This is a genomic window from Oceanirhabdus seepicola, from assembly GCF_023684385.1.
In the GTDB taxonomy this organism is placed as follows: domain Bacteria; phylum Bacillota; class Clostridia; order Clostridiales; family Clostridiaceae; genus Oceanirhabdus; species Oceanirhabdus seepicola.
This window is the reverse complement of the sequence record NZ_JAGSOJ010000001.1, coordinates 1-891,135: the sequence shown is the minus strand read 5'-3', so window position 1 is coordinate 891,135 and position 891,135 is coordinate 1. Positions and strand designations below refer to the sequence as shown.

Sequence of the window (891,135 nt, the reverse complement as noted above, 5' to 3'; positions counted from 1 at the left end):
GAGCAGTGAAAAAGAAATAATAGGCTTTACATTGGCAGAACAGACAGGGGCAGCTGATATAAAAAATGGAAATCATACAGTAGAAATAGAAGTAGATAACGGAAAAGACGTAACAAATCTAACACCAACTATTAGCGTATCAGATAAAGCTACAATAAATCCAGATAGTGGAGTAGCTCAGGACTTTAGTAATCCAGTGACCTATACAGTAACAGCTGAAGATGGAACAAACCAGGCGTGGGAAGTAACTGTGACAGAAGCAGCAGTATCAAGCAACAATACCAGCATAACATCAAGTTCATACACAATAAATATTACCAATAAAACAATAACAAATGTACCATACGGAACAAGTAAAAGTCATTTCCAAAACAATATAAGTAAAGGGCAGGGCCAGACATGAGATTATCTTGGAATAAGTGACCCTGTTGTAACAGGAAATAAATTAAAAGTAATAGCAGAGGATGGAACAATAGCCCTCTATAAAATAACAGTAAACAATAAACCAAGTAGTAGTGGTGGATCATCAAGACCTTCAAGCAGTAGTGGAGGATCATCAAGCCGTACTAATGATCCAGTAAATAATATAAGGACATCTGTTACTGATGATACCTATAAAGAAGATGATGAACTTTCGCCACTTGAAGTTAGGATATCAAGAACTAAAAATAAGGATGGGAAGATTAAAGACAAGGTTAAACTTACTAATAATGATCTAGGGGATATTAAAAATGGGTTAAAAAATGAACAAGTTCACTTTGCTGTACTTAATCTAGATGATGAGGATATAGATGAAGCAGATGAAACTGAAGTTCGTTTAACAAATAAATTTCTTAACCAATTGGGTAAGAATGAGATTGGTTTAAAAATCAAGACAGGTAAAATAAATATTGAAATTCCTACTGAAACTGTGGTTAATACTAAAGGTGAAGAGATTATTATAGATATTCGAGAAGCTGATAAAGATGAAGTTCAAGAGACTAATGAGTTAATTATCCAACTGGCTACAGGTGCTGAAGTAGTTACAAAACCTTTAGTAGTTGAAACAAATTATTCTGGGAGGACAGAATTGATCTTACCCCTTGAAGATATAGAAATACCCGAGAATGAAACAGAGCGTCAAGAATTTTTACAATCTTTAATGGTATTTGTACAGCACAGTGATGGTGAAAATAAACTTGAGCGTGGAGAATTACAATATGATAAAGACGGAAATATCACTGGAATATCTATTTGGGTTGATCGTTTTAGTACCTTCACACTAATTAAAAATCCAAATCTTTTAACTACTTTTGAGGGAAAAAAATCCAAATCTTCAAATGAAGTAATGGCTAATAAAATATGGAAAATTAGATTTAATAAAAGTATTGCAAGTAACGATATAGATAGAAAAATTATAGTGCTTGATCATGAAGGTAACATTTTCAATACTGTGATTGAAGTAATTGACAAGAGAGTTCGAGTTATCCCTTTATCTTACTATGATTGTGATGAAACTTATTATTTGATTATTTATGATAACGTATCTTCTTCTAAAGGTGAGACACTCTCAAATTCTATATGTATTGAATTCAGAATATCGGGAAACCCTTTACAATGATGATTTGGAATTTAGAGAACCTGTATAAGAATTTGATCAATATAGGTTAAATATAAAAGGGGATATTATGATAATGCTGAAGTGATTTCTAAATGGGGATGGGAGTTTCCATTTATACGGACATAACAGCAATAGTGGTGGTAAAGAAGGTAAAGTAGTTTTTGGTGAAAATGATAATTATGAAGTTTGCTTTAGAAATAGATGATGCTGTTATATTAGGACTAAATTAGAAAACCTTTTAAACACAAAGGGTTTCACTGATTTAGTCCATTTTTTATGCTCAAAAATTAATGTTGACAACTTCTGTCTAACCCCTCATAATTAAATTAGACAGAAGTTGTCTAAATTCATTGTGAGGAGTAATCGAATGCAAAACGAATTTAGTCATATAAATATAAGTAATGAAAAAGTAAAGCGTATAATTATTGCTGCTTTTGAAGTGTTCAGCAATAACGATTACGCGAAGGCCTCAACGAATATGATTGTTAAAAAAGCGGATATTCCAAGAGGCGTATTATACCACTATTTCAAGGATAAAGAAGAGCTATACAATTTTATATTCTATTATTCAGAAAAAATATTTAGTGAAAATCTGGAGAAAGAGATTGATTGGCAGGATACGGATTATTTAAGCAGGATTAAATCCACAGTAGTAGCAAAGGCAAACATTATGTCTGAATATCCTTTCATAACAGAGTTTTTAGCAAAGGTTTATAAAGAACTTCCTCCCGAAAAATATTCAAGTATGTTTAGAAAAGATAATATTCTTAAAGAGAAGGTACTCGGATATAATCTAGATTTTAGCTCCCTTAAAGAAGACGTTGATATCGAGATGTTCAAAAAGATTGTTTATTATGCTTTTGAAAGTGAGATTAAACATTTTATAGATGCCAATGGAATGGAGAACTTATCTCCTAAAATAAAAGAGATTATCCAGGCAATCGATAAGCAAATTGAATTTTTTAGAAAACATTTCTATAAATAAAAGGAGAACAGCTATGAATAAGAAAACATATGTATTTAGTACAAAAGAAACACCTAAGCTTACTGAGGTTGGTGGCAAGGCTTTAGCCTTAATCGAAACAACTAATGCAGGGTTTCCCGTTCCCGAGGGGATAGCACTGTCGGTATCGTTCTTTGATGAGTGGCTAAAAGACATAAAATCATCAAATGAGTGGAAGGCTCTACTTGACGACACTACAAAAGTAAACTGCGATCTAGTGAAAAGTAAGGTAGATATGACGAGGTAGCTATCAATGCATCATTTGGACTTGGTGAAGCGATTGTATCTGGTATAGTAACGCCAGATACGTATATAGTAGACAGCGGTGAACCCTCCCACCAGTTGCTCACGCAGAACTGGGGGCTTCTAGTATCATGTACTAGAATTTTTCCTGTTTCCTAGAACATCGCCATATAGGGCTTATGCGTTCTCCACAGGCTTGACTTTCCCTAGGACCTAGGGTAGTTACCGTTTTGCGGTATTCTAAGTTGCCTTAGATATTTTACGTGATGGAGGCTAAGCTTGGTTTTCGCTATATTCGTATACCCATCACAACCTTATATATCTAGTTATCAAAGAACATTTATACTTATAGTATATACATTTTTTGATGATTTTACACTTGTAAGCTATAGTATCTTCAGAAGGATATCGAACCCTTCTGAAAATAGTATTATCCATCACCCAATTATAGAAGATGGGCGACTTCCATACAATTACGGTTAAAAACGTAATAATGGAAAAACAAGTTAATGAAAAGAAAATAGCTGTGCTGTTGAAATCCGATGGTGGAATAGTAGAAAAAGCAAATAAGGATCCGAAAAAACAAGCACTTACAGATGATCAAATTTTTGAGCTTTCAAAGCTTATTAAAAATTGCGAGAAGCATTATGGTAAGCCAATGGACACCGAGTGGGCTTTCGAGGGTGGTAAACTATATCTTCTACAATCAAGACCTATAACCACACATCTGCCTCTCTTTTCCGAGCTTTTAACGGAGCCTGGTGCGGATAAACTGCTTTACCTTGATTCGATGGGTATGACTCAAGGAATTACTGATTCCTTAAGTGTTTTGGGAACAGAAATTTGGGCAGAAGTCATGGAAGCGATAAAAGGTGCGCTATTAATTACTTCAATTGATGGAACAATGCCTACCCTTCATGGAAGACAATACTTCAATCTTTCAAACCTACAAAAAGGTCTTGGAGAAAAAATAGTTGGTAGTATGACAAAAGACTATGATGCTAATGTAAAAAAAATACTTGCTGACTTGGATATGTCTGAGTACATGCCATCAGAATTGCCTGAAAGTCTCAAAGGAATTAAGGGAAACGTTGCGAAGATGTCCTTAAAGTTCTTACCACCTGTATTTAAAGTTATGTTTGGAGGACACGAGAAGCCAGCAGCAGATTATATAAATGCTTCTAATAGTGTGATGAATCGTGCTAACAATTTTAGTCCTGAAAATGACTTCAACAAGACAACGGATAAAGCCATTGAAGATATAGGTACAATAATGAACACAATTGGAATAATGCTCGCAGGTATGATTTCAATCAAAAAAATAAATAAGATGTTTAAAGGACATGATGTTGAAAATGAGATTACTGCACTTTCTATGGACTTAGATGGCAATCCAACCAGTGAAATGGGACATTTGATGTTTAAATTGGCATCATATGATGAACTTCAAAATACAAAAGACAGCAAAGATTTTGTAAAAAAAATAAATAAAAAGTCTTATTCTAATAAACTGCTAACGGACTATAATGAATTTATTGATAAATTTGGTGTTCGTGGATTTAAGGAAATTGATATTGCTTCTCCACGAGCTTATGAAGATATCGGTTCTATATACGACAGACTTAAGGAAATTAATATAGAGAGCAGTCAGATTTCCAATGTAAAACAAAAGAGAAAAGAAAGTTATGATAAACTTTATGCCATTGCCAAGGAAGGGAAGTTTGAAAAGAAATTTGTTAAACAGGCTGAAATTTATCAGGCAACATTCGGATATAGAGAGCATCCCAAATACGTTGTCGTATATGTTATTGCAAGATTACATGATCTTTGTTTGAAGATAGGTAAGCAATTCGTAAATCAAGGAAGACTAGAAAATGCTTATCAAATCTTTGATTTGCATAAAGATGAGATAACAAAGGCACAAAAAGATAAGAAGTTTGATTTGATGAAGCTTAGAGATAAAAACCTAGCACCATATAAAACTGTTGAGCATGTAAAGGATTGGCCATTAGTAATTGACTCTAGAGGTAAGATATTTAAGCCGAAGATGGAAATAAAAGATGGTGACTTAGTTGGGACTCCAATAGCAGTAGGTAAAATCAGAGGCAGAGCAAAAGTATTGCATTCTCCTTATGAAAAACCTCTTAATCCGGGTGAAATTCTAGTTACCACATCCACTGAACCATCTTGGACGCCTATATTTATTAATGCAGCAGGAGTAGTAATGGAAATCGGTGGTCCTCTTCAACATGGTGGGATCATTGCAAGAGAATATGGTATCCCGTGCGTTAGTGGACTTATGGGCATAATGGATATCGTAAAGGACGGAGACCTGCTTGAGGTAGACGGTACAAATGGTATCGTAAAAATCGTAGAGGAGGCGAAGTAAATATGTTATGTGATCTTCATATACACACATATTATTCAGATGGGATACTAACCCCATCTGATATAATTAACGAAGCAAAAGACAAGGGAATAGGTCTTATATCCGTTACAGACCATAATACAACGGAGAGCTATCCAGAAATAACCGAACTTTGCAGAAGGAACAATATTGATATCATACAAGGTGTTGAAATTGACTGTATGCTTGAAAACAAGCGAGTACATGTTTTAGCATACGGATTTGATTTAGAAAATGAAGATCTGCAGGATTTACTAAAAATCACGAAAAGGGAAACTGATGAAAATACAAAAAGTACTATTTACAACATGGCGAAGGATTATAATATCGACTTGGATGATTTTGAAGAGTTTTGCAGTAAGCCGCAGGAGTATTCTCATTTTGTAATTGAGTATTTGCTGAAAAAGGGTATTATAAAGACGATGCAGGAGCTTATTCCTATATACAAAAAATATGGAGAGGACGTTAGTAGCGTTAAACTTGAAGATATCTCTACAGTCATAAAAGTAGTTCGTGATGCAGGTGGCAAGGCTATATTAGCTCATCCACAGGATGTTTATAAGGAAGAAACCTTAGAATATCTAAAAAAGGCAAAAGATTTAGGTATTGACGGAGTTGAGTGTTATTGTCCTTGTAAAAACCAGCATTTGACACCTGAAATTGTGGATTTTGCCAAAGAAAACGATATGCTTATAACAGGCGGCTGCGATGCTCACGGAGGCATTTTATCAATAGTAGATGGTGTTGAGCTTTCAATTGGCGTTGTTGAGATCAATTTAGATGATTTGAATTTAGGTAGTATGGCGAAAAGTATATAGAGGTCTGTAACGCCAAATAGTTGTTTATCAGAAATAAAGAAAGAACCAATAATTAGACGCATTATTGGTTCTTAAGGATACTCTTTGTTGCTCATAAGGTGGATATACTAAAACAGGCTGAGAATACATTCAAACTTGTTTATCCAGATAAAGAAACATGTATATTTAATGGAGATAGTAAAGCGGTTAAAGGAGACATGGTATTTGCTAGTGTTCAGACTCTTTGGAAGAAGGAATATCTGAATGATGAGTATTTCTCAAAGGATCATTTTGACTATTTGGTTATAGATGGTGCTGTTATAATAGGACTAAATTAGAAAACCTTTTAAACACAAGGGTTTTGCTGATTTAGTCCATTTTTTATGCTTTAAAAAATATATTAGTAATTAATTTCATAAAATATGGTTTTAAAAATGATTAGCAACGTAGTAGGAATACGTCGCAAGGAGTCATTATAATCATTGAATTTACTCACTTTACGAGATTTTATAACGTTAATACAAGATGTAGAGTTTTCAGTTTATAGTGATACAACTGGAAAATTAGTTCAAAAAGGACTTACAGATATTGAGGGATACTTGAAGTTTTCTGACTTACCTTATTGTTATGTTATAATAGGTTATTGCGAGGGGAAACATTGACTATTTTAGATTTTGTTTACTAGCAAACAATAAATAGCTAATGTTTTCTCTTCTATTAAATACAAGATTTTAAAATATTTGATTTATATAATGAGGGGGATAATTTATGACAAATTCTCAAAGCAAAAAAGAATATTTACGTCGTATTTATAAAGTACAAGATTATATAGAAACTCATTTGTATGATTCACTTAATCTTCAAGAACTTGCAGTTGTTGCAGGTTTTTCAAAGTTTCATTTCCACAGAATTTTTAAAGGAATAGTGCAAGAACCTTTATCACAATACGTAAACCGTTTGAAGCTGGAGAGAGCTGTCTTCTTACTTATTCACCGTCCAGATATGACAGTTACTGATATTGCTTATCACTTTGGTTTTGCTGATTCAGCAGTTTTCTCTCGAACATTTAAAAATCATTATAAAGTAAGTCCAAATCACTATAGAAATCAATATAGCAAGAATCGCAAAGATCCTTATAAACTTTCTCAATATAATGAAGGTGTATCGAAAATTGAAGGCAAGAGTAAGGGTGAGTTGGTTCAAGGAAATGTTGAAATATTAATGGTTGATAACATAAACGTTGCTTATCTTAGGCACATTGGTACATATAAAGATTTAGCCATTACTTTTTCAGAAGTTTTGGAAAAACTATTTAAATATGCAAAGGATCAAAATCTTACCATATTCGAAAAAACAAAAGTATTAACTGTTTATCACGATAATCCTGAATTTGCAAAAGAAGATCAATTAAGGACTAGTCTTTGTATGACAATTGCTGATAACGTTGTTGTGGAAGAAAACAGTGACATTGGTAGTATGATGATACCTTCCGGGAAATATGCTGTGGGGCATTTTGATATTTTTCAAAAGGAATATAGTGGAGCTTGGGATTTTATGTACAGCGAATGGTTATCAAATAGTGGTTACCAACCACGTGATTCCTTTGCTTTTGAAGTCTACAATAATGACCCAAATACTCATCCTCAAAATAAGCATTTGGTTGATATCTACTTACCTATCGAACCTCTTTAATAACCAAATTCAACTTGCCTCTATTCTTGCTTTCAAGGGATTAAAGCACCCAACTTTATAGTTTGATACAAGTAATAAAATGAGGTGAATTTATGAAAGAAATAAAAATTCAAGGAGCACGAGTTCATAATCTGAAAAATTTAGATATCTCTATCCCAAAGAATAAGCTCGTAGTTGCAACAGGCGTTAGTGGTTCAGGTAAATCAAGTCTTGTGTTCGACATCATATTCGAAGAAGGGCGTAAACAATACCTTCAATCCTTAGGCATATTTGCTGGAATTGACAATGAAAACAAATTTGATAGTATTCAAGGGTTAGGTCCTGCCATAGCGGTTAAACAAAATATTATCCGCCAAAGTAATCCTCGTTCAACGGTAGGTTCAAAAACAAGTATTATTAATATGCTTGCATTACTCTATGCAGGTGAAGGACAAATAATCTGTTCCACTTGTGGGACACCATTGGATGATAATCTTATCTGTGCTAACTGCGGAAATGTAGAAGAACGTTTGGAACCAAGTTATTTCTCATATAACTCTTCAAGTGGAATGTGCATGAAGTGCTCCGGACGTGGATCATATTTTAAAATTAACATAGAAAAACTGATTCCAGACAATGATACAACTCTAAAACAAGTTTTTAATATGGTTAAAGTTACTCCCGGTTACATGAAACTACTGCAGAAAAAGTTTAAAGAGTATTTTTCAATGCCATTCTCTCAATTGCCAGAAGATGTGAAAAATGAAGTGGTTTATGGTTGTTATGAAAACGGAAAACGCAGCTATTCTTTGATAAGAATCTTTCAAAGACGTTATCAAAAGGGGGAAGATTTAAATGGTATTTATACTATGACTACTTGCTCTGACTGCCATGGATCTCGAGTTGGAGAAGAAGCACGCAGAGTACTTTTAAGTGGCAAGCATATTGGTGAACTTGGGAAAATGACCATTTCAGAAATACATAAGTTTCTTGAAGGATTATTAAAACAAGCTATATTAACTCAATTTGGGGAGAACTTGCTTAAAGATATACTAGTCAAGACGAAGCATTTAATAAAATCCCGCTTAGGTCATCTATCCTTATACAGAGAAATGTCAACTTTGAGCGGTGGAGAAATCCAAAGGCTATTTCTAAATGCCCATCTGGATTCAAAGATGGATTCATTAATCTACGTGCTTGACGAACCAACAGCAGGATTACATGAATCTGAAAAGAGCGATATTTTGAAATCCATTAATAAATTGAAGGAATTAGGTAACACAGTCATTGTGGTAGAGCATGATAAAAATACCATCAAAATGGCAGAGCATATTATTGATATTGGACCCAAAGCTGGTATACGTGGGGGGCAGGTAATATATCAGGGAGACTTGGAAGGTTTACTTCAATGTAAGGAAACAATCACAGGGCAGTATCTTTCAGGTAAGTTAACTATGCCAAGCAGAACAACACATCAAAGTATTATATATGATGAAGAAAGACCAAGGATTGTCATTCGGAATGCAAACACAAATAATCTTAAAGATGTGACTGTATCATTCCCTTTAAGAGCTATGGTGGGAATAGCTGGTAAGTCAGGAAGTGGGAAAAGTTCACTTATAGCAGATACGCTACTTCCTCTTATTAAAAGCTATTTTAATAACCAATTGGATAATGATAGAACAGATATTGAAGAAAATGAAATAGATAATGAAGATGAATCTGTAGTGGAAGAAACCGTTGCAGATAGACTAGAGGGTATGGAATATATTTCAGGATACGCAGAAATATCTCAAGCTCCAATTGGTAGAAATATGAATTCAAACCCTGTCTCTTATATTGGTATCTGGGATAAAATACGTATCCTGTTTGCTCATCAACTAGAAGCAATCGAACAAAAATTCACTGCAGGCCATTTTTCATTCAACTCCAAAGGTGCTTGTTCTAAATGTGGCGGCAGTGGTTATGAAAAAATATGGTTAGCAAGTAATTTAAGCATAGATAAAACATGTAGTGAGTGCCATGGGAAAAGATTTAATGATGAGGCTCTATCTATTAAATATAAGAATAAAAATATCCACGATATCCTTGAAATGAGTGTGTCTGAAGCGGTAGGTTTTTTCGAAGATAATATAAGTATAGTGTCAACCTTGAAAGTTCTTGAACAAATCGGCATGGGTTATATCAAACTAGGTCAACCTACCCCTACTTTAAGTGGTGGTGAATCCCAAAGGATTAAACTTGCCAAAGAGATTGGCAAAAGACGAAAAGGTAATATTCTTTATGTGCTGGATGAACCCACTACAGGTCTTAGTCTACATGATACCGCCAAACTTATTAAGTTATTGGATGAACTTATAGCAAAAGGAAATTCTGTCATTGTGGTTGAACATGATACAGAAGTTCTAAAAACCTGCGATTGGATTATTGAACTTGGTCCAGAAGGAGGCGAAAAAGGAGGATATATCATTGCAGAAGGTTCTCCCGGGACGCTGAAAAAAAACTCAAAATCTATAACAGGGAGGTATTTATAATGGAAAGAGACTACTGGCCAACTATTAAATGGCAAAATGCAGACCCCGTAGCAGTAGGAATGGACTCGAAAAAGCTCTCAGAGCTTGAACCTATTATAATGTCGCAATATAACAATATAAATGGGATAGTTGTTGTACGTCAAGGAAATATTGTCTTTGAAAGATATTATAATGGTTATGGTCCTAAGGATACCTTCCATGTAGCATCCGTGACAAAAAGTATTATATCTGCCCTAATTGGTATTGCAATAGACAAAGGATATATCAAAAGTGTTGATCAGAAGGTGCTGGATTTCTTCCCTGAATATGTTTCTAATCCTGCTGATATACAGAAAGGAGCAATAACCATACGTAATCTTCTCACAATGACTGCTCCATATCCCTTTAAGAACTGGCAGGAACCGCTAGACAGACTGTGTAGACAACCAGACTGGGTAAAATATACCCTTGACCAACTAGGGCAAAATGGAAAAATTGGCGCTTTTAAATATTCCACTGCAGGAGCTCACCTACTTTCTGCTATCATCGCTCGTGCCACAGGAAAATGCGCCCGAGAGTTTGCCAATGAGTGCTTATTTCAACCTATTGGCATGAGGGTAATTCTGGATTATGAAATGAAAGCATATGGATATGAAGATTTATTCGGGAAAAATGTAAAAGGGTGGGTCAAAGATCCCATTGGTAACTCCACAGGTGGATGGGGACTTACACTAACCCCTAGAGATATGGCACGATTTGGATTTCTATATGTGAATGGTGGCGTTTGGAATGGTAATCATATTATTTCTAAGTCATGGATTGATGAATCAACAGCAATGAACTCCAACAAATATGGTTACCTATGGTGGTTACAGGAAGAAGATGGAGTCTTTGCATATTCAGCGATAGGTGATGGCGGTAATATCATTTGCTGCATACCAGAAAAAGACTTGGTGGTAGCAATCGCATCTAAAATAATCACTAAACCTCGTGATAGATGGCAGCTTATTAAGAAGTGTATCCTTCCTTCTGTAATAGACTAAGTATATTTCCACTTTCATAAATTAAGTAAGTGTGAATTAAACGATTAAATTTGTTAGTTAAATTTTGATGAGAGGTACCAACCATATCAGCTATGTCTGATATGGTTATTTTTTTACACCTTAAGTGGGTTGATTCAAAATTTTATGCAAAAAGAAATCGCGTGGTGATTGTGACCCTGGTTCATGAAAAAGCAAATGGTAAATATAATAAGGCGTTTATTGATGATAAGTGGGGGAACATGTTACAATATGAAATATGTGTAAATTAGTATTAAGGTTTTTTAGAAGGGGTCATTATTTTTTTATACAAAACACTCTGTAGCCCATGATATATAAGTATTTAAATAATCAAACAGGGAGTCAAACTTGACACTACTTTAGACAAAAGGAGAACTTAATATGAAATATAAAAAGTATTGGGAATTTGAAAGTAAAATTACTACTCTTTATAACCAAAATAAATATAAAGAAGCCTTAAATTTATTAGAACATGCGTCAAAATATCTTCCTAAAAAGGAATTTGATAAATATTTTTTTGAAATAATGCTTTCAAAAGCTGAATTTTATTGTGCAGAAGGAATGTATGAAGAATCTATTGATGTATTATCACATCTAATTAATGAAGGATTTGCATGTGATAATGATATTTTTGACTTAATTGCTATGAAAAAAGATAACAGATATATGGAACTTAAGGGCAAAAACGAACTATTATTAACAAGTGCTAGTGAAAAGGCAGGATTTAAATATGCTGTACATTTACCTAGTAATTATATTGAAGGAAAGAAGTATCCATTATTTATTGCATTGCATGGTGATCCTGGAAATATAGGTGAGTTTAGTGAATACTGGAAACCGGATGAGTTTTTAAAAAGCGATTTTATTTTTGTATATGTTCAATCTTCACAGTTATACCATCATAATGGTTATGGTTGGTTAATAAATTCACTCATTTCTAGAAATGACATTAAGAAATGTTATAACTTAATACTAAACAATTATTCTATTGATGAAAAGTATGTAGTAGTTGGAGGGTTTTCTGGGGGAGCAATAACAGCTTTAGATATTACATTTGCCAATGTTATTCCTATAAAGGGGTTTATCGCCTTAGGTCCAGATATTCCAGAATCATTTACTAATGAGAATGTTAAGCTTGCTGCTGAAAGAGGTGTTAGGGGGATATTTATGGAAGGAGAAGTTTTAATACCATTGGAGGAGCAGGATGAAATGATTAAAGTATTTGAAGAAGTTAATCTACCCTATGAATTCTATGTTAATAAAGGAATAGGACATGCCATTCCATATGACCTACCTGATAAATTAAATAAAGCATTAAGTTTCATATGCAATTGTTAATTTTGATAATTCGGGTGGTGACTGTGACTTTGGTTCTAGGAGATTAAAATCACCTATTAAAAATAGATGATTTAAAAAATATTAAAGTCAATTAGGGGAAATGTTTGGCGACATAACCGTATTAACCTTAATAAAACTATCAATAACTAATTATACTGAATTTGGGAGATGAAAGCAATGATAGACAGCATAAAATATTATAAATTCGTTAAAGAACTTCAGAAATTAGCTGATGAACAGAATTTAAATCTAAAGATTACTCACATTGTTAAAGATGGGGAAGTAATAATAGTATTTAAGCGTGAATTTGAGAAGTTTGGTATGAGATATGAGAAAATTGATCACTTGACACATGATGATATTTTAGGGTGGGTTGACTCAAAGATGTTTGTAAGAAAAGAATTGGGGTGGCTTAAAACCGCAATGGATTCAATAAGAGAAGAAAGAGAAGCAAGAGAAGAAAAAGAAGAAAGAGAAAAGAGAGAAGGGTATGAAAAACCTCAATTATTTCCAGTTAAATAATTGTTGAGGAAGAAATTAAAATAACTTAAAAGGTGATAAATATGATAGAAGAGATAAAAGAAGTTTCTATAGAAAGTATATCCGAGAAGGGTATTGAGATAAATAATAGATGTTTTACTGGAGAGGATGGAGATGGTCATATCTTTATAGGGTCTTCGAATATATCAAGGTCTGCTTTTGTTGTATAGTGTCCTATAGATTATACAAATGATTCAAAAGTAATAGCGTAGATAGATGATATGATAGCTATTATGAAGTTTTATTTATATATTGATGACGTAATATTAATTTATTACATGAGTCTGTAATATAGTCTGTGTAAACCTCAAAATGGGTATACTTAAAAATAGTATTCATAGGAGGTACACAGACTATTATGGTTTTAAGAAAAGAACTTTTAAGAGAATTTATTAGTGCAAACAATCTAAAATCAGCTAAAGATATTCAAAGTGCATTGAAAGAGGTATTTTCAGGTACCCTTCAAGAGATGTTAGAAGCGGAGCTTGATGATCATTTAGGCTACACAAAGTATGATTATAAAAATAAGAATACTAGCAACAGTCGCAATGGTTATAGCTCAAAAAAAGTAATTTCAGATCTTGGTGAAATGGAATTGAGCGTACCAAGAGATAGAAACGGAGAATTTGAGCCGAAGGCTGTTAAGAAAAATCAGAATGACGTATCAAGCATAGAGGATAAGGTGCTAGGTATGTATGCTAAGGGGATGACTACTAGAGATATAAGTAAACATCTTGAGGATATATATGGAATAGACGCATCTCATACATTAATATCACGAATTACTGATAAGATACTTCCACATGCTCATGAGTGGCAAAACAGACCACTAGACGCGGTATATCCAATAATCTTCTTAGATGCTATACATTATAAAGTACGAAGTGATGGTAAGGTTATGAACAAAGCTGCTTATATAATAATTGGGATAGATATTCATGGTATGAAAGATGTACTGGGAATTTGGATTGGCAAAAATGAAAGTGCAAAATATTGGCTCACAGTCCTAACGGACTTAAAGAATAGAGGCGTAAGAGATATCTTTATAGCAGCAATTGACGGGCTTACTGGATTCAGTGATGCAATTAAAGCAATATATCCTGAAACAGAGATACAACGCTGTATTGTACATCAAATAAGAAACTCAACAAAATATGTTTCTTATAAACACAGAAAGGAATTCTGTGCTGATCTAAAATTAGTTTATAAAGCATCAACTGAAGAATCAGCGTTAATGGAGCTTGAAAAATTTAAAGACAAATGGAATGACCAATATTCAATTTCAATAAAATCATGGGAGAATAACTGGGAAGAGTTAGCTACATTCTTTAAATACCCTGAAGAAATACGTAAGATGATTTATACAACTAATGCAATGGAAAGCTACAACAGGCAGTTGAGAAAGGTTACGAAGAATAGAAGCATATTCCCGTCTGATGAAGGTTTATTTAAAATGTTGTACTTGGCAACAATAGATTCAACTAATAAATGGACTCAAAGTGTTAGGTGTTGGGCAACAATACTAGGGCAATTAGCAATACACTTTGAAGAAAGATTTGATATAAATGCAGTATAATTAAGCATGTCCTAAATAAGAGATTATAGGAATGACAACTTTTTTGAATTTAACTGTAATATTTTTTTATAAATGAGTAAAACTAGGAATGAGTTCAATTTATAACTTCTTCCTAGTTAAAATAAAGTATATTCATTTCTGAAATTTAATGAGCTTTACACAAAACTATTGCCACACTCTATTACATAATAATCTTTCGCGGCGTTTGCTGGTAATTTGCGTCTTTTTATATTGATATTTGTAAAAATATTGACTTAAAAGGTTAACTTTGATAATATCAGGTTACGAATTCTTTTAAATAATCAATTATTTTACTTAATTTGATTTTATTTAAAGATGTTGTAGACTTGTTTATATAGTTTTAATTTAATAATTTGCTCATATAATTCCCAAATATGGAGGGAAGTTTCTACTAGATAACCTTAAATTGTCTAACTATGAGTGGAATCCTACTTATGGTTATTTTAAATATTTATTTTTATTATCTAAAATAATGGACGATAAGGTTTTCATTTATAGTATGAAAACCTTATCGTCTTTTTTAATATTATGAGCATGAAATTTATAAAAAGATAAAAGGAGATAGAAAGATGTTTAATAAATTTAATACAAAGCCTCTTTGGGAGGTAAGTAAAACTTTATCAAGTGTAGCACAGGGATTTGAATCAGCTGATATGGTAATTACAAATTCAAAGCTTATAAATGTTTGTACAAGAGAAGTTATTGAAAATATAGATGTAGCAATTAGTTGTGGGAGAATTGCATTAGTAGGTGATGCAAAACATTGTATAGGAGAAAACACAGAAGTGATTGATGCAAAAGGTCAATATATTGCACCAGGTTTTTTAGATGGTCATATTCATGTTGAATCATCAATGTTAAGTGTAAGTGAATATGCTCGTTCAGTAGTTCCACATGGTACTGTTGGAATATATATGGATCCACATGAAATTTGTAATGTACTTGGATTGAATGGTGTACGCTATATGATTGAAGATGGGAAGGGTACTCCACTTAAAAATATGGTAACTACACCATCTTGTGTACCAGCAGTTCCCGGTTTTGAAGATACAGGAGCAGCTGTAGGACCAAAAGATGTTGCAGAAACAATGAAGTGGGATGAAGTAGTTGGTCTAGGAGAAATGATGAATTTTCCAGGTATACTTTATTCTACAGATCATGCTCATGGAGTGGTAGGAGAAACTTTAAAAGCTAATAACACAGTAACGGGACATTATTCTTTACCTGAAACAGGAAAAGGGTTAAATGGATATATTGCATCAGGTGTAAGATGTTGTCACGAATCTACAAGAGCTGAAGATGCCCTTGCTAAAATGCGTCTTGGAATGTATGCAATGTTTAGAGAGGGTTCTGCATGGCATGATTTAAAGGAAGTAAGTAAGTCAATTACAGAAAATAAAGTAGATAGTAGATTTGCTGTTTTAATATCTGATGATACTCATCCACATACATTGCTTAAAGATGGACATTTAGATCATATTATAAAACGTGCTATAGAAGAAGGGATAGACCCATTAACTGCAATTCAAATGGTAACAATAAACTGTGCACAATGTTTCCAAATGGATCATGAATTAGGTTCTATAACTCCAGGAAAATGCGCAGACATTGTATTTATAGAAGATTTAAAAAATGTAAAAATAACAAAAGTTATTATAGATGGAAATTTAGTTGCAAAGGATGGAGTGTTAACTACATCAATAGCTGAATATGCTTATCCTGAAGATGCTATGCATTCTATGCATATTAAAGATAAAATAACACCAGTTTCCTTTAATATTATGGCTGAGAATAAAAAAGAGGTAACTGCAAGGGTTATTGAAATCATACCTGAAAGAGTTGGTACATATGAGAGACATATTCAGCTTAAGGTTAAAGATGATAAAGTTCAATGTGACCCAAGTAAAGATGTTTTAAAAGCAGTTGTTTTTGAAAGACACCATGAAACTGGAACAGCAGGATATGGATTTGTTAAAGGATTTGGCATTAAAAGAGGGGCTATGGCTGCAACAGTTGCTCATGATGCTCACAATTTACTAGTTATAGGAACAAATGATGAGGATATGTCATTAGCTGCTAATACATTAATAGAATGTGGTGGAGGAATGGTAGCGGTACAAGATGGCAAAGTATTAGGTTTAGTTCCATTACCAATAGCAGGTCTTATGAGTAATAAGCCTTTAGAAGAAATGGCTGAAATGGTAGAAAAATTAGATAGTGCATGGAAACAAATCGGATGTGATATAGTTTCACCATTTATGACAATGGCACTTATTTCACTTGCTTGCCTACCAGAACTAAGATTAACCAATAGGGGATTGGTGGATTGTAATAAGTTTGAATTTGTATCACTGTTTGTGGAAGAATAATTATAGAAATTAATAAAATTTTAGTATATTAGAAATTTATTTGGAATACAAAGCCAAGCTCTCACATTGTGAGGGCTTTTTTATGCTGAAAAATTAGTATAATTTCTTGAAACACCCCTGATGTGAATATTTTTATATTTATGTAAAAACAAGCTAACGCAACCTTGTTATACTTTAAATATAAACACGTCTATGATGTATCTTTGATATATGTATATATTCTTGCCACTAACTCATGAATGAATTCACGAGTATGCGTGGCAATTTAATCAACATTCTACCCAAAGAACTCTGGATGGAAATTTATTCTACCTTGGGTTCATAATCCTTAATATGAGTAAACTCACTTGTTACCCCCACCCCATTGTTTATAATTCTACTTTTTATCAATAACATTTCATCTTCCTCTGTAATATCATCCATGCAATAAAACTCGTATCCTTCTTCTCTTAAATAATCAATGACTCTCTGCAAAACCTTTGCGCTTGTTTTCTTATATTTAGAATCGTGCATTAAAATTATGGCTGTATTCTTTCCTTTAACATTCTTTTTTATATTTCTAAAAATTAAATCTTGCGATACATACCTTTCTTGTGTGTCATCAGATGGTACATTCCAATCAATATATTTGAAATCATTATCTACAATAGCTTCTTTTATTTCTTTTAACATAGCTTTAGATTTTATACTTCCAAAAGAACCACCAGGCATCCTTACATATCTGCTTACATCTCCTTTAACATGCTTTTTAATAACCTCTTCGCATTTTTTTAAATCCTCAATATAATCATTTACGGATTTATAAATATCTTCATATTTATGACTGTAACTATGTATACATACGCTCATTTCATTGTTAACCAACTCTTCAATTATATGGGGATATTCTTCTGCTCTACTACCAATTATAAAAAAACTTCCTTTTACCTGATTTTTCTTCAACACCTTAATAATATCTAAAGTAACCTCAGGTGATGGACCATCATCAAAAGTCAAAAAAGCCTTCTTTTTTATATTTGATTTATATTCACTTAACTCTGGCTGTACTTCTTCACATTTAATACACTTTGTATTGACATTAAAAATCATAATAATTAATACACCTAGCATTAATAATACTTTAGAAAATTTCATCTTATATGTCCTCTCTTTTCTTAAGTCATATATTCTTAATATATCCTATTTATATTAAGTTAATTTATTTGTACCTGAACTTGTGAAGGTGCTTAAATAGTTATTATGAGTGATACTTGTATTCAAATGTGATGAATTTGATTATTTAATTATAGATGGTGCTGTTATATTAGGACTAAATTAGAAAATCTTTTAAACATGAGGGTTTTGCTGATTTAGTCCAATTTTTTTATGCTGAAAAATTAATATTAGCAATTAATTTCATAGGATGTGTTTAAAAATAGTGTTGGTAATATGATAATTTAAAGGGAATCTTCTATGTAGGTTTCTTTTCTGGTGTGATTTTGTTTTTAATTTTTTCTGTTTTCTTAATTCAAAGTGTTAATACACAAGGGTGGTTAACTGAAAAAATTACAAGCGATCCATTAAAAATTACTTCAGATGAGAAATATGAGTATCGAATTGATTTGATTAATGTATATCAAATCAATAGTCGTGCAAGACTGTATATAAGAAATGTCTCTACAGGCGAAGAAATGAATATCGCGATTGATATTCAAACAGATAAGATAGCGACTCTTATGATTAGTGAGGATATCGATTGGGTGATAATGGAACCATCTGGTGTGTCAGATCGTTATATTCTGTATACAACATAATACATTAAAATACCAAAAGAGAAATTTGAAATAGATATTGGAATAGGAACTTCGAGAAGATTAGAGTAGATAATTTTCTCGAATAATTTGATAAGTTTCCACAAGCGAGTCAATAATCCCTGTGGTTTCTTTTTTCACCAACTGTATGCATACGGTCATATGAAAAAAGGACATTTGGTAAGCAGTTACTAAACGTTTAAAGTGATGTACCGGAAAAGTAAAAAGCTAAGGAAAATTTTCAGCCGAATGGCAAGGTCTTGAAAATATTTATAGAAAATAAGATAGTGCATAGAAAATAGAGAATTTTATTAAAAAAAATTTAAGGCTATGTATGTGTTTAATTATAAAATATTTGGAGATGTTTATAAGTTAAAAAGAAGGGCGCTGGAAATGACGTTCCTTTTTTGTATAAATTCACTAATTTTTTTCGTTTTGATACTTGTTAAACGTAAATCAAATAAAAATACCTTACAATCCTTCTTAAAAAAATAAGTTATGTTTTAAATAATTATTAATTTTGAAAAATTATGATTAGAACTAAAGGAATTATAAGTATAAAATAAAAATATTAATACTACCTCAAATTAGCAATTGTAATATATTGTGCAATGTAGAGGGGGAATATTAAGCGATATTCATTAATTTGAGTTAACTTGGTTAAGATAAATTTAACACTTGATTAAATAAGTATGATAATGGCGATCTTTTACTTGGAGGAGCAAATATGAATGGAGAAGTTATTTCTGATAAACAAGGAGTTATACTTATTATGGCTTTTATAATAGGGGAGACCTCAATGGAAACGCTGGGATTACAAGCTGAACAAAATTTATGGATAGTCATTATTTTATCTATATCTATGGGGGTTCCTGTGATGCTTATATATGCTAGACTTCATTATTTATTTCCAAATAAAGATTTGTTTGATATTATTGAATTTTGCTTAGGTAAATTTATTGGGAAAGGAATTATGCTATTATTTATTTGGTATATGTATGATGTAACTAGTAATATTGTGAAAAATCTAAGTTGCTTCACAATCACAGTCACTTTGAATAATACTCCAATGCTTATACCAATAATAGTATATATGACATTATGTGCTGGGGTAGTATTAGCAGGCTTTGATGTAATAGTTCGTTGGACAGAGTTTTTTTACCTATATTTACTTTCTTCATAATAATTATGATAATATTAGCAATTCCTAAAATGAATTTTGATAATATTCTCCCTTTTTTATTTTTTGATAATAAAAAAGCAATTTTAATAGGTAGTTTTGCAACATTGTCATTCCCATTTGGAGAAACATTAGCATTTACTATGTTTTTTTCTTCTTTTAAAACAAAAAGATCTCCTTATAAAGTTTATATCTTAGGTTTATTGCTATCGGGAATTGTAGTATTTGCAGTTTCAGTAACTAATTTTTTAGTTTTAGGAGAACATACAGTTTCAGGAATATACTATACATCTTATGAGACTGCTAAATATATAGATATTTTTAAAAGATCAGAAATAATTATAGGTAGTGTATTAATACTAGGCGGCTTTATAAAAATTAGTATAACATTATCAGCGACATGTAAAGGTATTGCTAAAGTATTCAGATGTAAAGACTATAAGTGTATAGTAACACTCGTTGCCATATTAGTAATAGCTACATCCTATTTGACTTTTGATAGTATAATTGTTGCTAAAGAATTTGGTGCAGAAATATATCCCTATTATTCTTTTCTATTTTTTGTGATTTTGCCTATCATTATATTAATTGTCGCAGAAATTAAGAATAAACAATTAGTAAGTAATTTAAGTAAAAATGAATAAGGTGTGAGTGTATATGCAGAGAATTATTCTTAAATGTTTAAAAAAGTATAAAATTTTCTTGACAAATAACCAAATGTTAGTTAGAATTAAAAAAAACGATTTAAGGAGAGAAGAGGAATGAATATTTTATTAAACGGACAATTACAATTCTTTTTTAATAGTCAATTTATATAGGGTTTGTATGTTTGTTTAATTTGGAAGATATTTAAACGTAGATACAAACCCCAAGAGCAATCTTTAAGTTTTAGGGTTTGTATCTATGTTGGCTATTAATATGAGTTATTCATTCTTTATGATATATAACTATAAGCCGCATAGATTATCTATGCGGTATTTTTATGCTCATTTTTATCTATGTATATTGATGTGTATATTCAGCCGCATGGGAATCCATGGGGCTTTTATTTTTTTTATTTTGAAAGGAGAGAATTAGTATGGAGGCACTAACTGGTGTTGTAACACAAAGTTTAATTTTAGGAATTATGGTATTGGGGGTGTATATAAGCTATTCAATTTTAGATTTTCCTGATTTATCTGCAGACGGGAGTTTTGCACTTGGAGGAGCAATTATTGCAGTAACTTTAAAGAGTGGATTTTCACCTGTTCTGGGATGTATATTTGCTGTAATAGGAGGATTATTAGCTGGATTATTAACTGGAATATTGCATGTTAAATTAAAAATATCAAATTTACTTTCAGGGATTTTAGTAATGGGAATTTTATATTCTGTAAATTTAAGAATCATGGGAAGAGCAAATATTCCGCTATTTAATGAAAATCATTTATTTAAAATAGGTTTTTCACCGCTGATATTCTGTTTAGTAATTGCAATAACATTAAAGGTTTTACTGGATGTATTTTTACAAACAGGGTTAGGATATACTATCAAAGCTGTAGGAGATAATTCTCAAATGGTTCAATCTCTTGGTATAGAAATAGGTAAGATAAAGATTATAGGTCTTATGATAGCCAATGGATTAGTTAGCTTATCAGGAGGTATTATGGCTCAATATCAAGGCTTTTCAGATGTATCTATGGGTACTGGAACTTTAGTCCTGGGTATTGCTTCTATTATTATTGGAAAATCAATGTTAAGAAAATTATGTATTTTGAAAGAGACGAGCATAATTCTTGCGGGAACTATAATTTATCAATGTGTTGTATTTTTAGCCATCAATGCAGGTTTAAGTGCAACTGATTTAAAATTAATTACTTCTTTTGTCATCATAGTATTTTTAACTTTAGGCAATGTAAATATATCAATAAAAGAAAAAATATGTATAGGAAGGAGAAGGGCATATGCTGAAAATTAAAGAATTATCTAAAAGTTTTCCAAATCACTATGGGGAGGACAATATATTATTTAATAATCTTTGTTTAGAAGTACAGAAAGGTCAGTTTATCTGTATTATTGGGAGTAATGGTACAGGAAAATCCACTTTGTTAAATATTATTTCAGGACTTTTAAAAGAAAGCTCTGGTGAAATTAATTTAGAAGATATAAATTTAACCTCTTTACCAGAACATAAAAGAACGTCAATAATAAGTAGAGTCTTTCAGAATCCATCTTTAGGAACTTGTCCATCTATGACGGTTAGAGAGAATTTATCTCTAGCATTGAATAAAGGAAAGTTAATAAATTTTAAAAAATGTCTTCGTCATAAAAAAGAATCATTAGAAGACTTGTTAAAGGATATATCTTTGGATTTAAAAAAATTTTTAGATGTTAAAGTAAAATATCTATCTGGGGGACAAAGACAAGCGCTTTCGCTTATTATGGCATCTGTCGCTAATCCTAAAGTGCTGCTCTTGGACGAGCATACAGCAGCCTTAGACCCAAAAACATCTGACGAAATTATGGATTTGACAGAAAAAATTGTAAAGGAAAAAAATATTACAACATTAATGGTTACTCATAATTTAAGTCATGCACTCAAATATGGAAGTCGATTGATAATGCTCCATAAAGGAAGAATCATATTGGACTTAAATGAAGAAGAAAAAAAGCAGTTGACCATTGAAAATATATTAGAAAAATTTGAATATGCTGTTTAGTTATTAATGGTAAAACTTTAAAAAGAAAATTTAAAATCAAGAATTAACAGGGAGGAATAATTATGAATAGAACAAAATTATTAAAAAACATTACAGCGGGGATTCTTTTAGGAGCAGTTCTTTTATCAGGATGTGCTAAGAAGGATGAAGGGGAGAAGAAAATTAAAATTGGTGTAACACAAATTGTAGAATACAGTGCATTAGATGAAAATAGAGATGGATTTATTAAAGCTCTTGAGGATAATGGATATAAAGATGGGGAAAAGATAGAAATAGATTTCCAAAATGCTCAGGGAGATTTACCTACAGCACAAATGATTGCTAAAAATTTCGTATCTCAGAAAAAGGATTTAATTTTTGCAATTTCTACTCCTTCAGCTCAAGGAGCTTACAATGCAACTAAGGAAATACCAATATTGATTAGTGCAATAACAGATCCTGTTTCCGCTGGATTGGCAGAAGCTTTAGAAAAACCAAATACAAATGTATCAGGAACTTCTGATTATATACCGGTTAATAAACAATTGGACTTAATTAAACTTCTTGTACCAGAGGCTAAAAATATAGGGGTATTGTATAACACAAGTGAAGTAAATTCTCAGGTTCAAGTAGATGAATTAAAAGATCAATGTAAAAAATATGGTTATTCAGTTGTTGAAGTAGGGGTTAGCAGCACTAATGAAGTTAATAATGCAGTTACGAGCTTAGTAAATAAAATAGATGTATTATATGTGCCTACAGATCAACTAGTTGTATCTTCTATGCCAATTATTGTAGAGAAAACAATAGGAAATAAAATTCCAGTAATCGCATCAGAAAGTGGTTCTGTAGAATTAGGAGCACTAGCTACTCAGGGAATTAATTATTATAGATTAGGATATAAAACAGGAGAAATGGCTGTTAAAGTATTGCAAGGGGAAGATATTTCAAAAATGCCAATAGAAATATCAAATGAATTAGATATTATTCTTAATGAAGATACTTTAGAAGCTCTTTCTATAGAAAAACCACAGAATGATAATATTTCATATATAAAAACTAAACAAGCTAAATAGTAAATATAAACTACATTTCACGCTTTATAGCGTGTAATGCAGTTTTAGATAAGCTCCCCACAAGCACATCAGAGGTGCAAAAAATGTAGCAAGTAAATAATGTATTTGCATTATTTACTTGCTATAGTAAGTGAGGGCAAGCGAAACCGTCACAAACGCGCTTTTAGTCCGACATAGAATAGTATGAGAAATGGATTGGGTAAACACCTTAAGCCCTTAACACACGGTAGATTGTCAAACACTAACCAAGAAGGACGATTTGGACATATCTGACCGCAGTTAAGGAGATTGAGAAGGAGAAACACTAGGACATGCGTGGTCAAATAGCATAACACGTCTGACCAAGCCCCAGGATATGTCGGAGACGTCTGACCAAAACCAGCGGACAGGGATGACATAAACCATATGACACAGCTGTCCTATAAAGAAGAACCATATAACAAGAACCAATAACTAAAACCAACCAACCGACTAAGTAAAGAATGAGTGGTTAATAGAGTTATACCGGTAGTTTTAATGTCTTGTCTGCTGTATTCATCATTTCTTTTAATATTTCTTTTTCAAAAGAATCTAAGTGTCGTAAGTATTCTTTTCTAGCTTTAGTAATTTTTTTTCTATAATATTTTATTTTTTATAAGACACTAACCTCTATTTGTATTACAAAAGAGGGTAGTGTCTTTATTCATTATCTAAATTAAAATACTTTTATACTTTCGCAACAACTCGACACGGAATTCCAGTAAGACCTTTATAATTGAGTGGATAAGTATTTGCCTTAAATTGAATTGACTTTTCAACTCCGAGAAGTTTTTTCATATTACATAGGTTTTCAACAATAAAAACACCATGATTAGCACAATATTGATCGGTTTCAGTATGTTCAACATCACGTCTTACACCCGCGAAATCAATTCCAATTACTGAGACCTTCTTTTCAAGCAATTTAGCAATCAAAGATTTTGACAATTCAGGATGCTTAGCAAAGTATTCTTTAGTCCCATAATCATATTTTTCAATAAAATTAGAATAGAATCCAACAAACATACCTTCATTAACTAACTCCATATTGATATCATCTGCTTCGATTTCACGATCCGTTATCGCTGATACATTAAAAGCAATGGCATCTCTTTCTACATATTCTAGTGGAAATTCCTTATCCATAATATCGAAATGAGTTCCTAAGTGTCCATACGCCACTATCTTTTCATTTTTTTCTGCTTTCTCTTTTGTTTTAATATTAATAGGAAGCGTTAAATCTAATAACATCTAATCTCCTCCATTTAGGTTTATTTTTCAATAGCTTAAAGTCCCCTTAATCATATTTAAGTAATCATTCTTATTGGTTTTGTTTAATTTAATTTCATATCTATAAACAAAATGATATAAAATATAATCGACTTATAAGCATAGCTGATATTGTTTACAAGGAAATAATATCATAATATTGTTTCCTTGTAAACAATATTTTAAAAACTCAATCGAATTCTAGTTTTTCATATGTTATATTTGTTGTTTTTTGAACATTTGGTGACGGTACGAGTTTTTTATAATTCTTTCTATGAAACTTTTGGCAAACAGTAGGATTTCTGATATAGTATTTTTAGAATAGTGAAACTTTAACACATGAACAGAAGTTTTCACACGTATTTTGATATGGCAACGAAAAAACTTTAAAATGCAGGAGGTTATAATGGAGAATTACTTATTTGATTTAAAACAGACTTTTTTACATAACTCTGAGCAGTTTTATGAGAAATTTAGCAAGGAAACGTATGAGAATTTGACACTCACTGAAGTTCATTGTTTAGATAAAATAGAGAACAGTAATAAACCTAATGTTACAAATATTGCACTCGATATGAATATCACCAAAGGAGGCATCACAAAAATAAGTACAAAACTATTACGGAAAAAATATATTGTTAAGTACAATATTGAGGGGAATAGAAAAGAAGTCTATTTCAAACTTACAGACTCAGGTAAGAGAATCTTTGATAAACATGAAACCAGACACAAGAAATTGGAAGAAGATGAAAAAGATTTCTTAAAATCTTTTTCTAAAGAGGAGCAGCGAATAATTATTGAATTTTTTGAAAAGTATAATACATATGTTCTATCAAAAATAAAAGCCATTAAAGAATAAATCTCTAATAGTACCTAATTCACAATAAAAGATCTATATGCCGTAAGTAATAACCTTATATACTAATAAACTACAAATATTAATTAAGAGAACCTTGAAGCTACTTATTACGAATTACTATATTACCGTATATTAATGAATTTTACATAAAGGATAAAAAACAAAACACAACCACCCGAATCACTGATTTTAAAACGTTTATAGTTAGTATCTTTAAAGACTACACTACCCATATGGAGACAGTAGTAGGAATACAACGCAAAGATACCTAATAATCCTTGAATTCATGCACTTTACCAGCTTTTTTAACTTTAACACAAATAGTGATGATTTTAAGAATAAAGAGCAAATTAATGGTGTTAAGGTAAGAGTTGGTATTTGATAGGGTGTAAGGGGATATGTTATTTTAAATTTAATATAAAATAGAGAAAGATTATGAAGAAAGCTATGGATTGAGACTTCATGGTCTTTTGTATTTAGTAAATTGTATACTTTGAAATTGTTGTTGATTTTTATATGTTTATGAAAAATATTAATATATTGTAACATTATTGGGAATTAAGGAGGCGTACTCGAAAATTTGTATAATATTACGATGGGATGTTGTTTTAAAGAAAACAATTAAAAGGTAAAAATTTTAATTTCAGATAATTGTATAGTTATGTAATAAGGTTAATTATGTCTACAATAGAAATTAAAAAACTAAAGAATTAAAGAATTAATATAATCCAATAACGTATAGTTATAACAAAGCTTCAGCAATTTGCTGTAGCTCTTTTTCAGAATAATTAGCACAAGAAAGTTTGTTGGATAAGTTTTGATTAGTAGAGCCTAGCAACCTTTAGTTATTAAGGAAAACCTTGAAGATGAAGAAGCAATGCTTATTTTAACTAAAACCAATCTTATGCAGCGTTCTTTTAGTGATATGCTTTATTCAGAAAGATTACTGCATTAAACAGCATGATAAGGCACTAACTTCTCAAAGTAAAAGAACAGAAATTTAAAAGAGATAGAAAGTCTGCTAAAAGCTAATGAAATCAAGGGTGATGAAACTTCACGCCAAGTTGGCGGAAAGTTGATAAGTGCAGATGAAAAAGGGAAAACTTATAATCTTTCAGGTAGGTCTGTATCAAAATATTTAAGAATATGCAATCTTATAAAAGAATGAAAAAAAGATTAGATAAGTATTCCTGATGTGAGCTTGTTAATTTTGAGAAACTTTATTTTCAATACCCATAAGACCAAGAAGAAAGCCTTTGGCTTTGGTGAGGGCAAGCTTCCTATTGGTATAGCCAATAGTGTTTGAAGAGTGGGAATCCCCACGCCCCTTTATGAAAATCTTAATAAAGAGAAGGTAATGTATTAGAAAAAGAAAAAATTATTCATATGCTTACTGATAATAGGGGAATGGTAATATTTATTTGATAAGATAAAAAAGCTAATATATAGATGTCATGGGGGGAGTGACATTTTGTACTCTCCTTGAATTATACAGTTTAATTTTTATAGGTTATTGGAAGGTAAGTATTATATAGATTAAATATAAAGTATAGAGAATATTAAACTAATAGATTAGAATAAATTAATTAGAAAAAATGCAGATATCATTTTAATAATAACAAAAATCCGGACACCCCTTCACTTTTTCGGCTTAAGAAGTGAAGGGGATTTTTTATGACCTTTTCTTGATCTTTGAAAACTGAATATATTGTATAGCAGGAAAACTACCTTTGCTACTACAAATGGCAAGCAACGAAAGCACAGTATCATGACCATCTTAGATGAAATAAATAAGAAAGTTAAAAAAGAAGAATATTTTTTATCATGATATTGAGCAGTTATAAAAATAGTTGCTTTAATTTTTTTGAAAGGAGCGATTTTATGATTAGAGCATCTGATATAGAAGAAATGAAAAATATAGATATACGCAAAGTAGATCCAGCTACTTTAGTTGATATAAAAACGGTAAAAGTTAATACAGATTTATCAGTAGAGGAAAGAAAAAAAGATTTTATAAGACAAGTTAAAAATCCTTATTGTTTTAGATGTGGCAATATTGTTATTAAAATTAGTTTTGCAGATACAACAGCAACTTTAGAAGAAAGATTAGAAAAATATTTCAAAAGTTTATAGAAAAAATAGAAGGCAAAACTTAACAGATAAGCAGCAATTCTAACTGGACTCGTAGTTGATTTCATGCTAAGCTTTTATTGGACTAGAATCAGTGAAGCCTAATGTGTTTAAAGTTTTGCTAATACTTTAAACAATTAGGAGGCTTTACAAATGGATATTTTAAATGAAAAAAATTATAATGCTGCTATCTACGTTAGACTTTCAAGAGATGATGGAGATAAGGAAGAAAGTAACAGCATTTCAAATCAAAAAGAACTTATTCAAGAATACTTAAAAGCAAAGTCTGACATCAATATTTCTTCTATAAAAGTAGATGATGGATATAGTGGTGTTGACTTTAATCGTCCTGCTTTTTTAGAAATGATGGAGGATATTAAGGCAGGCAAGATAAACTGTGTTGTTGTAAAAGACCTTTCACGTTTTGGAAGAAACTATATTGAGTCAGGAAAATATATTGAAAAGATATTTCCTTTTCTTGGTGTGCGTTTCATAGCTATCAATGATAATTATGATAGTGAAGAAGGTTCAAATCTAACTGATAACATAATGATTCCCTTTAAAAATTTAATAAATGATTCATATTGCAGAGATTCTTCAATTAAAATCAGGAGTCAACTTGAAGTCAAGCGTAAAAAGGGAGATTTTATTGGCTCTTTTGCCGCTTACGGCTATAAGAAATCTGAGAATAATAAGAATAAACTTGAGATAGATGAATATGCAGCTTCTATTATACGTGATATTTTTAAGTGGAAACTCGAAGGAATGAGTCAGCAAGGAATTGCTAATAGATTAAATGATATCGGAATTTTATCCCCAATGGAATATAAACGTTCTCTAGGAAAAAGATACAAAACTGCCTTCAAAGTAAAACAGCAGGCACTATGGTCTGCCGTTGCGATTAGGCGTATCTTAACCAATGAGTTATATATAGGAGTATTAGAGCAAGGAAAAAGAACTACTCCAAACTATAAAATAAAAACAAGAGTTGAACGACCTAAAGAAGAATGGGTAAGAGTAGAAAATTCACACGAGCCAATTATATCAAAAGAACTGTTTACAACAGTAAATGGATTATTGCTTCATGACACTCGTATTGCCCCTAAAAAGAAAACAGTGTATCTTTTTTCAGGAATTATTGCATGTGGTGATTGTAAAGAGAACATGATCCGTAAGACAGTTCCTGCTAAGGGTAAAAAATATTACTACTATACCTGTTCAACTAATAGAAATGATAAAAATAGTTGTACTACCCACAATATAAGTGAAAAGGTATTTAAAGAAGCTATTTTAGCAGCCTTAAATGTTCATATACATAGTATTATTGATATTGAACATGTTCTTACTTATATAGATAATTTACCTTATAAGCAAGAAGAAATATTAAAACTAGATGTTCAAATTGTTAAAGCACAAGGAGAATTAGAAAAGTTTCAAAGATATAAACTGATATCATATGAACATTTTGTAGATAAAGAAATTACTAAAGAAGAATATCAAGATCATGTGAAAAGATACAATGCTAAAATTCAAAAGGCAGAAAAGCTTATATTAAATCGTAAACAAGAGATAGAGGATATTATAAGCAATAAGGCTGCAAGTAATTTATGGATTGAGCATTTTAAGCAGTATCAAAATATTGAAAAGCTTACTAGAAAAGTAGTTGTTTCATTATTTGAGAAAATTTATGTATATGAGAATGGAAAAATAGATATACATTTTAGACATCAAACAGAATATGAAAGTGCTATTCGCTTTATAGAAAGTGCAAAAAAATCAGAATCCTTTGATGCAAATGTTGCATTTAAGGAGGTAATTTAATTATGGCAAGAAAAAGTAAAAGACAGGCTGTTGTAGCTAAAAAAGAAAGAATATCTAAAAAGAAAATATTTAAAACAGCACTATATGTAAGACTTTCTATTGAGGATGTACGTGATAGAAAAGACAGCGATTCCATAGGAAATCAGACATACTTACTGAAACAATTTGTTGAAGAGAGACCATATTTAGAGATTTGCTCAATATATACAGATAATGGGCAAAAGGGAACTAATTTTGACCGTCCTGAATTTAATCGATTGATGAATGATGTTAGAGCTGGGAAAGTAAATTGTATAGTAGTGAAAGATCTTTCACGCTTTGGTAGAGATTATATTGAAACAGGAAACTATCTTGAGAAAATTTTTCCTTTTCTTGGGGTTCGTTTTATTTCCATCAATGATAATTATGACAGTTTTAATACTGAGAATATAAATGATGGTTTGATTATTTCTTTAAAGAATCTTTTAAATGATGTTTATACAAAGGATATATCTAAGAAAATCATATCTACCTTTAGAGAAAGACAGTCAAAGGGCGAATTTATAGGTGCTCATGTACCTTATGGATACAGTAAACCAGAGGATGGTAGCTATAAGCTTGGAGTTGATGAAGAAGCAGCTGTAGTTATTAATCAAATATACAAATGGAAAGTAGAAGGTCTTAGTGATACAGTAATCGCTAGGAGATTAAATGATATGGAAATAGCATCCCCAAGCAAATACAAGTATTTAAAAGGTGTATGGAAAAATGACCGTTACAATAATAGTATTTGGCAGCGCCAGGCAATTAAAACAATTACAGAAAATGAAGTGTACTTAGGACATAAGATTTATGGGAAAATACAGGCTTCTCTTTATGAAGGAAAGAGAAAATCAAGAGTGCCAAGGAGTGAATGGACAATTATTGAAAATGACCATGAACCCATAATAGACCAAGAAACTTTTGATATTGTTCATAATAAGAGAATGAAAGTTAATGAAGAGTTTTGTAAAAGGCTTGAAAAAAATAAGCACTTAGAAAAAAAAGAGAATATTTTTAAGAATATAGCTGTTTGTGGAGATTGCAAGAATAAGCTTATATACAAAAGACAGATTAAAAATACTAAAGTTTCATATTATTATCTGTGCTCTACTTACCATGATAATGGTGGATATAAATGTACAAAAAAATATATATCAGAAAAAGATATGATTGATGCAGTATATACTTCTATTGGCAGCATGATAAATATAGTTACATCTATAGACAATATTATAAGTAAAGCAAATTCTAGTATAAGATTTCAGGAGGAAAAAGATAATCTTGCAAATGAAATTAAAAAAGTGAAATCACAGATTGAAAGATGTATTTGTTTAAGTAGTTCTCTTTATGATGATTATCTTGACCAGCTTCTTACAGAACAAGAGTATTTATATGCTAAAAATAAATATGAAAAAGATAAAGATACATTAAAAGATAGGTTAGATGAATTACAGCTTCAAAAAAAGAAGTATGATGAAATTTATACCCATGAAAATAAGTGGATAACTGCCTTTAGAGTTTTCGAAGATGAAAAAGTATTAACAAAAGAAATTGTAACATCACTCATAGAAACCGTTGAATTGTATTCTGACAGAAGTATTAAGGTTAATTTTAAGTTTAGGGATGAATATGAGGAATTACTTAATTATATTAGTACTTTAGAAACAGAGGTAAAATCTAATGAGCAAGAATAGAATAGTTGCTATGTACATCAGGCTTTCTAATGAAGATACTGACATTTCAACAAACGATACAAAGTTTGAAAGTAACAGTGTAAGTAATCAACGAGATTTATTGATGGATTTTATAAGTCACCATGAGGATTTAGCTGATTGCAATATTTTGGAGTTCTGTGATGATGGATACAGTGGTACGAATTTTCACCGCCCAGCAGTTCAAAGTCTTTTAAGTAAAGTAAGACAGAGAGAAATTGACTGTATTGTGGTAAAAGATTTTTCAAGGTTAGGTAGAAGTTATTTGGAGCTTGGCGATTACTTAGAGCAAGTATTTCCTTTTTTAGGAGTTCGCTTTATATCAGTAAATGATGGATATGACAGTGCAAGAGATAAAGGGATGACTGCAGGTTTGGATATCGGATTGAAGAACCTAATCTATGATCTCTACAGTAAAGACTTATCCCAGAAAGTAAAGATAGCTAAAAGAGCCAAGATGAAAAAAGGAGAGTATATTGGTTCATTTGCTCCTTATGGATATCTTAAATCCAAAAATAAGAAAAATACAATTGTAGTTGATAAGGAAGCTGCTGTTATAGTTAAGCGAATTTATAAATTAGTTGTTCAAGGAAATAATATCAGTACAATTGCAAAAATGCTTAATGGGGAAGGTGTTCCGTCACCTGCAAGACATTTTCAAAATAATCATGATAATAAGAAGTGGAGAAAAGCAAAAGGAAATTTGCTTTGGAATTCTATGGCGATTTTAAAAATTCTCAGAGATGAAACATATACTGGCAAAACAGTTAATCATAAAAGAGAAATCCCTAATGTAAATAGTAGAAGCACAAGGGCAGTACCAAGAGAGGAATGGATTGTGGTTCCCAATACCCATGAAGCTATTATAAGTGAAGACCTTTATATACAAACACAAAAGATTATTGGTCAAGTAAAAAAACGCAAAGAACGAATATTTGATACTACCAGAGTTATTTATGGGAAAGTTAAGTGTGGTATATGTAAGAAAAGCCTCCAACGATCTCATACCAAGGTTATTTATTATCTATGTAGGAGTAATTATTATGATGAAAACTGTTCCTGCTTTAAGGGAAGAATTAAAGAGCAATTAATTATAGAAATACTATTAGAAACCATACGAAAGCAAGCTCAAATAGCGAATAAGTCAGAAGAACTTATTCTACAAATAAAACAAAAATCTGAGAATGAAATTCTTGAATTACTTCAATCCATAAGAAAGGCTCAGCAATATATTGAAAGGCTAAATGCTTTGAAAATAGAGGAGTATGAGAAATATTTAGATGGCAATATAACCAAAGATGACTACCTAAAACAGAAAGAGAAATACAATGGAGAAATTGAAGAAACAACCTTCCAGATTAGTAAAGTGGAAACAGAGTATGAACTTCAAAAACTAAAAAATAAAGAATCGGAAAATCAATTTGTTGAACACTTTAAAAATAAACACGAAATCAAAGAATTAAGCAGAGAGTTAGTAAATGAACTTGTTGATTCAATATATGTTTATAGTGAAAATGAGATTGAGATTGTTTGGAATTTTAGAGATGATTATAGTAGAGTAGTTGAGGTAATGCAGGGTAGTGATGAAATGTAAATTATATTAAGATAAAGCCGAGTGGTTCCGTGGAAGGAATCACTCGGCTTTATTTATACCCAAATTGTTTGCAAAGAATATCGAAAAGTATATTGAAAATGAATCTTATCTTACATTGAATAATGATAATTAGGTTGTACTGATGAAAACGGGGAAATATATCATTTACATAATGAAAGATATTATAATACGGTCAAAATAAAATAAGGTTGATAGTTAGTTAGAAGCCCAGGATTTCGTAAATACTTTTGATTAAATATAGGAAAATAATGTATAATATAGAAATGATAATTGATGCATAAAATATTTGTATGATGAAGCAAATATAAGTAATCTTTAAGAAAAAAATATAGTGAGATGAAATCTAAAACTATTTAAAGGAGAGAGCGATGAATAGTAGTTTACGTAAAGGTATTAGAGAATTTTTAAAAGTAAATGTTAGTAATGATGTTGATATTGAATATAAAATAATATCGGAAGAAGATAAGGATAATTACACACAAATGCTCATTAGTTACCACGGGTATGAAGGGGATATCATAAAAGCGTTCATGTTAGTGCCAAAAGGATTAGGTCCATTCCCAGCAGTTCTTGTACATCACCAACACAATAGTGAAAGATTTTATGGCAAGAGTGAAGTATGTGGAATTGTTGGTGACACTTATCAAGCATTTGGACCAGCACTTGCAAATGAAGGTATTATAGTTTTAGCACCCGATTCCATTTGTTTTGAAGATAGAAGGATAAATTATCTCAATTCTGGTGTTGTACCAAATGAGGAAATGGATTGGTTACAACATTATAATGAAATGTGCTATAGATTGTTAAAGGGTGAGACTTTACAGAAAAAGGTTTTAGAAGATGCATCGATAGGGATTTCATTATTAAGAAGTTGTTCATTGGTAGATAAAGATAATGTAGGTGTACTAGGGCATTCTTATGGTGGGAACACAGTGTTATTCCAAGGAGCTTTGGATTGCAGGATAAAATTTGCATGTTCAAGTGGTGCTGCATGTAGTTATAAAAACAGAATGTTGAATGGAACAGGGATAGAAATGGCTTCTGTAATTCCTGGATTTAACCAGAAATATGAAATAGAAGATTTAGTTAAATGTTTTGCTCCAAGGAAATTATTACTAGTATCTGCAACAGAAGATAAATATTCTAAAGACGCCGATATTATTTATAATAAGGTAATAGAGTTATTTGAAAAAATAGGAGCAAAGAATGCTCTTACACACAAAAGATATGAGGGTGGACATGCATTGAACAAAGAAAGGTTTCAAAAGATAATTGAATGGGTTGTATCACAATGCAATTGAAATGCTAGATGTATAGTTAATTAATTAAGTCACAACAAAAAGAGTACTGTGCATTATGAAAGAGAAAATATAGTTGTTGAATATTTATAAATAACGAATCTAAGGAACTCTTATTCCTTAATTTTATATATTATATCAAACATTATCTCTAACACAATCTAAAATAAATATAGCTCAGCTAACATTAGTTTTGATGTTTGTTGAACTATATTTATTTTAATGAATTAGAAAATTTTTTAGTTTTATCTTGACACAGGCTGATGAATTTCATCATGCTGTAGCAAATAATTATAAGAATATCATAGACTACTTCAATCCTAAGTTCATGCTGGGATTAACTGCTACACCAGATAGATTGGATAATAAAGATGTATATGCATTGTGTGATTATAATGTGGTATATGAGGTTGGGCTTAGAGAGGGGATAAACAAAGGATGGTTATGTCCTTTCAGATATTATGGTATCTATGGTAGTTCCACTGCAAGAATATTTTAATAGTTAAGATAAAATTTGAACTGAACGTGCCAGGTAGCAAGTAGGTTCTTTTTTAAAATAAGGGACTTAAATTTACGTTTAATTTGAACGTATCAAACATTTTGTCAGTTTTTATCCGGTTTTGTCGGAAGTGATGAAAGTTATCAGATAATAGTGTAGAATAAACTATATATATAGAGTTTTGGTTGAAGTTGATTGGATAATAGGAAATATAATTTACAACGGTTATGGTGATGGTAGTGATTAAATATAATTGTGAGGGACCAAATGGAAGGATGGAAATTAAAATCAGGAATGTATTCTAGATGTGACTTATGTGATGATGATATTTGGAAAATATTTAATTATATCTTATCTAATAAAACTACAAATGCTACTTCATATAAGTTTGGATTTCTAAAGGCTTTATTAGAAAGCTCATATGATGTTAATTTAAATGGAGAAATTAAGATTTCAGATATATTTATTAGATTTAGCAGAATATATTGGAATCTTATTGTTAAGCATGAGTTAACTCAATGTACTAAGATGATTAAAGGCGGAAGATCTAGTATAGGAAAAATATTTGACAAATACATTGACGATTATCCTGAGATAAGTACTGCTAATTATGATAAAATTCCGATTAATATAAAGGATAAGATGGAAAAAGAAGTTTTTAAAGAAGGGAAAAAATATGTGGTAGGTGCGTTATATGGAGATTCGGGGGGAGAGTTATATACTTTTTCTTTAAGAGAAAATTACTTAAAATTTAATCCTTCTGTATTAAGCTTTTTATATAAACACTCAATTACCCTATTAAAGATAAATAATTTATGTTGGATTGACTTTTTAGAAAAAGTTAATAAAAAAGATAATTGTTATGGAATTGCCGAAAAACTACATGATGCATCTAAGAGAAGCAGTTTAAGAATATATAAGGATTTTTTCTTTTTTCAGTTTAATAGATGTGAGACAAGTTGTTTTTATTGTGGAAATAAACTTAGTTATGAAAAGGTTCATATAGATCACTTCATTCCATGGTCTTTTATAAAGAATGATAGATTGTGGAATTTGGTAGCTTCATGTCCCAACTGCAACTTATCAAAAAATAATAGATTAGCAGATGAATATTACTTGGATAAAATTATTTATAGAGATAATAATCTAAAAAAAATAGATAATTATTTAGTTAATAAAGATTTTAGTTTGTATAGTGAAAAGAATTTTCGAAATTATTATACCTCAGCAGAATTTTGTGGATTTGATTTATGGAATTTTGTGAAAGCTAAAGGTATAGAGATAGAAGTTGATTTAATAAAAAAGTAGGTGAATGAATTGCAAAATGAAAATTGTTTAATTAATACATTAAAGAGACTTAGAACATCATCAAAAGAAGCAGTTGAGAATATTGATTCTTTTAGTAATTTTAAAGAGTACATGCATGTCGAAAGACCAGTACAGCATGAGTTTTGGAATTTAATAAAGAGTGCTCATAATTCCGATAAGCCTCAATTATTATTGGTTTGTGGTAGTGTTGGTGATGGTAAGTCGCACTTAATATCATATTTTAAAAATAAGAATCCAGAAATTTTATGTGATTTTAGTATTCATAATGACGCTACAGAAAGTTTAGATCCTGAGAAAACATCTATTGAAACACTGAATGAAGTTTTAGATGTTTATTCAGATGATAAATTATATGAAGGACATAAGGAAAAATTAATATTAGCAATTAATTTAGGTACCCTTACAAATTTTATTGATTCTGAATTTGGACACAGATTTACTAAACTTAAAGAATATATAACTAAAAAGAAAATACTACATGATAATATTGAGGAAAGTAAATTTGAACAGAATAGTTATTTTCAATATATTAACTTCAGTGATTATCATATGTACTCTTTAATGGAAGAAGGACCTACATCTCAATATATTAAAGATATAATTGGTAAAATAGCTAATAAAGATGATGAAAATCCGTTCTTTATGTCATATAGTAATAATTGTAGTAATTGTAGTTGTTCTTATAAATGTCCTATAAAAAATAACTATGATTTTATAGGGGATGAATTTGTACAGAAAAGAATTATAGATAAATTAATAGAAGTAATGATAAAAGAAAAAGTTATTATTTCAACTAGAGCATTACTTAACTTTATATACGATATTTTAGTTGATAATTGTTTTGAAAATTTAACTATTTCAAAACTTATTAAGAAAATTGAAAAGTTACCTTTTAAGGAGTATATAAAAAGCTTAACTGCAAATATATTATTTACTCATAAGGATACCTCTAATATTCTTGAAGCATTGGAGAATATAGATCCAGTTAACTATAGAAGTGAGAAAATGGATGCAGTAATTATTAAGTTAAACAACACTTCTAATTTAAGCAAAATTTTTGAGGAAAACCTTGATTCTACTGATTTACAGTATATGTTATCTTCCTTAAAAGATGAAACAATATTATATGAAAAGACTAAAACAAAAATAGATAAGGAAAATGTAAAAGAAGATGTTATAAAGATTTATTTAAGATTATATTCTTTTATGGCTAAAGATAGAAAAGAAATATTTGATGATGAAATTTATACAGAATATATGAGATATCTGTACTATTGGAATAAAGGTTCTAAAAGACAACTTAAGGGATTATTAACAGGTGTAAAAGATGCTATATATAAGTGGAATGGGCAAAATGATGAAGATAATGCAATTAATATGACTATTGGTAAAAATCAAGGTAAATTCAATACATACCAAAAGTTGGATATAGTTGGGGATATTGCGGATTATGAAGAAAAAGAAGAGCGAGAATTATTTAAGTTTATTACAAGACTTATTTTAAAATACAAGAAAAGTAAATCAGAAGAAACTAAAGTAATGGTTGATATAGATTATTTGCTATATAACTTGCTTTGTAAAGTTAGAAAAGGGTACAGACCGAATAGAAAAGATAAGAATAACTTTATTAATTTCGTGGATTTTATTGAAAAAATTCAGAGATTAGGTAGCCAGAAGGAAGAGGTATTATTTGAGCAGAAGATAGCCGGTGAAATTAAGAAGTATAGGCTATATTTAGATGACTATAATGAATATTGTTTTATGGAGAGATAGAATATGATGTATAAAATTGATTTAAAAGATGTGAGAAACAGTTATAAGTTTGTAGAAGCTGAAGATAATACAAAGAAAATAAATTCTTTGCAGCATAATACAGGTAATAAGATTTCCATATTACCGTATACAACACAATATAAAGCTAGATTTAAAGATCAAATTATTAATTTTAAAAATTGTATAGGACAATTTTCAAGAGGAATATCTAATAAAAAAGAAATTAAAGAAGCTATAAACGATGAATTTACAGATAAAATTATCGCAAAGATTGAAATTGATGAAAAAGATAAAAGTGTTTTTAAAAATATAATTAAAGAATTATTTTTTGATAAGGAAGATAATTTAGTCTTCTTTCATCCTAAAGTAATGAATTATATTCAAGCTAAGAATAGTAATAAAAAATTAGGTAAATTTTTATGTGATGTATTATGTAAGGAATATAGTGAAACTGAAGAACTTATAAAAAAAGCATATGATACTATTCCAGATAATATAATGCTAAAACTTATAGTAGAGAGTCTTCCAGATTCAAATGAAAGTAAAAGTAGAAAAGTGACATATGAAAATTTAGTTCCGTATGTATCTGATGTATTTATGGATGACCTAAAGTATATGCTAAAGAAACCTTCATTTTACAATAATAATATTGAAAAATTATTGAAGTTTTATTATATGTTTTATGTAATACAGCTTTCTTTAAACTTAAATAAAATGTTCGATGCGACAATAGAAAAGCCTATAGAAGTTTATTTTAATTTAGATTGGGAAAAAGCAAGTAAGGCAAGATTGAGTTATGAGAGTGGATGGAAACTAGTAGATGGCTCATTACAAACTTTATTTTCTCATGCAAATTGTTTAGAGCTTATAAATCATAATAATAGGGAGGAAGTTTGTAGCTATTTAGATATAAAAAATATTGTAAATAACATGAAGATAGAGGGATATGAAGAAAGTAAAAAATCTTTTCAAGAATTGTTAGATAACTATAAGAATTATGTTGGTGATGTTGATTTTAGTAGAATGAATTTTGAAAGAAAGTATGATGATGACATACTTAATATAATTTATGAGTTATATAAATCAATAAATTACCAGTTTATCAACTCAGGTAGAAAAGAGAGACAAAAGGACTACTGTACTTGGTTTGTAGAGTTCTGTAAAGTGAATTTTTTAAGACAAAGAGGAAGATTAGGATATACTCTTAATCTTACAGAAGAATATATCATATTTTTAACAAAGATAAGTTTAAAAGACAATGAAAAGATGAAATTAAAAGATTTATTTATTGAATATGAAAAAAGAGGAGTTTTCTTGGATAGAGACTCTAAAGCAAAGATATCTCAGTTATTCGAGAAGTTAAATATATTAGAGAAGAAGAGTGATAGTGGTGATGCACAATATGTTAAATCAGTTTTATAATTATTTAGCCAAAAAAGTTGTTAAGTATTTCAATGATGTAGAAGTTAAAAATGGAGATAAATTTGAGATTCAATTTGAAAAGGAAGATGAAGTAAAAGTTTTATATGAGGAACTTAAAAAAGTTTCTGAAGCACAAGAATTTAAATATAAAGCAGCTGAAAATGCAAGTGAATATGTAACATATAGTATAGTTGTTAATGGAATTAAGGTTATTATCTCAGCTACTATAAATAATATTAAGCCAGATTATTTAACGAGACTTCGTAATGAAGTTGGAGGAACAAATAGCGATTTATTTAAAAATACTGCAATATTATTTATTCATAATACTACATTAGATAGTATAGTTGGGGGGGCAAGAAGCTTCAATAAAGAGGGAATGCCATTCCATACTAGTTCCATTACAGAAGATATTAAAGAAAAAATCGAAAATAGTGATTTATCAATTGGTGATAAATATATAATTGAGTTTGATTTAAAAAAGAGAAGTGAGCAAATTTCAGAGGATAGTACTTCGGTATTACAGTATTCGGATTTATTGACTGTAATAAACAAAGGGGATATTAACAAAGATGAATTTAAAAACTTTGGAATCTTTTATGATAGTAAGCTTGATGAAATAAACAATAAAAAAGAAGCCTTTAATAGGTTAGAAGATAATGCAGATAACTATGCAAGAGTAGATAATATACACAAATATGGTGGAGATATAGATACTTTACTAGAAAAGTTTTTAGATGAAAATGGTGTTGAAAAGTTAAAAAAGGTTGAATGGGAAGAAGTTGAATATAAAGAAATCAAGCAATCTATTGAAAGTAAGAAAAAAGATAAAAAAATAGAGTATGTAGAGAGTAAATTGATTAGTTTGGATGCAGAAAACTTCTGGGAAAAAGAAGAAGGGAATACTGCAGCTAAAAAAAGAAAGAAAAATATAATTATATTTAATAAAGATAGAGAACAAAAAATAAGTTTAGAATTAAAGTTTGATGACAGAGTAAGTCAAAGATTTATAACGCTAGCTAAAAATCAGGAAGCTACAGCTAAAGCTAGTGGTAAAAAACTGATAGTTGAAATTGATCATGTACCAGGAAATGTTAGCTTTAATTCTATTAAATATAAGGATAAGGTAACATTTGAATTTAAGATTCTTGTATTGGATATTGATAGATCAGTATTTGATAATTCAGTGATAAAAACTAATTATAATTTAGTTGTGAAACCAAAAGAGAAATATTTAATGCTAAATACTGAGAGAAGAGAATTTGAATTCAATTTAGAAAAGGACTTTATAGAAAACAAGATTATAAGTGAAAATCAGAGTGAGATTATTATAGACTCTTTAGATAGTAAAATAAGAGTTATAAATGAAGTAGAACAGGATGAAAATACAGATTTAATTAAATTTAATTTAAATATATTAGATTTAGGAATTCCTCTTGCTATAAAGGATGAAGGAAATAGAGCTACAGTTATTACTGGGTTTAATGTCTGGACAAAGAAGAGGGAAGAAAAGGAAAGTTTTAAATATGATAATGGTAAACTTATTCAAGGTACAAGAGTTTATTTTACTAGAGATGAATTTAGAGAAAACCTTGAAAGAGAGCAGATCATTATAAATAGTGATTACTGTAGTTTCATTGAAAGAGATGGGGAGTTAATAGGAGAAGATATTGAAATAAATAATAATTTTAAAACTGCATATTTTCAATTGCTTGAATATTATAGAGTTAATAATTTGATACCAAGTTTAGCATATTATAATGAAGAATTAATTGTTTTAAGCAAAAACTATGTAGAGGCTTTTCTGGGCGCTGCTAATGAACTAAAAGAAGGGGAGTATGCAAAAAAACATCATAAAAACCTCTTAAGAGTTGGTGTTATAAAAAGAGAAGATGGAGATAAGGAAATGTTATTTTATCCTTTGAATCCAATTAATGTTATGTATCAAATCAGATTAACTGAAACAATTGAAAATGAAAAAATAAATGAACAACTAGCAAAAAAGCTTGATTCAATTTATCTTTTACCATATATATGTGGAGAGGATAAAAAGCTATATAAACCAATAGAACAACAACATTCACTAGAATGGAAATACTATATTAAGAATGATATCTTAAGATATAAAGGATCTAGAGAATTTGTTTCTAAATTGGTAAAAGAAAAAATAGATGAATTTATATATCATTTTAATTATTTATTTAATTTGACATCTGAAGCAGCTGTAAAAATTAACTTAATTAATACAGGTGATTGTAGAGAAATTCTTCAAGGTATAATAAATTACTATATTGATAAATTGAAGAAGACTAAACCGGATAACTTATTACCTATAGATGTTAATATTTATAGTAATGAAATAAGCAATGTATTCGAAGAATTATCATATTATAGTACTTCAGAAGAAATTGAACATAATTTAAAGATTGATTTAAGTAATAGAGCTTTAAGTAAAGATTACACAAAAGAAGATATTTTAAATATATGTATACAGAAGATACATTTTTATAAGAAAGATATTGAAGATGAGAAGTATGAATATAGTCATGTAACTTTCTATGAGATGGAGCAAAGTGTTGAAGAGAAAGATAGTAATATGAATGATATTATAACAGGGATATCATTAGATGGATTAATTTCAGGAGTACCATCTAAGTTCTTAGGTAACTCATATAGGACTGGGTTTGGTAATAGATATATGAAAAAAGGTGAAAGTAATATACTGCTGAAATTGGTCAACAAAATGAATGCTTTAGTAAAGGTTGCACAGACGGATTCACCATTTAGTGAAGAGGAGTGCAGAACAACAGCAATTTCTGATGAAAGTAGAGATAAGCTTGAAAAAATTTACGATTCAACACATTGGGTTACATTCATTGATCCAAAAGTTGATTTGAACTTCTTTAAGAATAGCAATACGTCTAGAGACTTATTGATAATACATTATAGTGATCAATATACATCTTCAAGTGGATATGATGCAATAACAGTAACTAGAAAATCAAAGCAGTATCAAGTAATAATAGATGAATTTCTTCAAGAAAAAAATATTGAGGTAAATGATAAAACTTCTGTAAACGTTATAAATTGTTTTAATGCAGTTAATGGTGATTGGTTATTAAGATTAATATCAAGCAATGGTCAATTTCCAAGAGAAAAATTAAGTATAATTTCAGCAATTAAGTTGAGTTTATCATATTTTTATCATAAAGACATTGTATGGCTACCTATATCTCTTGAGGAAATATTAAGAGTATCAAAAGGAGCTGGCTTAAGCAGTGTAGAAGGATTGTTCTCAGTATCAAACTTAAAGGGTGAAGGTCAATATTCAGATGATTTACTTCTTATAGGTATTGAAAAAATAGATGATGATATAAATGTTCATTATTATCCAGTAGAAGTTAAGATTGGTGAGAATAGACCTAATGTAATTAAAAAAGCTAAAAAGCAAGCTTACAAGACAAGAAATTATTTAGAGAAGCATTTAATTGATTTACAAGATGAAGAAGAGAACAGAAGATTCAGCAAGAAAATGTATAGAAATTTCATGATGCAACTTGCTGTAGTAAGTGCAGAAAAGCTTAAGCTATATGAGTTATGGCCTGAGCAAAATTGGGATATGATAATTGATTCAGAGGTAAGAACTAAATTATTAAATGATGATTATACAATAAGTACTGAGCTTGATCAATACATTGGACGTGGATCAATTATGTCTTTTAAGCAGGGAATAGCTTTTGATGATGAAGCTCAATTGATTGAAATTAACCAAGCTGAATTAGAAGAGGCATACAATGAGGAAGAGTTTAATAAAGGCAATGAGATATTAGAAATAACTTTCTCAGAAGATGCTGGGTATAGAAACATTGCTTCAGAGTTAGAATCATTAAAGGAAAAATTCGTAGAGAATCAAAGTGATTTTAAAGTAGAGAATTTATTATTCAGCAAGTATAAGAGATTAAATAAAGAAGATGAAACAGGTTCTGTAGAAGGAAATGAAGAAAAACCTACTACAAATATAAGTGAAGATAAAACTGGTTATCAAGGTGGTACTACAACTAAAGTAAAAAAAGACGAAGCAGCTATTTCGGAAGTAGATGAGCCGAAAGAACCTATGAAAGTATTATTTGGCCATGATGTGAAGCATGATAGAGAAATAAATTGGTATCCAACAGATACAAGTAAAACATTCCATACTAATACTGGAATAATTGGTACAATGGGTACTGGTAAAACTCAATTTACAAAATCACTAATTTATCAATTGCATAAAAATGATATATATAATGTAGATGGTAAAAAATTAGGGTTATTAATATTTGATTATAAGGGTGACTATATTGACGATCAATTTGTAAATGCTACAGATGCCAAGGTATATGATATTTTCCATTTACCATTTAATCCATTAGCTCTTGTTAAAGGGAAGAAGATTAAACCTTTACTCCCACTTCATACGGCTAATACTCTTAAGGAAACTATAGCTAATGCATTTAATTTAGGAGTTAAACAGCAAACATTATTAAGAGATGTAATAATGGAAGCATATGAGAGAAGAGGAATTCATAAAGCTAAAGTTCCTACATGGGATAAAACTCCTCCAACACTGGATGATGTATGTAGAATATATATGGATAGAGAAAAAGTACAAGAAGATAGTTTATATGCTGCACTTAAGAATTTAAGTGAATTTGAGATATTTGAACCAGACCCTACCAATACTATGTCATTGTTTGAATGTATAGATGGAGTTACTGTAATTAATTTATCAGGTTATGATGAAGGAATACAGAACCTAGTTGTAGCTATTACATTAGATATATTTTATACTCAAATGCTAGTAATAGGGGAAAGTAAAACAGAAGGTCAGTATAGACAGCTTACTAATTTAATTTTAGTTGATGAAGCTGATAACTTCTTAAGAAAGAATTTTGATAGTTTAAGAAAGATATTAAAAGAGGGAAGAATGTTTGGGGTTGGAACTATTCTTTCTACGCAACTTTTAAGTCATTTCTCTACAGGAGATAATGAATATGCTAGTTATATTCTTAGTTGGATTGTTCATAATGTTGCTGATTTGAGTAATAAAGATGTAAGGTTCATATTTAATACCAAGGCTAAGCAAGAAGAAGAGGTAATTTATAATAAGATTAAATCACTTGAGAAACACCACAGTTTGGTTAAGTTTGGAAATGAAGATAAACCGATTTATGTTAAAGATAAGGCGTTTTGGGAATTGATGAAGTAATGAAATGATTTGGATAAGCCTGGTAAAAATATTTAATTATTTACCAGGCTTATTAAAAATTTTATTTTTTATATAGTTTTATATGTTTATCAGTAAGTATAATTTTTCAATTAAGTAAAGTATAGATTATTTTAGTTGAATTTATTTATTGATACTAGAATTAATCTTAAAAAAAGTACGACAAATGTTAATTTAACAATACAAATATGGTGAATTTTATATAAGGATATTAATTTTAAATTAAATGGTAATAATATAAATTGTAAAATTACGTCAAAAGAAAGTAGTGATATTATGTCAATAATTTATCCTAAAAATCCTAAAATAGAAAATAAAGCTGAAAAAGAAGTATACAACAAATTATCTAACTTTTTAGAAGACAACTATATTACATATTATAACTATACAGTAACTGGAACTGAATTTGACTTTTGTGTACTAGAAAAGAATAAAGCTATATTTATTATAGAAGTTAAAGGTTGGGAAAGTGTACAAATAGTAAGTGTAGAAGATAATGAAACTATTAAGTACAGAGATAATTTAAATAATGTGAAAGAATGGGGCTCTCCATTTAAACAAGCTAACAGTTATAAATTTAATATGGTTAATTTATTAAAAGAGAAATTTAATAGGAATCCATTGGTATTAGGAATAGTATGTTATCCATTTATATCTTTAAAGCAGTATAAAGAGAAAAGATTAGATATTATATCTAAAGAGGAACTTACTATTTTGCAAGATGACTTATTAAATAAAGAGACATTATTGAATAAGCTAAATAAAGCTTTTGAGTTTATGAAGAATAATGTTAGAGCTGATGAGCTAGATGATAATTTAGTTCAGAATATAAGAAGATTATATGAAAGTGACGAGATGATAATGAATAGTATGCAAATGAGTACAACAAAATCAATTGAAAATATAGAGGAATTACTAAAACCTGCCCAAAATAAAAATGATCAATGTAGAGTAGCCTCTATTAGTGATAAAAGAGTATATTCAATAGTTAAGTATATTAAAGATGAAAAAAATGTTGATGAGCTAAAATGTATATTTGCAGATATAATTGATATATGGAAAAAAGGGACAAAAGTATATATAATATCTAACAATTACAATGTCCTTCAACATTTAAAGATGATGACACATAAAAAAACAGGGTACTTACAAAAGTATGATGATTTTAATATATTTAATGAATCTAAAGGGCTATATGAAGAGCGGATTTTTAATCTTAGTTTTATATACATATTGGATAATATAGAAGAAGAGTTTGAAATATTAGATGGTTTATTTAGTGAAGAGGAAAAAAAATATCTTGAAAGGGCTCATAATAGTGGTGGTTTCAATTTAGATCAGTACATTGTAGAGCATACTCCAATTAAAAAAGATGTTTGTGTTAGAGCAGGAGCAGGAAGCGGAAAAACATTTTCTATGGTAGGAAGAATAAGCTACCTAATATACAAACACAAATATACTATAGATGAATTAAGAGAAAAAATAATCTTAATAACATTTACAAATGAAGCTGCAGATAATATGAAAAAAAGACTTAAGAAACATTTTAAAAATTATTTCATATTAATAGGAGATAGATATAATTTTAGCATAATAGAAACTATAGAACAGATGAAAATATGTACAATACATTCCTTATGTAAGAAGATTATATCTAAGTATTCTTCATATTTAGGATTAGGAAAAGAAATAAGCATTAAACAAGGAAAGCATGAGAAAGATAAAATTATCAATGAAATTTTAAATAAGTATATAGATGAAATAGGTAGAAGTGTAATAGATGATAAATTAAGTATACCTATGTATGAACTAAAAAAATTATTAGGTAAATTATTAGATAAAATAGAACAAAAGAATATTGATCTTAGAGATGGATATGATTTTGGAAATCAGATTTATGATACAGATAAAGATATACATAGTCTAATAGTTAAAGTTGTTAAAGAAGCTCAAGAAAAATTGATAGAACTTAACAATGAAAGAAGTACACTAAGATTAAGTAATATGATAATAAAGATAAATGAATTGGTAAAGGAAGATAAGATAGAAAAATCTAGTTATGAATTAGATTACTTATTTGTAGATGAGTTTCAAGATACAGATAATATGCAAATAGATTTAATGAAAAAATTTCAAAAATTGTTTGGTTTCAAATTTTTTACAGTAGGAGATATAAAGCAATGTATTTATAGATTTAGGGGTGCTGAAGATCAGGCTTTTAATCATTTAATGAAGGATGATTCAGATAAGTGGAATAAGGAGAGACTTAGAAAAAACTATAGAACAGATAAGGATTTATTAGATAAATTTGATCCTATATTTTACAAAATGAGTCTGAATAGGACTTTAACATATACAAATGAAGATAAATTAATAGGTACGGTAAATATAAATTCAAGTGAGGATAAAGACTTTGAGAAAATTGATTTTGAAAATGAAAAGCAGTGGGAAGATGAACTAATAGAATGTGTTGAAAGAGAAAGAAAAATATTAAAGAAAGATGAAAAGATAGCATTATTAGTTAGAACAAATAATGATATTGAAAAAATAAAAGGTATATTTGATAGAAATAAAAAACCACTAGGAGTAGAAGGACAAGGGGATTTATATCAAATAAAACCTACTATTGATTTATATAAGTTGGTTTTAGCTTTAAAGCATAATCAAGACTCTAAATATTTATTTGGAATATATGATACATGTTATACTAGTAAGTCTATGCCAAAACATGATATATATTCGTTAGCTAGAGATAAAGAAAAGTTATATAAATATTTCTTGAAAAATTGTCCAATAGAAAAATGGGAAGAACACTTAAAAAATCTTAGACTTCAACCAATAATGAAGGTAATAAGGGAGCTAATAAATCAATGCCTTCCATGGGAGATATATAGCATTAGTGCTCTAGATCAAAATACTAAGATTAATATGCAAAATTACTATAAAAGAAATTTAGAAGTTCTTATTGAGATTATAATCAATAGTTTTAATGATGATTATTTAACCTTAAATAAGTTAGAAGAATTTTTAAAAATTATGATAGTTACAAAGGTAAATGCTGAAAGTAGAGAAAGCTTAAATATAGAAGAAGTATCAAATGATGTAATATGTACCACAGTTCACAAGTCTAAGGGATTAGAATATGATGTTGTAATAATGCCTATATGTTATAAAAATATAGAAAGCAAAGAGTTTAAAGGGAATATTCAAGAAGATAATAATGAGAGAAAAAAATCTGAAAGAGTAGAAGTAATTGTATGTGATAATAGAATAGGTTATAAAATAGAATTTCAATCTAATAATGAAAGTGAGCTTTCTATACGTAATGATATTTATAAAGATAACAGTAGGACAGAAAATATATATAAAATGAATGAAGAATGTAGAATACTATATGTTGCAATGACAAGGTCTATTAGAAAGTTTATATATTTTAACGATATTAGTAACACTAAGAAAAATAAAAGCTGGCAAAAGCTAATAGGGGGAGAACGTTAGAAATGAATAGAATTTTGACATATCCTGATCCGAGATGTATAGATAAAATGGATTATTGGGACGAAATAAAAAAATATCCGCATTTGTGTATATCTCAAACATTAGTACAAGGTTTATCACATAAGTATGGCAGAACTGAATTTAATGTTCTATGTACTGCTGATAGATTCCTAAAACAATTTTATAAAGAGTGGAAAGATGATAGTCAAAATGATATAGAACAGTATATTGATATGACCAATATAATTAGATCATTAGAAGATGATAAAATGAAAAAAACTTTTGATTTTAATAGAAAAGATATTTATGCGTCTCTTAAGTTTTTATTTGAAAGTGAGATTAAAGATGAGGATATTAATTTAGAAAATTTATCTAATGAAGAGAAAAAAGTACTAGATATTTATGAAAAATTGAAGAGTAATAATAGATGGAATAAGCTCAGTAGATTAAATGAAAAAGATGTAGAAAATATTAAAACATCATTAATGAATATACTGTTAGATGATATAAAAAAAGAGTTAGGTATCGATAAATGTGATAATAATATAAATGAAATTAAAAGCAAAGCTGATCAAAAGTTGAAGAAATTAAGTCAAAATGTTTCAATGAAAAAGAACAAGGCATTTGGAATTAAAAGAGATAACGATAAAGTATTATTGGATAGAATATTGCACTATAAGAATTTAATCCAAGATACAAATCTAAGCGCTATTGATTGTAGCAAAGTAGTTTTACATGGAGTTCATCAGTTTACACCTTTAATCTATAGGTTAATAAGAGATTTAAATAAATTAGATATAGAAGTAGTTTTTATGTTTAATTATTTACCAAAGTATAAACAGGTGTATAAAACATGGGATAAGGTTTATGAGTGGTGTAAAGAAGATAGAGAAGTATATGAATATGACACAGGCTATATATATAATAACTTAGGAAAAAACATTGGTGAAGTAATAGAAGGTAATTTTTTTAATTTGTCTGAATTAGATATAGAAATAACAGTATTTGATAACATAACTAGTTTTACTAATTATGTAGCAAAGAAGTATGATGAGGCAGCAAAAAAGTTAAATAACGATGGGAAGGGGCCTTCTAATATATTAGCCAATATGAATGAACAGTTTTATGCAGTAAGTGGAGAAAAGGCCAATAATTTATTGAAAGTATATTTTCCTGAGCAATTTGGTGAGAAACATTTTCTTTCTTACCCAATAGGACAATTTATATTAGGGTTGTACAATATGTGGGATAAGAAAGAAAATAAGATAATAGTTAATGAAACCAGCTTAAGAGAATGCTTAACTGTGAATTTATGGGATGAAAAAGGTTATTTAACCCCATTAGAGATATATGAGAAGGTAAAGTTATATTTTAGTGATTTGAAGACTTTAGACGAATATTTAGATAGGATAGATGTTCAAATTAAATATTTAGAAAGAATTGAAAAAGAGGAGAAGTATAAACCCTTTGGAAGATTTTCTTTTTATGGTATAAGCATAGAAGAGGCAAATTATTTTAAGACCATAATTTCGGATTTAAAATCAATAACTGAAACATTATTTGAAGAAAATGATGTTAATGTAGGTGAACATTATTCAAATTTAATTGAAATGATAAAGAAGCGTACAGAAGGAGTGAAATATTCAACAGAAGAAGAAGTAAACCTTGTAAATCAGATATATACAAAATTAAAAGGAACTAGTATAGAACAAGTATCTTCTATAGATAGTATAAAGGAAACATTACATTTTTATTTACAATCCAGTCAAAATGATGATTCTGCTAATTGGATTGTAAGGGATTTTGAGCAGATAGATGGTGGTGTATTATTAGCAGATGACACGGGAAAAGAATCTTGGGGGAAAGGAGCTGCATACTATCACTATGCAGAGTTGTCTGATAATAACTTTACAACGGTTTGTAATGATATTTTACCATGGCCTTTAAAAGAAACAACATTTAATAAGAATAATAAAACCATAGAAATAGTTATTAATAGTAAAAGAGAGTATGGAAATTTTCTCAAATACATGTTGTTCTATGGAACTTATTTTTTAGATAAAAGATTGAACATTAGTTATATAGAAGAAAATAATGATGAAAAAAATCAACCATATTTCATATTAGGTATGCTAGGAGTAAGTAAGTCAAAGTATTCAGTAACATCTCAAGATAATAGTATTAACTCAATTGAAGAGGACATTGCCCAGAAGTTATTAGATACAAGTTGTATAGATGAAGAAATTTTGAATTCATTTTTGTTCTGTCCTTTTAGATACTTATATGAGTATATTTTAGATGATAATCAACAGTTTAATAGTGAGTTCCATGCAAGTTATTATATAAAGTTAGTTGTTGCATTTAAGATAAGAGAACTAAATAGTAAGGGGGGGTTAAAAAAGAGTATTGAAGAACATGTTAAAGATTTTATAAAAGTATTTAAGTTGATGTTCCCTTTTTGGAAGGAATCCGACTTTATTGATATACAAAATGGCATAATTTCCATTTTAAATGGGTGGGTTAAAAATAGAGCTATAAATACTAATGACGAGGTGTATAGAGCGATTAGAGAAAAGTATATTCATGCAAAAATAGCAGGAGGTTCAGGGTGGTTTGAAAGATATCGTTACGGAGTCAATGATAAGCAATTCAATATAGATAAGCAAGAACTTATAAATTTCATAAAAATAAATGATGATAGTGTATATGAAATAGATAAAGATAGGTGTATGTACTGTAGTTATAGAGAAGAATGTGCAAGGGTATTTTTAGAGGAGGATATACATGGCTAAATTACTAACATTAGCAATGTCAGAAATGAGTCCAAAGAATAATAAATATAAAATAATTGCTTATTGGATAGAGCAGAATAAAATCATAAGTATAGATATAGATGAAGAGAATTTTAAGGATATAAATAAACACATTGTATGGGATATAGGCGCTGTTACTCAAGCAGAACAAGTTATAGCAAAAGATAACTTATTTGAGATAAATGGAGACATGATTTTATTAGAAAACTATAACAAAAGACAACTTAAAGAAATTTTAGATAGAGATTTAATTAAATTATCTGTATTTAAAAGAAATCAAAATATAAATTACTGTATTACAAAGGTAAAGTCTATATATGATATACGGAATTTATTTGATGAACGTGATTTATTTAGAAGTAAAGTTACAGTATATGATGGATCGGATGAAGAAAAGAATATAAAGATTAAGGATTATAGATGGATAAAATATTGGAATTATATATATGGGAAAGATATAGAAAAGAAAAGCAAAGAACAGTATGAGGAGTTATTTATAAATAAAGAAATTTATTTGATAATGTATAGATTTATAGACAATAAAAATCAAAAAAATTATTATAGTAGGAAAATAAGTTATAGGGGAGATAACTATTGGATAGCAGGAATTCATTATTTTTAGAAAGGAATAAGATTAATGAATGATAAATTAACAATTGGTAAAGATGATGTAAATAGAAAATATAGTGGAATAATTAGCTATCTTCAAAATAAGTATGAAAATAAATTAAGGACATATGAAGAAGAAAACATACTGATAGTAGAGTATGATAAAGAAAATTTTAGTTTAACTTTATTTAATATAATACCAGATAGCTTAGATAATATTTTAATAAGAGAGGAATTAAAGGTACAGGATAGTAGTATTTCAGGTATAGTATTAGATGTAATATTAGCGAATTGTATTCTTAAATATTTAAATGACAAATATGACAACAGAGAGCAATTAAATAAGCTGCTAATGTGTTTACATAAGAGTGATTTAAAAAGTATTTATAATATAAGGATTAAAGATGAAACAAATGATGATGTAAAAAAAAATATTAAATATATACTAAATAAATCAGAAAGTATAAGAAAAGAATTAATAGAAAAAGATAATATATACTGCGATATTTGCTTAGATAATATAAGTGAAAAAATAGACATAAGCAAATCGGATTACGATGACTTGATATTTAAACAAAATAATGTAGAAGATTATATAGAGGAAAACATAGATAGATTTGAAAAAATTAATAGTAATTTAATTGATAAAGTATTGTTATTTGGAGAAACTTTTAAGATACAGTACATAAGGAATATATTTTCACGCAAATACTCTTACATAAAAGAAAAAATCTCAGTGATTAAGTTGTATAATGATATTGTGAGTATAAAAACTAATACTATACAAGATGAGAAAGGTATAAAAATATTAAATATAAATCCTAAAGTTAAAGATAAATATGTATTTAATAATGTCTATTTTGTATATGAAGATATTAAAGCTAAGATTATTGACTATGGAAATGTATATTTAGAAAATAATCCTAGAGTATATGAGTTTAGGATTAAGTTTTCTTTAAAGCTGAGTATAGATGTAGAATTTATAGAAACCCAAAAAGGTAAATACGGTGAAGAAGTGCTTAAAAATCATATTTTTAAATTGTACAATCCGTGTTTTTATACAGGAGATGTTATACAAATTAAAATATACATGGATCAAGAAGGAATAATGAAATTTGACATAATAAATGTTGAAAATAATATCAATGTTTACTTTGAGATAGTCCAATAGATAAATGACATAAGATAATAATGCTTATGATTAATAGGGAGTGGGAGTATATGAGCAAATATAAAAAAGGTATGTATGTAAGATGTCCAATCGATTATGAAGATGACAGATATCCAAGAATGTTTGCAACAGGGCAAATAGATAGCGTAGATAATGATTTTAATATGGTTACAGTAGAGTTTCATAATATAGAAGGTGATATTAGTACAGAAATTATTTATAGCCATGTTCATTCGAAAAAAGAATATTTAATAAAAGAAATAAGAAGATGTTCAATAATGGAGAATAGTAAGATTGTATTAAGTGACTTCAATGGTGGAAGGATAGTATCTAAAAAAGGAAGAGAAGATGGATTATATACATACTATGTGGAGTTAGAGAATGGAAATATAGGTATGTACTCAGAAGAAGATATACTTGCTCATTTTACAAGAGGAGAAATATCTCCAGTTATACAAATGTTAGACTATGAATTTCACAATTCATTTTGGTATGAGAAGAGAAGTTTACCTAGTGAGTCTATGCATATAATAAATAACTTTGCTCATGGATTCAATACTCTAATAGGAGCAAGGGCATATCTTATGACTCATCAAATAGATACTATAATAAGGGCTATTTGCGAAGAACCATGTAGGTTTATGCTAGCTGATGAAGTTGGTTTAGGTAAAACTATAGAAGCTTGTGTAATAATGAACGGATTAAAGAAAAAGAAGCATAAGTTTAGAACTTTGATAATAGCTCCTAATTCATTATGTAGACAATGGCAAAATGAATTGGATTTAAAATTTTGGATAGAAGCTAAAATCATTGAAAATCCAATAGACTTAGAAAAAGAAGAGATTTTATTATTACCCTTAGAAGAAATAAGGAAATATAGTATTAAAGATATATTAAAGAAGAAATGGGATTTATGCATAGTAGACGAAACCCATAGATTAGTTAAGATGGATTCGGAGTATAAAATAATATTAGAAATAAGTAAAGAGATAACTAATATTTTGTTACTATCAGCAACACCTATACAGGAAAGAAAAGAAGAGTTTTTAAGTTTATTAAAGTTATTGAATCCTAAAAAATACGTAAACATGTCAGAAATAGACTTTAACAGTATATATAAGAAGAGTCAAAAAATCAAAAGTCATATAAGTTCTATGTATGGGGAATTAGATGATTTTGATGAAGAAGTAGCAGAGGATATCCTAGATGAGTTAGAAGAAGTTTCTGAAATATTAAATGACTCTATTGTTAATAAGTTAATTAAGGAAATAGATATAGATTCAGATGATAACGGGTTAGAAATTATAAAGATAGTGTTAGCGTATATATCAGAGAATTATCAAATAGAAAACAATATTATTAGACATAGAAGAGCTGAAATAAAAGATAAATTAGCAGAAAGAGCTTGCACTATAATAGATTATGATATGTCTGGTAGTGAGCTAAATTATTATGAAAGAGATACATATGAAGTTTTACTTAATTATATAGATGTTATTCAAAAAAATAATATAGGATATAATGTGGCAGAATATGTAAAGATATTATTATCATCTATGTTCAGTAGTCCATGGGCTCTAAAGGATGTAATCTCATATAGGATAAGTCTTATAGAAGAAAATAAGTATTCTAGTTTTAGAAATCTACAACAAAATACTGTTAATGCAATAAATAAGGTGCTGCCTTCAACAAAAGAGACAGAGAGCTTAATGGAAGTTCAAAGAGCATTGAGATTTTGGTGTAGAGCGGCTGAAGATGAATTCAATAAATTAGAAGAATTGTATAATGATCCAGACTTAATAAATGGAAGACTTATTAAGATGTTAGACTATATTGAAGAAGAGTATGATAATACAAAGTATGTTATATTTTCGTCTTGGACATCAACTGTAGAGAAAACAAAATCTTTACTAGAAGAAAAATATGGGAAAGATGCTGTGGCAGGTTTCTATTCTAATATGGATGAGGCTGATTTAGAGAAAAATGTATTTAAATTTCAAAGTAAAAAAGAATGTAGGTTTATGGTATGTGATGAGCTAGGAGGGGAAGGACGTAACTTCCAGATCGCAGATAAAATAATTCATGTTGATATACCATTTTCACCTATAACCCTTGAACAAAGAATTGGTAGATTAGATAGGATAGGTAGAAACAAAGATAATGAAGTTGAGTCAATAGTTATGTTATCCAATGATAACGTTGAGAGTGATTTATTTAATTTATGGGATGAAGGGTTAAATATATTTAGAGAGTCCCTAAGTGGCATGGAAATAGCATTAGAGGATATACAAAATCAAATAACAAATGCTTTAAGTAAAGATATAAATAATAGTGTAGGTGATATTTTAGAAAATATAAAATTAAACTCTGCGAACATGAAAAAATTAGTGAATAAGGAAAGACATTTTGATTTAGCAAGAAACTTAGATAGAGCGACAGAAGAAAAAATTAACAAGCTTATAGAAAAGTTTGATAGCAGTAATGGTGAGTTAATGGGAAGAACTATGAAAAACTGGGCTGTTGCTAGTGGGTTCCATGCAGATTATGAAAATGCAAATAATAATGATATAATTTTGTACAAGCCTCAAAATGTAGGTATAAAATCTCTAAAAAATACTTTATTTATGTTGCCAGATACAAGAGAAATTATAAAAAGAAACAAAAAAAATGCAGGAGTATTTAGAGGAACCTTTTCTAGAGAAACAGCAGTAAAAAATGAGGAATTAATTTTCTTTGCACCAGGTGAAACTATATTTGATTCCATCATGAGAAATTCTCAAGAAGGGTATAGAGGTAGATGTTGTGCTGTAAAGTTAGAGAGTAATGATATACAATGGACTGGATTTGTATTCAAGTGGAATGTTAAATTCAATATGGATGCTATTTTAGATAAGGATATAAATATATTAGAGGCAAATAAATCTCAAGGATACTTGCCATTAGAACAAATAACTACAATTGTAAAGGTAACAGGAAATGATGATATAGATGAAAATATAATAAAGGATATGAGATTATCTAATCATATCCATATAGGAAAAAGGCATGGAGAAACAGAACTAGTAAGAACATCAAAAGAACTTGATATGAGTAATTTAGAGTATTTTATGAGAAAATACCCAAAAGCTGAATGGAGATCTATTGTGAAAGAAAGCTTTGATAAAGCTGCCAATGAAGCAAAAAAGAAAGTTATTAGATCATTAGATATAAATAAAGTAAGGAAGGATTTTGAAAAAGTATTAAATGGAAAAATAGCTTCAAATATTTATTTTGAAAATAATAAGATAGAAATAGATAAGCAAGAAAAGCTTGAAAAGGTACTAAAAAGTGTAGAAGAGGGGATAAAAACCGCTAAGTTAGAGTTAGACTCAGTATTATATTTATGGTCAGAAAGGTAATGTTATGAATAAGAAAAAGTATTTAAATTTAGTTCAGGATATTTTAAATGGGGACATAAGTTATAGGTTATCAATTAAATCTGCAAATGAATTATTACAAGATGAAACAGAGTTATCTAAGTATAAATGCATCAAAAGATTTTGCAGAGCCTATTATGAATATCAATCAAGTAGAAAAGGCATAAAAGATCTACTTGTAAATTTAAGAGATGTAATATTAACATTAAAAAGTAGCTTTATTATAGGGGAAGGTCTATTAGAATATATAAAAAATACAGATATTCAAGAATTAGGTATGGAGTTAAATGAATCTTCTAATGGTGTAGAGTTAAATGCCACGAAAAATTTACCTGGTTGGTTTGAAAAAAATTCAAATTTTTATAATGTATTTGATTATAACTATTATAACAGTGATGAAGATACCATAGGAGATCCGTATTTATTCGATATGACAGGCTATATAAATTATAGTTGTAAAGCTCAAAAATTAATTGTAAGAGCAATAATGAATCAAATTGAGGGTACAACTATTTTAGGATGTATGCCAACAGGAGCAGGTAAGAGTTTAACTTTCCAAATGCCAGCTTATTATGATAAAAAGGGAACAACAATTGTTGTTGTTCCTACAGTTGCACTGGCTATGGATCAGAGTAAGAGTTCAAATAAATTTTATGAAAATAAGAAGTATAGACCGCAGGCTTATTATTCAGGAATTGATTTTAGTAAACGTAAAGAAATTTTTGGAGAGATAGAGAGAGGTGAATTACCTTTATTATTTATATCTCCTGAAGCACTCTTAAACAGTTCTTTTAATGAGGTTGTTATGAAGGCGGCACAGAAAGGTAAGATAAATAGATTAGTCATAGATGAAGCTCATATAATTACGGACTGGGGAGAGTTTTTTAGAACGGAATTTCAATTATTAGCCGTGTTTAGAAAAAAGTTAATGGAAGTTACTAAAAATAAATTAAAAACAGTAATGTTATCAGCCACATTAAGTGATAGAACTACTAATGTTTTGAAGTTTTTATTCTCTGAGGATAATAATTTCATAGAAATAAGAGCAGATAAATTAAGAGAAGAAATAGAGTATTATATCGTTAATAGTAACGGATATAATCAGAGGTTGGATAGATTAATGGAAATGATACCGTATATACCTAAGCCCTTCATAATATATGTTCCAACTATAAAAGATGCAAATGAAATAGAGGGAAGAATAGTAGATAAACAATATTATTCTATTGAAACCTTTACTAGTGAAACATCTAATGATAATAGGATAAAAATATTGAAAAGATGGGAGCTAGATGAAATAGATATAATTGTGGCTACATCAGCATTTGGTATGGGAGTAGATAAAAAGGAAGTACGAGCAGTTGTACATTGCTATGTTCCAGAGAATATAGATAGATTTTATCAAGAAGTTGGAAGATGTGGCAGAGATAAGTGTGGGGCAATAAGTATATCATTTACATCACCAAATGAAGATAAGAATATTATAACTTATCTAACTAGAAGTAAAGTATTATCTGTAGAAAAGATAGTAAGTAGATGGCAAGAGATAAAAAATGGATACCTACAAAGAGTTGATGGGAATAAATTTTGGGTATCTAGTGATATAACACCAGAATATTTGAGAGAAAAAGATACTATTACAGGTAAGTTAAATGAAAGTTGGAATGAGTATGTAATATTGTTTTTATACAGACATAGACTTCTTGATATTTTAGAAGTTAAGCAAGATGATAGAAAAAAAAGACATATTTTAATAGAAATCATAGATGATATTTTAAATGAAGAACAAAAACTTATAGACTATTTAGAACCTATAAGGAATAAAGAAAGAGAATCAGTAAACATTGAGATTTCTAACATAAATAGTTTATTAAGAGAAAAGAACCAATGTTGGTCAAGATACTTTAAAAAGGTATATGAGTATTCTGAAAGAAGTTGTTGTGGGTGCCCAGGATGTAGGCATAATAAGAATAATAAGCCTATAAAATATGATGGATATATTGAAATTGTAAAAGGAACTGAGTTACTAAATAAGTCTTTATATGGTGAAAGTTTTTTTGATCAGTTTAATGAATATATGTACCAGTATTCGGAAGATATATTAAATGAAGAGGGGATAAAATCTATATTTGATATAATTGAAGATAAAGAAGTATCCGCTATTATTATCCCTAATTATAGTACAGATAAATTCAAAGAAGTAATCAAAAAAGGAATTAGTATATATAGATACTTCAATGTATATACCTATGATGATTTTCTAGATTGTGATAATGAACAAAATATAGTAGGAAATATAGCTGTTATATATTGTGATAAGGATAGTGTTAATAATAAATTATATATTAAATTAAATAATAGAAGAAATAAAGGATATATAAATAAAGTAGTTCATATATCGAAAGAAGATATGGTTATAAGTAGTGAGAATAAAAGACTAATAGAATGTGTAAATACTTATACTGAGAGTATTTAGAAAGGAAGATTAAAGATATGCTTTTAGATGAAAAGATAAGAAAAGAAATAACCCCTAAAAGAGTATATTCAACCTTAAAGTTTATAGCTCAAGGTAGATTTACTGAAAAAAATATAATGAATATTATTCAACCTCCAGGATTATGTAATGGTAAGCAAGATGAGATAAAAAAAGTTTTAAAATATATTCAAGATACTAGGCTTGTTGTTGTTAATCAAGAAATATTTGAATTGAATTTTGATAAAAAGCATCTAAGAAGTGGAAATGAATTCAGAAAGTATTTTGCAAGTAGAGTTTTTGAAGGAAATGATAGTAATCTATTTTTTGATTTTACTTCTTGGTATTTATATAAAGGAAATGAACTATTAGTATACTCAACAATGGACGATGTAATATCTAATCAGAATAAATTTAAAGAGTTAAATAAAGAATTTGGACTAGCTTGGAGATTTTGGGCAACATTTATAGGAATAGGGTATATGCATGAATCACAATTTATACCTAATCCATATTTAAGAATAAAAGATGCTATAGAATGTGATGTGAATATAAAAAGAGGAAAAGAAATAAGAGTAAGTGATTTTATAAATTGGTGCTTGATGAAATGTCCAGAATTAAAAGAAAATATAAATGGTCATAATATATCATTTACTATGTCCTTTGCATTAAGAACACTACATGATATGGGAGTAATAAAGTTAAGCCTTACTCAAGATGCTACAGAAGTTTGGGACTTATATAGAATGGAATTACATGATATACCTGAGTGTATTTCAGAAATAATCATAAAGGAGAGTGAGTAATTTGGATAAAAGTATATTAAAAAGGCTAAATGAAGTAATTATAACTGATGCTACAATTGCACCTAAAGTAGAATTCCTAGCTACACACTTGCCTTTTAAAAAGTTAAAGTATACTAATAGTGGTGAGAACTACGATATAATAAGCGAGTACAATGAAAAGGACTTTTTTAATAAGTTTATATTAGACAATAGAGATAAGCATACTTTTCTTGTTGTAGAAGGAAAGAGTGGATCAGGAAAATCGCACTTTATAAAATGGATGAAATATATATATGAGAGTGAAATAGATAGTAATAGTGAAATATCTATAATGATTGAGAGATCAAAAAATACTTTACAAGGTGCAATAAAACAAATAGTTGAGCATAAGGATGTAAGAAGTTTATTAAATGAAATAGAGATTAAAAAGCTTTTAGAAGCTAATAGCAACTTAAGTAGTGAAAAGCTTAGCTATATGATAAACCTAGCCTTTGCTACAGAAATATTAAGTGAAGAAGATGAAGATTGTATATTAAAGTCTCGAGAGAGAAAGTTGCTGGCATCATTTATACAAGATCCGAATGTGCAAGAACAATTACTTTTCATTGAAAATGGACCTATTGAAAGGATTAAGAGTAAGCTTAAAAATGAAAATGTAAATGAAGTAAAAGAAATAGATATAACATTTAATGAAATGGATTTTGACTGTGAGTTTGGAAGCAATTTAGATAGAGAAATAAGTGAAAATGCAGCAAAGCATACTATAAAGTGTCATGAAAGATTAATAGAAAATGAGAAATTTAAATTAAATGCTATAGCTTATTTGAATTCAAAATTAGATACAGTAATTCAAAGCTGTATAAAGTTAAATTCACAGGATTTTTCTGAGATATTTTTAAATATTAGAAGAAAGCTTAAGTCACAAGGGAAAAATCTAACCTTATTTATAGAAGACTTAACTTCTTTCACAGGAATAGATAAAGCATTAGTAGAGACTTTAATAACAGAGCATGGCAATGATGATGGCCTTTGTAGAATATTATCTGTAGTTGGGGTTACAGAAGCATACTATAAGTCTCATTTCCCAAGTAATATAAAGTCTAGAATAACTGGAAGAGTTAAAATTGATGAGGAATCAATTTTCTCAAAAGATGAAGATATTTTAGATATAGCAGCTAGATACCTAAATGCAATATATATAGATAGAAAAAAATTAGAGATATGGGTTGAAAATGGGGCTAGTGATAGTGAGATTCCTATAGCTAATAGGTATATGGAGCATGAATGGAGTAACTATAGAATAGATAATAGAACTTTTACATTATTTCCTTTTAATGATCATGCATTAATATCATTATATAAAACATTAGAAGACAAAACCCCTAGAATGTTACTAAAAGAAATAATAAAGAAAATAATTCATGATTATATAAATGATGGTGATAATTTTCCTTATTCTGATAAGGTATTTAAAGGTGCATTTAAGGTTCCAATTTGGAATATGCCATTACATGAACAGATACTTCATAAAGAAGTTGAGGGAGAAGAGTTTGAACGTTTAAGTTGTTTTATGAGAGTATGGGGAAATGGTACTGCATACTCAAACAATGGAAATGGAAAAGAATTTTTATCAGGTGTTGAAAAGGAAGCATATGAGTTCTTTAGACTTCCTTTCATAAAAGGGGTTCCAATAGATAGTAGTAAAGCACCTGCAAATAAACCAATAGTAAAAAAGACAGAGAAAGAAGATACTAAAAAAGTAGAGAGAACTCTTAAAAATAATTTAGATAATAGGGTTAAAGAAAATTTAAGTTATACAAAATTAGATAAAGAACAGATGCCTATACCAAATACGGAAATGCCAAAGAAGAGAGATGAAAACAGAGAAAAATATAATAAGGCATTGGAGACTTTAAAAAATTGGTTTTATGACAAAGATGTTTTAATAGATCATAAGACTTATAGAGAAGATATATGTAGATTAATAAAAACTACTATAGATTGGGATATGGAAGACATATCAAGGTTAGTCATAGAATCAACCTTTGTATTAGGTAATCTTCATATAGAAGGACAAAATGTAAAAATAACAGAGGGGTATGTATTAAATAGAACTGAAGAAAACTACTATTTATTACAAGCTATATGTGCTTGGAGAAATTTAGGTAAAAAATCTTGGGGATTTGAAGAGGCACCAGGATACCTTATAAACGTAACAAATTGGGTTATGAAAAATAGAGATAAATTAAGTGAGTTTATAAATAAACAAGACATATCTTCAGAAATCAATATAAGTAGTTTTGAATTAGCTATATATAATGATTTTATGATGAATGTTATAAATGCAAATATATCCATAGAAGATAAGTTATCAATTATATATAGTAAAATATTTAGAACACAAGATAGATTAAATAGACGTAATATAGAAAAACTAGGTAAAATTAGTGAAGTCATAATGAAAGGTGAAAGTGATATAAATAATAATCATGAAATGTGTATAAGATATCACAACTGTATTTTAGGAACAGTTAATCCACAAATAACAGATAAGTTTTTTATAGATGCTAGCGAAGTACTTAAGGTTATAAAAAAGCATATGAATGGTAAATGGCAATTAAATAGTATAGATATTAAAGATATAGTTGCATCTACAAGCAATATGCATAAATCCTATAAAGTATATAAAGCTTTATTAGGAAATACCTTAAATATATCTATAGATAGTCTTATAAAAGAGATATCTGATAGGAATCAAGAAATTAAAAAGTTATTAGAGTTTAGTGAAGATGAAAGTAGTAAACAAAATATAGAACAGGTATTCAGTGATTTTATACATTTTTTAACAGTTAAAATGGAAAGTGTTAATGAAACTTATGGTATGGAGTTTAATAAGATAGTTGCTAAAAGTATAGATGGAAAGTATGCATTAAAATTATTATGTAATAATGAAAATATTATTAATAAATCTAACCTTGAAAAATTAGATTACATAGTTAAAAATAATATTAATAATACATCTGAACTATATGAATTAGTACGCTCTATGAATCGATATGTTGAGGAGAAGTATAATAAATATAGTAAATCAGCACAAGAGTTAGATGACGTAACTAACATAAAGAAAAAAGAAGAAGATAAACAAGATGAATATATCAATGAATTAAACGAGATTATTAAAGAACTTCAGGGAGGTGAATAGATTGCTATTAATTAAAAAGATAAATGAAACAGGTAAGCTTATCAATGCTAAAGAAGAGATAAGCGATATGAAACGAGAAATAACTACTTATGAATATACTAATAAATACCTAAAGAAGAACTTAGAGTTAATTAGACATTATAGAGATTCTGTAATAGGACTAAATAAGTTGGATAGCAACATATTCCCAAAAGAAGATATAAGTGAGTTAATATCTAAGATTGATGATATATTAAAGAAAAGACGAAGAGGGCATATATTAAGAGATCAAGATTTTAAATATATAGTTGCATGTATAGAAGGTAAATCAAATAAATTAAGAAATGAGTGGGTTATTTATGCTAATGAAAATACAAAAGAGATAATAAATAGTTTAAATTCATTATCAAATTTATTTGAGGATAAAAGAAAAGTTAATGAAATATTAACTAGACTTAATGGAATGAAAAATAGATGGCCAATAACGGATAATGATATTTTAGAGTTTAGGGAAGTTATTAAAGAAGGACAAAATATTATAGAGCAATTAAAATTAACTGAAGAAGTACAAATGTTTTTAAGAATGGTTGTTAATAGAACAGCAACTATAGAAGATCTTACTCCAGAAGTATTATCATGGATAAAAGATAATGGATTTGTGGAAAAATTGACTATTGGATTTAAATAAAAGGGGCTGTATTGAACAGCTCCTTTTACTTCTCAGATATTGTTAATATATATACTATTATTATTTTAATAATATATGAATATCATTCATATTGTTATGTTTACACAAACTTAATCTAACAAAACTACTACTAACATTACCATAACCAATCTCATTAATAACATAAGAAGGTTCTCCAATTCCACAAGCTGATCCAGCAGAAATAGCCAAGTCCTCACAACGCTCTTTTATAAACATTTCATTAACTATTCCGGGAATAATCATACCGATAAGACCTGGAATATGATTATTTGGGTCACCTAAGAATTCAACATTAGGATATTTAGCTTTTATCATTTCTTTTGCTTGAAGTTCAAGTTTTTCTAACTTTTCAATATTTTTAGCTAAATCTCTTTTAGCTATTTCGGCAGCTTTTCCGAAACCAACTATATTATGAACTGCATGTGTACCGGCTCTATAGAAGTTTTCTTGATATCCACCATGAATTAATGAAGTGATATCAACAGGAGTTCTTTTGGGTTTCCTCATATAAACAGCGCCGACTCCTTTAGGACCATATAATTTATGAGCAGAGAAACTTAAGTAATCGGCTGATATTTTATCAACATCAATAGTTAACTTTCCAAGAACTTGTGTTGCATCAGAATGAAAAGTTATATTACGTTGTTTTGCTAACTTTGAGAGTGTAGCTATATCATTTAATGATCCGATCTCGTTATTTCCCCATATTAAAGATATTAAAGAGGTATTATCTTTAATGGTAGATTCCAATGTATCAAGGGTAACCTGTCCATACTCATTCACATCAAGAAAATCCACCTCATAACCTCTATCAACTTGAGGTGTAATTATTTTACCCAGTCGTTTCTTTTCATTATTCATATAGATTTCGCCGTTTAAGAATCTGCATACTTGCAAAACTGACTTATGTTCTACTTTTGAAGTAATAATATGATTACCTGACTTTTCGTACATTTTCTTATAATCAGAAACTCCCTTTATTACAAAGTTATTGCTTTCAGAAGCTCCTGCTGTAAAGATTATTTCTTCTGATTTGGCATTTATAAGACTTGCTAACTTCTCTCGTGCTTCTTCAACAGCCCTTTTAGCATTTTTAGCAAGAGTATAATGGCTACTAGAAGGATTGCCATACTCATCTTGTAAGTATGGCAACATTGCTTCTAGTACTTCTGGATCAATTTTAGTTGTTGAGCTATTATCTAAATAAATCATAGATCACCATTTCCTTCTTTTAATAAAGATTTTATTAGACCCTCTAGGTTCTTTCCAGAAGAATACTTAAATTTATCAATTAGAAGTTTAGCCCCTCTATCAATATGTTTTTTTGTATACTCAGGAAAGTATTCATCATCTGTTAAATGTTTATTAGCATTTTGTTCCAACAAGCATCTATAGATTGTATCATATTGTCCAGTTATAGTTGAACGTTGTAATTCCAATCCATTCACATCACTTTTATAATCTTTTATATCTTCTTCACTTTGAATAGATAGAGCAATTGCAAGCTTGCTTAATGCAAAAGGTTTTAAATTTATGCTTGCACCTAACTCTTCAAATATATCTTTAGTCTGTTTTGATGTTTTTAATCTAAATCCCATGGCTACACCTCAAAAAAGTATCTATTACTAACTTTAGTTTTTCTTTCAACATCCATATATTGAAGCAAGTATTCATTAGCTACATGTTTATGGATAAGATCATAAGATTCTTTATCGATTTCCTTGTTAGTAGATAGAATGATAACTTGGTTACTTACCTTAGGTAAGAACTCAGTTGTAATACTGTTTCTATGACTTTCATCTATACGAGCATATGGTGTATCAATTATAAAAGGAACTTTAACATCAGAAGCTTTAATTAAAGCCCATATCAAGCATAGAATATAAATTTGTTTTTCTCCTTTAGAAAATTCATCAACATTTACTTTAGTATTAAGATTAATTAACTCAGATTGTTTAATATTAGATAATTTATTTGATAGCTCTTTCTTAGTATGAGCGTTATAGTAATCAGATAGACCCTCTATAAATTTATCTCCAAACTTTCTATCCATTTCATCATAACCAATAGTATTATATTTATTTGCAATTTCTAAAGTATTATAAAGTCTATTTATATATAATGTAATATTGAAATCAGAATCAATAATCACATTTTCAACATATTTACTTTTTCTTATTAGCTTACTGAAGATTTCCATATAATTATTTTCAATCTCTTTAAGTTTGTTGGATGTTAATTCAACTATAACACTTTCCAGTAAATCAGATACATCATCAGATAGCTGAAGATTATTATCTGATTGAAGAGCTGCTGTATACTCATTTTTAGCTCTTACTAGATGATAAGCCGCTTTCTGTTTTGCTTCTAAGAGTGATTCAATGGTTAGTTCACATTTTTGTTGTTCATAATCACATACTGATATTTCATTTGTAATTTTCTTAAGAGATTTAATGTATGTTTCTACAAGGTGATTATCAGCAGATGATGTTAGTTTCTTTTTTAGTTTCTCAATCTTAATAGAAAAATTGTTTATATCATTATATTTATCTTTATTTTCTTTTTTTAGTTCATTTTTTTTGTAAATGATATTGTTGGTTAATGATAATACATCTGCACTTTGGTCAGAGGATAATTTATGCAATTCTTTAAATGTGTTATATTGGGATTCTTCTCCAAACATATTAGATGTAATAGTTGATAGAATATCCACTGCAATTTCATCAGCATTTTTACCAGATTTAAGAATATCATTTTCAGATAAATAATCTTTAATTACATTTGAATCAAGTCTGTTTCGTACATTGTTATATAAATTGAATTTATCCTCTTTTTCTATTTGATCTCTAAGATCAACAAGTTTATCAGATAAGATTAAGAATGGTAGTGTATCATTACTAAAATCTTTGATTTCTTGATTTGTAATAGTACGAGATTCCTCAAGTTTATTTATTTGTGAAGTAATCTTACTACGTTCAGTTTCTAACATTCCACCTTCTTTTCTGAATTGAATATCTAGAGAATGTCTCTCTTCAGATAAATCCACAAGTTTTTCTTTAAGTTCAAAGATTTTCTTTTCTTCATCTTCTATTTTAAGTTCAATAGCACGTAATCCATCTAATTGTTCAGAATATTTTTTTTCTAAGTCTGATGTTTCAGTGTTAGAGCGTAATTTACTACGTTGAAATTGAAGTATTTGTTTTCTAAGAAGATCGATTGTATCATAATTACATAATTTCAATAAGGCTTCTTTCAGGTGTGTTTTAGCACCTCTTCCGATGAAAAAGTCAGATAATTCTTCACCATCAAAGAAGAAAAAGTCAAAGAGCATAGGAGGAAGAATTGATTTGAAATAGTTTTCAAAATAACTTAATTCTTCATTAGCTAATAAAGTACCATTTTTATATACTGAATATTCTTCGTTAATTTTCTTCTTTTCATAAGACCACAATCTTTTAATGTTGTAATTATTTATTGTATTACCTTCAGGCATTTCAATTTGAAGTTCAATAAAAGACTCTACCTTTGGATGTTTAAAAGCATTATTATTAATATTAGCTTTGATACGTGAGATATAATTAGAATTAAAACCTTGATAGCCATAGGTAGTTGGACCATAGAAACATAATTTAATAGCTTCAAAAATAGTTGATTTACCAGCGCCGTTTTCTCCACCAATCAAGATTACATTTTTATCACCATTAGGGGTAAAGTCAAAAGTGTATTCTTCTTCATACGACCTGAAGTTTTTTAATGTTAGTTTATTAATTATCATTTTCTATCCCCTCAATCACTTCTTTATGCAGATATTTTTGATTAAATGTCTTCTCAATGGAGTGTCTTAATTTGCTTTTGTTTGATTGATGTTTATTTTTTTCAGTCTCTATGAGGAGCTTATTTATTAGGTTTCTAGAAATATTAGCGTTATCACAAGCATTATAAATTGTACTCATAGCAATATTATCAAACATTGGTTTTTTATATTCATCCCAAGGGAGTTTTTCACCAAAAACTTCATTATATATGTCTACTAAAGATCGTTTACTTAAATCTGCCTCATCATCCCAAATCTTATCAATAGCCTTTAACTCTTCCATAGTGATAAGTTCATAATCCATATCACGTTGAATCTCTAATAATTCCTTTAAAATCGTCTTTCTAGCTTTAAAGTTGAAAGGACCATAGCCAAGTACATTTATATAAGGACCCTTTTCATCTTCAAGAACTTTACTCATATCTATTTGATGGTTATTGCTTTCTGATAAAGGAAGTAATTCTAAATATAATTTGTCTTTATTAGTCAATTCGCGAATATCAATATCTTTATTATTTAAGATGATAAACTCTTTACCATTATCACCTTGTTTAATTCTAGTTTCATCTATAATACCTTCTTCATTAACTGGTAGGTTTTTTAAATAAGCTTTCTTATAATAATGATTTCCATCACGTCTATATTGTTGTCTATATTCATGATTATTTCTAATCTTTAATATCCACGTTCTAAAATCTAATAAAGGAGCCAGCCAATCTTCACCATTATCTATAAATCCTGTTAGAGATTTATCTTCGTTAACAACGGTACAGATCCAGCAGCCAAATCTTGAGTTACCACATGAAGGTGTTTCAATTTTTCCTTCACTATCTTTAGTGATAGTAAATGGACATTCTCCACTTTCAGCTCCCATATAAAGTGCAAAAAGCTCATTATTATTTCCACCCCAAGGGGTTACTCCGTTGTTTGAAAGTAAAACACTCCAAACATCATCAGTCACTAGATCCACAATAGGATTATAAACATAAGTGTTAGTTAACGTGGCATGAGGTGTTAGTAAGTAACCATCAATTTCACGTTTATTGATACGGTTTCTTCTTGCTATACTTTCAGATTTCCTTACACCTAATAGAACAATAACTTCACCATTTTGAGCTACTTTATCTTGTATAAACTGATTAGAAGGTTGGATTTTTAGTTTTTCTGTACACCATCTGAATCTTATAGATGTAGGGGTAGGCAGCCCCTTTCCAATAATGTTTGCCCAGAATGAATTATCATATCTAGGATGAACCATATGAGTATATAATGGTATATTTTGTTCATGAGCTGATTTTCCAATTAACTCAGAAGCGTTTTTAAGATAGTCAATAATCATTGGGTTTTCGATTAAAGTATCTGAAGAAACAATGTGAACTTTTTTATGTCGTTTTTCAGCAGGTAAATTAAGAAGCATTTTGAATACAAGCTGAACAACCACTGTACTATCCTTACCTCCACTATATCCAATAATCCATTCTCTATCATCATGAAGGTATACACGTTCAATTTCTTTTATAACATCATCTATATTAAATTTTTCGTTTGTTGTCATTGCAATCCCTCACTTGTATTGAGAAGATTAATCATCTGACGTGATTTCAATAATAGTATTAATGTTTTTTAAATATCTAGGATCACCATTGATTTCCACTATAATTTTAGTTTTAGTATTATGGCCAAATATTAGATAATCTGCCGAAACACCAAATTCTATAGCAAGGCTTTTTATAATAGCCATATTTGGGTTAATTGTCTTACCAGTTTCTATTTTACTAAGCGATTGGCTAGAAACATTAATTCTTTTAGCAAGTGCATCAAGAGACCACTTGAGTTTACTATCATTGTTTAATCTATCTTCTCTTAAATTTTTGATTCTCTTTCCCAGAGAATTACACATATCAACAATCCTCCAACTTTAAATTATACCACAGTATGTATGTACAAGCTATAGAAGTCTACTATTAAGAATTGTTGACAATATTACTTTTTTTAGTATTATAAACTTAGGTTTATTAAATAGTCAAATAATTAAACTTAGGTTTATAAGAATAGCATTTCTTTAATTCTGAATTTTATGCGGCGAATGTGTGTTTGATTTAATTTTAACACTTATAGGGGAATAATAAAAGTAAAGAAGATAAGAACATTATTATTTAAAAAGTTAATATAAACTATAACTTTGATTTCAGCTTAATCCTATTGATAGTAGAAATATATTAAACACATTTATGAAGAGCGAATTCAATGCCCTTAAAGATGTATAGAACACAGAACCATTGCTGAGGAAATAATTAATAAGCTTATTGATATAAAAACAATTCTTATGGAAGAGAATATTCATTTTACATATAGGGCTAGGGATGAGATTGTATTCTATTGTATATATAGTGACGTTAATAATATCCTATCAAGAGATGAAGCAATGGATTTTTGCATAAAACAGAAGAGTTATCTAGGATTCATGGAAATATGGCAGATACCCTTAAGGTGCTTCTTGATATGTTCAATTATATTAATGGTGGTGATGATTTTAAAGCGATGGTGAATTCATAGCAAGTTCAGGAGTACCTCCTTCACTAAAACCCACGGGAGTGGTTACTAATTTGTGAACACAAATTGTTCTGCTATATAACTGCAGTGATGATCTAATGTTAAAAGAAGTATATGAAAAATTGAGAAATGTTTAATGATTAAAGTCTGGGTATTACTTCGGATTTGCTTTTTAATCTATTTTCAAAAGTTTAAAGGTATTACTAATATTAGTAAAGAAATATATATGATATGGTTATTGTGGGGGGGGGATAGATATGAGGTTTATTGAATATGCAGAAAGTCTCAATTTATTAGTGACTGAGCCGCCAATGTTGGAGAAACCAAAAGTTATTTCAGAACTAGAAAAGTATAATAGATATCATGAGGAGTATTCAAATATCGAGGTGCTTTCACATCATTCATTAGTAAATTCAAAAGATGGTAGTATTGATGATGAATTATATGTAATCAATAGTCAATATGCATTTATTTTTGAGGGTACAGATGAGATAAACTTTGAATATAAAATTATCGATGATATTTTAACAATAAATGTACTTTTTATAGGAAGTGGTTACTGTGTATTTACAATGCCATTTGTTTATTCATTAACTGAAAGGAGATCAGTTTATGAATTAAGTATTCTATTACAACAAGACATTGTAAATATATTATTTCTTTATCAATCAGAATATTATTTAGGTATTGAGTATAAATCAGAGTTAGTTTTACCAGAGGAGTTTAAAAACTACATAATAGAAGCTATAGATGAACTATATGATTATAATTGTGATGATGAGTACAATATTGCAACAAAAATCGAAAAAGAGGTAGTTAATATAGAAGAGCTACTAGAAAAAAATAAATGTAATGATAATGAATTTGAATATAACAAATATAATTGGGTTGATGTAAAAGAAATAGCAGAAAAAATATTCTATAATTATTCTTTTGAAATCAATTGGGCAGAAGATGCGTGGAATATATTTATGCATCAAGGTGTTGTAATATCTGACAAAATTACTAAAACAGATCATGATAATTATGAATATGGGGATATTTTATTATGGCTAATTGCAATGTATGATCTGTGCTTTGAATTTAAATATGTGATAGATCATGCATACTATGATGAGAGTGAGTTAATAGATCAAATATATAGTATAGATGAAGGGGAAAAATATATTGGTACGTATCTAATGGACGAAATTTATGAAGAGTTAAATGAGAGGTTAATTGAAGGAAATACACCAGAGTGTGAATTTTATGATAAAAAATCACAAAGTTTTAATCTTGGAAGTGATAGTTATAGTGGTGATACATCAATTGCATACGATGTATGTGTTAGAGAGGTAGAATATAGGCGTAAAATATTTAAAAACCAAATAATTAACTATTTTAACAATGATGCAAGAGAAATTTATAAATTTATGATAGGGGAGCATTGGGTTAAGTATTATTTCAATATGGAAGAGAAAAGAGAAAATATTGAAAATAAGTATGACAAAATAATAAAAGTAATTTCAGAAGGAAAGATTGCAAAATATAGTATTGGAACCGAAAGGTTTTTTGAGGTCTCAGATGAACATGAGGCTGAAGAAGATAGAGAAAGAGAATTAGAAGAGCTAGAGGAGAAGTATAATGCTAACATAGCATATGTAGAGACTTGTGCTGGGATTAATTGGGTGGTTGATGAAATGAGCTATAAAAAATAGATATTCGTGTTAGTAAAGATAAGATAGAGATTATTGAAGAAGCAATCAAAGTAGAGGAATTTGATATGATTAAATTAAAGGATTATGTTACGATCTCGATCTAATAAAAAACTAGACGAGAGGAAATATTATACATGAAAATAAATCATTATATTTTTCTAACCCAAGAAGGCTACACTTATCAACCTAATTCAGAATCCATAGAACCAGATATTAAAAACTCCAAGTAATAGGGATTGCAGCAGGAGAGAATTCATTTGAAGCTTTTAAAAATCTTTTAGAAGAAATAGAATATCTAAAAGAAACCAACTGTGATAATATATTTTCTTATAGACTATGGGATAATTACAAAGAAACTTATAATGAACAGAGTATTAAGGATTACATATCAAAAACAAATGATTAAGTTATAAATGGTTAGAGAGGAATAAACTCATGAACAACACAAGTCAAATATTAATTGAGATTGAAGAAAGAATTGGATCAGATAAAGAAGATAGTATTATTATTTATAAAGCATTGATGAAGATAGCTAATAATGATTTAAACTTAGTTGAAGAAATTATTAAGAAAGAAAAATGGTGTAATTATTATTTAGATACAAATAACTACTATGAATTATCCTGCGAGCTTGTAAATGATAATTGTCTTTGGGAAGATTGTAATGAAGATGACGAGTTCTATCAATTCCTATTAAAGGAAAGTGCAGAAGAGAAGCTACATCAGAGATTAAAAGTTGGAGGTTGGTTTATCTCTAATAGTATTGCAATATGTTTAGATGATGATATTGTAGAAGAATTACTTCCACAAGATTAATTTCTAATATGGCTGAAAAAATCCCAATATAGAGCTATAAGCAAACAAAAACTAACTAATCCACAAAAAAATAAACAAAACTACCTTATAATCTAGGTTATTATCCAATAATCTGATAAAATAATCAGGAGGTGGTACGATATGAAGAAAAAAATAAAAGTAGTAGGTGCAATAATAGAAAATACTAATAATGAGATACTATGCGCTCTAAGATCATTACAAATGCCAATGCCAAATCTATGGGAATTCCCAGGAGGAAAGGTAGAAGAAGGAGAAAATCTACAAGAAGCAATAAAAAGAGAAATAAATGAAGAATTAAGCTGCAGAGTAGAAGCTTTTGAGGTTTTTAACGATTACACACATGAATATGATAAATTTATAGTAAATTTAATAACGATTAAATGCAAAATAATAGAAGGAACGCCAGTAGCTAATGAACATGGGGCCTTAATTTGGTTAAAAAGAGATTATCTAAGCTCATTGAATTGGGCGCCAGCTGATGTCCCAGCAGTAGAAGAATTAATGAAAGAGATAAATATATAGAATTCATAGTTAAACTTTATTTATACATGCTCAAAATCGCAGTGTTTCTATGAGTTTTGAGTATGTATAAATTTAGTTAAACTGGAATCGATATAATTCTTAAATAATTGTAGGTGATTAATGAATGATTACTAAAAATAAACTTGAAGGTGTATCAAGTTTAGAAATTAAGACAATAGAAAAAAATAACATTAGTATAAAAGAAGAGTTATTAAAGTCCGCTGAGAAAGGGATAATTGATAATTCTATTGAGGGTAATTTAGCCTTAATGCCTAAACTATTAGTAAATGATTATAAACAAGGAAATAAGATTCTAAGCAATATTATTTCAGAGCTTGAAAGTTGTAGGGGCTTTATGATATCTGTTGCATTTATTACAAGTAGCGGCATAACTCCTTTGTTACAGACATTAAAGGATTTAGAGGATAAAGGCGTAAAAGGACAAATTTTAACTACGGATTATCTTAATTTTAGTGAGCCAAAAGCATTGAAGCGATTGTTGGAATTTTCAAATCTTGAAATTAAATTATATGATAAAGAAAGCTTTCATACAAAGGGGTATATTTTTCAGCATAGTGATTGTTATAAAATTATTGTTGGAAGTTCAAATCTCACACAAACAGCATTAACAAAAAATAAGGAATGGAATATAAAAGTATCTTCTTTAGAAGAAGGAGCATTAACAGAAGAGGTAATAGATGATTTTCAGTTAATGTGGCAAGAAGCCAATGAGTTAACTATAGAATGGATAGAAACTTATGAAAAAATATATTTCCAGCAAAGAGAATACACAAGAAAGAGCAAAGTACCATCAATTGTTCAGTACAAATTAAGACCAAATAAAATGCAAGTATCTGCTATCAAATCCCTAGATAACATAAGGGAAAAGGGAGAAGCAAAAGCATTATTAATTTCGGCAACGGGTACAGGGAAGACATACCTATCAGCATTTGATTTGAGAAATGTTAATCCACAAAAGGCTTTGTTTATTGTACATAGAGAGCAAATTGCAAAACAAGCTTTAGAAAGCTACAGAAATGTTTTTGGTGATACGAAAACTATGGGGATTCTTTCAGGTAATTATAAAGAAGTAGATAAAGAGTTTATATTTTCTACTGTGCAAACTTTATGTAAAGATGAAATTCTATCTAGTTTTGAAAATACAGAGTTCGATTACATTATAATAGATGAAGTGCATAAGGCGGGGGCAGTGAGTTATCAAAAGATAGTGAGTCACTTTAAACCTAAATTTTTATTAGGAATGACAGCTACACCAGAAAGAAATGATGATTTTAATATCTTTGAAATGTTTGATTATAACATTGCTTATGAAATAAGACTGCAGCAAGCTTTAGAAGAAGATTTGCTTTGTCCATTTCATTATTTTGGTATAGAAGATATATCTATTGATGGCAAGGGATTAGATGAAAATACAGATTTTAAATACTTAGTACAAGATCAAAGAGTAGAACATATAATTGAAAAAGCAAAATTCTATGGATACTGTGGAAACAGAGTAAAAGGGTTAATATTTTGTAGCAATAAAGAAGAGGCTAAGGAACTATCAAATAAATTCAATAATAGAGGATATAAAACCCTTGCATTAACAGGAGACAATAATCAAAAAGAACGTGAAAATGCAATAGAAAGATTAGAGCAAGAAGAAATAGAAAACTCTTTAGAATATATATTTACAGTTGACATTTTTAATGAGGGTGTTGATATACCCTGTGTAAATCAAGTAATTATGTTGAGAGCTACTAAGTCAGCTATAATATTTGTGCAGCAATTAGGAAGAGGACTTAGAAAGCATACTGATAAGGAATATATTGTTGTAATCGATTTTGTTGGAAACTATGATAGTAACTTTTTAATTCCTATAGCTCTTTCTGGTGACAGAACTTATAACAAAGATAATGTTAGAAAGTATGTTATGGAAGGAAATAGAGTAATTCCAGGTTGCTCTACTATTAATTTTGATAAAATTTCAAAAAAACGTATTTTTGAATCAATTGATAAGGTTAAATTTAATCAAGTTAGTTTCATTAAAGAAAATTACAAGAAACTTAAAGAAAAACTGGGTAAAATACCAAGTCTAAAAGACTTTGATACATATGAGTCCATAGATCCATTGAGAATTTTTGAAAATAATAGCTTAGGCTCTTATCATAAATTTTTACTTAAATATGAAAAAGAGTATAGTGTACACTTGGATAATACAGAAGAACTATTCATAGAATTTATATCTAAAAAACTTGCTTCAGGCAAAAGAATTCATGAATTACTTATGATAAAGCAGCTTATGGAATATGAGACTAACGCATTATCAAGGTTAAAGGCATCTTTAAAAGAAATTTATAATATAGACTTTAAAGAAAGTACAGCTATCTCAATTATAAATGTACTTACCAATGAGTTTCCTTCGGGAACAGGGAAGAAAACCTATGAAAAATGTATTTTTTTAGAGCAGGACAATGAGGACTATAAAATATCTAAGGTATTTAAAGAAAAACTACAAAATCAAAATTTTGCAAATGTTGTAAAAGAGGCTATAGACTTTGGTATAAGTAGATATGAAAAAGATTATAGTATTAGGTACATGGATACAAATTTTATGTTATATAAGAAGTACACTTATGAGGATGTATGCAGACTTTTAGAGTGGGAAAAGTGTGAAGTGGCAACAAATATAGGTGGATATAAATTTAATAAAAAAACCAAGACTTACCCAGTATTTATTAATTATGATAAAGCAGAAGATATCAGTTCTACTATAAAATATGAGGATAGATTCCTATCACCAGCACAAATAATAGCCATATCTAAATCAGGAAGAACAAAAAATTCACCAGACGTTGTGCAAGCATATAATGCTGAAAAAGACAATGTAGAAATGAGTTTATTTGTGAGAAAAAATAAGGATGACAAAGTATCAAAGGAGTTTTATTATCTTGGGAAAATAAATACTGTAGGTGAGCCTAAAGAATTTATTATGGAGAATACAAACAAAAGAGCTGTAGAAATCACATATAGATTGCATACACCTGTACGAGAAGATCTTTATAGATATATAGTTTAGGGTAGAGTATCATGGTATATTTACAAATAAGCACTAATCTTTGTGGGATGGGTGCTTTTTTTCTTAGCCATTAAATTGTATAGGAACACCGAGAAATTTTATCTTGAATACCTGAAATCAAGTTACAAGTTTATTTCCTTGATGTCTGAGAAACAAGAAATTTCCATATAAAAAAACAAGAGGGAAAAGATATAGAACTATGATATAACAAGAAGCTACTGAATTACGAGGTTTACTTGTGATTATTGTTAATTTATAGTATATTATTATAATTAAAAATAAAAATTAGAAGGAGCAATAATATGTTTGGGAAATTAGCAGCGGATGCATTGGGTATAAGTGATATAGGTATGATAATATCACCTAGTGATTATGAAAAAGTAGATTCAGACGATTATATATTTAGTGAAGATGGTGAGAAGATATATTTTTTGATTAAGTCTAAGAGTGATGAGTATTGTTTTACAAACTATGGATTAATACACTTAGATGGAAGTAGTGCTATAAGCAAGAAACGAATTTTAAACAGGTATGAATTTAAGTATGATAAAGTAAAAGAAGTAAGACTTGAAACTGCGGGTACTGTGGATTTAGATGTAGAAATTAAGTTTGTAATAGGTGAAAAGAATTTTTCTATAGATGTAAAAAAGAATCAAATTGATGAATTAAAGAAGTTATATAAAGCTCTGTATGGTATATATTTACTACAACAAGAGAATGAAAAAAAGATGAATATAGATTTAGCATCTATAGATGTAGCAACGAATTGTTTAGGTAAGGGTAGAGTAGAATGTGATGTTGTACAAGCTTTTAGTGGGATTTTTAATCAGGCGAGAGGGTATAGAGAAAAGGCATCAAGGAAGTATAATATAAGAGACTACAGTGAAGTATACGAGAAGTATATAGTATAATTAACAAACTTTAGCAAGTTTAGGGGTGCCTCCTTCACTAAAACCTTCGGGGGCGGTAACACCATAAAGTTTGGAAATCTAAGTAAAAGTCAGAGAAAAAATTGAAATGAACGGGAAAATGACTTTTGCGAATACTGCAGAGATGATGTTTCATACAAAGTAATAGATTCTAATTTGACAACTGAACTTAAGGCACTTCGAAATAAATAACAAGCCAGTTCAAACTTCTATTTTGCATAATCCTGCGTCTTTAGAACACGCACAGAGCCCTGCTATGCACGTATTCTAAATCCTTGTCTGATGCAAAATATAAGCTTTCCTTTGACTAGTTATTTATTTCGAAGTGCCTAAAGGAAAAATATACGGATATAAAAATTTATAGTAAAAAGATGTTTAAGCAATTAACAGTATAGTAGTATAAGCCTTTTAGAATAAATCTAGAGGGCTTTTTTTTGTTTGGGCTTGTGGGTGTGTTGAAGAGATACTTGGGAAATTAATATAACTACATGAAAGGAAAGAAAACAGGCTGATCCATTGAAGAGGTGAAAAAGATTAAAGAAAATATGGAAAGATAGCTAGATGATAAAATATTAGTAGTGAGCAAAAAAGAATACAATATCAAAAAACCATCATGAAAATTTTGATGGTTTTTCTTAAAAATCCACCCCGAACATATGTTTATAAAAACTGAGATATGTCAATACTATAAATAGCACATTAATTACATTCGGAGGAAATTAATATGGTGTATAGTATTGCAAAGTATTCTAATTTAGTAAAAGAAGATTCAGAAGAGGTATATGGGCAAGATTCTGTAGGTAAGCTTCAAGATACTAGTAGTTACTTGCAGATGGATAAGATAATGAAAAAATTATTTAGTATTCATAACAAGAAACCGATAATAGATTTTTTAAATGCAATATATAAAGACAATATAAGTTATGATGCTGAAATTAATTATAGAAACAAAGAATTTATAAATTTGCATAAATATAAAACGGTATACTATAGTCATTATGCTGATATGTACGTAAAAGTTGAGGATGGTCAAAATATTTATGAATATGAAATTGAATTTCAAACAGTACATGATGAAAAAATGGCTATAAGACTTTTCAGATATGGTTTTGAAAAAGCAGTTGAGAAGGCTGATTTTTCAAAACTAAATGAAATAATTACAATAAGACTACCAGAGCCTTTTCTTATAGTATTAGAAGAAGGTAAAGGTATCCCTGATGAAGTGAAATTAAAGTTGGAGATACCTAAGCAAGGTGAGTTTATTTACAAAAGTAAAGTGCTAAAATATTGGAGATATGATATAGAAATGCTGTATAATGAAAATATGTATCTATTGTATCCACTTCAAATTTTTAAGTTAAGAAAGAGTATGAAAGAAATTAGTAGAAGTAGAAAATCTCAAGAAGAAAAAAGAATTAAGATGGATAAAATACATAATCAAATGCTGAGAATGACAAGAGAAACATTGGTAGCTATGAGTAAGGCATACGATGAAGGTAAATTAGAATTAAATGATTTTGATACAATGAATACAATAATAGAGAATTTAATAAGCTATTTTAACGATAAATATACTAAATACATTAATATAGAGATGGAGGTAAAAGATATGGTCAAGAGTTTTTATGATCCTAAGGTAGAGGAGCGAGGAATACAAAAAGGGATAAAAAAAGGCATACAAAAAGAAAAAGAAGAGGCAAGACTAAAAGATGTTGAACTAGTAATAAAATTACTTACTAAAAAGTTTGGTGAGATAGATAGATATGTTAAAGATAAGATTAGTAAAGCTAGTTATGAAAATTTGAGTATAATTATTGAGAATATTTTAGATATAGAAAGTTTAGAAGAAGCCATGGGATATATAAGTGATAATAAGAAATAGAACATAAATTAATAAATTAAGCCATAAGCAAGTAGTAAAGTCGTTTATGGATTTTATTTTGATTGAACTTATTAAGATTAAAATATATAGTAGTATTAGATATAATAGTTGTTTTTAAAAATTAGCAGGAGGATAATTTATGAAATCTTACAAAATAAAAATTGAATTTATAGAATCAGATCCACTAATTTACAGAGAGGTTATCATGCCTGCTGGTGCTACATTTAATAGATTACATGATACAATTCAGACTGTAACTAATTTTTATAGTGGATACCCAAGAGATTATAATCATTTATTTGAGTTTAATTTAAGTAAAGAAAACTTAAAAATAACAAATGATAGCGAAACATACGATGAAAATAAGATAGTTAAAGCAAAATATAAAAAAGCAAAACTAGATAAGAAAAATGACCCTTTTGGAATTATAGCGAAGCATCTTAATACAACAATACGAAAACCTCAAAGTATAAAAATTGATAAATACATAGAGAAATACGGGAAGATTAATTATAGATATGATTATGGTGATGAATGGCGAATACTTATTACTTTAGAAGAGATTATTGAAGATTATTACTATGGATATCCAACGCTTATTGATGGTGCGGAAACAGCACCACCAGAAGATGTAGGTGGACTTGGGGGATATTATGAATTCCTTAAAGTTTATCATGATGAGAATCATCCAGACCATAAGAATATAAAAAAATGGGCTGAAGAGCAGCTGTATAGAGAATATGATAAAGAGTGGACTAACTTAATGTTAAAACACATAAAGTATAAAAAAACTGAGTGGGATAAAATTAATCAGCATGAATGATTCTAGAGAGCTGAAAGAGAGTAATGATGAAACAGAAAGGATAAATTAACATGCACTATAAAGAAGTAAAGGGAATTTTATCACCAAGAAATGGCATGAATATATATCGTGGTTGCACACATGGATGTATTTATTGTGACAGTAGGAGTAGGTGCTATAATATGAGTCATGATTTTGAAGACATAGAGGTTAAAAGCAATGCATTGATACTACTGGAAGAAGCACTTAAGAGAAAAAGAAAAAAATGTATGATTGGTACTGGTGCTATGAGTGATCCATATATACACCTAGAGGAACAGTTAATGCATACCAGAAAGGCTCTTGAGATAATAGATAAATACGGTTTTGGTCTTAGCATTCAGACTAAATCAAATCGTATTCTTAGGGACCTTGATTTACTGAAAAGTATAAATGAAAAAGCCAAATGTGTAGTACAGATGACACTAACAACTTATGATGAAGGCACATGTAAAATAATCGAACCTAATGTAAGTAGTACAAAAGAGCGTTTTGAAGTATTAAAGGTAATGAGAGATAATAAAATACCTACTGTGGTTTGGTTAGATCCTATTTTGCCCTTTATAAATGACACAGAAGAAAACCTAAGAGGCATTCTTGACTACTGTATTGAAGCTAAGGTATATGGGATTTTATGCTTTAATATGGGGTTAACCTTAAGAGCCGGAAACAGAGAATATTTTTATGCTAAGCTAGATAAGCATTTTCCAGGACTGAAGGAAAAATATCATAAAAAGTACGGATATAGCTATGAAATTATTAGTGACAATAACAAAGCCTTGATGGATATTTTCAAATATACTTGTAAGGAAAATGGTATTGTATTTAATGTTAATGAAATTTTTAAGTATATGCATACCTTTGAAGCTAAGGAGAAAGTGGAGCAGCTTAGCTTTTTTTAGAGTATAGTTGTTTGAAGTCGGCAGTTTAAACAGTAAGTATTGGAGATATGATAAGGATAAGATTAGCATATCAAGTTTTGAAAAATTGAGTGGTATTATTGAGAATATTTTAGATATAGAAAGTTTAGAAGAAACTAAGGGATATATTAATTATAATAATAAATAGAACATAAATTGATTTAATTGAAGCCATAAACCAAGTCGAATAACTTTGTTTATGGCTTTTATTTGTTGAAATACTGATGTAGGAGAAATAACTATAAAACTGAGCGTATAAATCAAAAAAATGTTTATTATCTGTTAGGGGAAATGCAATAAAAATATTTTTAAATTGCAACATTTAGAATATTAAGATATAATTATAATGTCGCATTTTGAATTATAATGTCATAAAATTAATACGGATGTCGTCAAAATTAATTATCTAAAAGAGATATCTATAGATATATAGGTCCTTAAGTGATGTATTTTCCTGGAAGGAATTCTGAGGAATTTATAACGACAACTTTTAAATGAGTAATTATAATTTAAGGTTATTAAAAAATAATGTTTATTTAATAAAATATTTTCGATATGAGGTGTGGTATATGAATTCAGAATCTAAATATAAAAATGAAATAACTAAAAACGTTAATCAAGCTAACAGCAAACCACTAAGTAATGTGGTTTTATTGAAAGCTATAATAGATAAGTTAAATATAGAAAAAGCAGTTAAAAAAATATTGAAGGAAAAAGGGTGTGAAAATAAGCTTAAAAATTTAGATAATGGTAAAGTTGCAGAGATATTATGTCTAAATAGATTAATCTCACCTAAACCTATGTATAATCTTGCAAAGTGGGTGGATGAAAAAACAACAATAGGTGATATTTATGAAATACTTGAAAATTCTTTGAATGATGATAGGATAAGTGAATTTCTTGATGTAATTAATCCTCATTTAGAAGATATATGGAATGAAATTATAAATACAGCTACAAAAAAATATAATTTATCATTTGATACTTTATTTAATAGTATAACTTCAAGCTATTTTGAAGGTGAATATACTAACTCAGAATTAATTACACAGGGTTATAGCAAAAATAAAAGATTCTATAAAAACCAGTTTGAATTAGGGGTTAATTGCAACATAGAGGGTATTCCTTTAAATTATTCCATATTCAAAGGGAATACTGCACATGAATCAACTGTAAAGGAAAACATGGAAATAGTTGCGAAGACTATAACTCAATTTAAAACTAAAAAAGATAAAGCTACTATTGTTGGAGATAGAGCAATGCTGAGTAATAAAATAATAATAGAATATAGTAATAGAAAATATGTAGGTTATTTAGGTGCATTAAAACTTACGAATGAGTTACGTGAGTTTATAAAAGAAATTGAAGATGTTAAATATGTTTTACTAAATACAAAAAGAGATAATAGAGTATATAAGGCTTATCGAACTTGTTACCAATTTATATATAAAAATAAAACCGTAAAAGACCATGTTCTAGTAGTTTTCAGTGAGTCAAAGGCTTTATCAGATAAGAAGTCAAGAGATAAATTTATAAAAAGCTATATCAAGTCAATTAAGGATTTAGAAATAAAGTTGAATAAAACAATATATAAAAAACTTGATAACATAGAAAAAAAGGTAAATAAATTGTCAAGGAATGTTAAAGGTGCTAATTATGTAGATGTTGCAATAACCAAAAATAGCGAAGGAAAGTTTGGATTAAAGTATTCTATTAATCAAAAGTTAATTGATGAAGATTCTAAATTAGATGGGAAATATATTATTGCAACAAATAATCATTCTTTAACAAATGAAGAGATTTTTGTAACATATAAGAATAGAAATGTATGTGAAAAAGATTCTAAATTAATTAAAGGACCATTGGAGCTGCCACCTATTTTTTTAAAACAAGATACTAGGATAGAGTCTCTAATATTTATTACAATGTTATCATTACTTTTGTACTCACTACTAAATCTTACTTTATCGGATAAATACACTAATAAAGCAATAGTGTAGCAATCTCCTTCATAAGTTCAGTCACAAGAAACCCAGGGTAGAATAAATCACCATTTGGAAATTTATTCTACCCTGGGTTTCTTGTGAGCTTGTTAATGATGATTGTCTTTGGGCAGATACTAGTGAAGATGATCAGTTCTATAAGTTTCTATTAAATGAAAGTGAGGAATATAGGCTTCATCAAAGGTTAAAACTTAGAGGGGGGATTTCCAATAGTATTGTTATATGCTTAGATGATGATATTATAGAAGTTATTAAATGATATTAGATAATAAAAAACCTCAAAAGGTTGAGGTTAATGAGGATTATGTGTATCAGGATCAGTGCTATATAATATTATAGGATTTTTTTTATGTATTGTTTTTTCTACTTTAGAATCAGTTTCTGCTAAAGTAACAGTGGAACATAGTATATTACCAAGTAAAGTAATTGAAAGTACAAAGCTAAATAGTTTTTTCATTTTAAATTGACCTCCTAATAAATAAGTAAATATTTACTTTTATAATAACATATGATAACATGAAAGTAAATATTTTCTTAATTATGAAATTGATTGTAACGGGAAGGGGAAAAAGAATGGATTTTACTATTATTACTCAAGGGCAAAGGGTTAGGGATATTAGAAAAAAGTTAAATCTTAAACAAGAAGATTTAAGTGGGGATATAATTACTAGAAATTTAATAAGTATGATTGAGACAGATAAAGCATCTTTGACACCTAAAGCTGCAGAGGTTATACATAATAACTTGAAGAGATTTATAAAGGAAAGAAAAATAGAGATAGATGTAAATATTGATGAGATATTTATAACAGAAGAGGATCAGGCAAAGAGAATTTATGAAGATTTTCTTAAGTATATCGATGATGTTGGGGTAGAAGCAGAAGAATTACTTGGTGAGATGATATCAATAATAAATAAGTATGAACTTAATTATATGAAGGTATATATTTATGGAGATTTAGGTAGAGCTTTTGGACTTAAACATGAAGTTAATTCAGCAGCTAATTATTACTTAATGGCAAATGAATTTGCAAAGATGTGTAATGTAGATAGTGAATATTATGGAAAATTGAAGGGGGCATTAACGCATTTTTTAAGTAGATTAGGAAAATATGAAGATGGTATACGGGAATGTAATAATCTTTCTAATGAAATACCTTATGAGCTAACAAAGGGAATTATATATAATAAGATTATAATGTTAAAAAAAATAGGGAAATATAATGAGGCATTGAAAGAAATTGATGGCTTCGAAAATGAATTCATATATAGGGAAAAAGAATTAGATTCTTATGATCTTCAAATAAATATACAAATAATAAAAGGTAACTGTTATAGAGAACAGGGATATCTCAATAAAGCTTTAAGGGTATACAGGGAAACTCTTGACGAAATTAAGGATAATGAAGAATGCTTTAAAAATAAGATGCTTGTCTTGAGTAACATAATGGAAGTAAGCACAATGCTAGAGGATGATTTTGATGAATATCTCAATAAGTTAGTTGAGGAAATAGGGAAAAACAAAGTAAAGTTTGAAAAGAATTATTTTGCTTCAGAAATATATAAATGGATGGCTAATTCATATGAGCATAAAAAAGAAAAAAATAATATGCAACTTGCATATGAATACACTCTCAAATCTTTAAAAATTGCAAAGAGACATAGAAATATGGATATAATTGATTATGACATTAATAAGCTTATTGAGTATATACCATATGTAAAAGAGTGTACAATAGAAGTGGTACAGAAGCATATCTTATCATTAGTACAGACTAGGATGATAAAATCAGATTCAAAGGTTATTTTAAGGTTGATAAACTTCCATATGGTAAATAATAATCAAAAGGAAGCAAAGAATATAATTGATTTTTGTAAGAGTCAAGTAAGTTAATATTAAAAGAAATCTTTAGCATAATGAACAAATTTTAAAAAAATCTAAATGATTAGAAATGTAAATTTAAAGCTATGAAAATACTGTTATGAGTGTATTTTCATAGCTTTAATTACTTTATAAATCATTCTTATCATTTCAATATATACAATATCTTTCGTTTGGTAAGTCTAGTGGTGTTATTAAGTATAGGGGGATAATATGAATTGAGGGTAGTAGGTTATTTTCTTAGAAGGAAAAATCTACTACCTTTACTTTGTCAAATTTTACCGTAGCAAGTTCATAAACGATATATAATAATAGAAAATAATGTATTATAATGTTATAATTACACTATATAACAAGAAATATTTAATTTGTAAGGAATGATGAAAATGTTTGAAGAAACAAACAACTACATATTTTCAACATATAAAAAAGAGTTTGTTAATGAATTTATTATTCAAATTATATCTACAGTAATAGCCGAAGGTATGAATATAGATTTAGAGCAAGAAGAAATTGTATCAAAATTCAAGAAAATAGTTCGTGATTTAAAAGCAGATGTTAATACTTATTTTGATGAGAATGATATAGCAGCATATTATTTTGGTTATTACAATGAGATACAAAAAGAAAGCGATGTTTTATTTGAATGGTATGGCCATAGAGAAAATATTTTTAATATAGTGAGTAAAAATATATGGAATTTGAGAGAAGAAACAGAGAATCCTTCTGTGAAAGTTTTGAAAAGTAAAATTGATGATTTTATAGAAAAAAATAATGAATTACAAAGAGCTATAGAAGAAGAAATAAAAAAGAATTTAAAACTAGAAGAAGAAGCTAGTAAGTTACAAGGGCGCTTAGAAGTAAGCAATAATAAATTAAAAGATGAGATTTTAAAAAATAATGAACTCAAAAATCAAAATGATAGCTTAAATAAAGAAAAAACAGAGTTACAAGAAGATATTTATAATATTAAATCTAAGCTTGAAAATGAAATGTTAAATAATAAAAATTTAAAGATAAAATTACATGAAAGCGAAGAAAAAGTTGAAGAATATTTAAAAATAAATAATTCATTACACTTAGACATAAAAAATCTTTCTACAGATAAAGATAAGCTTAATAATACTATTCAAAAGTACATAGAAGAAATCAAAAATATAAAACAAGAGAATATGACAATTGTAGAGAAAAATAAAAAGTTAATAGAGTGGAAAAATAAGTATGAAGCAAGTGATAGAGACCTATATGAAAAATATAGATTATTAAACCTACAAAATGAAGAATTGAAAAGTAAGATTAACTCTATTGAAGAGGGGTTATCTAAGGAAGAAAAACTTGATTTTGAGAAAAAGATTCAGTCTATTAATAGTGAAAATGAAAAATATAAAAAAGAGATTATAGAAAAAGATAAAAAATTAGATAAATTAAAGGAAAATATAAATGAAAAAGAAATGAAAGAAAAACAATATCTTGATTTAATAGAAAAAAATAAAGTTAAACAAGGTAAGGTAGAAGATAGAATAATACAATTAGATGATCACAATATTGAATTAGAAAAAGAAATAGAAAGACTACAAAGTGAAATTAAACAAATAAAAGAGAAAGAAAAAGAAATAACAGAAAAAGATATAGAGGAATTAAGTAAAGAATTAATGTATTTATATGATAAGTTTGAAGATGGTAATAATTTCATAGTAGATGAGGAGATAAGATCAGGAAAAGAAAAAGTTATTACTAAGTTGAATCAAATTTGTGATAATAATTTAGAGCGTAAAGAAGTTATAAGAACTTTATATATTGAGGTACTTATTAATACGTGCAAATATAGATTAAAAGAATTTTGGAAAAAAGAAGATTGTGAGTTATTAACTGAAATGTATACAGAAATTAAGAAAACTTTAGAGAGATTCTTAAAAAAGTTTGAGATTCAGTATATGTTTAAGAGCGAAGCAGAAGTTAATACAATTTTAAATGATGGAAATAAGAGGGACAAAGCTAAATATAAAGAACTTATAGATTTAATTTGCGAAAAATAAGAGGTGATTTTGTGATAAAAGCTGAAGACATATTTTTTTCTTTAGATAAGTTAAATGAAATTAAGTTTCCAGAGTCAAAGACTTATAATGTAATGTTGCTAAATAATAATCCTGTAAATAGTATACAAGACGTAGAATTGGAGATAAGCGATGTTGTTAGTGTGTTAGACAAGAATAAGGAAGAATTAGGAAGAATAATAGATGTTAATATTGTTAAAAAACTGAGTAATATAGATAATAGCAATACCATAAAGGTATTAGAAAAAGATAAGTTAAAAATATTTAAGATAACAAAGTTAATCAAAGAAGAGTACATAAATATTCAATGGGGAAAATTTGAAGATAAAAATAAAGATAGATTAATAGAGAATTTAAATAATAAACATAAAATACCTTTATTGAAAAATGGCAAAAAACATTATTGGTTACTGCCACATGATGGAGCTGTAGAAGTAAGTATTGAAAAAGATACAATAAAAGTATTAAGTGAAAGAAAATTAAATATGTCTAAGTTAGATGGCAAAACAAGTAGGGTTGAAATCTATATAATACATCTACAAAATATTATTTTTAACAAAGAAGTTGGAAAAGAAATTGATATTACTGAACATTTTAAAAAAGATATAAACACAAAATTTACAGAATTATGGATTAAGTATAACAATATAGAAAAAAAGCTTTTGAAAGAGAAAAGTGAAAATACAAAAAAAGTAAAAGTAAATGATTATAAGATTGAAGAGGGTAAGTTGAAAATAGAGACAAATTCTTTTCAAAAGGATGAAAACCTATTATCAGTTTGGGAAAAATGCATTGGGGATTCCTTAAAAGTTGCCTATAAAGATAATAATGATAAGGTAGTATCTTACTCTATAGGAGAATTATCAAAGGTTGATCATGATAACATTGAAATAGATATTGAATCTGATTTAGTTCTAAACAAAATGAAAAAGAATAGTTCTATTCTTATTAGCCAAATGGGGGACGAAATTAGGATAAATAGAAGAGATAGAGCTATGTTCAAGCTTAAAACAAGTCAAGCATCTATGAAAGGATTATCCAAGATACTAACAGGAGAGCATAAATACTCAGATAATAGAGGTAAATATAAGTTGAAAGATACTCTTGTGGGAAAGTTTTTACCTGAAGAGAATCAAAGAAAAGCTGTAGAAGGTGCTATAAATACTCCAGAGATATTTTTAATACAAGGGCCACCAGGTACAGGTAAAACTACAATAATAAGAAAAATTGTTAGTGAATTAACTAAAAACCGCGGAAAAGATAAGCTAAATAAGAATGATATACTTGTAACTGCATATCAGAATACTGCTGTAGATAATGTAATTGATAAATTAAATGATACAGGAGGTATTGCATATAGACATTTTGGAGCTAATATAGAGAGCAATAGTGCTTTATACAAAGAAATATCAAATGATATTATAAAAGGTGTAAGTGAGAACTTAGGTTCAGAAGATGAAGAAAAAAAGGTTATCATGAAGAGAATAATAGCAATATTAAGTAGGGTTGATAATTGTATAAGTATAAATGAAATCAATACTTATTTAAAAGAAGCTTTAGAAATATATAAGGAAAGCTTTTCTATTAGAGACGAAGTTGTTAATGAATTTGAAAAGATAATAGATTCTATAGAAAAAAAAGCATCAGAAGGTATTAAGAGTAATTATGATACAAGTATAATTAAAAATTATATAACAGATATAGATAAAGAAACAGATCTAATAGAGTGTTACGACAAATTATATGATTTACAGCAGGAAATAGACGATTACATGAAAGAGGTAGAAGAAAAACAAACTTTGAGAATATGCAGTGAAATCAAAGATATGATAGAAGATGCAGAAGAACTAATTGAAGAGGCACAGGAAAAAAAGTTTAGAAGTTATTTAAATGAACTTAGTAGAATTATAAGTGAAGCAAAAGAAATAAGGAAGAGTGAGTACGATACTGAAGAGATTAAGAATAGTATAAAAATCTTTAGGGTTACTCTAAAAGCTTACTTTAGTGAGAATATAAATAGTTCAAATGATAATAAAGAAAAAAAATATGAGATATTAGAAAATTGGATTTATGAATTAGAGAATAATCCCAATAAGTTGAGTTCTGTATTAAAAAAATATAGTGATATTTTAGCTACTACATGCCAAAAGGTTGGAAGTAAATCCTTCTATAACTTAAAAGCAATTGATACTTATGAATATGTTATAGTTGATGAGGCTGCAAGAGCAAACCCTTTAGACTTGCTTATTCCATTAGTTACTGGTAAAAAAGTATTACTAGTAGGAGACCATAAACAGTTACCTCATTTAATAGAACAGGATATTGAAAGTAGATTAAAAGATGATGAAAAAATAGATGAAGAGGTTTATGAAAAACACATAAAAGAAAGTTTATTTGGTCAATTGTTTGAGGACGTTCCTGAAGATAGAAAAGTAATGCTTAATACTCAATATAGAATGAGTAAGGAGATTGGAGATATTGTAAGCGAATTATTCTATGATAATAAATTAAATACTGGAACAGATGTTGTGAATGATACACCGTTATTCACTGGTAATTCTCTTGTTTCAATAGATGTAAAGGGCCAAGAAGATAAAGAAACAAACGAGAATGAAGTAGAAAAAATATGTAAAATATTAAAGGAGATTGATATTGAAGGACATTTTGATATAGGGATAATTACTTTCTATAAAAAACAGGCAAGTTTACTTCAAAATGAAATCAAGTCTTTAGGATTAGTAAACAATATCCCCGTAGTAAATACAGTAGACGCTTTTCAAGGAAAGGAAAATGATATAATCATTCTTTCTACAGTAAGAACAAAGGGACTTGGATTCACAACTAATAAAAATAGACTTAATGTTGCTATGTCAAGAGCAAAGAAACTTCTTGTATTTGTATCAGATATGGAAAATATGAAGAGAAATGAAATGTATAGCAAGATATTTTCTAAGAGTAAGGTGGTGAAATAATTATGAATGATATATTTTTATACGATAAACGATTTGAGTCAAATAGTACATTTTTACGCGTTCCAGTGTATATATATGAAATTTCTGTGGTGAAAAATAAATCAAGTATAGACTTTTTAGGAAAAACTATCTTTGAGTATCTAAAATCAGAAAATAAGATAGAAAAAGTAAAAGATATGTTTCTTGAGAAAAAATCAGAAAGAATAAAGAATATTGTAAATGAAATTAGGGTCTTTTTAGGTATTGGTAAAGAGTATGAATTTTTAGTTGAAAATGAATTAAAAGAAATTATAAGTAGTGTAGGAAAGAAAGATATTCATAAGTTAATGGAGTATAAAGACTATTATGTTTTCTTTAATAGAATGAGTGGAGATATAATACCAACTCTTGTAGATAAAGAAGTATTTGCAGATAAAATGATAGGGGGAGCGCCAGGTCTAAAAATTAAAATAAATGAAAATTATAAATTACCACCAAAGAAAGAGATAATAGAGAATGAAATTACTGCAATGATAAATAGTGCTAACAAAGAAAGAACAAAGGATGAGGATAATGAAGCTATATTTTTCTTTGGACAAGATGAATATGTAAATGAAATCGAGATAGACACTATAAAGAATATAAATTCGGCAGATAGCGCAAATTTATTAGTGTATGTAATTAGAGATAAGTTTGAAACGGATAAGATATCATATGAATGGCCACTAACTAATGGGAATTCAGTATATTTTGAAAGGGCGGTATTAGATAAAATTCAAGATAGTAGCAGTATAATGGACAAGCTAGTAGAAAGAGAAGCTAGAGCATTTCAAAATAGAGAAGAATCAGAGAAGATTAAAGAAATAACTAAAACTCAAAAATACATATCTGATAACTGCTGTAATATGAAAAAAAGTAAAGAAGTGAAAGATGCTGTAGCTACCATATTAAATAATTTTGAATCTGAAAAAGTAAAGGGAATAGAAGTAAGTATAATAACAGCAATGAATGATTTATTAAAAATATCATTAAAAAGATTATGTGAAGGAATAGGGCAATGTGATTTTACATTAACCAACAGGTCTTTAAGAAAAGCTTTAGCTATTGATAGACCAAATGTATTGAATAAAGAGATATTAAACTCTATACAAAATATAAATATATATTTAAAAAGAGGAGACAAACTCTTAGATGTAGTTGAAATAAAAAGTATACTTTCATATTACTTAATAATTTACTTTGCTGCTTATGATTTAGAAGATGATTATGCAATTAGATGTGTAAAGTTATTTGAAAATGATGAAGTGATACTTAAAACATGTGAAGATATAAGAAAGTATAGAAATAATACTATGCATAGATTAGATAATAACAATAGATATGAGAAGAAATACGACTTAAAGTTAATTAATGATAAAATAGAGACACTTAAAAAATGTTTTAATAATTTAACATATGTAATATCAGAGTTCGATAAAATAATTGGACAGGCAACTTAGGAGGAAAAAATGGAAAAAAGAGAAAACCTAAAAGATGCAGTTGAAGAAATTGATTCAAAAGAAATTGAAATGGATTTAGAAGAATTATTAGAAGAATCAATTGATGAGGATTATGAAGAGCTTATAAAAAAGGCTAGTAAATATGATGAAATAAAAGAAACTCAAAAGAAAATAGAAGCAACTAAAAAAGTAATGGGAATAAAAAATAAAAAATTCAAAGAAAAAGAAAAAGAGTTAGAAGAAAAAGTTGAGAAATTCAATAGAGAAAGAGAAGAATTTATTCAAAAGAATATAAATGAGAATGATAAAAAATTTGAAGAGATATTCCAAGTTGTAAATAAACAACAACAGGAATTCCAAGATAAGATAAGTGAGCTAAATAGAAAGTTAATAGAATCTAGTAGATATGAATCGGAGTATCTAGCGTTATTAAAAGAAAATGAACTTTTAAAAGAAGATAAACAAGAGAATACAAGAAGACTTATAGAGTTAAATGATAGAATCAAAGAACTAGAATACTTAGAGGATAAAATAGAAATTATAAAAGAAGTTGAATTATTAAGAGATAAAGTAGAAGACTTAGAAAAGGACAAAAATATATATGTACAAAAATCTAAGGATTTTGAAATTAAGTTCAATGAAGAAAAAAATAAGAATGAAGAAATATCTATGGAAAACTCAATTTTAAAAACAAAGATTACTAGATTAAAGGGAAGATTACAAGAGTTTGAAGAAATTGAGAAAAGAAAAGGAAATTCAGGAGATACTACAGCAAATACATTTAAAGAATATATAAACTCTGAAAAAGAAATTGTTAAAAGTACAAAGTTTCAACCATATTCAGGTGATTTTGAAACAGTTACAGGTTTCATTAAGTATGCTAGTGCTGCAAACTTTGAATATGATGAAAAAACAATAAGAGCATTTTTAGCATCAGTAAAAAGTTCAAAGTTTACTATATTAAAAGGATTTTCAGGAACAGGTAAATCTAGTTTGCCTAAGCTTTTTGCTAAATATTTAGGGGCTCACTGTGAGGTGATTCCAGTTCAAACAAACTGGAAAACTAAGAGTGATTTATTAGGTTTTTATAATCACTTTACAAACAGATTTATACCAACTAAATTTACTGAAACATTATTTAGAGCTAATGTTAACAAAGATAAAATATTTTTTGTAGTTTTAGATGAGATGAATCTATCAAGGGTTGAGTATTATTTTAGTGAATTTAACTCTAAATTATGGAGTGATAAAGATGATAGATTTATTGAATTGTTTGATGGTGTGAAGATTTATGATGAAGAGCTAAAAGATTACTTAGTTAGCGGAAACAAAATAGCAATACCAGATAATATTATATTTATAGGTACTATAAATGAGGATGATTCAGTATCACCTATTAGTGATAAAATCTATGACAGAGCGCAAGTAATAGATTTTATAACATTACCTCAATCAACTTCCGTAGGGGATATTGATAAAACAGAAACAAAAGATTATAGCTATACATATGAAAGGTTTATGCACAATAATAACTCAAACAACGGTGAGAGTTATATGTTAAAGTTCCAGCATATAAACAAATACATGAGGAATGAGTTTAATAAAAACTTAGCATTTAGATCAATGAAGCAAATAGGGGATTTTTGCAGTATATTTATTGGATCTTGTGATAAAAGAAAAGATATGAAGTCTAAAGAAATAGATGTAATAGATGCAATAGATATGCAATTAGTATCTAAATTTATTCCTAAAATAAAATATGCTTATAGTGGTGACTTTGAAAGTAAGCTAAAGAAATTCAGAGAGGAAATTGTTAACAGTACATTCAAAGGTGTAGATAATATAGATGATCTTCAAATATTTATTCAAATTGATATGCTACTAAAGGAGATTGAATACTAATGAAGATATTCATAAAAGATATTATCAAGAATAATGACTTTGAAGAATTCGAAAATAGTGGAAAATACGATATAACTAGATCCATAATTAAATTGGTATTAAATAAAGATATTAGTACACTAACAATAAATAATACTAGTGTGGATATAAATGAGATTATTAATGATGAATTTTATTTTGGTGGATTCATACTAAAGGAATGTAAGAAAATAAAAATACATGCTAAATATATAGATTACAGAAAAGATAAGGAAGTAGAAATATTAACAAATCATTTAAAAGGATGTAGTGAGGTTTTTGAAGAAAAATTAGAAAATCTATCATCAAATTATAATGATTTTATGCTTTACGGTATAAGCAATGATAATGATATGAAGGATTTTCTTTTTAATCAAGAAGAGTCAGAAGAATTGTTAGAAAAAGAACATGAAATTATAAAGTTGATAAAGTCAATATACATGCCTGTGGGAGAAATATCTAATCTCCCACATATTAGACTTATTGAGGATGAGGAAGTAGTGGACTCAAGAAATATTAGAAAAATAACATCAAGATCCATGCAGCATTTCGCTCAAAATCCTCAATGTTATAAAGAAAAATATATGAATCCAAAACCTATTAAGCTTCTAACAGAAACGTTCAAAGAAGATATAAACACTTATGAAAATCAGTTTATACTAAAAGCTACAAAGGATACTTTGAAGTTTGTTCTAAAAAGGCTAGAGATTTTTAGTGAATATAAAAATAAGCTTAACAATGATATAGGGGCATATGAACAAAAAGGGGAAACTACAACAGATATACATGAAGCTAAAGAATGTGAAAATAATATAAAAATACTTAAGGGAAAAATAGTACGTATAGATGAGTATATTAATTTTTACACAAAGGTTATTTCAAGCTTGAAGCTATCAAGTAGAAAGTTTAATCATGTTACATATAATAAAAAATTAAAATGTAGAATGACTCAAAAAATGTTGTATGATAAAAGATATTTGAAAGCCTTTAAAACATATGAAAAATTAAAAGAGTACTTTAAGGAGAAAAAGGATGAAAAGCCTTTTGTGAATCATTATTATAGTTATATGTTGTTTAATATGATTATTTTAGAGTGGATATTAGTTGGTAAATTACAGTTTTTTAGGAGTGAAGAGTTAGATTCAAGTGAAGGCCTTTTATTTAAGGCATCAGATAAAATTGAAATAAAGTATAGTTATGTAAATCCTAATTTTTCGGCTATTGTAAAAGCATATAGTTTTAAGTATGAAGGTGAAGAAAGAGGGGAAATTCAAGTAGAGTTAATCAATAATATAACAAATAACAAATCAAAAATGATATTTATACCATATATGTTTGATATACATGAGTTTACAAATAAAACTACAGAAGATATTTTACAGATTTATGATGATATTTTATGTAATAAAAAAGAAGAGGGATATGTTGTAGATAGCACATATATAATGCACAATATATCAATATCAAATATAAAAAGTATTGAAAAAAAGAGTTTAAATGATGAAGAGATAATAAATAATATTATATATTTCAGTAATGCTGGAAATTTTTATCTTAATGAAAAAGATTATAAGAAATACGGAAATTATAAAGCTGGGATGATACCATTTACCTTTGAAAATATTGCATTGTTAGAAAATAAAATTCAAAACATCATAGCTACACATAAATTGTTATTAAGCCATGAAGCTGAATGTCCGTTTTGCTCAGCACAAACTATAGAAAGTGATGGGGAAAAGCATCTGTGTAAAAGTTGTAAAAGAGAATGGGTTAAGCACTCCTGTAATAATCCAAATTGTGATGGCAATGTTGTAAAATTTTTATCAAGAGAGGATGCAGTTAATAGTAGTAAAAGTTCAAATGTTTTTGACTTATATAATAAATACGAAATAAAATCGAGGTTCTTAGGTGCTTGTTTTATAGAAGAAAAATTATATGATAACAATGGTGGGTTTTGTCCGAAATGTGGACATGGCTTTTGTAAAAATGAAAGCAATAGGGAAGCGTGCTTAAGATGTAAAGTGAGAGAGGTTGAGATAAATGAATAAATTAGTAGGAATGTTTTTAGAGCAAGGGGAAGTAGGTATAGGAATATGTGTGATTATTGGTGTTATAGCTCTTGCTTTTTTAAAAAATGCAAAAGAAGTAAATAGCTTTTATAAGAATGCAAGTAAGGATTTACAAAATTTAATAAATCAATTTAAAGAAAATAATGATATACCAGGAATAGAAGATGCAAAAAAAGCAACAGAGATAGTTATAAACAATACGTTTATAGATTATAAAAAAACTATAAAAAATGGTACAGAGTATGTAAACACACAGGTTTTAATCAATAAAAATTTTAATAAGGATATTGAGTCAAAAAATAAGAGAAACTCATATTTAAAAGCTGTAGTTATAGTAATTGGTCTATTAGGTACAATGATTGGCTTAGTTGGCGCTATTTCTTCTGTTAATGAACTATTAACGAATAAATCAGAATTAGAAACGGCTAAGAATTTCTTAATAGAAATGAAAGGGCCAATTGGGAATATGTCAGTGGCATTCTTTACTACTATAACAGGAATAGTGGCATCTATATTTATGAATTTTTTAGAGTTACGTGTATTTAAATTCAAATCAAGTAGAGAAAAATATATAGATGAAATGGAACACTTCTTAGACAACGAGGTTTATAGTAAGTTTGAAAAAAATAGAAATATGATAGTTGAGTTTAAAACAACTATGAAAGAATCAATGGAAAATATGACAAGCGAAATTACTAATACATTTAAAGAGGTAGTTAAGGACTTTAATAATAATATTAATATAGTAAGTAAAGACTTAACAGGTAGTGCAGAAATACTAGAGGATACTATTAATAAACTTGATAATAGTGTAAGTAACTTTAGCATACCAGTTCAGACATTTAAAGATAGTGTAAGTACGTTTGTAACAACTTATGAAAGCTTTGATAGTAAAGCAAATAAATTTGAAATGATACTAGACAACTTAAATGATAGATTAGATATGACACTTCAGAAATTTGTTGAAAATACTAAAGGATTCAATGAAGTTGGAAATAGCTTAAAGCAGAGTATTGAGAATGTAAAAGAGTCTTACAAAGATATTAAAATTATAATAGATGAAGTTAAAAATAGAGAGAATACTAAAAATCACTTCCTAGATGAACAAATAACAAAAGCTAGTGAGATGGGTAAGAAATTAGACGAAAGTATATTAGCATTTAGTAATAGCGTAACGGAAATTGGAAAGAATCTATCTAAAGAGGCTGGAGAGGTATTTAGTGAGTCAGTAAAAGAAAATACTGAAGTTATATTAGAAAATATAAACAGTAGAACAGAAACCCTATTTAAGTCTATGGATGAAACATTAGATAAGCTTAGAGATAATCAAGATGGATTTAGAAAAGCAGTAAATTCCATAATGAGTTTAATAGAGCAAACAAGAAATCTAGAGATGATAAATGAGTTAAATGATATAGCAAATAAAACTAAAGATATTAGTACCAATATAAGTACTTTTAATTTAAGTATTGATAATACTATTGATTCATTTAAGAAAGAGGTTAAAGAAGATTATATACCAGATATTAAATCCCAAGTAGTCTTAGCAAAAAATGAGATGAGTACAAAGATTAATGAAATATTGCAGAGTAACAATAAAGTTTCAATGGATATAGATGCATTTGTAAACTCTTTAAACAAAGAAAGTAATAGTAAAGAACACCAGAATGAAGCTGCTGCAGATAAAGAAAGTTAGGTGATAAAATATGAAATTTAGATCAAGGGTATATAAAGATGTAAATGAAGAAGAGCCAAATTTTTGGCCTTCTTTTGTTGATGTAATGACTGTAGTAGTTTTAGTGTTTTTCTTTATAATGGTTATGTCCTTTGTAAGAAGTAGTATTCAACAGCAGTATTTTGAAGATGCTTATGAAGCAATAGATAATATAGCGAAAGATAGAGAAAAAATATACAACGAAATCATAGATAAATTTAAAGGTACAGAGGCAGAAGGTAATATAGAAATAATTAATGGAACCCTTAGTGTAAAGTCAGAAACATTGTTTGATACTGGCAGTTATAAATTAAGTATCCAAGGAGTGAGTTTGGCAAAAACATTAGGAGATGTATTCTATGAATTACTACAAAATGAAGTATACAAAGATAAAATAGATAGTATAGAAGTTATAGGACATACTGATATGGTAGGAGATGGAGAGTATAATAGAACCTTATCAACAAATAGAGCTATTAGTTTTGTAAATACAATGGTGCCTAAGGAAAGTGAAATAGAAAATCAATTGGGTAAATTCATTAAGGCATCAGGAATGTCTAAGTTTGATCCAATAGTTGGAACTACTGAAACTCAAACAGAAGAACAAAAAACTCAAAACAGAAGAATTGAAATAAAAATAAACTTCAATAACAAAGATATTCAAGATGTATTAGACAGTTTCAATAAAAAGTAGGTGATATTTTGGAGTTAAAAGATTACAACGAATTAAAGGAAATTGTTTTTGAGAACTATGAAAAAACATATGATATAAGCAAAAATAAAATACAATACCTAGAAGCTCTTGGAGAGATTACACTTAAAAAAGAGTTAGAAGGAAGAAATTGGGGTAAAATCTATAGTGAAAAAGATAGAAGTTTTATAAAGAATGCTCTTTGTAATAATGGCTTTATTAATACTGATAACTTTGATTTTAATGGAGGTATACACAGCAAAGAATATACGTATATTGCAAGTGAAAACTTAAGAGTAAAAGAAACAATATATATAAAAAGTTATGATACAATATCAATAAAAAAAATAGAAACAAGCCATCCCTTTATTACATATGAATTGTTTGAAAAGATAGAGAAGAAACAATATGAGATAAAATATGAGATAAACGTTGCTATGGAAGAACTAGAAAAGGATGAAAAAATCTCTATTTTTATAATTACAGATAATGAAACCCTTGTTTATAATATAAATTTAAAGGTGAAAAAGGGTCAGTTATATGAGTATGATAATAATTTCATAAGAAATGATAAAGATCTTGTTAATATATACTTAAAAGATAAGGAAGCTATACATGGCGTATTTGAAGACCCAGAGTTTTATGAATGGTATATTAATAACGGTGTAAGTAAAGATAATATAAAACTCATGGAAAATATTATGGAACATAATAATACTAAAGTAAAAATTCAAGCTTTTTTTCAATATGTACTTAAAGATAATAAAGATATATTCAATATGAAGTTAGAAGTTGAACAATTAGTATATGATAAAATTAGAATCAAAAATACTGGAACAGGATATCTATATGGTGAAATAAGTTATACCAGTAAATCTGGAAGGAAAGAAATTTCATGGGAACAGAACGAAGAAATTCTTTTGAAGGATTTGGATAGGAGAAATGTAATTATAATATCGAATAATGGTACCTATCAATTTGAATTAAGTGAGTGGGAAGAAGATGTAACACAAGCATATGATTTAAAAGAAGAGTTAGGTTATGAAGATAATAATGAAGAAGTTGTAGAAAAAATTACCCAGGAAATACCACAAGATAATTGTGCAGAAGAGGATACATCTATAGATATTCCAGGTGAAGACAAGGTTTCAAAAAAAACAGAGAATCAACAAGTAAGTAAAGTAGACAATAAGCAAAACTTTAAAAAGATAGCTATTGTAATAATTATATGTATTATTTTGGGAATTGTGGTGATTAACTATGGAAAATAATCAATTGAAGTTTGAAAAAATATTTTTGAGTGGAGAGAATATAACTAACCCTTCAAAAAGCTTAGAACAGTTTTTAAAGAACATTAAAAGTGAAGAATTAACTAGCATTAATATATATAGGTTAAACCTCGAACAAATGAAGGTTCTTTTTTATTCGGATATATACAAAAGGTATAATGAGTTTGGATTAAAAATAAAGGATATAATTGAGTCTTCTCTAAAAAAAGAAATATTTTTCTATGAAAAGGATGTAGATTACTTAAAAAGCAAAAATCATAATTCTATCTATAAATTTAAGTTAATGAATATGTATAAAATTCAAATAGATGGATTACAACCCTCGGATAAAGTCATATTTTTATTTGATAATTATAATGAAAACATAGAAACTGTAAAAAAAGAAATAGATAATGGATATGTGGTATTACCAGAGGTTGTAAGTAATATTAAGGTTATAAGAAAAAATAAAATACTTAAACTAGATATATTTATTTGTGAAAAAATTGAATGTAATGAAGAGGCGTTTCATCCTGATAGTTGTACAGAATATATTAAAGAACTTAGATTAGAAACATCAAGTTCAAGAATACTGTTTTATAACTGGGTTAAAATTTTTATTAAGAGTAACCTAAAATTAAATGAAAACAATATAATTATTTATGATGATATACTGAGATATAAAAATTTATTTCATGAAGATGAAATTTTCTATATAAGAGAAAAAATAAAAGAGAATAAGGCAAATGTAGAAAAAGAAAGTATATCAAGATTAGAAAATACACTTGAGTCATTAACATCATATTCATTAGATTTAAGTGCGGATATAGAGAATTTGATTAAGAAAAAAGAATATGTAAAAGCTATTGGAAGATTGTATTCAGAAGAAAAAGAAGAAAGAAGTAAGCTAAAGGAATCATTATTTTTAAAATTGGTTCAGTTATATAGCAGAACTGTAAATGATGCTGATGAAAGAGATTTAAGATTAGGGATAATGTGTGAAGAGTTTATATGTAAATATGAGATAGTACCAGAGTGTATATATGATTACATAGAAGAATTTTATAGGAAGAATACTTTAAGAACAGATAATACTCAAAAGGCTATAGCAATAGTAGAAAGGTATTATAAAGATAATATAAAGGCAGGGAGATTTATATTATACAATCATATACATAATAACTTTTATAATTTCGAGTTTTTTGAGATATTGATTAAGAGATATAAAAGGTATGGTATAAAAGAAAAATTAGTTAATAGGGCTATAAATACATTAGTTAGAAATAAAAATACTGTTATAACACCACAAAAAGATGAATTTTTAGAAATTTTGTTAGAGGTTTATAAAAATAATAAAGATATATATATACTAGAGTATATTTTAATGTTTTCAAAAAGAGCAAATTTATCCGTAGATAAACAATTGTTTAAGGATTATATACATCACTATGAGAAGTATGAAATGATTAGTTTAAGATCTATGCAAATAGCGCAGCATGCATTTAAAATAGGGGTTCAAGGTATAGAAAAATATTTATTGGCTACTTTGCAGTATGAATATATAAATAGGGAAGATGCAGATGAATATTATTCAGGAATTAATAATAACTGGACAAGATTACAAGGTAGATTTGCTAAAATAGGTTATTCATCTAAAGTTAAAATAAGAAAAAATGGTGAAGAAAGAGAATATATAAAAAATATAATATCAAGAAACTTTATAAGAAAAAACTTTGAGATATTAGTTGATTTATATAATACTTTAAAAGATATACGAGCCAAAGAAATGATAGCGGAAACATGCATAGATAATAAAATGTTTTATGAAAGAATTTTATTAGATTATATAGAAAGTAATGGTAGTAGAAAAACAGAGGCGTATAAGTTAATTATTAGAAACAAGATTAAAAATCAAATTGATGAAGCCTTTAAATACTGTTTAGAATTATACGAAAATGTGGAAGCAAGTAAATTCGAAAAGGAATTTCAAGATGTTTTATTTTGGATAAGAGATGAGGATTTAGAAAAGACAATAATTTTAGTAAACATGATATTATCAAATAGTAAAATAAAGCATAATTTAATAACTAGATCTTTTAGAAGCATTATAAAATCTTGTGCTAAGTATTCAGTTGAAAATAATAAAACAGAAAAGGTAGCATATATTTTTCAAAAGTTATTAGAGATTAATGAAGTATATGCAGACAATGCAGAAAAAAGAGATACAAGTGAAATTATATTACACTATATTAAAATTATAGAGGATATAAAAAAAGAAGACTATAGTTTGATATTAGATTTTTATAGTAAGAGTGAGCACAAAGAAGAGATTATTAAAATACTAAGCTTAAAAAATATTAATGTAGAACTTGCAAAGTTACTTATAGATATGAAAATATTAAATGAGAACAATATTCTTAAGATAAAAGTTTGTGGATTTGTTGAGAAGAATATTGATTATTTTGTAAACGAGGAATACGAAGAAATAATTGAAGATATTATTAGTTTAAAGAAAAGTGATAAAGAGAAAATACTTGAGATAACAAGTAAAGTTAAGTTAAGTGACAAGGCTCAAAATAAAATACTTGATATTGTAGAAGATCAAATAGACAAAGATTTAAATTTTGTATTTAAACTTTTAAGAAATATTGAGCATTACAATAATAAGGCTAAGAGTATACTACAATTAAATAATGATAATAAATTGATAGGTAGATATGAGGTCGAAAGTATAGAGGAGTTCAAGTTAGGAGAAGTACGATTGACAAAGGATATTTTTAATAATAGCGAATATGCATTATTAGAAATGGACAATCCTTTAAGCCAGTTATTTAAAAACTCATATGAAAGTATCAATAAGACTGCACTAAAATCTAAACAGGGATGCTACATTATTAAAAGCTATAAAAAACTCACAGAATTAATCAAAGATAGTGATACTATAGAAAAGCTGAATATACTAAAAAATCTAAGTGTTTTCTTAAAAAACATTTTCACTTTTATTAAAATAAAAGAAGATACATCTTTAGAAGAAATAGTTATACTAGATGATGTACCGGTGCCTATTAATATATTGGATTCTACAATTGTAAGAGAACCTTATTTATTGGATACAGATTTGTTGAATATTATTGTGAGTTTAGGAAACAAATTATTTGAAGATAATAAGGCGGTACAGAAAAAGTTAATAGAACCTATAGAGAGCAAAATATCATATTCTGTAAACGAATTTATAAAGCAAATAGAATATTTAATTACTTCTAATAATCAAGAAGAAAAGTTAAGCATAGGTTCATTCATTGATAGCTATGCAATATTAAAGGAATCAAAAGATACAGTAAATCAGATGTGTTTAGAAATTGTTAAGAAAGATATTAGTAATGATGAAGCTTATTATATTGTACAAGAAAACTTACAAATGTTGATTGATAATCAAGAAGATAATAGCATTAAGGCAAAATTATTAAAGTATTTGATTGTTAATAGGATAAACAAGAATATGGAAGAAGAACATTATAAGCAATTATTAGAATTGGAAAATGAATTACATGAGCAATTAGTAAATGATAGGCAAAATTATTCAGTAATAAAAAGCTTTATAAAAGAATCAACATATATTGTTAGAAGTTAGATTTCGCTTGAATTATTCATAAAGGTAGCAAAGGAATGAATCTCACCTGTGAAATACAGCTGTAAAATGAGGCATAAGAAAAACGACAATACATTAGTAGAAAACCATCATGAAAAATCATGATGGTTTTCTACTAAATAAAAGATGTTACACCAAAACTAAAATCTCACCCAATTGATATAATAAAACAAGAAAAATTATCCAATCACAACTAGTGGTGAAAACATGAAACGAGGAATCTACGAAGAAGCAATAAGTCCTGTACTCAGTCAAGCAAGCTCATTCCTGGTGTGAAAAGCTGTGTCTGTTTATTTAACAATTGTATAGTATTAGGTATGTTTTAGTTTAAGGTTGTAGTCTAAAATCCCTTCCAACAAATAATTATTCATTTTTAAAATATCAATTTTAAAATCAGACCTATTAAATAAGAGCGCAACAGCGAAAAGATTTGCTTCATATTCAATTTTTTCAGATGACGAGTCACCTTTAAATTGATTAAGAATATTTTCTTTATGAAGCAAAGCGTGTCCAAGTTCATGAGCACAAAGTATCTTCTGAGAATTTATAGTATAGTGTTCATTTAGAACAATACTAGGATTTTCACTAACATGTAGAATGTATGCAGGGAAAATTTCGGGTTTTATTTTAGTGGTAGATATTTTTATCTTAAGGTTTTTACATAATTCTATAGGATCTTTAGTTCCGTATTTTATCTTTAGTGAATTTGCAAGTTGAATGATTTTATCTCCGGTCATAAACTCCTCCTAAATTCAAATAAAATTATTTTTTATATTTGTAACTTAATAACTTTAATTGATGTAATAAATCGTTTGCGAATTCTATTAGTTCATCTGAAGACATTTGTTTAATATCAAAACCACCATATCCCATAATAACAGGTTGTGAAAGAATGAATTTCATTGCTTCTTTTGCTGTGGTAAATGAATATTCGCTATTATTTGCATTATTATCAGATTCATTATTTGTATCTTTGGGATAATTATCTATTATAGTGCCTTGAAAATAATTTAAATCAAGGTTACAGATTTTTATTATATTTTCAAGAATATATTCAGGTGCAGATTTTCGACCAGATTCTATATCTCCTAAAAAACTCCTAGAAATTTTTAATTCATCAGCTAGATTTTGGCCTGTGTATCTAAAGCCAACCTCTTTGCTTTTTATAGAACGGGCTTCTTTTATTTTTAAACCTATTTCTTTTTTGCTTAACATAATAGACCTCCTTACACATATATATATTACGCCAATTACGCCTTTGAGTCAATAAAAAGACGTAAAAAGCAGAATTAGTAAGATATAGGCAGATATTCTGATTTTGTAGGCGTAAAAGGCGTAAAGTGCATTTGTAAACTAAGAGTAAAAGGCGTAAAGTGTTTTTGTAAGATGAAATTAGATATTTAATCTTTGATAGAAAGGCGGTAATAATATGTGTTGAAAAATTTTATATAACAGATTAGGCATGTGAAAATAATCAAGAACATTACATTTCTGAAATAGGAAAGGGGTAAAAATGATGATGAATTTTAAAGAGCAATTAGATGTGATTGCTGAAATTACAATTTTATGCTGTGGTGAAAATGAATATAATACCTTAAATAATATATTTGAGAATATTGATACTGTTTCGTTATTTAATCTGAAAGATTTTAATGAGATTGATGTGAAAGAAAAATCTAATAAAGAAGAAATAGTCCAAGCTGTTCGTAGTTCGGATATCTCATTTGTAACGATAACATCAGGAGAAGAACAATTAAAATTAGTTCATAATGCAATTCAAATGTGTAAGAATGAAAATGTACATACGGTTGGAGTAGGAATTAAGCCAGCGTTAATTGAAGATGTAGAAAAAAGAAAGTATTTCAATCATCAAATTAAATATCTTAAGAATCAGATTGATAATTTGATATTAATTGATAATGAAAAATTAATTAATGGAGATATAATTTTAGAAGAGTTAAAAGAATTATCTAATAAAGCTCTAGAAGATGTAGTTGGTGGAATTATTAATTTAATAACTTTACCTGGGATAGTGAATCTTGATACAACAGATGTAAAAGTCATTCTAAATGGAAATGCTTTATCATATGTAGGAATAGGAAATGCCATAGGAGACAATAGAGCTGCAAAAGCTGCAAAGGAAGCTCTTTCAAGTCCATTATTATGTGAGCCTATTCATAGAGCTAAAAGTATAATATTAAATATAACAGCAGGTATAGATCTTGGCCTTTTGGAAATAAATGAAATAGCAGAATTAGTTCAAGAAGCTGCAATGGAAGAGGCAAATATTATATTTGGAGCTGTAATAGACGAGAGTGTGGAAGGCGTGAAAGTGGTTATTATAACTTCTGGGTATGAGGATATAAGGAGATTGACAGTTGTGAAATAGATGAGGATAAATGTAAAGGAAAGCTATGAAAATGCTGCTATGAGGGTATTTTCATAGTTTTTCTTTTCAATAAAACCATTTGAAAGGTATTTGTGATTTTTAAATACGTCTGCAAAATAATACAAAATCAGACAAAGTAAGTATGTTATATTATACATAAAATATATAAATTACACTAAAAAATGTAGGTGAAAACTATGGAAGATACTATAAATGAATTTGTAAAAGAGGCACTTATAAGATCCACCACAGATTTGAGTGAGAATGCATCATTCGATGATATTGAAAAGTTTTTAAGTCAATATGATGGTTCACAAGCTCAAGGTGTGGTGAATAATGTTAAGGGCATTGCTCATGAATTAGAATATGAATACATTGAAAATAATGATGGAGATGATATAACAGCTGAACTTTTTGGGGAAACCAATCATCCAGGAAGTGATATTAGGTTGACCAATGAAATAACTGGTGAGGTTACAGAGGTACAATTAAAAGCTACAGGATCATCAGAATATGTTAGAGAACATATGGAAAAATATCCACATATAGATGTTATGGCAACTGATGAGGTAGCACAGGAACTGGGTATTGAAAGTACTGGGATAAGTAATGATACATTAGATTTCCAGGTTAAAAGTACTCTTGATGAGTTAGGACTTGAAGGGTTGGATGATGATTTACTTGAATATGTAGAACTTCAAAATCAGAGTGTGCAGAGCATGGTGAGTATACAGGATACTAGTACATTATTCGAAGAGTTTGGAGATATAATGCCAGATATATTAAGTGGTTTTGCAGCTGGAGGATACTTAGCGTTACTTGATATATTTAAGGACAAGCCAGAAAAACAGAAAAGAGTTATGAAAGCTGGAATTGCTACTGGTATAGTAGATGGTTTTATAGATTTTGGCGAGATGGGATTAGAAGAGGGATTTGATATAAATCCTATGTTGTTGGCATCCGTAGCTAGCTGGTTAGCTAAGGCAGCAAACAGTTCAGATAATAGATATATAGGAACAATCGGAAAAGGATTCAATTCAGTTGTGAATGTTGGATTACAAACACTTGAATATGGAAGTTATGTTGCATTAGGTGCAGAAGTAGTGGATTTGCTTACAGGATTAGAAGTGGTAAGTTTTTTAGGTGATGCATTAGATGGTCTTGATTTTTTAGATGTATTGGGTGATGGCGCTGAGGTGGTAGATTTTCTTGATGGAATAGCTTCATTAGGAGTTGGATTAATAGCATCTAAAGCGGTAAAATCAATATTTAAGAATATGAATGAAAAAGATAGAGTTAAAATGGAAAGTTTGTCAAAGCGGGTAACTTCCAAAAGAATATTTGAAAAATCTTTGAAATCAGGAATGGATGTTAATACATTAATAGGACCTTATATGGGGTTCAATAGTTAGGAGGGGATGTAGATGCCATTTTTAGGAGCTGCTATTAATCTTGTAAGAGGTGGAATAAAAAAAATAGATAATATTAATAAAATATCGAAATTAGAAGATGAATTAAATAAAAGTATATATGAGGGAATGTCTGAGGAAGAAAAAATAGATGCACGAATAAAGGTCTTACAAGTGAATTTAGAATTAGCTAAGATAAACAAAGATGGGCGAGAAAGGGAATCACATATAGAAAAGGAGATTATAAATCTTATGGATATGAAATTGAAGAAAAAGATGGATGAATTAAGAAAAAAAGAAGCAACTCAATTAGATGTAGCAAATGCTCTTATAACTATTCAAAAAAGTAATAATGAAGTAAAAGATTATTTAAGTGAAGTAGAATCAAATATAAGTAAACTATCAGAAGATAACTATAAGAAAGTACAGGATATGGGAAAAAAAATAAAAGAAGAAAATTATAATTCATTGAGAAATGTACATAAAGATATTAATCAAAAGGGAAATGAAAGAATAATTGAGATAAGCGAAAAAACAATAGATGAAGTTAAAAAACTTAGTAAGATAGTTCAAGAGAATGATACTATGGTGAAGATGAATAATAAATTAACTGGGGATATTAGTCAGAGCCAAAATAGTATAAAAGAGAAAATAGATATACTAAAGATTAATATTGAAAATGCTAATTCAATGAGTAAAAAAAATGATGAAAGAATCAATCAATTAAATCAAGTTGCGACTTTGTTGAGAGAGGATATTCAAAATAACAAAAGAGAAATACTAAATGTTAGGAATGATATTTCAATATTGGTAGACCGTGCAAATGAATCAAGGGATAATATAAATGTAAATAATAAAGCTATAAAAAAATTAAAAAGATATTTAATTGGATCAGTTTCTGCATTAGCAATAGGTATAATCGGGATAGCGATTTACTTTAGTTTACATTAAAGCTCATTATTTAAACTATGAAGATATGGTTAATGAAAATAAATTAATAATCTCTTGGATTTTGATAAATCACAAGAATTGATATATAAAGAAGAAATTTCAAAAATGGGGGGGACTAAATGTGAATGACTTACGAATTTATGAAATTACTAATATAGTAAACAAAAAAATAAATATGTCTTTACCAAAGGCGATTTGCAGCGAAACATTAAAGAAAAGACTTACAAGTTTCATTGAAGTTTGTGAGAAAGTTGAAAAGAAAGAAAATGGCAAAAGTATTTATAGTTTTGGAAATTTTAAAATCATAACAGATGAAGTTGAAAAAGTTATAGTAGATGTAAAAGGGAACATAAACAATAATAATATGAATATAAATCAAATTAAAAGGTTAATCCAAACTTATCTAAAACTAGGGTTAAACAAAAGTGGGGTTGATGAAAATGAAAAGATAATTGAATTTCCAACCCAAGAAGAAATAGAGCAAATGATTAAAGAGTTAAATTTCACTATAAACTTTAAGGTACTTGCTTCTACAATTACTTTAACAACACAACATGATGAGTTTTTTGTTGAGATAGATGAATATAAAAATAAGTTCTTAGTAGAACATGTAAATAAGCTGGAAAGATTAGATGTAAGAGATAGAAAAAAACATAAAATGCATACACACAAGCAAGATATTTACTTATCATTTAAGGAAATATTAGAAGATGTCAAAAATCATTGTAGATATTTTACTGATAATGAATACTATAAAGAACAAAACGAGAAAGTATTGTAGGGGGACTGTCACCACCCGAAATTAGTAGAAAATGATAGAATTAAAATACCACTCTAATAAATTAGGGTGGTATTTTTACTGAGAAGGTAGAATATTACATGATATGAAGAGAGAACGAATGTAAAAAATTGATGATGAAAATAGTACATGTAACTTGCTTTGCAGAACGTTTATTCTTATAAAACGAAGTCAATAATATAAACAAAGAGAACAAAAGTTCTTTTAATATAAATGAAAGAGGTAATGACAATGGAGAATAAACTAATGAACCCAATGGTAGATTTTGCTTTTAAAGAGTTGTTTGGATCGGATGAGAAGGAAAGTAAAATTATATTAAAAAGCTTAATTAATGCTATTATTAAACCACCAGAGGGGAAGGAAATAGTTGAAATAGTTCATCTTAATCCGTATAATAATAAGAAATACCAGGATGATAAACTTTCTATTATGGATTTAAAGGTTAGAAATCAAGATGATGAACTGTTTGATATAGAGGTCCAAATCAATGAGATGAATGATTTCAGAAAGAGATCATTATATTATTGGAGTCGTTTATATGGTGAGACTATATCTAATGCAGGTAAGTATATAAATTTGAAGAAATGTGTTGTTATTAGTTTATTGGATTTTAAGCTTTTCAAGGAGAATGATAATTATCATAATATATTTAAGGTTAGGCATGTGAAAATAAATAACAAGTCAAAGATTCGAAGTATATTTTGCAAAATACGAAGAGTTGGGTTCCGCTGATAGTGGTTCTCTCAGTGGGTTCCGAGGATGAAGTAGTTTGCAAAATAGACGAGTATACTGACTTGTTATTTATTTGAACTTGTCTTGAGGAAAAAGAGCAAGATTTTTTATTAGTTGATGATTTGGAAATACACTATATAGAATTGCCTAAATTTAAATTAGAGAATAAGGATGAAACAACTCTTGATAAATGGTTGAGATTTATAGAATATGCAGCAGAGAATAGGAATACTGAACTATTAGAAATGGCAGATAAAGAGGAGGTGTATAGATTGGCTACGAATAGGTTGAAGAAGTTAAGTGCAGATGAAATAAAGCAACAGGAATATTATGCAAGGGAGAAGGCCTGGTTAGATGCAAGGTCAACAGCTGCTTTCTTTGAGGAAAAAGAACGGAAAGCAGAGGAGCGAGGATTAAAAAGAGGAATTGAAAGAGGCATTGAAAGAGGAATTGAAAAAGGAATTGAAAAAGGGATTGAACAAGGAATTGAAAAAGGAAAAATTGAGGTTGCTAGAAAGTTGTTGGATATTCTAGATGATGAAATTATTTCGGTAAAGGTTGGTATTTCAATAGAGGAAGTAAAGAGATTGAGGGAAGAGTAAACTATTTGAAATATATAAGAGGAACTTCATGTGTTTTTTGAGGGTACATGGGGTTCTTTTATTAAATAAAATAATGTAAAAAGGATTCATGGGACTTCTAAAATCCCATGAATCCTTTTTAAGTTATCTGTACAAACTGTTTCTTTACTTAAAACAGTATATGAGCAATTGGTGCAACAATTATCAGTGTTAACAATGTTCTTTCAAACCATATAACCAGTATTTCTCCTATATTTATAGGAATATCAGTTGATAATATACATGGAATTGATGCTAATAAAAATAATATTAACGTGGTTTGTGTCATAGAACAAATAAAATATTAGGTAAAAATATGTATATGTGGTTGATTTATAATGAATATGTTATAATTTACATGATAATAGTAACTATAAAATGAAGTTATTTACACACTTGTTTTCTGGAAATGGAAGGGGACTAATGATGAATTCTAAAATTTATTATTCAAAAAATAAAAATACAAAAGAGGCGGTAAAAGAAATAATTGAAAAAATAGATCAAAGGGATATAAAATTAGTTATGTTTTTTGCTTCTACTACTTATGATTTTGAGTTTGTATCAAAAGAATTTAATAACAAATTTTCAGACTGTGAAGTGACAGGGACGACTACATCAGGAGAACTATGCAATACAGGATTTGGCGATAATGGATTATTAGCAATATCTATCGCTTCAAAGGAAATGAAAGTTAAAAGTATACTTATAGAAGATGGGGACAAACACCCTATTTTATATAAGGATAAAATATATGGAACTATGAAAGAGATAGGATTAAATCCAAGTTCATTAGATATATCTAATAAAGGATTTGGAATCGGATTATTTAATGGATTATTTAATATGGAAGAAAAGTTATTGTCAGTAATATACTCTGTTATCAAGGATTCTAGTTTTAAAATATTAGGTGGAACCGCTGGAGACGATTTGAAGTTTGAAAATACTTTAATCTCCTATAAAGGAAAAGTCATTAATAACGGATGTGTGATGACGTTTGTAAAAACTGATGCACCTTTTCATATTCAAAAAGAAAATATTTTTACTCAATCTGGAATAACAATGACAGCAACTAAGGTGGATGTTAGAAAGAGAATTATTTATGAGTTTAATGGTAGAGCTGCGGCAACTGAATATGCAAGAGTTTTAGGAATTCAAGAAAATAAGTTAGATAAGCACTTTACAATTAATCCTTTAGGAAGATTGATAGGAGATGAGGTTTTTATTGCAACTCCATTTCAAATCAATTCAGATAAATCAATTACTTTATACTCTCAAATACTTCCAAATGCTATAGTGGATGTTTTAGAGTTGAAAGACCCTGAAAAATGTCTTCATGAAACTTTATCCGAGGTAAAAGAGAAAATTCCTAACTTAAAGCTAGTAATAGCATTCAATTGTATCTTAAGAACGCTTTATTTTAAAGAGAAAAAAATCACAGGTAATTTAACAAATATATTTAATGAATATGTTCCTTCTTTATGCGGATTTACTTCATATGGAGAACAATTTGGAAAAATGCATGTGAATCAGACTCTTACAATATTAGCTTTAGGGGGAATTGAATAATGTTTAAAAAAATATTTAATAGAAGAAAAAATAAAGAAATAGTAGATGTAAAAGAGAATGGTGAAGAAGAGGGGAAAGTTGCCAGTTCACATAAAGAGATAAGAGCTGCTTCAAAGTATCTAGTTAAAATATTGAATGAATCTTTATATAACAATTCTAAAAATAATACTGAATTTAATCTAGAAATTTTAAGAATAGTAGAGGATTTAAATAGACAGATGGAAATGTTTGAGGAGCAGGATACTATGACTTCAAACATTATAAAGGATAATGAAGAAGTTTTGAAAGTTACTTTTAAAATAGAAGAAAGTATTAAAACCAGTGAAGATGTTATAGTACGTGGTAATGAGACGGTGGATGATTTAAAACAGGATATAATAGGTATTGCCAATAATATTAGTGATTTAAACAGCGATTTTGAAGAACTTAATAATAAAATATCTAGTATAAACAAGTTTACAGATATTATTAATCAGATTTCTTCTCAAACAAACTTGTTGGCATTAAATGCAAGTATAGAGGCTGCAAGAGCTGGGGATGCAGGAAGAGGATTTGCAGTAGTGGCAGAGGAAGTAAGAAAGTTAGCAGAAGAAACTGCAACAGCTTCTGTACAGATTGAGAATACTGTTAAAGATATAAATGTGGAAACTAATAATCTAACAAAACAGATGGAACAAAATGTGCTTAAAATGAATTCTTTAAATAAAGCTTCTGAAGAAACTTTTAAAGCTTTTGAAAATGTAAAGAAATCGAATGATGAAACTCTTAAGGAAATGAAGGATATTGAAACATTGATACATTCTAATTACTCTAAGTTGAATGTAATGATGGAATCTTTGAATAAGCTAAATAGTACCTCTGAAGAGAATGTGATAGAAATAAAAAAAGCAATAGATATTTCTAAGGAATCATCAATACATATTAATGATATGGTATCTTACATGATTCAATTAGAAGATATTATTGAAGATGTGTAGGGGGACTGTCTCTGCCCGAAATTAGTAGAAAATGATAGAATTAAAAAACCTCAATAAATTGAGGTTGAGTTTGTTGACAAAGTTATAATATATTGTTTTCATTCTGTTTTCTGTCTTAAGAGTGTCAGGCATTGAAAAAGACCAAGGTCAAGGAACAAGAGGCGCGAGCAGCGCAGTGTACAAATAGTACTCGAGCAGCACAGCGAGTCTTAGTGACAATGAAATTGGTCTTTTTCAATAGCCTGAACCTCAATTGAGGTTAAAAACCTGGATCAGAATCAGGATCAATAGAGCTATGTACTATAATGGAGTAACTTTTGGTTATTTTTTTTTCTACTTTAGAATCAGTTTCTGCCAAAGCAACTGTAGAGCATACAATATTACCAAGTAAAGCGATTGAAAGTACAAAACTAAATATTTTTTTCATTATAAATAGACCTCCTTAGAAATAAGTAAATATTTACTTTTATAATAACATATGGTAACATGAAAGTAAATATTTGTTTTTAAGGAATTAATTGAAATGGGAGGGGAGAAAAAGAATGGATTTTACTATTATTACTCAAGGGCAAAGGGTTAGGGATATTAGAAAGAAGCTAAATCTTAAACAAGAAGATTTAAGTGGTGATATAATTACTAGAAATTTAATAAGTATGATTGAGACAGATAAAGCGTCTTTGACACCTAAAGCTGCAGAGGTTATACATAATAACTTGAAGAGATTTATAAAAGAAAGAAAAATAGAGATAGATGTAAATATTGATGACATATTTATAACAGAAGAGGATCAGGCGAAGAAAATTTATGAAGATTTTCTTAAGTATATCGATGATGTTGGAGTAGAAGCAGAGGAATTACTTGGTGAGATGATATCAATAATAAATAAGTATGAACTTAATTATATGAAGGTATATATTTATGGTGATTTAGGTAGAGCATTTAGTCTAAAAGATGATATTAATTCAGCATATAAATATTTCTTGATGGCAAATGAGTTCGCAAAAATATGTGATGTAGAATCGGAATACTATGGTATGTTGATTATTGCATTAACGCATTGTTTCAATAGATTAGGGAAATATGAAGAGGGGATACGAGAATGTGAAAGTATTTCTAATAAAATCCCTCATAACCTTAAGAAGAGAATTACATATAATAAGATATTAATGTTAAAACGAATTGGAAGATATAATGATGCCTTGGAAGAAATCAGAGGGTTTGAAGATGTGTTCATTGATAGGAGAAAAGAAACTGCATGTTATGAGCATGAAATAAACATTGAAATGATAAAAGGAAACTGCTACAGAGAACAGGGGTATTTAAATAAGTCATTAAAATTATTCAAAGAATTGCATAAGAGTCTAAATAAAACTAAAGAAATGTTTGATAAAAGAATATTATGTCTCGGTAATATAATAGAAGTTAGTAGCTTATTGGAAAATGATTTCTATGAGTACAGAGATATGATGATTCAAGAGATTGAGAATAATAAGGCTGAGTTTGAAAAAAACTATCTAGCTTTTGAAGTATACAAGTTATTAGCGGATATATATGCTAATAACAAACAAGAGAATTCTCTAAAAGTAGCATATGGATATACTTTAAAATCTCTAGAAATTGCAGAGAAACATAAAAATATGGATATAATTGATTATAATCTTAATAAGCTTATTGAGTATATACCAAATGTGGAAGAGTGTACAATAGAAGTGGTACAGAAGTATATATTATCATTAGTACAGAGTAGGATGATAAAATTAGATTCAAAGGTTATTTTAAGATTGATAAATTTCCATATGGTAAATAATAATAAAAAGGAAGCAAAGAATATAATTGATTTTTGTAAGAGACAAGTATCGTAGGGGACTGTCACCACCCGAATTTAGTAGAAAATAGAAGAATAAAAACACCACTCTAAATTTAGGGTGGTGTTTTTGTCCAAGGAAAGAATATTGATTAAATCATTACGGAACAAGTAAAATTCTTTTTCATATATTGATTATATGGAAAGGATGGGGATTATGAATATATCTAATAAGAGAAAAATCGCAGATGCTGTTTTTGAGGGTGGAGGAGCAAAGGGGATAGGACTTATTGGAGCTTTAAAAGTAATGGAAGACCACGGATATACATGGAGAAATGTTGCGGGAAATTCAGCAGGAGCTATAATTGCTTCTCTTGTTGCAGCAGGATATACAGCAGAAGAGCTTAAAGAAGTATTTAATGAGAATAATTTTAAGGCTATGATAGATAAAGATTTTCAATCTACATTAATGATTAGTAAAGTAGGTAAATTAATATTTAAAAAAGGAATATATAAAGGAAAACATATAAAAGATTTCATTAATGAATTGTTACTTAATAAACTTAAAAGGAAATTGGGTAATAGAAAAAATGTAAAATTTGGAGATTTAGTTATCCCAGGTGAAGAAGGTAGCCTTTTATATAATTCCAAATATAAAAGAAAGTATAGGCTTCATATTATTGCAACTGATATAACAAGAGGTAAAATGCTTATATTACCTGAAGATATTCAAGAGTATGGAATTAACCCTGATGATTTAGATATAAGTTTGGCAGTAAGAATGAGTATAAGCCTACCCTTTTTCCTTCAACCTATAATTTTGAATAATAAGATTTCTCATGAAAAGTCTTTTATAGTTGATGGAGGGGTTTTAAGCAATTATCCTGTTTGGATTTTTGATGTAAATGGAGTGCCTCGTTATCCTACTATAGGATTTAAATTAGGAGGAAATAAGGAGGAAATAAGAAAACATAAAATCACCAATATATTTAACTTTGGAACATCAATTATTGAAACTATGCTTGAGGCACAGGATGATATTCATATATCGGAAATGAATTACTTAAGAACAATAAAAATTAATACTAGTAATGTAAAGACAACAGATTTAAATTTAACGAAAGAAAAGATAGATGGGTTATGTAAATCGGGAGAAAATGCTGCTAAAGAGTTTTTAAAAGGTATGGATGTTAATTATAGTAAACATAATGAATTAAGGAAAAAGAGAATAGACCCATCAATTACCAGTACGTAATAAAGCTTTGGAAAATTCCATTTAGAGTTGATGCTAAAAAAATTAAGATGCGGATTATTTCTATGTGCATCTTAATTTTTTTATTATTTATTAGGAAATATTAATTTGTTAAATATGATAGCTATAAAACAACCTACTAAAACATTTGAAATTCTGTATGATGCGGCAGTTACAGAGGGTAACGATACTATAGAAAAAGATAGTGCCATGTAAGTGGAGAATACATAGCATTCAGTTAGGTGTTTACAAGGAATATAAGAAATCATTAATAAAATGCTAAGTACTGTTAATATTGAAGATATAAATAAATTATTAACTAAAAAATAACATATTAAAAAGAGTATAACACCTATAATAGATCCTTTAATTCTCTTAAAAGCCCTAGAATTAATTTGATTATGAATAGGAGCTAAAGTATTGCAAGTAGCTAAAGATAACCAATACCACTTTGGGATATTTAAGTATTTCCAAAAAATAAAAGAAAAAGCTGTAGTAATAGATAACCTAAATGCAAACGTTGATGTAAGTAAATCTAAATTTAATCCATTTTTAAATTTTATATAATTGGATTTTAGACTTATAACAAAGTATTTTTTAAGTTTCATAACATCTGAACTCTTACTTTTGTGATTATTTGACCAAATAACTTCGTTAAATACATATCCTATAATTAACCCCAAAAAAGTAGATATTAAGTGCAAATTAAACATTTTCAAAGTTATACCAGTAACTTGAATAGTAATAAATAAACAATAATAAAATGAATATCCACTAATATTAGTTTCATCGGAAAATAAGCATACTATAACAAATGGAACTAATAGGTTTATTAAAAGTGATAAAACAAAGTTAATAGTTGCTAGATAACCTAAAAAAGTAACTAAAATAATATTTAAATAGATATAAGTAATTTTAGATAAGGAATTAACCTTTATATTTTTATTAGGTATTATAAAGTAAAGCAAAGTTATTAAGGCACCTATCAATGAAATGTTTATTCCAAATAGATACGAATTAAGACTTAATGACAATAAAAATATAAAGGAATATCTAAGTCCAAAGTTAAAATCAAGCTTATTAAACTGTAAGTTTAATGTATTATTGATAAATTCCATAATTAGCACTCCCAAACTCAATGTAAAATGAAAGTTGAATTTAAATTCAACTTATAGAGGTATTATACATACTAATTTATTCGAAGTCAATAAAAAGTGAATTTTGATTCAAGTTGTGAAAACTGTACTAAAAACTAAAATTGTATTAAAATTAGTATAAAGGAGTGAAAAGACTTGAGTAATATAAAAGAACCTATTCAAAAAAGAGCAATAGAAAAAAAGTTGAAACTGATAGAATCTGCGAAAAAAGTATTTAATGATAAAGGATATCATAATACATATATAAAAGACATAACTGGTGAAGCTGAAATTTCAATAGGTTTATTTTACAAATATTTTGAAGATAAGAATGATATTTATGTAGAAGTTGTAAAGTTACTAGTTGAAGAAGAGATGAAAGTAGTTATGGAGTTTAAGAATACAATAACTAAAGAAGATAATAAAAAAAAGGCAATAAGAACTTATATTGAAAATAAACTTGAAATGATTACATTTAAGAGAATTATTGAAGAATTCCAGATATTAATTCGAGAAAATGAAGCTATAAAAGATCCTTTTAATAAGGTTAAAAACGATTATTTAAATGTAATTAAAGATATTTTATTCGAAATTTGGGATAATGAAACAGATGCTGCAATACATGTTGGAGCTATGTTAATATGGCGAACAATATCCAGTAATAATATAGAGATAGCAAATATAAATAACTTAGACTTAAAAAAAGAATATATAGATAATTTAACTGATTTAATTTACAAATATATGAAGTTAGATTAAGGATAATATTGAAGGGGACTGTCACCACTCGAATTTAGTAGAAAATAGTAGAATTGAATTACCACTCTGAAAATTTAGAGTGGTATTATTATGCAAAAATATAAAGGAAAATTGAAAGAATTTGTATTGGGTTTTTAGTATTTACTGTTCGATATCAATAGGACAGATGATATAATGTTGTTAAACAATAATAGTTTTGTCAGTAGAGTGTTTTATATTGTAAAAATTGACTGTGGAACTGGTACATTGCAAAATTATTAATAGGGGGAGAGGAGTATTATTAATAAAAAAGTAAAATCACTATATTTTAGTGCTACTGATACAACAAAAAAGGTAATAACTAAAATAGCAGAGACACTAAGTGAAAATATAGATAATAAAAGGACTATAAATAATATTAACTTTACATTGCCAGAAGTTAGAAACAAACCAATATCATTTACAGAAGATGATGTAGTTATAGTAGGGGTTCCTGTTTATGCAGGAAGAGTACCTAATGTATTGCTAAAATATTTGAATAATATTAAGGGAAATGGAGCGATAGCAGTAGCTGTAGTAGTTTATGGAAATAGAAACTATGATGATGCATTAATAGAATTAAAAGATATTTTACAATCTAGAGATTTTAATGTTATTGCAGGGGGAGCATTTATAGGAGAACACTCATTTTCTAAAAAGCTAGCTCAAAATAGACCTGATGAAAAGGATATGAAAATAATAAAAGGTTTTACAGATAAAATATATGTGAAACTATCAACAGAAAATAACTATGATTCTGTTGTTGTAAATGGAAATAAACCTTATAGACAGTATTATAAGCCAATAAACAAATATGGCGTACCAGTAGATATTAGAAAGGTAGTACCAAAAACAAATAGTAATTGTAATGAATGTAAGTTATGCGTTAGTGTATGTCCTATGGGATCTATTACTAATGAAGATGTTTCCATAATAAGTGGAATCTGCATTAAATGTGGTGCATGCATTAAAAAATGTCCTAATAATGCAAAATATTATGATGATGAGGACTATTTAAATCATAAAGTTGAATTAGAAGAAGAATTTGATTATAGAAGAGAACCTGAAATGTTCATAGGCGAATAAGAGTATTGTAAATAAATGGCTGTGGACCTGGTTCGCAGACAAATATTGTAAAAGGGAGGTTAAGCATATTGATTATATTTATTATTAAGTATTTATTTCTTTTTATGACTGGTTCATTGATGGGCTGGGGATTAGAAGTTGTGTATAGAAAATACTTTGGCAAGGCTAGAAAGTGGATAAATCCAGGATTTTTATCAGGACCTTATTTACCGTTATATGGAACGGGGGTTTGTCTGTTATATATAGTTAGTGAACTAAATGTGCATCTGGGTATTAAAATCATTATGTTTACAATAATAACAACTGGCATAGAATATTTCACAGGATTGTTTTTCTTAAAATATTACAAAACACGTTTGTGGGATTATACAAAATTGAAATTTAATATTCAAGGATTGATAGCACCACTATATTCTGTGTTCTGGACGATTTTAGCATTGGTTTTCTATTTTGTTCTTTACCCGTATTTTTACAATAAAATTGAATTCTTATATGGAAACCTAGAGTTTTGTTTGTTTATTGGTATGTTTTATGGTGTTATATTAGTTGATGTGATTAACTCCTTTAATGTTGTATCAAGACTTAAGAAGTTTGCTGAATTGGCAGAAGAAAAGAATGTTGTTATAAACTATGAACAACTTAAGATTGATATCAAAGACAAGTTTGAAGAACTATCTGATCGAGTTGAAGAGTTTGAAACAGATTTTGAGAAAAGATTGAATCAAGGAATGCAAAGTTTAAAAGTAAAAAAAAGTCGTCCAAGGTTTTTGTTGCCGTTTAAAGGAGAATATGAACTAATGCAACGACTACATGAGCAGATTGAAAAACGTGTATCAAGGAAAAAAAAATAGGGGACTGTCACCACCCGAAATTAGGCGAGTAATTTGTGGACACTGTGGCAGTAGCTTTGGGAAATTGGATAAAGAAAAGACACTCTTTTCAGATTTAAGTTTAATAAAAAATCACTGAAGCCCATTGGGTTATCAGTGATTTTCTATATTTTACTATTACATTATATCTTCTAATGTCTGTTCATCAGGATTGAAGTTTATAAGTTTCTTGAAATCTTCTGATATTAATAAAGAAATCATTCCAAGTAAAGTTAACAATAAACTTGTTGAGATAACATATTTTATTGGTATAAACTCTGCTAGTACTCCTCCAAAAGCCATAGAGATTGGAGTTAGCCCCATAAGTAAGGTACTCATAAGGGCGGATACTTTTCCTCTCATATTTTGAGGTACTACAATTTGGGTAGTGGCACCTATATAAACATTTATTATTGCATTAGTAAAACCACCAACAAATAATAAACACAACATAAGAATATAAGGCATAAATGGGAAAGCAGCCATAACTAAAGGAAATAGTAAACCACATATTGAATACATAATATAGCGTTTTGAATATGGTACATCTATAGATGAAGCAAAGAGCATTCCTAAAACTGAGCCGATACTCAAAGCTGACATAGCAAAGCCGTATTTACCAGACCCTAAACCAGGAGTTTTTTGGAAAAAGGGAATAAGAAGTACAAATGCCATATTGGCAAAAAAGTTTAATCCACAGGCTGCAGTAACAAGTTTTTTTAAACCTTTAAAATTCCATATAAATCTAAAACCATCTTTAAATTCTCTCCAGAAATCATTCTCTACATTTTCTCTTTCAATTTTTGGCACATGAATAAACATTTCTGTAAAGGCTGAAAAAATATAAGATACTCCATTAACTAAAAACATTATTGGAGCATGGAGTATATTAAAAAGAATTCCTCCTAATGGATTAGCAATTAAACTTGAACCAGTATAAACAATATTCATTGCCGAATTTGCTTTAACAAGCTTAGATTTAGGTACAATATCAGGCATACTTGAACTTATACTTGGATTAAAAAATGCTGAACATGAACTAATGATAATTCCAGCTGCAAATACCATCCATATCTGTAAGTGACCCAACAAAGCGGCAGCAGCTACAAATAAAATTGCCACACCTCTTAAAAAATCCATCAAAACTATTAGTTTTTTCCTATCCCATCTGTCTACCAACACTCCTGCAAATGGAGAGATAACTATTCTAGGTATAGAAGATACAGCCACTAAAGTTCCCATAAGTGCAGTAGAACCAGTTTTTTGCATTATCCAAAAACCTAAAGCTATAGAATAAATTACATCCCCAAATGCTGAAACAAGTTGCCCCTGCCATAATAGAAAAAAGTTTTTATTCCAAAGTTTTGTAACTACATGTTCATTTTCTAATTGAAGTTCATCAAATTGAGAACTTTCAGCAGATAATGTTTCTGTTTTTTCCATTAACTTAACCCCCTCTTAAATTTCGTTTTTTTTCATTCCTCTTTTTAAATTATTGAAATATTCATTCAAAAAATACTTTTGCAATCAAATGACATAAAAAACTTAAATTGGTAATGTTTATTATAAAAGTATATTATATGGATGATAAATTTGTCAATTATAGAGATGCATATCATAGGTAATAATTTTAAGGTTAATAATTTAGATGTAGGGAATAATAATTTTTAAAGATAACTGTTTATAACTGTTTATTAATTATTAGTAAGGAAGAGCTATAAGTATATTACAAATTAGTAAGAAATCTTTATATATATAAAATAATAGTTATATTAACATTTTATCCGAAATGCCAATAACTTACAGTCGAAATGTATTGAAATTTGGCGAAATACATGATAAAATTTCAGTAATGTCTGAATTTTAAAAGTATTCCGTATCATGAAAGAAATTGTTAAAACTACTTGTGTGAAGTTTTCAACAATTCGAGTACATTTATACTCAGTAGAGATACATTTTGATATTATCATAGGGGGGAAAAGATAATGAAAAATTTATTGAAGCAATGGAATCAATTGAGTTTGGTTAAACGAATTATTATAGGTTTAATTGTCGGTATTATTTTAGCTCTTATTGCTCCAGAAGCAGCAAAACCAATCGCAATTTTTGGTTCTTTATTTGTAGGTGCTTTAAAAGCTGTTGCACCTATATTGGTATTCTTCTTAGTAATGGCTGCTATATCTCAACATAGAAGTGGTCATAAAACTAATATGAAATCAATCGTAGTCCTTTATCTTTTAGGAACTTTTTTAGCAGGACTTGTTGCTGTTGTGGCAAGTTTTATATTCCCAGTAGCATTAAAACTCGGAGAAGGTGTTGAAAGTATATCACCTCCAGGCGGAGTTGTTGAGGTATTAAAAGCATTACTTATGAATGTAGTTGACAACCCTGTGAACGCGCTTTCCAGAGCTAACTACATCGGTATTTTAGCTTGGGCATTACTTCTTGGGCTAGCATTAAAGAATGTGCCTGATACTACTAAAACAATGATTGGTAATTTTTCAGATGCATTATCTCAAGTTGTAAGATGGGTAATTAGCTTTGCGCCACTTGGTATCATGGGTCTAGTATTTGATACAATTGCTACTCAAGGTATTGGTTCTTTACTGAACTACGGACAATTACTTCTTGTATTACTTGGATGTATGTTGTTTATGGCACTTGTAGTAAACCCAATTATCACATTTATTGGTATTCGACAAAATCCATATCCGTTAGTATTTAAGTGTCTAAAAGATAGTGGTATTACAGCGTTCTTTACACGTAGTTCAGCTGCTAATATTCCAGTGAATATGACTTTATGTGAAGAATTAGGTTTAGATAAGGATAATTACTCAGTATCAATTCCACTTGGTGCCACTGTAAATATGGCTGGTGCAGCTATTACGATTTCTGTATTAACACTTGCAGCAGTACACACATTAGGGATTCAAGTAGATATCGGTACAGCATTAATCCTGAGCATACTTTCAGCTGTAAGTGCTTGTGGAGCTTCAGGAGTAGCAGGTGGTTCATTACTTCTAATTCCACTTGCATGTAGTTTATTTGGTATTCCGAATGATGTAGCAATGCAAGTTGTTGGTGTAGGTTTTGTTGTAGGGGTTATTCAAGACTCTGCTGAAACAGCACTTAACTCATCAACAGATGCGCTTTTCACTGCTGTTGCTGAGTTTACACAATGGAGAAAAGAAGGAAAAGAAATAATTATTACTAAGAAAAAATAACACAGTGTTTAGATATTTAACAAAGCCCTCTATTGTAGTTATAAACTACGATAGAGGGTTTGTTTTTGGTTGGGGTGACAATCCCTGTGGAAGATAACAATGGCACGTTTATGATAAAAATAAAAAAATAAAAAAGGTATTGAAAAATAATTTAAAAGTGATATACTAAACGTGGGTTAAAGATACACTATATTTATTAATTATAATATATATATATTAATAAATATTGTATTGGTATAAATTATACATATTAAAAGGATATATATTTAATAAAAGAGGTGCTTAATATGAGAAATGTTCTACAAAACGTTAAAAACGATGTTATTGAGTTAATTAACCAATCTGGGGTAAAACCTGAAGAGCTTATACATGAAATATCAAGTATGTATAAGGTTGAAAATACAACAGTAAATAATGAGTCATATTATGATAGCTTTATAGAATAATTTAAGTAAACTATACATATAAACAGATACCTAGATAAATCTTTTAAAGATTTACCTAGGTATCAAATATCAGATGAATGATGATTTTTTAGATCATATTTTTATTGGGGGCATTTACATATCATTCTCTACATGATAAAAGAAAATATATTTAACAATATTGGAACTAAAACTACTGTTAGGATTCCAGCTAGTCCTATAGAAACACCACTCATAGCCCCTTCTACTTCTCCCATTTCAATTGCTTTTGATGTTCCTACAGCATGAGCTGACGTACCTAATCCAATCCCTTTTGCAACTGGATGTGATATTTTTAGAATTTTAAATATTATTGGAGATATAACAGCACCACATATTCCTGTAAGTATAACTGCAATCACCGTAATACCAGATATTCCATTAATCGTGTCACTTAACGCTATTCCCATAGGTGTTGTTATAGATTTTGGAAGAAGAGATAATGCTAATTCTTCACTTATACCTGTAGCTTTTGAAAGCAGTATTACTGTTACAAAAGAGGTACATACTCCTATACTTATTCCAACCATAATTGGTACCATGTACTTTTTGAATTCTTTAATTTGTTTATAAAGAGGTACTGCTAAGATAACAGTTATTGGTGATAAAAAGAATTTTATCATATCCCCTCCTAATTCATATTTTTCAAGTGGAATATTAAAAGTAAGCATTATTCCTATAATCATGACCATAGCAACTAATAATGGATTAAATAAAGGAAATTTTGTTTTCTTACTCAAAATAATTCCAATTTCAAAACATATAACTGAAATTACAAGTCCAAAAATAGGTGTATCTAATATACTAAACATTTTTTCATATCCCTTCATCATTAAGTATTATTACAAAAACAACTTGTCTATTAGTTTCTTATTTCTTCGTAACCCTAATTTGCTTTTTTCCTATCATAAAATTAACTACAAGTCCGGTAACTCCCATAACAATAATTGTACTCAATATTATAACTATTGAAAGTGACAACCAGTTAACTTTAAGTATATCCATATAATTTAATAATGCAATTCCTGAAGGTATAAAAAAGAAGGCTATATTATTTAATAAAAATTCACTAGTTTCTTCAATGTGTTCAAGTTTTACTATATTGGTTAATAATAAAAAGAATAGAATTATCATACCAATTATGCTTCCTGGAATTGCAACTATATTGGATATTAAAGAACTAAAATATTCTCCTACAGCCCATATTATTAATATCAAAGATATTTGCTTAAAAATCTTCATTTTATCACCTCCTTCACAGCCTATATAATTTTATGCTTTTCTCAGATATTAGTCAATTAGCAACAATAAAAATAATTATATTTACAATGCAATCGCATATATTTATGAGAATAGTAAAATCCCATGCTAAAAAGCATGGGATTTTACTATTCTTACTCAAGGGCAAAGGGTTAGGGATATTAGGAAGAATAATTAAATAGTTTAGTTATAATTTTTTAGCTTATGTAATTACTTAGTTACAGCATAGTAATCCATTATTGATGTTACTTCAAATCCACAGGATTTATATAGATTTAAAGCATTGTTGTTTTTAATAACAACTTGAAGTTTGATTTCTTGTGCATTTCTTTCTTTAAGATTTTCAATGGAACTCATTAAAATTTCTCTACCATAACCGTTGCATCTATATTCTGGAAGCACTCCAAAACCATAGATTGCGCCAATCTCTTGATTAAGTTCTAGACCTATTTTACCAATAATCTTTGAATCTAATTCGGCAAGGAAAATAGTAAGTCCACTTTTTTCTTCATCTTCCGGTAATGTGATTTGTTCTTCAGCGAATTCCTCACCAGAGTAAATGGCATTCTGAATAGCTATTTCTCTTGCATCCTGATTGGTTGCTTTTCTCAAAGTAACTCTATTGGATAATTCTGTTTTATTTACTGTGTTTTTTAAGTACATTTCATACTCTGAAAAATCATAAGTTGCATCTGTTGTCTTTATAAATTCCTGACCAGATATGGAGTGATGATCACTTAGTAAAAGCATTCTATCACAGGAGCGCTTATTAAACTCTTCCTTAACTTTTTCATATAACTCTTTGAAGACACCGTTTCTTCTAAAATCAGGATGAACCATACCGTTGACTTCTATCTCTGACCCTCCAAATTGACAAATCCCCATATAACCAATAAGCAAATTGTCTTCATAAAACATAAATTCATTACACTCGTTTAGTATTTCTTGATTCCATTGTGCTCTACTAAGTTTATAATCTAATTCTAATTTAAGAGATGTCTTATCTTTTTTTAGACAAATGCTTTCTAAAAGGTTAATCTGATTATAATCCTTTTGTGTCAGATTCTCTTTCATTTTTATGCTTGTATTTGTTAAGTTTTTCAAATATTTTTCCCCACTTTACTATTTATTTTTAATTATATTGAGTTATTATTTGTTTTGCAAAAATTCACCTTTCTTTTTATAATAATTCTAGTAGGTGGATGGTCCTAATACTTTTTCTATGGTATCAAATGTGTCATGAGCAGTGCAACTTGTAACCTCTAGATAAGGCGTTTTTTTAAGAGCATCCTTATTATCTATTGAAGATTTTGTTAGGTTAAGTTTTTCTAGGTTAACTAAGTTTTCAATTCCATTTAAGGACTTGACTTTACAATTATATAACCTCAATTCTTCTAGAGAATTAAGACTTTTAATAAATGATAAATCTTCAATTGTTATATTGTCTAGCCAAAGTGTTTTTAAATTTGGAAAAGTTTCAGAATTAAGGTTATTATCAATTTTACACTTGTCCAATGATAGTATTTCTAAGGAATTTAATTTTTCTGCACTTGCCAAATTGCTTAGCTTAGAATGTCCAATAGATAAATAATCTAATTTTGTTAAATAAGATAATTCGCTGTAATCTTTAAGTGCAGTGGCATCATCTATAGATAGTACTTCTAAACTGTTCAAATTACTAATTCCATCTAAGTTTTTTAAAATCGAATTATTACGAGAAGAAATGTAGGTTATTTTTTTTATATTATCTGATGTTATTTTCTTATCATCTTTTTTTAGTTGTTTTTTTATAACTTTTTTCAAATCAGGGTCTTTTATAAAACCATTTTTATGTTCATAAAGATCCATAAATATACTTAAAGAAATTATCGTAAGTATAACTAAAATCTGTACAAACTTATTTTTAGATGTATCCTTAAGAATATTGTGAATTAAAATCAGTGATAAAGAAAAAACAAGAAATACATTTAGGCTTAAATAATAAATGTAGTTTAAATGAAGTATAAAGTATATAGAAACTGGAATAGCAAAAAGAAGTAACACTAATCTTTCGTATTTATAAATAATAAATCTTAAAATCACAAGAGTTGACCAAGATATGATTAATACTAAATTCCCATGTATTGTGAAATTAAAAAAGATTGATACCAGGATAAATATCAAGAAAATAAAATAACCCAATTTTGTCTTTTCAGAATAAAGATCTTTTTTTACAGAATAAACATCCTTTTTTATAAAATCACCTCGTTTATAAATTCAAATAGCTTATTGTATAATTATAACATTTATGTGATATTTTTAGAAGAAAGCTTTGTTTGTAAATTATTTATATGATTTGGGGAGTTAGAAGGTCTTTTATCAAGTTGAAATATGTTTTACAGTTGAGTTAGAGATGGTATAAAAATACATATTATAAAAAACATTGACTAGTTTTGTAAAAAAACATATAATTTAGTTACAAATGAATATAGGTAGGGGAGCTTGTGTAATCAGGCTGAGAATACATATAGATACGATGAAAACCCTTAGGCATATTTCATTATGCCTTAACCTGATCTGGATAATGCCAGCGTAGGGAAAAATTTTGCAGATACTTTATGCGTGTTACCCTTTTGGTGATACGTTTTTTTGTTTTCCCTCTAGTTATTTATTTGAATATGTCTTATTAAGATGAGGAGTTTCAAAATGAATTTAGCTAATAGTTTAGCCGTGATTTTAACATTAGTAGTTTTATTTGTAAGTTTCAAAACAATGAGGAAAACTGTATTTAATGCAAAGTCCCTTGCAAGAATTGGGGTTGTTGCAGCAATGACAATTGTACTTTATATGATAAAAATAATTCCATTTCCACAAGGAGGAGGATGTAGCTTGTTATCAATCCTTCCAATAATGATCCTTTCGGTGGTATTTGGTATGGAAGAAGGAATAATTTGTGCTATTGTTGTAGCATCGACTAAGATTATTATTCAACCACCATATTATTTAATGCAGTTGCCTTTAGATTATTTTGGAGCAATGATATCTGTTGCATTTACTCCTATGTTTGGAACGTTGAAAAAAAATAGATTAGTTGCAGGAGCAGGAATAGCTGTACTATTATCAACTTTCTTCAGTATATTATCAGGAGTTATTTTCTTTGGACAATACGCTCCAGAAGGTATGAATGTATGGGCTTATTCAATTATGTATAATTTTTTAGGCTATGGAGTAGAAGCTTTCTTGAGTGTTGTTGTACTAGCTATATTACCATTGAAGGTCTTTAGAAAAATAAATAATAAATCAAGAGTAGAGGTATAAAATGAGTTTTTCAAGAAAAATTTTAAATGATGAAAGAATTGTAAAGTTTCATGAATCTTATATGAAACATCCTTTTATACAGGGATTAAAAGATGGAACTTTGGATAGAGAAAAGTATAGGAATTATTTAATTCAAGATTCGCTGTATCTTAAGGAGTATGCAAAAGTTTATGCCAGTGCTTTTTTATTAGCAGAAACCATAGAAGATTTGCAATTTTTACATAGCTGTATAGGAGTTGTGGTAGCAGACGAAACAAATATGCATATAAAATATCTTAGAGATTATGATTTAGATATGTATATAGTAGATGATATGAAAGTAAAACCAGAAAATAGAGGTTACTTAGATTATATGCTAGGTTTCACAAAAGGTGGGGACATCAAAGAAATATTTGTATCCGCACTACCTTGTACATTAACTTATGAATATATAGGAAAAACTTTAAAGAAAGAATGTGGGGATGAATTGCAAAACAATTATTATGCTCCATGGATTGAAGCATATGCGGGAAAGGATTTTGAAGAATTTAGCGTGAATTCATGTAAACTTTTAGATAGAATCTGTGAAAATATTGATAAAGAAGAGCAAGAAAAGTTAATTAAAATATATCTAAAAGCCTGTGAGCATGAAATGAATTTTTGGAATATGAGTTATAAATAAAAAGAAGAAAGAACAGAGAATAAAGAAAAAAATATATATGACACGAAAAAGCAAATAGGAGATGAGTAGTAATATGTTTAAGAGTTTATTAGAAAATGTGAAATTAAATCCACCACTTGTACATAATATAACAAATTATGTAACTGTAAATGATTGTGCTAATATTGTTTTAGCTTCAGGAGGAGCACCTCTTATGGCGGATGATATTAATGAAGTAGAAGATATTGTATCTATTAGTAATGCTTTAAACATTAATATAGGCACACTTAACAAAAGGACAGTAGAATCTATGGTTAAGGCAGGAAAGAAAGCTAATGAACTAGGAATACCAGTGATTCTAGATCCAGTAGGGGTGGGAGCTTCAAAGTTAAGAAATGAAGCAATAAATATTCTAATTGATGAAATTGATTTCTCTGTTATTAAAGGTAATATGTCAGAGATAAAAGCTTTGTATACAAAGACAAAAAATACTGGTGGAGTGGACGTACAGGAAGAGGATGTTATTGATAACCAGAATATTGAAGAAGCTATTGAGTTTGTGAAAAAAGTTGCTAAAAGATTCAGTTGTGTTATTGCTGTTACGGGTGCTATAGATATAGTAACAGATGGTGAAAAGGTACGCTTAATACGTAATGGACATGAGATGATGTCAAGAATTACAGGAACAGGTTGTATGACAGGTAGTGTAATAGCTACATACTGTGGTTCTAATAAAAATGATGTTTTAAGTGCAACAGTAATGGCAATTACAGTAATGGGATTAGCAGGAGAAAAAGCCTATGAAAAGACAGTAGCAAAGGGTGAGGGAACTGGAAGTTTTAGAACTTACTTGATGGATAGTGTAAGTTTAATGGATTATGAAACACTGAAAGAAGGTGCTAAGGTTGAAATTAGATAATAAGTCATTACTTTTATATCTTGTTACAGATAGAAGTTGGTTAGGTGACCATAGTCTAGCTTCTCAAGTTGAGGAAAGCTTGATTAATGGGGTAACTTTTTTACAGTTGAGAGAAAAGAAATTAGATAATGAGAGTTTCTTGAAATTAGCTATAGAAATGAAAGAGTTAGCTCATTGCTATAATGTACCTTTTGTAATCAATGATAATCTAGATATTGCAATAAAAAGTGATTCTGATGGTGTTCATATAGGACAAGATGATATATCAATAGAAGAAGCTAGAAGAATTATAGGTAAAGATAAAATACTAGGAGTTTCGGTAGGAACTGTGGAGGAAGCGATACTTGCAGAAAAACTTGGAGCAGATTATTTAGGAGTGGGTGCAATGTTTTCCACTAATACAAAAGAAAATACTCGTGATATTTCCTTTGATACATTGAAAAATATTTGTGAATCAGTAAAAATACCAGTAGTTGGTATAGGCGGAATCAATAATGAGAATATACTGTCATTAGAAGGTAGTGGAATTAATGGAGTTGCAGTAATATCAGCAATTCTTGCTCAGAAAGATATCTCCAAATCTACTCGTGAACTAAAGGATATTTGCGAAAATATTTTTATATAGGGAAATCTTTGAAAAGAACAGAGAACAAAAAACAGAGAAAAAATTATTTAATGAAATTAGAGGTGTTGAAATGAAGAAAGTATTGACTATTGCGGGATCAGATTGTAGTGGTGGAGCGGGTATTCAAGCAGACTTAAAAACAATAACAGCCCATAAATGTTATGGAATGAGTGTTATAACTGCACTAACGGCTCAAAATACAACAGGTGTCTATGGTATAGAAGCTTGTTCAGTGGATTTTGTGAAAAATCAAATGGATTGTGTATTCACAGATATTTTCCCTGATGCTATAAAGATAGGTATGGTTGCATCAATTGAGATTATTGAAGCAATTTCAGAAAAGTTAAAAGAGTATAAACCGAAGAATATTGTTGTAGATCCTGTTATGGTAGCAACATCAGGTAGCAAACTTCTTAATGATGATGCTATAAATATGTTGTTAAATGAATTAATACCCTTATCAACAGTTATTACGCCTAATCTTTTTGAAGCAGAAATCCTTTGTGGATTTAAAATAAAGACAACAGAGGATATGGTGAAGGCAGCTAGGAAAATCGCTGAAAATTATGATGGACACATTTTAATCAAAGGTGGACATCTTGAAGATAACGCCAATGATTTATTGTTCTCTAAGGGTACAATCCATTGGTTTGAAGGGGAGAGAATTATAAACTCTAATACACATGGTACTGGATGCACTTTATCATCAGCTATAGCTAGTAACCTTGCTTTAGGTCACAATATTGAAGAAAGTATACGTAACAGCAAGGAATATATAACTGGAGCATTAAGAGCAAATTTAGACATTGGTAAAGGAAGCGGGCCATTAAATCATTGTTATAAAATCGTGTAAACATATAAAAACTCTTTCTTTGGATAGAAAGAGTTTTTTAATATTAATTATTCATTCATGGCATTTGACAATAACTAAAAAAACGAGTAATATAAAAATGAAAAATATCAATATACCTATTACTTGAAACGGTTTATGTTGATTAACAAGAGTACAAGCTATTCTAATTAACTGTATAGTTTTGGTATCTGTACTTAAAGATATTTAGAAGGAAGTGAATTTTATGTTTACAGATGATTATTCAGATATTGTTATAGAGCATTTTATGTGTCCAAGAAATGTAGGAATTATAAATAATCCTAATGGAGAAGGATCAAATGGAGATCCTCAGTGTGGTGACTACTTAGATATTTACATAAGAGTAGAAAATAATGTAATAGAGGATATTAGTTTTCTAGTGCAGGGATGTCCCGCATCTATCGCAACTAGTAGTATGGCAACAGAAATTGCAAAGGGAAAGACTTTAGAAGAAGCACTAAAAATTACTGAAGATGATATTATAGAAGCCTTAGGTGGACTCCCAGAAAATAAAAAGCATTGTTCTAACCTTGGTGTAAGAGCATTGAGAGATGCTATTGAGGACTATTATGAAAATTTAGGAAAGTAGTTATAAAAATTGTAAAATAACCATCATGAGAAATCATGATGGTTATTTTATCTTATTATGACAAAATTCCAGTAACTGTAGTTATACCTAAAAGTTCTTCTTTATATCTTTCTAAAGGAAGTAATTTTCCTAGTTCATTAGATTGACCTATTAATTCTTTCGTTTGGATTTTGATACCAATATTATTATAAATCTTTGTAATTGAATTATCATCCATATACATGGAATCAATGGTATTTAGAGTTCTATTTTCACTAGTACAATGAAAGTAAGTTCCGCAAAATTTACTATTAGGCAGTATGATTTCTTTTGTAATATCTATATTACAGGTTGTCTCACTAGCGTGAATAGCATTCATGTTAATACCAAAGAGGTCGATTAAGCGGTCGGCACATTTCTTTAAAGGAATAATATCTTTATGACAAATAAATAAAAAATTTCCTTTTAAATTTTTGGCTTCAACTTTGATTTTAACATCAGTTAGCACATCATAAGAACTTTCTGTAAATATGTAGGTTTTATTGACCTCTGTTTTATCTAGAAGGGACATACTAATAATTTCAATATCAGCTCCATTGAATAAAAAAACATTACCTTTATCCCAAAAATCTTTTAAAGTTTTAATTTTGCTACCTAAATAATCAAATTGTTCACAAAGAGATTGATTAAGAAAGTTCAGTTTATTTAATTCTGATTTATTTTTGATTAATAATCTATCTTCTCTACAGTTAATTATTCCATTTTCAATGGTACATTCATAGATGCAAGTTACGCACTTGCATTTTCCATTTACAATGCCCTTACTAGTAACGTTACATTCATATAGTGTAAGTTGTTCTCCGCAGTGAGGGCATATTAATAGGTGAACACAACTAAATGGAAAACCATAAATTTCTTTTTTTGTCTGGAGTTCAAGTTCATTGCTAAAAGTATCAATATACTCTATTCTCGTTTTAAGTTCTTTTATTTGACTGTGAAGTTCAGATTTTTTATCTTCTAAAATATTATTTATTAATTCTATCTCTATAGAATTCAATGTTTTTGAAAAACGCTTGTAAGTAATGATTTTGATTATTTCATTTATTGAAAAGCCCATTTGCTTGTATTTTATAATATATTCCATATCTTTTTCGCAGCTAGCATCATAATCATAATAAGAACCTTTTAATTTAGGATAAAGTAAATTCTTATCTGTATAATAGCGAATAGTTGTGATTTTTGTTTTGAACTTTTTTGCGAATTGGCTTATTTTCATTATGATCCTCCATTTCTTAAAAATTAATTATATCACAAACCATGTTGTTAACTACGTAGTTTATGAAAAAAATGTTGTAAATTGGCTATTGACATGTACTCTGGTGCATATAGTAAATTTATTGAAGAATAATTTAATAAATTAAAAGGAGACAGTTTAATGGAAAGTTATAAAAGTATCAGTAAAAATTTAATTCATCCTTGGGAAAAAAAAATGAGAGCTATGAATATAGTGATTTTTATTATAATAGTAACTAGCATTGTTGGGATAGGTTTTTACGCACTAATTAATATTGATAGTATTGACGAAGAAATTATACAGGTAGCAGCAGGTGCATTCGTAGTAATACCGATTGTAATCTTTGGTATGGGTAAACAATATGCTAAATCAAGAGCCACTTCTATACAAATCACTGAAAAACAATTTCCAGAAGTTTATCAGGTTATAAAGAACTTTTCAGATAAACTAGAGATGGGATATGTACCAGAGGCTTATGTAGTCCAAGCTGGTGGAGTAATAAATGCTTTTGCTACGGCATTTTTCTCAAGAAAATATATTTCAATTAATTCAGATATATTTGAACTGTGTTATTTAGAACACAAAGATTTAGATACATTAGCGTTTGTGATTGGGCACGAGCTAACACACCTAAAGAGAAAACATGCCACAATGGGAATGGTTATTGTGGAGATTTTTGCATCTATGATACCTATTTGGGGGTCAACTCAAAGTCGTGTAAAAGAGTATACTTGTGACCGTCATGCCGCTTGGTTGTGTCCTGAGGGAGTAGATGGATTAATAGTACTATCAGCTGGAAAACATCTTTATAAACAAGTTAATATTGATGAGTATCTTGAAACAAGTAAAAATTGCAAAGGGATTTTCTGTTGGGTACATAACTTAACAGCATCACATCCTATAATGCCAAAGCGTATTAAAGCAATTCAAAACCTAGATAAACCAGGAGAAGTATTATAAAATAGATTTTTATGTTTGTAAAAAGGAGGATAAATAATATGAAGATATTAAAAAAAATATTAATCGGTGGATTAATATTAGCAGTGGGTGCAGGTGGATTTCTATATTATAAGATTAAAGGATTTATGCCAGATGGACAAATCAAAGCTCAAGTTAAAAAACAGTATACAAATGAGGTTAAAACTTCTTGTAAAAAGACTTTAGATTTTTCACCATTTAAAGAAAGTATGGAAAAAATCAGTGAGGAAAGATTTAAAGAATTAGAGGAGTTAATATTACATAGTGATGTTACAAAGATTCAAGAAGGCTTTAAAAACAAAACTTATTCAGTAGAGGAAGTTACAGCTTTTTATCTTATAAGAATAGAAATGTATGATGAGAATAAATTAAATACTGTAATAGAATTAAATCCTGATGCTATAGAAATAGCTAAACAGTTAGATAAGCAATTAGATAATGGAAAAATTGATGGAAATCTTTTTGGTATACCAGTATTATTAAAAGATAATATTGGTACAGGAGATAAAATGCATAATACTGCAGGCGCAGCAGCTTTAGAAAATTCTAAATGTGATAGAGATGCTTTTATTGTTGGGAAAATAAGAAAAGCAAATGGTATTATTTTAGGAAAAGCGAATATGAGTGAATGGGCTAATTTTATGTCTAGTAATTCATCAAATGGATATTCTGCATTAGGTGGACAAACACATAATCCATATGGAAGTTTTGATGTAGGTGGTTCAAGCTCAGGTTCAGCAGCATCAGTAGCAGCTGGTTTAGCGCCAATTTCTATAGGTTCAGAAACAGCTGGTTCAATGATATATCCATCAAGCCAAAACTCAGTTGTTGGAATAAAGCCATCTTTAGGACTATTAAGTAGAGATAGAATAATACCTATAGCAGAAGCTCAAGATACAGCGGGAACAATAGGGAAAAACGTTAAAGATGCCGTTATTTTATTTAATGAATTAGTTGGATTTGATAGTAATGATATTGAAACAGAAAATGCTAAAGAGTTTGAGGGTGTTGATTATACTAAATTCTTAGATAAAGATGGATTAAAGGGAATGAAAATAGGTTTATTAGTAGATGACATGGTAGTTTCAAATTATAGAAAAGGCGATAAGGAAATCTTAGATAAAGCTGTTGAAGATTTAAAGAATCTAGGAGCTGAGGTTATAGAAGTAAAAGCAGGAGAGGAAGCTTTTGGAGTTAATTATATGAATGTACTTGTACACGGTTATAAGAATGATGTAAATCAGTATTTAAAGAATATAGGTTCAAAGGATATTAAAAATATAGAAGATATAATAAAATTTAATAAAGAAGATATGGAAAATAGAGCTCCATACAATCAAGCTTTAATAGAAATGGCACAAGAAAATAAATTTACAGAGGAAGAAATAAAGAAAGATATTGAAAATAATAGAAAAGTAGCTGGTGATGCTATAGACAAGGTGTTGAAAGATAATGATGTTGAAGTTTTATTAACATTAAGTAATTATTTTTCAGGTGTTTATGCACCAGCAGGGTATCCGGCGATTACAATTCCAACTGGATATAGAGAAGGTGGAGAACCTATAGGAATCACTTTAGTGGCATCAAAGTTTGAAGAGGGTAAATTAATAAAAGCAGCTTATTCATATGAGCAAGGAACAAAAAATAGGAAAGATCCGAAAATGATTATTGAATAGAACTCAGTATAAAATAACCATCATGATAAATCATGATGGTTATTTTATCTCAATATGATATGAATAATTCACCAGTTTGAGGAGGTAGATAAAATAATATCTGCTTCCTTATTTACTTTTTGAGAAAAACGGATGAAGGTCTGCCTCAATCCTAAGAGTGGATGGGGGCAGAAGCTAAGCCACGTGCATATATTATATTATGATAGATTTCACTAGGAGGAAAAAAGAGTTGAACAATTTAAAAGATGAGAAAAAATTAATTATTTATGAAAATGATAATGAAGAAATAAATGGAAATTATAAACCAATTAAATCTTACGAAATTGGACCATTAACACCACGGCAAACTAATCAAAAAGCATATAAAATCCGTGTAGATGCAGCTAGTTTTCAAAAAAACCTTCCATTACCAGATCACCCTTGTAATGGAGATGAAGACTTATATCCAAATAAAATTGGGAATTTTTCTAAGGTAATGCCCCACAATGAACTAGGTGAGGTTAATAAGGGGGGCTATAGTATATGGATTAGAGCTTTAACAACAGGAAATCCTGAAATGTTTGAAGATATCCCGTTAGGTGGGGTTAGAAAATTTGCTAATCCTCAGGGAGCTTATGCATTTGATTTGGAAGGACCAAATTCTCATCATTTAACTATGCCTGTAGCACCTACCTTTAGTAGTGCATGGGAGGCTAGTGAGATGGGTGAAGATTACTGGAGAGCATTAACTCGTGATATACCTTTTGCTGACTATGATACTAATACTCTTATTAGTGAAGCAGCTAGTGATATGTCCCAGTTTTCAGATTATCGTGGACCAAAAGAGGATGGAGAAGTTACTCCAGGAACAATATTTCGTGGTAATCTAGAGGGAGATTTGATAGGCCCTTATATTTCACAATTTTTGTGCTTGGATGTTCCATATGGATCAAAAACTCTTGTACAACATTACCGTACTGCATTACCTGGAAAAGACTATATGACTTCATATGATGAATGGTTAAATATTCAAAATGGAGGTGTTCCAAGTGAATTACCTGAATACGACCCTCAACCGCGATATATTCGTGATGGTAGAGATTTATCTGAATGGGTTCATGGAGATTTCACTTATCAAAGCATGCTAAATGCTTGCCTGATTTTATTAGGGTTTGGTAAGAAAGCAATGTGTTCAGAAAATCCTTATATATGTTCTAAAACACAAAATGGCTTTGTTACCTTTGGGTCAGCATATGTTTTAGATTTGATTGGAAAATCAGCGAGGATAGCACTAGAATCTGCTTGGTTCCAAAAATTCTTAGTTCACCGTCGATTACGACCAGAGGCATTTGGAGGATGTGTTCAGAATAACTTAACAGGGGCTACTAGTTATCCTATTAACTCAGAAATATTAAATTGTATGGCTGTTTCTAAAGTTTTCGAGAGATATGGAACGTACTTGTTGCCAATGGCTTATCCAGAAGGAAGTCCTACTCATCCTTCCTATCCAGCAGGGCACGCTGCTATTGCTGGAGCAGGTGTTACTATGATGAAAGCATTTTTTAATGAAGATTATATTATACCGCACCCACTTGTAGCTAGTGCTGATGGGTTATCTGTACTTCCTTATACAGGTACGCCCCTCACCGTTCTTGGTGAACTAAATAAGCTTGCTTCTAATCTTTCTCTTGGTCGAGATACTGCAGGTGTTCACTGGCGTTCAGATGGAATAGAAGGACTAAAAATAGGAGAAGCTGTTGCAATTGGAATTATTCATGACTTTATGAAAACCTATAACGAGAACTTTAAGGGTTTCTGTCTTACAAAGTTTGACGGAACTACAATAATAATTTAAAAGAGGTATGATGAAAGTAGGCATATAGCCTACTCAGGCTGTTGAAAAAGCCCAATCTCATCGTCACTAAGACTCGCTGTGCTGCTGCGCTGCTCGCTCATCTTGTTCCTTGACCTTGGGCTTTTTCAACGCCTGAAATTCTTAAGACAGAAAACAGAGTCAAAACAATATATTGTAACTTTGTAAAAAAACTCAGTAGGCATATAGCCTACTTTTAGTTATACCTTATTCTAGTGTCCAATCACTTCTTTAACAGAATCACTTTCAGCTAAAACAATCTTCATTAGAACTAGAGTTAATAATTCATCCTTTAAAGACCATTTATATAAATTACTTTGCTTTAGGATTTTCGGAATTATTTTTAGTTCAATATTTTTTGGTGAATATTCACTAAGTTTTAAAGTAACCAATTCTACGAAATCATCGTAATTATAGATTGTATATCTATCTATTTTAAGTTTTTCTGCAACAAATTCATATAAATTCAAAATTATTGTTGAATAGTCATCACTATCAGAAGACCCAAGCAGTCCGCCCACTTTAGGAAGAATATTTTCAAATAGCATTCTTCTATAGGATATCCCCTCAATACCAAAGAGTTTTCCTAAATTGATTACTAGACTTTCAGGAAAAGATAATAATCTATTCATTATATAATCTTCTTCAGGCAAGTTATTAAGATAATATTTTTTACCATGGAGGTTTTTAAATATTTTTAAGGTATCATAATAACCCATGTCTATATTCCTTCTGGCTGTTTCTTTTTTAAACTCTAATGAATTCCCTAGGGGTTCAGATGGAGTTATATATGTTATATCTAAGTCGTCTTTTTTTACACTTCTTTTAACACCAAATGCTCCAAGATCAACAGCTATTATTTTCTTATAGCCCTTTGATGCCATCAATTTAATTGGAAGATTATCGTGAAAGCATCCATCAAGATATTTTTTACCGTCAATTTCTTCAGATTTAAACACAGGTAAATTTGAAGATGCAATAAGATAGTCATGTAATCTTCCTTGGGGTATTTTATCTATGAAAACTTCTACCGGTTTCCGATCTGTAAGAGATACTGTTACTATTCCAAAGTCGATTTTAGAGGCTCTTAATTTATTTTCATCAATTTTAACCTTTAATACTTCTCTAAGGGGATCAATATTTAAACCACCTTCTTCTAAAACATTTCTCATATACTTTAAAATTGGATTAAATGACTTCATATCGATATCATTATTTACTAATTTTTCAAGAACCATTTCATTTCCTTTGATAGCAGTAGAGGGTTTTAGATTATACCATAAATCATAAGCTTCATCAAAAGCATCCAAAGCGATCATGGAACCATTTAAAGCACCAATTGAAGTGCCTGTAACAGCTTCTATTTCAATACCTAATTCTCTTAATGATTTCCAAACTCCTAATTGATAGCTGCCCTTTGCACCGCCACCTGCTAAAACTAACCCATACGCTTGATTTGTCATTTGTTACACACCTCATATTTATATTTTTAACAATAAATCATTGAAAAACCCTATTTAAAATATAAGTTAATACTAAACTATTTTTTTATATTAATCAATTAAAGGTATGAATGGGTTCATACAAATACGTCTATACAATATTAGCACTAAATAGTAAAATAATGTACATAACCATTTTGATCAATTATTGATAAGAATAAAGGAGATTATATATGGAAAAAGTAGCAGCAATGCACACATTAGTAAGAAAATATTGTATTGAGGAAATTGAGGATTTAAAAGACAAGTTAAATGAATGTTATAAAATTAATTCTGAAATTATAAAAGAAATTGGAGAAAAAGAATTTATAGAAAGTAAAGATCCTAAATTAGTAAAGTTAGTGTCTGAAACTATAAAAGCTAGATGTTTAGAAGATACAATAAATTATATTTTAATAGGTATAGAAGAAATTATACCAGAGGATTATAAATCAGTGGAAGAATTGAATACAAAAATAATTAAGACAATAGAGAGTAATGAAATTAAATCAAAATATTTTAAGTTTAATCGAAATTATACCAGAGAAGAAGAGAAAGGAATAATCAAGATTCTCAAGAATCAACTAATCAACTACATAGAAACTGTAGTAGAAAATCAATTAAATTCCGTAGAACCTATGTTTCACAGAAGAACTTTGAAGTTAGAGGAAATTGATAATATTGAAGAAAGAATAGATGTGAAATGGGAAATAGGACATTTCTGTGATCCTTTTACAGGTTCAGGTAGAGAGGATATTATCGTTTTTAACCAAGACTTTTTTTATGATGAAATTAGATTTAATAAAGTTAAAGAGGCTCTAAAGAAAATAGGAGAAGAAAGAATTTATGAGATTAGAATTGGTTGTGGAGTAAGCTGTGTAATGGATACTTCAGTTTTTACAATATTTAATCATCATTATTGCTGCTGTTCAGAAGGTTTTTGGTGTTCTGAAAAAATGGATTGGATAATTTATAAATCACATGAAGGAACAATAGCAATAGGTGGAGAAAAATTATTGGAAGAAGTTAAGGAGAATATTGAGAGTTGGAAAGAGGGGGTTTTTAGTTTTCCAGTGTAATGTATGTATTGGTGCTTGGTTCGTAACTATATTTTGTATATTTAAATAATGTCTAATATTGCGATGTTTCCTTGAAGGAAATCTCATATTGTTGCAGAATATACTAAATTATATGTTTTTGTAATTAAAGGTAATTTTAACCTTATAAATATTCTGAAAGGAAGAATAATTAATGATGAAAATCAAAGGGAAAGTAATTGCAGGACCTTTTTTTATGTTTATTTATATTTTAGTAATTTTAATGACTCAAGGAACAGGATTTCAAATTCCAGATAGTATAGGTGTTTTTTCTATTATTATAATAATTTCAATTTTTATAGGTGATTTATCTTCAGGGATAATTAGTTCAATTATTGCTGTAGGCTATCTTTTTTATTCATTTACTATTTCAAACAATAAAATATACTATCACTATAGAAGCTTTTTTAATATTTTAGAGGAAGCCATTATACTGTTCGGTGTAGTGTTAATAATTAGTCTTTTGAAACGTAACATCAGGCAAAAATCACAGGCGTTAATTGAGAGTGAAAACAAATTTAAAGAACTATTCAATAACGCCAATGATGCGATTTTTTTACATGGTTTAACCGAAGACGGTAAGTTAGATCATTTTATAGAGGTGAACGATGCTGCCTGTAAAAAGTTTGGATATACTAAGAAAGAGTTTAGTTCTATGACACCATATGATATTGTACCTAGAGAATTTTATGATAAAGAACTTTGTATATTAAAAAAAGATAAAGATAATAGTAACGTAACTTTGGAGTTCCCTTTTATAACTAAGGGTGGTATTGCTTTAAACATGGAAGTAAATGCACACGTCTTTTATTTAAATGGAGAAAAGGTTGTGAGTGCAACTGTAAGAGATATTACTAAGTGTAAGAAAAATGAAAAAAAGCTTAAAGAAAGTGAAGAGAGTTATCGTCAGCTTGTGAATTTTTTTCCAGATGCAATTTGTGTACATAAGAATGGTAAGATAATATTTGGTAATGATGGTGTATTAGACCTTTTCGGGGTGAAGAGTAAAGAAGAAATTTTAGGGAAATCAGTAATGGCTTTTATAAAAAAAGATTATCATGAAATGGTTAATAAGAGAATTCAAGATGTGAAGAGTGTTGGAGATACTGCACCACTAATGGAAGAAAAACTTATAGGGGTTGATGGAAGAGAAATAGATGTAGAGGTTAAAACCACTTGTATTATATATAAAGGTGAAAATGCAACTCTTGTAGCAGTCAGAGATATTACAGAAAGAAAGAAAGCAGAAGAGTTACAGAAGAAAGTTGAAATAAATAAGAAGATGCTAGATGAGGTTAAGAAATACGATAAAATCAAAACTGAGTTTTTTGCAAATATATCCCATGAATTGAGGACACCTTTAAATATCATTCTTGGAACAGTGCAAATACTTGATGTGTATAGAAGTAAAATGCCAAATATTGATGCTGATATAAAGTTAGAAAAACGTATAAATATAATGAGACAAAATTGTTTTAGATTAATAAGGCTAGTTAATAATCTAATTGACATTACAAAAATTGATGCAGGATATTATGATATATCAATGGGGAATCATAATATTGTTCATATAGTTGAAGAAATAACCTTGTCAGTGGCTCAATATATAGAAGATAAAGGGGTGATTCTGACTTTTGACACTGAGGTTGAAGAAAAAATAATGAGCTGTGACACTAACAAAATTGAAAGAATTATACTGAATCTACTTTCGAATGCAGTAAAGTTTACAAAACCAGGGGACAATATAATAGTAAATATTTATGATAAAGGAGATAATATAAGCATTTCAGTGAAGGATACTGGTATAGGCATACCTGAGAGTAAAATGAATATGATTTTTGAAAGATTCGCGCAGGTAGACAAGTCGTTAAATAGAAATCGTGAAGGAAGTGGTATAGGTCTTTCCATGGTTAAGGCGCTTGTTGAAATGCAAGGAGGAAGTATTACTTTAAAGAGTGAATATGGAGTAGGAAGTGAGTTTATTATTAATTTACCAGTTAGGATTATTGAAGAAAATGATGAGCGAGAATGGGCTAGAATAGATTTACCAGAAGCACTCATTGAAATGATAAATATTGAATTCTCAGACATCTATTCATAGATAAATAGATGTGTTATGAAGGTATACTATAAATATTCTTCAAAATTGACATTTAAGATTTTATTAGGTATATTATAGATGGACAATTTAATAAATCAATTATGAGTTTCTTTATTAAGTTATATAAGTTATATATGGAATTCAAAATTGATAGTAAACTTTGGGGAGCTGTTATCGGCTGAGAGGGATATTTATAATCCGACCCTTATAACCTGAACTAGGTAATGCTAGCGGAGGAAGTGTAAGTTGACGTATATAATATAGTATATTTTAAGTTTATTATAATACATATCGCAATTTATTGGTTATAAGCCCATTATTCTTTTAGGATAATGGGCTTTATTTATGGGATAGTATTCTATCCTATCTTATATATTTTGCATATTGATAAAGATTTGAGTAAAAATAATTAAGGAGGAAGAAATATGGCTAATATCAATGTAAGTCTTCAAGTTTTACCAGTAGTAGAGGATGCAAGAATTTATCCTGTAGTAGATAAGGTTATTGAATACATACAATCTACTGGGGTTAAATATGAGGTTGGTCCAATGGAAACAACAATGGAAGGTGACTTAGACGAACTGATGGAAATTGTAAAAGCTGTTCAAAATATTTGTGTTAAAGAAGGAGCAGAAAGAGTAGTTTCAATTGTAAAAATTGATTATAAACCTGAAGGTGTTACAATAAATGAAAAAACATATAAATATAAAAAATAAATTAATACCTATAGTATTTCAAATTTCTCTACTGATTATATGGCAGATTGTGGTGGATGGAAATATTGTAGAAAGATATATGCTTCCATCACCAAAAGATATACTTACAACTTTATTTGAAATACTTCCAACAATAAAGCAACATATTTATATTACTTTAAGAGAAGCTATGATTGGATTTTCTATTGCAATTGTACTAGCTTTAATATTGGCAATCCTTATGGATAGTATCAAAGTAATAAGAAAAGCTATTTATCCAATATTGGTAGTATCTCAAACTATTCCTATTATTGCACTAGCTCCATTGTTTGCAATGTGGTTTGGATATGGAACTTTACCAAAAGTTATAGTTGTAGTATTAGTTTGTTTTTTCCCTATAGTTATAAGCTTAATGGATGGACTAGATTCAGTAGATAAGGATATGGTAAATTTATTGAAGTCAATGGGTGCTAACAAATTACAGATATTTAGAGCTGTAAAATTTCCAGCATCTTTGGTTAATTTCTTTTCAGGACTTAGGATTGCAGCCACATATAGTATTATGGGTGCAGTAATAGGGGAATGGCTTGGAGGTTCAGAAGGTCTTGGAATTTATATGCTTAGAGTAAAAAAGGCATATGCATTAGATAAGGTCTTTGTTGTAATTTTAATTATTGTAGTTTTAAGCATGGCTTTGTTTGGGTTATTATTTATGATTCAATATTTACTGATGCCATGGGAAAGAAACACCGATATTGTACATAATGGAAAAAAGAAATCTGTGTAGTACACTCTACACTAGATATATGAAGGAGATAAAAAAATGAATAAAAAACTAATATCATTTTTAACAGTATTTATATTTACTGCGGTATTTTTTATGGGCTGTACTGATAAAAAGGATGTAAATAATAATAGTAAAGATAATGTAAAAAATGAGAGCAAGGAAACGAATGAAAAAGAGAGTAAAGAATTAAGAAAAGTTACTGTTATTTTAGATTGGCTTCCTAATACAAATCACACAGGGTTATATGTTGCTAAAGAGAATGGGTATTTTGAAGAGGAAGGTTTGGATGTAGAAATTATTCAACCAGCTGAAGGTGGAACATCAAGCCTTATCGCAGCAGGTAAGGGAGAATTTGGTGTAAGCTATCAAGAGGATATTACTTATGCAAGAACTGCAGAAAATCCTTTGCCTATTAAGGCTATAGCAGCTATTATCCAGCATAACACATCAGGATTTGCATCACCAGTTGAAAAAAATATAAAGACTCCTAAAGATTTTGAAGGTAAAGTATATGGAGGATGGGGTTCACCAACTGAGCCGGCTATACTTAAAGCACTTATGGAAAACGAAGGAGCAGATTTTTCAAAGCTTGATATTATAGATGTTGGAGCAGAAGACTTCTTTGCTGCAACTAAAAACAATATGGATTTTCAATGGATTTTTTATGGATGGACTGGAATTGAAGCAGAATTAAGAGGCGTTGAACTTAATTATATAGACTTAGGAAAAACTGATAAGAGATTAGATTATTATACACCTGTATTAATAGCTAGTGAAAAATTGTTAGCTGATGAACCGGAACTTGCAGATAAATTTTTAAAGGCTACAACAAAAGGATATGAATATTGTATTGAAAATCCAGAAGATAGTGCAAAAATATTCTTAAAGCATGCTCCAGAGAATAATGAAGAACTTGTTCTGAAAAGTCAAGAATACTTAGCAAAACAGTATAAAGCTGATGCAGAACATTGGGGCGAAATGAAAGAAGAAGTATGGAACAATTATACTGAGTTTCTTTATGAAAAGGGATTAATTGAGAAAAATATGGAGGGTAAAGAGGCATTTACTAATGAACACCTTCCTAAATAATGAAAAGTTAAAAGTAGAAAACATTAAGAAAAACTTTGGCGATACAGAGGTGCTTGAAAATGTATCGCTCAGTGTTAAAGAAAAGGAATTTGTAAGTATATTAGGTCCCAGTGGAAGTGGGAAAAGTACAATTTTCAATATAGTATCTGGTCTTTTAAAACCTGACTGTGGAACTATTAATATTGATGGTAAAGATTTCACAGGTAAAACGGGTAGAGTAAGCTACATGTATCAAAGGGATTTATTACTTCCTTGGAAAAAGATAATTGATAATGTGGCAATGCCTTTGGTTTTAAAAGGAGAGAAAAAGAAAAAAGCAAGAGAAGAGGTTAATAAATACTTTCATATATTTGGATTAGAAGGCTTTGAACATAAATATCCTTTCCAATTATCAGGAGGCATGAAACAAAGGGCTGCGCTCTTAAGAACATATATGTTTTCACAAGATATAATGCTTCTTGATGAACCTTTTGGAGCTTTAGATGCTATTACTAGAAGTAAGATGCAGCTTTGGCTTTTAGATATTATTAATGATTTAAATGCTTCAGTAGTATTTATTACTCATGATATTGAAGAAGCAATTTTCCTTTCAGATAGAATTTATATTTTATCAGATAAACCTGCAGTAATAAAGGAAGAAATAATTGTTGAGCTTCCAAAGAAAAGAAATAAAGATATTATTACTGATAAAAAATTTAATGAATTAAAGAAGTATATACTGGAAATTTTATAGAAAGAAGGGCTGCCTCAAAATGATTTATTAATTATTTTGAGTTTTAGCTCCTTTTTTATTATTTTAGAATAAGAAGGATAAGTTGTTAATTTTATGAAAATAATACTAAATTGATTGATTGTATTAAGAAATATATGGTAATATAATATTATTGTAAAAAATGAACTTTTTTACAATTAGAAAGTTATAAAATAGGAGGGTTAGTATGATTAGTAGAAATTTATCTGATTATTTAAAGGGATGTACGAACTATACAGAACTAAGAACTCAAAGAAATTTTAATCAAAGTATAGCTATGTTAAATGGTAATATTGTAAGAAACTCAAAGGATGAAAAAAGTGGGGTTAGTGCAAGAGTTCGATGCAATGGTTCTTGGGGATTTGCTTCTGCAACTAATATGGATGAAGAAACTATAAAAGCAGTAATAGAATCAGCTAATAATAATGCAAAATTATTAGGAAGTGAAATATCTAAAAATTCAGAAGATTTTTCTGTTTTTGAAGATTCGGTAAAAAGGGACCTTTCAACAAAGAAAACTAGAGCTACGCAAAGTGAAGTGATGGGATTCTTAAAAGAAGTTGATGAGTATATTCAGAAAAAGTACACTGATTTGAGCAGTAGAACAGTTGGTTTAAGCTCTCTAGATATGGAAAAGAATCTTATTACATCACAAGGAGCTACAGCATATACATTTACTCCAAGAAGCTTGATTTATATTGTAATGAACATAGAAAAAGATGGAGAAGTAACTGAGGTATCAGGTATAGTTGGTGGGTTTGGTCAATTTGAAGATAACTTTGAAAGTACTGAGAAGGTATTTGCAAAAATTGAGGAGACATATAATCATCTTAAGAAAAAGTGTGATGGGGTTTTTGCAGAAGCTGGACTTAAGGATTGTATTCTTGATGCAGATCTAGCTGGAATTCTTGCTCATGAAGCTATTGGACATACTACGGAGGCGGATTTAGTATTAGGCGGTTCTGTAGCTGGTGATTACTTAAATGAAAAAGTAGCAAGTGAACTTATAACATTAGTTGACTATGCAAATACTGCCTTAGGTAAACAATGTCCAGTTCCGATTTATATTGATGATGAAGGGGTAACAGCAAAGGATGTTACAATAATAGAAAATGGAATCTTAAAAGGATTTATGCACAATAGAGATTCTGCAAATCATTTTGGAGTTGAAGCTACTGGTAATGGTAGAGCATATCAATTTAATGATGAACCTCTAATAAGAATGAGAAATACAGCTATTCTACCAGGTAAAAGTAAGCTTGAGGATATGATTGCTTCTATAGAAGATGGATATTATTTAATTAAACCAAGCAATGGACAAGCGGATTCTACAAGTGAGTTTATGTTTGGAGTGACTTTAGGATATGAAATTAAAAATGGTAAACTTGGAAGAGCTATAAAGGATACTACAATAGCAGGTGTTGCATTTGATGTATTAAAGACAATAACAATGGTTTCAGATGATATGTCATGGTCAGCAGCAGGTATGTGTGGTAAGAAGCAGCCAATTCCAGTTGGAATGGGTGGACCAGCAATAAAATGCAAAATAAATATAGGAGGTAGATAATTATGAAGGGAAGAGAAATAACTAATTATTGCCTACAAGCTATCACAAATAAGGGGATAGACAAAGGGGAATGTGTATATACTGCTAGTGATAAATATGAGTTTAACATAAATCATGGAGAAATATCATTACTTAGAACAACAATGGATAGCTCATTAAATATAAAAGTTATCAATGATAAAAAAGTTGGAAGTATATCAATAAATAAAACTAATAAAGAAGCGATAGATGAGGCTATTGCCAATGCAATTGATCTAAGTAACTCATCTCAGCCTGATGAAGCAAATGATATAGCTCCAAATCAACAGTCAGAAGAGTTTAATGCTGGAAATAGTGAACCAGAATTAGAGAAAATGCTTGAGTTATCAAAGGGTTTAAGTGAAGCAGTAGCTAAAGAGTTCCCAAAAATAAAATTCGAGGAATCTATATTTGAGTTTACAGTATCAAAGCAATACTTTAGCAACACAAATGGAGTTGACTTTGTTACAAACAAAGGGCAGTATGGATTGAGCGTAATGTTTACTGCTAAAGATGGAAAGAAAACATCTTCATTCAATTATACAGGTATGTCTTTAAAGGAAATTGGAAAAGAACTTATAGAGCTTGGAACAATAAGAACTTTAATGGCTCAATCTGTTCAAGAATTAGATGCAAAACCACTTCCAGAAAAATTTGTTGGTGATATTATAATAACACCAGATTGTTTAGGTGCTTTTTTATATTATTACAATGCAATATTTTTAGGAGACGGATCACTTATAAGTGGAACTAGCAGATTAAAGGATAGTTTGAATGAAAAGGTTGCAAGTGAAAAGCTTACATTTAGCTCAAATCCTACTAGTGATGAGATTTCAAATGGTCATTTTGTAACAAGAGATGGATTCAAAGCAGAAGATTTTTCAATCATAGAAAAAGGGGTTTTAAAATCATTTGTTTTAGGATTATACGGTGCTAACAAGACCGGTAAAGAACGAGCTAAGAACTCAGGGGAGATTTTTGTAGTTGAACCAGGAGATAAAGCTTTTGAAGAAATGGTTAAAAATACTAAGAAGGGAATTCTTGTTGGAAGGTTCTCAGGGGGATACCCAAATAGTAATGGTGATTTTTCAGGTGTTGCTAAAAATAGTTTCTATATTGAAAATGGAGAAATAAAGCATGCTATAACTGAAACTATGATTTCAGGGAATTTATATGATTTATTCAATGATATAGTTGATATATCTAGTGAAAGAGTAAACTTTGGTGATTCTATATTGCCATGGATTCAATCTAAAGGAGTAACTATTTCAGGGAAAATTTAATCAGTACGTAAAGATGAAACTGTATATTAAAAATAAAAGCAATGCATTTCCTTTGATTTCAGAGGGGATGTATTGTTTTGTTTTATGGAAGCAGCGTATGAAGAGCTTCTTGAGTCTATGATGGTTGGTTACTTTTTACATTGGGAGGATATATTTATATGAAAAATTCAAAAATAGCAAAGAAGAGTGTAATAATTATATCTATTATATTTAATATTGTACTCTTAAATTTATATATAAATATGAAAGAAGAAAAGGAAAAACTATTAAAAAATAATGATTTTTTCTTGAGATATAGTGTTATAAATATTTCGGAAAGTACCAATAGGATATTGGATGATTTAAACAAAGAACTTGTTGAAAGTCAAAAGATATATTCTAATGAAAAAGAAGACCGTAGATTTGTAATGAAAAAACTTGAAGAAACTGAGAGTGAGTTATGGTCTATAAGTAGTGAAAGTGGTGAATGGAGAAGAGTAAATCCTAATTTTTCTATAGACTTGATGGAGCTATTTTTCTACTTAAATGAGTTTGAAGAATATTTTAAATGCCATTATGGTTCTGTAGATGAAAAGCATCTAGCTAATTTTGAAGAAATTACGAAAATTAATTTAGGAGTAACTTTCTCGATTTATGAAGAGAGCAAAGCATTACCTAAAAAACCTAGTAAGTATATAATAGATACTTTTGGAAAACTTGAATATAAATGTAAGGAAGCTATCGATGCAATAGAAGCGGATAAGAAAAGTAATAAGGAATATTAGCAAGTTTTAAGGGAGGAATATAAATTAATGAAAACTAATAAAATCAAAAGCATAGCGTTAATATGCAGTACAATTATTATTGCCAGTTCTATATTTTCATGAGCGAATAGTAAACAAGCTCAAAGCACAAATTTAGAATCTGAAGTTAATAAAAGTCAGCAAGAAGTAAAAGAAAGTATAAATAGGCAACTATCAGATGAACAATGGATTGAGGATATTGATTATTTTGCAACTGAGTTACCTAAAAAACATAAGAACTTATTTTTTAATATTACCAAAGATAATTTTGAAAAACAAATAGAAAATTTTAAAAAAGAAATACCATATTTAAATGATGATCAAATTAAGATTGGTTTTTATAAGATTGTTGCTTCTGTTGGTGATGCTCATACAAGCATTAGATATGGAGTTGGAAAGAAATTTCCACTGAAATTTTACTGGTTCGAAAAAAATATATACGTAACAAACACTAGTAAAAACTATGAAAATATTTTATATAACCAACTTGTAAGTATTAATGGAAAAAATATTGATGATGTTATTGAAGAAATTACCAAAATAATCTCACACGAGAATTCGCAATGGGTTAAAAGTAACTTACCCAGATATATAGGTTTGCCTGAAATATTACATGGATTAAATTTACTTGAAAATACTGAGAGTGCGATTTTCACTTTTAAAGATTGTGAAGGCAATTTAGTTAATATTGATATTAAATCGCAAGCTATGGAAGAAAACACTGAATGGGTAATAAATGATAATAAAGAGATGCCTTTATATAGAAAAAATTCAGATCAAAATTATTGGTACGAATATTTACATGATTCAAAAACATTGTATTTTAAGTATAATGTTTGCTATGAGATGGAGGATAAACCTATAGATGAGTTTAGAATAGAATTATTTGATGTACTTAATGAAAATCAAGCAGAAAAATTTGTTATAGATTTGCGCAATAATTTTGGAGGCGATGAACAGTATCTGAGAAGTTTCATTGATAGGATTTTTGTAGTAGAGAAGCAAATGAATGAGGCAGATAAATTATTCGTTATAATTGGTAGAGACACAATTTCTTCAGGTTTACAAGGAGCTATTTATGCTAAGAAAAATACAAATGCCACTTTAGTAGGGGAAGGTACTGGTGGCAAACCCAATCATTATGGTGAGACTAAAAGGTTTTCTTTAGAAAATTCTAACATAACAGTTGCTTATTCATCAAATTATTATAAACTGATTGAAGATGATCTGGATTCACTAAATCCAGATATTAATGTAGAAGTAACTATTAAAGATTATATGGAAAACAGAGATCCTGTACTTGAAAGAATACTAAATAAGACACCCTAGAGTTCTCAGCAGGGTGACAGGCACCTGTCGAAAACAAAAGTGGATAGACTTAAAAAGTGTAATGTGAGTGCTTTGCTAGGAAACCCTAAGATTAAAAAACTCCCTGCTCAAGCAGGGAGTTTAAACAACCAAAACATAATTTTTTTTTAAAAGTATTCTCAAATATTTCGTCTACTTTCTCAGTATCTTCTGATATAGCTAATATAATGTAGTTTCCTTTTGTTTTTAATAGGTGATTTTCAACCATTTCATAGTTCTTTGGAACATAGTTTTCAAACCTCATTAAATGGAATTGAGAGGAGTTTGTACCTTTCGTACAAACTGTGGTGATACAAGAATCGTAAAAAAACTTTAATATAAAACTATCCTTCCTGGTATAATCTATGATATAACCATTATTACAATATTATATGTCAAGTGATTCTGTACGCTATAACTATCTGTTAAATATAACGTAATTCATTTTTACTTGTCCATGTAAAATCAATTATTGCTCCTTCTATAGTGGTCTACAACATCCTGCCAATAAGCATACTCTTTATAGCTACGTTTATCAGATAAAATTGAACTGTATTTATCGTTTAAATATTCTCCAATATATGTTGTTGCTTTTTCAGCACCGAAAACATTCATATGGTCTCCCTTATCTCTGAAATCTCTTGAGAAATCAATATCGAAATTAATTTTTTTAACATTAAGGTCAATAAATGGTATATTGAAACCCTTTGATAAATCCTTAATGAAATTGTGTTTTGCATAATTCCATGAAGATGCACTAGGCAGTTCTAGAAAAACTATTTCAATATTATTCATTCTACATGTCTCAATAAAGTTTTTAAGTTGTCTTAGATTTCGCTTAGGTATAGGTAGAGGGTTTGCATTTTCATTACCCATGTAATTGACAGCCTGATATTTGTTAATCTGATTGGAATGAACAAAACCTTTAGTTATATCATATTTTTTAGTTCGATCAGGTATTGTATAAAAATCACTTAATCTAAGTTCTTTCCATCTTACATGAAACACAAAAGGAGCAAACAAAAAATTGGAATCATTAATAGCTTTATTTCTTTTTTCATAAAGGCAGTCAACTTCAAGGATAGCTACTTTTGGTGCCTGAGTCTTAAGTGTTTTCTTGAGCAAACAATTTATATCACCAATTGTCTGCAATGCAGTACCAGAAGTGTATGATGTATAACCATACTTCTTAAACAATTTTGCAGGTGCAAATCCAGAATAAATATCCGAATTTCCATATAGCATTACATCAATTGAATTCCTAGGCTCAGCAAGAAAACCCATACCTCTATAATAGGTTGTACCACCAGAATCATGAATTGATTTTGGAGAAAAAATAAGGCATAAATATACATACAAAATAGCTGTAACCAAAAAACAGCAAGAAACAGTTAAGATGATTTTTACTTTTTTCATTAGAAACCTCCATAAATAGGATCAGGTGGAACATAGCCTAACCCGTATGCACCGAAAATAACTACAATACAAAACATACAAAAGCAAATCCAGTATTTCTTATAAGATGAAAGAGCATCAAATTTGTTTTCTATATTAACCCCTTTTAACTTCATAACTGCAGAAAGCAATATTACTATAAATGAAAGGACAAAAATCATCAAATCTTTATGGTCTATAACGCTAAGAAGGTGAAACACTGCACCTTTTGAAAAAATAGAACCTATCATCTGACGAAAAACAAATAAGTTTTCTGCACGAAACATAAGCATCCCTATACCAACAAGTAAAAGCGTTTTTGTGATTCTAAATCCTTTGATAAGCCTATTTTCAGAATCTATATTATTCTTTATTAATACTTTATCTACAAAAGGTGAAATCAAATTAAATATAATCATAAGTACAAAATAGTAAAGTCCGTAAAGGATATATTTTGAACTAGCACCATGCCAAAGTCCAGTTAAAAACCAAACAAAAAACAAGGGAATTGTTATTGTTAATAAGTTAGCAAAAAAAGTTGGCAGATTCTTTACTAGGTTCATCAATACTCTGGAAGTTGAAATAGGGTAGAAAATGTAATCACGAAACCAACCTCCTAAAGAGATATGCCATCTACGCCAAAAATCTCCTACATTTAATGCCAAGAATGGCATTTCAAAATTCTTAGCCAGTCCAATACCAAATATTTTAGCCACCCCAGTTGCTACATCTATATATCCAGAGAATTCACCATACAATTGTATTGTATATGTAATCACGCCTAGAATAACCGTGAATCCACCATAAGATTCATGGTTTTTAAAGACCGCATCGGATATAATAGCAGCACGGTTTGCAACCATAAATATTTTGAACATTCCCCAAAACATACGCCCGATACCGTTATATAGGTTATTAATCTTAATCTGCTCTCCACTTGTCATCTGAGATATGAGAGAATCATATCTTCCAAAGGGTCCTTCGTGCATTTGTGGAAAAAAACTTATAAATAAAGCTATTTTTAAAATATTTTTCTCAGCTGGAAACTTACCTCTTAAAACATCAACTACATAACTAATTGACTGTAAAGTATAATAAGATATTCCAAGTGGCAGAGCAATTTTTATTACTGGAGCTGAAACAGTTATTCCTAACCAGCCAAGTATCCCCGTACTTGATGATGCAAAGAAATTAAAATACTTTAAAGTTAATAGAATCCCTATATTAATAATCACATATAATGCTAAAATAATTCGTTTTTTATTTTTAATTTTTGCCTTCAGTTGTTTTCTTTCTTTTTTTATAAGTCCTTCAAAATTGTATTTTTCAGGAATCTTATCTATTATTATCGCTGCAGAATATGATGTCAAAATAGTCACTATAAGAAATATTGTTCCAAATCCACAGAAAATCCCGTAGAATACAAGACTTGACCCTAGTAATATAATATAACGCTGTTTGTATGGACAAACAGCATAAATTATAGTAGTTACAATGGTAAAAATTATTAATAATATTAGAATAAAATATGCCATATCAATTATTCACCATCAAGGGATATTACTAGCTTATATATATTTTCTACTGAATTGAAATTTTCAGGTATAAGATGAATTGGTGTTATTTCAATTTCAAACTCATAGTTAAGCCTTGCTACAAGCCCTGCAATATTAAGTGATGTTAATATTTTACCGTCTACTAAATTAGTTGCCTTTTTGTAATCTACTCCTGGTATTATTTTTGAAAGAATCTCATATATTTTTTCCATTTTTATCTACTCCTTTTAATTTAAAATAATATTTTTTATTTGTTTTCTGTCTATCTTTCCATTTGGGTTTTTAGGGAAAATTTCAAAAGCTTTATAATCATGTGGCCGCATATATTCTGGTAGTGATTTTTCAGAGTTTAATTTAAGAACACTTGTAATCTGTTCATCACCTTCATAAGCTAATATTAACTTGTCATTTTTACTGTCATAAATACAAATAGTCAACTCTATTCCTTCTACCGCTCCGAAAGCCGCTTCTATCTCTCCTGTTTCAATACGATAGCCCATATGTTTTATCTGAAAATCTTTTCGACCTATATACTCAAACTCTCCATTTTCATTTTGTCTAACCAAGTCACCTGTTTTATAAACTATTTCTTGATAATCATTGTGTAAAGGATTTTGCACGAATGCCTCAGCAGTCTTTTCTTTATTATTGTAATATCCCTTAGCAATAAACGGCCCAGAAGCATAAAGTTCTCCCTCTAATCCTCTTGGTACTTCAGCTGCTTTTTCATCAAGGACAAACAAACGACAGTTACTGCAAGGTATGCCTATTGGTAAAGTCTGTGTTTCTAAAAACTCACGATTAACAATGTAATATGCACATATATCTGTGGTTTCTGTAGGCCCAAAAAGATTAGCATACAATAAATGTGGAAAATACTTTTTCCAATAATTAAGATATTTTACGGGCATAACCTCTCCAGCAAACAACACTTTTTCAAGATACTGAGGTTTACAATATTTAAACAAATCAAATTTGGTGACAATTCCTAGAGCTGTTGGAACCCAATAGATTGCATTTATCCTACGTTCATTCATAAATTCAACAAGCTTTACAGGGAATGTGAAAAACTCCTTAGGAATCATCTGGTATGCACTTCCTGTAAAAAATGATGCAAACATATCAGTAACTGACATACTAAAATAAAGAGGTGTCTGTGAACCGAATACAGTTTGTTCATCTATCTTAAAACATGTAATAAACCAATCAATATAACTGATAACATTCAAATGAGTAAGCAAAGCACCTTTTGGACTTCCTGTTGAACCTGATGTAAATATTGAATATGCAGGGTCAGTTGAAAGAATCTGAGAACGAACTTTTTCAAGCAACTCACTATTTATTTGGGTCTTCATAATTTTTTCAAAATCCATCTTATACAATTCTACTTCAAAACGATTAACAACCTCATGGAATTCTGATTCATAGATAACTGCTGCTGGTGAAAGAGTGTCCATTATTTTTGCGAGTCTTTCAAAAGGCGTATCACAGTCAAGAACTACATAAAAATTCCCGCTATACAAGACTCCTAACATAGCAGCAGTAACATTAATATTACGTTTCATAAGAATTGCAATAGGGTTTTTTATAAAACCAATTTCTGCAATTGTAGTACCTATTACTCTAGCCTTTTCTTGTAGAGCTTTATAGGTAATCTCAGAATCACTATCACCAACAGCAATATTTTGAGGATACAAGCTTACTGTTTTATCAAAAAAATCAAGTATTGTTTTATTCATCTGATTACTCCTTCATAAATTTGATCTATTATAGGAAATACATCATTATTCTCACTGCAAATAGATATGACAATTTTTTCAAAAATGTAACTATTAATATAATAATTATTTATTTTTTCATTTTCAGAAAAAATTGGTTTATTACCAGGAATATTCTCTATATCCTTTATTGGTGTTACATCAATTGTATTAATAGGATAATCTATTCCTCTTCCCATACATTTTATATAGCTCTCTTTTCTTGTCCATATCACGGTAAATGCAGTATTTCTATCTTTTGATGATTCAATATATTTTCGTTCTTTATGGGTAAAAAAATATTTTGCGATATTACTATTAAAATCTTGTACCTCTTCGCAATCAACACCAATACTGAATTGACGCTCAGCGGCGATAACAATATACTCCCCTGCGTAGGAACGACTTACTGAGATATCTGGATAATCCTTAAAGTAAGGTTTTTCTCCGATACCTCCGCTAAAATTCGAAACAGGAATACCAAAGCTGATGGCGGCAAATTGGGAAGCAGATTGTTCCACTGCCAAAAATCGTTCTTTTGTTAGTTTATCAGTAAAAAGTGCAACACGATCTTGTCTTTCTTTGGGGATTAAAGATATTTTTAATTGTTCTGCATAATTTACATCAATATCTTTTATTATTGCTAATGCTTTCACAATCTCACCTCCAAGCTTTGAACATAGTTTAACAGCTTAACATTAAAATTATCTCAAATCAACATTAAAATTTCTTAAATGTAACATTAAGATTTCTTAATGTTACATTTAAAACAAAGAAACAATATTAAATATTTCCACCTAACAGTTCTGCTCCATATGAAAAAAAGTTGAACTTTCCTATCATAAAAAAAAGATTGCTTCTTAAGCAATCTTTTCATATATATAATTTATTTACATACTTCAATGATATATTTTCCTATAATATCACTATTTACAATATAACTGCTATGGGTGTGATACTTAAAGATTTTTAATACACTATTTTTTATGTTTTCTTGAATTAAGCAAAGATGATTTTTTGTAATAACATCAAAACTTCCACCTGTTATATAAGTGGGTATTTTTATTTTTGAAAGGTCAGATATAGATATATCCGGTTCATTTAACATCATTCTAACTTTTTGAGATTTTTTAATGCCATACACTAACTTCATGAAAAGTCTTGCGTAAGTTTTTAACCCTTTGGGATTGATATTAGGACCGCTTACAATAAGCTTTGAAAATAAATCAGGATATTGTGATGCAAGCATAAGCCCTACAATTCCTCCATCACTAAAACCATAGTATACTGGACTTTTGATATTAAGCTGATTAATAAACTCATAAATATCATCAGCATGATCTTTATAATGCAGTTCCGATACCTTTGAGCTGTTACCATGTTCTCTAAAATCAATAGCATATACAGTGAAATATTCTTGAAGAAGTGAAACAGAACGATTAAAAATCTCGTGTGTTTCACCATTCCCATGAAGCATAATCAAAGGATTGCCAAAACCAATTCTTTGATAAAACAAAGTAACTTCGTTAATTTTTATAAACATATTCTTATTCCTTTTCTGTTAGTGGGAATGTAATTTCATATACTACAGAAAGCCCCTCCAACTTTTCTTGTAAAAGCTCAATTGTTCCCCTGTGGGCAGTTACAATTTTCTTAACTATAGCCATTCCAAGTCCAGAACCTTTAAGTTCACTGCGTGAAGAATCACCCATAGAAAATGGATTAAATATGATTTTCTTCAACTCATCAGTAATTCCAACACCATTGTCACCGATACGAATAATACAGTTATCCTCCTGTTTTTCTAGAACAAATGAAATAATTGTTCCTTTCTCATTATATTTTACAGTGTTTGAGATAATATTTTCAAACACACGCTTAATCTGAAATACGTCAAGCATACAGAAAATACCTTCATCTGGTATTTGTATATCAAGCTCAAACCCAAAAAATACTAGCTCGTTATACTTATCAATGAGATAGTTTCTTGAAAATTCACAGATATTTGTTTTTACAGTCTCTATTTTAAAATCTGGTCTTTCAAGCTTGCTGTATTCGCTAAATGTATTAATAAGCTCTGCAAGCGAATTAGACTTTTTGTATATGGTATTAAGATAATCACTACGTTCGTTGTCGTTTACTTTTTTATCAACAACGGCTTTTGCATAACCTTGAATAACAGTTATAGGTGTTTTTAAATCGTGAGAAATATCAGCTAGCATCTTTTGTTTTTCTTGTTCAGCCCCAACACGCTTTTTCTCTGTTTCGTGTAATTTTAAAGCCATATCATTGAAGTTATGACAAATTTCTTCGAATTCTCTTGGTCCTTTGTATTCAATAGTTTTATCAGTTTTACCTTTTGCAATGCTCTCTATTGCATTGCTTAAAAGCAAGAGAGGTTCTTTTACTTTTTTGTTAAGGCTGATAACAAAAAGTAATACTGCAACAATAAAGAAAATTATATATCCATATCCAATATATTTAATAATCTTCATAGAAGATTTAGAATCTGTAATGTTACGACAAAAAACCACATTATAGATTTTCCCACTGTTCCCTGTATAACTTAGCTTTGAAATGTTAAATTCATTTTGGTATCTGCCCGTTAAAAGGTTAAAGTCAAACTCTGAAAGTTTTTTTTCTATATTTGGAACATCTGAAAATAAAATGTTAAAATCACTATCAGCTATTGTATTTGATTTTATAGTATTATCGTCATTATCTACTGTTTCATATGCCACATTAATGTATTTATTATTATCTTGACCCACATATTCATTTATTGATATTGTAAGTCCAACTTCAGTATTTGGAATCAAATCTACTTGTTCCTTACTTAAATTAAAATATTCAGCGCCTTTACTTCTGTAAATTACATTGTTATTTTCATCAAAAACAGCAAAATAACCATCTTCTCCGAGTAATCGTTCTCTCTGAAAAGAATCATAATTACCCTTAACAAAAAGCTCTTTATTGTCCTTAATGGGAACAGAATAATCATTTGAGAAATGGGATAATACTACAGTGATACCGATAAGACACACACCAATAAGAACTGTTAAAACAATCACAGTAAATATGATAAAATTACGGACAATTATCCCAAAAAATCCGAATCTTTTTCTACTTATCTTCAATTTTATATCCCAGACCTTTCACAGTTTTTATATATTGATTTCCATTTTTATTAATTCCAATTTTTTCACGCAGGTGAGATATATGGACAGTTACAGAATTATCATCAGTTTCAAAATATTCGCCTTTTATATGCTCGCTTATCTGTACTTTGGAAAAGATTCGTTCAGGTACATTCATTAAGAGTGCGAGAATTTTAAATTCTGTAGCTGTTAATGGGATTTCTTTTTCCTGCTTAACCAGTCGGCAGTTGTTTGTGTCAAGGGTTAAATCCCCCAGACTCAAAACTCCACTGTCTCTTTCATTTCCACTTAATTTATAATGCCGTCTTAGAGCAGCATTTACCCTTGCAACAATTTCAAGAGGATTAAATGGCTTTGTGATGTAATCATCAGCACCGATATTAAGCCCTAAAATTTTGTCAATGTCCTCATTTTTGGCAGATAAAATTAGAACAGGCATATTATTGTTTTTTCTTATTTCACGTGTAAGTTCATAGCCATCCATTTTGGGCATCATAATATCAAGAATTGCAAGGTCAATCTTATTTTCTTTTATTAATGAAAGACCGTCAAGCCCATTATCTGCAATGAATACCTCGTATCCCTCAACCTCAAGATATAATTTTATTACTTTTGATATTTCAGAGTTGTCCTCAGCAACAAGAATTCTGTTATTCATACTATTCCCCTTTACATTTTCTATTTTAGATTCTAATAAATATTTTTATTTATTATAGCACATAGAATACACTATAGAAATATTATTATCATAGAATTATATCCTGTAAATGAGAATGCAACCTTCTAAAAAATTAATTACTCTAATTAAGCATTAAAAAGTTTGACATTAGCAAAATTCATCTGTTTTTAGTAAAGGTAAAGGGTTACCTGCTTTTTTCCAGAACTATTATGCTAATGGTGAATTAGTTAAACGTGGTGAACCAAGAAAAAATCAAATAATAAAAAAGCTCCCTGCATAGCAGAGAGCTTATAATGTACTGTTTTATTTTAAAGTATTCTCAAAGATTTCGTCTATTTTCTCAACATCTTCTGATATAGCTAATATAATGTAGTTTCCTTTTGTTTTTAAAAGGTGATTTTCAACCATTTCATAGTTCTTTACAACATAGTTTTCAAATGCTTGTAATTGAGTTTCCACACGCTTTTCTAGTGCAGCCGTTAAGTCAGGTATCTTTGATTCGTCTTTTGCTTTTAGGATAACTAACTCTCTAGCATCAAGATTTATCATAGCACATTTAATAATTCCTTCTTCAACATCTTCTGGATTAATACCATATCCTTCTATCATTGACTTAGAAAGCTCGTCCATTTCCTCGCTTGTTAAATCTAATTCCATTAATCCCTCTAAATCAAACTCTCCCTCAATAGCAGTTACAATATCCTTTACTGGGACATTAGGTACTTTAGCTTCTTCCTTTCCACATCCAACTAATGAAAAAACACATAAAAATGCTATAGCTAAGCTTAATATTCTTTTCATTTTAATTCCTCCTAAGTAAATTATTTTATAAAGATAAATCTTTTGTTTTGATTATCTCTAAATGATTACAATACTTATACGTAGAGATTTTTAAAAAGTTAGGGTATTTATAAAAAAAATTTATATATTCGATTTTAGGATAAAAATTATCCACAGTGAGAAAATAATATTGTGAAGTTTTTTTTGTTTTTAGATAGCGTAGTTCAATAATTACTGAAAAGGAGAAAACAAATGAAGAAGCAGTTTGTGAATGAATTAAAGGATAAAATGAATATTAAATCTTCTTTTATGATAGTTAAAAAGTTGGCAAGAGAAGAAGGAAATCTTATTGCTTACATAGGGGACAAGACTGGGGATGTTAAGGCAACCATCCCAGATGAAAGAAATTCTTTAGAAGTAGGAGATATAATATACATTAAAGGGAAAATGGATGGTAGTATTAAAGCACAACATTTTAAAAAAGAAGAAGAATATAATCTTGAAGACTATCTTCCATCAATTGGTAGACCTATAGAAGATATAATTGAAGAAATGAGAACTCTATCAGAGGAAGTATTTAAATGTGAGGAATGTAAAGCGTTAGATGAGTATTTCTTTAACAATAATGATTTCTTAGAGAAGTTTAAAAAAGGAATTGGAGGATTAAGACAGCATCATAATTATTTAGGGGGACTTGCTGAACATTCCTTAAATGCAATGTATATAGCAAAAACTCTTGCTGATAGATATGACTGTAGACATAAAGAAATTGCAGTTTTAGGAGCTAAACTTCACGACATTGGAAAGATTGAGGAGTATTTTACTAATGGGCCTTTTTCAGTTACGATGTTAGGTGAAATGGAAGGGCATATTGTAACTGGAAATGCAATGATAGAAGAGGCTTTTAGAGTAGGTGGAGACATCTATAGTGAAGATTTTAAAATGAGAATGAAAAGTTGTATACTTCAACATCATGGAAAGGTTGAATATGGATCGCCAAAGGTTCCAAAAACCGAAGAGGCATATATAGTCCACTTAGCTGATTATGTAGATGCAATAATGAATAAAATAGAACAGGTAAGAAACATAACTGAACCAGGTACATGGTCTGAGTATGATAGGCGCATAGGAACAAAATTATACATGTAAGTAGATTGTGAAATTAAAACCAGAAAAAGTCTAAATTAAAAGCTATCAAAGTGCTGTTAGGAGAGCATTTTATAGCTTTTTTTTGCAATCAAGTTATTTGGTTATAGAAAAAAACTATAGTTAAAGTTTCCTTTATATAAGTTTTCTATAGTAATAGAATTAGTCCATTTACTGTGCTATAATTTGCCATGCTGTAATAAATATTGAATATAATTACATATAAAGGAGACAAAATTATAATGAAGTTAAAAAAATTAATTAGTATACTTCTTATAGGTGGAATGGTATTTTCTTTAGCATCTTGTTCAAATACAGAGAAGAAAAAAAATAATCAGTCTACTATAAAAGAGCAAGAAGTTAAAAATGAATTAGAAGATAAGGTAGTTATTTATTCTACTCATGGAGAAGCAATGTTAGAATTAGTAGCTAGTGAATTTGAAAAGGAAACTGGAGTTAAAGTTGAATTTATCAACTTGAAAGGCGAATTAGCTGATAGAGTTCGTGCTGAGAAAGAGAATCCACAATCAGATGTTATGTTTGGAGGAGCTTCTTCATTATTCATGGATTTGAAGAAAGAAGATGCTTTTGAACCTTTTGAACCAACTTGGGGACCAAAATTGGACTCGTTATTTAAAGATAGTGAAAACTACTGGTTTGGAACTATTAAAACTCCAGTAATGATGTTCTATAATAAGGATGTTATATCTACTGAAGATGCGCCAAAGGACTGGGCAGACTTAGTTGATGAAAAGTATGAAAATCAATTTGTGTTTAGAAATGCTTTATCATCTTCAGCAAGAGCTATGTATTCAGCTCTATTGCAGCAATATGAAAAAAAAGGTGCATTAGAAGAGGGTTGGGAATATATGAAGGCTGTTGATAGAAATACAAAACAGTATTATGGCAGCGGGTCATTAATGATGCAAGCATTAGGTAGAAAAGAAGCGGGTATCAGCTTTGCACCTCTAAGTAATATTATTGATAATAAGGTGAAAAATAATATTCCTCTTGAAGTAATTGATGCTGAAAGTGGGTCACCAGTAATAACAGATGCAATTGCAGTTATTAAAAATGCACCACATCCAGAAGCTGCAAAGGCATTTGTAGAATTTGCAGGTAGTGAAAAAATTCAAAGTATGTTTGCAAATGAGTTTAATCGTATGCCAACTCATCCTGATGCAATTGCTAATTCACCAGAGTGGATGAAAGACATTACTTTCAAGGTAATGAATGTAGATTGGGCAGATATTGCTGCAAAGCAATCTCAGTGGATGCAAAAATGGGATACAGAAGTTAAAAATACAGAAAAAGATCCTAAATAGATGAAAAAGATAATAAAGGGTAGTGTACTATCAATTTTAGTATTATTTATTTTATATCCTGCACTTAAAACACTTATGGTCAGTGTTCAAACTGACCTAGGTGTTTCTTTTGCTAACTATAAGTATTTATTTGTAACAGAAGGGTATTTAACTGCTATGAAAAACACACTTCTGCTAGGATTTTTAACAGTAATTGTTTGTGGTGGTGTAGGCACTTTCCTAGCATTTTTTGTTCATTATTTTGATGCCCCTTATAAGAGGGTGTTGGATAAAATATTATTATTACCACTTGTAATGCCGGGATTAATTATAGTTTTTGCTTTTGTTCAACTCTATGGTGAAAGTGGTTTAGTGACTAAAACTTTGGAAATGACATTTAAGTTGAAGGAGCCTCTTTATCATTTTTCAGGCTTAAAAGGAATATTACTGGTACATGCATATACTCAATATGTTTACTTTTATATGAACGTATCTGTAGCAATAAAACAATTGGATCGTTCTGTTATTGAAGCAAGTAAGAATTTAGGGGCTTCTTCGTGGAAAATGTTTTATACAATTATAATACCTTTTATAACACCAGCTTTAATTGGGTCTAGTATACTTACCTTTATGACCGGTGTTGGCTCCTTTTCAGCACCAAGTATTATTGGTGGAGGCTTTAAAGTAATGACCACACAAATACTATTGGCAAAGGCTAATAGATATTTAGGATTAGCAGCTGCTCAAGTGGTGGTTCTTTCAATATTTGCAATGACTTATTTAGGTATTGCTCGATATTATGAAAGAAAAACTTCGCTTGTGACGTCTAGTAGAGGAACTAATATAGAACCAGTTAAGTTTAAGAACGGCATATTTAGAGGAATTATGTTTATTGTAGCTATTCTTCTGGTATTGATGATTATATTGCCAGTGCTGACAATTGTGCTGCTTTCTTTTGTAAAGCCTGGAACATGGATGATTGAGATATATCCGAAGGAGTTTGGGATCGATAACTATTTAAAGATTTTTTCGAAAACTCGTAGTTTTGCTCCTTTTGGAAACAGTCTAAAAATGGCTCTATTGGTATGCATAGCTACAGTGAGTGTAGCAATACCTGCTGCATATATAACTACAAAAACCAAATCCATAACAAAACCGATTATTGGATTTTTAGTTATGCTTCCTTTTGCCATGCCTTCAAGTGCAATTGCCATAAATATGATAAATGGATTCAGCAAATCTTTAGTTGGAGAATGGATTCTATTGCCTTTGGCATACTTTGTGAGCTTGTTACCATTGATGGTACGTTCTACAACTCTGTCATATGAACGGTTAAATGATGAATATAGTGATGCTTCAAAAAATTTAGGAGCAACAGGAACTCATACTTTTTTTAGAGTAGTATTGCCTTTAATCGCACCAGGTATTTGGGCTGGTCTATTATTAGTGTTTATTAGGAGTTTAGGGGAATATACAATTTCAGCATTTCTTTATACTGTTTCAAATAAGCCACTTTCAATTGCCATGGTAAATGGTATTTTTGAATATGAAATTGGCCTTGCAATGGCATATGGAAGCTTAGTGTTGTTATTGACTTTTGCAGGTGCAAGCTTAATAAGAAAATTGCAAACATTCATGGAATAAGGCATATTCTAATTTCAGAATATAAATATTACGAGGAGATTTGAAATGAAAATAGATAGTTATACGCATTCAGTAAAAATTGAAAATGAGGATTGTTTTGGTGTGACTGCTACAAGTGCTTTTGTAATGGATGGTGCATCGTCTCTTAGCGATTGTCATTTTACTCCCGCTTTAAATGATGTGGTATGGATGAGAAATTGGTGGCAAAATTATTTGCTAGAGCATTTGGATGATTTGGAAACACCCTTAATTAAACTGTTAGAGCAGGGTGTTAAAGATATTAATGAGGAATTTTCTGAGTATACTCCGGTTGAAAGTTTGTCAAAGTTGGAACAAGTATCTGCAAGCATCGCAATTGTTAGAAAAAATAAAAACTTCATGGAATGTTTTGTCCTAGGAGATGTTGAGATATCTCTGAAAAGAGAAGGTCAATCAGTAGAGGTGTTAACAGATGAAAGGATTAAACCCCTGGACCAAAAAGTAATCCAATTTATGTCTAAAAATACGAATCGATTAAATAAATGTGTATTTAAAGGATTTACAGAAGAGGAATTGGCACTATTAAAGAAAAATCGTATGAAGATGAATACTGAGAATGGATATTATATTTTGAGTCATGATGAAAGCGCAATTGCTAATGGCATTTATAAGAGATATCCCCTTGATTATTGGTCTAGCTGTCTATTAGCAAGTGATGGGGTAAGTATTTTGGACAAATATTATCCTCGTAGTGAATTAATGGAGTTAATGAGAACAAAAGGAGTCAAAAGTCTTATTGAAGTGTTGAGAGGATATGAGGGTGAAGATGAAAAAATGGTATCTTTAAGACGTTTAAAGGCTCATGATGATGCCACTGCAGTCTATATAGAGTATTGAATATGTCTAATTAGAACTGCCAGATTGAAGAGTTAAAATTGATTATTAAGAGGTGGTTAGAATAAATATTCAATTAAAAGAGATTAGCCATTATTATGGTGATCAAAAAGCTGTAAATAATGTTTCTTTGGAAATCAAAAAAGGCGAGCTTGTGGCTTTATTAGGTCCTTCAGGATGCGGTAAAACTACATTATTAAAACTAATTGCTGGATTAATGCCTCTTGAACAAGGTGAAATATATCTCAATGAAAATGAAATAAGTACTTGGTCAGTTCAAAAGAGAAATACGGCTATGGTATTTCAAAGCTATGCATTGTTTCCTCATATGACGGTAGAGCAAAACATTGAATACGGACTTAAGATGAGGAAATTGAACAAGGCTTTACGTGGCGAAAAGGTTTTGCAAATAATGGACAAGGTTCAGTTGTCTGATTATGGAAAAAGGAAGGTGCAAGAACTTAGTGGAGGACAGCAACAACGTGTCGCTCTTGCCAGAGCTTTAGTTGTAGAACCTGATGTACTGTTATTTGATGAACCTCTAAGTAATCTTGATGAAAAGTTAAGGCAGTCTATGAGAAAAGAAATTAGAAGTATTCAAAAAGAGCTTGGCATCACCAGCGTATATGTCACTCACGATCAAGAAGAAGCAATGGCTATTGCCGATCGAATTGTTATTATGAAAGATGGAGAAGTTCAGCAAATAGGAACTCCTAATGAGGTTTATGAGCGTCCGAAAAATAAATTTGTTGCTAGTTTTATGGGAAAATGCAACTTTTTTGAAGTTCAAGGGTGCACTAGAATGTGCCGGCCTGAAGAGATAGTTTTATCTCCTGATGGGAGTTTAGTTGGTCGTGTTGAATGGATTGAGTATTTAGGTAGCATTCAGCAAGTGACTTTTGCATGGGAAGGACAGTCTCTAATCTCAGAAAGTTTTACAAAACAAATGAAGCGTTATCCATTTGAAATAGGTGATATGATACGATTCGACTTCGAGTTTGGTGACAGGCACCTGTCGAATCTACAAGAATAATGAAAAGCTATCAAAGTGCTGGCATAAGAGCATTTTGGTAGCTTTTTATCTAGTAGCTGAATATTTATTGAAGATTTTATATAAGGAACATTAACTAAAGATCAAGAATTTTTTTTGATAATTTTTCCCATTCTCTATCTACATTTAGCTCATGAGCTGCCTTGTTAGAATTAATTCTATAGTGTTCTAAATTATTGGCTACCATCTTCACAGATTCTGCGAATGATGTTACCTCAAAATCTTTTGATACACATCCCACATTATAGTCCTCAACAATTCTTTTCATAGACTTCAATGGTGTTACCACAACCCCTAATCTTGCTTGTATGAATTGAAATAGTTTATTTGGCATAGCGTACTCATGATTAGGACATTCAGGTTTTATATGATAAATCCCAATATCATATTTTGACATTTCTAAAACAACAGTTTCAGATGGTATTGGATCTAAAATAAAAACTCTACCACTTAAGTCCTTTTGTATAATTCTATTTTTAAGAAATTCAAGATACTGTAATGAACTTGAAGAGTGACTTGTAATTAAATAAAAATAGAGCTTATAATTTTTAGGCAATAACTCCATCAAATCAATCATATTTTCTAATTTTCTTTCAGGACTAGCACCACCAGTATGGACTAACTTAATTTCTTCAGTATTTTTAATTTGGATAGGTATTTCTGCATATTTAGCTACATTCATTATAGACATAGTATTACTTAAGTTAAATTTCTCTTTATATAAATCAACACATTCTTCTGATACAGAAGTAATTAAATCACATTTATCAATGAAATTATTTAAAATCCACTTTCTTAACTCTCTTTTGAAGTCATCTTCATGATTATAGGAAGCAAAGTGAAGTTCATGCATATCCCCTATTAATCTAACTTTTTCATATTGTTTATTTAATTTCAAATATAAAGAATATGCATGTGGTAATATATAAATATCATTTGCAATTATAGCAATGGATTTATTTAAATCATTTCTTTCCTCTAATTCTTCTAATAATTGTTGTTTCATAACTTCAGCATATCCAATATAGTTTAAATAACATGAATTTGTATTTATCAATAAATATTTATTTAATACTTTTTCCACTATTTTTTCAATGAAGTTATGCTTTGACATGGTTCTGTTCAAAATTGTTGAATGAACTCTTCCGAAAACTGGATAACCTTCATATGGAATCGGAATAACATTTTTATCTAAAACTTCATTTAATCTATTTGAATTACTATTTCTACAACATAAGTAAACAGTAAATTTTTTAGCTAATTGGTTAACTTGATTTTGAATTCTTGAATCATTATCAATTACAGAATGTGTGAATACTATTACAGTAGTAATGGTCTTATCCATTTGTGCCTCCTATATACAAGCTATTTTGAAGTATCTAAAATAATCTTATTAACTTTATTTAAATAATACTTATTAATCCAATCGATTATATTGTTTTTCAAGCTCTTATTTTTTTGGGTTAATCTAAAAATATGTTTTCTTTTTACAATTCCAACTATGCACACTTCTTGATTATATGTTTTTTTTATATATTTACTTATTTCAACTATAAATGGAAGTGTAAAAATTCCATTTGCTATAAGAATTGAGCAATTTTCAGGATTAGCGTCTACAACATCCTTAATAATTTTATTCTGTGCTATTTTAAAATGAACATAATAATCTTGAAACACCATAGTTTTGTTTATACCATAAACTTTACCTACTGTTTTTTGTAAGAATAGGTTACCACCAAAAAACAATCTAACGAATTTGCTCATTTTTGCAAATTTAAAATTTTTTATATTATAAAATTTAACTAATTGATTAGAGTTATTAAGTTGATCGTAGTTATCAAATCTTGAAAAAATTACTTTTTTGAAGTCGTCATATTCTTCTAATACATCATGTAGCATTTCTGATTCTTCAAACTTTTCATCTGAAATTACAATAAGATTGTTCATCTATACTCCTCCTAAATAGCCCTATTTTTAATAGTATACCCATAACTTTTAAATAATTCCGTAGCTTATGAATATGTAACTTAAATTTATCGTATTAAAAAAATAGACTTACACAAATATCCAATATATAATATAAGAGTAATAAAATTCTAAATATTATAAAAATTAACTACATATTAAATAATTATAATATTTAAATCTAAATTTAAAGGGGGAAGATTATGTACAAGTTTCCGGAGAATTTATACACAGATGTAAGAATAGAAAATGTATTTGAATCTACAATCAATTATACAGATGGTATTCTTGATGAAAACAAAGTAAGAGAATATACGGGGGCATTTATAAGAATTTTTGATGGACAAAGGTGGTATTACAAATCTACTACAGATGTAGAGAACATTCAGGATAATATAGATGAATTAAGTAAAATGGCACAGGAAAATGAGAAAATTTTAGAAAATCTTATTGTTAGCAAGTTCCAAGTTAATGAAGATGAGATTCATCAATTTGAGGGATATGAAATCAACAGTGTAAGTCAAAATGACAAGTTAGCTTTAGTTGATGAATTAATACCATTAATCAAAGAAAAAGAAGAAGTTAAAAGTTGGCAAGTTAATTATGTAGATAAGAGAGTGGAAAAAGAATTTTACTCTAGTAAAGGAAGCTCAATAAAACATGATTATCAAGCTGCAGGAGTTATGATTGATTATGCTATTTCATGTGGAGAGAAGAAATTTGAAGATAGTTCAAGCGTTAATTCACATAAGTTTGAGGAACTTAAAGAATTAATAAATAAATTTGAAAAAGATTATAATGAATCAGTTGAATTTGTTAAAAAATCAAAGCCTGTTGAACCAAGGAAATATACAGTTGTTTTATCACCGCAAGTTACTGGGGTTTTCGCTCATGAAAGTTTCGGTCATAAAAGTGAGGCAGACTTTATGATTGGTGATGAAACAATGATGAAAGAATGGAAGATAGGAGCTGAAGTTGGAGCAGATATTCTTTCAATTGTTGATTATGGAGATAATTCTGTTACAGGATATGTACCTTACGATGATGAGGGAACTAAGACAGAAAAGACTTATTTAATTAAGAATGGAGTTCTAAGAGGAAGATTACATTCTTCATCAACTGCTGCAGATTTAAAAGAAGAATTAACAGGCAATGCAAGAGCGAAGGATTTTGAATTTGAGCCAATTGTTAGAATGACTAACACATATATTGAGCCAGGAAATAAAACTAAAGATGAACTAATTGGAGAAATAAAAGAAGGAGTTTATATTAAAGATTTTAAACACGGTTCAGGTATGAGTACCTTTACGATTGCACCTAAGAAAGCTTATATGATAAGAGATGGTAAGATAGCAGAACCTGTAAATGTTTCTGTTATATCAGGAAATGTTATGGAAACTTTATTTAAAATTGATGGAGTTTCAAGTGAATTAAAAATTACTGACAGCGTTTGGGGTGGATGTGGAAAAATGGAACAGTTTCCACTGGCAGTATCATTTGGTGGTCCATATGTAAGAGCAAGAGATATTCAAGTTCATTAAGGGAGAGGATATAAGTGATTAGGGAAAAATATACTAGAAGAGTAAAAGAAACTTCTATAAATATAGTTCAAAGCAGAATTGAATCAATAAGAGAAAAAGATATTACTAAGACAGGCTTTAGGGTATACAAGGAAGGAAAGATTGGGGTTGCTGGTGCATTAGGAAAATATGATGAGTCAGAAATGTTTAGTAAAGCTGAAAAATCTTTAAGTTTAAACATAGCTTATGAGAATGACCCATCATGCAATATGAATGAAAGTATGGAATTAAATTCAAATATACCAAAAGGAAAAGAGCTTATAAACGAGATAGAGTGTCTTTTAGAAGAGCTTAGGAAAAATGATGATTTTATTTTCAGTAATAAGATAAATGTTATTGAGGAAGAAGTGATATTAGAGAATAATGAGAACTTAAACCTAAAATATAAAACAAGATATATGTCTTGTGACATTGGAGTTAAAGAAAAAAGCTCTAAAAATATAATGGATTTATTCCTTCCATATGAGGGTAGAAATTTTAACAGAGATGAATTTATAAAGTATGCCAATAACTTATTAAATGCATATAGAAATAAAGTTGAACTTCCAGAAAATAATAAACTTCCAGTTGCATTTTTAAATGCGGATATGAGCATGTTTATTATGTTTTTGAGAGATTTACAGGGAAGAAAGTTTGCAAGTGGAGCATCTATTTTCTCAGAATTAATGAATGAAAAGAAATTTAGTAGCGATTTTACTTTGTATCAAACATCAAATCCAGAGGATGATATTAATTCTAAGTTCTTTGATGATGAAGGGGTTGTTAATAGTAATTATAGATATCATTTAATTGACAACGGGGTAATAAAAGCACCTTTCACTGATAAGACAGTAGCTAAAATGTATAATTTACCACTTACTGGAACAGGTGCTGGGGAATATGACGGTGTACCAGGATTAAAAGGTTGGCCTAACTTAATAGCTAAAAGTGGTGCAAAAACAGCAAAAGAACTTTTAAATGGGGAAATGGCTGTATTTGTCTTTATTGCTTCAGGTGGAGACTTTACTCCAGATGGTGGTTTTGGCACACCAGTTCAAGTTGCATTTTTATTTGATGGTGAGAAGTTTGTAGGAAGATTGCCTGAATTACAAATATCATCGCATGTATTTAATATGTTTGGAGAGGACTTTAGAGGCGTTTCCTGTGATAAAGTTATGTCTTCAATGAATATGAAATATATGATCATGGATATGGATGTTAAAAAGTTATAGAGTTAGCTAAATAAAAATAAGAGATTATCTCAAAATGAGTTTTAAATCATCTTGAGATTCTGCATCTTTAAAATTAGAATTAAATAAATTTTGAGAAGGTAGAGAATAGCTATATTTATTCTCTACCTTTTGTATACTCTAATTCGGTGGTATAATTTTCCTTGTAAAAACAAATATTAAAAAGAAAGAAGTGATAATAATAATTTATAAAGCAGATATCAATTTAAGAGAAAAATTATCCTCTATGTTTCAAAAATTCAACTGTACTCTAGTACGCTCATATCTACAAGGTCATATGGGAACAGCTTGGGTTGATGACCTTGAAAATCCTACAGTTGCACAAGTTATGGTGGGTTTCTTTGTGTTTTATGCTGGAGATATAAATTCAGAAGCAGCAGAAGAGTTATTATATAATCTGCCAGAACATAGTCTAGTAATTGTAAAGACTGATGAATGGAAAAAGTATATAGAAACTATCCATAAAGGTCGTATAGATAAATTTCAAAGATTTGAGTTTAAAAAGAATCCAGAACATTTAGACCGTAATCATTTACAAAAATTTTTATTAGCACTTCCACAAGGATATGAACTTAAAAGAATAGATGCCTCTTTGGCGGAAGAACCATCTTTGCATGAGGTTTCAGAAGATTTCACAAGTCAATTTGATTCAACAGAGGATTATTTAAATAGAGGAATTGGCTTCTGTATCTTAAGTCATGGACAAGTTGTTTGTGGAGCATCTTCATATAGTATTTATGATCAGGGATTAGAGATTGAAATTGGAACACATCCTGACCATAGAAGAAAAGGTCTAGCAACAATAGTAGCCTCTGCATTGATTTTAGAATGTCTTGATAGAGGAATATACCCTAGTTGGGATGCGGCTAATTCTGAATCCGTTGCTTTAGCTGAAAAGCTTGGATACATCATGGAAGAGCCATATGACACATATTATATTAATTATAAAAAATAAAAGGGAAGAATAACATATATGTAATAATTAAAGGAGATGATTTAATGAATTTAGAGTTTTATGAAAAATTACCTAAAAAACGTATGGCATCAGGAGCAATTTTCTTTAATGACAAAATGGAACTATTAGTTGTAAAGCCAACCTATATAGATGATTGGAGTATTCCTGGTGGCGTTATTGAATTAAATGAATCTCCTGCTGAGGGATGTAAAAGAGAACTTAAAGAGGAACTTTCTCTTGATATTAAGCTGAAAGATTTACTTGTAGTAGACTACTATAATGGGACTGAGACTTCTACTGAGTCATTAAATTTTATTTTCTATGCAGGTGTTTTAAATACTTCATCTATTAATGAAATAAAATTACCACCTGAGGAATTAGAGAATTATAAATTTATAAAAATACAGGAGATTGAACGATACCTAAGTGGTCGATTGTTAAGAAGAGTTAAACAAGCTCTTAGAGCATTGGATGAGAAGAAAACCTCGTATTTAGAAAATCAGGAAAACTTTTTTATTCTTTAGAAAATTGATATTTATTATATAGTCAAAAGATAAATTGTACTAAGGGATATAGGGAGGTAACTGTATGAAAAATATTTTATATAGGAAATTAACAGTGGAAGAATGTGAACGAATAAATGAAATGAATCCATCTCAATATATTGGGAAAGCGTGGAGACAAGTAAATGGAAAGCGCCAATTAGTTGAAATTAATTATCAAGATTTGGATTGGCCTAATGGATACGAAGAACATTATAGCAATTTGAAAGAAACTATTTTAAGTGGTGGTGTAGCTTATGGTGCTTTTGAAAGTAATGATAAACTATTAGGCTTTGCAAGTATAAATCGTAAGTTCTTTGGGAATGAGTTTAATTACGTTTTATTAGACCAACTTTTTATTACATTAGAACATAGGAATAGAGGTATAGGCAAAAAATTATTTATGCTTTGTGCAGATATAGCAAGAGAGTGGAATGCAGATAAAATTTATCTTTGTGCTGGGTCGGCTGAAGAAACAATTGCATTTTATTTTGCCATAGGCTGTAAAGAGGCTGTGGAAATTAATAAAGAGTTATATGAAAGTGATACGAGAGATTATCAATTAGAGTATTCACTATAAATATTAATGAAGGGAATCTAAGGTTCCCTTCATTAATAGTATATTACCAACGTTATTTTTTAACATAGCTTTATTTAACCGTGCCTCTTTTTATCAACTTTGGCTTGAACTTGATTACTTTTTCATGTATATCATTTTCATTAATAACATCAATTAATAATTTGCAGGATTCTTTACCTATATCATATATTGGCTGTCCAATGGTAGTAAGTTCAGGTTCTACAATTTGAGAAAGTTGAATGTTATCAAAACCAATTATACTAACATCTTCTGGTATTGTATATCCTTGACGTTTTAATACTTTCATCCCGCCCAAGGCCATAACATCATTACTATAAAAAATTGCATCAAAGTCTTTAATATTTTCTAATATCTCTTCTGTTGCTTTTTTTCCACCATCAATAGTGAAATCGCCTTCAAAGATTAAAGATTCATCATATATTTTATAGCTTTTCATTGCTTCCTTATATCCATCTAATCTTAAATTTGATATTTCAATTTCAGATGAACCTGAAACAAAGACTATTTTTCTTTTGTTTTCTTTATATAAATAGTCAATACCATCAATTATCCCTTCTTTATTTAAAGTATATACCCCATAACTATTTTCATATCCTTCAACATATCTATCCACTAGTACAAAAGGAACGCCATTATTATTGAGAATATCTATACTTTTAGTACTTTTTCCACCAGCAATAAAAATTACTCCATCAACAAGTTTACTTACTAAAAGTTGAATATATTTTTCTTCTTTCTCTATTTCATTATCAGAGTTGCAGAATATAACATTATATTCAAAAAAATTTGCAGCATCTTCAATAGCTCTTGCTATTTCAGAGAAGAATGGGTTTGTTATGTCTGGCACCATTATACCTATCGTTCCTGATTTTCTTGTGCTTAAACTTCTTGCTATGGAATTAGGTATATAATTTAATTCTTGAGTTATCTTGAATATTTTATCCTTAGTTGCACTGCTTATGTTACTATCTTTTTTATTTAATACCATTGAAACAGTTGTTTTTGATACGCCTGCCTTATTGGCTATATCCTGCATTGTTGCTTTTCTCATGCTTTCCTCCATGTTTAACAAATATAATGTATAAATGATCCATGTACTTATTATAATAAGAAATTATATAAAGAGCAATCTAGTAAAAAGCCAGATTACTCTTTATATATCTAAATGTATATAATAATTTAAAGGGGGAAAGGGATTACTTTTTAATAAGTTTTAAATCAACAGGAATATTATCTTCAATAGTTTCACCTTTTATAGTTTTAACAGCATTTTCAACAGCAAGTGAGCCCATTAAATCTGGCTGTTGAGCAACTGTAGCTTCCATTGTTCCATCTTCAACAGCTTTTACAGCATCAGCAGTTCCATCAAATCCGATAATTACCACATCTTTACCAGCAGATGATAGTGCTTGTAAAGCACCTAAAGCCATTTCATCATTATGAGCAAATACACCGTCAAATTCAGGTGTGGCTTGAATTATGTTTTCCATTACGTTTAAACCTTTTTGTCTATCAAAATCAGCTGGTTGACTAGAAACAACTTTTACATCATCTTTATCATCCACAACACTATGGAAACCAGCGCCTCTTTCTCTTGTAGCTGAAGCTCCAGGAATACCTTGTAGTTCAACTAAGTTTCCTTTTCCACCTAATAACTCTAACATATATTCTGCAGCTAATTTACCACCAGCAGTATTGTCAGAAGCAATATGAGATAATACTTCACCTGTGTTTGCTCCTCTATCTACAGTTATAACTGGAATATCACTATCATTTGCAACCATTATAGAATTACCAACAGCATCACTATCAGTTGGATTAATTAATAGTACTGCTACCCCTTGTTGAACTAAGTCTTCAACATTTGCTCTTTCTGTAGTTGCATCATCCTTTGAATCAAGAACAATTAAATCATATCCTAATTCGTCTGCTTTTTTCTGAGCGCCCTCTTTCATGCTTACAAAGAAAGGATTGTTTAAAGTAGAAAGAACCATTCCGATTTTTTGTGTGTCTTTAGCTTTTTCACCATTCCCACCATTTTCAGGTTTTGCACATCCTGCAAATAAACCTACAGCAAGAATCATTGAAACTGCTAAACATGAGAGTTTCTTAAGTTTTTTCATGGGTAATACACTCCTTATTAGAATTTTATTTTTTGTTTTTCTTATCAATTAATACTGCAATTAATATAACTGCACCTTTTACTATTGATTGATAAAAAGGATTAACATTCATTAAGTTTAGACCATTGTTTAAAACTCCAATTACTAATGCACCGATAATAGTTCCTGTTATAGAACCTTCACCACCTGAGAGACTAGTACCCCCAATTACTACAGCAGCAATTGCGTCAAGTTCATATCCACTTCCAGCAGTCGGACCAGCAGAACCAATTCTACTTGTAACTATTATTCCACTTAAAGCTGCCATCATACCAGAAATAACATATACTATTGATTTAATTTTAGTTGTGTTAATACCGGAAAGTCTTGCTGAATCTTCATTTCCACCTAAAGCATATACGTATCTTCCATATTTTGTTTGAGTTAATAAATACCATGCTCCTGAAAATGCAATTAAAGTTATGATTATTGGAAGGGGAATTCCAAAGAATCTTTTATTACCTATAACCATAAAAGATTTTCCTAATCCTGATATTGGGATACCATTTGTAAAGACATAAGTTACTCCTCTAAAGATTGTCATAGTTGCAAGAGTTGCAATAAAAGCCTGTAATTTTCCTTTTGAGATTATTATTCCGTTAATTGCGCCAATACATGCACCTATAATTAAAGCAGCTATTATAGATATAAAAACATTTCCTGTACTTTTCATAAGGAATGCGGCTACAGCACCTGAAATTGCTAATATGGAACCTACAGAAAGGTCTATTCCTCCTGTTAAAATTACAAAAGTCATACCAATTGCAATGGTTGCATTAACTGATACCTGAGTTAAAACGTTTCTAAGATTATTTACTGTTAAAAATCTTGGATTTATAATTGTAATCACAATACAAAGTATTACTAAGCCTATTAAGGATTTATATTTAGATAACATTTCTTTATAGTTGGCTTTCATTATTCTTCCTCCTCTAGTGATCTGCGTTTACAGCATACTTCATAATAAGCTCTTGAGTTGCATCTTCTCTTTTTACTTCACCAGTAATTTTTCCTTCACTCATTACTAAAATTCTATCGCTTATACCAAGTACTTCTTCTAAATCAGAAGAAATCATTATTATTGCTGTTCCTGCTTTTTTTAGTTCGTTTAAGATTTCATATATTTCTTTTTTTGCTCCAACATCAATACCTCTAGTGGGTTCATCTATAATAAGAACCTTTGGAGATAACATTATTAACTTAGCAAGTATAACTTTTTGTTGATTTCCACCACTAAGATTTTTTATCAATTGTTCTCCACTTGGAGTTTTTACAGAAAGTTTCTTAGAGAATATATCATAATCCTCAGATTCTAATTTTCTGTCAAGTTTTTTAGTTAAATTGTTTTCATATTTATTTAAGTTAGAAAGAGTCATGTTTTGTTTTACTGACATATTCAGTATTAAACTTTCTCCTTTTCTATCCTCGGAGAGATATGCAATTCCTTTGTTTAATGCCTGTTCAGGGGAGGATATATTAACTAACGTATTATCAATATATACATTTCCAGAATTTTTTTTATATTCACCAAATATAATTTTAGCTACTTCGGTTCTACCAGAGCCCATAAGGCCTGACATTCCTACGATTTCTCCAGCATTTACTTTTAAAGAGACATTTTCAACTCTGTTAGTTAGAGAGATATTATCAACTCTTAAAATTTCTTTGCCTACCTGAGGTTCAACATATGGATATTGTTCCTCAAGATTTCTTCCAACCATCATAGATATTAATTTATTTCTATCTATGTTACTTACGTTATCTTCTCCAACATAGCTTCCATCTCTTAAAACTGTTACTTTATCACACATTGTGAAGATTTCTTCTAGTCTATGAGAAATATAAATCATTGCAATATTTTGAGACTTTAATCTGTCAATTACTTCAAATAACTTACTAACTTCAACATCTGTTAAAGCAGTAGTTGGCTCATCCAGTATTAAGAGTTTTGCATTTTTGGAAATTGATTTTACAATCTCCACCATCTGTCTTTCTCCAACACTTAAATATCTAACTTCTATTTCAGGATCAATATCAGATCCGATTTCTTTTAGTAATTCTCTTGTTTCATCTATCATTTCCTTTTTATTTAATCTTCTTGTAAGTGGATTATATTTTTCGTTACCTAGGAATATATTTTCCCAAACTGTTAGGTTTGGAAGAACACTAAGCTCTTGATGGATTATTGATACTCCATTACTTTGAGCATCCTTTATATTTTTAAATTCTACATTATATCCATCAATAAGAATTACACCCATATCTCTTTTATAAACACCACTTAATATTTTCATAAGTGTGGATTTTCCAGCTCCATTTTCTCCTAAAAGAGCCATAACTTCACCAGAGTATGCTCTTAAATCAACCCCCTTAAGAGCTTTTACACCAGGGAATGATTTCACTATATTTTTCATTTCTAAAACTAAATGGGATTCATTTTTAATCATTATTTTCCCTCCTAAAATACAACTCCGGATTTCAAAATAATATTTGCATATGGAGTTTGTTCACCAGTTCTAACAACTGCTTTACATTTTTTTAGCTTATCTTTAAGTTCTTCATGAGAAATCAATGTTATAGTCACATCCCCGATTTCTTTTTTTATTTCTTCAAATGTATCATTGCTAACTTCTACAGTTTCATTAGCTATAAAAACTTCTTCGACTTCAAGTTCAAGTAAAATTGCTTTTAAAGTATCAATAAATCTTGGTAAATTTTTGATTAAAGCTAAGTCAATTCTTTGAGTTTCATCTGGAATAGGAAGACCACAGTCTCCTATTGCTAACATATCATTATGTCCCATTGTAGAAATTACATGTGATATATGATGATTTAATATTCCTATTTTTTTCATTATTATTCCTCCCCGTATTTATTAACTACTTCCTCTAAAGTCGGAAGAGAGATTTGAGCACCTTTTTTAGTAACTGCTATTGAAGAAACTTTATTACCAAAATTAATTGCTTTTCTTAGCACTTCATAATCTACATTTTTAACTTTACTTAGATTACTTGATACAGCTCCTATAAAGGAATCGCCAGCGGCAGTTGTATCAACAGCTGCTACTTTGTAAGCAGGAATTAATTCAGCATTTTCTTTAGTAATTAATGCTGCTCCTTTTTCTCCCAAAGTTATTATTACGTAATTTACACCTTTATCTATAAACTTACTTGCTGCTATCTTAGCACTCTCTAGATCTTTAACTTCTATATTAGTAAGTTCATAAGCTTCAGTTTCGTTAGGAACAATTATATCTGTAACATTTAAAAGTTCTTCAGAAATAGCGGTTGCAGGCGCTGGATTTAAAATAGTAATAATTCTATTTTCCTTTGCTATTTTAAAAGTCTCAATTGTTGTTTCCATTGGTGTTTCAAATTGTGAGATTACAATATCACAATTTTTAATTATTTCTTCTGCTTTCTTTACATGATTAGTGTTTATAGTCATGTTTGCACCTGAAATTACTGTAATCATATTATCAGCATTTTCATCAACAGTAATTATAGCTAATCCTGTAGGGTTTGATATATCTTTAAACACGTACTCTGTGTTAATACCATCTTTCTTTAAACAATCAAGTAGTATTTCACCATTATCATCTTCGCCGATTTGTGAAATCATATATACATCGCTTCCAAGACGTTTTGCTGCAACTGCTTGATTTGCTCCTTTTCCACCCGGGATCTTTTCCATATTGTTAACTAGAAGAGTTTCCCCCTTCTTAGGTAAATTCTTTACGTTTAATACCATATCCATATTCATGCTGCCTATTACGCAGATTTTATTCACTTTCATTTACCTCCCAATTATTATTGAGGTTAAGCAAGTTAACCGATTTACTAAACCGGTTTACTTAACCGGTTAAATAGATTATATCATCCTGTATATTTCGTGTCAATTAGATAAATTATGTAATTTTCCGACAATTGCTTATATTTAGCTTTGATTGTTTGAAAATTTTCATTATTATGCTTGATTTTGATGTTTATACATATGTTACTCAAAAAATGAATATTGATACATTAATTGAGTGTTTAACCTCTAAAAATTAAATTTAAGAATTTAGTAATGTTTGAATAAGGGGAGAGTGCTTCTAAAGAAAATTATAGCCATCAAGTGATATGTTCAAGTTACTTATTAATGGATAGATTGTAGGTTTCACAAAGATAAAATGGTATATCTTAATGTAAAATTCATGATTAAAAAAATGAAAAAATATTAATTTTATATGTAAATATGATGTATTATGTAATATAATGAATGTAAATGTAAATATATCCATAGAACAGTCTGAAAATATTTATTGATTAAAAGTATAAAATTCAAAAATATAATTACTATACAGAGGTGATAAATTGAGTACTTTGGAAGAAAAAAAGCATTCTAAATTTAAAAATAAATTTAAGGAAATTTTGAGCAAGTATTTGGAAAGTTTATTTGATGATAAAATCTCTATTAATTTAGAACTCATAACTAAAGAAGATATCAATGATGAAAGTAATCGAGAACTAATAAAATTTTTATGTAAAGAAGCTAAGGAATTAAATGAAAATCAACTTAATGAGATAGATTCAAAATATAGGAGATTTAATCATCAGGAAGATAAATTGGATATTAATTCTGTTGAATATTTGAACTTTTTTACACTAAAATCTTCACAGAAAAATATAGTAGGTTATCTTTCTATACAAGGATTAGAACAAAATACTATAGAAGTCTTTGAGCAATATGAAAAATGTTCTTTTCTAAAGTACGTTTTAGATAGACTTTTTGAAGAATGTAGATATATTGATGAAAAGATTTGTTATTTATGTGATGAAAAAATTTGTAACTTATGTGATGATATTATTCATAAAGAAAAAGATTACTTAAGAAGTTTAACTAAGGATTTTAGTCAAGAAATTTTTAAATCTATAGCTTCTTCAAAGAAGGGTATTAGTGATTTATTTGATAAATTAAATTATATTTCAGCCTTAAAATATGAAGGGGAAAGTGTTTCGGCTAAACTGCTTTTGATGAATAAAGATAAACATTCAGAAAATGTGAAATTTCACATACAATTTGATGAGGAAATTGAATTTGCAGATGAGCGAAAGATTAGAAAGATTTTAGAGACATCAGATGAAAATGTGTACTTAATAGGCGATCAAAATAATATTTATGGTTTAGGCACGCTTGAAAATATGAGTATAATAAAAAATGAAGAAAATAATATACTTGTAATTGACTTTTATGATAGATTTGAGTATAAGATAAAGCTAGGTAAGGTTGAAAGTAAGAGAATAACTGTAGATGGTAATAAACCATATGAACAAATAAATCTATATATGAAAGAAAGAAATATATTAAATGTAGTATATGGACAACCTATTTTAAGAGAAGGGGAATTTTCAAAAGAGGACCTGAGAGAAAAATTAGAAGAAGTTTTTGGTGATGTTGGGTATAGTAAAGATAAACTGTTGAAAATTATCAGTTATGCTAAGGAGCAAAAGCATGGAACTACTGTTGTTATTACTACATCAGAATTAGCTGAGATAGAGATAGAAAAATTAAAGAATCAATCTACAAAGATAAAGAAAAAATTTTTGATTGAAAAAGACGAAGATTTATCAAAAAAGATAATAGAGAGTATTACTAGCATAGATGGAGCCATAATTATAGATACAAAAGGTGTTTGTTATGGCATGGGAGTAATTTTAGATGGATTAGCAGTAGAAGAAAAAGGTAAATCTTCGAGAGGTGCAAGGTATAACTCAGCTATTAGATATGCAAATAAGGGTGATTTGAATGGGAAATGTTTAGTAGTTGTAATATCAGAAGACGGTATGATTGATATAATATATAAAGATGAAAGAGAAAGAGAAAAGAAGGTAAATAATTTAATAAATGAAATTAAGCAGTTATATGAAGGTAAAAAATATAGTGATGCATTAAAGATAGTTGAAGATGCCTTGAGTTTAGATAAAAAGAATGCGAAATTATATCATATTAAAGGAGCGATATACAGTAAAAATGGTCAAATTCAAGATGCAATAAAAAATTATACACAAGCAATAGAACTAAAACCAAATGCTGCAGCCATATATTATAATAGAGGAATATTAAATAAAAAGAATGATGAATATGACAAAGCAATAGAAGATTTTACTAAAGCAATAGAATTAAAACCAGATTATTCTAAAGCATATAATAATAGAGGTGTACTATATAGTGATAATGAAGAATATGATAAAGCATTAGAAGATTATACTAAAGCAATAGAACTAAAACCAGATTATTCTAAAGCATATAATAATAGAGGTATTCTATATGATGATAATGAAGAATATGACAAAGCATTAGAAGATTATAATAAAGCAATAGGTTTAAAACCAGATTATGCAGATGCGTATAATAATCGAGGTGTTACATATAAGCATAATAATGAATATGAGGAATCAGTAGAAAATTATATTAAAGCAATAAAATTAAATCCAAATTTTATATTGGCATATAAAAATTTGAATATTACTTATAAAAGATTAATAAAACTGTATCCTGAAAAAAATGAAAACCTAAGTAAAAAGATTCGTAAAAACGAGGAAATTATTAAGAGATTAGAAAAGGATGAAGAAATAAAAAAAATTTAAGATTATGTAAGATAAAAAGAATATTAAAACCTATCCTTAATTATAAAAGGATAGGTTTTAATTATGATGAAGACAAAATTGAGGAAGATTTTCAGAAAATTAAGTTTACTAAAATGATTATTAGGGAGAGGTATAGACTTTGTGAGTTGAACTAGTTCATCTAAATATGTATAATATAAAAATAAACAAGGAGAATAAAATGGAACATTTAAAAATATATCCAAGTAAAGCAAGATTAGTTTTATTAACTTTTTTAGGTATAATAATGACATCAGCATCAGGTTTTGTGATGTTGTTATTTACAAAGAAAGAAATTTCATTATCTATGCCAGGTGTGCTTGGAGGAATAATTGGATTCACAATAGTACTTTCTATAAGCTATTACAGAACAAGAAAAAATTTAGATAAAGCAGAAAAGTTTGTTAGTTTGAAAAAACAATTAAAATATCTCATTATATTTGTTTTTATAATGGGAAGTGGTTTAATTATAGATGAGAGTATTTACTTTTTTATAATTGGAGTTATAGGAACAGTATTCTTCGGATTTTGTACATGCTACTCTATTTATAGAATAATTAAGAATACTCCTTCATTGGAGATTACATCTAAAGGCATTTTTGATAATTCAAATTTGATGAGAATAGGGCAAGTTTCCTGGAATGAAATTAAAGATGTATTTACGTACATAGAGATAAATAACAAGATGTTAGCAATTGTTCCTTATAATATGGATGAAATAAGAAACAGACAGGGTAAAATCAAAAAACTATTTATTAGAAAACAAAAGTTTATTAGTGTTCCACAAAGCACATTATCCATAAGTGTAGCAGAACTTGAAGAGGAAATAAAATCAAGAATTACTTTGAATAATAATTAAGAAATATTATAATTGTGATATTTAAGGGAACCCAAAAATTGGGCTCTCTTAACTTAATGATGAATTTTTATTTGACATATTATTATGATGGGAATAAAAAATATTATCTTGGACAAACTAGTTTTAAAAGGAGTGCAATTCAATGTCTAAGGGGAAAATTGATTTAAATAAAGTAGAAGTTAATATAAGAACTAATGTATACGATAAGAGTAAATCTCAACCAAATCAAAGTGATAAAAAATCAAGAAAAAACCATTAACACATTAACCAAATTTTGGGTAGGTACCAGGTACGCAGCTAAATTTTGAAAAAAATTTCAAGAATAAAATATACAATTTTGGACAAACTAATTTTGTAATCTTGAAAGGAGTGTATTCTAATGGCTAGGGGTAAAATTCAAGAGCTAGATAAAAAAAAGACTAACATGAGAACTAAGCAAACTGATAATAGTGAAATTCAGCCAAAACAAAGTGATGTAAAATCACAAAGAAACGATAAGTAAGTTTTATTGCTGATTAAAAATCATTACTAAAAAAAATTATTTTAGGGAAGGTGTTAAAATGACAGATAATCGATACGGAACAAGGAAAACAAGTAACATTGATGTTGCAAGAGATGATATTCTTAAACCTCGAAGAAATGACAGAAATGAAAAGAATCCACCGAAATATAGAAATTCTAAAGTTGAGGAAATAGAAAATATAAAATAGAAATTTTAGTAGCGAGTAAAAAATACAATATTTAAAAGCTGTCATGAAAATCATGATGGCTTTTAAATATTGTATATAACTGATAAAGAGTTATGCGCTTTGGAAAATTATTTCACAGGTTGAAAAGAAGTAGAATAAAATATTTTATTTTATGTAGTAAATTGGTAACAATGGTGATATAATCTATTGTGTTGAATTGAATATTAGCTTTTCAGGTGCTTTTTATATTTGTATAAAGTATAAAGAATGAAAAGGGAAAACGGTTAAAATCCGTTGCAGCCCCCGCTACTGTAATTGATGATAGATAAAGTAGTTAAATCCACTGGCTTTGGCTGGGAAGGAAACTTTATTTAGGTGATTCATAAGTCAGGAGACCTGCCTGTAGTAAAAGCTCCATAAAGAAATCTTCGGTGGGAAGGGAAGTGGTACAATATTTAAAAATTATAAAATAGTTTTTAAATGTTACTATTATTATAAACCTAATTCCAACGAATGTTGGGATTTTTTTATTGTTTTAAAACATAATTGAAGAGGTGAAAAAAATGAAAAAATTAGTTTCAGTAGTATTAACAATTTTATTAGCAGTAACAGTTTTTACTGGATGCGGTAACAAGGTAAATAAAGAAGTAGCAGATAATGATAAAACATCTATTGAGAATAAAGAATCAGGTGATCAAAAAGAAACAAGCTCTGGGTTGTCATTTGATGTTCCTAAATACATAATTAGTGAAACCGAGGATTCAATAACTTATAAAGATCCTTTAGAAAATGAGGTGAATTTAAAAAAGAAGCCTGAAAGGGTAATTGTACTGCAAAACTCAATCTTAGATTTATGGTATTTAGCAGGTGGAGAAGCAATAGCTAGAGTTAAAGGGGAAACAAATGTGCCAGAAGAGGCAATGGATCTTGAAACAGTTGGAGGGGCATTTAGTCCTAGCCTTGAAAAGATATTATCATTAAAACCTGATTTAGTTATTTTAAGCTCAGTTACAAGCAAGCATAGAGAGTTAAAGGATGCACTTGAAGAGAATAATATACCAGCATTATTTATTAATGCAAACAATAAACCATATAAAAGCTTTAATGAAACTTTATATCTTTTCACTAGATTAACAGATAAGAAAGATATCTTTGATTCTAAAATTGCAGATATAAGAAATGAAATAGATTTAATTAAAGAGAAAGTTGAAGATGAGAAAAAGCCTAAGGTGGCAATTATTTTTAGCTCAACTCGTTCAGTGAGTACCGAATTACCATCATCTTTGACAGGGGAAATTCTAGAGATGCTTAATGGTGAAAACATAGTTAAAGAAACGAAAGTAGAAGGAGCAACTAAAGTTGATTTTAGTATTGAAAGAATAATAGAAAGAGACCCAGATATTATCTTTATTACAACAATGGGGGATTTAGAGAAAGTTAACAAAAGAATTAAAGAAGATATAGAAGGTAATGAAGCTTGGGGATCTTTGAGAGCAGTAAAAGAGGGGAAGGTGTATTATCTTCCAAAGGAATTATTCACATATAAACCTAATGAAAGATATCCAGAGGCTGTAGAATATATTGCTAAAATATTATACCCTGAGGTATTTAAGTAATGAAATTAGCCTTAGAAAATAATGAAGAGAAAATAGAGAGTTCATCGTGGGAAATATTAAAAAAGCAAAGAACATATAAAATGTGTATAATATTTTCACTTTTTGTACTTGCTCTTTTTTCAATACTACTAAGTGTAAGTTTAGGGCCATTAAAAATCCCATTAGGAGAAGTTATACAATGTATTTTTAAAAATCCAGAAGGAATTAATAAACAGATAATTTGGAATGTTAGATTACCTAGGACATTGATTGCCGCTGTGGTTGGAATGAGTTTAGCTGTTTCAGGAGCAATCCTTCAAGGGGTCATGAGAAACCCTCTTGCTTCTCCTAACATAATAGGAGTCTCTTCAGGTGCAGGACTTGCAGCTGTAATAATACTTGTTTTATTTCCAAACTATTATTATCTTGTTCCCCCTGTAGCTTTTATAGGAGCATTATCATCTACATTACTTATTTATGTTCTTGCATGGAAGGGCGGAATTAAACCTCTTAGAATGATATTAGCAGGGGTTGCAGTATCTTCTTTTTTAAGTGCAGGAATAAATGCTCTTATGATATTTTTTCCTGATAGAGTTCATGGAGTTATAACGTTTATGGTGGGTGGACTTGCTGCTAAAAGTTGGATTCATTTAAGAGTTATGTGGATTTACGCTGTAATAGGCGTATTATTAGCTTTTATTTTTTCAAACAAGATTAATATTTTAATGCTGGGAGATGAAATAGCAGTTAGTTTAGGATTAAAAGTAGAAAGGACAAGACTGATGTTTATTGCTATAGCATCCTTATTAGCTGCTAATGCAGTAAGTGTTGTGGGACTTTTAGGATTTGTGGGACTTATTGTACCTCATGTGGCTAGGATTATCATCGGTTCAGATTATAGATATCTTTTTCCTGCAAGTGCATTGATGGGGATATCATTATTAGTTCTTTGTGATACACTAGCAAGAACAATTATGGATCCAGTTGAAATACCAGTTGGGATAATAATGGCACTTATAGGGGCACCATTCTTCCTTTATTTGTTGAGAGGAGGACTTAATAATAATGTTAAAGGGTAATAATTTATCTTTAGCTTATGAGGATAACTTAATAATTGATGATATAGATTTTGAAATTGAAAAGGGTAAGATAATATCCTTAATAGGTACAAATGGATGTGGTAAGTCTACTCTTTTAAAGGCGTTATCAAGAAATTTAAAGCCTAAAAAAGGGGCAGTATATTTGGAAGGCAAAACTTTATCCAAAATAGATACAAAGATTCTAGCAAAGAGAATGTCAATTTTGCCTCAAATGCCATCGGCTCCAGATGATTTTACAACAAGAGATTTAGTTTCCTTAGGGAGATACCCTTATACAGGGATCACAGGCAAACTTTCTAAGAAAGATTTAGAAATAGTAGACTGGGCTATTGAAGAGACAAAAATCGGTGATCTTCAACATAGACACGTTATGACTCTTTCAGGTGGAGAAAGGCAAAGAGCGTGGATTGCTTTAGCCTTAGCGCAACAACCTGAGATATTAATGCTTGATGAGCCTACTACTTTTTTAGATATATGTTATCAATATGAGGTTTTAGAACTTGTTAAAAGATTAAATAAGGACCTTAATATAACGATAATAATGGTGCTGCATGATTTGAATCAGGCAGCTAGATATTCCCACGAGATTATTGTTTTAAAGGACAAAAAAATATATAAAAGGGGTAAGCCAGAGGAAATTATCAATGAGAGACTTTTAAGCGATGTTTTTAATTTAAAGGCTAGGGTTTTTTACGATGAAGAAAATGATTCCCCATACTTTTTACCTATTGGTATAAGATAAAAGATTTGAGTGAGTTATTAAAGATTTATAAGATGTAGAAATATAAAGCTATCAGGCTGTTGAAAAAGCTCAATCTCGGCGTCACTAAGACTCGCTGTGCTGCTCGAGTATCATTATTACTGTTTGACCCTGCTCGCTCATCTTGTTCCTTGACCTTGAGCTTTTTCAACGCCTGAAACTCTGAAGAATGAAAGCAGAGTAAAAACAATCTTTTGTGACTTTTCAACAAAAGCTATCCTTTAGCAGTAAAGGATAGCTTTATTTGTGGTGATATCAATTCTAATTATTGAGGATAAGGTTACAGGCACTACTCGAAAAAAATCGAATCATAAGTAAAAGAGAGACTCATCTAATCATGTTATTAGGGGAGTCTCTCTTTTACAAGGGGAGATATAATAGTAAAATCTAGAATACAGTAAGTTTAGTTATTAAGGGGAGATAGGTATACTAACTCATAAATATTAAGAATATACATATAGAGAAATTGGGAATATGAGAGGTAGCTAATGAAGCATATTTTAGAATTGAAGGATAAAATCCACAAGCAAAATATCAGAATTGACTATTGTCGTACTTTGTTTTTTATGACTCCTTTTATTGGGGATAAGATGTATTACCTAAGTAAAATTGAAGAAGAATTATTTAAAATGGATGAAGTACTTGAAGAATGTTCTAGATATTTTAATGAAATAAATTCCAACGAATCCAATGGAAGACAAGTTGAGAGAGAATTTACGAGAGAAGAATTAAAACAATATAATGGTGAGAATGGTAAACCTGCGTATACTGCAGTGAATGGTGTAGTTTATGATGTAACCTATGAACCACAATGGGGAGGAGGAACTCATTTTGGGGTGATTACAGGAGCGGATGTAACAGCGGAATTTAATCAATGTCATGGAGGAGAAAAAATATTAGAAAAGATGAAAGTAATAGGGAAACTGATAGATTGATAGAGTCTTGTCCTGTTATCAATACAAAAAATCGTATGGCAAGAACCATGATGGATATGGTGATGGAAAAAAAGAATAAAAAAATTAATCTTATTTGGTTAGAAACTTGTGGATGTTCAGGAAATATTATTTCATTATTAAATGCAAATAATCCAGATGTGGTTTATTTTTTAAAAGAAATGGTAAACTTGCGATACAGCAACAGTTTAATGGCAGCAGACGGGGAAATAGCCTATGAGCAGTTTTTAAAAATATTAGAAACAGAGTTTATATTAGTAGTTGAAGGAGCAATTTCAACAAAGGATCAGGGACTTTATAATGTGATTGCAAATTATAAGGGTAGTTATATAACCGGCATGGAGGCAGTAAAAAAAGCTGGAGAGAAAGCTAAATATATTTTAGCTGTGGGAACATGTGCCTCTTTTGGTGGTATTTCTGCTGCAAGTCCAAATGTTGCAGATTGCAAAGGTGTCAAAGCATTTCTAAATAAAGAAGTTATTCAACTGCCTGGGTGCCCAGGAAATCCTGATTGGATTATTGGAACTATTGCACATTTGATTCTTTCTGGTAAACCTGAGCTTGATGAAAAGGAAAGACCGGTTATATTCTATGGTGTTACTATTCATGATCATTGCCCTCGACGATCCTATTTTGATAAAAGAATTTTTGCTAAGAAATTGGGAGATGATGAATGTATGTTTCGACTTGGTTGTCGGGGACCAGTAACAAAGACGGATTGTCCGAATAGGAGATGGAATGATACGGATAATTGGCCGATTGGCGTAAATACTCCTTGTATTGGGTGTGCTCAAGAGGGATTTCCTGATAAAATGGAGCCGTTTATTCGTTATTAATGATTTGAGGGGAGAAATAAGTAATATGAGTAGGAAAATAACCATAAATCCAGTTACAAGGATTAGCGGTTTTTTAGAGATTGAAGTGGAAATTTTAAATAGGAAAATAGTAGATGCAAAAAGTAGTGGTATGCTTTTTAGGGGATTTGAAACAATGCTACAAGGTAGAGATCCTTTAGATGCTATTTATTTCACACAAAGAATTTGTGGTATTTGTTCCACTGCTCATAGTATGGCATCAAGTTTTGCTTTAGAAAATGCCTTAGATGTAGTACCAAATGAGAATGATAAAATGATTCGGGATTTTATCCATGGATGTGAGTTTATACAGAATCATATTCGACATATTTATCAATATACTTTTCCCGATTTTGTAAAAGGACCAGAACTACATCCTGTATACGTTGTATCTCATAATGATTTTCGGATTCCTGAAAAGTTGAATAAAAGAATTGCTCAGGACTATGTGTCGTCAATTAAGTATAGTAGGATGGCTCATGAAATGTTGGCAGAGTTAGGAGGGAAAGTTCCTCATAACCATGGCATTTTTGTTGGTGGAGCCACTGTGAATATGGATATCTCAAAATATATGAAAATAAAGTCTATTTTACAAGATATAAAAGAATTTGTGGTAAATACAATGATAGAAGATGTTGAGATTGTGGGGAAATATTATCCTGAATGTTTTAGTCAAGGGATAGGGTACAAAAATTTAATGAGTTATGGTTGTTTTGACACTTATAAAGAGTTAGAAAGAACCTATGTTTCTCCAAAGGTGTGGATTAATGAGGAGGAAGAGGGGTTTGAACCAGATAAGATTACAGAAAATATTCACTATTCATGGTATGAAGATGGGGAACCAAATCGTATGAAAAAAGATGGATACTCATGGATTAAAGCTCCTAGATATAAGGGAAAGCCTATGGAAGTAGGTCCTCTAGCCAGGATGTGGCTAGGTGGATATTATAGAAGAGGAATTTCCTTGATGGATAGAACAATAGCTAGAGCGTATGAAGCAAAAAGAATCATTGAAATCATGGAGTCATTGTTAGAAAGAATACATTTAGAGGGAAGCAAACAAAAAATCTATAACATTCCAGAAAAGGCAATAGGAAAAGGATTGGTTGACACCACAAGAGGGGCATTGGGACATTGGATTTCCATAGATAGTAAGAAACTTGGAAGGTATACAATCATCACACCATCAGGTTGGAACTTGTCTCCAAAGGATCAAAAGGGAATAAGAGGAACTTTAGAAAAAGCACTTATTGGAACGGAGATTGCTGATATAAATCATCCAGTTGAGATTGGAAGAATTGTACGATCCTTTGACCCTTGTGTATCTTGTGCAACGCATGTAAGAGGAGACTATAATTCAGTAGAGATGATAATTGGCTGATGAAGAAAAAATTATTTGCTATTGGAAATCCAATTATGATGGATGACGGAATTGGAATAGCTGTAGCGAAAGAGATACGAGATTGGCTAGTTCAAAGAAAAGTTGAAATTATTATTGGCGAAACAGATATGGACTATTGTATGAGTTTTATTGAGTATAATGATTTTATTTTAATCTTAGATGCTACTTATTTAAATAATCAGCCTGGATGTGTTACAACTTGTCCAATTCTCGAATTGAATGATGAGTATAAGAGTGGATATTCACAGCATGAAATGAGTTTGTTAAAAGGATTAACAATGTATGGAAAGAAGGTAAATGGTTACTTTATTGGAATAGAAATTGATAGTATACAATTCGGATGTGAGTTAAGTCATGTATTATGTATTCAATTTCATAGTATTTGTGAAAAAGTTAAAGCAGAAATTCAGAAAATATTAGATGAGTAAAATAGTTGTAGACTATGTAATAATATGATCTCAACTAAGGTTGGGATTATATATTTTAATATAAATTAGTTGCAAAGGAAACTATAAAATGATACAATAAAATTAGTTTCGAAAGAAACTAATTTTATGAGTAGAGGTGTTTTATGAATAAAGAATCACTTGGTAAATATATATCAGCTATATATAGAAACTCACAAAGTATTATTAATAAAAAACTAGAAGGGTATGATATTGGAAGTGGACAATATGATTTTCTATATGTTATTTCAACTAATGAGGGAATAAGTCAAAAGGAGTTAAGTAATATTTTAAAAATCGGTAAGGCAACAACAGCTAAAGCAGTTAAGAGTCTTATGAAAAGTGGATATGTAAAAAGAGAAAGAGATGAAAAAGATAAGAGATTTTATAAGTTATACTTAACTGAAAAGGGAAAAGAGATTGTTCCTAAAATAGAATCAAGTTTTAAATTTATGATTGGAGTTTTTTCAGAAGGTTTCTCAGATGAAGAATATGAAAATATTCTGCAATCTCTAAAAGAAATTTTAGATACTGTACACAGAGTAAATAATGAGTTGCACAATGAGTAAATACTCAATGACATAAAAAAATTAGGAGGGTTTATTATGAGAATTAATAGAAAATATGAAGGAATATTATTTGCATTTTTAATGGCTGCTGGGATGTCATGTTTAATATCACTAGTTATGACATTAATAAATGTTGGAATTAGTAGTGCATTATTTGGAATTTGGATTAAAGCTTGGGGCATTGGATTTATTGTTTCTTTACCTGTTTCAATATTTTATCCTCCAGTGATAAGAAAAGTAATTAAAAAGCTTACAATTTAATGATTTTATTAAGTTTATCCAAATGGAGTTCAAATTGAATTTATCTGAGAAATATCATATGGCTAACCCAAGTTAAACTTGGGTTAGCTTATTTATTACAACAGAGTAGTAATTGATTACATTACTACTCTGTTGTAATTTCTAACTTATATCAATCTTAGTTTTATCTCCATCTTTAAAAATTATCTCATCAGCTTTAGTGCATGCTATTAAGTCCTTTTCATTTTCAGAAATGAAGTTGATTAATTTTTTAGGAATTGAAATATGAAGAGCTTTTAATGGTTCTTTAAGAGATAAATTTCTTTCAGATTTATAAATAGAAGATTATTTAAGTGGTCGGTTGCTAAGAAGAGTTAAACAAGCTATTAAAGCATTGAATAAGAATAAAATTTTTTATTTAGAAAATCAGGAGAATTGCTTTTAAGTAGAGTTATGTATATTAATAATGAAAAATATATTTTGAATAAAAGAGGTATGGAATTAAGATTTAATATCCCAATTTCATACCTTTTCATGTGCCTAAAATGAATTTAATAATTTCTAGAATTTGTTCTATTTCAAGCTTTTCAATACTCCGAGTAAGTAATCCCATCCTCTATCTACTGAACTAATTTCTACCCATTCATTAGGTGTATGAACATCATGTAGATTAGGTCCAAATGAAATCATATCCATTCTTTCACCAAATTTACCACCAAAAAGACCACACTCTAATCCAGCATGTATTGCTGATATAAGAGGTTTATTTCCGTACATATCCTCATATACAGATACCATACGATCTCTTAGTTTAGAGTCTGCTTTATATTGCCAAGCTGGATAAGCAGATTGATATTCTACTGACGCACCAAGTAAATTGCAAAGTGCATCTCCTCTTTTAGCTATTTCCCATTTTCTACTCTCTAAAGAACTTCTTATAGCACTTACAAATGAGATTTTATTATCTTCTGAAATACATACACCTATGTTTGTTGAACTTTCAACTAGGCCAGCTATCTGCATGCTCATTGATTGAATACCATTTGGTATCATAAGAAGCATATCAATAATTTCATTACTACTTTCTTTTGTGAATGCATCCGTTACTTCTACATTTTCAAATGATACTTGAATACCACTATCAGATGCAGAAAGCTCTTTTTTAAATATCTCATGATATTCATTGATTATCTCTACAGCTTTGTCAAAGTTATTCTCGTTAACTACAACTGTGCAATCGCATTCTCTTGGGATTGCATTCATCTTAGAACCACCATTAATATTATGTATTCTAACTTCCATCTCTTTACGTAATTCATCGAGAATTCTACAAATAAGCTTATTAGAGTTTCCTCTCTCCTTATTTATATCCATTCCAGAGTGACCGCCTTTAAGGCCTCTTATTTCAATTTTGATACCTTTTCCCTGAACATTTTCTTTCTTTCCATCAAGTTCGATAACCTGTCTTACTCCACCAGCACAACTAACCAATAGTGTTCCTTCTTCTTCAGAATCAATATTAATAAGCATATTTCCTTTTATATTATCTGGATTCAATGCTAAGGCTCCATCCATTCCAGTCTCTTCTTCTGTTGTGAAAAGAAGCTCTATTTCTGGGTGTTCTGCAGTCTCTTCATCTAAGATGGCAAGACCGTAGGCTACAGCAATACCATTATCTGCTCCTAATGTTGTACCATCTGCTCTTAACTTATCCCCTTCAACAATAAACTTAATAGGATCTTTTTCAAAATCATGCTCAGTTCCTTTGTTTTTTTCACAAACCATATCCATATGACCTTGTATCACTACACCAGGAGAATTTTCATATCCCTTTGTTGCTGGCTTTTTTATTATCACATTTAAAGCATTATCCTGAATAACTTCAAGGCCTCTATCTTGTGCATATGTAACCAACCAATCTGAGATAGCTTTTTCATTGCCAGAACCTCTAGGTATCTCATTCATTTTTTTAAAAATTTCAAAGACTTTATAACTCTTAAGTGCTTTTAAATTTTCTAACATAGTTCACACCTCTATTAAATTTATTTTGTAACTATTATGCCACTACCCCATATGGATTTTCAAAAATATTTAATTACAACACATATACGAAAAAAAATAATAAAAGTTATCTTGAATGTAACTAAATTAATTTGAAATGTATGGCAATAGTATACATTATTTATTTAAACATAATTTATTATATTGTCAATAGTTGAATGAAATAGTTTTGAATTAATTTTGATATAATTAAAGTTTTAGAAAAATTACAATTTTTTAAGGAAAAAAGTTGTAGATATTTATCTGTGTATATAGTATACTTGGCTTTGCAAGATAAAAACACGAAGGTTTTTGTCGAATTTGTCATTATTATCAGTATTTTATACTAAGGAGGAATACATAATGGAAAAACAAAAGAAACTTTCCCACACTGCATACGGTGGATGCAAGGGTGAAGATTATGTACCGTTTGTCTCTTCTAAAACAGCAATGCCAGAGACAACTGTAATTTCATTAGCAATTGGTGTTTTATTCGCAATTATTTTTGCAGCTGCTAACACTTACCTTGGAATTAAGGTTGGATTAACTATAGCTGCAGGTATCCCAGGGGCAATTTTAGGGACAGGCTTATTAAAAGCTGTTTTTAGAAGAAATAATATTTTAGAAGCAAACATGATAGCTTCTATGGCTGCCATGGGTGAATCTATTTCAGGTGGTATTATATTCACATTACCAGCTATTATCCTATGGGGTATGAAATTAGACTTACAAACTATCGTAATTGTAACTTGTTTAGGTGGACTTTTAGGAGTATTCTTTGTAACTCCTCTAAGACAGTTCTTAATTGTAGAAGAACATGGTAAACTTTCTTATCCTGAAAGTATGGCTGCGGCTGAAGTGCTTGTTTCAGGTAGTGAAGGTGGAGATGGTTTCAAAACAGTTATGCTTGGTTTAATTGGTGGAGCTATGTACAAGATGTTAGCAGGTGGAATCAGATTAATAGCTGAAGAACCTGAATGGGTTATAAAGCCAATGCAAGGTACTATCTTTGGGTTTAATAACGTTGCATCTTTAATGGGTGTAGGATTTATCGTTGGACTAAGAGCATCAGTATATATGTTTGCTGGTTCATTATTAGCTTGGCTTGGAATTATACCTTTAATTAAATACGTAGGTTCAGGACTAGCAGTTCCATTATTCCCATCTACAAAGTTAATTTCAGAAATGAATGCATGGGAAATATGGAGTAAATATATTAGATATATTGGAGCAGGTGCTGTTGCAACAGGTGGATTCATTAGCCTTGCAAAATCTACTCCAACTATTATAAAATCATTTAAATCAGCTATGTCTGGTATCGGTGGAGGAGAAGCTGGTACTGCGGAAAGACATAATTTAGATGCACCTATTACTTGGGTAATTGCATCAGCTATTTTAGTTTTCGTATTAACTTTAGTATTACCTATTGCAAGCGTTAAAGTTGGAATTTTTGGGGCTATTATGATAATTGTTTTCTCATTCTTCTTCTCAGTTGTATCTGCAAGAATGGTTGGACTTATCGGTGCATCTAATAACCCAGTTTCTGGTATGACAATTGCAACATTATTATTTGCTACATCTATCTTAAAAGCTTGTGGTTTCATAGGTGAAAAAGGTATGTTAGCTGCTATCATCGTTGGTGGTATAGTATGTGTTGCTATAGCAGTTGCTGGTGGAACAGCTCAAAGTTTAAAAACTACTTATGTTATTGGTGGTACACCAAAGAACGTTCAGATTGGAATGTATCTTGCATTAGCGATTGCGTCTGTTGCTGCAGGTGGAGTTGTCTTAATGATTAACGATGTTTATGTAATAGGATCAGCTGCTGCTCCAGCACCACAGGCAGGATTAATGTCTATGGTTGTTAAAGGAGTTATGACTGGAGAACTTCCTTGGGCTTTAGTTACTGTAGGAGTTATTATTGCAGTATTCTGTGAGCTTGCTAAACTTCCTATTCTTCCAATAGCTCTTGGATTATACTTACCAATTCACTTAAATGCAAGTATTTTAATTGGTGGTATAGTTAGAGTATTTGTTGAGAAAAAATTCAAGAAGAAAGAAGAACAGCAAAAATTACAAGTTGAAAAAGGAATTCTACTTGCTTCAGGTTTAGTTGCTGGAGATGCCTTAATGGGTATTTTAATTGCTGCATTCACAACACTAGGTATAAACATTGCAGTATTCAAAGATTTAGCTATTGCACAAAATAGTTTTGTTGCTGCTGGAGTATTTATGTTACTAGGATTATGGATTTACAAATACTCAACTAAAGTAACTGAAAAAGCTTTATAAGGTATTTATTTGAACTTGCCTAAGCATAAATAAAATATTTTAATTAATAATAAGAGATAAGGGTTAATGCAACCCTTATCTTAAATTTTTATAAAGGTGATGACTATGGTGTCTAAAACAAACAAAGAAGATAATTTTTTATTATATATCCCTAAAATTAAACATAAAGATTGGGAAGAAAGAAAAGGAAAAGTTTATTTAATCTTTCACCATGACAAAGATATTGAAAGGTTTGTAAGATGGCTTTTCAAGAAATCAACAGTAAGCGATATGGAGCTTGATAAAAGAGGTAGTGCCGTTTGGAAAGTAATAGATGGTAAAAAGAACATTTATGAAATAGCTAAAATTATGAGTGAAAAATTTGGTGACACTCCTGAAGATAGTCAACAAAGACTTATTATGTATATGAGATACCTCCTAAAAAAAGGCTGGATAGCAGTTGAAAAAGGAGAACAATAAACCTTCATATAAAATTGAAGGTTTATTTTTATTTTGCAACTATTTTACAACTTGTATGGGTTTAGTATAAATACTTGTTGTATATTTTAAAAGAAACATATAAAATTAATTTAATTTCTTATGAAGAAGAACCACCATTCATCAGAGTGTGAAATAGTGGTTCTTTCCTTGTACTGCTTTAAAAGGAGAGGGTAACAAATGAATAAAATATTAATAGTAGAAGATGATACATCCATTTCAGATTTGATAAAATTGAATTTAAGAATGGTTAATTATGAAACCGGACAAGCCTTTAATGGGAAAGAAGCTTTAGATCTAATTGAAAAACAAGATTTTGACTTAATTCTTTTAGATGTTATGCTTCCAGAACTAGATGGGTTTAGTGTGCTTGATCAAATCAAGCATAAAAATATACCTGTAATTTTTTTGACAGCTAAAGCTTCAGTTTCAGACAAAGTAAAAGGTTTGAAGATGGGTGCGGAAGATTATATAGTAAAACCTTTTGAATCAATAGAACTTTTAGCTAGAGTTGAAGTGGTTTTAAGACGTTATGGTAAAAAAAATGATGTTTTATACTTTAAAAATTTAGAGATAAACTTAAAAGAAAGAATTGTAAAAAATAATGGTGAGATTGTAGATTTAACTTTAAAAGAATTTGAGCTATTAAATCTCTTAGTTAAAAATAAAGGTATAGCTTTATCTAGAGATAAAATTCTTGAAAAGATATGGGGTTACGACTATTTAGGAGAAACAAGAACTGTTGATATGCATATTCAAAGACTTAGAAAAAAATTGAATTTAAGTGATAATATTAAAACTATATTCAAGGTTGGGTATAGATTGGAGGATTAGATGAAGTTTTGGCAAAAAATATTCATATATTCATTGATATTATTCTTAATAGCATTTAATCTAGGGGGGTACTTTTTAATAGAAAAGAGTCATAACTTGAATTTAGAAAGAGAAATAGATAGGGGGTTAAGTGAGCACTATAGTATTTATACAGGTATTATCTACTATACTATTTTTCCAAGTGGTCTTAATCCAAATAGTTTATCGGACTCTAATAAAGATGTTATGATAAATTATCTGAAAAGCTTTAATAATAAAAATATGTATTTAGAGGTTTTAGATGAAGATAATTCAATGGTTTTTAGTAATCTAGATTTTCATATTTATGAAGAAAGAGAAGAGATTAAATCAGCTATTAGGGATAAAAGAAAATATATAATAAGAGATATTGGAGATAAAACCTTTTTGTTTATTACAAATTTAGTGGATGTAAATGGTGATAGTTTCAAGTTTACATATATAAGAGATGTAACATATGTTTATGAAGATAAACAAAACCAATATAATATTTTTATTGAATTAGAGATTATAATTTCTATCATTTTGGCTATAGGCATGTATATGCTAAGTAAGTACATAACAATTCCTATAGAGCAATTAATAAATTCAACAAAAATAATATCAAAGGGGAACTACTCAGAAAGAGTACATATCAATTCAAAGGATGAAATAGGTCTTTTAGCAGAAAATTTTAATGAGATGTCATCAGCTATTGATGAAAAAATAAATGAATTAAATACAAAGGCTGAAGAAAAACAAAGATTTATTGATAATTTCACACATGAATTGAAAACACCATTAACTTCTATAATTGGTTATGCAGATTTTCTTCGTTCAACTTCGTATAATCAAGAAACTTTTATAGAAGGACTAAATCATATATTTAAAGAAGGAAAAAGATTAGAAGAACTATCATGGAAAATGATGGATTTAACCTTACTAAAAAAAGAAAACTTTAAAATGAAAAATGAAAATATTAGGAATGTACTACTAGATATTAAAGAGGCTATGAAACCTAAATTACAAAATAAAGATATAAATTTAGTAATCTCTGCGAAAGATTACGAAGTTTTTATAGAAAAGGATCTAATAAAAAATTTAGTCATTAATTTGATTGACAACTCAATCAAAGCTTCAAAAGAGGGCAGTGATATATGTTTGAATGTGTATAAAAATATTGAAAAGAAAATTGTTATTGAGATAAAAGATGAAGGTATAGGAATTACAAAAGAGGATTTACCTAAAGTTTTTGAAGCTTTTTATATGGTTGATAAATCAAGAACAAGAGCCAATAATGGTGCTGGACTTGGTCTTTCTATTTGTGCTGAGATAGCCAAGATTCATGGGGCTGAATTGAAAATCGACAGTGAGTTAAATCAGGGCACGTCAATAAAAGTAATATTTAATTAAGTTTTACAACTTTGTTACAACTATTTGATGATTATTATAACTTTTTAGTGTATACTTTCCCTGGGTTAAAGAACTACAGAAAAAGCAATGGTAAAGGGTAAAAAAATTTAATTATAAAATTTATAATACTTTAGGAGGATTTTATATGAACTTAAGAAAAATATTAACTATAGCATTTGTAGGTGTATTATCCGCAGGAATATTTGTAGGATGTGGAAATACTAAAGAAAATATTTTAAACAATGAATCATCAAAAAAAGAAATTAAAGTTGATGTAAGCTATTTAGAGAGCAATAAAAATATGAAAGAAGAAATTACAGAAGAAAGTTCTTTGAAAATAGCAATTGATGGATTTAAAAAATATTTTGATGAAGAATTTAAAAAGGAAGATTTTCAAGTTTATGAAGCTCATCTTTCTTCTAAATATGAAACCAAAACTTTCAATGTAGAATCATATGAATTAGTGCAAACAGATTATGATGAATATTCTAAATATCGTGCAACAATAAATGGTATAACTGGTGAAATTAAATCTATGGGTTGTCTTTTTGTAAAAGAAGCTAAAGACTACAATCATTTTGATGTTGAAAAAGGAAAAAGTATAGCCATTGATTTTATTAAAGAACATAATTTATTAGATGTTGATAAAATAGAATTTATAGATGATTTAACTGATGAGGAAAAGGAATTCAATAAGAAAGAGCCTCATTATTTCTATAGATTTAAAGCTGAAAATGGTTCTTTAGTAATCAGAGTAGATAAAGTTGATTGCATAGTTGGTTTATTTGATTTCCAACAACCTATTACTATGGAAGACTAAGAAACACACGAACTTGTATTTTACTTGTTCGTGTGTTTGCTCTTTAGGAAAGTAAAAATTTCTTAAAGAAACTATTACATACAATCGTGTTTATATCAATAGGTTACATGTTTGTGCGAAATTGTCCAGTTGAATTTCTAAAGAATAAAAATAGGATATAATAAGATTTTACAACTTTGTTACAATGATATGATGATTACGATAACTCCTCGTTATATACTCTAATTGTCTTAAAGATACTAAATAAAATTAATGGAGGAAAATATTATGAAATCAAAAAAATTGGTAGCATTAGCTTTATTAGCAGTAATAAGTGTTGGAGCAGGCAAAGCTTATGCGGAGATATCAAAAAATACAATATCAAAGAATAAATTAATGACTGAGAAGGTTAGTATTCAAGTAAGTGACAATAAGGATAAAGAAGATAAACTTAAAGAAATAGTACTTAAGGCTTTGGAAAAATATTTTAATGAAAAGATAGATGTTAATGGTTCAGAAGAAATTGTACAGTTAATTAAAGCAGATGTTGAGTGGAATAGTCATGGAAAAGACTATTATACAATAGGTTGGGAAAATGGTGAAAAAGGTTGGTATTGTAATATAGCAGAAGATGGAGAAATCTTTGAGTTAGGAATGGATACAGGAACAGATTGGAAAAAAGTTGATTTAATTGATTTAGAAGAAGCTAAAAAAATAGCATTTGATTTTGTAAAGGAAAAGAAATTAATAGATAATATAAATGAATTAGAGTTTTTAGGAGAAGCAACAATCGGCCCTGATACATGTGGTGTGGTATATAAATATGGAGAAGATAAGGGGATACTTATTTCTGTAGATTCTGGTACAAAGAAAGTAAGAGGTTTTACATATAAGAGTGAAAGTGATGCAAGGAAATGTGTAGAAAACACAGATTACAGAGATAGTGGCACACTTGGATAAAAAATAATACAATAGGCTGCACTAAAATAATTAGATTTTAGTGCAGTTATTTTTTGTAATAAGTATTAAAGCGCTAGAAAAGAGCATGATTATAAATAGATTATGTTTTGTTAAGGAATTAAAGCTATTTGGTTACAAATTCACAATAAGTTAATAATAAATATATAAAGAGTTTATTAAAATGAACGTTAATATAAATATAGTAACAATAGAAAAATATGCTAGGGGTGGAAGATATGAAAACAAAAACAATAGAAAAAGTTGTTGAAAAAGTTGATGAAATAAAAAACAAAGGTAGATATATATATTGGGAATATAATGGTGAAGAAATTGAATTTGATTTAAAGGAAATTAAGAAATTTTTACAAGATAAAAAAATAATAGATGAAGTAGAATATATACCTCAATACTTTGTTGTAGAGGTAGAAGAGAAAGAAATAAAAATTCCAAGACAGTATATAGAAGAAATTGTAGATGAGGAATTCATGATCAAGAGAAGTAGAATAAAGAAAACAGCAAAGGTTGCAGGTGCTGCAATTAGTGGAGTTGGAGTAGTTGCAGCTGGAATAACAGCAGCCGCTTTAGCTAGTAAAAAAAGTAAATAGTTTAAAAGTTTAAAGAAGCTATTACTGAAAAGTAGTAGCTTTTTTTAGAAGAGGGGATTCCATGACAAAAGAAACTATAGAAAATATGGTAGAAGAGTTTATTGATTTTATTTTTTTTAAGAATACAAATAAAGAAGAATTGAATAATTATCTATTAAAAGGAGAAGGAAACATTCCTAATAAGTTACCGAATTTAAAAATGAGAGACATAAGGTACGAGGGAAGTTTTAATGTAATAGGTTATTTAGCAATTGATTTTTTTGAAATTGAGTATAATGAAAAGCAAATAGAGATTTATAAAAGATGGGTAAGTCTTTTGGTTAAAATAATAGGAAAAGATATATTAACAGAAATATATCTTGAGGAGAATATAAATAAATTAAATTGGTCTGTTAAGGAGTATACAAAAACTTTTGATATTAGTTTTGAAAATGTTATAAGAAAACAGCTCAAGTATGCAGATAACACTATAGATGACAAAACAATAATAGAATTCCTAGAGGCAAAAGGAGAAAAAGAAGTTTTACATAGCCTATTTAAAGGAAATTTCTCTTCTATGGAGATGACACATAGAATTAATTTCGCTTCTGTGATTTTACCTTTTGTAGAGGACAAAAATAAAGAAGAGGTACTAAAATTTATAAAAGATAATATTAATACTGTATTGGTAGAAAATATATCTTCACATAAATATAGGAGTCATGATACTAAAAAAACTGATAAAGAAGCAATTCCAACATTAGAGAATTATTTTGAACACAGGAATTTAAAAGAAACTGTAGATATTTTAAGAACAGAATTACATCAAAAATATGGTAAATATTCTATTTTAAAAAACGATAAGATAAAAATTTTATTGATATCTGTATTGAAAGTAATAAAGATAGATTCAGATTTGAAATACATAATAGATTTATTTCAAGGTGTATCTCCACTGGGGTTTTTAGATTTAGTAGATGATGTTTATGATGGAAAATTTGATAATCTTGATCAATATAAGACATGTAAGAAAAAGTTTATGGAGTTTTACATAGAAGAAAAATGTTTCATAGCATATGGACTTAATTATGTGGATAATAGCTTTTATGAACCAAAAGAGTTAATCATGGAAATAATAAAATATGAAGGAAAGAACATAAAAGAAGCTATAGATTACGTTCCTTATAAACTTGCTGGTAAGATATGTTCCTTGTGTTTGGACCTAAATGAAGATGAGTTTTATTTGAATTATGCAAGGAATGCTTTTTACAAAACTTTTAAGGACTACTTAGCTTCTAATTGTCACTATACAAAAGAGTATTTTAGGTATTATATATGGTTTTTGAAGGATAATGAAATAAGTGATGTTTTGAAAAAAATAGATAAAAATCTAAGTCAAGGAACGATACATAATCTAACAATAGCTTTTTTATATATTTTTGATTGTAAGGATAATGTTCAATTATTTGTCAAATTATTAATGAATCTTGATGTTAACCTGAAGAAATTTGCATGTACTTTTGCTTTTTATGCTGAGGATAAGGAAAATTCCTTAAGACCTGTTCTTGTAGAACTTTTAAAATATCATAACTTAAAACCTAATAAAAAGAACGAGGTTGATGCTCAGAAAACAGTAAATATATTTCAGTGGGTGAAAAGTGAGAATATAGAAGCAAAATTAAATCTTTTAGATGTGGTATTCAAGGAAGAGGAACTAGAAGTATCACATTTGAGAGGGGCATTAATGTTTTTCAAAGATAAATCTAAACAGGTAAGAGAATTTTGTGCTGAGAAGTTTTCTGAAATACTTGATTCAATGTTTAAATGCTATTTAGATGAGTTTAAAGACCTTTTAAATGACTCTAAGGAAGACATAAGATTATTAGCTGTAAAAGTATTATCTAATTATTTAGAAATAGAAGAAGTAAAATCTATGTTGGAAGACAGGTTTAAAGTTGAAACTGGATTAAAAACAAGAAATACAATAATGGAATTATTGAATTTAGATCCATCTAAGCTTTATGTGGATGAGAATGGAGAATTTGATCTTATAGCGTATTTCCAAAGTCTTAAAATAAAAAAATCACAAAACGTAGTAGACTTTTCTATACTTCCTAAGGTTAGACTTAAGGGGAAAGAGGAATACTTATCTGATGAGATTCTAAATTATTTTGTTAAAGCATACCTAAACAGCAGCGAGTTAAAATTAGTAAAAGATGCAGCTATTGTTTCAAATGCTTTAAATTCAGAGGACTTAGTTAAATTTTCTAATGGAATATATTTTAAATATTTAGAACAGGGTATAGATTCAAAGAGAAAAGGGCTTATTTTACTTGCTGCTGTTCATGGTGATTTTAATACTATAGAAAATCTGAATAAATTAATATTTGAATTAGCTTCAAATTCTAAACATAAGTTGGCGCAATATACTGTCAAGGCTCTTGTTTTAAATGGAAGTTCTCATGCGTTTACCATAGTAAATTCTATTAAAAATAAATATAAATACAAGAGTGTAAAAGAAAGTGCAAGAGAAGCATTTCAACTAGCAGCAAAGGAATTTAACATGAATATTGCTGACTTAGAAGATAAAATCGTACCAAACCTAGGTTTTGAAGGTATATGTTATAAAGAATATGATTATGGTAATAGAATAATTAAAGTATATTTAAGCAATAAATTAGAATTAGAAGTAGAAAATGAAAAAAGAAAGATGTTAAAAAATCTTCCTAAAGCTTCAAAGGATGATATTGAAGAAAGAGTTGAAAAAGCAAAAGTTGATTTTAAAAATCTAAAGAAAGAATTAAAGAATGTGAAAAAACTTCAAGTAGAACGTTTAGAGGAAGCTCTTTTAAGCTTTAGAACTTGGGACACAGAGTCTTGGAAAGAATTATTCTTTAAGAACCCTATAATGAATAGATTAGGAAGAACATTTGTATGGGGAATATATGAAGGTGAAAATTTAAAAGAAGGATTCATATACGATGAGGATATTTTTGGTATAGATTATGATGAAATAGTATTGGAAGAGGACATGAAAATAGGATTAATCCATCCTTTAGAATTAGAAAAAGAGAAATTGAATTTATGGAAAGAAATCTTAGAAGAAAATGAAGTTGTACAACCTTTCCCTCAATTAACAAGAACTATTTATACTGCTTTAGAGGATAAAGAAATAATTGATGAATTTAAAGAAATAAAAATTAATGATGCGAAACTTATTAAAAGATTTACTGATATGGGATGGTTTAAAGGTTCAGTTACTGATGGTGGATGCTATTATGAATATTATCGAGAGTGGGAAGAATTGGGAATAGGTGTTGAAATCACTGTTGATGATTATCTGGATTTCTATGAAGTTGGATATAAAGATATAGCCATAGAAAGTTTAGAATTCTACAAGGCGGGAACTATAGAAAGAGGCTCATATGTATATGATGAAGTTGATAAGGAGAGAAGAATACATCCTAAGAATATTTCAAAGAGAGTGTATAGTGAAGTGATTTATAGTGTATACAAGGCACTAATGTAGTTTATAATACTAAGGAATATTTGCTCGTGAAAGTTTAACTCAAAAGTTAAACCTCATTTCTCTACAATTTGTGAAATGAGGTTTATTTATTAATTCCATTACTTTTTAAGTTTCTTTGCTGTAGATTCAGCTGCTTTTATTAATGGATAGCCTGCAGGTGAAGCGGTTAGCATTGGTTGTGTACCTATCTGAGCTACTAAAAGGTCATTAATTGTCATATTATTCTGGATGATAAAACCAAGTACATTAGTTAATTCTCCTGTACTTTTTCCACCGATAACCTGTCCTCCTAGTATTATTCCATTATCCTTAGATGCAATTAATTTTACCATTTGTTTGTGGGTATCTTCTAAATGTCCAGGATGTCTATCTATTCCAGTGAAGCTTCCTGATACTACATCAAACCCTTCTTTCTTAGCTTGAGCTTCAGTTAATCCAGCAGCACCAAAGCCAGTTCCACCTATATCTGTTGAATAAATACCAATTGTTCCTCTGAAAGCCTTTACAGTGGAAAGGCTATAAAGGTTCATACCTGCTACTCTTGCTTCTGCACAAGCAATTGAAGCAAGCATTGCTCCACTTAATTTTCCAGTTGCGAAATCTATTTTTTCAGAGCAGTCTCCTGCTGCAAAAATATCTGGATGTCCAGTTCTTCTGTACTGATCTGCTTTTATAAAGCCAAGTTCGTTTATAGCTAATCCTGTTTCTTCAGCCAGTTTTATATTAGGACGATATCCCATTGATAAAATTACTGCATCAGCTTCAAGTGTTTCTCCATTACTTAGTAAAACACCAGTAACTTTTTCAGAACCTAATATTCTTTCAACACCTACACCAGTTTTAAGTTTAACACCTCTAGAAGTAAGACATTCTTCTGCTTCAATAGCCAGTTCTTCATCAAAGGAAAGACCCAAAATATGAGGTAATATTTCTACGACGGTTATATCCTTACCATTTTTATTTAACTCATCTGACATTTCAACACCTATGAAGCCAGCTCCAATTGTGATTATTTTATTTATTCCTTGAAGCTTCTGCTGTAATTCATCAAGATAAATTTTCTTCTTAGGAATAGAGAAAACATTTTCAAGGCTTGCTCCTTCTAACCATTTTGGAACATAAGGTGTAGAACCAGTAGCTATTACAAGCTTTTCATAACCTATTTCTTCACCTCCTTTAGTTTTACAAACTTTATTTTTCTTATCAATATTAATTACTTCATCTACTTTAATATTTACTCCTAATTTTATTAGTCCCCCATCAGGAAGAATGTTTTTATCACTTGTTTCAACAGTTCCAAAGATATATGGAATACCGCATGGAATCATAACCTTTTCTTCTTTTCGTATAATTGTAACATCTTTATCTGGATGATTAGATTTCGCAGTAGCAGCTGCAACTAAACCTGCCGCACTTCCTCCGATGATTAATACATTAGTGTTACTCATAATAAGACCTCCTATAAAATATGTACTACCCTTCAATTTTTATTTATATTAAAAATTAATAGATATATGACAATAAAAGAAAAGTTATTAGCATTTGACAATAACTAAAATTTGGCGTACAATCTTATTAGCATATGCCAATAACTAAAATTAGGTATAGAGGGTTATTATATGCCAATAACGAAGAGGTGAAGAATATGAGTAATTGTGAAAGCTGCCCAACAAAAGATAAATGCAGCAGTAAAGAAAACTGTATGATAGAGAATAATCCATTGAATCAAGTTAAAAAAGTAATTGGGGTAATGAGCGGAAAAGGTGGAGTTGGAAAATCTACAGTTTCTGTTTTATTAGCAAATCAATTAAGAAAACAGGGGTATAGAGTAGGAATTTTAGACGCTGATATTACTGGACCAAGTATACCTAGATTAATGCATGTTGAAAATCAAAGAGCAGAAGCTTCAGAGATGGGTATTTTCCCGGTAAATACAAAAAATGGAATGAAGGTTATTTCTTTAAATTTATTAATGGAAGATGAAAATCAACCTGTAATTTGGAGAGGGCCTTTATTAGCTGGGGTAGTAAAGCAATTTTGGACAGATGTAATCTGGGGGGATTTAGATTATTTATTAATTGATATGCCACCTGGAACAGCGGATATAGCGCTAACTGTTATGCAATCAATACCTATTAATGGAGTTGTAATGGTTTCAGTACCTCAGGATTTAGTTTCTATGATTGTAGCTAAAGCTGTTAATATGGCTAGAAAAATGGATATAGATGTTATAGGGGTAGTAGAAAACATGAGTTATATTCAATGTCCTGATTGTAAAACTAAAATTCAAATGTATGATGATGACAATACAGAAGAATTCTTAAAGGATATGAATTTAGACCTTATTGGGGAGCTGCCAATGTGTAAGGAAATTATAGATATTTCAAAGAATGGCATGGAAACGATTAGTGATAACTTAAGTAGTACATTAGATGATATAACAAAGAAAGTTATATCAAAAATATAAAATGAATAATAAGGTGGGATCGTTAATGAAAATTGCAATATCATCATCAGGTAATAATTCAGAAGCTTTAGTAGATTTAAGATTTGGAAGATGTAGTTATTTTCATATTTATGATTTAGAATCTGGAGAAGTTAAGTATATTGAAAATCAGGGGAGTATTTCAGGAGGGGGAGCTGGTATAGCAGCTGCTCAGCAGGTTATTGATGAAGATGTTGAAGGTATTATTACTGGAAATGTAGGGCCAAATGCTTATAATATTTTTGAAAAAACAGAAATAAAATTATTTAAAACTTCAGTTATTTCAGTAAAAGAAGCCCTAGATAAATATAAACAATCGGAATTAGTTGAAATTACTCAAGCAGGACGTGCTCACCAAGGTATGGGAAATGGTCATGGTTTTAGAGGAGGAAGATAATGAACATTGGAGTTTTAAGTGGTAAAGGCGGTACTGGAAAGACTACTATTTCTACAAACCTTGCTTTAGTCATGAATGCTAATTATTTTGATTGTGATGTAGAAGAACCTAATGGATTTATATTTCTAAATCCAGAGAATATAAAGAGTAAAGAGGTAAAGGTAGAATATCCTTTTATTGATGATAATAAATGTATCAATTGCGGTAGATGTGTAAAAGTATGCCAATTTAATGCTCTAGCAATGGTAAAGGAAGATATAGTTTTATTCAATAAATTATGCCACGGTTGTGGTGCTTGTGAGGTAGCTTGTGAAAGTAATGCAATTACTTACAAGAAAAGAACTATAGGTGTAATTGAAGAAGGTAAACATAAAGGTTTGATTTGTAAAAGAGGTCTATTAAACATAGGAGAACCTATGGCTGTACCTATAATAAAAGAGTTATTAAATAGTGCAAAGGAAGGAATTAATATAATAGATTGCGCCCCAGGTACATCATGTAATGTTGTACATTCTATGGAAAAGCTTAATTCAGCAGTACTTGTTACTGAACCTACTAAATTTGGGCTTCATGATTTAGATATGGCTGTAAAGCTTGTAAGAATGTTTAATATTCCTTTTGGAGTTATTATAAACAAGTGCATTGAAGCTGAAAATAATATTACAGAGTACTGCAGAGAAGAAAATATACCTGTATTAGGTAAGGTGCCATATAAGAAAGAGGCTGCAGAATCATATTCAAAGGGAAAATTATTAATAGAGCTTCCAGAGTATAATGAAGTCTTTAATGAAATTAAGGATAAAGTAGAGGAGGTGCTTATGTGGAACTAGTAGTTCTAAGCGGAAAAGGTGGCACAGGAAAGACTACAATTGCAACAGCAATAGCAGAACTTGCTGATAATGTAGTAAAAATTGACTGTGACGTAGATGCACCTAATCTTTACTTGTTTTACGAAGGGAAAAATATAGAGAAAGAAAATTTTTATGGGAACAAAGTAGCTGTTATTGATAAAAGTTTATGTATTGATTGTGGAAAATGTGAAGAGTACTGTAGATTTGATGCTATTAAAGACAATAAAATAAGTTCTTTTCACTGTGAAGGGTGTGGTACTTGCACATTAATATGTCCACAGAAAGCTATAAAGCTTGAAGAGCAAAAAGGTGCAGATATTTTTATTACTCAAACGGATAAGGGGATTATTTCAAGAGCACAAATGGAAATTGGAAGTGATGGTTCAGGTAAGCTTATCACCGAGCTTCGTAAAAAGGGTAAAAAATATGCTAAAGAGAATACCTTAATAATTAGTGATGGTTCACCAGGGATAGGTTGTGCAGTTATATCTTCAGTTACTGGCAGTGATGGGGCTTTAATAGTTACAGAACCTACAAAATCCGGACTTCAGGATTTTACAAGAGTAGCTGAGCTTTGTATGCACTTTGGTGTAACGATATTGGTTTGCATAAATAAATATGATATCAATCAAGAGATATCAAAAGAAATTGAAGATTTATGCAGTAAAAATAATATTAAAGTTGTAGGTAAAATACCTTATGATGATACAGTTATGAAATCTATAAATGAACTTAAACCAATAATTTATTATAAGGAAAGCTCTGCAAATAAAGCAATTAGAGCAATGTGGAAAAATATAAATAAAACAATAAATTTTAGGAGGATTATTTTATGAAAATAGCATTAGCATGTGATGGAAAATTAGTAAGTGGACACTTTGGACATTGTGAAGGGTTTACTGTATATGAGGTTAATAACAATGAGATTAATAACAAAGAATTCGTAGCAAATCCAGGGCACAAACCAGGATTCCTTCCAGAATTTTTAAAAGGCTTAAATGTAAATGTAATCACAGCAGGAGGAATGGGAGCAAGAGCTCAAGAATTATTTACTGAGAATAACATTAAGGTAGTAGTTGGAGCTCAAGGTGACTGTGATGAAGTTATTAAAAAATATTTAAATGGAGAATTAAAATCTACAGGAAGTATTTGTACAGAACACCAACATGAAGGACATTGTAATGAATAATGCCCAGACCTACAAAATGTAGAAAAGTAGAGTTCTTCCCAGAGGATACATATTTTATGCCTTATGGGAAGAAAAAATGTGAAATTGATGAAATTATGTTAATGATTGAAGAACTTGAAGCAATGAGATTAAAGGACATCGAAGGATTGAATCAAGAAGAATGTGCCTTAAAAATGGAAGTCTCAAGGCAAACATTTCAAAATATAATTGATAGTGCAAGAAAAAAAGTAGCAGTTGCTCTGACACAAGGCAAAGCTGTAAATATTACTGGAGGACATTACACAACTAAATCATGTAAGTTTAAGTGTTCAAGTTGTGGAAAGGTATATGATATTTCCTATAAACAACAAAGGTATACATGTCCAGTTTGTGGATCTCATGAGGTGATATGCAGTAAAAAGAATAAAGTTTGTCAAAAATGGTGCGATAGATAGAGTTAAGCCAAGATAGTAAAGGAATTAGAAATCCTGTCTATCTTGGCTTTTATATGTTTATAATTATTTTTCCTTTGGTTCAATTGTTTGACGTAATATATCTCCAAATATATTAAAGCTAAGTACAGTTAAAAGTATGCATAATCCAGGGAAAAAACTTAAGTATGTAGCTTCTTCAATATATCTTTGAGAAGAACTTAACATATCCAATGCCATATCCTGATGCTGTTGTGTCTAAGGAAAGATAATATTGGGGGGATGTTCCAAGCTCTTTAAGTCCACCCGTTGGATGCAGATTTAGGACAAGGTGTAAAGATGCAATGTCGAAATATAGTAACAAAAGTTAGATAGACTTAATATTATGAAAGAGAATGTATAGAGATTCCATAGTGATATTTTAATAAAATGCTGAATAAGGAGTTAGATGTACTCTGTGAATTATATGAAAATAAATATAAAAAGGCAATTTCCAACTAGGTATAAAAATAAATTTGTAGGTTATTTTGAATCATGGTCAGATAGATGGAGTCTTACTGGAGAAGGAACAGACTTAGGAAATCTACCTTCTTATGTTAATGTAGTGATTTTAGCATTTGCTAAACCAGACATGATTTACAATGGAGATTTGAATTTTCTAACAAGTGGGTTAGGATTTAGGTATGAAGGTACAGTTTTGAAAGAAGCTATAGTTTATCTAAAAGAAAGAAACCCTGAAACAAAAGTCATTCTGTCTATAGGTGGTGCAATGTATACAAACTGGAGTAATCTTAATTTAGATGATATTGTGAGATTTGTTAGAGATTTTAATTTAGATGGAGTAGATATAGATTATGAACCTTTAACTGGATTTGGATGTAAACCTGATAGTGATGGAATAATTCACTGTACTAGTGATAATCAATATGTTTCTATTATTGAAAGGTTAAGAGATAAACTTCCTAGACCATATATTCTTGCGGCTACTCCATGGTCAGTAGGAGCTTATGGTGAAGGAAAATGGAAAGATGCTGAACCTAAAAAACTACCCACAACTGGGATGATGTTACAAGTAATTAAAAGAGCAGGAAATAAATTAGACCTTATCAATATTATGGGGTATAATGCTGGCGATTTATATGACCCTATTGAGTCAGTAGAAGCATATAAATATTATTTCCAAGGGGCTGTTGCAATGGGGGCAATGGTACCCCCAGAGAATTGGGGAGCTCATGTATGGACACTTAAGGAAATTGATAGAGTTGCTCAATATATAAATAATACTTCAGCTGGCGGAATGATGCTTTGGAGTCTTCAAAGAAGTACAGTAAATCCATCACCAGAATTCCCAGATAATTTAATGATGGCTAGAGAAATTGCTAAAGAATTAGGATTCCCTAATTATGATGATTCTCTATTCCCATTAGGAGATGTAAGAAGAGGAAAATAAAATCACACTAATGTTTGTTTATCCAATATGGGATTTTCTCATATTGTTTTTTTTTAATAAAATCAAACTAATACATAAATAAAATATACTTTAAAAGAAAAAATATACATTAATGGATGATATAATAGAGATGAAGTAATTGATTTGAGGTGATATTATGAGTCGGTATAATTCATTGAAATTTGCAGAATTGAAATATAAAATTGAAGATATTTGGTGGGCATTAGAAGATGATTATGATACATTTCCATGTAGATATCATAAGGAAAAAGATGAAGCCTTAATTGAAATGAAAAACTTTTTAGCAAACCAAATGGAGCGATTTAATGATGGGGACAGTACATCGGAGGATTCTACTGAGACACTCAATAAAGTTCAGTCCTTTATGGTAGAAACATTAGATATTAATAGACAGTCTGTTAATCAAGTTATAAGAGAACAGTATATTCAATGTAGTCGAGAGTTTGTTGAAAGAGCAAAAGACTTTGATAAGAATATCACTTCCGAAAGTGTTTTCCAAGCTTTAAGGAATATTTGGACAATCAATAGTATGCAACTGTATTTAAACAAAGATGTAAAATTAACTGATGCTATGTTTGCCTATAGTATGTTATATCCTTTGACTGACAATTTTTTAGATGATAAAAACCTTTCAAAAGAGTATAAAATTGAGTTTAATAAACGTTTTAGGGATAAAATTAAGAGCGGTAAAGGGGTTGGAAAATCAGAACAAGAAAAAAGAATATTTTATATGATTGATTTGATTGAAAAGGATTATCCACGTGAAGAATATCTAGAAGTATATGAAGCATTGATTGCAATACAAGATGGTCAGACTATGAGTATAAGACAACATGGGCTTAGTGGTGTTTATAATGAGGATATTATGGGTATTAGTATTTACAAAGGTGGAGCATCGGTGTTGGCAGACGCCTATTTAGTATGTGGTCATTTAAATGAAGCTGATCAATTATTTGCATTTGCATATGGTGTTGTTCTTCAATTAGCAGATGATTTTCAAGACATTAAAGAAGATTTTGCCAAGAAACACTATACAATCATGAATATTCAAACTAAGTTCGGAAAGCTGGATAGTTTGGTTAAAAAATATACTAACTTTATTGATTATTTTTTAAAAGAAATCTTTCTAGAAGATGGAGAATATAGAATTGCATTAAAAGAAGTTATTACTGAAAGCATCCAATTGTTAAAGTTTGGTGCGGTAATTAAAAATAAAAGATATATTTCAAGAGATCTCTACAAAAAGATTATATATGGAAACTTCTTTTCACCAAGAGTGTATACAAAGGTTGAAAAGGGGATTGATAGGCAATTAGAAGTGCTAATGTCAAAAGAAAGGTAATATTTCCAAATTTATTAAAATATTGATTGGAGGTAATGACATGAGTTATGGTATCAACGTTATAAGAAAAAAAGATTTTAAAACAAGTGAATGGTCTGGAGGGACAACAACTCAACTTATGATACACCCACAGGATTCGCTATATAGTGAGCGTAACTTCAAATGGAGGTTAAGTTCTGCAAAAGTTGATGTAGAGGAATCAACCTTTACAAATTTACCTGGGATTTGGAGAATAATTATGATAATTGAAGGGGAATTGAAGCTTAAACATAAAGGCCATCATAAAGCTAACTTGAAACCTTTTCAGCAGGATTCCTTTAGTGGTGAATATGAAACTAGAAGTTTTGGAAAAGTTACAGACTTTAATCTAATGATGGGAAAAGGGTGTAAGGGAAGTTTAGAACATATTTCATTAAATAATGGGGAATCAAAGAATATTACTTTTACCAATGATGGAAGGCACGATACCACCGACATAACTGAAGTTTTTTATTGTGTAGATGGAGAAATAGAAATCTTAACTGAAATTAATGAAACAATAAATCTATTTCAAGGGGATTTGATTTCAGTTACAAGAAGTGCAAAGGATAATCCATTAACATTTAAATTTTCTAATAACATAGAAAAGGAAGTTAAAATTATTAAGGCAGCAGTATATTATTAGAAGATTTGATGAGTACATGTAATATTGCAAATATTATAGTGGTACAAGTTTATGAAAAATAATAAGAAATTTATGGGTGTACTTAGTATAAATTTAGGAATTAGTGTTAAAATAATAAAGGCATGCAACCTAAGTCACATGCTCTATATATCTATACCCCCATATAGAGATTATAGATTTTGTTCGTATTGCTGTACCATTTTTTTAACCATTTCTCCACCAATTGAGCCTGCTTGAGCTGAAGTTAAATCGCCATTGTAACCCTGTTTAAGGTTTACTCCAAGTTCACTAGCAGTTTCCATTTTTAATTGTGCTAATCCATCTCTTGCTTCAGGTACTAAATTTTTAGCCATTTAATATCTCTCCTTTTTTATGTAGTTTGAATAAAGCTTTGTATTAGTAGTTTGTACTAATATGAGAATATTATAATGGTAGATTAGCGGGATAAATGGTTAGAATTTCATAGGAATTCTTCCAAAAAGAAAAAGATATTCAATAAAAGAAGATCAATTGCAATAAGGCGTATGAAAATAAATAACAAGTCAAAGATGCGACGGATATTTTGCATGTGACGACGAGTTAGGTTCTACTGATAGTTGCTCTATCAGTGGGTTCTGAGGAAGAAGTATTATGCAAAATAGACTAGCATATTGACTAGTTATTTATTTGAATATGCCTATGGCTTAGGAACATGCTAAATGATTATGGAAAAACCCTTGTAGTACATGATTTATGTACTACAAGGGTTTTTGTTATGTTATTGTAATTATAATAAAGCAGAAAAAAATAAGGTTAAAAAATACAAGAATATATTTACTTTTAATTACATTTTAGGTATAATAAACTTCAACATGAGAGTGTATCTAGGGTTCCGATGGAAACATGTCTGGTCCGAGCGATACAGGATTTTTATCTACACTTTTGGGGAAAAAGCCCGAAGGACGAGTCTCACAAAGGGATTTGTTCTTTAGGCTTTATTTTTATATAGATATTCTTAAAATTGGGGTATTGAAACAAAGGGGGAGGACGTATGAGCACAATTAAGGTAAGCAATTTATGCAAAACATTTAAAGTGAAAACAAAAGAACCAGGGCTAAGTGGAAGTGTAAAGTCAATTTTCACACCTTCATATAGGGAGGTTGAAGCTGTAAAGGATATTTCATTTGAGGTTGAGAAAGGTGAAATATTAGCTTTTATAGGTCCAAATGGAGCAGGGAAGTCAACAACAATAAAAATGATGACGGGAATACTTTATCCAACTTCAGGAGAGATTGAAGTTTTGGGAATGAATCCATGTAAACAAAGAAAAGAATTGTCTTATAAAATTGGAACAGTATTTGGTCAAAAATCGCAGCTGTGGTTTCATCTACCGCCATTAGATAGCTTTAATTTACTTGGAAACATATATGAGATGGACACAGCAAAGTTAAAAAAGAGAATAGAGATGTTAAAAGAAGTTTTTGAGATAGGAGATTTAATGGACATACCTGTTAGAAAGCTATCCTTAGGCCAGAGAATACGTTGTGAAATAGCAGCATCTATTTTACATGAACCTGAAATCATATTTTTAGATGAGCCAACTATAGGTTTAGACGTGGTTGTTAAGCAGAAAATTAGAGAGCTTATTTTGAAGCTAAACAAGGAAGAGAATACAACTATATTCTTAACCTCTCATGATGCAGGGGATATTGAGCAGTTATGTAAAAGAGCAATAATCATAAATCATGGTGAAGTGGTATTAAATGAAAAAATTAAAAAACTTAAATATGATTACCTAAATAAAAAACTCATTCATATTAAGTATAAGGACAGAGTTGAAATAGATAACTCTTCAATAAATATAATTAAGAGTAAAGGAAATGCAGTACAGGTTGAGGTTGATACATCAAAACAAGATATAGAAGAGGTTATAACTACCTTAATAAAATATGGAAAGGTTAAGGATATAACAATTTCAGAAGCACCAATGGAGGAGATAATTTCTCATATTTATAGGCAGAAGAAGGAGGGGGGTATTTATGCAACGCATTCGTAAATATAGTGAAGTAACTAAGATAACTATGTCAAACAGCTTAGTGTACTTTTGGAATTTTCTAAGTAAAAATATATTCTTCGTATTCATAATGTTTGTATACTTAATGCTTTGGAAAAACATATATAGTTCAAAAGGAGACACCATTGGAGGTCTAAGCTTAAATGCAATGATCTGGTATTTGGTAGTTACAGAACTAGTAACTCTTTCAAGAACGAATATTCACGTGCAGGTTAATGAGGATGTTAAGAGCGGTAATATAGCGTACTTATTAAATAAACCATATAACTATGTTATTTACTGTTTTTCATATTTCTTAGGGGAAGTTGGTATTAAGCTTTTAACAAATGGAATAATCGGTATAACTATAGGACTCGTTTATGTAGGGACATTAGATAATTTCAATTTTGTTCATCTGCCATTTATAATTTTATCTATAATAGTAGGATGTTTTATACACTTTTTTATCTATATGATTCTAGCATTAACTTCCTTTTGGTTTGAGGAAAACAATGCCTTCTTTTGGATTTATTCTAAATTAGTATTTACATTAGGTGGAATGTTAATGCCTATAGAACTTTTTCCACATTGGTTAAAGAGTTTAGCACAATATTTACCTTTTGCCTATGTAACTTATGTTCCAGCAAGGCTTGCAGTAGATTTTTCATATGTAAATTTTTATAAACAATTTAGTATTCAGATTTTATATCTTATAGTATTTTTCATTACAGCTATGATTTTATATAGAAAGGGGACAAGGAACTTAAATGTTAATGGAGGTTAAAAAAAGTTTAAAGCTAATGCTTTATTATTTTAAATTTAATATATCATCAGTGATGGAATATAGGGTAAGCTTTCTTATACAAAGCTTTGGTATGATACTAAACAATACTGCCTTTATATTCTTCTGGTGGATACTATTTAATAATGTAAATACCATTGGTGGATATGGTTTTGTAGATGTTATGATGCTATGGGCGCTTTGTTCTACAAGTTTCGGTTTTGCCTATGTAGTCTTTGGAAATATTAATAGAATTACAAGGATGATATTAAACGGAGAATTGGATACTTATTTATTACAACCTAAGGATCCTCTTATAAATATTATTTGTTCAAAAACCATAGTATCAGCATGGGGAGATACTTTATATGGGATTATTTTATTTTTCATTGTTAAAGGCTTTGATATTAAGGCTTTCCTATTATTTTTACTATTTTGTATTACGGGAGCTTTAATATTCTCTTCTGTATTAGTGACAGTTCATGCGCTTAGTTTTTATGCTGGTAATCTAGAGGGAGTGGCTCAGCTTACCTCAGAATTTTTAGTTAGTTTTGGAATATATCCAGAAGGGATATTTGAGGGGGGACTTAAAATTATACTTTATACTTTAATTCCAGCAGCTTTCACAGCATATATTCCTGCTAAGGTAATAAGGGAGTTTAACCCTTTATTGTTCTTGAGTGTAATCGCAGTAGCATTGGTTTGGATATTTATAGCTTATACCATGTTTTATAAAGGCTTAAAGAAATACGAATCAGGTAACTTGATTATAAATAAACTTTAAAAATAATTCTGTGCTATAATATTTCTATAATCGAAATAAGAACTGAGACCATGAAGTATATAATTATTACAGGCACATCAAAAAGTGTGGGAGAATCTAGTATTAGCGAATACCTAATTAATTCTAAATAATAATACAATTGGTACAAGTTATGATTAAATTTCATATAAGTATTAAATCATGGAAAGGTTGATAATACAAAGGATAAACTTACGGAGGTACAAAAGTGGAGAATTTCTTAACGTTATTGAAAAGCAAAAAATTATTAATTTTGTCGATTTTAACAATATCACTGCCTGCTATTCTTGAAATGGCATTGAATACAATGCTTGGTGTTGCAGATACAATTATGATAAGTCAATTTATAGGAAAAGAAGCATTATCAGCAGTAGGGTTTGCCAATCAAATCGTATTTGCACTGATATTTATCTTTTCATCCTTTAATACTGGAGCTGTAGCTATGATATCAAGAGCATTTGGTGAAAAGGATTATAGCAAGCTAAAGAAGGTTGCAGAGCAGAATGTTGTATTAAATCTGATTATTGGTATTATAATATCTATTTCAGTATACATTTTCAGAAACAGCATTTTTGGTATTTATTCAATCTCTGATGAGGTTTTAAGAAATACTATAACATATTTTAATATAATCACTATTGGTATGGTTCCCATGTTCTTAAGTTTTTCTTATGCAGCTATTTTAAGGGGATCTGGAGATACCAAAACACCTATGAAGATTACTGGGATTGCCAATGGTTTGAATATAATTGGTAACTACCTATTGATTAAAGGGATAGGTCCTTTCCCTGAGATGGGAATAGCAGGTGCAGCACTTTCAACATCTTTATCTAGAGTGATTGCAGTACTTTTATATATTTATATATTATATATAAAAGACAGCTCAATTAAATTGAAATTTGAATTCTTTATTAATAAAAAAATAGTTGGACCTTTGTGGCGTATAAGTATGCCAGGCGCATTCGAACAGGCATTAATGCAAATGTCCTTTGTTGTCTTGGGAGTGATTATCTCACAATTAGATACATCATCAGAAGCAGCATTCAGAATTCTAATTCAAATTGAATCATTATCCTATATGCCAGCTGTGGGTATATCCATTGCAACGGCAACACTTGTTGGTAAAGCACTAGGGGAAAAAGATATTCACAAAGCTTCTGAAACTGGATATATTTCTTCAGCACTTGGAGTTATCTGGGGGATTTTAATGGGGATTGTATTTATAGCTATCCCAAGCTTGATTCTGAAGGCCTTTTCCTCAGATGCATCTGTGGTGGCAATAGGAGCAACTGCTATGCTGTTTCTCGCATTAAATCAACCTGGTCTTAATTTTATGATTGTGATGTCTGGAGCATTAAGAGGAGCTGGGGATACAAAATCAGTTATGATGTATACATCATTAAGGCTGTGGGTAATATTCGTACCACTTTCATATTTGTTTATATTAAAGAGAAACATGGGGATTACATCTGTTTGGTATGCGGAAATATTCTCCTTCATTATTTTCTCGGTAGTTATATTCTTGCGTTTTAGAAGTAAGAAATGGGTAGAAGTAAGAGTATAATAATTGTATTATAGTATTAGTAACATTATTTTTAATATTGCGAGTGATGAAATTTAAGGGAAGTGACTATTTATAAATGAAAAAAAGCGATATGGTAAGAGAGAAAATTTTTAATACATCATATAAGCTATTTATTGAAGAAGGATATGAAAATACTACTACTAGACAAATAGCAGAAGCTAGTAATATAAAACATGGTCTTTTATATTATTATTTCAAAAAAAAAGAAGACATTTTAGTTGAAATAGTAAAAATAAAAATGTATAGATTGACAAAATTTGTGATGGAAAATACTGGTGAACGGGATCCATATAATGTCTCAGCACTATTTGGTAGGATTTTTTTTGAATATATTAAAAACAATGATAATTTTAAAAAATTATATATTGCAGTACTTAATAATTATAGAATAAAATCAACTACTGTGGATACGATTATTGAAATAAGTAAATCAATGTTTAATTTATTTAATATTGATTATAAAGAAGAAAATTTAAGAGTTGCTTCTCTTGTTGCAGTGGGTGTGCAATCAACTTTAGTAGTAAGCAATTTAAAAGAAAACTCAGAAATTAATTACGATGAATTAGTTTCAATAATAATTAAAGTTACTTTTGGTTCTATAAATATTAGTGATGAAAAAATTAAAATAATATCAGAAGAAACTTTAATTAAAAAAGAAAAATTTATTAAAAAATTTGGTGTTCAATATTCTATAAACTAAATTATAATAAATTCTATATATTTGTAAGTAGCATAATTATATTATTTAAATAATATAATTATGCTACTTTTTATTAGGCTATAAATATTTCAAAATTAAAGATATATTTTTGTATTTATTACTTAATGTCAAAAAATGTGGGATGTTTAGTCGTTTTCTTGCATTTTTCTTTGACATGTCCAAAAAAAACGTATATACTATGAAAATAGTTAATATTATCAAAGTAAACCAAGAATAAACTTAGATTTAATATGAAACAAAGTCAATATATTTCATATTTTGATTTATTATGACAATAGCTTGTTGATTTGAATGTATTAAATATATGATGGATTTTGCTTCAAAAATTTTGAAATTAATAATATCAAATAGCCAATGTAAAGTAGATAAAACTCAATTAAAGAGAAAGAATTTATAAATATTTTTGAATATTGTAAAAAAGTAAAATAAATCTGCAGTATAACTTTGGAGATTAAAAATAGTAGATATATTTATTACTAATATGTTAGGAGATTTAAGAAATGTAATCATTATTAAAAGGAAAATTAGAAAGGGGAATTTCTGTGAGTAAAGTAAAAAATGCTAAAGATAAGGGAAAGATTTTCAGTATTAAATTAAAAATAATAGCTGTATTTATTTCAGTTATGGCATTATTAACCACTGGTACAAGTATTGGAAATCATATAAGAGCTAAAAAAGTTTTATATGATATATCCAAAACATCATCGATGCAGATTGTAAAAGAAGTGAAACGATCAATTGAATATTATATTAAGGGATACGATGAAATCCTTGATCAGATGAGTATGGATATAACTATCCAGGGAATAGTTATAGATCCTTCTAATGAGAAGTTTGTGAGAAAAAATCTCGAATCAGTTCATAAATCAAGAGAAGATGTTATGAATGTTTATTTTGCAACTACAGAAGGGGTCTTTTATCTAGAACCATATGTTAAGATGCAAGGATATAATCCTTTGGAAAAAGAATGGTATAAAAAGGCTATAGAAAAAAATGGAGAAGTTGCATGGACTGGTCCTTATGAGGATAGTGTCACAGGAAAAAAAATATTAACTGCAAGTAGATCAGTATACACAAGTAATACAAATGAGTTGGTTGGTGTATTCGGAGTTGATATACCAATGGATACTTTGTCTAATAATATTAATAATATAAAGATTGGTGAATATGGATATGTGTTTTTATTATATGACGATGGAAAGGTTTTAACCCATAAAGATACAGACCTTCTTGATAAAAAGGCACCTGTTCCTGAAATAATAGAAGCTATAGGAAATAAAGATGAGGATATTGTAGTATATGAGTTTACTAATAGCGAGAATAAAATAGATGAGAAATTCTCAGCATACGTAACAATTGAAAAATTGGGATGGAATGTACTAGCTTCTATGACTTTTGATGAAATTGATGATGAGATTAAAGCATTAGGGAAGGGTGCGTTTTTTTATGGCTTTATAGGCTTAATTGCAGCTGTTATAGTAGGATGGTTATTTGCTCATTCTCTTGTAAAACCAATAAATAGACTTTCAAAAGATCTTACTATTCTCGGTGAAGGAGACTTTTCTAAGAGAAGCAATATATCTGTTAAAAATGAGATAGGAAGTATGGCTAAACAATTTAATAATATGGCAGAACAAGTTTCAGGACTTATTAAAAAAATAAGAATAGCTTCAGGAGAGGTTAGTGAAGCTTCTGAGGTGTTAGCATCTACAACGGAGGAGACAAATGCATCTGCTGAAGCTGTAACTAATGCTGTTGAAGAAATTGCTAAAGGGGCATCAGAACAAGCTGGACAAGCTGAGAATGCTAAAATACTGGCAACGGAGTTTGCAGATAAATTAGAGGAATTATCAACAACATCAAATACTATGATCAGATCTACTGATGAGATAGGTGAGATAAATGAGAAGAGTATTATTGTCATTGAGAATCTTATGAATAAGAATATTGAAAACAGTAACTCCATAATTAAAATTGAGAAAGTTATAAAAGGATTAGACAGTAAAACTAAAAACATAAATAATATAATTGAAACTATAACATCTATAGCAGAACAAACAAATCTTCTAGCTTTAAATGCATCCATCGAAGCGGCTAGGGCTGGTGATGCTGGACGTGGATTTGCTGTAGTAGCTGAAGAAATTAGAAAATTAGCAGAAGGATCTAATGATGCAGCAAAAGAAATTAATGACATTGTTAATGATATACAAATAGAAAGTGGAAATACTGTTAAAGTGATGGAAGAGGTTAAGAATATATCGAATAATCAGAATCAAGCTGTAATGGTGGTTAATGATTCGTTTAATGGAATTAACCAATCAATAAGAGCCATAACAGATAATATTGTTGGAATAAATGAGTTTATTAACAAACTTAATGGAGATAAAGATGAAATATTGATGGCTGTACAGAATATATCTGCTATATCGCAAGAGACAGCGGCAGCATCAGAGGAAGTAAACGCTTCGATGGAACAGCAGTTATGCGCTATAGAAGACGTGAGAGGTTCAGCGGAAAAGTTGAGTCAAACAGCTGAAGAACTTGAAAAAAATATAGACAAGTTTAAAATTTAAGTTAAATCTATGATTAGGTAAAACTAATTCAGTTCAATTATAATTAAACATTAAAAATCAAAATAGGGTTCTAGGATATGAATCCTATTCTGATTTTATAAAGGGAGTTTGAATTTAAATTAGGTCAATGTCATAGAAATATAGCTGGAATTAAATTGCTAGATAAAAATAGATTAAAGTTAGTGGAATTTATATATTTTAAATTTGCGAATGGAGAGTAAATATGGACAAATATATTGCAAGACAACCTATATTAGATAAGAATAAGAATGTGATTTTTTATGAAATGTTATTTAGGTCAAATAAAGAAAATTATTACCAAGCTGTAGATGGAAATCAGGCTACATATGATGTAATATCAAATACCTTTCTTTCAATAGGGATTGAAAAAATAACTGATGGAAAAAAGGCTTTTATAAATTTCACAAAAGAGCTACTAATGAATGAAACGGCAATGCTGCTTCCAAAAGAGTATTTAGCTGTTGAGATATTGGAGAATATTGAACCTACTGATGAAGTTCTAACAGTATGCAGGAAACTTAAAAAAATGGGATATACAATCGTTCTAGATGACTTTGTGTATGATTCAAAGTACTTATCTATGGCTATTATTGCAGATATAATAAAGGTAGATTTTATTCAGACAAAGGGTATTGAAAGGAAAAGAATAGTTGATAAACTAAAAAGTTATAATATTAGCTTTTTAGCAGAAAAAGTTGAGAGCAGAGAAGATTTTGAAGAAGCTGTTGAATATGGTTATGAGTACTTCCAAGGATATTTTTTCAGTAAGCCTGAAATTATTTCTGAGCATGATATACCAAATAACAATAAGATTAATATAACTCTAATGCAGAAAATTTATGATGATATTTTTGACTTGAATGCTATTGAAGATATTATAAAGAGGGATTTATCAATGTCATATAAATTACTAAAGTTAGTTAATTCTTCATATTATGGTTTGAGATGTGAAATAATTTCTATTAAACAGGCTATAATGATGTTAGGAATAGACGAGGTAAGAAAATGGATAACCTTATTAGTTTTTAAGCAAGCGGCTGAAGAAAATCACGAAGCATTATTAATGAGTACAGTGGTAAGGGCTAGGTTTGGCGAGCTATTAGCAAATAATATTGAACTTAAAGATATATCTTCAGAAGTATTCTTAATGGAATTACTTTCAAGTTTGGATGTTATTTTAAATAGACCAATAGACGAAATACTTTCAGGAATATCTGTAAATGAAGAAATTCAAAAAGCATTGAATGGAGAAAATAATATACTTGGAATAATGCATGAAATGTTGAACTGTTATCAGTGTGGAGATTGGACTAAGTTTGATATTTATGCACTGGCATTGGGTGTGACCAATGTTAATGTATCAGAAATATACATAGAAGCTTTAACTTGGGTTAATGATTTTGATATTTCTAAAATATGAGTTATTGTATGATCTTCAATACTCAAAATAATTCTTGACAATACATATCAACTGATATGCAATAACGTATATCAGTTGATATGTAAAGGTGGTTATTATGGATAAAGATATTTTTATTAAGAACTGTTTTAATATGGTAGGCTTATTAAGAGATAAATTTAATATTGATCAGGAAGTGAAAATAAGAGATATACCATCCTCTTATTTTATGATTTTAGATGTTATAGATCATGAAACTGTGATTACAGTTACAGAACTTGCTGAACATCTTGGTATTTCCCAATCCAATTGTAGCAGAAGTGTTAATAAATTAGTTCTTAAAGGCTTAATTGATAAAAAAGAATATATGGATGATAGACGTGTATATGACTTAACATTAAGTAAAAAAGGTAAAGGAATTATTAATGAGAATAATGAAAGAATTCATCAAGAAATTATAGAAAAAATGGAACTATATGGTGAAAAAGAATTATTACATTGAAAGAAGCAATCGACAAGGTATTAGAAATTGCCAATAAACTTTAAGTATGATGACTTGTGAAAGCAAGTCTTTAATTTAAACAAAAACATATCATGTGATATGTAATGGAAGGAGAAAAAATGGAATAAGAATTTAAATTGATAAAAGAACCTATAAGTAAACTCATATTAACATTAGCTATACCTGCGATATTAGGACAAGTATTAGATATAGCCTATAACTTAATTGATGTAATATTTATGTATGTTTTTCCTCTTGGGATGTTTGGTGCAGGAATTGCAACGTTATTAGCACAATTTTTAGCTGCATTGTACATCTTGATTTATTATAGAAAAAACAATAAATTTACACTATCTTTAAAAAAAATAGAGTTTAAGTATGCAAAAGAAATTTTTTCAGTAGGTTCAGGTGTATTCTTTAGAGAGATAGTTGAAGCGATAGTTTTAATAATACTTAATAGTATTATTCTACTGGTAGGTGGAAGTATTTATTTATCTGCTTTTAGTATTATTAATAAAATAATTATGTAGGTATATATGCCCGTAGGTGGGTTTGCAGAGGGATTACAGCCTATTGTTTCAGTGAACTTTGGAGCAAATAAGCTAGATAGAGTTAAAGGAGCTATAAAGATTTCACTTTTATATTCTTTGCTTTACGTGGTAATTGCATCAGTATCAGCATATTTATTCGGTGATAATATAATTAATTTATTTGGAGCAAGGGAAGACTTATTAGTTGTAACCAAGGAAGGTTTATATACTATGCTTATAGGAATGATATTTATCCCTATAACAATTATGGGCGTGACTTTGTTTCAAGGGGTATCCAAAGTTAAAGAAAGCATAGTATTAAACCTATCGAGACAACTTACATTTTTATTACTAATGCTACTTATTCTTCCAAATATAATAGGAATGAAAGGTGTATACTATTCTTACATCATTGCTGAGTTGTTATCTGCAGTATTAGCAGGTGTATTAATAATTCGATATTTTAATAAAGAAGCTCCAAGGGTTCAATCAAGTGAAATCTATCCAATAAAGGAGCTTGGCAAATAGTGTTGGATGAAGAGTTGGAGAACAAATATAGAAAATAGATAAACAGCATTGCAACAATTATTTCTAAAAGTAAAATGAATGGTTATGAGTAAAAACTCATAGCTTTTTTTTATGGAATTAAAAGTTACAAACTGTATAAAAACTGTGACAAAACTGTGACATTAGAAAACTAAAATTATAAGTGTAAGGAGGTGACACACTGATGAAAAATCAAAAGTTCAGACATGAATACAAATATCACATTAATACGATGGATTATATTTCTTTGAAAAATAAATTAAACAAATTTATGAGTTTAGATAAGAATGCTATTAATGGTTGTGATTATAATATAAGAAGTTTGTATTTTGATGATTTGAAAAATACAGCACTATTTGAAAAGCTTTTAGGAGTTAAAGATAGACATAAATTTAGAATAAGAATTTATAATAATAAATCAGATGTAATAAAGTTGGAAAAAAAGATTAAGCATGGACATCTTGTTGCAAAACAGTGGACTAGCATTTCAAAGGAGGAATTTGAGAAAATTTTATTGAAAGACTATAGCTTCATAAATAAACAATCACAACCTGTTCTTAAAGAATTCTATGGTCATGTAAAAGCTTCAAATCTAGCACCAAAAGTAATAGTTGACTATGACAGAGAAGCATACACATATAAAGCTGGAAATGTGAGAATAACTTTTGATAAAAGGTTAAAAACAGGGGTAAATGCTATCGCGTTATTAAATTCTGAATTACCGCTAGTTAGTGCTTTAGAGAATAATATCATAGTGATGGAGTTAAAGTATGATGAATATCTACCATCTCATATTAGAGATATTCTTTCTTTAGGAAATAGAGAAGCTTTATCAAATTCAAAATATGTAATTTGTAGAAAATACACAAAAACAAATATGTGGGAGGACGATTAGTATGGGAGAAAAAATTACTTTTATGGATGTATTCAAAAATAGCTTTACTGAAAACTTTAGTCAGTTAAGTATTTCAACAATTGTTTTATCATTAGGAATAACTTTTGTTTTAGGATTATTTATATTTTTTATATATAAGAAAACGTATAATGGGGTTTTGTACACTAAAAGTTTCAATGTGTCACTATTATTAATTTCTTTAGTAACTTGTGTTGTTATACTAGCAATTTCATCTAATGTAGTGTTATCGCTAGGTATGGTAGGTGCTTTGAGTATTGTCAGATTCAGAACTGCAGTGAAAGATTCAATGGATTTAGTGTATATGTTTTGGGCTATATCAGTTGGAATTGTAAGTGGGGCAGGATTGTTCTTATTGGGAATTATCGGATCAGCAATAATTGCAGTGATACTAATAGCCATGAATAAGTTTGACTATAATGATAATGCATATTTACTTGTATTAAATTATGATAATTCAGCAGATGAGAACAAGCTTTTAGAGTCTATACAATCTGAAGCTAAAAAATGCAAAATTAAGTCAAAATCATTCCATAAGGACCAAGGAGAATTAACCTTGGAGCTTAGATTAATCAAAGAAAACGCTTCTTTTGTTAATAAAATTACAAAAGAAATAGGCGTATCAAATGCAATGTTAGTTAGTTATAATGGTGATTACACATCATAACAAGAGGTGATTAATATGAAGAAAAATATAGTTATTACATTGTCCTTGTGTCTTATATTAGTTCTTACCTATGTAATTTCAAGTATTGCAGAAGTAAAGGTAATAGACACTTACAATGATATTACAAATAATATTGCAAATGAAGAATTAAGTTATGATGTACTAGACAGTGAAGTTTTTATTGAAGATGAAGTAGGAGAAATACGATTATATATTCAGGATGGAGAATTAGATAAAATGTACTCTGATCCATTAGCAGAAGAATATATTTTTGTTAATAAAGTAATAGTTAATGGAAATGAAGTTGAAAATGTAGGAATTAGAACAAAAGGTAATTCAAGTTTAGGCCAAGTTGTTAGCAGTGGTTCAGAGAGATACAGCTTTAAGATTTCCTTTGATGAATATGATAATGGGCAAGATTTCTTGGGTCTTAATCAGTTAATATTAAATAATAACTTTGCAGATCCTTCTTATTTAAGAGAATATTTATCATATGAGCTATTTAGAGAAATGGGATTACCAGCACCAAGAACAAGCTTTGCTGAATTGTATATTAATGATGAACTCAAAGGTTTATATCTTATGGTAGAGCCTGTGGATGAAGCCTTTGTGGAATTAAACTTTGAAGAAACAGAGGGCGATTTATACAAGCCTTATATGATAGACTTTGGGTGGCAAGGAGATTCAATAGAAGATTATGGAGATATGAATTTAAAAACAAATGAAGATTCAACTGACCATAGTGCGTTTTTAAACTTAATTGATGTTATAAACAATGGAGGAGATCTTGAAGAAGTCCTAAATATTGATAACATACTTAAGTATTTAGCAGTAACAGTGGGTGTTGTTAGTTTAGATAGTTATCCAGGAGCCATACCTCATAATTTCTATATATATGAAGAGAATGGGAAGTTTTCAATAATTCCTTGGGATTTCAATCAAGGATTTGGAGGATTTTCTGCTAAATTGACTAGAGAACAACATGTAAACTATATGATATTTGACCCAACATCAGGACCAATGGAGAGTAGACCTTTAGTAGAGGTTATATTCCAGAATCAAGAATATGTGGATCGATATGAAGAATATATTGAAGAACTTATAAATGGACCTATGAGCTATGAGAATATGGAACAAATTATTGATAAAGTAAGCACTATGATAGCGCCTTATGTGGAAAGAGATCCTAGTAAATTCTTTACTTATGAGCAGTTTTTAATATCTTTAGAAAAAGATCAAAGTATAGAGAATGAAGCATCGGTAGGAAATAACAACATTGAGCGTACCCCAAGAGTTCCACAGGAAGGTGGAAATAAAGGTGAGAGAGCTGGAGATAGTAAAGGTTCTGAGAAAAAAGCTCCATCAAAAGGTGAAAATAATAGTGGTGAAGAGGAAACAGAAGTGAAAGGTAAAGCGCCAAGCAAAGGTCAAGGTGAAGTAACTGCAAAAGGACAGGGTGAGGCACCGGCAAAAGGTCAAGGTCAGGCTCCAGGGAAGGGGCAGAATCAAGAGCAGACACAGCAAAGTAATCAGAATAGCAGTAAAGGGAATACCAAGAATCAGGAAGGTAACAATGATAATCCTAAAGGGGATCAAGTCAGAGAAGAGCAAAACTCTGAGAGTTATAAGATTATTTATGGTCTAAAAGAATTTATTAGAGATAGAATAAATAGTATAGAAGGGCAATTAAATGGCACAATAAAATCATATAATGATGGAAATGGAAATGGTGGTCAGTCTAGAGGTGCAGATGGTCAACCAAGATGATATAATGACAAGGATAAACGATAGTTTATCCTTGAATTTGTTATAAGGGGTGAAGGATTATTGCGAAAAATACTAATTGCCGATGATGAGTTTAGAATAAGGAAGCTTGTTAAAGATTTTTTGAAACGTGAAGATTTTAGTGTATTAGAAGCTAGTGATGGTCAGGAAGCAATAGAAATATTTCATAAAGAAGATAATATAGATGTAGTTATATTAGATGTAATGATGCCAGTAGTAGATGGATGGAGTGCATGTAGAGAAATCAGAAGAAGCTCAAATGTACCAATTATTATGCTTACAGCAAGAGCACAGGAGCATGATGAACTTTTTGGTTTTGAAATCGGAGCTGATGAGTATGTGACTAAGCCTTTTAGTCCGTTAATTTTAATAGCTAGAATTAAATCACTACTAAAAAGATTAGAAGATAAGAGCAATACGGTTAATTTAAATGGATTGTTAGTTGATAAAAATGCAAGAGTAGTTCATCTAGGGAATGAACCATTAGATTTAAGCCCCATAGAATATGATCTTTTATTATATTTAATTGAAAACAAAAATAAAGCATGTTCAAGAGATAGTATTTTAAATAAAGTTTGGGGATATGATTATTATGGAAATGAGAGAACAGTGGATACACACATAAATAGGTTAAGAATAAAATTAAAAAGTAAGAGTGGAATAATAAAAACCGTAAGAGGGTTCGGCTATAGATTGGAGATAGGTTAATATGAAATCTATTAAGGCAAAATTATTTATACAAATTACAGTTATGGTTTTATCTTTTGTTTGTTTATTCTCCTTAATAAACACCATATTTTATAGAAATTACTACATGTATAAAAAAGAAAAATCACTTATGGAGATTAGTGGAAATATTAGCAAAGCATACAATGATGATTACAATGAAGTAAAAGATATTATGGAGTACTTTGAAAATAAGGAAAATGCATTTATAGTAATAACTGATTCTGATGGAAGTTTAAAATATAGTACCTTAGATAGAATAAGAGAGGACATAAAAGGTGGTGGGAAACCCCGTTTGATTCCACCTTTATTATCTTCAGATAAAGTTATAGATACAAAAATAATTGATGATAAACGAGAAAGATATATTGTGAGAGATAAAAACATGCAAGTGGATTTCTTGGTTATCAATGAAATTATGAGTAATGGGGATCAATTGTCAATTAGAGTTCCCTTAGAAGCATTTAAGGAAAGTGTAATCATAACTAATCAATTTGCATTAGCAGTTGGTATAGTAATAATTATACTTGGAGTAATTTGGGCATATTATTTATCAAAAAGATTCACAAAGCCAATATTAGAGCTCAATGAAATTGCGCAAAAAATGAGCCAGTTAAATTTTGAAGAAACTGTAGATATAAAGCATCAAGATGAGGTTGGTCAGTTAGGACATAGTATCAACAATTTGTCTAATAGACTGGAAGTGACAATTAATGAACTAAATGATAAGAATTGTATGTTAGAAGATGAGATAAAAATAAAGCAAGAGATTGATGAAACAAGGAAAGAATTCATTTATGCTGTTTCACATGAATTGAAAACACCTATAGCCCTTATTAGAGGGTATGCAGATGCCTTAAGATTAGATATTATGGAGAATCCACAAGATAAAGACTTCTATTGTGATGTAATAGTAGATGAAAGTTGTAGGATGGATAGTATAGTTAAAGAACTTATGTCACTACTAGAAATGGAATCTGGAGAATATAAATTAGAAAAAAGCAACATTGATATATATACTCTTATAGATTATGATATAGCAAAGTTTTCAAATATACTTAAGGAAAAGAATATAAAAGTTGAGTTTGAAAATAAAGGTAATTTGGAAGTCTTAGTAGACCCTATGAAAATAGAACAGGTAATTGTAAATTACTTAAACAATGCTATTAATCATGTGGATAACAATAAAAACATAAAAATTACAATTGAAGAAAAGAAAGATACAGTAAGGGTATCCGTGTTTAATAGTGGAAAAAATATAGAAGAAAATCAGTTGAAGAAAATTTGGCAGCATTTCTACAAAGTTGATAAAGCTAGGGCTAGACAATATGGGGGAAGTGGATTAGGATTATCTATTGTAAAAGCAGTACAGACTTTACACGGGAATGATTTTGGAGTGTTTAATGTTCCTGATGGTGTTGTGTTTTGGTTTGACTTGGAAAAAGCTAATAATATGTAATAAGAAATTACTTTAGCAATAATAATAAAAATGGGAATAATAAATATAAAAGGAACTGTGGTCCATCAGACATACAGTTCCTTTTATATTCATTATATTTAATTTTTTTTAAGATTCTTATTATAAAACTCTAAAAAATTATCCTTAGGCATAGGTTTACCAAAAAAGTAGCCCTGCATTTCATCACAATTATTTTGCTTTAAGAAATTAACCTGTTCTTCATTTTCAACGCCTTCAGCAACTATAGCAAGTTCAAGACTTTTTCCCAATGCTAAAACTGTAGAAGCTATGATAGAGTTTTCTTTTTGTCCATCTATTTTTCCAACAAAAGATTTATCAATTTTTAATTTGTTTACAGAAAAACTATTTAATTTACTTAAAGAAGAATAGCCTGTACCAAAATCATCTATGGAAAACTTAACTCCCATATCTCTCAATTCATTTATTACTTTAACAGTGTATTCTACATTATGCATAGCTACACTTTCGGTTATTTCTAGTTCTAAATATTCTGGTTCAAGACCTGTATCTTTTAATGCTTTGGAAACCATTTTTGTTAAATCTTGCAGCTCAAATTGACGTGCTGATAGATTAACTGCTATTGATAAAGGCGGTAGTCCAGCATTTTGTAAGGCTTTTGTTTGAGCACAAGCAGTACGTAATACCCATTCACCAATTGGTACAATTAACCCGGTTTCTTCAGCTAAAGGGATAAATTTTACCGGTGGAACTAATCCCCATTTAGGATGTTGCCAACGGACTAAGGCCTCCATCCCAATTACCTGCTCAGTTTTAGTATTTACTTTTGGTTGATAATAAACTACAAATTCATTATATTCTATGGCTTTACGCATGCTATTTTCCAGTGCTAATCTTTCAAGAGCTTTAGCGTTCAGTGTTGGTGTATAAAGCTGAAAATTATTTTTCCCTTTTTCTTTAGCTCTATACATAGCAACATCAGCATTTGTCAGTAATGTTTCATCATCTGGGCCATCATCTGGGAAAATAGTCACTCCAATACTAATTGTAAGATAAAGTTCATGGGTATCAATTAGTACTGGTTCTCTAATTGATTCTAGGATTTTATCAGCAATTTTACCAACGAATTCTTCCCGACCTATTGAAGGGAGCAAAATAACAAATTCGTCCCCTCCTAGTCGAGCAACTGTGTCTTGTTCACGAACACAACTTTTCATTCTGTTGGAAATTTCTTTTAATAATTTATCACCAACATCATGACCTAGTGTATCATTAATAAGCTTAAATCTATCTAAATCTAAATACATTACCGCAAGCTTTTCTTTAGTTCGTTTTGCACGAGCGATTTCAACATTAATACGCTCTTTTAACAAAAGTCTGTTTGGTAGACCTGTTAAGGAATCGTAGAAGGCTTGATATCTTATCTTTTCCTCATATCTTTTTTGCTCAGTAATATCCCTTAGAATTATAGAAAAATAGCATTGGTCGACTACATAAAACTTACTTAATGTAAAATCAATAGGTAATGAGGAATTATCCTTTCTATGACCAATTATTTCATTGTGTATATCGGAAAACTGGGAAGAAAGATTATGGCAATCTTTCTTATGAACTTTTGGAATAAGGGTAGTAATATCTTTTCCTAGTACCTCATTAGATAAGTATCCAAAAATTTGTTCAGCTGCTGGATTAATGTACTTGATAATACCATCGATATCAATAGTGATAATTCCTTCACCAGCGTGTTCGATTATTGAACGGGCAAAAGCTTCACTTTGATCAAGTGATATTTCAGTTTGTCTTGCATGGATTAAACGTTTTAGACGTTGACGTAAAACAGCCCAATTTATAGGTTTACTAATATAATCAGTAGCTCCAGCTTGGAAGGCTTGATTAACAGAATTTTCATCTTCTAGGGAAGTAATCATAATTACAGGAGTACGTTTCCCATTAGGTAATTTATGTAATTCTTCACAAGTAGTAACACCATTCATTCCAGGCATTACAAAATCCATAAGAACAATATCTGGTTTTGTTTTTTCAAAGAGCTTAAGAGCTTTCATGCCATCTTCAGCCTCGACAACATCATAACCTTCATTTTCTAGAAAATTACGAAATGTAGATCGTATAAATTTAGAATCATCAACTATAAGGATTAAAGATTTCTTTTTATCAAATATATTTTCAATCATAACTTTCTTATTAATACTCCCTTCGGTTTTGTCCATATATTTATGTAAATATTATAACCATTACCGTTAATTCAGTAGTTTATCTTGTTATTATAACATAATGTAACAAAAATATATGAGCATATATTGAACCATGTCATAATATTTTCGTATTTCTTCAATATTATTTAATAAAGAGAGGTATGTAACTAAAATAATATATAAATGTTATATTAATAAGGAATTTAATCAGTAATCCATAGTATAAATTTGAAAATTAGTGTTAAAATAATAGAGCATGTAGCCTAAGCCACATGCTCTATATCTATTTTTCCATGTAAATATTATAGATTTTCTTCGTATTTTTGAACCATTTTCTTAACCATATTTCCACCTATTGAACCTGCTTGAGCTGAAGTTAAATCGCCATTGTATCCCTGTTTAAGGTTTACTCCAAGTTCACTAGCAGTTTCCATTTTAAATTGTGCTAATCCATTTCTTGCTTCAGGTACTAAATTTTTAGCCATTTAATATCTCTCCTTTTTATATTGCTTTGTATTAGTAGTTTGTACTAATATCACAATATTATAATAGTAGATTAGCGGGATATATGGTTAGAATTTCATAGGAATATCTTATAAGGAAAATGAGTTCAACAATAAGAAGAATAATGGCAGAAGACTTAGGAACATGCTAAATGCTTATACAAGAAACCCCTGTAGTACATTAGCTAAGTACTATAGGAGTTTCATTATTTTAGCACACTTTAAAGGAATATTTTTCTTGTGTTAGGAAACTGTTTTATTTTATTCTTTTATTTTCTCAGGTTCGGGATATTCAACTCCAAAAGTATCAACTGTAAGTTTTTCAAAATACTCCATTTCATCTGGAACATCATATCCAAATTTCATGCTTGTATTGCTTTCGTTTATTTCGATGATCACATCCATACCTTCAATGACTTTTCCAAAGGCTGGAACAATAGAATCTAACTTAGGCTCGTCTTTAGTCATAATAAAGAAGCTTCCAGCAGAGGCATTTGGTGTATATTCATAAGCTGCCATAGCCATTCCAACTATTCCAGGTTCAAAGGATAATGGATTATGATAATCATCTTTTTTGAATTCTCCATTTATTATGTATCCTGGGGTTACATCTGTACGTTCTGGACCAGGCATATATGGGTCTCCTGATTGAATTAATCTGCCATTTACAACTCTAACAATGGCATGTTTATCAAAGAACTTTTCCTTTATTAAATAGATAAAATTATTTACTGTATTTGGAGCTATTTCTGGATATAATTCGATTTTAATTTCTTTACCATTTTTCATGTTGATAGTTACAATAGGATTTTTCATTTTATCACCTCATTTCAAATTATAGCATAAGGCAAGTTCAAATAAATAACAAGTCAGTATACTCGTCTATTTTGTAAACTACTTCATCCTTGGAACCCACTGAGAGAACCACTATCAGCGGAACCCAACTCTTCGTATTTTACAAAATATACTTCGCATCTTTGACTTGTTATTTATTTTCACATGCCTAATCTAAAACAAGTGGTGTCATGGACAACTTAATGGTGCTATAATTTATGTAAAAGAAATATTAAAGAGAGGTTTCTTATGAAAAGTATGTTAAAGTTTCATATAAACAATATAGAAAGGTAAGGGATTAAAATAGTATGAATTTGATAATCACACTAACTACTTCTCTTCTAATCACAGCAAGGATTATTTACGAAGTGAACTTTACAAAGATAAATGAAATAAGAATCGAAAGTAAGAAGCTTAAAAGTATAGATGAACTTAGAGTTCTGCAAATATCAGATTTTCATAACAAAAGACTATTTAGTGATAAAAAATATAAACAAACTATAGAAAGATGTAATCCACATTTCATTGTAATCACTGGAGATATTATAAGTAAAGATCACAGAGACTTCAGTGGTGCTTATAGGTTGATAAAGTTAGTTTTAGATTATACAGATGAAGTCTATTTTGTTAATGGTAATCATGAGTATGCAAATAAGAGAAGCGATGAGTTTTTGACGAAGATTAAACATATGGGTGTTAATATTTTAGACAATAAAAGTAGAGTTTTAAAAATTGGGGAAGATAAGATTAATATTTGTGGAGCCAATGATGCAAGAAGTGAAGAAGATGATCTTAAGAAAACCTTCCATAATGTAGATTTCACTAAATTATCAATTTTAGTAAGCCATTCGCCACAGATTCTAGATAGAGATGAAGATATAAAATGTGATTTAACCTTACTTGGTGATACTCATGGAGGTCAGATTAGGATTCCTTTTATAGGAGCATTATTTACATCACAAGGGTTATTTCCTAAGTTGCAAAAGGGACTTTATTTTTTTGAAGAAAAAGATAGAGCTGTATATATTGATAGTGGAGTTGGTGTTCATTCATTGCCAATTAGATTATTTAATAGATCGCAAGTAAGTTTAATAAAGATTAATAAAAAAATTTAGATTTTCCTATTATAACATGTTATTAAAATAAATTTTGTTGCGTTTAGATTGTAAGAAGAATTATCTTGTTACAGTCTTTTTTCTTCGTTTAATTGTATACGGTAAGAACTTGGTGAACATCCTTTAATTGATTTAAATGTCTTTGAGAACACTAAAGGGTCAGTATAGCCAACTGAGCGAGCTATATCTCCAATGTTTAAATTAGTATTATATTTCAAAAGTTCACAGGCCTTACTAATTCTATAATGTATTAGAAACTTTTGAGGTGACACATTTAGTGTGCTCTTAAACAGACTGCTAAAATAACTTCTATTTAAACCTAAATGTTCAGCTATATTTTTAATGGTTATATTTCTGGAATAGTTCATTTCTATATATTCTACAGCTTTATTAATGTATTCATCTTTGTAAGGTAATATAGTACTTTCTTTAGATTCCTCAATTAATTTAGATAAAAATAAATATAAATATCCCAACATTCTAACTTCTCTACCACGTGTAGTTTTTGAGCTCTCATTTAGTTTTTTTAGGCAATCTATAATAAAGTCGCTATCCTTAGGTTTTATTACTGGGCTATTTTTATCAAGACCTATTTCTTTAAGATATTGAGTTGCTTTAATTCCGTTAAATCCTACCCATAAATAATTCCACGGATTTTTTTCATCAGCTTCATAATATGTAATATCATCAGGTGATATTAAAAAACCTTGATTCATTTTAATTTCATATACTTTATCTTCAATATAAAGTTTACCTTGTCCATCTAAAACGAAATGAATTAGAAAATGATCTCTAACAGCAGGTCCATAAGAATGTTTAGGTTTGCATTTTTCCCAACCACAATGATAAATATATATATTTGAATCATACTTAGTGTTAATATCTAGTATAAACTGTTCTGTAAGTAGTTCTTTAGTAAATTTACCTTTCATAAAAACCTCCATGTTAATACATAATCAATAGCTAAGAATATAATGTTTTATTATATTTTACATCAATATCAAATAATAACAAATAAGAAGTAGTAACATTAAACCATATTTTAATGACATAAATATATATATATTTATTCTTATTCAATCTAAAATAATAATAGAGAGATTAAAATCAAAATTAATTAGAACATGAAAAGGGGGATTAATATGCCAAAAATTACTTTTATGGGGGCTGGGAGTACAATTTTTGCTAAAAATGTTTTAGGTGATGTAATGCTTACTCCAGCACTAAGAGATTCTTACATTGCACTTTATGATATTAATCATAAGAGATTAAAAGAATCAGAAATTATGTTAAATAATATAAACAGAAATTCCAATGAAAATCGTGCTAAAATTGTTGCTTATACAGATTGCAAGGAAGCATTGAGAGGTGCAGATTATGTAGTTAATGCAATTCAAGTAGGTGGATATGAGCCTTGTACAGTAACAGATTTTGAGATCCCAAAGAAATATGGTCTTCGTCAAACAATAGCAGATACAATTGGAATTGGAGGTATATTCAGAGCCTTGAGAACAATTCCTGTTCTATTTGATTTTGCGAAGGATATGGAAGAAGTATGTCCAGATGCTTGGCTTTTAAATTATACAAATCCAATGGCAACATTAACTGGAGCTATGCTTAGAGGTACGAATATTAAGACGGTAGGTTTGTGCCATAGTGTACAAAGTTGTGCAAAGAACTTATTAAAGGGCTTAGATATTCCTATAGATGATATTCAATGGAAAATAGCAGGTATAAATCATATGGCGTGGCTTTTAGAGATTTCTAGAAATGGGCAAGATTTATATCCAGAAATAAAGAGAAGCGCGCTAGAGAGAGAAACACCACATCATGACATGGTACGCTATGAAATAATGAATCAATTTGGATATTATGTTACTGAATCAAGTGAACATAATGCAGAGTATATGCCTTATTTTATTAAAAGTAAGTACCCTGAACTAATTGAAAGATACAATATACCTTTAGATGAATACCCAAGAAGATGTATTGAGCAAATAAAAAAATGGAGTGAGATGGGGAAAGAAATTATCAACAATAATAACTTAGAGCATAAAAGAACAACTGAATATGCATCTTATATAATGGAGGCTATGGAGACAGATAGTCCATATAAAATTGGTGGGAATGTATTAAATACAGGATTAATTACTAACCTACCAAATGATGCAGTGGTAGAGGTCCCTTGCATGGTAGATAGAAATGGTGTGATGCCATGCTATATAGGCGATTTACCACAACAATTAGCTGCTTTAAATAGAACAAATATTAATACTCAGTTATTAACAATTGAAGCTGCATTAACTGGAAAGAAAGAATATATTTATCAAGCAGCAATGTTAGACCCACATACATCTGCAGAGTTATCAATAGCTGATATCTGTTCACTTTGCGATGATCTAATAGAAGCACATGGTGATTGGCTTCCAAAGTTTGAATAGAAAGATAGGCAACATACTATAGAAATATGTATGTTGCTTATTTTTTAATTTCTTAAGAAATTAAAATTAGAATGTATCTATACATTTTATTGTAATTAGTAATATAATTGGTATATAAACGGACTATGAATTATTACATATAATAACTATAGATGGAGGACACCATATGCTTAATAGTTTTAATAGCGTCTTAACAATTTTCATTATGATAGGTATAGGCTTTGGTTTGACAAAAAAAGGCTTCTTCAATAAAGAAACTAGTAAACTTTTTTCAAAGATTGTTATAAATGTTTCCCTTCCATTAATGATGATTGTAAATATTCCAATGAGATTTAGTAAAGAAAAGTTATTTAATTCGTTAAATGGAATAACAGTAGCTTTTTTAAGTATTATAGCTACGTATTTAATTGCTATGTTGCTTTCTAAAATCCTAAAAATTGATAAAAGTAAAAGAGGAATATTTTGTACAATGATTACATTCTCCAATGCTATATTTATAGGATTACCTGTAAATACAGCATTATTTGGTGAGGAAAGTGCAACATATGTATTTCTTTTTTACATAGCGAATACAAGTCTCTTTTGGACTTTGGGAGTAAATAGTATAAGAAGTTGCAATTCAAATAAGAGTAATAAATTTTCAGGTATTAAATCACTTAGAAAGATTTTTTCACCCCCATTAATTGGATTTATAATAGGTATTACGTTGGTGTTAATGGGAATTAAGCTACCTGTTTTTATTGAGAATTCCTTTAGATATATTGGAAATTTAACTACTCCTCTATCAATGTTTTTTATAGGTACTATAATATATTCAATTGATTTCAGAAAAATAAAATTGGATACATGTAGCTATATGGTGTTATTCGGAAGGGTTTTAATTGCACCGCTGATAATGTTTATAAGTTTAAAATTATTTAAATTACCAGTATTATTAAATCAAGTTTTTATTATAGAATCATCCATGCCAATAATAACGCAAGCAGCATTAGTTTCTGACTTTTACGATATAAACTCAGAATATGCTGCTCTAATGGTAGGGGTTTCAACTGTTTTAAGCATGTTAATTATACCTATATATTCATTGATAGTGTGAACAGCAAAAAACTAATATTTAAAAATTAATTGGTATTATGAGTGAGTAAAATAAAGCCTCTTTAACTAAATGTTAAAGAGGTGACTAATAGTTTTATGTAATATAATTTGAAAATTTTTAAAGATTGATTTTGAAATTGAGAAATTAATTTATTTATTTATTTATTTATTTATTAAATCCTCAAATTGAGATTGCTCAAAAAGAAATTCTTCACCCTTATTTATCATTACACAAGGAAGTCCTACTCTGTTGGATTGTCTAATTTCTTCGAATTCAGACCTAGCATCTCTATATTTCAGAAATTTCTTTAGGTTTAACATGCTGTCAGTAATATCAAGGTATACAAATTTAACATTATTTTGTGAAAGAAACTCTTTCACTGGTTGACACCCTGGTCAGTGCTTGCTACCGAAAACAGTGATCTTTTTCATTATATTCACCTCTCGAAAATTTTTTTGAAATTTATTATTCCTATTATAAATATTTTAACTGAAAAATTCCTATATTAAAAGAAAAAATTGCGTAATTCTAAATGTTAGACAATCGAAATAAAGTAGAATATCATAGTCTATGAGCAATATGTGTGACAATTAGCACATAAATTTATTTCATACAATGATATAATAAACCTTGAAAATTGATTTTGATATCAAAATTTTGGAGGAACTTATGATGAAAAAAGTTGCTATATATGTTTGCGGAGAGGTTTCAAAAAAGTGTACTGCCAATGGATGCTTAAGAACATTTAATGAAAAGGATGATTCTTTTAAGAGATATCAAGAAACAGGGTGTCAGTTAGTTGCATTTAATAATTGTAATGGATGTGATGGAAATCCATTGGAAAGCCTTCAAGTGAAAATAGAAAAGCTTAAAAAAGCAGGGGTAGAGGTATTGCATTTATCTACATGTATAAGAGGGAGATGTGAGAATTATGAAACCTTTGCTAAAGAATTTGCGAAACATTTTGATGTTATTGGATATACACATGGTTCAGCAGAAGGGAAGAAGAATAATAATATTAACATAAATAAAGAAGAATAGAACTTGTTAATTAAAGGGTTCGTGAATATCTAAAAGTGCCATTATGAGGAATCATGGTGGTACTTTTTATTCTAATGCACTACTTATTGTTCTTTCATCAAAGAAGGAAATTTCATAAACAAACAGGTACTTGGAAATTGAGAACAAATACCTAAAATTATGTGTATTAAAATAATTAAGATTAAATAATAAGAGTTCAGAAATGGACTCTTAATTATTGTTAAAATAATGCAAGTATTATATATCATTGATTTGAAAAATTGGATAGTATATAATTATGCCATAGTAAAAATATTGTTTTAAAAGGATGATGATAAGTTGTCAAATGAAATGGCTGCGTTAATTAAGGAGCGTCAGAGACAAGTAAAAAATAAAAAGAATCAGGCTCCATATGGTATGGTATTGCTTGTAATTGCTATAATTTTATGTGTAGTACTTTGGCAAAATCATTATATGTACGCTATATGCTGGATTATGGGCGTTGGGATAGGAATAATTATTAGGTATTCCCGATTCTGTTTTGCATCAGCGTTCAGGGATCCTTTTCTTGTTGGAAATACAAAATTGCTAAGAGGGATTTTATTAGCATTGATGGTGAGTACTATTGGATTTGCGGTTATTCAATCCAATTATTTAAATCAAAATACAATTGATTATGATCTTATTCCAGGGGCTGTTAGTTCAGTAGGTATACATGTAATGATTGGAGCCTTTTTATTTGGGGTAGGAATGGTCATTGCAGGAGGATGTGCTTCTGGTGTATTAATGCGAATTGGTGAAGGGCATGCTTTGCAGTGGGTTGTTCTTCTTGGATTTATCATTGGAACAGTGCTGGGAGCCAAGGATTATTCCTTTTGGTATGACCTAATTATTAGTAAGGCAAATACAATATACTTTTCTGAGTATTTAGACTTGAAAATAGTTGTATTAGGTCAAATGGTTGTATTAATAGGTTTGTACAGAGTGGCATCATGGTATGAAAAAAGACAGTGGAAAGATATATGATGGAGGAAAGTGTATGGGAGTAAGAGAGTTGGATTGTTTATATGAAGCATGTCCGGTTCCTATGCTTAAGGCAATAAAGGAATTAAAAACAATGGACCCAGGAGATATTTTAATTCTCCATGCAGATCATAGTTGTGTGGGAATATATATGGAAGAGTGGGGAGAAAAGAACAAACACACTGTAGAAGTGGTTGAAACGGAAAATGGAGAGTGGGAAATCTATATACAAAAGCCAAAAGAAAAATAGGGAGGAAATTAAATGAAGTCCATTGCAAAATGGCTTAAAAAGCCCTGGCCTTATTGGGTAGGAGGAATTTTACTTGGGTTGATGAATGTGATTTTATTAGCTGCAAGTGGAATCAGCTGGCAGATCACCAGTGGTTTTTTATTATGGGGAGCAGGGATTTTAGAATGGAGCGGATTAGAACCCTTCAGTTGGGAATATTTTAGTCATTTTGAATACTATTATAGACCTATAATAGAGAATCAAAATCCGTTTATCAATCAATATACAATTTTGAATATAGGTGTAATTGTGGGTTCTTTATCCGCAACTTTGCTAGCATCTCAATTTAAATGGAAAAAAGTGAAAAGTAAAAAGCAGTTTATTTTTGCTCTGCTTGGAGGAATAATGATGGGATATGGCACAAGACTTGCGGTTGGGTGCAATATTGGAGCCCTTTTCAGTGGAATTCCATCTTTTTCTCTTCATGCTTGGGTTTTTGGAATTTTTTCAATACTCGGTGCATGGGTAGGGGTTAAGATTTTAAAACGATTTATGATATAAGCGAAAAAGCTCAGAAGACTTTTAATTAGACTTCTGAGCTTTTTTATTTATAATTAACAAAATCCTCTTTTACTGGAAATAATAAAATCTACAAACATTTGCTCATATTTAGTGAAAGCATATTTTTTTCTGGAAGCCACATAGTATTCAAAAGGAATGGATAGATCTTCAATTTTAACTGTTTGAATACATTGGCCTTTGAGATCTTGCTGAATTATTAACTTTGGTAAAAAAGAAAATCCTTTTCCTGCAAGTAGAGAAGATTTAATAGATCCTGGAGAATTTAGATCATAAATTATATTTAAATCTTCAATATCAATACCTTTTTCTTGTAAAGCTTTTTCTACTAATAAGCGTGTTCCTGAATTCTTTTCACGTAAAATCAGAGGCAGTTCTTTCAGTTCTTCAATAGAAATTTCTTTGGGAGAATCAATACAATTTCCCACCAAAAGTAATTCATCAGAAATGATGCTTTGGGTAATAATATCATCGTCCTTTGGATCAAACTGTATAATTCCTATATTAATGGTATGGTCTTTAAGCTTTTGAATGACTTCAGAAGAATTGCTTGCTTCAAATTTGATATCCACTTCCTTGTGAACATGCTTAAAAGTAAAAATACTACAGGGGAGTGCATACTCACCTACGCTTTTACATGAACCAATCATCAGTTGGGGAGCTTCTTGCTGTAGATTTTTTAAATCTCTTTCGATATTTCCCTGAATGGAAAGTAGGGTATCGGCATAGTCGTATACAACTTTACCTTCTTCTGTTAATTCAACACCTTTATTGCTTCGATTAAGAAGCTTTGCCCCTAGCTCCTTTTCGAGGTTTCGAAGCTGCATACTAACCCCTGGTTGGGTAAGGTGAAGTTCCTTTGCTGCTTTTGATATACTGTTACATTTCACTGTTATATAAAATGATTGGAGATATTCAAGATTCATATGTTCACATCCTAAAATGAAAAAAATTATCATAATGTATAGTTTATTTTATCACTTAAAGATAAACTACTTCAACTAAATAATTTAAAAAGGTCTAAGGGGTACCGAGATTTTGGACTTATATAAATTAAGTTTCAGTATAATTCATCTATAATTATATAAAAATAAACACGCGTATAAGAAAATGTTATGGTACATAACATTTGTTTATTATGCAAGCCTCTGTAGGTATATTATAATGTTGTTAGATAATTAACAAACAATCTTTGATAGGAGTTGGTTTTATTATTGAAATAATAGGTCAAGTAATTAGCTCTGTTAGTGGTTATTTGTGGAAGGTATTTTTGCCACTTCTCATAATATCAGGAGCCTTTATAACCTACAGAACAATAAAACTTCTTAATACTATAAGTGAAAATGACAAAACTAAGTGGAAGTTTTCAAAAATCAAAAATGCTCTTACTATTTCTTTATCATCTAAAGTTGGAACAGGAGCCATTATTGGAGTTTTAGCAGCTATGTGGAAAGCATCAAATAATGGTGTTGGAGGCGAGAGTATAGTTTTATGGGTTGCTATTGGAATGTTAATATTAGTACCACTTACATATTCAGAGGTTCTATTTTCCCAGATAACCAAGAAAACTCCTAGAGATTTTATAGAGTTTAATATAAATAGAAAAGCTGGAGCAGTTTATACCATTGGGTTAGTTATACTATATTCATTTGGATTTGTAGGATTTCAACTGACAGGAATACAGAGTGTTGTAAAGATATTTTTTAAACAAAGTTTCAATTATGAACTTACTCATAACACCTTATTGATGTATATAATTGTACCGATTGTATTAGGAGTGTCAATTATAGTTATAACAAAAAGCCATAAACTTTTCATTAATGCTTTGGGATCTATGATATCATTGGTTATTTTGTTTTATACTATATTCTTTATCGTATTTTTATATTCAACAATAGAATTTGTTCCACAGTATATATCCTTAATTTGGAGAGATTTTATTACTTTTAAATCAGCTTCTATTGGAATACCAATAGGACTTATAATAGGATTTCAGAGGATTATTCAAATAAGTGAAACTGGATTAGGGACAAGCGCCTTAGCAAGTTCAGATAGAGAAAATTCGCCAAGAAGAGAAGCTTTGTTACAAAGCATATCAACTATTATTTCAATATTTATTGCGGTGGTTATAACATCCTATGTATTTACTTATGGAAGATATAACTTAGATAATATAGCTTTAAGTGGTAATGGAGTTGAAAGAATTTCAGGTTACTTAACAAGTGTATTTTCAGTAACAGGGTATTTAGGATTAGGAATTATTGTTGCTTTCTTTGTTTTATCGGGAATGACAACGGTATTAGGATCCTTCCACTTTCTTAATGTAACCATGAATATAAGTGAAAATAAGAAAATAATATTTTATATAAGTTTAATAACACTATCAGGAATATTAAGTATTTCTAATTTTGATGTGATTTTCGATGCAGCAGATTTATTGATGTTTATTGTAGGTTCGTTAAATATTATGGCAATATTTATTTTTGTCATTAAGAATATAAACAAATTTAAGATTAAATAGGGAGGTATATATATGGGTAGAAAAATTTTAATAGTAGGTGGAGTAGCTGGTGGAGCGTCTGCAGCAGCTAGATTAAGAAGACTTAGCGAAGATGATCAAATTATAATGTTCGAAAGAGGACCACACGTATCATTCTCAAACTGTTGTTTACCATATCACTTAAGTGGCACAGTGGCAGAGGCTGATGAGTTAGTACTTATGTGTCCAGAGAAGTTTTTAAAGCAATACAGAATAGAGGCTAGAGTAAATAATGAAGTAGTATCTATTAACAGAGAGACTAAAGAAGTATTAGTTAAGAATGTTTTAACTGGAGAAGAACATTATGAAGCTTATGATAAGTTAATATTATCTCCAGGAGCAAAAGCTATAGTTCCTAACATACCAGGAATTGAAAAAGCAAATATATTTACAGTAAGAAATGTTGTAGATATTGATAAATTAAATAAATATGTTAATAACATAGAAAGTAAAAATGTATCTGTAATCGGTGGGGGATTCATTGGGGTTGAAGTAGCTGAAAACTTAAAGGAATCAGGATACAATGTCACTTTAATTGAAGCTATGCCTCAAATTATGAGACCTTTTGATTATGATATGGTACAAGTTCTACATAAAGAATTATATGACCATGGTGTTAACTTAATTGTAGGAGACAAGGTAAGCTCTTTTGAGGAAAACACAGTTGTTTTAGAATCAGGAAAGAAAATTGAAGCTGAAGCAGTAGTTATGGCAATTGGAGTAACTCCAGAAACAGATTTAGCAGTAAATGCTGGATTAGAGTTAGGAAAAACAGGAGCAATAAAAGTAGATCAGAACTTTATGACTAATGATAAAGATATCTATGCTGTTGGAGATGCTATCGAAGTATACCACTCATTAACAAACTCTATGACTAAATTACCTTTAGCTGGACCAGCTCAAAAGCAAGCTAGAGGAGTAGCGGATCATATAAATGGAAAACCAGTATTAAATAGAGGATTTATTGGATCATCTGTAATAAAGGTATTTAACTACAATGGAGCGTCTACAGGTTTAAATGAAGGATTAATTAAAGCTCTTAATATGAACATTAACTACGATATAGTTTATGTAATTCCAGGTGATAAAGTAGGGTTAATGCCGGGTTGTGAAGAAGTTCATTTTAAATTAATTTATGAAGTTCCAACAGGAAGAATACTAGGTGCTCAAGCAGTTGGTAAAGGAAATGTTGATAAGAGAGTAGATATCATTGCTACAGCAATTAAATTTGGTGCTACAGTAGAAGATTTAAGAGATTTAGAATTATGTTATGCTCCACCATTTGGAACTGCTAAAGATGTAGTTAACCATGCTGGATATGTAGCATCTAACTTATTAAATGGTGCATTCAAGCAGGTTCGTGAGACTGAGGTAAGAGGATTAATAGAAAGTGGTGCTTGCATAATAGACGTAAGAGAGATACATGAATATGAGCAAAGCCATATTATAGGAGCTATAAATATACCACTTAGTGAGATTAGAGATAGATTAGATGAAATCCCTAAGGATAAGGCAATTTACTTGCACTGTAGAAGTGGACAAAGAAGTTACAACGCAACATTAGCATTACAAAACTTAGGATTCGAAAATGTTTACAATGTATCAGGTGGATTTTTAGGATTATCTTTCTATGAATACTTCAATGATGAAACAACAGATAGAAAGAGGATTGTTACAGACTATAATTTTGCATAATATTGCATGAAGAGAAGGCATATGAGAATAAATAATAAGTCAAAGGTGAGATGGATATTTTGCATCAGACAATAAGAGCGTTTCAGCTGATAGTTGGTCTATCAGTGGTTTCTGATAAAGAATGATACACTATAGACCTATGACTAGTTATCTGTTTGAATATGCCTAACACAAAGGAGGAAATAGAGTGAAGAAAAACCAAGTATTTATAGGATTTGCCCTTGTAATAGCAATGGCTATATTCGGTGCATTTCAATATACAAAGAATTACAGTTTAGCTTTACAATTATTAATTGGATTAACAATTGGATATGTTATGGTAAGATCAAGATTTGGATTTGCAGGTGCTATCAGAAAGATATACTTAACTGGAGATAGCAGCTTAACAAAAGCACTTATGTTTTTATTTTCTATCACATTATTAGCAACAGCAGCAATACATTATGGTGCATATATTAATGGTGCAGATGTATTTTATAGAACTGTTGAATCAGGAGCAGCAGTAATTCCAGGTTCAGACTATGTTGAGCCAGCTAACTTAGCTACTATACTTGGAGGTATATTATTCGGTATTGGTATGATGTTTGGCGGAGGATGCGCTTCGGGGACACTTACAGATGCAGGAGAAGGTGAAGGAAGAGGATTAATAGTACTATTCTTCTTCTCAACGGGAGCATTATGGGGAGCACATGATATGCCTTGGTGGACTCAAAGTATATTCTTTGATATACACAAGCAATTATATTTACCAGATGTTTTTGGGTTTGTAGGAACTATTGTACTTTCGTTATTAGGATACCTTGCAATTTACATTATAGCTAAAAAGTATGAAAATAAGAGAAAAAGAGAAAATACACTACAAGTACAAGAATACGCTGAGTGGGAAAAAGAATTAGATGAGCCAGCAGATTATAAATTCTTCAGTAAAGAGACTTACCATAAGTTCTTTGTTAAGAGATGGTCTTATTATACTGGTGCAGTATTTATAATGATTATGTTTGTTACAATTCTAGTTACGACTGGGACAAGCTGGGGAGTAACAGCAGTATTTGCACACTGGGCTGCTTGGTTCTATGAAGCATTAGGAATTGTAGATGTTTCTAACTGGGGATGGTTCGCTGGAAGAATGGATGCTATCAATGGTGGATTCTTGAATCACCCAGGTTCAATGAGAAACTTTGGAATAATCATGGGTGCAGTAATAGCACCATTATTAGCTGGACATTTCTCATTTAAGAAAAACTTTAAATTAAGAGATGTTTTATTCTATGCAATTGGTGGATTAATGATGGGATATGGAGCTAGAATAGCTTTAGGATGTAACGTAGGAGCTCTATATTCAGGACTATCTAATATGTCATTATCAGGATGGGTATTCCTTCCTTCATTAACTCTAGGTGGTATATTAGGAGTTAAATTAGTTAAGAAACTAAAGGTTAATATTTAAGAATAAATTTTTTAAGAATAAACTTTCATAAAGCCGATGATTACTTAAGTAATCATCGGTTTTGTGCATTTAAAAAACATGAAAACATGGGGACGGTTAATAGGAAATTATGTTTATAACCTCAATTTATAGTCAAGGATTATAAAAGAAAGAGTTTAAAAGATTATAAATTGAGGTGATTAATATGCCGCGTAAAGCAAGGCAAAAAACAGAGAATGCAATATTTCATATAATGGCAAGGAGCATAAGTGAAGTTGATTTATTTAAGGACGATGAAGATAAGAATTCTTATTTATATTTTGTTAAAAAGTATCAAAAACTATATTTATTCAAAGTCTATGCCTATTGTCTTATGGATAATCATGTACATATAATGATAGATGCAAATGGTTCAGACATATCAAAGGTTATGCATGGGATAAATTCCTCATATGTAAGGTATTTTAATAAAAAACATAAGAGACATGGTCATCTCTTTCAGGATAGATTTAAAAGTAAAATGGTTTCAGATGAAAGGTATTTAAGGGCATTATCGCTCTATATACACAATAATCCAACTGATATACAGGATTATAAAGATAATCCAGAAAAATACTATTTTTCAAGCCTTGGAGTATATCTTGGATTAAGGAAGGATGCTTTCGAGTTAATAAAGTGTCGATTTTTAATGAGTTTTTTTGGAGATACACAGAAAAAAGCAAGGAAAAATTATATTAAACTTATTTTTAAATATAACAATAAAAAGATTGAAGAGGAAATTGACTTTGAAAACGAAGAAACTGAGTATAGAAGCGGAAGAACAACACTTATTAGGAATTTTAGAGCAGAAGACATAATTGAGTTTATAGCACAAAAGTTGAATATAGTAGAGGTAAAACTTTATATGAAGAATAGAAGGGAACTTGTTGAAGCGAAAGCAATAATTGTTTTATTAATGAGAAGTCTTTGTAACTATAAATGTACTGATATATGCAGTGTGCTTGGAAATCTTTCGCAAGTAAGGGTCTCAGAATTGAGTAGTATAGGCATTAGGTTAATGGATAATAAAAAATATAAAGATATTGTGAAAGAATTTATAGAGTGCTATTCGATTTAATCTGATATTATTAGGTAAATTATATTAAAAATAAAAAATGTGATTGTAAAGATTTTTTGATTTTCAATGACAGGACAAGCATAAATAACATTTCATTAATCGGGGAGTATATAACTATTGTAAGTTGATTTTTTATCATTCTTCTTTACTTTAGTTAAAGCATGAAGAGGGGGAGTGAGCTTAAATAACTAGTAACCGTCCCACTCACGCACGGAACTACGCCCCAGCCTAGCCGACATCCGAAAAGCCAAAAAGACAAAGGACGGTTAACAACTAAACAGTTGTTAACCGTCCCCGGTTTTTAAATCACATGAATAGTCTTATCCTTAGTACAACGAATTAATTTCTTACTACCATCAACTACTGTTTTAAATAGTACCTTTCCGCCCCAGAGCTCCACAATGTGTTTTAAGGTTTTATAAGCATAGGTCATTTCAAGGTCTCTACCGTCATGCTCATGAGCAATTAGTAGGGTATTATCCTTAGTGGAGTATTCTTCCACTTTAATATAAGGTATTGAGCCCATTCCAACACTAGTTGCTAAGGTATCTCTGATTTTTTTCCAACCGTCTTCATCAGAGACTTCTTCAATAATATAATCTTTATTTTTTTTATTATACTGGAACATATTCATCTCTTTACAAAGATCTTCAGTAAGATATTTTCTCATAAAGGATTGGTCTCTTTCTAGTTTTCTAACTTCAAATATTTTATCTCTACCATATTGCTTTTCAATATCTTCAAACATCTTAAATCCAACAAAATAAGGATTTATTGCTCCTAAGAAAGGTCTTATTACTTGATTATGTCTACTTAAAAACTCCATATGGAGACTCTGTGGAAGGTCTAATTTATTCAATATCTTATAGTGCCAGTAACTTGCCCATCCTTCATTCATGATCTTAGTCTCAATTTGAGGTATAAAGTATTTTGTTTGCTTCATTACAATTTCAAGTATATCCTTTTCCCAGTCTGTTAAATTACTGTATTCAATTAAGAAACTCATAATATCGTCAGTCGGTTCTAGAGGAATTCTATTTAAATCTGGAGGATCAATTTCCTGTTTTTCATCTAAAATTCCATGTCGCTGTGTGTCTTTTTTATACTTTGCTAGGAGTCTTTTTTTCTTCTCTTCCATAGATAATGTTTTTTCCCCTATAACTCTAGCTGTATGAAAACTTAATGCATGAGCAGCATCTAAAATCCTTTCTACCTTTTCGTAGCCAATAGTTGGGTCAGAAATATATGATCTAATTCTATCTGAATGGTTTTTGAACATTTCAACTGTAGAATCTGCTCTGGTTCCTTCTGCAAATAATCTATTATTTTTAAAAAAATCATTATGACCGTGTACATGAGCCATGGTTAATATCTGCAAGAGGAGGGTGTTATCCTTCATAAGATAAGCAATGCATGGGTCAGAGTTAATTACCATTTCATATGGTAATCCCTCTAAATTATAATTGTAGAATGTTTTCTTTCTTTCATAAGCCTTTCCGTAGCTCCAATGGGGATAGTGTGAAGGCATTCCCACATAAGCTTCAAAGCATATCATATCCTCATAGCTGCAAATCTCATATTCTTGAGTGTAACAATCTAATCCTTCTGATTTTACGATATCATTAATTTTGCTATCCCATTCTTGCAGCATTTCAATTGTATAATCAATCATAGATAAATCATTATTCCATAAGGCCCTTTTCTTTGCTTAATATTTTTTTCAGGGCTGGAATAATATCCTCCTTTCCAGACATAGTTACAACGGAAAAATTATCATATTTTACATTATTCAAAAATTGCTGTTTGATTGTGCTGCTTGGGATATATCCTCCAATACTTATCTGGCCATAACCAAAGAGATTACAGGTTTCTGAAAGTTTCTTTGCAGCTTCTACGGCTTTTTCATTATCCTCTCTCCAGTTATCACCATCACTGCAGTGAAAGGCATAGATATTCCAAAGAGCAGGATTATATCTTTTTTCAATAATTTCCAATGCTTTATTATACCCACTACTTATATAAGTTCCACCTGACTCACCTTTATGAAAGAATTCCTGCTCACTTACTTCTTTACCTACTGTTGTATGAGCTATAAAAACTACTTCAACATTTACATATTTTATTCTTACAAACTGATATAATAAGAAATAAAAACTTCTAGCTAAATATTTTTTTGTGATGCTCATTGAGCCGGAAGTATCCATGATGCACATTACAACAGCATTACTTTCTTTTTTAATATCATTTCTAATGTGATAATATCGTAAATCATCTTCCTTAAAAGGAAATCTATCTGTTTGTCCTTCTACTTTTTCACTATCTAAGTTTCCTAATTCATCAGCTAAGTTTTTGCCTCTTTCAGTAGCTTTTTTTCTTTTTATTTTTTCTAGTACTGATCTTTTCTTTGCTAGGCGAGGTTTGATTCCCTTTCGCTGATAACCTAATCTTTTAAATTTCTTTTCAGATTCTATTTCACTAAACTTTTTTCTTTCCATATCTGGAAGTTCTAAATCATCGAAGAGATAATTAATTAATTCTTCAATAGTAATCTCAGTTTCGTAAATATCTTCGCCTTCATTGTTGCCAGCTTCTTGATCCCCCTGACCTTTTTGCATTTCATCACTGCCAATTTTATCTCCTCGTTTTTCTTCACCAGTACCTGAACCAACACCAGGTTTGTTCTTTCCATATATAAATCTATATTCTTTAATTCCTTTTATAGGAATTTTAATTTTCTTATCCTTACTTTGACCAATAATACTCTCTTCAGCAATTATATTTCCTAAGTTTCTTTTTATAGATTCTTCAATTAATTTTTTATGCCTTAATCTATCTTCTGCAGAACGGTCTCTTCTGCTTCTATCATATTCCCTAAATATGCCCAAAGTGTCACCTCCTTAAGCTTTCGTAATTTATTTTGATATGCCTTATTAATCTTTCCATAAATTATTAGCTGCATATTTTAGGATTACGTTACAACAATGCTGACAATATCCATTTTTCTCCATCTCGTCAACCATTGCATTATACTTGTCATTCTGTTCCTCATCACGTACCTTAGTGCGTGTGATAACTCTACTTAATTCCCGTACAGAAGTAGTTAGTTTTTTCTCAATTGCTTCTTTTAGAGGCTGATAAGAAGTATAGTCAATTTTGCCACCATTTCTTATAACATAGAACATATAAGAAGTAACATCCTGCCTAAATCCCTTAGAAGAAGAATTAGTAATATTTATTTGTTCTTCTATTGATCTCATGAAGGTTTCATCTGGCTCTAATTCCTCACCAGTACTCTTATCTTTAATTTTGCTTTTGTTTACATAAGCTTCTGCATGGTCTAAATAATTATTAAATAAATCTTCAGCTTGCTCTTTATATCCATGTATAAATGCTTTTGTAACTTCTTTTTCAAGAATTTTGTTATATTCTTTCTTTATTATATTCTGCAAGAAATTTAAATAATTTTTCTTAGTATCTTCACCAATAGGCAGTTCTTTTACAGATTTAGTCAGCATTTCAAGAATTGAGATAGGGTTTATACAATTATGAGGTGACTCAGCTATTGCTTGATCTATTGCTTTCATAATAAATCTTGGAGAGATACCTGTCATACCCTCACGAGGTGCAGCTTCACGAAGCTCGCTTATGTCAATTTTCTTAGTTGCACCTTTTTCAACAATCTCTTCACCATTATAAATTTTTAACTTGGTTAGAGCGTTAACTTTGCTAGATGGGACTAAACGAGTTAAAATAGCAAACATTGAAGCAACCTCAATTGTGTGAGGGGCAATGTGAGCACTGAAAGTACTTTTGCCCAACATTTTTTTATAAATCTTAAGTTCTTCATCTAATTGAAGACAATAAGGAACCTCAATTCTAACTATTCTATCTAAAATTGCTTCATTAGTATGATCTGATTTAAACTTATTCCATTCAGCCTCATTAGAGTGTGCTAAAATAATTCCATCAAAATATATCATTGATGATTTACCCGGGGAGGGGATACTCTTCTCTTGAGTTGCTGTAATCATTGTATGAAGATATTCAACTTCATTTTTGAACACTTCAATAAATTCTACAAGTCCTCTATTTCCAACATTGAAAGCACCATTTAGTGATAATACTCTTGGGTCATCTTCAGGGTATAAATCCATTTTTGATATATCTACAGAACCAACAAGTACTGAAGTATCCTGATTATTAGGATCAACTGGTGGAACTACTCCAATACCGTTTCTTGCTCTAATGCTAAAGTCATGTGTCTCCACAGCAAAGTTTTCAAATTCTCCGTGGTATTCATGTTTTAACTTATATCTACAAGCAGGGCATAAATCACCTTCAATTTTTACATTCAATAGGTCTTCGAATTGTTTTCTAAGATGATAAGGAACTAAATGTAGAGGTTCTTCTCTCATAGGACATCCTTTAAGAGCGTATACAGGTTCACTCATCTCAAGACCTTTCTTTAGAGCTTCCATTATAGAGGATTTTCCTGCTCCAACTGGTCCAACTAGGTATAGAACTTGACGTGATTCTTCTCCTTTCATAGCAGCGGTATGGAAGTATTTAACGATTTCCATTAGAACCTTATCTATACCAAAAAAGTCATCCTTAAAGAAGTTATATTTCTTTATTACATCATTTCCATATATTCTTCTTAATTTAGGATGCTCAGCAGTATTTAGTGTTTCTACACTTTTATTAGTAATAGTTGAGTACATTCTTTCATGAGCTAACATAGCTATTGAAGGGTTTTCTTTGAGTATATTTAGGTAATCAAGAAATGTGCCATCAAAATGTTTCTTTTTTTTATCATCTCTATCTTTTTTTATAAGATCTGAAAATTGAATCATAAAATTTGCATACCTCCTTTGAAGTAGAAATAATTATCACCTGATGTTATTTATAAAATAAATCAGCTTTACCAACTTGAAAATAAATATAATTCTACCTTACTAATATTTATGTTATGAATTCCTAAATTAAGACAAGAATTTTCTGAAAAATAAATATAAGGCATATTCAAATAAATAACAAGTCAGTATGCTAGTCTGTTTTGTGGATTACTTCATCCTTGGAACCCACTGATAGAACTGCTATCAGCGGAACCTAACTCTTCGTACTCCACAAAATATCCGTTGCATCTTTGACTTGTTATTTATTTTCATACGCCTAAATTACCAGTCATTGAAATAAAACAAAAAGCTTTAGGAGAAAGATCCTAAAGCTTTAAGTGAGTGGAAAATTAAATTTTGAATTTGTTTACCATTTCATTTAGTCCTTGAGCCAAGTTAGATTGAGTCTCTGCAACATTTCCAACTTCATCAGCAGCTTCTGTAGTATGATTTATATTTTCACTTATATTTGTAATATTTGATGTTACATCAGTTACCGTAGTAGTAACTGAGTCAATTGCTCTTATTAACTCTTCAACAGAAGATGAGATTTCTTCTGAATTAGTTGATAAGTCATGAACCAAGCCTGAAACTTCCTCGGAATCTTTTAATGAGGATTCTGCTCTATCAATCATAACATTATAATCACTTACTACCTTTTCATCCATAAATTCAAGAAGATTATTTGAATTGTTAGATAAGTTTTGGAAGGCAACCTTAACTTGTCCAACAGTCTGCTGAATATTGGTAACAGTTTGTGAAGACTGTGATGCTAATTTTGAAACTTCATCAGCAACAACTGCAAATCCTTTTCCTTGTTCTCCTGCTCTTGCAGCTTCAATTGCTGCGTTTAGTGATAAGAGGTTTGTCTTTTCAGCAATGTCAGCAATTATATCCGCCATATTACTTATTTCTTCAACAATCTTTCCTTCTTCAATTGCATTTAAAATTGATTTTTGCTTTTCCTTGTAAGTCACTAAAGCATCATTTTTAGCTTTTTCAAAATCTACTCTCATATTATGAGCACTTTTTTCGATTTCTTTAGCAAATGTATTACCTTCTACAGCTTTATTTTTTAATCTATCTAAAACAGCAGTTATCTCTAATCCAGAAGCGTTCATTTCTTCAGTAGCAGCACTTGTTTCTTCCATTGCAGCAGCTATTTCGTGAGTACTTCCATTTATACTTTGAATTTGTCCAGTTACTTCTTCAATTGTTGCTGATAACTCCTCACTACTTGCACTAACTTCCTGGCTATTTAAAGAAATTCCATGAATTAATCCTTGAAGTTCATCTGCCATTGTATTTATTGCTGAACTTATTTGACCAATTTCATCCTTTGACTTTACCTCAGCTCTTACAGTTAAATCCCCTTGGGAAATTCTTTTTATTATATTTAATAGAGTAGGTATTTCTTTTAAAAGATATCTAATGATTAAGAAGGCTATAAGAAGAAGTAATACTAATCCTGAAGCAAAAGCAATAAACATAATGAAATTTAATTGAACTAAGCCTTTAAGAACTTCTTTCTTTGTTATATTTGTTCCAACTGACCAACCGTTAACGGTAACTGGAGCGTATGAAAAGAATTTTCCAACATTATTGTATTTATAATCATCAGTTCCATTTTCACCTTTAACCATCTTCTTACCTATTTCTCCAAGCTCTCCGTCCATTTCTGTCATATTATCATTTAATATTTTTGAACTTTCAGGATGATAGATTATTGTTCCTTTATTATCAATTAACACGGAGTATCCTGAGTCACCTAACTTATATTGATCCATAATATTTGATAAATCATCTATAGTAATATCTACTGCAATAGCTCCTAGTGGCTTGCCATTTGAAAATATCGGTTTAGCTATAGTTAAAACATTTTTATCTATAGTATCATCATAATAGGGTTCAGTAAAAAACAATTTTCCAGCAGAAACTGTATCAGTATACCACTCTCTTGAATGTAAGTCCCAATCAGCATCAGGCTCCCACTCATCATCAATAACAATGTAGTTTGCATCATGAAGTACTAAATATACATATTCAATATTATCAGTATTTTCTTTTGTACTTTTAAAGGTATGAACTATATCATTATATTTATCATTATTTCTTGCTTCACCTTTAATTTTAACTTCGTTCATATAGTTAATAATATTTTTATCGTTAGAAAGCTGTTCAACTATTCTAGCTTTATCAGCGAAGAAGGCTGAAACTTCTTTAGAAAGAATCCTAGCTTCATAGCTTAAATCCCCTTTAACATTTTCAACGATATTGTTTTTTGTGTATGTATTTACAACTAATCCTGTTGCTGCAAAAATTATAATGGATAAAATTAAAAAACTTCCAATAATTTTAGCGGCAATGTTTCTCTTTAAGTTCATACAATGTCACTCCTCTTTAATTTTAAAATATTTTAATGTTTTTTTAAAAAAACTTTAATTATTTTTAAGAATTAATTAACCATATCATTATTTTCGTCAATTTTCTTATTTTCTAAATAGGCATCACATAAATCTTTGAATAGAAATTTATGATAATGAATAACGGATTATCCATATTTCCTAATTATTTAGGAAATATGTAAAATAAACTGCATATTTATTCAGTAAAAAAGTAAGTAATGAAATAAAAAGGTAGAATGTCGAAAAAAAGAGGAACAATAAATCTGATAAATCTTATTTGTTTGTAGGGGCAATAAAACTGTAGCTGTTTACTCTGATAATTCTTGATTTTGTAATTGATTAGTTGAACTTATAAAACTGCATTTTGAGGAAAACTGTATTGCTATATGATTTTAAAAGTGATACAATGCGAATAGTCAGAATAATCAGAAATTATGAAACTATGAATTATAAAATAGAAAATGAGGTGATAAAACAAATGAGTTGGATTCCTTTTTTATGCTTAGGAATAGGATTAATTGTTGGATTTCAAAGATTGACAACTTCCATTTTGAAAGTTATAGATTTGCTGACAAATCTGTCATTGGTAGTTCTCATGCTAACTATTGGTGCCAATATCGGGACCAACGATTTGCTTATGTCTAATTTGCCGAGAATTGGATTAGACTGTGTAGTAATAGCTTCACTGGCTATCGTATTTAGTATATTTTTTACTTTTATTCTTGAGAAAACAATCTTGCCGTTAGAAGAAGTCAGCAGGAAATTATCATCAGAAAAAATCAATGTAAATAATGTAGATGGTGAAATTGGTCTTTTGGAAGAAGAAAAGAAAAAAACATCACCATTGATTTGGGTGATGCCTATCAGTATCATTGTTGGTATCCTTTTTGGGAATTTTATGATGCCTCAGAATTTAATTTTTGTTTTAGATTATTTATTGACTATCGCACTGGTAGTTCTTTATGTTAGTGTTGGAATCAGTTTGGGTGCTAATCGCATGGTATTTAAGTATATTAAAGTATTGGGATGGAAGATTGTTTTACTTTCAATTACTATTTTTATTGGAAGTATAGTGGGCGGAACTTTATCGGGAATCATCCTTAAGCTACCAATACATATTTCAGTCATATCTGCCAGTGGTATGAGTTATTATAGTATAACAGGAGCTTATATGAGCCAGGTATATGGAGTTGTGGTGGGGACATATGGATTTATGGTAAATGTTATGAGAGAATTTCTCACTGTTTTGTTTTTACCGTTTATTGTTAGAATCAGTAAAGGTAGTCCAATTGCCTCAGGAGCTGCTGGGAATATGGATACCATGTTGGTCCCTGTAACAAAATTTGTCGGACCAGAATTAGGATTAGTCACTCTGGTTACAGGAACGATTCTTACCTTTGCGGTGCCATTTATCCTTCCTATGTTGTACAATCTCTTTTCATGATTTATAAAAGTAGTGTAATATATTGATAAACCTAGAGTTTTATATCTAAATAATAAAGCTCTTATTTCTTTCTTAAAATAGAATAGGTGAATATATTATTGAGTTAATTACATTTAATAGTAATTTATGGTATCATATACTTATGAAAAGTTGGATACATTTTATACTGAACAATGATATTGATAGGAGGTAAGGTTAGAGAATGGATGAATTTAAAAATAGGGTAGAGGATGAAATTATTAAAACAGCAAAAAAAAGATTAAAAATAAAGAGAAGTTTTAAAGTTCATAGAAATATATATTTGATTGTTGTAATATGTTTCACCCTTATGATGACTACGATAGGGTTATTTGAAGGTGAGTTTTTTGAGACAGTTGTAGCGGCACTAATAGTAGCACTAGGATGGGGAATAGGAGTGGGAATACACTTTGTGACTTCCATGAGTCAGTTAAAAGCATTAGATGGTAATGAGTTAGAAAGAGAGATTGAATATTTAAAAGGTAGATCAGGATTTAATTCACTAGAAGAACAGAAGAACAATGATGTATTTAAGATGAATATGGATAGAATAAAAAATCAGAATTCTCTAGAGAAGAAATAAAAGGGCATGTAGCCTAAGCTACATGCCCTATGTATCTATTCCCCAACGATAGGATTATAGATTTTGTTCGTATTGCTGTACCATTTTCTTAACCATTTCTCCACCAACAGAACCACATTGCTTAGCTGTTAAGTTTCCATTGTACTCAGTAAATTGAACACCTAGTTCGCTAGCAGTTTCCATTTTAAATCTTGCTAATCCTTCTTTTGCTTCAGGTACTAAATTTTTAGCCATTAAATATTCCTCCTTTGTAATGGTTTATGATAGTAGTTTGTACTAAGAAGGACGATATTATAGTAGTAGATTAACGGGAAAATTGGTTAGAATATCCGTCGCATCTTTGAGTTGTAATTAAGTATTAATCAAGGCCTTGAATTAATTGTCCTGCAATTTGAAGTCCGAAATATAAAACTAAATATAATCCTATAATATATTTTTTTTACTAAGGAATAATTTATAAAGTTCATTTTTAATTAAACTAAGCAATTTTAGTTTTTCAATTAATTGTTTTGCTTATTAATTGTTTTGAGTAATTAATTCAATAGAATCAAGATCTTTATCTAATAGTTCAGATACCTTTCTTTGTATAAGAGTTTCCCCCTTATTAATAATTATGGAATTATTTTATTGATCTCTTCAATGCTCTCAGATTATTGAAAGCAAGGCTTTACATTTTATATAATATACGATTTTCCCATTAAAACTCTATCAAATTCTCCTTCCCAATTACCCGTAAGATTATGATAATACATTTTATCGTTACCTTGATTTATTAATGTTTTTATTAGTTCTTCTTTTTTAGCTACATTTTTATTAAACAGAAAAATTCTCTCTGTACTATAGCCGCATTTATATTTACCTGATTTTAAAAGCTCAATCAATTCCTTTTCATTAGATGGAGTAGATTCTAATTCATTATAATAGATACCGATGTCTTCAGAATTATGAGCATCAGAATTGCTGATTAAATTACAATTTAATTTTTTAGCTAAATCAGTAATTAATTGGCTATCATCTTTTCCAATATTAGTAGAATGAATTTCAAGCGCATCTGGTACATATTTTTCTATATCTATTTCAATATATTCCTTATACCTATATGGGTGAGCTTTAGCAATATAACCATCTTTCTCACGTACAAATGCATATAGTTCAGGGTATGTCCATTTTTTTTCTTCAATTAATTTATCATGTATTCCTAATACAAGTATATCTTCTCCATTGTCTTCCATTCTAACTTCGATACCACCGAAAATCTTGAAAGGATGATATTTCTTATTTAGCTCTTCAAGATGCTCTATAGGTACAAGTTTATTGTGATCAGTAAATACGATAGCATCTAATCCGAATTCTATAGCTTTTTCTATATGTTCCTTTTCAGATGCTATACTGCAGGAAGAGCGTTCTTTAGCATGAACATGCATATCGATTTTCATATGTATAATCTCCTTTGTATTAAGGCATATTCAAATAAATAACTAGTCATAGGTTTATGGTGCGTATCTTTGACTTGCTATTTTTTTATATGTCTCACTTTTGAAATAAATTGTATGTAAATATTGAACAATAATAGTATTATTGAATCTATTATACATTATTTATTATAATATATTGATGTTATTCAGAATATTTAATCATGAATAATGAAAATATATACAATAATAAGTAATAATATGATATAATTTGGTGAAAAACATAATTTTTCATATTCTTTAAAAAGTATTGATATTATAGAACTTTTGGAGGGACTTACAAATGAATAAAAATAATAAAGAGTTAAATAAGAGTTTTCTTATTATGTGTTGGATAATTGGAATTATATACTCAGGGGCATTTTTAGGGTGTATGAAAGCAGATAAAATAAGTATGCTTATGGCTTCAATTGGAATTTCCTGTTTTATATTTTCACTTGTGTTTGCTACTATAGTATATAAAAGAAATAATAATACTAATAAGCTGATTTCTATAATATCTCCTTTTTTCGTATCAGCATATTTTATTGTTATATTTGGTTCTGAAATTAAGCTTGGGTTTTTAGTAATAATACCTTTAGTAGTAACTTCGAGTATATATCTTGAAGTTAAGCATATTATTCTTCCATGTGCTACGGCTATTATCTCTAATATTGTTTGGGTTTTTATTAATATAAATGATGTATACGTTCAAGATACAATGGAAACACAACTTGTAGCAATAATATTATTTTGTTTTACTATGTTTGTTGTAACAAAAATTTCAGGTAATAAAAAAATAGAAGCTGAAAACGAGAAGCTAATAGTTATGAGGGCTAATGAAAAGCAACAACAAATGGTAAAGGATATAATTGAAGTTGTGAAAATAATAAATGAAAATTCTAACAATGTTAATAGTATTATTGAAAAAATAAAAGTTTCATCTTTAGGGGTATCCTCTGCAATTGATGAGATTTCAGCTGGTGCGGCTAATACTTCAGAGGAAATTCTAATTCAGACTTCAGTTATACAGAATATTGAGGATAAAATAGAACATACAGTAGTTGTATCTAAGGAAATGAAGGAATCTGCTAGCTTGAATGAAAAACAAGTTATACAGGCAATGAAAATTGTGGAGGACTTATCAGAAAAATCTGAGGAAATTAAAGATAAAAATAAGGAAGTGTTGGACAGTTCACTAAAATTAAAAGACGCTGCTGAAAATATTAGACAGATAACTGAAATGATAACAGATATTGCTGAGCAGACTAATTTATTAGCATTAAATGCAGCAATTGAGGCTGCTCGTGCAGGAGAACAGGGTAGGGGTTTTGCTGTAGTAGCTGAAGAAGTGAAAAAACTTGCAGAGCAAAGTAAAACTTCAACAAGTGATATATCTATTATTATTGATGAACTTAGAAGTGAAGTTGAAAAATCAAATAAGTCAATTGAAGATCTATCAAATATAAATAATAAACAAAATAAATTAGTATTACAGACAAGAGATACTTTAGATAGTATAAAAAGTGAGAGTAGTGATTTAGGATTTAAGGCTGATGAAGTTGATATAGAAATTATTGAGGTATCTGAGCTTAGTAATAGAATTAACTCTGCTATAAACAATTTATCTGCTATAGCTGAAGAAACTATGGCAAATGCGCAAGAAACTTCTGCAAGTGCAGCGGAGTATACCTTGCTGGCTGATGATGCAAAGAAATGTGTTGATGAGCTATTGAAGTATGGGAATAATATGAACAAATATATAAATGAGTAGATATTTAAAATCCTATTTTAAAAAATTATTGCTAAATGTAAAATTAGTAAGGTTACTATTTGGAGGGAGATACAAATGAATAAAAATAATAAAGAGTTAAATAAGATGTTTCTTATTATGTGTTGGATAATTGGAATTGTATTATCAGGGGCACTTTATGTGTGTATGAAAGATGATTTAATAAGTGGGCTTATGACGTCTATTGCAATTTTCTGTTTTATATTTTCACTTGTAATTGCTACAGTGGTATATAAAAGAAATAATAATACTAATAAGCTGATTTCTATAATATCACCTTTTTTTGTATCAGCATATTTTATTGTTCTTTTTGTTTCTCAAATTAAGCTTGCTGGGTTAGTAATAATACCTTTAGTGGTAACATCAAGTATATATCTTGATGTGAAGCATATTATTCTTCCTTCTGCTACTGCTATTATTTCGAATATAATATGCTTTTTTATTAATAGTAATGATACATTTGTTCAAGATACAATGAAAACGCAACTTGTAATCATCATACTATTTTGTATTACTATGTTTGCTGTAACAAAAATTTCAGGTAAGAAAAAAAATGAAGCTGAAAAAGAAAGACAACAAGTTTTGAGGGCTAATGAAAAGCAACAACAGATGGTAAACGATATAATTGAAGTTGTGAAAATAATAAATGAAAATTCTAATAATGTTAATAGTATTATTGAAAAAATTAAGGTTTCATCTTTAGGGGTATCCTCTGCAATTGATGAGATTTCAGCTGGTGCTGCTAATACTTCGGAGGAAATTCTAACCCAGACTTCAGTTATACAAGATATTGAGGACAAAGTAGAACGTACAGTAGTTGTATCTAAAGAGATGAAGGAATCTGCTAGTTTGAATGAAAAGCAAGTTCAGCAAGCAATGGAAATTGTGGAGGACTTATCAGTTAAATCTGATGAAATTAAAGAGAAAAATAAGGAAGTGTTAGGGAGTTCACTAAAATTAAAAGAAGCTGCTGATAATATTAGACAGATAACAGAAATGATAACAGATATTGCTGAACAGACTAATTTATTAGCATTAAATGCAGCTATTGAGGCTGCTCGTGCAGGAGAACAGGGTAGGGGTTTTGCTGTAGTAGCTGAAGAAGTAAAGAAACTTGCAGAGCAAAGTAAAAATTCAACAAGTGATATATCTATTATTATTGATGAGCTTAGAAGTGAAGTTGAAAAGTCAAACAAATCAATTGAAGACCTAGCAAATATAAATAATAAACAAAATAATTTAGTAGTACAGACAAGAGATACTTTAGATAGTATAAAAAATGAGAGTGGTGATTTAGGACTTAAAGCGGATAAAGTTGATGTTGATATTACTGAGATATCAGAGCTTAGTAATAGAATTAACTCTGCTATAAATAATTTATCAGCTATAGCAGAAGAAACTATGGCAAATGCACAAGAAACTTCAGCAAGTGCAGCGGAGTACACTTTGCTGGCTGATGATGCAAAGGAATGTGTTGATGAGTTATTGAAGTATGGAAATAATATGAATAAATATATGAATGAGTAGATAATTTTTACGTTCAGCTGCTCGTTCGCTTTCTTCCTTAGCTTGAGCTTTTTCAATGTCTGAAATTCTGAAGATGGAAAACAGAATTAAAACAATATATTGTACTTTGTTAACAAAATAAATGCCAAGAAATACACTTGGCATTTATTTGATTTTATAATCAAATAAAAAAATTAATACTGCAAATGATAGCATAGATTATAATGTTTATGTCAACAAAAATAATAGAAAACTAAGAGGTATAAATATGATTTTATCAGGAAAAGAAATTAAGAACAGGCTAGGAAAAGATATTATAATTGAACCCTTCAATGAAGAACAGCTTAACCCAAATAGTTATAATCTAAAATTACATAATAAGCTTTTAGTTTATGAAGAGAATGTTTTGGATATGAAAAAGGATAATAAGGTTAAGGAGATAACGATACCATCAGAAGGGTTATTATTAGAACCAAATAAACTATATTTAGGTAGAACTGTTGAGTACACAGAGACAGATAGACTAGTGCCTATGTTAGAAGGAAGGTCTTCAATTGGAAGATTAGGTTTATTTGTTCATGTAACAGCAGGATTTGGTGATGTTGGTTTTAAAGGATATTGGACACTAGAAATATTCTGCGTACAGCCAATAAGGATTTATCCTAATGTAGAAATATGCCAGGTTTATTATCATAATATTGAAGGTGAATATGATAAATATATTAGTGGAAAATACCAAAACAATAAAGGTATACAACCTAGCATGCTTTATAAAGATTTTTAAGACTGTTAAGAAGCCCAATCTCGGCGTCACTAAGGCTCTTTGTGCTGCTCATGTACCTAATTCGTACACTGCGCTGCTCGTTCGCCTTGTTCCTTTATCTTGAACTTTTTAATCAGTCTGAAATTCTAAAGACGGAAGATAGAACAAATTCAATACAATATAACTTTTTAATTAAGAAAAGGTGCGTTTTAGCACCTTTGTTTGGTATTGAATAAATTTTTGTGTTAATAATATAAAGATTACAAATCTAGTATAATGTTAAAATTCTAATAACAACTTTGTTATTTAGTATTTGTCATTGTAGAATGAAGTAGCATGTGATAGACTACAATTAATGACTGACCGAACAGTCGGTCGAGGGATTAATCAAACAAAGGAGAATTTGAATGAGTAAAATATCTAGTTTTAGTGTAAAAAAACCAATTACTATTATAATGTCTATTTTGATAGTAATTATTCTTGGAGCTGTCTCACTGACAAATCTTACTACGGATTTACTTCCAAGTATTAATCTACCTTATGCTGTGGTTTCTACATCATACTTTGGAGCTAGTCCAGAAACGATTGAACAAATGATTACAAAGCCTACAGAAAATTCTATGGCTACGGTGAGTAATATTAAAAATATACAATCCGTGTCTCAAGAGAATATGTCAATGGTAATTCTGGAGTTCAATGAAGATACAAATATGGATTCAGCATTAGTTGAGATTAGGGAAAAGCTTGACATGATAACAGCATATATGCCAAGTGAAGTTGGAAATCCGATGATTATGAAAATAAATCCTGATATGATGCCAATAATGAATTTTTCTTTATCAGTTAAGGATAAAGAAATTTCTGAGCTAACCTTCTGGTTTGAGAGTGTTATTGTACCTCGTATTGAAAGGATCCCAGGGGTAGCGTCTGTAACATTAACAGGTACTGCAAAAAATGAAATACAGGTAAAGTTAAACAATGAAAAGATTGAAGAGTTGAATGACAAAATGAGGCAATCTCTTCCACCAGGAGCACCATCACCGGGAATTATGATTACAAAAGACATGATTTCTGGAATACTTAAAGGTCAAAACTTCAGTATGCCTAGTGGCTATATTAATGAAGAGGGTACAGATTATCTTGTACGTGTTGGAGATAAGTTGGATGATTTAGAAGAAATTAACACATTGACTATTATGTCAAGTCCATTAATGACTGTGACTTTAGAAGATGTTGCAGATATTAATATGGTTGATATATCTGAAGAGTCATATTCAAAGGTAAATGGCCAAGAGGCAGTAATGATATCTATTCAAAAGCAAAACAATTATGCAACAACTGATGTTGCTGAACTAGTAGAAGAAGAGCTTGATAAGATTAACATTGAGTTTGAAAATGTTGAAACTGTTATGTTGATGAATCAGGCTGATTATATAAATGACTCAGTCAAATCTGTAAGTAATAATCTTTTATATGGAGCGCTACTTGCAATAGTAATTCTTTTAATCTTCTTAAGAGATTTAAAACCAACAATTATTATTGCCCTGGCAATACCAATAAGTGTTATGGCTGCTTTTATAATGATATACTTCTCAAAGATGACATTAAATATTATATCAATGGGTGGGCTTGCTCTTGGAATCGGTATGCTTGTAGACAATTCAATTGTTGTTATTGAAAATATATATAGACTTAGAAATGAAGGGATAAGCGCAAAAGAAGCTGCTATTAAAGGAGCACAACAGGTAGCTGGAGCTATTACAGCATCAACGATTACAACAGTTTGTGTATTTGCTCCCGTTATATTTATGAAAGGGATAACAGCTGAGATTTTTAAAGAAATGGCTCTTACTATTTCATTTTCACTGATTGCAAGCTTAATTATTGCACTAACGCTAGTGCCTATGATGGCTTCAAAGATAATGAAGAAATCTCAAATTAATAAAGAGCATAGAGTATTAGATGGTATGAAAAAAGTATATACTGGAATATTGAGATTTTCTCTTAAACACAAAATTTCAGTTATTCTATTAGCATTAGTGTTATTTGTAGGTAGTATTTATGGGTCATTGCAGATGGGAACTGAATTCTTCCCTCAGTCTGATCAAGGACAGATAATGATAGATGTAACAATGCCAATAGGCGTGGAATTTGAAGACACAGCAGAAATGCTTGATAAGTTAAGTGAAATAATCGGTAAGATTGAAGATGTAGACACTGTAGGGGCATCTGTTGGTGGAAATATGATGTTCGCAATGATGAGTGGAAGTGATTCAGCTAGTATGAATGTACTTTTATCAAAAGAGAGAAGTCGAACAACTAAAGAAATTGCACAGGAAATTAGAGAAGCTACTTCTAATCTTGAATGCGAAGTTAGTGTTTCAGAGCAGGGTATCAATATGGGAGCTATGGGTGGTTCAGGCATATCTATTATGATTAAAGGATATGATGTAAATACATTAGAAGATATGGCAAATGATATTGCTGGTATTGTTCAATCTGCTGAAGGAACAACTGAAATAGATAATGGTATTTCAAAAACATCTCCTGAATTAAAAATAACTGTAGATAGACAGAAGAGTATAGAAAAAGGATTAACTACTGCTCAAGTTTTCGTGGCAGTAAAGGATGCTATAAGTGAAGAGAATAAAGCATCAAAACTTACCTTAGATGGTCAAGAATATGATATTAGTGTTTATGAAGATGATGCAAATAAACAAGAGATAGATATTGAAGGAATTAAGAACTTAACAATTGAGACCCCTATGGGTATGAAAGTAAAGGTATCAGATGTAGCAGAAGTGGGGATAGAATCAGGTTATGCATCTATTAAAAGGCATGGGCAGACTAGATATATAACGGTAGCTGCTGCAATCAAAGATGGTTATAATGTTGGTTTAGTGGGAGAAGATATTGAAGAAAAAATTAAAAATTATGATGTACCTGAAGGATTTACTGTTGAACTGCAAGGGGAACAAGAAGAAATTCGAAGTTCATTTACAATGTTACTATATGCATTATTGTTAGCTATTGTATTAATATATATGGTAATGGCATCACAATTTCAATCATTACTATATCCATTTATAGTTATGTTCAGTATACCATTAGCCTTTACAGGTGGATTCTTAGGATTATTTATTACTAATACACCAGTTAGTGTTGTTGCTTTAATAGGTCTTATAATACTTGCGGGTATTGTAGTTAATAATGGTATTGTAATTGTGGATTATATAAATCAATTAAAAGATGAAGGAAAATCCACTTATGATGCTGTAATTGAAGCGGGTAATACAAGGTTTAGACCAATTATTATGACAGCTTTAACTACTATTATTGCTCTATCAACAATGGCTATAGGTGTAGGTGAAAATGCAGAAATGATGCAACCTATGGCGATTACAGCTATTGGTGGATTAATATATTCCACATTACTTACATTAATAATTATCCCTGTTATATATACTGCACTTGATAAGTTAAGAAAAAAAAGAGTGTAAATATAGGAGGTAATGATTATGAAGCAAAAAGAAATTTTAATATACAATGCAGTAATTGATATCGTTGAAGAACAGGGCTTTCATTCAAATATAAAAATCTCAGATATTGCTGAAAGAGCTGGTATTGGAAAAGGTACAATATATGAATACTTTAAAAATAAAGATGAAATATTAGCAGGATCTATAATGTATCTACTGCAAACTAGTTTGAAGGATGTTGTAAATGATAATATGCAAAATGATTTAAACTTTAAAGATGATTTGATTAATCATATTCATAAGGTATTAACCACCTTATCATATAATATTGGCTTTCATGGTTTACTTGTTTCAGAGAATGTAGGGTGTATGATAAGCGGAGATATGAAAAATCAAATTAAAGCAATGGTACAAGAAATGAGAGCCAGGCACAAGGTAATATTCAATGATATTATAAAAAAAGGGGTATCAGAAGGTGTAATTTCAGAGGAGATTGATGAATTTGATATTGGGGTTGCAAAGACAACAATAATGTCAAGTATCATTGAATATATTCATACAATGAAAACTTCTAATTATAGTGAAGAAGAATTTGTTAGTAAATTATATAATATAGTAGTTAAAATTCTATCGTAGGCACATATGAATTTAAAGTTGATGACAAAGATTTTTGTTATCAACTTTTTTGTTTTCTCATCAAACAATTTTGTTTTATAGATTGTTAGTAGAATATTATCAATTTTTTAGTTAATAATAAAAGATGGTTGATATTAGTAAAGGAGAAAAGTATATGAAGATTGGAATACCTAAAGGGTTACTCTATTATAAATATCATCCTTTCATGGAGACATTTTTTTTAGAGTTAGGAGCAGAGATTATTGTATCAGAGGATACTAACAAAGCAATCTTAAATGAAGGAGTAAAGTGTTGTGTAGACGAGGCTTGTTTGCCTATAAAAGTTTTTCATGGTCATGTGGCTTCTATTAAAGATAAATGCGATATTCTTTTTATTCCTAGAATAATGAGAATAAGAGAGAATGAATTCATATGTCCCAAATTTTGTGGGCTTCCTGAAATGGTGGTAAATTCTATAGCTGATATGCCAGAAATTATTGGAACACCAATGTATGCAGATAGTGATAAGAATTTAAGAAAGTGGGCAATGAAAGCAGGTAGAAGAATAACTCCAAATATTTTAAAAATAGAAAAAGCATTTAACAAGGCATTGATAGCTCAAAGACAGCTTAAGGTTGGAACAAAGGATGAAGGATATGAAAAGAATGTATTATTAGTAGGTCATCCATATTTAATATACGATGAATATATAAATATGAATCTTGTTAAAAAGCTAAATAAATTAGGGGTTGGAGTAATAACTGAAGAGCATATTGAAGATGAACATAAAGATGCAGAGGTAAGTACTCTTTATAAAAAACCATTCTGGTCCTTTGTAAGGGACTCATATGGTGCAACATTACACTTAAGTAAAAATGAAGAGATTGATGGAATTGTCTATTTATCATCCTTTGCTTGTGGAATAGATTCTGTAATTATTGAACTTATTCAGCATAATAATTTGAATACTCCAATGCTTTTATTAAAAGTTGATGAGCATAGTGGTGAAGCGGGGTTTGATACAAGAATAGAGGCTTTTGTTGATATGATGGAAAGGAGAAATAAAATTGAAGGTAACATTTCCACACATGGGTAATATTTATCTTGCAGCTAAAGCTGTGTTCGACACCTTGGGAGTTGAATATGTAATTCCTGAACTTAATAATAGAAAAGCACTTGATGTTGGGGTAAAGCATTCTCCAGAGGAAATATGTTTGCCCTTTAAGATAATGATAGGGAACTATATTGAGAGTATTGAAAGAGGAGCAGATACTGTTATTATTGTTGGTAGCTGTGGACCATGCAGGTTTGGGGAATATGGTGAGCTGCAAATGAAACTAATTAAAAGACTTGGTTATGATGTTGATTTTGTTATGTTAGATGCTCCTAAAGATATTGGTGTTAAAGAGTTCTTAGATAGAATTAGCAAAATAACTTCTAGTAGTAAAAAAAGTAAGATTGAAAAGATGATGGCCATTAAAAATGGTATTACAGTTATAAATCTTTGTGACAGTATAGATGCTATAGCACATGATTTAGCTGGATATGAGGTTAATAGAGGAGAATGCAAAAGACTTTTAAAAGAATACAAGGATAAGGCGTTACAGAGTAATGGTGTTGATGAATTAATTAACATATTAAAAGAATATAAAAAGAAGATTAATAACATAAGGATTGATAAAAATAAACAACCAGTTAAGGTTGGCATTATTGGTGAAATATATACTGTAATTGAACCTTTTTCAAATCTATATTTGGAAGATAGATTAATGGATTTTGGTGTTTGTACTAAAAGATCTTTAACACCTAGTTGGTGGGTTAAAGACTTACTTATGAAGAGTTTTAAACTTAATTCATTAGATATTAGAAGAGCTTCACTTAAGTATCTACCATACTACATTGGTGGGCATGCTAGAGAGTGTATAGGAGAGACCGTTCTAGGGCAAAGAAGTGGACTTGACGGAGCTATTCAGTTATTTCCAATGGGGTGTATGCCGGAGATAGTTAGTAAAGCAATACTTCCAACAATCTCTAAAGATAAGGATTTTCCTATTCTTACACTTGTAATTGATGAAATGACAGGAGAAGCTGGATATATAACTAGAATTGAAGCTTTTTTAGATATGCTTGAGAGGAGGAAAAAAGAAAATGTATTATATGGGAGTTGACGTGGGTTCTGTTAGTACAGATGTAGTATTAATAGATGAAAACAATAATATAATAGAACAAATCTATATTAGAACAAAAGGAAGTCCAATAAATGCTGTTCAAAATGCATTTAAGACTTTAAAGGAAAAATACAATGATAAACAAATTCAAGCAGCTGGAACTACTGGAAGTGGAAGACATATAGCTTCTTATTTAATAGGAGCAGATATAGTTAAAAATGAGATTACAGCTCATTCAGTTGCTGCTCTAGAAATAGATAAAGATGTAAGAACAATTCTTGAAATTGGAGGACAGGATTCTAAAATCATTATTTTAAATAGAGGAATAGTATCAGACTTTGCAATGAATACAGTATGTGCAGCAGGAACCGGATCCTTTCTAGACAGGCAGGCAGAAAGACTTGGAATACCTATTGAAGAGTTTGGGAATTATGCTGTAAAGGCAAAAAACTCAGTGAGAATAGCAGGAAGATGTGCTGTTTTTGCTGAATCAGATATGATTCATAAGCAACAACTTGGTTACGATAAATCAGATATAATAAAAGGATTATGCGATGCTCTTGTAAGGAACTACTTGAGTAATGTAGGTAAAGGGAAGAACATACAGTCTAAGATATTCTTCCAAGGAGGAGTTGCTACTAATAAAGGTATGATAGCAGCATTTGAGGAGGCATTAGGTTGTAAGGTGTATGTTCCAAAGTATCATAAAGTAATGGGCGCGTTAGGTTCAGCTATTCTAGCTAAAGAGAAAGTGAAGGAGAAAAAAAACACAAACTTTAAAGGCTTTAATGTAGCTGATATGGAAATTAAAACAAAATCTTTCGAATGTAAAGGATGCTCTAATGGATGTGAGGTTGTAATGATCAATGATGAGAACACAACATTAGGATGTTTTGGAGATAGATGTGGAAAATGGAGTAGTAGTTACGTTGAAAAAATAATTAATAGTTAATAGTATAGATATCTATAGGTAGCCATAAACAATAATGTGTTTATGGCTTTTATTTTGAAGAAAAGGCATGGATGTGTTAATATATAACAATAAAATAAAAAATTATAAATATAAGTGTTATTTGGGAGGGGAAAGTATGAATTGTAGAAACATAATTAGGCAAATACCCATTGAAGACTTTTTAAGGAAACCTGAAAAATTTTATTTAAAAGTATCTCCAGATGGAAATAATATTTCATTTTTGAAGCCTTATGAAAAAAGACTTAATTTACATATACAATCTATTAAAGAAAAAGAAGAGGTAAGAATAACAAATTCTAAAGATAGAGATATAGCTTTCTATATTTGGGCTAATGATAATCGTATAGTTTATATGCAGGATAAAGGTGGAGATGAAAACTATAGATTATATGCAGTGGAGTTAGATGGAGAAAATTTTAAGGAATTAACACCATTTGATGGAGTAAGAGCTGAAATTTTAGATGAATTAAAATGTAGTAATGAAGAAATATTAATACTTTTAAATAAAAGAGATAAAACATTATTTGATGTTTATAGAATCAATGTTAATACAGGTGAGTTGAAAATGGTCGCTAAAAATCCGGGGGGAGTTACTCAATGGATAGTAGATCATAATGGGGAAGTAAGAGCGGCTGCATGTTGTGATGGAACAGCAACTAAAATATTATATAGAGAGTCTGTAGAAGAAGAATTTCATTTAGTACTTGAAAGTGATTTTAGAGAACATATCTCTCCAATATTCTTTAGCTTTGATAATAAGAATATATATATTTCATCTAGTATTGGAAGGGACAAGTCTGCAATATATGAATTCAATCCAAGAACAAAAGAAAATATTAAATTAATATTTGAACATGATGAAGTAGATGTTGACGAACTTCTGAAATCAGATTTTCATAAGAAGATTATTGGAGTTAAATATTATACAGATAAAGAGCATATTCATTTCCTAGATAAAGAGAGGGAGACAATTCATAGTAAAATTGAAGGAAAATTAAAAGGTCTCAGCATATCATATGAAAATATGAGTAAAGATGAAAGTAAAATGATGATTTATGCTTATAGCGACATTAATTCAGGAGAATATTATCTTTATGATATTAAAAGAGATGAACTTATTAAAATATGTAATTTAATGCCATGGCTTAAAGAAGAAGAAATGTGTGAAATGAAGCCAATAAAATTTGAAGCAAGAGATGGATTGATAATTCCAGGTTATTTAACCCTGCCAAAAGGAGTTGAACCAAAAAATTTACCAATAGTTATTAATCCTCATGGAGGTCCTTGGTACAGAGATGTGTGGGAATTTAATCCCAAAGCACAGTTTTTAGCTAATAGAGGTTATGGTGTTCTTAATGTTAACTTTAGGGGATCTACTGGTTATGGAAGAAAGTTCTTAGAGGCTAGCTTTAAGCAGTGGGGAAAAGATATGCAGAATGACCTTACAGATGGAGTTAATTGGCTTGTTAATGAGGGAATTGCAAATCCTGAAAGAATAGCAATATATGGGAGATCCTATGGCGGATATGCAACTTTAGCTGGAGTTACATTTACTCCTGACTTATATGCTTGTGCAGTAGATGAAGTTGGACCATCAAATCTATTTACATTGTTAGAGGACATGCCACCTTATTGGGAGTCATTAAGAAAAATGTTCTATGAAAAAATGGGAGATCCTGAAGAGGATAAGGAGTTATTGAGAGAAGTATCACCTGTATTCCATGTTGATAAAATTAAGACTCCATTATTTATAGTTCAAGGTGCAAATGATCCAAGAGTTCCAAAGGATCAATCTGATGGAGTTGTAGAATCATTAAGAAATAGAGGGGTAGAAGTTAAATATATGGTTAAAGATAATGAGGGACATGGATTCCATAATGAAGAAAATATTATAGAAATGTTTAAAGAAATGGAGAGTTTCTTGGAAGAATATTTATAATATAAAGATAAGCTATCAAAGTGTGATATATATTTTGATAGCTTTTTTTATGAAATGATAACACTTAAGAAAATTAAAGTCTTGAATGAGAAATAAATATATTGTCTTTCAAATATAAAACAAAGTAGGTGATAAATTAATATGAAAAGGAAAGCAGGATTAACATTAAGAATAATTGGATTCATATTAATTGTTATATCAATAGGAGAAGCAATAAATATTTTGATGTAACTATTGCAAGAATATTAAGGGTAATAGGAATGTTAGTTTTAACTATAAGAGTATATTTAGGCTGTAGTTATGCAGAAATAAAGGAGCAAATTATACAAAAGAAGGGGAAAAATTAGATGTTTTGAAGAGCTGATATTATATGCTATACTTTCTGTGTGAGTAGTCTTAAAATGTTATGAGGAGGTAATTAAAGTGAAAAATATTGTATCTATAGATTGGTTATCAGAAAACTTAAATAATGAGGATTTAGTTATATTAGATTGTAGATTTGGAATGAATGATCCGCAATATGGATTAAACGCTTATAAAAAGTCGCATATAAATAATGCGGTATACATAGATTTAAGAGATTTAACAGGTGAGGTAAGTGAACACGGTGGAAGACATCCGCTACCTTTAATGGATGAGTTCATAAAGATGATGGAAAACTCAGGAGTTGATGAGGAAAAAGCTGTAGTTATTTATGATGATGGTCAATTAGCGCCGGCATCTAGACTTTGGTTCATGTCTAAATATATTGGTATAAAAGAGGTTTATGTACTTAATGGTGGATTTAAAGCTTGGGTTGAAAGAAATCTTCCTGTAACTGATAAAGTGAATGAACCAAAAGAATCAAACGGTCTTACAATGAAGATTAACTCTAAATTGATTTGTGATGTTGAGTACGTAAGGGAAAATCTTAATAAAGAAGCGTCTATAATAATAGATTCTAGAGCAAGAGAACGATATTTAGCATTAGAAGAGCCTATTGATAAGAAAGCAGGGCATATACCAGGGGCTGTAAATTACTTTTGGAAAGATAATTTTGATAATCTAGAGGTTAAAGATTTAAATGCATTAAATGAAAAATTTCATGAATTAAAGAACTATAAAAAACTAATTGTTCATTGCGGATCAGGGGTTAGTGCGTGTGTGAATGTTCTTCTAATGAGTGAAGTTGGGTTGAAACCAATTCTTTACTTAGGAAGTTGGAGTGATTGGATAAGTTATGAAGATAATGAAGTCATATGTGAAAAATAGATATTATTAATAAAGCAGTTCATTAGGCGGGTGTTTTATTATTCAAGTGATTCTTGTAAAATTATGGTATAATATATTTTGTATATAGAATCATTTATAAGTGGAGGTTTGTATGGTTGATATTATTAAAAAGCACAAAGTAGTTGTTATTGTTGTGCTTATAGATTTGCTGTTAACTTGGTTACTAGTATACTCAGGGATTGTACTTCCATATGTTAGTCCTAGCATTGAACAATATAGATTATCAGGTACTAGTTTTCCAAGGGATTATGCTCAAAAATTATTTTGGTTAATTATTCATGCTCCTACATCAATATTAATTGATGGAAAGCTTGGAGGTATAACAAATTCTAATATTTTTGCCTTTTTATCCGTTTTACAGACTGGGTTAATAGCATATTATTTAGAGAAAATAATATTACTCCCCAAAAAGAGCAAAACTAAAAATGATTGATTTTATAGATATATTATTTAAATTAATTAACTATACTTAATTTGGTTATATATAACTAATTTATATTATTAGAAAAGAGAGAGAGGTAGCCTAGACCTGTCTCTCTTTATTTATTATTTAATAATGAAAGTATTTCCTCGGACTTTTTCAAAGCATAAAAAGCATTTTCGAAATCATTAATTTCAGAATACACTGTGCTTAAGCTTTTATATGCAAAGGATAAATTTGATGAATAAGAAAATTTAATCATTTTATCAATTGCATATTGTATACTTTCTATAGCTTTTTCGCTCTTACCAAGAGCATGGAGTATTAGGCCCTCATGAACTTTGGCTTCCCACATATAAAGATAGTCAGGTTTAATAAAAACTTCAGATGAGTAAGCTGCTTTGACTATGTTTTCTAAGGCTAGATCGTACTTTTTAAGGGTATAATAAGCCTTTGCTAGTTCAAGATAAATAAGGGAAACATCTTCACTGGTATATTCTAAAAACATATTTATATGTTCTAATGCTTTATTAGGATTTCCTAAGCTGTTAGCATAGACGGCTAAAGTGTGTTCTATCCTTGAGAGAGTTGATTTATCTTCTGAAAAATCAGCAAATTCCTTAGCTTTCTTTATATTATATTGGAATTTATCATTATCTTTTAAAACCCAATAGACTGCTGAAATAACTCTATATATTTCTCCTAATTTATAATATGAATTCTTTTCGTTTGAAAGATTCATGGCTTTTTCTAAAGAAGAAAGTGCTTCTTTGTAATTATCTAATGAAGTATATATATAGGACTGAAAGTGTAAAAGGTCAATTTCAAAAAAAATATCTTTATTTATAGATTTATGATATATATTCCAAGTTTCTTCTAGTATTTTTAAGGACTTATCATAATCAAATGTTTTAAAATATATTATGTTAAGTTCGTTATAAGTTTTAGCTGCTTTTATAAAAAGATGATTATCTATGTATACTTTTGATGCAGTTCGTAAAGTTTTTTCACCTTCTTCAAATTCGCCTAATTCAATTAAACAAGTACCTAATTTTGAAATAACATCTGCATAAATAATAGTAGTTTTATTAAAATTATAACTCTTTAATATTGGTTTAAGTTCTTCTAAGGCTTTTTTAAATTGTTTATTTTCAATTAAATTATTAATATTTCTCATTTCAGTGTTTAGTTCTTCAATTGGAATTTCTGTTATGATTTCTTTTTTTTCTTTAAAATCCTCTTCTAAAAAATAGGATATAGATTTTTCTAAGCGTTTTGCAATATATTGAAGATTCTTCATTGAAGGTGAAGCTTGATTGTTTTCAATATGACTAAGCATACTTTTGGTCATTTCATTTCCAGCAAGGTCACTTTGAGTCATTTTTAATTCTTTTCTTAGTTTCTTTATCTTTTGACCAAGTGTTTCAGTCATTTTAATCCCCTCCTAGCTATATTCTATATATAAATTATAGTATAAAAATATTCAACTTGCAACGAGGTAAACTATATTAAAAGAAAATAAGTTTAATAATATTCAACTCGTGTATTGACTTATATGAATAATATGGTAAAATAAAACTATAAGTTGAATGAAATTAAACAAAAATATATCATGGGGGTATTTGTAATGGGAGAAGCAATATTAAATAATCAATCTGCATTAAATCAAATGACGTTAAGAAAAGAAAAGTTGAATTTAATTCTATTTTTAGAAGGGAGATTAATTTCTTTATTAGGAACAAATCTTTATACGTTTGTTTTAGCCCTATATATTTTGAAAACGACAGGGTCGGGTTTATCATTTGCATTTAGTATTTTGGCTGGGATGGTACCTAGAGTTATACTTGGACCCTTTGCAGGAGTCTTAGCAGATAAGTTAGATAGAAAGAAAATTGTTGTATTATTAGACTTTTTAAGCGGTGGAGTAGTATTTGGATTGCTACTAATGTCCTACTTATTCGGGTTGCAAATTATTTATATTTACGTTGTAACAGTACTTCTTTCAATAATAAGTACATTTTTCGATACTACTATTTCAGCATCAATACCAAATTTAGTAACTGAAAAGAGACTAAATAAAATTAATTCTTACTCAAGTGCAATATCATCACTTACAGGGATTATTGCACCAGTAATAGGTGGGATATTATTTGGATTAATCTCTATTAATTTGTTTCTTTTATTAAACGCCATATCTTTTGTGATTTCTGCTATTTCTGAAATGTTCATTGATTTTAAACTTGTTAAAGTTGAAAATGAAGAGAATAAAGGGGCTATTGACACCAAAAGAAAGGTGGATTTTAAGTCTAAATTGAGCATAATAATTCAAGATATAAAAGAAGTATTTGGATTTATAAAAAATAATGAAGTTCTATATATCCTTGTAAAATTTGCTTTTTTGATTAATTTTGTAATGCCTTCCTTAGCAGTGAACTTACCTTTTATTATTAACAATGTTTTAAATATGTCTACAGTGCAGTTTGGAATTATAGAGACTTCTATTTCAGTAGGACTTCTACTTGCTTCCATAATTATAGGAACACTACCAGAGAAAGATAGTAAATTGAAAAGTTTTTCTTTAGGCTTATTTATGATGGGAATTTGCTCAGTGCTTATTGGGATTCCTACTATACCAATTTTAAGATTTATTAATAATAATATTTTTTTCATCTTCTATATAGTAATACAATGTATTTTTGGAGTATGTATGATAACTGTCAATGTTCCTATAATGGTATCAATTCAAAAATTTACACCTGATAATATTCGTGGAAGAGTTATGGGAATAGTTTTTGCATTAAGTAGTGGAATAGCACCATTAGGAATAATATTTTCTGGACTTGTTATTGATATTATTCCTTCATACATTATACCTATTTTATCCGGAATAGTTATAATCATTTGTTCAATCCTTATAAGAACAAACAAAGCGATGAAAGGATTTTAAATTGAAATTACTAAGACAGAAAACAGAGTGAAAATAATATATTATAACTTTGTCAATAGACAAAATATGCACCAATCAGATGCATATTTTGTTTTTTTCTTCATTTTATTAAAATGAATATTAGTTTAGAGCATCTAAAATTTTGAAATATGAATTTTTTTTGAAAATTGTGATATGATATGTTGGACTGAGTTTCCTATTAATCGTAATTATGGTAGAATGTTATTGAGTACAAATAGTTTACATATATAAACAATAAAATACATTTTCTTTTAATATACTTTAATATTTTGTTATAATTTAGATTTTGCAAGAGAAATTATATTTCATAGAGGTGAAAGGAATAATGGCTATAACTAAGTTTAGGAAAAAAAGAAATGAAGAAAACAAGATAGTATCAGAAAAAAAAGACTTCCAAGAATTTGAAAATCAAAATAATAGATTAAGAAAATTAATTAATAAACAGAAGAGTCAAAGCATAATGACGGAAAGGATATTAAAGGAAGCGGAAGACGCAATAGAAAGTACAGAAATACTTTTAAAATCAGTAGAAGAAATTAACGTGCAAATGGATAAACATAGCGAAAATATTGATAAAACTATCAATGTTTCATCAGAGGTAGGAGCATTCTCAGAAGAAGTATGTGCTAGTGTTGAAGAATCTATGGCAGTTGTTGAAGAGTCATTAAATAAAGCAGAAGAAGGAAAGCGATCCTTAGATGAAATAATGGAAAGCTTTCTTAATATTAAGCAAACAGTTGAGAATATGAGCGGTGCAATGAATAAACTTTCGGAAAAATCTAATGAAATTAAAGGGATTGTTGATATTATTAAACAAATATCAAAAACTACTCATTTATTATCATTAAATGCTAATATTGAAGCTGCAAGAGCAGGGGAAGCAGGAAGAGGTTTTACTATTGTAGCTCAAGAAGTTAAAAAGTTGGCAAATAGTAGCTCTGAATCTGCAGATAATATAAACACCATAATAGATGAAATGGCATACGTAACTAATGAAACATTGGATATTGTTGAACAGGGAGTTGAAACTGTAGAAGAAAGCACTTTAGCTGTTGAAAAGTCAGGAATAGCTTTTGGTGATATAGTGACTTCAATCGAAAAGGCAAAAAATATTTCTAATCAGATAAATCAAGTTATGAGTGAACAGGCAGATAAAAATCAATATATGATGACAGTTATTGATGATATGGTTAAGGTTTCTGATAGGGTTAAAGTATTTAATGAAAATATTTCAATAAATGCGGACAAGCAGAATGCTGTACTTAATATTCTTGAGTCAGCAATAAAAAATCTTAATGAAATGTCTGAACAAAAAATTAGTGAAGCATCCAATGAAAAAAATAGATGTAGAATAGCTATTGCTAAACCAAGTACATTTGATCCTGCTATGATTACTGAGGCTGAATCAACAAAGATTAGCTCAGCAATACATTCGGGATTGGCTAAATTTGGTATAGGTACAGATGTTGTTGGATCAATTGCAAGAACATGGCATGTTGAAGAAGATAATTTAACATGGAACTTTAATTTAAGAAGAGATATGAAATTTCATAATGGTAGAAATATAACTGCTGATGATGTTAAGTTCTCTTTTGAAAGGCTTTTAAGCAAAGAACTCAATTCTCCAAATCGATGGTTTCTGGAGATGATAGATGGTTCTGATGAGTATTTTGAAGGTAAAGCATCCTCAGTTTTAGGGATTAGAGTTGAGGGAAAATATAATATAAAAATTAAATTGAAATATGCTTATAATACTTTTATAAATAATTTAGCTCATTGTAGTTGTTCTATTATACCTAAGGAAGATACAAGTTCGAAGGATGTTGGACTTATTGGAGCAGGAGCATTTAAGTCTGTTTCAAAAACCGAAGATGGATTGATTTTAGAAAAATTTGAAGAGTATTCACTAGGACAAGCTTTAATTGATAGAATAGAAATCTATTTTAAAGTAGAGAAGAGTTTAGATAAATTTGTTGCAGGAGAATTGGATTACATAGGCGTAGATAAAAATAATATTGAAAAGTTAAAGAATGAAGGCTATAAAATAGAAAAAGTAGAATGTGTTGGCGGTAGATTTTTAGCAATGAATTTTAATAATTCAAATTCTATTGTTCATAATAAAAAAGTGAGACAAGCTATAAATTATTGTGTAGATAGGGAGAGAATTGTAAAAGAGGTATTTGGGGAAATGGAAATTGTTTCACGAGGAGCCTTTCCGAATAGTTTGACAAATTATAGAACAAAAGCATATGAAAAAAATTTAAAAAAGGCAAAAGACCTTATGAGTGTAAGTGGAATAAATTCTGGAACATTAACTATGTCAGTAACGCCAGGTACTGGTAATCAAGAAAGGATTAGTGCAATTTTAAAAGAGAATTTAAAAGAAATTGGTATTCAAGTGAAGACTTGCGAAGTTAATGGTAATTATTTTCAAAAAAGTGCGTCTAACAGTTCTTGTGATGTATTTCTTTATGGCTGGATTGGAGATTCAGGAACATCAGATAACTTTATTCAACCATTAATAGATAAAAATAGTGCCATGAATTTTGGAAATTATCATAATCAAGAAATTGTTGAAATGCTTGAGAATGCTAGAAAAACTAAAAATCCTTATAAATATAATGAAATCATGAATGATATTGAAAGTAAGATTATTGATGATTCGCCATGGATATTCCTATCAACAATATGTACTTCGTATGCATGTAAGAATAATATTAAAGGATTAAAGGTTCACCCATTAAATATCATTAAATTTGATGATATTTGGATAGAAGAATAATGATTTAAACAGAATAAATTTTGATTAATAAGGTTATTTTAAATTTTTTATAGCTCTTATTATAAAACTAATTCAATTATTTAACATAATTGAATAGAAAAGTTGATGGTACAAGCAATAGCTTGTACCATCAACTTTTTTGTGCAACCAAAACCACAGTTAAACAAGTGGGTAGAAAAAGATTTTAACTATGAATAGAAATATTAGAGGTGAAGGGAATAATATAAAAATACACAACTTTAGAGTATATGAAATTTTTAAACATGTCTTTTGAAATTATAGGGTTAAATTCCATCAATAGTATAATATTAATCAAAATTATGGTAAAATATTCTTAACAAAGATATTTTTACATATAAAAACAATAAATGCTATTATCTTTTAATATATTTTAAATTTTGTTTTAATCTAGATGATAAAACCAAAATTATATTTCATGGGGGTTAAAGAAATAATGGCTATAATTAATTTTAGAAAGAAAGAAAATAAAGAAATATCAGAAAAAGTTGGCTTGCGGGAATTTGAAAATCATAATAATAGATTAAGAAAATTAATTAATAAACAGAAGAGTCAAAGCATAATGACAGAAAGAATATTAAAGGAAGCAGAAGATGCAATAGCAAGTACAGAAGTGCTTTTAAAATCTGTACAAGAAATTAATATGCAGATGGAAAAACATAGCGAAAATATCGATAAAACTATTAATGTTTCTTCAGAGGTTGGGACATTCTCAGAAGTAGTATGTGCTAGTGTTGAAGAATCAATGGGGGTTGTTGAAGAGTCATTAAATAAAGCTGAAGAAGGAAAGAGATCATTAGATGCAATAATGGAAAGTTTTCTTAATATTAAACATACAGTTGAAAATATGAGTAGTGCAATGAATAAACTTTCAGAAAAATCTAATGAAATCAAAGGGATTGTTGATATTATAAAACAAATATCAAAAACTACTCATTTATTATCATTAAATGCTAATATTGAAGCTGCAAGAGCTGGTGAAGCTGGGAGAGGTTTTACTATTGTAGCTCAAGAAGTTAAAAAGCTGGCTAATAGTAGTTCTGAATCTGCTGATAATATCAATAGTATAATAGATGAAATGGCAAAGGTTACTAATGAAACACTGAATATTGTTGAAAATGGGGTTCAAACAGTAGAAGAAAGTGCTTTAGCTGTTGAAAAATCAGGAATAGCTTTTGGTGATATTATGACTTCTATTGAAAAGACAAAAAATATATCTAATCAGATAAATCAAGTTATGAATGAACAAGCTGATAAAAATCAGTATATGATGACAGTTGTTGATGATATGGTTAAAGTTTCTGATATGGTTAAAGTGTTTAATGAAAATATTTCAATTAATGCAGACAAGCAGAAAGCTGTTCTTAATATTCTTGAGTCAGCAATAAAAAATCTTAGTGAAATGTCAGAAAATAGTATTGGTGACTCATCCAATGAAAAAAGTAAATTTAGAATAGCGTTAGATAAACCAAGTACTTTTGATCCTGCTATGATTACAGATGATGCAGAAGCAAAAATTAGTGCACCTATACATATAGGATTAACTCAATTTGGCATAGGGACGGAAGTTGTTGGGGCAATTGCTAGAACTTGGCACATTGAAGAAGATAATCTGACGTGGAACTTCAAATTAAGAAAAAATATGAAATTCCATAATGGTAAGAATATAACTGCTGATGATGTTAAGTTTTCTTTTGAAAGAGTTCTCAGTAAAAAACTTAATTCCCCGAATAGGTGGTTTTTGGAAATGATAGAGGGTGCTGATGAATATTTTAAAGGCAAAGCAGCTAGTGTTTCTGGAATAAAAGTAGAAGGTAAATATAATATAAAGATTAAATTGAAATATGCTTACAATATGTTTATAAATAATTTAGCTAATTGTAGTTGTTCTATTATACCTAAGGAGGATGGAAATTCTAAGAAGGTTGGATGTGTAGGAGCTGGAGCATTTAAGTTTGTATCAATGACTGAAGATGGATTAATATTAGAAAAATTTGAAGAATATTCATTAGGACAAGCTTTGATTGATAGAATAGAAATTTATTTTGAAGAAGAGAAGATTTTAGAAAAATTTATTGATGGAAAATTTGATTACATCGAGGTAAACAAAAATAATGTTGAAAAATTAGAGAATCAAGGTTATAAAACACAAAAAGTAGAATGTGTGGGTGCTAGATTTTTAGCTTTCAATTTTAAAAATTCAAATCCTGTTGTTCAAAATAAAGTAGTGAGGCAAGCTATAAATTATTGTGTAGATAGGGAAAGAATTATAAAAGAGGCATTTGGGGGGATGGAACTTATTTCAAGAGGGGCTTTCCCAAATAGTTTGACCAATTATAGAACGAAAGCATATGAAAAAAAAATAAAAAAGGCAAAAGATCTTATGAAAGCAAGTGGAATAAATTGTGGAACATTAACTATGTATATATCATCGGGTGATAAGAAGCATGAAAAGATTAGTGAAATTTTAAAAGAGAATTTAAAAGAAATTGGTATTAAAGTGAAAACTTGTGAAGTAAAAGGTGATTATTTTGATAAAAGTTTTTCTAATAGTAATTGTGATTTATTTCTTTATGGATGGATTGGGGATTCGGGAACTTCGGACAACTTCATTCAGCCTTTAATAGATAAAGGTAGTGTTATGAATTATGGCAAATATCATAATCAACAAATTCTTGAAATGCTAGAAGAAGCTAGAAAAACAAAAAATCCTTATAAATATAATGAATTAATGAATGATATAGAAAGTAGGATAATTGATGATGCACCATGGATTTTTTTATCAACAATATGTTCTTCTTATGCTATTAAGAAGAATATTAAAGGGTTAAAGGTTCACCCTCTAGAGATTGTGGAATTTAATGATATTTGGATAGAAGAATAATGGTTTTAAAATGATGTTTAAAAGATTGAGAGTAAACAAAATGTAGATGGTGCAAGTGAGCGTTTGTACCATCTACATTTTTACGACTTTTTTTGTGATCTTTTTTTTATAATTTAAATGAAAATATTAATAATATATGAAAAACTCATAAATCTGTTTACTAAAATCTTTATTTAAATTATAATTTTTAATGACAAGATAAATTTAAGATAGATTTCCATTATTTAATATAATGAAATATTGTAAAGGGGGTTTTAAATGTGAGTACAATGCTTCTTGTTGATTCCTGTAGTGATCTTCCACTGGATTTTATTGAAAACAATCTTAATATCATTGATACTATTGGTATGACTGTAAATATTGATGGTAAAGATTATTATGATGACTTTGGTAAAACTCTAAGTCACAAAGAATTCTATGGGTATCTAAGACAAGGAATTATGCCAAAAACTGCACAGATTAACTCATATAATTTTTTAGAAAAGTTCAAAAAACATTGCGAAAAAGGAAATTCGTTAATCTACTTAGGGTTCACTTCTGGGTTAAGTGGGACATTTAATAGTGCTATGATTGCAAAAGATATGGTTTTAGAAGAATATCCTGATGCGGATATAACTGTTATTGATACAAAATGCGCATCTGTTGGTGAGGGAGTTTTGGTTATTCATGTTGTTGAAATGATTAGAAAGGGTTATTCTAAAGAAGAAATTATAAAGTGGATACAAGAGAATAAGATGAAATCGAATCACTGGTTTGCTGTAAATGATTTGAATTTTTTGAAAAAAGGTGGCCGTATATCAGCTGCTAAAGCTGCTGTGGGAACAATGCTAAGTGTAAAACCTATACTTACAGTTGATGATCAGGGTGAGCTAAAACAGTATGCAACTGTAAGGGGTAGAAAGAAATCTATGAAGTTTCTTTATGATAAGTTAACAGAACATATGACAAATCCGGAAGAAACTATTGTTGTTATTGGTCATGGTGATTGTTTAAATGACGCAGTGAAAATCGAAAAATATATTCATAAGCATTTAAAATTGAAAAAAGTAGTTGTAACAGAACTATGTTCAACGATAGCTTCTCATGTTGGACCTGATATGATATCTCTTGCTTTTATTGGAGATGCTAGAGAAAATAAATAACCGTTATTATATTTCTTATATTACTCATAAACTATTTCTAGTATTTTCATTTTTGTTTTAAAATAGATTTTACAAACTAAAATATTATTTACAAAAACCGTGCTGAATGAAATTCAGTGCGGTTTTTGTAATGATAGCATTATTTACTTATCTAAAAAATTAGTATATAATGGTTTTATGTAAAAAAATGACTAATTGTGGTAGAGGTATTGAAGGGGGAAAAAGGGAGTGTACTTAAAATCACTAAATGAACTTAAAAGCTACATAGAGAAATTGCAAATTAAATCACAAGAGCAGTTAATGATATTAATAGGAGAAAAATCAGTAAAGTATTTATATATATTGAGTGACTATCTAAATAGTAAAGATGTTAAATTTTTTGGGGGTATATATCCAAGACTTTTAGTGGAAAATCAATGTATTAGCGAAGGTTTTATTGTGCAAAAGTATGAACCAATGTATGTTTCTATGATAATTCCGTATATGATGAGGTTTAAACTAGAGTTATGTGAGAATGAAGATTATACTGCTATTGTTTTAGCGGATGGATTATCTAGCAAAATAAAACATTTAACAGATACTGTATATAATAAAATAGGGAATAAAGTGACATATATAGGTGGGGGAGCAGGATATTACGATTTACAACATAGACCTTGTTTATTTGATAATAAGGGAGTGTATAAAGATGCTCTTTTCATTTGTATTATTAAGTCAAGTGTCAAGTTAGCTGTAGAGCATGGATGGAATGTATTAGATGGCCCGTTTACGGTTACAGAGTCACAAGACAATATTCTATTCAAAGTAGATAATTATAATGCATTTGATGTTTATAGAGATGTAATACAAGAAGAAGAAGGGGTGAGGCTTTACAAAGAAGATTTTTTTGTATATGCCAAAGACTATCCTTTTGGATTTGTGGAAAAAAATGAAGATGATATTATTGTAAGAGATCCAATAGCATTAAATGAAGAAAGAGAAATAGTTTGTGTAGCAAATATACCTGAAGGTAGCGAGTTATATGTTTTGCATGGTAATAAAGAGTCGCTGTTAAATTCTTCTATTGAGATAGTTAAATACTGTTTGGGAAATGTATCAAGTGAGTATGTTCCTCTATTATTTGATTGTATATCAAGAGCAATGTTTCTAGAAGAGTCTTTTGAGCAGGAACTTGTAAATATACAGAACAAGCTAGAGTATCCAGTGGAAGGAGCTTTATCTATTGGAGAATTTGCTTCAAAGAAAAATGGTGGGTTAATAATTCACAATAAATCTACGATTTTAGGATTATTAGAGAAAAACTAGTATCTTAGGTATAAAGTAATATATAAGAATAAGACCTCATTTCATGAATTTATGGAATGAGTTTTTTTATGTGCCTAAGGTATTTTGTTTAATTAATTAAGGAGCTTGAAGAAGATAATGAATAAATAAATTTAGATAAAAGAAAAATAATAAGTAAGAGAAGGAAAACATAAGATGTTGAGTTCTACAAAGGAGGTTTAGCATGACAGAAGTATTATATTTTAAGATAACATTATTGATTATATTATTGGTTTTATCAGGCATGTTCTCTGGTTCTGAAACATCTATAATGGGAATGAGTATAGCTAAAATTAAACAGATGGAAGAAGTGGATGAAAAAGGGGCAAAAACCTTAAAAAGACTAAAGAAAAAATTGAGCAGTTTGCTTATCACTATTCTTATAGGAAACAACATTGTTAATATTGCAGCCACTGCATTATTAACTGAATTAACTGTGGAGTATTTTACAGGGGCAAATGCCGCTGTAATTGTAACGGTGATAATGACAATATTGATTTTGATTTTTGGAGAAATCACACCAAAAACTTATGCATCACATAATCCAGAAAAAGTAGCAGTTAAGTTAGGTGGATTTCTGGAATTATTAGATTTTTTATTTAAACCAATATCCATAGTTCTAAAATTAATTACAAATTTTTTTATTAAAACTCTTGGTGGTGATATAAATCATATAAGCACCTTTGTAACAGAAGAAGAAATACGGTCATTAGTAGACGTTGGAGAAGAAGAAGGAATTGTTAATGCTCAAGAAAGAGAAATGATTGACGGAGTTTTTGAAATAGATGAGATGAATGTAAGTGAAATAATGGTACCTAGAATAGATGTTGTTGCTGTAGAAGAAAGTAGCACTTTATATGATTTCTTAGAAATAATAAGAGATTATGGTCATTCAAGAATTCCGGTGTATAAAGAGAGTATTGACAATATAATTGGTATAATACATGCAAAAGATTTATTGATTTTAGATATAATAAACATGAATGAAGACGAAGCAGTAGATATATCAACTTTAATGAGACCGGCTTTTTATGTGCCGGAAAACAAAAAAATCAGTGATCTTTTAGTAGAATTTAAGCAGAAGAAGACTCATATGGCTATTATTCTAGATGAATATGGCGGTACGGAAGGGATTGTTACCATAGAAGATGTAATTGAAGAAATTGTAGGTGATATATTTGATGAGTATGATGATGAGGTTAAGTTAATTGAAAAAATTAATGATAAGCATTATATTGTTAAAGGAGATATTGACTTAGAAGAAATTGAAGAATTGTTCAATGTGGAATTTCCAGAGCAAGAGAGTTATGGATCGTTGGGAGGATATATATTTAATACCTTAGGAAGGGTTCCTGAGGAAGGGGATAAAGTTGAATATAGAGGGCTAGTAATGACTGTTAAAAAGCTAGTCAATAGAAGAATAATACAAATAGAAATTGAAGTTACTTAAGAGAAAAGCCATTGTTTCATTAATTAGAAAGCAATGGCTCTATGGTAGTTTCCTATGAGTATTATACTGTGTTCAATCTCATGATATAGGATTTGTTTATAAACATCATTTTAATTTCTTATCCTAAGTATATTTTTATTCGGTACATACTTCTCTTTTATCACCTTTAGTTTCAGTGCTTTTAACTAATATAAAAGTGATAATAAAAACAAAAGTAGAAGGTAGAACCCATCCAAATCCTAGCTGATTTAGTGGAATAATATTTAAAGCGTCTTTAAGTTTAGATATTGAAGCAATATCGGCTAAAGTGTTAAGTACGCCAATAGTAAGTGCTGTATATGTTGTATATGCCATGACTTTTCTACCGATTTTATCATATACAAATGATGTTAGTAAGAGTACTATTACTAACGGATATAATATTCCTAAAATTGGAGCTGCGAAGCTTACTATGCTATCTAGACCCATGCTTGCTATTAAGATACTTATAGCGGTAATGACATATGCTGCAGTTTTATAAGTTAGCTTCTCGAATTTATTTGAGAAATATTCACATACAGTTGCGGATATTCCGATTGATGTTGTTAAGCAAGCTAAGCTAACGGCAATACCTAAAGCAACCATTCCGAATGTACCTAAGGTGTTCTTTGCAACAGTGATAACTAAGAAACTTCTAGAAACGCCTTCGTGTACAGCTGATGTTTGAGCTCCTAGATAAGTTAAGCCACCATAAATCATAGCTAGACCTGTAACTGAAATAAGTCCGGCTTTAAGTGATAGATTAATAATCTCATTTTTTGTTTTATATCCTTTTGCTTTAATTGAAGCAACAACGATACTAGCCAATATAACTGATCCTAAAACATCCATTGTTTGATAGCCTTCTAAAAGTGCTGATGGGAAAACTGAATCAATTTTACTAGGTGCTATTTCACCAAAAGGAGATACAATACCTTTAATAATTATTGAAGATAACATAACTAAAAGTGTTGGAGTTAAAACTGTTCCTATAATGTCTATTATAGAAGATGGTTTTAAAATAAAGAACAGATTAATAATAAAATAAATTACTATAATCAATAATGGATTAATATCTCCAAATAAAGGTTGTACACCTAATTCATATGTAGTGGCAGCAGTTCTAGGTATAACCAGTAATGGACCTAAAACAATCATCAATGCCATAGTTACAACTAAAGAAAACTTACTTCCTATTTTATCTGTAATATTCGAGAACTGTCCATCATAATTAGCACAAGCTAAAATACCTAACAATGGAAGTCCTACTCCTGTTAAAATAAATCCAATCATAGCTATTAAATAACTTGAACCAGTCATATTTCCTAAAGAAGGAGGAAATATTAGGTTTCCAGCACCAAAGAACATAGCGAATAATGCAAAACCAATAATAATAGTATCTTTAAATTTCTTTTTCATAACAACCCCTCCTACAATAAATAAATTTTTAACAATGTGCAATAAATATTTCATATTTATAATAACATGACAGATATTTTTTATCAATTATCAATTTTAAGAATTTAATAGTATTACAGAAAGATTAAAATTTTTGAATAACTATGTATTAAAAAACATCATTTTTTAGAAAATTTAGCAACTTGAAATATAAAAAATTGGTAGTGAAGCTAGAAAAGGCTTGTTATGAATTTAACAAACTTACTTATGAAAAGTCTATTTGCAAGATTATGGAGGTAATCTTTTAATAATCTGAAAAAAAAAAAAACTATTTTTTTGTTTTTAAAACTATTTTATGATGCATTCTAATCCATTTATATATAATTAAGAGAGTAAGGTAGATATGGTAATTAAGAGGTTTAATAAATTAATAGAATATTACACATGATATATACAAGTTAATAGTTCAATTATGAAAGGAATATAAACATGAAATCAAAAAAGTCACTTGTGTGTAATAAATGTAATGGAAACCATTTTGTAATGAAACGGGAAGCTACTTATCTATATACTTATAAGGTAGACACTCCGATCACACAAAAATGGAGTGAGAGCAAAGAAAACCTACCATTTTTATTTGATAATCGAGAAAAAGTAGGGGACAAAGATTACTTAGAATGTGAGGAATGTGGAGCAAAATATCCTTGTGATTTAGATAATGGTGATGTAAATATACAGTTCACTATTGAACAAAAAGCTATAAGGTCTGAACATATTGAAAATCCAAAGTTTCTTGGATGAGAAATAAAAAATCCTATAATAAGCTAAGACTTAGCTTATTATAGGATTTTTTACTTGTATTAATATACAAAAATAAGGTATAATAGATCTATATGCACATATGGTTAAATGTATGTATAAATCTACAATAGTATTGTATCATATAAATTCAAGGATGTCAACAACGTTTTGGAGGGGATTTGATTATATGGAGTATGAAAAAATATTAATTGAGGAAAAAGATTATTTAAAAGGGATTATTGATGTTTTAAAAGGGGAATTAAAGTCAGGTGAACAACTACTTAATGAACGAACTAAGAAGGTTATTCAAGCTAGAAAGGAGATGTGGGAGAATGTAGTTCATATTTATGAAGATACAGATAGACTTTCAGATTTTGGTAGTTATCTAGAAGATATCGATGGTAGTAATTCAGATTACAATGTTATATTTAAGAAGATTCAAAAATATAATAGGATGATTAACAAACCATACTTCGGTAGATTTGATTTTAAAGAACAAGGAGAAGAGGAAATTGAGAAGATTTATATTGGTATAGCTAACTTAATGGATGAGGAAACTTATGATGTTTTAGTGTATGATTGGAGAGCGCCAATAGCTAGTGTTTTCTATCAGTATGAACTTGGTGAGTGTGCATATAACTCTCCTAAAGGTCTAATTGAAGGGGATATGACTTTAAAGAGACAATACAAGATTAAGGACTCAGAGCTAGATTATTTCTTTGATAGTAGCTTAAAAATAAATGATGAAATATTACAAGAAGTGTTGAGTAAAAATTCATCAATTAAAATGAAACAAATCATTGAGACAATACAGAAAGATCAAGATAGGATTATAAGAGATATTGAAAATGAATTACTTATTGTACAGGGTACTGCAGGAAGTGGGAAAACATCGATAGCTATGCATAGAATTGCTTATCTTCTTTATCAGGGATATCATACAAAATTAAACACACAGAATATTATCATAGTATCTCCAAACACTGTGTTCTCAAAATATATATCTGATATACTTCCGGGACTTGGAGAGGAGAATGTTGAGCAGATTGTATTTGAAGACTATGCAATAGATATGATGAAAGAAAATGATTGTTATGTGGAGAGTAGAGTACAACAGATGGAATTTCTCTTGAACGAAAGAGAAAAAAATTTAATTAAATTAAGAAAGAAAGCTATTGAATTCAAAGGATCAAAGAGTTTCATAAAGATTCTTGAAAGACTTATTAAATGTTACGAGAGAAACATCAAAGAGTTCAATGATATTTATTGTGATAATAAAATGATATTTACTAAGGAATATTTAAAGAGTCAGTTCTTGAACAATAAAATCAATATGCCTATGAGCAAAAGACTTAAGAGAATGGAGCGGCGGATCTTTAGGGAATTACATCCTATTAGGAGAAGAAGAGTTGAGAAGGCTGAAAAGATAGTTGCTGAAATTCCAGATCATATATTTGTTGTGAAACAATATAGTAGATTAATATCCTTGAAAAGATCAAAAGCAAATAATGATATGATAAGAAAGATGATGAGTGTTAGTTTTATTGATGTTTATAAAGAACTTTTTCTTAATAAGAGGATATTTAAGACACTAGCAAAGAATATTGAACTCCCAGATGAGATAGAAGAGATAATTGAATTTAGTAAGAACCAGATAGAAAAGGGAAATTTCTTATATGAAGATTGTGCACCTTTGATCTATTTGAAATTAAAGGTTGATGGTAATGATGAATTTAAAGAGATAAAGCATGTTGTGGTTGACGAGGCTCAAGATTACTCTCCACTTCAATATGAAGTGTTCAAAACTTTATTTGGAAACGCTGGATATACTGTTCTAGGAGATATAAATCAATCTATGGACAAAAAGGTTGAGATGAGTTTATATGATGAAGTAAAAAATATTATGAATAAAAAGAATATGGCTCAGTTAAGGATGAATAAGAGTTATAGATCTTCATTTGAAATTATAGCTTTGTCTAAGAAAATTCTGCAGAAGTCATATGGAATTGTATCGTTTGAGAGATACGAGGGGAAGCCTATGATAAAGCAATGTATTGATTTTAAAGATATGGATTATGATGTTATTAGTGAACTTCAAAAACTTTATAGACAGGGATTTACTTCAGGAGCTGTACTATGTAAAACTAAAGATGAATGTAAAAAATTATATGAAAGGATTAAAGACTCTGTGGAGGTTGAAATAATTGCAGAGGATGAAAAGGAATATATGGGTGGCTTTGTTATAATGCCTGTTTACATGAGTAAGGGGCTAGAGTTCGATGGAGTTGTTATATATGATGCTGGAGATGAAAATTATAACAATGAACTTCATAGAAGGTTACTATATGTTGCAGTTACTCGTGCTCTTCATAGATTGGCAGTGTTGTTTAGAGGAGAACTTAATAGATTTATGCAATGAAATAATGTGGTATAATCTATAAGTGAAAGAATTACATGGAAGGAGCGTTTTGGATGGGAGCCCTTAAAAAACGATGGAGAGTAATGGCCAATGAAGTTGGTGGGGAATATATAAGAACTGGAATCTTTCGTAAGCCTAAGATTAAAATAATTTATAAAAATCAAGAAATAATAATCAATCCTTATTCTAAAGAGACGAAGATTAAACATGAATACACTATTTTGAAATCTCAGATTTATTCAAGATATGGATTTAAGTTTGAAATAACTGTAAAAAAGGCATTGCAGAAGTTTTTGGAACGAGTGGGATCAATAGCATCAAATAAATTAGTGCCCATAACTACTGGTTGTGTAGAGTTTGATGATCAGTTTAAGGTGAAGACTAATAATCCTTCTATCACGAATATAATTTTATCAAATGATGAGATAAGAAAAATGATGTATATGATAAATAAATTGAAAGTTACCATAGAAAAAGGAAAGAAAAAGATTGATAAACATTCAGACTTTTTAATAATGGAGATACCTGGATATGTAACAAACAGTCTTCAACTTAAAGATATTATTGATCTTTATAAGTTATTTATAGATGAATTGATAAACAATCAGGCTATAGAAGAAAATAATTTGGTAAAGAAAAGATTATAAAGTTAAATTAAGAGATAATAACCCTATAGCCTTAAAGCTATGGGGTCAATTTAATATATAGTAAAATACATATGCTTTTTTTATCTTTGAAGAAGTAATGGTAGATATGAATGCTCTGTTTAAATTCTTATATAACTTTAAGAGGAAATTATATATATTTATAGAATATGTTAAATTAAGGTTAGATTTAATGTATATAATTGATTTATATGGATAATTAAAAGTGAATTATAATAAAAAAATAGAATTAGAGAGGATTACTATGGATATTTATGTAGCTAGACAACCCATATTTGATAAAAATCAAAAGGTTGTTTCTTATGAGATGTTATTTAGGTCTAATAAATGTAACTATTACGATGCAATAGATGGTAATGAAGCTACGTGCAATGTAATTTCAAATACTTTTCTCTCAATTGGAATTGAGAAATTAACGGGAGGTAAAAAGGCTTTTATTAATTTTACTGAAGAACTATTACTTGATGAAGTTCCAGCAATGCTTCCTAAGGAATATCTAGTTATAGAAATTTTAGAAACAGTTGAGCCTACTAAAGAAGTAATTAATGTGTGCAAAAAACTGAAAAGGTTAGGCTATACAATAGCACTGGATGATTTTGTTTTTAAACCTAAATTTCAAGCACTTATCGAAGTAGCGGATATTATAAAGGTTGACTTTTTAGAAACTCAAGACTTGGAAAGAAAAAATATTGTAGAGAGACTTTCTGATTTTAATATCAAATTTTTAGCTGAAAAAGTAGAAAGTATTGAAGATTTTAAGGATGCTATTAATTATGGATATACTTACTTTCAAGGGTACTTTTTTAGCAAACCTGAAATTATTTCTGAGCAGGATATACCTATTAATGCCTATTCTAGTATTAAGATATTACAGATGATACAAAAAGATACCTTTAGTCTTGAAGTAATGGAAGATATAATTAAAAGAGACGTATCTATATCATATAAACTTTTAAGATTGATTAATTCTTCTTATTATGGATTTGGAAGCAAAATTAATTCAATCAAACAAGCTATTGTTATACTGGGAATGGATGAAATAAAAAAATGGATATCCCTAATTATGATTAAAAAAACATGTAGTGAGAAATATAATGAATTATTAACATGCGGGATAGTTAGAGCAAGACTTGGAGAGCTAATTGCACCCAATATAAAGGTAGATAACCTTTTGCCAAATGTTTTTTTAATGGAATTACTATCTAATCTAAATGTCATATTAAATAAACCAATGACTGAAATACTTGAAGATTTGGCTGTAAATGAAGAAATTAAAAATGCTCTTATTGGAGAAAATAATAGTTTAGGTATTCTTCATGAATTATTAATAAGTTATCAAGAAGGAAACTGGCCTAAGTTTGAAATTCTTGCGCAGGCTTTAGGGATAAGTGGTATTCAAATATCTGATTTATATATAGAGGCATTAGCATGGACTAGTGATTTTATGGTGTAGAAAATAATAATTTATAATTTATTATGAAGCATGTTTCATCAAGATATATTTAGATGGACATGCTTTTATGTTATAATAAAATGAAAATTAATTAGGAATAAGTGTATGTGAATGGGTTATTGAAAGGGTGGATATTCATTGAAATATGTAGTTAGTGATATACATGGAAGACTAGATAGGTTAGAAAAGTTAGTGAAATTGATTTCTTTAAAAGAAGAGGATACATTATATGTTTTAGGTGATATGGTTGATAGAGGGGAAGAGTCAATTGAGGTTATTAAATATGTTATGGATAAAAAAAATATTAAAGCTATAATGGGAAATCATGATAGAATGATGCTGTTTGCATTGAAGAATAAAAACGAAGATGAGTTAAGACGGTGGAATAGGAATGGTAATAATACCACAATAGAAGGGTTTAATAAGCTAAGTGAGAAGGAACAGAATGAATTACTGAATTTTCTAGATTCATTAGAGTACTACAAAATTATCGATGAAAAATATCTCTTGGTTCATGCAGGAATAGATATGGTTAAGTTAAAGGAAGACATGAATATTAAGAGTTTTAAAGAAGCAATGTATTCCCAAGAACATCAACTTGTATGGGTAAGAGAAGAATTTTTTATGAATAAAGGGTTTGATAATTACATGGTTATATTTGGTCATAATCCTAGACCATATCTAGATAAAAAGTTGGACAGAAAAGCGGAAAAACCATATAAAATATGGTTTGACAAGACTTATAATGATAAAATATGTATTGATACAGCCAACTGTTATGAAGAAGGAAGAATGGCATGTTTGAGGTTGGATGATATGACTGAGTTCTATGTTGAGTAATTATTTTCAAGTGTCTTAACACTATTGCAAATATATATTTAGAAAAAGCTACTTATAATGTTAAAGTAGCTTTTTTATTTGAAAAATATAAATTAATGTAAGAAAAATGAACTTTTAGAGTACATATAAACTCTTATATATGAAAAGAGGTGATTTCTTTGGAGGAGTTAGAATTGATAAAAAGGGCTATAAGTGGTGATAAGGATGCGCTTGTGAGAGTTATTACACTCAGAAAAGAGGAATATTATAGACTAGCCTATGTTTATATGAAGAATTCTCATGATGCAATGGATGTTCTTGAGGATGTGATAGTTATTTTATACGAGAACATAAATAAACTTAAAAAAGTGGAGTCCTTTTCGTCGTGGAGTAAAACTATTCTTGTAAACTGTTGTAAAAAACAATTAAAGAAAAAGGAACGATTGGTTCTAAAGGAGACTGTGGAAGGAAAACAGGAGAGGGAAGATATTGATAGAGTTACTGAAGAAGTTGTAATAAATAGAGCTCTAGAGAAATTGAAGCCTAAACACTCAGAGGTGATTAAGTTGAGATATTTTATGGATATGGAATACAAGTGTATCGCTAGGGTTCTTAGAATACCAGAGGGGACGGTAAAATCAAGATTAGCCATTGGAATGAGAAAGTTAAAAGAAATATTAGGTGGTGATTATAAGTGAAGAATATAAAAGACGAACTTAATATAGAGAAAATAAGGCTTGAACAGCTTCACATACCAGAAGATTTCGAAGAACGATTAGGAAAATCACTCCAGGAAAAAACAAAGAATAGAAGAAAAGGAGTAAATAAATTTGTAACTTCCAGGAATGGATTAGTTGCAGCTATGATTTTAGTAATCATTTTTATTGGGATGTTTAATTATGATACTTTGGCTTATTATGGCAAAAGTATAGTTGGATACGATGAGTTAATGAGTAGTTCATTAAAACAATTAAATAAGAACTATAAAGGACAGATTATAGATAAGAGTTACACTTTCAAGGATGGTACAGTTATAACTCTTGATGGAATTATGATTGACAGTAATAAGTTAGTTGCTTTCTATAGCATGGATATTGATAAAGAAGAGTTTGAGAATGGAAATGATTTATCGAGGGAATTTATAAAATGTGGTGAGGACTGGATGATTCCAAGGGCTGGTACTGGATGTTACGATGAACAAAAGAAAAAGATGATATGGAAGCAGGAATTTGAACCACCAAAGTCCTTAAAAAAAATTCATGAGTTCTCTTTTGCAAGAAATAATGATGGTGAATACGAGGAAGGAAAGATAGAATTCACTATTGATAAATCAAAAGCAATGATTCCTAAGTTTAAATTGAATATGAATAAAAGAATAAATGTAGCGGGAACAACAGTTAAGATACAATCAATAACTGCTACTTCTATGTCTACTATAGTTAAAGGAAAGATAAGAGGAACGCTGGAAGTGGCACTTGATTATTTAAAAGGAGAAAAGAAACCAATTGAGGGAATAGAGATAGCTATATTTGGAGATGGTGAACCTATAGCAAATTTAAGTGGAGGATTTTCAACAGAAGAGAAAGGTGATTATTTTGAAGCTGAATTTGATGCTCTTCCAGAAAAATTGAGTTTACTTGAAGTTGTTATTGAGGAATGTAGAGTAGGTGTTGAGGTTAAAGTAGATGAAAAACTTTCAAAAGGTGAAGAAAAGAAAAATATAGTAATAGAAGGAAACGAGGTAACAATAGAAAATGTATATGAGAAAGATGGTAACACTTATGTAACATTAACAACAGAAAAGGGGGTACTGTTATCAGCCATATACTTAAATATTGATGGAGAAACTGTTGAACTTGAGAGAACATTTGGTGGGCAATTGGAAAGAATTATTGATGGTGAAAATAAGGAAAAAATTGCTCATACAAGAACACTTGAATTTAAAGATGTAGGAGAAGACTTAGAATTGTCTGTAAGAATGATAACATTCGATAAGAAGGTAGATGAGAGTATTAAGATTGAGATTGTTGATTAATCATATGCCCTTCAAATGAAAAAATGCTATAATATGGTTATATACAACGATGGAAATATTATACTAATACGGAGGGGATATCATGGAGACTATTAAATGTCTAAAATGTAATGGGGAAATGGGTATGAATGAGTATAAGCTAACATGCAAGAATGGGGAATGTGGCAATGAAAATACGATAACAGAAATAATTGCTTCCTACTATGAAAATAAGGAATTTAAGAATATTATTGAGTTAAGCGATGAAATATTAACTCATGTATGGGTGGAGGAATCAGAAGATAATCAAGAAGATGGTATGGTAGATGGTGAAGAGTGTAAATCAAAACCAATCAAAATCTTTAAAATTAAAGATAATGAAGAAAAGAAGATAATAGCAGATGTGTTGTATTTTTACTCTTTCGCTCTAGTTAATCTAAATCTCTATGAGAAATCAAATGAAATTAGAGACGCAGCCATCCAATTAATGATGGAATTGGGGGAGTGCAGATTATTAGATGAACCCTTGAAGTTGGCTAGGCTATTGATTTATAGGGGTGCTTTCTATAGAAATATAGGTCAAATAATATGGTGTACTGAGGACTATGGTATTGCTCTTGAAATAATGGAGGGATTCATCCATAAAGAAGATTTAAACATTACAAAGAAATACACAGATTTATTAATTGAAAGAGGAGCAGCGTTTGAACAGTTTGAGATGTTAGGGGAAGCTTTACAACAATATAGAAAAGCATATGACGTTAGGTTAAACTTAGCTAAAAAAGATGAGTGTTATATTGATGAATATTTAGGCGTTTGTTATGAGGTAGTAAAATTGCTAGATATGATGGAAGAACATCATAGGGTAATGAAGTATGTAGAAGATATGGATTTTATGGTTGAAGGTAAGAATATAATTGATGAGGGTGAAAAGGCCATAATTGAAATCAATAAGATTATGATAAAGGCAGAAGAAATAGAGAGAAAGAGAGTGGCTAAAGAGATGAAAAAAGAGAAGGGTGGTTTCTTTAGTAAATTATTTAATAAAAATAATTAATAGATGTTCTTGATGAGTCAATAAATCTTATCAGAGTGGTAACACAATTCCATACTCTAGAGGAGGAAGTATTAAATTTCGTAGGTATTATGAAAGAATTAGATAAATAAAATTGAATATTTAAATGAAATTCGAAAAACACATGTCCATTCCCTAATATGGAGGGGAGGCATGTGTTTTTACATTTAAGATATTGCTAAAATGTAAACAAAAATGTTTAAGAAATATTTACTTGTGATTCAAAAAATTATATAATAATACTAAACTTTCATTAGAAATGAATCATAAACTTAAGATGAAAACAATGTAAAACTAACAAAAATATATATTTGTGTAGACTGATAGGATAGATGATGTTTTTTGAGTACAAATACATGAATGTAGTTAGTGTAAATGAAAAAACGGAGGATGAAAATGAAAAAAACAAAGAATGGAAAGAAAAGAAACGGTAGGGAGAAAGAAGAGAAGAGAAAGAAAACAAAGTCCATTAAGATTAGGCTTGTTATAATTCCTTTATTGGTAGTATCACTCACAATTATAGGGATAGGAACAGCAACAGCATATTTGGGAGTAACAAGCTTAATTAATCAGATGCAGTACGATAGTATGGATGAGATTGTTCAAATTACCCAGCGTATGAATGATAATAATAGATTATTAAAGAATATTAATGAAATGTTAGATGATAAGTTAATGGTATCAGGTAGAATGGTATTGAATAACCAAGAAAAGTTGAGTAATGATTATTTAAGTGAATTAATGAAGAATCTAGAAGTGGATGTAATTAATTTCTTTGATGAGAGTGGGAAGATTATATATTCAACAAAGGTCAATTATATTGGATGGAAAGCACCAGAAGGGCATGAAGTTTATGACTTTTTGACAAGTGATAAAGTTGAATTTACAGAATCAATTAGAAAGGATTCAGAATCAAATAACTACTATAAATACGGATATGTTAGAAATCAAGATGGAAGTTTCATTCAAACAGGTATTAGTGCAAATAAAATACAAGCATTGACAGATAAATTCAATTATCAATCAATTGTAGAGAATTTAGGGGAAAAAGAAGATATAGTATATGCTCTTGTAATTGATAAAAATTTGAAAGCAATAGCACATAGTAATAGTGATAGAGTAGGTAGAGAGTTAACTGATATAGGAAGTAAAACAGCAGCAGTAGATGGTAAGAATTATGCTAGTAATTATAAATATGAAGCAGAGGATGTTTGGGTTTATGATGTTCTTGTACCATTAATAATTGATGGAGAACATGTTGGAGCAGTTAATGTTGGATTATCTATGGATCAAGTTGGTGCTATTATATTACAGAATGTTTATACCATAGCTAGTATGGGAGTTATTGCTATATTGATTCTTGGTTTCATTCTATACGTGTCATCAAACTACGCGGTGAAGATTTTGGTGAGATTGAAAAAAATATTAGGATATATGGCAAGTGGTGATTTCTCAAATGAGGTATCAAATGACTTGATAATCAAAAGAGATGAGTTTGGAGAAATAACCAATGCAATAGAAGATATGAGAAAATCAATTAATGGTATGATACATAGTATTGCTGATAAATCACAACAGGTTACTGCATCTTCACAAGAATTATCAGCAATTAGTGAACAATCAGCTACAGCAGCAAATGGAGTAGCTAGAACTATTGAAGAAATATCAAAAGGGGCTACAGAACAAGCTAAAGCTACTGAAAGTGGTGTAACTGATATTGGTATATTAAGTGAACAAATTGAGAAGAATCAAAATGATATTAGTGAGCTTAATGTAACAGTTGACCAGGTGTCTGAATTAAAGAATGAAGGATTTGAGATATTAAAGGTATTAGTAGAAAAAAATAAAGTTAGCAGTGAGGCTACTAAGCAGGTGAATGATATTATTATGGAAACTAATAATAGTGCTCAAAAGATTGAAACTGCTAGCTTAATGATAAAGAATATAGCTGATCAAACAAATTTATTAGCATTAAATGCGGCTATTGAAGCGGCAAGAGCAGGAGAATCCGGAAGAGGATTTGCTGTTGTGGCAGATGAGGTGAAAAATCTAGCAGAGGAGTCTAATAATTTTACAAATGAAATTACAGAAATTATTCAAGGATTATTAAGTAAGACTCAAGATGCTGTAGCGAGAACTCAAGAGATAAGCAGTATTTCTGATATTCAAACAGAAAATATAAAGAATACAAATGCTAAGTTCGAAGGAATAGCTAATGCTATAGATACACTCAAAGGTATTATTGAGAATCTTAATTTATCAGGGGAAGAGATGAAAAAAATGCAAGAGCAGATAATTGATGTTATGGAGAATTTATCAGCTATTTCAGAGGAGAATGCTACAGGTACTCAAGAAGCTTCAGCTTCAGTTGAAGAACAAACTGCTTCTATGAATGAGATTGCAGAGTCAAGTGAATTCCTTGGGGTATTAGCAGAAGAAATGCAAAAAGGAATAGAAAAGTTTAAATATTAGAATATAAACTATTTTAAATAAAACATGACATAAACATTGTCATGTTTTATTTGTTATAATACAATTTATAAAAAAGACTATATAGTTAATATTATTAAAATCTAAAATAAGGAGTAGGGGGAAATGGAGTATATACCTGCTAAAAGTATAGTGATAAAAAATAAAAACCCAGAATATTGGTTTGGGCATGATTATAACATGAATATATATAAGGGGTGTTCCCATGGGTGTATATATTGTGACTCTAGGAGTGACTGTTATAAAATTGAGGATTTTGATAGGGTAAGAGCTAAAGAAAATGCTATTGAGATAATAAAGAATGAATTAAGTAACAAGAGGGAAAAAGGTGTTGTAGGTACAGGTGCTATGAGTGATCCTTATAATCCATGTGAGAAGACAGAACTGCTTACAAGAAAAGCCCTAGAGTGGATTGACTATTATGGCTTTGGAGTAGGCATTACTACTAAAAGTGATTTGATCACAAGAGATATTGATCTATTAAAAAGAATAAATCAACATTCTCCAGTTTGTATAACTATGACCGTAACCACTTACAATGATGAATTAAGCAGTATTGTAGAGGCAAATGTAGTTCCTTCATCGAAAAGATTTGAGGCTTTGAAAAAACTTGGTGATGCTGGGGTGTACACTGGAATGCTATTAATGCCAATTCTACCATTTATAAATGATAATTAAGAGAACATAGTTAATATTATTAAGGAAGCACATAAGGTAGGAGCAAAATTCATATATCCTAGTTTTGGGGTTACTCTTCGTATGAATCAAAGGGATTATTATTTTAAGAAACTTGATGAAAATTTCAAGGGGATGAAGGAAATGTATTTAAAAGAATTTGGAGGGGCATATGAATGCACTAGTGGTAAGCGGAGTGAGCTTTGGAAGGTGTTCAAGAAAGCATGTAATGAATCGGGGATTAAATATAAGATGGGAGATATTATAGAAGGTTATAAATATTCACAAAAAAATAAGCAAATCAATTTTTTTGATAAACTCGGACAATGATGTAGGCACCAGGGGGGCTGGTGCCTACGGGAGGATTACATTTTTGGTTTTGGGGTTATATATATATCAAATTTTAAGTTGTTTGCAAATTATTTTGTTATCAGTAAATTTATTTGTTTAATTAATTGCTTGTCTTATCTATAATCTTATTATAGCATTTATATTACGATAGTCTATAGTTTTCAAGGGGAGTTAACAAAGAGTTAACAAACTTTAAATGTAGTTCGCAATACTGTATTGCACAAGAGCTGAACAAAAGACACCAGGGGGGGCTGGTGTCTTTTGGGGGAGGACAATATTTTATTTTTGGGTTATATCATCTATATAAATTTAAGGTATTTACTTATTTTATCTTTTCTTTTTTTTCTTTTCTTTTCTTTTAATTTATTGCTATCTATAAATCAATTATATCACCAATTTTTTTATAGTCTATAGCTTTAAGGAGGGTTTAACAGAGTCTTAACAAATATTATAAGTAGTTAACAATACTGTATTTATGTTCATTAATACTAATTGTTTGTAGAAGAGAAGAGTGTACAAAAAAGTAAAGGTAAAAATTGATATTTTATAAAGTATATGTTATAATTGCAATATAATGGGGAGGATTTAATAATAATATTAAGAAAAGGATTTGATATTAGTGAACTATTTGGGGCAGAAAAATAGAATAAAAGAGTATAGAAGAATGCTAGGGATAACTCAGTTGGAAATGGCTGATGGAAGAATGTCTAAGTCTCATTTTCAAGCTTTAGAGAGTAATAAAAAGAGACTAACATTTAAGAAAGCAATAGTTCTAGCAGATATTATAAACGATTTAGCCGAGAAAAAGGGTATAGATATATCAATAAAAGCTGCTGATTTGATAACAGACGCTAAAGAATTAGATTAATTGATAAGGATCAATTTACATAACAAAATGAAAAATTATATATTTTCATTTTGTATATTTAACTACTACACTCATTAAAAACCACTGTATTAATATACAGTGGTTTTTAAGTGTAAAAAAAATTTTACATATCCTTTTTTAAAATAGTGTACACCAGTACTACAGGGCATTAATATAGCTGGTATATAGGTTATGCATAATTAGTATGATAAGATTTGGAAATAGAAAAATCTTTCTTTAATGTAATTAAAGTGGAAAATGCTTACACTTGAGTAAGAGATATTTACAATATTATACTTAGGTGTTTATAATTAAATATAAAGAAAATAGTGGTAAAGTTGAGAGATATAGTTAAGCGTGAAGTGTGTACGAATTTTTAATAAAAGTATTGCAGTACAGACGATGGTGATTTTTATTTACTATGAATTTAATTTAGGATTTCCCTAGGGTATCAAGGAGGAATGATTGCTATGGAGAGATTAAATGAAGAACAAGAAAATAGTTTCTATGAAAGGGAATTGTATTTAAGAATTGATGATAATGGAAATTATAATAAATGGAATTATATATTATTGAGTATTTTATTCATTGCTATTGGTGGGATAATAGCAATAAATGGTAAAGTAATGGAAAATATTTATGATATGAGTTTTTGGATATTCTTTATTTTTTTTATATTTTTTATATTTATGGAAATTTTGAAAGTTAGAAATATAAGTAAACAAGATCAGAGATTGGTTGAAATGCTTAATATGCATAAAGTGTGCTGTGTGAATGTTTTTTTTATTATAGTACTAGGGTTGATGATTAGGAGTGAGAGCGTTATTCTCAAAAAAATAATTGGTATTGTATTTATTGGTTTTGGAATCTTGATGTTTATTGAATTAGTGAAGGAAAATTTATATAAGGATAAGAAAATGATTCTAAAGAAAGAGGGGGTTGAACTTGAGGGATATGAGTTAATAAAATGGACTGATATTGAGGATGTAATTAGTTATAATGTTCATGAACGTGTTTGTATTGGATTAGTTGTAGATAATAGAAAGAGGTTTATAAAAAAATCACGGAAAAATTGTATATTAAAATATATAATTTTTCGCGAAAAGGTAATTAATATTTTTACGAATAATTATGATATGGTACCAGAGGACTTATTAGATATAATACAATATAATTGGAAAAAAAGAAATGGTTTAAATTATGACTTTTTAAACAAGCTAAGGTAGCTAAAACTAGTTACCTTAGTTTAATTATTTATATTAAGAATTTTCTTTCATAGAAAGAAAAATATATACTAGTAGTAATAAAGTCATAAAGAAAAACATAACAAAAATTAATTTTGAAGTATCTATTGGATTTAGAGCATATTTCCAATAAGCTAATGAAATGTTTTCTTTTAGATTCATAAATATATCTCCTTAGTGAATAGTACTTTAATTTAAGTTTAGGTTATAAAATGAGAAAAAGCTACTTACATTATTGCAATATACTTACATATATGAAATGAATAGCATTGCAGAAAAGTTTTTTAACAATCTATTATTATATTTAAAAAAATAAGTTTTTTGTTATAATAAAGAGGATATACAGATAAATTACTTCGTAGATTTATCTATAAAAGAAGAAAGAACAGAGAAGAAAGGACAAATATTGTCGATACTACCCATGCTTCAGAGTATGTAAATTTAATTTTAATAAGGTATATATCTATATATACAGAAATTATAGGAGGTTGCGTAATGATACCATTTAAACAAAGTTATTATCAGAATAAGATAGATGAGTTTAGAAAAAAATGCAGTAGTGATAGAGATTTTACATTAGGTGGATTAAAAATTATATGGGAATTAAGGATAGATAAGAGACTTCCAGGATATATGCATGCTTATAAGGGGGATATGTTTTATTCACCTCATTTATATAGAGGGGATCAACTTGTAATGGCTGTTGATGGTGAAGAAGTAGGTGGAATATATGAGATTGTTAAAAAAGCCCATGGAAAAGTCGGAATTGTTGGTCTTGGACTTGGATATTCAGTTCAGGAAATGATCAATAAGGAGTCAGTAACTGAAATAGTAGTTTATGAGATTGATAAGGATGTAATTAAGTTATATAATAAGAACTTTGAAAATAATGATAAGGTGAAAATAATTGAAGGGGATGCATTTGAAGCTGAAGGAGAAAATTTTGATTATTTCTTCGTTGATATATATAATAGAAAAATTAGTAAGAAGATTGAAGAAGATTTCAAGTTATTTAAAGATAAGCATGACATAAAGGATTATGTATTCTTTGGAGTAGAAAAGTTCATATTATCATTGTTTCCGAGTAAATATGAAAGTGAGAATATACCTAAATTATGGAAAAATATGGCTGTAGTAAGTGGAGAAAGATTCGGAGCCTCTAAGTATGTGGAGAATTTTGCAGGATATAGTGCTAAGAAGACAAATGAATTATTTGATGCGTTTGGATTTTAATTTAGGCATGTGAAAATAAATAACAAGTCAAAGATGCGAAGTATATTTTGCAAAATACGAAGAGTTGGGTTCCGCTGATAGTGGTTCTCTCAGTGGGTTCCAATGATGAAGTAGTTTGCAAAATAGACGAGTATACTGACTTGTTATTTATTTGAACTTGCCTTATTAGTTATTTGAATATGATTTATAAGAGGAGTGAAAAGAAGAGTGGATTTTGTTGCAATTGACTTTGAGACAGCTAATGAAAAGAGAAATTCTGCATGTGCGTTAGGTATTACTGTTGTTGAAGATGGAGAGGTTGTTCAGGAAAAGTATTGGTTGATAAAACCTTATGAGAATAGATTTGCCCCTATGAATATATGGATTCATGGGATTACAGAAGAAGATGTAGTGAATGAGCCAACTTTTGAAGAAATATGGGATGAGATAAAGCCGTATCTTGAAGGAAAGTTTGTAATTGCTCATAATGCTGCATTTGATATTAGTGTACTTAGAAGAACCTTGGATACTTATAATATTCCTTATCCATCATTTCAGTATGCTTGTACTGTAGTTATGAGTAAAAATTACTATGATGGTGTTGCAAATTATAAATTAAATACTATAGCTAGAGCTCTTGGAATAGAATTCAAACATCACCATGCTAGCGAAGATGCGACAGCAGCTGCTAGGATATTTATAGATATGTGTAATGGACTTGAGATAAATAACAGTGATGATATTGAGAATAAACTTTTTATAAGAGTGGGGAAGGTCTTTGAAGGGGGATACAATTCTTGCGGAAAATCCAAAAGCGTTATAAAGGGATTTGAGATAAGGAGAAAGTATATTGAAACTTCTGAGAGAAAAAGAGTTATAATTGATTCCTTAAAAGATAAAACTGTTGTGTTTACTGGACCATTAGGGTCAATGTCAAGAATTGAGGCTATGGCATCTGTAAGAGCGGCTAGTGGTATTGCAGGCAGTAGTGTAACGAGGAAGACAGATTATTTAGTTACTGGAATAAAGGGAAAAGATAAATTAAGTAATAGTAATAAGAGTACTAAATATAGAAAAGCTGAAAGTTTAATTGAAAAAGGATATAATATTGAGATTATTTCAGATGAAGAATATTTTCAAATGATATATGGAGAGAAACTCTCGTGAACCCTCCCACCAGTTGCTCACGCAGAACTGGTGGCTTCTAGTATCATGTGCTAGAATTTTTCCTGTTTCCTAGAACATCGCCATATAGGGCTTATGCGTTCTCCACAGGCTTGACTTTCCCTAAGACCTAGGGTAGTTACCGTTTTGCGGTATTCTAAGTTGCCTTAGATATTTTACGTGATAGAGGCTAAGCTTGGTTTTCGCTATATTCGTATACCCATCACAACCTTATATATCTAGTTATCAAAGAACACTTATACTTATAGTATATACATTTTGTGATGATTTTACACTTGTAAGATATAGTATCTTCAGAAGGATATCGAACCCTTCTAAAAATAGTATTATCCATCACCCACTTATAGAAGATGGGTGACTTCCATACAATTACGGTTAAATTAAATAGGAGAATTATGGACTTTAAAGTTCGTAATTCTCCTGTTTATATTTAGTTTGGTTTAAGAATATACCATTAATAATTGACAGAATCATCTTGAAAATCTTTAGATACCTGAGTATTGGGTGTATCCGCTATGGGAGAATTATCTCCTGATATATTATAATTAATGATATTCTCTACATCTCTTACATTTGGGATACCGTAGAAACCTATGTCTTTGTATGTCGTTCTTCTTCTATGAGTATCAGAGTCATAAGATTCGTTTAATTCTTTAGCGAAAATAATAGATCCGCTTCCATCTGACTTCTCAAGTTTGTTTAATATTTGTACTTTATCAATATCATATGAATGAATATTTTTATATTTCTTTGCTTGTATAATAAGACATCGTTTGTTGCTTACTCCATAAAATGTTCGTTTGGCTCTTTTGTAAATCCACAAAGGTGTAAGCATTACTAATATACCAATTATTACAAACAAGAATGATACTAAAGGGAAAATTAAATCCCCAATAGAGAATCTAAAAAACTTAAATCCATACTTAAATAAAAGATTAAAATTTTGAATTCCACCAAACCCAAAAAACATTATTGCTTCTGAGAACATAAAGAAGGCTACAGTGGTGAATATTGCTCCGAAGATTGTTACAGGAAGGCCCTTTTTTGCCATTTCAGATGGATTAGGCATTCCGTACCATAACAATTCTTCATCTTGTCTCAATTCAGATTTAATTATATCTTCTGGAAAAAAACTCATTTAATACCTCCTACTAAAGCTATTATAAATATTATAACATGGGTAGTGAGAGTGCAATAGGACTAGTTTTAAATGAAATATGAATATTTAAAAGATAGAAGTACAGGAAAATATGGTATTGAGAAATAATTAGGGGAGGGTTCATTAAGCTATATTTTAGATTAATAAACCCTCCCAACTTAATGTTAATTGTATAATCCAGATTTAGAATAAGTTTTTGAGAAGATTATCCTGAAGAGAAGATTTAGTGCTAATAGGATTATAGCTACAATATAGTAATCACTAGAAGATGATGAATTTAAAATACCAATAAGTACATTGGGTTTAGAAATGATAATCATAACTGCTCCAGATAATAAAGCACATATAAGTGTAGTTATTATCTGTAAGATAATATTAACCAATTTCCCTAATCTTGAAGAGAAAAGGGACGAGATAGATAGTGTGGCTAAGAACAATGAACTATAACATGATGTTAGGACTAATAAAAAAATTAAAAGCATTACAATATTTATGATTGATAACTTGATAAATAAGGATACAATGACCACTAATAAAAATGATAATATTATTCCTACTAAAAAGTTGTAGACTACAAAGTGACGTCCGAATACAGATTTCTTCACACCAAGATTCATTGATATTTTGGTGGAAAATTTTAAACTAATCAGGGAGTAAACTATTGAATAAACTAGTATTATCCGTATCAATAATATTGACAATGTTTGATATATATCATTTACTTTAGAAATAGCTAATGTATTAGCTATTGAGTATACTGAAATAATAAATAAACATAAAAATAGCGGAAACTTATCCATTCTAAATATAGATAAAATAACATTTGATTTATAATTTTTAAACATAATTGTCCTCCTTTATATTTAAATATCAATATTGTGTTTATGGATATATATGAACCAATCCTGTAGAGGAAGCATAGATACTTTTCCTCCCAGAGTATTTATCTTCTCTAAATCTTTGTGGGTCATTGAATCAAACACTGCATATTCACCTTGGGAGCCTAAGGTTTTAATATTTAATATGCTCTTTTCCCTTATAACCGGATGTATTGAATTAGAATTTCCTGATACTATAAATGCATTATCTTGATAATCATCCATTGGAATATGGTGAGCTATTTCGTGTTGCTTTATGAGGAGAATTGAATCAAATAAAATGCTAGCTTCATCAATAAAGTGAGTTGAGAAAATTATTGTCTTATTTTCTATAAGATATTCATTTCTAAGTAGTTCATAAAAGTTATGTCTATTCACTGCATCTAAATTCACATGAACCTCGTCAAAGAGTAGTACAGGACAATCACAACTGAATGCAATCACAATATTTAATGCATTTTGGAGCCCGGAAGGGAGTTTCTTTATAAATTTATCTCTTGGGATATTAAAAAGTTTTATTAAGTTATTGCATAATTCCCAGTTCCACTTATCATGAAGAGTAGATGAAATTTTCAAAAGTTTATCAACCTTATACATATGCATCTGTGAATCAATAGAAGAGCAGTAAAATACACCTGTTGTAATAGAATCATCAGAGACTATATTTCTTGATATACGTCCAGAGGTTGGATTCATATGCTCTGCTAATAATTTTAATAATGTAGTCTTACCGGCACCGTTTCTGCCTAAAAGACCATATGTTTTATTCTTTTCAAATTCTATATTGATATTTTTTAAAACTTGTAGTGAACCAAATGATTTATTTAAATTCTCTAATTTTATTACGGAATTCATATTACACCTCCACTAAATTTTTTAGTAAGACTTAATTAATTCTATTAGTTCGTTTTTAGTTATACCAAGCTTATTTGCTTCAATAACAACATTGTTTAGATGATCCTTTAAGAAAGTCTCTTTTCTCTTATTCATTATTACATCATGACCTTCTGGAGAAATAAACATTCCAAGGCCGCGCTTTTTATAAATGATACCCTCTTGGGTCAATATGTTAAGTCCTTTTCGAGCTGTAGCAGGATTGATGCCGAAAAACTTAGCCATTTCGTTGGTAGAGTAAACTCTGTCATGTTCTTTAAGGTTTCCATCAAGAATTTCATTCTCAATCATTTCCGCTATTTGTATATAAATTGGTGTGGTAGAGGAATCATTAATTTTCACATTGTAACCTCCTTTGTTGATTGGTTAGTTAGTTAAGTAACTAACCAATTAATGTAAGTTTAACATACAAATTTTGGTTTGTAAATATAAATTGGAAAATTTGGTGGATTGTCTTATCATTAAAAAAGTGAGAATTGTTTACCAATGAAGGGAAAAGTAGTATAATATTAGATGTAATTAATGCAAGGAGATGGGAAAATGAAGAGTTTACCTGGAGGGGAGATGAATAGCTTGAGATGTTACATACATAATGATAGAGAAGCTGTTGGAACATGTATTGGATGCGGTAACTTTATATGTAGTGACTGCAGAGTAACTATAAATGGAAAGAATTATTGTGAGATATGTGTTCAAGAGTTAGTTAATTCTAAGGATGAAAGAAATGAAAATTTAAAGAATAATAGTTCTAATGGAACAACAATATATATGAATAATAGTTCCAATAACAATGGATATTATGGAAATAATAATCGTGAGAGGTTAGCTCCAGTTAAGAGTAAAATTGCAGCAGGAATTTTGGCCATAGTTTTAGGTGGAATAGGTGTACATAAATTTTATTTAGGTAAATCATTTCAAGGGATCATGAGTCTATTATTTTGCTGGACTGGAATACCAGCATTTATAGGATTCATTGAAGGGATAATATATTTAACTAGTAGTGATGAAAAATTTGCTTATAAGTATGGCGGAAGATATATAGAAAAATATTAAAATACTAAAAGATATAGCACCTTTAAAGCAGGCATGAAAAAGATTTCATATCACTTTGGAGGTTTTTTTATTGGCAAGTATGATACAATTCAATAATGATGGCATGAAGTGATATTAAGTATCCAGAGAAATGATGGTAGATAATTGAGTTTTTCGGAGGAGGAATAATATGAATAAAATCAAGTTACATACAATTTCCAATTTATTGTTCATAAGTGCAGTTATTATTTCAATTTTTTCTTTAGGAAAAACCGTTTATGAAAGAAGTAGATTACCAGAAGGTGTATGCCCTATCGACAATAACAGAAGTATAATGATTATTGGTATGATTATGCTTTTTCTGTATCTTGTGGTAAGTACAGTTGAGGGATACATTAGAAAAGAAAATTGAGAATTGAGAATGGTGAATGTTGGACATTTCTCTTCGAGAAATTTTAATTTTATTGTTCCTGGCACAATAAAGGGTTTACTCGTTTCATTTGATGAAACATTGAATTGATAATACAATATTTTATCTTAGATAAAATGAGTAAAAATGCATTATCCTAAAGAACAATAAGATGTAGTTTCTGCCCTAAAGCAGAAACATCCATCATTCTACATTTTCCATTCTCCATTATACATTTTTTTAGTACGCTTTTGCCCAAATAACCAACTTGTCAGCAGGTTTTCCGCAGCATACACATATATCTCCAATTGATTCTCCTTCAAAAGGAATACATCTAGAAGTAGCACCTGTTTCTTCTTTTATTTTATCTTCACAAGCACGGTCTCCGCACCACATTCCTTTAATGAAACCAGGAGTTTCTTCAAGAATAGATTTCAGTTGTTCAAGATTTTTAGCTTCATAAGTATGTGCGTTTCTATGGATTCTTGCTTTTTCTAAAAGTTCTTTCTGAATTATTTCTAAGGTTTGAAGAACCTTTTCATTTACCTCATCAAGAGAAATAAATATCTTTTCTCTTGTATCTCTACGAACTAAAACCGCCTGACCTTTCTCAATATCCTTAGGTCCTATTTCTAGTCTTAGTGGTATTCCTTTCATCTCACATTCGCTGAACTTCCATCCTGGACTCTTATCACTATCATCTAAATCAACGCGTACAATTTGAGATAATTGTCTTTTTAATTCATCAGCTTTCTCTAAAACACCTTCTTTATGTTGAGCAATAGGTATTATTCTGAGTTGGGTAGGGGCAATCTTTGGTGGTACAATAAGACCACTATCGTCTCCGTGAACCATTATAAGCGCTCCTATAAGTCTAGTTGTAACTCCCCAAGAAGTTTGATGTACATATGATAAATTGTTTTCTTTATCTGTATACTGTATATCGAAAGCTTTTGCAAAACCATCACCGAAATTATGAGTAGTACCAGATTGAAGTGCTTTTCCATCATGCATTAAGCTCTCAATAGTATATGTTCTAAGTGCACCGGCAAATTTTTCTTTATCAGTTTTTTGTCCTTTAATCATAGGAATTGCTAATATATTTTCACAGAAGTCTGAATATATATCAAGTATTTTAAGCGTTTCTTCTTGTGCTTCTTCAGCGGTTGCATGTGCTGTATGACCCTCTTGCCATAAAAACTCAAGTGTTCTTAAGAATGGACGAGTTGTCTTTTCCCAACGAACAACAGAACACCATTGATTATAAAGGCGTGGAAGATCTCTATAAGACTGTATATCATTTGCATAGTGTTCACAGAAGAGAGTCTCAGATGTTGGTCTCACACATAACCTTTCAGTTAATTTTTCTTGTCCTCCATGGGTTACCCATGCAACCTCAGGAGCAAACCCTTCTACGTGATCTTTTTCTTTTTCAAGTAAGCTCTCTGGTATAAACATAGGCATATAAACATTCTTATGGCCTGTTTCCTTTAGTTTTGAATCAAGTTGGCTTTGTAATAATTCCCATATTGCATATCCGTAGGGCTTGATTATCATACAACCCCTTACACTTGAGTAGTCAATTAAATCAGCTTTTTTTACCACATCTGTATACCACTTTGCGAAATCTACATCCATGGACGTGATCTCTTGAACTAGTTTTTTGTTTTTACTCATTTCCATTCTCCTTTCATTATTATATATTTTTACAATAAAAGGCACGCTCTGCGTGCTTCGCTAGGAAACCCTAGGTTTCCTTCGACGCAACTATCGTTGCTGAGCACCTTCCTTAAATCGGCAGGGGAATACTTCCCCTACAACCCCTTCATTTTTTTATTCTTTAGAAATCAAACTGGTATAATTTTATATAAACATCTAACCTATGATAATTTCTTTGGGGATTTTTCAATTACCTAAAGAATAAAAAAAAACTCCATCCCTAAAAGGGACCGAGAATAAATATTCGGCGTTACCACCCTAGTTGATATATTTAAATTACCTAAGTAATAGATTTAAATATATCCTCTTTCATCTCGTATCGAGAGCAAAACGCTGTGCTTCATCACACAGTACTTAGAGGTAGGTTCCACATATATTTTTTAAAGACTCTCACCTTAGGCAAGTTCAAATAAATAACAAGTCAGTTATACAGAAAGAAATTATCATTCATATCTTTATATAGAAAAAGTATTGAATCTTTACTTTTTCTATATAAAGAATAATAAGGTAAATTTCTTCCTGTATACTCGTCTATTTTGCAAACTACTTCATCCTCGGAACCCACTGAGAGAACAACTATCAGTGGAACCCGATTCTTCGTATTTTGCAAAATATACTTCCTATCTTTGACTTGTTATTTATTTTCACATGCCATATGTCTTCTCTCTGTGAAAAAATATTATATGTACTATTCTCATCAAAGTATTTAAAATATTTTATTATTGATATGATATATATAATTTATGATAATGTCAAGTGAAAAATTTTATGTGCCATTTGAATTACTTAACAAGCGCTTACTTTTTATTTCAGCAAAAATCCATATAATAACAGGTACAATCATCTGAAAAGGTAGAGCATAATAAAGTGTCCATTCTTCTAAAATCCAATAAAAATAATCCATTATACTATTATAAGAATAAGTAGAAAAACTAATCATAAGTAAAGCTACTGGTATTACTATAAATCGATAATCTCTGCAATTAAATAATTTAGAAATTCCTTTGCAAGTGGCTAATAAATAGATACTTCCTTTAACGAAGGCTCCAATAACGAATCCAGCAGATATTATTATTTCAACCCTTTGTAACAATTCTCCAATATCTACTCTTAGAGCACTTTCGTAAGAAGGATAATATACTCTTGAAGCTGTATCTATACCTAAAATTAAAATATTCATTAAAGATAGTAAAAGTATAAATATACCTCCTATTAATAAACTTTTAAAATAAATCTTAAAAGGGGATTTCTTACTTTCAAAATTAGAAAAAGCAGCTAAGAATACTACTATTTGTGTAAAAGGAAAACAATATGTTCCAAAAGCGCCATTTAAAACTGGTTTCATACCATTATTTAATACAGGAAGAATATTATTTATTTTCATTTGAGGAGTTAAAAATAATGCTGTGGAAATTATAAAAGTGATAAATATAATTGCAAATAAAGATGACCATCTCCCTAAAACTTCTATTCCTTCCTTAGCTACCCATGCACATAACATAATAATACATGTTAATGGTACTATTCTAGGAGTATTAAATAGAGAAACTGTGGTGATAAATATATTTAAATTCAATATAACTGATACCCCAGTATGAAAAATAAACCAGATATATAAAGCAGTAATTAATTTACCAATAAATCTACCAAAACAAAGTTCGCAAATATCAAATAATGTTTTCCCCGGAAAGATATAATGTAGACGGGCACACATCATAGCTAAAGGGAAGGCTGTTAATAAGGATAAAATGATGGCTATCCACATATCCTGCTTAGCTTTTATTCCAGATGCATATATTATAGAGGTTCCTATTATAAATAAAATCATAAGGGAAATGCCTTGTTTATCAGAAATAACTTCTTTCTTCATTATTAATTTCTCCAATTCTTATGGTTATTCAGTAATCAATTACTTGTAAAGTAATTTAATTAATATATGTAGTTTAACCTTATAATTAAATTTAATAAGTAATTCTATTTATATAAGCAGGGGAAAGAATAAAAAGGATAAACTCAAGTTTATATAAAAACTTGAGTTTATCCTTTTAGTCATTTGAATAAAGTGTGAAGAATAAATTTTTTTTATAAGGTTTAGTAGTATCATTATTATCGTATTTATCGATTAAAGCTTTTAAATCTTGTGTGAAGGATTTATATTCTTCTGCTGTGAAATATAACACGGAGTTCTGCAAAGTAGCAGATTTGTAAGGATCATCTTTCTTATCTAATTTTGCCTTCTCTTCAGGAGATAAATCCTCTCGATTAGCTTCTATAAGAAGTTTCTTATAAAAATTTAAGAAATCATTTTTACTAGATTCATAATAACTAGAGATCATATTTAAACTCTGGTTTATTGCAAAATCAGCTGATAACTCAGAATCACTTGACGCTGAAGGGGAGATAATTAATTCTTCAAAATTAATAGCATAATATTTAGCAGTAATACCTTTTATATTTTTAGTATGATGAATAACTACAGCATCAATTTTTTCGAATTTCTTTATATGATAATACACCTTCCCATGGGCTTCACCCATTTTCTCAGCAATTTCCTTAACTGTCATAGGAGAACCATGGTTCTTCATTATATTTATTATCTCAACTCTATATGGATCTGTCATAATTTTTATTTCTTCTCTAGATCTTAAAATCAATTTTTCTATCATAATATAATCACCCACGTATTATAGTATCATTACTTTCTGAGAATTACTATAGACATCGCAGCTAATTAATTACTTTATACGTGTCCAAAATTCATTCAAATATTGAGATTTTGGATGCGTATAAAGGAAATTTCGCTGTATGATATCTATATATACATCTTTTATTTGTTAATGTATCTAATTTTTAAGAGGCTGGTACTTCATTTACAGAAACTTCACTTTGTTTAGCTTCACTTTTAACAAATTTTGAGTATACCATAGTTGGTACAAAACTGAATAGAACAAGACATATACCAGTAACCAGAATTAAAGTTTGTAGAGAGGTTGTTAGTATAAGTGCACCAAATACTAGAGAGCCCAATGGAAGTGCAGATTGTGTAAACATACCTAAGAATGAACCTATTCTAGCTAACATTTCTTTTGGAATGATTGTCATTGATATAGTTGATAATGCAGCATTAGCAAAAGGTATAGCAAGTCCAATAAGTGCAATTGATGAGAATGCACTTAACTTTGGCGAAATAATTGTAGTGAATCCTGGTAAAGCAAATATTGTGTAGAATGCTCCAGTAAAGAATAATCCAATGAACATCATCTTGGTGTATCCTATTTTCTTTCCAAATGTTCCTGCTAAGATTCCTCCTAAAATATTTCCTAGAGTTAATGAAAGACCAAGATAGCTTAAACCTTCAGGACCCATTTTAAGTAGTTCATCTACATATGCGGGCATAAATATGCTTACTGGAGTAAGTAAAAAATTGAATAGAGCCAAGCTCAATACAAGGGTCAAAATGATTTTTTTATTAAATATATATTTAAAACCTTCACCATAGGATTTAAAGTAGTTTTTAAATGTAAATGATTTTTTCTCTTCAACTGGGAATTTAACTGTTAAGATTATCAGTGCTGATATGAAGAATGTTATAGCATCCACTCCCATAACAAAAGGAATTCCCAATGTACCAATAAGAACACCGGCTATACCCATTCCAATTAACTCAATAAATTTTACAATAGACTGAAGTGATGAATTAACCATTAGGTAATATTTTTCATCGATCAATCTAGGAATAGTAGAAAACTTACAAGGTGATACAAATGATTCAATTACAGAGTTTATAAATGTAAACATTAGAATCTGCCATACTTCTAAGCTGTTTCTCATAAAAAGAATTGCGGTAATAGTTACTACAGAACCTCTTAGTATATCACCTAAAACTACAATCTTCTTCTTTGAGAAAAAATCAACTGCTGCTCCAGCAAAGGAACTAATTAGCAAACTAGGTAATACGTTGAATAAGAAAACTAAGGCTAGTAATGCTTTTGATCCTGTTAATGCATAAACCATGTATGAGTATGCTATTGCATCAAGAGAATCCCCAAATCTTGAAATCAAGTTAGCAGTAAATAGTTTCGAATAAGCTTTATAGTTTTTTATGATATTGATTAGTGAAATTGAATTTTCATTATTTTTTTTCATGAATATCCCCCCATTTAATAATTATTAAATAACGTCAAAAATATTTTGATGTTAATGTAAGTATATTTTATTATTTGAAATACGTCAAGAAAAATTTGACGACAAATTTATTTTGATGTATTAAGAAATTTATATTTATTGTTGGTTTAGCTCAAAATGTTAATATAGGATTAAAATTTGATTAATCTTAAATCTATAGGATTGCTTTAATGATTATGGTAAACTTATAATTGAAATCAGACTTAGGCACATTAAAAAAATATTGAATACATTGAGTAGAAACGAGGAGGAAGAATATGGAGTTGAAGGTTTTTAATTTCATTGATGAAGTTAATAATTTGCTTGAAGATAAAAGAAGTATATTAGAGGAGATTTCAATTGAATTATCTGCTTACTTTCAAGAAATATTGATTTTAAATAATGAGGGATACATGAATGTAAATTCCAGAGTTAAAGGAAACGAATCCCTTAAGGAAAAAATATTGAGAAATAATTATTATAAAAAATATAATTCTCCACAGAGGGTAATAGAAAATTTATCTGATCTTATGGGTGTACGAATTGAATGTAGATTCATTGAGGATGAGAAGAGAGTATATAAAATATTAAAAAAGCACTTTAGTAAGAGGGATATGGATGGGTATTCATATAATGAGTTAAATAATAGAATACGTTTAGATTTAGAGGGTAAACAACCACAAGAACAGAAAAATGGATTTAAGATTTTTAGAATAGATGGAGTTTATATAGAAAATGGCAACAAATGTAATTTTGAGTTACAGATTAAGTCTCTTGTAAATACCTTCTGGGGAGAGATTGAACATAAAGTAATTTATAAAAACAATAATTATGTTATGTGGGATGGCTTTTTAAAAGATATAATGGCTTCTATAAAAAAGAATCTTACAATGATAGATAATCAATTACAGATTGTATATAATCAGTTTAATGAAACGAATTCAGGAGAGCCAGAGGTAAGGAAAGTTCAGATGGAGCTATTATTATCTAAAATGATCTACGAGATATATTCAAATAAAATGAAAACAAGTATAGGAATTGTGGTAGATTTTAGAAAATCTTGTGACACTATTATGAAGTACATTTTTAGAAGTAATAACGCTGATAATCTCAGTGAATATAACCATATACTATTAAAAACATTTACAAGGTTAAATGAGATAGGAAGAAATAAAGTTCAATTTAATAGTGAACTTGAATTTGAAAGAGAAGTTTGTTTTGAAGGAGAATTTTGTGAGATTATAGGGAATAAAATGCTTCAAATGCTAAATGAGGAATTTGAGTGGAATTTATTTTTCAGGGTATTATTTGAAATCGAACTTGGAAATAATGCCGAAGATTTTGAAACATTTATAGCTTTCATTAAAGAGAGGTTTGAGGAAAATAACTTTGATGATCTTTATATTAATCTTGATGTGAAACATGGAGATGCTATTAAAAAAGATATTATGTATGTTATCGCAAAATTATTTGTAGAAGTGGATTCTATTAATTTTATATATGATAATGTTATTGAAAAAATCAATAAAGCAACTAGGAAGCTTTCAAGGCGAATTGGAATAGGAATAAAAAATATTGATCAATGGGAGAGTGTTAAGGGTGTATTCCTTAAACTATTTGAATATAAGCTTTTAGCATTGTTTGATAAGAACGTTAAGGTCAGTGAAGTAAAAGATCTTATTAATATAGGCGAAAAGGGAAATGACGAGGTGCATATTTCATCTGCTGTAATTGATTATATATATAAACTTGATGATATGGATGAAATAAAAGCAGAAACTGCAATTAAGTTTTTTAAAATATAATAACGCCGAGATTGGGCTTTTCTCAACGCCTGAGGGTGAGGTTATTGTAACCTTACCCTATTTTAGTTGATAAATTATTTATTGAAGTAATTAATAACTCTGCTAGAAAAACAAAAACTGAATTTTTATTTACTGAAACAGTAGACTTATTATCTGAATTATCTATAATATTGTAAGTATAATAGCATATTATAAAACTTATAGATAGAAAGAGAAGATATTCATCATTTAATGAGTCAAATAATGAAATATTCTTAATATAAGAAAAAACATCCGATACATCATTTGCTATTTCGATATTATCTTTATTAAAAAGAGTTAAAAGAGCAATGTAAGGATAAGCTATGCTTCTCAATTGAAATGAATTGCTTAATAATATGTAAAGTTGAAAGCAGTTGTGAATTAGTTCCGTATTTGAAAGAGTAGATGAGGATAAGATATAAGTCATAATCTGAAGGTTTTCATCTTCTTCAAAAGGCATCTCTCTAAGGTGATTATATAAAAATTCACTTTTATCTAATTTAGCATCAATATCATTACCGTCAATTGATAATAGAATTGCAAATGAGGAATCTTCGTACAAGGAGAATAAATTAGAGCGATTATTCATTTTCAAGTACATATTGTAAGCTCTTTCACATATAGATTTCAAATTCTCGGACTTTAAGAAATTAGCCATATAGCAAGAACAAATAGGTAGAGAACTCCAATTTTTAAAGCCAGATTCAATTAAGAAATCAGAAGTTTTTAGTGTTTTTGTAAACTGAGCCTTTGAATCAAGTGAATTCATACAACAAGAAGAGACAATTGACATATTAATATCAGTTCTGAATACTGATGTTAAATTAGTTGAAGCTTTAATATGTTTCTTTAATTCTAAAAATTCAGTCTTATCGAACTCATCATCATTGAAGGTGTAATGAAAAGCAAGAAGATGCATAATATAAGGGTTTGTCCATTTGATTTCCTTGCGGATTTTATTGAAAGAATTTAAAAGCTCTTTCAATTTTTTTTCAAGAATATAATCCATAATACCCTCCCCGTGTTGAATCTTAAAACTTTCATAATATTATCATAAGAAGAGTGTAAAGTAAAGAATTAATTAAATATTATGAGTTTAAGAACTAGGCTTTTTTAATATGATATTAAGACAGTTTAGTGAAAAAAAAGATGTATTCAAGTTGTTTTTTAGAATTAAAGTTTTTTTGTGGTATAATTCTCAGGGGAGGGATGACAATGGATAATATATTGAAGTATTTAAATAATTTATCTGAAATCAATACTATTATACTTACATTACTAATTGTATTTACCTTTATTTCTTTTAATATTTTGGCAAAGGTGATTATAGAAAATATGCATGTAAGTTACAACTCAACAGAAGTAAGTAAAAAGATTAATCGTATTTATTTTAATTATATATATACAAGTATTAGTGTCATTATAGTCATTTTTAATTTGATTTTATTATGCTGTAATTTTGATAGTTTTTTTATTGGTGGAATTATCACACTAGCAGAAACAGTATTTTATATAACAATTATATATTTAGTATTTAGAAATATGATTGGAAAAGAAGAGTTTCAAATAAAGAACCGGATATTTGGTGTCATTGAAATTTTCTTTGAATTAATCTTTTAGAAAGTCAGTATGTAACCTATGAGTTACAGATTGACTTTTTATTATATAAATTTTTCCTTTAGCAGTTTAAAGTGTTTACAAAAAAAGATAGATATGGTATGATTTTAAGACATTTATATTAATTTAAATTAATGGAGGGGATTATGAAATTATTAAAAGGTTTAAAAAAACCAGTGTTATATTTTGTGATATATCTTGTAATGCAGATTGTGGTAGGTGCCTTTGTTGGTATTTGTCTGGTAGCTTACGTAGGTGCAACAGGGGATATAAGTAACATAAGTGTAAATGCAGAAGAAATAATACAAAAAAATGTATTTGCAATAACATTATTTGCTGCACTTTTGACTTTAATTATTTATCATTTTATGTTAAAGAGTAAAGAGAATTCTCTTGCTAAATACTGTGGGGTAAGAAAAGTTAGTATTAAAAATGCAACATTAATAATTATAATGGGGACTTGTTTAGCTTTTTTGAGTTCTTTAGTTGTAGGGCTTCTTCAAGACTTTTTTACTGATTATGCAACAATAAATGAAAGTATAAGTAGTGTAACAGATGCTGTTAAAAATACTGGAGGGGAATTAACTCACACTAGGAGTAGTGTAGAGGTAATTATGGCATGGATAGGAATGTTCTCTATGATTATTGGAATTCCAGTATTCGAAGAAGTATTATTTAGAGGATTAATTTTTAATTCTCTTAAGAGTCATCTTAAAATTGGATGGTGTGTTGTTGTTTCAGCAATTATCTTTGGAATAGCTCATATGAATGTATTACAAGGAATATATGCTTGTTTCCTAGGAGTGGTACTAGCTATTGCATATGAGAAAACAAAAAGCATTTGGGCACCTATTATAATGCACGTGACTTATAATTTTCTAGGGGGATATGCTATAACAATTATTGCAGAAAAGGTTGGTTTAGAATTATTTTATATTATAATTGGAGTAGCAGCGATAATATTACCAATAACGCTTATTATTTTCTTGAAAAATAACAAAGTAGAAAAATCAATGCAGATGGATGTACACTATAAATAATATATTTTGATTTTTTCAATAAATTTAGGTGATAGCATCTGCTATCACCTCTTTTATGTTCTATAAGCCTAAAATCTTATCAATTCTTCCTTGATCAAATCCAACAATTACTTCGTCACCAATTTTTATAGTTGGAACAGACATTGAACCAAGAGCCCTTAATTCTTTTCTTGCATCGGTATCTGCTTGAATATCTTTTTCAACAAAGGAGACTCCCTTGCTTGCTAAATAATCTTTAGCTGGTTGACAATGAGGTCAAGTTTTTGTTGAAAATATGATTACTTCTTTCATAGTAACATCTCCTTATTTTTTTAAATTAAAATCTTAATTATAGTATTATACCATCATACCAGTATAATACTGGTATGATATAATAACTTTATCTAGATTTACCATAGGAATATAAGAAAGAGAGGAGGTTTTACTATGAAATATATTTGGATACCGATTTTACTAATATTTATATATGTTTATTTAAATTATAAAAGGTGGCTTAAAACATATCATATAAATAAAGCTGGAAAGATAGGAGAAAGAACCTCTTATAAGGTATTAAAAAAAATATGTAAGAAAAAAGGTTATAAGATATTTAAAAACATAAGAATTCCACTTTATGATGGAAGTACTGAAATTGATTTATTAATTGTAACTTCTTATGGAATTTTAGTTATTGAGAATAAGAATCTCAGTGGAAATGTTTTTGGAAAGATACATGATAAGAATTGGTATCAAATTAAGAGAAGCGGAGAGAAGAAAAATTTTTATAATCCAATAATGCAGAATGAAGGGCATATAAAATGCTTAAAGTATAACTTATTGAAGATGGGTATTAATAATGTTTCAGTTTTAAGTTTTGTAGTTTTTAGTAATAATGAATGCCAAGTAAATGTCATTGATAATAGGATAATGAAGTTGCCTGAGATGGCTAGATGGTTAAATAATAAAAAAATGAATAATTCACATAAAATAAATATTAAAAAAATTAGTGATATCATTAGAGAGATGAAAATTAATTAAAACTATTAAAAGTTAAAGCCTAAGCAAGGTTAATTTGCTTAGGCTTTATTGAGTTTTTTAATTTGAAGGTATTATTATTTTCTGTCCTTCAATTATTAAATTAACATTATTGATATTATTAAATTTAGCTATCTTCTCGTAATGGGTACCATACATTTCAGCAATGTTACCTAATGTATCGCCAGCTTTAATAATATAAGTGTTGTATTTATCATCATGAACCTTGCCTGGAATGATAACTTTATCTCCAGGGAATATTAGGTTAGCATTATCAAATGAGTTTGCTTCTATTACAGATTCAAGGCTTACAGTAAATAATTCAGCGACGCTACCAAGTGTATCACCGTATTTTACAACATAAGTCATATCTACTGTAACTAAGCCAGCAGCTTGAAGATCTTTAACTGTAAGTGAAGCAACGTTTGTTGTTCTACCATCCTTAGATTGAGGAATATTTATAGAGTTAGCTTTAACAGCTTCAATAGCGGTTTCTCTTAAGTGCTTATCCCAATTGTATCCTATAAGTTCCCAGTTGTTATCAGTCTTTGGAGTGATGGTTCCTTTTTCTTCTATATAATTTTTGATGTAGCTTCTAAGTGTATTAGGATCTGAATTGAAATAAGGATCATTAGTTATCATGCCTTTTCCTTTTAGTCCACTGTATCTATAGTCGTTAATAGCAAGTTTTATTATTTGATCATCAGTTATAGGCTTACCATTAAGAGTTAAGTCAATAATTCTATTGCCAGCAGGCTTAGATACATCCACTTTATAGTCAACTCCAGCAAACATATCATAGTTATATCCTCTTATATTTTCGTTAAAGCTTATTGTTAAATCGCCAGGCTTGAATGTATTGTAGTAACTTGCAGACCACTCCATATATTTTTTGAGTTCAGCTCCAGTTACATCAACACCTACAAGTTTGTTAGCATATTTATAAATATCAAATACATTAGCAAAATTTAAATCACCTTTTCTAAGATTTGAAGTAGGCTTAAATAATGCAGCAGCAGCTACCTCAGCACCAGTGACTTCAAGTTGTACATCGTTAATTAAGTCTATAAGAGCAGTATCTCTAATTTGAGCTTCAGGAATGCCAGGAACTTCTGAAGCAGGATGGAAATCAGCAGTAGCTGTTCCAATTGTGTTTTCTAAGAATTTCAAAGTTGTTTCGTGATATTTTTTACCGTATTCAACAACTTCAGAATCTGGATCGTAATTTGCTAATTCTATGTGAGAAATCTCGTTACCAGTAACAGTCCAAACACCATCAATTTTCTCAATAGTTAAATCTATTCTTGCAACTTCATTGGCTTGTCCGTATTTAGCTACTGGTGCAGCTGTTGGAACGCCATTAATTACAGTGTTAACTTGTGAATGGTCATGTCCTAAGAACAGTGCGGATATTTCAGGTGCTTCTTCAGGAATAAATTTAGCAGCATCACTATTGTCTGTTTCATGTCTAGTTTCTAATCCAGCATGAGCAAGACATATGATTACATCAACCTTTTCTTCTTCTTTAAGAATTTTTGTGTATTTTTTAGCTTCTTTAGCCATGTGCTCAAATCTAAGATCTTCTACTTTAGGGCCATCCCATCTTGGAATGCTTGGAACTGTTAATCCAAGAATACCTATTTTGACTCCAGCTACTTCTTTTATAACATAAGGTTTAACAAAGTTAGAACCATCTTCTTTGTAATAAGTATTAGCTGAAAGAATCGGGAAACTTGCTTCTTTTTCAAACTTCTTAATAAGAGCAGTTCCAAAATTGAATTCATGATTTCCCAATGTCATAGCATCGTATCCTATGAAACTCATAAGATCTATCATAGGTTGTTTTTCATCAGCATTACTATTATATAAATCATCTGTCATAATACTTCCTTGGATTGTATCCCCAACATCTAATAAAAGTGTGTTTGGGTTTTCTGCTTTGATTGTTTTGTAGATTGTTGATACTCTTTCAAGTCCGACATTTCCATAATCCTTATCATTTTCATAAGACCAGCTGTTTGTTGCACCATGAAGGTCACTTGTTCCTAATAGAGTTAGGATAACCTTGGCATCTTCTGTAGTTGAAGTGCTTGTCTCATCTGCAAATATAGGTGTGCATATTGAGAATAGCATAAATAACATTGTTAAGACACTAAGATATCTTTTAGTTATGCGCGAATTCCACATTAATATTTCCTCCCTTTTTTTGTTTTTATAATTATATTCTACTATATATGAAAAAAATTAACAATAAAGCCTTCTGAAAAGTTTTTGATAATATGTAAGTGTAACCTACAATAGTATATAATTTTAATAGGAGTAAATTAGAAGAATGGTATAATATAAAAATATAGGTAAGTTACTAAATGAATTGGAGGAAATACTTTTGAAAAGATGCGAATGGGTAGGGAAAGAAGAAATATATATAAAATATCATGACGAGGAATGGGGAAAACCGGTACATGATGATAGGGTTCACTTTGAGTTCTTAGTGTTAGAATCAGCACAATCAGGACTAAGCTGGATAACAATATTAAAGAAGAGAGAGAATTACAGAAAGGCTTATGATGAATTTAATGTTAAGAAGGTTAGTAATTACACAGAGGAGAAGATAAATGAAATGTTAATGAATGAAGGGATTGTACGAAATAGAAAGAAAATCGAGGCCTCAATTAATAATGCAAAAAGATTTATAGAAATACAACAGGAGTTCGGGAGTTTTGATAAATATATATGGAGATTTGTTGGTGGAACTCCCTTAATAAATCAGTGGAAAGAAATTTCAGAATTACCTTCTAAAACAGAATTATCTGATGATATATCAAAAGATCTAAAGAAGTGGGGATTTAAATTTTTAGGATCAATAACGATATATTCTTATATGCAAGCAGTTGGATTAGTAAATGATCATATTATAGGATGTTGTTACAGGAATAGTATAATAGATGAAAAATAGCAAAGAATATAGATAAAGAACCTAAGAAAAAATACTCTAAAAAATGGTTTTTTTTACAATAATATATAGTAAGTTATGGATATATGTGATATAATTAAAATGAGGGAAGATTTTTAATTTTCTGAATATTTTAACGAGGAGGATTCATATGAAACATGTATTCAAAGCAAAAAAAGACAAAATTATTGAAATAATGGTGATTAATTGTTTATTGGTGATTCCTGGCTTGTACTTAAAGCAACCTCTTCTTTTTCTAATACCTCTTGGGTTACTCTGTTTGGAGTACATAAGCTCAAGGAATTATATAAAATTAATCATGAAGGCAGAAATAGATATGGATGGAGATCAAATTGACTGTAATTTAGTTTATGACAAAATAAACATGAAATGGAAAGATATAAAGCATGTTAAATTAGAGAGAGAATCAAGAGAATTATTGCTTATACTTCAAAGTGAAAATGAAACAAAAGCAATCCCAATTGATATTTTTGATAAAAACCAAGTGTGGGATGAATTAGGAAAACATATTCCTAATAATATTGTTGAACAAGCAGCAATTGTATAAAAAGAAATCAAGAATGAAGAATGAATGTAGATTCTGACTGGTGTCAGAACCTACATTTTTTTGTACAATAGAATTTCAATCGTTTTATTAAGAATTAAACATTTTACTTGAATCCAATAATGTACAAATAAGTCTTTTCTAAATTACACACAATAAAGGATACATTATCAATAAATAAAATATATGTCCAATTACTAGAAATAATAAGAATTAATATATAATTTAACCTTTTTGTAAATTAATTTTCCAAATTATAAGTTAAAATAACAAATATAGAGATTATTGAAATAGACACATTTAAAAGGTAGGAGTTTAAATATGAGAGGAAAAAAGGTTCTAAGCATAATATTTAGTACATTAGTGATAATGTCTTTGGTCAGTGGATGTAATGATAGTAGTGTTGTTACAATAGATGAGCCAATTAAGATAAACAAAATTCAAGAAGAGTTTCAAAGTTTAAAGAAAGACAATGAGAATGCTTATAAGGAAAAAGAGGAATTAAATCTAAGTTTGGAAGAATTAAAAGCTGAGAATAGGAAATTGAGAAAGACTCTTGAGCAAAGAACTGCGCAATTGGACAAGCTTAAAGAAGATAAAACCTTGAGTGATAAAGAAATTCAAGATTTAAAAAAGTATAAAGACTATGATGAATTATTTAAAATATTATCGCAGACAGTTAACAAAAGTAAAAATGATATTAATGTCATTCCAATATATGGTTATGATATTAATGTAGATAATACCGAGTTGATTTCTTGGATGCCTTTAATTTCTTCAAATGGTATAGATAAAAATATTGAGATACTGGCAAAGTATATGGAGAATCATTATTTTAATGAAGGTCATATAATTGTTGAAGAAATTAAAGAAGTTGATGGAAAGTATGTAGCTATAATAAACTTAAAAGAGCGTGAGAGTAATATTAAGGCAAATACAAATGTGTGGATGAGTAGATATTTTGCAGGAAGTGCAGGAGGAAGAGCTACAGAAAGTAAATTAAAATATACTTTTCTACAACCAGATTACTGTGGAGAATGGATTGACGGAGTAAAGTTTCTGTATGAAGGAAAACCACTTGTATTGGATCATGTACATGCTCCAGATATTATTTATAGAGAAGAGGTAATGAAAAACAGAGATTATACAGTAGCAGACTTTATAGGTGAACCAAGAAAGATTTATAGCTATAGTGGTGGATTTGAAAATGGTGGATTTTCAAGAGAGATAGTTGAGATTAATAACAATATATACTATGAAAAATTCAGTAATACTGGAGTAGGAGAGATGTCCAAGAAATACTCTTTTAATAATGGTACATTAAAATGGATATATGCTAGTGAAGGTACGGATAATTGGGAAGAGCCTAATAATCGTGAAGAAATAATTCTACAAGAACCTATTCAAATAGGGACAAGCTGGACTAATGATTCATTTGAAAAATCTATATCTATGATTACTCGGGTTGGAGAAAAATTATTTACTAAAGCAGGAGAATTTAAAGAGGTGGTTGAAGTTACAACTTTTTTCAGTGATGGAGAATACAAAGTAGAATATTACGCTAAAGGTATAGGGCTGATTAAGAGTGAATTTATATGTTTTGTAGATGAACTTATTGAAATTAAATAGTGTTTAAGAAAAATAGTAAGAACTTAAGAAGTTCTTACTATTTTTGTTATAATAAAATAAATTATAAAAGAATTATAACTAATGAAACTTTTTTACTAAATAGATTGTCTATTTAGTGTAATTTAATTTATCGCATGTGATAAGTATAAAAAGACTGGTCAAGAAAGGGGATTATTATGAGCTCTGAGAAAATGGAAAAGAAACTGAGTGGAGATGAGCTTTACGAAGAAATTAAAAAACATAAATCAGTGCTCTATGGTGTAGCATTCAAATTCTTCAGAAATGAAGATGATTCACTTGAAGCACTTCAAGAGACTGCTTTTAGAGCATATAAGAATAGAAAGAATATTAAAGACTTAGAAAGTATAAGAGCATGGCTCATTAAGATTACAACTAATTATTGTATTAATGAAATTAAAAAGAGAAGAAGAATGATTTCTGTTGACAAGGTAAGAGAAGATGAAGAGATAAATATTGGATTGTCTCAAGAGGAAAAGATGTATATAAGAGAATGTATTATGAATCTTAAAGAGCCATATAGAGAGGTTATCATGTTGAGATTTTTTGAGGATTTGAAGATAAAGGATATTGGAATTAAGATGGACAAACCCCAAAATACTGTTAGGACATGGCTTTATAGAGGTATTAAGATGTTAGGAAATAAAATGGAGGAGGATAATAGTAATGTTGGGTAATAAAGATGAAAAGATAAATGCAAATGGTATAGTAGCTCCTGATAGAGCTGATGAATTTATTAATACAGGAATAAAAAAAGGAAGAAGAAGAGGTCGAATAATACTATCCCAGAAGTTAGTGGCTGTTGCATTGGTTATTTTTCTAGGTGGAGGATTTTTCTCAGAAACGCTGGCTCAGCAATTGGATTTTATTCCTATACTTAGAGACATTTATTCCTCTTTTTATAAGAAAAGAAATATTGATAAGAGCCTAGTAGAGAGTGCCAATAGTGATAAAATAATTGAGAAGAAATTTAATGATATTACAATGACTATAAAGAATTTTGCTTATGACGATAAAGAGGCTATACTATTTTATGAAGTGAAAAGCAGAAAAGGATATTATGATATTGGAGGATTTGGTAATAGCAATGAGGATGGGCATTATTTTAGCTCAGGAAATTGGCTAGGACATCAAAATCAATTATCAAAGAATAAAGATGGGGAGTTTGTAGTCAATGGAATTTTTACTATAGAATTATTTGATTCTATAGTATATAGTGGAGAAAAATTAATTTTTGCATTTGATCTATGGAGTAAAACTGAATTGGATAATATGTGTGATAATGACATATCGAATAATAGAGAATATGAGGATAAAAGTAGTGTCGCAGAGTATGATGTATCTTTTGAATTTGATAGGAATATGTATAAAAAAGAAGAGCCTAAGAGAATTAATATAGGTAAATATCTCAAAGGGGGAGGGGTTGAATTTTATATAAGAAAGATTGAGATTAATCCTTTTTCAACAATATTATCATACATGAATTATAATATTGTAGATGGATATTACTTAAGCGATATAAATTTATCGGATGGAGTTAAGGATTATCGTGGTTTGGGTAGCTCAATTTCCGGAGATAAGGACAGTGACAATGAGTATAGATATGAAAGTATGTTTTTTGACGATGAGAAGAACCTATATATTACTTCATATACCATTACTCAACAGAAAATATTGGATGAAAAGCTTAAAATTGATTTAGAGAATAAAACAGTTAATGAGACATTTAAGGATTGTATAGATATAATTGACGTGAGTTACGATGGAGAAGTGGGTGTTTGGAATGTGGATTTAAGATGGAAAGATGATGTTCAAATGAGGATGCAGAGGATGTGGTTTAATAGAGATCCTAAATATAAGAGTATACATGATAAAGAAGATTATAAAAAAATGAGATATTTTATTTATGCAGATAAAGATACAAAGGAATATGAATTTACTATTGAGGAACTTAAAGAAATAGGAACATTTGAATGTAACTTAAAAATAAAATAATTTTAAAGACTGAGGTTAGTGGATAGTAATAAAATTAATCTCAGTTTTTTTATGTGTGTTTTATTTTGGGATAATGTAATTTAAAATAAAAATAGAAAAAATTATAAAAAGTTAAAACTTTTTTTGCCTCTGAATTGTTATAAGAGTGAAAATATTAATATTTATATAAATGCTGCAGTTTAGAGATTTCAAGTTAAAACTAAATTTATACACACTCAAAACTTATTGAAACACTGCGATTTTGAGATATGTATAAATAAAGTTTAACTATGGATTCTCTATAGAAAGAAGGGAGTGATACAGTGTGGGTAAGAATTCTTTCATAGAAGAAATTGAACAGAATAAAGAAGTGCTTTATAGAATAGCTTATAGTTATTTTGGAAATGAACATGATGCACTAGAAGCTGTTCAAGAAACCGCATATAGAGGATATAAGAATAAAAAGAAGTTTAAAAAGATAGAGAATAAAAAAGCTTGGCTAATTAAAGTTCTTATTAATTACTGTAAGAATGAAATAAAGAAAAGAAAAAAGGTTGTTATGCTCAGTGAAATCAGAGATGACATGGCTTGTGATGAAGGATTATCAAAAGCAGACAAACTATATATACAAGAGTGTGTACAAAATCTTGAAAGTCCTTATAAAGAAGTGATAATTCTGAGATATTATCAGGATATGAAGATAAAAGATATTGGAGAGGTTTTAGATAGTCCAGAGAGTACAGTGAAAACATGGCTTTATAAAGGTATTAAGCTATTAGGAAATGTATTTAAGGAGGGAATTGAACATGCAAGATAATTATGATAACAATTTAAAAAGTTCTCTAGATGATATAAAAGTTCCAGATAATATTTCAACATATATTTCAAAAGGAGTAAATAAAAGAAGATATCAAAATGGGGCAGGCATGATATGTAAATGCTTGGTTGCGTTAATGATAGTAACTGTCACTCTAGGAAATCTATCTCCAACAATAGCTAAAGAAATTGAAAAAGTACCAGGTGTAGGGATTGCCTTTAAGTATCTTCATTGGAATAAATCAATGGCTGTATTAGAGGAATTAGGACTCATTAAAAATGTTAATGTAAAATGTGAGAACGATGGTGTGGAATTTATAGTTAATAGCTTTGTGAGCGATGATAAGGGTATTGTCATTTATTATGAGACAAGGAGTAAAGAGGATTATTATGTAATGTCTAAATATAATCTTTCGGAGGGTAATAATTATATTACAGGGGTAAATGGAGTTGACACAGGAGTTAAAAAAAGTTTGAGAAATGGTGTGCATTATATAAAAGGATGCATCAGGGAGAATGATTTTACTGTGTCTGACGTTGCTATTGATTCTGTGAAAAATCTTAATTTATCAGCCGAACTCATTCCATGGGAGAAAATAGATGAAGAGATAACATCAAATAAGCCAACAAGCCTCAAAGAGTTGAGTCATGAAGAATTTCTGAGGGTGATAGAAGAAGAAAGGAAAGTTAGATATTCATGGAATGTGGAGTTTCCAATAGAACCTATACCATTTGAAACTAGTACAATAGAGTTCAATAAAAAAATATATGAAGATGATAAGTTTAAAATAATTCTTCTAGAGTTGGGAATATCACCATTGAATAATGAATTCAGGCTTCATTTTGATAACTTAATGGATAAATCTGAGTGTGATTATGATGAGTCGATATCAATTGAATTTGGATTAAGTGATGGTAAGAGCAGATTTAGCACATGGCTAATGAGCACAAGTAACATTGCTAATGAGAAGGAAGAATCAGAAGTAAATTATACAGTTACAACTGAGAGCAATTACTTTAGTGAATCCAAAGAATTATATATAGAAAGTATTAATATAACATATTATGAAAAACTAGAGCAACCACTTATAATAAATCTATCTGAAAGAACAGTATGTGATGCATATAAAAACAATATTACATTTGTTGATTTTGAAGAATTAGAAAATGGAGGATGTATTGTAACTTTATCTATAGAAGAAGGCGTAAGATATACCGAAGATGGGGAAAGAGAATTATTAATTTATAGCGAACCTGATGAAGATAACAGAAATAATACTAAATTATACTTTAATAATGTTAAAGATGTAGAAAAAATTAGATTGAAGGTTTTAAGAGAGGTTAAAATATATAATAAAGATATTCATGTGAAAATTAAATAGTGTTTGATAAAAATATCTAGGAAAATTATATAAGAAAAGCCCTTCGGAAAATCCGAGGGGCTATAAACAGTTTTTTATTAATGTTTATGCTAATGAATCGGTAGCAACGTGATAATTTGGATCCTCTAATATATTAACATTGACAATCTCTTCAGCATTACGTAATAATTCTCTACACTCAGGACTTAAATGTCGCAAGTGAATATCTTTACCATTACTTAAGTATTTAGAAGTAAGTGAATTTATAGCTTCTATTGCTGAGTGATCGTGAACGTGAGAATTCAAAAAGTCTATAATTACCTTATCAGGATCGTCATTAACATTAAATAAATCTAAGAAATTTTTAGCTGAACCAAAGAATAGTGGGCCATCTAAAATATAGACTTTAACACCATCTTCTTCAATTGTTGTGGTAGAAGTAATCTTTTTACCCTTATTCCAAGCAAATACCAAAGCGGAAAGGATAATACCTATGGCAACAGATACTGCTAAATTAGTAAATACGGTTACTACTGAAACTACTAAAATAACAAGCGCATCAGATTTTGGAATTTTATTTAGCATAAATAATGAAGACCATTCAAATGTGCCTATAACTACTATAAACATTATACCAACTAATGCTGAAATAGGAATCATAGATATTAATTCAGAACCAAACAATATAAATGCAAGAAGGGATAAAGCGGCTGTTATACCAGATGCTCTACGCTTACCACCTGACTGAATATTTAGCATGCTTTGGCCTATCATAGCACATCCGCCCATGCCACCAAACAAACCACATACTACATTTGCAAACCCTTGGCCGATACATTCTTTGTTTCCATGTCCTCTTGTTCCTGTTGTGTCATCAATTAAGCTCATTGTCATTAATGACTCAATAAGACCTATTATTGCCATAACTACGGAATACGGAAGAATAGTCATTATTAGATCTAAACCAAATGGAACATTTGGGATATGAAACTTTGGTAGTCCACCAGAAATAGATGCTAAATCACCAACAGTTTTAGTATTTATATTCATAAATTTAACTAATAGAGTAACTGCGATGATTGCTACCAATGTAGATGGCACAGCTTTTGTGATCTTTGGGAAAAATTTAATAATTACCATGGTTAATAGTATAAGCCCAATCATAATATAAAGTTCAGAACCTGTAATCCATTCATGGCCTACTTTAAATTGCTCAAATTGAGATATGAATATTACCATTGCCAATCCATTAACAAATCCAATCATAACAGTGTGTGGCACAAGTCTTATGAATTTTCCAAGCTTCAAAACTCCAGCTAAAATTTGGAGTATACCCATTAAAATCGCGGCTGCAAATAAATACTCAATACCATTGGATATAACTAATTCAACAACTACTACTGCAATGGCACCAGTAGCACCAGATATCATTCCAGGTCTTCCACCAAAAATTGAAGTTATAATACCAATAATAAATGCGGTATAAAGACCTATTAATGGTTCAACTCCAGCTACAAATGAAAAAGCAATAGCTTCCGGAACTAATGCAAGTGCAACAGTTAACCCGGATAGTATGTTGTCTTTAAGAGAGGAATCCATTTTTTGATTTAATTCATACATTAATTTAATCTCCTTTTATAAATCTAAAAAATACACAATCTTAAATATAATAACATATATTAAGACTGTGTACAATTGTAGAAATATAACGATTATTCTCTAAATAAGTCTCTAATATCACTTTCGCTCATTGATTTAAGGATATTATTGTCAGAAGCATTTTCAACGATATTATCAAATAACTCCTGTTTCTTTTCTTGGAGTTTTGCAATTTTCTCCTCTATAGTTCCTTTGGTAATAAGCTTTATTACCTCAACGGTTTTAACCTGACCAATTCTGTGAGCTCTGTCTGTAGCTTGAGATTCTACAGCAGGATTCCACCAAGGATCAAAATGGATAACAGTATCTGCACCTACTAGATTCAATCCAGTACCACCTGCTTTTAAGGATATAAGGAACACATCATTCTCACCTTCATTGAATCTATTAACAAGCTTTAACCTATCTTCGCTAGGGGTTGAGCCATCAAGATAAAAAGATGATATTCCTAGTTCAGTGAATTTTTCTCTTATATTTTTCAATATAGATGTAAATTGAGAGAATATTAGAATTCTGTGATTCTCCTGAAGGCTGCTCTGAACAATATCACAGAGCGCTGTTATTTTCGCACTTTCACCTTTATAATCTTCAATAAAAATTGATGGATCACAACATATCTGTCTTAACCTAGTTAGTATAGCTAAAAGCTTAAACTTGCTCTGATTAACTCCAACATCTTTAATTGAAGTATCAAGTTCGTTTTTATAATCTTCAACAAAAGAAGAGTAGATTTTTTTCTGCTCATCTGTGAGTTCAACTACGAATTCCTGTGTTATTTTAGGTGGAAGTTCATCAAGTACATCTAATTTATGTCTTCTCAGTATAAATGGCTTGATAACAGTATTTAGTCTCTTAAGGATGTAATCATCATTTTCTTTTGAAATAGGTGTTTCATATAGATTCTTAAAGTTCGTGTATGAGTTCAAATACCCAGGCATTATGAAATCAAATATGGACCATAATTCACTGAGGTTATTCTCAATAGGGGTACCAGTTAATGCAAATTTCACACTACTATTTATCTTTTTCACTGCTTGAGCGCTCATCGAAGCGTGATTTTTAATAAACTGAGCCTCATCTATAAAGAAGGATGAGAAAGTTTTTTCTTCTAATTCCTCTATATCAGATCTTATCAATGGATATGATGTTATAACAACATCGTAATCATCCAGGGAATTAATTTGAGATACACGTTTTTTCTTGTTTCCTGAGATAACTAAGGTGCGTAAGTTATTTGCAAAACGGTTAAATTCGCTCTCCCAGTTGTAGCTGAGTGATGTTGGAGCAACAACTAAGGCAGGTGCTTTTACACCATTCTCTTTCTCATGAAGAATAAATGATATTGCCTGAAGTGTTTTACCAAGACCCATTTCATCGGCTAAAATTCCACCAAGACCGCATGAGGATAGTGTGTTAAACCATGAGAATCCTGTCTTCTGATAATCTCTAAGAGTATTAGAAAGGGCGTCTGGCACTGCAAATTCTTCATTGTTTATGTTATTGATTTTTAACATTAGCTCTCTATAATTATTATCAAATTCCATATCTACAAGTTCATTATCCTCTAGAATGTTCTTCATTGAAATTGCCTTGTATTTTGGAAGTATGAAGCGTTCCTTTTTAAAATCACTTTCGTTGATTCCTAAATATTGAAGACTATTAAAGAAAGCTTGAGTATCTTCATTACCAAGATTCAGGAAACCTCCGTCTTTTAATCTGAAATATTTTTTCTTAAAGTTTATAGATGAAATTAAGTGCTTAAAATCAGTAGGATCTACTCCCTCAATATTAAATGAGAACTCTAAAAGATCCTCATCATTTATACGTACTTGAGAATGAATCTTTGTATTCCCGTACACCTTCATATTCCTGAAACTATCAGAATAGAAAATTTCGCAATCCTTTTGAAGGTTATCAAAACTATTTTTAAGTAATGATAAGATATCATCTTCATTGTCCATAAATAGTCGTTCATTTTTCATAAGTGAAAAGCCTATAGTTTTAAGAGAATCAATGATACTCTTCTCCTTGTTCATATTTCTGAATATCATACCTATATTTTTCTGTTTACTGAATGGATTAAAGTTTTCTTCACCATAAGAAAACTTTATTCTACAACTAACAGAATGACCTTCCTTATCTAAGTACAGGGAGGTTGATAGTTGAGAGGTATTAATCTCTTCCTTTATATCTTTATGAACCTTAACATCTGTACATAGCTCACTTATTGCTGGGAATATTACTGAGCTGATACGATGGTAATCTTTTTCCCGAACTGTAATTTCATTCTTTTCTTTGAAACTGCTATAAAAATGTTTGAATATTCTCTTCTGATTGTCAGGTGGACAATAAATATTACCATCATAAAGATAATAACTATGATCCGAAATTAGCGGGATAGGTATTTCTTCATCGTTCTTGATAACAAAGAGGTTATTACTTCTATATAACTTGAAACTCAAAGGCAATTTTTCTTTAAAGATAGTCATATTAGCAATAGTCACATTAAAGAAATCACCAGTAAATGTTTTGTTGTGTAAAAGATCAAGTAAGTGTTTAAAGCTTCTCTCAGTAAGAATGACACTTTTTCCGCGGATTATTCTATGGTTATATGGCACATTAAGATACTGGGAGTTTATTTCATCAAGCTCTATAAAGAAATCTATAATTTCTCTATCTTCAGTATTAAATTCTTGAGTACTTGGATCATAGTTAAAGAGTTTCCCAAACTCTAAAGAAAGCTTATTTTTAACATTGAATAAGAATTGTGATAAATCTTTTATCACATATAGCTTTTTAAGTCCAACTTTAAGATCCGCTGTAAAAAGTGTTTCGTGGTTTGTTTTGACAATTTTCAAATTCACTTGAAGAGAAAGTTTATCTTTATAGGTTATTCCTTGTAGTTCTTTTTCAACCATATCAAGAAATTTTGAAGACTTATCAACTGGGTTCCCAAAAAGTGTGAAATTCCCTTTATTATTGTTGATGTACTTTAAAAGTACCGCAACCATGTGTTTACACATATCACCTGTTGAGTGATGGTATTCACAATCACAGTATAAATGAAGAAATCTTTTTTTTTCATTAAAGGAGATTACAACATCATATAAAGAACCGTAAGACCCCCAAACGGCTGCATCTATATTAACTATACTCATATCATAATTATTCTTTATTAAATCTGATGAAATAAAGGATACATTATTTTTGGAATAATACTCTGATCCTCGATTGAATGTTATACTACGGCAGTTATTTATAATATCTTTTTCAGTAAGCTGAATCAATAAATGCACCCCCCTTATTTAATGTTCAGGCTTTTTATATATTTCAAAGGAGAAGTTCCTGTTATTTGTTTAAAAAGACGACTAAAATAATATGGATTATCAATACCTACAAGATAACCGGCTTCCCGTACCTTACAAGATGTGGTAGCTAAAATTTCCTTTGCTTTATTTATTCTAACCACATTTACGTAATTCTTAATAGTAAAACCTGTATTTTTTTTAAATACTCTATTCATATAATCGTAATTCAATTCAAATTCTTTCTCTATAAGTTCACTGGTTATCTTAATAAGATATTTTCTATTAAGATAATTTAATAGTGAGTTAGTAAGGTAAGAGCTCTTTGGACTCTTATTAATCGAAAGATTTTTCTCATCAGAAATAAATTCTCTAATAATTAGTATGAGAACCTCTAATAGCTTAATTGATGAAGTTAATTTATAATGCTCAAGTTTGCTATTATAATAATCAATAGCAGATGTAAGGATTGAAGAAATTTCTGAGAGTAATGTTTCATTTTTGATAGTGAACATCTTAGGATAGTACGAACTATAGCTTGTGGATATTGATTCGCTAAATATATCTGATGATAATGAGTTCGTCCTTGCTTCCAATAAGTAGTCACAAATATTATTTTTATTAAGTGAGGATTTGGTTAAAGAAGAATGTTTAAAATGAATAAAGTAATATGAACAGCAAGCTTCCTTATATCCTCTATGAAGTTTGTTTGGTTCTAATAAAAAGCAATCTCCTGGAAGAAGGTGATGTTTTTTATCATCTTCCTCAATATACATTTCACCGCTTTCAATTATATATAAAATAAATTCATCTATTACCCTCTCAAAATGTATCCATGGGAAATTATATGTTACATGACCTATATATCTGACTTTAGGAATTATATTTAAATCAATTTCAAAAAACATAAAATCACCTCGAAGGTCGGTTTTGTATAAAAAAAGTCAGTTTGATTTATTATCAAGACACAATATATATTGTATACTTTTTTATAAGTAAGCTCAACTAAAGTTTAAAATATATATGGTTTTCAACATAAGGAACAACGGAAGTGGTGGAATGATGAAGAACGTATAGTGTAAAGACAAAATGAAACTTATTATAGATTTTAATAGTAAATATTATTGAGGAGGAAACATGATGAACAAGACATGGTGGAAAGAAGGAATAGTTTATCAATTATATCCAAGAAGTTTTAAGGATTCAAATGGGGATGGAATAGGTGATATTAGAGGAGTTATACAAAAACTTGATTACCTTAAAGAATTAGGGGTTTCAATTGTATGGTTAAATCCAGTGTATGAATCTCCTAATGATGATATGGGTTATGATATTAGTGATTATAGAAATATTATGGGTGAATTTGGAACTATGGAAGATTTCAATGAACTACTTGAAGGAATGCACAATAGAGGTATCAAGCTTGTTATGGACTTAGTAGTGAATCACAGTTCTGATGAACATAAGTGGTTTGTAGAATCAAAAAAATCAAAAGATAATCCATATAGAGACTATTATATTTGGGGAAAAGGTAAGGATGGTAACCCACCAAATAACTGGGGATCAGTTTTCAGTGGAAGTGCGTGGCAATACGATGAGACTACGGATGAATATTTCCTTCACTTATTTTCAAAGAAACAACCAGATCTTAACTGGGAAAATGAGAAGGTTAGAAAAGAAGTTTATGATATGATGAAGTTCTGGTTTGATAAGGGTGTAGATGGTTTTAGAATGGATGTTATAAACTTTATCAGTAAGGTGCCAGGATTACCAGATGGACATGTTTGGCCAGGAGCATTATATGGGGATTTTGGAGAACATTCATTAAATGGACCTAGAATTCATGAATTTCTTCAGGAAATGAATAAAGAGGTTCTATCTAAATATGATGTTATGACTGTTGGAGAGTGTCCAGGAGTATCTCCTGATATGGCTAAAGAGTATGTTGGTGAGAATAGGAATGAGATGAATATGTTATTCCAGTTTGAACACATGGGAATTGATACTGATGGACCAAAGTGGAATTATAAACATTGGAAACTTCCAGAATTCAAAACTATAATGACAAAATGGCAAGTGGAGTTAGAGGATGATGGGTGGAATAGTTTATATCTTAATAACCACGATCAACCGAGAATGGTTTCAAGATTTGGCGATGACAAAAGATATAGAGTTGAATCTGCTAAAATGTTAGCTACAATGCTTCATACTATGAAAGGTACACCTTATGTATTCCAAGGGGAAGAGATTGGTATGACAAACGTTAAGTTTGAGAACATTAATGACTATAAAGACCTTGAAATATTAAACGCATATGATGAGCTTGTTAAAGGTGGAATCATGAAGGAAGAAGATTTCATGGCAGGAGTATATAGAATGGGAAGAGATAATGCAAGAACTCCTATTCAATGGGATAACAGCGAGAATGGAGGTTTCACAACAGGAACTCCTTGGTTGAAAGTAAATCCTAACTATGATGAAATTAATGTGAAAAATGCATTAGAAGATAAGGAATCAATATTCTATTACTATAAAAAGCTTATCTCATTAAGAAAAGATAACGAAGTAATGGTTTATGGTAAGTTCACAGAGTTTGATAAAGATAACCTAAAAGTTTATTGCTATAAAAGAGAGTGGGAAGGTGAAACTCTACTTGTGATACTGAATTTCAAAGGGGAAGAAGTTAGTTACCAAATACCAGAAGAGTTTAAAAGAAGAAATGGTGAAATCTTTATTTCTAATTACAAAGATGTTGAAATCAAAGATGAAATGGAATTAAGACCATTTGAAGCGATAGTTATAAAATACTAAGTATGATCATGCAATAAAAAAAATTATGGGCTCAGGTGGAAAGACATCCACCTGAGTTTTTTACTATAATTATTCATCATGAGATTTTTATAGTTATTAATTAAATATGTAGTATGTGGTATAATTGGTTATAAATGCTTGGAATTAAATAATTATTAGTGAATAAGAAACACAGTTAAGGCGTGTATTCAAGAGTAGAGTACCATATTAATAGGAGGGGGGTTAATATGATTATAACAATGCGAGTTGAACAAACACAAAAATATGAGAAAAGAATAAAGTATATACCTGAAGGGGATTATTTCATTGAAACAAATTCAGGGAGTTTGATGTATGAGAGAGGATTTGACGGTGTATATGGTTGGATAGAAGGGTATGGAAGTCCTCCAGAAAAACATTTGGATATATATGTAGTAACACAAAAGCAGCTGTCATTAGGTGATAGAATACAGGCAAAAGTTATTGGATGTTTTTTAAGAAATGATGGAGATAACAAAATTATTGCAATTGAGGAAGAACGAAAAGAAAAAGATATTAGTGAATTGGAATATAAAGAAATGAGTATGCTTAGAGGCTTGTATCCAAGAATAGGTGAGAATGAAGGTTGGTTTGGTAAAGAAAAAGCAATTGAAATAATGAGAGTATTCAGAGACACACATTTTAATGATTAAGCTAAGTCTGGTGAAACCGTTGAAATATCTGTTTTTTAATTTAACAGGCTAAAGCGTAGAAACAGTTAATAAATAATAAAGAAGGAGAATTTCTAGATTGAGATTCTTCTTTTTTTATTTACTATAAGAATGTATATAAAAAATATAAGTAATTTAACGATTTTGGACAAGTTTCAGTTGGTATGTACTGCTATAATCATAAGTATTATAACCGGTTAGTACATTTTAAATTGAGGTGATTTTGTGTCAGAAAAAAATAGTATAGAAAAAAAACAGTTTGAATCATATAAGCGTAATCACTCTGGAAATTATTTTCGTGATAATGAAGAAAGTAAAGTAAAGCGTGATAAATTATATGTAAAAAAGGTAGAAAAACAAATAAAAAAAGTAGCTAATATGGGGGTAGATATATCTGATGAAGATATAGAACAATACGAAAATATGCTATTTAAAGAAAAGAAGGTCCGGGGAAACTTTAAAACACATAATAAACGTTTCAGATCCTTGTCAAAGGTTGATGATTTTTAGTATTGGGGGGGAATAATTATGGAAATACGTGATTTAGATTTATTGTATTTAGAGGATGCTGTAAGTTTGGCACAGGAAAACTATGAAATGGAATGTAAACATGTTGGGGGATTACCTGATTTAAATTATATGGTTTATTTCAGAACAAAACTAGAAAAGTTATTTAAAAGTGGTAATGGTAAGATGGCATTTGAAAATAATAATCTTGTAGCTTATTTGGCTTTTGGTGATATATTTAACATTAATGAGCAGGGGGATAAGGGGGCAACATCTCCTTTGTTTGGATATGGGATTCGAAGTGAAAACAGAGCAGTTACAATTGGCAAACTATTTCAGTATGTTGCAAAGGAACTGTGTGAAAAATATGCTCAGAGTCTTAGAATAAATATTTATGCTCATGATATTGAAGTGCTGCAAACATATATAATGAGTTCATTCTCAATGGATGTGACAGATGTTATCAGGGATGTTACTGAACCATTTGAATTGAATAAGTGTCAAGATTATATATTTAAAGAACTTAATAAAGAGGAACTTAAGTTTTACAGAAGTGATATTATGGAATTTTATAGAGGATCAATAAATCATTTGAGAATGAGTCCAGTTTTTTATCACTGTCGTTATTTTTTGCCATTAGAAGATAGGTTTGACGACTTCCTTTCAGATGATATGCGGATATTCGCAGCTTTTGATGGTAATAAACTTATAGGGATGATAGATTCTGAACCAGGCAGAGATGCTTTTATTACTGGGGGCAAGGGTACTGTTTGTATGGGAGATGTATTTCTTAATCCTGATTATCGTGGAAGAGGAATAGCTTCACAGATGCTCAAATATGCAAATGATAAGCTTAAAGAATGTGGAATAAAAACTATTTGTGTAACTCATGGTACTATAAATCCAACTGCTAGAGGTTTTTGGGATAAATATTTTCAAAACTATTCATATACGATGACGCGGCAGATTGATAGCAATATGCTTGGAATAATACAACCTATATAAGCTACATTATTATATTATCAACATCAATTTTAATCAAAGCCTTCTCAAAAAAATGTTAAGAAATACTAAACTAAGTTATGCTAAGATATTATGATTGAAGTTGTGATTATAGAAGAAAAATGATATAATACAATCAATGAAAGCGTTTGCATAAGTATTGATTAAAGTCGATTTAGGAGGGTATTCAATGAACAGAAGATGGTGGAAAGAAGGAATAGCATACCAGATTTATGTTAGAAGTTTCAAGGATTCAGACGGAGATGGTATTGGGGATATAAAAGGGATTGTTGAAAAATTAGATTATCTTAAGGATTTAGGTGTTGATATTATATATTTGAATCCTATTAATAAATCTCCCAATGATGATAATGGATATGATATTAGTGATTTTGAAGATATTATGGATGAATTTGGTACTCTTGAAGATTTTGATTATATGCTGAAAGAAATACAGAAAAGAGATATGAAATTTGTTATGGATCTTGTTATTAATCATACGTCAGATGAACATCCATGGTTTGTTGAGGGAAGAAAATCTGCGGAGAATAAGTATAGAGATTATTATATATGGAATAAAGGTAAGGATGGTCAGGTTCCTAATAACTGGGGATCATTTTTTGGAGGAAGTGCATGGGAATATGATGAAGAAGTAGGAGAGTATTATCTACATTTATTCTCTAAAAAGCAACCAGACCTTAACTGGAAGAATGAAAATTTAAGAAAAGATATTAAGGATATGATACAATTCTGGATTGATAAAGGTGTTAATGGTTTCAGAATGGATGCTATTAATCATCTTGGTAAGGATGCAAATTTCCCAGATGGAGAAGTTGGTGAAGGTCAAGTTTATGGAGATTTTATTAAATATGTTCAGAATCTACCAGAGGTACATGATTATCTTAAAGAGTTAAAAAGAGATGTGTTTGAGGACGAGCACGTAGTAATTGGAGAGACTGGTGGAATCGGTTATCATAACGCATACCTTTATACTGGAGTTGATAAGAAGGAACTTGATTTTACATTCCACTTTGATATGCATAGTGTTGGAAGAGGTAAGGAAGCATGGGAAACAACTAAGATAGATTTAATTAATGATATAAAGAAAAATATGAGTGGATGGCAGATGAGAGAAGACAATGAAGGTTGGTGTCCATTATTTTATTCAAATCATGATACGACTAGAACAGTATCAAGACTTGGGGACGATAAAGACTATCACGTTGAATCTGCGAAAATGTTAGCTACATTACCATTAACTCAAAAAGGTACGCCTTTTATCTATTATGGTGATGAGATTGGTATGACAAATGATAGAACATTCAAATTAGAGGATTATAGGGACATATCTGCATTTAATAGGCATAAAGATTTTGTACAATCAGGATTGGTGACAGAAGAAAACTACCTAAAAGGGTTACACAATACATCAAGAGATAATTCAAGAACGCCAATGCAGTGGGATGATAGTAAGAATGCCGGATTCACAACAGGGAAAGCTTGGATTAAAGCAAATGAAAATCATAAAGAAATCAATGTAGAAAAGCAACTTCAAGATGAAAATTCTATATTGAACTATTATAAGAAAATAATTAAATTAAGAAAAGAAAATCTATCATTAGTATATGGTGACTTCAAAGAAATCGGAAGGGACCATGAGGAGATATATTCATATACGCGTGAATTAGATGGTGAGAAGTTCTTAATAATGGTGAATTTTTTCGGTGGAGAGCCTAAGATAGAGGATAAAGAATTAGTGACTAATGACTGTGAACTTGTCTTATGGAACTATGAAAAGAGAGAAAATGATTTTTCACTTCTTAAAGAAGGTAAGGTTGAATTAAGACCTTATGAAGCAAGAGTTTATAAAGTAAAAGCGAATGGATAATGAAGGATGGTTCTGACCAAAGGTCAGAACCTTTAATTTTTGGTAGGAAACAATTCAAATCATTATTTAATATATTGAATAAGAAGGTTGTTCATCAAACAGTATAGATTCAACAGGTGCTTCTTCAAATTTTGCTACGTAATTATCACGTATTTGATTTTGCCTATGAATATCCTTAATAGTATCATAATTCTTCATATGTTATAATTAACCTATTAAAGAAAATTTAGAAAAATATCATTTAAAGGAGATACATATGAATTATAGAAATTTTTATGAATTTGAAGAATACTATTCAATACCCTTATCTGAAAAAAAGTATGATGAAGTTTTAAATATACTCCTTCATGCAAATGAACTTTTACCAAAAGATGAATATGAAGAAAATTTATTTGAACTTATGATGGATGAATCTATGATATATACTCAAACCAATAATAGTGAGAGCTGTATTAATCTTATAAAAAAATCACTTGAAAAAGGTTATCCATTTCCCCTACACTGGCCAGACTTTGATTTATTAAGAAACCACCCTGAATATGAGTCTCTTAATAATTTAAATACAAAGCTACTTCAGCAAGCTAAAGAAGATTCTAAGTTCAAATATGAAGTTCACCTTCCAAAATCTTATGATCCAACAAAAAAACATCCATTATTCTTTTGTCTACATGGTGATGGATTTCATTGCAATATAAAAAATACTAGCTGGTTTTGGAAACCTGATACACTTTTAGAAAAAGGATACATAGTTGTATATCCTCAATCATCACAAATGTATTTTCATAAAAGCTTTGGATGGCTAAGTGATCCAGCTCTATCAAGAAAAGAACTAAAAGATTGCTATGAGCAATTATTATTAGACTATTCCATTGATGAAACTTGTGTAATAATTGGAGGTTTCTCTGGTGGTGCAACTACTTCTATTAATATTGCTTATGAAAACACTATCCCAATAAAAGGTGTTATTGGACTATGTCCTGGTGATTACTTAGATAGCATCGGACATGAAGACACAAGGAAATTAGCAGAAAGAAAAACAAAAATAGTTATTCTTGAAGGGGACCAGGACACTGACCCAACTGTTCAGTATCTTTTAAAATTATTTAAGGAAGTTGGACTTGCTCATGAATACCATATTAATAAAGGAATTGGCCACTGGTACCCAGAAGATTTAGATGAAAAAATTTTGAAGGCTGTGGAGTTTATAGTTGGTAACTAATTTCGGGCATGTCAATGTCCTACGGCGTTAATTATATTTTTATAGGGGGTGTAAATTTGCGAAAGACTTTAAAGTTATTAGCTTGGAGTAGTATTGCATTAGTCGTATTAACACTTATTAACATTGCATGCCAAATTGACAATGTAATTAGATTATTTAAATATGACATACTAAAGAATTGGAATTGGGTTAATTTTTCTTTAATAGTATTAAGTCTTAGTATAGTGATTTTATTTATCATTATCGCAAAATTCATAAAAGGAATAGGTAGTGAAACTGATGAAAAACTTATCCAAAAGAAATATGAAAAATTAATTAACTATTTCTGTATTTATGTTATTATAAATACAATTTCACTATTAATATCTATAATTCCTTTTATATTTAGACTTATAAAAGGAAATTTGCTTTAGAGTAAAAACCACTAACAAATTTATGTTAGTGGTTTTTTAAAATCAAAATACAGACAAATATCTCAATATAAGTCTTAATGCATTACAAAACAAAGATATTGAGAATTAATTAATTTATTAGAGTAATAATACATATCAATACTCCAATAAATATTAAACATACTCCCATTACATTTCTAATAAAAACCCAAATTTCCTCTGAGTCGGTAAAATTATGTTCTTCAATGTAATTCTTATGCCACTCAGTCCTTTGTAAGAATATACATATTAATCCTGAAAAAATTAATGTGATACCATCTACCATATTAATTCCCCCCTTTTTTTGCTTCACAAAACATTACCATTATTAATTTGGAATTATTCTTTTTTACTTCACAATACAAGTATTTTATGCCTCAATCGCTTATCCTATTTTACCATAAATTACCTCAGTATAGTTATAAAAAAAGACTCCTAATGAGTGAACAGGTACCATAAATCAGTACTATAATCGAAGTACTGATTTGTTTATAATTTGATGTTTATAATACTTTGATTTTTGACTAATAATTTCAAGAAAATATAATGTTGACCTAAAATACATGAATGGTTGCCTTACCCCATAATACTTATGATGATAGTATGAACCCTAAAAGCTGGCCAATACTAGTACATATCGAAAGTATAGACAGTAATGAACCTATTTTAGCACCAAAATGATAAGGATATTTTTTACCTATGTAAAATGATGCTATTAATATAACAATTAAAACATACGATGTATTATCGTACTTTATATATCCCCAATATGAATAAATAGGTAGTCCAACTAAAGAGAATAAATATCTAAGTATAGATAACTTATTTAAAATATAGCATATAAATATAAGAAATATAGATAATGAGCCAACACCGATTTTTTTCATAAATTCCCCCCCTTTTTATTTACAAATATTCAAATATACGATGAAATATTCGCAGATTCAAAATAAAAGGGGGACAAGCCTATGATATGAACTTTTATCATGGATCTTTTATTTAAATTCAACGTAATAGAATATTATATTGAATAAAGATTTACGACTCAAAACTCTTTTTTTGTGCCTTAAAACACTTTTTAAATTTAGTGAATGAAATTAGAAAGAAGCAAGTAGATTCTTTTTTCATGGAAATCAACTTACTTCTTAAGCATACAAAACATTTGAATGTCCATAATAATTAGTTAATCATAATAATTACCATAATCTTTTTCACTGAAATTAGTAATATACACTTTCCACTCTTTTATGACATCTGTCATATCTTTATTCGTTCCATCTGGTAGCTTTTGATCTAACATAATAGTATCAACAGCTTCGTTACCATATTTTTTTACTAAATAATTCATTAGTGACCTCCAATGCTCTACTGGATATCCTTTTCTTCTATTTGCCTCAAAGAAACTTGGCATCTCATGACCCGATTCAAGCATTTCATGAACATATATGTCTGCAAATAACAAGTTATAATCATTATATGTCATTGCTCTTCCTAAGAATTTTTCAGTTTCAGTAAAGGGATTAACCGTACCTATTTCACTGCATTCTTTCGCCCGCTTATCCCTTTGTTCTATGAAGATTTCATCAAACATTAAATTATTTAATTTAAAGCCACTTGAATAATATACAGCTCGCATTTCCACTAATCCATCATAAGCAGGATATGTTCCTAAAGATTTATCAAGAAAATGAATATATTCATGACTAAATGCCACAATTCCGTTCAATTTGATTCCTTCATTAATATTCAAATAAATCCCACCTAATTGTAGGTATTCATTTGAATAAATATCAATTGTCAACATTGGAAGTTCACTACTTTCAAAATCGAATATTCCTTCAAGTCTTGTTATTTCATCGTAAATACTATTCATGTATTCGTAAAAAACTTTTGTATTATCATTAGCGCTAATATAATAGTCGCTTCCAATATCTTTTTTATCTAGATACAGTACCCAATTAATATTATCTGTCATGTACTCGAGTGTATTCTTTTTAGGATTCTGATTAAAAACTTCTACATTCATAATTCTATTTGAAACATAATCTGAATTATTCTGTTTCATCCATGCATCTAAAATTTCACTTACCTTATACACTTTAGAAGGGTCAGAAGAATCCTTCATTAAATTAATAAGATACTCACTTCCGTATTCACCCTTTATATATTTAACTAACTCTACTGATACATATTTTGATATCTCTACCTCAGTTTCAGAGGCTATTTCAGGAGTAAAATTAATGTATGCTAAGGAGATATAATCCCAATACTCTTCTACTTCTTGAATGCTATAAGAAGTCACTTCCTCAAATTCTAGATTATAAGTCTTTGAAATATCATACATAACACCATACATGAGTCCGTAATTTACATACTCTGAAAATTCATGTTGTAAAATTAACTGCATCAGTTCAAAATCACTTATGTTTTCAAAGTCAATTATTATTTTATCTTCGGGATGCTCAGCTCTTGTATTATGTGCCATGATGAATTTGATTTCATCAAGCTCATAACCTTTATTATCAAAGTACTCGTAGATTTTATCTATTCTTGATTTTATTTCTTTTACCTGTTCATCTGTTATACCATTTTTTCCTTCAATAGAGTAGTTATACTCTTTATCAATTGCTAAAACTACAAAACTAATACAACATAATATAGCAACTATAAGCACAATTATTCTTCTCATATTCTTCATATTTCTCATATACAAAACCTGTTATTTTGTACTCCTCCTTAATATATTAAATATTATCATACTCCTGTTTTTTAACTTCAAAAAGAAATATCTTAAACCCTAAAAATATAGTCATTACCACTTATATATTTCACCCAACATTTTGAATTTTGCCACTATCCATACATTGGAACGGTAATGTTTGTCCATTCTTTATATCGATGAATATCCATAATAATATCAAAATTCATATATTTTACCTCCACAAGATATCAAGAATATCTTAGAAAATGTTTCTTGTAATTTATCACCATTTAATTGCAACTATTATATTTCCTTTAATGCACAATACAAACATTTTATACATCAATATGTTTTGTACCTATCTAAATTATACAAGCTTCTTATTTTAATTTCAAATATTTAACAAGTGCTTTTAAGAAATATTATACTTGAAATACAATATTTTATCGCAGATAAAATGAGTAAAAACACCTTGCCTTAAAGAACAATAAGATGTAGTTTCTGCCATAAAGCAGAAACATCCATCATTATCCATTCTCCATTATCAATTATACATTTCTTTTAAAAAGCACGGTTTCCCGTGCTTTTATTTATATCCAATAAAGTAAGCTATACAAAGAATCAGAGAAGTAATTAAAAGCATGAGTAGCTGTAATTTAATTAACCACTTAAACCATGTTGAATAGCTAACATTTGATAGCCCTAATGATATGAGAAGTACTGCATTAGTTGGATATAATATATTACTAAAGCCATCGCCAAATTGAAATGCAAGGATTGCTAGTTGCTTTTCCACCCCTATAATTTCAGCTAGTGGTACTAAAAGAGGGATTATTAGAAATGCTTTTGCGCTTCCAGAACTAATAAAAAAGTTAAGTACAAGTACAATTAAATATATTAGAAGTATGGATAAAATTGGTGGAGCGGAACTAATGGCATTTGAACAATAAAAGATTAGGGTGTGAAGTATTCCCCCTGTAGTTATAATATAGTTTATGCTTGAAGCCATAAGAATTAAAAGTATGGCAGGTGAAAGCGCTAACATACCTTTTAATATGATGATGAATATGTCACGGAGAGGCATTTCGGTTTGATAACAAGTAGTTATTGAAGCAACTAAGATGTTAATAGAGATAAGTATCAAGGTGTAGTTTGAAAAAAACACAATGAAAAACGGGAGGATGATTATTATAAGCATCAACATCATATAAAATAAAAAATTTTCCACTGCTTTTCTAAAATTATTATTATTTTTAAGAAGAGAATAATCAACTACATTATATTTTTCCTTACATATTAAATCCTGAAAGTAAACTGGGGATGAATATTTTTCTTTTTCAAGTTTGTTGGAGTAGTTTATTAAGAAAGTCACTAAAATAAGATATGTTATTAAGAATATCAAGACTCTAAATAAAGCTCCTGAGAAAATTGGTACATTGGCTAAAGTTTGAGCAACACCTATTGTAAAAGGATTTAAGATTGCAGCGGCAAAGCCAAAGCCACAGGAGACAAGTGATAAACCTAAACCCATTAGTGTATCCCAACCTAGAGACCAAGAAAGCAATACTATAAAAGGAATAAGAGGAATTATCTCCTCAAAAATTCCTAAGCAAGCTCCGAGACTCATAAAGATAAAACATAATACCAATATCAAGGTCTTTTTATTTTCACTGAACTTCTCTGATAGCCTCATTATAAGAAACTGAAGTATTTTGGCTTCTTTTAATGAGGCAATAGATCCTCCTACTAATAGAAGGAAAATTATGATCATGATTATAGCAATGGAATTGCCGTGAATTAGAACTTCTAATGGAGCAAGAAACCAACGCCATATTGGATAGGGTTCTTTTTCAATATATACAAAAGTATCATTAATATACTTACCAGAGGGTATAATTATTGTTAATAACCCTGAGATTATCATCAAAAGTGAAAGTGTAATAATTGCAGAGATATAGCTTTTTTTATTTATAAGTTTTGATGAGTGATTCCAATTCAAACATATCACCTTATAAAATTGATGTAGGCATACTTTCATATGCCGCTTATTAAATTATATTCATACTAAAAGATAATATGAGCTAGTAGAGCTATTATAGGTAGTGATATTAATGTCCTCTCAAGGAATATTACAAATAACTGCTTGAAATTTATTGGAATCTTCGAACCAAGTATTAAACTACCCACCTCGGAAATATAGATCAATTGAGTTACTGATAAAGCAGCTATTATGAAACGCGTCATCTCAGAGCTTATATTTGCTGCAATTATTGATGGTATGAACATATCCGCAAACCCTACTAGTATTGTTTGAGAAGCTTCAGCTGCTTCAGGTATAGAAAGAATATTTAGCAGTGGGATAAAAGGTAATCCAAGGATCTTAAAAACAGGAGTATATTCTGCAATTATCAATGAAATAGTCCCCATAGACATAACAACAGGAAGTATTCCTAACCACATATCAATAACATTTTCTAAACCGCTTATAAAGAAATGTTTAACACCTTTATAGTTTTCAGCTGTTGATAAAGCCTTGTTAAAACCATCTTTTATAGTAAGATTTTTTTTAGAATCTAGTCTTTCATTGGGGTTATCAATAAAATAAGTATCATCTATTTTACTAAGAGGTGGTATTCTAGGCACTATTATTGCAGTAATAACACCACATAATATTACAGTTCCATAATAAGGAATAAATAAGTGTGATAATCCTACTTGAGAAATCACTACTAAAGAAAATGTGATAGAAACTGCAGAAAAAGTAGTGGAGATTACCGCAGCCTCACGCTTAGAGTAGAATCCATCCTCATATTGTTTGCTTGTTAAAAGTACACCAATAGTTCCATCCCCTAACCATGAAGCTATACAATCTATAGAAGCACGACCTGGCAAGGTGAAAATCGGGCGCATTATCTTGGTCATTAGAGCACCGCATAGATCCATTAATCCAAAATCTAAGAGTAATGGAAGCAGAAGACCTGCTAATAGAAATATGCAAAATAAAGTTGGCATTAAGCCAGATAATAATAATCCACCAGTATTCTCAGATGTAATGGCAATAGGACCTAGTCCCTTTAATACTAAGATGGAGAATATTGAACCAATAACTCTCATGCACGTCCAAAATGGAGTCATATTAAAAAGTTTGCATAAATATTCATTGTTGGATATAAAAGTTGGTTTAAATATCTTATATAGAATAGTTAAAATTGCAGATAGAGTGATTAAAGCAGTGATTAAAGTAGGTAGTGAACTACCCAAAAAATTCTGCAACATGTTGGATATAAGAGCTACGGGAATAGACACCCCGTCAACAGTGCTGATTGGTATGGTAAAGAGCGATATCCCTATTAGAGAGGGAATTAAGAATTTTAAAAAATTATATTTTGTATTCTTTAGTTTATTCATTATGAAATCATCCTTTCGTTTTTTCGGTCAATATGTAAAGTGCACAATCATTATTATAATGAATAAATATGCAAAAATCAAGGGTATATATCTAAAATATGCAGTTTTAAATTGCATATTATTAAATCAAACAGAATTTTAAACTATATACTAACAAAGGTATATATTAGTAATTTACTTAGTAATAATTTGTTAATAGTTCTTTAATAAAATAAGTAAATGTGTTATATTATTATAGACAAAAAACGTTGTAAATAGATTTATTAATCAAATATTCGCCATTTTTCACTTTAATGAATTAATTGGCTTGTTGGGCTATTGCTGGTAAAATCCAGTTAAATAGATATTTTAATTTGGAGGTATAGATATGCAAAAGGTAAATAAAAGTAAGTTTACAGCACTACTTGTAGCGCTTATAATGATGATTACAGTTATAAGTCCTATGAGCGTTTTTGCAGAAGGAGAAACATCAGAGGTTAAAGATCTTACTAAGAAAGAGGAAAAACAACTTAATGAAGATGAAGTTGAAATTCAAATCTTAGCTACATCAGATGTTCACGGAAGATTCATGCCATACGATTATGCAGTAAATGCTTCATATACTAAAGGAAGCTTAACTCAAGTTTTAACAGCTATAAATGAGTTAAGAGAACAAAATCCTAACACGATTCTTGTTGATAATGGTGATACTATTCAAGATAACTCATCAGCTTTATTCTTAAATGATGAGATTCACCCAATGATTCTTGCAATGAATAAAATGGGATTCGATGTTTGGTCAGTAGGTAACCATGAATTTAACTATGGTGTTCCAGCTTTACAAAAAATTATTGATCAGTTTGAAGGAGAGACACTTGGTGGTAACGTGTACAATGCGGATGGATCAAGAATTGCAAAACCATATACAATCATTGAAAGAGCAGGAGTTAAAGTTGGTATAATCGGAATGGTTACACCAAATATAGTTAATTGGGATGCTGCTAACCTTAAAGGATATACAGTAACAAATCCTATTGAAGAAACTAGAAAAGCAATTGATGAAATTAAAGATAAAGTTGATGTATTAATCGCAGTTAACCACATGGGAGAAGAGAGTCAATACGGAATTGAAGGTTCAGGAGCTATTGATATAGCTAAGAATTTCCCAGAATTAACAGCTATCGTAACAGGACATGCACATAGCAAAATTGTTGGTGATTACTACTATGATGGAAAGGTTTATACATCTAAAGATGCAACTGATGAAGTAAAGAGAAATGGTGTTTTAATGATAGAGCCATATAAATATGCTAATGCATTAGGACAAATCACTTTAAAGTTTACAAAAGAAGATGGAAAATACATAATAAAAGATAAAGCAACAGATATTAAATCAGACTTATATTACATGTATGATAAGAATGAGAAAAAAGTAGCATACGAATCAGATAAAGAATTAGAAAAATCTCTTGAATCATACAACCAAAGAGCTATTGATGATGCAAATAAGTTAATTGGTGAATTAAAAGAGGGTAATCTTGTAGCTGAAAATGAAATCAAAGATATCCCAAGAGCACAATTAGAGCCTACAGCAGCAATTCAAATCGTAAATGATGTTCAAATGTTCTATGGTAAGCAAATTGCTGGAAAAGATATTGATGTGGCAGCAGCAGCTTTATTTAGAGCAGATCAAAATGTAATGGCTGGACCTATAAAGAAGAGTGATCTTGCATTACTATATAAGTATGATAACACTCTATATGTAGTAGAGATGACTGGTAAACAGTTAAAGCAATACATGGAATGGTCAGCACAATACTTCAATACATTTAATGAAGGCGATTTAACAGTTTCATTTGATCAAAATATAAGATCATATAACTATGACATGTTTGGTGGAGTGACTTACAATATAGATATAACAAAAGAAGCAGGAAATAGAATAGTTGATTTAAAGAACAACAACGAAGAAGTTAAAGATGAAGATGTTCTTTTAGTAGCAGTAAACAACTATAGAGCTAACTCACATTTATTAAAGTATGGTGTTGTTTTCCAAGAGGGAGACGAGCTTCCTAAGAAAATTGGAGGATCAGATGATTTACAGTATGGCCTTGGAGACGGAAGAATCAGAGATCTTATTGGTAAATACATCGTTGAAGAAAAGAATGGAGTAATAACTCCAGAAGTTGAAATGAACTGGTCACTTATCGGAAACAACTGGGATAAGGAAGACAGAGCTAAAGCTGTTGAATTAATCAACGAAGGTAAGATTATAATACCTAGATCAGAAGATGGAAGAACTCCTAATGTTGCATCTGTAACGGTTGAACAGGTTAAAGAAGCTTTAGGTGTAAAAGAAGAAGCAGATACTATTATTACTACTACTACTACTACTACTACTTATGTTGTAAAAGCAGGAGATATGCTTTGGAAAATTGGAAGAGACTTGAATGTTGATTATAATAAGATTGGTGAAATTAATAACTTAGATAACTTAAACTTAATTTTCGTTGGTCAAGAGTTATTAATACCAGTAAGTAACTAGTAATATTAAAAATTATATATTTTATTGAAGGCTGTTCAATTGAACAGCCTTCTGTTAATTAAAGAGTAGATAGGTGAAAATTGGATGAATAAGAAAAAAATAATAGAGGTGTGCCTGGTAATAGTCATTTTGACTTTAGGATTGGCGTTCTTTATATCTTTAAAGAGTAAATTTCCTGAGGTTGATAGTAAAAGTAAAGAAGATACCTATAACTTAGCTAAGGCTAAAGTATTAAAGATTCATTATGATGATTTAGATGTTAAAGAGAAACCTGATGGTTATGAGAAGTACCTTAGAAAGCAGGAAATGGATATTCAAATATTAGATGGAATCCACAAAGGGGAGAAATTTAAAATAAGAAATACTATTCAAACTGTAGAGGTATACTATATAGTTGTTAAAGAAGGGGAAAAGATTATTGTAAATATGACTGAAGATCAGGACGGAGAAGTCACTAGTATACATATATACGAAAGAGCTAGAGCAAACTATGCATATTTACTTATTGGCTTATTCGTGATTTCAATACTTATTGTAGGGCGACGTAAAGGGATAAATGCTATAGTTTCTCTTGTGATAACTGGAATAGTAATTATCAAAGGATTGCTTCCTTCCATATTAAAAGGATACAATCCTGTGTTAATGACATTAATTAGTTGTGCAATTATCATTGCTTGTTCTTTAATATTATTAATAGGTATAAATAGAAAATCTATAACTGCAGCACTTTCCACATTAGGGGGAGTGGCAATAGCGGGAGTTATTGCTATGATTGTTGGAAGTTCTGCTTATGTAACAGGGCTTGCTGGTGAACATGCTCAAACAATAGCATTTACTTATAAGGACCTTAATTTAGACTTTAGAGGAATATTGTTTGCAGGAATAATAATAGGCGCATTAGGAGCTGTAATGGATGTGTGTATATCTATTACTTCATCCCTTTATGAAATGATGGATATAAAGAGTGATATAACCCCAAAACAACTGATGAAATCTGGTATGAATATTGGAAAAGATATTATTGGAACAATGTCAAATACTCTTATATTGGCATATGTGGGTGGTGCAATACAATTAATATTATTATTGATGGTACTTAACACTAGTTACACGCAGATTATTAATCTTGATATGATGATGTCTGAGATAGTAACTGCTTTAGCTGGAAGTATAGGGTTGGTATGGTCAGTTCCATTGACAATTTTGTTGGTGATATTATTTAGAGAAAAGAAATAAAGTATATACAAATTTTAATTAATGGAAAGCATTTCATACCTTAAATATGAGATGTTTTTTATTTTTGTCATAAAGAACTAAGAATTAAAATATAATCTAACATATAGTAATTCATTTATTAGTATTTAGGAGAGTTATATGGGAACGGGTAGATATAAAGTCCTGAAAATTTTGAATAATAATGGCATAATGATAGGGCAATTAGATGTAGAAAAAATTATCGTGGAACGAGGAGTAGGTCATAGATATAGAGTAGGGGACAGTTTAAGTGACTTAGGGGAGTTCAAGAAAGTATTCGCCATTGAAGAGAAAAATAATAAGGATACATTCATAGAACTAATGGAAAGAGTAGATGGGGAGATTGTAGAAGTTTGTGAGGAAATCATCTCATTCATATCTGAAGAGTTCCATCAAGACCTGAATGAAAAAATACATATTAGTTTGACAGATCATATTGCATTTACTATCCTTAGGTTAAAAAATAATGATACCATAACTAATCCCTTTGTTATTGAAATTGAGACTTTGTACAGTAAAGAAATGCAGATTGCTGAAAAAGCAATGAAGATTCTTCAAGAGAGAACAGGAATACATATACCAGAAGATGAAATTGGATTCATAGCAATGCATATACATTCTGCAAGAAATGATGGTAAGGTATCTAATACAGTGAAATATGCTTTTTTATGTAGTACTATTACAGAATATATAGAGGATTTATTGAATATTGAAGTGGATAGAAGGAGTATTAATTACGAGAGGTTTATATCTCATATTAGATTTGCAATTGAGAGAATTATTAAGGGAATACCTATAAAAAACGAGATTCTCGATTCAATAAAAAATAAACTAAATTCATCATACAAAATTGCAGAGAATATTGGTGAGATTCTGAAGGATGAATTGTATAAGGAAGTTAGTGAAGATGAAATAGGATATATAGCACTTCATGTTGAGAGAGTTAAAAATAATATATGATGGTATTTTTGTAAGGCGTGTAACCATTTGGGCATGAGCTGGAAAGGAAACTTTTCTGCTCTTTTTTTGTTCTTAAAAATTTATGGGTTTGCACTGTTCTTTTAGAACAGAAAAATAAAGGGGGATGAATCATGGGTAAAAAAAATTTGGTTGGAGGACTTCAGCGATTTGGTAAAGCGTTATTAGTGGCTATAGCAGTGTTGCCAGCTATGGGATTGCTTTTAAGACTTGGTGCTGATGATATTCTTGGTTGGAAGTGGATGTTTGAAGCTGGAAATGCAGCCTTTGCAAATCTTCCATTACTATTTGCTATAGGTGTAGCAGTGGGACTCGCTGATGAGAATAATGGAGTAGCGGGACTTGCTGGAGCACTAGGGTATTATGTTATTGTAGGAGTAGCTAAAAGTTTCAACGATGGAATTAATATGGGGGTTATCGCAGGTATTATTGCTGGTGTTCTAGCTGCTAAGATGTATAACAAATTTAAGGGAATAAAATTACCAGATGTTTTAGGGTTCTTTGGAGGAAAAAGGTTTGTACCTATTGTAACTTCCGTCATTGCCCTGATTATAGGGGTAGCTGCTGGATTTATTTGGCCTTGGATACAGGGGGGATTGAATACATTAGGTAATTCTATTGCGGATGCAGGAGCAGCTGGAGCAGGGGCATTTGGAGTATTGAATAGATTATTGCTTCCATTTGGTCTTCATCATGTAATGAATACAATTACATGGTTCGAATTTGGTACCTTTACTAATGCTGCAGGAGAACTTATAAAAGGAGATTTATGGAGATTTCAAGCTTTAGATCCTAATGCTGGAACATTCATGACAGGATTCTTCCCAATAATGATGGGTGGACTTCCAGGGGCTGCAGTAGCTATGATAGCCGCTGCAAAGAAAAAGAAAAGAAAGATAGTTGGAGGATTATTGTTAGGTGCAGCGTTTACTGCATTTGTAACAGGGATAACTGAACCTATAGAGTTCTTGTTCTTATTCTTAGCACCAGGTTTATATATAATTCATGCACTTTTGACAGGAGTTTCAATGGCTATAACAACGGCATTAGGAATAAAATGTGGATTCATGTTCTCGGCAGGTGCAATTGATTATGGTATCAACTGGAATATTTCAACAAAACCATTGCTTATGATTCCATTAATAGTACTATTCTTCTTAATTTATTTCTTTGTATTTTACTTTGTAATAAAGAAATTTGATCTTCCTACTCCAGGTAGAAGAGATGACGAGGAATCAGAGAAGCTTAGCAACTTGAAAAGCACGGAGCTAGCTGATAAAGCTAGAGAAATACTTTTGGCTATAGGAGGAAAGTCAAATATTGTTGTTGTGGATGCGTGCATTACAAGAATAAGATTAACTGTTAAGGATTCAGAAAAAGTACAAGAAGGTAGGTTGAAAGAAATTGGAGCTACTGGTATAATGAAGCTCGGTGAAAATAACTTGCAAATTATAGTTGGAACAGTAGCGGATCCATTAGTAACTCATATGAAAGAAGAAATGAAAAAATAATATTACCTCCATGCGTTTATATGCATGGAGGAATATACATAAATATAAAAAAATGTATTATACGATGTTTTTTAGGCTTAAGTATAGGAAAGGTGAGGTTGTATGTTTAATTTATTTAAAAAGAATAAAACCCTTAATATCAAAGCGCCACTAAAAGGAGAATACATTAATATTGCAGAGACCCCGGATCATGTCTTTTCGAATAAGATGTTAGGTGATGGTATTGCTATCAAGCCAAAAGAAGAGGTGATTCATTCCCCTATAGAAGGAATAATTGAAATGATTTTTCACACAAACCATGCCGTTGGCTTAAAAACGAAAGATGGGATTGAGATACTAATCCATATAGGTATTGATACAGTTGAACTTGGAGGAAAGGGATTCCTTAGAATTGCAGAAGACGGGACTAATGTTAAAGTTGGAGATCCTATAATCAAATTTGATAGAAGGTTCATTAAAGAAAAAGGTAAATCAGATATTGTTATTATGGTTGTAACAAATGGAGCAGAAATAAAGAGGTTTAAAACTACCCTTGGTACTAAAACAATGGGAGAAGATGTGATTGAAATAATATATGAATAAAAAGTATACGCCTATGAGATAAAACGCTTATAGGTGTTTTAATTATTTAAAAAAAACAACAATTAGTATATAATGGAAAGTGATATATTTAAGGCATATGAAAATAAATAACAAGTCAAAGATGCGACGGATATTTTACGGGATACAAAGAGTTGGGTTCCTCTGATAGTTGCTCTATGAGAGGGTTCCGAGGATGAAGTATCCCACTAAATAGACTAGCATACAGAAAGAAATTTACCTTATGATTCTTGATATAGAAAATAGTGAAGGTTCAACACTTTTTCTATATCAAGATATAAATGATAATTTCTTTCTGTATAACTGACTAGTTATTTATTTGAATATGCCTAAGTTAATAAAACTGAAGTGTGGAGGAGATAAGTATGAAAGGGGAACCGATTATTTCAATAAAAAACTTGGTTAAGTGTTACGGGAATAATAGTGTTTTAAAGGGAATTGATCTTGACGTTCATAGAGGAGAGATTATAGGGTATATAGGTCCTAATGGAGCAGGTAAAAGTACTACAGTAAAAATTATGTTAGGTCTTGTTAAAGACTTCGAAGGAGACGTGAAAATATTTGGAAATGATATTAGGGATGGATCTGTTGAATATAAGAAAAAAATAGGATATGTTCCAGAGGTTCCAGATATATATGACAATTTAACAGCTAAAGAATATAGCGAATTTATTGGTGTTGTTTATGGAATGGACAAGAAAGAAGTTGAAGAAAAGACGTTGAAGTTAATGAGTGTATTCGGTATCGAGGATGCTTATACTTCAAGAATAGAATCCTATTCAAAGGGAATGAAGCAGAAATTTCTAATAGCTTGTAGTATGATACATGATCCTGATATTTTATTTCTTGATGAACCTATAAGTGGGTTAGATGCAAATAGTGTTATGGTTTTTAAAGAAGTACTAACAAAACTTGCAGACATGGGGAAAACTGTGTTTTATTCTTCTCACATAATGGATGTTGTTGAAAAAATAAGCAATAGGATTATTCTTTTAAATGATGGAGTAGTTGCAGCTGATGGAACCTTTGAAGAGTTAAAGAGAGTTAATCATGAAGAGTCTCTGGAGAATATATTTACTGATATTACTGGTGTGAACAATCACAGTAGTAAAGCGGATGCGTTTGTTAGTGCAGTAAAGGGGGAGTAATTCATGAAGAATTTTATGAGCTTAAGGATATTAGATAAATTTAAGTTGATATTTACCAAGATGGGTGTTAATTACGATGTTATGAGGAAGATACTACAGATTAAATTAACGCTTGATGGTAGAAGACCTACAATACAGAGTATGCAGAGTAATGAGCCAGAAAGTAAAGACAAAAATTATTTTGTTAGATCTCTTATAGGGTATTTCATAACAGGAATTTTTATTGCATTGATTATGATTACTCATCTTCCATTGATGTATAGATATAGTGTAGGTATTGGTATAACTATGTTTATGATAGCTATGAGTATGATTTCTGATTTCTCAACAGTTCTACTTGATCTTAAGGAGAAACAGCTTCTAGGGAGTAAGCCTATAGATGAGAAAACGGCTAATGTAGCACGATTTATTCATATATTTATTTATGTGGCACTTATAACGGTGGTGTTTGCTGGACCAATGACTCTTGTGAGTTTCTTCAAAGATGGAATTGCAGTGGGACTACTGTTCATTTTAGAGCTTATAATTGCGGATATATCTATTGTATTGTTTACAGGGTTATTTTATTTTATATTTCTAAGATTCTTTAGTGGAGAGAAGCTAAAGGATATAATAAATTATGTGCAGATTGCTATGAGTATTACGATTTTTGTAGGATATCAGTTTATAGCAAGAGCCTTTGATTTTGTGGATACATCTATTTTATTCAGCTTTAAATGGTGGCAGTTTTTCTTGCCTAGTGTTGTTTTTTCCGCGCCTTTAAATATTGTATCTGGAGGAGAGGTTAACTCAATAAGTATATTTTTCTCTATATGGACGGTGATATTGCCTATAATTTCACTTTTTATATACACTAAGATACTTGTTCCACATTTTGAAAATAGTTTGTATAAAATGAATACAGTTGAAAGTAAAAAAGAACAAAAAATAAAGAGTAATCAGAAAAAAGGTAGTGGATTAGTGGCAAGAATATTCTGTAGTGATTATCAAGAAAGAGCTGTTTTTGAGTTCACTACAAACATGTTTAAGAGGGACAGAAAATTTAAACAATCAATCTACCCTTCAATGGCAATGGCATTTATATTTCCATTCATATTTATGCTAAATGGTTTAAGAGATGGAGGAATACAAGGGTATATGGCAAATTTCTATGAGAATTCAAGACATCTTATGGGATATTTGGGAATTATAATGATGGCTCCCTTGATTGTTATGATAGCCTATAGTGAAAAATATAAGGGGGCATGGATATATGATGTGTTACCTATACAAAATAAGACTATTATCAAAAAAGGAGCATTTAAAAGTTTTGTAGTAAAATTTTTCTATACTATTTTCCTGGCATACACAGTAATATTTACAGCAGTAGGGGGAGTGCGGGTTCTTCCAGATATGTTTGGAATGTTCATGGCTTTAAATGTAATCAGTCTATTTTGTTATAGTAAATTATCTATAGAGATGCCTTTCTCAAATGGATATTCAACCAATAATGCAAAGAGTTTTGGAAATACACTTATTATAAGTTTTGTGGTTGGTGTAATATGGGGTGCTCATTTTTTATCTAAGAAAATCCCTTATGGGAATGGAATCTTTATAATTGCTATAGGGATCTTTGCGATAGTTTACTGGATGGTGGTTTTTGGGAAAAAGGGAAACAAAGGCGCGAAAAAGAATAATGAAAAATTGAGAATTGAAAATTAAAAATGATGGATGTTTGTGCTTTAGTGCAGAAACATCCATCTTATTGTATTTTAAACAAGGCTATGTTTTTAAATAATGATGAGATTAGATATTATTTAAATCATTTATAATGAGTGTAAAATAATCTATATTTAAGAAATATACATTTGCTAATAGAAAATGATTTATGAATAAAATAATTGAAATGTGTAGCTACAAAAGAATAATCTTTAAAGAATAATTGTATCTTATGTTGTAGTTAGAATTTTTTAGTACAACTTTAATATTATTAATGCCTGGAGGTAGTTATGGAAATTAAAAAACTTATACCTGCTCCTGAGATTAGAAATTGGACTGGACCTTTCGATGATAAGGAATATTATTTTAATTTAGGAAAGCAGCAGTCAGAAAAAATTATTCAGTGGTTATCTGTAAAACCAGACCAAAAAATATTAGATATTGGCTGTGGCTGCGGGAGAATAGCGATTCACTTTTTTAATTATTTAAATAAACAAGGCCAATACATAGGAATAGATAGTAACAAGAAATTACTTTCTTATTGTGCAGATAATATATCTGCAATAAATAATAATTTTCAATTTAAATTTATTGATGCATACAATGGATCATATTCTCGAGATGGGGAATTAAAATGTCAAGATATTATTTTTCCTATAGAAGATGAATCAGTAGATATTGTGATAATGTGGTCTGTATTTACTCATATGTATTTAATAGATATTGATGCATATTTAAAAGAAATTTATAGAGTATTAAAAAAAGGTGGAGTTTTTATATCTTCTTTTAATTTATACAATAAATTTATAAGTAATCAGATTAAAATGGAAAAGGCATATCTAGACATAAAATATAGAATTAATGAGAATTCATATAGTTTAAATAAAGAAACTCCTGAAAAGGGGTTTGCGCATAATGAAGAAATAGTAAAAGAACTCTATTGGAAGAATGAATTTTTAATTAGGGAAATAAAATATGGAATTTGGTCATCAAAAGAACTTGTAGGAGAATTTCATGATTGCATAATTGCTCAAAAATAAAAAAAAGTATACATCTAACATCAAAATGAAAGTGTGATATTTTATGCTTCAAAATATTCTTATTTAATGTACTAAATAAAGCAATTACATATTACACAACAATAGAGTATTAGGTATAATCAAAGAGAAAATTATAGGAAAGGAACATAAAAAAACTTGTACATTCATCTTAAGCATAGGTGAGATGAATGTACAAGTTTTTCATATATAGATGTCTCCAGCAAGTTCAGCAAGTGCTTCATAGTCTTCAACAATAATAGCTTTTCCTAATCTGGATATTATGCCTTTTTCGCAGAGGACGTTTATGGTTCTAGCAAGATGGCGATAACTAGTACCTAAAAGATCCGCAATATCTGATAGCTTTGATGTATGAATATCATTTCTTGTAGTTTTACCCTCATTATGAGAAGATGAGATGGCAATTAAATAGCTGGCAAGTCGATTTTCTAATGGATAAAGAAGGTTGATAGAACTTGAGGCTGATGAGGTTCGGAGTTTTCTTGAAAGACTTTTACAAATCTCATGCCAAAAAACTGAGTCATTACTACAATGTTCTTCTATTATTTTAACAGGAATACATACACAATGTATTTCTTCAATACATTGTAGGTTGCAATCATATAAAGTATTGTTAGCGATTTCTAAGTCTCCAATTAGGGTCAAGGGAGCTCCGAACCTAAGTAAAAGCGATTTCCCGTTTTCGAGAAAAATAGAAATTTTACATTTGCCTTTCACTAGGAACTGAAGATATTCAAGGGTTTCTCCAGTTAAGCATATGAAATCTCCTGTATTGTATTTATGTAATACGAAATGTTCTAGCATATCATTAGAAAAGAATTTATCAATTGAAAATTTATTTACGTATTCTTTAATTAACTGTTTATCATTAATAACATTCATAAAATCACCTAGCCAAAAATATTTTTTAAAAACATGACATATGTCATATTATACACTTTGTTTATATGTTAGTCTAGTGGTACACAAGAGATGACAGGAAAATAAAGGAGGCATTGTATGAAGCAAAAATATTATTCTTATTCCATTATTATTGGTATTATGATTTCCGTTATGATTACTTTTAATGGTATTCTTTCATCAAACTTAGGAAATAGCCAAGCAATATTTTTCATTCATATTATGGGGATAATAACCATTTTAACTTTTATGTTTTTAAAAAAGATAAAGTGGAATTCAATTAAAAACGTGCCTAAATATTTGCTTATACCAGGAATGATAGGTGTTGTAATGGTAACTATAAATAATTTAACAGTGAATAATATCGGACTTTCACTAACGGTTGCTTGTGGGGTATTTGGACAAATGCTTTTTTCATCAATTGTAGATCATTTTGGGTTATTCGGTAATGATGTCTATAAATTTAATAAGAATCAGGTTTTAGGGTATTCAGTTATTGTAATAGGGATATTTCTCATGGTGGTTCTTTAGAGGAAAATGAAAGGGGCGATATAAATGTATATTACTTTAGCAATTATTGCAGGGATATTAACAGTGATATCTGTATCTATAAATGCACAATTAGGTGAAAAAGTTGGTGTTGCACAAGGTGTACTCATAAATTTTGCTTCAGGATTCTTGCTTATTTCTATTGTTCTTGCTCTAGGAATATCCATGAATATTGTAGAGTTTGTCTCACCAAAAGGGGTTCCTGTATACGCATTCTTTGGTGGAGCAGTTGGAGTAGGAGTAACAGGTCTGTGTAATATAGTACTTCCTAAAATACCAGTATTAGTCGCATCAATTTTGATGTTTGTTGGACAATTAGTATGTGGAATAATTATAGATATAGTATTCTATGATACATTTTCATTAGGAAAATGTTTAGGAGGAATATTGATAGCTTTCGGTATATATCTTGTTGCTAAAAAGGATGTTGCCGAGGATAAAAACAAGGTGATAACTTCATAACATAAATATTTTACGTACAAATGACGAAAACTCTGCCCTAACAGAGTGAGACAAAATTAAGTGATTTTTTCCATTATAGAGCAATATAGCGTTGCTCTATTTTCCTGCGTAATTTTATAAGTGGTGACATTGTTTATGGAAAAACATTGAAGAAGTGAAGGCAGAGTGATATCATATAAGAAGATAGTTGACAGTTATATTTGTAGTAATTAGTTTGATATATATAATGAGATTTTTAGGGTATATTTAATGCACAAGTTAATTAAAAGGAGGGGTATTAATGAATAACAATAATCAGAATTTGTTGATTAACAAATACTCATTGAAGGAAGAAATTGCTAATAGTATAACACACGGAATTGGTATTGTTTTAAGTGTGATATGTACAGCAGCATTGCTAGTTTCTGCTTACTGGACAAAAAATATTAGCTCATTTATAGGATTTGCTGTTTATGGGGTTTGTTCAACAACTTCATATGTAACATCTACTCTATATCATGGTTGTAGGATTGAAAAAATTAAGAAAGTACTAAGGGTGATTGATCATTCGGCTATATATTTATTCATTGCAGGAACATATACGCCAATAGCGCTACTAACATTAAATGGATGGCAAAAGTACTTTTTGTTAATAGCAGTATGGATTCTAGCAGGAATTGGAGTAAGTATAACACTATTAAGTAAGAAAGATTTGGAACGATCTAAAAAGATATCTTTATTTTTATATATAGCTATGGGATGGATGGTTGTTTTTGTAATAAAACCACTATTGGATGCAGTAGATTTTAATTTCTTCATATGGTTACTAGCAGGGGGAATATCTTATACAGTAGGAGTTATATTCTATGTAAATAAGAAGATTCCATTTAATCATGCTATATGGCACCTGTTTGTTCTAGGGGGAAGTGTATTTCAGTTTTTAGGAATATTTTTGTATTTAAAATAGAAAAGAACAAAGAGTACAAATAGACTGAGCAGCAAAGCGAGTCGTAGTGACAATGAGATTGTTCTTTTTCAACAGCCTGAGCGCAGTTTAACTGCGTTCTTTTGTTGTGTAAAAACCTTATAAATTGAAAACTATTGAAAATTATATTTAAAGATGGTAAAATAGTAAAAAAGTAATTTCATAAAATATGGTACAGGAGGAGAAGATTATGTATAAATTTTCTTGTGATGTACCAGCTAAGGGCTACGGAATTTGCTCCGAATAATTATTAACAAAATTTAATTCGGTGAGTTTTATACGGAGCTAAATGCCTTTCAAGTAGCCGAGCTGGGAAATCAGCAATTAACAAATAATATAATTGAAGATGTGTAGTTAACCTTTTAAAAAGATATTTTGAGAGGTTTGTTAGGTGTGAGATTATATATCTATTTTTGAAGTTATAATTCAAGGATAAGGTGTTTATTTGTTATGAATTGATTTGTCGAGCTCTATGATCTGCTTTTATAATTATCTAATAAATAGTGAATTTATTATTTAAGGCACTTTGAATAAGTGTTTCTTAAGTGGTTAATTATTTATGTATATTTTAGCTCTGTGACTTTTCATAGAGATTCAAGTTAAACTATTAATTTATACAGGTCTAAAAATCGTAGAATCTTCGATATTTTGAGACATGATAAATTAAGTTTAACTATATGAATCCTATAAATAAAGTTACAGAGCTTTTAATTTACTATTTATATTCAATGATGATGATGATAAAAAAATTGAATGTTATTTGGCTTCGGATGAAAAGTTGCATTCGTGGCTATAAAGCCGCGGATTTCCGTGGCTTTTTTTATTCGAAATATTAGGAGGAGAAAGATATGAGTTTATTAAAATTCAATAATATTCATAAGGAATTTGATGAAAAGAGAGTATTAAGAGGGGCAAATTTAAGTGTTGAGAGAGGTGAACGAGTAGCTCTTATTGGAAGTAATGGGTGTGGTAAAAGTACGTTGTTAAAGATAGCTGTTGGTTATGAAGTAGCTGATGATGGGCAAGTTATAAAAGAAAAAGCAGCAAAGGTCGGATATCTTTCACAGCACATGGAGGAGTTAAAAGGAGACCATAAGAACGCTTTATATTATGAAAAGGCATTCAAGCTTGAGAAAAAAATGAAGGCTTTAGAGAGGGAAATGGAGAGCTGTGCAGAGGAATATGGTTCAGAGTATTATGAAGGACTTATGAAAAAATACTCTGAGATTATGGGAAAATATGAAAGTATAGATGGGTATACGGTACAAAACAAGATTAAAAAAATACTTTTAGGATTAGGATTAAAGGAAGAGGTGCTCTTAATTTCAATAGATAAACTTAGTGGTGGAGAAAAAATGAGAGTTATTCTAGCAAGGATTTTAATAGAAGAACCTGACTTATTGATACTTGATGAGCCAACAAATCATTTGGATATAAAGGTTATAGAGTGGTTAGAGGAATTTTTGAAAAGATTTAATGGGGGAGTATTGATTGTATCTCATGATAGATATTTCTTGGATAGAGTTATAACAAGAATTGCAGAACTAGAAGGAGGAACTATAATTGAGAAGAAATGTTCATATTCCTCTTTCATAGAGCAAAAAAAGATAATGAGAGAATATTACCTAAAGGAGCAGAAAAATACTAAAAAACAAATAAGAGATAAAAAGAAGCAAGTGCAAAACTTGAGGAGTATGAGAAAATTTAAGGCAGCAGAAAGTAAAGAAAAAGAAATTGAAAGATTAAAAGAAAAAATATCTTCTAGTGCTTCAGGTTTAAAGAAAGATGAACACATTAATGAGAAGGTTGGACCTAATTTTAAGTTAAATAATATCAAGAAAGCTAGTAAAGATATTGCATGGGCGAAAAATCTAAGTAAATCATTTGATGGAAACACATTGTTAGAAGATGTGAATTTTCATATTTGTGGAGGAGAGCGAGTTGCAATAATAGGGACTAATGGGTGTGGTAAGACTACTCTTTTAAATATACTTTTAAGGAAGGATACAAATTATGAAGGAGCTATGAGACTAGGGGAGTGGGTCGAATATTGCTACTTAGGACAGCATATATCTTTTGAGGACGAGGAGAGAAGCATACTTGAGGAAATCATGAGTGTAAAGGATATTGATATTAAGCAAGCTAAAGTGTATATTTCAAGATTTCAGTTTTATGGGGATGAAGGAAATGCTAAATTAAAGGTATTGAGTGGGGGAGAGAAGGTTAGAGTGGTACTTGCTAAGATGATGTTGATGAATATTAATTGTTTAATACTTGATGAACCAACGAATCACCTTGATCTTGAATCTAGGGAAGCAGTGGAGAATGCAATTAGATTGTTTAGAGGAACTGTGATATCTGTAGCTCATGATAGATACTATCTTAATAATTGTGTAAATAAAATTATAGAAATAGAAGATAAAAGGGCTACTACCTATAATGGAAATTATGAATTCTATTTGAAAACTAAAAAAGAGGTTCAAAAGGAGAAGAATATTCAACAGATAGATAAACAAAAGAAAACACGGCGTGAGAAGGTAAACAATAAGGTAAAGAGTGAAAAGAAGAAACAGATGGAAATGGAGAATATTGAAAATAATATATTATTACTTGAGGAAAAATTAAAGGTTATGGAAGACGGGTTTTCAGATAGAACAACAAATGAGGAGTATTACGAATATGGCGAGTTATCTAAAGAACTAGAAAAATTATATGAGGTGTGGGAAACGGCATCTGCAGTATAAGTCAACACAATAAAAAAGCTGAAGATTTTTCAGCTTTTTTATTTATAAAATTAATTATTTAAGACTATTTATCCATTCTACAATATCTTTCATAAGTTCAGGAGATACATGTGTTGCAACAGAATAATCTGATGGGGTACTAAGTTCTGTTTTTGAATTGCTTTCCATGAAAAGATGTGTTAAATTACTGTAGGATTTGAATGTAACATCATTTCTATAAGAAAGTATACTTTTCCAAGCTTCAAAATCCTTCATACTCACCTGATAATCCATCTCACCTTGTAGAACAAGAAGAGGTTGAGTGATTGATTTGTACTCATTAGCAGCTATATATCCCTCAAGATCTAGCCAAAAGTCTTTAGGATGAGCTAAAAGGTTTTCAAAAGCATTATCGGATAGATTGCCTGTTTCGAGATTATTTGTTTGTTCTTTCATCATATTCAAAGCCTTTTGTGCTTGCTCGCTTTTATTTAGCTCCAATGAGAGTAAATAATCTAATTGTTCTTTTATAGTTACTGAAAAAGCTCTTGTTGGACCTGCTAGTGATATGAATCCAGCACCTTCAGGTAATTGTTTTGCAATTTTTGGGATTAACCATCCCCCAAGACTGTGGCCTGCAACATAAATTTTACTCTTATCAATTGAAGGATGAGCAGAAAGGTATTTATAAGCTTCTAGAACATCTTCAATAACTAATTCTTGAGCTGTATATGACTCAGGCATAGAATAAACTCTATTACGTTTGTTATATCTCAATACTGCTACTCCTTGTTCTGATAAACCATGAGCAATATCTCTGAAAACTTTATTAGGTCCAATTGTTTCATCCATATCATTAGGACCTGAACCATGAACAAGTATTACAGCTGGTAATTTAGTGGTTCTGTCATCTTTAGGAAGTGTCAATTTACCAGGTAGTTCCCAAGGTGAGGTGCCAATAGTAATTGTAATTTCCTCAATAAGTGGATTTGAATCAGTATCATCCTTAGAAGATTCATCATCTTGAATTGTATTATCAACAACTAGAGCTGTGATTAATCCATCTTTATCAAAAGCGATCAAGAATGGAATATCTTCCTTTTCAAAGTTAACTTTTACGTGATATACTTCTTGCCCGGTAATTTTATCAGGAATGATAGATTCAATGCCTTTTAATTTACTTAAATTATTAAATGATTGTTCAAATAAAGTTACAAACTGTTCTTTAGAAACTTGACTTCTAAATTGTTCAGTAAAAGAGGGATACAACTTATCGTACTCTCTATTATTTATTAGGATGAAAATATCATTTATTTTTATTTCTATTTCTTCTGATACATTATTCTCTAACGTATCATTAGAGGAACTTTCTTTTTCTTCTTTTGGGGAAGTATTTTTATTAGTATTGACATTTTCAACTGCATTAGATGTGTTGTTCTCATTGATAACTGATGATGAGTTTGTACATGCAGATATTGAGGAAACAAAAATAACTAAAAGTAAAATAGTAAAAACCATTTTCGATCTATTCATAATATTACCTCCATGTGAAAAATAATTATACATTATCTATCTGTTATATATATAGTATAACAAGTGGTAAAATGTGTCAATAGAAAAAATGAAAAGATGGTAATAAAAAAAGAGCTAATTCTCAAAATGATTTTTTAAAATCATTTTGAGACAGCTCCTTGGTTTATCTTCTTGAGTTTCTTGAATTTGAAGCAGTTCTTTTTTGTTTAGCCTCTGCATTGATTCTTTTTAATTTTCTAGATAATGGTCTAGTGCTTCTTACTTCAATCTTATTGAATTCTTCTCTAGTATAAGGAAGTGTTCTATGAGGAATAGACATTTTAATGTGCTTTTGAAGTTCATTAAGAAGTGGTAAATCTTTTTGAGCAACAAACATACAAGTGTATCCTTTATGACCAGCTCTACCTGTTCTTCCAATACGATGTATATATCCTTCAGGTTTTTCAGGAATATCATAGTTGTATATATGAGTTACCCCTGAAATATCGAGTCCTCTAGCAGCAACATCAGTCGCTATAAGATATTGAATTTCCGCATTTTTATAGGATTTCATGATTTGTTCACGTTTAGACTGCTTAATGTCACTATGTAGTTTTTGGCAGTTATATCCTCTTGAATATAAAACTTCTTCGAGATCATCAACTCTACGTTTAGTTCTACAGAAGATGATTGCCATGAATGGGTTATCTTCATTTAAAACAGTACAAAGAGCATTTTGCTTAGTTCTATCAGAAACTTCAACAAGTTCTTGTTTAATATTCTCTAAAATAACCTCGTCTTTTTCTATAACAACTAGTGCAGGTTCATTTGTAAATCTATAAGCTAACTTCTTTACTTCTGAACTTATTGTAGCTGAGAAACATAATGTTTGACGTTTCTTAGGGCAAGACTTGACTATTTCTTCTATTTCGTTCTTGAATCCCATTAAAAGCATTTGATCTGCTTCATCAAGTATTAGGGTTTTTAATGATTTAAGATTAATTGTATTTCTTTTTAAGTGGTCAATAAGTCTTCCAGGTGTTGCTATAACAAGAGAAATGTTATTATTAAGTTTATTTACTTGAGAAGAAATATCTTTCCCTCCATATGCAGCTAATATATTAATATCTTTACCTTCACAAAATTTTTCGGCTTCAGATGTTATCTGTATAGCTAGTTCACGTGTAGGTGTAACTATCAACCCTTGTACTGCTTTGTTTTTAGTATCTAGAGTTTGAAAGAAGGGTATTAAGAAAGCTAGTGTTTTTCCTGTACCAGTTTGAGCTTCAGCTATTACATCTTTTCCATTAAGTATTAGAGGGATGCATTCCTCTTGAATAGGTGTAGGTGTCTTAATTCCCTTATTTGCTAAAGCGGAGACAATCTCATCTTTAACTTTTAAATCTTTAAAATTCATCATATTATATACCTTCCATAAAAAAATTCTTTTGTTTGTAATCATGCTATAAATATTGATGTTACTTATATATCATATTATCATAAAGAAGAAAAAAAAACATTAATAATAAAAGTATTGCTTTTTTATAGATTGTAAGCTATTATGATTAAGGTACCTTGTTTCGCAGTAAAAGAATTATTTAGAAAAAATTTAGAATTACGTATAGTATTATACATATCGAAATTTTTATAGATATTCATTTTTACAGAGATTTAAGGAAAAATAAAAATTTCGGAGGTAAGAATTATGACTGGAACAGTTAAATGGTTTAATTCAGAAAAAGGATTTGGATTCATCACTACAGAGGAAGGAAATGACGTATTCGCTCATTTCTCTCAAATCAATAAAGAAGGATACAAATCTTTAGAAGAGGGACAAAAAGTTTCTTTCGAAATCATCGAAGGACAAAAAGGACCTCAAGCTGGAAACATCGAAACTATCTAATTTTAGATTAGTTCTCCCTTATGGGAATTCTAGCAGATTAAACCCTATGCTTTTGGTATAGGGTTTTTTTGTTTTTATAAAATTTTAAATACAAAAGAAATTAATATATATGAACCAATTGATATCAATACATTAAATAAATTAATAGAAAAATCATGAAAAAAATAAAAAAAGGGTTGCTTTTTTATTCATTATGCGATAATATGTAATAAGCACCTTGCTTCGTAGTAAGTGAAGTATTTAGAAAAAATTTAGAATTATATAGATTGTTATACATTTCGAAATTTTTATGGATATTCATTTTTACAAAGATTTAAGGAAAATAAAAATTTCGGAGGTAGAAAATTATGACTGGAACAGTTAAATGGTTTAACGCAGAAAAAGGATTTGGATTCATCACTACAGAGGAAGGAACTGACTTATTCGCTCACTTCTCTCAAATCAATAAAGAAGGATACAAATCTTTAGAAGAGGGACAAAAAGTTTCTTTCGAAGTAATCGAAGGACAAAAAGGACCTCAAGCTGGAAACATCGAAGTAATCTAATTTAGATTAATTCTCCCAAATGAGGGAGTTCTAGTTAAAACCCCAGGCTGTTAGCTTGGGGTTTTATTTTTTTTTATTAATAAATTATCCCATGTAATTAGGCTGAGATCAATACAATATTTACGAGTTCTTTTATTACATATATTAATAATGAAAAAAAATTAAAAAAAGGGTTGCTTTTTTATTGATTATGCGATATCATGATATAGGCACCTTGTTTCGTAGTAAGTGAAGTATTTAGAAAAATTTTAGAATTTTATAGATTGTTATACATTCCGAAATTTTTACAGATATTCATTTTTACAAAGATTTAAGGAAAATAAAAATTTCGGAGGTAGAAAATTATGACTGGTACAGTTAAATGGTTTAACGCAGAAAAAGGATTTGGATTCATCACTACAGAGGAAGGAAATGACGTATTCGCTCACTTCTCTCAAATCCAAAAAGAAGGATACAAATCTTTAGAAGAGGGACAAAAAGTTTCTTTCGAAATCATCGAAGGACAAAAAGGACCTCAAGCTGGAAACATCGAACTTATCTAATTTAGATTAATTCTCCCAAATGAGGGAGTTCTAGTTAAACCCCATGCTATTAGTATGGGGTTTTGTTTTTGTATGAAAGTATATATAATTTTTATTGTTACCTAACTAAAATAGAAGTGAGTTTTAGTTAGGTAACAATAAAAAATGGTAATCTAGTAAAAAAATATTAATAAATATTAATGGTATAGCCTCTAACTGAAAGTTAGAGGCTGAAAATATTTAATTGTTTTGCTTAAGGTTTAGAATTATTTAAGATATATATTGAGAAGGTCTCTTGGGTTTCTGAATTGTAATATACAGATAAAACTATGTCATTATATTTAAAATTGCTATATGCTGAACTGCGATCTTCTTCTATTGGCTCACCAAAAATATTCTTGAAGTCACTAATTTTAGCACCAATTTTTACTCCGTTAAAATCAATTTCCTTATTCTGTGTGAATATCTGCGATACTGAGTCTTGTCCATTTATATCGAACCAAACTCTAATTTCAGCTGCTGAAAACTCAAGACCATCTTCATCTATAGGACTTGGTTCTTCTTCAAGAGTGCTTATAAGTTCTTCTTTATTTAAACCTATCAATTTAAGGTATGTTTCATAGTTATTATCAGAAGTCTGATTCTCTTTATTCTCATCATTTAGATTTTTAGTGTTGTTAGAGTTTTCTTTCTGTTCTACATTTTGATTTTCTGATGATTTTGAATTTGTAGTATTGTTAGCTCCGCATCCTACTAATCCTATAATACATGCAGTTGCTAAAATAATACGTATAGATTTTTTCATAATATCTCTCCTCATAAGTATATTAGTTATTAAAAGTTTTTTATTTAATTTAGTTGGATCCACTTAAAGTCCATAGGTCTTTTGGCGTAGTCATAATATAACCAATTATCAGCTATATTAATTTTATATGCGTAGTCATCTGATATTTTTGTTTTTTCAGTTCCGTCTAAGTTGAGTCTATAAATACCACCGTTGTTTATATTGCTGAAATATATGTAATCATTTGTTATGTTAAGCCACGCTAATGCTTCTTCGTTAAATATTTCTTGTTTATTACTTCCATCTAAGTTCATTTTATAGATTGTATCATTTGATGAATAGTAAATGGCGTTATCAACAATAGTAGTGAAATGGCATTCATCATTTGTAAGTGTAGATTTTTCTGAACCATCAATTTTTACTTTATGAAGACCATTTGAAGAATAATAAATCCATTCCCCATTAATGAAAAATTTACCATGTTCAGCAACATCATCACTTACTTTGAATGTTTCATTATTAGTTATATTAAATTTGTATATTTTCATATCATTCATTTTTTGATAATAAATAAAATCATCAACAACATAAATTTGATTTACTTTCTCTTCATAAATTTGTTTCCTATCAGTTCCATCAGTCTTAATTTTATATATGTAACCATAAGTAGTGTAATATATGTAATCTCCTACTATGTTTATAGAAAGTGAAGCATCATCACATATTTTTGTTTCAGAAGAATTATCTGTTTTCTTTTTGTATAGAGAGTAGTTATTATTCTTTTTTGATATGTAATAAATCCATTCGCTTCCCAAAGCAGCAATTCCGGAATTATTCAAATTGCTAATAGTATTGCCTGTATCTAAGTTGTTTATAGTATCATTTTCCTTTGTATCTTCTTTAAGTTCAGGAGTGTGTAATTTTTCTGAACTATTTTCATTATCCTTAATTTGTATATTAGTATCTTTTGGTGTTGAAGCTTGTTTACTATTTGAATCACAAGCGGTAAAGGAAGCGCAAATACTTGCAGATAGTATAAAAGTGAAAATTTTCTTTGATAACATTAATGTACACCTCACATAAATTATTTAACAAATCTCATGGCCCTTAATGAGTATAATAATTATTTTGAAAGGATAGGTTACGAAAGGGTTAATATTGGTTACAAAATAGTTACTGTATATGTCAGTTTCTTTTTTTATAGGAAATAAGTTATTTGGTTAAACTATTTAATAATAATAATTGATGAAATAATCCTACTGGATTTACTATAATTTTGGAGGGCTGCAATGAATAAAGAAGTTATTTCGGATAGACAAGGGATATCTCTTGTAGTTTTGTTCATTATAGGAACTAATTCAATAATGGCAGCAGGACTCACGGCTGAAGAAGATATATGGATTGCGGTGATTATTGGGATAGTTATGGGTATTCCCATGATGCTTATTTTTGCTAGATTGCACTGTATTTTTGAAAATAAAGACTTATTTGATACAATTGAAATTTGCTTTGGAAAGGTTTTAGGGAAAGTAGTAGTTATAATTCTTACATTATACGCTTTTGAGGCCATAGCATCTATTGTAAGAAATTTTGCTCAATTCCCAGTTGCTGTATCCCTGAACAATTCACCTTTAATTTTGGTAATGGCTATTATTATGATTTTATGTGTCTGGGCAGTGAAAGAGGGGATTGAAGTAATTAGTAAGTGGGCAAGGGTTTTTTTATTAGTATTAATAATCTTAATATTTATGACTTTATTACTATCTTTGAATATAATTAATATAAATTATATTCGTCCTGTATTACGTCATGGGATAAAGCCTGTGTTAAAGGGGGCATATGAAGTATTTATGTTTCCATTTACTCAAACAGTGGTTTTTATCATGGCATTTTCTAGTTTTAAAACAAAAAAATCTTCGTATAAGATATATTTGATGGGATTACTAATTGGTGGATTGGAAGTATTGCTTTTGTCCCTACTTTCAGTGTTAGTTTTAGGGGTAGACACAGCATCTGGATTATTCTATCCTGCTTATGCCATATGGTTAAGAATAAATATTGGAGATATATTTGAAAGAATGGAAATAATTGCAGGGGGTTTATTTACCATTGGAGCGTTTATTAAATTATGTATATTTTTGATGGCTACTTCTAAAGGGGTTTCTAATATACTTGGATTTGATGATTATAAATTAATAGTAGCACCAATTGCATTTTTTGCAGTGATTTTAGCTGGTTTTGAGTTTGACAGTATGATAGATTATTTTGAATTTACTGGTGGACCATGGTATATATATGCTTTTCCTTTACAAGTGGGATTGCCTATTATTATTTGGATTGTAGCTGAAATTAAAAAGAAAAGGATTATAGGTATAGAATAGATATAGTTATTCTGTATCTATTTATAGTATATAGAAAACCACTTGCTATGTAAGAGAGTTCAGAAAAGCTTTAACGATATTAAAGATATAAATAATCTTCTTTGTTAAAATAGATTTCCCTTCAGGTGGAATAAGTATCAAAAGATGTCTTGGGATATTAATTAAGTATTAGGATCTTTTGAAAATATTATTTTAAACAAATAATAGTAATGGTTGATTAATTAATTTGAAAAATAATGGTATTAACTTACTATAATTTTGGAGGACAACAATGAAAAAAGAAGTTATTTCGGATAGACAAGGGATATCCATTATGGTTCTATTTTTAATGGGAACAAGTATAATAAATATATCAGGTCTATCTGCAGGAAAAGATATATGGTTAGCCAATATTATTGCAATAATTATGGCTATTCCAATTATGTTTATTTATGCTAGACTTCAAAGTCTTTTTTTGAACAAAGATTTATTTGATGTAATAGAAATGTGTTTGGGGAAAATTTTGGGAAAGACAATAATTATAGCGCTCACGCTATTTGCTTTTTTTGAAATGCCTTTATCGGTAAGGAACTTCGCTCAGTTTCCTAATATTGTATCCTTAGTTAATACTCCTCAAATTATAGGAACTATAATTTTTATGTGTTTATGTGTATGGATTGTAAAAGCAGGGATTCAAGTAGTGGGTGAATGGGCTAGTTTTTTTGTTAGACTCTTCATAATCATTCCTTTAATTACAATAGCATTAGTGTTAAATATTCTTAATATAGATAATTTTCGTCCTGTACTAAATTATGGTATAAAGCCAGTGTTTAAAGGAGCTTATGAAGTGTTTTTGTTTCCTTTTACTCAAACAATAGCTTTCGTTATGGCATATTCTAATTTTACTCATAAAAAAACGCCCTATAAGTTATATTTGATAGGATTATTAATAGGAGGAATAGAAATATTGGTTTTATCATCAATTGCTGTAATGGTTCTAGGGGTAAACGAAGCCTCTAGATTATATTATCCTAATTACGAGATATGGTTAAGAATAAATATTGGAGATGCATTTCAAAGAACAGAAATAATTCAAGGAGCTATGTTCACTATATGTGCCTTTATAAAAGTAAGTATATTTTTAATGGCTACTTGCAAAGGGATTTCTAAGATATTTAAATTTGACGATTATAAAGTAATAGTAACACCAATTGCATTGCTTATTATTATTCTAGCTTGCTATCAGTTTGATAGCATAATGCACTATAATGAATGGGGTGATAAAGTGTGGTATTCTTATGTTATAATATTTCAAGTGATTTTGCCAATTATTATTTGGATTGTAGCTGAAATTAAAAAGAAAAGGATTATAGGTATAGAATAGATATAGTTATTCTATACCTATTTTATATAAGTGACCTATGATAGAATGATAAATGTAAATATGAGAAAAAACAACTGAAAGGAGCGATGTATTTATGAATAGAAAATTAGAGGTGGCATTATCAAAATAAACTACAAAACTTCTGGAGGTATAGTATTGATAGAAAAAATAAACTTGTTTGAATTAGGATTAAAAAAAGATACTTTGGATTTATTTAATGAAGAGTACAATGGAAATTATTTAGGACGTGTGACACTAGAACACAAGCACACCTATAGAATAATGACTGAGAATGGAGAGGTTCTTGGAAGAGTTTCAGGAAAATTAAATTATGAAGCTAATGGAACGCAGGATTACCCTGCGGTTGGAGATTGGGTAGCTATAGATAGAGATAGTGATAAGCATGGAGAGGCAATCATACACAAGATATTGCCTAGAAAGAGTTCCTTATCTAGAAAAGTAGCTGGTAATAGAGCAGATGAACAGATAATAGCAGCAAATGTTGATACAGTATTTATCTGTATGGCTCTTAACAAAGATTTTAATATAAGAAGGCTTGAAAGGTATATAAGCGTTGTATGGGAAAGTGGAGCTATTCCTAGTATTATATTGACAAAGTCAGATCTCTGTGAGGATATAGATTTAAGCGTTGCTCAAGTAGAAGAAGTAGCAATTGGAATAGAGATTCACGTTGTATGTGCATTAGAAAAAGAAGGTGTTGATGAAATTGCTGAGGTTATAGGCCATAATGATACTGTTACTTTTATAGGATCATCAGGAATTGGTAAATCAACATTGATTAACGCGCTACTAGGGGAAGAAAAGATGTTGGTGAATGATATTAGGGAAAGTGACCATAAAGGAAAGCATACAACAACTCATAGAGAACTTGTTAAGTTAACAGATGGAGGAGTTGTTATTGACACTCCTGGTATGAGAGAGTTACAGATTTATTCAGTTGATTTCGATGCATCATTTAAAGATATAGAGGAGCTTGCTTCAAAGTGTCGTTTCGTAGATTGTAAACACAAAACGGAGCCAAACTGTGCTGTGAAAAGTGCAATCAATGATGGAACATTGAGCAAGGAGAGATTAAAAAGCTATGAAAAGCTAAAACGTGAACTGAAGATAATTGAAAATAAGAAAAAATTAGCTGAGAAAAGAGCAGAAAAAAAGAGTAATTTAAAGAAGCTCAGTAGAAAATAAAAAGCACGCGACGCGTGCTTTTTATGACTTCATTTCGGAATTTTCCTTACAGCTTGGACATTTCACAGTAATATCGCCTAATCCTTTTGGTACACGAATTTTGGAACCGCATTTACTGCAAATAAGGGTATATTTGTCTAAGGTCATACCTTCTCTATTAATAACATCAGTGTACTGGTGGCTAGTAATCCAGTTGTATTGCTCGGAAGCACGCATAACTGACCAAGGATGAGATTTGCTTACAGTACAGAATAACTTAGCAGCTTTGTCTAAAGTGTCGTAATCATATTATTCGAACTCTTTTGCTTGTTTTTGAATTCTTCTAAATTGACTTCAGAGTTATGTGCCAATGGAAGTCCAGCTATCTTCATTGTTGTGGTTACTGGTGCATCTATATTCTGACAAGCGAGCAATCCAGCTCTATCAGCAGTGAATTCTGCCATTCTAGACCAATGAAGAATTGCAACTCTCAAACATTGAGAAAGTAATTTCCCAATTCCTAATGTAGCAGATCCTATTAAATCACCTAGTATTGGAAGTTAGTTCTCCTCATAGATTATTATTTTCAAGGTTAATGCGGTATTAATCTTGTAAAGAGCCTTTTCTGTAGTATTGATACATCTCATTCTTAGGAACCATACTTCCACCTGTGGCCCATGAGATGTGTGTAGCATTTTTTATGGATTTTTCTAAGGAGTTTTTACTGAGGTATTTATAACCTGAATCTATCTTGAAAAGATTTATTGCCCCGGCAATACTTGCTAAAGCAGAAGGTTCTAAATAAATATTTTCACTATCAGCCAATGATTTCAATAAAGTATATAATGTTTCATCTTGAACTGTATAATCACCACTAATCATATGCTCAAGGGTTTTACCTACAAAACCAGAAGCTCTTCCTACTGCAAGTCCGTCAGCATCTGTTATGTTATCAATACCAAAGTCCTGTACACAAACCCTATCGTGTTCTTGTGTCATTAACCCAAGCAACATACAAGGTGAATGAGTTGGTTCTCCAAAGAAACAGTGAACATTATCTTTGAATATTAATTTTAAGCCAAATGCAACTCCACCTGGACCACCACCTACACCACATGGAAGGTAAACGAAAAGAGGGTGATCTTTATCTATGATTATATTAATTTCATCCAATTGTTGTTTTAATCTTGAGGCTGCAACTGCATAGCCTAAGAAAAGTGTTTTAGAGTTTTCATCATCAATAAAATAACATTTCTCATCTGATAAAGCTTGCTTCCGTCCTTCTTCAACAGCTTTACTATAATCAGAATCATATTCTATTACGTTAACCCCTTTACTTTTAAGTAAGTCTTTTTTCCACTGTTTAGCATCAGCTGACATGTGAACAGTAACATTGAATCCAATTTTAGCACTCATTATTCCTATGCTTAATCCCAAATTTCCAGTGGAACCAACAGCGATTGAATACTGAGAGAAAAATTCTCTGAACTCGTTACTATCAAGAACGGAGTAATCATCTTCCAAAGAGAGCTTATTATTCTCTGCTGCTAGTTTTTCGGCATGAGTTAAAACTTCATATATGCCACCTCTGGCCTTAATTGAGCCGGAAATAGGAAGGTGACTATCACATTTTAAAAAGAGATTACCTGGTAAATAAAAGTCATATTGATTTTCAATGAGTTTTTTCATATTGGATATCTCAACTAAAGGAGATTCGATAATTCCTTTAGTTTTCATTGTTTCAGGAAAAACTTTGGAAATATAAGGTGCGAATCTTTCTAATCGATTACGAGCATCTAATACATCTTCTTCAGTTAAAGATAGGTTCTTTGAAGCTTCATTAAAATTAGTAAGCTTAGGGTTAATCCAAAAGACCTCTTCAGTTTTAATCATTTTTCTTAGAAGAGGATATTCCCATAGCCAATTTTGAATGTTTTTACCTAGAATAAGTTCTTTGTTCATTTTCCAAACTCCTTTATATGGGCGTATTCCACTGTATAAAAATAGTTTAACAATTATGAAAAAAAGTGTCAAATACTGAAAAAATATTGATAATAGATAATTGAAGAAGTAAAATGAAATTGGGCTAGGGTTCTGAAGAATAAAATATAGTTTGTCTAAAATTAAAGCATGTTTAAAGATACATGTTTACAAGTTATTAAAACCTTTATAACGAAAATATGGTAGAATAATATAGAATGTATTATGGAAAATTATATACATAAAAGAAAAGGAGAAACATATGAAGAAATCATTAAAACTATCAGCTCTAGCATTAATTTTATTTTCAACCTTACTGTTTGTTGCATGTGGTGGGAATAATAATAAAGAGATTTCCTATTCGTGGGGAGAAAATTTGAACAGTATAGTTCAAAAATTAAATAATAAAAATATCAAATATTATTTGCAGGAAGATGATAAAAGTGCATTAATACGCGTGAAATATAGTGATATCGGGGTTGAAGGTTATTTTCAAGATCAAGTATTCTATTTTGCTAAGGGATTGCTGATAGAAGAGGAATCTGTGGAGTTTGAAGTGCCAAGATTAATTCTAGTTGCTGATTCTGTAATTAGTGAAGAGATTGATAAAACGATGGCGAAAAAAGAAATAGATAAACTTACTGAAAAGTATGGAGAACCTGATGAAAAGCCTGAAAATGAAGAGGATATAGCGGGATATACTTGGAATAAGGAAAATGAAATTATTTCAACAGAATATCATAGTGAGTACGGTTTATTCAGAGTATCTACTAGATTAAATGAAGAAGAAAGAAAAGAAATTAAAGATAAAGAAGAGAAAAAAGTTGAGTTAGGTTCTGGAGAGAATATTGAGTATAAGTGGGGAGAAAGTTCAAAAGAAATAATAAAGAAATTCCAGAAGGAGAATGTTAAGTACTATATAGGTGAGGAAGCTAATGTAGAAGTAATTAATATTGCTCTTGAAGGAGAAGATATTTTTGAGGCTACTGCTGCAAAGAGTTTTTATCTTTCGGATACATTTATTATAAATGATGAAGAGGTCAAGTTTAATGAAAATAGACTTTTTGTTGTAACTGAGAGTAATTACACTACAAAAGAAGAGGTTATTAAGAAAATTGAAGAATTAACTGCTAAATATGGAGAAGTGACTAGTAAACCAGAAGAAGGAGATTATACAGGTTACACGTGGGAAACTGAAAATAGTATTATCTCTACTGTATTTATAGAAGAATACAATGTATTTACGCTATCATATAGATTTAAAGAAAATGATAAAGCGAATTTCTTGAAATATAAAATTGAAAAGTAATTAAAAAGCAGACCTTCGAGGTCTGCTTAAAACTTGTTTATGATCTTTTCTATATTCTTATAGGCTTTTGATTTAGTTTAAGGGTATATAAACGGAATTATGTAATATTAACTGTACATGTTTTTAATAAAATGATATTAATATTAAGTTAGTATTATTAATTGTAGAAAGGAGAATTTAATGGATAATAAGAAAGTACCGATTTTAAAAGAATATATAGATATATTCTTAGATATAAAAAGAAATCTAGGAATGATTATAAAATTTCAGATTCTAGAGAAGATAATTATATTTATTATACTAATCCCTTTATTAAAATATATCCCTTTGTTACTTATGAAAAGTAAAGGGTATGAGGTGTTAGCAAATGGGCTTATAACTAAATTTATATTTTCGTTGCAAGGGGTATTATCGATTTTTTGGATTATTGCTATATCAATAATTATTCTAATATTGGAGATTGGAGGATTAATAACACTATGTTATTTAATTTATACTAAATCAAAAGAAGTAGCCTTTAGGAGTGTGGCTAGATTTTGTATAAGAAAAACTAAAAGCTTCATGGGTATAGGCGGAGTAATAATGGGATTATATTTCATAATAATAGCTCCTCTGTTGGAGTTTGGAATACATACAAGTATATTTTCAGAAATTGCTATACCTGATTTTATTGAAGAGTATATTTTTTCAAATACATTATTAAATATAACATATGTATTATTAACATTAATATTAGTAGTTTTATCAGTTCAATGGATATTCTCTCTTCATATAGTTATTTTTGAGGGGAAATCTGCTTTGAAAGCTTTAAAAGAGAGTACTAGATTAGTAAGAAAGAATATTAAAGCTTTTTTAAGAGAGACTGTAGGATTTATTTTTATAAATTTTATTGTTCTTTTTATTATCGTAATTATAGCAATATTGATCATGGGAATTATTATTTCAAGCGTTAATATGGATACAACTACAGGACAGGTGGTATTCTCAGCAATAACTCTTTTAATTTCAATTGGAGTTTTTTCTTTTGGATTTATTGTTATTCCTATACAGGTCTATCAAATTACAAGGATGTATTTTAGATTTAAAGGTGAGATTCCAAGCATTAATTTAGAATTGAAAGTTAAAGAGAGTATTATTGATAAGATTTTAATGAGAAAAAGAACACTATGGTTAGTTGGTGTTGTTGCATTTATGTTCTTTAGTTTTTCGTCAAGATTAATATTGCTAGAAATAGAGAATACAAAATATAATGTTATGATAACAGCCCATAGAGGAAGCTCAAATGAGGCACCAGAAAATACTTTAGCTTCATTGAAAGCTGCAATAGATAATGGAGCTGATTATGCTGAAATAGATGTTCAGGAAACAAAAGATGGAAAGATAGTAGTAATACATGATAGCAATTTAAAGAGAACAACGGGAGTAAATAAAAATATTTGGGAGATGGAGTTATCTGAGATAAGAGAGTTGGATAATGGTAGTTGGTTTAGTGAAAAATTTAAAGGTGAAAAGATTCCTACTCTTGAAGAGGTATTAATGTATACAAATGGAAGATTGAAGTTAAATATTGAAATCAAAAAAAACGGTCATGAAAAAAACTTAGTAAATGAAGTGGTTAGAATTATCAAAGAGAGTAATAGAATGGATTCAACGGTAATAACATCTCTTGATTATAATGTAATACAAGATGTTGAAAAAATAGATTCTAAAATTAAAACAGGATATATTATGTACATGGCTATTGGGAATTTAGAACAATTAAATGTAGATTTTTATAGTATGGAAGTGTCTAATGTGAATGATTCATTCGTATCTAAAGCTCATAAAATTGGGAGAGAAGTTCATGTATGGACTGTGAATGATGAAGAAGATATGAAAGAGATGATTGAGCTAGGTGTGGACAACATAATAACAGATAAAGATAAATTGGTTAGAAAAGTTTTAGAAGAGAATAAAGAGGTTAATATATTCGATTTTTAGAAATAAAATAATGGTTTCTGTCTATTTCAAAAAGCCTAGGAGTAGAATTACTCTTGGGCTTTTGAAAAGTAAAAAGATGAAAAATTCTGAAAATTATGATAAAATGGATATTATTGTATAGTGGAGGGGTGTATGAGGAAAGGTAAATTAATATCTATAGGGTTATGCTGCTTTATTTTTTTGTCGTCAGTGATATTTCATTATGTAAGATTAACAAATGGTGAAAAGAAAGCACCAACTGAAACATGGAGCAAGAGTTTAAAATTATCTGAGGGAAATAGCCGATCAGAGCCAGCTATTTGTAGAATTGATGGAGAGTTAATATCCGTATTTGCAAAAAATGAAAATATTGAAATTATCAAATTTACTGATTTAGGAGAGATATCTAAAAAGTCAGTTATTGCCGAAGGGAAAGATATCAGAAATATCAGAGTTGTGCCTAAAGTGGACAACCTAAAGGTAATGTATACTGAATTAGTAGGTGATAAAAGAAAACTATCACTACTAACTCTTGATAAAAAATTTAATATAATAAACACAGTAGAAATTTTTGATGTTATTGATGCTGAGTTTTTGAATGAAGATAAACTGTGTATATTGAAAAAAAAGGGTATTGGAATTGCTGATTGGAGTGGGGAAATAGAAGCGTATTTTGAATCCGATAATTTAGGGAAGATAGAAGTCATTGAGAGCGATGGTAGGTATTTTATGGTTGCCTTAAAAAACTCAGGTGAGCTTTTGAGTTCTTTATATAAATTAGGAGATAAGACGTTAAAGTTCGTAGAATTTGAGAGAATAAATCTCAGTTCATTCAATAGTTTAAGTGAGATATATCTAGGGGAAAATGAGGAGCAGTTCTACGTTTTACTAGAGATGTACTACAAGAGCAAATATGCTGGAATAGATATGATTATTTATTCAAAAAGAGATGGAAATGTTATTAAAAGTAAAATAGATTTATCAAATAAGAATAAGATGAGAGACTTTACTAAAATTAATAATAAAGGTGAATTTTTATGTTCTATTCAAAGAGTTGTGGGAAAGAAAAGAGTTGAATATGATATTGCTAGAGTTTATTTAAAAGGTAGTGAAATAGAAGAAATAGAATATATAACAAAGAGTGCTACACAAAGTAGATATCCTCAATATTTAGAAAATACTATCATATTTATGGAAGAAAAAGATAGTAAAAAAGCCAATCTTGCCCTATTATCAACGATGGATGAAGTTAAGTTAATGGTAAATAATAAGCTGAATAATCATGAGAAAAGTTATGTATTTAGTGAAATATTCAATTTTATAGTGTATTCAATCATATTCTCATTCTTCCTTGGGTGGGTTTGGATGGTTTTTGGAATGTTTGTATTTATTGGAATAACTATATATAATGATAGAATTCATGATAAGAAGAAAAAGGCTAGAATTTTTTTTCTTGGTTGTTGCATAATGACGTTATTCAAGAATTACGAAGTTTATGGATTGTTTTATGTTAAAGCGAATGAATTAATGACAGGTGCCATGAATAATGAAATTCTAGGTATGGGAATTTCAGTACTTATAAGTATAGTAACATCTATAGCTGCATATATTGGATATAAGGATGATTGTGAAAGTATACCATTTTTGAAATTCATTATATGGTTCATACCAGATGTAGTATTAACAATGATGTTTCTTTATCCTTATATTATAATATAGAGATTTTAAGGTGTAAAATCATAAGCAAAGAGGTTGATGTATTATCATATCAGCCTCTTTGTTTAAGAACTATTTGAATGTTATAAAGAGATAAAAAATAACACTATTCGACATTATTGAAAATATCTAATAAGGTATATGAAACTATATATTGAATATTAAGATAACTTATTATATAATATATAATATAGAGTGATGGGGAGGGTTAAATGATGTGGGGGATATTATTAGCGGTAACTATTATTATATTTTTCTTTATACTCATAGGATCTGAATATAAGGTATATAATGGTCGTTTAATTTTCAAAAACGGTATTAGCAGACTTAAGAGAAGTTTAAAAACATATCATGATAAAAGATATTAGGAGTATAAAAATAAATAACAAGTTAAAGATTTGATGGATATTTGAATATGCATTAGGAATATTTATGTACTAAAGAATATAAATGAGGGTTTAGACTTGACTAAAACTGAAATGCTATTCACATAGATAAGTTTATCTTCATAAAAATTTAAAATTATAATATATTATATATATATCACTTGAAGTAAATAGGTATGGGGGATTATTGTGAAAGTAGACGATGAAAGAAGTTTAATTGAAGATATTTTAACTAGTGATTCAGTGAAAGATTTTTGTTCTAAAGTTGAAAAAGCAGTTGAAAAAGGGATGCGTAAAGGGATAGAAAAGGGCGTTGAAAAGGGAGTGGAGAAAGGGATTGTAAAAGGAATGGAAAAATCCCTTGAAAAAGCCCTTGAGAGCAAAGCAGTTGAAGAAAAATTAAAGATTGCTAAAAATCTTATTATATCAGGGCTAGATGATTCATTTATCTGCAATTGTACTGGATTATCAATGAATGATATTATCAAAATGAAAGATAGAATATAGACAATATAATTTTAGTTTCTTTAAATTCTTATTATAAAATGAAAAATAAAGAAAAAAATAACACCGAATAATTATTATGAATTATTCGGTGTTATTTTTATGTGATAAAAAAGTTTTTTGAATAAAAGGTAAATTAAAATCAAATAAATATAAAAATACCAATGTTAACAATAATTTGAAGGAAATAATAGTTGCTAAAAATACAAAAAAGAATGAATAAGTGATTAAAAGTGGGAAGATTGACAAAATAGATAAAAGTTTGTAAACTAAAAGTAAGTTAATTATTGTGGAATAGATTGAAATGTATGGAAGGGGCGGGGTTATGAATAAAAAAGTAGGTAAAAAAAGGATAATTAGCATTAAAGTTAGAATAATTACTATGTTTATTGCCGTTATGGTATCGTTAACGTTATTCTTGAGTATTCAAACCTATTCAAAATCACAGGAAATTCTTTATAAGACGTATAAAAATTCATCTATACAGACTGTAACAGAAGTTAAGAGATCTGTAGAATATTATTTAAAAGGGTATGAAGAGTTAGTTGAACAAATGAGTAGGGAAGCAAATGTGCAGAGCATAGTAAAAAAGCCAGAGCATGCACCGTGGTTAATGAAAAATTTAGAAGCGGTTAATCAATCTAGAGAAGATGTTAAAAATGCATATTTTGCTACTAAAGATGGGAGGTTTTATTTACATCCAGTTCAAGATTTACCAGATGGATTTGATCCAAGGGATAGAGAATGGTACAAAGATGCTTTAGAACATAAAGACGAGGTTGTGTGGAGTAACCCTTATGCAGATAGTGCAGATGGTATAATGACAGTAACAGCAAGTAAAGCTGTTTATGAAAAAAATACAAAAGAGTTCTTAGGAGTAATTGGAGTAGATATTCCAATGACAACTCTTTCAAAAAATATAAATGACATAAAAATTGGACAACAAGGCTATATATTTATGCTTTATGATAATGGAAAAGTTCTTACTCATCCGGATCCTAATCAGTTAGGAGAACAAATTCCAATAACAGAAATTGAAGAAGCGATTAAAATTAAAAATGAAGGTACTGTGGAGTACATTCATATCACTAAAGATAATGTGGTAGTAGAAAAGTTTACCTCTTATGTTACACTAGAAAAACTTGGTTGGAACATTATGGCTTGTATGTCTGTGCATGAGATTGATGAATCGGTGGAGGAATTAGGTGGTAGAATACTATTATACTCCGGAATAGGAATATTCATTGCAATAATTGTTGGATGGTTATTTGCAGTTTCATTAGTAAAACCTATTGAACGGTTATCAAGAGATTTAGAGATTATCGGTGAAGGGGATTTTTCAATACGAAGCAAGATAAAAGCTAAAAATGAATTAGGTTTAATGGCTATTGAATTCAATAAAATGGCAGATCAAGTTTCAGGTTTGATAAAAAATATGAGAGATGCATCTAAGAAAGTTAGTGAATCTTCTGAGATGTTAGCTGCAACATCAGAGGAGACTAATGCATCAGCAGAAGCGGTTACTAATGCTGTTGAGGAAATTGCCAGAGGGGCTTCGGAACAAGCTGGACAAGCAGAAAATGCAGCATTATTAACAAATGAACTTTCTGAAAAATTAGATGAGCTACTTGATAACTCAAGTACGATGATTGAATCAACAGAAGAAATTAAAAATATTAATGAAAACAGTGTTACTGTCATTGAGGAATTAAAAAATAAGAACGATGAAAATAGTAAATCGATTTTTAGAATTGAGAATGCAATAATAGAACTAGATAATAAGTCAAAGAATATAAGTGCATTTATTGAAACGATTTCATCTATTGCTGATCAAACTAATTTGTTAGCTCTTAATGCATCTATTGAAGCTGCAAGAGCAGGGGAAGCAGGAAGAGGGTTTGCTGTTGTTGCAGATGAGATAAGAAAACTAGCTGAAGCATCAAATCAAGCTGCAATGGAAATAAATAATATTGTAAGTGAAATACAAGCGGAAAGTAATAAAACTGTTAAGGTTATGGGAGAAGTTAAAAATATATCAATTGGACAAGATCAAGCTGTGAATGAAGTGAACAATTCATTTGATAAAATTAATTATTCCATTAAGTCTATAACTAAAAATATAATATGTGTTAATGAATCAATTAATAAATTGAATAAGGATAAAGATGAAATATTAGGATCAGTTCAAAATATTTCAGCTATATCTCAAGAGACAGCTGCTTCATCAGAAGAGGTAACAGCTTCAATGGAGCAACAACTTAGTGCAATTGAAGAAGTAAGTTCTTCAGCTGAGGACTTAAGTCATACAGCAACTGAACTAGAAAAAGAGATTAATAAGTTTAAAATTTAATACTAAAAAAGAATGCTAAGCATTCTTTTTTTTAGTTGAAATAAATATCAGAAAACTCTATAAATATTTTTTCAATATGTTCATTATATGAATATTCTTGTGGAGTTATATTCTCACAAATATCTGATTTAGGTGCAATAGTGCAGGGCAGAGATATATCAAATTCAGTTCCTTCATTAGGAGAACTTTTTAGTGTTATTGTACCATTATGAAGTTCTACTAGTGATTTTACTAAAGATAACCCAATTCCACTTCCTTCACGGTTTCTGTTTATGGATTTATCAGCTTGGATGAATCTATCGAATATTTTATCTTGTATATCTAAAGGTATACCAATACCTGTATCTTTTACTTTAATGCTTATAGTATCGTGATTATCTTTAATTGTAACAAAAATTTTTCCATATTCAGGTGTGAATTTTACTGCATTGGACAATAGATTTAAAATTATTCTCTCAATATTTTCAGGATCGCATGCAATTTCTTTTTCCTCAATATCGGTATCGAATATTAATTCAATGTTCTTATCTTCAATAAAAGTAGCTACTGAAAGAGTTATATCTTCTGTTATTCTTACTATATCATTATTTGACAAGGTTACATTTAGATAACCAGAGTCGATTTTAGTTAAATCAATTAAATTTCCAATCAATCTAATTAATCTGAAACAGTTTTGCTTTATGATTTTTAAATATTTTTTATCTTTAGTTGTTGTGTTTAGAGTTTGATTAATATTTTTTTCGAGAATTTGTTGAGCTGAAAATATAACATTTAAAGGTGTCTTTAATTCATGAGAAATATTTGCGAAAAATTCTGCTCTAAGCTGTTCATAGGCCTCAACCTGTTTGAGTTTTTCTTCATTTTTCTCTAAATCAATTTTAGATTTTAGTATCTTTAATTCATAATTATGGTTATCTAAAATTTCATTCAATAAAAGATTATGTGCATTTGTAAGTTCTTCGGATCGTCTATCAATTTCTTGTTCTAAAGTTTCTTTTACATGTAATAATTCTTGATTGCTTGAAGAAAGTGTGATTGATTGGATAAGGTGTTTTTTATAAAAAGTCTCTTGAAAAGCAGATATTAAAAAACATAAAAAACATAAAAAAATGGAATTCATCATATTGCCTGTTAGGACACTGCTTTTATCTAAAAAGTAAAATAAATGTACATTGAAAATTAAAGTAGGAAGCAATAAAAATATAACTCTCTCATATTTGTTCAAGGTTGTGAAAAATGCAAGAGTAAATAAGCAAATTATCAGTGAAGATATCTGACCATGAAGAAATTGAGCGTTTATTGATAGAAATAATATCCAAATTAAAGTAATTGTTAAAAATGAATAATGAAATATTTTTTCAGTAATATATTTTGAGTGAATTTTTTCTTTTAAAATTGTGTATAAGGATAAAAAGAATGTCATAAAAATTAAATACGCTATTCGTGAATAAAAAAGAGAGATGAAATTACCATTGGTTGAAAAAAATTCTCTATTATAAAAAATGTCTACCATTAATAGTATTATGTTGGTGACAAATAAAATCAGTGCTATTAAATAATCACGCATTAAATTAGATGTTAATATAAATTTATTTATTTCAACTTTCTCTTGAAATTCATAGTTAGATTTTATATTAAGTAATGAATTTCCAAAATACACGTTAAACAAATTTTGGTATAGTTTATCAATAAGAAAGTTCATGATATCCTCCTGGAAATGATAATTTAATACTATAATAACATTTAAAGTAAAAATAGGCAATGATTTGACGAGGAGGGGATGTTTTTGTAAAATGTAATGAATGTAATTGGATTATATTTACATAAAATTGGAGTGGTTAAAGCGGGTGCCAATTTTAGAGAGTGTATAACATGGAAAAAAGGCACAGATTATAACTACATAGAAAAAAGACAAATCAATTATAAAATTTCATAATTGATTTATTAAATTATAGCCTTTCCTATGAATGAGGAAAAATCAATTTAAATAGGTATTATTGTTCCTAAATAAGGGAAGACTTTAGTTAATAATGTACGTAAAACTAGGGTTGTAAGTGATGTTAAATGTAGAAATCAACCTCAGTAAGATTTTTAGAGAATTATATGGATGTGATTACAAAATTTATATGTAAGTATGGATATAGTCAACTAGTAATATTTAATGTATTTTAAGAATATATATTATTAATTGTAGATAAGATAAGAGTTTAAGATGTGGTTGATTTGTTGAAATTGGACTTTTAGGACTTCTGAGTTGTAGATGAGATGGACAATGTAAATATAGTATTTAAGGACATTTAAGTGTCTTTTTTTAGTTGTTATAAAGGATTTTTTATTTAGTAAAAAGTTTGACATAAGTGTAAAAGTGTTGTAAAATAAATATAAGGTGCTTCAAATCTAAATTTCAGATCTATAAATTAGAAATATCAAATAAATTAATAAATTCTATTATAATTACACTATCGAAGTCTTGTTTCTATTATGAATCTTATGAGATATATTTTATTTTAATAGTTTTTTAAATTTAATTTTAAAATATAATTTTGTTATATTATGAAATAGTTTTATATTTGTTGTTTGATAATGAAAATTAATTGATAATAAAAAAGGAGTGATATTATGGAATATAATATAGGAACTATTGAACTACTTTCAATATTAGATGAAAATCCAACATATAGAGGGATCAATAAATTTGGTCATACGTTGTTTGTAAGAAAGAATACTAAAGAAATAATTCACAGAAAAATTAAAAATGCTGATAGAAAGAAAAAGCACGTTTCCCTTAATGATAAATGGAGATTAGTTAAACCTATAGATTATGAGAAAGCAAATGAACTATTTAAGAACTTTAGAGTAATAGAACTTAGGTTTGCGGATGGTACTAAAAGAATATTTAGAAAAATGCCTTATAATAATAACCCTATCATAGAGAGTGGGGTTCCAAAAGTACAAGATGCATTATATTACTGTTTAAGTTATCATGAAGAAGAATAAGAGACTAAGAGTACAATTATAATTGTACTTTTTGAAAAATACAATATACATAATAAAATTTAATAATATTATTTAAAAGTATTAAAAATGTGAAAGCTCTATCATACTAGGTGGAGCTTTCTTTTTTTACTTTATAGGAAATTATAAATTCATGAATCTGTGGATAAGTTATTGATTTGAACAACTATTCCAATGAAAATAATTTTTTATAGAGTAAAAAAATGAAGGGGTTGTAGGGGAAGTATTTCCCCTGCCGACTTAAGAAGGGTGCTCAGCAGCGATAGCTGCGTCGAAGGGAAACATAGGTTTCCCTAGCGAATCGCGTGTAACGCGACTTTTTTATTCTTTAAGAAATTATCACATGTAATCTTGCTTATATCAATGAGTTACATGTTTGTGAAAATACTTATGTGAGAAAGAATGTGTGATAAAATAGAAGTATTAGAACTAGAGTGGTTTAGAGAAGAAATAAAGGAAAGTATAAAAAATGTATAGATTTTATTGAGATAGTGTGTATGAGGAATAAACAACTAAGGTTAAAGTGTCTAATATTATTGATTAAGTTATTAACAAGAAGTATAATTAAATAAGAAAGATAATTAAAGAAAAAGCACAGTTGCAAATTGTGCTTTTTGTTATTTAGGAAGGAATTCACAAATTATGGAGGACAGTATGAGACTTACATTACAGCAAAAAAAAGTAGTGAATAGCAAACCAAGAAAACTCCTCTTAATTACGGGTAATACTAGTACAGGTAAGTTGACAACTTTATTGAATAGAGCTGCATATTTGAAGAATAATTATAGTTTCAATGAAGAGGACAAGCTTCTTTTTATTACAACTAATGAAGAGATGGAAGATATTAAGAGAAGATATAATGAACAAATTGAAGATAATAATTATTGTACTTTGTTTTCATTTTATAGTCAGAATATAGAGTTTATAGATAGAAAAAGTTTTTTATATGATTTATGGGAAGAATTTGGAGATAAATCTTTAAAGATTAAAGAGGATAATAATCTGTTTGAAAATCTTATAAAAGAAATAATTGAGCATATGAAAAAACAATATCCAAGAATTAAGTTATTCAAAAAGAAAAAAGCAAGTGCTTTTCTTAGAGAAATAAATTGGATAGAATCAATGGGAATACTATCAGAAGAAGATTACTCTAATTGTGTTAGAAAAAAAGCCCCTAAGGTTAAAGATAAAGATAAGGTATTAGGGCAATTGAAGAAAAATGCATCTTCAAGAAAAGCTATGTATGGAATGTATAAATTATTTTATCAAGAATTAAATAACAAGGGATATACTGATATCTATCAAATAGTTAGAAAACTAATAGAGAAGAAAGCTTATTGTAATTGTAAATATGCACATATATTTATACATAGAGGAGAGTTATTAACTGAAAGAGAGTTGAAATTTTATCAGGAATGTGCAAGTGATAAGCGATACTCCACAATATCGGTGACCATAGATAAAGAGAAAGTTCATAATGAGACAGGAGTTTTAGTTAGAGGGAAAAAAATGGACTATTCATGTGTTTCTACAAAAGCAAAAAAGATAAGATTGAATAAAATTTTTCAAGTTAAATATGAAGTGTACAATGGTTACTTGTGGGATGGAATTGAAAAATTCAAGTTCATTGATTTGAATCATAATAAGCAATTTAATTTGAGTCAAGATTCAAGTGTTAATGATGAGTTGATTTTGCACGAGGAAGATAAAGATATAGAAATTAAAAAAGAAGAACTTCTTACAATACCTGTATTCAGTAATATTGCAGCTGGACAGCCGATGTACATTGAAGATGCTCAGCAAGATACAATGAATATGCCTAACTTTTGGTTCAAGGGTAAAAAAGATATTTTTATGTTAAAAGTTAAAGGTGATAGTATGATAAATGCTAATATTCATGATGGTGACTATGTGATAATTCACAAACAACAAGGTGTAGTTCATAATGATATTGTTGCGGTAAGTTATAATGGAGAGGCTACGTTGAAAAGGTTAAATCTTAAAGAAGAAAATCCGATGTTAATGCCAGAAAATGATAGGTATGATCCTATTGTTATAATAGGAGAGGATATATATATATTTGGTAAAGCTATTGGAATTGTTAAAGGAAAAGCTTAAAAGAAATGTAGAATGTAGAATGATTGACATTTCGCTCCACGAAATTTAATCTTATTGTTCAAGAAACAATAGGGTTTTACTCGTTTCATTGTAAATGAAACATTGTATGATAAATACAATGTTTTATTCAAGAAAAAATGAGTAACAACCTATTGTCCTAAAGAACAATAAGATATAGCTTTTGCTCATAAAGCAAAAGCATCCATCATTCTCCATTTTCAATTATCCATTATTTTTCACAGGTTTTTAAAGTACATATTTTTTATTATATTATATCTTTTACGATTAGATCCCATAGCTGAGTAACCAACTCTTGAAGCGGATCTAAAGTGTATAACTTTATCATTTATATCAAAATAGAATTCAACATCGTCATTATATTTCATTCTTGAGGATGTGAAAACTACGTAGATGTAATCATCTTTCATTTCTATTATGTTTGTATTAGGAAAGGATTTAATAATATTTAAAATTTCTTCTCTACTCTTAATAAGATTTTCTTTAAATGGAAGTGGCACAATTTTTTTATCACCCATAGTTGTTTGGGTTGATACACAGTTTGGTTTATTTGAAAGAGGGGCTAATTTTCCATCTTTAACACCAAGATTATTAGGAGTTTGTGTGTTTTTTGAATACATTAGCAAAAATAACACTATAAGCACACCTATAATTATAAATAAAAAAGTCATATAAAGATCTCCTTTTTTCATATGTTTTATTTTCATTTAGTTCTTTCTTACTAATTTATCCTAAGCTATATTTTATTGTTTCTCAGTAAGCATTAGTTATTCATTATAAAAACAAAGTTAAGTTTATTTATGTTATGTAATAATATAATCAGATCATGAATTTTTATAAAAGGTGTTGATTGAACTAATTAAGGGAACCTATTTTTTAGGTTCCCTCTAAATATCATATCAATAATACAATTTTTAGATTATGTCTTAAATCGATACTACTATTGTTCCAAGAATAATCAATGATATGGCAAGGAGTTTTTTTTGAGTAATTCGTTCTTTTAAGAATATATTTGATAAAAACAATGTCCAAACATAAGTTAAAGATAAACATGCGATGAAAACTATGTATTGAATATATTTAAGAAGAATAATATTCATAATTATGGCTAGCACATAAAATAATGTGCCTACAATGAATTCCTTTGAAAATATCCACTTTATAAAAGAATTGCGAGAACTTTCTTTGCTTGAAGAAATTTTAATGAGGAGACCACCAATTGCCCCTAATAATGTGTTTATAATTATAAGCATGTAGAACATGGTTTATCACTCCCTAATAGTATGACTCCAGAGACAATTAAAATAATACCAATTATATTAGATATAGATAAAGGCTCTCTTAATATTAATACGGAATAAATTGTGGCAAATGCATAACTTAAGCTCATAAAAGGGTATAATTTTGAAAGTTCATCGCTTTTGAAAGCAATGGTCATACTTATGAATCCTATACCATATAAAAATAGACCAATTATGAGAAGTATATTTAGTTCACTTCCACTAAGCTTCCACATTAATTGTCCTAAAGAAGCTACAAATGCTGAAAAAATCATCAGAAGTTTTCCTTGAGATTTAGTAATAATCATAATCATCCCTCCACTTATTATATTTTAAATGATTACACGGATATTATCTATAAAAAAATTACTTTCCTTGCTAGATGTAAACAATTTTTTAGATAATTTTAAAATAAATTTAAGATGTATTGGAAGATTGCATAATAATAAAAATATCTATAAAATATCAATACAAAAAGGAGCGGATGTAATAAGTATTAATGGGGGAAAAGGTTATCACAAGAGAATATTTAAATTCAATGGAATTTTAAAAAGTAAATTAAGTAACACCTGAAGGTTGTTGAAAAAATGAACCTTTCAGGTGTTTTTTCATATTATAGTATTGAGTAACTGAAGACATAACAATAAATAACAAATATATACAAGGAATAACTTAGGAGGGAGAAAATGAGTAATACATGGAATGATTATTCCAATTGTAAGGACAAAGAATATTATTACGATATGGAATGTTGCAAGAAACAAGATAAATGTTGGGATGACAAATGTTGTAAAAAACACGATGAGTGTTGGGGTGACAAATGTTGCAAGAAACATGACAAATGTAAGGATGACAAATGTTGTAAGAAACACGATACATGTTGGGATGACAAATGTTGTAAGAAACACGAGAAATGTAAGGATGATAAATGTTGTAAGAAGTGCGATTGTTGTCATGAGATTAAATGCCTTTTAAAAGAAGCTTATAAATATGCATTTAGTGCTAGAGTAGCAATATTAGCTATTTTTGAGTTTAAGAATCCATGTAAACACAGGGATATTATAAAATATTTCTTCTGTAAAGCAAAAGAGTCTGTAAAATGTTTATTAAAGATTCTTGAGAAGTTATGGTGGTGTTTTGATAAAAAGTGCTTCAATTGCGAATATGAAGCTGCGTATATAATTCAAAAAGCTATCAGAAATACAGAAGCTGTAGCATATGCTTTATGTGAATTAGAAGAACTTTGTGACCCTTGTTGTAACGAATGTGAATACTGTGAAGCGGTAAATTTAATTAGGGTTGCATTAGAGAAAATTGAAGACGTTGTAAGAGAAATTGAGACTTTATTCAAATTATTTAAAAAGTGTGAATGTAAAAAATGCTAAAATGCTAATTGTCTAAGCACCTTAGGGTGCTTTTTCTAATTCGTAAGAATATAAAGACGAAAGGTTATATCTCTAGTGGAGTTTTAATAAAGTAATAATATAGAAATTTGTAAGGGGGATGTATTTTATTAAAGGACTATTTTTTATTCTTTATGATAGTGAATCTTTTGAGAGGATTTTAACTCAAATAGAAATAGTATGTAAGTTAAACTATAATAGAATTTTTTTAAGAGTAATAGCTGGTAGAGAAAGGAAAGAATATCTTAAAGAATATATTTATAGAATTATGAAAAAATCTAAAGAAAAGAGATTAAATATGATACTGCAAGTGGATGAGGACTGTATAAATATTATGGAAGAAAATGTATACAATCTTAAAGAATTATATTTAGCTGGGGTAAATGGGATATTTTATAAAGAACTTAGAAACATAGAACAAATTTGTGAAATTAGTTATAACGAATATATACATATATATGTAGGGTGGGAGATTATTAATGAAGGTGCATTGAAATATATGGGGGAGAAGGGGACTAATTTTAAAAATTTATCATTTGTTTTTCCACAAGGCGTAAGAGTGTTTTCGGGAATATCAGTTGAAGATATGTTATGCACAATAGATATTATTAAAAATTATTCAAGTAATTTATGCGCTTTTTTAGGGGATGAGATGGGAACTCATAGTTTAATTCAGGATGGAATTTCAACAATAGAAGGGTTGCGAGACAAGAATAGTTTAATAAGTTACAAGATATTGAATTTAATGGGGATAAAGAAATTATTCATTGATGGAACATTGGGATTTGAGCAGCTGGAAATGATAAATAATTCAAGTGAATCCTGTTGTGAAATAAGAATTAAGTTAGTTGATAATAGTGATGAATTAGCTAAAAGAATATTATTTTCAAAAATCCATAGAATTGCAAGCATTAATAAAAATGGAGTTATGAATTTAGGAAACGTGAAAAGAAAGATGGGGTTATCTAGAATTGAGAATTCATTTAAGGAAAATAGGATAAACGAAGGAGATATAACTATAGATAATTATCTATATGGAATAAATGAAGGGGAGCTAAATATTTACACAACAAATTCTTGTGGAGATCAACGTATAAACAAAATTGGAGCCATAGTAGAATCAGAATTATGTCTCTTAAGGTATATTACTCAAGAAACATTGATAAAGTTTGTTCTGATAAAATAATCAGACTGTTTAAAACACCCAATTTCGAAGCGGCTAAGGCTCTCAGCGCTGCTGGTTCGCCTTGATTTTGATTATGAACGTTTTAAACAGTCTGAAATTCTAAAGGCAGTAAAAAGGTTGAAATCTTTTTTTAATTATCAGGTGAATAGTCATCTGTTGATATAGATGGTATTACTAAATCATCTGTTGATATTTGTAAATCATCCGTTGAAATGGTTAAATTATCCATATTTAAAGAATCTAAGGAAGTATCTAATTTGATTTCATCAGAATCGGTATTAGCCATAGAATTTATTTGGATTATATCAGATGATTCTTTGTCAGTTGTAGGATTAATAATATCTTCATGGGTATTTGCTTTATTTAGAGGAATACTTTCTACGGTAGTTATATTAGCACTATCAGGAACATCACCTTTGTTTTTATGGATGAATTTATTTGCCAATGAGTTGATTTTATCTGAATTTTCATATAGATTCGTAGCGGAAGATTTTATTACCTCTAGTATATTAGGATCTTTTACTACTAGGGGATTTTCGACAGAAGAATTTACTAAATCAATAATTGTTATAATATTAGCAGATAGTTCAAATAAATCTTTTAAAAGAGAATTATCCATTACAGTACCAAGTATTGATAATTTAAGGATACTATTTTCACTGGGATTATCTGATTCCATCATATTAGTAGTTCTATATTCTATAAATATATCTCGATTATCTACTAAATACTTAACTATATCAGGTTCATCTAATAATTGATCAATTATGAATCTACTATTACTTCTGATTATATATTTGGATTTCAACTCATCGTTTTCAATAATATAATCCATTAGTTTGGTATAGTTAATGATATAGCGTTCTGAGTAATCTCCAATGATTTTGAACTTAAGATTATGTTTATTTGGCATGGTACATGAAATTGTAGTATAAACTGGTGAATTCCTTCCGTTTATTGTTGTAAGTTCTATTGTATATGATTTAAATTTTTTAGTTATTATCATTGAAGGGTTGAATTCTGCGTTTATTTCTTCTGCAAACTTTCTCCATATATCACTTTTATTTGGTCCAAAGAACTTCATTAATTATCACCTCATAGCTTATATTAACATATATTTGAATAAAAGGTAAAGAGCGCTGATTTGACTAAAGGCGAAAATAGAAATATAATTTTCATAAGAATTGTTTTCAGGAAAATTTAAGAGGTGTTATGGAATATGAAAATTTTAGTAGTAGGAAGCCTTAATTTTGATTACACTTTTATGGTAGAAAGGTTACCAGAAGAAGGTGAAACTATATTAGCACAAGATTTTATAACTGCTTTTGGAGGGAAAGGCGCTAATCAAGCTGTTGCTTGCAGTAGATTAGGGGGAGCGGTTTGCATGATTGGGGCAATAGGTAATGACTCAATCGGAAAAGATATGCTTGTGAACTTAAAGAACAATGGAGTAGATATAAGAGGCATAAGAAAGTTGGAAGGCCCATCAGGTATGGCGGTTATTTCAGTAGATAAGAATAGTGAAAATACAATAGTGGTAAATCCAGGAGTTAATGGTGAGCTAACAGATAAACATATAGATCAATCTGAAGAGCTGATTAAAGAATGCGATATTATATTAACTCAATTAGAGATTCCAATGAATGCTGTTGAGAGAGTTATTGAATTAGGTCATAAGTGGGGGAAAAAAGTTATACTTAATCCTGCTCCTGCTGCGAAAATTAAAGAAGATATCTTGGAGAAGGTGTTTCTTATCACTCCTAATGAAAGTGAATTATTTCAATTAACAGGAGAAAGAAATATAAATGAAGGGGTAAAAAAGCTTCTAGAATCAGGAGTGGAGAAGGTTATCGTAACACTAGGATCAAAGGGATGTATATATATGGATAAGACAATATCTAAAAAATATAGTTCTTTGAAAGTAAAGTCTATTGATCCTACATCTGCAGGAGATACATTCAATGCTGCCATGGCAGTTAGTATAAATAAATCTATGGATGAAGCGGTAGAATTTGCTTCAAAATGTGCAGCTATTGCTACAACTAAAATAGGAGCGCAAACATCGATTCCATTTCTAAGAGATGTGGAAAATTTAAATGATAAATAATATGTCTGAAGGGGGAGAAGAGTATTTTTTCAATTGAAATAGGTGGATTGGCACTTGGTGAGATGATTTTAAGATTATCTTTGGCAGTGGTGCTTGGAGGGGCTATTGGATTTGAACGAGAAGTTAGAAATAGGCCAGCAGGACTTAGAACACATGTATTGGTGACTTTAGGCGCTACCCTTATAATGTTAATATCCATGTATGGATTTAATGGCGGAGACCCTGCAAGGTTAGCTGCACAAGTAGTAAGTGGAATAGGTTTTCTAGGAGCTGGGACTATCCTAAGGGATGACAGTGGAGTAAGAGGATTGACTACAGCGGCAAGTATATGGGTGTGTGGAGGCATAGGGTTAGCACTTGGAAATGGATATTATGGTGGGGCTTTATTAACCACGTTTTTTGTTTTAATTTCATTGATATTACTAGGGCTATTTGAAAAAAGAATTTTAGTTTCCAAGTATCATAAATTTGAATTTGAGTGTATAGAAAAGGTTGGATTAATTGGTGATATTGGTGGTATATTTGCCAAATATAAAATGAGTATAACTGATATTAAAATAGAGAATATAGAGGAAGAAGGAACGAGAAAATTAAATATTGTTATGAAGATTAAGATGTCAGATAAAGCACGTATAGAGGTGCTTATTGAAAATCTTCTTCATATTGACGGAGTTATAGGAGTAATATATAATAAAAAAAGATTTAATAATAAACCAAAAGCATAGAGCTTTAATATTTGGCTCTATGCTTTTTATATCTATATATCTATACGGTTTGAAGTTCTAACAAGTTGCCTAAATGGTATAAAAATAATTAGAGCAAGACATATTAAGTATTCTGGAAGCAGGTATGAGCCATTGTATATGAATGAATATAAATAAGGGGATGTTCCTTCAGGAGCATATTGTCCAAAGAATATCACGCCAGAAAGCCAATGGAATACAAATCTTCCAAGTACAGCAACTGTAACACCTAATAATCTGTACATAACACCAATATAATAGTTAGAACTTTTAATTCTAAAGAATCCAGCTAAACCTAACATCATAAATGGTAGAGGATAATCAAAGAGAACTTGTATAGGGTGAATGATGTATGGACTTACAAGAAGATTTATTAATCCAAAGATAAATCCAGCAAGGAATCCTACTTCAGGACCATAAATTAAAGCAAGAATTAAAATTGGAACCATACTGCCTAATGTTACGCTTCCTCCTTGGGGCATCTTAAATAAAACTACCAAATTTAAGACAAAGGTTAAAGCAACAACAACTCCTATTATTGAAATTAAAGCTGGTGTGAGTTTAACTCTTTTAAAAACAACAAAAGCTATAGTAATAATAAATAGAATTGCTAATGCTAATAAAACATAAGGTGATTGAAGCAATAATTTAATACTTTCAACAAAATTATTCATAAAAAAACCTCCTTTGCAATTGTGCGCTGGAGGGTTGTCTTAATAGAACGTCTAAATTACAGTTGAATTTAGAACCTTCGATATAAAAGCTTCCCTACGCTGGTATTAACCAGATCAGGTTTGAGGGTAATGGAAAAAAATCCATTTCTCAGCCAAATGACACCCCTAGCACGGTTTATTCTTTTTCAAAATCATTATACCGTATATAGGAAATAAATACAATAAATTTAAAATTGAATTTAAAATTAAATAATCTTAGAGTGAAAATAACTATTTGAAAGTGGTGATAAAATTGTTCAAAAAAGATACTGAGAAAAAAGGTACAAGAGAGATTATTGAAAAGGTTATTACAAATGAAGTATATGAGTTTTTTGTGGATTTTTTACCTAAGCTTGGATTTGAAGAGCGAGAAGGTCAACAGGACATGTCTTTAGATATCTGCGAAGCCATGAGAGATAATCAGCACATAATGGTAGAAGCTGGAGTTGGAATAGGTAAATCCTACGCATATTTATTACCATTGATGATATATAATAGAGAATTTAAAGAACCGGTTGTGGTGTCCACATCAACAATATCTTTACAAGAACAGCTAATGGACGATATCAGAGCGGTATCAAAGAAACTTGGGTTTTCTCCAGAAGTTATTTTAGCAAAAGGAATGAGTCACTTTGGATGTAGGTTAAGAGTGGAGGAGTACGGAAGTAAAGTATTACTTGAAGAGGATTTCAAAAAAATAAAGATCTACAATTATCTCAAAAGTTGGGTGAAAGATATTGGGGATAGGGCCAAGTTGACTCAAGAAATAAGTGAAGATATATGGGATAGTGTTAATGTTAAAAATTGCTTATTTAACAAATGTAAATTTTATAATGAGTGTGTGTTTATTGATAAACGAAATAAGATGGGAAACACAGATGGAATTATATTATGTAATCATGATTTGCTAATTGTTGATACACATAAGAAATTGAGGAAAGAGAGAGATTTGCTTAGCAATAGAATACGATACATAACTATAGATGAGGCTCATAATCTTGAGGGAAAGGTTAGGGGAGTGCTTCAAGAGGAACTTACACATAATAAGTGTTTTTTAATATTTAATGATACAAAATTCTTTTTGAAAAGAACAGGTAACAGTAAAGAAATTGAAAACATAAATCTGTTAATTAAAGACATAGAGAAGTATTTTAACATACTAGCTAATGATATTAATGAACAGATGAATGTAGGCGAATTTAAAGGCTCTGAACAGAGTAGATTTAATATAAATAGAAACAAAGTTTTGAATATATCAAGAAAGCTTATTGAGACATTAGATAATGTTATTAAAAATGTTGGGTTAGTGGACATAGTTAATATATCGGAGTTTGAATATTTCAACAATCTTCAAGACGAAATTCTTGAAGATCTTAAAAGGATAAAAGAAGATATTTATAATGTGGTGTATGATAATTTTGATACTCTCGCATGGGGGGAGTTTAGTGGGAAAAAGGCAGAAATATCAAATACTAGGTTGATGATTGCACCTAAATTTATAAATAAAGTTATAAGAAAATTGTTTTTTAGAGATAAAGAAAATGAATTTGAGATGGTAAATCTTCCTAAGATGATTCTTACTTCAGCAACTTTGACTAATAAGTTCCAAGGAGATATGAAAGAGCGTTATTCTTATATTATAAAAAATATTGGATTTCCAGAAGAGGAAAGTAAGGGGATATTATCTGAACCAAAAGAGTCACCTTTTGATTATGATAATAATACTATAGTATATTATAAGAATAAAATGCCTCACCCTATGAAATTAAGAGAGGATTTCTTAAAGGAATCAATTAAAGAAATTATTAAGCTGGTAGAAATGACAAAAGGAAAAACCTTAATACTTTTTGCATCAAAAGAAGATATGAATTTGGTATATAAAGAGTTAATAAAGAGGGAGTTACCTTATAAGATATTAAAACAAAATCCATATTCATCTCAGGAAAATATAGTGACAACATTTAAAGAAGATGAAAATTCTATATTGTTGGGGACTGGTATTTTTTGGGAAGGAATAAATATTCCTGGTAAAACTCTTTCGCAAGTAATTGTAACAAGATTGCCTTTTCCTGTACCTGATCCTATTATTGAATTTAAAAGAAGTATAAGTAAAAGTCCCTTAATGGAAGTCAATGTTCCTGAAATGATTTTAAAATTAAGACAGGGTGTAGGGAGATTGGTAAGAAATGTAAAAGACTCAGGAGTTGTTGCAATATTAGACCCTAGAGTTGGAGATGATTTGAATCTGGAGTACAAAGAAATGATATGGAATGCAATTCCCATGAAAAATAGAACTTCTGATATTAAAGTGGTTAAGAAATTTATAGATGAGAAAGTTATAAAAAGACAAGATATTATTGAAATTAAGAGTATTAATGACGTAAGTTTTAATGAGTTTTCCACAAAAAGATTTTTTGGAGAGGATAATCTATTTAATCTTAAAACTATAAAATGTAGCAAAAAGTTTGAAGAGGGAGTATTGGAAATAATAAAATGGATTAGTAATAATCAAAATAATACAAATTCTAAAACAAGAGAAATTGCGGAGAGAATGGATAAAATGCTTAAATGCATATTATGTGGCATTCCTTTAGAGAATCTTGAGATTGAGGGAAAACTCAAGAATATGGAATTGTTGAATATATCTAACGGAATTGAGCAAATAAAAAGAAAACTTCTTATATGGAAACGAAAAAGAATTAATATTCATGAGGAAGAAGATATTTTGAAATTACTTAGAATATTTAAGAATATAAGGTCAGAGAATTACTCTAATAATCTTAAATATCAGTATTACGTCAATAAAATTAAAAATAAAGATGAGAAACATATTATATTTCAGGACGAGATTTTAACAAACATAGGGGAGAGGGTTTTTGGGGACAAATGCCTCTATGAAAGTGAAGTTTTTAATAATCCAAAGGATTTAAAAGTAGTAACATTTAATTATAATGACAATATAATTAAATCTTTAGTTGAGACAGGAATATCTTGTGAGGTAATTTTGTATGAGTTTGAAAGAGATATAATTATTAAAAAAAATAGGTGATTTTGTGAATGTTGATGTTAATGAGTATAATCTAAACAAAGTTATGATTCAAAGCAAAACATGTGATATAAGTATTTTTATTGATGGAAAGGTTACAAGAAATCTTTTATTTAGCAGAATTACAAAACCTGGTATAGATGCCTTTTGGAGTCCAGGGGTAGATCCGTTTAAGAGCGTATTTAAGTTTGAGCCAGTAAGACCGTTTAGTCCACCTGGATTAGATCCCCCTTTTATAAAGGAACCTTTTATTGTGACAGATGTTTTTGAAAATATAGAATTGGAAAGTGGGAAATTTAAGGAAGAAGATTTTGAATTTTTAAAGGTTATTTAAAGGATAGTGATTTTATGAATGTTGATTTATATGAATATAATACATGGAGACAAAAAAACAAAAAAGCAACATATGGAGAATCGGTATTTATTGATGATCAACTAATAAAAGAAATTTCAAATAGACCTGTACTTACTCCTGGGAAAGATGCTTATTGGAGTCCAGGGAGAGATCCATATTTAAGTGTATTTAAACTTAGTAAAACAACAAATTCATTTAAAGCTCCATCTTTAGAGGGTGATAGTACAATTAATGTTCAAATAGAACAGGAAGAATTTCTAGAAGAGGGTTATGTATATGATGAATTTAATGAGGTAGATACTGATAGTGATGTATAATAGACGGAATTTAACTGGATTTAATTATTTTAAGGAAAGGTGATTTTATGAAGTATGATTTACATGAATATAATACCTTTAGAGAAGTAACACAAAAAACAGAAAATGAAGAAGGAATATTTATTGATAATCAACGAATAAAAGAGATTTTAAATAGACCTGAAGGTTATGGAAAAGATGCTTACTGGAGTTTTCATAAGCTTGGCAAAAGTCCAAGTGCATTTAAATCACCTTTTTTACAAATCAAGAAACCAAATGAAAATAAATTTAATGAAGAAGCCTTTTGGGGAGAAGACTATACCTTTGAGGAATTAGGTGAGATTGATAATAAAAGTCTTGAGAGGCCAGTTGGAGATATATTCAAAGGTCCGTATTGGTCGCTTTTTAATATTGGAAAATCACCAGGAGTATTTAAAGATTCAAAATTAAAAGATGATGGAACTAAAATAAATAAGAATGATCAGTTAAAATTAGAAGAGTTTAAAACTGAAGAAGACATATGAAAATAGACTAGAATACAGAAAGAAATTTACCTTATGATTCTTGATATAGAAAATAGTGAAGGTTCAACACTTTTTCTATATCAAGATATAAATGATAATTTCTTTCTGTATAACTGACTAGTTATTTATTTGAATATGTCTATAGGGTATTTTTAATTACAAGCAAGTTTTTGTAAGGAGAAGTTTTATGAGTGATATTATTGATATTAATCAATTACGTAATAAGGTTTCAGAAAAAGATGTAAATGAGTTTAGAGAATTTATATTTGGACTTTATGATAAACTGGCAGAAGGAAAACTCTTTGTTGGAGATATTACAGAACAGATGGATAAATATGCCGATGAAAAAAGAATTGGTGAAGAAAAATTATGTAATTTGAGACAAGAATTGATAAACGAACTAACGGAAGAAGTAGGGATTAATATTGATGAAATAGAAAAGCAAATAGATGGAGATAATATTAATTTAGATTTAGGGGAGTGTAGTAAACAATTAAATTTATCTGATAAAAATATTAATAATATAAGCATTAGAGGGGTTTTAAAACATAGAATAAACAATCAGGTAAATGATTTGATAGTGATCCTGGAGGAAAATAAAGGATATATTCTTACTGAGGGGAAACTAGATTATGATGACAAGGAACTAAAAAACATTATAGAAAATTATAAAAAGAACCATAATAAGAGGGAGATAGAAGTGATAGTTCTGAAAGAAATTGATAGATTTACCTATTAATAAAAACCACCAAATTTGGTGGTGAGTTTGTTGACAAAGTTACAATATATTGTTTTCACTCTGTTTTCTGTCTTCGGCACATTCAAAAAATAAACCAGTCATCTTACTCGTCCTTTTGGTTCTTTTCGTCGTTACTCAATCACTTACATACAGTGAGTATGTAAGTGATTGAGTGCCTAGAAAATAATCAAAATCACTTCGCAATCTGACTTGTTTATTTTTTTCATGTACCTTAAGAATTTCAGGCGTTGAAAAAGCCCAAGGTCAAGGAACAAGATGAGCGAGCAGCGCAGTGTACAAATAGTACTCGAGCAGCACAGCGAGTCTTAGCGACGATGAGATTGGGCTTTTTCAACGGCCTGACCACCAAATTTGGTGGTTTTATTTTGGATTTATGTGAACAGTGCAATGTTTAACTATTTCTATCTGTTCTTCTATAGTATTATGAACAGTTTCTGCAATGTTATGAGCTCCCACGAAGGATATATCCTTATCAGCGCTTATTTCTAGATCGATATAAAGCCTATTAGAATGAATTCGTGTTTTTAAGCTATCAATTGAAATTACTCCTTCTACAGAGTTGATAATATTTTTAATATTATTTATTGTGTTTTCATCAGCTGCTTTATCTACTAGTTGATTAGTTGCTTGAAGAAAAATATCAATTGAAGCTTTAAGTATAATTAAACAAATAATAATTGATGCTAATGCATCGCATATTGGATAACCAATAAGAGCACCAATGATACCTATAAGTGAACCAATTGAAGATAATGCATCAGTTCTGTGGTGCCAGGCATCAGCTTTCAAAGCTGAACTGTTAATTTTTATTGCCCCTTTAAGTGTATAATGATACATCCATTCCTTAATCCCAATGGAAAAAATTGCAGCTATTACAGTGATTGAACTTGGTGTGGTATAGTTTCCAGCAGTAATGTTCTTTATAGCAGTTAAGCCTATAGAAGCTGCTGTTAAAAAAAGAATGAATGCTAAAACTTTAGTTAAAATTGGTTCGAACTTTTCATGACCATAAGGGTGATCAATATCTTCGGGCTTTTGAGAAAGTTTCAAACCTACTATTACACAGAATGTACTTATTACATCAGAAAAAGAGTGGATTCCATCAGAAATTAATGCTGAACTTCTTCCCAAAAAACCTATTAATAATTTTATAACTGCTAAAATTATATTCCAAACAATAGTTACAGTTGTAATTCTATTTGCTATTTTAATTGTATTTTTCTGCATAAATACTCCTTTTTAAAATTAATCAATATTAATATGTATATGCAAATCTCATTCTCAATTGAGATGAAGTAAAAATGAATTATTGAGAATGTTAATTTGTCGCTCTTGCTTATATTTCTAATTATAAATGAATGATGGAGTTATTGCAACAGAAAAATCATAAGTAATTATTATCAAATGAGAATGAAATTGTATTCCATTAGCATTAAGCTAAGGAGGTTGGGAAGTCTAAAATTTTATTATAAAATTCGATTATTTCAGAATTATTTAAATATATTATTTTGAAATCTGAAGGAATTGTATTTAAAAAAGTTTTGCATTTTTCTGGAAATGTATCATTATAAATTAATATACCTACAGAACATTTTTTGCAAATCATTTCACCTAAAAATTCATGACAATTTTTTAAAGTAATATTAGAATTATCATGTAATCTTACAATCTTGATGAATATTGGTAAATTATTCTTAGTGGTAACAAGTGTATTTTTAATATTTTCTGTAACAATACTTGAAAAAAAAATATCTTTTGAATCAAAGTAATTGAATTCATTAAGAAAATTATATATCCAAAGATAATATTCTTTTTCTGTTAATGAGTTAAGATCTTCAGATGAAATGCTGTTATTTTTGTATAGATTCAATTTTTTATTAATATTTAGATACTTAGATATGCACTTAATCAAATTATAAGTTGTTCCTATGATACATAGGGTGAATACTAGTAAGGTTATATATTTTACTATTCTAAAAAAAAACAGTTCCATTATTCCATCTCCTTAAAGAAATTATTATTATGCCAAAAAAAATTGCATATGTTTAACGGATCATATAACTGAATATTATAGTTATCAATTAACTTGATTTTATTAATAATATCACTTGAATAATCACAAATTAAAACAGAATTATAGATTTTTCTATGAGATAATATTCCAATAACCTGATGAAGAGTATCCATACTTAAGGAACTTTCTTCTTCATTAAATGTAAAGCATATTATTATGAAAGGAATATCATCTTTAATAGTTATATACGAAGTAGCATTTTTAATACTTAGTTCTATATCTTGAATTTCTCTGAACCCTTTATCCATCAAAAAAAATTTACAAAAAGAGTCATAATAATTCTTACCAAGGTAAGTTAACATTTTCCGAGTTATAAAACCATAACTGAAAGATTCAGTATATAATAAATCTTCCGTCTGTAGATTAATCTTTGTGAGAAAGTAGCAAGAAAATTTATAAACAGAATAAGAAGCAATAATAATTGTAAATAAAAATAATATGTTCATAGCACACCTCCATTATAGGTTTTCATATGCTGTCTATTTTGATTATTAACAATATGGTGAAATATAAACATAAATATAAAGACATTAATAAAACCGAATGTATAATGGATAATGTAGAATGGATAATGATTGACATTTCACCCCGTGAAATTTTAACCCTATTGTTCGGAGAAGAGGGGGTTACTCGTTTTATTAAGAATAAAACTTTGTACTTGAATTACAATATTTTATCGCAGATAAAATGAGTAAAAACTCCTTGTTTAACCGAACAATAAGATGTAGTTTCTGCTAAGCAGAAACATCCATCATTATCCATTGTCCATTATTTTTCCTATTCCTTATTATGGGGATAATAAAATGTATGAAGTAATTCATGAGCCTTCTTACTATTTGGTTCAATTAAAAAATCTTCATAAAGCTGTTGTATTAATGGGTTTTTATGTGAACGACGAATTGTACTGTTTTTATCAATAGAGTATATACCATCAATTCGTTCTTTTCGAATATTCATAGTGGAACCGAATGGTTGTCCCCCGCCACCTATGCAACCACCTGGGCAACACATAACTTCAATAAAGGTATATGGACATTCGCCAGATTGTATTTGTTCTAAGATATATCTTGCATTCTTAAGTCCATTAACTACAGCACCTTTTAGTTCAATTGAACCAATCATTACTGTTACTTCTTTGATGCCATCTATTCCTCTTGCTGAAGTGAAGTCTAGATTATCTAGTTCTTTTGCAGTTAGAATTTCATAGACACTCCTGAGAGCGGCTTCCATTACACCACCACTAGCGCCAAAAATTGCACCAGCGCCTGAAGAAATTCCAAAAGGTGCATCAAAATTATCATCTGATAGGTTATTTAAACTAATGGAGATTGATTTGATTAATTTTGCAGTTTCTCTAGTTGTTAGAACTGCATCAACTTCCCTATATTGGTTATAGTGCATTTCTTCACGCTTTGCTTCATGTTTTTTTGCAGTGCAAGGCATTATTGAGACTGTGAATATCTTTTCAGGGGGTATGCCCATTTTTGATGAATAGTAGCTTTTAGACAATGCTCCAAACATCTGTTGAGGTGATTTACAAGAGGATAGATGAGGTAATAGATTGGGATAAAGGGCCTCTATAAAATTTATCCAACCTGGTGAACATGAAGTAAGCATAGGTAGAACACCATTGTTTTTTAATCTACTAATTAATTCATGACCTTCTTCTATTATGGTTAGATCTGCAGTGAAGTTAGTATCAAATATTTTATCAAAACCAACTTGTTTCAGAGCTGAAATTAGTTTGCCTTCCACGTTAATACCTGGATTATATCCGAATTCTTCTCCTATTGAAACCCGTACTGCAGGAGCAATCTGTGCAATTACATGAATGTTAGGATCATAAATTGCATCCATAACATTATCAATTTCCTCTCGTTCTCTAAGTGCTCCTACAGGACATACTGATATACATTGGCCGCAGAATACACAATTTGTATCTGCTAAACTCTTGTTATATGCTGGAGTAATTGAATAGTTTGTGGATCTATGGGCATGGCTTAATGCTGCTACTGTTTGAACTTCTTGACACATTTCAACGCACCTATTACATTTGATGCATTTGCTTTGATCTCTAATTATTGAATGGTTAGAAAGATCTTGAGTTGTACAGTCTACTGTTTCATGAAGGTTAGTTTTAGATATATTAAATATTTCGCAAAGTTTTTGAAGTTCGCATTTACCATTTCTACTGCATTTTAAACAGTTTTGATCATGATTCGCTAAAATTAATTGAAGTACTCCTTTTTGAGTTTCTCTTACAAGTTTTGAATGGGTTTTAATCTTCATACCATCAACAACTTGAGTTGAGCATGCGGTCATTAGTTTCCCCTGATGATTTTCTACAAGACATATTCTACAATTTGCCTTCACTTTTTGATCTGGATGGTAACATAATGTAGGAATAGTTATTCCGATTTGTTTAGCAGCTTGTAAAATAGTAAAATCATTAGGTACTGTAACTTCAAAATTATTGATTTCTAAAGTGCATGTATTCATAATATTCCTCCTATTAGACCCAATTTTCCATTTCTTCTCTGAAATATCTGAAAGATGAAATTAATGAAGTTGGAGCGGTTTTCCCTAATCCACAAAATGAAGCATTTTTCATAACATGCGAGAAGGTTTCCATAGTATCTAAATCCACAAGAGTTCCTTTTCCAACTTTGAAATTATTAAGTAGTTTCAAAAGTTGACGATTTCCTTCCCTACAAGGGACACATTTACCACAACATTCATGCCAAAAAAATTCACCTGTAGATATTAGAAAATCTAATAATGAATTGGAATCATCAACAACAAGTATGGCTCCAGAACCAATGCTTGCACCGTATTCAGCTAGCTCTGAGTAACAGTATTTTACATCTATTAAGGCGGATGGTAGTAATGCTCCAGAGGAACCACCAAGTTGAATAAATTTTAGATTTCTATTATTTGATATTCCGCCACCTAATGAATATATTATTTCTCTTAAGGTTATCCCGAAGGGAACTTCGTAAACTCCAGGCTTATTTACATTGCCGCATAGAGAAATTAGCTTTGTTCCTTTACTATGGGATGTACCATATTTAGTAAAGTCCTTTGCGCCTCTTCTTAAAATAGAGGTTGCAGCAGAAAAGGTTTCTACATTATTAACTAGTGTAGGAAGATTAAAAAGTCCACTTTGTTTTATATATGGAGGTTTAAGTCTTGGTTGACCACTTCTACCTTCCATGGATTCAATAAGGGAAGAATTCTCCCCGCATACATAAGCGCCTGCTCCAGAGAAAAGTTCAATATCAAAATCAAGACCAGTGTTAAGAATATTATGACCTAAGTAACCATTAGTTCTACAAATATCAATTACGCATTGAGTCTGTTTATGAAGATATTTGTATTCTTCACGGATGTAAATATAACCTTTATTTGCCCCAATTGTTAAAGCTGCGATTATCATGCCTTCTATTATACTGTATGGCTCATATTGTATTAGATATCTATCCTTAAAAGTAGCTGGTTCACCCTCGTCAGCATTGCAGATAATAATTTTTTCTGAGGAAATAACTTTAGATGCTTGGCACCATTTTTTCCCTGTGGGGTAAGCAGCACCACCACGTCCACGAAGACCAGAAGATTTTAATTCATTTATAATCCATTCATTCCCGTTATTTAAGGATTTTTCTAAGGCTTGGAAACCACCGAGTTTTTTATAACCTTCAATATCGTTGATTTCATATTTACCAAAATTAATTTTAAAGAAATCTACTTTATCAATCATTGAAATTTCCTCCTATAGGAATTGATAATATCTTTAATCTTGTCTTTGGTAAGATTGCCATGAACCTCGTCGTTTATACGTATTGCAGGAGAAATATCGCATGCACCAAAGCAAGAAGTGTATTGAAGGGTGAAAAGACCATCTTCACTGGTTTCGCCAACGGATATTCCTAATTCATTTTCTATTGGTTCAAGGACATCCTTGTATTTATTTACAGTGCATACAGGGCTTTTACATATTTGTATTAGGATTTTTCCTTTAGGGTGGGTTGAAAGAGCTTCAAAAAAAGTAATAACTTCATAGGTTTTGCTTAAAGGTACAGAAATTCTTTTGCTTATATATTTCGAGATTTCTTCAGGTATGAAGTTACCTGGGATGATTTCTTGAACTTGAAGAAGAATAGAAAGTAGTTTGAATTCAGAGTAACCGTGTGCTTCTAGAACTGAATCTACTTTTAGCATTAGTTCTTCATTAGATATAAAATCGATCATAAATACAACTCCTTATAGGACAGATTCTTTAGGCATATGAAAAAAATAAACTAGTCAGATTACGAAGTAATTTTGAATAGTTTCAAGGCACTTTATCGCAAGCATACTTAATGTATGTAAGTGATGAAGTAACGTAGAAAGTATTCAAAAGGACGAGCAAGATGGCTAGTTTATTTTTTGAATGTGCCTCTTTTAAATAATATGACTTAAAGTATGAGGAATATGCAAAATCATTACTAGTATAACTAATTTTTTTCATAAAGTGAGGGAATAATACTTTTATAAAAACACAAAAGATAAGGAGATGAATATATGTTAAAAAAATCTTTTGGAGTATTACAACAAGTTGGTAAAGCATTGATGTTACCTGTTGCGATCCTTCCAGCAGCTGGTTTATTACTGGGTCTTGGGCATGCAAATGTATTAGGAATACCATTAATGGAACAGGCTGGAGGAATTATATTCTCTAATCTTCCACTATTATTTGCAATTGGGGTGGCTATTGGATTGGCAGATGGAGATGGGGTTGCCGCACTTGCAGCTACAGTTGGTTTTTTGATAATGAATGTAACAATTGGGATCGTAGCTAAAGTTCCCACTGATCCAGATATTATAAATAGCGATCCAAGTTTAGCACAGGTACTTGGTATACCTACATTACAGACTGGGGTTTTCGGTGGAATAATCATGGGTATTGTAGCGGCTATGCTATATAAAAAGTTTTATACCATTGAATTGCCGTCTTTTTTGGGGTTCTTTGCAGGGAAGAGGTTTGTTCCTATAGTAACTGCTGCAAGTGCAATCTTACTCGGACTAATATTAGTATTTATTTGGCCAACGGTACAGCTTGGATTAGATAAGCTTGCGGATGTTGTATTAAATCAGAGTAAGGGGATATCTGCATTTATATTTGGTGTTATTGAAAGAGCTTTAATTCCTTTTGGATTACACCATATATTCTATTCACCTTTCTGGTTTGAGTTTGGGACTTTCATAACCGAAGCAGGTGAAGTGGTAAAAGGTGATGTAGCTAGGTTTTTCGCAGGGGATCCAACAGCAGGTACTTTCATGACAGGAAAATTTCCTTTTATGATGTTTGGATTACCAGCCGCTGCATTAGCTATGTATCAGGAAGCAAGACCTGAGAAAAAGAAACTTGTAGCTGGGATACTAGCATCAGCAGCATTAACATCTTTTTTAACAGGAATAACTGAACCTATTGAATTTACTTTTTTATTTATAGCACCATTATTATATGGAATTCACTGTATTTTTGCAGGGATATCATTTATGCTTATGGATATATTAGGTGTTAAAGCAGGAATGACTTTTTCAGGAGGATTTATAGATTATCTTCTATATTGGAATTTATCAACTAAATCATGGTTGATTATACCTATTGGACTCTGCTTCGCAGTGGTTTATTACTTTGGATTCAGATTTTTTATTAGAAAATTTGATATTAAAACTCCCGGCAGAGAAAAAGAGGAGGAATTATTAGATACTGATAAGAAGGTTGAAAAAAGTGATTTACCTGTGCAGATAATAAAAGCTCTTGGAGGAGAAAAGAATATTGATAAATTGGATGCATGTATAACTAGATTAAGGATAACTGTAAATGATATTGAGAATGTTGATAAAGGGGTATTAAAAAAACTTGGAGCAGCAGGAGTATTAGAAGTAGGGAATAATATTCAAGCAATTTTTGGACCGAAATCTGATATTATAAAAACTCAAATGAAAAAGATAATGGAAAGAAAAATTCCTAAAGGGGAAGAAGTAGAAATAGATAAAATGGATATTGAAGAGACAGCAGAAAAAATAGATAAAAAAGTGATGAATTCCATCGAGATTGTTTCACCTATAGATGGAGAATTACTTGAATTAGAGGATGTACCTGATAAGGTGTTTTCAGAAAAAATGATGGGAGATGGATTTGCTATCCTACCTGAAAATGGTGAAGTTGTTTCTCCAATTGATGGAACAGTTGCTATGGTATTTGGTACAAAACATGCTATTGGGTTAAAAGCTGAAAATGGCCTTGAGTTATTAGTACACTTTGGAATAGATACTGTTAAATTGGAAGGAAAAGGTTTTGAAACATATGTTAAGCAAGGTGAAACTATTATGAAAGGGGATCCTTTAATGAGTGTTGACCTACATGAAATCAAGAATACGGTTCCATCGATAGTAACACCTATTGTTATAACAAATTTACCTAAAGATAAAGAAGTTTTAGTTCATCAAGGTAAGAATGTTAAAAGAGGAGAAGGAAATATTCTTACAATTAGAGACAAAGGTTAAAGTGTACATAACTCTAAAGAATAAAAAAACTTGTAATAAAGTGCTATTTATCATATAATATAACTATAATAGATATTTAAAGAAAATAAGAAAGGAGACTAATATAATGACAAATTTGAAATTAACTGCATTAAGAAAATTAAATAATTATTGGTCTGCTGTCTTGAGTTCAATGGATATCTAAACATTTTAAAATGATTTATAAAACTTAATAATGTTATTTGAGCCGCAGCTATGCGGCTTTTTTTGAATTTGAAAGTTGCATATTAATTATGTGACTTTTATTTATTTTGAAAGGAGTTTTAAAAAATGAAAATGCAGAAAATTCTTAAAAATTTCAATGGGAGAATTAAAAGTTCAAAGCTACTTTTTTTTGGATGAAGTGTAGTGATGAAATTGGGAATAGAATTAAGTTCTGAAAATGGGGAGGATGACGAAATTTATGTTATTTAATGAGAAAGAAATTGAAATAGTAGAATATAGTGAGGCATATGCTTCTAGTATAGCTGATATGTGGAATAGAAGTGGAGAAAATTGGGGTGGAGATACATCAGTAAAGACAGCAAAGGATATTATAAATGAAGTAAAAAATAGTACAGATATTAATTTGTTTGTAGCTCTTAATGGAGATGAAGTTGCAGGTACATGTAGTTTTGCTAGATATGCATTCGATAAAAATACAAGCTATATACCATTGCTGAATGTAAGACCAGATTATCATGGTAAGAAGGTTGGTAAAAAATTAATTCTCAGAGTGGTGGAAGAGGCTATGAAGAGTGAGTGGCCAAGACTTGATCTGTTTACTTGGGCAGGAAACTTAAAGGCAGTTCCTTTATATAAAAAGTCTGGATTCTTCTGGGAGAAGAATGATAAATCAGTGCATTTGATGAATTTTCTACCTTATGTTATGAATAGTGAAGCTCTTAAGGAGTATTTCAAAGAGTTACATTGGTATGAGGATAGAAAAATGGATATAGAAGTAAAACCTGATGGTATTGAAGAGGGGGAGTTTCAATTCTATGAATACCTATGGAAAAATGATAATAAAGAACTAAGAGTTCAGTTTGAGAGAAAGGGTAGAGTCCTTAAAGAAATTGAATCTGATGATTACTTGATTAGATGTTCTTTGGGTAAACAGAAGTTGATATTTGGAAGAGATTACGAAATTGAATTTGAAATCATAAACAAGAGTGGGAATAAACTTGAAATCTCTATTGCAGGGGTAAATGACAGAGAAATTACAAATAAGATTAAGCAAACAGTTTGTGTTTCGGATAGAGAATATATAATGGGAACTTTCCATGTAGGAGAACTTGAAGATAGAGTTAATGAGTGGATAACACATCCTTTAGTAAAAAATATTGTTACTATTAACGGAAAAGAAGTAGTTATGGGCCTTGGAATTGAGCCTGTATACCCTGTGAAAATGAGTACTGATACTAAAGATAAACAGTTTTTTAAGAATATTGAGCAGTTCACATATATAGATCTTGAGAATAGCTTTGAAGAGAAGGTTGAAATGAGATTTTCTTTGCCAGTAAATGATTATGTTGAGTTCAAGAATAGAGATGTTGAATTAGAACTTGATAGTAAGGAAAAGAAATCCTTAAGGATACCAGTGAAATTCATAAAAAGTGGATATGTAAATGATGAGGTAGATATAAAAGTTATAACATTATCTGGAGAAGTAATGTTTAAGAAGAAGCTTGAGATGGCTTTCAGAGGAAGAATAGGTAAGTTTGGTGGAGAAGATGAAAATAACTATTTTATATCTAATGGTAGATTCTTAGCTGGAATAGAAAAGTTTGATAATTCTTCTTTTGTTAAGGAATTTAAGAAAAATGTTTTAGGGTCAGAGGTATCTTGCCCATCATTAGGGGTACCATATACTGAGGAATTTACTAAGAAAAAGCCTAGTGAGGTAACTTATCATATTGAGGAAACGGCTTCAGTTATGAGAGCAAAATTTGAGTCTGATGATTTTAAAGATATTAAGATAACAAGAGTTATGAGATTAGAGGATGATGGTACTTTAGAAATTTATCATGAGATTCAAAATGTAGCATCAGAAATAAAGAATATATCTATGGTTAATGGTTCATGGTTCGATGCAAGTAATGGATATATGGCTTATGACAATAAACTTATTGATATTAGAAACAATGTTGACATTGGAATATGGTTATGGGATGATAAGAAACTTTCTGAAAACTGGATTTTCTCATCAGATTTTCAAGGAACAAGAGCTATGTGGTGGGACAAAGAGTCTAAAATTTCTATAGATAATTATAGGATTAAGCAAAAGGTAGAGGAATTGCAGTTACTGAAAAATTGTGTTGTTAAAACTCCTTCAATATATATGGCTAATAATGCTTTTGATAATTATGAGGAGCTTAGAAAAGTAGCAATGGGATGTGATAATCTACCGAAGCTCAAAAAAATCGAGCCAGTTGATTTTTCTGTCGATGATGGTAATGTTTTTTGTGATGTAAGTAGTAATGTTTATGTTAATAATTATAGAAAAGCACAACTAAATGGAGATGTGGAAATTTCAATTAATGGAGAAACGACATGTTGTGAGGAAATTGATTTCAAAGGAGAAGGTTCAAAGAAAATTGAGCTAGAGAAACTAAATGTGGGAATAAACCATATTCAGATAGAAGGAAACTTTGACAATGAGATTATTTCTAAAGAAAAGCTTATTTTCAATAGTGGAGTTAGTAAAATAAAAGAGATGATCAAAGAAGACGAAGGCAGAAAAGTATTTATTTTCTCTAACGGAATTATTGAGATGAAAGCATCACCTGAATTTTCAGCTGGTTTATTCTCTATAAAATATAATGGAGAAGAGTGGCTAGAAAGTTCTTATCCAAATAAGAGAGCAATGAGTTGGTACAATCCTTGGGGTGGTGGAGTATGTATGGTTCCTAGAGGGGTATCATTGAGCAGTTATCATGAAGAAAAAGTTCATGTGAAATTTATTGAAGTTCAAGATGAGTTCAATAATAAGTGGAGAGGAATTAGTAGTACAGTTATATTCCAGAAACATGAGAAATTCAAAGGTCTTGAAATTGAGCATATGTATTTAACAAGAGCTGATATTCCTGTAATCAAGTGTGTTTATAAAGTGACAAATAATTCAAATAAAAATATAAGCGCTAATTTCGAAAGAGCTGTATTTATTAAACAAGGAGAAAAAACTTCAGATTCATTCTATGAGTTTAAAGATAAGGTTGGGGACTTGAAAAAATATAAATGCGGTAAAACTGAAATTGAGATTGAAGTTAAAGGCATGATTTCAGTTGGATATAATACGAAAAAAGATAGAATGAATATGATGGCAAAAGGGGACGGATTATCATTTGCAGATTCAACAACTGATTACGTAGGGGTATTTGGAAATTTCTTTAATGAAATAGCTAATGGAGAAAATGAGGAAGTGCTTGAAGATTGGATTATATTCAATGATAGAAGAATAGATGATAGAGAAGTTGAAGATATTTAAAGAAGAAGTAGAGCTGTAATTAGATGTATGCTGCATGTGTATGTTAATTTATTACTTAACATGCAGCATAATTTTGAATATTTTCAATGAGTAATAGAGGTGGAATAGAGTGAACAGTTTAGATATTAGGAAATATAAAAAAGATGATTTTAAGAATATTCAAGAATTGTATAAAGAAGAGGGATGGATGACATTTGTTAATAGAGAAGAAGATGCTATAAAAGCATGGGAAAACTCCAATATTACTCTTGTAATTGAGAGAAATGGGGAAATTATAGGTTTTCTACGAGGAATTAGTGATGGGTTTATATCATCATATATTGCTGAGGTTATGATAAAGAAAGAGTTAAGAGGGAGAGGAATTGGAGGAATGCTTATTGAAGCATGCCACAAGGAGTTTCCAAGTGCTAGAATTGATTTGATTTCATCGGAAGAAGCACATGATTTCTATAGAAGAAATGAGTTCAGAGAGTTGGTTGGCTTTAGGAAAAGCTTTATATAGAGATACTATTGAAAATTTTGAGTGGGGGAAATAATTATGATTACTATTATTAGGTCATTTAAGAGATAATTCATAAAGAAGTATGTTTTATTTGAATAGATAATGAAATAGAAAGGGAATAGAGATGAATATAAAAATAGAGAAAATGCATGAAAAGGAAAAGTTAGACATAGCAAAGATGATAACCGAGCTTATGAATTATCATAGAAAACTTACAAAGGCTAGAAAAGAGTTCTACCAAACAGATGAAGAATCACTTGAAACTGTAAATGAGTGGAATGAAGAAGGGGAAATATATAAGATTCTTCATCAAGAAGAACTTGCTGGATTCTTCTATATTAAATTTGGAGGGCATAATGCTGCTTGGCTAGAAGATTTATATATTAAAGAAGCGTTCAGAGGAAAAGGATTAGGAAAAGCGGCAATGAATGAATTGGACAAGATGCTACAGGATAAAGGGATATTAGCCATGTTTGTTGATGTAATTCCTAGAAATACAAGAGCTATTGAATTTTATCAGGAGATAGGTTTTGATCATTTGAATATGATTCAGTTAAGAAAAAACTATGATAAGACCCTTGATAAAAGTGAAGAGGTAGATTTGTTAGGATATAAATTTAAGAAATATTAAGAATTAAGGAGTTAAAGAATCAGCTAGAGATACTAAGAGGTAAATTATATGAAAAGATGTGAAGTACACAATTGTAAAATATTGATAATCGCTATGAGGGGGAAATAAAATAATGAAAATACGCTTTCAAGAATTTAAAAATGAAATTGAGGATTTATTAGAATTCATGACATCTAATACTTGGGAATTCCATGCAACACCTAACGTTAATCCGGATAGAATTAGAGCGGCTTACGATAATGAGTATTATACTGGGGATGGTTGCAAAACATTTTGGGTTATTTCAGATGATGATAAGAGAGTGGGCATGCTGAGGGTTTATGACCTAGACGATGGGGCACCGCTGTTTGATATAAGAATTTCAAGTGAATACAAAGGTAGGGGGTTAGGAACAACAACCATTAAATGGTTAGTTAACTACATATTCAATAATTATACAGATACTAATAGAATAGAAGGGGATACAAGACAGGATAACTACGCAATGAGATGTGTATTCAATAAATGTGGTTTTGTAAAAGAATCTCACTATCGAAAGGCATGGGAGTGTAGGAATGGAGAAGTATACGATACCATTGGTTACGGAATTACAAGAGAAGATTGGGAAAATAAAAAAATTACCCCTGTAAATTGGAATGACTTTAAGTGTTAAGGATATAAAAACACAATTCTTAAAATGTGGACTTAGTTATAGTAATTAAATTATACAGTACAATGATTATATAGTTTATGTATAAATGATGCAAAATAAGTCGGTGTAAGATGTACTACACTAAATATTAAGGGGATTATGAAATGGGGAGAAAAGATAACATATTAAATATAATAAGTGAATTTGTTAAGAAAGAGGAGTTTTCAGGTGCGATTCTTGTTAAAGAAGGCAATGAGATAATTTATAGAGATGCTCATGGTTATGCTCATAGAGGATTTAAGGTTAAAAATAAAATTGATACAAAGTTTGATTGTGCATCAGTAACGAAGTTGTTTACAGCTATTGCTATACTTCAACTTGTTGAAAAGGGAGTTCTTTCATTAGAGGATAAAGTACTTGATATATTGGATATTCAGAATTCTAACTTAAATAAGAAGATAGAGATATTCCATTTATTGACTCATTCATCAGGTATGGGAGATGATGCTGATGAGGAGGCGGGAGAAGAGTATGAAGATTTATTTAAAGATAGACCTAATTATTCAATCAGAGAATTAGAGGATACTCTGCCTCTATTTATTCACAAAGAGCAGTATTTTAAACCAGGAGAAGGGACAAGATACAATAATTGTGCATTTACCCTTCTTGGATTGGTTATTGAAAAGTTAACAGGTGAGAAATATAGAGATTATGTAATAGAGAATGTATTTAAAAGAGCGAATATGAAGAACAGTGGATTCTTTAGCATGGATGATATTGTAGAGAATGTGGCAGAATGTTATGTGGATATTCTAGATGAAGATGAGAACATCATTGGATGGAAAAAGAATATATACTCATATCCTCCTTGTGGATTACCAGAGGGTGGTGCACTTACAACAGTAGAGGATATGGTGAAGTTCTACGAAGCTTTATTCAATGGGGAATTACTGGGAGAACAAATGACCAAAGAGATGATTACTCCAAAGATTGATGAAGGTGTATACTCAAAGCTTAAAGTGAAGAATGGTTTTGTTTTTGAATTTATGATGGATAGTGATAGTGATAAATTACATTACTTCAGAAAAGATGGAATAAACTCTGGTGTTGTAGCTAACACCATTTATATTCCAGATTATGATGTTAAGATAGCTATCTTAGGAAATCAATATTCAGGTGTTTGGCAGCTTGGAAAAGATATTATCAAAAGTTATATTGGGGAATACATGTAACAAATAAATGGATCATAAGCTCACTAGAGTTTATGATCCAATTTTCAAATAATTTAGTTCAATAGATGGAGGGATTTATTTGGGTATTGGAATAAATATGAGAGTCTTTGAGGAGTTTCCAGTAATTGAAGGGGAAAGAATTAAATTAGACAGGATAAAAAGTGAAAATGAAGAAGAACTTTATGAGATTTTGAGTGATTCAGATGTGGCTGAATATGATTGGTTTGAACCAATAGACACAGTGGAAAGAACCGAAAAATTCATTAATCATTATGATGAAGAGTATGAAGAAAAAGAAGAGATTACATGGGGAATATTCAATAAAGCAAATGGTAAGTTGGTTGGTATTTGTAACTTAGGTGACTTTGAGGATTCAAGTAGAAGATGTGAGGTTGGGTATGACATAAAAAAAAGTGAATGGAATAAGGGATATGCAACTGAAGCTATAAAGATGTTAGTTAAGTTTGCTTTATGTGATATGAACTTAAATAGAGTTGAAGCATTTGTTACTCCAGGAAATGATAGGTCTGTGAGAGTACTAGAAAAGAGCGGGTTTGTTAGAGAAGGATTAGTTCGAGAGAGAGATTTCATTAAAGGGGAGTTAGTTGATGGAATTATCATGGCTATTCTAAAGAGTGATTATTGTAAATAAGGAGGAGTATTTCATGGATAGAAAAGAAAATATAAAGAGAATAATTGAAGATTTTGTTAGCAAACAAGAATTCTCTGGTACCATACTTGTTAAAGAAGGGGAAGAAATAATATATAGAGAAGCACATGGATATGCCCATAGAGGGTTTAAAGTTAAAAATAAGATAGATACTAAATTTGATACAGCGTCTGTAACAAAGTTATTTACTGCTGTAGCAATTTTACAACTTATTGAAAAAGGGATTCTTTCATTTGATGATAAGGTACTAGCTATTTTAGATATAAAGAACTCTAAGCTTAACAAAAAAATTAATATATTTCATCTATTAACTCACTCAGCAGGAATGGCAGATGATGCTGATGAGGTGGCAGGAGAAAATTATGAAGATCTTTTTATAGATAAACCTAACTATTCAATTAGAGAACTGAAAGATTTTTTGCCTAATTTTATATATAAAGAGCAGAATTTTGAACCAGGAGAAGGTGTAAGATACAATAATTGTGCTTTTATTCTTTTGGGATTAGTTTTAGAAAAATTAACTGGAAAGAAATATAGGGATTATGTAACAGAGAATGTATTTAAAAGAGTTGGAATGGATAACACAGGATTTTTTAGTATGGATGGGATTGCTGAAAATGTTGCAGAAGGATATGTTAGAGTGAGAGATAAAAAAGGTAATATTGGTGGATTTAGGAAGAATATATATTCATATCCTCCTATAGGATCACCCGATGGAGGCGTACTTTCAACTGTAGATGATCTAGCTAAATTTTATGAATCCTTATTAGAAGGAGAGTTATTAGGTGAGCAAATGACTATGGAGATGATAACTCCAAAGATTAATAGTGGAAAATATAGTAAAAGAAAAGTTATGAATGGTTATGTATTTGAATTTACCATGAATAAAGAAAGTGATAAGATATATTATTTTATCAAGGAAGGGATAAATGCAGGAGTTGTAGCGAACTCAATGTATATTCCAGAGTATGATGTTAAGATAATGACCTTAGGAAATCAATATGCAAATGTATGGAAGTTAGGGAAAGATATCGTGAGAGCATATTTTGAGGAATTAAGAGGTATAAGCTTATAAAGTTAGAAACAACTAACTGGGTATATGAAATGGATTTATAATGAAAAGAGGATGATAACATGAAAAAGCTTAACTTTTTTATATTTGGAGAACCCGGTGATTACGATAAATTTAATCCAAGGTATGTTTATGAAAATAATAGAATTGATGAATTAATATATTTTATTGCTGAGGGAGAACCATTTTCCCAAGGAGTAGAAGAGTTAGACGAAAATTTATCTATAGATAGTGAAGATTTGTTAGTGCTGATTTCAGATCTTAAGCGAATAGGTGCTATAAAAGTAAATGAACAAGAACGTTATGCTATTAATTTCACATTGTTTTTAACTAATGATATTGATAATATTCAAGATTTTATAAATTATGCTGGAGAGAAAATCGGAAATAAAATTATAAGTTTAGAAGAAAAATTCAATAATATTCTTAGGGAAAAAGAAATATCTCTCAATCAGGTATCAGTGAAGAGGAAGTTTTATCATGCTATATGTGATTATACATTTGATGGAGTTGCATTAGAGTATTTTAGTAAAAAAGGGCTTTTTAAAATAAGTAAAGTTAATGAAGGAAATAGAGATTTCATTCTTTATGCGTATGAAGATCACAAGTTATTAAATAAATTTAGTAATAAATTATTATGCAGCAGCAATAATGTGTGGATAGATGGATATAGATTTAATAGTTTTGGTGACTGTGATGGGAATAGAAATGATGTATTTAGATATTTTAGAAGAGTAGATAGAGCAATTAATAACATTGAAAATGTTGAACAATTAAATAAGGCATATACTAAATGGATAGGTAAAAGAAATAATGAATTAGCTAAAGAGTTAGGTGATTATATGATTCATTTGGCTACGGGGAATATTAAAGGGAATGAGAGAAAGCATGAAGAATTATTAAGTTTTTCAATGGGACTTGGGTATGTGAATTCAGATAATAATGAAAAAATAACTATAAACGTACCAATATTTACTGAGAATCATGAAGAAGTTTTTAATAAGATTGCAGAATTCATATGTTCTGAAATATATGAAACACTTAAAGATATTCTTAATGAGATGAGCTATAGGCTTGGAAATATAACAGCTGTGAGACATGGTGTAGATAAGAATGAAATAGCTTTAGAATTATGGCATCTTATATTTGGAGCTATTAACGAATACTTAGTGGAAAAGGGATTTGTGGACAAACCTTATTACAGTGAATTTGAAGGTAGATATCTTCAGTGTATTTATATGAGGGTGAGATAAATGAAAGATAATGAATTTCCAAAGATAATTCAAAAATATATTAAAGATATGACCTGTATTAGGGACACGATTGGATGTTCAGAATCATCAGTATATTGTTTCACAAATCACGATAACGTGTTGTATTTAAAAGTACAAAAGTCAAGTACTGAATTTGAACATGAAAAAAAGATGATACAGTGGCTACAAGAAAGGTTGCCTACCCCTCAAATTGTTACTCAGTTCAAAGAACAAGGATATGATTATCTTCTTATGACAAAGGCCATTGGAGAAATGGCATGTTCGGAGAAATATCTTAACGATCCTGAAAAATTAGTTAGACTTTTAGCAACAGGAATTAAAATGTTACAGGGAGTAGATATTGCAGAGTGTCCATTTGATTCTACCTTAAAAAATAAATTAAATATTGCGAAAAAAAGAGTTGAAAATAATGAAGTAGATATGAGTGATTGGGAAGAAAATACACCATTTAAATCTCCAAAAGAATTATATAATTATTTGGTTGAAAATCAACCTGATGAGGAACTTGTTTTTTCACATGGAGATTATTGTTTGCCTAATGTGTTTTTTGATAATAACAAAGTAACAGGGTTTATTGACCTAGGCGACGCAGGAATAGCTGATAAATGGCAGGATATTGCTTTGTGTATGCGTTCATTAGAACATAATCTTCAAAATAAGAAATATATAGATTTATTCTTCGAGCTCATAGATATAAAACCAAATTATGAGAAGATAAATTATTATATTTTACTTGATGAATTATTTTAACTTTAAAAAAGCACTTGATTCGTTTTATGCCTGATTGGCAGAACACAGTAATTCACCACAAGACTATTGGGGATATATTGATTTGGAGGGATAACAATGATTTATTATAAAGATGATAGTTTATTTATACGTTCAATAATAGAAAGTGATATTGAAGACTTTGTAGCTGGATTTAAAGAGCAAAATTGGCATAAATCATATGAACTATTTAATAATTATTATAATCAGAAGTTGAATAATGAAATAGAAGTTATTGTTGCTGAAATAGAGGGACACGTTGTAGGTTATGTTACATTGTTTCCAAATACAAAAGTTGGACCATTTTCGGATAAGAATATTCCTGAAATTGTTGATTTTAATGTGCTTATTAAATACCAAAGAAGAGGTGTCGGGAGTAAAATCATGGATGTAACAGAAGCTCTAGCAAAAGAAAGCTGTGATTATGTATCTTTGTCTGTAGGGTTACATTCTGGATATGGTACTGCTCAAAGAATGTATGTAAAACGAGGATATGTACCTGATGGTACAGGAGTTTGGTATAAAGGAAAGCAATTAGAACCATACACACAATGTGAAAATAATGATGACTTAACACTGTATTTTCTTAAATATTTAAAGGCGAAATAAAGTTAGGGGGGAGATTTGATATGCTTACGAAAAAAGTTTATTTAACGATCGATGATGCACCTAGCAAGGATTTTAGAGAAAAGGTAGATTATCTATATGAAAGGAACATACCTGCTATTTTCTTTTGTATAGGAGAAAATATTATAAAATATGAAGAAGATGTGATTTATGCTATAAGAAAAGGGTTCATAATAGGAAATCATTCATTTAATCACAAATACTTTTCAAATATGACTTTAGTAGAGTGCAAAGACTCTATAAAAAAGACAGATGATATAATCGAAGAGCTTTATATAAAGAGCAATATTGATAGGCCAATGAAGCTTTTCAGATTTCCTCATTTTGATCAGGGTGGAGATCTAAACTCAGAAGCATATGAGGGAAAATGGTCTAAACCCAAATGTGAATGGTCAGTTTATGAGAAGAATGATAAGAGGTTATCAATACAAGAATTTTTAAGTGAATTAGGTTATATTCAGCCAAAGTTTGAGGGGATTAATATCAAATTCTTCTCTGATAAGACTTTAATGGAGGGTATTGATATACGTTGTACCTTTGATCAGATGGAGTATTTTCTAGATGTGAAAGATGCTCCTTATGGAATGTACAAGGAGGAATCAATACTGCACAGAATAGACGAAGACGTTCCTTATGAAGGCAGGAGCTTAAATTGTTATGAGACAGCTGATATAATATTAATTCATGATCAGGAGAAAACAACTAGGTTGTTTTATGAAATTATTGACAGATATTTGGAAAAGAAATTTGAATTTTTGAAACTAACGACTATAGAAATTATTGGTAAATAGTTAGAGTTTGTGAGGAGGCGGTAGTTAAAATGGATAATATAGTAAGATATTATGACCGATATAATGAAGATATCAGGTTAATAAAAGATAGGGCACATCAAATTGAATTTATTACAACAACTAAGTATTTAGATGAATTTATGAAAAAAGGAATGAACGTCCTAGATCTTGGAGCAGGAACTGGGAGATATTCAATTCATATGGCTTCAAATGGGGTTGATGTTACAGCAGTTGACATTGTACCTAAACATGTTGAGGAGATAAGGAATAAAGCTAATGAAAAAAATGTAGAGTTAAAAGCAGTTGTTGGCAATGGGAAAGACCTAAGAGAATTTGAAGAAAACAGTTTTGATGCTGTGATATGCTTGGGTCCTTTATACCACATAAGTGATAATGAAGGCAGAGCTAGGTGTATTGAAGAATGCTTGAGAGTATTAAAACCCAATGGAGTATTCATGGCGGCCTATATAAATAGATATGCAGTGTTTGCTAATATGATTGGAAGAGATAAAAATAATATAAATGACCAAGGGTTAATTAACATATATAAAACAGGTAGAGAGTTTGGAAATGAGAAAGATGTATTCTACTTTTCTTCATATTCTGAGATAGAAGGAATCATGGATAAGTTAAAGGTTAATAAAGAGAAACATATTACTACAGATGGTATGATGAGCACCTTAGCAACAAAGATTAATGAATTTAAGGATGATGAGTTTGAGAAATGGATGGAGTACCATCTATTAACGTGTGAAGAAAGCAGCTTGGTTGGTTGTGGTTTGCACGGGTTGTATATAGGTAAGCTATAAATCTTTAAGAATATAAAGCTAAGGCAAGTTCAAATATGATATAATTAACTGATTTTGATAAATAATTACATATTGGGGGATTGCATATGAAAAATATTGAAGAAAGACAATTTGAATTATTAAAAGAAATAGGATTCGTAAGAACTAGTGGAACAGAAGAAGAGTTGTTAGCTGCTAATATTCTAAGGGAGAAATTGAATTCGCTAGGAGTGGAAAGTAAGTTAGAACCTTTTAAAGTAAGCTGCTATAATATGAAAAAAGCTAAATTAGAAATTTTAGAGCCGTTCAATAAAGAATATACAGTTACAGGAATGGGTTTCTCAGGTAACACAGAAGAAGAAGGGTTAACTGCCGATTTTGAATATGTAGAGCAAGCTGAACCTATAAATTTAGTGAATGTAAAAGGCAAAATTGTACTTATAAATGGTGGACTAACAATCAAAAAGTATGAAAATATAATTAAGGCTGGAGCAGTTGGATTTATAACTTTTAGTGGAACAGTTTTAGATGATGAAGAGAAAACAGATATTGAAAAAAGAATGCTTAGAGAAAAACATTTAGAGTTTGGAAAAGTTCCTGGGGTTAATGTTAGAGTTAAAGATGCGCTAGAAATGGTTGCGTTAGAGTGTAGTAAAGTACGTATAACTGTTTTACAAGAAGAAGGAGAAGCTGAGTCACATAATCTTATTGCAGATATTAAAGGGACAGATTATCCAGAAGAAGTAGTAGTTATTATGGCACATTACGATAGTGTTCCATTTAGTAAAGGGGTATATGACAATGGAGCAGGTTCAGTTATTATTATGGAACTTTTACGTCATTACTTAGAAAATCCACCTAAGCGTACTATAAGATTTATATGGTTTGGATCAGAAGAACGTGGATTACTTGGAAGTAAGGATTATGTGAAAAGTCATGAATCAGAATTAGAAGCAATTAAATTCGGAATAAATGTTGATGTTGCAGGTGCGATACTTGGAGAGGATAAAGCCTTAGTAACAGGTGATGAAAGCTTATGCAATATGATAGAGTATTTTTCTAAAGAAGTGTGTTTTCCTATAACAGTAAAGCAGAGTATATATTCTAGTGATTGTATTCCTTTTGCAGATAAAGGAATACCAGTAGTCAATTTTGGACGTTTTGGTGCAAATGGTGCAACAAAAATACATAGTCGTTATGATATTTTAGATTATCTTTCACCAAAATATCTTTATAAAACAATGAATTTTGTAAAGGATTTTAGTGAAAAAATCATTAATGCATATGTTTTCCCAGTACCAAGAAAAATGCCAGAGAATATGGTTAAAGATATAGATAAATACTTAAAGAAAAAGGACTGTAAAAACAAATAGATATGATAGACAAACTAGGGGATAGTATAAAAGATTCAAAAGATTTTGAGAAAATGGTTGACAACATATGGACATTACAATATAATGTAATAAATTAATAAATTAATAAATTAATAAATCAATTGTTATGAAGGGAAGAGTAGAAACTACAACCTTACGAGAGAGTGGAGCATGGTGGGAGCCCATAAGAAGTATAGTTTTGAAAGACATCCTGGAACTTGTTATCTGAAACAGTTAGTAGGGTAACGCGGCTAATCACCGTTAGATGATCCAAGAGAACTATTTTATGGAATAGTTAATAAGAATGGTACCGTGGATATTTATCTCACTTCTTAACTGAAGTGAGATTTTTTTATTTTTTAGGAGTGTACTAATTTTATTTGTGAGGCAACCAAAGGTGCTTTAGAATAATTCGATAATCTAGTTAATTAGGGTGGTACCGCGATATAAGTGAACTTAAATCGTCTCTAAATTTATAGAGGCGATTTTTTTATTATAAAAAATATTATAAAAAATGAGTAGTTGGCCACTACTCAAATAAAATTCCGGAATTTGAATCATACAAAATAATTATGGAGAGTGATTTAAATGAATAGAACATTAGTTGAAAACTTAAATGAGAATATAGGAAACCAGGTAAGAATACAAGGATGGCTTCATAGAGTGAGAAAACTGGGAAAAATAGCATTTTTATTTTTAAGAGATAGAAGTGGAGTTGTGCAATGTGTTGTCAATACAAAAGAAATCGATATTAAAGGTGTAAGAGTTGAGAGTGTAATAGAAATCACTGGAGAGGTAACTGAGAGTGGTGCTAAGAATGAAGAGGTGGAAATTCAAGTTAGTAATTTGATGGTGTTAAGTCAAGTGAATCATGAATTACCTATGGAGGTAAATAAAGAAAATATTGAAGCATCATTGGATGTGATGATACACAACAGAGTACTAAGTTTTAGAAATAGAAAGGTTGCAGCAATATTTAAGATACAGGAGTGTATTTCTAAGTCCTTTGCAGAGTTTCTTAGAGGAGAAGGTTTCAAAGAAATATTTACTCCTAAGATTGTAAAAGAAGGTACTGAGGGAGGAACAGAATTATTTGAAGTGAAATATTTCAATGAAAAAGCTTATCTTGCTCAGAGTCCTCAATTTTACAAACAAATGATGGTATCATCAGGGTTTGAAAGGGTGTTTGAGATAGGTCACGTTTATAGGGCTGAGAGTCATGACACTAAAAGACATATTAATGAATTTATAAGCCTTGACCTTGAGATGGGTTTTATACAAGATGAATATGAGATAATGGAGTTAGAAGAGAGATTAATTAGATATCTAATCCATAATATTTGTAAACAATGTAAGGCAGAAGTTGAACTTTTAGATGTTAATGTTCCTATTATAGGAGAAGAAATACCGAAAATGAAATTGAGTGAAGCTATTGAGATTTTAAAAACTCAGTATAATAAAACAAATCTTGAGAGAGACCTTGACCCAGAAGGAGAAAAACTCATAAGTGAATATGTTAAAGAGAAATATGGAAGTGATTTTATATTCTTGACTCATTATCCACAGGAGAAAAGACCAATGTATACTATGCCTGCTCCAAATGGAGAAACAAAGAGTTTTGACCTTATATTCAGAGGATTGGAGATAACAACTGGTGGTCAGAGAATACACTCCTATGAAGTATTAAAAGAGAAAATGATAGAGAAGGGACTAAATCCAGAAAGTTTTGAAGGATATTTAAGTGCATTTAAATATGGAATGCCCCCACATGGAGGCTTGGCAATAGGGCTTGAGAGAATAACAGCATCATTCTTAGGTATTGAGAATGTGAGAGAAGCTACCATGTTTACTAGGGACAAAAACAGATTAATGCCATAATCAGATATTTTAAAAGTCCATGAAAAAAATAAACTTTAGATTTATATCTATAGTTTATTTTTTTACTACTTGACTAAGTAAAATATGAATGCAAAATATGAAAAAAAATTCTTTATTGAAAAAAATTATGAAATAACCCATTTTTTGTAGTATAATATAACCTGCATAATGAAATTGGGGAGGATTATACAATGAAAGGTAAGTTTTTTAGGAGTTTTAAATTTAGATTAATTGCCATATTCTTTATTTTGTTATCTATTCAGGCGGCAGTATTGACAAAGATTATAGCTGATAAGTTTATGGAAGCAGAGCAAGAGGCAGTTAATATATATACAGATATAATTTATAACGGATTTGATGAACAGCATGAGGGTGATTGGAACATTAAAGATGGAATGTTGTATAAAGGAAATAATCCTATGGAGAAGCAAGAGAGGATTAACGAAAAATTAGATTCCTACTTGAAAGATGATATTATGGTTACAATATTTAGAAATGATACAAGGGTTGCCACAAATATAAAAAATAACGGAGAGAGAATCATCGGAACAAAATTATCACAAGAGGTACAAACAATTGTGATAAAAGAAGGCGAAGAATATAAAGATGTTGTAGATGTTGAAGGACACAAGGTAGTAGCTAGATATAAACCAATAAAAAATCCTAAAGGTGAGATTATTGGTGTTTGGTTCGCAGGGTATAAATTTGAAAATATCATAGAGCGAATTGGTATTGTGGAACTTGAAATTATTGGTATATTGATAATTTTTACTGTTTTAATAATGTTGATTATTATGGTTATTATATTCTTATTAACAAAGAAGATAAAAGTACTTTCTAATGAAATCGAGAAGATTGGAGAAGGAAATCTTACTGGAAAGATTGAACAAAAGATGACTAGTGAGTTTGATGGTATTGTAAATGGAGCATCAAGTACCATTCAATCTATGAGAAATATGATAGGAACTCTTAAAGGCTCTTCATCAAAAGTTGAAGAAACTACTAATAATTTGGCAAATATTTCAGGAGAGATGTCAGCAACATCAGAAAATATTACCGCTTCAGTTGAGGAAATAAGCTCTACAATTAATGAACAGAGTAATACTTTGATGACGGTGTGTAAGGAATTCGATAATTTTGGAAATAATCTTAATGGGTTAGCACAGGAAGTGAATAGAGTATATAATGATTTAGATGATACTAAAGAGAAAGCTGATAAAGGAAAGAATGAAATGAACAGTATAGTAAACCTGATTAATCAACTCAAATCTGATTTCGGAGAATTTGGACATAAGATTGATAAACTTGGGGGTAACGTAAATAAGATTACAGAAATTATAACTGTTATAAATGGCATTGCTGAACAAACAAATTTATTAGCATTAAATGCATCTATTGAAGCCGCCAGAGCAGGTGATTCAGGTAGAGGATTTTCAGTGGTAGCTGATGAAATTAGAAAATTAGCAGAACAGAGTAAAGAATCCGCTGAAAAAATTAATGAATTAATAGTTAATATAACAGATGATTCAACAAATATGTTAAAAGAATCTGGAAACATGGAAAATGTATTGAATAGCGGAGTTGAAAATATAACTAATTCAATAAATGCTATGGAACATGTTATAGATGATATGGAAAATATGGTTCCTAAAATTACTAATATTAATAGCGAAGTGAAAAATATAATATGTAAAAAAGAAATGGTAAGTGATAGAGTTCTAGGCGTATCTAGTTCTTCCCAAGAGGTGTCAGCAGCTACTGAAGAAATTGCATCATCTATTCAGGAAATGAATATGGGAAATGAAGAAATAGCTAACATGGCTATAGGGTTAGAAGAACTAGCTAAAAAATTAGTAGATGAAATGGACAAGTTTAAAGTATAAGATTAAATAAGGCGCATGGAGAATTTAAATTATCCATGTGCTTTTATATTTTATGAGAAATTCCTTTGTAACCTGTATGTAACTATTTGTCATAGCTTTGTTACATTAAGTAATGGTATTACAACTATAATGTAGATATAAAGAAAACAAGCTTAATTATTTATAGATGAGGTGATTATATGAAAAAGTTTATTATTGCAACTTTGCTAGTAGCAATTAGTCTTGGATTAACAAAGAGTTTCTTCAATGTTCCTACTTACGTTGTAATTGCGGAGGATGAAGGAATTAGAATTAATATAGATAAGGAAAAACTTCTTGAAGCTAATGGGAAGAAAGAGATAAAATACATAACAGAATTTCAAGATGAAAATATCATACAGAGAATAGAGGAAGTTTTAGGAAAAGATAGAGTAAATATTTCTAATGATGATTTATTAGAGATGACATCATTAGATATAAATAGTTTAGGAATAAAAAATTTGGAAGGAATTCAATGGCTGACTAATTTGAAGATGCTTAATGTAGGATATAATGATATTGAGGATATAACTCCAGTAGGAGCTTTGAAAAAATTAGTTTACTTCTATGGAGAGAATAATAGAATTAAAGATATTGCTCCATTAACACATTGTGAAAAATTAGAATCGATTAATATGAGTAATAATGGTATGAAGAATATATCAGATTTATCTGCACTAAAAAATCTAAAAGGATTATCAATGAAAAATAATAATATAGATAATATTGAATTTATAAAAAATAATTATTCTATAGAGATGGTGAATTTATCAGATAATAAAATAAAAGATTTATCACCAATACAAAATTTAAAAGACTTGAAATGGTTATTCTTAAGTAATAATGATATTGAAGATGTAGGAGTACTTAAAAGTGTTGAACAGTTTGTGGTTTTAGATATTAATGGGAATAATATCAAAAATTTTGCCCCTCTTGAAAAATTAATATAAATGAATTAAATAAGTTGATAGTATGAGCCACGGAATTTCCGTGGCTCATACTATTTAAGGCTAGTTAAATAAATAACAAGTCAGTATACTCTTCTATTTTGCAAAATATACTTCGCATCTTTGACTTGATATATATATTTTCACATGTCTAAAAGGTTATAAATGTAATAAATGGATTATATTAAATAATAATAATTATTGGATTTAAGAAATATTTAATATTTATATTGTATAATTTAATTCATAAAGATAATAATTTAAAAAAATAGGTTAATGAACAGAGGTGAATTATATGATGGATTTTTTATCACATTATGGATTAATAGGAATATTTATTCTTGCCGTAGCTGAAGCGATTTTTCTTCCAGTGCCTGTTGAAACTCTTCTTATCCCTTTTGCAGTGATAAATCCTAAGATGATTGTATTTGCTATAATAGTTAGTACCTTGGGTTCAGTAATAGGAGCGGGAATAGGAAATAAACTAGGTAAATATGGTGAAAAACATATTGTGTCAAGAATTATTAATAAAAAGAAACTAGATGTATCTAAAAAATATTTCGCGAAATTCGGAGTTTGGGCAATTGGTATTGCAGCCTTAACACCACTTCCATATAAGATATTTGCATTAATATCAGGAGTAGTAGGTATAGGAATAGGAAAGGTTTTAACAGTTTCATTCATGGCTAGAGGAACAAGATTTTCAGCTGTATGTTTATGGGCCATGTACTATGGAACAAATATTTCTTAAATGAGCTTTATGATAGTAATAATTTTTATAGAGTAAGAGCAACTTAATATTAGGCGTATGAAAATATTGACTGGTTATTTATTTTAATATGCTTTAAATAATATTAAAGGAGAGTTGTTCATGAAAGATGTTTTTATGATAGTTGAGAATGACTTAGGTAAAAAGGTTGAACTAGAATTAGTTGATAAAATGACTTTGAATGGCAAAAAGTATGTAATATTGTCTGCGCTTAATAGTGATAATGCATTTGCTTATAGAGTTATAGAAAAGAATGGTAGGAAAGATTACAAATCAATAGGATCTGGGGAAGAATTTGCACAAGTACTTAAAGCATATAACTTGAAGCAAGGTTAAAAAACAGCACGCATGAGCGTGCTGTTTTTGTTGATAAAGTACAATATATTGTTTTGTATCTGTTTACCATCTTCAGAGTTTCAGGCTTTTTCAATAGCCTGAGTGCTGATTTTTTTATTTTACTGATCTATTTTCTTCTTCTGGAACTCTAATCAAGAGTATTCCTCCTATTGCAAATAATACAATTAAGCTTAGAACACCATATTTTGAATTACCAGTTAAAGTTGTTAAACCACCTAGTAACAATGGTCCCATTATTGTTGCAAATCTACCGAAAATATTATATATACCAAAGAACTCGCTAGAATTTTCCTTCGGAATAAGTTTTCCAAAGTAAGATCTGCTTAGAGCTTGAATACCACCTTGAGCGAAGGCTACCATCATAGCCATAATCCAGAAATGTAGGGGAGTACTCATGAAGAATGCAAATATACTTATAGAAGTGTATATTCCTATACCTAATAATATTATCTTCTTAGGTGAAAAAATCTTTGCTAGCTTTGCAAAAAGTATTGCACAAGGGAATGCTACAAATTGTGTCATTATAAATATAATCATAAGGGTGTTCTGATCTATTCCTAAATCTAAACCATACGAAGATGATAATTTTATTATGGTAGAAACACCATCTATATAGAAAAAGTATGCTAGTAGAAACATAAAAGCTGGTTTATTTTTCTTTATTGTCTTTAGTATAGAAAGTGTTTTTTTCCATGTATATGAAAATGGATTTTTAACAGGTTCAATATAATGATTTTGTTTTACATTTTTTAATATAGGGATTGAGAATATTAGCCACCAAATGGCTGTAAGTATAAATGAAAGTTTAGTAGCAATGGTAAGACTAATTCCAAGTGAAGTACGGAAGTAAATAATTAAATAAGAAATTATAAATAATAGTACACCCCCGATGTATCCCCATGCAAAGCCATGTGTTGAAACCTTGTCCATTTTCTTTGTTGGTGTTATATCAGTTAAAAACGAATCATAGAAAACATTTGCTCCAGCATAACCAATAATAGAAAGAACAAAAATAAATAAGCTAAAGAAAATTTTCCCTTGGGAAACGAAGGATAGACTAAGTGTGAAAAATAAGCCTATAGCTAGGAAGAAGGAAAAGAATTTCTTTTTATTACCTTTAAAGTCAGCAATCATACCTAGAAAAGGTGCTAGTATAGCTATGATAAGCGCTGCAAAAGAATTTGCATATGAAAGATAAGCAGTTGATTCATAACCAGCTAAATCTTTAGCTATGTAAGTTTTGAAGAATACTGGAAATATTAATGTTAGTATTGTCATGGTATATGCAGAGCAAGCCCAATCGTAAATAATCCAACTTCTTTCTTGTTTAGACATTAAATCACTCCTAATAATTTGATAATAAATATAGGGATATGAAAATAAATAACAAGTTAAACATGCAACAAAATACTAGCATGCTGACTAGTATTTAATTGAATATGCCTGAATTTAATTAAAGTATATCATACGACAGAGTACCGTATATAGATTTATTAATACTCCCCATTATGAATGAAAGATTATAAAATTATTTTTTTAATTTTCAGAAAATTTAAAAAATAAAAGTCGGTTTATTGACGTGTAAAAAAAAGTAACATTATAATATATAATACATTATAAAAGTATTAATATTCCAGTGAAAATATTACAAAATAATACAAATAATTTAAGGGTTTACACTTTGTTAAAAAAATATTTATTATTGTATAATGTTTTTTTTGATGATAAGATAGAATAAATTACTTGAATATTTTGTATATTTTGGATAAGAATAAATATAAATTTTGAAAATGAGGATGATACAATGGGTGATAACTTATATACTAGACTTCAGGAAAATCCTATAATCGCAGCAATAAAAAGCGAAGAAAAGTTAGAAAGAGCTTTGATTTCTCCTTGTGAAGTAATATTTCTACTTCATGGTAATATATTTACTTTAAAAGATGAAATATATAAAATCAAAGAAAAAGGGAAACTGGTTTATGTACATGCTGATCTATTAGAAGGTTCATCGAAAGATACAGTTGCACTTCAGCATATAGCTGACAACATTAAACCAGATGGAATTATTAGTACAAAGACAAATCTATTAAAACGTGCCAAAGATATAGGCATGTTTACAATTCAAAGAGTATTTTTGTTAGATTCATTATCATTGGTTACAGGAACGAAATCTATAAAATCAATAAATGCAAATGCAGTTGAAATACTTCCAGGTATAATGCCTTCAATAACTGAAAAAATGGTGAAAAAAACAGGTAAATCAGTTATTACAGGAGGATTGGTCAGTGAAAAATCACATGTGATTAATAGTATAAATGCTGGTGCGGTAGGCATATCCACTAGCGAAGAAAAAATATGGTATCTTTAAAACTATCTAAAAGTTACTATTTTAAAACAGATAAGCAAGAAAGGGGAGTATGTATATGAAACATGTTGGGACTATTTTAGGAACAGCAATCGCAGGTATGTTTGTAATGAGCATATGGGGGGAATTTGCAGGTACTTATGGAATCGGCGGAGGCTGGTTCGCAGGCTTTATTATTATCGGTACTATGTGGTTCTTGAATCACTATGTAGGAATTATCAACAATGATGGGGCATTTGTTGACATGGCAGCAGGTATTGGTGTTGCAGGTACAGCGAGAGATGTATTCATGCATGGTGGAGACGCATTAACATCATCACTTCCAACACTAGGTATAGTTATTCTTGGAGGAATCTGTGGTGGTATAACAGCAGTATTATTAGAAAAACAATTAGCTAAGAAAAATTCATAGGATGGGGAGGGATAGATATGACTTTTCAAGCTGGAATTGCTACTTTTGCAGGAGCGTTTATATTTCCGTTTTTAATCAGATTATGTTGGGGTAAAATGGTAGAATCATGGGGAGCTATCGGTGGATGGGTGGCTGCAGGATTCATAGTTGGAACAATGTGGACATTTAATCACGGTGTTGGGGCTATAACTCAATCAGGTGGTGCATGGATAGACATGGCATGGGCTGCTGGTGTTGGATTATTTGCAGCAAGTATATTTAGTGGAGATGATTTTGGTAAAGGTATTGTTAATTATATATTTGCAATTATAGGCGGTATTTTAGGTGGATTTATATTATCTTGTTTCTTATAGAAAAGAAAATAAAGGAATTTTAAAGACATTACAAATCATATTCAGGAGGGATTACTAAAATGGAGAAAAAATATATTTTAGCGTTAGACCAAGGAACAACTAGTTCAAGAGCAATATTATTTGATCATGATGGTAATATTGTAAAGGTATCACAAAAAGAGTTTACTCAAATTTATCCAAAAGCTGGATGGGTAGAACATGATGCTATGGAAATATGGGGAACTCAAAGTGGTGTAGCAAGAGAAGTATTAGAGACCGCAGGGGTAAGACCACAAGAAATAGCTGGTATTGGTATAACAAATCAAAGAGAAACAACAGTAGTATGGGATAAAAATACTGGAAAACCTGTTTACAATGCAATTGTTTGGCAATCACGTCAAACTGCTGGAATATGTGATGAATTAAAAGCTAGAAATCTTGAAGATTATGTGCGCGAAAATACTGGTCTTGTAATTGATGCATATTTTTCTGGTACAAAGATTAAATGGATTTTAGATAATGTTGATGGAGCGAGAGAAAAAGCTGAAAATGGTGAATTATTATTTGGAACTATGGATACTTGGTTAATATGGAATTTAACAAGAGGAAAAGCACACGTTACTGATTATTCTAATGCATCAAGAACTATGTTATATAACATAAAAGATCTTAAATGGGATGAAAAAATGTTAAAAGAATTAAATATTCCATCTTCTATGTTACCAGAAGTTAGACCTTCAAGTGATGTATATGGATACACTGATCCAGAAACTTTTGGTGGAGCTAACATTCCAATAGCAGGAGCAGCAGGAGACCAGCAAGCTGCATTATTTGGCCAAGCTTGTTTCAAACCTGGCATGGCTAAGAATACTTATGGAACTGGTTGTTTCATGTTAATGAATACTGGAGAAGAAAGAATTCCATCTAAAAATGGCCTTTTAACAACAATAGCTTGGGGTGTAGACGGTAAAGTTGAATACGCATTAGAGGGAAGTATTTTTGTTGCTGGTGCATCAGTTCAATGGTTAAGAGACGAAATGAAGCTTATCAATGATGCTGCTGATAGTGAATATTTTGCAAGTAAAGTTAAAGATTCAAATGGTGTATATGTTGTACCAGCATTTGTAGGACTTGGAGCACCTTATTGGGATATGTATGCTAGAGGAACAATCATGGGGTTAACTCGTGGAGCTAATAGAAATCATATTGTTAGAGCTACTCTTGAGTCTATAGCATACCAAACTAGAGACGTACTAGAAGCTATGCAAGAGGATTCAGGAATCAACTTACAAGTATTAAAAGTTGATGGTGGAGCAGTTGCAAATAATTTCTTGATGCAATTCCAATCTGATATCCTTGGAGTACCTGTTAATAGACCTGTTGTTACTGAGACTACTGCGCTTGGTGCTGCGTATTTAGCAGGATTGGCTGTAGGATTCTGGAACAGTAAAGAGGAGATAGGTAGCAATTGGATGATAGATAGAGAATTCGAGAATGATATGGACGTTGAAAAGAAAGAAAAACTCTATGCTGGATGGAAGAAAGCTGTTAGTAGAGCTAGAGAGTGGGAAGAAGAATAAGAAATAATACTTTGAAAATGTAGAAGTTTATGGTAAAATGTAATTAAATAAATAATATGTGAGAGATGGAGAGTCGCAAAAAAACCAATGGAACGATTGGTTGGTTTTTAGCGGCTTTTTTTAGTGGTAAAAACTTTTAAGAATTGTGGAAAGAAAGAGAAATATGATGTGAATAAGTTAGAATATTTTGAAAATTCCAACTATAAAAATAATAATGAGGATGATACAATGGGTGATAACTTATATACTAGACTTCAGGAAAATCCTATAATCGCAGCAATAAAAAGCGAAGAAAAATTAAAAAGAGCTCTGGTATCTCCATGTGAAGTAATATTTCTGCTACATGGGAATATATTTAATTTAGAGGAAGAAGTGTTCAGAATTAAAGACAAAGGAAAGCTTGTATATGTACATGCAGATCTTTTAGAAGGTTCATCAAAAGATGCTATAGCATTACAATACTTAGCTGATAACATAAAACCTGATGGTATTATTAGTACTAAAACAAATTTATTGAAACATGCCAAGGCGTTAGGTATGTTTACAATCCAAAGAGTATTTTTGTTAGATTCATTATCATTGGTTACAGGAACGAAATCTATAAAATCAATAAATGCTAATGCAGTTGAAATACTTCCAGGTATAATGCCTTCAATAACTGAAAAAATGGTGAAAAAAACTGGGAAATCAGTTATTACTGGAGGATTGGTTGGGGAAAAATCACATGTGATTAATAGTATAAATGCTGGTGCGGTAGGCATATCCACTAGCGAAGAAAAAATATGGTATCTTTAATTTATTTAAAATACAAAAATATAATCATGAAAGGGGAGTAACGTAATGAAACATGTTGGGACTATTTTAGGAACAGCAATTGCAGGTATGTTTGTAATGAGCATCTGGGGGGAATTTGCAGGTACTTATGGAATCGGCGGAGGTTGGTTTGCAGGATTTATTATTATAGGTACTATGTGGTTCTTGAATCACTATGTAGGAATTATCAACAATGATGGGGCTTTTGTTGATATGGCAGCAGGTATTGGTGTTGCAGGTACAGCAAGAGATGTATTCATGCATGGTGGAGACGCATTAACATCATCACTTCCAACACTAGGTATAGTTCTTCTTGGAGGAATCTGTGGTGGTATTACAGCAGTATTATTAGAAAAACATTTAGCTAAGAAAAATTCATAGGAATAGGGAGGGATAGGTATGACTTTTCAAGCAGGTATTGCTACTTTCGCAGGAGCGTTTATATTTCCGTTTTTAATCAGATTATGTTGGGGTAAAATGGTAGAATCATGGGGAGCTATCGGTGGATGGGTGGCTGCAGGATTCATAGTTGGAACAATGTGGACATTTAATCACGGTGTTGGGGCTATAACTCAATCAGGTGGTGCATGGATAGACATGGCATGGGCTGCTGGTATTGGATTATTTGCAGCAAGTATATTTAGTGGAGATGATTTTGGTAAAGGTATTGTTAATTATATATTTGCAATTATAGGCGGTATTTTAGGTGGATTTATATTATCTTGTTTCTTATAGGATAAAGCTTTAGAGGAATTTTAAAGTCATTACTAAACATAACCAGGGGGCGTATTAAATGGAGAAAAGATATATTTTAGCATTAGACCAAGGAACAACTAGTTCAAGAGCAATATTATTCGATCATGATGGTAATATTGTAAAGGTATCACAAAAAGAGTTTACTCAAATTTATCCAAAAGCTGGATGGGTAGAACATGATGCTATGGAAATATGGGGAACTCAAAGTGGTGTGGCAAGAGAAGTGTTAGAGACAGCAGGGGTAAGACCACAAGAAATAGCTGGTATTGGTATAACAAATCAAAGAGAAACAACAGTAGTATGGGATAAAAATACTGGAAAACCTGTTTACAATGCAATTGTTTGGCAATCACGTCAAACTGCTGGAATATGTGATGAATTAAAAGCTAGAAATCTTGAAGATTATGTGCGTGAAAATACTGGGCTTGTAATTGATGCGTACTTCTCTGGTACAAAGATTAAATGGATTTTAGATAATGTTGATGGAGCGAGAGAAAAAGCTGAAAATGGTGAATTATTATTTGGAACTATGGATACTTGGTTAATATGGAATTTAACAAGAGGAAAAGCTCACGTTACAGATTATTCTAATGCATCAAGAACTATGTTATATAACATAAAAGATCTTAAATGGGATGAAAAAATGTTAAAAGAATTAAATATTCCATCTTCTATGTTACCAGAAGTTAGACCTTCAAGTGATGTATATGGATACACTGATCCAGAAACTTTTGGTGGAGCTAACATCCCAATAGCAGGAGCTGCAGGAGACCAGCAAGCTGCATTATTTGGCCAAGCTTGTTTCAAACCTGGTATGGCTAAGAATACTTATGGAACTGGTTGTTTCATGTTAATGAATACTGGAGAAGAAAGAATTCCATCTAAAAATGGTCTTTTAACAACAATAGCTTGGGGTGTAGACGGTAAAGTTGAATACGCATTAGAGGGAAGTATTTTTGTTGCTGGTGCATCAGTTCAATGGTTAAGAGACGAAATGAAGCTTATCAATGATGCTGCTGATAGTGAATATTTTGCAAGTAAAGTTAAAGATTCAAATGGTGTGTATGTTGTACCTGCATTTGTAGGACTTGGAGCACCTTATTGGGACATGTATGCTAGAGGAACAATTATGGGGTTAACTCGTGGAGCTAATAGAAATCATATAGTTAGAGCTACTCTTGAGTCTATTGCATATCAAACTAGAGACGTACTAGAAGCTATGCAAGAGGATTCAGGAATTAACTTACAAGTGTTAAAAGTTGATGGTGGAGCAGTTGCAAACAATTTCTTAATGCAGTTCCAATCAGATATCCTAGGAGTACCTGTTAATAGACCTGTTGTTACTGAAACTACTGCACTTGGTGCTGCGTATTTAGCAGGATTGGCTGTGGGATTCTGGAACAGTAAAGATGAAATAGGTAATAATTGGATGATAGATAGAGAATTCAAGAATGATATGGATGTTGAAAGTAAAGAAAAGCTTTATGCAGGTTGGAAGAAAGCTGTTAGTAGAGCTCAAGAGTGGGAAGAAGAGTAAAAAAACGTCTGTAAAATCTTACAAACTTGTGCTATACTTAAATTAAGTAAATAATATGTGAGATACTGAGAGTCGCAAAAAAACCAATGGAATGATTGGTTGGATTTTTGCGGCTTTTTTTATTAGCAAAAACTTTTAAGAAAGGCTGGGGAGATAAATGAGTTATGATGTAGCTGTAATAGGTGCTGGTGTTATCGGTTCATTTGTGGCAAGAGAATTATCAAGATATGATTTATCAATTGCTCTTATTGAGAAAGATAGTGATGTGGCAAATGGTACTTCAAAGGCAAATAGTGCTATAGTTCATGCGGGGTACGATGCAGAAGAGGGAACTCAAAAGGCAAAGTTCAACGCAAAGGGAAATCAAATGTACGATAGAGTGTGTAAGGAACTTGATGTACCATTTAAAAGAATTGGTTCATTGGTTATTGCTACTAATGAAGAAGAGATGGAGCATGTTAAGATGCTTTATAATAGGGGTATTAAAAATGATATCGAAGGCTTAAAAGTATTAAATCAGCAAGAGGTTAGAGCATTAGAGCCTAATATTGATGAACAGGTAGTTGGAGCTCTTCATGCTGCCACTTGTGGGATTGTAGGACCTTTTGAGTTAACTATTGCATTAGCAGAGAATGCGGTGGATAACGGAGCAGAGCTTATGTTGAATTCTGAGGTTATAAATTTAACAAGAGAAGATGGTGTTTTTAATATTCTTTTATCTAATGGAAAGAGAATTGAAGCTAAATATGTTATTAATGCAGCAGGTGTATATGCAGATAAAATAAATAACTTGATAAGTAATGATAAAATCGAGATTATTCCTAGAAGAGGAGAATACTTTGTTTTTGATAAAGAAACTGGAGGTCTTGTGAATAGTGTTATATTCCAATGCCCAACAGAGATTGGAAAGGGAGTTTTAGTTACACCAACAGTTCATGGGAATATGCTTGTAGGACCTAATGCTGAGAATATTCAGGATAAAGAAGGAATAGATACCACGCCAGAAGGTATCAGTTTTTTAAGAGAAAAATCAACAAAGACTACTAAAAAGATTCCATTTAATAAGGTGATTACTTCTTTTGCAGGACTTCGCGCAGTTGCTACATCAGGTGATTTTATAATTAGAGAGAGTAGCGATGTTGAAGGATTTATAAATGTTGCGGGAATTCAATCACCAGGGTTATCATCTGCTCCTGCTATTGCAGAGCATATTGTGGATATGATTAAAAAGAAAGTGCTTAACTTAAAAGAAAGAGAAACATTTGTTAATAGAAGAGAACAGATAAGATTCATGGAACTGAACGATACTGAAAAGCAAGAAGTTATAAACAAAGATAAAAGATATGGGAATATTATTTGTCGTTGTGAATGGATATCTGAAGGAGAAATAGTTGATGCTATTCACAGAAATGCAGGAGCTAGAACTGTAGACGGAGTGAAGAGAAGGGTTAGACCAGGAATGGGAAGATGTCAAGGTGGTTTTTGTGGACCTAGAGTACTTGAAATTTTAGCAAGAGAACTTAATGTATCACCACAGGAAATATTAAAGAGTAATGAAGGTTCTAATATTTTAAGTGGTGAATCTAAAGACAACAATTTGTATGGCAAAGCTTATGAACAAGTTGCTGCTAATACAGAAGAGTAGGGGGGGAATTGCTATGAAATTTGATATTGTTGTAATTGGTGGAGGCCCAGCCGGGCTAGCGGCAGCAGTAGAAGCAAAAAAGAATGGTATAGATAATATTCTTATAATTGAAAGAGATAGAGAACTTGGTGGAATACTACAACAATGTATTCATAATGGATTTGGATTGCATTTTTTTGGTGAGGAATTAACTGGGCCACAATATGCTGAAAAATTTATAGATAAAGTTAAAGAAGAAAAGATTGAGTACATGCTTAATACTATGGTTATAGATATTAATGAGAAGAAAGTAATACGAGCTGTAAGTGCAAATAAGGGATTCATGACAATTGAAGCAAAGGCAATTATATTAGCTATGGGTTGTAGAGAGAGGACTAGAGGAGCAATCAATATCCCGGGATATAGACCTTCAGGAGTTTATACTGCTGGTAGTGCTCAGAGATTTATCAATATGGAAGGATATCTTCCAGGAAAAGAAGTAGTAATTTTAGGATCTGGAGATATTGGACTTATTATGGCAAGAAGACTTACACTTGAAGGATGTAAGGTGAAAGCTGTGGTTGAGTTGATGCCATTCTCAGGGGGATTAACTAGAAATATTGTTCAATGTCTTGAGGATTATAATATTCCTCTTTTAATGGAACATACTGTGACAAAGGTAGAAGGTAAGGATAGAGTTGAAGGTATAACGGTTATGAAGGTTGATGAGAGAAGAAGACCAATTGAAGGAACTGAGATACATTATGATTGTGATACATTACTTCTATCTGTGGGACTTATACCTGAAAATGAAGTTTCAGAAAGCGCAGGTGTTGACATGCATAACATCACTGGTGGACCTAAAGTGAACGAAGCTATGGAGACAAATATCTCCGGAGTGTTTGCATGTGGTAATGTTCTTCATGTTCATGATCTTGTTGATTACGTTACAGAGGAGAGTATGATCGCTGGAGAGAATGCTGCAAGATTTGTAAAAGGTGATTTACTGGAACAATCAGAGAGTGTGAATTGTCAAACTGATAAAGGGATTAGATATATCATTCCTAATAAATTAAGAGTGGAAAATATAAAGGATAATGTAAATCTTCTTATGAGGGTAGACAATGTATACAAAAATGTTTTCATGAAGATTGAGATTGATGGAAAAGAGTATAAGAAGATAAGAAAGAGACATGTTGCCCCAGGAGAAATGGAGCGAGTACAGATATCAGGAGATGATATTAGAAAGCTTGAAGCAAAAGAAATAAAAATTTCACTTTGTCAGGAGGGGTAATATGAATAAACAAGACTTAGTATGTATCGTGTGCCCAATGGGATGCAGGATGACTATTGAGAAGGATGATAGCAACGAGTTAGGATATAAAGTTGAAGGAAACACATGTAAAAGAGGAATGACTTATGCTATAAAAGAGGTGACAAATCCAACTAGAGTTATTACTACTACAGTGACTATAGAGGATTTTTATCTTAAAAGGTTACCTGTTAGAACTGATGGGGAAGTCCCAAAGAAGATGATAATTGATTGTATGATGGAGATAAATAAAACTAAGGTGAAAACTCCAATAACAGTAGGGGATATCATAATTGAAGATTTACATGGAACAGGTGTTAATGTTATAGCATCTAGAAGTGCAAAATAGAAACAAGCTCATGAGAAAAAGTTGTTAGATCTCATGAGCTTGTTTATTGTCTAATTTATAAGTTTATATAGAAAATATACCATAATATTAGAAATTATGTAATCATTGGGGTATAATCAAATTGAATAATAAAGGAGAAAAATTTGGGGGAGGAATTGGAATGGAAACAAAAGGGTTAGGAAGAGAAGAAATTTTAATAAATATAGTAGAGGTATTAAAACCTTTAGAGTATGTTTATGGAATGTGGCAGTGTGGATCAGCAGCATTTAACCGTGTTGATCAATGGTCAGATATTGATGTGGTGGTTGATGTGGAAGATGATAAGGTGAAGGAGATATTTAAATATACTGATAAAGCATTACAAGCATTATCACCAATAGAACATAGTTTTGAATGTACTCAAAGTATGTCACCAGGAGGGTATCAGAAGGTTTATAAATTAGAAAACACTAGTGAATTTCTGGTAATAGAGATTTGTGCAGTAAAGCACAGTAGCAATACTAAATTTTTGCAGAAAGAAATACATGGAGATGTTTGTGTACACTTTGATAAACAAAATGTAACTGATATTAAGCCAATTGATAAAGAAAAATTTGCTCAAAAACTTAAATCAAGAATAGAACAAATAGAAAGTGTATTTAATATTTATCAATTTCTTGTAAAAAAAGAGTTGAATAGAAAAAATTATATTGAAGGAATTGCATTTTATCAAAATTTTTCTTTAAACCCTTTGCTTGAGGTTTTAAGAATTAAGTATAATCCATATAGATACAGTTTTAGAACAAGATATGTATATTATGATTTACCAGAAGATGTAGTTAAAAGGCTTCATGGCTTCTATTTTATAAAAGATGGAGAAGAGTTGGCTAGAAAACATGAAGAAACAATAAAGTGGTTTAAAGAAACAGTAGAGGATTTAAAGACTGGTAAATTTCAAGAACTTTTGTAGAATTTTTTGATATTTAAAATATAAAATTCTTAATACGGAAAACGGAGTGAGAATAATATTTTATGACTTTTTCATCAGACTCAAGGAGAAGAAGGAATTCTCTCCTTGAGTTTGTTTTTTGGTTGTAATCTATTAATGTTTTAAAGTGAAAAAAATCTTATTGAATAATTTATGGAAATATGATAAATTATTGGAGGAATATTTAGGCGTATGAAAATAAATAACAAGTCAAAGATGCGACGGATATTTTGCGAAATGTGAAGAGTTGGGTTCCACTGATAGTAGTTCTATCAGTGGGTTCCAAGGATGAATCAGTTCGCAAAATAGACTAGAATACAGAAAGAAATTTACCTTATGATTCTTGATATAGAAAATAGTGAAGGTTCAACACTTTTTCTATATCAAGATATAAATGATAATTTCTTTCTGTATAACTGACTAGTTATTTATTTGAATATGCTTTAATGAGAGATTCAACATTAATAGAATAAAAAAATAAAAAATTAGGAGTGGTAGTATGGAATTTTCATTCGCAAACATAATACTTTGTATTGAGGGGACGATACTAGTTTCATTAGCAGTGATTATCATGATTAAATTAAACAAACTATTAGGTATGACTTTAGACAGAAATTATCAGGATAAAAATGTAGTAAACATTATAGAAATGAAAGAAATGAACATACTGAATAAAAATGAATATGAAGAGTTATTACATAAATATAAGAAGATTAATTTAAAGACAAATTATATCTCACTAAAAGAAAATCTGAGGGAACTTAAGGATGAAGAAGTAATAGACAAGAATAAATATTTCAATGCAACTTTAGAACTAGAGAAAAAATTTGAAAAGAGTCTTTAGAGGGAGGTATAGTGATGGTTTTATTAATAGTAGGATTGGGAGTATTATGCATATTATTATTAATGGGAGTATATACTTTAAATAGAATAATATATTGTAATGAGAACAATAGCTATGTTAACGATACTATAAAATATTCTTATAAATTGTACAAGCTAGGCATCATCTCACGAAATGATGTGAGGCAGCTAATGTTTAGAAAAAAAGTGAATAGTCTTGAAAAGAAGAAAGATGAATTTATTTACACATTAGATGAACTAAAAGCAGAAGATATTATAAAAGAAGAGAAGTACCATGAGATTAGGAAACGGATAATAGAGATGTAATACATATAAATGGGGTGGGGAGTTTGCTTGGACTTATCATAATTTTTATTATTGTTGTGGGGTGTTTAGCACAGGATATTAATAAAAATACAAGAGCTATAAATAAAAATGTTATGTTAAAAATACTAGATGATGATGAAAATCTTAAAAATCTATATGCAATTGACGTGATGGGTATAGCCCATGGGAATATGGATAAGATAACAAGAAGGTATCAGAGAGCGATTGTATCAAAAAATTATGATAAGTATAAAGCTACAGCAGATAAACTATTTATTGAAAATATTATTACTAAAAAAGAATATGAACGTATGTGTAAGTCGTTGAGGTATAAGTTACCTATTGAGAATAAAAAATAAAGCAGACTGTTATAATATTTTGAATAATAGTATATTAGAAGAATTACTTGAAAAAAATATGAGAAACGTAGGAACTTTAGAATTTACTCAATATGATAAAGAATTTTACCAAAAGATTTTAAATTAGATTAATATTATTAAATTATATTATTAGAGCAGGGAATGAAGTTTTCATTCCCTTTTAGTTGTTATATTCATTGTCATATCTATTCAATGAATTTCTTGAATAAACGTGTGATATTATGGTAAGATATTTATTGAAAATATAATTTAACTTACTATGAATTGCACATATTACACATGGAAAGTTATATGATTTATATGGAAATATAGGAGATTAATATGGCAGATAAAAAATTAACTAAAAGAAAAATTCAAGCAATAAATACTAAAAATAAAATATATGAAAAAGCTGTTGAATTAATAAAAAAAGAAGGATTTGATAATATAAGCATCAGTCAAATATGTAAAGAGGCAGATGTGTCAGTAGGGGCTTTTTACCACCATTTTAAAACAAAAGAAAATATTATTATAGAAAATTATAAAAAAGATGATGAAGGGTATGAACAGTTAATTGATAAATTAAAGGTTTTTAACTCTTTAGATAAAATTGTGGAAATTTCAAGTTACTGGGGTAAATGGTCAGAAGAATATGAAATTGATCTTGTCTCTCATGTTTATAAAAGTCTAATTAATATAGAAAACGAGTATTTCATTTCAGAAGAACGTCCAATGTTCATAGTATTAAAAAATATTATTATAGAAGGTCAGGAAAAAAAGGAAATATGCAGTGATATTGAACCTGAAGATATTACGAGAAGTATAGTAATATTTGGTAGAGGAATTATATATGATTGGTGTTTACATAAAGGAGATTATGATTTAGAAAAAGAAATAAGAACAAGGATGAGAATGTTTGTTAAAAGTTTCCAAGTGTGAATAGATAGTGTGAGTAGATGTACAGTTTATTTAAGGAGTTAATTAAGATTTCTTAAATAAGCTATTTTTTTACTCAAATTCAGTTCAAATAATGTGTTTTTTTCTTATAATGAAGCGAATAAATATTGTTAATATTCTTCATTCTTCAGAACATCGAGCCTTATATTTAGTAAGAAAAGCTAATTTCACTATTTAAGTGAAATTAGCTTATTTTATTTCTCTACTATATTGTTAATTAAGTAAGCGTAGTTCATTATACTATTCACTAATAAAATTTGTTTTTTGTTATCCATAAATTATCTTCTCCAATAAACATATAGTTGTTCACATTTATTAAGTGATTTGTAATAAAAAAACGATAAATTATGTAAAAAGTGCAAAATAAGTGTTGTAATGTGCAAAGTTATGTGTAAATCACGTAAAAATAAAATAAAATTATGGCAAATTTACCCGCATTTACTAAGTAATTTGTGTTAAAATATAATCGGTGAATATAATCGGTGAATCTAATCGGTGAATCGTGTAAAAATGCAAAAGATATAAAAATATGGAAAGTGAGGTTTGACAAAAATTTAAATTATAAGGAGGAATAAAGATGAAAAAAAGACGCTTTTTCGCAGTAATGATACTTGCAATGTTTATTTTTCAATTGATGCCGTTTCAGGAATTTACCGGTTTTTTTGGTAATCAAATCATAATTCATGCTTCTCCAATTTCGGGTATGGAAGATAGAAATTTTATAAATATTGTGAAAAAAACTTCTTTAGTTCCAGCCGAAGCAGTGGGAGAGTTTTCAGCTGATACTTTTTTAGGATTTTATAGTAATAGCAATGGGGACAGACCTAAAAGGGGATGGAGATTGGTAGGAAGATTTGACTTTGGTAGTTTAGAATCAGATATTGCTGATTTAGCTAAGAAGGGAGACTTGCAATTTAGAGTTGGTGCTGAAGGTTGGGTAGATGGAAATGATACTGTCTATTGCTATGCAAAGAGTCTTGTGGTAAAGGATGGAAAACCATTGTTGGTTGAAGAAAGGAAAGACTTTGAATCTAGTAAAGGAATGAACTTTACGTATGATAGTGGTTGGCGCTCCTACTACAGTAATTCACTGTATAATGAAATAGAGTTTTATGCAGATCATGATCGTCGAAATTATTCGCAAATAACGAAAATGAAACTTAAATTCCAAGATGTAGGGTCACCAGGACTTCAAAATATCGAAGTTAGTGGTGGTAAATACGGAATAGGGAAGAGTATTGATATTAAAATGCGTTTTGATGAACCTGTTAGAGTAGATACAAATACAGAAATTCCTATGAATGCAGATACAAGAGAAAAAGCAAAGTATCACGAGGGAAATGGTACAAAGGTTATCACCTTTAGATATGTAGTACAAAAGAATGATGTTGTGAAAGGGAACTCTCTCAACATAAGTGGCCAATTAAGTTCACATTTAAGTAAACTTGTACAGGATCTTTCAGGAAATAAACTTGATATTAATGACTGGAAAAGTGAATATGATATAAATTATAACTATGATTCTACATGTAGTCACTATTACAATGAATTAGAAACAAAAAGTGTACAACTAGACGGGATACGTCCAGAGGTGACCAATGTAACTACTTCAATCACAAGCCAAAAACAGGTAGAAGATAAGAAGTATATGAAGGCTGGGGATGCTCTTACTATAACAGTAACCACAGACGATATAGTTTTTGGTACAAATGGTTTTATAAATCTTAATAATGGTAAGAGAGCAACCTACAAATCTGGTAGTGGAACTAAGACTATTACATATGAGTACATAGTTCAAGCAGGAGACAATAATACTAATCATTTATCATATAGTGGTTTTGTAAATAATTTAGACATCAAAGATGACTATGGGAACCATGTTGCAGTACAAAATGGCATCAATGTATCACTTTCATACAATGACAATGCAATTTGTGTCGACACTACAAAACCAAGGGTTAACTTCCTGCCTAATGGAAATACAACTTATGAAAAGGCACAAACTGCCAAAATTCAAGTTGTTGAAACAGGTTCAGGACTTAAAGGCGATTTGCTAAAGGCTATTTGGACTGACTCTAATCAGTATCCAACAAACTGGGATAGTGCACAAGTCTTACCATACAGTAATCCAGAAGTTTCATATGCAAATGATACAGGAGACTGGTATGTGCATGTAGCTATGGAGGATAGAGCAGGAAATAAATCGGGAGCAATTACAAGCCCAGCTTTTAAGTTGGACAATAAAGTTCCTGAGTTCCAGATTCAACCAAATGGTAATGAGAAATACCTAGGAACATTAACTCCAAATGGAATAATTACTGATGAGCATTCTGGAGTCAACGACTCTACAGCGGAATATCAATGGCAGCATGAAAGTCAAAGTGATATTATGGATAATATGTGGAAAAAGTTTACAAATAGAAAAGGGGTCAGAACTCCTGAAGACCCTCAGCATGGAAAATATATATTACATCTTAGAGGTGAAGATATTGCTGGAAATAAATCTCAAGGAAAATCAGACAAGCCTTTTCATCTTGATAAATTAGGACCAGTTATATCTATGGTAGAAGATGAAAACATGGATTCTAAAAGGAAGCATGTAGTTAGAATTTTGGCAAATGATGAACATAGTGAAATGAAAAGAATGGCATATTACTGGAGTAAGAGTCCAGTTGCAAGGCCTTCTAGTGATACAAAATGGGTTGATACAGATTATTATGAAGTTTTAATAAAATCAAAGGATTGGCCAGAGAAAATGGGGGGTATATGGCATCTACATGTACTTGCTGTGGATGAATGGGATAATGAAACTACTGAATATATGTCCTTTAAAATAGACAATGCAGCTCCAGATATTGATTTTAAATATCCAGTAGTAATAACATCAGTAGTTAAAGAAGGAGAAGTAAAAGTTGATGTTAAAGATGACAACGATATAACAGGTATGTTTTATCAATGGACACAAAGTGAAACTGCACCTGATACAAATGATGCAAATTGGAGAACTTTTAACAGTGGAGACATACTAAAAAAGAGTAATGTTAATGGAGAATGGTATCTTCATATAAAGGCTAAGGATTACTTTAACAATGAAGTTATTGTTGCATCTAGAAGGATAGATGTAGACAACACCAAACCAAATACTGAAAACTACCATATTACATCAAACTATCATTTTAATAAACCAGTAGCAAACGTTGAGATAAAAACTAATGACTATGAAAAGGTCAAGTTTTATATTAAAGATACTGATGATAAAGTAGTGAAACATGGAACAATGGCTTCAGATACAGTAAATGTATTATTTAATTTGCCAAATACTGAAGGAGAGTATAAATACTACTTTAGCTTTGAAGATGAACTTGGCAATATGAGCGACAAGGTAGAAAAAACATTTACTTATGATGCAACACCACCTGAAGCAAAGCTGGGATTTAGTGAGTCGAATCTTACAAAAAATGATGTAATCGTTAGTCTGTCGGATGTAAGTGATAACTTTACAAGCTCCGATATTATTGAAACTCCAAAAGGAAATAAAAAGGTTTTTAGAGAAAATGGAAGGTACACCTTTAGAGTTGTGGATAAAGCGGGAAATGAGAAGGATATTACAGCAAATGTAGACTGGATAGATAAGTTAGCTCCAAATGTTGAAATAGTTCCCGTAATAGAAAATGCAGAAAATCTAATGTTGAGAACAGCAAGTCCTATTATAGCTACTAATAACAATAAAGCAGAGGTTATTGTTACAGATAATGTTACAAGGGCTGAAGATATTATAATATACTATCAATGGGGTCAGGATACCAATAGACCTTCAAGTGAAGATGAAAACTGGGTTTTAACAACTAATAATGCAATACTTACCAACCTTGATTCCCATGAAGGTATAAGTTACTTATATATTAAAGCAATAGATGGAGTCGGAAATGAATATATAGCTAGAAGTAGTGAATTTATAGTAGATAACTCTGTACCGATTCCTGAAATAACATATTCAACATCTGATAAAACCGCTAATGGTATAATTGCAAAAATAACATTTGACGAATTAGGGGTAAGAATTATAAAGCCTGAAAGTGGACTTAATTACCATGAGTTTAAAGAAAACGGAAGCTTTACCTTTGAGTTCGAAGATAGTGCGGGAAATAGAGGCGCAGCTAAGGCTACAGTAGAAAATATTGACCCTAGTTTACCAAAAGCTGAAGTGTCATTCTCTACAAAGGAATTGACAAATGAAAATGTTCAGATAACAATATCTACTGAAAAACTGCCAGGATACTATTTGGAAGAATTTAAATTTGACAATGGAATGAATGAAAGATTGATAAGTAAATTTGAAGAGATTGAAGTTAAAACTTCAAGTGAAAAAGAACTAGCACCAAACGAAGAAGAGAAAACTTCAAGTGAAAAAGAACTAGCACCAAACGAAGAAGAGAAAATTTCAAGTGAAGAAGAACTAGCACCAAACGAAGAAGAGAAAATTTCAAGTGAAGAAGAACTAGCACCAAGCGAAGAAGAGAAAACTTCAAGTGAAGAAGAACTAGCACCAAGCGAAGAAGAGAAAACTTCAAGTGAAAAAGAACTAGCACCAAACGAAGAAGAGAAAATTTCAAGTGAAGAAGAACTAGCACCAAGTGAAGAAGAGAAAACTTCAAGTGAAGAAGAACTAGCACCAAGTGAAGAAGAGAAAACTTCAAGTGAAGAAAAACTAGCACCAAGTGAAGAAGAGAAAACTTCAAGTGAAAAAGAACTAACGCCAAGTGAAGAAGAGAAAACTTCAAGTGAAGAAGCGGCAACAAATACTGAATTTAATGAAATAAACGGAGAAAGTATTGGTAACTCAAAGAAAATTATAAAAGCAATATATGAAGTATCCAATAATGGTAAAATCTCCTTTTTGCTTAGGGATGATGATGATACAACCGAAGATCAACCAGTAACAGTAGAAATCAATAATATCGTAAAAGCTATAGAGGGGGCAACTATAAAGTATAGCACTACTGCTTGGACAAAGGGACCTGTTATAGCAAAGCTGATAATAAATGATTTAATTTCAGTTGAAATTACAAATAACGATGGGAAAGACAAATATAAATTTACCGAGAACGGAGATTTTGAATTTACTTTTAAGGATGCAGTAGGAAACCAATCCACAGCCACTGCAAGGGTAAGAAATATTGATAAAGAAGCACCTACTGCAACGGCAGATTATAGCGAAACTGAAAAAACAAAGGAAAATGTAACAGTAACAATAACCCCAGAGGATAATAGTAAAGAAGAAGTTACTATACTAAACAATAATGGCTCAAACACTTACACATTTATTGAAAATGGAAGCTTTACCTTTAAACTTAGGGATAAAGCAGGAAATGAAAGTGATTATAGGGTAGAGGTCAACAATATAGATACTGAAAAACCTAAAGCATTTATTACCTATAATCCTACAGAATATACAAAGGATGATGTAGTAGCAACCATTAACTTTACAGATATTATTCAAGAACCTGTAACAATAACAAATAACCAAGGTAAAAAGGAATATACTTTTACTGAAAATGGAATCTTCACCTTCAATTTTGTAGATGGTGCAGGGAACCAGGGAAATCTTACTGCCATTGTTGACTGGATTGATAAAACAGCACCAGTAGGTGCTGTTCAGCCATCAGAAACAAAACCAACTAAAAATGATGTTTTACTAACTCTAATAACAGAGGAAGGAACAAGAATTTTAAACAATGAAGGCAAGAACACAATTCTTGCAACGAATAACGGAATATATACCTTTAAAATAGCTGACAAACTAGGTAATCATGTTGATATCACATATGAAGTAACAAATATAGATAGGCAGGCTCCAAATGCTAAAGTATATTATAATACTAAAGAATTAACTAACAAGGATGTGATTGCTACAGTTTCAGCTGATGAACCTATTGAGGTGCTTTATGGTGGGAGTAAAGACTATATATTCAAAGATAACGGTGAATTCACATTCAAGGTTGTAGATTTAGCAGGCAATGAGGCTGAGGCACATGCAAAGGTTTCAAACATTGATAAAAGGGCGCCAATAATAACAGTTTCGTACAGCACTAAGGAATTAACTAAGGAGGCTGTAAAAGTTACAATCAGTGGTGATGAAGAATTAAATATATTAAACAATAATGGGTCAAACAGCTTTAGTTTCACAAAGAACGGATACTACGGCTTTGTGGTAGAGGATTTAGCCGGTAATAGAGTTAGAACAAATGCACAAGTAAAGAATATAGATTTTATAGCTCCGACAATTGAGTTCGAAAATCCATACTTAATATATCTTCTAGGGGAAGAACCTAATATGAATGATTTTATAGCTTATGACGATAAGGACGGATTACTTACTAGTAAGGTATCTATTGATACCAATAAGCTAGATATGGATAAGGCAGGAGATTATGAGGTTATTTACAGAGTTTCTGATACAGCTGGTAATGAAACTGAAAAAAGGCGAAGTATCAAAGTTTTATCACCCACAGAGTTATTAGTGTATGTCAATGGTCAGATTAATGAAAAAAATGAATACATAATAGATGATAGCAAGATAGAGTTAAAGATGTTTGGAGTTATCGAAAATTATGAAATCAGACATAAATCAGGAGGAGAACTTCTAAGATCAGGAGATATGAAAATAGGCTGTGATTCAATTGAGGGTCAAGATAATTTAAGGGTGATATACTATGAATCTAATGAGATTGGATGGCAGACATTTTATATACAAGATCAAAATAGAAGAACAAGCAAAATAAACGTATTTTTCTTAAGAAGTAAATAATGGGTAGGTGAGAATATGTATAAAAAAATAAGTGTATTATTAAAAAGGTTTATTGCGTGTTTAATTGCTTTCACGATGATTTTAAATATTTTACCCCAAAATATACATGAAGTATTGGCGGTTGAAAATACAGAAAAACAAGTAGACAATGGGATAGTAAAATATATAGTAGACTCAGAAGGTAAGTTTACAATAAAGACAGTTGGAGGAAATCCTTTAAGAAAGCATGATAAAAATAAGTGGCTTCTTTTTCAAGATAAAAAACAAGATACATCATTTACTACTTTTAGAATAGATGGTGAAGATTATATATTTGGAGAGGGCTACAGTTTTAGCTTGTCTAAGCAGAGTTATATAGTAGGTAAAACAGAAATAATAGGGAAAACTACATTTACAAAATGGCAAGTTGGAAAAGTGCTTATAACGCAAAAGCTTGAACTAATTGAGGATAAAGAAAATCCTAATTACGGAAATGTTTTAGTACAGTATGCGGTAGAAAACCAATCAAATACAGATGTTGAAGTGGGTAGTCGGATACTCCTTGACACCATGATAGGAACAAATGATGGAGCAGCTGTAAAGGCTGGGGATAGGTTTATTGATACTGAAACTGAGTTTACTGACGATATACCAGAGGTATGGCGTTCAACGGATAATGAATTTTCACCTAAAATTATTGGTTATGGATTTGTAAAAGGGTGGGGAAATATATCTCCTGATAAGATGATTGTTGGACATTGGCAAGGTCTTTCAGAAACAACATGGGAATACACTGTAAATAATGATCTGAACTTTACGATAGAAAGTAATTATGGAAAAAAAGATACAGCAATAGCATTTTATTGGGAACCCAAACCATTGCCAGCAGGTGAAGTTAAATATATAGAAACGTATTACGGTATAGGTGAAATCCCAGAGAAGGAATACACATACGCTGCTCAGTTATCTTCTATATCTAAATTAAGTGTAAATGAAAATCAAGACGGTTATGAGGAAGAAGAATTTACAATAACGGCATATATAGAAAATAATCTGGCTAGTTCAGAGGAAGTGTATGATCTTACAGCTAAACTAGAATTTGAAGATGGGATAGAGTTAGTTGAAGGTGAAGTAAGTACAAAGACCAATAGAATATTAAAGAAAAATGAACAATATGCCTTTACTTGGAAGGTAAGAGCTACTCCACAAAGCATATATAAGATGATAAAATATAGGGTTGATATTTATGATAGAAGAAACATTAAAGAAGATGGCAAAGTAAATAGGGAAGAAATATATAGTACAAACAGATTTGTTTTAGTACCTAGTATTAATGGAACACCTCCAAAGATTCACTATAATACTGTAAGTCCAAGTAAAATGTATTATAGTGGAAAAAGATCTTTTACAATAAAAGGTGCAGGTTTTGAGATGTACAAGGATACAAATAAGTGGAAACTACTTCTCAAAAACGTATTAACAGGAGAGGAAACAAAAATACCATCTAGTCAAATTGCGGTCTTAGATGATACAAGTATTTTAGCCACACTTGAAGAGTCGATGTCTCCTGGGCAACAATCTATAATAATTGAAGATCAGAATGGAAAAAGAACTACCTTACCATTTAAGATCACTGTTACTAAAGATAAAAAGTATTTAACAAGAAACTATGGGATATTAGCTATAGTGAAGGATTTTTCATATGATGAGTATTTTAGAGAAGCAAATTATTTTTATAGAGTATTACCTTTAAAAGGAGAAGAACAATTAAACAAGCTTAAAGAATACTATGAAAAACTTTCAGATCAAGATGGACATGATGAAGAGAGAAAAGTTCTTCTTACTATAAAAGGTGATGTGAGAGAAGTTAGAGATAAAAAAGGACAACTATCAAAGTATTTAATTTACTCAGCCAATAAAAAAGCTGTTATTAATGATATTCTGACATACAGTTCATCTGTACCTTTAGTGGTATCGGACAATAAACAGCAGATACTTAATATTGATCCGGATTTTGATTTTGACTATGAATTTGATCCAATACCTAACTTTGATTTAATACCTAACTTTGATTTAGATATTGATTTGGATTTAGATATGGACGTAAACTTGGATATGCTGGGATTAGATTTTAAGTTACCTGAAGTAGATCTTAATCTTCCTAAGTTGAGTTTTAATTTAGATTTTAAGATGCCTGACATGGAGTGTGATATTGATTTTCCAAAAGTACCAGGTATTGATATTCCTAATTTTGGACCCAATATTAGGTTAGATCTGATAGAGGATACATATATATATATACAAGGTGCAGGGCTTTTAGGAGTAAATACAAGTAGTGGGTTTGATTTTTGGTTAGACCAGTTCTCTATAGCACTTAAGGATGGACAAAACTATACCCTTGAGGGTGATCGTGAAAATGCACCAGAGGAATTAGTTATGGTTAACCTAGAGGGGATAGGAGCATTTCTTAACATAATGCTATCAGGGTTACCGGTAGATATACACGAAGTTATTATTGCAAATCAAAATGATAAGGATATGTTGTCCTTTGGAGCAAATGTTGAATTACCATTCCTTGGAGGTGGAGATTTAGCTATAGATGCAAATGATGTGCTTTTTTCAAAGAAAGGTTATGAAGGTTTAAGGGCAGAAGGTAATATTCAAATGCCAGATTATGGCGCAGTAGAGGGTTCTAGAGCCAAAGTATCTATTGATACAATTAATGAGATTTATGGAATGGAAGGTGAAGCGCAGATAGGACTTATCCGAGCGGAAGTTAGATTTGAGATTGTAAAAGAAAATGAAAATGACACATGGTATTTAAATAAGCTTATACTAGCAGGAGGGGGAAGACCAGGTATACCTGTCGTGGCAGGTTCTGTATATATTACGAAGCTTGGAGGCGGAGTTGAAAACTTAGCTCAGCTTACTAATCCATATTATGGTGGTGCTGAAATATTTACAGTGGTAGTCCTAACAGATGTGAGTGTTATACCTAAATTTGATGGTGAGTTCGAAGGACGATTCAATAAAAGGATGATGAGAATAGATGGAGATTTAGACATTGCTAAAGTTCCAATATTCGACACTGCTTATATTGAGGGTTCTTGGGATACAGATGGAGATGAAGATTTTTATGTTCTTTGTGGAGGAACTATCGATATCGCTGATGGGTTAATTGTAGGTGATGGAGAAATTTACATATCAGATATAGAGTATGAAGGTAGAGGTTCAGTTAAATTTGTTGTGCCTAAAGAGGTGCCTTTTGTTGGAGGAAAAACTTTAGCAAGAGCAACAGCGGGGATAAATAATAAAAAGCTATGGGGTGCAGGTGAGATAAATGCTTTGGTAGCAAAAGTAAGAATAGCTGGTAAATATTACTGGGATGGCGGATTTGATGTAGACTTTTCAGTAAAAACGAAAAATCCGTTAGCTTATGGAGATGTCTATCCACTTATTTGTATGGACTCGAAAGCCGGAATATATGAAATGGAAGTAAAAGATGATAAAAATGACGGTACAATAGTTTATGGTACGAATATGAAGATGATAAATCCAAAAACTCGTTACAATATTTTTGATATTGATTCATATGATAATGTTGTAGCGTCCTTAGAAGACTTTCCTATTAGGTCAAGTGTTGCAACGGAGCCTGGAATAATAATGTCAGAGGATAGTAAGCAAATCACTATAAATCTTAATAATAAAAGTGATTATTTATTGGAAATTCCTTATGGAAGAAACCTACCAAGCTTAACGGTTACTAGGCCAGATGGAACAGAATTAGAGTTAAAGGAAGGTGACAATTATTACACTAGAATAGGGGAGAATGAAGTTGGACAATCTCAAAATTATATGGTTATAGGATTTACTGAAAAAATAGAAGGTAACTGGAATGTTATTTCAAATGAGATTATGGAACCCAAAATGGCTGAAGTTGAACCATTACCTGAACTAAAAAGTATAGACTTAAATGGAGATAAAGAATTTAAAGTTAGCGAAGAAATAATAGTTAACTGGGAAGGTGAGAATTATAAAGAGTTATCTAAAATAGATATTTACTTATCAGATAACAAGGAAAGTGTAGGTAGACTTCTAGTTGAAGATTGTGATCCGTCTTTCGGGACAAAAAATATTAATATTCCTGATGACGTTCAAACAGGAAACTACTATATTAATGTCGCACTATCAACAGAGGATAGCGCTTATAGTAATATATATTCAGAAAAAATTCATATTTTCAATGATAAGGCACCAGAGGCTGTAAAAACAGTGGAAGGTACTGCAAATGGAAATGGATATTTAAAGGCAACATGGGTGCCTAGTAATGAGGAAAACACAAAGGGCTATTATATAGAAGTATTTAATAGTGAAAATGAAATAATCGAAGAATTTGGCTCAGCTTATATTGAAGGGAAAAAGAGAGAAGCTGTTATTGGTGGAAAGTATACAGATAGTAATTCTGGTAAAATGCTTGGACTTGAAACGGGTAAAAGCTATAAAATTGGTATAACCCCTGTAGGAGAGGAAAATGGGAAACAATTCTATGGACCAACTACTTATAGTGAAGAAGTATTTTTACCTGAGCCGACACCTCCAAAAGTAAGTATAAAAATGGATAGTAAGCATAAATTCAAGAAATTTATTAATAGTCAAGATAAAGAGTCAATTGGAGTAACAGAGAGAAATATAACTATCAATGTTGAGGCAAATGAAGAAATTGAGGCTGAAGTATATATAAATTCAAAAAAATATATGGATGTAAGTGGAGAAAACTTTGATGTTAATTTCTTTCAATTAACAGATGGAGAACATATAGTTGATGTAGTTGCAAGGAATAAAAATAATGATATAGCTATAGAAAGATATAGGTTTAATATTGATACTAAACCTCCAATTTTGTTGTTAGATAGTCCGTTATCAAATGGAATTGTAGAAAATGGAATTGCTGTTGTAAAAGGAACAACTGATGCAGGGGCAGAACTAACTATTAATGGAGAAAAGGTTAGTGTGGATGATAAAGGTAGATTTGAAAAGTCAATAAGAATCAAAAACCAATACAATGATATAATCAGTATTTTTGCTACAGATGCTGTAGGCAATGAAACAGCTTCTGAGATTCAAGTGATTAATGGCGATTTAAAGCCAATTACTAAAGTGTATTTATCACCAAACCTTGAGAAAATCTCAATAGGGGAAGTAGTTGATTTGAAACTTGTAGGTGTTCAAGAAAATGGAGAAAAGCTAAATGTTAATTCTGAAAGTGTTGATTGGCAACTTTTAGAAGGTGATGCGATTGCCTCAATTGATAGGAATGGTAGGTTAATGGTACAGCAAGAGGGCGATATTGTTGTACTTGCGTCATATAAAATAACTGAAGATTATTCTTTCCAAGATGCTTTGTTAATGAAAGGTGTTTATAGGAATAATATTATTGAAGTAACAAGTGAATATGGAATAGTAACCAGGGAGCCGAATAGAAAAGGGTATGAGCTTGGAGAAGAAGTAGTGCTTACAGCAACTCCAAAAGAGGGCTATGAGTTTGCGAGGTGGACTGGAGATATAACAGGAAGTAATCCCACTATAAACGTTACGGTAGATGGAGATATGAATATAGTAGCTAATTATCAAAAAATAAGAAATGGATATCATAACACAGATAAATCTCGAGATAAAGATGAGATAAATTCTCCTAAGCATAGTACGTGGCGATCAATAAATAAAAATAAAGCTATTGATGAACTTTCAGCACTTAAGCTTAATGTGTCTAGAACTGAAAATACAAACAGTAAAATTAAGGATAAAGTTATAGTTAGCAACAAAGATTTTGGTGATATTAGAAAAGAACTAAAAGATAAGCGTGTTAAATTTGCAGTAATTCAACTAGAAAACGATAGTATTGATGAAGCTGACGAAATAGAAGTAAATTTAACAAGTGGATTTTTAAATAAACTAAGCGATAATAAAATTGGTTTAAAAGTTAAGACAGATAAAATTGATATTAGAATTCCTAGGAAAACTATTATTAACTCAAAAGAAAAAGATATTAAAATTCAGATGCGTGAAGCGAATAAAAAAGAAATTAAAGATGCTAATGAGTTAACAGACAAACTAGATAAAGGAGCAAAATTAGTTGCAAAACCTTTAGTATTTGAAACAAATTATTCTGGAAAGACAGAAGTAACATTACCTATTGAAGATATGGAAATACCAAAAGAAGAAACAAAACGTGAGGAGTTTTTAAAGTCTTTAATGGTACTTGTAGAAGATAGTGAGGGCAAAAATAAATTTGAACGTGGTGAATTACAATATGATAAAGAAGGAAATATTACTGGAATATCTGTTTGGGTTGAGAAATTTAACAAATTCTCAATAGTTCAAAGAAAGAACCTTTTAAATGCTTTTGATGGAAAAGAATCAAAATTTGATTATGAAGTAAAGGCAAATAAAACATGGACTGTTAAATTCAATAAAAAAGTTGAAAGTAATGATACAGATAGAGGGATTGTAATTCTTGATAAAAATGGTGAGATTTTTAATTGTGAGATAAAAGTGAATGAAGATTATGTTGAAGTTGTACCATTATCACAGTACACTCCAGGTGAAAGTTATAGTTTAATTATATATGATAGTGTTTCTTCTTTGGAAGATGAAACAATTTCAGAATCTTTATCTATTAAATTTAAAATATTACAAAACCCTTAATCCAGTATAAAAGTAAAAAATTATAGAGCATTTATTGTTAGGAGTAAAATCTTATTGTTCATTCAACAATAGAATTTTACTCCTTTCATTTAGCTAAGGTACAAGAAACATTGTATAAAAACTACAACATTATATCTAAAAGGTGAAATGAGTGGAAATATCTTGTTTTAAAGACCAACAAAATGGAGAGTTCTGAACCAAGTCAGAACTCTCCATCATTCACAATCATTTAAGTGTGTTTATATTTCCATTTTCTTCACATCATCAGCCACAATTAAATCAGCACCAGTAGCTGCTTTAATATCTTCAATTGTTGCTTCAGGACCAATCTCTCTAAGAATAAGTCCATCTGAAGTAACTTCAATAACAGCCATCTCTGTGATAATAAGGTTAACTTGATTAGCTGCTGTAAGTGGAAGTGTACACTCTTTAAGAATCTTGTGGTTTCCTTTTTGAGTGTGCTCCATAGCTATTATAACTTTTTTTGCTCCAACAACAAGATCCATAGCACCACCCATACCAGGAACCATTTTCCCAGGTATCATCCAGTTTGCTAGATTTCCTTTTGCGTCAACCTGAAGTGCTCCAAGAACAGTTGCGTCAACATGGCCACCTCTAATTATTGTAAATGATTCTGCACTATTAAAGAATGCTCCACCAGGAAGTATAGTAACGGGTTGAGCACCTGCATTTGCAATATCCTTATCTTCTTTTCCTTCCTCTGGTGCAGGACCAAGTCCTACAAAACCATTCTCAGATTGAAGAAGAACATCAATATCATCTGGAAGATAATTGGCAACAAGAGTAGGTAATCCTATACCAAGATTAACAACATCGCCATCATTAAATTCTTTTGCAACTCTTTTAGCTATTAATTCTCTTATTTGACCTTTATCCATATTATTTATCCCCCTCTACTATGTAATCAACAAATAAGCTTGGAGTATTGACCATATCAGGATCTAACTCACCAACAGGAACAATTTTTTCAGCCTCTACTATAACAACATCAGCTGCAGTAGCCATAAGAGAATTGAAATTTTTTGTAGCTTTTGCGTGATAGCAATTTCCTTTTTCGTCTACTACAGTTGCGTGGATAAGTGCTACATCAGCTTTAAGAGGCTTCTCTAAAAGATATGTTTGCCCATCTATAACGATTTTATCTTTTCCTTCTTCAACAATTGTGCCTAAACCAGTTGGAGTAAGGAATCCACCTAGACCAGCACCAGCAGATCTAACTTGTTCTGCTAAAGTTCCTTGTGGAACTAAGATAACTTCAGTTTCGCCTTCAGTCATCTGTCTTCCTGTCTCTTTATTTGTACCAATGTGAGAAGCTATAACTTTTTTAGCTTGCTTATTAGCAATTAATTTGCCTAACCCTTTATCTACAAATGAAGTGTCGTTGGCAATAATTGTAAGATTATTAACACCTTTTTCAACAAGGGCATCAATTATCTTTTCAGGAGTTCCGACTGCAAGGAAACCACCAATCATTATCGTCATTCCATCTTCAATATGAGAAATAGCTTTTTCAATAGAAACAAGCTTCTTCATAATACCGCCTCCTAATCTAAGATTATAAATTTTCTTACTATTATAAATATACCTCATAAAGGACAAACTTTCAAAGGAATATTACCAAAAATAACATAAATATTTTTTAAACAAAATAAAATGAAAGAAAAATTTCAATATTAGGGATATGGAACGTGAATTTCTGAGAATTAAATACTTATAATGGGTATTAGATTAATATTTTTAGCTTGTTGACAAAGTTACAATATATTGTTTTTGCTCTGTTCTCTGTCTTGAGAGTTTCAGGCGTTGAAAAAGCCCAAGGTCAAGGAACAAGAGGAGCGAGCAGAGGAGTGTACAAATAGTACTCGAGCAGCACAACGAGTCTTAGTGACGATGAGATTGGGCTTTTTCAACAGCCTGATATTTTGAACTCCTTTTCTTAGCCTTTACAAACATATTTAAACTATAAGGAACAAGAGGAGAATCATTATAACCACTAGAGATACTTACTACATCAAATCCTGCTGTATCCAACATCATCTCTAACTCATATCTGAAGAGTAGTCGCCATCTCATCGAATAGGGGGAACGCTTTACATTTCCATTAGTAAGTATTTCATCATACCAACCAGAGAGTACTTGTACTTGTTCAGCATTTATTGGGCTAGTAAGAGAAAATCGGGTATAGGTATTTCCGGTTGTTGTATTTCGTCTAGTAAAAATTGCTTTAGGGGTATTATCTCCTTTGAAATTCTGAATAAAAGGATTTACAATGTCTAGTAAAAGTAGACCATCTTCATTAAGGTGATTATTAACGCATTCTAATGCTTTAAGCTGTTTATTAAAATCAGGAATTTGTAATAAAGCATTGAATCCTAAAATAGCTACTTGAAATTTTTTATTTAGTGAAAGAGAGGTTATATCTTGATTGATAAGTGAAATATTATCATTTAAATTTGGATAATTGTCATTAAGATTAGTTTTGAATTTATCAAGCATTCCCTGTAAAATATCCACCCCAGTTATTATGTAACCTGCATTTGCAAGAGGAAGGGCAATTCGACCAGTTCCACAACATAGTTCTAATACTTCTTTATTAGGTATATTTAATTTATCTAGAATGTTTAGGTATTTTTCAACATCTTTATTTATGCCTTGATACTGAAATGTATTATCCAGGTTTTCTTTGTATTTTGAAAAATATAGAGATGGGTAGTCACTATCATAATAATCAATTGTAGTTTGCTCGTTTTTATAACCGCTATTCATAATATCTCCTCCTTAATGTGTAAATTTATACAGAAATTATAATGCTTTACATTTAAAAAGTCAAATGCGAATTTTAACTCATGCGAAAATGTTGTTTATCTTATATAAGGAGACTAGTGGAATTTAATAATATAAAAAACATAGATAAATCTTTATCATATTAAAATTATTAAAATTCTGTTATAATTTATTATAAATTGACTAATAAACTGAAAAATATGTTAAATTATAATTATACATGATTATACAAGATAGGGAGTGGTTATGTGATTAACGGATCCAAAAGGAAAAAAACAACTTTAAGAAAAAAGATTTCTAATAGTATTATGGCATTATTGATATTTATATTTCTATTAGCTGGAGTAGGCTTATATAGTGGTATGCACTCAATGACTAAGAAAATAACTGAGATAGTAATACCATCCATGGTAAGTCGAATTAATGATGAATTAAAAGAGGTTCAATTAGATGTTGGACAATCTATCAAAGATAATAAAGAAATCATGAAAAAAGTTAATGAAAACATAGATATGATATTGGGTGATACAAAAGGGTTTATAAGTGGAATTTACATATTAGAAAAGAGTGAAAATGACCAATGGGTATATTGTTTCAATAAATCAGAAAATGATAATAATAAATCAGATAATGATAATATTGGACAAAACTATAATCCAGGCAAATATGAGAAATACTTTAACAAGGCTATTGAAGGTGAAGAAATTGTAGTTAGTAATAATAGTAATAACTTAAGAGAGATTTCTCAAAGTATGAGAGTTTACGTGCCTCTGCTTACAGGGAATGGTAAATTAATAATTGGTGTAGATTTAGAGTTTGATTTGCTAATAAAAATTGAATTAATCATATTAGGTATTGGTATTATCTTTATGATAGTTTCATTACTAGTAATAAGATTTTTAATTAATAGAATTACAAAACGTCAGACAGCCTCTATAGATATAATCGTAGAAAAAATGAAAGATATGTCTAACTTAGAAGGGGATTTAACTAAAAGATTAGAGATTGAAAGTAATGATGAAATGGGAACACTTGCAGAGTATATAAATGAAATGTTAGATTCACTTCAAGATATGTTATTAAAGGTAAATAAGACTGTTGTTAAAGTTGATGAAGTATGTGTTACATTACATGATATATCACATATGGCAACTGACGAATTTGTAGAAATGGATGAAGCGGTTAAGGGGATTTCAGAAAGAATTTCTTTTCAAAATAATAGTCTTATAGAGGCTTCTGAAAAACTTAATGGTATAAATGGAGCAGTTCTTCAGATAGCTAATAACTCTCAATTAGTAGCAGTTGAAGGTAATAAAGCATTTGAAGAAGCTGAGCAAGGTGACAAGACTATGGATGAACTTAAAGAGTATTCGAATAAAATAACAGAAGTAGTAACAAACACACATAATCTTTTCAACCAACTTACAGTGAAATCACAAGAGATAAATATGATAGCTGATACAATTTCAGCAATTGCATCACAAACTAACTTACTAGCTTTAAATGCTTCTATTGAGGCTGCAAGAGCTGGGGAGCAAGGAAGAGGATTTGCTGTAGTCGCGGAGGAGGTAAGAAAGCTTGCAGAAGAATCTAATAAATCTGTAGAAGAGATATTCTTAGTGGTACAAGAAATCCAAAATGGAATTAAAGAAACAGGAAATGCCATGAATGAGGTTTCTGTTAGAACTGAAAAAGAATTTGAACTTGTTAGTGAATTAGACGAAAAGTTTTCTAAAATATATGAAGCAACAAGTATAGTATCAAGAGAAATTGAAGAGGTATCTTCATCAACAGAAGAAATGTCAGCAGGTTCAGAGATAATAACAAATGAAATTAATAATATTGTAAAAGCATCTGAAGAAAATTCAGCATCAACTGAGGAAATGTCAGCAAGTATAGATAATAATACCAATAATATGTTGAAATTAGAAGAATTAATTGAAGACTTAAATGGAATATCTTCAGAATTGATAGGAAAAATTAATAACTTAAAATTAAAATAAATAATTAAAGCTATAGAGGATTATCAAAGTCTCTATAGTTTTATTTTGTTGGTCTATAGAATAAGGACAAAATAGTGAATTTCTAATACAATGTTTCATTATTAATGAAAGGAGTAAAATCCTAATTGTTTCATAACCAATAAGATGTAGTTTCTGACTTGAGTCAGAAACATCCATCGTTCTCAACTCTCAACTTTCCACTCTCAACTTAAAAAAGGCCTTAGGCCTTTTTTACTTAAAGTGTCTATCTAATAATCCTTTAAAAGCAGCGCCGTGTCTAGCTTCATCTTTACACATTTCATGAACTGTATCATGAATAGCATCAAGGTTTAATTTCTTAGCTAAAGTAGCTAAATCCTTCTTACCTTTGTTAGCTCCATATTCTGCTTCAACTCTCATTTGTAAGTTCTTCTTAGTAGAAGTAGTTACAACTTCACCAAGTAATTCAGCAAATTTTGCAGCGTGTTCTGCTTCTTCAAATGCGATTCTTTTATATGCTTCAGCTACCTCAGGGTAACCTTCTCTATCAGCTTGTCTACTCATTGCTAAGTACATACCAACTTCAGTACATTCTCCAATGAAATTCTCTCTTAACCCTTTAACTACTTCCTCGTCAACGCCTTGAGCAACACCTATTACGTGTTCATCTACCCATTTCATATTGTTTTCATCTAATATTTCAAACTTTGCGGCTCCTGCTGAACATACTGGGCACTTTTCTGGTGCAGTCTCTCCCTCGTGAACGTAACCACATACTAAACAAACATGTTTCATAATAATTTCCTCCTCAATAGTACATTAATTTGACCCTTAAATTTTTATATAACCTTATATAAAATAATGTGTAGAAAACTTATCTACAGTGATTATTATATAATAGTTATTATTATAAGTCAATAAAAATTCCTTTATAATTTTCCAAGTAACCTATGAATAGGATTTTTAATTATATAAATGGGAAAATATAATGATTGAACTTTTAATGGAAATGTTATAATAGAGAAAAAGAATAAAAAACAGAGAATAAAGAAGATAGTGGAGGAATCATAATGAGTTTAAGGTTTATATATGGAAGAGCAGGTAAGGGGAAAAGTACCTATTGTATAGATGAAATAAAAAAAAGAGTGAATGGCAATAAGAAAGAAAAGCTTATATTGCTTGTACCAGAACAATTATCGTTTCAAAGTGAAAAGAAAGTTATAGAAGCAATTGGAGGAGTAGGTCTCAATAATGTATATGTATTGACATTTAAGAGAATGGCCTACTGGGTTTTTAAAGAATGTGGAGGAGTAGTGAAAAAGCATATTGATAAGTGCGGGAAAAGCATGATATTATACAGTGTTTTAGAAGAGGTAGAGGATGAACTGAGAGTTTTTTCAAAGGCAGCCGCACATAGTGGCTTTGTAGATAAGCTTTTAACTATAATTTCTGAATTTAAAAGATATAATGTAACACCTGATGGATTAAATGATATAAAAATAAAAGTAGGGGAAAACACACTCCTATATAATAAAATAAATGATTTAGAAAATATTTTTTCAAAGTTTGATAGTAAATTACATGAGGGATATATAGATAGTGATGATGATTTGAAATTAATGGCAGAAAAGCTTGGTGATTGTCATATATTTGATGAATCATTAATTTGGATTGATGAATTTAGTGGATTCACTCCACAACAATATGACATAATTGAAGAACTATTAAATAGAGCCAAAGAAGTTAATATTACTTTAAATATGGATATAAATGTTAGAGAAAAGGAAATGGCAGAGGTGCTTAGCCCAATTATTTTGACAGAAGAGAGAATAATTAAGATTTGTGAGAACAATGGTATCTCATTAAAGGAACCAATTGATTTGAGTGAAAACAATAAGAAGAGATTCGAAAGTCAGGAATTACAGTACTTAGAAGAGAATTATTTTAAATATCCATTTTATCCATATAAAAAAGAAGTTAAAGATATAAGTATATTTAAAGGGTTGAATCCATATTCAGAAGTCGAAAATCTATCAGGTGAAATATTGAAGCTTGTTAGAGAAAGAGGGGCAAGGTTTAATGAAATAGCTGTTGTATCACGAAAGTTGGATAGCTATGAAAATATAATAAAATCAATATTCAGTGAAAATAACGTTCCTTTTTTTATAGATAAGAAGAAAGAAGCATCATCCAATCCTATTGTGATACTTTTACTCTCATCTATGGAAATATACAATAGGAAATGGAACTATGAGTCTGTTTTTAGATTTCTAAAATGTGGTCTTTTAGGATGGGAGCAAGAGGGGATAGATCTACTTGAAAATTACATACTCATGAGTGGAATCAAAGGGAAGAAAAAATGGAATGATGATTCAATTTGGTATAACAGATTAATTGATGTGTTTAATCTGAAGAAAGAGTTTAATAAATATTATGATGTATCCATTGAAGGAGAAGAGATAGAAGAAATAGATGAAAATAGATTAATTGAGATAATAAGAGATGGTGAAATTCCAGAGAAACATAAAGTTGAATTAAATTTAGATCAGGAGGATATAGATATTTTAGGAGATCTTCCTGTAGAGAATAGAGATGAAGAAAAGAATTTTAAGGAAATAGTTCAGAGAGTTAATAAATTAGATAATATAAGAAGGTTACTTATTCAACATATAACTCCTTTCCATGATTCTATTAAAGGAAATAGAATGTGTGAAGATATTGCAGTTGGGCTATTTTCTTTCATGGATAAACTAGGACTGTATGATATTATAAGTGAATTGATACAAGGGTTCGAGAATAGAGGAGAAAGCGAACTCTCAAGTGAATATGGTCACATATGGAATGTAATTATTGATGTTATGGATCAGATGGTGGAAGGATTCAAAGGAAGTAAGATGACTATTGATAAGTTCACAGATATTCTTAAAATGGGATTACAACAACATAAAATGGGATTTATCCCAAATACATTAGATCAAGTTATGGTAAGTAGCATTGAGCGAATAAAAAGTCATGAGACAAAATATCTTTTCATATTAGGAGTTAATGATGGAGTTTTCCCAAGTGGTGAATTTGAAGAGGGGATATTATCAGATTTCGATAGGATTGCTTTAAGAGAAGAGGGGATTGAAGTTGCAAAGGATACAAAATCCAAGGCTTTTGAAGAGCAATATTTAATATATACTACATTATCAATCCCTAGTAAAGTTTTAAGGGTGAGTTATCCAGTTGGAAATTCGGAAGGAAAGACATTAAGGGCTTCAATGATTATTTCTAGAATGAAGAGTATTTTTCCTAAAATAAAGGAAGACACCAATATTATAACTAAGAGAATAGATGAACTGATACCTAGTAAGACAGCTGCGTTTAATAATTTAATATTATCCATAAGAAAAGGTGAGGTAGAAGGAGAAATTCACGAATTTTGGAGAGAGGTATATAAATGGTTTCAGCAAAATAATGGATATGGAGAGAGAATAGAAAGTCTTATAACATTTTTTGATTATGAGAATCAAGTAGGGAGTCTCAATGAGGATAGTGTTAAGAACTTATATTCAAAGGATAATTTATTTAGTGTATCTAAGCTTGAAAAATATAATGAATGTCCATTTTCGTATTTTATAAGATATGGATTGAAAGCAAAGGATAGAAAAATATTTGAATTATCAGCTCCTGATCTTGGTTCTTTCATGCATACTGTAATTGATAGATTTTCTAAAGAGGTAGAGAGTGAAAAAAGGCAGTGGAATGAACTTGAAGATTCCTGGTGCAAAGATAAGATTAGTAATATTATTGAAGCGGGAATGGAAGAACCTATAGGTAGAATTTTTAAAGCATCACCTAAGTATGAATATTTTGGGGGAAGAATTAAGAGGGTTTTAAATAAATCTGTTTGGGTAGTGATTCAGCATATGAAACGAAGTGAGTTCTTGCCTTATGGGTATGAGATGGAGTTTGGGGGAAGAGATTATTCTCCAATAGAGATAACACTTGATAATGGAACTAAGGTGAAATTGATTGGTAAAATAGATAGAGTGGATAGACTGATAATGGATTCAGAAGAGTATTTCAGAATAATTGATTATAAATCAGGAAATAAATCATTAAAATTATCACAGGTATACTATGGACTTCAATTACAATTAGTTACTTATCTTGATGCTATGTTGAAACGGGAAGAAATTAGAGAGTCGCTTCCTGTGTTTCCAGCAGGCATATTCTATCTTAAAATTGATGATCCAATTATAAAGACAAATGGAAAGATAAATATAGATAAATTACAGGATGAAATACTTAAGAAATTAAAAATGAAGGGAATTGTATTGAAAGATAGTCAAATAGTTACAAAGATGGATGATGATATCCAAGGACTATCTTTAATAATTCCAGCGGGTTTAAAGAAGGATGGAAGTTTGAGAGAGGGAACGGGTACTAATATGGCTTCCCTAGAGGAGTTTGAACTACTTAGAGAACATGTACGTAGTAAACTAAAGGAGACATGTTCCAATATATTAAGTGGGAATATTGATATTATGCCATATAAAACTTCAACAGGTGATACTCCCTGCACATATTGTGATTATTCTCATGTTTGTGCTTTTGATCCACTTTTAAAAGAGAATAATTATAGGATTATTAATGATATTAAGGATAATGTTATATGGGATATTTTAAATAAAGATGATAAAGCAGAAAAGGAAGAGGATAAAGATAAAGATAAAGAAATGACACAGGAGGAGGAAAAGTAAATGGGAGATGTAAAATGGACCAAAGAACAGAGTAGTGCAATACACACCAGAGATTGCAACCTTCTTGTTGCAGCAGCCGCAGGATCTGGAAAAACTGCAGTTTTAGTTCAAAGAATAATTGAGATGATAACTCACAAGGAAAATCCTATTGATATAGATAGATTACTTATTGTAACATTTACTAATGCTGCAGCTTCAGAGATGAGAGAGAGAATAGGAATGGCTATATCAGAAGCAATTAATATGGCTCAAAGTGACAGTGATTATAAATCATCAAAGAATCTTCAAAGGCAGCTTACTTTACTAAACAGGGCAAGCATAACAACTATACATTCATTCTGTTTAGAAGTTATAAAGAACAATTTTCACATGTTGGATATTGATCCAGGATTTAGAGTGTGTGATCCAACAGAGATAGAACTTATAAAGAATGAAGCTATGGATGAGGTATTTGAAGAGAAATATATAAGAATGAGAGAGGGAGAAAAGAATTTCGAAATACTTGTTGAGGCATTTTGTTCAAATAGAGATGATAATGGACTTAAAGAACTTTTGCTTAGTATTTTCAATAAGATAATGAGTTTACCTGAACCTTTTAAATGGCTTGAAGAAAAGTGTGAAGAATTTAATCTTGGTGATAGAGAATCAATGGATGGAACTGTATGGGGCGATATATTGATTGAGGATATTCTTTCAGAACTAAGGGGAGCTTATCTTCAGATGGAAGAGGGAGTAAATGTTGTTTTAAGTTGTGAAGAGTTACTTCCCTATGAGGAAATGTTTAAACAAGAACTTGAAGCAATTGAATTAGCAATGCACCTTGGTACTCAAGGACTAGATGAGATGATTGGAAGTATTAATAACATTTCATTTGGAAGATTAAAGACAATAAGAAATATTAAAGATAAAAGAAGTAAGGATAGAGCTACTGATATTAGAAATACTGTGAAGAAAAATATTGAGAAGATTAAAGATAAATTGAATAATTCCTGCGGAAAGAGTGCTGTTGAGGATATAAATAGCATGTATGGTATTATGATTTCATTGAAGGAACTACTAATATCATTTAATAATGAGTTTAAGAGAAAGAAACGTGAAAGAGGGCTAATAGATTTCACTGATTTTGAGCACTATGCATTAGAACTATTAGTTAGTAAAGAAGAAAATGGAGAAAAAATTATAAAAGATGGTTGGTATATTCCATCTAACACAGCTAAAGAATTACGAGTAAAATATGATGAGATATTAATAGATGAGTATCAAGATTCTAACATGGTTCAAGAAGTAATATTGAATATGATTTCAAGAGAACCTTTAGGGGAACCTAATATTTTTATGGTTGGAGATGTTAAACAGAGTATATATAGATTTAGGCAGGCTAATCCAAAGTTATTTATGGATAAATATGAGATATATAACAAAGAGGAAGAGGGAAAATACAGAAAAATTCTCCTTTATAAGAATTTCAGGAGCCGTGAAAATATAGTAAATAGCGTAAATTTCATATTCGAACTAATAATGAGTAAGGAAGCTGGAGAATTAAATTATGATGATAAAGAGAGATTAAATTTTGGTGCTTTCTTTGGGGATGAGGAAAATGTTGAAGGAGAAATCGGGGGAGATGTAGAACTACACATGATTGAAATGGAAAACCCCGATAATGAAGAAATAGAATTTCAAGATTGTAGTGATGAGGAAGAAGAATTATCCAAAATTCAAATTGAGGCAAGATTCATAGCCAATAAGATAAGTGAATTAATTAATAATAAAGAATTTCTTGTTTTTGATAAAAACTTTAAAGAATATAGAAATGCTCAATATAGAGATATAGTTATTCTTTTAAGAAGTACATCCACATCATCTGAAGTTATTATGGAGGAATTAAAAAAACGAGAAGTTCCTGTTTATGCTGATGTGGGAAATGGATACTTTGAAGCAGTAGAGGTAAAAACAGTATTATCATTATTGCATATAGTTGATAATCCAATGCAAGATATTCATCTTATTGCAACTATGAGATCATCTATAGGGGGATTTTTACCTGAGGATTTTGTTGATATTAGAAAGGGGAATCCAAAAGATAGTTTTTATGAAGCATGTGTGAAATATAGTAATGGAGAGTTGAATTCTGAAGAAGAGATTGAATTAAGAGAGGAACTGCAGTATGCGCTAAAGGTATTTATTGATAATTTACAAGAGTGGAGAGAGAAAAGTAGGTATATGCCACTTGATCAGTTTATCTGGATGTTAATAACTGAAACTGGATACTATGGATTTGTTGGGTCTCTTGGTGGTGGAATACAGAAGCAAGGGAACCTTAAAGTACTTTATCAAAGAGCTAAGAATTTTGAGAATACAAGTTATAAAGGGTTATTTAACTTTATAAACTTTATAAATAAGTTAAAGAAGAGTAGTGGTGATATGGGGGCTGCCAAGGTAATTGGTGAGAATGAGAATGTTGTTAGAATCATGAGTATACATAAGAGTAAAGGGTTAGAATTTCCTATAGTATTCTTAAGTACTCTAGGGAAACAATTTAATCTACAGGATCTTAATGGTAATATCCTATTTCATGATAAATTAGGATTCGGACCTGATTATGTGAATCTTGATATGAGAATCAGTTATCCCACATTATATAAAGAAATAATAAAATCTAAAATGAAAAAGGAAACTATTTCCGAGGAAATGAGGATACTTTATGTTGCTTTTACAAGAGCAAGAGAAAAGTTAATATTAACATCCACTGTTAAGGATATTGATAAATATTTGAAATCCATAGCAAAAGGTCTTCTTCATGATAATAGGAAAATAATGAGTAGTAGCGTATTAGGTTGCAAAAGTTATTTGGATTGGATAGTAAGCTCATTGCTTCTTCATAGGGATGGTAAAAACTTAAGAGAAAGAAATGATTTTCTTATTACAGAAGCATTTTCAATGTTTAATCATGACTCTAGATGGAGTGTTCATTTTTGGGATAGATACGAAATCATTGATATGTTAAATGATAAGAGAGTTGAAAACAATGAAAAAATATCTCAGAAGATATTTGAACTTCTTAGCGAACAAACTACAAATAAATATAAAGATGCAGTAGATGATAGGTTGTCATATAAGTATGAATTTGAAGAAGGGATTGGATTACCAACTGTATTGACTGTAACAGAATTAAAGAAGAGAGAGCAGACAATGGATATGTCAAATGAAGTAGCTGTTACTAAAGAACGCGTAATGCCATCTTTAAAGAAACGACCATTGTTTATGGAAGAGAAAAAAGGACTTACACCAGCTGAGAAGGGGACAGCAATGCATAATGTTGTTCAATATATTGATTTTAGTAGAACAGAAAGTATAGATGAAATCAAGAGTCAGATAAATGAGATGATTAACAAAGAACTAATTACCTTTGAAGAAGGGAATTCAGTAAATCCTAAGAAAATCTTAAATTTAGTAAAATCAGAAATAGGAGGAGAAATTGTCAGGGCGTTTAAAGAAGATAGAGTATATCGTGAACGTCAATTTGCTCTAAATATTAAGGCTTATGAAGTTTTTCAAGAACTTGGAGGACTTGAACATGGAGGAAAATATAACGATGATTCTATAAAACTTCAGGGGATAATAGATCTATATATTGAAGAAGAGGATGGATTTAAATTAATTGATTATAAGACTGATTATGTCACTGAAGAGACGCTGAATGAAGTAATTGAAAAATATAAAAGTCAGTTAAAATATTACTCAGATGCATTGGAATATGTAACTGGAAAAAAAGTTAAAGAAAAATATTTATATCTTTTTAGTATGGATAAAGCAGTATTAATTTAGTAGATGGCATATATGGGGAGGTGTTTTAGCTCATGGATGGATATGAGCGAGTAGAGATAAAGCCTGAGATACACTTTCTTGCTAATGAGAGTATAAAGGTGTTTATAATAGCACTGGTAATAGGCATTATTAGCAATGTAACTTTACATGGTATAAATGTGAAATTTTATTATTATGGAGTTATACTTGCTATTGGTCTATATGGTGTAGGAATAGTAGTTCATGAGATAATACATGCACTTTCCTTCAGATACTATAGTAGAATTTCATGGAGAAACATTAAGTTTGGATTTCATAAAGAATACTTATGTCCGTATGTTCACTGTAAAGTTAGGGTAGAGAATAGGTTTATGGGAGTGGTATTGATACTTCCAACGATTATTACAGGAATCCTTCCGTGGGTATTTGGAATTATTAATGGCAGCTATGTGTTCATAGTTGTAGGGGCACTTCTGATTTCAGGAGGGGTTGGAGACTTCTCTATGTTTATTGAATTGAGAAAATTTCCTAAGAATGCACAAGTGTATGATTGTGAAAATGATATTGGGTGTGAAGTGTATATAAAAAGAAATAATTCTTAAGAAAAAGAAGTTAGAAGAAGTTTTTATTTCTAACTTCTTTTGGATATTGATTATTAAAATGTTAAGAAAAATGTAGTTTATTAGTGGAAAAATTATTTATGAAAAATTCCTCTTGAAATCCCCTTGGAAAAAGTGTAAAATAATATGTTGAGTGAGTCATAGTAGGCTTCGAGAGGGGGTTAAAAAACATAAAAAAACTTAAAATTTCTATTGATACTCTCAGATTTTTAAAGTATAATTAATTCAAAAGTTTATAAAAACTTTACAAAAAATATTTATTGTTTTTTGGAATATTACTTAATAAAGGAGAGAGCTAAATATGGAATTTGAGCGCTTAAGTAGAGATGAGTTTATGACAATTCTTGATAAGGTTGATTATGATAATTATGCTAATTTTATTTCATTACAAGAAGCTGTAATGGGTGAGTTAAATGATGTAGCTGTTTATGAGGATATTGTTTCATATTTTGAAATGGAATTAGATTATAATTGTGATGCTCACATTAAAGATCTTGAGCAAGAAAACATAGAGTTAATATTAGAGACTGTAAATTCATAATAATATTTTATGTAATTTAATCATATATTTTATGATAAAGCACCTATATGGTGCTATACTTATTTATAAAGAAAAATAACCTGATTTGTTCTTTATTCTTTTTTCTTTATTCTTTTATTGATAAGTGGAGGGTGCTATGGGGATAGTAATAAAAAAAGATAAGCAAGTATGGAAATTCTGTTTTTATGGATTCTTTAAAAACCTCAAGTTTTTTGAACCATACTTGATTGTATATCTATTAAGTATGGGATTGAATTTGATAGATATCGGAGGTCTTATAGCCTTAAAAGAAATAATAATATACGTATTTGAAATACCTTCAGGAGTAATTGCTGATATATATGGAAAGAAGAAAGAATTAGTAATGTGTTTTATATTCTATATAATATCATTTATATTATTCTTTTTTGGAAAAGGAATTTTTCTTATATCAATAGCAATGATCTTTTATGGATTGGGAGAAGCTTTTAGATCAGGAACTCACAAAGCAATGATACTTGAATACCTTGATTTGAAAGGTTGGGGAAAACATAAGAGCTTAGTTTATGGTAGGACAAGATCCTTTTCATTATTAGGTTCAGCAATTTCAGCACTTCTGTCAATAGTGTTTATACTTAATATGCCTTCAATGAAATGGATATTTCTTTTATCAATAGTACCATATGTTTTAGACATGCTATTAATAATATCATATCCTAAAGAACTTGATAGACATGGGGATTGTAAGTTTGATTTGAAATTTTTAATAAAAGAATCAATGTTGAAGGTGAAATATACATTTAGTCAGAAGTCTATAAGAAAAGTTTTAATTGGATCTTCTATATATACAGGTGTTATAGATGTAATTAAAGATTATATTCAACCTATTTTGAAGGTCATGATTTTGGTTTCATTTGTGGGATATAGTGAAAGTGAAGGGGAGTTATATCTAAAAATATCTTTAGGAATAATCTATTTTGTATTTAATATTTTTAGTTCAATTGGATCCAAAAATGCATATCTATTGAATAAATTTTTTAAATCAGAAAGCTTATTAAATATTTATTTTGGTGTAACAGCAATAGTATTCTTATTTTTAAGTTTAGGAATCAAGTTGAATAGCTATGTTCTTATTATTTTATGTTATTTTATTATTTTTATTTTAAAAAATACTAGAAAACCCTTCATGTTGGATGTGCTTGGTGAACTAGTAGATAAGGATTCAAGAGCTTCAGTGCTATCTGTAAATAGTCAATTAAAATCATTAGTAATAATAATATTTGCACCTATAATGGGATTCATTGCTGAATATTTTAAAATAGAAGTCTTATTTATTGTGTGTTCTGTTATTATGGTGCTTTGTATTAAAATAAATTATCCTAAAAATATATCAAATGAGAAGCAAATTGATAGTGAGGTATAATATTTCACAGAAGAGTATATTACGAAAATATTTATGAAGGAATACTGTTATTCATAGTTTTCAAATGGATTAAAACTGAATCAAAACAAGAAGAATAACAAAAATAAAAGGTAATCTTCAGGGGATTACCTTTGTAATAAGCAACATATTATATTATAGATATATCTCATATAAAACTAAATATAAGATATTCTTAAGTATTAAAAATATCAACAATATTTATTCTTGGTTCTTTATAGATAAATTTACAAAGTAGTTTATCTATTTATTATCTTGAATAATTGTTTCTTCTTTCTTTTGCTTTTGCTCTACATTCTTTGCATTTTTTTGGTTCGTTTTCGAATCCTTTTTCTTTATAGAATTCTTGCTCTCCTGCAGTGAATATAAATTCATTTCCGCATTCTTTACATGTTATCTTCTTATCTTCCATTTTACTGCCTCCTAATAATTCAAAATACAATTGTAGATAAATGTCGCTTCTAAATAGAAAATTTTGAAAAAATTAGAAGGATATTTAAATACTCAAGTTTAAGGTTAATTATCCCATAAAGAACTCAAAAAGTCAACGATTAATGTGAAAATTTTCCTATAATCACTCTTTAACAGAAGCCACTTCAAAAGAAAACTGTACTCCATTTGAAGTATTAACTACATTATATGAAGATCCATGTTTATCTAATATTTTCTTTACTATCAATAAGCCTAGTCCAGTTCCGCCTGAATCTCTATTTCGCGATTTCTCAACTCGATAAAATTCTTGCCAAACTTTTGGAATATCCTCAATAGGAATATGAGTACCGGTATTTTCTATAGAAAACATAACCCTATCATTGATGTTTGTGATAAGTACATTTATTTCTTCATTAGAAGGAGAGTATTTGATAGCATTAAGAAATAAATTACTAATTACTTCAGTCAATTTATTTCTATCCCCTATAACAAAGCCATCCTCATAGTTGAAATTTACTGTCAATGATTTCTCTCTAACTAGGGTATGAAATTTATTATTTATTTTTAAGAATATATCATTTAAATTCACAATGCTTTTGTTAAGCTTAAATGAAGGGGAATCTAATTTTGATAATTCTAGTAATTCATATACCATTGATTTCATATAATCCACTTCTTCTTTTAAAATACCTAGATATTTTTCTGGGGATTCAGTATAGATGTTATCTTCAATTCCTTCTAAGATACCATTCATTACTGTTAAAGGTGTCTTTAATTCATGGGATATATTTGCCATGAATTCTTTCCGTATATTTTCTTGCATTTCTTTAAAGTCTAATTGTTCTTTTAGTTTTATATTCGCAGAATCAAGATCAGTTTTATAACATTGCAGATTACTAGATAATGTATTAAGACTTTCAGAAAGCGTACCTAGCTCATCATTTGAAACGATATCACATTTTTTTGAGAAATCTAAAGATGCCATTTTATGTGCAGTTTGGTTTAGTTTTAACAATGGTGAAGATAATAATTTTGATAATAAAAAAGAAGCTACAATAATAACTATAAGAGCAAAAAAGAAATAATATACATAATAGTTTTGTATAATATACACAGTATTTTCAATAGGGGTATAGGGAATAGAAACTCCAAGTATAAATTGTTCATTATTTAATTTTATAGGTTCGAAGAAAACAATTGATTCTGTCTCATAAAATTCTGTATCTGTTTTATAGTATACTTCTTCAAGATTTAGAATATCAATACTTTGATTCTCATTATTTAAATCTAAATAATTATTGAATTCATTAAATAAAATGGATTCTAGAGAGTCATAAGAGTCCCAAATATTATAAGTTATATCAGTGTAATTAATGAAAACAATCTCGCAGTTAAACTCTGAAATATTTTCATAATAATCATCATTCTGATTATAATTATTATTTTTAGAAGTTTTTTCAGAATTAGAGTCAGCAGATTCATAAATGTCATTCACAATAAAGGAATCATTATCAATTAAGATTTCTAGAGGATACATGATATTTTCTGAAATAATAAATTCACCTTTTATTATAATATCTGAACCTAATGAGAAAGAGGGAGTAGAAACAAGTTCTTTTAAGGCTTCAGGAGAAATATCAACCTTGACTTGATCGTTATCTCCAACTTTAACATATAATAATCCTTCTGATTGATTGGATGGAATGCCAAAACGAGAGTTTCCATATAAATCATAAATGATTACTGCAGAACTATTCTTATGAGAAAATTTTAATAAAGTGTTATTTAACTTATTTGCACCTTGAGGGGTGCTTGGAAGCTTTTCAGAGTACTCTTTAGTTAAACTAGTTTTTAATGAACTTATTTTTGATTCAATGTTATTTATCATGCTTGTTTCATAGAATGTCCCTAAAAAAATACTTTGAAATGTAAATTGGAAAATTTGAATAATCAAAACAACAGATAATATAAGAATAAAGAGTTTGAAAACAATTCCTTTTAGTTTCATTATTCCACCTCAAATTTATAGCCTATACCAAAAACAGTTTGTATCATATAAGCTTTATGTCCCATGACTTTTCTTAATTTTTTTACATGAGTGTCAACAACCCTGGTATTTCCAAAATAATCAAATCCCCATACTGTATTTAAGATTGAATCTCTCGAAAGTGCAATACCTGAGTTTTTAATGAAATAAACTAACAAATCATATTCCTTTGGAGAGAGATTTATTTGAGAGTCATCAATAAAAACATTATGTGAATCAAGATTAATCTTTAATCCGTCTTTTTTTAGTATATTACTATCTGATAAAATGGTACCTTCTGTACGCTTTAAGAGCATTTTTGCTCGTGCAATCAATACCGCTGGACTGAAAGGTTTTGTCACATATTCATCTGCTTTAAGTTCAAATCCCATTAACATATCTTCTTCATGGTTTCGAGCAGTGAGTATTATAATTGGAACAGCAGATTTTTTTCGTATTCTTCTGCATACGGTCCACCCATCCAACCGAGGCATCATAATATCTAAAATAACTAGATCTACAGAGGTGGTTTCAAAAACTTCTAGTCCTTGAATTCCATCACAGGCTCGAATAACTTCAAAGCCTTCTTTACTAAAATAATCATACATAATGTTTAAAATCTTCACTTCATCTTCAATAATAAGTATTTTCTGCATGTCACACCTCGCTAAATTCAGTTAATAAGTGTAATTCAAAGTTGCATCATTTATATGTACAAAAAAATAAGCACATTCATGCCTTAGGCTGTTTAAAAAGTCCAATCTCGGCGTCACTAAGGATCTATGCGCTGCTCGAGTACATAATGCGTACACTCTGTTGTTTGCCTAGTTCCTTGATCTTGAACTTTTTAAACAGCCGGACATTCTAAAGACAGAAAACAGAGTGAAAACAATATATTGTAACTTTGTTAACAAACTAAGGCATGTCTATGCCTAATTATATACTTAAAGATTTTTTTTTGTCAATATGGGCCTCTCCAGCTTTGAAAAGTGCATATTTGGTCATTAGAGGACCAATTAATTCATAAATTACAGTTGCAGCAAGTATAATTGTTCTTATAGTGTCTCCATTAGGGAGTGAATTTTCTGCAATTAGTGCTAATCCAATTGCAACCCCAGCTTGAGGTATAAGTGTAAGCCCAAGATACTTTTGTACAACTTTTGGTGAATGAACAATTTTAGCACCAAGAAAAGCACCGAAGATTTTTCCGACAATTCTGAAAATTATATAAGCAATACCGATATACCCAATCTTACTTAGTGTACTTATATCAAGTTCAGCACCAGCCAAAGTGAAGAAGGCTATAAATATTGGTGGAGTAAAGCGATCTGATATTTCATGTAATGGTTTCGTATTTGGTAAAATATTAGTAACTGTTCCGCCAATTGTCATGCATAGTAATAATGGGGAAATATTAAATTCAGAGGAGACCCCTATAGCAATCATCATAATAGCTACGACAACAGAAAGCATTTTGTTTTTCCCTTCTGATTTATTTAGTGAGAAAGCTAATATTAATCCAAGGGATACTCCTATAATAAATGCCAGAAGAATCTCAATAAAAGGATGTAATATTGAACTTATAACATTACCAGTTGGAATCAAGAGTGATTTTGCTACTGCTAAAGATATGCCGAAAATGATTACTCCTAGTGCATCATCAATAGCTACAACTGGTAACAATGTATTTACTACAGGTCCTTTTGCGTTATATTGTTTTACTATCATTATTGTAGCAGCTGGAGCTGTAGCAGTACCAATGGCCCCAATTACTAAACTAAAAGGAAGATTTTTATTTAGAATAAGCATCCCAATAGTTATGAAAGTCATGGTAGATATTACTTGAAATAAAGTGATTATAAAAGCTGATTTTCCGATTTTTTTCAAATGAACGAAATTGAATTCTAGACCAATAGAGAAAGCAATAAATCCAAGCGCAGCTTCAGAAATTAGAGATAATTCTTTGGCTGCACTGAGAGGAATAAAACCTAAAAATGAATGTCCTACTAATAAACCACCTATTAGATACCCTGTTACTTCAGGAAGATTAATCTTTTTACAGAGTCTTCCGAAAATAATACCTGTTATTAGTATTATTCCAACATATAGAAAAGAATGCATTTATATAATTCGATCGAAATTCATTTAATCTACATTTATCCCTTCCCAGAAGGAAACAGGAACTGTGAAAACAATACCTACATCAGGTTTAGAAAGATCACCAACAACATTTTTAATTGCAGACATTGCTGTTTGTACTTGGTCATCTTTTATCACTGTAAATATAGTTTTATTGAAAGGGCGTTGTTCATTCATTAGCATTCTCAAGGAACCGAAAATAGGTAATTCATTTGGCTTAGCGTGGTTAATTACTTTAGCCATTCCAGTACTATCAATAATTGTTGCTCCGTGTACTCCATTGCTTTCAAACTCATTTAAAATATGTTCTAAATGACTTACATTATTTAGAACCATAATCAACATTTGCATGTGAATTCCTCCTAATCAATAAATTTAATCTCTTTATCTTTAGATTCTAATAAATACTCAAAGTAATACCATTTCTCTAAGCTATCAACACCATTGAGCAGTTTAAGCTTAGTAGGTATGAGAGCCGGTTCCCCAATTTGTGTGTTAACATTAAAAAGTAAAACACCATGGGCACCTTTTTCATAAAGTTCTATAGCTCGTAATAAATAATCACTTACAGATAAGTATTCGTTGTTGATACCAAATAATCCTTTATTTTGATATGATTTTTCACTGTTAATATCAAGGTCTTCTCCACCTAAATTAGAGGTTATACTAGGATACAATTTAACAGAAGAATCTTTAACCATTTCTACAAAAGGAGTGATATCAAAGAACTCTTCATATTTTAAACTTGTTGGGGATATGTAATCAACATAAGCTTCTGAAATCCAAAGTGGCACATCTAAATCATAATTTGTATAGTTATATGGGAATCTAACCATTATTTTTATATCATCAGGAACCTCTTCTCTTATGGTCTTAACAAATTCCGAAAGTATTTTTTTTCGTGCATTACGGTTTAATAATTCATATCCAAAGAAATTTGGTGTTCTTGAAAAATCCAGAGTTATTCCTTTAGGATGAAATTTCTCTGTGGATTCAAGAATTATGTTTAACAAGTATTCCCGATAATCCTCATAGTAAAAACTAATCTTATGATTGAACTTTTGTGTTTTACTGCTAAAATCATTATATATGTTTCCATTTAAGAACCCTCTATAATCGTTAGGGAGAAATGAATTCATTCTGAAGGTTAAAAATAAATCAAAAGTTTTTTCAGAAGAACTAATAATTTTAATAGGATCACCATAGGTGTTGTATAGATTCATAAAGTCATTGTAGGCTGTAATATCGCCTACCCTTACAGCGTTTTTATATTTATTAAAACTACCATAGGGTTCTCCAGCATAAGAACTATTATAAAATGGGAAAAAGGTAGTTCCTACGCAATAATTAAGAATGTTCACTGATAAATTCTCATATTGTTCAATAGTGTTATATTTAAACATATTATAAGACGAGTTTTCTCCTTGAAAGAAATCAGTATAAAGATCATTATCAAATAAAAAATTTTTATTATTTGATTCAGGCGCTAACCACTGAGTGTATTCTTCATCTGTAAGTTTTAATAATCTCAAATTAACTAGTTTTGCATTTGGAGAATTAAATATGATTTCAATTTTATCCTCATTATCAAGTGAAATATTTGATATAAATAACTCCTTTAATGTATTCTTATTACGATTTCTTGAAAAAAATTCAGTTCTTGGATCAACAATAAATTTATTATTTGTAGTAGAAACAATAAATTCGCTACTGTCTCCAATAATTGATACATAAATTCCGTAGTTACCTTTAAAATCTATTGGAATTGAAATTGAACCTTCACCAGTAGAGACAATGTATTGAGATATTTTATTATCTATAATCCCATAATTTTGAGAAAGGAAATCTTTATCATTAAAATAATACCATTCATCAAAATTGTAGTCTGTTATTGTGTTGTTAATTGAATATGCTAAATGTGAATTATTAAAGCATATCAATACAAGAAATATTGTAAAAATTAAAAAGCGATGTATATATTTCATAATTATCTCCTAACAAAATAAAGATAAGCTAGTTATAACTAGCTTATCTTTATTATATAGCATTTTTATAAAATAGGTGATAATAATCTACTAATTGATTCCTTGAATTTAATAAGAGCACTTCTTGATTTGTAAACATCAGGAGTAAGTTCTTTACAATCACTGATATCTGCATAAAAAACATCTCTTAATTCCATTGATATATCTTTGTTATATATAAAGGCGTTTACTTCAAAATTCAATCTAAATGATCGAATGTCCATATTTGCAGTTCCTACTGAACATACTTTATTATCTACTACTACGGTTTTAGCATGAAGGAATCCCTTTTCGTATGTATATATTTTTGCACCAGCACGGATTAATTCGCCTGCATTATGATAACTAGCCCAATAAACAAACGGATGATCAGGTTTATTAGGAATCATTATTCGAACATCTACCCCGGATAATGATGCGATTTTTAATGATTCTTTTATACAATCATCTAGGACTAAATAAGGGGTTTGAATAAGTATGCATTCTTTTGCATCTTGTATCATTTTAACGTAACCAAATTTAATCTCTTCTAATTCTGTATCAGGACCACTAGATACAATTTGCATACCAATATCGCCTTTAGAAACTGAGGAACTGAGATATTTCTCAATTAATACATCTGTTTCACCTGATGAATATCTCCAATCTAATAAAAACCTTAAATGCAAAGTAACTATAGCTTCACCAGTGATTTTTATATGGGTATCTCTCCAATAACCAAATTTTTTACTCTTACCCAGATATTCATCACCAATATTGAATCCACCTACATAACCAATTGTATTGTCAATTACAACTATTTTACGGTGGTTTCTATAATTTATTCTATAATTAACTATATATAGTAATGATGGAAAGAAAATTGCATATTTACCCCCTGCATCTATTAAAGGTTTAAGATGCCTTTTTCTTAAGGTTCTGGATCCTAATTGATCATACAATAATCTTACTTCAACACCTTCTTTTGCTTTTTCAACTAAAGCGTTAAGGATTTTCTTACCTAAGTCATCGTTCTTTATAATATAATAGCCGATGTGTATGAATTTTTTAGCGTTTTTAATTTCCTTTAGAAGATCATCAAATTTACTAATCCCATCTGTGAAAATTTCAACTGTATTATCTTCTGTTAAGGGGGAATTACCATTATTGAAATTCAACTTCATTAAATCTTCATAATATTTCATATCATCGCTATTAAATGATTTATTATGTTTAATTAGTTTTTCATTTTCAAGTAAATATTCTTTAATTACCCTATCTTCATGTTTTTTTAATCTGAATATTTTTTCTCGGCTTAAATTTTGTCCAAAAGTTAAATATAATATAAATCCAAAACCAGGTACAAAATAGAAAATCATCAACCAAGCTAGAGTTGTACTGACATTTCTTCTTTCAAAAAATATTAATATTAATGCAAAAATAAAATTAATAAAAGGTAAAAATGTTACAATCCATTTAAATAATTCCATAAATTCACCTTCTTGTCTGAGATATTTATTGAGAATCAACTTATTTATAACATTATTTTACTTTAAAATAAACAAAATATCAAAAAAATTAATAATTAGTTAATAAAAGCTTCAATGATAAACCTTTATTTAAATGTTTAAGAAGATTGATTTGTAGAAAATATGGATAAGCTAATACAAAAATGATAAATCAACAAATCAAATCTGGAGGGAACTATGAATTTTATAAGCAAAATAGTAGCACTAATAAAAAAAATATTAGATGATCAAATTTCAAAAGTAGCAGCTGTGTTATCATATTTTTCATTGTTATCTTTTTTCCCATTTATGATTTTTCTTTTAACTCTTGTTAGTTATAGTAAAATTAGCGTGGAATCTATACTTCAAGAATTTGGTAAGTACTTGCCTGAAAGCGCTTATGAACTAGTACAATCAGTAATAATTGATACTTTTCAAAATAGTAATCAAAATTTGTTATCATTTGGTATATTATTTGCTTTATATGCGGGTTCAGGAGGAATAAGAGCAATTATGGATGGTTTAAATACTGCTTATAACGTTAAAGAAAATAGAAATATTATATATATCTTTTTTATCTCAATTATTTATACTATAGCATTAGCTGTAATAATAATATTTAGTTTTACATTAATAATCTTTGGAGAAGTTATAGGGAATACTGTTATTAATTGGTTTGATGGACTTGGAAATTTCAAATATTTTTGGGATTTCTATAGAATGGCATTTACGTTATTTTTAATTTTCAGTGTCTTCGTGGGAATGTATTGTACTTTCCCAGCGAGAAAATTAAAGATTATAAAAGTCATTCCAGGTGCATTATTTACAACTTTAGGATGGTTTATATCATCTTTAGGATTTTCTTTTTATGTTAATAATTTTGCGAATTATTCTAAAGTGTATGGAAGTTTAGGAGCAGTTATTATATTAATGACTTGGATTTACATAACTTCGATGATGATTTTGATTGGAGGAGAGCTTAATGCTTTTTTAAATGAAAAAATCGAAAAAGCATAATGGATAATGGATAATGTAGAATGGAGAATGATGGACATTTCACTCCGTGAAATTTTAATTTTGTTGTTCCTTGGATAATATAGGTTTACTCGTTTCATTTTTAATGAAACCTTGTACTTTGAATACAATATTTTATCTAAAAGATAAAATGAGTAAAAACCTCTTGTTTTAAAGAAAAATAAGATGTAGTTTCTGGGTAAGCAGAAACATCCATCATTATCCATTATCAATTATCAATTATACATTTGTTTTAGGGGTTTTCGTCGTTTAGTTCATTGTAAAAATTTCTAGACATAGAGTCAAACTGTGCTAGGTTGTGAGCAATAGTGTTCCAAGATTTTACAAGATTGCCTTGAGAATCATATGCTTCAAAAGTTCCTTTTGTTTCATTACTTTCGAAGTGAATAGAGGAAATATCTTTTGAATAAATTTTTCTGTTAATAAACAATTTAATTAATCACCTCTTTCATTAAATATATACATCTATTTTAAGCAATAAATAATACTGATATTCAAAAAAAATGAGATTTTCACCATAAATGATTATAAAAAAGCAATATGGATATAATTCTAATATATTAAATTTATGGAGGTTTTATAATGAACAAAGTATTGTTATTGGGAAGAATTGTAAAAAAACCGGAAGTGAGATATACTTCTGAAAAAGAATTTCCTTATTTAAAGTTTGTTTTAGCAGTTAATCGCAAATATGTTAAGGCAACAGGTGAGCGTGATGCTGATTTTGTTCAGGTGGTATTGTGGGGTAAAAGATCGGAAAGTATTGTTGAATCTCTTTCAAGAGGTAGATTAGTTAATGTTATTGGTAAGTTGAGAACAGGAAACTATGAAAATAAAGAAGGAGTAAAACGATTCTTTGCTGAAGTTGAAGCTGAACAAATAAATTTCCTTGATACCAAAGAAAAAAGAGAAGAAGCTGAAGAAGTTTCTTAATCAGGCTTTTAAAAAGCCTGATTAAGGCTTTTTAAGCTACTTTAAATTTAAATAATGAAAATACAGCACCAGCAGGGTGCTTTTTACCCTCATTTCTCCATTATTTCCATTAATTGCTGTTTGTTGTTAAAATATAGATTAGGTGATAAGATAATATGTGAAGTCATTCAGTTGATGAAATTTGAAGGAACTAGATAATAGATTTGTTAAATATACTTAAGGGATATTCAAAAAAATAACTAGTCATAGGTCTTAAGGATTATGTATGCATCAAAATCTTCGGAGCATCTTTTGCTTGTTATTTATTTTTATACGCTTAATTAAATTGTATTAATAAATCTATGATTCGGGAGGAAAAAATGAAAGAACTATTGATAATGTTAATAATGTCAGCGACTCCAATTATTGAACAGAGGGGTTCTATTCCTTATGGGTTATTAAGTACTAATATAGACCCATTTGTTGTTTTTTTAGTTAGTTATTTAGGGAGCCTATTACCAGTTCCATTTATTTTATTACTATTTAATAAGATATTTGATCTTTTAGGAAGATTTAAATGTTTTAGGGGTTTTTATAACTTTATTCAGAGAAAGCTTGATAAGAATAGAGGAAAATTTGAAAAATATGAAGAACTTGCTTTAATAATATTTATTGCAATTCCGTTACCAACTACAGGAGTATGGACAGGAACTGCTGTTGCAAGTTTTTTAAATCTTGATAAAAAGAAATCATTTGTTTGTGCAGCAGTTGGCGCGTTTATTTCAGCAGTTGTAATAACAATTGTATTTACGCTTTTCCCTTCAATGATAAAATATTTATTAATAAATTAATAAATAATACTGTAACTTGCGAAGATTATTGTGAAAAAGTTGTGGAAATATTAAAATTAGATGGTTTTAAGAAAAAAACATCATCTACGAAATTCAAATAATTGAATGGTTAAAATGACAAAAAAGCGCAATAATCACGCGGTAATACCAGTAACTGGTAGGGGAATGTAAAAAAAATAATATTTATAGTTATAATAATATATAAACTGTCGTAATTTATAGAAAAGTTTTTAGTACAAGCATATAAATTATGACAGTTTTTTTTTATATCAACTGATATTATAAATATATAAAGTAAATGTACAGGGGGCTAATTTTAGGGGGAGGTTTAACATGAAGATAATATTGAGTAAAGAAAAGAGCGTAGAAGATGAAGGACTTAGAAGAGATTATTGTTACAGGATTGTAGAAGTTGAAGGTAGAAAAGGAATAGTAAAAAATAAAATGTTCTATGGTATAGAAATAGAACGAAGAGATTTCATAAACGGAGAACTTGTAAATATTGAAAGAGATGGGGAAGAGTTGATAAGTTCAGACCGTGATAAGGTTCTAAATATATTTAATAAAGCTTACACATATTTAATATCACCAATACACTTCATAGAAATTTTTAGTAATGAAATTGATGAATTGAGATTTAATTTGTAAGAGGTATTAACCTCTTATTTTTTTTCTATGCGAATTACAAAATTTTCCTATTAGTTATCAGTTGTAGGTCATGGAATATGAAAGTAATACAAGGGAGAAGCATACCTTTTGCATGCTATTTTCAAAAAAAATACATATTAATTTTTTTTAACATTTCATGTTTATGTATTATAATAAGATATAGATATAAAAATAACTATTGTTACTTATAAAGGAGGATAAATGTGGTAAAAGGAATTGGAACTGATATTATTGAGATAGATAGAATTGAAAAAGCTCTTAATAGAGAAGCTTTTTTAACTAAAATGTTTCACAATAGAGAAATAGAATATTTTAAAATGAGAAATATGAAACCAGAATTTATCGCTGGAAGGTTTGCGGCTAAGGAAGCAATAGTAAAAGCGTTAGGCACTGGATTTAGAGGAATAAAATTTAAAGATATTATAGTAGATAGGAACTCTTTGGGAAAACCTATAGTTGTATTAAAAGGTGAGGCAGAAAAAATTGCTTCAAAATATGGTGATTATGCTATTCATATTAGTATATCCCATGGAAGGGATAATGCCATCGCGTATGCTATTTGGGAGGTAAAAAATGAAAGTTTCAAAGGGAGAATTAATCAGGGAAATTGATAAATATTCCATAGAGAAATTAGGAATACCTAGTATTATACTTATGGAGAATGCCGCATTAGGGGTTGTAAAACATTTGATGTTGAATGAAAAGGAGTATTATGTAGTTATATGTGGAAGAGGAAATAATGGAGGAGATGCGCTTGCTGTTACTAGGCACCTTATTGCTGCTGGTAAGAAAGTAAGTGTATTTTCAATAGGGTTGAATCCTATGAGTAAAGATTGTGGAGTAAATCATGATATCTTATGTAATATGGGAGTGAAAATTACAAATATAAGTAATGTTGAAGATATTGAATTTTTGAGAGATTCTATTATAAGAAGTGATGTTGTTGTAGATGGTATATTTGGAATAGGATTGAAGCGAGAAGTTAGAGGTGTGTATGACCTAGCAATAACAGTGATTAATGAAACTTCAAAGAAAACTATATCAATAGATGTGCCATCGGGATTCAGTGGTGATACTGGTGAAGTTTTTGGGAATTGTATTAAAGCCAGTAAAACTATTACTTTTGAGACATATAAAAGGGGATTTTTGAATTATGGAAGCCATGAATATACTGGTGAAGTAGTGATAGAAAAGATTGGCATACCTGATTTTGTGGTAGATAAATATCATAATAAGGAATTTTTCTTAGAGAGAAAATTTATTCAAAAGAAGACAAAAGAAAGAGCTCTATATTCTCATAAAGGAAATTATGGTCATGTTATGGTAATAGCAGGATCAGAAGGTATGACAGGAGCATCAACTATAGCGACTAAGGCAGCAGTTAAATCTGGGGCAGGACTAACTACACTCATAAGTTGTGAAGACGCTTTGCAAGCAGTTAGAAATTTTGTTCCTGAGGCAATGTGGAAAAAAAATGATGATAGTCAAGGTATTGAAACCTTGATGGGAAAAGTAAATAGTATTGCTATAGGACCTGGTTTAGGAAAGTCAAATGAAACTTTAAATAATGTAAAAAGAGTTTTGAAGAATACTGATGGTACAATTGTTATAGATGCAGATGCTATAAATGTGCTTGAAGGAAAAACTAATCTCTTAAAAGAAGCTAAGGGTAATGTTATTATTACACCTCATCCAGGAGAGATGGCAAGATTGACTGGTATGGAAATAAAAAAAATTCAAAGTGATAGAATTGAAATAGCTAAGGAATTTGCAAGAGAATATGGAGTAATAGTTGTTTTAAAAGGCTATAATACCATAATAACTAATGGAGAGGTTAGTTATATAAATCCAACAGGGAATGGTGCTATGGCAAATGGTGGAATGGGTGATTGCTTAACAGGAATAATTGCTTCATTGTGTGCCCAAGGATATTCACCTATGGATGCTTCATGTATAGGGGTTTATGCACATGGTGAGTGTGGAGATAAAGTATCAGAACATAAATTTGTTGTTACAGCTACGGATATTATAGATAATATTTCAAAAACAATAAAAGAACTCACTTAAAAGCACGCCCTAAATTAATGGATAATGGAAAATGTAGAATGGAGAATGATGGACATTTCTCTTCGAGAAATTTTAATTATATTGTTCATTGGACAATAGGGTGATACTCGTTTCATAATAAATGAAACATTGTATTATAGTATAATAAAGGTTGGAGACTAATATTATTTGTCACCAACCTTTTGATTTTTATAAGCGATTTAATATACTATTTCAAAAATAAATAAATGGCTATGTTTTAAAATAGTGTTGATGATATGATGCTTTAAAAGGAAACTTTCAGTGGATTCTTTAATTGGTATTTATAGTAAAGTGTTGTTTGGGTTTTTTATGCATTAAACTCTTTTTTTGTCTTAATTGATTACGTGATTATTAGTTTCTATATCGTAACATAAGAAATACTGTGCATTAACTATATCGATAAATTTTTATTGTCCTTATAAAAACTTGTAATGATTGAGTATCCAAGCGTCATTTGAAAAACTGGCATAAATACTGAACCATTTCTTAACAATACAACAATGGGATATGCTATAACATCGCGAATAATTGGGGTATCCATGTAGTAAATAGCAATACCAAATGAAAAGTATAATGATGGTATTCCCATAAATATTATTTTGGGCCAATTGATCATCCACTTCCCTTTTTTCTTTATTTCAGAAAGTAAATGCTCTAAACCAAAAAACAACCCAATGCTTCCATAAAAACTAATATACATAGCAGTATTATAAAATGTGTAAAAATTAAACCTTTGATTATTTTTTCTAATAATTTCAAAAACGTGTTGTCCCCAAAACACTATTATAAGAATTAGACAAGTATAACCAAAATATTTTATCCACGATTTTACTTTCATAAATAATTCCCTCCATAGTCTAAAACTAATTTACAATATCTTACTATTCTAAATTTGAAAATATTCTTTTTTGCCTCACAATACAAATATGTTTTGCTTTAACTGTCTCATATTTATTAGATTATACAAAATTTTGAAAATTATTTCAAATATTTAACATATACAATGAATGCATACTTTCACCAACAAACTTAAAAGTAGCCAAATAAATAAAGTTACTTCTTAAGGTTAGTACATTTAATAATTTTAATAAGTTAAATTCTTACTAAAAACAATGGAGTTTTAATATTAGAAACACAATATTTTATCTAAAGATAAAATGAGTAAAACCCCCTTGTTCTAAAGAACAATAAGATGTAGTTTCAACGTAAGCAGAAACATCCATCGTTCTCAACTCTCCACTTTCCACTCTCAACTCTTTTAAACCACGCGTAGCGTGATTTAAAAGAACAGTCCACACATCATGAAAAATTCAATGTTCATGGTTATTGTGGTATTTATTTTTATAATATAAAATTTACATGCAGCAGTTAAGGCATATTCAAATAAATAACAAGTCAGTTATACAGAAAGAAATTATCATTTATATCTTGATATAGAAAAAGTGTTGAACCTTCACTATTTTCTATATCAAGAATCATAAGGTGAATTTCTTTCTGTATGCTAGTCTATTTTGTGGATTACTTGATCCTTGGAACTTACTGATAGAACTGCTATCAGCGGAACCCAACTCTTCGTACTCCGCAAAATATCCGTTGCATCTTTGACTTGTTATTTATTTACATACGCCTAAAAGAGATTTTCTTATTTCATCATATATTTGTACTTAAGATAATAAGAATAGTAATATAAAGAAAAGCAATTTTATGGAGGAGTTGAAAATGAGAAGGTTTATTCTAGGATCTATAACAATGTGTATTATTCTGCTGAGTTTAATATCTTGTGATAAAAGTGAGGATCCAAATAAAACTATAGAGTACATAAAGGGTTTAAAGACTTATGAATGTACGGCAAAGCTTGAAATTATAAATGACGTTCAGAAAAAAGAATATGATATTTATCAGTTATTTAAGAAAGATACAGGGAGTTATATAAAGATTAATGAGGACAGGCAAATATGGTTACTTCCTAATAAAATAATCGATAATGATATTAAACATAAGAGAATGACAATTCAAAGTAGAATCTATGATAATAATATTTACGAATTAACTTTTTTAGATAAATATATTGAAAAGTTGTATTGTGATGAAAAAATTAAAACTAAATATGCTGATGAAGAAGGAAAACGGTACCTATTAGTTGAATTAATACTATGCAGCAATAATCGTAATTTAGATAAGGCTGTGATATACATAAACACTGAAGATGGAAATCCGAATAGGATTCAGGTTTATGATGGGGATAAAAAGGTTAGAATGAAAATCACTTACAGTAAATTCGAGGGGAATGCTGAGATAAGAGACGATTTTTTCGATACTAAAAGACTTCTTAACAGTGATTAACAGTAGGGGTGGGGAGGAAAAATGAGAAATATTAGACCAGTGTGGGCTGAAATTAATCTGGATAATTTGGCACATAATATGAGGGAAATTAGGCGTGTATCAAAAAGTAAAGAAATTATGGCCGTAGTCAAAGCTGATGCTTATGGTCATGGAGCACTTGATACTGCACCAATTCTTTTGAAAAACGGCGCTGATAAATTAGCAGTAGCAATAGCAGATGAGGGTAGAGAGCTAAGAGAAGGTGGAATTAAAGCTCCTATACTTGTTTTAGGTTGGACTACGCAAGATCAAGTAAAAGATATTGTAGAGTATGACTTAGAATGTACAGTATTGAGTTATGAATTTGCAAAAGCTTTGTCAAATGAGGCTAAAAGAAGAGGGAAAATTGCGAAAATTCACATAAAAGTTGATAGTGGAATGGGGAGAATCGGATTTTTACCAACAGAAGAAAGTATTGAGGAAATATCTCAAATTTCAAAATTGACAAACATAGTAATGGAAGGACTATTTTCGCATTTTTCTGATGCAGACAATGAAAAGAAAGAATATTCAGAAATGCAAAACAAAAGATATAGATATTTCATAGAAAAATTAAAAGAGAAAGAAATATTTTTCAACACAAAACATATTGGGAATAGCGCTGCAATAATTGACCTTCCAGAATATCATTATGATATGGTTAGACCAGGTATAATTTTATATGGATATTATCCATCTGATGAAGTAAGAAAAGATAAAATTGATCTTAAACCTGTATTAAGTTTAAAAGCAAAAATAGCTAATATTAAAAAAGTAGAAAAAAATGAGTATATTGGATATGGTAGAAAGTATCAATGTGATGGTGAATCAATAATAGGTACTTTGCCAATAGGATATGCTGATGGATATTCTAGGATGCTATCAGGGTTTGCTAAAGCAATTGTAAGTGGTAAAATTGTACCAGTAGTGGGACGGATTTGTATGGATCAATGTATGATTGACTTGACTCAGATTGATAATGTAAATATTGGAGATGAAGTAATATTAATTGGAGAAGATGGGAACAATAAACTTAATGCAGATTATATTGCTTCTGGTTTAAATACTATAAGCTATGAAGTACTTTGCATGATAGGGAAAAGAGTTCCAAGAGTATATGTCGAAAATAGTAAAGTGATGAAAATAAGGAAATATGTGTGAACGAAATCATCCTTTTGTTAAAAAAATATTTATAAATACGACAAATGCTTTGACATATTGACAAAAGTTGAAATATAATATACTTAGGTTTATACATATTTATGCTTCGGCTAAATAGGAGGTAGAGGAAATATAATGTCTCAAAATAAGAAATTAGTAGTTAACCTCTCGGAAACACTTTATAATGAATTTAATGAAGCACTTAAGCTAGACAGTAAAAAAAGAAATGAATTTATAAAAGAAGCTATAATATTATATATTGAAGAGAAGAAAAAAATAGCACAAACTGAAAAGATGAAGACTGGATATTTAGATATGGCAAATATTAATCTAGAACTTTGTGAATGGGGTATAAATAATTATAGCTTAGAGTTAAATGAATACGAGACTCAGCTTTCGGAGTGTGATATGCCTAATGACAACGACAATAGTGAAACGAGGAGATATATTTTATGCTGATTTAAGTCCTGTTGTTGGTTCAGAGCAAGGCGGTATTAGACCAGTTATTATAATTCAGAACGACGTTGGAAATAAATATAGTCCAACTGTAATAATTTCAGCGATTACTTCCCAAATCAATAAGGCTAAGTTACCAACACATGTGGAAATATCATCAGAGGAATATGGATTGAATAAAGATTCTGTAGTTTTGTTGGAGCAGATTAGAACACTTGATAAAAGAAGACTGAAAGAAAAAATTGGTCACATGACAGATAATGATATGGCAAAAGTAGATGAAGCTTTGCTTATAAGTTTGGGACTTTAATGTAAAATAAGCGCACTTTTGTGCGCTTTCCTTATTTTATAAATATATGAATATTTTACATGTGAAAATTTATATGAAATAATATATCACATATAAAAATATTGTATTTAAGAAAAAACTTGCTATAATGTAAATGTGGATAAGAGTGATTCCGAAAAAGTAAAAATTTTTTTCGGATTATATAAATAAAAGAAATAAAATGAAAAAACTTTCAAACAAATATAAAATTACATAATCAATCAAATTCATTTTATTTCAGAGAACTACAAAATCATCACATTTTGTAGAATTTTTCTCGTATGGAGGCGGTATTTATGAAAAAAACATGTGAAGAATTACGTGAAGTAGCGAAAATTCTTAGAAAAGACATTGTAAAAATGCTTACTGAGTCAAAATCAGGGCATCCAGGGGGATCTTTATCAGCTGTTGAAATTATGACAACATTATATTTTGATGAGATGAATATAAATCCTGAAAATTGTTCAAATCCAGATAGGGATAGATTTGTATTATCAAAAGGGCATGCAGCACCTGTACTATATGCCGCTTTAGCTGAAAGAGGTTTTTTTGCGAAAGAAGAATTAATGAAGTTAAGAAAAACTGGAGCAATTCTACAAGGTCATCCAAATATGAATTACATACCTGGTGTTGATATGTCTACTGGTTCTTTAGGCCAAGGAATTTCTGCTGCTGTAGGAATGGCTTTAGCTGGAAAGTTAGATAATAAAGAGTATAGAGTATACACTCTTCTTGGAGATGGGGAATTAGGAGAAGGTCAAGTTTGGGAAGCTACAATGTGTGCTTCGCATTATAAATTAAATAATTTAACAGCATTTGTAGATTTTAATGGTTTACAAATTGATGGAGATATTACAAAAGTAATGAATTCTCTACCTATCGATGAGAAATTCGAAGCATTTGGGTGGAATGTTATATGTATAGATGGACATGACATAGAGGCTATAAAAAATGCTATTAATGAAGCTAAAAATGTTAAAGATAAACCTACTGTTGTAGTATGTAAGACTATAAAAGGTAAGGGTGTTTCTTTTATGGAAAATCAAGCTGGATGGCATGGTGCTGCACCATCTAAAGAACAGTGCGAGCAAGCTTTAGCTGAAATCGGAGGTGACAAATAATGAAGAAGATTGCTACTAGAGAAGCATACGGAAATACTCTTGCTGAAATTGGAAAGCAAAATGAGAATATAGTTGTTTTAGATGCAGACTTATCAAAATCAACTAAGACTGCTGTGTTTAAAGGAGAATGTCCTGAAAGATTCTTAAATATGGGAATAGCAGAAGGAAACATGATGACTGTAGCAGCGGGATTAGCAACTTGTGGTAAAATACCATTCGCTAGTACATTTGCAATTTTTGCTGCTGGTAGAGCTTTCGAACAAATTAGAAACAGTATTGCCTATCCAAAATTAAATGTTAAAGTATGTGCTACACATGCTGGTATAACAGTTGGTGAAGATGGAGCATCTCATCAAGCTATAGAGGATATTTCATTAATGAGAAGTATACCTAACATGGTTGTTATCTGTCCTAGTGATGCTGTGGAAGCAAGTGCTGCTGTTAAAGCTGTTGCTGAATACAATGGACCATGTTATGTAAGATTAGGTAGATTAGGTGTTAATGTAATTAACGATAATCAAGAATATAAATTTGAAATGGGTAAAGCTGTTAAATTAAGAGAAGGAAACGAAGTGGCTATTATTGCTACTGGAATGATGGTTGACGCAGCATTAGAGGCTTATAATATACTTGCAGAAGAAGGAATTAAAGCAAGAGTTATAAATATCCATACAATAAAGCCTATTGATGAAGATGCAATCGCAGCAGCTGCTAGAGATTGTGGTGTTATTGTTACAGCTGAGGAGCATAGTGTAATTGGTGGTTTAGGATCAGCAGTTGCAGAAGTTGTAACTTCTACATATCCTGTACCTGTACTTAGAGTTGGTGTTAAGGATACATTTGGAGAAAGTGGTTCTCCTGTAGAATTATTAGAAAAATATGGATTAACTGCGGATGAAATAGTTAAGGCTGTTAAAAAAGGATTAGAGTTAAGAAAATAATTTTATAAAATGTTAACAAAGAGTAAGCTTTCATTAGCTTACTCTTTATTTTTATATGTGATATAATTAGTTACATGAATATTAATTTATTACTTGAGTGGAGTGAGAGACGTGAATGAAAAAATTTATGATGTTTTTACTTGTGTAAAAATAGCTAGCTTGATTTTTTTACCTATAGCATTATTAGGGGCAGTTGTTGGAGTGATTTTGGGAATCTCAAAATCCGCATTATCAGTAGGAGATATATTATCATGGATATTTTATATTGGTGTATGGATATCATCCTTTGGATTATTTATTGCAGCTGTTGCATTTGTAAAACCAAAACATATGAGAGATTTAAATCATCAAAAAGAGTGGAGAAAACACTTCTATAAAATGAATTTAGTTGGAGTTATATTTACAGTTTGTTTTGTTCAATATATTTATTTGGCAATTATTGATGTATTGAGATATTATATGTTTACAGTTTAGAATTATAGTATAATATTTTCAATATATATACAAATAGGTGAAAAGGTAGAACACATTATTTTTATTCTGATTTACATATTCAGAGTTTCAATAACTTGAGCGCGTATAACGCGCCTTTTTTATGTTATAATATATGTGATAAATATTGAAAAAAATATTAACAAATCTAAAATTTATAAATAATTGTGTTATAATTAGGAATAAATATAGACATTTATGATTCATGTTTGAGGGGAGATTAGAATGATAGAGTTCAGAAATGTAACTAAAATTTATGATAACAACGTGTTAGCTCTTTCTAATGTAAATGTTAAAATAGATAGAGGTGATTTTGTATTTATGGTTGGACCAAGTGGTTCAGGAAAATCAACTTTTATAAAACTATTGACGAAAGAGGTTGAAACAACAACAGGTAGAATACTTGTGAATAAAAAGGATATAACAAGATTGCCACATCAAAAGATACCGTATTATAGGAGGAAAGTTGGAGTTGTGTTTCAGGACTTTAAGTTAATACCATCCTTAAACGTATATGAAAATGTTGCATTTGCAATGAGAGTAATAGAAGAATCCCATAAAGATATTAGAAAGAAGGTTCCTATGGTTTTATCTCTGGTAGGTCTTTCAAAAAAATATAAGGCTTTTCCTAATGAACTTTCAGGAGGGGAGCAGCAGAGAGTTGCAATAGCAAGAGCTATCGTTAATAACCCGTCTCTTTTAATTGCGGACGAGCCAACTGGGAATTTAGATCCGGAGACTGCATTGGAAATTATGGAAATATTGAACGATATTAATAGGTCTGGTACCACTATCGTGATGGCTACTCATGCTAAAAATATTGTAGATATTATGAAAAAAAGAGTAATAGCTATAGAAAAAGGTGTTATTGCTAGAGATGAGAGAAGGGGGAGGTATCATTATGAAGATTAATACTTTGAGATATTTTACAACAGATGCCTCTAAAAGTTTGTCTAGAAACAAAACCCTGACATTTGCATCTATAGCCACGGTTACTACAACATTACTGATATTTGGTTTGTTTTTGATGGTTGCTTTGAATGTAAGGATGTTTATGGATCAGATTGGATCAACTTTAGAAGTTAGGGTGGCTTTAGAAGATAATATAACAATTGAACAGAAAAATAAGTTAAAGGCTACAATTAAAAATAGTGATGGATTTAAAGAAATGAAAGAAATATCTAAGGCGGAAGGTAGAGACGCCTTTATAGAATCTCATGGTGAGGATGCTGAAGAAGCAAGAAAATTGTTTGAGGATTTTTTAGAGGTGAATCCTCTTCCTGTTGTTCTTGTAGTAAAGGCTGAAGATGGTTCGTACATAGATGGTATTGTGCAGAATATTAAAGGGTATGAGGGGATATATGATGTTACAACAGCAAAGGATGTAATAGAAAAGATAACTAAAATCATTAGTGTTATGAAGGTTTCAGCTATAGTAATTTTTGTATTATTATTTATTGTATCAATATTCCTTATTATGAACACAATAAAATTAACCGTTTACTCTAGAAAAAAAGAAATAAATATAATGAAATATGTTGGTGCTACGGATTGGTTTATAAGATGTCCTTTTATCATAGAAGGAATTATAATTGGATTAGTCGGAAGTGTTATTTCATTGGTAATTTTATATGGATTTTATATTTTGATATATGATATGTTGAAAAATATTCTATTTGTTTCTTTTGCTACACCTAATGTCATATTGAAGAGTATGGTGTGGCAGTTTATTTTAGGTGGAATTTTCATAGGAGCTTTTGGAAGTATTTTATCAATAAGAAGATTCTTGAAAGTTTAAGGTGTCTTTTAGTTGATATTATATTTAAGATACCTAAAAAAATTATATGAGGTGATATAAATGCAGGGTGGCAATTCCTTTGAACATGATGAAAAACATGGAAATGATCATGAGAGCTCAGAACAGTGGGTAAGAAAAAGCGATGTGAATAGAAAGTTTAGAAATATTATTGGAGTTGGAATAATAATTGTGATTCTCGCAAGTATTCTTTCTGTATATTTTGTCAATGGACTTACAATTTACATTGGAAAAAATGGAGTAGAGTTTAATGTTGGTAATGAGTTGGTAAAAGATGAAAAAGGAAATTCAAGTGAAATAGGCGAGAGGATAGATTTAATTTATAATAAAATCAATGAATATTATGATGGTGAAATTGATAATGAAAAGATTTTTGATGGAGCATATAAAGGAATGGTTGAAGCTCTTGGGGATCCCTATTCAGGCTATCTTAATAAAGAAGATTATACGAGATTAACACAGGAGACAAGTGGAAGTTATGTTGGACTTGGAATTACTGTGGGAGTGATAGAAGATAGAGTAGTTGTAATAAGTCCATTTAAAGATTCACCTGCGGATAAAGCCGGTTTATTACCAGGAGATATTATAAATAAAGTAAATAATATTGAAATAGGTAAAGAAATTGATAAAGCTGTTGGAATGATGAAAGGAAAAGAAGGCGGTAAAGTTACTTTGAATATAATAAGAGAAGGAACGGAACCCTTTGATATTGATATTATAAGAGCAGAAATTAAGTTAAAAACTGTAGGCGGAGAGATGATTGATGATAATATTGGTTATATTGGAATAACGATGTTCTCACAAACAACATCTGATGACTTTAAAAATAAATTGGAAGAATTAAAACAAGAAGGCGCAGAGGGATTAATTCTTGATTTAAGAGGAAATCCAGGAGGACTTGTGAGTGCTTGCACTGGAGTAGCATCGAATTTTATTCCCAAAGGGGATAAAATAGTATATACCGTAGATAAATATGGAAATGAAGAAGTTTACAAATCAAAAGGCGGAATAGGGGAAGATATCCCAATGGTAGTGCTTATAAATAAAGGATCTGCAAGTGCTTCAGAAATACTTAGTGGAGCTCTTAGGGATTATGAGAGAGCCACATTAATAGGAGAAAAAAGTTTTGGTAAGGGGATTGTTCAAACAATATTAAGTAGAACAATTGATGGATTTGGCGATGGAACAGCTTTAAAGCTAACTGTTTCTAAATATTATACTCCTAATGGAGAGAACATTCATAAAAAGGGTATAATGCCTGACATAGAAGTTGAATTAGATGAAGAAACATTCATAAGAGGGGAAAGAGATACCGATAATCAATTTCAAAAAGCTTTAGAAGTTATTAAAGGAAAGATAGAGGAATAAGGTACATGGATATAGTTTTTTACTCATTGAAAGCTATAAGCTATACCATAACTAACCCTGCTTTTCTAGTGATTTTATTCATATTGGGATTAGTACTGTATAGTAAAAATAGAAAAAGTAGAATTATTGAGAAGATGATTTTAGGAAGTGAACGACATAGTGCTTTAGAACTAACTTTGTCTCAAATTGTTTTGGGTATTCTAGGAGGAATAGGTGCAAGTGTTATATGCACCTATCTTGGGATTACATTTAAAGATGGTAGTGCTATAGTACTAATGTTTTTAATATCTGTGATACTTATGATGTTTAAACCAAGGTTTATTTGTTTTTCTTATTCAGGAGCAATCTTAGGGCTATTAAGTTTATTGAACATTTTAAGTAATGAATTTTTTTTGGTGAATAAGATAGATATTTTAGATATAAATATTGTTTCTTTAATTGCATTAGTGGGCGTATTGCACATGGTTGAAGGTTTTATTGTGGCTATAGATGGTCATAAAGGTGCTCTGCCGGTATTTACAAACAGAGATAACGTGACTATTGGAGGATTCGCTCTTAATAGGTATTATACAATCCCTATGGTTTTATTGGTTTTTATGTATAAAGAACAATATTACATTGGAGAAGAGATTGCTATTGGTAATTGGTGGCCTATTTTAAAAGGAACCTTGAATAATATGCAGCTTGAGAGTTTATTTTTATCCATGATACCTGTTGTAGCTGTGATAGGTTATAATAGTGTAACATTTACGAAAAGTAAAAGGAGTAAGAGTTTTATTTCAGGAAGTTTAATTTTTATGTTCGGGTTTATATTAGTTGGGATATCACAATTAATTATTGAATCATACTTTCTTCAACTAATAGCTATTATATTGATGCCTACACTTCATGAACTTATGATTAGGTATGAACGATATAAAGAGAAGAATGACAAGCCAAAGTTTTTTAATGAGAAATTAGGAATTAGGGTTTTAGAGGTTGGTAAAAATTCATTAGCAGATAAGATGGGTGTAAAAAGCGGAGATATTATTTTAACGGTTAATGGAGATGTAATTGAAGATGAAATTTCTTTTCCTAAGTTATTAAAAGAATGTGGAAGTAAAATTGTTTTGAAATTAAAAAGAAATGATGAGAAAATATTAGAGGTAGCTTATGAGCAAATAAGTAAAAGTGAACGGTTTGGAATCATATTTGTACCTAAAAAAGAATATCAAAATGTATCAAATACTAAATTTAAGGATATTATTAAAAATGTAATGGAAGATAAAAATAAAGACTCAAGGTAACTATTGGTTGCCTTGAGTTTTTAAAACTTATATTTGTTTTAGTTCTTGACATTATTAGAAATCAATACTAATATAGTATATAACGAACGTATGTTTACGGAGGGGGATTATGAATCAATTTAAGATAGTTTCAGAATATAAACCTAAAGGAGATCAGCCAAGAGCTATTGATGAACTGGTAAAAGGCGTAAACAATAGTGAGAAATTTCAAACTTTATTAGGAGTAACTGGATCTGGAAAGACATTTACAATGGCGAATGTTATTGAGAGAGTGCAAAAACCTACACTAGTTTTAGCACATAACAAAACATTAGCTGCACAGTTATGCTCTGAATTTAAAGAGTTTTTCCCTGATAGTTGTGTAGAATATTTTGTGTCCTACTATGACTATTATCAACCAGAAGCTTATATTCCACAAACGGATACATTTATTGAGAAAGATGCATCTGTAAATGATGAGATAGATAAACTTCGTCACTCAGCTACTTCGGCATTGCTTGAGAGAAGAGATGTTATTGTTGTAGCTTCTGTTTCTTGTATATATGGATTAGGTAATCCAGAGGAATATAAAAAGCTTTCTGTTTCTTTAAGAGAAGGAATGATAAAGGAAAGAAATGAAGTCATAAGGAAACTTGTAGATATTCAATACGAAAGAAATGATATTAACTTTGTCAGAGGAACTTTTAGAGTTAGAGGAGATGTGCTAGATATTTTTCCAGCTTCATCTTCAAGTAAGGCAATAAGGGTTGAGTTTTTTGGTGATGAGATAGAAAGAATAAGAGAGTTTGATGCTTTAACAGGAGATACAGTTGGGCGTTTGAAACATATTAGTATATTTCCTGCGTCTCACTTTGCAACTTCTAAAGAAAAGATAGAAAATGCTATCGCCCAGATTGAAGGTGACTTGAAAGATAGACTTATTGAGCTTGAGGGAGATGGATTTCTTTTAGAGGCTCAAAGACTTAAACAGAGAACAAGATTTGATGTAGAGATGATTAGAGAGATGGGATATTGCAGTGGTATAGAAAATTATTCCAGAATATTTGATGGAAGAGAACCAGGAACAGCACCACATACACTCATAGACTTCTTCCCAGACGATTTTCTTTTGTTTATTGATGAGAGCCATGTAACATTACCACAAGTTAGAGCAATGTATGGTGGAGATAGATCACGTAAAGAAAATTTAATTCAATATGGATTTAGATTGCCTTGTGCATTTGATAATAGACCACTTAAATTTAATGAGTTTGAGAAAAAACTTAATCAAACGATATTTGTAAGTGCTACACCAGGAGAATACGAGAATACACATTCAAAACAGACTGCTGAACAAATAATTAGACCAACTGGGTTACTTGATCCAATTATTGAAGTTGTTGAAACTAAAGGACAGATTGATCATCTTTATGGTTCCATAAGAGAAACTATCGATAAAGGGTTTAGAGTTCTTATTACTACTTTAACTAAGAAAATGTCTGAAGATTTGACAAAATATCTAAAGGAGATGGGAGTGAAAACAAATTATCTTCATTCAGACATTAAGACAATTGAACGAATGAAGATAATTAAAGAACTTAGAATGGGTAAGTATGATGTTCTAGTTGGAATTAACCTTTTGAGAGAAGGATTGGATATTCCAGAAGTAGCCTTAGTTACAATACTAGATGCTGATAAGCAAGGGTTTCTGAGATCGGAGACGGCGTTGGTACAAACAATAGGAAGAGCTGCAAGGAATTCGGAAAGTAAGGTTATAATGTATGCAGACAACAGAAGTAAGGCTATGAATGCAGCTATCCAGGAAACTGAAAGAAGAAGAACCATACAGATGAAATATAATGAGGAGCACAACATAACTCCTAAAACTATAAATAAAGATATAAGAGATGTTATTGAAGTTACTGTTGCTGAAGAAGTTGAAGAGTATTCAGCTTCACACAAGGATTCAATATTCACAACAGAAGAGTTGTTACTGAATATAAAAACACTTGAAAAAGAAATGATGGATGCTGCTCAAAATTTAGAATTCGAGAAAGCAGCTGAGTTAAGAGATAAAATTGAGGAAATGAAGAGTAAAATAGAAGAATAAAGGAGAAAAAAATGAAACATAAGATTGTTGTTAAAGGAGCAAAAGTTCATAATCTAAAAAGTGTTGATTTAGAGATGCCTAGAGATAAATTCATAGTTTTCACTGGATTATCAGGTTCAGGGAAATCATCATTGGCATTTGATACAATATATGCAGAAGGACAAAGAAGGTATGTAGAATCTTTATCTTCTTATGCAAGACAATTCTTGGGGCAAATGGATAAACCTGATGTGGAATATATTGAAGGGTTATCTCCTGCAATATCTATAGATCAAAAAACAACAAGTAGAAATCCAAGATCAACAGTGGGAACTGTAACAGAGATTTATGATTACCTAAGGTTGTTATATGCAAAAATAGGAGTTCCTCATTGTCCAAAGTGTGGAAAAGTTATATCAAAGCAAAGTGTTGATACTATGGTAGATAGAGTTATGGAGTTGGAAGAAGGAAAGAAAATTCAGATTTTATCACCTATTGTAAGAGGGAGAAAAGGACAGCATATTAAAGTTCTTGAAAACATCAAAAAAAATGGTTATGTTAGGGCTAGAATAGATGGAGAAATACTTGATTTAGAAGAAGATGAAATAAAACTGGATAAGAATAAAAAACATAATATTGAAGTTGTAATAGATAGATTAAAGGTAAGAGAAGGTATAGAAAGTAGACTTAGTGAAGCTCTTGAGATGGGGTTATCTCATGCAGAAGGATTGGTAATTGTAAATATTATTGGGAAAGAGGATATTTTATTTAGTGAGAATTTCTCATGTGCTGATTGTGGTATAAGTATGGGAGAATTGGAACCAAGGATGTTTTCATTTAATGCTCCATTTGGTAAGTGTGATAAATGTGATGGATTAGGAACATTAATGGAAATTGATCCGGATTTGATAATACCTAATAAGAGCAAAAGTATAATGGGTGGTGCTATAGCTGCATTTGGTGATAGTAGTTTAAAAGAAGATTCTTGGAGATTATCAGTATTGAAAGCATTATCAGGAGTATATGGATTTTCATTAGATGAGCCTGTAGCTGATATGAGTGATGAGGCATATAATGCACTTTTATATGGTTGTGATGAACGATTAACTGTTGAGTTTACAAAGGATTTTCAAACAGGAACCTATCGACACAAGTATGAGGGAATAATTAATAATCTAAGAAGAAGATATTATGAAACTTCTTCGGATTATATAAAAAGAAGTGTAGAAGAGTTTATGAATGATAATCCATGCCCTAAATGTAAAGGAGCGAGACTTAATGACAATGTACTTGCAGTAACAGTGGGTGGAAAGAATATAAATGAGTATTGTGAAATGTCCATAGGCGATGAACTTGAATTTATTGAAAACTTAGAGTTGAATGAAAAGGATAAAATAATTGCAGATCAAATAGTTAAAGAGATAAAAAATAGATTAAATTTCTTAAAAAATGTAGGGTTACAATATTTGAACTTAACTAGAGCTGCTGGAACTCTTTCAGGTGGAGAGGCGCAAAGAATACGATTAGCAACTCAAATTGGTTCTAGTTTAGTTGGAGTGCTATACATACTAGATGAACCAAGTATTGGCCTTCATCAACGTGATAATGATAAGCTTATTATGACTTTGAAACATTTGAGAGATATTGGGAATACATTGATAGTTGTTGAACATGATGAAGATACCATAAGAGAAGCAGATTTCCTAGTTGATATTGGTCCAAGAGCCGGAGAACATGGTGGAGAAATTATTGCAGCTGGAACGGTTGAAGAAGTTAAGCAATGTAAGGAATCTATAACAGGTAAATATCTTAGGGGAGAGAAGGGAATTCTTATTCCTGAGAATAGAAGAGCTGGTAATGGAAATAAAATAATAGTTACTGGAGCAAAACAAAATAATCTTAAAAATATAAATGTTGAGTTTCCTTTAGGAATGTTTAACTGTGTTACTGGAGTTTCTGGCTCAGGTAAAAGTACATTAGTTAATGAAATATTATATAAAGGATTAGCTAAGAGAATTTCAAAGAGTAAAAAAAATCCTGGAAAGCACGATGAAATATTAGGTCATGAGAATATTGATAAGATAATTAATATTAATCAAAGTCCCATTGGTAGAACTCCAAGGTCAAATCCTGCCACATACACTGGAGTGTTTGATTTGATTAGAGAAGTGTTTGCTTCCACAACTGAAGCTAGAATGAAAGGTTATAAGCCCGGAAGATTTAGCTTTAATGTTAAAGGTGGAAGATGTGAATCATGTAAAGGTGATGGAATAATAAAAATTGAAATGCAATTTTTATCTGATGTTTATGTACCATGTGAGGTTTGTAAAGGGAAAAGATACAATAGAGAAACATTAGAAGTTAAATATAAAGGGAAAAATATTAGTGATATTTTAGATATGACAGTTGAAGAAAGTCTTAAATTCTTTGAGAATCACCCTAGAATAGTAAAAAAAATTCAAACATTATATGATGTAGGACTTGGATATATTAGATTAGGGCAACCATCAACTCAATTATCTGGAGGAGAAGCACAAAGAATTAAACTAGCCACTGAGTTATCCAAAAGAAGTACTGGAAAAACCTTGTATATTCTTGATGAGCCAACCACTGGTCTTCATATTGATGATGTTAATAGACTTATAAGTATTCTACAAAGGTTAGTTGATGGTGGAAATACAATTATAGTTATAGAACACAATCTTGATGTTATAAAGAGTTGCGATAATATTATTGATGTTGGGCCAGAAGGTGGAGACGGAGGAGGAACCATACTTTGCACTGGAACACCTGAAGAAATATCAAAGGTAAAAGACTCTTATACGGGACAATATTTGAAAAAAATGGTATAATTAAATTAAAATGGGTTAGTATAATAATACTAACCTTATTATTATATGGAGAATTATTATGTTATTGAGTAAATTGAGTTTAATTTTTAAGTTATTGATTATAGTTTTTATATATGGAATTATATATTATGCTTTGAAAGTAATGTACAAGGACATTAATAAAAATGAGAAAAAAAGTATTCAACAAGGTAATACAATAGGACTTGAAGTATTAGAGCCAGGTAATAATACAAATTTGAAATGTGGGTCATTAATACCTGTGGTCCAAAAGCTATCTATTGGACGAGATAAAAAGAATATGGTGCAACTAGAGGAAAAGTTTGTATCAGGAAGACATGCTGTTATAAAGCTTGTAGGAGACGGATATTATATAGAAGACCTTAACAGTACTAATGGTACAATTTTAAACAATGAAAAAATAGCTGAGAAAGTGTGGTTGAATTCAGGTGATCTGATTAAAGTGGGCACTTCTGTTTTTAGAGTTATTGAATAGAGGAGATAGGGATGTTAAAGAATTCATCATATGAGACAAAATTGAACTTATGTATATTTGGGTTTATTGCTACCTGTTTTTTAAATCTTACTGTTATAAAAAATCATTTTGATTTTTTGCCCATAATTATTGGAATAGTAGTATTTAGTGTGTTTTTTTTTGGTAATATGATTCTCAAGAAATTATATCCACAAGGAGATAAATTTATATTTATTTTATCAAATTCATTATCTATGATCGGTATTGTAATGCTTTATCGATTAAAAATATCAGATGCAAAGAAGCAGGTGATATGGATGATGGTTGGAATAGGGGTATTTCTTTTAACCCAATTTATTATTAAACGATTTAAATACTTATTAAAATATAAGTATTTTTTTATGATTATGACTTTAAGTTTTATGAGTATGGCAATGTTGTTTGGAACAACACGAGGAGGGGCAAATAACTGGATTGTATTTGGAAACTTTACTTTTCAACCATCAGAACTAGGGAAGGTATTCTTAGTATTATACTTAGCAAGTGCACTTAATGATTATGGTAAGATTGAAAGATTCAAATTTATTAAAGGAAGTATAGCATCATTAATTGAACCTGCTTTGATAGTAATGATATCTTTAGGATTTATGGTTTTGCAGAGAGAGCTAGGGTCAGCTTTGATAATATTTATTATTTCAGTAGTAATGTTATATCTTGGAACGGAAAAAGGAAAATATGTACTAGTTTCTTTTATGCTTTTCATAATGGGTGCTGGTTTGAGTTACAAACTTTTTTATCATGTTAGAAGAAGAGTGCTTATATGGTTGGATCCTTGGAAATATGCTTATAATGAATCTTACCAGGTTATTCAAGGGTTAATTTCAATATGTTCTGGAGGATTTTTTGGGACTGGATTAGGACTGGGTAATCCCAATGTAATTCCAGAAATAACCACAGATTATATCTTTGCAGCAATTTGTGAAGAAATGGGGATTTTGGTTGGTATAGCAATTCTTATAATCTACTTTATAATTTTTTATAGAGCAATGCGTATAGCCTTGATGTTAAATGATAAATTTTCTATGCTTGTAATATCTGGGTTAAGTGTAATGATAGCAGCACAAACATTAGTCATAATAGGTGGAATAATGGGTGTTATACCTCTTACAGGAATAACTTTGCCATTAATAAGTTATGGAGGAAGTTCAATGCTTACCGTTTATTTTTCTTTAGGTATTGTACAGAAAATCTCTGAGGAGGGGAGTTTATGAAAAGAAAAAGCATGAAGAATGTACTAATAGTTTTTTTAGTGCTTTTTATTTTAATAATAAGCTATATAGGTTTCTATTATATTTTTAATGGCAGAGACGTTGTTATGAGCGTGTACAATAATAGGCTTTGGAGTAAAAGACGTGAAGTTGTAAGAGGGAATATCCTTGATAGAGACGGTAAATATTTAACGGAGAGTGTAGTTGAAAGCGGCGTAAATAAGCTAAAATATAATGGTGGAAAAGCCTTTGCTCATGTACTTGGATATATGGACCCTGTCTATGGATTGACTGGACTACAAAATACATATGATCTTGAACTAATGGGAGAAAGAAGAGGAGGAATATTCTCTACATTTTCAAAAAAGGAAAATCTAAATAAAGGATATGATATTAAGACAACTCTTAATGAAAAGCTTCAACGTAGAGCATTCGCTCTAATGGGGAAGAACCGTGGAGCTATAATAATGATGAATCCAAAGAGTGGGGAAATATATTCAATGGTATCTGCACCCTCATATGATCCTAATTATCTTCAAGATAATTGGAAGATAATTTCTACTGATAAGAACAGTCCATTGATAAACAGAGCTGTTTCGGGAATGTATCCCCCTGCATCTACATTTAAAATCATTACAGCAGTAGCGGCACTAGAGCACATTGAAGGTGTGGAAGATTATAAGGTTGATGACACTGGGGTATTAAAATATAATGGAATTGATATTTTAACAAATTACGATAGTAAGCCTCATGGGAAAATTGATATTGAAGAAGCTTTTAAAATTTCAAGTAATGTTTATTTTGGTGATCTAGGGTTGAAGTTAGGAAATAAGAAACTAAAAAGCACTGCTGAGAGGTTTCATTTTAATAGAAACACACCCTGTGATGGGATTGTAATTGATAATAGCAGTTTTCCAGAGGTTGATTATCAAGAAATAGGTACATTAGCTCAAAGTGCTATTGGACAGAGCAGCATTCTTGCAACACCAATGGAAATGTTACTCACAGCTAATGTAATAGCTAATAAGGGAATAATGATGAGACCATTTCTAGTAGCAGAGGTTATCGAAAATAATCAAGTTGTTAAAAGTTTTGATTCAGTTAAGGTAGAAAGAATTATATCAACGAAGAATGCAAAACTAGTTAAAGAGTACATGAAAAAAACGGTGGAAGATGGGACAGGAAGAGCAGCTAATATTCTTGGATTAAATGTGTATGGTAAAACTGGAACAGCAGAGCATGAAAATACTCCAGAGCGACCTCCCCATTCGTGGTTTGTTGGATTTGCAGGCAATGAAGAACCATCTATATCTTTCGTGGTATTAATTGAAGAAGGTGGAGTAGGTGGCGGAAGAGCAGCAACTATTGCAAGAGAATTAGTCGAGTATGCTGATAAGTTGGGACTTATAGAATAATGGAGAATTGATAAGTAGAGTGGATAACCTCCATTCTACAGTATCAATTCTCCATTTGTTTTACACTAGTGCTTTCTAAAATTATGTATAATTTATTAAAATTACGAACATATGTATGAAAAAAGAATATTTAATGATATAATAAAAAATATATAAGGCATATTGAAATGTAAGTCTGAATATGTCTAACTTAGGAAAAATATATTATAGAGGGATTAGATATGAGAGGAATAACACATGCAGGTGTAGGAGCTACAGCATATATTGCTGCTAGTGGTCTTATGCAGAGAGATTTTAGTATTTTTGAATTAGTATTTGTGGTGGGGGCGAGTCTTTTACCAGATATAGATCACCCTAAAAGTAAGGCAAGTAAATATGTTTTGCCTGTTAAGAGTAAAGAAGGGAAACGAGCTTTTTTTGTATGCCTAGGAATTGCCGTATTATTGTTTGATTATTTATATGTAGGTGAAAATGCACTTAAAGCACTAGGCGCATTATTGATAATGATTGGTTTTACTTCTCACAGGAATGGTATAACTCATAGTCTTGTTGGGATGATGTTATTCATGTTTGTTGTTCATTATACAGGTACCAAATATGAATACAAGTATTTAACACAGTTATTTGCTATAGGATATGGATCACATTTGTTTACTGATAGTTTTACAAAAGCTGGATTACCATTATTTTATCCAATTACAAAAAAGAAATTTAAGGGTATAATTACATATAGAGTAGGTTCAAAGGTTGGCGATTTTATTGAAATGGTAATATTATTATTATGTGTAGTTTATATAATATACACATTGCCAACAATATAAGGCATATTCAGGAGGGTATTAGGACAATGTTTGATTTTGAATATCATTTAAAGAATCTTCCGCAGAGTCCAGGTGTTTACTTGATGAAAAGTTCTACGGGGGAGATTATTTACGTTGGAAAAGCGAAAGTATTAAAAAATAGAGTTAGACAATATTTTCAATCATCTAAAAACCATTCCGAAAAGGTAATACAGATGGTTAAAAATATTAGTGAATTTGAATATATAGTGACAGATTCAGAAGTGGAAGCACTTATACTTGAGTGTAATCTTATAAAAAAATATACACCTAGATATAATGTGTTACTCAAAGATGATAAACATTATCCTTTTATAAAGGTAACGATACAGGAAGAGTTTCCTAGAGTTTTTGTTAGTAGAAATTTTGTTAATGATGGGGCAAAATATTTTGGTCCATATCCAGATGGTAAAGCAGTATATGAGGTTATTGAACTAATAAGGAAAAACTACCCTATTAGAACTTGTAGAAGAGCTGTAACAGTTGATATGGAACAAATAAAAGAATGCCTTAATTATCATATTGGAATGTGTACAGCTCCATGTGCAAAACGGATAACTAAAAGTGAATATAATAGGATGATAGAAGATATACAAGAATTACTTAAAGGAAAAAATAAGGTTATTGTAAGAGAATTAAAAGAAGAAATGACGAGGCTTTCCGCAGAGTTGAAATTTGAAGAAGCTGCTAAATGTCGAGATAAAATTAATGCAGTTGAGACAATATGTGAGAAGCAAAAAATCATAAATGGAAGTTTCGAAAATGAGGATTTCATAAGTGTTTTCTCTGATGAAAGTGACAGTTGCGTTGAAATATTTTTTATGAGAGATGGGAAAATTGTAGGAAGAGAGAATTTTATTATAGATAATACAATTGAAAATAACAGCTCAGAAATTATAAAAGAGTTCATTAAGAGTTTTTATAGTGGGACAGCATATATTCCACAAAGAATCTTTGTTCAAGATATAAGTGAAAAAGATATTCTTGAAGAATGGCTTAAAATAAAGGGTGAGAGGAAAGTAGAAATCAAAATTCCTCAGATAGGTGAGAAAAAGAAAATCCTTGAAATGGTATACAAAAATGCAAAAGAAACACTTGAGATTTATAAGAATAAAACAAAGGTAGATAAAGAACTGAACAAGCTTTCACTAAATGAATTGGCTGATGCTTTAGAGCTGCAGGATTATCCAGAGAGAATTGAAGCATATGATATTTCAAATATTATGGGAATGGATTCTGTTGGTTGCATGGTGGTATTTCAGAATGGAAAAGCTAAGAATAGCGACTATAGAAGATTTAAGATAAAAACAGTTGAAGGCGCAGACGATTATGGTAGTATGAGAGAGATTCTAACTAGAAGATTCTCAAGAGGTTTGGATGAGATAAAGAAGATTACAGGTAAGCAAATAAAAGTTGAAGAGGGTAAATTTAGTGTATTTCCAGATTTGATTATGATGGATGGAGGAAAAGGGCAAGTTAATATTGCTAAAGAAGTATTAAATGAATTAGGAATTGATATTCCTGTATGTGGTATGGTTAAGGACGACAAGCATAGGACTAGAGGATTAATATTTGAAAATATTGAAATCTCAATAAGCAAAAGATCAAATTGTATGAAATTAGTTACTAGAATACAGGATGAAGTCCATAGGTTTGCTATTACTTATCATAAATCATTAAGGACAAAACGTAGCTTAAATTCTATTTTAGAAGAAATTCCACATATAGGAGCAAAGAGACGGAAAGAACTTCTTTTGAAATTTGGAAGTGTGGAGAATATAAAAAAAGCAACAGAAGGTGAATTGTTAGAAACTCCTTCTATAAATAAAAAAGCATGTGATGCTATAATTAAGTATTTTAAAGGAAATAAATAGGAGTGTAATATGAAAAAAGTATATATATTGTTATTAACCATTATAGTTTTTATGACTATGATATCATGTGATAGTAAAAGTGGAGAAAATAATGCTAAGAATAAGATGATTAATCATAAAATTGGAGTTTTACTAGAACAAGGTAATATGGACAATCAAAAAATAATTGATACACTGAACAAAGGCAAGGAAAATTTAAACGTTAATTATGATGCAGTAATATGCGCAGAAGATGAGGAATATGAAAAAAATATTGAAAGCTTTGCAAAAGGGAATTATTCACTTATAATTGGGACATCTCAAGAATGTAGATGGAGTATAGAAAAAATGGCAATTAAATATCCAAATATAAAATTCCTTATTATTGATAGTGTAATTGATAGTGATAATGTTCAATCGATTATTTTTAAGGAAAATGAAGGTGCATATTTATTAGGAATAATTGCTGGAATGACATCGGATACAAATGAAATAGCCTTTATTGGGGGAAAAAATATAAGCCTAATTAATCAGCTAGAAATTGGATTTGCATCAGGTGTTTATTCTGTAAATAAAGAAGCTGGGATAAAACTTATTAAAAAAGATAATGTTGAATATTTGAATAGTTTTATTGATGTAAATAAAGCATATAGGATAACTGATAATTTTATTAATAAAAGCTGTGATATCATATATACGGCAACAAGGGGAGCGAAACTTGGAGTTTATACATGTGTAAATGAAAGAAAAGAAAAAGGGAAAGATATTTTTATTATTGGAGAAAGTATAGAAAATGAAGATTTGAAAACAGACTTTAAAGGATTGAATATCGCAACACTAGAAAAGAAAATAGATAGTGTTATCTACTCAGCTATAGAAGAACTATCAAAAAATGAATTTTCTACAGGAAAGATTTATCAAATAGGCATAATAGATGAGGGTATTGATATTAAAAATAGCAAGAATGTAATCATTAAAGATGAAATAGTGAATATAATCAATGAGAAAAAAAAGAATATAATAAATGGAAATATTACAGTGCCTGATAATTATGAAGAATTGTTAAAGCAAATAACAGAGGATAGAGAATAATGAAGCGAAAATAAAGAACAGAGAAGAAAGAATAAAGAACAAATTAGGAATATTTGCTCTGCAAATTTTTAAATATATAAATAATAAGGGGTTTTTACTTAGGTAAAAAGCTCTTATTATTTGTTCTTTTTTCTTTGTTTTTATATATCATAAATATTTTAAATGTTTATGCAGATAATATTATTATAATAAAAATATTCAAGGAGGAGAACAGTATGAAATTAAAGAAAATATTTGCAATTTTAATTTCTGTAATGTTATTAATTTCTCTAGTTTCTTGTAAAACTGAAGGAAATAAGGAAGGTAATAAAAATGAAGGAGATAAGGCTAAACAATATTACGTAGGGTTAGTTACTGATGAAGGTGGTATAAATGATAAATCATTTAACCAGAGTGCAAATGAAGGTGCATTACGTGCAAAAGATGAATTTGGAATTCAATATAAAGCAATTGAATCATCAAGCAAAGAGGATTATGAAGAAAACTTGGAAACTCTTGTAGATGATGGTGCTGATTTGGTATTTGGAGTAGGATTTCAAATGGCTGAGTCATTGAAAAATGTTGCTCAAAAATATCCTGATAATAAATTTGTAATTATTGATTCATCTGTTGATTTGCCTAATGTTCAATCAGTTTCGTTTAAAGAGCATGAAGGATCATTTTTAGTTGGTGTTATAGCTGGTAAGATGAGTAAAGCTAATAAAATTGGATTTATAGGAGGAAAAGACTTTGAATTAATTAATAGATTTGAAGTTGGATTTGCAGCAGGAGTAATGAGTGTCAATCCTGAAGCAGGTAAACTGTTAATGAATAGAAAAACAGTTAAGTATGCAGATAGCTTTAGTGATGTTAATAAGGGATATGAATTAGGTAAAGCTCTCATTGACGAGGGATGCGATGTTCTATACCACGCAGCGGGTGGTGTAGGAATTGGAATGTTTACAATAGTAGATGAAACAGTTAAAGGTGGAAAAGAAGCATATGCTATAGGTGTTGATATGGACCAAAGTGAAACATTACCAAAATATAAAGATGTAATAATATCAAGTATGATAAAAAGAGTTGATACAGGAACATATACAGCTATAAAGGATTTAGCTGGTGAGAAATTTGAAGGTGGAAAAATTGTAGAACTAGGTTTAGCTGAAGATGGAGTTGGTATTGCAGATACAACAAAAGATAAAGTAGATAGCGAAATTATGACTTTAGTTGAAAAATATCGTGGAATGATAGTTGATGGTAATATTAAAGTACCGTCTTCATTGGATGAATTGAAAACTTTCGAAGCTCCTGAAGTCTAAAAGATTTTAAAGTAATTGATTAAATCCGACCGAAAACTCGTAACTTCAGTCATGAGTTCGGTCGGCAAATATAATATACATATGTTAAGCAATTATTGGGTATACTATAAACAATCAATAGGGTTTTGAATCGAGCCTTATACTATCGTCAATTAATTCAATGGGATTATTGGTAGTGAAAGTCTTACTGTATTTAAGTGAGATCCTATATGTTGTAAATATTATGAGGGTTGTTTAAACATGTTTTAATTATTAAAACATATTTAAACAATTACGAATGTATTGAGAGTATGGGCGAAGCTTAATGAAGTAAGAACCACGTGACTTCAGTCGTGTGAGATTCAGAAAAACGTAAAATATTTAAGCTTTATGCTTAAATATTTTACGTTTTTATTTTTTTATACTTGCTAAAGAAATTGAATATCCATTATACTATATATGTGATAAAAAAAGTAAAAATGAGGTGTGTTGTGGATAATACTTTAAAATTTAAAGAAAAACTAGAAGAATATCTCGAGGATTGTGAATTAATTATAAATGAACCATTGAAGAATCATACTACTTTTAAAGTAGGAGGAACAGCAGATTTATTTGCTATTCCAAATAATTATGAAGATATTATACGTATGATAGATTTTTGCAAGAAAAATAAGATGAAATATTATGTTCTTGGGAATGGTTCAAATGTGCTTGTAAGAGATGCTGGGTATAGAGGACTAATAATTAAGACATCACATTTGAATGAAATAAAAGTACAAGGGAAATATGTGATTGCGCAATGTGGAGCAGAATTGAAAGATGTTGCAAAAATTTGTACAAAACATTCTTTGACAGGGTTTGAATTTGCATGTGGTATACCAGGCAGTATTGGTGGAGCAATTGCTATGAATGCTGGGGCTTATGATGGAGAAATGAAGGATATAGTTGAAGAGTGTGTTGTTATTGACGATGAGCTAAAGATAAAAACATTGTCTAGAGAACAACTTGAATTATCATATAGAAATAGTGCCATACAAAAGTATGGGTATATTGCTTTAGAAGTGAAAATAAAGTTAGATAATGGTGATAACAAAAATATTAAGGAAAAGGTTGAGGATTTAACAAATAGAAGAGAAGAAAAACAACCTTTGGATGTTCAATCAGCAGGAAGTACATTTAAACGTGCTCCAGGGCATTACACAGGTAAATTAATTCAAGATTCAGGGTTAAAAGGTTATTCGATTGGTGGAGCACAAATATCTAATAAACATGCAGGGTTTGTTATTAACAAGGGTGATGCTACTGCAAATGATATTCTAAACCTTATTGGTCATATTCAAAAAGTGGTGAAGGAAAATTATGATGTGGAGCTAGAACCAGAAGTAAGGATAATTGGGGAGGAATAGTACAAATATTGTTTATAAGGTAAATGATTTATAATAATTATTTGCCTTAAAATATAATTAAAATTATCAGAAAAAAGACAATATAAATAAAAGTCTAAAAATGACTATTTAATGGAGGGGTAAGTATGGCTTTAAAAATTAGGAAGGAAATTTTAAATCTTGGAGTGTACAAGGCTGGTAAACCTATAAGTGAGGTAAAGAGAGAATTAGGGTTAGATGATGTCATAAAGTTAGCGTCTAACGAGAATCCATTTGGGTGTTCACAGAAAGCTAAAGATGCTTTAAGAGGAATAGTTGATGAAAGTTACATGTATCCAGATGCGGGAAATTTTCAGTTAAAGAGCAATATTGCTGAAGAGTTAAATGTTAGACATGAACAAGTGTTTTGTAGTACTGGTTCCGATGCGCTTATCAAAGTTATTTGTAATACATTTATCGAAGAAGGCGATGAATCTATAATGGCTGAGATAACTTTCCCAAGATATGAAGCTTCTGTAAAACTTATGGGGGGTAAATGTATTAAGGTTCCTATGAAGAATAATGGGCTTGATATTGAAGAGATGGTGAACTGCATTAACGAAAAAACAAAGATAATTTGGTTCTGTAATCCTAATAATCCTACAGGAACAACTTTTAATAAGAGTGAATTTAATAAGGTATTGAGTAAAATACCAGATCACGTACTTATAGTTATGGATGAAGCTTATATAGAGTATGTTACTAGTGAAAATTTCCCTGATTCACTTGATTATATTTCTGATTATCCAAATATGATAACATTAAGAACTTTTTCAAAAGCATATGGACTTGCATCATTAAGAGTAGGTTATGGTATTGCTAGTGAAGAATTAGTTGGATATTTTAATAGAGTAATCGGACCATTTGATGTTAATTTATATGCTCAGACGGCTGCAGCATTGGCTATAAAAGACAATGAGTTCTTGCAAATGGTTTATGATAAAAACAAAGAAGGAAAGGAATATTTGTACAATGAATTTGACAGCATGGGATTAGAATATGCTGTTAGTGATGCAAATTTCGTATTTGTAAATGTTGAAACTGATACTGTTCAGTTGTTTGATAATCTTTTAAAAAGAGGAGTAATAATAAGACCTGGACATCTTCTAGGTACTCCAGAATGGATAAGAGTTTCCATTGGAACAATGGAGCAGAATAAGAGATTTATAAAAGAACTTAAAGACATACTTTAGAACAAATGTAAAATTGAAAATGTAGAATGGATAATGAAGGAAGGTTCTGACTTAGGTCAGAACCTTTGATTATATTGTTCTTTAGTACAAGAGGGTGTTACTCATTTTATCTTGGATAAAATATTGTAGTTTGCTTACAGGGTTCCTCTAAGGGGGCGAGTAAAGTTAAATTTATTTATGAAAGAATGTTAAAGCATTTTCATAAAAAGGAGAATAATTATTGTGAATGAAAAGCAAAAAGAGACCGCTAAGAAAATATTAAATTTATTTACTGAGTTAGCTAATGTTTTAAGGAAAGAAGATACAAATGAAATTGATTATGTAATGAGGAAAATTATATATATAATAAAAAGCTTAGATAAAAGTATTAATTTAAAAGAGTATAATTTTAATGAAGTTATTAGTGAAATTGGGAAAATATATAAGGGGCTTTTTCCTACTCATGGTGGTTTAACAGACTTTTATATATGGAGAGAAGATTTTGAAGAGAGGAAAAAAGCAAATGAGATTTTGGATAAAATTAAAGAAGAAATATGGAAACAATTAAATTTAATTAGATAAAAAACTATTGATACCATTATTTTGTGGATACAGTTTTTCACTGTCAAGTAATCGCTTATTGTTTTATAAATAATAAAATGCAGTTTATGCTCATAGAGCAGAAACATCCATCATTATTCATTATCCATTATCAATTATCCATTTCTTTTAATGCTTTTCTATCAATTCTCAATGTAGTTTAAATATGATAATTATGATATAATTTTTGTTGAGGTGAGTATGATGAAATTTGTTGTAGTAACAGGACTTTCAGGAGCAGGTAAATCACAGGCTATGAGATGTTTTGAAGATTTAGGATATTTTTGTGTTGATAATTTACCACCAACATTAATGTGTAAATTCGCAGATGCTTGTTACAAATCACAAGGTAAGATAAATAAGATTGCTTTGGTGATAGATATAAGAGGCGGAGATTTCTTTCATAAGACCTTCGAGAGTCTTTCAGAATTAAAGAAACAAGGGTATAGATATGATATTCTGTACTTAGAAGCTGATGATAAGACGCTTATTAAAAGGTATAAGGAAACACGAAGAAAACATCCTCTTTCACCTAATGGAAGAGTAGTAGATGGAATAACTGAAGAACGAGAACACCTTAAAGAACTTAGAGAGAATGCAAATTATATTATAAATACATCTAAATTGTCAATTTGGCAATTAAGAGATAAGATTTCAGAGTTATTTGGTGAAGAAGGTCAAGTGGAAAGGGAAATATCCGTTACGGCACTTTCTTTTGGATTTAAATATGGAATACCAGTAGACTCAGACCTTGTATTCGATGTTAGATTTTTACCAAATCCATACTATATCGAAGAGCTTAAAGGATATTCAGGAGAAGAGAAACTTGTTAAGGATTATGTCTTTTCTTTTGATGAGACCAATGATTTCGTTGATAAGCTAACGGATATGTTAGACTTCCTAATCCCCAAATATAAAAAAGAAGGTAAGAGGCAGCTGATTATATCTATAGGATGCACAGGTGGAAGACATAGATCAGTCGCAATATCTAATAAAGTTTACGAAATTTTAAATCATAAAGGATATAAAGTCAATGTACAACATAGAGATATAGTTGAGGATGTTAATAGAGGAGTATCCAAACTATGATAGAAGTATCAAAAAAAGATAAGAAAGTTACTGTAATAGGTGGTGGAACAGGATTATCTACACTACTTAGAGGACTTAAGAGATATACAGAGGATATTACAGCAATAGTAACTGTTGGAGATGATGGGGGCGGTTCTGGGATACTTAGAAAAGATCTAGGAATTCTGCCGCCTGGAGATATAAGAAATTGTATATTAGCTTTAGCAGATACAGAACCATTAATGGAAAAGCTTTTGCAATTTAGATTTAATGAAGGAAATCTAAAAGGACAGAACTTTGGAAATCTTTTTTTGGCTGCTATGACTGGGATATCTAATAATAACTTTATGGAAGCAATAAAAAGGATGAGTGATGTACTGGCTGTTAAGGGAATGGTATTACCGGTTACCTTAGATAATATGACATTATCTGCTGAGCTTGAAAATGGTGAGATAATTAAAGGAGAATCGAAAATACCTAAAAAAGTGATAGAGCATAAAAGTAGAATTAAAAGGATGAACATTGAACCTAGGGGAGCAAGAGCTCCTATAGAAGCAATTGAAGCTATTGAAAATTCAGATATTATTGTAATTGGACCAGGTAGTTTATATACAAGTATTATACCAAATCTTTTGGTGCAAGATATAAAGGAGGCTCTTCTTAGAGCAAATGGAAGAAAAGTATATATATCAAACATAATGACTCAGCAAGGTGAAACGGATAATTATAAAGTATCTGATCATGTAAGAGCCATTATTAAACATTCTTCACCTAAAATAATTGATGAAATAATTGCTAATATAGGAGAAATAAATAACTTTTATATTGAAAAATATGAAATGGAAAATTCTGAAAAGGTTGAACTGGATATAGAAAATCTTAGTGGATATAATGTTATTAAAGAGAACATTGTGAGTTTTTCTAAGAAATATGCTAGACACGACTCAGATAAACTTGCAGAAATAATTTTTAATGCAGTATAGAAAAACAGAGAAATATTAGTATAAAGTATAGGGAGAAGTAAGATGTCATTTTCAGCTAAAGTTAAAAGAGAAGTATGTAGAAAAGGAGTAAATAGCAAAACTGAGGCTATTGCGCTTCTTTCAGGTATTATGAAAGTTAATGGTACAATAAGTTTTAGTGGAGCTAAAGGAATGGCTTTTAAGTCAACTACAGAGAATCCTGCAATAGCAAGATTAATATTTAAAATTCTAAAAGAATATTTTAATATACACACAAGATTGCTAGTAAAGAGAAGTAATTCACTTAAAAAGAATAATATTTATTTGGTTATGATAACTGAAGAGATGGGCGTTAAAGATTTTCTAAAAGAAATAGGGATATTGAGTAGAAGTGAACAGATAACTTTAGATTATGGGATTCCTGAAGAAATAATAATAGATGACAACGCTAAGAGAATATTTCTTAGAGGGGGATTATTAGGAGGAGGAAGTATTAGTAATCCTGAAAAAGCTTATCATTTAGAGTTTGTTACTCATAATGAAGATTATGCTCAAGAATTGATGAATTTAATAAACTCTTATGGTTTAAACTCAAAAGTTATTAAGAGAAAAAGTAGTCATGTTGTTTATTTGAAAGAAGGAGAGCAAATAATAGACGTATTGAATATTGTTGGTGCACATTCTAATTTATTATTTTTTGAAAATGTTAGAATCGTAAAAAGTATGAGAAATAATGTTAATAGATTAGTTAATTGTGAAACGGCTAATTTAAGTAAGACAGTTAATGCAGCTGTAAGACAAATTGAAAGTATAAAACTTATTCAGAGAGAAATAGGTTTGCAAAGATTACCTAAGAATCTTAGAGAAGTTGCTGAATTGAGAATTCAATATCCTGATATTTCTTTAAAAGAATTAGGTGAACTTATTGATCCACCCGTTGGTAAATCAGGAGTTAATCATAGGCTAAGAAAAATCGAAAAAATTGCTGGAGAAATAAAATGTAAGTAAAGGCAAACTAATTATAAAAAATGAAGAGAAAAACATAGAAAACATAGTTGAGAGTAGTAAGTGGTGAACCACTCTCTATTCTCAACTTCTTTTAAAAGATTCGCCACTTCTTTTTAGAGTACGCACAGCGTGCGTTTTTATGTTGAAAATTAACTTGTAATCATTATAAGAATTTTATTGAATATTATAATTCAGAGTGATATTATATTCATATTATGATTTTATGTTTAGAATTTTTTTTGGGGGTAAAATATGGCAGGAAATTTTGTAGCATCAGAAAAATGGATTAAGACAAGAGAAAAAGGAAAATGTAGTTATATCTTTTTCAAAACAATAATAGTTGATTATATTATTGGATTACCTTTTTTTATTTTAGTAGCACCTTTATTAAGAAGTAATTTTTCTATGATTTATTTAAAAGAGTATTTAAAATCTGGTAATATTATGAGAGATATAGTCGTGTATTCTTTAGCTATATTTGCCATAAGAATTGCTTTTAGATTTTTTACTTGGAATTATTATGAATGTAAATACAGACTTTGGAAAGAAAAAGAGTAATGGTGAAATAAAATTTATGCATAGTGAACAAGAAAAATTGTGTATTTTGACGAAAAAGTTAAAGAGTACTTTTCTTTTAAAGAAGAAAAGTATTTTTTTGATTAAAAAAAATTATAAATGTAGTATAATAGACTAATGTATGAAATCGCTATTGCAAATATATGAGAAATGCTATTCTGTGTAGAAGGGAGTAGGCTATCATTAACAGTGTAAGGGAATTTAAGAGAGAAGAATTAGGAAAATTTGCACATCTACATGTACATACTGGGTACAGTCTTTTAGATGGTTCAGGAAAGATAAAAGATATCATATCAAGAGCAAAAGAATTGGGTATGGGTAGCATAGCAATCACAGATCACGGGAATATGTTTGGATGCGTTGAATTTTATAAAGAAGCATTGAAACAAGGGGTGAAACCGATTATAGGGTGTGAAGTGTATGTAGTACCTAAATCAATGCATATCAAGAGAAGTGACTCCGATAATGAAACGCATCACCTTGTATTATTGGTAAAAAATGAAATTGGATATAAAAATCTAATGAAGATAGTAACAACTGCGTCAGTAGAAGGGTTTTATTATAAGCCAAGGATAGATAGAAATTTTTTAAAAGAACATAGTGAAGGGCTAATTGCAGCCAGTGCTTGTTTAGGTGGAGAAATCCCAAAACAAATTATGTATGGAAATCTTGAAAAGGCAAGGAGTATTGCAAAAGATTACAAATCGGTTTTTGAAGAAGATTATTACATTGAATTACAGAATCATGGAATGAAAGAAGAACTTGAAGTAAACGATGAATTGATTAAGATTGCTGAAGAGTTAGATATTCCTTTAATATGTACAAATGATGTTCATTACATAAAAAGAGAAGATTCAGTAGCCCATGACACTCTTTTATGTATCCAAACTGGAAAAACAGTAGATGATGAGAATAGAATGAGATTCCCAAGTGATGAGTTCTATTTAAAATCACCTGATGAGATGAAAAATCTATTTAGTGATATACCGGAAGCATTAGAAAATACAGTGAAGATAGCGGAAAAATGTAATTTTGATTATGAGTTTCATGTTTCGAAACTTCCTAAGTATCCAATACCAGAAGGAGAAACAGCTGATGGATATTTAAAAAAACTATGCTATGAAGGATTAAAAGAAAGATATACACAGATAAATACAGATTTAACTGAGAGATTAGAATACGAACTTGGGATAATCAATCAAATGGGATATGATGATTATTTCCTTATTGTATGGGATTTTATTAAATATGCAAATGATACTGGGATAATGACAGGTCCGGGTAGAGGAAGTGCCGCAGGTTCTTTAGTGGCTTACACTCTTGGGATAACTAAAATTGATCCTATAAAATATAATTTGATTTTTGAAAGGTTCTTGAATCCTGAAAGAATATCTATGCCAGATATTGATTCAGACTTTTGTTATGAGAGAAGACAAGAAGTTATTGATTATGTTGTGGATAAATATGGAGAAAAGAATGTATCTCAGATTGTTACATTTGGAACAATGGCAGCTAGAGCATGTATTAGAGATGTAGGAAGAGCTTTAAACTATTCATATAATGAAGTGGACAGAATTGCAAAAATGATACCAAGTGTTCTGAATATAACAATAGATAAAGCTTTAGAGATGAATCAGGAACTTAAAGAACTTTACAAAGCAGACAATAGAGTAAAAGAACTTATAGATATTTCAAAAACTCTTGAAGGGTTGCCTAGGCACACATCTACTCATGCAGCAGGGGTTGTAATTGCTTCACAAGAGTTAGTTAATTATGTGCCATTATTAAAAACAGATGAATCAATTGTTGCACAGTTTGATATGAATACCTTAGAAGAGTTAGGTTTGTTAAAAATGGACTTTTTGGGGTTGAGAAATCTTACTGTTATTAGGGATGCGGTTGATATTATTCATGATAATTACAATGTTAAAATAGACATTGATAATATAGATTATAATGATAAAAATGTGTATAAGATGCTGGGAGAAGGTAAGACTGCTGGTGTATTCCAACTTGAATCTAGTGGAATGACAAGTTTTATGAAGGATCTTAAACCAGATTCATTAGAGGATATTATAGCAGGAATAAGTCTTTATAGACCAGGACCAATGGCGTCTATTCCTAAATATTTAAAATATAAGAAGAATACAGACTTGATAGAATATGATACACCAGAGTTAGAAAGTGTATTGGATGTAACATATGGATGTATGGTATATCAAGAGCAAGTTATGCAAATAGTAAGGGATCTTGCAGGTTATTCAATGGGAAGAAGTGACCTTGTTAGAAGAGCAATGTCTAAAAAGAAGCATAAGGTTATGGAAGAAGAGAGAAAGAATTTCGTTTATGGTGCTAAAGATGAAAATGGAGAAGTGACTGTAGCAGGATGTATTGCTAATGGTATCTCAAAAGAGGCCGCTAATAGTATATATGATGCCATGATGGACTTTGCATCATATGCATTCAACAAATCTCATGCTGCAGCATATGCTATTGTTGCATACCAAACAGCTTACTTGATGTGTTACTATCCTACTGAATTTATTGCAGCTATGCTTAATTCTGTAATGGGAAGTTCAGAAAAAGTTGCATTTTATATTAGATTTGCTGAAAAGAGAGGTATTCAACTACTTGCACCTGATATTAATGAAAGTGAATATAAATTTACACCAAAAGATAAAAGAATCAGGTTTGGATTAGGTGCATTAAAGAATGTTGGTGAAAATGCCATCATGGATATTGTCCATAGTAGAAAAGATAAAGGTAATTTTAAGGATTTTATGGATTTTTGTAATAAGGTAAAATTTAGCCACCTTAATAAACGCGCAGTTGAGAGTTTAATTAAAGGAGGCGCATTTGACACATTAGAATGTAAGAGATCACAGCTTATGGCTGTTTATGAACGAGTGATTGATGGTATACAAAATGATAAAAAGAGAAATATTGAAGGACAAATTAGTCTTTTTGAAATAAGTAGTGCAAAAATGCAAACTGAAGCTTTTAATTCATTGAAATTACCTAATATTCAAGAATTTAGGAAAAAACATTTGTTAGCTATGGAGAAAGAAGTAACAGGATTATATATAAGTGGTCATCCTCTTGAAGAATATGAGAGTGCTATCAATAACATGACCTCAAAAACAATTTCGGATATTGTCTCGGAGAATGAGATTATGGATGAAGATACAAATGAAATAATGATTAGATATGACGTAAATGAAAACGAAAGAGTAATATTAGGTGGTATTATATCTGAGGTTTCAAAAAAAGTAACTAAAAGAAATGATCTTATGGCGTTTATAAAAATTCAAGATGTCTATGAGGAGATTGAGGGAATTGTATTTCCTAAAACTCTCAGACAATATGAAGAAAAAATATATGAAGATAGTATTGTGATTATAAAAGGACGCATTAATATCAGAGAGGATGAAAGACCTAAGGTAATATGTGAAGATATTAGAGTCATTGAAAAATCTTCAGATGAAAATATATATATTCAAGTTTTTAACAAAGCAGATATGAAACACGCTTTGAATAATATTGAACATTCACTGGATAGTTACAAGGGAGATACACCAGTTAAAATTTATGTAAAAGGCGATAAAGCTTATTTAACTGACAATAAATATTGGGTTGATGGGAGCGTAGATTCACTTTCTAAATTACGGGAGATTTTTGGGAGTGAAAATGTTAAAGTTGTATCAAATCATGCTTCTTAATATTCAATTTATAGGAATGTTTAGTACTAAATAAAAGTAATGAATATTTCAAAGTTGGTTAAAATAAGTTTAATAAAATATATTTAAATTAGATATTCAAAAGAAAACTTAGGGGGTATTCCAGATGAAATGCATAGGAGTATTAACAAGTGGTGGAGACGCACCAGGAATGAATCCAGCTGTTAGAGCAGTTGTTAGAACAGCCTTATCAAAGGGTATTAAGGTAATGGGTATTAACAGAGGATACTCTGGCCTTATCAATGGTGATATTGAAGAGCTTACGAGAACAAGTGTATCCGATATTATCCATAAGGGAGGCACAATCTTAAAAACAGCAAGATGCCAAGAATTTAAACAAGAAGAAGTAAGAAAGAAAGCAGTGAATATTCTTAAAGTATTTGGAATCGACGGATTAGTAGTTATTGGAGGAGATGGTTCTTTCCAAGGAGCAAAACTATTATCAGACTTAGGAGTTGCAACAGTAGGGCTTCCAGGAACAATAGATAATGATTTAGCGTATACTGATTATACTATTGGGTTCTATACTGCAGTTAACACAGTACTAGATGCATTAAATAAAATTAGAGATACTTCATCTTCACATGAAAGAGTAAGTATTATTGAAGTAATGGGAAGACATTGCGGAGATATAGCACTTTATGCGGGTATTGCAGGTGGAGCAGAGCAAATTATTGTGCCTGAAAAAGATTATAAATTAGATGAAATTTGCAAATCTATAATTGAAGGTAAGAATAGTGGAAAAACACATAATATAATTATCTTAGCTGAGGGTGTTGGCGGAGCTAATGAGTTAGCTAAGGAAATTGAAGATATAACTGGAGTTGTATCAAGAGCTACTATACTTGGGCACATTCAACGTGGTGGAAGTCCGGTAACATTTGATAGAATTTTAGGAGCTAGATTGGGTGCTCATGCCATTGATACTCTAATAGAAGGTAGAACTGCCAGAGTTGTAGGTATTAAGAACAATAAAGTATTCGATATGGATATAAATGAAGCACTACAAGCTAAATCAGATTTTGATGAAGATTTATATGAATTAGCTAAAATCTTACGCTAATCTTAGGCTTATTTACTTGAATATGCCGTATATAAAATTGTGAGAACATATTTTGTTTATAAGTGTGTTATTACAGATCAAATGATAAATAAAGATATTATGGGAGGAAGAAATGAAAAGAACTAAGATTGTATGTACTATTGGACCAGCTTCAAATAATAAAGAGACTTTAACAGAGATGATGAAGGCAGGAATGAATGTTTCAAGACATAACTTCTCACATGGAGATCATGGTGAGCATACTGGAAACATGAATTTAGTTAAAGAAGTAAGAGAGAGTTTAGGGAAACATGTAGCAATCCTTTTAGATACAAAAGGACCAGAAATTAGAACAGGTGAATTTGCTAAAGAAGTTGAATTAATTGAAGGTAGCGAATTTGTAATCTATTGTGGTGAAGATGTAATTGGTGATGAGACTAAGTGTAACGTTACATATGAAGATCTTTACAAAGATGTTAAAGAAGGAGATAAAATCCTTATAGATGATGGTCTTGTTGGATTAAGAGTTGCTAGCGTTGAGGACAACAAGATTAACTGTATAGTATTAAATAATGGTTTAGTAAGCACTAAGAAAGGTGTTAACGTACCAGGTGTTGCAATTAATCTTCCTGCATTAACTGAAAAAGATATAGCAGACCTTAAGTTCGGTATCACTATGGGAATTGATTACGTAGCTGCTTCATTCGTAAGAAAAGCTTCAGATGTAGTAGCAATAAGAAAAATCTTAACAGAAAATGGTGGAGAGCATATCCAAATCATTTCTAAGATAGAGAATAGAGAAGGTGTCGATAATATTGACAAGATTATCAAGCTTTCTGACGGTATAATGGTTGCTAGAGGAGATCTAGGTGTTGAGATTCCTACAGAGGAAGTGCCATTAGCACAGAAGATGATGATTAAAAAATGTAATGAAGCTGGAAAACCTGTTATTACTGCAACTCAAATGCTTGATTCTATGATTAGAAATCCAAGACCAACAAGAGCTGAAGCATCTGACGTAGCCAATGCTATATTTGATGGAACTGATGCAATAATGTTATCAGGGGAAACTGCAAAAGGTAGATATGCAGTTGAAGCTGTTAAAACAATGGCAAATATAGCAATAACTGCTGAAAATTCAGTTAAAGAAGATGCTGTAGATGAAAGAAGTCATAGTAAGATTACAAGTATTCCAGATGCTATAAGTATAGCAGTATGTACAAGTGCAGCAGCATTAAAGGCAAAAGCTGTAATAACTGCTACACAAAGTGGTCAAACAGCGAACAATGTTTCTAAGTACAGACCAAATTGTACAATCTTAGCTGTTACACCACATGATGATGTAGCTAGAAGATTAGCTCTAAGATGGGGAGTTTGCCCAGTAGTTGCTGAGAAGAAAGATTCAACAGATGAGATGATTGAATCCTCAGTAGATATAGCTACTGAAAGAGGATACCTTGCTAAAGGAGACCTTGTTGTTATAGCAGCAGGTATTCCTATGAACTATGCAGGAAGCACTAATATGATGAAGGTACACATTGTAGGTGATGTATTAGTTAATGGTAAAGGAATAGTAAAGAAGAGTGGATACGGTTCAGTTAAAATCGTAAAAAATGTTGATGAAGCTGGAGATGTTATTTTCGAAGGTGATGTACTTGTATGTGAAACTTTAGATAATTCATATCTTTCTATTTTAGATAAGGTAAGTGCAATAATAGTGGAAGATGATCAGGTAAGTTCAAGTGTTGTAATTGAGTGTACAGCAAAAGAAATTCCAATTATTGCTGATGCATGTGAAGCAACAAAAATTCTTAAACAAGGATCTTTCGTAACTGTTGAAGGAGAAAGAGGAATTGTAATAGCAGGTAAAGCTGACTAATATAAATTTAAACACACCTTAGGGTGTGTTTTTTTAGTTGATAGGGACAGGTGACATTGGACAACGATGGATGCTTCTGACTGAGGTCACAAGCTAAATTATATTGTTCTTTAGGACAATAAAGGGTTTATTCGTTTCATTTTGATGAAACATTATATTTAACATACAATATTTTATTTTTGAGATAAAATGAGTAAACACCTCTTGTTTTAAAGACCAAAAACATCCTACGTAGGTTGTCGATTGTCCACTGTCAACTCTCCACTTTTTTTTTTGTTTTGTATAAAAAAGTCATAGATAGATAATCCTAAATTAAGAGAATAATATCAATAGGAGGAATTAATTTATGACTAGGTTAAGTTGTAACGCTGCAAATTGCGTGAGTAATGTTTCCGGATTATGTGGGGCTAGAAATATTAACGTTGCAGGAGCATCAGCGCATACAAGTGTATCCACTGAATGTAGTACTTTTGAAGAAAAAGGTTTAAAAAGTTCTTTATCAAATATTACAAATATGAATATTCCAGGTCAAGTAAAACAATTATTTAATAGTCAGAGTATTGAAATGTCACCTAATATAAGGTGCGAGGCACAGAGTTGTAAGTATAATGAAAATATGCTTTGTAATGCTAGTGATATTCATGTAAGTGGCCCTGGCGCACTATCAAGTAGTAGGACTTGTTGTGATACTTTTGTAGAATAATATAATTAGCTTTTGAAAAAGCCCAAGGTCAAGGAACAAGAAGAGCTAGCATCGAAGAGAATCTTGTGACGATGATATTGGGCTTTTTCAAAAGCCTGAGCTCGTGAATCGCGTGTAGCGCGATTTTTTTTATTGATATTTTTAAATTTTAATGGAATATAGCTGAAATAATTGGTATACTAAGGATTAGGGTCTACTAGAGATAAGACATGTGAAAAAACAAACCAGAAGGGTGATTGATAGATGGATAAAAGTTTACCTGTAATAAAAAATCAAGTTGTAGATGTAAGAATAGAGGCAATGGGATATCATGGGGAAGGAATCGCTAAGATTGACGGTTTCCCGATTTTTATTGAAGAGGCTATTGACGGAGAGATTGTAAAAGTTAGGATAATTAAAGTTAAATCTAAATATGCTTATGGTAAAATAATGGAAATTATTGAACCATCAAATGAAAGAAGAGATCCAAAGTGTAACTTATATAATAGATGTGGAGGGTGTAATCTACAGCATCTTTCTTATGAAGGACAACTTCAATTCAAAACAAACAGAGTACTTGATTGTATAACTAGAATAGGAAATGTTAAGAATGTAATTATGCATCCAACATTAGGTATGGAAGAACCTTATTCTTACAGAAATAAAGTGCAACTGCCAGTTGGTATAAATAAGACAAATTCAAATAATTCAGTGAGCATTGGATTTTTCGCTGCCAGAAGCCATGAAATAATTAATATGAATGTTTGTTATATTCAAGATGAAGTGGCTGATAAAATTATTAAATATACTAGAAGGTGGATGTTTAAATACAACATACAGCCTTATAATGAAGAAAAACATGAAGGTTTTATCAGACACATAATGGTAAGAAAAGGTTTTGTAACTGGAGAGGTAATGATTGTACTTGTAACAAATGGAACAGATATACCAGACATAAAACCATTTGTTGAAGTACTTAAAAAGAATGTAGAAGGGGTAACGAGCATAGTACAAAACATAAACACAAAGAGGACTAATGTTATCTTAGGCGATAAGTGTAAGACTCTTTGGGGGCAAGAATACATTAGAGATTATATTGGAAAGTTTGAATTTAATATATCTCCATTATCTTTCTATCAAGTTAATCCTGTACAAACAGAAGTACTTTACAATAAAGTACTTGAGTATGCAGAATTAACAGGGGAAGAAATTGTATTTGATGCCTATTGTGGAACAGGAACTATATCATTATTCCTTTCTGAGAAAGCAAAGAAGGTTTATGGAGTAGAGGTAGTTCCAGAAGCAATAAAAGATGCTCAGAAGAATGCAAAACAAAACAATGTTAAAAATGCAGAATTTATAGTAGGAGAAGCTGAAAAGGTTATTCCTAACATGATTAAACAGGGCATTAAAGCTGACGTTGTTGTTGTCGACCCTCCAAGAAAAGGATGCGATATAGCATTAATCAATGCACTTGGGGAAATGGAGCCTAAGAAGATTGTCTATGTATCTTGTGACCCTGCTACATTGGCAAGAGATCTTAAACTTCTTGAACAGAAGGGATATGAAACTGTAGAAGTTCAACCGGTGGATATGTTCCCTCAGACAGCGCATATAGAATCAGTTGTTAAGTTGGAACGTAAATAAATGATAGAGTATGTAGGGCTGTTAGCAGCGTTATTGACAACGGTTTCTTTTTTACCACAAGCAATAAAGGTTATTAAAGAAAAGAATACTACTGGAATATCATTAGGTATGTATAGTATGTTCACAGTAGGAGTGTTTCTGTGGCTAATATATGGAATAAGTAGAAGTGATTTTCCGGTAATAATTGCAAATGCAACAACTTTTGTATTTGCTGGTACAATATTGACAATGAAAATCAAATATAAATAAAGAAGCCTCATATTTTCTAAGTACTTTAGAGAATATGAGGTTTTTTATTTTTGGATTGATACTTGTGTTATGAGAACTATAGAGCGTTATAATAAAAGCTGCTAAGTGTGTTCTAATGTACAAGCATAGTATCATTATATACAAAGATAATGAAGATTCTACAAAATATAACAAATTTCTGCTGAATTAGGTGGTAGAATAAAAAAAGAAGTTTTATACTGAAGAATAAGACAACTTGGAAGGTGGGTGGGTAATAAGCTTATGATGAATAAAAATAGAAATTGTAAAACTATTAAAAGTGAAATTGAACTTTACAAAGAAAAGCTAAACTCAGCTGTCAAGAATGAAGGGATTTCTTTGGTAGACAAAGAAGTGATTGAGCTGAGTCAACACTTAGATGAATTAATAGTTGAATATACTAAAAAGTGTATGAAGAAGACTAGTGGAGGTGACTAGGTTGGGAATTGATGATTTATTTGGGAAGCATTCTATGTTTTATTATTATTGTGAAGACCATTTATTTATAAATTTAGTTAATTATATTGCAAAAGGTATAAACAATAAGGAAAAGATATATATTTCAATAGAGAAATCATTGTGTGAAAAACTAATGGATATTTTAGTTGTAAATAATATCTCTACAGAATCAATAAGGTTTGTTAATGTGAAAGATTTGATGCTAGGGAGTCAAATTAATGGGGTTTTGGAAGTGAAAAAATTAATAAATAAGTATGAAAAAGAAGAGGCTAATAAAGGGTTTTCTGGAATACGATATATATGGCAAACTTCTCATGTTATAAGAGAAACTTCAAAAGAAGTTTTTTTGGATTTTGAATGTAGGTTGACTTATGCACTGAAAGGTACATCTTCATCACTTCTGTGTGCATATGATTTTTATGATTATATTAACAATAAAAACATTATTGATGAAGAGATTATTGAAGAATCTATTAATACACATACTCACACGTTAGAAAAATTTTTAATTAAGAGTATAGCACAATAATAGGAATAATGTATGGTTAGTTAAAAGAGGCGTAAATTAAATAAACATTGACATATAATAGAAAGAGGTTTACTATTTTAATAGTTGAAGTTGTACAGTGTATAGTTATACTATTATATGATTATGAGGTGAGATTTTGGGCAAGGACAAAAAGAGTTTTATAAAGTATATATTGCTTGAATGGGGAGTACCTATTGTAGGTGCGTATATTGTGTTTTTAATCCTTAATAAATTTGTTTTTTTTAATATTATAGTTCCTACTAGTTCTATGGAACCGACTATTATGCCAAGTGATCGAATAATGGTTACAAGGATATATAATAAGAGTAATATTAAAAGAGGGGATGTTATAGTTTTTCAATCTGATGAATTAGGGGAAAAATTAATTAAGCGAGTTATTGGATTGCCAGGAGATGAGATTAAGATAACTGATAGTGGTGAAGTTTATATTAATGGTGAGATTATTCATGAAGAATATGTAAAGAAGCAAGTTAGAACCAAGGAGATATATCCTGGATTGAGAGTGGGAATCTACGAAGTTCCTAATGATTCATTTCTATTTTTAGGAGATAATAGATCAAACTCAAAGGATTCTAGGTATTGGAATAATCCATACATAAAAAAAGAAAAAATCTTGGGAAAAGCAAGGATAATTATATTTCCATTTAAAAGAATACAAACCTTTTAGAACTTAAGGGAAATGTATAATGGATAATGAAGAATGGTTCTGACAGCAGTCAGAACCTATATTTTATTGGTAATGAAATAATAGAATTTTACTCGTTTCACTTTTAGTGAAACATTGTATTTATATCACAATATTTTATCAAAAGATAAAATAAGTAAAACCTATATTGTCCTAAAGAACAATAAAATGTAGTTTCTGCAATAAAGCTGAAATGTCCATCATTTTCCATTATACATTCTCAATTATCCATTTTATTTAAGCGTGATTTTATAAAGCAGTTATTATCATGAAGTAGATTAAAAACGTTGATATACTATTTTTGAGGGGTGATGGAATATGAAGTGGTTAGAACGCTTTTCTAGCTGTATTGAATATATTGAGGAAAATCTAAAAGGTGATATTGAGATTGATGAGTTGGCAAAAAAGTCCTATTTATCAAAGGAGTATTTTTGCAGAATATTTCAGTATGTGACTGATATACCATTTAATGAATATGTAAGGAAGAGAAGAATGACATTAGCTGCTAAGGAATTAATCAATAGTAATACAAAGATAATTGATTTAGCGTTGGCTTATGGGTATTCTTCTCCAGAGGCCTTCTCGAGAGCATTTAAACAGATTCATGGTATATCACCTAAAGAAGCTCGTTCGAAGAAATCAGTATTAAAAGCATATCTTCCATTGTCCTTTCAAATACAGATAAAAGGAGATATTGAGATGAATTATAAGATTGTTAAAAGAGAGAAGCTTCAAGTTGTTGGGGTATGTAAAGAGTTTACAACTAGAGATGGTAGAAACTTTAAAGAAATACCTGAGTTTTGGAGAAAATTCAACTGCAATGAGTTGAGTGAAATTAATTGTGAGCAGTTAGATGAATACAACTCTAAAGAAGAAATATATGGTATATGCTTGCCTAAAGAAGATGGTAATGATGATACATTTAATTATATGATTGCAGTACCTTATAATGGAAAAGAGATAAAAGAGGGCTTAGAAGTGAAAGTTCTACCTGAAGCAACTTGGGCAGTATTTAAAAGTATTGGTCCAGTTAATAAAACATTACAGAAAAATATTAAGAGAGTCTTTACAGAGTGGTTGCCGGCTACAAAATATGAAATAGCTGGAATAGCAGATGTTGAAGTTTACCCATATGGAGAAATAAATAATGAAGATTATGAATGTGAGTTATGGGTGGCGGTGAAAGAATAAAAGAGTAGTGGTGAGTGGACAGTTGACTGTGGACAACGGTGGAGGGTTCTGACTAAGGTCAGAACCTTTAGTTTATTGGTGGTGAAACAATAGGACTTTACCAGGATTGTTAAGCTTCATAGCGCTGATGGTACTGCGCTGGAGACGGTGTGGGAGAGTTAGACGTTGCCAGGTAATATGATTCACTAGCTCAGTCGGTAGAGCGCATGACTTTTAATCATGGTGTCCAGGGTTCGATTCCCTGGTGAGTCACCACAAAACACTTGCTAATTTTTTAGTAAGTGTTTTTTTATATAAAAATATCTAGTGTGATTTTAGAGTAATGGCTCAAATTCAGTGTTTTATGAAATTAAAAATTTAATTAAGTAGGATATGAGAAAGTGTAAAAGTTGAACATTTTTATTTTTGGCTTAACATTTATTATATTTAGCATTTACACTCAACATTTCTATATGTAACTCTAAATAAATAATTAACATTTGTATAGTATAAAAAATATGATATATGTGTTTATTTCATTTAAAAGCTGATATGAAATAATTAACAAAAAGCTATTGACAGTATTGGTGCGTGGGTGTACTATTTGAATAGTACAGTAGTGATGTAATGGATGACAGCATTATATAATGGAAATAAACTATAAATATTAGCTAGAAACATATTTGTAGTTTGAATAATAAGGGGGAATATAAAATGAAAATTATAAAAAGGGTGAGTGTATTATCAATACTAGTAATAATAAGCTTTTTATTTGTAGGCTGTGATAATAAAAACGAGGGGCTGAGTGAATTTAGAACGTATTCTAATGATTATTATACTATACAATATCCATCAAATTGGCTAGAACCAGTAGATGATAGAAATCTAGTGATTTTTTCAACAGAGGATAATCAAATTTCATTGAAAGTAACGGCAACTCGAATCTATCCATATACAGAAAATTATATTCAAGAAATTTTGAAACAAATTGAAAAAGATATTAACGTTGAAGAATGTAGTGTTGGCGGAAATAGAGGATATAAAATTAAACTTGAAGTGAATGATGAGATAATCACTACATATATTCTTCAAGAAAAAGATATATTTTTAGAAATGAATTTTGTATGTCAAGCTAATGACTACAATAATTATCAATCTTTAATAAACCAAATAAAAAACACCTTTGAGTTTAATGACTTTGCGACTTTGAGGGAATTAAACCACAGTCCAAAAGTTAATGGTGATAGAGATGCTAAATGGTTAGCTGATATTGAATTTATATCGAAACAATTGCCTAAAAATCATAAAAATTTATTCTTTAAAGTAGAAGAAGAAGAGTTTTTAGCTAATGTAAAAAGTATAAAAGAAAAAATACCCACACTAACAGATGATGAAATGATTGTTGAAGTGAGTAGATTGATAGCTTCCATAGGTGATTCACATACATCATTTGTGTTTAATAGCGAAGAATCATATCCGCTTAAATTTTACTATTTTAATGATGGAATTTATTTATTAGATTCTGTACCTGAATATAGTGAATACATTGGTTTTAAACTAAAAGGGATAAATGGGAAAAGTGTTGAAGCAATTATAGAGCTATTTCGACCTATCATTCCTCATGAAAATGAATCTTGGTTTAAAAGAAAATTTGCAAAATATATAATTCTTACAGAATTTTTAAATGGTTTAAAAATCACCGACTCGGAAACAGTAAAATTCATTTTTATGGACAAAAATGGAAATGAAGAAAGTGTTGAAGTTAAACCTAGTCAGTGGGGTTTACAGAATGGAAGTGCGGATAAATCTGAAAAAATGCTATATCTAAAGAATAGTGAAAAAAATTATTGGTATGAATTTCTTGAAGAAGAAAAGTTGTTATATTTTCAATACAATGTTTGTTATAATATGAAGGGTAAATCTTTTTCGGATTTTAACAACGAGCTTTTTGACTTTATTGATAATAATTCTATAAATAAATTTGTAATTGATTTAAGGAATAACGGGGGCGGAAGTGCACTTATATTAGATCCATTTTTTGCTGAACTTAAAAAAAGAAAGAGTCTAGACCATCATGAAAAATTGTTTGTAATAGTTGGAAGAAACACATTTTCATCTGCAATACAAAATACTTTAAAATTTGAAAATGAAACCAACGCGACTTTTATTGGTGAACCTACAGGTGCTAAACCAAACCATTATGGAGAAGTTCAGCGTTTGAAATTAAGTAACACTAATACCGAAACAAGTTATTCAACCCAATATTTCGAACCCTTAAGTGAAGACATAGACTCATTTGTTCCAGATATAATTGTTGAACCAAATGCAGATGATTATTTTAACAATATAGATTCAGTAATGGTAAGAATATTAGAAATTAATTAGTATATAGAGAAATTATATGATAGAAATAGGGGGAATCTAAATAGAAGATATGTTGACGTAATGAGGTTATTAGAGGATGGTTAAGTCTGTATCTTCACGTTTCCTAAAAACCGCTGTTGCATACTGTACGGTGAACCGCATCATAAGTAGTGTGAAATTTAATATTAGTTATGAATAATAGGAGATTGTTTCTAATTATTCATATTATTCAAAGTGTATGTTGATATAAAAATCAATAATCAGTTAAGAAGCTAAGACACAATAAAAGAGTTTCATGAATCAAGAAAGGAAGCTAGTAGTTTAAATATATAATAAGAAACTACAATATTTTATTCTAAAATAAAATGAGTAAAAGCTTTTGTTCTAAAGACCAACAAAATGTAGTTTCTGCCCTAAAGCAGAAACTACCACCATTCTCTATTATCAATTATCCATTATACATTAAAAAAAACATCTGAGGAATATCAGATGTTTTTTAAATGGTGGGCGAAGATGGATTCGAACCATCGAAACGAAACGTAACAGATTTACAGTCTGCCCCCTTTGGCCACTCGGGAACTCGCCCAAATTTGGTGGGAACAACAGGGTTCGAACCTGTGACCCCCTGCTTGTAAGGCAGGTGCTCTCCCAGCTGAGCTATGCTCCCACATTTGGTGACCCATAGGGGAATCGAACCCCTGTTACCGCCGTGAAAGGGCGGTGTCTTAACCGCTTGACCAATGGGCCTTGCTTGGTGCTATATAAATATAACACGCAGAACTGAAAAGTGCAAGAAATTTTAAAACTAAAATCAGAAATTATGTTTATTTATCTCTTTTTTTCTTTTAATTCCTCCAAATAATTGCCAAAGTTTATGAAAAAAATTATTCTACTTGAAGCCTACTTAATAATCAACTATTATAGATATATGAAATGATTTAGTACAGATAGGGGAAGAGTGATTGAAGATAAAAAACGCGTATTTAGTATTATTAAGTATTATACTGGTGATTATTATGATGGCTGATTTTCATTTTAAGGATGAAGTAAAGAAAAAAGTTGGAAGAATCAGTATTAATCATAATTATAATTTAGATTAAAATGGAGTGATTTATATGAACGAATGTGGAAATGTTAAAAGTAAAAGTGATATAAAGATTAAGATGCCAAAGAAATATAAGGTTATAATGCATAATGATGATTATACTTCTATGGAATTTGTTATTGAAGTACTGGTGAAAATATTTGGTAAAAGTGTGCCGGAAGCTACCAAAATTATGTATGAGGTTCATGAGAATGGACATGGAATAGCGGGAATATACAGTTTTGATATTGCAAAAACAAAAGCATTAGAGGCAATGAGTATTGCTGAGGGTGAAGGATTACCATTTAATTTAACTGTAGAAGAGGAGTAGGAAAATGAGATTAGACGAAACTTTAAATAAGATATTGGTTGCTGCATATAGTGAAGCAAAGATAGGGAAGCATAAATATATTACCCCAGAGCATATTTTATACTCAGTACTAGGTTTTGATGATGGAAAGAAATTTATGAGTGAGTGTGGTGTGAAATCCAAGGAACTTATAGAAGATTTGAAAAATTATTTAGATACTGAAATTGAAGGACAAGATGAAGGAGAACCAATTCAAACATATGGAACTAATGAGATGTTCAATGCTGCAGCTACACAGGTAATTTCATCTGCAAGAGAGATAATAGAACTTAAGGATGTGATAGTTGCAATATATGATCTTGAAGAGTCATATGCAAGTTATTTTATAAAAAAACAAGGGATAGAACGATTAGATATCTTAAGAACTAATGTGAAAACCAAGAAGAAAGACATAGTAAAAGAAGATATAGCTGAAAATAAAAATAAATCAATAAGTGATTATGCCATCTGTTTAAACGATAAATATAAAGAAGGTAAGATATCTAAAATTATAGGCAGAGAAGAGGAAATTAAAAGAACTGTACAAATACTTTTGAGAAAAAGAAAAAATAACCCAATTCACGTTGGCGAAGCTGGAGTAGGCAAAACATCAATAGTTTATGGAATAGTACAGAAGATTGAAGATGGAGAAATAAATGAGAGTTTAAAGAATGGTAAGATATTTAGTTTAGATATGGGAGCAATTTTAGCAGGAACTAAATATAGAGGAGATTTTGAAGAAAGGTTTAAGAATCTATTAAATGAGATAGCTAAATATGATAATCCAATTGTATATATAGATGAAATTCATACTATAATTGGTGCAGGTGCCATATCTGGAGGTACTATGGATGCTTCTAATATGTTGAGTAGTTATCTTGAAGAGGGTCATATAAAATTTATAGGAAGCACAACTTATGTAGAATACAATAAATATATAGCTAAGAATTCTATGCTTTATAGAAGATTTCAGAAGATTGATGTAATAGAACCTTCTAAAGATGAAACTATAAAAATTGTGAATGGTGTTAAGTCCGAATATGAAAACTTCCATAATGTTGAGTATAGTGAAGAGGCAATACTTAATATCATTGAGTTATCAGAGAGATATATTAGAGATAAGAAGTTTCCTGATAAAGCAATTGATTTAATGGATGAGATTGGTTCATATATTAAAATGGAAAAGTTGGATGAAAAGCTTTCAATAAGAATTGAGGACACAATAGAAGATACTCCTAGAAAAGATACGAGAGTTTCAATTCATGGAAAAGATGCTAAAAGAGTTATATCAAAAATGTTAGGAATTCCACAGGAAAGTGTTGGGAAATCTAATTTAGATAAACTTAAATCACTAAGAAGTGAGCTTGAAAGTAAAATTTATGGACAGAGCAAAGCTGTTGAGACTACTGTAGAAGCTATTAAAAGATCATATGCAGGTCTTAATGATGATAATAAAGCTGTTGGAAATCTATTATTTGTTGGACCTACAGGAGTAGGGAAAACAGAACTAGCAAAACAGATTTCAAAGTTAATGGATATGCAATTTTTAAGGTTTGATATGAGTGAATATCAAGAAAAACATTCTGTGGCTAGATTAATAGGAGCGCCTCCAGGATATGTTGGGTACGAAGAAGGTGGGCTTTTAACAGATAAAGTGAAGAATTCGCCAAGAAGTGTGGTTTTACTTGATGAGATTGAAAAAGCACATAGTGATATATTCAATATACTTCTTCAGGTAATGGATTATGGTACTTTAACTGACAATAGTGGAGCTGAGACAGATTTTAGAAATACAATAATAATCATGACTTCAAATGCAGGTGCTAAAGATATGAGTAAAGATAGAATCGGGTTTGGAGATAGAACAATGGTTAATGAGGCAGTGAATGATGAACTTAATAAACGTTTTTCACCTGAGTTTCTGAACAGACTTGATGATGTGATAATATTTAATCATCTTGGAGAAGATGAAGTGAAAAGCATTATTAATAAAATTTTCAATGAGATTAACATAAAACTTATGAAAAAAGGTAAGAGAATAGAAATTGGAACTGAAGGAATAGAATATATTATTAAGAATGCATATTCAAGGAAGTATGGTGCTAGAGAGATTTATAGATACATTGATAAGAATGTTAAGAGTCTTTTAGTAGATAAAATTCTTTTTGATGATAAGGCGGAAGAGGTTATTAATATAACTGTAGAGGATGGAAAACTGGCAATATAAATTTAATCTATTTGAATAAATTAACTTCTGAAATAGAATATCTATATAGGTTCACTAATAGGAAATTAAATGATATAATATAATTAATAATGATTATTTCATAGTATAAAAAATTTTGAATTTTTTAACAAAGGAAGGGATAAATTATGAGTGATGTTCTGAATATTATAAAAGATAAGACTCTTACTTTCGAACAAAGAGTAATAGCACTTGCGAGAGCAGCAGAAAACTCTATTGATGTTTTAGGAATTACTGAAGAAATACAAAAGTATAGAGATAATGGAGTGATTTGTGATTTAGGTGAAGGTAATGCTCCATATAGACCAAGATATATTGTGCCAGATTATAATAAGTTCATGGAACAGGGAAGTGAATTTTTAAAGTTACAACCACCAACTGATATTTGGGAGGCTGTGAACAATCTGCTTATTTTGTATAAACATGTTCCTTCAATTACAACATTTCCTGTTTATATTGGGAATATTGATAAATTATTAGATCCATTTGTAAATGACGAGGAAGAGGCATATAAAGCTATAAAATTCTTTATGCTTCATATAGATAGAACAATAACTGATTCATTCTGTCATGCTAATATAGGACCAGAAAAAACAAAGGCAGGAGAAATAATATTAAGAGTTCAGAGAGAACTTGAAGTGCCTATACCAAATATTACAATAAAATATGATGAAGAAATAACACCAAATGACTTTGCAATAGATGCTATAAACACTGCATTAATAACTGCAAAACCAAGTTTTGCTAATCATAAGATGTTTACTGAAGATATAGAAAACTATGGAATTGCTAGTTGTTATAATGGTCTTAAAATTGGCGGTGGAGCATATACACTTGTTAGATTGAATTTTGGAAGACTTGTAGACCATGCTGAGAATAAGGATCACTTCATGAATGAGTTATTCCCAGATGCTGTAGAGAAGATGTTACAATATATTGATATGAGAATTAATTTTCTTGTTGAAGAAAGTGGTTTTTTTGAAAATCATTTTTTACTAAAAGAAGGATTAATAAATTCAGAAAATTTCACAGGAATGTTTGGTGAAGTTGGAATAGCTGATTGTGTAAATAAATTATTGAAGTGTGATAGACTTGAAGATAGATTTGGTCATAGTGAAGTTGCCACTGAATTAGGAGTAGAGATAATAGATAAACTTAATGAAATGGTTAACAATCATTACAATAAACACTGTAAGTTTACAGATGGTAAATTTATGTTACATGCTCAAGTGGGTATAGATACAGATAATGGTATAGCTCCAGGTTGTAGAATACCAATAGGGGAGGAACCAGAAATATTTGATCACTTAAAAGTATGTGCTAAATTCCATAAGTACTTTCCATCAGGAATAGGTGATATATTTAGTTTTGATACTACTGTTAAGAAAAATCCACAATACATTCTGGATATAATAAAGGGAAGTTTTAGTATTGGAGTAAGATACTTTTCGCCTTATGCAAGCGATTGTGATGTTGTTAGAATAACAGGATACCTTGTTAAAAGATCGGAGATTGAAAAAATTGAAAAAGGTGAGGCTGTACTAAGGGATACCACTGTTTTAGGTGCTGGAGCTGTTAAAAACCAAAGAGTATTACAAAGAAAAGAGAGAAGTAAATAAGTATGAAAACTGCAATCGTAAACAAAATTATTCCCTTTAGTTCAGTAGATGGACCAGGTAATAGAACAGCGATTTTTTTACAGGGATGCAATATTAATTGTTTATATTGTCATAATCCAGAAACAATTAATGTGTGTAATAATTGTGGTAAATGTATAGCACATTGTCATTCGGGAGCTGTTAGCAGGGCAGAGAGTGGAAAAGTCATATGGGATGAAAAGAAGTGCACTGATTGTGATGAGTGCATTAGAATATGCAAAAATAATAGTACACCAAAAGTGAAATTTATGACTGCAGAGGAAGTTGCACTTGAAATTAATAAATATAGACCTTTTATACAAGGTATCACTGTATCAGGTGGTGAATGCACTCTTCAATCAGAGTTTATTACTGAACTATTCAGTATTACTAAAAAGATGGGATTAACTAATTTTATCGATACTAATGGAACTGTGGCATTATGGAATAAAAAAGAACTATTAGAAGTAACAGATAAGGTTATGTTTGATTTAAAGGCATATGATATCAATGAACATGTTAAGCTTACAGGAGAAGGAAATGAGAATGTACTTGAAAATATTGTGAGATTAGGTGAAGTTGATAAAATATTTGAAGTGAGAACTGTTATTGTGCCAGAAATACTGAATAATTCTGAAACAGTTGAGAAGACTTCTAAATTGATTGCTGGAATAAATGATGCTATAAGATATAAACTTATTAAATATAGAAAATATGGAGTAAGAAAAGATTTAAAAGGTATTGAGAGTCCTTTGGATTCATATATGGAATATTTAAAGGAAATTGCTACTCAGAATGGGTGCAAGGACGTAGTTATTGTTTAAAAAGATAGTTGAGAACTTTAGATTTGTTTTAAAAGCACGGCTTGCCGTGCTTTTTTCGAGGGGGAAAAACATGAAAAAAATTGATCATCATATTCATACGGATAATTCTTTTGATAGTGTGGAAAAACTGAAAAAAATGTGCGAAAAAGCAGTAGATGAAGGCATAGAAATAATAGGATTTGGTGAGCATTTTTCAACTATTGAAAGATTGCCAACATACGGGCATATGAGATTTGGAAAATATAATCAAGAAATTGAATATTGTAGAAGTAAGTTTAAAGGAGAACTGGAAATATTAAAAGGTCTTGAAATATGTAGTCCACAATATAATATTGATAGTATATTAAAAATTGTTAAGGATGAAAAGATAGACTTTATCATTGGATCAGTTCATGATATAGATGGACCAAAACTAAGAAAATACATAGATGGAAAGTGCAATAAAGAAGCATATGAAGGATACTTTAAGAAGGTACTTCAGGCCTCAGAAAAGGGGGAATATGATATTTTAGGGCACATTGACCTTCTAAAAAGATATGCATTTGAGCAATTAGGAAACTATGAATTCAATGATTTTGAAGGAATAATCAGTGAAATACTCAAAAATGTTATCAAACGGGATAAAGCAATAGAAGTAAATACATCAGGATTAGGTAGTGGGGCTAAGGAATTATTCCCAAGCATAGAAGTTTTAAAACTATACAAAGAGTTAGGTGGAAAACTAATCACAATTGGTTCAGATGCCCATAGTGCCGAAAAACTAGGCAATAATCACACAATAGCAGTAGAAGTATTAAGGGATTTAGGGTACAAAGAATATTACTATTATAAACAGAGAAAACCACATAGAGTGAGCATAGAATAAAAAATGTTCAGAGTGATAAAAAAAGTAAAGAACAAGGAACTTGAAACTGGAGTAGGGCCGCTATAATTGTATATTTCAAGGACTATATATTAAAGGAAAAGTTATAAAAAAATATTTTAAATAAATTTTTCAGTGAGTTAAAAGTGTGGAGTTCAAGGAATGTTGGATTCGAGCAACGTAGCGTATAAGCAATACGTGAGTAGCGCAGATATCCAACAATGATGCCGAAATCCACACTTTTAACCACTGAAAAGAGGAGAGTTATGGGGGGAATAGTAACTATTCCCATAACTCTCCTCTTCGGGTCTTAGCCACTCATGGTCTAAGCCGTTAAATATGATATTAATATTATAAATAAGTTATATCTTATTTATATTATAACATATGTGTATTAATGTAGTGAAGTGCTAATGTTAAAAATTCTGATTATTCTTAATAGTATTTTATGTTATTGTTTATTATTTATTCACCACTATTATATAATCGTACAAATTAGAACAAATTTTAAAAAGGGATTAAAAAAGAAGGTATTATTTGGATAAATGCATTGGTAATGAAGGGTAGAAATAATATTTTTAAAGTATAAATCTACAAGATATTATTACAAAACTTTGTGCAATAAATGGGTTTTGAAATATTTTTATTATATGTTATAATTCAAATGTTGTGCTTTTTTTATCAACAAACGATATACAAAACTTGTATTTGAAGTTAAATACTGGTAAAATTAAAGTAGTTTACTAGTTATGATATATATTTTAAATTTAGTTAGAATGATTTGTAGGAGGAAATTAGGGTGGTTAATAATAAAATCAGCGAGAAAGATCAGAAAGTACTAATAAAAGCTTTAGAGAAAATAAATAATGTACAAGATGAGCAAAAAAGAAAGAATTTTGAAAAGATGTTTAAGAAAATATCAAGTGATTTATCTTTAGAGGAGTTACTGAACACGTATACAGTAGCAGAACTCAAAGAAGTAAAGAAAATTTGGAAAGTTATTTTGCCTAGTACAGCTAAAAAAAATGATTTGATTCAAGGAATTAAGTCATCTATGGAGAAAGATTTGTCTATAGGAATGATGTATTTTGATAGTGATAGAGTAAGTGAATTAGCTTCATTTATAAACAAGCCAGTTCAAATTAATTGGAGTATGAATGTAAAAGCTATAACTTATTTCAGAAAGTTAGGTCTTGTTTACACTGGAATTATTGATGGTAATAAATCTGTGATTTGCCCAAAAGAATTTAATGAAATGTTTTTAGAATTAAAAAAGGACAAGCAATTTCTTAGAATGATTACTAGAAATGATGATATTTTGAACTTAACAAGGGGATACTTACATGTATATGGTGCATTAAGTATATCTCAATGTATAGAATTAGTTGAGAAAAGTATTGATAGCAATATAGAACATGAATGGTTCATACAGTTTATTTTACAAAGATATGCATATAAAAGTAATGAATTTATAATTTATGGTGATTATGTTTGTCATAGTGATATATATGATCATATTGATATTGTTGAAAAAGTGCAGAAATGTGACTATGACTACAAAAAATATAGTGTGGATAAGATAAAAGAGTTTGGTAGTGAGAAATACATAAAAAATAGTGGTTGTAGAAATGATTTGAAGGATTTACTTCTTAAGTCATATAACATGGAAGAATATGATGCAGAGGAAATAATTGATGCATGTGAATATGCAATTAAAAATGATAAAGATGTACAATTTGTTATGGAGTATTTAAGTCATAGCTTAGTTGTAAATGATATGAATATATATGCTAAGTTATTAAAGCATTTAATTGCTTTGAAGGAAGAAAATGTTCATTGGACACTTAAAGGATATACGCCAAAAGAAATAGAATCGCTTAAAGAGAATAAAGGAACACAGTTGAAAATCGGAAGAAATGATCCTTGTTATTGTGGAAGTGGGAAAAAATACAAAAAATGTTGTGGAAAAAATTAATTAAATATACAATGAAGTGGATAAGTTTGATATAATATTAAGTAGTAGTATAATAGAAATAACTATAATTTATGGGGAACTTAAAAAGGAGAGATGAAAATGACTGAACAACACAATGATATGAATAATATGATAAATGAAATTGAAGCATCAATGAAGAGAATTAATAATGGAGAAATTTTAGAAGGTAAAGTAATTTCAGTTAATGAAAATGAAGCAATAATAAATATTGGACATATGGCAGACGGAATTTTACCTAAAAATGAGATTTGTAGTGAAGATATAGATCCAAGAGAAGTAATTAAAGTAGATGATATTTTAAAAGTATATGTAGTAAAGAGTAAAGATGAAAATGGTAATGTTCTTCTTTCTAAAAAAAGAGCAGAAGCGGTATTAGTATGGGATGAATTAGAAGAAGTAATGGATAAAGATGAAACATTAACTGTTAAAGTAAAAGAAGTAGTTAAAGGTGGAGTAGTTACTGATATTAAGGGAGTAAGAGGATTTATTCCAGCATCTCAACTTAGTGCAGATTATGTTAAGGATTTAGCAGAATTTGTGGGTGTTGAGCTTGGTGTTAAGGTTATTGAACTAGATAAGAGTAAGAAGAAGTTAGTTCTATCTAGAAGAGTAATCGAGGTAGAAGAGAGACAAGAAAAGAAAAAAGAACTTTTTGCTACTATTAAAGCTGGAGAAAAAAGAACAGGTGTTGTAACGAAAACAGCTAAATATGGGGCTTTTGTTGATATAGGTGGAGTAGATGGTTTGGTTCATATTACTGAATTATCTTGGAAGAGAGTTAAAAGTACTGATGATGTGGTTAAAGTTGGAGATGAAGTAGAAGTATATGTATTATCTGTTGATAATGAAAAAGGCAGGATTTCATTATCTATGAAAGATACTATGGAACATCCATGGGATAAAGAGATAACAACTTTCAAAACTGGAGATATTGTTGATGCAAAAATTGTTAAAATAATGGATTTTGGAGCATTTGCAAAGATTAATGAAGAAATTGAAGGATTAATTCATATTTCTCAAATAAGCGAAGAGAGAGTTACTAATATTAAGGAAGTATTAAATATTGGTGATACTGTACAGGTTAAAATAATTAGTATTGATAAGGATAGTAGAAAAATTGGTTTAAGTATTAAAGAGGCAATTGAAAAGCCTGTTATAAACCTTGATGAATTTAATGATGAAGATGATATGCAAACTTTAGGAGACTTATTTGGTGATAAGTTCAAAAATTTAGATTTAAAATAGAACTTAGGGCTATCTCAAAAGTAAATTTTTGAGATAGCCTCTTTTTATAGATATACTACATTAAATTTGAATGTAAGATATTCTGAAGAATAAAGAATATCAACAATACTTATTCTTTGTTCTCTCTTCTTTGTTCTTTGATAGATGAACCTATGAAGTAGTTTATCTATATATACTATATGAAAAGACCGAATGCTGGGAATCCTCTTAAAAACCAAATGGACATACTAGGAAAAATAAAGCAATTATAAATATTATGCCTTCCCAAAAGCAATTATTAGGACGACGTTGAATGTAATTGGTTCTATTACATGGGTAACAGTTGTTCATCATAATGCCTCCTTATCTTAAAGTTTAACAAATATACACTATATACCTATGACTAGTTATTTATTTGAATATGCCTTAGGTGTTGTATCAGTATATTTTATGTTAAGAATTTAAATAGGTGATTATGAATTTAAATCATCATATATTGAAGAAATAATTTCAGACCGCACTCTTTTATCAAGATAACCTTTTTTTTCTGCTTCTGTTAAGAGAGAAGAACTTACATTAATAACAGTATTCATATATTCGTTTTTATCTATAATGCCTTTTTCTTCAAGTAGATTTAAAAGAGCATTTAATTCAATTGTATTGATGAGGGGACTATTTTTTGATGAACTAGAATATTTCATTGTTACACCTCCGATTCAGGTATATGAAAATAAAGAACAAGTCAAAGATACACACCATAAACCTGGGACTAGTTATTTATTTGATATCCCTTATATAATATATAAGTATTTTTCGCATATTAAGAAAAAATTATTTATTATAATTTAGTCTTGCGTACAAGTTGTAAATATGTTAAAATAAATCTTGTCACGAAGGGGTATAGTTTAACGGTAAAACAGCGGTCTCCAAAACCGTTGATGCGGGTTCGATTCCTGCTACCCCTGCCAAAGCTGAAGAGAATCTTCAGCTTTTTTTTATTCTTTAGAAATTGAAAGATTTCCTAAATAAATTATCACATGTAACCATGTTTATATAAATGGGTTATATGTTTGTGTAAAATTGTACCACTTTGGATGAATTTGTTATTAAGAACTTACATATAACTATATTGGCAAAGAATAGAATTATAAATAGGTTTTTGGAATGTTGGGAATTGATCCAATAAAAATTCGTTTACTGATTGAGAATTTATAGAGGAATATAATGGGATTTGGACTGAGATAAAAGTAAAATAAATGATATAAAAAGAGTATTGTTGAACAATACTCTTTTATATTTAATTAAAGGTTTTTTATCACTTTTTTTTGATAAAACTTGTATTATGGTGTAAAATTTATATTATGGGAAATAATTAATAAGGTATATGAAAAGAAATAACAAGTAAAAGATACACACCATAAACCTATGACTAGTTATTTGAATATGCCTAAAGTAAAACTGAATTTAATTGCAAATGAAAAAAATATTAATTATTTTAGGAGAAATTAAAATAGAGGGGCTAGGATATATTCCATGGTAATCTCTATTATGTGTTTTTTTGGAGGACTTTATGAGAAAAAGAATGTATATATTTTTAATTATAATAGTAATGATATTATTCAGTGGGTGTGATGAGTTCTCTTTACCTGAAGAGATGATACAGAAACCTAATATGGAAAAGAAAATTACTGTGGCACAAAAGGTTGTTGATGAATTACCATCAACATTCGAGCTTATTCTACCTAGAAACATTCAAAATAGTGCTGCAATCAATTATGCTGATTTAACAGGGGATGGTGAAGATGAGCTTATAGCAATATATAAGATGAAAGACAAGCTTAATGAATATATGATTGGAATTCTTAAAGAATACATGGGTACATGGGAAAAATTAGATTTTATTGATGGAGTTGCACTGAATATACAAGATATAATATTTAAAGATATTAATAATGATGGAAAAGAAGAGATAATAATTAAGTGGCTAGAGGAGAATAAAAAATTAAGAGTTGAAGTATATAGTGAAAAAAATAGGAATATGTTCACTCGCTTTGAAAACAAATGTGATGAAGTAAAAATTATTGATTTAGATAATGATAATATTGATGATATTGTACTTTTCAATATAGATGAAGATGGGCAAGTAATAGCAACCCTTTATAATATTGAGAACAGTGAAAGTATAAACAGCATTATAATTCCAAGTGATGGGAATGTAAGAAGTATTTTGGCTAATAGTGGGAAAGCAACTAAAGATATTAATGGAATTTTTGTAGATGTGCCAATAGGAATTTATTCTGGATATACAGAACTTTTGATAAAAAAAGATGGTAAATTAGCGAAAGTATTTTCTGAAGGTGAAAAAGATTTCGGAATTACCAAGAGTGAATTTTTCACAAATGATGCAGACGTTGATAAAGATGAAATCAGAGAGATTAATATTTTATATCAAGAGAAGTTATTTGATGAAGAGAGTAATAATCAAAATCCAATAATTCAAAAATGGTATAATTGGAATGGTTTAAGAGGTTTAACACATAAAGTCGATATTTACTATGATCAAGCGAATGCATTCAGATTCTATTTGCCTAAAGAGTGGAAAGATAACTATGTAATGGAAGTAAATGAGAGTGGATATATGAAATATATGTTTATATATGATAAAGAAACATATCCCGATAATAAGATTGAGCTTGCTAGATTAATGGTTATTGATGATAGTTATATTGATAAATTTAATAAAAATGCTAGTGAGGCAGGAAGAAAATATTCGGTTATTGGAAAAAATAATAGAAAAACATTCTTTTTTTATAATAACAAGAATGATTCTAGAATTAAGAAAGAATTAAAAGTTGATGATGAGATAATTAAAACAAACTTTGAAATATTGAGATAATGGAGGATAAGGGTATGAAGATTCTTTTGTTAGAAGATGAATTAGGCATAAGAAGTTTCGTAAAAGTAAATTTAAAAAGAGAAGGGTACACTGTTGTTGAGGCAGCAACAGGGGAAGAAGCAATTGAAAAATTGGAAAAAGAAAAAATTGATATAGCTCTCCTAGATGTTATGTTACCAGGTATAAGTGGGTTTGATGTTTGTAAGTATATTAGAGAAAAACACAAAAATATTCGAGTTATAATGGTTACAGCAAAAGGTCAAGAAGAAGATAAAATATCAGGGTTAAGTTATGGAGCGGATGATTACGTGGTAAAGCCATTTAGTGTTAAAGAACTTATAGCCCGTGTACATGCACAAAAAAGAAGAGTTGAGGAGGTTGCAGTATTATCAGATAAAGATGCAAACATTCTTGAGGTATCGCCTTTTAAACTTGATGTAAGACAAAGAAGATTTGAAAAAGATGGAATTGAGGTTGAGTTGACACCTACAGAATTTTCAATTATAAAACTATTAATGACTCATAAAGGGGAACCACTTAGTAGAAATGAGATTCTTGATCAGGTTTGGGGAAGTGACTATGTAGGTGATTATAAAATTGTTGATGTTAATGTTAGGAGAATAAGAAGCAAAATAGAAGGTTCTCCCTCGAAACCAGAACATTTAAAAACAGTATGGGGGTACGGATATAGCTGGCGAAAGGAAGAATAGAATGAAGACCATAAAAAATAAAATAATTTTGAATTATTCTATTGTTGTTGTTTTAACTGTATTCTCATTAGAAGTCATATTTATACTATTTGCGCAAAATTACTATTATAGTACAATAAAAAATTATCTTAATAATAAAGCAACGTCAGTGAATGAGATATATAATGATATAATGCCTAATAAGGACTTTAATGAGAAGGCTAGAGAAATATATAGAAAAATAATTCTATCAGATGAAAAATCAAGAGTTCAAATTATTGATATGGATGGATCTATTCTTGTGGACAGTGCGGGTGTTAGATTAAATGAGGTATCAGCAGCAGATGATGTTAATGAAGCTTTGAAAAATGGAGATATTAGCTTTAGAGATGACATCGTTACAGAATATGAGAAAATATACGCTATTTCAGTACCTATAAAAGATAACAATAGAACAAGAGGTGTTGTGCGTTTTAGTGTATCACTTGAAAAAATTGATGTAGCTATTAAAAATATCATGATAATTTGCATAGTTGTAGGAATACTTGTATTACTATTAATTTTGGCCTTATCATTAATATTAGCTAGAAGTATTATAGTTCCCATTCAGGATCTTAAAAATGCTACTGAACAGATGGCAAGTGGTAATTACAAAGTAAGGGCAAATAAGATTACAGAAGACGAAATTGGTGATTTGGCAGAAACATTTAATTACATGGCAGAAGAAATTGATAAGAGTGAGAAAATAAAAAATGATTTTATATCTTCTATTTCACACGAACTTAGAACTCCTCTAACTTCAATTCAAGGGTGGAGTGAGACTTTGATGATTGAAGATGATGAAGAGGATAGGAAACTTGGATTATCAATAATTGAAAGTGAGACAAAGCGATTAATAAATCTTGTAGAAGATTTATTGGATTTTTCGAGATATCAGAAAAATACATTTAGTTTTGATATGAAGAATGTAGATATAATAATATTAATAAGAGATGTGGTAAATCAATATAAAGTTAAAGCCAATGAAAAAAATATAAAGTTGACTCTCGATATAAAAGATAAATCTAGAATAATATGGGGAGATCAAGCTAGGCTTAAACAAGTAATGATTAATCTTCTGGAGAATGCTTATAAATTTACAGATTATAACGGAAATATTTCAGTTAGTGCATATTCAGAAGAGAGTAAATTTAAAATTGAAATATTAGATGATGGAATAGGGATAGATAAAGAAAATTTAAATAAGATATTTAAAAAATTCTTTAAAGTAGATACAAATAAACCTGGAAGTGGTATTGGATTAGCTTTGTGTAATGAGATAGTAAAAAGACATGATGGTGAAATAAGTGTACAAAGTGAAAAAGGCCAAGGGACTAGGTTTACTATAACATTATAGTAAACAATTTGGGGGGGATTTACGTGATAACTATTGTTGCATGTGGTGAAAGTGGTATTAGAGCAATGGAAAACCTCAATATACATAGATATGGGGATTCTAATAGATTAGCTATACATCTTGATAAAACAATGAAAATACTAAACAGATGTGATAAAAACATTTATTTAGGGGATTGTATTGAAGAATTATTAAATAGTAAGGGAAGAATGGAAATTTCTTATCATAATGAAGAGTTAATACAAAGAAGAGTTGCAAGATATTTCCTTAACACCGAAATAGCAATTGTAGTAGGAACAATTAAAGATGAAAGAGATTCCACCCTCATTGAATCTACATGTAAATTACTAAGCAAAATGGGTATATTAAACCTTTTGATGGTAAGTAAAGAATATAATAATGATAATTTACAAGATATAATATATAAAACTTCATTAAAATATCTTTCAGAAAGTTGTAGTTCAATATTTGAGGTAGAACGTGAAAAATTTGAGGATAATGTTATTCAATTATCTAATAATTTTTATGAATTAATTAATTTTAATGGAATATTTAATTTGAATGTAGGAGATTTTTATAAGATTTTTAACGGGGGTAAAAATTCTTATTTTGCTTATGCAACTGCTTGCGGAAAAGATAGAGGCAGAAAAGTTGTTCAAGAAATACTAAGAAATAAGGATATGGTAAGAAGATTAATGACGGCGGGAAATATACTTATAAATATTACAGGAAATAAATCTTTAGGATTACATGAAATAAAAAATATTACAGAATTGATATATGAGAATATCAATGAGGAAGCTGGTATTGTTTTTGGAACATTAATAAACGAAAAGTATGTAGAAGATATTAAATTATCATTAATTGTTAATTGACATTGCAAAAAAATCTCTCATTTGAGAGATTTTTTTTTGAAATGTACAATATATTGTTTTCACTTTGTTTTCTGTTTTTAAACAGTCTGAAGCTCTTAATGAGAACTTTTTAATAGGGTCTATTTTTGGTTGGTTTGTCTTTATATCTATGGACTACGATTGGGCCATAAGTTGTTTCAATAAAGTCGATGTCTAAAACTTGTTGTTTTTTATCTTTATCTTTCTTTTTTTTATCTTTCAAATTATACACTCCCTTTTTCATCTACATTATATTTTGTCCAAAAATGAAAGTTTTATTTTATAATTAGAAAAAATATAAAAGAGAGAATACAAACTATATAAGACTTGGTTAGAAGCCAATATAAATCACTTTTTTTTATACTTTTATTAGTTCCATATTTCACTAATTTACAGGGCGATACTTCTTTATAATCAATAATTAGAAAAGTACCTTGCAATGTGATCATAATTATTTCTACATTAATGAGAGGATCAATTAAAAAGTTTTTGAAAAACATATTTTTAAAGTTTAACTGATTAATTTTTTTTGTAATTACTAAAATGAAAATTAAGAAAATTGAAGTAATTACAGTAGGTAAAGTACATAAAAAGTTATATAAATATTTAATATATGTTGTCTTTTTTATATTTAATGATAAAAGAAAACATATTACTAAAGCAATAAAATTATTGAAAACTCCTATATATAATAAGGGTGCTATAAATCCTAATACTAGACTTCTTGAAATTAGAGATATAAACTTATGGCAATTTTCATCATTAGATTTTAATGTTAATTTTTCAGTGGAAGAAAAATTCAACAATATAAACATAGTAAAAAAGTTATAAAAATTAAAATTTTTAATTAAAGTTATATTGCTTTGATAATTGAAGTTATTTATTTTAATACATATTATTGAAATAATTGTTGAAATTATAAGAATATATAATATCAATATTAGTTCATAGATTTCTTTTTTATTAAATAGCTTATAAAAAAGAAATTGTATTTTATGTATAAATAACTTTTTATTCAATTTTACAAATAGAAAACTAAAAAGAATACCTAAAATATAACTCGACATAACTTCACTCACTTTCTAAAATATTTCTATATTTATGATTTATGACTTATAAGTTTAATATATACACCTATATAAAAGTTTAGCATCTTTTTAAGAAAATTCAAATAAATTAAATTAAAATATCATTATTATTTATGATTTAAACAAGAAAAAGTGGAGGGAATTTATAAAAGTATTATTAAATGGTTTCACAGCATTTGAGGGAGATTTGTTCATGTGCCTTTTTACTAGAGCAAGTGAGAATGAAAAATGTAGAATGTTTCTGACATCCGTGAGAAACATTCTACATTTCTTTTACAATATTAGTGTGTGTTTTTTATTTCATAAGTTTTTTAAAGCAATAAGGAGCTCCTGCAATTACCCATAAACCGATAAGCCCATATCTAATAAAATCTCCTAAATTACCTACTGGTAGAATAGTTTTGAAAAAAACTTTTATTACTACTAATATTAATAATCCAATCAGAACTTTCATTATATTTTGCTTCAAGTTGGCTTTTACATCGAATTTTATCCATTTCTGTTCTATTATCATACCCAATATAAAACCAATCATGATTCCAACAATCTTTATATAATCGCTACTATGAAAAATTAATAAACCTAGAACACTGACTAGAGCAATTATAATTAAAGGAATGTAATTGTTTTTTTCTAGAGTAAACTCAATGATTATATTAGAGATAAAAACACATACAACACCGATTATTATAGCTCCAATCACGTCACTTGGCCAGTGAACTCCTAAATAAAGTCTTGATATCCCAACTAGTATAATTATAATTGTACCTATAATATAGAGCCATCGTTTCTTGAAGTTCACCATTAAAGATGTCCAAAAAGTTGTGGTACTTTGGGTATGGCCGCTAGGAAAAGACATACCAGTAGCAGTCTCTACTCTAAGAGATGTTATTCCCTCTAAACCAATAGGTCGTTTAACATTAAGTAATTCTTTAACAGCCCCATTAATTGTCATACTAAAGAAGAGTGAGAAACCTAATTTATATCCAAGTTTCTTGTCCATACACCAGAAGATTATACATAATATAAGTGTATAAAAAATTTCTTCTCCAAAGAGTGTTATAACAATGAAAATATTATCTAACACTGGACTGGAAAATGTTTGTAAAAATTTAATTATTTCCATGATTTATCCCCCTTATTTTATAAATAGTACTATATTAACATTTGATCTATACATGTTCCGTCCATTCCATCTATGGTTTCGTTTATAAGTTTACAAAATGTAGGTGCAATATCTACAAGATTCATATGTTCTATTTCAATACCTGCTGATATCCCCTTACCAGAAGCAATGAAAAGAGTCTTATAGTCCTCTTCTTTAGGATTATACCCATGATGAGCAACACATTTAGAAGGATCATTTTTTTCTACATAAAGATTGCTTGTATAATTATTTGTAAAATAAAAACCATCTTTAGCTTCAAGCATAATTGAAATGTTATTTCCTACATTGAAATCACTAAGAGAAGCTTCGGTATAAACATTCTTTATTCCAAGAGTGTTCAAAGTGCTTTTATTCAATAATGATAGAAGACGATTCTTAGTTGAAGAGTCTTTTACAAAGATCTCACAGGAACCATCACATTTGTGTGCATATGCAGTATAGTCAAGGAGTTTTCCATCAGAAGATAAACTAATGAAGGTATTATCTCTTAAGAAGGAATTGATATTTATCATGTATTCTACATCCTTAAAAGAATGATCTCCTAAAATAAAGAATGTGGTATCTTGCAAAGTATTTTTCTCTTTTAATAATGATAGAATTCTTCCTAATCTTTCATCATGTCGTTTTAAAGCCTCATATGATTCTTGTGAATTAGTACCAAATTTATGTCTCATAGAATCAAGATCAACAAGATGAATTAAGGATAAATCTACTCCCTTTTTTAGTACATCTAGAGCACAATCAGTTGTAAAATTATCTAAATAGGGTTGAGATATTCCTTTTAAATTATGACCATACTTAATAAAACATTTTAACATGAATAGAGTGCTACTGTATTTCAGTGAAACAGAAGTTTGAGATTTATACTTTCCATGTGGAAGAACTTCTGCAAGGTTATATTTCAATTTAATCCCACCTGTAACAGGCCAAAATAAGGTTGCTACTTTCATATTTTTTTCTTTAGCTATATCAATAATTGTTTTTCTTTTAATATATTTATAGAACCAAAACCAATCGGGGTTATCTCTACCGGGTTGAAATAAATAATTATTGTATACTCCATGCTTATCAGGGTAACAACCAGTTATTATGGAAGCGTGACATGGATATGTCACACTTGGATATATACTGGTTACATTCTTTGCTACAGAACCATGATTTATTAGTTTAGAGAAGTTAGGAAGGGTTTTTAAAAATTTCAAATCTTCACTTCTAAGGGCATCAATAGAAATAACTATATATTTCGATTTTTTATCATTAGAGTTATCAATACTAATTGAATGTTTCATATAAAATCTCCTAATAATTATACATTTGATTTTCTAACGGATACTTCACCTGAAACTAAGTTGCTTAATGTTCCATCTTCATATTTTACTATCAATTCACCATTTTCATCGATAGATACAGCTGTGGCTGGAGTTCTTTCAGATCCTCTTATTACATAGATATTTTTCCCTAAAAGAAGAGAACGCTTTCGGCATATCTCAAAAGAGCTTTCAGCACTACCCGTATTTATGAATTCAAAATATAAATTTTCAAAATATTTTAGGAAACTAGCTATTATCTGCTTTCTTGAGATTTGTTTACCATACTCAATTTTCAGAGATGTTGCAATAGATTTTATTTCATCAGGAAAAGCTTCTTCATCAATATTTACATTTATACCTATTCCCATTACAACATAATTAATTTTATTAAGCTCAGAACTCATTTCCGTTAAAATTCCACAAACCTTCTTATTATTTATTATAATGTCATTTGGCCACTTAATATTACATTGAATGTCCATCTCTTCAAAAGCAAGAGAAAGTGCTGCTGCGCTGATTTGAGTAACTTTTGCAACATGAACAGGATTTATTTCTGGTTTTAGAACAACGGACATTGATATTGAAGAACCTTTTGGAGATGACCAATTACGGCCTAATCTACCTCTGCCAGAAGTTTGTTCTTCACTTAATATTACTGAACCTTCTTGTAAGCCTTCATCACATAAGAGCTTAGCTTGAGAGTTTGTAGAGTGTATTGAATCATAGTGTATTATATTTTTCCCAAACACCTTAGTTTCAAGGAGGGGAGTAATTTCTTCTGATGAAATTAAATCAGGTGATGAAATCAAGCGATATCCCTTTCTGGAAATTGACTCAATCTCATAACCTTCCTTTTTTAACTGTGTTATGTATTTCCAAATTGCAGCTCTTGTTATTCCAAATTGATCACTTAACATTTGACCAGATATAAAATCATCATTAGACTTCAGTATATTTATTATTTTTTTCTTCATTTGATCCTCCTAAATATAAAATAAATTATATGTAATTTAATTATACCATTAAAGAAAAAAATCACCATATTATATTTTAGCACACCATAATATGGTGTCAGGCTTTTGAAATGCCCAATCTCACGTTGTGATGATCCTTGGCCTTGGAAATTTTCAACGCCTGAAACTCTAATATCGAAAATAGGGCCAAACAATACACTGTGATTTTATGGTAAAATATTTATAGTTTAACAATTAATAGTGAGGAGTTGGTACTTTTGAATAAAATGTATAGTAATATATTTAAAACTCTTATAAATGCTTATTATGAAAATATTTTTGAAGAAGAACTAGAAAAAATTTTATCCAATAAAGAAGTAAATAAAGAAGAACTTGCTAATATTATATCTTCTCTTTGTGGGGTTGATATAGATTTTACAAATGCTTATATTCATAACCTTAAGAAAGCTATTGGGACATATAAATTTGATAATAAAATTGTAACTAAAGTTAAAAGTTGCTCCATGGAGTGTGTAAATTCAGAGGGGAAAACAGCTTGTCAATGCGCTTGTCCTTTTAATGCTATTATAGTTGATAAAGAAGCTGATACAACTTATATTGATAATTTCAAGTGTACTGACTGCGGTTTTTGCGTGGAGGCGTGTCCTAATGGAAATATATTAGATAAAGTAGATTTTCTTCCGCTTGCTAAACTATTAAAAGAAGATGTACCAGTTATAGCAGCTGTTGCCCCTGCAATAACAGGACAATTTGGGGAAAAGGCTAACATTAATCGTTTAAGAACAGCCTTTAAGAATCTTGGATTTACTGAAATGGTAGAAGTGGCTTTTTTTGCTGATATGCTTACTTTAAAAGAAGCTGTTGAATTTGATGAGCATATACATACAAAAGATGATTTTATGATAACTTCATGCTGTTGCCCAATGTGGGTTGGGATGGTTAAAAGAGTTTATGGGGATTTGGTTAAACATGTAACACCGTCAGTTTCTCCTATGATAGCAGCTGGAAGGGTTTTAAAGAAGTTAAATCCAAAATGTAAAGTTGTATTTATAGGACCGTGTGTTGCTAAAAAAGCTGAATCAAAAGCACAAGACCTAATTGGGGATATAGATTTTGTTTTAACTTTTGAAGAATTAAAAGATGTATTTGAATCATTTAATATTAATCCAGAGGAGGTAGATGAGGATTTCTCTAATGAGTATGCATCAAGAGGTGGAAGATTATATGCCCGAACTGGTGGAGTTTCAATAGCTGTTGGTGAAGCTATTGAACGTCTTTATCCTGTTAAATACGAAATGCTTAAGGTTGTTCAAGGAAATGGAGTAAAAGAATGTAGGGAACTATTATCCAAAGCTCAAACAGGTGAAATAGAGGCTAACTTTATTGAAGGTATGGGATGTGTTGGAGGATGTGTAGGCGGTCCTAAGGCTATTATTCCAACAGATAAAGGTAAGAATATAGTAAATGAGTTTGCAGAAAAATCTAAGGTGAAAGTAGCAGTAGATAGTGCTTGTATGAATGAAATTCTACATGGATTAGATATTCATACTGTGGAAGATTTCAAAGATAAGGACAAAACATCAATTTTTCATAGAGAGTTTTAATAATTATGGAGACATTTGTAAGGATTTAAAGATGTTAAAATATAAGAACTCCCCACATCGAATTAGGATGAGGGGAGTTTCTTTGCACAAAAATCAGTATATTTATTTTATACGCTTTGAAATAGGGTGATCTTCATTAAGTTCAAGAAGATCCCATAGATTACCATATAAATCTTTGAATACAGCTACTGTGCCATATGGAGCCTCTTTTGGCTCTCTTACAAATTCTATCTCTTTTGCAACCATTTCATTGTAATCTCTCCAGAAATCATCAGTATTTAGAAATAAAAAAACTCTTCCACCTGTCTGATTACCGATAAAAGGTTCTTGCTCAGTTTTTGATGCTCTAGCTAATAGTATTGTTGTACCTGATGAGCCAGGGGGAGACACAACTACCCAACGCTTATCTTGTTCAGGTTGATAGGTGTCTTCTATTAATGTGAAATTAAGTTTCTTAGTATAGAATTCAATAGCCTCATCATAATCTTTAACAACTAGAGCTATATGTACAATTGATTGTTTCATGTTATTACCTCCATAGAGTTGCATATATTAGCTATTTATAGATTTTAAATAAGTTAATTATCTTGTGTTATGTGATTATTAACTAGAATACAATTCAAGAGTATTGTATCATAAAAAAAATATACATCCAATTGAGTCTATCTTAGATAAAATCTCTGAGCTTGTATCATAGTATCTTTGAAAATGTGAACTGAATAATGTATAGTTTTTCTTTTTGTGGGGACTGTCACCACCCGAAGATTGTCATGTCACCACCCGAAAAATGTTGTCACCACTGGAAAAATGTCATATAATCTTTTCAATTTAATGTTCTGATGAGGACAAAATGATGTAAAATAGAATAGAGTCTTATTAGTATTAAGGAGATGATTATATGTTAATAGATTTTCATTGTGATACATTGATGCAGTTATATAACCATAGAGGAAAAGAGAAGTTAAGGAGTAACCCCTTTCATATTGATATTGAAAAACTAATGAAAGCTAATGCATTTGCACAATTCTTCGCTATCTTTATTGATATGGATGAGTGTAAAGGTTTAAATAAGAATCCTTACCAAGTAGCTTTGGAGATGGAAGATATATTTAAAAAAGAGCTAATGGAAAATAAAGAAACCATAGCATATGCAGGAAGTATCAATGACTATAATGATAATAAAAGTAATGGAAAGATATCAGCTTTCTTAACAGTTGAGGAAGGTGGAATAATTGGTAATGATATAAGTAAACTAAATGAACTTTATCAATTAGGAGTAAGATTGATTACTTTAACTTGGAATTATGAAAATTCAATTGGAATTCCAGCTGCTGATGGAAGAAATTTAGGGTTAAAACCATTTGGTTTTGAGGTTATCAAAACTATGGAAGAACTAGGAATGATAATAGATGTTTCACATTTATCAGATAGAGGATTTTATGATATCTATGAAAACACTAATAAACCCTTTGTAGCATCCCATTCAAATGCTAGAAGTCTTTGCAATCATCCAAGAAATTTAACTGATGATATGATTAGAAAGATTGGAGAAAGAGGAGGAATAATTGGAATAAATTATTGTCCAGCTTTTATAAGTGAAAATAACGTAACAACAGCTGAGGGGATTGTTCAACATATCAATTATATAAAAAATATTGGAGGAATAGATGTACTAGCTTTAGGCAGTGACTATGATGGTATTAGTGGAACTCTTGAAATGGAGAATGTAAGTTATAATTATCTACTTATACAAGAATTAGAGAAAAAAGGATTCAAAATAGGAGATATTGAGAAAATATTATTTAAAAATGGAGAACGATTGATAAAAGATGTTCTTAAATAGAGAGAAATTATTTGAGATTTGATGATTTTTTGATATACTCTTATATAGTGGTGCAACTTAGGAGGATAAAAAATTATGAAAAGCGTTTTTTTTGATACTGAGACAACAGGTCTTAGACCAGGTCAAATTGGACAATTAACTTATATTGTTGAAGAGAATGGAGAATTTATAAAAGGTAATAATTTATTTTTTAGAGTGAATATGATGGAACCTAGTGCTGAGAGAGTGCATGGTTTTAGTATGGAACTTTTAGAGGAACTTTCTGGTGGGAAGACATTTCAAGATTCTATAGATGAGATTAAGAATGATTTTAATGATGCAATAATTATTGCACATAATGTTAATTTTGATTTAAAATTCATGAATGCTGAATTTGAGAGGTTAGGTATTCCGTTTGACTATAAGAAGACTTTTTGTACTATGGCATATTTTAAAGATATTACACAAATCCCAGCTAGGAATGGGGTTGGGTATAAAAATCCAAAGCTTGAAGAGGTAGTTCAATATTATCAGATTGAAAAAGAGAATATAATGAATGCTACAAATAGATTATTTGATTGTAGTGAAGTGTCCTATCATGATGCAAGATACGATACAACTGCTATGTATGTATGTTGTCTATTATCAAGAGGAAGAGATGAGGTTTTTGACCTTATGGAAGATGATGAACAATTAAGTTTTATGTAAACACAATACTAATAATAGAATTAGGTGAATATATTTATGGGTAAAGCGTTATTTATTGCTGAGAAACCATCGGTTGCTCGGGAGTTTGGAAAAATTTTAAAGATTAGCGGTGCAAAAAGAGATGGGTATATTGAAGGGGATAAAGGAATTGTTACATGGTGTGTTGGTCATCTTGTTTCAATGAGTTATCCAGAAGTATATGATGAAAAATTAAAGTTATGGGACTTAAAAGATCTTCCTTTCATACCTGATGAGTTTAAATATGAAACAATCCCAGGCGTTAAAAAACAATTTGATATAGTATGTGAATTGCTTAATAGAGAAGATGTTGATAGAGTATATGTGTGTACTGACTCAGGAAGAGAAGGGGAGTATATATATAGACTTGTTGATATGATGTCACAATGTCAAGGAAAAGATAAGAAAAGAGTGTGGATAGACTCTCAGACAGAAGAGGAAATCCTTAGAGGCGTTAAAGAGGCTAAAGACTTAAGTGAGTATGATTCTTTGAGTGATGCAGCATTTTTACGAGCTAAAGAAGATTATTTAGTTGGGATTAACTTTTCTAGAATATTGACATTACTTTATGGAGATTATCTGAGAAGAATGTTAAATAAAAAAAATGTTGTTATTGCTGTGGGTAGAGTAATGACTTGTGTACTTGCTATGATAGTTCAGCGTGAAAGAGAGATAAGAAATTTTGATAAGACATTCTTTTATAAGGTTGAATGTGATCTGAATAATGAGGATGAAAGAAAATTAAAAGTCTTATGGAAAGTGGTAGAAGGATCCAAATTCCATAATACGCCAAAGTTGTATAATGAGAATGGTTTTAATAAAAAAGAAGATTGTGAACAGTTCATAAATGAAATAAATGAGTATAAGAATAACGGTGGAAAAGGAATTGTAGATGAGGTAAAGAAAAAGAAGCAGAAGAAGAGTCCTCCTTTGTTATTCAACTTAGCTGAATTACAGAATGAATGTTCAAAAAGATATAAGATTGACCCTAATAAGACATTATCTTGTGTTCAAAGTTTATACGAGAAGAAAATGGTGACATATCCAAGAACAGATGCAAGGGTAGTATCAACTGCAGTAGCAAAAGAGATTCCAAAGATGCTTAAAAAGCTAACAGGACTTAAGTACAATCAAGAAATTACTGAAGCACTAAAAGAAATAAGTACAGGTGGTCTTCATAAAGGAATAGAAAAGAAAAAGTATGTTGATGATAAGAAGATAACAGATCACTATGCTATTATTCCAACAGGTGAAGGATTAGGAAATCTAAACTCATTACCTAAATTGGAGAAGGATATTTATGATTTAATAGTGCGAAGATTTCTTGCCATATTTCTTAAGGATGCTGAATTTGTTACAACAAGTGTTATTGTTGATATTAATGGAGAGAAATTCTTTACTTCCCAAAAGGAACAAAGTGATAAAGGCTATGAGAAAGTATATTATTCAAAAGGGAAGAAGAAAAAGGATGAAGAAGAAAATGTGTCACTAATTGGTATAAAAAAGGGAATGAAGTTTGAGGTAGATGACATAAGAATGAAAGAAGGAGAAACTTCTCCTCCAAAGAGATATAGCACAGGTAGTATAATACTTGCCATGGAGAATGCAGGTAAACTTATAGAGGATGAAGAATTACGTGAACAGATAAAAGGAAGCGGTATTGGTACCAGTGCAACAAGAGCAGATATTTTAAATAAGCTTGTAGAGAAGGATTATGTGAATCTGAATGCTAAAACCCAGATTATAACTCCTTCTACACTTGGAGAACTCATATTTGATATTGTGAATAGTTCAATACCTAGTATTCTAAATCCAAAGCTTACTGCATCTTGGGAAAAAGGATTGCAGATGGTTGTGGATAAAGAAATCGATAAGGATATATTTATGGGTAAACTTACTGAGTATATTGAGAAAAATACATCTAAAGCCCTTAGATATAATAAAAATATTGACCTTGGCAAGGTATTTAAAGAGACATTGAAAGTTAGTGAAATAAAATATATTGATGAAAATAATTTAGGTATATGTCCTATATGCAAGAGAGGTCATGTGGTAAAGAACAAAAAGGGATATGGCTGTACAAACTGGATGAACGGTTGTAAGTTCTTTATTGGGACTGTAGCTGGAATAGAACTAGACTTAAAAGAAATAAAGAATCTTGTTAAATACGGTGAGACTTCTTTGATTGAAGGATTTAAATCTAAAAGTGGAGAAGTTTTCAATGCTAAATTAGTTGTTAAGAATGGAAGAGTTTCTTTTTCATCTTATTAAGCTGAGAAATATATACAGAAATTAAACAATAAACTCGCTGGATAACATGGTTTTCAGTGAGTTTAATTATTGTATGAGTAAATAAAGTTTAAGATATTCTGAAGAATATCAACAATATTTGTTATCTGTTTTGGAGTGTTTTCTGTTTTTACTTGTAATTGTTACATAAAATTAAATTTTAACATAAAATTTTGACCTTTTAATATGTTATAATATATGACGTGGACAAGCAAGAACATTCAAAGTAAGGAGAGAGAATAGGTGAGAAGAAGTAAAAGAAAAAAGAAGTCTGGATATGGGAAAAAGATTCTCTTGACTATGTTAGTTTTGACATTGAGTTTGGTGATGGCTGGAGGCCTTTATTTTTTTCACTTAGCACAGAAAATTGAAGATGACACTTCTGATGTTTCAAATGGAAAAGTTATTGAAGATAAAAAAAACGAAGATAAAAATGATAATTCTTCTAGAGAAGAAAATTATATAACTAATATACTTCTTATTGGTACAGATAACAGAATGGATGGAGAAGGTGAGAGATCAGATGCAATAATGATACTTACTATTGACGAAAAAAATAAGGATATGAGGTTGACCTCTTTGATGAGAGACAGTTATGTTCATATTCCTGAAAGTAACAATAGATCAGATTCTTGGGAAAAGCTTAACCATTCATATGCTTATGGGGGAGCTTCACTCCTCATGGAAACTATACAAGAAAACTTTGATATTAAATTAGATAAATATGTTAAAATCGACTTCGGCGGATTTAAAACAGTCGTCGAGATCTTAGGTGGAATTGATGTAAATATTAATGATAATGAAGAACTTAATGAGTTAAATAGATGTCTTCTTTTAGATGTTTATGATGATCCTTCAAAGAAGGGATATACAAAGTTCAGAAATATTCTTGAAAGAGCGCGCTTATTGGATGCAAGAGATGAAGGTGCTGCTTACAGAATAAAGGATAATCCTAATATTACAAGAGAAGAATATAATTATATTGCAGGTATAGCAGACTTTAAGTGGGAGACTGGGAATACACATCTTGATGGAAGACAAGCTTTAGCTTATTCAAGAATGAGACACTCAACTGGTGGAAGTTTTGGAAGAACTTCAAGACAACGAGAAGTAATAAATCTATTAATTAATAAGCTTTCAGGACTAAATTATTTCTCGCTTGCTGAAGAGATGACTAATTATGTTAAGACTAATATAGATTTAGGTGAGATGTTAGGTCTTGCTAAGAAGGTACTTAAAATAAATAACTTTGATATAAAGCAGATGCAAATACCACCTGATGAATTGACAGAGGGCAGAATTTATAAAGGTGTATATGTATTCCTTATGGATTTGGGACAAGTTAAAAAAGCTATGCATGATTTTATATTTGAAGATATTGAGTATGTTCCTAGTAATTACGAAAAGTTCGATTATAAATCTTCTGAATACTATTATTATCAGCCACCTAAACCAGAGAAACCTGCTGAAGAAGAGAATGAAGTACCAGGAGATAATGATAGTAATAATGAAAATAACAACACTGAGGATAATTCAGATGGGGAACAGAATTCTGGAGAAGGCGATAATGAATCAGAAGAAAATAATGATTCGAATGAGGGAATAGACAATCCGAACGAGGGAATAGACAATCCAAATGAGGAAATAGATAATCCAAATGAGGGAATAGACAATCCAAATGAGGAAATAGATAATCCAAATGAGGGAATAGATAATCCAAATGAGGGAATAGATAATCCGAATGAGGGAATAGACAATCCCAATGAGGGAATAGACAATCCAAATGAGGGAACAGACAATCCAAATGAGGGAATAGACAATCCGAATGAGGGAATAGACAATCCGAATGAGGAAATAAGCAATCCAAATGAGGAAATAAACAATCCAAATGAGGAAATAAACAATCCTAATGAGGGAATAAATAACCCAAATGAGGGAATAAACAATCCGAACGAGGAAAGTAATCCAGATGTAGACTTTGATATTAGTGAAGAATAGCTTAAAAACATAGTTGAGAGTTGACAGTGGACAAGGATTCACATTTCTCTTCGAGAAATTTTAATGTTATTGAGAAACATGCATTAAAGCACGCTAAGCGTGCTTTTTTTCTTTTAGCTACTTTCTTCTATGATTATATGAATTTTTAGGAGCTTTTGATATAATGATATATAGATAAACTACTTTATAGGTTTATCTATAATTTACAATTAAAATCGGAGAGCAATAAATATGGATAAAATAAAATTTAACATAAAAAGGGAAGAAAGAAACATTGAGATATCTTTCTGTAATATTGAGGAAATTCAAAAAATAATATATGCTCGTGGATATGAAGGAGTGTGTATTATAACAGATGAAACTGTATATGAGTTATATAAGGGAACTATGGATGATATATGTGAGAAAATTTCAGGGAGTTTAATAATTTTGGAACCTGGTGAAAAATCAAAGTGTATGAATACTTTGGGAGAGATATATTCTGAACTAAATTTAAGAGGAATAAAAAGAGATGATTTAATAATAGCTTTTGGTGGTGGTGTTATAGGGGATTTAACAGGATTTGCTGCTAGTACATATTTGAGAGGGATAGATTTAATACAGGTGCCAACAACTGTATTATCACAAGTAGACAGTAGCGTTGGAGGAAAAACTGCAATAAATCTTGGTAATAATAAGAATAGAGTGGGCGCATTTTATCAACCACAAAATGTGATTATAGATATTGATGTTTTAAATACTTTACAGAAGAGAGAATTTAATAATGGATGTGCTGAGATAATAAAATATGGATGTATTTTAGATGAAATATTATTTGATAAGATTTATGATATTGGAAATTTACATGACACAAGAGTGATTTATAAGTGTAAACTAGAACAAATCATAAGAAGATGTATTGAACTCAAAATAGATGTAGTTCAAAAGGATGAGAAAGATATCGGAATTAGAAATATATTAAATTTTGGTCATACCATTGGTCATGTTATTGAAGGAATTGATGATTATGAAAAATTCAAACATGGTGAGGCTGTTGCTATAGGAATGTATTTAATTACTAAGTGGAGTGAAAGTAAAGGATATACTGTAATAGGAACAGCTGAAAAAATCAAAAATATATTATTGAAAAACAATTTACCTATTAATATTCAAGGGATTGATAGCGAATATGCATATAGAGCTATTATTAAAGATAAAAAAGCAAGTGCATCTGGAGTGAAATTAATCTTACTGAAAGAAATAGGTGAATGCTTCATAAAGCATGTTCCTTTAGAAGAAATATCAAAGATGACAGAAGAAATATTTGTATAGATAAACTACTTTGTAGATTTATCTAGTCTTTAAATAATAGTATATACAAAACATATGAAGAAAGGAAAATTCAGATGATTGCTTTAAAAATTCAAAATAAAAAACTTAATGGAGAGGTATTAGTTCCTCCTTCAAAAAGCGATGCTCATAGAGCTATAATTTGTGCTTCATTGAGTAAGGGTAAGAGTGAGATATTTAATGTAGATATATCAAAAGATATATTATCTACAATTGAAGGTATGAGAAAGCTTGGAGCAAAGATAAATATACTTGAGGATAACAAGTACTATAAACTTGAGATAGAAGGTTTTAAGAATAATAATGAGAACTCTGAAATTACATGTAGAGAATCAGGTTCAACATTAAGATTTTTAATACCCATAGCTTTAGTGATAAATAATGGTGGAAAGTTCACTGGAGAAGGAAAACTCATAGAAAGACCTTTAGGGGTGTATTATGACATATTTAATAAGATGGGAATAAAATTTGAAAATAGAGATGGAAAACTCCCATTAGATTTAAAGGGAAATCTTAAATCAGGAGAGTACTGTTTAAGAGGAGATGTGAGTTCACAGTTTATAACTGGGTTAATGTTTGCCCTTCCATTAATTGAGGGTGATTCTGTCATTAAGGTGACAACAGAATTGCAATCAAAAGGGTATGTAAATCTTACAATCAAGGTGCTTAAGGATTTTGGTGTAGAGGTTATAAATAAGGATTATAAAGAATTTATTATAAAGGGTAAACAGAAATATTCAGGAAGAAAGTATTTTGTTGAAGGGGATTATTCACAGAGTGCTTTCTGGATTGCAGGAGGGATTCTTGGAGAAAAAATTAGAATGAAATCCCTTAGCAGAGATTCTGTGCAAGGTGATAAAATAATTGAAGAAATAGTAAAAGATATGAATGGGAATATCAAAAATATAGAGGGGGATATTGTTGTTGAAGAGAGTAAGACAATAGGAACAACTATTGACGTATCAGAGTGTCCAGATTTAGCACCAATTTTAACAGTATTAGGGGCAGTAAGTGAAGGGACTACGAGGATAATAAATGGGGAAAGATTGAGGATGAAAGAGAGTGATAGATTGACTTCTATTACTAGTGAACTTAAAAAATTAGGAGCAAACATAGAAGAAGGCTATGATAATCTTACAATTAAAGGTGTGAAATATTTAAATGGAGGGGTAGTTGATAGTTGGAATGATCATAGAATAGCTATGGCTTTAGCTATTGCCAGTGCTAAATGCAAAGAGCCTCTGATTTTAACTGGTTGGAAAAGTGTAGAGAAATCCTACCCGAAATTCTGGGAAGATTATAGATCGTTAGGAGGAGAAGCTTTTGAGTGGAAGTTGGGGAAAGAACTATAGAATAACTATTTATGGAGAATCTCATGGACCAGGAGTAGGGATTGTGATTGATGGACTTCCAGGTGGTATTGAATTTCCCTATGAATTTATTAATAAAGAATTATATAGAAGAAAGCCTGGAAAGAATAAATACACAACTGGAAGACAAGAAGAGGATGATTTTAAAGTCCTAAGTGGAATTTTTGAAGGATATACAACAGGAACACCTATTAATCTTTTTATAGAAAATCAAGACAAAAGGAGTAGGGATTACTCAGAAATTAAAAGCAAAATGAGGCCAGGTCATGCTGATTATAGTGGATATGAAAAATACTTTGGTTATAATGATTATAGAGGCGGCGGTCATTTTTCAGGAAGACTTACAGCTGCCATAGTAATGGCAGGAGCATTTGCGAGAAATATTCTTAAAAATATGGGAATGGAAATAATATCACATATTGCTCAAATAGGAGATGTTAAGGACGAAAGGTTTTCAAAAGAAAAAACAAATGAAGAAACAATTAAAAGACTAACGGATTACAAAAACCAATTTCCTATAATAGATGAAAAGCTAAAAGATAAAATGATGAGTGAGATATTAAAAGCTAAAGAAGATGACGATTCAGTTGGTGGAGTAGTTGAAACCTTAGTGTTGAACGTAAAGCCAGGTGTAGGTAGTCCTTTCTTCAATTCAGTAGAGAGTTCTATCAGTAGTATGCTATTTTCAATACCAGCAGTTAAAGGGGTAGAATTTGGAGAAGGTTTTAGATTTGCAAGTATGAGAGGATCTCAAAGCAATGATGAGATGAGTGTTATGGACAATAAGATAATAACATTAACTAATAATAATGGAGGAGTAACTGGGGGAATAACAAATGGCATGCCTATTATATTCAGAACAGTGATAAAACCAACTCCATCAATAGGTAAAGAGCAACAGACGGCAGATATATCTAACATGAAAAATACAATTCTAAATATTACTGGACGACATGATCCTTGTATAATTCCGAGGGCCTTACCAGTTATAGATAATGCCACTGCTATAGCAATACTTGATTTAGTATTAGAGAGGAAAAAGGAAGATGAAGGATTTAAATCATTTAAGAGAAGAGATTGATAGAGTAAATAATGGATTAATAGAGTTATTCATAGAGAGAATGAAGATTTCTGAGGAAATTGGAGAATATAAAAGACAAAAAGGAATGAAAATATACGATAAGAAGAGGGAAGATGAGATAATAGCAGAAGTAATTGAAGGCAGAGAGGAGAAATATAAAGAGTATATTTCAGAGTTTCTGAAAGAGCTTATGAAAATGAGTAAAGAGATTCAGGAAGGAAATAGAGTGAATAATGAAAAATAAATTTAATTATGGTTTAATAGGAAAGAAACTTACTCATAGCTTTTCACCTTTTATACATAATGAATTCTTTAAAGCTCAAGGAATAGCTGGTGAATACAAGCTTTATGAGTTTGATAGAGATGATATTGAAAACAAGCTTCAATATTTTGATGATATTGGAGTTATAGGAATAAATGTAACAATTCCTTATAAACAAGATGTAATGAAATTTATTGATGAAATATCTGAGGAAGTTAAAAGTATAGGGGCAGTTAATACTATTAAATTCAAGGATGGAAAAAGTACAGGGTATAATACTGATTACTTAGGCATAAAAGAAACCTTTATTATTAATAATGTGACTGTAAAAGAAAAAAAAGTTATTATACTAGGAACTGGAGGGGCAAGTAAAGCTGTGATAGCATGCCTTGAAGACATGGGTGTGAGGGATATTGTTTTAATTAGTAGAAATCCTGATAGTGTAATAAGTACATATAAAGTTGACAGTTATGAGAATTTACATAGATATAATAGTTATGAAATATTAATCAATACTACTCCTGTTGGTATGTTTCCAATTATAGATGTATCACCTATTGAGGAAAAATATATAAAGGGAAGAGAGTTCATTTTTGATTTAATATATAATCCATCTAGAACACGATTTCTTCAATACGCAATGAAAAATGGGGTTAAGTGTTCAAATGGACTATATATGCTGGTTATTCAAGGATTAAAATCAGAAGAGATTTGGAACGAGATAATAATTCCACCTGATGCTGTAAAAGAGATCTTTGATATATGTTTAAAGGAAAAGAATAGTGAAAAAAATATAGTTCTCATTGGTATGCCTGGTAGTGGGAAAAGTACAATAGGGAGAATAATGAGTGGAAAGTTAGGATTAAAGCTAATAGATTGTGATGAAATGATAGAAAAGAAAGCTGGTAAATCAATTTCTGAAATTTTTAAAGATGGGGAAGATTACTTTAGAAATATTGAAGAAGAAGTATTAAAAGAAATTTCAATGGAAAAGAGATGTATTATTTCAACAGGAGGAGGAGCAATAAAAAGAGAAGAGAATATATTTTCTATGAAATACAACGGAACAATATACTTTATAGATAGAGATGTTGATAAAATATATAATGATATTCAGGGAAATAATCATAGACCACTTGTGGAGAAAAAAGAGCAATTGGTAAAACTATATAATGAGAGAAAAGATATTTATGAAGAAGTATGTGACTTTTTAATTGATAACAATGGAAATATAGATGATACAATCAATAGTATAATGAGAGAAGAGGGAAAAGTATGAAGATACTTGTGATTAATGGGCCTAACATTAATATGTTAGGAATAAGAGAAAAGGCTATTTATGGTGTTGAAACATATGATCAGCTAAAAGATTTTATTCATGCTATTGGGGAAGAAAAAAAAATTCATATTGAACATTATCAAAGTAATATTGAAGGGGAAATAGTAACCAAAATACAGAAGGCTTATGAAAATGTTGATGGAATTGTAATAAATGCTGGTGCATATACCCATTATAGTATAGCAATTATGGATGCATTGAAAAGTGTAAATATCCCTACAGTAGAAGTTCATATATCTAACATTTTTAAAAGAGAAGAATTCAGGCATAAATCATTTATAGCTCCTGTATGTATTGGTAGTATATGTGGATTTGGGATGTATGGATATAAACTTGCTATAGATGCGTTGATTAATGAAAATTCTAAGGTATAAATAAAGAAATTAAGGATATAATTAAATTATTGTAAAAGAATATTAGTTATGATATAATTAATGTGTAAATGTTTTAAAGTGACATATGCTGGAATAATAACCTAATTAAATATAATTGGCAACGAAAAAAGGTGTTTGTTTAGGTGGATATATATTCAGCATTGTACAGTGAACTTAAGAGTTAAAAGCACAGGGCCTAGGTGGAAACCTAGGCTTTTTTAATATTATAAAATTATCATCAGGAGTGAAAATATGGATAGGATTATACTTCATGTGGATATGGACGCGTTTTTTGCTGAGGTAGAGGTGATGGATAACCCAGCTTTGAAAAATAAACCAGTAATTGTAGGAGGAACATCCTCAAGAGGAGTTGCGGCTACTTGTTCTTATGAGGCAAGAACATTTGGAGTTCATTCTGCAATGCCAATATTTAAAGCAAGAGCTCTTTGTCCTAAAGGTATTTATATTAGACCGAGGCATTGGAGATATAAAGAAATTTCTGATGAAATATTTAAAATACTATATAGATATACAGAACTTATTGAACCACTCTCAATAGATGAGGCTTATCTTGATATATCTCATTTGCATGAAAATCCAATAGAAGTAGCTACTAGAATAAAAAATGATATTAAAGATGAAATCGGATTAAATATATCAATAGGTATATCATACAATAAATTTCTTGCAAAGCTTGCAAGTGATTGGAACAAACCAAACGGATTGAAAATAATAAGAAAAGAAGATATGCCAGAAATTCTTTTTCCACTTAAAATAAGAAAAGTATATGGAATCGGTGCAAAATCTGCAGAAAAATTATTCAAAATAGGAGTACAGACCGTGGAGGATTTATATAATTTACCAATTGAATTGTATAAAAATTATTTTGGTAAATGGGGAGAAGATATATACTGGAGAATACGGGGAAGAGATGAAAGAACTGTTATAACTAAAAGAGAGAGGAAATCCTATGGAAAAGAAACAACATTTACTGAAGATATAAGTGAAAAAGCTGAACTATGGGAAATAATTAGTCAATATTGTGATGAGATAGCGTTTATGTTAAAAAGTAAAAGGCTTTATGGAAAAACAATAACAATTAAATATAAAACTCGTAATTTTGAAACACATACTCGTAGCAAAACAATAGATGTATATTTTAATGAAAGTGATGAAATAAAAGAGATTTCCAGGGAAATATTCAATTCCATAGAATTTAATGAGGCAATAAGACTTATTGGATTGACTGTAAGTAATCTTAGTAATAAAAAGAACTATGAACAACTGAATTTCTTTAATATATAGAAAATATAAAAGAATAGTGGATATTGTCCATTGTTAACTTTTTTTAAAGCATGCATTGCATGCTTTTTTTGTGTCAAAGATTATAAGTGATAAATATACTATTAATAGCATTAGTAATTTAGGTTGGTGTTATATGATAATAAATAAAAGAATTTATGGTGAAAGGGTTGATGCAGTATCTCCAGGTTGGGAATTTATTGGAGCAGGCAATAACGGCATAGTTTATAGCATATCAAAAGATAAAGTTATTAAGATATTTAGAGAGGATATTACTTGTGATAGAGAAGGAGATATCCTTTTAAGAGTACATGGGAATAGATATTTTCCGAACTTAGTTGAAATAGGTGAAAACTATATTGTAAGAGAAAAGGTCGATGGAGAATGTTTGAAAGATATAATAAAGAGAGATGGGTTGAGTGATAAAATAGCTGAGAAAGTGGTGGAGCTTCTCAATGAATTCCAAAGGCTAGGATTTACACGAATAGATGTTAGGCTTAAAGATATCTATGTGGATAATGAAGAGAATATAAAATTGATAGACCCTAAGGGATACTTTACAAGGCGGATGAATTATCCAAGACATTTATGTAAAGGACTTAAAAGTCATGGAGGGTTATATAGTTTCTTAAAAGCTTTATATGAAAATAATCCTGAGTTGTATAGTGTGAGCATGACGAATATTTACAGTACAAACCGTAGTGAAACAGCTAAAAAACTTTACAAGAAACAAAAATTAAAAAAAGGAAAAATAACTGCTTATGGTATTGGTGGAGGGGTTATTACAGGAGTAGATCTACCTATCATCGAAGAATTAGATGAAGATATAAATTTCATTGATATCACAGAAATTGAGAGTTTATTGTAGGTCAATATTGATGAGTAATCTTTTAGGAGGATAAGATGTCTAAGAAAAAAAAATGTAAGGAGTCGAAGGAAAAATTTAAAATTGAATTGTATAAATGTGAGTTGGTTGAAAAGGGTAAAAAGGGATACACATTTAAGATGCCTGATGATACTAAATTAATTAAAGTCTTTTTTAAAGAAAAAAGATGTAATAAGATGTATGAGGTACTAAATAAGTTGAAGAATTATGACGAGTTTCCAAAGGTTTATTATAAAGAAGGTAACTTATTTGTTATGGATCAGATGAAGGGAATCCATATTAAAAAGTATATTAAATCAAATGGTATGACAGATGAGGTGTGTGGTAAATTACTTTCTTTGATTATACTAATGAAAAAATCAAAGTTTTCTAGAATTGATGCTAAACTAAAAAATATTTATATAGATGATAAGGGAAAACTAATGGTACTACCATATAAAAACTCATTTACAAGAAAAATAGATTATCCCATGAACTTGTGTAAGGGTCTAAGAAAACTTGGAGTTATGAATGAGTTTCTTGAATACTTAAAGAATAATAAGAGAGAATTTTATGATTCATGGGGAGAAAAAGTAAAAAGACCTGATGGTGCAGCATATAAAAAATATAAAGAAAAGAAATCAGGTACTACTGATAAGTTAGAAAAAAATAATGAACTTAAAATAATTCAATTTCAAGAAACAATTGATTATGATGGATATGTTGAGATAAGATTTGATAAGTATAATGATATTGAATTTATACCATTTAGTTTTAGTTGAACGTATAGAAAAGTTAATATATGCATTTAATAAAGAAGAGACTCTGCTCTTCTTTATTTTTGTCTTAATTGTAATTATTTTAACTTCATGTCGAGTTAATAGATATGGTGTAAAAGTGACAAAAAGTGAAGGTTTAATATGTGATTAAAACATGAATAATATGCCTTAAGTTATTGAATTGTAATAAGGGAAAGATTATACTATAATTATCCGTGATTGGAAGGGTTTAAAATGTTGACATATGAAAGGAGAATAAATTATGAGTATTAATGAACATATTGAAAGAATGAAGGATGATATTATAAATTCTACTGTAGAGTTAGTTAAGATTAAAAGTCTCGAGGGAGAAGCAAGTGAGGGAAAGCCTTTTGGTGAAGGACCATATATTGCTCTTGAAAAGGCATTAGAAATAAGTGAAAAACTTGGATTTAAAACTAAAAATCTTGATGGATATGTAGGTTATGCTGAATACGGTGATGGAGAAGAGTATGTTGCAGCTTTAGGGCATTTAGATGTTGTTCCAGAGGGCGATGGCTGGAATTACGACCCATATGGTGGAGAAATTGTTGATGGAAAGATTTATGGAAGAGGAACTACTGATGATAAAGGACCTATAGTGGCTGCATTATATGGAGTTAAGGCTATAATGGATGAAGGTCTTTCAATTAGCAAAAAGATAAGAATTATTTTCGGAACTAATGAAGAGACAGGAAGTAAAGAGTTAGAATATTATTTAGAGAGAGAAAAACCGCCAGTTGCTGGATTTACTCCAGATGCAGATTATCCATTAATAAATGGTGAGAAAGGTATTACCATATTTGATTTGGTGAAGAAATTTGAGGAGCAAAAAGGTGATATGATCCTTAAAAAGGTTTATGGAGGCCAAGCGGCTAACATGGTGCCAGATAAATGTGAAGCGGTTATAAGTTGTGTTGAGACAGAAGAAATATTAAATAAGTTAAATGAATTTGTGAAGAGAACAGGATATGATCTTAAAGGTGAAGTTTGTGAAGGAGAAATTAAACTTCTTTGCAAGGGCGAATCAGCTCACGGAAGTACACCAGAGCTTGGTTTTAATTCAATAATGGCTTTGATGAACTTCTTAGGAAAAATTACATTCTCAAGTAATGAGATAAATGAGTATATCAAATTTATGAATGAGAAGATTGGAATGAATCTTCATGGGGAAGACTTTGGATGTTATCTAGAAGATGAAGTTTCAGGAAAACTTTCATTTAACGTTGGAGTAATTAATCTGGAGGATTCAGAAAGTAAGGTTATTCTTAATCTTAGATATCCTGTAACAAAAACACTTGATGATATGTTAAACCCTGCTAAGGAAACACTTAAAGATAAAGGTATTACTATAGAAAATTTCGTTCATCAAGAACCTCTATATTATCCAGAAGACCATCCATTAGTAAAAAGTCTTCAGGAAGTTTATGAAGAAGAGACTGGAAATAGAGCTGAATTGATTTCAATTGGTGGAGGAACTTATGCAAAAGAGATGCCTAATATATTAGCATTTGGACCTCAGTTCCCAGGAGAGCCAGATACAATTCATAAGCCTAATGAGTATATTACAATACACAACCTAATAAAGAATACTAAAATATACGCTAATGCTTTATATAAACTGGCAAAGTAGAAAAATTATATAGGGTGTTCATTACAAAAAATAATTTATACATGTTCGAAAATCTCAGCAAACCTTAGAAAATTACTTGTATAAATTAAAAGAGATATGTTAATATAAAGGGATAGAAAAATAAATTCTTACAACTAGAGTGTAAGAATTTATTTGTTTTTTAAAAAAAGTTATGAGAGGTAACATTATGAGAATAAGAGATATAAAAGTAGGTAAGATTGACCTTCCTTTAAAGAGAACTTATAAAAGAGCGCAGAGAATTATTGAAACTCCTGAAGAGATAGTGGTTAAAGTTATAACTGATGAAGGTGAAATTGGAATTGGAAGTGCCGCTACAACATCTCAAATTACTGGAGATACTGAAGATTCAATCTTAGGTGCACTAAAGTTAATAAAACCTAAAATTATTGGAATAGAAACTGATGATACTGAAGGGATTTTTAAAGCAATAGATAAAACTTTAGTGAATAATAGTGCTGCAAAAGCAGCTATAGATATGGCTATTTATGACTTATTTGGTAAAAAGTATGGGATACCTCTATATAAGTTTTTTGGTGGATATAGAAATGAAATTGAGACTGATATAACAATAAACTTTGGTACTGTTGAAGAGATGGTAACAAGTTCATTGGATGCAATTATGAAAGGGTATACCCATTTAAAAGTAAAAGTTGGGACAGATTCTCAGGTTGCCATTGATAGATTAAATGTATTAAAGAAATCTGTTAGAAAAGGAGTAACATTAAGAGTTGATGCTGATCAAGGATGGAGACCTAAAGAGGCAGTAAGAACTATAAGAAAGATGGAAGATATGGGATTGGATATAGATTTCATTGAACAACCTGTAAAGGCATGGGATTATGATGGATTGAAATATGTTACAGACCATGTTGAAACAGAAATTTTAGCGGATGAATCTGTTCAAGGTGCTCCAGATGCGTTAAAGATTATTCAGACAAGAGGAGCCGATTTAATTAATATTAAACTAATGAAATGTGGCGGCTTTCACAATGCTATTAAGATAATTAACATGGCTGAGATTGTTGGTATAAAGTGTATGATGGGGTGTATGCTAGAAAGTAAAATTGGTATAACTGCTGCTGCTTCCTTAGCTGTAGCAAGAAGAAACATGATTAAAGCTGACCTTGATACAATGCTAATGTTTAAAGAAGATTCTATTGTAGGAGGAGTAAATATAGATAAGAATATTATTAAAGTATCTAATGAACCAGGACTTGGAATTCATGAAGTTAAAGGGTGGAATGAGATAATTTTATAAGTAGAGGTGTGGTGATTTAGTGAAAAATATAAAAAATAGTGATATTATGAAACTGGTTGAATTTGAATTAGAAGAAAAACATGTTGAAGAGGTAATACAAACTATTAAAAATGAGATTCTCAAGTATGTAGATAAGAGAAAACAGTTTGCAGATTATCTTCTTGAATATAGAAAAAAAGCTATTGAAGAGTATAAAGATGATGAAGACAAAATAATTGAGTACTTTGACCATGAAAGATTTATTAAAGAAGAAGCTTACAAGAGTTTTGATAGAAAGCTCATAGAATTAACAAAATTAAAAGTGAACCCTTATTTTGGAAGTATTGAGTTTAAGGAAGATAAATATGCCCCTGAGAAAATTTACATTGGAAGATTTGGATTGACACTTGAAGATGAGTACGAACCCGTTGTTGTAGATTGGAGAGCACCAATTGCAAGTTTATTTTATAAAGGGAAAACTGGAAGAAGTTCATTTGAAGCACCACATGGGAAGATTGAGGCAGATATTCTAAAGAGAAATCAATATGTTATAAAGGGTGGAGACCTTAAAGGGCTTTTTACTAGTGAAAGAGATGTTAAAGATGAAATTCTTCAGGAAATTCTTTGTAGTAATACTTCAGAAAAGCTTAAAGATATAATTATGAGTATTCAGGAAGAACAGGATGAGATTATAAGACTACCATATAATAATAGTAGTATTGTGGATGGAGTGGCTGGTTCTGGAAAAACAACTATCGCTCTTCATAGAATTGCATATATATTATATAATTTCAGAAAACAATTAGAAGATAAAGTTTTAATTTTTGGTCCGAATATGATATTTATGGATTATATTTCCAATGTTTTGCCGGAGTTAGGTGAAACAGGAGTTCCACAGGATACATTCCATGAATTTGTAAGAAAAGCTTTAAATCTGGAAAAGGTAAACTCATATGATTTATTCTTGAATAGAATATTTAATAATGATGAGGAATTTATTAATGATTATAAGAAGAAAAATAGTGAAGAGTTCAAGTGTGAATTAGATAATATGATGAAGCAACTTGAAAATAATTTATTAGCCACTGAGGATATTATATTTAGAGATAAAATAGTAGTTTCAAAAGAAGAAATAAATGAGATGTTCATAGAATACTATAAATCAATGCCTCTTTACAGAAGAAGCAGGAAAATAAGAAGGATCTTATTCAACAAAATAACTTCAATTAGAAATGAGATATTTTATGAGATAGAAAGAGAATATAAGAAAGAATTAGATAAATTATCTGATAGCGAAAGAAATATTCAAGAAAATAATATTGCTCTTAATAGAAGAATGAAAATTGAAAAGCTTATTAGAGATGTAATGAAAGCTAAGGATGAACTTGCATATTTAAAAGGAGAAAATGTTTTAAAATATTATAATCAAATTAATAATGATAAAGATTTAAATCATCAAGATTTAGCACCAATTTTATATTTGGAGTTGAAACTAAACGGAATAAAATATCATGGAGAAATAAAACATATAGTTATTGATGAAGCTCAAGATTGGAGTAATTTACAACTAGAGGTAATCAAAGAATATACTAAATGCAATAATTTTACAATTGTTGGAGATTGTAATCAGAGCATGTTGCCAATGGATAAAGAAAATGTTCTAAATAATTTTGAGAAAATACTAGATAATGGTATTCTTAAATTTAAGCTTAATAAGAGTTATAGATCAACAAAAGAAATAATGGAGTATGCTAATGGTTTAGTGGCAAATAGTGATATAGTACCTTTAGTAAGAAGTGGTGAAAAGGTTCAAATAGAGGAACAAGTAAAAGTAGAAAACCTTGCTCACAAGATTGAAGAATTTTTTGAAAAATGCAAGAAAAGAGGTTATGAAACAACTGCCGTTATTTGTAATAGTATATCACTTTCCAAAGAAGTAAAAAATATGCTTTCAAAGGATATTGAGGTTAAACTAATAGATAGTGAAGAAGTATATTTAACTAAAGGAAATATAATAATTCCTGTTTGCTATGGTAAAGGACTTGAATTTGATGCAGTAATGATGATTACTGAAGAATCAGATACTCCAAAAGCGCAATATGTAATGGCAACAAGAGCACTTCATGAATTAACACATTTGAAATTATGATTGTTTTTGTTAAATTTTTATTAGACTAAAAATAGCACTAATTAGATATACTAATATTATAGTGCTATTTTTATTTGTTATTGTAGAGGAGGACAATCATTGATGGACTATTTGGTATTGGTTTTAGGATTCGTATTACTAATAAAAGGCGCTGATATACTTGTTGATGCTGCTTCAAGTATAGCCAAAATATTAAAGATACCATCAATAATTATTGGATTAACTATAGTAGCCTTTGGGACAAGTGCACCAGAATTGGCAGTAAGTATTAAATCAGCTTTAATAGGTGCACCAGATATTGCAACAGGAAATATAGCTGGTTCAAGTATATTTAATCTTCTTTTAGTTGTTGGTATAACAGCATTGATAAAAAAAGTAGAAGTAGAAAAGTCCGTATTGGTTAAAGATTTTCCGTTTTTAATTTTGATTACTTTTGGAGTAATGGTATTATGCGGAGATATGTTTTTCTCTGGGTCTAGTATGAACATACTCACAAGAGGAGATGGACTTGTTCTAATAAGTTTTTTCTCTATATTTATGTTTTATCTGGTTGGAGGAGCACTTAGTGCTAGAAAAAAAGCTTTAGAAGAAGCAGCCGTAGCTTTAGATGCAGAAATTATAATTGATGATAAAGAAAAAAAGAGGGCTATAGGAAAACATATGCTCATGATTATTCTTGGAATTACTGGTGTTGTGATTGGTGGAGATTGGGTAGTAAAAAGCTCAAGAGAAATTGCCTTATCTATAGGAATGAGTGAGACACTTGTAGGGTTAACAATTGTAGCTATGGGAACATCACTACCAGAATTGGTTACTTCATTAGTAGCAGCTAAAAAAGGTGAGAGTGACATGGCAATTGGTAATATTATTGGATCAAATGTATTTAATCTTCTATTAGTACTAGGCGTAACTTCTACAATCTCACCAATAGTTATTAATGGAGATTTAATAGTAGACATGCTATACTTACTAGTTGTGTCAATCATCGCTTATTTGATTATGAGTTATAGAAAAATATTAAATAGAAATGAAGGGATAATATTTACTCTTCTTTATGTGGCATATGCAGTGTTTATAATAATAAGAAACTAAGCCTAAAAACATAGTTGAGAGTTGAAGGTTGAGAGTGGAGAACGATGGATGGTTCTGAATGAGGTCCGAACCTACATTTTATTGTTCTTTAGGTCAAAAGGGTTTTACTCATTTTATCTTTAGATAAAATATTGTACTTCAAACACAATGTTTTATCAAAGATGAAACAAGTAAAACCCTATTGTTTTATAACCAATAATATGATGTTTCTGCGTAAGCAGAAACATCATACATTTTCCATTATCCATTTTTTCTAATAGCGGTTTTAATCAGTAATAATTCTTAGTTTCTTAAAGTGTTTTAGTAAGTACATAGTAGTACAGCCTATGAAAAAACCAGTGAATAATGCTATAGCAGTGTGTAATGGAAGATAGTAAAAGAAACCTAGCGTTCCAAACATAAGTGAAGCCATAAATAGCTGACCTATTGCATGAAATACTGCCCCCACACAACTCACTCCTATAGGTGATACGTTATCTTTTAATAAAGTTTTAATCAATAGCATGAATGTAAAACTAGTCAATGCCCCACTCAAACTATACATCATAGTCTGTAGATTACTTAATATCATAGCAGATAAAAATACTCTAAGTAAAATTACCAATAGCGTTTCTTTAGGAGTAAAAATATACAATGAAAGTACTGTTATAATATTAGCAAGGCCTAATTTAGCTCCAGGAGGTAGAAATGGCATAGGTATAGCTGATTCCACTATAAAAAGGAGCATTGCTTGTGCTACCAACATACTTAACAATACAAATTTCTTTGTTTTCATAAAAATTCACCACCTTATTCAGAGATAAAATCAATATCATCGTCATTTTCATGCTCTGAATCATCATCTGTAGTAGTCTGTTCTTCAACAACAATTTTAACAATCATTTTATTTGGTATGCAAGCTATAACTCTATTTTCTTTTTCTATAGGCTTGGATTTAACACATACAAGATCTGGACAATCAGCATGTGATACTGATATCCCTTTATTCGTTACTAAAAGTGTGTTATGTCCATATTTGCTATCAAATTCAAAGGATTTATTAAGATTTCTCAGATCACTAATGTTTATTTTTTTTACCACTTCATTGTTTATTGAAACCTCAGCATAAATATTTTTAGATGATTCATTAGATGCTCTTAAAAATAAATATGGTGTTAAAGAGATTGCAATTAGTAATACTATTAATATGTAATCCCACTTTTTCATAAAAAACCTTCTTTCTATCACAAAGGGATAAGAAAATTATAATATAAATGATAAGCTATTTCAATTTTTTATAATGAAGGTAGGCAAATTTTATTTGAGAAAATAAAAGGGATAGACTTTAAATAAGTCTATCCTTATTATTATTATTATTATTATTATTATTATTATTATTATTATTATATTGATTTAATTATTTCATTTTTATTTGTTTTACTTTTAAGTCTTACATCAGGTTCAGATGGTAATCCAAAGGATGGAACAAATCTGTCTAAGCCTGTAATTGTTAATATTAATATTGAAGATACGGCAATAATAGCCATGTAGTTATGAGTTATAATCTCCCAAACATTAAACTCATATAATGGATATACAGCAGATGCTATACCTATGTAGAATAACATATAAACATGGTGTGGGAATAACTGAGAACCAAATACACCAAGGGCATCAGAGAAAGTGGCATTTCTTAAACGTAATTTATACATATCTTCTTCGCTACCTTCAATATTTTCATCAACTAGATTCTTAGTAATAGGACCAATTGTTACAATTTGAGCCATTTCATCAGCTAAAAGTGCATTACCAGCAATTGATAAGATACCATTCCAGAACATTAATTGTCTTACGTTTCTTGATAAAAATAAAACTAGTTTTGAAAGTGGATCAAAAGCATTCATTTTAGCCATAATTCCACCGAAAGCGCCTACCCACATCATCATAATAATTACCCAAGAACCTGCATCAGCGAAACCAGTACCAACAAGATTCAAGAAAGAACTTATATCGGATACTGTACCAGCAAACATACCAAGGATCATTGAAGAAATTATACCTGTTCCTAAGCAAATAAGAGTTTGATATCCTCTAACAGCTAAGATTATAACAATGATTAAAGGAATAATCATAAAGAATGGAACACCATCTTTTACTTGATTTAATAAATCAACTGCAGAGGCTCTTTTCTCTCCTAATACAGTCCATACATCTTGAGGGATTGAGTTAATAGCTTCAGTTGCATTACCCGAAATTGTGGGTAATCCTTTAAATACACTAACTATATAAAAGATTATTCCTGATACAAATAAGCATAATAATGACCAAATCCCTTGATGTTTAATTCTATGTATTACTTCTACTTTTTGAATACCTGAACTAACAACAGTTGTATCAGATATTAATCCGATATTATCACCAAAACATGCTCCACCCGCAATAGCAGCTGTTGTTAAAACAATGTCTCCACCAACAATGTGATTTAACCATAAGAATACTGGTGCACACGCAGCGAAAGTCCCCCAACTTGTCCCAGTTGCTACTGAAAGAATAGAAGTTATGAAAAAGGCAGTTACTGCAATAGTTCTTCCAGTTAAACCAAGATTTAATGAAACATTAATAATAGACGCTCCAACACCGGTTGACATAAATGCTCCAGCCATTGCATAAGCAGCCATCAATATAAAGAATACTAATTGCATTTCTTTAACATTATCAACTGCAGAATCTAGAAGTGATTTAAAACTTAATCGTTCAGTTACCATAGCAACAATAGCAGCATACAAAGTTGATATTGTTGCTGATATTACAGCGTCGCCTGTTTTTATTATTAAGACCATTAACAATAAAATTGGTGTGAATTTAATCACTGCTACCCCTAAATTTGTTTGCTTTTGTTCGCCCATAAATATTCCTCCCTATGTAATAAAAGTTTATGATGATAATTGCTAAATGTTTGTGACAACAAAAAAACGTTTGAAAAGAATTCAAAGGTAAGGTTATTATTTGATTATTACAAGACAAAATATAACATAGTTCTATATGATTGTCAAACTATAATGAATTTTCTGACTAATTGTAAAGTTTTATAGAAAATAAGGGTAATTAATACGTTATTTCAATAAAATAGAACAATTTAAATTGAATTATATTAAAAAAACAGATAAATCTATGATTTATCTGTTTAAGAGTATTAATTACAAAATTATTTTTTTAGCTTTACATCAGGTTCAGAAGGTAACTTAAATAATGGTATAAATCTATCTAAACCAGTAACTGTTAATATTAATATTGAAGTAACTGCAATGATAGCCATATAGTTGTGAGTTATTATGTCCCAAATATTAAATTTATATAATGGATATACTGCAGATGCGATGCCTATATAGAATGTCATATAAACATGCCATGGAATCAACTGAGATCCAAATACACCAAGGGCATCAGAGAAAGTTGCATTTCTAAGACGAAGCTTGTACATGTCTTCTTCACTACCACTAACGTTCTCATCAACTAGATTTTTAGTTATAGGACCAATCGTAACGATTTGAGCCATTTCATCAGCTAAAAGAGCATTACCCGCAATGGATAAACAGCCATTCCAAAACATAAGTTGTCTAACATTTTTTGAAAGTATTAAAACAAGTCTAGCAAGTGGATCAAATGCTTTCATCTTGGCCATAATACCACCAAAGGCACCTACCCACATCATCATTATGATTACCCATGAACCAGCATCAGCAAATCCGCTACTTACAAGACTCATAAATGAGCTCAAATCTGAGACTGTACCAGCGAACATACCAAGTATCATTGAAGATATGATACCAGTTCCTAAGCAAATAAGTGTTTGATATCCTTTAATAGCAAGTATCAATACTAAGACTAATGGAATTATCATAAAGTATGGAACACCATCTTTTACTTGATTTAATAAATCTACTGCGGAAGCTCTTTTTTCTCCTAATATAGTCCATACATCTTGTGGAATTGCATTTATTGCATCAGCCGGATTACCAACAATAGTAGGTAATCCTTTGAATACGCTTACAATATAAAATATGATACCAGTTACAGTCAAGCATAATAATGACCAAACACCTTGATGCTTAATTCTATCAATGACTTCTACTTTTTGTATTCCAGAACTAACAACAGTTGTATCTGAAATTAATCCAATATTATCACCAAAGCATGCACCACCAGCAATGGCAGCAGTGGTTAAAACAATATCTCCACCAACTATATGATTTAGCCATAAAAAGATTGGAGCACATGCAGCGAAAGTTCCCCAACTTGTACCAGTTGCTACTGAAAGAATTGATGTTATAAGGAAGCCAGTAACTGCGATTGTCCTTCCTGTTAAACCAAGATTTAATGATAAGTTAATAATTGATGCCCCTACTCCTGTAGACATAAATGCAGCAGCCATTGCATAAGCAGCCATTAAAATAAAAAATACTAATTGCATTTCTTTAACATTGTCTACTGCAGAATTTAATAGTGTTTTAAAATTTAGTTTTTCAGTTACCAGAGCAATTATTGCAGCGTAAATAGTTGCTATAGCAGCTGAAATTATTGCATCTTCAGTTTTCATTATTAAATACATTAAAACCACTACTGGAGTTAGTTTTAATATTGATATTATCGGATTGTTCTTTTCTTGTAAACTCATAAATTTTCCTCCTAAGTTCTCTTACATTTCTCTAAAAATTTAAATTAATTAATATATTAGAAATAATTTCGTATTTTGCGAGTGCTTATTAATATTATAATTTCTTATAAAATAAAAAAACGCCTGAAAAGAATTCAGACGTGTAGTATCCTATAGACGTACCTTGTCCCTCCTTTTGCCCTTTGTGAGATAGCACTCCAACAAGATACCGGGCGTACCTTGTTGACAGTCCTGTACCTATTTGATACAGACCCAGCCTTAAGTTTTGGTGCTTAAGACTTCGGCATTGGCTCCTTTCTTTATAGATCACTGGTTTCCGACCATAGGCATATTCAAATAAATTATTAGTCAGTATGCTAGTCTATTTTGCGAACTGCTTCATCCTTGGAAACCCTTGATAGAACTACTATCAGGGGAACCCAACTCTTCGCATTTCGCAAAATATCCGTCGCATCTTTGCCTTTTATTTATTTTCATACGCCTTACTATAAATACTATTAGACAATGCGCCTCTACCTCACCTACGAGAGATGAGGTAACTATTAAATTGTTATAGAACAAAATATAACATGGTTCGACTTTTGTGTCAAATGGAAAAAAGTAATAACATGTTATTAGGCATGAATATTAATACTTTAACTTTGTAGAAAAGTTTAGTATTATTAAAAAAGAAGAAATGATATTAAATAAAGATTTTCTTGACATTATTTATTTTTATACTATAATTATATAATTATAAGAGAATATTTAAATGCAGTGAAAAAGAGGAGTAAATACAAGAAACAAACAGAGAGAAAAACTTATTAGCTGAAAGGTTTTTTATGAGGTATTGTGTTGAAGGTAGCTTTGGAGCAGTTTTATTGAAACATAATTTATGTGTGTAGGTAAAATCGGTAGACATATCGTTAATTTAATGAGAGCTTATTCAATTATTTGAGTAGGAATTAAGGTGGTATCGCGCGTTGTCGTCCTTTTGGGACTGCAACGCTTTTTTATTTATATATTATTTGAGATAAAAAACAAGGATTTGTTTAAAATAAAAAGGGAAAGGAGAAATAAATATGAATCAAGAAGTTAAATTAGCTAAAAATTATGATCCAAAAGAATTTGAAGATCGTCTGTATAAATGGTGGGAAGAAGAGGGGTTTTTCACTCCTAAGGTAGATAAGAATAAGAAGCCTTATTCAATTATGATGCCACCACCAAATATCACTGGGCAATTGCACTTAGGGCATGCTCTTGATAATACATTACAAGATATCTTAATAAGAACTAAGAGGATGCAAGGATATTGTACATTATGGCTTCCTGGTGAAGACCATGCAAGTATAGCTACTGAAGTAAGAGTAGAAAAAGCTTTAATAGAAGAGGGATTAGATAAAAAAGAAATGGGAAGAGATGCATTCCTTGAGAGAGTTTGGGAATGGTCTAACCAATATAGAAATAGAATCAGAACTCAGTTAAAGAAGGTAGGAGTTTCTGCAGACTTTACAAGAGAAGCATTCACAATGGATGAGAACTTAAGTAAAGCTGTAAGAAAAGTTTTTGTTAAGCTTTATGAAGAGGGGCTTGTATACCAAGGAAACAGAATAACTAACTGGTGTCCAAATTGTATGACTGCTATTTCAGATGCTGAGATAGAGCATGAAGAGCATGAAGGTAACTTCTGGCACATTAAATATCCAGTAAAGGATTCTGACATAACATTAGAGATAGCAACAACAAGACCAGAGACATTATTAGGAGATACAGCAGTTGCTGTTAATCCAGCTGATGAGAGATATGGTCACCTAGTAGGAAAAACACTTATACTTCCTTTAGTTGGTAGAGAGATTCCTATAGTTGCAGATGAATATGTTGATCTTGAGTTTGGGACTGGTGCAGTTAAGATAACTCCAGCACATGATCCTAATGACTTCCAGGTTGGTAAGAGACATAACCTTCCTGAAATTATAGTTTTGAATCAAGATGGAACAATTGCTGAAGGCTATGGAAGATACAGTGGAATGGATAGATATGAAGCAAGAAAGGCAATGGTTGCGGATCTTGAAGAGCAAGGATTACTTGTTAAAGTTAAAGAGCATAGTCACAATGTAGGAACACATGACAGATGTAAAACAGTTGTAGAACCAATGATATCTAAACAATGGTATGTTAAAATGGATACACTTGCGGAACCTGCAAGAAAGGCTGTAAGAGAAAAGCAGACTAAGTTTGTTCCAGAGAGATTTGAAAAGACTTACTTCAACTGGATGGATAACATTCAAGATTGGTGTATTTCAAGACAGCTATGGTGGGGACACAGAATTCCAGTTTGGTACTGTAAGGATTGTGGAGAAATAATAGTTTCAATGGAAGATCCAACTCAATGTTCTAAATGTAACAGTGAAAATATAGAACAAGATAAGGACGTTCTAGATACATGGTTCTCATCAGCACTATGGCCATTCTCAACTTTAGGTTGGCCAGACAAAACAGAGGATCTTGATTATTTCTATCCAACGAGTACATTGGTAACAGGATATGATATCATATTCTTCTGGGTTGCTAGAATGATATTCTCAGGAATTCATAATATGGGAGAAGTACCATTTGAAAATGTACTTATGCACGGAATAGTAAGAGCTAGTGATGGAAGAAAGATGTCTAAATCACTAGATAACGGAGTAGATCCTTTAGAGGTTATTGATAAGTATGGTGCTGATGCACTTAGATTCTCTTTAATAACAGGAAATTCAACGGGAAATGATATTAGATACTACGAAGAGAGAGTAGAAGCAGCAAGAAACTTTGCAAATAAGATATGGAATGCTTCAAGATTTGTTATGATGAACCTTGATAAGGAAATCATGAACAAATACAAGGATAGCAAGAACTACTCAATTGCTGATAAGTGGATATTATCTAGAATGAATGATGTTGTAAAAGAAGTAACTGAAAATATCGAGAAGTTTGAATTAGGAATAGCAACACAGAAGGTTTATGACTTTATGTGGAATGAGTTCTGTGACTGGTACATTGAGCTTGTTAAGCCAGTATTCTTTAGTGATGATGAGGAGGCAAAAGGAGTTGCGTACAATGTACTATATACTGTATTAACTACAGGACTTAAACTTCTTCACCCTGTAATGCCATATATCACTGAGGAGATATACTTAAATCTTGAAACTGGAGATAAGAGTATCACAATTTCTAGCTGGCCTGAATTCTGTGAAGAACTTAAGAATGAGCAGATTGAGAAGGAGATGGCACTTGTAATCGAAGCTATCAAAGCTATAAGAAATGTTAGAGCTGAGATGAACGTACCTAACTCAAGAAAAGCTAAGTTGTTTATACTTGCAACTGAGGGTGCAGAGGCATTTGAAGGTGGAAAGATATACTTTGAGAAACTTGCATCTGCTAGCGAAGTTATTTTAATAAATGCTAAGGAAGAGGCTCCAGAAAATGCAGTTGCTGCAGTTACAAAAGGTGCTGAGATATTCATGCCAATCCTTGATCTTGTTGATGTTGAGAAAGAAATTGAGAGATTGAACAAAGAAAAAGAAAAACTTGCAAAAGAAATCGATAGAGTTGAGAAGAAGCTTTCAAATGAAAGATTTATTAGCAAGGCACCAGAAGCAGTTGTAAATGAAGAAAAAGAAAAAGAAAAGAAATATAGAGAGATGTATGCATCTGTTATTGAAAGACTAGAAAGTTTATAATAAAATATTTAATCTAGGGGGCAAATTCTTAATTGAATTTGCCCTTCAGACTGTTTAAAAAGCTCAATCTCGGCGTCACTAAGGCTCTCTGCGCTACTCGAGTACCAAATGCGTACACTCTGCTGCTCGTTCGCCTAGTTCCTTGACCTTGAACTTTTTAAACAGCCTGACATTCTTAAGAAGGAAACAGATTCAAAACAAATTCAAAACAATATATTCAAACATTGCTATTTTGATATAATATATAAAAATAAATATAAATTTGCCTTAAGTTTACCTTAAATGAAATAATGTGGTATATTTAAGTTATATAATTTATAAGAGGTGATTTTCTTGAAAGAAAATAAAACTAAAACATTGGTAGATGAAAATAAAACTAGAGCATTGGTAGATGAAAATGGAACATTTAATTTTGGCACGTATAAGTACCCTATAGAGAATGTAAATATGCTCGACTGTCTTAAACCTTTTAAAATACGGACACTACGTAAATTGAATTATGCAAGATTAAAAGAATGGGAAGCATTTCAAGGTGGAAATGATAGATTCTTTATATTAGGATCAATATATAATGTCAAGTGGATGGCAATGAATATTATAATTGTTTATGATAAACTTAATGATAAGGTTTATGAATATAAAGAGAAGAGTTTAGAGCGTAAGTCGCAAATTGGTAAGGGAATGATGAATAATGTAACAGAGTTTACATTAAAGAATACAAACATTAAGTTTGTTAATAAGTTAGATTGTGGAGAGGTAACTATTCATTGCTTTGCAAGAGGGGATAAAACAAAGCCAGACATAGATATTAAAATAACAGGAAGGCATATAATTGACCCTAATGTTATATGTCATCCTTTTGGTATGAATAGAGGTGTTTATTCCCATAAAGAGATTATGAGAATGAATGGGGAAATGATTTTTGGAGACGAAAAAATAGTCTTTAATGAAGAGGATGCTTTTATGATAATTGATGATCACAAAGGTTTTTATCCTTTTAAAATGAAATATGATTGGGTAACTGGTTATGGGTTTGGAGAAAATGGCAATTTAATAGGCTTCAATCTAACGGATAACCAGGTAATCCAACCTCAGAAATATAATGAAAATTGTTTATGGAATCATAAAAAATACGAGTTGCCTAATATAAAATTTACACATGTGAATGAAAAATTATGGAATATAAAGGACGAAAAGGGTAAAGTGAATGTAGAGTTCACTATTTTAAATCAGTATGAATTAAAGTTTAATTGTGGAGTTATGTATAGTGATTATGAGGCACCTTTCGGAGTATTTAATGGAACAATTGAAACCGAGGATGGAATCTTCATAATGAAAGATTTCTTTGGCATGGGAGAGAAAAAAAGATTGAGATTATAACATAAAATAGGCTACCATTTGGAAGCCTATTTTTTTACTTTTTAAACTGTACCCGTACATTTGAAAAAAATGAGATTATCCATATAATAGATAGTAAGAAGAATAATACATAAATGCGCGCATGTATTTATAAATTTTAAGAAAATTTTAAATATTGTGGAGGGGTTAGATATGAACAATGAGGTGTTAAGAAAAACAACTGGTGTAAAGGATATAGCAATTATGGGATTATTTATAGCTATTGTTTATGTAGCAACAGCATTTATTCTCGTACCTGGACCATCGGAGGGTGGGTTGTTTCACATGGGAAATGTAGCTCATTTCACCATTGCAATAGTATTTGGAAGAAAAAAAGGAGCTATTTCAGGAGCTTTTGGAATGGCTTTGTTTGATATATTGAGTCCATATGCAGCATGGGCACCATTTACTTTCATAATTAGATTTGCTATAGGATATGTTATAGGATATATTGCACATATGAATGGTAAAAGAGGAGCTAATTTAATTCAAAATATTATTAGCATGATTCCAGCAACTATTATAATGATAGGTGGATATTATATGGCAGAAGGAATTATGTATGGAAATTGGATATCTCCAGCGGTATCAATACCAGGAAATGCTATGCAATGTCTGGTTGGAGCAATTTCAATTATTATAGCGCCAATACTGATAAAAACATTTAAGGCTAGAAGAATAGAAATAGAAATTTAAGGAGTCGAGAACTATGGAAAAATTAGTAATGACACCTGGACCAACATTTATACATGAAGATGTAAGAAGGGCCATGGCAAAGGAGATTACAAATCCAGATTTAGATTTAGAATTCTATGAGCTTTACAAGAATACTTGTGATGGATTAAAAAAAATTCTTAACACTAAAGAAGATGTGATAATTCTTTCAGGAGAAGGAATACTTGGCCTTGAGGCAGCATGTGCGTCATTGATAGAAGAAGGAGATAAAGTTCTTTGCATTGAGAATGGGATTTTTGGTGAAGGATTTGGTGATTTTGTTGAGATATATGGTGGAGAAGTAACTTATTTTAGAGGTGATAGGAGAAAAGGTTTAGAATATCATTTGCTAGAGGAGTTTTTAAAAGAAGAAAATAACTTTAAAGTTGCAACATTAGTCCATTGTGAAACTCCATCAGGTATTACAAACAATGTTGAAGATATATGTAAATTATTGAACTCATATGGTATTATAACAGTGGTTGATGCAGTGGCAAGTATTGGTGGAGAAACAATTAAAGTTGACGAATGGAAAATAGATATTGTTCTTGGTGGTTCTCAAAAATGTTTATCTGCACCACCAGGATTAACATTTATGAGTGTAAGTGAAAGAGCTTATAAGGCAATGAAAACAAGAAAAAGTAAGATAAGAGGATTTTATTTGAATTTGCTCATTTGGCAAGGGTGGTATGAGAATAAATGGTTCCCATATACTCAACCTATTAGTGATATATATGCTTTGAATGAGGCTGTAAGCAGAATGGTGAATGATAAAGAAAGAATAAAAAGACATAAAAGAATTGCAGAGGCGTGTAGAGCTAGTTTGGAAGTGGCGGGATTGGAATTATTCACATGTGATAGCCATTCAAACACTGTTACAACTGTCCTTCTACCTGAAAAAATAAATTTCAGTGAATTTAATAAAATAATGTTAGAAGAGCATAATGTTATGATTGCTGGAGCTTTTGGATTTTTAAAGGATAAGGTATTCAGAATTGGACATATGGGAGAAAATTGTAGAGTAGGAAGAATGGTAGAAACTTTGAAAGCTTTAAATGAAACTTTTAATAAGTTAGGAGTTGTTATTAAGGAAGACTTACACATAACTTTTTTAAAAAAACTAAAGTAGAACGAATTAAGGTCTAATAGGTGAAGTAAGTACCTATTAGACCTTTTGAAATTCAGATATTCTGAAGAATGAAGAATATCAACAATATTTGTTCTTTATTCTTTATTCTTTATTCTTTTTATTATGTGATATAATATGTCAGAGGTGATGATTATGAATTATAGTGAAGCTATGGATTTTTTAAATAGTTCTTCTAAATTTGGTATGAAACTAGGATTAGATAGAATAACTAAGATGCTTGAATTATTGGGTAATCCTCATAAAGGGCTAAAGTTTATACATATTGCAGGAACAAATGGTAAAGGGTCAACAACAGCAATGCTATCAAGTTCACTTATTGAAGCAGGGTATAAGACAGGGATGTATACTTCACCGTTTATTGAAAACTTTGAAGAGAGAATTCAAGTAGATGGTAAAAATATTCCAAAAGATAAAGTTGCAGAGTATATGCTTAAGATAAAGAACATAAGTGGAGAGATGGAAGCATTTGATTTAGGGGAAATTACATATTTTGAAATTGTAACAACTCTTGGATTTTTATATTTCAAAGAGATGAAAATTGATATTGGAGTAATAGAAGTAGGATTAGGTGGAAGGTTTGATGCAACTAATGTAATTAATCCAATTCTTACAATAATAACATCCATCAGTTATGATCACACACATATATTAGGCAATTCTATAAGTGAGATCGCCTTTGAAAAAGCTGGAATAATAAAGGAAAATGTACCTGTTGTTTTGTATCCTGTGGTAGAAGAGGCATACAATACTATAAAGAAAGTGGCTGAAGAGAAGAATGCAGATATCATTTACTTAGAAACACATATGGCAATAATAGATGAAATAGTTAAAAGTAATAATAATGAAAATGCAATTCAAAAAGTGACTATTAAAAATAGACATGAAGAAATTAAAATAAAACTTCCTTTGGTAGGAGCACATCAAGTAATGAATTGTTTAGTGGCGGTAAATTCATTAATTAAGTTAAATGAACAAGGAATGGTTATTACAGAGGATAATATCATAAAAGGTATAGAGAAAGTGAAATGGCCTGGTAGAATGGAACTGATGATTAAGGAACCTAGATTTATAATTGATGGAGCACATAATATAGATGCAATTAGGTATTTAAAAGAAAATTTAAAAATCTATTATGAATATGAAAAGCTATATATTCTAGTTGGTATACTTAGTGATAAAGATATTGATGAGATGATTAAGATAATCTCAGGGGAAGGCGATGAAATTATTTCACTTACCCCAAATAACATAAGAGCTGAGAATAGTGAGCAATTGAGTAAAAAGATAGCTCACTATAATCCTAATGTGAAAGCCATGGATAACTACACTGAAGCAATTGAATATGTTCTAGATAAAGCAGGAGAGAAAGATTTGATAATTGCTTGTGGGTCTTTGTATTTAATCGGAGAGTTAAGAGGAATAATTAAAAACATCAAAGGAAATGGATAATTGAGAATATAGAATTGAGAATGAAGGAGGGTTCTGACATCAGTCAGAACCCTCCTTCATATATTAGCCTTATTTATTATAAGTAAATTCACTATATTCATTTTTCTCTTTTCTTACATTTGAAATTACAACAAGAACCAGAATCATTATACTCAAAATTATAACTAGAAATGTAAATCCCATTCTCATGGATATTCTATTTGATATCATTCCAAAAGGTAGAGCTATAAACATAGTCATCCCACGTTTCATAAGGGAGTAGAATGATTCAGTTGTTGCTCTAAGCCCCCCTTGTATATTCTTATGAATCTCTGTAAGTACAACAGGTTCCATCACCGAATAACACAAGTAGAATAGGAAAAGTGGTATTACAACTAGATAGCTATTTGAAGCTATTAATAAAACTATACTGATTACAAGACCACATAAAGTTATTATAAACCCACTAAGTTTTGAGTAGAATTTACCTGCTTTTGATGAAAGTAATGATCCTAAACTACAGGCACCTAAACTGAAGAGACTGACTACACCAAATAAATATACAGGAAATCCAATATCCTTAATATAAATCTGGTAGAATTCATCAATTTGAGTGGTTATCCCAGCAGCTATTACTCCAGCTAAAGCTATTAATAAAATGTATGAGTTTTTTATAAAGAAGTTAAAGACTTCTTTCATATCGTCAATATTTTTTCTAATACCATAAGATTCATTATTATTTCCACCATTCTCATTACTTTTCTCAGGAACTGAAACATCGTAAAGGAATAGGCTGCATACAAAAGCCAGTACACAACTGAACAGAGATAAAAAGTAGTTAAAAGTATAGCTAGTATTGTATGCAATATATGCGCCAAGAAGAGCAGCGACAATACATGTACTATAATCAACAAATCTCAGTTTTGACATATGTTTATGAAAAGAATCCTCGTCTCCAAGTTCTTTTAGAGTATCATAAAAAATAGCATTTTCAGCACCGCTATTGAAAGCTTTTCCTATGCCTGTAGCTATGGCAGCTAAAGCGAACATAAAAAAGTTATGTGCAAATATTAAAATTAAAAATTCAAGGCATGTTAACAGTGATGCAATAACCATGAGCTTTTTTCTACTCCAAATATCAGCTAGATATCCACTGGGTATTTCCAGGGTAATAATAACCAAAGCATAAATAACTTCAGTGTATGCTACCATTTCTACTGACATTCCTCTTGATAATGAGAATAACCTTTCAATTACATAAGCAAATATCAAGTTGTGGAATATGGTAATTCCGTAGATACATAAGATATTTCTTCTTAATATTTTTTTAGATAAGTTCATTTTGTATCCCTCCGTTAAGAATTAATTGTTAATAACTAAATTGTTTAACAAAATTCTCATGGAGGTGGTCTCGATAATTGGGGTTAGTTAGGGCCGCGAGGGAACATAAGACTTCTCCTTTCATTGATATATTTCCATAAATGTTTATAAATATATTATAACTGTGATAAAGGTGTTATTTCAAGTTTCTTCTAATAGGTAAGTGGAAAATTTATTGATGAAGCAAGATACTGGTAGTAGTAACAATTATTCATTTGATTTTTAAATAGATAGTTGTACCATTATTGGAAATTACTATTTAACTTACCGTATATATATCTGATATATTTAAAGTGAAGGTTTGGTGTGAAAAAGAATATATTCAAAATAGCATTAAACAGAATAGATTTGAAGGGAGATTGTTATGGGTAGTAAAAAAGGTATTATATTTGCAGGGGCGGTTATAGGATTCCTCTCTGCTATGTTAGTTTTTTTCGGTAATCCTGGAAACATGGGGGTTTGTGTTGCTTGTTTCATACGTGATACGGCAGGAGCACTAGGACTTCATTCAGTAGAAAAGTTAAGCTATATTAGACCAGAGATAATTGGAATAGTTTTAGGTGCATTTATCATGGCTATAATAGGTAAAGAATTCAATGCAAAAGGTGGATCATCACCATTTATTAGATTTGTACTTGGGTTTGTAGTTATGGTAGGAGCATTAGTATTCTTAGGGTGTCCTCTAAGGATGATACTTAGACTTGGTGGAGGAGATTTAAATGCTATTGTAGGATTAGTAGGTTTCACTGTTGGTATAATAGGAGGAATCTTCTTCTTAAATAAAGGATTCAGTTTAAAGCGGACTTATAAATTAAACAAAGTAGAGGGATATTTATTTCCATTAATTTGTGTGGCACTAGCAGTATTGGTTATTGTTGCACCAGCATTTGTTACACTTAAGGCAAAGCATGCACCATTATTTATAGCTTTAGGGGTAGGCTCAGTTGCTGGTATACTTGCGCAGAGGACAAGACTTTGTATGGTAGGGGGAATAAGAGATTTATTTCTTTTTAAAGATGGATATTTGATTTCAGGATTTATCTCAATATTTGTTTTCGTACTTATTGGAAATATTATTTTTGGTAATCTTAATGTTGGATTTGTTGGGCAACCAGCAGCTCATAATGATGGTCTTTGGAATTTCTTGGGGATGTTTGTTGCAGGATGGGGTAGTGTCCTATTAGGGGGATGTCCTCTTAGACAACTTGTTTTGTCAGGAGAAGGAAATATTGACTCTGTGGTTACTATAATGGGAATGTTGCTAGGGGGCGCACTTAGTCATAACTTTGCATTAGCTTCAAGTGGAGCTGGTCCATCTCCAAATGGAAGGATTGCTGTTATAATTGGAATATTTATTTTGTTAGGTATTTCATATTTCAATATTGAAAAAGTTAAGGTTAAAATGAAAGGAGATGCTAAAGTTGATTCAAGTAGATGCTAGAGGACTAGCCTGTCCTCAACCAATAATGAAGGCTAGAGACATAATTGCAGAAAACCCACAAGAATTTGAGATAATAGTTGATACTGGAGCACCAAAGACAAACGTGCCAAGGTTCATAAAAAGATCTGGATATAAAGTGGAGTTAATTGAAAAGGAAGATGAAGTTACAATCATTGCGAGGAGATAGAGGATGACTTACTTTGCGTTATTTTTTACCTATACTGGAGCTATGAAATATGAGAAATTTCTAAAGAGTAAAGGTTGCTCATGTCAAATAATGCCCGTTCCAAGAAAATTAACTTCAAATTGTGGAGTAGGTGCGAAATTTACATTTGAAGAGGAAATCAATTCTGCTATTTCAGAAGATATTGAGAAACTTTTTAAGGTTAATGGCGAAGAATATACTTTGATTTATGAGGAAGAATAATCAAAATTCAATAATGAAATAAAAAAAGAGAATATAGATTTGATTCTATAATCTCTTTTTTTGAGTTTAAGAATAGTGTTGATTTTTTTAGAAATACTAGTAATTATACTCATGATGTTTTTCCTCATTATTTAATATTACCATTAATCAAAGCCATTAGTTTTTCTTCTTCATTACCGATATTTTCACTTAGTCGGGCTGCTGCAAGTACGGGTAACCAAGCGAGAATTCTTTCTTTTTCTTTGCCTGTTTCTTTGCAATATAACATCAAATACATTTCTGATAATTCTGGAAAATATAAAGAGTAAAGCAGATATGTTCTACAAGCATCACCATCAGCACACCCTATGGTGGAATCTATCCAATCAATAATCCAGTATTCTCCTTCACATACTAAGATATTATAACCATGAAAATCCCCATGGCAGAGTTTATTACCCTCTGGAAGATCATTTAAAAGTATTAGCATCCTTTCCTTAAGAGCTATACTTAAATTTTTATTACCTTGTATTTTATCTTTTAATTTATCCTTTAATGAAAATGGTAAAGAGACTTTTTTAGAATGAATTTTAACCTGTAATTTCACCATTTCTTTGAAATAAACTTCAATATTATCTTTATCATTAAAAATACAATCAAAAAGAGATATTCCTTTTATATAATCCATCTTTATTGCCATTTGATTATCAATATTCAATACTTCGTATGTTTTTGGAACTTGTAGTTCAGTATTCTCAATAATTGAATTTATCAATGCCTCATAAAAAACATCCGTCTTTTTATAATTCTCTTTAAATAATTTTATAGCATACTTCTCAGAACTGTATACTGTGGCTTGTGCCCCAGTACCAATTACTTTATTCAACTCCACTTTCCATTCCCCCTTAAATCACATCCATCTACTATTTTTAATATTAGAATTCTGTATCTTAGAATTTATTTGTTATGGTTCCTTGATGAAAAATCATCTTCCATACTAAGTTGTTTTATTTCAAAATTATGAGGAGTTTCCCCTAACTTTTTAATGATTAATAATAAAACAATTTTATTAAAAATAAAATTGTATATTTTAATCATTTTAACATAATTTACTAAATGGATAAAGTGTAATACGAAATATAAATAATTATAAATGGTATTATAATTATCTCTTAAAAGCTAATCACTATAAGGAGTTATTATGAGTAGGTAAAAAATACAAAAAAAAATCTATATAAATTAATTGACATAAGTTTTAACTTTATATATAATCATTATTAACACAACGCATAAATATGCAAAAACAAAGTTAAATATTCACTATGATATATGAATATGCATATATAATGAATAATTATGCAAAAGAATGAATAATGATAAATATCAATAATAGTAATTGTAAATTCTATGAAAAGGAAAGTACTTTTTTAAATCAGTCTTATAGAGAGCAGGGGATGGTGGAAGCCTTGTAGACAATAAGAAGGGAAGAGAGCCTTGGAGAAGCTATTTGAAAAGCTAGTGTTATTTACTAGACAAGTAGGATGTGCCGCTAACAGCGTTAAAATATTAAGAGAACTAAAATAGATTGGTTTATTTTAGTTAACTAGAGTGGTACCGCGAATATATTCGTCTCTAATTTTAGAGATGGATTTTTTTTATTATAAAAAATATACAAATAGGTCTTACAAAGATTAAAAAACATGAGAAAAGTGAATAATAAATCAAACAAACTAAAGAAGGGAAAGGTGTTAAGAATGAAAGAAAAGGTTGTATTAGCATACTCAGGAGGACTAGATACTTCAATAATCACAGCATGGCTTAAGGATAATTACGATTTTGATGTAATAGCAGCATGTATGAATGTTGGACAAGATGATGACATGACTCAAATTGAAGAGAAAGCTTTAAAATCAGGCGCAGTGAAAGTTTATATTGAGGATTTAATAGAAGAATTTATTGAAGATTATGTTTATCAAGGTATAAAAGCAGGAGCAGTATATGAAGGTAAATATTTATTAGGAACATCATTTGCTAGACCTTTAATGGCTAAAAAGCTTGTGGAAATTGCTCATAAAGAAGGGGCAAAATATATTTGTCATGGTTGTACAGGAAAAGGGAATGATCAGGTTCGTTTTGAAGTAGGTATAGCATCAATTGATCCAACTATAAAGATAATTGCTCCTTGGAGAATATGGGATATTAAATCAAGAGAGGATGCTATTGATTATGCAAATGAGAAAGGAATAGAAGTACCAGTAACAAAGGAAAAAATTTATTCAAGAGATCAAAATTTATGGCATATAAGTCATGAAGGAGGAGATTTAGAAGACTTAAAAAATGAGCATAAGTCTGAAATGTACTGTATGACAATATCACCTGAAAAGGCTAAAGATGAAGCATCATATGTTGAAATATATTTTGAAAAGGGTATGGCTAAGAAAATAGATGGTATTGAATTATCACCAGTAGACATCGTGAAAACATTAAATAAAATTGGTGGAGAAAATGGTATAGGTGTTATTGATATAGTAGAAAATAGACTTGTTGGAATGAAATCAAGAGGGGTATATGAAACACCAGGAGGAACAATTTTATATGCTGCTCATAAAGAGTTAGAATATATAACGTTAGATAAAGACACATTACAATATAAACAAATGATATCACTGAAGTATGCTGAATTAGTATACAATGGGTTATGGTTTACCACGTTAAAAGAATCACTTGATGGATTTATTAACAAGACTCAAGAAACTGTTACTGGAACAGTTAAATTAAAGCTTTATAAAGGAAATATTATGGTGGCAGGAATGGAATCACCTTATGCATTGTATGACGAAGGCATTTCATCATTTGGAGCAAGTGATTTATATGATCATAAAGATGCTGAAGGATTTATAAATTTATTTTCACTGCCTAGTAAAATAAAGGCTCTTAAATTTTAGTATAGTTATTAATAAAAAAATCAAAAACTAATATAAATGAAGATATTACAAATGCTAATATTAAATTATTGAGATTAGGAGAGGAGAAGTAAAACAATGAAGCTTTGGGGAGGTAGATTTTCAAAATCAACAGCATCTATAGTTGATGAATTCAATGCATCAATTGAGTTTGATCAAAAGCTTTATAAGCAGGATATTATAGGGAGTATAGCCCATGGTAAAATGCTTTGTAAATGTGGTATTCTAACAAATGAAGAAGGAAAAAAGATTATAGATGGGTTAGAAGAAATTCTTAAGGAAATCGAAGCAGGAAAGATTGAATTCAAATTGGAGTATGAAGATATTCATATGAACATAGAAAAAATATTAACAGATAAGGTTGGAGAAGTTGGGAAGAAACTCCACACTGCTAGAAGTAGAAATGATCAGGTTGCTGTAGATATTAGATTATATTTAAAAGAAGAAATAAATAACATATTAATATTATTAAAAAATCTATTAGCATCTTTGATTGATATGAGTAAAGAGAATGTAGACACTATAATGCCTGGATATACTCATCTTCAGAGAGCACAACCAATAACAGCAGCGTATCATATTATGGCATATTTTAATATGTTTAAAAGAGACTATACTAGACTTGAAGATTGTTTAGATAGAACTGATTATCTGCCACTTGGAGCAGGTGCATTAGCAGGAACTACTTATAACACAGATAGAGATTTTTTGGCGGAACAACTTAAGTTTTCTCATATCTGTGAGAACTCCTTAGATGCGGTTAGTGATAGGGATTTTGTTATTGAATTTATAAGCGCAGCATCTATAATTAGCATGCACTTAAGTAGATTTTGTGAAGAAATAATTATTTGGAATTCAGCAGAGTTTGATTTTGTTGAAATGGATGATAGCTATAGTACTGGAAGTAGTATAATGCCTCAGAAAAAAAATCCTGATATTGCAGAACTTATACGAGGAAAAACTGGAAGAATATATGGTAATCTCATGAACATTTTAACTATCATGAAATCACTTCCTTTGGCTTACAATAAGGATATGCAGGAAGATAAGATACCATTATTTGATACAGTTGATAATATTAAAATTTCTTTGGAAATATTTAAACAAATGTTGGTTACCATGAAATTTAAAAAAGATAATATGAAAAAAGCAACTAAAAATGGATTTATGAATGCTACAGATGTTGCAGACTATTTAGCTAAAAAGGGTATGCCTTTTAGAACATCTCACGCAGTTGTTGGAAAGATGGTGTTGTACTGTATTGAAAATAATAAAAATATAGATGATTTATCAATAGAAGAATTTTTGAGCTTTTCAGATTGTTTTTTAGAAGATATTTTAGAAAAAATTAAGATAGAAAATTGTATTGAATCAAAAGTATCCGTAGGGTCAACATCTAAAAGTAATGTATTGCAAATGATTAAAAAAGGTGAAGAGTTTTTGGGTTAGGAACTTTAAATAAAGGCAACCTACGCTTTTTAAAAATGAAAATATTATTGTAATCAATTGGTAACTTTTGTGATTTAAAATCGTATATTTTTAGAAAGGTAGGTGCTTTATATGAAAAAGATAGTTCTTTTTTCATCACTCATAATATGTATACTCATACTATTCATTAGTTTTCAAAACCCCAACATAGAAAAAAACACAAAAAGAATTACACCTCAGCAGAGCGTAAATAAAGAAAAAAACACAAAAGAAATCACATCTCAATCATCAGAGGATGATAATTATGAAGAAAATACATTAAAAAGTGAAAAATCAATAGTATATGCATTAGCCTTCGATTCAGTGTGGGAAATGGATAAAGCATTAAATTCGGATATTAAATACGTGAGCATTGATACAAAAACTTTTAAAGATTTTAGTGAAGAGGATAAAAGTGAGTTATTTGATTACATTGCCGAGAAATATAATGTAATTATGTTAGATATGAGTTTTGAGGAATTACAGGATGAAGGTTATGTTAAAGACTTGTATTTTGAAGAAGGAATTTTGTTTAAAGTAGATAAATATAATTCTCATTCCACAAATTCAGTTTCTTTTGAAGGTAGTAAATGGCGTTCAGGATTAGGTGCAATAGGGTTTTCCTTTAAAGGGGAAAAGAAAAATAATAAATGGGAATTGGTAGAATGTAATATGACATGGATTAGTTAATTAACAAAAACATAATAGGTAAATATAAATTTAAAAAATCGGATGGTTCAAAAAAATAGTTTTATATGAACATTATTGTTAAACATAGCTTAAATAGGATATATGGTATTAATTAAAAAGAACAATGAGATAATCAGGCATGGATAAGGAAAGAAATTTACGAACTTCATTCGATAATTACAATATTAATGAAAACTCTAGATGTATCATATTGATTTATGATATATCTAGAGTTTTTCTTTTTCAGCATTTTTTTAGATTAAAGATAATATTTAATGGCTAAGGAAATACTAAATTAGAAAAGTATTATAGAATAATAGGTAAAAGCTGAGATATGTCTTTACATCAGAGTACTTAAATTGATATAATTCAAAATGGACTGCTTTGCAATTTTAAAAAAGTGGAATTATTTGTAGATATGTTTAATGCATATATCTATATTAAATATAGAGTTCAAGGAGAAGATCAAATGAAAAAAAGACAGAATTACGAATTTACAATAGAAGACGTAGAATTTCCTTCACATGGAATAACTTATGTGAATGGAAGAAAAGTACTTATTAAGAATGCATTAAAAGGACAAAAGGTAATTGGTAAGGTAACAAAGAAAAACAGTGAAAGAATCGTAGCTAAGCTTATGGAGGTTGTGGAAGATGTAGATTATAAAATTCCACCAGTATGTAAGCCATTCACAGTAGGGTGTGGAGGATGTGCTCATCAAGATATATCTTATGAAATGCAACTTGAGTCAAAAGAATATCAGGTAATGAAGCTTTTCAGAGAAGCTGGAATAGATGGATTTGAGTATGAAGGTATTGAAGGAAGTCCTGATGTTTTTGAATATAGAAACAAAATGGAGTTTACTTTTGGAGATATGGAAAAGGGCGGAGAATTAACTCTTGGAATGCACGTTAAGAACAAGAGCTACGCAATATGTACTGTTGATGATTGTCAGATAGTTGATGAAGATTTCAGAAAGGTTCTTTCAACTGCAATAAACTATTTCCAAGATAAAGAACTACCTAAGTATAGAGTAATGCAGCACACAGGATATTTAAGAAATCTTGTTGTGAGAAAAGGAATAAACACAGGAGAAATCCTTGTAAATATAGTAACAACTACACAATTAGAGTTTGATATGAGTGAGTTCGTAAAAGAAATATTAGCTCAGGAATACAAAGGTGCTATTACTGGAATAATTCATACTTTCAATGATTCTCTATCTGATGTTGTTCAAGCAGATAGTGTTGAGGTTTTACACGGGAGAGAATTCATTTATGAAGAACTTCTTGGATTAAAATTCAAGATAAATCCATTCTCTTTCTTCCAGACAAATACAAGAGGTGCTGAGAAATTATACAGTATAGTAAGAGATTATATTGATAATACTGAAGATAAAGTTGTATTTGACCTATACTGTGGTACAGGAACAATCGGTCAGATAGTTGCACCTAAAGCTAAGAAGGTTGTTGGAATTGAACTTATAGAAGAGGCAGTTAAGGATGCTAGAGAAAATGCTAAACTTAACGGACTAGAGAACACTGAGTTCATAGCAGGTGATATAGCTAAGGTTATCCATACAGTTAAAGATAATCCTGATATTATTATCTTAGATCCACCAAGAGCTGGAGTTCATCCGTTTGCTCTTAAGTATGTATTGAAGTTTAATGCACCACAGATCATATATGTATCATGTAATCCTAAGACTCTTGTTACTGATCTTAAGGACCTTGAAGCAGGTGGATATAAAGTTGAGAAGGTTATGTTGAAGGATATGTTCCCTCATACGCCTCATTGTGAAACTGTGGTTAAGTTGAGTAAAAAATAACAATTGAACTCCTAGTAATTAAGCCGTTTTAGGGTTAAATGCTAGGAGCTTATTTTTTATAAAAGTTTATGATTTTAAAAATAAAGAGCAAATTAATGGTGTTAAAGTAAGAATTGGTAGTTGATAGGGTATAAGGGAATACGTTAATCAGAATTTAATATAAAGTAGCGAAAGACTATGAATGGGAAAAATTTTAATGGAGTCAAGGAGTATATTAATGAACATGTGTATTTTGTAAGGCTGTTGTAAGGAGATTGTAAGGGGTGTGTAAGAATATTGTAGTATTATATATAATAAGGAAGATATTACATATTTGTCTAAAATATTTAAAGGGAGTGACTGCCAAATGAAAAAAGTTGCAAGTATTTTTATACTCATCTTATTTACCCTCTTGGTTTTTTGCGGCTGTAAAATGAAAGAATCTACAAAACATGAAGGTAATAAATACTCAGAACTTGAAAGTGCAGTAATTATGGATTTAAAAGAAAAGATAGAAAAGGGAGATACTGAAGCATTACAAGAATTTTGGAATAATTTAGAGAATAAGGGTACTCCAATAATAGAGGAAATCGAAGGAGATTCAGAAAATGCGTTAGTTACTTTTATTTACAAAGAAGATTATGAAATTGATAATGTTGTTGTTTTGATTCCACCATTTGAAGTAGAAAAAAAGCTAGAAAAATTATTAGATACAAATTTGTGGTATAAAACTTGTAAAATGAGAAATGACCTTCGTTTTATTTATGATTTTTCTGTTAATGACCCTTTAGATGGTAATTTCCATAGCAAAATACTTGAATTTGATAGACTTAATAAAAATAAATTACCTGCATTCAATGGTAATCCTTATGTTGTTATGCCAAATGCTCCAGATAATTTTTGGACTATTGAAAGAGATGATGTACCTAAAGGTAAATTAGATGAACATAAATATTATAGTGAAAAATTAGATGAACAACGAAGCATCAAAATTTACACACCAAATGGTTACAGCAAAGAAAATAAACCATATGGATATTTAGTTCTAACAGACGGTGGAGCATATATTGAATTCCTCTCAGCAGTTACAGTATTAGATAATCTTATAGCTGATAAAAAAATTCCACCTATGGTTGCTGTATTTGTAGAAACTCATTCTCGGAGGAGTATTGATATGACGTATAATGATGAGTTTAGTTATTTTCTTGCTCAAGAATTAGTGCCTTGGATGAAAAATAATTATAATATTTCTGACAACCTTAATGAAGCAATTATGGGCGGTACGAGCTTAGGTGGATTAAATGCATCTTATGTGGGATTAAAATACCCAGATACCTTTGGAAATGTTCTTTCTCAATCAGGTGCATATTATATTAAACCAACAGAAACTGATGAAGATAATTGGTTAGCTGAGCAATTTAATTCAAAGGACAAACTACCTATGAAAATTTATCTTGATATAGGTATACTTGAATCTAAAGAGATGATTGATTCAAATCTTTATTTTAGAGATACCCTAATTGGAAAAGGATACTCTGTACATTTAGAAGAATTTAAAAGTGGACATGATTATTTATCTTGGGGAGAAACTTTAGCCAAAGGATTAATATGGCTTATTGGAACGGAGTAAAGATTTAGTATTAGCTTCTAAAAATTATTATAACTTTAAAATGGAAAGTAACAATAACAGCATAGAAACTACTCTATGTTGTTTTTTTTACGCATTTTTAGTAAATATTTGATATTATTTGAAGATTAAATTAATTAGTAGTTACATATAATTACTTTGTGAATACTTTAATATAAAAGAAATAATAAAGCATTAATATGGAGTGATTAATTATGATACTTGAAAATATAATTGATGCAATTGGAAATACACCATTAATATCTCTAGAAAAATATTTAAATGCATCAATATTTGCTAAGTGTGAATTCCTCAATCCAGGAGGAAGTATAAAGGATAGAATAGCAAAATATATGATAGAGGAAGCGGAGAAAGAAGGAAAATTGAGATCAGGTATGACTATTGTAGAACCTACCTCTGGAAACACTGGTATTGGTATTTCTCTTGTTGGTATAAGAAAAGGATATAAGGTAGTTATTGTAATGCCTGAAAATATGAGTGAGGAACGTAAAAAGGTAATCAAAGCTCTTGGGGCTGAGTTAATACTCACACCTAAGGAAGAAAGTATAGAAGGGGCCCTTAAAGAAGTTGAAAGACAGCAAAATCAGAATAAGAATGTTTTTGTACTAAATCAGTTTGAGAATCCGAATAATCCTCTTATTCATTATAAAACTACTGCAGTGGAAATATGTAATCAGCTCAATGAAAAGGTTGATGTTTTTGTTTCAGGATTAGGAAGTGGTGGAACTTTAGCTGGAGTTGGAAAGTATTTAAAAGAAAAATATCCATCATGTGTTATAGCTGCTGTTGAACCTAAAAATGTATCAGCTTTACTTGGGCACGAACCGGGGCTTCATAGAATTGAAGGAATTGGCGATGGATTTATACCAGATATTTTAGATACATCTATAATCAATGAAGTTATAGAGGTTACAGATGAGGATGCCATAGCATATGCAAGAAAATTAGCTAAAGTATGTGGATGTTTGGTTGGAACATCGTCTGGGGCTAATATGTGGGCAGCTATTAAAATGGCTGAAAAATATGGTAAAGATAAAAATATAGTAACTATACTACCTGATAGAGCAGAGAGATATTTTAGCACATCACTTTTATAGATATAAACAGAAAATATAGATTATAAGCTACACTGTTTCAGAATTTTAGTTAAGAAATGAGTCATGGGTATCAGGAGTCAAAATATCTGGTTGAGAAGCATTCTACTTTCTCTTCCCAGGTGTTTGCCTCACTCCATGGAAAGATGGATATTGCCCTGTTATTTTTACTTCTCTATAGTATATGCTTGAGTGTATGAAATTTCATTAGGTAATTCTGAATAATTGAGTATAAATCTAAAGTGTCTTGACAATTAAATTTTACATTGATAGACTATAAATATATACTTTATTTAATAAACAAAGAAAGTTGTGAATATATGAAAATAATTAATAGAGCAGATAAAAATCTAATTAAAAAGATTAATACAAATTCAATATTAAAAACAATAAGAGAGCGTGGCCCCATCTCAAGAGCCGATATATCGAAAATAGTAGCACTGAATCCAGCAACTGTATCTAGTAATGTTTCAGATCTTTTAGATAAAAAAATCATAAGAGAAGTTGGAATAGGAGAATCAAGTGGAGGAAGAAAACCAATTCTCTTAGAGTTGAATAGTAGTGAAAATTACATAATAGGCGTTGATATGGGAATAAAGAAAGTTACTACTGCCTTAGTTGATATCAATGGAAATGTTATTAATAAAGTTATATTACAATTTAGTGAAGAAAAAGATTTTGATTCAATCGGTGAAACTTTAAAAGAATCCATTTATAAAGTTGTAGAAGGGTATGACGATAACTTTCAAAAGACAATAGGAATTGGAATGGGAATTCACGGTCTTGTTGAAAGTGAAAATGGAATATCGATTTATGCACCTGCTTTTAATTGGCATGATATTAATATTGTTGATATATTTCAAAAGGAATTTAATAAAACTGTAATTATAGAAAATGATACAAGAGCAATGGCTCTTGGAGAAAAGTGGTTTGGAGCAACAAAGGATTCAAAAAACTTTATACTTTTAAATATTGGAACGGGTATTGGAGCTGGAATATATTTAAATGGAGATTTGTATAAAGGGAATAACTTTGGTGCTGGAGAGATTGGCCATGTAAGTATGACAAATGAAAAAATTAAATGCAAGTGTGGCAAATATGGTTGTTTTGAGAGTATAGCTTCAGGAGAAGGCATAGTAAATAGATTTGAATCCAAAATAAAAAGTGGAAGAAAATCCAGCATATTAAATAAAATGGATATATCTAATATTTCATCACTGGATATCTACAAAGAAGCTTTAAATGGAGATCAGCTTTCTATAGAAATATTAAAAGAAACAGGAAGGTATATAGGTACTGGTATTTCAATGGTTGTTAACATTTTAAATCCTGATAGTATTATATTAGCAGGAGGGGTTTCAAGAGCTAGAGAATTTATATATGAAGAAATACAAAAAACTGTTTTTGAAAAAAGCATGAATCATAATTTGAATAATATATATATTGGAGAGACTTCTTTAAAACAAGATGCGGGTATTATTGGTGCTGCAACTTTGGTAATCAGAGACTTGTTTAGTATTTAATCTGATATTAAAATATAAGATGATTTACCCCAAAGATCAAACTCAATGAATAAGTTCTTGGGGTAAATCAAAAAAGAAAGTTTTTTTACGCACTTAGTTTAGTCACTAAATAAACTAAGTTTGAGTTAAGTATTTTTATTAAATAATTATTTAATAAAGGAGTGTCAACATGAAATTAATTGCAAAAATCAAAAGTGATTTTAAAAAAATGTTTCACAAAAATGCGAAGGATATGAGAGTCTTCTTTGCTCCCGGTAGAGTAAATTTAATTGGAGAGCATACTGATTATAATGGAGGGCATGTTTTCCCATGTGCCTTAAGTTTTGGGACATATGCTGTTGTTAGTAAGAGAAAAGATAATAAAGTAAGACTTTATTCAGAAAATTTTGAGGAACTGGGGATTATAGAATTTACATTAGATAGACTGGTTCTTGATGAAGAACATGATTGGGGAAATTATCCTAAGGGTGTAATAAAGTTTTTTAAAGATGCAGGATATCAAATAGATTGCGGTATGGATATTCTGATTTACGGAAACATTCCTAATGGTGCAGGCTTATCATCTTCAGCATCATTAGAATTAGTTACTTGCACAATATTAAAAGAATTGTTCAATCTTGATATAGATATGATTTCAATGGTTAAACTGAGTCAGAAAGCAGAAAATGAGTTTGTAGGTGTAAACTGCGGAATCATGGATCAATTCGCTATTGGAATGGGAAGAGAAGGAAAAGCTATTCTCCTTGATTGTAATACATTAAGATACAGATATACAAATATAGATTTAAAAGATTCATCTATTGTAATATCAAATACAAATAAAAGAAGAGGTTTAGCTGACTCAAAATATAATGAAAGAAGAGGTGAGTGTGACAGAGCTCTTGAGCAATTAAAAGAGAAATTGAATATTAATTCTTTAGGAGAATTAACAGAAGAGGAATTTGAAGAAAACAAACATTTAATCACAAATGAAATAGATAGAAAAAGAGTCAAACATGCTGTATATGAGAATCGTCGTACTATTAAAGCTGTTGATTCTCTTGAAAATGGAGATATTGAGGAATTCGGAAAATTGATGATTGCCTCCCATAAATCGTTAAGAGATGATTATGAAGTAACAGGTAAAGAGTTAGACGTTTTAGTAGATTTAGCTTTAAAGCAAATAGGTGTAATAGGTTCTAGAATGACAGGTGCTGGTTTTGGTGGATGTACTGTTAGTATTGTGAAAAATGAAAATGTTGATGATTTTATCAATAATATAGGAGGAGAATATGCTAATATAATTGGTTGGGAACCAAGTTTTTATGTTGCCACAGTTGGTGGTGGAGCTAGAGAACTGAAAAGTAGAAGGAGCAATGAAAAATGAATATTTACCTAGAAATAGAAAGATTGTTGAAATACGCTCTTGATAAAGAGTTAATGCAGAAGGAAGATTGGATATATTCTAGGAATATAATTTTAAATGTTTTAGATTTAGATGATTTTAAAGTTGTAGAGATTCCGGATGAAAAATTAGAAAATTCTGTAGAAATATTAGATAATATTTTGAAGTGGGCAGTTGATAATGGAGTATTAAAACATGATAGTCCTGTTTATAGAGATCTCTTAGATACAAAAATAATGAATTGTATTATGCCTAGACCTTCTGAAGTGATTTCCATTTTTAATAGGAAATATGAGGAAGACCCTAAAAAAGCCACAGAGTATTATTATAAGTTAAGCAAAGATTCTAATTATATTAGAACTGACAGAGTTGCTAAAAATATGGTATGGAAAACACAAACAGTTTATGGCGATATTGATATAACTATTAATCTTTCTAAACCAGAAAAAGACCCTAAAGCTATTGCCGCTGCTAAAAATATGAAATCTACAGCGTATCCTAAATGTTTATTATGCAAAGAAAATGAGGGATATGCAGGTAGAGTAAATCATCCAGCTAGACAAACTCATAGAGTTATACCTATAACTCTAAATGATTCAAAATGGTATCTGCAGTATTCTCCTTATGTTTACTACAATGAACATTCAATTGTTTTTAAAGGGGAACATGAGCCTATGAAAATATCAAAAAGTACTTTTGATAGATTGTTAGAATTCACAGAAAAAATACCTCATTATTTTGTAGGTTCCAATGCAGATTTACCAATAGTGGGAGGGTCAATTCTTTCACATGATCACTTCCAAGGTGGAAATTATGAATTTGCAATGGCAAAAGCACCTGTGAAAGAAACCATAAAATATGATGAGTATTTTGATGTTGAAATAGGTATAGTTAATTGGCCAATGTCTGTAGTGAGATTAAAAGGGAAAGACAGAGAAGAAATTTCAGAAGTAGCTGACAAAATTTTAAATGCATGGAGAGATTACAGCGACCCATCAGTTGAGATAATGTCATATACTGATGATACTCCACATAACACAATAACACCAATAGCCAGAAAGATAAATCAAGAATATGAGCTTGATTTAGTCTTAAGAAATAACAGAACAAGCAGTGAACATCCTATGGGAATTTTCCATCCACATGAAGAATTGCATCATATCAAGAAAGAAAATATTGGGCTAATAGAGGTTATGGGATTAGCTGTATTGCCAGCTAGGTTAAAAGAAGAACTAGAAAAGATTGCAGGCTATTTAACTAATAAAGAATTGGAGATTAAAAATGACCAGTGCATGTTAAAGCATGAGGAGTGGCTTAATGAATTAAAAGAGAAATATCCAGATATAAATAAAAATAATGTAAATGAAATCTTGAAAAAAGAAGTGGGAGAGAAGTTCAAGACTGTTCTTGAACATGCTGGAGTGTTTAAGATGGACACAAAAGGACAAGAAGCATTTATGAAATTCTTAAAAAGTATTAAGGCATGTAAAAATAAATGACATGTTAAAGATACAAAATAGACTAGTATACTGACTTTTAATTTTTTAAACTTGCCTAATGGGTAGAACTTCTACAAAGAAAAGTTATGGAGAGATAATATGAAAACTATAAAGAAATCGGTATTTGGAAAACTTAAAAGTGGTGAAGAAGTTTTAGAATTTGAACTAATCAATAAAAATAACATCAAAGTTAAAGTTTTAAACTACGGTGGAATTATTAGGGAGATAATTACACCTGGTAAAGATGGAAAATTTGAAAATATTGTTTTAGGATTTGATACTATTAGTGAATATGAGGAACAATCACCCTATTTCGGATGTATAGTAGGAAGATCTGCTGGAAGAATTTCAAAGGGGAGATTTGAAATAGATGGCCAGGAATATAGACTTGCTCAAAATAACGGTGTGAATAACCTTCATGGTGGAAACAAGGGATTTGATAAAGCTATTTGGGATACAAAAAATTTAATTGATGAAGATAGTGTTAGTTTAGTATTGAATTACTTAAGTGTTGACGGTGAAGAAGGATTCCCAGGAAATTTAAAAACTCAAGTAACCTATACATTAACAGACCAAAATGAATTTGAAATAAAGTTTAGTGGTGTGAGTGATAAAAAAACACTGATCAATTTAACAAACCACACTTACTTTAATTTAAGTGGAAATTTAAAAGATAATATTTTAAATCATAAATTAACATTAAAGGCTGACAATGTTATATATGTAGACGATCAAACAATACCAACTGGAGTAATTGCTGATGTAAAAGGTGGAGTGTTTGATTTTACTGAAGAAAAGAAAATCGGTGAAGATATAAACAAACAGGAAGAGCAACTCTTAAATTGTGGTGGATACGATCATCCTTGGGTATTTAATAAGAGTAAGATTGCTCAAATTAAATTAGAAGACGAAAAAAGTGGAAGAGGTATGGAGATTTCTACGGATCAACCAGTTGTTGTAATATATGCATCAAACCAAATGGGGGATGAGCTGATATTAAGTGGAGGTAGAGAATCTGAAAGAAATCTTGGTGTATGTCTGGAAACTCAAGATTATCCTGATGCAATAAATCAACCAAGTTTTCCATGTAAAGTATATGAATCAGGAGAAGTGTACACAGCTTGCACAAAATATAAATTTTTTAATTGCTAAACATATTGGCAACAAAAGACTTCAAATATTTTGAAGTGAGTTTGTTGACAAAGTATAACATATTGTTTTTACTCTGTTTTCTGTCTTAAGAATTTCAGGCGTTGAAAAAGCCCAAGGTCAAGGAACAAGATGAGCGAGCAGCGCAGTGTACAAATAGTACTCGAGCAGCACAGCGAGTCTTAGTGACGATGAGATTGGACTTTTTCAACATCCTGACTTCAAATATTTTGATATTTTTAATATAGAGCTAGGTTAATCCTAGCTCCATATCATATTCTTATGCAATTATTATTAAATTGTTTTATTCATTGTAAAGATGGTTTCAATTGCTGCTTTTTAATCGTAAAAATTTTAAAGAATCTTCAATATTAACAGCCTTTTGCAAAAAAATGTAAGCTTCTTTATAGTTTTTCATTTCACCATAAACTTCACTTAATGATTTATAAGCAAAAGCAAGTTCTTTGGAATCTGAGAAAAATTCCATTTTTTTAATACCTTCATTTATTGATTCTATTGCTTCTGAGGAGTTTCCAAGTTTGTTTAAAATAAGTCCTTCATAAATTTTGCCTTTCCATATATTTAGATAATCAAGTCTGTGCTTATATCTTGAAGGATAATCAGCTTTTTTTATAATTTTCAGTGCAGTGTCATATTCTTTCAGAAGATAAAATGATCTAGCTTTTTCTATTTGAACCCAATGATCTTTTCGATTATATTCTGTTGAACAACGTTCTAAATGTTCAAGAGCTGAATAGGGATTGAACATTTCATTTTCATATTCGGCTAAGTTATATTCAATAATAGAAAGTGTTTTTTTATTTTCGGTAAATTCTGCATACTGCTTTGCTTTATTTAAATTATATTTGAAAGATTCATAATCGCCCTCTTTGAAATTTATAAGTGCATAAATTTTATATATTTCATCTATTTTATAATAGGTTTTTTCATCATTTGATAGTGTTATGGCTTCTTGGAGTACTGATAATGTTTTTTTGAAATCGGCAAGAGTAGAATACATTATAGACTTCATGTAGAGGAGCTCAATTTCAAAAAAAGTATCTTTTGTACTAGATTTATTGTATATTTCATTTGCTTCTTTTGTTAATTTAAGGCACTTTTCGTAGTCAAATACATCCCAGTGACGGTCTATTAATTCTAGATAAGTTTTAGCAGCGTTGATATAGAGATTATTATCTAAATATATTTTGATTGATTTATTGATTAAATCTTCAGCTTCATCAAATTTGTTTAATAAATTTAAACTTCCCCCTAATCTATAAATAACATCCGCATAGATCTTACTATTTTTATTAAAATTATACTCTTCTAATAATTTCTCAGTTTCTTCTTTTGCTTTTTCACCATTTATATTTTTAAGGAATTCATCAATATTTTTTAATTTCATATTTATCAATTCTATTGGAAGTTCAATTGGTTTTGAATTTTCAATATTTTCATCATTTAAAAAGTATGATATTGGTTTGTTTAATTTTGAAGCAATGTACTTAAGTGTTTTCATTGAAGGCTTTGCTACGTTATTTTCAATTTGACTTAACATACTTTTGGACATCTCATCACCAGCAAGTTGAGATTGAGTGAGGGTTAATTCTTTTCTTAGTCGTTTAATTTTTTCACCCATAGTAGCACTCATTTTTTCACACCCTTAAACTATTATTTTTTAGTATATTAATGTTAAAATCTTTGAACAAAAGTCTCTTATATTAATAGTATATTCCATAATTTAATTATAGTACAAAAAAATTTACAAATTCAATTAACTGATTAGAAAAATAAAAAAAGTTAAATAATTTTGAAATTTAGTAACACAAATTAGGCAAAGTGCATATGTTGTACTATAAGAGTTCAATAAGATTAAACTTAAATAACTATAAGATTAAGAGTTAAGGGAGGCGAAGTTATGAAACTACTAAGAATGAAGAAGAGTCTTGAGAGAAGCGAGAACTACGAAGCAGACAGTATTCAAAGAAAGATAGATAAAGTAAAGTATGAGCAAGAAAGAAAAGCTCACATAATAAGAATTTACGGAATGTAAATAAGAATAAGTAATAAGGAGGAACAATCATGAAATTAGAAAGAAGTAAGAATTATAGAGCAGACAGTATTCAAAGAAAGATAGACAAAGTGAAATATGAACAAGAAAAGATAAATAAAGATTCATTAGATAAAATTTTATTCTTAATCAATAGATCATTAATGTAAAGAAGAACTAAGTAGTATGGTAAACAACAGTAAAATAATTTTAGAATTGATCAATAATATATTATCTCAAAACCTCCTGATATTATTTGCAAAGTAGTATTGTAGGAGGTTTGTTTAGTCAATTGAGTTATGGCTAAAACTTCACTGTGTTATTGTGATTTATAAATTGAATATTAGAAAATAACGGGTATTATTATATATTAATTAAAAATATAAAAATATTAGAATATCTACGGAATTTAGAGGGAATGATTTGAAATTTATAGAATATTACATAAAGATATTATTTTGAATACAATTCAGTAATATTTTACAAAGTGAAGTGAGGTTAGTAACTAAGATAATAAACAAGATATAAAATAAATATAGCAAGGTGAATGTGAATGTTTAAAATTATGATTGTTGAGGATGAGAAAAGCATCCGGGATGAATTGATAGTATTATTGCATAATGCGATGTATGAAGTTGTTGAAGTGACTGATTTTACGAATGTTGTTAATACATTTAAAAATGAAAACCCAGATTTAATTTTATTAGATGTTAATCTGCCAGAAACTAGCGGACTAAAAATATGCATGGAAATCCGTGCTTTTTCTGAAGTTCCAATTATATTTGTCACTAGCTGTAACACATCAATGGATGAACTTAATTGTATAAATATGGGTGGAGATGACTATGTTTCAAAACCTTATAATTCAGCTGTGTTATTGGCTAGAATTTCTACAGTACTAAAGAGAGTTTATGGAAATTCAAATAATGAAGGCCATTCATTTATATATAAAAATCTTGAATTAAATATAGCAACTGGAATCATTGAATATAATGGCAAATCCGTAGAATTAACGAGAAATGAATTGAAAATAATGTATTATTTGTTTCATAATACAGGCAAAATTATACCTAGAGTGGAGATTATTGAATATCTTTGGAACAACCAAATGTATATTGATGATAATAATTTGAGTGTGAATATAAGAAGAATAAGAATGAAATTGGAGCAAATTGGTGCAATGAATTTTATAGAAACAAAAAGAGGGTTAGGATATAAAGTATGATGTAGTTACATGGCATACTTATTGATTATTATCTATACTTGGAGGAAATATGAACTTTAGAGATTATTTGAAAGATAAAATTGGAATCATTTTACTGAACATATCATGTGGACTAGCCTTATCGGTGTTTTTGTATGCAATGGGAAATAATCTAGAGGTAATTGCTCTTATTTTAGCAGCGTGGTCAATTGTGTTCATCGGATATACTATTATCAATTACATAAGTAGGAAAAAATATTTTAATGGAATTAAGACTAAGTTAGATTTATTAGAGCAGAAGTACTTAATTTCTGAGATGATTGAAAAACCATATCGATTAGAAGATAAAGAGTATGTTTCAATCTTAAGAAGAGCTTTAAAATCCATGACAGAACAGGTGAATGGTATTAAGTATGATAGGCAGGAATATAAAGAATACATTGAAAGCTGGATTCATGAGGTGAAGCTGCCAATAGCATCAATTCAGTTAATGTGTGAAAACAATAAGACAGATGTAACCCGAAAGATTCTTTTAGAACTCAGAAAAATGGAAAATGATGTGGAGAAAGCTCTTTATTATGCCAGATCCAATGAGGTCTGGAAAGATTATATGGTACAGAAAATAGATATGGATAAGCTTGTAGCATGCACAATTGGTAAAAATATACAGTTTTTTATTCAGAACGGCATTCAGATAGAAAAAAGATGCCAGAACACCTATGTTTGCACAGATGGCAAATGGCTGGAATTTATAGTAAATCAGTTATTGGTCAATTCAGTAAAATATAAGAAACCTGAAAATTCTATGATAAGGATATATACAGAAGAGATGAAGAATGGAACAGTATTGGTTATTGAAGACAATGGAATAGGAATAAAAGAAAGTGAGATTAATAGAATCTTTGATAAAAACTTTGTTGGGAGTAATGGAAGGAAAACAGAGAAGTCAACAGGAATGGGGTTGTATCTAAGTAAAAAGCTATGCAATAAACTTGGATTAGAGATATATGCAGAATCTGAAATAGATAAATATACGAAGATTACAATTAGTTTTCCAAGGGGAGAGTTTATCTTGCAAAATTGAAAGATAAATGTAATCCTGTTAGATACAAGAATTATGAATTTCCTTCTATAATTAAGATAAGCTTAAGTTTTGACAAGAATGTAACTGTAAAGCTTGATTATGCAGCTTATATTATTTGAAAGGAAGATATGAATGAACATGAATGAGATTCTTAAAATTAGTAATATTGATAAATACTATGGGAATGAGGGGAATATCACTAAAGTATTAGAAAATATCAGTTTTGGTGTAGAAAAAGGAGAGTTTTTAGGAATCATGGGAGCTTCAGGTTCTGGAAAGACAACCTTGCTGAATGTAATATCAACTATTGACACAGTAACTGCTGGACATATCTACTATGATGATACTGATATTACAGAAATTGAAGATAGAGAACTTGCAGGTTTTAGAAGAGAGAACTTAGGATTTATATTTCAGGATTTTAATTTACTAGATACACTTACCATTGAAGAGAATATTTCTTTGGCTTTAACAATCAACAATGCTAAAGCAAATGGAATTGACAGTAAGGTAGAAAAAATAGCAGATCAATTGGGTATATCTCAGATACTAAAGAAATTTCCATATGAAGTATCTGGTGGACAGAAACAGAGATGTGCATGTGCAAGGGCATTAATTAATAATCCAAAACTTATATTGGCAGATGAACCCACTGGTGCTCTTGATTCAAAATCTGCACAGATGTTATTGGAATCTATGAATACTATGAACCAAAGGCTAATGGCAACCATTTTGATGGTTACGCATGATCCTTTTTCTGCTAGTTATTGTAAGCGGATTCTCTTTTTAAAAGATGGAACAATATTCAATGTACTAGTACGAGGAGAGAAAACCAGACAGCAGTTTTATAGTGAAATTCTAGATGTTTTATCTCTGCTAGGAGGTGGCTCTAACCATGCTAACCCAATTGGCATATCGTAATGTAAAAAGATCTATTAAGGATTATTTTATCTATATTATAACTATTACAATCGTTGTATCCTTAATGTTTGCATTTAATTCTATGATGTTTTCTGATATGATTCTCGGAATGAATAGTCATATGACAGACTATATGTTTTTACTTGTCCTTTTTTCTATTATTGTTGTAATTATTATTGCCTGGCTTATTAACTATATGACCAGGTTCATGCTTGATAAACGAAGTAAAGAATTTGGAACCTATTTATTGCTTGGTATGGAAAATAAAAAAATATCCAAACTCTTTCTTTGTGAAAATATTTTGTTAGGGATAATTTCTTTTATTTTTGGTGTTATTCTAGGGAGTTTTATATTCCAATTACTCACCGCTGTTGTTACGGCCTTCTTTGGAAAAGATTTTAATATTGTTATAGGATTTGATATTAAGGCATTATTGCTTACAATTCTTTACTATGGTGCAATCATGTTCTTGGTTACATTAAAAAACAACAGAAGGCTAAAGAAAATGAAGATATGTGATTTACTTTACGTAGATAAAAAGAATGATGTAATTAAAATCAAAAACATTAAGAAAAGCTGCGTTATGTTTGTACTATCTTTAATTGCAGGAATTGTAGCACTGAAAGGTGCACCTGTTATTGTTACTCTGATTTGTGTGGTATTTTTTATCTATAGCTTTTATATGGGAATATCAGGTGTTATGGTTATGGTATTTTCAAAATCTAAAGTTCTTAAATATAAGAAAACTAATATTTTTCTATTCCGTCAACTATCCTCTAAGATTAATACAATGGGATTTACAATGGGAACTTTAGCTGTACTATTTACTCTAACCTTACTGAGCAGCAATTACGCAGTTGGATTAAGTAGTTTCAAGGATGAAATAGAGCAGTATGTTCCCTTTGATGTGTGTATTTCAGTGCTTAATCAGGATGAAAAATTTGAAGATGTATCTGCTTATATGGATGAAAACGATTGGATAAAGGAAAGTATTGTTTATGGTATTTATAAGGGGGCAACTAGTACGTACACGGATGTACTAGTTGCGAATGAAATTTCAGGTGGGTATTTTCAATATGATACCTATTTGAAAGTAAGCGATTATAATGTTTTAAGAAGACTTCTAAGCCTGGATGAAATAACCCTTAGTGATAATGAGTTCTTGATTCATGCGGTTTCTTCTGCATCAGATTCTTATATTCAATATATTGAAAAAAATCCAACAATGGATATAGATAATATAACTTATTCATGCAAGGGAGTTTATTCAGAGAATTTTTCGCAAAATGGACAAAATGGTGCTGGATTTATATTGGTAGTACCAGATGAAGCAGTAAGTGAAATGGAAGTATATTATTCACAGTATGCAGCAAGTACGAAAAGGGAATCTAATGAAAAACTTTATAAAAATCTTAAGAATTATATATTACAGGATGCAGATAAATGGGCAAGTTCTGGTCATAGAGATTACGAAATCGATCATGGTATGGGAATAGATAGTGTCTATATGATTTACGACAATATTATGGTGAAAAATGGAGGGCTTGATTATGAGGTTAAGGCAGCCATTATCACAGTGGTTTCATCTATTTTCTATGTTGCATTGGTATTTGCATGTGTTGCATTTACAGTGTTAGCGGTTCAACAGTTAAGTGATTCTGCAAAGTACAAGTATAGATATAGGATATTAAACCAATTAGGTCTCTATGAGAAGGAACGAAATCAATTGGTGTTTAAGCAACTGTTAATTTACTTCATGTTCCCAATAGTAATTCCTATCATAGTTAGTTTCACTATTTCAATGAAGTTAAATCAACAGCTTTTAAGAGGAACACAGCTTGAAGCAACTACATTTACCTTCTATGGAGCAACATTGATTCTATTCTTAGTAGTTTACTCTATTTATTTTGTGGCCACATACGTGGGATTTAAAAGGAATATTAGTCTATAGAGTATTAAATAATTGGGAGAAATGTTATTATTACGAGCTTTTCTAACTTTAACACAAAAAGCTATGAAGAGAGCAATGATTGCTAAAATCTTCATGGTCTTTTTGTTTATTAAAGTTAATAAAGATTATTATTCTAACTACTTCACGTTATACTTAAGAGATTATATGATTTGAGAATATATATCCTTTCTTTTTTACAGTTTGTATATATTTTGTTGTACTATTAGCCTCTATTTTTTTTCTTAGATTACTAACATGAACCATTAAAGTTCTTGTATCCCCTAAACAATCGGATTTCCATACATGGGTATATATTTCCGAATAACTTAGTGTTTTGTTAGGATTATGTACCATAAACAAAAGAATGTCAAATTCTAAGGGAGATAACAGGATTTCCTTAGTATTCTTAATGACCGTAAACTTTTCTACATCAATTACCAAGTCTTTAGCAAATAATTGTTTATTATTAGTTATTTGGGGAGTCTGGTCATACTCTACTCTTCTTAAGTTAGATTTTACACGTGCAACCAATTCTTTTGGATTAAAAGGTTTTCGTATGTAATCGTCTCCTCCCATATGTAGTGCATTCAGTATATACTCTTCCTCGTCAATACAGCTAATAAAGATGATAGGACAATATATATACTGTCTAATTTCTTGACAAAGAGTAGTTCCTTGAATGTCAGGCAGCATTACATCTAATATGATTAAATGAAAATTAAAATTCCCTATTTTTTGTAAAGCTTCTTTACTATTACCAGCAGTATGTATATTATATCTGGAATTGGAAAGATAAAGCTTAATAACTTCAATAATATCTGGGTCATCATCAACAATGAGTATATTGTATTCTGTCATATGAACTAGTTACTAAAAAGTAACTCTATCACCTACCTTGATAAGTTTATATATTTATATTATCATATTATGTACATTATTGGTATAATAGACAAAGATTTAAGCAGAATTATATCAAAAAATGCTATAAAATTGTTTTTCTTGTATAAAAAGGAGATATGATGATAAAGGATTCAATGAAATGAAGGTGGTAAGAAATTGAAAAGAAATTTTGTAATAACGATTACAATATTGTTATGTATAGTAGTTTTATTGGTTATTAAGACTAAGGAACCTAAGGAAATGACTATCAAAAGTAATACAATAAATATTAATCAAGAAATATTTACAAATGAAGAGCTAAAATGGATTAACGAACATAAAAATAGGGATATTAATGTAGGAGTAGCTCAAGATTATATTCCAATAGAATACATTGATAAAGATGGAAATCCAAGTGGAATGGGAATAGAAATTATAAAACTAATAAGTGAATTAACAGGATTGAGATTTAAAATGTATAAAAATTCAGCGAAGGAAACATGGGATGAAATATTACGAAGTACCAGTGAAAAAAGGATTGACATTCTTCCAGCTGTAGCACAAACAAAAAATAGATTAAAGTATCTTGAGTTTTCAGAACATTATATTGAAATGACTCAAGTTATACTTGGACATAAAGATAATCAAAAATTAGTTAATGGTATAGCTGAAGTAAATAAAAAAAGTTTTGTGGTACCTAGAGGATACTGGGTTATAGATGGAATTTTAAAAGAGAATCCTAATGCTGAAATTATTCAAGTAGAAAATATGGAAGAAGCTTTAAAATACGTTTCAAATAAAAAAACAGATTATACTATTTGTGAGACTCCAGTTTTTACATGCTACAGAGAAGAGGGAACTACTAAAAATATTAAAATCGTAGGTGAATTAAAAGAAAAGAATAAAATTCATATGGCTGTAAGAAAGGAGTACAGCGAACTAATTCCTATCATTAATAAAGTTATTGAAAGTATAAACTATAACGAGCTTTATGAAAAGGCGCTAATTATGCCTAAAAATAATCTTAATGAGAAAAAACTCATATTTATAATTTTGATACTTACATTAATAGTGCTCATATTAATATACTATCGATACACAACTTTTAGAAAATTAGTAATAGCAAAAAAAGAAGCAGAAGATGCGAATCGTCATAAAACCAGTCTTATGACCAATATATCTCATGACTTGAGAACACCTATAACAGTAATCATGGGGTACGCTCAGGCTATTATAGATGGAAATGTAAAGAGCGAAGAAGACAAAGAAAAATATATAAGAAGAATATATGAAAAAACAAAATATTTAAATGAGCTTGTGGATGACTTTTTTTTATTATCTAGACTTGAAGATGGGAAGCTTATTCTAGTTAAAGAAGAAGTAAATATAAATAATTTTGTAAAAAGTATAGTGGAAGATACAGCATTCAAAGCAGAGCCCCAAAACATTGAACTCTCATTAAAGTTAGATGAAAAAGTAGAAATCTATAAAAAAGTGGACAGAATAAAATTATATCGTGCCATTGAAAATATAATTATAAATGCTGTTAAATATACTGAAGAAAATGGAAGCATAGAAATTTCCACTGTTTTAGAAGATGATAAAGTAAAAATATCCATAAAAGATAATGGAATAGGAATACAAAAAGAAGATATTACACACATTTTTGATAGATACTATAAAGGAAAAAATGCTAGGAAAGAATCTATAGGATTGGGATTGTATATTGCAAAGGAAATTATTCATAAGCATAATGGGGAGATTTGGTTAGAGAGCGAATACAAAAAGGGAAGCACATTTTATATATTAATTTAGGGATGGGGTAACCCATCCCTTTAAATCTTTAAGATTTCTTTAGATTAGATTGGGGGAAATGGTGATATAATCAAGTTTGGCTCAAAAATTACATAAAGAGATAAAAATTTCAAGGAGGTAAAGAATGAAAAGAAAACGATTTAAGAGTTGTATGTCATTAATAATTACATTTGTTTTTATTTTAACATTAGTTCCATATCAAAATGTATTTGCAGAAGAATTAGCTGAAGTTGAGCAAATACAAAGTGCAGCACCATTAGAAGATAATATATCAGTTACTAATAATAGTGCTGCAGATGATACAGTGGAAGCGATAGAACTTACTGAAGCAGAAATTGTTAAGGTAAAGGATGCTGAAATGTTTACTGTAAGCTTTGAAGTAGATGGAGGAAGTTCCGTAGATAGTCAAAGTGTAGTTTATAATGGAAAAGTAATACAGCCAGCGAAACCAAGTAAGGAAGGATATATTTTTGACGGCTGGTATGTTGATAATAAATATGAAACAGGATTTGATTTCGAAAATACTGTAATAACTGAAGATACAACAATTTATGCAAAATGGGAAAAAGATGAAAGTGAATTAACTGAAGTTGAGCAAATACAGAGTGCTGCACCATTAAAAGAAAATATAATCATTACTAATAATAGTGATGCAGATGATACTGTAGAAGTAACAGGGATTATGGAAGGATGTAGTGTTAAGGTATACGATGCTGCAAGTGGAGGAAATCTATTAGAAACTGCAGTAGCTGTAAAGATAGAAACAACAACTTCAGCATCTATAAGTATACCACAGCTAGGAAAAGATACAGGAAAAGTATATATATCAGTAACAAGTACTGATAAAAGTGAAAGTAAAAGAATAGAAAAAAGCTATGATGCTGAAAGGTATAATGTAAGTTTTGAAGTAGATGGAGGAAGTTCGGTAGAAAGCCAAACTGTAACATATAATGAAAAAGCATCACGATCAGAGGAAATAAGTAAGGAAGGATATATTTTTAACGGCTGGTATGTTGATAATAAATATGAAACAGGATTTGATTTCGAAAATACTGTAATAACAGAAGATACAACTATTTATGCGAAATGGGAAAAAGATGAAAGTGAATTAACAACGTTAAATACTGAGTCAACTGATAACTGGCAAAATTATGCTTCAGATAGCTTTGCAGGAGGAGATGGTTCGGTAGATGATCCATATCAAATTGCAACAGCAGAAGAATTAGCGCATTTGGCGGATTCTGTAAATGAAGGAAAAGAACCAGCTAAAAAATATTATAAATTAACAGATGATATTAACCTTGAAGCTCATGAATGGGTGCCTATTGGAAAAGATTTTAATAATAGTTTTAAGGGTTATTTTGATGGTAATGGAAAGCAGATAAATAATTTATGGATAGGAACAGATTCAAAACCAAATAGTGAATATGATAATGTTGGATTATTTGGATTAATTAAAAGTGCAACAATAAAAAATGTTGGAGTAAGTGTTAACATAAATTGTTATAATAAAAAAATAAAAGGAAGTGGAATGGGCACATATGATGGAGGACTTGTTGGAGTAAGCTATTTCTCTTATATAAGTAACAGCTATGTAGAAGGTGATGTGACAAATAGTAATGTAATGGAAATAGGAGGACTTGTAGGAACAAGTATAGGCAGTAAAATAAGGAATAGCTATGCAACAGTGGATTTAACAGGTGGAGAAGAATCAAAGTTAGGCGGTTTTGCTGGGAGTCGAAGTGATTGTACATTCATAAATGTTTATTATAATAGTAATGCAGCACAGATAGTTAATGGTTCACAAGGAGTGAGTAAAAAAGGTGCTGGAGATGATGATTACGGAATAACAGCACTAACAGAAATGGAAATGAAGGCTTTAGCAGGAACAGAGGGAGATTTAGTTGATAAGCTGAATGAAAGAGATGGAATAGAGTGGGATATTACTGAGAGGGAAGAATGGGCTTGTTCTGATTGGAAAGAGTGGGCTATTATAGATGGTAAAAATTATGGATTTCCTACTTTTAAAGATATTGAATTAGTACCAATATTAGATAGCATAGCGATTACAACACCAGCAACAAAACAATCATATAAAGTAGGAGAAGAATTAGATATCACAGGTATGGTAGTAACAGGTACATATAGTGATGGTAATAAACAGGGTGAAACAATAACGGAAGATAACATAACAGGTTTTGATAGTTCAGCTGTAGCATCAAGTCAGACACTAACGGTAACAATTAATGGAAAGACAGCGACATTTACAATAACAGTAGATAAAGCAGATGGACCAGCATTAACAGGTGTTACAAGTGACGATGCAGCTAATACAATAACAGGTATGACTGATGATATGGAATTTTCAACTGACGGAGAAAATTGGACACGTTACAGTACAGAAATATCAAACTTACCTGACTTAACAGGTAATGTAGAATTACAAGTAAGAATAGCAGAAACAGCAACACATAAAGCAGGACAGGAAACTACATTTGGGTTTACAGGACAAATGGTATTGGACGTATCTATAGATAACGTTGTTATCACAAGTAGTGGAGATTACACAATAATAGGGAACACAAAAGTAAATACAATTAAAGTAGACCCTAATGTAATGGAAGCTAATATTACGTTAGATAATGTTAATGTTGATGTTAGTGAAACTAATGATGCATGTGCATTTGATATTGGGGATGGAGCGAGTGTAAACATAACACTTAAAGAGGGTAGAACTAATACATTTAAAAGCGGATCTACTAAAGCAGGTATAAAGGTGGAAACACCAGTAGGTGGAACGGCAGGTTCTCTTATAATTGACGGTACAGGTAATCTTATTGCTATTGGTGGTAGAAATTACGAAAATAGTGGTCCGGGAGCAGGTATAGGAGGCAATGGAAGAAAGGATGAAGAAGGTATAGCTATAACACCAGCTTCGGGAAATATTACTATTAATAGTGGAAATATAGAAGCTACAGGCGGAGATGGTGATTACTATACAGGTGCAGGTATAGGAGGTGGAGCCGCTGTAAATGATGGTTCTACAGGTGCATATAAAAAGGGATATGCAGGTAATGGAGGCTCTACTACAATACATGGTGGAAATGTAACTGCTATTGGCGGCAGTACAAGTTATAGATTTTCCGGCGCAGGAATTGGTGGAGGTTCTGGTTATTATAGCGGTATTGCAGGTGAAGTTTTAATAGATGGTGGAGTTGTAAATGCAAAAAGTGGGAATGGTAAGTTTGTTAGTTCCGCTATAGGAGCAGGTTATTCTAATGTTAGGGACAGAATAGAAACTAGCCATATTATCATAGAAGGAACAGCAGTTGTAAATACATCAACTCCTGATAGTATTAAATGGAGTTCTCCCAATATAGGTAGTTATCGCAATACCCAAATTACAATTGGAGGAAGTGCTACTATAAAAGCCGTTGCAGGTACAAGAAAATATTCTAAAGCTTATGGTGAAATATTCTGCGATACATTAAAGATTACAGGTACGCCGAAAATCACTGTTTTGTCTGTAAATAAAATAGGGGATAAACAAGTTGGAAAAGATGTAGTTCCAATATATGCAAACACAATAACATCAAGTGTACCTATAATATCAGGAATATTTTCTGAACCTCTTTCAACGACAAGTAGTACTGATGTCAAAATAGTAGGTGGTAATACGACAAATACTCAGATGGTTTCACTACCAGCAAATTATGCATCCTTTGCAAAAACAGTTGAAAGTGAAGGGAGTTATATTGGAACAATAGAAAATAATGTATTACAAGAAATTGAAACACTAAATCATAACTTTAATTTAACAAAAGGGTTAAAAAACTACAATGTAAAAGTAGTCCCAGTATTAAATAGCATAGCAATTACAACACCAGCAACAAAACTAGTATACAAAGTAGGCGAATCATTAGATATCTCAGGTATGATAGTAACAGGATCATACAGCGATGGAACTACAAAGGTTGAAACAATAACAGAAGGCAATGTAACAGGTTTTGATAGTTCAGTAGCAGTAGAAAGTCAAACATTAACAGTAACAGTTAATGGGAAAACAATGACATATGAAATATCGGTAGATAAAGCAGAGGGACCAGCAGTAACAGGTGTTACAAGTGACGATGCAGCAAATACAATAACAGGTATGACAAGAGATATGGAATTTTCTTCTGATGGAGAAAATTGGACACGTTACAATACAGAAATGTCACTGTTACCAGATTTAACTGGAAACGTAGCACTACAAGTAAGGTTTGCAGGAACAGCAACGCACACAGCAGGGCCAGCAACAACATTTAACTTTACAGTGGAAACATTAAACGGCATAGAAATCACAACATTACCAACAAAACTATCATATAAAGTAGGAGATGATTTAGATATCTCAGGCATGGTAGTAACAGGTTCATATAGCGATGGTACTACAAAGATTGAAACAATATCAGAAGGCAATGTGACAGGCTTTGATAGTTCAGCGGTAGCATCAACTCAGACACTAACGGTAACAATTAATAGAAAGACAGCGACAATTACAATATCAGTAGATAAAGCAGCAGGACCAGCATTAATAGGTGTTATAAGTGATGACACAGCGAATACAATAACAGGTATGACAAGAGATATGGAATTCTCAATTGATGGAGTAAATTGGGAATACTATAGTACTGAAATATCAATTTTACCTGACTTAACAGGTAGAGTAGCATTACAAGTAAGAATAGCAGAAACAGCAACACATAAAGCAGGGCCAGCAACAACATTTAACTTTACAGTGGAAACATTAAATAGCATAGAAATCACAACATTACCAACAAAACTATCATATAAAGTAGGAGATGATTTAGATATCTCAGGCATGGTAGTAAAAGGTTCATATAGCGATGGTACTACAAAGATTGAAACAATATCAGAAGGCAATGTAACAGGCTTTGATAGTTCAGCGGTAGCATCAAGTCAGAGACTAACGGTAACAATTAATGGAAAGACAGCGACATTTACAATATCAGTAGATAAAGCAGACGGACCAGCAGTAACAGGAGTTACAAGTGACGATGCAGCTAATACAATAACAGGTATTACAAGAAATATGGAATTCTCAATTGATGGAGTAAATTGGGAATACTATAGTACTGAAATATCAAACTTACCTGACTTAACTGGCAGAGTAGCATTACAAGTAAGAATAGCAGAAACAGCAACACATAAAGCAGGGCCAGCAACAACATTTAACTTTACCGTGACAAAACGTCCAGAAGATAGAGATGATTGGTATAGACCAACACATGATGATAATTCAAACAATGATTCATCAAAAAAGAAGGAAATTGCTAAAAAGAAAAAAGCTACAAAAAAATTAAATAAGTCAGTTGATAGGGTAAACATTACTGTAAATGAAGGTTCTAGAATTACTAATAATCAGGAAGTAACACTTCATCTAGAGGATACTGGTTTGAAATCAGCAAATGTTAAGTATATGATGATTTCTAATACTGGTGATTTTAAAGATGCTAAATGGGTTAAATATTCACCTGACATGAAATGGTTACTTGATGAAGGTAATGGAATAAAAAACGTATTTATAAAATTTAAGGATAAGGATGATAATATATCAGAAATTATTAACTTTAAAGTTATATTGGAAACAGATGAAAAATTAGTAGATAATAAAAATCAAACAGATAAAGAAGAAGCAAAATCTACTGGAGATACATTAATTTTTACTAAAGAAAGTGGATATGAATATACCGAAGGACAGTGGACAAATGAATATGTAGAATTTGATTTTCATGATACAGTTGAAGCTACTGTTAATGATTATTCATACAGTTTAGACGGAGGAAAGACATGGAAGAGCAGTAAGCATGGTGAAATTACTGAAGAGGGTATAATAATAGTAAAGTATAAAACAGTTGATAAAGAAGGAAATAACGTATTAAATGAAGCAATAATTAAGGTAGACAAGACTCCACCAGTAGGGGATTTTACTTGGGATTTTTAGATTAATGATTCAAATGCTCAGTTATAGAGCATTTGAATTTACTTTGACATAATATTGATAAGGAGTGGAGAAAGTGAAAAAGTTTGATTGTAAATTATGTAAGCTATTTACTATAATTGTTCTAACGATAATTTTATTTACAAATCCAAGCATTACATATGCAGAAGGAGAACAGTCACTAGGAGATGAGGAGTTAACTATTACTCTGCATCTAAAAGCTAATGATAATTTATCAGGATTAAGTAAGGTTATGATTTCATCTAACAGTGAGTTTAAAGATGCTCAGTGGGAGGATTACACTGAAGAAAAAGAACTTATTTTAAACAAAAATGCTGAAGAAAAAATTGTTTATATAAAATATATGGACAAGGCAGGGAATGTTTCAGAGGTTAATTCTAAGGAAATTCCTGAAATACTTTTTGAAGAATCAATTGTTATAAATAATGATGATGTATATACTAATAAGGATAAAATCACATTAAAAATTAATACTACTGAAGATGCAGAAGAAATGAGCTTAAGTAGTGATAATGTGAATTGGAATGATTGGATAAAATTCAAGAATGAGATTGAATACGCCGTTAAGGGTGATGATGGCGAGAAAAAAATATACATTCAATTTAAGGATAAAGATGGTAAGAAAATAAAAAAATTAGTACCAGCAGTATTTATATATGACAAAACATCTTCAACTATTGAAAACATTAAATTATCTTTAGATGAAAAGACTAATAAAGTAAATATAAGTGTAGAAATAAATGATAATTTGAGTGGTGTTCAATATAAAAAATGGACAGCAGGAGAAGTTGATTTAGGCTACTTTGAAAATCAGGGAACGGAATTTAATGAAAACAGCATAGTAGTAGATGAAAATGGTGACTATACTTTTTATGTTGAGGATAGAGCAGGTAATGTTTCTATTGAAAAATTTACTGTTAACATTATTAAAAATGATATAGAAGATAAAGAAATTATAGATAATAATGACAATAACATAGAAGAAAAATCTAAGGAAAATACAGATAAAACTAATAATGTGGAAGAAAAAACAATAAATCAAGATGAAACTAATAATGTAGAAGAAACAAATATAAATCAAGATGAAACTAATAATAGGGATAATACAAATGATAACAATACTATAGGCGAAAAAGATAATTCTGATGTTAAAAACAAAAACAATGATGAGAATATTACTGAGAGTGAGAAAGCTAATAAAGATAAGGAAACTACTGAAAAAGAAGACGATGTAGAAGAAAATAACGATAAAGAAGACAATGAAAACGATACGGTATTAAAAGAAAAAGATACAAAAGATCAGAATAATAAAAGTGAAGAAAAAGGAAACGGTATATGTTTGTATTGTTGGCATTTGTACGTACTAATTCTTTTACTTATTTATTTGGCATATAAAAAGTATAAAGAAAAGAAAAATAAAGACAAATAAAGACAAATACAAAACAAATTAGTTATTCATAGATGTAATAACCGATGCTATGAAAGTAAGAGTTGGTATTTGATAGGGTGTAATGGATATGTGTTGTAAATTAATATAAACTTAAAATGACTGTGAAGATAGCTATTATAGCTTAAAAACTTCATGGTCTTTTTGTGTTGTATTACAATTTATGGAATGGGGTGTAACCCCATTCTATAAATTGAGATTTTACTTGCATAAATTGATGAATAGGTGTATAATCTTACTTATAATCAAAGTGATACTAAGTGTGAATGAGAAAGCGTATACAAATTGGAGAAATGTGAATAACATCAGAGCAGTGATAGTATAAAAAATGGGAGCAATTTTTTTTGACGGCACTTAGTGTCAAAATGATAATAAGTAAGAATGTGATGAAATTGTATTGAATAAAGGTAATTGAAAAATATAAAGGGAGAGAAAATGAATATGAGTGAAAAAAAGAACTTGTTAGTAGTTGTTGATTATCAAAGAGATTTTGTTAATGGTAGTTTAGGATTCAAAGGAGCAGAGTTACTTTATGACAAAATACTTGAGAAGGTTAGGGAATATAAAGAAAACATAGACTATATTATTTTTACAATGGATACTCATGATAAGGATTACCTAAGAACCTTAGAGGGTAAATATCTTCCAATAGAACATTGTGTAAAAGACTCAGAAGGGCATAAACTTTTTGGAAAGGAGCTTAAAAAGATAGCTGAAGATAAAGCGGTATATATTATACAAAAGAACAAGTTTGGGACAATGGAATTTATGAAATTAAAAGAAGAACTTGGAGAAATAGAATCAGTTGAGTTATGTGGTATTGATACAAATATATGTGTTTTATCCAACGCTATAATTTGTCAGACGGTTTTTGAAAATAGTGAAATATTTATAAGAAAAAATTTATGTGGAAGTGGCAATAAAGACTTAGAAAGAAAGACCTTTGAAATTATGAAAAATCTACAGATGCATGTTATAGAAAATCAAAAATAATATAGATAAATGGAGTGAAAAAAATGGTAGAAATTAATGGAGTTGCAGTAGGAACAGAAGTCTATCCAAATAAAGAAACAATATTCAAAAATAGTATATGTTCTAGTGGTCTAACAGGAGATGAAATTAATATTAACTTTAGATATGAGAGTGATGGAGATATAACAGCGTTAATTATGACAAAGAAATACCTAGATGATGTGCATTCTAATACAAAGGTTAATTTAACAATGAAATATATACCTTATTCAAGGATGGATAGATATATTGATGGATATATGTTTAGTTGCAAGTATTTTTGTGAAATTATAAATGATTTGAAATTTAATAGAGTATTTGTTTTAGATCCTCATAGCTCAGTAAGTGTAGCAGTGCTACAGAGAGTAAGTGAAATCTCAATTCAACCTTATTTGGATAAAATAATTCATGAAAATAATATTGATTATGTGTTTTATCCAGATAATGGAGCATGTAAAAAGTATCCAGAAAAGATTAAGCTACCTGAGCATATTACCTACTTCTACGGAAATAAGAAAAGAAATCTTCAAACAGGATATATAGAAAAATATGAGTTAGTAAATGCACCAGATTTGAAAGATAAAAATGTTCTTATTATAGATGATTTATGCAGTAAAGGTATGACGTTTTTCTTAAGTGGAAGTGAGATTAAAAGCAAGGGAGCCCAAAATGTATATTTATATGTATCGCATTTAGAAGACAGTGTTAAGGAGGGGAAACTTTTAAACAGTAATATTATAGATGAAATATATACAAGTGATAGTATATTCAATGATTATTCTCAAGAAAAGATAACAATTTTAAAACCAATTAATTAGTAATGAGGAGAGATGCTATATGATAAATAATCCAATATTGTTAGAAGACTTTTATAAAATATGCCATAAAAATTTATACCCAGACAATATGACCAAATTATATTCCACATGGGTACCTAGGAGCAATAAGTACTTTTCAAGAAGTAATGAAGTGATTTGGTTTGGATTACAAGCTTTTATAAAAAAATATCTTATAGAAAATTTTAATGAGAATTTTTTCAATAGAAATATAGAAGAAGTATTAGAAGAATACAAGTTATATATAAGTAATACATTTGAAGAAAATCCTGAAACAGAACATTTTAAAAAGCTGCATAAATTAGGATATCTACCTATTGAAATAAAGGCATTAAAAGAAGGGACAAAGGTGCCTTATAGAGTTCCTTGTATGACAATAGAAAATACTCATGAGGATTTTGCATGGCTTACAAACTTTTTAGAAAGTATTATTTCTTGTAGTTTATGGAGTCCATCCACTTGCGCAACATTGGCATATGAATATAGAAAAATAATAGAAAAGTATGTTGAAAAGACTGGTGATAATCCTAATTGGAAGTCAGTTGCCTGCGGAGATTTTAGTTATAGAGGAATGTCTTCAAATGAAAGTGCTTTATCAGCATCATCAGGATTTCTTACTAGCTTTACAAAGACATCAACCATTCCTGTGCTTCCATATTTAAATCAATATTATAATGCAGACTCTGCAAAAGAAACTGTAGGAAATTGGTCTGCAAGTGTTGAACATAGTTGTACAACCAGCAATTTTGCTGTAGATAGTGATGAAGAAAAATTCTTTCTAAGAATGTGTACAGAAATATATCCGAAGGGTAATTTTAGTTTTGTCTGTGATAGTTATGATTATTTCAATTTCATAAACATCATTTTACCAAAATATAAAGATGTGGTGCTAAATAGAGAGGGGTGTATTAACGTAAGACCAGATAGCGGAGATCCTGAAAAGATTATTTGTGGCAATGAGGAAAGTGATGATAAGCTAGAAAAATTGGGCACCATAAATTCTCTTTGGAATACATTCGGAGGATATATTAATTCAAAGGGATATAAGGTTTTAGACAAGCATATAAGAATTGTGTATGGGGATTCTATAACTCTTGAAAGATGTGAAAGCATATGCAATAGACTTATGACAATGGGGTACTCAGTTGAAAATGTAATATTTGGTGTTGGAAGCTATTCACTGCAGTACTTAACAAGAGACACTCAAGGATGGGCATTAAAGGCGACTTATGCAGTTATCAATGGAAAGGAAATTGAAATATTTAAAAATCCAAAGACCGATGAAGAGAATATTAAAAAGTCTTTAAAGGGAAAAGTAGTAGTTATTGAAGATCAGGAAGGAAAATTAAAGGCGATAGATGGGTTAAATAATGAAGACTATTCTAAGTATAGAAATGAAGATTTACTACAGACAGTATTTGAAAATGGAAAATTATTTAAAGAAACTTCATTGAGAGAGATAAGAGAAGAAATATACAATAAAAATTTTTAGGAGTGGACAATATGAATAATAAAAATGGATATGTGTTTAATGTAGAGGAACAAACAGACAATTGCATTAAGTGGATAAAGCATTGGTTTAATAATTGCAGTGGAAATGCAAAGGGGGTTATAATCGGCATTAGTGGTGGGAAAGATAGTACTGTAGCAGCAAAGCTACTTTGTGAAGCAATAGGGAGTGAAAAAGTCTTAGGTGTTATGATGCCAAATGGTCAGCAGAAAGATATACATGATAGCAAAAAAGTATGTGAGATGTTAAAGATAAGGTATACTACTGTGAATATTCAAGAGAGCTATCAAGCAATAACTAATTCTATAGAATGCAGTGAGTTTGAATATTCAAATTCTAAGAGTATTAATTTAAGCTCACATACGCTGACTAATATCGCACCAAGATTGAGAATGACAACTGTATATACTATAGGACAAGAATTAAGTTATAGGATAGTTGGTACAGGGAATTTAAGTGAAAGTTTAGTTGGGTATTGCACTAAGTATGGAGATACAGCGTGTGACTTTGCAATACTATCTACATTTACAAAAAGGGAAGTAGTAAAAATTGGTGAGTATTTAGGTTTGCCAAGGGACTTAATTCAAAAGGAACCAAGTGATGGTTTATCAGGGGTTAGTGATGAGGAAAATTTGGGGTTTTCTTATGAAGTATTAGATAAATTCATAAGAGTTGGAGTATGTGAAGATAAAAAAATTAAAGAAATAATCAAAAATAGATGGAAAATAAATAATCATAAAAGAAACATACAAGTACCACACTATAATAGTGAAATTTCTATTTGTATTAATTAGTAACTTTGTACTATAATTACTTCATATATGAATTATTATCAAACATAATTATAGGAAGTGATATAGTTGGAAAGTAACAAATATATAATAGATGAAAATGGGTTTAATGAAGAAGAATTCTTAAAGAATTATGATGCTAAAAAATATGAAAGACCAAGTGTCACTAATGATATAATAATATTTACAACAGAGGATAAGGAAGAAAGCAACCCAAGAAAAATGCCAAGAAAGGGTATGCAGGTTCTTTTAATTAAAAGAAAGGAACACCCATATATAAATCAATGGGCAACTCCTGGGGGATTTGTACGCATGAATGAAAGTTTGGTAGAAGGCTTAAAAAGAGAATTAAAAGAAGAAACCGGGGTAGATAACGTATATACTGAACAGTTATATGCATTTGGGGATACTGACAGGGATCCAAGGACTAGAGTCATAAGTATTGCCAATATGGCTTTAATACCTAAAAATAGCATAAATCCTATGGCTGGAGATGATGCCAAGGAAGTTGCATGGTTTTGGGTTAATAAAAAATTAATTAAAAATGATTGGGAAAAGGAAAACATTGAAAAGATCTATGAATTAGAATTAAAGTCAATTGATGATAGTGTGAAGATTATTTATGAAATTAAGGAAACTATTTCAAAAGATATATTTAGAAGAAGGAAGGTAAAATATAGTCTTTTAGAAGAGAGTACAGATTTGTTAGCTTTTGATCATTATAAGGTTATAGATTGTGGAATAGACAAACTCAGGGAGAAGATAGAAGAGAGTCCCATAGCATTTAATTTATTACCTAGACTATTTGTCGTAAAGGAATTGCAATATGTATATGAATCAATAATGGGAAAAGAAATACTGAATTTTAGAAGAAAAATTGGTAATATGATTGTTGAAACTGATGAAAAAATAGAAGGAAAACCTTATAGACCGGCTCAAGTGTTCAAGTTTAATGAAAATTGGGAACGAGAATTTTAAAGTTAGTTGATCTAATTAAGGCACTTTGAAATAAATAACTAGTCAAAGGAAAGCTTATATTTTGCATCAGACAAGGATTTAGAATACGTGCATAGCAGGGCTCTGTGCGTGTTCTAAAGACGCAGGATTATGCAAAATAGGAGCTTGAACTGGCTTGTTATTTATTTCGAAGTGCCTAAGGTAATATAGTCATCAATGCTGAATTTTACATTACAAAGGACTTTTGAAGGTATAGCTGTTGTAAGAAAGAACGAAGAAAATGGAGGAGTGAACATTATGAAACAGTCCTCATTTATTCTAGTTCTTTCTTTACGATAAAAAGAATTAGCATGCTAATACATATCATTGGTATGATTAAAGGTGTTTCAGTAAGACTTGATGTGTTAAGAAATTGAGAAGAATTCCTTAAAACTTCAGCTGCTAACTTAAAGACAAACCAAGTAAATGATAGTATTAGTATCTTACCAAGAAATTTTCCAAAACAGATTTCAATAATATCAAATAAATCTCTTTCTGGAAAGATAACGTGAAGTCTTGATGCAATAAGTGCCATAGGCATTGCCATTAAGACTGATAAAATAATTGCTAACCATACATCGTTATTAGCTGGTAATCCTGGAACTACTATTGAAGAGGAACCAATTATAAATAGCACTATAAGTGATATTCCTTGTTTATCCGAAACAACTTCATTATTCATAAATGTTCCTCCCAGAAAAATTATTGATTAAGATTATATCAATTTAATTTCTAATAATTAAATATATTTACTTAAACAGTTTAACCAAACAATTCAAATAAATAAGTATTTTTTTCTATGAGATTGGAAATCTAGGAAGTTAGCGTTTGTGGAGAAAAGTTATCAATATGCTTATTTTTTCTTTCTGTATTATCGTTTTTTAGGTTTCATAGAATTCTCTCTTATCAGAATAAATATCCAATTCTATAACTATACTTAGTAATGGTTCATCAAATTTTGCATAAATGTTTCCACCATGCAGCTTAACAATTTCTTCTACAATTGATAAACCAATTCCCGAAGATTGATTATGCCTGTTTTCGTCTGAAACATATAGTCTATCAAAAAGAAATTCTGCTGAGTGAGTTAAATCTAAATCCGTTTCATTTGTTATTTTTATGATTGCTTTTTCATCATGCTCATTAATAGAAATACTTATAGTGGAATTTTCACGTCCGTATTTCGTAATATTGTTGAATATATTTTCTAACACTCTTAATATTTGACTTACATCAAGTGGTACTAGTATTTCGGTATTTGATGAGTTGATTTTTGTCTTAAGATTTCTTTCAATCAGGTTGGGTTGTATTTCATCAACAAATTGAGATAGCAACATACAGATATCTACTTTTTCAATATCTAAATTCACATCTTGGTTAACAAGTTTTGTATACACGAATAAATCTTCAATGAGTTTTTGTAGACGTTTGCTCTTAGTTAATGCAATATCAACATATTTATCGCCTTCGGAAACACTTTCATAGCTGTGATTTGATAATAAATCAAGATATCCTATAAGTGAGGTTAGTGGTGTTCTTAAATCATGTGATATATTTGTAATGAGTTTACGTTGCTTTCTATCAAGCTCTTTTTCTAAGTCCATTTTTGAGTGAAGAGAACTTGCCATACTGTTAATTGAAATGGCTAAATTTGTAAGTTCGTTATTTCCCTCTACAGTAATTTCACTTGTAAGTTCTCCACCAGCCATAATCTCAATTCCATCATTTATTTTTTTTATGTACTTAATCTGATTTTTAGTTAAAAGTAATAAAAGAATTAAAAAAAGAGAAATAGAGAAGGTACCAATAATAACTTCATATATATCTGACACCAATGCCTGAAAATTTGGCTTAATCAGAATAATACCGAACCCATCTTTATATTTAATGTTAAAAACAGAGAGATATTCAGATTGTAAATCTAGGTCATCAAAATGTTCATTAACATCTTTATCTGTTGGATATAACTTGCCATCTAAACTAGTAAGATATATATCATATTTATTATATTCTTCAAAAATATCACTATTTAACACATCTTGAAAGGTCATATCATTTTTATCAATAACATGCTTTATTTGGTTAACGTTATCATTAATAGTTTCTTTTAGTTCATTTATTAAAGCTTGTTTTCGTTTGAGGCTTAATTCATTGTTTAATTCAGAAAGTCCTAAAAATACACTAATACTAATTCCTAAGGATAGAATAATTACAAAAATAATTTGAACATGGATTTTATTAATGAAATTCTTACTCAATTTTATAACCTACTCCCCATATAGTTTTAATATATTTAGGATTTTTAGGATCTACTTCAATCTTTTCTCTTAGTTTTCTGATGTGAACCATAACTGTATTATTTGCATTAAGGAGACTCTCTTCTCCCCAAACTCGATCATAAATTTTATTTATACTAAAAACAATTCCTCTGTTTTTTGTCAACAATACAAGAATATTGAACTCAGTTTTTGTTAAATAGATTTCTTTATTTGATCTATTCACTTTATGAGTATCAAGGTTTATTTCTAAATCATTAACAGTAATGATCTTTGAAAGTTGTTCTCTTTTTGCAACATTAAAATCAACATATCTTCTAATATTAGCTTTAATTCTTGCAATAAGTTCAATTGCATTAAATGGTTTTGTTATATAATCATCAGCACCAACCGTAAGTCCTATAACTTTATCCATATCTTCTGTTTTAGCAGTAAGGAATATGATAGGCATGTTATAATTTTTTCTTATTTCAGTACAGGTAGTTGTACCATCCATCAAAGGCATCATAACATCGAGTAGTACAAGATCAAAAGAATCATCGATTAATTCCAAAGCCTCCTTACCGTTTTTTGCCTTAACTATTTCATATCCCTCATTTTTAAGATATATTTCTATTAAATTTCTAATATCTAAATCATCGTCCACTATTAATATTTTTTCTCTGTTCATTACTTCACCTCTTAACTAATTTTATAAAAAGTTATTTAAAAACGCAATTAAATTATAATAATTATACAATTAAGCCAGTACCAAGAATTATTAACAACACCCCTGCTAGAATTTGAACTCCTCCTATATATTTTGGGATCTCTTTCTTCATTCTAACAACTATATACCCAGTTAAAGGTGCATATATAACTAAAGGTGTGATAGAGTTTGCAAGTCCAAATACAGCTAATAATATTGCTGCAGATAAAGGATTAATTGTAACTGCATAAATGAGAACAGCTGTTAATGGGGGACAAGGGGTTAATGCGTATAAGACTCCAGAAAGAAAATAGGATTGAGTCTTCCATAAACTTGGTTTTTCAAGGATACCACTATTACAGCCGGCACATTTACTAGCGCATTTATCCTTCTTTTTTATTGTTTTATAAAGAATAGATAAACCAAATAATATACAGGCTAATCTAAAGAATATACTTAAATCAAAAGGGAGTACACCTGATATTAGGCTAAGCACTTCACCCCCTATTATAGAAGTGAGAGCACCTAATATAACTAAGGTAATTACTTTACCAAAAACAAAACTTAAAAGGGCAAAAATTGATTCTTTAGAGTTCTTTTGATCTCCTAAAAGTTTAGTTATAATAAAGGGAGTGGATATAGAACCACATCCAATTCCGCAACCTAAACCTATAGCAATTGCAGTAAGCAATGCTGTACCAAATGCTAAGGAAGTATCCATATTTTATGCCTCCTTTTCATGTTGAATTTGACCAATAAGAGCGGCACCAATAGCTCCATTGAATTGTGGATGGTTTGCTCTATATACATCTGTCATTAGTTCATCTTCAAATGCAATTCTAAGACCCTCGTTTAAGGCTCCTCCACCTGTCATAACGATGCTTCCTTTGGTTTTATACTTTCTTGCCATTTTAGAAACACGTTTTGCCATTGAAATATGCATTCCTGCAAGAATGTCATTTCTGTTTTTCTTTTGTGCCACAAGTGATACAACCTCAGTCTGAGCAAAAACAACACAAATGCTGTTAATCTGACACGGTGATAAACTTTGAAGGGATAATTCACCAACTTTATCAATAGTTGTTTCAAGAAGTTGTGCAATTACCTCAATGAATTTTCCAGTACCAGCTGCACATTTATCATTCATTGTAAAGTTTTTAACTTGATAATTTTCATCAAGACATATAATCTTACTGTCTTGTCCTCCTATATCAATTATAAGACCGATATTTTCAGCTTCTTTTGGTGCAGTTAATCTGATACCATAAGCATGTGCAGTAATTTCGGATATTGTATCATCAGCTAAATCAAGAGTTCTTCTGCTGTAACCAGTTGCGTTAATAAATGCAATATCATCTCTTTTAATTTTTGCTTCTTCCATTAAGCTTTCAAGTAATAATTCTGAAGTTTTAACATTATCTATTCCAGTAGCCATAACTTTTGTGGCAATTACTTCATTTCCTTTTATTAAAGCCGACTTAACATAGGTTGATCCCGCATCAAATCCTACATAATATTTATCATTCATATTTTTATCTCCTCTCGAGCATTTCTATAAATGCTTCAAGTCTTATTTTTAATGGTTCATAATCTTCTGTACCAAAATCAGTTTCAACTTTAAGGACTGGTATTCCATGTTTTGATGCCCATTTTTCAATATAAGTTAGCTCAAAATCAAATGGTACACAACCTCTCAAAACATTATAAATAATACCATCTGCCTTTGTGTCATTTTTAACTTGTTCTAGTTTACAGAATCTATCTTCCATTTCAGTAAAAGTAGGGCAAGTACAAGGTGCAACATATCTTGCTGCAATTGCTCTGATTAGGCCATCAAGGCTATCATTATCTGGAAGAACAGGATCATATAAAAGTCTTCCAGCAAGACAACTTTCATCTGAAACAACCTTTGCTCCTAAGGTTTCTAGAAGATAGGGCAGTTTGAAATTAGGAAAACCTATAGGTGAACCTGCAATGATAATCCTTGGCTTAGGTCTTTTTCTTTTACTCTCATAAGGTGTAGTTTTGATTAATTTATTATTCAGTTTCTTTACTTTATGAGCCCAATCAATAGGGTTATCATAAGCATAAGTGCTCATAATTGTCATAACTTGTGTTCCACTAATAGGACTGTTATCACTTGCTAAAACTTCATATAGCTTATATGCTTCTTTAGATGCTCTTGAAATATCCTTGCAAGCCCTTTTCAACTTTGATGCTGTAATCTTCTTTCCAGTAATTTGTTCAAGTGTTGATACTAATCCATAAAATGTTTCAACTAGCAATTCAAAACCATAATCGATTTTAGACATATAAATTGGAATAGGTACAGTTGGTACGAAATTTTGAAGAATCTCTGCTGCCTTCTTTTTACCATCACAAGAACCAGGAATTAAAACTGCCTCTAGGTTGTCAAATATAGGCATAACATTCATGAGTTGAAAACCTACTGATGCTTTTACCACAGGACATGAATCACGTGGGGCTAAATCTTCACCAGCCATGGCTGCTGTTGGGTGATTTCCGCATAATTTTAATGGATGATACCCAAGGGCATGTATAAATTCTTCTGGTGCCATTGCACAATAAGTTCCAATCTTAGGTTTCTTTTCAGTGTTTTCAAGTTTTACAAATAAACTATCAAGTTTGTCTGTAAAATAATCTATATTTATATCTGATACTGCAGTTTCTCCTATTTGAGCAAGAGTTGAACCAGACATTTTTACTACATTACGTTTGTATCTTTCTCTTTGACGTTCTAAATATTTATCATTCATTTTTATCACCTCGTTTTACGTTTTGATTTGAGAATTGTTTTACCACACATCTCAAATTTTAGAGCATCTTTCTCAGGACAAATCTCTATGCATTTCATACAGTAAATACATTCCTGTTTTGTTAAATTTGTTTGTTCACGTTCTTCGTAAATCTCATGAATATCCATCGGACATACTTCAATACATGCTCTACAGTGTGTGCAAGAAACACCTTTCTTTTTGATTCTTGCAAGAGAGCTCTTATTGCAAACACCTGCTATTGCACCAATAGGACATATTTGGCAGAAGATACGTTCTTTGAAAAATGCTAAACCGATGATGATAGCGGCTAAAATAATACCTAAGAAATCAGTCCCTGATACCATTCCTGCAAGAGGAAGCATAATATATCTGATAGGACATAAATCACAGTAGCCTATTCCAAGAATAAAACCAATTACCATAACCCATTTGAATATATTAAAATATGTTACTGTTTTTTGAGAAAATTTAAGGGATGGTAATTTTAATTTTTTTCTTATAGATGAAAGAATTTCTTGTACGAAACCAAATGGACATACATATCCACAAAATAATCTTCCAAATAACTTAATTAAAATAAGGAAAACTCCTATCCCTATTAATGTATATAACATAGTACTGCTAAATATCCACTCATCAATATCTACTACAGTTTTACATATACTATCTACTGCGCTGGAAGGGGATAAAGCACATGAAAATACAGGAAGCTTTATCCATTCAATTTTTTGACCTATATAATTTCCACTGAACAGCAGGAAGAAAAAACTTATAATTAGACATACCCATCTGAAAATTGTAATCCCTCTACGCTTCATTATTACACCTCTTTGTCATCTTTATTAATTGGATTATATAAAACCGGAAGTGGTTTTATTTTTTTCTTGCTTGATGATATATAAATAAATACTCCGGCACCTACAATTGCTCCAGAACCAAGTACAATAAGAAGATTAGTAAGTGCCAATTGAGGATTCAGTGTCGCTCTATCATCACCACCGCCACCTTCACCATCACCACCAAATCTGCCATTACCCTCACCACTAAATTTTCTAGCATTAGTACTTTCTTGGTTTGTGATCTGTTGGGATTGTTCATATCTATGTTCATCATAACCACTATCGAACATCTCACCCAGAACCAAACCAGAACCAATAACTAAAGCTATAGTGACTGATATTTTTTTATTTTTTTCACACCAATCTTTAATCTTTAGAATATCTTTTTTTATTTGTTCTAACATTAATATTCTCCTTTTAACCGTGAGACAGCATTTCTTTAAATGCTTCCATACGAATTTTAATCTGTTCTAAATCTGCTTTTCCGAAGTCAGTTTCTATAGTTATCATTGATATGTCATTATCAGTTGCGAACCTATCAAGTTGTTCGGCCATAAAAGCATAGTTTACTTGTCCTTTTAGTAAATGAAATACAATTCCACATACTTCATTAATAGGGACATATGTTGAATTAGGGTTAACGTGGTGTGCACCAAATGTTTTCTTATAGTCTTGATTTTCTATTAAGTCTACTAAATCATTCTTAGTTTGAATGCTTTCAAATCCATGGTAATGATTAGGTAAAGGCAAACCTATATCCATATATTTCGCAATTAACCCTAAGTTATCAAGAAGAGTTGGAATCTTATCATTTGGTGAATAAATATGAGACCCTACAAGTGCTACAAATGGTTTTACTTTTCCCTCATTATCAACTTTTTTGTAATGATTAATAGCTGATTCCATTTCTGTTATCCAATAAGGTAAATTTTGAGTCATATAATAACTTTGTCTTAGGAAAAAGTAGACTTCATTGCTTATTTTTCCGCTCTCATAAAGTTTTTTTAGTGATAATAAAACCTTATTTGCTTTGTTAATATTTGTAGCTGCTTTTTTTAAGCTATCTACAGTTAATTTTTTACCTGTTATGTCCTCAAGTTTTTCAATAGTAAGCCTCATCTCATTTTCCCATTGAGATGTTTTTGAATCAAAAAGAAGATGACAAACATCAAAAGCATGAACATTTGCATGTTTGGGGAAAAGGGGAATTGCTTTTTTAATACTGTCAGAAAGCATAGGAACTATGAATAGATTGCACTCTTTAATAAGATCCATCTTTTCAATGTTCGCATAACCAATTGAAGAACGGACAACAGGATCTACATCACGAGGTAAATAATCATCAACTGCCTCCCCCATAACAGTACTACCACCTAATATCCAAACAGGTTGAGCACCTAAGGCATATATGAATACTTCAGGAAAGTAAATTCCGAACATACCGATTTTTATATTATTTGTTATGCTTTTACCTGCAAAATAGTTGTAAGCCTCTTTTATAAAAAAGTTTATATTATCTGGTGCTGTTTTATCATTTTTAATTCTCTCAAGATAAGTTTCTATATGTATAAGATGATCATCATATATCGTGTCTTTTAAGTAAGTAATATATTCCATAATGTCTCCTTTCTAAATCTATTTATAAATTATTCTAATATTAACTTCTTAATCTCAAGTGATTAAATTCTTAAATAAAGCTTAATATAATATTTTGATATAATATATTGTGAAGGTATGATTAGATGAAAGAGGTTTTTACTATATTTTTAATGTAGGAGGTTTTTGTTTTGTATAAAATAGGAGAATTTTCAAAAATAGTCAAGGTATCAAAAAGGATGTTAAGATACTATGATGAAAAAGCTTTGTTAAAGACACGTAAAGACGATACTAATGGGTATAGATATTATACTGATAATGATATTGAACTTATTAATAAAATAAAGTTATTACGTAAGTACGAGTTTTCAGTTGAGGAAATAAAGAGTATTTTAAAGATGGATTTAGATAGTTTAAAGATTTCTTATAAAAATAAAATAAATGAATTGAGTAAAAATATTGATGAGTATTTCGATATTATAGATGAAATGAAATGTTATATTAAGTGCAATTCAACAATAGATATTGTAAATACGTATGATGTATTTTCTGGAAGAAAAAAAGGATTCTATGGAGTATCATTGAGAAGAGTAGTTGATGAAAAGCAGTTAGAAGCACTATTTGAGGAACTTATAAATTCAGTTAATAAATTAAATCCGAAATTAAATGGAAAGTATTTTGCAATTTTTCATTCAATTAATGAAGATGATAATAATTTGTATGAAGTGGAAGTATGCCAACCAATATTAACAGATAGTAAGTTGAAAGACACTAATATTAAATTCTTTAAGGAGTACGATTATATAAGTACAATTCATTTTGGAAATTATAATGATATTAGTTATGCTTATGCAGCATTAATTAATTGGGCAAAACTGAATAATTATAGTTTAGAAGGACCGTATATTGAAAGATACTATACAGATGAGTCTGTTACAATAGATAAAAATGCATTTGTAACAGAAGTTAGTATTAGCGTAAAAAAATCTTGACCTTAACACTATGTGAAGCTTTATAATGTTTGTGACATAAAAAAGTGGAGGTATATGAATGAAAAAGATTATGGTTTTAAGTATTGGTGCTATATTTATATTGTTTGTTCTTGTAGGATGTATACATCACAACGAGAATTTAAGTGAAGGAAATTATGATAAAAAGGAGAAAAAAAATAACATTATGGGTAAATACACTATGCCTGATGAAAAAGAAGAACATGAAGGAACTTGGCTACAATGGCCACATGATAAAACATATGGAGAAGGGTATAAAGAGAGTGTTGAGTCTATTTGGATAGAAATGGCTAGTGAATTAAGTAAAGGAGAAAATGTACACATTATTGTGTATGATGAATTTGAAAAGGAGCATGTTTATAATATTATAAATGATCATAGTTTAGATATGGAGAAAATTGATTTTTATGTTTACCCCACAGATGATGTATGGGTGAGAGACAACGGTCCTATTTTTGTTTATGATAATAAGCAGAATCTTAAAATGATGGACTGGGGGTTTAATGGGTGGGGTGAAAAAACTCCATACAAAAATGATATTTTAATTCCAAGTATTCTCAGTAAAGACTTAGGTATTGAAAGAGTTGAGTTGCATAATGTTGTTCTTGAAGGTGGGGCAATTGAATTAGATGGAAATGGAAGTGTTTTATCTACTCGTAGTGCAGTAACAAATAGTAATAGAAATCCTGACTTAACTGAAGAAGAGATTGAGGAGTATTTAAGAGAATACTATGGAGTTAGTAATTTTATTTGGCTAGATGGAGTAGCAGGTATTGATATTACTGATTTTCATATTGATGGATTTGCGAAATTTTTTGATGGATATACAATCATTACGCTGAAAGAAGAGGATTTAATAGAGTGGGGTGTTTCTGATAAGGATATTGAGATATTAATGAATGCAAAAAATGCTGAAGGTAAATTATATGAGTATATTTATTTACCACTAAGTAAAAATAATGTAGTTTTAGAAAATGGAAAAGATTTAGGGTATAAAGGCTCTTATGCAAATTATTATATAGGAAATTCTGTTGTACTAGTTCCTAATTATAATGATCCAAATGATAATATAGCAAATGAAATAATACAAGAACTTTATCCTAAACGTAAGGTGGTTGGTATTGATGTGAGAGAGCTGTATCAATACGGAGGTATGATTCATTGTGTTACACAACAACAGCCTGTAAAATTAAAATAAACTTAAAGAATTAGAGGCATATATATATGGAATATACAATAGGCAAGGCAGCAAGAATTGTTGGGTTAACCGCCTATACATTAAGATACTGTGAGAAAGAAGGATTACTACCTCAAATTGATTATGTGATTGAATCATTAGAGAAATATGGTATGACAGTATTATCAGAAACACAAGATTTAACATTAGATATTAGTATGAAGATATTAGAAACTGCAATGTAAAAATATTTAAATAATATTTAGTATCTTGAAACAGTAGATTAACTAGGTAAAAGCTATCAAAATGCTCAGATAACAGCATTTTGATAGCTTTTTATTTTGGGTAAAAGGATTTAGCAGGCTTATAATATCAATTAAATCACTAGTTTTATTATACTGTATATAATTTATAAGATGAGCGTAATTTAGATATGAAATTATTACATAGAAACTGCATATTATAGTAGTATAACAAAAATTTAAAGTAAACCGTTTTTAAAAATATAAGTACAGAAATAGACAGGAGGTGTAGTTGGTGAAAAGTATAACTTACGGAGAAATAGATTTTAATCAAGTTTGTAATAAGATAAGGATATACATTGAAAAGGATATGCACTCAGATTATGTTATTTCTGTTGGAACAGATTCTCAGAGTGTTAATGGGGTTACAAGAATGGTTTCAGTAATTTCAGTTATTCGCAAAACTAAAGGTGGAATATTCTTTTATGATATTACGAATGTTAAGAAAATCTACGACCTTAGGCAAAAATTGTTTACAGAAACACAGTACAGTTTAGATTTAGCATTAAAAGTTAAGGAATTTATCAAAAAGAATCATATTAATTCTTCTTTTGAAGTGCATATAGATATGGGTTATAATGGAGAAACTAATTGTTTAATAAAAGAAATTAAAGGATGGGTGATTGGATTAGGCTTTAAATGTTGCATGAAACCAGATTCATATACTTCATCAACTATTGCAGATAAAATATCTAAAAAAAAATATAAGGTGAGTTAATAACTCAAATATCCCTTTGTTAAGGATATTAAAAAAAGACTATCATAGTAAATAAGATGATTTCTGTATGGAAGTTATCTTATTTTAGTTCCATTAATATGGATAGAATAAGAAGAAAAACAAAAGTAGCACTTATGGGTATCTATTCCTGGATTATGGAAATAAACATTATCGTTTATTGAAAAAAAATGCTATTGTTGATAAAATAAAAATATTGGATAATGTTACTAAATGAAGCTGTTTTATGATAACTTATATTATAGAAAAAAATTATGAGGTGATTGTTTTATAAATTTCTCTGTTCACTTAATCATGTGAATTGAATATGGATTTATAGTTTCTGTCACTTGTTAAGGAGATTATTATGGACAATACTTATTTTAAGAATGTAAAGATTACAAGACTTTGTGATAACAAAGTAAATATTAGTTGGAAGTCAGAAGAAGAACTTAACCAGGTTAATATTTATTGGAATAAAACACCTGAGATAAATGGAACTGAAGAGTACATTACAACTGTAGAAGGCGAAGCTGTAGTTACTTTTGATGATCCAGATGATAGAAGAAAAAATTATTTTATTTTAAAAGCAGAGGGATATGTTTCAGAGATAGTTGCAGAAGCATTAATTCCTTTTAAGGGTACTAGTAACTTTCGTGATATAGGAGGATATAAAACAAAGGATGGTAGAAGAGTTAAATGGAATACTTTTTATCGTTCTGATGAATTAGCTGGTTTAACAGAAGAAGATATGGAATATTTAAAAAGCTTAGGCATAAAAACAATTTTGGATTATCGTTCAAAAGGGGAAGTTAATGCTAAACCGGATCCATTAATTGAAGGCATTGAAAATCTAAATATTTCTGGAATGAAATCTTTAGATAATAGTGATGTGAATTTTGATCTGATTTCCTTAATGAAGGAAAGTAAAAGCTTAAAAGATTTAGGAAAACCAGAGGAGTTTCTAAAAAAGGGTTATATAGAGATGGTATTTGAGAACGAAGCATTGAAAAAGCTAATGGAATATATTGAATATCCAGATAAAATGCCAATAATTCAGCATTGTACAGCTGGTAAAGATAGGACAGGTATAGGTTCAGCATTAATATTACTAGCATTAGGGGTGTCAGAAGAAACGATTATAGAAGATTATTTATTAACGAATGTATATCGTTCAAATTCGAATGAAGTATTAATTAATTCCATTGGAAATTTGTTAAAGGATGAAGACAGCAAAGAAATTTTCAAAGCCTTTATGGAGGTAAAAAAAGAATACATGGAATGTGCTTTAAATACAATTAAAGAAAGATATGGATCTATTGATGAATATTTAGAAAAAGAGTATGGCATTAATCAAGAAAAAAGAGCTAGATTACAGCAAAATTATTTGTGGTAGTTGCTTTGATACAGTGAATCCTCCCCCCAGTTGATCATGGTGAACTGGGGGTTTTTACTAAAGTTGATTTGTAAAAATTATGGCGAAATACCTAATTATTATGTATAATTATAATGTATTTTGAGTTAGTTATATTATGGAAATGGATTAATAAGTAAATTTATTATGAATAGTAACAAAGTTTTGGGTATAAAAGAGAGATTTTAGATGAATGTAATAGTTGTTTATTTTAATGAAAGAACGGTAGGAATGGTGGGGAAAATGAAAAAAATAAAGAGATATTGGGTGATACTATTTGCATTAATTTTTATAATATTAATTTCTGATTTTAATAAAAAGATTGATATTGATATTAAGGCTAATAAGGGGGTTTTAAACCTTTCAGACTGTGATTTTAATGAAAATGTAGATGTTAAGCTTCAAGGAGAGTGGAATTTATACTATGGTGAATTACTCATGCCTGAGAATATAAAAAAGATGACTACTAATAATTATTATAATATTCCAGGAAGATTGCGAGAACAAGTAGATGGAAAAACACAGGGATATATGACACTTCATTTGAAAATAGTTGTTCCTAAGGAACAAATCTATGGTATTTGTTTTGATAGCTTGTTTTCATCATCCGATATATGGGTAAATGGAATTTATTTAGATGGACATGGTAAGGTTGGAAAAGATATTAAAAATGAAAAGGCAATATATAGACCTCAATACATATTTTTTTCTTCTATTAATAAGGAAGCAGATATTGTAATCCATACAAGTACCTTTAGAGATTTAGAACCTAGTCTTAGTGCTTGTACTTTTGGAACAAAACAGCAAATAATGGAGCTTCTTTACAAAAATGTATGTATGGATGGTTTTATCATAGGAATTGCGTTCATCATGGGAATTTTAACTTTTGGTTTTTATTTCACAGAACCAAAGCAAAAAAGAAACTTATATTTTGCTATTATTTGTTTTATGATGATTCTGAGATGCGTAGTATTTAACAGTAGAATACTTGTACAGATTTATCCCAACATGCATTATGAAATTTTAAGTAAGATAGCGGCAATTACATTTTATGGTTGTGTAACTTTTTATATATTGTTTTTGGATGATATGTTTGAGAACAGAATTAAAATAAAAAATATGGCAATAGTTTTTGGTGTAGGTTTCACACTTTTATGTGTTGCTACTGACAATGTGGTATATGACGGAGTTGGAATATATGCACAGGTGATAGTTGGTTTTTTTGCTCTATATTTGTGTATGTTTATGGGTAAAGAAATTTACAGAAAAAAAATAAATGCTCAAAGAAATCTTTTTTTATTTAGTATCATTTTTGTAACAGGTTTGAATGATATACTGGTTAATAATTCAGTGTTACACAATCCTTATTCTGTTCAGTATGGTTTTATTGCTTATATTGTTGCACAATCAATATTTATAGTGAATGATTATTTGGAAAAACATAGAAAGCTCGAAAAAATTCACAGAGATGGGCTTACTTCTTTGTACAACAATAAGTATATTAAAGAATTATTGTTAAAGCATTTAGCTAATTATAGTGAAAATAATGAAAAATTCTCCGTGATAATGATAGATATTGATGATTTTAAAGGTATAAATGATACTTTTGGCCATATGTTTGGCGATACAGTCATAATGGATGTGGCAAGTATATTAGAAGAAACTACAGAGGATAAGGGATATGCAGGAAGATTTGGAGGGGACGAGTTCATTATTATATTGCCAAAAACTATTGAAAAAGATGCTTTGATTGTTGCAGGAAATATAATGGAAAAGATAGAAAAGTTGAATGATAAATACCAAGGTAACAAGGAAATATCTATTAGCATAGGTGTATATGAAAATGTTGTGAAGGACTTAACACAGTGTATAAATGATGTTGATTCTTCATTATATAGAGCAAAGGCTTCAGGGAAAAACTGTATTAACAGTGCAAACCTATAAGGAGTGGATTATCACCAAAGTCTGTTATTTAATATTCTTAAACTATTTGTAAGCTTGTTTTGCTTTATATTCAATCTGTTTTTTCTATTGTCAATTAAACAAGTTTATTATATCAAACAAAGACTGACACCCTTATGTCAGTCTTTAATACTATTTAAATGCTCATGACGAACTTATGAGTCATAATGTACAAAGTAAGTGGTGTGTTGAGAAATAGGAAGTACAAATCAATTCTTTAAGATAGGTATTCTTTTATGTTTAACATGGTAAGCATTGACATATATCGAGTATAGATATATTATATATCTATACTCGATATATGGAGGAGAAAGATGGCAAGAAAACAACTGCAGAATTTAACTGAACCAATGTACTATGTAATGCTTAGTTTAATGCAACCTATTCATGGTTATGGTATCATGAAAAACGTTGATAAAATAACAGAAGGTAGAGTAAAAGTGGGAGCAGGCACACTATATTCCCTTTTATCAAGATTCGAGAAAGAAGAAATTGTTAAAAAAGTTTCTTCAGAAGAGGGGAAAAAGATATATATATTAACTGACAAAGGGTTGGAAATATTAGAAGAGGAACACAGAAGATTAAAACAGTTGGTAAAAGATGGGAATGTATTGTTAAAGGAGGGAAAATATGAAGAATAAAACAAAAAAGAGAATCAAATTTACTTCAATAACAGAGTACAAAATTCTTGAAGAATACTTTGAGAAAATGGCTGCAAAAGGTTGGATGTTGAAAGAATATAAGAAAAGCATTATGGTATTTGAAGAAATAGAACCAAAGGAACTTGATTTTAATGTTTCGCTCTTTTATAATACTACTCCATTTGATTACCCGGATCATGAGAAAGATAATGAATATAGAGAATTATGTGAGGAGAGTGGATGGACATTTTGTGCATCTAATCAGTTATATCAGGTTTTCTGTAAAGAAAAAAATCAAGAAGCTATTCCTATTCACACTGACAGTTCTGAGGAGTTCACCATAATTAAAAAAACATATATGAAAACTGAACTTATCAGCATGATAGCATTGCTTCCAATAATATGTTTAGGTTTTTTTCATATATTGAAATTTGATTATGAAGATATATTAAGTAATGGTGATTTATTTAATATCATATCTCCATTTTTTCTTTTCATTATTATTATAAGTACACATTTTTATCCTGTTTTTTGGTTAATAAAAAATAAAAGTAACATTTCTAAAGGGAAAGAATTGTATTTTTCAACCAATAAAGGAAAATTGGGAAGAGATATATTAATGTGGAGTTTAATAGGAATATACTTCATAATGCTTGTTTTTATGGTATTTACAGATATACCCCATATTTCTTTCATATTAATAGCCTTTGCACCTATGGTAATTGGAATTCTTATAGGAAGTTATTGTGTAAAAAGATTTAAAACTAAAAAGCGTTCAAGGACGCATAATATATTATTTTTCATAGGAGGTATTATATTGTCATTTGTTTTGACAATGTTGGTATTAATAGGCGGAATAAGGATGATGATAAGCTCAGATTTTATGGACAAAAAAAATGAAACTCCACCTGAGCATATGAGAGTTTTGAAGCTTTCAGATTTCACTGAAATAGATTCAATAAAGAGAACTAGACTTTATAAAAAATCAAGTATTTTTGTTCCAATAAGTTTTTCATATTACGAAATAGCTGATAAAAATTCCAGAAAAGATGGGATAATTTCAGTAGATACCGAATATATCCAATGTAAAAACAAAGATGTTGCTGATTTTGTTTTTGAGGGATATATGAAGAAGGAGTTCGAAAGAAAAGAAGAGAGAGCAAAAGAGGCTAGAGAATGGGGAAGTGAAGAAAGAGCAATATCCTATGAAAATGACATTAAAGAGGTGTCCATTCAGAAATGGGGAGTGGACAGGGGGTATTATCTATATGAGAGTAAGAATGAAATTATCATTCAAAAGGATAATTTGATATATGTTTTAGGTATACATGGGGATAAGGACTTATCTGAAAAAGAAATAATAAATATATGCCGAAATAAGTTGGGACTAAATTAGAGTGTACCCATGTCAATAATAAAATAAAAAAAGTATTTAAGAAGCTAAAAGATGATTTCTGTATTGTGAACGGAAGTCATCTTTTTTTCGGTCAATACCCGTTGAAATCCGGACTTGTGCTCGACTTAGTTTCAGTTTAAAGAAAATGGTTAATACATATTTTATCATAAACTGGAATATTAAAACTATTCTTACAATAACTTGACAAAAAGTAAAAAGAGGGATAGTATAGACGTATGGACGTCGGAATAAGAAGAGGGGATGACAAGCATCAAAAAGGGGGAAAAATTTGGTGAAAGATGGATATGTTTTAGTACTTGATTGCGGGACACAAAGCATGCGAAGTATTATATACGATTCGAAGGGGGCGTTATTGGGAGTTAAAAAAGTAAAATATCCCAAGTATTATACGACTCTGGAAGGTTTCGTTGAAATGCATCCAGATGTTTTTTGGGATAGTGCTTGTAGGGCAGTTAATCTATTTTGGGAAGAATATCCAGAGATAATGGAAAAGGTTGTGGCAATCACATTAGCATCACAAAGAAGTACAAGCGTTTTTGTTGATAAGGAAGGTAAACCACTTAGGAATGCAGTTAGCTGGATGGATACACGGAAAATGAAAAATAATTACAAGATAAATACAGTTATGAAAAAAATATATAAAGTTCTAAAAGTCTGGGAGATTGTAGATAATTACAACAGGGGTTGTCCTTATCATTGGGTTAAAAGAAATGAAAAGGAAGTTGCTGAAAAATTACATAAGTATATATTTTTATCCACGTATATTAATTTTAAATTAACTGGACAGTTTAAAGATAGTGTAACTTCTGCCCCAGGGTATATGCCTTTTTGTACAAAGAGGCTAGATTGGGCTAATAAAAAGGATATTGAAGGTAAAATTTTTCATGTTGAATCAGATAAATTATTTGAATTAGTAGACCCAGGTGATTTGATAGGGAATTTAACAGAAGAAGCGGCGGAGTTATTAAATTTACCTGTAGGTATTCCGGTAATAGCAACAGGGTCAGACAAAGCTTGTGAAACATTAGGAGTAGGGTGTCTTAATACAAAATCAGTAAGTGTATCTTTGGCATCAATGGTGACAGTACAGACTACAACAGATGAATATTTTCAACTTTATAAATATGGTACGGTTTTTCCTGCAGCAGTCAAAGGTAAATATACCCCAGAACTAGGGATACATAGAGGATTTTGGCTAGTTAGTTGGTTTGTTAATGAATTCGCTGAGCTTGAAAAAAAAGAATCACAAGAAAAAAACATATCTATAGAAAAAATATTAAATGAAAAATTAAATAAAGTTTCGCCAGGGTCCGATGGGTTACTTTTACAACCATATTGGTTAAGTGATGTACGACATCCAGGAGCTACAGGTACTTTAATAGGATTAAATGACGTACATACTAGAATTCATTTTTATAGAGCTTTAGTTGAAGGTCTGGGATATTCTATTAAAGAAGGAATTAAAAGTATCGAAAATAAAACCCATAAAAGAGTTGAGAAAATAGCATTGTCAGGTGGAGGAGCACAAAGTGAAATCCTATGTCAAATGCTTGCTAATATTTTTGATAGAACTGTTTATGTGGTGCAATCACACGAAACTTCAGGACTAGGAGCCGCTCTTCTAAGCTATGTTCATTTAGGAGTATACAAGAATGTAGAGGAAGCAGTAGATGGTATGGTTCATATAACTAAAACATATGAACCCGTTAAAGAAGTAGCAGAATTATATGAAGAACTATATGAAAACATATATAAGTTAACATATAAAAGATTGCAACCTGTATACAGGAAGATGGAAGAAATGAAGATTACAAAATGAATGGGGAGAGATTATGAAAGATAAGATTATAAAAGCCATAAAAAAAGAAGAAGAGTTGGCTTGCTATGATATAGATGTAGAAGTCTCATCTGACAAAATTATTACTCTTACTGGTGAAGTTGATGAGTGGCAACATGTTGTTAATATCGGGCATATTGTAGCAAAAGTGAAAGGTGTTAGAAATGTTGTTAACGATATAAAAGCAAAAGGGATTACTATTCCCAAGAAAGATAATAGAGAAAAAATCAAGAAAATAATAAAAGAAGGAAATCACAAAGAGTGTGATATTGTTATAATCGGCGCGGGAATCTCTGGTTGCGCTATAGCAAGAGAGTTATCCAAATATAATCTAAAAACAATTGTAGTTGAAAAAAATAGTGATATTGCAGAAGAAGCTTCAAAGGCTAATAATGGGAATATCCATCCAGGAGCTTTAGCTAAACCAGGAACATTAAAAGCTAAGCTTAATTTAAAAGGAAATAAGTTATATACTCAATTATCTGAAGAACTTAATTTTGAGTTGAAAAGACCAGGATCATTATTCGTAGTATATGATGAAAAAGAATGGAAAAAAATGCTTGGTCTCAAGTTTTTAAAGAAAACTGGTATAGGTCATCTAATAAAACCTTTAAGACAGATTATGAAAGTTCCAGGATTAAAGTGGTTAAGTGGAGAAGAGGTGCATAATTTAGAGCCTAATATTAAAGGTAAGCCTGTAGGAGGCTTTTGGATGACTACTATGGGGTTAGTTGAACCTTATGAAGTATGTATAGCATTAGCGGAAAATGCAGTTCAAAATGGTACTTCATTTATGCTTGATACAGAAGTTTTAGACGTGATAACAGAAGAGGGAAAAACAACTGGAGTAATTACAAACCAATGTATTATTAACAGTAAATATGTAATAAATTGTGCGGGTGTATATGCTGATAATATTGCAGAAATGGCTGGGGACAGGTTCTTTACAATACATCCAAGACGAGGTGCAATAGCAATAATTGATAAGAGCAGAAAAGGTTTTTTGAGTACTCCTGCTGGAACTAGAAGTGATAACAGTGGACAAAAAAATAACTCAAAAGGTGGAGGTGCATGTATGACTCCAGAAGGAAATTTGCTTTGGGGTCCAACTGCAACCGAAATTCCATACAAAGAAGATAAATCAGTAGAAGCTTCAGATATGGATTATATTGTAAAGCTAGGAAGAAGCATTACCGAAGAAGTGAAAAGAACAGAAATAATTACTTTCTTTGCAGGGCTAAGAGCAGCTGACTATAAAGAAGATTTTATTATAGGCATGTCAAAGAAAGTAAAAGGATTTATCAATGTTGCGGGGATTCAATCACCGGGACTTGCATCAGCCCCTGCAATAGCTCAAATGGTTGAGGGGATAATTAAAAAAGATATGGGAACTATTGAAAGAAATGAATCCTATAATCCTATTAGAAAACCTAAAGTACAATTTAGAAATCTATCTCATGAAGAGCAAGACGAATTAATTAAGAAAAATCCCAAGTATGGAAATATTATTTGTAGATGTGAATTAATTACCGAAGGTGAAATAATCGATGCAATTCATTCGGGAGTACCAGCTACAACTATTGATGCTGTTAAGCGTAGAACAAGAGCAGGAATGGGAAGATGTCAAGGTGGTTTTTGTGGACCAAGAGTATTGGATATAATCGCTAGAGAATTAGGTAAGGAGCCAACAGAGATAACTTTAAAAGGTTCTAATTCATATGTGCTTAATAAGAACAGCAGGGGATAATAGAGAGGGGGGATTAGAGTGAAAAACATAGAAATGGATGTAGTAGTTGTTGGAGGCGGCCCTGCAGGTTTGGCAGCAGCTTTAGAAGCAAAAAAACACCATATAGAAAAAGTAATGATTATAGAGAGAGATGTAGAACTAGGTGGAATTTTAAATCAATGCATACATGATGGATTTGGATTACATAGGTTTGGAAAAAGATTATCAGGCTGTGAATATGCTGATAACTTTATAGTAGACGTTGAAGAAGAGAACATTGATGTTAAACTGGGAACAATTGTATTAGAAATAACTAAAGATAAAGTAATCTATGCCATGAATGAACGCGAGGGATTGATGAAGATTCAATGTGGAGCAATTATTCTTGCAATGGGTTGTAGAGAAAGAACACGTTCACAAGTGTTTTTATGGGGAACAAGACCTTGTGGTGTACTAACAGCAGGAACGGTTCAACGTTATATAAATATAGAAGGTTATCTCCCAGGTAAAAAAGCAGTTATACTGGGTTCGGGAGATATTGGGCTTATAATGGCTCGAAGAATGACTTTAGAAGGCATTAAAGTAGAAGGTGTTTATGAACTAATGAAAACACCTGGCGGTTTAACCAGAAACATATGTCAATGTCTAAATGATTATGATATACCTATGCATTTAGCAACAACTGTAATAAGAATACATGGTGCTAAAAAATTGGAAGGTGTAACAGTAGCTAAGGTTGATGAAAATAGAAATCCAATAAAAGGAACTGAAAGATATATTGAATGTGATTTGCTTGTATTAGCTGTTGGATTAATTCCAGAAAATGAATTATCAAGGCAATTAGAAGTTGAGATTGACCCCAGAACAAAAGGGCCAATCGTAGATGAGAGTTTTATGACATCTGAGGAAGGAGTTTTTGCAGCTGGTAATGTGGTAACAGTTTTTGATTTGGTAGACTATGTATCTATTACTGGTGAAATTGCAGGTCGGGGTGCAGCAAAATATTTGAATGGCACGCTTAATCTTAAAGAAAAATATCAATCAATTATACCAGGAGATAATGTGAATTTTGTTGTTCCTCAGATTATAAGAAAAGAAAATTTAGAAGAAACGCTTCCAATATATTTTAGAGTAAAAGAGCAACAGAAAAAGGCTAAAGTAGTTGGAAAAATTGATGGAGAGATTTGTTTAAGTAAAAATCATGTTGTTGTATTGCCACCTGAAATGATAGTAGAAGAAATAAATAGTGAGAAAATAAAGTCAAGTAATAATGAATTAATTGTTAGCGTAAAGGTGGGGTAAGAAAATGGAAAAAAAATTTACTTGTATTGTTTGTCCTGTGAGTTGCACTTTAAGGGTATACCAAAAGGAAGAAAACATAATAGTAGAAGGGAATTCGTGTAAAAGAGGTAAAGTTTTTGGCGAAAATGAATTTATTAATCCTAAGAGGATGTTAACTACTACAGTAAAAGTAGTGGGAAGTAATTTAAAACGATTACCAATTATTAGTAGTGATGAAATACCAAAGGATAGGATTTTTGAAATAGTACAAGAAATTTATAAAATATCAGTAGAAGCACCTATAAAAAGAGGACAAACTATTATTGAGAATATTTGTGGTACAGGAGTAGATATTATTGCTTCAAGAAGTATAAAAAAATAAACTATGAAATGGAGAGCTAATAATATGAAAAGAGAAAATGTAATAGAGAATTTTGAGAGAATATTAAGTAAAGAGCAAGTATTAACACAGGAAGATTTATTGCAAGAATACGCAACAGATATAACAGGACTTAGAATGGTTCAAAAGCATTTTGGATGGAAATCTGAAAATCTAGCAACTTGTATTTTGAAGATTCATACTAAGGAAGAAGCATCAGAAGTTCTTAAGGTTTTAAATGAAGAAAATATTGTTAGTGTTCCAAGAACAGGTGGATCTGGTGTATGTTTAGGACTTGAAACACCAAGGGAAAGTGTTGTTTTAGATTTAAGTGATATGAATGAAATTCTAAATATAAATGAAGAAAATTTAACTGTAACAGTTCAGGCTGGTGTACCATTAGAAGTATTAGAAAATACATTAAATAAAAAAGGATACACTACTGGCCATTTCCCACAGTCATTACCATTGGCGCAGATGGGCGGACTTGTGGCTACTAGAAGTATAGGACAATTTTCTACTATGTATGGTGGTATAGAAGATTTACTAGTTGGTATAGAAGCAGTGTTACCAAATGGTGAGATTGTTAATATTAAGAATATTCCAAGAAAATCAACTGGTCCAGACCTTAGACATATATGGTTAGGTTCAGAAGGGACAATGGGAGTTATAACAGAAGTTACTGTAAAGATATTTCCTAAACCAGAGGAAAGATGGATGCAGGCATATGCAATAGATTCTTTCCAAAAAGGATTAGATATAATTAAAGAAATTGTTCAAACAGGATGGAAGCCGGCTGTTACAAGATTGCATGATGCTACAGAAGCAGCTGAGAGCTATGGGCCTTTTATTGAAAAAGGAGAGTCCATTATGTTGTTCTTATCAGAGGGACCAGAAGGTTATCCAACTCTAGAAGGAAATGCAGTAGATAAAATAGCTAAAAAATATGGCGCAAGGGCGTTAGGAAGCAAGCCTTTAGAGGTATGGTTAGTGCATAGAAATGATATATGTGATCATCTTGATATGTACGCAAAACAAGGAGCTGTTGCTGACACATGTGAAATATCTGCAATGTGGTCAGATATTGGTAAGATATATAAAGAAGTTATTGAAAGAGTATCCAAAGAAGTACCACATCTTGTAGCTGTTACAGGCCATTCATCACATAGCTACCAACAAGGAACTAATATTTACTTTATGATGGGGGCTATGTGTAAGCCATCAATAGAGGAAGCACAAAAAACATATGATCAATTATTCGGAATTATTATGGAAACAACATTAAAATATAATGGTTCAATATGTCATCACCATGGAGTTGGTAGATATAGAGCTAAGTGGATGAAAGAAGAATTAGGTTCTTCATATCAAATGTTAGAAAAAATCAAAGATGCTTTTGATCCTAATGGTATTATGAATAAAGGAGTATTATTACCATTAAGTGAGAAATAATTTATTGAATAAGAGGTGGCATTTTGAAAATTGTAACCTGTATTAAACAAGTACGAGATTTAGATATTATTCTATCAAAGGATTGGGTAGTTGATGAAGATAGTAAATCTGTAAATATAGATTATGCTAACACAATAATAAATACCTATGACGAGAATGCATTAGAGATGATGCTGAGATTATCAGATTATGATAATAATATTGAAACCATTGCATTAACCATTGGTGATAATAACAGGGATAAAATCCTTAGAAAAGCATTAGCGGTAAAAACAGATAATGCAATTAGAATAGAGTATGATAAAGAATTAAATTTTCATCCAATAGAAACAGCTACAATGATTAAAAAAGGAATTGAAAAAATTGAAGATGTTCAGATGGTAATGTGCGGAAGGCAAGCCAGCATTGGAGATAATGGACAAACAGGGTTAATCCTAGCAGAAATGCTAGGTTGGCCTTGTATAAGTTTAGTTACTGATATTGTAGGGAAGGATGATAAAATTCTAGTTACTCATCAAGTTGAAAATGGATTAGAGACATTAGAAGTAAAATTACCTGTAGTGCTAACAGTTACACAATCACCAGATAAATTTCTTAGAATGGCAACGATTAAGGATGTTATATCAGCGAAAAAGAAAGATATATTTGTATGGAACTTAAGTGATTTAGACATTCAGGAAGATGATCTTTTTAAATCAAATGGATTTAAGCTGAAGAGAATTTATACAAATGAGCAAGATAAAGAGTGCAAAATAATCGAAGGTCAAACATCAGAACAAAAAGCAAGGCAATTCTGTGATGAACTCACTAAATATGAGCAAGAAATAAAGGCATATGAAAATAAATAACAAGTCAAAGATGCGACGGATATTTTGCGAAATACGAAGAGTTGGGTTCCATTGATAGTAGTTCTATCAGTGGGTTCCAAGGATGAAGTAGTTCGCAAAATAGACTAGCATACTGACTAGTTATTTATTTGAATATGCCGGAAGGAGAATTCATAATGGCAATAGGTGTTTTTGGAGAAATAGTAAAAGGAAAATTAACTAAAATAACTCTAGAAGCTTTAACTAAAGCAATGTGCTTAAAGCAACAAATGAATATTCCAATTGAGCTTATTTTAATAGGTGAAGAAGAAGAGTTTTCAAGTATAGATTATGAAAATTGTGGTAGTGATTCTGTTATATTGTATAAAAAAAGTCCCACAAAGGACTATATTACAGAAGAGTGTCTAGCAACATTAGTTACATATTACGAAAAGTACAAACCTGAGATTATGATTTTTACAGGAGGAATAAGAGGAATTGAGCTTGCGCCAAGACTTGCGTATAGAGTAAATTCAAAGGCTATGGTAGATTGCACAGATATAATGTATTATAAAAAATCAGATGAAATATGTATCACTAAGCCTATTTATGGAAGTAATGTTTATGGAGAGTTTATAGCAGAATATCCTCTTATTATTGCATTAAGACCTCATCAATATTCTATAAAAATTGAGAAGAAAACTGATATATCTGTAATCAATGAAAGTGTTCAAGAGTTAATTGAAACAGATTGGATTATGCACAAAAAACTTGTACAAACTACAGCAAATGAATTAGAAGACGCAAAGATTCTTGTTGTATGTGGTAGAGGTGTAGGCGGAAAACAAGGAATTAAGAAGGCAGAAGTAATAGCCAGTGAGTTAGGTGGTGTAATAGGGGGAACTAAGAAAGTAATAGATAATGGATGGCTTCCCATTGATAAAATGATTGGTCAAACAGGAAAAATAGTATCTCCTGAACTTTGCATAGTTATTGGAGCATCAGGGGCAACGCCTTTTATTAATGGTATTCAGACATCTAAGAAAATTATTGCGATTAATAAGGATGAGGACGCTCGAGTATTTGAATACGCAGATATTGGTATTATAGAGGATTATAATCCGATATTATCTTTGATAGAGGAAATATTGAAGAGTAGAGCTTAATAATTAGTAGAATGATAAAGGAGTATTTATGGGGGAAATAGATGTTTTTAACATGTCAGATAAATATGATGATTATTTAAGTGATGAATCAAAAATCCAAGGAATAGCACAATCAATTTCTTTTCCTAGATGTGAAGATGACATCAAGGAAGTACTTAAAATATGCCAAGTTAAGAATATGTCGATTACTATTCAAGGTAATTTAACAGGAATTAGTGGTGGTGCTGTCCCACAAGGGGGACATATTCTTAATCTATCTGAAATGAACAAAGTTATTGGTATGACTTATGATGAGAAAAAAAATAGCTTTTATATAAAAGCAGAGCCAGGAGTCTTGCTCAAGGACTTAAATCATGATATTATAACTAAAAATTTTGATGGGAATGGTTGGTCAAAAGAATCGCAAGAAGTATTACAACAATTCAAGAAGGCATCACAAAAGATGTTCCCTCCAGACCCAACAGAAACATTAGCTAGTATTGGAGGAATGGTGGCTTGTAATGCCTCAGGTGCGTGTTCATATTATTATGGATCTACTCGAAATTATATTGAAGCAATAAAAGTGATAACCACTAATGGTGAACTATATTTACGAAGAGGGATTCAAAAATTGGAAGATGTTTACGAACTAATTAATTGTGAAAAACAAGAGTTACCTGTAATTACGAAGAACATGCAAGGAATTAAGAATGTTGCAGGCTATTACTGTAAAGAAGATATGGATTTAATTGATTTATTTATAGGAGCAGAAGGTTCATTGGGAATAATAACTGAAATTGAACTTAGACTAATAGATAAGCCTAAAAACAAGAGTGCTGTGTTATTCTTTTTCAATAAAGTAGAAAATGCTTTGGAATTCGTAAAATGGTTACGAAAAGAGAAAAAGTATGAAGAGATAGAGGCGGTTATTAATAATCCTGTAGCAATAGAATACTTTAATAAGGATGCATTTGATATAGTCAATGATTATAGGAATTTGAAACCAGAATTGAAAAAATTACCGATTATTAATGAGGATATTGAGGCTGGTATTTATATAGAATTTCATGAAAATAATGAGGAAAAGCTAGATGATATATTGGAGCAATTAGTTGAAGTAACATGTGTTTTTGAAGCAGAAGAGGGGTCGGAATGGTTTGCTTTTGATGATGTTGAATATAATAAATTGAAAACATTTAGACATGCAATACCAGAATGTGTTAATATACTAATAGATAAAAAGAGAAATAATGACAAAAAACTTAAAAAAATTGGAACAGATATGGCAGTGGCTAATATATACTTAACTGAAATAATGAAGATGTACGAATCAGATTTAGAAAATTCAGGGTTAGAATCTCTTATGTTTGGACATATTGGAGATAATCATATTCATGTTAATATCATTCCCAATAATATGGAAGAGTATAATAAAGGGGTGGCACTTGTAAGTAAATGGGCAGAGAAAGTAATTGCCTATGGAGGAACAATTGCAGCTGAGCATGGAGTAGGAAGAATGAAAAAAGAGTTATTTAAGAAGATGTTTAGTGAAGAAGATATGATGAATATGAAGAAAATTAAACAAATTTTTGATAGTAAAAACATCTTAAACAAAGGAATAAATTTTTAAGTTATTGAATTGATTTAGGTGTTTGAATGTGCCTTATAAAAGATAGTTAGTTCAATATATATAGGAGGGAATAATGGATTATAAACCAGCAATACCAGTTTATATTCAGATAAAAGAGGATATTATAAATAAAATTCGATTAGGAATATGGAAAGAAAATGAGAAAATCCCATCAGAATTTAAATTAATGGAGGAATATCGAGTAGGACGAGGAACTGTTCGAGAAGCTATAAAGTTAATTATTGATGAAGGATATTTATATATAAAAAAAGGAATTGGTACTTTTGTGGCTCAAAAAGAAGTAGGAATTTCCATAGAGCCATTTGTAAGTTTAACATACTTCATCAAAATGCGAGGGTTAATCATAACAACAAAGGTACTAGAAAAAAAAGAATTAATAGTTGATGCAGAGCTCTCAAAGCAAACAGGTATAACGGAAAACACAAAGTGTTTGTTTGTAAAAAGACTTAGAATGTTGGAAGAAAGACCTATTGGTTTAGAAGTATTTCATTTTTCTTATAACCAAGAAAAGTATTTTAAAGACTATGATTTTACTAACGCAATTTCTCACTATTTGTTTGAAGAACTAAAAGTATCTGTAACTAAAATGAATATGGATTTTGAAATTGTGATGGCTGAGGGAGAAGAAAAAGAACTCTTACAGCTAGAAGATAAAAGTAAAATGATTATTTCCAATAGAATTGTAAATGTAAATAGTCAAAAAGAAATACTCTATCACTTAAAGTTCTATTGTAGTGAACAGTTGAGTAAAATAGGTATAGATAAATTTTTATAATTAATATATTTGGGCAGGAAATTGCGTGGCACCACGAAAAAATCACCTCTACAGATTTATTGTAGGAGGTGTTTTTTTATAATTTTTACCTGAGAGAGTAGAATTCCACTAGTAGCATTTGGTCATGATTTTGGAGTCGAATATTTAACGCCCTTCGAGATACTTGATGGAAATTAAATCATAGGGAACTTTTTTTTGATAAGGTTAATTGCACCTAGAATTAGAAAAAAATGTTTAACTAATACAAATATGGATATAAATTCTTTGGAGTGATTGATAAATTATAAAAATAATGTTATAATTTATCACAATTGATAGCAAATTTAAATTACCATATATATTGCTAATGAACGTTATTATTACCTTGGGGTAATCTCTCTAAGGAATGCTATTTAATTTAAAAAGATTACAAAAGTAAGCGGTTAATAGCTGTGAATGGGACATGTTATTAAACCTCCTACAATCAAACTATTTGGGTTTTGACGCCATATTTTATTCCAAGTGCTTAAGGGAAAGGAGGAAATTATGAAAAGTATCATAGAAATTGAAGGTTTAAAAAAAGTATATGTTATGGGTAAAGAAAAAGTAGTAGCATTAAATAATATAGATTTATCTATTAATAAGGGAGAAATATGTTGTATACTAGGCACATCTGGATCAGGTAAATCAACATTGCTTAATATGATTGCTGGTCTTGAAAAACCATCTAAAGGAAAGATTATAATAAAAAACAAGCCAGTTCATAAAATGAACGAAAGTCAAGTAACAAAGTTTAGACAAAAACATGTAGGCTTTGTCTTTCAATCATATAATTTATTAAATAATTTAACTGCTTTGGAAAATGTAGCGATACCTCTTGTATTTGGAGGTGAATCAAAAAAAATAAGGGAAGGAAAGGCTAAAAAGATATTAGATTTAGTAGGGCTTAAAGATAGGTTATCCCATAGACCTAATCAAATGAGTGGTGGACAGCAACAAAGGGTATCTATTGCTAGAGCTTTTGTAAATACTCCTGAAATTGTTTTTGCAGATGAGCCAACAGGGAACTTAGATACAAAAACAACTATGGAAATTATGGATTTAATGGTTGGTATAGCTAGAGAACATAATCAAACATTGATTATAGTAACCCATGATCCTGAAACATCAGTTTATGCTGATAAGATTATACGTATGCGAGATGGTAATATAGAGAGCATAGAATACAATGATAAGGAGATTATTAGAAATGAAAATGAAAATTAGGTTTAGTCTTTTTTTAGGAATTTTTATTATTTTATTTGGTGTTAACACTAATGTATTTGCTAATGCTGATTTTAATAAATTGTATAAAGATGATCAAGCACAACAATATTATATGAATAGTGAACTGATTTATTCAGGAGATTCTTTTTACTTATTGCTATTAGGTGTCAACGATAATGATATAGTTGAAGTTGTTAGTACATCTTTTGATACTATGTATGCTACTAATCCATGTTCAGCACAGGACTTAAAAGTTGATAGTAAGTATATGTTACCTTTGGTTTATAATGGAGGTAAAGATAAAAACATAACAGTAAAAGTCTTAAGGAGTAATGGTAGTACAAATGACTATACAGGATATATTAGCAGAGCAGTGCCTTCAAGTGATGAACCCTCAAATCCTACTCCACAAAATAGTAAAATTAGATTTTTGGTTCAGAACACTTCTATTCCAGTATTTGTGGCGGGAATGGAAGGAACTCTGAAACTTGAAATTAAGAACATTGGAAAGTTAAGTGGTAAAAATATATCAGTAGATGTTAAGATGCCTGAAGGATTTGAATCAAGTCAGATATCAACATTAAAAAACTTCACAAGTGTAAGATCAAAGGGTGTTATAAATTATGAGTCAAAGTATTTTGTTAAGCCAACTACAAAACGAGGGGTTATTCCAGTAGAGGTTATATATACATATGAAGTTAATGGTGCTACAACCACTCAAAAAGAAATTATAAATATAGAGGTAGGAGAAGGAAAAACTCCTGCAAAAATTGATATTTCAGATATAAAAATAAGTAGTGAAGATATTATTGCTGGAGATTCTTTTGACCTTAGTTTTAAAATGAAGAATGGTGGAAGCTTCTTTTGCTATGATTTAGTTGTATTTATAGAAAATGATTTACAAGGGTTTAGGGTAAAAGATGGATTCAATGAAGAAGAACTACTGCTTCTAATGCCCTCTGAAGGAGCAAAGACAATAAATTTCCCAATAATAACTAGTAAGTCTATGAAAGAAGGACCTTACAAACTTACGGTTAATTTTAAGTATAAAGATCAATATGGAAATGAAAATACAGAAACAAAAGATATAGTAATTAATATGAAAGAACCTGAAGTAAATGATGGTAAGCTAGCTTTAGGTAATATTGAGAGTTCTAAACTTATGATTGTAGAGGATGAAGAGTTCACAATTAAAGCTCAAGTTTTAAACGCTACAGACAAAGATATTGAGAATATTTATGTAAGTGCAATATTTGATGAAAAAATATTTCCTTTAACAGCTCCAAGGGTAATGATTGAAAGTATTAATAAAGATAGCGAAAAGATAATCGAGTTTACTTTCAAAACTAACAAAGAAGTTTCTGGGAATTCTAATTTAACTATTAAATTAGAAAAAGATGGACAAACTGTTTCGGAATCTATTTATCCAATTGCAATAGAAGGAGAAGAGAAAGAATTAGTTGGCGGAAGTAAACCAATAATCATCATTGATAAATATACAATAAAACCTAATAAAGAAAATTCCGATGAAGAATCTAATATAGATATAGTAAAAGCCGGTGGACAGTTTACTATGGATATAGATTTTCTAAATACTCATAAGGATAAAAATGTTGAAAACATAAAGATAATGATAAAGGCTATTGAAAAAGAGGGACAAGAAAGTCAAGATGTCTTTGCACCAGTAGATGGAAGTACAACTTTTTATATTGATTCAATTAGTCCAAGAGATACTAAAAGAATAACAACTAAAATGATTACTATACCAGATGCTAAATCAAAAACATATAAGCTATCTGTATCTATAGAGTATGAATATGAAGAAGATAAAAAGATAACTACAACAACTGTAAATGATGAACTTGGTATTACTGTAAGACAAAAGTCCAGTTTCATGGCTTCTGACTTAAATGTTCCTCAAAGTGTTATGCTAGGTGATTCTATTCCTATTAGTTTACAAATAAATAATACAGGTAAAGTTGCATTGTCAAACTTTATAGTAGAAATAGAAGGGGATTTCCAAACTGAAAGTAAAAAACAGTATATTGGGAATATATCAATAGGAGACACTAAGTGGTTTGATGTGGATATCACTCCTCAAAATGAAGGAGAGCAAAAGGGTGCAATTATATTTAGCTATGAAGAACCAACAGGAGAATTAGTATCAACTAGACGAGAATTCAAAGTTAATGTTGAGAATTATGAAGCACCAGCTTTTGATGAACAAGGAGAAAATTCTGGTACTAATATGGCCTCAGAAGAAATTCTTGGGAAAAAGAATAAAAATAGTATGTATATAAAAATAGGTGCTGCAATTGTAGTAGTTATTATAGTTATAATTATCTTGAGAAAAAGAAAAAAGAATAAAAAAAGGAAAGAAATGGAGGCATTAGAGTTGGATGAGCTTAATTGATCTAATCTTAATGGGATTCAAGAACTTATTTAGAAGAAAGCTAAGAACATTCTTAACTGCATTGGGTATTGTAATAGGAACAGTCTCTATAGTAGTGATGATTTCCATGGGAATTGCAATGCAAACTACTATGACGAACCAAATAAATGAAATGGGAGATATAACTCTTTTAACTGTAGTTGGAACTAATAACTCAAGCTCTAATAAAGGTAGAATTCAAACTTCAAGAAATAACGACAATAAACTTAAAGATGAACATGTTCAAGAATTAAAAAAACTTGCTAACGTTGAAGCAGTTACACCTTTTCTACGATTAGATGGATTCACTATTACTTCTAAAAGATACAAGCTTGGTTATGCTAGAATACAAGGGATAGATATGACTGTAGGAGATAAATTTGGCCTAGAAGTTGAAAAAGGCAGACTTGTAAATCCACAAGATAAGAATGCTTTGGTTTTTGGTTCAGAAGTTATTTATCAATTTTATAAAGAAAATAGTATGAGAAGTAATATGTATCGTTGGGACAATCCAGAACAGAGAGAGGCTAAAGTTGATGTAATAAAGGATAGGCTCAATCTAGAATATGAAGATAATGGACAAGAAGGTCCCAAAGTCCAGCCCCGTAAAGTCAAGGGGGTTGGTATTCTGAAAGAAGGTAATTGGGAAACTGCTAACAATATATATATGGATATTGAATCTGTAAGGAAAATTAAAGAGGATTTAAAAAGAAAGAATCCTAAATTAAAAAAAGAAGAAGAAAGTTTTGATAAAATCTTAGTAAAGGTAAATGAATACGAAAACGTACAAGCGGTTCAAGAAAGTATAAAAGAAGCAGGTTATGATGTCTATGGAATGCTTGACTACGTAAAAAGTATGCAAGATATAACAAAGACTATACAAATGATAATTGCAGGAATAGGATCTATCTCTCTTTTGGTAGCAGCAATAGGTATAACAAACACTATGGTAATGGCGATTTATGAAAGAAGAAGAGAAATAGGAATAATGAAGGTTATTGGAGCACAAATTAAGGATATAAAAAGGTTATTTCTATTAGAGGCAGCTGGAATAGGTGTTTTAGGAGGAGTAATAGGTATTGTACTAAGTTATTTAATATCTTATTTTCTTAACAAACTTGTAGCACCACTTCTTGGCGGAATGTTCAGTAGTGATGGAAAAGCTTTAATGTCTATAATTCCTATTTGGTTAGCAGCAGGAGCTGTTACTTTTACAGCCCTAATTGGTATAATATCAGGTTATCTTCCAGCGAAGAAAGCAATGAAATTAAGTGCACTTGAGGCCATTAAAAATGACTAACCAACTAGCATAATTAATATTAATATGAAAACATGAATAGTTATTAGAAATCATTAACGGTTAATCAGTTGAAAAAATACGCAAAAATACATTTCTCTTCATGTGAAGGGGAATGTTTTTTTTGCCCGAAATGGGATTAAATATTTATATACATAGATAAATATCTTATATTATTGGAAAATTGCGTTATAACTTAAAAAATATAAATGAATTCTAAAATAAGACACTATGATGTCATATTAACTTTGATATATTTTATTTAGGTATTTGAATATGACTTAGTTCATAGAAGATAAACTAAATAAAATAATGAGGTGAATAATATGAAATATGAAGTAGTAACATTAGATAAGAAAGTTGTTGTTGGAAAATCAATTAGGACAACAAATAAAAATGGACAGTCAATGAATGATATTGGAGTAATGTGGCAAAAATTTATTGGTGAAGGTATTTACGAGAGTATTAAAAATAAAGTTAATGGAAAAGTAATAGGATTATATACAGAGTATGAAGGGGACGTAACAGCACCCTACACATTTATGTGCTGTTGTGAGGTGGCTGAAAGGAATAATAATGATGACCTTGATACAAAAATTATTAGTAATGGAAAGTATGCAAAGTTTACAGTTAAAGGTGATATGGTAAAAGCAGTAGGAGAAGCTTGGTGTAAAATATGGGAGATGGACTTAGATAGAAAATATGATTGTGATTTTGAAGTATATAACAACGATTCAGAAGATATGAATAATCAAACTATAGATATATTTATATCATTGAATTAAGATTATTTTAATAGGAGTGGTAAAAATGGCGATTGTAACAGTGAACACAGATAATATTGAAAAAGAACATATTTGTTGTGCTATTTCTGATAAAAAAGGAGAAAATTGTGTGGGTAGCAAAAAAGCATGGCTTAAAGAGCGATTTAAAGATGGTCTTGTGTTTGAAAAACTTGATGAAAGAGGAAAAGTTTTTATTGAGTATATGCCTGCTGATAAGGCTTTTGCCCCCATTATAGCAGATAAGTATATGTACATAGATTGCTTTTGGGTATCAGGTAAATTCAAAGGACAAGGCTATGCAAATGTACTTTTAGATGAATGTATAGAGGATGCTAAAAACAAAGGTAAAGATGGATTGGTTGTTTTATCATCCAAGAAAAAAATGCCATTCTTATCAGATCCGAAATATTTGAAATACAAAGGGTTTGAAGTTTGTGATAGTGCGGAACCTTATTTTGAGTTGTTATATTTGCCATTTAAGAAAACAGTGAAAAAACCTCAGTTTAAAGATTGTGCAAGGAAAGGTATGATTAATGAAAAGGGGGTAGTTTTATATTACAGCAACCAATGTCCACACACTGAAAAATATGCTAATATAATTAAAGAGGTAGCAAATCAAAGAAGTGTGAATTTTACATTAAAAAAAATTACTACATTAAAAGAAGCACAAAATGCACCATCACCATTTACAACGTATAGCTTATTTATAAATGGAAAGTTTGAGACAAATGAAATACTTTCAGAGAAAAAGTTCCTAAAAATATTAGAGGCAAAAGAGATGTAGATAGTCTATTAAGAACTTAGGACAAAATAAGTAAATAGTATTTCTAACAGTGAGTTATTTAATTGACTCACTGTTTTTTTGTTATTAAGCAAATTGAAAAATTTCCTTAATAAATTATCACATGTAATTGTGTTTATATCAATGTATCACATGTTTATGTAAAGTTGAATGAATTCAATTTTTTAATAATAAAAAATCAAATGGAGATAGTTCATTTCCAGGGAAATAAAATTGAAAGATTGTGAGGAAAGTTTTGTTGGTTTTTGTTTATTATTTACAAAAATATAAAATAATGTTAATATTATATTGTGGTCAGACCACGGGGAAGGTGGATGTTTTATGGTATCGAGAGAAAATGAATTGCTTGAATTACTTGAATCAGAAATATTAATTGGTAAGTATAAACCGGGAGATAAGCTACCACCGGAAAGGCAATTATCAGAAAAGTATGGGTTTTCCAGGCAAATTATTCATAATGGATTAATTCGTTTAGAAGAAAAAGGTCTAATTAAGATTGTTTCACGTCAAGGTGCAATGGTATTAGATTATAAAAAATATGGTGATTTTAAATTATTAGATACGATTATAGGGTTTCAAAAAGAAGATTTAAAAGATGATTTAAAAAAATCTATAGTAGATTTTATATGTAACAATCAAAAATGTATCATATCATTGTGTTCTAACAATAAAAAATTTGATGAACATGGTGATTTATTAGAGATAATAGAACATCTTGAAGAGCTTCAAAACATTCAGGAACGAAAAAAGCAAATTTCAAATATCTATTCTATTTTAGGTTATGAAAGTGGAAATCAACTTTTTTTAATGTTGATGAACAGCTTTAAAAAAGGGATTGAAAATGCAGTTTTCTATACTTGTAGCGATGAGGTTGCATACCAGAAATTCAAAATTCAGATTCAATCCCTATATCATGCGATAAAAGGTGGTGATGGAGAAAGAGCGATTGACATCAATGCAGAACTTAATGGGTTTATATTAAATAAATGGAATATTTAATAAAGGGGATAGCAATATGTCAACTAAATCAAATGTGAATATCAGTAAAAAAACATTTATTTCAGCTATTATAATCTTGATGGCATTGCTTATGCTTTCAGGTATTTTAACTCAAATTGTTCCCACAGGCAGTTATATAAGAACTGAAGTAAAAGGAGAACAAATAATTGTACCGGATAGTTTTTCTTTTACAAGTGGTCAAAGATTGCCTATATTAAAATGGTTCACTGCACCAATTGAAGTATTGTTTAGTGGCGAAGGTGTCATTATTATCACTATTATTTTCTTTTTATTGATCATAGGTGGTGCCATACATATATTAAATGAAGCGTCTATATTAAAGTCGATTATTGATAGTGTTGTTATCAAATTTAAGAATAGAAAATATCTTTTACTAGCTGTTATTGTTTTTATTTTTATGTCTTTAGGTGCTTTTATAGGTATATTTGAAGAAATAATTCCACTCATACCGCTTATGATTGCACTTAGTTTAGAATTGAAATGGGACAAATTAACTGGACTTGGAATGAGTTTATTGGCTACAGGGTTTGGGTTTTCGGCAGCTGTTTCTAATCCATTTACAATAGGGGTTGCACAAGAGATTGCAGGTATTCAAATGTTTTCTGGAGCACCTTATCGAATTATTATTTTTATTGTAACGTATTTCATATTAACTACTTTTTTAATAAGACATGCGAAAAAAATAGAAGGTACAATAAATATGGGAGAAACTATAGCTATAGAAACTGGCAAAACATTAGGACAAGATCAACCGAATTCAACCAGTTGTCAAGCGGTCTTAACTAATGAAAAAGGAGTAAAATGGTTTTTAGCCTGCACTCTATTGATGGTAATTTTGATTCTTCTATCACCGGTTGTACCAATCATCAGTCAATTAAATTTACCTATTATAGGACTTGTTTTTCTAGTATCAGGAATTGGTGGGGGTATCCTTTCAGGTTTTAGTTTAAAAAGAACCCTAAATCTATTTTTAAAAGGTGCCCGTTCTATGACTCCGGGAATTGTACTCATTCTTTTGGCAACGGGTGTTAAACATGTTATTCAAACAGGTGGAATCATGGATACGCTATTATTTTATTCCTCTGAATGGGTGTCTTCTTCTACTTCATTGCAAGCATTATTGCTCGTATATTTGATTGTATTTATAATGAATTTCTTCATTGGTTCAGGTAGTGCAAAGGCTTTTATCATCATACCTATCATCGCACCACTGATGGAAATGATGGGTATCACCAAACAAATGGCTATTCTTGCTTTTCAATTTGGAGATGGATTTTCAAATATATTATACCCAACTAATGCTGTGTTGCTTATAGCTTTGGGATTAGCAGATTTAAGCTATGTAAAGTGGCTAAAGTGGGTATTTAAAATTCAGTTAATCATGGGTGTGATTTCTATTGCTTTCTTGTGGATTGGATTAATCATTGGTTATTAATAGCACTCAAAAGAGTGTTGGTTAAATAGAGATATTAGAGGGGGAACTTAAAAATGGATTATTTAGATATCGCCAACAGCAAGTTAATTTATGGATTAGGAGCAATGGTCATCTTATTTGTTTTGGTTCAATGTACGATTTTTCTAGTGAAAGCGTGGAAACGTGGTATTGAAATTGGTCTTACAAAAGAACAGCTAATGAATACCGTAAAGCAAAGCGCAATCTTTTCTATTGTACCTTCACTACCTATTATCGTGTCATTGATTGCAATGGCACCTGTGCTGGGTGTACCTTTCCCATGGATACGACTTTCTATTATTGGTTCAGCACCTTATGAATTAATATCGGCAGGAATTGGAGCAAAAAGTATGGGGGTAGAAGGTCTTGGAGCAGCAGGTTATACGGCAGAAGTTTTTGCAAACTCAATGTGGGTTATGAGTTTTGGAATTATTTGGGGATTATTAATCTGCATAGTAGCCCTTAAGAAAATTCAAAAATCAGTAAAGAATACAATGACTAAAAATTCAGCTTGGGCGGGCATACTTATTTCTGCTTTATTCTTTGGTATGATTTCTGTATTTTTAAGTGAGCCAATTGTTAAAGGAGGAGTACCTTTTTTTACCCTTCTTTCAGGCGGTGGTATCATGTTTCTTATAACTATTGTTGAGCGAAAATTTAAAGTAGCTTGGTTAGGCAATTTTGCATTATCTATCAGTATGATTTTTGCAATGGTTATGGCCATTGTTTATACGAATATATTAATTTAGGGGGGCAAATAAATGAAATCATATGATGATCATATTCATACAATGGGACGAACCAGTGGGTTAATAGCTTTATTTTTTATATTTTTAGTACCATCAGTGGTCTGTGTGTATTTTAATATTTTTCCACCATTCAAAAATTTGTTATCGGGTATTTTTACTGTTACAATGATTTATTTGTTTATATCAACAGCTGAAGTTATAACGTACACACCTATGCTTGGAAGTGGGGCATCGTATTTGGTATTTGTAACAGGAAATCTTACAAATTTAAAAATACCTTGCGTGTTGATGTGCATGGATAAAGCAAAGGTTAAACCACAAACGGAAGAAGGAGAAGTCATTGCAACTATATCAGCTGCTATTTCTTCAATTGTAACGGTTCTAGTTGTTTTGATAGGTATGCTTGCAATAACGCCATTAACACCCTTATTAAGTTCACCAGAACTTAAGCCAGCTTTTGAAAATATTTTACCAGCCTTATTTGGCGCATTGGGGTGTTATTGGTTAATGAAACAATGGAAATTAGCAGTTATTCCAATTGCAGTGTCTGTATTATTGTTTAAGTTTGCCCCAATTCCAAATGGAGCAACAGGGGCATTAATTCCGGTACTGGGACTTGTTTCAGTAATAAGTGCGAGAATAATGTATAAAAAAGGGTGGATTAAGGAGGCTTAGAGATGAAGTTAGTTCTAATTGGTATTTTCTTAGTAGCGTTCTTGGGATATAAAGTGGCATGTTTTAAAACGAAGCGTCGAAAAAGTAGTATTAAATTTATAGAAGCAGATATAAATATGGATAAAGCTACCCAGCGATTTGCAGAGGGTATAAAAATACCAACAATTTCTTTTAGTGATTATAATAAAGTAGATTGGTCTCAATTTGAAAAGTTTAGAAATCATCTAGAGAAAAGTTACCCACAAATACATTCTACAATGGAAAAAATATTGGTGAATGAACACAGTCTTGTTTACAAATGGATTGGAAGTGATGATTCACTTAAACCTGTATTAATTACTGCGCATCAAGATGTGGTACCAATTGAAGAGGGAACGGAAAATGATTGGAAAGAACAGCCATTTAGTGGTGCGATTGTAGATGATTTCATTTGGGGCCGAGGTACTTTGGATACAAAAATTACGATTTTTTCTGCATTTGAAGCGGCTGAATATATGATTTCTAAGGGGTTAAGTCCTAAACGAACAACTTATTTTGCCTTTGGACACGATGAAGAAGTGGGGGGAACAGAAGGTGCTTTAAAAATTGCTGAATTATTTGAACAAGAAAAACTTGAATTTGAATATGTAATCGATGAAGGTGGTTGTGTTGTTGAAGGGGCTTTATCTAATATTCCAAGACCTATAGGCTATGTTGGAATTGGTGAAAAAGGCTATGCGAATATCAGAATTAATACAACAGGGACAGGGGGACATTCTTCAATGCCTCCTAAACATACATCCCTTGGAAACTTGGCTAAAATTATTTCAAAACTTGAAAAAAATCAAATGAAACTTCAAATTTCAAAATATACTGAGCAATTTCTTAGTTATATTGGACCAGAAATGAGCTTTTTAAATCGAGTATTGATTGCAAATTTGTGGTTGTTTAGACCAGTACTCAAAATCGCTTTATCTAAAAATAATTCAGGCAATGCTTTGCTCAGAACAACCACAGCAGCAACTATGGCTAATGCAAGTATGGAGCCAAATGTTCTACCACAATCATCTAGTGCAACCTTTAATTTTCGAATTGCACCACATGATAGTACGGGTAAACTGATGGAGCACATTGAAAATGTAATTAAAGACATTCCCCATGAAGTTGATATTTTAAGACTTGAAGCACCTTCAGAAATATCACCAATTAATACCTATGGATTTCATTTAATTGAGGAATGTGCATATAAACTTTATCCAGATGCATTGGTTGCACCTTATATAGTTATGGCTGGAACTGATGCACGTAAGTACGAAAATGTATGTGAAAATATATATAGATTCACACCGTACTCTATAACCAATGAGGAACTTGGTAGCATTCATTCTACAAACGAGCGGATTAGCCTTGAAAATTATAAAAATTGTATTGATTTCTTTATTAACTTAATTTCTGGAGAGTGAAAACAATATATTGTAACTTTGTGAACATCCTGAGAGACTTATAAAGTCTCTTTTTTAGATTTAAAACTATACATCAATTTTAAAGGAACATTGATAAAAATGTCGAAATAATAAAATATAAAGAATTTTCAAGTGATTACATGGAAAGAGGAGGAGATTTTATGGATAAAAATAGAGATACTGCTATTAATAATATGGAATTTAAGAATTATATAAAAAAACAGATCAAAGATCTTCTTCCAGGAGATATTATTTTACATCCAGTTTATAGAGTGGATGGCTTGATGCTAATAGATAGATACAAGGTATTATCTTCTGATTTAATTAGCAAGATTAAAAAACATGCTGCAAATGATATTTCCGTTTTAGTTTCTCCTTCTGGAACTCAGTTTAAAAGTTTTATTGATGATAAAGAGTTTAGTGAAAAAGAATTTAGGAATAACTTAAAAGAGATAATCTCTCAATATAATAAAAATTTAACCTTTCCAATATATATTGAGCCATTACCTCAGGAAGAAAATATAAATGATTATATGGAAAATAAAGATGAAACAGTTATTCCAATAGCAAATAATAGCTTAAAGCTTTTTTACAATAATCCATTTTTTACTTCATTTGAAAAAAAGTTAGAATCTACTAAATTGCAAGAAAAAGCAAAGGTAATAAAACTAAGATTGATAAATACAATATTAAATGATAATAGTTTAAAAGAATTAATAGAAGAATTAAAAGAATATAAAGATATATTATTTTTGCATAGTATAAACACTGCTTCAATGGCGTTGATGATAGGCTTAACCCTTGAATTGACGGATGATGAGCTTATTGATTTAGGACTTGCTGCCTTATTTTCAGATATAGGTTATACTCATATTGCAAAAGAAGAATTTGAAAAATACTTAAAAAATCCTGAAAGTGAAGTTGAAGTATTAATTAAACAAATGGCAGTTTTTATGAAGGTTTCTATAGAGGTACCAGTACTTAGAAAGGATTTAATTATTTACGGTGTTTTAGATAGACATGAATACTATGATGGACATGGACGACCAAAAGGAAAAAAAGACAAAGATATAAGTTTGTTTGGAAGAATTCTTTGTATATGTCAAGCTTATGATGTAATGGTCGGGGGATATTTATATAATGATGGAATGACACCAAATGAAGCAATAAAAAGATTATGGGAAAATAAAGGAAAACAATATGACCCTGACATTTTAAATATATTTATTCATAGAAGTAATTTTTGTAAAATAGGAGAAAAAATAATAATCAACAATAGTTTAAAAGGAGAGATTATCGGTTTTACAGATTATATTGAAGCACCGCATCTTCCAATAATAAAAACTGATAGTGGAAGGATTATAGACTTATTTAATGGTACTCAGTATTCCAATGATTGCTGAAAAGGCTAACTATTTTGAATATCTTATGGTTATATTTGTGAAATACCATGCATGTTATTATAGTATAAGATAACATGCATGGTATTATATTTTTATGTTCAATTTTTTTGCTTTATTGAAATAGGATACTTAAATATAAACTAAATATAGACATAACATAAAAAATATTACTTTAATAAAAAATAGTTTGATATAATTGTACTATAATAAAAAATAGACAACTTCATAATTGCAATTATAAATCAAAATAAAGAAGTGAAAAGTTGAAAAAAAGAGCAATAATTAATGGCGTTGCTTCATTTCTTTGAACTACAATGACTATGTTTGAAGATAAGATATAAAAGGAGAGTAGCTATGGAAATTATCATTGTTAAAGATTATAAAGAATTAAGCAAAAAGGCTTCAAATATTATTGCAAGTCAAATGATTTTAAATCCTAGAAGTGTATTAGGGTTAGCCACAGGTTCAACACCTATTGGAACATATAAAGAATTAGTTAGAATGAATAAAGAGGATATAATTGATTTTTCAAATATAATGACTTTTAATTTAGATGAGTATCATGGATTAGATAAATATAATAATCAAAGTTATTTTTATTTTATGGAGAATAACTTATTTAGTTATGTGAATATTGATTCTCAAAATATAAATATTCCTGATGGTAAAGCTGAAAATATAGACCATGAGTGTAAATCTTATGAGGAGAAGATTAAAAATGCTGGTGGAATTGATTTACAACTACTGGGAATAGGTAGAAATGGTCATATTGGATTTAATGAACCTGATGTTAAATTTGAAGCCTTTACACATTTAGTAGAACTGGATGAGGATACAATAAAAGCAAATTCAAGATTTTTTGATAGTATAGAGGATGTTCCAACTAAAGCTATCAGTATGGGAATAAAGACTATTATGCATTCTAAAAAGATTTTATTATTAGCAAGCGGAGAGGAAAAAGCAAAAACAGTTTATGATATGGTTTATGGGAAAATCACACCTGAATTACCGGCTTCGGTACTGCAGTTGCATCCAGATGTAACAATAATAGTTGATGAAGCGGCAGGAAGTATGATTAAAAATTATTAATTAAAGGATGAGGAGCAAAAATGGAAAAAAGAAAAGAGATATTTAATTTTGTTAATGTTTTCAACTTTATACTAACGCTTGTTTTATTTGTTCTCTGGGGTAGTGTAGGTATAATGCATGGAATGATAGGTGCTATAAGCTGGGTATTAATAAAACTCGTATTTGCGCCTATTGGGGTAGTTCTATTTCTTATTAGTTTAATTGGATTGATAAGAAGTATTATTAAAAAGAAAAATGTCTTTCAAAGCAGCATTTCTCTTATATTATCAGTAGCTTTATCATTTCCGATTTTAATGCTTGTTAATATAATTCCCATGGCGTATCCAATTAATTTAGAAGACACATCACCTGCAATTACGATACATTCACCTTTTCATGAACCGGTTCTAGTAGGATGGGGTGGAGATACAGTAGAAACTAATGCACCACATGTAATCTGGGCATCTGAAAGGTGGGCCTATGATTTGGTTATAGAACCAGAGAATGTAGGTAGTGACAAACTTGAAGATTATGGTGTTTATGATAAAGAGATTTATGCACCTGTATCGGGAGTAGTTGTTGCAGCTTACGACAAGGAAGACGACATAACACCAAACACAGAGGAATTTATATCTATGGAAGGTAACTATGTGTATATCAAGATTAATGAAACACAAACCTTTCTTCTTTTAAATCATCTTAAAAAGAACTCTGTAGATGTAAAGGTAGGCGACAATATTGAAGTTGGTGATTACATTGGAAAGGTTGGAAATTCTGGTACCACTTCAGAGCCACATTTACATATACATCATCAAAGGCAGGACCCAACTAAAACTGTTTATCCAATATTTGCAGAAGGGTTACCATTATATTTCTATGATGAGAATGATAATTCAACTATGCCAACATCTAGAGAGATTATGAAAAGTACTAGTAATTAAGAAAAGTTTATAAACAAAATGTATGAAGTTCCGCTAGTGCTTTATCCAAATGCATCGGTCTAACATAAGAACTATGTAGTTCTGGGGAACTTTGTAGACTTGGAGCGCTAGATGAAATGTTTTAATATGATATTAGTCACAATAATTTGTTGTTGAGATTTTATAATATAAGAAGGTGAATATAATAAAAAGCAATCTAACACAACTTAGAAATAGGGGATACATAGAGGATAAGGATTTATTGATCTATAAGAAGTATACGAAAAAAGAGTTAATAGAATTATTAAAGTCTAAAGTTTCAATAGAAAGGACTATAGCTGCAAAATTGTTGGGAAATTATAAAGATGAAGAAACTATGACTTCTCTAATTGAATCTCTAATAATAGAAAAAAAACTATACACAAAAATTGCTATTACAGAATCCATAAGTTTATTTGGTGAAAAAGCTAGTGAATCATTAATAAGATATTTAGGTAGAATTGGAAGTAATCAACACAAAGTACTTCCAGATAAACCATTTAATAAAAATAACTATCCACTACCTAGAGATATAATTGCTAGAACTATATGTAAAATAGGAGTGCCAGCACTTAAAGAGCTAAAAAAATGCTTGTATAATGGAGAATATAGGCAAATAACTGAAGCGATTGATGCTATAGGTTTTATATCTTATTATAACAATAATCATGAGTGTTTTAGTGTGATCATTGAATTATTTATTAAGTATAAAAATGACGATTTAATGATTTGGAAATTGCTTCGAGCGTTACAGGCGTTTCCAAATGAAAAATCAATAGAAATATTAATTCAATATTCTAATTCGAAGGTTAACCAGTTTCAATGGGAAGCAAAAAGAAGTTTAAAACAAATACAGAGAAATCAAAATAAGCCTTTAGAAAAAAATATAAATTAATCTGCTAGTTAATAAAAATACCAACAGAATCAATTGTTCTGTTGGTATTTTTTTAATGTGTTTAACCAAGGTTTACAGGATCTGTATAATTTCCCTCATCTTTCTCTGTTTTCTTTTTGTAGTTTGGATTTTGAGCTTTGCTCTCATATTTTTTAACATCTTTTCTTGGTTGCTTTTTAGTCATAAAAATGCTCCTTTATTAGAATAGGTTATAAGAATATTCTTTGTGATTTTAGGTGATTTATACAAGTATATAATGGATTCTATCAAAAGATTAGAGAGTGATAAGATTAAATATTTTTTATAATCAACAATATGTTAAGAGATATTAGTGTTCGTCTCTAAGTGAATCTGTTAAAATAAGGTCTGTTATGCTAAAATATAGTAAAGCGAATCGAAATAAACATCCATTAAATAAACACCCAATTATAATCAGTTGAGGAGTGAGAACATGTAGAAACGATAATACATTGAAATTAGAATAAAAAAATAGTGAATTAAATAACAGTTTATAAGGAGATGTTTATTAATGGAATTAAGATGGAATTTAGATACACTTTATACTTCTTTTAACTCACCAAAGTTTAAAGGTGATGTGGAACTTCTTGATCATCAAATAGCTAATTTAAATGTATGGGCTGAAAAAAAATTACAAGATACTACTAGAGCCGCTTCTAAAATTGAAGAGTTTTTAAGGCTTTATAATGAATATAAAAGCTTATATTCATGTTTATATTGCTATGCATATTTAATTTTAAATTCGGATAACACAAATATTGAAGCAATGGATGTTTTAGATAATATTGAGTTGAAGGATTCAGCAGTTGCGGAGGCTTTTGTTAAGTTCAACAAATGGTTTGATTCTTTAAACAACATAGATGAGTTAATAGATAGTTCACCATATCTTATAGAGCATAGTTTTTATCTTAAAGAACTCCTTTTGCAGTCAAAATATTTATTGAGTGAAGAGGCAGAAGTAATAATTGAAAAAATGCAAAGTACAGGTTCGCGAGCATGGCAAAGAGCTTATATGGAGCTCACTTCTACCGTATCAATGGATATAGATATTGAAGGGGAATCAGAAGAAATGTCACTAGCAGAGCTTAGAAACATGGCATATGACAAAAGTGAATCTTTAAGAAAAACTGCTTATTTTGCTGAGAAGGAAGGGTGTAAAAGCATATCTCAAGCATGTGCAGCATGTTTAAATGGAATTAGTGGAGAAGCACTTACTATTTATGATATGAGAGGATATAAATCACCTTTGGAAAAAGTTCTCATGGTTTCAAGAATGGATTATGAAACTTTAAATGCTATGTTTTCAGCTATAGAAGAAAGTCTGCCTATATTCCATAAATATTATCATAAAAAGGCAGAAATTCTAGGGCATAAAGTTAACCTTCCGTTCTATGATATTTTTGCACCTGTGAGTAATAATAATACAAAAATATCATATTCAGATGCCAAAGATTTAATTGTATCAAGCTTTGAATCTTTTAGTGAAGAACTTGCAGATTTTGCGAAGAAGGTTTTTGATGAAAGATGGATTGATGCGGAACCTAGAAAAGGGAAAGGTAATTATGGATTATGTGTTGATATTTTTCCCATAAGAGAAAGTCGGATTATTACTAATTTTACTGGAAACTATGGGGACATTGGGGTGATCGCTCATGAAATTGGACATGCTTATCATAGTTATTGTCTTAGAGATGAAAAGATGTTAAACACCGAATATCCTAATCCTATTGCAGAAACAGCTTCAATTTTTTGTGAAACCATAGTAAATAACGCATTACTTAATATTCTACAAAGGAATGAAGGGCTATCTATTTTAGAAAAAAGCATTTCAGATGTGGGATATTATATTGTTGATTTTTATGGTAGGTACAATTTCGAGAATAAATTGTTTGAAAGAAGAAAATTAGGTCAATTGTCTGTTGAAGAGTTAAATGAATTAATGACTAATTGTATGGTAGAAGCTTATGGTGAGAGTATTGATTCTGAAACCATTCATCAATATATGTGGATGAATAAAATTGGATATTATATGGCTGGGAATGAATTCTTGAATTTTCCATATTCATTTGGAGTGCTATTTTCTAAGGGGCTTTACGCGGAATATATAAATAAAGGGGAAGAATTCGTAACTCAGTATAATAAATTCTTGAGCGCTACAAGTAAAAATAATATTGTTGATATTGCAAAAACAATTGATATAGATGTTCACTCAATAGAGTTTTGGAGAAATGCATTAAAACTTATAGAAAAGGACATTGAAGAGTTTATTAGCAGAGGATAATCTAAATAAGAGATAACTAAGCCTTTGATATGGGGGTCATACGTAACTGTATGTTATAGTAAAGCTAATCAAAGGTTTAGTTTTATTTTCTGGTTAAAATATATTATATTTAAATAGGTCTAATGAAAGGAAGGGAAGAAATGAAAACAAGATGCATACACATATTTCCAAGATTTAAGAATAGCTTTTTAATAGAAGAAATTAGAAAAAAGTACGATGATTTGTATGGATGTATTGAGCCTCATATAACATTGGTTTTCCCATTTGAAAGTGATATAAAAATAGAGGATTTAAAAACAGAGATTCATGGTATTTTATCGAATGAATCGCAATTTGAGGTATCAGCACAAGGAATTGAGGCTGTAGATAATCATGGGTATTATTTATTTTTAAATATAGCTAAAGGGAAAGAAAGAATTATAGAGTTACATTATAAATTACATAAAGGATTACTTGCAGAATATCAATCACCATGGACAAAAGATGGATCATATATTCCTCATATAACAATAGGTAGATTTAAAAATAAAGAGCAGATGAATAATGCTATGAAAGATATTGGAAAATTTGATCCTGAGTTTATCAGTAAAGTTGAACGAATTTTTATTGAAACAATTGGAGAGAATGAAGAATCTATAATAGAAGAAATAATTGAGTTCGGTGAATCATCTAACTAAATAAAAATTGAAATATGTTAAGCACTTCATATTAGAAATATATGAAGTGCTTAATTTTGTGCGTCTCTAGTGGCTCAATTAATAGGGTAAACTAAGCAAAAAGAGTGTTTTCAGAAAATTCAAAAGATTTTACTAAAATTATTGAAATTTAACTAAAATTATAGTAAAATGAAAATAAGATACCAGAATATGTATAAAAAGTATTTTATTAAAAAAGGGGGAATCATGAATGAAGAGATTTAAAAGTATTCTTTTGATAACTTTGGCTATCATGTTAACTTTAATGGTGGGTTGTAAGGGTAAGAATGAGGCAACATCAAAAGAAAATAAAAAATTAACTGTAGCAGTGAATTTTGCACAAACTGAATCTACATTCAAAGAATTAGAAGAAATTGCAAAAGAGTATGAAAAAGAAAATGAAGGGATAGCAGTTGAAATAGTAACATATCCTGATTACGAAAATACAATGCAAACTAAAATGGGAGTTGGAGATTTACCAGATTTACTTGCTACACATGGATGGTCAGTAATGAGATATGGTGAATATTTAGAACCACTACAAAATCGAGAGTGGGCATCAAAGATTAATTCAAGCATAAAATCCATAATGACAGATAAAGATGGAACAATCTATGCACTTCCAATGGATTATGATATTGCAGGTGTTGCATTCAATAAAGATGTATTAGATGAAGTTGGGGTTGACCCATTTAAGATAAAAACTTGGGATGATTTCAAAGCTGCTTGTGAAAAAATAAAACAAGCTGGTAAAACTCCTTTATACATTGGAGGATCTAAAGATGATTGGACAATTGGAAATTTCTTTGATTGGGTAGCTCCATCATTCTTAATAACAAACGAAAATAAAAACTATAGTGAAGAATTGGTAGATGGAACATTTGATTGGAGTAATTGGGAAGAAGTTGCTCAATTATTAATAGACTTACAGAAATCAGGATATATCAATAAGAATATTAATGAAGGAACATGGCCAGAAGTTGGAGAGCAGTTGGCTAAGGGAAATGCTGCATTTGCTTTCTTTGGAAATTATGTAATAGGTGAGGCTAAAAAGTTTAATGAAAACGGTAATTACGGATTTATGCCAGTACCATCTAATTCAAAAGATGATGAGCCAGCGTATATAACTGGTGAGAGAGTTGCCTTAGGTGTTTATAAAGATTCACCATTAAAAGAAGAGGGGCTTAAATTCATAGATTTCCTAGCAAAACCGGAAAATGTTAATAGAGTGGCTAAAGTATCAGGAAATCCAACTGGATTAGTAGGTGAAGGATATAAAACAGATGCTGGTGAAATGAATCAATATTTTGAAAAGGCAAAAGATTATAGAGGTTTTGGATATTTTGATAGAGTATACCTTCCAAGTGGAATGTGGGGTTCATTATGTAAAACAGGATCAGGTTTAGTATCAGGAACAATGACTCCTGAGGATGCTGCAGAGCAAATGAAAGCAGATTATAATAAATTACGAAAGTAATAACACTTTAAATTTAGGGATAGGTAATGCCTATCCCTAAAATGAGGAGGTAGGCTTTTGAAAAAAAATGAGAATCTATTGAATTTAATGTATATTCCAGCCATAATTATGTTTTGCTCATTCATTGTATATCCATTTTTAAAAGGGATCAAAATTTCTTTTACAGACTGGAATGGATACTCTCAAAATTATAATTACATTGGGTTTGATAATTTTAAGTTACTTGTGACAGATAAAAATGTGAGAATAGCTTTCATAAACACATTAATATATGGATTTGGTAGTACAGCAATACAACAGATTTTAGGTCTTTTATATGCACTCCTTTTAAATAATAAGTTTAAAGGCAGAAATTTGGGGAGAACTATAATTTATATGCCTGTATTAATATCAGCGGTAATAATGGGGTATATGTGTTACTTTATTTTCAGATATGATAATGGAGCATTAAATGATTTGTTAAAATTAATTGGAATGGAACCAAGACTATGGTTATCACAACCTAAAACTGCAATAGTAATTCTAGTACTTATTAATAGCATACAGTTTGTAGGTATATCTATGATAATTTATTTAGCAGGACTTCAAGGAATTCCAACTATGTATTATGAAGCATCAGAAATAGATGGGGCTACAGCATTTCAACAGTTTAAGAAAATTACACTTCCACTACTTTACCCAGCTATTGTTACAAGTGTTACATTAAACCTCATAGGAGGGTTGAAGTTATTTGATATTATCAAAGCATTAACTAATGGTGGACCAGGTTACGCAACACATTCCTTATCCACACTTGTTCACAGCGAAGTATTCCTAACACAAGTGGCCGGTTATGCCTCAACAATAGGAATATTGTTATTTGTTTCTATTTTGATTGTAACATTAATAACTCAGCTATATTTTAAGAGAAAGGAAGTGGAATATTAATGAAGAAAAAAAAATGGTGGAAAACAGTACTAACTATTATCATTATTCTATTTCACATAATACCTATTTATATAGCTTTCATTGCATCTCTCAAAGAACAAACAGATTTTTCTTCTTATTGGGTTCTAAAGAACGGTGCGCATTTTAAAAATTATTTAATAGCTTTAAACGAAGGGGGGATGATTACTGCCCTTGTAAATACATTATTAATAACATTACTTTCAGTTATTTTTATAGTGATCATTGGTTCAATGGCAGCATATCCATTGGCTAGGGTGAAAAGTAAATTAAACAAATATATAATATTTTTTATATTAAGTATTATGATGATACCACCTTTAAGCTTATTAGTTCCTCTATATTCAATAATGGCAAATATTAATGCAATAAATAAAATATGGGGAATAGTTCTTGTTCACGTAGCATTCCAATTACCAATAAGTATATTCTTATATACTAACTTTATTAAGACTATACCAAAAGCACTTGATGAAGCGGCATCTATAGATGGATGTGGACGATATAGTATCTTTTATAGAATAATATTGCCCTTATTAAAGCCTGTTACTGCCACTGTAATATTACTTACTGGAATCGCAGTATGGAATGACTTTCAGTTTTCCTTATATTTTCTTCAAAGGCCAGATAAGAAGGTAATAACCTTAGCCATATCAACTTTCTTTTCAATGACAGGAACAAACTTAAATGCGGCAGCAGCAGCGGCTATAATTGCCATAATGCCTGTTGTTATATTATATGTATTTTTACAGAAGTATTTTGTTAAGGGAATGGTTGATAGTGCAATAAAATAAGGAGCGAATATGGACAGGAATTTTTTAGAGAGTAAATTTATTGAATATGGTGAATTAGCATTTGATTTAATGATAATAAGTATATTGGTGGTGATTTTTGCACTTCCAATATTAACCGCTGGAAGTGCAATTACAGCTTCCTACTATGTTTTGCTTGAGAGAAAGAAAAACGGAAATAATATGAGTGTATTAAATATTATAAGAATATTTCTAAAAGGTTTTATAAAAAATATTGGACAGACTACGTTAACAACAGTGTGGATAATTATTAGTTTGATTTCTATACATACAATTTTGAAAGTGTTTTCATTAGGATACATAATAATGGGAGTGGCATTATTTTTAATTATTGAGGTATTGATATATACGCAAGTGATATTTTACATATATGCTAGGGCAGATAAGTTGAAGTACTTCAATGGTGTAATGAATGGGATATTTATTGCACATAAAAAGCTCCCAATAATTATTTTATCAATTTTGATTCAAGTGGTATTTGCACTAATAATTTCCAGGTTTAATTGGATGATTATAATTTTAATTGGGTTGTCTTTTCAAATTAACGTGATATTGTTTGATAAATATCATGTTGAAAATCAAATTTGAAGGTGGTTTTTAAATGGCAATTTTATATAATGAAAAAACAAAAGAATTTCATATTTATAATAAGTGGATAAGTTATATCATGGGGATATTAAAGAATAATTCTTTAGGACATTTATATTTTGGGAAAAGGTTAATCCATAGAGAGTCATTTCAAAGTTTAAATAAGTTAGAGAGAAGAGATTACACAGCTAATGTATATGAAAATGATAATAAGTTTTCCTTAGAACATATAAAACAAGAATATCCTTCTTATGGTTCAGGCGATTATAGGTATCCAGCCTATGAAATTAAGCATGAGAATGGAAGTATAATTAGTGAGTTTCAATATTATTCACATAAAATATATAAAGGTAAAAAAAGGTTGAAGGGATTACCTTCAATTTATGTGGAGAGTGAACAAGAATGTGAAACAATTGAGATTAATTTGATGGATGAATTAACTAATGCTAAAATTATACTAAGTTATACAGTTTTTGAGGCATATCCAGTGATAACAAGAAGTGTTAGATTTGAAAATCATGGAACAGAGAAGTTAATATTAACCTCAGCTATGAGTTCCTCAATAGATATGGATGATGATAATTTCAATATGATTCATTTATCAGGAGCTTGGGCTAGAGAAAAACATATAGTAGAAAGAAATTTAGAACAAGGAATTCAAGGTGTATATAGCAGAAGAGGAGCAAGTTCAGCCTGTCATAATCCTTTCATTGCACTTAAGAGACCTCATACAACGGAAACAAATGGGGAAGTATATGGTTTTGCTTTATTATATAGTGGAAACTTTTTATCTCAAGTAGAAGTTGATTTCAACAATATATCAAGAGTTACGATGGGTATAAATCCACATGGATTTGAATGGGTTTTGGATAAGAATGATGAATTCCAAACACCAGAAAGTGTTTTAGTCTACAGCAATCATGGAATGAATGGAATGAGTCAAGTCTTTCATGATATATTTAGAAACAGATTAGTAAAAGGGAATTGGAGAGATAGAGAAAGACCAATATTAATCAATACATGGGAAGCTGCTTATTTTGACTTTAATGAAGAAAAAATACTGAAACTTGCAGAAAAAGCAAAAGAAATAGGTGCTGAGCTGCTAGTTCTTGATGATGGGTGGTTTGGTGAAAGAAATGATGATACAACATCTTTGGGTGACTGGAATGTTAATCTAAGAAAACTACCTAGTGGTATAAAGGGGTTAAGTGAAAAAGTTGAAAAAATAGGATTGAAGTTTGGATTATGGATTGAGCCTGAAATGATAAGTAAGAAAAGCAATCTTTATAAAAAACATCCAGAATGGTTGGTTGGAGTACCTGGACGAAAAAATTCTCCTTCAAGAAATCAACATGTTTTGGATTTTACGAGAAATGAAGTAATAGAGTATATATTTAATGAATTTTCAAAGATTTTTAGAAGAAGTAAAATATCCTACGTAAAGTGGGATATGAATAGAAATATAACAGAACCATTTTCTACAGAGCTGCAACCAGAAAGACAAAGTGAGTTTATGCACAGATATATATTAGGGGTGTATAAGCTTTATGAGAAGTTTGTTTCAGAATTTCCAGATATTTTGTTTGAATCCTGCGCAGGGGGCGGAGGAAGATATGATGGTGGAATGCTATACTATGCTCCACAAACATGGACAAGTGACTGTACTGATGGTTTAGACCGATTAAAAATCCAATATGGTACATCATTAATTTTTCCATTGAGTACTATGGGTGCTCATGTTTCTGACACTCCCAATCATTACACTAATAGAATAACTCCAATGAACTTAAGAGGAGATGTGTCATTTTTCGGTATTCTTGGTTATGAATTAGATGTAAACAAACTCTCAAATGAGGAGATATTGGCTATAAAAGAGCAGATACAATTTTATAAAAAGTGGAGGAGACAAATATTAAGAGGGGATTTTTATAGAATAAGAAGTCCGTTTGAAGGTGATGGTAATATTACTGTATGGTCCGTTGTCTCTAAAGATAAGAATGAAGCGTTAGTGGGATATTATAGAGCATTAAAAAGGCTAAATCAACAATCTAAAAGAACTAGGTTACTAGGACTAAGAGAAGAAGTGGAGTATAAAGTAAGTGGATTTGAGCGAACTTTCTTTGGTGATGAGCTAATGAATGCAGGCATAATAATTGAGGATGTAAATAATAAAGATGAATACAGAGGGGATTTTTACTCAAAAGTTATTGAAATTAAAGCTTTAGGCATATGAAAATAAATAACTAGTTATTTATTTGAATTTGCCTTAGAAAGATAGGTGAGGTATATGGCTACAATAAAGGAGATTGCAAAGAAGGCGGATGTTTCTATTGCAACTGTATCTAGAGTGTTAAATTATGATGAAACTCTTAATGTAACAAAAGCCACGAAAATGAAGATATTTAAAATAGCTGAGGAACTTGAATACACAGTTGTTAAAAAAAGAGAGCATATTATAAAAAATAGAAATAAATCTAGACTCACCATTGGTGTGATTCATTGGGTTACAGAAGATGAAGAAATATTGGATCCCTATCATTTATCAATAAGAGTTGGAATTGAGAAAAAATGTACTGAGGATAATATTTTGTATAAAAGCATAAGAAAAGATGGCAATTATCAGGATTTAATGGATGTTGATGGAATAATTGCCGTTGGTGGTAAGAATGCCTACGACATTGAAAGTTTAAAAATGATAACGAATAATATAGTATTTGTAGATGCACCAATTGATGATGAAGAATATGACTCAGTTGTAATTAATTTTGATAAATCAGTTACTGATTCATTGAATTATTTAAGGGAATTAGGTCATAAAGATATTGCTTTTGTAAGTGGAGAGGACTATTATGGTACTGGAAACGTAGAGATTATAGAATATAGAAAAAGAGCTTATGAAAAGTATATGAATGAAAATGGAATATACAACAAGGAATTAATAAAGATAGGAAAATTTTCACCTATCGATGGATATGAGCTCACTAAAGAGCTGATAACTATGAAAAATAAACCTACAGCAATTTATGTGGCTAGTGATTCAATGGCAGTAGGGGTATATAAAGCTTTGATGGAATCAAAAATTTCAATACCTGATGAAATTAGTATTATAGGATTTAATGATATTCCTATGGCAAAATTTTTAGTACCCACATTGACAACAACAAAGGTATATACGGAGTTTATGGGGGAGAGTGCAGTTGACCTTATGATTGATAGAATTAAGACAAATAGAGAAATCACAAAAACAGTTATTATACCAACAAAATTAATAAAAAGAGAAAGTTGTGCAGTTTTGAACAAAAAGTAGATTCTACTAATAGGCACTTATTGACTATTAGAGTTTAGTTCATAATGAAAGTCTTAAAGGACCCCCCTCTTAAGGCTTTTATTATTTTTTTTGTTTTTATAGCAGAAACTGGTTATTATTAAAGAGGATTCAATAAAAATATAATCCATAAAAAATGAAACGAAAAAATTTAAAAAATAATTTATAATGAATAAAAATACATACCCATTTTCAGTAAAGGGTATGTATTTTTTATTTGTTCTTTACACCCAAATTTTATTTTTGAATTTCTTGAATAAGTTAAGTTCACAACTTAGAAATCTATAAAATACCTTTCTTAACGTGTTTCAAAGTACAGATTCCTTGAGTCATTGTACCCATTGGACAGTATACACACCATGAACGAGGTTTGTACAAAGCCATAGTTATTAAACCAAGAATTGTTGATGTTAGCATAACACTATAAAAGCCAAATGCAAATTGAGCAATCCATGGAGTAACAGTAGATACATTGACCCAATTCCAAGGCATTTTGAATGTCCAAAGTAAAGTAACAACTTCTTTCATCGTACTAGCACCTGAAAATACAAGATACGTTGAAAATAACATATTTCCAAACATAATAAAGAAAAATATAAGAAATCCATATCTAAACCATTTTGTCTTTAAGAATTTTGGAATAGATCTATTTCTAGATAATTTTAACTTTGAGCCTAAAATTTCTAATAGCTGACCACGTCCACAATACTTGTTACAGTAAGCTTTTCCGCCTCCTGATAATGAAACTATTATAGGTACTAAGAAACAGACAAGTCCTATCCATGCAAACATTATATTAAAGAATCCCAATACAAGATATATTGCAGAAACTATCCATAAGTAATCATTCCATTTTTTCTTTTTCTTTAATGCTGCCATGTTATTTCACCTCTTCCTTTTTAATAATATCAATCACAGAAGCAACACAAGTTTTAGCGCATTTGCCGCATCCAACACATTTACTTTCATCCACTTCAGCAACAACACCATTTTTTATTTTAATTGCCCCAAAAGGACAGCTCTTTACACATACACCACATGCTACACAGTATTTTTTATCCACAACAGCTTTCTTTTTTAATATTTTTCTTTTAGTTTCCATATAGAGAATACCTCCTTGTTATTTTATTCTATGTATCTATATATTATTATATTCAGATATTACGATATAGTGACACTATGTATGATATTATAGCTTTCTCTTTTTGTCAATAGAATAATCAAAATTAATATCGTAAAATATGGAATCTATATAGGGTTTTAAGTATAAAACTAAACGTCTACATACTCAAAACACATTGAAGCGCTGTGATTTTGAGTATGTAGACGTTTAGCTTTTTCTAAGGTGTATGTATAAATTAAGTTATACTATGAAAAACCAATAAATAAATGTGAATGAAAAGTTAAAATATCAAAAACATATTGACAAATCATAGGAAAAGGAGTAATTTATAGTTATGTTAGCACTCGACTAAAGAGAGTGCTAACAAAAGTTGAAAGGAGAGTTTAAAATGACTACAAAACAATTTAAAGCCGAATCTAAAAGACTTTTAGATCTTATGGTTAATTCCATTTACACACATAAAGAAATATTTTTAAGAGAGTTGATTTCTAATGCAAGTGACGCTATTGATAAAATTTATTACAAGGCGTTGACAGATGACTCTTTAAGCTTCGAAAAAGATAACTATTTTATAAAAATAGATATAGATAAAGATGAGAGAACATTAAAAATTTCTGACGCAGGTATAGGAATGACTAAAGAGGCGCTTGAGGATAACCTAGGGGTTATTGCTAAAAGTGGATCTTTTGCATTCAAAAAAGAAAATGAAATAAAAGATGGTCATGATATAATTGGACAGTTTGGAGTTGGGTTCTACTCAGCGTTTATGGTGGCAGATAATGTTACTGTAATAAGTAAAGCATTAGGTAGTGATGAGGCATATAAGTGGGAATCTGATGGTATTGAAGGATACACAATTGAACCATGTGAGAAAGATTCAGTTGGTACAGTGATAATACTTAAGTTAAAAGAAAATACAGAAGATGAAAACTTTGATGAGTATTTAGAAGAGTACAGATTAAAATCAATCGTAAAAAAATATTCCGATTTCGTTCGATACCCAATTAAGATGGATATAACTGAAAGAAAATTAAAAGAGGGCAGCGAAGACGAATACGAGGATTATGTAGAGGAACAAATAGTAAACAGCATGGTTCCTATTTGGAAAAAGAATAAGAGGGAACTAACTAAAGAAGACTATGAGAACTTTTATGCAGAAAAGCATTATGGATTTGATAAGCCAATTAAATATATCCACACAAGCGCTGATGGTGCAGTAAGTTATAATGCAATTTTATTTATTCCAGAAAAAACACCATATGACTTCTATACAAAAGAGTATAAAAAAGGTCTGGAACTATACTCAAACGGGGTAATGATCATGGAAACATGTGAAGATTTATTACCAGATTATTTTAACTTTGTTAAAGGTATAGTTGATTCAGAGGATCTATCATTAAACATATCTAGAGAGATTCTACAGCATGATAGACAACTTAAGCTGATTGCTAAGAACATAAAGACTAAGATTAAAAATGAACTTAATAAACTTTTAAAGAATGATAGAGAGAAATATGAAGAATTCTACAAATCTTTCGGAAGACAATTAAAGTATGGTATTTATAGTGGTTACGGAAGTAATAAAGATGACTTACAAGATTTATTAATGTTCTACTCATCAAAAGAGAAGAAAATGGTCACTTTGGATGAATACACATCTAGAATGCCAGAAGAACAGAAATATATTTATTATGCAGCTGGGGATTCCATTGATAGAATAGAGAAATCACCTCAGACAGAGCTTGTATTAGATAAAGGATATGAGATACTATATTTCACTGATGATGTAGATGAGTTTGCTATAAGAATGCTTATGAACTACAAAGAGAAAGAATTCAAATCAGTTTCAAGTGGTGATCTTGGAATAGAAGCGGAAAATGAAAACGATTCTTCTGCTACTGATGAAGAAAACAAAGATTTATTTGGAAAAATGAAAGATATCTTAGGGGATAAAATTAAGGTTGTTAAAGCATCTAAGAGATTAAAGAAACATCCAGTTTGTTTATCTAATGAAGGGGAACTTTCAATAGAGATGGAAAAAATCCTAAGTGCTATGCCTGATAATCCAAATATGAAGGCAGATAAAGTTCTTGAGATAAACCCTAACCATGAGGTGTTTGCAGCGCTTAAAGAAGCAACAGAGCAGGATGAAGAGAAACTTGAACTTTATACTAAGCTTCTATACAACCAAGCATTATTAATTGAAGGATTACCAATTGAAGATCCAGTAGAATTTACAAATAATATATGTAAGATAATGAAATAATTAAATTTAAATAATGAACTCAAGGGATTAGCATCATCCCTTGAGTTTATTTATGTCATTTATTATCTATACTGTAATCACTAAAAATAACATTTATTTTCATACATCTAAAAGAATGATATAATGTAAAAATAAAAGTTAAAATAATTAGCAATAACTAGAGTTGTATAAAGGATGGATAGAATGAAAAACAATAAAGGGAACTTTAAGAAAAATTTTAAGGATAATAGAAAAATTAAAGATAAAACACATAAGAAAAATAATTCTAAAAAAGAAGCAATGGAATTTAAATGTATAGGTATGGATGAAGAGGGAAGAGGTATAATATTTCATAGAAATGAGAAACTCTCTATTCCAAATTTAATTAAAGACGAAACTGCAACTGTAGAAATATCAAAAAGAGGTGTAACCTCTAAAGGACGAATTCTTCAGGTAAAGAAATCATCTCCATACAGAGTGAAACCTAAATGTCCTCATTATAATGAATGTGGTGGATGTCAACTTCAGCATATGTCTTATGAAGGGCAATCAAAATTTAAGCAGAACAATATTGAAGAGCTTATGAAACAATATGGTAAGGTTAATCCAATTATCACTATGGAAAAGCCATATGATTATAGAAATAAGATACACGCAACGTATGCTTATGGAAATAGGACAGAGATTATTTCAGGTATTTATGAAACAAGTAGCCATAGAGTGATTCCCATTGAACGTTGTATAATACAAGATCCTAAGGCAGATGAGATAAATGCTTCAATTAGAGAACTTATGAAATCTTTCAAGATGAGGCCTTATGATGAGGTGAGAGGTCAGGGGCTTTTAAGACATGTCCTTATTAAAACAGGGTTCGCCACTAAAGAAGTGATGGTAGTACTAGTTACAGGGAGTACTGTCTTTCCTTCAAAAAACAATTTCGTAAAGGCATTATTAAAGAAGCATCCTGAGATTACAACTATTGTAATGAATGTGAATAACAAAAAAACTAGCATGGTACTTGGAGATAGAGAAAATGTTCTCTATGGTAAAGGGACTATTAGAGATATACTATGTGGTTGTACTTTTAATATCTCTCCTAAATCCTTTTATCAGATTAATCCTATACAAACCCATAAGTTATACACCAAAGCAATTGAAATGGCTGATTTTAAAGGTGAGGAAGTGGTTATGGATGCATACTCTGGTATTGGAACTATAGGACTTATCCTCAGTAAAAATGTGAAGTCAGTTATTGGAGTTGAATTGAACAAGGATGCTGTAAAGGATGCTATTAAAAATGCTAAGATAAATAACATAAAGAATGCTCGTTTCTATGAAGGTGATGCAGGGGAATTCATGGTGAAGATGGCTGACGCTGGTGAGAAACTGAACACAGTTATGATGGATCCACCAAGAAGCGGTAGTGATGAAAAATTCCTGTCTTCTTTGGTGAAGATGAGTCCAAAGAAGGTTATTTATATTTCTTGTAATCCTGTAACACAAGCAAGAGATCTAAAATACTTAACAAAGCATGGTTACAAGGTAGAAGAGATTCAGCCTGTTGATATGTTCCCTCATACTTATCATGTGGAGAATATAGTTAGATTATCGTTGATATAAGCGGATTTAGAGATTAAAAGAAGTGAAAAAATAGATATTGTTTAAAATTAAGGCTATGTTTAAAAATATTGTTGATAATCAAGTGATTTAAAAGGAACTCCCAGGTTCCTTTACTTCTTAACTTATTACATTAAACTCTTTTTGTAACAAATGATTTCTTTATCTAGTGGTCGAGTAGGTAGGGGACCTTGCGACTTAGTTCCCCTCTAAGGTCCGTACTTGTGTGTTCACACACATACGGATCAAACCATCTTTTTACCTCATACAAGTTGGTATTTGAACTTCTTGAACGCCTTCTTAATCAATTCGTATTATTTATTACTATTGGGTTCTACTTGATTATTCTTCAAGTAGTTGTTGATTTTGGGTGACTTTTATCTACTCAAAACATTGTCTTTTATGAAATCCTTCTTATTTCTCTTTTCAAAATATTCTTTTAGACTGGTATCATCAGGGCTAGTCATATACTTAACTACAGCATGCCTCACTATTGGTATTCAACTTATTTTAAATAACTGTGTTTTGTTAACGTGAGGTCTGTTAATATCCATTTAAACGGTTTGTTGGGATGTAAACTTTTCAGATGTTTTCTTATTTTAATCCATATGTACCTATCGATATTGCCAAATGTCTTTTGGCAACTTGGCTTGCCAGTTCTTTAGATTACGATGGAATGCGTTGATATGTTGTATATGATATATGTCTTCCATGTTTAATTTTATGAGAGTATGTAGGCTTATAGATGATATATAAATAGATCAAATTAGAATTGAATCTTTACAGTTGGAATAATTAAGAAAAATCTTGATGAAAATGATAGACAATGATATTATGTAGAAATAAAGTTAATTAATGAAAGTTGGATAAAAATGAAAAAAAACATTATAAGAGTAGTTATTTTAATTATTTTAGGTATAGTCATAGTAATGAGCATTCCTTATATTCAACAAGTTAGGTCATATATGATGTTAAAAGATTCATATGAAAAGTATAAAAACTATTCTAGTTATGAATACAAAATCAAAATCAAATATGATTATACAAATAGTAAAAACAACAGAGCTTTAATTGAAAATATCTTAGAGAAATCAGATATAAATATTTTAGGAGCAAAGATAAAAGACAAGCATTATGGGACAATTGGTTTCATTTCTAATAATAAAGACTTTAGCAAATTATTAAACATGAATTATAAAATTAGTGATAGTGAAATAAAGATATCTTTAGGTGAATTATTCGAAAAGTCAATTGGTATTAGAGTGCCAAGTATAGAAAATAATAATAAGATAAAGTATAAAGCATCATTAAATAAATTGGATAAGAGTATATTAATTAACAATGAAATAGTTGAAAGAGAATGTGAAGATTTTTGTTTTAAAATACATTCTGATAGTGTTAGAGAATATATAAAGGGTATAGAAAATCAAGGAAGTATCTTTTTAAATGATTTTCTTGGATCGAAATGGGCAGAAAATATTATAGACAATAGTATGGAGTATCCAGTAGAGTTGCATATATACTTGAAAGATAATAAGATAAAAAAAGGTGAATGCTTAATATATTTAAGTAAAGAAAATGTTATAAAAATAGAAAAATATATTTATAATGAAAATAATGTAAAAGAGTACAATAAAGATATTACAAAAGAGTCAGTGTCATATAAGTATATTAATAAGTTGTTTAAAGAGGTAATTTATTCTATTTTTAATTAATACTTTATATAGTTAGGCTATCGTTGATATAAGCAGGGTTAAAGAATTGAATAAGTGAAAAAAACGTTGTTTGTCACCCTAATTTTTTTGGGTGGCAAATATTTTTTCAAAGATATCTACACTATATTTTTTCATCTTTTGTGTCACATGTGAATAGGTATCCATGGTTGTTGATGATTCTTATAATTTGACACAAATTACATATTATCCTAAAAGTTCTTTTAATTTATAAATTTACATATTATAATATATTTAGAGGGGATATACTATGTTGCAAAAACGTAGGTCAATTAATGATCTTTTAAGAGACTTAAAGGATGATTTTGCATGGGTAGAAATTAAATGGACAGATAAATATGGACATTATATGAGTACTATCAATTACATAGATGAAAGATATACTATAGATTATAAAAAAGTAGATTACAAAGAAGTAAAAATGGTAATTAAACAAGCTATGAAAGAGAATAAAGACGTTAGATTAATTAGAATGAAAAGAGACGAGCTTATAACACATATATCTTACTAGAAACACTAACACACGATAATAATAGATATGAAAAATAATAGCATCTGTGTTTAACGCACAGATGCTTTATTTGGTGTGCCCTGCATGGGCGCAATCTATAGAGGATTGTAGATTTGTTTAGAACAATATTTAATATGTATTATAATGGAGAATGAAAAGTTGATTTATATTTTCCATAAGATCTAATACCTTGTCCAAATCTTCGACTTAAATATACGCTATGTATAATACTGTTCACTGTATAATCATAAGATACATTATAGAAAAAAACTTAGTATCTAATTTGATTTCGACCATTTTCCTTTGCCTCGTAAAGTTTTTTGTCAGCTTCAATAATCGTATTTGATATTCGACCCGTTTCATATGCAGCCATTCCCGCTGAGAATGTAAATCTTAAAGTAGTAGTATTAGAAACTATTCTTTCCCTGAATGCTTCCAGTTTTAAAAATGCCTTATCTAAATCATCATTCTGAATAAAAATGGCAAATTCCTCTCCTCCATATCTACATACCATATGCTCTTTAAAGAAAGTTTTAAATTCATATCCAAAATATCTCAGTACCTTATCACCTTCAGTATGGCCAAATTTATCATTAATGTTTTTGAAATAGTCAATATCGATTATGACAAAAACTCCTTGGGTTACATCTTTTTCGATTTGATTCATAAAATGCCGTCTGTTGTAAATTCCAGTCAAGGTATCCCTAGTTGCCAGAATTTCAAGCTGTTTTTTTGCCTGTTCTGATTCAGTTATGTCATTTATAACATAAAGTCTCCCTCTGTTGTTTTTCATTTCAATAAGCTTGAAATTGTATATCCTGTCATCTAATTCATAGATATCCTTATATGACTCAAAATCGTAATTAAACAGTTCTCTAATCAATTTAATGGATTCACCAGCCCTAATGCCTTCAAGAGACGGGAAGAACTGTTTTGATGCGTGGTTAAAGCTTATAAGCATTCCATTCCTATCTGTAACCAGAACAGCGTCATCTACAGCATTAAACACCATTTCATGGGTGATAGGTGTCAAGAAAAGCATATCATACCTGAAAAGGCCAACTCCAATTAAAAGACTCATAAATATATATGAGAATGGTAGTAAATCAATGCATGCCGGGCCAAACCCCAAAATATAGACAGTAAAAACCACCAGAGGTATTGTGACACCCACAAGCATAAAGAGTGCTTTAGTTCTGTAGTCTCCTTTTGATTTCTTTGATTTCACAGCAAAAACTATAATGCTGTACAAATTCGAAAAGCATAATACAGCTATATGTACATAGTACCAAATTCCCTTTTCTAACTTCAAAGCATTAAATCCCAACGAAGAATCAAGGCTAACAGAAGAATAAAAGAGGAAGTGGTAAGAATTTGTGTTCACAAAAACTAAAGTAGCAATATTAACCGTAATCAGCAAACATAACATATATCTATTAGCAAATTTTCTTTCATCTGCATACTCTCTTGCAAACAGCATAATAAGAAATGGAAAAAAAGACACTCCTATATATTCTATTCTTATCCCAAAATACATCTTTTCTACAGAATCACTTAACAGCTCAAAGGAATACCCTAAAGAATGAAATGTCATGGCTATCAAAAGAATAGAAAACGCAAAAGCACCAGGTATTTTCTTTCTTCTAATTCCATAAAGAGCCAGATTGCTAAGCAATATTGAAGATATAATTAACAGGATACTTAATAAAGATTTGTTCATCAATCATGCTCCTCTAGTATAATTTTCAAAAAACATTTAGATTTATTATATCATAGTCTCCTACCCATAATAAAGAATAGGAGGGGAATCATGAATAAAGAGTTTTATAGTTATCAGAGAAATTTAATTGATTAATTCATGTAAGTATAGTATTATATGGTTATAAGAATATTTAATATTACATAACAATTATAATTGATTAGAAGCAAAGTGATACACATAACCTACATATTTATATTATTTTTGAATTATAATGTAATTAAATTCATTAAGGTTAGAAAATAAGTATTTAATTGTGTGGGTACAATTTTATAATAAATAAGAGATTTAGTTAATCTTTTTATCAGGGGGTAAAGTATATGTTTGTGTGGAAAAATGAATACGAGATTGGAATAGAGAAAATTGATAATGAACATAAAAAGATTTTTGAGATAGCTAACAAAGGGTATCAGCTTCTGGAAAATGATTTTTATGTGGATAAATACGATAAGATACTAGATATAATAGATGAATTGAAGGAATATGCTCAATTTCACTTTTCAGAAGAAGAGGATTATCTAGCAAGTATAGGTTATAAAAAATTATTTACTCACAAAATGCAGCATGACTATTTCATAGAAAAAGTTAGCAATATAAACTTTAAGGAAGTAGATGCTAATCAAGATCAATATATCATAGGAATATTAGACTTTATAGTTAAATGGATTAAGGAGCATATACTTGATAAAGACAAAGAATATGTTGGTGATAAATAGCCTTAGTCTGTTGGTTACCATACTCATAAATAAAAGCATCTGTGCGTTAACACAGATGCTTTTATTTATTCTGCAATTCCTGATTCTTCAAGCTTATGAGCTATTTTTTCTAGAGGCTCATGAGCTAGACTTACAAATAAAAGACCCATTATAAAAAATATAACAAGATAAGAAAATAATGTAAGGATGTCTGTTCTAAGTGCAGGATAAAGCACTCCAAATACAGCTTCTCTTAGAGCTCCAATACCATAAGTAAAGGGAAGCCATGAATATAGTTTTTGGAAAAATAGTGGAGTCATCTGTATAGGGAAAGTTCCACCAGAACCAGCAACTTGAAGTACCAAAAGTACAACTCCCATTGCTTTTCCTACATTTCCAAAAAGAGAAAGTAATGCGTATATTATAGTACAAAACACTAAACTTTGAAATATACTTAAAAGTACAAATAAAGTAGGTTCGGCAGCAGTAACCTTTAATAAATACAAATCACCTAATGATACTATTAAGCCTTGAAGCATAGCTAAAGTAGCAAACAAAGGATATTTACCTAAGTAAGTTTGTAATGGAGTAGGTTTAAAATCTACATTTTTACTTTCTGTTGTTAATAATGAAGATAAAACCAAAATTCCAACCCATAGAGATAAAGTTGTGTAAAAAGGTGTCATACTGCATCCGTAAAAATCTGTAGAGTATAATGAATGAGAGTTCAAGTCAACAGGAGCTGCCATAAAATCCGAAATAACATTTTCATTAGACTCAATTTTATCTACAAATTCTTCGATATTTGCTTTTTCTGAAAACTCATCCAGTCTGTTACTTAAGTGCGTTAAATCCTCTTGAAGTTCTGGTAATTCTTCACTAATCTTAATCATATCAGCAGCAGCAACTTGTCCATTATTAGCCGCTGTGGTTGAAAAATCTTTTATTAGCTCAGTTTTAGCAGTAATACTCACGAGGAGTGCATTAGCATCTGATGAAAAATTAGATGCGTTAGATAAATATCTTTTTACAGTAGCAGTTAAATCAGTATTGATTTTTATAATCAAATTATCAAGATTGCTAATCATATTTGAATTTAAATTATGTATATTATCTAGTGAGTTTTCAATGTTATTATTATCGTTAATATCATTTGATAAATCACTCAATAGATTAGATACTTCATCCATTCTAGATAATGAGATATCTGTAACTTCCTTAACTAGAGGTATTAGATAATTTTTCTCATCTCCTATTAATTCATTAATCGTGTTAAGATGGATTCTGATATCTTCCACGTTTCCTTTTAAATTGCTAGTATAATATACAAAATAATGTATAAATTTATTAACGTCCTTATCAATTGAATCACATGTATCATCTATAGTATCCAATGTAGATAAAGCTTTATCAATTGACTCACTTATATCCTCTGGTAGCTTCAGTGATGCTCCATATAATTTTAATGCATTGTTTTCCTTGTATAAATTTTCATATGAGGTTGTATAGTCATTATCAATTTTGATATTTTCAAGATTTTCCTTCATAGAATCTAAAGTACTCTCGAGTGGTAATTTTAAATCATTCCCCAATGGGTATTTATTTATAGTTTTAATTATTGTATTTAAATTTTCATCAAGTGTTGATGGGTTTTTTGAAAGTTCTATTTTAAAAGCTTCAATGTTTTTCAAAATATTATCAGATCTTTTATTAGCTTCATCAATAACAGCTTTTTTATACTTTTCATTTGCGGTTCCACGTTCTAATATGTCTTCAGGTTTATTTGTGTCTTCAGGTTTATTTGTATCTTCAGGTTTATTTGTATCTTCAGGTATATTTTTATCAAATATCTTATCAAAATTGCTAGTTATAGCAGTGATATAATTGACTCTAGGAGTAACGATTTTAGAATTCTTTTCTATCATAGGATCTAACGTACCATTTATCTTTAAAAGATTAGTCCTAATATTAGCGTCTAATTCGCGTATGGTCTTTGTAATCTCATATACTGAATTATTATTATAATCAATGGTAAGTAATTTTTTTAATAAATTTTCTAGTTCAATTAATTGATTTTCTGTTATTTCAGCTAAACTCTCTATTTCAGGAGATATATCTTCATCAAACTGATTAAGACTGCTTTGAATAGAGCGCATATCCTCAATTATTATTTTTAAATTATCAGAGCTTTCATTGAGAGTATTTACAAAATCAGGTTTCTCTAATACAAGTTTATCTTTAAGTTTCACTGTATTATTATCTAAATCTTCAAGACAGATTTTTGTTAAGTTAAGAGTTTCAACAAGATCTCTTGAAGTTTCATCTGTATTTTCATTAAGAGTATCTATATCTGTTTTGAAATCATGAGTAAAAGAAACTAAATCATTCAAAGTGTTATCAACTAAATCAATATCTTTAGAAGAAAGAGAAACAAGTTCTGAACCTTTGTCAACTCCTTTGGAATTATCATTTAATCGTTGAGCCATAATAGGAATATCTTCGATTAAATTATCTAAATACTTTTTGTATGTATTAAATATTGGATCGATATCTTCAGTTTTTACACCAGCATCTTTCAACATTGAAAAAATTTGTGTAGTGACTGATTCAATAAAAGCAGAACTTATTTGATTTTGAATTGTTGAAGCTCCTTTATCGGTGATTTTAGGAGAAATAGCATTTACTTTTTCGTTAACATAATATTCTAAGGACGGTTTCATTGGATTATCATCGATAATTGTACTCATTTTTTCAGAAAAGTCCTTTGGAATTATTATACTAGCATATACTTCTCCAGTTCTAGTAAGATCTATAGCTTCATCAGAATCATCTACAAATGTCCACCCTAAAGTATCATTTTCTTTCAAATTTTCTATAAGCTCTTCACCAATCATAATTTCACTGTCTTTTATTTTTCCTCCTACATCTTTGTTACACACAGCAATCTTAATGCCACCAGTACTTCCATAAGGATCCCAAGAGGCATATATATTAAACCATGCATAAAGAGAAGGCAATATCAGTAAGCCACATACTATAATTAAAGCTATTTTGTTTTTAAATATATTTTTTATATCACTAGTAAAAATTTTTAAGATCTTTTTCACAAGTTGTCCTCCGTTTCGGTAAATATAATTGGTGATTTTAAAATATTGATGCAATATATAATTATATATATATAAAGTAAATATGTCAAATGATGTAGAAAATTTAAATCAAACACGATTTTTCCATAAGTTCCAGTGGTAGTTATTTTAGGAAGATATACTAGGGACAAAGTATCTTATGTGTTAAAATAAAAACTGCTGATTTGGCATCAGCAGTTAAATTTCGCCCAAGTATTCTTCTAAAGTTATGTTTTTATTAAAAATTTCTTCTGCCGCTTCTTTACCAACAAAACGTAAATGCCATGGTTCATACTGATATCCAGTAATGTGTTCTTTACCTTTAGGATAGCGAATTATAAATCCAAATTTATAAGCATTAGCTTTAACCCATTTACCCTCCATAGTTTGTCCAAAACGTTGAGTTAAAACATTATTAACTGAAGGGCTTGTTAAATCCATTGCTAAACCAGTTTGGTGTTCGCTCTCACCAGGTTTAGCACTAAATTGGTTAGCTTTTTCTAATCCGTTTTTTTTAACATTGGAAGCAAAAATAGATTCTTGTCTCGTATATGAGCGATAACCTGATAATGCATATATTTTAATATTATCTTCTTCAGCTTTTTTAAATAAATTTTCTAATGCTTGAGCAGCCTCTTTTCTCATTAATTTTTTAGAATGATAACTTTTAAAGGGAAAAGGAACATTCGGCACAACAAGATTATGAGGAATATAATCTGAGGGCAATTTATTTTTCTTATTTACTAATGCTAAAATATGATCTGGATTACTTACAATGATTTTATCATTTAAACCGTTAGCATCAGTGATAATAGTTAATGCTTGTCCAATATATATAGTATCACTTGTCAAGTCATTGATTTCCTTAAGTTTTCTAATGTCTATATTATATTTAACTGAAATTTTAAATAATGTATCTCCAGACTGTACAATATAAACCTCATGTTCTTCATCTTTAAATTCATCTTCAACTTCAACTTCAGTATCAATATTATCTGATGAATCTTTTTCAGTATCTTGACTAATGTTCTTGATTATTTCCAAAATTATGTCTTTTTTTCCTTCAGATTTATTAGGCTTTACATCACATTTAGTAATTGCCTCAACTTTATTGGCAAAAGGAAGTGATGATATCAAGAGTATAACAAGAGCAATACTCAATATTTTTCCTTTAACATTCAACTTTTTCATATAAACTTCAACTCCTATAGTAAAATAGATACCCCCTACAGACTTACTACAATATAATAATACATTTATTTCGACAATATGTTACAAAGAGGTTAAGGAGGCATTGGAAATTTTTTTTGTTTTTCTGAATAGCATAGTTCTAAGGTGATAAACTATATTGTGATTGTAAAAAGGAAACTGATAATACAATCATAATGGATATAATGTGTTATAATATAAAACTAACGATATATATAGAAGATAAAGAAGAGTAAGAGGAGATAAAATGAAAATTAAATTAAATGTAACGAAAGATTTAAAAAGAGATTTAAAACTAAAAGCTAAAGAAAAAGAATTAGAAAGAAATGATTTTATATATGAAATAATTAATAATTTCGTAAAAGAAAAAGAGTCGGTGTGGGCTTCTAAAATAGAAGGAATTATAAAAAATGCAAATTCAGATGAAATTTCAAATGAAGAGAAAGCAAAAAGTGGTATGAAAAAAACTACAAAAAAACTGCAACCTATAATCTTAAATGTTGATGAAAAAACATATTATGCACTTGCGATTGTTGCTAAAAAAACTAAAAAACCTAAAGAAGACATGATTGTTAATCTACTAACGAATATAGTTAATAAGTAAGAAAGAGATGATTAAATGATAAAAGCAAATTTTAAGGATTACCCATTGAGCAATGATATATTAAAAGCAATTAGCATGCTAAATTTTAAAAGGCCTACAAGTGTTCAGGAACAGGTTATACCGGCTGTATTAGAGCAAAAGGATATAATAGTAAAGTCTCAAACTGGAAGCGGAAAGACTGCTGCATTTGCTATCCCTATTTGTGAATTAGTAGATTGGGAAGAAAATAAACCTCAAGCATTAGTGATTACACCAACAAGAGAACTTGCTATTCAGGTCAAAGAAGATATTTTTAATATTGGCAGATTTAAAAGGATTAAAGTACCAGCAATTTACGGAAAGTCTCCTTTTATTAAACAAGAAAAACAACTTAAACAAAAAACACATGTGGTGGTTGGAACACCGGGGCGTATTATAGATCACATTGAAAGAGGGACATTTGATACATCAAAAATAAAATACCTTGTAATAGATGAAGCTGATGAAATGCTTAATATGGGATTTATAGAGCAAATACAGACCATAATAAACAGTTTGTCAAAGGAACGTGTGACGGTTTTATTGTCAGCTACAATGCCTAAAGATATAGAGGCTTTATGTAACAAATACATGAAAGAACCTATACTTGTTGAAATAGAAAACCAAAGTTCAGCAGCAGATAGGATATGTCAAGAAAGATATAATGTAAATCAAAATGATAAGAATGAACTTTTAAGAGACATAACCATAGTAGAAAACCCCGATAGTTGTATTATATTTTGCAATACAAAGCATAAGGTGGATGAGGTTTATAATGAGCTGGCAAAGCTGAAGTATACTTGTGGCAAGACTCACGGCGGAATGGAACAACGTGATAGGTTAAGAGTAATGAATGATTTTAAACAAGGTAATTTCAGATATCTGGTTGCTACAGATGTTGCAGCTAGAGGAATAGATATAGATAACATTTCACTTGTAATCAATTATGATATACCACAAGATTGCGAAAGCTATGTTCATAGGATAGGAAGAACTGGACGTATAAACAGGAAAGGTAGAGCAGTTACTTTTGTAGCACAAAATGAAAGTAAGTTTCTAAATGATATACAGCAATATATCGGCAAAGAGATTGTTTTAAAAGAAAGACCAGAGAAAGAAACTGTGAATAATTTCAAAGAGGAATTTGTTGTAAAAATAAATACTAAACCTCAAAATAAAGAAATAAAAGGCGCACAGCTAAGCAAAGAAATTATGAAATTGCATATCAATGCAGGTAAGAAAACAAAAATGAGACCAGTAGATATTGTAGGTACACTTTGCAACATTGAAGGCATGACAAAGGATGACATAGGGATCATAAATGTACTTGATATATCTACCTTTGTAGAAATATTAAATAATAAAGGTGAGTATATTTTTCAGGAGTTACAAAAGACACCTATTAAAGGTAGACTCCGCACGGTAAGTAAAGTGGAGATGTAGCAATCCCCAAAACTAGAGGCTGTCCTATTAACAGCCTCTTTTTAAATATGAGAAAAAAGAAATTTAAATTTAACTAAATATTCTGGATTTTAACCTGCATTAATGTCTCTCATTAGGACCTAGGGTAGTTACTAAAAAATTGGAAAAGATATTATTAAAGATGTTATAATGAGTAATAAAAAGTTATGTATTAAACAACTAGGAGATGATGGTATTGAAACACTTTGAGTACCTTCAAAGTTTAAATGAAATTTTTTATATAAATCCATGTGAATATAAATTAAATTCTTCAAGAGATATATTGGTTTACTCAATAGGTGCTCTACTATATACCAGTGCACTTAGAGAAGATTTATTAAATTCTTTGATTAACTTGAGATTTCAAAATTGCAATTCTGTGGCAATTTGTTTGGAGGATGCAACAGATTCCAATAACATTTTAAATGCTGAAAAAAATGTTTTTAAATTCTTTAAAGAGGTTCATAGATTACAAAAAAAAGATAATACATTTATAGAAAGAAATCTTCCTCTAATATTTTTAAGGGTTAAGAATCCACAACAACTTAAAAAGATTCTTGAAAATTATCCATTGGATTGTCTGTGCGGGTTTATAGTACCAAAGATAAGTATAGATAACTGTAATTTATATTTTCCATTAGTAGATGATTTTAATAAAGCAAACAATAAGAAGTTATTTGTTCTTCCGGTATTGGAAAGTAAAAGTATAGCATATAAAGAGACAAGGCTTGAAGAACTTATTAAGCTGAAGAACTATTTTGATAAATATAAAGATTTGATTTTAAACATTAGAATAGGGGCTACAGATTTAAGTGGTATTCTTGGAATTAGAAGAAATAAGGAGCATACTATTTATGACGTGGGAGTAGTGTCAGATTGCATATATGATATAATAAATGTTTTTAAAAGAGATGAGTACGTTATCTCAGGACCTGTATATGAATATTTCAATAATTCCAAAATATTTCAACCTAGTACATTCATTAAGGAGATTAAGCTGGATATAACTAATGGGCTTACAGGAAAAACTGTTATTCATCCTAAACAAGTATTTTCAGTCAATGCTTCTTTAGTTGTAAGTAAGGAAGAATATAGTGATGCCATAGATATAGTAACATCCAATGAAGATGGCGTAATAAGAAGTACATATAGAAATAAAATGAACGAAATAAAGCCGCACACAATATGGGCAACTAATATATTGAAAAGAGCAAAAATTATGGGGGTTTACAACTATGGAAAAGATTATAAAGATTTACTCAAGTGGACAAGCCAAACTTCAGAAAGAAGCTTTAGAAATAAAACTGGATATTAAAGATAATAAATTCAATATTCCAGAAGATCTTTTATTTACAATGTCTGCAAGAGAAAATAAAAAAAGAGCATTTTTATTTGTAAGCAGGCTAATAGGTAAACACATACCTATTAAACCTGAAGTTTTGAAGATTACTGGAGCAATTTTAGCGAGACAATGGGTTATGGATAGATATAATAAGACCTATTCTGATATTGATGTACTAATTGAAGGGTTGAAAGAACTTTTAAAAAATGATGTATTTAAAAGAGATGAAAGTAATGAATTGAAATCTAATATTATAAAAGAAGCTGTAAAAGCAGCAAATATAAAAATTTCTTTACCTAAAAAGACTTTATTTATAGGTTTTGCAGAGACTGCTACTGGTTTAGCTCAGGGAGTATTTAATTGCTTTGAAAATGGATGGTATATACATACCACAAGAGAAATAATTGATAATTCAACACCAAACTTTGTTTTTAAAGAAGAGCATTCTCATGCTGTTAATCATATGATTTATGCACCTACAAAGGAGTATTTTAATAATTTTGAGGAAATTGTATTAATAGACGATGAGATAACAACAGGTAATACAGCTAGAAATTTGATTAAAAATTTACCAGGAGAAAGCTTCGGAGTTATATCTATATTAGACTGGAGAGATAAAGATAAATATGAGAACAATGGGCAAAATATAATTTTTTCATCTCTTACAAAAGGAACAGTTAAGTGTAAGAAAATAGATGAAGTTAAGGGAGAAGAATTACTAAAAATTAAATCATATCCTAATAAGCATAAAGATATAAAATTAAAAACGCCATTATATAATGAAAATTACATAAAGTATACAGGAAGATTTGGATTAAGTTATAAGGAAAGTCTTGATGTTGAAAAACAATGTAAAGAGCATGGAGCCATTCTAAATACATATAGAACTAAGGAAAGGTGTCTTTGTGTTGGAGAAGGGGAGTTTATTTATTTACCATGTATTATTTCAAGTTATATGGGGGAGGATGTATATTTCCAATCATCAACAAAGAGCCCCGTTTTCCCTCTTAATAAAGAAGGATATGGAAATAAGAATAAAGTAGAATTTAATGCTCCTAATGGTGATAAGATTAAAAATTATTTATATAATCTCCCTCATGATTTTTATGAAGATGTATTTTTCTTTAGTGAAAGAGAGCTAAAGGAAGACACTAAAACTGAACTTGCAAATATTTTCTCAACAGTAGGAATTAAGAATATAACTTTTGTGTGTTTTTCAGAGGAGGGGCAGATATGAAAGAGGCTTTAAGTTCTGGTTCTTATTCTCCTGATGACGTTATTTTTTTATTAAAGTTAATTAATAATGAACTTAAGGAAATGGATACCTTCGAAAGAGAACAAGCTATACAAAAAGGAGTAAGTTATTCCAATATGCTTCCTATTGAGTATGAACCATCTGAAGAATATGTACAGATATTTATGAAAACTTTAGAGGAAACAAAAGAAAAAATAGCTACTTTAACAGCTGTACTTTCGGAAAAAATCATAAAAAAAAGAGGAAGTAAGTTAATATTAGTTTCCTTGGCAAGAGCAGGTACTCCTATAGGAATTTTAGTAAAGAGATTTATAAAATATAAATATGAAATTGATTTACCTCATTACAGCGTATCTATAATCAGAGAAGCTGGTTTAGATGAAAATGCTGTAAAGTTTATGATTGAAAAACATGGACATAGTAATATTCAATTTATAGATGGATGGACAGGGAAAGGTGTTATTAAAAACACTTTGGAAAATTCCTGTGAAAGCTTTAAGAATAAATATGGAATTGAATTAAATAGTGATTTAGCAGTATTAGCAGATCCCGGAAGAATATGCTCTACTTATGCCACTAGAGAGGATTTTCTTATTCCGAATGCATGTTTAAATTCTACTGTTTCAGGACTTATGAGTAGAACAGTACTAAATAAAGATATTATTGGAGAAGATGATTTTCATGGTTCTAAATTTTATCAATCCTTAATAAAAAAAGATTTGTCACAGTATTATGTAGACACTATATCTCAATCTTTCAATTTGACTTTACATGAAATTGAATATGAATGTGAGGAGCCTGACAGAAGAGGTCTTAAAGATATAGAGAAAATTAAAGCACAATATGATATAGAGGATATAAATTTTATTAAACCAGGAGTAGGGGAAACAACAAGAGTATTGCTTAGAAGGGTTCCTTGGATGATTCTTGTAAATACCATGGACAATCCCAACTTAGAGCATATATATAGATTAGCCAAGGAAAAGGGAATACCAATAAAAATTATTGAAAGTAAATCCTATTCATGTTTTGGGTTAATTAAGCAATTAAGAGGAAGGGGATAATCTATGATATTTGCATCAGATTTAGATAGAACATTGATATACTCTACTAGGTTTATTAATGAGGAGAATAGCGATTTTATCCCAATTGAAAAGAAGGAAGGAAGAATAATTTCATATATATCTAAAAGGACAATACAATTGCTAAAAAATATTAACGAATCTACATTGTTTGTTCCAGTTACAACAAGAACTGAGGCGGAATTTAATCGAATTGATATATTTAAAGCTGAAATAATTCCAAAGTATGCAATAGTTGCAAACGGAGCAAAGATAATCGTAAATGATGGTGAGCGTAAATTAGAGCCTTATTGGGAGAAATATATTGAAATGAGGATGAAAGAGATAATTTCTCCTGAAGATATCCTTAAAGAGATTGAAAAAGTAACACCCAAAAATGTTATCTTAAGTTATAGAATCTGTGATAAGACCTTCGTATATGGGAAGATAAGATTAAACACTGAACTTCCACATGAATTTATAGTAGAATTAAAAAAAATATGCCATAAGTATAATTATAAATTAGATTTGCAGACAAGAAAAATTCATATTATACCTGAGTTTATAAATAAGTGGCTGCCACTTGAATTTTTGAAGAAGAAAGAAAAGGAAGATAAGATTATTTCAGCGGGTGATTCATTTTTAGATTTACCTATGTTGAATAATTCACATAAGGGATTTATTCCAAGTCATGGTTTAGCTCTTGATTATGATGACAGCAGGAAGGAAAATATGTTTATAACAAAAAACAAGGGGATTGAGGCATCGGAAGAAATTCTTCTTAAGGTTATTGATGAGTTAAAAGTTTCATAGATAGAAAAATAACTGAAAGGATATAATAAATTTTATTATAATAATTGCTCAATACTTGACGTTATAGGTTTGGTGTATTATGTCAATTGGTGTTATTTATCCAAAAATACTGTATAATATCTTATGACAGATATTCTTTCTATGTTAGGGTTTGTCATTTAATATATTATCATAAGGAAGATTTTTGTTATGTTTTTTGTAAAACATAAAGAAGAAACTAAAATTTAGAATTACAAAGGAGAAAAAATGTTATTTGAGAATTTAGATATAATCGACCCTATTCAGAGGGCTTTAAAAGAACAAGGATATACAAAAGCTACTCCAATACAAGAAAAGTCTATTCCAACTTTACTAAACAAAAAGGATTTTGTTGGTTGTGCGCAGACTGGTACTGGAAAAACAGCGGCTTTTGCTATTCCGGTATTACAAAATCTTTATAATGAGAAAAGAGTTAAAAAAGGGCCTAAACCTATTAGAGCATTGATATTAGCTCCTACTAGGGAATTAGCTATTCAGATAGGAGAAAGCTTTACAGCTTATGGTAAATATACAGACCTTAAAAATATAGTTATTTTTGGTGGGGTTTCACAAAGACCTCAAACAAATGCACTTAAAGCAGGAGTGGATATACTAGTTGCAACTCCAGGAAGAATGCTTGACCTATTTAATCAGAAATATATTGACTTACGTAACGTAGAATATTTTGTGCTTGATGAGGCAGATCGTATGCTGGATATGGGAATGATTCATGATGTAAAAAGAATAATAGCACAGCTACCAAAAGTTAGGCAAAACATGCTATTCTCTGCAACTATGCCACCAGCGATTTTAAAGCTAGTAAATTCTATTGTGAAAAACCCAGAGAAAGTTGAAGTTACTCCTGTTTCATCTACAGTAGATATCATTAAACAAGAGTTATATTTTGTTGGTAAAAAACAAAAGAAATCTTTACTTAAGCATCTATTGAAGGACGAGTCTATAGATTCTGTTTTGGTGTTTTCAAGAACAAAACGTGGAGCAAATGCAATTACAAAGGATCTTGTTAAAGTAGGAATAGAGGCTGAAGCTATTCATGGTAATAAATCACAGAATGCAAGACAACGTGCCTTAAGTAATTTTAAGGAAGGGAAAATAAGAGTCTTGGTAGCAACGGATATAGCAGCAAGAGGTATTGATGTGAATGAATTATCACACGTAATTAATTTTGACTTACCTGAAGTCCCTGAAACTTATGTTCATAGAATTGGGCGTACTGGAAGGGCGGGATTTGAAGGGTCTGCAATCGCCTTCTGTGATGTGGAAGAAAAGGCGTACCTTAAGTCTATTGAAAAACTTATCCGAAAGACAATACCAGTAATTGAAGATCATCCTTACAAACAAATTGCTAGTGATACCCCAATAGTAAACAAGAAACCTACTAAAAATACTTCTACTAAAAAATATGGTCAAAATCGTAATTCTAATAGAAGAAGAAATAATTCAACAAAATAGAAAAAAATATCATGAGAAGCTTCTCATGATATTTTTTATATCTTTAAAAGTGAATTAAATATTTCCATCTATTTTGTAATTTTTAAGTAACTTGATTATATAACTTAATGTGTAAAAAGCTCTATCAAGTTCAACTTTAATGATATTTAATCCTTTGATTAACGTTGACTCATCAAAGTTATCTAATAAGATCATTAAGTTTAATACGTTTATATTCCCGTCCTTTGTATCAAAGATTCTTGCCTTTTTTACATAGTCATTTTTCATTATATTTTTAACAGCCATTTCTAGTTCTGCGCTAATTTCTAATTGTGGCATTTCATCAAAAATTCTAATGTTTGAATCTTTTAAATTTAAATTTTTAGCTTTCGATGTATCAGTGGATAAAAATATAGTATTTTTAAATTCCGCATCTTTGAAATCAACTCCATCTAGATTTACGGAGTCAAATATAGTATTTTCAAATTTAGCTTTTTTAAAAATACTACCTTTTAAATTTGTTCCAATAAATTCTGCCCATCTAAAAGTACACCCCAAAAAAGTACATGACTTGAAATGTGCACCTCTAAAACTTACATAATCAAAATTTGAATTTGAAAAATCGCTATTGTAGCAATTGCTTCTATGAAGATTTTTATACATAAAGTTTTTATTTTTTTTCTCTATATTATTATAATTAAAATTTCCTTTAACACTTTGATTTCTAGCCATTTTTACCTCCATAACAAATAATCTTATTTGTCTTCCGTTTTATTCTAGCTTTTTATTATTAGTAAGAAACTCCTATACATAAGTATAGGAGTTTCTATGGTTGCGGGGATAGGACTTGAACCTATGACCTTCGGGTTATGAGCCCGACGAGCTACCAACTGCTCCACCCCGCGTCATTAATTCTATAAGTTTTGATTAGATACTTAATATAACATAAGAAATCCAATAAGTCAAGAAAGTGAACAAATCGCTTACTAATTGTTCACTCTTAGCGGGATACAAAACGAAACAACTAAAGGCAGTATTTTCTGTTGGAAATACCACCTTTAGTAATGCTATTCTATATTTCATAACTAATACAAGATGTTAAGAGCACTTATTTATATCCGTTCTGTTTAGCTTTTGCTTCATCTTTAATTTCTTTTCTCATATTAGCAAGAGATTCTAACCTTCTATCATTTTTTGCTTCTAATGCTTCTTTTGTTTTCTCGTCATCTGTAATTTCAATCATTTCTTCAGCTTTACGATAGTTTTGTATAGTCATATCAATATTATACTGAATTTTATCTACATTATCGCTTCTGTCATCTTTTTTTGGTTTCATAATTTTTCTCTCCTTTGTGCAATTAATATTTTAAGTGTAAATTAGTATATACAAACACCGTCTATATTATTATGGCTAGAACAATATTTGTTATTCAAAAATAAAGAGATAAAAATTTATGAAACCGTTTGCAAAAGTTATTCTAAAAATAGATATTGGAGAATATTATATTAATGTGAACTACATTGACTATAGATAAACTACTTCATAAGAGAAGTTAACTTCATAGTACAAGGTAGATAGCAATGGAGATTTCATATCATAAAACTAAATTATTTTCTAACTTAAATATCAATAAATATTCATCAATACAAGGGGGAATTATGTATGTTAAAAACCAAAAAAGTTATATCGCTTTTAGTAATGTTAATTTTTACTGTTGTATTAGTTTTAACTGGCTGTGGGGGAAATAAGAAGGCCAGTAATGTAGAGGTGAACATTTTTCAATTCAAAGTAGAAATTGCAAAAGAACTTGAATCAGCAATTAATGATTACATGAAGGAACATCCAAATGTTAAGATTAATCTTCAAACAGTTGGTGGTGGAGATGACTATGGTGCTGCCTTAAAGGCAAAATTTCAATCTGGTAGTGAACCAACAATCTTCAATATTGGTGGACCACAAGATGTTGAGGATTGGATGAGTAAGCTTGAGGATTTATCTAATGAGCCATGGGTTGACTTAGCGCTTGATGGAATGTTATCAGGAGCAACTTCAGAGGGGAAGGTATATGCTCTTCCATTCAATATAGAAGGCTATGGATTTATTTATAATAAGGAAATATTTGAAGCAGCCGGAATAGACGCAGCAAAAATTAAAGATTTTAACTCACTAGAAGCAGCTGTTAAGACATTAGATGAAAAGATTAAAAATGGAGAATTGAAAGGTCAGTTTCCTAATTTAGAAGCAGTATTTAGCTATGCAGCTAAGGAAACTTGGGTAACAGGACTTCATACTTCTAATGCAGCTTTTGGCCAAGAATTTTCAAATAGTATAGAAACATTTAACGCAAAAGAAGTAGAATTTAAAAATAGTGAAGCTTTAAAGAAAATAATTGACCTTCAAGCAGATTATTCGCTATATAAAAATGGCAAACAAAAATTAAATGCTGTTGACTACTCAACACAAGTTGATCAAGGTATTGCTGTTGAAAGAGTAGCTATTATTCAGCAAGGTAACTGGGTTTATAATGGTGTAAAAGAGATTGATGAAAATGTAGCAGAAAATTTAGATATATTACCTATGCCTATAGTTGGAGGAAAAGAAGACTGCATACCAGTTGGCGTTCCTATGCATTGGGCTGTCAATAAGAATTGTGATGAAGAAGTTAAGGCTGCTGCTAAAGATTTCTTAAATTGGTTGTATACTTCTGAAAAAGGTAAGGACTATATAGTAAACAAGTTTTACTTTATTCCACCTCTAAAAGGGTATGAAAAACTTTCACCTCAAGATTCATTAGGTATAGCAATAAAGAGATATGCTGAAGCAGGAAAAACTACTCCATGGGTATTTATGGGTTACCCAACAGGATGGGGACAGGATGTATTAGGTGCTAACATTCAAAAATATTATGCTGGTGAATATACATGGGAAGAAGTTGTGAAAGATTCACAAGAACAATGGGAAAAGATGAGATAAGATAAGAGCTGCGCAGGGAATAGAGAAAAGAGAAAATAGAAGAGAGAGAATTGATAACCTAATTTCTTCTTTCTTCTTTTTTCTTTCATTAAATATCCACTGTGCACTGTGAATTAGATAAAGAAGGTTGGGGGATATTATGAAAAAATCATGGGGTTGGTTCTGTTTATTTGTTGGACCTGCACTTTTTGCATTTTTAGTGGTTGTTATTATTCCGATGTTTATGGGAATATATTATTCATTTACTTCATGGAATGGAATAAGTAATAATGTTGATTGGATAGGTTTTAAGAACTACATTGAAGTTTTTAAAGAAGATAAAGAATTTTTAAGAATATTTTTGTTTACTGCAAAATTTGCAATTGTGTCAGTTATTAGTATAAACTTAATTGGATTTTTACTTGCATTGTTAGTAACAAGAGGATTAAAGATGAGCAATGTGTTAAGAAGTATTTTCTTTATGCCTAATTTAATAGGTGGACTTATTTTAGGATTTATTTGGCAATTTATATTTACTAAGGGATTTGATTTTATAGGTGCAGCACTTGGAATAGATTTTTTAAGAGGATGGCTTTCTGATACATCCACAGGATTTTGGGGACTTGTTATTTTGATGTCATGGCAGATGGCAGGATATATGATGGTTATATATATAGCAGCACTTCAAAATATACCTAAGTCGCTTATTGAAGCAGCAGAAATAGATGGGGCAGGAAGTATGCAGAAACTCAAAAATATTACAATACCATTAGTTGCACCAGCGTTTACAGTTGGTATATTTCTAACATTATCTAATGCATTTAAGCTCTATGATCAGAACCTATCTTTAACAGCAGGTGGGCCTTATAATTCTACACAAATGCTTGCTATGAACATATATAATACAGCTTTTAAATTTAATAGCTTTGGGTTAGCTCAGGCCAAGGCAGTTATATTCCTTATTACAATCGCTGCAATTACATTAACACAGTTGTATTTCAGTAAGAAAAGGGAGGTTGAACTGTAGTGAAAAAAAGAATTGGAAAAATTTTAACAATCATAATAAGTATAATTGTTGGGATAATATTCATATCTCCCTTTTATTTAGTGTTAACTAATTCTTTTAAAACTCAAAGAGGTATATTTACCAATGTTGTTGGGCTACCTGGAAAATTTGCTACATTGAAGAATTATGGTGAAGCCTTTGTTCAATTGGATTTTATTCACTCATGTATCAATTCACTATTGATTACAGTTATCAGTGTTATAATAATAGTGATTTTTACATCTATGGCAGGATGGATGCTTGTTAGAACAAAGAGCAAGTTTAGTACATTTTTATTCTTTTTATTTGCGGCTGCTATGCTTGTACCATTTCAGGCTGTTATGCTTCCATTAATAAAAATTATGGGTAGTGCACACCTCTTAAATCCAGTAGGATTAATTTTTATGTATCTAGGTTTTGGTACTAGCCTATCAATAATTCTGTACCATGGATTTATTAAAGGAATACCAATGGAAATAGAAGAGGCTGCAGTAATAGATGGGTGCAATAAATTTCAGGTTTTTTGGTATGTGGTTTTTCCACTGTTAAAGCCCATAACAGTAACAGTTTCAATATTGAATACTATGTGGATATGGAATGACTTCTTACTTCCACAGCTTGTTATAAATGAAACCAGATGGCATACAATACCACTTAAAATGTTTTACTTTTTTGGACAGTACTCAAAAAAATGGCATTTAGCATTAGCTGGACTTGTTATAGCCATGATTCCTATTATAGTATTTTACTTCTTTGCCCAAAAACACATTGTTAAGGGTATTGCACAAGGGTCTATAAAGTAATGAGCTAGGAAAAGTGTTTCTGATTTAGTCTAAATAAAATAGGTGTAGTCTTCTATAAGTTTCTTAATTCTTATAGAAAACTACACCTTATTTTAAGTATAGAAAACGTCTATCTATATTAATTATTATAATATAAACTACTTGATGAATACTCAGCATCACAAGTAACATCGATACCAAGTTTTCTAAGTGTCTGCTCATCATTTGTGCTTAAAACAGTTGTAGAGTGAGCCTGACAGCCCTTAAGCATAGATAGTTTTTCCATAACTGATTGAGCCATAGGATTAGTTGCTGCACTAATGCTCAGTGCAATTAAAATTTCTTCACAATTTAAAGCTGTAGTCTTGTTTCCAAATGTTTCTGATTTTAATTTAATTATTGGTTCAAGGATTACTGGTGAAATTAAATGAATCTCATCTGCAATATTAGCAACATGCTTAATAGCATTTATAATAACAGCAGCTGCGGCATCCATTGTGCTTGAGTTTTTACCAGTCAAAATTGTTCCATCCTCAAGTTCAATAGCTACAACAGTACAGTGTTCATTTTTACATAATTCCTCTTTCAACTTGGACGCTTTTTCTCTAGCTGGAATAACTACTTTGCGATCCTCAGCCTTAAGATTAAGTTCTTCCATAATTAGCTTTGCTCTATGGAAAGTTTCTAAATCAACAAGACCCTTTTTATACTCCACCCCTGTTTTAAAATATCTTCTAATAATCTCTTGTCTAGAAGCTTCTTTAACCGCCTCATCATCAACAATTCCGAATCCAACACGATTAACACCCATATCCGTAGGTGATTTATAAACAGATTCTTTTCCTGTAATTTTTTCAATAATTCTCTTAAGCACAGGGAATGTTTCAATATCACGATTATAATTTACTGAAACTTTATCGTATGCCTCCATATGGAAAGAGTCAATCATATTTACATCCTTTAAATCAACTGTTGCAGACTCATATGCAATATTTAAAGGGTGTTTTAGTGGAACATTCCAAACAGGGAAAGTTTCAAATTTAGAGTATCCTGCCACTCTTCCACGCTTATTCTCATGATATAGCTGACTTAAGCAAGTAGCTAGTTTACCACTTCCTGGACCAGGAGCAGTTACTACAACTATTGGCTTTGTAGTTTCTATGTATGGATTCTTTCCATAACCTTCTTCACTAACAATAACATCTACTTCTGTAGGATATCCCTTTGTAGAACGATGAGTATAAACCTTAATACCTCTTCGCTCTAATTTATTCATAAATACTGTTGTTGCAGGCTGATTGTCATATCTAGTAATTACAACGCTATTAACATCCAGCTCATATGATCTAAATTCGTCAATTATTCTTAAAACATCCATATCGTAAGTTATACCAAAGTCTCCACGAATTTTGTTTCTTTCGATATCTCCAGCATAAACACAAATAACAACCTCAACCTTTTCTTTCAACTTATGAAGTAGCTTTATCTTTGCGTTTTCATCGAAACCTGGAAGTACTCTTTTTGCATGTAAGTCACATAAAAGTTTTCCTCCAAACTCCAAATAAAGTTTGTCGTAATCATTTACTCTTTCAAGTATAAACTTTGATTGTTCTTCTAAATATTTCTTGTGATCAAATCCTATTTTCATAATCAACCTCACTATTCTCAAATCACATGTAAAAAAATAAACAACATAGTTAATTTTTTTTACATGTGCCTATGTATTCTTTGACTATTTTACCATCAAATCGACTTAATTATAATAGGAAATTCAAATGTTTTTTATTTTTTTTGTAATAACTTCAGAAAAACATTAGCAAAGCCTATATTACATATGTTTTAAACTTTATTAAAGACAACACAATAATTTCCTTTTGGTGTCCTGCATTTTGAACATCTAACACATTTTGCTGGTTTTCTATGGCCATCTTTCCATCGCTTGATTAGATGAGGTTCAGCAAGTAAAGGTCTTGAAATAGCAAAGTAACCAATATTTGTTTCATTAAAAACTTTTTCTATGTTATAAAAATCTTTAAAACCACCTACTGTAATTATTGGAACATTTACTGTTTCGCTAATAATCTTTGCATATTCAATAAAATATCCTTCCTCTTTTATTTCATATCCGTCAAATATTTCTCCGGTCATTGATTTTGCTTTACCATGGATATTACCTGAAATTTCAATACCATCAATGCCTACTGACTCTAATTTTTTACATATTAATTTAGTTTCTTCAAAGGTTAGTCCACTTTCAAAAAATTCAGTAGCAGTAAGTTTTACTAATATAGGGAAGTCTTTTCCTACCTTTTCTCTCATTTTATAATAAATTTGTAGTAAAAATCTCATTCTATTTTCTAAACTTCCACCATATTCATCGGTTCTTCTGTTGTAATATGGACTAAGAAATTGGTTTATTAAATATGTATGTGCTCCATGTATCTCTACCCCGTCGAAACCTGCATCCTTAACCCTTTTACCAGCTTCAGCAAAGGCGTTAATAATATAGTCTATTTCATCTTTTGACATGGATTTACCTAAAACATTTGTACTTCTTTCAGGAACTTCACTTGGAGCATAAATAACTCTTTCACCAAGGTTAAACTTAGTTTTTGTCCCACCGTAAGCTATTTGCATAATTATTTTTGAACCATAGCTGTGAACTAACTTTGTTAATTTTTTATACTCTTGAATAAATGAATCATCGTAAATACCCATCATGCCAGGATTAGGCTGTTCTTCTTTAACAACATTTCCGTATCCTGTTATAATTAACCCAACTTCTCCTTTTGCTAATTCTTCATAAATATCATAAAGTTCCTTTGTGAGATGGCCATCTTCAGTGGTCATATTTTCCCAAGTTGCACTTCTAACAAATCTATTTTTAAGATCAATGTTTGCTAAATTATTTTCATGGAATAAAGATTTTTTTTGTTCATTAGTGTACATTTAAAAAGCTCCTTTCTTATAGCATACTCACTTAATCAGTAGGTATGTACAAACTCAAAAACATAAATTGAGCTTGTATTGCATTTTAATTTTATTAACTAAATATTAGTTTGATATAAAACTAATTATACACTAAAAAGGTTTGTTGTCAAACTATTTTAGTGTATACGTTTTTTGTTTTAGTTTATTTTGGAAATGGATTGACCTTGATGGTCAATTGTTATATAATGGAATTGACCATTAAGGTCAAAGCCGGAGAGTATAATTAGGAGGATATTAGATAATGAACGAAGCTTTCGAAAAAATTGACATAGAAAAAAAGAATAGGATAATCAATAGTGCCTTTGAAGAATTCAGCAAGTATGGATTTGACAAAGCCTCAACTAACAATATAGTTAAAAATGCAAATATATCTAAAGGTCTTTTGTTTCATTATTTTAATAATAAGAAAAATTTATTTGAGTATTTGGAAGAATTTAGTGTGGAAATAATATTAAAAGAAATTGAAGATAATTTTGACTGGAATGAGACTGATATTCTTGAACGAATTAAGCAAGCTGCGGTGATTAAAATAAAAATTACTGAACGTTACCCTCATATATTTTCTTTTTGCACGCTTATATTAGAAAATAAAACAAGGGAAGAAATGTTGAACATGAATCAAGGTAAAGCGATAGAGCTAATTTCCCAAATTTATAATTTTGATGTTGATTATACAAGGTTTAAAGAAGGGATAGATATAAAAAGGGCTATGACTATTATTAAATGGACATTTGAAAAGTATGGTGAAGAGTGTGTAAAGAGTTTTGCACAAATTGACAAAGACATTGATTATGATGCTATGTTAGAAGAAATAGATGGTTATATTGAAGTGCTAAGAGCAGCTTTTTATAAATAAAATAATATAAATGGGGGGGTAAAACACTATGATTAATGTTAAAAATCTTTTTCATTCTTACAATAAGGATGGCAAGTTTGCAGTGAAAGATGTGAGTTTTGAAGTAAAAGAAGGAGAAATTTTTGGCTTCCTTGGACCTTCAGGAGCTGGTAAATCAACAACACAGAACATTTTGACAGGTTTATTGCAGTTACAACAGGGGGAGGTTTCAGTTGTAGGGTATGATGTGAAAACTATCTCAAACAAAATGTTTAATCAGATAGGGATGTCTTTTGAACAATCTAATGTATACAGTAAAATGACTGCTAAAGAAAATCTTGATTTCTATAGGAAGTTATTTGATGTAGAAACACGTGAACCAGAAGAATTATTAGAGTTAGTCGGTTTAGGAGACAAAGCGAATATTAGGGCAGGAGAATTTTCAAAAGGTATGAAGCATAGATTGACTTTTGCAAGATCTATGATAAATAACCCAAGACTTTGGTTCCTTGATGAGCCAACAACTGGTCTTGATCCGGCAATTGCTTCGGAGATTAAAGATATTATCAGAGAAGAGAATAAAAAAGGAGTGACCATTTTCTTAACAACTCATAACATGCACATTGCGGATGAATTATGTGACCGTGTTGCATTTATAGTTGATGGTGAGATTAAGCTAATTGATTCTCCTAGAAATCTTAAACTGCAATATGGTAATAAGCTAGTTGAAGTTGAGTACATTAAAGAGGGTGAAACAATAAAAGAAACTTTATCAACTATACAAGAAGAAGATATAAAGCAACTACAAGATATAATTGGAAAGTATGAAGTTCAGACAATGCATACGAAGGAGGCGACACTGGAAGAAATCTTTATCAAAGTTACTGGAAGGGGGCTTGAGTAGTATGAAATTATGGCATAGTTTTATTAAAGAACTCAAATTAGCTTCCAGAGGATACTACTTCTATATAGAGTTCGTTGTAGCCATTATCTTACTGGCAATATTATTAACTGTAGTACCTGAAGAGTTTGGGGGTAAAAAGACAGAATATTTGCACTTGAATTTACCGGAAGCTATAGTGCAGGAATACGAAAAAGAAATGTTAGCAGAAGACTTAGATGGAAAAATTGAAAAGGTAGAGATTAAAAGCAAAAAAGACTTAATACCAGCTGACCTATATGAAACAGAAAAAAAGAAAATCTATATTGTTAATAGCGAAGCAGAAGCACTTCAACTGGCAGAGACAGAGAGACCTCTACTTAGTGCAGTAATAAGTTTAGATGAAAAAGGGAAAATGCATTACAAGTATTATTTGCAAGGATATGAATCAGATAGACTTAAGAATTTATATCTGATTATTCATAATCGTGATACAAATGTTTTAAAAGAGAAGGTTGATAACCTGGAAGTTCGTTCTTTATCAACATCATATAATATACTTAGTGATCGACAAAATGTGGTTCCAGCATTTCTAACTTTTAACGGAAGTCTCATGGGACTATTTATTATAGCAGCATATATATTCTTAGATAAAAAAGAGGGGATTATTAAAGCTTATGCAATTACTGCTTCTTCAGTATGGCAGTATTTAATGAGTAAAGTCGGTGTAATTTTAGTAACCACTATTTTAACTAGTCTTCTTATAGTTATCCCAATAATGGGGCTACAACCTAATTATCTGTTACTGTTAGTACTCCTTATTACATCAGGATTCTGTGCTTCATCACTAGGTTTGTTAATTGCAAGTTTCTATGACAATATTATGAAAGCATTTGGAGTTATATATGCAGTTATGATAGCGATGCTATTACCTAGTATAGCATATTATGTTCCTAGCTGGGAACCAACATGGATTAAAGTAATACCTACGTATCCTTTAATTCAAGGATTTAAAGAATGTATAGTTAAAAATGGGGATACAACATACACACTAATGGCTTCAATAGGATTCTTAGTTGTAGGATTTATCATATTCCTCATTGCCAATAAACGATACAAAAAAACATTAGCGGCATAGTAGGAGGTGGATTTTTATGATTAAAAAAATATTTATGATATTTCTAAGAGATTTAAAAGTGAATACAAGGGATTTTTTAGCTCTTTATCTCATTGCTTTCCCATTATTATTTGCAGTTGGAATTAACTTGCTTACTCCAAGTATCAATGATACAACAGTTAAACTAGCCTTAATTGAAGGGGAAAACACAGACCAGGTGAACTATCTTAAAGAGTTTGCTAAGGTTGAAGTATTCAAAGATGCTGAAGCAGTAGAACAAAGAATTGGTAAGAGAGATGATGTTATAGGTATTTTACCAGATGGCGAAGAATATTATATATTAAAGCAGGGAAATGAGCATGAAGAAATTGTTAATTATGCAAAGTCACTTCTTGGCTTGTATGAATTGGATGCTCAAATAGAAAATTCTAACGCAGAAATAGTAGACCTTGGACGAAAAGTACCTCCACTTAAGAAACTTCTAGTAAACATCTCTATATTATTCATGTCAATCCTTGGAGCAATGTTGATAGCGCTTAACATTGTAGAAGAGAAAGTGGATAGAACAATTAGAGCAATACATTTATCACCTGTTTCTCGTAAAACTTATATACTTGGTAAAAGTTTGATGGGAGCACTGCTACCTATTTTTGGTACTATCGCAACTATTTGGATTACGGGATTCAAAGGTATCAATATTGGTCAGGTAATGATGATGGTATTTGTAGCAACAATATTGTGCATCCTTGTAGGATTTATTCAAGGGCTTAACAACGACGATGTAATGAGTGCCATGGGAAACATTAAGATTTTGTTCTTACCTATGGGAGCGGCTATAGCTGTTGCAGAATTATTAGGTGACAAATGGCAGAAAACCATGTACTGGAATCCATTTTATTGGGCATATAAAGGTAACGACGCTGTACTTGCACAGAGCGCTACATGGCAGCAGATTATTGGGTATTCAGCTATTGTTTTATTATTGAGTACTATTGTATTTATATATCTAGCACCAAAAATCAGAAAAGGTTTAGAATAGGAGGGGTTTTATGAACGTATGGGCTTTATTAGGAATTTTAGCACTCTTATATGCAGTAATGGTTTTTGTAATAGCAGCAAAGAAACCAGAAAAAATATGGAACATGAAGAAAATTGAAGGTTTTAAAAAGGTTTTAGGTGAAAAAGGTACAGTAATATTCTTCTATATTTGGGGTGCAGCTTTTGTTGTGTTAGGTGTATGGTTATTAATGAAATAATAATTCAAGATATATTAAATCAAGATATATTAAATCCATATTATGAAGTGATTGTATTATTAAGGCTGACTCTTGAAAATATCAGGAGTCAGCTCTTTTTTAGCTTTCACATTATTTATATTCGTTTTGTTGTGCCATTGCTTCTTCTATAATTTCTTTTTTGACATTATTAAGAGTTTCTATTCTTCTATCATTTTTTGCTTCTAATGCGCTTTTCATTTCTTCATCATTTGTCTTTTTTATCATTTCTTCAGTCTCATGAAAATTTTCTAGTGTCTTTTCAACTTTATATTCAATTGTATCTACATTATTTGTTCTGTGATCTTTAGTGCTCTTCATAGTTTTCTCTCCTTTGTTGAACTTATATTTTTGGTGTGTTTTAATATATAAACACCATATATTTTATTATTTCTATAACTATAGTTGTTATTCAATAAAATGATTTACATGATTAATTGAGTACTACCATCCCCAAATTTTAATAGAATGTTATAAGGTCTATAATAATTGCAGAACTACGGGAATTTTCTTAATGATATCCTCTTTAGAATTGTAGAATTTTTACGATAATATTGATTGAGCTTATTATATACAAAGGAGAAAAAATAATGAAAAAAACTCGTAGTATAAAAACCAATATGATATTATACTTTAGTATTTTACTAATAGTTGTTTGTGGTGGACTTGGGAGTATATCTTATAATGTAGCAAAAAAAGCATTATCAAACACTGTAAAATTAACCTTATCAGAAACCACAAAGCAAGCTGCGCTAACAATCGAAATGTCTCTAAATGGAAAACTTAAACTCCTTGAACAATTGGCAGATAACTCACTAATTGAAGATGAGACAGTACAACTTGAGGATAAATTAAAGATGCTTTCTAGAGAAGTAGAAAGAAATGGTTATTTAAGGATGGGAATTGGTGATCTAGAGGGTAATTTTAAATTCACAGATGGCGGTGAAGTAAATTTAAAAGAGGTAAATGATTTTAAACAAGCTATTTCAGGTATAAGCAATATATCAGATCCATTAATTAGCGAATTTGATAATGCACAGGTAGTAGTATTCACAGTACCTATTGAGAAAGAGGGAAAAGTAATTGGTGTATTACTAGCGGACACAAATGGAAATAATCTTAGTGCTATAACTAATAATATAAAAATAGGTGAAACAAGTAGTGCATTTATGTTAAATAAAGAAGGAACATGCATTGCAGATAAAGTAGAAAAGTTTGTTATGGAACAAAACAACAATGTAAAAATATATGAGAGTGATCCTTCTCTTAAAAATGATGTTGAATTTAAAGCATTGGTTGATATAGAAAGAAAGATGATAGCAGGTGAAAAAGGAACTGAAGAATATACTTTTAATGGAACTTCTAAATATTTAGCGTATGTGCCTATTAAAAGTACAGGTTGGTCTTTAGGTGTATCTGTAAGTAAGAAGGAAATATTGTCTGAACTAAATACATTAAATTTCTTTTTAATCATTTCTGCCATCGTTGCCATAATAATTGGAATTATTGTTACCCTTATTATTACTAGAATGATTATTGAGCCAATAAAGGTAGTTATAAAAAATCTAAATAGAATTGCAAATGGAGACTTGACTCAAAAAATACCTGATAAATACATAAATAAAGACAATGAAATAGGAGCAATGTCAAAAGCTGTTACTCAGATGCAAGACTCTATAAAAACTATAATTTTTAATATAAAAGAAACTTCAAGTGATATTGATGTACAATCAGAAAACTTATCATCTGCATCGCAATCTATGACAGTTTCATCTGAAAATGTATCTTCATCTATTGAAATGGCAGCAAATGGTGCAAGTCAACAGGCAGAAGAGTTAATGAATATTACTGAAATTCTAAATGAATTTAGTTGTCAGCTTGGTGAGATAGTAAGTTCTATAGAAAATATACGTTCAAACAACACTGATATTAAAACTATGGCAGATAAAAGCAACAAAGATATGGAACATGTAATAAACTCTGTAGAACAAGTAAATACAGCCTTTAGTAATCTTCTTATGAAGATTAAAAATGTTGGAGAAAATATATCAAGAATAAATGAAATAACAGATTTAATTAATAATATAGCAGAGCAAACCAATTTATTAGCTTTAAATGCAGCAATTGAAGCTGCAAGAGCTGGTGAAGCTGGAAAAGGATTTTCTGTAGTTGCAGAAGAAATAAGAAAACTAGCAGAACAAAGTAAGGAGTCATCTAATAATATTGCTGATATAGTTAGAAATACTTCAGAGGATACAAAAGCAATGATTACTACTACTGAAATAGTTAACAATGAACTAAAAGATCAAAAGGAAAATATTGATATAGCTATTAATTCTTTTGATAAAATAACAAAAGCAGTTGATGAAATAACTCCTAAAATCGAAGATACAAACACTTCAGCCACTGAGTTAGGTGATAAGAATAATATTATATTAGAAAAAGTAGAAGAAACTGCAGCTATTGCAGAGGAAATATCTGCTTCGTCAATTGAAATCATTAACTCAACTGAAGAAATGAATTCATCTACTGAATCAGTTAACGATTCATCTCAATTATTAAGTAGCATGACTAAAGAAATGTTGGAGCAAGTTAATCAATTTAAAATCCAATCTAAATAAAACTAACTTTGGACTAAAAGTTAAATAAATATTAGAAATATTGGAACAGGTGGATTCATAAGACAATCTAGAAAAGACCATGAAGAAGTAAATTCTCATGGTCTTTTATGTGTTATTTTATACTTTTAAAGTAAACTTTTAGCATAGTTATTAACTCTATCAGATGGATCATCTAAAAAGTCATTTATAAATTCTTTACCTAATGAAGTACCAGATGCTAATTCCAATGCTTTTATACGAGTGTCTATGTTCATTTCTTTTATATGTTCAGAAGGATTATAAATCTTTAGATATTCAGAGAAAGCTTCATAATCACCATACTTAACTAAGAATGAGCTTATTAGATTATATTCTACTTTATGATTTATTAATAACTCTAAGTAATCTACAGGTTCAACATTATACCTATCATAAGCAGCAGAGATACTCTCCAAACCAAATTGGAAAATATAATCAAATAGTCTATTTCTTTTTGTTTCATCCAGAGCCCATAAGTTTTCAGTAAAACCTGATATAGGTGATAAATCTTCAATAATCGATTTAGTATAATCTAACTCAGTTAGTTCTATATTACCTTCTATAAAGTCAATTAAATCATTAGAGATTGAATGAATCTCTTCATTTGATACATTAGTGCTATTTACATGTGATTCTTTGATTAACATCGGAATATATCCGTAGAAAATTTTAGCTTGACCATCTATCACAATACTATCATCCTTTTCAGTAACTTCTTCATAGAATCTAGTTTGATTAGAAACTGGCAGCAATGATAGAGCCTTTTCAATATCTTCTCTTGTATCAACTTTTATAAAGCTAAAACCACTATTTTCTTCATCGTCTATATATGCTTGTACAAGAGCATCATAACGAGGATCATCATTATCTAAGAGTTCCCAAGCTAAGTAGCTGCTTTTATCCTTTGAGATTTTTTTCATATCTCTTTCAAAATCATACCAATAATCAACATTGTCCAGCTTACTCCTGTATGAACTATGATATAAGTAAGAGGTAGAATTGATTACCTTAATTGGAGCTAATTCAAATAAAAGAGTGTATGCATTTTTATAAGCTTTAGAAGAAGGAAGATTGAATTTACAACTACCAAGATATAAAGCAGCTAATAAAATATTAATGGAATCATCCTCATAATCTGAGAATATTTCGTAGTGAATTTGAGGATCATCACTATTAATTTCATGTTCTAATCTAATCCTTAACAAATCAACAGCTTCTTCTAATTTAACAGGCTCAAACTTTGGATTCAGCAGAGATTTTTCTTCATCTGTCAAAGGTTCTTTACCCATCATTGCCTTCATCATCAATTCTCTAGGAGGCATAGGTTTTCCTTTGATATATTTTTTGACTGTTTCTAGTTCTTCATCTGTTAAGTCACTGTAATTTTTAATAACGTTCATTAGATTAGTAATAGCATTCTTTTCTACAAAATCAAGTAAGAATTTAGATAAATCATCCATTACTCTATTTTGATAATCTTTGTATAATAAATACATTGACATTACTATATTATGTGTTTTATTCAACAAACCTTGCTTATAAAGTTCAATCTGATAAGGTCTATTTAATAGATCTTTTGATAAACACATAGAAACCTCTTTTTCGTCTAAAATATCAAGAGCTTTTCCTTGAAATAAAGATAGAGCTTTAGATCTATCTTCATTGATTATTTCATAGATTCTATCAAGTTGAGGACTAAAAACTTCTCTTGAAGTACTAAAGTCAGCAATAAGTTGAGTTAAACTTTTCATAGAAGTTTCATCAGTGTTATGATATCTTTCTCGAAATGCAGAAGGTGTCATCACTTTAGAGGATGTTATAAGTTCAAATAGATCATATGAAAAAACAGGTCTACCCATAAGTCTATAAAAAATATCTAAAGCACATATAACAGCTTGTCTTCCTGTTGTATCATTTCCATTAATTGAAATAATCATTCCGTTATTTCGAAGGGCTTGATCTACATCATAATATTGCTCTAAAAAGCTTTCGAAAATTCTAGGGAATTCACCTTCTAAAGAGTCAAAGCCCCCTATGAACCAATCAAATTTCTTTGAAATTTTTAGCTTTTTATCTTTTGAAAGTTTGAGGATATCTACAGGTTGTATTTTATCTAAAATAGAATCATCTTCGCCATACATTATATAATTCCACATTTCTTCACCATTTTCAAAACCATTTAAAAAGAAATCCTCCCAAACAGTGTCATCTTCAAGAGCTTCTTCTGATTCTTTATCATATCTTTCCATGGAATCTTTATAAGGTTCAGCTAATGGTTTTCCAATGTAATCTTCAATTTCAGTCTGTAAATTATAAGCCTCATTATCATAAGTACCTTCAATGAAGATTTCTTCTAAATCTAAATCTTCAAAATCATAATAATCCTCATCGTCGCTAGTTCTTGAGTACAAAATTGATCTATAAAAATCTTCTACTGGACGATCAGTATAATCATCTTCTGTATACTGAAGATAGGGTTGTTCTTTAAAACGTTCTTTCATAAGTGTTTTAAATCTTTTATAGCGCTCAGGAGTTTCTTTAAAATATGCTTCAAGATCAAAAGGATTTTCTTCAGAGGACTGCCATCCTTTTGATAGGATAGACTGACGACCTTCTATATTATCACAATAACAAAAAGTCTTTAGTACATCATCTGTAAAACCTCTATCTAAATAAATTCTTTCTAGATATTCCATAACATAAGGAGCGTGTTCTGTATCCCAGTAAGGAATTATGTAGGCACCTATTAAATATGTATACTCATGATATTTTTCTGCTAACATATATACTGGATCAATACCAAATACACCACAATCATCAGACCACATTTCCCAAGTATCATTATGTCGTCTAGAATAGTTTACGATTTCTTTTACTGTATCCACAATCTCTGATTTTAATTGAGGATGCTTTAAGCAATGAGAAAAAAATAATCCTTCAGAGCCAGTACTATTAAAATCTCTTTCTGTATAATAATCAGATTCTGAAATATTTCTGATTTTTTCAAGTATTTCAAGCTCTGCATGTTCTAATAAAAGGGGATGATCTTCACCATCTTCAACATAAACAAAATCTATATCATAAACTTGATGTATAACCACTTCATCTTGTTGTAATAGAACCTTATATTGCTTAAGAGCATCGGTTAGGGATGCATGATCATTTAGTTTGAATCGTATTCTTTGGTTTTTATCAAATTGTCCCATAGTTTCCTCCTTAGTTTTCAACTTTAATATATTGATTTAAAATACATTCATTTTGATAATATAAATTGAATTGCCACCAGCCACCATGCAGTTCTTCCTTTGTTTCTACTCTATAAATAAACTGATTCTTTTTATTATGAAAAGAAATATCATTCCAAGTTTCATCTATTATTTTACGACCATCTTTAACTAATGACACATTGCAGCTAATAGTAATATCTTCTTTAAACCAAAACGGGTTTAAATTGTAAGAAATACCGAAATAACTACCTAATTTGATTTTTAAATATTTCTTTTGAGGTTTTAAAGATGTATTAATTCCTTCAATGAAATTATCTGCCTTTTCATAAACTCCATAGTTTAAAACTTCAGTTTTTGAAGGCTCTTCTTTTGATTTAATTTCATTTTGCCAAATTAAATCAACATGATTGGGCAAATATCCATTTAAGCTATTAAAACATCCATCTGCTAGCGTTACCAAGTATTGAATTATTTCTTCTTTTGTGCAAAATTTAAAGTAGTTTTTATGAAAGAGAGCTTCAAATTCTCCGATTGTACCTCTTAATACATTTTGATTAAATCTTTTAGGATCTTCTTTATAAAAAGTTTCAAGAGCTAAGGTTTCTATAAATTCAAGTTCTTCTTCTTTTGAATTTAAAGGTACTGGATTTTTGTTTTCAAAGAAAACTGTTCTATATAAAAGCTCAGTTTCTTTTTCATTCCAAAGTAAAAATTCAAAAAATCCCTTTTCGTAATTTATAAAATCTCTTGGATTTATTGTCATATGATACGTTCCGGGATTTACATAGGTGCATTGTTCCACATCTGTCTCTACTACGTCATTAAATAATTCTTTAATAAATCTAGGATGATAAATAAGGCCATTTACTTTTCCTGACTCAATAGTAAATTCTATTCCAAAGGGCTTATCCATGTTTTCAAAAGGTACAAAGTCATATGCATAATAATTACCAATTTTAACATCTTTAATTTTAGTAAGAGCTCGATCTTCTATTAAGAATCTTTCTTTAATTAAAGGTTTTCCTTTAATTAAAATAGTTATTGTATAATTACCAGGACAATGTGGACACAATCTAATGTTATTAATCTGTCCATCAATACATGTTACTTTATGCTTAGTCATTTCTTCTCCCATTTCATTTATAGGGTGTTCTATTTTAATAGTCACCTCTGTTTCTTGGGGGAGCACTAACATGTATTTTAAATGAATTAATTCTCTGCTAGAACTTTTTTCTAAAACATAAGCTTTCGATTGAGCTTGAACTTGATTAATCTTTTTAACAGAAAGCTGTTTTAAAACATCTTGGATGTCCTCTACAGAATAATCTTTTTGAGCGTTTTCAAAGTAGCTTTCTATCTGATTTGAGGATAGATCCTTTTTATGTTTTTTTACAATAAGATTTTTGAAAAGTTTTAATTTCTTTGGCAAATTCAAAAAGAACTTTAAATCAAGTTGTGATAAAGCTTTTCGAATTTCTTCTTGGTCACAATAGATAAAAACCCCCAATGTATCATCTGTCCATTTTTCAGTTATTATATATTGTTTTAGAATGGGTATTATAAGTTCTTGAGATTCTTTTGGCCAATTTGGGTTAATGGCTCTACCTAAACAATACGACCAATAAGGATATGCAGTTGAAACAGCATAAATTATATCTAACCCTAAAATATATCCATCTTGAGTATTTAATAAGTTATAATCCACTTGTTTTAAAAAAGTACTCATAGCAAAGGCAATATCACTAGCTTCTTCTTCCATTTCTATTTCAATTATTTTCAATATAAAAACTAAATCACTTCCTAGACTTGGAATAGTTTCAGCTGATTTATTGTATAAATATGAACGCTTAAGTACGTCAGGTTTAAGTATCCCCTGTGTTATATCTTCAATTATGATATTCTTTGGATTGTTCAAGTAATAATCGCTTTTCAGAATTTTAATCCATTGCTCAATAGCTCTTGTAATTGATTCATATTGATTTAAATCAACTGAGATTTTTATTGACATAGTACACCTCTTTTCTTCATTTGTGTTTGTTTTATCCTAATAAACAACTTATTTATTATATATTAACGTACTACCATTTACAATCTATTTAACCTTATTTTACAATTTTATTTAACAAATTAATCCTATTTTTTTAGAATTATTGCCAAAATTAATTTGAGCTGAGAGTTTCCTCTCAGCTCAATATATAAAGTGAAACATGCGCAATTAAATTTAATACGGAATCATTTAAATTAAAAACTTAGATTTTATTAAAATTCTAATGAAGCGTACATTAAGGACGAATTAATGATTTGATGAATTAGCATATTTTAGAGTTAGCACTTCCACGGGATAATGCTAGTTGAAATGTTTTACTAATCATTTAGTAGAATATTTATTATTTAATCAATTTGGCTTATCTATTCAACTGTATAATTCCGTTGACGAACCGATTCACACTATTAAAGTAATTGCTTACAAGTTCTTTGAGTAATTCCCTATAACTTGTGCATATTTCATTTATATCAGTTTTATTAGAGATGCTTAGCTAAAAAACTTTTCAATGATTTCTTCTATAGAATCATGTATATCGTATTTTGCTGTAAAATCAACGGCTTCCTTTAACATAACTTGATCTATTTGTGTAGATATTTCATCTGTCTTTTTTAGTAGTTTTTTATTAAGTTCTTTCACTTTATTTCTATCATAATCAATTGTTTTAACTACATCGATAGAGTATTTATATGGGACTTGATTCCCTTCTTGATTAAAGGTGTAATCTAGTCCTTTCTTTTTTTCTTCAGATGACTTAGTAGTAACTAAGCTATTTAAAAAGTTTTGGGATAGAATTCTAAGTTTTTTGTTATACTCAAGAGCAGAATCTAAAGTTAAGTTTACTCCAAATTCTTTCCAATCAAGAGTGACTGATTTTTTTGCTTCATCAATAGCTAGAGACAGTTTTAATTTTTCATTAATAATATCATTAAGAAGATTAGCAACTCCATGAAGCTTAAAATCATCAATATCATATTGTCTTTCAGGAGTTGAGTCTATAATCTCATCTTCTGCATCTAAACATGCCTTGTTTTTATGATGAGTTTCTTTTGTTTTTATTAAATAACTATCTAAAGAAAATTCCAGTGTAAGGTCTAAAAATATTCTATCTAAAAAATTAGCATATCTACAAGCTTCCTTAATACTTAACATACAAACATCCTCCTGAATAATTGTTATAGTTTCAATAAGTTAATAATCATTAACACAGTATAATAAACGTAACAAAAAAAGAAAAAGTTGCACTTTTTACATTTTTTTATTAGTTAGCGTAACATAATAGATTGAATTAGTCAGTATTACTAGTAAAGTAAGCATAAAATGTAATATATTTGTACTAAAGACACATAAGTTTTATAATGTGGATATGTATTACAAAATCTTTAATATAAAAAATTACATACTGACATTAGTAATATAAAATTTTGTATGTAATATTGAAATATGGCAGACTAAAACTTATTATAAGAGGAGTGAAAATCATGGGGTTTAAAAATTTATTTTGGGCATTTATTTTTCTTTTTGATTTTAGAATTGGTGGTTTTGATATTTTACCAGATATTATTGCGTATATTTTATTTTACAAGGGATTAAATATGTTATCAGACAGGAATGAAAATTTTGATAAGGGTAAGGTATTGGCAATACCTTTAATTTTTTTATCAATCCTAGATATTTATCAAGTAAACATTCCAATCAGTGATATAGGAAATGTTTCATTTGGTGCATTATGGATTTTAATAGGAATAGTGCATACTATAGTCAATTTGATGATGATTTATAGAATTTGTATGGGTATAGCAGAGGAAGCAAGAGTAATTAATGATAATGATCTTGAATTAAAAGCTCATAATAGATGGAAGATGTATTTAATTATTAATATCATATTATTAGTATCTATAATTATACCTAGTTTACTAGGGGTGTTGTTTTTTGTGATATTTATTATTTCAATAATAAATTATATCTTAATGTTAGGATTAATGAATATGGCATCAAATAGGTTAGAATAAGATAAACTGTTGGAATGTAAAAAAATGGAATATTAATATGGTAATAACCTCTGCGAGTAGTTCTCAGAGGTTTGTTTTTTATGACATTAAATTGACACAATTTTATCTTATAGTTGGAGTAACATCATCTTCAGTTGAGGAAGTGTTAGCTAATATGTATTAATAAAGAGAAAAGATACAGAATAGACAACTCAATTTTGATGAAATCAATAATTTTTTATTGGGAAAATTAGCAAAAGAAAAAATGGAGGGATAGTATGAGTAATGTTTTTGATATGTTTAAATTAGATGGGAAAGTAGCACTAATAACAGGTTCTGCAACAGGTATAGGTCAAGCTATAGCTGTCGCTCTTGCAGAGGCAGGTGCGGACATAGTAGGTATATATAATAGAACATCACCTGAAGAAACAAAAAGGTTAGTTGAACAAGTTGGGAGGAAATACCATGCTATACAATGTAATTTAGTAAATGATTTATCAAAATGTCAACAAGTTATTGATGAAGTTGTAGAAAAATTTGGAAAGTTAGATATTCTTGTAAATAGTTCAGGATCTTCTTTTAATAAAAAACCGGAAGATATAGAATACTCAGAGTATGAGTTTATTATTAATTTAAATCAAAATTCAGTATTTTTACTATGTCAGGCAGCAGGCAAACAGTTTATCAAGCAGGGTACTGGTGGTAAAATTATTAATATCGCTTCACTGGCAACTTTTAGAGGTCAACCTAACGGTTTGCCTTATTCTGCAAGTAAACATGCTTTGGCAGGTATAACAAAATCTCTTGCTGCTGCATGGGCGGATAAAAATATCAATGTAAATGGAATTGCACCGGGACTTACTATAACACCAATGACTGAAGGAATATTGACTATGGATTCATTGAAAGAAGAGTTGATGAGTAAACTTCCAGCGAAGCGTTTCGGATATGCCGATGATATGAAAGGTATTGCTCTTTATTTAGCATCTCCTGCTAGTGATTTTTGTAATGGGGTAGTAATTCCCGTAGATGGTGGGCAGTTAGCTTGGTAAGTTAATGTGAGTTTGAGAATGAGTTAGGGGACTGTTACCTGACTCATTTTTTTTTGTTTCCACTTACTCATAAATATCTCCTCTTTCTATGAAGTTTAATGTCCACGTATTTATATGATAGCATAGGTGGTTAATGCTTATAAACATAAATTTCTATAAAATAAACACTTTAGAAATTAATAAGAAAACTTTAGAAAATTTTTATATTTGTTTTAGAGTCAGTTTATAGGTGGTAAGTATAATGAAATTACAGTAGAAAAACAAATAAATTCTAAAGGAGATATTATTATGAAAAAGAAAAAAATCGTCCAAATAGTAACTTTAGCATTAGCAGTAACAACAATTGCAACTACAGCTTTCGCTACATCAGTGAAACGTGAAGGATATGACATGTTTAAGAATTCATTCAAATCAATTAGGACAATGGACACAGTGACAAATAGTACAGTGAACATCACTGTAGATGTAGAAGATAATGGTGTTAATATTGTAAGTGTTGAGGGTAAAGTTAAAGCTGATCAAGAAGAGAAAAAAATGAGTGGAGTTTTCACAGTAGGCGTTGAAAATATAACAAAAGATATAGAGGTATATGCAAATGATAAAGAAAAGGTAATTGTCGATGTATTAGAGGATAAGTATTACAAAATTGATGAACCTACTGATTATAGAATAGATGGAATAGAGCACAGAGGAATGAATCATGAAATGATGGGAGAAATGACAGCTCAACAAGAGGCTTTACTTGATTACTTTATTGGGGATTACAAAGATAAATTTGAGTCTGTTGTAGGTGAAAATGGAAATAAAATAATTTCATTTAATCTTAAAGAAGATGAGATTCCAGTTCCAGTTAACCTTATGATTTCTGCAGCTACTTCAATAGAGCATAAAAATGAAGCAGACATAGAAGTGAGAGACATAGAGCTTAAAGGATTACCTTTATTTGAAGAACTTAATGAAGTAAAAGATATGCCTAAGTTAAAAGAGGATATTAAAGTTAAAGAAATTGGATTTAATATAACTTTAAATGAAGATAATCAAATGATTGGAACATCTTTCAGTATGAAAGTTGAAGGTAAAGATGAAGATGGATTGAACCATGATATGGTAGTTAAAGGTTCAGTTGAAATAGAAGGAATAGATGAATCAGTGGTAGATACTATTGATTTATCAGATAAGGAAGTAACTGTTATAGAGTGCCAAACTAATAAATAAGCACTTAAGATAAAAGTTTGGCACAACCATATGCCGAACTTTTATTTATTAGGAGGAGATATTATGGAATTATTATCAGTAAAAAATCTAACAAAATTATATAAGAATAACAGAGGAATCAAGAACCTTAACCTAACAATTAATGAAGGTGAAGTGGTAGCTCTTCTAGGGCCTAATGGAGCAGGGAAGACAACGGCTATAAAAAGTATCTTAGGATTTACAAATAAAACAAGTGGTGAAGTGAGTATCAATGGGTATTCATGTGAAACAAATATTGAAAAAGCTATGTTAGAAACAGGGATAATGGTGGGGAAGCCAGCCCCATATGAGTTTCTAACAGGATATAAAAATCTAAAAATTCATAGTGAATTATATAAGGATATTAATGAAGAAAAGATTGAAAGAGTTTTACAAGAGGTAGAACTAGTGCCATATAAAGATGAAAAAGTGGCTAATTATTCAACGGGTATGAAACAGAGATTATCTTTTGCAAAAGCATTGGTACATGAACCTAAGTTACTGTTAATTGATGAACCTTTTTCAGGTTTAGATATTGAAGGAAGGTCAATTATGAAAAAGTTGCTTAAGAAGTTGAGTTATGAAAATAATGTGGGAATCCTTATATCAAGCCATTTAATCAATGATATTAATGATATTGCAACAAAAGTTTGTATTATTCATGATAACCAATGGTTGGAGACTACCTATGTTGAAAATATATTTGAAAAATATAATAACCTTGAGGAATATTATCTTGATAAAGTGAAAGGAAAGGGGGTTTAAGGATGAAAAATATTATAATATTATCACAAAATGAATTTGAAAAGATTATAAGCAAGAGAAAAGCAAAAGTCTTATTAATTATATTGAGCATTATTGTAGCAGGTGCAGGAATTTTATTTTTCTATGGTGAAAATATGTTGAATTTGACTATAATGAATGGAAGTAGATTTCCAATATGGATACTTGGATTAATGATGGGATTTATATTACCTTTATTCACAACTATGATTACTGTTGATAGTATTTCAGGAGAATATGAAAATGGTACTATGAGTAATCTTTATGCTCTACCAGTGTCAAGACAATCAATATATTTAAGTAAACTTCTAGGATGTTTATATTACGTAGTGTTAATGTTGGGGACAACGATAAGTATAAGTTTGTTAATAGCTTTAATTACAGGAGGTTTTGGAGTTTTTGCAAGTATAGGAGCAATTATATTAACCTATATAAAAGCAATAATTGCCATGGGATTAGTAATAGCTGCTGTTAGTTTCATTGGATTGTGGTTCAAATCAAGTAGTATGACATTAGTAATAAGCATATTACTTTATATAGGAATGAATACTATGAGTATTTTCTTGGGTAATATAGGAAGTTTATTACCAACCACAATTATAAGATTATATGACAAAATGTTATTACCTAATTATGGATTATTATTGGTATATATGGTATCCTATTATGTAATACTAACAATTGGTGGAGTATTAAAATTCCAGGAGAAGGAAGTTTAAAAAATGTCTATTAGAACAAAATTAATTGTCACTTATATAGTTATGGTGATGTTATCAGCAATTCTCTTTATAACAACTACATTTACATTTATTACTATTTTTTTTGCTGATGTAGGAAGTACTTTAATTCATGATAAAAAGCCTGACGAAGTTGTTGTGGAAATTGTTGATTTATTTGTTGAGCTAAAAATAAAAGAAGAGAATAATCCTAGTATGCTCTTAGATAAGGAATATATTAAAGAGGTAAATGATAAAATTAAGGAATATTCTTGTTTCTTAACAGTTGAATATAACGGTGAATTCATTGATGTAGGTGGATTAAATTTGTCAAAGGACTTTTATAATAAGCTATTAAAAGAAGACAAGAGTTACAAATATAATTATATGAATAAAGATAAAGATAACTCCTTTACGTATGACAATAATATGTATAACTTTATAAAATATGAATTTACTTATGATAATAAAGTGATAAACTATTATTTCATTATAGATATGTCAGTTTTTAAAAATGTTCGTGGTGGATATGGAAAAATATTTACGTTCTTATTATTAGTGATTCTATTGATTGTAATAATACCTCTAACTTATATGTTATCAAAAGATATTATTAAACCTTTAAGAAAGCTAGAAGAAGGTGCAAATAATATTAAAGAAGGTAATTTGGATTTTGAACTAAAAACTAAGTCTAATAATGAGATTGGAAGAGTTATACAATCATTTGAAACTATGAGATGTGAATTAAAAAAATCTGTAGAGCAGCAAATTCAGTATGAAGAGAATAGAAAAGAGCTTATTTCAAGTATTTCACATGATCTTAAAACACCAATTACTTCTATTAAGGGATATGTGGAAGGTATAATGGATGGAGTTGCAAATAGTGAAGAAAAATTAGAAAAGTATCTACAAGTTATTTATAATAAATCGGAGGATATGGATCAGTTAATTAATGATTTATTCCTATTCAGTAGATTAGATTTAAATAGATTGCCTTTTGAGATGGATGAAATCCATATATATAGATTTATGGAAGACTGCATAAATGAACTAAGACTAGAATATTCAAAACAAAATATCATTATTAATTATAATAATAATATTAATTTTAATACGAAGGTAATTATGGATTCACAGAAAATTAAACGTGTTATTTTCAATATTGTACAAAATGCTATTAAATTTATGAATAAAGATGAAAAGGTTCTTATGATTGAATTAAGGGAAGAGGAAAAAATAAATATCCGAATAAAAGATAATGGTATTGGAATTGAAAAAGAACAGCTTTCTTTAATCTTTGATAAGTTTTATAGAGTGGATGAAGCTAGAAATACAAAAGCTGGGGGAACAGGTCTGGGATTAGCTATTGCCAAGCAGATTGTAGAGGCTCATAAAGGCGAAATATGGGCTGAAAGTGTGTTAGAAGAAGGAACTAGTATATGCTTTACATTGTCAAAAGTTGTGAATGAAGGAGAAAGTCATGAATGAGAAAATATTGATTATTGAGGATGAAATAAGTATTGCTGAGCTTGAAAAAGATTATTTAGAGATAAACGGTTATAAGGTTCAAATGGAGCATACAGGAACGGAAGGTTTAAATAATGCTCTTATAAATAAATATGATTTGATTATTCTTGATATTATGCTGCCTGATATTAATGGCTTTGAGATTTGCAAGAAGGTTAGAGAAGAAAGTAATGTACCTCTATTAATGGTTTCTGCAAGGGGAGAGGACATTGATAAAATTAGAGGATTAGGTCTTGGGGCGGATGATTATATAACAAAGCCCTTTAGTCCTAATGAACTTGTTGCTAGAGTTAAAGCTCATATTTCTAGATATAATAGACTTGTTGAAGAGAGAAATGAACCAAAAGAGCTGTCAATTAGAGGATTAAATATAAATTTAGAGGCTAGGCGTGTTACAGTTAATGAAAAAGAAATAATCTTAACAACAAAAGAATATGATCTTCTTTTATTTTTAGCTAAAAATCCAGATAGAGTATTCAGTAAGGACATTTTATTTGATCGAGTATGGGGTATGGATAATTACGGAGATATTGCAACAGTAACCGTTCATATTGGAAAAATACGCGATAAAATTGAAAAAGACACATCAAATCCTCAATATATAGAAACTATATGGGGAGTTGGTTATAGATTCAAAATTTAGGCTGTGTTTAAAAATAATGTTGAAATTGAAAATTCACTTATAGAGAATCCAGTACGAAAATTAATTTATACTTGTTCCAAAATCTCGACGTATCAACGAGTTATGGACACGTATAAATTAAAATTTGAGTTGGAATCTCTATACACTAAGGGTATAGTAATATTATATAAATGATTACGGAGATCTCGTTATGCTAAGTGTAGAGTCGAAATACATATAATTGTAGAAATTTGAAAAAAGTTACAAAATTAAGTATAATTAATAGGAAGTGTGCTAAATAAAAGTTCTAGATTTTGATAAACCTGTTAACATTAGTGATTTAGAGAAAGTTATAAAAGTAACAAAAATTACAAGTGAAACTTTCAAATTTTGTAAGGTATCTGACCCCTTAAAAAAATTGGAACAGTTTTTGTTGCTATATTAGACACTATCAAAATCCAGTATGAAAGGACATGCAAAATGAAGAACAAAAAAATAGTTTTACTCTTTGCCTTAATTGCAACAATAATACTTATTAGTACAGGATGTGCTAATAAAAAAACTTCAAAAGATGAAGTGATTAAAAACACACAAGTAATAAATAGCGCTGAAAACTCTAAAGAAAAAGAAGACTCCAGTAAAAAAACACAAGAAACCACCAACTCTGAGAACTCTAAGAAAATTGAAATTAAAAATCTAACAGAAATCCAAACTAAGAATTTATACAAGCTAGGTAAAATTTGGGGGTTCCTTAAGTATTATCATCCTGAAATAGCAAAAGGAAAATTAAAATACGATAATGAATTATTTGAAATTATTCCTGTAATACTTGATGCTGATACAAATGCTGCAGCAGATAAAGCCCTATCCCAATGGATTAATACATTGGGAGAAATAAAAGAATTTGAGACTGAAACTACAAATACTGATAAAGATAACATCAAATTATCACCTAATACTCAATGGATAAAAGATGAGAAGTTTTTAAGCAAAGATTTAATAAAACAACTGACAGATATTGAAAAAGCCAAAAGACCTACAACCAATCACTACATAAGTTTAGCTTATCGTATTGGAAATCCAGTCTTTAAAAATGAATTGGAATATCCTGATTTAGATTACACAGATAGTGGATACCTTCTTTTAAGCCTTTTTAGATATTGGAATATGATTGAATATTTTTTTCCATATAAATATATGATGGATGAAAACTGGGATGAGATTTTAGAAGAATACATACCTAAGATAATTAAGTGTAAAGATGAAGAAACATATATGCTTACACTTACTGAAATAATAGGAAAATTACAAGATGGCCATGCTGGTCCTATAGAAACATCCACTTGGGGATTACCAGATTTTTTTGGTTCTAATGCAATTCCTCTAACACTAGACTTTGTTCAGGATAAAGTTATTATTACAGAAATAAAAGAGAATTTCCTAAAAGATTCAAAACTTAAAGTTGGTGATATAATTACACAAATAGATGATAAAGATATATCAATTATAATTGAAGAACGAACAAAATACTTAAAGCCATCAAGTCTAATTCATCCTAATTTTATACTGAGTAAGTATCTATCTATAACAAATAAAGAGTCTGTAGAAATTACTGTTGAAAGAGAAGGGACTACTATTGTTGAAAAAGTAAACTGCATTACTTTAGCTCAATTTTCAGTAAAAAGCAAAAAAGATTCTCATAAAATAATAGGTGATAATATTGGATATATTTACTCAGGTGCATTAGAGAGTGGTGAAATTCATGATATCATGAAAGAATTTATGAACACCAAGGGATTAGTTATAGACCTGCGTTGTTATCCATCTGATTTCATTGTATTTAGTTTAGGGAACTACCTTATCTCTAAACCAACAGAGTTTGTTAAAATTACTAGTGGTAGCTTAAAACGTCCCGGTGAGTTTTCATTCACTGAAACTTTAACCGTTGGAGGTATGGGTAAAGAACATTATAAAGGTAAAGTAATAATAATTATAAATGAGAAAGCTATTAGTCAACCTGAGTATACAACTATGGCTTTAAGAGTTGCTCCTAATGCAACTGTAATTGGAGATAATACAGCTGGCGCAGATGGGAATGTATCCCATATAATTCTACCTGGAAAAGTTTTTACTACAATTTCTGGTATAGGTATTTATTATCCTGATGGAGAAGAAACTCAAAGAATTGGAATCGTTCCAGATATTAAAATTAAACCAACTATTAAAGGAATCAGAGAAGGAAGAGATGAACTTCTTGAAAAGGCTATAGAATTGATTAATGAATAACTTATTTTAATTAAATATTTGTAAAAAAAAACAAGGGAACCTCAATAGGTTCCCTTTGAAGTACCATAATATCAAGATTATTTTTAAACACAGCCTATTTTATATCAACTGACCGTTTTTGAGAAGACACCATAGTTATATTTTAAAATATAATGTGGAATTCCTTGATTTACATGAAATTAAAGGTTATTATAATTTCATTGATTAAGAAAGTCTAATAAAAAAATATCTAGTAAGAAAGAGGAATAATATAATGGATGGAACTAAAAGAGCAAACATTAAAATAGGTTCAAAAGTAAGAGTAGTACAAAAACAAGATCAACGTTCAGGAAAGTTAACAGAAGGTGTTGTTATGAAAATTCTAACTAATTCAGCTAGCCATCATCATGGAATTAAAGTTATGCTTGAGGGTGGAATTGTTGGGAGAGTTAAAGAGATAGTATAAGGAGACTAAAAAATGAAAAAAGTTTTATTTTTAGGCTTAGGGGCAATAGGTGCAACATTTGCTTCACAATTCGTCGATGCTGGCTATGATTTTACTGTTATTTGTGATAAAAAGAGAAAAGAAAGATACATAAAAGATGGTTTTATTGTTAATAAAAAAAGATATGATTTTAAATATGTTACAAAAGAAGAATATAAGGATATTGCAGACCTAGTAATAATATCTGTGAAATATAATGATTTGAGAGATGCAATAGAACAGTTGGATGGAATAATAGGAAAAAATACAATAATACTATCATTATTAAATGGTATTGATAGTGAAGATATAATTGCAAATAAATTTGGTTATGATAATTTACTTTATTCATTTGTAGCAAATGGAGATTCAACAAAATCAGGTAATGTAGTAAATCATTCAAATAAAGGAAAGATTGTTTTCGGTGAGAAAGATGGAAGAAGTACAAAAAACACAGATATATTAGTAACAATTTTTAATCAAGCTCAGATAGCTTATGATCTATCTCATAATATTCTTAGAGATATGTGGTGGAAATATATGCTTAATATCGGTCTCAATCAGACTACAGCAGTGTTAAAAGCTCCTTATGAGGTGTACCAAAAATCTGATTATGCTAGAGATTTAGCTAAAGATGCTATGAAGGAAGTAATTAAAATTGCAAATGTAATGGGTGTTGATTTAGGTGAACAAGATATAGAGAAAGCTTTTGATATGATAATGAAGTTAGCTCCAACAGGAAAAACCTCAATGTTACAAGATGTAGAGAGCAAGAGAATTACAGAAGTAGATATGCTTTCAGGAAGACTATGTGAACTAGGGAGAAAATACAATATTCCTACACCAGTTAATAAAATGTTATTTAATATGATAAAAACAATTGAGGGTATGTATGAATAGTAATAGTTGAAAATAATTTTTATGTGAGGGTGGGGTTTATATGAAAACGTTAATTATTAACGGTTCTCCCAGGAAAAACGGAGATACAATGACTTTAATTAATGAAATGAAAAAGTACCTTAATGGGGAAGTAGAAATTATAAATACATATTATGATAATATTAGTCCTTGCATTGATTGCAGATACTGTTGGGAAAATAATGGGTGTGCAATTAATGATGAGATGCAGAAAGTATATAGATTACTTAATGAAGTTGATAATGTAATCATAGCTTCTCCTATTTATTTTTCTCAACTTACAGGTAAACTATTAAGTTTTGCCAGTAGGCTGCAATGCTTTTTTGTTTCAAGATGCTTAAAAAAAGATAGTTATTTTCAACTCAAAAGAAAAAAGGGCGCTCTTCTCATTACTGGTGGGGGAGATGGGAGTCCAGAGCTAGGAATAAGGAGTGCAAATATCATTTTTAGACAAATGAATGCAGAATCAATTGGAACGGTTTCGTCTTTAAAAACCAATAAAATACCTGCAAAAGAACATACTGAAGCTTTGAGCAAAGCTCGTGAATTTGCATTAAGATTAAATGAATTAAATAAATAGAGGAGATACTGAAAGCATGAGTAACAAGGTTAGTATTAAAGAATTAAAAGATTGTATAGAATTAAGTACTGGAGAGTTGGAGGAGTTTGAGCCATATAATATATTTATTAATATAAAAACAGGAGAAATTGTCTCTGTACCAACAAAATTTATAAAAATGGTTGAGAATGGAGAAAAACCTGAGGGTATTAAAGAATGGGAAGAAGCGGATTTTAAAACAACAGAGGATATTGTTAAGAATAGTGAAGACTATAAGGATATTCCTACTGAGAATGAAATCAATGAATATGATATTATGAAAGAGTTTTGTTTTTCATATAAAGAGAATAAGATGAGGGAAGAGTTAAGCTCAGCTATTAATGGAGACAGTCCTTTACGTAATTTCAAAAATATTATCTATGATAAGGGTATTTATAATGAGTGGTATGAGTATTTAGATAATAAGTTTGTTGAGAAAGTTATAGAATGGTGTGAAAGAAATAATATAGAGTACATTTTGTAGAAATTAAATCCTTTGAAAAAACTCTAATAGAAAACTATCTATTAGAGTTTTTTAAAATTATATCTAGTAAAGACATTCTTAGTATACTAATCTTTTTTTAATCCAGCCCCACATAGAGGAAGTAGTATTTTACCAGTTAATTTATGATTATTTTCATTATAATAATTAAAGAATCCTGCAAAGGTTGCTGCAGTAGTGGGTTCTACATAAAATCCTTTTTCAGCTAGGTATTTTCTTGTTTCAATAATTTTATTTTCTGGAGCTGTAATGATTTCTCCTTTTGTAGCTCTAACAGCTTCTAATATTTGTTTTCCTCTCATTGGCTTAGCAATGGCGATTCCTTCAGCTAAAGTTCCTGCGTTTGTAACCTCATTAACAGATTGTTTTCCTTCATTAAAAGCCTTGTATATTGGGGCGCAATCCTCAGCTTGAACTGCAATGATTTTTGGTATTTTTTCTATTAAACCTAAATTAAATAATTCCTTGAATCCATAATAACAACCTAATAGTAAAGTACCATTTCCTACTGGAATTACTACAGCTTGTGGCATTTCTCCACCTAATTGCTCATAAATTTCATAGGCATAGGTTTTCGTGCCTTCATAGAAAAATGGGTTATAAACATGGCTGGCATAAAAACCTTCTCCATTTTCTACTGCATTTAAGGCTGCCGATGCAGTGTCTTCTCTAGTTCCTTTAACTATATGAACGTTTGCACCATGGGAAGAAATTTGTTTGATTTTTTTAGAAGAGGTTCCCTCAGGAACATAAATATCGCATTCTATTCCTGCTCTACTTGCATAAGCTGCTATGGAAGTGCCTGCATTTCCACTACTGTCCTGAATAACCTTATTTACTCCAAGTTCCTTAGCCTTGGCAATTAATACTGCAGCACCTCTATCTTTAAAGGATAAAGTAGGCATAGAATAATCAACTTTCACTAATAAATTGGGATTTTTCTTTTCTAGTGGTACAATAGGTGTTAACCCTTCGCCCATGGTGATATCTTTCCATAGGTCAAAATCATTATTAAAAGGAAGAGTTTTAATATATCTAAATAAACTCCATTCATTGTTTAATATATCTTCATTTGAAAATTTTAAATCAGGTTTTTCAAGGTTAAATAAACCACCACAGTCACATCTGAAAACTAGTGTTTTAGGATCATATTTTTTTCCGCACTCAGTACATATATAGTTTATACACATAACAATTCTCCTTTAAACTATTTTATAGTTGTATTTATCTAAAATAGATATAGGAAACTCCATACGAGCAGTCATTAATGGATCAACAATCTGGCATATTTTTAGCTCGCCTACTAAAGATAGAAGCATTCCTGCATCATGAACATCCATTTTAAGTTCATTGATTAGAAATTTATGCATGTTTATTGTTGCTTGCTTAGCAGCTTCATCTAAAGTTTTTCTAGATGAAATAGTCATAATATGTTCTCCATGAACTACCATCGGTAATGGAAAATGTTTATCTTTTATTACATGAACTTTAACTATAACTTCTCCGTCAACTTCTAATCCACATATAACTATTTCACCATCGCTCATAACAGCATGCAAATCTCCTATAGATAAAAGTCCGCCTTTAACATTTACAGGTAAAAATACTGTAGAACCTGTTACTATTCTTTTACAATCTAAGTTTCCACCGTGCATATCAGGAACGGTTGTTTGAATTTCTTCATTTTGGGGAGCTGTTCCAATTACTCCAATCATAGGATTTATAGGAATATGAATTTTTTTATTGAAAATGGCCTTATTATCTTTTATGGGTATAATCTTTGATTTTGGTGTATCAAAGAATTCTCCTAATACTCCGTTATTAGGGCGTGCAGCCATAACTCCTTTATTGTTAACTTTAATACCGATAATTTCAATTTTTAAAGTATCACCAACTTCTGCTTCTTCTATATACAATGGTCCAGTAGCAGGATTATTTAACTCTTTTTTTATAGTACTAAATAATTGATCTTCACTTTTTATCTGGTATTATAACAGTCATAAGTTTCAAAAATAATTGTTTCTCCTGAATATATTTTTTCAACTGGTTTATGAGATTTAGACATAGTAAATATGGAATTTCCTCTTTTAATACGTTTCATATAATCACCCCATTAATTTTTTTTAATTGCTGCAATAACTTCAATTTCAATTTTAAAGTCAAAATGTAATTCTCTTGTAGGGACGATTGCTCTTGCAGGTTTATGATTCTTAAAAAAATCACTATAGATTCTATTTACCTTATCCCATAAAGACATATCTGGAATATATATAGTTGTTTTTAAAACATGATTTTTATCACTGCCAGCTTCCTTGAGAATTAAATCTATATTTTTTAGAACTAAATTAGTTTCTTCTTCTATAGTGCCAAATTTTTTCTCACCAGTATTTGAATCAACAGCTAATTGACCAGATATAAATACTAAATTATTATGGACTATTGCCTGGGAGTAGTGCCCGGAAGGTTTTAAAGCATTATCTGTGGATATATATTTCACAGTTAGTTCTCCTTATCTATATATTATTTTTTCTTGAGTTCATCTAAATAGCTGTATACAGTTACTTTAGAAATGTTTAGTTTCAGAGCTACTTTTTCAATAGCGCCCTTTATCAAAAATATACCTTTAGCATCCATAAACTTAATTAGTGCAATTTTATCTTTTCTTTTTAAGCTATAAATATCTACATTTCCTACTATTTTATCTATTAGGTCATCAACGATATCCATCACATTGTCAAATGGGCTCACTTCTTTTTCAACTTCTTCTTGTTCTACATATAGAAATTCATCTAAAAAATCCTTCATGTTTTTTACGGGTTCTAAATCATAATTTATACAGAAAGCTCCAATTACTTCACCCTTATAATTTCTAATAAGTGATGTAGAGGATTTTATTTCTCGTCCATCTTCAGTAGTAGTTTTGTAATTTGCAGCATAATCACCTTGAAAATTTTTAGATAGTAAAACTTGTTTTACTAGATGATCAAAGGACTGACCAACCTTTCTACCTGTTACATGATTATTAACAGCATAAACTACTGAATTCTGAGGAATTGATAAATCATGAATTACTACTTCACAGTTTTTACCAAAAGTTTTTGCTGTTAAATTGGCTATAGGAATATATTTTTCTAATTCTTTATTAATATGAATCAAGTAATCACTTCCTTTTGTTTTATAAAAAAATAAACATTAAGTATAAAAAAATATATGAAATTAATATAAATAAAACGTTTATATCTATAATTATATAAAAAGTTATATAAAAGTCAATGATATTTATAAAAACATATAAAAAATTATATATAACTGCTATGCTGCATATACAATAATACCAAATAAAAACACTTACTTAAATAATTATGCCAAAAAAAACATTCATGATATAATAGAAGTATGATAAAAAAATGACAAAATAAGATGATTTTGAGCTGAATTATAATTAATAACAAGGAAAGTGGGATTTGTAAGATGAGTAAATTATTCGAAATGAAAGAAGAGTACAAGTTAGGAATAGCTCATATTGATGAGCAGCATGCAAAGCTTTTTGAAATTGGGGATAGAGCATATCAGTTATTAAAGAATACATATAGTAATGATAAGTACGATAAAATAGTAGGAATAATTGAAGAATTGAAAAGTTATACAATAATCCATTTTAAAGATGAAGAAGAATATATGGAAAGTATAAACTATAAAAAAATGTTCAGCCAGAAAATTGATCATGCAGAATTTATTGGGAAAATAAATAATGTGGACATAAGTAAGATTGATCATAATCAGGATGAATATATAATGGAAATATTAAATTTTATTGCTAAGTGGTTGACTGAACATATTATAGAGAAAGATTTAATGATAGTGGAAAAATAATTGAAGAATAGATTTTCAAAAAAAGATGGGAAGGTGATACGGTTTGAAGAGTAATCTAGGTGGTTATATGGGAAAGGTTTTAAAAATCGATTTAACTAATAAGACTTCTGAAGAATACCCATTTTCAGATGAAGAAAGGGAAATGTATCTAGGGGGAAAAATTATGGCGGCAAAGATCCTATATGATCTTGTTCCTCCAGAAGTAGAACCATTATCTGATGAGAATGTGGTTGTAATCTCAACTGGTCCTTTGACTGGAACAGGGGCGCCATCCTCTAGCCGATTCAATATTTCATCGGTATCACCAGCAACGAATCTAATTGCTTCATCTAATTGTGGGGGAACATTTGGATTGCATACAAAAAAGGCTGGGTATGATGCATTAATTATTACAGGTAAGTCAGATGAAAAAGTTTGGCTAGAAATATTTAATGATGACGTTAAGTTTAATTCTGCTGATTCCTTATGGGGTAAAAAGGTGATAGATACTCAAGAGGCTTTACCAAAAGATTTTGGGAAAGTGGTTATAGGTCCTGCAGGAGAGAATCTTGTAAACTATGCTGCTATATTTAGTGGGGAAAGAGCGGCAGGTAGAGCTGGATTAGGTGCAGTGCTTGGATATAAAAATCTTAAGGGGATAGCAATAAGTGGTAAAAATATTGTTAAGAGTAAAAATCCTGAAAAGGTCAATGAATTTAATAATAAATGGATTAGAAATTTACAAAAACATCCTTTAACAGGACAGCAACTACCTAAATATGGAACAGCAGGGTTTGCTAGTATCATGAATAAAGAACACTCCCTAGCAACTAAGAATTTTACCTATGGCCAATATGAGCATTATAAAGATATTAGTGGCGAAACTTTAACTGAAAAATATCTTGTCACTAACAAGGGATGTGTTACATGTCCAATCAAATGTTCTAGAGTGGTGGAATATGATGGAAAAAGGATTAAGGGGCCTGAACTTGAAACATTAGGTTTACTGGGACCTAATTGGAATAATCATGATATGCAAAAAATTATAGAGATGAATTATGAGCTGGATGAACTCGGGATGGATACAATCTCATTAGGTGGTACTATAGCTTTTGCTATGGAATTAAATGAAAAGGGTTTATGGGACAATGGATTAGAATTTGGGAAAATAGATGGCATGATAAAAGTATTTGAAGATATTGCTTATAGAAGAGGAATTGGTGATGATTTAGCAAATGGAAGCAAGTTTTTAATGGAGAAATACGGAGGGGAAGAATTTGCAATTCAGTCAAAGGGAATGGAATTATCTGCATATGAACCGCGTTCTTCTGTTGGTTTAGGACTTGGATATGCTGTTTCTAATAGAGGCGGATGCCATCTTAATGCTGGTTATTCCATATTGATGGAGAATCTTGCAATGAATATAGATAAGTACTCAACTGTGAATAAAGCTGAACTGACTGCTTTGTTACAAAATGCTTTGGAGTCTGGGTCAGCAGCAGGAAGTTGTTTATTTACTATGTTCTTTATGATACCTGGACACTTTGTTACTCATAGAAACCGTGGTATAACAAAGATTGCAAATAAAGCTATGACTATAAAGGTTACCGCTAAGGTTGTAGATATGCTTAATAAGAATAAAGAAAAAAAATTAAATATACACCTCCCAATGCTTCAACATACAAAAGCATTGGAATTAGTAACAGGAATGAAAATGAGTTTCGGTAAATTAAGTTATATTGGAGAAAGAGGATATAATATTGAACGATTATTCAATATTAGGAGAGGGTTAAAGAGAGCTGATGACTCTTTACCTAAACGATTAACACATGTTTTACAAGATGAAAGCAATCCAAAATCGAAGGTTCCTTTGGAATTATTAAAGGACAAGTATTATAAAACAAGAGGATGGAGTGTAGAAGGTATACCGACTACTAAAACCTTAAAAAGATTAAAAATAGAAGGTTTCAGAGAAGAGGTGGTTCAATGAGTTATTCAATTACAGATAAATGCATAGGCTGTACATTATGTGCTAAAAAATGTCCTGTTAATGCAATAAAAGGTAATTTAAAAGAGAAACATTCAATAAACTCAGATAAATGCATTGAATGCGGTGTCTGTGGAAAAGTATGTCCAACTTCAGCAATCTTGAATTCTAACAATGAGACATGTATGAAAATTAAACAATCTGAATGGCCAAAACCAGTATTTGATTACAATAAATGCTATTCATGCGGTGTGTGTAAAGAAATGTGTATTGAAAATTGTATAGAAATGAAAAGCCAAGATGAGAATGATTTAGTTTATAAACCTTTTCTTGTTGAACCTAAAAAATGCATCAGCTGTGGTGCTTGTGTTAGTGTTTGCGGGGTTAATGCAATTCAGTTAAAAAACTAGCATGGGTTTTGAAATGAAAAATATGTATTGTGTGGCACCTAACTTCTGAAGTTAGGTGCTTTTTCACGGTGAGGAATATATATTATATAGGTAAAATATAAATAATAGTATGAATTAAATAAAAGGGATAGTATTGATAATATAAAGAAAGAAAAATAGATGTGGTGAGGTGTATATATGATATTTCAAGTTAGAGAAAAGGTATTTAGTTTCGGCGATGATTTTACAATTACAGATGAACAGGGAAATGATGTTTTCGTGGTTAAGGGTAAAGTTTTTAGCTTAGGAAATAAGCTTCATTTGTACAACATGAATGGGCAAGAGTTATTCTATATTGAGCAGAAGTTATTTAAAATGTTGCCAGAATACACAATTTTTTCTCAGGGAAATGATGTTGCAAGAGTTAAGAAGAAATTCACCTTCTTTGGATCCAAATTTATTATAGATAGTGTATATGGAGAATTTGATATTGAAGGTGAACCTTTTAATCATAATTTTTCAGTTATAAAGAATGGACGTGTAGTTGCTGATGTATCTAAAAGATTTTTTAGTTTTTCAGATACTTATGGAGTTGATGTAATGAATAGTGAAGATTATGGATTTATTTTGGCCTTAATTATTGTTATTGACCAGACACTTCATGATGGTAATAATAAATAATAGAGTACAACTAACATAAATATAAACTGCAAGAGTATAGATAATTAAACATATCTACTTTTGCAGTTTTTAAGTACTAAAATATAGTTGCAAAAACAACTAAAACATGTTAAATTAGGGAAGTAGTTGTTTTTGCAACTAAATTCAATATCAATTTAAGAGGTGCATAATGAAAACAAAGGAAAAAAGTAAAAATTCATTATTAAAGCTGTTAAAAGTTATAGTTGTAATATTTATAATCACTGGATTTGTAATTGGTGGAATGAATGGAGCCTTGGGAAAATCAGAAAATGTACAACTTGCTCATATAGTAAGAACAATATATTTAATGTATGAGAATATCTTTAGAACAGTTATAATAATCATATCAAGTTACATAACATTTAAACTTTTGAAGAATAGAAATAAAGGATCAAAGATGCGATTTGTATCATTGATTACTTTTTCAAGCTTTATGCTAATTATTTTCGTAATAATGCCACTAATAACTGGAATTGCAGATGTAGCAATAGCAGTTATGCCATTTTCATGGTCTAGCATGCCTATTCAGTTATTAAAAGATGGACATTTCTTCTCAAGTAGTATACAAAGTCATACTGTTAATATTCTTTTAATCATGTATGTTGTATATCAGGGAGTAGTATTGCTTGGAACTTTAATTTACGGACGGAGATTTCACTGCAGTATGATATGTCCTTATGCAGGAGGACATGCAGAAAGTTTTTCTTTGGCATTACCATTAATTAAGAAAAAGAATAGTAGATCAGGATTTAGTAATTTAACACTCAAATTATTAAATATTTTAAAGGTGTTCATGATATTATTTGCATTTGGAATTATGGGACTAATGGCCATAGATGTTTTTGGGGGAATTGAAGTAGTTTCATTTGAAACATTACGACAAATGGAAATGATAAAGTATATGACTTTTGATATTATACTTATGCAATTAGCGTATGTGACATTAAATGGCCGTGGATATTGTTATTATTGTCCTGCAGGAACAATTCTTGGTTTGGTCTCAAAATTATCAGGGCAAAGAATTGAAACTGATTTAACAGAATGTATTAATTGTGGTTTATGTGATAGAGAATGTGATATGTCTATATGTATTAGTGAAAAAGCACTAAAAGGTGAAGCATTAAGTCATATTAATTGTGTTGGATGTGGACATTGTGTTGATATTTGTCCAAAAGATAATTTGAAATATTCTACTAGCATAACTAGAAAGATATATGCAAAGAAAGAAACCACAACTGATTGTTCTTGTAACTAGTTTTGGATATACTAAATATTAGTGACAAAGTAATTAATACTTTAGTCACTGAGGGGGGTCTGTTATGAAATTTAATCAGTATGTTGGAAGGAATATGTCAAATATAACTAAGCATTTTAAAATTTACTTCAATTATGGATTAAAACCTTATGGGCTAACTGCTTCACAAGGGGTGGTTCTGCTTGTTTTATATGGAAACGATGGGGTAAATCAAGAGCAACTTATTGAAGTACTAAATTATGATAAAAGTGTAATGGCTAGAGTTGTTAAGAGTCTTGTTGAGTTAGGATACATAGAGCGACGAGTAAATCCAAAGGATAAAAGAGCATATGAACTTTATCTTACAAACAAAATGGATGAAATTAAACCAGTAATTTTTGATTTGTTAAAAGAATGGGATAAATCACTTATGGAATTTTTGACAGAAGAAGAGCTGTTACTCCTTAACGGAACTATAGAGAAAATTAATAAACGAGCACAATTAAAATCAAAAGAAATGAAGGAGAATTATGAAAGTGGAAAACGCAAAAGCTAATAGAATGGGTGCAATGCCTATACCAAAATTAATATTAAAAATGTCATTACCAGCTATATTGGCAATGATGGTACAAGCATTATATAATATTGTAGACAGCATGTTCGTGGCAAGGATAGGTGAAAACGCATTAACCGCTGTATCATTAGCATTTCCTATTCAACTTATAATTATTGCATGTTTTGTAGGTCTGGGGGTAGGAGTTAGCTCACTTGTATCTAGGAAAATAGGTGAGAAAGATATTAAATCAGCTACCCTTGCAGCAGAACATGGATTTTTAATAAGTAGCATACTTTATGTAATGTTAGTTATTATTGGACTAATAGTGTCAAATATATTCTTTGGATTATTCACAGATAATGCAGAAATAATAGGTTTTGGATCAGATTATTTAAGAATAATAATGGTATTTTCATTTGGTAGTTTATTTGCACAAGCTGGAATGAGTATCCTACAAGGTAGTGGGGATATGATTAAACCGATGATTGCACAAGTAATAGGAGCCATAATAAATATAGCTCTTGATCCAGTCTTAATATTTGGATGGTTTGGACTTCCTGCAATGGGCGTAAAAGGAGCGGCAATTGCCACAATTATTGGGCAAGTTTCTTCCATGAGTTTTATTCTTTTTGTATTATTTAGAGGAGACAATCAATTAAAACTTGATTTAAAGAGCTTTAAATATTCTAAAACTATTACAAAACAAATATTAATAGTAGGCCTTCCGGTAGCATTAATGCAAGCATTAGGGTCAGTTATGCTTATAGGCCTTAATAAGATATTAGCAGGATTTGGTGAAACTCCAGTTGCTGTTCTAGGAGTATATTTTAAACTTCAATCATTTGTATTTATGCCGATATTTGGTTTATCACAAGGGACTATGCCAATTATAGGATTTAACTTTGGAGCAAAGAATAAGGGGCGTATAATGAAGACTATAAAAGTAGCGGCAATTGCAGCAGTATCTTTTATGTCCATTGGAATGATAATATTTCAAATATTCCCAGCGCAGTTATTAACTATTTTTAACAGCACTGAGGAAATGACAGCAATAGGAGTAGTTGCATTTAGAACAATTAGCATTGGGTACCCACTTGCGGCACTATCAATAGTACTAGGATCCGCATTTCAAGGAATGGGAGATGCATATATAAGTATGATTGTTTCATTTATAAGACAGATAATTGTATTACTACCAGCTGCATTTTTGTTAGGTAAATTTGTAGGGCTTGATGCAGTGTGGATATCATTTGTAATAGCAGAAGTAATTGGATTAATAGTAGTTCTTAGTTTCTTTAAAAAGATATATACTTCAAAATTATCTATTTGGGATGATAAGAATAAATCAGTAGCTTAGTAAGGCATGTGAAAATAAATAATAAGTCAAAGATGCAAAATAGACGAGTATACTGACTTGTTATTTATTTGAACTTGCCTAGATAATAGAGCAACTAATCATTATGATTAGTTGCTTTTTCGTTTATTCATAGTTAATAAATTACATGGTATAATAAAAGTAACTTTAAATATAATGAAACATAGTAAAAATTATGAAATATATGTTGTTTATAGAAGGAGGAGTAAATGCCAAGTTACGAAAATAATAAAATAAACAGATTCTACCTGAATGTCTGAAATTGCTTTATACTTAGCGCCAGTTGGAAAAGTTTAATCCGTAGAATAGGAGATTAATAAGTTAATTAATATTATCTAAGAGGTGAGTTTATGAGTTTTCATAATGACTTTGAGAAATGGATAGGATTAACAAAAAAACAGAATTGTGCAGTATGTAATGCTGAACCTATGCCTGAAGGTATGATAGATCTATATGAGTTACCACATTCATGGCTTAATTCAGAACCTGTGGAATGTATAAAGGGAGCATGTCATGTAATTGCTAAGTATCATGGAATAGAGTTATATGATTTATCTGATGAGGAGCTACTTGGGTTCATGAAGGATGTTCAATTGTATGCAAAGGTATTGAAAAAAGTGACTAATGCTGTGAAAATAAATTATGAAATACATGGGAATACTGTACCACATCTTCATATGCATCTTTACCCTAGATATATGGATGATCCTTTTCCGGGGAAGGCAATTGATTACAATCAGAAAAGTCAAGCCATATATAAAGAAGGTGAGTATGAAGAGTTTGTAAATAAAATGAGAAATGAGCTAGATAAGTTAACTATGATTTAAAGAGGCTGACTAAAAAATCTGCCTCTTACTTTAGGTGAATATTTTAGTATTAGCATACAACGCTTACATAAAAATAAGTACTTATGAGAAAGGGGATTGAAATGGCACATAAATTAGGTGTTTCTGGTAGTGTGATTTTATCTAATCCAGAACATTATTCAGAATTATTTTGGGAGGGAATTGATCATATTGAAATTGGAGAATTTTATGATGAAAAAGCCTTAAATGATTTTATAAAACAATGTAGAGAAAAACAGATTAGCTTTGGAATACATTCCCCTTTAATGCGAAATGGAAGTAAATACGATTTAATTGAGAGAGTACAATATGATTCGGAATTTGCTTGGGAACAGTTAGAATTAGAGGCAGAGAAGATGTCCTCTTTAGGTGCAGATTATCTGCTAGTTCATTTTCCATATTTCAAAGATGAAATAACAGGGAACGCTAATGAATTAATAGAAGAAGGCTTGAGAAAATTAAGTGACATACAAAATAAATACTCTATTGAACTCATTTGTGAACCTAAACTTGGATTAAACCGTTCTGCAGCAGGAATAAATTATCTTCATAATTTTCCTAAGGGAATATGGGGAAAATATAATATAAAATTGTGTATAGATATAGGTGACTATATTATTGCAACTGGTGAAGAAATTTTTAACTATTTACTGAAGTGGAAAGAATTTGTGAAAGTGGTTCATTTACATAATGTATATTACCAGGGAAATAAGTATATTTGGGTACCTGTCCATCCAACTCAAAAGTATGAAATAAGCAATTATAAAATTGAAAAAATAATTAGATCCTTATCACAATGTGAAGATGTGTCTTTTGTTTTTGAGCATACACCACATACAAATCCAAGTAAGGACTTAGTGAATGAAGGGTATGAATGGGTAAGATTTCTTATTAGTGATTAAAACAACCACCTACTAAAGCAGGTGGTCAGGCGTTGAAAAAACTCAATCTCGGCGTCACTAAGGCTCTCTGCGCTGCTCGAGTACTACTTGTACACTCTGCTGCTCGTTCCCCTTGTTCCTTGATCTTGAGCTTTTTCAACACCTGAAATTCTGAAGATGGAAAACATAGTAATATCGTATAAATTTTTAAACAATTATTAAGTTATATTATTCAAAGTTTCTTTCATTTTTTCATTTATTTTTTCTTGTCGTATGAATTTTTCATTTAAATTGCTTAAGGGTACATTTTTGGAAACAGTATTTGATGCAATTGAATCAAAAGAACTATCAAAATTAGGATTATTAGGTTTATTAAGTGTCTTATGTGAGTAATTATCATTTGACCCAGTAGGTATAGGCATTTAGTATACATCTCCTTTATGGATTTTATAAATTTAATATATGGTTTCACTATTATAATATTAGTTTCTCCAGTTTCTCCAGTTTCTAAAAGTATAATCTATGAAATAATAGGTGAACTCTCCCTCCACTTGCTCACGCTGAAGTGGGGGCTTCTTGGTATATCCAAGAACTTTTCCTGCTTCACAGATTTCGTAACTGTCATTTAGACTGTTATCCCTACTTTCTCCACAGGCTATCCCCGTAAGACCTACGGTTCTTATTTTTATGCTATATCTAATAATCCTTGTCTCAGTATATTTTTACTAGCATTTATGTCTCTATCATGAATGCTACCGCATTGAGGACATTTCCATTCTCTTATATGGAGTGTTATATCTTCCATAATATAGTCACATTCATTGCAAGTCTTTGATGATGGATACCATCTATCTATTTTATGAAGTTTTCTTCCACACCATTTTGCTTTATACTCAAGCATAGTAATAAATTTATGCCAACATACATCTGAAATACTTTGTGCTAATTTATCATTCTTCATCATATTTTTAACTGCTAAATCTTCAAGAACTATAACTTGGTTTTCGCTTATAATTCTTTTAGATAATTTATGAATAAAGTCTATTCTTTGATTAGCCACACGTTCATATAATTTAGCAACTTTTACCCTTTGTTTATGAAAGTTATTACTACCTTGTTGTTTACTGCTTAGTTTCCTTTGTTCTCTTGTTAATTTATTTAATGACTTTTTTAGATACTTTGGGTTTTCTATCTTTTCACCATTAGATAATGTCGCAAAATAGCTTAGCCCTAAATCTAGTCCAATATTTTCAGTTACTTTCTCTAAAGGTTCTATTTCTGTTTCAACACATATAGATACGAAATATTTACCACTTGGAGTTTTAGAAATTGTGCCATTTATTATTCTACCGTGAAAGTATCTATGCACTTTTGCTTTAATCCATTTCAACTTAGGAAATTTGATTTTATCTTTTTTTATATCAATATTGTTATTTACAAAATTACTTGTATAAGTTTTATAGTTATTTCTTCTGCTTTTGAATTTTGGTCTATCTGCTCTACCTTCAAAGAAATTCTTGAAGGCAGTGTCAAGATTTCTTAGTGACATTTGTAGTGATGTACTATCAACTTCTTTAAGCCATACAAACTCTTTTTTCATACTTGGTAGTTGATTTTGTTGTTCCGTATATTTCACACATATTTTCTTATCCTTATATACTTCATTTCTTTGATTTAAGAAATGGTTATATACAAATCTTGAACAGCCAAAAGAATTCTCAATTACGTTGATTTGATTTTCACTTGGATATATTCTAAATTTATATGCCTTATTGATTTTCACTACTTTCACCACCTTTATCTTTTGCCTTGATTTTGAATATATTTCTTTATTACTTCTCTTCTGTATTTTACAACTAATATAAGATGATACTGTAATAAGAATACTGAATGATTATCATGTCTAATTTCATTTTTATCACCCATTTATATTATTTACTACTGATTATGTTTTGATACAAAAAAATAATGAAAGAAAGTTTTTAACGTATTCATCTCCCACTTATAGAAGATGGGCGACTTCTGCTAGCTACGTTAAATTTTTGTTCCGTGATTTTGTTTGATGAAAATTCAATATGTATTTTATGAAGTATCTAACTGTTTGGGCTAGATACTTTTTCAATTTCAAGTTGGAATGAATTTAATTGGTAATTATAATCGATTATAGAATATCTTATTATTAGCAGTATATATAAAGAAGAAAATATGAATTATGGTCATGTTTTACAAAAGCTTTATTATAGAGGAGCTGAGACTTAATCAAAGTGATACTGGAATATATTTATATTCCATACTTTTGGTGGATAACAAAAAAAGACACTTTGAAATATATTAAATATGTAAAGTGAATTAATTTTAATAATATAAAGAAGGGAGAAATAATGAAAAGAAAGATTTTGCCTTTATTTTTATGTGGTGTAATGGTTCTTACAATAATGTTTTCAGGATGTGCAAAAGAAAAAGTATCAAATGTTACAGGGAAGGGGAATAACACTAGCAGCATAAATAATACAGAGAACAGTGAAAAGTCTCAAGATAGTAATAATTCACAAGATAAAAGTAATAAAGAAAATATAAAGGAAAATGATAAAGATAAAGAAGTACTTGATATTCAGACACGTCTAGAACAAGATGAAAATGTATCTGAAATAACATGGTCAAATACTAGAACAAAAATAGCTTATTTAAAGGAAATAGAAGATTTTCAAAAAGAACTATATATAAGGGATATAACTTTAGAAAAAGAAACAAAGGTTGAAGGATTAAAAGGAAATCTATATGAAATATCATGGGCTCCTAATGATGTATGGGTAACAGTTAATGATGGAACTTCTAATATATTTGAAACAATAATAATAAATAAATTCAACTTAATACATGATAAAATAGTTAACACTAGCGGACCCGTTTGGTGTGAAGATTCGGAAAAAATTGCTTTTGCTGTTCCAAATAATAAAGAAACTATAGTTCCTATTGAATTGGATGGGACTACAGATTTAATGATATATTATTTTAATTCTACTAATGAAATGAATCGAGTTGTGGTTATGGAAGGTGAGAATGACTTTTTTTACGAGCCTTTCGAGTGGAATAAGGATGGAATAAAGTGTATAAAATCATATCTTGATAATAGAGAATATGAAGAATTTGTATATGAGGAATTAAGGTATAATATAATTGAGGAAACATATATAGCAAAGAACAAAAATAGTGAAGTTATTATTAATTACCCTATAATAGAATATCTAGAATATGAAGAAACAAAAGAAACAGAAGAAACTGAAGAAGTTGAAGTCGTGGTTAATAGTCATATTAGTTATAAAGCAGGTATTTTAGATGAACTTACTGAATATGAAGACGAAACTTATAAGGAAACATTAAATGTAGATTATACAATTACTAAGAAGACAAATGAAATTTTAAGTATGTACTTCGTGCATTCATTAATGATGGAGGGAGCAGCATTTCCAAGCACATATATAGAAGGGTTAACATTTAATATGAGTTATGCAGGAATGTTAGAGCTAAAGGAGCTATTTAGAGAAGATATAGATTATAAAAATATATTAAATTCAATTCTAAATGAAAAGGTAAAGGAATTGGAATTTGAAGTTTTTGAAGAATTTAAAGGCATAGAAGAAGAACAAGGATTTTATCTAACAGATAGTAGTTTAGTTATATATTATCAAGAAGGTATTTATACACCACATGCAATTGGTCCTCTTTTCATGGAAATACCTATAGAAGAGATAGAGGATATATTAAGGTAAATATCCTAACAAAAGAAGTCAACAATATTTATATTGATTATTTCTCCGCCTAACAATACATTCTCTTTCATAGAAAGGGAATGTATTATTTTTTAAAAAGATATATGGTAAAATATAGACAAGTTAATTAATTACGGCAAAAATTATGGTTACAAAAATTACTATAAATAGAGTTTATAAGGAGAAGAAATTATGGGAGAATACACAGAACTTATTATGGTTAGACATGCAAAAGTAGAATATACACCAGAGGATAAGGAAAGAGCCTTATCAAAGGAAGGGGAAGAACAAAGAAATGATGTATTAAATATTTTGAAGAGTAAAGAAATTGATGTAATTTACTCAAGTCCATATAAAAGGGCAATTGATACTATTAAGCTTTATGCTGAATATAGAGAATTTGAAATTCAAATATTAGATGATTTGAGAGAACGTAAGGTATCAGATTGTTTTATTGATGATTTTGACTCATTTGCAATGAAGCAGTGGGATGATTTTGATTATAAATTAAATTATGGTGAATCTCTTAGAGAAGTTCAAGATAGAGGAATTAAAGTTATTCAAGAAATTATAAGAGATAATAAAGGGAAAAAGATTATGATAGGAACACATGGAACATTTCTAGGGGTATTATTAAACTATTATGAAAAAACATGTGATTATCACTTTTGGAAAAATCTTAAGATGCCTGCAATTATATCGATAATATTGGATAGTGATGAGGTTGTTAAGAGTATAGTGGAAACAAGACTTGATGGAGAGATATTTTCTGTTATTTAAGAGATTATAAATTTAAATTTAATAGATAGAGAGTAGGAAATTATAAGACTAAATGAGTCAAATATTAAGAGCACAACTGGAGTGGATTAAGAATGAAGAGATATTTAACAATTTTTATGATTGCATTAATTTTAGTATCCTGTTCATCTAATAAGGTTTCTCAGAAAAATGATAATTTAGAAAATCCGGAATATCAGGAATTTATTAGCGAGAATGAAGATTTTCGAGTTACTACATATATTAATAAGTTAGAGTTCAATGAGAATGAAGAAATCAAAATGTATTCAACTTTTGAGTATATAGGAGAAGAAGATACTATTACTATATGGTCTGGAGAACCATACTTTTACTTTACAATATTAAAAGGACAGGAATATTATAATAGGGGATTGACTTTAGATATTTTAAAGAGAACTATTCTTAAGAAAGGTGAAATATATACTTTTCCATTTTTTAAAAGTAGAGGATATAGTGCTGATGATCCAAAAGCTGATTTTTGGAAACAGTATAATTCAGAGAAAGAGTTAAAACTACCAAATGGAGAATATTCATTTACCGCATACGCAGCTTTTTCATTGGATAAAAAACAAGAAAAGAATATTTCTGTAAAAACAGAGTTTATAGTGAAGGTTAAGTAATGTTTTATGTTTTCATAATATTAAGAAGGGGGAAAAATAATGAGAACAGAATATTGGAAAGGCTGTTTTATTTCTGAAGGTTTAAAAGATCCTACAATTTTAAATAAGTATAAATGTTTTAAATTTAAACTTACAAAAGACAACTTACCACTAGATGATAAAGGAACAGTTGGACGGTGGCATATGTTCTGGATTGAAGTACCATATAGTGATTTTGAAATATTTAAAGATAATATGAGATATAATTGGTATGGTCACTTTTGGAAGGACAATACAATTGTAGCTATTTTTGAAGGTAGGAAATTTGAGATTGATAAGAATGATAGAAATACTTGGAAAGAAGCAATAGAGTTTGGTAAAAGTCAGAATATTTTAGAAGAACAATTAGATTTTTTAACTGAGTAGATTTTAATAATAATTAACTCTCATCATTAGAAATGAGAGTTTTCTTTTTGAAACAATATATGGTAAAATATTGATTAATATAAAAAATAAGGAAGAGTATTGAACTAAATAATAAATGGGGGAGTTAAATGAGTGAAGAAATAATTAAAGTTGTTGATTTCACAAAATGCTACGGTGACTATACTGCGGTAAATGGAATTAGTTTTGAAGTTAAAAAAGGGGAGATTTTTGGTATTCTTGGACCCAACGGAGCAGGTAAAACCAGTACATTAGAATGTCTTGAAGGATTAAGGAATCCTGATGGAGGAAAAATTGAAATTATGGGGATAGACCCATCAAAAGATAGTGTGAAATTGAAAGATATCATAGGGGTACAACTTCAGTCCTCAGCATTACCAACCACAATTACTGTAAAAGAATCAATGAGATTATTCTCATCATATCATGGCATAAAACCAAGATATGATCTGTTAAAAAGAATGAGATTGTGGGACAAGGCAAATACTTATTTTAATACTCTTTCAGGTGGAGAACAGAAAAGATTAGTATTAGCCCTAGCAGTTGCTCATAATCCCAAAGTGCTTATTTTAGATGAGCCTACTGCGTCATTGGATGTACAATCAAGAGTGGAACTTCATGAATTGATGAATGAATTAAAGAATCAAGGAACAACAATTCTTCTTGCAACTCACGATATGGCAGAAGCAGAGAAAATGGCAGATAGAATGGCCATTCTATTAAAAGGTAAACTTGTGACTATTGGTACTCCAAAGGAAATAACAGCTTCTGGTTCAACTGAAACTAAAATTTCTGTTCGAACAATTGGAAAAAGTCTTGAAGAGGCTGAAGGTACATTGGTTGATGAATACTATATTTTTTATTCAGATAATCCTGGTAGGAAGGTAACAGAAATAATTAATTTAATTGATATAATGGGAGATAGTCTTATTGATTTAAGAGTAGAGCGACCATCATTAGAGGAAAGATTCCTTGAAATAACTTCTGTAGGAGGTGCACTATGAAGTCTTTTATAACACATTTTGTAATGGATTTAAAGGGTGGTCTTAGAGATAAAACATTATTGCTTATGAATTATCTATTTCCCCTTGGTTTCTATTTAGTAATGGGTGGGATAATGCCTAAATTAAATCCACAATATGGTGACATTCTTATACCTTCAATGATGATATTTGGGATATTGGTGAGTGCTATCTTGGGAATGCCTAATGTTTTGGTTACATCAAGAAATAATGGTATCTTTAGAAGTTATAAAATTAATGGTGTATCAAAATTATCAATGCTTGCAATACCAACACTTTCAACTGTTTTTCATACAATTATTGTGACAGCAATAATCCTTTTAAGTGCTCCAGTTTTGTTTGGTGCTAAGTTACCAGGTAATATTGGGGGATTAATTCTTGTTTTTCTTGCTACGGTTATTGTATGTACAGGGATAGCTCTTTTATAGGAGTAATAGCAAATAATACTTCAGTAACAGTACTTTATGCACAGGTAATATTTCTTCCTTCAATGCTTATTGGGGGACTAATGATGCCAACTAATGCTTTGCCAGAGTCAATTACAAGTTTTGGAAGGCTGCTTCCTACGACTTATGCAATGGATGCTTATCAAGCATTAGTAGAAAATGGACAGCATTCATTTAATCCAATGATTTCTCTTGGTATACTTATATTATGCGGCGTAATAAGTTTTATATTAAGTGGTTATCTTTTTAGGTTAGATAATAACAATACTTCAAAGTCTAAAAATAAATTGTGGGCATTAGGAGCACTAATCCCTTTTATTTTAGGAACAGTGTTTTTGTAATTTAATATTATTATCATTTCAATTATCATCTTATATAATGCAAAACTCTCATTTAGAAATATAAATGAGAGTTTTGTTTTAAATATGATTCATGGTAAAATATTCATAAATATAAGAAAATATTACATGTTTAAAAAATTTTATTGATGGAGAGGTAAATACATTATGAAATTTCAATTTAAGCCTTGTAAAATGGAAGATATTAATTTATTAATGCAGGAATATATCAATACATTATCTTCACCATTTGATTCCTTCTTAGATGACCATATTGTTGCTTCTGAGTTTTATTTAATTACTGATACCATAGATTCAATTGGATATTGTGCAATTTATGAAGGAAAATTACTAACTCAATTTTATATAAGCTTCAAGTATTTAAAATATGGTCAAGATATTTTCAAATCTATACTTAAAGAATTCACAATTGAATCTGCATTTGTGACTACTAGTGATGAGTTACTTTTAAGTTTGGCTTTAGATCAAAGTGAAATAGTTAAAAAGCAAGCATATTTCTTTCAAGATAATAAAGAAGTTGATACAAGTGTAAAATTATATAAAAATGGGGATTTTAGAATTGCTAATAAAGAAGATATATCAGAGATTAAAAAAGTTAGCGGAGATTTTTTTGATAAGCTAGAGGAACAAGTAGACAATAATCAAATATTCATATTTACTGAGGATAATATATTACTTGGTGCTGGAATAATTGAAAAAGGAAGAGTTCTAAAGGGTTTTACTAGTATAGGTATGTATACAAATGAATTATATAGAAGAAAAGGTATTGGAAGAACCATAATATTCAATTTGAAAAAGTGGTGTTATGAAAACAATCAGATTCCTATTTGTGGTTGTTGGTACTATAATGAAAATTCAAAAATGACTTTAGAAAGTGTTGGATTTGTTACTAAAACTCGTCTTTTAAGTATTGAATTTACTGATGACGCAAGGGAATAGTACTACACTTAAAAGAATGGTCAAAAAAGTTTTACAAAAGAGAAAGTGATATATGAAAACAATCAAATATGTAGGGTGATAGGAGGAGAATAGTATGTTAAGTATGATACATAATCAGTTGCCAATAAAAATGTCAGATGAATTTCTAATTCGCTACATCAAAAATGATGACAAAGAAGATCTTTTTCAAATATACAGTAATGAAAAAATAGCAAAGTATGTTACAAGAAAGACTCATACTTCTATAAAAGATACAGATGAATTTATAGAAGTAATTAATCAACGAATTAAAGAGGGAAATAATTTATATTTAGGGATTTGTGAGATACATTCCGAAAAACTAGTTGGAGTTATTAGATTTCTAAAAAAAGAAGATCCAAGTACTCTAACAATCGGATATGCACTAAATGAAGATTATTGGGGCCGTGGATTAATATCTATTGCAATGAATAAATTAATCGAACTGTTAAAGTTAGATGGTAATTATTCAAGACTTCGTGCAACAGTAAAGCCAGAAAATATAAATTCTCAACGATGTGTAGAAAAACTTGGATTTAAATTAACTGAGAAGTTCATGAAAAATGAAATTATAGATAATAAAGAAGTAAAAACTGAAAGACTATTATATTTTAAAAATTTATAAATAATTAGGTGAGAAAAGTTCCGGCATAGATAGAGGAATTAAAAATTGGACAAACTATCATGTTCATATCGACTTTTTTCATGGATTATATTATCCAGAAGAGTATAATGTGTCATCAAAAAGGTAACTAGTGAGGTATATTTAAAATGAATAAGCAACTATTAAAATATAAAGACGTTTACACATTAATAGAATTGCTCAAAAGAGAAGTAAAGGATATTTTAAAAGATGAATTTATAGGGTTATATATTCATGGTTCTCTTGCTCTAGGAGATTTTGACCCAAAGAGCAGTGATATTGACTTTCTTGTGGTTACAAAAGATATGGTTTCTCAGGAGTTATTTAATTCTTTGAGAAAAATGCATAATGGTATTTTAAGAAAGGAAAATAAATGGGCTTATAAGTTAGAAGGCTCATATGTTTCAAAAGATTTATTACACAGTAAAATACCACCTACTGAGCCACGTCCATATGTTAATGGACGGGAATTTTCTTTAGAACATTACGGATACGAATGGGTTCTTGAACGATATACACTCAGGGAATATGGAATTATTATAGAGGGACCTAATCCACAGTCTTTTATGGATTCAATTGCATCCTCGGAACTACAACAAGCTAGCTTGAAAATACTGAATCAGTGGTGGGCACCAATGCTCTTGAATCCTAATCTTTTAGAAGAAAGGGAATATCAAGTCTATGCTATTCTAACAATGTGTAGAATCTTAAATATGTTTAAATATGGAAACGTGGTTTCGAAGAAGAATGCAGCAGAATGGGCACAAAATGCTTTCAATAATAGATGGGAAGTGTTAATTGAAAAAGCTTTAAGATGGAAAAATGATTTGCCTTTTGATAATCTTGAAGAAACTTTAGAAATTATAAAATTCACTCGTTCATATGTAAACAACAATCTATATATAAGTTAAAGGATTCAATACATTCCATTAATTGTAACTGGAATGTATTTTTTATAAAAAAAGTGTATGGTAGAATATAGATATATTTTAATTGTAATAAGCCTCTAGATTTATATTCAAAAATGATAAGAATATCGAATTTAAAGGAATTATTAGAAATTTTATAATATTGTTGCATATTGAATAAGAGTTTTTAAGTAGAATTCAGTGTATTTATGAGAATAAATGAAAAGAGGATAAATTAATGAAAAAGAGATTTACAATGCCAGTAGCGGTACATTTATTTTTAATAAAAGATAGAAGTATCTTGTTATTAAGAAGATTTAATACTGGATATGAAGATGGTAATTTTAGCGTTGTTGCAGGACATATTGATGGAGATGAAAATTATATAGATGCTATGATAAGAGAAGCAAAGGAAGAAGCAGGAATTACTATTTATAAAAATCAAATAGAACCAATTCAAGTAATGCATAGAAAGAATGTTGATAGAGAAGGAATAGATTATTTTTTTGTTGCAAAACAGTGGTCTGGTGAAATAAAGAATATGGAACCAAATAAATGTGATTTATTGGAATGGTTTGATTTGGATAACTTACCTTATAATATGGTTGCATATATTAAAGAAGCAATTAGGAAATATCAGGAAGGAAGTAAGTTCACAGATTTTGGGTGGTAATAGCGCTATGCAAAATGGAAGTTAAACTTTTATAATAAGGGCAATAAATTTGGAGGAAAATTATATGAAAAGAAAATATGCAGATCGGCCGAACTGGACAAGAGTTCTGGAAAAAAGATTTAATATAACTCACATAGAAAATAAAGAATTAAATGGGTATTTATCAATCACTCATATTGATAAGGTAAGAGAACCATTGATTATTGATGTAGGAGGTAAGCGCTTATGTTTAGCTAATGATGGCTTTATATGGACACAATACTTTCCAAAAGACAAGAATTATGCATTAACTACAATGTTTAATGAAAAACATGAAATTGTACAACTTTATTTTGATATTTGTACTGGAAATAAAATCAATCCTTCTGGAATACCATATTATGATGATTTATATCTTGATGTTGTATTACTTCCAACAGGTGAAATTTTATTACTTGATGAAGATGAACTTAAAGAAGCTTTAGAAGATAACGATATTACCAAAGAACAATATGATTTAGCTTATTTTGAAGCTAATAATCTTATTGAACAAATAAGTGAAAATAAGATTGAATTGTTAAACATGTGTAAGAGGTATTTGGAATTTATGATTTCTTTAGATTAATGGAAGAGGGGTAAGAACAATGAAATTAAAAGTTTTAGTAGATAATAATACGTTATGTGATTCATATGGAGAGTGGGGATTATCATTTTATATTGAAGATGATAATAAAAAAATATTATTTGATACAGGATATTCAAATTTATTTATTGAAAATGCTGAACAAATGGAAATTAATTTAAAAGAATTAGATTATGTTGCTATTTCCCATGGACATAGTGACCATACATGGGGACTTCAACACTTAATTAAATTATATAGAGAAAAAGGAATCATAAAAAATGAGAGACCGAAAATAATTGCTCACAATAAAGCTTTTTTATCTAGAATATCTCCAATAGGAGCTGATTTTGGGACAATAGTTTCTGAACAAGAATTATCCAATAATTTTGAACTTGAACTATCAAAAGAAGTTGTATGGATTACGGATAGTTTGGTTTTCTTAGGTGAAATAGAACGGAAGTACAACTTTGAGAACAAAGAACCAATTGGTAAAATTCTTGAATCCCATGGTGAAAAAGATGATTATTTAATGGATGATACAGCATTGGTATATAAATCTACTGAAGGATTAGTTATTATTGTTGGCTGTTCTCATTCGGGTATTTGTAATATTGTTGAACATGCTAAAAAGATATGTAAGGATGATAGAGTAGTTGATATAATTGGAGGATTACATTTATTAAATCCTTCTAAAGAACAAATAGATGGGACTATAGAATATATGAAGAACCTAAACCCTAAATCATTACATCCTTGTCACTGTACAGATTTGAAATCAAAAATAGCCTTATCTAAAGTAGCAACTGTAGAAGAATTAGGAGTAGGCTCAGAACTTGAATATAGATAATTGATAGATTAGAGTAAATGATGTATGAAAAAATTACGTGAACTCAATTCCTGAAAAAATGATAGGTAATGTTGAAGTCAAAATTGAAGATTATTACAAGATGCGAAAAAAATTGGAGGATACAAATGAAAGATATATTAATAAAAACATCAGATAATAAGGGTTCAAATGGGGTGCAAGAAATTATTTTTGTAACAACTAATAAAGGAAAGATTGCTTATGCCCAAGAAAATTTAAAAAATATAAAGGTGTTACCTTATAATGCTGAATTAATAGAACCAAGAAGTGATGATTTAAAAGAGATTGCTAAGCAAAAAGTTATACAAGCTTATAATATTGTTAAGAAACCATGCATAGCATTGGATGCGGGATTCTTTATAAGGGAATGGAATGGTTTCCCAAGGGCATACGTAAATCCTATGCTAGAAACCATAGGAATAAAGGGCATAATAAAACTTATGGAAGGTATAGAGGATAGATATTGTGAATTTAGAGAGTGTTTGGCATATTATGATGGAATAGAAATTAGATTTTTTGAAAGCAAATCCCCTGGTATGATTTCACATTCTATAAGAGGGAAAGAAAAAGAAAACCAGTGGTCCGAACTATGGTACATATTTGAGCCAAAAAATTTTGATAAAACAATTGCTGAGTTTAATGAAGAGGATTTTGTTGAATATCAAAGGTTAGAGGAAATTACTTGTATGAAAAAATTTGGTGATTGGTACGAGTTACAAAATAAATAATACATAGGTGAATTTATATAGATACAATTATTGTTCTGAGGGGGAAATAAATATGAAAAATAAAATTGTAGAGGCACATATAGAGAATTTAAAGGATTTAGTTTCAATGGCATTAGATTTATGGCCAGAAGATACAGTTGATGAACTGAAAGAAGAGTTTACGGAACTGTTAGAATCAGAGGATGATGAAGTATTTTTATATCAAGTTAAAGGTGAGAACATAGGATTTATTCATGTTGCTATCAGACGTGATTATGTAGAAGGCTCTGACTCAAGTCCTGTTGGTTATGTTGAGGGGATTTATGTTAAACCAAACTATAGAAAGAAAGGTATTGCCAGAGAACTAGTTAAAAAAGGTGAACAATGGGCATTATCAAAAGGGTGTTGCCAGATGGGTTCAGATATCGAATATGACAATACTATTAGTTATGATTTTCATAAGAAGATAGGATTTAAAGAGGCTAATCGTATTATTTGTTTTATTAAGGAGATAAAAGAGTAAATGAAAAGACAATTATTAAAAATTGTAGTATTAATTATGTTAATAGGCGTACCTTTAATATTGTTTTTACCATCACGAACGCCAAAATATAAAACAACTTCTAATAATAAAAATAGCATCAGTGAACTCAAGATGGTTGAAATTGGAGGAATTGAGCAAGCTCTTTTAATTAGAGGTACTGACAGGGATAATCCAATTCTTATATTTTTACATGGTGGTCCTGGTTATCCTCAGATTAGTTTTGCACGGAAGTATCAAAATAAGCTAGAGGAAGATTTTGTTGTAGTAAACTGGGATCAGAGAGGAGCAGGGAAATCATATTCAGCAAATATAAATGAAAACTCCATGACACGAGAACAATTTGTTTTGGATACAAATGAAGTCATAGATTATCTATGTAAAAAACTAAATAAGAATTCAGTTTATTTAGTTGGACATTCTTGGGGAAGCGAACTTGGATTATTTGTAGTAGATAAATATCCAGAAAAAATTAAAGCATATATAGGTATAGGACAAGTTGTAGACGGTACTAAAGGAGAAATTATAGCGTATGATTATGTGTATGATCAAGCTAAAGAGAATAATGACATTAAGTCAATTGAAATACTAGATAAAATAGGGGTACCACCTTATTCAGAAGCTGTAAAAGATACAGTTGCACAGAGAAAAATATTAACCAGATATAATGGTGTTGAAAAACAAGTAAATACATTAAAGGATATCATAGTTGGATGTATATTTTCACCTGAGTATAGGGGCATAGATGGAATAAAATTAGCATTAGGAAGTAAATTTACTGCTGATACTATGTGGGGACATAATAAAGACTTAAATTTCATAAATGATATGCCTAGCATCAAAGTTCCGGTATATTTCTGTGGGGGGAGATATGACTATAATACTCCATCAATTCTTGTAGAAGAGTACTATAATAAGCTGCAAGCACCATATAAGGAATTTATATGGTTTGAAGATTCAGCACACTTTCCACAATTCGATGAAGTTGATAAGTTTACAAAATTAATGGTGAGAATTAAGAATACTCATGAATTAAAATAGTAACTAGCATATGGAATGAGGTTATAAGTTATGAACTATTACACCAATATTCTGGAAAGATTTAATAGAATGCGAAGAAGAGATTCATTCAGCATAGAAATGTCAATATTGGGTAGCTACAGTAAAAAAATAATTAAAGTTTAGTGGTTCTTATGAATCACTAAACTTTGTTATATTAATTTACTGTTAAATTTATTATTATTTCAAAATATTCATCCTTTAATGCCTCTGAATTTTCACTATGTTCATATCTGAATATTATTTTCTGAGTTCCTTCTTTTTTTGCTTCAAATAGAAAATTTTCTCTATCGTAATTTTCTCCATCTACATCATTAGATTCAAAAGGAATTTTTATCTTATCTTTATTTTTAATTTCGATAATTTCATTCATTTTTAAATCATTACTATTTTTTATATTCCATGTATATAATACAGTACTATTTGCATGAAATGAAATTATAAATTGTTTGCTTGGAATCTCTATATCTATAACTCCATCTTCAAAAACTTCATATTCTTTAACATGAGCTTTTCCGTTATCTAAAGTTATTACGGAAATTATTTTTTTATTAGCTTTTGTTGTGTATGAATATTTTTGATTGCATAACTTATTGTTTATTTTAGATATATCATTATATGAGAAATCATATTCAAGAAGTTTTTTCACATCTTTTTGAATTTGATTTTGAGATTGACCACAACCAATACTTAGTAAAAAAAACATAATTAATAATATGATAAATAGTTTTTTCATTTCACTCACCCCATTTTAGTAATTATTATGAACACTTCTATATAATACTATATACGTAAGAATTATTGTAATAGTTATACATGCTCCACAATTCTTAATTAAAGCTCATTAAAAATATAATGTTTTTAGTTTACTTAAGTAGAGAATGATTATAACTGTTTTCTACTTTGATTTAAATAATAGTTAATGTAATAATTAGTATATTAATACATTAACTGTTTTTAGTTTAAGGAGGAGATTTACTATAGAAGTTTTAAATTCTAAAAGTTATAATCATGATATTATAGCAGAATTATATGATTTATTTGAAACAACAACAGATGATATTCAGTTAATTAAGGAACTAATTAATTATAAGGGGCAGCTTAATATTCTAGAGTGCTTTTGTGGGACAGGTAGAATACTTATTCCACTTGCATTGGAAGGACATAAAATATGTGGGTTAGATCTATCACCCAACATGCTTAATAGGGCAATTAATAAAGTTAATCATCTTGATTATGAAGTACGAGACAGAATAACTCTTAGACAGGAAGATGTTTTAGAGAGTAATTGGGGATATAGATACGATTTGATTATTATGGGAGGTAATGCATTTTATGAATTACCATCAGCAGAGTCTCAAGAAAGATGTATAAAAAAAGCATTCGAGGCACTTCCAATTGGAGGATTATTATTTATTGATAACAATGATTACAAAGGTAATTGGGGTAAAAGTGATTTTGTTAATGAAAGAACTATATTTGAAGGAGAATGTAGTGATGGCACATTAGGACGCTATACATTAAAAAATCATAGTTTTGATGATGAAAATAACATTCTTCATTATAGTCATAAATTATATATATCTAAAAATAGTGAGGAATCAGTATTTGAATATAAAAGTAGAAAACATCCTGTTACGGCAGACGAGATTAAAGGATGGTTGCACAAATATAACTTTAAAATTATTAACTTATTTGGAAATAGAAATGGTGAAAAATATAATGATGAAAGTAATAGGGCTATCTTTTTAGCTGAAAAAATAAAATAAAAATTCCATGAAAAATAATTGAGGTGGTAAATAACTATTTATGAAAAGGCTAAAAAAATACTTTCTAGATATGGATATAAAAGATACAACATATAATGCAATTTATATTGGTGCATATGCATTTACTGAAAATATATTTACAATAATTTATCATAATGGTATAATTTAAATATGCTTGTTAATTTGAAAGGAGACTACCAATGACAATAGTTGTTCTGTGTAAGTAAATCAATAATGTATTACAAATAAATATTATAAAAGTTTAATAATCATTATTTTAATGAATTATTAGTTATTTTATTGTGCTTTCTAGTACTTTCATTACTAGTTTAAGGAATGTAAAGTATGTGAAAAGTTTTTATTTGTGATGAGTAAATTTATGATTTTCAGAATATAGAACAACAGCATTTATAGTCCTTTCAAGTATACTGATGAATTCTTGCTTAAGAATATTTATGTAAGATTTTAAAAGGTTACAATTGGAATATAAGAAACTTTAGTGCTGTACTTGATGTGCAGCCTTTATTTTTATATTCCAAGAAACTTAATCATATGTATAGTTTTGATATTTAAAGGACCTGGACAATTGCTGTTGGCCAAGTCCTTTTATTTTTCAAAAAATCAGTGTAAAGGAGGTTAAATTCAATGCTAAACATTAAACCAGAAATAAATATTGTTCAGGTAGATAATCTCTTAGAAAAGTATTTTGGTTCCAAAGTACAAGGATTACAAGCTGTTGTAGAAGGAAATTTGAAGCAAGTTTATTTATTTAATCACTCGGATAAATATTATGTTATTCGTTTCAGTAAGAGAAAAGAAGAGTTTGAAGTTGAGCGTTTTTTATATGAAAAATTTGAGCATCAGGGCTTATCTATACCTAAAATTTTAGAGATTGGAAGTCTCCAAAATACATTCTTTTCAATATCTGAACAAGCAATAGGAAAAACAATAAATACTTTAAGTGCAAATGAATTGTATGTAATAATGCCTAATCTCATTGAGTCTATTACAAAAATGCACTCAGTAGATTTAGGAAACTATAAGGGCTATGGTTGGATAAATCCTTCAGGTAATGGACTTTATGACTCATGGTATGAATACCTTGTAGCATTCTTTAAAAAGGATCAGGATGGTTTTTGGAAGGATTGGTATGATTTATTTGAAAATAGTTTCTTAGAATATGATGTATTCCAAGAGTTATATGAAAAAATGCTTCAATTATCCCAATATTGTGAATCGGAGAGATACCTTATTCATGGGGACTGCCACTTTGGTAATATTATTTCTGATACTAATAAAGTAACTGGTATTATCGATTGGGGAAATGTAATGTATGGTGATTATATTTTTGATATAGCTACTTTGCATATGCAATTTCAGTCTCCAAAATATAATTTACTAAAGATGTTTGAAGAATATTATGAAGCAAAAGGTATTAATGTGCCTAATTTCAGAGAAAGATTTCTTTGTGCCACCTACTGTAAAGGTCTAGATAGCTTAAGGTTTTTTACTAAGCTAGGTAGGAAAAAATCATATGATTCTGTTAAAGATTATCTTATATCTTTAGATATTTAACATTAAAAAATTAATTTATCTAAGATGAAATAAGGAGTTATTTATATAATTCACATAAAACGTAGAAAGGAGTAAAAAAATGAGTGATATACAGTACAATTTACAATTTGAAAAATTGTGTAATATTTTGCAACTTGGAGATATATTGGGTATGCCTAAAGCAATACCCGGTGGTTTTTTACACAGAATGTATGCTATTGAAACAACGCAAGGGAAATATGCAATTAAAGCATTAAACCCTAAAATAATGCTTAGACCTGTGGCAATGCAGCACTTTATGGATTCAGAACGAATTGTCAATATTGCATCAAAGAATATACCTGCTCTTCCAGCTAAAAAATTTAATGGCACTTTCATGCAAGAAATAGACAATCAATTCTATCTTGTGTTCGATTGGGTAGATGGTAAAAGTCTGAAACCGAATGAAATCAATATAGTCCATTGTGAAAAAATAGGTGCTATTCTTGCAGATATACATATGACGGATTTTTCAGAGTTAGGCATAATTAATGATTGGTCAGATAATGCACAGATAACAGATTGGAATTACTATTTGCAAAAAGGACAAGAAAATAATACAGTGTGGATTAACCTGCTGCTTGAAATCATTGATAAGCTTTACGATTGGAATGCTCAGGCAAATAAATCAGCAGGATTCCTTGCATCAGATATGGTTATTAGCCATAGGGATTCAGACCCTAAAAATGTCATGTGGAACCAAACCAATCCCATTATTATTGATTGGGAGGCAGCGGGCTATATAAATCCTATGCAAGAATTGACTAAAACAGCTATTTACTGGTCTGAAAATGAAATGGGAAACATTGACAAAGAAAGATTTTTGGCTTTTATAGGTGGATATAAAAAGAGATACGGAACACTACAAGCAAATTGGAGAAAGGTCTTAGTAAGTGGTTTCTTAGGCAAATTTGGCTGGCTGGAATATAGTTTAAAACGTTCTTTATGGATTGAATGCACAGACAAAGAAGAACAGCAGATGGGGACTGAGCAAGTAATAGGAACAATAAAGGAGATTATACGTTATGCAGATATGATTTCTGAATTAGAAAAATGGCTAAATAATGAGATTTAATAACAGTAGGAAGAGATTATGAACATAAGCTTTATACAAAATGGTACATGTCATTGTATAAAGGAAACTTATAACTTATTAAACACTAAAAAGTGTATATAACAAAAGGAGGTGAACTTTAGTGAGGGCTTGGTACTTGTAATACTCTCCCTCACTAAAGATAAAACATGGATAAATTATTATTTAACGTTGACGAAGCTATTGAGTTTTCTAAAAGGGGAGAAATTGAAAAATGGGTTCACTTATTTCTAAATTCTGTTGGAAATAATAAAGCTTTTTCCGAAGGATTAAAGATTCAGAAAAGATATTGGATAGGACCTATATTTATTGAACTTGATAAATTATCAAGATGCTGTGGTCCAGAACCTGAAATGCAATATTTTAATTCACCTGAATCTTGGGAAATGCAGATAGAGAAGTTTCAAAAGCTTATACGTAATGGATGGGACATGCCGCCATTAATTGTTCAAAATACTGAAGGGAAACTAGTTGTAAATGATGGTAATCATCGTATAGAGGCTATGAAAAGAGAGAACATCCATAAATGTTGGGCAATTATTTGGGAAAGTGATAGCGAAGATAATATTAAACAGTTTGAACAATACTTAGTTAGTTAAAAAATAATTCAAGGAAGTGTTATATGGATATTAAAAAAGTTTTCAGACTCACTTGGGGAAAAGCAATGACAACTTTATGTATATACATTTTTCTTCCTATAGTACCCATAAGGGAGTTCGTTTGTGATGCTCCACCTCAATTAATCTATTATACTTTTGTACGATTTTTCAAAGGACTAATATCTTATAAGGGTAGGTGGTTTCATTCAATAGATGTTTCTTTGATTACAATAATATCATTATTTATAACATACTTCACATTATCAATTATAAATTATTATTGTAATAAAGATGAGTTTAAGAGAATTCTAAAAAGATTATTTAAAGTTAATAAACTAAGAATGATAATTTTTATTATTGGAATCACAACTATTCCTTATATTGTTTTAGACTATATTACAGGATTATATGGTGGTACTACAGCATTACCAATATCATTAAGTATTTTGCGCAATGTATTTGACTTATATTTTGATGGATTTGGAATACCAATTTCAATATTCACGTTTTTATTCTTTAAGCTTGATGTATTTGTTTTACGTAGGATTCTTAGCTTTACACAGATAACATACTTTTATGCTAGAGTTCCAAGTGATTTAGCAAGAACAAACATAGTAATATTGATTTTAATTTTATTTATGATCATAATTGAATGGTATTTGTTAGCTGGAATATTTTCGAAGTTAGTTAAACTGATTAAGAAGAAAAAATAGACTAAATAAAAAAAGTAGACAAAAAGGAGAGGCAACTATGGAAATGAGAATTGTTCATGATTCAAGTATAGTTTACGAATTTCTAAAAAATAAAACAAGATATAATTATGTATATCAATTTAATAACTTATCACAAAAAGAATGGCAAAATGTTATTTGCTTTGGATTATTTGATGATTCAGAACTTAAAGAAATTGCTATGTTAAACACTAATTGTGGAATACCAGTGTTACTTGCTGCTAGTTTTGAAAATCAAAAGAATAGTATAGAACTAATTAAAAGAATAAAACAATTTCTACCAGCAAAATTCTATACTCACATCAATAGAGAGGTTTTAGATGAGGTATTTTCACAAAATAATATCTCTGAACTAGAGGAATATATGAATATGGGGTTAAGCGATTATAATCCGATAGAGAGTAAGGGAGTTGTAAGACTTGGGTTTAAGGAGCTAAATGATATTAAAGAACTAATTTCTGTAAGTTATCCAGGGGCATGGCTCGATGATGAATTGGTAAAGTTGAACGAAAACTTTGGAGTATATGATGATGGAAAACTAATAAGTTTTGCAGGTATACATGCTTATTCTGAAGAATATGAAGTCGCTGCGGTAGCACATGTAACAACACATCCTGACTATAGAAAAAGAGGATATGGTGTGAAGGTTGTGGATGCACTATCAAATAGTCTTAAAAATAAAATAAAATTTATTGGATTAAATGTAAAAGTTGATAATTTCCCAGCAATTAATTGTTATAAAAAGCTTGGATTTAAGGAATACGGGAAATTTGTGGCTTGTGAAGTAGAAAACAATATATAACATGTTATAGGGAGAGGAATTATTTGAGTAATATAGATAAAAGAGATAGATTAAAAGAAAAACCATTTAGTTATAAAATTACAAAGGGGAATAAGACATTTATATATTTTGAAAACAGAAGGATAAAGATATTAAACGAGAAAGAAACTAAGAATTTTACTTCAAAGATAAATGGAAAAGATGACTTTCAAATACAACTGGTGTTAGCTAAGATAACAGGTAACTTTAAGCATGGGAATGAAAGGTAAATCTTAAGTGAAAAATAGACATATTCATTTATAAAAAATGAATATGTCTATTTTATTTTGCATTTATTTCAAAATCATATCAGTTTAAGGGTAGATAATTTTAATGAAAACCTTTTCTTTCTGCTTCAATGCCACTCTCGTTTTTTGCAGGTTGTTGTATAGTTTTAACTATTTGGTTTTTAGAAAAACGATGTTCTTCTGTTCTACAACCTTTTTTCTTTGCTGGAAGATCACTGAAATTTTTGATTGATTTCATTATAAACACCTCCGTTATTAACTTAAATCCTCATATATAGTTTGTACTTTTATTACTGTTTTATGCGTTCAAAAACCAGTTTTATTATTTTTTTATCTGATCTTCTTTACTTTCAGTTCCATCAATCACAAATTGATGAGTTTTTCCCATAATGTAGGCCATCTTAATCATTGATTTATCTTCTTTAGTTAATTCTCGTTCAAACATTTTTGCAAATTGTAAATACAGTTTAGAGTAATCGATTATTTCTTTTATATTATTTTCTCTCTTCTTTTTCAAGTATTTAGCTATATTATATTCTTTAGGTTCGATTTTTTTTGTATGTATTACTTTAAAAATTTCTGCTGTAAAATATGCATCATTATAAGCATTATGAAATTCATTTGTATGAGGAATGTGTAACATTTCCACAGCGTTTTTAAGACCAATATTACATCCTTTAGGACAGTTAAAATAATTAGAAGCGAAAAACTGTATATTTATATATTTTTTAGGAACTAAGGATTTATTTAATGAATGGTATTCTACGTTTCTGAATAATTCTTTCATATCCCCCATTCCCCAAATACATAATATAGGAATATCATCACCAATAAAGTCAACAAATTCTTTAAAAACATCCTTAAAAGATTTTGCATTATTTAATTGTTCAATCCTTATACCAGTCATTCTTCTTACAAAAGGATGAATATCTTTATATATTTCAGGTTTTATAAATCTATCTAATTTTGAAATTGTTTCAAAGTTTTTATTAAGTTTAACTGCACCAATTTGTATTATCTCAAAAGGACAGCTCTCATTTGGGACAGCTCTAACTCTTTTTTTTGGATTAAAAGCTTGATTAAATTCTAAATCGAATATTATGTAATTCATTTTAAGACTCCTAAATATATTTATTACTATTTAGTATATCACTGAAGGTACAAAAAAAATCCCCTAATAAAAATTCTTTATAACAATAAATATTATATCGATACAATACTCTAAACATTGTTAAATCAGTATATTTGATGAAATTAATGAATATAATTTAAGCAATAAAAACTAAATACGGGGTGGGTAGATGAGAATTGAAGAACATCCAATTATCGATTTTAAAAGGGGAGAAAAAATTAGCTTTAATTTCGATGGAAAAACAATAGAAGCTTATAAAGGTGAAACAATAGCCGCTGCATTATACTCTGCTGGGGTTAAAGTTCTTGGCCATAGTTTATTCAAGAACAGACCAAGGGGACTCTATTGTGCTATAGGTAATTGTTCTTCATGTTTAATGACTGTTAATGAAGAACCAAACGTAAGAATATGTATTAAAAAAGCTGAAGAGGGTATGATTGTTAGAAGCCAAGATGGAAGAGGTGAATTATTATGAAAGAAGTTGACCTAGTTATAATTGGCGGAGGACCGGCAGGTTTATGTGCAGCAATTAGTGCAGCTTCTAGTGGTTCTAAGGTACTTCTTTTGGAAAGAAGTGATATTTTAGGAGGACAACTTATAAAACAAACTCATATGTTTTTCGGTTCTAAAAAACAGTATGCAGCTAATAGAGGGTTGAATATTCCTCATATATTGTTAGAAAAGATTTCTAAATATAAAGAAAAAGTTGAAATATTTAATGAGGCAACAGCAGCTGGAATTTATGAGGATGGAGTTATAACCTACGAACATAATGGAAAATATAGAAAAGTTAAACCAAAGGCTACTATAATTGCTACTGGGGCAATGGAAAAGGCCCTAGCCTTTCCAAATAATGATTTGCCAGGAATATACGGAGCGGGAGCAGTACAGACATTGATGAATGTTTATGGAATTAGTCCAGGTAATAAGGTTTTGATGGTTGGGGCAGGAAATATTGGTTTAATAGTGAGCTATCAGCTACTGCAGGCGGGGGTAAAAGTTGTTGGAATAGTAGATGCTGCACCTAAAATTGGGGGATATTTAGTCCATGCATCTAAAGTTAGAAGAATGGGTGTGCCTATATATACAAGCCGTACAGTAAAAGAAGCTATAGGTAAGGATTCTTTAGAAAAAGTAGTAACTTGCAAACTAGACGAAAAGTGGCAATTTATAGAAAATACAGAAAAAACATTTGAAGTAGATGTAATGTGCATTTCAGTAGGTTTATCTCCCTTATGCGAATTATTACTTCAGGCAGGATGTAAAACAAAATATATACCTGAATTAGGAGGACAAACACCTATTCGTTATTTAAACTATGAAACTACTGTAAAAGGGATTTTTGCTGCAGGAGATGTGGGGGGAGTTGAAGAAGCTAGTAGTGCAATGGTTGAGGGATATCTTGCTGGACTTTATGCATCAGAGAGTATAGGAATTCAACACCCAAAATTTAAAGAGCTTGTATTAGATTATACTAATCAATTAGAAGAATTACGTTCAGGGCCTAGTGGGAATAAAATCAAAAGTGGACTTAAAAAGCAAAGAGAGGTGTGAAGCGTGCTGAAAAAGACAGGAGTACCTACTGAAAATCATATTAAGGGAGTATTCCCAAGTGAAGACAGATTAAATAAAGGATCTGTTGCAATTATAGAGTGTTATGAGAAAATTCCTTGTAATCCATGTTCAGATGCATGTAAAAGGAATGCAATTAAAGGTATGGAGGATATTACTAATACACCAGTTATTGATCATGAATTATGTAATGGATGTACCATGTGTATTAGTGCGTGTCCTGGTTTGGCGATAATGGTAGTAGATAAAACATATTCTCAGGATGAAATGCTTTTTAAAATACCTTATGAGTTTTTACCATTACCTAAGGAAGGGGACATAGTTAAGGGGTTAAATAGAAAGGGAGAATATATCACTGAGGCTAAAGTTGTGAAAGTGATGAATTTAAAAATATATGATAAAACACCTATTATTCAAGTGTCAGTAAATAAAAAATATATTCATGAATTTAGAAATATACAAGTGGAGGATCTTTAATGGATGAAAACAATACTATAATATGTAGATGCTCAGATATAACTTTAAAGGAGATAAGAGAATTACTTAATGAAGGATACTTAACTGTTGAAGAAATAAAAAGAATTTCAAGGGCAGGAATGGGCCCATGCCAAGGAAAAACTTGTGGTGGTTTAATTCAAAGAGAAATAGCTAAGTTTACTGATAATAAAATGGGGAATATAGAAATATCTATTAATAGACCACCTGCAAAGGCAATAAAACTTGAAGATATAGCAAATGGAGATGAGAAGCATGAATAGATCTGCTGATGTAGTGATTATTGGTGGTGGAATAATTGGTTGCTCAATTGCTTATAATCTTGCAAAAAAAGGGAAGAAAAATATTTCAGTAATCGAAAAGAATTACCTAGCTAGTGGAGCAACAGGAAGATGTGGTGCTGGAGTAAGACAGCAGTGGGGAACTATTATGAATTGTAGATTGGCTAAAGAGAGCGTAAAGTTTTTCGAAACTGCGAAGGAAGAACTCCAGTATGATAGAGATATTGAGTTTAAGCAGGAGGGATATTTGATAGTTGCATCTACTACTAAAGAGGATGAGCAATTTAAGAAAAATGTTAGGCTCCAAAAGAGCTTAGGTATTCCAGTTGATTATATTACATCCAAGGAAGCAAAGACAATTGTTCCTTATTTAAATACAGAAAAAATAATTAGTGCTACTTATTGTTCAAAAGATGGACATCTTAATCCATTTCTAGTTACAGATGCTTACGCAAAAGCTGCAAAGAGATTAGGTGTTAGTATTTATACTGATACTGAAGTAACAGGGATAAAAACAAAGAATAATAAAATTGAATCTGTGATAACTAATAAAGGTGAAATTTTTACAGAAGTTGTTGTTAATGCTGCTGGGGGATATTCTAAGGAAATTGGAAATATGGTAGGAGTTGAACTACCAGTATATTCTGAAAGACATCAAATTTTAGTAACAGAGCCTGTAGCACCAATACAGAAGCCTATGGTTATGTCTTTTTCCCTTAATATTTATTGTCAGCAAACACCTCATGGCTCTTTCATAATGGGAAGAGGTGACTCTAATGAGCTTAAAGATTTTAGAACAACTTCAAGCTGGCAATTTCTAGATGAAATGTCCAAGACCGTAACAGAGCTACTACCTCCTTTAGGGAAATTAAGAGTAATCAGACAATGGGCTGGATTATATAATATTACTCCAGATAAACAACCAATACTTGGTCCAGTTAAAGAAATAGAAGGATTCTACCAAGCTATTGGGTATAGTGGACATGGATTTATGTTAGCCCCAATGACTGGATTGTTATTAGCTGAACAAATTCTTGGAGAAAAAACAACTATTGATGTAAGTACGCTGGATAAAGATAGATTTGAAAGAGGGGAATTAGTTTTAGAACCATCAGTTGTGTAGCCATATAAAATAAATTTAATGAGGTGAAAGAAATGCAAAATGCATATTTTAAAGTTAGAAAGCCAGAAAATGAGCCAATAAAATCTTATGGTCCTGGAAGTCGTGAAAGAGAAAGTCTAAAATTAAAATTACAAGAATTAAAATCAAAACCTATTGAGATACCTTTAATCATAGGTGGTAAAGAAATATATACTGAAAGAATTGGAAGTTGTATTATACCTCACAATAAACAACATGTATTAGCAACATATCATATTGCAGGGGAAAAAGAAATAAAAATGGCTATTGAATCTGCAATGGAAGCAAAAAAAGAGTGGGAAAGAATTCCTTGGGAGCATAGAGTATCAATATTCTTAAAGGCTGCTGAATTATTAGCTGGACCTTGGCGTGATATTATTAACGCATCAACAATGCTTTGTCAGAGTAAAAATGCTTTTCAAGCTGAAATTGATTCTGCATGTGAATTGATAGATTTCTTAAGATTTAATGCCTACTATTTAACTGAAATTTACAGTGATCAACCTATGTCAACAAAAGATTTCTGGAACAAACTAGAGTACAGACCACTAGAGGGATTTATTTTCGCAATAACCCCATTTAACTTTACTTCTATAGCAGGCAATCTTCCTATAGCTCCTGTAATGGCAGGAAATGTTGCACTATGGAAACCAGCTTCAACAGCTGTATATTCTAACTATTTCCTAATGGAGTTATTGAGGGAAGCTGGGATGCCTGATGGTGTAATAAACTTTATACCTGGTTATGGAAAAGAAATTGGAGATATTGTATTAGATAGTCAAGAGTTAGCTGGAATTCACTTCACCGGGTCTACTAAAGTATTTCAAGGTTTATGGAAAAAGATTGGGGAGAATTTAAATAGATATAAAGTTTACCCTAGATTAGTAGGGGAAACAGGAGGAAAGGATTTTATATTTGCTCATCCTTCTGCTGATTCTGAGGCATTGACTATTGCATTGTTAAGAGGAGCTTTCGAATATCAGGGACAGAAATGCTCTGCAGCTTCACGAGCATATATTCCAAGTAGTGTATGGAGTAAGATGGAAAATAAGCTTTTAAATGAAATCTCAACTATAAAAGTTGGGGACGTAGAGGATTTTACAAACTTCATGAATGCAGTAATTGATAAAAAATCCTTTGATAAGATAAGCTCATACATTGAATATGCTAAAGAGTCTTCAGATGCAGAAATTATATGCGGTGGTGAATATGATGATTCCATAGGATTCTTTATAGAGCCAACAGTAATAGTTACTTCAGACCCTAAATTCAAATCAATGAAGGAAGAAATTTTCGGACCTGTTTTAACAATCTATATTTATGAAGATGATAAATTAGAAGAAACATTAGATTTATGTAATACAACATCTCCATATGGACTAACAGGAGCGATATTTGCAAATGATAGAAAAGCAGTTGTTCATATGAAAGAAAAATTATTACACTCAGCTGGTAACTTCTATATTAATGATAAGCCAACAGGTGCTGTTGTTGGACAACAACCATTTGGAGGTGGTAGAGCTTCTGGTACTAATGATAAAGCGGGAAGTAAGCTTAATTTATTAAGATGGATGAATCCAATGACTATAAAAGAAACATTTAATCCACCTAAAGATTATAGATATAAATTTATGGATGAAAAATAAAAAGTAAATAATTTTCTTATTGAACTTCCAGTTTAAGCAAAGATTATCAATTCATTGCATACACTGGAAGTTCTTGCTTTGCATTAATAAATACCTACATACAAATAATAAAGAATAGAGAAAAAAGAACAAATTATGATACCTTTCAGTGAAGCTGAAAGCTTTTAAATGAACAAAAAATTAATGATAAAGGATGCTATAAAAAATTATTAATGATAAGTTAAACTTTGAAATAATATATGAATAATAATTAGTTTCTTCCATAATACTTAAAATCATGGTATATTTACTTAGTAGTATTATGAAAATATTGATAAAAAATAGAAATATAAGCTTATAAAAATCTTGGAGGTTATTTATGATAAAAATTATGGCTGACTCAACTTGTGATTTATCTCAGGAGATAATTGAAAAATATAATATTGGTGTAGCACCTTTAACGATAAACATTGAAGGAAAGCCATACAGAGATAAAATAGATATTCAACCTGATGAATTTTATAGTATGATTAAGAGTTTGAAGGATGTAACAACTGCAATGCCGAGTCCAAATGAATATTTGAAAATCATAAATGAGGCAGTAAAAGAAGGATATACTGAGATATTATGTATCTGCATGTCAAGCGGAACAAGTGGCGCGTATTATTCTGGTGTAATGGCTAAGGATATGTTCTATGAGGAAAATCCAAACTCAGATATTAAGATCCATGTTGTAGATTCAAAGAGTATGAGTCACGGAAGTGGTTGGTTAATATTAAAAAGCGCTAAATTACGAGAACAAGGCGCTACCTATGAAGAATTAATAAAGTTTAATGAAACATATAAGACTAGTGTAAAGCACTTCCTTGCAGTAGATGATTTAGATAATTTAATTAAAAGTGGTAGACTTACAAATGCCAGTGCATTTATTGGAAAGATTTTAAAGATTAAACCCATAATGTCAATGAGAAAAGGAAAAGGCTCAATTGTAGCTAAAGAAAGAGGCCGTAAAAAAGTTCTTAAACACTATATTGATGAGTTTAATAAAAGAAATGACAGTGAGGTTACCGACTTTATCATAGTGGGTTATACATCTGACATACAAGTTGCTGAAACCTTAAAACTTAAAATCAAAGAGGAAACAGAGTTTACTGGTGATATATTCATCATGCAGATGGGAGTTTCTGTTGGTACTCACGTTGGATTAGGTGGAATTTCAATGTTCTTTGTTGAAAAAGGACATAAGCGAGACGGTTTATTTATAAATGAGTTTAATGATTTAATGGAAATGAAAAATGATATATTAGGTAAATTAAAAGAGCATAATTAAAGTTAAGGGATACCAAATAGGTATTCCTTAATTTTTGAAAAAGCCAATCTCATTCTTGAATCTGTGTCTTATTTCCATCCTTCAAGTGAAAACATAGGCATTACATTACCTGAGTTTTGTAGCTCGTCCACTAAATTTTCATTGAATAAGGTACCATTTGTAATCTGTTTTTAAATCAAAAGTACTTATTTCATTTTTTTTGAATAAGTTACAATAGGTTAAATATTATTCCTGTAATTTATTTAAAAAATATATGCCAAGAAACCCTGGACCAGTATGAGAGCCTATTGCACTCCCAACATTATTAATAATAAATTCTTTGATACCGTATTTTTCTTGAAGAATATTTTTAATGTAATTAACTGTTTCTAAATTGTCTGCATGGTTTAGACCAATTATCTGTTCTTGTAGGTTGGCCCCTCTCTCATCTACAATATCAATGAGCTTCTTTAGTGCTCTTTTTTTACCTCTAATTTTTTCTATAGGGATTAATTTTCCTTCATTAACTTCTAATAGCGGTTTAATATTGAGTAAACTTCCCATTAATGCGGCTGTTCTTGAAATACGACCACCTCTATATAAGTAATCAAGATTATCTACTGTGAAAATATGCTCCATGTGATTTATATAAAATTTAATAGTTTGTAGAATTTCTTCTTTCGAACATCCTTCATTTGACATCTTTATAGCTTTTAAGATTATGAGGCCTAATCCTAGGGTAGCACTTTCGGAGTCTATAATGTGTAAATCAAAATCTGGATAATCTTTTTTTACTTCACTTTCTACAAGTTTTGCTGTGTGATAAGTACCTGATAATTCTGAGGAGAATGCAATATAGATATAAGAACCACCTTCTTCAGCTAATTTTCTAAACTTACTATCAAATACTGAATATGGCACTTGAGCTGTGGTTGGGATACCACCATCTTTCATATATTCGAACAATTCAGATGAGTGAATATCTACTCCGTCTCTATATTCCTTAGCATCCACGTAAACTAATAAAGGAAGCATATCTATGTTATAGGAATCATAAAATTCTTTAGGTAAATCAGAAGCACTATCAGCTATAATTTTAATTGACATTTTATATATCTCCTTATTGTATAGAATTAACTTTATTTGATACATAACTTATAGTTTCTACAATTTCTCAAAAATTATTAAAATTTCTTTTATAAATGTATTGCAGTCTTTAGTTTTTTCACTTGATCTATTGAATCTTTAACGTAACTAGCAGAAGTCTCTCATCTTCTATAAGTGGGAGATGAATGTGTAATCTTAACACTTTTACTTGGATAAAAAATTATTAATGTGAAATAATAAGAATAAACGTTCTTGAGGTTTCATTAAGATGTCATACGAAGAGTAAAGGTAGTGAACGTAATGAAAATCAACAAAGCATACAAATTCAGATTATATCCAAATAAAAAACAAATAGAATTAATTGAGAAATCTTTTGGTTGTTCAAGATTTATATATAACCATTTCTTAAATCAAAAAAATGAAGTATATAAGGACGAAAAAAGATGTGTGAAATATACAGAACAACAAAATTTGTTGCCAAGTATGAAAAAAGAATTTGTATGGCTTAAAGAAATTGATAGTACATCACTACAAATGACACTTAGAAATCTTGATAATGCTTTCAAAAATTTTTTTCATGGTAGAGCTGACAGACCGAAATTCAAAAGTAAAAGAGACAACTATAAAGCATATACAAGTAATTTCGTTAATAATAATATAGACATAAAAAAAGATAAAATAAAACTACCAAAATTGAAATGGGTTAAAACAAAAATTCATAGATATGTTGAAGGTAGAATAATAAATGCCACTGTTTCTAAAACTCCAAGTGGTAAATATTTTGTATCTATATGTGTTGAAACAGAAATAGAGCTATTAGAAAAAGTTACTCAAAATATTGGTATAGACCTAGGATTATGTCATTTTGCGATATTATCAAATGGTGAAAAGATAGAAAACCTTAAATATCTAAAAAAATCATTAAATAAATTGGCAAAAGAACAAAGAAAATTAAGTAGTAAACAAAAAGGAAGTAACAATTGGAATAAACAAAGAGTCAAAGTCGCAAGACTTCATGAACGTGTAGCTAATCAAAGATTAGACTTCATTCATAAGTTATCTAAAAGAATTGCATACGAAAACCAAGTTATAGTTCTTGAAGATTTAGCAGTTAAAAATATGATGAAGAATGATAAATTAGCACAAAGTATTTCAGATGTAAGTTGGTATAAATTTGTTACAATGCTAGAGTATAAGGCAAAATGGTGTGGAAGAAAAATTCATAAAATAGATAGGTGGTATCCATCTTCTAAGATCTGCAATAATTGTGGGTATGTTTTGGAAGAAATGCCACTTCATATAAGAGAATGGGAATGCCCTAAATGCAACACTATTCATGATAGGGATATAAATGCTAGTATGAATATACTAAAACAAGGCTTGTTAGAAATAGCCTAAAAAACTAAGAACCGTAGGTCTTACGGGGATAGCCTGTGGAGAAAGTAGATTGCGAAATCTGTGAAGCAGGAAAAGTTCTTGGATATACCAAGAAGCCCCCCACTTCAGCGTGAGCAAGTGAAGGGAGAGTTCACTTTGTCCTGTATAGTTGATTATTAAATATTGTTGAATTATTTGAAATAAATTTCCAATAATCCAATATAAGGTTAATAATCAGAGTTATTAGTGCAAGATGCTATAAATAAATCAAGCACCTTTTGGATAAAATTATCCCAAAAGGTGCTTTAGTAAATGAACAATTATTTATCGGTGAACCTTACTGCTTTATATTCGGTCATAGTGTTATCATCCTTTTTAATGATGGAATTAATATCTTCTACTGTTATCCAGTCATCCATATTTTTTTGACGGTCAAGAATAAATGGCTCAATTGGTGACACGTTTTCTATTTCTACTAGACACAGATACTTTTTCCCTGCCCATCTTTTTGTTTGAGCATTTGATAGATTAAGTTTATCTTGATGATTATCTACAACTTCAATTGATTGTTCCTTTGTCATTTTATCGGAATTAAATACACTTTTAACAGTTGCTTTAGCTTTTATTAATCCATCACCATTGTTTTCTATAAAATAAAGAGTTTCACCTTCAAAAACTCTGCCGTATGGTAACTTTCTACCGGCAGCACCACGAATGATCATTGTTTTTGTTCCATCTAAAATTTTTGATAATACCTTTGCCTTAGCATCACAGTATGCTAAATGTTCCATAATTAACCTCCGGTAAGTTTATGTTTTTCCTTATAAAGGATTTTAGTAATAATTTTGGGGACAAATGAATTTAGATTCAAAATATCTCCATTTTTACTATTATTATATATTACCATGTGTTAATAATCAATGATATCTTATTATCTTTATAGTTATAAAGCCTAAAATGAAGTTGCACTAACAATAATATCTAACAGAGTCTAATAAATAACTATATTAAAAAATGATTTTCTGAACTGTCATTATAGAGCCTAATACTATAAATACAATTCCTACTATTTTTGATAGCTTTTCTTCAGATGCTAGATTTGCAAATTTTGAAGCCATTCTAGCGCCTATTAATCCACCTATAGATGCAATAGCTATTTCTTTTATTGGAAAACCTGAATGTATGAAATGTCCTATTGAACCTGATAAAGCAGTACAAGCCATAATTAAAACTGATGTTCCAACAGCTGTTTTCATATCGTATCCTAATATAAATGTAAGTATGAAAAGAATCATTATTCCGCCACCAGCACCAACTATTCCGCAGATTAGACCAATTAAAGTTCCAAATAAGATTGAAGCTAATACTTTTTTATCATCAAAAAAGGCTAAATCAAATTTTTCTTTAAACCTTTTAATTTTCACATTCATAGGAGTTCTAATAAATTGAATACCCATTATCAAAGTTACAAAACCTGAACCACCACCAAGGGCATTATCAGGTATATACTTTGAAATTAAGCTTCCAATTATGGCTCCAACTACGGCCATAATCGCCATGGAAATACCATTTTTTATATCAATATTCCCATGTTTATAATAGGTTCTAGCTGATGCAGAAGATGCGAAAACGTCTGTTGCTAGGCTTATACCAATTGCTGTATAGGCGGGGTATCCCAAAAATGTTACTAACATTGGTGTTACTATTACAGCTGCTGAGGCACCAACTAAACCTGTTACTAATCCTGCACCCCAACCAGCAATCAAGATAACTATTATGGAAATAATGCTCATATAATCCTCCTTCTATATCTAAAACTAGTCAATGATATTTAGTTTAATGAAATAAAGCAGTTAACTTATTCCAAATATTTTCGTACCATGGTTTGTCATCTTCTCTAATATCGTTTGAACTATCATTCAGGCTATTTTCTATTTTTATGTCAGGTGTTTTCATCATGAATTGTAATGAATGAATTGCAATGTTACTGTCAGCAAAAGAAAGAACCTTTTTATTATCAGTATCTAATAATGATTCGCTTAATTTTTCATTAAGTTCTCCAACTCCATCTGCTATTTTTTCTTGTCCATCTACTAACTTAGTCACATCAGATGGTAAAGTATCTATCTTATTATACATTTCATTAATACCATTTTTAGTTTCGAATAAACCTTTATTAATACTTTTATAACCATCATATAGTTTTCCATATCCAGTAACTAACCCCTCCATACCTGAAGGTAAAGCTGACATTCCTTCATTTAGTGAATTAATACCAGAGGTTAAGTTATTAAGACCAGTTGTATATGCATTTAATCCTTGGTTAGACATTTCAAATCCTATAGTTAATTCTTCAAGTGCTTTATTTTCAGAAATTATTCCTTCTGCTAAAGCTTGTAAATTTGGATCATCGCTATTTAACAGATTGTTAGCGATTAAAGTTAATTGAGCATGACCATCAACAAGTTCTTCAAGACCTGAATATAGCTTGGTGTAACCATCTTCTAGCATAGAGCTTTGTTCATTAATATTATTTAAACCATTAGTAGTATCAGTAACACCACTGGCAATTGAGTCTATACCAGTTTTGAATTCCAAAAGTCCATTTTCATAATCACCCATACCGGAAGACAAGTCTGAAGCACCATTTGATAACTCTTCAACTCCATTATTTAAGTCATCAACTCCGGATACTAGATCAACCATACCATTTTGCAGTTTTTTCGTGCCATCAGTTAGTTCAGTCATACCATCTTTCATATCATCTAAACCATCAATAAGCTCATCTAAACTTTCTAAATTCATTTCAGTGGAAACTAAAGCAATATTTATTGGTTGTAGTTCAAAATTCTTAGAATCTAAGACAAGTTCAAAGGTTTTGTCTTCATTTGGTAGAACTGTATAAGCTAATGTTGAGTATTTGCCTGTAACTGTATTAACTGAATTAACAGAACTCAATATTTTTGTACTATCTAAATCTAACATTAATTGAATTTGTGTCATAAAGATGTCTTTATATGCTTCATCACATTCAGGGTTTTGATTCACATTAAATGTTATTTTAATTTCACCTGTTTTTCCTGCTAACTGCGAAGCTTCGACTTTATCTCCATTAAAGAAGTAATTTATATCTACAATAATAGGGAGCTCTTTTTCAATAATGCCTTCATAATAAAAATCATTACTAATATAATCAGAAGTATCCCAAATTATTTTATTATTACTTATCTCTAAAAGTTCTGCTTTTCTTAATGGATTTACTTCTAAATATGTTCCAAAATCAATAGTTGTAGTATCTTCAATATTGAAAAGACGATTTACAAGGTTAATATTTTGAACAGAACCATCATGATTAAGCGTAGTATATACGGTTTCATCTTTATTGATTTTTAGAGAAGTATTTTCAGCTTGGACACTAATAACATTAGAAAAAAGAATAATTGTAGACATTATTATACATGTGATTTTATTTGATTTAAATTTCATTACTAACACCTCTCATATCTTTTGTTGTTTTATTTTTTATATTTGTAGGCCACTGAATTGATGTCCATTTAATGATAGGCTCAAAAATTACTAAGAAACCAGGAAGGGCAAATAAAACACTTATCATGCTTATTATTGCTCCTCTACCTATTAATAAACATAATTCAGAGGCTGTTTTCATAGATGCAATTAAATAAATACTAAATGTTGCAGCTACTAAAATACTACCACTAGTAATAATTGATTTTGCTGTATTTTTAATAGTTTCACCGGCTGCTTTTAATGGAGGCATATCCACTAGATTTTCTTTATATCTGTTTACGTAAAGTATCGCATAATCAACAGTTGCTCCTAATTGAATAGCACCAATAATTACAAAACTAATAAAGCTCAAAGGTGTATCTGAAAAGTATGCAGTACCAACATTTATCCATATAGATGTTTGTATAATAAATACAGCTATAACTGGAATAGAAATAGATTTAAAAGTTATACCTAGAATAATAATAATGAAAAGTGTTGATAAAATATTTGTTTTAGTAAAATCACTGTCAGTAACATCTTTTAAATCCTTATAAGAAAAAGCTTCTCCAGCAACATAATATTCATTATAATATTCGCTGATGATAGTCCTTATGTCTTCAACAGCAGCAAAGGCTTTCTCATCTTCTTTTCCAGTGTTAAGATTAAGTGTAATCATTGAAAAATTATCACTGGTAAAGTTAGTCTTTAGATTTTCAGGTATCATAATTTCAGGCATTTCTGTACCTAGTTGTGAATATAAACTTGATGCATCTTCAACATACGGTAATGCTTTTAGTTCTTTAACTAATTCAACTTCTTTCAACTTGTCTGAATTAGGAACAAGAATTATATTTTGATTTTTCGAACCGTAAATCCCATCAATCTGTTGTTGTGCAATAAATGCACTGTCATCATTTGGTAAACTATTGGAATTTGAATAATAGTAAGTTATATTGTTTTGAGCTAAGTAGAATAATCCTGCAAATAGGAATACAAAAATCACAGAAATATATCGTCCTTTACTGGATATCTTAGAAACTATATTAAACTTTGGAGAAAGTTCCTTATGTGAAAATCTTTCAATCCATTTATCAAGTACTAATACAATTGCAGGTAAAAAAGTTAAAACAGTAATTAAACTTAGAAAAACCCCTCTAGCTAGTACAAGACCTAGATCTTTACCAATTCCAAAATCCATAAAGGATAGAGCTATAAAACCAGCAATTGTAGTTATGGCACTGGCAACTATTGATTTATATGACAACATAATGCTATTAATCATTGCTTCTTTTATTGGAGTACCTTTATGTCTTTCATCATGAAATCTGTGTAGAAGGAAAATCATGTAATCCATAGATACTGCAAATTGTAATATACTAGCTGCAGAGTAAGTAACTTGAGAAACCTCTCCGGCTATAATATTAAGGCCCATATTCATAAGTATAGAAACTCCTATGGTTAGTAAGAAAATAAAAGGTTCTAACCAAGAAGAAGTGGAAGTAAGTAAAATAATCAAAACCAAAACAATAGCTACTGCAGAGTAGATTTTAATTTCATCACCAGATCTTGATACCATGTTTCTTGATATTACAGAGGTACCAGCTAAATAATCTCCCTCATTAAGCAGTTTTTCAATTTCTTCAAGTGCATCATATGTTTCTTTACTTTCGTTAATATCTGCAAATATTATTTGTAATAAAGCATTATCATCTTTATAAAATTGCTCTATGTAATTGTCATCAATAAATTCACTTGGTAGATTAATATCTGTAAAATCGTCAAGCCAAATGACATCCTTTACACCATCAATCCTTGAAATTTTATCTTTTATTTGTACAATTTCATAGATATCCTTATTTTTTATTAAAAGATTTGCAGTACCTTTCATTCCAAATTCTTCATCAAGTTTAATTACAGCTTCCTTCGAGTTCATATGGTCTGGAAGATAAAATGTATTATCAAGATTTAACCCTACGCCTGTTGATAATAATCCACCTACTAACATTAAAATAAGAAAAATTGTGATTATAGATTTGGTATGATTAACAATAAATTCACTAATCTTTTGCATTATTTCACCTCTCAACATGTTTTTTAAATGTAAGTCATGAATACAAGTATATTTTCTTTGGACATTTGTTTATAGTAATATTTTTAGATGAAAACAGGAGGATTTTTATATTTGATTTGTCTATAGGAATATTTTTAGATGAAAATAGGAATATTTTTAGATGATCATTATTAATAGGGTTAAGTGATTGTATAGGTATGATTAATTGAGTATACTATTAGTAAATCATAGGATGGGCAGGTGTTAAAATGTATTCTATAGTTATTGTTGATGATGAACCTTTGATTGCAAAAGGTATTGAAAGAAGTTGCAGATGGGAAAAGTTTGGTGCTAGAGTTGATTTAGTATCATATGATCCAGAAGAAGCATATGAATACATATTAGCTAATAAGCCAGAGATTGTTTTTACTGATATTAACATGGGTGATGTTTCAGGTATAGAGCTTATGAAGAGGGTTAGGGTAAAAGGGATAAATAGTGAATTTGTTGTAATAAGCGGGTATAGTGATTTTGAATACGTTCAGGATGCAATGAAATATAATGCATTTTATTACCTATTGAAGCCCATAGATAAAGATGAATTGAGAAATATTATGTCCAATTTAATTTTAAAGATAAAAGGAAAATTTTCTCATGGATATATTAAAGAAGTATGTGAAGATGAAGTAACTTTAAATGATAATAAGGATAATGATAAATTTAAAGAGATATTGACATATATTCAAGACAATTATACAAATCAATTATCTTTACCAGATATAGCAGATAAGTTTTTCTATAATCCCACATATATTAGCGATTTAATTAAGAGAACCTTAGGGAAAAATTTCACAGAATATGTTTTAGAGTTAAGGATTGAGAAAGCCTGTTTACTGTTATCATCAACTAAAGACTCAATATCATCAATTGCTGCAAAATGTGGGTATAGTGATTATTGTTACTTTACTAAACAATTTAAAAAAATCACTGGTATGACCCCAAGTGCTTATAGAAAGGAGTCATAGTTTATATGAAAAGGTTCACAGACTTTAAAATTAGAAGTCAAATCAGGTTTATTGTTATAATAGTGGGAATAATTATAATTATTTTAGAAATGGCTGTAGTATATTTTATAGGAAATTTACTTGTAGATAAAACTAAAGCCTCTTATGAAGCTAATACTAAGGTAGTTGAAGATAATATCAGTAACATATTGAATAGTATTAAAGTCAACAATATGAATTATTCATATGTACTAGAGATAAGTGAGACTTTAAGCAAAAGAACTTATACTGAGAGTAAGTTAGAAGACTATTTTGTAAATGGATATGCAAAATTCAATTCTTTCTTTCACGGAACTATGGAAGGCATAATATTGTATCCTATTGAGGGAAAATCAATTATAGTTGGGAACATAGAGTACCCTAATAATATATTTAATAAAATTAAAGAGCAATATGATTTAACTAATAAAATTTATAACACATCATTTTTTACAGAAAGTATCTTTGAAGAAAACACAGAGAAATATTATTTTGCATGCGTAAGTCCTATATATGAGCCTAATACGAAAAACCCAAAAGGATATTTTATATCAATTATAAATTATGACTTTGTAAGCAATATATTGAAAATAAATTCAGAAAAAGAAACAGATACAATGTTATTACTTGTAGAGAATAATAATATTATTACTAGTAATATGAGTATAGCAAATGAAACATTTGAAAAAATCATGACTTATTCAGAAGAGGAAAATAAGTCAAGTGAATATGTAAATATTGAAAACAGCAAGTATTTATATATCCAAAAGAATTTTAAAAATACAAATTGGTCTGTTATAACATTAATTCCTAGGAATAAGATAATAAGAAGCACTAGTTCTTTAAGACCAATATTTATAGGAATTGCTCTTGTTGGCATTGCCATACTTGCAGTTGTTGTTAGAGCTACTATTTCAGCAGTTACTAAACCAGTAGAGAAAATTGTTAAAAAATTAGATGAATATGAATCATCTGAGGAATATGAAGATATTGAAACCCCTTTAAAAAATGAGATAAGTGAAATAGCTATGCATATTAATCAAATGATGCATAAAGTAAAAGATTCGAACAATGAGCTTCTAGATACTCAAAAAACTTTATATGAATTAGAAATTTCAATGGTACAAGCGGAACTTTCATATTATCAAAGCCAAATAAATCCGCACTTTTTATATAACACACTGGAATGTATAAGAAGTTTAGCCACTTTTTACGATGCTGAAGATATAGAAAAATTATCTTTAGCCATGTCAAAAATATTTAGATATGCGGTAAAAGAAGAAACTGTAGTTACTTTAGAGGATGAATTAAAATGCGTGAGTGAATACATGAATGTAATGAGTTTGCGATTTCCTGATACATATCAATATGTCGTGAATCTAGAGGGTGGGATTAAAGAAATATCAATTACAAAAATGACATTACAACCTATTATAGAGAACTGTTTCAAACATGGATTTACTAATAAGAAGAAAAAAGGAAAAATATATATCAAAAGCAATATGTATGATAATTATGTAGACTTAGAAATTATTGATACAGGGAAGGGGATATCTAAGGTAGAAGTCAATTATATTAATAAATCTTTGTTGAATGAAGAGGAAGAAAACATAACAAATAATAAAGGAACTAGAGTTGGATTGAAAAATATAAACAAGAGAATTAAGTTATGTTTTGGTAATGAGTATGGAATAAAGTTAGAAAGTAAAGAAGGGTTTTATACGAAAGTCATTTTAAGAGTACCATTATAAAATTATTGTTATAAATTTGTAGATGAGGTAATTTTATAAAAAGAAAAATTGATCTGATATGCCTTAGTGATAAAGAAGACACCGATGTTCTATTTAGAATCGGTGTTTTCTTATTCGGAAAAAAGTAATTTTTCATAAAAATAGATAATATGAAGGATTTATATGGAATAATGTAGAAATAATATAGTTTGGGGAGAAGAGTGACTAAGTTCCAATAGAATTTCAGATAACATGAAGATTAAAAATGAATTCTGCCAAGGTTGGTCAAAGTTAGTAGGATAAATTAAAATTATTTAAGAAATGAGGATTGAGATGTCTAATAATGAATTAATATTCAAAAAAAATAAGCTTATGGCTAGGTTATTGTGGATTAGTACTATTGCATATCTATTACTATCCATTACAGCTAATTTAGCAAAAGAAACAATCTATATTATGGTACCCATGAGTTTAGGTATAAGTATTATAACAACAGTTTTAACAAGAGTAGAAAAGTTTACTCAATATGTAATGTATTTTGTTGCTTTTGGAATGGGAGCTTTACATTTTTTTCATGTTCATGTTTTTCATGATATAACATCTTTTTTATTTGTTTTTCTTTTTATTGTGATTATTTCATTATATCAAGAATATAAAGCAATAATTTTTTTAACTTTAATGGAGCTTGCAACACTAATCTATGGGTTTTTTACTTTTAAAGAAGAGTTTTATGGAGATTTTTATGATATACCAGGATTATTAATTGTAATAGTTGTAACTATAATTTGTATGGGATTTTTAATTGCTCAAGCTCAAAATAATAAATCACTTAATAAAGAAATAATGGAAAAACATTATGCAGTTTCTGCTGAAAAGAAAAAAATGGACAAGATGTTAGAGGAAATAAAAGAATCAGTAACAATTTTAAGTAAGTTCAGCACAGAGTTAAAAGATAATGTAAACGTTTCAGGCAATATATCAAAAAATATTACTCATATGTTCTCTAATACTACTAAATGTATAGAAGAACAAGCGATTATTGTTAATGAGATAGCAGCAGATATTGATAATGAAAATAAAGAAGTTAATAATATTGTTAGAGCAACTGAAATAGTGAAAGAAAGTTCTAAGGCTACTAAAACAAGTGTTAATACTGGAAACGAACAATTTGAAAATTTAACAGAAGAAATAGAAAAGGTGAATTTAGGTATTAAAGAGACTGTAGGTTATGTAGATGAATTAAATAATCGTGCAAACAGGATAAGTAATATACTGGAGAGTATTTCAGCTATTGCAAATCAAACAAATCTTCTTGCTTTAAATGCGGCTATTGAAGCAGCAAGAGCAGGGGAGGCAGGAAAGGGCTTTTCTATTGTTGCAGAAGAAATAAGGAAGTTGGCTAATGACTCTCATAACTCAACTGAAGAAATATCAGTAATTTTGAAAGAGATAAATAGTAAAATTAAAGAAGTGTCTGAACAGGTTGTAAATGTTCAAGAAGCAGCAGATAAAAGTATAGGATCTTTAGGGGCTACTAAAGAATTAATAAGTAATATAAAAGATAATACTGAAACTGTATTTGAGAAAGCCAACGATACAGATGAAATGATGAATACAATTGAAGCATCATCACAACACACTCTTAATAGAATAACTGAAATTTCCTCTTCTTCAAGAGAAGTTATTTCATCAGCTGAAGTAATATTAGCAAATATAAATGATCAAGATACAAGAATAGAAAACATTGTAGATAGTTTTAAATTACTAGAGGAACTTGTAAATAAACTAAATTATATATCAAGCCATTAGAAGAATTAATTTAATAATCAAAAAAAGACCACTAAAATGAATTGATTTAGTGGTCTTTGAAACTATATAGTAATATATGACATTCTGTTGTCAGGTTAATATTGTTATTATTACATTAACAATAAATGAAGGAGTGTTATTATGAATTGTAATATGAAATTTTGCCAAAGTTGTGGTATGCCTTTAACAGAGAAAGAAATGCTTGGAACAAATGCTGATGGAAGTAAAAATGAAGATTATTGTATGTATTGTTTTGAAAAAGGTGATTTTAAAGACAATATGACAATGGAACAGATGATAGAGTTTTGTATACCGCATATGGTTAAAGGAAATTCTGGTATGACTGAAGAAGAAGCTAGAAAAAGTATGCATGAATTTTTTCCAACATTAAAGAGATGGAAATAAATTTTTAAACAAATGTAGAGAGTTTATGTAGTTTAATATTGCTACTTAAGCTCTCTATTAGATTTTTAAGATTTATATGGGAAATAATATATTTATATTCAAGTTGAACTATTGATCAACATATAATATAATATATTAAAATAATATTAAACAATAAAGGAGAGATATTATGAGCAAAAAGAAAAAAATAAAAGATAGCATTGTTATCAAAGGTGGTTATGTTAAAACAAGAACACCATTTTCAAGCGAAGAAGTTGTAAGAGGTTGTGGAGTTCAAAAAGATAAGAAAAAAGAGAATAATAGAAAGAAATGCAGGGGCAAGATTAGAGTTAATGATTATACTCAATCACCCTGCATTTATTATTTTTACAATTACATTGAATTAAGGTAATTCAATGATTCGATACTCTTCTTATTTGTTGATTATTTTTTAAGATATATTTGAAAAAATACAATATATACATATATATGATATAATAAAGATATTTAACGTAACTATTGATTATTGGAGGGTTTTATGGACATAATTCAAGGTTCAATTCGTGATTTAGAAGTTATATATGATAGATTTGAAAAGGATTTTCCTCCTGATGAGAGAAAAGATAGAAAACAGATAGAATCATTGATGTTAAAAAATAAATATAAACTAATAATTGCAAAACATTCTATTTTAAGTGAAGTGCTTGGATATGCTTTTATTTATGAAACAGAAAATCTAGGGCTAATATGGATAGATTATATAGCGATTAATCCTAAATTCCAGAGTAAAGGTTATGGTTCCTTGCTATTTAATAAAGTTATGGAAAGAAGCAACGATGTTAAAGGAATTATAGTTGAAGTAGAAAGAGCTGATCATGAAAATTTACATATAAGAGAGAAGCAGAAACGACGAATTGATTTTTATAAAAGATTAGGTGCACGTAGATTAAATATAGCCTATCATCTTCCTACTAAAGATGGAAGTATTCCTCTTGATTTATATTTTATACCTAAACAAGGAATTAATTATTTACCAAAGGATGTAATACAAAATAAAATACGTTCAGTTTTTGAGTTTATTCATGGAGATGTAGAACATAGAAACATTGTATTGAATGGTTTTATCAATGATATTGATGATGAATATTTCCATATAGTAGGGTAATCAGATATATCAAGTTAATTCTTTGGTTACCACTGAAATAGTTTTCATTACTATGTTACAATGGTAATAATTATTTTAAGAAATATAAAAAGAGATGAAACACGGGGGATAATTATGAGCTTAGAAAATATTATAAAGAAAACAGAAAAATTGAATACAAGAAATACTCTATATGAAGATTTTATTAGGATTGGCTTGAGAAAAGGGCACAATGTGATAGTTCATTCCTCATTAAGTTCTATTGGATGGGTGTGTGGTGGACCAGTTGCTGTGATTCAAGCATTGATGGATGTGGTAACAGAAACAGGTACTATAATTATGCCTACTCATAGTGATGACTATTCAAATCCTGCTTTGTGGGAGAATCCTCCTATACCTGAAGAGTGGGTTGAAATAGTTAAGGAAACAATGCCGGCATTTGATCCTAAGATAACACCAACATTTGGGATGGGTGCTATAGTTGAATGTTTCAGAACTTTCCCTAATGTATTAAGAAGTAATCATCCAAATGTATCATTTGCAGCCTGGGGTAGAAACTCAAAAGAAATAATTGAAGATCATTCTTTGGATTGTGGTTTAGGTGAGAAATCACCATTGGCTAAGTTGTATGACTTAGATGCAAAAGTTTTATTATTAGGTGCTACCTATGAAGATAATACTTCTTTTCATCTTTCTGAATATAGGGCGGGCAATTATGAGGAAACAACATGTAGTGCACCTATTATGATTGAAGGTAAAAGAGAGTGGACTGAATTTAGAGAAATTGATTTCAAAACAGAGCTGTTTTATTTACTAGGTAAAGACTTTGAACAAGAATGCAATGTAACTATAAATCATATTGGAAAAGCTGAATCAAGGTTTTTTGAACAGAAGAAAGCTGTAGACTTTGGGGTTGAATGGCTTAAAAGATATTATATTGAGAATAAATAAAATTTTTACCGTATTGGAAAAATCCAATACGGTTTTTATAAAGAAAAGACTTATTTAATTTCTTCCAGATAATCTTTATTATCTGATGCAATTTTTATTGCTTGGCTAATTTTATTTGAATATTCATTTCTAAAAGATACAAAGGATCTTCCGTCAGCAAGCATTTTACCAGTGCTTTTAGGGGGTTCTTTAATATTTAAGACTATTTCATTTAATGTTTCTAGTCTTTTAAGGAGTTCTGTATTTTGTTTTTCAAGCTCTTTAGAATTATTATCACTATCATTTGACTTATCAGAAATATTTATTAATGTTTCAACGTACTGGAATCCTTTAAAAATCCCTTTATAGTATGAGAGTTCAATGAAATCTTTGATTCTAAGAGAGGTTGTTTTTTTCAAAAGTTCTTCTATATAACAATCCTCGATGTCTTCTTTTTTATAACCCATTTTAAGTGCTTTATTTAAAAGTCTATTGACTATGGCATTAAGTTTTTTATTTTCAAAATTCATTTTTTTCCTCCGTTTAATATAATAAAAACTATAAAAAGTATATAAATTCATAACCTTATATAATTTCGACATATATCAATATTATCCTTTGATAATATTGTAAAATGTAAATATAACAATCAAAATTAAGAAAATAAGGTTTTTATATAGGAAAGAATAAGTTTATAATGAAAATTTTACTAAAAAATTAAATGTCAATAAAAAAACAATTAAACTTTTGTGAAGAAATTATGAATTATGACTTGCATTTACCTATTTTGCTATGTATAATAAAGTTAACAGAAAATAAAACACGATAAAGGCAAAATTAGTGAAAACTAATGACGCAAAACTACAGGGACTTAGATGTTTTTACATTATGTCAGCCAGTTACCGAAGGTTTGGAAGTATACCCATACCTTTAGTATGGGTATTTTTTATACGGTGGAGGTGGATTTTGTCTGATATTAAAGAATGCAACAAATAATACTGTTATTGCAGAAAATTTAATGGAAGCCAACAGTTTTTTTAAAAGGCTAAAGGGCTTAATGTTCACAAAAAATCTTCCACTTCAATCAGCTTTATATATTAACCCCTGTAAGGGAATACACACTTATTTTATGAACTATAATATCGATGTTTTATATCTGGATATCAATTATAAAATCTTATCTATTGATGAAAATATGGAACCGAGAAAAGTTGGAAAATTCAGAAAAAAGGCTGTTTCGGTCATAGAACTTTCAAGTGGTAGGGTAAAAGGAACAAAAACAGAAGTTGGACAAGTAGTGAAAATTATTAGAGAGGGAGGAGAATAATTACATAATCAGGATATTTTAAAGTTGTTGTAGAATTATGGAGTAAATAGTTTGATTATCAAAGTAAAATTATTAAAGTAAACGGAAAAATATTAATAAAATACTTAGGAGGTAATTATATGTTAAATAAAATGAAGAATTTATTTGTTGAAGAGAAGGGTCAAGGAATGACTGAGTATGGATTAGTTTTAGGAATTATTGCAGTAGGAGCAATTGCGGCTTTAGTACTTTTAAGAGATCAAATTAGTGCTTTAGTACAGGGTGTTACAGATAGATTAACAAATGAGACAACAACTACAACACCTTAATATTAGTTGAATTATTCACGAAGTATATTTGGAACTTGGATTCCTATACAAATAAAGAACCCTGCCATTATTGCAGGGTTCTTTTATTAAAGGAGTGAAAAAATGATATTTGATATAATTTTAGTTCTAGTCCTAATTATTTGTCTTATAACGGATGTAAAAGAACAAATGATATATAATAAAGTAATATTTCCTACACTGATAACAGTTGTGCCTTTACATTTAATTTTAAATGGTGTTGGTGGTTTAAAATCTTCTCTTTTAGGGCTTTTAGTTGGGTTTAGTCTATTGTTAATACCGTATTTTTTAGGAGGAATTGGGGCTGGTGATGTTAAATTGCTAGCACTTATAGGAGCAATAAAAGGAAGCTTTTTTGTTTTAAATACAGCATTATATATGGCTGTTATAGGGGGCCTAATTGCTCTAATTATAATATTAGTGAATAAAGAAACTGCAAGGTGTTTTAAAGGCATGATTATTTGGGTAGTTTCATTTTTCCAAGGTGTTAGATATAAACTAGAGCTACCAACATCAGCTTTAATAAAAAAATATCCTTATGGAGTAGCAATTGTAGGTGGTGCTGCAATATGTCTGATTTTTAAGGGAGCTTGGATTGTATGAGAAAGGAAAAAGGACAAGCGGTTGTGGAGATAGCACTTGTCTTACCAATTCTTTTATTACTTTTATGTGGAATCATTGATTTTGGGAGAATTTTATACTCTTCAATTCAATTGAATATGGTATCTCAAGAGGCAGTAAGAATGGGTGGTTTAGGAAAAAGTGATTCCGAAATAGTTCAATATGTAAATGATATAGTTGATTTAGGTGATAAAGATACAATTTCAGTTAATATAACCCCAAATGACTATGAAAGAAAATCAGGTGATTATGTTACAGTGAAAATAACTTATGAAGTTAAATACATAACCCCTATTATTGGTGCATTTATTCCATCCCCCTTTCAAGTAAATACTGAATCAACCATACGGATTGAATAGGAGGGCGTATATGTTATTAATAAAAAATAATGTACTTATTAAAGAAGAAAATGGAAGTGCATTGCCACTGTTTACACTTTTTTTAGTAATAATCATTGGAATAGCTGGACTTGTAATTGATGGGGGGATTTTATATAAAACCAAAAGCCACTTAAAAAAAACAGTAAATGCAGCGGTTTTATCGGGAGCACAAGAACTTACAAATGATAGTGGTTCTGTCAATGAAGTAGTTTTAGAAATTTTAAGAGCTCATAATGAAGAGAATAGCTTAAAGGAAATAGTCATTGAAACTAATAATGGATATAGATTGAATGTTGTTTTAGAAAAGGTAGTGCCATTAAATTTTTTAAAGTTATTCAATATTTACAGCCTTCCAGTTAAAGTTTCTTCAACTGTGCAACTTTTCCCAATGAGTCGTGGAAGTGGTGCTGTTCCTCTTGGAATTGATAAAAATATTCCTCTGGAATATTTAAAAGAATATACTTTAAAGGTTGATTCTGGTGACTCAGAGTATGGAAACTTTGGAATTTTGGCTCTTTCAGGTCCAGGAGCAAAGCTATATGAACAGGATTTAAGATATGGATTTGAGGGTGAATTGAAAGTTGGAGATATTATAGAAACTCAAACGGGAAATATTGAAGGAAAAACAAGAGACTCAATTAATTTTAGAATAAATTCTTGTAATCATGCCATTAACGATTATAGTCATAGAGATTGCTCTAGAATTATTTTAGTATTAGTTTATGCACCTCATAAAATTCAATCAAATCAGTTAAAAGAAGTTAAAATAACAGGATTTGCATACTTTTATATAAAGACACCCTTAGATAGACATGATTCATCAATTACGGGTTACTTTATTAAAAGGGCTGGAAGTGGATTTGGAGATAAAAACATAACGGATAATGGAGCATATACAATAAGATTAACAGAGTAGGTGGAGATATGAAATCGCGGAATATTTTAATTTTAGCATTAATCATGGCAGTAATAACTACTTTTCTCTTCAATAAATATTTAAAGGAGCTTGATGAAAAGTATAAGAAAAATGAAAATAAGATAAGTATTGTGGTACCAAGAGTTTCAATTAATAAAAATCAAAAGATTACTAAAGAAATACTGGAATTTATAGAATTAGAAACAGAAGCAGTGCATCCAGAGGCTATAAGGACAATTGAGGAAATAGAAGGTAAGTATGCCCTAACTGATATGAAGAAGGGGGAAGTTTTATTTTTAAACAGATTTTTAGATCAGTTTAAGGAAGACAAATTTGTAACTAGAAAAATTAGACAAGGATATAGAGCGGTATCAATTGAGGTAAATATTGTAGAGTCTGTCTCTAACTTAATAGAACCTGAAGATAATGTAGATGTGGTTTTTAGTGAAGAAATTAAACAAGATGGATTAGAAAAAAAAGTAAATACAGAAATATTACTTGAAAATATAAGAGTTTTAGCAGTTGGTAAACGACTAAATGAAAAAGAAAATGAAGTTAAAAAAGGAACAAATGACAGTGATGATGGAGTTGAGTATATCGCAGTTACATTGGAATTAAAACCACAAGATATAGTTAAACTAATAAATGCAGATGAAAGAGGAAGTATAAAACTTACTCTTAGAAGCAAAATATTCCCATAAGAAAGTGATTCAAGGAGGTAAAGCCAAATGGATGTTAATGAAATTATCCATGAAACAACTGAAAGAAAAAAGGGTGAGATGATTGTTTTTGCTAGTGCAAAGGGAGGGGTTGGAAAAACAATAATTTCAGTAAATATAGCAGTTGCACTTGCTAAGAAGGGCTTTTCAACCTGTATTTTAGATGCAAACTTTCAATTTGGTGATGTAAACCTAGCTTTAGATATACAACCTAAACTTACAATAAGTGATGTAATCCATGATGTAGAATCATTAAATAGCGACATGTTGGCCAATTATCTTCAGAAACATGAAAGTGGAGTTAAAATTTTATCTGCACCTTTAAAGCCTGAGTATGCAGATTTAATTACTACCACAGCTATTGAAACAATTTGTGACAAGATTTTAGAGGAAAATGGATTTTTAATAGTGGATTTATCATCAGGGCTATCAGAACATAATATTAGTTTTATGGAAAAGGCTGATAAGATTATGCTGATTACAGACCTTGAGATGGCAGCCTTAAAAAATACAAAAACAATGTTAAAAACTATAAAGGCGTTAGAGTTGGAAGAAAAAACAAAAATCATCATAAATAGAGGCGATATGGAAAGTGTAATTAAATTTAAGGACATTAAAAACATACTCAATATAGAAGATTTATACTTTATATCAGACAATTTTAAAGTTGTATCAAAATCATTTAATATTGGGATACCATTTGTTATAAGCAAACCTAAAGAAAAAATTTCAAATGAAATTGTAAATTTAGCAACTCAATTTTATAGAAGTAACTCCTTACTTAAAGGTCGAAGAAGAAGAGGAAGGCGTAAAAAAACTGGTTTATTTGGAGTTTTCAAAAAAAGTAAGTAAGGCATGTGAAAATAAATAACAAGTCAAAGATGCAAAATAGACGAGTATACTAACTAGTTATTTATTTGAACTTGCCTAATAAAGGAGTGGAAACATGGGGCTACTTGATAGAATTAATAAAGTAAAGAGTAACGATGATAATAAATTAAATGAAAATATAGATAAAAAAACTAGATTAGTTCACCAGGTAGATGATAAAAGTAATTCTTCGAAGAAGATTTTTTATACTCCAACTGGTAAAGAACAGGAATTAAAGAACAAGCTTCAAAAAAGAATAATGGATGAATTTAAAGATGAAGAAGTGGAAGAGTTAATCCCTAAAATTGATTCAATAGCTTTTGAAATTATAAAAAAGGATGGAGAACAATTTGCGGATATAGATAGAAAAAGAGTTGTACAGGAACTTATTAATGATTTAACTGGATATGGACCAATAAATCCACTTTTAAATGATATTGAGGTTAGTGAAGTTATGGTGAATGGACCAGATCAAGTATATGTAGAGAGAAATGGTAAAATTCAATTAACTGACGTGCAATTTAGGGATGATGAACATGTTATGCAGGTAATTGAAAAGATTGTATCACCCCTTGGCAGAAGAATAGATGAGAGCAGCCCTATGGTTGATGCAAGACTTCCAGATGGTTCAAGGGTTAATGCAATAATCCCACCTCTTGCATTAAATGGTCCAACAATTACTATAAGAAAATTTGCAAAAGATCCTCTGACAATTGAAAATTTAATAAGCTTTGGGACAGTAACAAGGGATATGGCAATTTTTATTGATGCATGTGTTAAGGCAAAACTGAATATTTTCATAAGTGGGGGGACAGGCTCAGGGAAAACGACAACATTAAATGTTTTATCTTCCTTTATTCCTGACGATGAAAGAATTATTACAATTGAAGATGCTGCAGAACTACAACTTTCACAGGAGCACGTAGTTTCATTAGAGTCTAGACCTGCAAACATTGAAGGAAAGGGAGCAGTGAAAATTAGGGATCTTGTTAGAAACTCTCTGAGAATGAGACCTGAAAGAATTGTAATTGGAGAGGTTCGTGGAGGGGAAGCATTGGACATGCTTCAAGCTATGAATACTGGTCATGATGGATCACTAGCTACTGGGCATGCTAACAGTCCAAGGGATATGATTACTCGTCTTGAAACTATGGTTTTAATGGCAGGGATGGAACTTCCGATAAAAGCAATTCGTCAGCAAATCTCAGGTGCAATTGACTTAATTGTTCAGCAAGCAAGGTTAAAAGATGGGACAAGGAAAATTGTTAACATCACTGAAGTACAAGGCCTTGAGGGAGATATAGTTGTCCTTCAGGATATCTTTACATTTAAACAACAGGGCATTGATAAAAAGGGAAAAATAATAGGTGCCATGGTTTCCACAGGAATTCGTCCTAAGTTTTATGACAGACTTGAATCCTCAGGTATACATATTCCAGATTCTATATTTAAGTTTGACATGTGAAAATAAATAACAAGGCAAATATACGAGTAGACTGACTTGTTATTTATTTGAACTTGCCTTAAAGGAGTGGTAGTTATCAAAGGGATTATTTTATTGTTTTTCTTTGTATTTTGTTTTTTATTAATTATTTCAATGTTTTATTATTTTATTTTATCAGATAAGAGAATTGAAAGAAGAATTGACTATTATTTAGAAATAGATAAAAGAGAGAAAAAATTAAAGAATAAAAAGGAAAAGCTCAGTGTAGATAAGAGTAGTTTAAAAAGATTAAATGAAATAATACGAGAAAAACTATCAAACTTAAATCAAGAGAAAACTGAACAGATGCTTAGAAGTGCTGGAGTTCACTTGAATTCTGAAGAATATATAATGTTAAAATGGCTTTTAGCAACTATTATGGGTGGTATATTATATTTTATAGCAAATAATATGATTTTTTTAATTCTCGGAGGAATTATTGGATATAAATCACCTGAAATATGGATAAAGAGAAAGATTAAGATTAGAATACTTAAATTTAATGAAGGTTTACCAGATATGATAACAACAATAATAGGTTCATTAAGATCAGGTTACAGTTTTCCACAGGCTTTAAAAGTTGTTGCAGAAGAGTGTGAGTCTCCAATAAGAGAAGAAATTAAGATACTTTTAAAGGAAATGAGTTATGGAATTACTATGGAAGATGCATTAAATAATTTAAGTACAAGAATGCCAAGCGATGACCTTGAAATTATGATACAGGCTGTTTTAATTCAACGTCAGGTTGGTGGAAACCTAGCAGAAGTACTTGAAACAATAGTAAAAACTATAAGAGAGAGAATTAGAATACAACGACAGGTTCAAACTTTGACATCACAAGGTAGACTATCAGGAAGAGTAATTGGTTCACTTCCAATTATACTTGGATTAATGATTTATTTGATAAATCCAGAATATATGCAAAGTCTATTCGAAAATACATTGGGGATTATTATGATATCAGTTGGTGTTATATCTGGACTAATTGGATTCCTATTGATTAACAAGTTAACTAAAATCGAGGTGTAAGATATGGTAGTGATTTTTTTCTTATTAACCATTACATTGTTTATATTTTATATAGTTTTAAGAATTTATGAACCTAAGTTTAAAACAAAAAAAAGATTAGATGAGTTTGTTAATACTGAAAAGGTTATAATTAAAAGAGAAGAAGAAAATGAACCTCTTTCACAAAGAATAATACTTCAATTAAGAAGAAAGACCAAAGGTTTTTTTGGTGAAAAGATTTCTTCAAAAAAAGAACAGGTTTTAGATAGAAAACTTCTTCAAGCTGGAAATCCATTTGGTATGACACCAATTGAGTTTCATGCATTAAAAATAACTTTAAAGATAGTATTACCTGTATTGTTTGGTATGTATGCAAAATTACTTAATTCAGGTATAAACGGTGTTATTGTTCTAGGGTTAATTGGTTTTATTTTTGCTATTATAATACCTAATTATTATATTAATCAAAAGATTAAGCAGCGATATAAAGAAGGGTTAAAAGAACTTCCAGATTTTCTTGATATTTTAACTGTTTGTCTTGAGGCAGGATTAGGTTTTGATGGTGCATTAAATAAGGTAATTTCGAAAAAAGTTGGTGTGCTACCTTCGGAATTTCACATTTGTCTTGAAGAAATGAGATTAGGTAAAACAAGAAAAGAAGCATTAACGGGTGTAAAGGAACGTCTTGAGTTTGATGAAATAAAATCTTTAATCAATAATATACTTCAGGCTGAAAAGCTTGGAATAAGTATTGTAAAAATACTTAGAGTAAAGTCTGAAGAGGAAAGAGAGAAAAGAAAACAAAGGGCAGAGGAAGAAGCAATGAAAGCTCCGATTAAAATATTATTTCCACTTGTACTATTTATTTTTCCAAGTATATTTATAGTTTTATTGGGACCGGCAGTTATACAGTTAATAAACGAGTTTGTGAAATAAATTTAATGTAAAACACATATAGATAGAAGTCTGTTCTCGTGAATTTGAGAGAACAGGCTTCTAGTATTATATTCTCTTACTAATTCCACAAGCCTCTTCATGTGTTTTTTATTTCACTGCATGTGGTATAATATTGATAATATATAAAATTAAAGAAGAGATAAGGTTATATTTAGGTAAGGGGGACAGAATGGAAATCATAATTATATATTTAAGTAGCCTATTGTGCACTGTTGTTGGAATAAAATATTTTATAAAATTGGTGAAGGATAATAAAATATTAAAAAGGAATGAAACCTCTGAGGTAATTAAGAAATCCTGTATAAGAGAATTACATAAAAATAAATTAAACACTCCATCAATGGGCGGCGTAGTTATGAATATTGTTTTATTGATTATGAGTATAATTTACTATTTGATAAACAAAGAAATATTATGGTTCAATATTTTTATTATATTATTTGGGTTTATGGGCTTCATTGATGATTATATAAAAATAAAAAAAATCAGAGATGGAGTTACGCCAAAAGAGAAATTGATAGGATTGACTATGATAAGTTTATTTTATGTACTATTTTTTATATCAACTAATCAGGTCAATAGGATAGTAATGGTTCCATTTATCAATAAGGGAATTGAATTAAATATAATATTATATTCAGTATTTTTGGTAGTATTATTAATAGGAACAACAAACAGTGTAAATATTACAGATGGATTAGATGGATTGGCGTTGGGGATAGGCATAATAGTGTTAGCATTAATAGCTTTGATTTCTTGGCAATTTAAAAATACAAGTGTATTATATAGTTCATTAATTATACAAGCCTCTTGTATAGGAATGTTGGCGTTTAATAAGTATCCAGCAAAAATATTCATAGGTGATACTGGATCATTATTTCTTGGTGGTGCAATAGCAATCTTTATGATTGAATTGAATATTCCACTGTTGTTAATTATTGTTATTGCATTGTGTTTATGGGAAACAGTAACTGTGATAATACAATTAACATCATTAAAATTAACAGGAAAGAAAGTATTTAAGATAGCACCATATCATCATCATTTAGAGAAATGTGGGTGGAAAGAGACGAAAATAGTGTATACTTTTTGGTCAATTACAATTATTCTCTGTGTGATTGGATATTTGGGTATTTGAATATGTCTAAGGATAATTTCAATGAAATGAGGAAGATTATATGTTGAATGTAGGAATATTAGGAGCAACAGGATATGCAGGTGAAGAACTAGTTAGGTTACTTGCAAATCATAAAGAGGTGAAAATAAAAAAAATAGTATCTAAGGCGTATGAAGGGAAAAAATATAGTCATTCATATAGAAATTTTGTTGGATTGAATGACTATATTTGTGAGGGATTAAATTGGAATACTATAACTAAAGGCATAGATTTATTATTTTCAGCATTACCTTATGGAGTATTGATGGAAAATCTGACAGAGGATATGATGAGGGATATAAAAATAATAGATATTGGTGTAGATTATAGATTCATGAACAAGGATGAGTACAGTAAATTTTATGGTAAAGAACATAAATCAATGGAACTAACTGAGCAGTTTGTATATGGTCTTAGTGAATGGAATATAGAAAAAATAAAGAAAGCAAAGTATTTAGCTAACCCTGGTTGTTATGCTACAGCAATGCAATTAGCATTACTACCTTTAATTAAGGAAAATATTATTGGAGAAGACATTATAGTAGATGGTAAATGTGGATTATCTGGAGGGGGGAGAACTCTCACATTAGGTACCCATTTTGTAGAGGGAAATGAATCAATTAAGGCATACAAAATAAATAATCATCCACATAGTCAAGAAGTGAAAAAAGGGGTGGAATTCTTTCTTGATAAAAAGATAAAGTTGACATTTACTCCACATATAATTCCAATGCAAAGAGGTATGCTCATAACAGTATATACAGAACTTATAAAGGATATTGAATATGATAATGTGAAAGAAATCTATGAAAAGTATTATAGGGATAAACAATTTATTCAAATATTAGATAAAGGGATTTATGTTGAATCAAAATGGGTTAAAAATTCGAATTTGTGTCATATAAATTTTGAAATTAATAAAGAGAATAATAAACTTATTATAATAGCCGCAATAGATAATTTAATTAAAGGAGCAGCAGGGCAGGCTATTCAAAATATGAATATCATGAATGGATATGATGAAAGTACAGGATTAAGTTATGTGCCTACTTGTATATAATCAATTATAGAGAATCAATAGTTAAACTTTATTTATACATATCTCAAAATCGCAGCGCTTCAATGAGTTTTGAGTATGTATAAGTTTAGTTTCAACTTGGAATGTCTATACTTGGCAATCTGACATGTTATTTATTTCATACGCCTAAAATCAAATGTGGTACAAGGTAATTAAGGAGCATCTAATCTAGGGGTTAGATGTTCTTTTACATTATGATACAATTGTTCGAGGTTAATAAAGTTAAAAATGTAATTATCTGTAGAAAAGTGTTTAATTTATCTTGATATTGGAGGAATATCTACTTATAATTGAAATATGAATGCTTAAGAAATTGACTTATCTGAGAGGAAGTTAGTAAAGGCGTGAGATTTTAAAATATACTTAAATAAGTTTGACTATAGAAATACTTGAGATTGAATAGAATTTTTCGAAAAGAAGCTAAGGGGGGGTACCGTGAAATATAAATTTTCTGATTTAATTGACGTTAACAGGTTACAAGGACTACTTGATCATTTATATGATACTACAGGAATACCATCAACAATAATTGATGCCCAAGGAGAAGTTATAATTGAGACAGGCTGGAAGCCTATATGCACAAAATTTCATAGAATGAATCCCATAACCAATAAAAGATGTATTGAAAGTGATATGGCTATGGCAGGTAGATTCAATGCGGGGGAGCGATGTGTGGTAACGAAATGTAAGAATGGGTTGGTTGATATTGGATCTCCTATAATTATTGATGGGCACCGAATTGCTACAGTATTTCAAGGACAATTTTTTTTTGAAGAACCTGATCTTGATTTTTATGAAAAATTAGCGGATGAAACGGGAATGAATAAAGAAGAATATTTAAAGGCTGTAAGAAGTACGACGGTTTTTCCAGAAGAAAAAATAAAAAGTGTAGTTCACTTTTTAACTGGTTTATCAGAGCTCATTACTGATATTGGATATTCTAAAATGAAACTCAACGAGGCATATCTGGATTTGAAAGAGAATAATGAAGAAATTACAGCTGTTTATGAGGAACTTACAGCAACGGAAGAAGAATTAAGGGATCAATACGAAAATCTTAAGGAACAAAGTATTTCTTTAGAAGAATCACAACAAAGATATAAATTAGTGGCTGAGGGATCAAATGACATCATTTGGGATGTAGATTGGAGAAAGGGTAATCTATTCATATCCGATAGAGTTGAAGAAATCATAGGTGTAAAGTCAAAAGAAATTAAGACAATAAAAGACTATGCTAAACTTATATATGAGGAAGATAGAAAGAAAACACTAGAAAAATTCTATAAACATCTTAAATATGATGATGAGTATCAAGATGAATATAGACTGGTTTCTAAAGATGGACAGATTAAATGGATATTATGTAAATCTAAAATCCAAAGAGACTTGAACAATCAACCTATAAAAATAGCAGGCTCTGCTAGTGATATAACAGATAAAAAGCTTTATGAAAAAAGAATAGAAAAGATGGCATATTATGACGATTTAACTAATTTATATAATCGAAATGGATGCACTATTCAAATTAATAATAAGTTAAATGAGATAAAAAATAAAAATAGTGGAAACATTGCAGTTTTCCTTTTAGATTTAGATAATTTTAAGAATATAAATGATATATATGGTCATTCTGCCGGAGATTATATCTTACAAAAGGTTGCTCCAAGAATTATGGAATCATCTAAGGAAAATGAATTATTTGCGCGTTTTGGTGGAGATGAATTTATTGCAATTATATATGATTATCCAAATCTAGAATATGTTGAGGAGAGAGCAAAGGATATTCTTAATAAATTTAAGGAGCCATTTTACTTAAAATCTAAAGAAATTTTTATAACTGCAAGCATTGGAATTGCTGTAAACACTTCTGAAAAAACTAATTCTGATGAACTCTTCAAAAATGCGGACAGTGCAATGTATAGAGCAAAAATAAAAGGAAAGAATTCCTTTTGCTTTTTTAATAAAGATTTATATGAAAAAAATATGAAGAGACTTTCGATTGAAGAAGATTTAAATAAAGCAATTAAAAAGAATGAGTTTTTCTTAGTATATCAACCTAAAATTAATATAAAATCAAATAAAGTAGAAGGGTTCGAGGCATTGATAAGGTGGAACCATCCTAGTAAAGGGATTATACCTCCCATGGAGTTTATTCCTATTGCAGAACAGACTGGGTTAATACGAGAAATTGATTTTTGGGTTATGGAGGAAGTTTTTACTCAATTGAAATCATGGGAGAAAAAAGGGATTGATATGGGGGTAATATCATTGAATATTTCACCAAATCAATTGAAAGATACCAAGATAATTAATAGAGTGAAAAAGTTGATTAAAGAGATTTACATAGATATTAATAAGATACAAATTGAGATTACGGAAAATATGTTCATTGAATCATTTGAAAATGCTAAAGATATTGTTCTTAAACTAAAAGAATTGGGTTTTAAAATATCTTTAGATGATTTTGGAAAAGGATATTCTTCATTGAATTACTTGAAATGGTTACCTATTGATGTACTTAAAATTGATAAAAGTTTTGTAGATGGTATTCACAATGATGAATATGAGTTGATTGATTTAATAATTAGTTTAGCTCATCGATTAAAGTTAGAAATTGTTGCTGAAGGAGTAGAATATTACGACCAGTACGAGTATTTAAAAAATAATAAGTGTGATGTAATACAAGGGTATTATATAGCTAAGCCCTTGAGCATAGAAGATGCTGAAAAATTTATTGTGAATTTTACAAATGTTGACTAAGGCATATTTAAATATTAAGTACTATAAAAAGGATTAAAGTTTGGGACATCCAAATTTAATCCTTTTTCCTTTAGTAAGGCATATTCAAATAAATTATAAATTGCGTGTTAAAACCGGATTTTGATTATTCGAGAATTATTGATTTAACAATATTTCCTTGGAAATCTTTTATTTTAAATTTATTGTTTTCTAAAATACCATATGTATTAGGATTATTTTCTTTAGGTAAAGAAATAGAACCAGGATTAATTAAATAAAAATCCTTAGTTTTTTCAGCTACAGGTATATGAGTATGACCATGTACTAACACATCATTACCTGTCAATTTTGGTGGATTATCTACGTTGAATATATGTCCATGAGTTAAGAATATTCTTCTATTATTACATAAGATAAATGAATAATCAGCCATCATTGGATACTCAATCACCATCTGATCTACTTCGCTATCACAATTACCTCTTACAGCAATAATCTTTCCTTTAAGAGAATTCAATATAGAAGCAACTTCTTTAGGGTTATAATCTTTTGGAAGTGGATTTCTTGGGCCATGATAAAGGGCATCACCTAAAATTACTATTTGAGCGGCTTTCTCCATATGGAAAGCTTCTATTGCTTTGTTTAAATAATATAAAGAACCATGAATGTCAGATATAAAAAATAGTTTCAAAATTAATCTCTCCTTACAATTAAATGATTGCTATATAATAACATAAACATACCATATGGATTAAATTATAGCAATGGTAATGGTGTAGTATTTTATTGTAATTACATATTGACATAAGCCAAGATATGGTATAACATGATGTTGTAAAGATTACTTATAACATGAAAATAAAGTAGCTAGGGGTGCTTTTGCTGAGAGGGATGTAGATCCTGACCCTTATAACCTGATTTAGTTAGAACTAACGTAGGGAAGCTTGTAGATTATTTATATTAATATGTGAATAACTCAACCTGCCTTATGGCAGGTTTTTATTTTATTATTAAAAAGTTAAACAATTGAATAAGTGGGGAGCTGGTGTTACCGGCTGAGAAAGGACTATAAGTACTGACCCAATGAACCTGTTTGGATAATGCCAGCGTAGGAATAAGTTGCACACTCAAATGGGTGTGCTTTTATTATTTAAAAATGAAAGGAGATTTTATTATTGATAATTAATGGGAAGGAAAAGGTGTACTCAAATATTCTTTTAAAAGATCTTATAAATGAGCTTAACCTTGTAGCTGATCAGGTTGTTGTGGAAGTTGATGAAAAGATTATTCCAAAAGAAAGTTTTGAAGAACTCATGTTAGATGGTCGTGAGAAAATTGAAATAGTTGGGTTTATTGGAGGGGGTTAAATGAAGGTTGCAATAAATGACTCAATATATGACTTGAATAATTTAGAGAGGAATCTACGTAAAGATTTAAATTTGAAAGAGATTATTAAAAAAATTAATAAAAAAGATTTAGTGACATGTGATATTTTGATTAAAAATGGACACCTAGTTACTTGGGAAACTGATGTGAAAAATGGTGATGAAATTTATATGCTTAAAAAAGGGAAAGTTCCAACAGAAGAAGAGATGGCAAAGTTTTTAAAAGCTAGGCATTCTCCAAATGTCTATGGAAAACTTAAGAATGCTAAAGTGGGGATTGCAGGTCTTGGAGGTCTTGGATCAAATATTGCTATGGAACTTGCAAGGATTGGAGTAGGAACTTTGATTATTTGTGATTTTGATGTTGTTGATCCGACTAATTTAAATAGACAAAATTATTTCATTGATCAAATAGGAATGAAGAAAGCAGATGCCACGAAAGAAATAATAGAAAAAATTAACCCGTACATAGAGGTAGTAGCCCATGATGTGCATTTGGATAAATCAAATTATAAATTATATTTTGAATCTTGTGATATTATCGTAGAAGCTTTTGATAATCCCGTATGTAAAGCAGAGTTAACAAATTGGGTATTGATGAATTCAGATAAATACATAGTAGCAGCATCAGGGATGGCTGGATATTATAGTTCAAATACTATAGCGACACAAAAAGTAAGAGATAGATTCTATCTATCAGGAGATCTAGTAAATGCTGCAAAAGAATTTGATGGATTAATGGCACCTAGGGTAGGAATTGTAGCATCTCATGAAGCAAACTGCGTGCTGAGAATATTAATGAATGAATTGGAGGTTTAATTATGTGTAGTATTAAGAAAGATAAATTAATAATCGGTGGAAGGACATTGAATAGTAGGTTGTTTATTGGAAGTGGTAAGTTTCCATCAAAGTCTATTATTCCTAGTGTTATTGAGAGTAGTGAATCAGAAGTAATAACAATGGCTCTTAGACGAGTTGATTTAGATTCAAAAGAACATAATATTTTAAATTTTATTCCTAAAGGTATACAATTACTTCCTAATACATCAGGAGCAAGAACAGCAGAAGAGGCTATAAGGATTGCTAGGTTAGCTCGTGCTATGGGGTGCGGAGATTGGGTTAAAATAGAAGTAGTGAGAGATAATAAGTATCTTTTACCGGATAACATGGAGACTATAAAAGCAACTGAGGTTTTGGCTAAAGAAGGATTTGTTGTATTACCATATATGAGTCCAGATCTTATGGATGCAAAGAGATTAGTGGATGCAGGCGCAGCTACTGTTATGCCTTTGGGCTCACCTATTGGGTCCAATCGAGGAATAAGAACAGAAGAGATGATAAAGATTATTATAGATGAAATTAATATACCTATTATTGTAGATGCAGGAATAGGGAAACCTTCAGAAGCTGCTTTTGCAATGGAAATGGGAGCAGATGCTGTATTGGTAAATACGGCGATTGCCACAGCGCAGGATCCAGTAATAATGGGAAGAGCTTTTGGTATGGCAGTGGAAGCAGGTAGATTAGCATATGAAGCAAAATTAGGACGAGTTCTAAATAGAGCTGAAGCATCATCACCATTAACAGGTTTTTTAGGAGATAAAATATGAGTATTAGTAAAGTATTAGACGAATTAGATATTGAAAAAATATTAAGAGAAATTGAAACAGTTAGCAATGATGATATAATCAAAATTTTAAATAAAGAGCAAATTGATGAGCATGAGTTTTTACAATTGCTCTCACAAGAAGGTGCAAATAACCTTGAACATATGGCTCAAAACTCAAGAATAAACTCCTTAAAACATTTCGGGAAAGCAATTACTCTGTATACCCCAATGTATATTTCTAACTATTGTGTTAATCGTTGTTTATACTGTAGTTTTAATTGTAACAATTCTATAAAGCGAAATAAACTAACACTTGATGAGATAAGAGAAGAAGCGGAAGAAGTAAGTAAGACAGGAATAAAGCATATCTTATTGTTGACTGGTGAATCAGAAGTTAAAACTTCAGTAGAATATATTAAGGATGCTGTTAAGATACTTAGAGAGTATTTTCAATCTGTTGTTTTAGAAGTATATCCAATGAAGACTCATCAATATAAAGAACTTGTAGATGCTGGAATTGATGGGGTTACGATATATCAAGAAACATATGACAGAGAAATATACAAAAACGTTCATATTAAAGGACCTAAAAGAGATTATTTATACAGGTTAGATACACCAGAAAGGGCCTGTATTGCTGGAGTGAGAACCATAAATATTGGTGCTCTATTAGGATTGGATGATTGGAGAGTAGAAATTTATAAAGTTGGATTGCATGCAAAATATCTTTCGGAAAAATTTCCTGAGGTGGAGGTGGGAATATCACTTCCAAGAATAAAAGAAATATCATCAACAGAAAATGTACCTTATAAATATAATGAGATTACAGATAGAGAGTTTGTCCAAATATTTTCAGCATTGAAGTTGTTTCTACCACATTGTTCTATAAATATATCAACTAGAGAATCAAAGAGTATGAGAGAAAATCTAATTCCTATTGGAGTAAACAAAATGTCAGCGGGAGTATCAACAGAAGTTGGTGGACATAAAATTAATAAGAATAGTGAAAAGCAATTTAAAATATCAGATGAGTCATCAGTTGAAGATGTTATCAAAATGATAGAAAGAGTAGGATATCAACCAGTACTCAAAGATTGGATGTTACTTTGATGAGCAGAAGTATAATTGTAGCGATTACAGATCATCGTGATGAGTTAAACATTATGATAAAAAAACAAAAAGAAGGTATTAAACATGGAGTAAATATCGTTATAGTCAGAGGATATGATAGTCTTTCAGATATTGATAAGATTTGCAAAGAACTAAGAGTTCTTAAAGAACAATATGATTTTCAATTAATAATAAATGCATATCCAACTAAAGAACTTCTGAATCTTAAACCAGATGGATTTCATCTGAATGTTAAAAATATGGAAAAGATTATTAATAATAGAGTCGATCTTAATGACTTTGGAAAGATTGGTGTGTCAGCTCATAATAAAGAAGAAATAAAGCTAACAGAGAAAGTTTCTCCAGATTATGCCTTGATTTCCCCAATATTTCAACCATCCTGTAAAAATACTGTGAAAACTTTAGGAATCACTGGGTTAGAAAAGATGATACATGATTTTTATGAAATATATCAATCTCAAAATAAAATTGTACCAAAGTTGATTGCACTTGGGGGAATAAAAAAACATAACTATCTTAAATTACTGGGGAATACTTGTCTGGATGGAATTGCTTTAATGTCAGCAATACAAGAGATAAAAGATATCTTGTAATAAAAGGTATTTTTAAAAAAGTATTGAATATAAATAATATGATTACAATTTAGATTAACTAGTATGGTTAACATAAAAGGTAATAAAATCTATGGTTAACTAGAAAATTGATATTATATTATGTGTTAAATGGAGGGGTTAAAATGACTAAAAATTTGGAGATTTACAGATGTAATAGGTGCGGAAATATTGTTGAGGTAATTAAGGGGAATGGTGCACCTATGGTATGCTGTGGTGAAAAGATGGAACTTTTACAAGGGCAAACAGCTGATACATCTGTTGAAAAACATGTACCATTCATTGAAGAGATTGAAGAGGGTTATAAAGTAAGAATTGGAGAAAATCAAAATCACCCAATGATGGAAAAACATTATATTCAATGGGTTGAATTGATAGTTGGTAGTAGAATCTACAGAAAAGAATTTACTCATAATGATATACCAGAAGTAACATTCAAGGTAGAGAAAGCAGATAAAGTAGTTGCAAGAGAATATTGTAATTTACATGGTCTTTGGGAAAAAAAATCATAGTAGATGTAAAAACTACTCCTTTGAAAATGTATGGAGTAGTTTTGGTTTTCTAGGGAGTAATTATGAGACAATAGATATAGATTTTGAAAAAAACATTGTATATATTATACAATTAATATATAATATAGTAGTCAAGAGTAGAATTACATAATTAAAGGGGATTAATGAATGGAAACAGAAAGACTAATAGTACGAAGATTTAAGACAGAGGATTGGAAAGATTTATACGAATATTTATCAATTCCAGAAGTAGTAAAATTTGAAGAGTTTTATACGTTTAGTGAAGAAGAGTGCAAGGAAGCGGCAAAAGGAAGATATGAAGCAGGGGAAGATAGTTGTTTTTGGGCAGTTTGCTTAAAAGAAAATAATAAGATGATAGGTCAGATATATTTCAATTTCAATGAACCAGAAGAATTCAACACTTGGGAAATTGGATATATATTTAATCCAAAGTTCTACAGTAAAGGCTATGCAACAGAAGCAGCAATGAGAATACTTCAATATGGATTTGAAGAAAAACAGGCACATAGGATAATAGCTCATGCAAATATCAATAATACTCCTTCATGGAAACTATTAGAGAGATTATCTATGAGAAGAGAAGGGTGTATGCTACAAAATGTTTGGTTCAAAAAAACATCTGAAGGACAACCTATATGGCATGATTCTTATGAATATGCAATCTTATCACATGAATGGAATAAATAAGTAATTTATAATAATATATATAAATCCTCGTTAATCAAATGATTTGCGAGGATTTTCCATAAGAAAATTTTTTTTGTTTATTAATAATTACAAATATATAGTCATAAGTTTCGTTGAAATAAAATCCATAAGATGTTAAAATTAGGTATTAATTATGGGAGGGATAATTGTATGAGGAAGACATTAATTAAGGGAACTCTAATAAGTTTGATTATGTTGTTTCTTTTAACAACATGTAATGTTTTTGCAGATGATTCTGAAAAAAACAGTGAAATCAATTTTAAAAAGATAAAAAGTGAAATTGAAGAAATGAAGAAAAATCAATTCAATAATTGGAATAATAACTGTAACAATAACTGGAACAATAACTGTAACAATAACTGGAAGAATTGGGGAGGACAAACTGTTAAAACATTAGGAAATAGATTTACAAGGGACAATAAAGCTATAATTAGTGGTATGTTTAATGATATTGATAATGATGAGGTACGTGATTATGGATTCTTTATTGGAAATGAAGAGGAGAATCTTACTAAAAAAATATCGTTAAGAGAAGAAGATAGACAGAGTGGTTTTATGGACTATGAAATAGATTTTGAAACAGGAAAGACATATTATTATCAGGCATTTATCGAATATGAAGATGAAATTATAAAAGGAGAAGTGCATTGGTTCCATAAGGGGAGCAATGAAGAATTTAATAAAAATTTATATCAAAACAAATTTGGTAATTGGAATAATAATTGGAACAACAACCGGAACAATAATTGGGATGGGAATAATGTCAATACATTTGGAAACCGATTTGCTCAAGATAATAAAGTTATAATAAGTGGTATGTTTAATGATATTGATAATAATGAGGTACTTGATTACGGATTCTTTATAGGGAATGATAAGGATAACTTAACAAAAAAAATCTCAATAAAAGAAAAAAACAGACATAATGGTTTTAGGGATTATGAGATAGATAATGTTGAAAAGGGGAAGACGTATTATTATCAGGCATTTATTGAATATGATGATGAAATAACAAAAGGTGTTATATTAGGGTTTTGTATGGAAAAGCAAGAAGGATTAGAGGTTGTAACTGTTAATGCATTAAATGGATATGAAAAAAACACAGTATTATTTATAGGTAAGTGTGAAAATATGAATTCAATGAGAAGTTATAAGTATGGTTTTTATTGGGGATATAGTAAAGATGAATTATCAACAAAATCATACTATGATAATCAAAGAGATGATTATTTTATACAATCAATAAAGGATGTTAATGAGGGAACAATTTATTATCAAACATTTGTTGAATGTAATGGAGTGATAGTTAAAGGTGAATTGAAGAGTTTTGAATTTAAGAAGAATTTAAACAATTAGTTGTTTGAATTCTGAGTGTTCAAAGTATGAACTTGAATTAATAAGGTATTTATCTTATACTTATAGTAGAAGTAATGCTCATTTTATTTATGAGCATTATTTTATTATATGCATTACATAATATAGAAAGTTATGGTGAAGAGTGTGGAACATTATTTTAGTAGTACATCAAGTACAGAACATAAAAAACATACATTAGATTATTATATCAATGGTGAGAAAATAAAATTAACTAGCAGTAATGCAGTCTTTTCTAAGACTAAAGTTGATTTTGGATCAGATTTACTTATTAAAACATTTTTAGATAATAATAAGAATATTAAAGGTGATCTTCTAGATGTAGGATGTGGATATGGTACATTTGGAGTGACGTTTGCAAAGTTCTATCCTGAGATAAATGTAACAATGGTAGATGTTAATGAGAGAGCTATGGAGTTAGCATCAGAGAATGCAGAAGCAAATGGAGTAGGGGATAGAGTTAAAGTATTTAAATCTGATAAATTAGACAGTGTTACTAAGAAATATGATTATATAATAACAAATCCTCCAATTAGAGCAGGAAAAGAGGTTGTTCATGGTATCTATGAAGGAGCAGCTGAGCATTTAAATGATGGTGGAAAAATATATGTTGTTATTCAGAAAAAACAAGGTGCACCAAGTTCGCAAGAAAAACTTGAATCATTGTTTGGAAACTGTATTATAGAGAATAAGAAATCTGGATATTTTATATTAGTTTCAGAAAAAAAATTAAAATAAAGACTATATTTTTTAAAAATATACTTGAAAAATCACAAAAATATTTATAAAATAATATAGGACGCAATTTTAAAATAAAATTATTGGTTATACGGTTTGCTACCGATAGAGAGCATACAGTATAAATTGCTGTAGCATAGGGTGATAACACGAAAACTTTCGTCCCTATACATAATTCAAATTATCGGATGTGTATAGGGACTTTTTTATTTTTCAAAACTAAGTAATACATAATTTGAATATAATAATTCATGTGCTAAAGTGGCAAATGTGCGAACGATGGCAAGTTCAACAGAAATGAGATCAGGAGGAGTGTAAATATGGATATGAAAAAACTATTAGCTATAGGTATTAGTAGTGGAATAATAGGGTTTGCTTGGACAGTTGGGAGCTTTATGTTAGGTTTAAGTACGGTTGCTGGGTTTATAGCTTGGTCAAGTTTCTTTGCAGCTGGTGGTAATGGAATGAAAGGTGTAAAAAAAGCTTTGATCGCAAATTTCAGTGGTACATGCTGGGGTATAGCAACTTCATTTCTTGCGACTCCATTAATACCTTTAATAGGAGAAACAGGGGCTATTGCTGCTACTAATGGACTAGGTTCATGTGGAATAATATTGCAGTCTAAATTTTCTTTAGTTTCGTTTATTCCAGCGGCATTTTTAGGATGGTCGGCATTGATTGCATCAGGGATGAATTTCCCGATAACAATTATTTCTTTAGCATGCGGGTCATTTGCTGGATTCGCTTCAGAAATATTAACTGATGTAATATTAAAAATTATGAAGTATGAGTCAAAAGAAGAGATGGTTATAGATAAAGCAGCTGTTTAAGATAAGTAATTAAAATCATAAAGAAGCCTATAAGGTATCTTTATGATTTTTTTTGAATTTTAGTTAAGAATAAATTTGATATACCAAAATGAAATTGACAATGAAAGATCACTGATATACAATGAAGTTTAAATTAACGAAGGAGGAGTATATGGATAATTTTTTAGGGATTTTCTCTATTTTAATTTTAATTGCATCAGTTGGAATAACCATTAGAAATATTAAAGGAAGAAAAGATTTTGGAAATAGCATTTTCACGGGAAAGGTAAAAACAAAGAGTAAGAATAAATATATATTCGCTATATTTGCTGTTTTAATGATTATTAGGTTTATAATGACTATAAATAATTTTGGGGTAAACACATACACTGTTATGAATATAGCAATTATATTCTATTTATGTTCTTTTGTTTATTTTGAGCATAATGCTTTCAGAATAAATAATAATGGTATTCTTGTTAATCAGATTATAACTGAATGGAAAGATGTAGAGTCCTTTGAGTGGAATGGAAATAAGTTAATTATAAGATTTGATAAATCAGGAATAAAGATGAATGCTGTTGTTATAGTTGAATATGATTCATGTGGTGAACTAGAAAAAATAATAAAAAAATATAATAAATAAGAAAATTAAATGTCTCCAGAAGATATACCTATTTGGTATATCTTTATTTTGTTTATAAAAGAAAAAGTCTACTATTTTGAAACACAGGCACTTATTTGTGAACAAGATTTGTGTAATGCTAAACTTATACAAATGGACGCTGAGAAGTTAGATTTTTTTGACAATAGTTTTGATAATGTTTTATGTGGATTATCAACATCGTTTATTGAGAGTATGGAATATAAGGATGCTCATGGTATACGATTTGATGCAGAGGTTTTATTTCGAATTGCCTAAATAAAGAATTAAAACAAATGTTTGTGTACAAAACAATTATAATTGAACAGTGCCTATGGTTACACTAGGATGAAATGTAAAATTATGATAAAATAGTATTATTATGAATTTAAAGGGGGTAGCTTAAGTGATAAAAAATTCAGTTAGGCATTTTAAGAATTTTTTTACTGGTTACAATGAGTTAAGAGCACAAACATACACCAAACACTCAATGGTATTGGTGGATGGTAATTTGATTAGAAATAATAAGGAAACAACAACCGGAATTAGCTCAAGAGCTTTTAATTCTGGAGCATGGGGATTTGCATCAGCACCAAATATGAGCGAGGAAAGTGTGAGAAGAGTAATTAAGCAAGCCGAGCATAATGCTCAGTTTCTATCATCTAAAAAAACACGGAAGGTGGGGGAGCTTGAGCATATAAGTGCAGAAAATATTTTAGATTTATCCACTGGTAATAAAAAAGTACAGGATAAAGAAAAAATGGAATTTATAAAAGAATTAGATAACTATATTTTAGAAAAATGCGAAGGTTTAGTTAATAGAACATTATCTTACGTGAGTTATGCTACAAATAAAGAGTTAATAAACTCTGAAGAAAGCAGTTACTATACGTATATTCCTATTACAATTATATTTGTAGATCTTGTAATGGAAGATAAAGAAGGTATGCCTATTTCGTTATATGAAATATTTGGTGGTACTGGTGAGTATGAAGATAATTTTGGATCACCTGAGGAATTGTATAAGAAGATAGATGAATTATATAATTGTCTAAAAGATAAAGTTGAAGGAGTATATGCTAAATCAGGTGTTAAGGATGTAATTTTAGATTCATCTTTAGCTGGAATACTAGCGCATGAAGCCATTGGGCACACTACTGAAGCAGACGGAGTTATGGGTGGGTCAATAGCTAGAGACTACTTAGGTAGGCAATGTGCAAGTGAATTGGTTACATTAGTTGATTTTGCTCATACAGCACAAGGGAAACAATGCCCAATACCTTTGTATATAGATGATGAGGGAACAGTTGCTGAAGACGTTACAATAATTGAAAAAGGTATACTAAAAGGATATATGCATAATAAAGAAAGTGCGGCATATTTTGGAGTAAAACCAAAGGGAAATGGAAGGGCTTTTCAATTTAATGATGAACCATTAATAAGAATGAGAAATACTGCTATAATCCCTGGAAATAGTAGGTTACAAGATATGATTTCTTCAGTAGAAGATGGATATTACTTAATGACTTCATCGAATGGACAAGCGGATTCTACAAGTGAATTTATGTTTGGAGTAGTTAAAGGGTACGAAATCAAGAATGGTAAACTAGGAAAAGCTATACGAGATACTACAATCGCAGGGGTTGCCTTTGATGTTCTTAAATCTGTTACTATGATATCTGACGATATGTCATGGGAAAGCGCTGGATTCTGTGGAAAGAAACAGCCTATATCAGTAGGTATGGGTGGCCCTGCAATAAAATGTAAGGTTAACATAGGGGGTAAGTAATTATGAAAGAAAGAAAAGAAGCGTTATTATATAGTTTTGTTAATCTTAAGAATATGGGAGCAGATAAGGTTCAGGGAGTAATTCAGAGAAAAGAAAAGTTTGAGTTTAATGTGTTTCAAGGTGATATATCTCTTTTAAGAACAAATGAAGATATTACACTTGATTTAAGAGCTATAAAAGATGATAGACAAGCATCTTTAAAAATAAATAATATAGATAAAAATAGCATAGAGGAAGCATGTAAAGAAATTATAACTCTCAGTAAAAATGGTGAGAAGGATGAAGCTTTTGATATTGCTCCATATCAAGAAAAACGAGAATTCACATATGGAGATATGGAACCTAATCTAGATAAGATGTATAGCAAGTTCCAAGAGTTTTTAGATATAATAAAAGATAGATATCCTTATTTGCATTTAGAAGAATCAATTCTTGAGTTTAATAAAAGTGAAGCGTTGATAATGAATACAAACGGAGTTGAGCTAGTTGAGATAAGAAGTGTATATGATATGAGTATATTCTTCACTTCTAAGAAGAATGGAAAGGCATCTTCATTCAATTATTCTGGGATAAGTGTGAAAGAAATAGAAAATGAACTTTTTAATTTTAATTATTTTAAAAGAGTATTAGATCAGTCAGAGAAAGAAACAGAAGCTATTCCATTTGAGGGTAAATACACTGGGAAAATATTAGTTACTCCAGAGTGTATGAATGATATGTTGATGTATTATGTGAACTGTTATTTAAATGATTTCCCCCTAATATCAGGAACGAGTATATTTAAAGATAAGCTTGGAGAATGCATAGCTGATAAAAAGCTTACAGTAAAATCTAATATGATATCTGATAGTCTTCCAGGTGGAAATTTTATAACTAGTGATGGCTTTGTAGCTGAAGATATGACTGTAATAGATAAAGGGGTTTTAAAATCATTTATTTTGACCCAGTATGGAGCGAATAAGACAGGTAAAGAAAGATCTAAGAATAATGGAGTTGCTTGGACAATAGAAGCAGGAAACAGTAGTTTTGAAGAAATGGTGAAGTCTATTGATGAAGGAATTCTCTTATGTAGATTCTCAGGAGGAAATCCATCAAGCAGTGGAGATTTTTCTGGAGTGGCAAAGAATAGTTTTTATATCAAAGATGGAGAGATAAAGCAGGCTATAAATGAGGCTATGATATCAGGAAATCTAGGAGAAATGTTTAACTCAGTGGTGGATGTTTCAAAAGAAACAGTGACTGATGGAAATAATGATTTGCCATGGATCCTATTTGATGGAGTGATAGTTTCAGGTAAATAGAATAAAGCACAGAAACTATGGGTTTCTGTGCTTTATTATGTACTGCAGGAATTATTTTTAGACTTTATAGAAAACAATATTGATTCTTGCCTTTTTCTTTTGCCGTGAACATTGCTTTTTTAGCACTATTTAAGACCACAGAACTATCTATATCTATGGAAAATTCAGAAATCCCAATTGTTAAAGTGCAAGAGATTTCTGCGTCTTCGCCTTTTATAGGAGAATTTAAAGAAGATATTATGTCTGATGAAATTTTTAGGGATAGATTTTTTCCTATATCTTTTAATACAACACCAAACTCATCTCCAGCTATTCTATAGACTTCTGTATTTACATTATTGGATTTTAAAACATCCTTAATACGGTTATGAACTTCCAGTATAACAATGTCACCATTTTTATGGCCAAAGTTTGTATTTATATTATCAAATGAATCAATATCAATGTCTAAAACAAACCCATTATTTGAGTTTCTTATATTTTCTAAAACTACATCATTACTTGTGAAATTACTAATCATTTTAACAACTCCTTGAATTTTGGTATTTTTAAAACTAATCCTAGGATATATATCAATATTTATTTTGTTTTTTCTAAATGAAATTGGGGAAATTCCAAATAATTTTTTGAATGCTCTTGAGTATGCCTCATAACTATTATATTGATAAATAAAGGCTATATCTAAAATGCTTGAATTCTCATTTAATAGTATTTTAGCAGATTCGTTCAATCTTCTTTTCCGTACATATTCTTTAAGTGTCACTCCAGTTATACTAGAAAAGAGATTATAGAAACTAGATTTAGACATAAATGCTGAAGAAGAAATATCTTCAATTGTGATATGATTTTTAAGATTTTCTTCTATAAAGTTTATCGCTAGCTGTATTCTGTCTATTATTTCGAAATTATTCATTTTATTTCCCCCTAAGATATCTTAAAACTAGTATATCATGAGTCGGATATTGAAATATGATTTTTTTTCCAAAGATATAATTTAACGTAAAAAGGTTTGAATACTTGCTATGTGATTTTGAATAGTGATTAAATCTAAGTTATAACTAAAACTTAAAAAGGATTGCAAGAAAGATGAAATTAAAATTCTTTTGTGAGGTTTTATTGTTTTAGTATAAAATGAAGTATTTTCTAAACAAAGCTTAAAACAGGGGAATAAGAAGAGTTTACAATGGGGAGTGGTGAAAGGGAATATGGATTGAAAAGACTGAATATTAAAAAAATTGACATTAGATGTCGAATGATGTACAATTGTGTCTATGTTACTAATGAAGAGGAGGGTCCATATGAATATATTGGAAAATATAGTTTCTAGCAGTAATACGGTTTTATGGTCTTATGTATTAATTATATTATTAATTTTTTCTGGGTTGTATTTTACATTTAAATTAAAGTTTGTACAATTCAGGCTGCTAGGGCATATGTTTAAGTTACTAGGTGAGGGTGCAGCGGGGGCTGCAAAAGGAGATAAGAAAAAAGGGGTTACATCCTTTCAGGCATTTTGTATAAGTACTGCATCTAGAGTAGGTACAGGAAATTTAGCAGGAGTTGCTTTGGCAATTGCAGTAGGGGGGCCAGGGGCGGTCTTCTGGATGTGGTTGATTGCTTTAATAGGAGCAGGGTCTAGCTTTGTAGAGAGCACATTAGCTCAAATATATAAGGTAAAAGATAATGATGGTTTCAGAGGTGGACCAGCATATTATATGGAAAAAGCATTAAATAAAAGGTGGATGGGAATAGTATTTTCGATTCTTATAACACTATGTTTTGGATTAGTATTTAATGCAGTGCAATCCAATACAATTTCATATGCATTCCAAGGTGCGTATAACGTAGATAGATTATTAATTGGTGTAGTAATAGCAGTAATAACTGCTACAGTTATTTTTGGTGGAGTAAATAGAATAGCAAAAGTATCAGAGGTATTAGTGCCTGTTATGGCGGTTATATACTTGCTTGTTGCAGCTTTTGTTATAATAAAAAACATTACAGCAATTCCAGATGTATTTTCTTTAATTATCAGTAGTGCCTTTGGACTAAAACAAGCAGTTGGTGGGGGAATCGGAATTGCACTTATGCAAGGTATAAAAAGAGGCTTGTTCTCAAATGAAGCTGGTATGGGTAGTGCGCCTAATGCAGCTGCTACTGCAAACGTGAGTCATCCTGTAAAACAGGGTCTGATTCAAACATTAGGAGTATTTACTGATACAATCTTAATTTGTAGTGCAACAGCGTTCATTATTTTAATTTCAGGAGTGTATACAACAGAAGGATTGAGTGGAATACAACTTACACAGGCGGCTTTGAGTTCAGAAGTTGGACCATGGGCAAATTCATTTATTGCTATTTGTATACTTTTATTCGCATTCAGTTCAATAATTGGGAACTATTATTATGGAGAAACAAATATCGAGTTTATAACTTCAAAGAAATCTTATGTGACAGCGTATAGAGTTTTTGTTATTGGTATGGTACTAATGGGTTCAGTAGCGAAGATTCAATTAGTATGGGATCTTGCAGATTTATTTATGGGACTTATGGCATTGATAAATCTTATTGCTATACTGAAGTTAGGAAATGTTGCTGTTAAAGCTTTAAAAGATTACTTAAAGCAAAGACAACAAGGGAAAGATCCTGTGTTTTACAAAGATTCAATAGATGGTTTGGAAAATATAGAGTGTTGGCCAAACAGACAATAGAAAACAGAGTGAAAACAATATATTGTAACTTTGTCAACAAACTCAATCGCAAGCAAAGCTTGCGATTTTTTGTTATTCTGTTTTATTGATGTTCGGAAAAGGGGATGTTATAATTAAGTAAAATATTGGTAATTGGAGATGGGGAGTTGTTTAATAGGGAGAGTAAGGTTGGGGAAGTACTTCAAAACGCAGTTGGGAGGGATATTTTTGATCAATTGCTGAGGGAGGCGGGGCTTCTTGAAAAGGAAGGAATAATAATAAATCCCATTGTAAGAAGAATGAAACTTAAACACCTAAGTAAATTATTTAACAAATACATTGATGATGAGATTATTGATGTGCTATGTGAAAAAATGAATTTATATGAAATGGAGAAATTACCAGAAGATAATGAAGTGGTAAGTAAAACTTGGTGGAGGGAAGCGGTTTTTTATCAGATTTATCCAAGGAGTTTTAAAGACTCTAACAATGATGGAATTGGGGATATAAAAGGAATCATAAGAAAGTTAGATTATTTAAAAGAACTAGGTATAGATGTTATATGGTTAAGTCCAATATATGATTCTCCTAATGATGATTATGGGTATGATATTAGGAATTACTTTAAGATAATGAGCGAATTTGGCACAATGGAGAATGTTGAGGAATTAATTTCTGAATGTCACCAAAGGGATATGAGAATAATAATGGATCTTGTTATTAATCATACAAGTGATGAACATGAGTGGTTTAAAGAATCATGTAAAGATAAAGACAATGCTTTTAGAAATTATTATATATGGAGAAAAGGAAATGAAAATGAAGGATTACCTAATAATTGGGAATCTTTATTCAGCGGGAGTGCGTGGAAATTTCATCAACCAACTAAGGAATACTATCTTCATCTTTTTACGGAGAAACAAGTTGATTTGAACTGGGAAAATAAAGAGTTGAGAGAAAAAATATATTATATGGTTAATTGGTGGTTGAATAAAGGGGTAGATGGATTTCGGTTAGACGTAATAAACTTTATTTCTAAGAAAGATGGGCTTCCAGATGGTAATGAAATAATAGGGAGACTTACGGGATTTATGGGAATTGAAAACTATGTCTATGGACCTAAAGTCCATGAGTACATTAATGAGTTAAATAGAAGAACCTATGGTTTAAGAGATACATTCACTGTAGGTGAATGTAATGGGATTGGACTTGAGGTAGCGAAGTATTTTATACATGAAAAGAGAAGAGAATTGAGCACAGTTTTTAATTTTGAACATATGAATATGGCTGGAAAAAATAAGTGGGATGATTATGAATATGATCTGAATTATTTGAAAAGAGCTATGATAAAATTACAAAGAAACACAACTAATTGCTGTTGGTTTGCGCTATTTACTGATAATCATGACTCACCAAGATTTCTTAATAAAGTCACATCTGACGTGTCGCTTCATGATTATTTATCAAAGTTGATATGTGTATTGATTTTAAGCCTTAAAGGGGTACCATTCATATATCAAGGTCAAGAGATAGGAATGAGAAATCCGAATTTTAAATCTATAGAACAATTAAGAGATATAGAAAGTTTAAATAAATATAAGGAATTGAGCTGTGAGAAAAAATCCAATGAAGAAATAATGAATTCTATTTTTACTGGATCAAGGGATAATTCAAGAATTCCAATGATGTGGGGGAATGAGAAAAATGGAGGGTTCTCAAATACAAAGCCATGGATAATGATAGGTGAATATTTCAGAGATTGCAATGTACGAGAACAAGAGCTTAATAAGACATCTGTACTTTCCTTTTTTAAGAATATGATATCATTGCGAAAATCTGAAACAACTTTGATATATGGAGAATTCAAAGTTATAAATCAATATAAAAAAGATCAATTTATATATATACGAATAGATGAGGATAAAGAATTTTTAATAATAATGAACTTGAAGAATATGAGGAAGAACATTAAATATAATACTGATAAATATGAGTTGTTATTATGTAATTATAATAAAAGTAGGTATACCAATGAATATAGTGCATTTGAGAGTAGAATTTATAAGAAAGGTTAATTAGCAATATTTGACAAATGGTATTATATTTGGTATACTAATAGTTACTAAATTAAAGGAGGAATTTATGGTAGGTAAAGAGTGGTACAATTCAATTGCATTAAAAACAAGCGGCTATGAAAAGAATTGGAATTCTTGCAAAGTGGGAAATTCTGGTGAATATATTTTTGAAAAAGAACTTATAGATTTGTTGTCAAATAGCAATAGTGTTTTAGATATGGGATGTGGATATGGTGACTTTACTTTAGAAATGTCACAATATTGTGACAAATTAATTGGAGCGGATTTTTCAGAAGTAATGATCAGTGTTGCTAAGAAATTAAAAAAACAAAGGGAAATTTGTAATGTAGACTTTATTTGTACAGACTCAAGAGATGATGTATTATCTTCATATGAATTTGATTTGATTTACTGTAGGAGAGGACCTACTTCAATAATTTTAAATAATAATTGCTTGAAATCAGGTGGAACAATATTTGGTATACACAGTGAAAGATATGATATTGTTGTAAAAAGATTAAAAGAAGCTGGATTTAAAGATATTAAAATTAAAGAGTACTTAGCCTATGAATATTTTAATACACGTGATGATTTTGCAAAATTCCTTACCAGAATCCCAGGGAACATAGATTATACAGAACCAGAAAATTATAAGAAATTAGAAAGACAGCTTATTGAGCACACTGATAGTGCAGGTATTTTTTATAGAGAATGGAGATATATTTGGAAAGCAGTAAAACCATAATAATTAAAAACATAGTGGATAATAAAGGGTTTACTCGTTTCATTTTAAATGAAATGAGTAAACCCTTTTGTCCTAAAGAACAATAAGGTGTAGTTTCAGCGTATGTAGAAACATCCATCGTTGTCCATTAGGTTTTTACTAAGCTTTTTTTAAATCGGTTAGCAGTTCATCAAATAGCTCTTCAACTGAAACAATTTTGTCAATTCGATAAGTTTCACTTCCGCAGAAAATTAATCCCTTATCAAGATCACCTTTTACTGAATTAATAAGAGCATCTGTGATACAGAAAGGTGTTGTTTTTGGATCGCATTTCTGTACACAATTAAAACATTTAGGAAACTTTGGACGTGATTCGCTTACCCCTTTTAGAAACTTATTATTTATAGCTCTACCTGGTAAACCAACAGGACTTTGCATAATTGTTATATTATCTTTAATGCTATTCACATATGCCTCTTTGAAATTATCATGAGCATCACATTCATGTGTAGCTACAAATCTGCTTCCTATTTGAACGCCGCTTGCTCCGAGTTTCAAGAAAGAAGCAATATCGGTACCAGTATATACTCCACCAGCTACTATCAATGGGATTGTTGTATTATGTTTTTCTTTATATTCTTCTAAAGTTTTAAGGATTTTAGTGATTTCTTCTTCAGTATTATAATTTTCCAGTGAATCTAGAGTTTCTCTTTTAAATCCAAGGTGTCCTCCAGCTTTAGGACCTTCATAAATGAAAGCGTCAGGTAATCTATTATGCTTTTTTACCCAGTATCTTAAAATAACATCTGCAGCTTTTTTTGAAGATATGATAGGTACTAAATTAACATCAGAATCTTTGCAAAGTGAAGGCAAATCCAAAGGTAAACCTGCGCCAGAAATAATCATATGTGCACCTGCTTCAAGAGATGCTTTAACTAATTTTGCGTAGTTTGTTGCTGCGCACATTATATTTACCCCAATAATACCTTTGGGAGCAATCTCTTTTGCTCTTTCAATATGTTTTTTTAAGGCTCTTATATTTGCTTTGAGAACATTTTCTTTGAAATCTTTTTCGTTATATCCAGGTTGTGCAGCAGATATAACACCTATTCCACCTAGCTTAGCTACAGCACCTGCAAGGTTAGATAAGGATATTCCAACACCCATTCCACCTTGAATAATTGGTATTGGTACTTCTATATTGCCTATTTTTAAAGGTTTAAAATTCATATAAATACCTCATTTCATATTAATTTTTGAAAGTCAATATGTTTGATTATCAAAGTATTCTTTGTAATACATATATTTTTAGCATAATATATATCTAAGAAAATGTAAAGGACAAATAATGGAAATGTATAAGTGGATTAATGCATATTTTTATAGGACAAAGACTCACTTATAGTACTAATTGTTTAAAATTGTTTATTTTTCTGTTTATATCATGTAGTATAAAGTACATAGCAACGTAAGAACAATAAAGAATAATGAAAAAAGAATAATGAAAAAAGAATAAAGAATAAATTAGGTTATTTTTCTTCCTAATATCAGAAAAAATGTATATTAGATTTGTATTAACAAATCAATACCTCTATTCTTTGTTCTTTATAATACTGTTGGAATACTTTTGAATATTTTAATAAAATAAGTTTTACAATTAGAAATCTATATAATTGTATCAGAGGAGAAAATAATGATAGAAAATAAAGAGGTTTTCATACCTAAATATATGAAGAGTTTTAAATGTATAGGGCCAAATTGCGAGGATACGTGTTGTGCTGGGTGGTCCATACCTATAGATCAAGAGACATATATGAAATATACTAATCTAATGGAAAAAGAAAATAATATATTTAAAGGGAAACTGCAGTTAGTTAATAATGAAAGTAATATGAATTATGCACGTACATTAACAAAAAATCACGATAAATGTACATTTTTAAATGAAAAGAATTTATGTGATATTCAATGCCAATATGGTGAAGATTTGCTGTCTTCAACATGTTACCACTATCCAAGAGTTTATAATATTGTGGATGGAATTTATGAAAAAAGTGCTAAGTTATCTTGTCCTGAGGCTGCTAGACTTATTTTGTTACAAAGAGATGGATTTGATTTTTTAGAAGATGAGGAAGAAATAAAAGATAATTTTAATATAAAAAGGATTTTTGATTCTCTAGAATATGAAATAGAATCTATTGAAAGTTCATTTTTCTGGGAGATAAGAAGTTCAATTATAAATATCTTTAATACCCCAAAAGAAAATATTCATATAAACATATCAATTTCTAGGTGGTTTATAAGTCAAGTGAAAAGTAAATGGGATAAAAATCATGATATTTATGAAATTGAAAAAATTATAGAAGAGATAAAGGATTCAAATATAGAAAATAAAAAATATGAATTATTAACAAATGAGCTTAAGTATATTGAATATGAAAAAATAATAAGCTTTTTATCAGAGTTATCAAATCACACAGCAACGAACTTAAAGTTGAAGGGGAAGATTGATGAAATTTTAAAAGAAAAATGTGATATTGAAAACTATGAAAATAATCTAGAGAAAGCGGAATATGATTATATTTATAGAAACCTTATTATCAATTCGATTTTTATGAGTTTGTATCCATTAAACTCACACTCAAATATCCTAATAGGATTAGATAAGATTTTAGAAAAATATTATTTATTTAAGTCTATTTTCTCCTTATATAAAGGAAAAGAATTAGAAAATGAAATTATAGAATTTATACAGGTTTTTTATAAAAGTTATGAGCATAATATAGAATTTAATAAATTTTATGAGAAGAAAATATCAAAAGTTGTTTAATGCGAGGGTAGTAAAGGTAAACATAAGTATTAAATACTGCTACAACATAAGTTGATATTTGTTTCTGCTTAATAGGAGAAGAGGGTGGTGACTTCTTCTCCTTATGCCTTATTGGATTATTTGCCAAGGAGTATCCCAATGATATTGTACATTCATTGAAGGAGTATCTCCTAAAGTCCACCATTTTGCCTCATAAATGTGATTTTTATATGTTACAACGTCACCACAAATGTATGCAAGGTTAAAATCCCAACTATCCAAGTCTGCGGTTGTAAGGGGAATATAATTATCCTCTTTATTAGGTTTCCATTCTTCTAATCTCAATATGTTTCGATGAATTTTATTATCATCAGAGATTTCCTTCTGGTCAAGGTACCACTCCATAAAATGAAGTGAATTGAATGCGTATGACTTAAAATCAAAATTTCTAGGATATTTAAATTCCATTCTATCCTCCTGAAAATTGTTTCAATAAAAATATACTAGTTGAAAATCAAAGTGTACTAAAAACGAAATTAAGAAAAGCTAGATGCCCTTAAAGCAATATTGTTAAGGACTTCTAGCTACTGAAGATTATTCACATGCATTACTAAGGGTAACAACCATACTAACTTCTCCGCCACTACGCTCTGCTTCATTAAACATCTGTTTAAGAGAAGAAAAAATTTCATCTTGAGATCCAGTGATAGTTGTATTCATTGAACCTACACAGTACTCTACATTTTGATTTTGTAATGAATTAATTGAATCATTAATAATATTTGTTGCGTGATTAGTTTTTAAAGGGTAAACAGCAACCTCTGCAGTAATCATAAAAATAAACTCCTTTACTTTTTACGTTTATTTTTACCTTTCACCAATAAAATATTCACATTATTAAGGTTCTATAGGTCCATATAAATCTTTATCATATTTCATTAAAATCTTTGTAAGTTCCTCTACGTGTTCCTTTTCATCACCAATTACATCATTTAAAGTCTTGATAATTGCTTTGTCTACTGTTTTAGAAAGAATGTGTTCATAAGATATAATAGCTTCAAGTTCTCCTTTTATATCTTGTCTTATGAAGCTAAGAAGGTTGATCATGTGAATTTTTTCCCCTTCATAAGTATTTCTATACTTTTTCTGAGATGATCTTCTTCTGTGATGGTTTTTCATAATATCAAGATACTTTTCCATCTGCATATCATCATTTTTTCGTATAAGTTCAAGAAACATACCATAATGCTTTTTTTCTTCTTGCATAATATGTGTAAGTACTTTTGAAACTTCGTTGATTGGACAAAGAGCAATATGATGTGAATAATCATTAATAGCTACTATTTCTCCAATTAAAGCTTCCCTTAAAAAATTACTATTATTATTAGCAATTCCTTGAGGTTGACCATTGTGAACGGTATAACTCATAAAAAATCACCTTATAATTGTTCTAATATATTATATTTATCTGATTTACATTCGTACCTAAAATGAAAGAACAAATTGAATTTATTTGTTTTCATACGCCTTATTTAACAATAATTGAAGAGTAAGGTGGCAAAGTTATCTTAATAAAGCCTTTATCATAAGAAAAATCTACATTCTCAATACAGTTAAAGATCTTAAGTATCGATCCAGTTAGCGATTTATCAATTTTAAATTCAGCTTGAACTTTATCAGCACTCACATTATGAATAACTAATTCAGTTTGTTCATCTGTGAACCTATAGAATGAAAGTAATTTTACATGGGACTTAATCAGTTCTATATTACCCTCTGATAAAGTAGAATCTTCTTTTCTATAATCAATTAGATTCTTATAATGGGAAAACATTGATGTTGAATCTGTGAGTTGTATATTTGCGGGAGTGGTATCAAGATTATAATTTAATTCTTGCCAAGAAGTTTCACCATCTTTTCCTTCACCATTCCAGATAAATGGCTCACGTATTAGTTCATCAGGTTTTTTTCCCTTCATACCAATTTCCTCACCATAATATATGAAAGGGTTTCCAGGTAAAGTTAGATATATACTAGCAGCAACCTTAGCTTGATTTTCATTAGTTACTAATGACATAACTCTATCCATATCATGATTAGTTAAAAATGGCGCATCCACATATGACTCTGTCATTTCATAGCTATAAGTTTTATATACTCCATTTAAAGCATTACGTAATTCAAATGCAAAACCAGAATTAACAGCACTTATAATTGGTTTCCCTATATTGAAATTGAAGCATGAATCCATAACAGGGAAATATGATGTTATTACACCTGGTGAACTCCAAACCTCAGCAGCTAAATAAGTATCTTTTTTGTAAGCAGTCAGAGATTTCCTGAATGTATCCCACCAAGCGATTGAATCGTCAAATCTATCTGGTTCAAAAATATGTAGGGCCGCATCTATACGGAATCCATCTACCCCAAGATCCAGCCACCATTTTGCTGTGTCAATTATTTCTTTTTGAACCTCTGGATTCTCGAAATTTAAATCAGGCATTCCTGACCAGAATGTATTATAATAATAACTATTATCTGCTTTTGCCCAAGCTTTATTACCTACTGGTGAAATGGTACTTAAATTACTACTTTCATTAGCCCAAATGTAGTAATCTCTATATTTGTTTTCTTCGGAACTTATAGCTTGCTTAAACCAAAAATGTTGATTACTAGTGTGATTTGGTACGTAATCTAAAATAACTTTAATATTTCTACTATGACATTCATTTAGAAGTGTTTTAAAGTCATCAATCGTACCAAACTCAGAATTAACTTTTTTATAATCTGCTACATCATATCCATGATAACTTGGAGATTCGAATATTGGCGATAACCAAATACCTGTAATTCCTAAATTGTTTAAATAATCAAGCTTATTAGTAATTCCATTTATATCACCTATTCCATCATTATTAGAATCGTTAAATGATCGTACGAATATTTGATAATAAATATCTCCATTCTTTTTTGTTTCATATGCATATTTAATATTTTTTTCTACTTCCTTTCTCTTATTGGCGATTTTTGTATAATAACCAATGCTAAAAAGTGAAAATAGCACTATGCAGCTTACTAAATAAATGAAAAGTGTCTTTCTAATTTTTTTAAAAAAACTCAAAATAATACCCCCTTTTATGTTAATCTATATCTAGAATAATGGAACTGAAAAAATAAAGCAATAGTATTAAGGGAACAAATGCAAACGATTGCTCTGAATTTGCAATCACTTGCAGAATTTTTAAGAATAAAAAGTATTAAATTACAAATAATATTCACATAATAACTAAAAAATTCTATTACATATTATATGATGGAAGTAATTATTAATTATTAATTGATAAATTCTTACAGTCTCATTGGCAGTATTATAAGAATCAATGGAATATTGAGCGTAAACAATGAACAATGCTACTTAGTAAATGAAAATTCAGAAAAAATCATGTGAGTAAGCTTAATATGCAAATTTTAACAGGTAAATGCATATTAAAAACATCCACTTTTACAAAATAAAATTATTGACTAATGAAAAAACAGCTTGTATAATAAAAGTATGAAATGCAAGCGTTTTCACAAAGTAATTTATACAATAATTACATTACAAAAAACATAATATTGGGGGGAATACCTATGAATAAGCATTTTAAAGTATTTATGTCAATTCTAACAGTTGTTGCATTATCATTGGCTTTCGTTGGCTGTGGTAATAAAGCAAATAACAAAAATGGTAATAACGAGCAAAGCAAAAGTGATACTAAAGGACCAGTTGAATTAACAATTTGGTCACACTTTACAGAAGAAGAAGTTGCAGATTTAGATAAGATGGCTCAAGTGTGGGCTGAAGAAACTGGAAATAAGGTTAAAGTAATATATGACAAAGGAGAATTCCAAAATTATCTTCAAGCAGCAAATAGTGCAAAAGGTCCTGATGCTTACATTGGTTTTCCACATGATAACCTAGGAACGTTAAACCAAGCTAAATTACTAGCTGAAGTTCCAGAAGGAATAATTACTGATGATTTCCAACAATCAGCATTAGATGCTGTAATGTTTGATAATAAAGAGTATGCAGTTCCAATGGGAATGGAATCTATAGCTTTATACTATAATAAAGATTTAGTTGAAAAAGTTCCAGAAACTATGGAAGAGTTAATAAAATTAGGTCAAGAAAAAGGATTTATGTTTGATGCAAATAACTTATATTTCAACTTTCCAATAATTGCTGGAAACGGTGGATATGTTTTCGGTAAAGATGATAATGGAAACTTAACTGCAAATGATATTGGATTAGGAGAAAAAGCAATTCCAGGATATCAAATGTTACATGATTTCGTTCATAAGTATGAGTTAATGCCTAAAGATATTAGTGCTGATATCGCTAAAGGTAAATTCACAAACGGTGAAATTGCTTTCTATGTAAGTGGTGCATGGGATAGAGCAGGATTTGAAGAGGCTGGAGTGAACTTTGGTGTTGCTCCAATGCCAAAAATCAATGGAAAAGTTGCTCCTACTTTCTTAGGTGTTCAAGTAGCATTTGTTAATTCAAAGAGCGATAAGCAAGACGTAGCATGGGAGTTTACAAAGTATTTAAGTGAAAAATCTCACTTCACTAGATTACCTGTTAGAAAATCACATTTAGATAATGATGACATTAAAAATGATGAAATTATGGCAGGGTTTGCTAAGCAAGCTACTTATGGAATTCCAATGCCGAACATTCCAGAAATGCAAAGTGTTTGGGGTCAGAATGAATCTTTCAAAATGTTAACTAGCGGAGAAATTTCTCCAGAAGATTTTGCTAAGCAAGTAGAATCAGATATTAAAGAAGCAATTGAAATACAAAACGCAGAGTAGTAATACGGGGGGGCTAGTGTTACCCCCTCTTTTTTTAGCAATCATATGAAAAATCCAAAGGAGGAGACCTATGGAAATTAAAGCAAAAAATAAAAAAAGGTCTTTAAGAGAGAACTTAAGACCTTATGGGTATCTATCACCCGCATTAATATCAATTTCGTTATTATCCTTACTCCCAATATTATATACTATTTATATAGCTTTTACAAATTATTCTATAAAACATTTAGATGATTATACTTTCGTAGGGTTCAAAAACTTTGTAAATATTCTTGCAGGCCCATTATCAAAAGTATTTTTACCAGTATTTATCTGGACATTTATTTATGCAATAATATCAGTATTTGGAACGTATTTTATTGGTTTGTTATTTGCTATTATATTAAATAACCCAGATATGAAAGAAAGTAATATATATAAAGCGTTTTTAGTAATTCCATGGGCCTTACCAGCAACAATAGCTATTCTTTCTTGGAAGGGATTACTCCATGAAACTTATGGAGGTATAAATATATTACTTCAAAACATAGGAATTATTTCAGAACCTATTCCATGGATGAGTGATGTGTTTTGGGCTAGAACTGGTTTGATCATAGTAAATCTTTGGTTAGGGTTTCCATATATGATGAATGTTTGTCTTGGAGCATTATCTGCAATACCAAAGACATACTATGAAGCAGCTGATATAGATGGAGCTAATTGGTGGACTAAGTTTAGAAAAATAACTTTACCTTCAATAATGTCTTCAACATTACCTCTTTTAATTTCATCTTTTGCATTTAACTTTAATAACTTCATGAATGCATTCTTAATTACTGGTGGTGGACCAAGAGTTCCAGGAGGATCACAGTTTGCAGGAGGTACAGATATACTTATAAGTGCAGCGTACAAATTGGCAATGAATAATAATTTATTCAACATTGCATCTGCTTTAAGTGTACTTATTTTCATTGTAATTGGTACATTGAGTTTAATAAACATGAAGATGTCAGGTGCATTTAAGGAGGTAGACTAATGAGTGCTAATACTAATTCAATAAAATATGTTAGAAAGATGAAAAAACATGAAAAGTTATCTCTGTGGGCTGGTAGAGTATTTATTTGGTTTGCTATAGTGGCTGTATTATTCCCTGTGTTTTGGATTGTGTCGGCATCATTTAGAACAGGAGATGCTTTTTTCTCTTCAGATCTTATTCCAAAAGAAATAACATTTAATAACTATATAGCTGTATTTAAAGAAACAGGTTTCTTAACATGGATGAAAAATAGCTTAATTATTTCTATTTCTGTTGCGGTTCTGCAACTAATAATGTCAGTTACTTCAGCATATGCTTTCTCAAGATTAAGATTCACAGGTAGAAAGTACGGTTTAATGTCATTATTAATACTACAGATGTTTCCACCTATGATGACAATAGCTGCCATATATGGGGTTTTATATAAATATGATATGATTGATAATAAGTTTGCTTTAATCCTTATACTTTGTGGAGGTAGTGCATATAATATTTGGTTATTGAAAGGATTTATTGATGGAATACCAAAGGCACTTGACGAAGCTGCTATGGTTGATGGTGCATCCCATTGGCAAATATTCACTAGGATTATAATGCCTTTGAGTAGATCAATGCTAGCAGTAATATTCTTGTTTAGCTTTATTGGTATATACAGTGAGTTTGTAATTTCAAGTGTAGCATTAAAAAGCCCTGAAAATTACACATTGGCTATAGGATTAAATACATTTATTAAGAATGAATTTTCTGCCAAGTGGACACAATTTGCTGCAGCGGCAATTATGGGAGCATTACCAGTTGTTGGGCTGTTTGTAGCATTACAGAAATATATTTCAAAAGGATTGGTTGCAGGAGCTGTTAAAGGTTAATAGACATTTAAGGCACATTCAAATAAATAACTAGTCAGTATGCTAGTCTATTTATTTGAATGTGCCTAATAATAATCTAGAAGAGGAAGGGAATATTCTGATGAACATAAATAAACATGCTATATATCATATTGCGGATGTACCATATGCTTATGGTGTAGAGAAAGATGTATTAAAAGTGAGAATAAGAGTAGCTCATGATGAAATTGATAAATGCGAAGTGTTTTTCAAAGATAGATATAATGGAGAAGATGAGTATCAAGTTAAAGAAATAGAAAAAAGATTTGTTACAGATATGTTTGATTATTTTGAGGGTGAGATTAAACTTCCTAGTAGAAAATTTAAGTATAATTTCAAACTTACAGGTTGTAATAGAGAAGTTCTCTATTTCAGTGAAAGAGGATCAGCTAAAGAATTAAATAAAGAGGGAGGATTCCAATTCCCTTATATATGTAATGCGGATATGTATAAATCACCTGATTGGCTAAAAGAGGGTGTTGTATATCAAATATTCCCTGATAGATTCTGTAATGGAGATAAAAACAATGATCCGGAAAATGTTCTTCCATGGGGAGAGCCTGTTACTACTCAAACAATGTTTGGGGGAGATATTCAAGGAGTAATAAATAAAATTGATTATCTTGATGATTTAGGGGTAGATATTATTTACTTCACACCTGTATTTGAATCTACAACAAATCACAAATATAATACGAGAGATTATTACAAAATCGATCCTCAATTTGGAACAGTTGAAACGGTTAAAGAACTAGTGAAAAGATGTCATGAAAAAAATATAAAAGTTTTATTTGATGCAGTTTTTAATCATTCAGGAAGAGATTTTTTCGCATTTGAAGATGTAATTAAAAATGGTGAGAAATCAAAGTATAAAGATTGGTTCTTTATTCATAATTTCCCTGTTGATATTGAAAAAATAAATTATGATACGTTTGCAGATAATGTTTCGGAAATGCCAAAGTTAAACACTGAGAATCCAGAAGCTGTAGAATACTTGCTTGATGTTGCTGAGTATTGGATAAAAGAAGTAGGTATAGACGGATGGAGATTAGATGTTTGTAATGAAGTAGATCATAAATTCTGGAGAGAATTTAACAAAAGAGTAAAGAAGACTAATCCAGAGGCTATTATCATTGGAGAAATAATGCATGAATCATCTCAATGGTTAAGAGGAGATCAAATGGATGGAATAATGCAATATCCATTTAGAGAATTAGTTATGGACTTCTTTGCTAAAAGACAAATATCTTCTCAGGAATTTATTAGAGGTTTAGTTCAAAATAGAGTATTGTATATGGACCAAATTAATAGAAATCAGTTTAACTTACTTGATAGTCATGATACTGAAAGATATTTGACTACTTGTAAAGAGGATATTAATAGATTAAAGCATACAATGGTATTCCAATATTCCTACATAGGTGTCCCATATATTTACTATGGTGGCGAAGTTGGAATGGTTGGAGAAGGAGACCCAGATTGTAGAAGATGTATGATATGGGAAGAAGAGAAACAAAATAAAGAAGTATTAGACCTTTATAAGAAGCTAAATAGAATTAGAAAAGATAATAAGGTTCTTGTTTATGGTGAATTTGAATGCTTATATGCTGATGATAATGTACTGATTACAAGGATGTATGATGATAAGGATAGTGTAGTTACTATACTTAATAATAATGAAGAGAAAAAATCTATCCAATGTAATAAGTTAAATGGAAAGTATTTTGATATGTTGACTGAAAAAGAAATTCAATTTGATGGAACGATTGAGTTAGATAGTAATGAAATGTTTATGATTAAATAGTTTTAAGCACCCTTAAATGTACTGAACCCCAAAAGTTGGACATAAGTATATATAATTAAGCAGCAATGGAATGATTTCTGTATTGTACAGGGGTCATTCCTTTTAATTTACTCGAAATCCTTTCGGTATTATAGTATTGAATATATTCATCGAGGCCTCTAATAAAGTCATCAATAGTATCAAACGATTCTAAATAATAAAATTCAGACTTTAAATGACTAAAGAAGTTTTCAGCTAATGAATTATCTAAACAATTCCCTTTTCTAGACATGCTTTGTATAATATTTGAGTTTTCTAATATTCCTCTGTACTTTTTGTGTTGATAATGCCACCCTTGATCGGAATGTATAATTAGACCGTCTAGGTCTGTGTTTTTAATAGCCTTATTAAGCATATCAGTAACCAACTTTAAATTTGGTGTGGTGCTTATGGTGTAGCTCAGAACACTCTTCGAGTGTAAATCAATTAGTGGAGATAAATAGATTTTTTTATTATCTATTTTAAATTCTGTTATATCAGTAACCCATTTTTCATTTACTCTTGTTGTTGAGAAATCTCGTTTTAGAACATTTGATGCTATTTTCCCAACTTGGCCTTTATATGATTTATACTTTTTAACTCTAATTTTGCTTGCAATTCCGAGTTCCCTCATTAACTTTAGAACCGTTTTATGATTTATAACCATACCATATTGAAGCTTAAGTGTTAAAGTGATTCTACGATACCCATATCTTCCTTTATGTTTATTATAAACCCCTAAGATTATTTCTTTTACAGATTCATATTTTGATGGCTGATCTAGGCAATTTTTAATGTAATGATACGTTGATTTTGATAGATTAGCAATATCTAATAATGGTTGTAACTTGAATTTTTTTTCACGCCTTAATTCAGTAATTGCAACTACTTTTTCTTTCTTTGTTTCTTTTCCCGCTTCTGAACCAAGGCATGTAACTTTTTTAAATAGGCATTTTCCATTCTTAAGCGCTGTACTTCAGCTAATAAATCTTCACTTTGATTAACATCTTTCATAATGGCATTTTCACGCTTACGACCACGATTATCTTTAGATAATCCAATTTCACCTTGTTCTAATAAAATACGTTCCCAGTTGTTAACTAGTGTAGATGAAATGTTATATTTTTTTTGTACTGAAATTTTACCTTCTTTCTTATAAAAATCTATAATATTTAACTTTTCTTCAACAGTATATTTTTTAACGGTTTTTCTTTTAAAACCTTCTATCCCATAAGTATCATATAAATGTTCCCATTTGTAAATTGCGGTGTTTGATATATTATATTTCTTTACCGTTTCAGCCTTACCGTTTTCTTTAAAGTATTTAACTACTTCTAATTTAAATTCCATTGTATATTTTGCCATAATAAAAGCACCCCTTTGTAATATTGTAACATTTTTTTGTCAATGTCCAATAAACGGGGTGCAGTTCAAAAGGGGTGCTTTTTTAGTTTCTTTAAAATTGGAAAATATTTTTAAGAAATAATCAAATGCAATTAGGTTTATAACAATAGGTGGCACGGTTGTGTAAATTGTACCAATTATATTTGCTGTGAATAAAAAAGGACGGCTTTTTAGGTTTGAGGCCGGACAGGCTGTAGCCCCTACACATTGAAAAAAATAGTGACATATATCTCTTTTTTAAGAAAATGTTGAAAAAATGGATTGTTGAAAAGGACAACCAGTAAAAATCTATTGATAGTTAAATTCTAAACATAGCTCTCTTTTTTAAGAAGATGTTGAAATAGCTAGACTCGGTAGAGTACAAGCTGGCAAATGATTAAGTTTGGTAAAATTCAAAGATTTTTTGTTGTGGAATGATTATAAAAATAAGGAATGGTCATAATTATAAATGGATACGAAAATATGTTTGTGCAAATAACTGTTCTATATGAATAAGTATTTTGTATAAATGGGAGGTATGTAAGTAATTATGACTTATTTTTTCAGTAGAAATAGAAACCAAGATTCAAATGATCAAAAAAAAGTTGATATCAAGGATGGAGTTAAAGACAAATTTAAAGAAAACTTTAAAGAAAACCTTAAAGAAAATCTTAAAGATGATTATAAGGATGACTTCTTGGATAAATTTGAGAAAAATGTATTAGACTCTAACCTAAGCGACGAGATAAAATCAAATCTAATGAAAATGGTCAATATAAGCAGAAGTAGGGAGAGAAAGAAGTTCGAAGAAAACCAAATGAAAGCTGAGGAGCGAGCTAGGAGAGAGGAGAAGAGGATTAGCAGGCTGAAAATTCTTGAGAGAATAATTAAGGTGGTTGACATAGAGAACGTTCAGGGTAAAGAGGAAGAAATAATAGATAGTATAAGAGGGCGCAGATTCATGGAGGGTGGGGTATGTCCGCATTGTGGATATAAGAAGATCTGGAAGTATGGTAAATACCAAGGAAAGCAGAGATATAAATGCAAGAGCGAAGAGTGTGGAAAGACATTCAGTGACAGAACCTTATCGCCTATGTATTGTAGTAAGAAGGGAATAGATAAATGGATTGAATATATGAAGTGTATGGTGAGAGGGCTATCATTAAGTGATTGTAGCCGCATAGTAGGGATAAATATTGCCACTGCCTTTTATTGGCGCCATAAGATAATGGATGGCTTGAGAGAAAACATGGGAACGGGTTGTGTGGGAGGGATAGTTGAGATGGGGCATATGGTTGTAGTTGAAAGTATAAAAGGTAATAGGAATAAGAAGGGGGAGCGTGGGATATTTAACAGAGGAAGAAGATGTGGCTTTAAGAATAAATATACACTAATTTTCAATGAGGATAAAGCTAAGATTAACTATGTAGTATGTGCTGTGGATAGGAGAAACAATATCATAGTTGAGGCATGTAATAACAAACGAGTGGATAAGCGTGTGTTAGAAACAATATTCTGTGAGAATATATCAGTCGGGACTATTTTGTGTACAGAAGGAAATAGGCATTATCATCAATTTGCACAGGAGATGGAGTTGGTATTAGGAAGGAGCTGTACTGGTGATGATAATGAGGAATATCATGTTGGTAATCTTATGGGGATGAAAAGAGAGTTAAACAATTGGCTAAATAGTTTTAAGGGAGTATCTAGTAAATATCTGACTAATTATTTGTATTGGTATAGATGGCTGAAGGAGAAGAAGGTTTATGATGGAGAGTCAGAGGAGTGTAACGATAATAATCATAGTGCGGCTGAGTGTTTGTTTTTAGAGAGCCACACTAAGTATACTGGTATGATTATAAAGGATTTCAAAGACAGGAAGCCTATTTATGTAACTGCAGCTTAGGAGATAAGGGTGTGCAAGTAGTAGTGTAATAATAGTGTATCTAAACAATATGATAATTAGGTTTGTCCATTGATATAGAAATTAAGTTAAATATTTTTCAACAGTATCTTAAAAAAGAGAGATATGTTACAAATTTATTTGCCTTTTTATGAGCAAAATCTTCTGAATGGCGAAATGCAAAATTGAACTGCAAATAAGAAAATCACCAAACAAGCGAAGTTTGACATGTTGACGCCTAAGCTCCACTATTAGTGAAAGTTAAGAGCGTACGTAGTTCGTGCTTTTTTTATAAGTGATATTAAATGAGAGAAAATCTCATTTAGTTATTGACAATGGATTGACCTACATATATAATGTCAATATAAGTCGAAAAAGGAGGAATGGATATGAAAATAATAATTACGTCAATGAAAAATTATAAAATTAAATCTATTTCTCTATGTTGTTGCTGTACCTGTCAAAATTTAATAGACAAGTATAGCTAAATTTAGTGCGTAAAAACATATGTTTATACGGGATACCTAAATTAGGTATCCCTTTTTTATTTTTAAATTTAGGAGGTATTTTATGAAAAAGAGAGGTTTAGTTTTATTAATGGCAGTACTATTGGTATTAGGAGTTGCTTCATGTGGCAAAAAAAACAGTGAAGTAGCAAAGAAAGAGGATAGCAAAAAAATCGTAATTGGTATGAGTGGTGGGTATAAACCTTATACATTCTTAAATGAAGTTGATGAATTACAAGGTTTTGATGTTGATGTATGGAAAGAAATTGGTTCAAGACTTGACTATGGAATAGAATTCAAAAGAGCTGATTTTAGTGGGCTATTTGGAATGTTGGACAATGAACAATTAAACACAATTGCAAACCAGATTACTGTTACAAAAGAAAGAGAAGAAAAATATATTTTTACGGATGCTTATGTGTATTATGGTGCTCAATTACTATCACATAAAGATGATGATTCCATAAAATTATTAGAAGATTTGAAAGGGAAAAAAGTAGGTGTTAGTTTAGGATCAAATTATGAAAATATTATTAGAAAATTAGATAAGAATAGTGAAATCGAAATAGTAACATATGATGGAGCAGGATTATATCATGATTTATCATTAGGAAGAATTGATGCTGTATTAATGGATAAGCTCTCAGGATTAACTGTAATAGAAGAAACAGACTTGAATATCAAATTAGCTGGTGAACCAATTCAGGAGCTGATAAACGCCTTTCCTTTCGTTAAAGACAGTGATAATGAAAAACTTGTGGAAGAGATTAATAAAGTAATGAAAGAAATGAAGAACGATGGAACTTTAACTGAAATATCTCTTAAGTGGTTCCCAATTGATATTACCAAAAAGTAGGTGGGAAAATGAGTTTTGATATAAATTATTTTGTAAAGAGAATTTTGGTTATAGGTAGGTATTTACCTACTACTTTGAGTATAGCGGTATTCGCTATGCTCTTTGGAATAATGATAGGTATGGTTTTAGCAATAATAAAAAGTGAAGTTAAAAGTAGATATGTTAATTTAATAATTGATACTTATATATCTTTTTTTAGAGGTACTCCTTTAATGGTTCAATTGTTTATCTTTTATTTTGGATTACCACAACTATTTGAATCATTTTCAAATGTTGGAGCCTATGAAATGTCAATTGTAGTTATGAGTTTAAATGCTGGAGCATATATGTCTGTAATAATTAGATCTGCTATGAATTCAGTTCATAAAAATCAGATGGAGGCAGCACAATCTCTTGGAATGGGGAGAATTAAAGCAATGGTAAGAATAATTATTCCTCAATCTGCGAGAATTGCTGTTCCGCCATTGAGTAACACTTTTATAAGTTTGATTCAAGGAACATCAATAACTTTTATTTTAGGTGTAAAAGATATAATGGCATCAGCAAAAGTTGGTGCATCAGCTAGTTATAAGTTTTTCGAGAATTTTTTAGCTGTAGGCTTAATATACTGGGGAATTACAATATTAATATCTTATGTTACGAAGATGATTGAGACACGAATGGATAAATCCTATTAAGGGGGGACTTTATGATTAAGATAAGGAATATACAAAAGAGTTTTGGAGATATAGAAGTTCTTAAGAATATTGGATTAGATGTAGAAGAAGGGGAAGTTGTTTCAATAATTGGTTCATCTGGATCAGGAAAGTCAACTTTTTTAAGATGCATTAATTATCTGGAAAAAGCAGATGGAGGATCAATAGAAATAGATAACAGTAGAGTTGGATTTAATAGAGCTGATAAAAAAGAAATCAGTTTTTTAAGAAATAATACAGCCATGGTATTTCAAAGTTTTGCCCTTTTCAATAACAAGACGGCTGAAGAGAATATAATGGAAGGTTTAAGATCTGTTAAAAAGATAAATAAAGAACTTGCAAAGGAAAAAGCTATAGAACTTCTAGAAAAAGTTAACCTTAAAGATAGAAGTAGCCATTATCCAAGTCAATTATCAGGTGGACAACAACAGAGAGTTGGTATTGCAAGAGCGATAGCCATGGAACCTAAATTGCTTTTGCTGGATGAACCTACTTCAGCTTTGGATCCTGAGTTGGTGGGTGAAGTATTAAACTTGATAAGGGAAATTGCAGCTGAAAATAGGACTATGTTGATTGTTACACATGAGATTGAATTTGCATTAAAAATATCAGATAGAATTATTTTCATGAAAGATGGAAAAATTGAATATTCAGGGACACCAACAGAGATTATGTTTAGTAAAAATGAAAGTTTGAATAAATTTTTAAAGACATTTAAAGAAAGATTATAATAAAATAAAAAAAAATTAGACACACAGGAAATTGTTAATTTGGAAACTTTTCTGTGTGTTTTTTATAATACAGAAAAGAGATATCATTTTATATAGAAGGCATTTATAGTAGAAAAATTTTATTATATTTGATAATATTTGAAATAATCTGAAGATAGAGAAGCTAATATTTATGGACTTTAATTTATTGTCGAAATGTGATAAAATTACATGGTTAGATTAGGAGGAGGATGAGGTATGAGTGTAAATTCAAAAGACTATGCCTTAGTTTTTGGTGCGTCGGTTGTTGATATATTTGGATTTTCAGGGGATAGTTACAGACAGTTTAACTCAACACCTGGAAGAGTTAAGATATCGTTTGGAGGAGTTTGTCGTAATATAGCTGAAAACATGGCTAGAATAGGTGTGAATACAAAACTTATTTCAATTTTAGGTAATGATGAAATCGGTAGAAGTATGTTAGATCATTCCAAAGTTATCGGATACGATATGAGTGAATCTCTAATATTAGAAAAGGGTGGAACTCCTACATATATGGCTATTTTAAATGAAAATGGAGAAATGGTATCTGGAATAGCAGATATGAAGAGTATTGGTGAGATGGATATGAAATTCATATTATCTAAGTCAGAACTAATAGAAAATGCTGAGTATACTTTTTTAGATGCAGATGATCCTAATAATCTTGAGTTTATACTAACTCAGTTTGAGGGAAAAACTAAATTTATTTTGGATCCAGTATCAGCAGCAAAAGCTGAAAAAATAAAACATTTAATTAAGTATTTTCATACGATTAAACCTAATAGGCATGAAGCAGAAGTCTTAGTAGGTTTTAAAATTAATGATGTTGAAGATTTAGAAAGAGCGTGTGATTATTTCTTAGATTTAGGAGTTGAAAATGTTTTCATCAGTTTAGATGAAGATGGGATATTTTTCTCAAATAGAGATAAGAGAGGACAAATTAAAGCTAAAAATGTTCTGGTTAGAAATGTAACGGGAGCTGGAGATTCATTTGTGGCTGGATTGGGTTATTCTTATATGAATAATTTAGCCATTGAAGAAGCGGTTAAATTTTCTATGGGGATGTCAATTATAACAATATCTCACGTGGAGACAATACATCCAAAAATGTCTTATGATTATGTGTTGGATAAATTAAAAGAAATTAGTTGGGAAGAAGCGGTAAGGGTAGTTTAATTAGCATATATTGCTTATAATGTATTAAACTCATTGAGTACATTTACAGCAATATATGCTTTTGATTTACTTTAAAAAGAAAATATATCTAAGTTTTGCACATGAATGAAATTCCTACTAAAGTATATAAAAATAAAAAAGAATTTCAAAATTAGGGATTATCCACTGTTGGGAAGTTAATAACTGATTGGAAAATGAAATGTATAATGATAAAATAACTAATAGAAGAATTAACGTTAAATTAGTTAGGAGCAAATATGTACAAATTTAATAACTATAAAAGTATTGCAAATGAATATTTATATAAAGGTGAGAAAATTAAAGCATATAAATTTTTCAAAAAGGCTCATAAAATATACCAAGATGGGGACAGTGAATTTTTAATAGATTACGCCTTATTATGCGATGAACTGGGCTTAAAGGAAGATGCGATATATATATATAAACAAGTTATTAAAGAGCGGGAAGATGATAGAGCATACTACGGGATAGCAATAATATTTGAAGAATTTGGTGAAGTAGACATGGCTGAAGCTTATTACAAAAAGTGTATAGAGTATAATTCTAAGAATGATAGAGGATTATTTTTTTATGCTAATCTACTTGATGAAAAAGGTGAAAAAGTTAGAGCTATTGAGTTTTATGAAAAAGTTCTAGAATTAGTTCAAGATGATTTTTGGGCGTATGTTAATTTAGCAGCTATTTACGAAGAGTTGAATGATAATAATAAGGCCTTTGAATTGCTGCAGAAAGCATATGAAATTGATAATAAAGATTTTATGGTGAACTTTAATCTTGGAGTAGTATTAAAGAAAATGAATCAAATTGAAGAAGCTATTTCTTTTTATAGGAAAACAATTGAATTAAATAAGGAATATTCCTATGCATATTTGAATATTTCAGTGATTTATAAAGAAAAGAAAGAATATTTAAAAGGAATTTTCTGGTTAACAAAAGGAATCGAAAATAATTGCAATGAAGCATTTTTATACTACAATAGAGCTTGTTTATTTTCCATCATTAATAAAGAACAACTAGGGATAGAAGACTTAAATAAAGCAATAGAATTATACCCCAAATTTATGGAATATGCAAAAAATGATAATGAGTTATCAAATATAATGAGATTGCTTTGAAAACTTTACAGAAATATGTAATATTTGATATAATAAAAGTAGTTTTAGGTGTATGAAAATAAATAAGTAGTTAAAGATATGTTGGATATTTTGTAGCATAGGTCGAGTTGGAACTCTGGGAGAGTTGCTCTACCAATGGGTTTCAAGGATGAAGTATACATTATAAGCCTAGTAGAATAGTTATTTATTTGAATATGCCTTACTTATAAATTATAGAAAACTGTGCGAAATTGAGTTAAAGAAGATTTTAGGGGGAACAGTATGAAGTACACTGTAGAAAAGTTATTGCCGAATGAATTGAGACCAGGTATGATATTGGCTCAAAATCTTGTAATAGACAATGTTAAACTTCTTGTAACAGGTGCTAAACTCACACAAAAGATGATTGATAAAATAATCAGTCTTCAGCCATTCATGGATGTATATGTCTATAAGGCTTTAGAAAAAGGTGCATTAGCTGAGAGGCCTACAGAAGTTTATAATAAGGATAGTTATAAGTATGCAAATTTATCTGAAACTAGAAGAGTTCAAGCACAAAAATTAGAGAAATCAGTAGATGATTTTACTAAAGAAATGAAAGGTGTTTTTAAATGTATTTCTATTGATGAGAAAATTGATGTTGACGATGTAAGAAAATATTCCAAAACAATTATAGAAGAGTTTGGTGATTATGATTACGATCTACTTATCAAAAATTTATTGTTTGATAAAGGCGTTGATGAGTATCTATATAGTCATTCAATTAATGTAAGTATTTTATCTTCTATGATTGGTAAATGGATGGGAATTGAAGGAAGAGAATTATTATTACTAACTTATAGTGCCTTGCTTCATGATATTGGGAAAACAGTAATTGATCAAAAAGTATTGAATAAGCCCAGTGCACTTACAAAAAAAGAATTTGATGAAATTAAGAAGCATTCTGAATATGGTTATAAAATCGTTAAAAAGTCTCAATTTTTAGACCCTTCAGTAGGAATGGGGGTATTGATGCATCACGAGCGAATTGATGGAAGTGGATATCCACTTGGATTAAAGGGGGATAAAATTCATAAGTTTGCCAAGATTATAGCTGTGGCAGATGAGTTTGACGCTATGACTTCTAATAAAGTGTATAGTAGTAAAAAATCACCTTTTTTGTGTCTTGAAGAGCTTCAAAGTGTAGCGTGGAATCAATTAGATGGGGATGTTTGTGCTGCTTTTTTAAAGCATCTAACTACCGTATATACAGGGGAATATGTGCGTCTTAACAATGGGAAAGTTGGGAAAATAGTTAAGCTTGATATGTTTAATATTTCAAAACCATTGATAAATGTTGAAGAAGAATTTATGGATTTAAAAACGAGAAGTGATTTATACATAGAAGAACTTTTATAGAATAATTAATGTAACTTAGAGTAATAAGCTGCATATCTTATAGTAAGGCATCTGCCTAAAAAATACTATGGGAGGCTATTTTGGGAGAATTAGTAGTTCTTATTGTTATTGGAATAGTTATTATTTTAGGATTTATTGTTTTAGTATTTTTCTTATTAGGTAATGAAAATAACCATGAAGAAAACTATGGAATAGAAAATAAATTATTAATATCTTCCATAGAAAATGAATTTCATCAAAAGTATACTGAAAAAGTAATTCATTTGATGATTGAATTGATAAGGGATAATCCTAAAATTGATGATGAAAAGGCTTATAGAACTCTTATGATCATGTTAGAAGATAATAAGTTGAAACATAAGGTGAATGTTGAGTATACTTTTAAGATATTCAGACTTGTAAAGTTTATAATTTCAAATGAACAAAATCACCATTAATAATAATGGTGATTTTGTTGTTGAGGAAATGAAATTTGACTTTTTTTGAATAATTAATTATTATTAAAGTTTGTAAGGAATTATTAAATGATAGGAAGAAGGAATCGCATGTTATTACCTCAAGATTATAAAAAAGTTAATAGAAATGGGCTATTTATTGACGTTAGAAGTCCAGGAGAATTTAAACAAGAAACTATTCCAGGCGCAATTAATATGCCAATATTTAATGATGAAGAGAGAAAAATAATTGGTACATTGTATAAACAAGAAAGTCCATATGAAGCAAGTAAGGCGGGCATAGAATGTGCATCAAAAAAGCTTCTAGGTTTTTTTGAAGAGATTTATGAACTTAAGAAATCTCATAAGGATATAACTTTATTTTGCGCAAGAGGTGGAATGAGAAGTGGTGTTATTTCAACTTTTATAAGTTCTATGGGAATAAGTGTTTGTAGAATAAGAGGCGGTTATAAGGCTTATAGAAAAGTTGTAATGGAAGAATTAGTGGAATTAAATGATTCTGTGGAATATATCGTTATACATGGAAATACAGGTGTTGGAAAAACCGAAATTCTAAAACAACTTAAAGAGGATGGTTATTCCATTTTGGATTTAGAGAAAGCAGCAAATCATAGAGGTTCATTGCTTGGAAGTGTAGGACTTAATAATTGTAATTCTCAGAAAATGTTTGAATCATATATACATGATGAATTGAGTAAAAATAAAGGAAATAAATTTGTTTTTGTTGAAGCGGAAAGTAGAAGGATTGGTAGTGTATTTGTTCCTGAATACGTACATAATAAAATGAAAGATGGTAAGCATATTTTTATTGACGCTAACTTAGACTTTAGAAGCAAAATTATTATTGATGAGTATACCAAGAATGAAAACTACTTAGAAGAGATTTCAATAGCTCTAGATAAGTTATCTAAATATATGGGTAAGAATAAAGCAGAGTATTATAAAGAAAAACTAAAACATGGAGAAATAAGAGAAGTAACAAAGGAGTTAATGGAAACATATTACGATCCTATGTATACAAATACTTCGGATAAATATGAATATGAACTTAAATTAACTATTAATGATATAAATAAAGCGGCAAAAGATATTGAAAAATGGTTCAATAGTAATTATAATGAAATAGACGAATAAATGTTCGAGAACGGGGGTTAGATTTATGAGTAGCAATAAAGAGAATATTAATATCTATGATGTAACAGCACTAACCTCTCTTGAAAAATTAGAACCTGTTAGAGTTAGACCAGGAATGTATATTGGGTCAACGGGATCAAGAGGACTTCATCATTGTATTTGGGAAATATTCGATAATGCTATAGATGAAATAACAAATGGATTTGGTACTACAGCAGAAGTGGTATTAAACAAAGATGGAAGTGTTACAGTTACTGACGATGGAAGAGGGGTTCCAACGGGAAAACATCCAGTAAAGAAGAAGACTGGAGTAGAGATGGTTTACACAGAACTACATACAGGAGGAAAGTTTGATAATGAGAATTATAAAACATCAGGTGGACTTCATGGAGTTGGAGCTGCAGTTGTAAACGCGTTGTCTGAATGGTTTGAAGTAGAAGTTAAGCAAAATGGTAATGTTTTTAGAATGCGTTTTGAATACGCTTTCGATAAAAGTATGAACAAAGAAATGCCAGGAACGCCTGTCACTGAATTGGAGATAATCGGTAAAACTAAGCAAAGTGGAACTAAAATTACATTTATGCCTGATAAAAGAGTATTCTCAGCTTCAGAATTTAAATTTGATATTATCGATGAACGATTAAAAGAACTATCTTTTCAAAATAAGGGAGTTAGATTATATCTAAAGGACCATAGAAAAGATGAGTTTGTTGAAAAGGAATATCTTTCAGAAAGAGGGTTACTTGATTTTATTGAGTATTTAAATGAGAGTAAAACTGTTTTAAATAAAGAACCAATTCTTTTCACTGGTGAAAAAGAGATAAATGGAATGAAGCTTTCAGGTGAAGTGTGTGTGCAATTTACAGATAGCTCCACAGAAAATATAGCATCTTATGTAAATAATATACCAACTACAGAAGCGGGAACTCATGAGACAGGTTTTAAAACTGGAATGACTAGAGCTTTCAAGGAAGGTGCTAAAAAGCTTAATTTAATAAAAGATAAGGATTTTGAAGGCTCGGACTTAAGAGAAGGAATGACATCGATTCTTAAGACTAAAATGACAAATCCGATTTTTGAAGGACAAACAAAGACGAAACTTGGAAATACAGAAGCTTATACATTTATGAATGAACTTGCTTTTCAGAGATTCAGTGAATGGATTGAAGACAATGTTCAAACTGCTTCCATTATTATTGGGAATGCAATAAATGCAGCAACTAGGCGTGAGAAAATTAAGAAGATTAATGACGCTGAAAAGAGGAAAGTTGGTAAGGGAACATCTCCACTTGCAGGTAAGGTTGCAAGATGTTCTATTAAAGAACCAAAACTATGTGAAATTTTTGTGGTTGAGGGAGATTCAGCCGGTGGTTCTGCAAAACAAGCAAGAGATAGAAGATTCCAAGCAATAATGCCTTCAAGAGGAAAAATTCTTAATACAGAGAAACAAAAAATTGAAAATGTTATTGGGAATGAAGAACTTAAAATATTCAATACAGCATTGGGTACTGGAATGCTAGATAACTTTAGTGAAAAAGATTTAAAGTATCATAAAATTGTAATTTTAAGTGATGCAGATGTGGATGGATTTCACATAAAAACATTATGGATGACTTATATTTATAGATATATGAGGCCTATAATAACTAATGGATTTCTTTACCTAGCTCAACCACCACTTTATAAAGTGTCAAAGAAAACAAAGAAAAAAGAAGATATTAGATATGCATTTGACGATGAGCAACTTAAAGAGATAAAAAAGGAAATGGGTAAAGGAATAAATATCCAGAGATTTAAGGGTCTTGGTGAGATGAATGCTGACCAATTATGGGATACCACATTAAATCCAGAGACTAGAACTCTTTATAGAGTTACAATAGAAGATGCGGCTAAAGCAGAAAAAATGGTTTCCCTTCTTATGGGAGATATTGTTGAACCGAGAAGAAATTATTTATATAGATACGGAGAATTTTAACAGTTTAGGTTTATGAAAAAATAACAAGTCAAAGGTGCTAATAATATTTTGATTCACACGATGAGGAGGATTCCGTAGATAGTAGTTCTACAAATGGGTTCTGATTATTAAGTATGAAACAAAAAAGACTAGCATATTGACTGGTTATTTTTTTAAATATACCTGAAACAATGTGTAACTGTTTTATTATAAACCGGGATAGGAGGAAATATGGGTAAAAAATATAACGTTCCTAAAGATAATAATATTTTAAAGATATCACTAGATGAGGCAATGTCAGAAAATTACCTTCCATATGCAGTTGAAGTTGCAAAGGATAGAGCTTTACCTGATGTAAGGGATGGATTAAAACCAGTTCATAGAAGAATTTTATATGGTGCTTATAACTTAAAAGCATCTCCTGATAAACCTTATTTAAAATCAGCAAGAATTGTAGGGGATATTCTAGGTAAATATCATCCTCATGGAGATTCTTCTGTATATGAAGCTATGGTAATATTAGCTCAGGACTTTAGTACTAGAAATCCATTGATTGATGGACATGGAAATTGGGGAAGTGTTGATGGAGATAGCGCCGCTGCAATGCGTTATACAGAGGCTAGATTATCACAAATATCTATGGAAATGTTAAGAGATATTGAAAAAGATGTAGTTGATATGGTTGATAACTACTCAGATACAGAGAAAGAGCCAGCGGTATTACCAGCAAGATTTCCTAATTTATTGGTGAATGGATGCTTTGGTATTGCTGTTGGATTGTCAACAAACATACCGCCACATAATTTAGGTGAAGTTATTGATGGTGTAGTAGCTCTTTCTAAAGATGAAGATTTAACAAATGAAGGGTTAATGAAATACATAAAAGGGCCCGACCTTCCTACTGCTGGTATGCTTATTGGTTCAAAATCAATTAAAAATGCATACGAAACTGGTAAAGGAAGAGTTCCTATGAGGGCAAAAACAAAAATTGAAGAGCTTGAAAATGGCAGAATGGGAATTGTAATAACAGAATTTCCTTACAGAAAGAACAAGGCTAAGTTACTGCAGACAATCTCGGATATGACTGGAGATAAAAGACATTCAAAAATGTTAGAAGGCATTGTTGATATAAGAGATGAATCTGATAGACATGGTATTAGATCCGTAATTGAATTTAAAAAGTCTGCAGAGAAAGATTATATTGAGAAAACACTTAAATATTTATATAAAAAAACTGACTTACAGTGCAATATTAGTTTTAATATGATAGCTTTGGTTGATGGTAAACCTGAACTGCTAGACTTAAAAACTATGTTAGTACACTATTTAAATCATCAGAAAGAAATTATTACGAGAAGAACTAGAAAAGCGTTAGAGGTTGCTGAAACTAGATTCCATATAGTTGAAGGACTTATCAAAGCTATAGGTATTATGGATGAGGTTATTAAGACTATTAGAGAATCAAAGTCTAAAAAAGATGCAAATGGTAACTTACAAGAAAAATTCGGTTTTACTAATGAACAGGCCACTGCTATTCTTGAGATGATGCTTTATAAATTAACAGGGCTTGAAATTGTGATTTTTCAAAAGGAACATGATGAATTGCAGAAAGCAATAAATAAATATAAAAAGATTCTTGGTAATGAAAAAGAATTATTAAAAGTATTCAGAAAAGAAATTCTTGAAATTAAAGAGAAATATACAGATGAGAGAAGGACAAAAATAATTGAGAATGAAGAAGATGCAAAAATTGATACAGAAGAACTTATCATAATTGAAGATATTGTTATTACTGTTTCAAATGAAGGATACGTTAAACGAATTCCATTAAAATCATATAACAGAACTAGTGGTGATGTTAGTGATATTGAGTATAGAGAAGGGGACTTTAATACAAATGTTATTCATAGTAATACTAAAGATAGCTTGCTGTTCTTTACTGATGATGGTTATTCTTATCGTATTCAAGGAATTGATATTCCAGAGAAGAAGTGGAAAGATAAAGGAGAAAAATTAGATTTATTAATAAAAGGCTTCGATAGTGAGAAAAATAATATAATAGAAGTCTATCCTGTTGCGAATTATATAGAGGATAAAGAATTTATGTTCTTTAGTGAGCGGGGTGGAATGCGATCAATCCCATTAAATGAATTTAAATCGAATTATGTAAAAATCTCATCAGTGAATGTTAAAAAGGAAGATAAACTTGTTGATGTTAAGCTAGTTGAAGGAAGTAGAGAAAAGAAGTTCATCAAAGTTAAAACATTAAAAGGTTTGAGTTATGTTATTGAAGAACCTGAAATAGAATGTGCAAGTAGAAATTCTGTTTTATTAAGTGTAATTTCTATTCCAGATGGAGATTATGTAAAAGAAGTAGATTTATCTGAAGAATTTGTTTTTGAGACCTTCCCAATATCAGTGAATAAAAAGGGAGATGTGTTTAAAGAATGGAAGAGAAGTGGACTTAAAACCTATACTGAAACAAATGGTAGGTTACTATTTATATTTGAAAATGGATATATGGTTACAGTTCCTTCATATATGCTTCAAAATATTGAAGGTGATGTAAATATTGATAAGTTTATACCGGAATATAAAAAATACGGAAGCTTAATATTTCTTTACAACTTCTCTAAATTTGATGATAGTAAACAGATTATTCTTCCTACGAAAAAAGGATTAATTAAGAGATGTAAAACTGATGAAATTTTATTAGAAAACTATGGTATAACTTCAACGAAAATACTCAGTGAAGATTATTTATTGAAGCCTGAAATTACCGAAATTGATAAAGAGGGAGAGTTAATAATCATAACTTCAAAGGGGAGAGTATTGAAGTTTGCAAGTGACTCATTGAGTATTATTGGTAAGAATGCAAAAGGAGTAACATCAATTAGTTTGAAAGAAGACGACAATGTAGTTTATGTTGCTTTCTTGAGTCGTGATTCATCTAATGAAGTATTATCTGTCAAATACAAGAATGGAAAAAATGATAATTTTGAAATTGACAGTATATCATTGAAAAATAGAGCTTCCGTTGGAGCAAAAATTATTAATTCTACTGAAAACGGAGGCATTAAAGATATTGTGAAGGCATAGATAAAAAATAATTAACAAAGAATAAAGAAGAGAGAACAAATATTGATACCTTTCAGCAAATTTGTTCTTTAATCTTTTTTCTTTGTTTTTTATTATGGAAATTTTGTTTAAAATACAATCTAGCTATTTGTATAAATGACATTTTGTTATAGCATATCTATATAAGAAGGAGAGATTTTAAATTGAAGGTATATTTAGATAATAGTGCAACTACCAAACCGTACAAAGAGGTTATTGAAGAAGTATCTAATGTTATGGAAAGTAATTGGGGAAATCCTTCATCAGCTCACGAACTTGGGTATAACGCTCATAAAAAGTTAAAAGAGTGTAGAGAAAAGATAAGTGGGTTTATTAATTGTGACTCTAGTGAAATAGTATTTACATCAGGGGGAACTGAAGGGAATAATTTATGTATTAAAGGTATAGTTCAACCAGGGAACCATATTATCACATCTAATATAGAACATCCAAGTGTTAAGAATACAGTTGAATTCTTAAAAAAGAATGGATGTGAGGTAACTGTATTAAATGTAAATGAAAAGGGGTTAATAACTATAGAGGAATTAAATAGTGCAATTAAAGATAATACAGTACTTTTAACAGTTATGCATATGAATAATGAGTTGGGAATTTTGCAGGATCTAGAATCTATTGGGGAATATCTCAAAGTAAATCACAAAAGAGTAAAGTTCCATGTTGATGCTGTACAGAGTTTTTGTAAGCATGAGATTGATGTTAAAAGGATGAAAATTGATATGCTTACAACATCTGCTCATAAGCATCATGGTCCAAGAGGGGTTGGATTTGCTTATATAAGAAAAGAGTTAAGCCCAAAACAACTGATTCATGGATCTGCACAGGAAAAAGGATTTCGTGCAGGAACTGAAAATCTTTATTCTATAGCAGGCATGGTTAAAGCTGCAGAAATAATGCATGGTTGTATGGATGAGAATAAAAGGAAAGTAACTGGACTTAAAAAGTATTGTATAGATCAATTGACAACAAGGATAAGTGGTATAAGGATTAATTCTGAAATATGTGAAAGTATTTCTCCTTATGTTCTTAATGTTAGTATTGATGGGACTCCTAGCGAGGTAATGGTGAGAGTTATGAGTGATAAAGGAGTTTATATTTCAAAAGGTTCAGCTTGTAGTTCAAAAACAGAAAGTGCTAGTCATGTTCTAGAAGCAATGAAACTTACTGAAAGTGAAATTAAGGGTACTATCAGAATAAGTTTTTGTGAAGGAAACACTTTGAAAGAGCTAGATTATGCTATTGATAAATTCCTAGAGGCAGTAAAATTCTTAAGGAGGTTAAAAATATGAGAAAACTTATTTTAATCAAATATGCTTCTGAAATATTTTTAAAAGGTCTAAATAGAAGAATGTTTGAAGATAAACTCATTAAAAACATTAAGTTTGCACTTGGAGAAATAAAATATGAGATATTAAATGATGAAGGTAGATGGTTTATTAATTGTGATAGAGTCCAAGAGGCTATAGATGCAGTGAGAAATGTCTTCGGAGTTACAGAATTGTGTATTGTTTATGAAGTAGAGTCAGAATATGATTCTATAAAAGAAGTGGCTACAAATATAACTTCGGATCTTAGTGGGTCTTTTAAAGTTAGCACTAATAGAGCGAATAAGAAATTTGAAATGAAGTCTATGGAAGTTAACAGACAAATCGGTGGAGAGATACTAGAGAATAATGATAAGCTTAGTGTAAAGATGAAGAATCCTGATCATATGATTTATATTGAGATAAGAAAGAAAGCATATGTTTATACTGAGACTATTTTGGCTGTAGGAGGCTTACCGTACGGAATTAATGGATCAACTATGTTAATGTTGTCAGGTGGTATTGATTCGCCTGTAGCTGGTTATTTGATGGCTAGAAGAGGCGTTGAATTACAATGTGTATATTATCACAGTCATCCTTATACAAGTGAAAAGGCAAAGGAAAAGGTTATAGATTTAGCAAAGAAATTAAAAAAATATACAGGATCCTTTAAACTTTATGTTGTTTCTTTTACTGAGATTCAAATGGATATTATTGAAAAATGCCGTAAAGATGAACTTACTATAATTATGAGAAGATTCATGATGAAAATTGCATGTATGCTTGCAGAAAAATATGGAGTACATTCAGTTACAAGTGGAGAAAGTATTGGGCAGGTTGCTAGTCAAACTATGGAGAGTTTGGTAGTCACTGATAATATAGCGGATAGACCTGCATTTAGACCACTGATTGCAATGGATAAGAATGAGATAATGGATATCTCTAGAAAAATTGATACATACGAAACATCTATTTTACCTTATGAAGATTGTTGTACAATTTTTGTTCCAAAGCATCCTAAAACAAAACCAAAGTTAAAAGAAATTATAAAATCAGAGAGCGTTCTTGAATTTGATAGACTTTGTAATGAAGCAATTGAGGGAATGGAAGTAATAGAGATATAAAAGAAGTGGGAAGTTGAGAGTGGAGAGTGGAGAACGGTGGATGTTTCTGCTAACGCAGAAACTACATCTTATTGTTCTTTAGACAAAGAGGGTTTTACTCATTTTATATTTAGATAAAATGTTGTACTTTAAATATAATGTTTCATCTAAAGATGAAACGAGTAAATCTTTATTGCTTATTACAAATAAAATGTGGGTTCTGACTTTAGTCAGAACCATCCTTCGTTCACCACTCTCCACTCACCGCTCTCAACTATGTTTTTTATTTGTTAGCTGTTTTCATAAAGTTTTTTCAGAAGTAGGGCATCATGTTCCAATACTGGACTTTCACATATGATACAACCTTTTATATCGTATTCAATTAGAGCTCTAATAAAATATTCATACTTAAAATCACTTTCCTTGAAAGGAAGGTGATTTTTTTCGCCTTTGGGACCGTAATTAATACCAGCAACGTGAATATGTATATCATTTAATGCTTCCTGTCCTAACTCAGTCCCTATGTACTCAAAGATTTTTCTGAAATCATCATATTCTTTTAGACATCCATTGCCTCTTGCGTGAATGTGTGCAAAATCAATACATGGTTTGCAACTTTCAATTTCTTTGGAAAGTTGAACAATTTCTTGTAGTGAACCAAATTGCGTTCCTTTTCCAGTAGTCTCTAATCTATAATCTACTCCGAAGAAAGGAAGGCGTTCTAAATTACGCTTGATTTCATTATATGCTATACTCGGATCCATACCAAGATAAAAACCAGGATGAAAAATAAGGCTTGTTCCTTTAACTAAAGATAAGGCTTGAGCACCTTTAATAATTCTTTCAAGAGATTTTTCCTTTTTTTCCTCTTCCTTAGCATTAAGATTTATGTAATATGAGCCATGAGCAGATAGGTAAAAATCTTTTTCTGATTTTTTTTGTAGAATTTCTTCTTGATTTTTTTTGGTAACATTTACTGAACGCACGAAGGGGAGTTCCATGGCATCTAAACCAATCTCAGATAAATATTCAATCCCAGTAGAATATTTGAACTTTGAAACTCCATCACCAATAGGTAATCCAGAGATTCCAAATAAAAGTTTATTCATAATCGTACCTCACTTTGTTCTTTCTTTTTTATTAAGTATGATACCACACTTGTATCTCATAATCAAAACGTATAAAATAAAATAAGATGAATATGGCTAAGAAGGGATGTGGGCAGAATTAAAAAGAAATGGTTATTGAGAAGAACGAATATTGATATAAAAGAGTTAGCAAGTAATAGTAGTATATATGGGATCACAACTAAAGTGCTTGTAAATAGAGAGATAAATACAAGTGAGAAGATAAAAAGTTTTTTTGATACATCCTTAAGTAACCTTCATGATGCCTTTTTGATGAAGGATATGGAAAAAGGCATCGAAATAATAACGAATGGTATTAAAGAGAATAAAAAGATACTTATTTATGGAGATTATGATGCCGACGGTGTCACTAGTACAACAATTCTTTATAAAACACTTAAAAATTGTAATGCAGAAGTGGATTTTCATATACCTGATAGAGAGTCGGAAGGGTATGGAATGAGCAAAAATAGGATAAAAAAAATAAAAGAAGAAGGGTTTGATATTATTATCACCTGCGATAATGGAATTTCTGCACTAGAAGAAATAAAGTTTGCCAAAGAATTAGGTTTTACAGTTATAGTTACTGATCATCATGAACTTCCTTTTGTTGAAGAAAATGATGAACGAAAATATATACTTCCAGAAGCAGATGCTATTATCAATCCTAAACGATTTGATTGTGAATATCCATTTGTAAATTTGTGTGGAGCAGGTATAGCTTTTAAATTTTCACAAGCATTACTTAAAAGATTTAATAAGGATGAGAATTTTTTGAAAGACATAATTCAATATGCTGCTATAGGGACTATTTGCGATGTTGTTGATTTAGTTGATGAGAATAGAGTTATAGCCATAAATGGATTGAAAGAGATGTGTAAAACAAAAAATAAAGGTCTTCAAGCATTAATTAATGTTTTGGGTGTTCAAAAAGATAATATTAAATCTTATAATATCGGATTTCAAATAGGTCCATGCATCAATGCCACTGGGAGATTGGAAAAAGCAGATTTATCCTTTGAATTATTAGTGACTGAAGATGAAGGTAGAGCAAAAGAATTAGCAAAAATCCTATTTGAATTGAACAAAAAAAGGCAAGATATGACTAATGAGAATGTAGAACTTATTCTTAATGAACTAAAGGCGGGAATTAAGGATAAAGTTCTGGTTATTTATAAAGAAGATATACATGAAAGTATCGCAGGTATAGTAGCAGGAAGAGTTAGGGAAACATACAACCTGCCAGCTTTTGTCCTTACAGGTGGGAAAGAAATGCCCAAAGGTTCAGGTAGATCTATTGATGAATATAATATGTTTGAAGAAATGATAAAGTGCAAAGATGTTCTTAATAAATTTGGTGGTCATCCTATGGCTGCAGGATTAAGTATAGAAGAAGATAAAATAGACTTGTTTAGAGAAAAGTTAAATGAGAACTGTACTTTAAAAGATGATGATGTGATTCCTAAATTAAGAATTGATAACAGGCTTCCATTAGAATATATATCTAAAGACTTAATAACTGAGTTAAGTAATTTAGAACCTTTTGGAAAAGGTAATTCTAAACCCATCTTTGCTGAAAAAAATATTGAAATATTGGATATAAAAATCCTAGGTAAAAATCAAAACACATTAAAGTTAATTTGTAAAATTGGTAATACAAGAAAAACTATAGATGCTATAGGATTCAATAAAGTAGATACTTTATTGGATGAACTTAAAGAATCATTTGGTGCATGCTATAACGAAATTTTAAAAAAACCTAAAGGATTAAAATTAGATTTAGCTTTTTTCCCAAGTTTAAATGAATTTAGTGGTAAGGTAAGTTTAGTTTTAAAAATAGAAGATTTAAGAGTAAGTAATATATAATTGTTTTATAATTAAAATTTACTTAGAATTATTATCTCCAAAATGCACATACTAATTTTGTACTAAAGAGAGAGCAAATTTCTTTGACAGTACAAAATAAAAATTAGGCATATGAAAAGAAATAAGTAGTCAAAGATGCAGTGTATATTTTGCATATGACGATGAGTTGAGTTCTACTGATAGTTGTTCTATGCATGCGTTCTGACGCAGTATACACTATAAATCTACGTGTAGTTATTTATTTAAATATGCCTTAAATTGTGGAGGTAATTCTCATGACGCTAAAAAGAAATGCACATCAAAATGTACAAAGTTCAATTAATGAGTTAAAGAACATTGAACAAAATTTGACTAATGCAACACAAACAGTAGAAAATCCTCGAACTAAAGAAATGATTCAAAACGAATTAACTAATGTTCAAGCAATGATAAACAAGTGTGAGAGCATTGAAAGCACTTTAGCTACTGACAGATATCCTGGAAATACTACACAATAAAGGAGTTAAGTCAAAAATTTTTCCTTTCAACTTGTTGAAAAAGTCTTGATATATTGATTTTACTCTGATGTCTTTCTTTAGAGTTTCTGACGTAAAAAGGTTTTAGGTATTTGAATATGCCTTAGGTTAAAAACAAAGAGATTGAACAACAGGTTGTATAAACAATAATTGAAAATGCCAATAATGCTTATTTCAAAATTAGACTTTTCAACATGTAGGGGAGATTATTCTCCCCTATAGCTTTATATTTAAAAGGAAACCCCAAAGGTGAAGTCACCTAGGGTTCCCGTTATATTATACTTTATAGTAATCTTTTAATTTTAGATTATATATTTTGCTCGTATTGTTGAACCATTTTTTTAACCATTTCTCCACCAACTGAACCACATTGCTTAGCAGTTAAGTTTCCGTTATATTCTGTAAATTGAACACCTAGTTCAGCTGCAGTTTCCATTTTAAATCTTGCTAAACCTTCCTTAGCTTCAGGTACTAAATTTTTACTCATTTTATATCCTCCTTAAATTTTATCTTTTGTAATTTTTCATTTATAGGTTTTGCTCATAAGCCTGAACCATTTTTTTAACCATTTCTCCACCGACAGAACCGCATTGCTTTGATGTTAAATTCCCATTATAATCTCCAAAAGTTACTCCTAGTTCTGCTGCAGTTTCCATTTTAAATCTTGATAAACCTTCTTTAGCTTCAGGAACTAAGTTTTTACTCACTATGTTACACCTCCCTTCTGTTATATAAATAGTTTATCCATTTTCTCATTAAATATATTGGTGTATTGAAGGATTGGAAACAATAAAGTAGCTTTTGAAGAAAAGAAAGAATACTTTTCTAATATATTCATTTAATGCAATAATTAATATATAATAAGTGTATGCTACAAAATTATATATTAAGAGTTAGGGTGAGGTTATATGAAAAAAAATAAAATTATACTTACAGGTGGCGGAAGTGCAGGACACGTAACGCCTAATATTGCTATGGTGCCACAATTGAAAAAAATAGGATTTGAGATATCTTATATAGGAAGTAAGAATGGAATAGAAAAAGGATTAATTGAAAAAGAAGGAATAAAATATTATGGGATTTCGTCAGGTAAATTAAGAAGGTACTTTGATTTAAAAAACTTTTCTGATCCTTTTAGGGTAATAAAAGGAATAGGAGATGCGCTTAAAATTCTAAAAAAAGAAAAGCCACAAGTAGTTTTTTCTAAAGGTGGCTTTGTTGTTGTGCCAGTGGTAATAGCTGCAAAAATATTAGGAATTCCTGTTGTAGCGCATGAATCGGATATTACACCAGGGTTAGCTAATAAAATAGCTACTCCATTTTGCAATAAAATTTGTGTTACATTTCCTGAGGCGAAAAAATGGTTCAAAGATGATAAGGTAATTGTAACGGGAACGCCTATTAGAGAAGAAATATTTTTGGGAGATGCAAAAGTTGGGAAACAAATATGTAAATTTAAAGACGATAAACCTGTTATCTTAATAATGGGGGGCAGTTTAGGCGCTAAAAATGTTAATGATAAAATAAGAGAACTTTTACCAAGAATTTCTGGAAAGTATAATGTAGTGCATCTTTGTGGTAAAGGAAATATCGATAATAATTTTCAAAAATATAAAGGATATATTCAATTTGAGTATGTATCGGATGAATTAAAGGATATTTTTAAATTAGCGGATATTATAATAAGCAGAGCTGGTGCAAATTCGATTTTTGAATTCTTATCTTTAAATAAACCAAATATCTTAATCCCTTTGTCAAAGAGTCAAAGTAGAGGAGATCAGATTTTGAATGCTCAATCCTTTGAGAAAAACGGATTTAGTATAGTTTTAGATGACGATAATTTGAGTAGTGAAAATATATTTGAAGCATTAGAAAAACTAGAAAGAGACAGAGATAAATATATTGATAATATGATTAAAAGCAAACTTAAAAATGGGCTTGATAATGTTATTAAGGTGATTCTAGAAAATAGCAAATAAGATAAAACTATACAAAGAACAAAGAATCTAATTTATTCTTTGTTCTTTTTTCACTATTCTTTATTTAACCAATAATTTAGGTTAAGAATATAAGTAGATTACTTGGGTTATTAAACTTTAAGATAGGGTATCAATACGTGGAATCTTTAGTATATATATAATAAATTTAATTCATAATAAATAAAATAAGGTGAATTAAGAAAAAATAAAATTGGTTAATGGATTACTATCTGTAATCCATTAAGAATTATTACATGTATATACATCAAAAGGAGGAATTAGATGAAAAACGTTTCAGTAATTTATTATAGTTCAACAGGACATGTAGAAGCAATGGCAGAAAAAATAGCAAAAGGTGCAGAATCACATGGTGCAATAGTAAAAATATCAAGAGTTCAGGATGCAAAGGTTAATGATGTTTTAGATGCTGATATAGTGGCTTTTGGAAGTCCGTCTATGGATGGAAATACTATAGAATCAAATGAGATGCAACCATTTATAACTGAATTTAAATTAATTCCAGTTGAAAAGAAAAAATGCTTTCTTTTTGGTTCATATGGTTGGGATAAAGGCGAATTCATGGATAAATGGATTAAAACAATGCTTGATTATGACTTTGATGTTGTTGATAAATATGTGATTCAAGAAGCTCCTGCAAAGCAAGATTTAGATAAATGTTTTGAGTTTGGAAAAAGATTGGTAACTTATTAAGACATATTTAAAGAAATAACTAGTTATACACCTAATTTAGTAATGTTAGTTTTATATTGTAAAAAATTATTATAAAAATATAGAATATTAAGTAATTTAACAAAAAAATAATGAGAAAAAACTGATTATTCTTACTTGACAAGTTGCAAAAAAAGCATAATAATGTTATATTAGATTTGGTTTTACATTACAAAATGATGAAATAATTATGAGTAATGGTATAAGAACTAAGTTATAGATTTATTTCCAATTTGGTTATAAAAAGTTTGGAAAAAATATTTAAAATTTTTTCGCTCTGCTTGTTCCATTTATGCGAAATTTTTGCTATAATTTTTGTTGAAGAATGGTATTTAAAAAAAATTTATCCTTTAAAAAACACAAAGAAAGAAGGGTTTGCGATGAATAGAATAATGAAAACTATGGATGGTAATACTGCTGCTTCTCACGTTGCTTATGCTTATACTGATGTTGCTGCTATATTCCCAATCACTCCATCTTCTCCTATGGGAGAAAAAGCTGATGAGTGGGCATCTCAAGGAAGAAAAAACATTTTTGGCCAAGAGGTTAAAGTTGTAGAGATGCAATCAGAAGCTGGTGCTGCTGGTGCGGTACACGGATCATTACAAGGAGGAGCTTTAACAACAACTTTCACAGCTTCTCAAGGATTATTACTTATGGTTCCTAACATGTATAAAATTTCTGGAGAATTATTACCAGGAGTATTCCATGTTAGTGCAAGAGCACTTGCTGCTCAAGCTTTATCAATCTTTGGTGATCACCAAGATGTTATGGCTACTAGACAAACAGGTTTTGCTTTATTAGCATCTAACAGTGTTCAACAAGCTATGGACTTAGCTGCTGTTACTCATATCGGTGCTATAAAAGGAAAGGTACCATTCTTACATTTCTTCGATGGATTTAGAACTTCTCACGAATTACAAAAAGTTGAAGTATGGGATTACGATCAATTAGCAGAATTAGCTTCTGATTGTATGGATGATATTAAAGCATTCAGAAAGAAATCTTTAAATCCTGAGCACCCTGTTACAAGAGGTACTGCACAGAATCCTGATATTTACTTCCAAGCTAGAGAAGCGTGTAACCCTTACTATGACAGATTACCTGAATTAGTAGAAGAAACTATGAATAAAGTTAACGCTATGATTGGTACTGACTACAAATTATTCAACTACTATGGAGCACAAGATGCTGATAGAGTAATTATTGCAATGGGATCAGTTTGTGAGACTATTGAAGAAACTGTTGATCACTTAGTAGCAAAAGGTGAAAAGATTGGTTTATTATCAGTTCACTTATACAGACCATTCTCAATAAAGCACTTCTTAGGTCAAATGCCTAAAACAGTTAAGAAAATTGCTGTATTAGACAGAACTAAAGAGCCTGGTTCAACAGGAGAGCCTTTATACTTAGATATTAGAGATGCTTATTATAATGAAGAAAACAGACCAGTTATCGTTGGTGGTAGATTCGGTCTTGGATCAAAAGATACAACTCCAGCACAAATAGTTGCTGTTTATGATTACTTAAATGCTGATTCTCTTAAAACTGGATTTACTGTAGGTATTAATGATGACTTAACTAATACATCAATCCCAGTTGGAGAAGCAATTGATGTAGCTTCTGAAAGCACAAAAGCTTGTCAATTCTGGGGACTTGGATCAGATGGTACAGTAGGAGCTAACAAGAGCGCTATCAAAATTATCGGTGATAAAACTGATATGTATGCTCAAGGATACTTCTCTTATGACTCTAAAAAATCAGGTGGTATTACAGTATCTCACTTAAGATTTGGTAAAGAAAAAATCAAATCTACATACTTAATTAATAAAGCAGACTACGTTGCTTGTCACAACCAAGCATATGTTAATAAATATAATGTATTAAAAGGTATTAAAGATAATGGTATATTCTTACTTAACACTCTTTGGAATGCAGAAGAATTAGAGAGTAAGTTACCAACTAAGATGAAAAAATATATTGCAGAACATGGAATTAAGTTCTACACGCTTAATGCACTTAAAATTGCTCAAGAAGTTGGTCTTGGTGGAAGAATTAACATGATAATGCAATCAGCGTTCTTTAAGTTAGCAAATATCATTCCTATGGAAGATGCTGCTAAATACCTTAAGGAAGCGGTTGTAACTTCTTACAGTAAAAAAGGTCAGAAGATAGTTGATATGAACTTTGATGCAATTGACAAAGGAGCTGAGTCAATCGTTGAGGTTAACATTCCTGAATCTTGGAATAACATAACTGTTGAAGAAGCAGAAGTAGATAAAGATAGATGGGATTTCATGGTTGAAATCGCTGATGTTATGAATGCTCAAGAAGGAGATACGCTTCCTGTAAGTGCATTTGCTGAAAAAGCTGATGGTACATTCCCACAAGGAACATCTGCTTATGAGAAGAGAGGTATTGGTGTAAACGTACCTGAATGGTTATCTGATAATTGTATTCAATGTAACCAATGTTCATATGTATGTCCACACGCTGTAATACGTCCATTCTTAGTAAATGATGAAGAAGTTAAGAATGCTCCAGAAGGAATGAAAGTTCTTGATACTAAAGGTAAAGCTTTTGAAGAATTTAAATACTCTATGGGTGTTTCAGTTCTAGACTGTACTGGATGTGGAAACTGTGCTGATATTTGTCCAGCACCTAACAAAGCTTTAGTTATGAAACCATTAGCTACTCAAGAAGTTGAACAAGAAAGATACGAATTCTTAGTTAATCTTCCAGAGAAGCAAAACCCAATGAAGAAGACTACAGTTAAAGGAAGCCAATTTGAGAAGCCATTATTCGAATTCTCTGGTGCTTGTGCTGGATGTGGAGAAACTCCATATGCTAAACTTATAACTCAGTTATTTGGAGATAGAATGATTATAGCTAACGCTACTGGTTGTTCATCAATTTGGGGTGGAAGTGCTCCTGCAACTCCATACACAACTAACGATAAAGGACATGGACCAGCTTGGGCTAACTCTTTATTCGAAGATAATGCAGAGTATGGTTATGGAATGTACTTAGCTGTTGCACAAATGAGAGATAGATTACAAATATTAGCTGATGAAGCTCAAAATAGTGACTTAAGCGAAGCGTTAAAAGCTACATTAATTGAGTGGAAAGAAAACTTTAAAGATGGTGAAAAAGGTAAAGAAATAAGAGATAGATTATTACCATTATTAGAAGCAGAGAAGTCTAATCCAATAGTAGAAGAAATCTTAGAGAAGCAAGAATACTTAGTTAAGAAATCTGTTTGGGTATTTGGTGGAGACGGATGGGCATATGATATCGGTTATGGTGGAGTTGACCACGTTCTAGCTTCAGGAGACGATATTAATATTTTCGTAATGGATACAGAGGTTTACTCTAATACTGGAGGACAATCTTCAAAGGCTACGCCAACTGCTGCAATAGCTAAATTTGCTGCTGGTGGTAAGAGAACTAAGAAGAAAGATCTTGGTATGATGGCTATGAGCTATGGTTACGTATATGTATCTCAGATTTCTATGGGTGCAGATAAAAACCAAACAATCAAAGCAATCACAGAGGCTGAAAACTATGATGGTCCATCATTAGTTATCGCTTACGCACCATGTATCAACCACGGAATCAAAAAAGGTATGGGTACTACTCAAGATGAGATGAAGAGAGCTGTAGATTGTGGATACTGGGCACTTTACAGATTCAACCCAACACTTAAAAATGAAGGTAAGAATCCATTCTCATTAGATTCTAAAGAGCCAAAAGGTGATTTCCAAGAGTTTATTAAAGGTGAAGTAAGATACGCAGCTCTTGAAAAGATTAAACCAGAAATCGCTCAAGAATTATTTAATAAAGTTGAAGCTGATGCTAAAGAAAGACTTGAAAACTACAAGAAGTTAGCTAATCAATAATTTTAAATATAAATGATGAAAGCCAAACCTTAGGGTTTGGTTTTCTTTTTGTATACATACACTATAATTCAAAGAATAAAGAGTAAAGAACAAAGAATAAATTTGGTTGTTTTTATGTATAATTAGCATATTTTATGTTAAAAATTAATAAAGAGCAGAAAAAATAATAAATTATTTCTTTAAAATGAAATTTCTGCTTTTAAATTGGGGTAAAAGATAGTAAAATGTAATTATAAAAGGCTAAGGAGGTTTTTTTTATGACTGAAAAGAATTGTGGATGTAATAATGAGCATGATCACGAGTGTGGATGTGGACATAACCATAATGAAGAATGTGGATGCGGGCATGAGCCTATGTTTGTAGATCTTCAAGATGAAAATGGAGAAATAATAAAGTGCGAAATTATAGAGGGATTTGAATTAAAGGGTAATGAATATGCTATATTGATTTCTCCTGATGATGAGAATTACTATATTTTCAAAGTTGAAGGCGATGAAGAGGTTGGAGAATTAGTTGTTCCAACTGAGGAAGAGTTTGAAGAAGCTTCTAGTTTTTATGAAAGAATTTTAGAAGAAAGAGAAATCTAAGATGTTAATAGCTGGTGCTTGTTGCCAGCTTTTAATTCGTTTAAAAGGAGATTGGAATGGAAAAATTAGCAATATTTGATGTGGATTTCACATTGACTAGAAAAGAAACATTGATACAATTTTATTCTTTTATGGTAAAAAAAAATCCGAAATTGGTAAGACATCTTCCTAAAAATATTTTTTCAGGACTTTCATATTTAACTGGGAAATTAACAGCTCATGAATCAAAAGAAAGGTTTCTAGGATTTATTAATAATATCCACGAGGATGACATGAAGGAGATTGTTAAGGATTTTTATGAAAAGAGATTAAGTAAGATTTTATATAAAGATGCAATTGAAACGATAAAAGATTTAAAAAAACAGGGATTTCTAATATATCTTATTTCAGCTTCGCCAGAATTCTATCTAAATGAGTTATATAATATTAAAGAGATTGATATGATAATAGGAACAAAAATGAAACGTAATGAAGAAGGTTTAAAATTATGCAATATTATTGAGGGGTTTAATTGTAAGGGCGAAGAAAAGGTTAAGAGATTAAAAGAAGTATTAAAAACTCAGGGGAAAGAGATTGATTTTGAAAATTCATATATGTTTTCAGATTCCTTATCAGACCTTCCTTTGATGAATCTTGTTGGAAATCCAAGATTGATTAACTTTAGGAAAGGTCATGAGACAATTGAGGTACTAAGGTGGAGGTAACCATGAAAAATACGATTGATATCAGAGGTGAATTTTATAGAAAAGATGGTGAAACCCTAAAAAGTGAAACTCAAACTATTATAGTAGACAGTGAGTATTTAATATATGAAGTTTTACGTATAATAGGGGGCAAACCACTTTTTCTTAACGAACATGTAATAAGATTGTTTAAATCCATTAAATTAAAATATTCAGATGTTAGTTTCAATAAAGAAGAATTATTTGAAAAATTACAACAATCCATTAATTGCTTGTGTGATAAAAATAATATTTTGAATGGTAATGTGCAGATTTTGATTGAAGTTAATAATAATGAAATCAAAAATTACGTTTATTTTATTGATCATTACTATCCAGAAGATTATCTTTATGATGAAGGAATAAAAACAGTTTGTGTTGAGATTGAAAGAGAGGATCCTAATGCAAAAGTTCTTAATCTTAAGTATAAAGAACGTATAAAAAAAATTATAACAGAAAAAAATGCATTTGAAGCTATTTTAATAAATAAAGATAATGAAATCACTGAAGGTAGTAAGTCTAATGTTTTCTTTGTGAAGGGTGAAAAATTTATTACTTCAAGGGGGGAAAAGGTACTTGAGGGAATAACGAGGATGAAAATAATTGAAATTATTCGTCGAGAAGGTTATGGCTTTGAAGAAAGAATTATCAGAAAAGAAGAAATAGAAGATATGGATGCTGCTTTTATAAGTGGTACATCACCAAAGGTTTTACCAATAAAAACAATAGGAGATTTCAATTTTGAATCTGCTAGTAATAGATTGATAAGTGATTTGATGAGGTACTATGAATTAGAATGTGAAAATGATATTGAGGAGCAAGGGGAATTGAAAAGTTAATAGAACTAAAAATCCACAAAAAAGCTTGTTGAAATTATAAAGAATTGTCAAAAACAAACGATAACTTACTATATGTTATAGTGAGTATGGTATAATATTCACAAGGGGGTGAGAAAGTGGATGATATGAGAGTTTTTACCGGTGGTTCTGTTGAAGAATGTCTGAAAAAAGCAGCTATTGATTTAAAAGTAGATATAAATGACTTAGAATATGAAATTTTAGAGCAAAAGAAAACGCTTTTTAAGAAGCATTTTAAAATAGAAGTAAAGATACCTTTAGATGAAGATATTGATGGGAAAGTAATGATTAGTGATGGTGAAATCCAAGTCAGTAACCCTAAAGATGGGGGAAGAAAAGCAACTATAACTCCTAGTAAAGAAATTTTCCTTAAAGTAAATGAAGATGAAATAGATAGAAAAACTTCAATATCTCTGGAAGATGATATTGCATGGACAGGAGCAGTGGTTGAAGGTAAAAGAGAATTAAATGTTACTATAAGTGACGATAAAACTGAAGCATACATTGAGTTGCAAAGTATACCTAGGAGGGTTTATGGAATAAAAGATTCTCTAGAAATGACTGATCTTATAGTAGGATCATCTATCGAAGAAGAAATATATCCCCCAGGGTATAGTGTAGAGGATATCCTTGAAGTGCTTACGCAATTCAAAATAACCAATGGACTATTAATGGATAATATAAAAAATATATCTAAAAACAACAAAGCTGATAAGTTAATTGTAGCACAAGGTATTCAGCCACAAGATGGCTCCGATGATAGACTTATATTGAAATACAATGAGAATAAGGTTCCTGTGAAAGATAAAAAAGGAAATGTGGATTTTAAATCAATTGGACATATTTGTACTATCAAAAGCGGAGAAGTGCTGTGTGAACTTATAAAAGGGGTAACAGCTGTAGAAGGAAAAGACGTATATGGAAATAAGATTTCTGCTAATGAAGGTAAGAAAATCAGTGTTAATGCTGGTAAGGGATGTACTTTTATTGACAGTAAAATTATCGCAGTTGAAACAGGTAAGCCTGTGAAAAAAGGATATACATTTTCCATAGAACCTGTATACGTAATAAATGGAGATGTTGATGTTAGTACAGGTGATGTTACATTTGACGGTAATATTGAAATCTTTGGTGAAATATTAGATGGTATGAAAGTAAAGAGTGGAAAATCAGTTTTTATTCACAGTGGTGCTTCAGGAGCAGAAATTATTTCTGAAAATGATATATCAATTAATGGAAATGTAATGACCTCGAATGTTTCATCAGGTAAGGATGAGGTTTATAAGAAAAAAATATTCAACGCTTTAAACAATCTGCATTCTACAATCACTGAACTAAAAAATATGGGTGATCAGGTATATAAGAGTAAGATGTTAGGGCAGAATGTAAAAATTGGTGAAGTGATCAAGATACTCATAGAGAAAAGGTTTAAAAAACTAGAGAAAAATATTCAAGAGTATGAAACTCTAGTAGAAAGCAAAAGTGAAAGATTGAAGTTAATTGCAAGTATCTTGAAGAATAAACTTACAGGGTTAGGAATAATAAATTTAAAAAATATAGATGAATTGGATAAGATATTATTTTTAATAAAAAGTGAACAGGAAAAGATTTATTGTGATGAATTTACACAATCAGATATTAAATTAAACTATATACAAGATTCTAAAATTGTAAGTTACGGAGATGTATATATTAATGGTAAGGGAGAGTATATATCAGAGATTTTCGCTGATGGAAATATATATTTTGCTGAGAGGTCTGTAGCTAGAGGTGGAACTTTGCAAGCAAGAAAAGAAATTAAATGCAGTATTGTTGGTAGTGGTGGTAGAGTTAGGACTACACTTAAAGTAGATAAAGAAGGGCACATTTATATTGATAAAGCCTTCCCAAACACAAAATTAATTGTAGGGAAAATGGAATGTATAATAGAAGATGAATGTAAAGATGTACATGCTTATATGAATGAAAATGGAGAAATTGTTGTGGAGAAAATTAAAGAGTAATAGGGGGAATCAAGATGAATGAAGAAATTAAGATTCTGATATTCTGTATTAACAATGAATATTATGCAGCAGATATAATGGAAGTGGAGAGAATTTTAGGATATGAAGTGCCTACTCCTCTGCCGGATTCACCGCCTTTTATAGAGGGAGTAAGAAATTATGAAGGTAGTATCCTGCCGATTTTGAAGCTTTCTAAGAGGTTTTCACTTGTGGAAGATAAAACGAAAGATATTAATGATTCAAAAGTTATAGTTGCAAAAGACGGAAATAGCAAATTAGGTATACTTGTTGATGTTGTCAGTGAAGTAAGAGATATTAAAATAGAAAATATCGAAGAGCCACCTGAAATAATGAAAGGTATTTCCAAGAGATACATGAAAGGGCTAATTAAATTTGAAGAAAAAATTATTATTTTCTTGAATTTAAAATCAATACTTACAGATGATGAAAAGAAAGCTATAGAAGGATAGTATGGATTCTGTACAATTAAGGGTTGGAATTGGTGATTGTAAAATTACTAAATCTCCAAATACTATAATAACTGTAGGTTTAGGCTCTTGTGTAGGTATCGCTCTTTACGATAATAGGAGAAAAATTGGGGGGTTAGCACATATAATGCTGCCTGACAGTACTCAGTTTTCTAATACAACTAACAAATACAAATTTGCAGATCTTGCTATAAAAGACCTTTATAATGAAATGTTGAAATTAGGTGCATTCAAGAATAATATAGTTGCAAAGGTTGCAGGTGGTGCTTCTATGTTTAATTTCAGCGATAAAAAAATGGTTATGGATATTGGTGAAAGAAACTGTGTTGCAGTTAAAAAGCAATTAAATGATTTGGGAATACAAATAATTTCTGAAGAATTAAGAGGAAACAGAGGAAGAACAATGATACTAGATGCCAATGATGGTAATGTATCAATAAAAACAGTAGGTGAAGGAATTAAGGTAATCTGATGGAGTGATTTTAATGGAAAAAAGGAAAATACTAGTGGTTGATGATTCTGCTTTGATGAGAAAAATTATAAGTGATATGATTAACGAAGAAGCTGATCTTGAGGTTATTGATAAAGTTAGAAATGGTGAAGAATTGTTTAAAAAACTTGAAACAGTTAAACCAGATTTGATTACACTAGATATTGAGATGCCAAAGATGAATGGAATTGAAGCTCTAAAGGAGCTGGAGAAAAGGAAAATTAATATTCCTGTAATTGTTTTAAGTAGTGTTTCCGAAAGAGCTAAAAGGTTAACAATTGATTGCCTTCATGGAGGTGCATTTGACTTTATAGAAAAGCCATCAGGTTCAATATCATTAGATATTAATACTGTTAAAGGGCGATTAGTGAAACAAATCAGAGCTGCAACAAACAATAAGAAAAGTATTAGTTACGAAAGAAAAAGAACATTCACAAAAAAGACTGAAAGTAGCTTTGTGAATAAAAAAGATTTAGCTAAAAAAGATATTAAAACGGTAGTGATTGGAGCATCAACTGGAGGCCCTAAAGCTTTATACAATGTTTTAACTGAATTACCATTTATTCTAGGTGTACCAGTTTTTGTAGTTCAACATATGCCAATAGGATTTACGAAGGCATTTGCAGAAAGGTTAAACACTAATTGTAAAATGAAAGTTGTAGAGGGATATGATGGATGTCCTATAGAAAAAGATACAGTATATATAGCACAAGGTGGCAGTCATATGGAAGTTCAAGGTGGTCATATAAGGTTAAATAAAGAACCTACTATGTGGGGAGTTAGACCAGCTGTTGATAAACTCTTTGAATCTGCTATAAAAGAATACAATGGGAAAATATTAAGTGTTGTATTAACTGGTATGGGAAAAGATGGTGCACAAGGTACTGAGAAAGTAAAGGACGCAGGTGGTTATACTATTTCAGAATCACAAGAGACATGTACCATATATGGAATGCCAAAAGCTGCTTTCGAAACAGGAAAGGTTGATGAAGTTTTACCACTGGAGAAAATAGCTGATAAAATAGTATCTATGACAAGGCGGAAAACATTATGAATCTAGAATATTTCAAAAAATGGGTTAAAGATGAGTTGAAAATTGATTTAACAGCATATAAAGAGACTCAATTACACAGAAGGTTATTAAGTCTCATGTCAAGGATTGGTGTTAAAACAGTCGATGAATACATAAAACTTTTGAAAACAGACAAAGACCAGAGACAAAAATTTCTGGATTTTGTCACAATAAATGTTACTGAGTTTTTTAGAAATCCTGATATTTTTGATGAATTTAATAATATTTTAATAAAGGAAGCAAGAAGTAAACAAAAGTTGAAAATATGGAGCGCTGCTTGTTCAATTGGTGCGGAACCATATTCTATAGCAATGATTCTAAACAGTAATAATGCTGGGAAAGGTCATAAAATTATCGCTACAGATATTGATGCAACTATTTTGGATAAAGCCAGAGCTGGTGTGTTTAATGAAAATGAAATAAAAAATATTGATAGTAATTTGCTTTCTAAGTACTTCTCTAAGGAAGATTCAAAATATGTTATTAGTCCTTCAATTAAAAGTATGATAACTTTCAAAAAGCATGACCTCATACTGGGATCTTATGAAAAAGATTTTGATGTTATAGTATGTAGGAACGTTGTTATATATTTTAAGCAGGAGATAAAAGATAAAATTTATCAGAAGTTTTCACAATCCCTGAAAAGTGGGGGATTACTCTTTGTAGGAGCCACTGAGAGCATATATAATTATAGAGACTTTGGATTTGAGAAAGCATCTACATTTATTTATAAAAAGTTATAAAGGAGGAAACTGTATGGATACATCCCAATACCTTTCAATGTTTTTAGAGGAATCAATCGAAAATTTGCAGATATTAAATGACTCGATTTTAGAGTTAGAACAGAATCCTGATGATATTGATAAAGTAAATGAGATATTTAGGGTTGCACATACATTAAAAGGAATGTCTGCAACTATGGGATATGTTAAAATTTCAGAACTAACACATAAAATGGAAGATGTTCTTACAAAATTCAGAGAAGGAGAGCTTAAAGTAACACAAAAAATGGTTACTGTACTCTTTAAATGTCTAGATACTTTGGAAATTATGGTGAACAATATTTCAGAAGGTGTAGAAGATAATACTGATATTCAAGAATTAATGGATTCTCTTAAGGAAGTAGCTGTTATTCAGTGTGAATCTGATGCTGCAAAAGAAGTTGCTGTTACAATAGAGAATGAAGAAGAAAAAGATTTTATGGAGTACAATGATGTGATGGATTTAAATGAATATGATTTAAATGTTATGAAACAAGCATTAACAAAAGAATTTTCATCATATTACCTAAAAGTTACTTTTGATAGTAATACACTTTTAAAATCAGCTAGAGCATTCTTAGTATTTAAAGCATTAGAGGAATATGGAGAAATAATAAAATCTAATCCTAATGCTGAAGATATTGAAAATGAAAACTTTGAGTTTGATATTGAACTTGTTTATCTTTCAAAATCTGAATCTGAAGCTATTGAAAAAACAGTTTTATCTATTTCTGAGATTGATAATGTGGAAATAAAAAAAATAAATCTTGAAAAGAGTAGTATAAAACATGATATAATAAATAAGGAAATTGAGATAAAAGAAAAAAACAATGTTGAAGAAACCTTAAATAATAATCAACCTTTGAAAAAAGCTCAAGTTAATAAAACAACAGAGAAAAAATCAAAGGAAGATGACAAAACAGTTGCAAAGAAAAAGGTACATCAATCTGTAAGGGTCGACCTTGAGAGATTGGATAATTTCTTAACAATGGTTTCTGAATTAGTAATTCATAGGACAAGACTTGAACAGATTTCAAGTAACCACAAATTAAATGATTTAAATGAGACTCTTGAACAGATAGCTAGAACAACATCTGATTTACAAGATCTTGTTATGAAAATCAGAATGTTACCACTTGATGTTGTTTTCAATAGATTCCCTAGAATGATAAGAGATTTATCTGTTGAATTGGACAAGGAAATTGAGTTTTCAATTTATGGTGCAGACACAGAACTTGATAGGACTGTAATAGATGAGATTGGTGATCCTCTTTTACATCTTTTGAGAAATGCAGCAGATCACGGGGTTGAAAGTCAACAAGAAAGAATTGCTAATGGTAAAAGTAAAAAAGGACATATTAAACTTAGTGCATACCCAGAAGGTACTAAAGCCGTAATAAAGGTTGAAGACGATGGAGCAGGTCTTGATGTGGAAAGAATCAGGATGAAAGCAGAAGAAAAGGGTATAAATACTGAAAATATGTCTGAAAGTGATATTAAGAATCTAATATTCGCACAAGGATTTAGTACAAGTGAGCAAGTGACTGATGTTTCAGGTAGAGGAGTAGGTATGGATGTTGTTAAGACTAAAATAGCTTCTCTTGGTGGAACTGTTGATGTTATTAGTGAACTTGGTAAAGGGACAACTTTTATAATAAGATTACCTCTTACACTTCAAATTATTCAAGCATTACTTGTTAAAATAGGTGATGAGACTATGGCTATATCTTTAGGATATATTGATAGAGTACTTGATTATGAAGAAAACATGATAAAGAGAACTAATAATAAAGAGGTTATGATTTTTAATGAGAATGTAATTCCGTTAATAAGAGTGAACGAAGTTCTGGATATTGATCATAATGAAGAGAGTAAGGATTATGTTGTAATTGTAAAAGTTGGTGAAAAAAGTGTTGGTTTATTGGTTAATGGATTATTAGGGCAACAAGAAATAGTAATAAAACCTTTAGGAAAAACATTACAAAATCTTAAAGAGTATATAGGTGCTACAATTTTAGGTGATGGATTAGTTACATTAATCTTAGATGTAGCAGCATTAATCTAAGGAGGACTTTGATGGACTATAGTAAACTTTCAAATATGCAACTTGATGCTTTGAGAGAAATTGGTAACATAGGGGCAGGAAATGCAGCTACAGCGCTTTCACAGTTGTTAGGAAGCAAAGTAGATATGACAGTTCCTAATGTTAATATAGTTTCATTTGATGAGATTTTTTCTAGAATAGGTGGAGAAGAAGTTGTGCTTGGTGTAATTGTTAGAGTGCTAGGTGATACACCGGGTAACATATTATTTATTTTCACTAGAGAGACTGGGATGGATTTAATTAAGCAATTAACCCATAAAGAAGAAGAAGAAATTTCAGAGATGGGAGCATCAGTTCTCTGCGAAATAGGAAATATTATTTCTGGTTCATATATGAATGCAATTAGTAAATTCACTAATTTGCTTATAATGCCGTCAGTACCAGCAGTTACATTTGATATGCTTGGGGCGATATTATCAACTACATTTATCGAATCAGAACAATTTGATGAATGTGTTTTAGATATTGAGACTACATTCATGCAAGATGATACAGAAATTCAAGGGTATTTTTACTATATCCCTATGCCGGGGTCTTTAGAAAAAATGCTTAGTTCACTAGGAGTAAAATAATGGAGGTTATGAAAAATGGCTAGAGTATTAATAGTTGACGACGCTGCGTTTATGAGAATGATGATTAAGGATATTTTAGAGAAAAATGGATTTGAGGTTGTAGGACAAGCTGCTAACGGAGTTCAAGCTGTTGAACTTTATAAACAGGAGAAACCAGATGTAGTAACTATGGACATAACAATGCCTGATATGGATGGGATTGAAGCTGTGAAGAACATTAAGGCTTTTGAACCAAATGCTAAAATAATAATGTGTTCTGCAATGGGACAACAAACTATGGTAATGGATGCTATTAGAGCAGGAGCTAAAGATTTCATAGTAAAACCTTTCCAAGCAGACAGGGTATTAGAAGCTATTAAAAAAGTCATTGGATAAGGAGTGATTTTGTGCAAGTTATCATTTTTAATTTAGGTGAAGAACAATTTGCCGTAAAAACTGAGGTAGTGCAGAACATTACAGATATGATGGAAGTAACGCGTGTACCTAAAGCTCCTAAGTATATTAAAGGTTTAATAAATCTTAGAGGTAATATAATATCACTTTTAGATTTAAATTTACTTTTGGATGTTAAAGGGAAAAAAGAAGAACATGATAGTACTATCATTATTAAAATAGGTGATGAAGCTGTTGGTATTGCAGTAGATACTGTTGAAGAAGTTTTGGATATAGAAGAATCTATTATTGAAAATTTCGAAGAAAATAGAGAAAAAAATTATATCAGGGGTGTACTTAATTTTAATGATAGGATAGTTACTTTAATAGATGTAGGTAGATTAATAAATTAAGGAATGAGGTAATAGTATGTCAGAAGTTTTATCTCAGAACGAAATAGATTCGTTGCTATCCGCATTATCTACCGGTGAAATAGAAGCAGAAAGTCTTGTCGCGGTAGAGGAAGAAAGAAAGATAAAAGTTTACGACTTTAAAACTCCTAATAAATTTTCTAAAGAACACTTAAGGACGTTAGAGTTGATACATGAGAATTTTGCTAGAATTATCTCAACATACCTTTCGGGGCAAATTAGAAAAAGTGTGAAAATTAAAATCGAAACAATGCAACAGTTTACGTATGAAGAATTTATTAGGAATATAGCTAACCCTACAGTGTTGACGATTTTTAGATTGTTTCCTTTAGAAGGAAATCTTTTGTTTGAAACTAATCCAGACTACGTTTATCAGATTCTAGATATTCTTTTAGGTGGAACAGGTGATAAGAAATTTAAGAGCAAAGAATTCACTGATATAGAGAAAAATATAATTACTAGAATGAATGAAGGGCTCATTTCTAATCTGAAATTAGCATGGGAAGATGTCCTGGAAGTAGAGTCTGAGGTTGTAGGGGTAGAGACAAATCCAGCGTTAAATCAAACATTGGCACCTAATGAATCCGTTGCATTAATAACTTTTTCAGTTGATCTTGGGAAAAATCATACATTTATTAATTTATGTATTCCCTTCTTAAGTGTTGAAAAGATTTTGGATAAATTAGAAGTTCAGTATTGGTTTAGAGGTAGGAATGAAGCAGATAAACTTGAATCTAAAACTAAGATAAAAGAAAGATTGAATGGTGTTAATATAGAATTGACTGGAGTGTTAGGGGATTCTAACATAAATGTACAAGATTTCTTAAGTTTAAAAGCTGGAGATGTTCTGACTCTTAATAAAAAATCAACTGAACCTGTTAAGGTGAAAATTATGAATAAAACATATTTTTACGGTAAGCCAGGTATTATTGGAAAGAGCAGAGGGATTCAAGTGCTAGATATTATAGATAAGGATGTGGAAGAAAATGAATAATGGGTTTCTGTCACAGGAAGAAATAGATGCTCTTTTAGGTGGAGATAATGAAACTAGCGAAGATAGTAATGCCTCTCTAGACAATGAGGTTGAAGAAATTTTAACTGATCTTGAAAAAGATGTTTTAGGTGAGGTTGGAAATATATCAATGGGATCAGCATCAACTGCATTATCACAGATTATTGGACAGAAGGTTAATATTACTACTCCAGTAGTTGCTCCGACAAATTTAGGGGAAATTAAATCAGGTTTTGAAACACCAAATATTGCACTTGATGTTCAATATACTAGCGGTATTGTGGGAAGTAATTTGCTTTTAATGAAGGTATCTGATGCAGCTGTAGTTGCTAATCTCATGATGGGTGGAGATGGTATTGTTGGTGTTGCCAGTGAGTTGTCTGAAATTGAAATAAGTGCAGTTTAAGAAGCTATGAATCAAATGATTGGTTCAGCAGCTACTTCTATGGCTACAATGTTTGCTAGAGAAGTTAATATATCACCTCCAGTATCAAAGGTTTGTGATGATACATCACCAATATCAGGTGAACTTACAGATGATGAACCAGTGGTCCAAGTATTATTTAAATTAGCTATAGGAGAACTTGTGGATAGTAATATAATGCAAATTCTTCCGATTAAAACAGCTAGAAAAATAATTGCTATTATGATGGGTACTGATGGGGAAGTTGAAACAGAGACTACTGTTCAAGCAAAAGGAATTGAAGAAAATGTTTCTCAAATTCCTGTGAACAATAATCCTCAACCACAGGTTGAAAATAATAATCCTCAAGGTATGCAGTATAATCAGCCTGTATATCAACAACAGCAACCACAGAACAATGGTGGGATGATGGGAAGTAATAATATGTATGATAATATGCCGCCTGCTCAACCAGTGAATGTTCAATCAGCATCATTTCAGCAACTTAATGATGGAAGAATGGCTTCTCAGCCACAAAATATTGATTTAATATTAGATGTTCCTCTTGAGGTTTCAGTTGTTCTTGGTAGATCTAAGTTGAATATAAAAGATGTCCTTGAGCTGGGAACAGGTTCGTTAATAGAGTTGGATAAGTTAACAGAAGAGCCAGTTGAAGTTCTTATTAACGGTAAGAAAGTAGCTTACGGCGAAGTAGTTGTTGTTGATGAGAATTTTGGGGTTAGAATTACTAATATTGTAAGTAATGAAGATAGAATTAAAAGTCTAGGGAGATAGATGAAAACAGAGAATAGAGAATAAAGAACAAAGAATAAATTTGGTTGATATTCTTCATTCTTCAGAATATCTTTAATTTAGTTTTGAGATAAGCGAAAAACTAAATTAAAGATATATTTATTAGAATAAGCTCACAAGGGAATCCTTCTCTTGTGAGCTTATTGTTTTTTAAAATTAAATAATAGTATCAATAAAATCTAAAGGAAACTTATAAACTTTGAAGGATAAATTACGATAATAGTATTAGAAAATAAAAAAAGAAATAAATATCTGAGGTGTGGATATGAAAATTAATGGAATTAGAGCAAATTATGTTAATCAATACTATAGTAAAAATGTTAATAAGAGTACTAATACGCAAATCAGAAATGAGAAAGATAAAATTCAAATCTCTGAAATAGGTAGGAAACTAAGTAAAATAGATTCTCTAAACAAGGAAGATAGAGAAAAACTGGTTAGTGAGATTAAAGAAAAAGTTCAGAATGGAACATACAAAGTTGATAGCAAACTTCTTGCTAAAAAGATAATGGGTCACATTAAGGGAGAGGAAGTTTAGTTTATTTTTCTTATGTACCTTAGTTAGGAGGAAATAATGAGAGATAAGATATTTGAAATCATGAATATGGAACACGATGCATTGGAGAATTTGCTAAATTTACTTGAAGAACAACATAGATATATTGCAAGTGATTCATTGTTAGAGATGGAAGAGTGCGTTAAGAAGATTCAGAGCGCATCAAAGAGCATTGCTGAAATTGAGATGGAAAGAAGAAGTTTGCTAGGTGAGATTAGTATGAAATCTGTTGTAAATGAGATTGGAGACTCTAAGTTAAGTGAGCTTTATAAAGATATCAGAAGGCAGTTAGAGTCCTTAAGCATGCAAAAGGAAACAAATGATTTGATTCTTAAGCAGAAGCTAAGTTTTACTAATCAACTGTTGAATGCTATGAAACCTAACAGTAGAAGAACTAATGTATATAATTCGTATGGTAAAGTGAAGAGGTGATATTATGTCAGGATTATTATCAATTTTTAATGTAGCAAAAAGAGGAATGTCTGCTCAGCAATATTCGATAGGAATTACTAATCACAATGTTGCTAATGCAAATACAGAAGGATATTCGAGACAAAGAGCACAGTTGCAAACTTCAAATCCGTTTATGGCACCATCAATGAACTCATATATTGGACCTGGTCAACTTGGTACAGGAGTTGAAGTTGCAACAGTACAGAGAGTAAGAAATGAATTCATAGATTTCCAAATAAGAGGTGAGCTGAGTACACAGGGTAAGTATGAGGCGAGAGAAGCATTGTTAAGTGAGGTTGAAAATATTTATAATGAACCTTCAGATACTGGAATTTCAGGTCTTTTAGGTAAGTTCTATGACTCATGGCAACAACTTTCAAAACAACCACAGAGCTCAAATGCAAGAACAGTTGTTGCACAACAGTCAAAAGCACTTGCAGATGAACTTAATCATAACTATAATCAGTTGAATAAATTAAAAGAGAATACTAATCTTCAAATAAAGGAAAGTGTTTTTCGAGTTAATAATGTTCTAGAACAGATTGATGACTTAAATCAGCAGATTATAAGTGTTAAGGTTTCTGAACAAGAACCTAATGATTTAATGGATAGAAGAGATCTACTGATAGATGAATTGAGTTCTTTATTAAATGTTGATGTTAAAAAGCAGAGCTTTTATGGACAGGATATAACAGCTCAAGATTCCACTACAATACCAGGAGGAGCTGAAAAACTTCTAGTTAGAAAAGATCCGAATATGTCTGTTTCTAGATTTACGTATATAAGTGGAGTTACTGTTAAAGGTGATAAAATGACATTAGAAACATATAAACTTGGGAATTCTAATGAGGTTGGTGAGCCTATTACAGTTGATCTTTCAGCAATTGATCCAAAAGATAGGGATGAAGTGATAAGACAGATTAAAGAAACAAGGGTTTTATGGGCAAATCAAGAAGGGACATCTTATGCTGAACTTAATGGCGCAAGTTCAATTGTAGTAACAAAAGATGATTTCAGAAGTAAACTTGGATTATTTGAACCATCAAAAGGAAAATTAAATGGACTTCAGTCGGTTCAAGAAGATGTAGATAAATATATGGAGCGTATGGATAAGCTAGCAAAAGGATTGGCTATGGCTGTAAATAGTATTCATAGTGGGGTAACAGAAATTCCAGATGAAGAGGAACTCAAAAAATTATCATTAAGCGACTATAAGGATGCTGATGGGAAGTTAATTACGGTAGTAGTAAATAAAAAGGATGATGCTGGAAATGTGGTTCCGCATTCCTATAAAATGGATTTTCTTCCGTTCTTTATCAATGGAGAAGAGGCAGAATATGATGAAAATGGAAATATGACGAATCTTAAAACAATACTTATGAGTGAAGATGAGATTACAGCTGGTAATATTACAATAAATGAAGAAATTCTTAAAGATGTTATGAAGATAAAGACAAAAACTGATGATGACGACTATTCATATACTGAAAATAATAAAGAAAATGGAAATACTGATGGTAATAGAGCTCTGACAATAGCTCAACTTCGTAATGCGTTTATGAAGATTGGAGATGTTGAAGGGGAAATGACCAGAGAATTTTTCATATCCAAGTGTACTGGAGATGGAACAACGGGGGGATTAGTTGAGAACTCTGTTGGTGTTAAAACTATAAAAAATAACACTTCTGGGATGACATCAGATAATTATTTTAAAGATGTTATTGATGAACTTGGTATACAGACTCAAGAAGCAAAGAGAATTGGTTTAAATCAAACAACTTTAATTTCAGGCTTTCAACAAGCTAAAGAATCTGTTTCAGGTGTATCATTAGATGAAGAAATGGCAAGTTTAATACAATATCAGCATGCTTATTCAGCAAATGCTAAGATCGTTTCAACAGTTGATGAATTACTTGATGTTGTTATTAATGGTTTAAAAAGATAGTAAATATTCTAATATAGGTTGGTGATAAAATGAGAGTTACAAATAAAATGATGTCGAATAATTTCTTAAGGGATATGAACTACAACCTTAAGAATATGCAGCGTCTTCAAACGCAATTGACAACTGGTAAAGAGTTTAAGAAGCCTTCAGATGATCCTTTTAAAGTAGCTAGATCAATGCAGCTATATTCTGATATAGGTGCAAATAAACAATACAATGAGAATGTAAAAGATACTATTAATTGGCTAGATACCACAGATACAGCTACTGGACAAGCAAACAATGTATTCCAGAGAGTGCATGAGTTGATGATTTCAGCTGGTAATGGTGGTTACAGTGATAATGAGAGAAGAGCTATTAAAGATGAGATAAATGAGAGAATATCTGAGTTCTCACAAATATTAAATACCAGTTTTGATGGAAAGTTTATATTTGGGGGGAGTAGAGGAACTGTTAAACCTACAGATGTTACGGGGGGGATTCAGTATAAGAATGCTCCAGTGATTAAAGTGGATAAAATCTCTGAGTGGCAGGGGAAAAAACTGTCAGTTAAAGTTGCTGGCGGTGCTTCTGTAGAAGTGGATATACCTGCTGATATTAAATCAGTGCATGATATTGCTAATAAGATAAATGATGAGCTAGAAAAACATAATATTACTGAACTTGAGGTTAAATCTGACTTTAATGAGAAGTCCCTTACTTTTATAGCTAATAAAGATAAAATAAATGCTGTATCAGTAACTGCGGTTTCGCCTGACGTCATTCTTGATATAAAAGGTAAACTTGACCCTGTAGATAAGGCGGATAAAATCGATAGTGGTAATATACAGCTTGAGTATTATTCAAATGAAAATGATGAAGTTACTGATGCAGAGCGAAAAATGATTGGAGATAAATTAAACATAGAAATTTCAACAGGAGTTACTGTAGGATATAATGTGACAGCTTCGGAAATACTAGAATTTAAGAATAGTGAGGGCGAAAGCAAGAATGCTATAGATATTTTAAATTCCTTGGTAAATCATTTGGATGGTAAAACAGCTGATGGAGCTGAAGCGGGTAGTATTGATAGTATTAAAGAACTTTTAAATGGAGATTTAAAAGATGTTAAAGATATTTTGGAAAATCTTACTAAGTTAAGATCTAGAGTTGGAGCAATGCAGAATAGAATGGAAGGTGCTCAAGTAAGAAATGAAGAAGAGAACTTTAATATAAAAGAGATATTATCAAAAACTGAGGACATTGATATAGCAGAAAAGACTATGGAATATGCAACAATGCAGACAGTGTATTTAGCATCACTACAAACTAGTGCTAAGGTTATTCAACCTAGTTTATTAGATTATTTAAGATAGGATGGGTGAGAATATGGAGCTTATATCAAAAGTTCATGGAAAAATTGAGTATACTGAGAATGAAGTAATAAGATTTGGTAAGGGGCTTCTGGGATTTGAAGGATTGAATAATTTTATTATTAAAGAAATTGAAGGAAATCCTATATTTAAATTAATGCATTCTCTTGACAATATGGATGTTGCCTTTGTAATTATTTCAACATTTGAATGTGAGAAACATTATGAAATTAAATTAAATGAAGATACTTTAAGTGGATTACAAATATATGAACCATCAGATGTTGTTCTTTATTCTATAGTTACATTACATTCTGAAATGAAAAATATAACAGCTAATCTTAGAGCACCTCTCGCAGTTAATATAAAAAAGAATTTGGGTGAACAAATAATTATAAATAAAGAAGAATATTTGGTTAAACACCCAATTTTCAAGGGGGTTACAGAGTGCTTGTAATTAAGAGGAAAAAGAATGAGGGACTTCAAATAGGGGAAGATATTACTATTAAAATAGTAGGAATATCAGATAATGCAGTAAAGATTGCTATTGATGCTCCTAAAGAAACTATTATTTTAAGAAGTGAATTATTGGAAGAGGTTATGGATGAAAACAAAAATGCTTTAGTTGGAGATTTGAATTCCTTGAATGCGTTGAAGGATTATAGCAAGTAATGTTTAGGGGGAAGGAATATGGAAATAAATTCAAGGTCGTACTTACGTGGTAATCATTTTAAAAAGAATGAGTATTTGAAGCTTAAAGCTGAAGGGAATGGTGATATTAAAGGTATTAATGTTGATAATGAAAGGTTAAACACAACTATTACTAAAAAAGATAATGTTGAGAATGAAAAGAATTATAAGAGTAATGAGTCAATTTCAGCAGAAGACTTCATAAAAAGTGATAATAAGGAAGAGAAAATTGAGGAAGCGATAGAAATACTTAATAAGCTTCTACATAAGAGAAAAAGTAAGATTGAAGTAGAAAATCATGATTTCTTTAAAAATGACCTTATGATGAAGATAATTGATGAGGAAACAGGAGAAGTTTTGGTGGAAGTTCCACCTAAAAAAATTCTTGATATGATTGCAACTATGGTTGAAATGGCTGAAGGTATTGTCATCGATAAAAAAGCATAGGAGATGTTCTAAGTGGAGCACAAGCTAAATAAAGTTGATGTGGAAATAATTCAGAAAGTAATTGATATCACCAAAGAAGGAAGAGTCCATGGTACACAGAAATCAGAAGAAAGTACTATTAATTATTCAAATAAGAAGTTTACTAATAAAAAATATTCTAATCAGAAGAAACAAAGTTTGAATAGTAAGAGAATAGTAGTAGATGCATATAAAAATAAAAATGAAATTACAATAAATGCAACTAAATATGATAACAATGTTGGTGGAAAATATATTGATAAGAAAAGGTAGTGATATAGATGGCATTTGGATATAATAACGCAGCGAATGCATATAAAACAAACAGTGTAAATTATGCTTCAAAAGAACAATTATTATTAATGCTTATTGATGGTGCTGTTAAGTTTGTAAAAAAGGCCCATAATGATATATTAGAGAAAAGAGTGCAAGAAGCTCATATTAATTTAACTAAAACTCAAAACATTTTTTATGAATTAATGGCAACACTTGACATGAATGCTGCCGGTGAGTGGGGTAAAAATTTATATAATATATATGAATTTATAACTAGAAGACTGGGTGAGGCTAATATGAAAAAGGATGCAAAAATTTTAGAGGAGATAATACCTTTGATAGAAGATATTAGAAATACTTGGTGTGAAGCAGAGAAAATCTCAAGAGGTACTAGATAGATATTACCCCTGATGTTTTTTAGTAATGAATGGGTATATTAGTGTGAGAAAAATTTGTTAATGAGAAAATATATTATTTATAATTTAAAAAGGTGGTGTTGATATGGCTGGTGTTGGAAGTGCTGGGAGTAATTTGATGAGAGTTACTGGTATGGCAACTGGTATGGACACAGATGCTATGGTAAAAGCAATGACAGCTAATTTTCAGTATAAAATTGATAAAGTTAATCAAGAAAAGCAAGTTGTAGAGTGGAGACAGCAGGAATATAGAGATATAATAAAGGATATAAAAGGTTTGCAAGAGTATTTCGATCCAATATCAGATAAAAATATTTTATCTGATGATAAATTTAATCCTATAAAAATTACTAATAGTAATGAGAATGCTGTTGGGTTTTCGGCAAATGCCAAAGCTGAAGAAGGTACTTATAAGATAAATGTAACTAAGTTAGCTAAAGCTGCTACAGTTAATGGAACAGATGTTGCAGCTAATGATGGGACAGCCTCTAAATTAAAGGATATTAATGCAAGTCTAGAAGGTAAAGAAATTACTTTTAATATTAATACTAAGATAGTAAAGATAAACGTAGATGCAGATACATCAATACAAGATGTCTTGGATACTATTAATAATGACTCAAATATATCAGCGGATGTTAACGCTAGTTTTGATGAACTTTCAAAGAAATTTGTTTTTAAGTCTAATGAAACAGGTTCAAATCAAAACTTATCTGTAATCTTAACAGATGATGCTGTGGGCGCGGATTTAGTAAGTTCTTTGGGGTTTGTTGAAGGTGGTGCATCTTCAGATAGTGGTCAAAATGCAGAGTTCACAATAACCTATCCAGATGGAAGAAATGAAAATATAACAAATCAAGAGAAAAATGAATTTACTGCAAATGGTATAACATACGATTTGAAAGCTGCAGGTACTGGTGATACTACTATTACTGTAGAGAAAAATAATGTAGATGCTGTTTTTGATAATATTAAAAGTTTTATAGATGATTACAATGATATTATAGAAAAAATTCAAGATAAACTTACAGAGAAAAAGCAGTATACGTATAAACCATTAAGTGCTGAACAAAAAGAAGCAATGTCAGAAGATGATATAAAGAAGTGGGAAAGTAAAGCAAAACAAGGAATCTTAAATAACGATGAAAATCTTGAAAGATTAATGAGTGGCTTAAGAGGATGTCTTTTTGAAGGTGTATATTCTGATAAGTCAGGAGATGTTAAAAATAAATACAATATGGGTATGTATGGAGAAGGAGCTTTATGGTTAGACACTTCATCAGATATGAAGCAGAATGGAAAGATATTAATTAAAGATGAAACAAAATTTAAAGAAGCAATATCAAATAACATAGAAGAATTTACTAATTTCTTTATTGGAAAATCTTCTACAGAAAATACTGAAGATAAGTATATTGGAACTGATACTTATTATGAAGACGGACTTTTTACAAGAATGGATAATATTATAAGAGATTATGCTGGAGATCCTGGTATAGGGAAAGACGGGGAATCTACATTAAAAGGAACATTGAATATATATGCTAATAAGCAGTATGATTATAGTATTACAGGAGCTTCGGGAAAAAATACAATTCCAGATCAAATTTATAAAAGGACTATAAGTATTGATGAACTTCAAAGAAAATTAATTGATGCAGAAACTAGATATTATACTAAATTTGCTCGACTTGAAAAAGCAATGAATGACATGAATTCTCAAATGAGTAGTTTTAACTCTCAGATGGGAATAAGTTGATAGAAGGATGATTTTATGAATTTAGAAGAGTTATACAAAAAATATAAACAAATTTCTCAGGAAATTATATCTGCATTAGAAAAAGAGGACTTAGATGCTTTGGAAGACTTACTTTTTGAGAGGGAAGAGATACTTAAAAACATAATGTCTAATGAAGTAGAGAAAGAACGACTACAAGAATTATATACTAAATATGATTTGTTTAATATTGATAAGATTATGAAGGAAAAATTTAATGATAAAATCCATATAGTAAAGCAAGAATTAAATAAATTAAGAAAAAGAAAACAAGCAACTAGGGGTTATAATAATTTAAGTGCAAAAGCAGTTTTTTTAAGTAAAAGAAAATGATAATATACTTTGTTTATGTGAAATGAAATATCGAAAACAATATTTTAAAAAGCTAAAAAAGATAGAAAAAAGTATAAAGTAATTCAAAATAGTTGCGATATATATAGTGTAGACAAAATTAACATTAGTTAACTAAGCTTTAAGAGTCAGCGCTGACTTTTAATAATAAATAAGTTGGGGCAAGGATGCCACCTGTAAATTCAAGGAGGAATAAAAATGATTATTAATCACAATCTTAATGCAATGAATGCACACAGAAATATGGGTATGAACATAAATTCAGCTGGAAAGTCTATGGAAAAATTATCTTCTGGTTTAAGAATCAATAAAGCTGGAGATGACGCAGCGGGACTTTCTATCTCGGAAAAAATGAGAGCTCAAATAAGAGGTCTTAATCAAGCATCAAGAAACGCACAAGATGGTATTTCATTAATACAAACAGCAGAAGGTGCATTAAATGAAACTCAAAGCATACTTCAAAGAATGAGAGAATTATCAGTACAAGCATCAAACGATACTAACGTTACAGCTGATAGAACTGCTATAAAATCAGAGATTGACTCATTATCATCAGAAATTGATAGAATAGCAGGTACAACTCAATTTAATGAAAAGAATCTTTTAGATGGAACTCTTACAAGTGGATCAGGTGCTAAACTACAAATAGGAGCTAATTCTGACGCTGCTCTAACATTAGAAGTAGCTATAGAAGATATGGATGCAACAGCTTTAACTGTGAATTCTCTTACAGTTGACACAAATGCAAATGCTAAAACTTCTATTACTAATGTTAATAATGCTATAAAAGCTGTATCAACTCAAAGATCTAAATTAGGTGCGTACCAAAATAGATTAGAACATACAATTTCTAACCTTGATAATGCTTCAGAAAACTTACAAGCAGCAGAATCAAGAGTAAGAGACGTAGATATGGCTAAAGAGATGATGAACTTTAGCAAAAACAATATCTTACAACAAGCAGCACAATCAATGTTAGCACAAGCTAATCAATCTCCACAGGGAGTACTTCAATTATTAAGATAATTATGACATAAATCTTAATAATAAGATTTAATTAAATTAATATAAATATAAATATTTTAACATTGGTAGGCAAGGATGCCACCTGTAAATTCAAGGAGGAATAAAAATGATTATTAATCACAATCTTAATGCAATGAATGCACACAGAAATATGGGTATGAACATAAATTCAGCTGGAAAGTCTATGGAAAAATTATCTTCTGGTTTAAGAATCAATAAAGCTGGAGATGACGCAGCGGGACTTTCTATCTCGGAAAAAATGAGAGCTCAAATAAGAGGTCTTAATCAAGCATCAAGAAACGCACAAGATGGTATTTCATTAATACAAACAGCAGAAGGTGCATTAAATGAAACTCAAAGCATACTTCAAAGAATGAGAGAATTATCAGTACAAGCATCAAACGATACTAACGTTACAGCTGATAGAACTGCTATAAAATCAGAGATTGACTCATTATCATCAGAAAT

766 protein-coding genes, 6 tRNA genes, 9 pseudogenes, 8 riboswitches and 3 other annotated features are annotated in these 891,135 nt (G+C 29.9%); of the genes and pseudogenes, 602 read left to right on the top strand and 179 right to left on the bottom strand.

The window, feature by feature from the left end:
- The 16 genes from KDK92_RS03855 to ade all read left to right on the top strand — a co-directional run.
- On the top strand, positions 1–403 hold a 403-nt coding region (locus KDK92_RS03855; protein WP_250857733.1), incomplete at its 5' end, for a DUF5018 domain-containing protein.
- A gap of 438 nt (positions 404–841) precedes the next feature.
- Positions 842–1,600, top strand: coding sequence for a hypothetical protein (locus KDK92_RS03850; protein ID WP_250857732.1), 759 nt, complete (start codon positions 842–844; stop codon positions 1,598–1,600).
- 367 nt (positions 1,601–1,967) lie between these two features.
- Positions 1,968–2,585: a TetR/AcrR family transcriptional regulator gene (locus KDK92_RS03845; RefSeq protein WP_250857731.1), complete on the top strand. Its 618-nt coding sequence runs from the start codon at positions 1,968–1,970 to the stop codon at positions 2,583–2,585.
- A gap of 13 nt (positions 2,586–2,598) precedes the next feature.
- Positions 2,599–2,850 (top strand): hypothetical protein, encoded by a 252-nt coding sequence (locus KDK92_RS03840; RefSeq protein WP_250857730.1) that lies wholly within the window; start codon positions 2,599–2,601, stop codon positions 2,848–2,850.
- Between the two features lie 2 nt (positions 2,851–2,852).
- A complete protein-coding gene (locus tag KDK92_RS24895; RefSeq protein WP_420852324.1) occupies positions 2,853–3,005 on the top strand; it encodes a PEP/pyruvate-binding domain-containing protein in 153 nt (50 codons plus the stop codon).
- Between the two features lie 334 nt (positions 3,006–3,339).
- Positions 3,340–5,235, top strand: a complete 1,896-nt coding sequence (locus KDK92_RS03835) for a PEP-utilizing enzyme (protein ID WP_250857729.1) — start codon at positions 3,340–3,342, stop codon at positions 5,233–5,235.
- Between the two features lie 2 nt (positions 5,236–5,237).
- Positions 5,238–6,071, top strand: coding sequence for a PHP domain-containing protein (locus KDK92_RS03830; RefSeq protein WP_250857728.1), 834 nt, complete (start codon positions 5,238–5,240; stop codon positions 6,069–6,071).
- 77 nt (positions 6,072–6,148) lie between these two features.
- Positions 6,149–6,388, top strand: coding sequence for a DEAD/DEAH box helicase family protein (locus KDK92_RS03825; RefSeq protein ID WP_338115240.1), 240 nt, complete (start codon positions 6,149–6,151; stop codon positions 6,386–6,388).
- A gap of 430 nt (positions 6,389–6,818) precedes the next feature.
- A complete protein-coding gene (locus tag KDK92_RS03820) occupies positions 6,819–7,742 on the top strand; it encodes an AraC family transcriptional regulator (protein WP_250857726.1) in 924 nt (307 codons plus the stop codon).
- A gap of 212 nt (positions 7,743–7,954) precedes the next feature.
- On the top strand, positions 7,955–10,255 hold the full coding sequence (locus tag KDK92_RS03815) for an excinuclease ABC subunit UvrA (protein WP_250857725.1): 2,301 nt from the start codon (positions 7,955–7,957) through the stop codon (positions 10,253–10,255).
- Positions 10,255–11,277 (top strand): serine hydrolase domain-containing protein, encoded by a 1,023-nt coding sequence (locus KDK92_RS03810; protein ID WP_250857724.1) that lies wholly within the window; start codon positions 10,255–10,257, stop codon positions 11,275–11,277. The genes KDK92_RS03815 and KDK92_RS03810 overlap by 1 nt, the downstream gene beginning before the upstream one ends.
- 399 nt (positions 11,278–11,676) lie before the next feature.
- On the top strand, positions 11,677–12,633 hold the full coding sequence (locus tag KDK92_RS03805) for a hypothetical protein (RefSeq protein WP_250857723.1): 957 nt from the start codon (positions 11,677–11,679) through the stop codon (positions 12,631–12,633).
- Positions 12,634–12,810: 177 nt separating this feature from the next.
- Positions 12,811–13,155 (top strand): hypothetical protein, encoded by a 345-nt coding sequence (locus KDK92_RS03800; protein WP_250857722.1) that lies wholly within the window; start codon positions 12,811–12,813, stop codon positions 13,153–13,155.
- Between the two features lie 32 nt (positions 13,156–13,187).
- Entirely contained in the window at positions 13,188–13,343 is a 156-nt protein-coding gene (locus KDK92_RS03795; RefSeq protein ID WP_250857721.1) for a phospholipase D-like domain-containing protein, read from the top strand.
- Positions 13,344–13,531: 188 nt separating this feature from the next.
- Positions 13,532–14,749, top strand: coding sequence for an IS256 family transposase (locus tag KDK92_RS03790; RefSeq protein WP_250857720.1), 1,218 nt, complete (start codon positions 13,532–13,534; stop codon positions 14,747–14,749).
- A gap of 358 nt (positions 14,750–15,107) precedes the next feature.
- Positions 15,108–15,207: riboswitch (purine riboswitch) on the top strand.
- A 132-nt stretch (positions 15,208–15,339) separates the two neighbouring features.
- Positions 15,340–17,139, top strand: a complete 1,800-nt coding sequence (gene ade / locus KDK92_RS03785) for an adenine deaminase (protein WP_250857719.1) — start codon at positions 15,340–15,342, stop codon at positions 17,137–17,139.
- Positions 17,140–17,442: 303 nt separating this feature from the next.
- Here ade and KDK92_RS03780 read toward each other — a convergent pair whose 3' ends face one another.
- Entirely contained in the window at positions 17,443–18,273 is an 831-nt protein-coding gene (locus KDK92_RS03780) for a polysaccharide deacetylase family protein (RefSeq protein WP_250857718.1), read from the bottom strand.
- A 338-nt stretch (positions 18,274–18,611) separates the two neighbouring features.
- Between KDK92_RS03780 and KDK92_RS03775 the strand changes: the two genes are divergently transcribed.
- The 5 genes and pseudogenes from KDK92_RS03775 (at position 18,612) to KDK92_RS03750 (ending at position 23,863) form a co-directional block, all read left to right on the top strand.
- Positions 18,612–18,932, top strand: coding sequence for a hypothetical protein (locus tag KDK92_RS03775; RefSeq protein WP_250857717.1), 321 nt, complete (start codon positions 18,612–18,614; stop codon positions 18,930–18,932).
- Positions 18,933–19,656: 724 nt separating this feature from the next.
- Positions 19,657–20,753: pseudogene (locus tag KDK92_RS24890) on the top strand (GerAB/ArcD/ProY family transporter).
- A gap of 434 nt (positions 20,754–21,187) precedes the next feature.
- Positions 21,188–22,066 (top strand): ABC transporter permease, encoded by an 879-nt coding sequence (locus tag KDK92_RS03760; RefSeq protein WP_250857714.1) that lies wholly within the window; start codon positions 21,188–21,190, stop codon positions 22,064–22,066.
- Complete coding sequence (locus KDK92_RS03755; protein WP_250857713.1) at positions 22,053–22,808, top strand: ABC transporter ATP-binding protein; 756 nt, start codon at positions 22,053–22,055, stop codon at positions 22,806–22,808. Before KDK92_RS03760 ends, KDK92_RS03755 begins: the two co-directional genes overlap by 14 nt.
- A gap of 62 nt (positions 22,809–22,870) precedes the next feature.
- Positions 22,871–23,863 (top strand): ABC transporter substrate-binding protein, encoded by a 993-nt coding sequence (locus KDK92_RS03750; RefSeq protein ID WP_250857712.1) that lies wholly within the window; start codon positions 22,871–22,873, stop codon positions 23,861–23,863.
- Positions 23,864–24,568: 705 nt separating this feature from the next.
- Here the strand turns inward: KDK92_RS03750 and KDK92_RS03745 are convergent.
- Positions 24,569–25,132 carry a cyclase family protein gene (locus tag KDK92_RS03745; protein WP_250857711.1) on the bottom strand — a complete coding sequence of 188 codons (564 nt, stop codon included), beginning with the start codon at positions 25,130–25,132 and terminating at the stop codon, positions 24,569–24,571.
- 424 nt (positions 25,133–25,556) lie between these two features.
- On the opposite strand from KDK92_RS03745, the gene KDK92_RS03740 reads away from it, so the two are divergent.
- The 20 genes and pseudogenes from KDK92_RS03740 to KDK92_RS03645 all read left to right on the top strand — a co-directional run bounded on the left by KDK92_RS03740 (position 25,557) and on the right by KDK92_RS03645 (position 63,529).
- Positions 25,557–26,009 (top strand): MarR family transcriptional regulator, encoded by a 453-nt coding sequence (locus tag KDK92_RS03740; RefSeq protein WP_250857710.1) that lies wholly within the window; start codon positions 25,557–25,559, stop codon positions 26,007–26,009.
- A gap of 1,881 nt (positions 26,010–27,890) precedes the next feature.
- Entirely contained in the window at positions 27,891–28,142 is a 252-nt protein-coding gene (locus KDK92_RS03735; RefSeq protein WP_250857709.1) for a DUF6870 family protein, read from the top strand.
- Between the two features lie 150 nt (positions 28,143–28,292).
- Complete coding sequence (locus tag KDK92_RS03730; protein ID WP_250857708.1) at positions 28,293–29,960, top strand: recombinase family protein; 1,668 nt, start codon at positions 28,293–28,295, stop codon at positions 29,958–29,960.
- A gap of 2 nt (positions 29,961–29,962) precedes the next feature.
- A complete protein-coding gene (locus KDK92_RS03725) occupies positions 29,963–31,675 on the top strand; it encodes a recombinase family protein (RefSeq protein ID WP_250857707.1) in 1,713 nt (570 codons plus the stop codon).
- Positions 31,662–33,287, top strand: coding sequence for a recombinase family protein (locus KDK92_RS03720; protein WP_250857706.1), 1,626 nt, complete (start codon positions 31,662–31,664; stop codon positions 33,285–33,287). Before KDK92_RS03725 ends, KDK92_RS03720 begins: the two co-directional genes overlap by 14 nt.
- Before the next feature lie 389 nt (positions 33,288–33,676).
- On the top strand, positions 33,677–34,609 hold the full coding sequence (locus KDK92_RS03715) for a dienelactone hydrolase family protein (protein ID WP_250857705.1): 933 nt from the start codon (positions 33,677–33,679) through the stop codon (positions 34,607–34,609).
- A gap of 256 nt (positions 34,610–34,865) precedes the next feature.
- Positions 34,866–35,078: pseudogene (locus tag KDK92_RS03710) on the top strand (DEAD/DEAH box helicase); the annotation flags it as partial.
- Between the two features lie 294 nt (positions 35,079–35,372).
- Positions 35,373–36,413, top strand: coding sequence for an HNH endonuclease (locus KDK92_RS03705; RefSeq protein WP_250857704.1), 1,041 nt, complete (start codon positions 35,373–35,375; stop codon positions 36,411–36,413).
- The gene (gene dptF / locus KDK92_RS03700) at positions 36,414–38,207 is read left to right on the top strand and encodes a DNA phosphorothioation-dependent restriction protein DptF (protein WP_250857703.1); all 1,794 of its coding nucleotides are present in this window, start codon (positions 36,414–36,416) and stop codon (positions 38,205–38,207) included.
- 3 nt (positions 38,208–38,210) lie between these two features.
- On the top strand, positions 38,211–39,629 hold the full coding sequence (dptG, locus tag KDK92_RS03695) for a DNA phosphorothioation-dependent restriction protein DptG (protein WP_250857702.1): 1,419 nt from the start codon (positions 38,211–38,213) through the stop codon (positions 39,627–39,629).
- On the top strand, positions 39,610–44,877 hold the full coding sequence (gene dptH, locus KDK92_RS03690) for a DNA phosphorothioation-dependent restriction protein DptH (RefSeq protein ID WP_250857701.1): 5,268 nt from the start codon (positions 39,610–39,612) through the stop codon (positions 44,875–44,877). Before dptG ends, dptH begins: the two co-directional genes overlap by 20 nt.
- 294 nt (positions 44,878–45,171) lie before the next feature.
- Positions 45,172–48,393, top strand: coding sequence for a UvrD-helicase domain-containing protein (locus KDK92_RS03685; RefSeq protein ID WP_250857700.1), 3,222 nt, complete (start codon positions 45,172–45,174; stop codon positions 48,391–48,393).
- A 2-nt stretch (positions 48,394–48,395) separates the two neighbouring features.
- A complete protein-coding gene (locus KDK92_RS03680; protein ID WP_250857699.1) occupies positions 48,396–51,185 on the top strand; it encodes a hypothetical protein in 2,790 nt (929 codons plus the stop codon).
- Positions 51,178–51,828, top strand: coding sequence for a hypothetical protein (locus tag KDK92_RS03675; RefSeq protein ID WP_250857698.1), 651 nt, complete (start codon positions 51,178–51,180; stop codon positions 51,826–51,828). The genes KDK92_RS03680 and KDK92_RS03675 overlap by 8 nt, the downstream gene beginning before the upstream one ends.
- Before the next feature lie 15 nt (positions 51,829–51,843).
- The gene (locus tag KDK92_RS03670; RefSeq protein WP_250857697.1) at positions 51,844–52,986 is read left to right on the top strand and encodes a hypothetical protein; all 1,143 of its coding nucleotides are present in this window, start codon (positions 51,844–51,846) and stop codon (positions 52,984–52,986) included.
- A 50-nt stretch (positions 52,987–53,036) separates the two neighbouring features.
- Positions 53,037–56,384, top strand: coding sequence for an SNF2-related protein (locus KDK92_RS03665; RefSeq protein ID WP_250857696.1), 3,348 nt, complete (start codon positions 53,037–53,039; stop codon positions 56,382–56,384).
- Positions 56,385–56,388: 4 nt separating this feature from the next.
- On the top strand, positions 56,389–58,878 hold the full coding sequence (locus tag KDK92_RS03660) for a DEAD/DEAH box helicase (protein WP_250857695.1): 2,490 nt from the start codon (positions 56,389–56,391) through the stop codon (positions 58,876–58,878).
- Positions 58,879–58,895: 17 nt separating this feature from the next.
- The gene (locus tag KDK92_RS03655; protein WP_250857694.1) at positions 58,896–59,681 is read left to right on the top strand and encodes a hypothetical protein; all 786 of its coding nucleotides are present in this window, start codon (positions 58,896–58,898) and stop codon (positions 59,679–59,681) included.
- Between the two features lies 1 nt (position 59,682).
- Positions 59,683–62,862: a hypothetical protein gene (locus KDK92_RS03650; RefSeq protein WP_250857693.1), complete on the top strand. Its 3,180-nt coding sequence runs from the start codon at positions 59,683–59,685 to the stop codon at positions 62,860–62,862.
- Position 62,863: 1 nt separating this feature from the next.
- Positions 62,864–63,529 carry a hypothetical protein gene (locus KDK92_RS03645; protein ID WP_250857692.1) on the top strand — a complete coding sequence of 222 codons (666 nt, stop codon included), beginning with the start codon at positions 62,864–62,866 and terminating at the stop codon, positions 63,527–63,529.
- A 60-nt stretch (positions 63,530–63,589) separates the two neighbouring features.
- Here KDK92_RS03645 and KDK92_RS03640 read toward each other — a convergent pair whose 3' ends face one another.
- The 5 genes from KDK92_RS03640 to KDK92_RS03620 are packed head-to-tail and all read right to left on the bottom strand — an operon-like array spanning position 63,590 to position 69,264.
- A complete protein-coding gene (locus tag KDK92_RS03640; RefSeq protein WP_250857691.1) occupies positions 63,590–64,762 on the bottom strand; it encodes a cysteine desulfurase family protein in 1,173 nt (390 codons plus the stop codon).
- Positions 64,759–65,148: a DndE family protein gene (locus tag KDK92_RS03635; protein WP_250857690.1), complete on the bottom strand. Its 390-nt coding sequence runs from the start codon at positions 65,146–65,148 to the stop codon at positions 64,759–64,761. Before KDK92_RS03635 ends, KDK92_RS03640 begins: the two co-directional genes overlap by 4 nt.
- 2 nt (positions 65,149–65,150) lie before the next feature.
- Positions 65,151–67,325 (bottom strand): AAA family ATPase, encoded by a 2,175-nt coding sequence (locus tag KDK92_RS03630; RefSeq protein ID WP_250857689.1) that lies wholly within the window; start codon positions 67,323–67,325, stop codon positions 65,151–65,153.
- Positions 67,315–68,919, bottom strand: coding sequence for a DNA phosphorothioation system sulfurtransferase DndC (gene dndC, locus KDK92_RS03625; RefSeq protein WP_250857688.1), 1,605 nt, complete (start codon positions 68,917–68,919; stop codon positions 67,315–67,317). The genes KDK92_RS03630 and dndC overlap by 11 nt, the downstream gene beginning before the upstream one ends.
- Before the next feature lie 27 nt (positions 68,920–68,946).
- On the bottom strand, positions 68,947–69,264 hold the full coding sequence (locus KDK92_RS03620) for a helix-turn-helix domain-containing protein (protein WP_250857687.1): 318 nt from the start codon (positions 69,262–69,264) through the stop codon (positions 68,947–68,949).
- 533 nt (positions 69,265–69,797) lie between these two features.
- Here KDK92_RS03620 and KDK92_RS24435 point away from each other — a divergent pair.
- The 11 genes from KDK92_RS24435 (at position 69,798) to KDK92_RS03570 (ending at position 82,624) form a co-directional block, all read left to right on the top strand.
- Positions 69,798–69,920 (top strand): hypothetical protein, encoded by a 123-nt coding sequence (locus KDK92_RS24435; RefSeq protein WP_276575864.1) that lies wholly within the window; start codon positions 69,798–69,800, stop codon positions 69,918–69,920.
- Positions 69,921–70,174: 254 nt separating this feature from the next.
- Positions 70,175–71,614 carry a hypothetical protein gene (locus tag KDK92_RS03615; RefSeq protein WP_250857686.1) on the top strand — a complete coding sequence of 480 codons (1,440 nt, stop codon included), beginning with the start codon at positions 70,175–70,177 and terminating at the stop codon, positions 71,612–71,614.
- A 435-nt stretch (positions 71,615–72,049) separates the two neighbouring features.
- Positions 72,050–72,430 carry a hypothetical protein gene (locus KDK92_RS03610; protein WP_250857685.1) on the top strand — a complete coding sequence of 127 codons (381 nt, stop codon included), beginning with the start codon at positions 72,050–72,052 and terminating at the stop codon, positions 72,428–72,430.
- Positions 72,431–72,571: 141 nt separating this feature from the next.
- Positions 72,572–72,973, top strand: coding sequence for a (deoxy)nucleoside triphosphate pyrophosphohydrolase (locus tag KDK92_RS03605; RefSeq protein WP_250857684.1), 402 nt, complete (start codon positions 72,572–72,574; stop codon positions 72,971–72,973).
- Positions 72,974–73,097: 124 nt separating this feature from the next.
- Positions 73,098–76,052 carry a DEAD/DEAH box helicase gene (locus KDK92_RS03600; RefSeq protein WP_250857683.1) on the top strand — a complete coding sequence of 985 codons (2,955 nt, stop codon included), beginning with the start codon at positions 73,098–73,100 and terminating at the stop codon, positions 76,050–76,052.
- Between the two features lie 302 nt (positions 76,053–76,354).
- Positions 76,355–76,963, top strand: coding sequence for a PH domain-containing protein (locus KDK92_RS03595; protein ID WP_250857682.1), 609 nt, complete (start codon positions 76,355–76,357; stop codon positions 76,961–76,963).
- A gap of 742 nt (positions 76,964–77,705) precedes the next feature.
- A complete protein-coding gene (locus KDK92_RS03590) occupies positions 77,706–78,863 on the top strand; it encodes a DUF4351 domain-containing protein (RefSeq protein ID WP_250857681.1) in 1,158 nt (385 codons plus the stop codon).
- A 139-nt stretch (positions 78,864–79,002) separates the two neighbouring features.
- Complete coding sequence (locus tag KDK92_RS03585) at positions 79,003–79,686, top strand: plasmid pRiA4b ORF-3 family protein (RefSeq protein WP_250857680.1); 684 nt, start codon at positions 79,003–79,005, stop codon at positions 79,684–79,686.
- A gap of 50 nt (positions 79,687–79,736) precedes the next feature.
- Positions 79,737–80,606, top strand: a complete 870-nt coding sequence (locus KDK92_RS03580; RefSeq protein ID WP_250857679.1) for an SPL family radical SAM protein — start codon at positions 79,737–79,739, stop codon at positions 80,604–80,606.
- A gap of 7 nt (positions 80,607–80,613) precedes the next feature.
- On the top strand, positions 80,614–80,772 hold the full coding sequence (locus KDK92_RS03575; protein WP_250857678.1) for a hypothetical protein: 159 nt from the start codon (positions 80,614–80,616) through the stop codon (positions 80,770–80,772).
- Positions 80,773–81,193: 421 nt separating this feature from the next.
- Positions 81,194–82,624: an IS1634 family transposase gene (locus KDK92_RS03570; protein WP_250857677.1), complete on the top strand. Its 1,431-nt coding sequence runs from the start codon at positions 81,194–81,196 to the stop codon at positions 82,622–82,624.
- 295 nt (positions 82,625–82,919) lie between these two features.
- Here the strand turns inward: KDK92_RS03570 and KDK92_RS03565 are convergent, their stop codons facing one another.
- The gene (locus tag KDK92_RS03565; RefSeq protein WP_250857676.1) at positions 82,920–83,084 is read right to left on the bottom strand and encodes a hypothetical protein; all 165 of its coding nucleotides are present in this window, start codon (positions 83,082–83,084) and stop codon (positions 82,920–82,922) included.
- 116 nt (positions 83,085–83,200) lie between these two features.
- On the opposite strand from KDK92_RS03565, the gene KDK92_RS03560 reads away from it, so the two are divergent.
- From KDK92_RS03560 to KDK92_RS03515, 10 genes are all read left to right on the top strand, one after another.
- Positions 83,201–84,520, top strand: a complete 1,320-nt coding sequence (locus tag KDK92_RS03560; protein WP_250857675.1) for a helix-turn-helix domain-containing protein — start codon at positions 83,201–83,203, stop codon at positions 84,518–84,520.
- A gap of 374 nt (positions 84,521–84,894) precedes the next feature.
- Positions 84,895–86,544 (top strand): coiled-coil domain-containing protein, encoded by a 1,650-nt coding sequence (locus KDK92_RS03555; protein WP_250857674.1) that lies wholly within the window; start codon positions 84,895–84,897, stop codon positions 86,542–86,544.
- Positions 86,545–86,555: 11 nt separating this feature from the next.
- Positions 86,556–89,534 carry an AAA domain-containing protein gene (locus KDK92_RS03550; RefSeq protein WP_250857673.1) on the top strand — a complete coding sequence of 993 codons (2,979 nt, stop codon included), beginning with the start codon at positions 86,556–86,558 and terminating at the stop codon, positions 89,532–89,534.
- A 2-nt stretch (positions 89,535–89,536) separates the two neighbouring features.
- Positions 89,537–91,012 carry a hypothetical protein gene (locus KDK92_RS03545; protein WP_250857672.1) on the top strand — a complete coding sequence of 492 codons (1,476 nt, stop codon included), beginning with the start codon at positions 89,537–89,539 and terminating at the stop codon, positions 91,010–91,012.
- Between the two features lie 9 nt (positions 91,013–91,021).
- Entirely contained in the window at positions 91,022–92,914 is a 1,893-nt protein-coding gene (locus KDK92_RS03540) for an AAA family ATPase (RefSeq protein ID WP_250857671.1), read from the top strand.
- On the top strand, positions 92,914–94,980 hold the full coding sequence (locus KDK92_RS03535; protein ID WP_250857670.1) for a hypothetical protein: 2,067 nt from the start codon (positions 92,914–92,916) through the stop codon (positions 94,978–94,980). Before KDK92_RS03540 ends, KDK92_RS03535 begins: the two co-directional genes overlap by 1 nt.
- A complete protein-coding gene (locus KDK92_RS03530) occupies positions 94,973–96,697 on the top strand; it encodes a MotA/TolQ/ExbB proton channel family protein (protein ID WP_250857669.1) in 1,725 nt (574 codons plus the stop codon). The genes KDK92_RS03535 and KDK92_RS03530 overlap by 8 nt, the downstream gene beginning before the upstream one ends.
- Before the next feature lie 10 nt (positions 96,698–96,707).
- Positions 96,708–97,409 carry an OmpA family protein gene (locus KDK92_RS03525; protein ID WP_250857668.1) on the top strand — a complete coding sequence of 234 codons (702 nt, stop codon included), beginning with the start codon at positions 96,708–96,710 and terminating at the stop codon, positions 97,407–97,409.
- A gap of 8 nt (positions 97,410–97,417) precedes the next feature.
- The gene (locus KDK92_RS03520) at positions 97,418–98,677 is read left to right on the top strand and encodes a hypothetical protein (protein WP_250857667.1); all 1,260 of its coding nucleotides are present in this window, start codon (positions 97,418–97,420) and stop codon (positions 98,675–98,677) included.
- Positions 98,667–102,305 (top strand): hypothetical protein, encoded by a 3,639-nt coding sequence (locus tag KDK92_RS03515; RefSeq protein ID WP_250857666.1) that lies wholly within the window; start codon positions 98,667–98,669, stop codon positions 102,303–102,305. Before KDK92_RS03520 ends, KDK92_RS03515 begins: the two co-directional genes overlap by 11 nt.
- A 329-nt stretch (positions 102,306–102,634) precedes the next feature.
- On the opposite strand, the gene KDK92_RS03510 is transcribed toward KDK92_RS03515, so the two are convergent.
- On the bottom strand, positions 102,635–103,060 hold the full coding sequence (locus KDK92_RS03510; protein WP_250857665.1) for an ImmA/IrrE family metallo-endopeptidase: 426 nt from the start codon (positions 103,058–103,060) through the stop codon (positions 102,635–102,637).
- A 25-nt stretch (positions 103,061–103,085) separates the two neighbouring features.
- A complete protein-coding gene (locus KDK92_RS03505) occupies positions 103,086–103,538 on the bottom strand; it encodes a helix-turn-helix domain-containing protein (protein ID WP_250857664.1) in 453 nt (150 codons plus the stop codon).
- Positions 103,539–103,839: 301 nt separating this feature from the next.
- On the opposite strand from KDK92_RS03505, the gene KDK92_RS03500 reads away from it, so the two are divergent.
- The 8 genes and pseudogenes from KDK92_RS03500 (at position 103,840) to KDK92_RS03465 (ending at position 111,766) form a co-directional block, all read left to right on the top strand.
- On the top strand, positions 103,840–104,712 hold the full coding sequence (locus KDK92_RS03500) for an FtsZ/tubulin family protein (RefSeq protein ID WP_250857663.1): 873 nt from the start codon (positions 103,840–103,842) through the stop codon (positions 104,710–104,712).
- 197 nt (positions 104,713–104,909) lie between these two features.
- Complete coding sequence (locus KDK92_RS03495; protein WP_250857662.1) at positions 104,910–106,124, top strand: hypothetical protein; 1,215 nt, start codon at positions 104,910–104,912, stop codon at positions 106,122–106,124.
- Positions 106,125–106,136: 12 nt separating this feature from the next.
- Complete coding sequence (locus tag KDK92_RS03490; protein WP_250857661.1) at positions 106,137–107,072, top strand: hypothetical protein; 936 nt, start codon at positions 106,137–106,139, stop codon at positions 107,070–107,072.
- A gap of 121 nt (positions 107,073–107,193) precedes the next feature.
- Positions 107,194–107,853, top strand: a complete 660-nt coding sequence (locus tag KDK92_RS03485; RefSeq protein WP_250857660.1) for a hypothetical protein — start codon at positions 107,194–107,196, stop codon at positions 107,851–107,853.
- A 231-nt stretch (positions 107,854–108,084) separates the two neighbouring features.
- Entirely contained in the window at positions 108,085–108,603 is a 519-nt protein-coding gene (locus tag KDK92_RS03480) for an Rpn family recombination-promoting nuclease/putative transposase (RefSeq protein WP_250857659.1), read from the top strand.
- Positions 108,604–108,719: 116 nt separating this feature from the next.
- A pseudogene (locus KDK92_RS03475) lies at positions 108,720–109,205 on the top strand (PD-(D/E)XK nuclease family transposase); the annotation flags it as partial.
- A gap of 441 nt (positions 109,206–109,646) precedes the next feature.
- Complete coding sequence (locus KDK92_RS03470) at positions 109,647–110,789, top strand: FIST signal transduction protein (RefSeq protein WP_250857657.1); 1,143 nt, start codon at positions 109,647–109,649, stop codon at positions 110,787–110,789.
- Positions 110,789–111,766 (top strand): methyl-accepting chemotaxis protein, encoded by a 978-nt coding sequence (locus KDK92_RS03465; RefSeq protein ID WP_250857656.1) that lies wholly within the window; start codon positions 110,789–110,791, stop codon positions 111,764–111,766. Before KDK92_RS03470 ends, KDK92_RS03465 begins: the two co-directional genes overlap by 1 nt.
- 259 nt (positions 111,767–112,025) lie before the next feature.
- On the opposite strand, the gene KDK92_RS03460 is transcribed toward KDK92_RS03465, so the two are convergent.
- Positions 112,026–112,193 carry a hypothetical protein gene (locus KDK92_RS03460; RefSeq protein WP_250857655.1) on the bottom strand — a complete coding sequence of 56 codons (168 nt, stop codon included), beginning with the start codon at positions 112,191–112,193 and terminating at the stop codon, positions 112,026–112,028.
- Positions 112,194–112,308: 115 nt separating this feature from the next.
- Between KDK92_RS03460 and KDK92_RS03455 the strand changes: the two genes are divergently transcribed.
- A complete protein-coding gene (locus KDK92_RS03455) occupies positions 112,309–113,628 on the top strand; it encodes a helix-turn-helix domain-containing protein (protein ID WP_250857654.1) in 1,320 nt (439 codons plus the stop codon).
- A 159-nt stretch (positions 113,629–113,787) separates the two neighbouring features.
- Positions 113,788–114,825, top strand: coding sequence for a patatin-like phospholipase family protein (locus tag KDK92_RS03450; RefSeq protein ID WP_250857653.1), 1,038 nt, complete (start codon positions 113,788–113,790; stop codon positions 114,823–114,825).
- A gap of 83 nt (positions 114,826–114,908) precedes the next feature.
- Here KDK92_RS03450 and KDK92_RS03445 read toward each other — a convergent pair whose 3' ends face one another.
- A complete protein-coding gene (locus KDK92_RS03445; protein WP_250857652.1) occupies positions 114,909–115,940 on the bottom strand; it encodes an FUSC family protein in 1,032 nt (343 codons plus the stop codon).
- Between the two features lie 174 nt (positions 115,941–116,114).
- Between KDK92_RS03445 and KDK92_RS03440 the strand changes: the two genes are divergently transcribed.
- From KDK92_RS03440 to KDK92_RS03430, 3 genes are all read left to right on the top strand, one after another.
- A complete protein-coding gene (locus KDK92_RS03440; protein ID WP_250857651.1) occupies positions 116,115–116,717 on the top strand; it encodes a TetR/AcrR family transcriptional regulator in 603 nt (200 codons plus the stop codon).
- Positions 116,718–116,996: 279 nt separating this feature from the next.
- A complete protein-coding gene (locus tag KDK92_RS03435) occupies positions 116,997–117,821 on the top strand; it encodes an EFR1 family ferrodoxin (RefSeq protein WP_250858615.1) in 825 nt (274 codons plus the stop codon).
- 68 nt (positions 117,822–117,889) lie between these two features.
- Positions 117,890–118,672, top strand: coding sequence for a putative ABC transporter permease (locus tag KDK92_RS03430; protein WP_250857650.1), 783 nt, complete (start codon positions 117,890–117,892; stop codon positions 118,670–118,672).
- 156 nt (positions 118,673–118,828) lie between these two features.
- On the opposite strand, the gene KDK92_RS03425 is transcribed toward KDK92_RS03430, so the two are convergent.
- A complete protein-coding gene (locus KDK92_RS03425) occupies positions 118,829–120,133 on the bottom strand; it encodes an MFS transporter (RefSeq protein ID WP_250857649.1) in 1,305 nt (434 codons plus the stop codon).
- A 542-nt stretch (positions 120,134–120,675) separates the two neighbouring features.
- Here KDK92_RS03425 and sstT point away from each other — a divergent pair.
- A complete protein-coding gene (gene sstT / locus KDK92_RS03420; RefSeq protein ID WP_250857648.1) occupies positions 120,676–121,914 on the top strand; it encodes a serine/threonine transporter SstT in 1,239 nt (412 codons plus the stop codon).
- A gap of 287 nt (positions 121,915–122,201) precedes the next feature.
- Positions 122,202–122,360, top strand: coding sequence for a hypothetical protein (locus KDK92_RS03415; RefSeq protein WP_250857647.1), 159 nt, complete (start codon positions 122,202–122,204; stop codon positions 122,358–122,360).
- A 128-nt stretch (positions 122,361–122,488) separates the two neighbouring features.
- Here the strand turns inward: KDK92_RS03415 and KDK92_RS03410 are convergent, their stop codons facing one another.
- From KDK92_RS03410 to KDK92_RS03395, 4 genes are all read right to left on the bottom strand, one after another.
- The gene (locus KDK92_RS03410) at positions 122,489–123,190 is read right to left on the bottom strand and encodes an LrgB family protein (protein ID WP_250857646.1); all 702 of its coding nucleotides are present in this window, start codon (positions 123,188–123,190) and stop codon (positions 122,489–122,491) included.
- Positions 123,191–123,248: 58 nt separating this feature from the next.
- Positions 123,249–123,620, bottom strand: coding sequence for a CidA/LrgA family protein (locus tag KDK92_RS03405; protein WP_250857645.1), 372 nt, complete (start codon positions 123,618–123,620; stop codon positions 123,249–123,251).
- A 228-nt stretch (positions 123,621–123,848) separates the two neighbouring features.
- Positions 123,849–124,742 carry a GNAT family N-acetyltransferase gene (locus KDK92_RS03400; protein WP_250857644.1) on the bottom strand — a complete coding sequence of 298 codons (894 nt, stop codon included), beginning with the start codon at positions 124,740–124,742 and terminating at the stop codon, positions 123,849–123,851.
- A gap of 87 nt (positions 124,743–124,829) precedes the next feature.
- On the bottom strand, positions 124,830–125,720 hold the full coding sequence (locus tag KDK92_RS03395; protein WP_250857643.1) for a leucine-rich repeat domain-containing protein: 891 nt from the start codon (positions 125,718–125,720) through the stop codon (positions 124,830–124,832).
- Between the two features lie 603 nt (positions 125,721–126,323).
- Between KDK92_RS03395 and KDK92_RS03390 the strand changes: the two genes are divergently transcribed.
- From KDK92_RS03390 to KDK92_RS03365, 6 genes are all read left to right on the top strand, one after another.
- Positions 126,324–126,935, top strand: a complete 612-nt coding sequence (locus KDK92_RS03390; RefSeq protein WP_250857642.1) for an energy-coupled thiamine transporter ThiT — start codon at positions 126,324–126,326, stop codon at positions 126,933–126,935.
- A 1-nt stretch (position 126,936) separates the two neighbouring features.
- The gene (tenA, locus tag KDK92_RS03385) at positions 126,937–127,596 is read left to right on the top strand and encodes a thiaminase II (RefSeq protein WP_250857641.1); all 660 of its coding nucleotides are present in this window, start codon (positions 126,937–126,939) and stop codon (positions 127,594–127,596) included.
- Between the two features lie 73 nt (positions 127,597–127,669).
- Positions 127,670–128,494: a hydroxyethylthiazole kinase gene (gene thiM / locus KDK92_RS03380; RefSeq protein ID WP_250857640.1), complete on the top strand. Its 825-nt coding sequence runs from the start codon at positions 127,670–127,672 to the stop codon at positions 128,492–128,494.
- The gene (gene thiE / locus KDK92_RS03375) at positions 128,472–129,119 is read left to right on the top strand and encodes a thiamine phosphate synthase (protein ID WP_420852317.1); all 648 of its coding nucleotides are present in this window, start codon (positions 128,472–128,474) and stop codon (positions 129,117–129,119) included. Before thiM ends, thiE begins: the two co-directional genes overlap by 23 nt.
- Before the next feature lie 70 nt (positions 129,120–129,189).
- Positions 129,190–129,972: a bifunctional hydroxymethylpyrimidine kinase/phosphomethylpyrimidine kinase gene (gene thiD / locus KDK92_RS03370; protein WP_250857638.1), complete on the top strand. Its 783-nt coding sequence runs from the start codon at positions 129,190–129,192 to the stop codon at positions 129,970–129,972.
- Between the two features lie 223 nt (positions 129,973–130,195).
- A complete protein-coding gene (locus KDK92_RS03365) occupies positions 130,196–130,579 on the top strand; it encodes an iron-sulfur cluster assembly scaffold protein (RefSeq protein ID WP_250857637.1) in 384 nt (127 codons plus the stop codon).
- A 55-nt stretch (positions 130,580–130,634) separates the two neighbouring features.
- Here the strand turns inward: KDK92_RS03365 and KDK92_RS03360 are convergent, their stop codons facing one another.
- Positions 130,635–131,834: a MerR family transcriptional regulator gene (locus tag KDK92_RS03360; RefSeq protein WP_250857636.1), complete on the bottom strand. Its 1,200-nt coding sequence runs from the start codon at positions 131,832–131,834 to the stop codon at positions 130,635–130,637.
- Between the two features lie 159 nt (positions 131,835–131,993).
- On the opposite strand from KDK92_RS03360, the gene KDK92_RS03355 reads away from it, so the two are divergent.
- From KDK92_RS03355 to KDK92_RS03345, 3 genes are all read left to right on the top strand, one after another.
- Positions 131,994–132,812 carry a M48 family metallopeptidase gene (locus KDK92_RS03355; RefSeq protein WP_250857635.1) on the top strand — a complete coding sequence of 273 codons (819 nt, stop codon included), beginning with the start codon at positions 131,994–131,996 and terminating at the stop codon, positions 132,810–132,812.
- 38 nt (positions 132,813–132,850) lie between these two features.
- Entirely contained in the window at positions 132,851–134,506 is a 1,656-nt protein-coding gene (locus KDK92_RS03350; protein WP_250857634.1) for an amidase family protein, read from the top strand.
- Between the two features lie 199 nt (positions 134,507–134,705).
- Positions 134,706–136,340: a vanadium-dependent haloperoxidase gene (locus KDK92_RS03345; RefSeq protein WP_338115231.1), complete on the top strand. Its 1,635-nt coding sequence runs from the start codon at positions 134,706–134,708 to the stop codon at positions 136,338–136,340.
- Positions 136,341–136,570: 230 nt separating this feature from the next.
- Here KDK92_RS03345 and KDK92_RS03340 read toward each other — a convergent pair whose 3' ends face one another.
- Positions 136,571–137,821 carry a patatin-like phospholipase family protein gene (locus KDK92_RS03340; RefSeq protein WP_250857632.1) on the bottom strand — a complete coding sequence of 417 codons (1,251 nt, stop codon included), beginning with the start codon at positions 137,819–137,821 and terminating at the stop codon, positions 136,571–136,573.
- Between the two features lie 212 nt (positions 137,822–138,033).
- On the opposite strand from KDK92_RS03340, the gene KDK92_RS03335 reads away from it, so the two are divergent.
- The 10 genes from KDK92_RS03335 (at position 138,034) to KDK92_RS03290 (ending at position 149,338) form a co-directional block, all read left to right on the top strand.
- Positions 138,034–138,918, top strand: coding sequence for a hypothetical protein (locus tag KDK92_RS03335; protein WP_250857631.1), 885 nt, complete (start codon positions 138,034–138,036; stop codon positions 138,916–138,918).
- 172 nt (positions 138,919–139,090) lie between these two features.
- Entirely contained in the window at positions 139,091–141,037 is a 1,947-nt protein-coding gene (locus KDK92_RS03330) for a PAS domain-containing sensor histidine kinase (protein WP_250857630.1), read from the top strand.
- A 151-nt stretch (positions 141,038–141,188) separates the two neighbouring features.
- Positions 141,189–141,293: riboswitch (TPP riboswitch) on the top strand.
- A gap of 169 nt (positions 141,294–141,462) precedes the next feature.
- Complete coding sequence (locus KDK92_RS03325) at positions 141,463–141,753, top strand: MTH1187 family thiamine-binding protein (protein ID WP_250857629.1); 291 nt, start codon at positions 141,463–141,465, stop codon at positions 141,751–141,753.
- On the top strand, positions 141,725–142,519 hold the full coding sequence (locus KDK92_RS03320; RefSeq protein WP_250857628.1) for an ABC transporter permease: 795 nt from the start codon (positions 141,725–141,727) through the stop codon (positions 142,517–142,519). Before KDK92_RS03325 ends, KDK92_RS03320 begins: the two co-directional genes overlap by 29 nt.
- A 36-nt stretch (positions 142,520–142,555) precedes the next feature.
- Positions 142,556–143,608, top strand: a complete 1,053-nt coding sequence (locus KDK92_RS03315; RefSeq protein WP_250857627.1) for an ABC transporter substrate-binding protein — start codon at positions 142,556–142,558, stop codon at positions 143,606–143,608.
- The gene (locus KDK92_RS03310; RefSeq protein ID WP_250857626.1) at positions 143,589–144,341 is read left to right on the top strand and encodes an ABC transporter ATP-binding protein; all 753 of its coding nucleotides are present in this window, start codon (positions 143,589–143,591) and stop codon (positions 144,339–144,341) included. The genes KDK92_RS03315 and KDK92_RS03310 overlap by 20 nt, the downstream gene beginning before the upstream one ends.
- A 205-nt stretch (positions 144,342–144,546) precedes the next feature.
- Complete coding sequence (locus KDK92_RS03305) at positions 144,547–145,926, top strand: TldD/PmbA family protein (RefSeq protein ID WP_250857625.1); 1,380 nt, start codon at positions 144,547–144,549, stop codon at positions 145,924–145,926.
- 2 nt (positions 145,927–145,928) lie between these two features.
- Positions 145,929–147,227, top strand: a complete 1,299-nt coding sequence (locus KDK92_RS03300; RefSeq protein WP_250857624.1) for a TldD/PmbA family protein — start codon at positions 145,929–145,931, stop codon at positions 147,225–147,227.
- Between the two features lie 158 nt (positions 147,228–147,385).
- Complete coding sequence (locus KDK92_RS03295; RefSeq protein ID WP_250857623.1) at positions 147,386–147,991, top strand: hypothetical protein; 606 nt, start codon at positions 147,386–147,388, stop codon at positions 147,989–147,991.
- Positions 147,992–148,606: 615 nt separating this feature from the next.
- The gene (locus KDK92_RS03290; protein ID WP_250857622.1) at positions 148,607–149,338 is read left to right on the top strand and encodes a S41 family peptidase; all 732 of its coding nucleotides are present in this window, start codon (positions 148,607–148,609) and stop codon (positions 149,336–149,338) included.
- A gap of 91 nt (positions 149,339–149,429) precedes the next feature.
- Here the strand turns inward: KDK92_RS03290 and KDK92_RS03285 are convergent, their stop codons facing one another.
- The 10 genes from KDK92_RS03285 to KDK92_RS03240 all read right to left on the bottom strand — a co-directional run bounded on the left by KDK92_RS03285 (position 149,430) and on the right by KDK92_RS03240 (position 158,741).
- Entirely contained in the window at positions 149,430–149,621 is a 192-nt protein-coding gene (locus KDK92_RS03285) for a DUF4358 domain-containing protein (RefSeq protein WP_250857621.1), read from the bottom strand.
- 200 nt (positions 149,622–149,821) lie between these two features.
- The gene (locus KDK92_RS03280; RefSeq protein ID WP_250857620.1) at positions 149,822–150,772 is read right to left on the bottom strand and encodes a hypothetical protein; all 951 of its coding nucleotides are present in this window, start codon (positions 150,770–150,772) and stop codon (positions 149,822–149,824) included.
- Positions 150,772–152,325 (bottom strand): MBOAT family O-acyltransferase, encoded by a 1,554-nt coding sequence (locus KDK92_RS03275; protein ID WP_250857619.1) that lies wholly within the window; start codon positions 152,323–152,325, stop codon positions 150,772–150,774. Before KDK92_RS03275 ends, KDK92_RS03280 begins: the two co-directional genes overlap by 1 nt.
- 5 nt (positions 152,326–152,330) lie before the next feature.
- On the bottom strand, positions 152,331–152,558 hold the full coding sequence (locus tag KDK92_RS03270) for an acyl carrier protein (protein ID WP_250857618.1): 228 nt from the start codon (positions 152,556–152,558) through the stop codon (positions 152,331–152,333).
- Between the two features lie 15 nt (positions 152,559–152,573).
- Positions 152,574–154,085, bottom strand: coding sequence for an amino acid adenylation domain-containing protein (locus tag KDK92_RS03265; protein ID WP_250857617.1), 1,512 nt, complete (start codon positions 154,083–154,085; stop codon positions 152,574–152,576).
- Positions 154,082–154,759, bottom strand: coding sequence for a 4'-phosphopantetheinyl transferase family protein (locus KDK92_RS03260; protein WP_250857616.1), 678 nt, complete (start codon positions 154,757–154,759; stop codon positions 154,082–154,084). Before KDK92_RS03260 ends, KDK92_RS03265 begins: the two co-directional genes overlap by 4 nt.
- A gap of 230 nt (positions 154,760–154,989) precedes the next feature.
- Complete coding sequence (locus tag KDK92_RS03255) at positions 154,990–155,646, bottom strand: alpha/beta fold hydrolase (protein ID WP_250857615.1); 657 nt, start codon at positions 155,644–155,646, stop codon at positions 154,990–154,992.
- 4 nt (positions 155,647–155,650) lie between these two features.
- Positions 155,651–157,240, bottom strand: a complete 1,590-nt coding sequence (locus KDK92_RS03250; protein WP_250857614.1) for a HAMP domain-containing sensor histidine kinase — start codon at positions 157,238–157,240, stop codon at positions 155,651–155,653.
- A complete protein-coding gene (locus KDK92_RS03245) occupies positions 157,227–157,919 on the bottom strand; it encodes a response regulator transcription factor (RefSeq protein WP_250857613.1) in 693 nt (230 codons plus the stop codon). The genes KDK92_RS03250 and KDK92_RS03245 overlap by 14 nt, the downstream gene beginning before the upstream one ends.
- Positions 157,920–158,243: 324 nt before the next feature.
- The gene (locus tag KDK92_RS03240; RefSeq protein ID WP_250857612.1) at positions 158,244–158,741 is read right to left on the bottom strand and encodes a DUF4358 domain-containing protein; all 498 of its coding nucleotides are present in this window, start codon (positions 158,739–158,741) and stop codon (positions 158,244–158,246) included.
- Between the two features lie 231 nt (positions 158,742–158,972).
- Between KDK92_RS03240 and KDK92_RS03235 the strand changes: the two genes are divergently transcribed.
- The 5 genes from KDK92_RS03235 (at position 158,973) to KDK92_RS24765 (ending at position 164,720) form a co-directional block, all read left to right on the top strand.
- Positions 158,973–159,869: an HD domain-containing protein gene (locus KDK92_RS03235; protein WP_250857611.1), complete on the top strand. Its 897-nt coding sequence runs from the start codon at positions 158,973–158,975 to the stop codon at positions 159,867–159,869.
- Between the two features lie 239 nt (positions 159,870–160,108).
- Positions 160,109–161,191 carry an extracellular solute-binding protein gene (locus KDK92_RS03230; protein ID WP_250857610.1) on the top strand — a complete coding sequence of 361 codons (1,083 nt, stop codon included), beginning with the start codon at positions 160,109–160,111 and terminating at the stop codon, positions 161,189–161,191.
- Positions 161,192–162,814 carry an ABC transporter permease gene (locus tag KDK92_RS03225; RefSeq protein ID WP_250857609.1) on the top strand — a complete coding sequence of 541 codons (1,623 nt, stop codon included), beginning with the start codon at positions 161,192–161,194 and terminating at the stop codon, positions 162,812–162,814.
- 45 nt (positions 162,815–162,859) lie between these two features.
- Positions 162,860–163,690 (top strand): hypothetical protein, encoded by an 831-nt coding sequence (locus tag KDK92_RS03220; RefSeq protein ID WP_250857608.1) that lies wholly within the window; start codon positions 162,860–162,862, stop codon positions 163,688–163,690.
- Positions 163,691–163,742: 52 nt separating this feature from the next.
- On the top strand, positions 163,743–164,720 hold the full coding sequence (locus KDK92_RS24765) for an ABC transporter ATP-binding protein (RefSeq protein WP_250857607.1): 978 nt from the start codon (positions 163,743–163,745) through the stop codon (positions 164,718–164,720).
- A gap of 94 nt (positions 164,721–164,814) precedes the next feature.
- On the opposite strand, the gene KDK92_RS03210 is transcribed toward KDK92_RS24765, so the two are convergent.
- Both KDK92_RS03210 and KDK92_RS03205 read right to left on the bottom strand, forming a co-directional pair.
- On the bottom strand, positions 164,815–166,083 hold the full coding sequence (locus KDK92_RS03210; protein WP_250857606.1) for a glycosyltransferase family protein: 1,269 nt from the start codon (positions 166,081–166,083) through the stop codon (positions 164,815–164,817).
- Positions 166,084–166,103: 20 nt separating this feature from the next.
- A complete protein-coding gene (locus KDK92_RS03205; protein ID WP_250857605.1) occupies positions 166,104–166,685 on the bottom strand; it encodes a hypothetical protein in 582 nt (193 codons plus the stop codon).
- A gap of 221 nt (positions 166,686–166,906) precedes the next feature.
- On the opposite strand from KDK92_RS03205, the gene KDK92_RS03200 reads away from it, so the two are divergent.
- The 5 genes from KDK92_RS03200 (at position 166,907) to KDK92_RS03180 (ending at position 171,589) form a co-directional block, all read left to right on the top strand.
- On the top strand, positions 166,907–168,244 hold the full coding sequence (locus KDK92_RS03200) for a TldD/PmbA family protein (RefSeq protein WP_250857604.1): 1,338 nt from the start codon (positions 166,907–166,909) through the stop codon (positions 168,242–168,244).
- A 14-nt stretch (positions 168,245–168,258) separates the two neighbouring features.
- The gene (locus KDK92_RS24760; RefSeq protein ID WP_250857603.1) at positions 168,259–169,494 is read left to right on the top strand and encodes a metallopeptidase TldD-related protein; all 1,236 of its coding nucleotides are present in this window, start codon (positions 168,259–168,261) and stop codon (positions 169,492–169,494) included.
- 190 nt (positions 169,495–169,684) lie between these two features.
- The gene (locus KDK92_RS03190) at positions 169,685–170,467 is read left to right on the top strand and encodes a GNAT family N-acetyltransferase (RefSeq protein ID WP_250857602.1); all 783 of its coding nucleotides are present in this window, start codon (positions 169,685–169,687) and stop codon (positions 170,465–170,467) included.
- 44 nt (positions 170,468–170,511) lie between these two features.
- The gene (locus KDK92_RS03185; RefSeq protein WP_250857601.1) at positions 170,512–170,991 is read left to right on the top strand and encodes an NUDIX domain-containing protein; all 480 of its coding nucleotides are present in this window, start codon (positions 170,512–170,514) and stop codon (positions 170,989–170,991) included.
- Positions 170,992–171,055: 64 nt separating this feature from the next.
- On the top strand, positions 171,056–171,589 hold the full coding sequence (locus KDK92_RS03180; protein WP_250857600.1) for a GNAT family N-acetyltransferase: 534 nt from the start codon (positions 171,056–171,058) through the stop codon (positions 171,587–171,589).
- Positions 171,590–171,659: 70 nt separating this feature from the next.
- On the opposite strand, the gene KDK92_RS03175 is transcribed toward KDK92_RS03180, so the two are convergent.
- From KDK92_RS03175 to rbsK (KDK92_RS03150), 6 genes are all read right to left on the bottom strand, one after another.
- Complete coding sequence (locus tag KDK92_RS03175) at positions 171,660–172,661, bottom strand: LacI family DNA-binding transcriptional regulator (RefSeq protein ID WP_250857599.1); 1,002 nt, start codon at positions 172,659–172,661, stop codon at positions 171,660–171,662.
- 145 nt (positions 172,662–172,806) lie between these two features.
- A complete protein-coding gene (gene rbsB, locus KDK92_RS03170; protein ID WP_250857598.1) occupies positions 172,807–173,733 on the bottom strand; it encodes a ribose ABC transporter substrate-binding protein RbsB in 927 nt (308 codons plus the stop codon).
- A gap of 25 nt (positions 173,734–173,758) precedes the next feature.
- Entirely contained in the window at positions 173,759–174,691 is a 933-nt protein-coding gene (gene rbsC / locus KDK92_RS03165; RefSeq protein WP_250857597.1) for a ribose ABC transporter permease, read from the bottom strand.
- Between the two features lie 13 nt (positions 174,692–174,704).
- Positions 174,705–176,219 carry a sugar ABC transporter ATP-binding protein gene (locus KDK92_RS03160; protein WP_250857596.1) on the bottom strand — a complete coding sequence of 505 codons (1,515 nt, stop codon included), beginning with the start codon at positions 176,217–176,219 and terminating at the stop codon, positions 174,705–174,707.
- An 11-nt stretch (positions 176,220–176,230) separates the two neighbouring features.
- Positions 176,231–176,626: a D-ribose pyranase gene (rbsD, locus tag KDK92_RS03155; protein ID WP_250857595.1), complete on the bottom strand. Its 396-nt coding sequence runs from the start codon at positions 176,624–176,626 to the stop codon at positions 176,231–176,233.
- Between the two features lie 2 nt (positions 176,627–176,628).
- Positions 176,629–177,561, bottom strand: a complete 933-nt coding sequence (rbsK, locus tag KDK92_RS03150) for a ribokinase (RefSeq protein ID WP_250857594.1) — start codon at positions 177,559–177,561, stop codon at positions 176,629–176,631.
- 566 nt (positions 177,562–178,127) lie between these two features.
- Between rbsK (KDK92_RS03150) and KDK92_RS03145 the strand changes: the two genes are divergently transcribed.
- The 13 genes from KDK92_RS03145 (at position 178,128) to KDK92_RS03090 (ending at position 189,907) form a co-directional block, all read left to right on the top strand.
- Positions 178,128–180,401: a tetratricopeptide repeat protein gene (locus KDK92_RS03145; protein ID WP_250857593.1), complete on the top strand. Its 2,274-nt coding sequence runs from the start codon at positions 178,128–178,130 to the stop codon at positions 180,399–180,401.
- 199 nt (positions 180,402–180,600) lie between these two features.
- Positions 180,601–181,278, top strand: a complete 678-nt coding sequence (locus KDK92_RS03140; protein ID WP_250857592.1) for an STM3941 family protein — start codon at positions 180,601–180,603, stop codon at positions 181,276–181,278.
- Positions 181,279–181,657: 379 nt separating this feature from the next.
- Positions 181,658–181,780, top strand: coding sequence for a hypothetical protein (locus KDK92_RS24415; protein WP_276575862.1), 123 nt, complete (start codon positions 181,658–181,660; stop codon positions 181,778–181,780).
- 58 nt (positions 181,781–181,838) lie between these two features.
- Entirely contained in the window at positions 181,839–181,988 is a 150-nt protein-coding gene (locus tag KDK92_RS03135) for a hypothetical protein (protein WP_250857591.1), read from the top strand.
- 196 nt (positions 181,989–182,184) lie between these two features.
- Positions 182,185–182,385: riboswitch (cobalamin riboswitch) on the top strand.
- A gap of 145 nt (positions 182,386–182,530) precedes the next feature.
- Entirely contained in the window at positions 182,531–183,583 is a 1,053-nt protein-coding gene (locus tag KDK92_RS03130; RefSeq protein WP_250857590.1) for an ABC transporter substrate-binding protein, read from the top strand.
- Entirely contained in the window at positions 183,583–184,641 is a 1,059-nt protein-coding gene (locus KDK92_RS03125) for a FecCD family ABC transporter permease (protein ID WP_250857589.1), read from the top strand. The genes KDK92_RS03130 and KDK92_RS03125 overlap by 1 nt, the downstream gene beginning before the upstream one ends.
- A complete protein-coding gene (locus tag KDK92_RS03120) occupies positions 184,628–185,404 on the top strand; it encodes an ABC transporter ATP-binding protein (RefSeq protein WP_250857588.1) in 777 nt (258 codons plus the stop codon). The genes KDK92_RS03125 and KDK92_RS03120 overlap by 14 nt, the downstream gene beginning before the upstream one ends.
- 506 nt (positions 185,405–185,910) lie before the next feature.
- Positions 185,911–186,357 (top strand): cytochrome b5 domain-containing protein, encoded by a 447-nt coding sequence (locus tag KDK92_RS03115; RefSeq protein WP_250857587.1) that lies wholly within the window; start codon positions 185,911–185,913, stop codon positions 186,355–186,357.
- Positions 186,358–186,392: 35 nt separating this feature from the next.
- On the top strand, positions 186,393–187,211 hold the full coding sequence (locus KDK92_RS03110; protein ID WP_250858614.1) for a hydrogenase small subunit: 819 nt from the start codon (positions 186,393–186,395) through the stop codon (positions 187,209–187,211).
- A 25-nt stretch (positions 187,212–187,236) separates the two neighbouring features.
- A complete protein-coding gene (locus KDK92_RS03105; protein WP_250857586.1) occupies positions 187,237–188,610 on the top strand; it encodes a nickel-dependent hydrogenase large subunit in 1,374 nt (457 codons plus the stop codon).
- Positions 188,610–189,059, top strand: coding sequence for a hydrogenase maturation protease (locus KDK92_RS03100; RefSeq protein WP_250857585.1), 450 nt, complete (start codon positions 188,610–188,612; stop codon positions 189,057–189,059). Before KDK92_RS03105 ends, KDK92_RS03100 begins: the two co-directional genes overlap by 1 nt.
- A 143-nt stretch (positions 189,060–189,202) precedes the next feature.
- Positions 189,203–189,646: a MarR family winged helix-turn-helix transcriptional regulator gene (locus tag KDK92_RS03095; RefSeq protein WP_250857584.1), complete on the top strand. Its 444-nt coding sequence runs from the start codon at positions 189,203–189,205 to the stop codon at positions 189,644–189,646.
- Between the two features lie 36 nt (positions 189,647–189,682).
- Entirely contained in the window at positions 189,683–189,907 is a 225-nt protein-coding gene (locus KDK92_RS03090; protein WP_250857583.1) for a DUF2798 domain-containing protein, read from the top strand.
- Between the two features lie 552 nt (positions 189,908–190,459).
- On the opposite strand, the gene KDK92_RS03085 is transcribed toward KDK92_RS03090, so the two are convergent.
- Positions 190,460–191,908, bottom strand: a complete 1,449-nt coding sequence (locus tag KDK92_RS03085) for an aminoacyl-histidine dipeptidase (RefSeq protein ID WP_250857582.1) — start codon at positions 191,906–191,908, stop codon at positions 190,460–190,462.
- Positions 191,909–192,289: 381 nt separating this feature from the next.
- Here KDK92_RS03085 and KDK92_RS03080 point away from each other — a divergent pair, with 381 nt between their 5' ends.
- The 8 genes from KDK92_RS03080 (at position 192,290) to KDK92_RS03045 (ending at position 202,811) form a co-directional block, all read left to right on the top strand.
- Entirely contained in the window at positions 192,290–194,218 is a 1,929-nt protein-coding gene (locus KDK92_RS03080; protein ID WP_250857581.1) for an OPT family oligopeptide transporter, read from the top strand.
- Between the two features lie 105 nt (positions 194,219–194,323).
- The gene (locus KDK92_RS03075; protein WP_250857580.1) at positions 194,324–194,677 is read left to right on the top strand and encodes a PqqD family protein; all 354 of its coding nucleotides are present in this window, start codon (positions 194,324–194,326) and stop codon (positions 194,675–194,677) included.
- Positions 194,678–194,875: 198 nt separating this feature from the next.
- A complete protein-coding gene (locus KDK92_RS03070) occupies positions 194,876–195,529 on the top strand; it encodes a response regulator transcription factor (protein ID WP_250857579.1) in 654 nt (217 codons plus the stop codon).
- Positions 195,530–196,939 carry a HAMP domain-containing sensor histidine kinase gene (locus KDK92_RS03065; protein ID WP_250857578.1) on the top strand — a complete coding sequence of 470 codons (1,410 nt, stop codon included), beginning with the start codon at positions 195,530–195,532 and terminating at the stop codon, positions 196,937–196,939.
- Between the two features lie 145 nt (positions 196,940–197,084).
- Complete coding sequence (locus KDK92_RS03060) at positions 197,085–197,759, top strand: hypothetical protein (protein WP_250857577.1); 675 nt, start codon at positions 197,085–197,087, stop codon at positions 197,757–197,759.
- Between the two features lie 267 nt (positions 197,760–198,026).
- Positions 198,027–198,698 (top strand): hypothetical protein, encoded by a 672-nt coding sequence (locus tag KDK92_RS03055; RefSeq protein WP_250857576.1) that lies wholly within the window; start codon positions 198,027–198,029, stop codon positions 198,696–198,698.
- A gap of 236 nt (positions 198,699–198,934) precedes the next feature.
- Positions 198,935–199,303, top strand: coding sequence for a hypothetical protein (locus KDK92_RS03050; protein WP_250857575.1), 369 nt, complete (start codon positions 198,935–198,937; stop codon positions 199,301–199,303).
- Positions 199,304–199,364: 61 nt separating this feature from the next.
- Positions 199,365–202,811: a DUF4132 domain-containing protein gene (locus tag KDK92_RS03045; RefSeq protein ID WP_250857574.1), complete on the top strand. Its 3,447-nt coding sequence runs from the start codon at positions 199,365–199,367 to the stop codon at positions 202,809–202,811.
- Positions 202,812–202,909: 98 nt separating this feature from the next.
- Here KDK92_RS03045 and KDK92_RS03040 read toward each other — a convergent pair whose 3' ends face one another.
- A complete protein-coding gene (locus KDK92_RS03040; RefSeq protein WP_250857573.1) occupies positions 202,910–204,259 on the bottom strand; it encodes an FAD-dependent oxidoreductase in 1,350 nt (449 codons plus the stop codon).
- 197 nt (positions 204,260–204,456) lie between these two features.
- On the opposite strand from KDK92_RS03040, the gene KDK92_RS03035 reads away from it, so the two are divergent.
- Genes KDK92_RS03035 through KDK92_RS03010 form a run of 6 tightly spaced genes read left to right on the top strand, consistent with a single transcriptional unit; the run spans position 204,457 to position 208,167 of the window.
- A complete protein-coding gene (locus KDK92_RS03035; RefSeq protein ID WP_276575895.1) occupies positions 204,457–205,278 on the top strand; it encodes an Mrp/NBP35 family ATP-binding protein in 822 nt (273 codons plus the stop codon).
- Positions 205,279–205,303: 25 nt separating this feature from the next.
- Complete coding sequence (locus tag KDK92_RS03030; protein WP_250857572.1) at positions 205,304–205,693, top strand: NifB/NifX family molybdenum-iron cluster-binding protein; 390 nt, start codon at positions 205,304–205,306, stop codon at positions 205,691–205,693.
- Positions 205,693–206,523 (top strand): nucleotide-binding protein, encoded by an 831-nt coding sequence (locus KDK92_RS03025; RefSeq protein WP_250857571.1) that lies wholly within the window; start codon positions 205,693–205,695, stop codon positions 206,521–206,523. Before KDK92_RS03030 ends, KDK92_RS03025 begins: the two co-directional genes overlap by 1 nt.
- Positions 206,514–207,380, top strand: a complete 867-nt coding sequence (locus KDK92_RS03020) for an ATP-binding protein (RefSeq protein ID WP_250857570.1) — start codon at positions 206,514–206,516, stop codon at positions 207,378–207,380. The genes KDK92_RS03025 and KDK92_RS03020 overlap by 10 nt, the downstream gene beginning before the upstream one ends.
- The gene (locus tag KDK92_RS03015) at positions 207,377–207,733 is read left to right on the top strand and encodes a NifB/NifX family molybdenum-iron cluster-binding protein (protein WP_250857569.1); all 357 of its coding nucleotides are present in this window, start codon (positions 207,377–207,379) and stop codon (positions 207,731–207,733) included. Before KDK92_RS03020 ends, KDK92_RS03015 begins: the two co-directional genes overlap by 4 nt.
- Positions 207,733–208,167, top strand: coding sequence for a DUF134 domain-containing protein (locus KDK92_RS03010; RefSeq protein WP_250857568.1), 435 nt, complete (start codon positions 207,733–207,735; stop codon positions 208,165–208,167). Before KDK92_RS03015 ends, KDK92_RS03010 begins: the two co-directional genes overlap by 1 nt.
- Before the next feature lie 63 nt (positions 208,168–208,230).
- Here KDK92_RS03010 and KDK92_RS03005 read toward each other — a convergent pair whose 3' ends face one another.
- On the bottom strand, positions 208,231–208,383 hold the full coding sequence (locus tag KDK92_RS03005) for a hypothetical protein (RefSeq protein ID WP_250857567.1): 153 nt from the start codon (positions 208,381–208,383) through the stop codon (positions 208,231–208,233).
- A gap of 226 nt (positions 208,384–208,609) precedes the next feature.
- Here KDK92_RS03005 and KDK92_RS03000 point away from each other — a divergent pair, with 226 nt between their 5' ends.
- The 3 genes from KDK92_RS03000 to KDK92_RS02990 all read left to right on the top strand — a co-directional run bounded on the left by KDK92_RS03000 (position 208,610) and on the right by KDK92_RS02990 (position 211,620).
- Positions 208,610–209,593, top strand: a complete 984-nt coding sequence (locus KDK92_RS03000) for a glycoside hydrolase family 18 protein (RefSeq protein ID WP_250857566.1) — start codon at positions 208,610–208,612, stop codon at positions 209,591–209,593.
- A 157-nt stretch (positions 209,594–209,750) separates the two neighbouring features.
- The gene (locus tag KDK92_RS02995) at positions 209,751–210,956 is read left to right on the top strand and encodes a hypothetical protein (RefSeq protein WP_250857565.1); all 1,206 of its coding nucleotides are present in this window, start codon (positions 209,751–209,753) and stop codon (positions 210,954–210,956) included.
- Between the two features lie 40 nt (positions 210,957–210,996).
- The gene (locus KDK92_RS02990) at positions 210,997–211,620 is read left to right on the top strand and encodes a HutD/Ves family protein (RefSeq protein ID WP_250857564.1); all 624 of its coding nucleotides are present in this window, start codon (positions 210,997–210,999) and stop codon (positions 211,618–211,620) included.
- A 170-nt stretch (positions 211,621–211,790) separates the two neighbouring features.
- Here the strand turns inward: KDK92_RS02990 and KDK92_RS02985 are convergent, their stop codons facing one another.
- Positions 211,791–211,973, bottom strand: a complete 183-nt coding sequence (locus KDK92_RS02985; RefSeq protein WP_250857563.1) for an alpha/beta-type small acid-soluble spore protein — start codon at positions 211,971–211,973, stop codon at positions 211,791–211,793.
- 677 nt (positions 211,974–212,650) lie between these two features.
- Between KDK92_RS02985 and KDK92_RS02980 the strand changes: the two genes are divergently transcribed.
- The 15 genes from KDK92_RS02980 to KDK92_RS02910 all read left to right on the top strand — a co-directional run bounded on the left by KDK92_RS02980 (position 212,651) and on the right by KDK92_RS02910 (position 228,662).
- On the top strand, positions 212,651–213,655 hold the full coding sequence (locus tag KDK92_RS02980; protein WP_250857562.1) for an ABC transporter ATP-binding protein: 1,005 nt from the start codon (positions 212,651–212,653) through the stop codon (positions 213,653–213,655).
- Positions 213,639–214,436 (top strand): ABC transporter permease, encoded by a 798-nt coding sequence (locus KDK92_RS02975; RefSeq protein ID WP_250857561.1) that lies wholly within the window; start codon positions 213,639–213,641, stop codon positions 214,434–214,436. Before KDK92_RS02980 ends, KDK92_RS02975 begins: the two co-directional genes overlap by 17 nt.
- Positions 214,426–215,217 carry an ABC transporter permease gene (locus tag KDK92_RS02970; RefSeq protein WP_250857560.1) on the top strand — a complete coding sequence of 264 codons (792 nt, stop codon included), beginning with the start codon at positions 214,426–214,428 and terminating at the stop codon, positions 215,215–215,217. The genes KDK92_RS02975 and KDK92_RS02970 overlap by 11 nt, the downstream gene beginning before the upstream one ends.
- A 226-nt stretch (positions 215,218–215,443) precedes the next feature.
- Positions 215,444–216,799 (top strand): MATE family efflux transporter, encoded by a 1,356-nt coding sequence (locus KDK92_RS02965; protein ID WP_250857559.1) that lies wholly within the window; start codon positions 215,444–215,446, stop codon positions 216,797–216,799.
- Between the two features lie 76 nt (positions 216,800–216,875).
- Positions 216,876–217,520 (top strand): TetR/AcrR family transcriptional regulator, encoded by a 645-nt coding sequence (locus KDK92_RS02960; protein ID WP_250857558.1) that lies wholly within the window; start codon positions 216,876–216,878, stop codon positions 217,518–217,520.
- 563 nt (positions 217,521–218,083) lie between these two features.
- Positions 218,084–220,114: a methyl-accepting chemotaxis protein gene (locus KDK92_RS02955; RefSeq protein ID WP_250857557.1), complete on the top strand. Its 2,031-nt coding sequence runs from the start codon at positions 218,084–218,086 to the stop codon at positions 220,112–220,114.
- Between the two features lie 223 nt (positions 220,115–220,337).
- Positions 220,338–221,555: an EAL and HDOD domain-containing protein gene (locus KDK92_RS02950; RefSeq protein WP_250857556.1), complete on the top strand. Its 1,218-nt coding sequence runs from the start codon at positions 220,338–220,340 to the stop codon at positions 221,553–221,555.
- A gap of 97 nt (positions 221,556–221,652) precedes the next feature.
- Entirely contained in the window at positions 221,653–222,036 is a 384-nt protein-coding gene (locus tag KDK92_RS02945) for a MarR family winged helix-turn-helix transcriptional regulator (RefSeq protein WP_250857555.1), read from the top strand.
- A 137-nt stretch (positions 222,037–222,173) separates the two neighbouring features.
- Positions 222,174–222,566 (top strand): MATE family efflux transporter, encoded by a 393-nt coding sequence (locus KDK92_RS02940; protein ID WP_250857554.1) that lies wholly within the window; start codon positions 222,174–222,176, stop codon positions 222,564–222,566.
- Between the two features lie 6 nt (positions 222,567–222,572).
- A complete protein-coding gene (locus tag KDK92_RS02935; protein ID WP_250857553.1) occupies positions 222,573–223,094 on the top strand; it encodes an MATE family efflux transporter in 522 nt (173 codons plus the stop codon).
- 202 nt (positions 223,095–223,296) lie between these two features.
- Positions 223,297–224,007: a polyphosphate polymerase domain-containing protein gene (locus KDK92_RS02930; RefSeq protein WP_250857552.1), complete on the top strand. Its 711-nt coding sequence runs from the start codon at positions 223,297–223,299 to the stop codon at positions 224,005–224,007.
- Position 224,008: 1 nt separating this feature from the next.
- Positions 224,009–224,692: a DUF4956 domain-containing protein gene (locus KDK92_RS02925; RefSeq protein ID WP_250857551.1), complete on the top strand. Its 684-nt coding sequence runs from the start codon at positions 224,009–224,011 to the stop codon at positions 224,690–224,692.
- Between the two features lie 15 nt (positions 224,693–224,707).
- Positions 224,708–226,459 (top strand): CotH kinase family protein, encoded by a 1,752-nt coding sequence (locus KDK92_RS02920; RefSeq protein ID WP_250857550.1) that lies wholly within the window; start codon positions 224,708–224,710, stop codon positions 226,457–226,459.
- 60 nt (positions 226,460–226,519) lie between these two features.
- Positions 226,520–227,185 (top strand): response regulator transcription factor, encoded by a 666-nt coding sequence (locus KDK92_RS02915; RefSeq protein WP_250857549.1) that lies wholly within the window; start codon positions 226,520–226,522, stop codon positions 227,183–227,185.
- A gap of 1 nt (position 227,186) precedes the next feature.
- Entirely contained in the window at positions 227,187–228,662 is a 1,476-nt protein-coding gene (locus tag KDK92_RS02910) for a sensor histidine kinase (protein WP_250857548.1), read from the top strand.
- A gap of 98 nt (positions 228,663–228,760) precedes the next feature.
- Here KDK92_RS02910 and KDK92_RS02905 read toward each other — a convergent pair whose 3' ends face one another.
- The 3 genes from KDK92_RS02905 to KDK92_RS02895 form a co-directional block, all read right to left on the bottom strand.
- Complete coding sequence (locus KDK92_RS02905) at positions 228,761–230,833, bottom strand: two-component system response regulator (RefSeq protein ID WP_250857547.1); 2,073 nt, start codon at positions 230,831–230,833, stop codon at positions 228,761–228,763.
- A 323-nt stretch (positions 230,834–231,156) separates the two neighbouring features.
- Entirely contained in the window at positions 231,157–231,339 is a 183-nt protein-coding gene (locus tag KDK92_RS02900) for an alpha/beta-type small acid-soluble spore protein (protein WP_250857546.1), read from the bottom strand.
- Between the two features lie 279 nt (positions 231,340–231,618).
- On the bottom strand, positions 231,619–232,173 hold the full coding sequence (locus KDK92_RS02895) for a peptidylprolyl isomerase (RefSeq protein ID WP_250857545.1): 555 nt from the start codon (positions 232,171–232,173) through the stop codon (positions 231,619–231,621).
- Between the two features lie 326 nt (positions 232,174–232,499).
- Between KDK92_RS02895 and KDK92_RS02890 the strand changes: the two genes are divergently transcribed.
- Positions 232,500–233,306, top strand: a complete 807-nt coding sequence (locus KDK92_RS02890; protein WP_250857544.1) for a metallophosphoesterase — start codon at positions 232,500–232,502, stop codon at positions 233,304–233,306.
- Positions 233,307–233,374: 68 nt separating this feature from the next.
- Here KDK92_RS02890 and KDK92_RS02885 read toward each other — a convergent pair whose 3' ends face one another.
- Positions 233,375–234,238 carry an AraC family transcriptional regulator gene (locus KDK92_RS02885; protein WP_250857543.1) on the bottom strand — a complete coding sequence of 288 codons (864 nt, stop codon included), beginning with the start codon at positions 234,236–234,238 and terminating at the stop codon, positions 233,375–233,377.
- A 210-nt stretch (positions 234,239–234,448) separates the two neighbouring features.
- Here KDK92_RS02885 and melA point away from each other — a divergent pair, with 210 nt between their 5' ends.
- Together melA and KDK92_RS02875 are read left to right on the top strand one after the other, a co-directional pair.
- Positions 234,449–235,747 carry an alpha-glucosidase/alpha-galactosidase gene (melA, locus tag KDK92_RS02880; RefSeq protein WP_250857542.1) on the top strand — a complete coding sequence of 433 codons (1,299 nt, stop codon included), beginning with the start codon at positions 234,449–234,451 and terminating at the stop codon, positions 235,745–235,747.
- Positions 235,748–235,913: 166 nt separating this feature from the next.
- A complete protein-coding gene (locus KDK92_RS02875) occupies positions 235,914–236,843 on the top strand; it encodes an AEC family transporter (RefSeq protein ID WP_250857541.1) in 930 nt (309 codons plus the stop codon).
- A gap of 161 nt (positions 236,844–237,004) precedes the next feature.
- Here the strand turns inward: KDK92_RS02875 and KDK92_RS02870 are convergent, their stop codons facing one another.
- The gene (locus tag KDK92_RS02870) at positions 237,005–237,223 is read right to left on the bottom strand and encodes a hypothetical protein (protein WP_250857540.1); all 219 of its coding nucleotides are present in this window, start codon (positions 237,221–237,223) and stop codon (positions 237,005–237,007) included.
- 289 nt (positions 237,224–237,512) lie between these two features.
- Here KDK92_RS02870 and KDK92_RS02865 point away from each other — a divergent pair, with 289 nt between their 5' ends.
- From KDK92_RS02865 to KDK92_RS02850, 4 genes are all read left to right on the top strand, one after another.
- A complete protein-coding gene (locus tag KDK92_RS02865; RefSeq protein ID WP_250857539.1) occupies positions 237,513–237,884 on the top strand; it encodes a CGGC domain-containing protein in 372 nt (123 codons plus the stop codon).
- 318 nt (positions 237,885–238,202) lie between these two features.
- Positions 238,203–238,889 (top strand): YeeE/YedE thiosulfate transporter family protein, encoded by a 687-nt coding sequence (locus tag KDK92_RS02860; protein ID WP_250857538.1) that lies wholly within the window; start codon positions 238,203–238,205, stop codon positions 238,887–238,889.
- Positions 238,890–238,902: 13 nt separating this feature from the next.
- Complete coding sequence (locus KDK92_RS02855) at positions 238,903–239,136, top strand: sulfurtransferase TusA family protein (RefSeq protein ID WP_250857537.1); 234 nt, start codon at positions 238,903–238,905, stop codon at positions 239,134–239,136.
- A 12-nt stretch (positions 239,137–239,148) separates the two neighbouring features.
- On the top strand, positions 239,149–239,676 hold the full coding sequence (locus tag KDK92_RS02850; RefSeq protein ID WP_250857536.1) for a YeeE/YedE thiosulfate transporter family protein: 528 nt from the start codon (positions 239,149–239,151) through the stop codon (positions 239,674–239,676).
- 53 nt (positions 239,677–239,729) lie between these two features.
- Here the strand turns inward: KDK92_RS02850 and KDK92_RS02845 are convergent, their stop codons facing one another.
- Positions 239,730–240,620: a LysR family transcriptional regulator gene (locus KDK92_RS02845; RefSeq protein WP_250857535.1), complete on the bottom strand. Its 891-nt coding sequence runs from the start codon at positions 240,618–240,620 to the stop codon at positions 239,730–239,732.
- A 344-nt stretch (positions 240,621–240,964) separates the two neighbouring features.
- Here KDK92_RS02845 and KDK92_RS02840 point away from each other — a divergent pair, with 344 nt between their 5' ends.
- From KDK92_RS02840 to KDK92_RS02825, 4 genes are all read left to right on the top strand, one after another.
- Entirely contained in the window at positions 240,965–242,215 is a 1,251-nt protein-coding gene (locus tag KDK92_RS02840; protein WP_250857534.1) for an alanine:cation symporter family protein, read from the top strand.
- 12 nt (positions 242,216–242,227) lie between these two features.
- Positions 242,228–243,928, top strand: a complete 1,701-nt coding sequence (locus KDK92_RS02835) for an FAD-dependent oxidoreductase (protein WP_250857533.1) — start codon at positions 242,228–242,230, stop codon at positions 243,926–243,928.
- Positions 243,929–244,115: 187 nt separating this feature from the next.
- Positions 244,116–245,375, top strand: a complete 1,260-nt coding sequence (locus KDK92_RS02830) for a YeeE/YedE family protein (protein ID WP_250857532.1) — start codon at positions 244,116–244,118, stop codon at positions 245,373–245,375.
- A 184-nt stretch (positions 245,376–245,559) separates the two neighbouring features.
- Positions 245,560–246,471, top strand: coding sequence for a transposase (locus tag KDK92_RS02825; RefSeq protein ID WP_250857531.1), 912 nt, complete (start codon positions 245,560–245,562; stop codon positions 246,469–246,471).
- Positions 246,472–246,772: 301 nt separating this feature from the next.
- Here the strand turns inward: KDK92_RS02825 and KDK92_RS02820 are convergent, their stop codons facing one another.
- The 4 genes from KDK92_RS02820 to KDK92_RS02805 all read right to left on the bottom strand — a co-directional run bounded on the left by KDK92_RS02820 (position 246,773) and on the right by KDK92_RS02805 (position 253,750).
- Positions 246,773–248,140: a SpoVR family protein gene (locus tag KDK92_RS02820; RefSeq protein WP_476739428.1), complete on the bottom strand. Its 1,368-nt coding sequence runs from the start codon at positions 248,138–248,140 to the stop codon at positions 246,773–246,775.
- A gap of 13 nt (positions 248,141–248,153) precedes the next feature.
- On the bottom strand, positions 248,154–249,356 hold the full coding sequence (gene yhbH / locus KDK92_RS02815; protein ID WP_250857529.1) for a sporulation protein YhbH: 1,203 nt from the start codon (positions 249,354–249,356) through the stop codon (positions 248,154–248,156).
- A 45-nt stretch (positions 249,357–249,401) separates the two neighbouring features.
- Complete coding sequence (locus KDK92_RS02810; protein ID WP_476739427.1) at positions 249,402–251,321, bottom strand: serine protein kinase; 1,920 nt, start codon at positions 251,319–251,321, stop codon at positions 249,402–249,404.
- 395 nt (positions 251,322–251,716) lie between these two features.
- The gene (locus KDK92_RS02805; RefSeq protein WP_250857527.1) at positions 251,717–253,750 is read right to left on the bottom strand and encodes a methyl-accepting chemotaxis protein; all 2,034 of its coding nucleotides are present in this window, start codon (positions 253,748–253,750) and stop codon (positions 251,717–251,719) included.
- Positions 253,751–254,213: 463 nt separating this feature from the next.
- On the opposite strand from KDK92_RS02805, the gene KDK92_RS02800 reads away from it, so the two are divergent.
- Entirely contained in the window at positions 254,214–255,215 is a 1,002-nt protein-coding gene (locus KDK92_RS02800) for a LysO family transporter (RefSeq protein WP_250857526.1), read from the top strand.
- A 202-nt stretch (positions 255,216–255,417) separates the two neighbouring features.
- Positions 255,418–255,816 carry a 2TM domain-containing protein gene (locus KDK92_RS02795; protein WP_250857525.1) on the top strand — a complete coding sequence of 133 codons (399 nt, stop codon included), beginning with the start codon at positions 255,418–255,420 and terminating at the stop codon, positions 255,814–255,816.
- A 54-nt stretch (positions 255,817–255,870) separates the two neighbouring features.
- On the opposite strand, the gene KDK92_RS02790 is transcribed toward KDK92_RS02795, so the two are convergent.
- Positions 255,871–256,050, bottom strand: a complete 180-nt coding sequence (locus KDK92_RS02790; RefSeq protein ID WP_250857524.1) for an alpha/beta-type small acid-soluble spore protein — start codon at positions 256,048–256,050, stop codon at positions 255,871–255,873.
- A gap of 440 nt (positions 256,051–256,490) precedes the next feature.
- Positions 256,491–257,252, bottom strand: a complete 762-nt coding sequence (locus KDK92_RS02785) for a PHP-associated domain-containing protein (RefSeq protein ID WP_250857523.1) — start codon at positions 257,250–257,252, stop codon at positions 256,491–256,493.
- Between the two features lie 319 nt (positions 257,253–257,571).
- Between KDK92_RS02785 and KDK92_RS02780 the strand changes: the two genes are divergently transcribed.
- The 11 genes from KDK92_RS02780 (at position 257,572) to KDK92_RS02730 (ending at position 272,207) form a co-directional block, all read left to right on the top strand.
- On the top strand, positions 257,572–259,041 hold the full coding sequence (locus tag KDK92_RS02780; protein ID WP_250857522.1) for a methyl-accepting chemotaxis protein: 1,470 nt from the start codon (positions 257,572–257,574) through the stop codon (positions 259,039–259,041).
- A gap of 75 nt (positions 259,042–259,116) precedes the next feature.
- Positions 259,117–260,586, top strand: a complete 1,470-nt coding sequence (locus KDK92_RS02775; RefSeq protein ID WP_250857521.1) for a methyl-accepting chemotaxis protein — start codon at positions 259,117–259,119, stop codon at positions 260,584–260,586.
- 247 nt (positions 260,587–260,833) lie between these two features.
- Positions 260,834–261,349 (top strand): dCTP deaminase, encoded by a 516-nt coding sequence (dcd, locus tag KDK92_RS02770; RefSeq protein ID WP_250857520.1) that lies wholly within the window; start codon positions 260,834–260,836, stop codon positions 261,347–261,349.
- A 386-nt stretch (positions 261,350–261,735) separates the two neighbouring features.
- On the top strand, positions 261,736–264,828 hold the full coding sequence (locus KDK92_RS02765) for an efflux RND transporter permease subunit (RefSeq protein ID WP_250857519.1): 3,093 nt from the start codon (positions 261,736–261,738) through the stop codon (positions 264,826–264,828).
- Between the two features lie 18 nt (positions 264,829–264,846).
- Positions 264,847–265,443, top strand: coding sequence for a TetR/AcrR family transcriptional regulator (locus KDK92_RS02760; protein WP_250857518.1), 597 nt, complete (start codon positions 264,847–264,849; stop codon positions 265,441–265,443).
- 154 nt (positions 265,444–265,597) lie between these two features.
- Positions 265,598–266,518, top strand: coding sequence for an acyl-CoA dehydratase activase-related protein (locus tag KDK92_RS02755; protein WP_250857517.1), 921 nt, complete (start codon positions 265,598–265,600; stop codon positions 266,516–266,518).
- Positions 266,490–267,590, top strand: a complete 1,101-nt coding sequence (locus KDK92_RS02750; protein ID WP_250857516.1) for a 2-hydroxyglutaryl-CoA dehydratase — start codon at positions 266,490–266,492, stop codon at positions 267,588–267,590. The genes KDK92_RS02755 and KDK92_RS02750 overlap by 29 nt, the downstream gene beginning before the upstream one ends.
- The gene (locus tag KDK92_RS02745; RefSeq protein WP_250857515.1) at positions 267,571–268,542 is read left to right on the top strand and encodes an acyl-CoA dehydratase activase; all 972 of its coding nucleotides are present in this window, start codon (positions 267,571–267,573) and stop codon (positions 268,540–268,542) included. Before KDK92_RS02750 ends, KDK92_RS02745 begins: the two co-directional genes overlap by 20 nt.
- Before the next feature lie 136 nt (positions 268,543–268,678).
- On the top strand, positions 268,679–270,502 hold the full coding sequence (locus KDK92_RS02740; protein WP_250857514.1) for a S9 family peptidase: 1,824 nt from the start codon (positions 268,679–268,681) through the stop codon (positions 270,500–270,502).
- Between the two features lie 423 nt (positions 270,503–270,925).
- Positions 270,926–271,753 (top strand): sulfurtransferase, encoded by an 828-nt coding sequence (locus tag KDK92_RS24755; protein ID WP_250857513.1) that lies wholly within the window; start codon positions 270,926–270,928, stop codon positions 271,751–271,753.
- A gap of 112 nt (positions 271,754–271,865) precedes the next feature.
- Positions 271,866–272,207: a hypothetical protein gene (locus tag KDK92_RS02730; RefSeq protein ID WP_250857512.1), complete on the top strand. Its 342-nt coding sequence runs from the start codon at positions 271,866–271,868 to the stop codon at positions 272,205–272,207.
- Between the two features lie 106 nt (positions 272,208–272,313).
- Here KDK92_RS02730 and KDK92_RS02725 read toward each other — a convergent pair whose 3' ends face one another.
- Positions 272,314–273,627 (bottom strand): helix-turn-helix domain-containing protein, encoded by a 1,314-nt coding sequence (locus KDK92_RS02725; protein WP_250857511.1) that lies wholly within the window; start codon positions 273,625–273,627, stop codon positions 272,314–272,316.
- Between the two features lie 195 nt (positions 273,628–273,822).
- On the opposite strand from KDK92_RS02725, the gene KDK92_RS02720 reads away from it, so the two are divergent.
- From KDK92_RS02720 to KDK92_RS02695, 6 genes are all read left to right on the top strand, one after another.
- The gene (locus KDK92_RS02720) at positions 273,823–275,142 is read left to right on the top strand and encodes an MFS transporter (RefSeq protein ID WP_250857510.1); all 1,320 of its coding nucleotides are present in this window, start codon (positions 273,823–273,825) and stop codon (positions 275,140–275,142) included.
- 346 nt (positions 275,143–275,488) lie between these two features.
- Positions 275,489–277,945: an ABC transporter substrate-binding protein gene (locus KDK92_RS02715; protein ID WP_250857509.1), complete on the top strand. Its 2,457-nt coding sequence runs from the start codon at positions 275,489–275,491 to the stop codon at positions 277,943–277,945.
- Positions 277,946–278,399: 454 nt separating this feature from the next.
- Positions 278,400–280,847, top strand: a complete 2,448-nt coding sequence (locus tag KDK92_RS02710; protein ID WP_250857508.1) for an ABC transporter substrate-binding protein — start codon at positions 278,400–278,402, stop codon at positions 280,845–280,847.
- A 269-nt stretch (positions 280,848–281,116) separates the two neighbouring features.
- Positions 281,117–281,989 (top strand): DegV family protein, encoded by an 873-nt coding sequence (locus KDK92_RS02705; RefSeq protein ID WP_250858612.1) that lies wholly within the window; start codon positions 281,117–281,119, stop codon positions 281,987–281,989.
- A 228-nt stretch (positions 281,990–282,217) separates the two neighbouring features.
- Positions 282,218–283,294, top strand: a complete 1,077-nt coding sequence (locus KDK92_RS02700) for an FIST signal transduction protein (RefSeq protein WP_250857507.1) — start codon at positions 282,218–282,220, stop codon at positions 283,292–283,294.
- A gap of 202 nt (positions 283,295–283,496) precedes the next feature.
- Positions 283,497–284,762 (top strand): hemolysin family protein, encoded by a 1,266-nt coding sequence (locus KDK92_RS02695; protein ID WP_250857506.1) that lies wholly within the window; start codon positions 283,497–283,499, stop codon positions 284,760–284,762.
- Positions 284,763–284,897: 135 nt separating this feature from the next.
- Here KDK92_RS02695 and brnQ read toward each other — a convergent pair whose 3' ends face one another.
- A complete protein-coding gene (brnQ, locus tag KDK92_RS02690) occupies positions 284,898–286,199 on the bottom strand; it encodes a branched-chain amino acid transport system II carrier protein (protein ID WP_250857505.1) in 1,302 nt (433 codons plus the stop codon).
- 468 nt (positions 286,200–286,667) lie between these two features.
- Here brnQ and KDK92_RS02685 point away from each other — a divergent pair, with 468 nt between their 5' ends.
- From KDK92_RS02685 to KDK92_RS02630, 12 genes and pseudogenes are all read left to right on the top strand, one after another.
- Positions 286,668–286,979, top strand: a complete 312-nt coding sequence (locus KDK92_RS02685) for a hypothetical protein (RefSeq protein ID WP_250857504.1) — start codon at positions 286,668–286,670, stop codon at positions 286,977–286,979.
- A gap of 187 nt (positions 286,980–287,166) precedes the next feature.
- Positions 287,167–289,398, top strand: coding sequence for a HelD family protein (locus KDK92_RS02680; RefSeq protein WP_250857503.1), 2,232 nt, complete (start codon positions 287,167–287,169; stop codon positions 289,396–289,398).
- A gap of 53 nt (positions 289,399–289,451) precedes the next feature.
- Positions 289,452–290,045: a hypothetical protein gene (locus KDK92_RS02675; RefSeq protein ID WP_250857502.1), complete on the top strand. Its 594-nt coding sequence runs from the start codon at positions 289,452–289,454 to the stop codon at positions 290,043–290,045.
- A 262-nt stretch (positions 290,046–290,307) separates the two neighbouring features.
- On the top strand, positions 290,308–291,516 hold the full coding sequence (locus tag KDK92_RS02670; RefSeq protein ID WP_250857501.1) for an EAL and HDOD domain-containing protein: 1,209 nt from the start codon (positions 290,308–290,310) through the stop codon (positions 291,514–291,516).
- A gap of 138 nt (positions 291,517–291,654) precedes the next feature.
- Complete coding sequence (locus KDK92_RS02665; protein ID WP_250857500.1) at positions 291,655–292,356, top strand: metallophosphoesterase family protein; 702 nt, start codon at positions 291,655–291,657, stop codon at positions 292,354–292,356.
- A gap of 173 nt (positions 292,357–292,529) precedes the next feature.
- Positions 292,530–293,033 carry a sigma-70 family RNA polymerase sigma factor gene (locus KDK92_RS02660; RefSeq protein ID WP_250857499.1) on the top strand — a complete coding sequence of 168 codons (504 nt, stop codon included), beginning with the start codon at positions 292,530–292,532 and terminating at the stop codon, positions 293,031–293,033.
- A complete protein-coding gene (locus tag KDK92_RS02655) occupies positions 293,030–294,370 on the top strand; it encodes a DUF4179 domain-containing protein (RefSeq protein WP_250857498.1) in 1,341 nt (446 codons plus the stop codon). Before KDK92_RS02660 ends, KDK92_RS02655 begins: the two co-directional genes overlap by 4 nt.
- An 82-nt stretch (positions 294,371–294,452) precedes the next feature.
- Positions 294,453–295,406, top strand: coding sequence for a hypothetical protein (locus tag KDK92_RS02650; protein WP_250857497.1), 954 nt, complete (start codon positions 294,453–294,455; stop codon positions 295,404–295,406).
- Positions 295,407–295,820: 414 nt separating this feature from the next.
- A complete protein-coding gene (locus tag KDK92_RS02645) occupies positions 295,821–297,896 on the top strand; it encodes a methyl-accepting chemotaxis protein (RefSeq protein ID WP_250857496.1) in 2,076 nt (691 codons plus the stop codon).
- Between the two features lie 123 nt (positions 297,897–298,019).
- Positions 298,020–298,919, top strand: a pseudogene (locus KDK92_RS02640) (SPL family radical SAM protein).
- A 631-nt stretch (positions 298,920–299,550) separates the two neighbouring features.
- A complete protein-coding gene (locus tag KDK92_RS02635; RefSeq protein ID WP_250857495.1) occupies positions 299,551–299,808 on the top strand; it encodes a helix-turn-helix domain-containing protein in 258 nt (85 codons plus the stop codon).
- Positions 299,809–300,278: 470 nt separating this feature from the next.
- Positions 300,279–301,034 carry an STM3941 family protein gene (locus KDK92_RS02630; protein WP_250857494.1) on the top strand — a complete coding sequence of 252 codons (756 nt, stop codon included), beginning with the start codon at positions 300,279–300,281 and terminating at the stop codon, positions 301,032–301,034.
- A 33-nt stretch (positions 301,035–301,067) separates the two neighbouring features.
- Here KDK92_RS02630 and KDK92_RS02625 read toward each other — a convergent pair whose 3' ends face one another.
- Positions 301,068–301,214, bottom strand: a complete 147-nt coding sequence (locus KDK92_RS02625; protein ID WP_250857493.1) for a hypothetical protein — start codon at positions 301,212–301,214, stop codon at positions 301,068–301,070.
- Positions 301,215–301,547: 333 nt separating this feature from the next.
- Between KDK92_RS02625 and KDK92_RS02620 the strand changes: the two genes are divergently transcribed.
- Together KDK92_RS02620 and KDK92_RS02615 are read left to right on the top strand one after the other, a co-directional pair.
- Entirely contained in the window at positions 301,548–302,285 is a 738-nt protein-coding gene (locus KDK92_RS02620; RefSeq protein ID WP_250857492.1) for an rRNA adenine N-6-methyltransferase family protein, read from the top strand.
- Between the two features lie 207 nt (positions 302,286–302,492).
- Entirely contained in the window at positions 302,493–303,431 is a 939-nt protein-coding gene (locus KDK92_RS02615) for an exonuclease domain-containing protein (protein WP_250857491.1), read from the top strand.
- A 472-nt stretch (positions 303,432–303,903) separates the two neighbouring features.
- Here KDK92_RS02615 and KDK92_RS02610 read toward each other — a convergent pair whose 3' ends face one another.
- From KDK92_RS02610 to KDK92_RS02595, 4 genes are all read right to left on the bottom strand, one after another.
- The gene (locus tag KDK92_RS02610; protein WP_250857490.1) at positions 303,904–304,587 is read right to left on the bottom strand and encodes a hypothetical protein; all 684 of its coding nucleotides are present in this window, start codon (positions 304,585–304,587) and stop codon (positions 303,904–303,906) included.
- 185 nt (positions 304,588–304,772) lie between these two features.
- Entirely contained in the window at positions 304,773–305,453 is a 681-nt protein-coding gene (locus KDK92_RS02605) for a hypothetical protein (protein WP_250857489.1), read from the bottom strand.
- 18 nt (positions 305,454–305,471) lie between these two features.
- Complete coding sequence (locus tag KDK92_RS02600; protein ID WP_250857488.1) at positions 305,472–306,341, bottom strand: ATP-binding cassette domain-containing protein; 870 nt, start codon at positions 306,339–306,341, stop codon at positions 305,472–305,474.
- Positions 306,342–306,362: 21 nt separating this feature from the next.
- Positions 306,363–306,722, bottom strand: a complete 360-nt coding sequence (locus KDK92_RS02595; RefSeq protein ID WP_250857487.1) for a GntR family transcriptional regulator — start codon at positions 306,720–306,722, stop codon at positions 306,363–306,365.
- Positions 306,723–306,920: 198 nt separating this feature from the next.
- On the opposite strand from KDK92_RS02595, the gene KDK92_RS02590 reads away from it, so the two are divergent.
- Entirely contained in the window at positions 306,921–307,433 is a 513-nt protein-coding gene (locus KDK92_RS02590; RefSeq protein ID WP_250857486.1) for a TM2 domain-containing protein, read from the top strand.
- Between the two features lie 169 nt (positions 307,434–307,602).
- Positions 307,603–307,824, top strand: a complete 222-nt coding sequence (locus KDK92_RS02585) for a hypothetical protein (RefSeq protein WP_250857485.1) — start codon at positions 307,603–307,605, stop codon at positions 307,822–307,824.
- A gap of 237 nt (positions 307,825–308,061) precedes the next feature.
- Here the strand turns inward: KDK92_RS02585 and proS are convergent, their stop codons facing one another.
- From proS to KDK92_RS02565, 4 genes are all read right to left on the bottom strand, one after another.
- Positions 308,062–309,498 carry a proline--tRNA ligase gene (proS, locus tag KDK92_RS02580; RefSeq protein ID WP_250857484.1) on the bottom strand — a complete coding sequence of 479 codons (1,437 nt, stop codon included), beginning with the start codon at positions 309,496–309,498 and terminating at the stop codon, positions 308,062–308,064.
- Between the two features lie 808 nt (positions 309,499–310,306).
- Positions 310,307–311,410 carry a GerAB/ArcD/ProY family transporter gene (locus KDK92_RS02575; protein ID WP_250857483.1) on the bottom strand — a complete coding sequence of 368 codons (1,104 nt, stop codon included), beginning with the start codon at positions 311,408–311,410 and terminating at the stop codon, positions 310,307–310,309.
- 175 nt (positions 311,411–311,585) lie between these two features.
- Complete coding sequence (locus KDK92_RS02570; protein ID WP_250857482.1) at positions 311,586–312,206, bottom strand: helix-turn-helix domain-containing protein; 621 nt, start codon at positions 312,204–312,206, stop codon at positions 311,586–311,588.
- Positions 312,207–312,390: 184 nt separating this feature from the next.
- Entirely contained in the window at positions 312,391–313,686 is a 1,296-nt protein-coding gene (locus KDK92_RS02565) for an MFS transporter (RefSeq protein ID WP_250857480.1), read from the bottom strand.
- 296 nt (positions 313,687–313,982) lie between these two features.
- Here KDK92_RS02565 and KDK92_RS02560 point away from each other — a divergent pair, with 296 nt between their 5' ends.
- On the top strand, positions 313,983–315,509 hold the full coding sequence (locus KDK92_RS02560; protein ID WP_250857478.1) for a GTP pyrophosphokinase: 1,527 nt from the start codon (positions 313,983–313,985) through the stop codon (positions 315,507–315,509).
- 52 nt (positions 315,510–315,561) lie between these two features.
- On the opposite strand, the gene KDK92_RS02555 is transcribed toward KDK92_RS02560, so the two are convergent.
- Positions 315,562–316,539 carry a DUF4003 family protein gene (locus KDK92_RS02555; protein WP_250857476.1) on the bottom strand — a complete coding sequence of 326 codons (978 nt, stop codon included), beginning with the start codon at positions 316,537–316,539 and terminating at the stop codon, positions 315,562–315,564.
- A gap of 206 nt (positions 316,540–316,745) precedes the next feature.
- Between KDK92_RS02555 and KDK92_RS02550 the strand changes: the two genes are divergently transcribed.
- Together KDK92_RS02550 and KDK92_RS02545 are read left to right on the top strand one after the other, a co-directional pair.
- Positions 316,746–317,150 (top strand): hypothetical protein, encoded by a 405-nt coding sequence (locus KDK92_RS02550; RefSeq protein WP_250857475.1) that lies wholly within the window; start codon positions 316,746–316,748, stop codon positions 317,148–317,150.
- A 143-nt stretch (positions 317,151–317,293) separates the two neighbouring features.
- Positions 317,294–318,187, top strand: a complete 894-nt coding sequence (locus KDK92_RS02545; protein WP_250857473.1) for a CPBP family intramembrane glutamic endopeptidase — start codon at positions 317,294–317,296, stop codon at positions 318,185–318,187.
- Between the two features lie 60 nt (positions 318,188–318,247).
- Here KDK92_RS02545 and KDK92_RS24885 read toward each other — a convergent pair.
- Positions 318,248–318,430 (bottom strand): annotated as a pseudogene (locus tag KDK92_RS24885) (glutaredoxin family protein); the annotation flags it as partial.
- A 183-nt stretch (positions 318,431–318,613) separates the two neighbouring features.
- On the opposite strand from KDK92_RS24885, the gene KDK92_RS02540 reads away from it, so the two are divergent.
- Positions 318,614–319,204 carry a nuclease-related domain-containing protein gene (locus tag KDK92_RS02540; protein WP_250857471.1) on the top strand — a complete coding sequence of 197 codons (591 nt, stop codon included), beginning with the start codon at positions 318,614–318,616 and terminating at the stop codon, positions 319,202–319,204.
- Between the two features lie 57 nt (positions 319,205–319,261).
- Here KDK92_RS02540 and KDK92_RS02535 read toward each other — a convergent pair whose 3' ends face one another.
- Positions 319,262–321,388, bottom strand: a complete 2,127-nt coding sequence (locus KDK92_RS02535) for a 5'-nucleotidase C-terminal domain-containing protein (RefSeq protein ID WP_250857470.1) — start codon at positions 321,386–321,388, stop codon at positions 319,262–319,264.
- Positions 321,389–321,581: 193 nt separating this feature from the next.
- On the opposite strand from KDK92_RS02535, the gene KDK92_RS02530 reads away from it, so the two are divergent.
- From KDK92_RS02530 to KDK92_RS02500, 7 genes are all read left to right on the top strand, one after another.
- Positions 321,582–322,157 (top strand): DNA-3-methyladenine glycosylase I, encoded by a 576-nt coding sequence (locus KDK92_RS02530; RefSeq protein WP_338115239.1) that lies wholly within the window; start codon positions 321,582–321,584, stop codon positions 322,155–322,157.
- Between the two features lie 148 nt (positions 322,158–322,305).
- A complete protein-coding gene (locus KDK92_RS02525) occupies positions 322,306–322,722 on the top strand; it encodes a hypothetical protein (protein WP_250857468.1) in 417 nt (138 codons plus the stop codon).
- A gap of 318 nt (positions 322,723–323,040) precedes the next feature.
- On the top strand, positions 323,041–324,348 hold the full coding sequence (locus KDK92_RS02520) for a hypothetical protein (protein WP_250857466.1): 1,308 nt from the start codon (positions 323,041–323,043) through the stop codon (positions 324,346–324,348).
- Positions 324,349–324,539: 191 nt separating this feature from the next.
- Positions 324,540–325,043 carry an RNA polymerase sigma factor gene (locus tag KDK92_RS02515; RefSeq protein ID WP_250857465.1) on the top strand — a complete coding sequence of 168 codons (504 nt, stop codon included), beginning with the start codon at positions 324,540–324,542 and terminating at the stop codon, positions 325,041–325,043.
- On the top strand, positions 325,033–326,361 hold the full coding sequence (locus KDK92_RS02510; RefSeq protein ID WP_250857464.1) for a DUF4179 domain-containing protein: 1,329 nt from the start codon (positions 325,033–325,035) through the stop codon (positions 326,359–326,361). Before KDK92_RS02515 ends, KDK92_RS02510 begins: the two co-directional genes overlap by 11 nt.
- A 304-nt stretch (positions 326,362–326,665) precedes the next feature.
- Positions 326,666–327,157: a sigma-70 family RNA polymerase sigma factor gene (locus tag KDK92_RS02505; protein WP_250857463.1), complete on the top strand. Its 492-nt coding sequence runs from the start codon at positions 326,666–326,668 to the stop codon at positions 327,155–327,157.
- On the top strand, positions 327,147–328,538 hold the full coding sequence (locus tag KDK92_RS02500) for a DUF4179 domain-containing protein (protein WP_250857462.1): 1,392 nt from the start codon (positions 327,147–327,149) through the stop codon (positions 328,536–328,538). The genes KDK92_RS02505 and KDK92_RS02500 overlap by 11 nt, the downstream gene beginning before the upstream one ends.
- A gap of 84 nt (positions 328,539–328,622) precedes the next feature.
- Here the strand turns inward: KDK92_RS02500 and KDK92_RS02495 are convergent, their stop codons facing one another.
- The 3 genes from KDK92_RS02495 to KDK92_RS02485 all read right to left on the bottom strand — a co-directional run bounded on the left by KDK92_RS02495 (position 328,623) and on the right by KDK92_RS02485 (position 334,389).
- Positions 328,623–330,137: a SulP family inorganic anion transporter gene (locus KDK92_RS02495; protein WP_250857461.1), complete on the bottom strand. Its 1,515-nt coding sequence runs from the start codon at positions 330,135–330,137 to the stop codon at positions 328,623–328,625.
- A 92-nt stretch (positions 330,138–330,229) separates the two neighbouring features.
- Entirely contained in the window at positions 330,230–333,463 is a 3,234-nt protein-coding gene (locus KDK92_RS02490; protein ID WP_250857460.1) for an SNF2 helicase associated domain-containing protein, read from the bottom strand.
- A 14-nt stretch (positions 333,464–333,477) separates the two neighbouring features.
- The gene (locus KDK92_RS02485; RefSeq protein WP_250857459.1) at positions 333,478–334,389 is read right to left on the bottom strand and encodes an AraC family transcriptional regulator; all 912 of its coding nucleotides are present in this window, start codon (positions 334,387–334,389) and stop codon (positions 333,478–333,480) included.
- A 232-nt stretch (positions 334,390–334,621) separates the two neighbouring features.
- Here KDK92_RS02485 and KDK92_RS02480 point away from each other — a divergent pair, with 232 nt between their 5' ends.
- The 5 genes from KDK92_RS02480 to KDK92_RS02460 all read left to right on the top strand — a co-directional run bounded on the left by KDK92_RS02480 (position 334,622) and on the right by KDK92_RS02460 (position 340,378).
- Complete coding sequence (locus KDK92_RS02480; RefSeq protein ID WP_250857458.1) at positions 334,622–336,292, top strand: glycoside hydrolase family 13 protein; 1,671 nt, start codon at positions 334,622–334,624, stop codon at positions 336,290–336,292.
- A gap of 227 nt (positions 336,293–336,519) precedes the next feature.
- Positions 336,520–336,963: an inorganic diphosphatase gene (locus tag KDK92_RS02475; RefSeq protein ID WP_250857457.1), complete on the top strand. Its 444-nt coding sequence runs from the start codon at positions 336,520–336,522 to the stop codon at positions 336,961–336,963.
- Positions 336,964–337,206: 243 nt separating this feature from the next.
- Complete coding sequence (locus KDK92_RS02470; protein ID WP_250857456.1) at positions 337,207–337,491, top strand: hypothetical protein; 285 nt, start codon at positions 337,207–337,209, stop codon at positions 337,489–337,491.
- A gap of 18 nt (positions 337,492–337,509) precedes the next feature.
- Complete coding sequence (locus KDK92_RS02465; RefSeq protein ID WP_250857455.1) at positions 337,510–338,493, top strand: GNAT family N-acetyltransferase; 984 nt, start codon at positions 337,510–337,512, stop codon at positions 338,491–338,493.
- Between the two features lie 187 nt (positions 338,494–338,680).
- Complete coding sequence (locus KDK92_RS02460; RefSeq protein ID WP_250857454.1) at positions 338,681–340,378, top strand: glycoside hydrolase family 13 protein; 1,698 nt, start codon at positions 338,681–338,683, stop codon at positions 340,376–340,378.
- A 66-nt stretch (positions 340,379–340,444) separates the two neighbouring features.
- Here the strand turns inward: KDK92_RS02460 and KDK92_RS24400 are convergent, their stop codons facing one another.
- Positions 340,445–340,576 (bottom strand): hypothetical protein, encoded by a 132-nt coding sequence (locus KDK92_RS24400; protein ID WP_276575861.1) that lies wholly within the window; start codon positions 340,574–340,576, stop codon positions 340,445–340,447.
- Between the two features lie 58 nt (positions 340,577–340,634).
- Here KDK92_RS24400 and KDK92_RS02455 point away from each other — a divergent pair, with 58 nt between their 5' ends.
- Together KDK92_RS02455 and KDK92_RS02450 are read left to right on the top strand one after the other, a co-directional pair.
- Entirely contained in the window at positions 340,635–341,597 is a 963-nt protein-coding gene (locus KDK92_RS02455) for an alpha/beta hydrolase (RefSeq protein ID WP_250857453.1), read from the top strand.
- Between the two features lie 56 nt (positions 341,598–341,653).
- A complete protein-coding gene (locus KDK92_RS02450; protein ID WP_250857452.1) occupies positions 341,654–342,010 on the top strand; it encodes a hypothetical protein in 357 nt (118 codons plus the stop codon).
- Positions 342,011–342,119: 109 nt separating this feature from the next.
- Here KDK92_RS02450 and KDK92_RS02445 read toward each other — a convergent pair whose 3' ends face one another.
- The 5 genes from KDK92_RS02445 to KDK92_RS02425 all read right to left on the bottom strand — a co-directional run bounded on the left by KDK92_RS02445 (position 342,120) and on the right by KDK92_RS02425 (position 348,137).
- Positions 342,120–342,314, bottom strand: a complete 195-nt coding sequence (locus tag KDK92_RS02445; protein WP_250857451.1) for a hypothetical protein — start codon at positions 342,312–342,314, stop codon at positions 342,120–342,122.
- 304 nt (positions 342,315–342,618) lie between these two features.
- Positions 342,619–342,915 carry a hypothetical protein gene (locus KDK92_RS02440; protein WP_250857450.1) on the bottom strand — a complete coding sequence of 99 codons (297 nt, stop codon included), beginning with the start codon at positions 342,913–342,915 and terminating at the stop codon, positions 342,619–342,621.
- Positions 342,916–343,211: 296 nt separating this feature from the next.
- A complete protein-coding gene (locus KDK92_RS02435; protein WP_250857448.1) occupies positions 343,212–344,735 on the bottom strand; it encodes a hypothetical protein in 1,524 nt (507 codons plus the stop codon).
- A 580-nt stretch (positions 344,736–345,315) separates the two neighbouring features.
- On the bottom strand, positions 345,316–346,653 hold the full coding sequence (locus KDK92_RS02430; protein ID WP_250858611.1) for a hypothetical protein: 1,338 nt from the start codon (positions 346,651–346,653) through the stop codon (positions 345,316–345,318).
- Between the two features lie 140 nt (positions 346,654–346,793).
- The gene (locus KDK92_RS02425) at positions 346,794–348,137 is read right to left on the bottom strand and encodes a YjiH family protein (protein WP_250857447.1); all 1,344 of its coding nucleotides are present in this window, start codon (positions 348,135–348,137) and stop codon (positions 346,794–346,796) included.
- Positions 348,138–348,504: 367 nt separating this feature from the next.
- Between KDK92_RS02425 and KDK92_RS02420 the strand changes: the two genes are divergently transcribed.
- The 8 genes from KDK92_RS02420 to KDK92_RS02385 all read left to right on the top strand — a co-directional run bounded on the left by KDK92_RS02420 (position 348,505) and on the right by KDK92_RS02385 (position 358,890).
- Positions 348,505–350,661: a 5'-nucleotidase C-terminal domain-containing protein gene (locus KDK92_RS02420; protein ID WP_250857446.1), complete on the top strand. Its 2,157-nt coding sequence runs from the start codon at positions 348,505–348,507 to the stop codon at positions 350,659–350,661.
- Positions 350,662–350,745: 84 nt separating this feature from the next.
- Positions 350,746–351,897 (top strand): YibE/F family protein, encoded by a 1,152-nt coding sequence (locus KDK92_RS02415; protein WP_250857445.1) that lies wholly within the window; start codon positions 350,746–350,748, stop codon positions 351,895–351,897.
- A gap of 138 nt (positions 351,898–352,035) precedes the next feature.
- The gene (locus KDK92_RS02410) at positions 352,036–352,875 is read left to right on the top strand and encodes a PRD domain-containing protein (protein ID WP_250857443.1); all 840 of its coding nucleotides are present in this window, start codon (positions 352,036–352,038) and stop codon (positions 352,873–352,875) included.
- A gap of 131 nt (positions 352,876–353,006) precedes the next feature.
- The gene (locus KDK92_RS02405; RefSeq protein WP_250857442.1) at positions 353,007–354,404 is read left to right on the top strand and encodes a PTS transporter subunit EIIC; all 1,398 of its coding nucleotides are present in this window, start codon (positions 353,007–353,009) and stop codon (positions 354,402–354,404) included.
- A gap of 102 nt (positions 354,405–354,506) precedes the next feature.
- On the top strand, positions 354,507–354,986 hold the full coding sequence (locus tag KDK92_RS02400) for a PTS sugar transporter subunit IIA (RefSeq protein ID WP_250857441.1): 480 nt from the start codon (positions 354,507–354,509) through the stop codon (positions 354,984–354,986).
- A 383-nt stretch (positions 354,987–355,369) separates the two neighbouring features.
- Positions 355,370–356,152: an ABC transporter ATP-binding protein gene (locus KDK92_RS02395; RefSeq protein ID WP_250857440.1), complete on the top strand. Its 783-nt coding sequence runs from the start codon at positions 355,370–355,372 to the stop codon at positions 356,150–356,152.
- Positions 356,153–356,155: 3 nt separating this feature from the next.
- Entirely contained in the window at positions 356,156–357,853 is a 1,698-nt protein-coding gene (locus KDK92_RS02390) for a hypothetical protein (protein WP_250857439.1), read from the top strand.
- A 287-nt stretch (positions 357,854–358,140) separates the two neighbouring features.
- Positions 358,141–358,890 (top strand): class I SAM-dependent methyltransferase, encoded by a 750-nt coding sequence (locus KDK92_RS02385; RefSeq protein WP_250857438.1) that lies wholly within the window; start codon positions 358,141–358,143, stop codon positions 358,888–358,890.
- 201 nt (positions 358,891–359,091) lie between these two features.
- On the opposite strand, the gene KDK92_RS02380 is transcribed toward KDK92_RS02385, so the two are convergent.
- The gene (locus tag KDK92_RS02380) at positions 359,092–359,790 is read right to left on the bottom strand and encodes a helix-turn-helix domain-containing protein (protein WP_250857437.1); all 699 of its coding nucleotides are present in this window, start codon (positions 359,788–359,790) and stop codon (positions 359,092–359,094) included.
- A 117-nt stretch (positions 359,791–359,907) separates the two neighbouring features.
- Between KDK92_RS02380 and KDK92_RS02375 the strand changes: the two genes are divergently transcribed.
- The 4 genes from KDK92_RS02375 (at position 359,908) to abc-f (ending at position 364,527) form a co-directional block, all read left to right on the top strand.
- Entirely contained in the window at positions 359,908–360,339 is a 432-nt protein-coding gene (locus KDK92_RS02375; RefSeq protein WP_250857435.1) for a DMT family transporter, read from the top strand.
- 24 nt (positions 360,340–360,363) lie between these two features.
- On the top strand, positions 360,364–360,819 hold the full coding sequence (locus tag KDK92_RS02370) for a DMT family transporter (protein WP_250857434.1): 456 nt from the start codon (positions 360,364–360,366) through the stop codon (positions 360,817–360,819).
- Positions 360,820–361,099: 280 nt separating this feature from the next.
- Positions 361,100–361,765 (top strand): PAQR family membrane homeostasis protein TrhA, encoded by a 666-nt coding sequence (gene trhA / locus KDK92_RS02365; RefSeq protein ID WP_250857433.1) that lies wholly within the window; start codon positions 361,100–361,102, stop codon positions 361,763–361,765.
- Positions 361,766–362,631: 866 nt separating this feature from the next.
- The gene (gene abc-f / locus KDK92_RS02360) at positions 362,632–364,527 is read left to right on the top strand and encodes a ribosomal protection-like ABC-F family protein (RefSeq protein ID WP_250857432.1); all 1,896 of its coding nucleotides are present in this window, start codon (positions 362,632–362,634) and stop codon (positions 364,525–364,527) included.
- A 54-nt stretch (positions 364,528–364,581) separates the two neighbouring features.
- Here abc-f and KDK92_RS02355 read toward each other — a convergent pair whose 3' ends face one another.
- Complete coding sequence (locus KDK92_RS02355) at positions 364,582–366,039, bottom strand: DUF3887 domain-containing protein (protein WP_250857431.1); 1,458 nt, start codon at positions 366,037–366,039, stop codon at positions 364,582–364,584.
- Between the two features lie 163 nt (positions 366,040–366,202).
- Positions 366,203–367,438 (bottom strand): DEAD/DEAH box helicase, encoded by a 1,236-nt coding sequence (locus KDK92_RS02350; RefSeq protein WP_250857430.1) that lies wholly within the window; start codon positions 367,436–367,438, stop codon positions 366,203–366,205.
- A gap of 285 nt (positions 367,439–367,723) precedes the next feature.
- Between KDK92_RS02350 and KDK92_RS02345 the strand changes: the two genes are divergently transcribed.
- From KDK92_RS02345 to KDK92_RS02335, 3 genes are all read left to right on the top strand, one after another.
- The gene (locus tag KDK92_RS02345) at positions 367,724–367,921 is read left to right on the top strand and encodes a cold-shock protein (RefSeq protein ID WP_276575860.1); all 198 of its coding nucleotides are present in this window, start codon (positions 367,724–367,726) and stop codon (positions 367,919–367,921) included.
- 347 nt (positions 367,922–368,268) lie between these two features.
- Positions 368,269–368,466 (top strand): cold-shock protein, encoded by a 198-nt coding sequence (locus tag KDK92_RS02340; RefSeq protein WP_276575859.1) that lies wholly within the window; start codon positions 368,269–368,271, stop codon positions 368,464–368,466.
- 344 nt (positions 368,467–368,810) lie between these two features.
- Positions 368,811–369,008, top strand: a complete 198-nt coding sequence (locus KDK92_RS02335) for a cold-shock protein (RefSeq protein WP_276575858.1) — start codon at positions 368,811–368,813, stop codon at positions 369,006–369,008.
- Positions 369,009–369,240: 232 nt separating this feature from the next.
- On the opposite strand, the gene KDK92_RS02330 is transcribed toward KDK92_RS02335, so the two are convergent.
- Both KDK92_RS02330 and KDK92_RS02325 read right to left on the bottom strand, forming a co-directional pair.
- Positions 369,241–369,792 (bottom strand): hypothetical protein, encoded by a 552-nt coding sequence (locus KDK92_RS02330; protein WP_250857429.1) that lies wholly within the window; start codon positions 369,790–369,792, stop codon positions 369,241–369,243.
- A 44-nt stretch (positions 369,793–369,836) separates the two neighbouring features.
- Positions 369,837–370,835 carry a DUF5050 domain-containing protein gene (locus tag KDK92_RS02325; protein WP_250857428.1) on the bottom strand — a complete coding sequence of 333 codons (999 nt, stop codon included), beginning with the start codon at positions 370,833–370,835 and terminating at the stop codon, positions 369,837–369,839.
- A gap of 225 nt (positions 370,836–371,060) precedes the next feature.
- Between KDK92_RS02325 and KDK92_RS02320 the strand changes: the two genes are divergently transcribed.
- From KDK92_RS02320 to rsgA, 3 genes are all read left to right on the top strand, one after another.
- Positions 371,061–372,152: a GerAB/ArcD/ProY family transporter gene (locus tag KDK92_RS02320; protein ID WP_250857426.1), complete on the top strand. Its 1,092-nt coding sequence runs from the start codon at positions 371,061–371,063 to the stop codon at positions 372,150–372,152.
- 271 nt (positions 372,153–372,423) lie between these two features.
- Complete coding sequence (locus tag KDK92_RS02315; RefSeq protein WP_250857425.1) at positions 372,424–373,515, top strand: GerAB/ArcD/ProY family transporter; 1,092 nt, start codon at positions 372,424–372,426, stop codon at positions 373,513–373,515.
- 156 nt (positions 373,516–373,671) lie between these two features.
- Positions 373,672–374,721, top strand: coding sequence for a ribosome small subunit-dependent GTPase A (rsgA, locus tag KDK92_RS02310; RefSeq protein ID WP_250857424.1), 1,050 nt, complete (start codon positions 373,672–373,674; stop codon positions 374,719–374,721).
- Between the two features lie 269 nt (positions 374,722–374,990).
- Here the strand turns inward: rsgA and KDK92_RS02305 are convergent, their stop codons facing one another.
- Both KDK92_RS02305 and dsdA read right to left on the bottom strand, forming a co-directional pair.
- Positions 374,991–375,194, bottom strand: coding sequence for a M48 family metalloprotease (locus tag KDK92_RS02305; protein WP_250857423.1), 204 nt, complete (start codon positions 375,192–375,194; stop codon positions 374,991–374,993).
- Between the two features lie 109 nt (positions 375,195–375,303).
- Positions 375,304–376,662 (bottom strand): D-serine ammonia-lyase, encoded by a 1,359-nt coding sequence (gene dsdA / locus KDK92_RS02300; protein WP_250857422.1) that lies wholly within the window; start codon positions 376,660–376,662, stop codon positions 375,304–375,306.
- A gap of 280 nt (positions 376,663–376,942) precedes the next feature.
- On the opposite strand from dsdA, the gene KDK92_RS02295 reads away from it, so the two are divergent.
- The 6 genes from KDK92_RS02295 (at position 376,943) to KDK92_RS02270 (ending at position 384,904) form a co-directional block, all read left to right on the top strand.
- A complete protein-coding gene (locus tag KDK92_RS02295) occupies positions 376,943–377,989 on the top strand; it encodes a hypothetical protein (protein WP_250857421.1) in 1,047 nt (348 codons plus the stop codon).
- 180 nt (positions 377,990–378,169) lie between these two features.
- Positions 378,170–379,969, top strand: coding sequence for a glycerophosphodiester phosphodiesterase (locus KDK92_RS02290; RefSeq protein WP_250857420.1), 1,800 nt, complete (start codon positions 378,170–378,172; stop codon positions 379,967–379,969).
- Between the two features lie 132 nt (positions 379,970–380,101).
- Positions 380,102–381,667: a hypothetical protein gene (locus tag KDK92_RS02285; RefSeq protein ID WP_250857419.1), complete on the top strand. Its 1,566-nt coding sequence runs from the start codon at positions 380,102–380,104 to the stop codon at positions 381,665–381,667.
- Between the two features lie 209 nt (positions 381,668–381,876).
- Positions 381,877–382,032: a hypothetical protein gene (locus KDK92_RS02280; RefSeq protein ID WP_250857417.1), complete on the top strand. Its 156-nt coding sequence runs from the start codon at positions 381,877–381,879 to the stop codon at positions 382,030–382,032.
- Between the two features lie 207 nt (positions 382,033–382,239).
- Positions 382,240–382,557, top strand: coding sequence for an RpnC/YadD family protein (locus KDK92_RS02275; RefSeq protein ID WP_250857416.1), 318 nt, complete (start codon positions 382,240–382,242; stop codon positions 382,555–382,557).
- Between the two features lie 322 nt (positions 382,558–382,879).
- Positions 382,880–384,904, top strand: coding sequence for a methyl-accepting chemotaxis protein (locus KDK92_RS02270; protein WP_250857415.1), 2,025 nt, complete (start codon positions 382,880–382,882; stop codon positions 384,902–384,904).
- A gap of 31 nt (positions 384,905–384,935) precedes the next feature.
- Here the strand turns inward: KDK92_RS02270 and KDK92_RS02265 are convergent, their stop codons facing one another.
- Positions 384,936–386,027, bottom strand: coding sequence for a sensor histidine kinase (locus tag KDK92_RS02265; RefSeq protein WP_250857414.1), 1,092 nt, complete (start codon positions 386,025–386,027; stop codon positions 384,936–384,938).
- Positions 386,028–387,523: 1,496 nt separating this feature from the next.
- On the opposite strand from KDK92_RS02265, the gene KDK92_RS02260 reads away from it, so the two are divergent.
- The gene (locus KDK92_RS02260) at positions 387,524–387,901 is read left to right on the top strand and encodes a hypothetical protein (protein ID WP_250857413.1); all 378 of its coding nucleotides are present in this window, start codon (positions 387,524–387,526) and stop codon (positions 387,899–387,901) included.
- 672 nt (positions 387,902–388,573) lie between these two features.
- The gene (locus tag KDK92_RS02255; protein ID WP_250857412.1) at positions 388,574–390,037 is read left to right on the top strand and encodes a LexA family protein; all 1,464 of its coding nucleotides are present in this window, start codon (positions 388,574–388,576) and stop codon (positions 390,035–390,037) included.
- Positions 390,038–390,273: 236 nt separating this feature from the next.
- Here the strand turns inward: KDK92_RS02255 and KDK92_RS02250 are convergent, their stop codons facing one another.
- The 3 genes from KDK92_RS02250 to KDK92_RS02240 all read right to left on the bottom strand — a co-directional run bounded on the left by KDK92_RS02250 (position 390,274) and on the right by KDK92_RS02240 (position 391,643).
- The gene (locus KDK92_RS02250; RefSeq protein ID WP_250857411.1) at positions 390,274–390,726 is read right to left on the bottom strand and encodes a DUF1499 domain-containing protein; all 453 of its coding nucleotides are present in this window, start codon (positions 390,724–390,726) and stop codon (positions 390,274–390,276) included.
- A 255-nt stretch (positions 390,727–390,981) separates the two neighbouring features.
- Positions 390,982–391,317: an EamA family transporter gene (locus tag KDK92_RS02245; protein ID WP_250857410.1), complete on the bottom strand. Its 336-nt coding sequence runs from the start codon at positions 391,315–391,317 to the stop codon at positions 390,982–390,984.
- On the bottom strand, positions 391,299–391,643 hold the full coding sequence (locus tag KDK92_RS02240; protein ID WP_250857409.1) for an EamA family transporter: 345 nt from the start codon (positions 391,641–391,643) through the stop codon (positions 391,299–391,301). The genes KDK92_RS02245 and KDK92_RS02240 overlap by 19 nt, the downstream gene beginning before the upstream one ends.
- Positions 391,644–392,021: 378 nt before the next feature.
- Between KDK92_RS02240 and KDK92_RS02235 the strand changes: the two genes are divergently transcribed.
- Positions 392,022–392,720, top strand: coding sequence for a hypothetical protein (locus KDK92_RS02235; protein WP_250857408.1), 699 nt, complete (start codon positions 392,022–392,024; stop codon positions 392,718–392,720).
- A gap of 118 nt (positions 392,721–392,838) precedes the next feature.
- Positions 392,839–393,924, top strand: coding sequence for a MupG family TIM beta-alpha barrel fold protein (locus KDK92_RS02230; protein WP_250857407.1), 1,086 nt, complete (start codon positions 392,839–392,841; stop codon positions 393,922–393,924).
- A 130-nt stretch (positions 393,925–394,054) separates the two neighbouring features.
- On the opposite strand, the gene KDK92_RS02225 is transcribed toward KDK92_RS02230, so the two are convergent.
- On the bottom strand, positions 394,055–395,008 hold the full coding sequence (locus KDK92_RS02225; protein WP_250857406.1) for a hypothetical protein: 954 nt from the start codon (positions 395,006–395,008) through the stop codon (positions 394,055–394,057).
- Between the two features lie 135 nt (positions 395,009–395,143).
- On the opposite strand from KDK92_RS02225, the gene rbsK (KDK92_RS02220) reads away from it, so the two are divergent.
- Both rbsK (KDK92_RS02220) and KDK92_RS02215 read left to right on the top strand, forming a co-directional pair.
- Positions 395,144–396,031, top strand: a complete 888-nt coding sequence (gene rbsK / locus KDK92_RS02220; RefSeq protein ID WP_250857405.1) for a ribokinase — start codon at positions 395,144–395,146, stop codon at positions 396,029–396,031.
- 47 nt (positions 396,032–396,078) lie between these two features.
- Complete coding sequence (locus KDK92_RS02215; RefSeq protein WP_250857404.1) at positions 396,079–396,756, top strand: MgtC/SapB family protein; 678 nt, start codon at positions 396,079–396,081, stop codon at positions 396,754–396,756.
- Positions 396,757–396,788: 32 nt separating this feature from the next.
- On the opposite strand, the gene thiT is transcribed toward KDK92_RS02215, so the two are convergent.
- Positions 396,789–397,448: an energy-coupled thiamine transporter ThiT gene (gene thiT, locus KDK92_RS02210; protein WP_250857403.1), complete on the bottom strand. Its 660-nt coding sequence runs from the start codon at positions 397,446–397,448 to the stop codon at positions 396,789–396,791.
- A gap of 74 nt (positions 397,449–397,522) precedes the next feature.
- A riboswitch (TPP riboswitch) is annotated at positions 397,523–397,625 on the bottom strand.
- Positions 397,626–397,740: 115 nt separating this feature from the next.
- On the opposite strand from thiT, the gene KDK92_RS02205 reads away from it, so the two are divergent.
- From KDK92_RS02205 to KDK92_RS02185, 5 genes are all read left to right on the top strand, one after another.
- Entirely contained in the window at positions 397,741–400,536 is a 2,796-nt protein-coding gene (locus KDK92_RS02205; protein WP_250857402.1) for an ATP-dependent DNA helicase, read from the top strand.
- 4 nt (positions 400,537–400,540) lie between these two features.
- A complete protein-coding gene (locus tag KDK92_RS02200; RefSeq protein WP_250857401.1) occupies positions 400,541–400,867 on the top strand; it encodes a hypothetical protein in 327 nt (108 codons plus the stop codon).
- A 14-nt stretch (positions 400,868–400,881) separates the two neighbouring features.
- Positions 400,882–401,205 (top strand): hypothetical protein, encoded by a 324-nt coding sequence (locus KDK92_RS02195; protein ID WP_250857400.1) that lies wholly within the window; start codon positions 400,882–400,884, stop codon positions 401,203–401,205.
- Between the two features lie 47 nt (positions 401,206–401,252).
- Positions 401,253–401,708 carry a hypothetical protein gene (locus KDK92_RS02190; RefSeq protein ID WP_250857399.1) on the top strand — a complete coding sequence of 152 codons (456 nt, stop codon included), beginning with the start codon at positions 401,253–401,255 and terminating at the stop codon, positions 401,706–401,708.
- Positions 401,709–401,895: 187 nt separating this feature from the next.
- Positions 401,896–402,447, top strand: coding sequence for a DUF3867 family protein (locus tag KDK92_RS02185; protein WP_250857398.1), 552 nt, complete (start codon positions 401,896–401,898; stop codon positions 402,445–402,447).
- 381 nt (positions 402,448–402,828) lie between these two features.
- Here the strand turns inward: KDK92_RS02185 and KDK92_RS02180 are convergent, their stop codons facing one another.
- The 6 genes from KDK92_RS02180 to KDK92_RS02155 all read right to left on the bottom strand — a co-directional run bounded on the left by KDK92_RS02180 (position 402,829) and on the right by KDK92_RS02155 (position 408,790).
- A complete protein-coding gene (locus KDK92_RS02180; protein ID WP_250857397.1) occupies positions 402,829–403,695 on the bottom strand; it encodes a cation diffusion facilitator family transporter in 867 nt (288 codons plus the stop codon).
- 205 nt (positions 403,696–403,900) lie between these two features.
- Positions 403,901–404,461 (bottom strand): hypothetical protein, encoded by a 561-nt coding sequence (locus KDK92_RS02175; protein WP_250857396.1) that lies wholly within the window; start codon positions 404,459–404,461, stop codon positions 403,901–403,903.
- Positions 404,461–404,988, bottom strand: a complete 528-nt coding sequence (locus KDK92_RS02170) for a hypothetical protein (protein ID WP_250857395.1) — start codon at positions 404,986–404,988, stop codon at positions 404,461–404,463. The genes KDK92_RS02175 and KDK92_RS02170 overlap by 1 nt, the downstream gene beginning before the upstream one ends.
- Before the next feature lie 331 nt (positions 404,989–405,319).
- Positions 405,320–407,041: an NADH-dependent [FeFe] hydrogenase, group A6 gene (locus KDK92_RS02165; protein ID WP_250857394.1), complete on the bottom strand. Its 1,722-nt coding sequence runs from the start codon at positions 407,039–407,041 to the stop codon at positions 405,320–405,322.
- A gap of 13 nt (positions 407,042–407,054) precedes the next feature.
- Positions 407,055–408,299, bottom strand: a complete 1,245-nt coding sequence (locus KDK92_RS02160; protein WP_250857393.1) for a complex I 51 kDa subunit family protein — start codon at positions 408,297–408,299, stop codon at positions 407,055–407,057.
- Entirely contained in the window at positions 408,296–408,790 is a 495-nt protein-coding gene (locus KDK92_RS02155; protein WP_250857392.1) for an NADH-quinone oxidoreductase subunit NuoE family protein, read from the bottom strand. The genes KDK92_RS02160 and KDK92_RS02155 overlap by 4 nt, the downstream gene beginning before the upstream one ends.
- Before the next feature lie 312 nt (positions 408,791–409,102).
- Here KDK92_RS02155 and ptsG point away from each other — a divergent pair, with 312 nt between their 5' ends.
- The 19 genes from ptsG to KDK92_RS02060 all read left to right on the top strand — a co-directional run bounded on the left by ptsG (position 409,103) and on the right by KDK92_RS02060 (position 430,789).
- Positions 409,103–411,094: a glucose-specific PTS transporter subunit IIBC gene (ptsG, locus tag KDK92_RS02150; protein ID WP_250857391.1), complete on the top strand. Its 1,992-nt coding sequence runs from the start codon at positions 409,103–409,105 to the stop codon at positions 411,092–411,094.
- Positions 411,095–411,536: 442 nt separating this feature from the next.
- A complete protein-coding gene (locus KDK92_RS02145; RefSeq protein ID WP_250857390.1) occupies positions 411,537–414,599 on the top strand; it encodes a GNAT family N-acetyltransferase in 3,063 nt (1,020 codons plus the stop codon).
- Positions 414,600–414,708: 109 nt separating this feature from the next.
- The gene (locus KDK92_RS02140) at positions 414,709–415,101 is read left to right on the top strand and encodes a GNAT family N-acetyltransferase (RefSeq protein WP_250857389.1); all 393 of its coding nucleotides are present in this window, start codon (positions 414,709–414,711) and stop codon (positions 415,099–415,101) included.
- A gap of 124 nt (positions 415,102–415,225) precedes the next feature.
- Entirely contained in the window at positions 415,226–415,732 is a 507-nt protein-coding gene (locus tag KDK92_RS02135) for a GNAT family N-acetyltransferase (RefSeq protein ID WP_250857388.1), read from the top strand.
- Positions 415,733–415,844: 112 nt separating this feature from the next.
- On the top strand, positions 415,845–416,384 hold the full coding sequence (locus KDK92_RS02130; protein ID WP_250857387.1) for a GNAT family N-acetyltransferase: 540 nt from the start codon (positions 415,845–415,847) through the stop codon (positions 416,382–416,384).
- A gap of 143 nt (positions 416,385–416,527) precedes the next feature.
- Complete coding sequence (locus KDK92_RS02125) at positions 416,528–417,595, top strand: serine hydrolase domain-containing protein (protein WP_250857386.1); 1,068 nt, start codon at positions 416,528–416,530, stop codon at positions 417,593–417,595.
- Positions 417,596–417,674: 79 nt separating this feature from the next.
- Entirely contained in the window at positions 417,675–418,247 is a 573-nt protein-coding gene (locus tag KDK92_RS02120) for a GNAT family N-acetyltransferase (RefSeq protein WP_250857385.1), read from the top strand.
- Positions 418,248–418,260: 13 nt separating this feature from the next.
- Complete coding sequence (locus KDK92_RS02115; protein WP_250857384.1) at positions 418,261–419,340, top strand: serine hydrolase domain-containing protein; 1,080 nt, start codon at positions 418,261–418,263, stop codon at positions 419,338–419,340.
- A gap of 59 nt (positions 419,341–419,399) precedes the next feature.
- Positions 419,400–420,590 carry a hypothetical protein gene (locus KDK92_RS02110; protein WP_250857383.1) on the top strand — a complete coding sequence of 397 codons (1,191 nt, stop codon included), beginning with the start codon at positions 419,400–419,402 and terminating at the stop codon, positions 420,588–420,590.
- Complete coding sequence (locus tag KDK92_RS02105; protein WP_250857382.1) at positions 420,591–421,361, top strand: APH(3') family aminoglycoside O-phosphotransferase; 771 nt, start codon at positions 420,591–420,593, stop codon at positions 421,359–421,361.
- A gap of 96 nt (positions 421,362–421,457) precedes the next feature.
- The gene (locus KDK92_RS02100) at positions 421,458–421,988 is read left to right on the top strand and encodes a GNAT family N-acetyltransferase (RefSeq protein WP_250857381.1); all 531 of its coding nucleotides are present in this window, start codon (positions 421,458–421,460) and stop codon (positions 421,986–421,988) included.
- Between the two features lie 20 nt (positions 421,989–422,008).
- Entirely contained in the window at positions 422,009–422,797 is a 789-nt protein-coding gene (locus tag KDK92_RS02095; protein ID WP_250857380.1) for a polysaccharide deacetylase family protein, read from the top strand.
- Positions 422,798–422,826: 29 nt separating this feature from the next.
- Positions 422,827–423,606: a class I SAM-dependent methyltransferase gene (locus KDK92_RS02090; RefSeq protein WP_250857379.1), complete on the top strand. Its 780-nt coding sequence runs from the start codon at positions 422,827–422,829 to the stop codon at positions 423,604–423,606.
- An 86-nt stretch (positions 423,607–423,692) separates the two neighbouring features.
- Positions 423,693–424,958, top strand: coding sequence for a M28 family peptidase (locus tag KDK92_RS02085; protein WP_250857378.1), 1,266 nt, complete (start codon positions 423,693–423,695; stop codon positions 424,956–424,958).
- A gap of 118 nt (positions 424,959–425,076) precedes the next feature.
- Positions 425,077–425,294 (top strand) — a binding site (T-box leader).
- Between the two features lie 252 nt (positions 425,295–425,546).
- On the top strand, positions 425,547–426,836 hold the full coding sequence (aspS, locus tag KDK92_RS02080) for an aspartate--tRNA(Asn) ligase (RefSeq protein ID WP_250857377.1): 1,290 nt from the start codon (positions 425,547–425,549) through the stop codon (positions 426,834–426,836).
- A 191-nt stretch (positions 426,837–427,027) separates the two neighbouring features.
- On the top strand, positions 427,028–428,719 hold the full coding sequence (locus KDK92_RS02075) for a methyl-accepting chemotaxis protein (protein WP_250857376.1): 1,692 nt from the start codon (positions 427,028–427,030) through the stop codon (positions 428,717–428,719).
- 179 nt (positions 428,720–428,898) lie between these two features.
- Entirely contained in the window at positions 428,899–429,687 is a 789-nt protein-coding gene (locus KDK92_RS02070) for a leucine-rich repeat domain-containing protein (RefSeq protein ID WP_250857375.1), read from the top strand.
- A 292-nt stretch (positions 429,688–429,979) separates the two neighbouring features.
- Positions 429,980–430,435, top strand: a complete 456-nt coding sequence (locus tag KDK92_RS02065) for a YqaA family protein (protein WP_250857374.1) — start codon at positions 429,980–429,982, stop codon at positions 430,433–430,435.
- Positions 430,436–430,555: 120 nt separating this feature from the next.
- Entirely contained in the window at positions 430,556–430,789 is a 234-nt protein-coding gene (locus tag KDK92_RS02060; protein WP_250857373.1) for a DUF1292 domain-containing protein, read from the top strand.
- Between the two features lie 114 nt (positions 430,790–430,903).
- Here the strand turns inward: KDK92_RS02060 and KDK92_RS02055 are convergent, their stop codons facing one another.
- Positions 430,904–432,145 (bottom strand): MFS transporter, encoded by a 1,242-nt coding sequence (locus tag KDK92_RS02055; RefSeq protein WP_250857372.1) that lies wholly within the window; start codon positions 432,143–432,145, stop codon positions 430,904–430,906.
- Positions 432,146–432,614: 469 nt separating this feature from the next.
- Between KDK92_RS02055 and KDK92_RS02050 the strand changes: the two genes are divergently transcribed.
- The 18 genes from KDK92_RS02050 (at position 432,615) to KDK92_RS01965 (ending at position 458,838) form a co-directional block, all read left to right on the top strand.
- Positions 432,615–433,181 (top strand): glycerol-3-phosphate responsive antiterminator, encoded by a 567-nt coding sequence (locus KDK92_RS02050; protein WP_250857371.1) that lies wholly within the window; start codon positions 432,615–432,617, stop codon positions 433,179–433,181.
- 55 nt (positions 433,182–433,236) lie between these two features.
- Positions 433,237–433,590, top strand: coding sequence for a Lin0368 family putative glycerol transporter subunit (locus KDK92_RS02045; protein WP_250857370.1), 354 nt, complete (start codon positions 433,237–433,239; stop codon positions 433,588–433,590).
- A 17-nt stretch (positions 433,591–433,607) separates the two neighbouring features.
- Positions 433,608–433,943 carry a Lin0368 family putative glycerol transporter subunit gene (locus KDK92_RS02040; RefSeq protein WP_250857369.1) on the top strand — a complete coding sequence of 112 codons (336 nt, stop codon included), beginning with the start codon at positions 433,608–433,610 and terminating at the stop codon, positions 433,941–433,943.
- A gap of 59 nt (positions 433,944–434,002) precedes the next feature.
- The gene (glpK, locus tag KDK92_RS02035; protein WP_250857368.1) at positions 434,003–435,502 is read left to right on the top strand and encodes a glycerol kinase GlpK; all 1,500 of its coding nucleotides are present in this window, start codon (positions 434,003–434,005) and stop codon (positions 435,500–435,502) included.
- A gap of 123 nt (positions 435,503–435,625) precedes the next feature.
- Entirely contained in the window at positions 435,626–436,297 is a 672-nt protein-coding gene (locus KDK92_RS02030) for a glycerol-3-phosphate responsive antiterminator (RefSeq protein ID WP_250857367.1), read from the top strand.
- Between the two features lie 45 nt (positions 436,298–436,342).
- Positions 436,343–436,696 carry a Lin0368 family putative glycerol transporter subunit gene (locus KDK92_RS02025; protein ID WP_250857366.1) on the top strand — a complete coding sequence of 118 codons (354 nt, stop codon included), beginning with the start codon at positions 436,343–436,345 and terminating at the stop codon, positions 436,694–436,696.
- A gap of 18 nt (positions 436,697–436,714) precedes the next feature.
- Positions 436,715–437,050: a Lin0368 family putative glycerol transporter subunit gene (locus KDK92_RS02020; protein WP_250857365.1), complete on the top strand. Its 336-nt coding sequence runs from the start codon at positions 436,715–436,717 to the stop codon at positions 437,048–437,050.
- 58 nt (positions 437,051–437,108) lie between these two features.
- Positions 437,109–438,608, top strand: a complete 1,500-nt coding sequence (gene glpK / locus KDK92_RS02015) for a glycerol kinase GlpK (RefSeq protein WP_250857364.1) — start codon at positions 437,109–437,111, stop codon at positions 438,606–438,608.
- Between the two features lie 157 nt (positions 438,609–438,765).
- A complete protein-coding gene (locus tag KDK92_RS02010) occupies positions 438,766–440,253 on the top strand; it encodes an NAD(P)/FAD-dependent oxidoreductase (RefSeq protein WP_250857363.1) in 1,488 nt (495 codons plus the stop codon).
- Positions 440,254–440,266: 13 nt separating this feature from the next.
- Positions 440,267–441,526 carry an NAD(P)/FAD-dependent oxidoreductase gene (locus KDK92_RS02005; protein ID WP_250857362.1) on the top strand — a complete coding sequence of 420 codons (1,260 nt, stop codon included), beginning with the start codon at positions 440,267–440,269 and terminating at the stop codon, positions 441,524–441,526.
- Position 441,527: 1 nt separating this feature from the next.
- A complete protein-coding gene (locus KDK92_RS02000; protein WP_250857361.1) occupies positions 441,528–441,893 on the top strand; it encodes a DUF1667 domain-containing protein in 366 nt (121 codons plus the stop codon).
- Between the two features lie 121 nt (positions 441,894–442,014).
- A complete protein-coding gene (locus KDK92_RS01995) occupies positions 442,015–442,842 on the top strand; it encodes a hypothetical protein (RefSeq protein WP_250857360.1) in 828 nt (275 codons plus the stop codon).
- Between the two features lie 517 nt (positions 442,843–443,359).
- On the top strand, positions 443,360–443,704 hold the full coding sequence (locus tag KDK92_RS01990) for a hypothetical protein (protein WP_250857359.1): 345 nt from the start codon (positions 443,360–443,362) through the stop codon (positions 443,702–443,704).
- A gap of 14 nt (positions 443,705–443,718) precedes the next feature.
- Positions 443,719–444,030 (top strand): hypothetical protein, encoded by a 312-nt coding sequence (locus tag KDK92_RS01985; RefSeq protein ID WP_250857358.1) that lies wholly within the window; start codon positions 443,719–443,721, stop codon positions 444,028–444,030.
- A gap of 23 nt (positions 444,031–444,053) precedes the next feature.
- A complete protein-coding gene (locus tag KDK92_RS01980) occupies positions 444,054–444,389 on the top strand; it encodes a hypothetical protein (protein ID WP_250857357.1) in 336 nt (111 codons plus the stop codon).
- Between the two features lie 342 nt (positions 444,390–444,731).
- Positions 444,732–445,328: a TetR/AcrR family transcriptional regulator gene (locus KDK92_RS01975; RefSeq protein ID WP_250857356.1), complete on the top strand. Its 597-nt coding sequence runs from the start codon at positions 444,732–444,734 to the stop codon at positions 445,326–445,328.
- 595 nt (positions 445,329–445,923) lie between these two features.
- Positions 445,924–452,154, top strand: a complete 6,231-nt coding sequence (locus KDK92_RS01970; RefSeq protein ID WP_250857355.1) for an immunoglobulin-like domain-containing protein — start codon at positions 445,924–445,926, stop codon at positions 452,152–452,154.
- Between the two features lie 15 nt (positions 452,155–452,169).
- The gene (locus KDK92_RS01965) at positions 452,170–458,838 is read left to right on the top strand and encodes an InlB B-repeat-containing protein (RefSeq protein ID WP_250857354.1); all 6,669 of its coding nucleotides are present in this window, start codon (positions 452,170–452,172) and stop codon (positions 458,836–458,838) included.
- Positions 458,839–459,077: 239 nt separating this feature from the next.
- Here the strand turns inward: KDK92_RS01965 and KDK92_RS01960 are convergent, their stop codons facing one another.
- The 3 genes from KDK92_RS01960 to KDK92_RS01950 form a co-directional block, all read right to left on the bottom strand.
- Positions 459,078–459,737 (bottom strand): 3-oxoacid CoA-transferase subunit B, encoded by a 660-nt coding sequence (locus KDK92_RS01960; RefSeq protein ID WP_250857353.1) that lies wholly within the window; start codon positions 459,735–459,737, stop codon positions 459,078–459,080.
- Between the two features lies 1 nt (position 459,738).
- Positions 459,739–460,392 (bottom strand): CoA transferase subunit A, encoded by a 654-nt coding sequence (locus KDK92_RS01955; RefSeq protein WP_250857352.1) that lies wholly within the window; start codon positions 460,390–460,392, stop codon positions 459,739–459,741.
- Positions 460,393–460,740: 348 nt separating this feature from the next.
- Positions 460,741–461,625: a class I SAM-dependent DNA methyltransferase gene (locus KDK92_RS01950; RefSeq protein WP_250857351.1), complete on the bottom strand. Its 885-nt coding sequence runs from the start codon at positions 461,623–461,625 to the stop codon at positions 460,741–460,743.
- A gap of 266 nt (positions 461,626–461,891) precedes the next feature.
- On the opposite strand from KDK92_RS01950, the gene KDK92_RS24750 reads away from it, so the two are divergent.
- Entirely contained in the window at positions 461,892–463,646 is a 1,755-nt protein-coding gene (locus KDK92_RS24750) for a methyl-accepting chemotaxis protein (RefSeq protein WP_250857350.1), read from the top strand.
- 231 nt (positions 463,647–463,877) lie between these two features.
- Here the strand turns inward: KDK92_RS24750 and KDK92_RS01940 are convergent, their stop codons facing one another.
- A complete protein-coding gene (locus tag KDK92_RS01940; protein WP_250858607.1) occupies positions 463,878–464,423 on the bottom strand; it encodes an NADH peroxidase in 546 nt (181 codons plus the stop codon).
- A 272-nt stretch (positions 464,424–464,695) separates the two neighbouring features.
- On the opposite strand from KDK92_RS01940, the gene KDK92_RS01935 reads away from it, so the two are divergent.
- From KDK92_RS01935 to KDK92_RS01915, 5 genes are all read left to right on the top strand, one after another.
- A complete protein-coding gene (locus KDK92_RS01935; RefSeq protein ID WP_250857349.1) occupies positions 464,696–468,373 on the top strand; it encodes a PD-(D/E)XK nuclease family protein in 3,678 nt (1,225 codons plus the stop codon).
- Positions 468,374–472,198 carry a helicase-exonuclease AddAB subunit AddA gene (gene addA / locus KDK92_RS01930; protein WP_250857348.1) on the top strand — a complete coding sequence of 1,275 codons (3,825 nt, stop codon included), beginning with the start codon at positions 468,374–468,376 and terminating at the stop codon, positions 472,196–472,198.
- A 32-nt stretch (positions 472,199–472,230) separates the two neighbouring features.
- Positions 472,231–472,779, top strand: coding sequence for a DUF3267 domain-containing protein (locus tag KDK92_RS01925; protein ID WP_250857347.1), 549 nt, complete (start codon positions 472,231–472,233; stop codon positions 472,777–472,779).
- 319 nt (positions 472,780–473,098) lie between these two features.
- Positions 473,099–473,338, top strand: coding sequence for a hypothetical protein (locus tag KDK92_RS01920; RefSeq protein ID WP_250857346.1), 240 nt, complete (start codon positions 473,099–473,101; stop codon positions 473,336–473,338).
- Positions 473,339–473,474: 136 nt separating this feature from the next.
- Complete coding sequence (locus tag KDK92_RS01915) at positions 473,475–474,740, top strand: MFS transporter (RefSeq protein ID WP_250857345.1); 1,266 nt, start codon at positions 473,475–473,477, stop codon at positions 474,738–474,740.
- A 268-nt stretch (positions 474,741–475,008) separates the two neighbouring features.
- Here the strand turns inward: KDK92_RS01915 and KDK92_RS01910 are convergent, their stop codons facing one another.
- The 7 genes from KDK92_RS01910 to cls form a co-directional block, all read right to left on the bottom strand.
- The gene (locus tag KDK92_RS01910; protein ID WP_250857344.1) at positions 475,009–475,170 is read right to left on the bottom strand and encodes a zinc-ribbon domain-containing protein; all 162 of its coding nucleotides are present in this window, start codon (positions 475,168–475,170) and stop codon (positions 475,009–475,011) included.
- 162 nt (positions 475,171–475,332) lie between these two features.
- On the bottom strand, positions 475,333–477,198 hold the full coding sequence (locus tag KDK92_RS01905; protein ID WP_250857343.1) for a HAMP domain-containing sensor histidine kinase: 1,866 nt from the start codon (positions 477,196–477,198) through the stop codon (positions 475,333–475,335).
- Complete coding sequence (locus KDK92_RS01900; RefSeq protein WP_250857342.1) at positions 477,198–477,872, bottom strand: response regulator transcription factor; 675 nt, start codon at positions 477,870–477,872, stop codon at positions 477,198–477,200. The genes KDK92_RS01905 and KDK92_RS01900 overlap by 1 nt, the downstream gene beginning before the upstream one ends.
- 280 nt (positions 477,873–478,152) lie before the next feature.
- Positions 478,153–479,337 (bottom strand): cation:proton antiporter, encoded by a 1,185-nt coding sequence (locus KDK92_RS01895; RefSeq protein ID WP_250857341.1) that lies wholly within the window; start codon positions 479,335–479,337, stop codon positions 478,153–478,155.
- A gap of 24 nt (positions 479,338–479,361) precedes the next feature.
- Complete coding sequence (locus KDK92_RS01890) at positions 479,362–479,706, bottom strand: P-II family nitrogen regulator (RefSeq protein WP_250857340.1); 345 nt, start codon at positions 479,704–479,706, stop codon at positions 479,362–479,364.
- A gap of 11 nt (positions 479,707–479,717) precedes the next feature.
- Positions 479,718–481,340 carry a glycoside hydrolase family protein gene (locus KDK92_RS01885; RefSeq protein WP_250857339.1) on the bottom strand — a complete coding sequence of 541 codons (1,623 nt, stop codon included), beginning with the start codon at positions 481,338–481,340 and terminating at the stop codon, positions 479,718–479,720.
- A gap of 65 nt (positions 481,341–481,405) precedes the next feature.
- Positions 481,406–482,848: a cardiolipin synthase gene (gene cls / locus KDK92_RS01880; RefSeq protein WP_250857338.1), complete on the bottom strand. Its 1,443-nt coding sequence runs from the start codon at positions 482,846–482,848 to the stop codon at positions 481,406–481,408.
- 216 nt (positions 482,849–483,064) lie between these two features.
- On the opposite strand from cls, the gene KDK92_RS01875 reads away from it, so the two are divergent.
- A complete protein-coding gene (locus tag KDK92_RS01875; RefSeq protein WP_250857337.1) occupies positions 483,065–483,883 on the top strand; it encodes a YihY/virulence factor BrkB family protein in 819 nt (272 codons plus the stop codon).
- Positions 483,884–484,133: 250 nt separating this feature from the next.
- Here the strand turns inward: KDK92_RS01875 and KDK92_RS01870 are convergent, their stop codons facing one another.
- Positions 484,134–484,331: a hypothetical protein gene (locus KDK92_RS01870; protein ID WP_250857336.1), complete on the bottom strand. Its 198-nt coding sequence runs from the start codon at positions 484,329–484,331 to the stop codon at positions 484,134–484,136.
- 152 nt (positions 484,332–484,483) lie between these two features.
- Between KDK92_RS01870 and KDK92_RS01865 the strand changes: the two genes are divergently transcribed.
- The 5 genes from KDK92_RS01865 (at position 484,484) to KDK92_RS01845 (ending at position 488,400) form a co-directional block, all read left to right on the top strand.
- A complete protein-coding gene (locus tag KDK92_RS01865; protein WP_250857335.1) occupies positions 484,484–484,834 on the top strand; it encodes a single-stranded DNA-binding protein in 351 nt (116 codons plus the stop codon).
- 359 nt (positions 484,835–485,193) lie between these two features.
- Positions 485,194–485,664, top strand: coding sequence for a COG2426 family protein (locus KDK92_RS01860; RefSeq protein WP_250857334.1), 471 nt, complete (start codon positions 485,194–485,196; stop codon positions 485,662–485,664).
- Between the two features lie 333 nt (positions 485,665–485,997).
- A complete protein-coding gene (locus KDK92_RS01855; protein WP_250857333.1) occupies positions 485,998–486,312 on the top strand; it encodes a DUF6514 family protein in 315 nt (104 codons plus the stop codon).
- Positions 486,313–486,536: 224 nt separating this feature from the next.
- The gene (acpS, locus tag KDK92_RS01850) at positions 486,537–486,944 is read left to right on the top strand and encodes a holo-ACP synthase (RefSeq protein WP_250857332.1); all 408 of its coding nucleotides are present in this window, start codon (positions 486,537–486,539) and stop codon (positions 486,942–486,944) included.
- Positions 486,907–488,400 (top strand): NAD(P)H-hydrate dehydratase, encoded by a 1,494-nt coding sequence (locus KDK92_RS01845; protein WP_250857331.1) that lies wholly within the window; start codon positions 486,907–486,909, stop codon positions 488,398–488,400. Before acpS ends, KDK92_RS01845 begins: the two co-directional genes overlap by 38 nt.
- Positions 488,401–488,812: 412 nt before the next feature.
- On the opposite strand, the gene KDK92_RS01840 is transcribed toward KDK92_RS01845, so the two are convergent.
- Entirely contained in the window at positions 488,813–489,259 is a 447-nt protein-coding gene (locus KDK92_RS01840; protein ID WP_250857330.1) for a hypothetical protein, read from the bottom strand.
- A gap of 881 nt (positions 489,260–490,140) precedes the next feature.
- On the opposite strand from KDK92_RS01840, the gene KDK92_RS01835 reads away from it, so the two are divergent.
- From KDK92_RS01835 to KDK92_RS01645, 39 genes are all read left to right on the top strand, one after another.
- Entirely contained in the window at positions 490,141–490,764 is a 624-nt protein-coding gene (locus KDK92_RS01835) for a germination lipoprotein GerS-related protein (RefSeq protein ID WP_250857329.1), read from the top strand.
- Between the two features lie 21 nt (positions 490,765–490,785).
- Positions 490,786–491,943, top strand: coding sequence for an alanine racemase (alr, locus tag KDK92_RS01830; RefSeq protein ID WP_250857328.1), 1,158 nt, complete (start codon positions 490,786–490,788; stop codon positions 491,941–491,943).
- A 135-nt stretch (positions 491,944–492,078) separates the two neighbouring features.
- The gene (locus KDK92_RS01825) at positions 492,079–492,402 is read left to right on the top strand and encodes a CopG family transcriptional regulator (RefSeq protein ID WP_250857327.1); all 324 of its coding nucleotides are present in this window, start codon (positions 492,079–492,081) and stop codon (positions 492,400–492,402) included.
- On the top strand, positions 492,359–492,709 hold the full coding sequence (locus tag KDK92_RS01820) for a type II toxin-antitoxin system PemK/MazF family toxin (protein ID WP_250857326.1): 351 nt from the start codon (positions 492,359–492,361) through the stop codon (positions 492,707–492,709). Before KDK92_RS01825 ends, KDK92_RS01820 begins: the two co-directional genes overlap by 44 nt.
- Positions 492,710–493,023: 314 nt before the next feature.
- Entirely contained in the window at positions 493,024–493,848 is an 825-nt protein-coding gene (locus KDK92_RS01815; RefSeq protein WP_250857325.1) for a transketolase, read from the top strand.
- Positions 493,848–494,789 carry a transketolase family protein gene (locus KDK92_RS01810; protein WP_276575856.1) on the top strand — a complete coding sequence of 314 codons (942 nt, stop codon included), beginning with the start codon at positions 493,848–493,850 and terminating at the stop codon, positions 494,787–494,789. Before KDK92_RS01815 ends, KDK92_RS01810 begins: the two co-directional genes overlap by 1 nt.
- A 111-nt stretch (positions 494,790–494,900) precedes the next feature.
- Positions 494,901–495,263: a hypothetical protein gene (locus KDK92_RS01805; RefSeq protein ID WP_250857324.1), complete on the top strand. Its 363-nt coding sequence runs from the start codon at positions 494,901–494,903 to the stop codon at positions 495,261–495,263.
- 243 nt (positions 495,264–495,506) lie between these two features.
- On the top strand, positions 495,507–496,193 hold the full coding sequence (ftsE, locus tag KDK92_RS01800; protein ID WP_250857323.1) for a cell division ATP-binding protein FtsE: 687 nt from the start codon (positions 495,507–495,509) through the stop codon (positions 496,191–496,193).
- Positions 496,183–497,079, top strand: coding sequence for a permease-like cell division protein FtsX (gene ftsX, locus KDK92_RS01795; RefSeq protein ID WP_250857322.1), 897 nt, complete (start codon positions 496,183–496,185; stop codon positions 497,077–497,079). Before ftsE ends, ftsX begins: the two co-directional genes overlap by 11 nt.
- Before the next feature lie 60 nt (positions 497,080–497,139).
- On the top strand, positions 497,140–498,465 hold the full coding sequence (locus tag KDK92_RS01790) for a S41 family peptidase (RefSeq protein ID WP_250857321.1): 1,326 nt from the start codon (positions 497,140–497,142) through the stop codon (positions 498,463–498,465).
- A gap of 5 nt (positions 498,466–498,470) precedes the next feature.
- Positions 498,471–499,751, top strand: a complete 1,281-nt coding sequence (locus KDK92_RS01785) for a PDZ domain-containing protein (protein ID WP_250857320.1) — start codon at positions 498,471–498,473, stop codon at positions 499,749–499,751.
- 109 nt (positions 499,752–499,860) lie between these two features.
- A complete protein-coding gene (uvrB, locus tag KDK92_RS01780; protein WP_250857319.1) occupies positions 499,861–501,840 on the top strand; it encodes an excinuclease ABC subunit UvrB in 1,980 nt (659 codons plus the stop codon).
- Positions 501,841–501,851: 11 nt separating this feature from the next.
- Complete coding sequence (uvrA, locus tag KDK92_RS01775; RefSeq protein WP_250857318.1) at positions 501,852–504,671, top strand: excinuclease ABC subunit UvrA; 2,820 nt, start codon at positions 501,852–501,854, stop codon at positions 504,669–504,671.
- 58 nt (positions 504,672–504,729) lie between these two features.
- Positions 504,730–505,164, top strand: a complete 435-nt coding sequence (locus KDK92_RS01770) for an FHA domain-containing protein (protein ID WP_250857317.1) — start codon at positions 504,730–504,732, stop codon at positions 505,162–505,164.
- A gap of 11 nt (positions 505,165–505,175) precedes the next feature.
- Complete coding sequence (locus KDK92_RS01765; RefSeq protein WP_250857316.1) at positions 505,176–506,414, top strand: FtsW/RodA/SpoVE family cell cycle protein; 1,239 nt, start codon at positions 505,176–505,178, stop codon at positions 506,412–506,414.
- A complete protein-coding gene (locus KDK92_RS01760) occupies positions 506,411–507,826 on the top strand; it encodes a peptidoglycan D,D-transpeptidase FtsI family protein (protein WP_250857315.1) in 1,416 nt (471 codons plus the stop codon). The genes KDK92_RS01765 and KDK92_RS01760 overlap by 4 nt, the downstream gene beginning before the upstream one ends.
- A gap of 221 nt (positions 507,827–508,047) precedes the next feature.
- Positions 508,048–508,647 (top strand): metal-dependent hydrolase, encoded by a 600-nt coding sequence (locus tag KDK92_RS01755; RefSeq protein WP_250857314.1) that lies wholly within the window; start codon positions 508,048–508,050, stop codon positions 508,645–508,647.
- 26 nt (positions 508,648–508,673) lie between these two features.
- Positions 508,674–510,539: an excinuclease ABC subunit UvrC gene (gene uvrC, locus KDK92_RS01750; RefSeq protein WP_250857313.1), complete on the top strand. Its 1,866-nt coding sequence runs from the start codon at positions 508,674–508,676 to the stop codon at positions 510,537–510,539.
- Between the two features lie 9 nt (positions 510,540–510,548).
- Positions 510,549–511,610 carry a BMP family lipoprotein gene (locus KDK92_RS01745; RefSeq protein ID WP_250857312.1) on the top strand — a complete coding sequence of 354 codons (1,062 nt, stop codon included), beginning with the start codon at positions 510,549–510,551 and terminating at the stop codon, positions 511,608–511,610.
- A 215-nt stretch (positions 511,611–511,825) separates the two neighbouring features.
- Positions 511,826–512,911 carry a BMP family lipoprotein gene (locus tag KDK92_RS01740; RefSeq protein WP_250857311.1) on the top strand — a complete coding sequence of 362 codons (1,086 nt, stop codon included), beginning with the start codon at positions 511,826–511,828 and terminating at the stop codon, positions 512,909–512,911.
- Positions 512,912–513,381: 470 nt separating this feature from the next.
- Positions 513,382–514,296 (top strand): UDP-N-acetylmuramate dehydrogenase, encoded by a 915-nt coding sequence (gene murB, locus KDK92_RS01735; RefSeq protein WP_250857310.1) that lies wholly within the window; start codon positions 513,382–513,384, stop codon positions 514,294–514,296.
- A 125-nt stretch (positions 514,297–514,421) separates the two neighbouring features.
- Complete coding sequence (gene hisC, locus KDK92_RS01730) at positions 514,422–515,507, top strand: histidinol-phosphate transaminase (protein WP_250857309.1); 1,086 nt, start codon at positions 514,422–514,424, stop codon at positions 515,505–515,507.
- A 222-nt stretch (positions 515,508–515,729) separates the two neighbouring features.
- The gene (locus KDK92_RS01725; protein ID WP_250857308.1) at positions 515,730–516,068 is read left to right on the top strand and encodes a hypothetical protein; all 339 of its coding nucleotides are present in this window, start codon (positions 515,730–515,732) and stop codon (positions 516,066–516,068) included.
- A gap of 222 nt (positions 516,069–516,290) precedes the next feature.
- Positions 516,291–517,175 carry an RNase adapter RapZ gene (gene rapZ / locus KDK92_RS01720; RefSeq protein WP_250858605.1) on the top strand — a complete coding sequence of 295 codons (885 nt, stop codon included), beginning with the start codon at positions 516,291–516,293 and terminating at the stop codon, positions 517,173–517,175.
- Entirely contained in the window at positions 517,172–518,137 is a 966-nt protein-coding gene (locus KDK92_RS01715; RefSeq protein WP_250857307.1) for a gluconeogenesis factor YvcK family protein, read from the top strand. The genes rapZ and KDK92_RS01715 overlap by 4 nt, the downstream gene beginning before the upstream one ends.
- 42 nt (positions 518,138–518,179) lie before the next feature.
- The gene (gene whiA / locus KDK92_RS01710) at positions 518,180–519,124 is read left to right on the top strand and encodes a DNA-binding protein WhiA (protein ID WP_250857306.1); all 945 of its coding nucleotides are present in this window, start codon (positions 518,180–518,182) and stop codon (positions 519,122–519,124) included.
- A 252-nt stretch (positions 519,125–519,376) separates the two neighbouring features.
- The gene (locus tag KDK92_RS01705; RefSeq protein WP_250857305.1) at positions 519,377–519,682 is read left to right on the top strand and encodes a hypothetical protein; all 306 of its coding nucleotides are present in this window, start codon (positions 519,377–519,379) and stop codon (positions 519,680–519,682) included.
- 200 nt (positions 519,683–519,882) lie between these two features.
- Entirely contained in the window at positions 519,883–523,419 is a 3,537-nt protein-coding gene (locus KDK92_RS01700; RefSeq protein WP_420852323.1) for a DNA polymerase III subunit alpha, read from the top strand.
- A gap of 124 nt (positions 523,420–523,543) precedes the next feature.
- Positions 523,544–524,500 carry a 6-phosphofructokinase gene (pfkA, locus tag KDK92_RS01695; RefSeq protein ID WP_250857304.1) on the top strand — a complete coding sequence of 319 codons (957 nt, stop codon included), beginning with the start codon at positions 523,544–523,546 and terminating at the stop codon, positions 524,498–524,500.
- Positions 524,501–524,612: 112 nt separating this feature from the next.
- A complete protein-coding gene (gene pyk / locus KDK92_RS01690) occupies positions 524,613–526,358 on the top strand; it encodes a pyruvate kinase (RefSeq protein WP_250857303.1) in 1,746 nt (581 codons plus the stop codon).
- Between the two features lie 346 nt (positions 526,359–526,704).
- Positions 526,705–527,061: a DUF1540 domain-containing protein gene (locus KDK92_RS01685; RefSeq protein WP_250857302.1), complete on the top strand. Its 357-nt coding sequence runs from the start codon at positions 526,705–526,707 to the stop codon at positions 527,059–527,061.
- Positions 527,062–527,304: 243 nt separating this feature from the next.
- Positions 527,305–528,687 carry a 23S rRNA (uracil(1939)-C(5))-methyltransferase RlmD gene (gene rlmD, locus KDK92_RS01680; protein ID WP_250857301.1) on the top strand — a complete coding sequence of 461 codons (1,383 nt, stop codon included), beginning with the start codon at positions 527,305–527,307 and terminating at the stop codon, positions 528,685–528,687.
- Positions 528,688–528,936, top strand: coding sequence for a SemiSWEET transporter (locus tag KDK92_RS01675; protein ID WP_250857300.1), 249 nt, complete (start codon positions 528,688–528,690; stop codon positions 528,934–528,936).
- A 261-nt stretch (positions 528,937–529,197) separates the two neighbouring features.
- Positions 529,198–529,392 (top strand): aspartyl-phosphate phosphatase Spo0E family protein, encoded by a 195-nt coding sequence (locus KDK92_RS01670; protein WP_250857299.1) that lies wholly within the window; start codon positions 529,198–529,200, stop codon positions 529,390–529,392.
- A 1-nt stretch (position 529,393) separates the two neighbouring features.
- Positions 529,394–529,942, top strand: coding sequence for an MEDS domain-containing protein (locus KDK92_RS01665; protein WP_250857298.1), 549 nt, complete (start codon positions 529,394–529,396; stop codon positions 529,940–529,942).
- Positions 529,943–530,078: 136 nt separating this feature from the next.
- Positions 530,079–530,630, top strand: coding sequence for a signal peptidase I (gene lepB / locus KDK92_RS01660; RefSeq protein WP_250857297.1), 552 nt, complete (start codon positions 530,079–530,081; stop codon positions 530,628–530,630).
- Positions 530,631–530,966: 336 nt separating this feature from the next.
- Entirely contained in the window at positions 530,967–531,839 is an 873-nt protein-coding gene (locus KDK92_RS01655) for an AraC family transcriptional regulator (RefSeq protein ID WP_250857296.1), read from the top strand.
- 179 nt (positions 531,840–532,018) lie between these two features.
- Positions 532,019–532,094: transfer RNA gene (locus tag KDK92_RS01650), tRNA-Lys, on the top strand.
- Positions 532,095–532,532: 438 nt separating this feature from the next.
- Positions 532,533–534,203 carry a S41 family peptidase gene (locus KDK92_RS01645; RefSeq protein WP_250857295.1) on the top strand — a complete coding sequence of 557 codons (1,671 nt, stop codon included), beginning with the start codon at positions 532,533–532,535 and terminating at the stop codon, positions 534,201–534,203.
- 480 nt (positions 534,204–534,683) lie between these two features.
- Here the strand turns inward: KDK92_RS01645 and KDK92_RS01640 are convergent.
- The 3 genes from KDK92_RS01640 to KDK92_RS01630 form a co-directional block, all read right to left on the bottom strand.
- Positions 534,684–534,768: transfer RNA gene (locus tag KDK92_RS01640), tRNA-Tyr, on the bottom strand.
- Between the two features lie 5 nt (positions 534,769–534,773).
- Positions 534,774–534,849, bottom strand: a tRNA-Val gene (locus tag KDK92_RS01635).
- A gap of 5 nt (positions 534,850–534,854) precedes the next feature.
- Positions 534,855–534,929, bottom strand: a tRNA-Glu gene (locus KDK92_RS01630).
- Positions 534,930–535,144: 215 nt separating this feature from the next.
- Between KDK92_RS01630 and KDK92_RS01625 the strand changes: the two genes are divergently transcribed.
- From KDK92_RS01625 to rpsA, 8 genes are all read left to right on the top strand, one after another.
- On the top strand, positions 535,145–535,282 hold the full coding sequence (locus KDK92_RS01625) for a hypothetical protein (protein WP_250857294.1): 138 nt from the start codon (positions 535,145–535,147) through the stop codon (positions 535,280–535,282).
- A 15-nt stretch (positions 535,283–535,297) separates the two neighbouring features.
- On the top strand, positions 535,298–535,597 hold the full coding sequence (locus tag KDK92_RS01620; RefSeq protein WP_250857293.1) for an ATP-dependent Clp protease adaptor ClpS: 300 nt from the start codon (positions 535,298–535,300) through the stop codon (positions 535,595–535,597).
- 4 nt (positions 535,598–535,601) lie between these two features.
- Complete coding sequence (locus tag KDK92_RS01615) at positions 535,602–537,842, top strand: AAA family ATPase (RefSeq protein WP_250857292.1); 2,241 nt, start codon at positions 535,602–535,604, stop codon at positions 537,840–537,842.
- A 146-nt stretch (positions 537,843–537,988) separates the two neighbouring features.
- Positions 537,989–539,479: a YjjI family glycine radical enzyme gene (locus KDK92_RS01610; RefSeq protein WP_250857291.1), complete on the top strand. Its 1,491-nt coding sequence runs from the start codon at positions 537,989–537,991 to the stop codon at positions 539,477–539,479.
- A gap of 2 nt (positions 539,480–539,481) precedes the next feature.
- Positions 539,482–540,321, top strand: coding sequence for a YjjW family glycine radical enzyme activase (locus KDK92_RS01605; protein WP_250857290.1), 840 nt, complete (start codon positions 539,482–539,484; stop codon positions 540,319–540,321).
- Between the two features lie 70 nt (positions 540,322–540,391).
- Entirely contained in the window at positions 540,392–541,186 is a 795-nt protein-coding gene (locus KDK92_RS01600; RefSeq protein WP_250857289.1) for a histidinol-phosphatase HisJ family protein, read from the top strand.
- 796 nt (positions 541,187–541,982) lie between these two features.
- Complete coding sequence (locus KDK92_RS01595) at positions 541,983–543,158, top strand: SEC-C metal-binding domain-containing protein (protein ID WP_250857288.1); 1,176 nt, start codon at positions 541,983–541,985, stop codon at positions 543,156–543,158.
- A gap of 99 nt (positions 543,159–543,257) precedes the next feature.
- Positions 543,258–544,424, top strand: coding sequence for a 30S ribosomal protein S1 (rpsA, locus tag KDK92_RS01590; protein ID WP_250857287.1), 1,167 nt, complete (start codon positions 543,258–543,260; stop codon positions 544,422–544,424).
- 452 nt (positions 544,425–544,876) lie between these two features.
- Here the strand turns inward: rpsA and KDK92_RS01585 are convergent, their stop codons facing one another.
- Positions 544,877–545,104, bottom strand: coding sequence for a hypothetical protein (locus tag KDK92_RS01585; protein WP_250857286.1), 228 nt, complete (start codon positions 545,102–545,104; stop codon positions 544,877–544,879).
- Between the two features lie 193 nt (positions 545,105–545,297).
- Here KDK92_RS01585 and KDK92_RS01580 point away from each other — a divergent pair.
- The 5 genes from KDK92_RS01580 (at position 545,298) to KDK92_RS24745 (ending at position 550,259) form a co-directional block, all read left to right on the top strand.
- Positions 545,298–545,371, top strand: a tRNA-Trp gene (locus tag KDK92_RS01580).
- 602 nt (positions 545,372–545,973) lie between these two features.
- Positions 545,974–547,299 carry a hypothetical protein gene (locus tag KDK92_RS01575; RefSeq protein WP_250857285.1) on the top strand — a complete coding sequence of 442 codons (1,326 nt, stop codon included), beginning with the start codon at positions 545,974–545,976 and terminating at the stop codon, positions 547,297–547,299.
- Positions 547,300–547,313: 14 nt separating this feature from the next.
- Positions 547,314–548,009 (top strand): response regulator transcription factor, encoded by a 696-nt coding sequence (locus KDK92_RS01570; RefSeq protein WP_250857284.1) that lies wholly within the window; start codon positions 547,314–547,316, stop codon positions 548,007–548,009.
- A 1-nt stretch (position 548,010) separates the two neighbouring features.
- Positions 548,011–549,384 (top strand): sensor histidine kinase, encoded by a 1,374-nt coding sequence (locus KDK92_RS01565; RefSeq protein ID WP_250857283.1) that lies wholly within the window; start codon positions 548,011–548,013, stop codon positions 549,382–549,384.
- A 23-nt stretch (positions 549,385–549,407) separates the two neighbouring features.
- Entirely contained in the window at positions 549,408–550,259 is an 852-nt protein-coding gene (locus tag KDK92_RS24745; protein ID WP_250857282.1) for an FtsZ/tubulin family protein, read from the top strand.
- 109 nt (positions 550,260–550,368) lie between these two features.
- On the opposite strand, the gene KDK92_RS24385 is transcribed toward KDK92_RS24745, so the two are convergent.
- Positions 550,369–550,500, bottom strand: a complete 132-nt coding sequence (locus KDK92_RS24385) for a hypothetical protein (RefSeq protein ID WP_276575855.1) — start codon at positions 550,498–550,500, stop codon at positions 550,369–550,371.
- Between the two features lie 320 nt (positions 550,501–550,820).
- On the opposite strand from KDK92_RS24385, the gene KDK92_RS01555 reads away from it, so the two are divergent.
- Entirely contained in the window at positions 550,821–551,108 is a 288-nt protein-coding gene (locus tag KDK92_RS01555) for a hypothetical protein (protein ID WP_250857281.1), read from the top strand.
- A gap of 552 nt (positions 551,109–551,660) precedes the next feature.
- On the opposite strand, the gene KDK92_RS01550 is transcribed toward KDK92_RS01555, so the two are convergent.
- The 3 genes from KDK92_RS01550 to KDK92_RS01540 are packed head-to-tail and all read right to left on the bottom strand — an operon-like array spanning position 551,661 to position 554,817.
- Complete coding sequence (locus tag KDK92_RS01550) at positions 551,661–552,491, bottom strand: phosphatase PAP2 family protein (protein ID WP_250857280.1); 831 nt, start codon at positions 552,489–552,491, stop codon at positions 551,661–551,663.
- Positions 552,492–552,520: 29 nt separating this feature from the next.
- On the bottom strand, positions 552,521–553,822 hold the full coding sequence (locus tag KDK92_RS01545) for an alkaline phosphatase family protein (RefSeq protein WP_250857279.1): 1,302 nt from the start codon (positions 553,820–553,822) through the stop codon (positions 552,521–552,523).
- Between the two features lie 17 nt (positions 553,823–553,839).
- The gene (locus tag KDK92_RS01540; protein WP_250857278.1) at positions 553,840–554,817 is read right to left on the bottom strand and encodes a biotin--[acetyl-CoA-carboxylase] ligase; all 978 of its coding nucleotides are present in this window, start codon (positions 554,815–554,817) and stop codon (positions 553,840–553,842) included.
- 257 nt (positions 554,818–555,074) lie between these two features.
- Here KDK92_RS01540 and KDK92_RS01535 point away from each other — a divergent pair, with 257 nt between their 5' ends.
- Entirely contained in the window at positions 555,075–556,421 is a 1,347-nt protein-coding gene (locus KDK92_RS01535; RefSeq protein ID WP_250857277.1) for a [Fe-Fe] hydrogenase large subunit C-terminal domain-containing protein, read from the top strand.
- Between the two features lie 102 nt (positions 556,422–556,523).
- Here KDK92_RS01535 and KDK92_RS01530 read toward each other — a convergent pair whose 3' ends face one another.
- Positions 556,524–556,946, bottom strand: a complete 423-nt coding sequence (locus tag KDK92_RS01530; protein ID WP_250857276.1) for a VOC family protein — start codon at positions 556,944–556,946, stop codon at positions 556,524–556,526.
- 373 nt (positions 556,947–557,319) lie between these two features.
- Between KDK92_RS01530 and KDK92_RS01525 the strand changes: the two genes are divergently transcribed.
- The 17 genes from KDK92_RS01525 (at position 557,320) to KDK92_RS01445 (ending at position 578,107) form a co-directional block, all read left to right on the top strand.
- The gene (locus KDK92_RS01525) at positions 557,320–558,264 is read left to right on the top strand and encodes a dipeptidase (RefSeq protein ID WP_250857275.1); all 945 of its coding nucleotides are present in this window, start codon (positions 557,320–557,322) and stop codon (positions 558,262–558,264) included.
- 75 nt (positions 558,265–558,339) lie between these two features.
- On the top strand, positions 558,340–558,951 hold the full coding sequence (locus KDK92_RS01520; RefSeq protein ID WP_250857274.1) for a 3'-5' exonuclease: 612 nt from the start codon (positions 558,340–558,342) through the stop codon (positions 558,949–558,951).
- 36 nt (positions 558,952–558,987) lie between these two features.
- Positions 558,988–561,240 carry a type IA DNA topoisomerase gene (locus KDK92_RS01515; protein ID WP_250857273.1) on the top strand — a complete coding sequence of 751 codons (2,253 nt, stop codon included), beginning with the start codon at positions 558,988–558,990 and terminating at the stop codon, positions 561,238–561,240.
- A gap of 261 nt (positions 561,241–561,501) precedes the next feature.
- Positions 561,502–563,256 carry an LCP family glycopolymer transferase gene (locus KDK92_RS01510; protein WP_250857272.1) on the top strand — a complete coding sequence of 585 codons (1,755 nt, stop codon included), beginning with the start codon at positions 561,502–561,504 and terminating at the stop codon, positions 563,254–563,256.
- A 231-nt stretch (positions 563,257–563,487) separates the two neighbouring features.
- A complete protein-coding gene (gene aroB / locus KDK92_RS01505) occupies positions 563,488–564,567 on the top strand; it encodes a 3-dehydroquinate synthase (protein ID WP_250857271.1) in 1,080 nt (359 codons plus the stop codon).
- 74 nt (positions 564,568–564,641) lie between these two features.
- Positions 564,642–565,937 carry a 3-phosphoshikimate 1-carboxyvinyltransferase gene (aroA, locus tag KDK92_RS01500; RefSeq protein WP_250857270.1) on the top strand — a complete coding sequence of 432 codons (1,296 nt, stop codon included), beginning with the start codon at positions 564,642–564,644 and terminating at the stop codon, positions 565,935–565,937.
- Positions 565,909–567,036, top strand: a complete 1,128-nt coding sequence (aroC, locus tag KDK92_RS01495) for a chorismate synthase (protein ID WP_250857269.1) — start codon at positions 565,909–565,911, stop codon at positions 567,034–567,036. Before aroA ends, aroC begins: the two co-directional genes overlap by 29 nt.
- The gene (locus KDK92_RS01490) at positions 567,002–567,280 is read left to right on the top strand and encodes a chorismate mutase (protein WP_250857268.1); all 279 of its coding nucleotides are present in this window, start codon (positions 567,002–567,004) and stop codon (positions 567,278–567,280) included. The genes aroC and KDK92_RS01490 overlap by 35 nt, the downstream gene beginning before the upstream one ends.
- Positions 567,270–568,577 carry a shikimate dehydrogenase gene (aroE, locus tag KDK92_RS01485; protein ID WP_250857267.1) on the top strand — a complete coding sequence of 436 codons (1,308 nt, stop codon included), beginning with the start codon at positions 567,270–567,272 and terminating at the stop codon, positions 568,575–568,577. The genes KDK92_RS01490 and aroE overlap by 11 nt, the downstream gene beginning before the upstream one ends.
- Positions 568,574–569,011, top strand: coding sequence for a type II 3-dehydroquinate dehydratase (aroQ, locus tag KDK92_RS01480; protein ID WP_250857266.1), 438 nt, complete (start codon positions 568,574–568,576; stop codon positions 569,009–569,011). The genes aroE and aroQ overlap by 4 nt, the downstream gene beginning before the upstream one ends.
- 252 nt (positions 569,012–569,263) lie before the next feature.
- Positions 569,264–570,316, top strand: coding sequence for a DNA polymerase IV (locus KDK92_RS01475; protein WP_250857265.1), 1,053 nt, complete (start codon positions 569,264–569,266; stop codon positions 570,314–570,316).
- Positions 570,317–570,449: 133 nt separating this feature from the next.
- On the top strand, positions 570,450–571,181 hold the full coding sequence (locus tag KDK92_RS01470) for a protein kinase (protein WP_250857264.1): 732 nt from the start codon (positions 570,450–570,452) through the stop codon (positions 571,179–571,181).
- 35 nt (positions 571,182–571,216) lie between these two features.
- Positions 571,217–571,960 carry a hypothetical protein gene (locus KDK92_RS01465; RefSeq protein WP_250857263.1) on the top strand — a complete coding sequence of 248 codons (744 nt, stop codon included), beginning with the start codon at positions 571,217–571,219 and terminating at the stop codon, positions 571,958–571,960.
- 259 nt (positions 571,961–572,219) lie between these two features.
- Complete coding sequence (pepV, locus tag KDK92_RS01460; protein ID WP_250857262.1) at positions 572,220–573,608, top strand: dipeptidase PepV; 1,389 nt, start codon at positions 572,220–572,222, stop codon at positions 573,606–573,608.
- A gap of 187 nt (positions 573,609–573,795) precedes the next feature.
- The gene (locus KDK92_RS01455; protein ID WP_250857261.1) at positions 573,796–574,887 is read left to right on the top strand and encodes a dipeptide epimerase; all 1,092 of its coding nucleotides are present in this window, start codon (positions 573,796–573,798) and stop codon (positions 574,885–574,887) included.
- A 19-nt stretch (positions 574,888–574,906) separates the two neighbouring features.
- On the top strand, positions 574,907–577,015 hold the full coding sequence (locus KDK92_RS01450; protein WP_250857260.1) for a HelD family protein: 2,109 nt from the start codon (positions 574,907–574,909) through the stop codon (positions 577,013–577,015).
- A gap of 102 nt (positions 577,016–577,117) precedes the next feature.
- Complete coding sequence (locus KDK92_RS01445; RefSeq protein ID WP_250857259.1) at positions 577,118–578,107, top strand: calcium/sodium antiporter; 990 nt, start codon at positions 577,118–577,120, stop codon at positions 578,105–578,107.
- A 265-nt stretch (positions 578,108–578,372) separates the two neighbouring features.
- Here the strand turns inward: KDK92_RS01445 and KDK92_RS01440 are convergent, their stop codons facing one another.
- The 4 genes from KDK92_RS01440 to KDK92_RS01425 all read right to left on the bottom strand — a co-directional run bounded on the left by KDK92_RS01440 (position 578,373) and on the right by KDK92_RS01425 (position 582,761).
- Positions 578,373–578,882: a Gx transporter family protein gene (locus KDK92_RS01440; RefSeq protein ID WP_250857258.1), complete on the bottom strand. Its 510-nt coding sequence runs from the start codon at positions 578,880–578,882 to the stop codon at positions 578,373–578,375.
- 14 nt (positions 578,883–578,896) lie between these two features.
- Complete coding sequence (locus tag KDK92_RS01435; protein ID WP_250857257.1) at positions 578,897–579,313, bottom strand: NusG domain II-containing protein; 417 nt, start codon at positions 579,311–579,313, stop codon at positions 578,897–578,899.
- 176 nt (positions 579,314–579,489) lie between these two features.
- The gene (locus KDK92_RS01430; protein WP_250857256.1) at positions 579,490–580,992 is read right to left on the bottom strand and encodes a Na+/H+ antiporter NhaC family protein; all 1,503 of its coding nucleotides are present in this window, start codon (positions 580,990–580,992) and stop codon (positions 579,490–579,492) included.
- A 299-nt stretch (positions 580,993–581,291) separates the two neighbouring features.
- Positions 581,292–582,761, bottom strand: coding sequence for a Na+/H+ antiporter NhaC family protein (locus KDK92_RS01425; protein ID WP_250857255.1), 1,470 nt, complete (start codon positions 582,759–582,761; stop codon positions 581,292–581,294).
- Between the two features lie 182 nt (positions 582,762–582,943).
- Positions 582,944–583,133, bottom strand: a riboswitch (Lysine riboswitch).
- A 375-nt stretch (positions 583,134–583,508) separates the two neighbouring features.
- Positions 583,509–583,737, top strand: a binding site (T-box leader).
- An 85-nt stretch (positions 583,738–583,822) separates the two neighbouring features.
- Between KDK92_RS01425 and KDK92_RS01420 the strand changes: the two genes are divergently transcribed.
- The 5 genes from KDK92_RS01420 to KDK92_RS01400 all read left to right on the top strand — a co-directional run bounded on the left by KDK92_RS01420 (position 583,823) and on the right by KDK92_RS01400 (position 591,173).
- A complete protein-coding gene (locus KDK92_RS01420) occupies positions 583,823–586,462 on the top strand; it encodes a valine--tRNA ligase (protein ID WP_250857254.1) in 2,640 nt (879 codons plus the stop codon).
- A 333-nt stretch (positions 586,463–586,795) separates the two neighbouring features.
- Entirely contained in the window at positions 586,796–587,842 is a 1,047-nt protein-coding gene (locus KDK92_RS01415) for a DUF2804 family protein (RefSeq protein ID WP_250857253.1), read from the top strand.
- A 171-nt stretch (positions 587,843–588,013) separates the two neighbouring features.
- Positions 588,014–588,556 carry an ECF transporter S component gene (locus tag KDK92_RS01410; RefSeq protein ID WP_250857252.1) on the top strand — a complete coding sequence of 181 codons (543 nt, stop codon included), beginning with the start codon at positions 588,014–588,016 and terminating at the stop codon, positions 588,554–588,556.
- Between the two features lie 13 nt (positions 588,557–588,569).
- Positions 588,570–589,703, top strand: a complete 1,134-nt coding sequence (locus tag KDK92_RS01405; RefSeq protein WP_250857251.1) for a pyridoxal-phosphate-dependent aminotransferase family protein — start codon at positions 588,570–588,572, stop codon at positions 589,701–589,703.
- Positions 589,704–589,856: 153 nt separating this feature from the next.
- The gene (locus tag KDK92_RS01400; RefSeq protein WP_250857250.1) at positions 589,857–591,173 is read left to right on the top strand and encodes a bifunctional folylpolyglutamate synthase/dihydrofolate synthase; all 1,317 of its coding nucleotides are present in this window, start codon (positions 589,857–589,859) and stop codon (positions 591,171–591,173) included.
- 69 nt (positions 591,174–591,242) lie between these two features.
- Here the strand turns inward: KDK92_RS01400 and KDK92_RS01395 are convergent, their stop codons facing one another.
- Positions 591,243–592,493 (bottom strand): MFS transporter, encoded by a 1,251-nt coding sequence (locus tag KDK92_RS01395; protein ID WP_250857249.1) that lies wholly within the window; start codon positions 592,491–592,493, stop codon positions 591,243–591,245.
- Between the two features lie 403 nt (positions 592,494–592,896).
- On the opposite strand from KDK92_RS01395, the gene yedE reads away from it, so the two are divergent.
- The 3 genes from yedE to KDK92_RS01380 are packed head-to-tail and all read left to right on the top strand — an operon-like array spanning position 592,897 to position 594,400.
- Positions 592,897–593,973, top strand: coding sequence for a YedE family putative selenium transporter (gene yedE, locus KDK92_RS01390; RefSeq protein ID WP_250857248.1), 1,077 nt, complete (start codon positions 592,897–592,899; stop codon positions 593,971–593,973).
- Positions 593,954–594,160, top strand: coding sequence for a sulfurtransferase TusA family protein (locus KDK92_RS01385; protein WP_250857247.1), 207 nt, complete (start codon positions 593,954–593,956; stop codon positions 594,158–594,160). Before yedE ends, KDK92_RS01385 begins: the two co-directional genes overlap by 20 nt.
- A gap of 3 nt (positions 594,161–594,163) precedes the next feature.
- Positions 594,164–594,400: a putative Se/S carrier protein gene (locus tag KDK92_RS01380; protein WP_250857246.1), complete on the top strand. Its 237-nt coding sequence runs from the start codon at positions 594,164–594,166 to the stop codon at positions 594,398–594,400.
- A gap of 127 nt (positions 594,401–594,527) precedes the next feature.
- On the opposite strand, the gene KDK92_RS01375 is transcribed toward KDK92_RS01380, so the two are convergent.
- On the bottom strand, positions 594,528–595,271 hold the full coding sequence (locus KDK92_RS01375; RefSeq protein WP_250857245.1) for a phosphotransferase: 744 nt from the start codon (positions 595,269–595,271) through the stop codon (positions 594,528–594,530).
- A 506-nt stretch (positions 595,272–595,777) separates the two neighbouring features.
- Positions 595,778–596,016: a binding site (T-box leader), on the top strand.
- 117 nt (positions 596,017–596,133) lie between these two features.
- On the opposite strand from KDK92_RS01375, the gene KDK92_RS01370 reads away from it, so the two are divergent.
- The 10 genes from KDK92_RS01370 to KDK92_RS01325 all read left to right on the top strand — a co-directional run bounded on the left by KDK92_RS01370 (position 596,134) and on the right by KDK92_RS01325 (position 609,606).
- Positions 596,134–597,324, top strand: a complete 1,191-nt coding sequence (locus tag KDK92_RS01370) for an argininosuccinate synthase (RefSeq protein WP_250857244.1) — start codon at positions 596,134–596,136, stop codon at positions 597,322–597,324.
- A 96-nt stretch (positions 597,325–597,420) separates the two neighbouring features.
- On the top strand, positions 597,421–598,791 hold the full coding sequence (gene argH / locus KDK92_RS01365) for an argininosuccinate lyase (protein ID WP_250857243.1): 1,371 nt from the start codon (positions 597,421–597,423) through the stop codon (positions 598,789–598,791).
- A 111-nt stretch (positions 598,792–598,902) separates the two neighbouring features.
- Complete coding sequence (locus tag KDK92_RS01360) at positions 598,903–599,499, top strand: hypothetical protein (protein WP_250857242.1); 597 nt, start codon at positions 598,903–598,905, stop codon at positions 599,497–599,499.
- Between the two features lie 469 nt (positions 599,500–599,968).
- Positions 599,969–601,327, top strand: coding sequence for a 23S rRNA (uracil(1939)-C(5))-methyltransferase RlmD (gene rlmD / locus KDK92_RS01355; protein ID WP_250857241.1), 1,359 nt, complete (start codon positions 599,969–599,971; stop codon positions 601,325–601,327).
- A 346-nt stretch (positions 601,328–601,673) separates the two neighbouring features.
- Positions 601,674–602,936 (top strand): alpha/beta hydrolase, encoded by a 1,263-nt coding sequence (locus KDK92_RS01350; RefSeq protein ID WP_250857240.1) that lies wholly within the window; start codon positions 601,674–601,676, stop codon positions 602,934–602,936.
- 212 nt (positions 602,937–603,148) lie between these two features.
- Complete coding sequence (gene cysK / locus KDK92_RS01345) at positions 603,149–604,051, top strand: cysteine synthase A (protein ID WP_250857239.1); 903 nt, start codon at positions 603,149–603,151, stop codon at positions 604,049–604,051.
- 317 nt (positions 604,052–604,368) lie between these two features.
- Positions 604,369–605,571 carry an ROK family transcriptional regulator gene (locus KDK92_RS01340; protein ID WP_250857238.1) on the top strand — a complete coding sequence of 401 codons (1,203 nt, stop codon included), beginning with the start codon at positions 604,369–604,371 and terminating at the stop codon, positions 605,569–605,571.
- A 169-nt stretch (positions 605,572–605,740) separates the two neighbouring features.
- Positions 605,741–606,937: a galactokinase gene (locus tag KDK92_RS01335; protein WP_250857237.1), complete on the top strand. Its 1,197-nt coding sequence runs from the start codon at positions 605,741–605,743 to the stop codon at positions 606,935–606,937.
- Positions 606,934–608,454 (top strand): UDP-glucose--hexose-1-phosphate uridylyltransferase, encoded by a 1,521-nt coding sequence (galT, locus tag KDK92_RS01330; RefSeq protein WP_250857236.1) that lies wholly within the window; start codon positions 606,934–606,936, stop codon positions 608,452–608,454. Before KDK92_RS01335 ends, galT begins: the two co-directional genes overlap by 4 nt.
- 99 nt (positions 608,455–608,553) lie before the next feature.
- Positions 608,554–609,606: an aldose epimerase family protein gene (locus KDK92_RS01325; RefSeq protein ID WP_250857235.1), complete on the top strand. Its 1,053-nt coding sequence runs from the start codon at positions 608,554–608,556 to the stop codon at positions 609,604–609,606.
- Between the two features lie 322 nt (positions 609,607–609,928).
- Here KDK92_RS01325 and KDK92_RS01320 read toward each other — a convergent pair whose 3' ends face one another.
- On the bottom strand, positions 609,929–611,245 hold the full coding sequence (locus KDK92_RS01320; RefSeq protein WP_250857234.1) for a helix-turn-helix domain-containing protein: 1,317 nt from the start codon (positions 611,243–611,245) through the stop codon (positions 609,929–609,931).
- Between the two features lie 279 nt (positions 611,246–611,524).
- Between KDK92_RS01320 and KDK92_RS24380 the strand changes: the two genes are divergently transcribed.
- From KDK92_RS24380 to KDK92_RS01295, 7 genes are all read left to right on the top strand, one after another.
- On the top strand, positions 611,525–611,659 hold the full coding sequence (locus tag KDK92_RS24380) for a hypothetical protein (RefSeq protein WP_276575854.1): 135 nt from the start codon (positions 611,525–611,527) through the stop codon (positions 611,657–611,659).
- Positions 611,660–611,688: 29 nt separating this feature from the next.
- Positions 611,689–611,826: a hypothetical protein gene (locus KDK92_RS01315; RefSeq protein WP_250857233.1), complete on the top strand. Its 138-nt coding sequence runs from the start codon at positions 611,689–611,691 to the stop codon at positions 611,824–611,826.
- A gap of 383 nt (positions 611,827–612,209) precedes the next feature.
- On the top strand, positions 612,210–612,881 hold the full coding sequence (locus KDK92_RS01310; protein ID WP_250857232.1) for a response regulator transcription factor: 672 nt from the start codon (positions 612,210–612,212) through the stop codon (positions 612,879–612,881).
- Positions 612,882–612,930: 49 nt separating this feature from the next.
- Entirely contained in the window at positions 612,931–613,944 is a 1,014-nt protein-coding gene (locus tag KDK92_RS01305; protein ID WP_250857231.1) for a sensor histidine kinase, read from the top strand.
- Entirely contained in the window at positions 613,941–614,063 is a 123-nt protein-coding gene (locus KDK92_RS24375) for a hypothetical protein (protein ID WP_276575853.1), read from the top strand. Before KDK92_RS01305 ends, KDK92_RS24375 begins: the two co-directional genes overlap by 4 nt.
- Positions 614,064–614,082: 19 nt before the next feature.
- Positions 614,083–614,865 carry an ABC transporter ATP-binding protein gene (locus KDK92_RS01300; RefSeq protein ID WP_250858603.1) on the top strand — a complete coding sequence of 261 codons (783 nt, stop codon included), beginning with the start codon at positions 614,083–614,085 and terminating at the stop codon, positions 614,863–614,865.
- Positions 614,840–616,816, top strand: a complete 1,977-nt coding sequence (locus KDK92_RS01295) for an ABC transporter permease (protein ID WP_250857230.1) — start codon at positions 614,840–614,842, stop codon at positions 616,814–616,816. Before KDK92_RS01300 ends, KDK92_RS01295 begins: the two co-directional genes overlap by 26 nt.
- A 153-nt stretch (positions 616,817–616,969) precedes the next feature.
- Here the strand turns inward: KDK92_RS01295 and KDK92_RS01290 are convergent, their stop codons facing one another.
- Positions 616,970–617,674 (bottom strand): response regulator transcription factor, encoded by a 705-nt coding sequence (locus KDK92_RS01290; RefSeq protein ID WP_250857229.1) that lies wholly within the window; start codon positions 617,672–617,674, stop codon positions 616,970–616,972.
- Between the two features lie 198 nt (positions 617,675–617,872).
- Between KDK92_RS01290 and KDK92_RS01285 the strand changes: the two genes are divergently transcribed.
- The 8 genes from KDK92_RS01285 (at position 617,873) to KDK92_RS01250 (ending at position 632,108) form a co-directional block, all read left to right on the top strand.
- On the top strand, positions 617,873–619,510 hold the full coding sequence (locus tag KDK92_RS01285; RefSeq protein ID WP_250857228.1) for an ATP-binding protein: 1,638 nt from the start codon (positions 617,873–617,875) through the stop codon (positions 619,508–619,510).
- A gap of 124 nt (positions 619,511–619,634) precedes the next feature.
- Positions 619,635–625,517 carry a bacterial Ig-like domain-containing protein gene (locus tag KDK92_RS01280; protein WP_250857227.1) on the top strand — a complete coding sequence of 1,961 codons (5,883 nt, stop codon included), beginning with the start codon at positions 619,635–619,637 and terminating at the stop codon, positions 625,515–625,517.
- A 73-nt stretch (positions 625,518–625,590) separates the two neighbouring features.
- Positions 625,591–626,964 (top strand): hypothetical protein, encoded by a 1,374-nt coding sequence (locus KDK92_RS01275; protein ID WP_250857226.1) that lies wholly within the window; start codon positions 625,591–625,593, stop codon positions 626,962–626,964.
- A 459-nt stretch (positions 626,965–627,423) separates the two neighbouring features.
- Positions 627,424–627,975 carry a cysteine hydrolase family protein gene (locus tag KDK92_RS01270; protein ID WP_250857225.1) on the top strand — a complete coding sequence of 184 codons (552 nt, stop codon included), beginning with the start codon at positions 627,424–627,426 and terminating at the stop codon, positions 627,973–627,975.
- Positions 627,976–627,998: 23 nt separating this feature from the next.
- The gene (locus tag KDK92_RS01265; RefSeq protein WP_250857224.1) at positions 627,999–628,811 is read left to right on the top strand and encodes a hypothetical protein; all 813 of its coding nucleotides are present in this window, start codon (positions 627,999–628,001) and stop codon (positions 628,809–628,811) included.
- 19 nt (positions 628,812–628,830) lie between these two features.
- Positions 628,831–630,321 carry a nicotinate phosphoribosyltransferase gene (locus tag KDK92_RS01260; protein WP_276575852.1) on the top strand — a complete coding sequence of 497 codons (1,491 nt, stop codon included), beginning with the start codon at positions 628,831–628,833 and terminating at the stop codon, positions 630,319–630,321.
- An 11-nt stretch (positions 630,322–630,332) separates the two neighbouring features.
- The gene (nadE, locus tag KDK92_RS01255; protein ID WP_250857223.1) at positions 630,333–631,133 is read left to right on the top strand and encodes an NAD(+) synthase; all 801 of its coding nucleotides are present in this window, start codon (positions 630,333–630,335) and stop codon (positions 631,131–631,133) included.
- 66 nt (positions 631,134–631,199) lie between these two features.
- Complete coding sequence (locus tag KDK92_RS01250) at positions 631,200–632,108, top strand: NUDIX hydrolase (protein ID WP_250857222.1); 909 nt, start codon at positions 631,200–631,202, stop codon at positions 632,106–632,108.
- Between the two features lie 292 nt (positions 632,109–632,400).
- On the opposite strand, the gene KDK92_RS01245 is transcribed toward KDK92_RS01250, so the two are convergent.
- The 9 genes from KDK92_RS01245 to KDK92_RS01205 all read right to left on the bottom strand — a co-directional run bounded on the left by KDK92_RS01245 (position 632,401) and on the right by KDK92_RS01205 (position 640,344).
- The gene (locus KDK92_RS01245; RefSeq protein WP_250857221.1) at positions 632,401–632,808 is read right to left on the bottom strand and encodes a GerAB/ArcD/ProY family transporter; all 408 of its coding nucleotides are present in this window, start codon (positions 632,806–632,808) and stop codon (positions 632,401–632,403) included.
- 199 nt (positions 632,809–633,007) lie between these two features.
- Positions 633,008–634,384, bottom strand: coding sequence for a HAMP domain-containing sensor histidine kinase (locus KDK92_RS01240; RefSeq protein WP_250857220.1), 1,377 nt, complete (start codon positions 634,382–634,384; stop codon positions 633,008–633,010).
- Positions 634,377–635,072: a response regulator transcription factor gene (locus KDK92_RS01235; RefSeq protein ID WP_250857219.1), complete on the bottom strand. Its 696-nt coding sequence runs from the start codon at positions 635,070–635,072 to the stop codon at positions 634,377–634,379. The genes KDK92_RS01240 and KDK92_RS01235 overlap by 8 nt, the downstream gene beginning before the upstream one ends.
- Positions 635,073–635,133: 61 nt before the next feature.
- Positions 635,134–635,811 carry a sulfite exporter TauE/SafE family protein gene (locus KDK92_RS01230; RefSeq protein ID WP_250857218.1) on the bottom strand — a complete coding sequence of 226 codons (678 nt, stop codon included), beginning with the start codon at positions 635,809–635,811 and terminating at the stop codon, positions 635,134–635,136.
- A gap of 3 nt (positions 635,812–635,814) precedes the next feature.
- Positions 635,815–636,618, bottom strand: a complete 804-nt coding sequence (locus KDK92_RS01225) for an acyl-CoA dehydratase activase (RefSeq protein ID WP_250857217.1) — start codon at positions 636,616–636,618, stop codon at positions 635,815–635,817.
- Between the two features lie 4 nt (positions 636,619–636,622).
- Positions 636,623–637,867: a 2-hydroxyacyl-CoA dehydratase subunit D gene (locus tag KDK92_RS01220; protein WP_250857216.1), complete on the bottom strand. Its 1,245-nt coding sequence runs from the start codon at positions 637,865–637,867 to the stop codon at positions 636,623–636,625.
- Between the two features lie 5 nt (positions 637,868–637,872).
- Positions 637,873–638,706 (bottom strand): 4Fe-4S binding protein, encoded by an 834-nt coding sequence (locus tag KDK92_RS01215; RefSeq protein ID WP_250857215.1) that lies wholly within the window; start codon positions 638,704–638,706, stop codon positions 637,873–637,875.
- A gap of 2 nt (positions 638,707–638,708) precedes the next feature.
- Positions 638,709–639,131: a hypothetical protein gene (locus KDK92_RS01210; protein WP_250857214.1), complete on the bottom strand. Its 423-nt coding sequence runs from the start codon at positions 639,129–639,131 to the stop codon at positions 638,709–638,711.
- 13 nt (positions 639,132–639,144) lie between these two features.
- A complete protein-coding gene (locus tag KDK92_RS01205; RefSeq protein WP_250857213.1) occupies positions 639,145–640,344 on the bottom strand; it encodes a 2-hydroxyacyl-CoA dehydratase family protein in 1,200 nt (399 codons plus the stop codon).
- Positions 640,345–640,514: 170 nt separating this feature from the next.
- On the opposite strand from KDK92_RS01205, the gene KDK92_RS01200 reads away from it, so the two are divergent.
- From KDK92_RS01200 to KDK92_RS01050, 31 genes are all read left to right on the top strand, one after another.
- Positions 640,515–641,315, top strand: coding sequence for a MerR family transcriptional regulator (locus KDK92_RS01200; RefSeq protein ID WP_250857212.1), 801 nt, complete (start codon positions 640,515–640,517; stop codon positions 641,313–641,315).
- 58 nt (positions 641,316–641,373) lie between these two features.
- Entirely contained in the window at positions 641,374–642,531 is a 1,158-nt protein-coding gene (locus KDK92_RS01195; RefSeq protein ID WP_250857211.1) for an agmatine deiminase family protein, read from the top strand.
- A 26-nt stretch (positions 642,532–642,557) separates the two neighbouring features.
- Positions 642,558–642,755 carry a MerR family DNA-binding transcriptional regulator gene (locus tag KDK92_RS01190; RefSeq protein ID WP_250857210.1) on the top strand — a complete coding sequence of 66 codons (198 nt, stop codon included), beginning with the start codon at positions 642,558–642,560 and terminating at the stop codon, positions 642,753–642,755.
- A 292-nt stretch (positions 642,756–643,047) separates the two neighbouring features.
- Complete coding sequence (locus tag KDK92_RS01185; protein ID WP_250857209.1) at positions 643,048–643,530, top strand: ribonuclease H-like YkuK family protein; 483 nt, start codon at positions 643,048–643,050, stop codon at positions 643,528–643,530.
- 364 nt (positions 643,531–643,894) lie between these two features.
- Positions 643,895–644,923 carry a tyrosine-protein phosphatase gene (locus tag KDK92_RS01180; RefSeq protein ID WP_250857208.1) on the top strand — a complete coding sequence of 343 codons (1,029 nt, stop codon included), beginning with the start codon at positions 643,895–643,897 and terminating at the stop codon, positions 644,921–644,923.
- A 261-nt stretch (positions 644,924–645,184) separates the two neighbouring features.
- Positions 645,185–646,885, top strand: a complete 1,701-nt coding sequence (locus KDK92_RS01175) for a diguanylate cyclase (protein WP_250857207.1) — start codon at positions 645,185–645,187, stop codon at positions 646,883–646,885.
- A 332-nt stretch (positions 646,886–647,217) separates the two neighbouring features.
- Positions 647,218–647,544, top strand: a complete 327-nt coding sequence (locus KDK92_RS01170) for a PadR family transcriptional regulator (protein WP_250857206.1) — start codon at positions 647,218–647,220, stop codon at positions 647,542–647,544.
- Positions 647,534–648,940, top strand: a complete 1,407-nt coding sequence (locus KDK92_RS01165; protein WP_250857205.1) for a DUF2812 domain-containing protein — start codon at positions 647,534–647,536, stop codon at positions 648,938–648,940. The genes KDK92_RS01170 and KDK92_RS01165 overlap by 11 nt, the downstream gene beginning before the upstream one ends.
- A 292-nt stretch (positions 648,941–649,232) precedes the next feature.
- Complete coding sequence (locus tag KDK92_RS01160; RefSeq protein WP_250857204.1) at positions 649,233–650,780, top strand: FGGY-family carbohydrate kinase; 1,548 nt, start codon at positions 649,233–649,235, stop codon at positions 650,778–650,780.
- 13 nt (positions 650,781–650,793) lie between these two features.
- Entirely contained in the window at positions 650,794–652,545 is a 1,752-nt protein-coding gene (locus tag KDK92_RS01155; protein ID WP_250857203.1) for an FAD-dependent oxidoreductase, read from the top strand.
- A gap of 27 nt (positions 652,546–652,572) precedes the next feature.
- Positions 652,573–653,826, top strand: a complete 1,254-nt coding sequence (locus KDK92_RS01150; RefSeq protein WP_420852322.1) for an NAD(P)/FAD-dependent oxidoreductase — start codon at positions 652,573–652,575, stop codon at positions 653,824–653,826.
- A 4-nt stretch (positions 653,827–653,830) separates the two neighbouring features.
- On the top strand, positions 653,831–654,187 hold the full coding sequence (locus tag KDK92_RS01145; RefSeq protein ID WP_250857201.1) for a DUF1667 domain-containing protein: 357 nt from the start codon (positions 653,831–653,833) through the stop codon (positions 654,185–654,187).
- A gap of 24 nt (positions 654,188–654,211) precedes the next feature.
- Positions 654,212–655,636, top strand: a complete 1,425-nt coding sequence (locus KDK92_RS01140) for an FAD-binding oxidoreductase (RefSeq protein ID WP_250857200.1) — start codon at positions 654,212–654,214, stop codon at positions 655,634–655,636.
- A 23-nt stretch (positions 655,637–655,659) separates the two neighbouring features.
- The gene (locus tag KDK92_RS01135) at positions 655,660–656,484 is read left to right on the top strand and encodes an electron transfer flavoprotein subunit beta/FixA family protein (protein WP_250857199.1); all 825 of its coding nucleotides are present in this window, start codon (positions 655,660–655,662) and stop codon (positions 656,482–656,484) included.
- A gap of 155 nt (positions 656,485–656,639) precedes the next feature.
- Positions 656,640–657,608 (top strand): electron transfer flavoprotein subunit alpha/FixB family protein, encoded by a 969-nt coding sequence (locus KDK92_RS01130; protein ID WP_250857198.1) that lies wholly within the window; start codon positions 656,640–656,642, stop codon positions 657,606–657,608.
- 28 nt (positions 657,609–657,636) lie between these two features.
- Positions 657,637–659,217 (top strand): FAD-binding oxidoreductase, encoded by a 1,581-nt coding sequence (locus tag KDK92_RS01125; RefSeq protein WP_250857197.1) that lies wholly within the window; start codon positions 657,637–657,639, stop codon positions 659,215–659,217.
- A 73-nt stretch (positions 659,218–659,290) separates the two neighbouring features.
- Positions 659,291–660,013, top strand: a complete 723-nt coding sequence (locus tag KDK92_RS01120; protein WP_250857196.1) for a GntR family transcriptional regulator — start codon at positions 659,291–659,293, stop codon at positions 660,011–660,013.
- Between the two features lie 525 nt (positions 660,014–660,538).
- Positions 660,539–661,258 carry an ABC transporter ATP-binding protein gene (locus KDK92_RS01115; protein ID WP_250857195.1) on the top strand — a complete coding sequence of 240 codons (720 nt, stop codon included), beginning with the start codon at positions 660,539–660,541 and terminating at the stop codon, positions 661,256–661,258.
- Positions 661,242–663,671: a COG1361 S-layer family protein gene (locus tag KDK92_RS01110; protein ID WP_250857194.1), complete on the top strand. Its 2,430-nt coding sequence runs from the start codon at positions 661,242–661,244 to the stop codon at positions 663,669–663,671. The genes KDK92_RS01115 and KDK92_RS01110 overlap by 17 nt, the downstream gene beginning before the upstream one ends.
- Positions 663,658–664,989, top strand: a complete 1,332-nt coding sequence (locus KDK92_RS01105; protein WP_250857193.1) for an ABC transporter permease — start codon at positions 663,658–663,660, stop codon at positions 664,987–664,989. Before KDK92_RS01110 ends, KDK92_RS01105 begins: the two co-directional genes overlap by 14 nt.
- Before the next feature lie 323 nt (positions 664,990–665,312).
- Positions 665,313–665,771, top strand: a complete 459-nt coding sequence (locus KDK92_RS01100) for a GyrI-like domain-containing protein (protein ID WP_250857192.1) — start codon at positions 665,313–665,315, stop codon at positions 665,769–665,771.
- A 25-nt stretch (positions 665,772–665,796) separates the two neighbouring features.
- Positions 665,797–666,555, top strand: a complete 759-nt coding sequence (locus KDK92_RS01095; RefSeq protein WP_250857191.1) for an N-acetyltransferase — start codon at positions 665,797–665,799, stop codon at positions 666,553–666,555.
- A gap of 339 nt (positions 666,556–666,894) precedes the next feature.
- Positions 666,895–667,572, top strand: a complete 678-nt coding sequence (locus KDK92_RS01090) for a FadR/GntR family transcriptional regulator (protein ID WP_250857190.1) — start codon at positions 666,895–666,897, stop codon at positions 667,570–667,572.
- A gap of 16 nt (positions 667,573–667,588) precedes the next feature.
- Positions 667,589–669,028 (top strand): Na+/H+ antiporter NhaC family protein, encoded by a 1,440-nt coding sequence (locus KDK92_RS01085; RefSeq protein WP_250857188.1) that lies wholly within the window; start codon positions 667,589–667,591, stop codon positions 669,026–669,028.
- Between the two features lie 53 nt (positions 669,029–669,081).
- Positions 669,082–669,795 carry a DUF5058 family protein gene (locus KDK92_RS01080; protein ID WP_250857186.1) on the top strand — a complete coding sequence of 238 codons (714 nt, stop codon included), beginning with the start codon at positions 669,082–669,084 and terminating at the stop codon, positions 669,793–669,795.
- Positions 669,796–669,807: 12 nt separating this feature from the next.
- Positions 669,808–670,470 (top strand): hypothetical protein, encoded by a 663-nt coding sequence (locus tag KDK92_RS01075; protein ID WP_250857184.1) that lies wholly within the window; start codon positions 669,808–669,810, stop codon positions 670,468–670,470.
- A gap of 2 nt (positions 670,471–670,472) precedes the next feature.
- The gene (locus KDK92_RS01070) at positions 670,473–671,912 is read left to right on the top strand and encodes a M20/M25/M40 family metallo-hydrolase (RefSeq protein WP_250857182.1); all 1,440 of its coding nucleotides are present in this window, start codon (positions 670,473–670,475) and stop codon (positions 671,910–671,912) included.
- A 161-nt stretch (positions 671,913–672,073) separates the two neighbouring features.
- Positions 672,074–673,315: an HD-GYP domain-containing protein gene (locus KDK92_RS01065; protein WP_250857180.1), complete on the top strand. Its 1,242-nt coding sequence runs from the start codon at positions 672,074–672,076 to the stop codon at positions 673,313–673,315.
- Between the two features lie 354 nt (positions 673,316–673,669).
- On the top strand, positions 673,670–674,404 hold the full coding sequence (gene nagB / locus KDK92_RS01060; RefSeq protein WP_250857178.1) for a glucosamine-6-phosphate deaminase: 735 nt from the start codon (positions 673,670–673,672) through the stop codon (positions 674,402–674,404).
- Between the two features lie 20 nt (positions 674,405–674,424).
- Positions 674,425–675,324: a M23 family metallopeptidase gene (locus KDK92_RS01055; protein WP_250857176.1), complete on the top strand. Its 900-nt coding sequence runs from the start codon at positions 674,425–674,427 to the stop codon at positions 675,322–675,324.
- A gap of 175 nt (positions 675,325–675,499) precedes the next feature.
- A complete protein-coding gene (locus tag KDK92_RS01050) occupies positions 675,500–676,237 on the top strand; it encodes a HEAT repeat domain-containing protein (RefSeq protein WP_250857175.1) in 738 nt (245 codons plus the stop codon).
- 61 nt (positions 676,238–676,298) lie between these two features.
- Here the strand turns inward: KDK92_RS01050 and KDK92_RS24370 are convergent, their stop codons facing one another.
- Positions 676,299–676,421, bottom strand: coding sequence for a hypothetical protein (locus tag KDK92_RS24370; protein WP_276575849.1), 123 nt, complete (start codon positions 676,419–676,421; stop codon positions 676,299–676,301).
- 345 nt (positions 676,422–676,766) lie between these two features.
- On the opposite strand from KDK92_RS24370, the gene KDK92_RS01045 reads away from it, so the two are divergent.
- From KDK92_RS01045 to KDK92_RS01010, 8 genes are all read left to right on the top strand, one after another.
- Positions 676,767–678,536 (top strand): M3 family oligoendopeptidase, encoded by a 1,770-nt coding sequence (locus tag KDK92_RS01045; RefSeq protein ID WP_250857173.1) that lies wholly within the window; start codon positions 676,767–676,769, stop codon positions 678,534–678,536.
- A 140-nt stretch (positions 678,537–678,676) separates the two neighbouring features.
- Entirely contained in the window at positions 678,677–679,213 is a 537-nt protein-coding gene (locus KDK92_RS01040) for a 2'-5' RNA ligase family protein (protein ID WP_250857171.1), read from the top strand.
- A 229-nt stretch (positions 679,214–679,442) separates the two neighbouring features.
- Complete coding sequence (locus KDK92_RS01035; RefSeq protein ID WP_250857170.1) at positions 679,443–680,708, top strand: ABC transporter substrate-binding protein; 1,266 nt, start codon at positions 679,443–679,445, stop codon at positions 680,706–680,708.
- A 57-nt stretch (positions 680,709–680,765) separates the two neighbouring features.
- Positions 680,766–681,635: a carbohydrate ABC transporter permease gene (locus KDK92_RS01030; protein WP_250857168.1), complete on the top strand. Its 870-nt coding sequence runs from the start codon at positions 680,766–680,768 to the stop codon at positions 681,633–681,635.
- The gene (locus KDK92_RS01025) at positions 681,635–682,447 is read left to right on the top strand and encodes a carbohydrate ABC transporter permease (RefSeq protein ID WP_250857167.1); all 813 of its coding nucleotides are present in this window, start codon (positions 681,635–681,637) and stop codon (positions 682,445–682,447) included. Before KDK92_RS01030 ends, KDK92_RS01025 begins: the two co-directional genes overlap by 1 nt.
- 9 nt (positions 682,448–682,456) lie before the next feature.
- On the top strand, positions 682,457–683,053 hold the full coding sequence (locus KDK92_RS01020) for a hypothetical protein (RefSeq protein ID WP_250857163.1): 597 nt from the start codon (positions 682,457–682,459) through the stop codon (positions 683,051–683,053).
- A 13-nt stretch (positions 683,054–683,066) separates the two neighbouring features.
- On the top strand, positions 683,067–685,286 hold the full coding sequence (locus KDK92_RS01015; RefSeq protein WP_250857162.1) for an alpha-galactosidase: 2,220 nt from the start codon (positions 683,067–683,069) through the stop codon (positions 685,284–685,286).
- 54 nt (positions 685,287–685,340) lie between these two features.
- Positions 685,341–686,360, top strand: a complete 1,020-nt coding sequence (locus KDK92_RS01010) for a LacI family DNA-binding transcriptional regulator (RefSeq protein WP_250857159.1) — start codon at positions 685,341–685,343, stop codon at positions 686,358–686,360.
- 300 nt (positions 686,361–686,660) lie between these two features.
- On the opposite strand, the gene KDK92_RS01005 is transcribed toward KDK92_RS01010, so the two are convergent.
- Both KDK92_RS01005 and KDK92_RS01000 read right to left on the bottom strand, forming a co-directional pair.
- A complete protein-coding gene (locus KDK92_RS01005) occupies positions 686,661–687,257 on the bottom strand; it encodes a 4Fe-4S binding protein (protein ID WP_250857158.1) in 597 nt (198 codons plus the stop codon).
- 1 nt (position 687,258) lies between these two features.
- On the bottom strand, positions 687,259–687,480 hold the full coding sequence (locus KDK92_RS01000) for a 4Fe-4S dicluster domain-containing protein (protein WP_250857157.1): 222 nt from the start codon (positions 687,478–687,480) through the stop codon (positions 687,259–687,261).
- A 409-nt stretch (positions 687,481–687,889) separates the two neighbouring features.
- On the opposite strand from KDK92_RS01000, the gene htpG reads away from it, so the two are divergent.
- The 4 genes from htpG to KDK92_RS00980 all read left to right on the top strand — a co-directional run bounded on the left by htpG (position 687,890) and on the right by KDK92_RS00980 (position 693,607).
- Positions 687,890–689,767: a molecular chaperone HtpG gene (htpG, locus tag KDK92_RS00995; protein ID WP_250857155.1), complete on the top strand. Its 1,878-nt coding sequence runs from the start codon at positions 687,890–687,892 to the stop codon at positions 689,765–689,767.
- Between the two features lie 183 nt (positions 689,768–689,950).
- On the top strand, positions 689,951–691,366 hold the full coding sequence (gene rlmD / locus KDK92_RS00990) for a 23S rRNA (uracil(1939)-C(5))-methyltransferase RlmD (RefSeq protein WP_250857154.1): 1,416 nt from the start codon (positions 689,951–689,953) through the stop codon (positions 691,364–691,366).
- A gap of 869 nt (positions 691,367–692,235) precedes the next feature.
- The gene (locus tag KDK92_RS00985) at positions 692,236–693,078 is read left to right on the top strand and encodes a hypothetical protein (RefSeq protein ID WP_250857153.1); all 843 of its coding nucleotides are present in this window, start codon (positions 692,236–692,238) and stop codon (positions 693,076–693,078) included.
- A gap of 268 nt (positions 693,079–693,346) precedes the next feature.
- Entirely contained in the window at positions 693,347–693,607 is a 261-nt protein-coding gene (locus tag KDK92_RS00980) for a hypothetical protein (protein ID WP_250857152.1), read from the top strand.
- Between the two features lie 271 nt (positions 693,608–693,878).
- Here KDK92_RS00980 and KDK92_RS00975 read toward each other — a convergent pair whose 3' ends face one another.
- A complete protein-coding gene (locus tag KDK92_RS00975) occupies positions 693,879–695,327 on the bottom strand; it encodes a histidine kinase N-terminal 7TM domain-containing diguanylate cyclase (protein WP_250857151.1) in 1,449 nt (482 codons plus the stop codon).
- A 359-nt stretch (positions 695,328–695,686) separates the two neighbouring features.
- Here KDK92_RS00975 and KDK92_RS00970 point away from each other — a divergent pair, with 359 nt between their 5' ends.
- On the top strand, positions 695,687–696,082 hold the full coding sequence (locus KDK92_RS00970) for a bacteriohemerythrin (protein ID WP_250857150.1): 396 nt from the start codon (positions 695,687–695,689) through the stop codon (positions 696,080–696,082).
- A gap of 65 nt (positions 696,083–696,147) precedes the next feature.
- On the opposite strand, the gene KDK92_RS00965 is transcribed toward KDK92_RS00970, so the two are convergent.
- Both KDK92_RS00965 and KDK92_RS00960 read right to left on the bottom strand, forming a co-directional pair.
- Entirely contained in the window at positions 696,148–699,168 is a 3,021-nt protein-coding gene (locus tag KDK92_RS00965; RefSeq protein ID WP_250857149.1) for a YhgE/Pip family protein, read from the bottom strand.
- Between the two features lie 216 nt (positions 699,169–699,384).
- Positions 699,385–700,377, bottom strand: a complete 993-nt coding sequence (locus KDK92_RS00960) for a D-alanyl-D-alanine carboxypeptidase family protein (protein WP_250857148.1) — start codon at positions 700,375–700,377, stop codon at positions 699,385–699,387.
- A 265-nt stretch (positions 700,378–700,642) separates the two neighbouring features.
- Here KDK92_RS00960 and KDK92_RS00955 point away from each other — a divergent pair, with 265 nt between their 5' ends.
- From KDK92_RS00955 to KDK92_RS00925, 7 genes are all read left to right on the top strand, one after another.
- Entirely contained in the window at positions 700,643–700,999 is a 357-nt protein-coding gene (locus KDK92_RS00955; RefSeq protein WP_250857147.1) for a hypothetical protein, read from the top strand.
- A gap of 15 nt (positions 701,000–701,014) precedes the next feature.
- A complete protein-coding gene (locus tag KDK92_RS00950; protein ID WP_250857146.1) occupies positions 701,015–702,460 on the top strand; it encodes a DEAD/DEAH box helicase in 1,446 nt (481 codons plus the stop codon).
- A 214-nt stretch (positions 702,461–702,674) separates the two neighbouring features.
- A complete protein-coding gene (locus KDK92_RS00945; RefSeq protein ID WP_250857145.1) occupies positions 702,675–703,793 on the top strand; it encodes an HpcH/HpaI aldolase/citrate lyase family protein in 1,119 nt (372 codons plus the stop codon).
- The gene (locus KDK92_RS00940) at positions 703,714–705,057 is read left to right on the top strand and encodes a phosphoribosyltransferase family protein (protein WP_250857144.1); all 1,344 of its coding nucleotides are present in this window, start codon (positions 703,714–703,716) and stop codon (positions 705,055–705,057) included. The genes KDK92_RS00945 and KDK92_RS00940 overlap by 80 nt, the downstream gene beginning before the upstream one ends.
- Positions 705,054–706,139 (top strand): cysteine protease StiP family protein, encoded by a 1,086-nt coding sequence (locus tag KDK92_RS00935; RefSeq protein ID WP_250857143.1) that lies wholly within the window; start codon positions 705,054–705,056, stop codon positions 706,137–706,139. The genes KDK92_RS00940 and KDK92_RS00935 overlap by 4 nt, the downstream gene beginning before the upstream one ends.
- Before the next feature lie 3 nt (positions 706,140–706,142).
- A complete protein-coding gene (locus KDK92_RS00930; protein ID WP_250857142.1) occupies positions 706,143–706,949 on the top strand; it encodes an HAD hydrolase family protein in 807 nt (268 codons plus the stop codon).
- A 246-nt stretch (positions 706,950–707,195) separates the two neighbouring features.
- Positions 707,196–708,440 carry a DEAD/DEAH box helicase gene (locus KDK92_RS00925; protein WP_250857141.1) on the top strand — a complete coding sequence of 415 codons (1,245 nt, stop codon included), beginning with the start codon at positions 707,196–707,198 and terminating at the stop codon, positions 708,438–708,440.
- 54 nt (positions 708,441–708,494) lie between these two features.
- On the opposite strand, the gene KDK92_RS00920 is transcribed toward KDK92_RS00925, so the two are convergent.
- The 3 genes from KDK92_RS00920 to tlp all read right to left on the bottom strand — a co-directional run bounded on the left by KDK92_RS00920 (position 708,495) and on the right by tlp (position 709,755).
- Positions 708,495–709,151 carry a pentapeptide repeat-containing protein gene (locus tag KDK92_RS00920; protein WP_250857140.1) on the bottom strand — a complete coding sequence of 219 codons (657 nt, stop codon included), beginning with the start codon at positions 709,149–709,151 and terminating at the stop codon, positions 708,495–708,497.
- A 97-nt stretch (positions 709,152–709,248) separates the two neighbouring features.
- Positions 709,249–709,324: transfer RNA gene (locus KDK92_RS00915), tRNA-Met, on the bottom strand.
- Between the two features lie 203 nt (positions 709,325–709,527).
- A complete protein-coding gene (gene tlp / locus KDK92_RS00910) occupies positions 709,528–709,755 on the bottom strand; it encodes a small acid-soluble spore protein Tlp (protein ID WP_250857139.1) in 228 nt (75 codons plus the stop codon).
- 327 nt (positions 709,756–710,082) lie between these two features.
- Here tlp and KDK92_RS00905 point away from each other — a divergent pair, with 327 nt between their 5' ends.
- From KDK92_RS00905 to KDK92_RS00895, 3 genes are all read left to right on the top strand, one after another.
- A complete protein-coding gene (locus KDK92_RS00905; RefSeq protein WP_250857138.1) occupies positions 710,083–711,393 on the top strand; it encodes an ABC transporter substrate-binding protein in 1,311 nt (436 codons plus the stop codon).
- A 139-nt stretch (positions 711,394–711,532) separates the two neighbouring features.
- Entirely contained in the window at positions 711,533–712,399 is an 867-nt protein-coding gene (locus KDK92_RS00900) for a carbohydrate ABC transporter permease (RefSeq protein ID WP_250857137.1), read from the top strand.
- Entirely contained in the window at positions 712,399–713,220 is an 822-nt protein-coding gene (locus KDK92_RS00895) for a carbohydrate ABC transporter permease (RefSeq protein ID WP_250857136.1), read from the top strand. Before KDK92_RS00900 ends, KDK92_RS00895 begins: the two co-directional genes overlap by 1 nt.
- Positions 713,221–713,338: 118 nt before the next feature.
- On the opposite strand, the gene KDK92_RS00890 is transcribed toward KDK92_RS00895, so the two are convergent.
- Entirely contained in the window at positions 713,339–714,847 is a 1,509-nt protein-coding gene (locus KDK92_RS00890; RefSeq protein WP_250857135.1) for a DUF1846 domain-containing protein, read from the bottom strand.
- Positions 714,848–715,038: 191 nt separating this feature from the next.
- Positions 715,039–716,148, bottom strand: a complete 1,110-nt coding sequence (locus tag KDK92_RS00885; RefSeq protein WP_250857134.1) for an NADH:flavin oxidoreductase — start codon at positions 716,146–716,148, stop codon at positions 715,039–715,041.
- A 283-nt stretch (positions 716,149–716,431) separates the two neighbouring features.
- On the opposite strand from KDK92_RS00885, the gene KDK92_RS00880 reads away from it, so the two are divergent.
- From KDK92_RS00880 to KDK92_RS00860, 5 genes are read left to right on the top strand one after another with little or no spacing between them, the layout of a single operon-like run.
- Positions 716,432–717,046, top strand: coding sequence for a TetR/AcrR family transcriptional regulator (locus KDK92_RS00880; protein WP_250857133.1), 615 nt, complete (start codon positions 716,432–716,434; stop codon positions 717,044–717,046).
- A gap of 28 nt (positions 717,047–717,074) precedes the next feature.
- On the top strand, positions 717,075–717,929 hold the full coding sequence (locus tag KDK92_RS00875) for an ABC transporter ATP-binding protein (RefSeq protein WP_250857132.1): 855 nt from the start codon (positions 717,075–717,077) through the stop codon (positions 717,927–717,929).
- Position 717,930: 1 nt separating this feature from the next.
- Positions 717,931–719,043, top strand: coding sequence for an ABC transporter permease (locus tag KDK92_RS00870; RefSeq protein WP_250857131.1), 1,113 nt, complete (start codon positions 717,931–717,933; stop codon positions 719,041–719,043).
- 16 nt (positions 719,044–719,059) lie between these two features.
- A complete protein-coding gene (locus tag KDK92_RS00865; RefSeq protein WP_250857130.1) occupies positions 719,060–720,061 on the top strand; it encodes an ABC transporter permease in 1,002 nt (333 codons plus the stop codon).
- Positions 720,062–720,071: 10 nt separating this feature from the next.
- Positions 720,072–720,278 (top strand): hypothetical protein, encoded by a 207-nt coding sequence (locus KDK92_RS00860; RefSeq protein ID WP_250857129.1) that lies wholly within the window; start codon positions 720,072–720,074, stop codon positions 720,276–720,278.
- A 111-nt stretch (positions 720,279–720,389) separates the two neighbouring features.
- Here the strand turns inward: KDK92_RS00860 and KDK92_RS00855 are convergent, their stop codons facing one another.
- Positions 720,390–720,617, bottom strand: coding sequence for a small acid-soluble spore protein Tlp (locus KDK92_RS00855; protein WP_250857128.1), 228 nt, complete (start codon positions 720,615–720,617; stop codon positions 720,390–720,392).
- Between the two features lie 269 nt (positions 720,618–720,886).
- Here KDK92_RS00855 and KDK92_RS00850 point away from each other — a divergent pair, with 269 nt between their 5' ends.
- Positions 720,887–722,917, top strand: coding sequence for a methyl-accepting chemotaxis protein (locus tag KDK92_RS00850; RefSeq protein WP_250857127.1), 2,031 nt, complete (start codon positions 720,887–720,889; stop codon positions 722,915–722,917).
- 125 nt (positions 722,918–723,042) lie between these two features.
- Here KDK92_RS00850 and KDK92_RS00845 read toward each other — a convergent pair whose 3' ends face one another.
- The 3 genes from KDK92_RS00845 to KDK92_RS00835 all read right to left on the bottom strand — a co-directional run bounded on the left by KDK92_RS00845 (position 723,043) and on the right by KDK92_RS00835 (position 729,358).
- Positions 723,043–726,141 carry a hypothetical protein gene (locus KDK92_RS00845; protein WP_250857126.1) on the bottom strand — a complete coding sequence of 1,033 codons (3,099 nt, stop codon included), beginning with the start codon at positions 726,139–726,141 and terminating at the stop codon, positions 723,043–723,045.
- Positions 726,142–726,151: 10 nt separating this feature from the next.
- Positions 726,152–728,170, bottom strand: coding sequence for a hypothetical protein (locus KDK92_RS00840; RefSeq protein WP_250857125.1), 2,019 nt, complete (start codon positions 728,168–728,170; stop codon positions 726,152–726,154).
- A gap of 525 nt (positions 728,171–728,695) precedes the next feature.
- Complete coding sequence (locus tag KDK92_RS00835; RefSeq protein WP_250857124.1) at positions 728,696–729,358, bottom strand: hypothetical protein; 663 nt, start codon at positions 729,356–729,358, stop codon at positions 728,696–728,698.
- Between the two features lie 329 nt (positions 729,359–729,687).
- Between KDK92_RS00835 and KDK92_RS00830 the strand changes: the two genes are divergently transcribed.
- The 12 genes from KDK92_RS00830 to KDK92_RS00775 all read left to right on the top strand — a co-directional run bounded on the left by KDK92_RS00830 (position 729,688) and on the right by KDK92_RS00775 (position 740,879).
- Positions 729,688–730,218 carry a hypothetical protein gene (locus KDK92_RS00830; RefSeq protein WP_250857123.1) on the top strand — a complete coding sequence of 177 codons (531 nt, stop codon included), beginning with the start codon at positions 729,688–729,690 and terminating at the stop codon, positions 730,216–730,218.
- Positions 730,219–730,475: 257 nt separating this feature from the next.
- Positions 730,476–731,249 (top strand): SDR family oxidoreductase, encoded by a 774-nt coding sequence (locus tag KDK92_RS00825; protein ID WP_250857122.1) that lies wholly within the window; start codon positions 730,476–730,478, stop codon positions 731,247–731,249.
- A gap of 288 nt (positions 731,250–731,537) precedes the next feature.
- Entirely contained in the window at positions 731,538–732,464 is a 927-nt protein-coding gene (locus KDK92_RS00820; RefSeq protein ID WP_250857121.1) for a hypothetical protein, read from the top strand.
- A 63-nt stretch (positions 732,465–732,527) separates the two neighbouring features.
- Complete coding sequence (locus KDK92_RS00815; protein WP_250857120.1) at positions 732,528–733,247, top strand: ABC transporter ATP-binding protein; 720 nt, start codon at positions 732,528–732,530, stop codon at positions 733,245–733,247.
- Between the two features lie 2 nt (positions 733,248–733,249).
- Positions 733,250–733,984: an ABC transporter permease gene (locus KDK92_RS00810; RefSeq protein ID WP_250857119.1), complete on the top strand. Its 735-nt coding sequence runs from the start codon at positions 733,250–733,252 to the stop codon at positions 733,982–733,984.
- Between the two features lie 3 nt (positions 733,985–733,987).
- Entirely contained in the window at positions 733,988–735,469 is a 1,482-nt protein-coding gene (locus tag KDK92_RS00805) for a HAMP domain-containing sensor histidine kinase (protein ID WP_250857118.1), read from the top strand.
- Positions 735,462–736,151 carry a response regulator transcription factor gene (locus KDK92_RS00800; RefSeq protein WP_250857117.1) on the top strand — a complete coding sequence of 230 codons (690 nt, stop codon included), beginning with the start codon at positions 735,462–735,464 and terminating at the stop codon, positions 736,149–736,151. The genes KDK92_RS00805 and KDK92_RS00800 overlap by 8 nt, the downstream gene beginning before the upstream one ends.
- Before the next feature lie 459 nt (positions 736,152–736,610).
- On the top strand, positions 736,611–738,416 hold the full coding sequence (locus tag KDK92_RS00795) for a S41 family peptidase (protein ID WP_250857116.1): 1,806 nt from the start codon (positions 736,611–736,613) through the stop codon (positions 738,414–738,416).
- Positions 738,417–738,669: 253 nt separating this feature from the next.
- Positions 738,670–738,861, top strand: coding sequence for a YwbE family protein (locus KDK92_RS00790; protein WP_250857115.1), 192 nt, complete (start codon positions 738,670–738,672; stop codon positions 738,859–738,861).
- Positions 738,862–738,873: 12 nt separating this feature from the next.
- Positions 738,874–739,779: a ketopantoate reductase family protein gene (locus KDK92_RS00785; protein WP_250857114.1), complete on the top strand. Its 906-nt coding sequence runs from the start codon at positions 738,874–738,876 to the stop codon at positions 739,777–739,779.
- Between the two features lie 40 nt (positions 739,780–739,819).
- A complete protein-coding gene (locus tag KDK92_RS00780; protein ID WP_250857113.1) occupies positions 739,820–740,377 on the top strand; it encodes a flavodoxin family protein in 558 nt (185 codons plus the stop codon).
- Between the two features lie 16 nt (positions 740,378–740,393).
- On the top strand, positions 740,394–740,879 hold the full coding sequence (locus tag KDK92_RS00775; protein WP_250857112.1) for a UPF0158 family protein: 486 nt from the start codon (positions 740,394–740,396) through the stop codon (positions 740,877–740,879).
- Between the two features lie 86 nt (positions 740,880–740,965).
- Here KDK92_RS00775 and thrC read toward each other — a convergent pair whose 3' ends face one another.
- The 5 genes from thrC to KDK92_RS00755 are packed head-to-tail and all read right to left on the bottom strand — an operon-like array spanning position 740,966 to position 744,053.
- A complete protein-coding gene (thrC, locus tag KDK92_RS00770) occupies positions 740,966–742,087 on the bottom strand; it encodes a threonine synthase (RefSeq protein ID WP_250857111.1) in 1,122 nt (373 codons plus the stop codon).
- Between the two features lie 12 nt (positions 742,088–742,099).
- Positions 742,100–742,849, bottom strand: coding sequence for an acetamidase/formamidase family protein (locus KDK92_RS00765; protein WP_338115238.1), 750 nt, complete (start codon positions 742,847–742,849; stop codon positions 742,100–742,102).
- 26 nt (positions 742,850–742,875) lie between these two features.
- Positions 742,876–742,998, bottom strand: coding sequence for a hypothetical protein (locus KDK92_RS24365; protein WP_276575847.1), 123 nt, complete (start codon positions 742,996–742,998; stop codon positions 742,876–742,878).
- Between the two features lie 12 nt (positions 742,999–743,010).
- The gene (locus tag KDK92_RS00760; RefSeq protein WP_250857109.1) at positions 743,011–743,394 is read right to left on the bottom strand and encodes a RidA family protein; all 384 of its coding nucleotides are present in this window, start codon (positions 743,392–743,394) and stop codon (positions 743,011–743,013) included.
- Between the two features lie 23 nt (positions 743,395–743,417).
- Positions 743,418–744,053, bottom strand: a complete 636-nt coding sequence (locus KDK92_RS00755) for a helix-turn-helix transcriptional regulator (RefSeq protein WP_250857108.1) — start codon at positions 744,051–744,053, stop codon at positions 743,418–743,420.
- A gap of 315 nt (positions 744,054–744,368) precedes the next feature.
- On the opposite strand from KDK92_RS00755, the gene KDK92_RS00750 reads away from it, so the two are divergent.
- The 9 genes from KDK92_RS00750 (at position 744,369) to KDK92_RS00710 (ending at position 752,739) form a co-directional block, all read left to right on the top strand.
- Entirely contained in the window at positions 744,369–744,770 is a 402-nt protein-coding gene (locus KDK92_RS00750; protein ID WP_250857107.1) for a bacteriohemerythrin, read from the top strand.
- A gap of 43 nt (positions 744,771–744,813) precedes the next feature.
- Positions 744,814–746,739, top strand: coding sequence for an aldehyde ferredoxin oxidoreductase family protein (locus KDK92_RS00745; protein ID WP_250857106.1), 1,926 nt, complete (start codon positions 744,814–744,816; stop codon positions 746,737–746,739).
- Positions 746,736–747,146, top strand: coding sequence for a 4Fe-4S binding protein (locus KDK92_RS00740; RefSeq protein ID WP_250857105.1), 411 nt, complete (start codon positions 746,736–746,738; stop codon positions 747,144–747,146). The genes KDK92_RS00745 and KDK92_RS00740 overlap by 4 nt, the downstream gene beginning before the upstream one ends.
- Positions 747,147–747,323: 177 nt before the next feature.
- Positions 747,324–747,806, top strand: a complete 483-nt coding sequence (locus KDK92_RS00735; RefSeq protein ID WP_250857104.1) for an LURP-one-related/scramblase family protein — start codon at positions 747,324–747,326, stop codon at positions 747,804–747,806.
- Positions 747,807–747,975: 169 nt separating this feature from the next.
- Positions 747,976–749,082: a 4Fe-4S binding protein gene (locus KDK92_RS00730; protein ID WP_250857103.1), complete on the top strand. Its 1,107-nt coding sequence runs from the start codon at positions 747,976–747,978 to the stop codon at positions 749,080–749,082.
- 64 nt (positions 749,083–749,146) lie between these two features.
- Entirely contained in the window at positions 749,147–749,617 is a 471-nt protein-coding gene (locus KDK92_RS00725; protein ID WP_250857102.1) for a MarR family winged helix-turn-helix transcriptional regulator, read from the top strand.
- Positions 749,592–750,974: an MATE family efflux transporter gene (locus KDK92_RS00720; RefSeq protein WP_250857101.1), complete on the top strand. Its 1,383-nt coding sequence runs from the start codon at positions 749,592–749,594 to the stop codon at positions 750,972–750,974. Before KDK92_RS00725 ends, KDK92_RS00720 begins: the two co-directional genes overlap by 26 nt.
- Before the next feature lie 368 nt (positions 750,975–751,342).
- Positions 751,343–751,819: an HIT family protein gene (locus tag KDK92_RS00715; protein ID WP_250857100.1), complete on the top strand. Its 477-nt coding sequence runs from the start codon at positions 751,343–751,345 to the stop codon at positions 751,817–751,819.
- Positions 751,820–751,920: 101 nt separating this feature from the next.
- Positions 751,921–752,739, top strand: a complete 819-nt coding sequence (locus KDK92_RS00710) for a TIM barrel protein (RefSeq protein WP_250857099.1) — start codon at positions 751,921–751,923, stop codon at positions 752,737–752,739.
- Positions 752,740–752,936: 197 nt separating this feature from the next.
- Here KDK92_RS00710 and KDK92_RS00705 read toward each other — a convergent pair whose 3' ends face one another.
- The 3 genes and pseudogenes from KDK92_RS00705 to KDK92_RS24360 all read right to left on the bottom strand — a co-directional run.
- Positions 752,937–753,140 (bottom strand): hypothetical protein, encoded by a 204-nt coding sequence (locus KDK92_RS00705; RefSeq protein WP_250857098.1) that lies wholly within the window; start codon positions 753,138–753,140, stop codon positions 752,937–752,939.
- A 263-nt stretch (positions 753,141–753,403) separates the two neighbouring features.
- Complete coding sequence (tnpB, locus tag KDK92_RS00700) at positions 753,404–754,501, bottom strand: IS200/IS605 family element RNA-guided endonuclease TnpB (protein WP_338115230.1); 1,098 nt, start codon at positions 754,499–754,501, stop codon at positions 753,404–753,406.
- Between the two features lie 20 nt (positions 754,502–754,521).
- Positions 754,522–754,631 (bottom strand): annotated as a pseudogene (locus tag KDK92_RS24360) (transposase); the annotation flags it as partial.
- A gap of 468 nt (positions 754,632–755,099) precedes the next feature.
- Between KDK92_RS24360 and KDK92_RS00695 the strand changes: the two are divergent.
- From KDK92_RS00695 to KDK92_RS00620, 15 genes and pseudogenes are all read left to right on the top strand, one after another.
- Positions 755,100–756,488, top strand: coding sequence for an RsiV family protein (locus KDK92_RS00695; RefSeq protein WP_250857097.1), 1,389 nt, complete (start codon positions 755,100–755,102; stop codon positions 756,486–756,488).
- A 192-nt stretch (positions 756,489–756,680) separates the two neighbouring features.
- The gene (locus KDK92_RS00690; protein WP_250857096.1) at positions 756,681–757,268 is read left to right on the top strand and encodes a histidine phosphatase family protein; all 588 of its coding nucleotides are present in this window, start codon (positions 756,681–756,683) and stop codon (positions 757,266–757,268) included.
- A 92-nt stretch (positions 757,269–757,360) separates the two neighbouring features.
- On the top strand, positions 757,361–757,906 hold the full coding sequence (locus tag KDK92_RS00685) for a hypothetical protein (RefSeq protein ID WP_250857095.1): 546 nt from the start codon (positions 757,361–757,363) through the stop codon (positions 757,904–757,906).
- Between the two features lie 39 nt (positions 757,907–757,945).
- A complete protein-coding gene (locus KDK92_RS00680; protein WP_250857094.1) occupies positions 757,946–758,311 on the top strand; it encodes a hypothetical protein in 366 nt (121 codons plus the stop codon).
- 128 nt (positions 758,312–758,439) lie between these two features.
- A complete protein-coding gene (locus KDK92_RS00675) occupies positions 758,440–759,333 on the top strand; it encodes an ABC transporter ATP-binding protein (protein WP_250857093.1) in 894 nt (297 codons plus the stop codon).
- Positions 759,330–760,138: pseudogene (locus tag KDK92_RS24880) on the top strand (ABC transporter permease). The gene KDK92_RS00675 and the pseudogene KDK92_RS24880 overlap by 4 nt, the downstream one beginning before the upstream one ends.
- Positions 760,139–760,303: 165 nt before the next feature.
- Entirely contained in the window at positions 760,304–761,095 is a 792-nt protein-coding gene (locus KDK92_RS00660; protein ID WP_250857090.1) for a hypothetical protein, read from the top strand.
- A gap of 94 nt (positions 761,096–761,189) precedes the next feature.
- A complete protein-coding gene (locus KDK92_RS00655; protein WP_250857089.1) occupies positions 761,190–761,738 on the top strand; it encodes a GNAT family N-acetyltransferase in 549 nt (182 codons plus the stop codon).
- A 146-nt stretch (positions 761,739–761,884) separates the two neighbouring features.
- Positions 761,885–762,667, top strand: a complete 783-nt coding sequence (locus KDK92_RS00650) for an aminoglycoside adenylyltransferase domain-containing protein (RefSeq protein ID WP_250857088.1) — start codon at positions 761,885–761,887, stop codon at positions 762,665–762,667.
- Between the two features lie 235 nt (positions 762,668–762,902).
- The gene (locus KDK92_RS00645) at positions 762,903–763,337 is read left to right on the top strand and encodes an NUDIX hydrolase (protein ID WP_250857087.1); all 435 of its coding nucleotides are present in this window, start codon (positions 762,903–762,905) and stop codon (positions 763,335–763,337) included.
- 64 nt (positions 763,338–763,401) lie between these two features.
- On the top strand, positions 763,402–763,941 hold the full coding sequence (locus tag KDK92_RS00640) for a ribonuclease FAU-1 family protein (RefSeq protein WP_250857086.1): 540 nt from the start codon (positions 763,402–763,404) through the stop codon (positions 763,939–763,941).
- A 19-nt stretch (positions 763,942–763,960) separates the two neighbouring features.
- Entirely contained in the window at positions 763,961–764,788 is an 828-nt protein-coding gene (locus KDK92_RS00635; RefSeq protein ID WP_250857085.1) for an MBL fold metallo-hydrolase, read from the top strand.
- A gap of 125 nt (positions 764,789–764,913) precedes the next feature.
- Positions 764,914–765,534 (top strand): non-canonical purine NTP pyrophosphatase, encoded by a 621-nt coding sequence (locus KDK92_RS00630; RefSeq protein ID WP_250857084.1) that lies wholly within the window; start codon positions 764,914–764,916, stop codon positions 765,532–765,534.
- Between the two features lie 52 nt (positions 765,535–765,586).
- Complete coding sequence (gene aac(6') / locus KDK92_RS00625) at positions 765,587–766,036, top strand: aminoglycoside 6'-N-acetyltransferase (RefSeq protein ID WP_250857083.1); 450 nt, start codon at positions 765,587–765,589, stop codon at positions 766,034–766,036.
- Positions 766,037–767,095, top strand: coding sequence for an alpha/beta fold hydrolase (locus tag KDK92_RS00620; RefSeq protein ID WP_250857082.1), 1,059 nt, complete (start codon positions 766,037–766,039; stop codon positions 767,093–767,095).
- A gap of 175 nt (positions 767,096–767,270) precedes the next feature.
- On the opposite strand, the gene KDK92_RS00615 is transcribed toward KDK92_RS00620, so the two are convergent.
- Complete coding sequence (locus KDK92_RS00615; RefSeq protein WP_250857081.1) at positions 767,271–767,849, bottom strand: protease inhibitor I42 family protein; 579 nt, start codon at positions 767,847–767,849, stop codon at positions 767,271–767,273.
- Positions 767,850–768,051: 202 nt separating this feature from the next.
- Between KDK92_RS00615 and KDK92_RS00610 the strand changes: the two genes are divergently transcribed.
- From KDK92_RS00610 to KDK92_RS00580, 8 genes are all read left to right on the top strand, one after another.
- A complete protein-coding gene (locus KDK92_RS00610; protein WP_338115237.1) occupies positions 768,052–768,882 on the top strand; it encodes a class I SAM-dependent DNA methyltransferase in 831 nt (276 codons plus the stop codon).
- A 40-nt stretch (positions 768,883–768,922) separates the two neighbouring features.
- Complete coding sequence (locus tag KDK92_RS24355) at positions 768,923–769,051, top strand: hypothetical protein (RefSeq protein WP_276575845.1); 129 nt, start codon at positions 768,923–768,925, stop codon at positions 769,049–769,051.
- Positions 769,052–769,527: 476 nt separating this feature from the next.
- Positions 769,528–770,457, top strand: coding sequence for a phosphotransferase family protein (locus tag KDK92_RS00605; protein WP_250857080.1), 930 nt, complete (start codon positions 769,528–769,530; stop codon positions 770,455–770,457).
- Positions 770,458–770,536: 79 nt separating this feature from the next.
- The gene (locus KDK92_RS00600; RefSeq protein WP_250857079.1) at positions 770,537–771,550 is read left to right on the top strand and encodes a phosphotransferase; all 1,014 of its coding nucleotides are present in this window, start codon (positions 770,537–770,539) and stop codon (positions 771,548–771,550) included.
- Positions 771,551–771,717: 167 nt separating this feature from the next.
- Positions 771,718–772,167 carry a ParB/Srx family N-terminal domain-containing protein gene (locus KDK92_RS00595; protein ID WP_250857078.1) on the top strand — a complete coding sequence of 150 codons (450 nt, stop codon included), beginning with the start codon at positions 771,718–771,720 and terminating at the stop codon, positions 772,165–772,167.
- A 23-nt stretch (positions 772,168–772,190) separates the two neighbouring features.
- On the top strand, positions 772,191–772,880 hold the full coding sequence (locus KDK92_RS00590) for a hypothetical protein (RefSeq protein ID WP_250857077.1): 690 nt from the start codon (positions 772,191–772,193) through the stop codon (positions 772,878–772,880).
- Between the two features lie 37 nt (positions 772,881–772,917).
- Entirely contained in the window at positions 772,918–773,700 is a 783-nt protein-coding gene (locus KDK92_RS00585; protein ID WP_250857076.1) for a GNAT family N-acetyltransferase, read from the top strand.
- Between the two features lie 23 nt (positions 773,701–773,723).
- Positions 773,724–773,948, top strand: coding sequence for a hypothetical protein (locus tag KDK92_RS00580; RefSeq protein WP_250857075.1), 225 nt, complete (start codon positions 773,724–773,726; stop codon positions 773,946–773,948).
- 100 nt (positions 773,949–774,048) lie between these two features.
- Here the strand turns inward: KDK92_RS00580 and KDK92_RS00575 are convergent, their stop codons facing one another.
- The gene (locus KDK92_RS00575; RefSeq protein ID WP_250857074.1) at positions 774,049–774,204 is read right to left on the bottom strand and encodes a hypothetical protein; all 156 of its coding nucleotides are present in this window, start codon (positions 774,202–774,204) and stop codon (positions 774,049–774,051) included.
- Between the two features lie 84 nt (positions 774,205–774,288).
- Positions 774,289–775,077 (bottom strand): 3'-5' exonuclease, encoded by a 789-nt coding sequence (locus tag KDK92_RS00570; protein WP_250857073.1) that lies wholly within the window; start codon positions 775,075–775,077, stop codon positions 774,289–774,291.
- Between the two features lie 190 nt (positions 775,078–775,267).
- On the opposite strand from KDK92_RS00570, the gene KDK92_RS00565 reads away from it, so the two are divergent.
- From KDK92_RS00565 to KDK92_RS00535, 7 genes are all read left to right on the top strand, one after another.
- Positions 775,268–775,573, top strand: a complete 306-nt coding sequence (locus KDK92_RS00565; protein WP_250857072.1) for a (2Fe-2S)-binding protein — start codon at positions 775,268–775,270, stop codon at positions 775,571–775,573.
- Positions 775,570–776,652, top strand: a complete 1,083-nt coding sequence (locus tag KDK92_RS00560) for an NAD(P)/FAD-dependent oxidoreductase (RefSeq protein ID WP_250857071.1) — start codon at positions 775,570–775,572, stop codon at positions 776,650–776,652. Before KDK92_RS00565 ends, KDK92_RS00560 begins: the two co-directional genes overlap by 4 nt.
- 3 nt (positions 776,653–776,655) lie before the next feature.
- Positions 776,656–777,147: a 4Fe-4S binding protein gene (locus KDK92_RS00555; protein ID WP_250857070.1), complete on the top strand. Its 492-nt coding sequence runs from the start codon at positions 776,656–776,658 to the stop codon at positions 777,145–777,147.
- Complete coding sequence (locus tag KDK92_RS00550; protein WP_250857069.1) at positions 777,147–777,428, top strand: (2Fe-2S)-binding protein; 282 nt, start codon at positions 777,147–777,149, stop codon at positions 777,426–777,428. Before KDK92_RS00555 ends, KDK92_RS00550 begins: the two co-directional genes overlap by 1 nt.
- Complete coding sequence (locus KDK92_RS00545; protein ID WP_250857068.1) at positions 777,421–778,569, top strand: NAD(P)/FAD-dependent oxidoreductase; 1,149 nt, start codon at positions 777,421–777,423, stop codon at positions 778,567–778,569. Before KDK92_RS00550 ends, KDK92_RS00545 begins: the two co-directional genes overlap by 8 nt.
- A 32-nt stretch (positions 778,570–778,601) precedes the next feature.
- Positions 778,602–780,233, top strand: coding sequence for an L-glutamate gamma-semialdehyde dehydrogenase (gene pruA / locus KDK92_RS00540; RefSeq protein WP_250857067.1), 1,632 nt, complete (start codon positions 778,602–778,604; stop codon positions 780,231–780,233).
- Positions 780,234–780,591: 358 nt separating this feature from the next.
- The gene (locus KDK92_RS00535; protein ID WP_250857066.1) at positions 780,592–781,542 is read left to right on the top strand and encodes a DegV family protein; all 951 of its coding nucleotides are present in this window, start codon (positions 780,592–780,594) and stop codon (positions 781,540–781,542) included.
- A gap of 225 nt (positions 781,543–781,767) precedes the next feature.
- On the opposite strand, the gene KDK92_RS00530 is transcribed toward KDK92_RS00535, so the two are convergent.
- A complete protein-coding gene (locus KDK92_RS00530) occupies positions 781,768–782,628 on the bottom strand; it encodes a DegV family protein (protein ID WP_250857065.1) in 861 nt (286 codons plus the stop codon).
- Positions 782,629–782,928: 300 nt separating this feature from the next.
- Here KDK92_RS00530 and tnpB (KDK92_RS00525) point away from each other — a divergent pair, with 300 nt between their 5' ends.
- A complete protein-coding gene (gene tnpB / locus KDK92_RS00525; protein WP_276575844.1) occupies positions 782,929–784,026 on the top strand; it encodes an IS200/IS605 family element RNA-guided endonuclease TnpB in 1,098 nt (365 codons plus the stop codon).
- A 299-nt stretch (positions 784,027–784,325) separates the two neighbouring features.
- Here the strand turns inward: tnpB (KDK92_RS00525) and KDK92_RS00520 are convergent, their stop codons facing one another.
- The 4 genes from KDK92_RS00520 to KDK92_RS00505 form a co-directional block, all read right to left on the bottom strand.
- A complete protein-coding gene (locus KDK92_RS00520; protein ID WP_250857064.1) occupies positions 784,326–784,796 on the bottom strand; it encodes a hypothetical protein in 471 nt (156 codons plus the stop codon).
- A 216-nt stretch (positions 784,797–785,012) separates the two neighbouring features.
- Entirely contained in the window at positions 785,013–785,798 is a 786-nt protein-coding gene (locus tag KDK92_RS00515; protein WP_250857063.1) for a sulfite exporter TauE/SafE family protein, read from the bottom strand.
- A 43-nt stretch (positions 785,799–785,841) separates the two neighbouring features.
- Positions 785,842–787,491, bottom strand: coding sequence for a hypothetical protein (locus KDK92_RS00510; protein ID WP_250857062.1), 1,650 nt, complete (start codon positions 787,489–787,491; stop codon positions 785,842–785,844).
- Entirely contained in the window at positions 787,481–789,586 is a 2,106-nt protein-coding gene (locus KDK92_RS00505) for an efflux RND transporter permease subunit (protein ID WP_250857061.1), read from the bottom strand. Before KDK92_RS00505 ends, KDK92_RS00510 begins: the two co-directional genes overlap by 11 nt.
- 248 nt (positions 789,587–789,834) lie before the next feature.
- Here KDK92_RS00505 and KDK92_RS00500 point away from each other — a divergent pair, with 248 nt between their 5' ends.
- From KDK92_RS00500 to KDK92_RS00470, 7 genes are all read left to right on the top strand, one after another.
- Positions 789,835–790,590, top strand: a complete 756-nt coding sequence (locus KDK92_RS00500; protein WP_250857060.1) for a response regulator transcription factor — start codon at positions 789,835–789,837, stop codon at positions 790,588–790,590.
- Between the two features lie 5 nt (positions 790,591–790,595).
- The gene (locus KDK92_RS00495) at positions 790,596–792,359 is read left to right on the top strand and encodes a sensor histidine kinase (RefSeq protein ID WP_250857059.1); all 1,764 of its coding nucleotides are present in this window, start codon (positions 790,596–790,598) and stop codon (positions 792,357–792,359) included.
- A gap of 312 nt (positions 792,360–792,671) precedes the next feature.
- Positions 792,672–794,147, top strand: coding sequence for a methyl-accepting chemotaxis protein (locus KDK92_RS00490; RefSeq protein ID WP_250857054.1), 1,476 nt, complete (start codon positions 792,672–792,674; stop codon positions 794,145–794,147).
- Positions 794,148–794,288: 141 nt separating this feature from the next.
- Positions 794,289–794,552, top strand: a complete 264-nt coding sequence (locus KDK92_RS00485; RefSeq protein ID WP_250857052.1) for a zinc ribbon domain-containing protein — start codon at positions 794,289–794,291, stop codon at positions 794,550–794,552.
- 169 nt (positions 794,553–794,721) lie between these two features.
- Positions 794,722–794,943, top strand: a complete 222-nt coding sequence (locus tag KDK92_RS00480) for a hypothetical protein (protein ID WP_250857050.1) — start codon at positions 794,722–794,724, stop codon at positions 794,941–794,943.
- 126 nt (positions 794,944–795,069) lie between these two features.
- Entirely contained in the window at positions 795,070–795,696 is a 627-nt protein-coding gene (locus tag KDK92_RS00475; RefSeq protein ID WP_250857048.1) for a GNAT family N-acetyltransferase, read from the top strand.
- A gap of 114 nt (positions 795,697–795,810) precedes the next feature.
- Positions 795,811–796,626, top strand: a complete 816-nt coding sequence (locus tag KDK92_RS00470) for an AAC(3) family N-acetyltransferase (protein WP_250857046.1) — start codon at positions 795,811–795,813, stop codon at positions 796,624–796,626.
- 50 nt (positions 796,627–796,676) lie between these two features.
- Here the strand turns inward: KDK92_RS00470 and KDK92_RS00465 are convergent, their stop codons facing one another.
- Entirely contained in the window at positions 796,677–797,135 is a 459-nt protein-coding gene (locus tag KDK92_RS00465; protein WP_250857044.1) for a hypothetical protein, read from the bottom strand.
- A 290-nt stretch (positions 797,136–797,425) separates the two neighbouring features.
- A riboswitch (cyclic di-GMP riboswitch) is annotated at positions 797,426–797,512 on the top strand.
- A 111-nt stretch (positions 797,513–797,623) separates the two neighbouring features.
- On the opposite strand from KDK92_RS00465, the gene KDK92_RS00460 reads away from it, so the two are divergent.
- The 13 genes from KDK92_RS00460 to KDK92_RS00400 all read left to right on the top strand — a co-directional run bounded on the left by KDK92_RS00460 (position 797,624) and on the right by KDK92_RS00400 (position 810,206).
- A complete protein-coding gene (locus KDK92_RS00460; RefSeq protein WP_276575843.1) occupies positions 797,624–797,932 on the top strand; it encodes a DUF192 domain-containing protein in 309 nt (102 codons plus the stop codon).
- Between the two features lie 119 nt (positions 797,933–798,051).
- Entirely contained in the window at positions 798,052–798,240 is a 189-nt protein-coding gene (locus KDK92_RS00455) for a Flp family type IVb pilin (RefSeq protein ID WP_250857040.1), read from the top strand.
- A 102-nt stretch (positions 798,241–798,342) separates the two neighbouring features.
- On the top strand, positions 798,343–798,861 hold the full coding sequence (locus KDK92_RS00450) for an A24 family peptidase (RefSeq protein WP_250857039.1): 519 nt from the start codon (positions 798,343–798,345) through the stop codon (positions 798,859–798,861).
- On the top strand, positions 798,858–799,238 hold the full coding sequence (locus KDK92_RS00445) for a TadE/TadG family type IV pilus assembly protein (RefSeq protein WP_250857037.1): 381 nt from the start codon (positions 798,858–798,860) through the stop codon (positions 799,236–799,238). Before KDK92_RS00450 ends, KDK92_RS00445 begins: the two co-directional genes overlap by 4 nt.
- A 10-nt stretch (positions 799,239–799,248) precedes the next feature.
- Positions 799,249–800,175 (top strand): TadE/TadG family type IV pilus assembly protein, encoded by a 927-nt coding sequence (locus KDK92_RS00440; RefSeq protein ID WP_250857035.1) that lies wholly within the window; start codon positions 799,249–799,251, stop codon positions 800,173–800,175.
- An 8-nt stretch (positions 800,176–800,183) separates the two neighbouring features.
- Positions 800,184–800,876 carry a Flp pilus assembly protein CpaB gene (gene cpaB, locus KDK92_RS00435; RefSeq protein ID WP_250857034.1) on the top strand — a complete coding sequence of 231 codons (693 nt, stop codon included), beginning with the start codon at positions 800,184–800,186 and terminating at the stop codon, positions 800,874–800,876.
- A gap of 27 nt (positions 800,877–800,903) precedes the next feature.
- On the top strand, positions 800,904–801,746 hold the full coding sequence (locus KDK92_RS00430; RefSeq protein ID WP_250857032.1) for a CpaE/TadZ family protein: 843 nt from the start codon (positions 800,904–800,906) through the stop codon (positions 801,744–801,746).
- A 94-nt stretch (positions 801,747–801,840) separates the two neighbouring features.
- Positions 801,841–803,229 carry a TadA family conjugal transfer-associated ATPase gene (locus KDK92_RS00425; protein ID WP_250857030.1) on the top strand — a complete coding sequence of 463 codons (1,389 nt, stop codon included), beginning with the start codon at positions 801,841–801,843 and terminating at the stop codon, positions 803,227–803,229.
- A gap of 93 nt (positions 803,230–803,322) precedes the next feature.
- Positions 803,323–804,276 carry a type II secretion system F family protein gene (locus KDK92_RS00420; protein ID WP_250857028.1) on the top strand — a complete coding sequence of 318 codons (954 nt, stop codon included), beginning with the start codon at positions 803,323–803,325 and terminating at the stop codon, positions 804,274–804,276.
- A 3-nt stretch (positions 804,277–804,279) separates the two neighbouring features.
- The gene (locus KDK92_RS00415; RefSeq protein ID WP_250857020.1) at positions 804,280–805,191 is read left to right on the top strand and encodes a type II secretion system F family protein; all 912 of its coding nucleotides are present in this window, start codon (positions 804,280–804,282) and stop codon (positions 805,189–805,191) included.
- 190 nt (positions 805,192–805,381) lie between these two features.
- A complete protein-coding gene (gene mraY, locus KDK92_RS00410; RefSeq protein WP_250857012.1) occupies positions 805,382–806,350 on the top strand; it encodes a phospho-N-acetylmuramoyl-pentapeptide-transferase in 969 nt (322 codons plus the stop codon).
- A 40-nt stretch (positions 806,351–806,390) separates the two neighbouring features.
- The gene (gene argC, locus KDK92_RS00405; RefSeq protein WP_250857006.1) at positions 806,391–807,428 is read left to right on the top strand and encodes an N-acetyl-gamma-glutamyl-phosphate reductase; all 1,038 of its coding nucleotides are present in this window, start codon (positions 806,391–806,393) and stop codon (positions 807,426–807,428) included.
- Positions 807,429–807,881: 453 nt separating this feature from the next.
- Positions 807,882–810,206, top strand: a complete 2,325-nt coding sequence (locus tag KDK92_RS00400; protein WP_250857005.1) for an EAL domain-containing protein — start codon at positions 807,882–807,884, stop codon at positions 810,204–810,206.
- Between the two features lie 124 nt (positions 810,207–810,330).
- Here the strand turns inward: KDK92_RS00400 and yfcE are convergent, their stop codons facing one another.
- Positions 810,331–810,876 carry a phosphodiesterase gene (gene yfcE, locus KDK92_RS00395; protein WP_250857004.1) on the bottom strand — a complete coding sequence of 182 codons (546 nt, stop codon included), beginning with the start codon at positions 810,874–810,876 and terminating at the stop codon, positions 810,331–810,333.
- A gap of 168 nt (positions 810,877–811,044) precedes the next feature.
- Positions 811,045–811,143, top strand: a riboswitch (TPP riboswitch).
- 67 nt (positions 811,144–811,210) lie between these two features.
- Positions 811,211–811,317: riboswitch (TPP riboswitch) on the top strand.
- Between the two features lie 43 nt (positions 811,318–811,360).
- Here yfcE and thiS point away from each other — a divergent pair.
- From thiS to KDK92_RS00325, 14 genes are all read left to right on the top strand, one after another.
- Positions 811,361–811,552 (top strand): sulfur carrier protein ThiS, encoded by a 192-nt coding sequence (gene thiS / locus KDK92_RS00390; protein WP_250857003.1) that lies wholly within the window; start codon positions 811,361–811,363, stop codon positions 811,550–811,552.
- Entirely contained in the window at positions 811,553–812,389 is an 837-nt protein-coding gene (gene thiF, locus KDK92_RS00385; protein ID WP_250857000.1) for a sulfur carrier protein ThiS adenylyltransferase ThiF, read from the top strand.
- Positions 812,390–812,391: 2 nt separating this feature from the next.
- Positions 812,392–813,180 carry a thiazole synthase gene (locus KDK92_RS00380; RefSeq protein WP_250856998.1) on the top strand — a complete coding sequence of 263 codons (789 nt, stop codon included), beginning with the start codon at positions 812,392–812,394 and terminating at the stop codon, positions 813,178–813,180.
- Positions 813,177–814,289, top strand: a complete 1,113-nt coding sequence (thiH, locus tag KDK92_RS00375) for a 2-iminoacetate synthase ThiH (protein ID WP_250856990.1) — start codon at positions 813,177–813,179, stop codon at positions 814,287–814,289. The genes KDK92_RS00380 and thiH overlap by 4 nt, the downstream gene beginning before the upstream one ends.
- On the top strand, positions 814,289–814,903 hold the full coding sequence (locus tag KDK92_RS00370; RefSeq protein ID WP_250856982.1) for a thiamine phosphate synthase: 615 nt from the start codon (positions 814,289–814,291) through the stop codon (positions 814,901–814,903). The genes thiH and KDK92_RS00370 overlap by 1 nt, the downstream gene beginning before the upstream one ends.
- A 143-nt stretch (positions 814,904–815,046) precedes the next feature.
- Positions 815,047–815,433, top strand: coding sequence for a desulfoferrodoxin (locus KDK92_RS00365; protein ID WP_250856980.1), 387 nt, complete (start codon positions 815,047–815,049; stop codon positions 815,431–815,433).
- 168 nt (positions 815,434–815,601) lie between these two features.
- A complete protein-coding gene (locus KDK92_RS00360; protein WP_250856976.1) occupies positions 815,602–816,141 on the top strand; it encodes a GNAT family N-acetyltransferase in 540 nt (179 codons plus the stop codon).
- A 171-nt stretch (positions 816,142–816,312) separates the two neighbouring features.
- On the top strand, positions 816,313–817,518 hold the full coding sequence (locus KDK92_RS00355; RefSeq protein ID WP_250856975.1) for a hypothetical protein: 1,206 nt from the start codon (positions 816,313–816,315) through the stop codon (positions 817,516–817,518).
- Positions 817,519–817,662: 144 nt separating this feature from the next.
- The gene (locus KDK92_RS00350) at positions 817,663–818,274 is read left to right on the top strand and encodes a class I SAM-dependent methyltransferase (RefSeq protein ID WP_250856970.1); all 612 of its coding nucleotides are present in this window, start codon (positions 817,663–817,665) and stop codon (positions 818,272–818,274) included.
- A 320-nt stretch (positions 818,275–818,594) separates the two neighbouring features.
- Positions 818,595–819,104, top strand: a complete 510-nt coding sequence (locus KDK92_RS00345; RefSeq protein ID WP_250856969.1) for a DUF1097 domain-containing protein — start codon at positions 818,595–818,597, stop codon at positions 819,102–819,104.
- A 151-nt stretch (positions 819,105–819,255) separates the two neighbouring features.
- A complete protein-coding gene (locus tag KDK92_RS00340) occupies positions 819,256–819,729 on the top strand; it encodes a DUF5673 domain-containing protein (RefSeq protein ID WP_250856967.1) in 474 nt (157 codons plus the stop codon).
- A gap of 48 nt (positions 819,730–819,777) precedes the next feature.
- Entirely contained in the window at positions 819,778–820,005 is a 228-nt protein-coding gene (locus KDK92_RS00335; RefSeq protein ID WP_250856965.1) for a class I SAM-dependent methyltransferase, read from the top strand.
- Between the two features lie 127 nt (positions 820,006–820,132).
- Entirely contained in the window at positions 820,133–821,515 is a 1,383-nt protein-coding gene (locus KDK92_RS24740) for a TldD/PmbA family protein (protein ID WP_250856964.1), read from the top strand.
- 2 nt (positions 821,516–821,517) lie between these two features.
- Positions 821,518–822,816: a TldD/PmbA family protein gene (locus KDK92_RS00325; RefSeq protein ID WP_250856962.1), complete on the top strand. Its 1,299-nt coding sequence runs from the start codon at positions 821,518–821,520 to the stop codon at positions 822,814–822,816.
- A gap of 64 nt (positions 822,817–822,880) precedes the next feature.
- Here the strand turns inward: KDK92_RS00325 and KDK92_RS00320 are convergent, their stop codons facing one another.
- Entirely contained in the window at positions 822,881–823,729 is an 849-nt protein-coding gene (locus KDK92_RS00320; RefSeq protein WP_250856960.1) for a diguanylate cyclase domain-containing protein, read from the bottom strand.
- A gap of 385 nt (positions 823,730–824,114) precedes the next feature.
- Between KDK92_RS00320 and KDK92_RS00315 the strand changes: the two genes are divergently transcribed.
- The 3 genes from KDK92_RS00315 to KDK92_RS00305 all read left to right on the top strand — a co-directional run bounded on the left by KDK92_RS00315 (position 824,115) and on the right by KDK92_RS00305 (position 828,326).
- A complete protein-coding gene (locus KDK92_RS00315; RefSeq protein ID WP_250856952.1) occupies positions 824,115–825,527 on the top strand; it encodes an alanine/glycine:cation symporter family protein in 1,413 nt (470 codons plus the stop codon).
- A gap of 146 nt (positions 825,528–825,673) precedes the next feature.
- Entirely contained in the window at positions 825,674–827,581 is a 1,908-nt protein-coding gene (locus tag KDK92_RS00310; RefSeq protein WP_250856951.1) for an alpha-glucosidase, read from the top strand.
- A gap of 67 nt (positions 827,582–827,648) precedes the next feature.
- Entirely contained in the window at positions 827,649–828,326 is a 678-nt protein-coding gene (locus tag KDK92_RS00305) for a class I SAM-dependent methyltransferase (protein ID WP_250856946.1), read from the top strand.
- A 138-nt stretch (positions 828,327–828,464) separates the two neighbouring features.
- Here the strand turns inward: KDK92_RS00305 and KDK92_RS00300 are convergent, their stop codons facing one another.
- Positions 828,465–829,535, bottom strand: coding sequence for an NAD(P)H-dependent flavin oxidoreductase (locus KDK92_RS00300; RefSeq protein WP_250856945.1), 1,071 nt, complete (start codon positions 829,533–829,535; stop codon positions 828,465–828,467).
- A gap of 463 nt (positions 829,536–829,998) precedes the next feature.
- Between KDK92_RS00300 and fliB the strand changes: the two genes are divergently transcribed.
- Positions 829,999–831,135: a flagellin lysine-N-methylase gene (fliB, locus tag KDK92_RS00295; RefSeq protein ID WP_250856941.1), complete on the top strand. Its 1,137-nt coding sequence runs from the start codon at positions 829,999–830,001 to the stop codon at positions 831,133–831,135.
- 108 nt (positions 831,136–831,243) lie between these two features.
- On the opposite strand, the gene KDK92_RS00290 is transcribed toward fliB, so the two are convergent.
- The 4 genes from KDK92_RS00290 to KDK92_RS00275 form a co-directional block, all read right to left on the bottom strand.
- A complete protein-coding gene (locus tag KDK92_RS00290) occupies positions 831,244–831,582 on the bottom strand; it encodes a carbohydrate-binding protein (RefSeq protein ID WP_250856936.1) in 339 nt (112 codons plus the stop codon).
- A gap of 126 nt (positions 831,583–831,708) precedes the next feature.
- Positions 831,709–831,948 (bottom strand): YkoF family thiamine/hydroxymethylpyrimidine-binding protein, encoded by a 240-nt coding sequence (locus KDK92_RS00285; RefSeq protein WP_250856935.1) that lies wholly within the window; start codon positions 831,946–831,948, stop codon positions 831,709–831,711.
- Positions 831,949–832,011: 63 nt separating this feature from the next.
- On the bottom strand, positions 832,012–832,542 hold the full coding sequence (locus KDK92_RS00280; RefSeq protein ID WP_250856928.1) for a ferritin family protein: 531 nt from the start codon (positions 832,540–832,542) through the stop codon (positions 832,012–832,014).
- Between the two features lie 100 nt (positions 832,543–832,642).
- Complete coding sequence (locus KDK92_RS00275; RefSeq protein WP_250856926.1) at positions 832,643–834,235, bottom strand: alpha-amylase family glycosyl hydrolase; 1,593 nt, start codon at positions 834,233–834,235, stop codon at positions 832,643–832,645.
- Between the two features lie 509 nt (positions 834,236–834,744).
- Here KDK92_RS00275 and KDK92_RS00270 point away from each other — a divergent pair.
- The 4 genes from KDK92_RS00270 (at position 834,745) to KDK92_RS00255 (ending at position 839,671) form a co-directional block, all read left to right on the top strand.
- On the top strand, positions 834,745–835,968 hold the full coding sequence (locus tag KDK92_RS00270; protein WP_250856925.1) for a sugar ABC transporter substrate-binding protein: 1,224 nt from the start codon (positions 834,745–834,747) through the stop codon (positions 835,966–835,968).
- A gap of 70 nt (positions 835,969–836,038) precedes the next feature.
- Positions 836,039–836,983, top strand: coding sequence for a carbohydrate ABC transporter permease (locus KDK92_RS00265; RefSeq protein ID WP_250856924.1), 945 nt, complete (start codon positions 836,039–836,041; stop codon positions 836,981–836,983).
- Positions 836,983–837,849: a sugar ABC transporter permease gene (locus KDK92_RS00260; RefSeq protein ID WP_250856923.1), complete on the top strand. Its 867-nt coding sequence runs from the start codon at positions 836,983–836,985 to the stop codon at positions 837,847–837,849. The genes KDK92_RS00265 and KDK92_RS00260 overlap by 1 nt, the downstream gene beginning before the upstream one ends.
- Positions 837,850–837,949: 100 nt before the next feature.
- Positions 837,950–839,671: a glycoside hydrolase family 13 protein gene (locus tag KDK92_RS00255; RefSeq protein WP_250856922.1), complete on the top strand. Its 1,722-nt coding sequence runs from the start codon at positions 837,950–837,952 to the stop codon at positions 839,669–839,671.
- A gap of 55 nt (positions 839,672–839,726) precedes the next feature.
- Here KDK92_RS00255 and KDK92_RS00250 read toward each other — a convergent pair.
- Positions 839,727–840,581 (bottom strand): annotated as a pseudogene (locus KDK92_RS00250) (IS3 family transposase); the annotation flags it as partial.
- Positions 840,575–841,039 (bottom strand): helix-turn-helix domain-containing protein, encoded by a 465-nt coding sequence (locus KDK92_RS00245; protein ID WP_250858598.1) that lies wholly within the window; start codon positions 841,037–841,039, stop codon positions 840,575–840,577. The pseudogene KDK92_RS00250 and the gene KDK92_RS00245, both read right to left, overlap by 7 nt.
- A 583-nt stretch (positions 841,040–841,622) precedes the next feature.
- On the opposite strand from KDK92_RS00245, the gene KDK92_RS00240 reads away from it, so the two are divergent.
- From KDK92_RS00240 to thiI, 13 genes are all read left to right on the top strand, one after another.
- The gene (locus KDK92_RS00240) at positions 841,623–842,978 is read left to right on the top strand and encodes an IS1595 family transposase (RefSeq protein WP_250856921.1); all 1,356 of its coding nucleotides are present in this window, start codon (positions 841,623–841,625) and stop codon (positions 842,976–842,978) included.
- Positions 842,979–843,545: 567 nt separating this feature from the next.
- A complete protein-coding gene (locus KDK92_RS00235) occupies positions 843,546–844,337 on the top strand; it encodes an amino acid ABC transporter substrate-binding protein (protein WP_250856920.1) in 792 nt (263 codons plus the stop codon).
- An 8-nt stretch (positions 844,338–844,345) separates the two neighbouring features.
- On the top strand, positions 844,346–845,014 hold the full coding sequence (locus tag KDK92_RS00230) for an amino acid ABC transporter permease (RefSeq protein WP_250856919.1): 669 nt from the start codon (positions 844,346–844,348) through the stop codon (positions 845,012–845,014).
- Between the two features lie 11 nt (positions 845,015–845,025).
- Complete coding sequence (locus KDK92_RS00225; RefSeq protein WP_250856918.1) at positions 845,026–845,763, top strand: amino acid ABC transporter ATP-binding protein; 738 nt, start codon at positions 845,026–845,028, stop codon at positions 845,761–845,763.
- A 237-nt stretch (positions 845,764–846,000) separates the two neighbouring features.
- A complete protein-coding gene (locus tag KDK92_RS00220) occupies positions 846,001–846,960 on the top strand; it encodes a carbohydrate kinase family protein (protein WP_250856917.1) in 960 nt (319 codons plus the stop codon).
- A 257-nt stretch (positions 846,961–847,217) separates the two neighbouring features.
- Positions 847,218–848,096, top strand: a complete 879-nt coding sequence (locus KDK92_RS00215) for a tetratricopeptide repeat protein (protein ID WP_250856916.1) — start codon at positions 847,218–847,220, stop codon at positions 848,094–848,096.
- Between the two features lie 261 nt (positions 848,097–848,357).
- Complete coding sequence (locus KDK92_RS00210) at positions 848,358–849,473, top strand: HD-GYP domain-containing protein (RefSeq protein ID WP_250856915.1); 1,116 nt, start codon at positions 848,358–848,360, stop codon at positions 849,471–849,473.
- Positions 849,474–849,553: 80 nt separating this feature from the next.
- On the top strand, positions 849,554–849,910 hold the full coding sequence (locus KDK92_RS00205; RefSeq protein ID WP_250856914.1) for a hypothetical protein: 357 nt from the start codon (positions 849,554–849,556) through the stop codon (positions 849,908–849,910).
- 108 nt (positions 849,911–850,018) lie between these two features.
- Complete coding sequence (mnmH, locus tag KDK92_RS00200; RefSeq protein ID WP_250856913.1) at positions 850,019–851,062, top strand: tRNA 2-selenouridine(34) synthase MnmH; 1,044 nt, start codon at positions 850,019–850,021, stop codon at positions 851,060–851,062.
- A gap of 25 nt (positions 851,063–851,087) precedes the next feature.
- Positions 851,088–853,037 carry a DNA gyrase/topoisomerase IV subunit B gene (locus KDK92_RS00195; RefSeq protein ID WP_250856912.1) on the top strand — a complete coding sequence of 650 codons (1,950 nt, stop codon included), beginning with the start codon at positions 851,088–851,090 and terminating at the stop codon, positions 853,035–853,037.
- A 210-nt stretch (positions 853,038–853,247) separates the two neighbouring features.
- Positions 853,248–856,115: a DNA topoisomerase (ATP-hydrolyzing) gene (locus KDK92_RS00190; protein ID WP_250856911.1), complete on the top strand. Its 2,868-nt coding sequence runs from the start codon at positions 853,248–853,250 to the stop codon at positions 856,113–856,115.
- A 182-nt stretch (positions 856,116–856,297) separates the two neighbouring features.
- Positions 856,298–857,440 carry a cysteine desulfurase family protein gene (locus KDK92_RS00185; protein WP_250856910.1) on the top strand — a complete coding sequence of 381 codons (1,143 nt, stop codon included), beginning with the start codon at positions 856,298–856,300 and terminating at the stop codon, positions 857,438–857,440.
- Entirely contained in the window at positions 857,437–858,579 is a 1,143-nt protein-coding gene (thiI, locus tag KDK92_RS00180; protein ID WP_250856909.1) for a tRNA uracil 4-sulfurtransferase ThiI, read from the top strand. The genes KDK92_RS00185 and thiI overlap by 4 nt, the downstream gene beginning before the upstream one ends.
- A 269-nt stretch (positions 858,580–858,848) precedes the next feature.
- Here thiI and KDK92_RS00175 read toward each other — a convergent pair whose 3' ends face one another.
- Positions 858,849–859,667: a TIM barrel protein gene (locus tag KDK92_RS00175; protein WP_250856908.1), complete on the bottom strand. Its 819-nt coding sequence runs from the start codon at positions 859,665–859,667 to the stop codon at positions 858,849–858,851.
- Positions 859,668–859,784: 117 nt separating this feature from the next.
- Here KDK92_RS00175 and recJ point away from each other — a divergent pair, with 117 nt between their 5' ends.
- Together recJ and KDK92_RS00165 are read left to right on the top strand one after the other, a co-directional pair.
- Positions 859,785–861,551: a single-stranded-DNA-specific exonuclease RecJ gene (gene recJ / locus KDK92_RS00170; RefSeq protein WP_250858597.1), complete on the top strand. Its 1,767-nt coding sequence runs from the start codon at positions 859,785–859,787 to the stop codon at positions 861,549–861,551.
- 275 nt (positions 861,552–861,826) lie between these two features.
- Positions 861,827–862,048: a hypothetical protein gene (locus KDK92_RS00165; protein ID WP_250856907.1), complete on the top strand. Its 222-nt coding sequence runs from the start codon at positions 861,827–861,829 to the stop codon at positions 862,046–862,048.
- Between the two features lie 325 nt (positions 862,049–862,373).
- Here KDK92_RS00165 and KDK92_RS00160 read toward each other — a convergent pair whose 3' ends face one another.
- The gene (locus KDK92_RS00160; protein ID WP_250856906.1) at positions 862,374–862,553 is read right to left on the bottom strand and encodes an alpha/beta-type small acid-soluble spore protein; all 180 of its coding nucleotides are present in this window, start codon (positions 862,551–862,553) and stop codon (positions 862,374–862,376) included.
- 40 nt (positions 862,554–862,593) lie between these two features.
- On the bottom strand, positions 862,594–862,773 hold the full coding sequence (locus KDK92_RS00155; protein WP_250856905.1) for an alpha/beta-type small acid-soluble spore protein: 180 nt from the start codon (positions 862,771–862,773) through the stop codon (positions 862,594–862,596).
- 201 nt (positions 862,774–862,974) lie between these two features.
- Between KDK92_RS00155 and KDK92_RS00150 the strand changes: the two genes are divergently transcribed.
- The 30 genes and pseudogenes from KDK92_RS00150 to KDK92_RS00005 all read left to right on the top strand — a co-directional run.
- On the top strand, positions 862,975–864,045 hold the full coding sequence (locus KDK92_RS00150) for an undecaprenyldiphospho-muramoylpentapeptide beta-N-acetylglucosaminyltransferase (RefSeq protein ID WP_250856904.1): 1,071 nt from the start codon (positions 862,975–862,977) through the stop codon (positions 864,043–864,045).
- Positions 864,046–864,327: 282 nt separating this feature from the next.
- On the top strand, positions 864,328–864,756 hold the full coding sequence (locus tag KDK92_RS00145) for a flavodoxin (protein ID WP_250856903.1): 429 nt from the start codon (positions 864,328–864,330) through the stop codon (positions 864,754–864,756).
- A 398-nt stretch (positions 864,757–865,154) separates the two neighbouring features.
- A complete protein-coding gene (gene nifJ, locus KDK92_RS00140) occupies positions 865,155–868,673 on the top strand; it encodes a pyruvate:ferredoxin (flavodoxin) oxidoreductase (protein ID WP_250856902.1) in 3,519 nt (1,172 codons plus the stop codon).
- Between the two features lie 257 nt (positions 868,674–868,930).
- On the top strand, positions 868,931–869,260 hold the full coding sequence (locus KDK92_RS00135; protein ID WP_250856901.1) for a DUF1292 domain-containing protein: 330 nt from the start codon (positions 868,931–868,933) through the stop codon (positions 869,258–869,260).
- Between the two features lie 56 nt (positions 869,261–869,316).
- Positions 869,317–869,964 (top strand): HAD-IB family hydrolase, encoded by a 648-nt coding sequence (locus KDK92_RS00130; RefSeq protein WP_250856900.1) that lies wholly within the window; start codon positions 869,317–869,319, stop codon positions 869,962–869,964.
- Between the two features lie 2 nt (positions 869,965–869,966).
- Entirely contained in the window at positions 869,967–870,821 is an 855-nt protein-coding gene (locus KDK92_RS00125; protein WP_250856899.1) for an aminotransferase class IV, read from the top strand.
- 125 nt (positions 870,822–870,946) lie between these two features.
- Positions 870,947–872,842 carry a flagellar assembly protein A gene (locus KDK92_RS00120; protein ID WP_250858596.1) on the top strand — a complete coding sequence of 632 codons (1,896 nt, stop codon included), beginning with the start codon at positions 870,947–870,949 and terminating at the stop codon, positions 872,840–872,842.
- Between the two features lie 14 nt (positions 872,843–872,856).
- Positions 872,857–873,312 carry a chemotaxis protein CheW gene (locus KDK92_RS00115; RefSeq protein ID WP_250856898.1) on the top strand — a complete coding sequence of 152 codons (456 nt, stop codon included), beginning with the start codon at positions 872,857–872,859 and terminating at the stop codon, positions 873,310–873,312.
- Position 873,313: 1 nt separating this feature from the next.
- On the top strand, positions 873,314–873,802 hold the full coding sequence (locus tag KDK92_RS00110) for a chemotaxis protein CheD (protein ID WP_250856897.1): 489 nt from the start codon (positions 873,314–873,316) through the stop codon (positions 873,800–873,802).
- Positions 873,803–873,815: 13 nt separating this feature from the next.
- Positions 873,816–874,874 carry a protein-glutamate methylesterase/protein-glutamine glutaminase gene (locus tag KDK92_RS00105; RefSeq protein WP_250856896.1) on the top strand — a complete coding sequence of 353 codons (1,059 nt, stop codon included), beginning with the start codon at positions 873,816–873,818 and terminating at the stop codon, positions 874,872–874,874.
- Positions 874,871–875,635, top strand: a complete 765-nt coding sequence (locus tag KDK92_RS00100) for a CheR family methyltransferase (protein ID WP_250856895.1) — start codon at positions 874,871–874,873, stop codon at positions 875,633–875,635. Before KDK92_RS00105 ends, KDK92_RS00100 begins: the two co-directional genes overlap by 4 nt.
- Before the next feature lie 13 nt (positions 875,636–875,648).
- Positions 875,649–877,718 (top strand): chemotaxis protein CheA, encoded by a 2,070-nt coding sequence (locus KDK92_RS00095; RefSeq protein WP_250856894.1) that lies wholly within the window; start codon positions 875,649–875,651, stop codon positions 877,716–877,718.
- A gap of 11 nt (positions 877,719–877,729) precedes the next feature.
- On the top strand, positions 877,730–878,329 hold the full coding sequence (locus KDK92_RS00090) for a chemotaxis protein CheC (RefSeq protein ID WP_250856893.1): 600 nt from the start codon (positions 877,730–877,732) through the stop codon (positions 878,327–878,329).
- A gap of 15 nt (positions 878,330–878,344) precedes the next feature.
- A complete protein-coding gene (locus KDK92_RS00085) occupies positions 878,345–878,704 on the top strand; it encodes a response regulator (protein WP_250856892.1) in 360 nt (119 codons plus the stop codon).
- A gap of 11 nt (positions 878,705–878,715) precedes the next feature.
- On the top strand, positions 878,716–879,114 hold the full coding sequence (locus KDK92_RS00080) for a chemotaxis protein CheW (protein WP_250856891.1): 399 nt from the start codon (positions 878,716–878,718) through the stop codon (positions 879,112–879,114).
- A 16-nt stretch (positions 879,115–879,130) separates the two neighbouring features.
- Positions 879,131–880,126: a flagellar motor switch protein FliM gene (gene fliM / locus KDK92_RS00075; protein WP_250856890.1), complete on the top strand. Its 996-nt coding sequence runs from the start codon at positions 879,131–879,133 to the stop codon at positions 880,124–880,126.
- Positions 880,119–881,342, top strand: a pseudogene (fliY, locus tag KDK92_RS00070) (flagellar motor switch phosphatase FliY). Before fliM ends, fliY begins: the two are co-directional and overlap by 8 nt.
- Positions 881,343–881,625: 283 nt before the next feature.
- On the top strand, positions 881,626–881,898 hold the full coding sequence (gene flgM / locus KDK92_RS00065) for a flagellar biosynthesis anti-sigma factor FlgM (RefSeq protein WP_250856889.1): 273 nt from the start codon (positions 881,626–881,628) through the stop codon (positions 881,896–881,898).
- 36 nt (positions 881,899–881,934) lie between these two features.
- Entirely contained in the window at positions 881,935–882,348 is a 414-nt protein-coding gene (gene flgN / locus KDK92_RS00060; RefSeq protein ID WP_250856888.1) for a flagellar export chaperone FlgN, read from the top strand.
- A 4-nt stretch (positions 882,349–882,352) separates the two neighbouring features.
- On the top strand, positions 882,353–884,314 hold the full coding sequence (gene flgK, locus KDK92_RS00055) for a flagellar hook-associated protein FlgK (protein ID WP_250856887.1): 1,962 nt from the start codon (positions 882,353–882,355) through the stop codon (positions 884,312–884,314).
- 29 nt (positions 884,315–884,343) lie between these two features.
- Positions 884,344–885,669, top strand: coding sequence for a flagellar hook-associated protein FlgL (gene flgL / locus KDK92_RS00050; protein WP_250856886.1), 1,326 nt, complete (start codon positions 884,344–884,346; stop codon positions 885,667–885,669).
- Positions 885,670–885,682: 13 nt separating this feature from the next.
- Positions 885,683–886,123, top strand: coding sequence for a flagellar assembly protein FliW (gene fliW / locus KDK92_RS00045; protein ID WP_250856885.1), 441 nt, complete (start codon positions 885,683–885,685; stop codon positions 886,121–886,123).
- Positions 886,114–886,338, top strand: a complete 225-nt coding sequence (gene csrA, locus KDK92_RS00040) for a carbon storage regulator CsrA (protein WP_250856884.1) — start codon at positions 886,114–886,116, stop codon at positions 886,336–886,338. The genes fliW and csrA overlap by 10 nt, the downstream gene beginning before the upstream one ends.
- 18 nt (positions 886,339–886,356) lie before the next feature.
- On the top strand, positions 886,357–886,803 hold the full coding sequence (locus tag KDK92_RS00035; protein ID WP_250856883.1) for a flagellar protein FlaG: 447 nt from the start codon (positions 886,357–886,359) through the stop codon (positions 886,801–886,803).
- A 12-nt stretch (positions 886,804–886,815) separates the two neighbouring features.
- Positions 886,816–887,094 (top strand): hypothetical protein, encoded by a 279-nt coding sequence (locus KDK92_RS00030; protein WP_250856882.1) that lies wholly within the window; start codon positions 886,816–886,818, stop codon positions 887,092–887,094.
- Positions 887,095–887,102: 8 nt separating this feature from the next.
- Entirely contained in the window at positions 887,103–887,495 is a 393-nt protein-coding gene (gene fliS / locus KDK92_RS00025) for a flagellar export chaperone FliS (protein WP_250856881.1), read from the top strand.
- A 103-nt stretch (positions 887,496–887,598) separates the two neighbouring features.
- Positions 887,599–889,272: a flagellar filament capping protein FliD gene (gene fliD / locus KDK92_RS00020; RefSeq protein ID WP_250856880.1), complete on the top strand. Its 1,674-nt coding sequence runs from the start codon at positions 887,599–887,601 to the stop codon at positions 889,270–889,272.
- Positions 889,273–889,287: 15 nt separating this feature from the next.
- Entirely contained in the window at positions 889,288–889,623 is a 336-nt protein-coding gene (gene fliT / locus KDK92_RS00015; RefSeq protein ID WP_250856879.1) for a flagellar protein FliT, read from the top strand.
- Between the two features lie 216 nt (positions 889,624–889,839).
- Positions 889,840–890,667 (top strand): flagellin N-terminal helical domain-containing protein, encoded by an 828-nt coding sequence (locus KDK92_RS00010; RefSeq protein ID WP_250856878.1) that lies wholly within the window; start codon positions 889,840–889,842, stop codon positions 890,665–890,667.
- 106 nt (positions 890,668–890,773) lie between these two features.
- On the top strand, positions 890,774–891,135 hold a 362-nt coding region (locus KDK92_RS00005), incomplete at its 3' end, for a flagellin N-terminal helical domain-containing protein (RefSeq protein ID WP_476739426.1).

Excerpts from the sequence above, each read along its gene's own strand:
- KDK92_RS03845 (WP_250857731.1), top strand. The coding sequence starts at position 1,968 with ATGCAAAACGAATTTAGTCATATAAATATAAGTAATGAAAAAGTAAAG.
- KDK92_RS03840 (WP_250857730.1), top strand. The coding sequence starts at position 2,599 with ATGAATAAGAAAACATATGTATTTAGTACAAAAGAAACACCTAAGCTT.
- KDK92_RS03835 (WP_250857729.1), top strand. The coding sequence starts at position 3,340 with ATGGAAAAACAAGTTAATGAAAAGAAAATAGCTGTGCTGTTGAAATCC.
- KDK92_RS03830 (WP_250857728.1), top strand. The coding sequence starts at position 5,238 with ATGTTATGTGATCTTCATATACACACATATTATTCAGATGGGATACTA.
- KDK92_RS03820 (WP_250857726.1), top strand. The coding sequence starts at position 6,819 with ATGACAAATTCTCAAAGCAAAAAAGAATATTTACGTCGTATTTATAAA.
- KDK92_RS03810 (WP_250857724.1), top strand. The coding sequence starts at position 10,255 with ATGGAAAGAGACTACTGGCCAACTATTAAATGGCAAAATGCAGACCCC.
- KDK92_RS03805 (WP_250857723.1), top strand. The coding sequence starts at position 11,677 with ATGAAATATAAAAAGTATTGGGAATTTGAAAGTAAAATTACTACTCTT.
- KDK92_RS03800 (WP_250857722.1), top strand. The coding sequence starts at position 12,811 with ATGATAGACAGCATAAAATATTATAAATTCGTTAAAGAACTTCAGAAA.
- KDK92_RS03790 (WP_250857720.1), top strand. The coding sequence starts at position 13,532 with ATGGTTTTAAGAAAAGAACTTTTAAGAGAATTTATTAGTGCAAACAAT.
- ade (WP_250857719.1), top strand. The coding sequence starts at position 15,340 with ATGTTTAATAAATTTAATACAAAGCCTCTTTGGGAGGTAAGTAAAACT.
- KDK92_RS03780 (WP_250857718.1), bottom strand. The coding sequence starts at position 18,273 with ATGAAATTTTCTAAAGTATTATTAATGCTAGGTGTATTAATTATTATG.
- KDK92_RS03760 (WP_250857714.1), top strand. The coding sequence starts at position 21,188 with ATGGAGGCACTAACTGGTGTTGTAACACAAAGTTTAATTTTAGGAATT.
- KDK92_RS03755 (WP_250857713.1), top strand. The coding sequence starts at position 22,053 with ATGCTGAAAATTAAAGAATTATCTAAAAGTTTTCCAAATCACTATGGG.
- KDK92_RS03750 (WP_250857712.1), top strand. The coding sequence starts at position 22,871 with ATGAATAGAACAAAATTATTAAAAAACATTACAGCGGGGATTCTTTTA.
- KDK92_RS03745 (WP_250857711.1), bottom strand. The coding sequence starts at position 25,132 with ATGTTATTAGATTTAACGCTTCCTATTAATATTAAAACAAAAGAGAAA.
- KDK92_RS03740 (WP_250857710.1), top strand. The coding sequence starts at position 25,557 with ATGGAGAATTACTTATTTGATTTAAAACAGACTTTTTTACATAACTCT.
- KDK92_RS03735 (WP_250857709.1), top strand. The coding sequence starts at position 27,891 with ATGATTAGAGCATCTGATATAGAAGAAATGAAAAATATAGATATACGC.
- KDK92_RS03730 (WP_250857708.1), top strand. The coding sequence starts at position 28,293 with ATGGATATTTTAAATGAAAAAAATTATAATGCTGCTATCTACGTTAGA.
- KDK92_RS03725 (WP_250857707.1), top strand. The coding sequence starts at position 29,963 with ATGGCAAGAAAAAGTAAAAGACAGGCTGTTGTAGCTAAAAAAGAAAGA.
- KDK92_RS03720 (WP_250857706.1), top strand. The coding sequence starts at position 31,662 with ATGAGCAAGAATAGAATAGTTGCTATGTACATCAGGCTTTCTAATGAA.
- KDK92_RS03715 (WP_250857705.1), top strand. The coding sequence starts at position 33,677 with ATGAATAGTAGTTTACGTAAAGGTATTAGAGAATTTTTAAAAGTAAAT.
- KDK92_RS03705 (WP_250857704.1), top strand. The coding sequence starts at position 35,373 with ATGGAAGGATGGAAATTAAAATCAGGAATGTATTCTAGATGTGACTTA.
- dptG (WP_250857702.1), top strand. The coding sequence starts at position 38,211 with ATGATGTATAAAATTGATTTAAAAGATGTGAGAAACAGTTATAAGTTT.
- dptH (WP_250857701.1), top strand. The coding sequence starts at position 39,610 with ATGTTAAATCAGTTTTATAATTATTTAGCCAAAAAAGTTGTTAAGTAT.
- KDK92_RS03685 (WP_250857700.1), top strand. The coding sequence starts at position 45,172 with ATGTCAATAATTTATCCTAAAAATCCTAAAATAGAAAATAAAGCTGAA.
- KDK92_RS03680 (WP_250857699.1), top strand. The coding sequence starts at position 48,396 with ATGAATAGAATTTTGACATATCCTGATCCGAGATGTATAGATAAAATG.
- KDK92_RS03675 (WP_250857698.1), top strand. The coding sequence starts at position 51,178 with ATGGCTAAATTACTAACATTAGCAATGTCAGAAATGAGTCCAAAGAAT.
- KDK92_RS03670 (WP_250857697.1), top strand. The coding sequence starts at position 51,844 with ATGAATGATAAATTAACAATTGGTAAAGATGATGTAAATAGAAAATAT.
- KDK92_RS03665 (WP_250857696.1), top strand. The coding sequence starts at position 53,037 with ATGAGCAAATATAAAAAAGGTATGTATGTAAGATGTCCAATCGATTAT.
- KDK92_RS03660 (WP_250857695.1), top strand. The coding sequence starts at position 56,389 with ATGAATAAGAAAAAGTATTTAAATTTAGTTCAGGATATTTTAAATGGG.
- KDK92_RS03655 (WP_250857694.1), top strand. The coding sequence starts at position 58,896 with ATGCTTTTAGATGAAAAGATAAGAAAAGAAATAACCCCTAAAAGAGTA.
- KDK92_RS03640 (WP_250857691.1), bottom strand. The coding sequence starts at position 64,762 with ATGATTTATTTAGATAATAGCTCAACAACTAAAATTGATCCAGAAGTA.
- KDK92_RS03635 (WP_250857690.1), bottom strand. The coding sequence starts at position 65,148 with ATGGGATTTAGATTAAAAACATCAAAACAGACTAAAGATATATTTGAA.
- KDK92_RS03630 (WP_250857689.1), bottom strand. The coding sequence starts at position 67,325 with ATGATAATTAATAAACTAACATTAAAAAACTTCAGGTCGTATGAAGAA.
- dndC (WP_250857688.1), bottom strand. The coding sequence starts at position 68,919 with ATGACAACAAACGAAAAATTTAATATAGATGATGTTATAAAAGAAATT.
- KDK92_RS03620 (WP_250857687.1), bottom strand. The coding sequence starts at position 69,264 with ATGTGTAATTCTCTGGGAAAGAGAATCAAAAATTTAAGAGAAGATAGA.
- KDK92_RS03615 (WP_250857686.1), top strand. The coding sequence starts at position 70,175 with ATGAGGTTTATTGAATATGCAGAAAGTCTCAATTTATTAGTGACTGAG.
- KDK92_RS03610 (WP_250857685.1), top strand. The coding sequence starts at position 72,050 with ATGAACAACACAAGTCAAATATTAATTGAGATTGAAGAAAGAATTGGA.
- KDK92_RS03605 (WP_250857684.1), top strand. The coding sequence starts at position 72,572 with ATGAAGAAAAAAATAAAAGTAGTAGGTGCAATAATAGAAAATACTAAT.
- KDK92_RS03600 (WP_250857683.1), top strand. The coding sequence starts at position 73,098 with ATGATTACTAAAAATAAACTTGAAGGTGTATCAAGTTTAGAAATTAAG.
- KDK92_RS03595 (WP_250857682.1), top strand. The coding sequence starts at position 76,355 with ATGTTTGGGAAATTAGCAGCGGATGCATTGGGTATAAGTGATATAGGT.
- KDK92_RS03590 (WP_250857681.1), top strand. The coding sequence starts at position 77,706 with ATGGTGTATAGTATTGCAAAGTATTCTAATTTAGTAAAAGAAGATTCA.
- KDK92_RS03585 (WP_250857680.1), top strand. The coding sequence starts at position 79,003 with ATGAAATCTTACAAAATAAAAATTGAATTTATAGAATCAGATCCACTA.
- KDK92_RS03580 (WP_250857679.1), top strand. The coding sequence starts at position 79,737 with ATGCACTATAAAGAAGTAAAGGGAATTTTATCACCAAGAAATGGCATG.
- KDK92_RS03570 (WP_250857677.1), top strand. The coding sequence starts at position 81,194 with ATGAATTCAGAATCTAAATATAAAAATGAAATAACTAAAAACGTTAAT.
- KDK92_RS03565 (WP_250857676.1), bottom strand. The coding sequence starts at position 83,084 with ATGAAAAAACTATTTAGCTTTGTACTTTCAATTACTTTACTTGGTAAT.
- KDK92_RS03560 (WP_250857675.1), top strand. The coding sequence starts at position 83,201 with ATGGATTTTACTATTATTACTCAAGGGCAAAGGGTTAGGGATATTAGA.
- KDK92_RS03555 (WP_250857674.1), top strand. The coding sequence starts at position 84,895 with ATGTTTGAAGAAACAAACAACTACATATTTTCAACATATAAAAAAGAG.
- KDK92_RS03545 (WP_250857672.1), top strand. The coding sequence starts at position 89,537 with ATGAATGATATATTTTTATACGATAAACGATTTGAGTCAAATAGTACA.
- KDK92_RS03540 (WP_250857671.1), top strand. The coding sequence starts at position 91,022 with ATGGAAAAAAGAGAAAACCTAAAAGATGCAGTTGAAGAAATTGATTCA.
- KDK92_RS03535 (WP_250857670.1), top strand. The coding sequence starts at position 92,914 with ATGAAGATATTCATAAAAGATATTATCAAGAATAATGACTTTGAAGAA.
- KDK92_RS03530 (WP_250857669.1), top strand. The coding sequence starts at position 94,973 with ATGAATAAATTAGTAGGAATGTTTTTAGAGCAAGGGGAAGTAGGTATA.
- KDK92_RS03525 (WP_250857668.1), top strand. The coding sequence starts at position 96,708 with ATGAAATTTAGATCAAGGGTATATAAAGATGTAAATGAAGAAGAGCCA.
- KDK92_RS03515 (WP_250857666.1), top strand. The coding sequence starts at position 98,667 with ATGGAAAATAATCAATTGAAGTTTGAAAAAATATTTTTGAGTGGAGAG.
- KDK92_RS03510 (WP_250857665.1), bottom strand. The coding sequence starts at position 103,060 with ATGACCGGAGATAAAATCATTCAACTTGCAAATTCACTAAAGATAAAA.
- KDK92_RS03505 (WP_250857664.1), bottom strand. The coding sequence starts at position 103,538 with ATGTTAAGCAAAAAAGAAATAGGTTTAAAAATAAAAGAAGCCCGTTCT.
- KDK92_RS03500 (WP_250857663.1), top strand. The coding sequence starts at position 103,840 with ATGATGAATTTTAAAGAGCAATTAGATGTGATTGCTGAAATTACAATT.
- KDK92_RS03495 (WP_250857662.1), top strand. The coding sequence starts at position 104,910 with ATGGAAGATACTATAAATGAATTTGTAAAAGAGGCACTTATAAGATCC.
- KDK92_RS03490 (WP_250857661.1), top strand. The coding sequence starts at position 106,137 with ATGCCATTTTTAGGAGCTGCTATTAATCTTGTAAGAGGTGGAATAAAA.
- KDK92_RS03480 (WP_250857659.1), top strand. The coding sequence starts at position 108,085 with ATGAAAGAGGTAATGACAATGGAGAATAAACTAATGAACCCAATGGTA.
- KDK92_RS03470 (WP_250857657.1), top strand. The coding sequence starts at position 109,647 with ATGATGAATTCTAAAATTTATTATTCAAAAAATAAAAATACAAAAGAG.
- KDK92_RS03465 (WP_250857656.1), top strand. The coding sequence starts at position 110,789 with ATGTTTAAAAAAATATTTAATAGAAGAAAAAATAAAGAAATAGTAGAT.
- KDK92_RS03460 (WP_250857655.1), bottom strand. The coding sequence starts at position 112,193 with ATGAAAAAAATATTTAGTTTTGTACTTTCAATCGCTTTACTTGGTAAT.
- KDK92_RS03455 (WP_250857654.1), top strand. The coding sequence starts at position 112,309 with ATGGATTTTACTATTATTACTCAAGGGCAAAGGGTTAGGGATATTAGA.
- KDK92_RS03450 (WP_250857653.1), top strand. The coding sequence starts at position 113,788 with ATGAATATATCTAATAAGAGAAAAATCGCAGATGCTGTTTTTGAGGGT.
- KDK92_RS03445 (WP_250857652.1), bottom strand. The coding sequence starts at position 115,940 with ATGGAATTTATCAATAATACATTAAACTTACAGTTTAATAAGCTTGAT.
- KDK92_RS03425 (WP_250857649.1), bottom strand. The coding sequence starts at position 120,133 with ATGGAAAAAACAGAAACATTATCTGCTGAAAGTTCTCAATTTGATGAA.
- sstT (WP_250857648.1), top strand. The coding sequence starts at position 120,676 with ATGAAAAATTTATTGAAGCAATGGAATCAATTGAGTTTGGTTAAACGA.
- KDK92_RS03415 (WP_250857647.1), top strand. The coding sequence starts at position 122,202 with ATGAGAAATGTTCTACAAAACGTTAAAAACGATGTTATTGAGTTAATT.
- KDK92_RS03410 (WP_250857646.1), bottom strand. The coding sequence starts at position 123,190 with ATGTTTAGTATATTAGATACACCTATTTTTGGACTTGTAATTTCAGTT.
- KDK92_RS03405 (WP_250857645.1), bottom strand. The coding sequence starts at position 123,620 with ATGAAGATTTTTAAGCAAATATCTTTGATATTAATAATATGGGCTGTA.
- KDK92_RS03390 (WP_250857642.1), top strand. The coding sequence starts at position 126,324 with ATGAATTTAGCTAATAGTTTAGCCGTGATTTTAACATTAGTAGTTTTA.
- tenA (WP_250857641.1), top strand. The coding sequence starts at position 126,937 with ATGAGTTTTTCAAGAAAAATTTTAAATGATGAAAGAATTGTAAAGTTT.
- thiM (WP_250857640.1), top strand. The coding sequence starts at position 127,670 with ATGTTTAAGAGTTTATTAGAAAATGTGAAATTAAATCCACCACTTGTA.
- thiD (WP_250857638.1), top strand. The coding sequence starts at position 129,190 with ATGAAGAAAGTATTGACTATTGCGGGATCAGATTGTAGTGGTGGAGCG.
- KDK92_RS03365 (WP_250857637.1), top strand. The coding sequence starts at position 130,196 with ATGTTTACAGATGATTATTCAGATATTGTTATAGAGCATTTTATGTGT.
- KDK92_RS03360 (WP_250857636.1), bottom strand. The coding sequence starts at position 131,834 with ATGAAAATAAGCCAATTCGCAAAAAAGTTCAAAACAAAAATCACAACT.
- KDK92_RS03355 (WP_250857635.1), top strand. The coding sequence starts at position 131,994 with ATGGAAAGTTATAAAAGTATCAGTAAAAATTTAATTCATCCTTGGGAA.
- KDK92_RS03350 (WP_250857634.1), top strand. The coding sequence starts at position 132,851 with ATGAAGATATTAAAAAAAATATTAATCGGTGGATTAATATTAGCAGTG.
- KDK92_RS03345 (WP_338115231.1), top strand. The coding sequence starts at position 134,706 with ATGATAGATTTCACTAGGAGGAAAAAAGAGTTGAACAATTTAAAAGAT.
- KDK92_RS03340 (WP_250857632.1), bottom strand. The coding sequence starts at position 137,821 with ATGACAAATCAAGCGTATGGGTTAGTTTTAGCAGGTGGCGGTGCAAAG.
- KDK92_RS03335 (WP_250857631.1), top strand. The coding sequence starts at position 138,034 with ATGGAAAAAGTAGCAGCAATGCACACATTAGTAAGAAAATATTGTATT.
- KDK92_RS03330 (WP_250857630.1), top strand. The coding sequence starts at position 139,091 with ATGATGAAAATCAAAGGGAAAGTAATTGCAGGACCTTTTTTTATGTTT.
- KDK92_RS03325 (WP_250857629.1), top strand. The coding sequence starts at position 141,463 with ATGGCTAATATCAATGTAAGTCTTCAAGTTTTACCAGTAGTAGAGGAT.
- KDK92_RS03320 (WP_250857628.1), top strand. The coding sequence starts at position 141,725 with ATGAAAAAACATATAAATATAAAAAATAAATTAATACCTATAGTATTT.
- KDK92_RS03315 (WP_250857627.1), top strand. The coding sequence starts at position 142,556 with ATGAATAAAAAACTAATATCATTTTTAACAGTATTTATATTTACTGCG.
- KDK92_RS03310 (WP_250857626.1), top strand. The coding sequence starts at position 143,589 with ATGAACACCTTCCTAAATAATGAAAAGTTAAAAGTAGAAAACATTAAG.
- KDK92_RS03305 (WP_250857625.1), top strand. The coding sequence starts at position 144,547 with ATGATTAGTAGAAATTTATCTGATTATTTAAAGGGATGTACGAACTAT.
- KDK92_RS03300 (WP_250857624.1), top strand. The coding sequence starts at position 145,929 with ATGAAGGGAAGAGAAATAACTAATTATTGCCTACAAGCTATCACAAAT.
- KDK92_RS03295 (WP_250857623.1), top strand. The coding sequence starts at position 147,386 with ATGAAAAATTCAAAAATAGCAAAGAAGAGTGTAATAATTATATCTATT.
- KDK92_RS03285 (WP_250857621.1), bottom strand. The coding sequence starts at position 149,621 with ATGAGGTTTGAAAACTATGTTCCAAAGAACTATGAAATGGTTGAAAAT.
- KDK92_RS03280 (WP_250857620.1), bottom strand. The coding sequence starts at position 150,772 with ATGAAAAAAGTAAAAATCATCTTAACTGTTTCTTGCTGTTTTTTGGTT.
- KDK92_RS03275 (WP_250857619.1), bottom strand. The coding sequence starts at position 152,325 with ATGGCATATTTTATTCTAATATTATTAATAATTTTTACCATTGTAACT.
- KDK92_RS03270 (WP_250857618.1), bottom strand. The coding sequence starts at position 152,558 with ATGGAAAAAATATATGAGATTCTTTCAAAAATAATACCAGGAGTAGAT.
- KDK92_RS03265 (WP_250857617.1), bottom strand. The coding sequence starts at position 154,085 with ATGAATAAAACAATACTTGATTTTTTTGATAAAACAGTAAGCTTGTAT.
- KDK92_RS03255 (WP_250857615.1), bottom strand. The coding sequence starts at position 155,646 with ATGTTTATAAAAATTAACGAAGTTACTTTGTTTTATCAAAGAATTGGT.
- KDK92_RS03245 (WP_250857613.1), bottom strand. The coding sequence starts at position 157,919 with ATGAATAACAGAATTCTTGTTGCTGAGGACAACTCTGAAATATCAAAA.
- KDK92_RS03240 (WP_250857612.1), bottom strand. The coding sequence starts at position 158,741 with ATGAAAAGAATATTAAGCTTAGCTATAGCATTTTTATGTGTTTTTTCA.
- KDK92_RS03235 (WP_250857611.1), top strand. The coding sequence starts at position 158,973 with ATGAAGAAGCAGTTTGTGAATGAATTAAAGGATAAAATGAATATTAAA.
- KDK92_RS03230 (WP_250857610.1), top strand. The coding sequence starts at position 160,109 with ATGAAGTTAAAAAAATTAATTAGTATACTTCTTATAGGTGGAATGGTA.
- KDK92_RS03225 (WP_250857609.1), top strand. The coding sequence starts at position 161,192 with ATGAAAAAGATAATAAAGGGTAGTGTACTATCAATTTTAGTATTATTT.
- KDK92_RS03220 (WP_250857608.1), top strand. The coding sequence starts at position 162,860 with ATGAAAATAGATAGTTATACGCATTCAGTAAAAATTGAAAATGAGGAT.
- KDK92_RS03210 (WP_250857606.1), bottom strand. The coding sequence starts at position 166,083 with ATGGATAAGACCATTACTACTGTAATAGTATTCACACATTCTGTAATT.
- KDK92_RS03205 (WP_250857605.1), bottom strand. The coding sequence starts at position 166,685 with ATGAACAATCTTATTGTAATTTCAGATGAAAAGTTTGAAGAATCAGAA.
- KDK92_RS03200 (WP_250857604.1), top strand. The coding sequence starts at position 166,907 with ATGTACAAGTTTCCGGAGAATTTATACACAGATGTAAGAATAGAAAAT.
- KDK92_RS03185 (WP_250857601.1), top strand. The coding sequence starts at position 170,512 with ATGAATTTAGAGTTTTATGAAAAATTACCTAAAAAACGTATGGCATCA.
- KDK92_RS03180 (WP_250857600.1), top strand. The coding sequence starts at position 171,056 with ATGAAAAATATTTTATATAGGAAATTAACAGTGGAAGAATGTGAACGA.
- KDK92_RS03175 (WP_250857599.1), bottom strand. The coding sequence starts at position 172,661 with ATGAGAAAAGCAACAATGCAGGATATAGCCAATAAGGCAGGCGTATCA.
- rbsB (WP_250857598.1), bottom strand. The coding sequence starts at position 173,733 with ATGAAAAAACTTAAGAAACTCTCATGTTTAGCAGTTTCAATGATTCTT.
- rbsC (WP_250857597.1), bottom strand. The coding sequence starts at position 174,691 with ATGAAAGCCAACTATAAAGAAATGTTATCTAAATATAAATCCTTAATA.
- KDK92_RS03160 (WP_250857596.1), bottom strand. The coding sequence starts at position 176,219 with ATGATTAAAAATGAATCCCATTTAGTTTTAGAAATGAAAAATATAGTG.
- rbsD (WP_250857595.1), bottom strand. The coding sequence starts at position 176,626 with ATGAAAAAAATAGGAATATTAAATCATCATATATCACATGTAATTTCT.
- KDK92_RS03140 (WP_250857592.1), top strand. The coding sequence starts at position 180,601 with ATGGAACATTTAAAAATATATCCAAGTAAAGCAAGATTAGTTTTATTA.
- KDK92_RS24415 (WP_276575862.1), top strand. The coding sequence starts at position 181,658 with ATGGCTAGGGGTAAAATTCAAGAGCTAGATAAAAAAAAGACTAACATG.
- KDK92_RS03135 (WP_250857591.1), top strand. The coding sequence starts at position 181,839 with ATGACAGATAATCGATACGGAACAAGGAAAACAAGTAACATTGATGTT.
- KDK92_RS03130 (WP_250857590.1), top strand. The coding sequence starts at position 182,531 with ATGAAAAAATTAGTTTCAGTAGTATTAACAATTTTATTAGCAGTAACA.
- KDK92_RS03125 (WP_250857589.1), top strand. The coding sequence starts at position 183,583 with ATGAAATTAGCCTTAGAAAATAATGAAGAGAAAATAGAGAGTTCATCG.
- KDK92_RS03120 (WP_250857588.1), top strand. The coding sequence starts at position 184,628 with ATGTTAAAGGGTAATAATTTATCTTTAGCTTATGAGGATAACTTAATA.
- KDK92_RS03115 (WP_250857587.1), top strand. The coding sequence starts at position 185,911 with ATGAAGCATATTTTAGAATTGAAGGATAAAATCCACAAGCAAAATATC.
- KDK92_RS03110 (WP_250858614.1), top strand. The coding sequence starts at position 186,393 with ATGGCAAGAACCATGATGGATATGGTGATGGAAAAAAAGAATAAAAAA.
- KDK92_RS03105 (WP_250857586.1), top strand. The coding sequence starts at position 187,237 with ATGAGTAGGAAAATAACCATAAATCCAGTTACAAGGATTAGCGGTTTT.
- KDK92_RS03100 (WP_250857585.1), top strand. The coding sequence starts at position 188,610 with ATGAAGAAAAAATTATTTGCTATTGGAAATCCAATTATGATGGATGAC.
- KDK92_RS03095 (WP_250857584.1), top strand. The coding sequence starts at position 189,203 with ATGAATAAAGAATCACTTGGTAAATATATATCAGCTATATATAGAAAC.
- KDK92_RS03090 (WP_250857583.1), top strand. The coding sequence starts at position 189,683 with ATGAGAATTAATAGAAAATATGAAGGAATATTATTTGCATTTTTAATG.
- KDK92_RS03085 (WP_250857582.1), bottom strand. The coding sequence starts at position 191,908 with ATGTTAGAAAATTTAAAAGCACTTAAGAGTTATAAAGTCTTTGAAATT.
- KDK92_RS03080 (WP_250857581.1), top strand. The coding sequence starts at position 192,290 with ATGGAAAAACAAAAGAAACTTTCCCACACTGCATACGGTGGATGCAAG.
- KDK92_RS03075 (WP_250857580.1), top strand. The coding sequence starts at position 194,324 with ATGGTGTCTAAAACAAACAAAGAAGATAATTTTTTATTATATATCCCT.
- KDK92_RS03070 (WP_250857579.1), top strand. The coding sequence starts at position 194,876 with ATGAATAAAATATTAATAGTAGAAGATGATACATCCATTTCAGATTTG.
- KDK92_RS03065 (WP_250857578.1), top strand. The coding sequence starts at position 195,530 with ATGAAGTTTTGGCAAAAAATATTCATATATTCATTGATATTATTCTTA.
- KDK92_RS03060 (WP_250857577.1), top strand. The coding sequence starts at position 197,085 with ATGAACTTAAGAAAAATATTAACTATAGCATTTGTAGGTGTATTATCC.
- KDK92_RS03055 (WP_250857576.1), top strand. The coding sequence starts at position 198,027 with ATGAAATCAAAAAAATTGGTAGCATTAGCTTTATTAGCAGTAATAAGT.
- KDK92_RS03050 (WP_250857575.1), top strand. The coding sequence starts at position 198,935 with ATGAAAACAAAAACAATAGAAAAAGTTGTTGAAAAAGTTGATGAAATA.
- KDK92_RS03045 (WP_250857574.1), top strand. The coding sequence starts at position 199,365 with ATGACAAAAGAAACTATAGAAAATATGGTAGAAGAGTTTATTGATTTT.
- KDK92_RS03040 (WP_250857573.1), bottom strand. The coding sequence starts at position 204,259 with ATGAGTAACACTAATGTATTAATCATCGGAGGAAGTGCGGCAGGTTTA.
- KDK92_RS03035 (WP_276575895.1), top strand. The coding sequence starts at position 204,457 with ATGAGTAATTGTGAAAGCTGCCCAACAAAAGATAAATGCAGCAGTAAA.
- KDK92_RS03030 (WP_250857572.1), top strand. The coding sequence starts at position 205,304 with ATGAAAATTGCAATATCATCATCAGGTAATAATTCAGAAGCTTTAGTA.
- KDK92_RS03025 (WP_250857571.1), top strand. The coding sequence starts at position 205,693 with ATGAACATTGGAGTTTTAAGTGGTAAAGGCGGTACTGGAAAGACTACT.
- KDK92_RS03015 (WP_250857569.1), top strand. The coding sequence starts at position 207,377 with ATGAAAATAGCATTAGCATGTGATGGAAAATTAGTAAGTGGACACTTT.
- KDK92_RS03010 (WP_250857568.1), top strand. The coding sequence starts at position 207,733 with ATGCCCAGACCTACAAAATGTAGAAAAGTAGAGTTCTTCCCAGAGGAT.
- KDK92_RS03005 (WP_250857567.1), bottom strand. The coding sequence starts at position 208,383 with ATGGCATTGGATATGTTAAGTTCTTCTCAAAGATATATTGAAGAAGCT.
- KDK92_RS03000 (WP_250857566.1), top strand. The coding sequence starts at position 208,610 with ATGAAAATAAATATAAAAAGGCAATTTCCAACTAGGTATAAAAATAAA.
- KDK92_RS02995 (WP_250857565.1), top strand. The coding sequence starts at position 209,751 with ATGAGTCGGTATAATTCATTGAAATTTGCAGAATTGAAATATAAAATT.
- KDK92_RS02990 (WP_250857564.1), top strand. The coding sequence starts at position 210,997 with ATGAGTTATGGTATCAACGTTATAAGAAAAAAAGATTTTAAAACAAGT.
- KDK92_RS02985 (WP_250857563.1), bottom strand. The coding sequence starts at position 211,973 with ATGGCTAAAAATTTAGTACCTGAAGCAAGAGATGGATTAGCACAATTA.
- KDK92_RS02980 (WP_250857562.1), top strand. The coding sequence starts at position 212,651 with ATGAGCACAATTAAGGTAAGCAATTTATGCAAAACATTTAAAGTGAAA.
- KDK92_RS02975 (WP_250857561.1), top strand. The coding sequence starts at position 213,639 with ATGCAACGCATTCGTAAATATAGTGAAGTAACTAAGATAACTATGTCA.
- KDK92_RS02970 (WP_250857560.1), top strand. The coding sequence starts at position 214,426 with ATGGAGGTTAAAAAAAGTTTAAAGCTAATGCTTTATTATTTTAAATTT.
- KDK92_RS02960 (WP_250857558.1), top strand. The coding sequence starts at position 216,876 with ATGAAAAAAAGCGATATGGTAAGAGAGAAAATTTTTAATACATCATAT.
- KDK92_RS02950 (WP_250857556.1), top strand. The coding sequence starts at position 220,338 with ATGGACAAATATATTGCAAGACAACCTATATTAGATAAGAATAAGAAT.
- KDK92_RS02945 (WP_250857555.1), top strand. The coding sequence starts at position 221,653 with ATGGATAAAGATATTTTTATTAAGAACTGTTTTAATATGGTAGGCTTA.
- KDK92_RS02935 (WP_250857553.1), top strand. The coding sequence starts at position 222,573 with ATGCCCGTAGGTGGGTTTGCAGAGGGATTACAGCCTATTGTTTCAGTG.
- KDK92_RS02930 (WP_250857552.1), top strand. The coding sequence starts at position 223,297 with ATGAAAAATCAAAAGTTCAGACATGAATACAAATATCACATTAATACG.
- KDK92_RS02925 (WP_250857551.1), top strand. The coding sequence starts at position 224,009 with ATGGGAGAAAAAATTACTTTTATGGATGTATTCAAAAATAGCTTTACT.
- KDK92_RS02920 (WP_250857550.1), top strand. The coding sequence starts at position 224,708 with ATGAAGAAAAATATAGTTATTACATTGTCCTTGTGTCTTATATTAGTT.
- KDK92_RS02910 (WP_250857548.1), top strand. The coding sequence starts at position 227,187 with ATGAAATCTATTAAGGCAAAATTATTTATACAAATTACAGTTATGGTT.
- KDK92_RS02905 (WP_250857547.1), bottom strand. The coding sequence starts at position 230,833 with ATGATTGAAAATATATTTGATAAAAAGAAATCTTTAATCCTTATAGTT.
- KDK92_RS02900 (WP_250857546.1), bottom strand. The coding sequence starts at position 231,339 with ATGGCTAAAAATTTAGTACCTGAAGCAAGAAATGGATTAGCACAATTT.
- KDK92_RS02895 (WP_250857545.1), bottom strand. The coding sequence starts at position 232,173 with ATGAAAAATCCTATTGTAACTATCAACATGAAAAATGGTAAAGAAATT.
- KDK92_RS02890 (WP_250857544.1), top strand. The coding sequence starts at position 232,500 with ATGAATTTGATAATCACACTAACTACTTCTCTTCTAATCACAGCAAGG.
- KDK92_RS02885 (WP_250857543.1), bottom strand. The coding sequence starts at position 234,238 with ATGAAAGGTAAATTTACTAAAGAACTACTTACAGAACAGTTTATACTA.
- melA (WP_250857542.1), top strand. The coding sequence starts at position 234,449 with ATGCCAAAAATTACTTTTATGGGGGCTGGGAGTACAATTTTTGCTAAA.
- KDK92_RS02875 (WP_250857541.1), top strand. The coding sequence starts at position 235,914 with ATGCTTAATAGTTTTAATAGCGTCTTAACAATTTTCATTATGATAGGT.
- KDK92_RS02865 (WP_250857539.1), top strand. The coding sequence starts at position 237,513 with ATGATGAAAAAAGTTGCTATATATGTTTGCGGAGAGGTTTCAAAAAAG.
- KDK92_RS02855 (WP_250857537.1), top strand. The coding sequence starts at position 238,903 with ATGGGAGTAAGAGAGTTGGATTGTTTATATGAAGCATGTCCGGTTCCT.
- KDK92_RS02850 (WP_250857536.1), top strand. The coding sequence starts at position 239,149 with ATGAAGTCCATTGCAAAATGGCTTAAAAAGCCCTGGCCTTATTGGGTA.
- KDK92_RS02845 (WP_250857535.1), bottom strand. The coding sequence starts at position 240,620 with ATGAATCTTGAATATCTCCAATCATTTTATATAACAGTGAAATGTAAC.
- KDK92_RS02835 (WP_250857533.1), top strand. The coding sequence starts at position 242,228 with ATGGGTAGAAAAATTTTAATAGTAGGTGGAGTAGCTGGTGGAGCGTCT.
- KDK92_RS02825 (WP_250857531.1), top strand. The coding sequence starts at position 245,560 with ATGCCGCGTAAAGCAAGGCAAAAAACAGAGAATGCAATATTTCATATA.
- KDK92_RS02805 (WP_250857527.1), bottom strand. The coding sequence starts at position 253,750 with ATGAACTTAAAGAGAAACATTGCCGCTAAAATTATTGGAAGTTTTTTA.
- KDK92_RS02800 (WP_250857526.1), top strand. The coding sequence starts at position 254,214 with ATGAATTATAAAATAGAAAATGAGGTGATAAAACAAATGAGTTGGATT.
- KDK92_RS02795 (WP_250857525.1), top strand. The coding sequence starts at position 255,418 with ATGGATGAATTTAAAAATAGGGTAGAGGATGAAATTATTAAAACAGCA.
- KDK92_RS02790 (WP_250857524.1), bottom strand. The coding sequence starts at position 256,050 with ATGGCTAAAAATTTAGTACCTGAAGCAAAAGAAGGATTAGCAAGATTT.
- KDK92_RS02785 (WP_250857523.1), bottom strand. The coding sequence starts at position 257,252 with ATGAAAATCGATATGCATGTTCATGCTAAAGAACGCTCTTCCTGCAGT.
- KDK92_RS02780 (WP_250857522.1), top strand. The coding sequence starts at position 257,572 with ATGAATAAAAATAATAAAGAGTTAAATAAGAGTTTTCTTATTATGTGT.
- KDK92_RS02775 (WP_250857521.1), top strand. The coding sequence starts at position 259,117 with ATGAATAAAAATAATAAAGAGTTAAATAAGATGTTTCTTATTATGTGT.
- dcd (WP_250857520.1), top strand. The coding sequence starts at position 260,834 with ATGATTTTATCAGGAAAAGAAATTAAGAACAGGCTAGGAAAAGATATT.
- KDK92_RS02765 (WP_250857519.1), top strand. The coding sequence starts at position 261,736 with ATGAGTAAAATATCTAGTTTTAGTGTAAAAAAACCAATTACTATTATA.
- KDK92_RS02760 (WP_250857518.1), top strand. The coding sequence starts at position 264,847 with ATGAAGCAAAAAGAAATTTTAATATACAATGCAGTAATTGATATCGTT.
- KDK92_RS02755 (WP_250857517.1), top strand. The coding sequence starts at position 265,598 with ATGAAGATTGGAATACCTAAAGGGTTACTCTATTATAAATATCATCCT.
- KDK92_RS02745 (WP_250857515.1), top strand. The coding sequence starts at position 267,571 with ATGTATTATATGGGAGTTGACGTGGGTTCTGTTAGTACAGATGTAGTA.
- KDK92_RS02740 (WP_250857514.1), top strand. The coding sequence starts at position 268,679 with ATGAATTGTAGAAACATAATTAGGCAAATACCCATTGAAGACTTTTTA.
- KDK92_RS02730 (WP_250857512.1), top strand. The coding sequence starts at position 271,866 with ATGGTTGATATTATTAAAAAGCACAAAGTAGTTGTTATTGTTGTGCTT.
- KDK92_RS02725 (WP_250857511.1), bottom strand. The coding sequence starts at position 273,627 with ATGACTGAAACACTTGGTCAAAAGATAAAGAAACTAAGAAAAGAATTA.
- KDK92_RS02720 (WP_250857510.1), top strand. The coding sequence starts at position 273,823 with ATGGGAGAAGCAATATTAAATAATCAATCTGCATTAAATCAAATGACG.
- KDK92_RS02715 (WP_250857509.1), top strand. The coding sequence starts at position 275,489 with ATGGCTATAACTAAGTTTAGGAAAAAAAGAAATGAAGAAAACAAGATA.
- KDK92_RS02710 (WP_250857508.1), top strand. The coding sequence starts at position 278,400 with ATGGCTATAATTAATTTTAGAAAGAAAGAAAATAAAGAAATATCAGAA.
- KDK92_RS02705 (WP_250858612.1), top strand. The coding sequence starts at position 281,117 with ATGCTTCTTGTTGATTCCTGTAGTGATCTTCCACTGGATTTTATTGAA.
- KDK92_RS02695 (WP_250857506.1), top strand. The coding sequence starts at position 283,497 with ATGACAGAAGTATTATATTTTAAGATAACATTATTGATTATATTATTG.
- brnQ (WP_250857505.1), bottom strand. The coding sequence starts at position 286,199 with ATGAAAAAGAAATTTAAAGATACTATTATTATTGGTTTTGCATTATTC.
- KDK92_RS02685 (WP_250857504.1), top strand. The coding sequence starts at position 286,668 with ATGAAATCAAAAAAGTCACTTGTGTGTAATAAATGTAATGGAAACCAT.
- KDK92_RS02680 (WP_250857503.1), top strand. The coding sequence starts at position 287,167 with ATGGAGTATGAAAAAATATTAATTGAGGAAAAAGATTATTTAAAAGGG.
- KDK92_RS02675 (WP_250857502.1), top strand. The coding sequence starts at position 289,452 with ATGGGAGCCCTTAAAAAACGATGGAGAGTAATGGCCAATGAAGTTGGT.
- KDK92_RS02670 (WP_250857501.1), top strand. The coding sequence starts at position 290,308 with ATGGATATTTATGTAGCTAGACAACCCATATTTGATAAAAATCAAAAG.
- KDK92_RS02650 (WP_250857497.1), top strand. The coding sequence starts at position 294,453 with ATGGAGACTATTAAATGTCTAAAATGTAATGGGGAAATGGGTATGAAT.
- KDK92_RS02645 (WP_250857496.1), top strand. The coding sequence starts at position 295,821 with ATGAAAAAAACAAAGAATGGAAAGAAAAGAAACGGTAGGGAGAAAGAA.
- KDK92_RS02630 (WP_250857494.1), top strand. The coding sequence starts at position 300,279 with ATGGAGAGATTAAATGAAGAACAAGAAAATAGTTTCTATGAAAGGGAA.
- KDK92_RS02625 (WP_250857493.1), bottom strand. The coding sequence starts at position 301,214 with ATGAATCTAAAAGAAAACATTTCATTAGCTTATTGGAAATATGCTCTA.
- KDK92_RS02620 (WP_250857492.1), top strand. The coding sequence starts at position 301,548 with ATGATACCATTTAAACAAAGTTATTATCAGAATAAGATAGATGAGTTT.
- KDK92_RS02610 (WP_250857490.1), bottom strand. The coding sequence starts at position 304,587 with ATGAGTTTTTTTCCAGAAGATATAATTAAATCTGAATTGAGACAAGAT.
- KDK92_RS02605 (WP_250857489.1), bottom strand. The coding sequence starts at position 305,453 with ATGTTTAAAAATTATAAATCAAATGTTATTTTATCTATATTTAGAATG.
- KDK92_RS02600 (WP_250857488.1), bottom strand. The coding sequence starts at position 306,341 with ATGAATTCCGTAATAAAATTAGAGAATTTAAATAAATCATTTGGTTCA.
- KDK92_RS02590 (WP_250857486.1), top strand. The coding sequence starts at position 306,921 with ATGAAGAGTTTACCTGGAGGGGAGATGAATAGCTTGAGATGTTACATA.
- KDK92_RS02585 (WP_250857485.1), top strand. The coding sequence starts at position 307,603 with ATGAATAAAATCAAGTTACATACAATTTCCAATTTATTGTTCATAAGT.
- proS (WP_250857484.1), bottom strand. The coding sequence starts at position 309,498 with ATGAGTAAAAACAAAAAACTAGTTCAAGAGATCACGTCCATGGATGTA.
- KDK92_RS02575 (WP_250857483.1), bottom strand. The coding sequence starts at position 311,410 with ATGAAGAAAGAAGTTATTTCTGATAAACAAGGCATTTCCCTTATGATT.
- KDK92_RS02570 (WP_250857482.1), bottom strand. The coding sequence starts at position 312,206 with ATGATAGAAAAATTGATTTTAAGATCTAGAGAAGAAATAAAAATTATG.
- KDK92_RS02565 (WP_250857480.1), bottom strand. The coding sequence starts at position 313,686 with ATGAAAAAAAATAATGAAAATTCAATTTCACTAATCAATATCATAAAA.
- KDK92_RS02560 (WP_250857478.1), top strand. The coding sequence starts at position 313,983 with ATGGAGTTGAAGGTTTTTAATTTCATTGATGAAGTTAATAATTTGCTT.
- KDK92_RS02555 (WP_250857476.1), bottom strand. The coding sequence starts at position 316,539 with ATGGATTATATTCTTGAAAAAAAATTGAAAGAGCTTTTAAATTCTTTC.
- KDK92_RS02550 (WP_250857475.1), top strand. The coding sequence starts at position 316,746 with ATGGATAATATATTGAAGTATTTAAATAATTTATCTGAAATCAATACT.
- KDK92_RS02545 (WP_250857473.1), top strand. The coding sequence starts at position 317,294 with ATGAAATTATTAAAAGGTTTAAAAAAACCAGTGTTATATTTTGTGATA.
- KDK92_RS02540 (WP_250857471.1), top strand. The coding sequence starts at position 318,614 with ATGAAATATATTTGGATACCGATTTTACTAATATTTATATATGTTTAT.
- KDK92_RS02535 (WP_250857470.1), bottom strand. The coding sequence starts at position 321,388 with ATGTGGAATTCGCGCATAACTAAAAGATATCTTAGTGTCTTAACAATG.
- KDK92_RS02525 (WP_250857468.1), top strand. The coding sequence starts at position 322,306 with ATGAAACATGTATTCAAAGCAAAAAAAGACAAAATTATTGAAATAATG.
- KDK92_RS02520 (WP_250857466.1), top strand. The coding sequence starts at position 323,041 with ATGAGAGGAAAAAAGGTTCTAAGCATAATATTTAGTACATTAGTGATA.
- KDK92_RS02515 (WP_250857465.1), top strand. The coding sequence starts at position 324,540 with ATGGAAAAGAAACTGAGTGGAGATGAGCTTTACGAAGAAATTAAAAAA.
- KDK92_RS02510 (WP_250857464.1), top strand. The coding sequence starts at position 325,033 with ATGTTGGGTAATAAAGATGAAAAGATAAATGCAAATGGTATAGTAGCT.
- KDK92_RS02500 (WP_250857462.1), top strand. The coding sequence starts at position 327,147 with ATGCAAGATAATTATGATAACAATTTAAAAAGTTCTCTAGATGATATA.
- KDK92_RS02495 (WP_250857461.1), bottom strand. The coding sequence starts at position 330,137 with ATGTATGAATTAAATCAAAAAATGGATTCCTCTCTTAAAGACAACATA.
- KDK92_RS02485 (WP_250857459.1), bottom strand. The coding sequence starts at position 334,389 with ATGTTTTTTGAAATTGATTTAAATATAATTCCTAAAGTCAGATATATA.
- KDK92_RS02480 (WP_250857458.1), top strand. The coding sequence starts at position 334,622 with ATGAACAAGACATGGTGGAAAGAAGGAATAGTTTATCAATTATATCCA.
- KDK92_RS02475 (WP_250857457.1), top strand. The coding sequence starts at position 336,520 with ATGATTATAACAATGCGAGTTGAACAAACACAAAAATATGAGAAAAGA.
- KDK92_RS02465 (WP_250857455.1), top strand. The coding sequence starts at position 337,510 with ATGGAAATACGTGATTTAGATTTATTGTATTTAGAGGATGCTGTAAGT.
- KDK92_RS02460 (WP_250857454.1), top strand. The coding sequence starts at position 338,681 with ATGAACAGAAGATGGTGGAAAGAAGGAATAGCATACCAGATTTATGTT.
- KDK92_RS24400 (WP_276575861.1), bottom strand. The coding sequence starts at position 340,576 with ATGAAGAATTATGATACTATTAAGGATATTCATAGGCAAAATCAAATA.
- KDK92_RS02455 (WP_250857453.1), top strand. The coding sequence starts at position 340,635 with ATGAATTATAGAAATTTTTATGAATTTGAAGAATACTATTCAATACCC.
- KDK92_RS02445 (WP_250857451.1), bottom strand. The coding sequence starts at position 342,314 with ATGGTAGATGGTATCACATTAATTTTTTCAGGATTAATATGTATATTC.
- KDK92_RS02440 (WP_250857450.1), bottom strand. The coding sequence starts at position 342,915 with ATGAAAAAAATCGGTGTTGGCTCATTATCTATATTTCTTATATTTATA.
- KDK92_RS02435 (WP_250857448.1), bottom strand. The coding sequence starts at position 344,735 with ATGAGAAATATGAAGAATATGAGAAGAATAATTGTGCTTATAGTTGCT.
- KDK92_RS02430 (WP_250858611.1), bottom strand. The coding sequence starts at position 346,653 with ATGATAATCTCAGGGTTATTAACAATAATTATACCCTCTGGTAAGTAT.
- KDK92_RS02425 (WP_250857447.1), bottom strand. The coding sequence starts at position 348,137 with ATGAATAAACTAAAGAATACAAAATATAATTTTTTAAAATTCTTAATT.
- KDK92_RS02420 (WP_250857446.1), top strand. The coding sequence starts at position 348,505 with ATGCAAAAGGTAAATAAAAGTAAGTTTACAGCACTACTTGTAGCGCTT.
- KDK92_RS02415 (WP_250857445.1), top strand. The coding sequence starts at position 350,746 with ATGAATAAGAAAAAAATAATAGAGGTGTGCCTGGTAATAGTCATTTTG.
- KDK92_RS02410 (WP_250857443.1), top strand. The coding sequence starts at position 352,036 with ATGGGAACGGGTAGATATAAAGTCCTGAAAATTTTGAATAATAATGGC.
- KDK92_RS02405 (WP_250857442.1), top strand. The coding sequence starts at position 353,007 with ATGGGTAAAAAAAATTTGGTTGGAGGACTTCAGCGATTTGGTAAAGCG.
- KDK92_RS02400 (WP_250857441.1), top strand. The coding sequence starts at position 354,507 with ATGTTTAATTTATTTAAAAAGAATAAAACCCTTAATATCAAAGCGCCA.
- KDK92_RS02395 (WP_250857440.1), top strand. The coding sequence starts at position 355,370 with ATGAAAGGGGAACCGATTATTTCAATAAAAAACTTGGTTAAGTGTTAC.
- KDK92_RS02390 (WP_250857439.1), top strand. The coding sequence starts at position 356,156 with ATGAAGAATTTTATGAGCTTAAGGATATTAGATAAATTTAAGTTGATA.
- KDK92_RS02385 (WP_250857438.1), top strand. The coding sequence starts at position 358,141 with ATGGAAATTAAAAAACTTATACCTGCTCCTGAGATTAGAAATTGGACT.
- KDK92_RS02380 (WP_250857437.1), bottom strand. The coding sequence starts at position 359,790 with ATGAATGTTATTAATGATAAACAGTTAATTAAAGAATACGTAAATAAA.
- KDK92_RS02375 (WP_250857435.1), top strand. The coding sequence starts at position 359,908 with ATGAAGCAAAAATATTATTCTTATTCCATTATTATTGGTATTATGATT.
- KDK92_RS02370 (WP_250857434.1), top strand. The coding sequence starts at position 360,364 with ATGTATATTACTTTAGCAATTATTGCAGGGATATTAACAGTGATATCT.
- trhA (WP_250857433.1), top strand. The coding sequence starts at position 361,100 with ATGAATAACAATAATCAGAATTTGTTGATTAACAAATACTCATTGAAG.
- abc-f (WP_250857432.1), top strand. The coding sequence starts at position 362,632 with ATGAGTTTATTAAAATTCAATAATATTCATAAGGAATTTGATGAAAAG.
- KDK92_RS02355 (WP_250857431.1), bottom strand. The coding sequence starts at position 366,039 with ATGAATAGATCGAAAATGGTTTTTACTATTTTACTTTTAGTTATTTTT.
- KDK92_RS02350 (WP_250857430.1), bottom strand. The coding sequence starts at position 367,438 with ATGATGAATTTTAAAGATTTAAAAGTTAAAGATGAGATTGTCTCCGCT.
- KDK92_RS02345 (WP_276575860.1), top strand. The coding sequence starts at position 367,724 with ATGACTGGAACAGTTAAATGGTTTAATTCAGAAAAAGGATTTGGATTC.
- KDK92_RS02340 (WP_276575859.1), top strand. The coding sequence starts at position 368,269 with ATGACTGGAACAGTTAAATGGTTTAACGCAGAAAAAGGATTTGGATTC.
- KDK92_RS02335 (WP_276575858.1), top strand. The coding sequence starts at position 368,811 with ATGACTGGTACAGTTAAATGGTTTAACGCAGAAAAAGGATTTGGATTC.
- KDK92_RS02330 (WP_250857429.1), bottom strand. The coding sequence starts at position 369,792 with ATGAAAAAATCTATACGTATTATTTTAGCAACTGCATGTATTATAGGA.
- KDK92_RS02325 (WP_250857428.1), bottom strand. The coding sequence starts at position 370,835 with ATGTTATCAAAGAAAATTTTCACTTTTATACTATCTGCAAGTATTTGC.
- KDK92_RS02320 (WP_250857426.1), top strand. The coding sequence starts at position 371,061 with ATGAATAAAGAAGTTATTTCGGATAGACAAGGGATATCTCTTGTAGTT.
- KDK92_RS02315 (WP_250857425.1), top strand. The coding sequence starts at position 372,424 with ATGAAAAAAGAAGTTATTTCGGATAGACAAGGGATATCCATTATGGTT.
- dsdA (WP_250857422.1), bottom strand. The coding sequence starts at position 376,662 with ATGAACAAAGAACTTATTCTAGGTAAAAACATTCAAAATTGGCTATGG.
- KDK92_RS02295 (WP_250857421.1), top strand. The coding sequence starts at position 376,943 with ATGAAGAAATCATTAAAACTATCAGCTCTAGCATTAATTTTATTTTCA.
- KDK92_RS02290 (WP_250857420.1), top strand. The coding sequence starts at position 378,170 with ATGGATAATAAGAAAGTACCGATTTTAAAAGAATATATAGATATATTC.
- KDK92_RS02285 (WP_250857419.1), top strand. The coding sequence starts at position 380,102 with ATGAGGAAAGGTAAATTAATATCTATAGGGTTATGCTGCTTTATTTTT.
- KDK92_RS02280 (WP_250857417.1), top strand. The coding sequence starts at position 381,877 with ATGATGTGGGGGATATTATTAGCGGTAACTATTATTATATTTTTCTTT.
- KDK92_RS02270 (WP_250857415.1), top strand. The coding sequence starts at position 382,880 with ATGAATAAAAAAGTAGGTAAAAAAAGGATAATTAGCATTAAAGTTAGA.
- KDK92_RS02265 (WP_250857414.1), bottom strand. The coding sequence starts at position 386,027 with ATGATGAATTCCATTTTTTTATGTTTTTTATGTTTTTTAATATCTGCT.
- KDK92_RS02260 (WP_250857413.1), top strand. The coding sequence starts at position 387,524 with ATGGAATATAATATAGGAACTATTGAACTACTTTCAATATTAGATGAA.
- KDK92_RS02255 (WP_250857412.1), top strand. The coding sequence starts at position 388,574 with ATGAGACTTACATTACAGCAAAAAAAAGTAGTGAATAGCAAACCAAGA.
- KDK92_RS02250 (WP_250857411.1), bottom strand. The coding sequence starts at position 390,726 with ATGACTTTTTTATTTATAATTATAGGTGTGCTTATAGTGTTATTTTTG.
- KDK92_RS02245 (WP_250857410.1), bottom strand. The coding sequence starts at position 391,317 with ATGTTCTACATGCTTATAATTATAAACACATTATTAGGGGCAATTGGT.
- KDK92_RS02240 (WP_250857409.1), bottom strand. The coding sequence starts at position 391,643 with ATGATTATTACTAAATCTCAAGGAAAACTTCTGATGATTTTTTCAGCA.
- KDK92_RS02235 (WP_250857408.1), top strand. The coding sequence starts at position 392,022 with ATGAGTAATACATGGAATGATTATTCCAATTGTAAGGACAAAGAATAT.
- KDK92_RS02230 (WP_250857407.1), top strand. The coding sequence starts at position 392,839 with ATGTATTTTATTAAAGGACTATTTTTTATTCTTTATGATAGTGAATCT.
- KDK92_RS02225 (WP_250857406.1), bottom strand. The coding sequence starts at position 395,008 with ATGAAGTTCTTTGGACCAAATAAAAGTGATATATGGAGAAAGTTTGCA.
- rbsK (WP_250857405.1), top strand. The coding sequence starts at position 395,144 with ATGAAAATTTTAGTAGTAGGAAGCCTTAATTTTGATTACACTTTTATG.
- thiT (WP_250857403.1), bottom strand. The coding sequence starts at position 397,448 with ATGAATAATTTTGTTGAAAGTATTAAATTATTGCTTCAATCACCTTAT.
- KDK92_RS02195 (WP_250857400.1), top strand. The coding sequence starts at position 400,882 with ATGAATGTTGATTTATATGAATATAATACATGGAGACAAAAAAACAAA.
- KDK92_RS02190 (WP_250857399.1), top strand. The coding sequence starts at position 401,253 with ATGAAGTATGATTTACATGAATATAATACCTTTAGAGAAGTAACACAA.
- KDK92_RS02185 (WP_250857398.1), top strand. The coding sequence starts at position 401,896 with ATGAGTGATATTATTGATATTAATCAATTACGTAATAAGGTTTCAGAA.
- KDK92_RS02180 (WP_250857397.1), bottom strand. The coding sequence starts at position 403,695 with ATGCAGAAAAATACAATTAAAATAGCAAATAGAATTACAACTGTAACT.
- KDK92_RS02175 (WP_250857396.1), bottom strand. The coding sequence starts at position 404,461 with ATGGAACTGTTTTTTTTTAGAATAGTAAAATATATAACCTTACTAGTA.
- KDK92_RS02170 (WP_250857395.1), bottom strand. The coding sequence starts at position 404,988 with ATGAACATATTATTTTTATTTACAATTATTATTGCTTCTTATTCTGTT.
- KDK92_RS02165 (WP_250857394.1), bottom strand. The coding sequence starts at position 407,041 with ATGAATACATGCACTTTAGAAATCAATAATTTTGAAGTTACAGTACCT.
- KDK92_RS02160 (WP_250857393.1), bottom strand. The coding sequence starts at position 408,299 with ATGATTGATAAAGTAGATTTCTTTAAAATTAATTTTGGTAAATATGAA.
- KDK92_RS02155 (WP_250857392.1), bottom strand. The coding sequence starts at position 408,790 with ATGATCGATTTTATATCTAATGAAGAACTAATGCTAAAAGTAGATTCA.
- ptsG (WP_250857391.1), top strand. The coding sequence starts at position 409,103 with ATGTTAAAAAAATCTTTTGGAGTATTACAACAAGTTGGTAAAGCATTG.
- KDK92_RS02145 (WP_250857390.1), top strand. The coding sequence starts at position 411,537 with ATGTTATTTAATGAGAAAGAAATTGAAATAGTAGAATATAGTGAGGCA.
- KDK92_RS02135 (WP_250857388.1), top strand. The coding sequence starts at position 415,226 with ATGAATATAAAAATAGAGAAAATGCATGAAAAGGAAAAGTTAGACATA.
- KDK92_RS02130 (WP_250857387.1), top strand. The coding sequence starts at position 415,845 with ATGAAAATACGCTTTCAAGAATTTAAAAATGAAATTGAGGATTTATTA.
- KDK92_RS02125 (WP_250857386.1), top strand. The coding sequence starts at position 416,528 with ATGGGGAGAAAAGATAACATATTAAATATAATAAGTGAATTTGTTAAG.
- KDK92_RS02115 (WP_250857384.1), top strand. The coding sequence starts at position 418,261 with ATGGATAGAAAAGAAAATATAAAGAGAATAATTGAAGATTTTGTTAGC.
- KDK92_RS02110 (WP_250857383.1), top strand. The coding sequence starts at position 419,400 with ATGAAAAAGCTTAACTTTTTTATATTTGGAGAACCCGGTGATTACGAT.
- KDK92_RS02105 (WP_250857382.1), top strand. The coding sequence starts at position 420,591 with ATGAAAGATAATGAATTTCCAAAGATAATTCAAAAATATATTAAAGAT.
- KDK92_RS02100 (WP_250857381.1), top strand. The coding sequence starts at position 421,458 with ATGATTTATTATAAAGATGATAGTTTATTTATACGTTCAATAATAGAA.
- KDK92_RS02095 (WP_250857380.1), top strand. The coding sequence starts at position 422,009 with ATGCTTACGAAAAAAGTTTATTTAACGATCGATGATGCACCTAGCAAG.
- KDK92_RS02090 (WP_250857379.1), top strand. The coding sequence starts at position 422,827 with ATGGATAATATAGTAAGATATTATGACCGATATAATGAAGATATCAGG.
- KDK92_RS02085 (WP_250857378.1), top strand. The coding sequence starts at position 423,693 with ATGAAAAATATTGAAGAAAGACAATTTGAATTATTAAAAGAAATAGGA.
- aspS (WP_250857377.1), top strand. The coding sequence starts at position 425,547 with ATGAATAGAACATTAGTTGAAAACTTAAATGAGAATATAGGAAACCAG.
- KDK92_RS02075 (WP_250857376.1), top strand. The coding sequence starts at position 427,028 with ATGAAAGGTAAGTTTTTTAGGAGTTTTAAATTTAGATTAATTGCCATA.
- KDK92_RS02070 (WP_250857375.1), top strand. The coding sequence starts at position 428,899 with ATGAAAAAGTTTATTATTGCAACTTTGCTAGTAGCAATTAGTCTTGGA.
- KDK92_RS02065 (WP_250857374.1), top strand. The coding sequence starts at position 429,980 with ATGATGGATTTTTTATCACATTATGGATTAATAGGAATATTTATTCTT.
- KDK92_RS02060 (WP_250857373.1), top strand. The coding sequence starts at position 430,556 with ATGAAAGATGTTTTTATGATAGTTGAGAATGACTTAGGTAAAAAGGTT.
- KDK92_RS02055 (WP_250857372.1), bottom strand. The coding sequence starts at position 432,145 with ATGTCTAAACAAGAAAGAAGTTGGATTATTTACGATTGGGCTTGCTCT.
- KDK92_RS02050 (WP_250857371.1), top strand. The coding sequence starts at position 432,615 with ATGGGTGATAACTTATATACTAGACTTCAGGAAAATCCTATAATCGCA.
- KDK92_RS02045 (WP_250857370.1), top strand. The coding sequence starts at position 433,237 with ATGAAACATGTTGGGACTATTTTAGGAACAGCAATCGCAGGTATGTTT.
- KDK92_RS02040 (WP_250857369.1), top strand. The coding sequence starts at position 433,608 with ATGACTTTTCAAGCTGGAATTGCTACTTTTGCAGGAGCGTTTATATTT.
- glpK (WP_250857368.1), top strand. The coding sequence starts at position 434,003 with ATGGAGAAAAAATATATTTTAGCGTTAGACCAAGGAACAACTAGTTCA.
- KDK92_RS02025 (WP_250857366.1), top strand. The coding sequence starts at position 436,343 with ATGAAACATGTTGGGACTATTTTAGGAACAGCAATTGCAGGTATGTTT.
- KDK92_RS02020 (WP_250857365.1), top strand. The coding sequence starts at position 436,715 with ATGACTTTTCAAGCAGGTATTGCTACTTTCGCAGGAGCGTTTATATTT.
- glpK (WP_250857364.1), top strand. The coding sequence starts at position 437,109 with ATGGAGAAAAGATATATTTTAGCATTAGACCAAGGAACAACTAGTTCA.
- KDK92_RS02010 (WP_250857363.1), top strand. The coding sequence starts at position 438,766 with ATGAGTTATGATGTAGCTGTAATAGGTGCTGGTGTTATCGGTTCATTT.
- KDK92_RS02005 (WP_250857362.1), top strand. The coding sequence starts at position 440,267 with ATGAAATTTGATATTGTTGTAATTGGTGGAGGCCCAGCCGGGCTAGCG.
- KDK92_RS02000 (WP_250857361.1), top strand. The coding sequence starts at position 441,528 with ATGAATAAACAAGACTTAGTATGTATCGTGTGCCCAATGGGATGCAGG.
- KDK92_RS01990 (WP_250857359.1), top strand. The coding sequence starts at position 443,360 with ATGGAATTTTCATTCGCAAACATAATACTTTGTATTGAGGGGACGATA.
- KDK92_RS01985 (WP_250857358.1), top strand. The coding sequence starts at position 443,719 with ATGGTTTTATTAATAGTAGGATTGGGAGTATTATGCATATTATTATTA.
- KDK92_RS01975 (WP_250857356.1), top strand. The coding sequence starts at position 444,732 with ATGGCAGATAAAAAATTAACTAAAAGAAAAATTCAAGCAATAAATACT.
- KDK92_RS01970 (WP_250857355.1), top strand. The coding sequence starts at position 445,924 with ATGAAAAAAAGACGCTTTTTCGCAGTAATGATACTTGCAATGTTTATT.
- KDK92_RS01965 (WP_250857354.1), top strand. The coding sequence starts at position 452,170 with ATGTATAAAAAAATAAGTGTATTATTAAAAAGGTTTATTGCGTGTTTA.
- KDK92_RS01960 (WP_250857353.1), bottom strand. The coding sequence starts at position 459,737 with ATGGATAAAGGTCAAATAAGAGAATTAATAGCTAAAAGAGTTGCAAAA.
- KDK92_RS01955 (WP_250857352.1), bottom strand. The coding sequence starts at position 460,392 with ATGAAGAAGCTTGTTTCTATTGAAAAAGCTATTTCTCATATTGAAGAT.
- KDK92_RS01950 (WP_250857351.1), bottom strand. The coding sequence starts at position 461,625 with ATGAATAGCGGTTATAAAAACGAGCAAACTACAATTGATTATTATGAT.
- KDK92_RS01935 (WP_250857349.1), top strand. The coding sequence starts at position 464,696 with ATGAGTTTAAGGTTTATATATGGAAGAGCAGGTAAGGGGAAAAGTACC.
- addA (WP_250857348.1), top strand. The coding sequence starts at position 468,374 with ATGGGAGATGTAAAATGGACCAAAGAACAGAGTAGTGCAATACACACC.
- KDK92_RS01925 (WP_250857347.1), top strand. The coding sequence starts at position 472,231 with ATGGATGGATATGAGCGAGTAGAGATAAAGCCTGAGATACACTTTCTT.
- KDK92_RS01920 (WP_250857346.1), top strand. The coding sequence starts at position 473,099 with ATGGAATTTGAGCGCTTAAGTAGAGATGAGTTTATGACAATTCTTGAT.
- KDK92_RS01915 (WP_250857345.1), top strand. The coding sequence starts at position 473,475 with ATGGGGATAGTAATAAAAAAAGATAAGCAAGTATGGAAATTCTGTTTT.
- KDK92_RS01910 (WP_250857344.1), bottom strand. The coding sequence starts at position 475,170 with ATGGAAGATAAGAAGATAACATGTAAAGAATGCGGAAATGAATTTATA.
- KDK92_RS01905 (WP_250857343.1), bottom strand. The coding sequence starts at position 477,198 with ATGAAACTAAAAGGAATTGTTTTCAAACTCTTTATTCTTATATTATCT.
- KDK92_RS01900 (WP_250857342.1), bottom strand. The coding sequence starts at position 477,872 with ATGCAGAAAATACTTATTATTGAAGATGAAGTGAAGATTTTAAACATT.
- KDK92_RS01895 (WP_250857341.1), bottom strand. The coding sequence starts at position 479,337 with ATGCATTCTTTTCTATATGTTGGAATAATACTAATAACAGGTATTATT.
- KDK92_RS01890 (WP_250857340.1), bottom strand. The coding sequence starts at position 479,706 with ATGCAAATGTTGATTATGGTTCTAAATAATGTAAGTCATTTAGAACAT.
- KDK92_RS01885 (WP_250857339.1), bottom strand. The coding sequence starts at position 481,340 with ATGAAATATATACATCGCTTTTTAATTTTTACAATATTTCTTGTATTG.
- cls (WP_250857338.1), bottom strand. The coding sequence starts at position 482,848 with ATGGAATTATTTAAATGGATTGTAACATTTTTACCTTTTATTAATTTT.
- KDK92_RS01875 (WP_250857337.1), top strand. The coding sequence starts at position 483,065 with ATGAATTTTATAAGCAAAATAGTAGCACTAATAAAAAAAATATTAGAT.
- KDK92_RS01865 (WP_250857335.1), top strand. The coding sequence starts at position 484,484 with ATGAACAAAGTATTGTTATTGGGAAGAATTGTAAAAAAACCGGAAGTG.
- KDK92_RS01860 (WP_250857334.1), top strand. The coding sequence starts at position 485,194 with ATGAAAGAACTATTGATAATGTTAATAATGTCAGCGACTCCAATTATT.
- KDK92_RS01855 (WP_250857333.1), top strand. The coding sequence starts at position 485,998 with ATGAAGATAATATTGAGTAAAGAAAAGAGCGTAGAAGATGAAGGACTT.
- KDK92_RS01845 (WP_250857331.1), top strand. The coding sequence starts at position 486,907 with ATGAAAGTTTCAAAGGGAGAATTAATCAGGGAAATTGATAAATATTCC.
- KDK92_RS01840 (WP_250857330.1), bottom strand. The coding sequence starts at position 489,259 with ATGAAAGTAAAATCGTGGATAAAATATTTTGGTTATACTTGTCTAATT.
- KDK92_RS01835 (WP_250857329.1), top strand. The coding sequence starts at position 490,141 with ATGAGAAGGTTTATTCTAGGATCTATAACAATGTGTATTATTCTGCTG.
- alr (WP_250857328.1), top strand. The coding sequence starts at position 490,786 with ATGAGAAATATTAGACCAGTGTGGGCTGAAATTAATCTGGATAATTTG.
- KDK92_RS01825 (WP_250857327.1), top strand. The coding sequence starts at position 492,079 with ATGTCTCAAAATAAGAAATTAGTAGTTAACCTCTCGGAAACACTTTAT.
- KDK92_RS01820 (WP_250857326.1), top strand. The coding sequence starts at position 492,359 with ATGACAACGACAATAGTGAAACGAGGAGATATATTTTATGCTGATTTA.
- KDK92_RS01815 (WP_250857325.1), top strand. The coding sequence starts at position 493,024 with ATGAAAAAAACATGTGAAGAATTACGTGAAGTAGCGAAAATTCTTAGA.
- KDK92_RS01810 (WP_276575856.1), top strand. The coding sequence starts at position 493,848 with ATGAAGAAGATTGCTACTAGAGAAGCATACGGAAATACTCTTGCTGAA.
- ftsE (WP_250857323.1), top strand. The coding sequence starts at position 495,507 with ATGATAGAGTTCAGAAATGTAACTAAAATTTATGATAACAACGTGTTA.
- ftsX (WP_250857322.1), top strand. The coding sequence starts at position 496,183 with ATGAAGATTAATACTTTGAGATATTTTACAACAGATGCCTCTAAAAGT.
- KDK92_RS01790 (WP_250857321.1), top strand. The coding sequence starts at position 497,140 with ATGCAGGGTGGCAATTCCTTTGAACATGATGAAAAACATGGAAATGAT.
- KDK92_RS01785 (WP_250857320.1), top strand. The coding sequence starts at position 498,471 with ATGGATATAGTTTTTTACTCATTGAAAGCTATAAGCTATACCATAACT.
- uvrB (WP_250857319.1), top strand. The coding sequence starts at position 499,861 with ATGAATCAATTTAAGATAGTTTCAGAATATAAACCTAAAGGAGATCAG.
- uvrA (WP_250857318.1), top strand. The coding sequence starts at position 501,852 with ATGAAACATAAGATTGTTGTTAAAGGAGCAAAAGTTCATAATCTAAAA.
- KDK92_RS01770 (WP_250857317.1), top strand. The coding sequence starts at position 504,730 with ATGTTATTGAGTAAATTGAGTTTAATTTTTAAGTTATTGATTATAGTT.
- KDK92_RS01765 (WP_250857316.1), top strand. The coding sequence starts at position 505,176 with ATGTTAAAGAATTCATCATATGAGACAAAATTGAACTTATGTATATTT.
- KDK92_RS01760 (WP_250857315.1), top strand. The coding sequence starts at position 506,411 with ATGAAAAGAAAAAGCATGAAGAATGTACTAATAGTTTTTTTAGTGCTT.
- KDK92_RS01755 (WP_250857314.1), top strand. The coding sequence starts at position 508,048 with ATGAGAGGAATAACACATGCAGGTGTAGGAGCTACAGCATATATTGCT.
- uvrC (WP_250857313.1), top strand. The coding sequence starts at position 508,674 with ATGTTTGATTTTGAATATCATTTAAAGAATCTTCCGCAGAGTCCAGGT.
- KDK92_RS01745 (WP_250857312.1), top strand. The coding sequence starts at position 510,549 with ATGAAAAAAGTATATATATTGTTATTAACCATTATAGTTTTTATGACT.
- KDK92_RS01740 (WP_250857311.1), top strand. The coding sequence starts at position 511,826 with ATGAAATTAAAGAAAATATTTGCAATTTTAATTTCTGTAATGTTATTA.
- hisC (WP_250857309.1), top strand. The coding sequence starts at position 514,422 with ATGGCTTTAAAAATTAGGAAGGAAATTTTAAATCTTGGAGTGTACAAG.
- rapZ (WP_250858605.1), top strand. The coding sequence starts at position 516,291 with ATGAAATTTGTTGTAGTAACAGGACTTTCAGGAGCAGGTAAATCACAG.
- KDK92_RS01715 (WP_250857307.1), top strand. The coding sequence starts at position 517,172 with ATGATAGAAGTATCAAAAAAAGATAAGAAAGTTACTGTAATAGGTGGT.
- whiA (WP_250857306.1), top strand. The coding sequence starts at position 518,180 with ATGTCATTTTCAGCTAAAGTTAAAAGAGAAGTATGTAGAAAAGGAGTA.
- KDK92_RS01705 (WP_250857305.1), top strand. The coding sequence starts at position 519,377 with ATGGCAGGAAATTTTGTAGCATCAGAAAAATGGATTAAGACAAGAGAA.
- pfkA (WP_250857304.1), top strand. The coding sequence starts at position 523,544 with ATGAAATGCATAGGAGTATTAACAAGTGGTGGAGACGCACCAGGAATG.
- pyk (WP_250857303.1), top strand. The coding sequence starts at position 524,613 with ATGAAAAGAACTAAGATTGTATGTACTATTGGACCAGCTTCAAATAAT.
- KDK92_RS01685 (WP_250857302.1), top strand. The coding sequence starts at position 526,705 with ATGACTAGGTTAAGTTGTAACGCTGCAAATTGCGTGAGTAATGTTTCC.
- rlmD (WP_250857301.1), top strand. The coding sequence starts at position 527,305 with ATGGATAAAAGTTTACCTGTAATAAAAAATCAAGTTGTAGATGTAAGA.
- KDK92_RS01675 (WP_250857300.1), top strand. The coding sequence starts at position 528,688 with ATGATAGAGTATGTAGGGCTGTTAGCAGCGTTATTGACAACGGTTTCT.
- KDK92_RS01670 (WP_250857299.1), top strand. The coding sequence starts at position 529,198 with ATGATGAATAAAAATAGAAATTGTAAAACTATTAAAAGTGAAATTGAA.
- KDK92_RS01655 (WP_250857296.1), top strand. The coding sequence starts at position 530,967 with ATGAAGTGGTTAGAACGCTTTTCTAGCTGTATTGAATATATTGAGGAA.
- KDK92_RS01645 (WP_250857295.1), top strand. The coding sequence starts at position 532,533 with ATGAAAATTATAAAAAGGGTGAGTGTATTATCAATACTAGTAATAATA.
- KDK92_RS01620 (WP_250857293.1), top strand. The coding sequence starts at position 535,298 with ATGAACGAATGTGGAAATGTTAAAAGTAAAAGTGATATAAAGATTAAG.
- KDK92_RS01615 (WP_250857292.1), top strand. The coding sequence starts at position 535,602 with ATGAGATTAGACGAAACTTTAAATAAGATATTGGTTGCTGCATATAGT.
- KDK92_RS01610 (WP_250857291.1), top strand. The coding sequence starts at position 537,989 with ATGAGTGATGTTCTGAATATTATAAAAGATAAGACTCTTACTTTCGAA.
- KDK92_RS01605 (WP_250857290.1), top strand. The coding sequence starts at position 539,482 with ATGAAAACTGCAATCGTAAACAAAATTATTCCCTTTAGTTCAGTAGAT.
- KDK92_RS01600 (WP_250857289.1), top strand. The coding sequence starts at position 540,392 with ATGAAAAAAATTGATCATCATATTCATACGGATAATTCTTTTGATAGT.
- rpsA (WP_250857287.1), top strand. The coding sequence starts at position 543,258 with ATGACTGAACAACACAATGATATGAATAATATGATAAATGAAATTGAA.
- KDK92_RS01585 (WP_250857286.1), bottom strand. The coding sequence starts at position 545,104 with ATGAAATATTCTAGTTCATCAAAAAATAGTCCCCTCATCAATACAATT.
- KDK92_RS01575 (WP_250857285.1), top strand. The coding sequence starts at position 545,974 with ATGAGAAAAAGAATGTATATATTTTTAATTATAATAGTAATGATATTA.
- KDK92_RS01570 (WP_250857284.1), top strand. The coding sequence starts at position 547,314 with ATGAAGATTCTTTTGTTAGAAGATGAATTAGGCATAAGAAGTTTCGTA.
- KDK92_RS01565 (WP_250857283.1), top strand. The coding sequence starts at position 548,011 with ATGAAGACCATAAAAAATAAAATAATTTTGAATTATTCTATTGTTGTT.
- KDK92_RS01555 (WP_250857281.1), top strand. The coding sequence starts at position 550,821 with ATGAAAATTAAGAAAATTGAAGTAATTACAGTAGGTAAAGTACATAAA.
- KDK92_RS01550 (WP_250857280.1), bottom strand. The coding sequence starts at position 552,491 with ATGGAAATAATTAAATTTTTACAAACATTTTCCAGTCCAGTGTTAGAT.
- KDK92_RS01545 (WP_250857279.1), bottom strand. The coding sequence starts at position 553,822 with ATGAAACATTCAATTAGTATTGATAACTCTAATGATAAAAAATCGAAA.
- KDK92_RS01540 (WP_250857278.1), bottom strand. The coding sequence starts at position 554,817 with ATGAAGAAAAAAATAATAAATATACTGAAGTCTAATGATGATTTTATA.
- KDK92_RS01530 (WP_250857276.1), bottom strand. The coding sequence starts at position 556,946 with ATGAAACAATCAATTGTACATATAGCTCTAGTTGTTAAAGATTATGAT.
- KDK92_RS01525 (WP_250857275.1), top strand. The coding sequence starts at position 557,320 with ATGTTAATAGATTTTCATTGTGATACATTGATGCAGTTATATAACCAT.
- KDK92_RS01520 (WP_250857274.1), top strand. The coding sequence starts at position 558,340 with ATGAAAAGCGTTTTTTTTGATACTGAGACAACAGGTCTTAGACCAGGT.
- KDK92_RS01515 (WP_250857273.1), top strand. The coding sequence starts at position 558,988 with ATGGGTAAAGCGTTATTTATTGCTGAGAAACCATCGGTTGCTCGGGAG.
- aroB (WP_250857271.1), top strand. The coding sequence starts at position 563,488 with ATGGATAAAATAAAATTTAACATAAAAAGGGAAGAAAGAAACATTGAG.
- aroA (WP_250857270.1), top strand. The coding sequence starts at position 564,642 with ATGATTGCTTTAAAAATTCAAAATAAAAAACTTAATGGAGAGGTATTA.
- KDK92_RS01490 (WP_250857268.1), top strand. The coding sequence starts at position 567,002 with ATGAAGGATTTAAATCATTTAAGAGAAGAGATTGATAGAGTAAATAAT.
- aroE (WP_250857267.1), top strand. The coding sequence starts at position 567,270 with ATGAAAAATAAATTTAATTATGGTTTAATAGGAAAGAAACTTACTCAT.
- aroQ (WP_250857266.1), top strand. The coding sequence starts at position 568,574 with ATGAAGATACTTGTGATTAATGGGCCTAACATTAATATGTTAGGAATA.
- KDK92_RS01475 (WP_250857265.1), top strand. The coding sequence starts at position 569,264 with ATGGATAGGATTATACTTCATGTGGATATGGACGCGTTTTTTGCTGAG.
- KDK92_RS01470 (WP_250857264.1), top strand. The coding sequence starts at position 570,450 with ATGATAATAAATAAAAGAATTTATGGTGAAAGGGTTGATGCAGTATCT.
- KDK92_RS01465 (WP_250857263.1), top strand. The coding sequence starts at position 571,217 with ATGTCTAAGAAAAAAAAATGTAAGGAGTCGAAGGAAAAATTTAAAATT.
- pepV (WP_250857262.1), top strand. The coding sequence starts at position 572,220 with ATGAGTATTAATGAACATATTGAAAGAATGAAGGATGATATTATAAAT.
- KDK92_RS01455 (WP_250857261.1), top strand. The coding sequence starts at position 573,796 with ATGAGAATAAGAGATATAAAAGTAGGTAAGATTGACCTTCCTTTAAAG.
- KDK92_RS01445 (WP_250857259.1), top strand. The coding sequence starts at position 577,118 with ATGGACTATTTGGTATTGGTTTTAGGATTCGTATTACTAATAAAAGGC.
- KDK92_RS01440 (WP_250857258.1), bottom strand. The coding sequence starts at position 578,882 with ATGAAAACAAAGAAATTTGTATTGTTAAGTATGTTGGTAGCACAAGCA.
- KDK92_RS01435 (WP_250857257.1), bottom strand. The coding sequence starts at position 579,313 with ATGAAAAAGTGGGATTACATATTAATAGTATTACTAATTGCAATCTCT.
- KDK92_RS01430 (WP_250857256.1), bottom strand. The coding sequence starts at position 580,992 with ATGGGCGAACAAAAGCAAACAAATTTAGGGGTAGCAGTGATTAAATTC.
- KDK92_RS01425 (WP_250857255.1), bottom strand. The coding sequence starts at position 582,761 with ATGAGTTTACAAGAAAAGAACAATCCGATAATATCAATATTAAAACTA.
- KDK92_RS01420 (WP_250857254.1), top strand. The coding sequence starts at position 583,823 with ATGAATCAAGAAGTTAAATTAGCTAAAAATTATGATCCAAAAGAATTT.
- KDK92_RS01410 (WP_250857252.1), top strand. The coding sequence starts at position 588,014 with ATGAACAATGAGGTGTTAAGAAAAACAACTGGTGTAAAGGATATAGCA.
- KDK92_RS01405 (WP_250857251.1), top strand. The coding sequence starts at position 588,570 with ATGGAAAAATTAGTAATGACACCTGGACCAACATTTATACATGAAGAT.
- KDK92_RS01400 (WP_250857250.1), top strand. The coding sequence starts at position 589,857 with ATGAATTATAGTGAAGCTATGGATTTTTTAAATAGTTCTTCTAAATTT.
- KDK92_RS01395 (WP_250857249.1), bottom strand. The coding sequence starts at position 592,493 with ATGAACTTATCTAAAAAAATATTAAGAAGAAATATCTTATGTATCTAC.
- yedE (WP_250857248.1), top strand. The coding sequence starts at position 592,897 with ATGGGTAGTAAAAAAGGTATTATATTTGCAGGGGCGGTTATAGGATTC.
- KDK92_RS01380 (WP_250857246.1), top strand. The coding sequence starts at position 594,164 with ATGACTTACTTTGCGTTATTTTTTACCTATACTGGAGCTATGAAATAT.
- KDK92_RS01370 (WP_250857244.1), top strand. The coding sequence starts at position 596,134 with ATGAAAGAAAAGGTTGTATTAGCATACTCAGGAGGACTAGATACTTCA.
- argH (WP_250857243.1), top strand. The coding sequence starts at position 597,421 with ATGAAGCTTTGGGGAGGTAGATTTTCAAAATCAACAGCATCTATAGTT.
- KDK92_RS01360 (WP_250857242.1), top strand. The coding sequence starts at position 598,903 with ATGAAAAAGATAGTTCTTTTTTCATCACTCATAATATGTATACTCATA.
- rlmD (WP_250857241.1), top strand. The coding sequence starts at position 599,969 with ATGAAAAAAAGACAGAATTACGAATTTACAATAGAAGACGTAGAATTT.
- KDK92_RS01350 (WP_250857240.1), top strand. The coding sequence starts at position 601,674 with ATGAAAAAAGTTGCAAGTATTTTTATACTCATCTTATTTACCCTCTTG.
- cysK (WP_250857239.1), top strand. The coding sequence starts at position 603,149 with ATGATACTTGAAAATATAATTGATGCAATTGGAAATACACCATTAATA.
- KDK92_RS01340 (WP_250857238.1), top strand. The coding sequence starts at position 604,369 with ATGAAAATAATTAATAGAGCAGATAAAAATCTAATTAAAAAGATTAAT.
- KDK92_RS01335 (WP_250857237.1), top strand. The coding sequence starts at position 605,741 with ATGAAATTAATTGCAAAAATCAAAAGTGATTTTAAAAAAATGTTTCAC.
- galT (WP_250857236.1), top strand. The coding sequence starts at position 606,934 with ATGAATATTTACCTAGAAATAGAAAGATTGTTGAAATACGCTCTTGAT.
- KDK92_RS01325 (WP_250857235.1), top strand. The coding sequence starts at position 608,554 with ATGAAAACTATAAAGAAATCGGTATTTGGAAAACTTAAAAGTGGTGAA.
- KDK92_RS01320 (WP_250857234.1), bottom strand. The coding sequence starts at position 611,245 with ATGGGTGAAAAAATTAAACGACTAAGAAAAGAATTAACCCTCACTCAA.
- KDK92_RS24380 (WP_276575854.1), top strand. The coding sequence starts at position 611,525 with ATGAAACTACTAAGAATGAAGAAGAGTCTTGAGAGAAGCGAGAACTAC.
- KDK92_RS01315 (WP_250857233.1), top strand. The coding sequence starts at position 611,689 with ATGAAATTAGAAAGAAGTAAGAATTATAGAGCAGACAGTATTCAAAGA.
- KDK92_RS01310 (WP_250857232.1), top strand. The coding sequence starts at position 612,210 with ATGTTTAAAATTATGATTGTTGAGGATGAGAAAAGCATCCGGGATGAA.
- KDK92_RS01305 (WP_250857231.1), top strand. The coding sequence starts at position 612,931 with ATGAACTTTAGAGATTATTTGAAAGATAAAATTGGAATCATTTTACTG.
- KDK92_RS01300 (WP_250858603.1), top strand. The coding sequence starts at position 614,083 with ATGAATGAGATTCTTAAAATTAGTAATATTGATAAATACTATGGGAAT.
- KDK92_RS01295 (WP_250857230.1), top strand. The coding sequence starts at position 614,840 with ATGCTAACCCAATTGGCATATCGTAATGTAAAAAGATCTATTAAGGAT.
- KDK92_RS01290 (WP_250857229.1), bottom strand. The coding sequence starts at position 617,674 with ATGACAGAATACAATATACTCATTGTTGATGATGACCCAGATATTATT.
- KDK92_RS01280 (WP_250857227.1), top strand. The coding sequence starts at position 619,635 with ATGAAAAGAAAACGATTTAAGAGTTGTATGTCATTAATAATTACATTT.
- KDK92_RS01270 (WP_250857225.1), top strand. The coding sequence starts at position 627,424 with ATGAGTGAAAAAAAGAACTTGTTAGTAGTTGTTGATTATCAAAGAGAT.
- KDK92_RS01265 (WP_250857224.1), top strand. The coding sequence starts at position 627,999 with ATGGTAGAAATTAATGGAGTTGCAGTAGGAACAGAAGTCTATCCAAAT.
- KDK92_RS01260 (WP_276575852.1), top strand. The coding sequence starts at position 628,831 with ATGATAAATAATCCAATATTGTTAGAAGACTTTTATAAAATATGCCAT.
- nadE (WP_250857223.1), top strand. The coding sequence starts at position 630,333 with ATGAATAATAAAAATGGATATGTGTTTAATGTAGAGGAACAAACAGAC.
- KDK92_RS01245 (WP_250857221.1), bottom strand. The coding sequence starts at position 632,808 with ATGAATAATGAAGTTGTTTCGGATAAACAAGGAATATCACTTATAGTG.
- KDK92_RS01235 (WP_250857219.1), bottom strand. The coding sequence starts at position 635,072 with ATGAACAGAGAAAAAATATTAATAGTGGACGATGATTTAGATATTAGA.
- KDK92_RS01230 (WP_250857218.1), bottom strand. The coding sequence starts at position 635,811 with ATGGATACTTCCTTAGCATTTGGTACAGCATTGCTTACTGCAATTGCT.
- KDK92_RS01225 (WP_250857217.1), bottom strand. The coding sequence starts at position 636,618 with ATGAATGATAAATATTATGTAGGATTTGATGCGGGATCAACCTATGTT.
- KDK92_RS01220 (WP_250857216.1), bottom strand. The coding sequence starts at position 637,867 with ATGAATGATAAATATTTAGAACGTCAAAGAGAAAGATACAAACGTAAT.
- KDK92_RS01215 (WP_250857215.1), bottom strand. The coding sequence starts at position 638,706 with ATGAAGCGTAGAGGGATTACAATTTTCAGATGGGTATGTCTAATTATA.
- KDK92_RS01210 (WP_250857214.1), bottom strand. The coding sequence starts at position 639,131 with ATGTTAGAACAAATAAAAAAAGATATTCTAAAGATTAAAGATTGGTGT.
- KDK92_RS01205 (WP_250857213.1), bottom strand. The coding sequence starts at position 640,344 with ATGGAATATATTACTTACTTAAAAGACACGATATATGATGATCATCTT.
- KDK92_RS01195 (WP_250857211.1), top strand. The coding sequence starts at position 641,374 with ATGAAAAAGATTATGGTTTTAAGTATTGGTGCTATATTTATATTGTTT.
- KDK92_RS01190 (WP_250857210.1), top strand. The coding sequence starts at position 642,558 with ATGGAATATACAATAGGCAAGGCAGCAAGAATTGTTGGGTTAACCGCC.
- KDK92_RS01180 (WP_250857208.1), top strand. The coding sequence starts at position 643,895 with ATGGACAATACTTATTTTAAGAATGTAAAGATTACAAGACTTTGTGAT.
- KDK92_RS01175 (WP_250857207.1), top strand. The coding sequence starts at position 645,185 with ATGAAAAAAATAAAGAGATATTGGGTGATACTATTTGCATTAATTTTT.
- KDK92_RS01170 (WP_250857206.1), top strand. The coding sequence starts at position 647,218 with ATGGCAAGAAAACAACTGCAGAATTTAACTGAACCAATGTACTATGTA.
- KDK92_RS01165 (WP_250857205.1), top strand. The coding sequence starts at position 647,534 with ATGAAGAATAAAACAAAAAAGAGAATCAAATTTACTTCAATAACAGAG.
- KDK92_RS01155 (WP_250857203.1), top strand. The coding sequence starts at position 650,794 with ATGAAAGATAAGATTATAAAAGCCATAAAAAAAGAAGAAGAGTTGGCT.
- KDK92_RS01145 (WP_250857201.1), top strand. The coding sequence starts at position 653,831 with ATGGAAAAAAAATTTACTTGTATTGTTTGTCCTGTGAGTTGCACTTTA.
- KDK92_RS01140 (WP_250857200.1), top strand. The coding sequence starts at position 654,212 with ATGAAAAGAGAAAATGTAATAGAGAATTTTGAGAGAATATTAAGTAAA.
- KDK92_RS01130 (WP_250857198.1), top strand. The coding sequence starts at position 656,640 with ATGGCAATAGGTGTTTTTGGAGAAATAGTAAAAGGAAAATTAACTAAA.
- KDK92_RS01125 (WP_250857197.1), top strand. The coding sequence starts at position 657,637 with ATGGGGGAAATAGATGTTTTTAACATGTCAGATAAATATGATGATTAT.
- KDK92_RS01120 (WP_250857196.1), top strand. The coding sequence starts at position 659,291 with ATGGATTATAAACCAGCAATACCAGTTTATATTCAGATAAAAGAGGAT.
- KDK92_RS01115 (WP_250857195.1), top strand. The coding sequence starts at position 660,539 with ATGAAAAGTATCATAGAAATTGAAGGTTTAAAAAAAGTATATGTTATG.
- KDK92_RS01110 (WP_250857194.1), top strand. The coding sequence starts at position 661,242 with ATGAAAATGAAAATTAGGTTTAGTCTTTTTTTAGGAATTTTTATTATT.
- KDK92_RS01105 (WP_250857193.1), top strand. The coding sequence starts at position 663,658 with ATGAGCTTAATTGATCTAATCTTAATGGGATTCAAGAACTTATTTAGA.
- KDK92_RS01100 (WP_250857192.1), top strand. The coding sequence starts at position 665,313 with ATGAAATATGAAGTAGTAACATTAGATAAGAAAGTTGTTGTTGGAAAA.
- KDK92_RS01095 (WP_250857191.1), top strand. The coding sequence starts at position 665,797 with ATGGCGATTGTAACAGTGAACACAGATAATATTGAAAAAGAACATATT.
- KDK92_RS01090 (WP_250857190.1), top strand. The coding sequence starts at position 666,895 with ATGGTATCGAGAGAAAATGAATTGCTTGAATTACTTGAATCAGAAATA.
- KDK92_RS01085 (WP_250857188.1), top strand. The coding sequence starts at position 667,589 with ATGTCAACTAAATCAAATGTGAATATCAGTAAAAAAACATTTATTTCA.
- KDK92_RS01080 (WP_250857186.1), top strand. The coding sequence starts at position 669,082 with ATGGATTATTTAGATATCGCCAACAGCAAGTTAATTTATGGATTAGGA.
- KDK92_RS01075 (WP_250857184.1), top strand. The coding sequence starts at position 669,808 with ATGAAATCATATGATGATCATATTCATACAATGGGACGAACCAGTGGG.
- KDK92_RS01070 (WP_250857182.1), top strand. The coding sequence starts at position 670,473 with ATGAAGTTAGTTCTAATTGGTATTTTCTTAGTAGCGTTCTTGGGATAT.
- KDK92_RS01065 (WP_250857180.1), top strand. The coding sequence starts at position 672,074 with ATGGATAAAAATAGAGATACTGCTATTAATAATATGGAATTTAAGAAT.
- nagB (WP_250857178.1), top strand. The coding sequence starts at position 673,670 with ATGGAAATTATCATTGTTAAAGATTATAAAGAATTAAGCAAAAAGGCT.
- KDK92_RS01055 (WP_250857176.1), top strand. The coding sequence starts at position 674,425 with ATGGAAAAAAGAAAAGAGATATTTAATTTTGTTAATGTTTTCAACTTT.
- KDK92_RS24370 (WP_276575849.1), bottom strand. The coding sequence starts at position 676,421 with ATGACTAAAAAGCAACCAAGAAAAGATGTTAAAAAATATGAGAGCAAA.
- KDK92_RS01045 (WP_250857173.1), top strand. The coding sequence starts at position 676,767 with ATGGAATTAAGATGGAATTTAGATACACTTTATACTTCTTTTAACTCA.
- KDK92_RS01040 (WP_250857171.1), top strand. The coding sequence starts at position 678,677 with ATGAAAACAAGATGCATACACATATTTCCAAGATTTAAGAATAGCTTT.
- KDK92_RS01035 (WP_250857170.1), top strand. The coding sequence starts at position 679,443 with ATGAAGAGATTTAAAAGTATTCTTTTGATAACTTTGGCTATCATGTTA.
- KDK92_RS01025 (WP_250857167.1), top strand. The coding sequence starts at position 681,635 with ATGAAGAAAAAAAAATGGTGGAAAACAGTACTAACTATTATCATTATT.
- KDK92_RS01020 (WP_250857163.1), top strand. The coding sequence starts at position 682,457 with ATGGACAGGAATTTTTTAGAGAGTAAATTTATTGAATATGGTGAATTA.
- KDK92_RS01015 (WP_250857162.1), top strand. The coding sequence starts at position 683,067 with ATGGCAATTTTATATAATGAAAAAACAAAAGAATTTCATATTTATAAT.
- KDK92_RS01010 (WP_250857159.1), top strand. The coding sequence starts at position 685,341 with ATGGCTACAATAAAGGAGATTGCAAAGAAGGCGGATGTTTCTATTGCA.
- KDK92_RS01005 (WP_250857158.1), bottom strand. The coding sequence starts at position 687,257 with ATGGCAGCATTAAAGAAAAAGAAAAAATGGAATGATTACTTATGGATA.
- KDK92_RS01000 (WP_250857157.1), bottom strand. The coding sequence starts at position 687,480 with ATGGAAACTAAAAGAAAAATATTAAAAAAGAAAGCTGTTGTGGATAAA.
- htpG (WP_250857155.1), top strand. The coding sequence starts at position 687,890 with ATGACTACAAAACAATTTAAAGCCGAATCTAAAAGACTTTTAGATCTT.
- rlmD (WP_250857154.1), top strand. The coding sequence starts at position 689,951 with ATGAAAAACAATAAAGGGAACTTTAAGAAAAATTTTAAGGATAATAGA.
- KDK92_RS00985 (WP_250857153.1), top strand. The coding sequence starts at position 692,236 with ATGAAAAAAAACATTATAAGAGTAGTTATTTTAATTATTTTAGGTATA.
- KDK92_RS00980 (WP_250857152.1), top strand. The coding sequence starts at position 693,347 with ATGTTGCAAAAACGTAGGTCAATTAATGATCTTTTAAGAGACTTAAAG.
- KDK92_RS00975 (WP_250857151.1), bottom strand. The coding sequence starts at position 695,327 with ATGAACAAATCTTTATTAAGTATCCTGTTAATTATATCTTCAATATTG.
- KDK92_RS00970 (WP_250857150.1), top strand. The coding sequence starts at position 695,687 with ATGTTTGTGTGGAAAAATGAATACGAGATTGGAATAGAGAAAATTGAT.
- KDK92_RS00960 (WP_250857148.1), bottom strand. The coding sequence starts at position 700,377 with ATGAAAAAGTTGAATGTTAAAGGAAAAATATTGAGTATTGCTCTTGTT.
- KDK92_RS00955 (WP_250857147.1), top strand. The coding sequence starts at position 700,643 with ATGAAAATTAAATTAAATGTAACGAAAGATTTAAAAAGAGATTTAAAA.
- KDK92_RS00950 (WP_250857146.1), top strand. The coding sequence starts at position 701,015 with ATGATAAAAGCAAATTTTAAGGATTACCCATTGAGCAATGATATATTA.
- KDK92_RS00940 (WP_250857144.1), top strand. The coding sequence starts at position 703,714 with ATGGAAAAGATTATAAAGATTTACTCAAGTGGACAAGCCAAACTTCAG.
- KDK92_RS00935 (WP_250857143.1), top strand. The coding sequence starts at position 705,054 with ATGAAAGAGGCTTTAAGTTCTGGTTCTTATTCTCCTGATGACGTTATT.
- KDK92_RS00930 (WP_250857142.1), top strand. The coding sequence starts at position 706,143 with ATGATATTTGCATCAGATTTAGATAGAACATTGATATACTCTACTAGG.
- KDK92_RS00925 (WP_250857141.1), top strand. The coding sequence starts at position 707,196 with ATGTTATTTGAGAATTTAGATATAATCGACCCTATTCAGAGGGCTTTA.
- KDK92_RS00920 (WP_250857140.1), bottom strand. The coding sequence starts at position 709,151 with ATGGCTAGAAATCAAAGTGTTAAAGGAAATTTTAATTATAATAATATA.
- tlp (WP_250857139.1), bottom strand. The coding sequence starts at position 709,755 with ATGAAACCAAAAAAAGATGACAGAAGCGATAATGTAGATAAAATTCAG.
- KDK92_RS00905 (WP_250857138.1), top strand. The coding sequence starts at position 710,083 with ATGTTAAAAACCAAAAAAGTTATATCGCTTTTAGTAATGTTAATTTTT.
- KDK92_RS00900 (WP_250857137.1), top strand. The coding sequence starts at position 711,533 with ATGAAAAAATCATGGGGTTGGTTCTGTTTATTTGTTGGACCTGCACTT.
- KDK92_RS00890 (WP_250857135.1), bottom strand. The coding sequence starts at position 714,847 with ATGAAAATAGGATTTGATCACAAGAAATATTTAGAAGAACAATCAAAG.
- KDK92_RS00885 (WP_250857134.1), bottom strand. The coding sequence starts at position 716,148 with ATGTACACTAATGAACAAAAAAAATCTTTATTCCATGAAAATAATTTA.
- KDK92_RS00880 (WP_250857133.1), top strand. The coding sequence starts at position 716,432 with ATGAACGAAGCTTTCGAAAAAATTGACATAGAAAAAAAGAATAGGATA.
- KDK92_RS00875 (WP_250857132.1), top strand. The coding sequence starts at position 717,075 with ATGATTAATGTTAAAAATCTTTTTCATTCTTACAATAAGGATGGCAAG.
- KDK92_RS00870 (WP_250857131.1), top strand. The coding sequence starts at position 717,931 with ATGAAATTATGGCATAGTTTTATTAAAGAACTCAAATTAGCTTCCAGA.
- KDK92_RS00865 (WP_250857130.1), top strand. The coding sequence starts at position 719,060 with ATGATTAAAAAAATATTTATGATATTTCTAAGAGATTTAAAAGTGAAT.
- KDK92_RS00860 (WP_250857129.1), top strand. The coding sequence starts at position 720,072 with ATGAACGTATGGGCTTTATTAGGAATTTTAGCACTCTTATATGCAGTA.
- KDK92_RS00855 (WP_250857128.1), bottom strand. The coding sequence starts at position 720,617 with ATGAAGAGCACTAAAGATCACAGAACAAATAATGTAGATACAATTGAA.
- KDK92_RS00850 (WP_250857127.1), top strand. The coding sequence starts at position 720,887 with ATGAAAAAAACTCGTAGTATAAAAACCAATATGATATTATACTTTAGT.
- KDK92_RS00845 (WP_250857126.1), bottom strand. The coding sequence starts at position 726,141 with ATGGGACAATTTGATAAAAACCAAAGAATACGATTCAAACTAAATGAT.
- KDK92_RS00840 (WP_250857125.1), bottom strand. The coding sequence starts at position 728,170 with ATGTCAATAAAAATCTCAGTTGATTTAAATCAATATGAATCAATTACA.
- KDK92_RS00835 (WP_250857124.1), bottom strand. The coding sequence starts at position 729,358 with ATGTTAAGTATTAAGGAAGCTTGTAGATATGCTAATTTTTTAGATAGA.
- KDK92_RS00830 (WP_250857123.1), top strand. The coding sequence starts at position 729,688 with ATGGGGTTTAAAAATTTATTTTGGGCATTTATTTTTCTTTTTGATTTT.
- KDK92_RS00825 (WP_250857122.1), top strand. The coding sequence starts at position 730,476 with ATGAGTAATGTTTTTGATATGTTTAAATTAGATGGGAAAGTAGCACTA.
- KDK92_RS00820 (WP_250857121.1), top strand. The coding sequence starts at position 731,538 with ATGAAAAAGAAAAAAATCGTCCAAATAGTAACTTTAGCATTAGCAGTA.
- KDK92_RS00815 (WP_250857120.1), top strand. The coding sequence starts at position 732,528 with ATGGAATTATTATCAGTAAAAAATCTAACAAAATTATATAAGAATAAC.
- KDK92_RS00810 (WP_250857119.1), top strand. The coding sequence starts at position 733,250 with ATGAAAAATATTATAATATTATCACAAAATGAATTTGAAAAGATTATA.
- KDK92_RS00805 (WP_250857118.1), top strand. The coding sequence starts at position 733,988 with ATGTCTATTAGAACAAAATTAATTGTCACTTATATAGTTATGGTGATG.
- KDK92_RS00800 (WP_250857117.1), top strand. The coding sequence starts at position 735,462 with ATGAATGAGAAAATATTGATTATTGAGGATGAAATAAGTATTGCTGAG.
- KDK92_RS00795 (WP_250857116.1), top strand. The coding sequence starts at position 736,611 with ATGAAGAACAAAAAAATAGTTTTACTCTTTGCCTTAATTGCAACAATA.
- KDK92_RS00790 (WP_250857115.1), top strand. The coding sequence starts at position 738,670 with ATGGATGGAACTAAAAGAGCAAACATTAAAATAGGTTCAAAAGTAAGA.
- KDK92_RS00785 (WP_250857114.1), top strand. The coding sequence starts at position 738,874 with ATGAAAAAAGTTTTATTTTTAGGCTTAGGGGCAATAGGTGCAACATTT.
- KDK92_RS00780 (WP_250857113.1), top strand. The coding sequence starts at position 739,820 with ATGAAAACGTTAATTATTAACGGTTCTCCCAGGAAAAACGGAGATACA.
- KDK92_RS00775 (WP_250857112.1), top strand. The coding sequence starts at position 740,394 with ATGAGTAACAAGGTTAGTATTAAAGAATTAAAAGATTGTATAGAATTA.
- thrC (WP_250857111.1), bottom strand. The coding sequence starts at position 742,087 with ATGTGTATAAACTATATATGTACTGAGTGCGGAAAAAAATATGATCCT.
- KDK92_RS24365 (WP_276575847.1), bottom strand. The coding sequence starts at position 742,998 with ATGAAACGTATTAAAAGAGGAAATTCCATATTTACTATGTCTAAATCT.
- KDK92_RS00750 (WP_250857107.1), top strand. The coding sequence starts at position 744,369 with ATGAGTAAATTATTCGAAATGAAAGAAGAGTACAAGTTAGGAATAGCT.
- KDK92_RS00740 (WP_250857105.1), top strand. The coding sequence starts at position 746,736 with ATGAGTTATTCAATTACAGATAAATGCATAGGCTGTACATTATGTGCT.
- KDK92_RS00735 (WP_250857104.1), top strand. The coding sequence starts at position 747,324 with ATGATATTTCAAGTTAGAGAAAAGGTATTTAGTTTCGGCGATGATTTT.
- KDK92_RS00730 (WP_250857103.1), top strand. The coding sequence starts at position 747,976 with ATGAAAACAAAGGAAAAAAGTAAAAATTCATTATTAAAGCTGTTAAAA.
- KDK92_RS00725 (WP_250857102.1), top strand. The coding sequence starts at position 749,147 with ATGAAATTTAATCAGTATGTTGGAAGGAATATGTCAAATATAACTAAG.
- KDK92_RS00720 (WP_250857101.1), top strand. The coding sequence starts at position 749,592 with ATGAAAGTGGAAAACGCAAAAGCTAATAGAATGGGTGCAATGCCTATA.
- KDK92_RS00715 (WP_250857100.1), top strand. The coding sequence starts at position 751,343 with ATGAGTTTTCATAATGACTTTGAGAAATGGATAGGATTAACAAAAAAA.
- KDK92_RS00710 (WP_250857099.1), top strand. The coding sequence starts at position 751,921 with ATGGCACATAAATTAGGTGTTTCTGGTAGTGTGATTTTATCTAATCCA.
- KDK92_RS00705 (WP_250857098.1), bottom strand. The coding sequence starts at position 753,140 with ATGCCTATACCTACTGGGTCAAATGATAATTACTCACATAAGACACTT.
- KDK92_RS00695 (WP_250857097.1), top strand. The coding sequence starts at position 755,100 with ATGAAAAGAAAGATTTTGCCTTTATTTTTATGTGGTGTAATGGTTCTT.
- KDK92_RS00690 (WP_250857096.1), top strand. The coding sequence starts at position 756,681 with ATGGGAGAATACACAGAACTTATTATGGTTAGACATGCAAAAGTAGAA.
- KDK92_RS00685 (WP_250857095.1), top strand. The coding sequence starts at position 757,361 with ATGAAGAGATATTTAACAATTTTTATGATTGCATTAATTTTAGTATCC.
- KDK92_RS00680 (WP_250857094.1), top strand. The coding sequence starts at position 757,946 with ATGAGAACAGAATATTGGAAAGGCTGTTTTATTTCTGAAGGTTTAAAA.
- KDK92_RS00675 (WP_250857093.1), top strand. The coding sequence starts at position 758,440 with ATGAGTGAAGAAATAATTAAAGTTGTTGATTTCACAAAATGCTACGGT.
- KDK92_RS00660 (WP_250857090.1), top strand. The coding sequence starts at position 760,304 with ATGAAATTTCAATTTAAGCCTTGTAAAATGGAAGATATTAATTTATTA.
- KDK92_RS00655 (WP_250857089.1), top strand. The coding sequence starts at position 761,190 with ATGTTAAGTATGATACATAATCAGTTGCCAATAAAAATGTCAGATGAA.
- KDK92_RS00650 (WP_250857088.1), top strand. The coding sequence starts at position 761,885 with ATGAATAAGCAACTATTAAAATATAAAGACGTTTACACATTAATAGAA.
- KDK92_RS00645 (WP_250857087.1), top strand. The coding sequence starts at position 762,903 with ATGAAAAAGAGATTTACAATGCCAGTAGCGGTACATTTATTTTTAATA.
- KDK92_RS00640 (WP_250857086.1), top strand. The coding sequence starts at position 763,402 with ATGAAAAGAAAATATGCAGATCGGCCGAACTGGACAAGAGTTCTGGAA.
- KDK92_RS00635 (WP_250857085.1), top strand. The coding sequence starts at position 763,961 with ATGAAATTAAAAGTTTTAGTAGATAATAATACGTTATGTGATTCATAT.
- KDK92_RS00630 (WP_250857084.1), top strand. The coding sequence starts at position 764,914 with ATGAAAGATATATTAATAAAAACATCAGATAATAAGGGTTCAAATGGG.
- KDK92_RS00620 (WP_250857082.1), top strand. The coding sequence starts at position 766,037 with ATGAAAAGACAATTATTAAAAATTGTAGTATTAATTATGTTAATAGGC.
- KDK92_RS00615 (WP_250857081.1), bottom strand. The coding sequence starts at position 767,849 with ATGAAAAAACTATTTATCATATTATTAATTATGTTTTTTTTACTAAGT.
- KDK92_RS24355 (WP_276575845.1), top strand. The coding sequence starts at position 768,923 with ATGAAAAGGCTAAAAAAATACTTTCTAGATATGGATATAAAAGATACA.
- KDK92_RS00605 (WP_250857080.1), top strand. The coding sequence starts at position 769,528 with ATGCTAAACATTAAACCAGAAATAAATATTGTTCAGGTAGATAATCTC.
- KDK92_RS00600 (WP_250857079.1), top strand. The coding sequence starts at position 770,537 with ATGAGTGATATACAGTACAATTTACAATTTGAAAAATTGTGTAATATT.
- KDK92_RS00595 (WP_250857078.1), top strand. The coding sequence starts at position 771,718 with ATGGATAAATTATTATTTAACGTTGACGAAGCTATTGAGTTTTCTAAA.
- KDK92_RS00590 (WP_250857077.1), top strand. The coding sequence starts at position 772,191 with ATGGATATTAAAAAAGTTTTCAGACTCACTTGGGGAAAAGCAATGACA.
- KDK92_RS00585 (WP_250857076.1), top strand. The coding sequence starts at position 772,918 with ATGGAAATGAGAATTGTTCATGATTCAAGTATAGTTTACGAATTTCTA.
- KDK92_RS00575 (WP_250857074.1), bottom strand. The coding sequence starts at position 774,204 with ATGAAATCAATCAAAAATTTCAGTGATCTTCCAGCAAAGAAAAAAGGT.
- KDK92_RS00570 (WP_250857073.1), bottom strand. The coding sequence starts at position 775,077 with ATGAATTACATAATATTCGATTTAGAATTTAATCAAGCTTTTAATCCA.
- KDK92_RS00565 (WP_250857072.1), top strand. The coding sequence starts at position 775,268 with ATGAGAATTGAAGAACATCCAATTATCGATTTTAAAAGGGGAGAAAAA.
- KDK92_RS00560 (WP_250857071.1), top strand. The coding sequence starts at position 775,570 with ATGAAAGAAGTTGACCTAGTTATAATTGGCGGAGGACCGGCAGGTTTA.
- KDK92_RS00550 (WP_250857069.1), top strand. The coding sequence starts at position 777,147 with ATGGATGAAAACAATACTATAATATGTAGATGCTCAGATATAACTTTA.
- KDK92_RS00545 (WP_250857068.1), top strand. The coding sequence starts at position 777,421 with ATGAATAGATCTGCTGATGTAGTGATTATTGGTGGTGGAATAATTGGT.
- pruA (WP_250857067.1), top strand. The coding sequence starts at position 778,602 with ATGCAAAATGCATATTTTAAAGTTAGAAAGCCAGAAAATGAGCCAATA.
- KDK92_RS00535 (WP_250857066.1), top strand. The coding sequence starts at position 780,592 with ATGATAAAAATTATGGCTGACTCAACTTGTGATTTATCTCAGGAGATA.
- KDK92_RS00530 (WP_250857065.1), bottom strand. The coding sequence starts at position 782,628 with ATGTCAATTAAAATTATAGCTGATAGTGCTTCTGATTTACCTAAAGAA.
- tnpB (WP_276575844.1), top strand. The coding sequence starts at position 782,929 with ATGAAAATCAACAAAGCATACAAATTCAGATTATATCCAAATAAAAAA.
- KDK92_RS00520 (WP_250857064.1), bottom strand. The coding sequence starts at position 784,796 with ATGGAACATTTAGCATACTGTGATGCTAAGGCAAAGGTATTATCAAAA.
- KDK92_RS00515 (WP_250857063.1), bottom strand. The coding sequence starts at position 785,798 with ATGAGCATTATTTCCATAATAGTTATCTTGATTGCTGGTTGGGGTGCA.
- KDK92_RS00510 (WP_250857062.1), bottom strand. The coding sequence starts at position 787,491 with ATGAAATTTAAATCAAATAAAATCACATGTATAATAATGTCTACAATT.
- KDK92_RS00505 (WP_250857061.1), bottom strand. The coding sequence starts at position 789,586 with ATGCAAAAGATTAGTGAATTTATTGTTAATCATACCAAATCTATAATC.
- KDK92_RS00500 (WP_250857060.1), top strand. The coding sequence starts at position 789,835 with ATGTATTCTATAGTTATTGTTGATGATGAACCTTTGATTGCAAAAGGT.
- KDK92_RS00495 (WP_250857059.1), top strand. The coding sequence starts at position 790,596 with ATGAAAAGGTTCACAGACTTTAAAATTAGAAGTCAAATCAGGTTTATT.
- KDK92_RS00490 (WP_250857054.1), top strand. The coding sequence starts at position 792,672 with ATGTCTAATAATGAATTAATATTCAAAAAAAATAAGCTTATGGCTAGG.
- KDK92_RS00485 (WP_250857052.1), top strand. The coding sequence starts at position 794,289 with ATGAATTGTAATATGAAATTTTGCCAAAGTTGTGGTATGCCTTTAACA.
- KDK92_RS00480 (WP_250857050.1), top strand. The coding sequence starts at position 794,722 with ATGAGCAAAAAGAAAAAAATAAAAGATAGCATTGTTATCAAAGGTGGT.
- KDK92_RS00475 (WP_250857048.1), top strand. The coding sequence starts at position 795,070 with ATGGACATAATTCAAGGTTCAATTCGTGATTTAGAAGTTATATATGAT.
- KDK92_RS00470 (WP_250857046.1), top strand. The coding sequence starts at position 795,811 with ATGAGCTTAGAAAATATTATAAAGAAAACAGAAAAATTGAATACAAGA.
- KDK92_RS00465 (WP_250857044.1), bottom strand. The coding sequence starts at position 797,135 with ATGAATTTTGAAAATAAAAAACTTAATGCCATAGTCAATAGACTTTTA.
- KDK92_RS00460 (WP_276575843.1), top strand. The coding sequence starts at position 797,624 with ATGGAAGCCAACAGTTTTTTTAAAAGGCTAAAGGGCTTAATGTTCACA.
- KDK92_RS00455 (WP_250857040.1), top strand. The coding sequence starts at position 798,052 with ATGTTAAATAAAATGAAGAATTTATTTGTTGAAGAGAAGGGTCAAGGA.
- KDK92_RS00450 (WP_250857039.1), top strand. The coding sequence starts at position 798,343 with ATGATATTTGATATAATTTTAGTTCTAGTCCTAATTATTTGTCTTATA.
- KDK92_RS00445 (WP_250857037.1), top strand. The coding sequence starts at position 798,858 with ATGAGAAAGGAAAAAGGACAAGCGGTTGTGGAGATAGCACTTGTCTTA.
- KDK92_RS00440 (WP_250857035.1), top strand. The coding sequence starts at position 799,249 with ATGTTATTAATAAAAAATAATGTACTTATTAAAGAAGAAAATGGAAGT.
- cpaB (WP_250857034.1), top strand. The coding sequence starts at position 800,184 with ATGAAATCGCGGAATATTTTAATTTTAGCATTAATCATGGCAGTAATA.
- KDK92_RS00430 (WP_250857032.1), top strand. The coding sequence starts at position 800,904 with ATGGATGTTAATGAAATTATCCATGAAACAACTGAAAGAAAAAAGGGT.
- KDK92_RS00425 (WP_250857030.1), top strand. The coding sequence starts at position 801,841 with ATGGGGCTACTTGATAGAATTAATAAAGTAAAGAGTAACGATGATAAT.
- KDK92_RS00415 (WP_250857020.1), top strand. The coding sequence starts at position 804,280 with ATGGTAGTGATTTTTTTCTTATTAACCATTACATTGTTTATATTTTAT.
- mraY (WP_250857012.1), top strand. The coding sequence starts at position 805,382 with ATGGAAATCATAATTATATATTTAAGTAGCCTATTGTGCACTGTTGTT.
- argC (WP_250857006.1), top strand. The coding sequence starts at position 806,391 with ATGTTGAATGTAGGAATATTAGGAGCAACAGGATATGCAGGTGAAGAA.
- thiF (WP_250857000.1), top strand. The coding sequence starts at position 811,553 with ATGAAGGTTGCAATAAATGACTCAATATATGACTTGAATAATTTAGAG.
- KDK92_RS00380 (WP_250856998.1), top strand. The coding sequence starts at position 812,392 with ATGTGTAGTATTAAGAAAGATAAATTAATAATCGGTGGAAGGACATTG.
- thiH (WP_250856990.1), top strand. The coding sequence starts at position 813,177 with ATGAGTATTAGTAAAGTATTAGACGAATTAGATATTGAAAAAATATTA.
- KDK92_RS00370 (WP_250856982.1), top strand. The coding sequence starts at position 814,289 with ATGAGCAGAAGTATAATTGTAGCGATTACAGATCATCGTGATGAGTTA.
- KDK92_RS00365 (WP_250856980.1), top strand. The coding sequence starts at position 815,047 with ATGACTAAAAATTTGGAGATTTACAGATGTAATAGGTGCGGAAATATT.
- KDK92_RS00360 (WP_250856976.1), top strand. The coding sequence starts at position 815,602 with ATGGAAACAGAAAGACTAATAGTACGAAGATTTAAGACAGAGGATTGG.
- KDK92_RS00355 (WP_250856975.1), top strand. The coding sequence starts at position 816,313 with ATGAGGAAGACATTAATTAAGGGAACTCTAATAAGTTTGATTATGTTG.
- KDK92_RS00345 (WP_250856969.1), top strand. The coding sequence starts at position 818,595 with ATGGATATGAAAAAACTATTAGCTATAGGTATTAGTAGTGGAATAATA.
- KDK92_RS00340 (WP_250856967.1), top strand. The coding sequence starts at position 819,256 with ATGGATAATTTTTTAGGGATTTTCTCTATTTTAATTTTAATTGCATCA.
- KDK92_RS00325 (WP_250856962.1), top strand. The coding sequence starts at position 821,518 with ATGAAAGAAAGAAAAGAAGCGTTATTATATAGTTTTGTTAATCTTAAG.
- KDK92_RS00320 (WP_250856960.1), bottom strand. The coding sequence starts at position 823,729 with ATGAATAATTTCGAAATAATAGACAGAATACAGCTAGCGATAAACTTT.
- KDK92_RS00315 (WP_250856952.1), top strand. The coding sequence starts at position 824,115 with ATGAATATATTGGAAAATATAGTTTCTAGCAGTAATACGGTTTTATGG.
- KDK92_RS00305 (WP_250856946.1), top strand. The coding sequence starts at position 827,649 with ATGGTAGGTAAAGAGTGGTACAATTCAATTGCATTAAAAACAAGCGGC.
- KDK92_RS00300 (WP_250856945.1), bottom strand. The coding sequence starts at position 829,535 with ATGAATTTTAAACCTTTAAAAATAGGCAATATAGAAGTACCAATACCA.
- fliB (WP_250856941.1), top strand. The coding sequence starts at position 829,999 with ATGATAGAAAATAAAGAGGTTTTCATACCTAAATATATGAAGAGTTTT.
- KDK92_RS00290 (WP_250856936.1), bottom strand. The coding sequence starts at position 831,582 with ATGGAATTTAAATATCCTAGAAATTTTGATTTTAAGTCATACGCATTC.
- KDK92_RS00285 (WP_250856935.1), bottom strand. The coding sequence starts at position 831,948 with ATGATTACTGCAGAGGTTGCTGTTTACCCTTTAAAAACTAATCACGCA.
- KDK92_RS00280 (WP_250856928.1), bottom strand. The coding sequence starts at position 832,542 with ATGAGTTATACCGTTCACAATGGTCAACCTCAAGGAATTGCTAATAAT.
- KDK92_RS00270 (WP_250856925.1), top strand. The coding sequence starts at position 834,745 with ATGAATAAGCATTTTAAAGTATTTATGTCAATTCTAACAGTTGTTGCA.
- KDK92_RS00265 (WP_250856924.1), top strand. The coding sequence starts at position 836,039 with ATGGAAATTAAAGCAAAAAATAAAAAAAGGTCTTTAAGAGAGAACTTA.
- KDK92_RS00260 (WP_250856923.1), top strand. The coding sequence starts at position 836,983 with ATGAGTGCTAATACTAATTCAATAAAATATGTTAGAAAGATGAAAAAA.
- KDK92_RS00255 (WP_250856922.1), top strand. The coding sequence starts at position 837,950 with ATGAACATAAATAAACATGCTATATATCATATTGCGGATGTACCATAT.
- KDK92_RS00245 (WP_250858598.1), bottom strand. The coding sequence starts at position 841,039 with ATGGAATTTAAATTAGAAGTAGTTAAATACTTTAAAGAAAACGGTAAG.
- KDK92_RS00240 (WP_250856921.1), top strand. The coding sequence starts at position 841,623 with ATGACTTATTTTTTCAGTAGAAATAGAAACCAAGATTCAAATGATCAA.
- KDK92_RS00235 (WP_250856920.1), top strand. The coding sequence starts at position 843,546 with ATGAAAAAGAGAGGTTTAGTTTTATTAATGGCAGTACTATTGGTATTA.
- KDK92_RS00230 (WP_250856919.1), top strand. The coding sequence starts at position 844,346 with ATGAGTTTTGATATAAATTATTTTGTAAAGAGAATTTTGGTTATAGGT.
- KDK92_RS00225 (WP_250856918.1), top strand. The coding sequence starts at position 845,026 with ATGATTAAGATAAGGAATATACAAAAGAGTTTTGGAGATATAGAAGTT.
- KDK92_RS00220 (WP_250856917.1), top strand. The coding sequence starts at position 846,001 with ATGAGTGTAAATTCAAAAGACTATGCCTTAGTTTTTGGTGCGTCGGTT.
- KDK92_RS00215 (WP_250856916.1), top strand. The coding sequence starts at position 847,218 with ATGTACAAATTTAATAACTATAAAAGTATTGCAAATGAATATTTATAT.
- KDK92_RS00210 (WP_250856915.1), top strand. The coding sequence starts at position 848,358 with ATGAAGTACACTGTAGAAAAGTTATTGCCGAATGAATTGAGACCAGGT.
- mnmH (WP_250856913.1), top strand. The coding sequence starts at position 850,019 with ATGTTATTACCTCAAGATTATAAAAAAGTTAATAGAAATGGGCTATTT.
- KDK92_RS00195 (WP_250856912.1), top strand. The coding sequence starts at position 851,088 with ATGAGTAGCAATAAAGAGAATATTAATATCTATGATGTAACAGCACTA.
- KDK92_RS00190 (WP_250856911.1), top strand. The coding sequence starts at position 853,248 with ATGGGTAAAAAATATAACGTTCCTAAAGATAATAATATTTTAAAGATA.
- thiI (WP_250856909.1), top strand. The coding sequence starts at position 857,437 with ATGAGAAAACTTATTTTAATCAAATATGCTTCTGAAATATTTTTAAAA.
- KDK92_RS00175 (WP_250856908.1), bottom strand. The coding sequence starts at position 859,667 with ATGAATAAACTTTTATTTGGAATCTCTGGATTACCTATTGGTGATGGA.
- KDK92_RS00165 (WP_250856907.1), top strand. The coding sequence starts at position 861,827 with ATGACGCTAAAAAGAAATGCACATCAAAATGTACAAAGTTCAATTAAT.
- KDK92_RS00160 (WP_250856906.1), bottom strand. The coding sequence starts at position 862,553 with ATGAGTAAAAATTTAGTACCTGAAGCTAAGGAAGGTTTAGCAAGATTT.
- KDK92_RS00150 (WP_250856904.1), top strand. The coding sequence starts at position 862,975 with ATGAAAAAAAATAAAATTATACTTACAGGTGGCGGAAGTGCAGGACAC.
- KDK92_RS00145 (WP_250856903.1), top strand. The coding sequence starts at position 864,328 with ATGAAAAACGTTTCAGTAATTTATTATAGTTCAACAGGACATGTAGAA.
- nifJ (WP_250856902.1), top strand. The coding sequence starts at position 865,155 with ATGAATAGAATAATGAAAACTATGGATGGTAATACTGCTGCTTCTCAC.
- KDK92_RS00135 (WP_250856901.1), top strand. The coding sequence starts at position 868,931 with ATGACTGAAAAGAATTGTGGATGTAATAATGAGCATGATCACGAGTGT.
- KDK92_RS00130 (WP_250856900.1), top strand. The coding sequence starts at position 869,317 with ATGGAAAAATTAGCAATATTTGATGTGGATTTCACATTGACTAGAAAA.
- KDK92_RS00125 (WP_250856899.1), top strand. The coding sequence starts at position 869,967 with ATGAAAAATACGATTGATATCAGAGGTGAATTTTATAGAAAAGATGGT.
- KDK92_RS00120 (WP_250858596.1), top strand. The coding sequence starts at position 870,947 with ATGAGAGTTTTTACCGGTGGTTCTGTTGAAGAATGTCTGAAAAAAGCA.
- KDK92_RS00115 (WP_250856898.1), top strand. The coding sequence starts at position 872,857 with ATGAATGAAGAAATTAAGATTCTGATATTCTGTATTAACAATGAATAT.
- KDK92_RS00110 (WP_250856897.1), top strand. The coding sequence starts at position 873,314 with ATGGATTCTGTACAATTAAGGGTTGGAATTGGTGATTGTAAAATTACT.
- KDK92_RS00105 (WP_250856896.1), top strand. The coding sequence starts at position 873,816 with ATGGAAAAAAGGAAAATACTAGTGGTTGATGATTCTGCTTTGATGAGA.
- KDK92_RS00100 (WP_250856895.1), top strand. The coding sequence starts at position 874,871 with ATGAATCTAGAATATTTCAAAAAATGGGTTAAAGATGAGTTGAAAATT.
- KDK92_RS00095 (WP_250856894.1), top strand. The coding sequence starts at position 875,649 with ATGGATACATCCCAATACCTTTCAATGTTTTTAGAGGAATCAATCGAA.
- KDK92_RS00090 (WP_250856893.1), top strand. The coding sequence starts at position 877,730 with ATGGACTATAGTAAACTTTCAAATATGCAACTTGATGCTTTGAGAGAA.
- KDK92_RS00085 (WP_250856892.1), top strand. The coding sequence starts at position 878,345 with ATGGCTAGAGTATTAATAGTTGACGACGCTGCGTTTATGAGAATGATG.
- fliM (WP_250856890.1), top strand. The coding sequence starts at position 879,131 with ATGTCAGAAGTTTTATCTCAGAACGAAATAGATTCGTTGCTATCCGCA.
- flgM (WP_250856889.1), top strand. The coding sequence starts at position 881,626 with ATGAAAATTAATGGAATTAGAGCAAATTATGTTAATCAATACTATAGT.
- flgN (WP_250856888.1), top strand. The coding sequence starts at position 881,935 with ATGAGAGATAAGATATTTGAAATCATGAATATGGAACACGATGCATTG.
- flgK (WP_250856887.1), top strand. The coding sequence starts at position 882,353 with ATGTCAGGATTATTATCAATTTTTAATGTAGCAAAAAGAGGAATGTCT.
- flgL (WP_250856886.1), top strand. The coding sequence starts at position 884,344 with ATGAGAGTTACAAATAAAATGATGTCGAATAATTTCTTAAGGGATATG.
- fliW (WP_250856885.1), top strand. The coding sequence starts at position 885,683 with ATGGAGCTTATATCAAAAGTTCATGGAAAAATTGAGTATACTGAGAAT.
- KDK92_RS00035 (WP_250856883.1), top strand. The coding sequence starts at position 886,357 with ATGGAAATAAATTCAAGGTCGTACTTACGTGGTAATCATTTTAAAAAG.
- fliS (WP_250856881.1), top strand. The coding sequence starts at position 887,103 with ATGGCATTTGGATATAATAACGCAGCGAATGCATATAAAACAAACAGT.
- fliD (WP_250856880.1), top strand. The coding sequence starts at position 887,599 with ATGGCTGGTGTTGGAAGTGCTGGGAGTAATTTGATGAGAGTTACTGGT.
- fliT (WP_250856879.1), top strand. The coding sequence starts at position 889,288 with ATGAATTTAGAAGAGTTATACAAAAAATATAAACAAATTTCTCAGGAA.
- KDK92_RS00010 (WP_250856878.1), top strand. The coding sequence starts at position 889,840 with ATGATTATTAATCACAATCTTAATGCAATGAATGCACACAGAAATATG.